674 protein-coding genes, 7 tRNA genes, 2 rRNA genes, 1 other RNA gene, 3 pseudogenes and 1 riboswitch (2 of these 688 only partly in view) are annotated in these 675503 nt (G+C 57.2%); of the genes and pseudogenes, 300 read left to right on the forward strand and 387 right to left on the reverse strand.

The window, feature by feature from the left end:
* The 4 genes from ACR3EH_RS03910 to ACR3EH_RS03925 all read right to left on the reverse strand — a co-directional run.
* Window positions 1-265: the 5' portion of a hypothetical protein gene (locus tag ACR3EH_RS03910; RefSeq protein ID WP_171675426.1), read on the reverse strand. The gene continues 110 nt to the left of window position 1, outside the view; only the first 265 of its 375 coding nucleotides appear in the window; the start codon lies at window positions 263-265; its stop codon lies beyond the left edge, outside the window.
* Window positions 266-758: 493 nt separating this feature from the next.
* Window positions 759-1535: a gamma-glutamyl-gamma-aminobutyrate hydrolase family protein gene (locus ACR3EH_RS03915; RefSeq protein ID WP_171184935.1), complete on the reverse strand. Its 777-nt coding sequence runs from the start codon at window positions 1533-1535 to the stop codon at window positions 759-761.
* Between the two features lie 219 nt (window positions 1536-1754).
* Window positions 1755-2180: a GlcG/HbpS family heme-binding protein gene (locus ACR3EH_RS03920; protein ID WP_171092247.1), complete on the reverse strand. Its 426-nt coding sequence runs from the start codon at window positions 2178-2180 to the stop codon at window positions 1755-1757.
* Between the two features lie 78 nt (window positions 2181-2258).
* Window positions 2259-4394 (reverse strand): malate synthase G, encoded by a 2136-nt coding sequence (locus ACR3EH_RS03925; RefSeq protein ID WP_171184937.1) that lies wholly within the window; start codon window positions 4392-4394, stop codon window positions 2259-2261.
* Window positions 4395-4603: 209 nt separating this feature from the next.
* Between ACR3EH_RS03925 and pepN the strand changes: the two genes are divergently transcribed.
* The 7 genes from pepN to ACR3EH_RS03960 all read left to right on the forward strand — a co-directional run bounded on the left by pepN (window position 4604) and on the right by ACR3EH_RS03960 (window position 13872).
* On the forward strand, window positions 4604-7156 hold the full coding sequence (pepN, locus tag ACR3EH_RS03930; RefSeq protein WP_171675424.1) for an aminopeptidase N: 2553 nt from the start codon (window positions 4604-4606) through the stop codon (window positions 7154-7156).
* Window positions 7153-7581 carry a hypothetical protein gene (locus ACR3EH_RS03935; RefSeq protein ID WP_171184941.1) on the forward strand — a complete coding sequence of 143 codons (429 nt, stop codon included), beginning with the start codon at window positions 7153-7155 and terminating at the stop codon, window positions 7579-7581. The genes pepN and ACR3EH_RS03935 overlap by 4 nt, the downstream gene beginning before the upstream one ends.
* Window positions 7582-7710: 129 nt before the next feature.
* The gene (locus ACR3EH_RS03940) at window positions 7711-8970 is read left to right on the forward strand and encodes a hypothetical protein (protein ID WP_171184943.1); all 1260 of its coding nucleotides are present in this window, start codon (window positions 7711-7713) and stop codon (window positions 8968-8970) included.
* 81 nt (window positions 8971-9051) lie between these two features.
* The gene (gene gatB, locus ACR3EH_RS03945; protein WP_171184945.1) at window positions 9052-10563 is read left to right on the forward strand and encodes an Asp-tRNA(Asn)/Glu-tRNA(Gln) amidotransferase subunit GatB; all 1512 of its coding nucleotides are present in this window, start codon (window positions 9052-9054) and stop codon (window positions 10561-10563) included.
* A 147-nt stretch (window positions 10564-10710) separates the two neighbouring features.
* Window positions 10711-11967, forward strand: a complete 1257-nt coding sequence (gene pepT, locus ACR3EH_RS03950) for a peptidase T (protein WP_171184947.1) — start codon at window positions 10711-10713, stop codon at window positions 11965-11967.
* Window positions 11968-12047: 80 nt separating this feature from the next.
* Window positions 12048-12467, forward strand: a complete 420-nt coding sequence (locus tag ACR3EH_RS03955; protein WP_171184949.1) for a DUF4177 domain-containing protein — start codon at window positions 12048-12050, stop codon at window positions 12465-12467.
* Window positions 12468-12795: 328 nt separating this feature from the next.
* On the forward strand, window positions 12796-13872 hold the full coding sequence (locus ACR3EH_RS03960; RefSeq protein WP_171646657.1) for a PLP-dependent cysteine synthase family protein: 1077 nt from the start codon (window positions 12796-12798) through the stop codon (window positions 13870-13872).
* A 12-nt stretch (window positions 13873-13884) separates the two neighbouring features.
* On the opposite strand, the gene ACR3EH_RS03965 is transcribed toward ACR3EH_RS03960, so the two are convergent.
* Complete coding sequence (locus tag ACR3EH_RS03965; protein ID WP_171184953.1) at window positions 13885-14139, reverse strand: BolA family protein; 255 nt, start codon at window positions 14137-14139, stop codon at window positions 13885-13887.
* 108 nt (window positions 14140-14247) lie between these two features.
* On the opposite strand from ACR3EH_RS03965, the gene ACR3EH_RS03970 reads away from it, so the two are divergent.
* Entirely contained in the window at window positions 14248-14874 is a 627-nt protein-coding gene (locus tag ACR3EH_RS03970) for a J domain-containing protein (RefSeq protein WP_171092268.1), read from the forward strand.
* Window positions 14875-15011: 137 nt separating this feature from the next.
* On the forward strand, window positions 15012-15560 hold the full coding sequence (locus ACR3EH_RS03975; protein WP_171184955.1) for an NYN domain-containing protein: 549 nt from the start codon (window positions 15012-15014) through the stop codon (window positions 15558-15560).
* A 166-nt stretch (window positions 15561-15726) separates the two neighbouring features.
* Here the strand turns inward: ACR3EH_RS03975 and ACR3EH_RS03980 are convergent, their stop codons facing one another.
* On the reverse strand, window positions 15727-16560 hold the full coding sequence (locus ACR3EH_RS03980) for a Hint domain-containing protein (RefSeq protein ID WP_171675422.1): 834 nt from the start codon (window positions 16558-16560) through the stop codon (window positions 15727-15729).
* 375 nt (window positions 16561-16935) lie between these two features.
* Between ACR3EH_RS03980 and cobS the strand changes: the two genes are divergently transcribed.
* From cobS to ACR3EH_RS04005, 5 genes are all read left to right on the forward strand, one after another.
* Window positions 16936-17922 (forward strand): cobaltochelatase subunit CobS, encoded by a 987-nt coding sequence (gene cobS, locus ACR3EH_RS03985; protein WP_171092274.1) that lies wholly within the window; start codon window positions 16936-16938, stop codon window positions 17920-17922.
* Between the two features lie 123 nt (window positions 17923-18045).
* On the forward strand, window positions 18046-19923 hold the full coding sequence (gene cobT / locus ACR3EH_RS03990) for a cobaltochelatase subunit CobT (protein WP_171092276.1): 1878 nt from the start codon (window positions 18046-18048) through the stop codon (window positions 19921-19923).
* A gap of 136 nt (window positions 19924-20059) precedes the next feature.
* A complete protein-coding gene (locus tag ACR3EH_RS03995; RefSeq protein WP_171184958.1) occupies window positions 20060-21850 on the forward strand; it encodes an aminopeptidase P family protein in 1791 nt (596 codons plus the stop codon).
* A 63-nt stretch (window positions 21851-21913) separates the two neighbouring features.
* Window positions 21914-22255, forward strand: coding sequence for a DUF427 domain-containing protein (locus ACR3EH_RS04000; protein WP_171184960.1), 342 nt, complete (start codon window positions 21914-21916; stop codon window positions 22253-22255).
* Between the two features lie 176 nt (window positions 22256-22431).
* Window positions 22432-23799, forward strand: coding sequence for a DUF3179 domain-containing protein (locus ACR3EH_RS04005; protein ID WP_171184962.1), 1368 nt, complete (start codon window positions 22432-22434; stop codon window positions 23797-23799).
* 3 nt (window positions 23800-23802) lie between these two features.
* On the opposite strand, the gene ACR3EH_RS04010 is transcribed toward ACR3EH_RS04005, so the two are convergent.
* The 19 genes from ACR3EH_RS04010 to ACR3EH_RS04100 form a co-directional block, all read right to left on the reverse strand.
* The gene (locus ACR3EH_RS04010) at window positions 23803-25488 is read right to left on the reverse strand and encodes a chloride channel protein (protein WP_171184964.1); all 1686 of its coding nucleotides are present in this window, start codon (window positions 25486-25488) and stop codon (window positions 23803-23805) included.
* Between the two features lie 100 nt (window positions 25489-25588).
* On the reverse strand, window positions 25589-27238 hold the full coding sequence (gene recN, locus ACR3EH_RS04015) for a DNA repair protein RecN (RefSeq protein ID WP_171675420.1): 1650 nt from the start codon (window positions 27236-27238) through the stop codon (window positions 25589-25591).
* 36 nt (window positions 27239-27274) lie between these two features.
* On the reverse strand, window positions 27275-28138 hold the full coding sequence (locus tag ACR3EH_RS04020; RefSeq protein WP_171675418.1) for an outer membrane protein assembly factor BamD: 864 nt from the start codon (window positions 28136-28138) through the stop codon (window positions 27275-27277).
* Between the two features lie 126 nt (window positions 28139-28264).
* Window positions 28265-29185, reverse strand: coding sequence for a UDP-3-O-acyl-N-acetylglucosamine deacetylase (gene lpxC, locus ACR3EH_RS04025; RefSeq protein WP_171184970.1), 921 nt, complete (start codon window positions 29183-29185; stop codon window positions 28265-28267).
* A gap of 213 nt (window positions 29186-29398) precedes the next feature.
* A complete protein-coding gene (ftsZ, locus tag ACR3EH_RS04030; RefSeq protein WP_171184971.1) occupies window positions 29399-31003 on the reverse strand; it encodes a cell division protein FtsZ in 1605 nt (534 codons plus the stop codon).
* A gap of 345 nt (window positions 31004-31348) precedes the next feature.
* The gene (locus tag ACR3EH_RS04035) at window positions 31349-31768 is read right to left on the reverse strand and encodes a hypothetical protein (protein WP_171092295.1); all 420 of its coding nucleotides are present in this window, start codon (window positions 31766-31768) and stop codon (window positions 31349-31351) included.
* The gene (gene ftsA / locus ACR3EH_RS04040; protein ID WP_171675595.1) at window positions 31755-33089 is read right to left on the reverse strand and encodes a cell division protein FtsA; all 1335 of its coding nucleotides are present in this window, start codon (window positions 33087-33089) and stop codon (window positions 31755-31757) included. The genes ACR3EH_RS04035 and ftsA overlap by 14 nt, the downstream gene beginning before the upstream one ends.
* Window positions 33090-33097: 8 nt before the next feature.
* Window positions 33098-34105: a cell division protein FtsQ/DivIB gene (locus tag ACR3EH_RS04045; RefSeq protein WP_171184973.1), complete on the reverse strand. Its 1008-nt coding sequence runs from the start codon at window positions 34103-34105 to the stop codon at window positions 33098-33100.
* A complete protein-coding gene (locus ACR3EH_RS04050) occupies window positions 34093-35010 on the reverse strand; it encodes a D-alanine--D-alanine ligase (protein WP_253762005.1) in 918 nt (305 codons plus the stop codon). Before ACR3EH_RS04050 ends, ACR3EH_RS04045 begins: the two co-directional genes overlap by 13 nt.
* Before the next feature lie 108 nt (window positions 35011-35118).
* On the reverse strand, window positions 35119-36045 hold the full coding sequence (gene murB, locus ACR3EH_RS04055; protein WP_171184977.1) for a UDP-N-acetylmuramate dehydrogenase: 927 nt from the start codon (window positions 36043-36045) through the stop codon (window positions 35119-35121).
* Window positions 36042-36335: a hypothetical protein gene (locus tag ACR3EH_RS04060; protein WP_171184978.1), complete on the reverse strand. Its 294-nt coding sequence runs from the start codon at window positions 36333-36335 to the stop codon at window positions 36042-36044. Before ACR3EH_RS04060 ends, murB begins: the two co-directional genes overlap by 4 nt.
* Before the next feature lie 21 nt (window positions 36336-36356).
* The gene (locus tag ACR3EH_RS04065) at window positions 36357-36623 is read right to left on the reverse strand and encodes a DUF2484 family protein (protein WP_171184980.1); all 267 of its coding nucleotides are present in this window, start codon (window positions 36621-36623) and stop codon (window positions 36357-36359) included.
* A complete protein-coding gene (locus ACR3EH_RS04070) occupies window positions 36620-36868 on the reverse strand; it encodes a DUF2484 family protein (protein ID WP_171184982.1) in 249 nt (82 codons plus the stop codon). The genes ACR3EH_RS04065 and ACR3EH_RS04070 overlap by 4 nt, the downstream gene beginning before the upstream one ends.
* 75 nt (window positions 36869-36943) lie before the next feature.
* Complete coding sequence (gene murC, locus ACR3EH_RS04075) at window positions 36944-38353, reverse strand: UDP-N-acetylmuramate--L-alanine ligase (protein ID WP_171646649.1); 1410 nt, start codon at window positions 38351-38353, stop codon at window positions 36944-36946.
* Window positions 38350-39447 carry a UDP-N-acetylglucosamine--N-acetylmuramyl-(pentapeptide) pyrophosphoryl-undecaprenol N-acetylglucosamine transferase gene (locus tag ACR3EH_RS04080; RefSeq protein WP_171184986.1) on the reverse strand — a complete coding sequence of 366 codons (1098 nt, stop codon included), beginning with the start codon at window positions 39445-39447 and terminating at the stop codon, window positions 38350-38352. Before ACR3EH_RS04080 ends, murC begins: the two co-directional genes overlap by 4 nt.
* Entirely contained in the window at window positions 39447-40610 is a 1164-nt protein-coding gene (gene ftsW, locus ACR3EH_RS04085; protein ID WP_171092315.1) for a putative lipid II flippase FtsW, read from the reverse strand. The genes ACR3EH_RS04080 and ftsW overlap by 1 nt, the downstream gene beginning before the upstream one ends.
* Window positions 40611-40747: 137 nt before the next feature.
* Window positions 40748-42325: a S8 family serine peptidase gene (locus ACR3EH_RS04090; protein WP_171184987.1), complete on the reverse strand. Its 1578-nt coding sequence runs from the start codon at window positions 42323-42325 to the stop codon at window positions 40748-40750.
* Between the two features lie 18 nt (window positions 42326-42343).
* Window positions 42344-43480 (reverse strand): phosphatase PAP2 family protein, encoded by a 1137-nt coding sequence (locus ACR3EH_RS04095; protein WP_171184988.1) that lies wholly within the window; start codon window positions 43478-43480, stop codon window positions 42344-42346.
* Window positions 43481-43501: 21 nt separating this feature from the next.
* Window positions 43502-45325 (reverse strand): adenylate/guanylate cyclase domain-containing protein, encoded by a 1824-nt coding sequence (locus ACR3EH_RS04100; protein ID WP_171184989.1) that lies wholly within the window; start codon window positions 45323-45325, stop codon window positions 43502-43504.
* 811 nt (window positions 45326-46136) lie between these two features.
* On the opposite strand from ACR3EH_RS04100, the gene ACR3EH_RS04105 reads away from it, so the two are divergent.
* Entirely contained in the window at window positions 46137-47318 is a 1182-nt protein-coding gene (locus ACR3EH_RS04105) for a BaiN/RdsA family NAD(P)/FAD-dependent oxidoreductase (protein ID WP_171184990.1), read from the forward strand.
* Here the strand turns inward: ACR3EH_RS04105 and ACR3EH_RS04110 are convergent.
* The 10 genes from ACR3EH_RS04110 to mraZ all read right to left on the reverse strand — a co-directional run bounded on the left by ACR3EH_RS04110 (window position 47315) and on the right by mraZ (window position 57406).
* Window positions 47315-47689, reverse strand: coding sequence for a glycine zipper family protein (locus ACR3EH_RS04110; protein WP_171092324.1), 375 nt, complete (start codon window positions 47687-47689; stop codon window positions 47315-47317). The genes ACR3EH_RS04105 and ACR3EH_RS04110 overlap by 4 nt on opposite strands.
* Window positions 47690-47788: 99 nt before the next feature.
* Window positions 47789-49186, reverse strand: coding sequence for a UDP-N-acetylmuramoyl-L-alanine--D-glutamate ligase (gene murD / locus ACR3EH_RS04115; protein ID WP_171184992.1), 1398 nt, complete (start codon window positions 49184-49186; stop codon window positions 47789-47791).
* Window positions 49183-49728: an AAA family ATPase gene (locus tag ACR3EH_RS04120; protein ID WP_171184993.1), complete on the reverse strand. Its 546-nt coding sequence runs from the start codon at window positions 49726-49728 to the stop codon at window positions 49183-49185. Before ACR3EH_RS04120 ends, murD begins: the two co-directional genes overlap by 4 nt.
* Window positions 49725-50807, reverse strand: a complete 1083-nt coding sequence (gene mraY, locus ACR3EH_RS04125; protein WP_171184995.1) for a phospho-N-acetylmuramoyl-pentapeptide-transferase — start codon at window positions 50805-50807, stop codon at window positions 49725-49727. Before mraY ends, ACR3EH_RS04120 begins: the two co-directional genes overlap by 4 nt.
* Before the next feature lie 36 nt (window positions 50808-50843).
* Window positions 50844-52238: a UDP-N-acetylmuramoyl-tripeptide--D-alanyl-D-alanine ligase gene (locus ACR3EH_RS04130; protein ID WP_171184997.1), complete on the reverse strand. Its 1395-nt coding sequence runs from the start codon at window positions 52236-52238 to the stop codon at window positions 50844-50846.
* The gene (locus ACR3EH_RS04135) at window positions 52235-53734 is read right to left on the reverse strand and encodes a UDP-N-acetylmuramoyl-L-alanyl-D-glutamate--2,6-diaminopimelate ligase (protein ID WP_171184999.1); all 1500 of its coding nucleotides are present in this window, start codon (window positions 53732-53734) and stop codon (window positions 52235-52237) included. Before ACR3EH_RS04135 ends, ACR3EH_RS04130 begins: the two co-directional genes overlap by 4 nt.
* 22 nt (window positions 53735-53756) lie before the next feature.
* The gene (locus tag ACR3EH_RS04140) at window positions 53757-55544 is read right to left on the reverse strand and encodes a peptidoglycan D,D-transpeptidase FtsI family protein (protein WP_171185001.1); all 1788 of its coding nucleotides are present in this window, start codon (window positions 55542-55544) and stop codon (window positions 53757-53759) included.
* Complete coding sequence (gene ftsL, locus ACR3EH_RS04145; protein ID WP_171092339.1) at window positions 55541-55909, reverse strand: cell division protein FtsL; 369 nt, start codon at window positions 55907-55909, stop codon at window positions 55541-55543. The genes ACR3EH_RS04140 and ftsL overlap by 4 nt, the downstream gene beginning before the upstream one ends.
* The gene (gene rsmH / locus ACR3EH_RS04150) at window positions 55906-56898 is read right to left on the reverse strand and encodes a 16S rRNA (cytosine(1402)-N(4))-methyltransferase RsmH (protein WP_171646640.1); all 993 of its coding nucleotides are present in this window, start codon (window positions 56896-56898) and stop codon (window positions 55906-55908) included. The genes ftsL and rsmH overlap by 4 nt, the downstream gene beginning before the upstream one ends.
* A 4-nt stretch (window positions 56899-56902) precedes the next feature.
* Window positions 56903-57406 carry a division/cell wall cluster transcriptional repressor MraZ gene (mraZ, locus tag ACR3EH_RS04155; protein ID WP_171185005.1) on the reverse strand — a complete coding sequence of 168 codons (504 nt, stop codon included), beginning with the start codon at window positions 57404-57406 and terminating at the stop codon, window positions 56903-56905.
* A 992-nt stretch (window positions 57407-58398) separates the two neighbouring features.
* On the opposite strand from mraZ, the gene ACR3EH_RS04160 reads away from it, so the two are divergent.
* Complete coding sequence (locus tag ACR3EH_RS04160; protein ID WP_171675414.1) at window positions 58399-58623, forward strand: DUF1127 domain-containing protein; 225 nt, start codon at window positions 58399-58401, stop codon at window positions 58621-58623.
* Between the two features lie 373 nt (window positions 58624-58996).
* Entirely contained in the window at window positions 58997-59287 is a 291-nt protein-coding gene (locus ACR3EH_RS04165; RefSeq protein WP_171185007.1) for a DUF1330 domain-containing protein, read from the forward strand.
* Between the two features lie 4 nt (window positions 59288-59291).
* Here ACR3EH_RS04165 and ACR3EH_RS04170 read toward each other — a convergent pair whose 3' ends face one another.
* Entirely contained in the window at window positions 59292-61685 is a 2394-nt protein-coding gene (locus tag ACR3EH_RS04170; protein ID WP_171185009.1) for an ATP-dependent helicase, read from the reverse strand.
* 177 nt (window positions 61686-61862) lie between these two features.
* On the opposite strand from ACR3EH_RS04170, the gene ACR3EH_RS04175 reads away from it, so the two are divergent.
* The 4 genes from ACR3EH_RS04175 to ACR3EH_RS04190 all read left to right on the forward strand — a co-directional run bounded on the left by ACR3EH_RS04175 (window position 61863) and on the right by ACR3EH_RS04190 (window position 68858).
* A complete protein-coding gene (locus ACR3EH_RS04175) occupies window positions 61863-63638 on the forward strand; it encodes a sensor domain-containing diguanylate cyclase (protein WP_171675412.1) in 1776 nt (591 codons plus the stop codon).
* 38 nt (window positions 63639-63676) lie between these two features.
* Window positions 63677-64798: an alpha-hydroxy acid oxidase gene (locus tag ACR3EH_RS04180; protein ID WP_171185012.1), complete on the forward strand. Its 1122-nt coding sequence runs from the start codon at window positions 63677-63679 to the stop codon at window positions 64796-64798.
* 160 nt (window positions 64799-64958) lie between these two features.
* The gene (locus tag ACR3EH_RS04185; RefSeq protein WP_171646636.1) at window positions 64959-68396 is read left to right on the forward strand and encodes a pyruvate carboxylase; all 3438 of its coding nucleotides are present in this window, start codon (window positions 64959-64961) and stop codon (window positions 68394-68396) included.
* Between the two features lie 78 nt (window positions 68397-68474).
* Window positions 68475-68858, forward strand: coding sequence for an MAPEG family protein (locus ACR3EH_RS04190; protein ID WP_171185016.1), 384 nt, complete (start codon window positions 68475-68477; stop codon window positions 68856-68858).
* Window positions 68859-68870: 12 nt separating this feature from the next.
* On the opposite strand, the gene ACR3EH_RS04195 is transcribed toward ACR3EH_RS04190, so the two are convergent.
* Window positions 68871-69023: a hypothetical protein gene (locus ACR3EH_RS04195; RefSeq protein ID WP_171185018.1), complete on the reverse strand. Its 153-nt coding sequence runs from the start codon at window positions 69021-69023 to the stop codon at window positions 68871-68873.
* Between the two features lie 148 nt (window positions 69024-69171).
* Between ACR3EH_RS04195 and ACR3EH_RS04200 the strand changes: the two genes are divergently transcribed.
* The 3 genes from ACR3EH_RS04200 (at window position 69172) to ACR3EH_RS04210 (ending at window position 70302) form a co-directional block, all read left to right on the forward strand.
* Window positions 69172-69246: transfer RNA gene (locus ACR3EH_RS04200), tRNA-Gly, on the forward strand.
* A gap of 33 nt (window positions 69247-69279) precedes the next feature.
* Window positions 69280-69354 (forward strand) — tRNA-Gly (locus ACR3EH_RS04205).
* Between the two features lie 81 nt (window positions 69355-69435).
* Window positions 69436-70302: a GNAT family N-acetyltransferase gene (locus tag ACR3EH_RS04210; protein WP_171185020.1), complete on the forward strand. Its 867-nt coding sequence runs from the start codon at window positions 69436-69438 to the stop codon at window positions 70300-70302.
* Here ACR3EH_RS04210 and ACR3EH_RS04215 read toward each other — a convergent pair.
* The gene (locus ACR3EH_RS04215; RefSeq protein WP_050602861.1) at window positions 70299-70538 is read right to left on the reverse strand and encodes an Lrp/AsnC family transcriptional regulator; all 240 of its coding nucleotides are present in this window, start codon (window positions 70536-70538) and stop codon (window positions 70299-70301) included. The genes ACR3EH_RS04210 and ACR3EH_RS04215 overlap by 4 nt on opposite strands.
* Window positions 70539-70692: 154 nt before the next feature.
* On the opposite strand from ACR3EH_RS04215, the gene hisB reads away from it, so the two are divergent.
* Entirely contained in the window at window positions 70693-71280 is a 588-nt protein-coding gene (hisB, locus tag ACR3EH_RS04220; protein ID WP_171092381.1) for an imidazoleglycerol-phosphate dehydratase HisB, read from the forward strand.
* Window positions 71281-71919, forward strand: coding sequence for an imidazole glycerol phosphate synthase subunit HisH (gene hisH / locus ACR3EH_RS04225; protein ID WP_171185022.1), 639 nt, complete (start codon window positions 71281-71283; stop codon window positions 71917-71919).
* A 3-nt stretch (window positions 71920-71922) separates the two neighbouring features.
* Here hisH and ACR3EH_RS04230 read toward each other — a convergent pair whose 3' ends face one another.
* Entirely contained in the window at window positions 71923-72324 is a 402-nt protein-coding gene (locus ACR3EH_RS04230) for a DUF2147 domain-containing protein (RefSeq protein WP_171092385.1), read from the reverse strand.
* A gap of 134 nt (window positions 72325-72458) precedes the next feature.
* On the opposite strand from ACR3EH_RS04230, the gene hisA reads away from it, so the two are divergent.
* Window positions 72459-73178, forward strand: coding sequence for a 1-(5-phosphoribosyl)-5-[(5-phosphoribosylamino)methylideneamino]imidazole-4-carboxamide isomerase (gene hisA / locus ACR3EH_RS04235; RefSeq protein WP_171185024.1), 720 nt, complete (start codon window positions 72459-72461; stop codon window positions 73176-73178).
* A gap of 4 nt (window positions 73179-73182) precedes the next feature.
* On the opposite strand, the gene ACR3EH_RS04240 is transcribed toward hisA, so the two are convergent.
* On the reverse strand, window positions 73183-73629 hold the full coding sequence (locus tag ACR3EH_RS04240; RefSeq protein ID WP_253746353.1) for a DUF302 domain-containing protein: 447 nt from the start codon (window positions 73627-73629) through the stop codon (window positions 73183-73185).
* Between the two features lie 225 nt (window positions 73630-73854).
* Here ACR3EH_RS04240 and ACR3EH_RS04245 point away from each other — a divergent pair, with 225 nt between their 5' ends.
* The 4 genes from ACR3EH_RS04245 to ACR3EH_RS04260 all read left to right on the forward strand — a co-directional run bounded on the left by ACR3EH_RS04245 (window position 73855) and on the right by ACR3EH_RS04260 (window position 77905).
* Complete coding sequence (locus ACR3EH_RS04245) at window positions 73855-76077, forward strand: spermidine synthase (protein ID WP_371810719.1); 2223 nt, start codon at window positions 73855-73857, stop codon at window positions 76075-76077.
* Window positions 76078-76187: 110 nt separating this feature from the next.
* Window positions 76188-76949, forward strand: coding sequence for an imidazole glycerol phosphate synthase subunit HisF (hisF, locus tag ACR3EH_RS04250; protein ID WP_171185026.1), 762 nt, complete (start codon window positions 76188-76190; stop codon window positions 76947-76949).
* Window positions 76946-77263 (forward strand): phosphoribosyl-ATP diphosphatase, encoded by a 318-nt coding sequence (locus ACR3EH_RS04255; RefSeq protein ID WP_171092391.1) that lies wholly within the window; start codon window positions 76946-76948, stop codon window positions 77261-77263. The genes hisF and ACR3EH_RS04255 overlap by 4 nt, the downstream gene beginning before the upstream one ends.
* Window positions 77264-77332: 69 nt before the next feature.
* Window positions 77333-77905 (forward strand): hypothetical protein, encoded by a 573-nt coding sequence (locus tag ACR3EH_RS04260; protein ID WP_171185028.1) that lies wholly within the window; start codon window positions 77333-77335, stop codon window positions 77903-77905.
* On the opposite strand, the gene ACR3EH_RS04265 is transcribed toward ACR3EH_RS04260, so the two are convergent.
* From ACR3EH_RS04265 to rlmB, 4 genes are all read right to left on the reverse strand, one after another.
* Entirely contained in the window at window positions 77902-78372 is a 471-nt protein-coding gene (locus ACR3EH_RS04265; RefSeq protein WP_171185030.1) for a CoA-binding protein, read from the reverse strand. The two genes, ACR3EH_RS04260 and ACR3EH_RS04265, sit on opposite strands and share 4 nt — an antisense overlap.
* Before the next feature lie 196 nt (window positions 78373-78568).
* Window positions 78569-79027 (reverse strand): YHS domain-containing (seleno)protein, encoded by a 459-nt coding sequence (locus tag ACR3EH_RS04270; protein ID WP_171092397.1) that lies wholly within the window; start codon window positions 79025-79027, stop codon window positions 78569-78571.
* A 98-nt stretch (window positions 79028-79125) separates the two neighbouring features.
* A complete protein-coding gene (locus ACR3EH_RS04275) occupies window positions 79126-79407 on the reverse strand; it encodes a hypothetical protein (protein ID WP_171185258.1) in 282 nt (93 codons plus the stop codon).
* A gap of 15 nt (window positions 79408-79422) precedes the next feature.
* On the reverse strand, window positions 79423-80193 hold the full coding sequence (rlmB, locus tag ACR3EH_RS04280; protein ID WP_171185032.1) for a 23S rRNA (guanosine(2251)-2'-O)-methyltransferase RlmB: 771 nt from the start codon (window positions 80191-80193) through the stop codon (window positions 79423-79425).
* Between the two features lie 116 nt (window positions 80194-80309).
* Between rlmB and ACR3EH_RS04285 the strand changes: the two genes are divergently transcribed.
* Window positions 80310-80393: transfer RNA gene (locus ACR3EH_RS04285), tRNA-Tyr, on the forward strand.
* A 35-nt stretch (window positions 80394-80428) separates the two neighbouring features.
* Here the strand turns inward: ACR3EH_RS04285 and ACR3EH_RS04290 are convergent.
* The 7 genes from ACR3EH_RS04290 to ACR3EH_RS04320 form a co-directional block, all read right to left on the reverse strand.
* The gene (locus ACR3EH_RS04290; protein ID WP_171646634.1) at window positions 80429-81550 is read right to left on the reverse strand and encodes an alanine racemase; all 1122 of its coding nucleotides are present in this window, start codon (window positions 81548-81550) and stop codon (window positions 80429-80431) included.
* Complete coding sequence (locus ACR3EH_RS04295) at window positions 81547-82794, reverse strand: D-arabinono-1,4-lactone oxidase (protein WP_171185036.1); 1248 nt, start codon at window positions 82792-82794, stop codon at window positions 81547-81549. Before ACR3EH_RS04295 ends, ACR3EH_RS04290 begins: the two co-directional genes overlap by 4 nt.
* Before the next feature lie 87 nt (window positions 82795-82881).
* On the reverse strand, window positions 82882-83403 hold the full coding sequence (locus ACR3EH_RS04300; RefSeq protein ID WP_171185037.1) for a DUF2478 domain-containing protein: 522 nt from the start codon (window positions 83401-83403) through the stop codon (window positions 82882-82884).
* Window positions 83404-83472: 69 nt separating this feature from the next.
* Window positions 83473-84138, reverse strand: a complete 666-nt coding sequence (locus ACR3EH_RS04305) for an NnrU family protein (protein WP_171185039.1) — start codon at window positions 84136-84138, stop codon at window positions 83473-83475.
* A gap of 105 nt (window positions 84139-84243) precedes the next feature.
* Window positions 84244-86310 carry an ABC transporter permease gene (locus ACR3EH_RS04310; protein ID WP_171185041.1) on the reverse strand — a complete coding sequence of 689 codons (2067 nt, stop codon included), beginning with the start codon at window positions 86308-86310 and terminating at the stop codon, window positions 84244-84246.
* On the reverse strand, window positions 86307-87356 hold the full coding sequence (locus tag ACR3EH_RS04315) for a quaternary amine ABC transporter ATP-binding protein (protein WP_171185043.1): 1050 nt from the start codon (window positions 87354-87356) through the stop codon (window positions 86307-86309). Before ACR3EH_RS04315 ends, ACR3EH_RS04310 begins: the two co-directional genes overlap by 4 nt.
* Before the next feature lie 8 nt (window positions 87357-87364).
* Window positions 87365-88315, reverse strand: a complete 951-nt coding sequence (locus ACR3EH_RS04320; RefSeq protein WP_171185046.1) for an ABC transporter substrate-binding protein — start codon at window positions 88313-88315, stop codon at window positions 87365-87367.
* A 423-nt stretch (window positions 88316-88738) separates the two neighbouring features.
* On the opposite strand from ACR3EH_RS04320, the gene ACR3EH_RS04325 reads away from it, so the two are divergent.
* Window positions 88739-89401 (forward strand): DNA-3-methyladenine glycosylase I, encoded by a 663-nt coding sequence (locus ACR3EH_RS04325; protein ID WP_171185048.1) that lies wholly within the window; start codon window positions 88739-88741, stop codon window positions 89399-89401.
* A 42-nt stretch (window positions 89402-89443) separates the two neighbouring features.
* On the forward strand, window positions 89444-90136 hold the full coding sequence (locus ACR3EH_RS04330; protein ID WP_171092409.1) for a hypothetical protein: 693 nt from the start codon (window positions 89444-89446) through the stop codon (window positions 90134-90136).
* Here ACR3EH_RS04330 and ACR3EH_RS04335 read toward each other — a convergent pair.
* Entirely contained in the window at window positions 90127-90531 is a 405-nt protein-coding gene (locus ACR3EH_RS04335) for a c-type cytochrome (RefSeq protein ID WP_171092411.1), read from the reverse strand. The genes ACR3EH_RS04330 and ACR3EH_RS04335 overlap by 10 nt on opposite strands.
* 93 nt (window positions 90532-90624) lie before the next feature.
* Between ACR3EH_RS04335 and ACR3EH_RS04340 the strand changes: the two genes are divergently transcribed.
* On the forward strand, window positions 90625-91062 hold the full coding sequence (locus ACR3EH_RS04340) for a DMT family transporter (protein WP_171092412.1): 438 nt from the start codon (window positions 90625-90627) through the stop codon (window positions 91060-91062).
* On the opposite strand, the gene ACR3EH_RS04345 is transcribed toward ACR3EH_RS04340, so the two are convergent.
* Together ACR3EH_RS04345 and ACR3EH_RS04350 are read right to left on the reverse strand one after the other, a co-directional pair.
* The gene (locus ACR3EH_RS04345; RefSeq protein ID WP_171092414.1) at window positions 91046-91732 is read right to left on the reverse strand and encodes an ABC transporter ATP-binding protein; all 687 of its coding nucleotides are present in this window, start codon (window positions 91730-91732) and stop codon (window positions 91046-91048) included. The two genes, ACR3EH_RS04340 and ACR3EH_RS04345, sit on opposite strands and share 17 nt — an antisense overlap.
* Entirely contained in the window at window positions 91725-93020 is a 1296-nt protein-coding gene (locus ACR3EH_RS04350) for a lipoprotein-releasing ABC transporter permease subunit (RefSeq protein ID WP_171185049.1), read from the reverse strand. The genes ACR3EH_RS04345 and ACR3EH_RS04350 overlap by 8 nt, the downstream gene beginning before the upstream one ends.
* 357 nt (window positions 93021-93377) lie before the next feature.
* On the opposite strand from ACR3EH_RS04350, the gene ACR3EH_RS04355 reads away from it, so the two are divergent.
* Complete coding sequence (locus ACR3EH_RS04355; RefSeq protein WP_171185051.1) at window positions 93378-93737, forward strand: hypothetical protein; 360 nt, start codon at window positions 93378-93380, stop codon at window positions 93735-93737.
* A gap of 116 nt (window positions 93738-93853) precedes the next feature.
* On the opposite strand, the gene proS is transcribed toward ACR3EH_RS04355, so the two are convergent.
* Entirely contained in the window at window positions 93854-95194 is a 1341-nt protein-coding gene (gene proS, locus ACR3EH_RS04360) for a proline--tRNA ligase (RefSeq protein ID WP_171185053.1), read from the reverse strand.
* A gap of 169 nt (window positions 95195-95363) precedes the next feature.
* On the opposite strand from proS, the gene ACR3EH_RS04365 reads away from it, so the two are divergent.
* From ACR3EH_RS04365 to ACR3EH_RS04385, 5 genes are all read left to right on the forward strand, one after another.
* Complete coding sequence (locus tag ACR3EH_RS04365; protein WP_171185054.1) at window positions 95364-96728, forward strand: FAD-dependent oxidoreductase; 1365 nt, start codon at window positions 95364-95366, stop codon at window positions 96726-96728.
* Window positions 96728-97702 carry an isopenicillin N synthase family dioxygenase gene (locus tag ACR3EH_RS04370; RefSeq protein WP_171185056.1) on the forward strand — a complete coding sequence of 325 codons (975 nt, stop codon included), beginning with the start codon at window positions 96728-96730 and terminating at the stop codon, window positions 97700-97702. Before ACR3EH_RS04365 ends, ACR3EH_RS04370 begins: the two co-directional genes overlap by 1 nt.
* Before the next feature lie 89 nt (window positions 97703-97791).
* Window positions 97792-98865: an AI-2E family transporter gene (locus ACR3EH_RS04375; RefSeq protein ID WP_171185058.1), complete on the forward strand. Its 1074-nt coding sequence runs from the start codon at window positions 97792-97794 to the stop codon at window positions 98863-98865.
* Window positions 98866-99555, forward strand: coding sequence for a P-loop NTPase family protein (locus tag ACR3EH_RS04380; RefSeq protein ID WP_171092427.1), 690 nt, complete (start codon window positions 98866-98868; stop codon window positions 99553-99555).
* 49 nt (window positions 99556-99604) lie between these two features.
* Window positions 99605-101149, forward strand: a complete 1545-nt coding sequence (locus ACR3EH_RS04385; protein ID WP_171646628.1) for a Ppx/GppA family phosphatase — start codon at window positions 99605-99607, stop codon at window positions 101147-101149.
* Window positions 101150-101156: 7 nt separating this feature from the next.
* On the opposite strand, the gene ACR3EH_RS04390 is transcribed toward ACR3EH_RS04385, so the two are convergent.
* The 6 genes from ACR3EH_RS04390 to scpA all read right to left on the reverse strand — a co-directional run bounded on the left by ACR3EH_RS04390 (window position 101157) and on the right by scpA (window position 106621).
* Entirely contained in the window at window positions 101157-101531 is a 375-nt protein-coding gene (locus tag ACR3EH_RS04390; RefSeq protein WP_171092430.1) for a hypothetical protein, read from the reverse strand.
* Window positions 101532-101568: 37 nt separating this feature from the next.
* Entirely contained in the window at window positions 101569-102570 is a 1002-nt protein-coding gene (locus tag ACR3EH_RS04395; protein ID WP_171185061.1) for an endonuclease/exonuclease/phosphatase family protein, read from the reverse strand.
* 4 nt (window positions 102571-102574) lie between these two features.
* The gene (locus ACR3EH_RS04400; protein WP_171092432.1) at window positions 102575-103255 is read right to left on the reverse strand and encodes a molecular chaperone DjiA; all 681 of its coding nucleotides are present in this window, start codon (window positions 103253-103255) and stop codon (window positions 102575-102577) included.
* A 45-nt stretch (window positions 103256-103300) separates the two neighbouring features.
* Entirely contained in the window at window positions 103301-103789 is a 489-nt protein-coding gene (locus tag ACR3EH_RS04405; RefSeq protein WP_171185062.1) for a GNAT family N-acetyltransferase, read from the reverse strand.
* Window positions 103786-104388 (reverse strand): VOC family protein, encoded by a 603-nt coding sequence (locus ACR3EH_RS04410; protein WP_171185064.1) that lies wholly within the window; start codon window positions 104386-104388, stop codon window positions 103786-103788. Before ACR3EH_RS04410 ends, ACR3EH_RS04405 begins: the two co-directional genes overlap by 4 nt.
* Window positions 104389-104494: 106 nt before the next feature.
* On the reverse strand, window positions 104495-106621 hold the full coding sequence (scpA, locus tag ACR3EH_RS04415) for a methylmalonyl-CoA mutase (RefSeq protein ID WP_171675410.1): 2127 nt from the start codon (window positions 106619-106621) through the stop codon (window positions 104495-104497).
* Between the two features lie 168 nt (window positions 106622-106789).
* Between scpA and ACR3EH_RS04420 the strand changes: the two genes are divergently transcribed.
* Window positions 106790-107236: a DUF4174 domain-containing protein gene (locus ACR3EH_RS04420; protein WP_171092440.1), complete on the forward strand. Its 447-nt coding sequence runs from the start codon at window positions 106790-106792 to the stop codon at window positions 107234-107236.
* 76 nt (window positions 107237-107312) lie between these two features.
* Here the strand turns inward: ACR3EH_RS04420 and ACR3EH_RS04425 are convergent, their stop codons facing one another.
* Window positions 107313-109358: an acetyl-CoA carboxylase biotin carboxylase subunit gene (locus ACR3EH_RS04425; RefSeq protein ID WP_171675409.1), complete on the reverse strand. Its 2046-nt coding sequence runs from the start codon at window positions 109356-109358 to the stop codon at window positions 107313-107315.
* Window positions 109359-109474: 116 nt separating this feature from the next.
* The gene (locus tag ACR3EH_RS04430) at window positions 109475-109678 is read right to left on the reverse strand and encodes a hypothetical protein (protein WP_171185070.1); all 204 of its coding nucleotides are present in this window, start codon (window positions 109676-109678) and stop codon (window positions 109475-109477) included.
* 650 nt (window positions 109679-110328) lie between these two features.
* On the opposite strand from ACR3EH_RS04430, the gene ACR3EH_RS04435 reads away from it, so the two are divergent.
* Entirely contained in the window at window positions 110329-111480 is a 1152-nt protein-coding gene (locus tag ACR3EH_RS04435) for a DcaP family trimeric outer membrane transporter (RefSeq protein WP_253746352.1), read from the forward strand.
* Between the two features lie 86 nt (window positions 111481-111566).
* On the opposite strand, the gene ACR3EH_RS04440 is transcribed toward ACR3EH_RS04435, so the two are convergent.
* From ACR3EH_RS04440 to ACR3EH_RS04450, 3 genes are all read right to left on the reverse strand, one after another.
* Window positions 111567-111920 carry a hypothetical protein gene (locus ACR3EH_RS04440; protein WP_171185072.1) on the reverse strand — a complete coding sequence of 118 codons (354 nt, stop codon included), beginning with the start codon at window positions 111918-111920 and terminating at the stop codon, window positions 111567-111569.
* Window positions 111921-112053: 133 nt separating this feature from the next.
* Complete coding sequence (locus ACR3EH_RS04445) at window positions 112054-112539, reverse strand: DUF6497 family protein (protein WP_171185074.1); 486 nt, start codon at window positions 112537-112539, stop codon at window positions 112054-112056.
* Window positions 112540-112651: 112 nt separating this feature from the next.
* Window positions 112652-114184, reverse strand: a complete 1533-nt coding sequence (locus ACR3EH_RS04450; RefSeq protein ID WP_171092450.1) for an acyl-CoA carboxylase subunit beta — start codon at window positions 114182-114184, stop codon at window positions 112652-112654.
* Window positions 114185-114367: 183 nt separating this feature from the next.
* Between ACR3EH_RS04450 and ACR3EH_RS04455 the strand changes: the two genes are divergently transcribed.
* Together ACR3EH_RS04455 and ACR3EH_RS04460 are read left to right on the forward strand one after the other, a co-directional pair.
* Window positions 114368-115573 (forward strand): multidrug effflux MFS transporter, encoded by a 1206-nt coding sequence (locus ACR3EH_RS04455; RefSeq protein ID WP_171185075.1) that lies wholly within the window; start codon window positions 114368-114370, stop codon window positions 115571-115573.
* Between the two features lie 63 nt (window positions 115574-115636).
* Window positions 115637-117037: a helix-turn-helix domain-containing protein gene (locus ACR3EH_RS04460; protein WP_171185078.1), complete on the forward strand. Its 1401-nt coding sequence runs from the start codon at window positions 115637-115639 to the stop codon at window positions 117035-117037.
* 75 nt (window positions 117038-117112) lie between these two features.
* Here the strand turns inward: ACR3EH_RS04460 and ACR3EH_RS04465 are convergent, their stop codons facing one another.
* From ACR3EH_RS04465 to ACR3EH_RS04495, 7 genes are all read right to left on the reverse strand, one after another.
* On the reverse strand, window positions 117113-117352 hold the full coding sequence (locus ACR3EH_RS04465) for an HP1242/YdcH family protein (RefSeq protein ID WP_171185079.1): 240 nt from the start codon (window positions 117350-117352) through the stop codon (window positions 117113-117115).
* Window positions 117353-117452: 100 nt separating this feature from the next.
* Window positions 117453-118100: a thermonuclease family protein gene (locus ACR3EH_RS04470; protein WP_171646622.1), complete on the reverse strand. Its 648-nt coding sequence runs from the start codon at window positions 118098-118100 to the stop codon at window positions 117453-117455.
* A 54-nt stretch (window positions 118101-118154) separates the two neighbouring features.
* On the reverse strand, window positions 118155-119813 hold the full coding sequence (gene betA / locus ACR3EH_RS04475) for a choline dehydrogenase (RefSeq protein ID WP_171646620.1): 1659 nt from the start codon (window positions 119811-119813) through the stop codon (window positions 118155-118157).
* A 70-nt stretch (window positions 119814-119883) separates the two neighbouring features.
* Window positions 119884-121392, reverse strand: coding sequence for a choline-sulfatase (betC, locus tag ACR3EH_RS04480; RefSeq protein ID WP_171646618.1), 1509 nt, complete (start codon window positions 121390-121392; stop codon window positions 119884-119886).
* Complete coding sequence (gene betI / locus ACR3EH_RS04485) at window positions 121389-121961, reverse strand: choline-binding transcriptional repressor BetI (RefSeq protein ID WP_171092463.1); 573 nt, start codon at window positions 121959-121961, stop codon at window positions 121389-121391. Before betI ends, betC begins: the two co-directional genes overlap by 4 nt.
* 86 nt (window positions 121962-122047) lie before the next feature.
* Window positions 122048-122956 carry a DMT family transporter gene (locus tag ACR3EH_RS04490; protein ID WP_171092466.1) on the reverse strand — a complete coding sequence of 303 codons (909 nt, stop codon included), beginning with the start codon at window positions 122954-122956 and terminating at the stop codon, window positions 122048-122050.
* Between the two features lie 40 nt (window positions 122957-122996).
* On the reverse strand, window positions 122997-123596 hold the full coding sequence (locus ACR3EH_RS04495) for a LysE/ArgO family amino acid transporter (RefSeq protein ID WP_171185085.1): 600 nt from the start codon (window positions 123594-123596) through the stop codon (window positions 122997-122999).
* A gap of 88 nt (window positions 123597-123684) precedes the next feature.
* On the opposite strand from ACR3EH_RS04495, the gene ACR3EH_RS04500 reads away from it, so the two are divergent.
* Window positions 123685-124578 carry a LysR family transcriptional regulator ArgP gene (locus tag ACR3EH_RS04500; RefSeq protein WP_171185087.1) on the forward strand — a complete coding sequence of 298 codons (894 nt, stop codon included), beginning with the start codon at window positions 123685-123687 and terminating at the stop codon, window positions 124576-124578.
* 27 nt (window positions 124579-124605) lie between these two features.
* Window positions 124606-125295, forward strand: coding sequence for a nitroreductase family protein (locus ACR3EH_RS04505; RefSeq protein ID WP_171105729.1), 690 nt, complete (start codon window positions 124606-124608; stop codon window positions 125293-125295).
* A gap of 11 nt (window positions 125296-125306) precedes the next feature.
* Here the strand turns inward: ACR3EH_RS04505 and ACR3EH_RS04510 are convergent, their stop codons facing one another.
* Both ACR3EH_RS04510 and ACR3EH_RS04515 read right to left on the reverse strand, forming a co-directional pair.
* Window positions 125307-126587 carry a permease gene (locus ACR3EH_RS04510; protein ID WP_171675407.1) on the reverse strand — a complete coding sequence of 427 codons (1281 nt, stop codon included), beginning with the start codon at window positions 126585-126587 and terminating at the stop codon, window positions 125307-125309.
* A gap of 146 nt (window positions 126588-126733) precedes the next feature.
* Window positions 126734-127474 carry a YebC/PmpR family DNA-binding transcriptional regulator gene (locus ACR3EH_RS04515; RefSeq protein ID WP_170352472.1) on the reverse strand — a complete coding sequence of 247 codons (741 nt, stop codon included), beginning with the start codon at window positions 127472-127474 and terminating at the stop codon, window positions 126734-126736.
* Between the two features lie 110 nt (window positions 127475-127584).
* Here ACR3EH_RS04515 and ACR3EH_RS04520 point away from each other — a divergent pair, with 110 nt between their 5' ends.
* The 4 genes from ACR3EH_RS04520 to ACR3EH_RS04535 all read left to right on the forward strand — a co-directional run bounded on the left by ACR3EH_RS04520 (window position 127585) and on the right by ACR3EH_RS04535 (window position 132712).
* A complete protein-coding gene (locus tag ACR3EH_RS04520; RefSeq protein WP_171185094.1) occupies window positions 127585-129357 on the forward strand; it encodes an SLC13 family permease in 1773 nt (590 codons plus the stop codon).
* A 16-nt stretch (window positions 129358-129373) separates the two neighbouring features.
* Window positions 129374-130108, forward strand: a complete 735-nt coding sequence (locus ACR3EH_RS04525; protein WP_171185096.1) for a glutamine amidotransferase — start codon at window positions 129374-129376, stop codon at window positions 130106-130108.
* Between the two features lie 73 nt (window positions 130109-130181).
* Window positions 130182-131039, forward strand: coding sequence for a bile acid:sodium symporter family protein (locus ACR3EH_RS04530; RefSeq protein WP_171185098.1), 858 nt, complete (start codon window positions 130182-130184; stop codon window positions 131037-131039).
* A gap of 11 nt (window positions 131040-131050) precedes the next feature.
* Window positions 131051-132712 carry an FAD-binding dehydrogenase gene (locus ACR3EH_RS04535; protein WP_171185100.1) on the forward strand — a complete coding sequence of 554 codons (1662 nt, stop codon included), beginning with the start codon at window positions 131051-131053 and terminating at the stop codon, window positions 132710-132712.
* 13 nt (window positions 132713-132725) lie between these two features.
* On the opposite strand, the gene ACR3EH_RS04540 is transcribed toward ACR3EH_RS04535, so the two are convergent.
* The 3 genes from ACR3EH_RS04540 to ACR3EH_RS04550 form a co-directional block, all read right to left on the reverse strand.
* Entirely contained in the window at window positions 132726-133463 is a 738-nt protein-coding gene (locus ACR3EH_RS04540; RefSeq protein ID WP_171185102.1) for a YbaY family lipoprotein, read from the reverse strand.
* Between the two features lie 95 nt (window positions 133464-133558).
* A complete protein-coding gene (locus ACR3EH_RS04545; protein ID WP_171092485.1) occupies window positions 133559-135337 on the reverse strand; it encodes an SLC13 family permease in 1779 nt (592 codons plus the stop codon).
* 87 nt (window positions 135338-135424) lie between these two features.
* Complete coding sequence (locus tag ACR3EH_RS04550) at window positions 135425-136240, reverse strand: TIGR00282 family metallophosphoesterase (RefSeq protein ID WP_171092487.1); 816 nt, start codon at window positions 136238-136240, stop codon at window positions 135425-135427.
* 133 nt (window positions 136241-136373) lie between these two features.
* Between ACR3EH_RS04550 and ACR3EH_RS04555 the strand changes: the two genes are divergently transcribed.
* Window positions 136374-136601: a putative hemolysin gene (locus ACR3EH_RS04555; protein ID WP_171092489.1), complete on the forward strand. Its 228-nt coding sequence runs from the start codon at window positions 136374-136376 to the stop codon at window positions 136599-136601.
* Window positions 136602-136604: 3 nt separating this feature from the next.
* Here the strand turns inward: ACR3EH_RS04555 and ACR3EH_RS04560 are convergent, their stop codons facing one another.
* Both ACR3EH_RS04560 and mgtE read right to left on the reverse strand, forming a co-directional pair.
* Window positions 136605-137162, reverse strand: a complete 558-nt coding sequence (locus tag ACR3EH_RS04560; RefSeq protein ID WP_171185104.1) for a 5-formyltetrahydrofolate cyclo-ligase — start codon at window positions 137160-137162, stop codon at window positions 136605-136607.
* Window positions 137159-138553: a magnesium transporter gene (gene mgtE / locus ACR3EH_RS04565; protein WP_171185106.1), complete on the reverse strand. Its 1395-nt coding sequence runs from the start codon at window positions 138551-138553 to the stop codon at window positions 137159-137161. Before mgtE ends, ACR3EH_RS04560 begins: the two co-directional genes overlap by 4 nt.
* 139 nt (window positions 138554-138692) lie before the next feature.
* Between mgtE and guaD the strand changes: the two genes are divergently transcribed.
* Complete coding sequence (gene guaD / locus ACR3EH_RS04570) at window positions 138693-139979, forward strand: guanine deaminase (protein WP_171185108.1); 1287 nt, start codon at window positions 138693-138695, stop codon at window positions 139977-139979.
* On the opposite strand, the gene ACR3EH_RS04575 is transcribed toward guaD, so the two are convergent.
* From ACR3EH_RS04575 to ACR3EH_RS04585, 3 genes are all read right to left on the reverse strand, one after another.
* Complete coding sequence (locus ACR3EH_RS04575; RefSeq protein WP_171185110.1) at window positions 139976-141310, reverse strand: 8-oxoguanine deaminase; 1335 nt, start codon at window positions 141308-141310, stop codon at window positions 139976-139978. The genes guaD and ACR3EH_RS04575 overlap by 4 nt on opposite strands.
* A gap of 114 nt (window positions 141311-141424) precedes the next feature.
* The gene (hisN, locus tag ACR3EH_RS04580; protein ID WP_171185112.1) at window positions 141425-142216 is read right to left on the reverse strand and encodes a histidinol-phosphatase; all 792 of its coding nucleotides are present in this window, start codon (window positions 142214-142216) and stop codon (window positions 141425-141427) included.
* A 40-nt stretch (window positions 142217-142256) separates the two neighbouring features.
* Window positions 142257-142628 (reverse strand): helix-turn-helix domain-containing protein, encoded by a 372-nt coding sequence (locus ACR3EH_RS04585; RefSeq protein ID WP_171092502.1) that lies wholly within the window; start codon window positions 142626-142628, stop codon window positions 142257-142259.
* A 330-nt stretch (window positions 142629-142958) separates the two neighbouring features.
* Between ACR3EH_RS04585 and ACR3EH_RS04590 the strand changes: the two genes are divergently transcribed.
* Entirely contained in the window at window positions 142959-143915 is a 957-nt protein-coding gene (locus ACR3EH_RS04590) for an NADPH:quinone oxidoreductase family protein (protein WP_171185114.1), read from the forward strand.
* A gap of 6 nt (window positions 143916-143921) precedes the next feature.
* Here ACR3EH_RS04590 and ACR3EH_RS04595 read toward each other — a convergent pair whose 3' ends face one another.
* Window positions 143922-144803 carry a LysR family transcriptional regulator gene (locus ACR3EH_RS04595; protein ID WP_171185116.1) on the reverse strand — a complete coding sequence of 294 codons (882 nt, stop codon included), beginning with the start codon at window positions 144801-144803 and terminating at the stop codon, window positions 143922-143924.
* A 127-nt stretch (window positions 144804-144930) separates the two neighbouring features.
* Between ACR3EH_RS04595 and ACR3EH_RS04600 the strand changes: the two genes are divergently transcribed.
* On the forward strand, window positions 144931-145140 hold the full coding sequence (locus tag ACR3EH_RS04600; protein WP_171092506.1) for a DUF1127 domain-containing protein: 210 nt from the start codon (window positions 144931-144933) through the stop codon (window positions 145138-145140).
* 183 nt (window positions 145141-145323) lie between these two features.
* A complete protein-coding gene (locus tag ACR3EH_RS04605; RefSeq protein WP_171092507.1) occupies window positions 145324-146061 on the forward strand; it encodes a Bax inhibitor-1/YccA family protein in 738 nt (245 codons plus the stop codon).
* A 129-nt stretch (window positions 146062-146190) separates the two neighbouring features.
* Here the strand turns inward: ACR3EH_RS04605 and ACR3EH_RS04610 are convergent, their stop codons facing one another.
* The 3 genes from ACR3EH_RS04610 to ACR3EH_RS04620 form a co-directional block, all read right to left on the reverse strand.
* Window positions 146191-146697 carry a hypothetical protein gene (locus ACR3EH_RS04610; RefSeq protein WP_171185118.1) on the reverse strand — a complete coding sequence of 169 codons (507 nt, stop codon included), beginning with the start codon at window positions 146695-146697 and terminating at the stop codon, window positions 146191-146193.
* A 221-nt stretch (window positions 146698-146918) separates the two neighbouring features.
* Complete coding sequence (gene rpmG, locus ACR3EH_RS04615; protein ID WP_037309480.1) at window positions 146919-147086, reverse strand: 50S ribosomal protein L33; 168 nt, start codon at window positions 147084-147086, stop codon at window positions 146919-146921.
* Between the two features lie 127 nt (window positions 147087-147213).
* Complete coding sequence (locus ACR3EH_RS04620; RefSeq protein WP_171185120.1) at window positions 147214-147921, reverse strand: DUF533 domain-containing protein; 708 nt, start codon at window positions 147919-147921, stop codon at window positions 147214-147216.
* Between the two features lie 266 nt (window positions 147922-148187).
* Here ACR3EH_RS04620 and ACR3EH_RS04625 point away from each other — a divergent pair, with 266 nt between their 5' ends.
* The 3 genes from ACR3EH_RS04625 (at window position 148188) to ACR3EH_RS04635 (ending at window position 150079) form a co-directional block, all read left to right on the forward strand.
* Complete coding sequence (locus ACR3EH_RS04625) at window positions 148188-148823, forward strand: DUF1326 domain-containing protein (RefSeq protein WP_171092514.1); 636 nt, start codon at window positions 148188-148190, stop codon at window positions 148821-148823.
* A gap of 13 nt (window positions 148824-148836) precedes the next feature.
* Window positions 148837-149679 (forward strand): DUF2182 domain-containing protein, encoded by an 843-nt coding sequence (locus ACR3EH_RS04630; RefSeq protein WP_171646612.1) that lies wholly within the window; start codon window positions 148837-148839, stop codon window positions 149677-149679.
* 67 nt (window positions 149680-149746) lie between these two features.
* Window positions 149747-150079: a GYD domain-containing protein gene (locus ACR3EH_RS04635; RefSeq protein ID WP_171092518.1), complete on the forward strand. Its 333-nt coding sequence runs from the start codon at window positions 149747-149749 to the stop codon at window positions 150077-150079.
* A 6-nt stretch (window positions 150080-150085) separates the two neighbouring features.
* Here the strand turns inward: ACR3EH_RS04635 and rnpB are convergent.
* The 5 genes from rnpB to gatC form a co-directional block, all read right to left on the reverse strand.
* Window positions 150086-150478: RNase P RNA component class A (gene rnpB, locus ACR3EH_RS04640), an RNA gene on the reverse strand.
* A 123-nt stretch (window positions 150479-150601) separates the two neighbouring features.
* Window positions 150602-151318: an N-acetylmuramoyl-L-alanine amidase gene (locus ACR3EH_RS04645; protein WP_171185124.1), complete on the reverse strand. Its 717-nt coding sequence runs from the start codon at window positions 151316-151318 to the stop codon at window positions 150602-150604.
* Window positions 151269-151973 (reverse strand): hypothetical protein, encoded by a 705-nt coding sequence (locus ACR3EH_RS04650; protein ID WP_171185126.1) that lies wholly within the window; start codon window positions 151971-151973, stop codon window positions 151269-151271. Before ACR3EH_RS04650 ends, ACR3EH_RS04645 begins: the two co-directional genes overlap by 50 nt.
* 38 nt (window positions 151974-152011) lie before the next feature.
* Window positions 152012-153499 carry an Asp-tRNA(Asn)/Glu-tRNA(Gln) amidotransferase subunit GatA gene (gatA, locus tag ACR3EH_RS04655; protein WP_171185128.1) on the reverse strand — a complete coding sequence of 496 codons (1488 nt, stop codon included), beginning with the start codon at window positions 153497-153499 and terminating at the stop codon, window positions 152012-152014.
* A 3-nt stretch (window positions 153500-153502) separates the two neighbouring features.
* Window positions 153503-153790, reverse strand: coding sequence for an Asp-tRNA(Asn)/Glu-tRNA(Gln) amidotransferase subunit GatC (gene gatC, locus ACR3EH_RS04660; protein WP_171092525.1), 288 nt, complete (start codon window positions 153788-153790; stop codon window positions 153503-153505).
* 228 nt (window positions 153791-154018) lie between these two features.
* Here gatC and ACR3EH_RS04665 point away from each other — a divergent pair, with 228 nt between their 5' ends.
* The gene (locus ACR3EH_RS04665; RefSeq protein WP_171092527.1) at window positions 154019-154177 is read left to right on the forward strand and encodes a hypothetical protein; all 159 of its coding nucleotides are present in this window, start codon (window positions 154019-154021) and stop codon (window positions 154175-154177) included.
* A gap of 154 nt (window positions 154178-154331) precedes the next feature.
* Complete coding sequence (locus ACR3EH_RS04670) at window positions 154332-154895, forward strand: DUF4202 domain-containing protein (RefSeq protein ID WP_171185130.1); 564 nt, start codon at window positions 154332-154334, stop codon at window positions 154893-154895.
* Window positions 154896-154968: 73 nt separating this feature from the next.
* Here ACR3EH_RS04670 and ACR3EH_RS04675 read toward each other — a convergent pair whose 3' ends face one another.
* Window positions 154969-155640 carry a ceramidase domain-containing protein gene (locus tag ACR3EH_RS04675; protein WP_171185132.1) on the reverse strand — a complete coding sequence of 224 codons (672 nt, stop codon included), beginning with the start codon at window positions 155638-155640 and terminating at the stop codon, window positions 154969-154971.
* Window positions 155641-155700: 60 nt separating this feature from the next.
* Between ACR3EH_RS04675 and ACR3EH_RS04680 the strand changes: the two genes are divergently transcribed.
* The gene (locus ACR3EH_RS04680; RefSeq protein ID WP_171675405.1) at window positions 155701-156393 is read left to right on the forward strand and encodes a metal-dependent hydrolase; all 693 of its coding nucleotides are present in this window, start codon (window positions 155701-155703) and stop codon (window positions 156391-156393) included.
* Between the two features lie 8 nt (window positions 156394-156401).
* On the opposite strand, the gene ACR3EH_RS04685 is transcribed toward ACR3EH_RS04680, so the two are convergent.
* Complete coding sequence (locus ACR3EH_RS04685) at window positions 156402-156866, reverse strand: nucleoside deaminase (protein WP_171185136.1); 465 nt, start codon at window positions 156864-156866, stop codon at window positions 156402-156404.
* A gap of 61 nt (window positions 156867-156927) precedes the next feature.
* On the opposite strand from ACR3EH_RS04685, the gene ACR3EH_RS04690 reads away from it, so the two are divergent.
* The 14 genes from ACR3EH_RS04690 (at window position 156928) to ACR3EH_RS04755 (ending at window position 171904) form a co-directional block, all read left to right on the forward strand.
* Window positions 156928-157743 carry a pseudouridine synthase gene (locus ACR3EH_RS04690; protein WP_253746349.1) on the forward strand — a complete coding sequence of 272 codons (816 nt, stop codon included), beginning with the start codon at window positions 156928-156930 and terminating at the stop codon, window positions 157741-157743.
* 175 nt (window positions 157744-157918) lie between these two features.
* On the forward strand, window positions 157919-158833 hold the full coding sequence (locus ACR3EH_RS04695; protein WP_171185140.1) for a 5-bromo-4-chloroindolyl phosphate hydrolysis family protein: 915 nt from the start codon (window positions 157919-157921) through the stop codon (window positions 158831-158833).
* Between the two features lie 30 nt (window positions 158834-158863).
* On the forward strand, window positions 158864-160054 hold the full coding sequence (locus tag ACR3EH_RS04700) for a toxic anion resistance protein (RefSeq protein ID WP_171092540.1): 1191 nt from the start codon (window positions 158864-158866) through the stop codon (window positions 160052-160054).
* Window positions 160055-160103: 49 nt separating this feature from the next.
* Window positions 160104-161024 (forward strand): DUF2927 domain-containing protein, encoded by a 921-nt coding sequence (locus tag ACR3EH_RS04705; protein WP_371732108.1) that lies wholly within the window; start codon window positions 160104-160106, stop codon window positions 161022-161024.
* Window positions 161025-161046: 22 nt separating this feature from the next.
* On the forward strand, window positions 161047-162195 hold the full coding sequence (locus ACR3EH_RS04710; protein ID WP_171185142.1) for an SPFH domain-containing protein: 1149 nt from the start codon (window positions 161047-161049) through the stop codon (window positions 162193-162195).
* A 46-nt stretch (window positions 162196-162241) separates the two neighbouring features.
* Complete coding sequence (locus tag ACR3EH_RS04715; protein ID WP_171675403.1) at window positions 162242-163348, forward strand: TFIIB-type zinc finger domain-containing protein; 1107 nt, start codon at window positions 162242-162244, stop codon at window positions 163346-163348.
* A 76-nt stretch (window positions 163349-163424) separates the two neighbouring features.
* Window positions 163425-164093 carry a nitroreductase gene (locus ACR3EH_RS04720; protein ID WP_171185146.1) on the forward strand — a complete coding sequence of 223 codons (669 nt, stop codon included), beginning with the start codon at window positions 163425-163427 and terminating at the stop codon, window positions 164091-164093.
* 42 nt (window positions 164094-164135) lie between these two features.
* On the forward strand, window positions 164136-164573 hold the full coding sequence (gene dtd, locus ACR3EH_RS04725; protein ID WP_171185148.1) for a D-aminoacyl-tRNA deacylase: 438 nt from the start codon (window positions 164136-164138) through the stop codon (window positions 164571-164573).
* The gene (locus tag ACR3EH_RS04730; RefSeq protein WP_171185150.1) at window positions 164573-165676 is read left to right on the forward strand and encodes a glycerate kinase type-2 family protein; all 1104 of its coding nucleotides are present in this window, start codon (window positions 164573-164575) and stop codon (window positions 165674-165676) included. Before dtd ends, ACR3EH_RS04730 begins: the two co-directional genes overlap by 1 nt.
* A gap of 235 nt (window positions 165677-165911) precedes the next feature.
* A complete protein-coding gene (locus tag ACR3EH_RS04735; RefSeq protein WP_171092551.1) occupies window positions 165912-167498 on the forward strand; it encodes an ABC transporter substrate-binding protein in 1587 nt (528 codons plus the stop codon).
* Between the two features lie 15 nt (window positions 167499-167513).
* Window positions 167514-168470 carry an ABC transporter permease gene (locus tag ACR3EH_RS04740; RefSeq protein ID WP_171092552.1) on the forward strand — a complete coding sequence of 319 codons (957 nt, stop codon included), beginning with the start codon at window positions 167514-167516 and terminating at the stop codon, window positions 168468-168470.
* A complete protein-coding gene (locus ACR3EH_RS04745; protein ID WP_171185151.1) occupies window positions 168467-169282 on the forward strand; it encodes an ABC transporter permease in 816 nt (271 codons plus the stop codon). Before ACR3EH_RS04740 ends, ACR3EH_RS04745 begins: the two co-directional genes overlap by 4 nt.
* Window positions 169279-170916 carry an ABC transporter ATP-binding protein gene (locus tag ACR3EH_RS04750; protein ID WP_171185153.1) on the forward strand — a complete coding sequence of 546 codons (1638 nt, stop codon included), beginning with the start codon at window positions 169279-169281 and terminating at the stop codon, window positions 170914-170916. Before ACR3EH_RS04745 ends, ACR3EH_RS04750 begins: the two co-directional genes overlap by 4 nt.
* 151 nt (window positions 170917-171067) lie before the next feature.
* Window positions 171068-171904, forward strand: coding sequence for an alkaline phosphatase family protein (locus tag ACR3EH_RS04755; RefSeq protein WP_171092558.1), 837 nt, complete (start codon window positions 171068-171070; stop codon window positions 171902-171904).
* A gap of 30 nt (window positions 171905-171934) precedes the next feature.
* On the opposite strand, the gene ACR3EH_RS04760 is transcribed toward ACR3EH_RS04755, so the two are convergent.
* From ACR3EH_RS04760 to ACR3EH_RS04780, 5 genes are all read right to left on the reverse strand, one after another.
* Window positions 171935-172858, reverse strand: a complete 924-nt coding sequence (locus tag ACR3EH_RS04760; protein WP_171185155.1) for an alpha/beta hydrolase — start codon at window positions 172856-172858, stop codon at window positions 171935-171937.
* Between the two features lie 12 nt (window positions 172859-172870).
* Entirely contained in the window at window positions 172871-174760 is a 1890-nt protein-coding gene (locus ACR3EH_RS04765) for an acyl-CoA synthetase (RefSeq protein WP_171185157.1), read from the reverse strand.
* Between the two features lie 159 nt (window positions 174761-174919).
* On the reverse strand, window positions 174920-176740 hold the full coding sequence (locus ACR3EH_RS04770) for an ABC transporter transmembrane domain-containing protein (RefSeq protein WP_171185158.1): 1821 nt from the start codon (window positions 176738-176740) through the stop codon (window positions 174920-174922).
* Between the two features lie 128 nt (window positions 176741-176868).
* A tRNA-Gly gene (locus ACR3EH_RS04775) sits at window positions 176869-176942 on the reverse strand.
* Window positions 176943-177047: 105 nt separating this feature from the next.
* Entirely contained in the window at window positions 177048-177920 is an 873-nt protein-coding gene (locus ACR3EH_RS04780) for a MurR/RpiR family transcriptional regulator (protein ID WP_171185160.1), read from the reverse strand.
* 103 nt (window positions 177921-178023) lie between these two features.
* On the opposite strand from ACR3EH_RS04780, the gene ACR3EH_RS04785 reads away from it, so the two are divergent.
* The 7 genes from ACR3EH_RS04785 to ACR3EH_RS04815 all read left to right on the forward strand — a co-directional run bounded on the left by ACR3EH_RS04785 (window position 178024) and on the right by ACR3EH_RS04815 (window position 185896).
* Window positions 178024-178809: an N-formylglutamate amidohydrolase gene (locus ACR3EH_RS04785; protein WP_171185162.1), complete on the forward strand. Its 786-nt coding sequence runs from the start codon at window positions 178024-178026 to the stop codon at window positions 178807-178809.
* Between the two features lie 16 nt (window positions 178810-178825).
* On the forward strand, window positions 178826-179344 hold the full coding sequence (locus tag ACR3EH_RS04790; RefSeq protein ID WP_171185164.1) for a TRAP transporter small permease subunit: 519 nt from the start codon (window positions 178826-178828) through the stop codon (window positions 179342-179344).
* Window positions 179344-180669 (forward strand): TRAP transporter large permease, encoded by a 1326-nt coding sequence (locus ACR3EH_RS04795; protein ID WP_171185166.1) that lies wholly within the window; start codon window positions 179344-179346, stop codon window positions 180667-180669. The genes ACR3EH_RS04790 and ACR3EH_RS04795 overlap by 1 nt, the downstream gene beginning before the upstream one ends.
* Before the next feature lie 67 nt (window positions 180670-180736).
* Window positions 180737-181768: a TRAP transporter substrate-binding protein gene (locus ACR3EH_RS04800; protein ID WP_171092576.1), complete on the forward strand. Its 1032-nt coding sequence runs from the start codon at window positions 180737-180739 to the stop codon at window positions 181766-181768.
* 88 nt (window positions 181769-181856) lie between these two features.
* Window positions 181857-183209, forward strand: a complete 1353-nt coding sequence (locus tag ACR3EH_RS04805; protein ID WP_171185169.1) for a glutamine synthetase family protein — start codon at window positions 181857-181859, stop codon at window positions 183207-183209.
* 91 nt (window positions 183210-183300) lie between these two features.
* Window positions 183301-184683 (forward strand): aldehyde dehydrogenase family protein, encoded by a 1383-nt coding sequence (locus tag ACR3EH_RS04810; RefSeq protein WP_171185170.1) that lies wholly within the window; start codon window positions 183301-183303, stop codon window positions 184681-184683.
* A 67-nt stretch (window positions 184684-184750) separates the two neighbouring features.
* A complete protein-coding gene (locus ACR3EH_RS04815; RefSeq protein WP_171646601.1) occupies window positions 184751-185896 on the forward strand; it encodes an iron-containing alcohol dehydrogenase in 1146 nt (381 codons plus the stop codon).
* Window positions 185897-185953: 57 nt separating this feature from the next.
* Here ACR3EH_RS04815 and ACR3EH_RS04820 read toward each other — a convergent pair whose 3' ends face one another.
* Window positions 185954-187186 carry an HlyD family secretion protein gene (locus tag ACR3EH_RS04820; protein WP_171675401.1) on the reverse strand — a complete coding sequence of 411 codons (1233 nt, stop codon included), beginning with the start codon at window positions 187184-187186 and terminating at the stop codon, window positions 185954-185956.
* Window positions 187183-187587 carry a hypothetical protein gene (locus tag ACR3EH_RS04825; protein WP_253762025.1) on the reverse strand — a complete coding sequence of 135 codons (405 nt, stop codon included), beginning with the start codon at window positions 187585-187587 and terminating at the stop codon, window positions 187183-187185. Before ACR3EH_RS04825 ends, ACR3EH_RS04820 begins: the two co-directional genes overlap by 4 nt.
* A 186-nt stretch (window positions 187588-187773) precedes the next feature.
* Between ACR3EH_RS04825 and ACR3EH_RS04830 the strand changes: the two genes are divergently transcribed.
* From ACR3EH_RS04830 to ACR3EH_RS04840, 3 genes are all read left to right on the forward strand, one after another.
* On the forward strand, window positions 187774-188847 hold the full coding sequence (locus tag ACR3EH_RS04830; RefSeq protein ID WP_171675399.1) for an NAD(P)/FAD-dependent oxidoreductase: 1074 nt from the start codon (window positions 187774-187776) through the stop codon (window positions 188845-188847).
* On the forward strand, window positions 188844-189497 hold the full coding sequence (locus ACR3EH_RS04835) for a DUF938 domain-containing protein (RefSeq protein WP_171675397.1): 654 nt from the start codon (window positions 188844-188846) through the stop codon (window positions 189495-189497). Before ACR3EH_RS04830 ends, ACR3EH_RS04835 begins: the two co-directional genes overlap by 4 nt.
* Before the next feature lie 69 nt (window positions 189498-189566).
* Window positions 189567-189905, forward strand: coding sequence for a carboxymuconolactone decarboxylase family protein (locus ACR3EH_RS04840; RefSeq protein WP_171675395.1), 339 nt, complete (start codon window positions 189567-189569; stop codon window positions 189903-189905).
* Between the two features lie 282 nt (window positions 189906-190187).
* Here the strand turns inward: ACR3EH_RS04840 and ACR3EH_RS04845 are convergent, their stop codons facing one another.
* From ACR3EH_RS04845 to ACR3EH_RS04870, 6 genes are all read right to left on the reverse strand, one after another.
* Window positions 190188-192695, reverse strand: coding sequence for a GcvT family protein (locus tag ACR3EH_RS04845; RefSeq protein WP_171185184.1), 2508 nt, complete (start codon window positions 192693-192695; stop codon window positions 190188-190190).
* A 142-nt stretch (window positions 192696-192837) separates the two neighbouring features.
* On the reverse strand, window positions 192838-193116 hold the full coding sequence (locus ACR3EH_RS04850) for a hypothetical protein (protein WP_171185186.1): 279 nt from the start codon (window positions 193114-193116) through the stop codon (window positions 192838-192840).
* Window positions 193117-193201: 85 nt separating this feature from the next.
* Window positions 193202-194611 carry an FAD-binding oxidoreductase gene (locus ACR3EH_RS04855; protein WP_171185188.1) on the reverse strand — a complete coding sequence of 470 codons (1410 nt, stop codon included), beginning with the start codon at window positions 194609-194611 and terminating at the stop codon, window positions 193202-193204.
* Window positions 194612-194704: 93 nt separating this feature from the next.
* Complete coding sequence (gene ggt, locus ACR3EH_RS04860; RefSeq protein WP_171185190.1) at window positions 194705-196492, reverse strand: gamma-glutamyltransferase; 1788 nt, start codon at window positions 196490-196492, stop codon at window positions 194705-194707.
* 111 nt (window positions 196493-196603) lie between these two features.
* On the reverse strand, window positions 196604-196987 hold the full coding sequence (locus ACR3EH_RS04865) for a GFA family protein (protein WP_171185192.1): 384 nt from the start codon (window positions 196985-196987) through the stop codon (window positions 196604-196606).
* Window positions 196988-197007: 20 nt separating this feature from the next.
* Entirely contained in the window at window positions 197008-197994 is a 987-nt protein-coding gene (locus ACR3EH_RS04870) for a 2-hydroxyacid dehydrogenase (RefSeq protein WP_171185194.1), read from the reverse strand.
* A 198-nt stretch (window positions 197995-198192) separates the two neighbouring features.
* Here ACR3EH_RS04870 and ACR3EH_RS04875 point away from each other — a divergent pair, with 198 nt between their 5' ends.
* The 3 genes from ACR3EH_RS04875 (at window position 198193) to ACR3EH_RS04885 (ending at window position 199899) form a co-directional block, all read left to right on the forward strand.
* On the forward strand, window positions 198193-198654 hold the full coding sequence (locus tag ACR3EH_RS04875; RefSeq protein ID WP_171092660.1) for an SH3 domain-containing protein: 462 nt from the start codon (window positions 198193-198195) through the stop codon (window positions 198652-198654).
* 91 nt (window positions 198655-198745) lie between these two features.
* Window positions 198746-199735, forward strand: a complete 990-nt coding sequence (locus ACR3EH_RS04880; protein ID WP_171185195.1) for an NADPH:quinone reductase — start codon at window positions 198746-198748, stop codon at window positions 199733-199735.
* Window positions 199736-199824: 89 nt separating this feature from the next.
* Window positions 199825-199899: transfer RNA gene (locus ACR3EH_RS04885), tRNA-Gln, on the forward strand.
* A gap of 182 nt (window positions 199900-200081) precedes the next feature.
* Here ACR3EH_RS04885 and ACR3EH_RS04890 read toward each other — a convergent pair.
* The 3 genes from ACR3EH_RS04890 to ACR3EH_RS04900 are packed head-to-tail and all read right to left on the reverse strand — an operon-like array spanning window position 200082 to window position 202383.
* Window positions 200082-201710, reverse strand: a complete 1629-nt coding sequence (locus ACR3EH_RS04890; RefSeq protein ID WP_171646591.1) for a recombinase family protein — start codon at window positions 201708-201710, stop codon at window positions 200082-200084.
* A complete protein-coding gene (locus ACR3EH_RS04895; protein ID WP_170476725.1) occupies window positions 201710-202123 on the reverse strand; it encodes a DUF2924 domain-containing protein in 414 nt (137 codons plus the stop codon). The genes ACR3EH_RS04890 and ACR3EH_RS04895 overlap by 1 nt, the downstream gene beginning before the upstream one ends.
* Window positions 202120-202383 (reverse strand): DUF3489 domain-containing protein, encoded by a 264-nt coding sequence (locus tag ACR3EH_RS04900; RefSeq protein WP_058279951.1) that lies wholly within the window; start codon window positions 202381-202383, stop codon window positions 202120-202122. Before ACR3EH_RS04900 ends, ACR3EH_RS04895 begins: the two co-directional genes overlap by 4 nt.
* A gap of 411 nt (window positions 202384-202794) precedes the next feature.
* On the opposite strand from ACR3EH_RS04900, the gene ACR3EH_RS04905 reads away from it, so the two are divergent.
* From ACR3EH_RS04905 to ACR3EH_RS04920, 4 genes are all read left to right on the forward strand, one after another.
* A complete protein-coding gene (locus ACR3EH_RS04905; protein ID WP_253746348.1) occupies window positions 202795-203274 on the forward strand; it encodes a GNAT family N-acetyltransferase in 480 nt (159 codons plus the stop codon).
* A 459-nt stretch (window positions 203275-203733) separates the two neighbouring features.
* Window positions 203734-204408: a phosphatidylserine decarboxylase gene (locus tag ACR3EH_RS04910; RefSeq protein ID WP_171185201.1), complete on the forward strand. Its 675-nt coding sequence runs from the start codon at window positions 203734-203736 to the stop codon at window positions 204406-204408.
* A gap of 12 nt (window positions 204409-204420) precedes the next feature.
* Entirely contained in the window at window positions 204421-205167 is a 747-nt protein-coding gene (pssA, locus tag ACR3EH_RS04915; protein ID WP_170335106.1) for a CDP-diacylglycerol--serine O-phosphatidyltransferase, read from the forward strand.
* 9 nt (window positions 205168-205176) lie between these two features.
* Window positions 205177-205800 carry a class I SAM-dependent methyltransferase gene (locus ACR3EH_RS04920; protein ID WP_171185203.1) on the forward strand — a complete coding sequence of 208 codons (624 nt, stop codon included), beginning with the start codon at window positions 205177-205179 and terminating at the stop codon, window positions 205798-205800.
* Between the two features lie 136 nt (window positions 205801-205936).
* Here ACR3EH_RS04920 and ACR3EH_RS04925 read toward each other — a convergent pair whose 3' ends face one another.
* From ACR3EH_RS04925 to ACR3EH_RS04960, 8 genes are all read right to left on the reverse strand, one after another.
* Window positions 205937-206290: a GFA family protein gene (locus ACR3EH_RS04925; RefSeq protein ID WP_171185205.1), complete on the reverse strand. Its 354-nt coding sequence runs from the start codon at window positions 206288-206290 to the stop codon at window positions 205937-205939.
* 281 nt (window positions 206291-206571) lie between these two features.
* Window positions 206572-207528 carry an ABC transporter substrate-binding protein gene (locus ACR3EH_RS04930; protein WP_171185207.1) on the reverse strand — a complete coding sequence of 319 codons (957 nt, stop codon included), beginning with the start codon at window positions 207526-207528 and terminating at the stop codon, window positions 206572-206574.
* A gap of 28 nt (window positions 207529-207556) precedes the next feature.
* Window positions 207557-209218, reverse strand: a complete 1662-nt coding sequence (locus ACR3EH_RS04935) for a BCCT family transporter (protein ID WP_216600387.1) — start codon at window positions 209216-209218, stop codon at window positions 207557-207559.
* 86 nt (window positions 209219-209304) lie between these two features.
* Window positions 209305-210651, reverse strand: a complete 1347-nt coding sequence (gene dddP, locus ACR3EH_RS04940; RefSeq protein ID WP_171185211.1) for a dimethylsulfonioproprionate lyase DddP — start codon at window positions 210649-210651, stop codon at window positions 209305-209307.
* A 260-nt stretch (window positions 210652-210911) separates the two neighbouring features.
* Window positions 210912-211910, reverse strand: coding sequence for a GlxA family transcriptional regulator (locus tag ACR3EH_RS04945; protein ID WP_170335119.1), 999 nt, complete (start codon window positions 211908-211910; stop codon window positions 210912-210914).
* A gap of 14 nt (window positions 211911-211924) precedes the next feature.
* The gene (locus ACR3EH_RS04950) at window positions 211925-214375 is read right to left on the reverse strand and encodes a GcvT family protein (RefSeq protein ID WP_171185213.1); all 2451 of its coding nucleotides are present in this window, start codon (window positions 214373-214375) and stop codon (window positions 211925-211927) included.
* A 172-nt stretch (window positions 214376-214547) separates the two neighbouring features.
* Window positions 214548-216107: a trimethylamine methyltransferase family protein gene (locus ACR3EH_RS04955; RefSeq protein WP_171185215.1), complete on the reverse strand. Its 1560-nt coding sequence runs from the start codon at window positions 216105-216107 to the stop codon at window positions 214548-214550.
* 263 nt (window positions 216108-216370) lie between these two features.
* Window positions 216371-216964, reverse strand: a complete 594-nt coding sequence (locus ACR3EH_RS04960) for a helix-turn-helix domain-containing protein (protein WP_171675393.1) — start codon at window positions 216962-216964, stop codon at window positions 216371-216373.
* Between ACR3EH_RS04960 and thrC (ACR3EH_RS04965) the strand changes: the two genes are divergently transcribed.
* The 5 genes from thrC (ACR3EH_RS04965) to ACR3EH_RS04985 all read left to right on the forward strand — a co-directional run bounded on the left by thrC (ACR3EH_RS04965) (window position 216957) and on the right by ACR3EH_RS04985 (window position 222951).
* Window positions 216957-218447 (forward strand): threonine synthase, encoded by a 1491-nt coding sequence (gene thrC / locus ACR3EH_RS04965; protein ID WP_171675391.1) that lies wholly within the window; start codon window positions 216957-216959, stop codon window positions 218445-218447. The two genes, ACR3EH_RS04960 and thrC (ACR3EH_RS04965), sit on opposite strands and share 8 nt — an antisense overlap.
* Window positions 218444-219232 carry a hypothetical protein gene (locus ACR3EH_RS04970; protein ID WP_171675389.1) on the forward strand — a complete coding sequence of 263 codons (789 nt, stop codon included), beginning with the start codon at window positions 218444-218446 and terminating at the stop codon, window positions 219230-219232. The genes thrC (ACR3EH_RS04965) and ACR3EH_RS04970 overlap by 4 nt, the downstream gene beginning before the upstream one ends.
* A gap of 471 nt (window positions 219233-219703) precedes the next feature.
* Window positions 219704-220162: a (2Fe-2S)-binding protein gene (locus ACR3EH_RS04975; RefSeq protein ID WP_171646579.1), complete on the forward strand. Its 459-nt coding sequence runs from the start codon at window positions 219704-219706 to the stop codon at window positions 220160-220162.
* A gap of 3 nt (window positions 220163-220165) precedes the next feature.
* The gene (locus ACR3EH_RS04980) at window positions 220166-222313 is read left to right on the forward strand and encodes a xanthine dehydrogenase family protein molybdopterin-binding subunit (protein WP_171675387.1); all 2148 of its coding nucleotides are present in this window, start codon (window positions 220166-220168) and stop codon (window positions 222311-222313) included.
* A gap of 14 nt (window positions 222314-222327) precedes the next feature.
* Window positions 222328-222951 (forward strand): Isoquinoline 1-oxidoreductase subunit, encoded by a 624-nt coding sequence (locus ACR3EH_RS04985; protein WP_171096349.1) that lies wholly within the window; start codon window positions 222328-222330, stop codon window positions 222949-222951.
* Between the two features lie 154 nt (window positions 222952-223105).
* On the opposite strand, the gene ACR3EH_RS04990 is transcribed toward ACR3EH_RS04985, so the two are convergent.
* The 12 genes from ACR3EH_RS04990 to ACR3EH_RS05045 all read right to left on the reverse strand — a co-directional run bounded on the left by ACR3EH_RS04990 (window position 223106) and on the right by ACR3EH_RS05045 (window position 232612).
* Window positions 223106-223828 carry an HAD family hydrolase gene (locus ACR3EH_RS04990; RefSeq protein WP_171096351.1) on the reverse strand — a complete coding sequence of 241 codons (723 nt, stop codon included), beginning with the start codon at window positions 223826-223828 and terminating at the stop codon, window positions 223106-223108.
* Window positions 223825-224814: a quinone oxidoreductase family protein gene (locus tag ACR3EH_RS04995; RefSeq protein ID WP_171185221.1), complete on the reverse strand. Its 990-nt coding sequence runs from the start codon at window positions 224812-224814 to the stop codon at window positions 223825-223827. Before ACR3EH_RS04995 ends, ACR3EH_RS04990 begins: the two co-directional genes overlap by 4 nt.
* 40 nt (window positions 224815-224854) lie before the next feature.
* Window positions 224855-225409, reverse strand: a complete 555-nt coding sequence (locus ACR3EH_RS05000) for a phosphohydrolase (protein ID WP_171096355.1) — start codon at window positions 225407-225409, stop codon at window positions 224855-224857.
* Window positions 225406-226059: a DsbA family oxidoreductase gene (locus tag ACR3EH_RS05005; protein ID WP_171096357.1), complete on the reverse strand. Its 654-nt coding sequence runs from the start codon at window positions 226057-226059 to the stop codon at window positions 225406-225408. The genes ACR3EH_RS05000 and ACR3EH_RS05005 overlap by 4 nt, the downstream gene beginning before the upstream one ends.
* A gap of 4 nt (window positions 226060-226063) precedes the next feature.
* The gene (locus ACR3EH_RS05010) at window positions 226064-226774 is read right to left on the reverse strand and encodes a glutathione S-transferase family protein (RefSeq protein WP_256368439.1); all 711 of its coding nucleotides are present in this window, start codon (window positions 226772-226774) and stop codon (window positions 226064-226066) included.
* 10 nt (window positions 226775-226784) lie between these two features.
* On the reverse strand, window positions 226785-227471 hold the full coding sequence (locus ACR3EH_RS05015; protein WP_171096360.1) for a glutathione S-transferase family protein: 687 nt from the start codon (window positions 227469-227471) through the stop codon (window positions 226785-226787).
* 4 nt (window positions 227472-227475) lie between these two features.
* The gene (locus ACR3EH_RS05020; protein WP_171096362.1) at window positions 227476-228192 is read right to left on the reverse strand and encodes a glutathione S-transferase family protein; all 717 of its coding nucleotides are present in this window, start codon (window positions 228190-228192) and stop codon (window positions 227476-227478) included.
* A gap of 58 nt (window positions 228193-228250) precedes the next feature.
* Window positions 228251-229054 (reverse strand): SDR family oxidoreductase, encoded by an 804-nt coding sequence (locus ACR3EH_RS05025; protein WP_171185225.1) that lies wholly within the window; start codon window positions 229052-229054, stop codon window positions 228251-228253.
* Window positions 229055-229069: 15 nt separating this feature from the next.
* Window positions 229070-229423: a cupin domain-containing protein gene (locus tag ACR3EH_RS05030; RefSeq protein ID WP_170525391.1), complete on the reverse strand. Its 354-nt coding sequence runs from the start codon at window positions 229421-229423 to the stop codon at window positions 229070-229072.
* 42 nt (window positions 229424-229465) lie between these two features.
* Window positions 229466-230077, reverse strand: coding sequence for an NAD(P)H-dependent oxidoreductase (locus ACR3EH_RS05035; RefSeq protein ID WP_171185227.1), 612 nt, complete (start codon window positions 230075-230077; stop codon window positions 229466-229468).
* Between the two features lie 395 nt (window positions 230078-230472).
* The gene (locus ACR3EH_RS05040) at window positions 230473-231429 is read right to left on the reverse strand and encodes an ion transporter (protein WP_171185229.1); all 957 of its coding nucleotides are present in this window, start codon (window positions 231427-231429) and stop codon (window positions 230473-230475) included.
* A complete protein-coding gene (locus ACR3EH_RS05045) occupies window positions 231422-232612 on the reverse strand; it encodes a low temperature requirement protein A (RefSeq protein ID WP_171185230.1) in 1191 nt (396 codons plus the stop codon). Before ACR3EH_RS05045 ends, ACR3EH_RS05040 begins: the two co-directional genes overlap by 8 nt.
* Window positions 232613-232846: 234 nt before the next feature.
* Between ACR3EH_RS05045 and ACR3EH_RS05050 the strand changes: the two genes are divergently transcribed.
* Window positions 232847-233221, forward strand: coding sequence for a winged helix-turn-helix transcriptional regulator (locus tag ACR3EH_RS05050; protein WP_170335162.1), 375 nt, complete (start codon window positions 232847-232849; stop codon window positions 233219-233221).
* The gene (locus ACR3EH_RS05055) at window positions 233211-234095 is read left to right on the forward strand and encodes a halocarboxylic acid dehydrogenase DehI family protein (RefSeq protein WP_171675385.1); all 885 of its coding nucleotides are present in this window, start codon (window positions 233211-233213) and stop codon (window positions 234093-234095) included. The genes ACR3EH_RS05050 and ACR3EH_RS05055 overlap by 11 nt, the downstream gene beginning before the upstream one ends.
* 75 nt (window positions 234096-234170) lie before the next feature.
* Here the strand turns inward: ACR3EH_RS05055 and ACR3EH_RS05060 are convergent.
* Window positions 234171-234446: pseudogene (locus ACR3EH_RS05060) on the reverse strand (RraA family protein); the annotation flags it as partial.
* Between ACR3EH_RS05060 and ACR3EH_RS05065 the strand changes: the two are divergent.
* Entirely contained in the window at window positions 234364-235095 is a 732-nt protein-coding gene (locus ACR3EH_RS05065; RefSeq protein ID WP_171185234.1) for a LysR substrate-binding domain-containing protein, read from the forward strand. The pseudogene ACR3EH_RS05060 and the gene ACR3EH_RS05065 sit on opposite strands and share 83 nt — an antisense overlap.
* 30 nt (window positions 235096-235125) lie before the next feature.
* On the opposite strand, the pseudogene ACR3EH_RS05070 reads toward ACR3EH_RS05065, so the two are convergent.
* The 5 genes and pseudogenes from ACR3EH_RS05070 to ACR3EH_RS05090 form a co-directional block, all read right to left on the reverse strand.
* Window positions 235126-235250 (reverse strand): annotated as a pseudogene (locus tag ACR3EH_RS05070) (IS5/IS1182 family transposase); the annotation flags it as partial.
* 53 nt (window positions 235251-235303) lie between these two features.
* Window positions 235304-235885, reverse strand: coding sequence for a sarcosine oxidase subunit gamma (locus ACR3EH_RS05075; protein WP_171185235.1), 582 nt, complete (start codon window positions 235883-235885; stop codon window positions 235304-235306).
* Window positions 235878-238835, reverse strand: coding sequence for a sarcosine oxidase subunit alpha family protein (locus tag ACR3EH_RS05080; protein ID WP_171646575.1), 2958 nt, complete (start codon window positions 238833-238835; stop codon window positions 235878-235880). Before ACR3EH_RS05080 ends, ACR3EH_RS05075 begins: the two co-directional genes overlap by 8 nt.
* On the reverse strand, window positions 238832-239119 hold the full coding sequence (locus ACR3EH_RS05085) for a sarcosine oxidase subunit delta (protein ID WP_170815449.1): 288 nt from the start codon (window positions 239117-239119) through the stop codon (window positions 238832-238834). Before ACR3EH_RS05085 ends, ACR3EH_RS05080 begins: the two co-directional genes overlap by 4 nt.
* Window positions 239120-239132: 13 nt before the next feature.
* The gene (locus ACR3EH_RS05090) at window positions 239133-240383 is read right to left on the reverse strand and encodes a sarcosine oxidase subunit beta family protein (protein ID WP_171185239.1); all 1251 of its coding nucleotides are present in this window, start codon (window positions 240381-240383) and stop codon (window positions 239133-239135) included.
* Window positions 240384-240711: 328 nt separating this feature from the next.
* Between ACR3EH_RS05090 and ACR3EH_RS05095 the strand changes: the two genes are divergently transcribed.
* Entirely contained in the window at window positions 240712-242106 is a 1395-nt protein-coding gene (locus ACR3EH_RS05095) for an alpha/beta fold hydrolase (RefSeq protein ID WP_171646574.1), read from the forward strand.
* A 262-nt stretch (window positions 242107-242368) separates the two neighbouring features.
* On the opposite strand, the gene ACR3EH_RS05100 is transcribed toward ACR3EH_RS05095, so the two are convergent.
* The 3 genes from ACR3EH_RS05100 to ACR3EH_RS05110 are packed head-to-tail and all read right to left on the reverse strand — an operon-like array spanning window position 242369 to window position 244511.
* Window positions 242369-243631, reverse strand: a complete 1263-nt coding sequence (locus ACR3EH_RS05100; RefSeq protein ID WP_171185243.1) for a DUF2254 domain-containing protein — start codon at window positions 243629-243631, stop codon at window positions 242369-242371.
* A gap of 44 nt (window positions 243632-243675) precedes the next feature.
* Complete coding sequence (locus tag ACR3EH_RS05105; RefSeq protein WP_170416163.1) at window positions 243676-243960, reverse strand: sll1863 family stress response protein; 285 nt, start codon at window positions 243958-243960, stop codon at window positions 243676-243678.
* Between the two features lie 50 nt (window positions 243961-244010).
* The gene (locus ACR3EH_RS05110; protein WP_170416161.1) at window positions 244011-244511 is read right to left on the reverse strand and encodes a Dps family protein; all 501 of its coding nucleotides are present in this window, start codon (window positions 244509-244511) and stop codon (window positions 244011-244013) included.
* Between the two features lie 211 nt (window positions 244512-244722).
* Between ACR3EH_RS05110 and ACR3EH_RS05115 the strand changes: the two genes are divergently transcribed.
* From ACR3EH_RS05115 to ACR3EH_RS05125, 3 genes are all read left to right on the forward strand, one after another.
* A complete protein-coding gene (locus ACR3EH_RS05115; protein WP_170429673.1) occupies window positions 244723-244941 on the forward strand; it encodes a hypothetical protein in 219 nt (72 codons plus the stop codon).
* Window positions 244942-245193: 252 nt separating this feature from the next.
* Window positions 245194-246138 carry an aldo/keto reductase gene (locus ACR3EH_RS05120; RefSeq protein WP_171679257.1) on the forward strand — a complete coding sequence of 315 codons (945 nt, stop codon included), beginning with the start codon at window positions 245194-245196 and terminating at the stop codon, window positions 246136-246138.
* 366 nt (window positions 246139-246504) lie between these two features.
* Window positions 246505-249243 carry a cation-translocating P-type ATPase gene (locus tag ACR3EH_RS05125; RefSeq protein ID WP_171676027.1) on the forward strand — a complete coding sequence of 913 codons (2739 nt, stop codon included), beginning with the start codon at window positions 246505-246507 and terminating at the stop codon, window positions 249241-249243.
* A 245-nt stretch (window positions 249244-249488) separates the two neighbouring features.
* Here ACR3EH_RS05125 and arcC read toward each other — a convergent pair whose 3' ends face one another.
* The 5 genes from arcC to ACR3EH_RS05150 are packed head-to-tail and all read right to left on the reverse strand — an operon-like array spanning window position 249489 to window position 255584.
* Window positions 249489-250427 (reverse strand): carbamate kinase, encoded by a 939-nt coding sequence (gene arcC, locus ACR3EH_RS05130; RefSeq protein WP_171676029.1) that lies wholly within the window; start codon window positions 250425-250427, stop codon window positions 249489-249491.
* A gap of 3 nt (window positions 250428-250430) precedes the next feature.
* A complete protein-coding gene (argF, locus tag ACR3EH_RS05135) occupies window positions 250431-251429 on the reverse strand; it encodes an ornithine carbamoyltransferase (RefSeq protein ID WP_171676031.1) in 999 nt (332 codons plus the stop codon).
* 55 nt (window positions 251430-251484) lie between these two features.
* Window positions 251485-252711 carry an arginine deiminase gene (locus tag ACR3EH_RS05140; protein ID WP_171676032.1) on the reverse strand — a complete coding sequence of 409 codons (1227 nt, stop codon included), beginning with the start codon at window positions 252709-252711 and terminating at the stop codon, window positions 251485-251487.
* Window positions 252708-254087: an amino acid permease gene (locus ACR3EH_RS05145; RefSeq protein ID WP_171676034.1), complete on the reverse strand. Its 1380-nt coding sequence runs from the start codon at window positions 254085-254087 to the stop codon at window positions 252708-252710. Before ACR3EH_RS05145 ends, ACR3EH_RS05140 begins: the two co-directional genes overlap by 4 nt.
* 9 nt (window positions 254088-254096) lie before the next feature.
* Complete coding sequence (locus ACR3EH_RS05150; RefSeq protein ID WP_171676036.1) at window positions 254097-255584, reverse strand: YfcC family protein; 1488 nt, start codon at window positions 255582-255584, stop codon at window positions 254097-254099.
* 294 nt (window positions 255585-255878) lie between these two features.
* Here ACR3EH_RS05150 and ACR3EH_RS05155 point away from each other — a divergent pair, with 294 nt between their 5' ends.
* The gene (locus ACR3EH_RS05155) at window positions 255879-256682 is read left to right on the forward strand and encodes a methyltransferase domain-containing protein (protein ID WP_171676038.1); all 804 of its coding nucleotides are present in this window, start codon (window positions 255879-255881) and stop codon (window positions 256680-256682) included.
* A gap of 133 nt (window positions 256683-256815) precedes the next feature.
* Here ACR3EH_RS05155 and ACR3EH_RS05160 read toward each other — a convergent pair whose 3' ends face one another.
* A complete protein-coding gene (locus tag ACR3EH_RS05160) occupies window positions 256816-257271 on the reverse strand; it encodes a DUF3291 domain-containing protein (protein WP_171676040.1) in 456 nt (151 codons plus the stop codon).
* 214 nt (window positions 257272-257485) lie between these two features.
* On the opposite strand from ACR3EH_RS05160, the gene ACR3EH_RS05165 reads away from it, so the two are divergent.
* The 3 genes from ACR3EH_RS05165 (at window position 257486) to ACR3EH_RS05175 (ending at window position 261461) form a co-directional block, all read left to right on the forward strand.
* Window positions 257486-258106 carry a class I SAM-dependent methyltransferase gene (locus ACR3EH_RS05165; RefSeq protein WP_170791675.1) on the forward strand — a complete coding sequence of 207 codons (621 nt, stop codon included), beginning with the start codon at window positions 257486-257488 and terminating at the stop codon, window positions 258104-258106.
* A 204-nt stretch (window positions 258107-258310) separates the two neighbouring features.
* Entirely contained in the window at window positions 258311-260020 is a 1710-nt protein-coding gene (locus tag ACR3EH_RS05170) for an adenylate/guanylate cyclase domain-containing protein (protein ID WP_371810732.1), read from the forward strand.
* A gap of 406 nt (window positions 260021-260426) precedes the next feature.
* The gene (locus ACR3EH_RS05175) at window positions 260427-261461 is read left to right on the forward strand and encodes a hypothetical protein (protein ID WP_171676044.1); all 1035 of its coding nucleotides are present in this window, start codon (window positions 260427-260429) and stop codon (window positions 261459-261461) included.
* Between the two features lie 174 nt (window positions 261462-261635).
* Here ACR3EH_RS05175 and ACR3EH_RS05180 read toward each other — a convergent pair whose 3' ends face one another.
* The 4 genes from ACR3EH_RS05180 to ACR3EH_RS05195 all read right to left on the reverse strand — a co-directional run bounded on the left by ACR3EH_RS05180 (window position 261636) and on the right by ACR3EH_RS05195 (window position 266092).
* On the reverse strand, window positions 261636-262091 hold the full coding sequence (locus ACR3EH_RS05180) for a P27 family phage terminase small subunit (protein ID WP_171676046.1): 456 nt from the start codon (window positions 262089-262091) through the stop codon (window positions 261636-261638).
* Between the two features lie 601 nt (window positions 262092-262692).
* Entirely contained in the window at window positions 262693-265062 is a 2370-nt protein-coding gene (locus ACR3EH_RS05185; protein ID WP_171676048.1) for a DUF3987 domain-containing protein, read from the reverse strand.
* A gap of 509 nt (window positions 265063-265571) precedes the next feature.
* A tRNA-Leu gene (locus ACR3EH_RS05190) sits at window positions 265572-265657 on the reverse strand.
* A gap of 168 nt (window positions 265658-265825) precedes the next feature.
* A complete protein-coding gene (locus tag ACR3EH_RS05195; protein ID WP_171177687.1) occupies window positions 265826-266092 on the reverse strand; it encodes a DUF2312 domain-containing protein in 267 nt (88 codons plus the stop codon).
* 151 nt (window positions 266093-266243) lie between these two features.
* Here ACR3EH_RS05195 and ACR3EH_RS05200 point away from each other — a divergent pair, with 151 nt between their 5' ends.
* Window positions 266244-266462, forward strand: a complete 219-nt coding sequence (locus ACR3EH_RS05200) for a hypothetical protein (RefSeq protein WP_050603376.1) — start codon at window positions 266244-266246, stop codon at window positions 266460-266462.
* Window positions 266463-266471: 9 nt separating this feature from the next.
* Here the strand turns inward: ACR3EH_RS05200 and ACR3EH_RS05205 are convergent, their stop codons facing one another.
* The gene (locus ACR3EH_RS05205) at window positions 266472-266687 is read right to left on the reverse strand and encodes a hypothetical protein (RefSeq protein WP_171093981.1); all 216 of its coding nucleotides are present in this window, start codon (window positions 266685-266687) and stop codon (window positions 266472-266474) included.
* Between the two features lie 244 nt (window positions 266688-266931).
* On the opposite strand from ACR3EH_RS05205, the gene ACR3EH_RS05210 reads away from it, so the two are divergent.
* Genes ACR3EH_RS05210 through ACR3EH_RS05225 form a run of 4 tightly spaced genes read left to right on the forward strand, consistent with a single transcriptional unit; the run spans window position 266932 to window position 269122 of the window.
* On the forward strand, window positions 266932-267795 hold the full coding sequence (locus ACR3EH_RS05210; RefSeq protein ID WP_171093983.1) for an MBL fold metallo-hydrolase: 864 nt from the start codon (window positions 266932-266934) through the stop codon (window positions 267793-267795).
* A gap of 26 nt (window positions 267796-267821) precedes the next feature.
* Window positions 267822-268250 carry a YeeE/YedE family protein gene (locus tag ACR3EH_RS05215; RefSeq protein WP_171186725.1) on the forward strand — a complete coding sequence of 143 codons (429 nt, stop codon included), beginning with the start codon at window positions 267822-267824 and terminating at the stop codon, window positions 268248-268250.
* On the forward strand, window positions 268250-268681 hold the full coding sequence (locus ACR3EH_RS05220) for a DUF6691 family protein (protein WP_171186727.1): 432 nt from the start codon (window positions 268250-268252) through the stop codon (window positions 268679-268681). The genes ACR3EH_RS05215 and ACR3EH_RS05220 overlap by 1 nt, the downstream gene beginning before the upstream one ends.
* Window positions 268682-268690: 9 nt before the next feature.
* Window positions 268691-269122: a protein tyrosine phosphatase family protein gene (locus ACR3EH_RS05225; protein ID WP_171186728.1), complete on the forward strand. Its 432-nt coding sequence runs from the start codon at window positions 268691-268693 to the stop codon at window positions 269120-269122.
* Window positions 269123-269132: 10 nt separating this feature from the next.
* Here ACR3EH_RS05225 and ACR3EH_RS05230 read toward each other — a convergent pair whose 3' ends face one another.
* From ACR3EH_RS05230 to ACR3EH_RS05250, 5 genes are all read right to left on the reverse strand, one after another.
* The gene (locus tag ACR3EH_RS05230; RefSeq protein ID WP_171676050.1) at window positions 269133-270236 is read right to left on the reverse strand and encodes a FliM/FliN family flagellar motor C-terminal domain-containing protein; all 1104 of its coding nucleotides are present in this window, start codon (window positions 270234-270236) and stop codon (window positions 269133-269135) included.
* Between the two features lie 77 nt (window positions 270237-270313).
* Window positions 270314-272992 (reverse strand): sensor histidine kinase, encoded by a 2679-nt coding sequence (locus ACR3EH_RS05235; RefSeq protein WP_171186732.1) that lies wholly within the window; start codon window positions 272990-272992, stop codon window positions 270314-270316.
* Entirely contained in the window at window positions 272992-273120 is a 129-nt protein-coding gene (locus ACR3EH_RS05240; protein ID WP_371732026.1) for a hypothetical protein, read from the reverse strand. Before ACR3EH_RS05240 ends, ACR3EH_RS05235 begins: the two co-directional genes overlap by 1 nt.
* Before the next feature lie 176 nt (window positions 273121-273296).
* Complete coding sequence (locus tag ACR3EH_RS05245; protein ID WP_171186736.1) at window positions 273297-273677, reverse strand: response regulator transcription factor; 381 nt, start codon at window positions 273675-273677, stop codon at window positions 273297-273299.
* Between the two features lie 77 nt (window positions 273678-273754).
* On the reverse strand, window positions 273755-275047 hold the full coding sequence (locus tag ACR3EH_RS05250; protein WP_171186738.1) for a helix-turn-helix domain-containing protein: 1293 nt from the start codon (window positions 275045-275047) through the stop codon (window positions 273755-273757).
* 212 nt (window positions 275048-275259) lie between these two features.
* On the opposite strand from ACR3EH_RS05250, the gene ACR3EH_RS05255 reads away from it, so the two are divergent.
* From ACR3EH_RS05255 to aat, 4 genes are all read left to right on the forward strand, one after another.
* Window positions 275260-275796: a helix-turn-helix domain-containing protein gene (locus ACR3EH_RS05255; protein ID WP_171093998.1), complete on the forward strand. Its 537-nt coding sequence runs from the start codon at window positions 275260-275262 to the stop codon at window positions 275794-275796.
* A 150-nt stretch (window positions 275797-275946) separates the two neighbouring features.
* Window positions 275947-276447 carry an acetyl-CoA carboxylase biotin carboxyl carrier protein gene (gene accB, locus ACR3EH_RS05260; RefSeq protein WP_171186739.1) on the forward strand — a complete coding sequence of 167 codons (501 nt, stop codon included), beginning with the start codon at window positions 275947-275949 and terminating at the stop codon, window positions 276445-276447.
* Window positions 276448-276456: 9 nt separating this feature from the next.
* Complete coding sequence (gene accC, locus ACR3EH_RS05265) at window positions 276457-277803, forward strand: acetyl-CoA carboxylase biotin carboxylase subunit (protein ID WP_171676052.1); 1347 nt, start codon at window positions 276457-276459, stop codon at window positions 277801-277803.
* Between the two features lie 51 nt (window positions 277804-277854).
* Window positions 277855-278487 (forward strand): leucyl/phenylalanyl-tRNA--protein transferase, encoded by a 633-nt coding sequence (gene aat / locus ACR3EH_RS05270; RefSeq protein WP_171186741.1) that lies wholly within the window; start codon window positions 277855-277857, stop codon window positions 278485-278487.
* Here the strand turns inward: aat and ACR3EH_RS05275 are convergent.
* The 6 genes from ACR3EH_RS05275 to ACR3EH_RS05300 form a co-directional block, all read right to left on the reverse strand.
* Entirely contained in the window at window positions 278442-278810 is a 369-nt protein-coding gene (locus tag ACR3EH_RS05275) for a DUF2155 domain-containing protein (RefSeq protein WP_171186743.1), read from the reverse strand. The two genes, aat and ACR3EH_RS05275, sit on opposite strands and share 46 nt — an antisense overlap.
* Window positions 278807-279259 (reverse strand): outer membrane lipid asymmetry maintenance protein MlaD, encoded by a 453-nt coding sequence (gene mlaD / locus ACR3EH_RS05280; protein WP_171094008.1) that lies wholly within the window; start codon window positions 279257-279259, stop codon window positions 278807-278809. Before mlaD ends, ACR3EH_RS05275 begins: the two co-directional genes overlap by 4 nt.
* A gap of 11 nt (window positions 279260-279270) precedes the next feature.
* Window positions 279271-279654 carry an NADH:ubiquinone oxidoreductase subunit NDUFA12 gene (locus tag ACR3EH_RS05285; protein ID WP_171094011.1) on the reverse strand — a complete coding sequence of 128 codons (384 nt, stop codon included), beginning with the start codon at window positions 279652-279654 and terminating at the stop codon, window positions 279271-279273.
* Between the two features lie 80 nt (window positions 279655-279734).
* Window positions 279735-280097 (reverse strand): RidA family protein, encoded by a 363-nt coding sequence (locus ACR3EH_RS05290; protein WP_171186745.1) that lies wholly within the window; start codon window positions 280095-280097, stop codon window positions 279735-279737.
* A 161-nt stretch (window positions 280098-280258) separates the two neighbouring features.
* Window positions 280259-281527: an ATP-dependent Clp protease ATP-binding subunit ClpX gene (gene clpX / locus ACR3EH_RS05295; protein WP_171094016.1), complete on the reverse strand. Its 1269-nt coding sequence runs from the start codon at window positions 281525-281527 to the stop codon at window positions 280259-280261.
* A 131-nt stretch (window positions 281528-281658) separates the two neighbouring features.
* Complete coding sequence (locus ACR3EH_RS05300) at window positions 281659-282291, reverse strand: ATP-dependent Clp protease proteolytic subunit (protein WP_170530866.1); 633 nt, start codon at window positions 282289-282291, stop codon at window positions 281659-281661.
* A gap of 367 nt (window positions 282292-282658) precedes the next feature.
* Between ACR3EH_RS05300 and ACR3EH_RS05305 the strand changes: the two genes are divergently transcribed.
* Window positions 282659-283000 carry an ArsR/SmtB family transcription factor gene (locus ACR3EH_RS05305; protein ID WP_171186747.1) on the forward strand — a complete coding sequence of 114 codons (342 nt, stop codon included), beginning with the start codon at window positions 282659-282661 and terminating at the stop codon, window positions 282998-283000.
* A 61-nt stretch (window positions 283001-283061) separates the two neighbouring features.
* The gene (locus tag ACR3EH_RS05310; RefSeq protein WP_171094020.1) at window positions 283062-283199 is read left to right on the forward strand and encodes an entericidin A/B family lipoprotein; all 138 of its coding nucleotides are present in this window, start codon (window positions 283062-283064) and stop codon (window positions 283197-283199) included.
* Between the two features lie 1153 nt (window positions 283200-284352).
* Here ACR3EH_RS05310 and ACR3EH_RS05315 read toward each other — a convergent pair.
* A complete protein-coding gene (locus ACR3EH_RS05315; protein WP_171186749.1) occupies window positions 284353-284802 on the reverse strand; it encodes a hypothetical protein in 450 nt (149 codons plus the stop codon).
* 214 nt (window positions 284803-285016) lie between these two features.
* Here ACR3EH_RS05315 and ACR3EH_RS05320 point away from each other — a divergent pair, with 214 nt between their 5' ends.
* Entirely contained in the window at window positions 285017-285781 is a 765-nt protein-coding gene (locus tag ACR3EH_RS05320; protein WP_171186751.1) for a hypothetical protein, read from the forward strand.
* 30 nt (window positions 285782-285811) lie between these two features.
* On the opposite strand, the gene ACR3EH_RS05325 is transcribed toward ACR3EH_RS05320, so the two are convergent.
* The 6 genes from ACR3EH_RS05325 to ACR3EH_RS05350 form a co-directional block, all read right to left on the reverse strand.
* Window positions 285812-286132, reverse strand: a complete 321-nt coding sequence (locus ACR3EH_RS05325) for a hypothetical protein (RefSeq protein WP_171186753.1) — start codon at window positions 286130-286132, stop codon at window positions 285812-285814.
* A gap of 157 nt (window positions 286133-286289) precedes the next feature.
* Entirely contained in the window at window positions 286290-286709 is a 420-nt protein-coding gene (locus tag ACR3EH_RS05330; protein WP_171186755.1) for a hypothetical protein, read from the reverse strand.
* A 73-nt stretch (window positions 286710-286782) separates the two neighbouring features.
* The gene (locus ACR3EH_RS05335; protein ID WP_171186756.1) at window positions 286783-287667 is read right to left on the reverse strand and encodes a DUF4747 family protein; all 885 of its coding nucleotides are present in this window, start codon (window positions 287665-287667) and stop codon (window positions 286783-286785) included.
* A 263-nt stretch (window positions 287668-287930) separates the two neighbouring features.
* Window positions 287931-289730, reverse strand: coding sequence for a translation elongation factor 4 (gene lepA, locus ACR3EH_RS05340; RefSeq protein ID WP_171186758.1), 1800 nt, complete (start codon window positions 289728-289730; stop codon window positions 287931-287933).
* A gap of 209 nt (window positions 289731-289939) precedes the next feature.
* A complete protein-coding gene (locus ACR3EH_RS05345) occupies window positions 289940-290092 on the reverse strand; it encodes a hypothetical protein (RefSeq protein ID WP_371808451.1) in 153 nt (50 codons plus the stop codon).
* A gap of 12 nt (window positions 290093-290104) precedes the next feature.
* Window positions 290105-290371 (reverse strand): RNA ligase family protein, encoded by a 267-nt coding sequence (locus ACR3EH_RS05350; RefSeq protein WP_371808452.1) that lies wholly within the window; start codon window positions 290369-290371, stop codon window positions 290105-290107.
* A 244-nt stretch (window positions 290372-290615) separates the two neighbouring features.
* Here ACR3EH_RS05350 and ACR3EH_RS05355 point away from each other — a divergent pair, with 244 nt between their 5' ends.
* Window positions 290616-290924 (forward strand): hypothetical protein, encoded by a 309-nt coding sequence (locus ACR3EH_RS05355; protein WP_171186760.1) that lies wholly within the window; start codon window positions 290616-290618, stop codon window positions 290922-290924.
* Window positions 290925-290990: 66 nt separating this feature from the next.
* Window positions 290991-291944, forward strand: coding sequence for a LysR family transcriptional regulator (locus tag ACR3EH_RS05360; RefSeq protein WP_171186762.1), 954 nt, complete (start codon window positions 290991-290993; stop codon window positions 291942-291944).
* Here ACR3EH_RS05360 and ACR3EH_RS05365 read toward each other — a convergent pair.
* Complete coding sequence (locus tag ACR3EH_RS05365; protein WP_171186764.1) at window positions 291941-292384, reverse strand: low molecular weight protein-tyrosine-phosphatase; 444 nt, start codon at window positions 292382-292384, stop codon at window positions 291941-291943. The genes ACR3EH_RS05360 and ACR3EH_RS05365 overlap by 4 nt on opposite strands.
* Before the next feature lie 27 nt (window positions 292385-292411).
* Here ACR3EH_RS05365 and ACR3EH_RS05370 point away from each other — a divergent pair, with 27 nt between their 5' ends.
* Window positions 292412-293110 carry an NAD-dependent deacylase gene (locus ACR3EH_RS05370; RefSeq protein WP_171186766.1) on the forward strand — a complete coding sequence of 233 codons (699 nt, stop codon included), beginning with the start codon at window positions 292412-292414 and terminating at the stop codon, window positions 293108-293110.
* Between the two features lie 61 nt (window positions 293111-293171).
* Window positions 293172-293780 (forward strand): HdeD family acid-resistance protein, encoded by a 609-nt coding sequence (locus ACR3EH_RS05375; protein ID WP_171186768.1) that lies wholly within the window; start codon window positions 293172-293174, stop codon window positions 293778-293780.
* A gap of 88 nt (window positions 293781-293868) precedes the next feature.
* Here ACR3EH_RS05375 and ACR3EH_RS05380 read toward each other — a convergent pair whose 3' ends face one another.
* From ACR3EH_RS05380 to meaB, 4 genes are all read right to left on the reverse strand, one after another.
* Complete coding sequence (locus tag ACR3EH_RS05380) at window positions 293869-294357, reverse strand: copper chaperone PCu(A)C (protein ID WP_171647525.1); 489 nt, start codon at window positions 294355-294357, stop codon at window positions 293869-293871.
* Window positions 294358-294401: 44 nt separating this feature from the next.
* Window positions 294402-294752, reverse strand: a complete 351-nt coding sequence (locus ACR3EH_RS05385; RefSeq protein ID WP_171186772.1) for a hypothetical protein — start codon at window positions 294750-294752, stop codon at window positions 294402-294404.
* A gap of 405 nt (window positions 294753-295157) precedes the next feature.
* Window positions 295158-295445, reverse strand: a complete 288-nt coding sequence (gene rpmB / locus ACR3EH_RS05390; protein WP_171094054.1) for a 50S ribosomal protein L28 — start codon at window positions 295443-295445, stop codon at window positions 295158-295160.
* A 185-nt stretch (window positions 295446-295630) separates the two neighbouring features.
* The gene (gene meaB, locus ACR3EH_RS05395; RefSeq protein ID WP_171186774.1) at window positions 295631-296602 is read right to left on the reverse strand and encodes a methylmalonyl Co-A mutase-associated GTPase MeaB; all 972 of its coding nucleotides are present in this window, start codon (window positions 296600-296602) and stop codon (window positions 295631-295633) included.
* A gap of 176 nt (window positions 296603-296778) precedes the next feature.
* On the opposite strand from meaB, the gene hrpB reads away from it, so the two are divergent.
* From hrpB to ACR3EH_RS05410, 3 genes are all read left to right on the forward strand, one after another.
* A complete protein-coding gene (hrpB, locus tag ACR3EH_RS05400) occupies window positions 296779-299229 on the forward strand; it encodes an ATP-dependent helicase HrpB (RefSeq protein ID WP_171676092.1) in 2451 nt (816 codons plus the stop codon).
* Between the two features lie 154 nt (window positions 299230-299383).
* Complete coding sequence (locus ACR3EH_RS05405; protein ID WP_171187129.1) at window positions 299384-299842, forward strand: NUDIX hydrolase; 459 nt, start codon at window positions 299384-299386, stop codon at window positions 299840-299842.
* A gap of 89 nt (window positions 299843-299931) precedes the next feature.
* Window positions 299932-301410 (forward strand): inorganic phosphate transporter, encoded by a 1479-nt coding sequence (locus ACR3EH_RS05410; RefSeq protein ID WP_171186776.1) that lies wholly within the window; start codon window positions 299932-299934, stop codon window positions 301408-301410.
* A 9-nt stretch (window positions 301411-301419) separates the two neighbouring features.
* Here the strand turns inward: ACR3EH_RS05410 and ACR3EH_RS05415 are convergent, their stop codons facing one another.
* The 3 genes from ACR3EH_RS05415 to ACR3EH_RS05425 form a co-directional block, all read right to left on the reverse strand.
* Complete coding sequence (locus ACR3EH_RS05415; protein ID WP_171647527.1) at window positions 301420-302394, reverse strand: 2-dehydropantoate 2-reductase; 975 nt, start codon at window positions 302392-302394, stop codon at window positions 301420-301422.
* 77 nt (window positions 302395-302471) lie between these two features.
* Window positions 302472-303434, reverse strand: coding sequence for a pirin family protein (locus ACR3EH_RS05420; RefSeq protein WP_171186780.1), 963 nt, complete (start codon window positions 303432-303434; stop codon window positions 302472-302474).
* Window positions 303435-303555: 121 nt separating this feature from the next.
* The gene (locus ACR3EH_RS05425; protein ID WP_216600435.1) at window positions 303556-304428 is read right to left on the reverse strand and encodes a phytanoyl-CoA dioxygenase family protein; all 873 of its coding nucleotides are present in this window, start codon (window positions 304426-304428) and stop codon (window positions 303556-303558) included.
* A gap of 171 nt (window positions 304429-304599) precedes the next feature.
* On the opposite strand from ACR3EH_RS05425, the gene ACR3EH_RS05430 reads away from it, so the two are divergent.
* Entirely contained in the window at window positions 304600-305088 is a 489-nt protein-coding gene (locus ACR3EH_RS05430; protein ID WP_171186784.1) for a peptidase associated/transthyretin-like domain-containing protein, read from the forward strand.
* 6 nt (window positions 305089-305094) lie between these two features.
* Window positions 305095-305691, forward strand: coding sequence for a ferric reductase-like transmembrane domain-containing protein (locus ACR3EH_RS05435; RefSeq protein WP_174839920.1), 597 nt, complete (start codon window positions 305095-305097; stop codon window positions 305689-305691).
* On the opposite strand, the gene argF (ACR3EH_RS05440) is transcribed toward ACR3EH_RS05435, so the two are convergent.
* Window positions 305688-306614 carry an ornithine carbamoyltransferase gene (gene argF, locus ACR3EH_RS05440; protein WP_171094069.1) on the reverse strand — a complete coding sequence of 309 codons (927 nt, stop codon included), beginning with the start codon at window positions 306612-306614 and terminating at the stop codon, window positions 305688-305690. The two genes, ACR3EH_RS05435 and argF (ACR3EH_RS05440), sit on opposite strands and share 4 nt — an antisense overlap.
* Before the next feature lie 75 nt (window positions 306615-306689).
* Window positions 306690-307877 (reverse strand): aspartate aminotransferase family protein, encoded by a 1188-nt coding sequence (locus ACR3EH_RS05445; protein WP_171647529.1) that lies wholly within the window; start codon window positions 307875-307877, stop codon window positions 306690-306692.
* 301 nt (window positions 307878-308178) lie between these two features.
* Between ACR3EH_RS05445 and ACR3EH_RS05450 the strand changes: the two genes are divergently transcribed.
* Entirely contained in the window at window positions 308179-309081 is a 903-nt protein-coding gene (locus ACR3EH_RS05450) for a DMT family transporter (RefSeq protein WP_171186788.1), read from the forward strand.
* Here the strand turns inward: ACR3EH_RS05450 and ACR3EH_RS05455 are convergent.
* The 3 genes from ACR3EH_RS05455 to ACR3EH_RS05465 form a co-directional block, all read right to left on the reverse strand.
* Window positions 309061-309480, reverse strand: a complete 420-nt coding sequence (locus ACR3EH_RS05455; RefSeq protein ID WP_171186790.1) for a NusA N-terminal domain-containing protein — start codon at window positions 309478-309480, stop codon at window positions 309061-309063. The genes ACR3EH_RS05450 and ACR3EH_RS05455 overlap by 21 nt on opposite strands.
* Window positions 309477-310586, reverse strand: a complete 1110-nt coding sequence (locus ACR3EH_RS05460; RefSeq protein WP_171676054.1) for a Hint domain-containing protein — start codon at window positions 310584-310586, stop codon at window positions 309477-309479. Before ACR3EH_RS05460 ends, ACR3EH_RS05455 begins: the two co-directional genes overlap by 4 nt.
* A 108-nt stretch (window positions 310587-310694) precedes the next feature.
* A complete protein-coding gene (locus ACR3EH_RS05465; protein WP_171676056.1) occupies window positions 310695-311498 on the reverse strand; it encodes an ABC transporter permease in 804 nt (267 codons plus the stop codon).
* 126 nt (window positions 311499-311624) lie between these two features.
* Between ACR3EH_RS05465 and ACR3EH_RS05470 the strand changes: the two genes are divergently transcribed.
* Both ACR3EH_RS05470 and ACR3EH_RS05475 read left to right on the forward strand, forming a co-directional pair.
* Entirely contained in the window at window positions 311625-312200 is a 576-nt protein-coding gene (locus ACR3EH_RS05470) for a GcrA family cell cycle regulator (protein WP_171235262.1), read from the forward strand.
* A gap of 5 nt (window positions 312201-312205) precedes the next feature.
* The gene (locus ACR3EH_RS05475) at window positions 312206-312850 is read left to right on the forward strand and encodes an NUDIX hydrolase (RefSeq protein WP_216601657.1); all 645 of its coding nucleotides are present in this window, start codon (window positions 312206-312208) and stop codon (window positions 312848-312850) included.
* Window positions 312851-312853: 3 nt separating this feature from the next.
* On the opposite strand, the gene ACR3EH_RS05480 is transcribed toward ACR3EH_RS05475, so the two are convergent.
* Window positions 312854-313930 carry a DUF2235 domain-containing protein gene (locus ACR3EH_RS05480; RefSeq protein ID WP_171094082.1) on the reverse strand — a complete coding sequence of 359 codons (1077 nt, stop codon included), beginning with the start codon at window positions 313928-313930 and terminating at the stop codon, window positions 312854-312856.
* The gene (locus ACR3EH_RS05485; protein ID WP_171186798.1) at window positions 313908-316199 is read right to left on the reverse strand and encodes a xanthine dehydrogenase family protein molybdopterin-binding subunit; all 2292 of its coding nucleotides are present in this window, start codon (window positions 316197-316199) and stop codon (window positions 313908-313910) included. The genes ACR3EH_RS05480 and ACR3EH_RS05485 overlap by 23 nt, the downstream gene beginning before the upstream one ends.
* A gap of 112 nt (window positions 316200-316311) precedes the next feature.
* Here ACR3EH_RS05485 and ACR3EH_RS05490 point away from each other — a divergent pair, with 112 nt between their 5' ends.
* From ACR3EH_RS05490 to ACR3EH_RS05505, 4 genes are all read left to right on the forward strand, one after another.
* Window positions 316312-317040 (forward strand): dienelactone hydrolase family protein, encoded by a 729-nt coding sequence (locus ACR3EH_RS05490; protein WP_171676058.1) that lies wholly within the window; start codon window positions 316312-316314, stop codon window positions 317038-317040.
* Window positions 317041-317119: 79 nt separating this feature from the next.
* A complete protein-coding gene (locus ACR3EH_RS05495) occupies window positions 317120-320281 on the forward strand; it encodes a valine--tRNA ligase (RefSeq protein WP_171186807.1) in 3162 nt (1053 codons plus the stop codon).
* Between the two features lie 142 nt (window positions 320282-320423).
* Window positions 320424-321587: a benzoate/H(+) symporter BenE family transporter gene (locus ACR3EH_RS05500; protein ID WP_253746538.1), complete on the forward strand. Its 1164-nt coding sequence runs from the start codon at window positions 320424-320426 to the stop codon at window positions 321585-321587.
* Window positions 321588-321626: 39 nt separating this feature from the next.
* A complete protein-coding gene (locus ACR3EH_RS05505) occupies window positions 321627-321959 on the forward strand; it encodes a DnaJ family domain-containing protein (protein WP_171186809.1) in 333 nt (110 codons plus the stop codon).
* Here ACR3EH_RS05505 and ACR3EH_RS05510 read toward each other — a convergent pair.
* The 3 genes from ACR3EH_RS05510 to ACR3EH_RS05520 all read right to left on the reverse strand — a co-directional run bounded on the left by ACR3EH_RS05510 (window position 321956) and on the right by ACR3EH_RS05520 (window position 324246).
* Complete coding sequence (locus ACR3EH_RS05510; RefSeq protein WP_171186810.1) at window positions 321956-322330, reverse strand: VOC family protein; 375 nt, start codon at window positions 322328-322330, stop codon at window positions 321956-321958. The two genes, ACR3EH_RS05505 and ACR3EH_RS05510, sit on opposite strands and share 4 nt — an antisense overlap.
* On the reverse strand, window positions 322327-323109 hold the full coding sequence (locus tag ACR3EH_RS05515; RefSeq protein WP_171186812.1) for a crotonase/enoyl-CoA hydratase family protein: 783 nt from the start codon (window positions 323107-323109) through the stop codon (window positions 322327-322329). Before ACR3EH_RS05515 ends, ACR3EH_RS05510 begins: the two co-directional genes overlap by 4 nt.
* 66 nt (window positions 323110-323175) lie before the next feature.
* Window positions 323176-324246, reverse strand: a complete 1071-nt coding sequence (locus ACR3EH_RS05520) for an SMP-30/gluconolactonase/LRE family protein (RefSeq protein WP_171186814.1) — start codon at window positions 324244-324246, stop codon at window positions 323176-323178.
* Between the two features lie 86 nt (window positions 324247-324332).
* Here ACR3EH_RS05520 and ACR3EH_RS05525 point away from each other — a divergent pair, with 86 nt between their 5' ends.
* Window positions 324333-325448, forward strand: a complete 1116-nt coding sequence (locus ACR3EH_RS05525; RefSeq protein WP_171186815.1) for a pyridoxal phosphate-dependent aminotransferase — start codon at window positions 324333-324335, stop codon at window positions 325446-325448.
* A gap of 3 nt (window positions 325449-325451) precedes the next feature.
* Here ACR3EH_RS05525 and ACR3EH_RS05530 read toward each other — a convergent pair whose 3' ends face one another.
* The 6 genes and pseudogenes from ACR3EH_RS05530 to ACR3EH_RS05555 form a co-directional block, all read right to left on the reverse strand.
* A complete protein-coding gene (locus ACR3EH_RS05530) occupies window positions 325452-326660 on the reverse strand; it encodes a pyridoxal-phosphate-dependent aminotransferase family protein (RefSeq protein WP_171647538.1) in 1209 nt (402 codons plus the stop codon).
* 51 nt (window positions 326661-326711) lie between these two features.
* The gene (locus tag ACR3EH_RS05535; protein WP_171186819.1) at window positions 326712-327344 is read right to left on the reverse strand and encodes a bifunctional 4-hydroxy-2-oxoglutarate aldolase/2-dehydro-3-deoxy-phosphogluconate aldolase; all 633 of its coding nucleotides are present in this window, start codon (window positions 327342-327344) and stop codon (window positions 326712-326714) included.
* Window positions 327345-327347: 3 nt separating this feature from the next.
* Entirely contained in the window at window positions 327348-329153 is a 1806-nt protein-coding gene (gene edd / locus ACR3EH_RS05540; protein ID WP_174839917.1) for a phosphogluconate dehydratase, read from the reverse strand.
* A 2-nt stretch (window positions 329154-329155) separates the two neighbouring features.
* Window positions 329156-330601: a glucose-6-phosphate dehydrogenase gene (zwf, locus tag ACR3EH_RS05545; RefSeq protein ID WP_171186821.1), complete on the reverse strand. Its 1446-nt coding sequence runs from the start codon at window positions 330599-330601 to the stop codon at window positions 329156-329158.
* A gap of 148 nt (window positions 330602-330749) precedes the next feature.
* Window positions 330750-332994, reverse strand: a pseudogene (ptsP, locus tag ACR3EH_RS05550) (phosphoenolpyruvate--protein phosphotransferase).
* Between the two features lie 46 nt (window positions 332995-333040).
* A complete protein-coding gene (locus ACR3EH_RS05555; RefSeq protein WP_171186826.1) occupies window positions 333041-334279 on the reverse strand; it encodes an aspartate kinase in 1239 nt (412 codons plus the stop codon).
* 165 nt (window positions 334280-334444) lie between these two features.
* Between ACR3EH_RS05555 and ACR3EH_RS05560 the strand changes: the two genes are divergently transcribed.
* Window positions 334445-334801, forward strand: coding sequence for a hypothetical protein (locus tag ACR3EH_RS05560; protein WP_171094110.1), 357 nt, complete (start codon window positions 334445-334447; stop codon window positions 334799-334801).
* Here ACR3EH_RS05560 and ACR3EH_RS05565 read toward each other — a convergent pair.
* From ACR3EH_RS05565 to ACR3EH_RS05585, 5 genes are all read right to left on the reverse strand, one after another.
* Complete coding sequence (locus tag ACR3EH_RS05565) at window positions 334795-335433, reverse strand: SDR family oxidoreductase (RefSeq protein WP_171186830.1); 639 nt, start codon at window positions 335431-335433, stop codon at window positions 334795-334797. The genes ACR3EH_RS05560 and ACR3EH_RS05565 overlap by 7 nt on opposite strands.
* A 3-nt stretch (window positions 335434-335436) precedes the next feature.
* Window positions 335437-335892: a DUF1178 family protein gene (locus tag ACR3EH_RS05570; RefSeq protein ID WP_171186832.1), complete on the reverse strand. Its 456-nt coding sequence runs from the start codon at window positions 335890-335892 to the stop codon at window positions 335437-335439.
* Window positions 335893-335964: 72 nt separating this feature from the next.
* A complete protein-coding gene (locus ACR3EH_RS05575; RefSeq protein ID WP_171186834.1) occupies window positions 335965-336426 on the reverse strand; it encodes an NUDIX hydrolase in 462 nt (153 codons plus the stop codon).
* 135 nt (window positions 336427-336561) lie between these two features.
* Window positions 336562-337305, reverse strand: coding sequence for an EcsC family protein (locus ACR3EH_RS05580; RefSeq protein ID WP_171186836.1), 744 nt, complete (start codon window positions 337303-337305; stop codon window positions 336562-336564).
* Window positions 337306-337357: 52 nt separating this feature from the next.
* On the reverse strand, window positions 337358-337852 hold the full coding sequence (locus ACR3EH_RS05585; protein WP_171186837.1) for a GNAT family N-acetyltransferase: 495 nt from the start codon (window positions 337850-337852) through the stop codon (window positions 337358-337360).
* Window positions 337853-337923: 71 nt separating this feature from the next.
* Between ACR3EH_RS05585 and ACR3EH_RS05590 the strand changes: the two genes are divergently transcribed.
* Window positions 337924-338529 (forward strand): flavin reductase family protein, encoded by a 606-nt coding sequence (locus tag ACR3EH_RS05590; RefSeq protein WP_171186839.1) that lies wholly within the window; start codon window positions 337924-337926, stop codon window positions 338527-338529.
* Window positions 338529-339167 carry a CatB-related O-acetyltransferase gene (locus ACR3EH_RS05595; RefSeq protein ID WP_171186841.1) on the forward strand — a complete coding sequence of 213 codons (639 nt, stop codon included), beginning with the start codon at window positions 338529-338531 and terminating at the stop codon, window positions 339165-339167. Before ACR3EH_RS05590 ends, ACR3EH_RS05595 begins: the two co-directional genes overlap by 1 nt.
* A 32-nt stretch (window positions 339168-339199) precedes the next feature.
* Here ACR3EH_RS05595 and ACR3EH_RS05600 read toward each other — a convergent pair whose 3' ends face one another.
* On the reverse strand, window positions 339200-340834 hold the full coding sequence (locus ACR3EH_RS05600) for a SulP family inorganic anion transporter (protein ID WP_171647542.1): 1635 nt from the start codon (window positions 340832-340834) through the stop codon (window positions 339200-339202).
* A 61-nt stretch (window positions 340835-340895) separates the two neighbouring features.
* Between ACR3EH_RS05600 and ACR3EH_RS05605 the strand changes: the two genes are divergently transcribed.
* Both ACR3EH_RS05605 and ACR3EH_RS05610 read left to right on the forward strand, forming a co-directional pair.
* The gene (locus ACR3EH_RS05605; RefSeq protein WP_253762086.1) at window positions 340896-341561 is read left to right on the forward strand and encodes an invasion associated locus B family protein; all 666 of its coding nucleotides are present in this window, start codon (window positions 340896-340898) and stop codon (window positions 341559-341561) included.
* A 66-nt stretch (window positions 341562-341627) separates the two neighbouring features.
* On the forward strand, window positions 341628-342500 hold the full coding sequence (locus ACR3EH_RS05610) for an S-methyl-5'-thioadenosine phosphorylase (RefSeq protein ID WP_171676060.1): 873 nt from the start codon (window positions 341628-341630) through the stop codon (window positions 342498-342500).
* Between the two features lie 2 nt (window positions 342501-342502).
* Here ACR3EH_RS05610 and ACR3EH_RS05615 read toward each other — a convergent pair whose 3' ends face one another.
* The gene (locus ACR3EH_RS05615; protein ID WP_171186847.1) at window positions 342503-343351 is read right to left on the reverse strand and encodes an alpha/beta hydrolase; all 849 of its coding nucleotides are present in this window, start codon (window positions 343349-343351) and stop codon (window positions 342503-342505) included.
* Between the two features lie 251 nt (window positions 343352-343602).
* Here ACR3EH_RS05615 and ACR3EH_RS05620 point away from each other — a divergent pair, with 251 nt between their 5' ends.
* A complete protein-coding gene (locus ACR3EH_RS05620; protein WP_171186849.1) occupies window positions 343603-344232 on the forward strand; it encodes a LysE family translocator in 630 nt (209 codons plus the stop codon).
* A 7-nt stretch (window positions 344233-344239) separates the two neighbouring features.
* On the opposite strand, the gene ACR3EH_RS05625 is transcribed toward ACR3EH_RS05620, so the two are convergent.
* Window positions 344240-344413 (reverse strand): hypothetical protein, encoded by a 174-nt coding sequence (locus ACR3EH_RS05625; RefSeq protein WP_170384937.1) that lies wholly within the window; start codon window positions 344411-344413, stop codon window positions 344240-344242.
* Window positions 344414-344738: 325 nt separating this feature from the next.
* Between ACR3EH_RS05625 and ACR3EH_RS05630 the strand changes: the two genes are divergently transcribed.
* A complete protein-coding gene (locus ACR3EH_RS05630) occupies window positions 344739-345278 on the forward strand; it encodes an adenine phosphoribosyltransferase (protein WP_171186851.1) in 540 nt (179 codons plus the stop codon).
* Between the two features lie 170 nt (window positions 345279-345448).
* Window positions 345449-345931, forward strand: a complete 483-nt coding sequence (locus ACR3EH_RS05635; protein ID WP_171186853.1) for a fasciclin domain-containing protein — start codon at window positions 345449-345451, stop codon at window positions 345929-345931.
* A 37-nt stretch (window positions 345932-345968) separates the two neighbouring features.
* Here ACR3EH_RS05635 and ACR3EH_RS05640 read toward each other — a convergent pair whose 3' ends face one another.
* From ACR3EH_RS05640 to coxB, 11 genes are all read right to left on the reverse strand, one after another.
* Complete coding sequence (locus tag ACR3EH_RS05640; protein WP_171186855.1) at window positions 345969-347384, reverse strand: FAD-binding oxidoreductase; 1416 nt, start codon at window positions 347382-347384, stop codon at window positions 345969-345971.
* A 38-nt stretch (window positions 347385-347422) separates the two neighbouring features.
* A complete protein-coding gene (locus ACR3EH_RS05645) occupies window positions 347423-348241 on the reverse strand; it encodes an MBL fold metallo-hydrolase (RefSeq protein ID WP_171186857.1) in 819 nt (272 codons plus the stop codon).
* 103 nt (window positions 348242-348344) lie between these two features.
* On the reverse strand, window positions 348345-348929 hold the full coding sequence (locus tag ACR3EH_RS05650) for a GNAT family N-acetyltransferase (RefSeq protein WP_171094139.1): 585 nt from the start codon (window positions 348927-348929) through the stop codon (window positions 348345-348347).
* Window positions 348929-350191, reverse strand: coding sequence for a M16 family metallopeptidase (locus ACR3EH_RS05655; protein WP_171186858.1), 1263 nt, complete (start codon window positions 350189-350191; stop codon window positions 348929-348931). Before ACR3EH_RS05655 ends, ACR3EH_RS05650 begins: the two co-directional genes overlap by 1 nt.
* Window positions 350188-351576 (reverse strand): threonine synthase, encoded by a 1389-nt coding sequence (gene thrC / locus ACR3EH_RS05660; RefSeq protein WP_171186860.1) that lies wholly within the window; start codon window positions 351574-351576, stop codon window positions 350188-350190. The genes ACR3EH_RS05655 and thrC (ACR3EH_RS05660) overlap by 4 nt, the downstream gene beginning before the upstream one ends.
* Complete coding sequence (locus tag ACR3EH_RS05665) at window positions 351573-352250, reverse strand: SURF1 family protein (protein ID WP_171186861.1); 678 nt, start codon at window positions 352248-352250, stop codon at window positions 351573-351575. The genes thrC (ACR3EH_RS05660) and ACR3EH_RS05665 overlap by 4 nt, the downstream gene beginning before the upstream one ends.
* Window positions 352251-352406: 156 nt before the next feature.
* On the reverse strand, window positions 352407-353222 hold the full coding sequence (locus ACR3EH_RS05670) for a cytochrome c oxidase subunit 3 (protein ID WP_171094145.1): 816 nt from the start codon (window positions 353220-353222) through the stop codon (window positions 352407-352409).
* A 22-nt stretch (window positions 353223-353244) separates the two neighbouring features.
* Entirely contained in the window at window positions 353245-353820 is a 576-nt protein-coding gene (locus ACR3EH_RS05675; RefSeq protein WP_171094147.1) for a cytochrome c oxidase assembly protein, read from the reverse strand.
* Window positions 353820-353981, reverse strand: coding sequence for a hypothetical protein (locus ACR3EH_RS05680; RefSeq protein WP_171177886.1), 162 nt, complete (start codon window positions 353979-353981; stop codon window positions 353820-353822). The genes ACR3EH_RS05675 and ACR3EH_RS05680 overlap by 1 nt, the downstream gene beginning before the upstream one ends.
* A complete protein-coding gene (gene cyoE / locus ACR3EH_RS05685) occupies window positions 353978-354928 on the reverse strand; it encodes a heme o synthase (protein WP_171676062.1) in 951 nt (316 codons plus the stop codon). The genes ACR3EH_RS05680 and cyoE overlap by 4 nt, the downstream gene beginning before the upstream one ends.
* An 89-nt stretch (window positions 354929-355017) precedes the next feature.
* Window positions 355018-355929, reverse strand: a complete 912-nt coding sequence (gene coxB / locus ACR3EH_RS05690) for a cytochrome c oxidase subunit II (RefSeq protein ID WP_171094153.1) — start codon at window positions 355927-355929, stop codon at window positions 355018-355020.
* Between the two features lie 176 nt (window positions 355930-356105).
* Here coxB and tldD point away from each other — a divergent pair, with 176 nt between their 5' ends.
* From tldD to ACR3EH_RS05715, 5 genes are all read left to right on the forward strand, one after another.
* A complete protein-coding gene (tldD, locus tag ACR3EH_RS05695) occupies window positions 356106-357527 on the forward strand; it encodes a metalloprotease TldD (protein WP_171647547.1) in 1422 nt (473 codons plus the stop codon).
* A gap of 237 nt (window positions 357528-357764) precedes the next feature.
* On the forward strand, window positions 357765-358889 hold the full coding sequence (gene dprA, locus ACR3EH_RS05700; RefSeq protein WP_171186867.1) for a DNA-processing protein DprA: 1125 nt from the start codon (window positions 357765-357767) through the stop codon (window positions 358887-358889).
* Between the two features lie 180 nt (window positions 358890-359069).
* Window positions 359070-361688 (forward strand): type I DNA topoisomerase, encoded by a 2619-nt coding sequence (topA, locus tag ACR3EH_RS05705; RefSeq protein WP_171186869.1) that lies wholly within the window; start codon window positions 359070-359072, stop codon window positions 361686-361688.
* A 91-nt stretch (window positions 361689-361779) separates the two neighbouring features.
* Window positions 361780-362484, forward strand: a complete 705-nt coding sequence (locus ACR3EH_RS05710; protein ID WP_171094159.1) for a CoA transferase subunit A — start codon at window positions 361780-361782, stop codon at window positions 362482-362484.
* Window positions 362484-363110 carry a CoA transferase subunit B gene (locus tag ACR3EH_RS05715; RefSeq protein WP_171186871.1) on the forward strand — a complete coding sequence of 209 codons (627 nt, stop codon included), beginning with the start codon at window positions 362484-362486 and terminating at the stop codon, window positions 363108-363110. Before ACR3EH_RS05710 ends, ACR3EH_RS05715 begins: the two co-directional genes overlap by 1 nt.
* A gap of 36 nt (window positions 363111-363146) precedes the next feature.
* Here ACR3EH_RS05715 and ACR3EH_RS05720 read toward each other — a convergent pair whose 3' ends face one another.
* A complete protein-coding gene (locus ACR3EH_RS05720) occupies window positions 363147-364013 on the reverse strand; it encodes a lytic transglycosylase domain-containing protein (RefSeq protein WP_171186873.1) in 867 nt (288 codons plus the stop codon).
* Between the two features lie 353 nt (window positions 364014-364366).
* Here ACR3EH_RS05720 and ACR3EH_RS05725 point away from each other — a divergent pair, with 353 nt between their 5' ends.
* The 15 genes from ACR3EH_RS05725 (at window position 364367) to pdeM (ending at window position 380026) form a co-directional block, all read left to right on the forward strand.
* Window positions 364367-364597, forward strand: a complete 231-nt coding sequence (locus tag ACR3EH_RS05725; protein ID WP_171186875.1) for a Flp family type IVb pilin — start codon at window positions 364367-364369, stop codon at window positions 364595-364597.
* A gap of 295 nt (window positions 364598-364892) precedes the next feature.
* A complete protein-coding gene (locus ACR3EH_RS05730) occupies window positions 364893-365132 on the forward strand; it encodes a hypothetical protein (RefSeq protein ID WP_171186689.1) in 240 nt (79 codons plus the stop codon).
* A 290-nt stretch (window positions 365133-365422) separates the two neighbouring features.
* Window positions 365423-366304 (forward strand): Flp pilus assembly protein CpaB, encoded by an 882-nt coding sequence (gene cpaB, locus ACR3EH_RS05735; RefSeq protein ID WP_171186877.1) that lies wholly within the window; start codon window positions 365423-365425, stop codon window positions 366302-366304.
* Between the two features lie 194 nt (window positions 366305-366498).
* The gene (locus tag ACR3EH_RS05740; RefSeq protein WP_171186879.1) at window positions 366499-367905 is read left to right on the forward strand and encodes a type II and III secretion system protein family protein; all 1407 of its coding nucleotides are present in this window, start codon (window positions 366499-366501) and stop codon (window positions 367903-367905) included.
* Window positions 367906-367922: 17 nt separating this feature from the next.
* Window positions 367923-368549, forward strand: a complete 627-nt coding sequence (locus tag ACR3EH_RS05745; RefSeq protein ID WP_171186880.1) for an OmpA family protein — start codon at window positions 367923-367925, stop codon at window positions 368547-368549.
* Window positions 368550-368748: 199 nt separating this feature from the next.
* Window positions 368749-369987, forward strand: a complete 1239-nt coding sequence (locus ACR3EH_RS05750) for a CpaE/TadZ family protein (protein ID WP_171186882.1) — start codon at window positions 368749-368751, stop codon at window positions 369985-369987.
* A 24-nt stretch (window positions 369988-370011) separates the two neighbouring features.
* The gene (locus ACR3EH_RS05755; protein ID WP_171094170.1) at window positions 370012-371454 is read left to right on the forward strand and encodes a TadA family conjugal transfer-associated ATPase; all 1443 of its coding nucleotides are present in this window, start codon (window positions 370012-370014) and stop codon (window positions 371452-371454) included.
* Between the two features lie 11 nt (window positions 371455-371465).
* On the forward strand, window positions 371466-372434 hold the full coding sequence (locus ACR3EH_RS05760; RefSeq protein WP_171186884.1) for a type II secretion system F family protein: 969 nt from the start codon (window positions 371466-371468) through the stop codon (window positions 372432-372434).
* A 9-nt stretch (window positions 372435-372443) separates the two neighbouring features.
* Window positions 372444-373427 (forward strand): type II secretion system F family protein, encoded by a 984-nt coding sequence (locus ACR3EH_RS05765; protein ID WP_171186886.1) that lies wholly within the window; start codon window positions 372444-372446, stop codon window positions 373425-373427.
* Between the two features lie 6 nt (window positions 373428-373433).
* A complete protein-coding gene (locus tag ACR3EH_RS05770; RefSeq protein WP_171186887.1) occupies window positions 373434-374015 on the forward strand; it encodes a tetratricopeptide repeat protein in 582 nt (193 codons plus the stop codon).
* 30 nt (window positions 374016-374045) lie between these two features.
* Entirely contained in the window at window positions 374046-374897 is an 852-nt protein-coding gene (locus ACR3EH_RS05775) for a tetratricopeptide repeat protein (protein WP_171186889.1), read from the forward strand.
* A 3-nt stretch (window positions 374898-374900) separates the two neighbouring features.
* The gene (locus ACR3EH_RS05780; protein WP_171186891.1) at window positions 374901-375446 is read left to right on the forward strand and encodes a prepilin peptidase; all 546 of its coding nucleotides are present in this window, start codon (window positions 374901-374903) and stop codon (window positions 375444-375446) included.
* A gap of 117 nt (window positions 375447-375563) precedes the next feature.
* Window positions 375564-376871, forward strand: a complete 1308-nt coding sequence (locus tag ACR3EH_RS05785) for an ATPase (RefSeq protein ID WP_171186893.1) — start codon at window positions 375564-375566, stop codon at window positions 376869-376871.
* 40 nt (window positions 376872-376911) lie between these two features.
* A complete protein-coding gene (locus ACR3EH_RS05790; RefSeq protein ID WP_171647551.1) occupies window positions 376912-379323 on the forward strand; it encodes a ligase-associated DNA damage response DEXH box helicase in 2412 nt (803 codons plus the stop codon).
* Between the two features lie 40 nt (window positions 379324-379363).
* On the forward strand, window positions 379364-380026 hold the full coding sequence (gene pdeM / locus ACR3EH_RS05795; RefSeq protein ID WP_171186896.1) for a ligase-associated DNA damage response endonuclease PdeM: 663 nt from the start codon (window positions 379364-379366) through the stop codon (window positions 380024-380026).
* A 2-nt stretch (window positions 380027-380028) separates the two neighbouring features.
* Here the strand turns inward: pdeM and ACR3EH_RS05800 are convergent, their stop codons facing one another.
* The 18 genes from ACR3EH_RS05800 to ruvC form a co-directional block, all read right to left on the reverse strand.
* On the reverse strand, window positions 380029-380715 hold the full coding sequence (locus ACR3EH_RS05800; RefSeq protein ID WP_371732022.1) for a LytTR family DNA-binding domain-containing protein: 687 nt from the start codon (window positions 380713-380715) through the stop codon (window positions 380029-380031).
* Between the two features lie 271 nt (window positions 380716-380986).
* Complete coding sequence (gene folD / locus ACR3EH_RS05805; protein ID WP_171186900.1) at window positions 380987-381877, reverse strand: bifunctional methylenetetrahydrofolate dehydrogenase/methenyltetrahydrofolate cyclohydrolase FolD; 891 nt, start codon at window positions 381875-381877, stop codon at window positions 380987-380989.
* 52 nt (window positions 381878-381929) lie between these two features.
* A complete protein-coding gene (locus ACR3EH_RS05810; RefSeq protein WP_171186902.1) occupies window positions 381930-382235 on the reverse strand; it encodes a chorismate mutase in 306 nt (101 codons plus the stop codon).
* 58 nt (window positions 382236-382293) lie between these two features.
* On the reverse strand, window positions 382294-383970 hold the full coding sequence (locus ACR3EH_RS05815) for a formate--tetrahydrofolate ligase (protein WP_171186903.1): 1677 nt from the start codon (window positions 383968-383970) through the stop codon (window positions 382294-382296).
* A gap of 165 nt (window positions 383971-384135) precedes the next feature.
* The gene (locus tag ACR3EH_RS05820) at window positions 384136-384711 is read right to left on the reverse strand and encodes an MOSC domain-containing protein (RefSeq protein WP_171647553.1); all 576 of its coding nucleotides are present in this window, start codon (window positions 384709-384711) and stop codon (window positions 384136-384138) included.
* Window positions 384712-384809: 98 nt separating this feature from the next.
* Entirely contained in the window at window positions 384810-386726 is a 1917-nt protein-coding gene (ftsH, locus tag ACR3EH_RS05825) for an ATP-dependent zinc metalloprotease FtsH (RefSeq protein ID WP_171094198.1), read from the reverse strand.
* A 75-nt stretch (window positions 386727-386801) separates the two neighbouring features.
* Entirely contained in the window at window positions 386802-388061 is a 1260-nt protein-coding gene (gene tilS / locus ACR3EH_RS05830; RefSeq protein WP_371732021.1) for a tRNA lysidine(34) synthetase TilS, read from the reverse strand.
* On the reverse strand, window positions 388052-388873 hold the full coding sequence (gene ybgF / locus ACR3EH_RS05835; protein ID WP_171647557.1) for a tol-pal system protein YbgF: 822 nt from the start codon (window positions 388871-388873) through the stop codon (window positions 388052-388054). Before ybgF ends, tilS begins: the two co-directional genes overlap by 10 nt.
* 4 nt (window positions 388874-388877) lie before the next feature.
* On the reverse strand, window positions 388878-389384 hold the full coding sequence (gene pal, locus ACR3EH_RS05840; RefSeq protein WP_171186911.1) for a peptidoglycan-associated lipoprotein Pal: 507 nt from the start codon (window positions 389382-389384) through the stop codon (window positions 388878-388880).
* 72 nt (window positions 389385-389456) lie between these two features.
* Complete coding sequence (gene tolB, locus ACR3EH_RS05845; RefSeq protein ID WP_171186914.1) at window positions 389457-390776, reverse strand: Tol-Pal system beta propeller repeat protein TolB; 1320 nt, start codon at window positions 390774-390776, stop codon at window positions 389457-389459.
* The gene (locus tag ACR3EH_RS05850; protein ID WP_171186916.1) at window positions 390773-391876 is read right to left on the reverse strand and encodes an energy transducer TonB; all 1104 of its coding nucleotides are present in this window, start codon (window positions 391874-391876) and stop codon (window positions 390773-390775) included. Before ACR3EH_RS05850 ends, tolB begins: the two co-directional genes overlap by 4 nt.
* Before the next feature lie 9 nt (window positions 391877-391885).
* Complete coding sequence (gene tolR, locus ACR3EH_RS05855; protein WP_152457226.1) at window positions 391886-392362, reverse strand: protein TolR; 477 nt, start codon at window positions 392360-392362, stop codon at window positions 391886-391888.
* Window positions 392363-392364: 2 nt separating this feature from the next.
* Complete coding sequence (gene tolQ / locus ACR3EH_RS05860; protein ID WP_171186917.1) at window positions 392365-393060, reverse strand: protein TolQ; 696 nt, start codon at window positions 393058-393060, stop codon at window positions 392365-392367.
* Window positions 393061-393170: 110 nt separating this feature from the next.
* Entirely contained in the window at window positions 393171-393554 is a 384-nt protein-coding gene (gene ybgC, locus ACR3EH_RS05865) for a tol-pal system-associated acyl-CoA thioesterase (protein WP_171094210.1), read from the reverse strand.
* Window positions 393551-394174, reverse strand: a complete 624-nt coding sequence (locus tag ACR3EH_RS05870; RefSeq protein WP_171186919.1) for a hypothetical protein — start codon at window positions 394172-394174, stop codon at window positions 393551-393553. Before ACR3EH_RS05870 ends, ybgC begins: the two co-directional genes overlap by 4 nt.
* Before the next feature lie 63 nt (window positions 394175-394237).
* The gene (ruvB, locus tag ACR3EH_RS05875) at window positions 394238-395257 is read right to left on the reverse strand and encodes a Holliday junction branch migration DNA helicase RuvB (protein WP_171094214.1); all 1020 of its coding nucleotides are present in this window, start codon (window positions 395255-395257) and stop codon (window positions 394238-394240) included.
* 4 nt (window positions 395258-395261) lie between these two features.
* The gene (ruvA, locus tag ACR3EH_RS05880; protein ID WP_171094216.1) at window positions 395262-395939 is read right to left on the reverse strand and encodes a Holliday junction branch migration protein RuvA; all 678 of its coding nucleotides are present in this window, start codon (window positions 395937-395939) and stop codon (window positions 395262-395264) included.
* Window positions 395936-396433 carry a crossover junction endodeoxyribonuclease RuvC gene (gene ruvC / locus ACR3EH_RS05885; RefSeq protein WP_171186921.1) on the reverse strand — a complete coding sequence of 166 codons (498 nt, stop codon included), beginning with the start codon at window positions 396431-396433 and terminating at the stop codon, window positions 395936-395938. The genes ruvA and ruvC overlap by 4 nt, the downstream gene beginning before the upstream one ends.
* Before the next feature lie 334 nt (window positions 396434-396767).
* On the opposite strand from ruvC, the gene ACR3EH_RS05890 reads away from it, so the two are divergent.
* Entirely contained in the window at window positions 396768-396983 is a 216-nt protein-coding gene (locus tag ACR3EH_RS05890) for a DUF1127 domain-containing protein (protein ID WP_171186923.1), read from the forward strand.
* A gap of 104 nt (window positions 396984-397087) precedes the next feature.
* Here the strand turns inward: ACR3EH_RS05890 and ACR3EH_RS05895 are convergent, their stop codons facing one another.
* From ACR3EH_RS05895 to ACR3EH_RS05910, 4 genes are all read right to left on the reverse strand, one after another.
* Entirely contained in the window at window positions 397088-397432 is a 345-nt protein-coding gene (locus ACR3EH_RS05895; protein ID WP_171186925.1) for a hypothetical protein, read from the reverse strand.
* Between the two features lie 101 nt (window positions 397433-397533).
* The gene (locus ACR3EH_RS05900; protein ID WP_171186927.1) at window positions 397534-398412 is read right to left on the reverse strand and encodes a 50S ribosomal protein L11 methyltransferase; all 879 of its coding nucleotides are present in this window, start codon (window positions 398410-398412) and stop codon (window positions 397534-397536) included.
* 66 nt (window positions 398413-398478) lie between these two features.
* Window positions 398479-399711: an MFS transporter gene (locus ACR3EH_RS05905; RefSeq protein WP_171186929.1), complete on the reverse strand. Its 1233-nt coding sequence runs from the start codon at window positions 399709-399711 to the stop codon at window positions 398479-398481.
* A 79-nt stretch (window positions 399712-399790) separates the two neighbouring features.
* Complete coding sequence (locus tag ACR3EH_RS05910) at window positions 399791-401986, reverse strand: primosomal protein N' (RefSeq protein WP_171186931.1); 2196 nt, start codon at window positions 401984-401986, stop codon at window positions 399791-399793.
* Window positions 401987-402074: 88 nt separating this feature from the next.
* On the opposite strand from ACR3EH_RS05910, the gene fsa reads away from it, so the two are divergent.
* The 4 genes from fsa (at window position 402075) to ACR3EH_RS05930 (ending at window position 405315) form a co-directional block, all read left to right on the forward strand.
* Entirely contained in the window at window positions 402075-402728 is a 654-nt protein-coding gene (gene fsa / locus ACR3EH_RS05915) for a fructose-6-phosphate aldolase (RefSeq protein WP_170520531.1), read from the forward strand.
* 197 nt (window positions 402729-402925) lie between these two features.
* Window positions 402926-403633, forward strand: coding sequence for a DUF484 family protein (locus ACR3EH_RS05920; protein WP_171186932.1), 708 nt, complete (start codon window positions 402926-402928; stop codon window positions 403631-403633).
* A complete protein-coding gene (locus ACR3EH_RS05925; protein ID WP_171186934.1) occupies window positions 403630-404550 on the forward strand; it encodes a tyrosine recombinase XerC in 921 nt (306 codons plus the stop codon). The genes ACR3EH_RS05920 and ACR3EH_RS05925 overlap by 4 nt, the downstream gene beginning before the upstream one ends.
* A gap of 69 nt (window positions 404551-404619) precedes the next feature.
* Window positions 404620-405315 carry a CDP-alcohol phosphatidyltransferase family protein gene (locus ACR3EH_RS05930; RefSeq protein WP_171094233.1) on the forward strand — a complete coding sequence of 232 codons (696 nt, stop codon included), beginning with the start codon at window positions 404620-404622 and terminating at the stop codon, window positions 405313-405315.
* Window positions 405316-405337: 22 nt separating this feature from the next.
* On the opposite strand, the gene ACR3EH_RS05935 is transcribed toward ACR3EH_RS05930, so the two are convergent.
* From ACR3EH_RS05935 to ACR3EH_RS05980, 10 genes are all read right to left on the reverse strand, one after another.
* Complete coding sequence (locus ACR3EH_RS05935) at window positions 405338-405805, reverse strand: hypothetical protein (RefSeq protein WP_171094234.1); 468 nt, start codon at window positions 405803-405805, stop codon at window positions 405338-405340.
* A 76-nt stretch (window positions 405806-405881) separates the two neighbouring features.
* A complete protein-coding gene (locus ACR3EH_RS05940; protein WP_171186936.1) occupies window positions 405882-406337 on the reverse strand; it encodes a methylated-DNA--[protein]-cysteine S-methyltransferase in 456 nt (151 codons plus the stop codon).
* A 78-nt stretch (window positions 406338-406415) separates the two neighbouring features.
* Window positions 406416-409352, reverse strand: a complete 2937-nt coding sequence (gene ileS, locus ACR3EH_RS05945) for an isoleucine--tRNA ligase (protein WP_171186938.1) — start codon at window positions 409350-409352, stop codon at window positions 406416-406418.
* A 163-nt stretch (window positions 409353-409515) separates the two neighbouring features.
* Window positions 409516-412221 carry a DUF2339 domain-containing protein gene (locus ACR3EH_RS05950; RefSeq protein ID WP_171186940.1) on the reverse strand — a complete coding sequence of 902 codons (2706 nt, stop codon included), beginning with the start codon at window positions 412219-412221 and terminating at the stop codon, window positions 409516-409518.
* Between the two features lie 79 nt (window positions 412222-412300).
* A complete protein-coding gene (locus tag ACR3EH_RS05955) occupies window positions 412301-412783 on the reverse strand; it encodes a DUF2269 family protein (protein WP_171186942.1) in 483 nt (160 codons plus the stop codon).
* Window positions 412780-414096 (reverse strand): SDR family oxidoreductase, encoded by a 1317-nt coding sequence (locus tag ACR3EH_RS05960; protein ID WP_171186944.1) that lies wholly within the window; start codon window positions 414094-414096, stop codon window positions 412780-412782. Before ACR3EH_RS05960 ends, ACR3EH_RS05955 begins: the two co-directional genes overlap by 4 nt.
* Window positions 414097-414172: 76 nt before the next feature.
* Window positions 414173-414883, reverse strand: a complete 711-nt coding sequence (locus ACR3EH_RS05965) for a VIT1/CCC1 transporter family protein (protein WP_171094246.1) — start codon at window positions 414881-414883, stop codon at window positions 414173-414175.
* 60 nt (window positions 414884-414943) lie between these two features.
* A complete protein-coding gene (locus tag ACR3EH_RS05970) occupies window positions 414944-415933 on the reverse strand; it encodes a YcjF family protein (protein WP_171186947.1) in 990 nt (329 codons plus the stop codon).
* A complete protein-coding gene (locus tag ACR3EH_RS05975; RefSeq protein WP_171186949.1) occupies window positions 415926-416381 on the reverse strand; it encodes a GNAT family N-acetyltransferase in 456 nt (151 codons plus the stop codon). The genes ACR3EH_RS05970 and ACR3EH_RS05975 overlap by 8 nt, the downstream gene beginning before the upstream one ends.
* The gene (locus ACR3EH_RS05980) at window positions 416378-417793 is read right to left on the reverse strand and encodes a YcjX family GTP-binding protein (protein WP_171186951.1); all 1416 of its coding nucleotides are present in this window, start codon (window positions 417791-417793) and stop codon (window positions 416378-416380) included. Before ACR3EH_RS05980 ends, ACR3EH_RS05975 begins: the two co-directional genes overlap by 4 nt.
* 107 nt (window positions 417794-417900) lie before the next feature.
* Here ACR3EH_RS05980 and truA point away from each other — a divergent pair, with 107 nt between their 5' ends.
* Window positions 417901-418668: a tRNA pseudouridine(38-40) synthase TruA gene (truA, locus tag ACR3EH_RS05985; RefSeq protein ID WP_171186953.1), complete on the forward strand. Its 768-nt coding sequence runs from the start codon at window positions 417901-417903 to the stop codon at window positions 418666-418668.
* On the opposite strand, the gene ACR3EH_RS05990 is transcribed toward truA, so the two are convergent.
* From ACR3EH_RS05990 to ACR3EH_RS06005, 4 genes are all read right to left on the reverse strand, one after another.
* Window positions 418665-419651 carry a nickel/cobalt transporter gene (locus tag ACR3EH_RS05990; protein WP_171676064.1) on the reverse strand — a complete coding sequence of 329 codons (987 nt, stop codon included), beginning with the start codon at window positions 419649-419651 and terminating at the stop codon, window positions 418665-418667. The genes truA and ACR3EH_RS05990 overlap by 4 nt on opposite strands.
* Window positions 419636-420283 (reverse strand): DUF1007 family protein, encoded by a 648-nt coding sequence (locus ACR3EH_RS05995; RefSeq protein WP_171186956.1) that lies wholly within the window; start codon window positions 420281-420283, stop codon window positions 419636-419638. The genes ACR3EH_RS05990 and ACR3EH_RS05995 overlap by 16 nt, the downstream gene beginning before the upstream one ends.
* A gap of 72 nt (window positions 420284-420355) precedes the next feature.
* Window positions 420356-421162, reverse strand: coding sequence for a thioesterase family protein (locus ACR3EH_RS06000; RefSeq protein WP_171186959.1), 807 nt, complete (start codon window positions 421160-421162; stop codon window positions 420356-420358).
* A gap of 8 nt (window positions 421163-421170) precedes the next feature.
* Window positions 421171-422400: an acyl-CoA dehydrogenase family protein gene (locus ACR3EH_RS06005; RefSeq protein ID WP_174839927.1), complete on the reverse strand. Its 1230-nt coding sequence runs from the start codon at window positions 422398-422400 to the stop codon at window positions 421171-421173.
* A gap of 131 nt (window positions 422401-422531) precedes the next feature.
* On the opposite strand from ACR3EH_RS06005, the gene ACR3EH_RS06010 reads away from it, so the two are divergent.
* Window positions 422532-423467 (forward strand): 2-hydroxyacid dehydrogenase, encoded by a 936-nt coding sequence (locus ACR3EH_RS06010; protein ID WP_171186962.1) that lies wholly within the window; start codon window positions 422532-422534, stop codon window positions 423465-423467.
* A gap of 15 nt (window positions 423468-423482) precedes the next feature.
* Here the strand turns inward: ACR3EH_RS06010 and ACR3EH_RS06015 are convergent, their stop codons facing one another.
* The gene (locus ACR3EH_RS06015; protein ID WP_171186964.1) at window positions 423483-423839 is read right to left on the reverse strand and encodes a hypothetical protein; all 357 of its coding nucleotides are present in this window, start codon (window positions 423837-423839) and stop codon (window positions 423483-423485) included.
* 174 nt (window positions 423840-424013) lie between these two features.
* Here ACR3EH_RS06015 and ACR3EH_RS06020 point away from each other — a divergent pair, with 174 nt between their 5' ends.
* The 3 genes from ACR3EH_RS06020 to ACR3EH_RS06030 all read left to right on the forward strand — a co-directional run bounded on the left by ACR3EH_RS06020 (window position 424014) and on the right by ACR3EH_RS06030 (window position 426323).
* Window positions 424014-424841 carry a bifunctional allantoicase/(S)-ureidoglycine aminohydrolase gene (locus tag ACR3EH_RS06020; RefSeq protein WP_171186966.1) on the forward strand — a complete coding sequence of 276 codons (828 nt, stop codon included), beginning with the start codon at window positions 424014-424016 and terminating at the stop codon, window positions 424839-424841.
* A 117-nt stretch (window positions 424842-424958) separates the two neighbouring features.
* The gene (locus ACR3EH_RS06025; RefSeq protein ID WP_171186968.1) at window positions 424959-425282 is read left to right on the forward strand and encodes a hypothetical protein; all 324 of its coding nucleotides are present in this window, start codon (window positions 424959-424961) and stop codon (window positions 425280-425282) included.
* A 54-nt stretch (window positions 425283-425336) separates the two neighbouring features.
* Window positions 425337-426323 carry a type I glyceraldehyde-3-phosphate dehydrogenase gene (locus tag ACR3EH_RS06030; RefSeq protein WP_171676066.1) on the forward strand — a complete coding sequence of 329 codons (987 nt, stop codon included), beginning with the start codon at window positions 425337-425339 and terminating at the stop codon, window positions 426321-426323.
* Window positions 426324-426370: 47 nt separating this feature from the next.
* On the opposite strand, the gene ACR3EH_RS06035 is transcribed toward ACR3EH_RS06030, so the two are convergent.
* Genes ACR3EH_RS06035 through puuE form a run of 3 tightly spaced genes read right to left on the reverse strand, consistent with a single transcriptional unit; the run spans window position 426371 to window position 429765 of the window.
* Window positions 426371-427801 (reverse strand): uracil-xanthine permease family protein, encoded by a 1431-nt coding sequence (locus tag ACR3EH_RS06035; RefSeq protein ID WP_171094274.1) that lies wholly within the window; start codon window positions 427799-427801, stop codon window positions 426371-426373.
* Between the two features lie 42 nt (window positions 427802-427843).
* The gene (locus ACR3EH_RS06040; RefSeq protein ID WP_171186972.1) at window positions 427844-428350 is read right to left on the reverse strand and encodes an ureidoglycolate lyase; all 507 of its coding nucleotides are present in this window, start codon (window positions 428348-428350) and stop codon (window positions 427844-427846) included.
* Window positions 428347-429765, reverse strand: coding sequence for an allantoinase PuuE (gene puuE, locus ACR3EH_RS06045; protein WP_171187143.1), 1419 nt, complete (start codon window positions 429763-429765; stop codon window positions 428347-428349). The genes ACR3EH_RS06040 and puuE overlap by 4 nt, the downstream gene beginning before the upstream one ends.
* 164 nt (window positions 429766-429929) lie before the next feature.
* Between puuE and uraH the strand changes: the two genes are divergently transcribed.
* A complete protein-coding gene (gene uraH, locus ACR3EH_RS06050; RefSeq protein ID WP_171186974.1) occupies window positions 429930-430286 on the forward strand; it encodes a hydroxyisourate hydrolase in 357 nt (118 codons plus the stop codon).
* A 16-nt stretch (window positions 430287-430302) separates the two neighbouring features.
* On the opposite strand, the gene ACR3EH_RS06055 is transcribed toward uraH, so the two are convergent.
* Window positions 430303-431223, reverse strand: coding sequence for a LysR family transcriptional regulator (locus ACR3EH_RS06055; RefSeq protein WP_171186976.1), 921 nt, complete (start codon window positions 431221-431223; stop codon window positions 430303-430305).
* Between the two features lie 96 nt (window positions 431224-431319).
* Here ACR3EH_RS06055 and ACR3EH_RS06060 point away from each other — a divergent pair, with 96 nt between their 5' ends.
* The 3 genes from ACR3EH_RS06060 (at window position 431320) to ACR3EH_RS06070 (ending at window position 438575) form a co-directional block, all read left to right on the forward strand.
* The gene (locus ACR3EH_RS06060; RefSeq protein WP_171186978.1) at window positions 431320-432543 is read left to right on the forward strand and encodes a urate hydroxylase PuuD; all 1224 of its coding nucleotides are present in this window, start codon (window positions 431320-431322) and stop codon (window positions 432541-432543) included.
* Between the two features lie 141 nt (window positions 432544-432684).
* Window positions 432685-434490, forward strand: coding sequence for an autotransporter assembly complex protein TamA (locus ACR3EH_RS06065; RefSeq protein WP_171676068.1), 1806 nt, complete (start codon window positions 432685-432687; stop codon window positions 434488-434490).
* Window positions 434487-438575, forward strand: a complete 4089-nt coding sequence (locus ACR3EH_RS06070) for a translocation/assembly module TamB domain-containing protein (RefSeq protein ID WP_253762089.1) — start codon at window positions 434487-434489, stop codon at window positions 438573-438575. The genes ACR3EH_RS06065 and ACR3EH_RS06070 overlap by 4 nt, the downstream gene beginning before the upstream one ends.
* Window positions 438576-438579: 4 nt before the next feature.
* Here ACR3EH_RS06070 and ACR3EH_RS06075 read toward each other — a convergent pair whose 3' ends face one another.
* The 5 genes from ACR3EH_RS06075 to ACR3EH_RS06095 form a co-directional block, all read right to left on the reverse strand.
* Window positions 438580-439101, reverse strand: a complete 522-nt coding sequence (locus tag ACR3EH_RS06075) for a thioesterase family protein (protein WP_171647567.1) — start codon at window positions 439099-439101, stop codon at window positions 438580-438582.
* 11 nt (window positions 439102-439112) lie between these two features.
* On the reverse strand, window positions 439113-439898 hold the full coding sequence (locus ACR3EH_RS06080) for a cyclase family protein (protein ID WP_171186984.1): 786 nt from the start codon (window positions 439896-439898) through the stop codon (window positions 439113-439115).
* 115 nt (window positions 439899-440013) lie between these two features.
* A complete protein-coding gene (fdhF, locus tag ACR3EH_RS06085; protein ID WP_171647569.1) occupies window positions 440014-442797 on the reverse strand; it encodes a formate dehydrogenase subunit alpha in 2784 nt (927 codons plus the stop codon).
* Window positions 442798-442810: 13 nt separating this feature from the next.
* A complete protein-coding gene (locus tag ACR3EH_RS06090; protein ID WP_171186988.1) occupies window positions 442811-444514 on the reverse strand; it encodes an NAD(P)H-dependent oxidoreductase subunit E in 1704 nt (567 codons plus the stop codon).
* An 85-nt stretch (window positions 444515-444599) separates the two neighbouring features.
* Window positions 444600-445481: a LysR family transcriptional regulator gene (locus tag ACR3EH_RS06095; protein WP_171186990.1), complete on the reverse strand. Its 882-nt coding sequence runs from the start codon at window positions 445479-445481 to the stop codon at window positions 444600-444602.
* A gap of 254 nt (window positions 445482-445735) precedes the next feature.
* Between ACR3EH_RS06095 and ACR3EH_RS06100 the strand changes: the two genes are divergently transcribed.
* Window positions 445736-446089 carry a GFA family protein gene (locus tag ACR3EH_RS06100; RefSeq protein WP_171186991.1) on the forward strand — a complete coding sequence of 118 codons (354 nt, stop codon included), beginning with the start codon at window positions 445736-445738 and terminating at the stop codon, window positions 446087-446089.
* Window positions 446090-446190: 101 nt separating this feature from the next.
* Here ACR3EH_RS06100 and ychF read toward each other — a convergent pair whose 3' ends face one another.
* Window positions 446191-447288: a redox-regulated ATPase YchF gene (gene ychF, locus ACR3EH_RS06105; protein WP_171186993.1), complete on the reverse strand. Its 1098-nt coding sequence runs from the start codon at window positions 447286-447288 to the stop codon at window positions 446191-446193.
* 200 nt (window positions 447289-447488) lie between these two features.
* On the opposite strand from ychF, the gene ACR3EH_RS06110 reads away from it, so the two are divergent.
* From ACR3EH_RS06110 to ACR3EH_RS06140, 7 genes are all read left to right on the forward strand, one after another.
* Window positions 447489-447977, forward strand: a complete 489-nt coding sequence (locus ACR3EH_RS06110) for an acyloxyacyl hydrolase (protein ID WP_171186995.1) — start codon at window positions 447489-447491, stop codon at window positions 447975-447977.
* Window positions 447978-448055: 78 nt separating this feature from the next.
* Window positions 448056-448847 carry a tryptophan synthase subunit alpha gene (gene trpA, locus ACR3EH_RS06115; RefSeq protein ID WP_171186997.1) on the forward strand — a complete coding sequence of 264 codons (792 nt, stop codon included), beginning with the start codon at window positions 448056-448058 and terminating at the stop codon, window positions 448845-448847.
* 147 nt (window positions 448848-448994) lie between these two features.
* Window positions 448995-450161, forward strand: a complete 1167-nt coding sequence (locus ACR3EH_RS06120) for an alpha-hydroxy acid oxidase (RefSeq protein ID WP_171676070.1) — start codon at window positions 448995-448997, stop codon at window positions 450159-450161.
* Between the two features lie 247 nt (window positions 450162-450408).
* Entirely contained in the window at window positions 450409-451062 is a 654-nt protein-coding gene (locus ACR3EH_RS06125) for a 50S ribosomal protein L25/general stress protein Ctc (protein WP_171187002.1), read from the forward strand.
* A gap of 127 nt (window positions 451063-451189) precedes the next feature.
* Window positions 451190-451870 (forward strand): aminoacyl-tRNA hydrolase, encoded by a 681-nt coding sequence (gene pth, locus ACR3EH_RS06130; protein WP_171187004.1) that lies wholly within the window; start codon window positions 451190-451192, stop codon window positions 451868-451870.
* 83 nt (window positions 451871-451953) lie between these two features.
* The gene (locus ACR3EH_RS06135) at window positions 451954-453117 is read left to right on the forward strand and encodes a serine hydrolase domain-containing protein (RefSeq protein ID WP_171187006.1); all 1164 of its coding nucleotides are present in this window, start codon (window positions 451954-451956) and stop codon (window positions 453115-453117) included.
* A 9-nt stretch (window positions 453118-453126) separates the two neighbouring features.
* On the forward strand, window positions 453127-453501 hold the full coding sequence (locus ACR3EH_RS06140; protein ID WP_171187008.1) for a DUF2237 family protein: 375 nt from the start codon (window positions 453127-453129) through the stop codon (window positions 453499-453501).
* A 39-nt stretch (window positions 453502-453540) separates the two neighbouring features.
* Here ACR3EH_RS06140 and ACR3EH_RS06145 read toward each other — a convergent pair whose 3' ends face one another.
* The 8 genes from ACR3EH_RS06145 to ACR3EH_RS06180 form a co-directional block, all read right to left on the reverse strand.
* Window positions 453541-454956 (reverse strand): Ig-like domain-containing protein, encoded by a 1416-nt coding sequence (locus tag ACR3EH_RS06145; protein WP_171676072.1) that lies wholly within the window; start codon window positions 454954-454956, stop codon window positions 453541-453543.
* Between the two features lie 764 nt (window positions 454957-455720).
* Window positions 455721-456968, reverse strand: coding sequence for a tryptophan synthase subunit beta (gene trpB / locus ACR3EH_RS06150; RefSeq protein ID WP_171187012.1), 1248 nt, complete (start codon window positions 456966-456968; stop codon window positions 455721-455723).
* A 69-nt stretch (window positions 456969-457037) separates the two neighbouring features.
* Window positions 457038-457373, reverse strand: a complete 336-nt coding sequence (locus ACR3EH_RS06155; protein ID WP_171676074.1) for a hypothetical protein — start codon at window positions 457371-457373, stop codon at window positions 457038-457040.
* A gap of 47 nt (window positions 457374-457420) precedes the next feature.
* Window positions 457421-458062: a phosphoribosylanthranilate isomerase gene (locus tag ACR3EH_RS06160; RefSeq protein WP_171187015.1), complete on the reverse strand. Its 642-nt coding sequence runs from the start codon at window positions 458060-458062 to the stop codon at window positions 457421-457423.
* Between the two features lie 9 nt (window positions 458063-458071).
* The gene (locus ACR3EH_RS06165; protein WP_171094325.1) at window positions 458072-458422 is read right to left on the reverse strand and encodes a lipopolysaccharide assembly protein LapA domain-containing protein; all 351 of its coding nucleotides are present in this window, start codon (window positions 458420-458422) and stop codon (window positions 458072-458074) included.
* Window positions 458423-458429: 7 nt separating this feature from the next.
* Window positions 458430-458714 carry an integration host factor subunit beta gene (ihfB, locus tag ACR3EH_RS06170; protein ID WP_008758048.1) on the reverse strand — a complete coding sequence of 95 codons (285 nt, stop codon included), beginning with the start codon at window positions 458712-458714 and terminating at the stop codon, window positions 458430-458432.
* Window positions 458715-458984: 270 nt separating this feature from the next.
* Window positions 458985-460661: a 30S ribosomal protein S1 gene (rpsA, locus tag ACR3EH_RS06175; RefSeq protein WP_171094327.1), complete on the reverse strand. Its 1677-nt coding sequence runs from the start codon at window positions 460659-460661 to the stop codon at window positions 458985-458987.
* A gap of 266 nt (window positions 460662-460927) precedes the next feature.
* Window positions 460928-461221 (reverse strand): DUF6525 family protein, encoded by a 294-nt coding sequence (locus ACR3EH_RS06180; protein ID WP_371732019.1) that lies wholly within the window; start codon window positions 461219-461221, stop codon window positions 460928-460930.
* Window positions 461222-461418: 197 nt separating this feature from the next.
* Here ACR3EH_RS06180 and ACR3EH_RS06185 point away from each other — a divergent pair, with 197 nt between their 5' ends.
* The gene (locus ACR3EH_RS06185; protein WP_171187017.1) at window positions 461419-461826 is read left to right on the forward strand and encodes a hypothetical protein; all 408 of its coding nucleotides are present in this window, start codon (window positions 461419-461421) and stop codon (window positions 461824-461826) included.
* Between the two features lie 43 nt (window positions 461827-461869).
* Here ACR3EH_RS06185 and ACR3EH_RS06190 read toward each other — a convergent pair whose 3' ends face one another.
* Window positions 461870-463555, reverse strand: a complete 1686-nt coding sequence (locus tag ACR3EH_RS06190) for a tryptophan halogenase family protein (RefSeq protein WP_171187019.1) — start codon at window positions 463553-463555, stop codon at window positions 461870-461872.
* A 155-nt stretch (window positions 463556-463710) separates the two neighbouring features.
* A complete protein-coding gene (locus tag ACR3EH_RS06195; protein ID WP_171187021.1) occupies window positions 463711-464247 on the reverse strand; it encodes a hypothetical protein in 537 nt (178 codons plus the stop codon).
* A 218-nt stretch (window positions 464248-464465) separates the two neighbouring features.
* On the opposite strand from ACR3EH_RS06195, the gene ACR3EH_RS06200 reads away from it, so the two are divergent.
* Entirely contained in the window at window positions 464466-464942 is a 477-nt protein-coding gene (locus ACR3EH_RS06200) for a YHS domain-containing (seleno)protein (protein ID WP_171187023.1), read from the forward strand.
* 23 nt (window positions 464943-464965) lie between these two features.
* On the opposite strand, the gene cmk is transcribed toward ACR3EH_RS06200, so the two are convergent.
* From cmk to miaB, 11 genes are all read right to left on the reverse strand, one after another.
* Window positions 464966-465583, reverse strand: a complete 618-nt coding sequence (cmk, locus tag ACR3EH_RS06205) for a (d)CMP kinase (protein ID WP_171187025.1) — start codon at window positions 465581-465583, stop codon at window positions 464966-464968.
* Window positions 465580-466926, reverse strand: a complete 1347-nt coding sequence (gene aroA, locus ACR3EH_RS06210; protein ID WP_171187027.1) for a 3-phosphoshikimate 1-carboxyvinyltransferase — start codon at window positions 466924-466926, stop codon at window positions 465580-465582. Before aroA ends, cmk begins: the two co-directional genes overlap by 4 nt.
* Before the next feature lie 85 nt (window positions 466927-467011).
* Window positions 467012-468085: an amidohydrolase family protein gene (locus ACR3EH_RS06215; protein WP_171676076.1), complete on the reverse strand. Its 1074-nt coding sequence runs from the start codon at window positions 468083-468085 to the stop codon at window positions 467012-467014.
* Between the two features lie 87 nt (window positions 468086-468172).
* On the reverse strand, window positions 468173-468886 hold the full coding sequence (gene trmB, locus ACR3EH_RS06220) for a tRNA (guanosine(46)-N7)-methyltransferase TrmB (protein WP_171187031.1): 714 nt from the start codon (window positions 468884-468886) through the stop codon (window positions 468173-468175).
* Window positions 468887-468983: 97 nt separating this feature from the next.
* Window positions 468984-470165, reverse strand: coding sequence for a methionine adenosyltransferase (gene metK, locus ACR3EH_RS06225; RefSeq protein WP_171187032.1), 1182 nt, complete (start codon window positions 470163-470165; stop codon window positions 468984-468986).
* A gap of 5 nt (window positions 470166-470170) precedes the next feature.
* Window positions 470171-470219: riboswitch (SAM-SAH riboswitch) on the reverse strand.
* A 37-nt stretch (window positions 470220-470256) separates the two neighbouring features.
* A complete protein-coding gene (gene lnt, locus ACR3EH_RS06230; RefSeq protein WP_171676078.1) occupies window positions 470257-471765 on the reverse strand; it encodes an apolipoprotein N-acyltransferase in 1509 nt (502 codons plus the stop codon).
* Window positions 471762-472649 carry a hemolysin family protein gene (locus ACR3EH_RS06235; protein ID WP_171094349.1) on the reverse strand — a complete coding sequence of 296 codons (888 nt, stop codon included), beginning with the start codon at window positions 472647-472649 and terminating at the stop codon, window positions 471762-471764. The genes lnt and ACR3EH_RS06235 overlap by 4 nt, the downstream gene beginning before the upstream one ends.
* Window positions 472650-472684: 35 nt before the next feature.
* Window positions 472685-473179 carry an rRNA maturation RNase YbeY gene (gene ybeY, locus ACR3EH_RS06240; RefSeq protein ID WP_171094351.1) on the reverse strand — a complete coding sequence of 165 codons (495 nt, stop codon included), beginning with the start codon at window positions 473177-473179 and terminating at the stop codon, window positions 472685-472687.
* Window positions 473180-473215: 36 nt separating this feature from the next.
* Window positions 473216-474238 carry a PhoH family protein gene (locus tag ACR3EH_RS06245; protein WP_171094353.1) on the reverse strand — a complete coding sequence of 341 codons (1023 nt, stop codon included), beginning with the start codon at window positions 474236-474238 and terminating at the stop codon, window positions 473216-473218.
* A gap of 124 nt (window positions 474239-474362) precedes the next feature.
* The gene (locus tag ACR3EH_RS06250; protein WP_480634828.1) at window positions 474363-475163 is read right to left on the reverse strand and encodes an outer membrane protein; all 801 of its coding nucleotides are present in this window, start codon (window positions 475161-475163) and stop codon (window positions 474363-474365) included.
* A gap of 136 nt (window positions 475164-475299) precedes the next feature.
* A complete protein-coding gene (miaB, locus tag ACR3EH_RS06255) occupies window positions 475300-476619 on the reverse strand; it encodes a tRNA (N6-isopentenyl adenosine(37)-C2)-methylthiotransferase MiaB (protein ID WP_171187034.1) in 1320 nt (439 codons plus the stop codon).
* Window positions 476620-476741: 122 nt separating this feature from the next.
* Between miaB and ACR3EH_RS06260 the strand changes: the two genes are divergently transcribed.
* Window positions 476742-477605 (forward strand): glycosyltransferase family 2 protein, encoded by an 864-nt coding sequence (locus ACR3EH_RS06260; RefSeq protein ID WP_171187035.1) that lies wholly within the window; start codon window positions 476742-476744, stop codon window positions 477603-477605.
* A 6-nt stretch (window positions 477606-477611) separates the two neighbouring features.
* On the opposite strand, the gene ACR3EH_RS06265 is transcribed toward ACR3EH_RS06260, so the two are convergent.
* Window positions 477612-478409, reverse strand: coding sequence for a phytanoyl-CoA dioxygenase family protein (locus ACR3EH_RS06265; RefSeq protein WP_171187036.1), 798 nt, complete (start codon window positions 478407-478409; stop codon window positions 477612-477614).
* Window positions 478410-478492: 83 nt separating this feature from the next.
* On the opposite strand from ACR3EH_RS06265, the gene ACR3EH_RS06270 reads away from it, so the two are divergent.
* A complete protein-coding gene (locus ACR3EH_RS06270; RefSeq protein WP_171187037.1) occupies window positions 478493-479389 on the forward strand; it encodes a LysR family transcriptional regulator in 897 nt (298 codons plus the stop codon).
* A 4-nt stretch (window positions 479390-479393) separates the two neighbouring features.
* Here the strand turns inward: ACR3EH_RS06270 and irrA are convergent, their stop codons facing one another.
* A complete protein-coding gene (irrA, locus tag ACR3EH_RS06275; protein ID WP_171187038.1) occupies window positions 479394-479810 on the reverse strand; it encodes an iron response transcriptional regulator IrrA in 417 nt (138 codons plus the stop codon).
* A gap of 186 nt (window positions 479811-479996) precedes the next feature.
* On the opposite strand from irrA, the gene fabA reads away from it, so the two are divergent.
* The 4 genes from fabA to ACR3EH_RS06295 are packed head-to-tail and all read left to right on the forward strand — an operon-like array spanning window position 479997 to window position 482819.
* On the forward strand, window positions 479997-480506 hold the full coding sequence (gene fabA / locus ACR3EH_RS06280) for a bifunctional 3-hydroxydecanoyl-ACP dehydratase/trans-2-decenoyl-ACP isomerase (RefSeq protein ID WP_093964585.1): 510 nt from the start codon (window positions 479997-479999) through the stop codon (window positions 480504-480506).
* Between the two features lie 48 nt (window positions 480507-480554).
* Window positions 480555-481784, forward strand: coding sequence for a beta-ketoacyl-ACP synthase I (gene fabB / locus ACR3EH_RS06285; RefSeq protein WP_171187040.1), 1230 nt, complete (start codon window positions 480555-480557; stop codon window positions 481782-481784).
* Window positions 481785-481789: 5 nt separating this feature from the next.
* Window positions 481790-482581, forward strand: a complete 792-nt coding sequence (locus ACR3EH_RS06290; RefSeq protein ID WP_171094364.1) for an enoyl-ACP reductase FabI — start codon at window positions 481790-481792, stop codon at window positions 482579-482581.
* Between the two features lie 58 nt (window positions 482582-482639).
* Window positions 482640-482819: a hypothetical protein gene (locus ACR3EH_RS06295; RefSeq protein WP_171187042.1), complete on the forward strand. Its 180-nt coding sequence runs from the start codon at window positions 482640-482642 to the stop codon at window positions 482817-482819.
* A gap of 33 nt (window positions 482820-482852) precedes the next feature.
* Here the strand turns inward: ACR3EH_RS06295 and ACR3EH_RS06300 are convergent, their stop codons facing one another.
* Window positions 482853-483281, reverse strand: coding sequence for an FKBP-type peptidyl-prolyl cis-trans isomerase (locus tag ACR3EH_RS06300; protein WP_171094369.1), 429 nt, complete (start codon window positions 483279-483281; stop codon window positions 482853-482855).
* Between the two features lie 126 nt (window positions 483282-483407).
* Here ACR3EH_RS06300 and ACR3EH_RS06305 point away from each other — a divergent pair, with 126 nt between their 5' ends.
* From ACR3EH_RS06305 to ACR3EH_RS06345, 9 genes are all read left to right on the forward strand, one after another.
* Window positions 483408-484094 (forward strand): haloacid dehalogenase type II, encoded by a 687-nt coding sequence (locus ACR3EH_RS06305; RefSeq protein ID WP_171187044.1) that lies wholly within the window; start codon window positions 483408-483410, stop codon window positions 484092-484094.
* Entirely contained in the window at window positions 484094-484924 is an 831-nt protein-coding gene (locus ACR3EH_RS06310; RefSeq protein ID WP_171187046.1) for an alpha/beta fold hydrolase, read from the forward strand. Before ACR3EH_RS06305 ends, ACR3EH_RS06310 begins: the two co-directional genes overlap by 1 nt.
* On the forward strand, window positions 484921-485895 hold the full coding sequence (locus tag ACR3EH_RS06315) for a threonine ammonia-lyase (RefSeq protein ID WP_171676080.1): 975 nt from the start codon (window positions 484921-484923) through the stop codon (window positions 485893-485895). Before ACR3EH_RS06310 ends, ACR3EH_RS06315 begins: the two co-directional genes overlap by 4 nt.
* Before the next feature lie 61 nt (window positions 485896-485956).
* Entirely contained in the window at window positions 485957-486745 is a 789-nt protein-coding gene (gene pcaD, locus ACR3EH_RS06320; RefSeq protein ID WP_171187050.1) for a 3-oxoadipate enol-lactonase, read from the forward strand.
* Window positions 486746-486757: 12 nt separating this feature from the next.
* The gene (locus ACR3EH_RS06325; RefSeq protein ID WP_171187053.1) at window positions 486758-487474 is read left to right on the forward strand and encodes an alpha/beta fold hydrolase; all 717 of its coding nucleotides are present in this window, start codon (window positions 486758-486760) and stop codon (window positions 487472-487474) included.
* Between the two features lie 96 nt (window positions 487475-487570).
* Entirely contained in the window at window positions 487571-488770 is a 1200-nt protein-coding gene (locus ACR3EH_RS06330) for a TCR/Tet family MFS transporter (RefSeq protein ID WP_171187054.1), read from the forward strand.
* Window positions 488771-488852: 82 nt separating this feature from the next.
* On the forward strand, window positions 488853-489947 hold the full coding sequence (locus tag ACR3EH_RS06335; protein WP_171187056.1) for a Zn-dependent alcohol dehydrogenase: 1095 nt from the start codon (window positions 488853-488855) through the stop codon (window positions 489945-489947).
* A gap of 19 nt (window positions 489948-489966) precedes the next feature.
* Window positions 489967-491199 (forward strand): mandelate racemase/muconate lactonizing enzyme family protein, encoded by a 1233-nt coding sequence (locus ACR3EH_RS06340; protein WP_171187058.1) that lies wholly within the window; start codon window positions 489967-489969, stop codon window positions 491197-491199.
* A gap of 112 nt (window positions 491200-491311) precedes the next feature.
* Window positions 491312-491599: an ArsR/SmtB family transcription factor gene (locus ACR3EH_RS06345; RefSeq protein ID WP_171187149.1), complete on the forward strand. Its 288-nt coding sequence runs from the start codon at window positions 491312-491314 to the stop codon at window positions 491597-491599.
* A gap of 4 nt (window positions 491600-491603) precedes the next feature.
* On the opposite strand, the gene ACR3EH_RS06350 is transcribed toward ACR3EH_RS06345, so the two are convergent.
* Window positions 491604-494600, reverse strand: coding sequence for a cyclic nucleotide-binding domain-containing protein (locus tag ACR3EH_RS06350; protein ID WP_171187151.1), 2997 nt, complete (start codon window positions 494598-494600; stop codon window positions 491604-491606).
* Between the two features lie 245 nt (window positions 494601-494845).
* On the opposite strand from ACR3EH_RS06350, the gene ACR3EH_RS06355 reads away from it, so the two are divergent.
* Window positions 494846-495208 (forward strand): DUF3307 domain-containing protein, encoded by a 363-nt coding sequence (locus ACR3EH_RS06355; RefSeq protein ID WP_171094491.1) that lies wholly within the window; start codon window positions 494846-494848, stop codon window positions 495206-495208.
* A gap of 6 nt (window positions 495209-495214) precedes the next feature.
* Here ACR3EH_RS06355 and ACR3EH_RS06360 read toward each other — a convergent pair whose 3' ends face one another.
* The 7 genes from ACR3EH_RS06360 to ACR3EH_RS06390 all read right to left on the reverse strand — a co-directional run bounded on the left by ACR3EH_RS06360 (window position 495215) and on the right by ACR3EH_RS06390 (window position 503187).
* On the reverse strand, window positions 495215-495946 hold the full coding sequence (locus tag ACR3EH_RS06360; protein WP_171187060.1) for a hypothetical protein: 732 nt from the start codon (window positions 495944-495946) through the stop codon (window positions 495215-495217).
* Window positions 495947-496002: 56 nt separating this feature from the next.
* Entirely contained in the window at window positions 496003-497307 is a 1305-nt protein-coding gene (locus ACR3EH_RS06365; RefSeq protein ID WP_171187061.1) for an NAD(P)/FAD-dependent oxidoreductase, read from the reverse strand.
* Window positions 497304-497978: a TetR/AcrR family transcriptional regulator gene (locus tag ACR3EH_RS06370; RefSeq protein ID WP_171187063.1), complete on the reverse strand. Its 675-nt coding sequence runs from the start codon at window positions 497976-497978 to the stop codon at window positions 497304-497306. The genes ACR3EH_RS06365 and ACR3EH_RS06370 overlap by 4 nt, the downstream gene beginning before the upstream one ends.
* Window positions 497979-499523 (reverse strand): trimethylamine methyltransferase family protein, encoded by a 1545-nt coding sequence (locus ACR3EH_RS06375; protein WP_171647590.1) that lies wholly within the window; start codon window positions 499521-499523, stop codon window positions 497979-497981.
* 2 nt (window positions 499524-499525) lie between these two features.
* Window positions 499526-501928 carry a GcvT family protein gene (locus tag ACR3EH_RS06380; protein WP_171187067.1) on the reverse strand — a complete coding sequence of 801 codons (2403 nt, stop codon included), beginning with the start codon at window positions 501926-501928 and terminating at the stop codon, window positions 499526-499528.
* Between the two features lie 113 nt (window positions 501929-502041).
* On the reverse strand, window positions 502042-502671 hold the full coding sequence (locus tag ACR3EH_RS06385) for a glutathione S-transferase family protein (RefSeq protein ID WP_171647592.1): 630 nt from the start codon (window positions 502669-502671) through the stop codon (window positions 502042-502044).
* Window positions 502672-502689: 18 nt separating this feature from the next.
* Window positions 502690-503187, reverse strand: a complete 498-nt coding sequence (locus ACR3EH_RS06390; protein WP_371732018.1) for a class I SAM-dependent methyltransferase — start codon at window positions 503185-503187, stop codon at window positions 502690-502692.
* 233 nt (window positions 503188-503420) lie between these two features.
* Here ACR3EH_RS06390 and ACR3EH_RS06395 point away from each other — a divergent pair, with 233 nt between their 5' ends.
* The 5 genes from ACR3EH_RS06395 to ACR3EH_RS06415 are packed head-to-tail and all read left to right on the forward strand — an operon-like array spanning window position 503421 to window position 510642.
* Window positions 503421-505193 carry an ABC transporter ATP-binding protein gene (locus ACR3EH_RS06395; protein ID WP_171187070.1) on the forward strand — a complete coding sequence of 591 codons (1773 nt, stop codon included), beginning with the start codon at window positions 503421-503423 and terminating at the stop codon, window positions 505191-505193.
* Window positions 505186-507099, forward strand: a complete 1914-nt coding sequence (locus ACR3EH_RS06400; protein WP_171187072.1) for an ABC transporter substrate-binding protein — start codon at window positions 505186-505188, stop codon at window positions 507097-507099. Before ACR3EH_RS06395 ends, ACR3EH_RS06400 begins: the two co-directional genes overlap by 8 nt.
* 14 nt (window positions 507100-507113) lie before the next feature.
* Entirely contained in the window at window positions 507114-508142 is a 1029-nt protein-coding gene (locus ACR3EH_RS06405) for an ABC transporter permease (protein WP_171187074.1), read from the forward strand.
* On the forward strand, window positions 508139-509293 hold the full coding sequence (locus tag ACR3EH_RS06410) for an ABC transporter permease (protein ID WP_171187076.1): 1155 nt from the start codon (window positions 508139-508141) through the stop codon (window positions 509291-509293). The genes ACR3EH_RS06405 and ACR3EH_RS06410 overlap by 4 nt, the downstream gene beginning before the upstream one ends.
* Window positions 509290-510642 (forward strand): CoA transferase, encoded by a 1353-nt coding sequence (locus tag ACR3EH_RS06415; RefSeq protein WP_171187078.1) that lies wholly within the window; start codon window positions 509290-509292, stop codon window positions 510640-510642. Before ACR3EH_RS06410 ends, ACR3EH_RS06415 begins: the two co-directional genes overlap by 4 nt.
* An 84-nt stretch (window positions 510643-510726) precedes the next feature.
* Here the strand turns inward: ACR3EH_RS06415 and ACR3EH_RS06420 are convergent, their stop codons facing one another.
* On the reverse strand, window positions 510727-513108 hold the full coding sequence (locus ACR3EH_RS06420) for a mechanosensitive ion channel family protein (RefSeq protein ID WP_171094410.1): 2382 nt from the start codon (window positions 513106-513108) through the stop codon (window positions 510727-510729).
* 391 nt (window positions 513109-513499) lie between these two features.
* On the opposite strand from ACR3EH_RS06420, the gene ACR3EH_RS06425 reads away from it, so the two are divergent.
* Genes ACR3EH_RS06425 through ACR3EH_RS06455 form a run of 7 tightly spaced genes read left to right on the forward strand, consistent with a single transcriptional unit; the run spans window position 513500 to window position 519993 of the window.
* On the forward strand, window positions 513500-514714 hold the full coding sequence (locus tag ACR3EH_RS06425; protein WP_171187081.1) for a glycosyltransferase family protein: 1215 nt from the start codon (window positions 513500-513502) through the stop codon (window positions 514712-514714).
* Entirely contained in the window at window positions 514711-515958 is a 1248-nt protein-coding gene (locus ACR3EH_RS06430) for a glycosyltransferase (protein WP_171187083.1), read from the forward strand. Before ACR3EH_RS06425 ends, ACR3EH_RS06430 begins: the two co-directional genes overlap by 4 nt.
* Window positions 515958-517034 (forward strand): glycosyltransferase family 4 protein, encoded by a 1077-nt coding sequence (locus tag ACR3EH_RS06435; RefSeq protein ID WP_171187084.1) that lies wholly within the window; start codon window positions 515958-515960, stop codon window positions 517032-517034. Before ACR3EH_RS06430 ends, ACR3EH_RS06435 begins: the two co-directional genes overlap by 1 nt.
* Window positions 517031-517615: a histidine phosphatase family protein gene (locus ACR3EH_RS06440; protein WP_171187086.1), complete on the forward strand. Its 585-nt coding sequence runs from the start codon at window positions 517031-517033 to the stop codon at window positions 517613-517615. Before ACR3EH_RS06435 ends, ACR3EH_RS06440 begins: the two co-directional genes overlap by 4 nt.
* Window positions 517612-518754 (forward strand): glycosyltransferase family protein, encoded by a 1143-nt coding sequence (locus ACR3EH_RS06445; RefSeq protein ID WP_171187088.1) that lies wholly within the window; start codon window positions 517612-517614, stop codon window positions 518752-518754. The genes ACR3EH_RS06440 and ACR3EH_RS06445 overlap by 4 nt, the downstream gene beginning before the upstream one ends.
* A complete protein-coding gene (locus ACR3EH_RS06450; protein WP_171187089.1) occupies window positions 518751-519506 on the forward strand; it encodes a polysaccharide deacetylase family protein in 756 nt (251 codons plus the stop codon). Before ACR3EH_RS06445 ends, ACR3EH_RS06450 begins: the two co-directional genes overlap by 4 nt.
* Window positions 519507-519516: 10 nt before the next feature.
* A complete protein-coding gene (locus tag ACR3EH_RS06455; RefSeq protein WP_171187090.1) occupies window positions 519517-519993 on the forward strand; it encodes a class I SAM-dependent methyltransferase in 477 nt (158 codons plus the stop codon).
* On the opposite strand, the gene ACR3EH_RS06460 is transcribed toward ACR3EH_RS06455, so the two are convergent.
* Window positions 519994-521136, reverse strand: a complete 1143-nt coding sequence (locus ACR3EH_RS06460) for an alpha-D-ribose 1-methylphosphonate 5-triphosphate diphosphatase (protein WP_171187091.1) — start codon at window positions 521134-521136, stop codon at window positions 519994-519996.
* Between the two features lie 52 nt (window positions 521137-521188).
* On the opposite strand from ACR3EH_RS06460, the gene ACR3EH_RS06465 reads away from it, so the two are divergent.
* Window positions 521189-521872: a DUF1045 domain-containing protein gene (locus ACR3EH_RS06465; RefSeq protein WP_171187092.1), complete on the forward strand. Its 684-nt coding sequence runs from the start codon at window positions 521189-521191 to the stop codon at window positions 521870-521872.
* On the opposite strand, the gene phnN is transcribed toward ACR3EH_RS06465, so the two are convergent.
* From phnN to phnG, 8 genes are read right to left on the reverse strand one after another with little or no spacing between them, the layout of a single operon-like run.
* Window positions 521854-522402 (reverse strand): phosphonate metabolism protein/1,5-bisphosphokinase (PRPP-forming) PhnN, encoded by a 549-nt coding sequence (gene phnN, locus ACR3EH_RS06470; protein WP_171187093.1) that lies wholly within the window; start codon window positions 522400-522402, stop codon window positions 521854-521856. The genes ACR3EH_RS06465 and phnN overlap by 19 nt on opposite strands.
* Window positions 522399-523082: a phosphonate C-P lyase system protein PhnL gene (gene phnL / locus ACR3EH_RS06475; RefSeq protein WP_171187095.1), complete on the reverse strand. Its 684-nt coding sequence runs from the start codon at window positions 523080-523082 to the stop codon at window positions 522399-522401. The genes phnN and phnL overlap by 4 nt, the downstream gene beginning before the upstream one ends.
* 22 nt (window positions 523083-523104) lie before the next feature.
* A complete protein-coding gene (gene phnK, locus ACR3EH_RS06480; protein ID WP_171187098.1) occupies window positions 523105-523875 on the reverse strand; it encodes a phosphonate C-P lyase system protein PhnK in 771 nt (256 codons plus the stop codon).
* Window positions 523872-524732 carry an alpha-D-ribose 1-methylphosphonate 5-phosphate C-P-lyase PhnJ gene (locus tag ACR3EH_RS06485; RefSeq protein WP_171187100.1) on the reverse strand — a complete coding sequence of 287 codons (861 nt, stop codon included), beginning with the start codon at window positions 524730-524732 and terminating at the stop codon, window positions 523872-523874. The genes phnK and ACR3EH_RS06485 overlap by 4 nt, the downstream gene beginning before the upstream one ends.
* On the reverse strand, window positions 524729-525325 hold the full coding sequence (locus ACR3EH_RS06490) for an HAD family hydrolase (RefSeq protein ID WP_171187103.1): 597 nt from the start codon (window positions 525323-525325) through the stop codon (window positions 524729-524731). The genes ACR3EH_RS06485 and ACR3EH_RS06490 overlap by 4 nt, the downstream gene beginning before the upstream one ends.
* Window positions 525322-526413, reverse strand: coding sequence for a carbon-phosphorus lyase complex subunit (locus ACR3EH_RS06495; protein WP_171187105.1), 1092 nt, complete (start codon window positions 526411-526413; stop codon window positions 525322-525324). Before ACR3EH_RS06495 ends, ACR3EH_RS06490 begins: the two co-directional genes overlap by 4 nt.
* 3 nt (window positions 526414-526416) lie before the next feature.
* On the reverse strand, window positions 526417-526992 hold the full coding sequence (gene phnH, locus ACR3EH_RS06500) for a phosphonate C-P lyase system protein PhnH (RefSeq protein WP_171187106.1): 576 nt from the start codon (window positions 526990-526992) through the stop codon (window positions 526417-526419).
* On the reverse strand, window positions 526992-527450 hold the full coding sequence (gene phnG / locus ACR3EH_RS06505; protein WP_171187108.1) for a phosphonate C-P lyase system protein PhnG: 459 nt from the start codon (window positions 527448-527450) through the stop codon (window positions 526992-526994). The genes phnH and phnG overlap by 1 nt, the downstream gene beginning before the upstream one ends.
* A 103-nt stretch (window positions 527451-527553) precedes the next feature.
* On the opposite strand from phnG, the gene phnF reads away from it, so the two are divergent.
* Window positions 527554-528264, forward strand: a complete 711-nt coding sequence (gene phnF / locus ACR3EH_RS06510; protein WP_171676082.1) for a phosphonate metabolism transcriptional regulator PhnF — start codon at window positions 527554-527556, stop codon at window positions 528262-528264.
* 44 nt (window positions 528265-528308) lie between these two features.
* Here phnF and ACR3EH_RS06515 read toward each other — a convergent pair whose 3' ends face one another.
* From ACR3EH_RS06515 to phnC, 5 genes are all read right to left on the reverse strand, one after another.
* Window positions 528309-528923 carry an LbetaH domain-containing protein gene (locus tag ACR3EH_RS06515; protein WP_171187112.1) on the reverse strand — a complete coding sequence of 205 codons (615 nt, stop codon included), beginning with the start codon at window positions 528921-528923 and terminating at the stop codon, window positions 528309-528311.
* A 19-nt stretch (window positions 528924-528942) separates the two neighbouring features.
* Window positions 528943-530310 (reverse strand): phosphonate ABC transporter, permease protein PhnE, encoded by a 1368-nt coding sequence (phnE, locus tag ACR3EH_RS06520; protein ID WP_171187113.1) that lies wholly within the window; start codon window positions 530308-530310, stop codon window positions 528943-528945.
* A complete protein-coding gene (gene phnE, locus ACR3EH_RS06525; RefSeq protein WP_171676084.1) occupies window positions 530307-531188 on the reverse strand; it encodes a phosphonate ABC transporter, permease protein PhnE in 882 nt (293 codons plus the stop codon). The genes phnE (ACR3EH_RS06520) and phnE (ACR3EH_RS06525) overlap by 4 nt, the downstream gene beginning before the upstream one ends.
* 67 nt (window positions 531189-531255) lie before the next feature.
* Window positions 531256-532158, reverse strand: coding sequence for a phosphonate ABC transporter substrate-binding protein (gene phnD / locus ACR3EH_RS06530; protein WP_171676086.1), 903 nt, complete (start codon window positions 532156-532158; stop codon window positions 531256-531258).
* Between the two features lie 66 nt (window positions 532159-532224).
* Window positions 532225-533046, reverse strand: coding sequence for a phosphonate ABC transporter ATP-binding protein (gene phnC / locus ACR3EH_RS06535; RefSeq protein WP_171676088.1), 822 nt, complete (start codon window positions 533044-533046; stop codon window positions 532225-532227).
* A gap of 163 nt (window positions 533047-533209) precedes the next feature.
* On the opposite strand from phnC, the gene rpe reads away from it, so the two are divergent.
* Window positions 533210-533899 (forward strand): ribulose-phosphate 3-epimerase, encoded by a 690-nt coding sequence (gene rpe, locus ACR3EH_RS06540; protein ID WP_171094455.1) that lies wholly within the window; start codon window positions 533210-533212, stop codon window positions 533897-533899.
* 86 nt (window positions 533900-533985) lie between these two features.
* Here rpe and ACR3EH_RS06545 read toward each other — a convergent pair whose 3' ends face one another.
* Window positions 533986-534930, reverse strand: coding sequence for a transferrin-binding protein-like solute binding protein (locus tag ACR3EH_RS06545; protein WP_171187121.1), 945 nt, complete (start codon window positions 534928-534930; stop codon window positions 533986-533988).
* A gap of 222 nt (window positions 534931-535152) precedes the next feature.
* Between ACR3EH_RS06545 and ACR3EH_RS06550 the strand changes: the two genes are divergently transcribed.
* Window positions 535153-536424, forward strand: a complete 1272-nt coding sequence (locus ACR3EH_RS06550; protein ID WP_171676090.1) for a tetratricopeptide repeat protein — start codon at window positions 535153-535155, stop codon at window positions 536422-536424.
* A gap of 63 nt (window positions 536425-536487) precedes the next feature.
* On the opposite strand, the gene ACR3EH_RS06555 is transcribed toward ACR3EH_RS06550, so the two are convergent.
* From ACR3EH_RS06555 to parC, 4 genes are all read right to left on the reverse strand, one after another.
* A complete protein-coding gene (locus tag ACR3EH_RS06555) occupies window positions 536488-538323 on the reverse strand; it encodes an amidohydrolase (protein ID WP_171187125.1) in 1836 nt (611 codons plus the stop codon).
* Between the two features lie 182 nt (window positions 538324-538505).
* Window positions 538506-539681 (reverse strand): elongation factor Tu, encoded by a 1176-nt coding sequence (tuf, locus tag ACR3EH_RS06560; RefSeq protein ID WP_171182005.1) that lies wholly within the window; start codon window positions 539679-539681, stop codon window positions 538506-538508.
* A gap of 115 nt (window positions 539682-539796) precedes the next feature.
* The gene (locus ACR3EH_RS06565) at window positions 539797-540387 is read right to left on the reverse strand and encodes a hypothetical protein (protein ID WP_171188974.1); all 591 of its coding nucleotides are present in this window, start codon (window positions 540385-540387) and stop codon (window positions 539797-539799) included.
* An 89-nt stretch (window positions 540388-540476) separates the two neighbouring features.
* Window positions 540477-542825, reverse strand: coding sequence for a DNA topoisomerase IV subunit A (gene parC / locus ACR3EH_RS06570; protein ID WP_171188972.1), 2349 nt, complete (start codon window positions 542823-542825; stop codon window positions 540477-540479).
* Between the two features lie 206 nt (window positions 542826-543031).
* On the opposite strand from parC, the gene ACR3EH_RS06575 reads away from it, so the two are divergent.
* The 6 genes from ACR3EH_RS06575 to ACR3EH_RS06600 all read left to right on the forward strand — a co-directional run bounded on the left by ACR3EH_RS06575 (window position 543032) and on the right by ACR3EH_RS06600 (window position 547310).
* Window positions 543032-543679: an SH3 domain-containing protein gene (locus tag ACR3EH_RS06575; protein WP_253746759.1), complete on the forward strand. Its 648-nt coding sequence runs from the start codon at window positions 543032-543034 to the stop codon at window positions 543677-543679.
* A 69-nt stretch (window positions 543680-543748) separates the two neighbouring features.
* Entirely contained in the window at window positions 543749-544576 is an 828-nt protein-coding gene (locus ACR3EH_RS06580) for an SDR family NAD(P)-dependent oxidoreductase (protein ID WP_171188970.1), read from the forward strand.
* Window positions 544577-544653: 77 nt separating this feature from the next.
* Window positions 544654-544857 (forward strand): twin transmembrane helix small protein, encoded by a 204-nt coding sequence (locus ACR3EH_RS06585; protein WP_171180728.1) that lies wholly within the window; start codon window positions 544654-544656, stop codon window positions 544855-544857.
* Window positions 544858-545430, forward strand: a complete 573-nt coding sequence (locus ACR3EH_RS06590) for a cob(I)yrinic acid a,c-diamide adenosyltransferase (protein ID WP_171188968.1) — start codon at window positions 544858-544860, stop codon at window positions 545428-545430.
* 192 nt (window positions 545431-545622) lie between these two features.
* On the forward strand, window positions 545623-546381 hold the full coding sequence (locus ACR3EH_RS06595; protein WP_171096053.1) for an electron transfer flavoprotein subunit beta/FixA family protein: 759 nt from the start codon (window positions 545623-545625) through the stop codon (window positions 546379-546381).
* Window positions 546381-547310, forward strand: coding sequence for an electron transfer flavoprotein subunit alpha/FixB family protein (locus ACR3EH_RS06600; protein WP_171188966.1), 930 nt, complete (start codon window positions 546381-546383; stop codon window positions 547308-547310). Before ACR3EH_RS06595 ends, ACR3EH_RS06600 begins: the two co-directional genes overlap by 1 nt.
* Before the next feature lie 55 nt (window positions 547311-547365).
* On the opposite strand, the gene ACR3EH_RS06605 is transcribed toward ACR3EH_RS06600, so the two are convergent.
* Entirely contained in the window at window positions 547366-548169 is an 804-nt protein-coding gene (locus ACR3EH_RS06605; protein ID WP_253746760.1) for a DUF6473 family protein, read from the reverse strand.
* A gap of 164 nt (window positions 548170-548333) precedes the next feature.
* Here ACR3EH_RS06605 and ACR3EH_RS06610 point away from each other — a divergent pair, with 164 nt between their 5' ends.
* Window positions 548334-549209, forward strand: a complete 876-nt coding sequence (locus ACR3EH_RS06610) for a 3-hydroxybutyryl-CoA dehydrogenase (RefSeq protein WP_171188964.1) — start codon at window positions 548334-548336, stop codon at window positions 549207-549209.
* 75 nt (window positions 549210-549284) lie between these two features.
* Here the strand turns inward: ACR3EH_RS06610 and ACR3EH_RS06615 are convergent, their stop codons facing one another.
* Genes ACR3EH_RS06615 through ACR3EH_RS06645 form a run of 7 tightly spaced genes read right to left on the reverse strand, consistent with a single transcriptional unit; the run spans window position 549285 to window position 554704 of the window.
* A complete protein-coding gene (locus tag ACR3EH_RS06615) occupies window positions 549285-550184 on the reverse strand; it encodes a lysophospholipid acyltransferase family protein (RefSeq protein ID WP_171180739.1) in 900 nt (299 codons plus the stop codon).
* A 38-nt stretch (window positions 550185-550222) separates the two neighbouring features.
* A complete protein-coding gene (locus tag ACR3EH_RS06620; protein ID WP_171096062.1) occupies window positions 550223-550492 on the reverse strand; it encodes an HPr family phosphocarrier protein in 270 nt (89 codons plus the stop codon).
* 16 nt (window positions 550493-550508) lie between these two features.
* Window positions 550509-550901 (reverse strand): PTS sugar transporter subunit IIA, encoded by a 393-nt coding sequence (locus ACR3EH_RS06625; protein ID WP_171096064.1) that lies wholly within the window; start codon window positions 550899-550901, stop codon window positions 550509-550511.
* Window positions 550898-551779 (reverse strand): RNase adapter RapZ, encoded by an 882-nt coding sequence (gene rapZ / locus ACR3EH_RS06630; protein ID WP_171648463.1) that lies wholly within the window; start codon window positions 551777-551779, stop codon window positions 550898-550900. Before rapZ ends, ACR3EH_RS06625 begins: the two co-directional genes overlap by 4 nt.
* The gene (locus ACR3EH_RS06635; protein WP_171188959.1) at window positions 551776-552246 is read right to left on the reverse strand and encodes an HPr kinase/phosphorylase; all 471 of its coding nucleotides are present in this window, start codon (window positions 552244-552246) and stop codon (window positions 551776-551778) included. The genes rapZ and ACR3EH_RS06635 overlap by 4 nt, the downstream gene beginning before the upstream one ends.
* Window positions 552247-552249: 3 nt before the next feature.
* Window positions 552250-553968 (reverse strand): ATP-binding protein, encoded by a 1719-nt coding sequence (locus ACR3EH_RS06640; RefSeq protein ID WP_171188957.1) that lies wholly within the window; start codon window positions 553966-553968, stop codon window positions 552250-552252.
* Between the two features lie 31 nt (window positions 553969-553999).
* The gene (locus ACR3EH_RS06645) at window positions 554000-554704 is read right to left on the reverse strand and encodes a response regulator transcription factor (RefSeq protein ID WP_171096072.1); all 705 of its coding nucleotides are present in this window, start codon (window positions 554702-554704) and stop codon (window positions 554000-554002) included.
* A 341-nt stretch (window positions 554705-555045) separates the two neighbouring features.
* Here ACR3EH_RS06645 and ACR3EH_RS06650 point away from each other — a divergent pair, with 341 nt between their 5' ends.
* From ACR3EH_RS06650 to ACR3EH_RS06660, 3 genes are all read left to right on the forward strand, one after another.
* Window positions 555046-556644, forward strand: coding sequence for a phosphoenolpyruvate carboxykinase (locus tag ACR3EH_RS06650; RefSeq protein WP_171188955.1), 1599 nt, complete (start codon window positions 555046-555048; stop codon window positions 556642-556644).
* A gap of 318 nt (window positions 556645-556962) precedes the next feature.
* Entirely contained in the window at window positions 556963-557310 is a 348-nt protein-coding gene (locus ACR3EH_RS06655; RefSeq protein ID WP_371732016.1) for a hypothetical protein, read from the forward strand.
* A 27-nt stretch (window positions 557311-557337) separates the two neighbouring features.
* Window positions 557338-557889 (forward strand): hypothetical protein, encoded by a 552-nt coding sequence (locus ACR3EH_RS06660; protein WP_171188953.1) that lies wholly within the window; start codon window positions 557338-557340, stop codon window positions 557887-557889.
* A 4-nt stretch (window positions 557890-557893) separates the two neighbouring features.
* Here the strand turns inward: ACR3EH_RS06660 and ACR3EH_RS06665 are convergent, their stop codons facing one another.
* Complete coding sequence (locus tag ACR3EH_RS06665) at window positions 557894-558658, reverse strand: sulfite exporter TauE/SafE family protein (RefSeq protein WP_171188951.1); 765 nt, start codon at window positions 558656-558658, stop codon at window positions 557894-557896.
* Window positions 558659-558802: 144 nt separating this feature from the next.
* Here ACR3EH_RS06665 and ACR3EH_RS06670 point away from each other — a divergent pair, with 144 nt between their 5' ends.
* From ACR3EH_RS06670 to ACR3EH_RS06680, 3 genes are all read left to right on the forward strand, one after another.
* Window positions 558803-560494: an acyl-CoA dehydrogenase family protein gene (locus tag ACR3EH_RS06670; protein WP_171188949.1), complete on the forward strand. Its 1692-nt coding sequence runs from the start codon at window positions 558803-558805 to the stop codon at window positions 560492-560494.
* Window positions 560495-560731: 237 nt separating this feature from the next.
* Complete coding sequence (locus ACR3EH_RS06675) at window positions 560732-561286, forward strand: hypothetical protein (protein ID WP_216601671.1); 555 nt, start codon at window positions 560732-560734, stop codon at window positions 561284-561286.
* Window positions 561287-561323: 37 nt separating this feature from the next.
* Window positions 561324-561716, forward strand: coding sequence for an META domain-containing protein (locus tag ACR3EH_RS06680; protein WP_171188947.1), 393 nt, complete (start codon window positions 561324-561326; stop codon window positions 561714-561716).
* On the opposite strand, the gene recO is transcribed toward ACR3EH_RS06680, so the two are convergent.
* Window positions 561700-562425, reverse strand: a complete 726-nt coding sequence (gene recO / locus ACR3EH_RS06685) for a DNA repair protein RecO (protein WP_171188944.1) — start codon at window positions 562423-562425, stop codon at window positions 561700-561702. The two genes, ACR3EH_RS06680 and recO, sit on opposite strands and share 17 nt — an antisense overlap.
* Before the next feature lie 197 nt (window positions 562426-562622).
* On the opposite strand from recO, the gene ACR3EH_RS06690 reads away from it, so the two are divergent.
* The gene (locus ACR3EH_RS06690) at window positions 562623-562868 is read left to right on the forward strand and encodes a hypothetical protein (RefSeq protein ID WP_171096088.1); all 246 of its coding nucleotides are present in this window, start codon (window positions 562623-562625) and stop codon (window positions 562866-562868) included.
* Between the two features lie 137 nt (window positions 562869-563005).
* Entirely contained in the window at window positions 563006-563395 is a 390-nt protein-coding gene (locus tag ACR3EH_RS06695) for a VOC family protein (protein WP_171188942.1), read from the forward strand.
* A 46-nt stretch (window positions 563396-563441) separates the two neighbouring features.
* On the opposite strand, the gene ACR3EH_RS06700 is transcribed toward ACR3EH_RS06695, so the two are convergent.
* On the reverse strand, window positions 563442-563771 hold the full coding sequence (locus ACR3EH_RS06700; protein WP_171096093.1) for a DUF1491 family protein: 330 nt from the start codon (window positions 563769-563771) through the stop codon (window positions 563442-563444).
* Entirely contained in the window at window positions 563768-564676 is a 909-nt protein-coding gene (era, locus tag ACR3EH_RS06705; protein ID WP_171188940.1) for a GTPase Era, read from the reverse strand. The genes ACR3EH_RS06700 and era overlap by 4 nt, the downstream gene beginning before the upstream one ends.
* A gap of 159 nt (window positions 564677-564835) precedes the next feature.
* On the opposite strand from era, the gene ACR3EH_RS06710 reads away from it, so the two are divergent.
* Window positions 564836-566218, forward strand: coding sequence for a multicopper oxidase family protein (locus tag ACR3EH_RS06710; RefSeq protein WP_171188938.1), 1383 nt, complete (start codon window positions 564836-564838; stop codon window positions 566216-566218).
* A gap of 121 nt (window positions 566219-566339) precedes the next feature.
* Here ACR3EH_RS06710 and rnc read toward each other — a convergent pair whose 3' ends face one another.
* From rnc to folK, 9 genes are all read right to left on the reverse strand, one after another.
* Window positions 566340-567020 carry a ribonuclease III gene (gene rnc / locus ACR3EH_RS06715; RefSeq protein WP_171096099.1) on the reverse strand — a complete coding sequence of 227 codons (681 nt, stop codon included), beginning with the start codon at window positions 567018-567020 and terminating at the stop codon, window positions 566340-566342.
* Window positions 567017-567856 carry a signal peptidase I gene (gene lepB / locus ACR3EH_RS06720; RefSeq protein WP_171188936.1) on the reverse strand — a complete coding sequence of 280 codons (840 nt, stop codon included), beginning with the start codon at window positions 567854-567856 and terminating at the stop codon, window positions 567017-567019. Before lepB ends, rnc begins: the two co-directional genes overlap by 4 nt.
* Window positions 567857-567921: 65 nt before the next feature.
* Window positions 567922-568335, reverse strand: coding sequence for a holo-ACP synthase (acpS, locus tag ACR3EH_RS06725; RefSeq protein WP_171188934.1), 414 nt, complete (start codon window positions 568333-568335; stop codon window positions 567922-567924).
* Complete coding sequence (locus ACR3EH_RS06730; protein WP_171188932.1) at window positions 568332-568955, reverse strand: LysE family translocator; 624 nt, start codon at window positions 568953-568955, stop codon at window positions 568332-568334. Before ACR3EH_RS06730 ends, acpS begins: the two co-directional genes overlap by 4 nt.
* Window positions 568952-569698, reverse strand: coding sequence for a pyridoxine 5'-phosphate synthase (locus ACR3EH_RS06735; RefSeq protein ID WP_171188930.1), 747 nt, complete (start codon window positions 569696-569698; stop codon window positions 568952-568954). The genes ACR3EH_RS06730 and ACR3EH_RS06735 overlap by 4 nt, the downstream gene beginning before the upstream one ends.
* Entirely contained in the window at window positions 569691-570389 is a 699-nt protein-coding gene (locus ACR3EH_RS06740; RefSeq protein WP_171096108.1) for a DUF2062 domain-containing protein, read from the reverse strand. The genes ACR3EH_RS06735 and ACR3EH_RS06740 overlap by 8 nt, the downstream gene beginning before the upstream one ends.
* Before the next feature lie 16 nt (window positions 570390-570405).
* The gene (locus ACR3EH_RS06745; RefSeq protein WP_171188928.1) at window positions 570406-572538 is read right to left on the reverse strand and encodes a RelA/SpoT family protein; all 2133 of its coding nucleotides are present in this window, start codon (window positions 572536-572538) and stop codon (window positions 570406-570408) included.
* Window positions 572539-572564: 26 nt separating this feature from the next.
* The gene (gene rpoZ / locus ACR3EH_RS06750) at window positions 572565-572918 is read right to left on the reverse strand and encodes a DNA-directed RNA polymerase subunit omega (protein WP_171096112.1); all 354 of its coding nucleotides are present in this window, start codon (window positions 572916-572918) and stop codon (window positions 572565-572567) included.
* Window positions 572919-573012: 94 nt separating this feature from the next.
* On the reverse strand, window positions 573013-573582 hold the full coding sequence (gene folK / locus ACR3EH_RS06755) for a 2-amino-4-hydroxy-6-hydroxymethyldihydropteridine diphosphokinase (RefSeq protein ID WP_171188927.1): 570 nt from the start codon (window positions 573580-573582) through the stop codon (window positions 573013-573015).
* 138 nt (window positions 573583-573720) lie between these two features.
* Between folK and ACR3EH_RS06760 the strand changes: the two genes are divergently transcribed.
* The 7 genes from ACR3EH_RS06760 (at window position 573721) to ACR3EH_RS06790 (ending at window position 578221) form a co-directional block, all read left to right on the forward strand.
* On the forward strand, window positions 573721-574296 hold the full coding sequence (locus ACR3EH_RS06760; protein ID WP_171096116.1) for a LabA-like NYN domain-containing protein: 576 nt from the start codon (window positions 573721-573723) through the stop codon (window positions 574294-574296).
* A gap of 190 nt (window positions 574297-574486) precedes the next feature.
* Entirely contained in the window at window positions 574487-575437 is a 951-nt protein-coding gene (gene ispH / locus ACR3EH_RS06765) for a 4-hydroxy-3-methylbut-2-enyl diphosphate reductase (RefSeq protein ID WP_171188925.1), read from the forward strand.
* Window positions 575434-575886, forward strand: a complete 453-nt coding sequence (locus ACR3EH_RS06770; protein ID WP_171188923.1) for a DUF3429 domain-containing protein — start codon at window positions 575434-575436, stop codon at window positions 575884-575886. The genes ispH and ACR3EH_RS06770 overlap by 4 nt, the downstream gene beginning before the upstream one ends.
* Complete coding sequence (locus ACR3EH_RS06775; protein WP_171188921.1) at window positions 575883-576470, forward strand: class I SAM-dependent methyltransferase; 588 nt, start codon at window positions 575883-575885, stop codon at window positions 576468-576470. Before ACR3EH_RS06770 ends, ACR3EH_RS06775 begins: the two co-directional genes overlap by 4 nt.
* The gene (rnhA, locus tag ACR3EH_RS06780) at window positions 576463-576930 is read left to right on the forward strand and encodes a ribonuclease HI (RefSeq protein WP_171188919.1); all 468 of its coding nucleotides are present in this window, start codon (window positions 576463-576465) and stop codon (window positions 576928-576930) included. Before ACR3EH_RS06775 ends, rnhA begins: the two co-directional genes overlap by 8 nt.
* Window positions 576927-577550 (forward strand): trimeric intracellular cation channel family protein, encoded by a 624-nt coding sequence (locus ACR3EH_RS06785; protein WP_171676340.1) that lies wholly within the window; start codon window positions 576927-576929, stop codon window positions 577548-577550. Before rnhA ends, ACR3EH_RS06785 begins: the two co-directional genes overlap by 4 nt.
* Before the next feature lie 68 nt (window positions 577551-577618).
* Window positions 577619-578221, forward strand: a complete 603-nt coding sequence (locus ACR3EH_RS06790; RefSeq protein ID WP_171188917.1) for a COG3904 family protein — start codon at window positions 577619-577621, stop codon at window positions 578219-578221.
* 1 nt (window position 578222) lies between these two features.
* On the opposite strand, the gene speB is transcribed toward ACR3EH_RS06790, so the two are convergent.
* From speB to def (ACR3EH_RS06820), 6 genes are all read right to left on the reverse strand, one after another.
* Window positions 578223-579044: an agmatinase gene (speB, locus tag ACR3EH_RS06795; protein WP_171188915.1), complete on the reverse strand. Its 822-nt coding sequence runs from the start codon at window positions 579042-579044 to the stop codon at window positions 578223-578225.
* A 61-nt stretch (window positions 579045-579105) separates the two neighbouring features.
* Complete coding sequence (locus ACR3EH_RS06800) at window positions 579106-579342, reverse strand: GlsB/YeaQ/YmgE family stress response membrane protein (RefSeq protein WP_171096132.1); 237 nt, start codon at window positions 579340-579342, stop codon at window positions 579106-579108.
* 1 nt (window position 579343) lies between these two features.
* Window positions 579344-579580 carry a hypothetical protein gene (locus ACR3EH_RS06805; RefSeq protein WP_171676342.1) on the reverse strand — a complete coding sequence of 79 codons (237 nt, stop codon included), beginning with the start codon at window positions 579578-579580 and terminating at the stop codon, window positions 579344-579346.
* 6 nt (window positions 579581-579586) lie between these two features.
* Complete coding sequence (gene fmt, locus ACR3EH_RS06810) at window positions 579587-580501, reverse strand: methionyl-tRNA formyltransferase (RefSeq protein ID WP_171188913.1); 915 nt, start codon at window positions 580499-580501, stop codon at window positions 579587-579589.
* A gap of 42 nt (window positions 580502-580543) precedes the next feature.
* The gene (gene def / locus ACR3EH_RS06815; protein WP_171648477.1) at window positions 580544-581038 is read right to left on the reverse strand and encodes a peptide deformylase; all 495 of its coding nucleotides are present in this window, start codon (window positions 581036-581038) and stop codon (window positions 580544-580546) included.
* Complete coding sequence (gene def / locus ACR3EH_RS06820; RefSeq protein ID WP_171096140.1) at window positions 581035-581553, reverse strand: peptide deformylase; 519 nt, start codon at window positions 581551-581553, stop codon at window positions 581035-581037. The genes def (ACR3EH_RS06815) and def (ACR3EH_RS06820) overlap by 4 nt, the downstream gene beginning before the upstream one ends.
* 94 nt (window positions 581554-581647) lie before the next feature.
* On the opposite strand from def (ACR3EH_RS06820), the gene ACR3EH_RS06825 reads away from it, so the two are divergent.
* Both ACR3EH_RS06825 and ACR3EH_RS06830 read left to right on the forward strand, forming a co-directional pair.
* Window positions 581648-582820 (forward strand): MalY/PatB family protein, encoded by a 1173-nt coding sequence (locus tag ACR3EH_RS06825; RefSeq protein ID WP_171676344.1) that lies wholly within the window; start codon window positions 581648-581650, stop codon window positions 582818-582820.
* A 3-nt stretch (window positions 582821-582823) separates the two neighbouring features.
* The gene (locus ACR3EH_RS06830; RefSeq protein WP_171188908.1) at window positions 582824-583351 is read left to right on the forward strand and encodes a L,D-transpeptidase family protein; all 528 of its coding nucleotides are present in this window, start codon (window positions 582824-582826) and stop codon (window positions 583349-583351) included.
* Here ACR3EH_RS06830 and ACR3EH_RS06835 read toward each other — a convergent pair.
* Window positions 583348-583701, reverse strand: coding sequence for a hypothetical protein (locus ACR3EH_RS06835; protein ID WP_171188906.1), 354 nt, complete (start codon window positions 583699-583701; stop codon window positions 583348-583350). The two genes, ACR3EH_RS06830 and ACR3EH_RS06835, sit on opposite strands and share 4 nt — an antisense overlap.
* A 212-nt stretch (window positions 583702-583913) precedes the next feature.
* Here ACR3EH_RS06835 and ACR3EH_RS06840 point away from each other — a divergent pair, with 212 nt between their 5' ends.
* Window positions 583914-584903 (forward strand): glutathione S-transferase family protein, encoded by a 990-nt coding sequence (locus tag ACR3EH_RS06840; RefSeq protein WP_171676347.1) that lies wholly within the window; start codon window positions 583914-583916, stop codon window positions 584901-584903.
* Here the strand turns inward: ACR3EH_RS06840 and ACR3EH_RS06845 are convergent.
* On the reverse strand, window positions 584885-585247 hold the full coding sequence (locus ACR3EH_RS06845; RefSeq protein ID WP_171096153.1) for a response regulator transcription factor: 363 nt from the start codon (window positions 585245-585247) through the stop codon (window positions 584885-584887). The two genes, ACR3EH_RS06840 and ACR3EH_RS06845, sit on opposite strands and share 19 nt — an antisense overlap.
* 185 nt (window positions 585248-585432) lie before the next feature.
* On the opposite strand from ACR3EH_RS06845, the gene cobD reads away from it, so the two are divergent.
* The 3 genes from cobD to ACR3EH_RS06860 are packed head-to-tail and all read left to right on the forward strand — an operon-like array spanning window position 585433 to window position 588490.
* A complete protein-coding gene (cobD, locus tag ACR3EH_RS06850) occupies window positions 585433-586398 on the forward strand; it encodes a threonine-phosphate decarboxylase CobD (RefSeq protein WP_171676349.1) in 966 nt (321 codons plus the stop codon).
* The gene (cbiB, locus tag ACR3EH_RS06855) at window positions 586395-587315 is read left to right on the forward strand and encodes an adenosylcobinamide-phosphate synthase CbiB (RefSeq protein ID WP_171188900.1); all 921 of its coding nucleotides are present in this window, start codon (window positions 586395-586397) and stop codon (window positions 587313-587315) included. The genes cobD and cbiB overlap by 4 nt, the downstream gene beginning before the upstream one ends.
* Before the next feature lie 11 nt (window positions 587316-587326).
* On the forward strand, window positions 587327-588490 hold the full coding sequence (locus ACR3EH_RS06860; protein WP_171188898.1) for a lytic murein transglycosylase: 1164 nt from the start codon (window positions 587327-587329) through the stop codon (window positions 588488-588490).
* Between the two features lie 15 nt (window positions 588491-588505).
* Here ACR3EH_RS06860 and ACR3EH_RS06865 read toward each other — a convergent pair whose 3' ends face one another.
* From ACR3EH_RS06865 to ACR3EH_RS06885, 5 genes are all read right to left on the reverse strand, one after another.
* Window positions 588506-588844 (reverse strand): acyl-CoA thioesterase, encoded by a 339-nt coding sequence (locus ACR3EH_RS06865; protein ID WP_171188978.1) that lies wholly within the window; start codon window positions 588842-588844, stop codon window positions 588506-588508.
* Between the two features lie 223 nt (window positions 588845-589067).
* Entirely contained in the window at window positions 589068-589418 is a 351-nt protein-coding gene (locus ACR3EH_RS06870) for a hypothetical protein (RefSeq protein ID WP_171188896.1), read from the reverse strand.
* A 53-nt stretch (window positions 589419-589471) separates the two neighbouring features.
* Window positions 589472-592927 carry a chromosome segregation SMC family protein gene (locus tag ACR3EH_RS06875; protein WP_171648483.1) on the reverse strand — a complete coding sequence of 1152 codons (3456 nt, stop codon included), beginning with the start codon at window positions 592925-592927 and terminating at the stop codon, window positions 589472-589474.
* Window positions 592928-593067: 140 nt separating this feature from the next.
* Entirely contained in the window at window positions 593068-593493 is a 426-nt protein-coding gene (locus ACR3EH_RS06880) for a hypothetical protein (RefSeq protein ID WP_253746761.1), read from the reverse strand.
* A 26-nt stretch (window positions 593494-593519) separates the two neighbouring features.
* Window positions 593520-594713: an aminotransferase-like domain-containing protein gene (locus ACR3EH_RS06885; RefSeq protein WP_171188893.1), complete on the reverse strand. Its 1194-nt coding sequence runs from the start codon at window positions 594711-594713 to the stop codon at window positions 593520-593522.
* Window positions 594714-594862: 149 nt separating this feature from the next.
* On the opposite strand from ACR3EH_RS06885, the gene ACR3EH_RS06890 reads away from it, so the two are divergent.
* Window positions 594863-595633, forward strand: a complete 771-nt coding sequence (locus ACR3EH_RS06890) for a FadR/GntR family transcriptional regulator (RefSeq protein WP_171096168.1) — start codon at window positions 594863-594865, stop codon at window positions 595631-595633.
* A gap of 42 nt (window positions 595634-595675) precedes the next feature.
* On the opposite strand, the gene ACR3EH_RS06895 is transcribed toward ACR3EH_RS06890, so the two are convergent.
* The 7 genes from ACR3EH_RS06895 to ACR3EH_RS06925 form a co-directional block, all read right to left on the reverse strand.
* Entirely contained in the window at window positions 595676-596530 is an 855-nt protein-coding gene (locus ACR3EH_RS06895; protein WP_171676351.1) for a hypothetical protein, read from the reverse strand.
* A gap of 176 nt (window positions 596531-596706) precedes the next feature.
* Window positions 596707-597267 carry a F0F1 ATP synthase subunit B gene (locus tag ACR3EH_RS06900; protein WP_171096173.1) on the reverse strand — a complete coding sequence of 187 codons (561 nt, stop codon included), beginning with the start codon at window positions 597265-597267 and terminating at the stop codon, window positions 596707-596709.
* A 5-nt stretch (window positions 597268-597272) separates the two neighbouring features.
* A complete protein-coding gene (locus tag ACR3EH_RS06905; protein ID WP_171188889.1) occupies window positions 597273-597824 on the reverse strand; it encodes a F0F1 ATP synthase subunit B' in 552 nt (183 codons plus the stop codon).
* Between the two features lie 86 nt (window positions 597825-597910).
* On the reverse strand, window positions 597911-598135 hold the full coding sequence (locus tag ACR3EH_RS06910) for a F0F1 ATP synthase subunit C (RefSeq protein ID WP_005981269.1): 225 nt from the start codon (window positions 598133-598135) through the stop codon (window positions 597911-597913).
* Window positions 598136-598183: 48 nt separating this feature from the next.
* A complete protein-coding gene (locus ACR3EH_RS06915) occupies window positions 598184-598942 on the reverse strand; it encodes a F0F1 ATP synthase subunit A (protein WP_171188887.1) in 759 nt (252 codons plus the stop codon).
* Window positions 598943-598944: 2 nt separating this feature from the next.
* Complete coding sequence (locus tag ACR3EH_RS06920) at window positions 598945-599277, reverse strand: AtpZ/AtpI family protein (RefSeq protein WP_152457046.1); 333 nt, start codon at window positions 599275-599277, stop codon at window positions 598945-598947.
* A 200-nt stretch (window positions 599278-599477) separates the two neighbouring features.
* Window positions 599478-600377: a LysR substrate-binding domain-containing protein gene (locus ACR3EH_RS06925; RefSeq protein ID WP_171188885.1), complete on the reverse strand. Its 900-nt coding sequence runs from the start codon at window positions 600375-600377 to the stop codon at window positions 599478-599480.
* 357 nt (window positions 600378-600734) lie between these two features.
* Here ACR3EH_RS06925 and ACR3EH_RS06930 point away from each other — a divergent pair, with 357 nt between their 5' ends.
* Window positions 600735-601070 carry an ArsR/SmtB family transcription factor gene (locus ACR3EH_RS06930; protein WP_171188883.1) on the forward strand — a complete coding sequence of 112 codons (336 nt, stop codon included), beginning with the start codon at window positions 600735-600737 and terminating at the stop codon, window positions 601068-601070.
* Here the strand turns inward: ACR3EH_RS06930 and ACR3EH_RS06935 are convergent.
* From ACR3EH_RS06935 to ACR3EH_RS06945, 3 genes are all read right to left on the reverse strand, one after another.
* Window positions 601067-601480: a universal stress protein gene (locus tag ACR3EH_RS06935; RefSeq protein ID WP_171096183.1), complete on the reverse strand. Its 414-nt coding sequence runs from the start codon at window positions 601478-601480 to the stop codon at window positions 601067-601069. The two genes, ACR3EH_RS06930 and ACR3EH_RS06935, sit on opposite strands and share 4 nt — an antisense overlap.
* Before the next feature lie 126 nt (window positions 601481-601606).
* Window positions 601607-602521 (reverse strand): DMT family transporter, encoded by a 915-nt coding sequence (locus tag ACR3EH_RS06940; protein WP_171648487.1) that lies wholly within the window; start codon window positions 602519-602521, stop codon window positions 601607-601609.
* Entirely contained in the window at window positions 602518-603396 is an 879-nt protein-coding gene (locus tag ACR3EH_RS06945; RefSeq protein ID WP_171096187.1) for a LysR family transcriptional regulator, read from the reverse strand. The genes ACR3EH_RS06940 and ACR3EH_RS06945 overlap by 4 nt, the downstream gene beginning before the upstream one ends.
* Window positions 603397-603516: 120 nt before the next feature.
* Between ACR3EH_RS06945 and ACR3EH_RS06950 the strand changes: the two genes are divergently transcribed.
* Both ACR3EH_RS06950 and ACR3EH_RS06955 read left to right on the forward strand, forming a co-directional pair.
* Window positions 603517-604098 carry an FMN-dependent NADH-azoreductase gene (locus ACR3EH_RS06950; protein ID WP_171188879.1) on the forward strand — a complete coding sequence of 194 codons (582 nt, stop codon included), beginning with the start codon at window positions 603517-603519 and terminating at the stop codon, window positions 604096-604098.
* Window positions 604099-604169: 71 nt separating this feature from the next.
* A complete protein-coding gene (locus ACR3EH_RS06955) occupies window positions 604170-604907 on the forward strand; it encodes an aspartate/glutamate racemase family protein (protein WP_171676353.1) in 738 nt (245 codons plus the stop codon).
* On the opposite strand, the gene ACR3EH_RS06960 is transcribed toward ACR3EH_RS06955, so the two are convergent.
* On the reverse strand, window positions 604908-605438 hold the full coding sequence (locus ACR3EH_RS06960; protein ID WP_171676355.1) for a prolyl-tRNA synthetase associated domain-containing protein: 531 nt from the start codon (window positions 605436-605438) through the stop codon (window positions 604908-604910).
* Window positions 605439-605623: 185 nt separating this feature from the next.
* Between ACR3EH_RS06960 and ACR3EH_RS06965 the strand changes: the two genes are divergently transcribed.
* Window positions 605624-606145 (forward strand): hypothetical protein, encoded by a 522-nt coding sequence (locus tag ACR3EH_RS06965; protein WP_171676357.1) that lies wholly within the window; start codon window positions 605624-605626, stop codon window positions 606143-606145.
* On the opposite strand, the gene ACR3EH_RS06970 is transcribed toward ACR3EH_RS06965, so the two are convergent.
* Window positions 606132-607028 (reverse strand): sulfotransferase domain-containing protein, encoded by an 897-nt coding sequence (locus tag ACR3EH_RS06970; RefSeq protein WP_171676360.1) that lies wholly within the window; start codon window positions 607026-607028, stop codon window positions 606132-606134. The genes ACR3EH_RS06965 and ACR3EH_RS06970 overlap by 14 nt on opposite strands.
* A gap of 252 nt (window positions 607029-607280) precedes the next feature.
* On the opposite strand from ACR3EH_RS06970, the gene ffh reads away from it, so the two are divergent.
* From ffh to ACR3EH_RS07025, 11 genes are all read left to right on the forward strand, one after another.
* Entirely contained in the window at window positions 607281-608789 is a 1509-nt protein-coding gene (gene ffh, locus ACR3EH_RS06975) for a signal recognition particle protein (protein WP_171188870.1), read from the forward strand.
* Window positions 608790-609326 (forward strand): GNAT family N-acetyltransferase, encoded by a 537-nt coding sequence (locus tag ACR3EH_RS06980; protein WP_171188868.1) that lies wholly within the window; start codon window positions 608790-608792, stop codon window positions 609324-609326. It abuts the gene before it with no gap.
* Window positions 609323-609862, forward strand: coding sequence for a GNAT family N-acetyltransferase (locus ACR3EH_RS06985; protein WP_171676363.1), 540 nt, complete (start codon window positions 609323-609325; stop codon window positions 609860-609862). The genes ACR3EH_RS06980 and ACR3EH_RS06985 overlap by 4 nt, the downstream gene beginning before the upstream one ends.
* Complete coding sequence (locus ACR3EH_RS06990) at window positions 609859-610155, forward strand: chorismate mutase (protein ID WP_050605269.1); 297 nt, start codon at window positions 609859-609861, stop codon at window positions 610153-610155. The genes ACR3EH_RS06985 and ACR3EH_RS06990 overlap by 4 nt, the downstream gene beginning before the upstream one ends.
* A gap of 67 nt (window positions 610156-610222) precedes the next feature.
* Window positions 610223-610612, forward strand: a complete 390-nt coding sequence (gene rpsP / locus ACR3EH_RS06995; RefSeq protein WP_170388164.1) for a 30S ribosomal protein S16 — start codon at window positions 610223-610225, stop codon at window positions 610610-610612.
* Window positions 610613-610624: 12 nt separating this feature from the next.
* A complete protein-coding gene (gene bluB / locus ACR3EH_RS07000) occupies window positions 610625-611260 on the forward strand; it encodes a 5,6-dimethylbenzimidazole synthase (protein ID WP_171188864.1) in 636 nt (211 codons plus the stop codon).
* 6 nt (window positions 611261-611266) lie between these two features.
* Complete coding sequence (locus ACR3EH_RS07005; protein ID WP_171096206.1) at window positions 611267-611416, forward strand: hypothetical protein; 150 nt, start codon at window positions 611267-611269, stop codon at window positions 611414-611416.
* Window positions 611409-611912, forward strand: coding sequence for a ribosome maturation factor RimM (gene rimM / locus ACR3EH_RS07010; RefSeq protein WP_171096208.1), 504 nt, complete (start codon window positions 611409-611411; stop codon window positions 611910-611912). Before ACR3EH_RS07005 ends, rimM begins: the two co-directional genes overlap by 8 nt.
* Complete coding sequence (locus ACR3EH_RS07015) at window positions 611912-612727, forward strand: hypothetical protein (RefSeq protein WP_171676366.1); 816 nt, start codon at window positions 611912-611914, stop codon at window positions 612725-612727. The genes rimM and ACR3EH_RS07015 overlap by 1 nt, the downstream gene beginning before the upstream one ends.
* Window positions 612724-613533, forward strand: a complete 810-nt coding sequence (trmD, locus tag ACR3EH_RS07020; RefSeq protein ID WP_171676369.1) for a tRNA (guanosine(37)-N1)-methyltransferase TrmD — start codon at window positions 612724-612726, stop codon at window positions 613531-613533. Before ACR3EH_RS07015 ends, trmD begins: the two co-directional genes overlap by 4 nt.
* Before the next feature lie 139 nt (window positions 613534-613672).
* Window positions 613673-614098: a hypothetical protein gene (locus ACR3EH_RS07025; protein ID WP_171188858.1), complete on the forward strand. Its 426-nt coding sequence runs from the start codon at window positions 613673-613675 to the stop codon at window positions 614096-614098.
* Here the strand turns inward: ACR3EH_RS07025 and ACR3EH_RS07030 are convergent.
* Entirely contained in the window at window positions 614095-614895 is an 801-nt protein-coding gene (locus tag ACR3EH_RS07030; RefSeq protein WP_171188856.1) for a glycoside hydrolase family 25 protein, read from the reverse strand. The genes ACR3EH_RS07025 and ACR3EH_RS07030 overlap by 4 nt on opposite strands.
* Before the next feature lie 381 nt (window positions 614896-615276).
* Between ACR3EH_RS07030 and rplS the strand changes: the two genes are divergently transcribed.
* Window positions 615277-615660 carry a 50S ribosomal protein L19 gene (rplS, locus tag ACR3EH_RS07035; RefSeq protein WP_152457026.1) on the forward strand — a complete coding sequence of 128 codons (384 nt, stop codon included), beginning with the start codon at window positions 615277-615279 and terminating at the stop codon, window positions 615658-615660.
* Window positions 615661-615671: 11 nt separating this feature from the next.
* A complete protein-coding gene (rpmE, locus tag ACR3EH_RS07040) occupies window positions 615672-615893 on the forward strand; it encodes a 50S ribosomal protein L31 (RefSeq protein WP_170428949.1) in 222 nt (73 codons plus the stop codon).
* A gap of 72 nt (window positions 615894-615965) precedes the next feature.
* Here the strand turns inward: rpmE and ACR3EH_RS07045 are convergent, their stop codons facing one another.
* On the reverse strand, window positions 615966-616337 hold the full coding sequence (locus ACR3EH_RS07045; protein WP_171188854.1) for a VOC family protein: 372 nt from the start codon (window positions 616335-616337) through the stop codon (window positions 615966-615968).
* 92 nt (window positions 616338-616429) lie between these two features.
* Window positions 616430-617317: an AEC family transporter gene (locus tag ACR3EH_RS07050; RefSeq protein ID WP_171188852.1), complete on the reverse strand. Its 888-nt coding sequence runs from the start codon at window positions 617315-617317 to the stop codon at window positions 616430-616432.
* A 218-nt stretch (window positions 617318-617535) separates the two neighbouring features.
* On the opposite strand from ACR3EH_RS07050, the gene ACR3EH_RS07055 reads away from it, so the two are divergent.
* Together ACR3EH_RS07055 and ACR3EH_RS07060 are read left to right on the forward strand one after the other, a co-directional pair.
* A complete protein-coding gene (locus ACR3EH_RS07055) occupies window positions 617536-618345 on the forward strand; it encodes a division plane positioning ATPase MipZ (RefSeq protein WP_171096222.1) in 810 nt (269 codons plus the stop codon).
* A 196-nt stretch (window positions 618346-618541) separates the two neighbouring features.
* Complete coding sequence (locus tag ACR3EH_RS07060) at window positions 618542-618823, forward strand: HlyU family transcriptional regulator (protein WP_171188850.1); 282 nt, start codon at window positions 618542-618544, stop codon at window positions 618821-618823.
* A gap of 166 nt (window positions 618824-618989) precedes the next feature.
* Here ACR3EH_RS07060 and ACR3EH_RS07065 read toward each other — a convergent pair whose 3' ends face one another.
* Window positions 618990-620240: an adenylate/guanylate cyclase domain-containing protein gene (locus tag ACR3EH_RS07065; RefSeq protein ID WP_171188848.1), complete on the reverse strand. Its 1251-nt coding sequence runs from the start codon at window positions 620238-620240 to the stop codon at window positions 618990-618992.
* Window positions 620241-620300: 60 nt separating this feature from the next.
* Window positions 620301-620753: a MarR family winged helix-turn-helix transcriptional regulator gene (locus ACR3EH_RS07070; protein WP_171188845.1), complete on the reverse strand. Its 453-nt coding sequence runs from the start codon at window positions 620751-620753 to the stop codon at window positions 620301-620303.
* Window positions 620754-620810: 57 nt separating this feature from the next.
* Here ACR3EH_RS07070 and hmgA point away from each other — a divergent pair, with 57 nt between their 5' ends.
* From hmgA to ACR3EH_RS07110, 8 genes are all read left to right on the forward strand, one after another.
* Window positions 620811-622166, forward strand: coding sequence for a homogentisate 1,2-dioxygenase (gene hmgA / locus ACR3EH_RS07075; protein WP_171096228.1), 1356 nt, complete (start codon window positions 620811-620813; stop codon window positions 622164-622166).
* Window positions 622163-622786 (forward strand): LysE family translocator, encoded by a 624-nt coding sequence (locus ACR3EH_RS07080; protein WP_171676371.1) that lies wholly within the window; start codon window positions 622163-622165, stop codon window positions 622784-622786. Before hmgA ends, ACR3EH_RS07080 begins: the two co-directional genes overlap by 4 nt.
* A 21-nt stretch (window positions 622787-622807) precedes the next feature.
* Window positions 622808-624064, forward strand: coding sequence for a fumarylacetoacetase (gene fahA / locus ACR3EH_RS07085; RefSeq protein WP_171648499.1), 1257 nt, complete (start codon window positions 622808-622810; stop codon window positions 624062-624064).
* 86 nt (window positions 624065-624150) lie between these two features.
* The gene (locus ACR3EH_RS07090; RefSeq protein WP_171188839.1) at window positions 624151-625101 is read left to right on the forward strand and encodes an MBL fold metallo-hydrolase; all 951 of its coding nucleotides are present in this window, start codon (window positions 624151-624153) and stop codon (window positions 625099-625101) included.
* Between the two features lie 132 nt (window positions 625102-625233).
* Window positions 625234-626844 carry an FAD-dependent oxidoreductase gene (locus tag ACR3EH_RS07095; protein WP_171188837.1) on the forward strand — a complete coding sequence of 537 codons (1611 nt, stop codon included), beginning with the start codon at window positions 625234-625236 and terminating at the stop codon, window positions 626842-626844.
* 5 nt (window positions 626845-626849) lie between these two features.
* Window positions 626850-627047 (forward strand): DUF2783 domain-containing protein, encoded by a 198-nt coding sequence (locus tag ACR3EH_RS07100; protein WP_171105539.1) that lies wholly within the window; start codon window positions 626850-626852, stop codon window positions 627045-627047.
* 11 nt (window positions 627048-627058) lie between these two features.
* The gene (maiA, locus tag ACR3EH_RS07105; protein WP_171188835.1) at window positions 627059-627697 is read left to right on the forward strand and encodes a maleylacetoacetate isomerase; all 639 of its coding nucleotides are present in this window, start codon (window positions 627059-627061) and stop codon (window positions 627695-627697) included.
* An 86-nt stretch (window positions 627698-627783) separates the two neighbouring features.
* Window positions 627784-628119 carry a DOPA 4,5-dioxygenase family protein gene (locus tag ACR3EH_RS07110; protein WP_171188833.1) on the forward strand — a complete coding sequence of 112 codons (336 nt, stop codon included), beginning with the start codon at window positions 627784-627786 and terminating at the stop codon, window positions 628117-628119.
* On the opposite strand, the gene ACR3EH_RS07115 is transcribed toward ACR3EH_RS07110, so the two are convergent.
* Window positions 628116-629744, reverse strand: a complete 1629-nt coding sequence (locus tag ACR3EH_RS07115; protein ID WP_171188831.1) for an acyl-CoA synthetase — start codon at window positions 629742-629744, stop codon at window positions 628116-628118. The genes ACR3EH_RS07110 and ACR3EH_RS07115 overlap by 4 nt on opposite strands.
* A 222-nt stretch (window positions 629745-629966) precedes the next feature.
* On the opposite strand from ACR3EH_RS07115, the gene ACR3EH_RS07120 reads away from it, so the two are divergent.
* Both ACR3EH_RS07120 and ACR3EH_RS07125 read left to right on the forward strand, forming a co-directional pair.
* Window positions 629967-631358 (forward strand): aminotransferase family protein, encoded by a 1392-nt coding sequence (locus ACR3EH_RS07120; RefSeq protein WP_171096246.1) that lies wholly within the window; start codon window positions 629967-629969, stop codon window positions 631356-631358.
* 193 nt (window positions 631359-631551) lie between these two features.
* Window positions 631552-631998 (forward strand): DUF3124 domain-containing protein, encoded by a 447-nt coding sequence (locus ACR3EH_RS07125; protein WP_371808753.1) that lies wholly within the window; start codon window positions 631552-631554, stop codon window positions 631996-631998.
* A gap of 256 nt (window positions 631999-632254) precedes the next feature.
* On the opposite strand, the gene ACR3EH_RS07130 is transcribed toward ACR3EH_RS07125, so the two are convergent.
* The 6 genes from ACR3EH_RS07130 to pyk form a co-directional block, all read right to left on the reverse strand.
* Complete coding sequence (locus ACR3EH_RS07130) at window positions 632255-633061, reverse strand: phytanoyl-CoA dioxygenase family protein (RefSeq protein WP_171188829.1); 807 nt, start codon at window positions 633059-633061, stop codon at window positions 632255-632257.
* 201 nt (window positions 633062-633262) lie between these two features.
* Window positions 633263-633628, reverse strand: a complete 366-nt coding sequence (rplT, locus tag ACR3EH_RS07135) for a 50S ribosomal protein L20 (protein ID WP_152457001.1) — start codon at window positions 633626-633628, stop codon at window positions 633263-633265.
* 14 nt (window positions 633629-633642) lie between these two features.
* Window positions 633643-633843 carry a 50S ribosomal protein L35 gene (gene rpmI, locus ACR3EH_RS07140; protein ID WP_005981143.1) on the reverse strand — a complete coding sequence of 67 codons (201 nt, stop codon included), beginning with the start codon at window positions 633841-633843 and terminating at the stop codon, window positions 633643-633645.
* 184 nt (window positions 633844-634027) lie between these two features.
* Window positions 634028-635578 (reverse strand): alanine/glycine:cation symporter family protein, encoded by a 1551-nt coding sequence (locus ACR3EH_RS07145; protein WP_171188827.1) that lies wholly within the window; start codon window positions 635576-635578, stop codon window positions 634028-634030.
* Between the two features lie 13 nt (window positions 635579-635591).
* Entirely contained in the window at window positions 635592-636029 is a 438-nt protein-coding gene (locus ACR3EH_RS07150; RefSeq protein ID WP_171096253.1) for a universal stress protein, read from the reverse strand.
* Between the two features lie 251 nt (window positions 636030-636280).
* Window positions 636281-637726 carry a pyruvate kinase gene (gene pyk, locus ACR3EH_RS07155; protein WP_171188824.1) on the reverse strand — a complete coding sequence of 482 codons (1446 nt, stop codon included), beginning with the start codon at window positions 637724-637726 and terminating at the stop codon, window positions 636281-636283.
* A gap of 141 nt (window positions 637727-637867) precedes the next feature.
* On the opposite strand from pyk, the gene ACR3EH_RS07160 reads away from it, so the two are divergent.
* The 3 genes from ACR3EH_RS07160 (at window position 637868) to ACR3EH_RS07170 (ending at window position 639327) form a co-directional block, all read left to right on the forward strand.
* The gene (locus ACR3EH_RS07160; RefSeq protein WP_171188822.1) at window positions 637868-638605 is read left to right on the forward strand and encodes an N-formylglutamate amidohydrolase; all 738 of its coding nucleotides are present in this window, start codon (window positions 637868-637870) and stop codon (window positions 638603-638605) included.
* Between the two features lie 87 nt (window positions 638606-638692).
* Window positions 638693-638932: a DUF6868 family protein gene (locus ACR3EH_RS07165; RefSeq protein ID WP_171648503.1), complete on the forward strand. Its 240-nt coding sequence runs from the start codon at window positions 638693-638695 to the stop codon at window positions 638930-638932.
* Between the two features lie 80 nt (window positions 638933-639012).
* Window positions 639013-639327: a DUF1244 domain-containing protein gene (locus tag ACR3EH_RS07170; protein ID WP_170469595.1), complete on the forward strand. Its 315-nt coding sequence runs from the start codon at window positions 639013-639015 to the stop codon at window positions 639325-639327.
* A 39-nt stretch (window positions 639328-639366) separates the two neighbouring features.
* Here the strand turns inward: ACR3EH_RS07170 and ACR3EH_RS07175 are convergent, their stop codons facing one another.
* The 3 genes from ACR3EH_RS07175 to dgcN all read right to left on the reverse strand — a co-directional run bounded on the left by ACR3EH_RS07175 (window position 639367) and on the right by dgcN (window position 642279).
* A complete protein-coding gene (locus tag ACR3EH_RS07175; protein WP_171188817.1) occupies window positions 639367-640227 on the reverse strand; it encodes a D-amino-acid transaminase in 861 nt (286 codons plus the stop codon).
* 10 nt (window positions 640228-640237) lie between these two features.
* A complete protein-coding gene (gene dgcA / locus ACR3EH_RS07180; RefSeq protein WP_171188815.1) occupies window positions 640238-641203 on the reverse strand; it encodes an N-acetyl-D-Glu racemase DgcA in 966 nt (321 codons plus the stop codon).
* 74 nt (window positions 641204-641277) lie between these two features.
* Window positions 641278-642279 (reverse strand): N-acetyltransferase DgcN, encoded by a 1002-nt coding sequence (dgcN, locus tag ACR3EH_RS07185; RefSeq protein ID WP_171188813.1) that lies wholly within the window; start codon window positions 642277-642279, stop codon window positions 641278-641280.
* Window positions 642280-642574: 295 nt separating this feature from the next.
* Between dgcN and ACR3EH_RS07190 the strand changes: the two genes are divergently transcribed.
* Complete coding sequence (locus ACR3EH_RS07190; RefSeq protein WP_171188811.1) at window positions 642575-643537, forward strand: L-malyl-CoA/beta-methylmalyl-CoA lyase; 963 nt, start codon at window positions 642575-642577, stop codon at window positions 643535-643537.
* A gap of 45 nt (window positions 643538-643582) precedes the next feature.
* Here ACR3EH_RS07190 and ACR3EH_RS07195 read toward each other — a convergent pair whose 3' ends face one another.
* Window positions 643583-644161, reverse strand: coding sequence for a PA14 domain-containing protein (locus tag ACR3EH_RS07195; protein WP_171188809.1), 579 nt, complete (start codon window positions 644159-644161; stop codon window positions 643583-643585).
* Between the two features lie 119 nt (window positions 644162-644280).
* Entirely contained in the window at window positions 644281-644733 is a 453-nt protein-coding gene (locus ACR3EH_RS07200; protein WP_171188807.1) for an Lrp/AsnC family transcriptional regulator, read from the reverse strand.
* A gap of 73 nt (window positions 644734-644806) precedes the next feature.
* On the opposite strand from ACR3EH_RS07200, the gene ACR3EH_RS07205 reads away from it, so the two are divergent.
* Both ACR3EH_RS07205 and ACR3EH_RS07210 read left to right on the forward strand, forming a co-directional pair.
* Window positions 644807-645403: a LysE family translocator gene (locus tag ACR3EH_RS07205; RefSeq protein WP_171188805.1), complete on the forward strand. Its 597-nt coding sequence runs from the start codon at window positions 644807-644809 to the stop codon at window positions 645401-645403.
* A gap of 81 nt (window positions 645404-645484) precedes the next feature.
* Window positions 645485-646999, forward strand: coding sequence for a malonate--CoA ligase (locus ACR3EH_RS07210; RefSeq protein WP_171188803.1), 1515 nt, complete (start codon window positions 645485-645487; stop codon window positions 646997-646999).
* Between the two features lie 12 nt (window positions 647000-647011).
* Here ACR3EH_RS07210 and ACR3EH_RS07215 read toward each other — a convergent pair whose 3' ends face one another.
* The 3 genes from ACR3EH_RS07215 to ACR3EH_RS07225 are packed head-to-tail and all read right to left on the reverse strand — an operon-like array spanning window position 647012 to window position 649070.
* The gene (locus ACR3EH_RS07215) at window positions 647012-647809 is read right to left on the reverse strand and encodes an iron chelate uptake ABC transporter family permease subunit (protein WP_171096276.1); all 798 of its coding nucleotides are present in this window, start codon (window positions 647807-647809) and stop codon (window positions 647012-647014) included.
* On the reverse strand, window positions 647809-648555 hold the full coding sequence (locus ACR3EH_RS07220; RefSeq protein WP_171188801.1) for a metal ABC transporter ATP-binding protein: 747 nt from the start codon (window positions 648553-648555) through the stop codon (window positions 647809-647811). Before ACR3EH_RS07220 ends, ACR3EH_RS07215 begins: the two co-directional genes overlap by 1 nt.
* A gap of 2 nt (window positions 648556-648557) precedes the next feature.
* On the reverse strand, window positions 648558-649070 hold the full coding sequence (locus ACR3EH_RS07225; RefSeq protein ID WP_171188798.1) for a transcriptional repressor: 513 nt from the start codon (window positions 649068-649070) through the stop codon (window positions 648558-648560).
* 57 nt (window positions 649071-649127) lie between these two features.
* On the opposite strand from ACR3EH_RS07225, the gene ACR3EH_RS07230 reads away from it, so the two are divergent.
* The gene (locus tag ACR3EH_RS07230) at window positions 649128-650345 is read left to right on the forward strand and encodes a zinc ABC transporter substrate-binding protein (protein ID WP_171676374.1); all 1218 of its coding nucleotides are present in this window, start codon (window positions 649128-649130) and stop codon (window positions 650343-650345) included.
* A 182-nt stretch (window positions 650346-650527) separates the two neighbouring features.
* Here the strand turns inward: ACR3EH_RS07230 and ACR3EH_RS07235 are convergent, their stop codons facing one another.
* The gene (locus tag ACR3EH_RS07235; protein WP_171676377.1) at window positions 650528-651421 is read right to left on the reverse strand and encodes a LysR family transcriptional regulator; all 894 of its coding nucleotides are present in this window, start codon (window positions 651419-651421) and stop codon (window positions 650528-650530) included.
* Window positions 651422-651520: 99 nt separating this feature from the next.
* Here ACR3EH_RS07235 and leuB point away from each other — a divergent pair, with 99 nt between their 5' ends.
* From leuB to ACR3EH_RS07260, 5 genes are all read left to right on the forward strand, one after another.
* Window positions 651521-652606: a 3-isopropylmalate dehydrogenase gene (gene leuB, locus ACR3EH_RS07240; RefSeq protein ID WP_171676380.1), complete on the forward strand. Its 1086-nt coding sequence runs from the start codon at window positions 651521-651523 to the stop codon at window positions 652604-652606.
* The gene (locus ACR3EH_RS07245; RefSeq protein ID WP_171188790.1) at window positions 652603-654255 is read left to right on the forward strand and encodes a GMC family oxidoreductase; all 1653 of its coding nucleotides are present in this window, start codon (window positions 652603-652605) and stop codon (window positions 654253-654255) included. Before leuB ends, ACR3EH_RS07245 begins: the two co-directional genes overlap by 4 nt.
* Window positions 654252-655733 carry an aldehyde dehydrogenase gene (locus tag ACR3EH_RS07250; RefSeq protein ID WP_171188788.1) on the forward strand — a complete coding sequence of 494 codons (1482 nt, stop codon included), beginning with the start codon at window positions 654252-654254 and terminating at the stop codon, window positions 655731-655733. The genes ACR3EH_RS07245 and ACR3EH_RS07250 overlap by 4 nt, the downstream gene beginning before the upstream one ends.
* Before the next feature lie 166 nt (window positions 655734-655899).
* The gene (locus tag ACR3EH_RS07255) at window positions 655900-657246 is read left to right on the forward strand and encodes an MmgE/PrpD family protein (protein WP_171188786.1); all 1347 of its coding nucleotides are present in this window, start codon (window positions 655900-655902) and stop codon (window positions 657244-657246) included.
* Complete coding sequence (locus ACR3EH_RS07260; protein WP_171188784.1) at window positions 657233-658768, forward strand: trimethylamine methyltransferase family protein; 1536 nt, start codon at window positions 657233-657235, stop codon at window positions 658766-658768. Before ACR3EH_RS07255 ends, ACR3EH_RS07260 begins: the two co-directional genes overlap by 14 nt.
* A gap of 123 nt (window positions 658769-658891) precedes the next feature.
* Here the strand turns inward: ACR3EH_RS07260 and ACR3EH_RS07265 are convergent, their stop codons facing one another.
* Genes ACR3EH_RS07265 through ACR3EH_RS07285 form a run of 5 tightly spaced genes read right to left on the reverse strand, consistent with a single transcriptional unit; the run spans window position 658892 to window position 664650 of the window.
* Window positions 658892-659899 carry an Ldh family oxidoreductase gene (locus ACR3EH_RS07265; protein WP_171188782.1) on the reverse strand — a complete coding sequence of 336 codons (1008 nt, stop codon included), beginning with the start codon at window positions 659897-659899 and terminating at the stop codon, window positions 658892-658894.
* A gap of 12 nt (window positions 659900-659911) precedes the next feature.
* Window positions 659912-660541 (reverse strand): DUF3726 domain-containing protein, encoded by a 630-nt coding sequence (locus tag ACR3EH_RS07270; protein WP_171188780.1) that lies wholly within the window; start codon window positions 660539-660541, stop codon window positions 659912-659914.
* The gene (locus ACR3EH_RS07275) at window positions 660538-662226 is read right to left on the reverse strand and encodes a hypothetical protein (RefSeq protein WP_171188778.1); all 1689 of its coding nucleotides are present in this window, start codon (window positions 662224-662226) and stop codon (window positions 660538-660540) included. The genes ACR3EH_RS07270 and ACR3EH_RS07275 overlap by 4 nt, the downstream gene beginning before the upstream one ends.
* A gap of 4 nt (window positions 662227-662230) precedes the next feature.
* Complete coding sequence (locus ACR3EH_RS07280) at window positions 662231-663205, reverse strand: membrane dipeptidase (protein ID WP_171676383.1); 975 nt, start codon at window positions 663203-663205, stop codon at window positions 662231-662233.
* Entirely contained in the window at window positions 663205-664650 is a 1446-nt protein-coding gene (locus tag ACR3EH_RS07285; RefSeq protein ID WP_171188774.1) for an aldehyde dehydrogenase family protein, read from the reverse strand. The genes ACR3EH_RS07280 and ACR3EH_RS07285 overlap by 1 nt, the downstream gene beginning before the upstream one ends.
* Window positions 664651-664749: 99 nt before the next feature.
* Between ACR3EH_RS07285 and ACR3EH_RS07290 the strand changes: the two genes are divergently transcribed.
* Window positions 664750-665622, forward strand: coding sequence for a LysR family transcriptional regulator (locus ACR3EH_RS07290; RefSeq protein WP_171188771.1), 873 nt, complete (start codon window positions 664750-664752; stop codon window positions 665620-665622).
* Window positions 665623-665653: 31 nt separating this feature from the next.
* Here ACR3EH_RS07290 and ACR3EH_RS07295 read toward each other — a convergent pair whose 3' ends face one another.
* A complete protein-coding gene (locus ACR3EH_RS07295) occupies window positions 665654-666553 on the reverse strand; it encodes a LysR substrate-binding domain-containing protein (protein ID WP_171188769.1) in 900 nt (299 codons plus the stop codon).
* A 134-nt stretch (window positions 666554-666687) separates the two neighbouring features.
* Between ACR3EH_RS07295 and ACR3EH_RS07300 the strand changes: the two genes are divergently transcribed.
* The 6 genes from ACR3EH_RS07300 (at window position 666688) to ACR3EH_RS07325 (ending at window position 672940) form a co-directional block, all read left to right on the forward strand.
* Window positions 666688-667776, forward strand: coding sequence for an aromatic ring-hydroxylating oxygenase subunit alpha (locus ACR3EH_RS07300; RefSeq protein ID WP_171188767.1), 1089 nt, complete (start codon window positions 666688-666690; stop codon window positions 667774-667776).
* A complete protein-coding gene (locus tag ACR3EH_RS07305) occupies window positions 667776-668504 on the forward strand; it encodes a class II aldolase/adducin family protein (RefSeq protein WP_171188766.1) in 729 nt (242 codons plus the stop codon). The genes ACR3EH_RS07300 and ACR3EH_RS07305 overlap by 1 nt, the downstream gene beginning before the upstream one ends.
* The gene (locus ACR3EH_RS07310) at window positions 668501-669145 is read left to right on the forward strand and encodes an enoyl-CoA hydratase/isomerase family protein (RefSeq protein ID WP_171188764.1); all 645 of its coding nucleotides are present in this window, start codon (window positions 668501-668503) and stop codon (window positions 669143-669145) included. Before ACR3EH_RS07305 ends, ACR3EH_RS07310 begins: the two co-directional genes overlap by 4 nt.
* Window positions 669145-670296: a CaiB/BaiF CoA transferase family protein gene (locus ACR3EH_RS07315; RefSeq protein ID WP_171648534.1), complete on the forward strand. Its 1152-nt coding sequence runs from the start codon at window positions 669145-669147 to the stop codon at window positions 670294-670296. Before ACR3EH_RS07310 ends, ACR3EH_RS07315 begins: the two co-directional genes overlap by 1 nt.
* Window positions 670297-670331: 35 nt before the next feature.
* Complete coding sequence (locus ACR3EH_RS07320) at window positions 670332-671162, forward strand: alpha/beta fold hydrolase (protein ID WP_171676386.1); 831 nt, start codon at window positions 670332-670334, stop codon at window positions 671160-671162.
* Window positions 671163-671425: 263 nt separating this feature from the next.
* Window positions 671426-672940, forward strand: coding sequence for a sulfatase-like hydrolase/transferase (locus tag ACR3EH_RS07325; RefSeq protein ID WP_171676389.1), 1515 nt, complete (start codon window positions 671426-671428; stop codon window positions 672938-672940).
* Between the two features lie 319 nt (window positions 672941-673259).
* On the opposite strand, the gene ACR3EH_RS07330 is transcribed toward ACR3EH_RS07325, so the two are convergent.
* The 3 genes from ACR3EH_RS07330 to ACR3EH_RS07340 all read right to left on the reverse strand — a co-directional run.
* Window positions 673260-673336: transfer RNA gene (locus ACR3EH_RS07330), tRNA-Met, on the reverse strand.
* A 53-nt stretch (window positions 673337-673389) separates the two neighbouring features.
* A 5S ribosomal RNA gene (rrf, locus tag ACR3EH_RS07335) occupies window positions 673390-673504 on the reverse strand.
* A gap of 190 nt (window positions 673505-673694) precedes the next feature.
* Window positions 673695-675503: ribosomal RNA gene (locus ACR3EH_RS07340) — 23S ribosomal RNA — on the reverse strand; it runs 1057 nt beyond the window's last position.

Raw genomic sequence — 675503 nt, forward strand, 5'->3', positions numbered from 1 at the left:
CCACCGCCAAAGCCGCCACCGGATCCACCAGAACCGCCGCCGCCGCCAAAGCCACCACCTGAGCCACCTGAACCGCCACCGCCGCCAAAGCCGCCGCCGGATCCACCAGAACCACCGCCGCCTCCAAAACCACCTCCGGAACCGCCAGAACCACCGCCTCCGCCAAAGCCGCCACCGGAGCCACCTGAACCGCCACCGCCACCGCCACCAGAGCCACCACCGCCACCGGGCAAGCTCCAGTTTCGCTGTTGATTTTGCGTATCAATCAAGCAATCCCGGCCATTAGGTGCTCCGCCAACTGCAAACAACCGGTGCACTCCACCGTTTCCATTCGAAACAAAGGGCGAATAGCTTAGATGAACACCTCGACGGGACTTGGCCCAGGTGTCTACTGTTGTGTTCCGTTGCGCAGCTTCGAGGCGATAGTCACCTTGCTCTGTCGCTGACAACCACACCGAAGAGGATGAGTCGGGCGTGCGCCCGATATAGAACAATTCTCCCAGAGAGCCACATTGCTGCGCGACCGCCTCAGCCGCGAAACCGGAAAACACTATCAATGTTCCCGCAAGCAGCCTTGTCCGGCCTCTTCGCCTTTGGGTTGACTCGCTTATCGCTCGATCCTGCCCTGTTTCATGTCAACAGCGACAGGCTCTCAGACCCTCTGGTTAGCTCAAAAGGTTATTCGACGGACCTCAGAAATAAATATTTGAATGTTGCGATGCAGTGACGTGACTCAAGAGACCAGCGGGCAAGTACAGTTAAGCAGACTGCTTGATCGCGGTGCAGCCGCCACGATTCCAAACCCGGACAGCGTTTCCAAAAGCCTCGAACAGAGGGCGCGACACCGGGTCGTTGATGGCATCCCATTCCGGGTGCCACTGAACAGACAGCGTAAAGCCAGGCGCGTCTTTGATAAAGATCGCCTCGGGCGTGCCGTCGGGCGCGTGACCTTCGATGACGACACGTTCGCCAATCGTCTTGATGCCCTGCCCATGTAGGGTGTTGGTCATGACCTCGGTCGCGCCAAACACATTGTGGAACACTCCGCCCTCATCCAGTGTCACCACATGCCGCAGCGCAAACTTCTCTTCCAGCGTACCGTCGGGCGGCATCCGATGATTCATCCGGCCCGGTAGATCGCGAATTTCGGGATACAGTGTTCCACCCATCGCCACGTTGACCTCCTGAAACCCGCGGCAAATGCCCATAAAGGGTTGCCCACGTTCCACACAGGCCCGAACCAGTGGCAGGGTGATGGCGTCGCGTGCCCGGTCGAACTCTCCATGCGCTTCGGTTTCGGGTTCGCCGTATTCTTCTGGATGAACATTAGGGCGTCCGCCGGTCAGCAGAAAGCCGTCGCATACCGACAGCAACTCATCAACCGTCACATAGCGCGGGTCCGCAGGGATCAGCAGCGGCAGACATCCCGACACATTGGCAACCGCGTCCGAGTTCATCGTCCCACCCGCATGTGTCGGGTATTGGTCATTCATGAGATACGAGTTGCCGATGATACCGACGACAGGACGAGACATTCCGCTTTCCTTGTTGTTCCATTGCTTAACATGGAAGCTAGCGGCAGCCTCTCAGACGTGCAAGAATACACGCCCTGCATGACAGCGCAGGGACGTGTTCAGGGGTGCACAATACAATCCCTCAAAAGACATTTTGTATGGAATTATTTCCCGAGAAGATCTATCAACCGGGAAATAATTCCAAAGTTTTGGCATTGGCAGGACAAACCAAGCGGAGACTTAAATCTCACCAATCAAACCGGCTGCCTCAATTCCAGCCATTGCGGCAATCGCATCATTGTCCGAAGTGTCACCTGTTACTCCGACAGCCCCGATGACAGCGCCTTTTCGGTCGCGTAACAGAACACCACCTGGAACCGGCACAACCTGCCCGCCATAGACGCCATTCACTGCGGCCATGAAATAGGCCTGCGCCTCGGCGCGTTGCATCTGTGCGGTCCCGGCCATGCCCAACATGACCGAGCCGTAGGCCTTGCCATGCGCAATCGCGAAACGACCCGGGGCGGCACCGTCTTCACGTTCGAAGGCGATAACATGACCGCCCGCGTCCAGAACCACAGCGGACAGAGGCTTCAACTCCATCTCGCGCCCCTTCTCGAGAGCCTTACGAATGATGGTGCGCGCCTTGCGCAAAGAAATAGCCATCCCTGATCCCTTTCATTTGGATAAAATCTTCTTTGGAAAACAAGGGGTAGACATACCCCTTGCCCCGACCCGAACCGCTTACACCTGGCTTGCCTTCAACTCCAGACGACGGGCGTGCAGAACCGGCTCGGTATAGCCCGAAGGCTGCACCCGCCCCTTGAACACCAGATCGCAGGCTGCCTGAAAGGCGATGCCGTCAAAGCTTGGCGCCATAGGCGTATAGCTGGGGTCGCTATCGTTCTGACGATCCACAACAGCCGCCATTTTCTGCATCGCGGCCATTACCTGCGCTTCGCCTACGACGCCATGGTGCAGCCAATTGGCCAGCGCCTGAGACGAAATCCGGCAGGTTGCGCGGTCTTCCATGAGGCCGATGTCGTTGATGTCCGGCACCTTGGAGCAACCCACGCCCTGATCGACCCAGCGCACCACATAGCCCAGAATGCCCTGAGCGTTGTTTTCGATCTCACGAGTGATTTCATCGTCGCTTAAATTCCGACCATCCAGCAGTGGAATGGTCAGCAGGTCATCCAGCGTACCGCGCGCACCTCCGGCAGCCAGTTCATCCTGGCGCGCAAGCACATCAACCTTGTGATAATGCGTCGCGTGCAATGTCGCGGCGGTCGGCGACGGCACCCAGGCGCAAGTTGCGCCAGACATCGGGTGGCCGATCTTGGCGTCCAGCATGTCGCCCATGCGATCCGGCATCGCCCACATGCCCTTGCCAATCTGTGCTTTGCCTTTCAGGCCGCAGGCCAGACCGATGTCGACATTGCGGTCCTCGTAGGACGCGATCCAAGGCGTATTTTTGATATCGCCCTTGGGCAGCATTGGGCCAGCTTCCATTGACGTGTGGATTTCATCCCCGGTCCGGTCCAAAAACCCGGTGTTGATGAACGCCACGCGCGACTTCGCCGCCCGAATACATTCTTTGAGGTTGGCCGAAGTGCGCCGTTCCTCATCCATGATGCCCAGCTTCACGGTGTTGCGGGGCAAGCCAAGAATGTCTTCGACCATGTCGAAAATCTCGACCGAGAACGCAACTTCCTTGGGCCCGTGCATCTTGGGCTTTACGACGTAGACCGAACCTTCGACCGAGTTACCGCCTTCGCGCTTCATATCGTGCATGGCGATCAACGTAGTGCAGAGGGCATCCATCAGCCCTTCACCAATCTCGCGCCCTTCAGCGTCCAGCACAGCCGGGTTGGTCATCAGGTGACCTACGTTACGTACCAACATCAGCGACCGGCCTTTCAGCGTGGCCTGATCGCCCGACGGCGTGGTGAAACTCAGGTCGTCCGCAAGCTTACGGGTAAAGGTTGTGCCGCCCTTCGTGACTTCTTCGGTCAGGTCGCCCTTCATCAGACCCAGCCAGTTGCCGTATGCGACAACTTTGTCGGCGGCATCAACACAAGCCACCGAGTCCTCGCAATCCATAATCGTCGACAGCGCTGACTCGAGCCGGACGTCCGCGATGCCAGCAGGATCGGTTGCGCCAATGGTACTGGAAGGATCGATCATGATCTGGATGTGCAGGCCATTGTTCTTAAGCAGCACGAATTCCGGTTTGTCCGCCGCACCACCAAACCCAGCAAATTGCGCGGGGTCGCCCAGCGCAGGAACCAATCCTCCGTCCTTCACTGTAAGGCTGGACACGTCCGCCCAAGACCCGGACGCCAGTGGTACGACGTCGTCCAGAAAGGCTTTGGCCCATGCGATCACACGCGCCCCGCGCGCGGCATCATAGCCACCGCCCGCTGGCAAATCACCCATAGCGTCAGTTCCATAAAGCGCGTCGTAAAGACTGCCCCAACGGGCATTGGCAGCATTCAAGGCAAAACGGGCATTGGTGATCGGCACAACAAGTTGGGGACCGGGGGTAAGGGCAATCTCGGGATCCACGTTTGCTGTCTCGATCTGAAACCCATCCCCTTCTGGGACCAGATAACCGATCTCTTTCAGGAAAGTATGGTATTCGGCAGGATCAATCTCCTGCCCCTTGCGGGCCATATGCCAGCCGTCGATACGGCTTTGAATTTCAGACCGTTTCGCAAGAAGGTCGCGATTCTTCGGCCCCAAATCGTTCACCAATCGCGCCAGGCCCGCCCAAAACTGCTGCGCGGACACTCCGGTTCCTGGCAGTGCTTGCGTCTCGATAAATTCTGCCAAAATCGGATCGATCTGCAGCCCGTTCAGGGTGTGTCTGCCAGTCATGTTCCCGCTCTCCCGCGATTGTGTGCCACTGTATGCTCAGGTGCATTTAGGGGGAAAGTTTCCGATAGGCAACTTTTGTCGAGTGATTAGCAGTATTCGGTCCTTCAAAAAGCTGCCTTAAAATCAGCAAGCGAATGACGCAGGCCAGTTGCAGCCCCTGTACGAAGCCCCTAACGTCGCGCCAAACCAGTACGGATACGAGGCCCAAGATGCGCGACGCTGCCCCCACAACAATTTACCTGAAGGACTACACGCCGTTCGGTTATTTGGTGGATAGCGTGCACCTGACCTTCGACCTTGCCGACCATGCCACCCGGGTCAAATCGCGCGTCGCCTTTCGCCCGAATCCTGATGCCAAGGACCGAACATTCTTTCTGCATGGGGAAGACCTGACGCTAATCCGCGCTGCAATTGACGGTGCAAAGATCACGCCGGATGTAACTGAAAAGGGCCTGACCGCTGCCGTACCGGATGCGCCCTTCATCTGGGAGGCCGAGGTCGAGATCGATCCCGGCAATAACACCGCGCTGGAAGGGCTTTACATGTCAAACGGTATGTACTGCACGCAATGCGAGGCAGAGGGGTTTCGCAAGATCACCTACTACCCCGACCGCCCGGACGTGATGTCCACCTTTACCGTACGCATCAACGGAGACCTTCCGGTGCTGCTGTCCAACGGCAACCCGTCGGGCAAGGGCGACGGCTGGGCCGAATGGACCGACCCATGGCCAAAACCGGCCTATCTGTTTGCTCTGGTTGCAGGCGACCTAATCTCCCACGCCAGCCAGTTTACCACCAAGTCGGGCCGTGACGTCGCGCTGAACCTGTGGGTTCGTCCCGGCGATGAAGGCAAATGCGCCTTTGGCATGGAAGCCTTGAAAAAGTCGATGAAATGGGACGAAGACGTCTATGGCCGCGAATACGATCTCGATGTGTTCAACATCGTCGCCGTGGACGATTTCAACATGGGAGCGATGGAAAACAAGGGTCTGAACATCTTCAACTCCTCGGCTGTTCTGGCAAGCCCCGAAACGTCGACCGATGCGAATTTCGAACGCATCGAAGCGATCATCGCACATGAGTATTTCCACAATTGGACCGGCAACCGCATCACCTGCCGCGACTGGTTTCAGCTGTGTCTGAAAGAAGGACTGACGGTATTCCGCGATGCGCAGTTCACGTCCGACATGCGCTCGGCCCCTGTGAAACGCATTCACGACGCCATAGACCTGCGCGCGCGCCAGTTCCCCGAAGACAACGGCCCCCTGTCACACCCGGTACGGCCCGAGAGCTTTCAGGAGATCAACAACTTCTACACCGCGACCGTCTATGAGAAAGGTGCTGAAGTAATCGGAATGTTGAAACGTTTGGTCGGGGATGACGCCTATGCCAAAGCGCTGGACCTGTATTTTGAGCGCCATGACGGCCAGGCCTGTACCATCGAGGATTGGATCAAGGTTTTTGAAGACACCACAGGCCGCGACCTGACCCAATTCAAACGCTGGTACAGCCAATCGGGCACGCCACGCGTCACCGTTTCGGAAGACTGGGCGGACGGCATTTATACCCTGACGTTGAAACAGCGCACCGAGCCGACGCCAGGGCAAAATGAAAAGCAAACTCAAGTGATCCCGGTTGCTGTGGGCCTGTTAGGTGCAAATGGGGATGAGGTCCGCCCGACCGAAGTGTTGGAACTGACGGAAGCTGAGCAAAGCTTTCAATTCACCGGGCTGGCCGCAAAACCCACACCGTCGATCCTGCGTGATTTCTCAGCGCCGGTTATTCTTGAGCATGACGTCAGCAACGCCGAGCGGGCGTTTCTGCTGGCAAATGACACCGACCCCTTCAACCGTTGGCAGGCTGGGCGGTCTCTGGCGCAGGATACTTTGCTGCGAATGATCCAGGATGATGCCGCGCCGGATGCCGATTACCTCGATGGTCTGCTGGCCGTGCTGCGTGACGGAGAATTGGACCCAGCCTACCGGGCCCTAATGCTTGGGCTGCCAACGCAATCCGAGCTGGCGGCAACCTTGTACGAGCGCGGCCAGACCCCTGATCCGATGGAGATTTGGTCTGCGGTAGAGACACTGCGGCAGGCCACGGCCCAGCACGTACAGGATCTGTTGCCCCGGCTACACAGCGAAGCCTTGGTGGATGGCCCCTATGCGCCGGACGCTGCGCAATCCGGCAAACGCGCCCTTGGCAGCGCCGCGCTGGCGCTGACCACCCGACTGGATGGCGGGGCAATGGCGGCTGAGGCGTATGGCAACGCAGATAACATGACCCTGCAATTGACTGCCCTGTCTTGTCTGTTGCGCGCGCGCAAAGGAGAAACAGAACTCGCTGCGTTCTACAACCAGTGGCAGCATGACCGACTGGTTATGGACAAATGGTTTGGCCTGCAGGTGACAATGGCCGCACCCGAGGCGACACCCGGCGTGGCACAATCTCTGACACAACATGCCGACTTCAACTGGAAGAACCCCAACCGGTTCCGCGCCGTTATGGGCGCGCTAGCGATGAATCATGCCGGGTTCCATCAGCCTGACGGGGCTGGCTATGCCCTGCTGGCTGATTGGCTGATCCGACTGGATCCGGTGAATCCGCAAACCACTGCACGCATGTGTTCGACATTTCAAACGTGGAAACGGTATGATGCCGACCGTCAGGACCTGATGCGTGCGCAGCTTTCTCGCATTGCTGGAACCCCGAACTTGTCGCGTGACACCAGTGAAATGGTATCGCGTATCCTTGGCGCATGACTGAATTCACATTCGCCCGCCAGAACCGAAACACGCGAACATTGGTCATTCTGGCTGCGGTCTATTCCGGCTTGATGGCTCTGGTCGTCCTGTTCGATGCCGCCTGGTGGATCGTATGGCTGCTGGCATTGGGCACCCTACCAGCTGTGTGGGACGTGATCCAGAATACGCGCGCCGGCGTGCAGATCGATGCGACCGCCATACGCTGGTTTACCGGCAAGCGCCAGGCAGAGGTCCTGCTGCAGGACATTGATTTTTTCCGGTTTGACACGCGGTGGGACTTGTCGGTACGCGTTTCCATCGTTCTGCATTCGGGCAAACGAATCCGTTTACCCGATGAGTCGCTTCCGCAGCATCGAGACCTTGAACCGGTCCTGACACAGGCCGGATTCCGTGTTGAGCGCCATCATTTTACTGTTTTCTGAAACACTGAGCCTCTAGCCGGTAAATTGGACACAAAAACCGAAAACTGCTAAGCATTTAACTTGATCTGAGCCCAATATCTCGCCAGATTTGAAAGACGTTAAGTGTTTTTACAGTTTTTGAGTTTCGCCATGTTTCGGTCGTTTCGGGCAATGTTTGCCCAACCCTCAGCCTCATCCGCTCCTGCCGCACCAGAATTGTGCGCGACGAAGTCTGCGTTGGCGGCTGCCTTGCCTGAACAAGGACAACTCAACATTCCTGTTGTGCAAACGGGTAATGAAAACCTGATCGGACATTCCACAATCGAACATGGCCGCTATTTGGCCAGGCAGGATCGTTGGACCGACCTGTCCAAGGAAATGCGAACCGCAGATCAGGATCGCGCGGCGGTGTCGGACGGGATGCCAATTGCCGATCTTCTGGCGTTTGGGGCAAGATCGGATGTGGTTCTGGCTGCGGAACACGCACTGACGGACGGCAAAGCCATTTCGGATTACGACCTGTTGGGAGGCATATCTGAGCTTGAAGGCGAAATGGCGGACAATCCTGATGACCCCATGATCGCCGCCGTTGTGGCACTTGCCCATATCGATCTGGCCTGGGCGTGGCGTGGTACAGCGTCAGACACGGCACTGCCGCCCTTGCACCGTTCGCGCTGTGCGGCACATTTCGACCGGGCCGCGTCGATCTTGCCCAAATGCCGGACTGATGCCCCGGACAGCCCGCTGATTGCTGCGGCAGGCTGCGCGCTTTTGGCCGGTCAACGCCGCGCCAACGCGCGGGTGTCTGATGAATATGAGCGCCTGATCACGCTGGATCCGCGCAACCAACGGCACATGCGTGCCATGGGCAGCCATCTGTTGCCTCGGTGGTTCGGAAGCTACGATGAATTGGAATTACAAGCGATGCGCACAGCGGCTCGGACCCAGGGCGTCTGGGGCGCTGGCGGCTACACTTGGGTTCAGTTCGACGCCATCGCGCTGGATGAAGAAGCCTGTGCGCGGGTCGATACCGAGTATTTCCTGGACGGTTTGCGCGACATCGTGCGGCTTCGGCCGGATCAGCAAATGATCAACATGCTGTCGGCCTATTGTGCAATCACCATCCAAAACGGACGAGGCCGGAACGAACAAGCCGACCAGTTCCGTGTACAGATGCGCGATACTGCGAACTGGCTGATCCGCGATCACCTGACCGAGTTGCACCCATTGATCTGGGCCCACGCGACAGCAGGCTTCAACAACTCGGTGCGCATCAACTCGCCCGAGCGGTTTGCCGCACGGGGCCAGCGGGATGCCTTGCGGGCGATCTCGGATCTGTTCCGGGAAGAATTGCGCAATGGTATGGACGTGACCTTCACTCCAACGGGCCTACAGTTTTCCCAGAACTGAACACGTCAGGATTCCCCCTTGCCCCTAGGCCCTGCCGGGCCTAATACGCAGGCTTAGACTTCTGCGGAAATGAGGCGCGCCATGCTCGATCTGACATACGAAATGCCCAAACCCAAGACCATTGCCGGGGCCAAGCACGATTGGGAACTGGTGATCGGGATGGAGGTGCACGCTCAGGTCTCGTCTAATGCCAAGCTGTTCTCGGGTGCGTCGACCCAATTCGGAGCCGAACCGAACTCGAACGTGGCTTTCGTGGACGCGGCGATGCCGGGGATGCTGCCGGTGATCAACGAATACTGCGTTGAGCAAGCTGTGCGCACAGGGCTGGGCCTGAAGGCGGATATAAACCTGAAATCGGCGTTCGACCGTAAGAACTATTTCTACCCTGACCTGCCGCAGGGCTATCAGATTTCGCAGCTGTACCACCCTATCGTGGGCGAAGGCGAAGTGCTGGTTGAGATGGGTGACGGCACCGCACGCATGGTTCGCATCGAACGCATCCACATGGAGCAGGACGCGGGTAAATCGATCCACGACATGGACCCGCATATGTCCTTCGTCGACCTGAACCGGACCGGCGTCTGTCTGATGGAGATCGTCAGCCGCCCAGATATTCGCGGGCCGGAAGAGGCTGCCGCCTATATCGCCAAGCTGCGCCAGATCATGCGCTATCTGGGCACTTGTGATGGCAACATGCAAAACGGCAACCTGCGGGCGGACGTCAACGTCTCTATCTGTTTGCCGGGTGCCTATGAGAAGTATCAGGAAACGCAGGATTTCTCGCATTTGGGCACGCGCTGCGAGATCAAGAACATGAACTCGATGCGGTTCATCCAGCAGGCGATTGAAGTCGAAGCCCGTCGCCAGATCGCCATCGTCGAAGGGGGTGGTGAGGTCGAACAGGAAACCCGCCTGTATGACCCGGACAAGGGTGAGACCCGCTCGATGCGGTCCAAGGAAGAGGCGCATGACTATCGTTACTTCCCCGACCCTGATCTGCTGCCGCTGGAAATCGAGCAAGCGTGGGTCGATGACATCGCCGCGAAGCTGCCTGAACTGCCCGACGAGAAAAAGGCGCGCTTTATCAGCGAATTCGGCCTGACCGACTATGACGCGTCGGTTCTGACTGCTGAGGTGGAATCCGCTGCGTATTTCGAAGAGGTCGCCAAGGGCCGCAACGGGAAACTGGCTGCGAACTGGGTCATCAACGAGCTGTTCGGCCGGTTGAAAAAAGAAGACCACGACATCACCGACTCGCCGGTTTCCCCGGCACAGTTGGGTGGGATCATTGACCTGATCTCGTCGGATGCCATTTCGGGCAAGATCGCCAAGGACCTGTTCGAGATTGTCTATACCGAAGGCGGTGACCCGGCGCAGATCGTTGAAGAGCGTGGCATGAAGCAGGTGACCGATACCGGCGCCATCGAAGCTGCTCTGGATGAAATCATCGCTGCCAACCCGGCGCAGGTCGAAAAGGCCAAAGTGAACCCGAAACTGGCGGGTTGGTTCGTGGGCCAGGTCATGAAGGCGACCGGAGGCAAGGCGAACCCGAAGGCCGTGAACGAACTGGTCAGCAAAAAGCTTGGGTCGTAACCCGTTTTATGTGTAGAGGTCTGCCAGCGGCAACGGGTGGACTTGTACACATCCTATTCTCACGAAATCTTAAGACTTGGGGTCAAGCCATCGGCTTGACTTCCCCCTGTTCGCGCTCTTTCTTCGCCTCCAGAGAGGTGAGGTATCATGCAGAACAGATTTGATCAGGAACTCGAAGACCGGCTGGTGCGGTACGCGGCCATCGACAGTCAAAGTGACGAGACTTCTCCCACAACCCCCAGCACGCAAATCCAGTTCGACATGCTGAACCTGTTGCGCGACGAGTTGACCCAGATCGGCGCGCAGGATATCGAGATCACAGGCGACAGCGTGGTGATTGCTACCATTCCCGGAACCGCTCCGGGGCCGACAGTGGGCTTTTTGGCGCATGTGGATACCGCCCCTCAGTTCAACGCCACAGGCGTCAAGCCACGGGTGATCAAGGGATACAATGGCGGCGATATCTCATTCCCAGACGATCCTGATCTGGTTTTGTCGCCAGAAGAAAACCCCTATCTGGCCGAGAAGATTGGCCATGACCTGATCACCGCTTCGGGTACAACCCTGCTGGGTGCGGATGACAAGGCGGGCGTGTCGATCCTGATGACCATGGCGCGGCACCTGATCGAAAACCCGGATATTCCGCACGGACCGATCCGCATCGCCTTTACCCCGGATGAAGAGATCGGGCGCGGTGTAACCGAACAGCTTCCCAAGGATCTGGGCGCGGATTTCGCCTATACGCTGGACGGTCAGGAAGTCGGTGAAATCGAGTACGAGAGCTTTTCAGCCGACCGTGCTGTGATCAAGATCGAAGGCGTTTCGATCCATCCCGGTTTGGCGAAAGACAAAATGGTGAACGCAGCACATCTGGCTGCAAAGATCGTTCAAACGCTACCTCAAGCCACCATGACCCCGGAAACCACAGATGGGCGCGAGGGATTCATCCATGTCACCGACATGAATGGCGTCTCGTCCGAGATGGAGATCAAGCTGATCCTGCGTGATTTCGAAATGGACGCACTGGAAGCCCAGCGCAACATCGTGCGACAGGTTTGTGCCGCTGTACAGGCCACCGAACCACGCGCAAATATCACCTGCGAAATCAGCCATCAGTATCGCAATATGCGCTATTGGCTGGAAAACGACATGACGCCAGTCGATCTGGCCCGCGATGCCTGCCGCGAATTGGGGATCGAACCTCTGTCCGTCCCGATCCGTGGCGGCACCGACGGGTCGCGCCTGACCGAGTTCGGCACCCCCTGCCCCAACCTTTTCACTGGGATGCAGTGTATTCACGGGCCGATGGAGTGGATCTCAGTACAGGATATGGCGCTGGCGACAGAACTGTGCCTGTCGGTTGTGACCAAGGCGGCACAGGCAGGCGGTAATCATCAGGGCTGAAATCCGCCGGTTGGGCAACGGCTCTTTCCCTCGGGGATCAGCGTGTTAGTTTGGCGCGAACAGGTGTTTAGGAACAGTTGATGCAGCGCTACGAATACAAGGTGATCCCCGCCCCACAAAAAGGTGTCAAAGCCAAAGGGGTGAAAACACCCGAGGGCCGCTTTGCGGTCTCGGTTGAACAGGTCCTGAACCAAATGGGTCAGGACGGCTGGGAATACCAACGCGCCGAGCTGCTACCCAGCGAGGAACGCGCGGGCCTGACCGGATCGACAACGAACTGGCGCAACGTGCTGGTGTTTCGGCGCGTGGTGGAAGAAGAAGTTGACGCATCCGAAATCGGCACAGCACCAGATATGGACAGCACCCCGTTGGCCCAGCCGGTTCCGGGCCCCGACGAGGTTCAGGCGCCGAAACCGATTGCGGCCGAGGCAGACGAACCGCCGTTGTCGTTGAAACGGTCTGATGAAGTATCCGAGGCCGATGACGCTTCAAAATCTTAGTCTATGTCGAAGGGTTGGGTATCTGAGTCAGGGCACTAGACACCTGCTGTTTTGAGATAAGTCCAACATCTTTAGTCATTTGCCACGCTTTCAACACAGGTTGCCCGGCGGAACCCGCGTCCAGGCTTGTCCGGTGTGGGTTCCAGCGCACTCGGGTTGCAAATGACCGGAACAGACGCCTGTCCATGCGTGATCTCGTCCGAAAAAGTACAGACGCGTTAAAAGACTGGCGTTGACTTGAACACAAGCAGGGCACTCCATTTGAAAAAGGGATACGCACCCCGAAAATCTGTATCATGTTAACCGAACAACCGGGAGGGACATCAAAATGGCTATTCGGCAGACGCAAGGGCGGGCACGCCTTTATGACAGCATTCTCGACACCGTGGGCGACACGCCTTGCATCCGAGTCAATCGTATCGCGCCAGATCATGTAACCGTCTATGTGAAGTTCGAAGCGTTCAATCCCGCCGGTTCGGTCAAAGACAGGCTGGCGCTGAATATCATCGAAGCAGCGGAACGCGACGGGCGATTGAAACCGGGTCAGACTGTTGTCGAGGCGACATCTGGCAATACCGGGATAGGACTGGCCATGGTTTGCGCCGCAAAGGGCTATCCTCTGGTTGTCACGATGGCTGAAAGTTTCTCGGTCGAGCGGCGCAAGTTGATGCGGTTTTTGGGGGCCAAGGTCGTTCTGACCCCCAAGGCGCAAAAAGGGTTTGGCATGTACACCAAGGCCAAGGAACTGGCCGAGGAAAACGGGTGGTTTCTGGCCAGCCAGTTCGAAACCTCTGCCAATGCCGATATTCACGAAAACACGACTGCGCGGGAGATTCTTGCCGATTTCGAAGGGCAGCGGCTGGATTACTGGGTGACAGGATACGGGACCGGCGGCACAGTTTCAGGTGTCTCGCGTGCCTTGCGGAAAGAGCGGCCCGAAACGAAGATCATCCTGACCGAACCAGCCAATGCAGCCATCGTGTCATCGGGGTACACTAACACCCGCAACGGGGATCATCAGCCGACCGAGAGCCACCCGAATTTCGAGCCGCACCCGATTCAGGGATGGACGCCGGACTTCATTCCTTGGGTCCTGCAGGAAGCCATAGACAATAAGTATTACGACGAACTGATCCCCGTACCCGGACCCGAAGGGATCGCGTGGTCGCGCCGACTTGCCTCGGAAGAAGGTATTTTCACCGGAATCTCGGGCGGGTCGACCTTTGCCGTCGCGATGAAGATGGCCGAATCCGCACCGGAAGGATCCGTTTTCCTGGTCATGCTGCCGGACACTGGCGAGCGTTATTTGTCGACCCCTTTGTTCGAAGGCATCGAGGACGACATGACCGAAGAAGAATATGCGATTTCGGCATCAACGCCCTCGGCGCAGATGAGCGCAGACTGACGTTCTGCGCGTTCAAGTATCGATATCCAACGCCAGCGCGTGAATGCGGGGCACGATATCACCCAAAGCTTTGTGAACCGCACGATGGCGGGCAACGCGAGATTGCCCTTCAAAGGCGGCGGCGCGAATGCGGACGTTGAAATGGCTCTCGCCGCCTTCCTGAAAACCCGCGTGGCCGCGGTGGCTTTCGCTGTCGTCGATCACCTCAAGCTCGCGCGGGTCAAAGGCGGCTTGCAGGCAGGTTCGGATCTCGTCGGTCACGCTCATTTTTTCGCTCAGCGGTAAAAATTTTACCGCCCCCCTCTTCTACTTTCGGCTGCTTAGATTAAACTGCTGCCTCCGAGTCGAAAAGATGCGTTCGTGAGGATTGAGAGCATGACGAAGTCAGACCCCTTCGGATTTGATATGTCCGTTTCCAGCGCCAAGAAAAAGAACCCGCGCGGGCGTCGGGGCATGTCAGGCGCGTCCGAGACGTCGGTCCGGATCTGTGATCATGAGGGCTGCAACGAGCCGGGCAAGTTCCGCGCGCCCAAGGCACCGGATGTGCTGGATGATTTCTTCTGGTTCTGCCAGCAGCATGTGCGCGAATACAATCAGAAATGGAACTTCTTCGACGGCACCACAGAGGCCGAGTTAAACGCGCAGCGGTCGAAAGACAAAGTGTGGGAACGCGAAACAAAACCGATGGGCGACCCCGAGGCGCGCGCCTGGGCCCGTCTGGGCATCGAGGACCCGCATCAGGTTCTGGGTGCCAACAGCACGCAAAACAAAGGCCGCACGTCGGGCGGTGGTGGCCGTCGCCTGCCCCCCACCGAACGCCGCGCTATCGAGATTCTGGAAGCCAATGACAGCTGGTCCAAGGCAGAGGTGCGCAAGGCTTACAAGAAGCTGATTAAAGTCTTGCACCCGGACATGAATGGCGGTGATCGCAGCCAGGAAGAGCAGCTACAAGAGGTCGTCTGGGCCTGGGATCAGATCAAGGACAGCCGGAATTTTAAATAATTCTGCGATCCGACAGCTGTGGCTTTGTGTGTACACTGCCCGGCCCAATTGCGATCAAGCTCACGGGAAACCTTGTTCAATACCCGCAATAGTGGTGGGGTTTGAACACAGGTATTAACGGAGCAGCCGCTGTGCGAATGCCATACCTCCTTTTGCTTTTTTCGCTGGGCGTTTATTTCGCGGCCCCGTTTCTTCCGACTGAATTCGCGTTCGCCCGAGAACTGAGCCTGCTATTCATTGTCATCAGCTTGGTTTGGGGACTGCGCGCGTGGCTCAGGTGGCGCAAGGCAAACACATGGATCATCGTGGACGGGTCCAACGTGATCCATTGGAAAGAGGGTAAGCCGGATCTGGGCACATTGCGGCTGGTGCTGTCGGCGCTGAAGATGGCCGGGTTCAAACCGGGTGTCGTATTCGATGCAAATGTCGGCTATAAGCTCGACGGCGAATACATGAACGACCGGGCGCTGAGCCGCGCTTTAGGTCTGCGCACCAAGCAGGTCATGATCGCACCCAAAGGAACGCCGGCGGATCCTTTGATTTTACAAGCGTCGCGGGACAGCAAGGCACGCATTATCACAAATGACCGGTTTCGGGATTGGGTGGACGAGTTTCCGGATGTTTTGAAAGCGGATCGCCTCGTGAAAGGCGGCTTTCGTAACGATGAGCTTTGGTTTTCGCAATGAGTAGGTGACCGTCGTTTCAAAGCTAAAGTTTGCGCGCGGCGCTGTGACGTACTTTGTGTGCCGCCCTCATTTCAAATTGATGGTAGTCGATCTAGAGAAGCAAACTTTGCACTAACTTGCTTGACCGCGGTGTAGATCAGTAAATGGCAGGGCTTTCTCCGCGAGCTTAACTTCGAATTACAAGTGCTTCCCAACGCTTCAAGCAACTCAGGCGAGCTTGTGAGGGCACTGTCGAGCGATCACTTAATTCCGAAAATAGCGTTAGCAACTCTTTTACGTCTTCGCGGTGGAAGGATTTCAGCGCTATATCACCCAGAAATAAACTTTCAGTTGGCAAACCGTTGGACATCAGTATTGCGTGGCGACAACAAGCAATGTGGTAGTACGTGACTGGCTCATTGAAATGAACCTGACGAATGGTTTTGTCGTTCACCAGATGGATTGCTGCGGCAAAGACTCTAGGCTCTCCGTACAGAAGTTCTGCGCGCCATCCTTCCAGAACAATTCTGTGTTGCGGAGATACGTACAAATCGCGGTGAGGAATGCCTTCTCCCAACGCTCCCTTTTGGATACAAACGGGGTGCAATTGAGGGTTGCGCCTCAAATCCTCCGCGCTCAGGGTCTTTTCTCCAATCCACTCAATGGGCAGCAGATCACCGCTGGAAAGGCGCACTTTCTCTCCGACTGAAAGATCTTCGACAGCACAATACCCTTTTTCGGTTGCTATCATAGTGCCCTTCACGAAACACGGCACAGTTCCAGCCGGAAGCGCGACCGTCACTAAGAGTGTGTCGTTGTTGCCATTTCCAGGACCCGTAGACGCGAATATTTCGACGGCCAGTTGCGTGTTGGGAGGAATGACGACACCCGGGGTGAGGTCAACAGTTAAAACCCCGCTCGACGAAATCGAAACAGAGTAATCGGAAGGGTTCAATCCCCCTGTTCCCCTAACAACAACATTCCATGAAGCTCCGGCTTTGGTTGCAGTGTATTGTTGCATAACGGAAGACGACCCAGTGGGGACCGCAATTGAAGATGGGCCTAGAATTGTAAGCGCCATTCGAACTTTTTCCGTTAACAAACACCTAGAGCGACTTATGCATGAGCATATAGCCAGATTAACCTTTCACATAATATAATTTTAATATTTTTATATTTAATTTCTTTTAAGCTGCAAGCCCCGGGGATAACGTTCCTTTCTCGGTTTGAGCCGAAAGTCACAAGCCTCGGCGCGCGATAACGATAAGGCCAGTTTCAAAGAAACATCCCCTCAGCTTTTCAGGTCTGCCTCTTTCCCTTGCCCTTGCCCGCAATATGTTGCACCACACACGGGTTCAGACCCGGCAAGGCGGGCCAAAGGATAAGGACAAGACGAATGGCTGACGGATCGATCGACGTAAACGCAAAACCAACCGAAGATATCTCGGTCCGCGACGTATTCGGCATTGATACGGAAATGAAGGTCAAAGGCTTTGCCGAGGCCACAGATCGTGTGCCGGCCATCGACCCGACCTATAAATTCGATCCTGAAACCACGCTGGCCATTCTGGCGGGTTTTGCCCACAACCGTCGTGTGATGATCCAGGGCTATCACGGTACGGGTAAATCGACTCACATTGAACAGGTTGCGGCGCGGCTGAACTGGCCTGCGGTACGCGTGAACCTGGATAGCCATATCAGCCGGATCGACCTGATCGGTAAGGACGCGATCAAGCTGCGCGATGGCAAGCAAGTCACTGAGTTCCACGAAGGCATCCTGCCCTGGGCTCTGCGTAACCCGGTCGCCATCGTGTTCGACGAATATGACGCGGGCCGCGCGGACGTGATGTTCGTAATCCAGCGTGTTCTTGAGCATGACGGCAAACTGACCCTGCTGGACCAGAACGAGATCATCACACCGAACCCGAACTTCCGCCTGTTTGCCACCGCCAACACGGTTGGTCTGGGCGACACCACGGGTCTGTACCACGGCACGCAGCAGATCAACCAGGCACAGATGGACCGCTGGTCTTTGGTCTCGACCCTGAACTACCTCAGCCACGATGCCGAAACAATGATCGTGCTGTCGAAAGCGCCACATTACAACACCGCCGACGGCCGCAAGACCGTCAGTCAGATGGTCACTGTGGCCGACCTGACCCGGACTGCCTTCATGAATGGCGATCTGTCGACCGTCATGAGCCCCCGTACGGTGATCAACTGGGCTCAGAACGCCGAGATTTTCCGCGATGTCGGGTATGCTTTCCGCCTGTCTTTCCTGAACAAATGTGACGAGCTGGAGCGTCAGACCGTGGCCGAGTTCTATCAACGCTGCTTCGACGAAGAGCTGCCGGAAAGCGCGGCGAGTGTGAGCTTAGGGTAGTACGCCGAATTGCGCCCGTTTGCGGGCGCAATGCCTCCGGCGGAGGTATTTTTAGCCAGATGAAGGCGGTTCCTGTTTCCCTGCTGATGGAAATCGGGGCTGCAATGTGAAAGGCTTGGGGACATGGCACAGAAGAACGACAACCCTGCTGATCCGTTCAAGAAGGCTTTGGCCGAGGCAACCAAGGTCATGGCCGATGACCCCGAGCTGTCCGTAACCTATACGGTTGATCCTTCGGGCATGTCCGGCGAGTCGATGCGTTTGCCTCAGGTATCGCGCCGGATGACGCGCGAAGAGGTGCTTCTGGCGCGCGGCACTGCCGACGCTCTGGCCTTGCAGCGCAAATATCACGACGATGCCACTCATGCACGCTATGCCCCGCCGGGTGATATGGCGCGGGACCTCTATGAGGCGATGGAGACCGCTCGCTGCGAAGCGATGGGCGCTCGGGATATGCCCGGCACCGCCAGCAATATCGACGTCAAGATCGGGCATGAGGCGATCCGGCGTGGCTATGACCAATGCAAACAGCCTGCCGATGCACCTCTGGCCGTGGCAGCAGGATATCTGATCCGGCATCTGGCCACCGGGCGCGATCTGCCGCCTGCGGCCGAGAACATCATGAACCTGTGGCGCGGCTTCATCGAGGAACAGGCCGGAGGCACGCTGGAGAATCTGGACGAAATTCTCTCGGATCAGGCCGAGTTTGCCAAATTTGCCCGTCAGGTGATCAAGGATCTGGGCTATGGCGACCAGCTTGGGGATGACCCTGATGAGCTGGACGATGAGCAGGAAGATCAGGCCGAGGAAGACGCTGAAGAACAGCCCGACCCAGACAGCACCGGTCAGGATGATCAGGACGAGCAGGACGCCGACGCCACCCCTGAACAAAGCCAGGAAGAGCAACAGGATCAATCTCAGGCACAGGTCTCGATGGATGAGATGGCCGAGGATGAGCTGGGCGATGAGGCGGAGATGCCTGAAGGTGAGGCCCCGATGGAGCCACCTGCCCCGCCGCCAGCATCCGAGGCTGACCCGGATTACAAAGTCTATCTGGATACCCATGACGAAGAAATCGCTGCCGAGGACCTGGCGGAACCTGCCGAGCTGGAACGGTTGCGTGCCTATCTTGATCAGCAGCTGGAACCGCTGAAGGGGGCTGTGAGCCGCCTGGCCAACAAGCTACAGCGTCGACTGCAGGCACAACAGAACCGCAGTTGGGAGTTCGACCGTGAAGAAGGTATTCTGGATGCCGGTCGTCTGGCGCGTGTGGTGGCGAATCCAACCACACCATTGAGCTTCAAGGTCGAGAAAGATACCGAATTCCGCGATACAGTGGTCACACTGCTACTGGACAATTCCGGCTCGATGCGGGGACGTCCGATTTCGATCGCGGCCATCTGTGCGGATGTTCTGGCGCGGACGCTGGAACGCTGCAATGTGAAGGTCGAGATTCTGGGTTTTACCACGCGGGCGTGGAAAGGTGGTCAGGCGCGCGAGGCTTGGCTAAACGATGGCCGCCCGCAGCAGCCGGGGCGTCTGAACGATCTGCGCCATATCATTTATAAGGGTGCCGACGCGCCCTGGCGTCGAGCGCGCCCCAATCTGGGCCTGATGATGAAAGAGGGCTTACTGAAGGAAAACATCGACGGTGAGGCCTTGGAATGGGCGCATCGTAGGATGCTGGCGCGGCGCGAGGCGCGAAAGATCCTGATGGTCATTTCGGATGGTGCTCCGGTCGATGATTCCACGCTGAGCGTGAACCCGGCCAACTATCTGGAAAAACACCTTCGCGATGTGATCGCCATGGTCGAAAAGCGCAAGATGGTGGAACTGTTGGCCATCGGGATCGGCCACGACGTGACCCGGTATTATGACCGCGCCGTGACAATCACCGATGTGGAACAGCTGGCAGGAGCTATGACCGAACAGTTGGCGGCTTTGTTCGACAGTGATCCGCGCGCACGGGCCCGGGTGATGGGGATGCGAAAGGCCAGCTGAGGCTGGCCTTGCCTCCGGCGGGAGTATTTTTGAAAAGATGAAGTCTGGGATCGGCTTTTGTTCGGGTCATACTGATCTGGACATTTGTTCCACTGCGCCTCAGGGTCTGCCGGTACCACAGTGAATGAGGCCCTTCATGTTCCAATCCTTTCAAGTGACTGCCCGCCCGGAACAAGGCCCACCAAGGTTGACCGCGCTGCGAGCGGAAATGGCGCAAGCGGGTTTGGATGGGTTTCTGATACCGCGCGCGGACGCCCATCAAGGGGAATATGTGGCCCCACGTGATGAACGTTTGGCTTGGTTAACGGGTTTTACAGGCTCGGCCGGGTTTTGCGCCGCCTTGCCTGATGTCGCCGGGGTCTTCATTGACGGGCGCTATCGTACGCAGGTTAAGGCACAGGTTGCCGATGACTTCACGCCAGTGCCCTGGCCCGAGGTCAGCCTGAGCGCGTGGCTGAAAGAGCAGCTGCCCAACGGGGGCAAGGTGGGGTTTGATCCTTGGCTGCACGCTGCAGGTCAGATTTCCGACTTGATACGTGACCTGGACGGTACCGGTATCGAACCAGTGAGATGTGAGAACCTTGTTGACCGGATCTGGGCGGATCAACCTGCACCACCCATGAACCCGGTCAAGGTGCATCCGATTGAATTTGCCGGGGAGTCGTCGGACAGCAAAATTACGCGTCTGGCCAAAGATTTGCAGCGGAATGGGAATAGTGCTGCGGTCCTCACCCTGCCGGATTCGATAATGTGGCTGTTGAATATTCGCGGATCTGACATTGCCTATAACCCGGTCGCACATGGTTTTGCGATTTTACATGCAGATGGCAGGGTCGACCTGTTCATGACAGCCGACAAGCTGGCCGAAGTCAGGGATCATCTAGGTTCAAATGTGACCGTGCATGACCCGCAGACTTTTCTCGACACGGTCGGCGCACTGGAGGGACCAGTTCAAGTGGACATTGGCACCCTGCCCCAGATCGTAGCGGATGTGGTGGGGACCGCGATGACTGAAGGTGGCGATCCTTGTGCCCTGCCCAAAGCCTGCAAAAACCCTGCCGAAATCGCGGGCAGCGCCGAAGCGCATTTGCGTGATGCAGTGGCCGTGATCGAGACCCTCTGCTGGCTGGACGAGCAAGCCCCTGCCAGTGTGACCGAGACTCAAGTGGTCACGCGCTTGGAAGAGAACCGGCGCAAGGACAATGCGCTTCAGGATATCTCGTTCGACACCATCGCAGGGACCGGGCCAAACGGTGCGATCATGCATTATCGCGTGACCGAAGAAACCGACAGCCGCTTGGAAGACGGTCACATTCTGGTTCTGGACAGCGGCGGGCAATATCTGGACGGTACAACCGATATCACACGAACCATTGCCATCGGCGAAGTTGGCGATGAAGAGAAAACCTGTTTCACACGTGTTCTGAAAGGCATGATTGCCATGTCGATGTTGCGCTGGCCTGCAGGGCTTGCAGGTCGTGACATCGAATGCGTGGCGCGAACGCCGCTTTGGGCCGCAGGGCAAGACTTCAATCATGGGGTCGGCCACGGGGTCGGAGCTTATCTGAGTGTTCACGAAGGGCCGCAGCGCCTGTCAAGGGTAAGCCATGTGCCGTTGCAGCCAGGTATGATCCTGTCAAACGAGCCTGGGTACTATCGTGAAGGCGCTTTTGGCATCCGCATTGAAAACCTTGTCGTAGTGGAAGAGGCTCCCGCCCTGCCCGGCAGCGACGCAGAGCGTGCAATGCTGAACTGGCAGACCCTGACTTTCGTACCGATTGACCGCAGGCTGATCCTGGTCGATATGTTGACACCCGACGAACGTGACTGGCTGAATGCCTACCACCGCGACGTTGCGGAAAAGATCCGCCCAAGGCTGGGACGTGACGCGCAACTGTGGTTGGATGCCGCAACTGCGCCGGTCTGACACCGGGCTGTTACATAGAACGGGCAGAGGAGAGGCCCGAATACGACGAAGGAAGGAACAGGAATGACCGAGATCACGATCCAAAAAGCGCCGGGCAAATGGAGTGTCCGCTCGGGCGGTGCGATCCTGGGCGAGACAAACAATGCGCTGGAACTGCACGAAGGCGACAAGGATCCGGTGATCTACTTCCCGCGCAACGACATCGCGATGGCCTTTTTAGACCGTACCGACAAAGTGACCCATTGCCCCGGCAAGGGCGACGCAACGCATTTTTCCATCGTCAACAAATCATCCGTGACCGAAAATGCAGTCTGGAGCTACGAGGACCCAATCCCGGACGTGGCTGAGATCAAAGATCATCTGGCATTTTATCCTGTGGAATCAGTGAAGGTAGAGCAGATTTAGTCTCTGCTTAGCGATCTTTGTTGCGCATTCAAACGGGCCGGAAGGCCCGTTTTTTGTGACTATTGTAAAGATTCTGGAAGCGAAAGCGCTCTCTATTTCCTACCCTCACGCAGCTGTGGAATGCATGTGAGCGGCAATTGCGGCACACTTACCTGCGGGTATCACCGGAGGCTTCCATGTTGATTTCACGTCGCGGTTTTGCAGGGATGATCGGGGCTGGTGCGCTTGCCCCAAGCGCGCTTTGGGCACAGCAGGATCCAGTGCTTGAAGCTTTGCGTAGCACGCTGGAGGGGCGACGTACCGCGTTTGAGGCGCAGATGGCGTACCTCAAGGATCGTGGGCAGCCGGATGTTGTTCCTGGGTTGTTGACCGCGATGCGTTATGCCGACCGTCGGCGAGACGAGATCGTCGAGGTGATGGAGGCTCTGACCGGGCAGCGCTATGGCAATGACTGGTTCGAGTGGATGCTGTGGCAGGAGCGGAACCCGCAGATTACCCCTCATCCGTCGCTTATCCCGTTCAAGCGCGAGGTTCTGCTGCGGATCGACCCGAACTTCGACGTGTTCCTGCAACCCGAATACCTGCAACGCGACCTGATGAGGATCCGTTTGGAAGAAATCGCATGGGGCGGAGTGCATAAGGACGGTATTCCGTCTTTGGACAACCCAACTCTGATTTCACCTTCGAATGCCGGATATCTTAAAGGCGATGATCTGGTCTTCGGCGTAGCAATCGACGGGGACGAGCGTGCCTATCCGTTGCGGATCATGGGCTGGCACGAGATGTTCAATGACGTGATCGGCGGAGTACCCGTGGCGCTGGCCTATTGCACGCTTTGCGGGTCCGGCATTCTTTTTGAAACGCAAGTGGCGGGGCGGCGAAAACCGTTCATTTTTGGCTCGTCAGGGTTCCTTTATCGCTCGAACAAGCTGATGTTTGACCGCGAGACACATTCGCTTTGGAACCAATACACCGGCAAACCTGTTGTGGGTTCATTGGTGAATAGCGGCATCACGTTGAAACAGCGCCCGGTTGTGATCACTACGTGGGACAGTTGGAAAACCTCGCACCCAAAGACGCGCGTCTTGTCTCTGAATACCGGGCATCGGCGCAATTATGGGTCGGGTGTCGTCTATAGAGACTACTTCGCCTCAAGCGAGTTGATGTTCCCGGCTGTGGTGGATCAGTCCAGACATCGGCAGAAAGATTACATCTTTGCCGTGCGCCAGTTCGGAGCCGCGCGCGCATGGCCGCTGGATGCATTCAAGCACAAGCCGGTGATAAACGACGCCATCGCCCAAACGCCACTGGTTCTGATCGGGGACCCAAAGGAACGCAGCGTACGCGCCTATGAGCGCAAAGGTCATACATTCAAGGCCACGCAAACAGGTTTGCAGGATGGCAGAGGTCAAAGCTGGACCGTGACTGAAGACGCGTTGATCGGAACGGATGGCACACGCTTGTCTCGGGTTGCGGGCCACATCTCTTATTGGTTTGCGTGGGACAATTACCTGGGAGATGCAGCCAGCGTCTACGGTGGTTGAGGATCAGGAATGTTCCTCGGCCGCGGTGGCGGCAAGCGCCCTGTTGTAGGCCTTGAGCGCATCAATGTGGTAAAGCGCACCTACCGGTGTTTCAGTTCCATCGGCATCCAGAATAACCACCGGAATACAAGGGATGTCCGCCCGGTCGAAATAGGGCATGGCGGCTTCCAGTGTGGCGCTGGCCTGAATGCACAGGCCCTGCTCGATCAGTCCTTGCGCTTCTTCCTTGGTGATCGAACGCGGGTCACCGATTGGGCGCATGACGGCCCCGGCGCGCAGCATGGCCAACAGATATGCCTGCGGCCCGGCCGCCAGATGGACATCCCGCCGTTCCAGTTGGGTCAGGAAGAAGGACCGATCCACAAGACGCGAGGCCAGCGCAGTGGACATAGAAACCGTCACCATCACCGCAAGACCGATCTGCCAATCCCCGGTCAATTCAAAGACAATCAGTGTGGTCGAAATAGGTGCACCCAGCACCGCCGCAGCCACAGCACCCATTCCGGCAAAGGCATAAAGCGTGTGTGTTCCGGACACGTCCGGCAACAGTCCGGTGGCGATCAGTCCAAAGGCCAGCCCGGTCAGCGCGCCCACCATAAGTGAGGGAGAAAACACACCACCGCCCATTCGCCCGCCCATGGTGATGGCAACGGCAACCGTTTTGGTCACGGCAAACAGGATGGCCGTTGTCAGCACCAGATCACCCGTCAGAGCACGAATTGTGGTCTCGTATCCCACGCCGATGATATGCGGGAACCAGATCGCCATCAGCCCCAGCATCGCTCCAGAGACCGCCGGGCGCAGCCACCCCGGGATGGATAGACGGCTTTGGATATGACTGCCGATATCCTCAGCAAAGAAGATCGATCGCATCAGCAGCAGGGCGACAAATCCACAGATCAGACCGAGGATCAGGAAAGCCGGAAGTTCGACATAAAATTGCAGCGACCCCGGCGTATCCAGGGTGAATTCGGTAACATCGCCGTATTCCAGCCGGTTGATCACCGTTCCCGCGACCGAGGCGATAACGATCGGCGCAAAGGCATGAACGGCGAAATGGCGCAGCACGACCTCGAGCGCAAATAAGGCCCCCGCGATGGGCGCGTTGAAACTGGCTGAAACAGCGGCGGCAACGGCACATCCCAAAAGGTCACGCCCCGTGATCCCGTCCGCGTGGATGCGGTTGCTGACCCAGGTGGAAATCACTCCGGCCATATGCACTACAGGCCCTTCCCGGCCCGTTGACCCGCCCGAACTGAGCGTGATCAGAGAAGCAAAAAACGACGCGATCCCGGCCTTGACCTCAACCCGGCCGTCCGTCACGGCGGCGCCTTCGATTACATCGGCCACAGACCGTACACGCCCGTCATTGGTGAACCGGTTCAAGATGACGCCCACAAGCAGGCCGCCGACGATGGGAATAATCAGAACCATGAACCACGGCAACTTCTCGGCATGGCTGTGCAGCAGCAGGATATCATCCGTGTCGTAAAGGTAAGCCTGCAGGGAACGGATGGCTTTGCGGAAGCCAAGCGCCATGAACCCTGCCGCGATACCGATGGCCAGTGCGATGAACCAAAACTGGATCTGGCTCGGCCCCCGGCGCAGCATCACCCGCCACGCATCCTTAATCGCGGCCAGAGCCTGATTGAACTGGTTGCGCAGAACGGTGCGGGTCGATTGGGTCATTGGCCCTCGGGGATCATCTCTTAACCCTTAGTAAGCCACGGAGCGCCCATATAAAAGTGAGATAGCGACAGTGTGAGCACTGATTCACGCCACAGGCATATCAGGCTTGCAGCAGGGCCCGGGCAGCAGCGCGTGCTTCCTCGGTGATTGTATCACCTGCCACCATTCGCGCGATCTCATCCACACGGTCCGGTTCCGCCAAGGGAATTACGGTGGACAGGGTTTGTCCCTTTGTCACCTGTTTCTGCACACGCCAGTGATGCGCGGCACGGGCGGCAACCTGAGGCGAATGGGTGACAACAAGAACCTGACCGCCCTGCGCCAGTGACGCCAGCCTGCGCCCAACTGCATCGGCTGTGGCACCGCCAACGCCTCGGTCAATTTCGTCAAAGATCATCGTGCGCGCGCTGTCATCGCCAGTAAGACAGACCTTGAGCGCCAGCAAAAAACGGCTGAGTTCACCGCCCGATGCAATCTTGTTCAGCGGACCAGCCGGAGCGCCGGGATTGGTCGCCACGGTGAACGCAACTGCGTCAGTGCCTTCGGGGCCCGGCTCTGCTAAAGTGAGCTCGGTTTGGAACACGGCGCGTTCCATCTTGAGCGGGGCCAGTTCAGTCATGACGGCCGCATCAAGCCGCCCAGCAGCCGCCTTGCGGGCTGCGCTCAGCTCAGCAGCAGCGGAGTCATAAGCGTTCTGCGCCGCGTTCACGGCTGTACGTTTATCCGCCAGATCGGCGTCACCCGCCTCCAACCGATTCAACTGGTCGCGCAGAGTGTCGGCAAATGTTCCCAGATCATCCGGTGATACATCATGCTTTCGCGCTTGTGCACGGATGGCGAACAGGCGTTCTTCGGCCTGTTCCAGTTCCGCCGGGTTGAAATCCAGCGCCTGAAGGCATGCATTCACGCCGTCCTGCGCCTCGCCCAGTTCGATCATCGCCCGCCCAAGCGCGGCAATCGGTTCTTCCAATTGACCACCTGCGTTGTCTGACACGCCTTCCAACCAGCGGATAGCGTCAGACATTGCGCCTTCGGCCCCATCCCCGGACAACAGCGCGAAGGCGCGGGCGACATCATCCCGGATGCGTTCGGCCCCCTGCATCATGCGGCGGCGGGCATCCAGTTCGGCGTCTTCGCCCGGTTGCGGATCAAGCTGGTCCAGTTCGGCCACAGCGTGGCGCAGGAATTCTTCTTCGCTGCGGACAGCTTCCAGTGCGGCCTCGGTTTCGGCCAGGGCTTTACGCGCACGGGACATCTCGGACCAGGCCGCACGCACTTTGGCCAAATGCCCCGATACATCAGCGAAATCGTCCAGCATCGCCTGATGCCCGCGCGGATTCAGCAACCCACGATCGTCATGCTGGCCGTGCAATTCGATTAAGGTTTCAGACAGAGCCCGCAACACGTCGCCCGAGCAGCGCCGGTCATTGACCCAGGCGGTCTTACGACCCTCGGCGGTGTTGACCCGACGCAGGATCAGTTCTTCGCCCCCCGGCAAGCCGGCTTCAGACAGAATCGCATGAGCGGGATGGTCGGTGGAGAGTTCAAACTCGGCGACGACCTCGCCCTGTGCTGCACCCTGCCGCACTAATTCGGCCCGTCCGCGCCAGCCCAATACGAACCCAAGCGAATCCAGAAGGATCGATTTGCCAGCCCCTGTTTCCCCGGTCAAAGCGTTCAAACCCGGTTGGAAGGTCAGTTCCAACCGGTCGATGATGAGCATGTCGCGGATATCTAGGGCGCGCAGCATCGGGTCTTTAGCGTCCCAAGCCAGAAGCCATGGCGATTACAACCATTCACCCTTGATGGTCTGACGATAGATCGTGCTGAGCCAGTTGTTGCCACGGCTCTTGAGATCAAGACCGCGCGACGTCAGCAGCTTGTATGCATCGTCATACCATTCCGAGGACTGATAGTTATAGCCAAGGATGGCACCGGCTGTCTGCGCTTCGTCCAGCAGGCCAAGGGACAAATAAGCCTCGACCAGACGATAGAGCGCTTCAGCGGTGTGAGAGGTCGTCTGGAAATCTTCAACAACAACGCGGAATCGATTGATCGCCGCGATGTAGTGATCCTGACGCAGGTAATAGCGCCCGATCTCCATCTCTTTGCCTGCCAGATGGTCAAAGGCGAGGTCGAATTTCAAAACCGCCGAGGTGGCATATTCGCTGTCGGGATACACCTCGATCACGGTGCGCAGCGATTGCAACGCCTGAAAGGTCAGGCCCTGATCGCGCCCGACCTCATCGATCTGATCATAGTAGCTGAGCGCCAGCAGGTATTGCGCGTAAGCTGCATCTTCATCCGTGGGGTAGAAGTCGATGTATCTCTGCGCCGCAGCCCGGCTTTCTTCATAGTTCTTGTCCGAGTGGAACGAAAACGCCTGCATGATCAGCGCACGTTTGGCCCAATCGGAATAAGGATACAGGCGTTCAACTTCCGAGAAATACCAAGCCGCATCGTCCGAGCGATTCTGCGACAGTTCGTATTCACCACGGGTGTAGATCTGTTCCGGCGTGAACCCTTCAAGGTTCTGGCTCCGGTCAGCGCCTTTGTTGCCGAAAAGGCCGCCTCCGTTACCACACGCTGCCAAAACTGCTGTCAGAAGAAGCGCGCCTGCGAGTCTGACTGCCGCTTTGCTGCCAACCATACCGCCCATCCTTGTCGTCTTACTTAAGGGGGTTCGCCCCGAATTGAGCCATGGTCTAGCACAGAAAATTCCGGTGCAAAACGCCTTATGCAACTTCTGGCGCAAATGTCGTCAGAGTTGATCAGATCAGGCGACTTCCGGAATTTCGTTTACAATAAGGCCCTGCCCCGGCAGACGTGCGGCCTGCTGCGGCGTACACAGCATCGGACGCACCGCACCGGGTGTCTCGAACAGGTTGCGCAGAAGGGTGTTGGTCAGAGAATGGCCCGATTTGTTACCGGTGAAGTGGCCCAAAATCGGACCACCTGCCAGATAGAGGTCACCCAGAGCATCCAGCATCTTGTGACGCACAGCTTCGTCGGCGCGGCGGAAACCACCGGGCGTCAGTACCTCGTCGCCCTGAACAACAACGGCATTGTCCAGCGTACCGCCCAAGGCCAGCCCGTTGGCACGCATGGCTTCGACATCCGTGCGACGGCAGAATGTACGGCAATCGCTGAGTTCGCGCGCAAAGGAACCGTTGCGCATATCCAGCGTTTTGGTCTGGCTGCCGATTGCGCTGTCTTCGAAATCAATGTGGAAGTCGATGATCAAACCGTCGGCAGGAACGATACTGGCATCCGCGCCTTCGCGCGACGCGGTCACGGGCTTCAGAACCTCATAGGCCAGAACCGGGCTGGCTTGACGGCGCACGCCTTTTGCCATGATACCGCGCACGAAGTCGATCGAAGACCCGTCCATGATCGGCACTTCGGGACCATCAATCTCGATCAGCGCATTGTGTACACCACATCCGGCCAATGCGGCCATGATATGTTCAATGGTCGAGACCGAGACGCCTGAGTCATTCACCAGTCGCGTGCAGAGCGGGGAACGCTCGACCGCATGGTAGATGGCCGGGATCATCGCATCGCCCAGATGAATATCCGTACGTTTGAACCAAATCCCATGCCCCGCCGCAGCAGGCTTTAGAACCATGGTTGCGGGTTGGCCGCCATGCAGTCCAACGCCTTTGAACGTGACCGGAGATTTGAGCGTATGTTGCAAAATGGGCCTCGGTGAGCAGTGTCCAGCCTGCGAGGGCTGTGTTGGACACTCAGTTAAGGAAGCCTGCGTCAAGGCTCAACTCACTCTTTGTAACCGAATGAAACATGTATGTAACAGATCGGCAAAACCCTGCTTACATATTCGTAAACCACCATTTCTAAACGATAAAGGGCCGCTAAGAAGCGGCCCTGTGAGTGGATTTTGTTACCGCGATCAGTTGGCTTGACGGCGCAGGAAGGCAGGAATTTCGATACGATCCTGCTCCGGATCGGCCTCATCCTGGACCGGCGCGGTGGCCTCGGACTGGCGCAGAACCGGTTGCTGACGCGGTGCTTGCGCCGGTGTATCCGCAGCATGACCGGTCATCCGATCGATCAGACGATTGAAGCCAAAACGCGACCGCTCTTCAGGTTCGGGCTGCGAAACGGCCTCGGGCTGACGCGGTGCAGCCGGACGCTGCGGCGCAGACGGAACCTTTTGTACAGCCGCCTGCAGACGCTGCAGCGCTTCAGGCGACGGTGTCCCTGCCGCATGGCCGCGCGGGGCGACAAAGCTTTCGGACGCGGGTTCGACGTGTTCGGGCTGCGGCTCAAAGTCGGCGACGCGCGGCTGGTACGCCGGAGGCGGCAGATCATCCTCTTCCCGCTCGTCTCGCGGCAGGAACTGCGGTTGCGCAGGCTCTTCCGCTGCCTCAAACAGCGAAGGTTCACGAGGCTCTTCCATCTGAGGCGCGGCTTCTACCATTTCGGCTGCAACAGGTGCGTCTTCCTGAATGTGCTCTTCCGCCGAAACGGTGCGTGTCAGTGGCTCGGACATTGACCGACGCGCAACAGGTACATCCACGGGTTTTTCGCTGGCGTCGATACCGGTCGCAACGACCGATACACGCATGCCGCCTTCCATGGCTGTGTCCAGCGTCGACCCGACGATGATGTTTGCTTCGGGGTCCACTTCTTCGCGAATGCGGTTGGCCGCTTCGTCCAGTTCGAACAGGGTCAGGTCGTGGCTGCCGGTGATGTTGATCAGCACGCCCTTCGCGCCTTTGAGGCTGATTTCGTCCAGCAGCGGGTTGGCAATGGCTTTTTCTGCCGCTTGAACCGCACGATCTTCGCCGGTTGCCTCGCCGGTTCCCATCATCGCTTTGCCCATCTCGTCCATCACGGCACGAACATCGGCAAAATCGAGGTTGATCAGGCCAGGACGAACCATCAGGTCCGTCACACCCTTAACGCCTTGATACAGAACGTCGTCTGCCATCGAGAAGGCTTCGGTAAAGGTGGTCTTTTCGTTGGCCAGACGGAACAGGTTCTGGTTCGGAATGATAATCAGCGTGTCGACAACCTTTTGCAGTGCTTCAACGCCGTCTTCGGCCTGACGCATCCGCTTGGCGCCTTCGAATTGGAAAGGCTTGGTGACGACACCCACCGTCAGCACACCCAATTCACGGGCGGCTTGCGCGATGATCGGTGCAGCGCCGGTGCCGGTGCCGCCGCCCATACCGGCGGTGATAAAGCACATATGCGCGCCTGCCAGATGATCGACGATCTGCTCGATGCTTTCTTCGGCGGCTGCCGCGCCAACGGTTGGACGAGCCCCTGCGCCCAGACCTTCGGTGACCTTCACGCCCAACTGCACGCGTGCCGAAGACTGGCTTTGCTGCAGCGCCTGCGCGTCGGTGTTGGCGACCACAAAGTCGACGCCGTCCAGCTGTTTCTCAATCATATTATTGACGGCGTTCCCGCCTGCACCGCCAACGCCAAATACTGTAATCCGAGGCTTCAGTTCGTCGTGCCCGGGCATCGAAAGATTCAATGTCATGCTCTGTCCGCCTGTATTTATGTCCCGCCAAAGCGGTGTTTTTCTTACCTATCCTTGTTCGATTCTAGCCGGATGATGCGAAAAGGTCACGTCAAAAATCGCGTTTTGCCACAAAATATGGAGAAAATAAGGCAGCAACCGGCGGCATTTCGCAGGCACTGCCAGATATAGCGGAAACATCGGCGACCATAACAAGACACCCATCACCCCGCGAAGGAATCCCCTCCTTCGCGCACAGACAGACTATTTCTACACTGCGGAAAACTGCTCAGGTCCTGCCGCGAGACCTCTGACGGGCCCTGTGGATATTTTGAGGGATAAAACTGCGCGCCGCAACCGGAAACTTCAACTGGTCGGGGCGTTTGGACAGTTCAGGCTGCTTTCCGTGATACTACGCACTTCCTGAATTTCTCCGTCTGCAAATGAAGCCAGCCTCACCATCAGACGGCCTTCGTGCAAAAACGGCCACCAGCAAACCGGGATTCCGTCCGGATCGTTGTCATAAAGAAAGCAGATCTGACCGTTTGGCGTCGTGATTTGCCCATAAACACATCCCCGGCCCTCTTCCCGCCAAACCGAGACGCGACGGTTCAGAAATTGCTCGGTCCCGACCAGATCGCCACTGCGAATCTCGTAAAACGTAAGAGTTTTGCCGACCGCAGCGTCCAGAAACGCGTCTGGCGTGATCATACTCTGCGCCGTGGCCCAGCCAGGCAACAGGGCAGCGCCAAGCGCGGCCCAGCGCAAGTGCTTACCAGTTATCACGGAACCACCGCACTGCGCGTTTGAACGGGCGCGCAGCATAGGTGTCGACCGGGATCTCGAAATCCCACCATTCATCCTGAGGATGGGCCGCAAACAGGCTGAGACCCACGGCAGAGGAAAACGCAGGGCCCGTCGCCGATTGCGGCAGGCCATGCACACGCAACGGGCGTCCCAGACGCACGCGCTGTCCCAGAATGCGGGTGGCAAGTCCGTCCAGCCCCATGATCTGGCTACCGCCTCCTGTCAGAACGATTTGTTGGCTTGGCATATGTTCGAACCCAGCGGCGTCAAGACGCACGCGGACCTCTTCCAGAATCTCTTCGACGCGCGGGCGCATGATGCCGATCAGCTCGGCCCGACTTACAGTGCGACGGTCATGTTCCCAGTCACCGGTGTCACCACCGATATCGATCATATCCCGGTCATCGGCCCCGGTTGCGTGCACGCCCCCGTTGAAGGTTTTGATCCGTTCGGCCACAGCCGCAGGCACACCCAGACCCATCGAGATGTCGCTGGTTACGTGATCGCCGCCCATTCCGACGCAATCCGCGTAGATCATGTGCTTCTTCATGAAGATCGACACGCTGGTGGTGCCACCACCCATGTCGATACAGGCTGCGCCCAGCTCCTGCTCATCTTCGACCAAAGCGGAGATACCCGACACATAGGCCGAGTTGACAATACCTGCGAGCTCAAGATCACAACGCTTGATACAACGCACGATATTCTGGATCGCCATCGCGTCTACGGTCAACATATGCATGTCGACCGCGAGGCTTTGACCCATCTGGCCGCGGGGATCGATCAGACCCGATCGGTTGTCGAGCGCAAAGTTCACCGGCTGCGCATGCAACACCTCGCGCCCCTCACCGTAATCTGGCACGTCGCAGGCGTTCAGAACACGGCCGACCTCGGCCTCGGTAACAAGCTGACCATCAAGGTCGACTTGCGCATCCAACCCATAAGAGCGCGGATTGGCCCCCGAAAAGCAGGCGATCACGTGATCGACGCGCATATCGGCCATCTTCTGCGCCGCTTGCAACGCGGTACGGATGGCGCGTTCGGTTTCCTGCATGGCGGTGACTTCGCCAAATTGTACACCGCGCGAGCGCGTGGTCGCCGCGCCAATGACGCGGAACCCTGTCTGGCCTGCCATCGAACCGATGGTGTTGTCTTCACTCAGCCGACCCGTGCCGTCAAAACGCAAAACAAGGCAGGCGATCTTTGAGCTACCCACATCCAGAATGGCAATCACACCGCGTTGCAATGCCTGCCGCCGCATCTGGCGCATAGCGCGTTGGGACTGATAAAGATCGGTCATCATGGTCGTTACTGCCCGTTACTCACGTTCACTTTTGTATTCCACCAGTCTTCGCTGGCGGCTTTGCTCATTCGGATGGTTGGACGCTGGCCAAGGCGCATGTCGACAACGGCCACATCACGTTCCAGAAGGTCCTGCACTTCGTTGACAGCCAGCACGCGTTCGAGCGCACGCACCGGGCGGGTGGTCGGCAACATGATGCGCTGGCCACGGTCCAGAACCAGATCCCAGCGCCGCTCGCCCACGCGCACCAGCCCACGCACGCGGTTGCCCAGGCTGCGCGAGGTTTGAAAGATCTCAAGCGCTTCAGCGACATGAGCGTCCGCGCCCTTGCCGGCAATCAAAGGCAGGTCTGAATGGTCCTTACGCGAAGGAGTCTCTTTGACGTGGGCTCCGGTATCATCCAACAATTCCAGCCCATCGCGGGTGCGCCAGACTATCGCTGGCTGACGCTCAACTACATCCACCTGCAGGATACCGCCCGGACGGATGCGCACGGTTGCTGATTTCACCGGGTCCAGGCCGGTTATCGTATCGCGCATGTGTTCGACATCCAGGTCCCAGGAACTGATCGGGAAATCCAAAGGCACGACCTCGCGGATGTCCTCGGACAAGCTGGTGCCAGCCCCATCAATGGCCATCAGATTGACCATGAACTCAGGACGTTCCTGAATCGAAGTGCGTATATCGGCAACAAAGGCCGTGACAGCATCGCGCCGCTCTGGCGAGGCGAAGTAAAGCCCAACGGCCGCAGCAACAGCACAGATCGGCAAACCGACTTTGACACCCATGCGGATGCCCGGCGTGAGCATCCAGCGCTGAAGCCTGTAGCTCAGGCGCGACGGTGCCGGATCGTTGCGGCGTGCGGTGCGGGAAAACACCCGCGCCCCGCGCAGGCGCAAAATCGGCTCTGCTTCGTGCGTTTCCGTGTCTGCGGATGCGAAATCAGCATCCGGCCCCGCAAGCGGTTTGGATCGATGGATTTCCAGTGAACGGCTGGCGGTCAACGGTCGCATGAGGCGTCCTCCACCATCCAGGCGCATAGCTGGCCAAATGTCATGCCCAGATGGGCGGCCTGTTCCGGGGCCAGCGACGTGGGCGTCATTCCGGGTTGCGTGTTGGTTTCCAGCAGAAACAGACCATCAGCGCCCATGCTGTCATCCCACCGGAAATCGGTACGGCTGACGCCCCTGCACCCCAACACATCATGCGCGCGCACGGCGTAATCCATGCAACGATCGAAAATGTCTTGCGGAACGTCAGCGGGCAGAACATGCCAAGATCCGCCGGGTTTGTACTTGGCGTCGTAGTCGTACCAGCCATCATCCGTCATGATTTCGGTCACGGTCAGGGGTCGGTCCCCCATCACAGTCACGGTCAGCTCGCGCCCGGCCACGTATTTCTCGACCATGACCTGATCGGGCATCGCTTCATCCAGCTGCGGCGGACCATTGGCGTTTTCGTGCACGATGTAGATACCGACGCTTGAACCCTCATTATTGGGCTTGGCCACATAGGGTGGCTCCATCACGTGGACTTCGATGACTTCGACCTTTGGCACGATCACGCTGGGCACGATCGGCAAGCCCTCGGCCTGATACACTTCTTTGCTGCGCTGTTTATCCATCGCGAGGGCCGAGGCCAAAACGCCGGAATGGGTGTAGGGAATCCGCATCCACTCCAGCAGACCCTGCACACAACCATCTTCACCCCAGCGTCCATGCAGGGCGTTGAAAGCCACATCCGGTTTGATGTCCAAAAGGCGCGCATAAAGGTCGGGACCTGCGTCCAGTTCGACCACTTCAAAGCCTTCTCCCACAAGGGCGGCTGCGCATTCGCGCCCAGAGCTGAGAGACACCTCGCGTTCCGCCGAGGGTCCACCCATCAATACCGCCACTTTGGGGATTGTCCTGCTCGACATTCCCAACGTGCGCCTCAATGTCCCCGGACCTTATGTGGTGGTCCGTACTGCGTTATGCCTTTGATCCGTCGCCTGAATTAGCCTGTTATTGGTCTGACGGTTGGGGCTTTATTCTTTCAGCGGATCACCGACCCGCATGATTTCCCACTCTAGCGTGATGCCGCTTGTTTCGTAAACCTTTTTTCGCACTTCTTCGCCCAGACCTTCCAGGTCAGCGGCAGTGGCCGCACCGGTATTGATCAGGAAATTCGAGTGTTTGGGGCTCATCTGTGCACCACCCAGCGTCGCGCCACGCATTCCGGCGTCATCAATCACTTTCCACGCCTTGAGATCATGCACGTCATCCGCCTGCCCCGTCGACGAAAACCCGGCCGGATTGCGGAAAGTTGACCCGGCGCTACGATCTTTAGTGGGCTGGGTTTCATCACGCATTTTCAGTTGCGCTTCCATGCGGGCGTGAAGCTCTGCCGGGTCGCCAGAGGGCCCTTGAAACGTCGCCGAAATCAACACGGAGCCTTCAGGCAGATCGGACTGGCGGTAGCGGAAGTTCAGATCTTCGGGGGTCAGGTCAAGCAATTCACCCCGTCGGGTGACAATAGTCGCTTTGCGCAAGACATCCGCCGTGTAGCTGCCATAACAGCCCGCGTTCATCCGAACCGCCCCGCCAACAGAACCGGGTATGGTACGCAAAAAGGTCAGATCGACCCCGGCATCCGCTGCTTTGCGCGCCACATGGGCGTCCAATGCCGCCGCGCCTGCGGTGACCGTGTTTCCTTCGATCTCGATCCCGTTGAAACCGCGTCCCAAGCGGATCACCACAGCGCGCAAGCCACCGTCACGCACGATCAGGTTTGAACCGACACCCATTGGGAAAACCGGAACATCCGACGGAAGACCGCGCAAAAACGTTTGCAGGTCCTCGACGTCGGCGGGTTGGAATAAGTAGTCTGCGGGGCCACCAACGCGCAGCCATGTCAGATCGTTCAGCGGTCGGGCCGGGGTCAGACGACCCCGAACTTCGGGCAGATTGCTCATGTGGTTGACTTTTTCACTAGGCTGCGCGCGCCAACTCCACCCACGATAACAGCAAGCAGGAACGGCAGGACCGATCCAGTCAGCCAGATGAAGGGACCAAATGCCTGCTCTTCCTCGCCCGTGCTGACGCCCGCCAGCATCACGATCAGCGCCAACGCAACTGCCGAGGTCAGGCCGATGAGCCAAAACAATCCTCTGACACCGATCCAGAGCCCGGCAATTAGCCCGGCAACTCCGCCAAGTATCAAAGAAATGAGTGGCAAATAGGCGAATGTGGCAATATCGACCATGTGGCCTCCTGAATATGGCCGTTACTTGTTAGCCGCCTTCATGCCCTGCATTTTCGCTTTTGTCCAACGGCTCAGGTAAATCACCGGCCAGCGCAGCATCGACATGCCCATACCCAGCACCAACAGGCCGATCCACGGACCGTGCTGATATGTGACATAACCCAGAATTGGGATTCCCACGACAATCAGGACATAAGCACGTGTCCAGTGGTTATCCTTGCTGGGAACCATCGCAAGGATATTGGCGGACAACCCCCAAAGAGCGGCCAGAGCAAGGGACCAACTCATTCCGCCACCTCTCGGCCCGTCCATTTACGCCAGAAATAGCGGATCGGATTGCGAAACATCGAAACAAAGCCGCCAAAAGCGAGAGCAGACCAAACCCAGCCATGGTCATATCCCAACCAAACGATCAAAACCGGCGCACAAATCAAAAGTACAATCCCCGGTGGGAATTGCAGCCGCATTGGCATCATCGCCACAACAGTGGCACAGATCACCCAGAGGGCTGAAAAGATCACGGAAAAATCCATTTCCCCCTCCGAAGGATGGTGATGGCGGGTAGCAGGTCAATACATCCTATGGTTGCGCATCAACAACCCGGAATGTCAAACGGCTTGTTTTCTCATCAGTCTCTCTGGCAGACCATTGGCCCATGCACTGATGGTCCCCGCCCCGAGACAGACGACCATGTCCCCTGGACGGGCTTGTTCCCGAACCAGACGTTCAAGATCGTTTTCATCCAACAGCGCTCGTGCGTGACGGTGTCCATGGCGGATAAGCCCTTGCACCAGATCATCGCGGCTGGCCCCTTCAATCGGGTCCTCCCCGGCCGCAAACACTTCGGCGATGGCCACGACATCCGCATCGTTGAAGCAGGTGCAGAAGTCGTCAAACAGGTTGGACAGACGTGAGTAACGGTGAGGTTGGTGGACAGCGATGACACGGCCTTCGGTCGCTTGGCGCGCAGCTTTGAGGACCGCAGCGATTTCGACCGGGTGATGGCCATAATCGTCGATGATGGTAACCCCATCGACCTCCCCGACCTTGGTGAAGCGACGGTTGACCCCACCGAAATTGGCCAGGGCCTCGCGGATCTCATTCGCTTTCATACCCAAATGGCGGGCAACCGCCACCGCAGACAGCGCGTTCGAGACGTTGTGGTCCCCAGGCATCGGCAGGGTACAGCCTTCGATCACTTTGTCTTCGTATTGCAGGTGAATGTCGAAATGCGCAACGCCGCCTTTGTAGGTCAGATTCTCGGCCCGCACGTCTGCCTGAGCATTGAAGCCATAGGTGCGCACACGGCGGTCCGTGATGCGCCCGACCAAAGCCTGCACCTCGGCATGATCCGTGCAGCAAACGGCCAGACCATAGAAAGGCAGGTTCGAGACGAATTCGTGGAACCCATCACGCAATTTGTCGAAATCCCCCCAATGCTCCATATGCTCGGGGTCGATATTGGTAACGATGGCGATGGTCGCGGGCAGACGATTGAACGAGCCGTCGGATTCGTCAGCCTCAACCACCATCCATTCGCCCTGCCCCATGCGCGCATTCGAGCCATAAGCGTGGATGATGCCGCCATTGATCACGGTCGGGTCGAAGTCACCCGCCACCATTAGCTCAGCCATCATCGTGGTCGTGGTGGTCTTGCCGTGTGTGCCCGCAATCGCGATGTTCGAGCGTAGGCGCATCAACTCGGCCAGCATGTCAGCACGCCGGACAACGGGCAGTCCTTGGGCGCGTGCCTCATCCAGTTCCGGGTTGCCGGGTTTAATCGCAGTCGAAACAACCACAACAGCGGCGTTTTCAAGGTTTTCAGCCCGCTGCCCGACAAAGATTTCAGCCCCCAAACCCGCCAGCCGGTCAGTGATCTTGGATGCCTTCAGGTCCGAGCCCTGCACCCGATACCCCAGATTCAAAAGCACCTCGGCGATGCCGGACATCCCGATCCCTCCGATTCCAACAAAGTGGATCGGTCCTACGTCTTGCGGCAGTTTGGTTGCGGGATTCATGCGGTCTCCTTCTGCGCCAGTTGTTCGACAAGATGTACCAAACGCTCGGTCGCGTCGGGGGCACCGGTCGAAAGGGCGGCATGGGCCATTTTCTGTGCGGCTTCGGGGTTGGTCAGAACCGTGGTGATTTGCTGCGTCAAGGCGCGAACGTCAAGCGCATTTTCAGGGATCATTATCGCACCGCCCGCCTGTACCAATCCACGCGCATTGGCGGTTTGGTGATCTCCGGCAGCAGCGGCAAAGGGGATCAGGATTGAGGGTCGCCCGATGACCGAGATATCGGCCACGCTGGATGCACCCGAACGCGAAATGACCAATTGGGCGTCCGACATGCGACGGGGCACGTCCGCGAAAAAGGTCTGAACTTCGGCGCGGATACCATGATCAGTGTAGAACGCTGTGACTCGCGCGCTGTCTTCATCCCGGGCCTGATGTGAAACGCGGATGTGGTTACGGATGTTTTCAGGCAAGGCGGCAATGGCCTCGGGCACCACATCGCTCAGGATACGCGCACCTTGTGAGCCGCCCATGACCAAAATCGACATCGGGTAATCGCCGGGTGGAATGTATCCTGCGGCGGCGCGGTCCAGAACGGCGGCGCGTACCGGATTGCCGGTGTGGACGCCCTGCGCCCCTTCGGGCAGGTCCGTTGGCCAGACACCGCATGCAACCTGTGCAACGCGAGTGGCGAACAGCTTGTTCACACGGCCCAACACACCGTTCTGTTCATGAATCATGCGCGGGATTTTCAGCAGCGTTGCCGCGCCCAGCGCAGGGATCGACGGATACCCGCCAAACCCGACAACCACGTCGGGCTTATCACGCATCATCTGGAACGCCATGCTGGTCACGCCGCCCACGATCTTGGGGCCGACCAGCGCCTTGGCTGCTAAACCGCCGCGAGCAAAGGTGGCCGAGGACACCTCGGTAATCTCGGTCGCATCCGGGAAGGCGCCGGTATAGCGCGCACCGCGTGCATCGGTGGACAAGCGCACGCGCCAACCTTTGTGAAGCAAAGCCTCGGCCAGGGCCTGAGCGGGGAACATATGTCCCCCGGTTCCGCCAGCCGCAATTAACAGGTAAGGGTTCCCCATTATCCTCGTCCGCGCAGAATATCGCCAAGCTCGCCCTGTGGACGGGTTCGGGTAAAGGCCAGCAACATGCCGATGGCAATGCCGCCCGCAATCAGCGACGAGCCGCCATAACTGACAAAAGGCAACGTCATGCCCTTGGCGGGCAACAGGCGCACGGCGACGCCCATGTTGATCATCGCCTGAACGCCGAACATGCAGGCCAATCCGGTGCCTGCCAGACGTATGAACATGTCCCGTTCGCGCATCAGCCGCAGCAACGAGCGCACGACAATCAACGCATAGAGCGCGATGATAATCAGCACCAGGATCAGGCCGTATTCCTCGGCCGCGACAGCAATGATGAAATCGGTGTGCGCATCAGGCAGCGACCATTTCACTTGCCCTTCCCCGACACCAACGCCGAACAACCCGCCTTCGCGAATGGCGTTAGTGGCATAGCCAAGCTGGGTGGTCGGATCGACCTCTTGATTCAAGAAGCCATCGATGCGGCGGGCAAAGTGTTCGGAGTTTGAATAGGCAAACATACCAGCCAAAACGACCGCCCCCGCCATGCCGACGAGCAAAAGCATCGGGGCGCCCGCCACGAAATACATCACGCCCCAGCCGAACAGGATCAGGCAGGCCTGACCGAAATCGGGCTGCATCACCAACATCCCAACGATCGACATGCACAGCGCAAAGGACCAGATACGCCCAGGAGGGCCATTGATCTCTTGCGACGCGGCCAGCAACCATGCCGCCACAACTATGAAGCCGGGTTTCAAGAACTCGGACGGTTGCAGAGAGGCAAAGCCCAGCGAATACCAACGCACCGCGCCTTTTCCAAAGTCGGTTCCAAAGACCGGAAGGAAGACCAGCGCTACAAATGACGCCAGAAAACCAAGGACGGCCAAACGCCGCACCAGCGTTGGTGACATCATCGATGTCAGCAGCATCGCAATCAGCGCCAATCCGCCGAAGATGGCCTGACGCTCGACATAATGGAAAGGATCGAATCCGTTGCGCCCGGCAAGCGGCGGCGATGAGGCCAAACCCAACAACAGACCGATGGTGAAAAGGATCAACACGCAGGACATCGTCCAGCGATCAATTGTACGCCACCACTTTGGTAGAATCGGTTCTCCGCGCTGGTCCTGGACCGCGCCATACACCATCTCAGTCATGAGATACCGCCACTCTCTGCCTCGTAAACGTCCCGTTTTCGGGATCTGTTTGAGAGTCTACATGCAATTTGGTGTTTGGGCTAGTGGAATGAGGGCCAAACCAGATTTTCAGCCCCCATGCTGTTTCGTTCGAATGATCAGACCAGCGCCAGCAGCTTTGCAACGTCCAGAAGACCCGCTTTTCCAAAAAGCTCATCCTTGGAAGGCATGACCGGATTACCGGCTGCATCCTTTTTCCCGTTCACGTCGTCCACCTGAAGCTCATTAACTGCGGCGGGCAACCAATACCAATGTGCAACACTGTGTCGAGTTGGACTTGCATTCAGCCCCTCGAACAGGTCCTTGATGTCCTTTCCCGACAAATTGACCGCAGATTTTCGCTGCATCAAGGCAATCGCCCCGGCGACCAGAGCACAAGCGCCAGACGTACCGCCAAACTCTGTGTACAGCCCAGCCGGATCGTCTCCTGCTTTTGCCCGAGCAGCGACCGGCCCCGCAAGCGTTCCTTCGACATAACCACGAGGTCCCGGCACGTCGAGCGTGACAAGTCGCTGAGGTGAATAGCTAAGGTAAGGTATTTTTTCCGTGCAAGATCCCGGTTTCTTGTGCAAATCGGGATCTACGTGAAAATCGCCAGCTGAAGCGGCTTGCCGGTCAAGGCGGATCTGGTTCCGGTTATACACCTCTCCGTCATCCGAAGGGGCCACAACGGTCAGGTGGTCGTCGGACGAATAGTTTGAATAGCCAGACCGAAAAGCCTGATAACTCACGGCACCTACAGAAATGACACCGTTATCTGTGTCGGACGACAAGCTGGCGGGGTAGATCAACTTGCTTCTGCCATCATTGCCCGCAGCGCAAACCACAGGGATTTTTTTGCTGACCCATGTGATGACCTTGCTCAGAAGAGCCCAGTCCGCGCTGATGCCAAGTGCATCCTGTGACGGCTCACCTAGCTTGGTTTCGTGAATCCGCGTCTTTTCGTCGTCATCCAGATCAGGATACCCCGGCCAATGGTTCGGGTCCGCAACATCCCTTGGGAAAAGGATCACCTCGACATCCTTCGAAAAGGCATACAGGAACGCTGCAATCAGTTCTCGCGGACTGGGAGAGATTGAGGTGGTGATTGGCAGGACTTTGCTCAGCGGGTCGACACCGAAATAGGTTGCGATGTTGCCCGCGTTACCGAACTGATCAGCCGCATATGAGGTGCCGCTGGTTAGACCTGCGCAGCTGGTCCCGTGCGCGGCATAGCGGTCATCATAGGCGTGAACATACCGTTTGACACCGCACCCTGACCGGATTTCATCGACGATCTTTTCTTCTGCCGAAGTGAGCGTGCCGATGGTCGAGCCTGCGGGCAAGCCATTCAGCCAAGAAACCTTTTCTTCCCGATGCTTGGCAGCCGCTGGGAACGAGGTCAGCAGATCGTATTTCACCCCATATGGATTGCTGGCAAGATCAATCGCATCGTCCCATAGAATCTGTCCGTCCCCTGTTGGTGCATCCAGATTCGGGTGATAGGGCGCGACACCCATATCGATCAGAGCGATATGTGCCTTGCTGTCCGGCGGCGGGGTGAAATCCCAAGCCACATCCCCAATCACCGGGCAAATCTCACCGCTTGCCGGAGGGGTCGGTACCGTGATCGCGTTGATCGCGACCAGATGCCAAAGATAGTAGAAACGTTCATAGTTTTCCTGACCGTCGGTCATCTCAAATCCTCCCCTATCTCAACCCAGCCACTCGTCCTGGGCGGCGTCCATTAGCTCGTCCAGAACCTCGGCCATATAGGCGACTGTCTTGCGGGCCAATTCCCGCCCTGCCGCCGTGTCGCTGGGATAGTGCAGCCCTGCCCATTCGCGGTTTTCAGCAATACGCTGTGCCCGATGGAAAAGGGCGATCGTACCAGGGTGTTCGGGCAGGATACGCGAAAACATATCGGCAATTGCGAAGGACTGGAAGGAATGGTTTGAAGGGTAAGCGGCGTGGTATGGCACCGCAATGTAAGGCCGGATCAACGGCTGAATAATGTTCGGGCGCGGTCGGCTGAACCGGTTCTTATAGGTCAGCCCGACCTCATTGGTCAGTTCCAAAAGAATAACCATTAGCGCTCGTGTAGCACCAAAACCTCCGTCGTCTTCGATGCCAAGGGGCGACAGGTAGTCATCGATCCCGAAACTGGCCTGCGCGACGATTTCTTCACGGCGCAACGCTTGGTCAGCGTTTTTCAATGCACCTTGCAGTTTGAGCAGATAGCGCGTCTCTTCAAGACTATCATCCGGCCCAGGAGGCGGAAGCAAATCGATGTTCTCCCAGATCTTGCCTTTGAGCTGATCTGCCAGCGGAACGCCGATCTGGCATATATCGCGGATCTCACGCCACCCGAAAGCGGCCTCGCTGCCCTCAAAGGCAAAATCGCTACGGTTCCGATTTCGGTTTCGGTTGCGATTTCTGTTCCGGTTTCTGTTCCGGTTCCGATTTCTGTTCCGGTTTCGGTTGAGCGCAAAGGCCGAGCTTTGGCTGAGCGATAGTGCGGCGACCCCAAAAGCGGATCTGTTCAGAAGTTCGTCCTGAACTGCATCCATAACCTCACTGACTTCGAACAAGCGCAAAACTTCACTATCGCTAAAGTACTTTCTAATTTCTTCAAGGTGATCAGCGGTGATCAATGTCGGATTGATCTTGCTCAGCGCCTCAATAAAGATCAGAGCGTTTTTACTTTGTGTGGCAAACAACGCGGCTTCAACTGCTGCACGCGGATCACCCTGACCCTGGCCCAGGCTTGCGGCTTTTAACGCCTTGCAGGAAATCAACTCACCACGTCGCGCAAGCATGCCAAACGCGTTGAGCGTGAATACATAATCCATATTGTCCCCCTTCCAAAACTCTTAAACCTGTTGTGGCAACCCGATCCGTGACAGGCCACTTTCCATCAGATGCGCGCTGAACCGGGTCGGCACCGGGAAACGATCCTGCTGAATGCACGCCAGTGACATGTCCGGCTCCAGGTTGATCAGCCGCTTCAAAGCCTGCTCCCCCATCTGGCGGTTTCCCGCATGTCCGTAAGCTGCCGCCAGATAGCGCATGACGGTTTTGAACTGCGGCTGCACCTCCATCACGGATTCACCAAACTCGATGGACTTCTCAAAATCGCCACTGACCAGCGACGCAACGCAGGCCGCACCGTCAAACAGATGCCGATACGGGCTGTGACGCCCAACCAGTCTGGCCTGCTGCGCAGCTTCCCGCGCCAACGCGGGTCGATCCGTATAGCAGTAGAGCATTGCGGCCGAATCCCAGCTCATGGCACGATACGGGCTAAGTTCCAACGCGCGGTCCACCAGATCCTGTGCGACCGAAAACTCGCGGAAAACGTAGGAATGCACATGGGCAACAAGACCTAGCACAGTGCCATTATTGGGGTCAGCCTCGACAGCGCGGCGGGCCAGGTCGCGCGCCTGCGCCTCAAGCGTAGCGTCCCAAGTGCCATATCGCTCGCCGACCTTGAACGTGGTCACATAGGCCAGCCAGGCCAGATAGACCGGCTTGGGGTCAAGCTCGTACGCGGCCAGGATGTCGGCTTCCAGTTCGTCCAACCCCGGCCCACTCATCGTCAACAGATGATGCACGGCCGCAACCGCCGTCTTGGCCGCATGATGCGCTGCCGGATCACGCATATGACGCCCGTTGAGCAGGGCGGTGAGCAATGCATCAGTGGCATAGCTGATAAAGGACGTCAGGCCAGAACAGTTTTGTCCCAGAAAGTCACCCTGATCAGCCACGACGTTCTGGCTCCAGATCACTTTCCGGTCTTCAGACCTCATGGCAGTTGCAGACACTTGCAGCATGTCACCGCAACTCGCCGCCCGGCATTGCAAGAAAAGATCAGGCCCTGCCGTCAGCGGATCGGTCGGGAGCGGGATCTGTGACACCCGGTAATCCTGCACTTCAAGCGCTTCGATCTCGATCAGCGATTTTGACAATTGTTCAGCAACGATGTTGGAGACAAAAGTGGCCGTCTCGGACCCTGCCCCCACATCCGGAGACAACAGACCAACCACAAAATTCGGACGGGGGTGTGCAATCGAAGACGGCAGTGAAACACGCGCAGGCTGGCTTGTTGGTACCGGCATGGGGCCTGCTGCTGATGCCTGCTCAAGCGCACCCTCTATCGTCGCCCGCGACACCGTGAACAGCTCAAGCGAAGCGCCGATATTCTTGAGCTTGGGACGGCCGACAGAGTTAAAGAGAAAGTCGTTTCGACCACGTAATGCATTGCGCACAACGCTTGAAACCAGAACTTCGCCGGGTGAGCCCACACTTTCGATCCGGGCTGCCGTGTTGACCGCGTCACCAATAATCTGATGATCGACTTCAAACGTGTCACCCAGATGCACGCCGATACGATACCCTTTTGCATAGCGTTCAGCGCTTTGAGTCAGCACCTCCTGCACCCCCAGTGCGGTTTCCACCGCAGCACGCGCGCTTGGGAACACGGCGCACAGGCCGTCACCCGTCAGGCCCGTCACGCAGCCGCGAAAGCTTTGGACCAGTTCGCTGGCGCAATTCAGGTCGCGGCGGATTGTGGCAAGAGTTTCAATTTCAGCTTCGCGTACTTCAACTGAATAGTCGCAAGCATCCAAAAACAGAATGGCCCTGAGCTGTGCCTTAGGCAATTCGGTCGGCCTGTATAGATTCAGGTTTAATCCCATGATCGTATCTCTGACTTCTTTAACTAATTGGGATGCACCGCCCCAAGAATGATCAAGCTGCATCCGATGCATGCGTGGCGCAGATCCAGAGGTTGTGCACGTTTCGGCGCCGTCTTTTTTCGCAGGACCGACCCTTGGTCTGAATGGGCTTCAAAAGGCTGTTGTCGGCCTGACGGAGAAATTCGGTTTCTAAAATATGTTAAGTTCAATCTAATGCAGCTTATTGTATGTGTTTTATGAACTTTCGTCGACTTAATTTTGCTTTACACCCTCAAACAGGACTTTTCCTGACGGCTCTGAGGGCGGTGGCAAGCTGGTCGAGATTGGCCAGAAACGACGTTTCTTTCCCGCAGAGGGCGTGTAATCGCCGCTAAAACACTGAAGGACAGTATTGAGAACGTGCTCCAGAAACCTCGACGTTACTGCTGCCTTGCACATCCAACGCGTGGGGCAACCGAACTGGAAAACCCAATCGACGTATGGTGTTATGCTGCCTTCCCAATGCAAACAAAAGGGACAGATAACGTTCTAAACAAGTGTCCTATTGCTTCGATAGAACTTACCAATGTCTCAACTATAACGAATGTACAGTTTACCGCCCGCAGTTTATTTCGAAGTGATCCAGATGCTCTCGCGGGCCCGTTCCCAAGTTGCACAACGCAGTAGGAACATTTTTGCCTGTTCAACAGCTCGAAAAGTGGCGCGCGTGGTTATCTGAGAATCGTTAATCCTGCAACGAATTTTAATATCACCAACGGTTGGCAGGGCTTTCTCTCTTGTCATTGTACAGAATCCGCGCCAATGGCGGTGCATGAGGTTCGACACTATCATATTGGGGGCCGGAGCCGCAGGCATGATGTGCGCAGCCCACTGTGGCGGGCACGTTTTGGTGATTGATCACGCCAAAGCACCGGGCGAAAAGATCCGCATATCGGGCGGTGGGCGCTGTAATTTCACCAATATGTACGCAAGCCCGAGCAACTTCCTGTCGCAAAACCCGCATTTCTGCAAATCTGCGTTAGCACGTTATTCGCAGTGGGATTTTGTCGATCTGGTTGGGCGTCACAATATCGCCTGGCACGAGAAAACGCTGGGTCAGCTGTTTTGTGATGGGTCATCGAAACAGATTATTAAGATGCTGCTGGACGAGATGCGCGAAGCAGGAGCAGAGCTGTGGGTGCAAACGTCCCTGCGCGATCTGCGCAAGACCGAAAGCGGGTTTGCATTGGAGGTCGAACGTGACGGGCAACGGCAGCACCTGACCTGCGCCAATCTGGTGCTGGCCACCGGCGGCAAGTCGATCCCGAAAATGGGCGCGACCGGGCTTGCCTATGACATTGCCGGGCAATTCGACTTGCGCGTGACCGACACGCGCGCCGCGCTGGTCCCGTTCACATTCTCGGATGGTCGGTTCAAGGACTTGTCCGGTGTTTCCTTGCCAGCGCGGTTGTCAAACGATCGCACCAGCTTTGACGAAGCGTTGCTGTTCACGCATCGCGGCCTCAGCGGGCCGTCAGTGTTGCAGTTGTCATCCTATTGGTCCGAGGGTGAAGCGATCTGGGTAAATCTGATCCCAGATCTGCCGTTGTTCGATCTGTTGCGGACACAGCGTCAGAGCGGGGGTCGAAAGGCTTTGACGACAGAACTGGCGCGCCATCTGCCCGCCCGGTTGGTCGACTATCTGAGCAAGGTCATTCCTATGTCCGGGAACCTTGCAGATCAGTCAGATGCGAAACTGACAGATCTGGCCGCAGCCCTTTCAGCGTGGCAATTGGTACCGTCGGGGACCGAAGGGTATCGCACGGCTGAAGTCACGCTGGGTGGGATCGATACCGACGATTTGTCTTCTAAAACCATGGAGGCCAAGGATGTCCCTGGCCTCTACGCGATTGGCGAAGCGGTGGATGTCACCGGCTGGTTGGGTGGCTACAACTTCCAATGGGCATGGTCGTCAGGCCATGCCGCTGGTGTTGCCATTGCCGCCAAGCATTAACCGACGACGTTATACCCGCGCCCGCGCATACAGTTGCGCACGATCACTTCCTGATTCTGAGTGTTGTTGATCGCGCTTGCACCAGCACCGATCAACGCACCGGCTGCTGCTGCACGGCCTAGATCACTGGCACTGTTGTCGATGATTGCAGTGGTTGCCGCAGCACCGGCGGCGCCGATGGCAGCGGCGCCGGCAGTGTTGCTGTCGAGCGTCGGCTGAGATCGTGCAAGCGCCTGACAATTGGCCAGATCGGACTGATAATTGGGCCCTACCGCCCCGTCGATGATCGGGACATAGTTCGCCCCGCTATTGGCGCAGGCTCCGGCCAGTGCAACGACAGGAAGGGCGAAGAAAATTTTGCGTGCAGACATATCCGCTACCTCTTTGTGAACTGAAGGTGACGCAACCTTACTTCCCACAAAGTGTCAATCTGATTGGGAAAAGTCCAGATCAACCGGCAGAGCGTCGCCTTACGTCAGTCGTTTGCGCACTTGCTCGGTAAAGTCATCGCCGCGTTGCTCGAAATTATCGTATTGATCGAAACTGGCTGCCGCCGGTGCCAGCAACACCGTGTCGCCCTCTTCTGCGTCTTCGATAGCTTGCGCCACTGCTGCCTCCATCGTGGTGCAAACCTGGGCGTCCGCTTCCAGCTGCATCGCAAAACCCGCCGCTTCGCGACCGATTACATAAGCTTTGCGCACCTGATCCGATGCCGTGTTCAGAGCTGCGATACCGCCCTCTTTCTCAAGCCCACCGCAAATCCAGCGGATATTCTTGAACGCGCTCAGCGCCTTCAAGGCGCTGTCGACATTGGTCGCCTTCGAATCGTTGACGTAAGTAACCCCACCCGCTTCGGCAATGATCTGGCTGCGGTGCGGCAGGCCCGGATAGGAATGAAGCGCATCCTCGATCACACGCGGCGCAAGACCCAACGACCGGCAGGCGGCGTAGGCCGCGCAGGCGTTTTGGTGGTTATGCGCACCGGGCAGACCCTTGATCGCGCGCAGGTCGATGGAACCTGCCTGACGCCCCTTGCGGTATTCCGACAAGAAACCTTTGCGTGCAAACACTTGCCACCCCGGACCTGTCAGTTTGCGCGCAACCGAGATGCGGATCACCCGGTCATCCGTTGGCCCTTCGGACAATTGCCCAGCCAGAAATGCGCCTTCGATCTCGTCAATGCCAATGATCGCGCGGTCTGGCCCGCCTTCAGCAAAGAGACGCCGCTTGGCAGCAAAATAGCCGCCCATGCCGCCGTGTCGGTCCAGATGATCGGGTGAGAGGTTGGTGAATACAGCCACGTCGGGAGTCAACGCACGAGCAAGTTCCGTCTGATAGCTGCTGAGTTCCAAAACCACCACCGAACCATCGCCGCCCGGATCAATATCCAGAACCCCGCGTCCGATATTGCCCGCCAATTGCGCCTCGCGCCCGGCCTCGGTCAGGATGTGGTGGATCAACGCCGCCGTGGTGGATTTCCCGTTCGAGCCCGTCACCGCAATCACGCGCGGCGGCGTGTCGTAGTTGTTCCATTCCGAACCCGCGAAGGAACGGAAGAACAGGCCGATGTCGTTGTCCACCGGCACGCCAGCGTCCAAAGCCGCGGAAACGACCGGGTTCGGTTCAGGATAAAGATGCGGAATGCCCGGTGAGACGATCAGCGACGCAATGCCGTCAAACGCGCCGTGTTTACGCAGATCGGCGCAGGTGAACCCCTCGCCTTCGGCAGTTTCACGAGCTGCCGGGTTATCGTCCCAGCACACAGGCTCAGCCTTGCCAGCACGCAAAGCGCGTGCTGTCGCCAAGCCCGATCGGCCCAGCCCCAGAACTGCAACTTTTTGCCCTGAAAAGCCTTTGACCGGGATCATGTCTTACTTCCTTCGTCTAGCTGTGCCTCAAGCCAATCCGCCCGTTCTTCGACAGGTCGCTTTGGAATAAGGGTGGTCTTGAAACCAAGTTTGGGCAAGCGGTCGCACAAACCCTCATATTCCGCAAGAGCGTCAACCAGATCGTGCTGACGCTGACTGTCTTTCACATAGATTTCAGGCCAGGGCGGGAACAGAAAAATCTGACGGTCATAGTCAAGCCGGACGATCTGGTCTCGCAGGGCATTGTCCAGATCAGTGCCTGTGCGCTCAAACCAGATCAATGCATCCAATGCGGACCGGTCGAATAGAACCAAACCGTCCGGGGCTTGGGTCATATCGTTGAAGGCCGTCTCGATGACTTTCCGACAAAACGCTTCGGGATCTGTCCAAGGCAAGGCGGTTCCATCGACTTGCTGTTCCGCGATCACAACGCGGCGACCGGGTTCTGTAACAGTCTCATAGCCGCGCCGCGCCATCTCTTGCAGGAGGGTGGATTTACCGCCTCCTGAACAGCCTGACAGCACAATGCGACGGTTGCTCACCTTACCTTCAGCGTTGCCAGTCCGATCATCGCCAGGATCAGCGAGATGATCCAGAAACGGATGACGATGGTCGGTTCAGCCCAGCCTTTTTTCTCATAATGGTGGTGGATCGGGGCCATCAGGAAGACCCTCTTGCCGGTGCGTTTGAAGTAGAGGACCTGAATGATCACACTCAGCGCTTCGACCACGAACAGACCGCCAACCACGGCCAGAACAAGCTCGTGCTTGGTGGCGACGGCAATCGCACCCAGTGCACCACCTAGAGCCAATGAACCGGTGTCACCCATGAAGACCGCCGCGGGTGGTGCGTTGTACCACAAAAAGCCCAAACCGCCGCCGAACAAAGCAGCCGTAAAGATCAGGATTTCACCGGTTCCGGGCACGTAGTGCACGTCCAGATACTCGGTAAAGTCCACACGTCCAACCGCATAGGCGATGATTCCAAGGGTCGTGGCGGCAATCATTGCGGGCATGATCGCCAGTCCGTCCAGCCCATCAGTCAGGTTCACCGCATTGGCGGCCCCCACGATTACGACCACCGCAAACGGAATATAGAACAGGCCTAGATTGACCAGAGTGTCTTTAAACACGGGCACCGCCAGTTGGTTCTGCAACGCCTCGGGATGGTGCAAAGATGCCCAGAGCGAGGCCAGAACCGCAATGATGACGCCCAACGCCAGACGCATCTTGCTTGAGACGCCTTTCGTATTTTGCTTGGAGACTTTGGCATAGTCATCCGCAAAACCGATGGCCGCATAGGCCAGCGTTACGAACAGAACCATCCAGACATAAGGGTTGTCCCAGCGTGCCCAGATCAGGGTCGATGTCACAAGCGCACCAACAATCAGCAACCCGCCCATGGTCGGCGTGCCCGCCTTGGAAAAATGGCCTTCGGGGCCGTCATCGCGGATCGGTTGGCCCTTGCCTTGCTTTTTGCGCAGCACATTGATCAAGGGCTTGCCGAACAGGAAACCAAAGATCAGCGCCGTCAAAAAGGCGCCACCCGCGCGGAAGGTGATGTAGCGGAAGAGGTTCCAGAAGTCCCCGCCATCCGACAGGGCGGTCAACCAATACAGCATGACAATACCTTTCTCACACGCGGCGTCTGGGTGCGATCACCCATCAAGCGCGCTCCCTTGCCCCATTTTACGCAGACCGTCAACAATCGTTGCCAATGCCATGCTGAGTGACCCTTTGGCCAATACCGTGTCACCTTCATTGATCAATGCAGGCAAATGCTCGGCCATCTCGGCGCTGGTTTCGAACCAGAGCCCGCGCTTGTCATCGGGTAGCGCCTTGTGCATGGCCTGCATCAAGGGGCCGATGCAATGCACCTGATTTACTTTCCCCATGGCTGCAACATTCGCCATTTCGGCGTGCATCGCCACTTCCTGCGAGCCCAGTTCCTTCATGTCACCCAAAAATGCGATGCGGCGAGTACCTTGCGACGCAGCCAGCACGTCCAGCGCGGCCTCCATCGAGGTTGGGTTGGCGTTGTAGCTATCGTCCAGCAGTTCGATTTGGCCACCGCCGGACAGCGGCAAGTTTTCGCGTACACCGCGCCCTTTGACCGGAGACCACGCGCGCAAACCCGCAATCGCCTGATCCAGATCGACACCCAATTCCACGCACGCGGCCAATGCCCCAAGCGCGTTCATGGCAAAATGGGTGCCGGCAGAATTGACGTCAAAGCGGATGGGATAATCGCCGATCACGGCTTGGGCGTTCACGGCGTTGGCCGCTTGCTGTACGTCGGTCAATCGGTAATCCGAGGCCTTGCGGCCGAAATCAACAATTCCCGTCCCGTGGCCCAGCGCGGTTTGGCGCAGAATGTCTGCGTGCTTGATGTCTGCATTTACAATCGCGGCCCCGCCTGGCTCCAACCCTTCAAAGATCGCCGCTTTTTCATGGGCGATGCCTGCAACTGATTCAAAGGCTTCCAAGTGCACCGCAGCCACGGTTGTGACCAGCGCCACATGTGGGCGCGCCTGTTTGGCCAGCGGGGCAATCTCACCCGGGTGATTCATACCGATCTCAATAACGGCGAATTCCGTGTCGCGCGGCATCCGCGCCAAGGTCAGCGGCACGCCCCAATGGTTGTTGTAACTGGCCACGCTGGCATGGGTCTTGCCTTGGGTTTCGAGGATCGTCGCCAGCATTTCCTTGGTCGAGGTCTTGCCGACGCTGCCTGTTACGCCCACCACGCGCGCATCCGTTCGCGCCCGTGCGGCCTGACCCAAGGCTTCAAGTCCAGCCTGAACGTCTTCGACGATTAGCAAAGGTGCGCCGTCCGGCACATCATCGGGTATGCGCGACACCAGTGCAGCGCCCGCCCCCCTTTCCAACGCCTGCGCCACAAAATCATGACCGTCCCGCGCGGCTTTAAGCGCCACGAACAAGTCTCCGGGCTGAAGGGTGCGGGTGTCGATCGATACTCCATTTGCGATCCAGTCGCGCGTCCCCTGACCGCCCGTGGCCTCAGCGGCTTCGGATGCTGTCCAGAGTGTCATGCTACCCTCCCGTCAAGCGCGGCCACAGAAATACTGGCCTGTTCAACGTCATCAAAGGGCAGAACCTGATCTCCGACGATCTGGCCGGTTTCGTGCCCCTTACCAGCAATCAGCAGCGCATCGCCCGGTTGCAGCGCGTCGATGCCACGCAGGATGGCTTCGGCACGGTCGCCGACTTCGGTCACACTGGCCTGACCTGCGGCCTCAAGCGCACCTTCCATGACGGCAGCGCGGATAGTGGCCGGGTCTTCGCTGCGTGGGTTATCGTCGGTGACAAACACCACATCAGCATGGTTCGCCGCCGCCTTGCCCATCAGAGGGCGTTTCGTGGCGTCGCGATCCCCACCTGCCCCAACGATGGCGATCAGACGCCCCATGACATGCGGGCGCAGCGCCTTGAGGGCCGTGGCCACCGCGTCGGGCGTATGCGCGTAATCCACAAAAACCGTTGCACCGTTGTCGCGCGTTGCGGCCAGTTGCATCCGTCCCCGTACCGTTGTCAGATGCGGCAGAGTTTCAAAGACCTGCTCGGGGCTGTCGCCAGCGGCGATGACCAACCCACAGGCCAGCAGGATATTTTCGGCCTGAAATCCACCAATCAGGTTTAAACGAGTCTGGTAGGTTCGGCCTTGCCACGAAAAGCGCAGGTCCTGTCCTGTGGCGTCAAACCGCTGATTGATCAGGCACAAGTCAGCATCGCCAAGACCAACGGTCAACACCGATTGGCCCCGGGATTTTGCGATCCGCTGGACCTGCGCCCCCTTAGGGTCACTCAGATTGATCACCGCCGTGCCGTCTTGCGGCAACACACGGTCGAACAACCCGGCCTTGGCGGCAAAATACGCCTCGAAGGTTTCGTGATAGTCCAGATGGTCTTGTGTGAAGTTGGAAAACCCTGCGGCAGTCAGGTGCACGCCATCCAGGCGACGTTGCTCCAGGCCGTGGGACGATGCTTCCATCGCGGCATGGGTCACACCATTTTCAGCCGCCTCTGCCAGACAGCAATGCAGGGTGATTGGTTCAGGGGTGGTGTGCGCCAACGGTGCGGTCCATGCGCCCTCAACCCCGGTGGTTCCAAGATTGACAGCAGCGTGATCCAATTCAGACCAAATCTGGCGCACAAAGGTGGCGACAGATGTTTTTCCATTGGTTCCCGTGACGGCGACGATGGTTTTTGGTTGTGCTCCAAACCACAACGCAGCCGCCCCGGCCAGCGCCTGACGCGGGTCTTCAACCACAATCAGTGCGGCGTCTGATGCAGAAAGCTCGACCTCGGCGATCTGAGCCCCTTCGGCATCGGTCAGGATCGCGGATGCACCCATGCGCAGGGCAAACTGAATGAACTCTCCGCCATGCACCCGCGTGCCGGGAAGGGCCGCGAACAGGAAGCCGTCTTTCACCTCACGGCTGTCAACAGCCAGACCTGTGATGTCAGGGTTTGCGCCCCCGCGTGCGGTCAGGGCCAGTTGGTTGAGTTTCTTTGTCCTTGTGCCCATGACCCACCTCTTGCCGGACAGCCTAGTTTGAGGTCAGCGTTATAGCAGCGCCCGCCTCAGGCTCAAGCCGAGGACGCAGGCCCAGCAAGGGTGCGACGCGACCAATAAGTTCGGCGGCTACGGGCACGGCGGTCCAGCCCGCAGTGCGGCGCTTTTCGCCATATGCCAGGATCGAAGGTTCGTCCAATGTGACGATCAGAACGTATTTCGGATCATAGGCCGGAAAGATCGTCGCGAAGGTCGCAATGACCTTGTCATCGTAATACCCACCACGCGGCTTTGGCTTATCCGCTGTGCCGGTTTTGCCAGCCACGTCATAGCCTTTGACCTCGGCAAAGCTGGCGGTGCCGTCAGTCACCACTTTGCGCAGCATATTCTGAGCCTGACGCGCCGTGCTGTCCGACATGACCCGAGGGCCGTATTGCGGACCATTTTTTCTTAGAATAGTCGGGCTGACATAATGCCCGCCATTTGCAATGGCCGCGTACCCGGCCGCCAGATGCATCGGGCTTGTTGACAGACCATGACCGTAGGAAATGGTTACAGTGCTCAGTTCACCCCATTTTTTGGGCTTCAGGGGCACCCCGCCCTTGGCCTCTACAATTTCAAACGGCGTTGGATCGAACATGCCCAACGTGTTCAGGAAATCCTGCTGCCGCTGCGCACCGATCTGCAACGCCAAACGGCCCGTACCCCGGTTCGAGCTGTGAACGATCACGTCCGCAACGCTGATCTTGCCGTAATTCTTGCCGTTGAACTCACCGATGGGAAAGCGACCAATCTTCATCGGACCTGAAGTGTCGATGATCGTATTAGAATTCACCAGCCCCAGTTGGACGGCCTGCGCTGCAGTAAAAATCTTGAAGACCGAGCCCAGTTCGTAGACGCCTTGCACATAGCGGTTGAAGAGCGGGCTGTCCGATGGATCAAACCCCGAGGTCGGCGGGCGCGGACGGTCATTTGGATCAAACGACGGCAGAGACGCGGCTGATACAACCTCACCTGTGTGCACGTTCATCAGAACGGCCGAGGCCCCCTTGGCGTTCATGATCTTCATACCGCCATAGAGCACCTGTTCCACAGCCGCCTGAATCGTCAGGTCCAGCGACAATTGCAGCGGCTTGTTGCCGTTGGCCGGGTCGCGCAGATAGTCGTCGAACTGTTTCTCGACACCTGCAACACCGATCACTTCCGCAGCGCTGACACCTTCCCGACCAAAGCCGGACCCGCCCAGAATATGCGCGGCAAGCTTGCCGTTGGGGTAAAGGCGCATTTCGCGTGGTCCAAACAGAATGCCGGGATCCCCGATGTCGTGTACGGCCTGTTTCTGTTCGGGTGAGATTCGTTTCTTGATCCACAGGAACTTACGCTTGCCCGTGAAGTCCTTGACCAGACGCTCTTTGTCCAGATCCGGAAAGATTGCCACCAACTGATCTGCGGCGGCGATCGGGTCGATCATCAGGTGCGGTTGCGCGTAGACCGAATAAGTGTCCAGATTGGTCGCCAGGATGCGCCCTTCGCGGTCAACGATATTGGCACGCTGCATGGCAATGGCCGCACCCGGCGCACTTGCCACCGGCTCCTGCGCTTCGGATGTGGCCAGCATACCCATGCGGACCCCGACAACCGAGAAGGCGCAAAAGAAGAACAGCCCCAGCACCAACAGACGCCCTTCTGCACGGGCGCGGGCGCGGTCTTTCATATCCTCGTGGCGTTTACGGATGTTTTCCCGTTCAATCGCCTTTGGGTTTTCACCTCGGGCGCGGGCATCAAGAATTCGGGCCAGAGGGCGAAGCGGCGTGCGTGTCATGGAATCTGCACCTCGCCCAACGCCTGAATGTCGGTGATGGCCTGCAACTCAATCGGATCAACGATGGGTAGATCGGGGTCTTCGGCATAGGCAATCTGATCGGCACGCCCAAACTGTTCTGCCCGCAGCGGCAACAGACCCAGACGCTCAAAATTCAAATCTGCCAATTCGCGCAGTCGGTCAGGACGATTCAGGTAAGCCCATTCCGCGTTCAGAACTGCCAGCCGAACCTGTGCCATGCCAATCTCGCGCTGGAGTTTCTGCGTTTCCTTCACCACCTGCTGGGTGCGGTAGTTTTCCTGATAGGCCCACAGCGCCAACCCAAAAACGGACAAAGCGGTCAACACATACAAAATACTCTTCATTTTGCCCTTCCCCCCAGTTGCGGCATCCCTATGGCACGGGCCTCAATTTCCCCTGCCGGTGCCTCAGTTCGGATTGCCACGCGCAGTTTGGCCGAGCGCGCGCGCGGGTTTTCCTGCAATTCCAGCTCATCCGGGCCTACGGCCTTACGGGTCTTCAGCGTGAATTGCGGCTGATCCTGTTCGATTTCAGGCGCGTAACGGTTTGCACGCCCTGTCTTGCCCGCGCGGGACTGGAAGAACCGCTTGACCATTCGATCCTCGATGGAATGGAAAGTCACGACAGCCAGTTGCCCGCCAGGTTTCAACGCGCGTTCCGCAGCCATCAAACCCTGAAACAGCTCTTCATATTCCGCGTTTACCGCGATCCGCAGACCCTGAAAGCTGCGCGTCGCGGGGTGCGATTGGCCCGGTTTCGGACGCGGCAAGCAGGACTCTATGATCTCGGCCAGGCGCAAGGTTGTCGTGATCGGTTCTTCAGCCCGTGCCTTGACAATTGCTTTGGCAATCCGACGGCTGGCACGTTCTTCGCCATAGTGGAACAGAATATCCGCCAATTGAGCCTCGGTCGCTTCATTCACCAGATCGGCGGCGCTTTCGCCTTCCTGACTCATGCGCATGTCCAAAGGGCCGTCCTTCATGAAGGAAAAACCGCGCTCAGCCTGATCCAGCTGCATCGAAGACACTCCAAGATCCAGAACAACGCCGTCCAGATCCTGAGCGTATTCGTCCATCCGTGAGAACACACCGGGCTGCATCACCAACCGGTCGCCGTACTCTCCTGCCCAATCAGCGGTCATTTCAAAGGCAAGCGGATCACGGTCGACGCCAATCACCTTGTCAGCCCCTGCATCTAGCAACCCGCGCGTATATCCGCCTGCCCCAAAGGTGCCGTCCAACCAAACACCGGATACCGGAGCCACTGCGGCCAACAGAGGGCGCAGCAGAACAGGGATATGGGGTTTATCGGAGGGAGGGACAGCGCCGGACATGCCGTCACGCGTCCCCGACGCCATCGAGATAGACCATCGGGTCGAAATCGTCGGGCAGATCGTCCATCCACTCTTCGGCCTTGGCCAGCTCCTCGACCTCATAAGTCTCGGGCTTCCAGATCTGGAAGGTGTCACCGGCGGCGATAAAGAAGGCCTCATTTTCAAGATCGATCTTGGCGCGCAGCTTGGCGGGCAAGACCAGACGACCGGTCTCATCGACATTGGTCGGAAAAGACTGACCGTGGAACATGCGTTGCAGCATCTTGCGTTCCATCGAGCCGCGCGGCAACGCGTCAATCTTGGCGTCGACCTCGTCAATCGCCTGCATGGTATAGCACTCAAGGTATTTGCGACGGTGGTCGCCATAGACAATCACAAGCTCAGGATTGTCACCGGGCTGCCAGTTGGGATCGGACGCTTCAAGCACACGGCGAAACGAGGCCGGGATCGAGACCCTGCCCTTCGTGTCCACCTTATGGTGGCTTTCACCTCTAAACCTGCGCGCCAAGACGACTGTCCCTTTCGCTTGCGCCCCACCTCAAATTCACGTTCCCCCCGGAAGAAAAACGGCGGGTTGATCTGCTGCCACTGATCAACCCGCCGCATTGACCCGCTTTGCGGGATGTCCAGCTGCACGCGCCACCTGGGGGGATGTCTGCTCGCCCGCGCGCCGGATCTCTTGGTTGATGAAAGCGAGATGCCTGTATGAAACCTGATTTGTATTTTTGGTTCGGGGTCGTTTGGCGCCCCTGCTGCCTCGTCCTCATCGGATGCATAAGGGATGACATGGGAATTCATGGAAATCAACAGGAATTTTTCCATCCGTGACACCTGAGGCACGCTATGTATATACTAAAATACAAGAGTTTTGTCATCAAAACACCACAAATAGTGCAGCCTAATCGACCGCTGCCTATATATAGAACAAATTTCTGGGGAAATTTTTCCCGCGTTTTCCCGAAAAAAATTGAATCTTTTCGTTCAGGCTGGATTTTTTGACACGCGTGAAGCAGCCAAACGCAAGAATCGACCATAAAAAGACAACAAAGATTCCGGCATTTCCCTGCCCGCACCAGGATCGCCCACGAATTCCCATAGGTCGTCACTTGGCACTATAAACGCCCTATTTCGCGCTACCGCCAACCCGAGCGGTTAGAATCGGCAAGACGACTTTGGGCCCTACAAACAGTCATTCTTTGACATACTGCGCAAATCCAGAATCCGTCCTCTGCGTTTCAAGTCGCACAAATTCTCGCCGAATGCGCTCAATTCCAAGGCAGTTCACAATGATGCGATTTCCGGGGGGCTCAAAGTGCCCTTGGGTAATACCTATATTTTTAAGGCGCATATCGTTGCCGGGAAAAAAGCGAACCAATCTATGCGCTTGCTGCATAGCAGCATTGATGACGTGACCCATTGTGCATTCGCAGCATTTGCCTATCTTCAGTCTCAAGCACGGACCGACTGATATCGGTAACGCAAGATAGACGGATGATGAAAATGGCAGTTGCAAGCACACAAACAGCACCCAAGAGCGCACCGGCGTTCGGACTGAACACACTGGTAGAAAACGCCAAGACACGCTTTGCACGCAATCGCATGTACCGCCAGACTGTGAACGAACTGTCCGGCCTGTCGAACCGCGAGCTGGCTGATCTGGGCCTGCACCGTTCGATGATCCGCCGGGTCGCCATGCAGGCGGCAGAAGACCACACCGCGCGCTGAGCGCACCAAAGATACAGAGATCAGGCCCTTCCTCCTCCCTTTAGGGTCTGTAATCAGCGGCAACGTCTCTCCTCCTCCCTGACGTTGCCGCACCCTATACCGGCCTCAAGATGCCGGAACCTGATACATCGAGGCTCTCCTCCTCCCTGCCTTGATGTTGAAAGCGCGCGGCGACGTCGTCCTCCTCCCTGACGTCGCCGCGTCTTCCCCATACCGGGCTCAAACCCGGGTTCGCATACATCGGGGCTCTCCTCCTCCCTGCTCTGATGTTGACAAGACGGCGGTTCCCCTTCCTCCTCCCTGGGAACCGCCGTTTTTTGTTTTTCGGGCTCCGGTGTAGGATGGCATCCTGATTTCTGATCCGGAGAACGCCATGGCTGCCTATTTCATCGCGCAAATCGACATACACGACCCAGACGGGTATCAAGATTATCTGGCAGGGTTCATGCCGATCTTCGACCGCCACAAAGGCCGTTTGCTCACGGTCTCATCGAAGCCGATCGAACGAATCGAAGGCAATTGGCCGGAAGGTGGAATTGTGCTGATGGAGTTTCCAGACCTAGCCACAGCGAAAGCCTGGAAAGACGACCCTGATTACGTCGAATTGGCGAAGATCCGGCAAGCCACCGCCTCGACTAATTTGGTTTTGGTGGATGGGATCTAACGCGTCAAAACGGAACGTCATCTTTGTTGGTCAGAAAACGTGACACCACCTTTTTGGTGCCCGCCTTGTCAAAGTCGACCTCAACCTTGTCGCCCTCGATACCGATGACCGCGCCATAGCCGAACTTCTGGTGAAACACACGCTCGCCCAGCGTGAAACTGGCCAAGGCGGTGGCGTCGATCACCGTGTCGCGACTTTCGCGGGGTTGCGACATGCCATATTGCCCCTGCCGCGCCTGCATCCGCTTCCAGCCCGGTGAGTTATAAACATTGGCTTCGGCTGCGCGCGTTTCGATTCCCGCTGTCTGGTGCCCGCCGCCATAGAGGCCGGGAGGAGTCAGAACCTCGACATGGTCTTCCGGCAATTCGTCGATGAAACGCGAAGGCATGGAGTTCTGCCACTGCCCAAAAACCCGCCGATTGGCGGCGAATGAAATCGTACAAACCTCTTCCGCGCGGGTGATGCCGACATAGGCCAGACGCCGTTCTTCCTCGAGACCTTTGAGGCCGGATTCGTCCATGGAACGCTGCGAGGGGAACAACCCATCCTCCCACCCCGGCAGGAAGACAACCGGAAATTCGAGCCCCTTGGCAGCGTGTAGGGTCATGATCGACACCTTTGCCCCGTCGCCGTCTTGTTCGTTGTCCATGACAAGGCTAACATGCTCCAAAAACCCTTGCAAGTTCTCGAAGTTGTCCAGTTGATTGACCAGTTCCTTAAGGTTTTCCAAACGCCCCGGCGCTTCGGGGGTCTTGTCGTTCTGCCAATGGGCCGTATAGCCGGATTCGTCTAGGACGATCTGGGCCAGTTCGATATGCGAGTGTTCGGGTGCGCCAAACCGCAGGGGCGATCCGTCATCGATCACTGAGTCGTCGTCGACCTCGATCCTTGGGCCGCGCGTCATGGCGTTCCACCGCGCCAGCCCATCAATCAACTCGCGCAGGGCTTTGCCACCCTTCCCCTTGATCAGCCCATTGTCGACGGCAATCCGTGCCCCATCGACCAGAGAAACGCCGTTTTCACGTGCGGTCATCTGAATGGTCTGCTGCGCCTTGTCACCAAGGCCGCGTTTTGGCGTGTTTACAATACGCTCAAAGGCCAGATCGTCTTCGGGGCTGATCACCAGCCGGAAATACGCCATGGCATCGCGAATCTCCATCCGCTCATAGAATCGCGGGCCGCCGATCACTTTGTAAGGCAGACCGATTGTCAGGAAGCGGTCTTCGAACGCGCGCATCTGGTGCGAGGCGCGGACAAGGATGGCGATTTCATCCAGATTCACCGGACGGATACCGCGTGTACCGCCTTGCATCGCGTCGATTTCCTCGCCGATCCAGCGGGCCTCTTCCTCGCCATCCCAATGGCCGATCAGGTTGACCTTGTGGCCTTCCTCGGCATCGGTCCAGAGCTCTTTGCCCAGCCGGTTTTCGTTCCCTCGAATGACGTTCGATGCTGCCGCCAGAATATGTGGGGTCGAGCGGTAGTTCTGCTCCAACCGCACCACATAAGCGCCCGGGAAATCTTTTTCAAAGCGCAGGATGTTGCCCACTTCGGCCCCGCGCCAGCCGTAAATCGACTGATCGTCGTCCCCCACACAACATATATTCTTGTGTCCTCCGGCCAGCAGACGCAGCCAAAGGTATTGGGCAATGTTGGTGTCCTGATACTCGTCCACCAGAATGTAGCGGAACCAGCGCTGGTATTGCTCCAAAACGTCCGGATGGGTTTGGAAGATCGTGACCATGTGCAGCAGCAGATCGCCAAAATCCACCGCATTCAATTCGCGCAGGCGCGTCTGGTACTGTGCATAAAGCTCAATACCCTTGTTGTTGTACGCCCCAGCATCGGCAGAAGGCACCTTGTCCGGTGTCAACGCACGGTTTTTCCAATCGTCGATGATACTGGCCAGCAAGCGCGCAGGCCAACGCTTGTCATCGATGTTCGCCGCCTGAGTAAGCTGTTTCAGCAGTCGCTTTTGATCATCGCTGTCCAGGATCGTGAAATTCGATTTCAGATCGACCAATTCCGCATGACGGCGCAGCAGCTTGACGCAGATCGAGTGGAACGTACCCAGCCACGGCATCCCTTCGGCAGGCTGGCCCAGCAGGCGACCGACACGCTCTTTCATCTCGCGCGCGGCTTTGTTGGTGAATGTCACCGAAAGAATCTCATTCGGACGGGCCCGCGCCGTATTGAGCAAGTGCGCGATCCGGGCCGTCAGAGCCTTGGTTTTGCCCGTCCCTGCCCCGGCCAGCATCAGAACCGGGCCATCCAGATGTTCGACCGCGTCCCGTTGCGCGGGGTTCAATTCATCCAGATAGGGTGACGGGCGCACGGCCATAGCCCGCGCCGACAGCGATGCGCCTTCAAAGGCGTCCATTTCGTCAAAACTGCTCATGGGCCCAAACTACGCCGGATAAGCCCGAAGGGAAAGAGTTTGTTCACGGCTTGTTCACAGGCTTTTTGCCTCTGTTCGCATAAATCTTAAACATTTGCTTTGGTATGTTCCGGGCTGAGTTAACGCTCTTTCAGACCCCACCGCATCCTGCCCCCACCAATGTGCGGGAGTGCGGACATGGACGGGGCTGGGACGGCAGGCATCAGCACAAGGCTTAAGACCTTCATGTTAACGACAACGCTGCTTGCGCTTACCGCGCTGGCCGGTTGGGGAATCTATGCCATCCCTGGTCCGGTCGTCGATCATATGCTGGAATCCGATTTACGCCATCGTGCCGTTCAGATGGGACGCCAAGTCGAAAGCCAACTGTATGATCTGCAGGTGAGTTTTGAACGGCACATTCTAAGTCAGCATGACCTAGCCTTTCTGGCTTTGCTGCCTGAAACCTCTGACATCTATAGATTTAAGCTATTCGACGCCTCCGGTCACGTGTTCTGGTCCACGCGCGAGTCTGATGTTGGAAGTGTGAACACAAAACCTTACTTCACTGACGTCGTCGCGATGGGTAACTTGTTCTACAAACACGCTGAAAAACCGATTGCCGAGGTCGACTCGCTGGATACCCACCAGCTAGAGGGTTTTGACACCAATACCCGTCACGTTGCTGAAATCTATGCGCCCGTGGTCCAGAATGGCCGATTTCTTGGGGCAATCGAATTCAATTCTGACATCTCAGATGTAAGAAATCTGTTTATCAGCCGCGTGCGGCTTTCTTTGATCGTCGTCAGCACAGTGGTTTTGCTCGCCCTGAGCACCGTGAGCCTTGTGGTGTATCGCACCAACCAGAGGCAATTGGGTGTGTTAGAGCTTCGGGCGCAGAAAGAACGCGCATTGATGGATGATCAACTCCGCCTGGCACGCGAGGTGCGTTTATTGGGCGAGTTGAACGAATGGCTACAGTCCAGCCGATCGCTGGACGAGCTATTCGACATGGTATCGCGGTTCATGACCCACATTCTGCCCGAGGCCGAGGGCAGTGTTTATGTCTATTCCAACTCGCGCGATGTGCTGGATGGCTGTGCAAGTTGGAATGGCGGCGCACACAAAGCGCATATTCATCCCGAAGGGTGCTGGGGTCTGCGAAGGGGGCGAACCTATGAATTTGGCGCATCCGAGATCGACTTTGTCTGCGAACACGCGGAACCGCATGACGGACGGCCCTATTTCTGCTTTCCCATTCTGGCCCACGGGGAGGCCGTTGGCCTGCTGCATCTGCGTGCGCTTGAAGGGCGCGAGGCTTGCTTCCACAAAAGCCGCAAACTGGCACAGCCTTGCGCCGAACAGATCAGCATGGCGATTGCCAATGACCGCATGCGCGATCAACTGCATGACCAATCGGTGCGCGACCCGCTGACCGGCCTGTTCAATCGACGTCACATGACCGAAACGCTGCGGAAATCCATAAGCCGCAGTCAACAGACGGGTGCCGCGCTGAGCTTGATTGCCGTGGACGTGGATCACTTCAAGAAATTCAACGACACGCATGGGCATGACGCCGGTGACATGGTCCTGCGAGCAGTTGGGGGCGCGTTGGAACAGAGTTGCGACCGGGACGAGGTTGCCTGCCGTGTCGGCGGTGAAGAATTCATGCTGATCCTGCCGGACAACACCCCCGAAGACGCCATGACGCGCGCCGAACAATTGCGTCAGGCGATTGAAGCAGTCGCGGTCCGCTATGGAGAAAAGGCGTTGCCGCGTATCACGATCTCGGTCGGCGTTGCGCATTACCCGAAACACGGAACCATGCCGCAGGATCTTATGCGCGCAGCAGATGATGCGCTTTACGTCGCCAAGGACCAAGGGCGCAACCAAGTTCAAGTTGCTGGCGAGTCGCAAATTCAACCCAAACGATCTGAAGCTGACAGTGACCCGAAAAATTCAGATGCGGCCTAACCCCTTGCCGAATCGCACGGTGGGTCGGATCAATCCGCATGGACTTGCACAGCACCTTTCCGGGCATCCCGGACCTGAAACGCCGCGCGCGCCGCCGTTTGCCGCATTTCGTGTGGGAATATGTCGAAAGCGGAACAGGTTCGGAAACCGCCCTGCTACGCAACCGCAAAGCGCTGGATGACGTTTGCCTTGCTCCTTCCATCCTGCACGGAGAGTTGGAGTTTGATACGACAAAGACGATTCTGAACCGTATTTGTGCTTTGCCCTGCGGTATCGCGCCCATTGGAATGTCCGGGTTGGTCTGGCCGAATGCAGAGCGTTTGTTGGCGCAGGCCGCCGCGCAAGCGAAGATTCCCTATAGCTTGTCGACCGTCGCAAGTCAGAGCCCCGAGGATCTGGCCCCGTATCTCGGGCCAGACGCTTGGTTTCAACTGTACCCACCGAGGGATCCAGAGATTCGCAAGGATATGCTGAACCGTGTACGTGACGCCGGTTTTCGTACGCTTGTCCTGACAGTAGACGTTCCCGTCGCATCCCGCAGGGAAAGGCAAACCCGCTCAGGCTTAAGGCAGCCGCCAAAGCTGACACCGCGCTTACTTGCACAGATCGCGATGCGCCCTGCCTGGGCGATGGGAATGCTGCGCAGCGGCGCGCCGCGCATGCGCAGTCTGGAAAAATACATTGAAAATCCGGGCAATCTGCCGCCGACGGCGCATATCGGATACTTGCTCAGGACCTCACCGGATTTGGATTATGTCTCGTGGCTGCGCGACCACTGGGATGGACCTTTGGTGATAAAGGGCATCCTTCGGCCCGAAGATACACCCAGTCTGGAACAGGTTGGGGTGGACGCGCTTTGGGTCTCGAATCACGGGGGTCGTCAGTTTGATGCAGCGCCCGCCAGCATAGAGGTTCTTCCAGCCATCAGAACCGCCACCCATCTTCCCCTGATCTTTGACAGTGGCATCGAAGGCGGGCTGGACGTTCTGCGCGCGCTATCCCTTGGAGCGGACTTTGTCATGCTGGGGCGCGCTTTTTTGTATGGGTTAGCAGCACTTGGCGCACGTGGCCCTGCCCATGTCATCGACATTTTACAACAGGATCTGCACGCGAATATGGGGCAAATGGGATTGGCAAATTTGTCTCAAATCGAGAGATAACGCTAAACATTTGATGCTGCAGCGCGGCATGACTATAAGGCTGCAGCGGCCAAAGGGCGTTTGCGAGCGGTAACATGCCGGTTCTACCCAGAAGAACGGATATACCTGCGCGTATTGTTTGCCCAATAAGACGCCCAAACACAAAAGACCGGGACCTACTATGACAGACTTCAACAAGATCCTGATCGCCAACCGCGGCGAGATTGCCATCCGCGTTATGCGCGCAGCGAACGAGATGGGCAAACGCACCGTCGCCGTCTACGCAGCGGAAGATAAGCTGGGCTTGCACCGCTTCAAGGCGGATGAGGCTTATCAGATCGGCGAGGGCATGGGTCCGGTCGCAGCCTATTTGTCGATCGACGAGATCATCCGCGTGGCCAAGCAATGCGGCGCTGACGCGATCCACCCAGGTTACGGCCTGCTGTCAGAAAACCCCGACTTCGTGGATGCCTGTGTTCAAAACGGTATCACCTTCATCGGCCCCAAAGCGGAAACCATGCGCGCCTTGGGTGACAAAGCCAGCGCACGGCGTGTCGCTATTGCGGCAGATGTTCCTGTCATTCCAGCGACCGAGGTTCTGGGCGATGACATGGACGCCATCCGCAAGGAAGCCGCCGAGATCGGCTATCCGCTGATGCTCAAGGCCAGCTGGGGCGGTGGCGGTCGGGGCATGCGCCCGATCAACTCGGAAGACGAGCTGGAAGAAAAGGTGCTGGAAGGTCGTCGCGAAGCCGAGGCTGCCTTTGGCAATGGTGAGGGCTATCTGGAAAAGATGATCACCCGCGCCCGCCATGTCGAGGTTCAGATCCTAGGCGACAAGCATGGTGAGATCTATCACCTCTATGAACGCGACTGCTCGGTCCAGCGTCGGAACCAGAAAGTGGTTGAACGCGCCCCTGCCCCATACCTGTCCGAAGAACAGCGTGCTGAAATCTGCGAGTTGGGCCGCAAAATCTGCGCTCATGTGAATTATGAATGCGCGGGCACGGTCGAGTTCCTGATGGATATGGAAACCGGCAAGTTCTATTTCATCGAAGTGAACCCGCGCGTGCAGGTGGAACACACTGTCACCGAGGAAGTCACCGGTATCGACATCGTACAGGCACAGATCCTGATTGCTGAAGGCAAGACTCTGGCTGAAGCCACCGGTGCTGCCAGCCAGGCGGACGTACATCTGAACGGGCACGCGCTGCAGACCCGGATTACGACCGAAGATCCGCAGAACAACTTTATCCCCGACTATGGCCGGATCACCGCCTATCGCTCGGCCACAGGCATGGGCATTCGTTTGGATGGTGGTACGGCATATGCGGGTGGTGTGATCACCCGGTACTACGATTCACTGCTGACCAAAGTGACGGCCTGGGCCCCAACACCGGACAAGGCGATTCACCGGATGGACCGCGCCCTGCGCGAATTCCGTATTCGCGGTGTCAGCACAAATATCGACTTTGTCATCAACCTGCTGAAACACCCGACTTTCCTGTCGAATGAATACACCACCAAATTCATCGACACGACGCCGGACCTGTTTGCGTTCAAACGCCGCCGCGACCGGGGCACCAAGGTTCTGACCTATATCGCGGACATTACGGTGAACGGGCACCCCGAGACCAAGGATCGCCCCGAGCCGCGCGCAGACCTGAAAGAGGCCAAGCCCCCCGCACAGAAGGCCGAGCCACAAATGGGCACCCGCAACCTGCTGGAACAGAAAGGCCCGCAGGCCGTTGCCGACTGGATGAAGGCGCAGCGTCAACTGCTGATCACGGACACCACCATGCGCGACGGGCACCAGTCTTTGCTGGCAACCCGGATGCGCTCAATCGATATGATCAAAGTGGCTCCGACCTATGCGGCGAACCTGCCACAGCTTTTCTCGGTCGAATGCTGGGGCGGAGCGACCTTCGATGTCGCCTATCGCTTCTTGCAGGAATGCCCGTGGCAGCGACTGCGCGACCTGCGCGAGGCGATGCCGAACCTGATGACCCAGATGCTGCTGCGTGGCGCAAATGGGGTCGGCTACACCAACTACCCCGACAACGTGGTGCAGGAGTTCGTGCGCCAGGCGTCGCAGAACATCGACGTGTTCCGTGTATTTGACTCTCTGAACTGGGTTGAAAACATGCGCGTGGCGATGGATGCGGTCGTCGAAAACGGCAAGATCTGCGAGGGCACCGTCTGTTATACCGGTGATATTCTGGACCCGGACCGCGCCAAATATGACCTGAAGTACTATGTCGGAATGGCGAAAGAGTTGCGCGACGCAGGCGCGCATATCCTTGGCCTAAAAGATATGGCGGGTCTGTTGAAACCGGCCTCGGCCAAAATCCTGATCCGCGCGCTGAAAGAAGAGGTCGGTCTGCCGATCCACTTCCACACGCACGACACGGCGGGTATCGCCAGCGCGACCATTCTGGCCGCGTCCGAGGCGGGTGTAGATGCCGTGGACTGCGCGATGGACAGCTTCTCGGGCAACACCTCGCAGGCAACCCTGGGCACTGTTGTTGAGGCCCTGCGCCACACCGACCGTGACACCGGCTTGGACATCAAGGCAATCCGTGAGATCAGCGATTATTTCGAAGCGGTTCGCGGTCAGTATGCGGCGTTTGAATCCAGCCTGCAGGCCCCGGCGTCCGAAGTGTATCTGCACGAGATGCCCGGTGGTCAGTTCACCAACCTCAAGGCGCAGGCGCGCAGCTTGGGTTTGGAAGAGCGTTGGCACGAGGTCGCCCAGATGTATGCCGACGTGAACCAGATGTTCGGTGACATCGTGAAAGTGACACCGTCTTCTAAGGTTGTCGGCGACATGGCGCTGATGATGGTCAGCCAGGGCCTGACGCGCGACGATGTGGAAAGCCCGTCGACTGACGTGGCCTTCCCCGACTCGGTCGTGGACATGATGCGTGGCAATCTGGGTCAGCCTCCGGGCGGATTCCCTGACACGATCATCAAGAAGGTTCTGAAGGACGAAGCCCCCAACACCCAGCGCCCCGGCAAGGACGTGCCTGCGGTCGATCTGGAAGCCACGCGTGCCGAACTGTCCAAGCAATTGGAAGGCAAAGACGTCGATGACGAAGATCTGAACGGCTACCTGATGTATCCCAAGGTGTTCCTGGACTACATGGGTCGCCACCGGATCTATGGCCCGGTCCGTACTCTGCCAACACGCACCTTCTTCTACGGCATGGAGCCGGGCGAGGAAATCACGGCCGAGATTGACCCGGGCAAAACGCTGGAAATCCGCTGTCAGGCGATTGGCGAAACCGATGAAAACGGCGAGGTCCGCGTGTTCTTTGAACTAAACGGCCAACCGCGCGTGATCCGGGTTCCGAACCGGATGGTTGCATCAAGCACACAAGCCCGGCCCAAAGCCGAAGTCGGCAACCCCAACCATGTCGGAGCCCCGATGCCTGGTGTTGTGGCCACCGTCGCCGTGACTGCCGGTCAACAGGTCAAGGAAGGCGACATGCTGCTGACCATCGAAGCGATGAAGATGGAAACCGGCATTCATGCCGAGCGTGATGCAACGGTCAAGGCCGTTCACATCCAGCCCGGCGGCCAGATTGACGCCAAGGACCTGCTGGTCGAACTGGAATAACCGGTTTAGCATTCTAAGGTTACAAGGGCCGCGCGGGGAACCGGGCGGCCTTTTTCATTGACGGAAAGGAGACACACCTTGCTTTCAATCACTCCGATCTATGCGGCCCTGATCGCAGTTCTTTATGTGACGCTCAGCGTCAAAGTGATTCTGCAGCGTCGCAGTGACAAAATCTCGGTCGGGGATGGCGGCAGCAAAATGATGATCAAGGCGATAAGGACCCATTCCAATTGCGCCGAATACGCGCCTATCGGCCTTTTGCTGATTGCGATGGTTGAGTTGCAGGGCGCGGGTGGCTGGCTTGTGCATCTGCTGGGCCTGACGTTGCTGGCTGGACGTCTTTTGCACGCTTACGGGTTTGGCAGAACCCCGCAAATCATCATCCTACGACAGATCGGGATGGGGCTGACTTTCACTTCGATATTGATCGCTGCCATTGCGAATCTGGTTTTGGCGCTCTGACCATCTGCGGGATCAACTTGCCAAAACTCGCGTATCGACCGCCGGAGCTTGAATCAGAACCGGCTCGATCTCTGCCACCCTGTTTTCGTCCTGCGTGCAGATCACCGTTGTCAGCACGATCAAAACAGCCAACACCGCCATTTTCAGGTCTGTTGTTTTCGCCATTTCCTTCACTTAGCCCCTCTTGTTTTGTGATGCTCTGAAAATAGAACGCGCCAGAGGCGCATTTCCGTCGAAAGATTTTTCCTCTTTTTTGTGTTTTTCCGCTTGCAGCCCCGCGTGGGAATTTATACATCCCTCCTCACTCAACGGCGCGGGCGTAGCTCAGGGGTAGAGCATAACCTTGCCAAGGTTAGGGTCGGGCGTTCGAATCGCCTCGCCCGCTCCATTGAGAGGTCTTCGGACCACATATGTATCTGATGCGGGCGTAGCTCAGGGGTAGAGCATAACCTTGCCAAGGTTAGGGTCGGGCGTTCGAATCGCCTCGCCCGCTCCAGATACCAAACTTTCTCAACATGCTGGTTCTTTACGCCACGTTGCGCCATTCTGATTGCATTACGCAATGCAGGATTACCCCATGTCTGATTATACCATTCGCCCGCTCACTGCCGCCGAAGTCCAGCACGCCGTAGATTGGGCCGGGCGCGAGGGATGGAACCCCGGCGTACATGACGCCGAGTGCTTTCGACCAACAGACCCGGACGGGTTTCTGGGCGGTTTTCTGGATGGAGTGATGATTTCCTCGGTCTCGGCGGTAAATTACAACGCCGATTTCGCGTTTCTGGGCTTTTACATCGTTAGACCCGAATTCCGGCACAATGGCCACGGGCTTGAGATTGCGCAACATGCGCTTGCTCATTGCGGCGGTCGTAACATGGGTCTGGATGGGGTTGTCGAGCAGCAGGAAAATTATCGCAAATCCGGCTTTACCTTCGCGTATAACAACTACCGATTTGCCGGAACAAAAACGCGGATGCTGGCGAAGCTGGGTACATCGTCGAATGATTGCGTCGCGAATCTGAGCAGCGCGTCAAATGAACTAAAAGCCTATGACCGCGACATGTTTCCCGCTTCACGCGATTTGTTCCTTGAAAGCTGGCTCAGCGCTTACAATCACGTATCAAAGGTCTATTCCGACAACGGCAGAATCCGAGGCTACGCGACGCTGCGCCCTTGCCTCACCGGGTACAAGGTTGGTCCGCTGTTTGCGGACAATGCCGACATTGCAAGGGCTCTGTTAGCAGCTCTGCTGACGGCGATTCCCGAAGACCACAACGAGCATGAGGTTTTTGTGGACATGCCGCAGCCCAACACATCAGCCTTCGCTTTGGCCGACGCGCTTGGGCTGGACAAAGTGTTTGAAACCGCCCGGATGTATTCCAGCCATCAGCCGGATATCGATCTGGACCGAATCTTTGGCGTGACGACGTTCGAGCTGGGCTAGAACGCCTTGAATGTCATGGTGGTCAGCGAGCGTTCGATGTTAGGGATCACCAGCAGGTGTTCGTTGATAAAATGGCCCACATCCTCGGTTTCGGGGATGTAGAGCTTGAGCAGAAGGTCATATTCGCCGCTGGTGGAATACAGCTCGGAATGAATTTCGCGCAGGGCGATTTCTTCGGCCACCTTGTAGGTGGTGCCGGGTTTGCAGCGGATCTGGATGAAAACGCAGGTGGACATGGTGTGACCCCATCGGTTCGTGTTGCTTGCAAGCTGACACGGGGCACAGCCGGGCGCAATCCCCTGCAACAGTTTGGCCTGAATGCCACCTATGGTCTGGATAAGGCTACCCAACCCCGTCTATAAGCGCGCCTGTAGCAAAAGGAATTCGCCCATGCGCAGCGCTTCGATCAGCCGCAAGACCGCCGAAACCGAGATCTCGGTCCAGGTCAATCTGGATGGCACCGGCACCTATGACAACCAGACCGGTGTTGGCTTCTTTGACCACATGCTGGATCAGCTGGCGCGCCATTCGCTGATCGACATGACGATCAGCGCCAAGGGTGATTATCACATTGACGACCATCACACGGTCGAAGATACCGGCATCGCGCTGGGTCAGGCACTGACACAAGCTTTGGGCGACAAGAAAGGTATCCGCCGTTATGGCGAATGCCATCTGCCCATGGATGACGCGCAAGTGCGCTGTGCGCTGGATCTGTCGGGCCGTCCGTTCTTGATTTGGAATGTAGACTTGCCGACGCCTAAGATTGGCTCGTTCGACACCGAACTGGTGCGGGAGTTCTTTCAGGCCCTGAGTACCCATGGTGGCATCACCCTGCACATCGACCAGTTGCACGGCTTCAACAGCCACCACATTGCCGAGGCTGCGTTCAAAGCCGTCGCGCGTGCGCTGCGTGATGCGGTCGAAACAGACCCCCGCAAGGCGGATGCAATTCCGTCGACTAAAGGCGCGCTGTAAATGCTGACTGCCATTATCGACTACGAAAGCGGCAATCTTCACTCGGCAGAAAAAGCCTTTCAGCGCATGGCGCAAGAGGTCGGCGCCGGTGAGGTTGTTGTGACCTCGGACGCTGATGTTGTCGCCCGGGCGGACCGTTTGGTTTTACCCGGAGATGGAGCCTTTCCCGCATGTGCAGCTGAACTGCGTGGGCACAAGGGCATCTATGACGCGATGGTCGAGGCGGTTGAACAGAAAGGTCGCCCGTTTCTGGGAATATGCGTTGGGATGCAGCTGATGGCCTCTAAGGGCCATGAGTACAGCGAAACCGAAGGTTTGGGCTGGGTTGCGGGCGATGTTGTCCTAATCGAGCCTTCGGATGCTACCCTGAAAGTCCCCCACATGGGCTGGAACAATCTGGTCTTGGAAAGCGATCACCCAGTGTTCAACGGGGTGAAAACTGGCGATCACACTTATTTCGTCCACTCCTACCATTTTCGTGTGAACGACCCAGCACAGCGGCTGGCTTACGTGGACTATGGGCAAGAGGTCACGGCCGTGATCGGCCGCGACACGATGGTTGGGATGCAGTTCCACCCCGAGAAAAGTCAGGATGTTGGTCTGCGTATGCTGGGCAATTTCCTGACCTGGACACCCTGAGGATTACTGGACGCGCGTCCAGGTCTGACCCCGGCAGATCAAACCGCCAGCCACACACCCCTTGACGGTCAGCTTGTTCTGGCCGTCCAGCGACATTTTCGAATTGTAAGTCTTGTCGCGGTCCGGGGCCCAGATCTTACCGCTGTCATAGCTGCCGCCACCTTCAGGGACCATGTCCCAAATTATCTGTTTGCCCAGATTTTCATATTCCAACTGCTGGTTGCCATCTGCGTCAAATGCGCTGTCGATGGTGCCGCAAATCGCGCTCCCGCATTCAGAAATCGTGACATGCAGGTAACCGCCCGTGTCGCCAGGTGCGGTCTTCCACAAACCGTCGACAGGATCTGCTGCCAAAGCGCCAGTCGCAAGAAGCGACAAGCCCGCTGCAAAAGTGAATTTCTTCATGGTTTTCTCCCTGTTTTGAGGGCAGTCTGACCCGCCAAGGACCGACGGGCAAGAATGACCCAGCGTCGCGTTGCATCCCCTGCCCTGCCTGTGCGATATCCCGCGCGTGTAACACAGATATAGGGCCGCTCGACATGATCCTCTACCCAGCCATCGATCTCAAAGACGGCCACGCCGTGCGCCTGCTGCGCGGTGAAATGGACAAGGCCACTGTGTTCAACGAAGACCCAGCCGCACAGGCTCGTGCCTTTTTCGAGGCCGGATGTGAGTGGTTGCATTTGGTGGATCTGAACGGCGCATTTGCGGGTGAGCCGGTCAATGCCGCCCCGGTTGAGGCGATTCTGAAAGCCTGCGACGTGCCTGCTCAGTTAGGCGGTGGTATCCGGGACATGGCCACGATCGAAACATGGATTGACAAGGGATTGGCGCGGGTCATTTTGGGTACAGTTGCGGTTGAAAACCCTGATCTGGTGCGCGAAGCGGCCAAAGCCTTCCCCGGCAAGGTCGCCGTGGGCATCGATGCGCGCAACGGCATGGTGGCGACCAAAGGCTGGGCCGAGGAGACTGATGTTCAGGTCACCGATCTGGCCCGCAGTTTCGAGGACGCAGGCGTCGCAGCCATCATTTATACCGACATCAACCGGGACGGCGCGATGCAGGGACCGAATGTCGAGGCCACCGCCGCGCTTGCACAGGCCGTATCCATCCCAGTTATCGCCTCGGGCGGTGTCAGCTCACTGGAAGACCTGATTGCTTTGCGCGATTGCGGTATCGAGCTGAACGGCGCGATCTCGGGCCGGGCGCTCTATGATGGCGCGATCGACCTGGCTGAGGCCATTCGCGCCCTGTCTTGATGGATTACTGCGCGGCGGCGGCAGTCAGCTTGGCCAGTGCGCCGCGCATCTTTTCGATGACGGGTGACTTTTCAACCTCATCCAGTTCATCCATCGTCTCTTTGGGGTCTTCATAGGTCAGCCAGACCTGGCCGTTGGCGTCCTCATACGCCTGAACCTTAAGCGGCAGGAACAAACCGGCGCGTGGGTCGATCTGCATCGCGGGTGTGCCCAGTGCAGGATTGCCAAAAATCAGCACCTGATTGGCGGGAATGGGCGTACCGACCTTTTCCGCACCAGCTGCGTGGTCAATGCGGGCAAACACAGTGGCACCGGCATTGCCAACCGCAGCTTCCAGCGCATCCAGCGCTTCAGAAACGGATTTATCTGTTTGTACTTTGATGATGTCGTCAGCCATGGCGGACAGCGCGCCTCCGAACGTGAGAATTGAAGCAAGTATCAGTGTTCGCATATCGGATTTCCTTTTGTGAAATTCACCCCAATTGTCTCAAGTTTCACAATTCTCACAATCACAAGTCTGGCATCGGCAAAGCTTTGCCTGATTAAGAACGTCAAATTTACCCTCAAATTCGCGAACAATCCGGGCGAAAGTCCAACATTTCACCCACTCAAGCCCCAATTCAGCCGGAATTCGCGCCTAATTTACGCCTCAAACGATCCAATTCAGGTGGCGCGCGTGAGTTTTTCCAGCATTGATGTCCCGAACACATCCAGATTCAAAACCGCAACGGTTGCGATCTTCTGTGCGGCGATCTTTACAAGCGCGAGCTTGCTGTTCTTTGTGCAGCCCCTGTTTGCGAAACTGGTTCTACCCAAGATCGGAGGCGCACCGGCAGTCTGGACAACTGCGATGCTGTTCTTCCAGATCGTCCTGATTCTCGGCTACGTCTATGCGCACCTTTTAACCAAATACCTGCCGTTGCGCTGGCAGATCATTACACATTTCGCCTTTTGGGTCGCAGCGCTGACCTTTTTGCCGCTGTCCACCAGCGATATATGGAGCTACGACGCATCAACATCTACCGCGCTGCAAACGCTCGGCTTGTTTGCCATGGGCGTTGGTGTGCCATTTGCGGTTCTGTCTGCAAACGCGCCTTTGTTGCAGGCGTGGTACGCCAAATCGGGCGGGCCGTCGGCTGATGATCCCTATTTCCTGTACAGCGCCAGTAACGTTGGGTCTTTGCTGGCCTTGTTGGCCTTCCCTCTGGTCGCTGATCCGTTCTTCGGGGCAGGTGAAATCAGCTTTGCCTGGTTGATCGGGTTCGTCCTTTTCGGGGCACTATTACTCGGTAGCGGGTTGATCGCACTGCAAGGGTCTCGACAGGCCGAGACTTCAACGCGAGCAGCGCTCAAAACCAGTTTTCCAGCTCTGAAACAGATCGCCGTCTGGGTGTTTGTTGCCTTCATCCCCTCGTCTTTGATGTTGTCCTTCACGACACGGGTCAGCACGGATCTTGGCGCACTCCCACTAATCTGGGTTGTTCCTTTGGCGGTTTACATCCTATCCTTCGTCATTGCCTTCGCCAAGTGGAAACACTTGACCCTGGATGCGTTGAACGTGCCAATGCTCGTTGCACTGGCTGTTGGCGTCGTGCTGGTGTCCAAGGTGGTCAGTGAACATGACGCACCTGTGGTCATCCTGCTCTACGTCCCCGTTCTATTCGTTGTCGCACTCTTCGCACACCGCATGCTCTACGACATGCGCCCGTCAGCCGAACAATTGACGGTGTTCTACATCGCCCTGTCCGTGGGCGGCGCAATCGGTGGGTTATTCAACTCGATTGTAGCGCCACTTGCCTTCACCCGAGAGCTTGAGGCGCCGATCACCATGATTCTGGCAGGGGGATTGTTCCTTGTTCGAGCACCCGTTTTTGCGTTGCGCCATGTCATCATTGGCGCCGCGGCCAGCGTATTCATCCTTGTCACCGCAGGTGCAACTCGCAGCATTGCGGTCCTGAGCGAAGACATTCCCCGCGCAGGCGCGCTGTTCGTGCTTATCTTTGCGGTTCTGTATCTATTCCGGGCTCAAGCCCTGCGCATCCCGGTCGTACTTGCCATCGTTTTGCTACCAGCCTTCGCAGTCAAGAACGATCCGGTTTTCGAAGATCGCAGCTTTTTTGGCGTGCATTCGGTCTATTCCAGCGCCGGCTACCGCGTCTACAAAAACGGCACTACGGTACATGGCTGGCAGCGCGAATCGGAATACGGTACACGGCCAACGCCGCTGTCTTATTATCACCCCGAAGGCCCGATGGCGCAGGTGATCACCTCTGAGTTTGGCAAACAATCTGACAGCATCGGAATTGTTGGCCTGGGCACAGGTGCGTTGGCCTGCTACCGCCAACCTAGCCAAAATTGGGATTTCTTCGAGATTGACGCAACCGTCGATCAGATCGCGCGCGATCCGTCGCTGTTCACTTACCTGTCTGAATGCACGCCCGATTCAGAAACACATCTGGGTGACGCCCGGATCGTACTGGAACAAATGCCGTTTGCCTTCGATATCCTTGTTCTGGATGCCTACAGTTCAGACGCGATCCCTCTGCACTTGATTACGCAGGAGGCGGTTGAGATGTATACGCGTCGCCTGAGTGAAGACGGAGTTCTGGTGTTTCATATCACCAACCGCTTCTACGATCTGGTTCCGCCATTGGCTCGCATTGCCGACAGCCTGAACCTGACAGCCGCGCATCAGCGGCTGGCCGTGGGCGAAGAGCAGGTTGAAACCGGGGCCGCCACCAGCAGTGTGGTAATCCTGAGCCCCGACGCGACCCGGATTAACGGTTTCGTGCAAGGTGGGAACTGGCAAATCGTCGAGACTGACGGCGCGCAACCCTGGACCGACGACAAGGCCAACCTGCTTTCAGCACTTAAGTTGCTGAAGGAAGGGGACAGCTAAAGCGGTTCTTCATGCGCCCGTGGCCCGCGCAATCCGGGCCATAGGCGTCAAAACGTCTGTGGCATCACTGGCGCTTTGCCGGTAAAGGTCCGGCAACAAAGGACGCCCACATGCTAAAAACCCGGATCATCCCCTGCCTTGATGTTGCTGACGGCCGCGTGGTCAAAGGCGTGAACTTCGTCGGCCTGCGCGATGCAGGCGACCCCGTGGAGTCAGCGAAAGCGTATGACGCCGCTGGAGCGGACGAAATCTGTTTTCTGGATATCCACGCGACGCACGAAAACCGCGGCACTATGTTTGATGTGGTGCAACGCACGGCCGAGCAATGCTTTGTGCCACTGACAGTGGGCGGTGGCGTGCGCACCAAGGATGATGTGCGTGCCCTGTTGCTGGCAGGGGCGGACAAGGTCAGTTTCAACTCGGCAGCCGTCGCCAACCCAGATGTGATCGCGGAATCGGCGGACCAGTTCGGCAGCCAATGCATCGTTTGCGCCATCGACGCCAAGACCGTCAGCCCCGGCAAGTGGGAAATTTTCACCCATGGCGGACGCAAGCCCACCGGTATTGATGCGGTCGAATTTGCCAAAACAGTTGTTGCCAAAGGGGCCGGGGAAATCCTTTTGACCTCGATGGATCGTGACGGCACCAAGGCAGGCTTCAACCTGCCCCTGACCCGCGCCATTTCCGACGCGGTGAATGTGCCGGTGATCGCCAGCGGCGGCGTCGGTAATCTGGACCATCTGGTCGAAGGTGTCACCAAAGGCGGTGCAAGCGCCGTACTGGCTGCTTCGATCTTCCATTTCGGCGAATACACCATCCGCGAGGCCAAGGAACACATGGCCGCTGCGGGCATTCCCATGAGGCTGACATGAGCATCCTGCACGATCTGGCCCGGACGATTGAAGACCGCAAAGACGCAGACCCGGACTCCAGCTGGACAGCCAAGCTGCTGGCCAAAGGTCCCGAGAAATGCGCCGAGAAGTTTGGCGAAGAAGCCGTTGAGGCGATCATCGAGGCCGTCAAGGATGACAAAGCCAAGCTGACCTCTGAGGCGGCTGATGTTCTGTATCACCTTCTGGTCATGCTGGCCGCGCGGGACGTGGCACTGGATGATGTCCTGACCGAACTGGCACGTCGTCAGGGCGTCAGCGGCATCGCAGAAAAAGCATCCCGCCCCAAGGGGTAACGCCCGGCTTCCGCGCTGCTGTTTAGGCCGCTATACTCGGACGTCAGATTGGCAGGCCGAGGGCGCGACATGATCCGAGTTTTTATGCTTTTGGCAACGCTTGCCATTGCTTCGGCCTGCTCTGCGCCACCAACCTCGACCGGGGATGAGGTCCAACGGCTGGCAACTCAAATCCAAAGCTTGGGTCCCGATGTAGATCCCGACGAAGCCCAACGCGCGGCGCAAGTCGCTTATGCCTACACCGCGCAACTTGTCGATGAATACCAGATCACCGATCCGCCATTGATCCACAATACAAAAGTCAACAAGGGACTACGCCCGCGCGGCTTATGCTGGCACTGGGCCGAAGACATTGAGCGCCGCCTGAAACAGGAAAACTTTCAAACGTTGGAGATGCACCGCGCGATCGCGAATGCCGACAATCCGTTTAGGATCGACCACAGCACGGCAATCATCAGCCGCAAGGGGGAATCGCTGTATGACGGTGTTGTGCTGGATCCGTGGCGCTATGGTGGAGTTTTGTTCTGGTCTCCACTGGTCGAGGACACCCGATACGAGTGGGTGCCGCGCGACGTGGTGCTAGAGAAACGGCGGCAGGAACAGGTGGCCGGGTTGAAACCCTATCAGCCCACAACGCCCTAAAGCTTGGACGAGATAATCCCAGTCGAAAACCCGCCCATACGCAGTTCGCCAAACAGGCGCTGATATTCGATCTTGGGACAGCGGTTCATCACCACCTCCACACCACGGGCTTCGGCGAGGGCGGCTGCTTCGGGGTGTTCGACACCGATTTGCATCCAGATCGTGCTGAGGGAAGGGAAGGCCGCCAATGCTTCGTCAACGATCGGCGGTACAGCTTCGGACCGCCGGAAAATGTCGACCATGTCCACTGGCCCGGATATCTCTGACAAACTGCCACGCACCGTCTGGCCAAACAGTTCCTTGCCCGCGTGTCCCGGATTGACGGGGATCACATCGAACCCTTTCAGCGAAAGATAGCGCGCCACGTAAAAGCTGGGCCGCACAGGGTTCATTGACACCCCAACAACGGCAACCGTCTTGGTCCGTTGCAGAATGTTCTTGAGGTGCTGATCGGAATAGTCTGACATACCCTATCCTTAACAGGGTTCCCAAAAGAAAAAAGCGCCCAAGAAACCTTGGGCGCCAGTTGTTGGAACGAGGGACAGTGAAATGACCCGCGGCAGTTCCGTTCCGCGGTCACTGTGACATTTAGGCATGAGTTGGTTAAAAAAAAGAGGGGGCGCGCATTTTTGTGATGACTTTTCACAATTAGCTGATTCTCGCCTATTTCTGATACAAGATCACCGGCCAGTTTTCTTCTGCCATTTCAATGTACTCGGCCCTGTCTTGCCGCCACATCACTTCGATCTGCGGTGAATGCGTCAGGTACAGTCGACCATCGACAACCTGCCATGCGTTGGGATCCGTGCTTTTCAGGACGCCTTTGGCCATCGCGTAAGAACAATATCCACCAAACTGCGGAGCAAAAGCGCGCGGGTTGCTTTCAAAACGCTCGCGGTTTTCGGCTGACGAAAAGTGCCACTTTGCCCCTTTCCACATCACCGCGTTTTCCGGGGCACCCATTACAGGCGTCGCGCCTTCGAAATAGGTCACGGGGTCATACCCGGCCAAGGCCACGCCTTCGGTGGCGAAATAGACGGGTTTATCCTGCGCAAACGCGACAGAAGAAAGGAAAAGGGCACTCAGCGCGCCAAGGATGGTACGTCGGATCAGCATCGTCATGTCAGAATCTGCGTTCTTGAGAGTATCAAGATGCAAGTTTTCACGGGCAACGGAAGCCCTGTTGACAAGGATGTGATCGAGTTTCAACGCCAGGGAGATCAGTCGAAAATATCCTCAATCACATCCCAAGCCTCGTCGAACACGCGCGAGAACATGCTCTTTTTCTTCTTTTTGCGTTTCGCTTTTGGAGGCACCACATGAGACACAGCAGGTCGCGCCGGTTTGGTCTTCTCAGCCTTGCGCTTTGGCAACATCTTCAAATCATGCAGCGGCGCACCGCAGCTTGAACAACTAAGCTCATGCCGCTCTTTTCCTTTCAGGACTAGGGCCGCACGGGTCCCGCAATAACAGCAGGTGGCGATTTTGGATGGGCCGGAAATAACGCTCTCCTTTGCTCAGGGACGAGATGCATATAAGGCGATTGCCGTCGCGTTTGAGACGTTCAGCGACCCAAACCCACCTGCTGCGTCAATTTTCACCAACTGATCCACGGTCTCTTTGGTTTTTTGCCGCAAGCCTGGGCCTTCCGCGCCAAGCACAAGGGCCACTGGGCGATCACGCCCCTCGCCCAGCGCGCCTTCGATCGTCACTTCGGCTTCGCCGTCCAGCCCAAGGACCAGAAAGCCCATGCCCTGAAGTTCGATGATCGCATCCGCAAGATTGCGTACCCGCAGATAAGGTTGACGCTCAAGTGCGCCGCTGGCGGTTTTGGCCAGCGCGCCCGTTTCAGGTGCAGAGTGATGGCGCGTACCAATCACGGCGCTGGCCCCCAGAACTTCGGCTGAACGCAGAATCGCCCCGACGTTATGCGGATCGGTCACGCGATCCAGCAGGATGACGCGCGGGTTTTCCCGACCGATACAGTTTTCTGCCAGACCGCCCCAATCCAACGGCTTGACCTCAAGTGCCGCACCCTGGTGAACCGATCCCGCATCGATGGGCGCAGAAAATTTGCGTGGATCAACCATCTCGGCCTCGATCCCTGCAAAATCAATAGCTTCCGCCAGCTTGTCCCGCGCGTTTCGGGTCACGATCAGGCGCAATTTCTGACGATTTGTGTTCATCAAAGCATCCCGCACCGCGTGCAAACCAAACAGCCAGACGGTTTCGGCGGCAGCAGCTTTGCGCGCCTGTTCCTTTTCGACGACCCATTTGGGTTTCTTCATTTTAGGGGCCTCCGGGCCGAGAATTCGGTTTCCTGCGTCAAAGCGGAATTTTCCTGTTGACGCTCCTTTGGTGCGCTAGTAATCACGCCTCCACGTCAGGTGCAACGCCTGACAGTGGGCGACAGGCCGCAAGGTGTGGCAGGGGACTGTAACTCCCTCGCGGAGACGCACGCCTGGTTCGATTCCAGGGTCGCCCACCATCTTCCAAAGATGTGTGATTCATTGCAACCTGCTGTTAATTCGGCAGGGTTTCCCATTCCTGTACAACCGCACCATCCCGTACAGCCAAAACCTTGCCAAATTGGTTCAACACCGCTTCGCTTTGCGTCGGGCGTAGCAAGGCAATGTCACCAGGTTGCACAATACTAGACGCCGGGCCTGTCCAGACCTCCTGATTGCTGGATCGGCCGAAGATTGAGGAATAGGAAAATCCTTCTGGATAAACCGGTTGCGCAAGAAAATGCCCGCCAAACACGGCAACATCCGTCTTGTGTCGCGGTAGGAACTCTAACCCGGGCAAAGCATTGCCGGGCATGGTCTTGAGTATTGGCGTCGCGATAAAAGCTGCAGGTTGAAAAGCCGCTGTCGAAGGATGGTCGAAATCCGAAGGCTTGACGAGAACCGAACCAAAGGCGACCTCCGTTGCGGAACCGGTTGCGCCATAAGCCTGAAAGGTCAGGCTGCCACCTGTATTTAGGCACAGCCCTGCGCCGCTGTAGGGCAGAGCTGCAACGGCTTGGCGATAGGCTTCGGCGCAGCGCCGCTCGGCTTGGGGCCTGAGTAAAGAAGGCAGCTTTGCCAGATGCGCCTCATATCCCATCACGCCGCTCAACCGCGCCAATGGGTGTGCGACAATCGTTTTTACTACACTGGCAACCTGATCCGCGCTCAGGCCACCGCGATGCAACCCAATGTCCAATTCAAGCGACAAACGCAAAGACAAGCCGGTCTGGTCCGCAAGCGTCAGATAGTCCTGCAAGCGTTCGGGGGTGTCGATCAGCCACTGCACCCGATCTGCGGCATCGGGGTTTGCCTGAAGCACACGCGCTGCAGAGCCAACGGGCAAAGGCTTGCCAATCAGGTGATCGGTGCCACCTTCGGCTTGCAACAAGGCGGTCAACATTGGTTCTGAGAACGTCATAAGCCCCGAGGTTGGGATCAGACTCCGGATTTGATCCAAAAGCGGCAAGCAGGGCAAAGATTTAGCAACCAAGCGTTTCTCAAGCCCGGTATCAACACCGGCCCTCGCCGTCGCGCAATTGGACTCGAGCCGGTTCAGGTCAATTGCGATGACCGGATGATCCACACCATAGATTCGCAGCGATTGCGACAGACGGGCGACATACGGGTCGTTCATGGCTGAAACAGCGTCGCCAAGGCAGGTGTCAGGAACTTGCCCTGCGGATCAAGCTGTTCACGCAAGGCGCAGAAGCGGTCGAAATCGGGGTAAAGGCCGGATAGTTCCCGGTATGTCAGGCTGTGCATCTTGCCCCAATGCGGGCGACCTCCGGCCTCGACAAAAAGCGGTTCCAGCGCGTTGAAGTAGCGACTGTGGTCCTCATCCGCATCCGTGTGAATAGCAACAGAGATACGCGGGCCGCTCTGAAACGGCGAAAGGCACGCAGTGTCGCCTGCGGTCTGTCGTACCTCAATGGGGAAATAGATGTCCCTGTGGTCCCGTTCGAGACGGCGGAACACCTCAGCCAACACATCGCTGGCGACCTCAGGGGGCAGGTGATACTCCATCTCTTTAAAGCGAATATGGCGGTCACTGCACAGAACCCGCCAGCTTTCGCCTACATAATCCTCATCGGATTGCGCCATCGTCAAAAGTCTAAGCAACGCTGAGCGCAAACCACCGCTGAACCGCCCTGCGTTTCGGGCAAGTTTCAGAACCTTGACCGCCAGCATATCCAGATCACGCGGGGCCTTGGTTTCGGGCGCGTCGACCACTGAATGGCGAAGTTCGACGGCCTTGCCAGTGAAAGGAATGTAGAAAAATTCGAAGTTGCGGTTCTCAGCCCAGTTCCTGTGCATGTTCGCCAGACACTCCGGCAAATCGGTCAGCGTGACCTGACGGCGCAGATTGTATTTGGGCACAACATTTATGCGAGCTTCGGTCAGAACACCCAGCAACCCAAGCGTTACTTGTGCCATGTCCAAAGGAATATCGGCCGAGGTTAAGGCCTCACCGCTTGCACCGACAAAGCGCGCATCCGTGATTTCTGCGGCAAGACAGGGCAGTTCACGTCCTGTGCCATGGGTCGCGGTCGAAACCGCCCCAGCCAGCGATTGAGTATTGATGTCGCCAAGATTGCGAAAAGCCAGCCCTCGGTCAGCCAAAGCAGGGGACAGATCGCGCAGGCGTGCGTTGGCGTTCACCCAGACCTGCCCGTCCTCAGCCGCACCGATTGTTGGGGCCTCAAGCTGCGACAGGTCCAGAATACGCTCGGCCCCTGCCACAATAGGTGTGAAAGAGTGGCCAGCGCCAACGACCCTCAGGGTCTGAGGCGACATTACAGCGCGTTGCAACGCATCCAGTGTTGTCGGACGCATGACCGCAGTATTTGTGTTTTCGTTTCCTGCCCAGTTTGACCACATTCAGCTCATCCTCCGTATTGCGAGGATTGCAGCCCGAAGTCAGCGAAACAAGGCAGGGATTCAGCGTGTTACGTGACGTGACTTGGTTTAGGCCGCGGTGGCCTGCTGCGCGTTTACGCGCTCGAACCAAGCGACGATTGCGCTCAGGTCCGAGTCCAGCTGTTCCGCATCACCACCTGTGAAGTCCTGAAACTTCTCACTGTTCAGACCGTTCACACCGACCAGTACCGGGATGTCCTGTGCCAGTGCTTCAGCGATCACCGGGCGAAACCCGCGGCCATCGGCCTCGTGCTTGCCGAACTTGTTGATGATCAACAGCTGTGGCGCGTCAGCCAGCGACGACGTTACATAGCCCACCGCCTGCTCCAGCGCCGCCGGATCCAGACGGCAACCGCGCGACTGTGTTCCCAGCGATTGCGAAATGCGGATGGTCTCTCCTTCGGGCAGCACGCGCACATCCATATCGCATTTGCTGCTGTCCGCGCATTCTGTGTTGGTCTGAACAACGCCCGCAAGTTTCGCACCCGAAGCCAGCAGGTGTTCTGCAACAGCGCTTAACAGGCGATCAGTGGCACCGCGATCGGTGGTTGTGACATAGGCCAGATTCATCTTGGACCTCTTGTTTTTCATTGCGACATTTCAAATAGCACGCTCAGGTACATCCGACCACTCCCCCAGCTACGGAAGCGGAGACAGGCCGATCACAGGTGCGTGCAGGTGAAGTAGAACCGCATAAGCGGCCAGTGCGGACAGCCACACCCAGGGGCGCGGCCAAGGACGCGGCGCGCGGAGTGAAAAGCGCGCAGTGTTTCGCGACAAACGGATCCATTCCATGCCCATTTCGCTATGTTTGCGGCGGTCGATCAAGGCCATACCCATGGCCGCGAAACCGGCAAACAGGCCAAACAGGATGACATGCGACAGGCTGCCATTGGCCAGCAAGTGGGCCAATGCCCACAGCATCAACGCGGCAAGGATCGGATGGCGGGTGGTGCGCAGGATACCGGGCTGCTCTGGATCAAAAGGGCGATCACCCAGCCCGCCAAAAGAGAACGGGTTCTGAATGATGATCCCCGCAAGGGCCAGCCAGCAGACAACCGGCATGATAAGGACAGGCACCCAACGCAAGACGGCAAACGGTGGGATGACCTCAACATAAGGGGCGTTCGCCGCCGCGACGATCAGCCAGGCCAGCACGGCGAGTGACAGGATCGAGTATCCTGTAAAATACCCGCGATGTCCCAGCGTACCGATTAACCACCCGCGCACGGCAGGCCGCACGGGAATCGCATGGCTGAGAAGAAAGGTGACAAGCGCTGCAAGGAATAGAACCCAACCGGTCATGGTGATCTCCGAACGTATTGTGACCGGTCTAGATCAGGATGGCGGTGGGTTCCTTGTCCGAAATCAAGTTTTGCGCGGGGGCGGGCATGCCGCCCCTGCCCCGTATTAAAGGCCAAGTGCCGCGCGGCGTTCTTCGGCAAAGCCCTGCACGATGCGGTCTGCGATCAGTGCCAGAATCGCCATCGCAGCCCCGGCTGAGATCCCCAGCCCGACATCCGCCTGACCCAGCGCCAGATAGATCGACTGCCCCAAGCCAGTGGTCCCGATCAATGCCGCGATGACCAGCATCGCAAAGGCATAAAGGATGGTCTGGTTCAGCCCCAGCAGTATGGTCGGTGCAGCATAAGGCGCACGAACGTCTCGCATGATCTGCCACTCGGTCGCGCCGCTGGAGATTGCGGCCTCCATCATTTCCTCTGGCGTGTTGACCAGCCCGTGCCGTGTGTAACGGATCATCGGGACAATCGCGTAGGCACAAATTGCGAGGAACGCTGAAAATTCGCCGATCTGGAACACCATCAGCACGGGGATCAGGAACACAAACAATGGAATCGTCTGCAACATATCGCAGATCGGGCGAACCACTTTCCAAACCGGCTCCCAAACAGCGCTGGCAAGGCCGATCAGACCGCCGACGACTGCGCAGGAAAACACTGCCGCACCACTGAGGTAGAGCGACAGAAGCGCCCTTTCCCAAAGACCCGAAACGAGAATGGTGCAAAGAAGCCCCACGCAAAGCGCCGCAAGACGCCACCCACCTGCGACCCAGCCCAAAGCAGCTGCGCCAGTCAGCACAAAGGGCCAAGGCAGGTTGGCAATGCCTGTTTCCAGCATGCCAATCAGGATCAGAACAATCAGCCCACCCGTTAGCCGCCCGCGCCACGCCATCAAAAGCACAATCACGGCACCTACGGCGAACAGGCCATAGCTCATGCCCGCTGTCCACTGAAAGCCCCAGGTGAAAGGCAGAACTGCCTGATCCAGCCCGATCCGCAACGGCAGCAGCACATAGAACAGCGAGTTGTTCTTAAGCGCATCAAGCCACGGGCCGTTGTTTTGCGTAAACTCCGTCAGGCCGCTGTCCACAGCTTCGGCCATTGGGTCCAGTAGGGTCAGCTCGGACGGGTTCGGCAGCCGCGCCCAGAAGGCGGCCGTGAAGACAACTGCAAAGCCCAGCATCGCCCAGACAACGCGGCTGTCATAGCGTTTGCGCTCGGTTGCCAGCGTGCCGCTCATCCGGTCGATCACCACGGCAAAGACCACGATGACCAGACCAGCCATCAGCGATTCACCGAACTGGGCCTTGCGCATGGTCAGCAGAACCTCCCACCCGATATCGTTGAAACCTCCGATAACGGCGGCAATGATGACCATCGACAGAGCGGCCATTAGACATTGGTTCACACCGACCATGATCTGCGTTGTGGCAGCAGGGATTTCGACCTGAAACAATTGCTGGAACCGGGTGCCACCAGACATGATGGCGGCTTCTTTGATCTCGGGCTCGACCCGCTCCAACCCCAACATCACATTGCGCGCCATAGGCGGCGCAGCGTAGATGGCCGAGGCGATCAGGCCAACAACAGGCCCAAAGCCGAACAGCAGCAAAAGCGGTGTCAGATACGCAAAAGTCGGCACCGTCTGCATCACATCCAGAACGGCTTGAACAAAGGTTTTAACCTTCGGCACTTCATTGGCAAGGATGCCGATACCACCCCCCAAAATAAGTGCCACCGGGACCGACACGGCAACAAGGGCCAGCGTATTCATACTCTCAGCCCAATACCCCGACGCCAGAACGAAACTAAGCCCCAGAAAACCCAACGCGGCCATGGGTAAGCCGCCCAGATACCACCCCAACGCGGTCACAATACCGATCAGAATGGGCCATGGCGTATTGCCTAACACGAAATTCGCCCAGTTCATTGGATAGGTCATCATGTCCGAGAACAGCCGCATCGCTGGTTTGATCAGGTTGAGAAACCAGTCAAGAAATGCCCCGACCCATTGGGTTGCAGGCAGTTCCCATGCTGCAGGCCATTTGACCAGCCACGGGGCGATGCCCTCAAGCGCAAGGCAAACCGCACCGACGGTGACCGTGATCAGCGCGGCTTTCGCGCCCGCTGTCACCTGCGCGCTGCGTTGCGTCGGAAGATCAGTGACAGCGGTCATGCTTCGTCCACCTGCAATGCGGCGGCCAGATCCGAGGGATGTACCGTGCCAACGACATTGCCTTTGGCATCCCGCACCGGCACGGGCTCGTACAGTTCCATGCAATGCGCAAGAGCGGCATCCAGCGTCATCGAAGTGGTCAGGCCGGGATCGTCTGGGCCACATTCCGCCTCGCTCCGCATGACCGAAGCGACCTTGGCGTGCTGACCCTTGGCCACATCCTTGGAAAACTCGCGCACATAATCGTCAACCGGTCGCAGCACGATATCAGTTGGGGTACCGATCTGAACGATCTTGCCGTCGCGCATGATCGCGATGCGGTCAGCGAGTTTCAGCGCCTCTTGAATATCGTGGGTGATGAAGACGATAGACTTCTTCAATGTCGCCTGAATGCGCAGAAACTCGTCCTGCAACTGGCGACGGATCAAGGGGTCAAGGGCCGAAAACGGCTCATCCAGAAACCAGATATCGGGGTTCACGGCCAACGACCGCGCTATACCCACACGCTGACGCTGACCCCCGGAAAGCTGGCGGGGGAAACTGTCTTCGCGACCTTCAAGTCCAACAAGTGAGATGACTTCTTGCGCTCTTGCCAGACGCTCCTTTTTGCTCACGCCCTGCACGCGCAGCGGATAAGCCACGTTTTCGGCAACAGTCATGTGCGGGAACAGGCCAAAGTGCTGGAACACCATGCCCAGCTTCTTTCGGCGCAACTCGGTCAGCGCCTTCTTTGAGGCTCCGATAACATTTTCACCGTCCACCCGAATCTCGCCACCCGTGCCGGGCAACAGTTGCGAGATACAACGGATCAAAGTGGATTTGCCCGAGCCCGACAGGCCCATGATGACGAACAACTCGCCTTCTTTGACCTCGAAATTGGCATCCTGCACCGCCGGGATGAACCCGTTTTCCCGCAGATCAGAGGCGGCTTTGTCAGCGTCATTCCCTGACCGAGACAGCGCGTCGGTCAGGGCCTTGTCAGCGCCGGGGCCAAAGACTTGCCAGAGACTCTGGCAGGCAATGGCTGGCGTCGTCGTATCAGTCACTTACGTGCTCACTGCGTCGCTGCGTCAACAACCGGACGCCACTTGCCTTCGTTCTCAGACATCCAAGCGGCAACAACTTCTTCAACCGAACCACCGTCAACGTCGATCGCGCCCATCATTGGCTGCTGGTCTTCGACCGCCAGTTGGTAGTTGGACAGGATTTCATAAGCGGCGGGCCATTTGTCTTCCATGCCGCTCCAGCTGGCTTTGAAGATGCGGGACGGCGAGAAGTCGCAATCGTTGACCGCATTGGGGTTCGGCCCCCATGCCGGATCGTTAAAGCACGCCTCTTCGCCCGCAGGCAGCTCAACGAACTGAACGTCATAGGCCGACATCGCCCAATGCGGCTGCCAGAACGTGATCAGCAGTGGCGATTTACGCTCGGTCGAGGCGCGCAGCTCGGCGATCAGGGCACCCTCGGACCCCGCCGGCACAGCTTTGAACGGCAACTCAAGCCCGGTCATACGGTCAGCGCCGGGTGTGCCCCAATCGGCCGGATAATCGACCAGGCGACCACCGGGCAGAGTTTCTGCCGTAGCAAATACCTGCGCGCAATCTTTCAACGCTTCCCATGCGGGCAGGCCCGGGCACAGATCAGCGACATGCGCGGGGTATGCTATGCCTTCCTTGGCATCCAGGCCCAGATCGCCGATTTCAACAACGGTTCCTTCGTCAACCTTCTTGGCGTACTCGTCCGACACGTTGGACGACCAGATTTCCAACGTCGCGTCGATGTCACCATCAGCCAGAGCCTGGAATTGGTTCATCATGCCCGCCGTCACGTATTCGACGTTATATCCTGCAGCCTTGAGCATCTCACCTGCCACATGAGTGGTCACGTGCTGGCCGGTCCATTCGTTGATCGCCAGTTTGATCGGCTCGTCCACGGCGCCCATATCCGCAGCTTGCACCGCGCCCGCGACGCTCAGAGCCATTAGGCTTACACTAAGTTTTTTCATGGACTTTCTCCCTGTCTTTTTTGTTTTGCCCACCCCGGCGAGGGTTATCCCGCCGGTATATTTGGTCGATGACAATACCATGTCGCAACATGCACAAATTTTGCCGGAAAAGGAAAGTGTCGCGACTATGAAAGACAGAAAGTGCTCCTCTGCCAAATCACTTTCGCCCCCCCCCGAGCGCGACGACCGCACTCAACCCGGCCCGTCGTAGTCCCACGGTCTGTGGCGCCGGACATTGACTGACGAGTCAATCAGAAACCAACTTTCGACTGTTTGTCGAGTATTTCTTTGAAAAAAGCGTACTTTTTCTTTTCCATCCAAAAAATTGGTCGCTAAATAGTCATGAACTGGCGGCTTTATTTTTTGATTGCAAAGATGGAACAAAAGGCAAACACTCAAGAGGTGATATCTGAGGCTGGGTAAATGCGCGCATTTGACGAAATCTTCGAAATTGCTGCCGAACGACATGGCGGGCCAGATGCGTTGCAAGCTATGCTGTACAAACCCAAAACCCAGGATGAACTGGTAGCCCTGCCAGAAGATCGTTGGCTGGCCATCATTACAAAATGCATCTTTCAGGCTGGGTTCAACTGGAAGGTCATCGAAAACAAATGGGATGGCTTCGAAGCCGCGTTTGACGGTTTTGATGTGGGACGATGTGCCTTTATGAATGACGAAAAATTCGATGCGTTGTTGCAGGATACGCGAATCGTGCGCAACGGCACCAAGATTTCGACGGTGCGTGACAACGCCGTTTTTCTTATGGAATTGCGTGAAGAAGGCGGCGCAGGCAAAGTGCTGGGTGGCTGGCCTTCGGAAGACTATATCAGCTTGCTGGCAATGTTGGCCAAGCGCGGCTCGCGTCTGGGCGGGGCGTCGGCGCAATATGCTATGCGGTTCATTGGGCGCGACAGTTTCATTCTGTCCCAGGACGTTACCGCCCGGCTGATTGCCGAAGGCGTGATCGACAAACCTGCCACGTCCAAAAAGGCGATGGTGGCTGTCCAGCAAGCCTTTAACACTTGGATGGATCAATCCGGGCGATCCTTGACGGAAATCAGCCGGGTTCTGGCTATGAGCGTTTGAAAACGGTTTGCTGAACGGGCGCAGCAGACTAGGATTCTTCATATGGTTCTGCGCGTTTTTCTAGTTTCTCTCTTATTTCTATCGTCCTGCGGGCGTCCGCTGACAGAACCAGAGCGCGTGTTTGCAGAGAGCATTCAAGGCGACACACTGAATTTGGATAATGTGCGATTGGTCGAAGGTGCCCCAGTCGCACCGGTCACGTATTTCCGGGAAGAACGCCCACGTTTGGCCTGCCGTGAACTTATTTTGCCGCCTGTCGAAGCGGGGTTTGTTACTGGCAAACCCGCAGCCGTCGCCCTGTTCAACAAGGTCTATTTTGCACGCGACTGGTATCTGGAAGATTACATGACCGACTTTCCCGATCAGATGAACCTGATCGCCGCGATGTTACTGGCTCATGAATTGACCCATGTATGGCAATGGCAGAATCGCGCAACCACCGGCTATCACCCTCTGCGAGCAGCGGCAGAACACGGTGGAAGACGGGATCCGTATCTGTTCGATCTGGATACCTCACCTGACTTTTTGTCCTATGGCTTCGAACAACAGGGCGCGATTGTCGAGGAATACGTGTGTTGCCGTGCGCTGGACCCTCAGGCCGAGCGCACAGCGAGGCTCCACACTATGTTGGGTGCACATTTCGACCTGTCCCCTTTGCCGGAAAAAGGGCGTGAACGAGCGGTTCTTTTGCCATGGAGCGAGGCAGAAGTGGACGGAATTTGCAGTCAGTCCTGAAGCGTTTCCAGATAGGCAACCAGATCCACAATAGGCTGACTTGTCAGGATCGGCTGGCCCTGCGGTGTTTTCATGGACGTGTCTTGCCCGTCGAAATACGGACCATAAACCGGCATCGGGCTGCCGTGGCTGACCAACGGGTCACGCCCATCGATTCGGGCAACCACACGTGCGGTTGGGAATACGCCGCCTTCGCCAGACAAGCTGGTCAGGTCACTCGGCTGCACAACCAGCACGCTGGCCATCGGCCCCTGCCCGGTCGCATCGATCCCGTGGCAGGTTGCACAATAGTGCATGTAAAGCTCCTCACCGATCTTGGCGTCTTGCGCAAAAACCGCCTGAGAGGTGGCGAGCGAAGTTGATAAAACCAGCACACCAAGTTTTGCTTTGAACATCGTATCCTCCTGCCACGATAGACATTTGCAGGGTTGCCCGGTGGACACCTTGGCGCAATGATCCAGATCAACGCAGGCGAGAGGATGCAGGACATGACACAATACGCAGCCATAATGTTGGCAGCCGGGATCGGAGTGCCAATTCTGGCCGCTTTGAACGCAGCCTTGGGCAAGCTGATCGGATCGCCGACCACTGCCGCCGTGATCCTGTTCGCAATCGCTTTTGCCGCGTCAGCGCTTGTGATGCTGCTGTTCCCGGGGTTCGAAGCGCTATCCAAGGTCGCTGAGGCCCCGAAACACCTGCTGCTGGCAGGCGTGCTGATCGCGTTCTACGTTCTGTCAATCACCCACGTCGCCCCGCATTTCGGAGTGGGCAACGCAGTGTTCTTTGTTTTGCTGGGCCAATTGATCAGCACAGCGGCCATTGACCATTTCGGCCTGTTTGGAGCTCAGATCACGCCGCTGACATGGATGCGAGCCGGGGGTATTGCCGTGATGGCCGTTGGTGTTGCAATCACTCAACTGGCCTGAGCACCCCAGCCTCAAGTCTAACCGTCCGATCCATACGCGCCGCCAGTTCAAGGTTGTGCGTCGCAATCAAGGCCGACAACCCCTCGTCCCGGACCAGTGCCATCAGCGCATCAAACACCTGATCCGAGGTTTCGGGGTCGAGATTTCCGGTCGGTTCATCCGCCAGCAAAACCCGCGGCTTGTTGGCCAGCGCCCGGCAAAAAGCCACGCGCTGTTGCTCACCACCCGACAGTGCGGCTGGGCGGTGGCTGGCGCGCGGGGCAACGCCCACCCGGTCCAGAAGATCCATGGCCCGCTTTTGCGCGGCTTTTTCGGAAATACCGTTCGCCAGCTGCGGCAGGGTGATGTTTTCGAGCGCTGTAAACTCGGGCAGCAAGTGGTGGAACTGATAAACAAACCCGACATCTTGTCGGCGCAGCGCGGTTCTGGTTCGGTCGCCCTTTCCGCTTACGTTCTGCCCTCCGATTTCAACGGTTCCGTCGTCGGGCATATCCAACAGTCCTGCAATGTGCAGAAGCGTAGATTTACCCGCACCGGACGGAGCCACCATCGCCACGGCCTCACCCGCGCGCAGGTCCAGATCGACACCGCGCAGAACCTGTACTTCACCCGGCGTACCCTTGAGGTAGGTTTTGGTCAGGCCATTCAGGCGCAATGTGACATCATTCATAGCGCAACGCCTCAACCGGGTTCAGACGCGCCGCACGACGCGCTGGAAAATAGGTGACGATGAAAGACAGACCAAGCGACAGGCCTATGGCTTTGAGCACGTCGCTCAGGTGCAGCTCGGCCGGTAAAGCATAGATGCCGCGGATCGACGGATCCCAGACGCCGCCGCCCATCACATAATTCACGAAGGAAAAGATCGGATCGATATAGATCGCAAAGAGGCATCCCAAAATGACTCCCATCGCCGTTCCAATCAGGCCGGTGAACGCCCCACAGATAAAAAAGACCCGCAGCACCGACCCTTCGCTAAGTCCAATGGTGCGCAGGATGCCAATATCGCGCCCCTTGTTTTTGACCAGCATGATCAAGCCCGAAACGATATTCATCGCAGCGATCAGGACAAGGATCGACAAGATAATGAACATCACGTTGTCTTCAACTTCCAGCGCTCGCAGAAAGCCTCCCGACGCATCCTGCCAAGTCCATATCTGGCTGCGTACGCCAGAGGCTTCGAGAATCGAGATCAGGATCGGGCCCAGTTCTTCTGGCTTTTCCACCATCACCTCAATCTCATCCGCCACACCTTCACGGTTGAAAAAACTTTGCGCCTGCGAGAACGGCATATACACGCGGGTGCGGTCGATATCATAACGACCTGCCGAGAACACATAAACGACGCGATACGCGTTCACACGCGGCGAGGTGCCAAAGGCTGTTTTGACACCATTGGGCGAGGTCAGTTTTACAACATCCCCCACGGTGGCACCGATGCTACGCGCGACGCCGGATCCAATGGCAATGACATCTTCACCGCTTTGAAACTCAGTCAGATTTCCTGCAGACTGTTCTGCCTGCGCGATACCTGGCAGGTCGCGCAGATCGTCAGGTCGGATGCCAAACACCTCAACCCCGCTGCTGCGGTCGCGGTTGGTGATCAACACCTGTCCTTTGACCAAAGGTGCTGTTCTTTCAACACCGGGCACCTGCGCGATCCGGGCCGAGCGGTCCTCGTAATCGGCCATTGTTCGGTCGACCCGGCCCTGCGCGTCGATCTCACCGGAAGAATAAACCGTCACATGTGCGTTTGCTCCCAGAATGGTGCCCACAAATTCCGAACGGAAACCCGACCGGACCGACAATGTCGCGATCAGCGCAAACACCGCGAGGGTGATCCCGATCAATGAAATCCACGTCATGACGCTGACACCACCTTCGGCCCTGCGGGCCCTCAGGTAACGCCATGCAATCTTCCATTCAAAAGGGGCAAAGGGCGGGGGTGTGTTGGCCATGCCTGCTCCGGGGTGTTTCTTGTTTGCGGCGACAGTTTCGGCATTTCACCCGATGGTCAAGCCGGTAGTCACCAAGACTTGGTTCCTCGGCCTGAATGCGTAGCAGTGATTCGGGTCACCGCTTACAAGTCGCAGCCAAACGGACGACTTCAAAACGCGGCGCTACACCGTGAGTTGTGAAGCCCTTCACAGACAAGGTGATATTGTTTCAGTTATGAAGTTAATCATCGCACTTTGTGAGTCTGTGAATCGAAAAGGCAACAATGAGGGCGAAATTTTATTACTCTTTTTGATTATTTTCAGAAACTTTGTCACCCTAACTATGGGGGAACACATTTAAAGAGCGGGGGTCGCTCAATGAATTTTCAAATCTCTAACAATGGCGTGGGCGCAATTCCAACCCGCAAGGCATCAACAGAACTGGATTGTGAGACAGCGGCACTGCTGCGCGCGGCCATTCGGCCGATCTTTGTCAGCGCAGCAAGCTGGAGCAATCTGGCTGATATCCTCAAGGAAAAAGGATACCGGCTGGCGTTCCGTCAGGGGCGTTTGTGCATCACGGATCGGACGACCGACGCACGCGTTTGCGGGCTGCGGTTTCTGGGTCTCGAGTTTCGCGAACTGGTAAGCCGTCTGGGCCGACCGATTGTGGTCGCGCGCGGTGACGGTGCCAATGGCGACGTTCTGGCAGAGCGCCCGACGGCAGACCAGGACTGAGAGCAAAGCCAGGCCACCTGAGTTGGCCGCGGTTGACGGCCAGATCAGAATGCTGGCCGCCTAGTTTGTTCTAACGAGTTCACGGTGACTGTTAATTGTGCACCTGAAGATTGCGATCAGGCGATCTTCTCATAGATTTCTGCAACCTTGGTGACTGCCGCTTCCGGGCTCAGCTCCTCGCTTTCGCCTGTACGGCGACAGGTCAGTTCAACCACACCGTTCTTCAGGCCGCGCGGTCCCACGGTAATGCGCCAGGGCAGACCAATCAGGTCCATGGTTGCAAACTTGCCCCCTGCCCGTTCGTTGCGATCATCATACAGCGGCTCCAGACACAAGGCGGTCAACGCCGAATAGATCTTGTCGCAGGCCGCATCTGCTTCTTCATCACCCTGCTTCAGGTTCACAATTCCGCAGTGGAACGGTGTTACGCCCTCGGGCCAGATGATGCCTTTGTCGTCATGACTGGCCTCGATGATCGCGCCGATCAGGCGGCTGACGCCGATACCATGGCTGCCCATATGAACAGGGACGGATTTTCCGTCAGGACCCTGAACCGTTGCGCCCATCGCTTCAGAGTACTTGGTGCCGAAGTAAAAGATCTGACCAACCTCAATACCTCGGGCCACGCGACGGCGTTCCTCGGGGATTTGGTTGAACAATGCCTCATCATGCGTCTCGTCCGTACGCGCGTATTTCGAGGTGAACTCTTCCAGAATAGCCTGGCACTGTTCGCGGTTGTCATAGTCGATCTGGCGGTCGCCAAAAGTCAGGTCAGTGACTGCGCTGTCATAAAAGACCTCGGATTCGCCGGTATCGGCCAACACAAGGAACTCATGCGTGTCATCGCCGCCGATCGGGCCTGAATCGGCGCGCATCGGAATGGCCTGCAGGCCCATGCGTTCGTAAGTGCGCAGATAGCTGACCAGATGGCGGTTATAGGCGTGCAGCGCGTCTTCCTTGGTCAGGTCGAAATTGTAGCCGTCCTTCATGTAGAACTCGCGCCCGCGCATCACGCCGAAACGCGGGCGGATTTCGTCGCGGAATTTCCACTGGATCTGATACAGCGTCAGCGGCAAGTCTTTATAGCTGTTGACGTGACCGCGAAAGATATCTGTCACCAGTTCCTCAGCGGTGGGCGTATACAGCATGTCGCGACCGTGACGGTCCTGCATGCGCAGCATTTCCTGACCGTAATCATCATAACGGCCGGATTCGCGCCACAGGTCGGCCGATTGCAGGATCGGCATCTGGATCGCGATGTGGCCCGCACGCGCCTGTTCCTCGTGCACGATGTTTTCCAGCTTGCGCAGCACTTTGAAGCCCAGCGGCAGCCACGAATAAATACCGGCGGCGGCCTGCTTGATCATACCCGCGCGCAGCATCAGCCTATGGCTGACGATCTGGGCCTCAGACGGGTTTTCCTTGAGAACGGGCAGAAAGTAACGGCTCAGGCGCATGGATGGACCTTCAAAGGTAAGAATTCGACTGCACAGGTGATTATTCCAAAGCCCCGCCGGGGGCAATCGAACATTGGCAGTTTTGCGACTTCGCGTCAGTCGGTTTTTTGATTGACCCGCCAATCGAGAGCTTCAATTGTAACAGAATTGCGAAACTCAAGAGGCGCCGATGCAAACAATTCTGGAACCCGCCCGCCAAATCCCTGTCATCCATCAGACCGACGTGTTGGTTGTTGGCTCTGGTCCCGCAGGGCTGGCCGCAGCGCTGGCAGCGGCGCGGGCCGGGGCCGAAGTATCTCTGGTCGACCGCTTTGGTTGCATGGGCGGCAACATCACTGCTGTGGGCGTCGAGGGGTTTGCCTGGTATCGCCATGAACAGACGGTCGAGGCCGGCGGTATCGGCATGGAATTCGAAACCCGTGCCAAAGACATGGGCGCGGCTGTCCCCGAAAGCCAGTCGCTGAGTTATGAGCTGGACAGCGAAGGGTTCAAACTGGTCGCCGACAAGCTGGTCGAAGAGGCAGGCGTGCATCCAATGCTGCACCGTCAGTTTGTCGCCCCTATCATGGAGGGCGACCGGATCACCGGCATCATCACCGAATCCAAAGCCGGGCGCGAGGCGATCCTGACCAAAGTGGTAATCGACGCCACCGGCGACGCGGATGTGGCGCACCGCGCAGGCGCACCGACCCACAAGACCCCGCGTGAAGACATGATGGCCGCCTCGGTCATGTTCCATCTGGCTGGCGTCGATAAACGCGCGTTCATGGAGGGCGTGAAGGCCGACCCGCAGACCTACAAGGACTGGGGCGGCGGCGGTGAGTGGAATATCGAGACTAGCGGCAAGGAAGACGACATGTTCTCGCCCTTTGTTCACAAGCCATTTCAGCAAGCCATAGATGAAGGGCTGATCCCGCCGCATCTGAACACCATCGCAGGCACCTGGGGCGCAATGCATGACACCGGTGAGCTGACGTATATGAACCTCATCCACTTGGCCGAAATCGACGGCACCGACCCCGACAGCCTGACACGCGGCGAGATCGAGGGCCGCCGCCAGTCGATGCTGGCTATTGACGCTTTGCGCCGGTTCATGCCGGGCTGTGAAAACGCGCGGCTTCGAAACTTCGGTATGACCATTGGCATCCGCGACACGCGCAAGATCGACGCGGTGTATAACATGACCGAAAACGATGCCCGCCATCAGGGTCGGTTTGAAGATACCATTGGCATCTATCCCGAATTCATTGACGGTTATGGCATTCTGATCCTGCCTACCACGGGACGGTACATGCAGGTTCCCTACCGGTCGATGCTGCCAAAGGGTATCAAGGGGTTGCTCGTTGCAGGCCGGTCGCATGGTGCAGGTCGAGTAGCGCATGCCGCCACGCGCAACATGGCCTGTTGTGCCGTTATGGGTCAGGGTGCAGGCATTGCGGCAGCGCTGTCATTGAAAAGCAATCAGGACCTGGACCAGTTGAACTTGGCACCTGTTCACACGGAACTGGAACGCCAAGGGGTCAGGATTCACTGATGGACAGCATTCCAACAATCGACATCTCGCCTTTGACCGATCCAAAAACCGATGCATACGAAGCTACGGTGCAGCACATCCTTGAGGCTTGTACCGGGATCGGGTTCCTGTCCATCACCGGAACAGGCGTGGCTCAGGAAACTGTTGATCAAGTCAGACAGACGACCAGAGAGATTTTTGCCATCGATGAGTCGCGTAAATGGGATCAGGCCATTACCCGCGAAAACTATCGCGGGTATATCCCCATGGGGTTCTTCACACCCAACGATGGCTCGGGCAACGCGGACAAATACGAAGGCTACAAGCTGCATCACGAAGTCGCGGCAAATGCCCCGATACGCTCGGTCTGTTCTTTGTACGGGCCGAATCTGTGGCCGGACGAAGTACCCGGCGCCAAAGAGATCATTCTAGGTTACTGGAGCCAACTGGATCGGGTCGCCGATCTTTTGCTTGGGGCGTTAGAGACAGGTCTGAACCTGAAGCCAAACACGCTGCGCAGTGCGTTCCAGGACCCGATGACCAACATGACCCTGCTACACTATCCGCCGCAGGCTGAGGGCGAGGCGGGCTATGGCATCCATCCCCACAAGGACACGGACGCTCTGACCATTATCGCTCCAGATCCGGTGGGCGGACTTGAAGTACAGACGCGCACTGGGGGATGGATCACACCAAACTGCCCGCCGGGCGGGTTTGTCGTCAATATCGGCGACATGCTAGAGCTTTGGTCAGGCGGCCGGTTGAAATCCACGCCGCACCGGGTGGTTAACCGGTCAGGCAAAGAGCGGTATTCTTTCCCCTACTTCGCCGTCCCCCGCCACGACGTCATCGTCGAACCATTGTTGGCTGCGCTGCCTGTTTTCGACCGCCCTGCTGTTCATTGCGGGCATTGGTCCGCAGAAATCTGGCGCACCAACTGGCCCGATGAGACCGCAGACGACAATACGCCGGAACTGGGGACACTTCAGGACTAAAGGCTGCAATTTCAGGCCAAATGAAGCGCTTGCATCACTCGCCTTGATACGCCAAGAACACCATCAAAGACCTGCAAAAGGGGATCGCGATGGCATTGCCGGTTAAGGATCAGATGAGATACTGGGGCGTCGTCGCTTTTGTTTTTGTATTGATCCTCTGGGCTTTAGGAGATGTCCTGCTGCCGTTTGTGATCGGCGGGGCCATCGCCTATTTCCTTGATCCCGTCGCTGATCGGCTTGAACGGCTTGGCCTGTCACGCATGGCGGCCACAGCAATCATTACCGTTGTTGGCATTCTGGGGTTTGTGTTGGCTATCCTGATGGTCGTGCCAGCCCTGATCACCCAGTTGCTGGATCTTGTGGACGTGATGCCTGAGCTGTTCAAGCAATTGCGTGGTTTCGTAGAAAAACAGTTCCCATCCCTGTTGGACCGGGAATCCAGCACGCACCAGATGCTCGTGTCTTTTGGCGAAACGCTCAAGTCTAAAACCGGGGACGTTTTGCAAACGGTGCTGACCTCGCTGGGGTCTGCCATCAACATCGTGGTTCTTCTGGTGATCGTGCCGGTTGTTGCAGTCTACCTTCTGTTGGACTGGGATCGCATGATCGCCCGGATTGGAGAGTTGCTGCCGCGCGATCACGCGCCAACCATCAAACGGTTAGCGAGCGAGATTGATGCCGTTCTGGCCTCTTTCGTACGCGGGATGGGTACTGTCTGTCTGATCCTTGGCACGTATTATGCGGTAGCTCTGATGCTCGCGGGTCTGCAATTCGGCCTGATCGTGGGTTTCATTGCGGGGTTGGTCACGTTCATTCCCTATCTGGGTGCTTTGATCGGTGGCACGCTGGCCATCGGACTGGCACTGTTCCAGTTCTGGGGCGACTGGGCTCATATCGGCCTGATCGCGGGTATTTTTGCCATTGGGCAAGTGACCGAGGGCAATTTTCTGACACCCAAACTGGTCGGAAACTCCGTTGGGCTTCACCCGGTTTGGCTGTTGCTAGCGCTGTCGGTCTTTGGCGCGCTCTTTGGCTTTGTCGGGATGTTGGTTGCCGTTCCGGTCGCAGCGGCCCTTGGCGTTTTGGCTCGGTTTGGAACCTCGCTCTATCTGGACAGCCGCCTGTACACCGGTCTTGAAAGCCAGGATCAGGAAACCGAGTAAATGGCCCGACAACTCAGCTTTGATCTGCCCGCCAAAACTGCGCTTGGGCGCGAGGACTTCTTTGTCTCGCCTGCCAATGCTTTGGCCGTAGCCATGATCTCGGCCACATCCTGGCCCGGAAACAAACTGGTGCTGAGCGGCCCTGCTGGCGCCGGCAAAACCCACCTGGCGCATGTCTGGGCCGCTGAAACCGGCGGTCGCATCATTCAAGCGTCTGAATTGCGCTATGACGATGTACCAGAACTGGCGCGAAAGCCGATTGCGGTCGAAGACGTGCCGATGGTTGCCGGTGATCTGGAACAGCAGAAAACGCTGTTTCACCTGCACAATCTGGTTCTGGCCGAGGGGCACGCCCTGTTGATGACCGGCAGGCTTGCGCCGAAGTTCTGGGAAATGCCGCTGGCAGATCTGCAAAGCCGGGTTGAAGGGGCCCACCACGTCGCGTTGGATCCGCCCGACGATGCGCTGCTGGGCGCAGTGCTGGCCAAGCTGTTTGTGGACCGTCAGTTGAATCCCGGCCCCGAGGTCATTGCTTATCTCGTCAAGCATATGGACCGCCGGTTTGAAACCGCCGCAAATGTTGTCAAACAGCTGGACCACCTGGCATTGACGGAAAAACGTGACATCACCCGCGCATTGGCCGTGCGGGTTTTAAACACGAGCCCGGATGAGATCGAGACGGGTGATTGACCCGCAAGCTCCAATTTCGCATCCTCTGACTGCACTATCTGGAAGACACATGGATCAGACCGTCGAAACCGACATCCCGGACTGGGGACCATTCGGAAAACCATTGTTCGACGACCCTGGCACGCGGGCTCTGTCACGGGTCGGGGTGGTCGATGTTGGGTCGAACTCGGTTCGAATGGTCATCTTCGACGGGGCGGCCCGATCACCCGCATATTTCTACAACGAAAAGGTGATGTGCGAACTGGGCGCGGGCCTGTCCGAGACAGGGAGTTTGAACCCGCGTGGGCGCGACCGCGCGCTGGCGGCACTGCGCAGGTTCCAGCATCTGGCAATGGATTTGGATCTGCCCGGGCTGCACGTGGTGGCCACAGCCGCAGTGCGAGAGGCCGAAGACGGCCCGGATTTCTGCGCGCAGGTCAAAGCGGAAACCGGGCTGCATGTGGCCGTGATCGACGGCGCTGAAGAGGCCCGCCTGTCAGCGCAAGGCGTGTTGCTGGGTTGGCCCGGTGCGTATGGCCTGATCTGCGATATTGGCGGCTCGTCCATGGAATTGGCCGAAATCGGCGACGGTCAGGTCGGCCGCCGTGTGACCTCAGCCCTCGGGCCGCTGAAGCTACGCGACATCAAGGGCGGGCGACGGGCGCGCAAGGGGCATATCAAGTCAACAATGGAGGAACTGCGCGATCAGATGGGCCCGCAGCGGGACCGTCTGTTTCTGGTCGGTGGCAGTTGGCGCGCCTTTGCGCGGTTGGACATGCTGCGGCGGGGCTATCCGCTGAACGTGCTGCACGAATACCGCATGACCACCAAACAGGTGCGTGAAACGATCAAGTTCATCGAAAAGAACGATCCCGACAAGCTGCGCAGCCAAGCTGGGGTCTCAAGCTCGCGCATGTCATTGATTCCCTATGCGATGGACGTGCTGGCGCGGCTGATCCGAACGTTCAAGCCCAAGGATATCGCGATTTCAAGCTATGGCATCCGCGAAGGCCTGCTTTACGAACAGATGTCACAGGAACTGCGCGACCGCGACCCTTTGATCGAGGCCAGTCGTTTTTCCGAAGCCAAAGATGCGCGCCTGCCCGGCTTTGGTCGCCACCTTTATGATTTTGTAATGCCCTTGTTCCGGTCAGCACCGCCCAGCCGGGTACGCCTGATCAAGGCGGCCTGCCTGTTGCACGACGTCACTTGGCGGGCCCACCCGGATTACCGGGCCGAAGCATGTTTCGACTATGTCACTCGCGCAAATCTTGGTGGCCTGAAGCATTCCGAGCGTGTTTTTATCGGGCTAGCATTGCAGCATCGGTATCGCAACAAACGTGAAGGCAACCGTTTTGCCCCGTTGTATGAATTACTGGACGAGAAAGACCAAAAACAGGCCGAGATCCTGGGCAAAGCTATGCGATTTGGCGCGATGCTGTGGATGCACAACGATGCCAATATGGGACGACTGAAACTCTATCCCAAAAAACGCGAGCTAGAGCTGTATCTGCCCGAAGCTGCGGCACCATTGTTCAGCGAAGTGGCCGAAGCGCGCTTGAATTCACTGGCAAGCGCACTGAAATCCGAAATGCGCGTGATCATCAAGAACTGAGATTGTCTCAGATATCAGTTGCGCCTTCGGGAACCTCTTCATCCTTGTCTTCAGGCTCGGGCAGGTCTTCAATCGGTTTTTTGCGGATGATAATGTCGCCGTTGGGCAGGATTTCCGGCACTTCATAAGCGCTCCAATCCTTGACCTCAGCCGCCAGTTCCGCCAGCGCAGGGCCCATCTCTTGCAGGAAAGATTGCATGGCCGGCCCAAACTCGTCCGCCATCCCAAGCAATTCATCCAGTGCCGGTTCCATTTCCTTGCGCAGCCCTTCGAAAAACAGCTCGGCCCCCTGCTCCATCAGGGATTTGCCCGTGTCTTCTTGTGCCAGTGTTGGCACCGCCAAAGACGCCCACACGACGCTGATCAAAACAATCCGTTTCATAACGTTGATATAAGCCTTCAGATGCAAGCTGCAAAGGCTACAGATCAATATCCAGAGTGACTGGGAAATGGTCCGAGGCTGCCAACAGCGCTTGCCGCAACTCTGGTTCAGACCAGCATGCAACATCCCGAAACGGGTGCCATATGCGCCAGGCTGGATCAAAGGCCCGCAAATCCTCTGAGATCATGATGTAGTCCAGCAACGCCTCAAGAAACTGGCCTTCGTCGGGGCGCGCGAAACGTGCAGTGGACGGCACTGATCCCGGCCTGAACTCATGCGCCCTGATCGCATGCGGGTCATACAGCCCCGCTTGCAACAAAATCTCAACCGACGACCGTCCGAACAGATGTTCAAACTCATCCAGACCCGGTCCGTCATTCAGATCGCCTAGCAAAACGACAGACTCATTCTGCGCCAAATGCGCCTCGACCCTTCTGGCCAGCCAAACCGCCTGCGCAAGTTGCTTGCGGCGGTTGGCAATCGAAATGCGGATCGCCTCATCCCTTGAATCTGCCCCATGCGGCGCTTTTGACTTTAGATGCGCCCCGATCAACCTGACGTCCTTGCCCGAACGAGTTGTCAGAGCCAGTTCCATTGGCGGTTTGGAAAATCGGACGATGTCTTCAGTCGCATCAACATCCAGGTCAATTTTGAATTCACCATCGAACCGAGGGGAGGACAGGTCGTCGGCGTCTCCTTTTGGGTCGTGGCGCACGTCCAGAACTGACCTGTCATACAACAATGCCAACTCCTGGTGTGTGTCATTGGCAAAACCCATCACCGCGTCAGAAGTGCGAAGATCGAATGCCTCGGCAAAGGCCTGTAATGCGCGTACCGTGTTCTGGCGTTTGCCGGTGTTCGGTGCCTCAACGATCAGAACCGCATCAGCATCTATCGCGGTCAGAACCTTGGCAATTGCCTCGACCTGCTGGGCCTTGGTGACGTCGTGCCTGCCCGACCAGCTTTCATCGACAATGAGGGCGTCGTTTTTGTCGAAAAGATTGGCGAACCATTCGATATTATAGGTCGCCAGCCGCATCTTCTCAGGCCGCCGCGCCGTTGATTTCATCCCAGGCGCGGTTGATATCGATCATCTTTTTTTCAGCCAACCGGATCGCTTCTTCCGGGACACCGCGTGCCATCATCGCATCCGGATGAGTCTCGCGTACCAGTTGACGCCAGACTTTGCGGATCTCAGTTACCGGCATGTCCCGTGATACGCCCAGCACCACGTAAGGGTCATTGGGTGCCTCAGGTACAAACCGCGCGCGCAAGGCCAGAAACTGCGCGTCGGTCTGACCAAAGATGCGACTGACCTCTTCCAGGAATTCGTTTTCATTGGGATGGTAAAACCCGTCTGCCATAGCGATGTGGAACAGCCCTTCCATCAGGTCGCAGAGGGTCGTGTTGTCTTCGGAAAACATCCGAGCGATCTTGCGGGCATAGTCCTGGTATCCGGCAACATCCGTGCGCGCCATATTGAAAACCCGCGCAGCGCCTTCTTCATCCTCGCGCGCAATCTGGAACACGTCGCGGAAGGCCGTGACCTCGTCCCGCGTCACCTGCCCGTCCGCTTTGGCCATTTTTGCGCCCAGCGCAATGACGGCAATCGTGAACGCAACCGAGCGTTCAGGCGGCGAGCGTAGCTTTTCAAAAACAGCGGTCAGGCTTTCGCCCTGTGCAAGAGCGCTGAGCGCGTCAGATATGCGGGTCCAGATCGACATGGCCGTACCCTAGCGCCACAATCCGGGACTGTCAGGTGCGATAGATCATTCCGGTGAAAGAATTTTCTGCATCAGCACAAGATCCAGCCACTGCCCCCATTTGTAACCGACTTGAGGCATATGTCCGACCTGTTCGAACCCCAACGCTGTGTGGAATGCAATGGCAGACGGGTTTGCGGACGAGATGCCAGCAACCAGCACATGGACGCCTTCGGCACGCGCGGCCTTTTCAAGTGCCGCCATCAGGGCGCGGCCAGCACCCTTGCCGCGCGCGTCGGGTGCCAGTTGGATCGAGTGTTCCGAGCTGTGGACATACCCGGGGCCTGAGCGGAAAGGCCCAAAGGTCGCAAACCCGACCACGCGGCCTTCAATTTCTGCAACCAGAAACCCGGGACCTCGGGCGAGGATATCTTCGGCGATACTCTCAACGCTGCGGGTATCGGTTGTGAACGTCACCAACGTCTCGCGAATGATCTGATTGGTGATCTCGGCAATCGCGTGTGCATCTGCAGGCTGCGCCTGTCGGACCTTCATTCCAACACACGCACGCCGTGCGGGGTTTCAAACTCGGCCCGCAAAGCGGCTGGCCCAGTGTCGAACACCACCCAGTCCAACGCGCCAAGATGCGTGGCCAGTATTAGCGCATCCGGGTGGAACACGACCAACCTGCGTAGGCGGCAGCCGCTGTCCTGCAACATCTGCGCCGGGTGCAGATCCCCCTGCCACTGAATCAGCGCGGGAAACAGGTTATCAAAGGGAAGTCGGCCGGTCGGTGGCACGGCCATGCGCCAACTCAGGGCCCCGCGTGTCAGATCAATCGGCGTTCCAACACCATCGGGAAACACCGAAAGAGACGCTTCGATATCCGGCACGCGACAAATCCAATTGGTCAGCCGCGGTTTACCTGTGAACCGGTCCAGATCGAACCAGCGGGTCCGTTCCGGCGTGGGCGCGTCGGGATCAATGGCAATTGCCTCAAGATACAGGCCGTCCTTGAGTCCCAGCAATCGATTATAGGTGCCAAACTTCTCGTGTTTGCCGCCCGCCTGCAGTGCAACGCCCAAAGCCTGTTCGACATGCGCGGATGCTTCTTCCAGCGTTTCTCCGGCGACAGCCAGATGATCGAGCAACATGCGCCCCTCCTAAAAAAATTCGACCAGACCCAATCAGGTCTGGTCGCATGTTTCCGCCATCGGCGCGCGATCACAAGATTTTTCGACGAAAAACCTTAGCCACTGTTTAGCCGCGCGCTTCACTAATCAGACGCAGGATGTCCTGCGCAGCTTCGGGGATATTGGTGCCCGGCCCAAAGATCGCTTTCACCCCATGATCGTACAGGAACTGATAATCCTGCTGCGGGATAACGCCACCGCATATGACGATGATGTCCTCGGCACCAGCTTTTTTCAGCTCTTCCACCAACTGCGGGGCCAGCGTCTTGTGCCCTGCAGCTTGCGAGGAAATCCCAACCACATGCACGTCATTGTCCACGGCATCCTGCGCGGCCTCGGCGGGTGTCTGGAACAAAGGCCCAACGTCGACGTCAAACCCAATATCGGCAAAGGCCGTGGCGATGACCTTGGCACCTCGGTCGTGACCGTCCTGCCCCATCTTGACCACCAGCAAACGGGGGCGACGCCCTTCAGCTTCGGCAAACTCCTCAATGGACTTCTGGATCGCGGCAAAACCTTCGTCACCTTCGTATGCCGCGCCATACACCCCGGCCAGGGTTTTCACCTCGGCACGGTGGCGGCCGAATTCCTTTTCCATTGCCATGCTGATCTCTCCTACGGATGCGCGGGCGCGGGCGGCCTCGACCGCAGCAGCCAGCAGGTTGCCACCCTCGCGGGCAGTTGTGGTCAGCGCGTCCAGCGCAGCCTGACACGCTGCCTCGTCGCGGGTTGCGCGGATACGTTCCAGTCGCGCGACCTGTGCTTCGCGCACCGCAACGTTGTCGACATCCAGAATGTCGATCGGGTCTTCCTGTTCTTTGCGGTATTTGTTGACACCGACGATCACCTCGTCGCCCCGGTCGATCATCGCCTGACGGCGCGCCGCGCTTTCCTCGATCCGCAGTTTGGGCATGCCGCTGGCCACGGCTTTGGTCATGCCGCCCATCTCCTCGACCTCTTGCATCAAGGCCCAGGCCTTTTTGACCAGTTCGTTGGTCAGGCTTTCGATGTAATAGGAACCGGCCAAAGGATCGACCACGTCGGTCACGCCGGTCTCTTCCTGCAACACCAACTGCGTGTTCCGCGCGATACGCGCCGAAAAGTCAGTTGGCAGTGCAATCGCCTCGTCCAACGCGTTGGTGTGCAAGCTTTGCGTTCCGCCCAGAACCGCACTCATTGCCTCATAGGCTGTGCGGATCACGTTGTTATAGGGATCTTGCTCTTGCAACGACACGCCCGAGGTCTGGCAGTGCGTCCGCAGCATCTTTGACCGCTCGGATTTTGCACCGAATTCGGTCATCACGCGATGCCATAGGGTCCGCGCGGCGCGCAGCTTGGCGATCTCCATGAAGAAGTTCATGCCGATGGCAAAGAAGAACGACAAACGCCCTGCGAACTTGTCCACGTCCATCCCGGCCTCAGTCGCAGCGCGCACATATTCGCGCCCATCAGCCAGCGTATAGGCCAATTCCTGCACCAGGTTCGCACCGGCCTCTTGCATGTGGTAGCCCGAGATCGAGATCGAGTTGAACTTGGGCATCTCGTTCGAGGTGTATTCGATGATGTCCGAAATGATCTTCATCGAAGGTTCAGGGGGATAGATATAGGTGTTACGCACCATGAACTCTTTCAGAATGTCATTCTGAATTGTGCCGGACAGGACCGATTTGTCATGGCCTTGCTCTTCGCCTGCGACGATGAAACTGGCCAAGATCGGAACCACCGCACCGTTCATGGTCATCGAGACGGAAACCTTATCCAGCGGAATGCCGTCGAACAGGATCTTCATGTCTTCCACGCTGTCGATGGCCACACCGGCCTTGCCAACATCGCCTACAACACGCGGGTGATCACTGTCATAACCACGGTGCGTGGCCAGATCGAAAGCGACCGAAACACCCTGCTGACCAGCTGCCAGGTTACGGCGGTAAAAGGCGTTTGATTCCTCGGCCGTCGAAAAGCCCGCATACTGGCGGATCGTCCACGGACGCCCGGCATACATCGTCGCCTTTACCCCGCGCGTGAACGGGCCAAAGCCCGGCAGCGAGCCCATATGCGGCAGATCTGCTGTATCTTCTTGCGTATAAAGTGGTTTGACGGCGATGCCTTCCAGCGTTTCCTTGGTCAGATCGTCCAACGGACGTCCGCGCAGCTCTTTCTCGGCCAGCGCTTTCCAGTCCTTCGTGTCGGTCATTTCAATTTCCTCTCGTCAACTCGGGTGGCGGCCGCAAAAAGCGTCCGCATTGAGGTCCTGCGCTTGACCATTGCGTCGGGGCGCAAGCGCGAAATTTTGAGTGTTCTGTGTAAATCGTCAGTCGCAATCGCGGAGACAGGGGCTATATTCGAAAGAACAGGAGGCCACATGACTCGCACGCTTGCCTTTGTTTTCTCGGCACTAATCCCTCTGGCCGCTTGGGCGGCGGACGGCACGGCGCCCTCGGATGACAGCTTTGTTCGCCCGGTCGGGGACAGCGAACTCAGCGAATTTCTATGGGTCAACCGGCCTATCGTAGTTTTTGCAGACACACCTGCCGACCCGCGCTTCCAACAACAGATCGACATGCTGCTGGACGGCGAAGAGGCCATGCGTGACCGGGATGTGGTGGTTTTGACCGATACCGACCCATCGGCGCGGTCTCCGATTCGGTCACAGTTGCGTCCACGTGGGTTCCAGATGGTGTTCGTCGACAAGGACGGTGTGGTCAAACTGCGCAAACCTGCCCCTTGGAGCGTGCGAGAAATCGGCCGGTCCATCGACAAGACCCCCCTGCGTGAGCGCGAAATCCGCGACCGGCGCGAGGGCGGTTGAGCGCTTTCGCAATACCACGCAGCTCCGGCGCAGAACGCCGGAGACCGTCGGAGGTATAGTGAAAGCACTGGCATGATCACTCGAACTCGATGATCACTTCGTCCACGGCAAGGCTGTCGCCGGGGCCAGCGTTGATCTTTGCAACCGTGCCCTTCTTCTCGGCCCGTAAGATGTTTTCCATCTTCATCGCCTCGATGGTGCACAGCGCCTGACCTTCCTGCACCTCCTGCCCCACTTCGACATCGATTTTCACGACCAGACCAGGCATCGGGCACAGCAGCATTTTCGAGGTATCCGGCGGCAGTTTTTCCGGCATCAGTTTGGCCAGCTCTGCTTGTCGCGGACGGCGCACCAGAACCTTCAGGTCGGCCCCACGGTTGCGAATGCGGAACCCGCCCGAAACCTTGCCAACCTTCAGAACCAACGGGCTGCCATCGACATCTAGTACGGCCAGCTGATCACCCGGCGTCCAGTCCGAGGCCACACGCAGGGTCGAGCCATCTTCGAACTTGACGGTCGCACCTTCTTTGTCAGCGTTCACCTGAACCGGCAATTCGTGACCTTCCAGCGATACAACCCAGCGTTTGCCGACTTTACGTTCGTGATTGTCCATCCGGCCCGACACGCGGGTCCGGCGGATCTCGGCCACGCGGTGCATTGCTGCGCAGGAGGCTGCAATCCGGCGCAGATCAGCTTCGGGCAAGGATACGCCCTCGAACCCATCGGGATATTCTTCGGCAATGAAAGCCGTGGTCATGCCACCACTGATGAACTTCGGGTGGTCCATCACAGCCGACAGGAACGGCAGGTTGTGACCAATGCCTTCAACCTCGAAACTGTCCAGGGCAACGCGCATCGCCTCAATCGCGGCTTCACGGGTCGGGGCCCAGGTGCAGAGTTTTGCGATCATCGGGTCGTAATACATGCTGATCTCGCCGCCCTCGTAGACGCCGGTATCGTTGCGTACGGCGGCCTCACCCTCAGGCGCTTCGCCCTGCCATTTGCCGTTGACCAACATCGGACCGGCCGCAGTTTCCTGCGGAGGACGATACCGGGTCAGACGGCCAATCGACGGCAGGAAGTTGCGATAGGGATCTTCCGCATACAGGCGGTTTTCAATGGCCCAACCGGTCAGCGTCACGTCGTCTTGCGTGATCGACAACGGCTCACCCGCCGCCACGCGGATCATCTGTTCCACCAGATCAACGCCGGTGATCAGCTCGGTTACAGGGTGTTCCACCTGCAGACGGGTGTTCATTTCAAGGAAGTAGAAGTTCTTTTCACCGTCAACGATGAATTCCACCGTGCCTGCGCTGGAATAGCCAACCGCCTTAGCCAAGGCCACGGCTTGTTCGCCCATCGCCTTACGCGTTGCTTCATCAAGGAATGGCGACGGCGCCTCTTCGACCACTTTCTGGTTCCGGCGCTGGATCGAGCATTCGCGCTCGCCCAGATAGATACCATTTCCATGGCTGTCACACAGAACCTGAATTTCGATGTGGCGCGGCTGGGTCACGAATTTCTCGATAAAAATCCGGTCATCCCCAAACGAGTTCGCAGCTTCGTTCTTGGACGACTGAAAGCCCTCGCGCGCCTCTTCGTCGTTCCACGCGATCCGCATGCCTTTACCACCGCCACCGGCGCTGGCTTTGATCATGACCGGATAGCCGATCTCATTCGAGATTTTGACCGCCTCATCTGCATCCTCGATCAGGCCCATATAGCCCGGAACCGTCGACACGTTTGCGTCCTGAGCGATTTTCTTCGAGGTAATCTTATCGCCCATTGCCTCGATCGCGCCCTTAGGGGGGCCGACAAACGCCACGCCTTCAGCCTCAAGCGCCTCGGCGAATTTGGCGTTTTCCGACAGGAATCCGTACCCCGGATGAACGGCCTGCGCACCGCTTTGGCGAATGGCATCCATGACCTTGTCGATCACGATGTAAGACTGGTTTGCCGGGGGCGGGCCAATATGCACGGCTTCATCCGCCATCGACACATGCAGCGCGTTCTTGTCCGCATCCGAATAAATGGCAACTGTGCCGATACCCATTTTGCGGGCGGTCTTGATGACCCGGCAGGCGATCTCGCCCCGGTTGGCGATCAGGATCTTATTGAACATGGAACGTCCTTTGGCTTGGTGTTCTGGAAACGCAAAACGCCGCCGCAGGGAGCGATCCCCACGACGGCGTGATGCGAGATGACGGACGGGGCGACAGGCGCCCCGAAAAAGATGCGTTAGTTACAGGTGTTCTGTGTTTTGCAATACAGTACGTTGCCCGCTGCGCCGACGGCCGCGCCGAAAAGTGGGTCTGCGTTGAGAACGGCTGCGCCAACAGCGCCGGCCCCGCCACCCAAGATTGCCTGTTCGCCCGTGGTGTCACCGCAAGCCGCCAAGCCCGCGCAGGCCGCTGCAACGAGGATAAGTTTTGAGATTCGCATTGTGACTGCCCTTCTGGTTGTCTTGTTTCGTTTGCGCTCTGATGCGCGAAACGCGACGTGTTATTCAATATCAGAGGGCGCACAGGCAACATTTGTGCAGGTTTTTGCCTCTTTTTGCGCGTTGCGCGCAAAAAGAAAAACGCGGACAGGTTTTTGTGGGGAACACAAGCCTGCCCGCGTAAGGAAGGGGTACGGAATAGTAGGTGCATGTGCGGCGCAGGCAAAGTAGAGCCGCACGGCCCACTCACTGTGCACGCCACAATATCACCTGCAAACACAGTATTGTTTCCACGCGATATCTCGGCTGGTTTCTGCCCACACCGAGACAGCTCACGCAAATTCGTGCCGATCCAGGATCTCTGGTAAATCGGTGACAGCCCCTGCCTACCCGTCACATTGCCGTTACATTTACCCAAACAGAGGCGGCCGTTTGCACGTGCGGCATCACGCAGCGACATTTTTCTGCACTGCAAAAGTGCATTCACATTCATATGGTTGACAGATCGGTTCACCCTGACGTGATTTTTCCAGGGCCGAGTCGCACATTTCCTTGAGATATTTGGGGTTTTTCGTCCCATTCTCGTGATTTCCGTCGTCATCGGCCGCGTGAAACGGTGCGGATGCACACTCGCACACAAGGAAACACCCACATGATGACGACACGAATGAAGGCACTCCTGCTTGCTGCCTCGGCGCTTAGTGTGACCGGCACGCTTGCCTATGCTCAGGATGCCCAGACTCAAGCCGAACTCGATGCCTTGCGCGCACGGGTTGAGGCGCTGGAATCCGCCGATAGCAGCCCCGCTGACGGAGATTTTCGGATCGGCAACACCACTTTGGACGTTTATGGCTACGTCAAGGCCGATTTCTTCTACGATTTCGACTTTGATCAGGGCGATACTGCCTTTGTGAACGTCATCGGTGAACCGTCTGCGGCAACCGATGGCACCTTTGGTGCGACAGTACGCCAATCGCGGATTGGCCTGCGGACCACCACGCCAAGTGGGATCGGCGACATCGGGGGTCAGCTGGAGCTTGATCTGTTTGGCTCGGGTGGCACTGCCGAACTGCGTATACGCCACGCAAACATCACGATCGGTGATCAGTTCCTGATCGGCCAGTACTGGACCAACTTCCAGCCGCTGGACACCTATCCCACCTCGGTGGAATTCAACGGCCCGGTCGGGATTGCCTTCGCCCGTGTCCCGCAGCTGCGATACACCGGGCAACTTGGGGGCGACGCTCAGTTCGCCGTTTCTCTGGAAGAAAATGTCAGCGGTTCGAACTCTGACGATCCGGTCTTGACGGCTTCGGCGGAATACAATGACGGCACATATATTGCGCGGGGCGCGGTGCTGTATGGCAAAGCCAATTCCGGCAGTGTGGAAGTTGACCAAACGGGTTTCACTGCCTCTGCCTCGGTTCGCCCGTGGCAAGGTGGGCTGTTCCAAGTCAACTACGTGACGGGTGAGGCCCTTGGCCCCTATCTGATCGGCCTTGGCGATGCGATTGTCGGCGGGCAAGCGAACGATGTGGATGGCTATACCGTCGAATTCAGGCAAGACCTGAGTCCAAAATGGAATGTCGGCATTGCGTACGGTCGCGAGAATTATGATCTTCCCACCTCGACCGGCACATTGTCCTTCACCGAGTTGGAGACGATCCATGTCAACGCCTTCTACAAGGCAACTGACAACCTGACGCTCAGCGCCGAGTACATCTATGGTGAGCGGAACGACGCGCCCACCGGCCGCACCTTTGACGGTAGCCGCGTTCAGCTGGCCGCTCAACTCAACTTCTGATGCCGCACACAGATCCTGCCCAGTTGCGGGCAGGATCGCCGCGACACCGGATTCAGCATACTGATATGCGGCAGCCAATAACAAAATCAGCCCACCCCGTCGATGATTTCGGGAAAAGATGCGCGGGCCACATCCACATCAATGACCAAAAGCGCGTCATAGCTGGACGGATCAAACGGGTCCTCTGCAGGCACAACTTCGCGCCCGAACAACCAGCTCAGGCGACCCGCGTCCAGATTGCCCCGCTCGAAGGGCTGATCCCCGAAATGCGCCCAAAGCGCTTCCATGAACGCGGTATCCGCACGCTTGTCGGCAGGCTTACGGTCGCGGAACCGTTCCCGACGTGTCAAAGGCGTCACGCCCTTGGGATTGGCACGGCGAATAGTAAACTGAAAATCCGTGCCAGACAGACGCCCGGGGAAGCCGCGATGCTTCAGCATGGCAATACCTCCGGCTTAACGCTGACAGACAAAGAAAAATCAAACCCGAAAAGGGATGGGATCATGTTGCGCACCTCCAAAGCCGCACCGTTGGTCTGAGATGCTCTGACGTCATGAAAGAAAGAATTCATGGTCAAAGCCCCTCCCAGATACACCGGGACTGCTCCAGCCGGTAGGCTTCAAAAAACTGCGTCGCGTCCGGGGCAGCATCGCCAAATTCTACAGGTCGGTCCGCCAATGAAATGACAACTCGCACAGGCTGCAAGTCATGCTGGGCCACATAGGGAACCGCCAGTATTTGGCACAGATGCTCCATGTCTTTGGACGCAACATCGTAAGTGATCCGTCCTACCGTCGCGCCAATTTTTGGAGCGATGAAGCGAAAGCGCACCCAAAGCTCGCCCGGATTGTTGTCGAGCAAGACATCATCCAAATGCACAGGTTGGCCAGACGGCACCGGCAACGGCGTATCTGATTGAGCAAAGACGGGTGAGCAGGCCAGGCAGATCATTAGACAAATGGCGCGATCCCGGACCCGCCAAGGGCGAGCTCCTCCTTCCGGGATCGCGCGCGCAGTGCTTGTGAACTGCGCTGTTCTATGTCTGATGGGTCGGATCATTCAACTATTTGCCGATTCTTGTCAATTCCGCCTCAATTTTGAGCGGGTTTTGCCCAGTTTTTGGCCTGACGACGCACAGGAACACCGGAGCGGCCTGACCGCCCCAGGTCGGTTACAACGGAATATTGTCGTGCTTTTTCCATGGGTTCTTCAGTTGCTTACCCCGCAAGCTGGCAAACGCTCTGGACACACGACGACGGGTCGATTGCGGCATGATCACCTCATCGACAAAGCCGCGCTCGGCCGCGACGAAGGGGTTGGCAAACCGATCTTCGTAATCTGCAACGTGCTGCGCGGTCTTTTCTGCATCCCCAAGATCTGCGCGATGGATGATTTCGGTTGCGCCTTTTGCCCCCATCACCGCAATCTCGGCTGTGGGCCAGGCATAGTTGAAATCACCACGCAGATGCTTGGACGCCATAACCACATAAGCACCGCCATATGCTTTCCGCGTAATCACGGTCACTTTGGGCACTGTGGCCTCGCCATAAGCATAAAGCAGCTTGGCACCGTGTTTAATGACACCGCTGTATTCCTGCTGCGTGCCCGGCAGGAAGCCCGGAACATCCACAAAGGTCAGGATCGGGATTTCAAAACAATCGCAGAAGCGCACAAAGCGCGCCGCCTTGCGCGAGCTGTCAATGTCCAGACATCCCGCCAGAACCATCGGCTGGTTGGCAACGACCCCAACGGTCTGACCCTCCAGACGGATAAAACCGGTGATGATGTTCTTGGCAAAGTCTTCCTGGATCTCGTAGAAATCACCTTCATCCGCCACTTTGGTGATAAGTTCCTTCATGTCGTAAGGCGTGTTGGGATTGTCGGGCACCAAGGTATCCAGCGACGGCTCAAGCCGTCCGGGCTCGTCAAAGAACGGACGGACCGGGGGTTTCTCGCGGTTGTTAAGGGGCAGGAAATCCACCAATCGGCGCACTTCGGCCAACGCCTCGACATCGTTTTCAAACGCCGCGTCCGCAACCGAAGACTTCTTGGTGTGTGTCGACGCACCACCCAGCTCCTCGGCAGTCACCACTTCGTTTGTAACCGTTTTGACCACGTCGGGACCGGTCACAAACATGTAAGACGAGTCTTTGACCATGAAGATAAAGTCGGTCATCGCCGGGCTGTAAACAGCGCCACCGGCACAGGGGCCCATGATCACACTGATCTGCGGGACAACGCCCGATGCCGTAATGTTACGCTGAAACACTTCGGCATACCCAGCCAGCGACGCAACACCCTCTTGGATTCGCGCCCCGCCCGAGTCATTGATCCCTATGACCGGCGCTCCGTTCTGCACAGCCATATCCATGATCTTGCAAATCTTCTGCGCGTGGGTTTCCGAGAGCGACCCGCCGAAAACGGTAAAGTCCTGGCTGAAAACATAGACCATACGACCGTTGATTGTGCCCCACCCGGTCACGACCCCATCACCCGCAGGCTTTTGGTTTTCCATACCGAATTCAGTGCAGCGGTGGCTGACAAACATATCGAATTCTTCGAAGCTGCCTTCATCCAGCAGCAATTCGATCCGTTCACGTGCTGTCAGTTTGCCGCGTGAATGTTGGGCATCGATCCTTCTTTGCCCACCGCCCAGTCGTGCCTCATCTCGGCGATTTTCCAACTCCGAAAGGATGTCTTTCATGACGCGTATCCCTTTTAAAATTTGACGGGACACTACCTGCTAGACAGTCTGAGCCAAAGCTCTTTTCGGCAAATTTGCAAAGTATCAGCAACAACATTCTGGATAACCGCAAATTAGCTAAGTATCGAATTGATTTTTCTCAACGACTGGCATTCCGAATTTCAATAGCTATACATGTGAACTATGCAGTTCAGCTTAGGCGCCGCGCAGCGCACACCACCCACATTGGCAACACTTGTCTTGCTCTCAGGCCTGTCCGCCCTGAGCATGAACCTGTTCCTACCCAGCCTTCCAAACATGGCCGTGTACTTCGACACCGATTACAAGGTCATGCAGCTCTCGATTGCCTTGTACTTGCTGATCAATGCCGTTTTGCAAATCGTGATTGGCCCAATTGCCGACAAGGCGGGTCGTAGACCGGTTTTGCTTTGGGGGCTCGCGCTTTTCCTACTGGCCACTTTGGGATGCATTTATGCGCCGAACGCCGAGATATTCCTGGTCTTCAGGATGTGTCAGGCAGTCATTGTCGTAGGTATCGTGCTAAGTCGCGCGGCCGTGCGGGATATGTACGATCAAGACCAGGCCGCATCCATGATCGGTTATGTGACCATGGGCATGGCCGTGGTCCCCATGATCGGACCTGCAATTGGCGGCATTCTCGAAGAGGCGTTCGGCTGGAAAGCAAACTTCTGGCTGCCATTCGCCATTGGTGCCTTGACGCTTTTCCTGACATTTACGGATTTTGGCGAAACGGCAGCAAAAAGCGGAAAATCACTCATACAGCAATTCAAAGAATACCCCGAATTGCTGACCTCGCCTCGCTTCTGGGGTTACTCACTGGCCTGCGCATTCTCGTCGGGAGCGTTCTTTGCTTATCTGGGTGGCGCACCATTTATTGGAACTGAATTATTCGGACTGAGCGCCGCGCAAGTTGGCATCTATTTTGGCGCACCTGCCGTTGGGTACTTTGCGGGGAACTTCATCAGCGGGCGCTATTCTATGCGCGTCGGCGTGAACCGCATGGTGTTTTGGGGCAGCCTGCTAAATGCTTTCGGCGTCGTCCTATCGGCAACGCTTTTTCTTGTGGGCACCGGAACGGCGCTCAGCTTCTTTGGACTCATGACCTTTGTCGGCATCGGAAACGGTATGGTCATCCCCAATGCAACTGCCGGCTCACTGTCTGTCCGCCCGCACCTGGCTGCAACCGCATCAGGCTTGAGCGGTGCCATCATGTTGGGCGGCGGCGCGGGTCTAAGCGCATTGGCGGGCGCGCTATTGACACACGAAACCGGCGCTATGCCTCTTTTATGGTTGATGCTGGCAACAGCCCTTTTGGCTATTTGTGCGATTGCAGCAGTCATCCGGCGGGAACGGCAACTTGGGCTCTAATCGGTTGCGCGGATCACTTTGCAAAGTTAGGACTCGGATTTAGGAAACTTGCAAAGGTCCCCAATGGCGACTCAAAAACTCTATGCGGGCGCAAAGCTCCGCGAGATGCGCACACGTCTGACTCTGACCCAGCGGGAATTCGCAGCCAAACTGGGTGTTTCCCTGCCTTATCTGAACCAGATGGAGAACAACAACAGACCGATTTCGACGACGGTTGTGTTAGCCTTGGCGCAGGAATTCGGCATGGACGTGACCGAACTCAGCACTGGCGACAGTGAGCGGCTTGTATCTGACATGCGTGAGGCATTGGCCGACCCGGTGTTCGCCGATGCCCAACCGCCACTGGCTGATCTGCGCCTGACCGCATCCAACGCCCCCGCATTGGCGCGTGCCTTTATCGAGTTACACAAAACCTACCGCCAAACACACGAACGCCTTGCGTCACTGGACGAAGCCTTGGGGCGCGAAGATGCGCGAATTCAGGCCAGCCCGTGGGAAGAAGTGCGCGATTTCTTTCATTATTGCGACAACTATATCGACGCTGTGGACAGGGCGGCAGAATTGTTCGCCAATCGGGCAGACGGCCCCGGAGGGATACGGCAGGCCGCCCTGAACAGCCTGTCAGAGCGCGGTATTCAGGTCGTTTTTTCAGATATGGACCCACTGCGCAGTTATGACGCCGAAAGCAAGATTCTGCGCCTGTCCTCGCGCGCTGCGCCGCAAACCCAAGTGTTCCAATTGCTGTTGCAGGTTGCATTGATCAGCCAGGACAAGCTGTTGGAAGCAACGCTGGATTTTGCAAAGTTCCAAAGCGACGAGGCCCGGTCGATTGCAAAGATCGGCCTTGCCAACTATTTCGCAGGCGCGTCTTTGATGCCTTATTCCGTCTTCCTGACCGCCGCGCAAGAAGAGCGCCACGATCTGGAACTGCTCAGCAATCGGTTCGGAGCTTCAATCGAGCAGATTGCCCATCGGCTATCGACGCTTCAGCGCCCAGGAGCAAAGGGTATTCCTTTCTTCTTTGTTCGGGTGGATCAGGCCGGCACGATTACCAAACGACACTCGGCCACGCGCCTGCAATTTGCGCGGTTTGGCGGTGCGTGCCCCTTGTGGAACGTGCACCGCGCCTTTGAAACACCGGGGCACTTTCTTCGCCAACTGGCAGAAACACCAGATGGGGTTCGTTATATTTCTCTTGCACGTGACGTATCAAAGTCCGGCGGGTCCTTCGGCGCCCCTGTCCGGCGCTATGCGATCGCTTTGGGGTGTGAAGTGCGACACGCACCTGCGCTCGTCTATGCCGATAATCTCGATATCAATAACGCCAGTGCATACGAACCGATCGGCATCTCTTGCCGCATCTGCGAACGGCAAACCTGCCACCAGCGCTCGGTTCCGCCCTTGGAACGTCGCCTAAGCATAGACACCCATCTGCGCGGCACTCTGCCCTACGAAGTCACCTGATCTTCACCTGGCCCAAAATACCTCGGGGAAGTCGCGACACAGGCCGCGACGGGGGCAGAGCCCCCATCTTTTTGCTTAGGCTTTGGACAGGATCGCCCAGATCTCATCCTTCAAGGCCGCGCGTTTTTTGCGCAGCTCAACCTCAGCCAGATCTTCCATTGGTTCGACGTTCGTTTCTGCCCGATGAACCACGCGGTTGATTTCATGGTACTCGTCGGCCAGCCGGGCAAAATGCGCGTCCGATTGCTTGAGCTGGCTCATCAATTCAACTTTGTCCGGAAATTCTTCAGCCAGTTCATGCGGGGTGTGGGACATATCCGTTCGCTCCATAATAAGTCGTTGCAAATCAGGCGTACACGCGCTCAGACGAACCCGCTTTGACCCGGATCAATTTCATACATGATTCATACAAATTTCAACGCCGTGACGCGCGCCATCCTGCGGCGCGGGCGGCAGCGACAGAATAGAACCAACGCTCGCCGCTTGATGTATTGATGCGGGTATTGGCATAGAAGGTCTGGCCAGGGATGTGGTATATCTTTTCGCCCTTGGCCGAGATGTTTCCTTTGATCCGGCACCCGTTTGATGACGCGGACTTCCTGGCGGCGCGATGCACCCAAGGCACTTGAACCTGCTGCCGATGCAGCCCGACATGCCGTGCCTTTGCCTCTTTCTCAGCGCTTTCATAGGCATGTGAATACTTGCGATAGGCAAAGGCCAAACCCAGCCGCACCAATTGATCGGCTGCATCTTGTACACCGTACATGCATCTTGCGACAACGCGGCCATATCGATCCCGGTCCACCGGCATGCAAGATGCTGTTTTTCCCTGGAATAACTGGCGAACCTCCTGCGTCACCCAAGCACCGCATGGCCAAGTTGATCCTTCGTCGTCCTGACAGGCTTGATCCAGCTCGGGCGCATCGATTCCATGCAAGCGAACTCGGATGCCGCCGACGTCCCAAGTATCTGCATCTATTACATTAACCTGGCCTGAAAGACGTTCAGCGGCCAGTGTCACAGATGGCAGGAGAAGAACAAAAACTAAACAAATCCTTAACATGCCCCCGATATGCGCCTGAAATCACGCATATTCAACCGGGGGCATGTCAAAGGGTTAACGCTGTGCCGTCGCCCAGTTCGGGTGGATCCAAGGCCGGTCATTGGCCTTGGGCAACGGGTCTTTGCCCAGCAGGGAATCCGATACTTTCTCACCCACCATGATCGACGGCGCGTTGAGGTTACCGTTGGTGATCTGAGGAAAGATCGAGCTGTCAGCAACGCGCAGCCCATCCACACCGATCACACGGCCTTCGGGATCAACCACGGCGTTTTTGTCATCCGCGCGCCCCATCCGACAGGTGCCACAGGGGTGATAAGCGCTTTCGGCATGTTCCGCGATAAAGCCGTTCAGCTCTTCATCTGATTGCACGGCGGCACCCGGTTGAATTTCCTTGCCGGCGTAGGGCTTGAATGCATTCTGACCAAAGATTTCGCGAGTCAGACGGATACAGGTGCGGAAATCTTCCCAATCCTGTTCATGGCTCATGTAGTTGAACTTGATCACTGGCGCGTCCGCAGCTTGTGCGGACCGCAGTGTCACAGCCCCACGCGACGGAGACCGCATCGGACCGACATGCGCCTGGAACCCGTGGCCTTCCGCTGCCGCCTGCCCGTCATAACGAACCGCGATGGGCAAGAAATGGTACTGAATGTCAGGGTATTCTACGCCCGGTTTCGACCGGATGAAGGCCGCGCTTTCAAATTGGTTCGACGCGCCCAGACCGGTTTTTGTGAACAGCCATTGTGCCCCGATCAGACCTTTGCTGAACAGGTTCCAATGCTTGTACAGCGTGATTGGCTGCAGCGAGGCTTGCTGGATGTAAAGCTCCAGATGATCCTGCAGGTTGGCACCAACGCCCGGTCGATCCGCAACAACGTCAATCCCGTGCTCGGCCAGATGCGCGGCCGGGCCGATGCCGGACAACATCAACAGCTTGGGCGAGTTAATCGAGGACGCTGCCAGAACAACCTCACGCCGGGCTTTGATGACCTCAGTCTTGCCACCGCGGATCAGTTCCACCCCGGTGGCGCGCCCGTTTTCCATCACAACCCGAGACGCCAGGCCCCGTACGATATCGCAATTGTCGCGCTTGAGCGCCGGCTTCAGATAGGCATTTGCCGCCGACCAACGCCGCCCTTTCCAGACGGTCTGTTCCATCGGGCCAAAGCCTTCCTGCTTTTCGCCGTTATAGTCGCCCGTGACCTCGTATCCGGCCTGCTGGCCCGCGTCGACAAACGCTTTGAACAAGGGATTTTCGCGTGGACCGCGCGAGACATGCAGCGGACCGTTCGTGCCACGCCATGCCGGATCACCACCGTGCCCCCCGTCGTGCCAGCTTTCCATGCGTTTATAGTATGGCAGGACATCAGCATAGGACCAACCATCTGCGCCCATCTCGGCCCACGTATCGAAATCACGTGCATGGCCACGAACGTAGACCATGCCATTGATCGAAGACGAGCCGCCGATCACCTTACCACGCGGACAAGCCAGACGACGGTTGTTCAGATGCGGCTCGGGCTCGGACTGATAGCCCCAGTCGTAACGCGACATGTTCATCGGATAGCTCAACGCGGCTGGCATCTGAATAAACGGTCCCGCGTCTGTCCCGCCGTGTTCAATCACCAGGACCGAGGCCCCGGCTTCGCTAAGGCGATATGCCATTGCGCAGCCTGCGGACCCTGCGCCTACGATGACAAAATCTGCTTCCATTTCCACAACTCCTGTCCCGCCGAGAAGGTTGGATGCCTCCGCCGGGAGTATTTTCGAAAAGATGAAGAGGTTATTCGCCGCGTGGGAACCGGGCGTTTTCCTCGACGATGTTCAGATCCATGTGATTGCGCATGTAGCGTTCCGATGCTTTTTGCAGCGGCTGGTAATCCCATGGGTAATATCCCCCTTGCCGCAGCGCTTCGTACACGACCCAGCGCCGCGCCTGGCTGGCGCGGACGTCGGCGTCGAAGCGGGCCAGATCCCAACGGGCTTCGGATTTAGCACGCAAGGTTTGCAGCGTACCCGCATGTTCGGGGCTGTCTGCCAGATTAGTCATCTCGTGCGGGTCGGCCTCGAGATCAAAAAGCTGGTCCGGGTCCAACGCGCAGCGGTTGTATTTCCACTTGCCATAGCGCAGCGATACCAGCGGCGCGTAGGATGCCTCGGCAGCGTATTCCATGGCCACCGGCGCGGTGCGTTCGACACCTTTCGCCAGCGGAACGAGGTTTTCGCCATCCGTCCATGGCGCGATTTCATCCATGTCGACACCTGCCAATGCCCCAAGGGTTGGCGTTACATCGATTGTGGAAACCGGCGTGTCGATCCGCCCGGCAGGCAGATCAGGGGATGAAATCATCAGCGGCACACGCGCGGAACCTTCGTAGAAGTTCATTTTGAACCACAAGCCACGTTCGCCCAGCATGTCACCGTGATCCGAGACAAACAGGATGATCGCCTCTTGACGGGTTGTTTCCAATACTTCGATGATCTCGCCGATCTTGTCGTCCAGATAGGAGATATTGGCGAAATAGGCGCGGCGGGATTTGCAAATGTCTTCTTCGGTGATGTTAAAACTGCGCCAATCATTGGCGTCGAAGATACGCTTGGCGTGCGGGTCCTGATTGTCGTAGCCGATATCAGCGACCTCGGGCAGAAGATGCTCACAATCCTCGTACAAGTCCCAATACTTGCGGCGGGCGACGTATGGGTCGTGGGGATGCGTAAAGCTGACGGTCACACACCATGGACGTTCATCCTTGCCGCGCGCCAGATCATAAAGCTTGGCCTTGGCGTTATAGGCAACCTCGTCATCGTACTCCATCTGGTTGGAGATTTCGGCAACACCCGCGCCGGTGACGGAACCCATGTTGTGATACCACCAGTCGATCCGCTCGCCCGGTTTGCGGTAATCCGGCGTCCAGCCGAAATCGGCCGGGTAGATGTCGGTGGTCAGACGATCCTCGAACCCGTGCATCTGGTCGGGGCCGACGAAATGCATTTTGCCGGACAGGCAGGTATAGTATCCCGCCCTGCGCAGGTGGTGTGCATAGGTGGGGATGTCGCTGCGGAACTCGGCTGCGTTGTCATAGACGCCGGTGCGCGAAGGCAGTTGGCCGGACATGAAGCTGGCCCGCCCCGGTGCGCATAACGGCGAGGCCGTGTAAGCGTTGGCAAACCGGGTCGACCGTTCGGCCAGCTTCTTCAGATTCGGGGCATGAAGCCAGTCTGCGGGACCGTCGGGAAAGAGGGTTCCGTTCAGCTGATCCACCATCAGGATCAGAATGTTTGGTTTTGTCATTTTTCGGCCTCGAGCAGAGTGTTGAGCACGCGCATTGCGTGGTTCACCGCCAATTGCGGCTCTTCCGGGGCGCTGAGAGCCGCTCGGATGTATAGCCCATCAATCAAGGCGATCATGTTTTCGGCCGCCTCAACCGGATCCTTCATCTTGGGGCGAAGCGCATCGATAAGGTTCGAACGGATGCGCGCTTGATAGACCTGCCAAAGGCGCAGCGCGTCATCATTGGTTTGCGCCAGAACATAAAAGGTCATCCACGCGGCAATCACGTCCGGTGTGAAACATGAGGGGGCAAAGCACGCCTGAATGATTGCTTTTGCTCGCTCCTCGGGCGCGGCCGCCTTTAACTTTGCGCGCGCCTCTTCGCCAAAATCCGTCAGGATTTGACGCATGGCTGCCAAAAATATCTGATCCTTGCCGCCAAAATAGTGATGCGCCAGTGCACTGGACATGCCTGCTCGTTTCGCAATCTGGCTGACTGTCACATCAAGGGATTTCTGCACGCCCAATTCGGCAATCGTGGCACGGACAATTGCATCCCGGCGGATCGGCTCCATTCCTACTTTAGGCATCATTCCCCCCTGAACAGGCGTTATGATCCCAAATTAGGAGTTTTTTATTGACTCGTCAATCAATGAAAGGCGCGGTAGGACCTACCTCATAGCTTCGGCGCAATACTCGGAGGCGTCAAGTCTCGGCGATTCAGCACGGCTTCGCGCCATGAGATGAAGCTGACAGCGCATAAGATCAAAGTTCCACCGGCAACGACCCAAACATCCACGCTTTCGTGAAATACAACAGCGCCCAGCAATGTGGCCCAGATTAGCTGAAGAAAAGTAATCGGCTGCGTGACGGCCACTGGTGCAGCTTGCAATGCCAAGGTCATGAAATAATGCCCGGCAGTGGCAAAACAGGCTACCAGAAACAGAACCCCGAGATCGCGAAGGCTGGGCTGAGTCCAGACCGCCACAGCAAAGGGGATCAGTGCTAATGTCACCCAAATCGAAAGATGCGCAACAACAACCGAAGGTGGCACATCGCGCACCAACAGCTTAGCCAGCAGGTACGAACCGCCCAGCGTCAAAGCTGTGCCCAGCATCGCCAGATGCCCCGGAGACACCTCTCGGAAGCCCGGTCGCAGGATGATCAACACCCCGACCAAAGCAACCAGAATTGCTGCGATCCGCCGAAAGGCCAGTTTTTCGCCCAGAAAAAGGGCTGCCCCCAAAGTCACGTAGACGGGTGTCATGTAGTTCATAGCCGTAACTTCAGCCAACGGGATCTGCGTCATGGCAAAGAACCACAGCATCACCGCAACAGCATGAACCACACCCCGCACGCCGAACAGAGTCAACAAACGGGGCGTTAGCCGTGTTGCCATGATCGACCGCAGAGCCGGAAGCAAGAAAACCAGCCCCAAAGCGTATCGCAGAAACGCTGCCTGAATCGGGTTCATGGTCGTCCCCAAGGACTTCACCAAAGCCGTCATCACAACAAAAGACAGCCCGGCGGAAAACATCCAGAACATGCCTGCTATGGGGCGGGATGAAACGGCGTGTGAAGTCATGGCTTAGGTTGAACACCGAAACCCGGTCAGGAACAACCCTTCACATGACAACAAGTTTCAGTGCGATCCCCAGCATGACAACGCCAATCCCGGCATCCAGCACCTGCCACGCCCTCGGGCGGGTAAAAACAGGCGACAGAACGCCTGCTCCGTACCCTAGCGAGAAGAAGAAAACAAAGCTGGACGTCATTGCGCCCAGTGCAAACCCCAGACGGTCGTCATACTGCGCCGAGATTGAACCGATCAGCACGACAGTGTCCAAATAGACATGCGGGTTCAGCCAGGTGAAGGCGAGCACCGTGAGAAGCGCAGTTTTCAAGCTGGTGCGCTGACCATTGCCGATCTCCATCACTGCGCCACCCTGCCAGGCCGAGCCAAGGCTACGCAGCCCATACCAGGTCAGAAACGCGGCACCGCCATAGCGCATCACGGTTTCGAACCATGGCACCGCCTGCGCCAGAGTGCCAAAACCGGCCACTCCCGCGCCGATCAAAACAGCATCGGACACAGCACAGGTCAGGCACAGAATGAAAACATGCTCGCGCCGCAGTCCCTGCCGCAGGATAAAGGCATTTTGCGCACCGATCGCAAGGATCAGGCTGAAACCCAGTGCAAAACCGGCAATCATGGATGTTGGCATGGAACCTCCTGAACCTTTCCAAGCGTTGACTAAGCCCCTTGGCTTGACCTATCAAATTAAAGATTCTGCTCTGACTTAAGAAACTCTAATGCTGCTGGATCCAAACCAACTGTCCGCATTGTCAGCCATCCTGCGCCTTGGGAGCTTTGAAGCCGCCGCTGCGGAACTGGCTGTCACGCCTTCTGCAGTTTCCCAGCGGATCAAAGCGCTGGAGGATCGGGTCGGCGCATCCTTGATCCATCGGGTTACGCCTTGCACCGGAACGCCCGCAGGGTTGCGCATCGCCCGCTATGCCGAGGATGTCGGTCTTCTTGAGGCGCAACTTGCCCGCGATTTGGCGTTGGAGCAGAACCCGCGATCCGCGCGGGTGCGCATCGCGGTACCCGCCGATGTTCTGGCCACATGGTTTATCGATGCAATGGCGCAAGTGCCCGATATGCTGTTCGATTTAGTCGTTGACGACCAGGACCATTCGGCGGACTGGCTGAAACGCGGAGAGGTCAGCGCAGCCGTCACTGTGGGCGGACGTCCCGTGACCGGATGTGACGTGACGGCGCTGGGTGTGCTGCGATACCTGCCCACAGCCAGCCCTTCCTTCATCAACACGTGGTTCAAAGATGGTGTGAACGAGGGCACGCTTAGCAAAGCGCCCTGCCTGGTTTTCAACCAAAAGGATGGTTTGCAAAAGGCATGGCTGTCGCAATACATCGCGGGCCAGATGTCGCCGCCGTTTCATTTCCTGCCATCCTCGAACGGCTTCGTGGATGCCGCGATAGCCGGGCTGGGATGGGGTATGAACCCGGCGGTCCTTGCCAAAGACGCCTTGGAACAGGGGCGATTGCTGCCACTCCTGACCAATGCTCCATTGGATGTTGCCCTCAGCTGGCAGGTTGGTCGCGTACTTGCACCTGCCCTCAAACCGCTTACACATGCGGTTCAACGTGCCGCCAAGCAGGTCCTGCTGCCGCCCAGCGCGAACTGATCGCACACCAAAGTTTCGGAGGAACCGATGTTTTCACGCGATGCCCTCAGCTATGATCCCATTCCATTGCCTGACCGGTCCGAGATCAGCGATGCTGACATGCAAGGTGCCGCACAAGAGTTCTACGACAAGATGCGCCAGCGCCATACGGTGCGAGATTTCAGCCTCCGCCCCGTGGACCGCTCTGTGATCGAAACGTGTCTGCGTACGGCAGGCACCGCGCCGTCTGGCGCCAATCATCAACCCTGGCATTTTGCTGCGATCTCGGCCCCTGACCTAAAGCAGCGCATTCGAGAAGAAGCTGAAGAAGAGGAGCGCCGGTTCTACGCAGGCGGCGCAGGTGACGAATGGATAAAAGCGTTGGAGCCCATCGGCACCAACGCTGTCAAAGAACATCTGACTATTGCACCCTGGCTGATCGTGGTGTTCGCCCAGCGCTGGGGACACTTCGAAGATGGGACGCGGTACAAGAACTACTACGTGCCGGAAAGCGTGAACATTGCCACCGGGTTTCTGCTGGCTGCGCTACACCACGCGGGCCTCAGCACTTTGACCCATACCCCAAATCCGATGCGGTTTCTGAACGATGCACTGGACCGCCCTGCATCGGAAAAACCGACAATGATCATCGCAGTAGGTCACCCTTCGGAAAACGCAACGGTACCTGCGGTGGCAAAGCTGAAGAAACCGCTTGAGGAGATTTCTTCGTTCTTCTGAAGACCCCTGGATTATTCCTGCGAAAGGGGCGCGTCCTTCTGTACGGGTGACATCATGCGATAGCATGTCGCGCAGGCCACCAGACTGGCGGCAACGATGAAGCCGACCGCCAAGGCGACCTCGTGCATATGCGCGACAGCGGCCAAGACCGCCGAAAGCAGAACCGCGAACAATCGTGTGAACGACTTGATTGCGGCTGATCCCTGCACACGTTGTTCCTTGGGCGCGACATCCAGAAAATATAGTTTGCGCGCACTGCTGATCCCTGTCACCGCGACCGTGACAACAAACAGCGCGACGGCATGCAGATGAACCTCGTGATCGATGCCCAAGTAGTGGAACGCCAAAAGAACAGCTCCGGTTGCCGCCACCATCAAGGTGCCAACCACCATGACGGCGCGATGAGACTTCATGTTCACGATTTGCCACAGCGGTCCTGAAACGAGATACCCCGAGGCGGAAGACACGATCATCGCAGTCAGACCTTTCGCCGAACTGTGATGCGCCTCGGCCGCGATGAGCGCAAAAAACGGGACAGATAACGAGACTGCCACCAAAGGCATACGCATGGCCATGTAACGCCGAAACCAGGCCTGCTCGAACATACCCAGAATACCTTGAACATTGGACCTGAGCGACAACCTTGTTTTGGTTTCAGTCGGTTTTGCCGGTGCGGCAGAGCGTGCATTCTCTGTCATCGCCAACATCAACAGACCCGATAGCAGAAAGAACGCGACAGACACGCCGATCATTGTGGAATGGCGGGAAAAGGGTGGGTTTTCCTTGGTGATCTGATGCACCAGCAATGCAAGGCCAATGGCACATAATCCACCTCCGCCAAGCTGCAGATAGTGCATCACCATGCGAGATCGGGAATGGACATGATCGCCCAGCAGATCGGTGAACATCAGGTTCTGAACCTCGTCCACCAGACCGATCACAAAAAAGACTGAAACGAAAACTACGGCGATCAAAGGGACGACGCCGGTCGCGGCTGCGGCCATTGCAAGGACAAGACAGGCACCGATAACGGCCTCGGTTATGGCAATTGCGCGCTTCTTTTGCGGTTTTGCTGCAATGGACTGCGCCAGAAAGAAATCGGAAATCATGCTTCCAACCATCCGCACCGAAACCAGCGCGCCTGCCACAAACATGGGCAGTTCGAAAGACACCGCCAGAAACGGCAATACCACCGATGGGCTGCCCAGCGTCCACGCAACCTGTGACACAATACTCTGGCCGGTCAGAACCGGTACATTGCGCTTGGCGGTATCAGGTGTTTCGGATGTCATTGGCCTTTCGGTTGCGCCTTCCCTGCGGATCAACACCCGCCCAGCCTATGCGTTTACGGGGATTCAGCCAATAACCCTCAGAATTTGTACCAAAACGAAAAACCCGACCAGATTGGCCGGGCTTCGTATTGGCGATTTGCAGCAGCTCAGAGCTGAGCCATCACTTCGTCAGTGGCTTCGAAGTTGGTTGTGACGCGCTGCACGTCGTCATCGTCTTCCAGCGCATCGACCAGCTTCATCAGCTTTTGCATGTCTTCCAGACCCAGCTCGGTCGTCGTAGTCGGTTTCCAAACCAGCTTGGTGGATTCCGATTCACCCAGTGCTTCTTCCAATGCGTTTGACACATCGTTCAGGTCCGTGTCCGCACACCAGATGATATGGCCATCTTCCGAGCTTTCGACATCTTCGGCACCGGCTTCGATCGCGGCTTCGAAAATTGTGTCTGCATCGCCAGCATCCGCCTGATAGACAACTTCGCCCTTACGGTCGAACATAAACCCGACCGAGCCCGTCTCGCCCAGATTTCCACCGTTCTTGGAAAAGGTCGAGCGCACGGTCGAAGCGGTGCGGTTGCGGTTGTCTGTCATGGTCTCGACGATCACCGCGACACCGTTCGGGCCGTAACCCTCGTAGCGGATTTCTTCGTATTCGTCGCCTTCACCTGCAACCGATTTCTTGATTGCGCGGTCGATCACGTCCTTGGGGACCGAGTTCGACTTTGCCTCTTTCACCGCCAGACGCAGGCGCGGGTTCTTGTCGGGGTCGGGGTCGCCCATTTTGGCGGCCACTGTGATTTCTTTCGATAGTTTGGAAAACAGTTTGGACCGCGCGGCGTCCTGACGTCCCTTGCGGTGCTGGATGTTGGCCCATTTGGAGTGGCCTGCCATAGTGCGTCCTCGTCATCGTGATTACGTGTTCGGCGCTCATATAGACGTTTGCAGGGGGCGGGATCAAGAGAGCGACTTGCTCCTTGCGAGGCTGGGACTATGGTGACTGTATGACGACGGATCAGATTATTCTTTTTGCGCTATTCATTACGGTTTTTGGAATGCTGCTTTGGGGTCGGTTTCGTTACGACCTTGTGGCTTTTGCCGCACTGATGATCGGTGTCGTGCTGGGTGTTGTGCCAGTGGATGACGCTTTTGCAGGGTTCGGCCACCCGGCCACCATCATCGTGGCGCTGGTTCTGGTCGTCTCTGCCGGTTTGGTCCGGTCAGGGGCGGTGTTCATGATCACCCGCACATTGGTCGATGCCTCACGTGGGCTGGGCGCGCATATTGCGCTGATGGGCGGGATCGGTGCGGTCCTGTCAGCCTTCATGAACAACGTGGCTGCGCTGGCTTTGCTGATGCCGGTGGACATCCAAACCGCGCGCAAGGCGGGGCGGTCTGTGGGTCTGTCGCTGATGCCGCTGAGCTTTGCCACCATTCTTGGGGGGATGGCAACACTGATCGGCACCCCTCCGAACATCATCATCGCATCGATCCGACAGGAAACACTGGGCGAGCCGTTTCACATGTTCGATTTTGCGCCCGTGGGCGGGATAGCCGCAATTGCTGGTCTTGCCTTTGTCGCTCTGGTCGGCTGGCGTCTGATCCCTAACCGCGGGCCGCAAACTGAAACATCGGAAGCATTGGCGGAGTATATAGCCGAGCTAACTGTCCCCCCTGAATCCGCGCATATCGGCAAACGCGTCAGCGAGCTTTATGAGGCCGCTGAAAAATCCGATGTCGCCATCATCGGCCTGATCCGCGATGGCAAGCGGCGTTATGGCCGATCCGCCCATGCCACGTTGAAAGAAGGCGACGCACTGGTTCTGGAAGCCCGGCCCGAGGCGTTGGACGAATTTCGCGCCGCGCTGAATCTCGACTTTTCTGACACGCGACGGCAAGAAGTGTTGACGGCAGAAGGTGACGGATTGGACGTCATCGAAGTGGTCGTGCCAGAAAGCGCCCGCATCACCGGGCGCACCGCACAGGGTCTTGGACTGGCCTGGCGGCAGAGTACAGTGCTGATGGGCATCTCACGTCAGGGGCGACAAATCACCCAACAGGTTCGTAAAACCGATGTTGAACCCGGCGACATTCTGCTGCTGCTCTGCCCGCGTGACCGGGCGGCGGATGTCACGGAATGGTTGGGTTGCCTGCCCCTTGCCGGACGCGGTCTGAACGTCACAGCAAACGATAAGGCGTGGATGGCCATTGGCCTTTTTGCTTCCGCTGTGTTGGCCGCAAGTATTGGATTGATATATCTACCCATTGCCCTTGGACTGGTGGTCATTGCCTATGTGCTGACCAAGATCATGCCGATTGCGGATATCTACAATCACATTGAATGGCCGGTGGTTGTCCTCCTGGGTTCGATGATCCCACTCGGCAGTGCTTTGGAGACTTCTGGCGGGACTGAATTGATCGCAAATGCGCTGATCCAGCTGACCGATGGCCTGCCCGCCTGGGCGATCCTGACTGTGCTGATGGTCGTAACCATGACTTTGTCGGATGTACTGAACAACACCGCCACCGCCATTGTCGCCGCGCCGGTCGGAATACAAATGGCCCGCACGCTCGAGGTTTCGCCCGACCCATTCCTGATGACGGTTGCCGTTGCGGCCTCGGCCGCGTTCCTCACGCCAATTGGACACAAGAACAATACGCTGGTTCTGGGTCCCGGAGGCTATCGGTTCGGCGATTACTGGCGCATGGGTCTGCCGCTTGAGGTGCTGATCATCGCGGTTTCGATCCCTGCCATCCTTGTCTTCTGGCCGCTTTGACGGGTAAAGGCAGCACATGAAACGCTTTTTAATCCTGCAACTGCGACCGGAAACGGATGCATCCGACGCCGAATATGCTTCGATTCTGGACAAGACCGGTTTGACGCCCGAGCTGACCCATCGCATCCGGCTGGATTGTGAGAACCTGCCTGACGATCTGGATGTCACGGACTATGCAGGCGTCATCGTGGGCGGAGGTCCCGGCTGTGTCAGCGACGATCCAGCAACGAAATCTGAACTGGACGCAAAGATCGAAGGCGCGGTTATGGGCCTGATGCCGCAGATCACGGCGCAGGATCACCCCTTCATGGGCTGCTGCTATGGTTTGGGCGTTCTGGCCGCGCATCTGGGCGGTGACGTGAGCAAAGACCAGTACAGCGAACCAGTCGGACCCTCAGCTTGCCACCTTACAGAAGATGGTTCCTCGGATCCGCTGACAGCCGGGCTGATCCCGGAATTCGACGCCTTCGTTGGTCACAAAGAAGCTGTTCAGGCACTGCCTGAAGGCTGCGTGCATCTTGTCGCCTCAGACCCCTGCCCGTTTCAGATGATCCGCTTTGGTCAGAACGTCTATGCCACGCAGTTTCACCCCGAAGCGGATGCAAAAGACTTCGAACAGCGCATCAACATCTACAAGCATCACGGCTATTTCCCGCCCGAAGACGCCCAGCGCCTGATCGACATCTGCAACGCCGCAGACGTCACCCAACCCGGCGAAATCCTGCGCCGCTTTGTCGAACGCTACAAGTGACCCAACGGCGCGGTTGCCTGCGCCTTTCATGCTCGCATAGGCTGATCCGAAACGACTTTGGGAGGAGTTGTTCTTGGACTTGCTCATCAATGTTGGCCTGCCGATCTCGCTGGCCATTATCATGCTGTCACTTGGCATTGGACTCGAGACCGCAGATTTCCGGCGCGTACTGAGCCGAAAATACCCGTTTGCAATCGGTGCGGTCTGTCAGGTGGTGCTTTTGCCCATCGCTGCGTTCCTCACCGTCACTCTGTTTGGCCTGCCCCCTGAAATCGCAGTTGGCTTCATGCTGCTCAGCTTTTGCCCCGGTGGTGTTACGAGCAATATTCTGACCAAATTGGCAAAGGGCGACGTGGCGCTTTCCGTCAGCCTGACTGCGGTGATCAGCATCTTATCAATCCTGACAGTGCCCTTTCTGGCCGCGTGGTCCATCACCTATTTCATGGGGGAAAACGCACCTGATGTGTCGATCAGCGGTCTGGCCATTGCCATGTTTCTGATCACCACCCTTCCCGTCGCCATCGGGGTCATAGTTCGCAGGTTTGCAACCGGGTTTGCAAACCGCATCGAGAATGGGCTTTCAACGCTCGCAACCGCTTTGTTCGTTTTGATCGTTGTGGCCGCCCTGGCCGGGAACTGGCAGATTTTTATTGATAACCTGGGCATCATGGGCACCGGTCTGATCTCGCTCAACGTTGCACTTTTACTCATCGGGTTGGGGATCGCACGGGCTGCAAATCTGTCATGGGCCGAGTGTAAAAGCATATCAATTGACACTGGCATCCAGAACTCGACACTGGGCATTACACTGGCGGCCCTTATCACAGGCACAGAGAGCGGATTTAGCCCTCTGGCCCTGCCGTCCGCAGTCTACGGGATCACGATGTATGCCGTCGTGCTGCCGTTCCTCGTTTGGTTTCGCCGACGCTGAAAGGACAGTTTATGACCAAGAACACAGCAGATGCGATTGTCGTCGGCGCGGGCCTGGCTGGATTGTCAGCAGCGGCTGAACTGGGCGACCGAGGCAAGAAGGTGATCATTGTCGATCAGGAGCCCGAGAGCTTTCTGGGTGGTCAGGCGTTCTGGAGCCTCGGTGGTTTGTTCATGGTCGACACTCCTGAACAACGGCGGATGGGCATACACGACAGCCAAGAGCTTGCCCTTCGTGACTGGATGGGCAGCGCACAGTTCGACCGCACGGAAGACGCCTGGCCCCGCAAATGGGCCGAGAGTTATGTCGAGTTTGCGGCTGGTGAAATGCGCCCGTGGTTGCACGAGATGGGTTTGCGCTGGTTTCCGGTCGTAGGTTGGGCAGAACGCGGTGGCTCTTTTGCGAACGGGCATGGCAACTCTGTCCCGCGTTTTCACATCACTTGGGGCACTGGTCCCGGCGTTCTGGAGCATTTCATCCGACGTGTGAAAGAGCATGTCAGCGCCGGTCTGATCCAATTGAAGTTCCGCCATCAGGTCAGCCACATCATTATGCAGAACGGCACTGCCAAAGGCGTATCTGGCGAGGTTTTAGCTGACGACACCGCCCAACGCGGCGGCAAGACCAACCGTGACGAAGTGGGTGAGTTCGAGGTTTATGCACCTTCGGTCATCGTTACCTCGGGCGGTATTGGCGGTAACTTTGAAATGGTTCGGCAGAACTGGCCCAAAGATCGTCTTGGTGAACCGCCAAAGGACATGGTGGCTGGTGTGCCCTTTCATGTCGACGGCCGCATGATCGGGATCAGCGAAAAAGCGGGCGGACACGTCATCAATGGCGACCGCATGTGGCATTACACCGAAGGCGTCCGCAACTGGGATCCGATCTGGCCTGCCCATGGCATTCGTATTTTACCCGGCCCCAGCTCTATGTGGTTCGACGCCAAAGGAAACCGTCTGGAACCGCCCTGCCTGCCTGGATTCGATACGTTGGGGACGTTGAAGGAAATCCTGAAAACAGGGTACGAGTACAGCTGGTTTGTTCTGACGCAGAAAGTGATCAAGAAAGAATTCGCCCTGTCCGGGTCTGAACAGAACCCGGACTTTACCTCGGGCAGTTGGAAAGAAGTCATCCGTCAGCGCATCCTGTCCGGGTCCAAGGCAACCGCCCCGGTCGAGGCGTTCAAAGAACATGGCGAGGATTTCGTCGTCGCCAACACGTTGACTGAATTGGTCAACGGGATGAACCATCTGGGCGGTGGACTAATCGAGGAAGCGCACCTGCGCGGGCAGATCGAAGCGCGCGACTCGCAGGTCGACAATCCTTTCTCCAAGGACGCCCAGATGATGGCGATTCTGGCCGCCAGAAACTATCGCGGAGACAAGTTGATCCGCACTGCCAAACCGCACAAGTTCCTCGACCCGTCCAACGGCCCGCTTATTGCGGTTAAGCTGCACGTCCTGACCCGCAAAACCCTAGGCGGGCTACAAACCAACCTTGACAGCCAGATGATCGGGGAAGATGGCAACTTGGTGCCCGGCCTGTTCGCCGCAGGCGAAGTCGCCGGTTTTGGCGGAGGCGGCTATCATGGGTACAACGCGTTGGAAGGAACCTTCCTGGGCGGATGCATCTTTTCGGGGCGCAACGCAGGGCGGTCTAGGGCCGTCGCCTGACGGCCTTGCAGCTCTATTTACGGACCAGCTTGATCACTGGCTCTCCCTCAGCATCAAGAAGAGCCAGCGCGTCCCCCTCCATCGCAAAGGATGTGATGGCCTGCATCGACTTCAGAAACGCGCGCTCAACCTCATCCAACTCGGGCGGGCAAGCCATGAGGGTAGCGGCCATGTTGTCGGGAAAGCTGATCCGGTTGCCCGAAACCTCTGCCTGACCACTGAAACGGTTGCAGCCGCCACTGCCCCCAAAGGCCCCGCCTTGCCCAAAGCTCAGTTCGGGGCGTCTTTCAGCCTGCAGCGGTGCGCCGTTTAGTGTTGCCGCGACCCATTCGGTGTTCTCAAGTGTTGCGCTTTTTTGGCTTTGAATCTGGACCAGCAACAGGTCAGCCGAGTTCCCCGCTTCGTTTGTCAGGACCGGATAAACCGTGTCTGTAGTGAACAACAGCTTTTGCCCCTGCGTGACCGTCGCGCGCACCGCATAGCTGTGCCCTTCCTTGATCAACGCGTCGTCATAGGTCAATTCAAACTGCGCGGGCACACCTGTCAAAGCGTATCTTTGCGCCGAGAGTGTTACGGCTGGTGCATCGGCCAGCGAAATATCCTGAAGCTCGACAAACAGGGTTGCGTCAGGTGGAAGCGCAAGACGCTCGCGGTAGGTTGCAGTTCCCTCAACCGTACCGGCCATTGCGGCACCACTGATCATGGTTGCAATTGCTGCGCCTGCCAATGTGGCTTGGGCTGTTGTCAGCATGGCAAATCCTCTTTGCAAATCACATTCACAAAAGATTGTGTGTCACCCGGGATTTACAAGTCTAGCAGTTTACGAGTGGCGATTTCGCGCCGACATTAGATAGGCCAGATCAACGGGATAAGCAGGGATGCCAGCAATCCGACCGTCAGGTTCAACGGGACGCCCACCTTCAAGAAATCGGTAAACCGATAGCCGCCGGGACCGTATACCATCATATTCGTCTGATAGCCGATCGGCGTTGCAAATGATGCCGAGGCCGCAACCATGACAGCGACGACAAGGGGGCGCGGGTCCATCCCAACAGCCTGAGCCAGCCCGATTGCAATCGGTGTAACAACGACGGCCACGGCATTGTTTGAGACCAGCTCGGTCAGGACCGACGTCAACAGATAAACCGCCCATATGATCAGGAACGGCGGCAAGGCACCTAGCCCGGGCGCAACGGCCTCGACGATCAGCGACACCGCGCCAGAGTTGTCCAGTGCCGCACCGATGGCGAGCATGGCAAAAATCAATGCCAACAATCGACCCTCCACAAAGGAAAACGCTTCGTCCGCGTCAATGCAGCGGGTCATCAAGACCACAGCGACTGCTACAATCGACAACAGGAGGATCGGCGCGATGCCCAGCGCGGCCAGGGCGACAATCCCGACAAGCGCACCAATTGCAATGGGTGCGTGACGACGGCGAAATGCCCGCGCGGACGGTTGTGTGACATCGACCATGTCCATTTCCGCTGCAAGGCGCTGGATGTCTGAGGGTGCACCTTCCAGCAGCAGGGTGTCACCGACGCGAACTACCAGTTCGTCCAACTGACGACCGATGTTTTGATTGCGGCGATGAACGGCCAAGACATAAACGCCATAGCGCCGGCGCAGTCGCAGCATGCCCAAAGCCCGCCCTACCATACGGCAGCCGGGCGTGATCAGCACCTCAACCGTCTTGGTTTCAACGGCAGACACCTGGTCCACGCGCTTGAGTTCCTTGTTGCTTTGCAAGCTCAACAACTCGGTCATCTCGGTCCGCAACACGACACGGTCGCCGACCCGCAGTTCGACGCCTTTCAGGTTACGCCGAAGAGATTCATCCCCTCGGAGAACATCGATCAAGCGTACACCCGGCCGCTTGAACAATTGAACACCTGTCACCTCGCGCCCAATGAGGTTGCTGTCTGGCGGAATGACGGCCTCGGTAAAGAACTTCATCTTCGACCGGTCGCTGAGCAGCGACGCCATGCTGTCGCGCTCGGGCAAAAGCTTGGGCGCAATGAAGCGCAGGTAGAACATCCCATAGATCACAAGGACGATCCCCAGTGGCGTGACTTCGAAGATTGTAAAGGGTGTCATCCCTTGAGCGCGTGCCACACCATCGACCAGCAGGTTGGTCGATGTGCCAATCAGCGTCAGTGTGCCGCCCAGAATGGCGGCATAACTCAACGGAATCAGCAGTTTGGACGCGGGCACATTCAGGGTGCGGGCGATTTGCACAAAAACCGGAATCATGACCACCACAACTGGCGTGTTCGACACCACAGCCGAGGCCACAACAACAAACCCCATGAGCAAACCAATCGCGATACGTGGGTTCACCTGCGCCTGCTTCTGCGCGGTTGAAGTGAACGAGTCCAACGCCCCCGTTCGCACCAAGGCCCCCATGATGATGAACATCGCCGCAATGGTCCACGGCGCAGGATTGGACAAAACCGCCAATGCGCTTTGATAGGGCAGGATACCAGTCACAAGCATCAGCGAGACGCCTCCAATGGCCACAACCTCGGTCGGATACACCTCGCGCAGGAACATGATGAACATGCCCGCAACAATAAGCAGCGCCAGAACTGCGCTGCCCGTGTCTGTCAGTGAAAGGAAATTCATTCGTGGTATTCTGTCCGAACCCGGGCCCAAGCGCCTGATGACATGCAGTTTCACGCATTGCGCGCAGCAGAGCAAGCCTGACGTTGATTATTCGGGCCCAGCCTGCTCCAAACGCCCGCCGACGCGCACCATTTGAACAGATTTGGCCTGACCGTCACGATCATCGGTCTCCACGAACACGCCGCTCAGCGTGGCTTCACCGTTTGCAGGGGTGAACCGCGCCTTGGGCATACCCGTGATAAATCGGCGCATCGGTTCCTGCTTGTCCATCCCGATGACCGAGTCGTAGTCACCGCACATACCGGCATCTGTCAGATACGCTGTACCGCCCGGTAGAATCTGAGAATCCGCGGTCGGAACATGGGTATGCGTCCCGACCACAAGGCTGGCACGCTTGTCGCAGTAGTGGCCCATCGCCATTTTCTCGGACGTCGCCTCGCAATGCATGTCCACGATAATGGCTTGCGCCTGCCCCCCGCGAGGATGCGACTTCAGGATCGGTTCGATGGCCGAGAACGGATCGTCAAAGGGCCGTTTCATGAAAACCTGCCCAAGCACCTGCACGACCAGAACCTTGCGCCCACCCGGTGCATTGAACAGCCGATGACCCCGCCCCGGCGCGCCTTTGGCAAAGTTCACAGGGCGCACGATGCGCTGCTCTTTCTCGATATATTGCAACATGTCCTTCTGGTCGAAGGCATGATCACCGAGCGTCAGGCAATCCGCACCCGCATCCAAAAGCAGCTTGGCGTGATCGCCGCTGAGTCCCATACCGTTCGACGCGTTTTCACCGTTGACCACAACAAAATCCAGCCGCCATTCGTCGCGCAGGCGCGGCAAGTGCTGCTGAACGGCGGCGCGACCCGCGCGCCCCATGACGTCACCAAGAAACAAAATCCTCATGATCCGGGTCGTAGGGGCTGTGCAGGGCAATAACAAGGCGGAAGCATGAAATTTGCCGCCAAGTTGAGGGTTGAATTCACATTCACCTGTGGCAATGTTTTTAAAGAGCGTTTGAATATAGAAGGAATTCTTCGTGAAATCTTTAGTTCTACTGACGGCCAGCGTCTTGTTTGCTTCGGCTGCCGTTGCCGAAGGCACCAAAACCTCCATGCCCAACCCCGCAGCAACATTTTGCATCGAAAACGACGGGACGTATCAACTTCGGAAAAACGAAGATGGCAGCGTCTACGGCGTCTGTATCCTTAAAGACGGCACCGAAGTGGATGCCTGGGATTACTTGCGCAGCCATTTCGAGCAATAACAGCTAGAAGGTCAGCACCCGACTTTCCGTGATGACCATGTCCAACGGTTGGTCTGTTGGCTCCAACGGCAGGCCCTCGGCCTCTTGCGCGTCAAAGGCGAAACCGATGGCCAGCGTCGGGCGTTTGGCGCGCAAACCTTCTAGCGTGCGATCATAGAACCCGCCGCCATAGCCCAGCCGACCGCCATTTGCATCAAACGCGACCAGCGGCACGACCAGAATCTCGGGATCGAAATAGTCATCCACCTCGGGCACTTTGGCACCAAACGGGCCATCTTTCAGCACACCTTCGGGCGTCCAGCGAGAGAATTTCAAAGGTTGACCAGCGGCCTGAATGACCGGCACGCCAACCGGCCCGTAAGCCGATGCCTCGGCCATCGCGGGCAGAGGGTCGATCTCGGTTCTGATGGGCATATAGCCTGACATGGGTACGCCCCGATGCCCCGCCAGAACCTCGGACAACCGTCCGGCTGCACCGGGCAAACGCGTATCGAATGCAGCCTTGCGGCGCGCAAAGGCCGCCTTACGGGCTGCGGCTTTGATTTCGGTCAGATCGGTCACAAGAGCACCACGCTGGCAAGGCCAAGAAAGATGAAGAACCCCATGACATCCGTTGTAGTCGTCACAAAGGTTCCGGACGCCAGCGCCGGGTCAACACCCAAACGGTCCAGCACGACAGGTACTACCGTACCCGCGAACCCGGCGATGATCATGTTCACGACCAAGGCCGATCCGATCACGACACCCAATAGCGGAGAGTCAAACCACAACATCCCCACGGTACCCAACACGATGGCAAAGCATAGCCCGTTGAGCATGCCGACCAACAATTCGCGCCGGATAACACGCATCACGTTTGCATTGGTCAGGTCTCGCGTCGCCAAAGCACGCACCGCCACCGTCAGCGATTGCGTGCCCGCATTGCCCCCCATCGAGGCCACAATCGGCATCAGTATGGCAAGTGCGACCAGTTGATCAATCGCAGCCTCGAACTGTGAAATCACCAGCGAGGCACAGATCGCGGTACATAGGTTAACCGCCAGCCAAGGCAACCGCCGCCGACTGGTCGCTGCGACACTGTCGGAAATAGAGCTTTCGTCACTGACACCGGCAAGACGCAGGATGTCTTCTTCGTGTTCTTCATCCAGAACCACCATCGCATCGTCGATGGTGATGACACCAACCAGACGTCCATCAGCATCCACAACCGGGGACGAGATCAGGTGGTACTGATTGAAGGCATACGCCACGTCCTCCTCGTCCTGATCGACAGGGATGATATGGAATTCTTCTTCCGTCAGATCATGCAACGGCACCTCACGTCGGGCCGCCATCAGCTTGCCCAAAGTAACCTGCGCCACTGGCTTCAGGCGCGGATCGACCAGCACCACGTGATAAAACTGCTCGGGCAGATCATCATTGGCGCGCATGAAATCAATCGTTTGCCCAACGGTCCAATGCTCGGGCGCCATGACGACCTCGCGCTGCATGAGACGGCCGGCCGAATTTTCAGGGTAGGACAGCGCCTGTTCGGCGGCGATCCGTTCGGAATCCTCCAGCGCATCCAGGATGGTTTCCTGCTGAAGCTCCTCAAGGTCTTCGAGCAGGTCAACGACGTCGTCGCTTTCCATCTCGCGCACAGCGTCCGCCAGAACATCAGGCTTCAGGACCGAGATCACCTCTTCCCGAACCGATTCATCCAGTTCGGATAGGATGTCGCCGTCGAATTCCTTGTCATACAGGCGGATCAGGCGGGCCCGGTCAAACGGGTTGATCTGTTCAAGAAGGTCAGCGATGTCAGCCGCGTGCAGCGGCTCCATCAACTCGATCAGCTTTTCGCGATCATCGATATCCACTGCATAGAGGATCGCAGCCACGGCTTTGGGATCCAGTGCATAAGCGTCGTCCTCCCGGGGCAGATCGTGTCCGGCTTCGTCACTGCCTGTCGTCATGCGCTGCCCCCTTTATTCGGCGATTGGCTTCTAAATAGAAGAAGCAGCTACCGGAAAACAATGACAATGCGCCGATTTACCCACTTCTTTCGTCCGCCTATGCTGATGCGTGGTTCCAAACAGGTGGAGAACAGGGCAAATGGCGCAAAAGACGCTTTTGAAAGGGCGCGTTCTGAGCTTTATCGGCTCACCCTTTGACGGAGAGCCGACCGACGCCACGCGGTTGGACGAAGCGGTTGTGATAGAAGACGGGCGCATCGCAGATGTTGGCGCCGTCGATGCTTTGGCGCTGGCTCATCCTGATGCGGTCACCAGGGATCACGGCAATCATCTGATCATGGCCGGTTTTGTTGACCCGCATGTGCATTACCCGCAGACGGCAATGATTGCCAGTTGGGGAAAGCGGCTGATTGACTGGCTGAACACCTACACTTTCCCGGAAGAGATGAAGTTTGGCGATCCCGTCTATGCAAGTGAAATCGCCAATCGCTATCTGGATCTGACCACCGCACATGGCACCACTACGATGTGCAGCTTTTGCACAATCCACCCCGAAAGTGTGGATGCATTCTTTACGGCTGCGCAGCAACGTGGACAGCGGGTGGTGGCGGGCAAGACCTGCATGGATCGCAATGCGCCAGAAGGTCTGCGAGACACAGCGCAGACTGCTTACGATCAATCAGCAGCCCTGCTGGAAAAGTGGCATCGTATCGACCGGCTGTCCTATGCCATCACCCCGCGCTTTTCGCCGACCTCAACCCCCGAACAGCTTGAGGCGATGGGCGCGCTTTGGGCAGAGCATCCTCATTGCCTGATGCAAACCCATCTGAGCGAGCAAACAGATGAAATCGAATGGGTTCAGTCTCTGTTCCCCGACGCGCGGGACTATCTGGACACTTACGAGAAGTTTGGCCTGCTGGGTCAAAACGGCCTGTACGGGCACGTCATCCATCTGGAGGACCGAGAGCGCGATCGGCTGCGCGAAGTTGATGCCTCACTGATCCACTGCCCCACTTCGAACACCTTCATCGGGTCGGGTCTGTTTGACATGAGCGGTCTGATCCATGATGGCCACCGCATCGGTCTGGCCACGGACACAGGCGGCGGGTCCAGTTTCTCGATGCTGCGCACAATGGCGGCGGCCTATGAGATCGGCCAACTGCGTGGCCGCCCGCTGCATCCGGCGCAATTGCTGTGGCTGGGCACAGTCGGGTCCGCGCGTAGCCTGCGCATGGATGACTGCATCGGAAATGTCGCACCGGGGATGGAGGCGGATCTGGTTGTGCTGGACCTCGCCTCGACCCCAGCCATCGCCCAGCGCGAGGCCCATGCAAACGATGTGTGGGAGGCAGTCTTCCCGACCATCATGATGGGTGATGATCGGGCCGTGGCCGAGGTTTGGATCGGCGGGCAACAGGCTGCTTAAGCCTGCAACGCCCGCGCAAGCGCATTCTGACGCTCGATCACACGTGGCAGATCAATCGTAGTGATATGCCCATCCCGTACAATCTGACGGCCTTCGACAAACAGATGCTTAACGGTCATCGGCCCCGCGAGAAGCAACGCGGCAGGATCCCAACTGCCTGCGCTTTCGATGCAGCCAGTGTCCCACACCGCGATGTCCGCGCGTGTGCCGGGCATAAGCCGGCCGCAATCGGTGCGACCCAGCACATCGGCCCCGCCACGCGTCGCGATCTCCAACGCTTCGCGAGCCGACATCGCATCTGCGCCATTGGCGACGCGCTGCAGCAGCATGGCCTGCCGGGCTTCCAGCATTAGGTTGCCATTGTCGTTGCTGGCTGACCCATCTGCGCCAAGGCCGACCTTGACTCCCGCGTCGCGCATCGCACGCACCGGTGCGATGCCGGAACCAAGGCGGCAATTGGAACACGGGCAGTGGGCCACGCCTGTTTTGGTGCGTGAAAACAGATCCATTTCGGCCCCGTCCAGCTTGACACAATGGGCGTGCCAGACATCGGGGCCGGTCCAGCCTAAATCTTCGGCATACTGACCGGGGCGGCACCCGAACTGCGCCAGCGAATAAGCAATGTCCTCATCATTTTCAGCCAAATGCGTATGAAGCATCACACCTTTGTCTCGCGCCAGCAAAGCTGCATCGCGCATCAGCTCACGGCTGACAGAGAACGGCGAACACGGAGCAAGGCCAACGCGGCACATCGACCCTTCAGACGGGTCATGAAACGCGTCAACAACACGGATCATGTCGTTCAGAATGGCGGTTTCGTCTTCCACCAGAATGTCCGGCGGCAGTCCACCGTCGCTCTCGCCGATGCTCATGGCGCCACGCGTTGGGTGGAACCGCATCCCCAGCTCGGACGCAGCAGAAATCGTGTCTTCGAGCCGCGCGCCGCTGGGGTAGAGATAAAGATGATCGGAGCTGAGCGTACAGCCCGAAAGCGCCAGTTCAGCCAAGCCAATCTGGGCAGAGGTGAACATCTCATCCGGTCCGAACCTTGCCCAGATCGGGTAAAGCGTTTGCAGCCACCCAAACAGCAACGCATCCTGACCGCCCGGAACGGCACGGGTCAGGGTTTGGTAAAGGTGGTGATGGGTGTTCACCAGACCAGGTGTCACCAGACAGCCCGAGGCATCGTGAACTTCGCCCTGCGCCTGCAAGCCCTTCCCGATCTGGGCAACTTGCCCATCGCGGATCAGAATGTCAGACCCGGACAATTCCCGCCGGGTGTCGTCCATCGTCAGGATATGGTCAGCGTTCTTGAGTAGGATTTCGGTCATATCGCTCTCCTGCATCTGCCCGTTTCATGCAAGGAGTGCGTTGGCCGGCGGAAAACGGGCTCAAGAACCGGCTATATCCGGTTTAACCGCCATTCTTGTGCGCGGCAACAGTGTTCAGAAATGGCGCAGGATCTCAAGGGCGGCGGCATGAATGTCCGCGTTTGCAGCTGCCAAGGCACGACCACCATCATGCGCTGGGCCACCTTGCCAATCTGTCACGATCCCGCCTGCCGCTTGAATGACCGCAATGGGCGCCTGAATGTCGTAAGAGTTCAAACCTGCTTCGATCACCAGATCCGCCTGCCCTGCCGCAAGCAGCGCATACGCATAGCAATCCATTCCATACCGCGTCAGTTGCACCTGCTCGGATACGGTCTGAAACCCTTTCCGGTCTTCCAAGGTTCCAACTTCGGGAAACGTAGTAAACAGAGTTGCCTGATCCAGTGTATTGGTATCGCGGGTTTTCATACTGCGGGTGCCCAACGGACCAGAAAAATGAGCGCCGGATGGCGATCCCACAAAGCGCTCTCCTATATAGGGCTGATCAATGACCCCCATAAACGGTCCATTCTGATCGCTCAGCGCAATCAGAACGCCCCAGGTTGGTGTGCCGCTGATAAAACCGCGCGTGCCGTCAATCGGGTCTAGAACCCAAGTTCGGCCGCTGCTGCCTTTAAGCTCACCAAACTCTTCGCCCAGAATGCCGTCTTCGGGGCGGCGCACGGCTAAAACCTCTCGCATCGCCTTTTCGGCTGCACGGTCAGCCACTGTGACCGGATCAAACCCATCGGTCAGCTTATTTGCTGTTTCCAGATTGGTTTGACGAAAAAAAGGAAGAATGGCCGCGCGCGCTGCGTCAGCCATTTCTTCGGCGATTTCGATGTCGTTCAAAGCTGTCGGTTGCATGGCCCCCAGGTGCGAGCAACGCCCAACAAAGTCAAGTCACTCAGGCGACGTCGCTGAGAACCCGCGCCAGTTCGAACAGACGGCGGCGCTGGTTTTCCGGAATCGCATAGTAAGAACGCACCAGATCCAGCGCTTCCTTGTCGCCCATAAGATCGGCAGGAACGGATTTCTTTTCCGCGTCGCTTTTTTGGGCTTCTTCCAGTCCTTCGAAGAAAAAGCTGACCGGCACTTCCAATGCCTCGGCGATGTCCCAAAGGCGGGATGCGCTGATTCGGTTGGCTCCGGTCTCATATTTTTGGATCTGCTGAAACTTGATACCAACTTGTTGCGCCAACTGCTGTTGGGTCATGCCAATCAGCCAGCGGCGATGCCGAACGCGCTTGCCCACATGGACATCGACGTGATGAGTCATTGGTATTCTCCTATACTACACAAACATCTGCGTGGGAGGTCGCGACGTCCGCTATCGCATGCATAGAGGGTTCCCCTTAATTACCCCCTAATACGGACTGTACCGCCCCCTACACAGCACTAAGCGTTTATAATGCCGGTTTTTGAATTTTTTTCAAGACGGTTGAGTCACACCCCCTTTAGAAGGGTTGTGGTTGTATAAAGAATTACCCAGCGCTCCGGATCGCAATGTTGACAAAAGACCTCTTGCTTTCCGGTACCCGCCGTCATGCTAAATTAATTGACTTTCGCCAACTCACGCGCGCCTATGACCCAAAATGCGAGGAAAGTGATGCGGGCCTATTGCGTTCAATCTGACGGAGCAGCGGCGCAGTTGTGCGACCTTGATGTCCCGGTTCCGGGCCCGGGTCAGGTGCGTGTGGCGATCAAGGCTTGTGGCCTGAACTTTGCCGATCTTCTGATGCAAAAGGGCACGTATCAGGACACGCCCCCTGCCCCGTTTACGCTGGGTATGGAAATAGCGGGTGTCGTGGATGAGGTCGGGCCGGACGTGTCAAGTTTGATGCCGGGGGACCGGATCGCAGTCTATTCTGGAAAGGACGGGCTTGCAGAATTCGGCGTTTTTGACGCGAATCGAGCCATCCTGTTGCCAGATGCCATGCGTTTCGAAGATGCCGCAGCGATACAGATCGCCTATGGCACCAGTCACATGGCGCTGGATTACAGGGCCAGATTGCAACCGGGCGAGACGCTGTTGGTCACCGGTGCGGCGGGCGGCGTTGGTTTGACGGCTGTCGAGATTGGCAAACTTATGGGTGCCCGGGTGATCGCGCAGGCGCGCGGTACGGAAAAGCTTGCCGTCGCCCAGGCCGCAGGGGCTGATCACCTGATCGACACCTCAGAAGACCTGAGGGAGCGCGTCAAAGCGTTGGGCGGTGCTGACGTGGTTTATGACGCCATCGGTGGCGACGTGTTCAAAGCCGCCTTTCGCGCCACCAACCCCGAGGGCCGTTTGCTTCCGATTGGTTTTGCCGGGGGCGAGGTTCCACAGATTCCGGCAAACCACTTATTGGTTAAGAACCTGACCGTTATCGGTTTCTATATCGGCGGATACCTGAAGTTTCGCCCCGAAGCTGTGCGCAACAGCTTCGAGACCCTTTTCCAGTGGCATACAGAAGGGCGGATCAAACCACATATCAGCCACACTCTGCCGCTTGATGATGTCGCCCAGGGAATGCAACTGCTGAAACAGCGGAAGTCGACGGGCAAGATCGTGATCACGCCCTGATCGCATTTACCCCACCACCGCACGCAGCGGTGTGCCACCCAGCATCCGAAAGTTCTGACGCACCAACTGCGCCAACGCCTCGACGACCGCGCCACGGCCCGATTCGCCGCCATAGAGGTTGATCTTGTGGGCCGGCAAGTCAGGCAATGCGCCACCAGACTCGATTTGTTCAAGGTGCGAGGCTTCGGTTCCGTCCAACATCGCGTGCACCGCAAGATCGGCACTGACCGTGGCTTCGATGGTCCGGTCATTTTCAGTTTCAACCGACAGCTCCCACGGGATTCCAGCGGCATCCAGTGCCGAGATCACCTGCGGTCGGAACAGACATCGACGCCCAAGCGCCAGTGGCAGCGGCTGTTTGCGCCACGCAGACCCGCCCGGCGCACCAATCCAGCGCAAAGGAAGCTCTGCTATGGTTTCTGAGCCCTCTGCCGTGGATGGCTCGGTTGTCAGGATCAAGTCGCATTCACCACGCTTGTACATGTCTTTCAGCTGGAGCGAATACGACGACACCAATTGCACACGCACACGCGGAAAATCCACGTTGAACCGCTGCAAAACCCGCGGGATCGCCGGATAGACGATGTCATGGGGCACACCCAGAACCACTTCGCCCTCGAATGCCTGATCCGTCAGACGGCTGATGACTTCATCATTCAGGGAAATCATCCGGCGGGCATAAGCCAGCAACTGCTCGCCTGACGCCGTCAAAGCGATAGTGCGACCGCTGCGATCCAGCAATTCCAAACCCAGCAGCTCTTCCAACCGCTTTAACTGCATGGACACTGCGGATTGCGTGAGGTGCAAAAAACCAGCGGCGCGTGTGACACCGCCCTGATCCGCAACCGCCACGAAGGATCGCAGGGTCGTAATGTCCAGATTTCGCATCTTCACGACTCCTTATGTGTGTCATCAAAAATATTCGTTTTTAAAATATGTCATATGCCTCCATATCAATCAAGGAAATTGATGCCGAATACAGAAAGCATCGAAAAACCTGGAAAGGACAAAGATCATGACCCAAATTGCACTTCATACGACTTGCAGCCCAGCCAAACTGTCCCTGATGTCGCGGTTTTTTCGGGCATTGGAACTGAACCGGCAGCGTCGTGAACTGGCACAACTGGATGATGCCGCGCTTGAGGACATCGGAGTGACCCGCGCTGAAGCCTCTGCCGAGGCGCGTCGGCTCTTCTGGGATGCGCCTGATTTCTGGAAAAGATAAGTTCAAAACTCACTTTTTAACGGCGATGGGTGGCTTTGCATCACCTGTCGCCGAATTTGTTGCGTGTTTTAGTCGGTTTTCGCCCGGAATCTCTTGAAACACAGCCTCTAGTTGCCGATATTTACGGGGAAACCGCCCCGCACTGCCGGGGCGACTAAACTTTTCGATAAGGGAGACCCTTTGATGGCACAATTCGACACGATCCGGACGGCATCCGGCGCGCGCGCCGCCGAGATTGATGAGGGCCTGCGCGCCCATATGAACAAAGTCTACGGCACAATGTCCGTGGGCATGTTGATCACGTTCGCCGTGGCCTGGGCCGTTGGTTCAAACCCTCAATTGCTTTCGGTATTCCGTGATCCGGTCACGCTGAGCCCGAACATCCTGGGTTGGATCATCATGTTTGCTCCGCTGGCCATGGTGTTTGGCTTTGGTGCTGCAATCAACCGGTTGTCGGCAGCGGGTGCCCAACTGTTCTTCTACGTCTTTGCGGCGGTCATGGGCCTGTCGCTCAGCTGGATATTTGTTGCCTTCACCGGCATTTCGATTGCTCAGGTCTTCCTGGTAACCTCAATCGCCTTCGCCGGGCTGTCGCTTTACGGCTATGTCACCAAGAAAGACCTCTCGGGCATGGGGACCTTCCTGATGATGGGCGTGATTGGTCTGGTTGTTGCAATGGTCATCAACCTTTTCCTGCAATCGCCTGCCGTTATGTTTGCCGTATCCATCCTGGGCGTTCTGATCTTTGCAGGTTTGACCGCTTATGACACTCAGAAAATCAAGACCACCTACCTTCAGATGGCTCACGCAGGCGATCAGGAGTGGTTGGGCAAAGCCGCAATCATGGGCGCGCTGAACCTGTATCTGGACTTCATCAACATGTTCATGTTCCTGCTGCAACTGCTGGGTAGCCGCGAATAACAGTTTCTTTTCTCGTCGAAAGGGCCGGTCATTGACCGGCCCTTTTCTTTTTACCCGTCATTTTTCCCGATCCCCAGAATCAAAAAAGCCCCACCAATCAGGTGAGGCCCTATTCTGGGTTCAAACCGCTCAGCTACAATTCAGAGGAACTGCAAATCCGGAACTCCGCTCGGACGTGCCTTTGCGAAACACGTTGCCCGCGGGCAGGCATCCGGTGAATCGCTCGGTCTCTTCTGCAAAGCCGATCCCAATTGAGTTGTCGACTTTCACGCTGTTGGTTGAAGTCCGCAATACACCGAACAACGTTCCGTTGACGCTGACAGTGCTGAGGAACAGGTCGGTGTCGCTGCCCTCGAGCTGAACAGCTGTATTCGGCGTCTGACCACCATTGTCGATTGCCACTGATGCAACTTTGGACGGATCGGTCTCATCGACCAGCAAAGTCACGGTCGGAAGCTCTGCCAGTTCTGCCGGCACGTTTGTGGCCTCTGGAAGAAAGGCAACAGCACCCGGTACATCAGAGATAGTGCGCGGCTCTCCATCGATTCCGGTGAATCCGACACCTTCACGGTTAAACGGATCTTCACAGGCCGAGAGGGTCAGGACGGCGAAGGTGGACAACAAGATTTTTTTCATGGCGCTCAACATTTTGTGGCGGTTTGCTGAAGCGTACTGGCAGGGTGCCGTAAAAAGCAAGCCGCAGCCGATGCGATTGCCCCGACCGCTGATGCGCCGCTGCAACGGAGGCGCATCAGATTGCCCCAGACTTATCACCACAGGGCCGCGGAACTGAACAGAAAAAAGGGGCTCTGCCAAACAGAGCCCCTTTTACAAAAATGTCCACGTGGAACGGCAGATTACTTAATCTTGCCTTCCTTGTACTCAACATGCTTACGAACGACCGGATCGTATTTACGGATGGTCATTTTCTCGGTCATGGTACGCGCGTTTTTCTTGGTCACGTAGAAGTGGCCCGTGCCCGCGGTCGAGTTCAGGCGGATCTTGATTGTCGTCGGCTTCGCCATGGTTATCTCCTGCGTCCGAAAAGGCAGGGGCCTTTCGGTTGAATTCCTATGAGCGTGCGCTTTTACGCGCTGCACCAACTATGTCAAGGCCAATCGGCCTATCCTGCAGTAGGAATCCCTCCCGAGATCAATCCGTCAGGGTCGGGGCCCCCATATACGTGTGAATCTGGTCTCTTTCCGCGTCTGAGAGGCCCAGCGCAGTGGACAATTGCCGCAGGTAAGACGCTTCGCGCGCGTTATCCAGACGAATGGCGGCAAGAGATGTGGCGTAGATTTGTGCTCTCAGCGGCGCGCCAGAATCAGCCGCCAATCCCATGACATCAATCGGTGCATTCAACTGCTCTTGTACAAACGCCCGTTCCTCGTCGCTGATGTCGTCGCCCAATTCACCCAGGATGATTTCTTTTTCGTGATCATCCAACTCGCCATCCGCCTTGGCCGCCTGAATCATGGCGCGCAGCATCAGTTTGGCTTGTGCTTCCATCGCTGCGCCAGCCGGGGTGCCACTGAACACAGTTTCCATCATGTCACCGGTCTGTTGGTTGGCCGTTTTCGCGGCCCCTTGCATTGCGTTCAACAAGCCTCCTAAACCAGCAGCTCCAGCAGCGCTGCCGCCGAGTCCCATTTTGCCCATCATGTCCTGAAGTCCTGCTGCACCTCCGGGCAAGCCAAATTGCTCGGCCATTTTGCCCAGCTGGTCCATACCAAATCCACCACCCGAGCCCTGCATCATATCCTGCAGACCCGCCATTCCACCCATTTTCTGATACTTGTCCATGCCCTTTGCCGCAGCAAACCCGATGGCCACAGACGCCAGCGTTTTCATAAAACTCATAATCAACCTCCCGGATTAAAATCTGTGCCTCAAACCTAACAGCCGAACGTAAAATCGAATACCGCATTCAACTCACGCGCGATTAGACCTCGTAGTAAAGCTTGTATCTCGCAGCTTAATCGGAGTCATGTTTGTACATATCACGGATTTGTGATACGTTCGAGCATCCAAGAAGCCAAATCCAGGCTCGATTTCCGAGGCAGCATGTGCGGGATCGCCCCGCGTTGAGCAGAGTTGTTTTAAACGACTTTTCTTGGGGGGTTATCATGACAGAATGGGTTATTCAGGCCGAAGAATTGGCCAATTGCAATTGCAACTTTGGCTGCCCTTGCCAGTTCAGCGTTTTGCCGTCTCATGGCAATTGCGAGGCGGTCGTCGTCTTCGACATTCAAAGCGGCCACTATGGCGACACTGATCTGGGGGGTCTTCGGGCGGCAGGTGTTTACCATTGGCCGGGACCTATTCATGAAGGCAACGGTCAGATGCAACTGATCATCGATGAAAGCGCCTCGGCCGATCAGCGGGCCGCCTTGCAGGCAATCATGACCGGAGAAGACACCGACGAAATGGCCACATTCTGGTACGTCTTCAGCGCGATGGCCCCGACCAAGCACGAAACACTGTTCGTTCCGATTGAGTTGGACTGGAGCCGCGAAGATCGCAGCGGGTATGCAAAGGTAACGGGTGTTTTCGACGTTGAAGTCAGCCCAATTCCCCATATCGTCTCAGGCGCGCCACATCGGGCGGCGATCCAACTGCCAAACGGGTTCGAATACCGCCAGGCCGAAGCTGCGTCGGGTTCGGCAAAAACCACCGGCAGCAAGATAAGCCTGACCTTTGATGCCACGCACGCCCATCTGGCGCATCTGAACATCTCGGGTCACGGCGTATTGGGCGCTTAAACTTGGGTGCCTCATGACAAGGCAACACTCCTCGCACCACGCCGGAGCCGTTGAACGGCTGTTGCGACAGGACACTGTGATCGTTTTGGGCAGCGTTCTGCTGATCGTTCTTGCTGCCGCGTGGTACACGGTGGCCGGGGTTGGCATGAATATGTCCGCAGTTGAAATGACGCGGATGGCGGGCCCGATTGGCGAGCCCATGACCATGGGTTCTGCCACAGCCTGGAGCATCGGTTACGCCCTGCTGATCTTTCTTATGTGGTGGGTCATGATGATTGCCATGATGACCCCAAGCGCTGCGCCTGCTGTGCTTTTGTTCACCGCGCTCAAGCGCGTAGGGCCAGACAAAGCGCGTGCCGCGACATTCAGCTTGTGCTTTCTGTCGGGCTATCTGGTGGCGTGGGCGGCCTTCAGTCTTGCCGCAACCGCCTTGCAATGGGGGTTAGAGCATATCGGACTGTCTGACGGTCCGATGATGGCAATAAGTTCCGGCGCCTTTGCAGGAATCGTTTTGCTGGCTGCGGGCGCCTATCAATTTTCGGAGCTGAAGACCGCGTGCCTGCGTCATTGCCAAAGCCCCGCCCGATTTCTGGCGGACCACAACCACCCCGGTCTTTTGGGGGCGTTCAGAACCGGCGGCCTGCATGGCACCTATTGCTTGGGGTGCTGCTGGGCTTTGATGCTGCTGCTGTTCGTCGGCGGCATCATGAACCTGTACTGGATCGTCGGCATTGCCGCCTATGTGGCGCTTGAAAAACTGCTCCCCACCGCCCGTTGGCTGGTTCCGGTCTCGGGTTTGGCACTGATCGGTGCAGGAGTTTGGTTAATCGCGGCCCCGTTTCTTACCGGCGGCTGACACCAATCGGCCCAAGGGGCCAGCCGATGCAATGGCCCCAATTGATTGTCAAAACTCGGAGGTTTCAATGCCCATTTTCATTACTTATGCATCTTACTCGCAAGCTGGCGTCAAAGGCATGTTGCAGAAGCCCGAGAACCGCACAGGCCCGGTCAAAACCTTGCTCGAGAAAGTCGGCGGCAGGTTGCTGTCTTTTTACATGACCACGGGTGGCAACGATGTTGTTGTGATCAGCGAAGCCCCCGACGGGACCGACGCCGTCGCAGTGGGCATGGCCGTTGCCGCGTCGGGTGCAGTGACGAATATCGAGACAGTCCGCGCCTGGACCGCGGATGAATTCGTCGCGGTCACCGAAAAAGCCGCCCGGCTGACCGGGGCTTACACGCCGCCCGGAGGGTAATTCAATACGCGCGGAGGGCCTGTAAGCCGGATCTTGTTCCGGGGTTACCCCCCTTCGATGACCATTCCTCTAGGCCGTGCATTGCTGCACGGCTCAAGCTGCCAACCCGGTCCCTCTCAGCCAAGACGCGCTTAGCGGTGGTATCGGCAGACGCCGACCATCCCGCGCGGGGACCCTATTTGGCATTGCTCCCGGTGGGGCTTGCCGTGCCGCCCCTGTTGCCAGCGGCGCGGTGGGCTCTTACCCCACCGTTTCACCCTTACCACATGTGTGGCGGTCTGATTTCTGTGGCGCTTTCCGTCGGGTTACCCCGCCCGGGAGTTACCCGGCACCGTTGTCTTGTGGAGTCCGGACTTTCCTCTCGGGCCTTGCGACCCCAGCGGCCATCCGGCCCTCCGCGCGGGGGATGGGTAGGCTTTGCGCCCTGCGACGTCAAGAGTGGAAAGCGGGGAAAGGGGCCAGCCCCTTCTTGGCCTGCGGCCAATTCAACCCCGAGGTATTTTTAGCCAGATGAAGAGCGGATCAGGTTATTGTGTTGGGCTGCGTTAGCGCATTCAAATCCGCAGTTTCAAGAGGGCCTTTTGCCCAAGGGCGAAACCGCAGCCGAACGGCAGCCAGCAGTTGAGTATCTTCCACCGGGGCAGTGAAACCTGCCCGTCGCGCGGCGGCGCGGAATGCCATCAGACTTGGTGGCGCTGACGGGACGTCTGAACCGCGCGGTTTTGCCAGAGCTTGCCGCTCTAGCCGTTGCCAATCAAAATGTGGACCGGGGTCTGATTTGCGACCCGGAGCCATGTCGGAATGGCCGATCACACCCGACGCCGAGATGGACCAGGTGTTCATGATCCGAGGTAGCAAAGTTTCGAGCGTCGTCATTTGTGGTTCGGAAAAAGGATGCAATCCTGTGTTATCCAATTCGATCCCGATCGACCGAGAATTTATGTCGTCCTTGCCATCCCACTCCCCTGCCCCAGCGTGCCATGCGCGGTCTTCTTCGCGCACCATCTGCCAAAGCGTTCCGTCATTGCCGATCAGGTAATGGGCTGAAACCTCGGCCTTCGGGTCACAGAGACGCTCCAGAGCTGCCTGGGCGCTGTCCATGGCTGTGTAGTGGATCACGATCAAAGACGGCGTTAGACCGTCTCGGCGTTCGCCGAAATTAGGCGACGGATGCCAAATGGGTGAGAGTTCAATTGTTGACGGCACTTCGGAACGGGCTTGGGTCCCAGCCGCAAGCATAGCCGTCTCCGTCCGGATCCAGCCCCTTGCGATCGCGCTGTGGTCCGCCATTTGACAGGAATTCTATCTGAGCCTGATCGGGGGATGGGAATTGCGCGCAGTTCCTCTGAGCCTTGGCTTGCAGGTTAAAACCTGCGCGGCTGTAGAGTTGTGTGCCGACCGGGTTCGAGGTGCTAAGGGCGTATTGCACAATGTTGGGCTGACCGCTTGCGTTGCGCTCTGGCACGGCGGTTGGGGCCACAACTTCGTAAGTTTGGCGGTTCTGCTCGATCCGCGCGGCATCGGATTCGATGCTGCGCCGTTCGGACACCGCAGCAAAGTCCTGCTCGTCGGAAATTGCGCTGTTGTTTGATGCCGGTGCTGCAGGCACAACGCCAGAGCCCTGCCCCGACGTGCTGGCCAAGGCTGCAGCGGCCTGATTGGCAATATCAGCGTTTTCACCGGTTGCGAAGCCTGCCGCACCGGGCGCGCCCAGCGGCTGCTCGGACACATCGACAGGAGCCAGCAGCGGGTTGCCTGCTGCGCCTTGCCCGGCCAACTGCGCCTCGCGCTGTGCCTGATACTCGGGCGTATTGAACCCGGTGCTGGTCAGAGGCGCGACATCGGTACAGGCCGCAACCAGCGTCAGGGCAGGGACCAAAAGCAAAACGCGCATCACTTGGCTCCGTATCTCGTGCTTCAGTTGCCTGAGGCTTACCACCATTTCCCGGGCTTGGCCACAAAACCAGCCGCGTTTTCCAGCGCATAGGCGGTGTTGAGCAGATCGCCTTCTTCCCACGGGCGTCCGATCAGCTGCAGACCTAGCGGAAGACCTTGTTTGTCGAGCCCTGCGGGCACCGAAATACCGGGCAAACCAGCCAGGTTAACGGTCACTGTGAAGACGTCGTTCAAATACATTTGAACGGGATCCGCTTCGGTCATTTCGCCCAGACCAAAGGCTGCCGAAGGGGTCGCCGGGGTCAAGATCGCGTCAACGTCTGCGGCGAAGACATCCTCGAAGTCTTTCTTGATCAGGGTACGGACGCGGCGCGCGCGGTTGTAGTAAGCATCGTAGAAACCTGCCGACAACACATAGGTACCGACCATCACGCGGCGCTGCACCTCGTGACCGAAACCTTCGGCGCGTGTCTTTTCGTACATCTCGGTGATGCCGTCGCCCTGTGCGAGCTGCGCGCGGTGACCGTAGCGAACACCGTCATAACGGGCTAGGTTCGAGGACGCCTCGGCCGGGGCAATCACATAATAGGCTGGCAGCGCGTATTTGGTGTGCGGCAGCGAGATATCGACGATCTCGGCCCCAGCAGCTTTCAGCATCTCAGCCCCTTCGGCCCAAAGCTTTTCAATCTCGCCTGGCATACCGTCCATGCGGTATTCCTTGGGGATACCGATTTTCTTACCCTTGATGTCGCCGGTCAGCATCGCCTCGAAATTCGGTACGGCCAACTCGGCGCTGGTGGAATCCTTGGGATCATGTCCGCACATGGCTTCGAGCATGATGGCGGCGTCGCGCACGTCTTTGGTCATCGGCCCAGCCTGATCCAGCGAGGATGCAAACGCAACGATGCCCCAGCGCGAGCAACGGCCATAGGTGGGTTTGATACCCGTGATGCCCACAAACGCGGCAGGCTGGCGGATCGAACCGCCCGTGTCAGTGCCGGTCGCGGCGAGGCACAGATCGGCCGCCACGGCAGAGGCTGACCCGCCCGACGATCCACCGGGTGTCAGTTGTGCATCATCATTGCCGCGTCGCCACGGGCTGACCGCATTGCCGTAGACAGAGGTTTCGTTGGACGAGCCCATGGCGAATTCGTCCATGTTCAGCTTGCCCAGCATCACCGCACCCGCATCGGCCAATTGCTGCGAGACAGTAGATTCGTATTCAGGCTTGAAGCCTTCAAGAATGCCCGATGCAGCTTGCGACGGTACGCCCTTAGTGCAGAACAGATCTTTGATGCCAATCGGCAGGCCGCACATCGACGGCGCGTCGCCACCCTTGATCCGCTCGTCCGCTGCTTTGGCACGCTCCAGCGCGATTTCGGGCGTCTTGTGGACAAAAGCGTTCAGCGCGTCAGCCTCATCAATGGCCTTCAGGCAGGATTCGGTCAGCTCAACCGAGGTCACGTCACCTTTGCGCAGCGCGTCGCGGGCCTCGGCAAGGCCCAGTTTGTTCAGATCGCTCATGTCTTACTCCACCACTTTGGGGACTGCGAAGAACCCTTCGCGCGCGTCGGGGGCATTGGCCAGAACCTTGTCCTGCTGGTTACCGTCGGTCACTTCGTCCTGACGACGCTTAAGGCGCATTGGCGTGACCGAAACCATCGGCTCAACCCCTTCGACATCCACTTCGTTCAGTTGCTCGATGAAACCCAGGATGGTGTTGAATTCGGATGCCAGCGCCGGCAGCGCGTCATCCTCGACCTTGATCCGGGCCAGTTTGGCCACTTTGGCGGCGGTGCTTTGGTCAATCGACATCGGCTTCCCTCATATACGTTATGGGGCGTTTACCCGTCTGTTGCGGCAGTCGCAAGACCACTGCGCCACGGGCGAGCCCGAGTTTCGAGCTCCGTGCCTTTGCCTGCCATTCAAATCTGAATGAGGGGTATACGAAAAAGTAAACTGATTAGTTCATTATCGACCTTGAAAACTGAACTGTACTGTTCATTTTATAAACAGCGACCCAACGCAAACCGGAGAAACAAAATGAAATCCCTGATCACAGCCGCAGTCTTGTCCGCCACGTTTTTGGCCGCGCCGGCCATGGCTTTGGGTATCGACACAAGCAACCTGACACGCACGTTGACCTTCCCGTCCCCTGTCGCGGAACCGGTCACGCAGGATCAGGTTAAACCTGCCAAATAAAGCGCAGGTCCTGGCCGGGTCGGACATCCCCTCTCTGACCCGGCCTTTTTGCATTTTCCAGGATGCGCATCCCACTGCAAGCCGTTAGCATGAGAGACAATATCCAAGACGGCTGCGAAACTTTCGTGGCGTAGGCAAGCCAGTGGAGCAAAATATGAGCGCGCAAAAGCAAGCGGTTCTGGACGCAATCGATGCAGCCAATGCACATGACCCCAACCTCGACGAGGGCCGACCCGAAGCGCTGCTTTACGGCGAACGCATGTCCGCCGAGTTGGACCGTTTGTTCCCGAACGCTTCTGACGCCCTTCAGATTGCAGCCCGTGGTCAGCATGTAGAGCGCTGGAAACTGGCCCGTAGTGAATATCCCCAAGGCCGGGCGGGTTATCTGGCCTGGCGCAAGGCGCAGGCCGTACATCACGCCGAAGTGGTCATGGGCTTGATGATCCGTGAAGGTTATGAATCAGACCAGGTCGAGGCCGCAGGGCGGATGTTGCGCAAACAGGGCATCAAGCGCGAAGAAGAGGTACAGGCACTGGAAGATGTGATCTGCTTTGTGTTCCTGAAATGGTATTTCCAGCCCTTTGCCGCGAAACACTCGGCTGAGAAAATCCAAAGCATCGTTGAAAAGACGGCCCGCAAGATGTCACCCGAGGGCCGCGCGCGGGTTTTGAATGAATTCGACTTGCCGGAAAAACTGGCCGCAGCTTTTCAGGATTGAGTCGGAACTGACGCAGTCTGGAACGCTCTTTTCTTACTTAGAGGACGATCGATAGGGACCGTCCCGTCGCCTTTCAGGCTTCAAGACCTGTTGCAAAGCGGCCCCGTATAAGGGCCGCGCGATACACTTCGATCATCCAACCCAGCATGATGGCATTCAGGATGTGCCACATGAAATGCGTGCCCAATGGCCACTGCCCGCAAACCGGCAAGTCCAGCGCACGGAAGGTGATTGAAAGGATCAGTATCAACGCTCCAACAGACATTCCTTTGGCAAGGACCGGGTCTCGGCCCCGCAGCAGTGTCGCATAGATCAGGATGAGCAGAGGAATCGGCGCATAGCCTGCCGATCCCCCCAACCCGGGAATAAGCTGAAACAGCGGAACGGTTGCTGCCGCGTAGGGAAAGAAAAGCAACGTCCCCCCGAAAGCCAATCCCGAAGACATCCGCCAGATGTTTTTGTTCACGGCAAAAATGTAAACCAGGATGAACAGAAGGATCGGAGCCACATCTGCCAGGGCCGCCCAGACTTGAGCATGCGTGTGAAACAGATAGCTGCCGATTCCGATCATCGCCAGAAGCGCAACAAGAACCATGGCGAGCGGCATGTCCTGATTGCGAACCCGCCTCCACATGATCCAAGCAGAAATCAGAAAAGCTGCGTTTGTAATCGCGTTTATTGGCTCTGCCCAATAGTCCGGAGACAGCCGTTCACAATAGCCATCAATTTCTCGAATCCAATCCATGGAAATTTACATAGCCGATGCTAGGCTGCTGCCAAGACACCATTTTGGAGGAAATTTGGAATGAACATTATTTGGCTGGGGCATGGTAGTTTCCGCATCGAAACCCGGGGAAAGGTTCTATTGATTGACCCCTGGCTAACCGGCAATCCCGTTCTAGCGGAAGATCAGCACGACGCGGTGTTGGATGGGGCCACCCATATCCTTTTGACGCACACCCATTTTGACCATGTGGCTGATGTACTGCCTCTGGCCAAACACCTGAAAATCCCCGTCGTCGGTCAGTACGATCTGATGGGATACTGGAACGAAGCCGAAAGCATCGAGACCATCGGCTTCAACAAAGGCGGCACCGTCGATCTGAACGGGGTAAAGGTCACGATGGTTCCGGCGTCTCACAGCTCGACTTTTTCGACGCCAGACGGGCTGCGTACCGGCGGCAGTGAGGTTGGTTTCATGATCGCGGCCGAGGGGCACATGCTTTATGTCTCGGGCGACACGGACATCATGGCCGATATGGATTGGATGGGAGATTATTACAAACCCGACATCGGCATATTATCAGCTGGCGGGCATTTCACGATGGACATGAAGGCCACAGCCTACGCGGCCAAACGCTACTTCAACTTCAAAACGGTTATTCCGTGCCATTACAAGACCTTCCCGATCCTGGAACAATCGGCGCAGACGCTGATCGACGGGCTGCCAGAGGTCAACGTGATAGAGCCCGTAGTGATGCAGCCCATCAAACTGTAGGCCGGGCTTCAGCCCGGCACGTCTTTGCGGCGCGAAGCAAAGAAGTCTTTCAAAAGCTCTGCTGCTTCGTCACCGGCGATCCCATCGTAAATCTCGGGTACGTGATGCGCCTGCGGGTGTGAGAACACGCGCGCGCCATGCGCCACGCCCCCTGACTTGGGATCGGCCGCGCCGTAGTAAATTCGCCGTATGCGCGCGGCTGCCATGGCCGCTGCACACATCGCACAGGGTTCCAGCGTGACGTAGAGATCATGGTCCGGCAACCGCTCGGACCCTGCACGCGCGCATGCCTCCCGTAGGGTAAGAATTTCGGCATGCGCGGTTGGGTCGTTCAATTCGCGCGTCCGGTTTCCTGCCGCTGCAACAACGGAACCGTCCGGTCCGACGATAACGGCCCCTACTGGCACCTCGCCGCGATCCGCTGCCGCGCGTGCCTCGGCCAGAGCCTGATCCATATAAGATTTGAACATCATGCCCTTGACTGCATCAGAAACCTGCCTTTCGCAAGCGCGCGGGATGCGGTATGGGCCTGACATGAACAAGACCCCTCCTCCTGGCGACCGGATCGCCAAAGTTCTGGCCCGTGCTGGCATCGCATCGCGGCGTGAGGCTGAGCGCATGATCGAAGCAGGCCGTGTGGCCGTGAATGGCAAGATCATCGATAGCCCTGCCCTGAACGTCACGGCAAAAGACAAGATCGTTGTCGATGGCAAACCCGTCTCGGAACCCGAGCCCTCGCGCCTGTGGTTGTACCACAAGCCTGCGGGATTGGTGACAACCACGCGCGACGAAAAAGGCCGCGAAACGATTTTCGACAAGCTGCCCGAAGATATGCCGCGGGTTATGAGCGTCGGACGGCTTGACCTGAACTCCGAAGGATTGCTGCTGCTGACCAATGATGGCGGGATCAAGCGCAAGCTTGAACTGCCCTCGACCGGTTGGTTGCGCAAATATCGCGTGCGGGTGAATGGTCGACCAAAGGACGAAGATTTCGAACCACTGCGCAAAGGGTTAGTGATCGAAGGCGAGCGCTTTCAGCCGATGACCGTATCGCTGGATCGCCAGCAAGGGGCTAATGCCTGGCTGACCATTGGCCTACGGGAAGGCAAGAACCGCGAAATCCGCCGCGCGATGGAAGATATCGGCTTCACTGTGAACCGCCTGTTGCGCGTGTCTTACGGCCCGTTCCAATTGGGTAGCCTGAAGCAAGGCGAGGTTGAAGAGATCCGCCGCCGGGTGATGCGCGATCAACTTGGGCTGGACGGAGACGTGAAACCCGATGCCGCACCAAAACGCACTGCCCGACCGCAAAGAAAACGGGCACCAATCGGCAAGAAACCTCGCAAGTGATGCTGGTTCGACAACCTTCCCCCTAGCGCTAAGCCCTCGCATCCCCTAAATTTTCAGTGAATGCTGCTGTTTGGGGGGCGTGATGTCCGGAAGCGGAGTGCAAAAACTCGCCTACGCTGTCTTGTTGCTGCTGTTGCTTGGTGTCTGCACCGGCCTGCTTGGGGGGCTGTAGGCCATGGCAAAGCGGTTTGGCGGCAAGTACAGCCCGCAGGGCGATACCTCGGGCGATTCACCTCTGCCAAGGGGGCAATTTGACGGCGCACGGGTTGAACCTGCTGGTGCGCGGGCGAACCTTCTGTTTCTTCCGGCCATTCCTTTGGTGTTTTTGTCGCTGAACGATGGTGCGATCGGCATGACCATCGGGCTTATCGCAGCTGGTATCTTGACAGCTGCCGCGTTCCTGCTGCGCGAAGGTCTGCGGGCCGAAGCCGCATATAACGCCCGAAAGACCGCCCGACGGCCTGCTTTTCCGCGCAAGATATTTGCAAGCATTCTGACTGGTCTGGGTGCAGGACTTGCCACGTACAGGACCGAGTTTCTGGATGCAGAAACCGCCGCACAAGCCAGCTTGTTGGCCCCGGTGCTTTTTGGAGTGGCGGCAACCGTTCTGCACTCGGTCTCATTCGGCATTGATCCGATGAAAGACAAAGGCATGGAAGGGATCGACACCTTTCAACAAGACCGCGTGGCCCGCGTTGTCGATGATGCCGAGAAACATCTGTCTGAGATGACCGACGCCATCAAACGCGCAGGCGACCGCAGGGTCGAAGCCCGCGTCGAACGGTTTCAGGACACCGCGCGGGATCTGTTCCGCACGGTCGAAGAAGACCCCCGCGATCTGGCCGGTGCCAGAAAGTACCTGACTGTCTATCTGCAGGGCGCACGGGACGCGACCGTCAAGTTTGCTGACGTCTACGCCCGAACCCGCGATGCGCAGGCGCTTGCGGATTATTCTGCGCTGCTTGACGATCTGGAACAGAATTTCGCCGCGCGTACGCGCAAAATGCTATTGGATGACCGCAGTGATCTGACGGTTGAAATTGACGTGCTGCGCGAAAGGTTGCAGCGCGAGGGCGTCCGGTTGGACTGACCGGCCACTATTTGAGCGAGGAACATCCCCATGTCCGATGAGATCAAGAACAAGGCAGTTCAGGCCGAAACTCTGGTGCAGGAAGTCACAGCCGTAGCTTTGCCTGAACCTCAGGCCGAGGTCGTGTCGCTGGAAGACGCCGACGAACCCGTCAGTGCCGAAATCCGCAAGCGGATGGATGAAATCGACATGGGCAACACCAACTCGATCGTGTCTTTCGGATCGTCCGCACAGGCCGAACTGCAGGAAATCAGTCAGGCCATGCTGGCGGATGTGCGCAACAAGGATGTGGGCCCCGCCGGGGACAGCCTACGCAATATCGTCACCACGATACGAGGGTTCTCGGTCAGTGAACTGGACGTGCGCCGCGAACGCAGCTGGTGGGAAAAACTGCTGGGCAAGGCCGCGCCGTTTGCCAAGTTCACCGCCCAGTACGAAGAAGTTCAGGGCCAGATCGACCGCATAACCGACGACCTTCTGAGCCATGAGCATACGCTGCTGAAGGACATCAAATCGCTTGATCTGCTGTATGAAAAGACGCTGGGCTTTTATGACGAACTGGCACTGTATATCGCAGCAGGCGAGGAAAAGCTGACCGAATTGGACAGCCACGACATTCCCGAGAAAGAAGCCGAAGTTGAGGCCGCGCCCGAAGATCAACAGGTTATGAAAGCGCAAGAGCTGCGCGACATGCGTGCCGCGCGCGACGATCTGGAACGCCGGGTTCATGACCTGAAGCTGACCCGCCAAGTCACGATGCAGTCGCTGCCCTCAATCCGGTTGGTGCAGGAAAACGACAAGTCGCTGGTGACCAAGATCAACTCGACGCTGGTGAACACAGTTCCTCTGTGGGAAACCCAGCTGGCGCAAGCTGTCACCATCCAGCGCAGCGCCGAGGCTGCAGCCGCCGTACGTGACGCCAATGATCTGACAAACGAACTGCTGACCTCGAATGCAGCCAACCTGCGGGAATCCAACAAGATGATCCGCGAGGAAATGGAGCGCGGCGTGTTCGACATTGAAGCCGTCAAGCAGGCCAATGCTGACCTGATCGGAACTATCAACGAAAGCTTGGCGATTGCGGACGAAGGTAAAGCGAAACGCGCGGCGGCTGAGGTCGAATTGCAAAAGATGGAGACCGAATTGCGTGACACGCTGGCCGCTGCCAAAGCGCGCCGGGACGGGATTGGTGACAATTCCGGTACGTCGGTTCCTGGCTAAAGGCGGGATCCGCGTGCGGCGCTTCAACTCTCTGAAACTTGCGTTAGGGGTGACTTCGGTGTTGGCCTTGGCCAATTGCGATGAAACCCTGACATCCACTGTTGCGCCGCAACCCCGGCCCGAACCCGCACCGACAGCGGCTAATGCGTATGTACCGCCCTCTGCCGCCAGTCAGGATCTGGCGCGTTTCTACCAGCGGGTTGAACGCGACCTTCTGGTTCGGGGGCTGTTGCGTACAGATGGCGGCGGACCGGATACGCCCTATGATGCCGACGATCTGGCCCGTAACTTCGAAGCAATCGCGTTTTACAGCGAATATCCGACGCAGAGTGTTTCGATCGGTTCTCGCCAGACAGATGGGCAGCTGAGCCGTTGGTCCGGCCCCGTGCGCATCCAGACCGAGTTTGGCCCTTCGGTTTTGCCCGAAACGCGGACTAAGGACGCGGATCAGGTTCGCGTGTTCGCAGGCCGTCTGGCCGGTTTGACCCAGCACCCGATTTCGGTTGTGTCGCGCAACGCCAACTTCCATGTCTTTTTCGCAGGCAAGGACGACAGCGCCTATGTCGCGTCGCGCCTGAAGCAATTGATCCCGAATATCAGCCAGGCTTCGCTGGATCTTGTTGCCAACCCACGCGCCAATTTCGACTGTCTGGTCTTTGCCTCTGCGACCAGGGCGTCGCCCTACAAATATGTGCGTGCAGTCGCGTTGATCCGGGCCGAACTGACCGATCTGGTACGCCGCAGTTGTATTCACGAAGAGATTGCGCAGGGACTTGGTCTGTCCAATGACAGCCCCGCAGCACGGCCTTCGATTTTCAACGATGATGATGAGTTTGCGCTGCTGACCAGCCATGACGAGAAACTGTTGACGATGCTGTATGATCAGCGCCTGCAACCTGGTGTGGGCGTGGATGATGCGCGCCCCGTCGTACGTATTATTGCCCGCGAGTTAATGGGTCAGCCGCTCTGACCCCAAGGACAGGAGAACCCAAATGGGAATTTTCGATTTTCTGACCGGAGAATTCATTGACGTTATTCATTGGGTGGATGACACCCGTGATACGATGGTCTGGCGGTTTGAGCGTGAGGGGCACGAGATCAAGTACGGTGCCAAACTGACCGTGCGCGAAGGTCAGGCGGCAGTATTTGTGCATGAAGGGCAATTGGCCGACGTGTTTACGCCGGGTCTCTATATGCTTGAGACCAACAACATGCCGATCATGACCACCCTTCAGCATTGGGATCACGGCTTTCAGTCGCCGTTCAAATCCGAGATCTATTTCGTCAACACAACTCGGTTCAACGACCTGAAATGGGGCACCAAAAACCCGATCATGCTGCGCGACCCCGAGTTCGGGCCAACCCGTATTCGGGCCTATGGCACCTACACGGTGCGTGTAAAGGACCCAGCCAAGTTCCTTGTCGAAATCGTCGGGACAGACGGCGAATTCACAATGGATGAAATCAGCTTTCAGGTGCGCAATATCATCGTGCAGGAGTTCAGCCGCGTCATCTCGGGCTCAGGCATTCCAGTGCTGGACATGGCCGCAAACACCGCCGATTTGGGCAAGCTGATCGCTGCCGAAGTTTCGCCGGTCTTGGACAGCTATGGGCTGGAAATGCCGGAATTTTACATTGAAAACATCTCGCTGCCGCCTGCGGTCGAGGCAGCGCTGGATAAGCGGACCTCGATGGGGTTGGCGGGCGATCTGGGCAAGTTCACGCAGTATTCAGCAGCAGAAGCGATGACAGCGGCAGCCAACAATCCGGGTCAAGGCGGCGGCATGGGTGCTGGTCTTGGCATGGGTATGGGCATGGCGATGGCACAGCAAATGTCGAACATGGCAGCGGGCCAGCCGAGCGGCCCGTGGGGATCGCCCGCCCCCGCTGCCCCACAACCAGCAGCACACGCGGCACCGCCTCCGCCACCACCTGTCGAGCATGTGTGGCATATCGCCGTGGATGGTCAGACAAGTGGGCCGTTTTCCAAAGCCAAGATGGGACGCATGGCCAGCGAAGGCGAACTGACACGTGACACATATGTCTGGACCGCAGGACAAGACGGTTGGAAAAAGGCAGGCGACGTGCAGGAACTTGCGCAGTTGTTCACAATCCTGCCGCCTCCTCCGCCTGGAACGTGAACAAACACGGTCTTCCTTCCTATTCATCATGACCACCGGGTAATTCATGACACACGTCACCGCCCCTGACCCGACCGAACACCGTTTCCCCTGCGACCAGTGTGGCGCTGACTACCGGTTCAACCCTGGTGATGGTACCTTAACCTGTGATCATTGCGGGCATTCCGAGCCGATCAGTGCCGGGCCGTGGGGCGGTGCAAGTCTGCGAGAGCTGGACTTTGACGCCGCCATCGCTGACCGCCTGCCGGACAGCGAGATCGAGGAAACCCGCGTTCTGTCCTGCCCAAACTGTGCCGCGCAGGTGGAGTTCGACCCGAACACGCATGCAGCAGAATGCCCGTTTTGCGCCACGCCGGTCGTGACAGATACCGGGATCAACCGGCATATCAAACCAAAAGGCGTATTGCCTTTTGCATTCGACGAACGATCAGCCCACAAGGCGATGGGCGATTGGTTGGGGCGACTGTGGTTCGCACCAAACGGGTTGAAGGAATATGCCCGCAAAGGGCGCAAGATGCAGGGTATTTACGTGCCCTATTGGACCTTCGACGCCGACACCAAGTCTTCGTATCGCGGCGAACGCGGCACTGTCTATTATGAAACCCACACCGTAATGCGAGACGGCAAGCGGGTTCAGCAACAAGTGCCAAAGGTACGCTGGACCCCCAAGTCCGGCCGCGTCGCGCGGTTTTTTGACGACGTGTTGGTGCTGGCCTCCAAATCGCTTCCAAATCGCTACACCGACGCGCTGGAGCCCTGGGATCTGCCCGCGCTGGAGCCTTATCAGCCCGAATACCTGGCCGGTTTCCGTGCTGAAGCCTACAGCGTTGAACTGCGGGAAGGATACACTGAAGCCCGTGCTCATATGGCGCGCGTGATCGAGCGGGATGTTCGTTTTGACATCGGCGGGGACCGTCAGCGCATTCATGCCGTAGATACAGATGTGCGTGATGTTACGTTCAAGCATATCCTTCTGCCGGTTTGGATGGCCGCCTATAAATACCGCGGCCAGACCTACCGATTTGTGGTCAATGGCAGAACCGGGCGGGTTCAAGGCGAACGTCCTTGGTCAGCGATCAAAATCACCATCGCTGTTGTACTAGGTTTGTTGGTGGCTGCGGGTGTCGGGTATTTGGCGGCCACAGGGCAATAGTCGGACCTGCGGACAGGCTTGTGCATCGGGCAAAGCGCAGTCATGTTCAGCGCGGAAACAAAGGGATGGGTCTGCCGTGTCGTTAGCTGAACTGAATACTCTGCTGAATGGCCGCTATTCCTGCCGGGCGTTTCTGCCTGAGCCAGTCCCCCGTGCACAGATTCAACGGATCCTAGCAAGCGCATCCCAAGTCCCTAGCTGGTGCAATGCACAACCCTGGCAGTTGGTGATCACCAGCGCAGATGAAACAGATGCGTTCCGTAAAGCAATGCTAGCTGAGGCTGTCAGCGGAACCCCAGCACCGGATCTGCCGTTTCCAACCTCCTACTCCGGCGTGTACCAGGATCGCCGCCGCGCCTGTGGTTGGGCGCTGTACGAAGCTGTTGGGGTGGAACGCGGGGACCGCGCCGGGTCGGCGCAGCAAATGATGCAGAACTTTGCCCTGTTTGGCGCACCGCATTGCGCCATCCTTTCAAGCCCGGCCGAGCTTGGCCCCTATGGCGCGATGGATTGCGGTGGTTTTGTCACGGCCTTCGCGCTGGCAGCCCAAGCGTTGGGGATCGCGACCATACCACAAGCCGCATTGGCCACTTACGGTCCATTCTTGCATCGCTATTTTCAGATCCCCGAAGACCGCTTGATCCTGTGCGCGATTTCTTTTGGCTATGCGGCCCCTGATCATCCTGCAAATAGCTTTCGCACAGAACGCGCCGCACCGAGTGACTTTGTGGAATGGCGGGATTAAACAATCCCAGAGGTTGGCTTTTGCATAACAAGGAGGAATCCCTTGCGCGCAGTATTGCAGAGGGTATCGCATGCCAAAGTGTCGGTCGATGGCACTGTCACAGGATCATGTGGACAGGGGTTGATGATTCTAGTTTGCGCCATGCAGGGCGATGGCAACGAGCAGGCCAAGAAGCTTGCCGAAAAGGCGGCCAAGATTCGTATCTTCAAAGATGATGCGGGGAAAATGAACCGCTCACTTCGGGATATTGGCGGATCGGCTTTGGTGATCAGCCAGTTTACACTCGCCGCCGATACAAAAAGCGGCAACCGGCCGGGGTTTTCAACCGCAGCCCCGCCGGATCAGGGTGAACGCCTGTATATAGAATTTGCAAATCACCTTTCCGCACAAGGTATTGCGGTGGAAACGGGGCAGTTTGGGGCTGATATGGCGGTCGAACTTGTAAACGACGGCCCTGTTACGATCTGGATTGAGAATTGATGGATATCACAAAGCAAGCCGTTTCGTTTTGGCAGGCCGGAGTTGATGCGGTCGATGGGTTCGCTGCCACCAAGGCCGCACTGCCGGATGTTCCCAAGCCCGATCGGATTCTCGCCGTTGGGAAACCTGCTGCCGCCATGGCACGTTCGGCGCTGGCTCAGTTTGGTCCGGTCCCCACTCTTGTGGTCACCAAAGACGAACACGGTCGCGATCTCCCCGAGTCGGTCGAGGTGATCGAGGCCTCTCATCCGGTGCCAGATGACCGCAGCCTTGCGGGTGGGCGCGCGCTCCGCGTTGCGATGGAGCAGATGCCGCCGGGCTCTCATGTCCTTCTGTTGGTTTCAGGCGGCGCGTCTTCGTTGGCCGAGGATCTTCTGACCGGCACGTCTTTACACGATCTGGAAGCGTTGAACCGCAGACTGCTGTCTGAGGGGATGGACATTCGGGCGATGAACGCCGAGCGGCGCAAGCTGTCACGCATCAAGGGCGGCGGTTTGCTGTCTCATTTCAAAGGTGCACACGCGACTGTTCTGGCGATTTCAGACGTGCCCGGCGACGATCTCAATGTCATTGGCTCGGGCATTGGAGCTTTACCAGATGACTACAGCTTCACGGCGACGACACAGATCGTGGCGTCAAACGCACATGCCCGAAATGCGGCTGCCTTAGCAGCAAGCGAAGCGGGTCAAACGGTACTGGCCAATGACGAAGCGCTGCACGATGACTATCTGCGAGTGGCGGCAAAGCTTGGATCGATGCTACGCGGCATGGACAAGGGTGTGATGATCTTTGGCGGTGAACCGACCGTGGTTCTCCCCGATGACCCAGGGCGCGGTGGGCGAAATCAGGCACTGGCGCTTGCATTGGCCAAAGAGATCTCAGGTCAAACGAACCTGACGGTTGTTGTTGGTGGTACAGATGGCACGGACGGCCCAACAAACGCAGCCGGAGGGATCGTGACTGGCGCAACCTGGGAGGACGCAGCCGAAACCTACCTTCAAAACGCTGACAGCGGTACTTTTCTGGATTCAGCGGGTGCGCTTTTGGTGACGGGACCAACCGGGACCAACGTAATGGACCTAATTGTCGCAATACGCGTATGATTTGACGCATTTTCCTACACTTTGTTCCATCAAGAACCGAAAATGAAAGAATATGCAGACGGTTTCTCAATATATAGATCACGAAGGCGGCGTTCGTGACGTCATCGTGAAGACCATCGTTTTCGGTGCACGCGCGAAATATCCTTGCTCGGTTGTCTGAAATGCGCCAACTTTGACTCATGCGTCAATAAAAAGTCCGCAAAGGGCTAAAACCACTCAATAGGGAGAATACTCAATGAACGAACAAATCACGCACATGGCCGGCCAGGTCACTGCCGGGAAGATGACCCGCCGCGAATTTATGGGGAAAGCAGCGGCTTTAGGTGTTTCAGCAGCAATGGCCAGCACAATGTTTGCGGACGCCGCGCGGGCGGCAGGGCCCAAAAAAGGCGGTGACCTGAAGTTTGGCCTGCAAGGTGGCGAATCAACTAACTCGCTTGACCCGGCGACCTATGCAAGCTCAGTTCCCTTCCAGAACGGCAAACAATTCGGCGATCAGTTGGTTGAAGTGGCACCCGATGGCACCATCGAACCGCGCCTGGCAGAAAGCGTAGAAGGTAGCGCAGACGCCAAAGTATGGACATTTAAGCTGCGTCAAGGCGTTGAGTTCCACAACGGAAAAACGATGACCAGCGAAGACGTGCTTAAAACGATGCAGCGTCACTCGAACGAAGACTCGAAATCTGGTGCGCTTGGCATCATGAAAGGTATCGAGTCCATGAAAGCTGACGGGGACAACTTCCAAGTCACGCTGACTGAGCCAAACGCTGACCTGCCCTATCTGATGGCCGACTATCATTTGATCGTTCAGCCTGACGGAGGGATGGAGAATCCTGGCGCAGGCATCGGAACCGGACCTTATAAGGTAGAAGTGGATGAACCCGGTGTACGCCATCTTTACACAAAGTTCGAAAACCACTGGAACTCGGATTTCGGAAATTTCGACAGTGTAGAAGTGATCGTGATCAACGATGCTACGGCCCGCACGGCCGCGCTTCAATCTGGACAAGTTCACGCAATCAACCGGGTCGAACCGAAAGTGGCCGACCTTTTGGGACGCGCGCCAAACCTGACAGTGCACTCGACCGCAGGTCGCGGGCACTATGTCTTCATCATGCACATTGACACTGCACCGTTCGACAGCAACGAACTGCGCCTCGCTCTGAAACACGCCATCAACCGAGAGGATCTGGTTGAGAAAGTGCTTCGAGGCTATGGTTCGATCGGGAACGACATGCCGATCAACGCGGCTTACCCGCTGTTTGATGAGACTATTCCGCAGCGCGAATTCAGCGTTGAAAAGGCCGCTGAGCATTATCAAAAGTCGGGCCATGACGGTTCGCCAATTATTCTGCGTGTGGCAGATGGCGCCTTCCCTGGTGCGGTAGATGCAGCGGCCCTGTTCCAACAGTCTGCAGCAGAAGCTGGAATTCCGCTTGAGATCAAGCGTGAGCCAAATGATGGCTACTGGTCGGAAGTCTGGAATGTTCAGCCATTCTGCGCGTCCTACTGGGGTGGCCGTCCGGTTCAGGATCAAATGTATGCGACTGCCTATCTGTCGACTGCGGACTGGAACGACACGCGGTTCAAGGTCCCGGCCTTCGACGACTTGCTGTTCGCCGCACGTGCTGAACTTGACCCTGAAAAGCGCAAAGGTATCTACAGCCAGATGGGCATGATGGTCCGCGATGAAGGCGGTCTGATCTGTCCGATGTTCAACGACTTTGTTGAGGGCATCAGCAACCAGTTGGACGGTTGGGAAACCGACCCGACACAAGAGCTGATGAACGGCAATATGTCCCGCAAAATGTGGTTCGTCTGATCCGGGCTACTGTATATGCATCCCATCATCAAACTGGTGTTCCAGCGCTTAGCGCTGGGACTCTTGCTTCTCTTCGGTGCATCGGCTCTGATATTCGGCCTCACTGAAGCCCTTCCCGGGGACGCGGCGCAAGCCGTCCTTGGCCAATCCGCAACCCCCGAAGCGCTGGCAAACCTGCGCGAAGAAATGGGCCTCAACCGGCCAGCCCTGACCCGCTATTTTGAATGGTTGGGTGGCATTGTTCAGGGTGATCTGGGCCAATCACTGACAAACAAGCTCGACATCGCTGAATCCGTTGGCAGCCGTCTGGGCAACACACTGTTTCTGGCGTTCTGGGCCGCTATTATTTCGGTTCCACTGGCTATCTTCCTGGGCCTTTTGGCGGTCCGCTACCGCAACCGCTGGCCCGACAAGATGATTTCGGCGGTCACACTGACCACGATCTCTATCCCCGAATTCCTGATCGGTTATGTGCTGGTCTACTTCGTTGCCGTCAAACTGGGCTTCTTCTCGCCGCTTGCAATGATCAACGACAGCATGACCCTTGGGCAAAAGCTGAACTCTATCGCTTTGCCTGTCATCGTGCTGACTCTGGTGGTTTTGGCGCACATGATGCGTATGACCCGCGCTGCAATCCTAAACGTGATGCAGTCGGCCTATGTCGAGACGGCAGAGCTTAAGGGCCTGAGCAACTTTCAGGTGATCTACCGCCACGCATTTCCGAATGCCATCGCACCTATTGTAAACGTGGTCATGCTGAACCTGGCCTACCTCGTTGTTGGCGTCGTCGTGGTCGAGGTCGTCTTCGTCTATCCCGGCATGGGGCAATATCTGGTGGATCACGTGACCAAGCGTGACGTGCCCGTTGTCCTGGCCTGCGGTGTAATCTTCGCCGCGATCTATATCGGTTTGAACATGATTGCAGACATCGTCTCGATCCTTGCCAACCCAAGGTTGAGGCATCCGAAATGAAGAACATTCCTATCTCTGCAATGATCGGTCTTGGCTTTACCGGCCTGTACTTCTTTGTTGCCATCTTTGCCCCCCTGCTGGCCCCTTATGGCATGGCCGAGGTCGTCGGCGACGTGTGGGAGCCGTCAAGCTCGCAATTCTGGCTGGGCACGGACAACATTGGCCGCGATCTTCTCAGCCGCATGATCTATGGCGGGCGCACGACGATCTTCATCGCCACGGCAGCAACGATCCTCAGCTTTGTGACCGGCTCGGTCCTGGGTTTTCTGGCGGCAGTTATGGGCGGCTGGGTCGATCAGGTCATGTCACGTACAGTTGATCTGATCATGTCGATTCCATCGCTGATCTTCGCATTGGTGGTTCTGGCCATGGTTCCGGTCACCATCCCTGTTCTGATCATTGTCATGGGCCTGCTGGATGCCACGCGCGTCTATCGTCTGGCGCGCGCTGTTGCGGTGGACATCGCAGTAATGGATTACGTCGAAGCCTCGCGCCTGCGGGGTGAAGGCCAGATCTGGGTGATCTTCCGCGAAATCCTTCCCAATGCTCTGTCGCCGCTGGTGGCTGAACTGGGTTTGCGTTTCATCTTCATGGTCCTGTTTGTCTCGACCCTGTCCTTCCTGGGTCTGGGCGTTCAGCCGCCGCTGGCGGACTGGGGCGGCATCGTGAAGGAAAACAAGGACGGCATCGTCTACGGTATCGGTGCGGCGCTGTATCCCGCTGTCGCCATCGCGACGCTGGCGATTTCGGTCAACCTGGTGGCTGACTGGGTCCTGAACCGCACCACATCACTGAAAGGAGGCCGGGGATGAGCGATCCACTTCTCAAGGTCCGCGACCTCAAGATCGGCGCAACCGTGTATCCACCGGGTGAAAAACCTCATGACATCGAGATCGTGCACGGGGTCAGCTTTGACCTCGAGCGCGGCAAGGTGCTGGGCCTGATCGGGGAATCCGGCGCCGGGAAATCCACCATCGGTCTGGCCTCAATGGCTTATGGCCGGGGCGGTGTGAAGATCACCGGTGGTGAGGTTTGGGTCAACGGGCGTGATATCCTGAAAACCTCGCACGGGGATATCCGCAAGCTGCGCGGTGGCGAAGTCACGTATGTGTCTCAGTCCGCCGCGGCATCCTTCAACCCGGCCAAGAAGATCATGGATCAGGTGGTCGAGGCTGCGGTCGAACAGAAAAAGTTCAGCCGCAAAGAGGCCGAAGGTCGGGCGCGTGAACTGTTCGCCAAGCTGGGTTTGCCCGACCCGGACAATATCGGCGAAAGGTACCCGCATCAGGTTTCGGGTGGACAGTTGCAGCGCTGCATGACGGCTCTGGCCTTGTGCCCCGAGCCTGATCTTGTGGTCTTCGATGAACCCACCACGGCGTTGGATGTGACTACCCAAATCGATGTTCTGATGGCGATCAAAGAAGCCATCGCAGACACCGGGGTTGCTGCACTTTACATCACCCATGACTTGGCAGTTGTGGCGCAGGTTAGCGATGACATCATGGTTCTGCGCATGGGCAATACGGTCGAGTACGGCAACACGGATCAGATCATCAACAATCCGCAGGAGGAATACACGCAGGCGCTGGTCTCGGTTCGCTCAATTGAGCATGAAGAAAAGCAGCCGACACCTGAACCGGTGCTCAGCGTTGACGGTATCACCGCGCGTTACAAGGGGTTGAACTTCGACGTGTTGCACAACGTCAATGTCGAGCTTCATCCGGGGCAGACACTGGCCGTTGTGGGCGAATCCGGCTCGGGTAAATCGACGCTGGCGCGGGTCATCACCGGGTTGTTGCCCCCTCGGGATGGTGAAATCACCTTTGCCGGGCGCAAACTATCGCCAGACCTCAAAGGCCGAACCCGCGAAGACCTGCGCGAATTACAGATGATCTACCAGATGGCCGACGTGGCGATGAACCCGCGTCAGACCGTAGGAACCATCATCGGCCGGCCGCTGGAGTTCTACTTCAATATGCGGGGCGCGGAAAAGCGCAAGCGGGTCATCGAACTCCTGGATGAGATCGAGTTGGGCGAAAAGTTCATCGACCGCTATCCAGCCGAGCTGTCCGGTGGTCAAAAACAGCGTGTCTGCATCGCCCGGTCACTGGCGGCAAAGCCGAAAATGATCATCTGTGATGAGGTCACCTCGGCGCTCGACCCTCTGGTGGCGGATGGCATTCTCAAGCTGCTGCTGGATCTGCAAAAGATCGAGAACGTGGCCTATCTGTTCATCACCCACGATCTGGCGACGGTCCGCGCGATCAGCGACAGCATCGCGGTGATGTATCAGGGGCGCGTGGTGCGCTACGGGCCGAAATCGCAGGTGCTGAGCCCGCCGTTTGACGACTATACCGACCTTCTGCTCAGCTCGGTGCCCGAAATGCATCTGGGTTGGCTGGAAGAGGTTGTCGCCCATCGCAAGATGGAGAGCGCAGGGAACTGATCCACGCTTGTGACAGTTCCATGAAATCTGAAAATCCCGGCGCTTTGTCAGATGACAGGTGTCGGGATTTTGCTATTGGGGGCGTGAACAGTCGCGTATAGGGCCGCGAATCTCCTAGGCTCGGCTGAAGAATTTACTGAAAGGCTCGGGCATGGACCGCAAACTTCTGCTCATCATTCTTGACGGCGTCCCCTACCGCAATTTTCGTCGTTTGTTTGGCAATCTGGAAGGCTGGGTCGACAGTGGCGACGCACGGGTTTGGAAGTTGCGGGCCGTGCTGCCTTCGACGTCGGCCAGCTGCTATGCGTCAATCCACACAGGTGTGACACCGCAGGAACATGGCTGCACCGGCAACGGCAACGTCTTTCGTTTGAGCCACAAGGACGTATTCAGTCAGGTTCGCGAAGGTGGCGGCGTAACCGGAGCAGTAACGCATAGCTACTGGTCCCAGTTCTTCAACCGCCACCCGTTCGACTATGTCCGTGACATTGAATATGACGAGCCCGAAAGCCAGACGATCAACCATGGTCGTTTCCACAGCATGACGGGATATGGCAAAGACAACCAGATGACGCCATCCGACGTGGACCTGTATGGGACACTTACCAATCTGTGCCTGCGCTTCGGGCTGGACTATGGCATCCTTCACACCTGCACGCTGGACAGTATGGGCCACCGTTTCTTCCACGATTGCGAAGAAATGGATCATGCTTGCTTTGTCGCTGACGAGATGCTGGCCCCTTTTATACCCCGCTGGCGTCAGCTGGGATATGATGTGATCGTAACCGCCGATCACGGGCAGGACGAGCGCGGCCATCACGGCGGTCGTGGCCCGTTGCAACAGGAAACAGCACTGTATTACTTCGGCGACGCAGAAGGACCTGACGCAGAGACCGTCATCAGCCAGTTGCAATTGGCACCGACAATCCTGAGCCGAATGGGTGCCCCCATTGCAGAGACGATGAAAGGCGAAGTGTTCCTGCGATAAGGCGAAAGCGTCTTTGCACCAAGATAATTTTTAGTCGTAAGACCAGATCCCTTGTCCCAGGGCTTCGACAGCGACCGAGATACGTTCGAAGCTTTCCGCAGCGCGTTTTACCGAGGTCCGTGCCCGCAGATAGCCGTGCACAAGGCCAGGCTCGTTGATCCAATGGGCCTGGCCCCCTGCTGCGGTAATTCGCTGACAGTAGTTCAGACCGTCATCACGCAACGGGTCACAATCGGCCGTCACAACCACAGTCGGGGGCAGGTTCGAAAAGTCGCTGTCCTGCAAGGGCGCGTAGGTCGGGTCGTTCTGCGGCTGTTCACCTGAACATCGGACGGTCTCATAGAACTTGATATCGTCCAATGTCAGCAATGGCGCATGGGCGTGTTCAAGATATGAACCCTGACTACGGTCGCCGCCAAGCCCCGGATAGATCAGCACTTGTCCTAAGATGCCGTCCAATCGCCCACGCGCGTGATGGGCAACGGCAGCGGAAAGGTTCCCACCGGCACTGTCTCCCGCCAGGATCAGCGGGTCACCATATTCACGCGCCGCCCAATTCACCGCCGTCCAACAGTCCTCGAACTGCGCAGGATGCACGTGTTCCGGGCACAGCCGGTAGTCAACTGAAACAACACGATACCCTGTCTGGGCGCACAGTTCGGCGCAGACATCGTCATGGCTGTCCAACCCACCCACAACGAACCCACCACCATGGAAATAGACGATAGTTCGGGTGGGTTGCCCGGCGGTGTAGATACGGACCGGAACGCCATCAGCCGCCTGATCCTGTGTTTCTACACCCGCAGGGCAAGGTTGTCGGAAATCCTGACACATGGTGTCATAGACGCGACGCTGATCCTGAATTGAAAGATCAACCGCATCATCGGGATAGCTTTCAGCCGTGCGACGTATGAACGCCCAGGTTTCCTCGTCAATCAGGCGTTCATAGTCCATTGTCCCTCCGGCTTACTCAGACCACTCCCATGGCTGGGTAAATGCGCCCAGCACTTTTGAGACATCGTCTTCCGAAGATCCGTTCGCGTCAAGCTGCGCGACAAGACCGCGCTTTTTGTCGTCGATCACTGAAACAACACGTGCCGAAACATCAGCTGCCTCAAGCGCACCATTATAGATACGTGTGATGGCCTGCTTGCGCAGATCGGGCTTAAAGACCTTACCAACCGCAGTTTTCGGCAGTTCGTCCAGAATGGTCATATGCTTGGGCTGCGCCGCACGTTCATGTACATGAACCTTGCAGTAGTCCATAAGCTCTTTTTCCGTGACCGACGCCCCGTCGACCAGTTCGACAAACGCACATGGCACTTCACCGGAATGCGCGTCTGGTTGACCGATGGCACCTGCAAACGCGACAGCTTCATGTCCCAATAGCGCTTCTTCGATCTCGGCTGGGTCGATGTTATGGCCACCGCGAATGATCAGATCCTTGGCGCGACCCGTGATCCACAGATAGCCGTCTTCGTCAAACCGCCCCAGATCACCCGTGCGCAAATACTTGTCGTAATAGTAAAGATCGACATTCTTGTCGGCCTCGGTATAGGTGTTGCCCGCATAGACACCGGGGTTCGAGATACAGATTTCTCCGATTTGATCCGTACCGCATTCGACCGGTCCATCCGGCCCGCTTTGCAGGATTTTTACATCCGTATAGGGGAACGGAATACCGATCGATCCGATCTTTTTCTCACCATCCACAGGATTGCACGACACCAGACACGTGGCCTCGGTCAGGCCATAGCCTTCAACGATCTTCACACCCGTGGCTTCTTCAAAGCGACGGAACAACTCAACCGGCAGCGGGGCCGAGCCAGAGAAGGCCGTTTTCACGCTTGAGATATCGGCATCGACCGGGCGCTGCATTTTGGCCGAAATAGCGGTGGGTACGGTGATGATAAAGCTCACCTTCCAGCGTTCGATCAGCTTCCAGAAATTGTCGAAAACGCCGTCTCCGCGATACCCGGCCGGTGTCGGGAAGATTACATGTGCGCCCGAGGACACGGCCGCCATCATAATCACGTGCACCGCAAAGACGTGGAACATGGGAAGCGGGCACATGATGACGTCGTTTTCGTCAAACAACAGCGTGTGACCCAGCCAGCCGTTATAGACGAGGCCGGAATACTTGTGCTGCGCCACTTTTGGCATACCCGTCGTACCACCCGTATGGAAGTAACAGGCAACGCGGTCTTCCTTGCTGTCTTCAAACGTCAGCGTGGTCGGCTGCTTGGCCAGCTCTTTATTAAAGTTCTTGTAGTTCGCATGGGCCAGTTTTTCCTTGTCACCCATCTTTGGGCGCAGGAACGGCACCAGCCAGGATTTGGGTGGCGTAAGATAACGATTCAGGTCGATTTCCAAAATGGTGTTGACCTTGGGGGCGTGACGCACAGCCTCTTCCACCTTCTGGGCCACATCCGTTTTTGGGAACGATTTCAGCGTCACCACAACCTTGGCGCCGGTCTCGCGAAGGATGGCCGCGATCTGTTCCGGCTCAAGCAGCGGATTGATCGGGTTCACGATCCCGGCTACCGCTCCGCCCATCATCGTGATCAGCGTCTCGTTACAGTTTGGCAGCACATAGGCCACTACATCTTTTTCGCCAACGCCCAGCGAACGGAACAGGTTCGCCGCCTGGTTAACCTTGCCCTGCAGTTGCGACCAGGTCAGGGTCTCGGCCTTGTCGGTTGGCCCCGAGAACAGTTGAAAACTGATGGCATTGTGGTTGGGAAACTTCTCTGCCGTGCGCGACAAGAGCTGATGGAAGGTGACGGGTAAATCCCGATCCTCCCACGGCATTTCCTGTTCCATGCGCGTTTTGTCTTCCAATCCCACAAAAGCCATGTGGTTCCTCCCGTATGATCTCCCGCATTTCGCGCGGGCTTGTTGTTCGCCTCCAAGATGGGATCAAAACCGACCACGCGCAAGCGAGGGCTTAGCTGTGACAACGGGTAAAATGTAGAATGACGCTACGGCGAATGGGAAAATGCCCGTGCGTCACCCTTATTCTGCGGCAACACCGTCGGTGAATTGCAACCGGGCCAGACGTGCATACAGCCCGTCCTGAGAAACCAGATCATCATGGCTGCCTTGCGCCACGATACGACCCTCTTCCAGCACGACGATACGGTCGGCTTTTTTTACGGTTGCCAATCGATGCGCGACGATCAGCGTCGTGCGCCCGGCGCGCATCTGGTCTACCGCGCCCTGCACCGCACGTTCGCTTTCTGCATCCAGAGCCGAGGTCGCCTCGTCCAGCAACAAAACCGGCGCGTCTCTCAGGATGGCACGGGCGATGGCAATGCGCTGCTTTTGCCCACCGGACAGCATCACACCGCGTTCACCGACAAAGCTGTCATACCCTTCCGGCAAGGCCGCAATGAACTCATGTGCGGCGGCTGCACGAGCCGCGGCTTCAACTTCGGCATCGGTTGCATCCAAACGCCCGAAGCGGATGTTTTCACGGGCCGAGGCGGCAAAAATCACAGGGTCCTGCGGAACCAGAGCCATATGGGCACGGAAATCTGCCCGATCCAGCTCTCGCAGGTCATGGCCATCCAACGTGACACGGCCCGAATTGGGATCATAGAAGCGTTGGATCAATTGAATGACGGTCGTCTTGCCTGCACCTGACGGTCCGACAAACGCGACAGTTTCGCCCGGATTGACCTGCAGCGACAGATGATCCAGCGCGACGGTATCGGGGCGCGCTGGATAGCGGAAGCTGACATCTTCAAACCGGATTTCACCTTTAACATCTTTGGGCAGGGTCAAGGGCTTGGCAGGATCGGTCACGGTGTCTTCGGCATTCAGAAGTTCGACCAGACGCTCGGTCGCCCCGGCCGCGCGTTGAAGTTCGCTCCAGATTTCTGACAGGGCCGCAACCGAGCCTGACATGATGATCGAATAGATCACGAACTGCACCAGAACGCCTTCGGTCATCACACCGTTTCGTACGTCATTGGCGCCCATCCAAAGGACACCGACGATGCCAGAAAAGACCAAGAAAATCACGATGACCGTCAGAATCGCACGGGTCTGAATGCGACGCAACGAGACCACATACGAGGTTTCGGTCATCTCTCCGAATTGCTTGCGGCTTTCTTTTTCATGGGTAAAAGCCTGCACGGTCTGAACAGCGCCCAATGCCTCACCTGCATTTCCGGACGAGGCTGCGATCCAATCCTGATTTTCACGACTGATCACGCGCAAACGGCGGCCCAGAACCAGGATCGGAACAACGACAATCGGGATCAACAAAAGCACCAGCCCGGTCAATTTGGCCGAGGTCAGCAGCATCAAAACCAGCCCACCAAAGAACATCAGCATGTTGCGCAACGCGATCGACACGGATGACCCGAGCACCGATTGGATCAGGGTGGTGTCCGTTGTGATCCGGCTGAGCACCTCGCCGGTCATGATGCGTTCATAGAATTCAGGGCTCATCGCGATCACGCGGTCGAACACGGCCTTGCGAATATCGGCCACTACACGTTCGCCCAGCCGCGTGACCAGCGCATACCGGATGCCGGTGCCCACAGCCAGAACAGCGGCGATACCCAGTGCCGCCAGGAAATACCAATCCAGCAGTTCGCCATCCTGAATACGGAAGTTGTCGATCACGCGCCTCACTGCAAGTGGCAGGGTCAGCGTCATGCTTGCGGTCAGAATCAACGCCAGAGTCGCGCCGATCATCAAAAGCTTGTACGGCTTCATGAAAGGCCAGAGCGAGGCCAGTACCCCAATTTTCTTTGAGCGGGCCCGCTCTTCGCTGGCACCGGGGGCAGCGGCTTGAGTTGGTATGTTGGCGGTCTGTCTTGCCATGTCGGGCCCTTATGGATTGAACGCTAGAAAGTGAACGCTTTCTTGGCCTCAGCCGCCCTTCTGGTCAAGCATCACGACATGGATCAGCCACCCGAAAGGGCCATTTGACGCAGAAAAGTAAGGGTGATTGGAGCGGGTAGACGGAATCGAACCGACATAGCCTGCTTGGAAGGCAGGGGCTTTACCATTAAGCTATACCCGCAAATGGTTTGCGTTGGTTAAGTCATGCACAGGTGCGCGTCAAGCAGGAAGTGGCAAATTTTGTGCCACCGTTTTTGCACCAAAGCGCTTAATCAGATTCGATCGTTCAATCCTGATTGCGGAATAGCCGGGTTGACGAAAAAAACTGCTCCAGTTCCTCGATCCGTTCCTTACTTTCCTCCCACCGGGCCTCTTGCACTTCTGCAATCAAAGTTTCTGAAATCAGCTGCAGCGCTATCGTCGAATCCCAACTTGAAGGGGCCTCGACCAACGCGTGGAAGGTGTAATTTGCGGTCTTTCCGATGGGTGAACCCCATTGGTCGGTAAACAGCACAACTGTTACGCCCCGGCTCGAGGCAACCTGGGCCAGCTTTTCCAGATGCGCCTCGTATCGCCGAATGTCGAAGATCACCAGGACCGAGGACGCGTCCATGTCCAAAAGGTACTGCGGCCAAACATTGGCTGAATTGCCCAGCATGGTCACGTTGGGACGGATGATTTGCATGTGATTGAACAGATAATCCGCGTTGGATCGGGTGATGCGGCCACCCACCACATAAAGATGCCGGTCCGTTTCAGCCAATAACTGGGCGACAGTGTCAAACATCTCTTTGTCCAGACGCTCCAGCGTGTGGCGCATGTTTGTCCAGACGGCCTGCGCAAAGCGCGTTGTCGGGTGTTCGGCATCGTCATCGACAACCCAGGCATCTCGTTTCGAGATCGGTTTCTTGATCTGCGCTGCCACTTCTTCGCGCAGGGCATCCTGCAGGTCCGGAAACCCATCGAACCCAAGCTTGCGGGCCATACGGATAACGGTCGGGGTCGAGACCTGCGCAGCAGCTGCCAGCTTGGTGATCGATTGCAGCCCTGCCATCGGATAATCCTGCAACAGGATAGACGCCAACTGGCGCTCTGATCGGGTCAGGTCGTCCAGTTCATCCTGAATCCGCTGTTTGACAAGTTTCACAACGGTGGCCATCGGCACCCTCGTTTCTTATGTTTGTTACAGAATATTCTCACCTGTAATTTTGTCTACAGTAATTTTCTTGACAGTTGGGAAACTGCTGTAACAAATGCTACCTATGCATCACGATTCCGAGTCATCCTTATTACAAACCGTCGAGGCACCGGCTGCACGTCTGCTCAATGCACGCGGCAGCGCCAATGCGGTTTTGGTGTGCGAACACGCCAGTCGCTTTATTCCCGCCGCTTTGCACGGCCTGGGTTTGGATGAGGAGGCGGCCCGGTCCCATGCTGCATGGGATATTGGCGCAATGGAGCTTTCGGTTGAGTTGATGGGTGCGCTGGACGCGCCATTGGTCCATTCTCGGGTCAGTCGCCTTGTCTATGATTGCAACCGCCCGCCGGAACGTGAAGACGCCATGCCGCAACTCAGCGAAGTGTTTTCAGTACCCGGAAACACGAATCTGACGGCGGCACAGCGCACCCAGCGCGTGCGGGATGTGTATGACCCATTCCGACACCTTTTGTCGTCCACCTTGAACGCAAGAAACGAGCCGCCCGTGGTCATCACGATCCACAGCTTCACCCCGATCTACAAGGGACAGACGCGCTCGGTTGAGCTGGGTATATTGCATGACAAAGACGACCGCGCGGCCCGGATCATGTTGCAACAGGCGCAAGGCACCGGGCTGAAGGTCGCGCTGAACGAACCCTACTCAGCCTCTGACGGCGTCACGCATACGTTGCAGGAACACGCGATCAAACGCGGGTTGCCCAATGTCATGATCGAGGTGCGCAATGACCTGATCGACACTCCTGCGGGTGTGAACCGAATGGCAGGGCAGCTCGCGCCGATCCTGCAATCCGTCATTTCTGCCTTTTCGAACACCGAGGCCACAGCATGACAGAGAAAGTATCTCAATGAAATTCATGCGGAGATATGTGGCGGTCATTGATCGCGCGAACCGCTGGATCGGGCGTGTGGTCATGTATGGCATCTTTGTCATGATGGGCATTCTGCTCTGGTCCTCGATCTCGAAGACGTTCTTTTTGCCGTCTCTGTGGACCCTTGAAATGGCCCAGTTTGCGATGGTGGCCTACTATGTGCTCGGCGGCCCCTATTCCATTCAGATGGGATCGAACGTCCGTATGGACCTGCTGTATAGTGAATGGTCGAACCGTCGGCGGGCCTGGACCGATGCGATCACGGTGTTCTTCCTGATCGTCTATCTGGGTGTGATGATCTATGGCGGCTACGACTCGCTGAGTTATTCGCTGCAATATGGCGAGCGCAGTCCCACCGCATGGCGTCCTTACCTGTGGCCAATCAAGGTGATCATGGTTGTGGGGCTGTTCCTGATGTTGCTTCAAGCCATCTCGGAACTCTTCAAAGATATACTACGCCTCAAGGGCGATGACATCCCGCGCGAGGTGATCTGATGTCATACGAGATGATCGCCATCCTGATGTTTTCGACCATGATGCTGATGTTGCTGACAGGGCAGCGCGTTTTTGGAGCCATCGGCTTTGTCGCCGTTATGGCAGCGCTGTTTCTTTGGGGGGATCGTGGCGGGTACGACATTGGCTTTTCCGCCGCCATGAAGCTGATGAAATGGTACCCGCTGCTGACGCTGCCGATGTTCATCTTCATGGGCTATGTGCTGGCCGAATCCAAAATCGCAGACGACTTGTACAAGATGTTCCACGTCTGGATGGGCGGGCTGAACGGCGGTCTGGCTATTGGCACGATTGGTCTGATGGTTCTGATCTCGGCCATGAACGGTCTAAGCGTTGCAGGTATGGCCATTGGCGCAACGATTGCGCTGCCTGAATTGCTGAAACGTGGGTACGACAAGAAGATGGTGACGGGGGTGATACAAGCCGGATCGTCACTGGGCATCCTTGTGCCGCCTTCGGTGGTCTTGGTTCTTTACGCAATGATCGCCCGTCAACCGGTTGGTCAGCTTTGGCTGGCGGGGCTTCTGCCCGGGCTGATGATGGCTGCGATGTTCATCCTTTACATCGTGATCCGCTGCCGGATTAACCCAGCTTTGGGTCCTGCTTTATCAGCGGAAGAACGTGATGTTCCTATGGCAGAGAAACTGCGTCTCTTGCGTGCCGGTCTGCTGCCGCTGGGCATTTTTGCCGCGATGATGGTGCCATTTGTGAACGGCTGGACCTCGCTGGTTGAAAGCTCGGCCATCGGCGCTTTGACGGCGTTTATCGCTGCGGTGCTGAAGGGCCGAATGACCCGCGAGGTTTTCGAAACCTCGGTGCGGTCAACACTGGGCATCACCTGTATGTTCATGTGGATCATCCTCGCGGCACTGGCCTTTGGCGCTGTGTTCGATGGGCTGGGCGCTGTGCGTGCGATCGAGAATCTGTTTACCGAACGTCTGGGCCTGAACCCCTGGGTGATCCTGATCTTCATGCAGCTCAGCTTTATCCTGATGGGTACTTTTCTGGACGACACCGCCATGCTGGTCATCGTTGCCCCCCTATACGTGCCGCTGGTGGGGGCATTGGGTTTCGACCTGATCTGGTATGGCGTGCTGTACACGATCACGACCCAGATCGCGTATATGACACCGCCCTTCGGCTATAATCTGTTCCTGATGCGCGCGATGGCGCCACCGGAGATTTCACTGCGTGACATTTACGGGTCGATCCTGCCCTTCGTGATTGTGATGACGCTTGCACTGGCCATTATCATGACCTTCCCGCAGATCGCGCTGTGGCTGCCGGAGTATGTTTACAACAAATGATCCCGGACCAAACCGGGGCATCGCGGGTATCCCCCGCATTGCTGAAACTGACCAACGGAGAGAGAGAATGACAAACAGACGTACATTTCTGAAAGGCGCAGCAGCCGCGCCCGCAGCAGCGCTGGCGACACCTGCACTGGCGCAATCAACGATCAGATGGCGGATGCAGACCTATGCAGGCCCGGCGCTGGCCGAACACGTGATCGATCCGGCCATCAAGATGTTCAACACCATCGCCGGTGATCGGATGCAGATTGAGCTGTTCTATGCAGACCAGCTGGTCCCGACGGGCGAGCTGTTCCGCGCCATGCAGCGCGGCACGATCGATGCAGTGCAGTCGGATGACGACTCGATGGCGTCGCCGACCGAAGTCACCGTGTTCGGCGGTTACTTCCCGTTTGCCTCGCGCTACTCGCTGGACGTGCCGGTTCTGTTCAATCAATACGGGCTGAACGAAATCTGGGACGCCGAGTATTCTAAAGTTGGCGTCAAGCACATCTCGGCAGGTGCCTGGGACCCGTGCCATTTCGCGACCAAAGACCCGATCAACAGCCTCGCTGACCTGCAGGGCAAGCGTGTCTTTACCTTCCCGACAGCGGGCCGCTTCCTGAGCCAGTTTGGCGTCGTGCCGGTGACACTGCCATGGGAAGACATCGAAGTTGCGGTTCAAACCGGCGAGCTGGACGGTATCGCGTGGTCAGGGATCACCGAAGACTACACCGTGGGTTGGGCGGATGTGACCAACTACTTCCTGACCAACAACATCTCGGGCGCATGGGCGGGCTCATTCTTCGCCAATATGGACCGCTGGAATGAGCTGCCGGAAGACCTGCAAACCTTGTTCCGCGTCTGCACCGATCAGTCGCACTATTATCGCCAGTGGTGGTATTGGGGTGGCGAGGCCAGCCTTCGCGTCAACGGCGACAAGATGCAGCTGACGTCAATTCCGGACGAAGAATGGGCAACTGTCGAAGCGGCGGCCGTTGCATTCTGGGACGAGATCGCAGCCGAGTCAGAGACGAAAGCGAAGGTCGTTGAAATCTTCAAGCAATACAACGCCGACATGCTCAAGGCTGGACGGCCTTATCGCTACGGCTAACTTGCTGCAAGCCTGACCTGCCCCTTAAGGGGCGGGTCAATCACGACGAATAGCCGAAAGTTAAACTCGGCAAAGAAAAAGGTGGCACATGCTCACGTTCGAACATCTGAAGACGCAAGTCTCTGAAGGTACGGTGGATACGGTATTGGTCTGCATGGTCGACATGCAAGGACGACTGATGGGCAAACGCTTTCATGCAGGTCACTTTGTGGCGAGCGCATGGGAAGAAACGCATTGCTGCAACTACCTTTTGGCCACTGATCTGGAAATGGCCACGCCGGACGGCTATGCGTCGACCAGTTGGGAACGCGGCTATGGCGACTATGTCATGAAGCCCGATCTGAGCACGCTGCGCCCGGTTCCGTGGCTTGAGGGCACAGTCATGGTGATGTGCGATGTGCTGGATCACCACACACATGAAGAAGTGCCGCACGCACCGCGCTCGATCCTGAAACGTCAGGTCAATCGCCTGAAGGCCATGGGTTATGACGCGATGTGTGCCACCGAGCTGGAGTTTTTCCTGTTCGAAAAAAGCTTTGATCAGATCCGCAAGGAAGGGTTCCGCGATCTGGAGCCAATCTCGGGCTACAACGAAGATTATCACATTCTTCAAACCACTAAAGAAGAACATGTGATGCGCCCGATCCGCAATCACTTGTGGGACGCGGGCATTCCGGTCGAAAACACCAAGGGCGAAGCCGAGACCGGACAGGAAGAGTTGAACATCAAATACGCGCCTGCGATGGACACGGCCGAGTATCATTCGATCGCCAAGAATGCCGTGAAAGAAATCGCCTGGCAGCATGGCCATGCCGCGACATTCCTGCCGAAATGGCACCATGAGAAGGTGGGTAGTTCTAGCCACGTCCATCAATCGCTTTGGTCAGATGGAACGCCTGCGTTTTATGACGCAGCAGATGACTTGGGTATGTCCGCTCTGATGAAGAGCTACATGGCAGGTTTGTTGAAATATGCTGCCGACTACACCTATTTCATGGCCCCTTACATTAACAGCTACAAGCGCTTTATGAAGGGCACCTTCGCACCAACGCGGATCATTTGGTCAGTGGACAATCGCACTGCCGGTTTCCGACTGTGCGGGGACGGTACCAAGGCAGTGCGGGTGGAATGCCGGATCCCGGGTTCGGACATGAACCCTTACCTGGCAATGGCCGGGATGCTGGCCGCCGGGATCGCAGGCATTGAGGAAGGGTTGGAATTGCAAGCGCCCACCACGGGCGACGTGTATCAGGGTGAAACCGGTATGATCCCAGGCAACTTGCGTGCCGCACGGGATGCGTTGCACGGCTCGGGCATGTTGCGGGCGGCCATGGGAGATGAAGTCGTCGACCACTACACACGTGCCGCTGAAGTCGAGATCGAGGAATTCGAGCGCGTGGTGACTGACTGGGAAGTCGCACGCGGTTTCGAACGCGCTTAGGGGGGCTGGCTGGGGGCTCTGCCCCCAGACCCCCGAGGTATTTTTAGCCAGATGAAGCAGGGATCCTGCTTTCTTTCTATACGGAGTGAACATGGGGCAGATGTTGAAATGTGTCTCGCCGATTGATGGATCGGTTTTCGCGGAACGAGACGTGTTGTCTCGGGATGCGGCATTTGAGGTTGCAGGCCGGGCGCGCGCCGCTCAGGCAAATTGGGCGGCGCGTCCGCTGCGGGAACGGATTGATCTTGTCATGGCAGGCGTGGCCGCTGTTGGCGCGATGAATGATGAGATCGTGCCAGAACTTGCGCATATGATGGGCCGCCCGGTGCGTTATGGTGGCGAGTTCGGCGGCTTCAACGAACGTGCCAGCCATATGGCGGAGATTGCAGAAACATCTCTGGCTGATATCGCGGTAGGCGAGGACGAAACGTTTCGGCGTTACATCAAGCGCATTCCACACGGGGTCGTGTTTGTGGTGGCGCCTTGGAACTATCCCTACATGACAGCGATCAACACTGTTGCCCCTGCACTGATCGCGGGCAATACGGTGATCCTGAAGCACGCCACGCAGACCCTGCTGGTGGGGGAACGTATGGCGCAAGCCTTCCATGCAGTCGGTGTGCCTGAAGATGTGTTCCAGAACGTGTTCCTCAGCCATGACGTTACCAATGACCTGATCGCGGGCAATGCGTTTGACTTGGTGAACTTCACCGGCTCGGTCGGTGGCGGCCAGGCGATGGAGCGCGCGGCGGCTGGTACCTTTACCGGCGTCGGCACCGAACTGGGCGGCAAGGATCCGGGCTATGTCATGGAAGATGCCGATCTGGATGCCGCCGTCGATACATTGATTGATGGCGCGATGTTCAACTCGGGCCAGTGCTGCTGCGGGATCGAGCGGATTTATGTGCACGAAAGCCTTTATGACGATTTTGTCGCCAAGGCCGTGGAGATCGTGAAGGGATATAAGCTGGGCAACCCGCTGGACGCTGAGACGACCATCGGACCCATGGCCAACGTCCGTTTCGCTGATGAAGTGCGCGCTCAGATTTCCGAGGCGGTTGAAGCAGGCGCGGTAGCGCATATCGAAACCTTACCTGAGGACGATGGCGGCGCTTATCTGACCCCTCAGATATTGACCAATGTGACCCATGACATGCGCGTTATGCGGGATGAGAGCTTTGGACCGGTTGTGGGTATCATGAAGGTCTCGTCGGATGACGAAGCAATCGCGCTGATGAATGACAGTGAATTTGGCCTGACCGCCAGCCTCTGGACGCGTGATGTAGATCGCGCAGCGCGAGTGGGCGACCAGATCGAGACCGGCACGGTATTCATGAACCGTGCGGATTATCTGGACCCTGGCCTGTGCTGGACCGGATGCAAGAATACCGGGCGCGGCGGCGGTCTGTCGGTCATTGGGTACCACAATCTCACCCGTCCCAAATCCTACCACCTTAAGAAGGTCACGGGCTAAAGACGACGGCCTGCTCGGGTCTTACGCCCTCGCCCGGACAGGTTGCACATTACAAAGGAAACCTGACATGTCACTTGTTGGAAACTGGTCTTATCCGACCGCAATCAAATTCGGTGCCGGACGCATCAAGGAATTGCCCGAAGCCTGTGCCGCAGCCGGTATGAAAAAACCTCTGCTGGTCACCGATAAGGGCTTGGCCGATCTGCCAATCACCTCTGCAACGCTGGACATTATGGAAGCTGCCGGTTTGGGCCGTGGGCTGTTCAGCGACGTAGATCCCAACCCGAACGAAAAGAACCTTGAGGCAGGTATCGCAGCATATAACGCGGGCGGCCATGACGGGGTGATCGCCTTTGGCGGGGGGTCTGGTCTGGACCTTGGTAAAATGGTTGCCTTTATGGCAGGCCAATCCCGCCCAGTTTGGGATTTTGAGGATATCGGCGACTGGTGGACCCGAGCAGACGCGGACGGGATCGCCCCAATCATTGCGGTCCCGACCACCGCCGGGACCGGATCAGAAGTGGGGCGTGCCAGCGTCATCACCAACTCGGAAACCCACGCCAAGAAAATCATCTTCCATCCCAAAGTGCTTCCGGCCGCGGTGATCTGCGACCCCGAGCTTACCGTGGGAATGCCCAAATTCATCACCGCAGGTACCGGTCTGGATGCATTTGCGCACTGCGTTGAAGCCTTCTCGAGCCCGCACTATCACCCGATGAGTCAGGGCATTGCGTTGGAAGGCATGCGCCTGGTGAAAGAGTACCTGCCGCGCGCCTATGCCGACGGCACCGACATCGAAGCCCGCGCCCAGATGATGAGCGCAGCAGCCATGGGCGCGACAGCTTTCCAGAAAGGTCTGGGTGCCATCCACGCGATGAGCCACCCGATCGGTGCGGTGTTCAACACTCATCACGGCACGACCAACGCGGTGTGTATGCCCGCTGTGTTGGAGTTCAACGCCCCCGCCATCGCCGACAGGTTCCAGCAGGCAGCGGCTTATCTGGGCATTGATGGTGGCTTTGAAGGCTTCCGCGCTTTTGTGCAGGAATTCAACGACAGCCTCGGCATCCCGCGCACTCTTTCTGATCTGGGGGTCACCGAAGCGTCAATCCCCGAGCTGGTGGAAGGCGCGGTCATTGATCCCTCTTGCGGGGGCAACCCGATTGAGTTGACGAAAGAAAACCTGACACAGCTGTTCAAAGCAGCGCTTTAAAGTCAAAGGGCCCGGCAAAACTGCCGGGCCCTTTGCGTTTGGGTTACCTAAACCGGATCAATGCCCGGTTAGAACCAGAGTATTCACCGGCATCAGGATCAGACGCAAACGCAGACCGGCCGCGTGAACGACACCGATCGTGTCCACCACATGCAAGAATGCGGCCTCCCAAAAACCGAGATCCTCATGCTCCAACCGCTCATGGTTGTCGGTGTAAACATTGGCCAGACAGTTGCTGCCAGGAGGGATGTCATCGGCCATACCTTTGTAAAGCGGTTCCATATACACCAGAATCGAGCCGGGATTGTTGTTGGCCTGCACATCCCTGAGTTCGTCCGAGGGACGAATCTGACCAGAAGGAATGACATCCTGCACTTCGACCACGACCGTAGGGATAACAGTGAACGGCTTGGTCATACAGCCCAACTCACCGATCATGCCGGGCTTGATAACCTGAGCAGACAGCTGGTTGAATGCAGCCTGGAACCGATCATGTCCGGTATGGGACGGCACCAGAATACCAGCGGGGCGCAGCAAAGGGCTGACATAGTCGCCGACTTGCAAGCTAAACTGCTCCACCCGGCCCGTCACACCGGCAAGTATCACTGTTTTGTCCAGTTCGGTCTGTGCGGCGTCCAATTGCGCGATGGCACTGGCCAGTTGCGCCGGAATCAACTCTTCGATTTGCTGTTCGACCGCTGCGCGTTTGGCTTCTGCGGCAAAAACCTGGGCCTCACGCTCGGCGACAAGGTTCTCCAGGCGCTCGATCTCGGCCAGCCGTACCGCACTTGATCCTTCGTCCCGCAAGGTTGTGTTGCGCTCCAAATCCTCAAGCGCCTGCGCCAGAGCCGCCTTGGACCCGGCAATACCTGCGTCAGCCTCGGCCAGGTCAGTTTCTGCAACCTTAAGCGAGGCTTGAACCTGCGCAATCTGAGCATTTGCCGCCTGAACCTGTGCGGTCTGAGTAAAATCCTCGATCCGGAAAATCGGCTGACCCGCTGTGACGAGTTCGTTGCTTTTGACAAATACTTCAGACACACGACCGCCCAGTTGCGGCAGGATCGTCACGGTACGGAAATAGGACGCGGCGGTTTTGCTGGCCGGGTGAAAATAGAACAGCGTGGTGATCACGGTCAGCGCCAGAATGGCGCATGTCGTCAAACCCCAACGCAATTCATACCACATGGTAAACAACGTGATCTCGTGACCGATACGTTTACCCTGAACAAACCGGCGGAACAAATAGTCGGGCAGCACCGTGATCAAGGCGCAGAGCATAGTCTCGATCATTTGCTGTGCTCCTGCACTTCGCCTGTTTCGGACACAGGTGGCGTTTGTTCTGTCACCTCGGGCACCGGTTCGGGCGCTGGGACCCGAGCAAGCGAACGAATGGCGTCAGCAATGTTTCGAAGCGGCGTGGCAAAATCCGGAAATTGAAATCCTGCGACCAGTATGGCGGCAACCCAGAAAAGGCCATTATGTGTAAACAATGCGAGCAGCGCGAGAATACCCACCAACTGGAATTGTGGGTGATTGTTTTCGTGGGCCATTTTCTCGGGAACGGAATGAAGCGTCAGATAACCAACACCGATCAGCACCACCAGAACGACAAAGAAAACAACCATCGCTGAGAATAGGTAGTCACTTCCGTCAGCTGCGACGACGTATCGGGGAATATGCCCTGTCGCCATTGGATGAAGGTCCGCAGCAGTCACATTACACTCCTGTTTATTTTGGTACGTCTTTGACCGGGTTGAAGCATAAATTCAAGGCTGCTTATAGTCCGGAAAGCCAAACGCAAAACGAACCAGAGGCGCGCGGGCAAATGTGCTCTTCCAGAAAACCGGCCTGTCTCTGATCTGTAGGGTTAACAAGAAATGATTGATTTCCTGATCATCGGAGGCGGCATCGCCGGACTTAGTGCGGGCGCACGTCTGTCGACGCACGGAAAAGTGATGGTACTCGAAGCCGAAGACGCCTTGGGCTATCACGCATCCGGGCGGTCTGCGGCATTGTTTGAAGAAAGCTATGGACCACCTTCAGTGGTCGCTTTGAACAAAGCCGGGGGTGACTTTCTGCACACACAGAATGGTGGCTATCTAATCCCACGGGGTTTGATGCTGGTCGGTGCACAAGACCAATCTCAGCAGTTCGATGCCGATTCCAACGAGCTGAACATGGCCCAGATATCAGTAGATGAGGCCATCGCGCGCGTTCCGATCCTGAACCCCGAACAGGTCGGTTTTGCAGCAGTCAGCGAGGCCGCATTTGACATCGACACGGATCGTTTGTTGCAGGACTTCGCCAGGACCATCCGGCACAACGGCGGGACGGTTTCGACCAATCACAACGTCACGGCCATCCGCAAAGACACACATTGGATCGTCACCGCCGGTCAGAGTTTTGAAGCACGCAATTTGGTTAATGCTGCAGGGGCCTGGGTCGACGAAATCGCCAGACTTGCTGACCTTCCACCTATCGGTATCACGCCTCGCCGCCGGTCTATGGCCCGACTGCCCGCCCCCGGAGGCCATGATGTGTCGTGCTGGCCCATGATGCTTGGCGTGGGTGAAACGTGGTACGCCAAACCAGATGCCGGGAAACTGTTGGTCTCGCCATCCGAAGCAGACCCAGTTCCACCTCAGGATGCCTATGCCATCGATATGGTTCTGGCAGAAGGTTTGGCACGCTACGAAGCCCTGATGACCGAAGCAGTCAAACGGGTCGAAACAAGTTGGGCCGGCCTGCGCAGTTTTGCCCCAGACGGGACTTTGGTGCTTGGACCAGACCCTCACGACCCAACATTCATCTGGAGCGCGGGCCAAGGCGGATATGGTTTCCAAACGGCACCGGCTGCCTCTCAGCTGCTTTGCGATTTGGTGGTCGGAAGCCCCCCTGCCCTTGATGCCAAGAGTGTTGCCATGCTGACCCCGGAAAGGTTGAAGCGATGACCAAACGCAAGCTTCCCCCCTCTGCCAGCGTCGCCAATACAGCCGAGGACGGCAAAATGGTGGCCCCTGCGGCATCGCGAAACTCTGACGTCTTATGCGCATTGCTGAGCGACTGGGCTCCGCCACAAGGGCGGTCGTTAGAAATCGCCAGTGGGACCGGTCAGCATATGGCGGCTTTTGCGGCCCAGTTACCCGACTTGGAGTGGCAGCCAACGGAAATCGACCCAGATCGGCGGGCCAGTATCGATGCCTACGTGCGTGAGTTTCCGAATGTCGCCTTGGCCGAAGAACTGGATGCGACCGCCGCAGGCTGGCATGCCCGGTTCGCCGGACAAAACATGATCGTGTTGATCAACCTGATACACTTGATCAGTTGGCAGGAAACACGAACTATTGTCGCAGAGGTCGCCAAGGCACTCGCACCATCCGGGCGGTTTGTTCTTTATGGACCATTTATGCGGTCGGGACTGCTCACCAGTGATGGAGACAAGAGATTTCACCAAGCTCTGACGGAACAAGACCCTGACATTGGGTACAAAAATGACACCGAAATACTTGCGTTGTTTGAAGAATTTGGTCTCAACGTACTGAAGACTGTTGATATGCCCGCCAACAACCTCGCATTTATCTCATCGCGACCAGCGGACTGATCGAGATCAAAGTCAGAGCCCTACTATCCGCCCCATATTCTGATTACGTTATATGAAAAGGCGGCTGCAATGGACTGGCAAGGAAAACTCTCTGAAACGCGCAAGAGCCTCCGCAATCTCAACGGGTCCATCCCGGAAACCACGCGCGCTTTCGGGACGCTTGGGAAGGTTGTGAAGGAAGGCGGAACACTTGACTACAAGACAAAGGAATTCATCGCTTTGGGCATGTCGGTTACGCTCCGATGCGAGCCCTGTATCTCCCTACACACAGAAGCTTTGGTCAAAGTTGGCGCGACAAGAGATGAAGTGTCGGACGTCTTGGCAATGGCCATTCAGATGGGTGGTGGACCAGCCATGATGTATGCTGCCAAAGCGTTGGAGTGTTTCGACGAATTGAATACCCAATAGTCTCTAAACCTCCCCAAAAGCCTGCTGACGCAGGCTTGCCTCCGGCGGAGGTATTTTTGAACAGAAGAAGTAACGGATCGTTAACTCTGAACGGGAATGATGATTTTGCGGTACAGGCGGAGGCGCCGATGACCGCAACAGGAGAAGGCCCCCTTGCAAAAAAGCAGGGGGGCTGAATTTTGAACCCAGCCCCCTCTTCTTCTGTTTTTAAATACATCCGCCGGAGGCATGTGCCGCCATAGGCGGCGCATTTATTGCACAGCTGATGCCATTGACTGCGGCTTATCCGTCTTTGCGGATAACCTCGTTCTTCGGATCGTAGGGGCTGTCGCATGTGACAACTGCATCCCACAGCTTGTCCTGCATTTTGACTTTCAACTTGGTACCTTCGACCGCCAGCTCTGGCTTAACGTAACCCATGCCGATGGACTTCTCAAAAGCCACCGAATACCCGCCCGAAGTCAGACGACCCACACGCTCACCCTCCGGTGTATATAGCACCTCACGGCCCCACGGGTCGGCATCGTCTGGTCCGTCGATCAGCAGGGTACAACACTTCACGCGCACACCGGTCTCTTCCAGCTTGGCCTTGCCGTAGAACTCCTTGGACAGGTCCACAAAGCGCGGTAAATCGGCCTCAAGCGGAGTTGCATCTCGTCCCAGTTCGGTACCGAAAGCGCGATAGGATTTCTCCTGGCGCAGCCAGTTCTGAGCACGGGCACCGACCAGCTTCATACCGTGCTTTTCACCGGCCTTTTCCAGCAGGTCGAACAGGTAGTTCTGCATCTCGATCGGGTGATGCAGTTCCCAACCCAACTCACCAGTGTAAGCCACACGGATCGCGTTGACCGGGCACATGCCCAGTTCGATCTGACGGGCAGACAGCCACGGGAAGCGCTTGTTGGACAAAGCGGTTTCCGGATCGGCATCTTTGATGACCTCTTTCAGAACGTCGCGGGACTTGGGTCCGGCGATGGCAAAAACTCCCCACTGAGTGGTCACGTCCTGGATTTCGATGTAACCGAACTCCTCCATCTTGTCCTCGGCCGCCTTGCGCAGGTAATCGGCATCATACTCGGTCCAGGCACCGGCAGAGACGATGTAGTAGTTGTTCTCACCATTGCGGACGATGGTGTATTCCGTGCGGGTGGTGCCGTGCGAGGTCAGCGCGTAGGTCAGGTTGATACGACCGACCTTGGGCAGCTTGTTGCAGGTGAACCAATCCAGGAACTGGGTCGCTCCGGGGCCTTTGACGACATGCTTGGTGAAGGCCGATGCGTCGATCAGGCCAACGCCTTCACGGATCGCCTTGGCTTCTTCGACGGCATGTTGCCACCAGCCACCACGGCGGAACGACCGGCTTTCCTTGTCGAAGTTTTCAGGTGCATCGACGGGGCCGAAATAGTTCGGACGTTCCCAGCCGTTGACCCAACCGAACTGTGCGCCGCGTGCTTTCTGGCGGTCATAGGCCGGAACTGTGCGCAGCGGACGGCAAGCTTCACGCTCTTCGTCGGGGTGGTGCAGGATGTAGACGTGTTCGTAGCACTCTTCGTTCTTGCGCGCCGCGAACTCGGTGGTCATCCAGTTGCTGCTGTAGCGTTTGGGGTCCAGCGAGGCCATGTCGATCTCGGCTTCTCCATCGACCATCATCTGCGCCAGATAATAACCGGTGCCGCCAGCGGCGGTGATACCGAAGCTGAAACCCTCGGCCAGCCACATGTTGCGCAGACCCGGAGCCGGGCCAACCAGCGGGTTGCCGTCGGGGGTATAGCAGATTGGGCCGTTGAAATCGTCTTTCAGGCCGGAGTCAGCGCAGGACGGCACGCGTTCAGCCATAGCCATATACTGATCCGCGATACGATCGATGTCCAAGGGGAACAGGTCGGCACGGAAGCTGTCCGGCACGCCGTATTCGAAGCGCGCAGGCGCGCCGTGCTCGTAGATACCCAGAATCCAGCCGCCGCGCTCTTCGCGCGCGTAGGATTCGTTGTCGGCGTCGCGCACAACGGGGTGCTCGGGGTTGCCGGCTTCACGCCATTTGACCAGCTCGGGGTCTTTGTCCATGACGATGAAGGTATGCTCGACCGGGATTGCAGGCATCTTGATGCCCAGCATCTTGGCGGTGCGCTGCGCATGGTTGCCCGATGCAGTCACAACGTGTTCGGCCGTGATGACGACCTGCTCGTCGGATGGGACAAGGTTGCCGCCCTGTTCGACCATCTTGGTGCAGGTGACTTCCCAATGGGTACCGTTCCAGTGGAAGGCATCAGCCTGCATTTTGCGGACGATATCCACGCCACGCTGGCGCGCGCCCTTGGCCATGGCCTGCGTGACGTCTGCGGGGTTAATATAGCCGTCCTCGGTGTGATAGATCGCACCTTTCAGATCGCCGGTTTCAATCAAAGGCCAGCGCTCTTTGATCTGATCCGGGGTCAGCCATTCGTATTTGACGTCACATGTCTCGGCCGTTGAGGCATAGAGCATGTATTCATCCATGCGATCCTGCGTCTGCGCCATGCGCAGGTTGCCAACCACCGCGAAGCCCGCGTTCAGACCGGTTTCCTCTTCCAGCGTCTTGTAGAAGTCGACCGAGTATTTGTGGATATGGGTGGTTGCGTAAGACATGTTGAACAGCGGCAAAAGGCCAGCTGCGTGCCAGGTCGAGCCAGAGGTCAACTCGTCCCGTTCGATCAGCATCACGTCATCCCAGCCAGCCTTGGCCAGATGATAGGCAATCGAGGTTCCGATGGCGCCACCGCCAACGACCAGTGCTTTGACTTGGGTTTTCATAACCGGGCGTCTCCCCTTGAATTCAGCTGACACCATATGGCGCAGTTAAGGGGCGGCGCGCGACATTCATCCGACCAGTGATAGGAAAAAAACGACCCGAACAACAAATGCAGGTCGCAGATCGATCATTCAGCCGCCGATTTCAACCACTGGAACTGCAGCGTTTACTGGTTCCGACCGTGGTGCAAACCAGCCTGCCGCCTTCGTCTGAAGGTTTCTGAGCTGCTGGTTCCTGTGGTTGGGATACCTGTGCCTCTGACTCAGCATGGTTATCTGCGAACCCAGCACGCGAAGATACTGAAGCCAGATAGCCTTTGATGCCCATACCGTCTTCCGATGCCTTGGCTTGCTGGTAAAAATCCAGCCCAGCAACAGCCAATCCGCAGATTGTAATAAAGCCTGCCAGATATTTTGCACTCATGTCGACCACCTGTCTGTCTGTGCGCCTTTCAGATCAAAACATGTGGACGATTTAAGGGCACAAAACGGACCAGATCGCGAAACCGCTAGGGCTGATCAGACAGAATTTTGCCGGGGTTCATAATGTTGAGGGGATCCAGCGCGGCCTTGATTGCGGCCATATATTGTGTGGCAACCCCAAGCTCTTTCTCAAGGTAAGGTCGCTTGCCCTGCCCTATGCCATGTTCCCCCGTGCAGGTGCCCTCCATCGAGATCGCAAGATCGTTGAGCCAGCCAACAAAGGCGTCCGCCTTGGCGACCTCTTCAGCATTTTCCATGTCGATCAGCAACAGCGTGTGAAAATTGCCATCCCCGACATGGCCCACCACAGGAGCAAGCAAGCCAAGTTCGGCTGCCTTTCTTTGGGTCTGGGTCACACATTCGGCCAAACATGAGATCGGTACACAGACATCCGTAGAAATACCGCGTGCGCCGGGGCGCAGTTGCAGACACGCCCAATACATATCATGCCGCGCCTGCCACAGCTTGTTCCGTTCCTCGGTAGTCGTGGTCGCGGCAAAATCGGTACCGCCGAATTCTTCTGCGATCTGGCCAAAGGTTTCAGCCTGTTCAACCGCGCCGCTTTCCGAGCCGTGAAATTCCAGCAGCAATAACGGCGTTTCCGGCAGGCTTAGCCCGGAATAGGCGTTAGCGGCTTGCACCGACATTTCGTCCAATAGCTCGATCCGGGCGACCGGGATACCATATTGGATCGTCATCATCACCGCGCGGCAGGCCGCGTCCACCGTTGGAAACGAACATCGCGCTGAACTGATCGCTTCGGGGATACCCTGCAGCCGCAGGGTCAGCTCCGTGATGATCCCAAGCGTACCTTCGGCCCCGACCAATAGACGGGCCAAATCATACCCGGCCGAGGATTTCTTGGCCCTTTGTCCTGTGCGGATGATCTGGCCATCAGGCATGACCGCCTCGAGGCTGAGAACATTGTCCTTCATCGTCCCGTATCGCACTGCATTGGTGCCCGAAGCGCGCGTAGCGGCCATGCCGCCCAGCGACGCATTGGCCCCGGGGTCAATCGGAAAGAACAGACCCTGATCGCGTAAATGCGTATTCAGCGCCTCGCGGGTCACGCCGGGTTGCACAACGCAGTCCAGGTCTTCGGCATGAACCGCCAGCACCTTGTCCATTTGCGTCAGATCGACCGAGATGCCGCCTGCCGGCGCATTCACATGCCCCTCCAACGATGTGCCAGTGCCGAAGGGGATAACCGGTACGCGGTGCGCCGCGCAGGTTTTAACAATGTCTGAAACTTCCTGCGTTGTATGCGGGAAAACCACGGCATCCGGGCTTTGGTTTTCAATCCAGGTCGTGGTGTGGCCGTGCTGTTCCCGGATCGCTGCGCTTGTTTGCAGCCTGTCGCCGAAACGTTGTTTGAGAATGCTGATCGCGGTTTCTATGCCTGTTTCATTTCTAGGCAACGCCTTAGCTTGTACCATCGTCATCCTCCCCTGCCCCAAAACACTGCGGGCCTTTCAGCCAATGACTAAAAGGCCCGCAAAGTTTGGGCAATACCCACTAATACCAAGGACCTACTCGCCCAGTGCAATCCCTTCACGGCGCGGGTCGGCGCCCCCGCTCAGCCCGTCACCGATTTCAATAGCGTGCAAACCCGATGTCAAATCGCGTGGGTTGACCTCAAAACCTTGCAGCACCAGCGCATCCGTGAACCCTTCTGCTGCGGTGCCTGCCTCGACGTCATAGGTTCCGAAGCGATTGACCAAGTGTGGCAAGGACAGCGCTTGCTGCACATCCATATCCCAATCGGCCCACGCGATGATCGCTTTGGCGACATAACCGATGATGCGGCTGCCACCAGGCGATCCAATCGCCAGAACCGGTGCACCATCCTGCATCACGATGGTCGGGCTCATGGACGAACGCGGGCGTTTTCCGGGTTCCAGCCGGTTGGCAATCGGCACACCGTCGCTATGGGTTTTAAACGAGAAGTCCGTCAGCTCGTTGTTCAAAAGGAACCCGTTCGTCATCAGACGCGAACCAAAGCCGTTTTCGATCGTCGTCGTCATCGACAGCACGTTGCCATAGCTGTCCACAATCGAGATATGCGAGGTCGAGGGCAGCTCGAGCGACACATCATCCGCCCAGTTCAGCGCATGGTCGAATTCGGGTTGACCCGGCGCGATTTCGGCCAGCGCACCTTCGGCATCCAACAAAGCCGCGCGCTGCGCAAGATAATCCGGATCAACCAACCCCTTTGTCGGCATGGGAACAAAATCAGTATCGGCCATGTAACGACCCCGATCCGCAAAAGCGAGGCGAGAGGCGTCTCCGATCAGCCGCCAAGCTTCCGCGCTTTCGGGGCCCATCGCTGCCAGATCATAGCTGTTCAGCATCCCCAGAATCTGCCCCACAGTCAACGCACCAGAGGATGGCGGCCCCATGCCGCAGACGTCGTATTCGCGGTATGCAGCACAAACCGGTTCGCGTTCGATCACCTGATACAATGCCAGATCAATGCCGGACAGAACACCGGGATTGCCCGGTGCGTTGCGCACCGTGCGGACAATATCCGCAGCAATCTCACCGCCATAAAACCCTGCGGCCCCTTCACTGGCCAATACACGCAAGGTATCAGCATAGGCCGGATTGGTCAGCCGTTGCCCTTGCTGCAAAGGCTCTCCGTCTGGCAGAAAGTAAGCGGCCGTCTGGGGAAAGCGCGACAGGCGCTCGGCGTCGTTTTCAACAAGGCTGGCCAAGCGCGGCGAGACCAGGAAACCTTCGTCCGCCAACCGGATGCCATCGGTGAACAGACCAGGCCAAGAGGATCGGCCCCAACGGCGGTGCGCCTCTTCCAGCAAGGCTGGTGTGCCCGGAGTGCCCACCGACAATCCCCCTACAACCGCATCGAAGAACTTCAGCGGCTCACCATTTTCGTCCTGAAACAGCGTCGGTGTGGCTGTCTGTGGGGCGGTTTCGCGCCCGTCCAGTGTTGTCATCTGCCCAGTTGCTGCGTCATACCAAACCAAAAACGCTCCGCCGCCCAAGCCCGAGGATTGCGGCTCGACCAGACCCAGCACGACCTGCACAGCCACCATTGCATCTGCAGCGGACCCGCCTGCGCGCAATACTTTTGCCCCGGCTTCAACGGCCAGTGGGTTGGCGGCGGCCACCATCCAGTTCTCGGATGTGACCGGAACACGGTCCAGCTTGGCCTCGAGCGCAGCGATGACCTCTTCGGTCAGGGCCTGCACCTGCCCTTCAGTGGCAGTTTCTGGCGCAACGGCATCAGCCGCCTCCTGAGCCAGGACCGGCGTATAAAGCGCATATGCCGAAAGTAACAAAGCGGAAACACATCTCATCTGATCAAATCCTCCAATACTTCGTTTTGTTTCAAACCTGTAAGCAATGACCGCGCTCTGCAATGGTTTGCTGTACAGGCGTGATTTAACAGCAAGGTTTCGCCTCGCCATCTAGGGCGCGGCATCGTCCCTATTCTGGTCAAACCGCTTCATTCCAGTGAACTCGGGCAACCAGTCTTCGCGCCGCGAGGCCCAGCATTCATAGGTCGGCGTCAATTGGTTGGGCTCGTCGAGACATCCCAGATGCACCTCGACCTCAGAACCGCTGCGCGCAAACACCGGAGAACCACAGGTTGGGCAAAAAAATCGATCCGCATAGCCCTGTGACGGGCCGGAAATCTCGACGGCCTCGCAGGGGAATATTGCTGCCGCATAAAACAACGCTCCATGATGCTTGCGACAGTCCAGGCAATGACAAATCCCAACCCGAAGAGGACGGACCAAAGCCGTGATGCGCAAACGTCCGCAGCGGCATCCCCCTTCAAACCGGTCCATGAAGGCTCCTTTCTGGTGGCTTACAGCATCGAGGGCACAACCTGATCTGGCGGACGGTGGCCATCTTCGAAGGTCTTGATGTTGATGATAACCTTCTCACCCATTTCGATCCGCCCTTCCAGCGTGGCCGATCCCATGTGCGGCAAGAGCACAACGTTGGGCAGCTGCCGCAGTCGAGGGTTCACATCGGTGCCTTGCTCGTAAACGTCTAGCCCCGCGCCTGCGATTTCGCCCGCACGGATCATCCGCGTCAGGGCGTTTTCGTCGACAACTTCACCGCGTGACGTGTTAACAATCACGGCTGACGGCTTCATCAGCTTCAGTCGGCGTGCGTTCATTAGGTGGAATGTCGATGGGGTCGATGGGCAGTTGACCGAGATCACATCCATTCGCGCCACCATCTGGTCAAGGCTTTCCCAATAGGTTGCCTCCAGTTCCTGCTCGGTCTCGGGACGCAGCCGGCGACGGTTATGATAGTGCACTTGCATTCCAAACGCACTTGCCCGCCGCGCAACGGCCTGCCCGATCCGGCCCATGCCCAGAATACCTAAACGCCGCCCCCCGATGCGCCCGCCCAGAAAGGCGGTTGGAGCCCAGCCGGCCCAGTCACCCTGCTGCATCACGCTTAACCCTTCGGGAATGCGGCGCGTTACGGCCAGGATCAACGCCATTGTCATGTCGGCAGTGTCATCAGTCAGTACACCCGGCGTGTTCGAAACCAGAATGCCGCGCTGTCGGGCTGTGGACACATCAATATTGTCGACACCCGCCCCATAATTGGCGATCAGCTTAAGGTTTTCACCCGCCTGCCCCAGCAGGCCACCATCGATCGTATCGGTCACCGTGGGCACCAGCACATCGGCTTCCTGTACCGCGGCCACCAGCTCATCTCTTGTCATCGGCGTGTCGTCATCGCGCAGGCGCACGTCAAATAACTCGCTCAACCGGGTTTCCACCGCTTCGGGCAACCGTCGCGTTACGACAACACTCAGACGTTCTCTTGGCACCTTGGCCCTCCCACTGCTTTGCAAACAGACGCGCGCCATGGCATCGTGGCGCAGGATAAGGCGGGGCACAAGAACCCCAGTGGCATTGAGTCGACCTTTTTTCGAAACCGGATCAACAGGCATAAGAGCAGGCAGTCAGTGAGTGGTATTCGACCGGTAAAGCGCCAATGTCTGGCGGCGATATCCGTATTTCTGGTCATGTTCAGCTCTTGGGCTGCGCATGCCGAGGACAAGCGCGGATCGGTTACCAACCTTCCCCTGCCCCGCTATGTGTCAATGAAAGCCGCCGAAGGGAACGTTCGGCGCGGGCCGTCGCTAAGCCATCGAATCGACTGGGTCTTCAAACGGCGCGGTATGCCACTGCAGGTGACGGCGGAGTACGGCAACTGGCGCAAAGTTCAGGACCGAGACGGGGCCGGTGGCTGGGTTCACTATGCTCTGTTGTCAGGTGTGCGCACGGTACTGATCGAATCTGACATGCTGCCCGTCTATACCCGCCCCGACCCCAACTCGCCCGTGAATGCACATTTCGAGACCGGCGTCGTGGCCCGCCTTGGCACGTGTTCGCTGGACTGGTGCCGGATCACGGCGGGTGGCTATCGGGGCTGGACTTTGAAGGCGAATCTTTGGGGTGTCGACCCTTCAGAGATCCGCGAATAAGACACCTGCCCAGGGTTGCGCTGATCACCTTTTGCAAAAGGTTTGAATTCACTGCCGGTTTAAGTTGTAACTGAGGCAAACGGAGGATTCCATGCGCGCAGTTACCTATTCCGCTTTCGGAGACGCAGTCAAAGTCTTGCATCTTCAAGACCTTCCCCCGGTTCCTCCCGGTCCGGGTGAAGTTACTGTCGAGTTGGCATTTTCAGGCGTCAACCCATCCGACATAAAGGCCCGCGCCGGAACCCGACCGGGCGTGACGGAACCTCCTTTCCCTTTGATCATCCCCCATAGCGACGGCTCTGGCGTGATCACAGCTGTCGGCGACAGCGTTCCCGCATCTCGGATCGGGCAGCGCGTGTGGGTCTGGAACGGGCAATGGCAACGCGCATTTGGAACAGCCGCCAGCCACATTACCTTGCCCAGCGCTCAAGCCGTTGAATTACCAGATTCAGTGTCATTCGAGACTGGTGCGGTTCTGGGTATTCCGGGACTGACGGCCTGCCACGCTGTTTTCTCAGGGGGCACTCCCAAAGGGCATACGATTCTGATTCACGGTGGTGCTGGTACGGTCGGGTATCTGGCTGTTCAGTTGGCAAAATGGGCGGGCGCACGCGTCATCGCAACCGCCAGCCGCCGCAACTTCGACCGGGTGAAATCGGCTGGCGCGGATGTGGTGCTTGACTACAACAGCCCAGATCTTGCTGATCAGATATTGGGCGCAAATGACGGGCGCACAATCAGCCGCGTCATCGATGTCGAATTCGGAGCAAATATCGAAACGAACACCGCCGTAATTGCCGAAAACGGCCGCATCAACGCCTACGGCTCAGCGCAAAACATGGCACCGGTTTTCCCTTTTGGGCCAATGATGTTCAAGGCTGTAACGCTCGAGATGATCCTGATATATCTCTTGCCAGCAAATTTACGCTCTGCCGCCATTGAGACCCTACACAATGCACTGACCGAAGGTGCCCTGACCTGCCCTGTCCAGAGAGTCTTTACACTAGAAGACTGCGCTGCCGCTCATGACATGGTTCAGGATGGGAACCGCGTCGGGGCAGTGTTGGTTGCTACCAAATGAACACGCCAAAAATTTTTCCGGCCGTCACATTTTTTTGCCAAATAGCTCTTGAACCCCGACAGCAACAATCGTAGACAGCCGCTCACCGTTGGGGTGTAGCCAAGTGGTAAGGCAGCGGTTTTTGGTACCGTGTATCGTAGGTTCGAATCCTACCACCCCAGCCACCCACTCACTAATCTTCAGCTCACGAGAGTTTGCGTCGATATTGCTGCGTGATTTCCGCACCTTGGCTCAAGCAACTTTCGACAGAGACATGGGATAGGCAGTAAAAACGGCCGATTTCGGCCCTTAATCTCGGTTTGCCAATTCGGCGGTACGAGTTTGGTAGATTTTGGAGAGGTTTTGCTCAGAGCTTAGCAAACCGTTCGCGTTGCTCAGACCAGAGAGCCGGGACGCCTGACCTGATGAGATAGTTAGACGTGAGGCCATCCGGCTGTTCGCCTAATGCGATGGAGTCGAGAATGTCCGGCGCCAGCATCGCCAGATCGACTACATCCTGAACGCGGCGCTTGGATGTGCTTTCCGTCTTTGCGATTTCGGTAAAGGTCTTTCCGCTCTTGATCATAGCCATCCACCGCTGCGCTTTGACGATGTTCTGAACCAGAGTGAGATCCGCCTCCGAGGGTGCGTCTCCCAGATGTAACTTCAGCTCGACTCCTCGTCGGCGCATCCGGAACGGAGCTTCGATGCACAGGGCAGATATGTCTAACCGATCTAGTTTGCACTCAAGCTGCTCGGCTATTTCCCTGTGGCCAAGAAGAACAGTCACCTGGCCTGGTTTGAGATCAACTCGCGCGACAAGAGCAAGGCACTGTTTCGCACTTTGAATGGATTGCAATTTCGTGGAGATGCCCGGGATCTCTGCGGCAGATACGTCCCGCAGGAGGGCTATAGCAAAATCCGGACAGCTCAGGTTTTTTCTGATGACGTCAGCGATCAAAGTTTCCAGTTCATCCGCAGGCAGACGCCAAGCATCTGGATGCTTCTGGCTGCGGCCCTTCACCAGTCGGTGGGAGATGTAGTACCGCAGGCGTGTGCCATTCTTCCTGCTGTGGCTGGGTGTCAGGCGGTCGCCGGTTTCATCGAACAGCTTGCTAGCCAATAGGGATCGCCGGGCTTTGCTTTTGGCCCCTCGCGATTTTGCGGCCCCGTCTTGCAGCATCTGCTGAACCCGGTCCCAGACGTCAGGCGCGATGATCGCAGGATGCTGACCGTTATAAACTTGGCCTTTGTGACGAATCCGCCCGGCATAAATCGGGTTGCTCAGAATATGATGGATATGCCCGCGATCAATATGAATACCGCCAGACACCAGCCCTTCCCCACGCACGCGCCGCCGAGATCTGAGGTCCGTCGCGTCTGCGCACTCTTTCACAACGCGGATGAGGCCATGCTCAAGATAGAGATCATAGAGTGCTTTAACAGTCGCCGCTTCCTCCGGCTCAATCTTCAGCGTCCGGCCATCTGCCTGATAGCCTAAAGGGACGTTGCCACCCATCCAAAGCCCCTTGCGCTTAGAAGCAGCTATTTTGTCGCGGATGCGCTCAGCCGTGACCTCTCGCTCAAATTGCGCAAAGCTGAGCAGAACATTCAATGTGAGCCGCCCCATGCTGGTCGCTGTATTGAAGCTTTGCGTGACCGACACAAACGACGCTTCGGCTTGATCCAACCGTTCCACAAGCTTTGCGAAGTCCGCCAGTGAGCGGGTCAACCGGTCGATCTTATAGACCACGATTTGATCGACGCGTTTGTCATCAACGGCTTGCATCAACCCCTGCAAGGCGGGGCGCTCGAGATGTCCGCCGGAGATCCCGCCATCGTCGTAGCGATCCGGGAGCAGCTCCCATCCTTCATGCTTCTGGCTAGCGATGTAGGCTTCGCAGGCCTCTCTTTGCGCATCCAGAGAGTTGAAGTCCTGCTCAAGCCCTTCTTCCGAGCTCTTGCGGGTATAGATCGCACAGCGGACCCGGCGCATCACTGGACCCCGAAGAAGCGCGGGCCGGACCAATGGGCGCCGGTGATATACTTGGCGATGGCTGACAGCGAACGCCAGGTTTTACCGTCCATGACGTACCCACCCTCAACGACCTCGACCTGGTAAGTCCGCCCGTTCCATTCTCGAACAAGCTGAGAACCGGGCTTGGCGGTCGTGGTCAACGTTTTCCCAGCTGCAATCTGCTTCAGTCGTCGGGTGGTTTTAACAGACACACCGCCCAGCGCCCTGTTCTGCGTTTCCCAGATTAGCACCCGCTTCATGAACTGTGGCGAAAGATACTTCGGTGGTGAGCGCCCGAAGGTCTCTCGCCATCGGTCGAGGCACGCTGCGCGATCAAGGGCTTCGATCTCTGATATTTGGATCGAAACATCTTCGTTTTGCTCCGCTTTCATTGGTTGCCCTGCATTTCGACAATTCGGTAGATCGATCCCTTGTCGGTCTCCGCCCTGTCGACCACACGTCCTGCTTTGCGCTGCGCGGATATCGCCGCCCGAGCCGTATGCGGTTGCCAGCCGAAGGTCTGTTGAAGTTGTGCGATTGTGACGCCGGACTTCCGCGTCAGCATTTTGTACAGCTGCTTTTGGCGGGTCGGCTTTTTGGCAACCTTCGTGTTTCTGTCCGAATTTTGGGTTGCCGCAATTGGTGTTGTCATCGTGTTTCTCCACTCTGAGGGCAAAGGTTTATTCCTCGCCCTGTACTGAGTGGAGCCCAGTGATCCCGGGCGTATTCGACACAGACAGTACCGCTCTGAACCGTCGTGAAGTCCAGTCCATTCAAGGAGAAAGCCCGAACTTTTTTTAGATCAGTGGGTAATGGCTTCCGTGCCCACTTTCCGACCACAAGCGGTCATCTGACGGAAAGACTCAGATGACTGCATCGAGCCCAATGTTGCCGATGCTGCGCGTCGAAAGAATGTCTGCAATAGTGATGGGATCATCTGATCCGATAATTCCGGTAGGAAACGCCATGAATTTTGTGAAACCGCTTACTCTTGTGAAAGACATAGAGAAGTCCAAGTGCTTCCGGCCTGCCTTAGTCGTATCTGCCAGCTTCTCGATGTCTCATGTCCCGGGATAAGTTTGCCGCGATGACGTCGCTCAAAATCCGACAGGCAACAGTTGCCGATGTAATTCCGCTCAGTGGGTTGATCCGACGCACAATTCGCGTTTCAAATTTCAAGGACTACGATCAAAAGTCAATCGACAGGTTGTGCACGATTTTTGAGCCGGAGCCGGTCACCAAAAGAATTGAAAACGAGTTAATTCTTCTTTGCTTCATGGGCACCGAACTCGTTGGAACGGTGGGTCTGAGAGATGACTATCTGCGTTCAATGTTTGTAGACCCTGAGTACCAGGGGCGAGGGTTGGGCAAAATGCTGGTTGCAAGAATAGAAGAGGAGGCGCGACAAAGGGCAATCCCGGAAATGATGCTTCATTCCTCACTGACCGCGCGAGAATTTTATTTGGCCCTCGGCTATGAATTTGTGGAATTCCAAACGTACCCGGAGGGACCATTCGTTTTGATGAGAAAGCCGCTCTTATAGCGATTTGCTGGAAACAAAATGAAGGCAAGAAGCGCGGTCGTCAAACAGCTCAATGAGCGCCTGAGAACGACTTTGCAGTACGAAAAGTTGGCACAAAGTTTGCCCGATGTATCGCGGCCCCCCATTTGAATCATCAGCATAGAGCAGACATTTGTTTCTGCGATGCCGACGGCTGTTTTGTCCGCATCTCGGACATTGCAAACTCGGTTTTGAAGGACCGCTTTGGGGCTGAAGCGGATACTGAACTATTAGGTCCGAAATCAGGCCCACGCCCTTCAACTTGGCATAATTTGGCTTACCGGTCACAAGGCCGAAGCCTAAGCGCCGAGGTGCTGTAAATAGTGCCCATCAACTTGTAACACCCTAATATCAATTGACGCCGGTCGCGCTAGTCACACTTGCGTTCCACACCAATCCACTTATGACAGTGCCGTCAAATGACCTGAGGGAAAGCTTGCAATGCGCATGCGCGATACGTTCATCAAACCGATGCATCCCGAAGGCATTAGGTTTGTCGCAATCTTTGCCGCCATAACGGTCGGTCTGTTTCTCTTGTCCGACATTCTGGGCTGGATTGGCGTCGGCTTCACGGTTTGGTGTTACTATTTCTTTCGCGATCCTGAACGTGTGCCACCGACAGAAGAAGGCCTGATTGTTAGCCCGGCGGACGGGGTGGTTTCGCTGATCGAACCTGCGGTACCGCCGAAAGAACTTGGGATGCCCGACACACCTCTCACCCGTGTCAGCGTGTTCATGAGTGTCTTCAACTGTCATGTGAACCGGACCCCCATTGAAGGGGAGATTACCGCAGTTGCCTACCGCCCCGGCAAGTTTTTCAATGCATCCCTGGACAAGGCCAGTGCTGATAACGAGCGCAACAGCTTGCGTATTCGTATGACAAACAATCAGGATCTGGCTGTTGTCCAGATTGCTGGTCTAGTGGCCAGACGGATCGTCTGCTTCGTAAAACCAGGCGAAGCGCTTAAAACCGGAGAGCGATTTGGATTGATCCGGTTCGGGTCTCGGCTGGATGTTTACCTTCCGGATGGCGTGGATCCACAAGTGCGTGTCGGACAAACGATGATTGCGGGTGAAACCGTCCTTGCCAGTTTATCTATGTCTAAAGAAAAATAGGTAGGCGGATCAATGGGAGACCCCCCCAAACAGGAAGAGACCGGGTTTGCGCTAATCCATTTGCTGCCCAATGCGCTGACCATAACGGCCATTTGCGCGGGCCTGTCAGCAATCAGATTTGGTGTTCAGGGTAACTACGTACTCGCGGTCCAGTTGATAATTGCTGCCTGTGTGCTTGATGGATTAGATGGGCGCATTGCGCGCCTACTCAGCAGTGACAGCAAGCTGGGGGCCGAGCTTGACTCTCTTGCAGATTTTCTGAACTTCGGAGTGGCTCCGCCGCTCGTTCTCTATTTTTGGGTCCTACAGGATATACCCAGCGCGGCGTGGATTGCGGTATTGTTCTTTGCTGTGTGCTGCGTCATGCGCCTTGCCCGGTTCAATGTGAGCAGCAAATCCGAGACATGTGATCAGGACAGTGCCTATTTCGAGGGGGTCCCCGCCCCTGCGGGGGCGCTTCTGGTCATGTTGCCAATGTATTTGTCTTTCGCTTTCGCCGATGCCCCGTTGCTGCCGAGTGTATTGATCTGCCTTTACATGGTGATCATCGGTCTTCTGCTCATCAGTCGCATACCAACATGGTCTTTCAAGGCCACGCGGATTTCTCGCGAGAACGTGAAGTTTTTGCTCATCGGTGTCGCTGTTGCGGGGGCGGCGCTGCTGACATTTGCCTGGGCCACGCTCATCGCTCTTTGTGTCGGGTATGTGGGAATGGTCGCCTGGGCATGGCTCGACAGGGAATTACCTTCTAACCGTTAAGGACTCGATATGGACATCAAGGCCGTTCAAACCTCTTACGCTCGCTGGGCGCCCGTCTATGACAGGACGTTTGGGGCTGTCACCAATGTCGGGAGACAGCACGCGGTTGAATACATCAATAGGCGTCCCGGCAAGGTTCTGGAGGTTGGCGTGGGCACCGGACTGTCCCTGGAACATTACGGGGCCGAGACGCTGGTGACAGGGATCGATTTCAGCGAAGACATGTTAGAAAAGGCCCGCGACAAGGTTCAGGCCATGTCACTAAAGCATGTCAAAGCACTGGTGCAAATGGATGCCCGAACGATAGAATTTCCCGACAACCATTTCGACACGGTTGCAGCGATGCATGTGCTGTCCGTCGTTCCGGAACCGGAAACGGTGATGGCGGAAATAGCGAGGGTCTGCAAACCGGGTGGCAGAGTGGTGATCACCAACCATTTCCAACGTAAGCGAGGGCTGCTTGCATCTATGGAACGCATATTTGCCCCGCTGGCAAATACAATCGGCTGGCATTCTGATTTCGAGATCGAGACGGTGCTGCAAGAGGATATGCTTGCCGTCGAAGAGCAAAGGCCCCTTCCACCGCTGGGGATGATGACCTTTCTGGTGCTGAGGAAATCTGAAGCCGCGTAGTACCCAGTACCTTTGGCCGCTTTTTCAGTTTCGGGCAGCCGAGCCAGTACACATATGTCAATTCATCTCGGAGCTAGATCGTTGGCCACGTCATTGCATTTCAGATGTTCTGACCACAAGAGGCGCCTTGGTCGCGTCAGAGATTTCTTCCGTCATAGATTACCTCAGGTAGGCGAAGAGCGTCCAACTCATCGATGCATCCGAGGTTAACTCGATAGTGGCCCGGGTTCAGCCGCGTCTCGACGAATGTATGAATTCCACAGCGATTGCAAAAATAGTGCCGCGCCGTTTCTGTGCCAAATTGGTAAGTTGAGAGAACACCCTGCTCACACCTGATTTTTATATCTTCAGGCGGTACCACTGTTGCACTCATCACCATGCCTTTACGGGAACATAATGAACAATCGCATCGCATTGCATGATCGATGTCCGGAACCGAAAATGTGAATTCTACAGAACCGCAATGACAGCTGCCTCGAAATTGTTTCACCTTTCACTCCACCGATTGAATGCGGAAAGAGCGCCCACAAACGATCTGTAGGCACTCAGTGACTATTCAAACTTTATTCGGCCACCATTGGGTCTGCATCCGGAACTGTAGAGGTAACACCAACTGCGTTCCGGCGGCTATCGTTGATGATTACCTTGATCAGAGCAAAGCCGATCAACACCATTGCCAGCCTCCCGGTCTTCTGGACCGGAAGGCGTAAGAGTATCAAACACTCTAGCGGAATTCGTTACCGCCCGAAGCATTTTTGATAACGTTTGTCACTACTGGAACCAACTGTCGACAACAGCCGAATTGTCTTCAACCCATTGCTTTGCAAATGCCTCGGGGTCCTTTTTCTCGACCGCCAAGGCAAAGGACATTTCCGAGAGCATCTCGGTCTCCAAATTGACATTGCTTAGCATTGCGACGGCATCAGGCTGCGCGCTTTCCAGGCTGGTCGCGTAGCTGACATGAAGATCGTCAGTATCCCAGGCGACACCGGCAGTTGATTTCTCCAACCAGCCCGGGATCGAGTTGGGCGGCACGATAATCCACTTTGAACTAACGTGTGCTGGCTCGTTCAGAACAACAAGGTCGTGCACTTCGAACATGTAGTGCGGTTGATAGCAATAGAATACGACATTCTCATTCCGCCCGGCAGCAGCCCCCAGTTCTGCCAAGGCGTCGGCTTCGTCCATGATTCGGAGGCTCATAGTCTTGTGATAGCCGTAAGAACGTGCACGGACCTGTTCGATGGAAGTGGAAGTCCAACCTTCTGCACCGATCCAGACTTCACCTTTTCCGTCTCCGTTACTATCAAATTTCTGAGCCATTTTCGGATCGGAAAGCTGCTTGATATCCGTGATACCGGTGCGTTCCGCCGTGTCCTTTGTCACGCACATTCCTTGCGCCCCCTTGGGGCCACTGGACTTTACCTGAACCGTTTTTCGGCCGTCGACATATTCCCGCCGAAGGTAGTCAAGACTGGGCAGCCAGACCTCAGGATGCACATGCAGGGTTCCGGCATCCATAGCCGCAAACATGGCTGCATTGGTGCTGTCCTGTAATTCGACGTCCAAGTCCAGCCGACTTTCCAAGGCAACCTTCAGAATATGTGCGGTGGCTTCCCCCGATGGCCAGTTCGGGACGCCAATGACCATGTCGGCCGCCGAGGCTGTGGAGGCGGCAGTTACCGCGGACGCCACACTGATAGCTGCAAAAGATTTACTCGTTTTCATCTCGAAGTCCTTTCATCACTATCAAGTTTCATTCCGCAGCAGATGCCGGGGCGGTGGTCGGAACACCTTCGGCAAGTCTTCGGCTATCGTTGTAGATCGCCTTGATCAGTGCAAAGCCCATCAGAACCATCGCCAAACTGAATGGCAAAGCTGCAATTACCATGGCGGTTTGAATGGCTCCCAGGCCCCCTATGACAAGCAGGGCTCCGACCACCAATGCCAGAGCGACACCCCAGAAATAGATGTGAGGCTTGGCTTTCGGGCCGTCGTCGCCCGCGGCGTTGATTGTATTTACGATCAAAACAGCGGAGTCTGCCGTGGTCACGAGATATGTCAAAAGAAGTACCACAACGATAACTGAGAAGACCCATGTCAGATTGTCGTTGAGAATAACGGCCAGTGTCGCAAACAGCTGGTCTGAGATTCCCGCGCCCAGAATCGAGCCCCCAGCCTCACCTGTAAGTTCAAGGTGGATGGCCGTACCGCCAACAAAGGCGAACCAGATGAAACACATCATTGCCGGGACAAGCATTGCACCCAACACGAACTCGCGCACTGTGCGCCCTCGCGAAACCCTGGCAAGAAACAGACCAACGAATGGGGTCACCGCGATCCACCAGGCCCAGTAAAAGACCGTCCAGCCGCCTTGCCAGCCGGCGAGTGCGGCGCCCGTTTCGGTTCCATCATCTGACCAGACGGTAAAGCTGATTCCCGGCAGCGCCAGCAGGTAATCCCAGATACCGACAAACATGGCCTGCAGACTAAAGAATGTTGCACCGAAAATCAGGAAGAACGCCAACAAGAAAAAGCTCAGCCCCATATTGATATTGGAGAGCCATTTGATCCCCTTGCCGACACCGGAAAGTGCGGACAGGGTCGATGCACCCATGATAACCACAAGGGCGAAGATGATGGCGGCAAAGGACGCTTTTTGTGTTCCTCCCTCACCGGTCACCAACAACCAGTCACCGAAACCAATCCGGTTAAGGCCGGCTACAAACTGCTCGACACCAAAGCCAAGGGTCTGGGCAACGCCCAGGATAGTTGCCACCACGGCTACGATATCGATGACATGACCAATCGGGCCCGAAAGCGACTTGCCGAAAAGCGGGATAAGAGCGGTGCGCACCGTAAGTGGTAGATTTCTGCGATAAGAGAAGTAGGCGAACCCCAGCCCGGCAATCGCGTAACACGCCCAGGCCGATAGCCCCCAGTGCGCAAATGACCAGATATAAGCCGACCTTACGGTCTCTACCGATTGCGCGGAAACCTCTCCCATAATTACGTGGGGGTTGTTCTGAAAGTGGTAAATCGGTTCGGCCGTCGCAAAGGTCAGCATCCCAATGCCGATCCCGGCGCTGAACATCATTGAAAACCATGAGAAATTCGAAAATTCAGGCCTTTCATCGTCCTGGCCCAGCCGAAGTCTGCCGGAAGCCGGCAATGCCGCAAGAACAAGGCATAGTATCAGGAAAAACGCTACCGCGTAGATGTACCAAGAGTTAAAGCTCGCCAGAATTAAGCCATTCAATGCTCCTAGTGTCTCTGCAGCACTCTCCGGAAAGGCCACGGCCCACACGATGAGCAAACCCACCAAGATTTTCGCGGACACGGCAACGTTCTTTGAGAACCCTGCGTAAAAGCCGCTCTCTGAAACTGGAATGTCCAACTCGCCTAAAGGTGGTTTCATACTTTCCTCCATTGTATGCTAATTTCGAACCGTCAGCGGACCGTGTCATGGGTTTGCTGGCGGGCTTTGGATATTGCGAATGCCAGCTAGGCCGTTTCTCCCATCAGGCGCTTATCGAGCGGGTAGGTCGAAATCGTTTCGAACCCGCTTTCAGTCACAACTCCCTGATCCTCCAGCTTGACCATGTGGTCGCCGCCGACCTCACCCACCAGCGCTTCGACACACAGCGTCAGCCCGGGTTCGAGAATGGCGTCGAAGGCGCCGTCCACCAGTCGGTCGGGATAGGCGATCAATGGCCATTCGTCGCACAGGCCCACACCATGCATCGGAGAGGAATATTTCAGCGCCTGATACTTGTCCTGCAGCACATGCAATGAGCGTGTCAGCTCCTCCATGTGGAGGCCGGGGCGCAGGAGCGCCGTGTTGTAGCGGATGTGCTCGACGGCCTCGGCGTAACTCTCGCACATATGTTTCGGCGCCAGTTCGTCACCGATCCACCATGTACGGCTGAGGTCCGCGCAAATGCCATATGGCCCGATCAGATCAGTGTCGAAGGCGAGGATCTCGTTCTCGGCGATGACCCGGGGCCCACATTCCTGAAACCACGGGTTCGTGCGTGGCCCCGAGGTGAGCAGCCGTGTTTCGATCCATTCGCCGCCACGCTTGATGTTCTCGGCATGGAGCACGGCCCAGACATCGTCCTCGGTCACCCCGCCGTTTGGAATTTCTGCGCGCGCGAACTCTTCCATGGCGGCCATCGAACGCTCGCAGGAATGAATGGCGCAGCGCATGGCGCGTAACTCGTGCTCGGTCTTGATGCCCCGTGTGCGTTCGGTGACTTCCTCGCCGTCGCGATACTCCAGCCCCGCTCGGCGGATCGCGTCCAGTCCCGCAGGCTGGATCTTGTCTATCCCGATCTGTGTATAGCCCGGCGCATGGGTGGCCAGCAGGTCCGCCACCTCAGCAGCGAAGGCGTCGGCCGCTGGCCCAATCCGGTCGCCACGGGCGAAATAGAACATGTCAGCGCCAGATCGGCTCTCGCGGACGAGCGGATTATACTCGGCGAGGAACGGCGCGTTCTTGTAATCCCAAAGCACCATGTATCCGTCGGCACAGAGCAGGCAGGCCCGGAACGGGTTGTGGGTGTTCCACAATTGCATGTTCGTCGTGTCGGTCGCATAGCGGATGTTCAGCGGATCGAACATCAGCAGACCCCCATAGCCGCGGGCCACGATGGCGTCGGTCAGGCGCTTGTGGCGGGCCTTGCGCATCTCGGTCAAATCGGGCAGCGCCAACCCCGCCTCGCGCCATTCAGCATGGGCAAGTGCGGTCGGCCCAATCTCGACCCGGTCGCCGTCATTTGCCGTCCCATCGCCAAGACGAACGCCCTGGCTAGGGTCAATCTTGCGCCGATCACTGTAATGGGTGTTCATTTTGTGCTTTCCTTTCAGACGCTTGATTGCGCGCAAAAAAAGCCGCGTCCCGACTTGCGCGGCCTTTCATTCAAGCTGCGTTCATAGCTTGATCTGCGAAGTCCCCCCATTGTCGTAAGCGGGGTGCGATTTTCTGCGGTATTGTTGATCGGGACACCGAAGGCATAAGAGATCGTTCTGTGTTCTGCTTTGCCGCCGACACAGTTTAGTTCCGTAGTGACCAGTGTTGTCTGAGTTGATTGCAACGCCGTTCTCCGAAGCTAGTGCGCAAGCACAACCTTTTCTTCTCGAGGCGCTATGCCGAAGTGCCTTCTGTAGTGTTTGGAGAACACGCTTTGTGTTGAGAATCCGCAGGCCGTAGCAACGTCGATCACGCGCATCTGGGTTTGCTGCAGCAATACGCGTGCCCTCTCGAGCCTTAGAACCATCATGTAGGTTTTTGGGGTCATTCCCAGATATCGGCTAAACAACCTTTCAAGTTGCCGTGTCGATATCCCAACCTGACGAGCGATAACCGACGGTGAAACAGGCTCTTCCCAGGTTTCCTGCATATAGCTCAGTGCTTTGGACAACTTTTCGTTCCGGTGTTTCGAACCGTAAAGGCTGGACATACTCTGACGACAATTTCCATCACGCATAGAGCCACAAAGGAGTTGGTCAGCGACCTGACTGGATGTTTCCGGGCCCGCCTTTTCGCGGATCACGGAAGAAAAAAGGTCCAGAGTAGCGGCTCCCCCCCCACAGGAGACGATGTTGGATGTCTCTTCAAAAATTGTGCAGGCAGGCTCCAGATCCAGATAGCCTTCCTCAAAGACAGGCTTCATTCTCCAGTGCGCGCTGATGCGCCCCTCGTTCGCTATGCCGATCCGGGCGAGAAACAGTGCGCCACCTCCCAGTCCGAAAAACCGTGCTCCAAGTCGTGCGGCTTGCCGTAGCCAGGCCGCAGTCTTCCCGGATTTGGGGTAGTCTTGGGAATTAAAGGCGCAGCAAACAACGATGCAATCCCCACGTCGTACATCAGGCAAGGCGCCATCGGCTGTCACTGTCAGCCCTGAAGAAGATTCTATGCTATCCCCTGTTTCGCTGGCTGTTTTCCATTGAAAGAAAGCCTTACCCAATGCTTCGTTGGCGGCGGCCAGAGAGTCGATACCGGATCCCAGTTCCAATGCAGAGAACCCGGGCATCAATAAGAATACGAAGCGGTTCACCTCAACAAGTTCACTTAGAACCACATCTATGTCTTTCTCTGGCCGCCCCATGGTTTTTCTCCTGATCAAGAACGCATGTTTGCGCCGTTGGCGTCGTAGATTGGTCCTGCCAGAACCAGCGCATCGTAGAAGTTGCCCAGAATTTCCACTTGAAGCGTCGTTCCCGGCGTTGCGAACTCGGCTGCGACGTAACCCATCGCCATCGACTTGCCGACATGGTGCGCATAGCCGCCCGAGCTGACGTAGCCGACCGGTTCACCATCTTTCAGGATCGCCTCGTCATGGGCCACGTCGATCCCCTCGACGTCGATGGTCATTGTCACCAACTTCTGCGAGACGCCTTCATCGCGGGCTTTCAGCGTTGCTTCTTTGCCGACGAAGTCCTTCTTCCAGTTGATGAAGTCATCCATGCCGGATTCGACAGCGTCGAAGTCGGGACGGTATTCCATCGTCCAGACACCCCAGCCCTTCTCGAGTCGCATCGACAGCAACGCACGCGCGCCGTACCAGCGATAGCCCAGATCGGCGCCGGCCTCTTCGATGGCGTCTGCCAGACGCATCAGGTATTGCGGTTTGCAATAGATTTCGTAGCCCAATTCGCCAGAGAAGCTGATCCGGTTGATGATCACCGGCACGCCGCCGACAAAGGTCTGGCGCAGGTCACGGAACTTGAAGGCTTCGGCTGAAACATCGTCACGGGTGATCCGGGCCAGCAGGTCCCGCGATTTCGGGCCGGACAGGGCAATCCCGTGCCAGTCGTCCGAAACGTTGGCATAAGAAATGCCTGCGGGCAGGTCTTTTTCGAACCAGCGGCGGTGTGCTTCCTGCATTGCGCCGGAACCGAACAGCATAAAGTGATCCTCGGCCAGGCAGGCAACCGTCAGATCGCCGTAAAGCTTGCCCTTGGGCGTCAGCATCGGCGTCAGCGCCAGGCGTCCGGGCTTGGGAACAAAGCCGGCTAGGATATGGTTCAGGTATTCGCGAACACCATCACCCTTGAACTCATGCTTGGCAAAGTTGGCGATCTCAATGCCGCCGACAGCTTCGCGCACGGCCTTGATTTCCCGGGCGACATAGTCGTGCGACCGGTTGCGTTCAAAGGTTGGAACCTCGTGCGCATCTTCCGGGCCGTCGGCATACCAGAGTACGTTTTCGAGGCCGAAACCCTGATCCATCACCGCACCCTTGGCGATCATGCGATCATAAAGCGCGGTCGTCTTCTGCTTGCGGCCCTTGGGCAGGGTTTCGTTCGGGAAGGTCATCACGAACCGGCGTTCGTAGTTTTCCGACGACTTGATTGTGCCCCAGTCCGGTGTCGCGAATTCACCAAAACGCGCCACGTCCATCGCCCAGACATCGATGGATGGCTCGCCGTCGATCATCCATTCCGCAAGGGTTAGGCCCACGCCGCCGCCCTGGCAGAAGCCTGCCATGACACCAACCGCCACCCAGTAGTTCTTCATGCCCGGAACAGGACCGATCAGCGGGTTGCCATCAGGACCAAACGTGAACGGACCGTTGATCACATCCTTGATCCCGGCATTGGCCATGGCCGGAAGACGCTCGAACGCGGTTTCCAGACGATCCGCCACACGATCCAGATCCGGTGGCAGCAGTTCATGACCGAAGTCCCAAGGTGTCCCGCCGACTTTCCACGGGGTCGCCTGGGCCTCATAGGTACCCAGCAACATGCCCTGCCCTTCCTGACGGCAGTACACGTTGGCCTCAAAGTCGATGCCGTGCGGTAGCTGCTGACCAAAGTTCACGACCTCGTCCATGCGCTCGGTGATCAGGTAATGGTGCTCCATCGGCTGAACCGGCAGATGAAGGCCCGCCATATGGCCCACCTCACGCGCCCACAGACCGCCGCAGTTCACGACGTGCTCGGCATTGATCGTGCCTTTGGGGGTGACAATGTCCCAGCTGCCGTCGGGGCGCTGTGTCATATCGGTGGCGCCACAGTGGGTGAAATACTGGGCGCCATGCGCCTTGGCCGCCTTGGCAAAAGCGTAGGTCGTGCCAGACGGGTCCAGATGGCCGTCCTGCGCGTCCCACAGAACCGCGTGATAGTGGTCCGGATCGATCAGCGGATGACGCTCAGCCAGTTCCTTGGGCGAGATGAATTCCTGATCCAGGCCCATGTAACGCGCTTTCGAACGCTCGCCCTTCAGGTAGTCATACCATTCCTTGGTAGAAGCGGCGTAGAAGCCACCGGTCTGATGCAGACCAACAGATTGGCCGGACAGTTCTTCGATCTCTTTGTAAAGATTGATCGTATATGATTGCAGGCGCGAGATATTCGGATCCGAGCTGATGGTGTGAATACCGCCGGCCGCGTGCCAGGATGAGCCGGATGTCAGCTCGTCACGTTCAAGCAGGACCGCATCCTTCCAACCGAACTTGGCCAGGTGGAACAGGATCGAGCAACCAACAACGCCGCCGCCAATAACAACGACTTTGGCGTGCGACGGCAGTTTCTTTCCGCCTGTGGACTCGTCGGTCTGAATAGTAGGCATATTTCGTTTTTCCTCAGGAATTCAGCTTTCACTCTGACTGCATTTGGGTGCACACTCCTCGTTTTGACCCAAAGCATCTATCTCGGTGAAAAGGGGTTCTCTTCTTTGCAGTGGATTGCTGGTCGGCAGAACGATCCCGGTCATCGCGATCGTCCTGCCGAACCTGCAAATGTCAGAAATCCGTGGCAGCGCCACCCTCGGCCTTGCGTTTGGCAACAAAGGCGTCAAGCTCGTCTTTTATCGCCGGATCCAGGGCTGGGGCTTCGTAGGAGGCAAGGCGGTTTTTCCACTCTGCGTTGGCACGCTCGATCGCAATCGGCGATCCGGCCTCCTGCCAGGTCTCAAAGTTGCGCCAGTCACTCAGGATTGGCGAATAGAAGGCGTCGCGATAACGCGCCTGGGTGTGTTCAGTGCCAAAGAAGTGACCCGCTGGCCCGACCTCATTGATGGCTTCCAGCGCCAGGTCTTCCGGGCTGGTCGAAACCGGCTGAAGGAATTCCGTGATCATCTGCAGCAGGTCGATATCAAGCATCACCTTCTCATACGAGCAGCACAGCCCTCCTTCGAGCCACCCTGCCCCGTGCATCAGCATGTTGGCGCCGCCATTGATGGCACCCCAAAGCGAGAAGACCGCCTCGTATGCCGCTTGCGAGTCAACCGTATTGGCCGCGCACACATTCGAAGAGCGATACGGAATGCCGTAGCGCCGCGCCAGCTGTCCGCCGATATGCTGCGCTTTCATGTATTCCGGCGTACCAAACGCGGGCGAGCCGGTCTTCATATCCACGTTCGACGTGAAGCCGCCATACATCACCGGCGCGCCTGGCCGCACCATCTGGGTAAAGGCCACACCCGCCAGAGCTTCGGCGTTTTGCAGGGTTACGGCACCGGCAATCGTAACGGGCGCCATCGCCCCTGCCAGCGTGAAGGGTGTGATTACAACAGGCTGGCCCATCTCGGACAACGCCATCACGCCCTGCATCATCGGAATATCGAGCTGCAGAGGAGAGTTCGTGTTGATGATCGAGAACATGCAGGCCTGATCACGCATCTGGTCATGGGTCAGACCATGGGCAATCCGCGTCATCTCGATTGCATCGGAGACACGCTCCTCACCAAGTGAGTAGATGCAATAGGCCTTGTCGGTCAGCGTGATGTAATCCTGAATACAATCAAGATGGCGGATAGACGCGTGAATATCGACGGGTTCCACCGGATATCCACCTGTCACATGCAGAACATTGTGCATCTGGGCCAATCGCAGGAAGTTGCGAAAATCTTCCTGATTGCCCGCGCGCCGACCCCGATCCGTATCCGAGCAATTCGGCGCGCTTGCCATCATGTTGAATACAATGTTGTTTCCGCCCATGGTCACGTTGTGCTGGGCGTTTCGCGCGTGCAACATGAATTCAGACGGCACGCTTGCAATGGCTTCGTTGATCAAATCGGGATCGAAGCGCACACGCTCTTCACCGTCCCGGACATCGGCACCTGCCTTTTTCATCACGGCGCGCGCGTCATCATGCAACACGTCCAGACCGGTTTCTGAAAGCAGTTTCAGGGATGCCTGGTGAATATGCTCAACCTGATCATCAGAAATCAGCTCAACGGTCGGATAGGAACGCTTAAGCTGCGCGAACGGGCGCTGTACAATTGCCGGGGCTGGTGCCCCGCCATCACGGCGACGCCCTCGGCGTCCGCGCGCCTTTTGGGCCAGTTGATCAGTAGTCATCCGATAGTACCTTCATTGCCGGAGTTAAGCCTGAGAACGAGTGGTTTGGGCGTTACGCCTCAAGTCATTTACCGCTTAGGGCGGCAGGCAGAGAAACCTGACCGCGATTCGTCGCTCAATCCTGCGTGGGCCCGCGAACGGAAAAGTCCGCTATTACTTGGAGGTACCAGTCGCTGTTTCATTTTTGGTTTTCCAATATGCCGCACGAGATGCGGTATATTGGAATAATGCCATGATTCAGTCAATACGTTTTATAGGCCTTCTCAGACTGACGCTGTAGGTTCCTGATATTGAGTCGGCTGAGCCACGAGAAGGATGGCCTCCGTTTCTCCATCCGCCTCGTTGTTAATGCGATGATTGCAGTCACTGCGGTATCGCAATGTATCGCCTGCCTCAGCCCGAACAGTTCGTCCAGCGACCGTTACCGACAGTGAGCCGGACAGGCAGGTCAGGTGCTCGAAGGTTCCAGGCGCATGGGGCTTTGAATCAAGCTCTGCTCCGACCTTCATGAGAAGCCTGTGCCACTCTACGGGAAGAACAGTGCGTCGCGGGCTCAGCATATAAATCTCGCATTTACCGTCCGCACTTCGCTGCATCGGCGTGGAATAGTGATGAAGATGCTCGATTGGATCCTCGCCACCAGGCGTGCCCTCAAGCAAGCTAAGGTCAACGCCAAGTGCCTGAGAAAGGGCCCAGACTATTGAAAAGGTCGGGTTGGTGGCACCCCTCTCAATGGCGGATAGCATCGATCGGGACACCCCTGTACGCTCAGAGAGTCGCTCAAGGGTCAGGCCCAGCGATTTCCTGGCTTCCTTCATAATTCTCCCGATTTCAGGTGTAGGTGAAGGTGTGTTCATTCCGTATTTCCATTATATTAGATTTCTGTTTACGAACGATAGAGGTCTTGCTAAATCCACAATATTAGAAATCTTGGAAAATGCCATGCTCTACTCAAGTACTCGCGGGAACGCACCCGCTCGATCTCTCCGAGAGTTGCTAAGCCGTGGAACTGCCGAAGATGGCGGTCTTTACGTGCCTGAGGCCTGGCCCGAACTTACATCCAGCAAATTGGCCACGCTGGGCAGACGGGCCTACGACCAGATTGCATCGGATGTTTTGGCACTGTTTGGCGGAGCTGAGTGGCAACAGTGCAACTTCACCGCAGGCATAAGAAAAGCGCTGGCCGGTTTCGAACGCAATGATGGCCCACCCCTCTCTCGCCTGAATGACCAGCTGTGGAGCATGGAGCTTTTCCATGGCCCCACACTCGCTTTCAAGGACTACGCCCTCGCCCCTTTGGCGGAAGCGATCGATCGGGAACTCACAATCACTGACAAACGCGCGACCGTACTCTGCGCAACGTCGGGAGATACTGGCGCAGCCACCGCAAATGCCTTTGCGGGACGTTCGCGAGCCAATGCAGTAATTCTGTTTCCGGAGGGCCGCGTCTCTGATGTTCAACGCAAGCAGATGACCTGCCTGGGAGCCGCAAACGTTCAGGCAATTTCCGTTCGAGGCGACTTTGATGACTGCCAAAGCATAGTCAAAAACCTGTATCAAAGCGAAGTTGCCAAAGAATATAGCTATACGGCTGTGAATTCGATCAACCTGGCCCGGATCCTCCTTCAGACGTCCTACTACATTTACGCTTCGGTCAAAATCCACAACGATTACGGCCAACCCGTGAACTTTGCTGTCCCCAGCGGGAATTTTGGAAATGTCTTTGCGGGCTATATCGCGAAGCAAATGGGCGCTCCCATCGGGAAGTTGATCGTCACGTCGAACGAAAATGATGTCCTTCCCCGGCTGTTCGAGACTGGTATGATGTCGAAGGCAGAGACAATACCGACGATCTCGCCGAGCATGGATATTCAGGTTTCCAGCAACTTTGAACGAATGCTGTGGATTCTGAAAGGACGCGACGGGAACGCAACGCGGGACATGCAAACGCAGCTCGCTGAGAGGTCTTTTTACGAACTTTCGCAATCCGAGCATTCAAGACTGACCAAAGACTTCGACGCGATGAAGTGCGGCAAAGACGATGCCTTAAACACCATGCGCCAGATCCATAAGCAGTTCGGCAAGATCATTTGCCCACATTCGGCAACCGGCTACTTCGCGGCGGATCAGCTGAGGGCAACGCTTAACGGACCCATTGTTGTCGCTGAAACAGCCCATCCGGCAAAATTCCCGACGGCAGTTGAAGAAGCGCTTGGAACACTCCCAGAAACTCCGGCGCGGCTGGAAGACTTGTTTGCCCGCGAAGAAGAGTTCGCAACTGTCGATCCGACGGTTGAAGCGGTGCAAAGTGTGATTGATGGAAAATTCGCAACACCATGAAGCTGACGTGTGTAACCCCGGAAGTTCAATCTCTTCTGAGTGAACCGCGTGACATCCTCCTGATCGGGATGTCGGGAATTGGAAAGACGCTCCTTTCGAGCTTTTTGAACCAATCCGGGGCGTGGCGCTATGTGTCGATAGACGCCCAAATCCAGGGGCAGTATTTGCGCAAGCAGATACTTGATGCATTCAATGCCGAGGTCAGCAAGGGAGCTATGCTGTCCAAGTTGCAGGAATTGGGCATACTCAACTTGGACGACGAATTGTGCAAGGACACTCTTGCGCCATTGACTTCCTATTTGGGGATGCCTGGAGACCCAGACAGAGGCGGGATTGAATTCAACGAATATGTGAAACGGCAGAACTTTCATAGGCAGGCTGAACTCACCGCAGTCGAAGACCTTCTTAGCCTGGATTCCAGTCAGCCAGTTCTGGCTGATTCAAGCGGGTCGTTCTGCGAATTGTTTGCGGCTGGTGACCCCACATTTTCTGCTTTGAAAGAAAGGTTCCTTATCGTTTCGCTGAGGGAGAACGACGAACTCGTCCAGAACTTGATAGCGAGGTACGTTGAGAAACCAAAGCCAATCTACTATTCTCCGGACCTGCTTTCGGAATATTGGCGCGACTATACGGCAAAGGCTGGAGACCGGGATAAAGATGTCGACCCAAAGAAATTCGCGCTTTGGTCGTATCAGAAGCTAATTTCGGTCAGGCGAGATAAATTTGCGGCACTAGCTAAGCACAGCGACATATCTATTAGTGCCGCAGATTTGCGATACGCCTAAGTCTTCATCGACGAACCTGCTAACACCACCAAGACGACGCCTCTGTAGGGGCGATCCGCGCGCGGCACCCACAGGCAAGCGGACGCGCTCAGCGAGGCGCCTGCGCCCAAACGCAATCTGGAACGAGACCTAAGTGCGGCCGCAGTGTTTGACCCGGACCGATCTCCCAACTGGAAGCCAATGCTGGAAAAGCCTGCTTTGCGGTTGGAATCCGCCCAAACCGCCCACGTATGAGCCCGGATGCAACATGCACGAGAAGTTTGCCTGCCTCCAAGCGCCTAGCGGCATCGCTGCGATTACCCAATGAGCTTCGAACGCATAACTTCCGTCTTTAAGGTTACTAAAAGTATACTGGTTGATAGATTGCCCCTGCGAGATGTAGGTAACCACTAAAGGCGACCCCCCAGGCGCTGTAAACCTGAAGCTCTGCTGAAAATCTTGACGACAAGCCAAAAAGAGGACCTCCCCAAAATGACGGACCTGACCATCAACGGAAAGGACGTGTCGCTCGACGTACCGGGTGACACACCTTTGCTATGGGCGTTACGCGACAACCTGCGCCTGACCGGAACGAAATTTGGCTGCGGCGTGGCCCAGTGCGGTGCCTGCACCGTCATGGTCGATGGCATGCCGGTCCGCTCGTGCATCACCCCGGTCGAAGATCTGGAAGGCTCGGATGTAACAACGATCGAAGCGCTGGAAGGCCCCGAGGCTGATGCGGTGCGCAAGGCCTGGGTTGATCTGGATGTGCCACAATGCGGGTACTGTCAGTCCGGTCAGATCATTGCCGCTGCTACATTGCTGACTGAGATTCCTCAGCCGACGGATGAAGATATCGATTTTGCGATGGCTGGAAACGCCTGCCGCTGCGCCACCTACGTGCGCATCCGCAAGGCGATCCACAATGCTGCCAAGATGCTGGAGGCCTGATCCATGACCGCATTCTCTCCCACCCGTCGCGGCTTTCTGGCCGGTGGTGCCGCGCTGATTATTGGGGCGCATCTGCCGATGGGCAACAAGATGGCCGCAAAAGCCGCGACCGGCCCCGTTGACCTCAACGCCTTTGTCCGCATCGGCGAAGACAACACGGTTACCGTTATCGTCAAACACATCGAATTCGGCCAAGGCCCATTCACCGGATTCGCCACTTTGGTAGCCGAAGAGTTGGACGCCGACTGGTCGCAGATGCGTGCCGAACATGCGCCTGCCGACACCGCTATCTATCAGAACTTTGCATTCGGCATTCAGGGCACCGGCGCTTCAACCGCCGTGCGCAACGCCTTTACCCAGATGCGCCAGGCCGGCGCTGCCGCCCGCGCCATGCTGGTTGATGCGGCTGCCCGTGAATGGGGTGTTTCGGCTGATGAGATCACCGTCGCAAACGGCGTGATCAGCCACACTGGCAGCGGCAAGACTGCGCAATTCGGTGAACTGGTCGCTGCGGCCAGCGAAAGCACACCTCCTGCCGAGCCCAAGCTGAAAGATCCGGCCAAGTTCAAACTGATCGGCAAGGAAGAAATCCGTCGTCTCGACAGCGCCATCAAGACCACGGGCGAGGCCCAGTTCACGCTGGACGTCTATCGCGACGGCATGCTGACGGTCGTCGTGGCGCATTCGCCCTGGATCAACGGAAAAGTTGCATCGGTGGACAGTTCGGCCGCTCTGGCGGTCGACGGCGTTGAAAAAGTAGAACAAATCCCGACCGGCGTCGCGGTCTATGCCAGAAACACTTATTCAGCCCTCAAGGGGCGCGATGCGCTGCTGATCGACTGGGACCTGAGCGAGGCGGAAACCCGCTCGGCCGAAGAACAACTGGAAGAGGTCGCCACGGCGGCTCGCGATGGTGAAGGCGTCGTTGCCGATACCTATGGCGACCTGAACGCGGCATTCGAAAACGCCGCTCAGGTGATCGAAGCCGAATACCGCCTGCCCTTCCTTGCCCACGCACCGCTCGAAGCTCTGGACGGTGTGATCGAGAACCGCGGCGACGCTGTGGAAATCTGGATGGGCAGCCAGATGCAGAGTGTCGACCAAATGGTCACCTCGGACATCTTCGGCATTCCGCTGGAAAATGTTGAGATCAACACCCTTCTGGGCGGCGGCAGCTTTGGACGGCGCGCGCAGTATGACGGGCAATTCGCGCAGGAACTGGCACATGTTGCCAAGGCCGGGGGCGAAGGCACTTATAAGCTGGTCTGGACTCGCAGCGATGACATTCAGGGCGGGTATTACCGGCCGCAGGTCGTTCACCGCCACCGTGCCGCACTGGACGAAACTGGCCGCATTATCGGATGGGACAACAAATTCGCCACCGAAAGCATCATGGGCGGTTCCGCCTTCGAGGCGGTAATCCAGAACGGCGTTGACCCGTTCTCGATCGAAGGTTCGGTCCACAAGCCCTATGATTTTGGTGCGTTCGAGGCGCGTTGGGTCCGCACCGACAGCAAGGTGCCGCATCTGTGGTGGCGCTCGGTCGGCCATTCGCACACTGCCTTCGCGAACGAAGTGTTCCTGGACGAGGTGCTGCAGGGCCAGGGCAAGGACCCGGTTCAGGGTCGCTTGGAGCTGCTGGGCGACAAGTCCCCGCGCGACCGCCGGGTGCTGGAGCGCGTCGCCGAGATGGCGAACTGGCAGGGCATTCAGGGCGCCGACGGCAAGGCCTATGGCGTTGCGCTGCATCCCAGCTATGACGCCCACTTCGCCTATATCGCCGAGGTCTCCGAGGTCGATGGCGAACCGCGCGTACACAAGGTCTGGGTCGCTGCCGACGTAGGCATTGCAATCAACCCGGATGTGGTCAAGGCACAGATCGAAGGCGGGCTAGGCTATGGCCTCAACGCAGCGCTGTTCAACGAGATCACCTTTGCCGAGGATGGCCGCATTGAGCAGGAAAACTTTGACACCTATCGCCTGCTGCGGATCAACGAAATGCCCGAGGTCGAAATTGATCTTGCGGTGAACACCGAAAAGCCCGGCGGCATTGGTGAGGCTGGTACCCCGCCCATCGCCCCCGCCGTCAGCAACGCCTGGCGTATCCTCAAGGGTGAGCCCGTCCGCCGCCTGCCGCTTGTGCGCGTTTGACAGGAGATCGAGCTATGAAATTCGACATTCGTGCCACGGCGCTGACCGCTGCAATCGCGCTGACCGGGCTGCTGCCCGGTAGCGCGGCGCAGGCCGAGGAAGTCAACGGCCTGAAAACCGCGGCGAGCTTTGAAAGCATCGAATCCGAGCAAGCCCGCTCGGTCGCGATCTTCGAGGAAATGGCCAAGGTCATCACTCATGCGCGCTGCGTCAACTGCCATCCGGTCACCGGTGGCCCGCTGCAAGGCGAAAACCAGAAACCGCACTCGCCGCCGATTCCGCGGACCGAGGACAATTTCGGTGTGGTCGCAATGCGCTGCACCACCTGTCACGGCGAGGAAAACCGCCCGTTTCTGGGTGAAACCGGCTCGGTGCCCGGCAACGGTCACTGGCAACTGGCCCCGCAGAGCATGGGTTGGGTCGGCCTGACCGTACCCGAGATCTGCGCCCAGTTGAAAGACCCCGAACGCAATGGTGGCCGAACCCTGGAAGAGGTCGCGCATCATATGGGGCATGACACTCTGGTCGGCTGGGCCTGGACCCCCGGCGAAGGCCGCGAGCCCGCGCCCGGATCCTGGGAAGGGTTTTCGGAACTGGCCGTAAACTGGATCGAAACCGGCGCGGCCTGCCCGGGCTGAGGCGCGTTGATCTGACACGAAATAATCCGGAGGCTTCTGTTAAGCTGCCTCCGGTTCATCTATGGCCAGCATGGTCTGGATCGTGTTTCAAACAATCAAATTCCGGCTGTCGAACGCGGTTTGAACCGAAAACTGACTTTCAGTTTTGCCCAACCTAAATCTGAAGGGCAGAGGCCAATTCAGTAAAGCTGTCCACTTCGATGTCATAAGTGCCGGTTTCACCCCGATCCGGCGTCTCGGAAGGCTTGTTGCCCCACTCCAGCGGTCGCCGAACCAGCGCCGTGCGGAACCCTACCTGACTTGCAGCGTCGAGGTCATAGGGGTGACACGCGACCATCAGGCATTGATCGGGCTGCAGTTGCAAACGTTCAGCGGCCCGCCGATACGCCTCGGGCAGCAGCTTGTAGACGCCAAGCCCTTCGCAGGACAGGACCCCGTCCCAAACCAGCCCGTTCCTGCGCGAGGTGTCGATAATCAGCCGATAGGACAGCAGCGTGAACGAGGTCACTATGAACCGCTCGCGCAGCGCTGCCAATCCGGGCCGCACATCCGGCCAGGCGGCAAAGCTATGCGGCGCATCCCACGAGATCGCGCGCCGGTCCTGCGAGTCGAAAACATCCAGCCCTTCTTCGGTCAGCAGGGCATCCAAACAAAAGCGGTGCGCGTCGTCGAAATTATATTCCGGCGGGCCGCTCTCACCCAGATTAAGCATCGCCTGCATCGTCCGGCGACGAAGGTCATTCGCCAGCGCGGCCCAGGCACGGCCGATCCCATGACGCTGCCCCGACGCTGCAAATGCATCACGGAAACCGCTGTGCCAGTCCAGCACGGTGCCGCCGGTGTCAAAGGTCAGAGCCTTGATGCCAGAAAGGCTCATGGGATCAACACCGTCGCGCCCAGCGTTGTGCCGGATTCGATGGCTTCATGGGCCTTCACCGCATCTTTCAGCGCATATTCGTAGTTGATGTTGGCATCCAGAATACCGTCACCGATAGCCTTGAACAGATCGCGCGCGGTCCATTCGAGGTCAGACCGTTTGGCGACGTAATGCATGATTGCCGGGCGCGTGATAAACAACGACCCCCGGCGCCCGAGATCCTGGATCACGTCAATGGGATCAGGCGGACCCGAGACGTGACCATAGGCAGCGCAGACGCCCATCAAGCGCAAGGAGTCCAGCGAGTCCTGCAATGTGTCTTTGCCGATCGCCTCGTACACAACGGCGCAGCCCTCGCCATCAGTCACGTCGCGCACAACGTCTACAAAGCTCTGCTCTGAGCGCACGACCGGGTGGTCGCAACCCGCTGCATGTGCGACGTCGGCCTTTTCCGGTGTCGAAACAGTGCCCACAATGGTCGCCCCAAGGGCCTTGGCCCATTGGCACAGGATCAATCCCATACCGCCAGCGGCCGCATGAACGAGAATAGTGTCGCCGGGCTGCACCGCATACGTACGGTGCAACAGGTAGTGCGCGGTCATGCCTTTCATAAGCAAGGCCGCAACCTGCTTGTCGTCCAGCCGGTCCGGCAGGTGCAATAGCTTGTCAGCGGGATAGTTGCGGACCTCAGAGTAGCTGCCCAGGGGCGGGATGCCATAAGCGACACGGTCGCCAGTCTTGAACTCGGTCACACCCTCTCCGACACCTTCGACGATCCCGACGCCCTCGAAACCGATCACCACCGGTTCGTCTGGCACTGGCCACGGATGAGAGATGCCGGCGCGGTGGTAAGTGTCGGCGTAGTTCACGCCTACTGCTGTATGGCGCAGGCGTACCTCGCCCGGGGCCGGGTCGGGCACATGCCAGTCTTCCCATCGCATACAGCTGGGCGGTCCTTTCTTGTGGATCACTTGTGCTTTGCTCATCGTCCCCTCCTTCGATGTTAGTGTGTGATAGGTTTGGGTTTCAGATTTTGAAAACAGTCCTGAGCACCCGCAAATTCCCGGCAATTCGATTGCCTCCAAGGTCTTTGGCCAAACGTTGCAGAACATCCGGAAAACCATAATCCGGGATCGCGTTCTCGACTCTCGACACTTGTGCCTTGCTCAGCCCCTTGCGGATCATCCCTCCGGATGCGTCTATCCAGTCACCCTTGCGGACAGCATTCACGACATCCGCGCCGGGGCCGGAATAAGGTGTGATCTTGTGGTGCCAGTGGATTGCGGCACGCAGAATCTCGGGATCGAGGCCAAGCCCAAGCTTGTCGTTGTCGCGCAGCGCCAGCGTCTGGGAAGGATCGAGATAGGCAAGATTCTTCTCAGACCAGAGCCCGATGTCATGATAGACCAGCGCAGTTTCGACCATGGGGCGATGGACGTCCGCATTTCCAAGAAAATGCATGGCGTAGGTGATCACGCGATACACATGCCCCCGGTATGCCGGAAAATCGTCGCCAATAGTGTCGCGATATGGGTCAAAGAGCCCTTCGACCCGATCGCAATAGTCTATGATTTCAATCATGCCACGACTGTCCTCAGCTGCTTGAGCATATTGGCATAATTCCCTTCACCCTGCGCGCCGGTGACAAGGTGCTGACGTTCAAAGATCATCGCGGGAACACCCTGAACACCACGGCTGGTCCAGAACTGTTCTTTCTCGCGAACCTTTTCGCCACGTTCGCCGCTATCCAGCATCGCGCGGGCGGCATCGCGATCCAGCCCAATCTGACCAGCGACCTCGACCAGCACGTCGATATCCGCCACATTCTCGCGCCGGGTGAAGAAAGCGGCGAACAGCGCCAGCTTGGCCTCATGCGCCTTGCCCTTCTCCTCGGCCCAGTCGATCAGCTGATGGGCGCGAAAGGTGTTGTACATGCGCATGTCGTCGGCATAGTTGAAGGTGAAGCCAAGCGCGGCCCCCATCTCAGTCAGACGCGCGCGCGCCTTGATCGAGCCTTCCAGCGTGGTGCCGTATTTCGCGGCAAGGTGTTCGCGCAAGTTCTCACCTTCCTGCACCATATGCGGGTTCAGCTCGAACGGGTGCCAGTGGATATCGACGTCGATGCCGGTCTCCTGAACTGCACGGGCCAGTTGGTAATAGCCGATAGCGCACCATGGGCAGACAACGTCCGAGACGATGTCAACGCGAATAGGCTGGGATTGGTCGGACATCGGGTTACTCCTTGTAATTAGCGGCATTTTCGGCGGCAGCGGCCTCGGTATCGCCTGCGCCAAAGACGGATGGTCTGGGTTTCGGCAGTTGCAGCGCTGCCTGCGTGGCCGGACGTGCATCAATCCGCTCAAACCAGGCGTTCAGATGGTCCAGGCCCGCGACATCAACCCCGGCCCAGAAATGCGAGCGCGCCCAGGGATAGGTCGCAATATCGGCGATGGACATGGCATCGCCCACCAGCCAGTCACGCCCGTTCAGTCGGGAATCCAACACCTCGAGCAGGCGGCGGGATTCATCGACATAGCGCTTGATGGCATAGGGATCGTCATGACCGTTGGGTCGCGCGATACGCTGGAAGAACATCGCCTGCCCCATCATCGGCCCGATGCCGCCCATCTGGAACATCAGCCACTGGATCGTCTCGGACCGCTCTTTGGGATCATGGCTCAGGAACCTGTCATATTTCTCGGCCAGATAAAGCAGGATCGCACCGCTTTCGAACACCGCAAAATCGTTGTTGCCACGATCAACGATGGTTGGGATGCGACCGTTTGGATTCAGCGTCAGATAATCCGGCGCCTTCTGTTCCTTTTTCGAAAAATCGACCGGCACCAGTTCATAGGGCAGATCAGCCTCGTGGAGGAAGATCAGTGGCTTCCATCCATTCATCGTAGGGGCGGTATAAAGCAGAATATCGGGCCGGTCGGTCTTCAAGAATTCAACCTCACACGGTGGCGCCGTATCGCGAGCGGGCCCAGCGGACGACCTCTGTCCCCTCTTCGCTGTCGATGACGCGGGCATATCCCGGTTGGGCAAAGCACCGGTTAAGCCAGCGTTGAATCGAGGGCCAGCGTTCGGCATCCAGCGCGAACCCGGCCAGTTCCGCCCCGCGCAGCCAGCTTGACATCGCGATGTCAGCAACGCTGAACGACCCAGCGGCGTAGTCGGCATCGCCCAGCAGGTTGCCAATGGCGTCCAGCAATTGCGGCGCGTAGTCGGTCATGGCCTGAGCGACCATATCCTCTTTTCCGTGGTCCTTGCCAAAGTAATAAGGCACCACGATCCGCTGACCGAACATCATACCGCCAAAGACCTGCGCCATCTGGCTATCGGCGAATTGCTGAATCTGCAACGCGCGTTGGCGCAGTTCTGGTTGTGGTGGGATAAGGCCGGGCAAAGGCACGGTCTCTTCCGCCCAGGCGACGATGTCCGCGCTTTCTGTGATGGGTGCCTGCCCCTCAGCGGGCAGCAGAACCGGCACGGTTCCAGCCGGGTTGATCGGCAGAACTTTTTCTCGCTCGGTATAGGGGACGACCGGGTCCAGATCGTACCCGATACCTTTCAATTCCAGCGCCACCCGAACCTTGCGGACAAAGGGCGACACCGGGTAACCGACAAGTTTCACAGTCATCGCCTCAAGCCTTTTTCACGTCGCCGGCGAAGCGCGCGGCGTTTTCCTTGAGGAAGGCATCAGCATCTGCGTTTTCGTCCCAGAATTGCGGCTGCGCCTTGGGGATGGTCAGCGCCTTCTGCACGGCCGGGCGCGCGTCGATCCGGTCGAACCAGGCCTTGAGGTTCGGCAGATCGTCAACCTCGACCCGTGCCCAGGGGTAAGCCCGCGCCCAGGGGTAGATCATCATATCGACGATGGAGTAGTCGCCTACGATATAGTCACGTCCGTCCAACTGGGTGTTCAGAACTTCCATCAGGCGGCGGGATTCGTCGACATAACGCTTGATCGAGAACGGCTCCTCATGCCCGTTGGGCGCTGCGATACGCTGGAAGTACATCGCCTGCCCCATCATCGGACCCACATGGCCGACCTGAAAGAACAGCCATTGCAGCGTTTCCGACCGGGTAAGCGGATCGTCTGACAGGAACTTGCCGTATTTCTCGGCCAGATGCCAAAGGATTGCGCCGGATTCGAAAATGGCCCGCCCCTCGGCCCGGTCATAGATCGTGGGGATCTTGCCGTTCGGGTTCAGGTTGAGGAACTCGGGGGCCTTCTGTTCCTGTTTCGAAAAATCAATGAAGGTCAGGTCATAGGGTACACCGGCTTCTTCCAGAAAAATGACCGGTTTGTAACCGTTCATGGTGGCGGCGGTGTAAAGGTGAATGTCCGGTTGGCTCATGGCTGTCTCCTCAGGGGCAAAGTTCGGGCCCGCGCGGTGTCGCGCAGGCCCGGTTGGTTCAGATTTCCAGCGTCCAGTGTTTCTGCTGGTAGTCCAGCACGTCCTTGATCGCCTCTTCCGGGAACACCGTGCGGAACTTGTGGTTATCGGCAGCAATGACCTCGGCCATTTTGTCGATCATCGGCTGCGGGTCCATCTGTAGCTCGTCGCCGGCGAACAGGGCGCGGACCTTGCGGATCGCTTCCGGCGGCGTAATGCTGGTCGCCGGATCGTACCACTCGTCCATCTTGTCATACATCCGGTCATTGAACCCGGTCCGGTACGCGCCCGGATTGAGGGTCGCGACCTGAACACCCATCGGTTCCAGTTCCTCGCGCATCAGTTCCGCGATGGCCTCCAGCGCGTGCTTGGACGCGGTATAGGGGGCCAGATAGGGGAAGGTCAGGAACCCGGCGATCGACGAGACGAACACCACCTTGCCGCGGCCACCGCGGGCAAAAGCCTGCGCATAGGGCTGCACGAATTCGACGGTCGAGAACACATTGGTTTCGAACACGTTCCGGATGCGGTTCACGTCAACCTCAGCAATCGGTCCGGTATCTCCGATGGCGGCGTTTGCCACCACGACATCCACATCGGCACCGAAGCGGTCAAAGGCGGCCTGACGGTCCTCGGCGCTGGTAATGTCCAGCTTGACTGTTTCCAGCGTCAGACCCAGCGCGTCCGCTTCTGCCTTGAGCGTTTCCGCCCCTTCCGCGCCGTGGGTCGTCGCGATCACGCGATGGCCCTGTTTCGCCAGTTCGAACGCCGCACCTTTGCCAAGCCCGGTGCCCGCACCCGTAATCAGGATAGTTTTGCTCATTTGTCGTTTCTCGCCTCAGTCCTTCAGTTCCACGTCATTGTCCAGACGCTCGAACAGCACGGCCTCAACCGTAGTCGTTCCGACATTGCTGACCTGATGGGTCCAGGGGCCGTTATGCATGTAATCGCCATCCGCCACCTCTTTCACGACAGTCGAACCGTCTTCGAGCTTGATGGACAGCGTGCCGCCCTTGATGAAATAGACGATTTCCTCGGGGTGGCGGTGCGGCTCATCCGTCGCACCAGGGGGCATTTTCATGCGGACCAGACGCGTGATGCCGGTGTTCACCAGCTCTTCATACATGTCGGGCGATGCCTCGTCGGCCAGCGGTGCACGCTGGCCTTCGGTGATCAGGGGAGAGTTGCTCATCTCATGAGCCTCCATTTTTGGAATGATTTCCGCAGGCGCCGATCAGGCTACTTCCGAAACGGAATTGGCACCGAAGACACGGGCCAGATGCGCGTCAAAACGGGCGAAATCCGATTCTACATCGGCGTTCTTCATCACATCAAAGGCGCCATAGGTCGGCAGCTGCGACATGCCAAAGAACTTGGCGTTCAAGTGCATCGGGCGCAGCAGATCGTCCAGCGATGCGCCTTCAAAGAACGGCTCGGCGGGGTTGTCGAAAGATTCGGCTGGTGCGTTCAACGTGACGGACAGCATGTAGTTGGTGCCGGTCAGGGCGCCGCCCATACCGTAGTTTTCTTTCGGGGCTTCAGCCACGCGGCCATCACCATTGGTCAAACGACCATCCATGCCGACCGTGTAAACCTCGTCCATGTACTTCTTGAACGACCACGGGACACCCATCCAGTTTACCGGGAACTGCATGATAACGGTGTCGGCCCATTGGTGGTTGGCGATTTCCTGCTCGACGTCATAACCTTCGGCGATCTTTGTCACACGCACGTCATGTCCGGCGGCTTTCAGGAACTCGGCTGCCCGGTTAATCAGCGCTGCGTTCAGCTCGCCCTTGGCGAAGGGATAAGGCTGGTGGCCGTTCAGAATAAAAATGTTGCTCATGGTCTCGTCCTTGCGGTTTTCAGTGATTCAGCGGGCCTTTCCGCTGTTCAGGTGACAACTTGCTCACTGTGGAGGAAAAGACAATTAGTATACTTTTTGTAACCTACTACTTGGGTGGACCTGCGACCCACTCGCTTGCGTGCAAGGGAGCCGTGCCAATAACCTCAATGATCCCGGACCGCACGCTAATCAGCGTTGGAATTGAAAAGATCGAAAAACCCCTGAAACCAACGTATTCCTGCCCCAGGAACACACCGCCCGTATGGCGCAGCCGGCGACCGCAAAACACGCTTCGAGCCTATATCGTTCTGGATGATTGGGCCACGAAAGGTCAGGCCATGCATTTTGGAATGATCGAATATGCCTCGTCGTCATAGCGGCGGGAATTGTGGCACTCACAAAGGTTCGGAGAGTACTTTTCCGCAATGAGGGCAATGTCCCCGTCTGGCCTCAGCTTCAGCGTGGATGCGATCCCGGATCTGATCTGCAGCCCGGCGTGACAGGCCCAGTTGCTTGCGCAGCGCCTCGATCTCGGCCTCTTCGGCCTCACAGATCGTGCCATCCTCTAACGCTTTGCGGAATTCGCGCTCCAGACTGGCACGCCGACGGTGCAATTGATCGTTGAGACCGCTGGCGATGATACCGGCAGGCAAGGCAGCCATTCCGATGCCGATGACCGTGATAACAGCTCCGAACATCTTTCCGGCCACCGTCACAGGCGTCACGTCGCCATATCCTACGGTTGTCAACGTCGCCATCGCCCACCACATGGCCGCCGGGATCGAGCCGAACGCGTCGGGCTGAACTTCGTGCTCGGCCAGCCAGGCGCCGCTGGCGGCAAAGATCAGCATTACCATCAGGATGAAAAACCCGGCAAAGAAAGCGCCTGCCTCTTCCTCGAACACGGCAAGCAACATGCCAAGCGCGGGTGAATACCGGGTAAGCTTGAGCAGGCGCAGCATCCGGAACGCGCGCAGAATGCGCAGATCGATGGGAATGAACAGGTACAGCAGAGCGGGCAATATCGCCAGCAGGTCGATCAGTGCCAATGGAGACGTCGCCCAGGACAGCCTGGACTCATATTCAGGATTTTCCGGCGCTGCCCACAGTCTTGCCGCGTATTCCACAACGAACACGGTCAGCGAGAAGCTTTCGAACAGCTCAAACGCTGCATTCCATTCGAAATAGATGGAATCTACCGTTTCCAGAATGACCGCCGCGACATTCAGCGTAATCAGGACGATCAGGGCAATGTCCAGAAACCGGGGGCCGTCTGCGTCCCGGTTGGGACGCTCCAGCCACCAATAGACCCCGGCGCGCAGACTTTTCAGGTCCTGTACAAAGCTACTCATGGCGGAATGTCAGCCAGGCCCGGGAAACGGGCACAACAATCTGCGACAGCAGCGCCGTGCCCCAGATCAGGTTGGCCACCAGAGCCGGGACGTGCGGAACAATGAAGAAACAGGCGATTGCCAACACAATGCCAAACAGGCGCACATCCCCTCGTCCGAAGTCGGAGGCAACACGATGCTCAATGATTGACCTCAGCACCCAGAGCATGGCGATATAGCCTGCGAGGCCGAAACATCCGATGGCGGCGTATTCGGTCGGATAAGGATCCCAGAATCCGATTTTGACCTCTGCGGCCAGTGCCACACCGACCAACACACCGCATACCATCAGAACAAGATGGGCCAACCACCAGATCACCAGGGTCGCGGGTTTCCTGTCCTTCGGCTTGGCATTGCCGGCAAAGTCGAAATAGATCCAGCACATGACAAACATCGACACTCCACCGATGACGAAATTGACCAGAACGTCCGGGGATACCTTGTAGATGCCCTTTTCCGACAGTGTGACGACGAGCTTGAAGAACCCCTCGCCCAGCACGATCAGTGTCAGCAGTGCAAAACGCTCGGACATATGCCCCAGTCGTGGCGCGAACCGCTCAAACCGCAGGACAGATATGCCCGGGATCATGTAGATCGCCTGTGTTGCCACCATTGCGATGCCAAACGCCCAATAGGCCAGCGGTTTCGGCAAAAATGCGATGATGGCAAAAACGATGGCGAAGAACGAGAAGTTACGGACTTTCTCGGACGTCATTGAGCGACCGGTAATATTCACCCGCCGCGCCCTGAAATACAGCGCCGCCAACATGGCCCGGTTGGCCGCAAAACCTAGTACGAAGAATGTCCAGCCTTTTCCTTCGATGGCTGGAATGGACGCCGCCATGAACATCACCGTACAGATCATCACGCACATGATCACACGGTGCCAGACATCGGTGCTCACATAGATCGAGTTGAAGATGCTAAGCTCGCCCCACGCGTACCAAAGCGCAATGAACACCCCCGTAAACACCAGGAATCCGTGCCAATCCAGGTGATGCGAGAGGTAGTTCCCAAGCAGGAATATGGTCACGACGTGAATCAGGTCATAGAATAGCTCGGCCCAGTGAACATGTTCATGCGCGTGGTCGAGGTCGTGATGATGCTGCGGCTTGCGCCACATCGGGTGGTCTTGCAGTGCCATGAGGGTATCATTCTTTCTTCTGGGATCTTTCCGCGCGCCGCACGGGACATATTTGCTTGTAGCCCGAAAGCTTCGATTTAATTGTCATCGGTGCCGGGGCTTTCCACACCCTCCATCGCTGCTTCCCTGAACTACTTGACATGCTGGCGGTTTGCGGCCACTTAAGTTAGTAGGGGCAATAGATCAACCAGTATACTTTAGGTAACCTACTGTTGAAATAAATGGAGGCGACAGATGCGAGCACGCGTGGAACAAGACGAAAAAGGCCGTCGCACCGCACATGATGCATGTGTCGAGCCGTGCGCAATTGAACGTGGCATGCGGATTATTGGTGGCAAATGGACCGGCTCTATCCTGTGGCACCTGAAGGACGAGCCCGTTCGCTTCAATGACTTGGCGCGCATGGTCGGCGGCGCCAGCAAAAAGATGATCACAGAACGACTGCGTCAATTGGAATCTCAGGGCCTGGTCCAGCGTCAGGTTCTCGACACAGCACCGGTATCGGTCCAGTATGAGATTACCGAGCTTGGCTGCACTGCTCTGGGTTTCCTCGACGAATTGCGCAAATGGAGCGAAGGCTTGCCAAAGAGTGTCACTGTTGACGCCTGATCAATTGCAACGACTGAAACCGAACTCCATTCCACCTATACGTCCGGTGCCCGAACGGGCTGCGACGGCAGATTTGGCGCGAGTTTATGATCGCACCAAACGCGGCTTCGGCGTACCGTGGATGGGCGTCGTTGCCATGGCGTTTGCCCACTATCCCGAATTCTACCAGCGCCTATGGTCTTCGATCGAACCCGTCGTAGCGACAAACGCCTTTGGTGATGCTTGCCGCGAGCTCCGCGACTGCGTCGAGGCGCAGGCGGGTGTTTTTGCGCCACCTGCGATCAGCGCACGGCTGGCTGCGATCGGATATGACACCACCGAGGTCACGCAGATCACTACCTGCAACGAGGTGTTCTCCGCCGGAAACATGCCCTATTTGCTGTTGGCGTCACTGGCCCGGGCGCTGCTAGAAGGTCATGAATGGACTGGTCGAGGCCACGGCTCCACGCTGCCCCGCCCGGCTGATGACATGACACATCCGGTTCTGATGGAACCGCATCATGCTGACCCGGAAACGGCGGCGCTCTATGATGACATTCGTGAAACACTGGGGCTGCCCTTCGTCAATACGGACTATCGGGCATTTGCGCGCTGGCCAAGTTACTTCAATTTGGCATGGCACGATCTGAAGCCTGTGATCCAGTCTACCGCCTACGAACCAGCGGTTTCGCTAATCCATAGCCGCTCGGTTGCACTGGCTGTCGCTTTGCCAAATGTTACCAGTTTGTCATCCGAAGACCTGATCGAAGCCGCCGCCCGCGACGCAGATCCGGCAGAAGTTCTGGCTGTTGTGCAGCTGTTTCAATGGCTGCTTCCGGGTTTGGCGTTCAATGTTGCTTATTTCCGCGCTCAGCTCATCCGCTCAACTTTGTAAGCCGGGCGAGCGTAACCGCCTCCAGGATATCTCGGCTCGACCGGTCTCCTTTTTCCAGTTAACGGCCTCGCGCTCCTAAGTCCTCGAGGCTTCGAAAGCCGCCCATGCTTTTTCGAAGGCGTCGAAATCGAACCCTGATGCGCGGGCGGGATCCAGGATCAGTTTTTCGGTTTCAAGCAGCTTGATGATCGCCCGTTCAAACTCGTCCACCACCTCGGGCGGGATCACCAGAGCGCCATGCCGGTCGGCATGAACAAGGTCACCGTCCTTGATCGACAGGCCGAAGATCGTAACCGGCGTTCCAACCTCTTTCACGTGCACGAACCCGTGGCTTGGCCCAACAGACCCGGAAAAATTCGACCCACTTTCCACTGCGACCGACCTCAGGATCGGCGCGTTCGATTACGAACTGACGAGTGTGATACCAAAGCTTGTTGCCGAAATGTGCAACCTCAGCCCAAACATTGATGTACAGGCCTATCCATTCGTCTATAGCGAGGCGCTCGACGCTCTTGTGCATGGACGGATCGACCTCGCCATTGGATACTTTGATATTCCACAAAAAAGCGGGGCGTCTTTTGTTGTCGAGGACCTCTATACAGAGCACTACGTTCTGGCTGGTCGCCGCGACCACCCTCTCTTGACTGCAAACCCGACACTCGATGACATGGCGCAAGTGGACCACCTGCTTGTGTCGCCCCATGGTCTGATCAGAAACAGGGTGGACGAAGCGTTGCGAATTCAAGGCTACAAAAGAAATATTCGCACGGTCGTTCCCTCGCTTTTTTCGGCGCTCTCGATCATCGAAAAACCGGATCTTTTCGTAACGCTGCCCGAGCGTGTCGCCCAAACCAATGGACAACATTTCGATATCGTCCACAGACCATTGCCGATTGAGGTCGGCGGTTTTCAACTGCAAGCTGTTCGACACGCACGCAATGCCAACAGTCCGCTCCACTTTTGGCTGCTCGAAAACATGCGCCGGGTTGCGTCCCTTTAGGTGTTCGGGACTGCGACCAGAACAGCCCTATCTTAACCTTTTGTCTCTCAAGGCGTCTCGGAACTTGTCGCTACCAAAGTGCGGTCCCCCAGCAAGCAGTCAGCTTTTGGTAAGCCGCTGAGAAGTGCCCGCGCGCCAATGCGATCGCTAATTCTCCAAATTTACACCCACTCCCGGGAAAATCTCGATGTAATCATTTTTCCGGCTTCTAAGCTTTGTGCACTGCGTTCAAAGTCCGTGCTGCTGCTTGCAGCGCATGCAGCACATCACTGACCACTGAAACAGGTCCAATGATTTCATATTCAATTGCTTTTTGGCGACATAGGACAAAGCAGCCAGTATGCTCAATCAAAGTTTTGACGACCTGCCCTTGCACCAAAGCAGAAACATCAACAGTGCAAAGGAACTGAAAAATTTCAACGCTTCGTGGGCCACTTAACCGGAAGCGACACCAGCCATCTGTCTGATCTGTCACAGACGCCGCGTCATCGACAATCTCTTTTATCTTATCGGCAAGGCAACTTTTTGCATCATGCGGTGCGTCAAACATCCACTGATCCGAGGCAGTCCAGAATGCGCCGAAGTCCCCATTCTCGATAAACTCCGAAACGCCGGGCAACTTTAGGTCCAGCTTTTCGGACAGGCACGACATCAAATCCTGATTTCGGCCATGGCGGCTGCTGATCGATACCATTGCCCGGTCAAAGACTTCGCCGATCATAAGGCCTTCGTACTGCTCTTGATGCAGAGTTGTTGCCCCCAAAGGGGTGATTGGGTTCAGGTCAAGCACGGAGACGGTCTCCTTCTGGATCCACGAAATGGGCGCTTACGACTTCGACTTCGATTTCGCTATCTTGCAGTGGGTTTACTGCCCGAACCAGCTCACCGATCCGCCCGGATCCGTTTTTCAGGAACCCGATCGCAATCGAGTGCCCCAAGGTCGCCGAGAAACCGGCTGAGGTGATGTAACCCTGATCGTTTTTGATGTCAGTCGGTTCGTCCTTGTTCATCAAGTGCGCGCCCCCAACAATATTGTCAGTGCGATTGACGGGTTTGAACCCAACCAATCGCAGCCCTTCAGGGTCAGCCAATTCTTCGCGGGTACTTAGAACCTGGCCTATACAGTCCTTTTTCCTGTTCACCATTTTCCCCAGACCGAGGTTCAGCGCGGTAGTGGTTCCGTTCAATTCGTTGCCGATGGCATGACCTTTTTCGATCCGAAGAACGTCAAGCGCCTCGGTGCCATAGGGTGCAACGCCAAACTCTTCTCCGGCGGCCATCAGGGCGCGGATCAGCGCGTCACCATATCGGCGGGGAACCGCAATTTCATAAGCCAGCTCGCCGCTGAACGAGATCCGGAACAAACGGGCCTTGAAACCGCCGCACACCGTAATTTCGCCACATGCCATGAACGGAAATGCTTCATTCGAAATATCAAACTCGGCATCCACGATCTTTCGCAACAGATCACGTGACCGGGGACCAGCGACGGCGTATTGAGCCCAGGCTTCCGTGGTCGAAATGAGCTGCACATCCAGTTCCGGCCACAGGCATTGCCGGGCAAATTCCATGTTTCGGTATACAAGCACAGCATTTGCCGTGGTTGTCGTTACGACAAAATGATCCTCTGCAAGTCGCGCGGCTGTGCCGTCGTCATAGACGATACCATCTTCGCGCAACATCAAGCCATAGCGCGTCTTACCTACCGGCAGTTTGGCGAATGCGTTTGCGTATACTTTGTTCAAGAACTCTGCGGCGTCGGTACCCTGCACGTCAATCTTGCCAAGGGTCGAAACATCGCAGAGACCTACCCGAGATCGGACGGTCGTGACTTCCCGGTTCACAGTTTCGTGCCAGGTCTTTTCGCCGGGCTTCTTGAACCAACGCGCGCGCAGCCAATTTCCGGCCTCAACAAACTCGGCACCAAGCTCTTGCGCCCAGACATGACTAGGTGTTTTGCGCGTTGGCGCCAGATGCCTGCCTGTTGTGCTTCCGGCCAATGTGCCAAGAGCGATTGGCGTATAAGGCGGACGGAAGATCGTTGTCCCAGTTTCCGGGATCGACGCCCCGGTCATCTCTGACATAACCGCCAGCCCTAGAACATTGGCCGTTTTCCCTTGATCCGTCGCCATACCAAGGGTGGTGTAGCGTTTCAGATGCTCAGGGGATTTGTAACCTTCCTGATGCGCCAGTCGCACATCCTTGACTGTCACATCATTCTGATAATCTAGCCATGCCCGTCCACGCCCCTCTTTGACAAACCAGAAGGGCTTGAGGTTCATGACCGAATCCTCGGCCTCGGGCAGAGCAATCGTGGGTGCCTGAATATCAAGATCTAAAAGCACTTTCTGCGCGGTTTTCTTACCAGTTTCCAGCGCAGCAGCGGTCGAGAAGACACCATTGGCTGCACCCGCCACCGACAACCCAACCGGCAACTTTGTATCGGGTACGAAGGCGGCTATTTCGTCATCCCATATAGGTCGGCCGCGTTGATGACAGGTCAGATGAACGTTAGGGTTCCACCCTCCTGACACAGCCAGAGCGCCACAGTCGATGGTTCTGGTTTCACCGTTGGATAGGCGCAGTTTGACACTTTCGAGCCCCAACTTGCCCGTGCTGTCGACGACCTGAGCCCCCTTGAACAGTTCGGCACCATCCACATCGGGCGCGTCGTGACGCACATCGATAACTGCTGAAACATTGACACCTTTGGCAAGCAGGTCTTTTGCCGTGCGGTGGCCATCGTCATTATTGGTAAAAACCGCAACGGTTTGAGCCGGTGCAGCAGCCCATCGGTTGACGTAGGCCCGCACCGCACCAGCCAGCATAATCCCTGGTCGATCATTGTTTTCGAACGCAATGGGTCGCTCTGTTGCACCCGCACATAGCACCGCCTTTCGGGCATAGATGCGCCAGTGGATTTGCCGGGGTGTCCCGGCGGGTGGTTCTGCCAAATGGTCTGCCACACGCTCGACAACGCCATAGGTACCATGGTCATAAGCACCGTGAACGGTTGCACGCTTCATCAAACGCACGTTTGGCAGGGCACCCAGTTCTTCCAGAACCCCGGCGACCCATTCGGCGCCGGACTGGTTGACGAAAGAAGAACTTTCAGCAATCAGTCGCCCTCCCATCTCAAAATCTTCTTCCACAAGAACCACGCGCGCGCCCGCGCGCGCAGCTGTCAGCGCCGCCGCCAGACCCGCAGGGCCCGACCCAATAATCAGCAAATCGCAGTGCAGATAACCATGCTCATACGTATCCGGGTCAGGATCAAGCGACACGCTCCCGAGACCTGCGGCTTTGCGGATGATCGGCTCGTAAAGCTTTTCCCACAAGGGGGCCGGCCACATGAATGTCTTGTAATAGAAACCTGCCGACAGAAAATTGCTAAGCCGATCATTGATCGCCATAAAGTCATGCTTCAACGACGGAAATCGGTTCTGCGAACGGGCGGAAAGGCCGCCAAACAGCTCGGTAACAGTTGCACGTGTATTCGGTTCCTGCCGTCCCCGAGTGCGGAGTTCGACCAAAGCGTTCGGCTCTTCAGACCCAGACGCAATAACACCGCGAGGCCGGTGATACTTGAACGATCGTCCCATGAGCCGGACGCCATTGGCCAAAAGTGCGGACGCAAGGGTATCTCCTTGGTATCCGGCGTACTCTTTTCCATCAAAGGTGAAGTTCAGGGGGCTGCCGCGACTAATCAGGCCACCGTTCAAACGATTCAACTGAGTCATTTCTTGTGATCTTTCCGAACAGCGACGTCCTGCGCCAGCTCGACCTTGGAGATTTCGTGGGTAAGTGTGTTGCGCGTCACCACCAGCCACGAACGATCCCCGGCTTCGTGATACCACAACTCTCTGTGCTCGCCGGCCGGATTGTCACGCAGATAAAGATAGTCGTGGAATTTCTGCAGAGCACTCTCGTCCTGCCAATCCGGACGATCCAACAGACTCGCATCGCCCAGATAGGTGAATTCCTGAGAATCCCGCGGCCCCAAAAGCGGATGATTTATAATCATGATACGCCCCCCGTCAGTGCAAGTTTGGTTGGGCGCCCTGGCCCGCCTCATCTATCATCCGGCCGCTCATGAAGCGATCCAAACGATAAGCTTGTGCATTCGCATGTGGTCTGCCGGTACTGAGAAGATGCGCAAAGCACATACCCGATGCAGGGGTTGCTTTGAAACCGCCGTAGCACCAGCCACCATTGAAGTAGAGGCCGTCTATGGGAGTGCGATCAATGAACGGCGACCCGTCCATTGACATGTCCATGATGCCACCCCATGACCGAAGCATCCTCACTCGGCTGAGTGCCGGGAACAAGGACGCGCCGATTGCGGCAACATGCTCTACAATAGGCATATTTCCGCGTTGAGCGTAAGAGTTGTAGCCATCAAGATCTCCGCCAAACACCAAGCCACCCTTATCCGACTGGGTTGCATAGAAATGCCCGACACCAAAGGTGATAACGCCAGGCAGGACCGGCTTCAGACCTTCCGAAACAAAGGCCTGCAATACATGGCTTTCGATCGGAAGTCGCATGCCAGCCATCTGCATCACACGGCTGGAAGACCCGGCCACGACACACCCGACCTTTCGGGCACCAATATATCCGCGCGAGGTCTCAACGCCGAGGACCTTGCCGTTTTCAATCTTGAAGCCCGTGACCTCACAGTTCTGGATGATATCGACGCCACGCTGATCGGCACCACGCGCATACCCCCACGCAACCGCGTCGTGACGCACTGTACCGCCGCGACGATGAAGCAAACCGCCATAGATCGGAAAGCGCTGATTTTCAAAATCCAGGAATGGATACAGCTTGCGCACACCTTCAGGTGTCAAAAGCTCTGCGTCGGACCCATTCAGGATCATTGCATTGCCGCGCCGGCGTGCTGCATCGACCTGTGAGTCAGAGTGCAAAAGATTCAATAGCCCGCGCTGGGATACCATCGCGTTGAAATTGAAATCCTGCTCCAACCCTTCCCAAAGCTTGAGGGACATTTCATAGAAAGGTTCGTTCCCATCTAGCAGGTAGTTCGAACGGATCATCGTGGTGTTACGCCCAACGTTCCCACCGCCGATCCAACCCTTTTCGAGCACCGCAATACGGCTCTCGCCGAACTCTTTGGCAAGGTAATAGGCTGTTGCAAGCCCATGACCCCCGCCACCTATGATGACGAAGTCATAGTCCTTTTGAGGGGATGGATCCCGCCAGGCAGGTTTCCAGCCTTTATGCCCGCCGAAGGCTTCTTTGATTACTCGGAAACCAGAATAGCGCATGAGAGTCTCGCAGTAAGTTCGACAGACTTCTTGCGAGTTTCTGTGCCTAAGAGATACATACTCATTCGACAAAAAAGCCACAAAGACGACACGAACTGCAGAAAGTTCGCTGCGTTGCTGTCAAACGTCCGATTTGCGGACAAACCCGCCGTTCTCCACGAAAACGGATAGGCATACCTTTTGAATAATCGCCTCCACACGTCTTCCGACAATTCGAGACCTTAGCTACTGATCTTTCCACCGCACGTTCACAGGTATTAGGCAAGTTGCCGGTTCTAACAATTTATGAAAGTGGTAGTGTCTTCGAGCCATCTTGCGAGAAGTAACTATGAGCCAACGTCGCCTTGCTGCAATCGTGTCTCTCGATGTCGTCGGCTTCAGTCGGATGATGCAGGGCGGCTCCAAGCTACTTCTCAAAACACTGAACACCTTGTACCGCGATTTGGTTACGCCGATCGTTGAACAAAAATCTGGCAGGGTGGTCAAGCTGTTGGGCGATGGAGCATTGATTGAATTTCCGTCAGCAGGGAACGCTTTAGAAGCGGCAATTGCGATTCAAACCGAACTAAGAGATCCAGACCATCACTATTTGGTTCCGGAACGTATTCAGCTTAGAGCGGGTTTGCATGTCGGCGACGTTACCGTCGATGGCGAAGATATCTTCGGAGACGGCGTTAACATCGCTGCGCGGCTCCAATCGGCAGCAGACCCCGGGGGCATTTTGGCCTCAAAGGTACTTTGTGATCTTGCCGGAGCGGATTACGCCAAACGTTTGCGCCGAGAAGGGCTACACACGTTCAAAGGGATTGAAAAGCCGATCGAAGTGTTGTCGATCAACTTCACCGATGAACGTGTGTCCAAATCGCGTGCCAACTTCGCCAAAACACAGGAAATTCGTTATTGTAAAACTGACGACAACATTAGTCTGGCCTGGAGCTCAGTTGGAGACGGTCCTCCAGTCGTGAAGGCGCCAAGTTGGATTGGACACTTGGAACTTGACTGGCGCAATCCTGGGAAAGCTCCAATTTACACTTCCATCGCTCAAAGGCATCGCTTGGTTCGTTTTGACGCCAGGCTCAACGGTCTATCCGACTGGGACGCCGAAACTTGTACGTTCGAACGGTTCGTTGATGACTTGGAAACCGTTTTCGACGCAGCGGGTATAAGGCGCGCGCCGATACTTGCGATATCGCAGGGGTCCGCAGTGGCAGCCGCCTTCGCAGCGCGCCGACCTGACCGCGTGTCTGCGATCGTAATGATAGGTGGGTTCCCCGTTGGTCGGGCAAAAAGAACATCGCAAAAAGATGTGGAACGCGCCAACGCAATTAAGCAAATGATGACTGCCGGGTGGGACGATGATTATCCGTCTCTGCGTGATTTGATGGCGCAAATCATCGTGCCAGGCGCGAGCCAAGAAGAACGGCGGCAATATGCCGAAGACATGCGCAAGATGATTTCACCCGAAAACATGGGGCGGTATCGCGGCGTGATTGATAACATCGATATCTCACCGATATTGTCCAAGGTCGAGGTGCCGTGCCTTGTTTGTCATGGGAACAGTGACAGGATGCAACCGGTCGAACAAGGACGATTGTTTGCAAAGGGATTACCCAACGCGAAATTCATCGCCTACGAAAGCTCGAACCATACCATCCCGGACAACGACCCGGAATGGCCACGATTTGAGAGGGATGCCCTGGCTTTCTTGGCTGAACACAGCTGAACTATTGCTCCAAGTGCCTTCGGGTTCGGCGCTATATCTCTCAAAACAAATGCTACAAGATTGCCTCGCCAGAGCAATGGAACACAGAGTTTCGATAAGTGCAGTCAGGCCAAAGTAGCCGTTTGGTTTCGCCACTCGCTGACTACCTTTCGTTGAAATGTAACTAAGACCTTTCGAAGAGCACTTTTCCATAAGTTGGGGGATGGCCCACTCACAAACCACCCCCCAGCCGCACTGGACTGCAATTGTCCAGGACGGTTGACTAAAAGCCTTCAATTGCGGTTTCGACCTGGCCACAAAACTTATCAATATCGCGCTCAAGCATATCGCTTTCTCGGGTCTCATCTCTGACCGCAGATAGTTCATCTACAACAGCCAGCAAATCTTCTTCTGGAGCTGCCTCTGCGATGCGCACCAAAGCGCGAATAAGGGCGGCCGTTACGAGGCCATTACCCCGGGCAGCGCGTCTTAGAGCTGGCATCGAGTCGTGAAACAGTGCCTCAGCCGTGATGGACGGGTAAATCACCCGCACGTTTCCGTCATCATCCCGATACACACCCGTGCAGAGCTTTGACGACCACGCTCGAGCCAGAGACGCCGACAGTCGGTCGATGCAGACTATTGCGGTAAACGTGTCGTTGACACCCGGTGACAACGCCCGAAGTGCGATTTCAACGAGAAGATGGACAGAAAAGCGGATATCGCCATTAGGATCTCGCGCGGAGATTAACGGAGCTGCCGCTTGCACCAGATCATTAAGACTTTCGTCACTATCACCATAAACATTGGCCAAAGTGTCCGTTGGAACCATGAAGTCACCTGGCTGCACATCAAAAGCGACGACTGCTCCTGCCTTCTTGGCCGCACTCACCAGACCTTCGGTATTGATGGAGTTCACATATCCAGTGCCCGAAGACAAGACTTGGCGCTTGTCTCCCACCTCAGGGACTGCCACTGAAGATGGGATATCTGCACTGTTTTCGATTGCGGTGCTCACTTGGCGATCCAAGGCTTCCGAAATCCGCGCCGCCTCCTGATCAATGGTTACGCGCGTCGATACTGTATGAACGAAGAGCAACAGCAAAAGAACTGAGATGATCGAATAGACTATTCCAATTGCAACGGCCAAATTTACGGATGTGTCATCGCGTATCAGCCACAAGACCAACAAGCTGTATAAAAACGTCGCTCCAAGTGAGCCAACTGCAATCTGATTTACCCTGTCTTCGCCAAAGCGCTGCAAGAGCCTGGGCCCAATTGATCCGGCTGCTAAGGTGTAGACCAGCAAAACAATGGAATAGACCATGACCAACGCGGACATGGATGCTGCCGAGATTGCGCTTAGTACATCGCTCGCAGTACGATTAGAAACGCTCAGCCAATCGGAAGCGGACCAACCCCAACTCGCGAGCGCTTGCTCCGTCTTGAAGACAATCCCAGCCACCAAAAGCCCTGAAAGACTAATGGCGGCAGGGATAGTTAGGAACCCGCGAAAGTACCTCACTAATTCTCTAGGTGTTTGCATTCCGGTCCCCATTTACGACACGAGCTTTGTTCACAAACACAGCTCTACGAGAACCGGTCGGCTGCTTTTTTCAAAGCACTCTGCATATCGCTCCATGCAGCCTCGTAGCCCTTTTTGACATCTTCCCAGGCCTCGTCGCTAGTCGACTTCAAATCATTCAGTTGAGCCTCTGCGTCAGATCTTGCCTTGTAGAGCTTGCTGAGCTGCTCCTCGAGCTCGAGTTTGGCGTCCGCTTCGGCCACCTTCAGCTTGGCTTCGAGAACATCAATCTGGGCATTCCAACTATCCAGTTGCAGCTGTGCCTTTTTCTCGTACCCAACACGTGTCATCGTTTTTCCTTTCTTCGCAAACCTTGGTTCAAATCGAGGGGAGCCGCCAATTAGGCCGCAACAATTGCCTTGAGCATCCAGACAGCTTCCTCATGCTTCGCCATCCTGGCGTTCATCAGATCCTCTGTAGCTCCATCGCCATAACGGGCTGCGGTCGCGGCAGTCTCACGCAGGTTCCGAGCAATCGCTTCGTTGTCTGCGACCAATTGTTTGATCATGCCCTCTGCATCTTTAACCGTCTCTTCTTCGGTCAGCTTGGCTTGGCTAACCATGTCCGTGAACGAGATCGGTGCCACCTGACCCAACGCACGAACACGCTCGGCCAATTCATCCGCAGCTTCGAACAGGTCGCGATACTGACGCTCTGTTAGTTCATGGATCGGCAGGAATAGCGGGCCCACGACGTTCCAATGTGTGCCTTGTGTTTTCACCATCAGAACCATGGTATCGGCCAGTACTTCCGTCACCGCGTTGGCGATCCAGGCGTTTTTGTCGATGCCTGTGTCGTTCGTTTCTTCCTGAACTTCAGACTTCAAAACTTGCTGTATCATTTTCACTCCGTTTCGTTGCTTGTGGAGTAACACCTAAGAGTAACTCATAAAATTTCAAATAAAATCATATACTTAATATAGGTATCCGACACATCATGGGGCGCTTCATGATCCTGGGTATCCGGCACAACATGCCAAGATTGATGTAGACACGCAGGCCCATTGGCATACATGCTTGGAGTAACTGACGTAAGCTACTGAGGTCATGCCAGTGTCTGATCCAAATCGACCGCCAAAACGCACGGAAAAACTGCAACTGATGCTCGACCTCGAAGAGCTTAAAGCCATAGATGATTGGCGGTTCGAGAACAGACTGCCATCCAGAGCGGCCGCCATTCGAGAACTCATCCGTCGTGGTCTGATTTCCAATGAGTTTGAAGAACCACCAACTGACGCGCCTTCTGGTGAGTTTCGTGTTGTGGACGAGTGACAAGAACATCCATAGAGCATTCGACTAAAGCCCCGAGACGTTTCGCAGTGCCGCGCTCAGCTGGCTGTTAAGCAGAATTCAGTGAATGTCTGCATTGTGGACACTTCTACCATTCGCGAAAAAGCTTGGTGAATTTGAGGCTTGAACGATTGCGTTGAGACCAGAGAGTAACTCCAGCGACAAGCCTGACTTGCTTTCAATAAACTACTCGCGCAACATCTGTGAATGTCCTGAACCAACTGGGGGGGTGGCATGGCAGAGCTACGCGAAATTGGCAAGACTGGGATACGGGTTCCTCGCATCGGGTTTGGATCGACGGGGTTGGGAAGTATCCCGGAAATCTATGGGTATGAAGTTGAGGAAGACCGCGCGATTGATACAATTCGGGCAATTCTTTCGCAGCCAAATGCGTTCCTGGACACTTCCCGTTGCTATGCCATGGGACGAAGTGAAGAGCGCATAGGCAAAGTCATTCGTGAGCTTGGTGGTTGGCCGGAAGGGCGAGTGCTTTCCACCAAAATCGACCGGGACATGGAAACCGGTGCTTTTGATGGTTCTCAGGCACGTAGATCATTCGAGGAAAGTCTTACGGCCTTAAGCGTCGACAGCGTTGATATACTCCACGTCCATGATTTCGAATATGCAAGTGACCTATCTGAGGTCAAAGGGCGGGGTGGCGCGATTGAAGAGTTGTTCCGTATCAAGGAGGAAGGTCTGGCCAAGGCGGTCGGAATCGCGGCGGGACGTATCGACTTGATGATGCCAATTTTGGAGAGTTGGGATTTTGACGTGGTCCTAACACACAACAGGCATACTGTGGTAAACGATAACGCGGCACCTCTAATAAAACTCGCGAAATCACGAGGCGTTTCGATATTGAACGCGGCACCGTATTCCGGAGGTGCACTGGCCCGAGGCAGCGCGATCCATCGCTTTTATGTCTATCGACCTGCAGATGATGAAGTACTTGCGCCAATACGTGCTGTTGAAGAGGTATGCGGGCACTACGATGTCCCAGTCGGAGCGGTCGCGTTGCAATACTCTTTAAAAAACGACGACATTACTTCGACGGTTTGCGGAGTGACATGGCCTCAGCATGTTCAACAGGCAATGGAATGGGCAGAGTGGCCCATCCCTGAAGGCGTTTGGGACGACCTCGCCAAGCTCGGGAGTTCTTCGGAGAATCCTGAGGCTTAGAGTCGATTTTCGGAAAGGATACTGTTCTACCAATTGACCGCTTTGGGCTCCAAGCAGCCATTCGCTGCATACGATGTGAGCGACTGCTTTGCGGACATTGTGCCCTTGACAGGAAGAGCCTAAATGTCGGCTAACTGCGGTCTCCCTAGGCTGGGCGTATTCCATTCAATGGCGGATATCTGCTTTTCTGACCTTTCTCGATTTTGCAGATGACAGAGCTCCGTCGCTGCTGGTATCAGGATAAAGGCGTGCGCATCACAAATAGGAGAACCGTCAATGTACTGCGCAGGTTGGCTCATTGGCTGAGAATAGGCACTGGCACCCCAAGACTTATCCGGTCACGCAATTGCTCATTCGGAGTTGAGAATGTCAGGTTTCGCACAGACAACCCCATCGGTTCTTGGAAACGCGAACGCACCTTGGGTGTTGGACGGTAGAGCGGTCGCCGAAAACCTCGGCGTGAACCCTGAGACGGGATTGAATCCGGACGAGGTGGCCAAGCGGCTTTCAACACACGGTCCAAACCGCTTGGAAGAGACTGCAACAGTTCCGCCATGGAAGATGCTCCTGCGGCAATTCGCAAGCCCGCTGCTGATCATCCTGATAGCAGGTGCTCTTGTCTCGGCCTATACGGGGCATTGGGTTGATGCGATTGCGATATTCGCGATCGCCGTCTTTAACGCCTTCATATCCTTCTGGCAGGAATATAAGGCCGAGCAGTCCTTGGCAGCCCTGCGGGAGATGTCTGCACCGCAGGCCTTCGTGCGCCGCGGCCGCGAGATCGTCGAGGTACCGGCGGCGGATCTCGTGCCGGGCGATATTCTGCGAGTAAAAGCCGGTGACATTCTGGCCGCCGACATTCGCTTTGTCACCGCCAGCCGGATGCAGGTCGACGAGGCCGCGTTGACGGGAGAATCCGAACCGGTCGACAAACATGCCGATCCGATCGAGGACGAAGACGTCGTTTTGGCCGATCGTCTGAATATGGGCTTCATGAGCACGCAGGTCACTGGCGGCGCTGGTGAAGGCATTGTCGTGGGCACCGGAATGGAGACCGAGGTCGGTCACATCGCTGCCCTCATGTCCTCTGCGAAAGAGCCAAAGACCCCGCTGCAACTCAAGATCGAGGGCCTTTCCAAGGTGCTGATCATGGCGGCCCTGATCGTGGTCGCCATCGTGATCGGCATTGGCGTGGTCAATGGAATGGATGCGGCTGAGATGCTGAACACGGCAATCTCGCTGTCGGTCGCGGCGATCCCGGAGGGCCTGCCGACAGTAGTCACCATCGTTCTGACGCTGGGATCACAAAACATGGCTGCCAGCAACGCCTTGGCGCGACGGCTTTCCTCTGTAGAAACGCTCGGCGCGACCTCGGTGATCTGTTCAGACAAGACCGGCACACTCACGCAGAACCAAATGCAGGTGATGCAATGCTGGGCCGGTGGCAAGGACTGGGAAGTGACCGGCGAGGGGTTCGATCCGCATGGCGAGTTCCGTTCCGAAGACGGCAGCGTGGCCGAGATCGAGGCCGAAACGGATCTTCGGCAGATGCTGGCCGTCTCCGCCTATTGCAACGATGCGCGTATGGTCGAGGCTGACGGGCGCCCGGCGATCCAGGGCAACCCGACTGAGGGCGCTCTGGTCGTGGCCGCGGCCAAGGTCGGGATTTCCCGCGAGAAGTTGACAGAAGCGCGGGTCGAGGCGCTTCAGCAATTCCCCTTCGATTCAACGCGCAAGATGATGTCTGTCTTCGCTCGATTGCCGGATGGGCGCACTGTGCTCGGCGCCAAGGGGGCGCCTGATGTGATCCTGTCAAGGGCGAGCCATGTCCGCATGGCCGGGGAAACGCTTGAGATCTCCCCGGCTTTGCGGGAAGAGATCGAGGCGGTGATCGACAGTTTCGGCGAGAAGGCGCTCCGGACCCTCGCCGTGGCTTATCGGGAGGTGGCAGAAGAGGATCTGGACCATGCCGATCCCGAGCAGCGGATCGTACTGCTTGGCATTCACGGCATCATGGACCCGCCGCGCAGCGAAGTACCCATCGCCGTTTCGGAGGCAACCGGGGCCGGCATCCGAACGGTGATGATCACCGGCGACCACGCCGTGACCGCCCAAGCGATTGCGGAACAGATCGGTATTCGCACCAGCGACGCGCAGACGGTTCATACCGGGGTCGAGCTCGACCAGATGAGCGATCAGGATTTGAAAGAGATGGTGCAGCACGCGGCCGTCTTTGCCCGGGTGACCCCGGAGCACAAGCTGCGCATCGTCAATGCCATGCAGGAGAATGGCGAGGTGGCGGCAATGACCGGGGATGGCGTCAACGACGCGCCCGCTCTGCGAGCGGCGGATATTGGTGTCGCCATGGGCATCACCGGCACGCAGGTCGCCAAGGACAGCGCTGCCCTCGTGCTGCTCGATGACAATTTCTCCACCATCGTGACGGCAGTCCGCGAAGGCCGGCGCATCTTCGACAATCTGTTGAAATTCATTCGGCAGGCGCTCACCGCCAACGTGGCCGAGGTCTCAACGATCCTGTTCGCCTTCCTACTGATGGGGGCAGACCCACTCCTGCCGATCACACCGCTGATGATCCTCTGGGTGAATCTTGTATCGGATGGGCTACCGGCTCTGACACTCGGCTTCGAGAAAGCGGAACCCGACCTGATGCAGCGCCCACCGCGCCCGCGCGACGATAATTTGTTCGGCGGCGGAATGAAGGAGCGGATCCTGATCCGGGGAACGCTGCTCGGCCTGCTGACCTTTTATGTCTTCCAGGAGTTTCTCGAACGAGGCGCCTCCTTGGAACACGCCCAGACAGCAGCCTTCATGACACTGATCTTTGCCCAGATCTGGCATATTTTCGACGCCCGAACGACCTCCACGCTCTACCGCAAGTCGCCGCTCGGCAACCGCACCTTGCTTGGAGCGGTGAGCATTTCCATATTGCTGTCTCTCCTCGCCATTTATACCGGCGCTGGACATTTCGTGCTTGGAACAGTTTCCCTGCCTCTGTCGCATTTGCTCGGAGTGTTCTTCATCGCCGCACTGCCCACGCTTCTGTTGTCTGCGCTGAAGGAAATGTTCGGAATAATATGGCTCTGACGCTACCTTTGCTTAGAACGGCACTGAAGGTGCTAGAATGGACATCCTGAAGCACCCATTCGTTGTCAACTTCTTGGCAGAGGGTCTGCATCGTGCCTGGCCAGCATTCTGCCCACAAGAATGTCAGAGGAAGTTAAATTTTATGACCTGATAACCCATACGCACAATCTAGTGACGCGCAGCGCGCAGTGTCGACCTCGGTGTCCCATAGAAGGCTTTGTACAGGCGTTCCAGGCAATAGCAACCTAGTGAAACTGTGTTTCCCCCGCCTCCAGCGATACGGTTGTCCCTTTTTCACCGCGAACGGCTGCAGGAACATCGGCTAGGGCGCAAATGATCGCGCGACCGCCCGAGGATCGCACAAAGTCCTGGGCGGCCTGCACCTTGGGACCCATTGATCCAGCGGGGAAGTCGTACTCATCCAACGCGTCGGGGGTGATCGACCGAATGCCTTTTTGGTCAGGCGTTCCCCAGTTCTGGAAAACGGCCGCAGCATCCGTGGCGATGACAAAGAAATCTGCGCCAAGATTCTGCGCCAGAAGGCAAGAGGCAAAGTCCTTGTCGATGACGGCTTCGACCCCGACCAGTTTCCGTTCGGCGCCTGCCTCGTACATCGTCGGGATGCCGCCTCCGCCAGCAGCGATCACGGTCGCGCCCTTTTCCAGGATCCAACGGATCGGTTCGACCTGAAAGATACGTTTCGGGCGGGGCGATGGCACAACGCGTCGCCAGTACTCGCCATCCGGTTTCACCGTCCAGCCCTTGTCAGCCGCCTCTTTCTTGGCGTCCGCTTCGGAATAAACCTGCCCGATGAACTTGGTCGGGTTGTCGAAGGCCGGGTCGCTCGGATCGACCTCGATCATGGTCAAGAGGGTGGCGATGTGATGCTCAAAAGGCAGGATGTTACCAAGCTCCTGCTCGATCATGTAGCCGATCATGCCCATCGTTTCGCCGACCAAAACGTCCAGCGGGTATTCTTCGACATCCGTATACATAATCTCTTGCAGGGCCAGCATCCCGACCTGCGGGCCATTGCCATGAGTGATGACGGTTTCGTGCGCTTCGCAGAGCGGGGCGAGGGCTTCGGCGGCAATCTTCGCGTTCTTGCGCTGATTGTCCGCCGTCATCGCCTCACCCCGTTTTAGAAGCGCGTTGCCGCCAAGTGCTACAACAACGCGTCCCATGGTTCAGGCTCCCAATGTGGCGACGAGGATCGCCTTGATCGTGTGCATCCGGTTTTCGGCTTGCTCGAACGCGATGTTCATATCACTTTCGAACACTTCCTCGGTCACTTCCATCTCGGTGATGCCAAACTGTTCGTGAATGTCCTGACCGACCTTGGTCTCCAGGTTGTGGAAGGCGGGCAGGCAGTGCATGAACTTGACGGATGGATTCCCGGTTTTCTTCATCAGATCCATGTTGACCTGATAAGGGCTCAGCAGCTTGATCCGCTCGGCCCAGACTTCTTTAGGCTCGCCCATCGACACCCAGACATCGGTATGAATGAAGTCCGCGCCCTCTACGGCCGAGGTATCGTCGGTGATGGTCACACGTGCGCCGGTCTTTTCAGCCCGCTCCATCGCCAATTCGCGCACATCGTCATGGGGCTGGGTTTCCTTTGGCGAGATCATTCGGACATCGCAGCCCATAATCGCGCCCAGCATCAGCAGTGAGTTGCCCATGTTCGACCGGCAATCGCCCGAGTAGGCATAAACGATGTCCTTGCGGGGCTTGTCGGCGTGCTCAATCATGGTTTGCATATCCGCGAGCATCTGGGTCGGATGCCAATCGTCCGTCAGACCGTTGTAAATCGGGACACCTGCATATTCTGACAACGTCTCGACCATATCCTGACCCGCGCCGCGGAATTCGATCCCGTCGAACATGCGACCCAATACGCGGGCTGTGTCTTTCATCGACTCCTTATGCCCGATCTGGGACCCCGATGGATCGAGATAGGTGATATTCGCACCCTGATCGTAGGCGGCCACTTCAAAGGCGCAACGAGTTCGCGTCGAAGTTTTCTCGAAGATCAGGCAAATATTCTTTCCGGTCAAAGACGGTTGTTCTGCACGGGCGTATTTCGCGCGTTTCAGGTCGCGGGCCAGATCCAGCAGGTACAGCATTTCACGCTGGCTGAAATCGGCAATTTTCAGATAGCTACGGCCTTTGAGATTGAATGCCATTTTGTCTCTCCCTAACAAAAATCAGCGGGCGCAGGGTGCTGCACCCATGGTAAATTCAATAGGCGGGGTCGCGGTCGATCGGGCAGGTCATGCAGTGGCCACCGCCGCGACCACGCCCCAGTTCCTGACCCGAGATTTCGATCACCTCGACGCCGGCTGCGCGCATCTTGCCATTCGTAAACGTGTTGCGCGCATAACCGACGACCACACCGGGCGAGAGAGCCACGACGTTATTGCCGTCATCCCACTGTTCGCGCTCGGCCTGGAACTCGTTGCCACCGGTCGAGATGACCTCCAGCGAGTTCAGCCCCAGGGCTTCTTTGTAGACGTCGAAAAGGTGCCCTTTTTCCACGTGGATATCCAAGTCCCCGCGGTCACCCGGGCGGATCGAGATACAGGTGATCTGGTCCGCGACTTCCGAGAATGCAGTGACCTTGTCGTGGTCAAGACAAGTGAACACCGTATCCAGATGCATGGCCGCGCGGCTTTTGGGCATCGCACAGGCGACGACACGCTCGGCACCGCCTTTCCTGAACAATGCTTCCGCTACCTGTGCGACGGCCTGCCGGGTTGTGCGTTCGCCCATTCCAATGAAGACAGTGCCGTTTCCCACCGGCTGAACGTCGCCACCCTCGACCGAGGCGAGGCCGAAATCGTCGTCGCTATCGCCCCACCAGAACTCGAACTCGGCGTCCTTGAACATCTTATGGTGGCGATACACCGTACGCATGATCAGGGTTTCTGGCTTACGAGCAGGCCAGAACATCGGGTTCGTCGTCACGCCATCGAAAATCCAGCAGGAGGGGTCGCGCTGGAACTGCGCGTTGGGGATGGCGGGCAGGATGAAGTCGCCCAGAGAAACCAGATCACCGAACTGTTCGTCGATCATACCCTTGGGCAGGTCTGCAAAGATGATGCCGCCAAGCATATGGCGAGCAAGCAGCTTGGCATCCATCTCGTCCAACCAGGCACGCATTTCTACGGAAAAGCCCAGGCCGACCATGTTGGGCGTGATCAGACGGTCCAGCAGGAAGGCGCGTGCTGCGGCGTCGTCTGCGATAGCTTGGGCGAGCAGATCCTGAATATCGTAGACCTCGACCCCGCGTTCCCGCATCAGGGAACAGAATTCTGCGTGGTCCTTGCGGGCCTGCTCGACCCAGATCACGTCATCGAACAAAAGCTCTTCGCAGTTTCGTGGTGTCAGACGATCATGCGCCAGTGAAGGGCGCGAGACGATCACCTTGTTGAGCTTTCCGATCTCGGAATGAACACCGAGCTTCATTGCAACTCTCCTTTCGAACTATCCGTTTTCTGAATGTCTTCAATATCATTGGCCTGACTCCAGCGGACCCAGACATGGATTGGCACGCCCATAAGCAACAGGACGGAGCCAACCAAAACGGTTTCAGCGCCTGAGCCGATGAAGGCCCAGACCGAATAAATGAACCCAAGCGCGCCCAGCACGATGACCTTGGCCAATTCCGGGCCGTGCAGGACCTGCCCGCCTTTCAGCCGGATCATAATCTCCGCCACAGAGCAGATGGCATAGGGCAACAGGCTGGCGACAACGGCGAGCAAAATGACAAAGTTGAAAGCTGCGACCAGCCCTTGCGCATAGTTCATGATAATCAAAACCGAGGCCAACGCGTTCGATAGGATTAACGCATTAGCAGGCGTTCCAAATTTGGATTTTTGGCCCAAGGCTGCAGGGAAGACGCGATCCAAAGCGGCACCGTAAGGGACCTGGCCACTGAGCAGTGTGAAGCCGTTTAAAGTGCCAAAGGTCGAAATCACCGCGCCCACAGCAACAAGAACGCCGCCAACGGGACCAAACATCACCTCACCGACGGCAGCCAGAGGTGCGGCGGAAACAGCAAGCAGCTCGGCAGGAATGACGCCCATCGAAACGGCGGTTACCGAAATATAGACGCTTGCGGCGATAATCACGCCGATCACGGTGGCGCGCGGGATGGTCTTTTCCGGTTCGATAACATCGCCAGAGGGAACCGTTGCAGATTCAAGGCCCAGGTAGGCCCAAAGCGTCAGAGCAGCCGCGGTAGAAATCGCCGTGAACGCCGTGGTGCCACTTTGGTTGACCGGTACATAGTTGTCGGCGTTGATCCAGAAGATACCCAATGTGCCAATCAATATTAGCGGCGCGAGTTTGAGCACGGTGGTCACGATCTGAACCAAACCAGCGCCTTCAACCCCTCGGATGTTGACCAGGGTGAGCGTCCAAATCGCGACCAACGCGGTCGATAAGCCGTACATTGGCACTTCGATGATAATCGGGAAGAGGAATCCCAGATATCCCACCAACGCGACAGCGACTGCGGCGTTCCCGGTCCAAAGTGCGATCCAATACCCCCAAGCAATTATGAAGCCTGCAAAGTCTCCGAATGCTTCTTGCGAATAGGCATAGGGACCACCGGGTTTCGAAACGACGCGTGACAGCCTTCCGAATATGATCGCAAGAACAAGCGCCCCTGCCGAAGTCAGGATCCACCCACCGATTGCAATTGGCCCGAACGGTGCAAGTGACGCTGGTAGAAGGAACACTCCCGACCCGATCATGTTTCCGACAACCAAAGCGATACAGGCCGTCAGCCCTAGCGCACCCGATGTCGAAGTCGTCTCTGGAGCGGAGCGATCGGTCATTGCTACGGCTCAGTTCGATGTTGTGTCTGAAGTCTCGGTTGTGGGCCCGTCGATCCCCGGATCAGTTATGGCCCCAACGGTAAGTGCGGCGCAGATGATCACGGCCAGAATTACGAGCAGCGGGAAAACAAAACGTAGCCACCGGTCATAGGAGACACGGCCAATGGCTAGCCCACCCATGACGACGGCAAATGTCGGGTTGAACAGGTTCACCCATCCGTTTGCTGACTGGTACGCTGTAACCACAAGATCACGACCGACGCCTGCAAAGTCTGCCAGTGGCGCCATGATCGGCATCGAAAGCGTGGCCAGCCCAGACGAGGACGGCACCAGGAATGACATCAAGATCTGAATGCCAAACATCGCGTTGATAAAGGCGAACTCGCTCAGCCCCGAGACAAACCCCTCAGCTCCGGCGAGGATTGTGTCAGTGATTTTGCCCGCGTCCATAATCACGACCACGCCGCGCGCGACGCCAATGATCAGGGCCACGCCCAGCAAATCGCGCGCTCCGTCGACGAAGGTTTCCACAAAAGTCCCTTCGTCCATTCTAGACCCTTCATCCGTTTTCCCGACCCACCAAACGATGATGGCCATCACCAGGAAGAGACCGGACATTTCCGCCATCCACCACCCCAGCGCGACAACACCATAGATCATAATGGCGAAGGTAATCCCGAAAAGAACAAGAATGATCGAACGCGTCTTGGTCATCTCGGGGAACGTATCATTGCCTTCCGAACCCTTTAGGAAATGCGCCCGGTTTTCCTCGGCCTGATCGGCCACCACGGACAATGACGGGTCGGCTTTCACGCGTGATGCGTATCGCATGACGAATGCGATGCCTGCAGCTAGACAAAGGACAAGGATAATGAACCTCAGAACGATCCCGTTCGTGAACGGAATACCCGCACCTTGCGAGGCAACAACTGTCGCAAATGCGTTGAAGGTTGAGCCCAGGGTCCCAATGCCTGCGCCCAGCATGATCACCGCGACCCCGGTCAACGAGTCGTACCCTGCCCGAATAAAGACCGGAATGATCAGAGCGTAGAACGCCAGGGATTCTTCGGCCATGCCATAGCTTGTCCCACCAAAGGCAAAGGCGATCATCAGTATCGGGATCATCAGGATTTCCCGCCCGGCCAACCTGTGCAGCAACCAACCAATACCGGCGTCGATAGCTCCTGTCTTGGTGACAACCATCAGGAAACCGCCGATGACTAAAACAAACAAAGCGACATCAATTGCCGCGCTTGACGAACTTCCCAGAAGCCCGGGATCATACATACCTGCAATCGGGGCAAGGATGACCGCCGTAAGTCCTTGGGGGTTCGGCTCGACTTCGTGGTAGGTGCCCGGGACAGGCGCTTCGCTGCCCAGAGCTTCGTTCATCTGACGGTCGTACTCACCGGCCGGAATAACCCATGTAAGGGCCGCCACGACGGCAATCAAAATGAACAGAATGGTAAAGGCGGTAGGAAATTTGAACTTGGACATATGAAACTCGCGCTGGGTGAAGCTGAGAAACTGAGCAGTCAAATATTTGAATATTTATGCCTCAACTTAATACTAAGTCGGCGACTTGTCACTTTCGTAAAACGTGAGGTTGTCGAACACATTGGACAATGTCTGCCATGGGCTCGGTATCTCCATTCGCTGCATACGATGTGAGCGACTGCTTTGCGGACATAGCCGCTGTTTGATCGACTTGCCCAAATGTCTGCTTTTTTTGATTTCGAGGCGGAGTAAGATTAGCGTACTGCCGCATGATGTGTTTCGAGGAGCGAAGCTATGTCTGATCCATATTCTAATCTAGGAGCGCAAGATCCTGCGATTCAAGAACGGATTGCAGCAGCGATGGAAGCCCGCTGTCTTGAGCCTGCACAGGTAGCAATCCGCAGAGCTTATCTGAATGATTTAGAGCTACCGAGCAATGCAAGTGCGTTGGAATTGGGGTCCGGCACTGGCCATGTAACTAAAGACCTGTTGGACCTTGCTGGCGCATCAACCGCGCACGGGCTCGAACCCTCGCCGATTATGGTGGCCCGGGCAAGAAAGAGCTTTGGCGATGATACGCGTCTCAATTTCGAAATCGGCGACGCCAAGAAAACCGGTTTTGAAGACGCATCATTCGACCTTGTTTTGATGCACACCTTGCTCTGCCATGTGCCTGACCCCGAAGACGTAGTTCAGGAAGCATTCCGCATCCTGAAGCCGGGCGGTGTGTTGGCAGTCTGTGACGGCGACTACGACACCGCGACGGCGCAGATTGCAGATTTTGACCCGCTCGATCAGCTCATCCGTTTCATGATTAATCAAAACGTCACCAATCTTTGGATAATGCGACAAATCTCCGGCATGCTTGCCAAGACTGGTTTTCAACTTGGGGCGCGCAGGGGGCATGGATACGTCGCCGAAGGAGAGGCGACATATTTCCTGACTGTTATTGACCGAGGCGCGGATCGCATGGTCGAAGAGCGTTTACTATTCCCTGAAACAGCGGAGGCACTGAAGACAGAGGCAAGACGTCGGGTGTCCGAAAAGACCTTCTTCGGCTTTATGTCTTATGTGAGCCAGATTTCGACAAAGCCTTAGGAAACTAAGCAATCTCGTAGCCCGGACATTCCTTTGCCGCGCAGCATCGGTCACTCAGGGCTCAGAGCGGACATCTGACAACTTCGGTCGGCCATCACAGGTCTCCCATTGTGCTTTAGGTCAGCTTTGCGGACTAAGCTGACATGCTTTTTCCTGTGGCAAAATCATAAGCGTTGGGGCTTGGTCCCTCAGATCTTAGCTGGAGCAGCTTGGCTTTTCCCTCGGTAAGGCTTGGAATATGGCCTCGCTCGATTGGCCAAATAACATAACTAGGCTGATTCACATGCTCAAACCATTCAGTTCGGCGATCAATGAATTGAGCGTGGACAGTCTTGTGAACAAAATGATCAAAGTCCTGGTAACTTTCCCATGTGGACAATGTTGCTAGTGCTACTTCGGGCCGACCAAACAATGCCCCGGTATTGTTTTCAGGTAGGCCGTAGCCTTCTCCTTGCAGCCTCCAGATAAATCCTTTTGAACGATCGGCCAATGCGTTCACGCGATCAGAATTGTCTTCGAACCCTGCGATCCGGGGATCACCATGTGGGTGGAGTAAATACCCCATGTTCATCTGAGCAATATGTCCCACGCAAGCTCTCCTCGTTAATTTGCTTGAAATTTAGCAAGCCGCTCCTGACCAGACTAACGCATTAGATTTAAATTGTTCAAGGCAAATCCTGAGTCCGCTGTGGGCTCAAAGCAGTCTTTCGTCGCGTAATGCATCAATGACCGCTGTGCGGGACATTGCAGTCATTGACCTAAAGTTACATGATCACCACCTGACGGGATCAAGTGGAGACACCATGGCAGACGAGAGAGTGAGCCACTGGGAGGAGGTCTACCGCGAGAAAGACGATACCCAGCTGAGTTGGCATCAGGATGATCCCTCGATCTCGTTGGAGCTCTGCGACGTGGTCGGCGTCGATAATGCCTCTTCTGTGATAGACATAGGCGGAGGCACTTCACGCTTCGCAGAACGCCTGATCGAAAGAGGACTGAGCGACGTTTCTGTGCTCGATGTATCCAAAGCTGCGCTTGATCGATCTCGTGGACAACTTGGCGCCGTAGGCGAGCAGATTGAATGGATCGCAGCCGATGTCACAACCTGGAGCCCGGAGAGAAGCTATGATCTATGGCACGATCGCGCCGTATTTCATTTCCTTGTCGATGAGGACGACCGTTCCGCCTACCGGGACCAGTTGTACCGCTGCCTTCTCCCAGGTAGCCATGCGATTATCGCAACGTTTGCACTCGATGGTCCGAAGAAGTGCAGCGGTTTGCCAATCGTTCGCTATGATCCAGAGGGGCTATGCGAGGTATTAGGCGATCGTATTTCCCTGGTCACGCATCGGAAGCACACACACCATACTCCTTGGGGAAGCTCTCAGTCCTTCCAATTCAGCTTGTTACGCGTGGGCCAGTAGCGCTGCTGTTGCGCTGCTAATGCGCTTCGGCACGACTGTGACATCCAATGGCCTTGCTCATGCCTTCGCTGCAACTTTACTCATCCGGCGGCCGTCTTGCGGGCGAAGTCGCCCTTCGGTTTCTTTCCAAGCCTGCGCATGATAATCTTTGATAATTACACTTTGCTCGGAGGAGGATGACCTCTGAAACGCAGGCTGACCGCCATACTAGCAGCCGATCTGGTTGGGTATTCCCGCCTTATGAACTCGGATCAAAGCGGAACGCTCAGCGCGTTGCGAGAGTTTCGATCTGGGCTTTTTGACCCTTCTGTAGTCGCGCATCGCGGCAATTTAGTGAAATGCATGGGGGATGGTTGGATAGTCGAGTTTCCATCAGTCTCTGACGCTGTGACCTGTGCTGTCGCCATTCAGAACTCTTTGGCCAGCCAGAATACACTGAAGTTGAGAATTGGGATACACACAGGTGAAGTCGTTTTCGAGGAGGATGATGTATTTGGTAACGGCGTTAACGTCGCCGCTCGTTTGGAAGCGCTTGCCGAAGCCGGGCAGGTTCTCATCTCCGGCTCCGCCTATGAATGCCTGGACAGCAAAACGGCTTGCGCGTTCCAAGGCGGAGAAAACCGTGAGCTTAAGAACATTGATCGACCGGTGCCTGTCTGGTGGTGGGGGGACGCCGAGTCTGTAGGTCCGCTTTTTGATTCTGAACCGCCCGGGTCCCCTGACGGAACTGCGATCGCCGTATTACCATTTGACAACATTTCAGGCGACCCTGAACAGGAATATTTTTCGGACGGGTTGTCCGAAGACATAATTACGGCTCTGTCGAAACACCACTGGCTCGAGGTCGTCGCGCGCAACACGACCTTTGCCTACAAGGGAAAATCCCCGAATGTTCGGCAGCTCGCCGATGACTTGGACGCCGACTACGTTGTCGAAGGCTCGGTCAGAAAAGCGGGTGCGCGCATTCGAGTCACGGTTCAGCTGATTGACGCATCGACTGGCAACCACGTGTGGGCGGAAAAATATGACCGTCAGTTGGAAGACATCTTCGATGTTCAGGACGAGATCACGGAAACAATTGTTGGCAGACTGGAGCCCGAGGTCGGAAATGCGATCCGGCGCAAGTTAGAAGATACGCCGCGCCGAAACCCCCATGCCTGGGACTGCTATCATCTTGGGCTTGCGCACTTTTACAAGTTTACTGCCGTAAGCAACCGTGAAGCTCAGAGGTTGTTTCTCCAAAGCCGCGAACTGGACCCCAGTTTTCCCGAGGCACACGCCTGGTGGGCCTATGCCACGATTCTCGGGATGGTGTATTGGGACACGGAACCGGATTCTGCCCTTATGGACGAAGCGCTGGCTGCCGCACGCACCGCCGTTTCAATGGATAACCAGAATGCGCTGCTCTACATGCTGATGGGCAGAGTCCAACTGGCCCGCCGGGAATACCGCAGCGCGCTGGCTGAGAATGAAACTGCAATCAAATTGAACCCGACGCTGGCTCCAGCATATTGCGGATTGGGAGACTCACTTTCCTATGAGGGACGATACGAAGAGGCGATTGCCAATTTCGAGAAAGCCGTGGAGATGAGCCCTAACCATCCACAGCTTTGGGCCTTTCTGAGCTATGGCGCGCTGACTCTGCTTTTCGATCACCAGTTCGAGAAAGCTCTGGACTGGGCAGAGCGGGCTCGCGATGTGCCAAATTGCCAATACTGGGCCACTGCGCATGCAGTCGTGGCGCTTGCCAATCTCGGGCGGGACAAAGATCTGGCGAAGATGGTGCATAACCTAATGGTGGAAGAGCCGAAATTCTCGCGGTCATTCGCAAAAAATAAGCTGTTCTATCTGAAGCGGGACGATCAAATGGAACTTTACCTTGCAGGGCTTGCAAAGGCAGGTATCCCGGCCTGATTTTTCCTGTGATCGGCCCTTGCTTTGCCGCTTGTCTTGAATGCTTGCGTCAGGTCAAGCCGAATGACCGCAAAGGGCTCAGAGCAGCCGTTTGCTGGGCTCTGTTTGAGTGACCGCTACGCGGACGAAGCAGCCGTTCGATTTAACCGCTTTATCCAATTGCCTAAAAAATGAAAGTCTTCGGCTGACGTAGCCCAAGGGTATCATCTCAGCTCGACTGGAACTTTAGGTGTGCGGTGTATAAGTTTGCTGGATGGTATCGAGTTCATCTGAAGTAGATCAGGGCAATTGTTTTGCAGTCGGCGCATCCGGTAAAATAGTTGAAATCGGCGAGGTTGACCCGAGGGACAGATATGCACTTGGCCCGTTCAAATGCATAGAATGCGGCTGTGTGATGGTGCCTCACATGGGCCGCGTACGCGCGCATCACTTCAAGCATCATGGTCCGCGAACGCCTGCCTGTGCGGACGAGACCTACTTGCACTTTGTGGCGAAAACGAAGCTATACGAGACTATCCGCAACGCGATGGCGACAGGGACGCCGTACAAGATCGAATTCACGCGCCCTTTGGTTTGCGACCGATATGAACGTGAGTTTGGTCATACCTGCCGTTCCGAGAGCGAGATCGAAACGTGGGACATCACTCGTTCATTCGACAAGGTCGAACTAGAAACGCCCTACGCCGAGTTTATCCCCGATGTATTACTGTCGAGCAGCAGACATGAAGAGGTGCTCTTCTTGGAAATCAAGGTCACTCACGGTTGCGAGGAAGAAAAGATAAATAGCGGTGTTCGGATCATCGAAGTCGTGATTTTTGAGAAAAAGGACATTTGCCGGTTGCAAAAGGGTATTTCTCTTAATGACGAGTACACACTTTCCTACGGTCTAAGGGACGTCGAACCTAGGGAGATACGGTGCCAAAAGCCCTGCGACGCGACCGGGATCGCCTTTGTTGCGTTTGAGAGCGGCAAGACCATAGTAAAATCCGCTCGGTTTGAAGAACTGAGGAAAATGAAATCTTGGCCCGCCACAAAGTTCTTCAAATACATCGGTTTGGACAATGGTTATATTCCCATAGATTTCATCCAGGTCTACTTTGAGAACAGTGTTGAAGCCCGGTTTGAGAAAAGCATTGACGTGCGGTCGTGCCTGCTTTGCCGCAAAGGCGGTTTGGGTAAGCACCAAAAGCCGATCTTCTGCTTTGAGCAAGGCATCGAAACTGAAATCAATGCGGCGTATGACTGTAAGTTTTATAGGCCCGTAACCGACGCAGAAGAAGCCCGTCGTCGGTTTGAGCGAAGCGTTCGTTATTTGGAGCAAGGCAGCTTAAACTGGCGTTCGCGCTCAAGCAACTTTGATTGGCTTTCAAACCCGATCAACCGTCAGTGGCGACCTGAATGGTGGGCGTCTGACGACGAAACTGAGCTGGTGGAAGACTAGAGAAAAGATTTAGCGCCTTCGGGAGTTTCGCGGACGACTTCTTCGGGGCTCGACGCGGTCACTCGCCGAGCTTTCTTGAATGACCGCATTCGGTCAATTACCGGGTAACAATTTAAGTCGAAAGCAAAATTCGCGGACGGTTGCATGGAGCGTGGCACACTAAAAAAACGACATTCAGCTTGTTGGTTTTGGTCCAAGAGCTAAAAGGCCATGGGCGTCAACAGTTTGGGTTTCTTGGACGGCTCTGTTTTTGTTGTCGGCCAAAGTCAGTTTAGCGTTATCTTCATAAATATTTAGTCGAAGTGATGTCGCTAGAGATTGCAGCTGCTTAACCAACTGCAACTGGGCTTGAACCAAGGGATGAACTTTCGCGCTTCCGGAATTGGTGACCGTGGTAAAACCTGATCGTGCAAGCAAAGCAGACACAACATCCAATTGGTGCACAATGCGTGCGTACTGAACACAAAGATTGATGATGTTGCGTTTGCCTCTGTAGCGGTAGGGAATTTGAAGTTGAACCCGAGCATACTCTTCGTAAACAGGGCTAGGAAGCGGTCTCCCTGCTTCAAAAACCGTATTGGCGTTTGAACGTTCCTCTTTATCATCGCTAAAACCAAAGACATTACTCATCTAGTTTTACCCTTTCCTCAGTTGTTTAAGTGGAAACTGATACGAGCACAGTTGGCGAGCTGAAGTGGTCGCTGCTCGAGACTGCTTTCGGCTGTGATATTTCGGTTTTCACTTACAAATCTATGGAGGCACGGTCAGCAGGCTGTGTTGGGGTTTTTTTGTCCCTCCCCCCTACCGAGGCATTTATCAAGCTGTGTGAGTTAGGTTTCCATTTGTTACGTTACCGTCCCACACCAAACAGCATCGGCTCAACGAAAAAAAGTTGATGGCTGCAAGCGCAACTTTCCACCTATTTCATCAAGCACAGTTGCTTAGTTCTTTGGTGCAAACAGGCGGTCGGTAATTCAGTAAAGTTCGGTAGGTTAAATTACCGAACCCATCACCTACCTTAACCCTTTGTTTACACACACATATTATGTAGAGTGTGTGTGTTATTCGGTAATTCGGTAACTTTCTAAGTATTTCCCTGTTGAGTGTTTGTTTTTGTGTTTATTAGGGGGGGTTACCGAACTACCGACCAACAAAATATTCGTGTTATTTACACAATAAAAACAACAAGTTAAAGTTCGATAGATGGGTTTACCGAACACCTACCGAACATCTACAATAGTTCCGCGTCTATTAGATACACATCACCTTTTGATTTAAGAACGAAGTCACCATCACTACCTTGAACTGGAGGTTTCTCGTTTGGTTTGTATACCGTGATTATACCAGCCGAGATTAGATCTTTTATTGCACTCAACAGGAAACGCTTCTCCGGGAACCGTTTTGTCTTACCAACGTTTGCCTTCTGCCGTAGATATTCAAAAGGTAGGATGTGCGGCACGTCTTTGTAACGTCCAAAATGGTGTCCCGTTCTCGGGTGCTGTTTCTTACGCGTCCATTCCCGAATTTTGGTTTTCAAGAACTCAATACGTTCGTCGTCATTAACATTGCCGCCGATGCTACCAGTATCCACCATGTGCTTGACATTGGTTATACTTGCATCCGCGATCTCTGACGCCCATTCCAAATCCCTGGAGTGAACAATCGGGTTTTCAGGGTCACGGCACACCGCCGCAATTGTTGATATTTTGACGACGTGTTGCATGTACCGTTTGATGCAGGCGGCAAGTAACAAGTCATCACGAGATTGTCGTTGCCACTGATCCGTATTGGTTCTCTTCTCATTGAACCAAATGCGCGCTTCCGGTGTGATGCCGACTTTACGTGGTTTACCTGTTTGCTCAATTTGTTTGGCAACTTTGAACAGGTGTTCTACGTGTTCCACGGCATAGTATTCTACTTCCTGATCGTTGTAGATTGGATCTGCATCCGGGTTTGCTGGAACAAAGTAAATATATCTGGATGTGGTACCGTCCGCGAAGTTCTCGGGGTCCACCTTTTCGAAGTCAGTCGGTGTTGCTTCCCCAATTATGGACAGACACGGACGCTCCACCGCACCAACACTTTTGTCCTGATCCCGGACTTCGTGGGCGTCTATACGTCCACCCAATCTAGACTCGGTGTACGCGATGGTTTGAAACGCCATTATTTCACTCTGGTATCTGTTACCACCACGTGACAAGGCGTGCTTAATTACTTTGCCGAACTCATGTAACCAGAGAACCATGGACGGGTTCTTTTGCAGACGAGATTGGAATTGTTGTTTGGAACCGAACTGAGGTGACATCCTGTCATCCAGACCATAGATCAGTTCCTGACCCGTTGCGTTCATCCGTTTTGACGCTTCATAGATGACGTCCCGGGCGGGACCAATGGCGGTATCCTTCCCAAATCCGGAAGGTGCCACCACGGACACATATACGTTGATCCCGTCATTACGATTAAACGTTACGTACGCCCCACCAATCACCGCCGCGATATGTGCCAAGGACGTTGCCAGTGCCGCCTCTGGAAACCGGAGGTAAGCGTTGTAACAACAATGATTGTAGAGGGCAGTAAGAGCACCATACTCGGCAGGCACAGTTAGATCGGTCGGTACCACAACGGGCGTTTCCTCTTGTTGTTGGTTGAGTTTTTCTACTGCCGCCCGTGTTTCTTTTAGTCGTTCCTCTAGTTCCTGTTGCCGCTGGTGAACGTTACTCCACGCAAATGCAAGAGTGCGATCCACGTAACTTTGACCACGCCGCCCCGTTTCTTTCTTCGCAATACGATCCGGGGTCCAATGCGCACCGCGTTCAAATATGATCCTGGATTTTTGGACGTCACTTGTGTGGTACAGGATCAACTCGGCAATCTGGGCGTCTACGTCACTACGGTTACAGTTTGCAGGGTACCCGTGTTGCCACGCCTGTTGACCTTCTGTGTTTCCACCTGCTGCCAACATCTTTTCTATGATCGCCTCTACCGACCGAATATCCTCAACGGATGGCAGGTCTACCAGCGCCGTTTGTTCCGGCATGGCGGCAACGATCTGTGCGATTGTCTCATCGGTATCCGGGGCAAGGTCCAAACCATTACTAACCCCGGTCATGATTATGAAACGGTCCCGGTCATAAATTTCGGTACCAACATCATCTTTGCGCCGACCTCCTTGGACCAAACTACCGTCAAAGAAAATGTGATGACCTGTACCGGATTGACTGGTCTCCACGTAGGTCTTGTCCCAATATTTGGAGACCAGTTCATTATGAGCCTCGGCAATCTTTGGATCGTTAGCCTTGTTGTCTAGGTCCAAGACAGTTGAATTCAGATCCTCGTGTAAGATTGGACCAAGCACATTGTATTTCCAACCGTCCACGACTTGCCCAACACATTGTTCAAAAGTTGCCCATGTGCTTGGGTCTGTTACGTCAATTGGTTTGTTGGTTATTGGATGAAACGGGCGTTTGTGATCTGGATGTTTTGGGTCGGGATAAATCTTTGCAACCGCCCAACAAGTTGAATTCCTAAGTTTTGCCGGAATGGTTTTTAGGGTGTCAAACTTTTGATCTTCTGTCAGGGACAGGAAACGTTTCGGGTTCATCGGTCATGCTCCCCAAGGTGGCACGTCCACCCAATTGTCATCTTGTGTTTGCTTTGGTTCCGGCCTCGGTTCCGTCTGTCTGGTTCTCGGTTGCCATTCTTGGGACACGAATGCGCCATCCCCGATGTGTTCTACAGACCCATCAGGGTATTCCACGACTTTCACCACGGACGGGTTTAGAGACCGCTCAAAGTCGGTTGGTGGTCTTAGACGAAATTTCCGGTGGTTACTTATGTTCACGTTTCGTTCCCCTTTTCTGTTGAGGGACAAACCGAAACTGGGTAAACTTTGTTTATACCTCGTCGGTGTGTCCTTTCTAAGACGACAGGTTTCTAAGGTTCGGGGGATGCGACCCCCGGACCTTTACTTTTTCAGTGTAACCAACGGTTTAATGACGTCTCAAGGGGGTAAAATACCCCTCAAGTACCTGTTTTTATAGGCACTCTAGACTTCTGGGGGTTTCAATGGGGGTTCGTGACCCCATAAGATGTTAAATTTAAATAAGATTTTGGTGCGGGCGGTGGGACTCGAACCCACACGGGCATACGCCCTTCAGATTTTAAGTCTGATATGTCTACCATTCCATCACGCCCGCACGGCGCGGCCCATTTGGGCTATGCAGTTTCCTTACAATCACTACAGGACGAGAACAATGCGCTTTGATGCAGATGAGGTCGGAAATATGGTCGGCGGTCCAATCCCAAGCCATACTCGCCCTTTGGCCTGACAAGGGAGAGGCACCGCCCCTCCTTGCCGGAAGGTCTCACATACCAAGTGCTTCTTTGTACATCTCCAACACGGCCTCTTCTTCGGCAATGTCGTCCTTGTCACGCTTGCGCAGCGCGATCACTTTGCGCATGACCTTGGTGTCGTAGCCCCGGGCTTTGGCTTCGGCCATGACTTCTTTCTGCTGTTCGGCCAGGTCCTTTTTCTCGGCATCCAGACGTTCGAACCGTTCGATGAACTGGCGCAGCTCGCCTGCGGTCACGCGGTAATTGGCGGCGGCCTGATCTTCGGTGATGTCTTCCATATGCGTCTCTCCCAAAGGCTGAAAATCTGATGCAAGATGCCGGATACAGTGCTGTAGCCCGGGTCGCAAGCACCCAATCCTCAGACGCACTTGTGCCACCTGATCCGATCCGTTAAGCGCGGGGTCAGTTCACGATGAGATGTGGGGAACCATGTTTGAATTCATCACGTGGGGCGGAGCAGCCCTGTCCCTTGCCGGGCTTTGCGGTCTTGTCTGGTGTATTCTTCGCGTGATGAAAGCGCGCAAGGCCGGTTTGTCGGATGACGAATTGCGTGCGGTTGTTCAGGGCGTACTGCCCTGGAACCTGGCCTCTTTGTTCTTGTCGGTTATTGGATTGATGATGGTCATCCTCGGGATATCCTTCGGATGACCGCCTAGGTCAGATCGGCAGGTTATCGAACTGCGCTTCCATCGCGTCTTCGCACAAAGCCGCATCCAGTCGCCGCAATCGCGACGGCACGTGCATACCCTGCTGTCGCATTCGATCAACAACCTTGCTCACACTCGGTTGCAGCGCCAATCGCGTGTCCAGACACGCGCCTTGAAGCTTTTGTTCAAGCTGTTCTGCTTCGGAATACAGATTAGTTGCTGTCATAACCATCCTCCCAAGTGTTGCCAGTATCCCTCATATAGGTAACGGGAATAAGACCCGCAGATGTTAACCTGAATATGTGCGGGTTTTTGCCTGACGTAATCGTAATTTCGGCAATTCGGCGCAGATGGGTTAAAGTTTAAGCCATTTTAATCGAACCTGCCTTGACGGGCATCAAATTCAGATTGGCAGTTGTGTCACATTCCGAAATACATATATGAATTAAGCAACCGAAATGGAGGACAATATGACGCCCGCAGTGAAAGCGTTTTTCGACGATCAAACCTTTACGGTGTCTTACGTCGTCTACGAACCACAAGGGCGCGCCTGCGCCATTATCGACAGCGTTTTGGATTTTGATCACGCCTCGGGTCGAACAACGACCGCTTCGGCTGATCAGATCATCGACTATGTGCGCAGTCACGACCTTAGGGTTGAATGGATTCTGGAAAGCCACGTTCACGCCGATCATCTGTCTGCGGCCCCCTATCTGCAACAGGAACTGGGCGGCAAAATCGGGATTGGTGCTCAGATCGTCACCGTTCAGGACACGTTCGGCAAGGTTTTCAACGAAGGAACCGAGTTCCAGCGCGATGGCAGCCAGTTCGACGCGTTGTTTTCGGAAGGCGACAGTTTCCACATCGGCCAGATGCGCGGAGACGTGCTGCACACCCCAGGTCACACACCTGCCTGCCTGACCTATGTGATCGGCGACGCAGCTTTTGTTGGAGACACGCTGTTCATGCCCGATTTCGGAACGGCACGATGCGATTTCCCCGGCGGCTCCTCGGCGACCCTCTACGCGTCGATCCAGAAAATTCTGACCCTGCCAGATGAGACGCGAATCTACGTGGGCCACGACTACAAGGCCCCAGGCCGCGACGAATACGCGTGGGAAACGACGGTGGGCGAGCAAAAGGCCCTGAACGTCCATATCGGACAAGGCCGCAGCATCGAAGAGTTTGTGGAAATGCGCGACGCACGCGATGCGACACTGGCTATGCCGCGCCTGATTTTGCCGTCCTTGCAGGTCAATATGCGCGCAGGACAGATGCCGCCTGCAGATGAGGAAGGTGATGTCTTTCTGAAACTGCCGATCAACAAACTCTGACACGGGTAAACAAAGGGATAAACCTCATGAATATAGAGTGGGTCATGGGCCTGTTCGGCGGTTTACTGATTGGTCTGGGCGGGGCTGTTTATCTGCTTGGCAACGGTCGGATCATGGGCGCAAGCGGCATCCTGGGCGGCCTTGTTGATGGCAGCGCCCGCGATACGATGGCCGAGAAGTTGGCCTTTGTTGCTGGCCTGATCGGTACGCCGTTTCTATTGCGCCCGCTGATTGCGCCCGAAGTTCAGACACATCTTACCAGCAACTTGATCCTTGTCGTCATCGCCGGGTTGCTGGTTGGCGTTGGCACACGTATCGCCAATGGCTGCACGTCTGGTCACGGGGTTTGCGGCATTTCCCGGTTTTCACTGCGCGGGATCGTGGCCACCGTCTTTTATATTCTAGCCGGGGGCGTGACCCTGGTTTTCTTGCGTCACTTGTGGGGCCTGATCTGATGCGCCATTTCATTGCTTTACTTGCCGGATCACTTTTCGGTGCCGGATTGTTGATTTCGGGCATGACCGATACGACAAAGGTTCAAGGGTGGCTGGATGTTTTCGGCAACTGGGACCCGACTTTGGCCTTCGTGATGGGTGGAGCGATTTTGCCTATGCTGATCGCATGGCGTTTGACAGCAGGACGCAAGTCTTTGACCGGGAACGCATTTCCGCCAGCTGCAAAACCCGAAGTAGACCGAAAGTTGGTCGTAGGATCAGTACTGTTTGGAATGGGTTGGGGGCTGGTTGGTCTTTGCCCCGGACCAGCGATGGCGTCGTTGAGTTACGGAGGGCTTGGCGGTGTGGTCTTTCTGATTTCGATGGCGGCAGGCATGTTCGTTGCCCCAACATTTGGCGCGCAACTGGACAGAGCGGCAAACGCGGCCTAAGGAATTGGCATGGAGATTCGACCCATCACCCCCCGCTATGCCGTATCGCCGCAGATCACAGTTGAGGATGTGCCTGCAATAGCCGCTGCCGGCTTTGTGAAGGTGATCTGCAACCGCCCCAATGTCGAGGTCCCGCCCGTGATGCAATCCGATGCAATCGGCGATGCCGTGCGTGCTGCGGGCATGGAATATGAGGTGCTGGAGCTGACGCATCAGACGATGACACCCGAGAACGTGAAACTGCAACGTGAGATGGCAGAGAGATGCGGCGGACCGGTCTTGGCCTACTGTGCGTCGGGCACGCGATGTTCCGTTGTTTGGGCTTTGGGGCAATGCGACCAAATGAGTACAGATGAAATCCTGAACGCAACGACAAATGCAGGATATCAGTTGGAAAATTTGCGCCCTGCTTTGGACAGTCTTCGCACCAAAATGGGTTAAACACTCTGCGTTACGAGCTGCCGTTCTCTGGTTCGGGTGTATTCAGCCCGGCCAGTTGAGAGATTTCGGCCACCATCCGATCAGAGTCGTCCAGGATCAGATCTTCTGAAAGGCTCCCCTCAAAGTCCGTCATGGGCACCGGGGGTGTGATTTCTACCACGTTGGCCATTGGTTCGTCCAAACTGTCCTGCGGGTGAATCCCTCCGCGGCTTTCAATAAACTCCTGGGCTTCAGTTCCGCTTAGCGCTGGTAGCGCAGCATGTTCGTTCAAGCGTACAGCGCGCAACCCTCCGCACTGGCCCAAGCGACCAACACCTGCCCGCGTGCGTTCGATCGTCAGGATCTCGGTTCGGTCCAAACGCGCCCCACGCAGGGGCAGGATGTCGCCAATTTGCATAGCGGTCAGCATAGACAACGGCACGGTCATCCGACACAAAGCCGCGTTCAAATCGGCCTTCACCACACCCGAGGAATGCTCAAGTCGCGGACCTGAATGATCCGATGCCTCATCAGCTATGTCAGACACGATTGGGGATTCTGGCACAAAGACCGAGATATGCCCTTGCTTTATCCCATTGGCCAAATCGACGGTCAGATCAAAGACCCGATATGCTTCATCTGTCAGAGCCAGCGACAGTTCCCGAAGGTTCGCAGCGCGCGATGCATACTCATGACCAACAAGGCAAACCTGTTCTGCTGTCGGGTCAATCAGACCGGCGGATCGGGTCAGAGCAGCTTCGATCAGAAGCGCAGACATGGCGGCGTCCGTGTCTGTAAATGCACGAGGAGCCGGATCGTCCTGCAAGACCTCTCCAATCGTTTGGGGTTGAACGATGGCAGACACCAGATGCGGGTCAAGGCAAGCCGCCAAACGCCCCCCAGGCCCGTCAAATACCAGCAACAGCCAATCCGGACCAATCGCTTCGACCAGATCCTCGGCAGAGCGGCTGGATTGCTTAGCCCCAATTATTGCAAGCGATAGATTCACGCGGTCGTTTGCGGCCCGCGCAAACCCCAGACGCAGCGCCCGCAGAACCGAGCGCGGACGGTCACCCAGATCTTTCTGACCAACGGTCAGTTTCCGCGCCAAGGCGGCATTGACGGTTTCTGACATGACGCCGATCACCAATTGTTCCAGCAACTGGTAATAGGTTTACATCGCCGAACGTTACAAAGTTCTTTATGACCGCATCACTGAGCAGCTTGCCGATGAGCCAAAGGCAAGCTCACTCGAAACGCCGCTCCGCCCTGTCCCGGCAGATAGGTGATCTCACCCCCAAGTCGCTGCATGATCTCGCGGCAGATGGCCAGACCCAGCCCTGCCCCGCCGGCCTTGTCGACGCCAACGCGCGCAAATTTCTCGAACACCATCGAGCGCGCGCCGGGCGGAATACCACTGCCGTTGTCTATGAAATCAATGATAACCCGCCCGCCAACGTCATATGCTGAAATTGTCAGCACTGGCTCGACCGCATCGCAGTATTTCTGTGCGTTTGAGATCAGGTTTATGAACACCTGCCCCAGCCTGTCCAAATCCGTGTGCAAAACAATCCGCTCAGCAGCTCGTGCGCGCCGTACAGTTATCTTGCGGCCTGCTCCGGCCAATGCGCTGGACACGGCACGATCCAGAACCGAACGCAAACTGTCATCACTGATGTTGAGGTTGACCTGACCGTTTTCCAGAACACTCAGATCCAGCAGATCGTCCAGCAGGCGAGTCAATCGCAGCGCCTCATCGTGGATGATTGTGGCGTATCGGGTTTGTTCCTCACGGCTCAGACCTTCAGTGTCACGCATGATTTCAGAAAACGCCCGGATCGAGGTCATGGGCGTCCGCAATTCATGACTGACCTGACTAAGGAAGTTGTCCTTTTGCGCCGACACCTGTGTAAGTTTGGAATTAGCCTCGCGCAGTTGCCGCGCCGTTCGGCTAAGCTCGGATGACTTCACCTCAAGCTGGCTGGAGTATTCCAGCAATTGCGCGGATTCATCCGCCACAGCCAGCAGATCTTCGACCGAAACTGACGAGCCGCCCACGATCTGGCCGATCATGGCATGGGCCGTGGCCGTCCCAACGGACCCGCTCAATTCGCGTTCCAAACGGCTGAGAAATCCGGGGGTAGGTTCCGGCAGTTGCGACCGCCCGCCCTGCTTCTCGGCTTCGGCCTGAAAGAACTCCTGCGCGGGACCGGTGCCCAAAATACGCTGGGTCATGATCATCAGGTCTTCGCTTTGCGCGACCGAGCCCGACCAGCCGCGCGGAGCGACCGAATGATCGAACACGTTGACAAATTGCGCCCCCTGCAACCGCTCAAGCGGGCTGGGAAAACTGAGCAAAGAGGCCACGCAGAACGCGATTGTGTTCAGCAACAGCGACCACATCACGGAATGGACGATCGGATCTATCCCCTCAATCCCAAACAGGGCCTGTGGACGCAGCCAGCCGATTCCGAACAACCCGTTCTGCAGCACGCCATCGGGCATTGATGCGCCGCCCATTCCAGGCAGCAGCAAGGTGTAAATCCACAGAAGAAACCCAACCGTCAGCCCGACAAGTGCACCGGTTCGTGTGGCCCCGCGCCAAAACAGACCACCAACCAAAGCAGGCAAGATCTGAGAAATTCCGGCAAAGGCGATCAAACCGATCGAGGCCAGCGCTGCTCCACCGCCCGACGCCCGATAATAGAAATAGCCCAGCGCCATAACAACGGCGATAGACACGCGGCGGGCCATCAGAACGATATTGCGAACATCGCCCGAGACTGAGCCCGTGCCTTCCTGTGTGTTCAGCCAGATGGGCATGACGACATGGTTTGAAACCATGGTCGATAGCGCCATAGCGGTCACGATTACCATTGATGTCGCAGATGAAAATCCACCGATAAAGGACAGCATCGCCAGCCAATCGTTACCCTGTGACAGGGGCACAGTCAGAACGAACAAATCTGGATTGGCGCCTTCGGGCAGCAGGTCCAGGCCCACGACGGCAATCGGGACGACAAACAGGCTCATCAATAGAAGATAGAGCGGGAAAGCCCAGGCTGCGGTTCTCAGATGGCTTTCGTCGTCATTCTCGACCACCATCACCTGGAACATGCGCGGCAAGCAGATAAAGGCTGCAGCAGACAAGAAAATGAAGGTCGTCCAACGCCCGGCGTCGACGTTCCACTGCCCAATTTCCGACGCATCGATCCGCTCCATCATGGGTGCGATACCACCGGCGATGCCCCAGACGACAAAAACGCCGACTGCGATGAGTGCAAACAGCTTAACAACGGCTTCGACCGCAATCGCCGTGACCACCCCGTGATGGCGCTCATTTACATCCAGATTGCGTGTGCCAAAGAGAATGGCAAACACGGCCAAGCCAGCCGCAACCCAAAACACACTCGAGCCTTCGCGATACAGGCCCGACGGGTCGGCCTCGGCAAAGATCGAGAAAGACAGCGTAATCGATTGTAATTGCAGCGCGATATATGGCGTTCCGCCCAACACCGCCAGAATGGTGACGCAGACCGCCAGTGTGTTTGACTTGCCATAGCGCGACGACAGCAGGTCCGCGATCGAAGTCACCCTTTGACTGCGCCCCACACGCACAAGTTTACGCAGCCCCCACCACCAGCTGACCATAACCAGCGTGGGACCAAGGTAGATGGTGACAAACTCTAACCCCGATCGCGCGGCGTTGCCCACAGCACCGTAGAACGTCCAAGCAGTGCAATAGATCGACAAAGACAGCGTATAGATCAGTGGAGAGCGCAGCCATTTCCCACGCCCAGCCGCAGCCATGCGATCTGCTGCGAAGGCTACAGCAAACAGAAATACGACGTAGCCCAAACAAACGAGAATCAGAACGTTCACAGTGGTCATCATTCAACCCCTGTGTCTTGATCCTCGGGCGTGGGTATGCGGCGGGCAGCAAAGCCAAAGATCAGACCGATCACGATCAGTGCGCCCCAGCAAACGAAGACGTAGAAGATTGCCGATGACAGTGGCACTGCGGCATCCCCGTTGGAGCGATCTGGCCACAGAAGCGGTAGTGCGAACAAGAGAGCCCCAAGAAATGGCAGCAGTCGGGCAGCGTCTGTCAACCTGCGACGGCGATAGCTTTGACGTTCCAGGAAAACCGAAGGTCGTGCGCCCGGCGGCTGATTTTTGTTACTCTCGCCTGACATTATAGTCGCGTCGCCTGCGCATGAAGGTCACGCACAGCCGTCAGCACTTCGGCGTTGGAAAACGGTTTCGTCATAAATCGGCTGACACCTGCATTTTCCGCCATTTCCCGGTCGCGCGACTGTCCGCGCGCCGTCAGCATAAGTACAGGAAGACCAGACAGCTCTTCCATCTCTCTCAGATCACGCAGAACATCCATGCCGCTTTTGCCCGGCAGCATGACATCCAGAATGACCAGATCAGGCTGTGCGCCCTGAATTACCTGAAGCGCGTCGGCACCGTCGCCGTGAATCTCGACCTGCCAACCCTCGCGGGTCAGCAGGAACCGGATTGCCTCGGCGATATTCGGCTCGTCCTCGATCAACAGAACCTTACGGCTCATATTTTCAGTTCCTCCCAAGACCGGTCGCCCATCCCTTGGCCGGTCGTAGCCAGATTAAGCGTTCTGTCAGGAAAGTGTCAAAAACCTTCGCTCAAAATCGACGGCTCGCGGCGTGCTGTGCAATCATTGCGGGGGCAGACCCGACAATTAGGTCCAACCTCGGTAACTGCTGGTTCGAAAGCTGTTTCCGGCTCGGGGCGCACCAACATGACAGATCGATAGGCTGGATCTTGATCGTACCCGGCCACAGAATGCGGCCAGGCATACGCGAAACACTCAAACGTGGCCGAGGCCCGTCCAGTCTGCACAACGCGCTTGCGCACCGGTACCAGGGGGCGGTTCAAAGCAGTAAAAACTGGCCAAAGGGGGCAAGCCTCGCCATGTCTTGGCATGGCAAATCCCGGAACCGGCTTGAGGAACAAGATGCTGCCGGACGCATCGCACAGCACCAAGCCGATCGGGCCAGACACAACACTTTCGGGCAAACATGCCAAGCGTCTAAGGACCGTTGCCATGTCCACAGAAAAGTGGCGCGCAAGGTTAATCGGATCCGGGCCAGCGTCCTGAACAAACGAAGCAACCGCATCCATTGGCATGGCTTGTGCGTCAGCGCTCAGTGTTTCCAACATATCACGTGCGACGGCTCGGGCCGCCGCAGTGTTAAGGTCACTCAGGTCAACGATATCAGCCTCACCTCGACCCTCCAATTCCGGGAAAGTGTAATCACGCGCCTGAAAGAACGCTTCGACCTCTTCCAAAGGTACACCGCGCGGGTCGACTGCCGTATCGCTTTCGTCCAGAAACGTCACCAGCGCCTTGGAACTGCCTGCCAATCTTTCGGCATCCTGGTGCAGGTTCTTATGAAACCGTTCACGCCATTCAGCCTCGATATCCTCGGTGTCTGCAAGAATCGCGGCCGTAGATCGAATCGCTGCTGCTGTTGACAAGACCTCGTGCATCGAGGCCGCCAGCTGAGGATCATGGGTCAGCCGGTCAGACAGCATCTCGACATTGCGTTCCAACGAGACGACACGGCGATGCATCTGTGCCAGCACCCCGGCCCAGCCTGGAAAGCGTCCGGCGAACTCTTCCAGAGCGTCCAATTCGGCGGTCTGACCAACCGCATCATCCGCTGCTTCGCGCAGGGCCGACACCAATGTGGCTTCGATCCCCTTTGTCAGCACCGAAGGCTCTACCGACAAGGCCGCTGCGATGTCCACCAGCAGCTTGCCCCCGATCCGACGCCGATTATGTTCGATCAAGTTCAGGTAAGAGGCCGAAATCCCAGCCAACCGCGCCAATTCAGCTTGCCTGAGCCCGGCAATCTGCCGCCTCTCTCGGATACGGCTTCCCGTCAAAGTATCTCGCATGCTTGCATCCTCCTGGCTAAGGTTAAGCCGAGATTGCGAAAATTATTATCGAAACATGTTATATATTTCTGAGGTTTAGTTCAAAGTTTTCAATCCTGATTTACAATTTTAACAAAGCCAGCGTGGTCACCACACAGGGATGACTTGTCGTTATCACACGATAAAGCCCTTCCCCCCTTCTCTTCTGCGCAGTTTCCCGGCACGATACCCGTATGAGCGACCCAGCCTTCGAATATGCGCCCATCGGCCTTGTAGAGCTTGAAAACCGGATTATCCGGCGCTGCAATCTGCAATTCGCGCGCACGTTCGGTGGCGAAGAAGCTGACTATCGCAACATGCCACTGCTGCACCTTTATCCTTCAGTCGCCGATTGGGAACGGATCGGAGAGCGCAGCCTGCAGGTCATGCGCGACACCGGCTATTACACTGACGAACGCGTCATGAGACGGCGCGATGGCGATCTGTTCTGGTGTCGCGCGCGCGGTCGATCACTGACCCCCGATGATCCGTTTCGGCACGGCATCTGGAGTTTTTCGGATATCTCAGAAGAACGACCTCTGGTTGAATTGACAGTGCGTGAACGCGAAGTGGCCATCTTGTCCTGCCGCGGTTTGTCGGCCAAGGAAATCGGCGCAGAATTGGGGCTGAGCTATCGCACGATCGAAGCCTATCGCGCCCGGTTGCTTGAAAAATTTGGCGCACGAAAGCTGTCTGAACTGGTCGCGAAGCTGTCGGGGATGCCCCTGTAAGTCAATCGGCCCTTTAAATTAAGCGGCAAACCAGTTCGTGATGGTGCGAGTCGGCGCTTTTCATGCACCGCTGCTTGGCCTATAACGCTGCGTAATTTGATCAGAGCCCGCAAAAACAGACGGGCCAAAGGGGAACCGTCGAGGACACTCATGACAGATACCAAACACGAAGCGGATGTGGCATTCATCAAGGCTCTGGCTGAATTGCTGCGCGAAAACGACCTGACCGAGTTGCAGGTCAAACGCGAATACGGCGAAGAAGACAGCCTGAACGTACGCGTCAGCCGTATGACACAGGCCGCTGCCGCTCCGGTTCAGGTCGCGGTGCCCGCCGCAGCCCCTGCTCCAGTTGTCGCCCCTGCGGCCGCCCCTGCCGCTGCCGAAGCTCCAGCGGCGCAGGAAGACCCTGCCAGCCATCCCGGTGCTGTGACCTCACCCATGGTTGGAACGGTCTATATGCAGCCTGAACCCGGTGCGCCTGCATTTATCTCCGTTGGCGCTGCGGTCTCGGAAGGCGACACGCTGCTGATCGTCGAAGCGATGAAAACCATGAACCACATCCACGCCCCAAAATCGGGCACGATCAAACGCATTCTGGTCGGTGATGGCGACGCTGTGGAATTCGGCACTCCTTTGGTCATCATCGAGTAAGGCGGGCCCATGTTCGACAAGATCCTGATTGCCAACCGAGGCGAGATCGCCCTGCGCGTCATCCGCGCTGCCCGCGAGATGGGGATAAAGACGGTCGCCGTCCATTCCACCGCCGACAGCGACGCGATGCATGTACGCATGGCGGACGAATCGGTCTGCATTGGTCCTCCGCCCAGCCCGCAAAGTTATCTGTCCGTGCCTGCCATCATTTCGGCATGCGAGATCACTGGTGCACAGGCCATACACCCCGGCTATGGCTTCTTGTCCGAGAATGCCGAATTCGTGCAGATTGTCGAAGATCACGACATCACGTTTATCGGCCCCACCGCCGAGCATATCCGCGTGATGGGCGACAAGATCACCGCTAAAGACACGATGAAAGCACTGGGCGTGCCTTGCGTGCCCGGATCTGACGGTGGCGTACCCACATTGGAAGACGCCAAGCGCATCGGTGAGGAATTCGGCTATCCGGTCATCATCAAAGCCACCGCCGGTGGCGGCGGTCGCGGCATGAAGGTCGCGATGAATGCGGATGAAATGGAAAGCGCCTTTATGACCGCGCGTGCAGAAGGCAAGGCCGCCTTTGGCAATGACGAGGTCTATATCGAGAAATACCTGACCACGCCGCGCCATATCGAAATTCAGGTCTTCGGCGACGGCAAGGGTAAAGCGGTGCATTTGGGTGAACGCGACTGCTCGTTGCAGCGCCGGCACCAGAAAGTGTTTGAAGAGGCCCCCGGCCCCTGCATCACCCCCAAAGAACGGGCCAGGATCGGCAAGATCTGTGCCGACGCCGTGGCCAAGATCAACTATATCGGCGCTGGCACCATCGAGTTCCTCTATGAGAATGGCGAGTTCTATTTCATCGAAATGAACACCCGCCTTCAGGTGGAGCATCCGGTAACAGAAGGCATCTTTGGCGTCGATCTGGTGCGCGAGCAAATCCGCGTGGCTGCAGGCGAGCCGATGTCATTTGGGCAAGATGATCTGGAAATCAAAGGCCACGCCATTGAGGTGCGGATCAACGCGGAAAAGCTGCCGAATTTCTCGCCTTGTCCGGGTAAAATTACCGCATATCACGCGCCGGGTGGTCTGGGCGTGCGGATGGATTCAGCGCTTTATGACGGATATTCAATCCCGCCCTACTATGACTCGCTGATCGCTAAGCTGATCGTTCAAGGCCGCGACCGGGCCGAAGCGCTGGCGCGGCTGGAACGCGCATTGGGAGAGTTGATCGTGGACGGAATCGATACCACAGTGCCTCTGTTCCATGCCCTGCTGCAGGAACCCGACCTGCACAGCGGCGACTACAACATCCACTGGCTGGAGCGCTGGCTTGCGGAGAATATGAAATAGTAACCTCCAAGAACCGGAGGGCGCACGCCTTCCGGTTCCCTCTTACCCAAAATGAGCCTATCCGCTGAACTTTTGCTGCACGGGTACTCCATCGGCATTTTCCCGATGGCCGAACACCGCGATGACCCCGAGCTGTTCTGGGTCGATCCAAAATTTCGCGGCGTCTTTCCGTTGGACGGGTTCCATGTCTCCCGTAGTCTTTCACGCCGCATCCGCAATTGCGGGTTCGAAATCACGATAGATCAGGACTTTTCCGGCGTCGTGGATGGCTGTGCCGACCGGGCCGACACCTGGATCAACGCAGAGCTGCACGATCTGTACCGCCAATTGCATCAAACAGGCTATGCCCATTCTCTCGAAGTCTGGGACGGAGCCGCACTTGTGGGCGGTGTCTATGGTGTAACCTTGGGGGCTGCATTCTTCGGGGAAAGCATGTTCTCACGCCGCACCGATGCGTCGAAAATCGCCCTTGCCTATCTTGTGGACCGCCTGCGACAAACCGGATTCCACCTGTTCGATACGCAGTTTCTGACTGCGCATCTGGCGTCCCTTGGCGCTATCGAAATCCCGCGCAGCGCTTACAAAAGAGAACTTGAAGAGGCTCTGAATCTCGGCGCCGATTTCAAGGCGTCAATCGATCAGTCCGCAGCGGGTGTGATACAGCGGATCACCCAGACATCATAACGCGCATGGTCCAGCGCGTTCAGGGCTGGGGATGTCGCAATCATCCAGCCGTCAAACAACTGATCAGCTTTCCCCGTTTCCCAAATCGTAAGATAGGCAAACGCGTCACCCGTCGGGTTATCAACTGGATAGCGGCAATCCCCCAACGCAACATCCAAGCCGAAAACAGCTTCGGTCTCACCGCTTTGCATTTCAACATCAACGGTCTGACCGCTGACTTTGTCCAGCCCGCGCAGCATGGCCCCCGGACCGGACTGGACCTTTTGCTGAGCAACAACACTGGTTCCGACCAAAAGAAGGGCAATCAAAGCAGCACGGATCATTCGCTGCCATCTCCGGCCACAAACTTGACCAGCAGAGAGATCAGGCTGACCGCGCCTTGTGTATCTTCGATCTCGTCTCCGGGTTCGAAATAGAATGGCGACCCGCCGGGCATAACTTCGACGAAATTGCCACCCAGCAGCCCCTCGGACGAGATCACAATAGCGCTGTCATCCGGCACTAGGATGCCATCGGCAATGGTGAAGGTCGTGTCTGCACGATAGGTATCCGCGTTCAGCGTCACACCGGTTACCGTTCCAATCTTGACGCCTGCAAGACGGACATCCGTGCCAACACCAACCCCTTCCAGCGACCTGAAAGACGCACCAAGTTCGTACCCGGCCGCGCCTTGCGACAAGCCCGTCGATTGGCTGGCGTAAACGCCAAATGCCAGAGCGCCGGCCAACACGACGCCACCGACAAATACTTCGGTCCAATTATGGCTCGACATGTTCGCCTCGCTTATTCTGGGCTCCAGGCCTCATAATCCTTGCGTTCTACCGGCTCGGCCCGACGCAGCGAACCTGCTGGCGCATAAGCCATAGCAGTACCGGTCAGGTTTTCCTGATGCGGCTTTTCCCAGGATTTATGCGGCAAAGGCTTATCCGTCGGAGGCTCATCCCAGGTGCGATGCAACCAACCGTGCCATTCGGGATCAACTCGGCTGGCTTCAGCCTCACCGTTGAAGATCACCCAGCGTTTGCTGTCGTCCGCTGTGCGATAAAAAACATTGCCTTCATTGTCTTCGCCGACTTTGACGCCTTTTCGCGAAGTGTAAATCTGCGTGTTCAGAGTGGACCCATTCCACCAGGTTACGGCTCGCAAAAGACTGTTCAGGATTCCCATCGGGTGCCTCCGGCATTTCGGTCGAGAAAAGGTATGGACCAAAGGCTCGCCAAGGTCCAGTGCCCCTGGTGCCGCAAGCGTCACTCCGGCAGAAACGCGGTCACTTCGATCTCGATCCTGTATTTCGGATAGATCAATCCACATTCAATCATGGTCGCAGCCGGAGGATTTGCGCCGAAGGTGTCCGCCAGAATGGGCCAGCAAGGCTCAAACTCTGTGCGATCCGGCAACATGTATGTCACCCGAACCACATCCTCGAATCCTGCGCCTGCCTTTTGCAGAGCAGTTTCAATGATGCTCAGCGCGGAGCGACACTGCGCCACAATATCTTCACCCTGCCCCACTGTTCCGGCCACGTGAACCCAGCCGCCCGCGACAACCGCACGGCAGTATCCAACTTTTGCTTCGAATTCACCGCCGGATGAGATCCGCTGAATCGCCATGCCGCTTCCTCTTCGTTGATCGCAAGCCCAAGACCACTGCAACAAACGAAAAAAGGCAATCGCCAGTTCTCAGGCCGCAACTGTCTCGGGGACACTGGTAAAACGACAGCGGGGGCAGAGCCCCCTACTGTCTTGTCAAATCCAACACCCGTGAATTGCTATTAACCTGCGGATGCAGATTCCGGCGCTGCGTCTGCATAGATGAACAGTGGTTGTGACTCGGACGATACCGCCTCTTCGTTCACGACAACTTCACTGACGTTCTTCATGCCCGGCAGTTCGAACATGGTATCCAGCAGAATGTCTTCCAGGATCGACCGCAAGCCTCGTGCACCGGTTTTGCGCTCAATCGCCTTCTTGGCTATAGATTTCAGCGCATCATCCGTGAAGTCGAGTTCGACATCTTCCAATTCGAACAAGCGCTGATACTGCTTGACCAAAGCGTTCTTGGGCTTGGTCAGGATCGTGACCAATGCGTCTTCGTCCAGATCTTCCAAAGTTGCCAGAACCGGCAAACGTCCCACAAACTCGGGGATCAAGCCGAATTTCAGCAAATCTTCTGGCTCAAGATCCTTGAAAATCTCGCCTACGCCGCGGTCGTCATTGTCACGCACATCGGCACCAAAACCCATGGCCGAGCCTTTGCCGCGCTGCGCGATGATCTTGTCCAGACCAGCAAAGGCACCACCGCAGATGAACAGAATGTTGGTGGTATCCACCTGCAGAAATTCCTGCTGCGGATGTTTGCGTCCGCCTTGCGGAGGAACGCTGGCCACGGTGCCTTCCATCAGTTTCAGCAAGGCTTGCTGCACGCCCTCGCCCGAAACGTCCCGTGTGATCGACGGGTTTTCAGACTTGCGCGTGATCTTGTCGACCTCGTCGATATAGACGATGCCGCGTTGCGCGCGTTCGACGTTGTATTCGCTGGCCTGAAGCAGCTTGAGGATGATGTTTTCGACATCTTCGCCCACATAGCCCGCTTCAGTCAGCGTCGTTGCATCAGCCATGGTGAATGGCACGTCCAGAATACGGGCCAGTGTCTGCGCCAGAAGGGTCTTACCGCACCCTGTTGGGCCAATCAGCAGGATATTGGATTTCGCCAGTTCAATGTCGCTGCCGGCTTTCTGAGCATGGTTCAGACGTTTGTAATGGTTGTGAACCGCAACGGACAGAACGCGCTTAGCGGTTGCCTGCCCGATCACGTAGTCGTCCAGAACCTCGCAGATGTCTTTGGGCGTGGGCACACCATCAGACGACTTCAGCCCGCTGGCCTTGGTCTCTTCACGGATGATGTCCATGCATAGTTCGACGCATTCATCGCAGATGAACACGGTCGGGCCCGCGATCAGTTTTCGCACCTCATGCTGGCTTTTCCCGCAGAAACTGCAGTAGAGCGTGTTCTTCCCGTCGCCGCCTGAATTCGTCGCCATGATATACCTTTCGGGCCTCGTCCCTGCACCCCGGCAGGGATGCGCTTACGCCTGTTTGTGCAGCTTAGGCCAGCACTCTGGCGGCTACAATCTCAAAATGACCCCCGCGCCGATGGCGCGGAGCACTGGCCTTAGGCCTCTTCCGTGTCCATTTTTGCACGGTTTTCGACGATTTCATCGATGTGGCCCCAGTCTTTCGCTTCTTCCGGGCTCATGAAGTTGTCACGGTCCAGCGCCTTTTCAACCGCCTTTTTAGTCTGCCCGGTATGACGCACGTAAATGTCATACAGGCGATCCTTCAGCTTTTGTGTTTCGGCCGCATGGATCATGATATCGCTTGCCTGACCCTGATAGCCACCACTGGGCTGGTGAACCATGATCCGGCTGTTGGGCAGCGAAAAGCGCATCCCTTTCTCACCACCAGCCAATAGAACCGACCCCATCGATGCCGCCTGACCGATCACCAATGTGGAACATTTCGGCTTAATGTACTGCATTGTATCGTAAATCGATAAACCGCTTGTCACCACACCACCAGGGGAATTGATGTAGATCGAAATTTCCTTATTCGGATTCTCGGCCTCAAGGTGCAACAGCTGCGCAACGACCAAATGGCTCATACCATCGTGAATTGGGCCGTTGATGAAGATGATCCGCTCTTTCAAAAGACGCGAGAAAATATCGTAAGCGCGTTCGCCCCGGCTGGTCTGCTCGACGACCATGGGAACGAGCGTATTCATGTAAGTATCTACGGGATCGAACATTCTGAACCTGCCTGCTTTGCTATGGATCGGGACACTACCCCAACAAGTATTACCCGAGTCTTAGTATCGGCTCGGGGGGGCTGCAAGGGGGGCAGGTGAGAACGACGCAGGAATGTGTGCTGTGATCAAATACGCGCAAGGCAGCACCCGATGTTCACATTCAAAAACGGCTGATGGAACGCAACCGACGCCCTTTGGTTGCGGTAGGGGGGAAAGGTGGCTTCTGTTTCCCTTTCACGCATCACGGTATTTTGATTTATACATATAGAGCAAAATGACCGAAACATGTATGTGGATGCAACGCGGCAAAGGTTCGTTGTAATGTAATAACGTGACCCACTTGATGGGTTAGCAAGGAAAAAGAACAATGGCACTTCCCCAACTGTCACAAGACATGTCCCAAGAAGACTTTGACCGCATGGTCGGCAACGCGACACGTGCGTCGAATTTTCTAAAGGCGATCAGCCATGAAGGGCGCTTGATGATCTTGTGCCACCTGGTATCGGGTGAGAAATCTGTGACAGAATTGGAAGAGCTTTTGTCCGCAAGGCAAGCCGCGGTGTCTCAGCAATTGTCGCGCCTTCGATTGGAAGGTTTGGTCATCCCAAGACGGGAAGGTAAAGCAATCTACTACCGTTTGGCGGACGATCGTCCAAAACGGATGTTAGAAGTGATATATGAGTTGTTTTGCGGCGATGGTGCCTCTTAACGGCTGGTTTCATTAGCGGAAAGCTGCTACCGAACCTCCATCGAGCACCAAGGAGACGACAATGATCCGTGTTATTCTGATTGGCCTGAGCCTGTTTGCCCTGACAGCCTGCGAAACTGCAAAAGGCGCTGGGAAAGACATTGAAAAGGCCGGGGACGCCATCCAGGACGCTGCGACAGACGTGCAGGAAAACCTGTAAGGTTTTCCGAACTTGCGCGGTGCGTTCGTCTTCAAACCAAGTAGACGGATTGCTGCGCCCGATCCCAATACCCACATTGCCGGGGCGCGGCCTCTTGGCTTTATTTTCCAGAACCACATCGGGGCTCTTTTGCACGCGCGAAAGAGCCCCGTTCCCGTTCAGCTGGGGGTGAGTGGTAGCCTGTATAAAACCGTAAACCGGCAAAGGAAAAGGCGTCAGGTGCGCAGACGTTGTCTTTGCGAGTACCCTTTCGGATACGCCTGACGCCTTACCGGGTCGATGCGCCCCAAGGGGTGCCCCGATCCTTTTGCCTCAGCCCACTGAGGGGCCGTGACAACTGCTTTGACCCCAAAGGGTCGCGCAGCATGCATCGGCCATCAAAGAGGACAGTCAACTGAAACAAGCGCGATGCCTGCCCACAACTGACCTTAACGGTAAGTCTTTGAAGCTCTAAGAAAATCCCAAGACCCTCTCAAACCCTCAAACCTCTGGACCTTTGCTTACCACCGTCGGTTCCGAGGACCCTAGGCAGTGATCAGACTGTTACATTCCGGTCCTCGCCCGGCAAGAAAATAGCACTGCAGCATGAAAAATAGACGGGGATAAAATGTTGATATCCGGCGGGACATTTCTGTGGATAATCCGAGAAAGCTCGACACCGCGCTGAGTTGATCGGATGTTCAGGCAGCCGTCGACTAAATGCCACTTTTTTATGAAATGCTGCAGGTGCAAAGGCAGGAGTTCGGCCATTTCGGTGAAAACCACTGGGTTTGTTCAACTCTCAGGCGCCAATTCCATCGAATCGGCGACCTGAACAGCTCTTATTAGGTCACTTCGTTACCCACGGCAGTGCCTGGCCCCCAGCTGAAATAGGGCGTGAAAAACTCTTGTCGGTAATTCATCAAGAACCGGATGGCGAAGACTCACCACTTGCGAGTCCCAACTGGCCCCGATCATGGAACACCGCATTCCAACCGAAACGCTTTGATTCCTGTAGCACACAGTGACATCGCCAACCGGTCTCCTCCCCTTGGCAAAGGCAATGGCTTTAATTCTGAGAAGCAGTCCGACCCGGACGACGACCGGCCACTCTGCCGCATAGGCGGCGGGCGGCGGTCTATACCCCCTACGGTCCGACCGGGCCGGAACCGCTTCAGTTCACCTGACGTTCCAGAACGGTGCTGTAAGTCGTTCCGTTTCGCAGGCTACGGAAATCCGCATAGATCTTGCCGTCTTCATACCGCGCATCGATCAGCGCATTGGCGCCAATCACCAGCGGTGAGGTTTCAACGATGCCGATGGCGCCAGAGCCGTCCAGACTGATGGTTCCGGTCGCCTCGTATTCATTCCATTCGGTGTCGCCATCGCGCCGCCATTTGCTGGGACCCCAGAAAACATTATCCTCCTGAATCTGCACATCCAGCATCCATTCCGCCTGGTTGAACCGAGGCTCGTCGCCTTTGTAGTAATGGCTGGGCTGGACGGTCGTGTAAGTCCCCAACCACGTGCCGCGCAAGTCGGGCGTAGTTTCAGCCATCGCGGCTGTTCCAAGGGTGAGTGTCGTGGCCAAAGCAGCTGCTCCGGCAGTCATGTATCTGGTCATGGGCTCTCTCCTTCTGTGTGCCCAACAGATTGGGAGAGCGCATAGCGGTTACAACTTACCTAAAGTAAACTTCACACACCGTTCAGGTTGCCGGGCGCATGAAGCGATCGGAACCTGCTGATGGTGCGCCTTTTTCCTTCCCACAGCAGTCAACGCAACTTAAAGACTGGGTGCGATACACCCGCCCGACGGACAGAAACGCGAAAAGGTACAAATGCACTTTCCCAAAAGACACCATCGCGCCTTCAAAAGCGCTGTCCGACGCTTCCGAAGCGAGTTTTCGCAATTTGTACTGGAACAAAGCGGCTCTGAAGTGCTGTGCGGGCCGATGAAAGGCTTTCGCTTTACCGAAAACGCCTTTTGGGGCGGGCACTCTGATACCGCCACAAAGATCTTTGGCCTGTATGAGCAGCAGAATCTTGGCATCCTGAGCAACTCGGACAAGCCCGTGCTGGTGGATATCGGCGCGGCCGATGGCTTTTGGGGCGTTGGCCTTGTCTCGACCGGTAACTTCGAGAAAAGCGTGTGTTTTGAAGTATCGGCAAAGGGCCGCGAGGTCATCCGCGAGACGGCCGAGCACAACGGTGTCGGTGACCGCGTGACCGTATTTGGCGACGCGTTGGATAACACCGCCGAGAATATCGCAAGTGTTGCCCCCGACCCCGGTGACATTTTCTTTCTGATCGACATCGAGGGCGTGGAATTCAGCCTGCTGACCGAAGAATTTCTGACGCAGTATCGCCAGTCGGAATTCCTGATCGAACTGCATCCTCAGATGGTCGAGAACGGCGCTGCCAAATTGAGGGCCATCGAAGATTTTTGCGGTCAGTATTTCCAGATCACCTATGTGGACGGCAGCGTCCGCGACACGTCAGAGATGGATAAAATCCTTAAGCTGGGGGATGATTTCAAATGGCCGATCATCTCGGAAGGGCGCGGGTTTCCGATGCAATGGCTGCATCTGGTGCCGCGCGGATAAGGCATTTGGCCTGAGCGAAAAGAGAAAGCGTCAGGCCCAGGCCAGCGCTGTGCCGATCAGAACCAGAACGATCCCCGCAACTTCCCGGCATGAGAAGTTCTCGCCAAACAGAAAGAATGAGGCGATGGCGATCAGCACGACCTCGGCCCCCAGAATACCGGTGTAGATGATGCCCAACCGCTCTTCACGCAGCGCGGCGAGTTCCAGCGTTGCGGCGGCCAGCAATGTGGCGACGATCAGTAGGGTCAGGCCAACACCGGGGATCTTCCACCAGAACTTCATCGAGATCATGGCCACGGAATAGAGACCCGCCGACCCAAGGGCGATGAGGGGGATCATGGATGTAGACATCTGGGCCTCCTGCCGAGGTTGCCGTTGGGTCAAGTGTAGCAGGTGGGCGGCTTTGAGGCTGTGAGGTTGGTCACAGTGGGGTTATGGATTATAGACCCATCCTAAGTAGGGTGGGTCAGTCCAACCCTCGTGGAGGGCTTCGGCCCGCCCTACGAGGCTAATCGTCTAAAGGTGCCGCTGAGTTTTTTATGTCCGCAACCAGAATAAGATTACCGGCCGCAGCAAGACCTGCGAGCAATGAATAGGTAAACAGCCAGAAGCCAACACCAGAAAGAAGCAGAGTGTCATAGGCCTCAACTGCCAGAGCAAATATTATTGCTAGTATTTGCAGCAGAACAAAATGAAAGAAAACTGCCACCAACTGCATGAACATTGAGTCTTCGGCACCGTCTTTGTGCAGTAGTTTGACGTACGCGCCGGACGTCATCGCAAAAACGATCGCCATTGCTCCCAGAGAGAAAGAAACCATTGAGGGCAGGATTGAAAGGGCAAGGCTCGCCCATTCCCGCTGGCCGTCGCAATTCACTGGCAACCAGAGCCCATGCAACAGCCAGGTCAAGGCGAACGAAAGATACAAATAAGGAGACTTCCGGAGAGCTTGGAAACCTCCATAACCTCGCCAATAGATTTTGAATGGCTTAGGAATTATCCTACTCAAGGACGTTAAACTCATCTGGATTATCGCCATTAAATCGATAGAGCTCTCTGCCTTCAAAAGCCACACGCCTTATGGCACCGTAACTGCTTTCGTCTTGCTCGAGTTCAATCTCGATTTCGGCGGGTACCTCCTTCGTCGATCTGGTGACACGCTTTTCATCGGTGTCAAACCCGGATACTTCCACTTGTCCATTGTCTTTTGCAAGGCTTGTGTAGATTCGCATGCGAGGTGTTAACACTAGTGTGTCCTGACCGGAGGCCTTTGTCGCAGTTGTTTGAAGCCTCTTGATTTTCATTGCTTCTATTTCTTCGAGAACTTCGCGATGTTCGTCACTCAAGTCATCAGGATTTGGCACGAAAAGATCTATGTCAATCTTGGTGATAGAGTCGACATCAAGGACATACTCCAGAGCGTCAGATTTTGATGCAACATGAACGAAAACGTCATCACAAATTGATCCTTTCGCATTTCGCAATATGTCCTCGAACGCCTTGCGAGCTACGTTTGGCGAGATCGTACTGCCTTCGTCATTGTTCAACTCCACATACAACGCATGCTTGTCTTCGCGAAATGAAAAATAGAAAATTCTAGAGTTAAACCCAATGTCGTCTGGAAACTGAATTCCGGCTTCTTCCAAAGATTTTTCCTCCAAAGAGGACTTGCTAACCGCTGGCGCCGTTGGGTCAATTTCTGACCAAGTAGCAATACGGCCCCGGAAAATACCGTCTTCTGAGGCTGTTATTGGTGAAATCCGTGCATAGCGTTCACCCCGGTGTTTAATCGGATTCGACTTAGATGCCGCTTCAAACAAATCTCTATAGGCATTTTCAGGATGGGGTTGAGCAACTACGTTCAGCAGTACGTAGGATTTTCTCATTCAATTTTTCCTATAATCTTATAAGTTGTAGAATCCGCGCGCCAACGGCTAGGTCGCACAACCTTGATCATCAGTCAACGCGCTAAAATAATTGCGAACTGTCTATAATCTCCCGTGGGAACGCAGTTGACTGCGCCACCCGCTTTAACCCACCCGTCGTAATAATGCTCAGCCTGCAGCTGTCTAACAGCACTATTACTGCACCGGGTGCCGCACGCGTTTGGCTTTGCCAAACGCTTCCGCGCACTCGCACTTAAAATGGACTAAGAATCCATTTTAAGTGCGGAAATAAACGCCTCCTGCGGGATATCAACCTTCCCGAACTGGCGCATCTTCTTTTTACCCGCCTTCTGCTTGTCCAACAGTTTGCGTTTCCGCGTGGCATCGCCGCCGTAACATTTCGCAGTCACGTCCTTGCGCAGGGCGCTCAGGGTCTCGCGGGCGATGACCTTGCCTCCGATGGCGGCCTGGATCGGGATTTTGAACATGTGGCGCGGGATCAGGTCCTTGAGCTTTTCGCACATCGCCCGGCCCCGCATCTCGGCCCGGTCGCGGTGAACCATGGTCGACAGCGCGTCCACCGGCTCGTCATTCACCAGCACCGACATCTTGACCAGATTGTCCTCGGTATAGCCAGTCATCTGGTAGTCGAATGAGGCATAGCCCTTGGTCACCGATTTCAGGCGGTCATAGAAGTCAAAGACAACCTCGTTCAGCGGCAGGTCATAAACGACCATGGCACGGCTGCCCGCATAGGTCAGGTCCAGCTGGATGCCGCGGCGGTCCTGGCAGAGTTTCAGCACATCGCCGAGGTATTCGTCTGGCACAAGGATAGTCGCCTTGATGCGCGGCTCCTCGATATGGTCGACCTTGGACGGGTCGGGCATGTCCGCGGGGTTGTGCAGCTCGATCATCTCGCCGTCCTTCATGTAGACGTGATAGATCACCGAGGGCGCGGTGGTGATAAGCTCGATATCGTATTCGCGTTCGATGCGGTCGCGGATGACCTCAAGGTGCAACAGGCCAAGGAAGCCGCAGCGGAAGCCAAAGCCCAGCGCGGCTGAGGTTTCCATTTCAAAGCTGAAGCTGGCGTCGTTTAGGGCCAGCTTGTCGATCGCATCCCGCAGGTCTTCAAATTCGGCCGAGTCCACGGGGAAGAGGCCACAGAACACCACCGGCTGCGCGGGTTTGAAGCCGTCCAGTGCGTCTTCGGTCCCGTTGCGGTCATTGGTGATGGTGTCACCGACGCGGGTGTCGCGGACCTGTTTGATCGAAGCGGTCAGGAAGCCGATTTCACCGGGGCCGAGGCTGTCGACCATCTCCATCTCGGGCCGGAAAACGCCGACGCGGTCGACGTGGTGCAGGGTGTTGTTCGACATGAACTTGACCCGCATCCCCTTTTTCAGCGTGCCGTCCATGATGCGGACCAGAACGATGACGCCCAGATACGCGTCGTACCAAGAATCCACCAGCATTGCCTTGAGCGGCGCGTCCAGATTGCCCTGCGGAGCGGGCAGTTGCTGCACAATGGCTTCCAGCGTTTCGTGGATGCCCTGCCCCGTTTTGGCGCTGACCTGAATGGCATCAGTCGCGTCGATGCCGATCACATCCTCGATCTGTTCGGCCACGCGGTCGCAGTCGGACGCGGGTAGGTCGATTTTGTTCAGCACCGGCACGATTTCGTGGTCGGCATCAATGGCCTGATACACGTTGGCCAGCGTCTGCGCTTCGACCCCTTGGGTCGAGTCCACAACCAGCAGCGAGCCTTCGACCGCGCGCATCGACCGGCTGACCTCATAGGCAAAGTCCACGTGGCCGGGGGTGTCGATCAGGTTCAGCACATAGTGCTCGCCGTCATCCGCCGTATAGTCGATGCGAACCGTGTTGGCCTTGATTGTGATGCCGCGTTCCCGCTCGATATCCATGCTGTCGAGCAGCTGTTCTTTCATGTCGCGATCCTTGACGGTTCCGGTCTCTTGGATGAGCCGGTCAGCAAGGGTGGATTTGCCATGGTCGATATGCGCGACGATGGAGAAATTGCGGATATGAGCGAGGTCTGTCATGGGTTGGGGATATGCGTCGGAAATGGGCTGCGGTCAAGGTGGCAAGACGCGCTGCTAAATCCCCTATTTGCGATGCCTCAGTCCGGTCAGACCAGTCCGTTTTTGACCAGTTGCGCGTTCATCCAGTGTATCTCACTTTGCACATGACCCTCACGCACATATTTCGCGAGATGAGTAGGCATGTCTTCTTCCTTGAATGCCACTGTTGTTCAGACGCCAAACCCCTCTTGTGTGTCGAGATTCAGGCCAGCAATCACATCTGTCAGGACCTGCGTGTTGAACCGCCCGCGATACAGTACAGGAACAGATGTGATCCCAAGCTCGGTAAAGCGCGAAAGCGTCGCATTCCAAGATTGGATCACATCCCCTTTGACTCAAGCAAAACCCAGAAAGTAAGTCATTAACGCTGAATACGCGATGGAGTGACGCGCAAACAAGTACTCGCCAACAATGCGTTCATCCTCGGCAAGTTGAGGTGCGATACCGGCGGCAAACGCCTTCATCCAATCACGCGACGGGTGGTATCTGGCGTTGATACTACGAGGGTGACAGCCTTGGCTATGAATGGTCGTGTTCTCGCCGTCCATCTTTTCGGTGAAAACCACTTCGTCAGCCGATGCCAGTTCATCGACACAGGACATAATTTTGTCATCGCCGGTAGCGCCGGGAGATTGAGGCAGGTGAAAAGTGCGCCCGTATTTCTTAAGCATCTCGGTCTAACTTAACTTTCTACCCTAATGTTGTGCCAGAAAACGCGACATGCCAGCAGTGTGCAATCACTTTTTCGCAACGTATGATTGATCCGTTAACCACTTTGCTTCATACTCCCGCTCAGACCGAGAGGGGCACAAGATCCCTCAGGGCAGGCAAAAACGAGGCATGAGCATGAAACAGTTCCTCTTTATCGCATTCTGTGCCGCAACGATGACGGCCATCGCTCCGCAGGTTGAGGCCGCGCAGATCAAGCGCGCCTGTCTGGCGTCGGATCGGGCCGCCGCTACACGGGACCGGTGCAGCTGCATTCAGCGCGTGGCCGATCAGGCGCTGACGCGCAGTGACCAGAAGACCGTCTCGAAATGGTTCGAAGACCCCCATCAGGCGCAGCAGTTGAAGATGTCGAAGACCGCGCGTGATGATGCGCTGTGGGATCGGTATCAGAACTTTGGCCAGATGGCGCAGGCGATCTGCAGCTAACACACCGCAAATCCTTGACCTGATGCAAGCTGCGCCTCAGAAAAGGCGCAGCGAAAGGTGTGTGCGATGGTAATGAAAGGGCTGACCCTGCGGGGCCTTGAGGTGTTCGAGGCTTTGGCGCGGACGGGATCGGTAGCGCAGGCCGCCGAGATCACCGGGCTTAGCCAGCCATCCGTTTCTCAGCAATTGCGCAATCTGGAAAAGGCGCTGGGCACCGATCTGGTCGATCACGGGCGGCGCCCGATGCGACTGACGCAAGCCGGGCGCAGTTTTCTGGAACGGGCCGAGGCCGTATTGGCCGAGTTGCAGATGGCACAAAGCGAGCTGTCGGTCATGGAGCTGGGGCACCTGACCACGCTTTCCATCGGGTTGATCGACGATTTCGACAACGATCTGACCCCACGGTTGGCCACGCTGCTGGCGGACAGCCTGACGCGGTCGAATTTCAAATTGATCACCCTGTCCAGCCTGGATCTGTTCGAGGCACTGGCCGAACAACGGCTTCATATGGCTGTCACCGCCCATAGCGGCGAAGTGTTAGAGGGTGTGGTCGAATATCCTCTGGTGCGCGATCCATTCATTCTGGTGGCCCCGAAGGGGTCTGGCGGCGTGGCGGCGGTGCAAGACGGTTTACCGTTTCTACGCTATGCCCGCGAGCAACTGATCAGTCGCCAGATCGAAGTGCATATGGCGCGTGAGGCGCAGGAGTTCGAGGAACGGTTTGAGATCGGGTCGCATATGGCGCTGATGGCCATGGTCGCGCGTGGCCTGGGCTGGGCGATCACGACGCCGTTGGGTTTCATGCGTGCAACACGGTTCCATGATGGCTTAGAGGCCCACCCTGCCCCTTTCGGAGATTTCTCTCGCACGATATCGCTTTTGGCCCGCACCGATTGGTCGGATCAGGTGCCGCAGGAGGTCGCGGGAATGACACGTCGGCTAATGCAGAACCAAATCATCGAACCGGCCCTGAACAAACTGCCCTGGCTGAACGGTCAGTTGAAGGTGATCGGCGGCTAGCGCTCAAGATGGGCGGCCAGTCCGGCCACTGCTGCTTCGATCAGATCCAGCGCACCATCGAAATCCCGCGTGTAGTAGGGGTCAGGCACATGGTCCGACTGGGATTCATGGGCAAAGTCCGTCAACAAGCGCACAGGCGTGTTATTGCCTGCAGGGCGCAGATCTTCGATATCCGCCATGTTGTTTGCATCCATGCCTATGATCAGATCGAAACGTTCGAAATCGGCCGCCGTGAACTGACGGGCACGCAGGTCGCTGAGGTCATAGCCCCTGGCTTCGGCGGCGGCCTGCATCGGGCCATAGGGCGGTTTACCCGCGTGCCAACCCATTGTTCCGGCACTGTCGGTTGAATGATGCGGCGCGCGAGTGCGAAAGACGCCCTCGGCCGCGGGGGATCGGCAAATGTTGCCGAGACAGACAAAGAGGATACGGTGTGTCATGGCCAAGCTGTACCGCGTGGAGGGGATATGGAAAAGATCGTCATTCTGACCGGAGCCGGAATTTCCGCCGAAAGCGGGCTCAGCACCTTTCGCGATGAGGGCGGGCTATGGGCGCAGCACAGGATTGAGGATGTGGCCACACCCGAAGGATTCGCCCGCAACCCGGCCTTGGTGCAGGGATTTTACAATGCGCGTCGCACTCAGGCGGCGGGCGTAGAACCGAATGCCGCTCACAAAGCACTGGCACGTCTGCAACGGGACTGGCCCGGAGAAGTGGTGATCGTCACTCAGAACGTCGACAGCCTGCACGAAACTGGTGGCGCGCGAAATGTCATTCACATGCACGGGACATTGGCAGGTGCGTTGTGTTCGGCCTGTGGGCATCGCTGGATCGCTCCACCTGAGATGGCCGTGGGCGAACCCTGCCCATCCTGCAACCGGCCAACGGCCCGTCCCGATGTGGTCTGGTTCGGAGAGATGCCGTACCACATGGATGAGATTTACGACCATTTGGCCAGCGCATCGCTTTTCGCCGCCATCGGAACATCAGGTCAAGTCTATCCGGCCGCGGCGTTTGTACACGAAGCACAGGCAGCGGGCGCACAAACCGTCGAGATTAATCTGGAGCCGACGCTTGGGGCCACGGGATTTGACACATATATCCTTGGCAAGGCGTCAGAAACGGTGCCGCATTGGGTTGAGCAATTGCTGGCGCGACCCTCATAAGGTGCAGACAACGCTTGATTTATTTGCTTAGATTGCAACCAAAACGATTGGAGGATCAGCCATGACCGACCAAGAACCCAAAACCGGCGAAATTCTTGAGGATGGCAGCATGGCCCAACGCGACCTGCTGGGCGCGCAATTGTCCAATCTCTGGTGGACCTTCTTGCTGCGCGGCGTTCTTGCGGGAATTGTGGGCATCGCTGCGCTGTTCTGGCCGTCTGGCAGCATCGCCGTGCTGTTGCAACTGGTCGGTGTACTGTTGATTTTAGATGGCGGCCTGACACTTTTGGGGATCGGACGTAGCGGGGTGTTGGGAGGCGCTGCAATCGGCGCACTTCTGATCGGTTTGATCCTGTTGATCTGGCCCGAAGGCACGGTCAAGCTTGCCTTTTTCCTTTTGGGCGCATGGGCATTGATTATCGGAATCGGTTCACTGGCAGCGGCTCAACAGATGCATGAGCGGGACCCACAGCGTGGCTCCATGAGGGTCTCGGGCTTTGTGGCTTTGGTTATCGGGTTGGTTCTTATGATCTGGCCAGCAGTAGCGCTGGTGGCGTTGGGCTGGGGTATCGCCTTCTCAGCGCTTGCAATTTCTGCCGTCATGTTCTGGCTGGCTTCCCGATTCCGCAAAGCGGGTGACAGGGTCGGATTGAAGACCGTCAATAAGTAGAGCGGCCATTGACCAAAAGCGTTTCAGGCCGGGCAGTGCCCGGCCTGACGTTATTCAAAGGTCGTCGGACTGTCCGAAGACTCGCGCTTTAATCTGAATGCGATCCGTGATCGTGTGACCCGTGTCCGCCTTTGTCCTGACGTTCAAGGTCGACGGGGATCTCGATCTCAACCTCACCAGCATTCTCGAAAATCAGTGTCACCGGGACCGTAGCATCTTGCTCAAACGGTGCAGTCAGACCCATGAACATAACGTGGTCACCACCGCGTTTCAGCATGTGGGTTTCGCCTGCAGGAATCACAAAGCCTTCTTCGACATGCACCATCTTGGCCACACCATTGTCATCAACCTTGTGCGTGTGCAGCTCAACGCGCGCCGCAGCATCTGACGTTGCGCCAATCAGGCGGTCGTCCGTGTCACCCTGGTTCTGGATCATCATGAACGCGGCACCAGCCTTGGCGGTTTTACCCGAGGATCTGGCATAAGCGTCATCCACAGAAATGGTACCATCAGCCAATGCAGGAACGGCCAGGGTCATCGCGGCCAGGGTTGCGAGCAGATTTGATTTGAAAGACATCGCGTGTCTCCTTGTTGTTTGATTTCTCGAAAAAAGATGGAGTTTCAAACAACAACTGGCGGTGCACGGGCCGGGGTGTGGGGAACTGGCAATGCAATCTGATTACCGACATCCCGTAACGGCGCGGGCTGCGACAGTTCCGGCGGTGCGGGCATCGGGGGATAGGCCGCAGCAATCGCACCCATAAGGGACAACGCGTAATCCGGGCAATAATGCGGTGGCGCCGTGGGCCGACCACTTTCGTCCATATAGACAACAACCGGGCCAGTACCGGTGCACAGCACCATCTGACCCACAGCAGTGTCCATACCACGTGACATGGCAACGCCCTGCCCGGTCAGCATCAGCAGCAGGGAAACGACGAAAGGTAGGAATCTGGTAGTCTTAGGTCTCATCCTGACCTTGGTATAGGTCAGCGCCCGAAGGCGCTTCAAGCGCAAAAGGGTCGCGCTTGAAGCAGGTCTTAGTAGTCCAGTCCGGTCCGTTTCACCTGGCTTGCGGTGAAGCTGGTATGGGTCCGGTTCACCCTGCGCTGCATCTGTGAACAGGCTGCAATTGCCTTACGAAACACAGCGGCCAGAAACAAAAAAATGTAGAAACTTTTTAACGACATTATAGGGCCCCCGCCTGATGAATGCCCTGACGTTAGGTTAGATTCGAACCTCTGTATGTGAAGAAATTCACCAATCGAGAAAAATAATTTCGAAATTGGGAACAATGCCAGCCACTCATCGGAGGCCGCGACAAAAAAAGCCCCGCACTTAAAGGTGCAGGACTTTGAATTTCATAAGGAAAAAGGCTTAGGCCGATGCTTGCGCCTTGGCAATTTCCTTTTTCACTTTCAGTGCGTTTGCCGACAGCTCTTCGTCCTTGGCTTTGGCCAGGAACGCGTCCAGACCACCGCGGTGGTCGACCGAGCGCAGTGCAGCTGCCGAGATGCGCAGCTTGACGCCACGGCCCAGAGTCTCGGACTGCAGGGTGACGTCGTTCAGGTTCGGCAGGAAACGACGTTTGGTTTTGTTGTTGGCGTGGCTGACATTGTTGCCAGTCATCGGGCCTTTTCCGGTCAGTTCGCAACGGCGCGACATGGTTTCTTCCTTTGTTTCTGGAGGCCGGGCTTCAGACCCTTGGCCAAATCACAAGGGGCGCAACCCGAAGTCGCGCCCGAAAACTGGTTGGATGCGTGTAGTGGGAATCGCCGGGAGGGTCAAGACAGGCCGCGCGAAATCTTTCATTTTGCTCGGCCATCACGATCCTCGCCCGCGCCCAACCATCAGGTCAGCGTGCTGAGCAGTTCTTCCGCCGCTTTGGCCGGGTTCAAATGGCCCGCTGAGACTTCGGCGTTCAAACGCTCCATCTCGGCCCTGGCTTGCGGCGTGTCAAGGCGCGCAAGCAGAGCATGACGAACCTCTTGATCGAACCAGTAGCGCGCCTGTGCGGAACGGTTTGCGTCCCATATGCCATTGTCACGACGCCATCGGGTCAAGGATTGGATTTCGTCCCATGCCTGCTCCAGGCCCTGCTCTTCAACCGCTGAAACAGTCATGGCCTTGGGAAAGCCTTCCGGGTCTTGTGGACGCTTGCGCAGCAGCCGCAATGCACCTGCATAGTCAGCGCAGGTACGCGTTGCGGTCGCCTTCAAGTCACCATCGGCTTTATTGATCAGGATGATGTCGGCCATTTCCATGATGCCGCGCTTCACACCCTGCAATTCGTCTCCGCCCGCAGGGGCCAACAACAGCAGGAACAGATCCGACAGCTCGGACACAACCGTTTCCGACTGACCGACCCCCACGGTTTCGGTCAGCACCACATCATAGCCCGCAGCCTCGCACAGGGCGATGGCCTCACGGGTGCGGCGTGCAACGCCACCGAGGTGGCTTTGACTGGGAGAAGGACGGATAAAGGCGTTTTTTTCACGGCTCAAGCGCTCCATCCGGGTCTTGTCACCCAGAATCGAGCCACCCGAACGGGCCGAGCTGGGATCAACCGCCAATACCGCCACGCGCAGCCCCTGCCCTGTCAGCATCATGCCAAAGCTTTCGATGAAAGTGGACTTACCCACACCGGGCGTCCCCGACAGACCAATCCGCAACGCCTGACGTCCGGATCCTGCCAGTTGGGCCAAAAGATCGCTGGCCTGTGCCCGGTGATCAGCACGGTTACTTTCGACCAGAGTAATCGCACGCGCCAGCGCCCGACGCTCACCATTCAAAATCCTGTCGCTTAAACTGTCTGTCTGCATTCTTGTCCCGATCCATGAGGCAGGAATAGTTGCCGTGGTCAGGGGGCGTTTGTCCAGACCAGAGAACGCGTGAAATGCATTCCAAACAAAACCTGCGTCATTTCGTTCTGGGAAAGGTGCCGATGGGCGTGCGGGAACTAGACGGCATCGAAACGATGGCGGATAAGGTCCGCATGATAACAAGCCTGCCGATAGATGACGCCGTTCCCGACTTGCTGGAAGCCCTAAGCAAACATGGGCGAGCAGTTTTGCAAGCACCACCGGGCGCAGGCAAAACCACGCGGGTGCCATTGGCGATGCTGGAAGCAGGCCTGCGCGACGGTAAGATCGTGATGTTGGAGCCCCGCCGCCTGGCGGCGCGGGCGGCAGCCGAGCGGATGGCCGAAACTCTGGGCGAACGCGCGGGGCAAACCGTGGGTTACCGCGTGCGCGGCGACACGAAAGTGTCTAAAGTCACGCGGATCGAGGTCGTTACCGAAGGCATCCTGACCCGGATGCTGCAATCCGACCCTGATCTGCCTGGCATTGGCGCGGTGATTTTTGACGAGTTCCACGAACGCTCTCTGAACGCCGATCTCGGACTGGCGCTGTGTCTTGAGGTGGCGGGTGCGCTGCGGGATGATCTGATCCTGCTGGCCATGTCCGCCACATTGGACGCTGAACCCGTGGGCCGGTTGATGAACGCCCCGCTGATCACGTCCGAAGGGCGCAGCTTTCCGGTCGAGACCCGCTGGCTGGATCGCCCTCTTGCGCCTCAGGCTCGGCGTCTGGATGCACTGGTTGAACTGGTGGTACAGGCCGAGCGTGAAACGCGCGCAACAGGGGGTGGTCTTTTGGTTTTTCTGCCCGGCGAGGGCGAGATCCGTCGGGCTGAAGGCGCGTTGAAGTCCCGGCTGCCCGAAGCCTGCGCCATGCATCCGCTGTTCGGAGCAATGCCCTTTGCCGCCCAGCGCGCGGCAATTGCCCCCGCTAAAAGCGGGCGCAAAGTGGTTCTGGCGACGTCGATTGCCGAAACGTCGCTGACCATCCCAGATATCCGGGTGGTCGTGGACATGGGCCAAGCACGGCGGGCGCGGTTTGATCCGGGCTCGGGCATGTCGCGGCTGGTCACAGACCGCGTGACACGCGCCGAAGCGACGCAACGCGCAGGCCGCGCAGGCCGTGTGGCCGAAGGCGTTTGTTATCGGCTCTGGTCAAAAGGTGAGGAAGGCGCGCTGGCTGCCTACCCGCCAGCCGAGATTGAGGCAGCCGATTTGACCGGGTTGGCGTTAGAGCTGGCTCTTTGGGGCGCGGATGCCAGCGACCTGGCTTTCCTAACCCCACCACCGGACGGAACCATGTCCGAGGCGCGGGCTTTGCTAAGAATGCTGGGCGCATTGGACAGCAACGGCCGGATCACGGATCACGGGCGCGCCTTGGCGGCGCTGCCTCTGCACCCCAGGCTGGGTCACATGTTAGACCGCGCAGGCGTGCAGGCCGCATCACTGGCAGCACTGATGGCCGAACGCGATCCTCTGCGCGGTGCTCCGGTCGATATCGCGCTGCGGCAAGAGGCGCTGCGGGATGTGCGGGCGTTTCAACGCAACCGCGTCTGGCAGGTGAATATGGGTGCCCTGGACCGAATAAAGGCCGAGGCCAAACGGTTGCGGGCGCAAGTCACAGACGGATCCGAGCCGCAAAGCACGGCTGCCATGGCCGCCCTCGCCTATCCAGATCGCATAGGACAAAGGCGCAAGGGGGAAGCACCACGCTATGTGTTGTCGGGCGGCAAGGGCGTTGTTCTGGACAACGGCGACACGCTGGCAGGCGCGCCTTACTTGGTTGTGACCGATACGGATGGCAACCCGCGCGAAGCAAAGGTGCGACTGGCCACGCAGATCTCGGAACAAGAGATCCGGGATTTGTTCTCGGATCAAATCGCATGGATAGACAGCTGTACATGGTCGAAACGCGAACGCCGGGTTGTGTCCCGACGGCAGGAGCGGTTCGGCTCGATCACGCTGGATGATCGTATCTGGAAGGATGTCCCGGATGATGTTGTCGCCAGGACAATGTTGGACGGGGTACGTGATCTGGGCTTACGATTGGATGGGGCTGCCGCCCGCCTGGCGGCTCGGGTCGAACTGGTTCGCGCGGACGGGGTCGACTTGCCCGATTTCTCGGTCGAGGGTCTGATGGCCAGTTTGGAGGGCTGGCTCCTGCCGATGCTCTCAGGTGTCAAAAGTGCAGAAGATTGGAAGCGGTTCGATCTATTGCCCGCCTTGCGCGCCAGATTGGATTGGTCCCAAACGCAAGAGCTGGACCGGCGCGCGCCGGGGTCGTTTGAAACACCGCTGGGGCGCAAGGTGCCGATTGATTACAGTGCTGCGGTCCCAGAAATCTCGGTCCGGTTGCAGGAGTTGTTTGGCGTGTCCCGTCATCCGGTTGTCGGGGGCACGCCGCTGAAGATCACCCTTCTGTCCCCTGCGCAGCGCCCAATCCAGATCACACGCGATCTGCCTGGATTTTGGGCTGGCTCTTACGCGGACGTCCGTAAGGACATGAGGGCGCAATACCCCAAACATCCCTGGCCCGAGGACCCAACCCAAGCCGACCCCACGCTAAGAGCCAAACGCAGGCGCGATTAGACTCGCCCCAAAAGCTCAAAACACACAGTACTTCCGCAATCCGCCCCTAAAACCGCTCGCGAACTGAGAATTCCTGAAGATTTAATTGAAATTCAACATTTCCACTGTTACGTCCCTTCAATTCCGATGACAGCATATGGGTAAACCGCTTCTAATGGGCTCAAAACTGGGAAATCTATGGGAAGAGGTCGGCAGACCTCTGATCCTGCGCCCTCGGCGGGTGCAGTTCGCGGCCCTATGCACCCGAAAGAAGAAAGGCCAGGACGAAGTTCTGTTGATCACAAGCCGTGACACAGGTCGCTGGATCATTCCGAAAGGTTGGCCCATCGACGGTCTGGACGGGGCTGAAACAGCACTGCAGGAAGCTTGGGAAGAGGCCGGAGTGCGCGCGGAAACCGTTGATAAGACGCCGGTAGGCCACTTTACCTATGACAAAATCCTCAAGGACGGGTCTGCTCAGCCGGTGCTGACCAGTGTCTACCGGATTGCTGTCAGCAAGCTGGTCGAAGATTTCCCCGAAGCTCATCAGCGAACACGCAAATGGTTTTCCCCGGCTGAGGCGGCTTCGCACGTGCAGGAACCTGAGTTGCGGGCGTTGTTGCGCAAAATGTAACGTTTACACAACAATTTCATGACACGTGGCTTGCTCTTGCAATAGCGAACCGTTAGCTGCGGGCGGTCTTTGAAAAACTGATCAAGCCCATGTCTGATACAAACCCAAAACCACGCTGGCAGGCGCTAGATACCGATCTGCATCGCATTTCTCGCGTTGAAAACGCCAGCATACACGTGTCGCGCCCCATGCTAGCACCCGGCATCGCGTTGGCGTTCATGGTCGTTGCAGGACTGCTGGCAGCCGTTCTGTTTGGCCAAGCAGAGGGCAGCTATATCGTGGTGGCTGCTGCCGCTTTCGGGGCCTATATGGCGATCAATATCGGCGCCAATGATGTGGCCAACAACATGGGCCCGGCAGTTGGTGCAAACGCGCTGACCATGGGCGGGGCCATTGTGATTGCCGCCATTGCCGAAAGCGCGGGCGCGTTGCTGGCAGGTGGCGATGTGGTCTCGACCATCTCGAAGGGCATTATCGACCCTACTTCGGTTCAGAACAGCAATGTGTTCATCTGGGCCATGATGGCGGCTCTGATTTCTTCAGCCATGTGGGTCAATCTGGCGACCTGGGTCGGTGCGCCGGTATCGACCACGCACTCGGTTGTCGGCGGGGTTATGGGGGCCGGAGTCGCAGCTGCGGGGCTGAGCGCAGTCAGCTGGGGCACGATGAGCGCGATTGCAGCCAGTTGGGTGATCTCGCCCGTGCTGGGCGGTGTGATTGCCGCGTGTTTTCTGGCGCTCATCAAGGCCAAGATCCAGTATCAGGACGACAAGATTGCAGCTGCCCGAAAATGGGTGCCTATTCTTGTGGCGATGATGGCAGGGGCTTTTGCAACCTACCTCGCGGTCAAAGGTCTGAAACGCATCGTGAAAATCGAACTTGAGATGGCTCTTGTGATCGGCTTCGGCGCGGGTCTGCTGGCCTGGTCCGCCGCCGTACCTTGGGTGCGGCGCAAGTCCGAAGGTCTTGAAAACCGGACACGATCGCTGAAAACCCTCTTTGGCCTGCCTCTGATCATTTCGGCCACGTTCCTGAGTTTCGCCCATGGTGCCAATGACGTGGCCAACGCGGTCGGTCCTTTGGCTGCGATTGTGCACGCGGCGGAATTCGGAGATTTCGCTTCAAAAGTTACAATCCCGCTTTGGGTGATGATCATCGGCGCGTTTGGCATTTCGTTCGGCCTGTTCCTGTTCGGCCCCAAGCTCATCCGTATGGTCGGCAGCCAGATCACCAAGCTGAACCCCATGCGAGCCTTCTGCGTTGCCCTTTCGGCAGCGATTACCGTGATCGTAGCCAGCTGGCTTGGCCTTCCGGTCAGCTCAACACATATTGCAGTGGGTGCGGTCTTTGGCGTCGGCTTTTACCGTGAATGGCACTCTGAACGGCGGCGCAAGCAAGTCAGTTTTCAACGTGCAGCGACCCAAAGTCTGGCCCCAGAGGAGTACCGTCGTCGCAAGCTGGTACGACGCTCACACTTCATGACCATTGTGGCGGCATGGGTGATCACCGTACCTGCTGCTGCAACCATGTCGGCCGTTATCTATTGGATGTTGACTGCCTTCGTGTAACCGGAGTGGTTACAGCCTGATCTGATCCGGCGTCAACGGATGATCGGGCGCGTGTTTGATCAGATCAGACACTTGCGTGCAGATGGGTGTCGGCACGCCGGTTTCTCGACCCAGTCGTATGATATGACCTTGCAAGCTATCGATTTCCGTTTGCCGTTCAGCCATCAAATCGTAGGCCATCGAGGTTCGGGCGCTGGGATCAATGGTCAGCATCCTGGCCGCAATGCGGGTGAATAAGGGCGTCGGCAGCCGCAGGATATGCGGGGTCATCCAGGCGGGAAGCGGCGTGGTAGAGGCCACAGGGTGCCCCGCTGCTTTTAGAACGGAAAGCGCTTCTGCCATCTGATCTGCAACGAGGATGCGCCAGTCGCGGTTTGTCAGTTGATCCACAATCGTAAGGCCTGACAACGCATTCAGCGCGTTGTTCAGGTTGATCAGCAACTTGCCCCATTGCACGGCTTCGATCTGGTCGCTCGCCAAAACAGGCAGATCCGGGCTGCTGAGGCGGGACGCCAGATCGCCCGGACCGCTTTCAATAACAATCTCGCCCGATGTCGCCCGGTGATAGGTGCCAGGGCCATTTGGCACAACGTTGAAAGGCACCATTCCGGCGCGCACATCACGCCCGGGCAGGGTTGCGCGCAAGGTCGCTGCGTTTTCGATCCCGTTCTGCCAGGACAGAACCGGCACGTCTGGCAAAGCCTCGGTGCTGATCTGGTCGGCGATATCCGCCGTAGCCCCCGATTTCACGGTAACGATGATCAGTTCCGCATGCCCCAGACAGGTTGGATCCTGGCTGAGAGCCAACGACCCTGCTGGTGCGGTATAATCGAGCCCGCCAAAATCCGTGACCGTCAACCCGTTTTCGCGGATCGGATCCAGCACATACGCACGGCCCAGTAAGGTGACGGAACGGCCCGCTCGGGCCAACAGTGCTCCGCAATAACAGCCAATACTGCCTGCACCCGCAATAACAACTTTCATAATACCCCCTCAGAAATACCTGAAAGGATCACCGCAAACCGTCGGTTACACAACCCCGCCCCACTAGGGACGGCCCGTTATCGCGCCAGACGTGGCTTGGTTCGCTCAAGTTCCTCAGAAATCGGAATAAATTCCTGGTCGTCACCGGGCGGAAGATGAAAGGCACCATTGGCCCAATCGGCGCTTTTCCACTCACGCGTTGCGGTTTCGATCTTTTCTTTCGAAGACGAAACGAAGTTCCACCAGATATAACGGTCTTCGTTCAGTGTCGCGCCGCCCAGCAGCATCAGCCGCGCCCCCAAAGGGCCCGCCTTGACCGACAGTTTGTCTCCGGGGCGGAACACCATCATGCGGCCTTCGTCAAACGTGTCGCCCGCGATCTCGACTGAACCCTGCGTCACATAGACACCGCGATCCTCGTGATCGTCTGGCAGCGGGAAGGACGCGCCGGGCTCAAGCTGTACATCCAGATAGAACGTCTCAGACAGCATGGTGACCGGGCTGGACTCACCATAGGCTGAGCCCAGGATTAGCCGCGCGCTGACACCCGCATCCTGAATGTGCGGCAGCGCGCCTTGTTTGTGGTGCTCAAAGTCGGGCGCCATGTCCTCATGCGCTTCGGGCAAGGCGATCCAGGTCTGGATGCCAAACAGACTGTGTTTCTTACTACGAGTTTCATCGCTGGTGCGTTCGGAATGGGTCACGCCGCGCCCTGCTACCATCCAGTTGACCTCACCCGGATAGATCATCTGGTGGGTGCCAAGGCTATCGCGGTGCTCAAACTCGCCCTGATAGAGGTACGTGACCGTGCCCAACCCGATATGCGGGTGGGGCCGCACGTCTATGCCACCTTCGGTGATGAATTCAGCCGGACCCATTTGATCGAAGAAGATGAACGGGCCCACCAATTGCCGTTGGACCGAAGGCAAAGCGCGGCGCACCTCGAAACCTCCCAGATCTCGGGCGCGCGGAATAATCAACGTATCCAGCGCCGGATTTTCCGAGACGCAATCTGGATTGTGGGTCGGGTTCCAACTCATTCCTTTTCTCCCTAAATCTCAGATGGCCGGGCTGGCACATCGTTCGCTGATAACAGAGATAACCCTAACCACGTCCTGATAAAGTGCATCTTCGCACATACTGGGTGCGAAACGAGCGTCCTCATCTTGGCCAAAGTTGAGGGAAGAATGCGCCGTCGATCCGATCCCCTTCGCCATATCCAGCGGCCTCGAACTGCGCACGCTCGCCCTTGGCCCAGTCGCCGCGGTATCGAATGACGCCATCCGGAGCGGTCATGCGGAGGGTAAAACGGCGAACCGTTTCCGTCGGGGTCGTTGCCGATAGCCCGCCATGCAAGGTTCGCATATCGAAAAAGATGCAGTCCCCAAGCTCCAGATCCCATTGCAACAGGTCATACGCATCGGGGTCCGCGTTTACATCAGGTGGCGGGTGATAGGTTTGCCCGGCAACCTCAGTCGGTTCATAACTTGGATGCCCATCAGCAAAGCGCACCCGCATGAACAGCTTGTTCCACAGGTGCGAACCTTTGACGAATGCGATGCCGTTTTCCTTCGTCACCGGCTCCAGCGGCAACCACAGCACGCACATAGTGCCTTCGAAATCGAAATAGGACAAATCCTGATGAAACGGCGGGCGCGATGTTGATCCGGCTTCACGAAGGAACCAGTTGTCCATAACAAGGTTGATGGACGGTGCGCCGAGCAACCCGGCAGCAAGTGACGCGCAAGGTGAGTTGCGCACGAACTCGGTGAATTGGGGGATCTTGTTCCAGGCCCAGTAATCCTCGAAATAGCCGGGGGCATTGGGGTCCTTGGTATGGCGCGTGAAATTGTTAGTCGGATTTTCAAGGTCGGCGTCGATGCCTTCACGCAACAACGACAGCCAGTCGCGCGAGAATTTGGACCTCAGAATAACTGCACCGTCGTGTCGGAATGCAGCTATATCCTCGGCTGAGACCTGATCCGCTTGTGTCATGGCACGACCTTTCGTTTCAAACACAATGTCCGTAAGCATCGCACCTTGTAAAACGAAACGTCAAAAAGATTCGGTGCCGCCTCCCCTGTCCGCCTCACAGAACCGTGAGAGTAAGATTTTGTGATCCGGTGTGCCTCGGAATCCACCGGAACCATGCTATCTTGAGTATCGATATCGGACCGTAAGGGGTCGCGGATTGGAGGTTTCTCAATGGCTGACGCGTTGCTCTCCCGTCGTTTACTGATCACCCAAGGTGCCGCTGTTGTGGCAACTGGGGCCTCGGGGCTTTTGTTACCGGCACGTGCGAGCGGGCTTGCACCAACGCCGTCGATGCGGGGTGGATCGAACAATTACCGTCCCGGAGCACCTATTGTGAACCGGATCGGTGGCGGTGGGTTCTGGATGACCGGCACGGTGCGGCGTGCAGGCGACGGAGCTCCCCTGCCCGGCCAGCGCATTCAGATCTGGGCGCACACGACCGAGGGGCACGAACGCGATCCGCACAGCCATGGCGCGACGTTGACGGATGCGAAGGGTGAGTTTCGGCTGGAGATGCCGCAAATCGTGCCCGCCTTCGGTCAACCTCACGGGCATTTGGCCTATGACAGCGGGGAGTTCGAGACCGTTTTCCTGCGCCCTGTGATGTCGAGCGCAAAGGACAAGACGCTCGCCGCGCATTTTGTATTGCAGCCTCTCTGAGTGGTGCTGAGGCGCAGCCTGATCTGGGTGCTGTTGAGTGCAGCCCTAGCAATCCCGGTCATCGCAGCGGCCCACAGCCCCTATCTGGCGTGGCGTGATCCGATCTACATTCTCTCCGGATTTGCGGGCATTATCGGAATGTGCCTTTTGCTGCTGCAACCGCTGCTGGCCGGGCGCTGGTTGCCTGGACTTTCCCCTGTGTCCAGCCGCCATTGGCACAGGCGGTGTGGATTGGCCCTGATCGTGGCCATATTGATCCATGTGGGAGGTCTATGGATTACCAGCCCGCCAGACGTAGTCGACGCCTTGCTTTTTGTTTCAGCCACCCCGTTTTCGAATTGGGGTGTCATCGCGTTGTGGTCAGCTTTTGCAGCGGCTCTTTTGGGTGTCATGCGCCAACGTTTGAACCTGCGGTTTCGCCTTTGGCGACTTAGCCATACCGGTCTAGCAATGGTGACAATTATCGGCAGCGTTGTTCACGCGATGCTGATCGAGGGAACAATGGAAATCATGACCAAGACCACGTTATGCGTTCTGGTTCTCTTGGCGAGCGTACGGACGCTCGCCAAGCTAAAGGTTTGGGATATCCGTCGACGAGCCTAAACGCCGAGGCACCAGCGCATGACCGCTTTTTGCGCGTGAAGACGATTTTCTGCTTCATCGAAAATGACGGAGTTCGGGCCGTCCATCACCTCGGACGTAGCTTCTTCTTCACGGTGCGCGGGCAGGCAGTGCATGAACAACGCATCCGGTTTGGCGTGGGACATAAGTTCCGTGTTGACCTGATAGGGGCGCAGCAGGTTGTGGCGACGTTCTTTGGCCGATTGGGAATCATGCATGGAAACCCAGGTGTCTGCGACCACAAGATCAGCCCCTTCAACGGCTTTGAACGGGTCGCGTTCCACCACGATTTGCGAGCCCTTCTGGCGGGCAAAACCCATGAATTCTTCTTCGGGATCAAATTGCGCCGGACCTGTGAACGTCAGATCGAACCCGAACTGGCCCGCTGCGTGCAGGAACGAGGCGCAGACGTTATTCCCATCTCCGGTCCAGACCACTTTTTTACCTGCGATGGGGCCGCGATGTTCTTCGAACGTCAGCACGTCGGCCATGATCTGGCAGGGATGCGTGCGGTCGGTCAGGCCATTGATCACCGGCACGTCCGAGTATTCTGCCATCTCGGTCAGGATCGTTTCATCAAAGGTCCTGATCATGATCATGTCGACATAACGGGACAGCACGCGGGCTGTGTCGGCAATCGTCTCGCCATGGCCCAGTTGCATGTCCTTGCCCGAAAGCACCATGGTCTGCCCACCCATCTGGCGCACGCCAACGTCAAAGGATACGCGCGTCCGGGTCGAAGGCTTTTCAAAGATCAACGCGACCATCCGGTCTTTCAGAGGTTGTTCCTGATCAAGTGCTGCCTTGGGTCGACCCAGACGCGCCTGCTTCATTGCACCTGCCTGATCAATCATGGCCCTCAGGTCGGCGGCGTCGGTTTTATGGATGTCGAGGAAATGGTTCATTTTACTTCGCTTTTTGGCTGATGACGTGTGGGGGCAAGCCCCCACACCCCCGGAGTATTTGGGAAAAGATGAAGCTTAGGCCGTTGCAAGCTGGGTTTCGATTTGTATTGCGGCCTTGTCGAGGCGGATCATGGCCTGTGCGATGTCATCCTCGGTCAATGTCAGTGGTGGCAGGAGACGGATTACGTTGTCGGCGGCAGGGACAGTAATGACTTCGTGGTCATACCCCGCATTCACTACATCGATATTGAGTGCCTTGCACTTGAGGCCAAGCATCAGGCCAGAGCCGCGAACTTCTTCGAACACATCAGGGTGGTCGGCGATCAGGCCTTCGAGCTTTTGCCGCAGAAGACCAGCCTTGCGGTTTACGCCTTCGAGGAACGCAGGCGTTGCGACCTGATCGATCACAGCGCAGCCCACAGCGCAGCCCAACGGGTTGCCGCCATAGGTCGAGCCATGGGTGCCAGCCGTCATGCCCGAGGCGGCATCTTCGGTTGCCAGCACCGCGCCAAGAGGGAAACCGCCGCCAATGCCTTTGGCGACCATCATGATATCTGGAGTGATCCCGGCCCATTCATGCGCAAAGAGCTTGCCGGTACGGCCAACACCACATTGGACCTCATCAAGGATCAACAGTAGACCGTTGTCGTCGCAAATTTGACGCAGAGCTTTGAGTTCAGCATCAGGCACCGGGCGGATGCCGCCTTCGCCCTGAACCGGCTCGATCAGGATCGCTGCGGTTTTATCGGTTATAGCGTTGGTGACGCCGTCAAGATCGCCGAAGGCAAGATGAACGAAGCCGGGCAGCAACGGGCCGAAGCCTTTGGTCATCTTTTCAGAACCAGCGGCGGCGATACCAGCCGAGGACCGGCCATGAAATGAGCCGTCAAAGGTTATGATCTCGACCCGCTCGGGCTGACCTTTGTCGTAGAAATACTTACGAGCCATTTTCACGGCCAACTCGCAGGATTCAGTGCCCGAGTTCGTAAAGAACACCGTATCGGCAAAGGTGTGTTCCACCAGTTTGTCGGCCAGCGCCTGCTGCTGTGGGATGTTGTACAAGTTCGAGACATGCCAAACGGCGTGCGCCTGTTCGGTCAGTGCGGCCACCAGTGCCGGATGCGCGTGGCCCAGCGCATTCACTGCGATCCCCGCCCCGAGGTCCAAGAAACGTCGGCCATCCGCCTCGGTCAGCCAGGCGCCTTCGCCCTTCACAAATGTCAGGGGCGCACGGTTATAGGTCGGCAGAACGGACGGGATCATCGGATCATCCTTTTCGAATAGCTTGAGCCCTGTGAGTGATACACGAGAGCCTTGGTCGTCAACAGATTTGGTGGGGTTTGCGCAGATTTTGAACGCGCAATAGATCAAACGGGCCGGTTACGCGGTCAGGCGTCGGCGTCGGAGTCGCAGGATATGTGCGGTTTTGATCATGGCGGCCCGTATAACGAGGCTGGTTCGATCTGGAAACCCTTTATTTGCGATGCTTCGAAAATTCGCTCGGAAGTAATAACGGCGAGATTTCCTACTTGTCATTCGCGTCCGCGTGTCGCACCGCTGGGGCATGACACCCGCACGCCAGAATCCAGCCCTCGCGGCCTTGTTTATCTTTGCCGCCAGCGCTCTTCTGGCTGGCACGACCTTGCTGGCCAAGGCGCTTGGCACGGATACGCTGGGCCCGCCGCTGCATCCGATGCAGATCAGCCATGGTCGATTTTTGTTTGCGTTTCTTGTGATTGTCTCAGCCGTTGCTGTAATGCGCCCGACCCTTAGACGCCCGCATTGGAGGCTGCATATCGGGCGTACCAGTTTTGGGTGGCTGGGTATCACACTGATGTTTGCTTCGGTCGCTTACATTCCGATGGCAGATGCTACTGCGATTTCATTCCTAAACCCGGTTTTTGCCATGGTTCTGGCGATCCCGCTATTGAAAGAAGGGGTTGGGCCCTGGCGCTGGCTGGCGGCGGCCGTTGCCCTTATCGGCGCATTGATTCTGTTGCGCCCGACCCCGGCCAGTTTTCAAGCTGCGGCTTTGCTGGCTTTGACCGCAGCCGCGGTCATTGGAATGGAGTTAATTTTCATCAAAAAGCTGTCTGGCCGCGAAATTCCGATTCAGATCTTATTGGTGAACAACTCCATGGGATTGGCAATCGCCACTGTTGCAGTGATTGCGGTGTGGCAGACGCCAACTTCGGCGCAATGGGCAGCGTTGGCTGGAATCGGCGTTTTGATGGCCTGCGCGCAAGCCTGTTTCGTCAATGGCATGGCGCGGGCGGATGCTTCTTTTGTAGCACCGATCAGCTATGCGACACTGATCTTTGCTGCGTTTTACGATTTCGTCGTGTTCGATGTGATCCCGGATCGGACAAGCCTGATCGGGTCCGCCATTATTCTGGCGGGAGGGCTGATTTTGGTCTGGCGTGAAGCGCGGGTGGTTAAACGCCCTTCAGTGCGCAGTGATCGATAAGTTCCGAATCTGTGTCTCGCCTGACCGTAACCACTCTGAAATCCTGTGCGGGTGAATGGGGGACACGGGATTTACGACATAGTGCCCAAGTTCGGCATCCGACTGCGTGTTTCTAAGATCGGTGAGCGCGACTTCACGGTACTCATTCACCATCAAATCGACGACTTTAAGAACCTGAGCCAATTCAATTGACCCGTCTTTCTTGAGCTTGGCCCAGAATTCGTACTCGGCCCCATACTCCGCCTCGGCAGCCCGGACATAGGCCGCTTCGATTTCCCGCGATGCGGTTTCCTGTGGGATCTGCTGCTGACGGATCAGGACGTTTGCCAGGACGAGCAGGTTTCGCTCGCCTTTCAGATTCAGCTCTTCAGGAAGGTCCAGAAATATATCATCTGTCATGCAGACGCTTCCACCACGGGTTTTTTGTTCTGAATCAGGCGTTGGCACAATCGGTTGATGTGCTTTCCGTGGGCATGAAAAGGTCGCGCGGGTGTGGGACTGGTTGTTTCATCGAGAAGGTCGGGAAACAGACATTCCAGTTCTTCGATTGCATCGGCGCTCAGCATTTTCATGGCTTCGGGGCCGATGTAGAGAGATTCGGCATAGGCACCATCCGCGACCACAATTGAGTGGTCTTCGAGTGCAAAATGGAAATACTCGACCTCTTCACAGGCTTCGACTCTCTCAATCCCCTGCAACCCGGTAAGTTTCTTGGCGGGAACTAGTATTTCAGCCTCTCCCAGAACCCGTTGCGCTACTTTTGAGCGCACCAACAGACGGTGCTGAGGGGAAACAGTCAGATCGGTTGCTGGCATGCCCAGACCAAGCGCGCCTTTCCGAATGCGTATCGGCCGTATTTTGGGATTGGCGATCAAGTCCAGACGGCTGAGTTTCTTGGACCCGATCCAACGGATAGCCTGCGGCTCACCGTCCAGAGTTGAAACCAAGTCGCCCGCTGAAAGGTCATCGATGTCCACTTCACCATCCGGTGTCTTAATCCGGGTGCCAGATGTGAAACAAACCATCAACGAGACATTATCGAGTATCGTCCCAAGACTGTTGTTTGGACCCTGCTCGGTAAAGCGAAGCGTGTACGTCCCTTCGGCACCGAAATTGAAGTTCAGGGAAACGTTCGTGAAACTTCCCACAGTGGTCGGTGTCACGACTTGCTGAAAAATCACGGTGTTGCTGGAATCCACAACCTCAACAAGAACCGGGTCTGCAAACACCCCGCCCGTGTTTCGGGCACCGATGTCGAAACTCAGCGTGGCACCTCGGTTGTCAACGGCCACCACAAAACTCTGCTGAACAACCGAAGTCGGGCCGGCGTTGCCATCAAGTTCAAGGACAAGATCTGACGGATCTCCGCCGGTGAAGAAGAGTGATTCCTGGCCAATCTCGATTTCGTTGCCGAACCACGCACCATAGGTGCTGAAGATCTGAAACGGACCCGTGATGCCGGGTGATTGAAAATCCCCACCGACAATAAGTTCTGTAAGAGCCATAAGAATATCGCCTGTCGTTCTTCGGTGTCCAAATACCCTACTCGGCCCTCGCCGCCAACATAACAGTCGGAAAACGCATCAACTTTACGTGACGTCGCCTGCGCAGCACTACGCCTTGAGGCGATACCCTGTGCGCAACATCTGCCAGGTGATGAGGCCGATCAATACCGTAGCAAAGGAACAGACAGCCATACCCACCCAAGGCGAACTGTCCGAGACACCGATCATCCCGTAGCGCAAACCGTCGATCAGATAGAACACCGGATTCAGATGGGTCAGACGGTTCAAAACCGGGGGGAGCGCCTGAACCGAATAGAACGTGCCCGACAGGAAGGCCAGCGGTGTGACGATGAAATTGGTAATGGCTGCCATTTGGTCAAACTTATTGGCAAAAATTCCGGCAAACAGACCAAGTGCTCCCATAAAAGCGCCGCCCAAAACGACGAAGATCGTCGCGATAATGAAGTTTTGAGGCACGATGCCAAGTACCAGGGCCAGCGCAACAGCGACAACACACGCAATCAGGATGCCTCGGGCGATTCCCCCCGCCAGATAGCCAAGCAGGATTTCAAGCGGCGACAGCGGCGGCATCAGGGTATCCACGATATTGCCCTGTACTTTGGAAATGACCATGGAAGACGATGTGTTGGCAAAAGCATTCTGGATCACCGTCATCATCATGATCCCCGGTGCCAGAAAGACCAGGAACGGCACCCCCATGACATCCGGGCGGCTGGGCCCTATGGCAATGTTAAAGATCAGCAGAAACAGCCCCGCCGTTACCAACGGCGCTAAAAGGGTTTGCGTCCAAACCGCCAGAAAGCGCAGAGTTTCGCGCTGCGCCAGCGTGTAAAGGCCCATCCAGTTGACTGCTTCGAAGCGGTGCGCGGTCTGTTCTGCGGAATTCTCCATGGTTTACCCTCAACCTGATTCGAAGACAGCTTGTAACTCGGGCTGCAGTGTTTAGAATAGGGGGCTGAGACGATTTCCCAAGGCGGCCCGAATCCGGGGCCGCTTTCCGCTTTTGAAAGGCTAACGATGTCCTGGACAGACGAGCGCGTAGAACTGCTGAAGAAGATGTGGGGCGAAGGCCAGTCGGCCAGCCAGATTGCCAAGGAACTGGGCGGCGTGACCCGCAACGCGGTGATCGGTAAAGTGCATCGCCTGGGCCTGTCCAACCGGGCAGCGGGCGCTTCTCCGGCCAAGTCAGAGCCAAAGGAAAAACCAGCTCCGGCACCCAAGGCCGAGGCCAAGCCAAAGCCTGCGCCCAAGACCGAACCCGCACGTCCGGCCCCTGCCCCTGCGGCCGAGGCCAAACCGGCCGTGCCTGCCCGCCGTCAGATCATCCCTGCCGGTCAACCGTTGCCTCCACAGCCGTCGGCCAACGAGATCAGCCCCGAGGCGTTGGCAAAGGTCAACGAGGTCGAAAAGAAGGCTAAGAAGCTGACGCTTATGGAACTGACCGAGAAAACCTGCAAGTGGCCGGTCGGCGATCCAGCGACAGAAGATTTCTGGTTCTGCGGTTTGCCCGTTGAAGCCGGCAAACCCTATTGCGAGGCGCATGTGGGCGTGGCCTTCCAACCCATGAGCGCGCGTCGCGACCGACGCCGGTGACACAGATGCGCCAGGATCCGACAGCAATGGAGGATACCTGGCTAGCCCGTGCAAAGCGCCTGCTGGCCCTGTCTGAAACCGGCCAGCATTTCACCAAAGACCCTTTTGACCGGGAACGTTACGACGAGATCGCCGCCATGGCCCGCGCCATGCTGGCTGATCTCGGTCAGGTACCGATTTCGCGGATTGAAGGGTTGATCACAGATCACGCGGGTGGCTACGCCACGCCCAGTATCGATATTCGCGGTGCGGTGATCCGGGACGACCGCATCCTTCTGGTGCGCGAACGTAGTGACGGGTGTTGGTCGATGCCCGGCGGCTTTGCCGATATCGGCAGCTCTCCGGCAGAAAATATCGAGCGTGAGGTCTGGGAAGAGGCCGGGCTGCGCGTTCGGGCGCAGCGTTTGTACGCCCTACGCCACAAAGCGCGGCATCCCTACCCGGCAGATGCACGGGATTTCTATAAGTTCTTCTTCTTGTGTGACGAAGTTGGGCAGGCTGACCCCAAAGCGGGAAGCGAAACCAGCGATGTTGGTTTCTTCCCAATGGCAAATCTGCCAGACTTGTCCCTTGCCCGAAATATTGAGAGGGACATTGCAGAAGCGTTTGAAGCGCAATCTACCTCGACGGCAACAGCGCTGTTTGACTGATCTCTACTGCGCGGGATGTGACGGCAGGTTCGGCATCGCCACCCAACCGGGCAATTCGTCAGGTGAAACCGAGACGTGCAGACGCTCGGATTGATCGCGGCCTACTTTGCGGTGTTTGCGCAGCAGGAAAATCTTGCCCCAGCCGCGCCACGTCCCAACCGAACGCGCGTGCGGATCGGTGGGGAAGCGGTCACGCCAGCCTTCAGGTAACGGCAATCCGTGCATCTCGGCCTTGTCCAGCATCCAAATCAAGGAAATGTTGCTGAGCGGCCGTGCCTCTTCATACCCGTTCAACTGCCCGCCGATGTCACCATGTGTGCCCCGGAACCAGACTTGTTCCACATGCCCTTTGAATTCGGGCGTGCATTTCCACAGAACCGGATCGAACACCTCGCGCGTCTCGTCCAATGCCATCGCGTGATAGCCGTGGCGGGTCGAGGGGCCCAACTGATGGTTGTGGAAGGCGTGGCGTTCTTCGGCCCAGCGCCACAACAGCGGCAGTCGCAGGCCCAACGCCTTGACGGTGTCCCAGACCCCGATCATCTCGATCTCAACCTCGTCGTGACAAAACTTGCGGCGGAAATCGCGCGCGGCGGTGCCGCTGGGATTGCATTCATAGTGGCGATAGGCTTGCTGGATGTTGCGCTCGGTCGCGTGTTCGGCCTTGAGCAAGCCGATCATGTCGATCACTCCGGCCAGACTGCGCACGCCGTACGCCCCACGCGAATAGCCAATGAAATAAATCCGATCCCCGGGTTTGTAGCGTGAGGCAAGATAGCCATAGGCACGGCGGATCTGGCGATTGATACCCCGCCCCATCATCACATCCAGCGAGGACTTCCAGCTCTCCCACTGCACGCCCGCCTCATAAAACACCGAAACCTTGCTGCCCATCTCGCAACACAGGCGCAAGGTTTGCCCTGCATGGGTCTCGAACCCCGGTTCGAGCGTCGACATGGTACCGTCAAGGATGATGACATGGCTGAGCGGTTCGCGGTGAAGAACCTCGGCAGAATGTTCGGACCGCAAAGGCCGTCCGAGCCATCCAAGAACCTTTCTACTCAGCCGCGACAGATTCATGCGTCAGCAATTCCCATACTCTTTGAGGTGTGAAAGGCATATCCGCCTGCCGCACCCCGTGATCCCAAAGCGCATCCTGAACCGCGTTTGCCACTGCGGCCAGCGCGCCCACTGTACCGGCCTCGCCGCACCCTTTCATGCCCATCGGGTTCGAGGTTGACGGAACCGGCACCGAGGTAAACTTAATCATGGGTATGTCGGCTGCACGGGGCAAGGCGTAATCCATAAACGAAGCCGTGAGCAGTTGCCCGTGTGCATCGTGCACAACATGCTCGCTCAGCGCCTGTCCGATGCCTTGCACCACCCCGCCGTGCACCTGCCCTTCGGCCAGCATCGGGTTGATAAGGTTGCCAAAATCATCAACAACCGTATAGCGATCAACCCACGTTTCCCCGGTGTAAGAATCGATCACGACTTCGGCAACATGCGCGCCGTTGGGATAGCTGCGGGCATCCAGGTTGGCACGCGCTTCATGCTGTAGCAAATCCATACGTCCATCGATGCGCGCCATCTCGGCCGCTTCGGTCAGGGTCGGCGTCAGGTTGGACCCCGGCGCGCGGAATGTCTCGTGGTCAAAACTCACATCGTTTTCCTCGACCCCCATCTTATCGGCCAGATAAGGCGTGAATGCGGCGATCATCTTGTCAATCGTGGCGAGCGTTGCCGTGCTTTGCACCGTGACCGAGCGTGATCCGCCCGTGCCGCCGCCATGGCCAAGCCTATCAGTGTCGCCTTGAATGACAGTGATCTTGTCCATGGGAATACCGGTCTGGTCTGACAAGAAATGGGCGTAAACCGTCTCATGCCCTTGCCCGTTCGACTGCGTGCCCACGTAAAGGTTCACTCTGCCATCCTCGCAAAACTCGACCTTTGAGTTCTCGGAAGGATCACCCAAAATACTTTCGATATAGTAACAAAGGCCCCGCCCCCGGATCAGGCCGCGCTCGGCATCTGCCGTTTTGCGGGCCTCAAAGCCGATGGTCTGGCTGGCTGCGCGACTGAGGATCATGTCGAAATCGCCAACATCATAGGTTTCGCCAGTGGCCGAGGTGTAAGGAAAATCGTTGGGGCGGATAAAGTTCTTGCGCCGCAGCTCCCACGGATCAACCCCCAGCTCGCGTGCTGCACGGTCCATCGCGCGTTCCAGCACATAGATCGCTTCGGGGCGGCCTGCACCGCGGTACGCATCGACTTGCGTCGTGTTTGTGTAAAACCCCTCGACCCGCAGATAGGTGGTTTGCACGTCATAAACACCCATCAGCACCTTGCTGAACAGGCTTGTCTGAATTGCCTGCCCGAAATGGCTGTTATAGGCACCAAGATTGACCTCGCTGTGGACACGGTAGGCCGTGATCTTGTGATCAGCATCAAAGGCCAGTTCAGCCAACGAGTGCAGATCGCGGCCATGGTGATCGGACAGCATCGCCTCGGACCGGTCCGACATCCAGTGCACCGGTTGGCCCAGCTTTATCGCAGCGACAGCGACGCAGAAATATTCGGGATATGGCATCACTTTCATGCCGAAGCCGCCGCCCACATCCGGCGTGGTGACCCGGATATCCTCAGCATCAAGCTTCAGCTTTTGAACCAGTTGCGCCTTCATCGCCCAGACGCCCTGCCCGCCATAAGAAAAATGCAGACGACCTTCGAACCAGTCGGCCTGACATCCGCGCGGTTCCAGCGAGCTGATGATGACCCGGTTGTCCTGCACGTTCAGCGACACGGTATGAGCTGCGTCCTGAAAAGCGGCCTCGGTGGCGGCTTCGTCACCCAGCCCCCAATCAAAGGCCCGATTGTCGGGGGCTTCTGGGTGCAGAATCTCACCGCCTGCCTTCACGTCCAGCTTGGCAGGGCGTTCTTCCGTGTCCATCCAGATCAACTCGACCGCGTCCTGCGCCTGTGCCAGCGTGTCCGCGATAACAACCGCCACCGGCTCGCCGACAAAGCGCACGCGGTCCTTGGCCAGCATGTGCCGCTCCGGAGCCGCAGCCTTCGATCCATCGCGGTTTTGTAAAACGGCGGCGTTTAGCACCGTGTCGATGCCCGAAGCTGCCAGATCATCCAACGTCATCACCAGTCGCACACCTTCGGCAGAGCGCGCATCCTCAAGATCTAAACTTGTAATTTCCCCATGGGCAACCTGGCTGCGGAAGAAGGCAGCAAACAGCGCATTTTCAGGCACGGCATCATCCATGTAACGCCCCTGCCCAGTCAGGAACCGCTGATCTTCGGTCCGTTTGACGGGCTGGCTCTTGCCGAATTTTTCCATGGGCGGTCCTCCTTATGGATCTTGCGGCCGAGCCTAGCCCGTGCCCCGACGATGTCCAGCGGGGCTCACGGAAATTCGTTTGTGCCTGCCAGATGTTGGAGTAGGTTTGGTCATGACCTGGACCCACGACATCGTTTTTCCTTTTTCCGCTCCGCTAACTGGCGGTCAGAGCGTGACACATGACGTCTATGTCGGCGGAGAGGGGCCACCGATCCTGATCCTTCAGGAATTGCCCGGAATCGGACCAGAGACTTTGGCGCTGGCAGTAAAGCTGAACGCATCCGGTTTTCGTGTCTACCTGCCACATCTTTTCGGCACTTACGGCAAGGTCGAGATGGCCAAAAACACCGCCCGTCTATTTTGCGTTCGGAAAGAGTTCAACATCTTCGCCAGAGGCAAACAAAGCCCTATCGCAGGGTGGATGCGCGCCCTGACCCACGAGATCAAGCAGCGCGAAAGTAGCGCCGGTGTAGGTGTCATCGGCATGTGCCTGACAGGCAGTTTTGCCCTGACTTTGATGGCCGAAGACGCCGTTGTCGGCGGGGTCGCCAGCCAACCTGCATTGCCAGTTTTAGGTGGCAAGCATCTGCACATGAGCGCGCAGGATATCGGCGCAGCATCGGCAGGAATGGCCGCGAAGGGGCCCGGGCTGGCAATGCGGTATTCCGAAGACAAACTGGCACCTAACAAACTGATGCAAGCGTTGGAGCGGGCTTTCGGCGATCTGTTGGAGACAGTGGAATATCCCGGCAAGGATCACTCGCTGCTGACGCTGGATTTCCACGAACCTGCCTATCAACGCGTGGACGCCTATTTCAAAGCCCGCTTTGGCATGAGCTAAGCGCGCAAGGCCTTCCCCTTCCTGCCTCCATTCGCTATTGCAGGCGCTGACCCGAATTTGTTGACGCAGGACGCACCCCATGGCGATGGAAAAGACATTCAACGCGGCCGAGGCCGAGGCCCGCATCTATGAAGCCTGGGAACAGGCCGGAGCCTTCAAGGCAGGCGCGAACAAATCGCGCGACGAAAGCTTTACCATCATGATCCCGCCGCCCAACGTCACGGGCGCGTTGCATGTGGGCCACGCTTTCAACAACACGTTGCAGGACATCCAGATCCGCTGGCACCGAATGCGCGGGTTCGACACGCTCTGGCAGCCCGGTCAGGACCACGCGGGCATCGCCACGCAGATGCAGGTCGAGAAGATGCTGGCCGCCACGCAACAGCCGGGTCGGAGCGAGTTGGGCCGTGAGAAGTTCCTGGAGAAAGTCTGGGAATGGAAAGGCGAGTATGGCGGTACAATCATCGAACAACTGAAACGCCTGGGCTCCTCCTGCGACTGGTCGCGCAACGCCTTCACCATGGCCGGTGCAGCTGGTGATCCTCGCACGGGGCATGAGAACTCGGCCAATTTCCATGACGCCGTGATCAAGGTCTTCGTCGATATGTACGAAAAAGGTCTGATCTATCGTGGCAAGCGTCTGGTCAACTGGGACCCGCATTTCGAGACCGCGATCTCGGACCTTGAGGTCGAGAATATCGAGGTCGCCGGGCATATGTGGCACTTCAAGTACCCCTTGGCCGGCGGTGAGACATATGAGTATTTGGAAAAAGATGAAGATGGGAATGTGATCTTCCGCGAGGAGCGGGATTATATTTCCATTGCCACGACTCGCCCCGAAACCATGCTGGGCGACGGCGCAGTTGCGGTCCATCCCTCGGACGAGCGTTACGCGCCAATCATTGGGAAACTTTGCGAAATCCCGGTTGGTCCGAAAGAGCATCGCCGTCAAATCCCGATCATCACCGATGACTACCCGGATCCCGATTTCGGCTCAGGCGCAGTGAAGATCACAGGCGCGCATGACTTCAACGACAATATGGTCGCCAAGCGTGGCGGCATTCCAATGTACCGCCTGATGGACACCAAAGGCGCGATGCGGGCCGATGGTGCCCCTTACGCCGACGAGGCCGACAAGGCGCAGGAATACGCACGTGGCAAAGAGTTCACCGAAAACGAGATCGATGCGATCAACCTGATCCCCGATCACCTGCGTGGACTCGACCGATTCGAGGCGCGCGCGAAAGTGGTTGAAGAGATCACCGCCGACGGTCTGGCCGTGATGACCCGCGCCGATGACGCGCGTCTGGGCTCAACCGCTTTGAAGCCCGATCACGAAGGTGCCGACAAGATGGTGCCGCTGGTCGAGAGCAAGCCAATCATGCAACCCTTCGGTGACCGCTCGAAGGTTGTCATTGAGCCGATGTTCACCGACCAGTGGTTCGTCGACGCCGAAAAGGTCGTCGGCCCCGCGCTGGATGTGGTCAAGGACGGCACGGTCAAGATCATTCCCGAGTCGGGCGAGAAGACCTATTACCACTGGCTGGAAAACATCGAGCCCTGGTGCATCTCGCGCCAGCTGTGGTGGGGGCATCAGATTCCGGTTTGGTATGGCCTTGATCTCTCGGCTGAGAACTTCAAGGACGACGAAAATGACGGCGACCTTGATCTGGTCGAACTGGGCCGTTTGTTGAACGAAGGTGGAATGCTGCACCGTGGCAACGTCATGGAATGCGCTGCGAGCCTTGAGGCTGTGACGGAGAAATTCCTCGACGACAACGCAAACATTCCAAGTCCACTGAGCCACGCGACGGTTATCGAAGTCGCTGACAAGCAGGAAGCCATCCATCAGTTTGCGGAAAGCCTGGCTCAATATGCCGTCGAACAGGATCCAACCAAGCTGGTCTACCCTGTTTGGCGCGACCCCGACGTCCTCGACACATGGTTCTCCTCCGGCCTCTGGCCCATCGGCACGCTGGGCTGGCCCGAACAGACCGAGGAGCTGGAGCGTTACTTCCCCACGGACGTTCTGATCACCGGCTTCGACATCCTGTTCTTCTGGGTCGCCCGGATGATGATGATGCAACTGGCCGTGGTCGATCAGATCCCGTTCCACACCGTTTACCTGCACCAGCTCGTCCGCGACGAGAAGGGCAAGAAGATGTCTAAGACCACCGGCAACGTAATCGACCCGCTGGAGATCGTGGACGAATTCGGCGCCGACGCGCTGCGATTCACCAACGCCTCGATGGCGGCGATTGGCGGCGTGCTGAAACTGTCCCGCGAGCGCATCACCGGCTACCGCAACTTCGGCACCAAACTATGGAACGCCGTCCGCTTTGCCGAGATGAACGAGGTCTTCACCGACACCGTTCCGCAACTGGACGTGGCCGACCTGAAACCCAATGCTGCAGTGAACCGCTGGATCATCGGCGAAACCGCCCGCGTTCGCGAAGAGGTGGACGCGGCATTGGAAAGCTATCGCTTCAATGACGCAGCCAACGGGCTTTACGCCTTTGTCTGGGGCAAGGTCTGCGATTGGTACGTGGAACTGTCCAAACCACTGCTGCAAGGCGACGATGCCGAAGCGCAAGCCGAGACCCGCGCCACCATGCGCTGGGTTTTGGATCAATGCATGGTCTTGCTTCACCCAATCATGCCCTTCATCACCGAAGAGCTATGGGGCCTGACCGGCACGCGACCCAAGATGGTCGTCCACGCCGACTGGCCCACCTACGCCGCTGCCGACCTGATCGACGCTGACGCGGATCGTGAAATGAACTGGGTAATCTCGGTGATCGAAAACACCCGTTCGGCCCGTGCGCAGATGCGGGTGCCGGCTGGCCTCTACGTACCAATGCTGGTGACCGAGATCGACACCAACGGCCAAGCCGCCTGGGACCGCAACGAGGCGCTGATCAAGCGCCTGGCGAGGATCGACAGTCTGACATCGGCGGATGAGCTGCCCAAAGGCACCATCTCCATCGCCGCCCCCGGAGCCTCCTTTGGCCTGCCGCTCGCCGACATCATCGACATCGGCGCTGAAAAGGAACGGCTTGAGAAAGCCAAGGGCAAATTGGCCAAAGAGTTGGGCGGCCTGCGCGGGCGCTTGAACAACCCCAAATTCGTGGCCTCGGCCCCGGAAGAGGTGGTCGAAGAAGCCAAAGCCAACCTCGCCGCCCGCGAAGAAGAAGAGGCGAAGCTGAACGAGGCGCTCGCCCGCCTCGCTGAGATTGCCTGACTTTCATCTTTTCAAAAATACTCAAGTCCCAACCCCTGCGCCCATACCGACGCAGGGGTTTTTCTTTACCCTCAAAGCTTTCCCCTTGTTCGCCCCACCTGCCAGTTGTTAGCAATCAAGCAAAACAACGCCCGAGGCTCTGATGGCGCAGCCCTTTCCCCCGATGCAAACCGTCTCGACCGGACTGGTCGTGGCTGTCGTTGGGTTCTTCAGCTCGTTCCCCATTGTCCTGCAAGGGCTCGCCGCCATGGGCGCATCCAAGGCCGAAGCCGCCTCGGGTCTAATGAGCGCCGCCATCGCCATGGGGCTGGCCGCGATCTTTCTCAGCTTGCGTTACAGGCAGCCGATCAGCGTGGCCTGGTCCACCCCCGGCGCGGCGCTGCTGGCCGTTTCCGCCACCCCGGTCGAGGGCTTCTCGGGCGCGATCGGAGCATTCCTCTGCGCCGGCGCGTTGACGGTTTTGGCCGGACTCTGGAAACCGCTCGGCCGTTTGGCTGCTGCAATCCCGACGACGCTGGCCCAAGCCATGTTGGGGGGCGTTCTACTACCGCTGTGTATCGTCCCCTTCAAGGCCGCGGTCGAACTGCCTTGGCAAGCTCTGCCTGTCATCCTGACATGGTTTTTTGCCGGGCGCTTCAACAAGCTATTCGCCGTGCCCGCTGCCGTTGTGGCCGCCGCACTGGTCGTCGTATTCAGCGCCGACGGTACATCAGTACGACCCGAGAGTTACCTGGCTGCTCCGGTCTGGACAATGCCCACATTCTCGCTGGCCTCTGCCATCGGCATTGGCTTGCCCTTATTTGTCGTGACAATGGCCACCCAGAATATACCGGGCATCGCGGTCATGCGCAGTTTTGGCTACACGCCCGAACCGGGCAAGCTGTTCTCGTCAGTGGGTGGCGCAAGCCTGTTGTCCGCCCCATTCGGGGCACCCGCCACCTGTCTTGCAGCCATTACGGCCGCCATGTGCTCCAACGAAGACAGCCACCCGGATCGCACCTTACGCTATTGGTCAGCGATCATGGCGGGGGTGTTTTATTGCCTGTTTGGTATTTTCGCCGTAGCGATTACCGGATTTGCCGCCCATGCCGACCCGTTGTTGATGGGGACGCTGACCGGTGTCGCTTTGATCGGCGTGATGGCCAACGCCACCTTCGCCGCGCTGGAAGTTCCTGCAGAGCGCGAAGCAGCCATCCTGACCTTTGCAATCACAGCTTCGGGCATCACTGCGTTTGGTTTCGGCGCGGCTGTTTGGGGTCTGCTGGCGGGCGGGGTCGCCTACCTGATCTCGCAACGGATCAGATAGATGGTTTTTCTGACACTCCAGATCGCCTAAACTGAACCCATGTTTGGAGCATTGGCAAAACTGGTCGAACGCCAGATCAAGAAGGCTCAGTCCGAAGGCCAATTACAGGGGTTGGAGGGTGAAGGCGAACCGCTGCCTGACAGGTCATCAGAAGCGATGACTGATCCGGCCATCGCCGCAGGTCACCGGATCATGGCGCAAGCCGGTGTTTTACCGGAAGAGTTCCACATCAAGAAACAGCTCGAAACAGCGCGGCAGACCTATGCCGACCTGAATGACCCGACCAAGCGCAAAGCCGCGATGGCCCGCATTGCCGATTTGGAGATGCGCTACAATATGGCCCGCGACGCACGCCGGGCCTTTATGCGTTAGCACTTGTTCAGGAAAGCGCGGCTCGAGACGGAAACAGAGTTTTTGGAGGGGTCTTTGGTATTTGCAAACTGATACCCGTCGGCCTGATGAATCGGCCCAAATACCAAGCCGCGCTCAGCTGCCTGAGCGCAGAACTCTGCAACATCCGGTACGTCAAAAACCAGCTTCACAGCGGCTTGCCCCTCCCGGGTACCTTTGACCGCCGGATGCAGAAGAAGATGCACGCCATTTGATTTTGGAACCAGTTCAACAATTCGATCACCCGGGTTCCGCTGAACAACATAGCCAAAGTGGGTTTCGTAGAAGGTCACCATTTGGTCCATTCGTTTGGTGTACAGCACCAACCGGCTGATCGCGGGAAAAGCGGTCATTTGAACTCGGGCTTGCGGCCCTGCATCTGCGCCATCACAACCTCCATCTGGTCGGGCTTGCCGATCAGTTCCACCTGCTCGGCGGATTCCGCCATCAGAACATCAGTGCGCCCCTGCGTTTCGGCGACTTCGATTAAACGCTTCGCAGCGCGGATGGCCGAGGGGCTTTGACCGGCGATATTCTCGGCAAGGGCCAGTGCTTCGGTCAACGGATCATCGGAAAGCTGCGTGACCAGACCCCAATCCGCCGCTTGCTGCGCACCAATTGGACGCGCGGTGTAGGTCAACAACCGAAGCACATCCGAACGGACCAAGCGCGGCAACAAAACCATGCCGCCCATATCCGGAATGATACCCCATTTCATCTCCATCACAGCCAGTTTGGTCTCGGGATGCGCAATCCGAATGTCCGCGCCCAGCGCAATTTGAAGCCCGCCCCCGTAAGCCACACCTTGCAAGGCGCAAATCACCGGCACCGGGACACGGCGCCAGATAAGGGCCAGTTCCTGCATCTCGTTGGCGTCTTCGTGGCTGCGGGTCATCAGCCATTCAGTTGGGTCCATGTGGGCCATCTTCGCAAAGCTGGCCATGTCCAGCCCTGCGCAAAAGCTTTTTCCTTCCCCGGACAAGACCACGGCGCGCGCATCCGAGGCCGCAACCTCTTTCCCGGCTGACAACAGCGCTTTGATCATCGCGTCATCCAGCGCGTTCATCTTGTCGCCTCGTGTCAGCGTGACATGGGCAACATGATCTTGGTAAGTGACGGATACACGTGACATAGGCGGCCTCTCGAAGTTCCAGTGTTGCAAACATGCCCGCCCCGGCGGCCGAATACCACCACGACGTCAGGGCAGATCGCTGATAGGCATCCGCCCAAACCATGGGGAATCGAGGGTCATGACATAGAACTGATCGTCCACGATCTTGCCCCCGGTTGTGATACCCAAGCGGCCCTGCGGGTCCTGTAACGTGCGTAGAATTGCGCCCTCGCCATCGAATTGCACGACCATACCTCGATGAATTGGTGCCGGTCGAACCGCCGGACCCAACCGCCAGATCACCTTCCGCAGGAACGGGTAAGGCATCAGCGCTTCGGACGGTACGCGCGGGCTGGCAAAGGCCAACCAATAAGTGCCATCTCCCTGCGCCTCGATATTGTCGGGATACCCAGGCAGGTTTTCCATCAGAATCTCTTGTTGTCCGGCCTTGGAACCGGTCAGCCAAAGCTTATGCACCCGTGCGCGACCCGTTTCTGCGATCAACAGAAAGTCCTCATCAGGTGAAAGGGCGACACCGTTGGTATAGACGAACCCCTCGGCGATCTTCTCGGTCGTGCCATCCGGTGCGCGACGCGCGACATAGCCTGTGTCGGACTGTTCCCAGATGGTCAGGACCGAGGTGGGTTTGGTCCCCCCCATGGTTTCCGGGTCGAAGCGGTCTGTTGAATTGGAAAAATAGATCGTGCCATCCTGCGCCACGTCCAGTTGGTTGGCATAGATCACTGGCGCACCGTCGACGTCAGCAACGACAGTTTCCAAGGTGCCCTGCCCGGTCCATCGCATCACACCGCGAAAACTGTCAGCAATATAAAGTGCGCCATCCGGCCCGGCCTTAAGGCCAAGAGGTCGCCCACCCAGACGATCAACCTCGACAGGCTCAGCTCCATCAACGCGGTAAAGTATGCCTGACAGGCTTGTCGTATACACCGTACCATCAGACATAACGGCGATGTCTTCGGGGCCAACCTCTTCTCCGGGCAAGCGGACAAGCTGCGCGGCGTCCAGCGCTGTATTTTCCGCGAAATCCCCAGAGAATCCAGCGTCCTCCGGAAACTCGACGGCGACGGGTGCAACCGGTACAGGCCAGAACAGAAGATAAGCGACACCCAGAAGAAAAACCGCGAAAAGAATGCGCATTTGCGTTCCCTTGTTAAAGTCCGCCACAGCGCGACTAACCGCGTTGTGAGCTTGCTCAATAAGCGGGCTTGAGGTTATCTGCCCACATGACCGGACCTCGATACACACCGCTTGCCCAATCCCTGCCCGCCACCGTGCCCTTTGTCGGCCCCGAAACGCAAGAGCGGCAACGGGGTGCGCCGTTCGCGGCACGTCTTGGGGCAAATGAAAGCGTGTTTGGCCCTTCACCACAGGCTATCGAGGCCATGGCGCAGGCCGCATCTGAAATCTGGATGTATGGCGACCCCGAAAACCATGACCTGCGCAATGCATTGGCAGATCATCATGGTGTGATGCCAGAGAATATCGTTGTGGGCGAAGGGATTGACGGGCTTTTGGGGTATCTGGTGCGTCTGATCATAGGTCCCGGAGACGCGGTGGTGACCTCAGACGGGGCCTATCCGACCTTTAACTATCACGTGGCCGGGTTCGGCGGCGATCTGCACAAAGTATCTTACACCGGGGATCACGAGGATCCAGGTGCCCTGTTTGCCAAAGCAACCGAGGTCGGCGCCAGGCTGGTTTATTTGGCCAACCCAGACAACCCAATGGGCAGTTGGCACTCGGGCGCAGAGATCGTGACAGCATTGGATGCCATGCCAGAAGACTGCCTGTTGGTTCTGGATGAGGCCTACGTGGAATGCGCCCCTGATGGGACCGCTGCGCCTGTTGATATAGATGACCCCCGAGTGATCAGGATGCGAACCTTTTCAAAAGTTTACGGTTTGGCAGGCGCACGGGTTGGCTATGCGTTGGGAGCGCCGGATCTGATCGCCGCCTTCAACAAGGTGCGTAACCATTTCGGCATGAACCGCGCCGCGCAAGCCGGTGCCTTGGCGGCGCTGCAGGATCAAGCCTGGTTGTCGCACATTCAGGCCCGGATCACGGAAGCACGAGATCGTATCGCTGCAATAGCGCGCGAGAACGGGTTGGAGCCCCTGCCTTCAGCGACCAACTTTGTCGCGATTGACTGCGGGCGGGATGGAGACTTTGCGAAAGCGGTTTTGGACTCTTTGGTTGCGCAGGGGATTTTTGTGCGGATGCCGTTTGCTGCACCTCAGAACAGGTGCATACGGGTCAGTTGTGGAGAGGCCGCGGATTTGGATGCATTTGCCGCAGCCCTGCCAAAAGCGCTTGCCGAAGCGCAGGAACGCGTCGGCTGAAATTTAATCGCTTGGCTCAGTTTGTGTCGCAAGCGTCGTTGCGGCGGCCTCAAGCGCTCCTGCGCCTCGGGGGATGTCCAGCGCAGCCATTGCGGTTTCCATGCCCCCCAGCATCGCCATGATCATTTGCCCGTTCACATGCCCCATGTGGCCGAGACGGAAACAGCCGTCGTAGTCCTCCATCCCCAAACCGATACCAAGCGTCAAACCCAATTGGTTTTCGGTGTAGGCGCGCAAAGGGGTACCCCTGCCGTCACTCAGGCGCAAAGACGTGACGGCACGGCTGCGGTGGGCACGGTCGGTAACGTTGAGATGCAAAGCCCCGCCTTGCGCCCAAGTTTCGCACGCGGCCCAGATCGCTTTGGCCAGATGTTCATGCCGGGCCCAAACGTGTTCGATCCCCTCGGCATGGATCAGATCCAGCGCGGCGCGCAATCCATAAAGATGATGCGTCGGCGCTGTGCCATTGAAATACTGGTAGAAAAGGTCTGGGTTTGCGCGCGGCTGCCAGTCCCAATACTGCGACACGCGCGGCATTGTGGCCCGCTTGGCCTGAGCTTTTTCGTTAAAGAAAACAAACCCCAAACCGGCTGGAGTCATCAGACCCTTTTGGCAGGCACTGACCGTTACGTCTACGCCCCAGTCATCCATCTCAAACCGGTCGCATCCCAAAGAGGCAATACAATCAGCCATCAGCAATGCCGGGTGACCGAGATCATCCAGAAGTCGGCGAAGCGTGGGGATGTCGTTGCGGATCGAGCTGGACGTGTCCACATGAACCGCTAGCACGGCTTTGATCTGATGGTCTTTATCCGAGCGCAACGCGTCGTCGATTTGATCGAAATCCCACGCTGAGGCGGTTCCAAAGTCGAGCAGTTGAACCTTGGCCCCCACCCCTTCAGCCATTTCAGCCCATCCGTGGGTGAATCGACCAGATGCCGGGGCAAGCACCGTTTCACCCGGCGCGATCACATTGGAAAGTGCTGCTTCCCAAGTACCGTGACCGTTGGCAATGTAGATTGCCACATTATGTCGTGTCCGTGCGATGCGCTTTAGATCAGTGATCAGCGCGGGCATCATCTCGACCAGTTCACCGTCATAAATATTTGGCGACGGGCGGTGCATGGCTTGTAATACGGCGTCGGGCATGACCGACGGGCCGGGAATGGCCAAATACTCGCGCCCTTGCACGAGCGAAATTTGGTTTGTCATAAGATCAACCTGTCTGAATTGATGCACACCCTAGCAAGGGTTTTGGCGGCGTCAATCCATCAGCTTCGAGGCTTCGCTCGCCAGCGCTTCGATACCCGCCCAATCCCCGGCTTTGACCAGATCCTTTGGCGCGACCCAGCTGCCGCCAGCACAGACCACGTTGGACAATGTCAGGTAATCGCGGGCGTTAGAAGGGGACACACCACCTGTAGGGCAGAAACTGATCTGCGGCAGAGGCGCACCGATTGCTTTCAATGCCGGTGCCCCGCCCGAAGCCTCGGCCGGGAAGAATTTCAGCATGTCGTAGCCTTTTCCCAACAACTCCATCGCTTCGGTTGCTGTGGCAGCGCCGGGCAACAGCGGCAGGCCCTCTGCCTCGCACGCTGCGATCAGCGCGTCAGTTGCGCCCGGAGAGACACCAAACTGAGCACCCGCTTCTTTGGCCGCACGTACATCCTCGGGTGTGACCAGCGTACCTGCGCCTACAACACCGCCGGGCACTTCAGCCATGGCCCGGATTGCATCCAAGGCAGCCGGTGTGCGCAATGTGACTTCAAGCGCGGGTAAGCCTCCAGCGACCAGCGCTTCAGCCAAAGGGCGCGCATGCGCTGCGTCGTCGACGACCAGGACAGGCACAATAGGCGCAAGAGCGCAGATTTCGCGGGTGCGTTGGGATTTCGTCATCACTTATGCTCCGAATATGCTTGCGCCTGTGTCGGCAGATCCGACATTCAGCCGGAACGCACCAAAAAGGTCACGCCCGACACCGTGTTGATTTGCTGACAGGTCGACGGTGGCAACGGGGCGGTCCAGCACGCCTTCGGTCAGGATTTCCAACTGACCCTGCACCGCATCAACACGCAGAATGTCGCCATCCTGCAGGCGCGCAATGGCACCACCGTCCAGCGCCTCAGGACAGACATGGATGGCTGCGGGAACTTTGCCCGACGCACCGGACATACGGCCATCAGTGACAAGCGCCACCTTTTGACCCCGGCCTTGCAGGATCGACAGAATAGGAGTCAGCGAATGAAGCTCGGGCATCCCGTTCGCCTTTGGGCCTTGGAAACGCACGACAACGATTACGTCATCCGTGAATTCTCCGGCCTTGAAGGCCGCTTTGACGTCATCCTGATCATGGAACACACGTACAGGTGCTTCGACCACCTGATGTTCGGGGGCAACGGCTGAAACCTTCATAACACCGGTGCCCAAGTTGCCCGTCAGGCGCGACAGACCTCCGGTTGGTTGGAACGGATCATTGGCCGGGCGCAAAATCTTTTCGTTCAGGCTGTGGTCGGTCCCGTCGTGCCAGACAAGGTCTCCGTCCATCAGTTTGGGTTCCTTGGTGTAATTGTGCAGGCCCTGTCCTGCCACGGTCAGAGTATCGGGGTGTAGTAGACCGTTCTCAAGCAGAGTGCCGATGGTATACCCAAGCCCTCCAGCGGCATGGTAGTGGTTCACGTCAGCCAGACCGTTGGGATAAACCCGCGCAACCAAAGGCACCACGGCAGAGATTTCGGAAAAATCTTCCCAATCCAAAACGATACCGCCTGCCCGCGCCATAGCGATCAGGTGGATCAGCAGGTTGGTCGATCCACCTGTTGCCATCAGACCCACGATGCCGTTCACAAAGGCACGTTCGTCAAGGATCTGGCACACAGGTGTGTAGTGGTTGCCTAGCGCGCTGAGAGACAGGGCGCGGCGCGCACCTTCCTCGGTCAGGGCATCACGCAAGGGCGTGTTTGGGTTGACAAAGCTAGAGCCCGGCAGGTGCAGGCCCATGAACTCCATCAGCATCTGGTTCGTGTTGGCCGTGCCATAAAAGGTGCAGGTGCCGGGGCCATGATACGCGGCCATTTCCGCCTTCATGAGCGCATCGCGACCCACCTCTCCGGCCGCGAATTGTTGGCGGACCTTGGCTTTTTCGTCGTTCGGCAACCCGCTGGTCATCGGACCTGCGGGCAGGAAAACGGCTGGCAGGTGGCCAAAAGCCTGCGCGCCGATGATCAGTCCGGGGACGATCTTGTCGCAGACCCCAAGGAAGACCGCGGCGTCATACGTGTTGTGACTAAGGGCAACCCCGGTCGCCAATGCGATCACGTCGCGTGAGAACAGCGACAGCTCCATCCCCGCCTCACCTTGCGTGACGCCATCGCACATCGCCGGAACCCCACCTGCGACCTGCGCGGTGCCGCCTGCGGCGCGGATCGCCTGACGGATCAGTTCGGGATAACGCTCAAACGGCTGATGCGCCGACAGCATGTCGTTATAGGCGGTGACAATTCCCAGATTGCCTGCCATACTGGTTGCCATGGACTGCTGGTCGTCCCCGGCGCCTGCGTAAGCATGAGCCTGACCGCTGCAAGACAAATGCGCGCGGGCCGGGCCCTTGGATTTGGCCTGTTCCATACGTTCCAGATGCGGACCGCGCAGATCGGCGCTGCGGTCTATGATCCGTTTTGTGACGTCGGCAATAACTGAATGTACCATGATTACCCTCCGATCTGACGCCAGCGGCGTCCATCGCGATGCATCAGCATCAGTGCTTCTTCGGGGCCGGAACTGCCCTGATCGTAGCGAGACGGGCGGTCTCCGCGCTGTTCCCAGCCCTGAATGATGGGATCGACCCAGGCCCAAGCGGCCTCGGCCTCGTCGCCACGCATGAACAGCGTCTGATCGCCTCGGATGACATCCATGATCAGCCGCTCATAGGCATCTGGGGCTTGCGCTTCGGCGCCAAGCGCATCGGCAAAGCTCATGTCCAGTGCCACGTCCGACAGGCGGAACCCACCGGGACCCGGATCCTTGATCGTGGTGCGCAGGGTAATGCCTTCGTCGGGTTGCAGACGGATTACAAGCACGTTTCCGTGCAGGGGGCCGACATTGGGGAAAATGGTATGTGGCGGATCCCGGAAGAACACCGCAATCTCGGATTCGCGCGCGCGCAGACGTTTGCCGGTGCGCAGATAGAAAGGCACACCCGCCCAACGCCAGTTACCAATATGAACCTTTAGGGCAATGAAGCTTTCGGTTCGACTGGCGGGGTTGCCGACATGATCGACATAGCCGCCTTCACCCTTGTCCGCCCGGTATTGGCCACGTGCGATATCCTTGGGCTCGACCGGCTCCAGCGCTTCGATGACTTTGACCTTTTCGTCACGCACGGCGTTTGGTGCGTATTTCGAAGGCGGCTCCATCGCTGTAAGGCACAGCAATTGCACCAGATGGTTCTGGATCATGTCCCGCATTGCACCGGATTGATCGTAATAGGCCCCGCGCCCTTCGACGCCCACGGTCTCGGCCACGGTGATCTGAACGTGATCGACATGGGTGGAATTCCAAAGCGGCTCGAACAGCGAGTTCGCAAAGCGCAGCGCCATCAGGTTCTGCACGGTTTCCTTGCCCAGATAATGGTCGATCCGATAAATCTGATGCTCTTCGAAACAGGCGCGCAAACCCTCGTTAAGTGCCTTAGCCGAGGCCAGATCATGACCAAACGGCTTTTCGACGACGATGCGACTGTCGGGTGTCGCCAAGCCAGTGTCATGCAAGCGCTGCGCAATGCCAGCAAACAGACTTGGCCCAACGGAAAGATAAAAGGCCCGCACAACATCATCACGCACCAGCTTTTTTAGATCGGGCCACCCGGCTTCACCCAAAGCGTCCACAGGCACATATTCGACATGTGCCAGAAACCGATCCAGCGTCTCGGACGAAAAGTCTGGTGCAAATTTCTGCATCGAGGCGCGGACCTGATCGCGGAACCCGTCGCTGTCGATCTCTGACCGCGCCGTGCCGATGATACGCGCGCCCTCGGGCATTTGACCAATCGCAAAACGATGGCACAGGCCCGGCAGGATCTTGCGTTGCGCCAGATCGCCGGTCGCCCCAAACAGCACCAGATCAAATGGTTCTACCGGAATTACGCGTGAAACCATCACGGGCTCCTTCTGAGTGTGCCGATATCAACCTCGCATGGCACGAAACCGCACAATACAAAGACTGTTATCGCTAACATTGCCAGTCAAATAGAAAGCTCCAGCAAAAAAATCAAGCAGAGTTTCCCAAACTGGATCGTTTTGCGCCCTACCCCTGATTGCGCAACCATTCCATCACAGCCGGGCGCACGCTTTGCTCGCCGCGATGGCGGGCGTCGGCAATGATTTTACGCACCTCCGACAGGTCACAGCGCAACAACAGGCTTTTAACCGGGCCAATTGAGGCTGGACGCATCGACAATGTCCGTATGCCAATCGCCGCCAGACACAGAGCCTCTACCGGGCGGCCTGCGTCTTCGCCACAGAAGCTGAGGGGGGGTGTCCGATATATCGCAGCGCTCGACAATCCGCTCCATCAAACTCAGGAAACTGACATTTAGCGTGTCATATCGCCGGCGGACCAGCTCGTTTTCACGGTCGGCCGCGAAGAAAAACTGTTTGAGGTCATTGCCGCCGATCGAGATGAAATCCACCTCGTCAAAGAACTTCTGGGGGGCAAAAGCCAGCGATGGCGTTTCCAGCATCGCGCCGACCTCAAGCATTTCCGGCAGGACGTGGCCCAACCGTTTCTCACGCTCGATGGTTTTGTTCACCTCCCACCGGGCTTCGCGGAACTCGTCGGCCTGCGCGACAAAGGGGAACATGATGGTCAGCGGACGACCATTTGCAGCCCGCAGAAGCGCTTGCAACTGCATCCGCATAACGCCGCGTTTGTCCAGGCCCACGCGAATGGCGCGCCAGCCCAGCGCAGGGTTTGGTTCGGCCACGTGTTTCATGTAGGGCAACACTTTGTCCGACCCGATATCGAGGGTGCGGAACACCACCCGTTTGTCGCCTGCCGCGTCCAGAACACGTTGATATTGCGTGACAAGCTCGGAACGCTTTGGCATCTTGTTACGGATCAGGAATTGCAGTTCCGTGCGGAACAGGCCCACGCCTTCTGCGCCCGACGTACCCAGCGACGGCAGGTCAGCCATCAGACCCGCATTCATCACCAGATTGATGCGCGCGCCATCACGGGAAACACACGGGGTTTCTCGGATCGAGGCATAGCGTTCCTGCGCCTTGGCCTGCATGGCGATCTTGTCACGAAAGGCACTGACCACGGTATCTTCGGGGCGCAAATGCACAACGCCCTGATCCCCATCGACCAGAATATGATCACCGTTCAACGCTTCGGTCGTAATCCGACCCACATGCACCACAAGCGGAATCGCCAGTGCCCGCGCCACGATGGTTGCATGACTGCCGACCGAGCCTTCCTCGAGCACGATCCCTTTCAGCGCCCGTCCGTATTCCAACAGGTCTCCGGGGCCGATATTGCGGGCGATCAGGATCGGATCAGGTGGCAAATCGGCACTGTCGGTCTTGCCCTGCCCGGTCAGAATGCGCAGCAGGCGGTTGCTGAGGTCATCCAGATCCGCCAGTCGTTCGCGCAGATAGGGGTCCGTGACCTGCCCCATGCGCGCCCGCGCTTGCGATTGCTCTTTCTCGACTGCAGCTTCGGCGCTGAGGCCAAGTGCAATGTCCTCTTCCATCCGGCGCATCCAGCCCTTGGAATTGGCAAACATGCGATAGGCTTCCAGCACTTTAAGCTGTTCGGTGTCGCCGTTCTGAGAAATCTCGAGCATCTTGTCGACACCGACACGCAGTTCGTCGACCGCTTCGACCAGCCGCTCACGCTCTCGGTGGGGGTCTTCGGCAATCGGGTTTGTGACAACGACGCGGGGCTCATGAAGCCAGACATGTCCTTCCGCAGACCCTTCCTGTGCTTGACCACCACGCAGCAGAACCGATTGCTGGTGCAACGGTGACAGTGCCGCGCCCTCGCCCACAAAAGCACCAAGCTCGGCCATTTCGGCCAGAACCATAGCAACCACTTCCAAAGCATACACTTCGTCGGCGGAAAATTCGCGCGCTTCACGAGACTGGACCACCAAAACGCCCAGCTTTTCCCCTAGGCGCTGAACCGGGACGCCCAGGAAGGACGAATACCGTTCCTCGCCGGTTTCCGGCATGTACCGGAATCCCTTTTCGGACGGTGCATCCGCCGTATTCACGATTTTTCCGAACTTGGCGACGCGCCCCACAAGACCTTCGCCCATGCGCATCCGCGTTTTATGAACCGATTCAGGTGAGAGACCTTCGGTCGCGCACAGCTCCAGCGTCTCTTCATCGCGGAACAGGTAGACCGAGCACACCTCGGCCCGGATGCTGTCAGCAATCAGGTGGGTAATCCGGTCAAGGCGTTCCTGACCGGCGGCTTCGCTCGCCATTTCTTCGCGCAACCGCCGCAGCAGCTTACGGGATTCTGTTTCGGTGCCGTCCGCCATGGCCCACCCAGTTTAGTGTGTCAGGCGAGACCCTTGGCTGAAAAGCTCAGGCCGCCTTGTCCAGTTCAAAGGCATCATGCAGCGCCTGAACAGCAAGTTCCATGTATTTCCTGTCGACCAGAACGGAAATTTTGATCTCAGAGGTTGTAATGACCTTGATATTGATCCCCTCATCCGAGAGCACCTTGAACATTTTGGCCGCAACACCCGACTGCGAGCGCATGCCGATTCCCACAACCGAGACCTTGCAGACGTCATTGTCGGCGACCAGCTCAGCATAGTTCAACTCGCCCGCATCTTTGATCGCAAGCAACGCTTTTTCTGCGCGTGCCACCTGATCGGTCGGGCAGGAGAATGTCATATCCGTGCGGCCCTCGTCCGAGATGTTCTGAACGATCATGTCCACATTCACACCCTCGTCGCTGAGCGCAGTGAAGATGATCGAGGCGATACCAGGGCGGTCGGCCACGGATACAACGGTCATCTTGGCTTCGTCACGGGAATAGGCCACACCGGCCACAACATTGGATTCCATGATATCCTCCTCGTCGCAGACCAAAGTACCGGCCTCGTCGGATTGTTCTTCGAAACTTGAGAGAACGCGCAGTTTCACTTTATAGCGCATCGCCAGCTCGACCGAGCGGGTTTGCAGCACTTTCGCACCCAGCGATGCCAGTTCAAGCATTTCTTCGAACGAAATGCGGTCCAGCTTGCGCGCCTTTTCGCAGATGCGTGGATCGGTGGTGTAGACCCCATCCACATCTGTGTAGATGTCACAGCGCTCGGCACCGAACGCCGCTGCGAAAGCCACGGCTGTGGTGTCCGAGCCGCCGCGACCCAACGTGGTGATACGACCCTCGGGACTAAGACCCTGGAAGCCCGCAACAACAGCAACTTTCATGCCTTCCCCGAACTTCTGGTTCAGGTTCTCGGTCGGGATCTCTTCGATCCGGGCCTGGCTGTGGGCGCTGGTGGTCAGCAGCGGCACCTGCCAGCCCTGCCAACTGCGGGCGGGAATATCCATTTCCTGCAAGGTCAGCGCCATCAGACCAGCAGTGACGTTTTCACCCGAAGACACAACAGCATCGTATTCACGCGCGTCAAACAGGGGCGATGTCTCATTCACCCAGCCCACCAGCTCGTTGGTTTTGCCGGACATGGCCGAGACGATGACGATTACGTCATAACCTTTGGCAACTTCAACACCAATGCGCTTGGCGGCACGGCGGATGCGGTCCAGATTGGCGACAGATGTGCCACCGAATTTCATAACGAGTAAGGGCATGGGGGCAAAAGTCTCCGCGCCGTGGATTAGAGGTTCCGTGCCTCATATGCGAGGGACATCCCAAGAGCAAGGGCGCAAAAGGCGTCTGCCTGCGGCGCAGGGCCGCTTTACTTTGTAAGGGCGTGGTGTCAGCCTAAGGACAACAACCAAATCAAGAGGTTCTACATGTTTCGCCTAGCCCTTGCAGTTGCTCTCCTTTCATCGCCTGCCCTGGCCCAAGTCGCAAGCGTCGCGGGGACTGATGGCCAGAACGCATTGGGGACTGTGCCCTGCGCAGCCAATGCAGGTGATCCGCTGCAAAGCTGTAATGCAGAGCTGCGCCGCCACGATGACGGCACAATAACGCTTGCAGTCGGTTTGGGCGGCGGACAAGTGCGCAATATTTATTTCAAAGATGGCGTACCTGAATCCAGCAGCTCAACCTCGAAAATGTCTTATGAAACGCGTGGCGATCTGATGGTGATCTATATCGATCCAGGCGAGGTCTACGAGATCCCCAAGGCCGCACTGGTTGCTCAGTAAGCGTGCGGCTGCCCGTCATAGGTTTCAAAACAACCTGAGGTGGACAGTGACAAGTCATCAAAACGGTCCATCAGGCCGGACACGGCCTGGTCGACATGAATGTCAGCCGCGACACCGCCCATATCGGTTTGAACCCAGCCCGGGTGATAGATACCAACGGCAATACCGTCTTGCTTGAGGTCTGTCGCCAGGTTGCGACCCAAGTTCAACACCGCCGCCTTGGACGCGCGGTAAATATAGCTGCCACCCGGCGCGCGGGTATGCGAGGCCATTTGCGACGACAGGATCGCCACCTTGCCGCCTGACGCGCGAAGATTGGGCAATAGGGCCTGAATGGTCAGGAACACTCCGGTAACGTTGGTCGCAAAGCTTTGCGCCCACATGTCGACCGGGTAGTCGTTGATCGTGTGGCCCTTGTCCAGATACACGCCTGCATTGCAGATCAAAAGGTCAATGGGCTGATCCTTCAACCGTTCAGCCATTGCCGCTTGCTGCACCGGATCCGTTACGTCCAGACGCAATTGCGCGCTGTCGTCGCGCGACGTTCCGGTAACAGCTTCGCCCCTGTCGCTGTAGCGCTGAGACAGAGCGCGTCCGATGCCGCGATTGGCGCCGGTGATCACGACGTGCATGTGTCAGTTCGTCTTTCTGCTGGGGACAAAGGGCAACGGAGCGACCGGCACGCCATCTTCGATAAGCGATTTGGCCTCGTCTGGCTTGGCCTCTCCGTATATGGCGCGATCCGGGGCCTCGCCCAGATGGATCTTGCGCGCCTCGCTGGCAAAATCCTTGCCTACGTAATCCGAGTTTTCTTCGACATGCCGCCGCATCTCGGCCAAAACCTTCTCAATTTCCGGCGACGGGGTGGCAACATCGATTTTCTCTTCCGCAGCAGGCGCTGGCTGAAGTTTCGGTTGCGCGTTTCGCGCCGGACGAACGCGTGGCGTCATGATCGCCTTTTCAACCCGCTCACATCCGCAGACCGCGCAGGTTACCATCCCTGCCGCAGCCAGTTTGTCGTAGGCTTCGGCGGATTGGAACCAACTGTCGAACGTGTGGCCTTCACTGCATTTCAACGCGTATTGAATCATGTTCAGTCCAAAAAATCGATTGGCGAATAGATACCGACCAAAATGACAATAGCAAGCCTCTCGGGCCTGATCTTAATGTGCGTATGGCTTAAAGTCTCGTAACAGATTGGACAGTCCGGGTGAATGCACCTTAAGAGCTGCCTTTTTGAGCGGGTACCACTTGCGCTTGCGCATCCCTTGTTCCGGGAATTCCTGCGAAATGGACCGCACGTGAACCGGGAACACATCCACCAGAATCAACACGGGCGGTCGATTCGGCTGGTGTTTGTGATGAAGAAACTGCCCCTGTCGAACCCCGCTGCTTTGACCGGAGACTCCTGCTTCTTCCCACGCCTCCTGCAAGGCCGTTTCAGCCGGGGACAAACCCGGGATGAACCAGCCTTTGGGAATAATCCAATGCTGCGCCTTGCGTGTTGTGATCAGCAACACCTCGGGCCGGTTGTTCTTGATCCGGTAACACAGTGCAGCGGCCTGCTGCAAAACGGGCTGTTCCGCAGCGTTAAGATCTTCAAGACGCAGCAGCGTTTGTTTCATGACCTGGCGGTTCCTTAGGTCAAAATTCAGCCCTTTCGCACATAGGATCAAAACGAACCCATTTGGTGTAAGGCATGCTACAAGATACCATATAATGTGTTCATCGCCAAGTCAGGCGCGGGTTTGACGGGAAAATTACATTCGGGCCGAAAGCTGCCGCACCAGTTCGTCGTGGGGAATATCAGCGTCGATTGCCAGACGTCTCAATCCAAAATGTACGCGTGCAATCTGCTGGTAGTACCGCGTGTAGACATAGTTCGTCCCACCGCCGGCTAAGGCTCCGAGTACGGGTACGGACTGGGCCGCCAGCTTTTGGCCCAACACAATCGAAAAGCGCGGTGCAACTGCTGCAATCAGGCGCTGCATAGCGGGCCCCGTCAGGGTCAAGCGAACCGAGAAAAAGCCAAGATCCGCACCATCGTCATGGGAAAGCGGCCCCGAGGCGGACAGAACCCGCACACAGTCGAATTTCACGTTCTCTGCTGTAGGGTCAAAGCCTTCGCGCGCCGCAGCCCCTTGAATGGCGCGTAGCAGCATAGCGGTTGTTGCGGGTAATTCCATCAAAGCTGTCGAAACCCCACCCAGCCCGCCAGCCGCACCCATGGCCGTCGTGACAGCGGTATTCACCCAGGGTTTCTGATCGGGAACGGCGCGCCGTGAACCTTGCGCGGCGTGCATCGCCAGCCACAAAGCCTGCTCGGTTGCTCCGGTCAAGCCATGCCGCACCGGTTCCGGCAACTGCTCCAGCAAAGACTCGGCTGATCCGCCCAGCTTGTTCAAGAGTTTCACACCAGCACCACCGGCAGATCGGTAGTGATCCGCCAGACGATCCAGTTCGGCCTCGGCATCCACGTTTTCAACAAGAACCACGTTCTGCATCTACGCCCTCCTGCCCATAAACATCGGCGTTGCGCGGCGTGGATTCAATAGGTCAGCGGCTCCAACGGGTAACTGCACCCACTACCCCGGACCAGACGCCGGGTTTCAATTCCAATCCCAAAACCCTGTCAGGATTGGTGGGCGGCGGCATCTCGACCCCACTCAAACGCGCGAATCCGAACCGTTTGTAATAGGGTTCATCACCCACCAGCATGACACGCTGCCACCCGCGCGTGCGCCCCGCCTCAACACCTGCGTGGATCAGATACCCGCCCAGCCCCTCGCCCTGATGAGTAGGGTGTACGGCGACGGGCCCCAACAGTAACGCATCGTGATCGCCGACATGAACGGGCCAGAACCGGATTGCACCGGCCAGAATGCCCTGACCATCCCGCGCGACCAAAGACAGCCCCGTGACCGGCGGCACGTCATCGCGCAATCGATAAGACGACAAAGCCTCACGACCCGGCGCAAAGCACAGGTCATAGAGGGCCTCAACCTCCCACCAATCGTCCGGCTCTTCCGGCCTGATCCCGAATTGCTGCACCCTGCCCTCTTTTCCTTGCTGGAATTCGCCCTAGCACTTCGGTACGCCTTGGGCAAACGCTTGGAGATCAGATGTTCTATCGCCCCGAAGACGGCCACGGCCTGCCGCACAACCCGTTCAACGCCATTATCACACCGCGCCCGATCGGCTGGATTTCAACCCGGGATGCAAATGGGATCAACAATCTGGCACCTTATTCCTTTTTCAATGGCGTCGCCTACACGCCACCGCAAGTGATGTTCGCCACAACCGGCACCAAGCACGATCAGAACGGAGGCAAGGACAGCATCGCCAATATCGAAGCGACCGGCGTTTTCTGTGTAAACGTGGTGGCCCATGCTCATCGGGACGCGATGAACGCCAGTTCGGCCGGTCTGCCGAAAGACGTTGATGAGTTTGAACATGCCGGGTTGTCACCCGTCGAATGCGAAACGATTCCATGTTCCCGGATTGCAGGGGCACCCGCTGCACTGGAATGCAAGCTCACCCAGATCGTCACTCTACCCGGTGAAGCCAATCGGGTTGTATTTGGCGAAGTAATCGGCGTGCATCTGCACGATGATCACATCCGGGACGGTAAGTTTGATGTGACATCGTTTCAACCGCTGGCACGGCTTGGATACCGGGACTATGCCGTTGTGTCCGAGTTGTTCAGCCTATCAAGGCCAGATGATTGATGCCCCTACCCAAAGCCTCTCACCGCTACCCGGTGACCCTGCCTGACGGAACCGAACACCTGGGGACGGTGCTCCTCAATCAAGCCATCGATCACCCTCGCTTTCAGGCGGGCGATTACAGCTATGCGTCTGATTTCGAAGCGCCAACGGATTGGGCCTCTCGCTTGGCCCCATATCTTTATCCGTCTTCGCGCGAACGTCTTGTGATTGGTAAGTTCTGTCAAATCGCCCACGGCGTTCGGTTCATCACGTCATCGGCCAACCACGCCATGGATGGAGCGACGTGCTTCCCGTTCCCGGTTTTCGATCCTGCAAAGCTGTTGGAATATCAGCCGGACACGCGTGACACTGTGATCGGAAACGACGTTTGGATCGCCTATGGTGCTTTGATCATGCCGGGGGCAAAAATTGGCGACGGCACAATAGTCGGAGCAGGCTCTGTCGTACGTGGTACGATCCCACCTTATGCGGTCGTTACAGGTAATCCAGCCGAGGTGCGTCGATTCAGGTTTGACCAAGACACCATTGATCGATTGCTTGCCTTAAAATGGTGGGATTGGCCTGCCGATAGGATATCTGAGGCCGAGGAAGCACTACTGTCGGGCAATATCGAACTGCTGGAACAAATGGCTTCGTGAAAAAAGGCGGCCTGTAAAGCCGCTTTTCGAACTTAGTGCCCGCCAAGAATACCGGTGCGGACGGAATAGTCGACCGCCAGTTCGTAATCCGGGTCGTCATCGCTGTCGACCATCAGGTGTCCTGCCTTGTTCAACAGCTTATGACAATCGCGGCTCAGGTGGCGCAGCATGACACGTTTTCCCGCAGCTTCGTATTTAGCAGCGATGTTTTCGATGGCCTGCAAAGCAGACTGATCCACGACCCGGCTTTCTGCAAAATCGACGATCACGGTTTCAGGGTCGTTCGGGACGTCGAACAGTTCGATGAAACCATCAGAAGACCCAAAGAACAGCGGTCCTTGAATTTCGTAGACCTTTGCGCCCTTTTCGGTCTCAGAGTCGCGCGTGACCGCGTGAATGCGTTTGGCGTTGTTCCAGGCATAAGCCAGGGCCGAGACGATGACGCCGACCACAACGGCAACCGCAAGGTCCTCCATCACGGTCACGACGGTCACCAGAACGATGACAAAAGCATCTGTCATGGGGACCTTGCGCATGATCTTGAACGAGTTCCACGCAAAGGTGCCGATCACCACCATGAACATCACACCGACCAAAGCGGCCAGCGGGATTTGTTCGATCAGGGGCGAGGCAAACAGGATAAAGACCAGCAGGAACAGCGCTGCCGCGATACCGGCGATACGAGTTCGGCCGCCGGATTTCACGTTGATCATCGACTGACCAATCATTGCGCAGCCGCCCATGCCGCCAAAGAACCCGGTCACGATATTCGATGCGCCCTGCGCGATGCATTCCTGAGACGCGCCACCGCGTTTTCCGGTGATCTCGCCCACAAGGTTCAGGGTCAGCAGGGATTCGATCAGACCAATGGCCGCCAGAATGACAGCATAAGGCAGAATGATTTCGAACGTTTCCCAGTTCAGCGGCACCATCGGGATGTGGAACGCAGGGAGACCGCCTTCGATCGAGGCAAGATCGCCAACGCGTGGCACGTCCAGTCCCAGGCCGATAACCAGAGCCGCGACCACCAGAATTCCGGCCAGAGGCGCAGGAATGATGCGCGTGACACGTGGCATGACCCAGATCACCGCCATTGTCAGCGCCACAAGACCCAACATGGTGTAAAGCTGCATTCCCGACAGCCATTCCCCTCCGCTCATGCCATGGCCGGTGTTTTCCATGGTTCCGGGCACTTTGAACTGCCCCATCTGGGCCAGAAAGATCACGATGGCCAAACCGTTCACAAAGCCCAGCATCACCGGGTGCGGCACCAGACGGATAAAGCGCCCCCAATGCATCGCCCCGGCTATGACTTGGAGAATTCCCATAAGAACAACGGTCGCGAAAAGGTATTCGACCCCGTGTTCGGCCACCAGCGCCACCATGACAACCGCCAGAGCGCCGGTCGCGCCCGAGATCATACCGGGCCGCCCGCCGATCAGTGCCGTGATCAGGCCAACCAGGAACGCCGCATAGAGACCAACCAGCGGGTGCACGCCTGCGACAAAGGCAAAAGCCACAGCCTCGGGCACCAACGCAAGGGCCACGGTCAGGCCGGACAAGAGTTCGATCCGCAGGCGAGAGAAGGTCAACCCCTCATCAGGCACCCAGCGCAGATCGGGCATGGCAACGCGGTTGGCAAAACTTGCCAGCAAGGCTCGGGGCATTGGTCAGTCCTATAGGGTTTTATGTTCGCGCGAAGGCGCCTATGTAGCGGACACAAGGGTGTTGAGCTACCGCATCAAGCGGGATGCAGCCATGTGCTTGATGCATACCTCGGCCTCGCGGCAACGTGACTTGCAGGTCTACGGTTCACCAACCAACAGTGTGGTCATGCGTTGGATCATGCTCTTTCTCGTCTCAGCCCTGCCCGCTTTGGCCCAGGATCTGGAAGGTAACGACACGGCCGGGAATTGGCGGGTCACCCACCATGAGATTTTCGGGATATGGAATTCGATCTGCGACGAACGCGAAGAACACGGGGCGTTGAAGCAGCGGTGTTACATCCGACGGGCAGAGGTGTTTTCGCAAAGACCGAAATTTGCGGCACAGTTCGTTTTCATCACGCCAGAGGCCCAAGGCTTCAAGGTGGAATTCGGGATGGAACCCGGCACCCTTTTCAATCCGTCCGGGTTTCGCATCGACAAGGGTAATGAAACCATCTGGCGCACGCGGCGTCCCGGTTGCCTGATCGGGCTTGGCTGCACCTTCGAAGATCAGCGTGCCGAAGACCTGTTAGATGCCTTGCTGGCCGGGGACGAGTATCGCTTTGTATTTCGTGACAGGCATGGGCAACCGCAGAACTTAACCTGGCCACTGGACACGTTCGGCACAGCCTGGGCTGATTTCAAGACACAGTCTCATCTGCGTAACCTGCTGCCGAAACAGGATTAGACCCCTTGTCAAAAGCACCCCCAGCCCGCACAAATCCGACAGCAATTCAATACGTGGAGCAGGACTGTGACCCAAACCAAGATTGCCGTTATTGGCGGATCAGGCATCTATGAGATCGACGGGCTGGAAAATGCGGAATTGGTCGAGGTTGAGAGTCCATGGGGAACGCCATCGGACCAGATCCTGACCGGTTCATTAGACGGTGTCGATATGGCCTTTCTGCCGCGTCATGGGCGCGGCCACGTGCATTCGCCAACCGATGTGCCCTATCGCGCCAATATCGACGCGTTAAAGCGGCTGGGCGTGACGGACGTGATCTCGGTTTCAGCCTGTGGATCGCTTCGCGAGCATATGGCACCCGGCGACTTCGTGATTGTCGATCAGTTCATCGACCGGACTTTTGCACGGGATAAGAGCTTTTTCGGAAGTGGCTGTGTGGCTCATGTCAGCGTGGCGCATCCGACTTGTCCGCGCCTGTCAGACGCCTGCGAAACAGCAGGGAAAGCCGCGGGCATCAATATCCTTCGTGGCGGCACCTATCTGGCGATGGAGGGGCCTCAGTTCTCATCCCTCGCAGAATCCAAGATGTATCGCGAGCAATGGGGCTGTGATGTGATTGGCATGACCAACATGCCCGAAGCCAAACTCGCCCGCGAAGCCGAGCTTTGTTACGCCTCGGTCGCGATGGTCACGGATTATGACAGCTGGCACCCGGACCATGGTGAGGTTGACGTGACCGCCATCATCGCAACGCTGACCGGCAACGCTGACAAGGGTCGCGCATTGGTCAAGGGGCTGCCCGCGTTACTGGGGGCTGAACGTGAACCTTGCCCGCATGGCTGTGACAGGGCCTTGGAATACGCGATCCTGACTGCCCCTGAAAAACGCAACCCTGCGCTGTTGGCCAAGCTGGACGCAGTGGCAGGACGCATTCTCTGACGTTACCTTTGTGGCAAACGGTCCTGAACAGTTTGCCACAGACCATGTGACCACAAGTCATTGTGGGTTCCGTCTTGAACCGAGAAGAACTCCACCCCTTCGCCGCCCATGTCGGCAAGGCGTTCTCCGTGATGTACGGGAACGGTCTGATCGTCGGTACCGTGGAAGATCAATGTCGGCACCTCGATAGCGTCTATGATGTCTCGGGTGGCGAACTGGTCGCGCATCAGTGCCGATACGGGCAACCAAGGGTAACGTTCAGCTGCCACATCCACGGTCGCTGTAAACGGCGCTTCCAGCACCAGCATCTCGGCCTCGGGCCGTTGCGCTGCAACCGCCGCAGCCACTCCTGTACCAAGGCTTTGGCCGTGTAGAACAACTTGCTCTCCGGCGCTGCGCAATTGGTCAAACAACTCTAATCCGTCCGAGATCAAACCCGCTTGGGACGGCGCGCCTGCACTGCCTGGAAAGCCGCGATAGCTGGGCGCTAGTAGCCCGTAGCCGCTGTTCAGTATCTCTCGGAACCGATCCGCGCGATCGCTCAGATTGCCGCTCTGGCCATGAAAAAACAATACGGTCGGGGCACCTTCGACGGCTGCCGGCGCGGCCCAAGCCGTCAGAACCGTACCATCGGACATAGGCATTGAACGCACATCGATATCCGCCAAAGAAACCGAGGCTGGATCAGGCAATTCACCGTCTGGCTTGTAAAGCAGCGATTGCTGGTTGAAGTACATGTATCCGACGATGACCCCATACACGACGCCCCCGGCCAGCAAGAGGCCAAGCAGCAACCGTTTGATGCGATTGATCCGCCTCAACGTATTAGTATCTGCACTTTGGATCTGCACCTTTGCCTCCTGCGAAGTTATTTCCTTTAGTCTGGGGAGGTTCAGGACCGTTTCAAGATGAATGAGCAAAGCTTCATCTAAACTTCAAGCCGTTGCCACACTGCTTAAATCCATCAGCTTTGCGATTCAGATGCGAGAAACGCACAGGTGCTTGATCTTGCCGCCTCAAAAACAGCCAAACGATCAAGGCAGAGACTTGACGTTGGCATCATACAAGGGCTTGGTGTGACGACACCTTTACAGGAGACCCCATGTCGCTTGAACTCTGGCTGGCTTTTGTCGCCGCGTCCACCGCTTTGCTGCTGATCCCCGGCCCGACCGTGTTGCTTGTGCTTAGCTATGCGCTGTCCAAGGGCCGCAGCGTTGCTGTGGCCTCGGCAACCGGAGTCGCGGTGGGGGATCTTATCGCGATGACCGCCTCACTGTTGGGGTTGGGCGCGCTGGTGCTGGCATCCGCCACCTTGTTTTCAGTGCTAAAGTGGATCGGGGCAGCCTATCTGGTCTGGCTTGGGATCAAACTGCTGCGAAGCGCACCGTCCGGCGGGCTGAACGCGGTCGATACCGACAACGATGTAACGGCACGCAACGTGTTTGGGCACGCCGCTGCGGTGACCGCACTGAACCCGAAATCCATCGCCTTTTTCATCGCCTTTGTTCCGCAGTTCCTGCGTCCAGCCGATCCGCTGGGCCCCCAATTCGTCATCCTGATCGCGACATTTGTGGGTCTGGCTTGGCTGAACGCGTTGGCTTATGCGCTGCTGGCCGACCGGCTGCGGCGCGTAATTGGCCGTGCCAGCGTTATTACAGCAATGACGCGATTTGGTGGGCTGACTTTGATCGGAATGGGGGTCGCGACGGCTGTTCTGCGCCGCCCGGCCTGAGGCGCGCTTAGTCCTCGGCGTGTTCTTTCATGAAACCGCGAATAAACCGGCGGATTTCGCGCGCGGCTGACGTGTCCAGCTCTTTGCACAGTTCGACAAAAGCGTCGCGCTCATCCTTGTCCAAGCGCAGGACCAGTTGACTGTTTTTCTTGGTCGATCCCTTGCCGTCTTTCTTAGCCACGCGCACTGTCCCCAACATCATCTTGCAATTTTAGGCGATGCATTGTATATACATAGCATAGTGATTGTCGTTATCGGGCACTTAACAACAATAAAAGGAATATGGCAATGAACCTTCATACTGCTCAGGCATTTCTATTGCGAGATCAACGCAATTGGCGCAAACCGCACCTGTCTTGGTTGCCCGCCACGCTGTACCGCTACAAAAGCCTGCCGAAAGCTATTGTGACCCGCCGCTCCTGACAGTGCGCCGGAATGGCACCTTGCATGGTGCCCTATGATGGGCCAAACAGCCTTGCGTGTTTTGACGCTAAAAGGGTTGGCCCATGTCCAGAAATAAAACTGTCAAAGATTACATCCGAACCATCGTCGATTTCCCCCACGAAGGGATCATGTTTCGCGATGTAACAACCCTTTTTGCCGACCCGCGCGGGTTTCGGATGGCTATCGACCAGATGCTGCACCCATACGCCGGTGAGCGGATCGACAAGGTGGTCGGGCTTGAAGCGCGGGGATTTATCCTGGGCGGTGCGATTGCACATCAGCTAAGCGTTGGCTTTGTGCCGATCCGCAAAAAAGGCAAACTGCCCGGAACCACAATCAGCCAAGACTACAAGCTTGAATACGGTGAGGCGATTGTCGAACTCCACGACGATGCCATCCAACCCGGCGAAAAGATACTGGTGGTCGATGATCTGCTGGCCACAGGCGGCACGGCGGCGGCCGGTATCAAGCTGATCGAGCGGCTTGGCGGCGAAATAATCTCATGCGCCTTCATCATCGACCTTCCAGAGTTGGGAGGCCGTAAAGTTCTTGAAGACATGGGCATGGATGTGCACGTTCTGTGCGAATTTGAAGGGCTCTGATCGAAAGAACTTCACAAAAACGTGACTGGAAACCAAAAGCCGCGCTGGCTTAGCGCGGCTTGTTTGTTGATCAAGTCGCAAGTTGGAACAAAACAAGTGATCTTGCTGTGAGGCTACCGCGTAACTCGGGTGATGCTGCTTGAAGCATTCCAACCTAGGGAGATTAGCATATGTTCCGCAAATTCGCCGCCGCTGGTGTCGCCTCAATCCTGTTCAGCACAACTGCTTTGGCCGATGGTCACGGCAAAGACATCGTTGACACAGCTGTTGCCGCTGGCAGCTTTGAAACACTTGTTGCCGCTGTGCAGGCCGCCGAACTGGTGGACACGCTGAAAGGCGAAGGTCCGTTCACAGTGTTTGCCCCAACCGACGACGCGTTCGCGGCTTTGCCTGAAGGCACTGTTGAAAACCTGCTGAAGCCTGAAAACAAGGATCAACTGGTTGCCATCCTGACCTATCATGTTGTGCCAGGTAAGGTCATGTCAGGTGATCTAAGCGACGACATGACCGCCGCAACCGTACAGGGCGGCGATATCACAATCGATCTGGACTCTGGTGTTATGGTCAATGACGCGAACGTCGTTCAGGCCGACATCGAAACCAAGAACGGCGTGATCCATGTGATCGACAAGGTGATCCTGCCTGCGTCGTAAAGAAATCGTCGGGCACGGCCCCTGATGTGGGCCGTGTTCACACTTTCAGAACCGCACCGGGGTTCATGATACCCTGCGGATCCAAAGCTGCCTTGATGGCCCGCATCGCACTCAGCTTGACCGGATCGCCATAACGCTCCAGATCGTCGGTCTTCAGACGCCCCACCCCATGTTCCGCACTGACCGAGCCGTCATAGGCGTCAACCAGATCATGCACCGCTTGTTTGATGACACCGCGTTGATCTTCAAATTCTGATCGGCTGTGCCCATTGGGTGGAAATACATTGTAATGCAGGTTGCCATCCCCAAGGTGCCCAAAGCAATTGATCCGGTACGGGCCAAGTTCAGCGATCATCTTTCCACCTTCGCGAATGAAGTCAGGAATTCTGGAAATCGGAACCGAAATATCGTGGCTCGAAACCGAACCAATCAGCCGATTGGCCTCGGGGATGCGTTCGCGTACCGCCCAAAGATCGGCACGTTGGGCTTCGCTTTGCGCAATCACTCCGTCCAGAACTTGCCCACGATCTTCGGCGGCAACATAGAGAGTCTCCAAAGCATCTGAAGATGATTGACCAGCGGCCAGACCCAGCTCGATCAATACGCACCACTCTGGCCGTGTACTGAACGGTCGGCGGACGTCTGGAAGAACCTCTGACAGGAAATCAAACCCTTGCCGGTGGATCAGTTCAAAAGTGCTGACAGTCTCGCCCACCTGATCCCGTGCCAGCGCCAGCAGGTCAATGGCCGCTTCAGGTGAAGCCACCTGAAACATGGCCGTGCCCTGAACTGCAGGCTTTGGAAACAGCTTGAGGGACGCGGCCGTGATGATGCCCAATGTGCCCTCGGCCCCGATTAGAAGATCGCGCAGGTCGTAGCCGGTGTTGTCCTTCCGCAAGCGGCTGAGCCCATGCCAAATCTCGCCATTGGGCAGCACCGCCTCAAGCCCCAGACACAGATCGCGCGCGTTGCCGTAGCGGAGTACGTTGACGCCCCCGGCATTGGTCGACAGATTGCCCCCGATCCGGCAGGACCCCTGCGCCGCCAATGACAGTGGAAACAGCCGATCCACTTCCTCAGCCGCCACTTGAACGTCTTGCAGAATGGCACCGGCTTCGGCGATCAGAATGTTTTCAGTCGGAAACACAGACCGAATAGCTGTCATGCGCTCCAAAGAGATCAGCAAAGGTGGCGGGCCGTCTGAGATCACCTGCCCGCCTACCAGACCTGTGCCGCCGCCATAAGGGACAACCGGCACCCGCTCCTCTGCAGCCAACCGCACCAACGCGGCAACCTCTTCGGTGTTTCGGGGAACAGCCAACACACCGATCTGGCCAGCGAACCGCCCGCGCGGTTCTTCCAGATACCGATCTTCTACGGGGCGCAGGATATCTTCGCCCAATGTCGAACGGATCAGCGCAGCAAAACGGGCATCGGCGGGGTTCAAACTCATACGTTTTCAATGCCCAAGTAACGCGGCTGCGGCAAGCCCTATTCCAGATCAATCAGATATTGCGGCTCCAGAACAATTACCGTCGGCCTGTCTGGCAGATCCCTGAGGGAAACGGTGAGTTCTGACACCCCCTGGCGGTCAACTGGAAATGTATCACGAATATCGACCAGAAACCGATCCAGCGAGAACCCCGAGAACCAATGCATCGGAATAATCACCGAACTCTTCAGCCGCTTCAAAACCGAGATCATATCCGGCAAGGGCATCGTGGTCCCCCCATCAACCGCAGCCATGACCACATCCAGCCGCCCCAAAGCGGCAAACTGTTCGTCTGATGGCACATGATGCAGATGACCCAGATGACCAATACACAAACCCTCAACCTCGAATACAAAGATCGAGTTCCCGCGCTCCTCGACCCCGCCATAGGCTGACCGGATATCGGTCGAAACATTCCTCACAAGCATCTCACCCAGATCAAGATGATGCTCAATGCCCTGCCCGAACTCTCCCCATCCCGGCAGAACATTCGGGATCGCCGGGTCGGGGTGGGCGGTCCAATGGGTGCTGTGGGCATGGTTCATCGTCACAACATCGGGGATCAAATCTGCGCTGCCGATGAACCCTGTAAAATCCGTGACGGCATTCAACCCACCCCGCGTCTGGATCAGAAACGACGCGTGCGCGATGTAGCTGATCCGCACGGAAAATTCCGGCACTGGATCCTGCCAAGCCGCTTTGTGAAGGTATTCAATACCCGGCGCTGCATCTGCGATAGCAATGCAATGGCTCGGCCGCCGCTCCTGCGCTAAAGCCCCGCCCGAAATCACCATCAATGCCGCAACCAACCAGCGCATAATCCAAGTGTAGCGCAGAACGCGCCCGAGTCATGCCCCCTTGTTCATCTGGCCAAAAATACCTCGGGGGAGGCGCGGCGAGCCGCGACGGGGGCAGCGCCCCCTAACCCGCGTCGGTTTTCCCGCGCCTGTCGGATCGTAGGCTGGCATACAAAACGTGTGTCCGCCACCGCCCGTTGATCTGCAGGTAAGATTGCGCCACACCTTCGTATTTGAAGCCCGAGCTTTCCAACAACCCGCGCGAAGCCCGGTTTTCCGGTAAGCAGGCCGCTTCGATCCGGCTCAGATCCAGTCGGGTAAAGGCGTGATGAACCATCGCACCAATTGCTTCACGCATGTATCCCTGCCGGGCAAAAGCCTGACCGGTCCAATATCCCAGAGTACCCGCCTGCGCGGGACCACGCCTTATATTGTCAAGCGTGATGGCCCCCACCAGAACGTCATCCTCGCGGCGAAACAGGAACAGCGGTATCGCAGTACCACTGGCGACTGAACGCTGTGCCCAATACACCCGATTGGTAAAGGATTTGCGGCTTAGATGATCGCTGGCCCAGACAGGCTCCCACGGCGTCAGATAGTCTTTTGAAGACCGCCGCAACGCGGACCAGTTATTGAAATCGGAATGTACAGGCGGGCGCATGCTAAGCCGCGCTGTTTCGAGTTTCAGCTTGCGTCTGCCCAACAGCATCACGCCGCCCGCCTCTCCTGCAGTTCGGTCAAGCTCGGCGCACCGGACACAGGCCCATAAAGCGCCAGAGCTGCCGGAGCCTGTACAGCCATGGTTTCTGCAAAGGCTCTCACATCTTCAGTGCCAACCGCATCGATCTTGGCAACAGTATCCTCAAGCGAGGGCACCCTACCCCAAATCTGCACCAGCCGCGCCAAACGTTCGGCCCGGTTCGATGGGCTTTCCAGTCCCATCAACATCCCAGCCTTCATCTGGGCGCGGGCCCGGGCGACCTCCTCTGCGCTCATGTCCTCGGCCGCGCGTTTCATCTCATCAATGGTGATCGTCGCCAACTCACCAACCTGATCCGCCGAGGTTCCCGCATAAATCGTGGTTGTACCAGTATCAGCGTAAGCACCGGTCTGAGCAAAGATTGTGTAGCACAGCCCGCGCGTTTCCCTCACCTCCTGGAACAAGCGTGAGGACATGCCGCCGCCCAAAGCCGTCGAATAAATCTGCGCCGTATAAATCGCGTCGTCGCGGTACCCGGGGCTTTCCAGCGCCAGGGCAAAGTGCGCCTGCTCCAACTCTTTCTCTTGCCGTGCCTCACCTCCGGTGAACCGTGCGGCGTCCGGGATCAGGCCCTTGCGTGGTTGCAGATGCCCGAACATCTCTTCGGCCATTTTCATCAGCGCATCGTGATCCACGGCACCGGCAGCCGACAGGATCATCTGCTCGGGGCCGTAATGCTCGGCTACAAAGCCCGACAGATCCTCGCGTGAAAACGCACTGACCTTTTCAGTTGGCCCCAGAATAGTGCGACCCAAGGGTTGGTCGTGATAGCTCTGCTCTTGCAGCCAGTCAAAGATCACATCGTCCGGCGTATCATAGGCCTGACCGATTTCTTGCAGGATCACCCCACGCTCAACTTCGATCTCACGCGGATCGAAAACCGGGTTCAGAACAATGTCACCGATCACGTCCATCGCCAGCGCGACGTCGTCCTTGAGAACACGCGCGTAGTAGGCCGTCACCTCGCGCGAGGTATAGGCGTTGATATAGCCGCCCACATCCTCAATCGCTTCAGCGATTTGCAGCGCAGAACGACGCTCGGTTCCCTTGAACGCCATATGTTCAAGGAAATGCGCGATGCCGTTTTGCTCGATCCGCTCATGCCGCCCACCGGCGGTCACCCAGATGCCGATGGCCGCTGATTGCAGCCCCGGCATATGTTCACTGACGATACGAAAGCCGTTCTTCAGTTGGTCTTGTCTGACAGTCACTCGGCGATATGCCCTTTGATATGATCCTCGAGGGCACCCAGATCATTTGCAATGCGGGTCACCCGTTCCGGACGTTCATACAGATCAGACATGCGGGATGGAAGAGGCGGATGCACGTCGCTCGCCTTCTCGACCGCAGCAGGGAATTTCGCAGGGTGCGCAGTCGCCAGGGTAATCATCGGCACGTCAGCCGCTCGGTGCTCTTCCGCAACCTTGATACCAATGGCGGTATGCGGACAAACCAGTTCCGCACTATGCGCCAGCGTGTGCTTGATCGTCTCCAGCGTCTCGTCTTCAGATACGCGGCCCGAGTCGAAACTCTCACGCAGCGCCTCCATCGCGCCCTGGCTGACGTTGAAGCCGCCATTCTTGAGCTCGTCCATCAACTGAGCGACCGCGCTGCCATCCTCGCCATAAGCGTAGTACAATGCACGCTCAAAGTTCGAGCTGACCTGAATGTCCATCGAGGGGCTGATCGAGGGAATGGTATCTCCCTTGAAATACCCCTCGCCCGACAGACAACGATGCAGAATGTCGTTCTGGTTGGTTGCCACCACCAAACGGTCGATGGGCAGGCCCATACGTTTGGCCAGATAACCCGCGAAAATATCTCCAAAGTTCCCGGTCGGCACGGTGAAGCTGACCTTGCGATGCGGCGCGCCGAGACTGACGGCGGCAGAGAAATAATAGACAATCTGCGCCAGAACGCGGGCAAAGTTGATCGAGTTCACACCCGCCAGTTTCACGCTGTCGCGGAAGTCGAAGTCGTTGAACATGTCCTTCAGCGCAGCCTGGCAATCGTCAAAATCACCATCCACGGCCAAAGCGTGCACATTGCTGTCCGCAGGCGTGGTCATTTGACGGCGCTGCACCTCGGATACGCGGCCGTGCGGAAACAGGATGAACACGTCCACCGCGTCCAGCCCACGGAAAGCTTCGATGGCGGCGGAACCTGTATCACCACTGGTTGCACCTACGATGGTCACGCGATCCCCGCGTCGTTTCAAGGCAACTTGGAAAAGCTGACCAATCAACTGCATCGCGAAATCCTTGAAGGCCAGCGTTGGCCCATGGAACAGCTCCAGCAGGAAGTGATTCTCGTTCAACTGCTTCAACGGCGCGCGGGCGTCGTGGCCAAAGCCTTCATAGGCGCGGTCTATGATTTCCTTGAACTCACCTTCGGCAAACGAACCGCTGACATAGGGCCACATCACCCGGAACGCGATTTCCTCATAGGGCAGACCGGCCAAAGCGGCGATCTCGTCTTGGCTCATCACCGGGATCTCGGCGGGCAGGTACAGGCCGCCGTCGCGGGCCAGACCGGTCAGCATCGCCTCTTCAAATGTCAGTTCGGGCGCTTGGCCACGGGTCGAGATGTATTTCATGTCGCGTCACTCTCAGAATTGGCGCGGCTGCGCCACAGGAAGTATCCGGTCATAGCGGCCCAGACCAGAGCCAGACCAAACCAGGTGATTGCATATTGCAGGTGATCATTAGGGATGCCCGCCGTATCGACCGGTAAGGGCGCCACATTCGGGTCGGTTTGTGACCGGGCGATCAACAGAACTGGTTCGGCCCCCAAAGCAGCGGCCAAGTTCTGTACGTCACGTGCGAACCAGATATTGGCGTCGATATCCGCCTCAGGCGTGTAACCGTCGATCTCATCCGGCCAGTGAAGATTCCCGGCAATCTCCATTGGGCCGGTCAAACGCTCGGTGTCTTTGGCAGTCGTAGGAACAAAGCCCCGATCCACAAGGATCGTGCGATCCCCTGTGTTGAAAGACTGGATGATGCGATAGCCCGCCCCTACCTGTTTCACAGAGACCAGCACGTGAATTTCCCCGGGGACCATTTCACCTGACACGATCACCGGCAGATACTTATCCGCATCCTCTGACACCTGCGCTGGCAGATCCACAGGATCCGCCGAAATTCGATCCTCAATCTCGGCCAGCACCTCTTGTTTCCATGACAGACGCTGCACTTGCCAAATGCCAAGCGACAGCAACACGCCCAGACCGGCGAGACCGAAGATCAGCAGGAAAAGAATGCGGCGCATGGTGGGATCAGACCTCGTTGCAGGAACCGGCGTCTTGTTAAGGGTGGAGCAGACGAAAATGCAACCACGCAATTGTATCGGGCGCAATCTTGTACCCAGAACAGAGAAAAAGCCGCCCCAAAGGACGGCTTTTCCAATTGGATTACCTGATCGGCATTACATCAGCGGGGCTTGGCCCCAAATGTAGACGGCGAAGAACAGGAACAGCCAGACAACGTCAACGAAGTGCCAGTACCAGGCCGCCGCCTCAAAACCCACATGCTTCTCGGGGGTAAAGTCGCCCTTAAGAGCACGGATCAGACAGACCGTCAGGAAGATTGTCCCGATGATCACGTGAGCGCCGTGGAAACCGGTTGCCATGAAGAAGTTCGAATAGAACTGATCGCCGCCGAATTCCCAGCCTTCGTGGGCCAGCAGCTCGTAGTATTCGTAGGCCTGCAAGAAGGTGAACAGCAGACCCAGTACGATACCGATGGCCAGACCGTTGATCAGCGCCTTGCGGTCATTATCATGCACCAGCGCGTGGTGTGCCCAGGTGATCGCACAGCCCGACAGCAGCAGGACCAGAGTGTTGATCAGCGGCAGGTGGAAGGGGTCAACCGCATGAATATCCGGCTGGATGTATTCAGTGCCCGCATAGTCGTACATCGGATACATGCGATGCTTGAAGAACGACCAGAACCAAGCGAAGAAGAACATCACTTCGGACATCACAAACAGGATGAAACCATAACGCAAACCGATGCGGACGACGGGCGTGTGATCGCCTTGACGGCTTTCAACAACCACTTCTGACCACCATGCGAACATGGTGTACAGCACCGCGACCAGACCGGCCCAGAACATCCACGGCGTAAGGCCATGCATCCAAAGGACGGCCCCGAACAGCATCACAAAGCCACCAACGGCTCCGATCAGAGGCCAGATCGACGGGGCCAGAATGTGATAATCGTGGTTTTTAGCGTGTGCCATCAGCGTCCCTCACCTACAGGCGTTAGTTCGTGTTTGTATCTGCCTGCGTTTCAAGGGCGGCATAGCCCTCGGGCAGGTCAATTTCGTAGAATGTATACGACAGCGTGATCGTATGAACATACTTTGCTTCAAGATCGTCGACCAGTTCCGGGTCGACGAAGAAGGTCACCGGCATCTCTACACGTTCGCCGGGTTGCAGCACCTGCTCTTCAAAGCAGAAACAGGCGATTTTCTGGAAATACCCACCCGCCGAATAGGGGGCGACGTTGTAAGAGGCTTGGCCCGCAATCGGCCGGTCGGTTGGGTTGTATGCTTCGTAGAAGGCAAGCCCGGTTTCGCCGATGCGCACTTCCATCTCACGCTCAATCGGTTTGAACTCCCAAGCCATGCCCTTGGCCTTAGAGGCGTCAAACCGGACGGTGATGGTGCGATCCAGAATGTCTTCGGGCGCTGACTCAGCTACACCCGTAGTGCCGCCAAAACCCGTTACCCGGCAGAACCAGTCATAAAATGGCACAGCCGCCCAAGCCAGACTGCCCATAAGGATGACAACGCCAACAGTCTGTGCAACCGTTTTCTGCGGACCTGTCAAAGCCATCAGTTCTGAACCTCCTGTGTTGCCATACCGAAATCCGTGCCCGAGACCTTTACGACCGTCAGCCCAAAAATGATTACGATAAATGCGGCCAGTGTCAGACCAACACCCAGATTGCGGCTGAAGCGGCGCTGATGCAGCTCATGGTTCTTGCGCAGGCTCATGACCAACCTCCCAGGCCATAAGGTTTCAGCAAAGCTTCAACCAGAATGGCACCGAAATGCAGGAAGAGATAGAGCAGCGACAGTTTGAAAAAGCTGCGCTCAACCTTGAAATTATCGGCTTCGGAATCCTCTTCGGTCCGCCGCGAGATTTGCCAGGCTCCGCGCAGGAACAGGGCGTTCAGCACCAGCGCAACCGCTAGGTAAACCGGGCCACCGATATTCGAAAACGCCGTGCCGACAGCCAGCACCGCAAGCAGCGCTGTGTAGACCAGAATATGAAACCGTGTGGCGCGGCGGCCATGTGTAACCGTCAGCATCGGAACACCCGCATCATCATAATCCGAGCGCATGAACAGAGCCAACGCCCAGAAATGCGGTGGAGTCCACATGAAGGTCAGGGCGAACATCAGCCAGGGCTCAACCGTCATCGAGCCGGTGGCAGCAACCCAGCCGATAACGGGCGGGAACGCACCAGCGGCACCGCCGATGACGATGTTCTGCGGCGTCGAACGCTTGAGCCACATTGTGTAGACAACAACGTAGAAAAAGATCGTGAAGCCCAGAAACGCGCCTGCAAACCAGTTTGTTGCAAGACCCAGCATGATCACGGACAGGCCCGAAAGAGCCAGCCCAAGCGCCAGCGCCTCACCCTCTTCCACCTTGCCGGAAGGGATCGGGCGAGCCTTGGTGCGTTTCATCACGCGGTCGATATCTGCGTCCCACCACATGTTCAAAGCGCCAGACGCTCCACCGCCGATCGCGATGAACAAAATGGCGCAAAAGCCAACGAAAGGATGCACAGAAACGGGTGCCGCCAGCAGTCCGACAAGCGCGGTGAAGACAACCAGAGACATAACACGCGGCTTCAGCAGAGCGAAGTAATCGCCAAAGCTGGCCTCGTCCGCATGGGCGGTCGCAGTGCTGGCATTGATGCTTGCGTCGGTCATTTCCGGTCCTTCTGGGGCGAAAGCTGCGCGATCACCCGCGCAGCCTGCGTCATGTCCAAGGAGGGGTTATCCCCGCCCATGTCGCTCAGTTAGTTCGAGGCGACCTGATAGCTTTGCGGCAGACCCGCATATTCGTCGATCGCGCCCTGAAGCCATGCGTCGTAAGCTTCCTGGCTGACTACTTTGACGGTGATCGGCATATAGGCATGGTCCTTGCCGCAGAGTTCGGAACACTGACCGAAGTAAACGCCTTCTTTCTCGGCTTCGAACCACAGTTCAGCCAAACGTCCGGGCACGCCGTCCTGTTTCACGCCAAAGGACGGGATGGTCCACGAATGGATCACGTCGGATGCGGTCACTTGCATCACGATAACCTTGCCAACCGGTACGACCACTGCGGTATCGGTGGCCAGCAGCCATTCGTCGTCGCTGTAACCCGCATCTGCCAGCTTGGCGCGCATGGCGTCATCCAGAACAAACGGGGTCACGTCCGCATCTGCAGGGCGCGCACCTTCGTCCAATGTGGCCGGGTGGCCCAGCAAGTAGCTGTCGAACGCAAAGTCGTGATCGACATATTCGTAGGTCCAGTACCACTGGTTGCCCACAACTTTGATGGTGATGTCACCTTCGGGAATTTCCTGTTGCTTGAACAGAACCGGCAGCGAGAAAGCGCCAATGAAGACCAGAATCAGGATCGGACCCAGGGTCCAGGCAATCTCGACCGGGGTATAGTGCGAGAATCGCGCCGGGGTCGGGTTTGCACGCTGGTTGTAACGTACGATGCAGTAAAGCAGCAGGCCCGCAACAAACAGACAGATCACGGTGATGATCACCAGAATCATTGTGTCCAGCCGCTGAATACCATCGGCCAAGCTTGTGGCCGCAGGCTGGAAGCCCATACCGCCATCGACCGGCTTGCCAATAATCTCAAGCTCCTGAGCCATGGCGGGAAGGCTGGAGAGGGCTGTCATAAACCCTGAAAGCATCAAAGCATTCTTCATGTTCTGTCCTGATCGTTTGATCTTTGCGTCCCTGGCGAAAAGGTGTGAATCGGTCGCACCTCTCCCGTTGTCTTTGGCCGCGTTAAAAACCATATTCCGTCGGGTAGATAAAGCAAAATGCTTGCGTCAAACAGACGCTATTTTTGATCTGGATCAAACCCGAAAGGTCACAACCCATGTCCGACGCCCCTTTTCGCCCGTTTGAAAGCGCCCTTCCGCATGATGAGGCGTTGTCTATTCTGCAATCGGCGACCGCCGGGGCCGAAGACGGAGAACTGTATGTCGAGCGTCGCAAATCCGAGTCCTTGGTGTTTGATGACGGGCGTCTGCGCACCGCGTCTTACGATGCGTCCGAGGGATTCGGGCTGCGCGCAGTTCAAGGCGAAGTGGCCGGTTACGCCCATTCCACAGATGTGTCGATTCCCGCGCTGAAACGCGCGGCCGAGACTGCACGGCTGGCCGTTGGGGACGGCGGTGGGACGCTGGCCGAGGCACCCCGGTCCACCAACACGCGGCTCTACACCGACGAAGATCCCATCGACTCTGCCGCGTTTCCGGTCAAGATCGAAACCCTGCGCGAGATCGATGCCTTTGCCCGCGATATGGACCCGCGTGTGGTGCAGGTCAGCGCTATGATCTCAGCCGCTGTTCAAGAGGTCGAGATTCTGCGCCCTGACGGCGTGATGGTGCGGGATGTGCGCCCGATGACGCGTGTGAATGTTTCGGTGATCGTTGAACAGAACGGACGCCGCGAAAGTGGTTCGGCAGGTGGCGGTGGCCGCGTTGGCCTGAGCGGGTTGATCGATCCGAAGGACTGGCAGGCCAAAGCCCGTGAAGCGTTGCGCATTGCGGTGGTCAATCTTGATGCGGTTCCAGCCCCTGCAGGGGTGATGGAGGTCGCGCTAGGCCCAGGCTGGCCGGGTATTCTGCTGCACGAGGCCATCGGCCACGGGTTGGAGGGGGATTTCAATCGCAAGGGCAGCTCGGCCTTTGCCGGTCTCATGGGACAGCAGATCGCCTCAAAAGGTGTAACCGTAGTCGATGACGGCACGATTGCTGACCGCCGAGGCTCGATCAGCGTGGATGATGAAGGCACGCCCAGTTCGCGCACAGTGCTGATCGAGGATGGCATTTTGACTGGCTACATGCAGGACCGTCAGAACGCGCGTCTGATGGGCGTTGCGCCTACTGGCAACGGGCGGCGGCAGAGCTACGCGCACAAACCCATGCCGCGTATGACCAATACGATCATGCTGGGAGGGGAGGCTGACCCTGCGGCCTTGGTCGCGGATATAAAGGACGGCATCTGGGCCGTGGGTTTCGGCGGCGGACAGGTGGACATCACCAACGGCAAGTTCGTCTTCTCCTGCACCGAAGCGTATCGGGTGGAGAACGGCAAGATCGGCGCCCCTGTGAAAGGGGCCACTCTGATTGGCGATGGGCCGTCCGCTTTGAAACGGATCCGGGGGCTTGGCAACGACATGGCACTGGATCCCGGCATGGGCACTTGCGGCAAGGATGGACAATGGGTGCCTGTGGGGGTCGGACAGCCAACTGTGCTGATGGACGGTCTGACCGTAGGCGGCTCAGCGGCCTGAGTCGGAAAAGTACGGAAAACACAGGTGCAGGGTTAACCTTGCACCCGTACGCCTTACCCTCTGACCGCAAACCTTATTCTGCGCTGGAGTATCCGTACTTATTTTAATGTATATTTTCCAACGCGTTAGGGAGTTTTTGATAGCACGTTCGAAAAAATAAGCCTCTAATTTTCTACGATTTACAGGCTGTTAACCCGCCCTCTTGTAAACCAGTTTTGCAACAAGGCGGAGCACCGGATGACCGAAGAGCAGCTTTCTTCCAATCACCCCCCACTCCCACCCACCACGGAAGAGGACAGGTTTTCGTGGCTTCGCCTTTTGCGTTCTCGCAAGGTTGGTCCGGCGACGTTTCGCCGGCTTCTGCGGGAACATGGCTCGGCGCAGAACGCGCTGGCTGCGCTGCCCGAAATGGCACGCGCCGCCGGAATAGATGGGTATGAAATCTGCCCCCCTGGCGTGATCGAGGCGGAACTCAAGGCCGCAAAAGCCGCCAAAGCGCGGCTTTTGTGCCTTGGGTCCGCTGATTTCCCAGCAGCCTTGAATGATCTGAACGATGCGCCCCCGATGCTGTGGGCGATCGGTAACGTATCTCTGCTGCAGCAGCCAGCTATTGCAATGGTCGGCGCGCGAAACTGTTCCTCGCTTGGCGCACGGATGGCCCGAGGGCTGGCGACCGATTTAGGCGGCAAAGGACATGTCATTGTCTCTGGCTTGGCCCGAGGAATAGATACGGCAGCGCATATTGCAGCCCTGACTTCCGGCACCATTGCTGTCATGGCGGGCGGCGTGGATGTGATTTACCCGGCAGAGAATACAGAACTGGCCCATGACATCGCCTCCAACGGGCTGCGCCTGTCGGAACAACCGATGGGCGTGACACCTCAGGCCCGGCACTTCCCTCGTCGGAATCGGATCATCTCGGGCCTTGCGCAGGCCGTAATCGTGGTCGAGGCTGCAGCCAAGTCCGGCAGTCTGATCACGGCGCGCGATGCGTTGGATCAGGGGCGCGAGGTTCTGGCCGTTCCTGGCCACCCGTTCGATGCGCGGGCCGCCGGGTGCAATCTGTTGATTCGGGATGGTGCTACTCTGGTGCGGTCGGCAGAGGACGTGATTGAAGCCCTGCCGCAAAAGGACGACCTGTTTTCACGTAAGCCTGATCAGCCCCCTGCCCCCGCCGCACCAAGGTCCCAAGACTTGCACGTTCAAATCCTCGAACGGCTCGGCCCCTCACCTATCGCAGAAGACCAATTGCTGCGCGACATTGCGGCTTCGGCTGGTGAGCTTGGCCCCGCATTGGTCGATCTGGAACTGGATGGACGAATCCAGCGCCAGCCCGGAGGTCTGCTGTCGCTGGCAGGCTGATCGAACCGCCCACCGAGACCGTGGCATCGGCCTATCTAACGGCACGAGAGCTGTAATAGTTGCCTGAAATCACGTTGCTTTTCAGCCTGCAAAAGGAACGCATTGACAATTCCCGCTTGCCCCACACATTTTGCACCACCATAGAAGGCGCCAAATTCGTCGAGCGAGGTTTCCCCTTAAATGCCTGTAGTTGTTGTAGAATCTCCGGCCAAAGCAAAAACAATCAATAAATATCTCGGCCCCGGCTACACCGTTTTGGCCTCTTACGGCCATGTGCGGGACCTTCCTCCGAAGGATGGATCGGTTGATCCCGAACATGAATTTTCCATGAAGTGGGAAGTTGGCAATGACAGCCGCAAGCATGTCAAAGCCATCGCTGACGCGCTGAAAGAAGACAACGCGCTGATCCTTGCAACCGACCCTGATCGTGAAGGCGAGGCGATCAGCTGGCACTTGCAAGAAGCTCTGACCAAGCGCCGTTCGATCAAGAAAGATACGCCGGTCAGCCGCGTAACCTTCAACGCCATCACCAAAGAAGCCGTCACCCAGGCGATGCAGAACCCGCGTGAGGTCGATATGCCGCTGGTCGAGGCCTATCTGGCACGCCGTGCGCTGGACTATCTGGTGGGCTTCAACCTTTCTCCCGTCCTTTGGCGCAAGCTGCCCGGAGCAAAGTCCGCCGGTCGCGTGCAATCCGTCTGTCTGCGCCTGATCGTCGAACGCGAGATGGAGATCGAGGCGTTCAAGCCGGTTGAATACTGGTCGGTTAAGGCGCTTTTCGAAACACCGCGCGGCCAGACCTATGAGACGCGGCTGGTTACGCTAGCCGGGAAAAAGCTGGATAAACACGATCTGGCCAACGCCACGCAGGCGGAACTGGCGGTGCAGGCGATCACCAGTCGTGCGCTGAGCGTCACATCGGTCGAAGCGAAACCGGCAGCCCGCAACCCCAGCGCGCCGTTCATGACGTCAACCTTACAACAAGAGGCCAGCCGCAAGTTCGGCATGGGTGCGCGCCACGCGATGCAGGTGGCCCAGCGGCTGTATGAGGCTGGATACATTACCTATATGCGGACCGACGGCATCGATATGGCCCCCGAGGCCGTGGCCGCCACCCGTGATACAATCGCGGACCGCTATGGCGCCGAATATGTGCCGGACAGCCCGCGCATGTATAAGAACAAGGCCAAGAACGCACAGGAAGCGCACGAATGTATCCGCCCAACGGATATGTCACGCGACGCAAAGGCGCTGAAGGTCACGGATGAGGATCAGCGCAAGCTTTATGACCTTATCTGGAAACGCACAATTGCTTGTCAGATGGCCGCCGCCCGACTGGAGCGGACCACCGTCGAGATCGGCAGCGACGACGGTCAGGTCGGCCTGCGCGCCACTGGTCAGGTAGTTCTGTTTGATGGCTTCATGCGCGTTTATGAAGAAGGTCGCGACGATGTAGCCGATGACGACGAAAAGCGCTTGCCGCAGATCATGCAAGGCGATCCGGCACGTTTTGCCAAAACCTCACTGAAAGATCAGTTCGCGAAAGCCGAAGAAAAAGCCGCGATCCTGTCCGAAAACGAATCCGTTCTGGCGTTGCAACACCACACCCAACCGCCGCCCCGCTATACCGAAGCGACCTTGGTTAAGCGGATGGAAGAGCTTGGGATCGGGCGTCCGTCAACCTATGCCTCGATCGTTACGACGATTCAGGACCGGGAATATGTGCGCAAGGACAAGAACCGGTTGATCCCCGAAGAAAAGGGCCGGATCGTCACGATCTTTCTGCTGAACTTCTTCCGTCAATATGTGGGTTATGAATTCACAGCCAATCTGGAAGAAGAACTGGACGACGTCAGCGCCGGAGACCGCGATTATAAGGACCTGCTGGGCAAGTTCTGGCGCGATTTCTCGGCCGCTATCGGAGAGACATCCGAGCTGCGGATATCCGAAGTTCTGGACAAGTTGGACGAAGCGCTGGCGCCGCAGCTGTACCCGCCGCGTGAGGATGGATCGGACCCGCGCATCTGCCCGAAATGCGGTACCGGCCAACTGCATCTCAAAACCTCGCGCACGGGCGGTTTCGTCGGTTGCGGCAACTATCCCGAATGTACCTATACGCGCCCAATCGCAGGTGAAGGTGCCGAAGGGGATGAACGTTTGCTGGGCGAAGATGCGGGGGACGAGATCTGGCTGAAATCCGGTCGTTTCGGTCCTTACGTTCAGCGCGGCGAACCCACGCCCGAGAACAAGAAGCCACCGCGCGCCTCTCTGCCGCGTGGTTGGAGCAAGGATGACATGGATCTGGACAAGGCACTGACGCTGTTGTCCCTGCCACGTCAGATCGGCGAACACCCGGAAGGTGGCATGATCAGCTCGAATTTCGGGCGTTTTGGCCCTTACCTGATGCATCAACTGCCGGAAGAGGCAAAGCCGGTTTACGCCAATCTCAAAGACCCAAACGATGTGTTCGAGATCGGCATGAACCGCGCCGTTGAACTGCTGGCCGAAAAACGCGCCAATCCAGGGCGCGGGCGTCGGGCCGCTGCCAAACCGCTAAAAGATTTGGGTGAACATCCCGACGGCGGCGCGATGCAGGTTCTGGACGGGCGTTACGGGCCTTATGTGAAGTGGGAGAAGGTCAATGCAACCATCCCCAAGGACATCAAGCCCGAAGACGTGACGCAGGAAATGGCCATCGAACTGGTGAACGAACGCGCTGCCAAGAAGGGCACCAAGAAAAAGGCAGCCCCAAAGAAGAAGGCGGCAGCCAAGAAGACAACCAAGAAGGCGGCGGAATAGGTAGAAATACCAACACCCCCTTGGTTTCATTGACTTCCCCATGACGTGGCGGCACAACCTGCCCATCACCATGTCATTGGGGGAGTTTTCCATGAAGAAAGTCTATGCCAATGCCTCTGAAGCGCTCGACGGAGTGCTGTCGGATGGCATGCTGATTGCCGCAGGCGGGTTTGGCCTGTGCGGCATACCGGAGTTGTTGCTTGAGGCCATCAAGGATTCGGGCGTCAAAGACCTGAGCTTTGCATCGAACAATGCCGGTGTGGACGATTTCGGAATCGGCATCCTGCTGCAGACCAAGCAGGTCAAAAAGATGATCAGCTCATATGTCGGCGAAAATGCAGAATTCATGCGCCAGTATCTGAGCGGTGAGTTGGAACTGGAATTTAACCCGCAAGGTACTCTGGCTGAACGGATGCGCGCCGGCGGCGCTGGTATTCCGGGCTTTTACACCAAAACCGGTGTGGGCACCGTTATCGCCGATGGCAAGGAACACAAAGACTTCAACGGCGAGACCTACATCCTTGAAGAAGGCATCTTCGCCGATTTGGCCATCGTCAAGGCGTGGAAGGCGGATGACACCGGAAACCTCGTGTTCCGCAAGACCGCCCGAAATTTCAATGTGCCCGCGGCGACCTGCGGTAAAATTTGCGTGGCCGAAGTAGAAGAGATCGTTCCGCGCGGCTCATTGGATCCGGACTCAATTCACCTGCCCGGCATCTATGTGCATCGCATCATTCAGGGCGATCACGAAAAGCGCATCGAACAACGAACCACCCGCAAGAAGGAGGACGCATAATGCCCTGGGACCGCAATCAGATGGCCGCGCGCGCGGCAGAGGAACTGGAAGACGGCATGTATGTGAACCTCGGCATCGGGATCCCGACGCTGGTGGCGAACTATGTGGGTGACAAGGACATCACCCTGCAATCCGAAAACGGCATGCTGGGCATGGGCCCCTTCCCGTTTGAAGGCGAAGAAGACCCGGACCTGATCAATGCGGGCAAACAGACGATCACGGAACTTTCCCGCACCGCCTATTTCGACAGCGCCACATCCTTTGCCATGATCCGTGGCGGCAAGATCGCTGCGGCGATCCTGGGCGCAATGGAAGTGGATGAAAAAGGCGACCTGGCAAACTGGATGATTCCCGGCAAGCTGGTGAAAGGCATGGGCGGCGCGATGGACCTGGTCGCTGGTGTCGGCCGTGTCATCGTTGTGATGGATCACACCAACAAGCACGGCGACAGCAAGGTACTGAAAGAATGCACCCTACCCCTGACAGGTAAAGGCGTGGTCGATCGCATTATCACCAATCTGGGTGTGCTGGATGTGGTCGAAGGTGGGCTGAAGATCGTCGAATTGGCCGATGGGGTCAGCGAAGACGAGATGCGCGCTTCGACCCAAGCGACACTTGTTTCTTAAAAGAACAAAGGTCCGCCGAATCAAGGCGGGCCTTATTCAGTTTGAGGTCTGGAACACGCAACCGTCAGAAATCAGATCGGGCGGCGTGGCACACAAGGCCTTTGCGATCTGGAATGCCGCCAGAACCTTGGGCACGTAGTCGCGGGTTTCAGTGTAAGGCGGAACGCCACTATGTTTGCGCACGGCCCCTTCACCCGCGTTATACCCGGCCAAAACCAGAATCGGATCATTCCCGAACTCTTCCATCAGCCAATTGAGGTATTTCACACCCCCGGCGATGTTCTGGTCTGGCTGAAGGCTGTCTTTCACACCAAAACGAGCTGCCGTGGCGGGCATGAGCTGCATAAGGCCCTGCGCGCCTGCGGAACTGATCGCATCTACCCGTCCTGCCGACTCGACCGAGATCACTGCCAGGACAAGTGCGGGCGAAACATTCGTTCCAACAGTTGAACGCAGAATCTCTTTGCCCTGCTGCTGCGCAATGTTCTGGAGTGTTTGCAGGCGGGGCGACCGGACATTGGTCGCAGCAAGGGCGGAAATAGCCGCATCCAGGCGCCCGGCCCCACCTTGGGCGATCTCGGGCGAGATCCTGTCCCAAAACGCCTTGTACGACCCTTTAGGATCACGCTTGGGTTTTAGGTCCGGCTGAACAGGCGGGGCAACTTCGGTGCGCGCAATAACGTCCGGCACCGAAATCTCAGCCCCTGTACTGGGTGCTGAGGGCTGCGTCGCATGTTCTTCTGCAGTAATCTGTACAGTCACCCGAGGGCGCTGCCCCGGTTGGGGCGCCTTGATCCGTTTGTACACGCCGCGCGGTTCAACCTCGGTCGCATCTACAGATGTGACACCCGATACGAGAAACGCCAGTACACCGGCGCATTGGAGTGCGGTCCGGAGATTCATTTGCCTGCCTCTTGTTTTCTTTTTAGGCGATTTGAACCCCGAATCTTCGCGCAAGGCCAGAAAAACAAAGCGAAATGGGGCAATTTCGCCTCATTTGACGCAATTTTGCACCGCCCATGATAGGAAGAACTCACCCAATCGAATTTTTAATTATTAATTTTCAATATGTTACAGATTTTCTAACCAAAAAGTTAAGTTGCACGGAAAAAAATCTGCGTTTGGCCCAATTCCTGCCACGCCCCACAGGCAAACATAGATGCATACCGAGACGGACGGGAGCGGACTGAGAGAGAAAGCTCTGGAAGACGCCGAGGTTCATTAGACTTATTTAGATCCTTTAGGAGGGACGTAACATGATCAAGTTCATCAAGAACTTCCGCAAAGACGAAGACGGCGCAGTAACAGTTGACTGGGTTGTTCTGACCGCAGCAGTCATCGGCCTGGCAGCAGTTGCATACCAGCAGATCGAAGATGGCGCCACTGGCCTGGCAACCGGCGTGAACGAAGCGCTGAACGCCGCATCGCTGAGCACCGGTAGCAATAGCACCTCCGGTGGTATCACTAGCGAAGGTAAAAGCAACTAAGCTTTTAACCTAGCAGAATTCAGAGGCCGCGCCGCATTGGCGCGGCCTTTTTCATTTAAGGTGATATGCGCGTACCCCATGTCCCGCCACAACGATACGCAGACTGAATCTTGGAGTTGGACCAGGAAACTCTGAGCGATAACCACCACCTGCCTGATGAAGGCCAGAGCAAAAAAGAAATCTGCCCAAATTCAAGCCAATAAAACCTACGTTTCGCCCAATTTCCGCCATTCCCGCGCAATCATTTTTGTCAAAACTATTGCAAACACTGTGAAAAGAAATTGGAGACACAGACATGTTCAGGTTCCTTGACCGATTCAAGTCGGACGAAGCAGGAGCGGTGACAGTTGACTGGGTGGTGCTGACGGCAGTGCTCATTGGATTGTCTGGCGCGACTTACCTTGTGATTAGCTCCAGCGTTGACAGCCTCGGCGGCAATGCCAACGAAGCCATGAACGCTGCCGTTGTCAGCACCGGCTCGAATAGCGCGCCCGGCGGTATTGTGACAGAAGGCACGGCAGGCGGCGGAGGCTAAGCCCGGTCGCATCTTGCCTGCACCTGCCTAAGCTGGATAGGGTTATCGGCGTGCTAAAAAAACGCGACGTCCTTTGGGACGTGGCGTTTTTTTTTGCGTACACTGCGAACCAAGTTCGCTCCTATAGCCCAATATCCCGAGCAGAAAATTGTACGAATTTTGGCGTAGAAACTGACAAACAGACATATTTGTCCCACATTTCGACACAATTTGCTTTTAAGAATTAGGCTGTTTCAAAGCGACCTATTGGCCGTTTAGTGTTCGACCAAACAAAATAAAGAGGTACTCGCATGCGAGCGGTATTCGGACTTGTCCTGATTGTCGGCGTAGCTCTGGCCGGTGGCGCAGTCTATATGGCGCGCAACTATATCTCGGCCTACCAGAACGAGCTGGCGCGTCAAAGGCTGGCCGCAGAAGAAGCTCTGGCCAACGCCCAGGTCGAGGTGATTCCAACGGTAACTGTCTTTGTCTCGAAACGCGCACTGAGATATGGCGAACGTCTGACCCAAGAAGACATCCGTGCTGTGGATTGGCCGGAAAACGCGATTCCGGAAGGCACGTTCTCGGAGCTCACCGCATTGTTCCCTGAAAGTGGCCCCACTGAGCGTTTCGTGCTGAGAACGATGGAAAAAGACGAAGCAATCATGGCTGTCAAAATCACCGAGCCCGGTGAAAAGGCGGGGCTGACTTCACGCTTGGAAAAGGGAATGCGGGCATTCGCAATCAGTGTTGACGTTGCCTCGGGTGTTTCGGGCTTTTTGCGTCCAGGTGACAATGTTGACATTTACTGGACCGGCACCAGCGGCACCCTTGAAGGAAGTAGCAATGGTGGGATTACCAGATTGATCGAAGCCAATGTACAGCTGATCGCAGTCGACCAGACAGCAGGTTCCGACGTAACCAGCACGACAATCGCCCGAACGGTCACAGTTGCAGCAACACCTCAGCAGGTTGCAGCACTGGCGCAAGCCCAGAACTCTGGACGACTGTCTTTGGCACTTGTTGGTGTCGCCGATGAATCTGTCGCGTCAACGATTGAAGTCGACCAGCGCACGTTGCTTGGTATTCAAGCTGCTGCTCCGGAACCAGAAAAAAAAGTTGAAGAGGTTTGCACAACCCGCATCAGGCGCGGCGGTGAGATCGTCAACGTGCCAATTCCCTGCACAAACTGACGCCAATTCAGAACCTTACAAGATCAGAGCCGCACCTTGGGTGCGGTTCTTTTTTTATGATTGTTGCCAATTCTCCACATAAGGAACAATCCAGAAACCATTGATTATTGCAATAAATTTGGAATTCGCGCAGTCTGTTTACCTATAGGGCATAAGACCCAAAAAAACGAGGCGTGATCGGAGAGGCAGGTCACATGACAATACGTTCCTGGATCAGCGCAACCCTGCTGGGGTTGTCGCTTGTTGTTAGTCCGGTTGGCGACGCCGCCTGGGCTGAAACTTTGCGCGTGGTAAAAAAGGGTACAGTGGAAACGCTGGATGTCCCTATGAACCGCGCAATCGTCGTTGAAAGCGAGCAACCCTTTGCAGAGCTCAGCATTGCAAATGCGGGCATCGCGGACATCTCGTCGTTGTCGGACCGGACAATTTATGTTCTGGGCAAGGCCCCTGGCCTAACGACACTGACGCTGTTTGACGGGGCCGGCAACTTGCTGGCCAACGTGCGCGTACGTGTTTCACCAGATGTTACAGAGTTTAAAGAACGCTTGCGTCAGATTCTGCCGGATGAACCCATTGAAGTTCGGACAGCAAATGACGGCATCGTCTTGTCCGGGACAGTTTCAGGCTCGGCCAAACTGGCGCGTGCTCTGGAACTGGCCGAACGCTACGCACCAGAACGCGTCTCGAATCTGATGTCGGTCGGTGGCGTTCAGCAGGTAATGCTGAAGGTTCGGTTTGCAGAAATGAACCGGTCTGTGGCGAAAAGTCTTACAGCTTCACTTGGATTTGGCGGTGGCGACACGACTGGTGGCTTCAATACGCTCAACAACCAGTTCGCTCTGACAAACGCCTTGAACAACAACATTCCGGCACTTCAGGCGAACACCGGTGCGATTCTGTTTGGCTTTGGCGCAGGCTCGACACAGGTTCGTCTGTTGCTGGAAGCCCTTGAAACCAAAGGTCTTGCCCGCAGCCTGGCGGAACCCAACCTGTCGGCCCTGTCTGGGCAAGAGGCATCCTTCCTCGCCGGTGGTGAGGTTCCAATTCCGGTCCCGCAGGAAGAAGGTGTGGTGACCATCGAGTTTAAACCCTTCGGTGTTGAGATGGACTTTATCCCCCGCGTGGTGGATGGCGACCTGATCAACCTGGAAATGGCCACTGCGGTCTCAAGCATCGATAGCAGCTCGGACTTCACCATCAACGGTGACTCGGTTCCTAGCTTCATCACGCGCCGCGCAAAAACCACGATTGAACTGCGTGACGGTGAGAGCTTTGCCATTGCGGGTCTGATCCAAGACGACTTTGCGGATCTAAGTAACCAAGTTCCGTGGCTGGGTGATGTCCCGATACTGGGCGCCCTGTTCCGCAGCGCCGACTATCGGCGCGAGCAGAGCGAGCTTGTGGTCATCATCACTGCGCACTTGGTCACGCCTACACGCGGCGAAGCACTGGCGCTTCCAACCGACCGGGTCAAACCGCCCAGCGAATTTGACCTGTTCGTTAACGGCCAAGTTGCGCGCACACAGCGTGCCGGAGCTGGAGGCGCATCCGAGGTTGCCCGTCAGGACTTCGGTAGCTCCTACGGCTATGTCCTAGATTGATCAGGAGGATCGGACCAATGCAGAAGTGGATAATCACACTGGGTCTTACGGTCGCTGTTGCCGCATGTACGCGTGAAGCAGGATACGAGATCGATGCTGGAACCTTCGGAAACGCGACATTGAACAATATCCAGGTTCAGAACGGCGAACTGACATACGCCCAGATCCTCAGCCGTCGATTTGCTGCGGATGTACCAAGCCAAGTGAACTTTGCCTTTAATAGCTCACAACTGGACGCATCCGCCCAGCGGATTCTGTTGCAACAGGCCGACTGGATCAAACAGTTCCCCGAAGCCCGGTTCCGAGTCTATGGTCACACCGACGCCGTAGGCTCGACCAGCTACAACAAAAGTCTGGGTATGCGCCGGGCTCAGGCCGTCGTGAGCTTCCTTGAACGGCAAGGGATTTCACGATCCCGCTTGGAAGCCGTCGTGTCCTTTGGCAAGGCTCAGCCTTTGATCGCCACCCAGGAACGTGATCGCCGTAACCGCCGGACTGTGACAGAAGTTTCGGGCTTTGTTGATGGCAACCGACAGCTTCTGGACGGTAAATACGCCGAAGTCATTTACCGCGAGTATGTAGAAAGCGCGACCGCAAGAAGCTTGGTCGAAGACGTGACTGCAGAAGACGGTGAAGGTGGATAATTCACTCGAAATGGGCGGCATCGTCGCCCATTTCCCTACAATTGGTTCTTTTGCGCCCAATTCTCGCCCAACTTCAAAGCAACATTGTGAACAATAGGGTGACCTGCGGCCAAATTTGACCGTATTGGGGCGACAGCACATCAATCTGGCGGATTTCGTTCATATGACATGCTGAGCCCTCACGACGAGGATAGTGTTTATGACCAGCGCGACGCCGCAAGATGACAATTCAGCAATTTTGGCCTGCACCATAAGCCGGGATGTCCAGAATTTCGACCTTTTGATCGAAGACATGGAGGCCATTCTTGGAGAGCGTTGGGGTGATCTGGGCTTTGCCGAGGCGCTGGCCTTTTTCAGCCAACCAGAAGCTGAAACTCTTGAATTTGTGGCATTGGCTATCGACGGAGAGGATGAGGACAATCTCTCGCTGATGGGTGAGATCATCACCCAGGCCAAGGAAAAGAAGATCAAAGTTGTCCTGATCGCCGAGGATGTAACTCCCGCCTCGCTGCATCAACTGCTGCGTAAGGGCGCTGACGAATTCGTCCCCTACCCACTTCCGGAAGGTGAATTGCAGGAAGCGATTGAGCGCATGAAGCAGCCCGACCCAGTCGCAGTCGCACAGGCCGCCGCAGTGCCTTTGGCCAAAGGGGACTCAAAAGAGGGGGCGTTGTTCGTTGTACACGGACTGGCTGGCGGTGTGGGCGCGACCACTATGGCCGTCAACCTGGCCTGGGAGCTTGCCTGCGCGTCGGACAAAGATGCACCGTCTGTTTGCCTAATCGATCTGGATCTGCAGTACGGGACCGTGTCCACCTATCTGGACCTTCCGCGGCGCGAAACGGTCTTTGAGATGTTGTCAGACACAGAGTCGATGGACAACGAAGTTTTTTCGCAAGCCCTTCAAACATATGAAGAAAAGCTGCAAGTACTGACAGCGCCGTCCGATATGGTGCCATTGGATCTGATTACGCCAGACGATATTCAGCGTGTCATCGACATGGCCCGTGCGCATTTTGACTATGTCATCGTAGATATGCCCAAAACGCTGGTCCTGTGGTCAGAAACTGTGTTGCAGGCAGCACATGTGTACTTCGCTATGATCGAACTGGACATGCGTTCCGCTCAGAATGCATTGCGTTTGAAACGCGCCTTGCAAGCAGAAGAGCTGCCGTTCAACAAACTGCGCTTTGCGCTGAACCGCGCGCCCAAGTTTACCGATCTCAACGGTAAGAGCCGGGTAAAGCGTATGGGCGAAAGCCTTGGTATCTCAATTGATCTGCAATTGCCCGACGGGGGCAAACCAGTCATGCAAAGCGGTGACCACGGTCTCCCGCTGGCAAACTCGGCCGCCAAAAATCCATTGCGCCGGGAAATCGCGAAACTGGCGAAATCGCTTCACAGCCTTGGTAGCAGCAGCGCCGAAGAAGCTGCGTAACAACTTACCAAAGAGGTACCTGCCGTGTTTTCAAGATATAAAAAACCGTCCGCTGCACAGCCCGTGAAAACGCCGGCACAAACTGCCGAGCCGGCAGCGCCCGTTGCAGAGGCCCCCGCGACTACGACTGCGGTTGCACGCAAACCCCAAAAGAAGAAACCCGGCGAGGTTGCGGGTTCTGATCGTGATCGCAAACGCAAGGAACGGCTGGGCGAGATCAAAATCGAACTGCACCGGGAACTGCTGGAGAACCTGAACCTTGCCGCGTTGGAAAACGCGGGCGAAGCTGAATTGCGTGCTGAAATCAGCGCAATTGCCAGTGAGGTGCTGGAAACCAGGAATATTGTTCTGAACCGCGAAGACCGGTCGCAGTTGAACAAGGAACTATATGACGAGGTGACGGGCCTCGGCCCGCTCGAAACTCTGCTGCAGGACGATACGGTCAACGATATTCTGGTGAACGGCCCCCAACAGATTTTCGTGGAACGCGCCGGTAAGCTGGAACTCAGCGACATTACGTTCAAGGACGAAAAACACCTGATGCGGATCATCGACAAGATCGTGTCCGCTGTGGGCCGTCGTGTCGACGAATCAAACCCTTACGTTGACGCCCGACTGGCGGATGGATCGCGTTTTAACGCCATGGTTCCACCAATTGCCGTGGATGGATCGCTGGTTTCGATTCGTAAGTTCAAGAAAGACAAGCTTGGCATCGACGATCTGGTCAATTTCGGCGCGTTCACCGAAGAAATGGCCGCATATTTGCAAGCCGCAGTGTCAACCCGCCTGAACGTGATTGTTTCCGGCGGTACCGGTTCGGGTAAAACCACGACGCTGAACGCGCTTTCCAGTTTTATCGATGATGCCGAGCGTATTCTGACCATCGAGGATACGGCAGAACTTCAGCTGCAACAGACTCATGTGGGTCGGATGGAAAGCCGCCCGCCCAACGTGGAAGGCAAAGGCGAAGTCAGCCCGCGCGACTGTCTGAAAAACGCCCTGCGTATGCGCCCTGACCGCATCATCGTGGGTGAGACGCGTGGCGCGGAAGTGATCGACATGTTGCAGGCGATGAACACCGGACACGATGGATCAATGACCACGATCCACGCCAACTCGGCCCGTGACGGGATTTCGCGTCTGGAAAACATGATCGCCATGGCCGGGATCGAAATGCCGATCAAGGCCGTCCGCAGCCAGATTTCGTCCGCTGTGAACTTGATCGTACAGGCAAGCCGTCTGCAGGACGGTTCGCGACGCATGACCTCAATCACCGAGATTACGGGCATGGAAGGCGATGTGATTTCGATGCAGGAAATCTTTCGTTTTCAACGCGTTGGCCTGACACCCGACAACAAGATCATCGGGCATTTCACCGCAACCGGCGTGCGCAGCCACTATTCGGAACGCTTCCGTCTATGGGGCTTTGATCTGCCTGCGTCGATCTACGACCCAACCACAATGTAGGAGAACCGGGTATGCAATTGCCTATGGAGGCGATCATTTATGTCGCCATCTTTGTGGGGGTTCTTGCCCTGGTTGAAGGGATTTATCTTGTCGCCTTTGGCAAGTCCATCAGCCTGAACAGCCGAGTAAATCGCCGCCTGGACATGTTGGAAAAGGGTGCTGGTCGCGAACAGGTGCTGGAACAGCTGCGCAAAGAAATGCAGCAGCATATGAAATCGCAAAGCATCCCCTTGTACTCCCTGCTCGCGGACAAGGCTCAGAAGGCGGCGATTGCATTTTCACCTCGCCAGTTGATCATGATCATGGCTTTGGTGTCCGGCGTCGCTTTTGTCGGGCTGAGCATCGGTACAGCCACAGATACCGCGCTGCGGGCAGCAATCTCGATCGCGATTGGTATCGGCGGCGTTTACGCGTGGGTCAATCACAAGGCCAAGAAACGTATGAGTATGATCGAAGAACAACTGCCTGACGCGGTTGAACTGATGGTCCGCTCGCTGCGCGTCGGCAACCCATTTGTTTCGACCATTCAAGTAGTTTCAAACGAAGTCCAGGATCCGCTTGGCACCGAATTTGGGGTCATTGCAGACGAATGCGCCTATGGCCGCGACGTTGGCGAGGCGTTGAAAGATATGGCCGAGCGCTTGGACATGCAGGATCTACGCTTTTTGGCCGTAGCTGTTGGCATTCAGCAGCAATCAGGGGGTAACTTGGCTGAAATTCTGGCCGGCCTCGCCCAAGTGATCCGGGCTCGCTTCCGCCTCTTCCGCCGTGTGAAGGCCATCACCGCCGAGGCCCAGTGGTCCGGCAAGTTTCTGTCAGGCTTCCCGCTTGCCTGCTTGGTTTTCATCCTGGTCAAAGACCCGGGCTATTATGACGACGTATTGGACCATCCCTGGTTCATTCCCGCCTGTTTCGTTGTCGCCATTATGCTGACATTGAACCTGATCGTCATGAAGATCATCACAAACATCAAGGTCTGAGGGCGCATCATGGAATTTCTGACCAGCATCAATGACCTGTTGACCCAGCATCTGGGCGAGTTCGGGCCACTTATCGTTGTCGGCATCCTGGGTCTGATAATGATCCTCGTGGCAGTTTCTCTGATGATGAATCAGCCGGAAGACCCGTTGAAGAAACTGCAAAGATCAAACGCAGCCCCCAAAAAGCAAACAAAGGACAAAAAGGAACGGCTTCGCAACTCAAGCCGCAATGAGCAGCTTGAGAAATTTGCAACGTTCCTTGAGCCGAAAAACGAAGAAGAATACTCGGCCGTTGAACTGAAACTGCGCCAGGCCGGTTATCGGTCGAAAGACTCGGTGCGTTTCTTCCATTTCGCGCAGTTTTCGCTGGGTATTATTGGTATCCTGGTCGGAGTTCTTTTGATTACGGTGTTTTCCGGCGGTCAGGAATTCACCGGCCAACAGATGATTATCCGGATCTTTGTTCCAGGCGCGATTGGTTACTTCGCACCCAAGTATTGGATCACGCGTCGGGTAGAAGAACGGAAAGAGGCCATTACCGCAGGCTTTCCTGACACGCTTGACCTGATGCTGGTTTGCGTGGAAGCCGGACAATCACTGGATCAGGCCATCGTTCGAGTGTCGAGCGAAATGAGCGCCTCCTACCCCGACATCGCGCAGGAGTTCGAAATCGTCGCCCACGAGATGAAAGCCGGTAAGGACAAAGACACTGTTCTACGTGACTTCGGCACGCGGTGTGGTGTGCAGGATGTGAACTCGTTTGTGACTGTGATGATCCAGTCGGCGACTTTTGGTACATCCATTGCCGAAGCTCTGCGGGTTTACGCTGGTGAGATGCGTGACAAGCGCGTCATGCGCGCCGAAGAAGCTGCGAACAAGTTGCCGACAAAGATGACTCTTGTCACAATGATGCTGACCGTACCGCCGCTGCTGATTATTCTGATTGGTCCGTCGGTAAGGGTCATTTCGAGTTTTGGACGCGCGGGCGGATAGAACCCTATGAAAGCTGAATTCAGGTGCTTCCCTCTCGGGGTTCGCCGAATACTCTGGGCCACCACAGTTTGCGCTGTGGTGGCTTCCTGCACGGAAGGGCCGTCATCGAACGGTCTGGATGCACCGGGTGTTGATCACAATGCCCAAGCAGAAGACAGCATAACGGTTGGCAACAGGTTAATGGCCGCCGGAGAATATGAACTGGCATTGGAATCCTTTTCCCGCGCGGCTTTGGATCAGGGTATGACAACTCAGATCCTGACGTCTCTGGGTACAGCCAATCTTGGCTTGCGACGACTGGGCCAGGCTGAAACGCTGCTGCGCCGCGCCGTTGAGGACGATCCTGACTGGCCGGTTGCCTGGAACAATCTGGGCGTTCTGCTGATGGAAAAACAGGAATACCCCGAGGCCGCACAGGTGTTTCAACGGGCGTTTGCTTTGGACAATGGCGAAAGTGACGCAATCCGAGACAATCTGCGCTTAGCACTCGCAAAAATGGAAAATCCTGTTAATACTACTGTTCAAGAACAAGAATACACACTGGAACAGCAGGGCGATGGGCAATTTACGCTCCGCAAGATCCAGTAATTGAGGCAAGAGCAGTAAAGGACGCAAAAAATGCGCCAGCAATTCTTGATTCCGACTGTCATTATCAGCGGTCTGATCCTTTCGGCCTGTGCAAAGGAAACCGAAGAGGAAAAGGTTGAACGCACCTTTCAAGAGGTGAACGTCATTGACGAAACAAACTTGAACGATGTGCTTCTGAACGCAGCAGACCCCAATGAGGCTGTGACCTATTTCCATGGTGCCGCGAGCAAGAACCCTGACCGGATTGATCTTCAGCGCGGACTGGCTATTTCACTGGGCCGGGCCAAACGCACGACCGAAGCCGCCACCGCCTGGAAACGCGTGACGACTATGAAGGGCACGAACGCCGCTGACAAAGTCGAATACGCAGACGCATTGGTTCGCAACGGCGACTGGGCACAAGCCAAGACGGTGCTGGATTCCGTTCCACCGACCTTTGAAACCTTCAAACGGTACCGCCTTGAAGCAGTGGTTGCGGATTCACGCAAAGAATGGAAGCGGGCAGATCACTTTTATGAAACCGCTGTAGGTCTGACCACTCGGCCAGGCAGTGTGATGAACAACTGGGGTTATTCAAAACTGACCCGTGGGCAATATGCCGAGGCCGAACGCCTGTTCACTGACGCTATCCGTCAGGACAGTTCTTTGTTCACTGCCAAGAACAATCTTGTCCTCGCTCGGTCGGCGCAGGGAAATTATAGCTTGCCGGTCGTTCCGATGAGCCAGATCGAACGCGCACGGCTGTTGAACACGATGGCCATTTCAGCGGTCAAGCAAGGCGACGTTACCACCGCCAAGAACCTGTTCCGCGAAGCGATCGCAACGCATCCGCAGCATTTTGACGAAGCGGTCCGCTCGCTTCGTGCGCTTGAAGGGACCTGATACATGCACATCCCCGCAGCCGCCGCGGCTTGGTTTTTGCCGTTTGTGCTGCCGATCTGTTTTTACGTCGCCTTCACCGATATGCGTGACATGCGGATCAAAAACCACGCAGTTTACGCGCTGGCGCTCGTCTTTGTGGTGGTTGGTCTGATCGCGCTTCCACCCTGGTCCTCGGAATGGCTGAGCGGAAGTCTGGGGCCTCTGTCTGTGTCGTTGCCGGTATATGGCTGGCAACTGCTTCATATCGTTGTGATTTTGCTTTTAGGTATCGTTCTGAATGCCGCAGGAGCCATGGGCGCTGGTGACGCCAAGTTCATGGCGGCAGCATCAGCATTTCTTTGGTCAGACGACTTCAGGGTGATCGTATTGATCCTGATGGCCTGTATTCTGGCCGCTGTTGTTACACATCGGTTAGCCAAGCACACACCGCTGCGAGCCATAGCGCCGCATTGGGAAAGTTGGGATCGTGGCAAACAGTTTCCAATGGGGCTGGCTCTGGCCGGATCTTTGGCCATGTATCTGATTTTGGGCACTGTTCTCGGATCGTAAACTATCATCAGCACGCCTTGCGATTGCCTTTGTCCCGCCACAAAGCTGGGTCACTTTTTCTCCAAACCGCCCCCATTCGGGCATTTGGCGTGACAATTTGACGAACGAGCAACGCGCATGAATATGCAGACTTCCACAGTTATGGCCCCCCCTACCCCTAAGGGATTGGGTGAAATGAGACTTCCGCTGGTGATGATGCGGGACATCCTGCTGAAAACCGTCTTCCGCAAAAATGCCAGCACAGTTTCCGAAATCGCAGCGGCCATCTGTCTGCCCGGTTCCGTAACGCAAGAATTGGTCGACATAGCACGTGAACAGAAGCTGCTGGAAGCGACCGGAACGCTGAATGCCAACAGTGGTAACGAGATGGGGTATCAGCTGACCGATGCCGGCAAGGCCCGTGCATTGGACGCGCTCAGCCAATCAGAGTATTTCGGCGCAATGCCTGTTCCGCTGGACGTGTATCGCGAGCAGGTCAAACGCCAGTCTATCCGCAACATCCAAGTCACCCGAGAGCAACTGGTTGGTGCAATGGGTCATCTGGTTCTGCCCGACAGTCTGCTGGACCACTTGGGCCCTGCGGTCAGCGCGGGCCGGTCGATCCTTATGTACGGCCCTCCGGGTAACGGTAAATCCTCGATTTCGAACGGTATCCGCGACGCGCTTGGGGACAACGTCTATGTGCCTTACGCCATCGAATATGCCGGTCAGGTGATCACCGTCTATGATCCGATCGTACACACTGCGATCGAGCAAGAGCCAGACGACCCCAACAGCCTGCGTCGCCGCAAACGATTTGATTCGCGCTACGTCCAATGTGAACGACCCACCGTTGTGACCGGTGGTGAACTGTCGCTGAGCATGCTGGATCTAGTCTACAACCCGACTGCGCGCACATATCAGGCCCCACTGCAGCTGAAATCGACCGGCGGCATCTTCATCGTGGATGACCTTGGCCGTCAGGCCGAACCACCACAGGCGCTGGTGAACCGTTGGATCGTTCCGCTGGAAGAGAACAAGGATATCCTTGGCCTGCAATCGGGTGAGAAATTCGAAGTGCCGTTTGACACGCTGGTCATCTTCTCGACCAACTTCCACCCGAACGAGATCTTCGACCAAGCGGCGTTGCGCCGGATCTTCTTCAAAATCAAAATCGACGGTCCGAACCAGGAAAACTTCCTGAAAATCTTTGCCATGGTGGCCCGCAAACGCGGAATGCCGCTGGATGAGGCAGCGCTGGTGCATCTGCTGAAGGTCAAATACCCGACCATCAACAACATCTACGCCAACTATCAACCGATCTTCCTGATCGATCAGATGATCTCGATCTGCGAGTTCGAAGGCATCCCCTATCAGATGAGCCCCGAACTGATCGACCGCGCTTGGGCCAACATGTTCGTAAAAGACGAAAAAATCGTCAAATAACGCCATGCCAATTCCTCCGCCGGGCGGGTAATCTGTGTTCATGACGCAGATTCCCGCTCGGATTGGCACATGGTTTTCCGCCAAAGGCTGGTCCATTCACCCGCATCAGCATGAGATGTTCAACCGGGCGCAAGACCCCGCGACCTTGCTGATCGCGCCGACGGGTGGCGGAAAGACCATGGCCGGGTTTCTGCCAACATTGGCAGAGCTTTCTGACGGCCTTCATCGCGGGCTGCATACGATTTATGTTTCACCCCTCAAGGCACTGGCGGCGGACATTAAACGTAATCTGCGTACGCCTGTGGACGAAGTCGGCCTGCCCATCCGTATCGAAGATCGCACAGGCGACACCTCAGCCACTCAAAAGAAACGCCAACGCGTAGATCCGCCTCATATCCTGCTGACAACGCCCGAAAGTCTGGCCCTGTTGACCTCTTACGAGGATGCGCCATGTATGTTTGATGGGGTGCAGCGGATCATCGTTGATGAAATTCACGCGTTGGCAGAAAGCAAACGCGGTGATCAGCTTATGCTGGCCTTGGCGCGTCTGCAGCGCCTCAACCCCGATCTGCGCCGCGTTGGTTTGTCGGCCACGGTCGAGGACCCTGGTACAATTGCCCGTTTTCTGGCCCGCCATCCTGACCCATGCCAAATCGTACAGGCAGATCCCGGCCCGGACCCGGACATCCGAATGTTGGAAACGGTCGAGATGCCGCCTTGGTCTGGTGGTGGCGCGGCTTATGCGATCCCCGCCGTGCTCGAACAGGTCCGGCAACACAAAACTACGCTGATCTTTCACAACACCCGCGCGCAGGCCGAAATCTTCTTTCACAACCTTTGGCTGGCAAACGACGACGGCCTGCCGATTGGCATCCATCACGGCAGCCTGGACCGGCAACAGCGTGAGAGGGTTGAGGCTGCGATGGTCCGGGGCGATCTGCGCGCCATCGTTTGCACAGGCTCTTTGGATCTGGGCATTGATTGGGGCGATGTGGATCTGGTGATCCAGATCGGCGCACCCAAGAATGTCAAACGTCTGGTTCAACGGATCGGACGCGCCAACCACCGCTATAACGCGCCTTCCAAGGCCCTTTTGGTGCCTGCCAACCGGTTTGAGGTGGTCGAATGCATCGCCGCGCTGGAGGCCGCAAAAGCCCATGATCTGGATGGTGAACCGCGCGGTCCCGGCCCTCGCGATGTCTTGTGCCAGCACATCCTGATTGCCGCCTGTGCCGGACCGTTCGACGCCGATGACCTTTACACCGAGATGACATCTGCCGGGCCTTTTGCAGGATTGGCCCGGCCCGCGTTTGACGCGTGTCTCGATTTCTGTGCCACCGGCGGCTACGCACTCAGGGCCTACGACCGCTGGCAGCGGTTGCAACAGCGTGCCGACGGGCAATGGCAGTTGCGTGATCCCCGCGCAGCTTCGCGCATTCGTATGAATTTGGGGACGATTCAAGACACAGACACTCTGAAGGTGCGCCTTAAGCGCAGCCGGGGCGGCAAGCCGTTGGGAGAGGTTGAGGAAGCTTTTGCAGCCTCATTAACGCCCGGCGACACCTTTTTGATTGGCGGGCAAATCGTGCGATATGAGGGCCTTCGCGCAATGGTGGTCGAGGTCAGCCGCCGCGCTGATCGCAAGCCTAAGATCGCGACCTTCTCGGGCACAAAATTCGCGACCTCTACCCAGCTCAGCGACCGCATTCTGCGCATGTTTGCCCAAAGGGACTGGCCGCAACTGCCTTCTCATACTGCGGACTGGTTAGCCTTGCAGCGGCAGATCTCGCGCCTGCCTCAGCGCGACCGCTTGCTGATCGAAAGCTTTCCAAGCGACGGCCGGGAACATCTATGCGTTTATGGTTTCGCCGGCCGCAACGCCCAGCAAACACTCGGCCTGCTACTAACCAAACGGATGGAAGATACCGGCTTGGCCCCGATGGGCTTTGTTGCGACTGACTACGCCACGCTTATCTGGGGTCTGGATGCTGTCACCGACCCTACCCCGTTGCTTCAACGCGACGCGCTGCGCGCCGGGTTGGACACCTGGCTGGCTGGCAATGCCGTGATGAAACGCACCTTTCGGGCCTCTGCCACCATAGCGGGCCTGATCGAACGTAATACGTTGGGACAAAGGAAAAGCGGGCGGCAGGCGACGTTTTCGTCGGACATTCTTTACGATACCCTGATGAAATACGATCCTGACCACCTGCTGATGCAGATCACCCGTGAAGAAGCCATGCGTGGGCTGGTTGATTTTGGCCGGATCGAAGCGATGCTGGACCGGATCGGAGACCGCGTGGATCTGCTCCGGCTGGATCGTGTATCCCCTTTGTCTGCTCCGTTGTTTCTGGAGGTCGGGAAAGTGCCTGTCAAAGGCGCGGCAGAGGAGCGTTTGCTGGCCGAGGAAAGCGCTCGTCTGATGCAGGCGGCCGGGCTTGATCAGCTTTGATCCCCTTGCGCCGGATGCAAAAACGCGTCAAGAACGTATCATGAACATATGCGAGTTTTCTTTAGCAGGACAGCGTCTCGTCGCGTTGCCATCGGGCGCACTGTGGTGGCCCGAGCGCCAACTACTGTGTGTCTCAGACCTGCACCTTGGTAAGTCCGAACGAATGCTGCGGCGCGGTGGACCCGCATTGCCCCCTTATGACACAAGCGAAACACTGGATCGGTTGGCAGGTGACTTGGAACGCACCAACGCGGAAACTGTTATATGCTTGGGCGACAGCTTTGACGACCTTGATGCCGCGCAGGCGTTGCCTTCAGCCGAAAGGCTTCGGATTTCTACATTGCAGGCCGGACGCAAATGGATATGGATCGAAGGCAACCACGATCCTGGGCCGATTGAGCTGGGTGGCGCACACTTGTTCGAATGGCGCTGCGATCCGCTGGTCTTTCGCCATATCGCAGAGGACCATCCGCAAGGAGAAGTCTCTGGCCATTACCATCCAAAAGCGCAAATTCGTGTGAAAGGAAGACATATCTCTCGGCCCGCTTTTCTGTTGGACAGCAACCGGCTGATCCTGCCAGCTTACGGTGTTTTCACGGGTGGGTTGCGCAGCTCAGACCGGGTTCTGGCCGACCTCATGGACCAGAACGCAACAGCAATCCTGACCGGCCCGCACCCGCACATGATACCGATGCCGCGCTGAAGTCAGATCAAACCGTCCTGTTCCAGCATTGGTTTATACTTGCGGCTGACCGGCACCAGATCGCCGTTGACCAGCTTTAGAAAAGTCTTGCCGCCTGTTTTCTCTACACCAGTGATGGAGTCATCAGTCACCCAATGTGAGCGGTGCGAGCAGTGACCGGGAACCGGTTCCATCTCGGCAATGGCATCCGTAAACCGCGACCGAAGCGTAAAGACACCTTCTGAGGTCACGACATCCACATTGTGATCCCGAACAGTCAGGCGATAGATCTGCCCATCGAAATCAGGTGGCAGACGATTGACAAGTCGCGGCTTTTCTTCATCGGACGTGGGTGTCACTGCAGCCTGCAATTCATGACGCTGCACAAAAACCAGACCTGTGGCCAACAACACCCCATAAACAGCTACGGTTTGCGCCCCCGGTGCCATTTGGCCACCACAAGTGAACAAGATCCACGCCAAAAGCCAAAGCGAAGGTGTAAACAAAGACAGGATCAGAGCAGCGAAGGCTAAATCACGGGCTGGAATGTTTAACAGCAGAGGGCTGTTTAGCATCAGTTTCCGAACCAGCCCGGTTACAGAAAGCGCCAGAACCATCACTCCGGCCCAAAACAACAGACGCAAACCAAAATTTAGCTCGGATACAAGAAAAGGTGGAAACGCATAGGCCAGCAAAGGAAGAAAAACCACACCCGCTGTAACTCTCTGCGGAGTACATGCATTTCGAATTAAACTTAACTTAGACGTCATACTGCTTTTGTACGTACATTGCCCGAGTGCAATACACACAAGGGAAACTCAACCTGTAAACAACTGGGAATACAGGCTTATCACGATTTTTCAAGCTGGGGAAGTCATTCAAAATCCGATCGCCCCTGACGCTTTGGTGCAGTCCGATCTTATATTGCACTCAAGGGAGGGGTGTCGGGCCGCTTAGCACGGCCCGACCCACAATTCGAACTTAAGCAGTCAGACCTTCAGGCTCTGGCAGACCGTTGGACCGGCAACAGGCGGTCAGAGTGTTGGCCAGTAGGCACGCGATGGTCATCGGACCCACGCCACCCGGAACCGGGGTGATTGCGCCCGCACGTTCAGCCGCGCTTGCGTAATCCACATCGCCAACCAGCTTGTTCTTGCCATCGCGCTCGATACGGTTGATGCCCACGTCGATAACCGTGGCGCCTTCCTTGATCCAATCGCCCGGCACCATCTCGGGACGGCCGACAGCGGCCACAACGATGTCCGCGCGGCGTACAACGTCCGGCAGGTCTTTGGTGCGCGAATGCGCGATGGTCACGGTGCAGCTGTCGCCCAGCAGCAACTGCGCCATCGGTTTACCCACGATGTTCGAACGGCCAATCACCACGGCATCCATGCCCGACAACGAGCCATGATAATCGCGCAGCATCATAAGGCATCCCAGCGGCGTACAAGGCACCATCGACTTCTGACCAGTACCCAGCAGGCCCACGTTCGAGATGTGAAAACCATCGACATCCTTGGCAGGGTCAATCGAGTTGATCACCAGATCTTCGTTCAGGTGCTTCGGCAGCGGCAGCTGAACCAGAATACCGTGTACGGTAGGATCGTTATTCAGCTTGTCGATCAGGGCCAGAAGATCTTCTTCCGAGGTTTCGGCATCCAACTTGTGTTCGTACGAGTTCATGCCAACCTCAACGGTCTGCTTGCCCTTTGAGCGGACATAGACCTGACTGGCCGGGTCTTCACCGACCAGAACCACCGCCAATCCGGGGGTGATGCCGTTTTCTTCTTTCAGCTTAGCAACCTGATCAGCCACTTGCGCGCGCACTTTGGCCGCAAATGCCTTACCGTCGATAACCTGCGCTACCATCCTTTGATCCCTTCTTTCAAAAACGGATCGGGCGCAAAATGCGCCCGGTCAGTCAGTCAGAGCCGAGCACACGCTCTTCGCGGGCAATCGACCAGTCTATCAAAATTCGCCAGAGTTCTTCGGCAAGATCGGGGTCCATACCCAGTTCATCGGAACTCTTGCGCACGCGCTGCACCACCTCTTCGACACGGTCCGGGATTCGGGCGGGCAGCCCTTCGCCGGGTTTCAACTGGGACGCTCGGTCGATGTAACTGGCGCGTTTCACCAGCATATCGATCAGTTGGCGGTCCAGCCTGTCGATCTGAACGCGCAATTCCTGCATCGTGCTACAGTCTTGCGGCGGTGTCAGAGTGGGCATCGCGGTCTCCTCATGGCCCGGGGAAGTCCCCGGACCACGAGATGGTTCAAAATGCGGCTTAGAACAAGCCCTCGATCTCACCTGCGTCGTTAAGGCAGATGGTTTCAGCAGCCGGTTTGCGGGGCAGACCGGGCATTGTCATGATCTCACCGCAGACAACGACGATGAAGCCAGCACCTGCGGACAGGCGAACCTCACGTACCGGAACCGAGTGACCGGTCGGCGCGCCGCGCAGCGTCGGATCGGTCGAGAACGAGTACTGGGTTTTCGCCATGCAGACCGGCAGGTTACCGTAACCGGCTTCTTCCCACTCGCGCAGCTGGTTGCGGATCTTGTTGTCGGCCAGAACCTCGTCCGCGCGGTAGATGCGTTTGGCGATGGTTTCGATCTTCTCGAACAGCGGCATGTCGTCGGGGTAGATCGGCGCGAAGTTCGCGGAACCACCTTCAACGATTTCGACAACCTTTTCGGCCAGCGGTGCCGACCCTTCCGAACCCAGTTCCCAGTGACGCGACAGAACCGCCTCGACCCCGTGCTCGCCGCAATAGTCTTTCACGGCCTGAACTTCGGCGTCGGTGTCGGTGACGAAGTGGTTGATGGCAACGACGACCGGCACACCAAACGACTTCACGTTCTCGATGTGACGACCCAGGTTGGCACAGCCCGACTGAACTGCGTCGACGTTTTCGGCACCCAGATCGGCTTTCGCAACGCCGCCGTTCATTTTCATCGCCCTTACAGTGGCAACCAGTACAACTGCCGACGGGGCGATGCCCGCCTTGCGGCATTTGATGTTCATGAACTTTTCAGCGCCCAGATCCGCACCAAAGCCCGCTTCGGTCACGACGTAGTCAGCGACTTTCAGAGCGGTCTTGGTCGCGATGACCGAGTTACAGCCATGCGCGATGTTCGCGAACGGGCCACCGTGAACAAAGGCCGGGTTGTTTTCCAGCGTTTGCACCAGGTTCGGCTGCATCGCGTCTTTCAGCAGAACGGTCATCGCGCCTTCTGCCTTGATGTCGCGGCAGTAGACCGGTGTCTTGTCGCGGCGATACGCAACGATGATATCACCCAGACGCTTTTCCAGGTCTTTCAGGTCGTTGGCGAGGCACAGGATCGCCATGACCTCGGACGCCACGGTGATGTCGAAACCAGCCTCACGCGGATAGCCATTCGACACGCCGCCCAAGCTGGCGGTGATCTGACGCAGCGCACGGTCGTTCATGTCGACCACACGGCGCCATGCGACACGGCGAGTGTCAATCTCACACTCGTTGCCCCAATAGATATGGTTGTCGATCATCGCCGACAGCAGCGAGTGGGCCGAGGTGATGGCGTGGAAATCGCCGGTGAAGTGGAGGTTCATTTCCTCCATCGGAACAACCTGCGCGTAACCGCCACCTGCAGCGCCACCCTTCATGCCGAAGTTCGGACCAAGCGAGGCTTCGCGGATACAAATCATGGCGTTCTTGCCAATGCGGTTCAGGCCGTCACCCAGACCAACAGTCGTGGTGGTTTTGCCTTCACCTGCAGGGGTCGGGTTGATCGCAGTCACCAGAATCAGTTTGCCGTCTTCGCGGCCCTGAACCGAGTTGATGAAGTCCTGGCTGACCTTGGCTTTATCGTGGCCGTAGGGCAGCAGATCCGCAGAGTCGATGCCAATTTTGGCACCGATTTCCTGAATCGGCTTTTTGTTCGCTTCACGTGCGATTTCGATATCGGATTTGTAGCTCATTGGCCGGGGTCCTTAATTGAATACCGTGCAAAGCCGACGCAAAACGTCGGCGCTGCGCATTCCATACCCTTGTGTACAATCTCAATAGCCATGGATTCCGACATTCTGGTGTCGCGAAGCGTCGTAAGGTCATTTCGTGGGTTTCTAATCGGAAACCCGACCCGTTTATGGCGCCCAGTTGGGTTGATCCGGAACAAACAAAGCCAAGCGATCGCCAAGCTCAATCCGCCCCGGGCGCTCGACCCATCCTGTTATGCCGCGCCGCCCCACCGCCGCCGGTTTGAACGCGGCGCCATGCCCGGGTTGATCCGCCTCGATCTCGCGCCCCGGCAAAACGCAAGGCGCGTTCTCCATGTCTACAGTTATCGTCAAACCACCCCCCGCCTGTAGCCGAGAGGACGGGGGAACGTGCGAGAAATCGGGGATACCCTTCAGCACGATCGATGCACCAAGGTAAGCCGGATCAAGCGCATCGAGATCCATCTCAAGCGCAATCTGTTCAAGCTCTTCCACAGAAAGCACCGACAATTGACGGACATTGCGAATCTCTGTGCCTTGAGAATAGAGGTTCTTGACCCGCACACAGGATGCACGGTTGACGCCTGCGTGTCGTTCACCCTTCACGCCATCGAAGCCCAGGTTCAGCGCCTGGACCGCTTCGGCGCGCAGCGATTGCCCAGCAGGGACATAGCCGAGCCAAACCACTTCGGCTGCGTATTCAGTTTCCCGCAAAAACGGCATGTTGTTTCCCTGTTCCTTGGCACTTACGGGCGCACATTGCCCGGCAAGGACCTGAAGAAAAGAAAAGAGACCCGGGCCTCGGCCCGGGTCTTTGGTGATTATGTGGTGGGTTCAGGCTCCATCCCGCCCTCGGGCGGGGACTTCTTTGCCTTCGTCTTGGGAATGGCCGTAACGCTGGGTGCATTGCCTTCGTCCGGCTTGTCGCCTTCGTCATCGCCTTCGGTCGGCGATTCACCATTCATGACGCGCTTGATCTCGTCGCCGGTCAGGGTTTCGTATTCCAGCAGACCTTGGGCCAAACGCTCCCATTCTTCGTTCTTGTCTGTCAGGATCTTGTGAGCGCGCTCATAGCCTTGCTGAATCAGGCGCTTCACCTCTTCCTCGATCAGCTCTTTGGTATGCGCGGACACCGAGAACCCGGCAGTGTTGCCCTGATAGCCCTCATGCGCCTCGGCATAGTCAATATTGCCGACCTTGTCAGACATACCCCAGCGCATCACCATCGCGCGGGCCAACTGGCTGGCTTGCATGATGTCACCGGCGGGACCGTTCGAGACGTGGTCTTCACCGTATTTAATGACCTCAGCGGCCTTACCAGCCATGGTCATGGCCAGCTTCTGCTCGCACTCATCGCGGTGATAGTTCAGGCGGTCCATTTCCGGCAGAGAGACGACCATACCCAGCGCACCGCCGCGCGGAATGATCGTCGCCTTGTAGACCGGGTCACACAGCGGCAGTTCCAGACCAACAACGGCATGACCGGCCTCGTGATAGGCGGTCTTTTCCTTCTGGTCCTGGGTCAGCACCATCGAGCGACGCTCGGCCCCCATCATCACCTTGTCTTTGGCGTTCTCAAAGTCTTCCATTGTGACAAAGCGACGACCCACACGTGCCGCCATCAGCGCAGCCTCGTTCACAAGGTTCGCCAGATCAGCACCCGAAAAGCCTGGCGTGCCTCGCGCGATGATGCGCAGATCAACATCGGGGCCCAGAGGTGTTTTGCGCGCGTGCACGCCCAAAATCTTCTCGCGGCCTTTGATGTCGGGGTTGCCGACGGTCACGTTGCGGTCGAACCGGCCCGGACGCAGCAGCGCGGGGTCCAGAACATCTTTACGGTTGGTCGCCGCCAGGATGATCACACCTTCGTTTGCCTCAAACCCGTCCATTTCAACCAGCAACTGGTTGAGGGTCTGTTCGCGTTCGTCGTTACCGCCGCCGTAACCGGCACCACGGTGGCGGCCCACAGCGTCGATCTCGTCGATGAACACAATACAAGGCGCGTTCTTCTTTGCCTGTTCGAACATGTCGCGCACGCGGGATGCACCAACACCCACGAACATCTCAACAAAGTCCGAACCGGAAATGGTGAAGAACGGAACACCCGCCTCACCTGCAATCGCGCGGGCCAGAAGTGTTTTACCTGTACCCGGAGGGCCAACCAGCAACGCGCCTTTTGGAATCTTGCCACCGAGGCGGCTGAACTTCTGCGGGTTGCGCAGGAATTCAACGATCTCTTCCAGTTCTTCCTTGGCTTCGTCGATGCCAGCCACGTCATCAAATGTCACACGGCCATGCTTTTCAGTCAGCATCTTGGCCTTGGACTTGCCAAAGCCCATCGCACCGCCTTTGCCGCCGCCCTGCATCCGGTTCATGAAGTAAACCCAAACGCCGATCAGCAGTAGGAAGGGCAGCAGCGTGATCAGGAACGACTGGAACCCAGACTGCTGTTGTTTGACCGCTTGAACCGGAATGTTCTCATCGATCAGCAGCTTTGTTACCTCGGCGTCGCCGGGCTTGATGGTGACATAGGTCGCGCCGCTTTCGGTGGTATAACGAATCTGCTCGCCATCCAGCGTCACGTTTTTGACTTCACCGCTTTGGACGGCACCGACAAAGTCGGAATATGTTCTCTCATTGCTCTGAAGCGTTCCACCCGGTCCACTGAACAGATTGAACAGTGCCAGAATAAGCAGGAACAGAACGACCCAAAACGCGATATTGCGAGCGTTGCCCAAGGAAAATCTCCCAAAAGTTTCGGCAGGTGAGGAACTGCCAAGTTGTCACTTAAAATAGAGAGGATTGTTCTATGTTCAATGCGATAAAAAAGATGCGTCAAACGCGGGCCAATCCGAGACCGGATCAGCCTGCCATCCATTGGCAAATCCCGCAAGTGGTGCTGCAAGAACCGTTTCACCCGCCCAAACGGCAGGCGTTGCGGTCAAAGCAAGCCTGGGACGCCCGGTTGCGCGCCAATCCGGAACCTGCAGCAACCCTTTTTCGCCCAACGCCCGGATTTCCACGCCTGGGATTTCCGGCCCGGTCAGCACCCATTTTCCATCCCAGACAGCGCCAGATGCGGCAATTTGGCCCTCTACGGCCTTAAATTCCCTGCAAATCCAAACACTCGCGCCTTTTGGCACGAGCAGACATCCGGCAATTGACACGGCTTGACCGTGAACTACCGCATCCATAGCCTGCTCCAAAGCCGACTGGCGCGGGGGATAGCCCTGCCCCGCAATCCATTGAAGTGATCCCAGCAACACGCGTCTCTGGATTTCCCGCGGCAACGCGGCAAAGCCAGCCTGGTCCACCCTCACATCGCTGTGGTCAACCTGTGCCACATTCCGCGCGGATTCCTGCGCAAACACGGCCAACGCCCTATGCGCCTGAGCCAAATTTTCCGCCACACGAGATAAAGACAGCGCATCGATTCCCAAGGACGAAAGGCTTTGCAAGGCATCGCGGGCTTTGATCCGGTCAAATCGCATGTCCTGATTCGATGGATCCTCAACCCAACTCGCTCCGATTTCAGTTAGGTAGGCGCGCAGCCTGTCGCGAGTGATCCCCAGCATTGGGCGCAGCAACGTTACCCCATCCCTTTGCCGCACGGGCGACATACCTGACAGACCCGTCACGCCAGAGGATCGACCCAACCGCATCAGCAGTGTTTCGGCCTGATCGTCTGCTGTGTGTCCCAAGGCAATTGCACCGATATCACGGGCCTTCGCCCAGTTTATCATCAGACTGTACCGCGCTTGTCGCGCTTGATCCTGAAGATTGCCTTTTTCGTCCCAACCCGACCACCTCAAAATGTCATGCTGCACTCCAAGAGCCGCCGCCTCACCGGCAACGGCCTCGGCCTCCTGCGCGGCTTCCGGGCGCAAACCATGATCAACTGTGACGGCGTAAAGAGTGATTGCCTCGGTTTGCGCAATTGCGTGCAACAGATGCATCAAGGCGATGGAATCTCCACCGCCTGAGACTGCGATCCCCAATTCGCTGGGCAAATTGTCCGGCAACCGATTCCGAAGATTGGAAATCAGGCTGTCTGGCTGAGTGCTCAAGAACACCCCAGCGCGGTCATCTCTTGCGTGGCGTTCGACAAAGCGGGCGCAGAGGGGAAACGCACCCCGACCTCGTTCAGCGTGATACAGGCCTGATCGGTTTGTCCCAATCGGCCCAATGCCGCGCCCAGCTCATACAGAGCCTCGGGGGCAAAGGCCCCCTCGGAATCACCGGTAAAGCTGGCCAAAAAGGCACGGGCCGCTTCGCGGGTGTCGCCCAGACCTTCAAGGGCGTGGCCTCGTTTAAGGTTCGCTTCAGGGGCCAGAGGGCTGCCGGGATAGTTTGCCTCGAACTGCGCAAACATGGTAGCGGCGGTCTGGAAATCCCCATCGGTCAAAGCTTGCGACGCCGTATCGAAATCTGCGCGCTCGCCCACGGCAAGCTCGGTTTGGTCAGTTGCAGGTGGCGTTGCAACGTTCGCCGAGCCCGTTTCTGACACCGTGTCACCGCCCAGTGTTGATGTTTCCTCAAGCGCGGACAGGTCTCCGCCTTCCAGTTCGACCAGCCGAAACTCCAGATCCCCGATGCGGTTTGTGCCGTCAGTGACGATATTCTGCACCCGTTGGTTCAATTGCTCGGTCTGGCGCGTCAGACGCTGCAGCTCTGCTTCAATCGCGTCGACACGCTCAAGCACCGAACTGCCGGAAAGGTTGGGCGCAGGCGATCCTGTGGTGGAAAACTCGCGCTTCAGGCGCTGTATCTCGACATGCAGCACAGTCAGCTCCTGACGAATATCCGCCAAGGTCTGCTGATCCTGTCCCTTTGCCACGCCCGCCGTTGCCACGACGGCTGCCAAAACCCATCCTGCAATACGCATCGTCTTACCCCAAAGTTGACCCGGTCAGCACCGTCACCGCGCGTCGGTTTTTGGAATAGCAGTCCTCGGTGCTGCAAATCTCGATCGGGCGTTCCTTGCCGTAGCTGACTGTTTTAAGTCGATTACCTGCCACACCGCGGGAAATCAGATATTCGCGTGCAGCGTTAGCCCGGCGCGCACCCAGTGCAAGGTTGTACTCCCGCGTACCCTGTTCATCCGCGTGCCCTTCAATCGTGGCGACAAAATCAGGGTTGGCCAGCAGCCATTCAGCCTGCCCTTGCAGCACTGTTTGTGCCTGCGGCGTAAGGGTGGACTGATCAACAGCGAAAAGGACACGGTCGCCAACCGTCTGCTGGAAATACGCCGGCGAACGTGGGTCGCTTGGCGAGCCCGGCACGATTGCGCCAGTGCCACCTGCGCCACCGCCCCCCAACGCAGAAGGGTCGTTATTTGTACAGGCGGCAATCACACTCAGTGCGCCCAGCGCCAGAACTTTGCTCAATACGTTCATTTCAAGTGCCTCGTGTTTTGATTATTGCCGCCTGTCTACCACAGGCGCGATTCGTTGTGAACTTTGCTGCGATCAATTCTGCAATGGGCCCCATGACGGGTCGCTGCCACCATCCGGAGTGCGTACCGGGCGCAGGTTGCGGCCCGATATATCCACTGAATACAGCGAGGCCCTACCGCTTGCCCCCTGCGTTTCGCGGGTGAACATAATAACGCGACCATTGGGCGACCAGGTAGGGCCTTCGTCCAGGAATGACGCCGTCAGCAACCGCTCTTCCGACCCGTCTGTGCGCATGACGCCAATGTGGAACCGGCCTTTGTTTTGCTTGGTAAAAGCAATCAAATCGCCGCGCGGCGACCAAACCGGGGTGCCATAGCGCCCCGCGCCAAAGCTGATCCGCGTTGCCTCTCCCCCGTTTGCGGGCATCACGTAGAGCTGCGGCGTGCCCGACCGGTCGCTTTCAAAAACGATGCGGCTGCCATCCGGTGAATAGCTGGGTGCCGTTTCGATTGCAGGCGTGTTGGTCAGGCGTGTACTTTGACCCGAGGCCAGATCCATCTTCCACAAATCCGTGTTACCGCCCTGAATCAGCGAATACACGATCGACCGACCATCTGGCGAGAAGCGGGGCGAGAAGCTCATGGTGCCGTCCTGGGTCTTGAGTTCCTGCCGTTTCACGCGTCCGACATCCAGAACATAGATGCGCGGGCTGCCGCTTTCGTAGCTGGTGTAAAGCAACCGGTCACCTGTGGGTGAAAAGCGCGGTGCCAGTACGATGGCGGAACTGTCGGTCAGGTACTGCACATTTGCGCCGTCGTAATCCATGATCGCCAACCGCTTGAGGCGTTGATCCTTGGGTCCACTTTCCGACACGAAAGCCACGCGACTGTCGAAATACCCCCCTTCGCCCGTGATCCGGCTATAGACCTGATCAGCCACCTTATGCGCCATGCGACGCCAACCATCGGTCGTACCTGCCAGTTGCAGGCCGGTGCCAAGTTCCTGACCCGAGAACACATCCCAGACACGGAACCGAACCGTCAATCGTTTCCCCGAAACATTGACTGCCCCGGTGACCAGTGCATCAGCGTTGATTGCTTTCCAGTCAGCAAATTGTACTGGCGCTTCAAAACTGCTGACCCGGCTGATGAACGCATCCGATGAGATTTCGCGAAACAGGCCCGTCCCGGTCAAATCCGCTGCCACCACACGCGAAATATCCTGCGCGTATTGCGCGGCAGAGGGGCCATCGGGCACGAAATTGGGAACCGCAAAGGGCAAGGGCTCGATTATGCCCTGGTCCAATTCCAGCCGCAGGGGGCCGTTTTGTGCGTAAACCGGCGCGGACATTAGGGTCAGGCCGACAAAGAGGCTGGTCAGAAGTTTCATCATTTGATCCGCATCCTCTCGGGATTGAATGTAATCTCAACATCCTGCCACTGAGCGTATTTGTCAGCAGGCAAGTCATATCCTTTGGCTCCACAGCGCAAAATCGCGCGTCGGGCAGCCTGGTAAGCCTGATTGGCGGCACCGGCAGACCCGCCCGAGCTGTCCAGCATCCGAATACTACCGCCTACAACTGTACCATCACGGTTCAGCGAAAACGCAACAACAACCACCGTGTTCAGTGCATCTGTAGACAGTGAACCTACGTTCCAGCATCTGGAGACAGCCAGTCGCATCGCATCTTTCTCACCGCTGGTGAGCGGCGGACCCGAGGGCTCGGTGCCTGCGCCCAGGGCTTCAGCCAAGGCATCGTTTATCGCAGTTTCGTCTGCCTGCGCTTCAGATTCCGGGGTCGCGTCGGGCGTTTCAGCAACTTCCGGTTCGGGCGGCGGACTGGGCCGATTGGGGCGCGTGCGCGGACGAGGTGAACTGAGCAGCGGTTCCTTGGTCTCTTCCGCCTCGGTCACGATCTCTGGCGCGGCCTCATCCGGGGCGGTCTGATCTTGCTGTTCCTGCTGCACCTCAGCGCCCTCATCTAATGACACCGGTGGAGTTTCAAACTCATCCGGTGTCGCTTCGGGCGGCGGCGGCGCTATCGCCTCGGGCGCAACGCGATCAGCAGGGCGTGGCTGCGCCTCAGGCTCGGGCTGCACGGGCTGTGCAACGGTTTCAACCTCAGGCTCGGCCAACGAAGGTGGCTCTTCCGGCAGATCGGGCTCTGGCGGGGCCTCAACGATAACGGGCGCAGGTTCAGGGTCAGGTTCAGCAGGAACCACGGGTTCGGGGCGCGACTGTTCCTCAACCACCGCCTCCGGAGCAGTGGTTTCGGTCTGCTCAGGTTCGGGTGGTTGCTGAAGAGCAGCCGGTACTTCGGAAACGTCAGGCGCGTCGCGCTGCGCAGTCATGGCCGCAAACTGTTCAGCGGTAATCACGGAAACATCCTGCACGGCCATCGGCAACGGCTCGGACCGGAAGGTGCCGCCAAAAAGCGCGACGCCAATCAGGCTGACATGCGCAATCGCCGAAATCTTGGTGCCGGTATCCACCGTGCGACCTCACTCTCCACCTTCATCCAGCGTCGGCCCGCCCGTATCGGTCACAAGGCCAACGTTGGAAAACCCACCCGCATTCAGCGCGCCCATGACCTGCATCACCTGCGCGTAGGGAATTGCACCATCAGCGCGCAGGAACACACGGTCACTGCTCCGCTCTGCCGCAATCGCGCGCAGCTTGCCAATCAACTCTTCGCGCAAGACATCCGTCGTCTGGATTTGTACGCGCCCATCTGCGGTGAGCGTCACGGTCAATGGTTCCTCGTTGTCACCGGGCAAAGCGCTTGCCGCAGTCTTAGGCAGATCGACAGGAACACCCACGGTCAGCAGCGGTGCCGCGACCATGAATATGATCAGCAACACCAACATGACGTCCACAAACGGGGTCACGTTGATCTCGGCCATGGGCTGAGCGCGCCCGCGACGCCGTCCGCGCCTGCGCCCGTTACCACCCGAAGATTGCTGAACTGCCGCGCCCATGGTCAGCTGTCCAACTGACGCGACAGAATAGTGGCGAACTCATCGGCAAAAGCCTCATACCCTCCAACGATCCGATCACTATCCGCGCTGAGCTTGTTGTAGAAAATAACCGCCGGGATCGCGGCCAATAGACCCAGACCCGTCGCCAACAGCGCTTCGGCGATACCTGGGGCGACAACGGCCAGATTGGTGTTCTGCTGCTCAGCGATCTCGATAAAGGCATTCATGATGCCCCAGACGGTACCGAACAGGCCAATAAACGGCGCGGTTGATCCCACCGTGGCCAAAATGGGCAACCCTTTCTGCAAGGTCTCCGCCTCTTTTGCGATGGCAACATCCATCGATCGGTCGATCCGCGCAGTTGCACCGGCGATCAGCCCACCATCATTTCGGTGTGACCTTCGCCATTCGATCATACCTGCGGCAAAGATCTTTTCAGAACTGCCGTCCGGTTGTGTTCCGATCTGCTCAAACAGCTCATCCAATGGGTTGCCCGACCAAAAGCTTTCGTCGAACACCTGCGCCTCACGACGCGCGGCCCGATAGTTGATCAGCTTTTGGATGATAATGCCCCAGGACCAGATCGATGCGCCGATCAGCATCAACATCACCAATTTGACGATAAAGGTCGCGCGGGCATACAGCCCCCACATGGAGAAATCGATCTCCTGCGCCAGCGCCAGCGTTTCAGCTTCCATGAACCTGCTCTTTGTTTTTGCCTGACGGCCGTTTGCTTGGCCTTGTTTTGCCAAACGCTAACGCAGTTGGGGTTGAAAAGCCAATAGAACCACCCTTCGTCCGCAAATTGTTACATCAATGCGCGAATCTCTGCCGGAAGGCGGATCGGCTTGCCATCCTTGTTGATGCACACGGCCGTGACCGAAGCGCGAAAAATCTCGGTTTCCCCCCGCCGAACCAGCTGCGCCATCGTCAGGCGCACGCCGGAAATCTCAGTCACTTCGGTTTCAACAATCAACTCGTCATCAAACTTGGCAGGCGAAAGGTAATCGGCCTCAACCCGCCGCACGACCCAAACAATACCTTCCTCACGCATTGCGTTCTGATCATTGCCCAGATTGCGCACCCAATCTGATCGGGCACGCTCAATGTACCGCAGGTAATTCGCGTGATAGACGACACCGCCCATGTCAGTGTCTTCATAGTAAACGCGAACCGGGTACACGTGTTTCATTGTGGCAGCTCCAGCCGGGCAAACAGCCTGAGCGCATGAGACGCATCCAGGGCCGCCCCGGGCAGGACCGGATCATAGGCGGCCCGGATCAATGCAGCAATGTCAGGGCGCAGGATCGTTGCCTCGCCTGCGACAGCCAGCGGTGATTGCGTGCGAAACGCAGTATCGGACCAAAGCAAGACAGTCTGCACCACCTGGCTAAGGGCAAGCGTTTCCGCCGGAACCTCGGACAACTCCTTATCCATTCGCAGAAATACAAAGGCTGCGCGAATTGTGCCGTCTTCCTCAAACCGGAATATGCGATACTGATTGGCATCCGCAGCCACCAGGCGTTCCACCAACGGCCCAAGGTCCGGGATCAGTCGATCAAGATCCGGCACTTCCAGCAATTCCTGCCAGTCCCGAAAAAAGAAGACCATGCAGTTGGCACCAAGTTCTGGATCGGTTTCTGCCATCTGATGCCCAGCCAAAGTGACAACGGCCTCAAACGCACCTTTCACCGTGGCTAGCGTCTCGTCTTCAACACCAAACACGATTGGCACAATCGGCCGCCCCCAGCGGGCAAACAGAAACTCACCGCTTTCGCGCGTGAACAGCGCCTCGATCTCTTCCGGTGTCACACCCAACCCTTCATCTTTTCAAAAATACTCTCGCCGAAGGCTTAGAATCTCTGCGCCCGGGCTTCAACCAAACAGATCGCTCTGCCGCTTAGGTGCAGCCATACCCAAATGGGTCCACGCCTTTTGCGCCAACATCCGTCCACGCGGGGTGCGTTGAATCAATCCCTGCTGCAACAGAAAGGGTTCGATAACTTCTTCCAGCGAGTCGCGGCTTTCAGACAAGGCCGCCGACATCGTCTCGATCCCAACGGGACCGCCACCATAGTTTTCAGCGATCAGCTTCAGATACCGACGGTCCGCGCCATCCAGTCCCAAATGATCCACGCCCAGCCGTGTCAAGGCTCCGTCCGCCAGTTCGCGCGTGATCCGCCCATCGCCTTCAACGATGGCAAAGTCCACAACCCGCCGCAGCAACCGCCCCGCAATCCGAGGGGTGCCACGAGACCTGCGCGCAATCTCTCGTGCGCCATCGTCATCTGCAGGCGCGCCCAGCTTCCGCGCGTTGCGCGTGACGATCTCATGCAATTCATCGACTGTGTAAAACTGCAATCGCGTCGGGATGCCGAAACGGTCGCGCAAAGGGGTTGTCAGCAAACCCATTCGCGTCGTGGCCCCCACCAGCGTGAACGGCTGCAACTCGATCCGCACGGTTCTCGCCGCAGGTCCTTCGCCGATCACCAGATCCAGCTCGAAATCCTCCATCGCGGGATACAGCACCTCTTCCACCGCCGGGTTCAAACGGTGGATTTCATCGATGAACAGCACATCGCGTGCTTCCAGATTGGTCAGGATCGCCGCCAGATCACCCGCCTTGGCCAGGACCGGGCCAGAGGTCATACGAAAGTTGACACCCAATTCACGCGCCATGATCTGCGCCAGAGTCGTCTTCCCCAATCCCGGCGGGCCATGGAACAAGGTATGATCCATCGCCTCGCCCCGTTGCTTGGCGGATTGAATAAAGATACGCAGGTTGGCCCGCGCCTCGGCCTGACCGATGAATTCGTTCAGCCCCTGTGGGCGCAAGGCGCGGTCGTTGTCCTCGGGCAGAGGGTCCGGGCGCAGGGTGGGATCAGCGTCTACCATTCACTTACCCTTTCGGAGCTAACAGTCTAAGCGCCGCGCGGATCAATTCGGCCTCGCCCGCTTCGGGCTGGCTTGCCGCTGCTTCAGCCACAGCCGCTGCTGCGTCGGAGGGACCATACCCAAGATTTGCCAAAGCCGACAACGCCCCGGCAGACGCCGCAGCAGCCCCCGATGGCGGTTTAGACGACCGCTTGGGCGCGGGCGCAGGTTCGGCCAATTCGACAACTTCAAGCGCTGGCCCATCCAGCGCCTCGGCAACCGTGCCGCCCATGGCCATGACACCCGGCGCCTTGTCTTTGAGGTCCAGCACAATCCTCTGCGCCGTTTTAGGCCCAACACCCTTGGCCGCTTTGACCGCACCCCAATCACCCAGGGCAATGGCGCGGCTTACACCATCCGGCCCCAAAGCGCTGAGGATGGCCAAAGACACCTTTGCGCCAACGCCCTGAACCGAGCACAAAAGGCGATGCCATTCCTTTTCGACCAAGGACAGAAATCCATAAAGCTGCATCAGATCTTCGCGCACGACCATGTCGGTATAGATCGAGACTGCCTCGCCCACGCCTGGCAACGCCGCCATGGTCCGGTCAGAACAATAGACGATATAGCCAACACCCCGAACATCGATCAGAACGTGATCTGCTGCGCGATAATCCAGCCGCCCTGTCAGTTTGCCAATCATGCCCGAACCTCTTTCACACCCGCCTGCTGCGTCTTTCCGTAATAAGCGTGACAGATCGCAATCGCCAGCGCATCAGCAGCATCGGCTCCTTTTGGCAGACAGCCCGGCAACTGTAGCTTGACCATGTGGAGCACCTGTTCTTTCTCGGCGTGACCCACACCCACGACGGTCTTCTTGACCCGATTGGGAGCGTATTCGCCAACTGGCAATCCAGCCTGCGCCAATGTCAGCAACGCAACGCCCCGCGCCTGACCCAGTTTGAGCGTCCCCGCCCCATCCTTGTTCACAAATGTTTGTTCGATCGCAGCCTGGTCCGGTTGATGATCGGCGATCACCTCAACAATCTGGTTGTGCAGCGACAGCAGACGCTCACCCAGATCATCCCCATCTGACTTGCACAATCCATTGGCAATATGGCTCAGACGGCTGCCATTTGATTCGATGACGCCCCACCCCAGGGTCCTAAGCCCCGGATCAATGCCCAGAATTCGCATGTTGTGCCTCGGCCTGCTCGGGTTTTGTGATCTTTTTTCAACGCCTAGCACGAAGCGTGAACATTTTCCAAGCGAATTGACCTGAAGTCTGAAAGCGACACCTGTATCTCAGTCGCGACCCCAAAGCAGATTTACGACGTCGAAAAGGTCTGAAAACGTCACCTTTGTTAACGCAAATTTACCAATAAATTAAGGGGGTTTCAGCATTTCAGAGCATTGCAAAAAATGCATAGGACACATGCAAAAACTGTACTTGTGCACACGAATTGGCAGCACTAGATGCCGCTCAGATCGCAAGATTGAAAATTGAACACAAACCAGAAGGAAACAGGATATGGCTGCACTGGACACTACCCGCATCGCCACCACTGGCTCGTTCGGCCTCGTTGGCCGTATCGGCGCATATTTCGTATCGGCCGTGAACGCCGCAATCGAATGGAATGACGCCCGCGTAACCCGCAACGCGCTGATCGTTCTGAGCGACCGCGAGCTGGAAGACATCGGCCTGTGCCGTGGCGACATTGACGCCATCGCCGAAGGCCGTCGGTGATCCCGACCACCACTTACACGCTCCTGGCTTTTTCGTCATGAGGGCAGAAAGAAACACCGCGCGCCCGGACGGCACGCGGTGTTTTTTTGATTAGAGCATAGAATTCAGAAGAGAAGCTTGTTCATTTGCTGGGACAGCGCCTGTGACACCGGATCGATCTGCATCACCCAAGCCCCTGCCTGTTCGACTTTGGTGCCTTCGCTCAGGCTGTCGATTCTGTATTGATATCCCGTCGGCCCAAGGTGAGACAAAAGAAACGCTTTGAACACAAAGAACGCAACAAGCGTGAATAGCAGGACCCGCACTGGCACGGCAGAACTGACCCGTTGCGGCTTCATGACCACCAGACCATCCTTGCGCATCGTTGCGCGATAGCCCCGGCTCATCTTCTGATGCTTCTTGTTCAGGCGATTAACGCGCTGATTGAACTCCAGTTGTTTACCCGTCATGGCAGCCTCCAAAAACCGCCCCCCTCGACTTTGATCAGAAAACGGTAATTAGAGATTGCGACAAAAGCGTGGCAAAATTCCACAAAACTCCTGCAAATGGCCTAATTCGCGCCCTGTTTGCTTAAAATTAGGGTCGTCCATTCACCAATCTCACCCCTGTGCGTAAGATTGAACTCGTTTTGAGAATAAACGGAAACCACATCATCTGCCTGCTCGTTAAGGATTCCCGACAATATCGCATACCCTCCGGGGCGCAGATTCGCGGAGATTTCAGGCGATAGCGCCACCAGCGGACCCTTCAGAATATTGGCAAAGATCAGATCATACGGGGCGTGTGCTTTGAGGTCAGGATGATCGAAGCCAGCGGCCTCGACGCATTTCACCGCACCTGACATACCGTTTGCCTTCAGGTTCGCCTCGGCCACGTCAACGGCGACTTCGTCGATATCGCTGGCGATGATGTCACCATCCCAGACCCGAGCGGCGGCCATGGCCAAAACAGCCGTACCACAGCCAATATCCGCCACTTTCGATGCAGTAAATCCTTCGTCCAACAAGCAATCCAGTGCTTTCAAGCAGCCCAATGTTGTGCCGTGATGCCCGGTGCCAAAGGCCATTGCAGCCTCGATCAGCAACGGAATGCGGCCTTCGGGCATCTTGTCGGCATCATGGCTGCCGTAGACAAAGAACCGACCTGCTTCGACGGGCGCAAGCTCGCGGCGCACATGTGCGACCCAGTCGGTTTCAGGCAGCTCAGACACGACAAAGGGCTTCGCCTCGAACGCAGCCGCAAGGACCGCCAGCGCGGTTTCGTCCGGGGCTTCAGTGAAATAACCGCCCACTTCCCACAGGCCCGAACCATCCTCGACCTCGAACACACCAACACCGGTGGGTTCCGGCTCCAAACGCTCCATGGCTTCGCCCAGACCTTCGGCGGCCTTCTTACCTGTCAGCGTAGTCAGCGCGGTGAATGTGGGCATCTGGGCCTCCTGTCTCAGTTGGCACAGCGCCTAGGACGCCGCGCCGAGAAGGTCAAGCCGCCCAGCCTATTCCGCAGGTGCCGGAGCGTATTTGGTCAGGGTTGTCTCATTGCCCGGTTCGGGATGGCGCGGGATCAACAGCGACAACAGAAGTGAAACAATCGCCATAGCCGCCGCCAAACCAAACACTGCGCCCGGCGAAACCACCCACAAAAGCCCCAGCAAAGCAGGCAGGAACACAGCGGCGATGTGGTTGATCGTGAAAGCCACGGCCGCTGTCGGAGCAATGTCCGCAGGGTCCGCGATTTTCTGAAAATAGGTTTTCAGCGCCAGCGCCAGTGCGAAGAGCACATGGTCGATCACATAAAGGATCGCCGCCAGCAGCACCCCCCAGCCGAACCAGTAGATACCGCCATAAGCCGCAAACACGATAGCCAGCCCGGCATATTCGAAGATCAGGGTCCGCCGCTCGCCAAACTTTGCCACAGCTTTCCCCAGCAAAGGCGCGGCCATCATGTTGATCATCAGGTTGATCAGGTAAAGGCTGGTCAGTTCATGCACTTTGAAACCGAACTTTTCGACCATCATGAACCCGGCAAACACAATAAAAATCTGCCGCCGTGCGCCGGCCATGAATTGTAACGCGTAGTAGAGCCAGTACCGGCGACGCAGGATCAGCTTTTTGGTCTGCGGTGTTGGGGCATCAAACTGAGGATAGGCGATCAGGCTGAACAGGGCCAACAAGACCGTCACGCCGCCTGCAGCCATGAAAACGAAGTTGTAGGACAGATCAAAGCGCTCCCAGGTCAGAACGATCAACCCGTAGACCACCGCCGTTGCTGCCGAGCCCATCGCAACCAGCCATCCCAGAATTTGCGGCGCGCGATCCTTGGGCAGCCATTGCAGCTGCAGCGACTGATTTACCGTTTCATAGTAGTGAAACCCGATCGAGCTGAACAGGGTCACAAACAACAACCCACCCAAGCTGGGGAACCAGGCTGTTACAGCGGTTGCCACCCCAAGCATCATCAGCGAAATCATCGCCAGAACCTGCTCGCGGATGAAAATGATGACGGCGATCACGCCAATCGCCAGAAAGCCCGGAATTTCACGTACCGTATGCAGCAGGCCAATATCGGCCCCATCAAAATTCGCCACCTCAATGACGAAATTGTTCAGCAAAGCACTCCACGCGTTAAACGCGATGGGCATGGTCATGGCCATCACAAACAAGAGCGTGACAGGACGACGCCAGAACGGAAGGCTCTGCGCCTCGTTGAGGGGCATGGGATTTAGCATATTGGTCCTCTACGCACATTTCGTCGTCTTGGCGAGAGGGAAGCCGTTGGCGCACAGCCGCCCTGCGCTGATGCAGAGGTCAGTAAAAGCTCTGCGGGTCGATATCGACAGTCAGGCGGATGTCACCTTTCAGACGCAAAGGCGCGATCCAGCGGGCAATCGCGTCCTGAATAGGGGCCCCTTTTGGGGCTTTGACCAGAAGGCGCACACGGTGCCGTCCGCGAATACGCGCAATCGGCGCTGGTGCAGGGCCAAAAACTTGCCCCCCCACATCGCGCACAGGGGTATCATTGCGGGCCATCGCGTTGCCGATATCGAAGACCGGGCCGACCTCCGGCCCCGACAACACAATTCCGGCCATGCGCCCATAAGGGGGAACCCCCGCCGCCTGCCGCCCAGCGGCTTCGGCTTTCCAGAAACCTTCCTCATCACCGGACAGGATCGCCCGGATCACGGGGTGTTCTGGTTGGAACGTCTGCAACAACGCCTGCCCCGGCTTATCCGCCCTGCCAGCACGCCCGGCAACCTGCCGCATCAATTGAAACGTTCGTTCTGCTGCGCGCAGATCGGCACCGTGCAGTGACAGGTCCGCATCAATAACGCCGACCAAGGTGAGTTTGGGGAAGTTATGCCCCTTGGCGACCAACTGAGTGCCGATGATGATGTCCGCATCTCCTGCGGCAATCTCTTCGATCTTGGCTTTCAGCGCACGGGCCGAGCCGAAAAGATCGGAACTCAGCATCGCAATCTTGGCATCCGGAAAGGTCGCTTCGGCCTCTTCTGCCAGCCGCTCGATCCCCGGCCCAACCGGGGCCAGTTTGCCTTCTACGCCGCAGGACGGACAGATTTCGGGCATCGGCTTGGTCTCACCGCATTGGTGGCACATCAGGCGTTTCAGAAACCGATGTTCAACCATGCGCGCGTCACAATAGTCGCAGGCGATCTGTTCACCGCAAGCCCGGCACAGAGTTACCGGCGCATATCCACGACGGTTTATAAACAGCAGCGATTGTTCACCCTTTTCAACCCGCTGCCGCACCGCCTGCCGCAGGGACGGAGAAATCCATGTTCCGGGCTGCATCTGCTCAGCGCGCATATCAATGGGCTTCATCTCAGGCAGAACCGCCGCGCCGAAGCGCGAAGTCAGGTCGATCCGGTCATACTTTCCTGCTTCAGCGTTTGCCCAGCTTTCCAGCGACGGCGTCGCACTGGCCAGAATCACCCGCGCGCCGCAAATGGCCGAACGCAAAACTGCCATATCCCGCGCGCTGTAGTGCACGCCGTCTTCCTGTTTGTAAGAGGTGTCGTGTTCCTCATCGACCACCACAAGCCCCAAATCGCGGAACGGCAAAAACAATGCAGATCGTGCACCTACAACCAGCTGTGCATCCCCCTGCCCAACCATCCGCCAGACCCGGCGGCGTTCCGTCATTGTCGCGCCCGAGTGCCATTCGGCCGGTCGCGCACCGAACCGCGCCTCGACACGGGTCAGGAATTCAGCGGTCAGCGCAATTTCCGGCAGCAAGACCAAAGCCTGGCGTCCCATCCGCAAGGCTTCGGCGACGGCTTCCAGATACACTTCGGTCTTGCCCGAACCCGTGACACCTTTCAGGAGTGTTGTGCCATAGTCGCCTGTCTGCTGCCCGGCCCGCAATCGCGCCACAGCCGCCGCCTGATCTTCGGTCAGGTCTTTACCCGGCAGGTTCGGATCAAGATGCGGGTACGGCAGATCGCGCGGGCTGTCCTCTTCCCGGACAGCACCTTGTTTGACCAACCCTTTGACAACAGAGGAGGTTACACCTGCCTGCTCGGCCAGTTCCTTCAATGTAAAGGCGAGGCCACCATAGTCTCGCAAAACCTCCAGCACACGGGATCGCGCATCGGTCATCCTGTCCGGTTCGCCACTGCCAAGGCGATACACTTTGCGCATTGACGGAGGGTCCCCCAGCCCCGGCGCACGGGTTGCCAAACGCAGCATCGCTGGCATCGGTGTCAGCGTGTAGTCGGCGACCTTGCCCAGAAACACCTGCATCTCTTCGCGCATCGGTGCAACCTCAAGTACCCGGATCACGGACCGAGCCTTGCTCAGATCAAACCCGCCCTGCCCAGGGCCCCAGACCACGCCAAGAACCTTGCGTGGCCCCAAAGGCACTTCGACAAACGCACCTAGAAAACACCCGCCTTCGGGCGCTTTGTAATCCAACGTCCGGTCCAGCGGCTGCGTTGTCAGCACCGCAATCAGCTCTCCTTGGTCGAAAAATCCGTTAGCGCTCACAGCATATCCTTAGCAGGGGGTTCCAGCATGGCTCACTTTGAGGTAAAGCCATCCGCGACCAAGGCCAACCCATCAAAGGACTGCCCTCATGAAATTCTTCGTAGACACCGCCGAGATCGACGCCATCGCCGAACTGAACGATCTTGGCATGGTGGACGGCGTAACCACCAACCCTTCGCTGATCCTAAAGTCGGGTCGCGACATTCTGGAAGTAACCAAAGAGATCTGTGATCTGGTCGACGGTCCGGTTTCGGCCGAGGTTGTCGCCACCGAAGCTGAGGACATGATCGCCGAAGGCCGCAAGCTGGCCAAGATCGCGCCGAACATCGCAGTGAAAGTGCCGCTGACATGGGCGGGCCTGAAAACCTGCAAAACGCTCAGCGACGAAGGTCAGATGGTCAACGTGACGCTTTGTTTCTCGACCAATCAGGCCATCCTTGCTGCCAAAGCAGGTGCAACTTTCATCTCGCCTTTCATTGGTCGCCTCGACGACATCAACCTCGACGGCATGGATCTGATTGCCGACATCCGCCAAGTCTATGACAATTACGGGTTCGAGACTGAAATCCTGGCCGCCTCGATCCGCACCGTGAACCATGTGACCGACAGCGCCCGCATTGGTGCTGATGTCATCACTGCTCCGCCAGCCGTGATCAAAAAGCTCGCTGACCACCCGTTGACCGACAAAGGTCTGGAAACCTTCCTGGCCGATTGGGCCAAGACAGGTCAGAAAATCCTCTGACCTTTTGCAAGACCGCGCGGTGCTTTCAGGCACCGCGCCCGGCCCAACGACCCTTTGCTTGATCTGTGATCAGGCATGGCGGGCGAGAGCCCCTTCGCCACAGCACTCAAGGAAATCCACCTTTGCGTGCATTTTTCCCAAGGCAAAACCGGTCTGGCATGTTATAAGCCGCTCAACAAAAAAAGACCGGACGGGACATGAGCAGCAACCCCAAACTCGAGGATAACCTCCGCGCGGCGATTCTGGCCGAGCCTGACGTCGTGTTGGATGACAAGGATCTGATGCAGGCGCTGGTCAGTGCCAATGAACGCGCACGCGGCGACAATGTAATCGATTTGCGCGGCATCGCCATGCAACGGCTCGAAGCGCGGCTGGACCGGTTGGAAGACACCCATCGGTCTGTGATAGCAGCAGCCTACGAGAATCTGGCGGGCACAAACCAAGTGCATCGCGCAATTCTGCGTCTGTTGGAGCCGGTCGAATTCGAAGATTTCCTGCGCGCGCTTGGCGCGGACGTTGCCGATATTTTGCGTGTTGATCACATCACTTTGGTTCTGGAAACAACCGTGGTTCAGGACGATCCAGCAGTTGATACGTTGGGGGGCGTTCTAACCATTGCCGAACCCGGCTTTATCGACCAGTACCTGACCATTGATCGCGGCGGACCGGCCCGCGACGTCACACTGCGCGAGGTGCATCATCCCAACCGCCGCATTTTTGGCGCGCTTGCAGATCAATTGCGGTCCGAAGCCTGCCTGAAGCTTGACCTCGGCCCCGGTCGTTTGCCGGGAATGATTGTCATGGGTGCGCGGGATCCGCGGCATTTCACGCCGCAGCTTGGCACCGACCTTTTAAGCTTTTTTGCTGGCGTGTTCGAACGCTCGATGCGCCACTGGCTGTCGTGAGCCTGATCTCACCCGCCTGCCGCGATGCGCTGCAGCATTGGCTGGACAGCTTAGGTGCGCTGGCGGGTAGATCGCAGAACACGCAAACCGCCTATCGCGGGGATGTGACGGATTTTCTGTCCTTTATGACGCTGCACCACGCTGAACGGCAGGGGTTGAAAGCGCTGGAACGGATCACTGTGTCAGATATGCGTGCCTGGATGGCGGACCAACGCAGTGCAGACGTAAGCGCACGATCACTGGCGCGCAAACTCTCAGCCGTCAAAAGCTTTTACCGCTGGCTGGCCGAACGTGAAGGCTTTGAACCCACTGCTGTCTTGTCCACACGCGCACCAAAATTCACCAAGAAACTGCCCCGCCCCCTGGCCGAAGACGCCGCCCGCGCCATGATCGACACGGTCGAGTTGCAATCCAGTTCGGATTGGGTCGCCGCGCGGGATGTGGCCGTGGTCACGTTGCTCTATGGGTGCGGACTGCGCATATCCGAGGCGCTGTCATTGACTGGTGCAGACGTACCTTTACCCGCCACCTTGCGCATCGTTGGCAAGGGCGACAAAGAGAGGGTCGTACCGGTTCTTCCTGCTGCCCGTGAAGCCGTCGACCGGTACGTGCAACTCTGCCCTCACCCGAAGGCACAGGGCGCACCATTGTTCCGCGGTGTCCGCGGCGGGGCGTTGAATCCACGTGCGATACAGGGCGTTATGGCCAAAGCGCGGATGCAACTGGGCCTGCCTGCAACCGCAACACCCCACGCCATGCGGCACAGTTTCGCCACGCACCTTCTGTCGGCCGGAGGCGACTTGCGCGCCATTCAGGAGCTCCTGGGACATGCGTCGCTTTCAACCACCCAAGCCTATACTGCCGTGGACACGGCGCGGTTGATGGAGGTCTACAACCGTGCGCACCCCAAGGCCTGACACACACATCCATCAAAATCGCACGGCTTTTGGTTTGCATCTCAGGCGTGCATCAGTCATGACGCGTGCATGACACTCAGATTCAAAGCTCTTTCCGTCCATCTCTTCACTGCTACCGGCGCTGTTTTTGCCATGCTCGCCATGCTGGCCGCCGTCGAAGAGAAATGGAGCCTGATGTATCTTTGGCTGGTTGTTTCTTTTGTCGTGGACGGAATCGATGGCCCTCTGGCGCGTCATTACCACGTCAAAAAGAACGCCCCGGAATTTGATGGTGTTCTGCTGGATCTGATCATCGATTACCTGACCTATGTGTTCATACCGGCCTTTGCCCTGTTCAAGTCCGGGCTGATGGACGGCTGGACGGGATGGTTTGCGATCATCGTCATAACTTTTGCCAGCGCGATGTATTTTGCGGACACCCGGATGAAGACCAAGGACAATTCCTTTTCCGGTTTTCCGGGATGCTGGAACATGTTCGTTATCGTGATCTTCGCGCTCGAACCGAATTTCTGGATTATTCTGCTGCTGGTCACACTGCTGTCGCTGGCGATGTTCCTGCCGCTCAAGTTTGTCCATCCCGTACGTACCGAGCGTTGGCGCAGCCTGACCCTGCCTATGGCTCTGGCATGGACGTTCTTTGCCGGTTGGGCGGCCTGGGTCGATTTTCACCCTGAAAGCTGGGCGCATTGGGGGCTGGTGATCACCAGCCTATACCTGACATTTGCAGGCATCGCGCAGCAAATCATACCGCAGCGCCGCGCCTGACGCAGCGCTGCCGACAGTCGAGCTACATGACGTCCTGCACCTCGAACTCGGTGCCGTTATGGGTAAAGACATCACCCTCTTGCAGGCCCACCATGGCCAAGTAAATCGGGCTTTGTGTTGAAATGCCCATATACGTTTTTCCATCCACCTCGAACCGGGTGGTCGAGACGCAAACGACAAATCTGCGATTGTTGAATTTGATCACTGCGCCGGGTTGAACTGTGTCAGTCAGACCGAAATCGGTGTTTTCAATCACGTCGATCTTGGCGTGGTGTGCATGCACAGGGGCGTCAAACGCAGCCGCCAAGTCAGCGTTTTCGCGTGAGGCGGCAAGGTCATCCTTGTCGTGACCTTCCCGATCATCCAGTTGAGCGTCCTTCAAAAACGCATCGTAATGCGCCTGCGCCGTTGCAAGCTCTTGCGCTTCAAGTGACATCAACCTGTCAATAATGGCCTTCTTTCGGGCGGCGCGATCTTGATCCGTGGTCATGCAATGCGGTCCTTCAAATTCAACAACATATATATGGTGTGCCCGCCGCAGACAGATTGCAACCGAATTTCACAGGTCAGATCAAAAGCCCGGCGGCGCTCTCATGGCGCAACAGGGCCACTTTGGTCTCGACCCCGCCGGCGCCGGAGAAGCCACCAAGACCATTTGCTGAGAGCACCCTGTGGCAGGGAATGATCACCGGAATGGGGTTTGCACCGCAAGCCTGCCCTACGGGTTGCGCGGGCTGCCCAAGCTCTTTGGCGATATCTCCGTAAGTACGCGTTTCGCCCAGAGGAATCGCATACATCAGATCGCAGACCTGTCGCTGGAAGTCAGACCCTGCGACGCGGTAAGGAAGGTCAAACCGGTCCAGATGCCCGGCGTCATACGCTTTCAATTGCGCGGCGGCTTCACGCAACAAATCCGTCGGCTCTCCCACATCCTGGCCATCCCAGACCAGGCGCGTGAGGGCTCCGTCTGTTTCTTCGACACCCAGACATCCAAATTGGGTTTCTACGGCAATCATCGGCATAGGCGCAGCGTTTCAGATCACCAAAGCTGTTGCAAGCAGGGAAAGAAAAACCCCCAGCCGATGGGCTGGGGGTAAGTGTTAACCAAGCGCGTCGTTACAGCGGCTGCACACACCCGGATGCGTGTGGCGTCCGACGTCTGGCAAGATTTTCCAGCAGCGCTGACACTTGTCGCCTTCGGCTTTTTCAAAGACCACCGCAACGCCTTCGATTTCAGGCACGCGGAACGCCTCGGCAGGGGCAGGATCACCCGAAACCGCCAATCCGGAAGTGATGCACAGATCATCTACGTCAAAGGTTGCCAGCAGGTCACGGGTCTCCTGATCTTCGACATGCACGATCGGCGCGGCTTCGAGGCTCGATCCGATGACCTTGTCCTGACGCTGAACTTCCAGCGCAGCGGTCACCGCGCGGCGAACGCGACGCACTTTGGCTACGGCCTCTTCCAACTCGGCGTGACGCCAGTCGGCAGGTGTGTCCGGGAAATCCACCAGATGGACCGAGCTGTCATCGCCCGGGAAGCGTTCCAGCCACACCTCTTCCATGGTGAACACCAGAACCGGAGCCAACCAGGTTGTCAGGCGGTGGAACAGAATGTCCAGAACAGTGCGCGACGCACGACGGCGCAGGCTGTCGCCATCGCAGTACAGCGCATCCTTGCGGACGTCGAAGTAGAAAGACGACAGATCAACTGTGGCGAACGTGAACACGGCGCTGAACACGCCCTGAAAGTCGAAGGACGCGTAGCCCTTGCGCACCTGCTCATCCAGTTCGGCCAGACGGCTGAGTACCCAGCGTTCCAGACGCGGCATATCCTCGGGCGCGACCCGATCCGCTTCGGTGAAATCAGCCAGTGAGCCCAGCATGAACCGCATGGTATTGCGCAGGCGACGATAGCTGTCGGCCGTGCCTTTCAGGATCTCAGGCCCGATCCGCTGGTCGGCGGTATAGTCGGTCTGCGCCACCCACAGACGCAGGATATCGGCGCCGTATTGCTTGACGACTTCTTCCGGCACAATCGTGTTGCCCAGCGATTTGGACATTTTGTTGCCTTTGGCGTCCAGCGTGAATCCGTGGGTGACAACGTTCCGATAAGGCGCGCGGCCCTTGGTGCCGCAGGCCTGCAGCATGGACGAATGGAACCACCCGCGGTGCTGGTCGGTGCCTTCCATGTAGACGTCTGCGATGCCGTCCTCGGTCCCGTCCTCGCGGTCACGCAGAACGAAGGCGTGGGTCGAGCCCGAGTCGAACCACACGTCCAGCACGTCGAACACCTGATCGTAGTCGTCCGGGTTGGCGATGCCGTCGAGGATCCTTTCTTTGAAGCCGTCGGTGTACCAGACGTCTGCACCGTCTTTCTCGAACGCAGCCTTGATGCGCGCGTTGAGGCCTGCGTTGCGCAGCAGGTAATCCGCGTCGGTGGGTAAGGCCCCCTTCTTGGTAAAGCAGGTCAGCGGTACACCCCAGGCGCGCTGGCGGGACAGAACCCAGTCCGGGCGGGCTTCGATCATCGAATAGAGGCGGTTGCGTCCGGTCTGCGGCGTCCATTTCACCAGTTCGTCGATGGATCGCAGGGCGCGTTCGCGGATCGTGTCGCCCATCTCGCCCATGCCGTCGTCCAGCTTGCGGTCGACGGATGCAAACCACTGCGGCGTGTTACGATAGATGATCGGTGCCTTCGAGCGCCATGAATGCGGATAGCTGTGCTTGATCTTGCCACGCGCCAGCAGCCCGCCGACCTCGACCAGCTTATCGATGACGGCTTTGTTCGCGTCGCCCTCGCCGCCCTTACGGGACAGGATGTATTTGCCGCCAAAGAACGGCAGATCAGCGCGGAAGCTACCGTCGTCCATCACGTTATAAGTGATGACCTGCTCGAGCATCCCCAAGTCACGATACAGCTCGAATTCTTCCATCCCGTGCGACGGCGCGCAGTGAACGAAGCCGGTCCCTTCGGTGTCGGTCACGAACTCAGCAGCGCGGAAATCGCGGATGTCGTCCCATTCGCCATTGCCGCCTTCGGCTCCGGCCAGCGGGTGGGTCAGCCCCGTGATCACACTTGGGTCAACATCCCTGACACGGGTCCATTGATCATCATTAAGTCGAGCACGACCCAAAACGTCTGCGGCAAGATTATCCGCCAGCAAAAACTTGTCGCCCACATTGGCCCAGCATTCATCCGGTGTGCCAGTAACTTCGTACAGACCGTAGGAAATGTCTTTGCCGTAAACGACAGCTTTGTTCGACGGCATGGTCCATGGAGTCGTCGTCCATATGACAACGTAAGCGCCAACCAAATCCCGATTTTCCAGCTGTTGGCCATCTCCGCCAATTGGGTCGACAACCTTGAACTTCACCCAGATGGTGAAGCTTTCCTTGTCGTGATACTCGACCTCGGCCTCGGCCAGAGCGGTTTTTTCGATGGGTGACCACATCACGGGTTTCGAGCCCTGATAAAGCGTGCCGTTCATCAGAAACTTCATGAACTCATCCGCGATCACAGCCTCGGCGTGATAGTCCATGGTGATGTAGGGATCGGGCCAGTTGCCGGTGATGCCCAGGCGCTTGAACTCTTCGCGCTGGATATCGATCCAGCCCTCGGCGAACTTGCGGCATTCCTGACGGAAATCGACGATGTTCACCTCGTCCTTGTTCTTGCCCTTCTTGCGGTATTGTTCTTCGATCTTCCATTCGATCGGCAGGCCGTGGCAGTCCCAGCCGGGCACGTAACGCGCGTCAAAACCCATCATCTGATGGCTGCGCACGATCATGTCCTTGATGGTCTTATTCAGCGCGTGGCCGATATGCAGGTGGCCGTTCGCGTAAGGAGGGCCATCGTGCAGGGTAAAGGGTGTGCGGCCTTGTTTCTCGCGCAGGCGGTCATAGACGCCGATGGTTTCCCAGCGCTCCAGCCATGCGGGTTCGCGCTTGGGCAGGCCAGCGCGCATGGGGAAGTCGGTTTTGGGCAGGTTCAGCGTGTCTTTGTAATCAGGTGTCTGGATCGTGTCGGCGCACATTGGGGGCGTCCTTTGGATGATCTGGTCGTACTAGGATCGAAGCGGTCGGTGCGAGTTCTCAAACACCTTTGCCCGGCGTCTCAGAGGGTCAGAGCGCCGGGGATATAATTCGAATAATGATGGCCAAACGGTCATGCATGGCGGGCTTATAAGACGCCCGCGCCTAATGGTCCAGAGGTTCTGCCCCATGCGGCGAATGGCGCAGTTTGGCCCAGCGGTTCAGCCATGCCAGACCAGCCAGCGCAAGGCCAAGCGCCAGCAGCGAGAAGACCCGGATCAACCCGCCCAGTCCTGCGATGTCGATCAGAAAGACCTTGGCCACAGCCAACCCGATTACCAGCAGCCCGGCCTTGCGCATCAGGTCGGACCCGCGCGCCAGCGACTGATAGAACAGCGCAGCCCCCATCAACAGCAGGGCCATGGTATAGGTATAAAGCTCGGGCTGGGTGACGCCACTGCCGACATGCATTCCTTTGGCCCCCTTCCAGAAATGACGGATCGTCAGGGCCAGCCAAAACGCGGCGAGCGCTCCGGCAAAGCCATAACAGACCAGCCGCAATTTCAAGTGCATCGACCGAATACGACGTGCGGAAAACCCGATGACCACGGCAGGCAACAAGTAGGCCACGGCAAGTGTGTTCAAAACGGGCGGGCCCAAAACCGGATCGGAGAACTGGTTTGCCAATGGGTTTTGCTCGGCCAACGACTCGACAAGCCGGAACACGCCATGTGCGGCGAAAAATGCCGCGAGCAGATAGCGAACAAAATTCAGTTTTCCGCCCAGCTCGAACCGCTGCACCTGAGCAAAGGCCAGCAGCAGCCAGATAACCGCCAACAACCCCAGCCCCCAGTGGCTGCTATAGGCACCACCTTCGCCAAACCCTTCAAGCCAGCGCAACAACAACAGGGACAGCAGTATCCCCACCGTCGCCCAGGCAGCGCTCTCCAGCAACAACGACGCCACAGGGCGCTGCAAAGGGCGCAACATCCACCAGCCGACGACAAAGCCAATCGTGGCCGCACCGTATACCAATGTCATCTCGGGCACCGGAGCCGTGTTTGCCCAGTCCAGCCCCGGATCAAGCACCAGTCGAACGGTGACGGTGAAGACACCGGCCCATATGAACCAGCTCATCGGGGGCAAAGCGAACCTGCGGTCCAGAGCCGCCGCCACCACGACGCTTGCCACCAGCGCCACCGTCAGCGCCGCCGCGCTGAGCACGATGACGCAGGCAAAGACCAGACAAGACAGCGCAGACAAAGTGGCCAGCGCAGCACGCATCCGATCCTCTCCGTCGACACGGGCAAAACGTTCCGCAAGAACCACCATAAGGACGGCCAGCGCCACAGCGTGTAATGCCCAGGGGTATGCGCCAATTACAGAAGCTGGATGCCAGCCGACCTCCAGCCCGATCGCCATTGCCGGGGCAAACAGAGCGGCCCCTCCGGCCCAGATCGCGCGAAACTGGCTTGCCTGTGCAGACCGCCATGCCATCAGGATTGAGATCAAAGCTCCCAACGCGACCAACACCGTGACGACCATTGGATAGTCGGCCTCAACCGTTTCCGCATAAGTGACAGCAAAGTCACGAAGAACCGCGCCCTGATCAAGCCCATGCGACAAGACATAGAATACAAGCCCAACCGCCGGCAGGACGGTCAAATCCTGAAGCGCGGGCGCATCCTTGGCCCAAAGCAACAGGGCCAGCACAAGGACGGTCAACAAGGTGACACCCAGCCAGAACTCTGCCGCCGAATCCGCCCAATGCCAGGACAAGATCGCCGAACTGACTGCAACGGCGCCTGCCGCCAGTCTGGTTGGAAAGTCAGGCCAAGGGTGGGACTTTGGATGGCGGATCATTTGAGAGATCATGGGGCCCGCGTGATCCGGCCATATGCGACGCGCGGGAATAGCCATCACCAAAACCGCCAGTATCAAAGCAGCGACCAGATAACTCGGTTCTGTGTTCGGCGCGCCTGCCACCAGCAGCAGGTTCGCCGAATAGGCCCCAAACACGGTCAGAACAGACACCCACGCCCAACGCCGAACCGTGTCGATACCAAGCCCCAAAACGGCAACCAGCAGGAAATAGGCATAAAGCCACGAAGGATCCTCGGACGAACCACCGACCATGAAGGGGGCCGCGAATGCTCCGACCAATCCGACCGCCGCCAACAAGGGGCCATGAAACCAACCCAGTACAAGACCAATCAGAGCGACGGCAACCATCCCTGCCAGCGCCGCTTCGGCACCAATCAGGTTGTACAATTGGCGCGCGGCCAGAATTGCCCCGAAAAGGGTAACAAGCCCGGCCCCGGAAAAGACGGAAGGCAAATAGGCTGTGGACGCATCCTCATCATCTCCGAACTTCCGGCGCAGAACTTCACCCGCAACGATCAGAAGTGCCCCGAACCCAAGTGCCGCGAATACGCGGGCCGCCGGAGGCAGCAATCCGTTTTCAACACCGTATTGCACAAGGAAAATCCCGGCCAACGCCAGCGACAAGGCTGAGACCACATAGAACCAGTTTTCGCGTAACCAAGCGCCCAGCTCGGTAAACCGGTCAGAATTGAATACGACGGCAGGAGAAGGCACCTCCGCCTCTTCAACAGGAGTATCTTCTTTCTGCCGTTTCGGCGCGGCCCACGGGCCGGGTCTGCGCGCTTCTTTTGCAACGTCTGTCTGTAGATCAGGCTCCTTTACCTCGTGGGTTTCAGAACCCACGTTGTCACCTGCCGAGAGATTCGAAATCCGCGCCTCCAGCTCTGCCACTCGGCGGCGCAATCGGGTTTGTCCGACCATCAGCGCGACCAGCGTGACCGGGATTGCCAGAACAATCAGGCCGACAAGAACAAGTAGCGATTCCAAAGCAATCTCCGATCTAAGTCTCGCGGCAAGGCTATCTTGGGGCGATGGCCAATAACAGTCAGGAAAGCTGCAGACCTTCCTAAAACACAGAAATCGCCGGGCGCGCGATCATCAACCACAGGATGACCAACACCGCAAGAAAGGCAGGCACGCCACACGCGAACCAAAACCGAAACAAACGGTAATAGTCTTGCGGCAAAGACGACCCCTGCTCTGCCGCTGTTCTGGCATAATCCCGCATTCGAAGTTGCACCCAAACCACCGGCAACCAGAAAAGACCGGTCAGCACGTAAAGCACCAGGGACAATGCAATCCATCCTTCGCTTAACGACCACCCAATACGCCAAGCTAACAGAGTGCCAGTAATGGGTTGCAGGATGACTGCTGTTGTCGTGAACAAAAGGTCGGCCAGCGCGACGATACCCGCAGTATGCGCGATGATTTTCGGATCATTGCTGCGATGTGCCATGAGCATGAAAAAGGCAATCCCTGCTCCGGTCCCCAGCAGGACACAGGCGCCAATGACGTGCAACCAGCGCAGGATCAGATCAGGGTCCGTCATCGACTTGCCAACATGGGCAACGCGACAAGGGATAAGACCATCGCGGGCAGGATTTTCACCAGTGGGCCCAACGGGTCGGTCCACAATTCCGGTGACGTGATTGTGGCGGCACCCATGTAGATAACGGCCACGCCAAACTGAGCCAAACAGGCCCGCACAGCCCATTTACGCCACAAGATGGCCAACCCCAGCACGACGTCGACCAGAGACCAGAAAACGACGGCGACCATGGCTGCAGGCGCTGACCAACCGGCTCCTGTCAGTACGCCCGAGGCTTTGGACAGGCCCGACAACCCGAACAGGCCCGACAGAACCCAAAACAGGCTGAGCGTTGCAACAACCATCGGCATCAACAGCGTCATTCGTGCAGTAAGGCGGTGTTCCCGGGCACAGGGAAGCGATGCGTAGATGTCGGGCAAAGGTGAAAACCCGCGCCCCGAGGCAGCCCTGTAAGGCGCGGGATCTCCGATCACGCCGTCCGCCATGACCGTCATCGCCGTGCTGCGTAGAGGTGATCGCCAGCCAAACCAGGCCAAACCATCGGCTAACGCCGCAACGGCTTTGGTCATAACCGGCGGTAAACTTACTGAGAAACGCGCCGCAGGAAACCCTAGCCATTGCCGGGTGTGGCGCACCACGTCCGACAGGCTGTGCGGGCTGTCCTCGACAAGGTCAAACGTGCCTTGCGGCAAATCCCCCGCAATAGCATCGACGACCGTGGCGCAAAGGTCAGGCATCCCCACGCACTGCACTGGCGTATTGGGATAGGCCAAGGGTTGAACCCAAGGCACAGCGGCCAACATGCGCAGCAGTGCTGTGCCGCCAAAATCCGTCTGTCCGATAACAAGCCCGGGCTTCAGCACCCAAAGCGGAACGCCCGACGCACGCAGAGCCTGATCTCCGGCCGCTTTGGTGCGCAGGAAATGCGTGCTTGCCGCAGGTTCCGCGCCGATGGCGGAAATCTGGACAATACTGATCTTCTGTTCCGCGCAAGCGTTGGCCAGGGCCGCGATCGCTGTGTGGTGCACGGTTTCCAGATTGTCTTCGGCATTATCCTGCAATGCACCGGCGCAATTCACGACGACATCGACGTTTTCTAACAGATCCGGCCAGTCTTGCGTGTGAAGAAGATCGCGCATGTCAGCCTGCTTGAGCGGAACACCCGGCAAGATCCGTGCCCCTTGCACAAGGTCGCGTACCGCGCCTTGAACCGAGGCACCTTCGGCTTGTAACGCACGCGTGACTGCCGCGCCAATGAAGCCGTAAGCGCCCAGAACCAATACACGTTGGTCAGACAATTTGAGACGTGGCATCGGTTTTCGCACCCGTTTTTTGCCACTCTACCCAAGCGCGGAATATTGGCCAGCCGCCACAGCCGCGCTGCGACAATTAAGGATGGAACAGAGACCCGACCAGATACGCGATCAGCGCAGCCAACCCTCCGATCAGCAGCGTTTCTATCCCTGATCGCCACCATGGGGACAGAGACCAACGACTTTTTAGCGCACCGATCGCAAAAAAGACTCCCATGGTCATCCAGGCCGACATCGCAAATGCGTTCGGAACCGAAGCCAGAAAGGGCAGCAAGGGGATCATACCTGCCACCAGGAAGGCAAAGAATGTGGCCAGCGCCGCCTTCAACGGATGCGGGTCAACACTGCCCAAGCCATACTCTCCTTCGATCATCAGGTTGATCCAGTTTTCGTGGCTCGAGGTGATCTCGGCCGTTGCTTCGGTCAAAACGTCGCCCGACAACCCCTTTTGCGCAAGGATCTCGCGCACCTCTTCCCGCTCGCCATCCGGATACAAAGCTATGTGGCGTTCCTCGACCGCACGGATGCGCCGAATGTTGTCCAGTTCCGCCTTGGTGCCCGAGTAATTGCCCGCAGCCATGGAAAACCCGTCAGCCAGCACATTCGCCAAACCCAACGCAACGATCACAAACGGGGAAAGCCCTGCCCCCGCGACCCCTGCCACGATGGCAAAGGTGGTAACAGAACCGTCGATGCCGCCATAGACAACATCGCGCAACACACCACGACCAGGCGGTGCATTGATCCGTTCGGCGATTTCCTGCGGGCTGTGACCGTGATCCGTCATGGCTGGCTCCTCCGACACTCCTAGTGTGACGAAGGGTGGGCTATGACGCTTTGCTTTGGATCAACCCTTGGAAAACAGGCCCTGCAAGGCGCGTTTGATGATACCGCGCGTTGACGGTTTGTGCCGTTCAGAGAATGGCAGCGGGCGACACACCTCCATCGCGGCCACTCCCACACGTGCGCTGAGCGCCCCGTTGACCAACCCCTCTCCGAACCGGCGAGACAGTTTGCTGAGAACGGATCCGCCCAGAACAGGCTCCAGCAGATCGTCGCCGACGGCCACCGCGCCTGTGGCGACCAGATGTACAAACACGGCACGGGTCAAACGCCAACTGCCTAGCGTACCGGCCCGACCGCCGTAGATTTCCGCGATCCGGCGGATCATCCGAAGCGACGCGGCCAGCGCTGTCACAACATCTGCCAAGGCCAATGGGACTAAGGCGGTTACGGTTGCGACCTGCCGGGCCGCAGCCTCAACTTCTCGGCTGGCCGCTTCGTCTAGCGGAGCCAGCAGCTCATCTTCGGCAAGGCTCAGCAACGCCGAGGCATCAAATTGATCCCCCATACGCTCTGCCAGTCGGTCGCGGCCCCAGCGGGTCTCTTCCCGGCCTTTGTAAAAGGTGATCAGACGATTGGTAACAACACGGGCCTGTGCCAGATCGGCATCCGCCAAGGCCGTATCCGCCGCGCGGCGCATTCCGTCGACCCGCGACAATCGCCCCAAAGCCGCCAATTCGCGGATCGCAATGATCAATCCAACCAGCACCAATGCCGACAGCAGGCCAACTACGACCCACCCCAGAACTGGCGTCCGCGCCACTAGTGAAGTTGCAAAATCCCAAGCTGCAACAGAGATTGCCGCGCCGATGACGGCCAAGGCCAGCCCCCAAAACCAACGCGCCAAGGCGGATGGTTTTCGGGCGGCGAGCCTCGCAGCGCTCTGCATCGCTTGCCCTTGAGGCTGCGCCACATCTGGCACCGGAGGGGCCTGCGCAACATCAGCGGCGGGCTCATCCGCTTCAAGATCGATCAGAACCGGGCCTTTAGCCATGGGTCATACCTTTGCTGCGCCAGACAAACCTAATGTCCGGCAGGTTTTCGTCATTTTCCGCGCCATTGCTGCGCGCTGCTTCGGCAAAGCCGTTGCGCTCGTAAAATTTACAAGCGCCTGTGTTGGCCTGAAACGCATACAAGCTAAGCCGGGTTTGGCGAGATTTCGCGTGGTCCAGCAGTTGCCGCCCGATCCCTCGCCCTCGTTCATGTGCATCCAGATAAAGCGAGTGGATTTCGGTACCGTTGAGCGCCAGAAACCCGACCACGCCCACGTCACTTTCCGCAACAGTCACCCAATCCTGATCGATCATTTTACCGCAAAAGGCGATGGTTTCAGCGCAACTGTGCAGATTTGGCATCCAGTCGTTTTCCAAGGTGAAACCGTGCAGGATTGTCCCGATGGTACCAGCATCTGTGGTACGGGCAGGGCGTAAGGTAACAGTCACAACCTGTCTCCGATCAGAAACTGAGCTGCGCGATCCAAGCGGATATGCGGCGGTCCATCGCCTGGTTTCAGGGTCAGATGCGCGGGTGCAAATGCCATGAACCCATAATCCTCATCCAACCAACTGTCCGCCCCATTTCGGGCCGGACCCAAAAGATGCGCTGGGTCTTCAGGCAATTCGCCGGGATAGAACGCAGCCTGTTTCCCGCTGTCCAACAGAGTGCCCCTCACACATGGCAATTCCACCCCATTGTGACGGCGCATCTCTTCTGTCGTAGCGCGCAACGAAGCCAACGACAGAGCTGCCGTTTGCGCCCCTGCGAAATTCGCCCGGTCTCGTGCCTCGCGTGTCAACGCTTCGATGATCGCCGTCATGCGGGGATGTTGTGTGTGGTGCAAATGGTCGGCTTTAGTCGCCGCAAACAGGATGCGTTCGACCCGCTTGCCCAACAGCAACTGGCTGAGCCACGCGTTCCTGCCCGGACGAAAAGCCGACAGGATATCGGCCATCGCGCGGCGCATATCCTCAACCGCCTGCGGGCCTTTGTGGATCGCGCCCAGCGCGTCGACCAAAACCACCTGCCGGTCGATGCGCGAAAAGTGGTCGCGAAAAAAGGGTTTCACCACTTGAGACTTATAAGCCTCAAATCGCCGCTCCATCTCACGCTGAAGAGTTTTACGGCGTGATGGTCCGGACAGAACCAAAGGCGCAAAGGTCAGCACCGGTGAGCCCGCCAGATCACCCGGCAACAAGAAACGCCCCGGGGTGCAGTCATAAAAACCAGCTTCACGCGCCTGATTGAGATAAGCCGTGAACGATGACGCCAGAGCTTGCGCTGTCGGCTCGTCATGCGCACCAGACGGGTCTGTGGCCTTGACCTGCGCCAGATACTCGGCTGCCTCGGCACGGGTCTCGATGCGAGTCAGTGTTTCTTGCGACCAATCTTCGTAAGATTTGTCCAGCAAAGCCAGATCCAGCAGCCACTCACCGGGATAGTCCACGATGTCCAAATGCACTGTTCGCGGCCCCTGCAACCCGGCAAGTAACCCTGCGGGGCGCGCCTTGAACGACAAACGCAATTCGGACACAGCGCGGGTGCTGTCGGGCCAATTTGGCGTGGGGCCGGTCAGAGCGGACAGGTGGGTTTCATAGTCGAACCGGGGCACCGTATCGTCCGGCTGCGGTTGCAAATAGGCGGCGTTGATCCGCCCTTCTTGCTGCGCGGTCAGGCCGGTCATGCGGCCCCGATCCAACAGGTTTGCCACCAGCGAGGTGATGAAAACCGTCTTGCCCGATCGCGCCAGCCCGGTGACACCCAGACGGATGACCGGCTCGAAAAACGTCTCGGACACGGTATCGCCGATGGTTTCGACGCCACGCACAAGACTGTCTGCCAGTGATGAGATGACCAAACTGTCGCCCCGCAATTATCGTTTTACCCAAGATAGGTAGAGGGTGCGGCACATACCAGCGCTTTCGCCCCCTTGCCCGTTCCGGCCTCGCGCGCTACCAGCGGCGCATGCCCAGATATGCGTTAAAAGTCGAATACCAAGGGGAACCGTTTGCCGGATGGCAGCGGCAAAAGGATCAGCCGTCCGTTCAGGGGGCCATTGAAGAGGCTCTGTCGCGTATTCAGCCGGGTGCGCATACAATCGCCGCCGCAGGTCGCACCGATGCCGGGGTTCACGCGCTTGGTCAGGTTGCCCATTGCGACATGGCCAAGGACTGGGACCCGTTTCGCCTGTCCGAGGCGCTGAACTATCACCTCAAACCGCAGCCTGTGGCGATTGTGAAGGCCGCTCGGGTCGATGAGGATTGGCATGCACGCTTTTCAGCGGTTGAACGGCAATATCTGTTCCGCATCCTGATGCGCCGCGCCCCGGCAACGCATGACCGGGGGCAGGTCTGGCAGATCAACCATCAGTTGGATGTTGATGCGATACAGGACGGGGCAAACATGCTGCTGGGACGGCATGATTTCACCACGTTCCGGTCTTCGATCTGTCAAGCGGCGAGCCCTGTTAAAACTCTGGATGAGCTGCGGGTCGAGCAGGTTCCGGGTTTTTCCGGCCCCGAGATCCATTTCCACGTGCGCGCCCGATCTTTCCTGCACAACCAGGTCCGCAGTTTCGTGGGCACTTTGGAACGTGTCGGCGCCGGTGCCTGGACGCCCGAGGATGTGCGCGACGCGTTGAACGCTGCTGACCGTGCGGCTTGTGGGCCGGTCTGCCCGCCGCAGGGGCTGTATCTGGCGCGGGTCGGTTACCCTAAACCGGTTTTCGACTAAATCGCGCGCATCAGCAGACCACCGGCAATCACTGCAATGACAAGCCCCGCGACCAGTTCGATGGTTGGGGCCAGCACGGACGCAAAGCGTGTGGCCGAGGCTGAAGCCAACAACCCACCGCGCAGGCCGAAAGATGTCCAGCCGACCAGCGTTGTGACTGTAGCCGTGCCCAGCGCCATAGCAAAAGCCCCGGCGACACCAACCATTGCGATGCCCATCTGCCAGGTCAGGATCAGCACGAACAAAGCACCCGTACAGGGCCGCGCGGCAATACCAGCGATCAGGATCATAGCCTCGCGCAGTGTGCCCACATTTGCGACCTCTTCCGCCGTTGGTCCATGCCGATGGCCACAATCCGAGCAGACATCGTCATCATGGTGATGGTGATGCGCATGATCGTGGTGGTCATGATGATGGTCGTGATCGTGTTGGTGCGCGTTGGCGTGGTGATCGTGAGCATGGTCATGATCATGCGCCGGTTGGCTTTTTTGCCGCCGCGCAAAACTGCGCAAAGCACGGAACACCAGCCACAACCCGATCAAAGCAATCGCGCCATAGCTTATGGGGGCCATGACCTGCTCGGTCGCGCCGACAAGGCTTTGGCGGGACATCTGAAACGCCAATACCCCGGCATAGACCAGAACGATGGCCGTTACGGCCTGTCCCAGGCTGGACAGCACGCTGATCGCTGACAGCCGCCAGAAAGCCACGCGCCGACCCAGCCCGTACCCGCCGATCAGAACCTTACCGTGACCCGGGCCGATGGCATGAAAGAAGCCATAGGCAAAACATACGGTCAGCAGCGTGGCAACGGCCTGCGGCTGCTCGGCGCGTGCGGCGCGCAGCGAGCGGGCGATCTGGTTCTGAAACTCGCGTTGCTCACCCGCCGCCCAGGCTGCAAGAGAGTCAAACCCGCCACTGCCCCAGAACCAAAGCAGCAGTCCACAGGCAAGGGCAACCGGAACTATCAGGTAGCGGGACATGAAATGCGAATCTCGGTGGCAAAGTTCTCTCCGACCAGAGGAATGTCGTTTTCCTCAAGGTCGTAATCTGCATCCAGCGTTAACAGAAACGCCTGCATCTGGGCCAATTGACCGTCAATATCCGGATCGAAACGTTCCATCTGGCAGGTAGCGGGGCCTGTGACGATGACAGGGCGTGTCACTTCGTAGGCTGTGTAATAGGTCTCATCGAACGCCTTCGCCGACAAGGCGCTGGCGGGCACTGAACCCCCTTCGACCGCGCGCAGATGCGTTGTGACGATGCGGCCATCTTCGGTTGTGGCATGAGGAGACATCGGGCCCGAAAGGTCAACTTGCACTCCTCCGGCCGTAACAACCAGATCGCCGTTATACCCTTCGATCCATTGCGCATCGAACCCGGTAAGGATCGCTTCTTCGCCTTCGGTCAGCGCGCCATCACCGTCCTGATCCAGCCGCATGTCTTCCAGTTGCAGTAAGGAAAACAGCTCATCATAGGCCCAGGTCACTCGGACATGAGTCAAGTTACCACTTTCATCCACGATGAACTCAAGCCCAGTGTCGATAAAGACGTGCGGGTGAGCCAAGGCCGGGATAGGCAGGCAACAGGTTATAGCGGCAAGCATCCAACGCATGATTGCAAGATAGGTCTGCCGATCTGCGGCGGCAACGGCTTTTACAGTCAGGATGCAAAAACCGGCCGAGTGTCAGCCGGGCGGGAACAAAACCAGTGTTTGCAATGCGGTTCCAACCGGACCTTGCGTGTCATACAACACCGACTGTGACATCCCGATACCTGACGGCTGCCAATGCGAGACAGAGTCTGAGGCCAACCAATCGGAAACCGGCTCTCGATGGATGTTCACTGTCAGGTCGGTATTCATGAATCCCATTTCCGAGGTTGGCGCGTTCCATGAGATGCCATTGCCGCAATCTGCCAACGGACACAGGGCCTGAATGGGCGATTGTACCTCACCCTGCAAAAGTCGCGGTGTCCGCATCCAAACCGTTTTGGGTCCGGCCCCCTGCCTGCCGCCTTTCGGGTACCGAATATCGCTGTAATGGGCAAAACCGGGCAACTCGTGGCGAATCTCGCCAATTGGAAACGGGCCGTCGACGGCATCCTCGATCCGAGGGGCGGTGCTTTCGACATTTGCAACCGATCCAAGATCGCGACGCACCAGATGCATGGTCGAGGCCGTTGCACATAGCGCGTCGTTCAAATCGTGAACCGTAACGCGCGTGGTCGCCAACGTCTTGGTGTGGCGCGTTGTTTCTGCCGCAACCCGCAAACCGGCCAGCGGTAAAGGGCGTAACAGGTCGACGGTCAGACGGGTCAGCATCTTTTCCGGGCCGACTTCGGTTTCCGCCGCCCGCACGATCAGACCACTCACAGGCCCCGCATGGCAGTGATCAGCAGACCACGGGCCACGTGCGGGATCGTTGCCGACAAATGCCCCGTTTTCTCGTTGACTAAAATAGGCTTTGTCGGCGAAATCGAGCGCTGCTGCCATAGGCCCCCTCAGATCTTTTCCTGCGTGTATTTCTTTAGCTCGGCCCGCGCCACCTGACGGCGATGCACCGCATCTGGCCCATCGGCCAATCGCAGGGTCCGCACATGGGTCCAGGCCGTCGCAAGTGGTGTATCCTGACTGATGCCCTGCGCACCGAACATCTGCACTGCTTCGTCGATCACCTTCAGCGCAACTTGTGGTGCGACGACCTTGATCTGGCTGATCCAAGGAGCGGCTGCCCGCGCGTCGCCCTGATCCATGTACCAAGCGGCTTTCAGGCACAGCAGCCGGGCCATTTCGATCTCCATCCGGCATTCGGCAATGATGTCGTAATTGGCCCCAAGCTGCGCCAGTTTCTTGCCAAACGCCTCGCGTTGCAGCGATCGTTTGCACATCTGCTCCAGCGCACTTTCGGCCTGCCCGATGGCGCGCATACAGTGGTGGATGCGGCCCGGCCCAAGGCGACCTTGCGCAATCTCGAACCCGCGCCCTTCGCCCAGCAGGATGTTTTCGGCCGGAACGCGAACGTTGGTGAACCGGATATGCATGTGGCCGTGAGGTGCATCATCGTGGCCATAGACCTGCATGGGGCGCAGAACTTCGATCCCTTCTGCATCCGCAGGCACCACAATCATCGACTGACGCTTGTGTTTGGGTTGTTCATCGCCGCCGGTTTTGACCATGACGATATAAACCTTGCATCGCGGGTCGCCCGCGCCCGAAGACCACCATTTTTCACCATTTAGGACATAGTCATCCCCGTCCCGAACACAGGACATCGACACATTGGTTGCGTCAGAAGAGGCCACGTCAGGTTCGGTCATCAGATAGGCAGATCGGATTTCACCTTCGAGCAGTGGTTTCAGCCATTTTTCCTTCATCTTCGCGGAACCGTAGCGCTCGAAAACTTCCATGTTGCCGGTATCCGGGGCCGAGCAGTTGAACACTTCGGCCCCAAGCGGGGTCTTGCCCATTTCTTCGGCGAAATAGGCGTATTCCACGGTGGTCAGGCCAAACCCCTTGTCGCTGTCGGTCAGCCAGAAATTCCACAGCCCCGCTGCCTTGGCCTTGGCCTTCAGCCCTTCAAGAATTTCGGCTTGGCGCTGTGTGTACTGCCAGCGGTCGCCCTTGTCGATTTCCGCGTGGTATTCTTCCTCCAGCGGCATGATCTCATCCCGGATCATTTCCGAAACACGTTCCAGAAGAACGCGGTTTTCCTCGCGCAGGGTAAATGACATGTTCACGGAAACATCCTCCTCAGGCGTCGGAACCGGGCTATACTTTTGCTGCAAGGATGGCTTAACTGCCCCGAGCCTGTCCACCACAGTGACGGGACGTCACCACACCAAATTCTACGCAGGAGCCGCGCATGGCGTTGTTGATCGAAACCGGGTTGTCCGATTGGATAGGCGATGAAGAAATTGCTGCCAAATTGAAGGCCACAGCGCCTGATGCAGATATCCGCACGCCCCAAACGCTTGGCAACCCGGAAGACATCACGATGCTGGCGCTGGTCGGCATGCAAAGCGACCACCCCGCGCGACTGCCCAACTTGAAACTGGTTCAGAAGTTGGGGGCTGGCGTGGAAACCATTGTCAGCCATCCAGACCTTCCGGCCCATGTCCGCATCGCGCGCCTGAAACCGGATGCCCCTGCACAAGGCATCGCCGAGTGGTTTGTGGCTTACATCCTGCGCCAACAACGGCATATGGCGTTCCATGAGGCCGCCCAATCCCTGGCGGAGTGGTCGCCGCGAGAGCCGATCTTTACACCAGACACAGTCGTAGGTGTTCTGGGTCTGGGCCATATCGGTGCCCGCACCGCCCTGATGCTGCGGGCCATCGGATTTCAGGTCATGGGTTGGAGCCGTACAGCCAAATCCATAGAAGGTGTGACCTGTCTGCATGGGCAAGACACCCTGCCTGACCTTTTGGGGCAATGCGACCATGTATGTGCGATTTTGCCGTCGACACCTCAAACGGTTGGTTTGTTCGACGCAAAAACACTGGCCACGATGAAACCCGGTAGCCAGTTGCTGAACGCCGGGCGCGGGGATCTGATTGACGAAGCCGCCCTGATCGAAGCGCTGGATAAAGGCACACCGGGTCATGCCGTGCTGGACGTTACATCAGTGGAACCACTGCCGCAGGACAGCCCGTTATGGGCCCATCCCGGCGTGACGATCACACCGCACGTCTCGGGCTGGCATCTGGGTGACGCGCTTTCAGATGTTGCCGAGAACTTTAAACGGCTCAACTCTGGCGCGCCCTTGCTGCATGAGGTGGATCGGGCTCAGGGCTATTGAGGCCCGTACCGCAGATCAGGGCGTGAGAATCCAGTTGCCATTGCCGTCATCGCACCGGCGGGTTCTGATCTCGCGGCTCTGATCCCCACCTTCCGGCTGAATTATGTGTTGAAGGCTGACGCAGTTGCCCTGCACATTTTGCACCCGGATCGTGCCTTTCGATCCGGTATCGTCGTTTTTCCAGGCCCGCTCCTGACCAACAGATGGCGTACCGCTGGTCAGCATCGTGTTCGCGGTTGCGTTGACCACTTCGAAATCCGCAGGCGACAAGCCCATCTCTGCAATGATTCGCGACAGTGGCTTGGCGTCTGCCAAACTGGTCATCAAAAGAAAACCACAAGCGGCGATTGCGGGCAAAAACTGGGCTTTCATAGCGGCCTCACAGAACTGAAATCATTTGTGTCCAAGGATATACCGCTGCCGCTGCCGGGCCAAGCCCCTGACGTCGACCTTCAAATTATCCCGAACAAACCTATCGCGCCGGTGGACCTATCTGCGCCCGGTCTTTGCGTTCATAGTGCCGTATAAACGACCCCGAGGCTCATGATGACCAACCCAACCTATTTTGCCCCGACCGGGGGCCATCCCGGTCAGGACCAACTGTTGACTGACCGCGCTATGTTCACGGACGCTTATGCGGTCATCCCCAAAGGCACGATGCGCGACATCGTCACCAGTTCCCTACCTTTCTGGGAAGGCACGCGCCTGTGGGTTCTGTCGCGTCCGCTTAGTGGATTCGCCGAGACATTCTCGCAATACATCATGGAGGTACAACCCGGCGGTGGCAGCGACCAGCCTGAAACCGAAGCGCAGGCCCAGGCCGTTCTCTTTGTGGTCGAGGGGGCTGTCACCTTAACCCTGAATGCCGAAAAACATGTATTGGAAACAGGGGGTTATGCCTATATTCCACCAGGAAGCGACTGGACATTGCACAACACGGGTGACGCAGTCGCCCGGTTCCATTGGGTCCGCAAAGCCTATCAGTCGGTGCCCGGGCTGCCTTTGCCCGATCCGATCATAACCAACGAGCGAGACGTGACACCAGTGGAAATGCCGGGAACACAGGGCCGCTGGTCGACCACGCGGTTTGCCGACCCTCAGGACCTGCGCCATGACATGCATGTGAACATCGTCAATTTCGAACCCGGCGGGGTCATCCCGTTTGCCGAGACCCATGTGATGGAGCACGGGCTTTATGTGCTGGAAGGCAAAGCTGTCTATCGCCTCAATCAGGACTGGGTCGAGGTCGAAGCGGGCGATTACATGTGGTTACGCGCCTTCTGCCCGCAAGCCTGTTATGCGGGTGGTCCGGGGCGGTTCCGGTATCTGCTGTATAAGGACGTCAATCGGCACATGCCCTTGTCTTTGCCCTAAGGTAAACAGGTGGCTCGCAAAGGTGTGCCGTGAATTTGTGGCTTCGGGGCTTCACACGCGCGCCGGAATTTGCTGAAATCCAAGCAAATTCTGATTTTAAGCATTGGAGATTGTTCCATGAAACTGCGCCCTGCCCTGCTGGCCATTGCCGCACTCGCCGCATCTGCGACCCTTTTCACCTCGCCCCTTTCCGCCAAGGAAGAGACCAAATCCGTACTTGTCATGAGCCGCACCTGGGCAGTGACGCAAGTCTCGGACACGCCGGTTGTGTACCGCGCCACGCGTGACAACAACAACCTCAACCCGTTTGGCCCCCCGCCACGTTTGCGCACGCTTCAGGCCATCGCCGCAATTCAGCAGGCAACCGGGTGCAAACCGATCGTGGCCAGCATGTATCAGAACATATCGGGCCAGTTCTTCTCGCAGGTCAGCTGCAACTGACAGTACGTTAGTTAAGGCATTGAGGTCGCCTGAACGGCCTGCCATAGCTTGCGCATGAAACTCGCGATTAACGGATTCGGCCGTATCGGCCGTACGATCCTGCGGCAGGTTCTGGCCCTGCCGCAGGGGTCGGATATCGAGCTGGTGCTGATCAATGACATCGCACCGCTGGAAACCTGCGCCTACCTGTTCAAATACGACAGCACGTTCGGCCCCTACCCTGGCGATGTGTCCGAAGGGGCTGCCGCGCTGATTGTGGATGGGCGGACGATTCCGATGACCCACAGTGCCGATCTGACCCGCGTTGATTTGTCGGGTGTTGACGTGATGCTGGACTGCACGGGCATTGCCCGCAGCTCTGACGTTGCGCGTCGCGGTCTTACCGCGGGCGCGGGCAAGGTGCTGATATCTGGCCCTTCGCCTGCAGCGGATGTGACCATTGTTCTGGGCGCAAACGAGGATCAACTGGGCAGCGCGAGGATCGTGTCCAACGCCTCGTGCACCACCAACGGGTTGGCACCGCTGGTCAAGATGATCGACGACATCGCAGGCATTGCCTCTGGTCATATGACAACCATTCACTGCTATACCAATAGCCAACCGATGGTGGACGCGCCGCGCGGCGACCTTGCCCGTTCGCGGGCCGGTGCGCTGTCAATGGTCCCCACGACGTCAAGCGCCATGCATCTGATCGATGTGGTTCTGCCGCATCTGGCCGGACGCGTTTCCGGCGCGGCGGTTCGTGTGCCGACGGCCAGTGTTTCCGCCGTGGACCTAATCGTGACACTTGAGCGGGGCCTCAGCATAAGTGCTTTTGACCAAGCGCTGAAAGAGGCTGTTTCTGCCTCGCCCGTGCTTGGCTGGACAGATATGCCGCTGGTCTCGTCTGACCTGCGCGCCCGCCCGGAATCATTGGTCATCGCCGGGCCGGAAACCCGCATGGTTGGGGAAAATCAGGTTCGGATTTTTGGCTGGTACGACAATGAATGGGGCTTTTCAGCCCGGATGCTGGACGTCGCCCGCCTTATGGCGACGGAGTAGCCGGATCGCGGCCCTGACGGATGGCACGTGATCCGGCGGGGAACAGGTTACTTATGTCCAGGCAAGCTGCCTGCACCATGCCCGGACATTCCACCCGATACTTCTTCGGTGGCTTCGTCAGTCAATTCTTCCGGCAGGATGAGGTTGAGCACGATCGCAATAACTGCTGCTGGCAGAAGTCCACTTTTCATCAGGATACCCAGCGTGTCCGGCAAGTGCTGAACCGCGTCTGGTTCAAGCTGTAAACCGAATCCGATGGAAAGCGAGATCGCAAAAATCACCATGTTGCGCCTGTTCCAGTCTACATCTGACAGCATCGAAATACCCGCAGCCACAACCATCCCGAACATGACGATGACGCCCCCGCCCAACACCTCAATTGGAATGGTCCGGATGATTGCACCGACCTTGGGAACCAACCCGCACAGGATCAGGAACAAGGCACCAATGGTTACGACATGGCGGCTCATCACGCCTGTCATCGCGATCAAACCGACATTCTGACTGAAGGATGTGTTGGGCAAGCCACCAAAGACACCGGCCAGTGCCGAACCGAAACCGTCAGCATAGGTCGCACCGGCTATCTCTTCATCCGTTGCCTCACGTCCTGCACCACCCTTGGTCACACCCGAAACGTCGCCTACGGTTTCGATGGCCGAGACAAAGGCCATGAGGCAGAAACCGATCACGGCGGCAAATGAGAATTCAAACCCGTATTTGAACGGAACAGGCAGTGCAAACGCCGAAGCGCGACCCCAGCTTGTACCAATCGCTTCAAAGGTCACCATCCCGACCATCAATGCATAAAGGTATCCAACCGCCAGACCAATCAGGACAGCTGAAACTGAAAGCATGCCCCTGGCGAAGAATTTCAACGCAAGCGTTACAACAACAACGACCATCGCTGCTGACCAGTTCAGCATTGACCCGTATTCTGGCGTACCGATTGCCGGAACTCCTCCGGCAGCGTACTGGATACCAACTTTGACCAACGCCAGACCGATCATCGTGACTACAAGACCGGTCACAAGTGGTGGCAAAGCGAAACGTATCTTCCCGATGACAGCCCCCAGACAGGCATGGAACACACCACCGATGATCACACCCCCGAACAAAGCTGCCAACCCGTCGACCCCTTTACCCGCCACAAGTGGGATCATAATTGGCAGAAAGGCGAAACTTGTCCCCTGAACAATCGGCAACGCAGCCCCAACCGGACCCAGAGTGACCGTCTGCAACAACGTTGCCACGCCAGCGAACAGCATCGACATCTGGATCAAGTACAAAAGCTCTGGGAAATCGGGCGAGTTCGAACCAAACCCAAACCCAGCCGCACCTGCGACAATGATTGCAGGTGTCACGTTTGAGACGAACATCGCCAGAACGTGCTGAATACCCAGTGGAATCGCCTTGTGCAGCGCGGGTGTGAAATTCGGATCCCGAAGTTGTTCGGGTGTTCCAATTGAAGTTTCGGCCATGGGCACTGTCCTCTCAGTCAGAGTTCACGGGGGTATTGCCGCTTATCCCGCGGCTTCATTGGGTTTCGGCACCACCTCATAGGGTGTGTCGAACCAGTGTTCTTCCAGATTTGAGCCGGTGCCGATCCTGTCCACCACCGCAAACAGACCCGGGCCACGCAGAGGTGTCAGAACGCCATGCCACGTTCCGCGGTGGTAATTCACCATCTGGCCCGGCTTGGTTATGAACGCGCGCGGGACGCCCGGTTCCCCGACATTGTCGGTCGCGACGATCACCAGAAAAGGCTGATGCGTCATGGGAATGAAAGCCTGACTGCCGTCAGGATGGCGCTCCACCATCTCAAGCGTGTAGGGCAGTGAACGGGGGTTGGCATTGAACAGGCTCAGCCCAGCCCGGCCATCAGAAAAATCCAACTGCGCGCGGTCATGAAACCGCCCGCATTGTTCCTGGTTGATGATCTTGTCGGGCGGCCCAGACGCCTCGATCAAATCTCCAAATGGGGCAAATGCGTCTGCCGAGATTATTTCTGTCACGATCTGCCGGGTCATGCGGGCAATACATCCCGCAACCGGAACTCGGCGATCCGTTCAACCTGACGGCAGGCTTCGGCAAATTCCGTCGTGCGATCCTGTTCAATACGTCGCTGGAAGGCTTCGAGGATCGACGCTTTGTTATGGTCCCGTACCGCAATTATGAAGGGGAACCCGAAGGTCTGCGTGTAGCGCTGGTTCAGATCAGTAAACGTCTCGCGCTCGGCATCGGTCAGCGCGTCCAACCCGGCCGAGGCTTGCTCTGACGTGCTTTCCTGTGTCAGCCGTTTGGCCTGCGCCAGCTTACCCGCCAAATCCGGATGTGCGGTCAGAACGCCCAAACGCTCGTCTTCTGAAGCCGAACGGAACATGCGCGTCAACGCGTTGTGCAGCCCACCAGCAGTGTCATGTGCCGGGCCCAGCTCCAGATCAAAGGCGCGTTCAGCAATCCAGGCCGAATGCTCAAAAATACCGCCAAATGCCTCGACAAACGCGGTGCGGTCCATCTGTGACGGACGCACGCGATGCACCGGCGGATGGGTGGTTGCCCAATGTTGCGCGATTTGCAATCGCGTTGTGAACCAGACATCGGCAAATCCCCGTGCATAGTCCAAGAACCGTTTCAGCGCCATCACACGCCCCGGTCGGCCAATCAGGCGGCAATGCAAACCGATCGAGAGCATCTTGGGAACGCCCGCCTCACCCTCAGCGTACAGTGCGTCAAAACTGTCTTTCAGGTACGCGAAGAACTGATCACCCGAATTGAACCCCTGCGGGGTGGCAAAACGCATGTCGTTGCAATCCAGCGTGTAAGGCACGATCAACTGATCCCGCCCTCCGGTCTGCATCCAATAGGGAAGGTCGTCCGCATAGGTGTCTGCAACATAGGCAAACCCGCCCTCTTCCGCGACCAGACGCACTGTGTTTTCGGAACAGCGCCCCGTGTACCAGCCGCGCGGGCGTTCACCGACAACTTCTGTGTGCAGACGTATGGCCTCGGCTATTTGTGCACGTTCTTCGTCTGGGGTCATATCTTTGTGTTCGACCCATTTGAGGCCGTGGCTGGCAATTTCCCAACCAGCGGATTTCATCGCCGCCACTTGATCGGGCGAACGCGCCAGAGATGTGGCCACGCCATAAACCGTGATCGGAAGATCCTTCATCAGCCGATGCAAACGCCAGAAACCGGCGCGCGCGCCGTATTCATAGATCGATTCCATATTCCAATGCCGCTGACCCGGCCATTGCGCGGCCCCCACGATCTCGGACAAAAACGCCTCGGACGCGTCATCGCCGTGCAGCACGCAGTTTTCGCCGCCTTCCTCATAATTCAGCACGATCTGCACAGCCAACTTGGCCCCGCCCGGCCACTTCGCCTGCGGAGGGTGTGCTCCGTATCCGATCATGTCCCGGGGGTAACGCGGCGGCTGCATGGTATGGTCCATTTCTATTTCTGTTTCCAACAGACTTACCCCAGAACACAGCCTTTGATTATCAAATCAATCCGAACGCTGTTTCCGGTTCTTTCGGCATTTCAACTGTTTCGAACTTTGCGCCAGACTGTCAAAAATCAAAAGGCACATGATAGGAGAGACCGGTGGCAGGCTATTTGACAACCCATGTTCTGGATACCGCACGTGGCTGCCCTGCTGAGGGGCTGAAAATCGCGCTTTACCGCGTTTCCGGCAACTCTCATCGCAAACTAGTTGAGATGGTAACCAACGCGGATGGCCGAACCGACAGCCCAATATTGCCGCAGGACGCATTTAAAACAGGCACTTACGAACTGATTTTCTTTGCAGGCGACTACCTGCGTGCAACAGGTCAGGACGGAGACGATCCCTTGTTTCTGGATCAGGTACCCATCCGGTTCGGCATGTCCGATGCAGAGGCGCATTACCATGTCCCGCTTCTGCTTTCGCCCTACGGCTATTCGACCTATCGCGGAAGCTGACTGAGAGCCGGGGGGCTTAAGCGGGTAGCTCGGCACTGCGGACGATTTTTCCGATCCGTTCGATCATGAAATCCATGAACAAACGCGCCTTCGGGTCTTGATGTCGCCGGTGCGTGTAAAGACATGCCATCTGCACGGGAACCGGTGGTGTTGCGGTTGCAACCGGAACAAGACGCCCGGATTTGAGGTGTTCGGCGACCTCAAAAACGGGTTTCATTGCAATCCCTTGCCCTGACAAAGCCCAATCCGTCAACACGTCTCCGTCATCACATTCAAACCGACCCGACACCGCAAAACGTTTCGGTCCCTCGGGGGTTTCCAGCATCCATTGAAACTCAGCCGCCCCCGGAAAGCGCAGGTTCAGGCATTCATGTTTGTCGGCGACCAGATCAGCCCCGCTTGATGGCATTCCGCGCCGCAACACATAGTCGGGGGCGGCACAAAGCACCCGCTGACAGTCTGCGATCTTACGGATGCGCAGGGTGCTGTCTTCGGGTTGGCCGATAAAGAACGCCAGATCCAGCCCTTCGGTTGTCAGGTCGACAGACCGGTCCGTCAGGCGCAAGCGCACGTCTACTTCTGGGTACGCAGCCAGAAAATCAGGAACATGCGGTGCCAGCAGACGGCGACCCACCCCCAGCGGCGCCGCCGCAAACAATGATCCACGTGGGGCTTCGGTCAGATGGGTCACCTTAGCCTCGGCATCATCCACCGCATCCAGAACCGCGACAGCTCCGGGATAAAACGCTTTGCCTTGCTCGGTCGGAGACAGATTGCGGGTCGTGCGCTGAAAAAGGCGTACGCCTAAGTGATCCTCAAGCTGAGAAATCCGCGCTGAAGTCACAGCCGGAGAAATTCGCAGGTCTCGCCCCGCGGCGGACATGCTGCCCAGATCGTAGACCCTGACAAAGGTGCGGATGTTATCGAGATAGGACATCTTTTCGTTTTTTTTGATACAGTTTGACAATATACGGGAATACCGAAGAAAAGCCTGTTTGCCTAGTGTGGTGGCAACCAATCGGAGACCTCTGAAATGTACGACTTTGCCGTGTTCTGGGACTGGATGGCGTTTGCCGTGCGCTGGTTGCACGTTATCACCGCCATGGCCTGGATCGGATCCTCATTTTACTTCATCGCGCTCGACCTGGGTCTGAACCGCAACATTCCGGGTCCGGCGGATGGCGAGGAATGGCAGGTGCATGGCGGCGGCTTCTACCATATCCAAAAGTATCTGGTGGCCCCCGAACGGATGCCGGATCACCTGACCTGGTTCAAATGGGAAAGTTATTCGACATGGCTCAGCGGTGCCGCGCTGCTGATGATCGTTTATTGGGTCGGTGGAGAGCTGTATCTGATCGATGCGGAAAAGGCTGATCTGGCGCTATGGCAAGGCATTCTGATCTCGGCCGCCTCGCTGACCGTTGGATGGCTTGTTTATGATTTCCTGTGCAAATCAGGACTTGGAGAACGCCCCACTTTGCTGATGGTTTTGCTGTTCGTGCTGCTGGTGGCCATGGGTTGGGGGTACAACCAGATCTTCACGGGGCGTGCGATGATGCTTCATCTGGGCGCGTTCACAGCCACGATCATGACGGCAAACGTGTTCTTCATCATCATGCCCAATCAACGCATCGTGGTGGATGATCTGAAAAATGGGCGCACGCCGGATCCGAAATACGGCAAGATCGCCAAGCTGCGCTCGACCCACAACAACTACCTGACGTTGCCCGTCCTGTTCCTGATGCTGTCGAACCATTTCCCGCTGGCTTTCGCGACGGAATACAACTGGATCATCGCTGCGCTGGTTTTCCTGATGGGCGTGACCATCCGGCACTATTTCAACACCCGCCATGCCCGCGCCGGTAATCCCACCTGGACGTGGCTGGCCACCGCACTGCTGTTCATTGCCATCATGTGGCTGTCGACAGCCCCCATGTACCAGCCGCTGGAAGAGGCAGAGGCACAGCCGCTAACACCATATGAACAGAAATTTGCTGATGCGGACGGGTTCGAAGACGCCCATGACATTGTTCTTGGGCGCTGCTCGATGTGTCACGCGCGCGAGCCGGTATGGGAAGGCATTCTCTGGGCCCCGAAAGGTGTGCTATTGGAAACCGAGGCCGATATTGCCCGAAACGCGCAGCAAATCTATCTGCAGGCTGGTGTGACGCATGCGATGCCTCCGGCAAACGTAACCTATATGGAACCTGAAGACCGCCAAGCCATCATCAGATGGGTGCGCAACGCCGGACTGTAGCACAAACGCAATTTACCCTAAATTTTCGCGTCAGGCGCATAATCTCTTTCCCAGATCGCATTCAGATGCTCTAACCTGAATGCAAAGGACCGTGGCAAACGCGGTGTATGATATTTGGAACTGGGACATTTGGGGCAATTCATGCAAGGGAGCAAGCCGCAAGGCCGTCTGAGGCGCTGGCTGAGTGTCGCTGTTGTGGCGTTGGCCCCAAACATGTCACTGGCATTGGAAACCTCCCTGACAGCGCCGGGTGCGTCCAAAGAACTGGTGGAGCGCCTGAAAGAGACGTCATCCGTCACCACCGCCGAAGAGCGCGGCCTGGATACCCCGCTTGAAATCCTGTCCGCCGCATTGTCGGATTACCGCACGATTGTGCAGATCCTGTATGACGAGGGGTATTTCAGCCCGGTTGTCAGCATCAAACTGGACGGCCAGGAAGCTGCGGAAATGAGTTCGCTGACTGTTCCGGCAAAGATCGACCGGGCGGTGATTAACGTTGAAACCGGGCCCAGCTTTAAATTCGGCACCGCCACTGTACAGCCGTTGGCGCCTGACACCGTTCTGCCGGAAGAGTTCGCAACCGGCAAACTGGCAACAACCGGCGCTATTCAACAGGCCACTTCAGCTGGCGTGCAAGGGTGGCGGGATGCAGGCCATGCCAAGGCTGGGGTCGCGGGGCAGAAAGTCATCGCACGGCATTCTCAGGCGCAGTTGGACGCTCAGGTCACGCTGGAACCGGGGCGCAGGCTGACATTCGGTAAAATGTTCATCAAGGGCGACACGGATGTGCGCCACAGATCCATCGAAAAGATCGCTGGGTTTCCAAGTGGAGAGGTGTATTCGCCTGAAAAGATTCAAAAGGTCGGAACACGTCTGCGCCGCACCGGCACGTTCAACGTCGTTTCACTGCAAGAGCGTGAGACACCAAATCCAGATGGCACGTTAGACTTTGATGCCACTTTCGAAGACCTACCCAAACGTCGCATAACCTTTGGTGTTGAGCTTGCCTCGCGCGATGGTGTTGACGTGACAGCGACCTGGGCCCATCGCAATATGTTCAAACGCGCGGAACGTTTGCGTTTTGAAGCCGCGATACGCAACATCGGCGGGGCCGAGAACATCGACGGCCGGATCGGCTTGCGCCTGGATCAACCGGATCGCCTCGGCCCGGACGACAACACATTCTGGAGCGCGCTGCTGGAACGGCGCAACACTGAAAACTACAACGTGTCGGTTGCGTCGCTGGCTTACGGTGCGCGTCGCACCTTCTCGGACAACCTCTATGCCGAAGCCTCTGCCGGTTTTCAGTGGTCGGATGCCGATGATGCGTATGGAAGCGGTCGCAAGTTCAGGTATTTCATCGTGCCGTTCCGCTCGGAATGGGACGAACGCGACAGTAAAGTCAGTGCTACACGCGGCTTTTACCTTGATTCACAAGTCATGCCCTTTGTTGGTATTTCCGGTACTGACACGGGTATCCGCCTTTTCTTTGATGGTCGGGCTTATACCAGCTTGGGGACTGGGGGCCGGATCGTTTTGGCCGGGCGCGCGCAGCTGGGTTCCGTAATTGGCCCCCCTGCCGATGGCGTCACGCCTGACTTCCTTTTCTTCTCGGGCGGTGCGGGAACCGTTCGCGGGCAGCCCTATGAAAGTCTTGGCATTCCGGTTGGAACCGGCATCGCAGGCGGCAAGTCGTTTATCGGCTTGTCAGGTGAAATCCGCGGCAAGGTCACCGATAGCCTGTCACTGGTCGGATTTTATGACTACGGTGTTGTCGACACGTCTTCGTTCATTGGCAGTGGTGCCGAAGACCACGCTGGCGCCGGTATTGGTGTAAGATACGATCTGGGCGGATTTGGGCCTTTGCGATTTGATCTCGCCTATCCGGTGAGTGGTCCCACCGGCGACGGTCTGCAGTTTTACATCGGGATCGGACAGGCGTTTTGAGACGGTTTCTTTCATACCCTCTGCTGATCGGCACTCTGCTGCTTGCACCAACGGCCGGGCAAGCGCAGGAGGACGAAGGCGGCAGCATGATCGAGCGGTTCCTGCAGGATACGCTGTCAGGTGACGATCAGAACGTAACCGTCACGGGCCTTCAAGGCGCGCTAAGTTCACGGGCCACCATCGCCGAGATTACGGTTGCCGACGATGACGGGGTCTGGCTGACCATTAAGGATGCGGTGCTGGACTGGAACCGTCTGGCGCTTATCCGTGGCCGGTTTTCCGTCAACGCCCTGACCGCAGAGGAAATTGACATCGCCCGCACCCCGGGCACCACCACCAAAGATACGCCGCCCCCCGCAGCGGAAACGCAAGCCTTTCAACTGCCCGAACTTCCTGTTTCCATCGAAATCGGTGAAATCAGCATCAGCGAACTGTCTCTGGGCGAGCCACTGATCGGCGTTGCGGCAGAGTTGGCAGTGACCGGAAACCTGTCACTGGCGGATGGCACGCTGGATACAAATCTCGACATCACACGCCTGGACCGCGCCGGGGATGAAATCAAGCTGAGCGCTGGGTTTCAGAACTCTGACAGTCAAATCGATCTTGATCTTCAGGTGACCGAGGCGGCGGGCGGCCTGATATCTACGGCTCTTAAAATCCCGGATAGCCCACCCATTGGGCTGACCGCAAGAGGGTCCGGGCCGGTGAGCGATTTCACGGCGGATATTGGCCTCAGCAGTGATGGCCAACCACGCGTGACCGGGCAGGTGCGCCTGCGTTCGGCCCCGACCGCAGCGGCAAGCGCCGACGAGGGCATCGCCTTTACAGCCGATCTCGGTGGGGATCTGACGCCCTTTGTAGCCGAAAACATGGATACGTTCTTTGGCACCAAGACACAGTTGTTTGTGGACGGGCGAACCGAACCCGATGGCGCGCTGACCATCAGTGATCTTGAGCTGACCTCTCAAGCGCTGAACCTCAAGGGTGAGCTGCAACTGGCCGCCGGTGGGCAACTGCAACTGGCCGCCTTGCAAGGGCGGATCACACCGCCGGACGGGCAAAACGTGGTACTGCCGGTTTCGGGCGGCAACACGTCCATCGAAGTGGCACAGATTTCGGCGTTGTTTGACGAGAAAAACGGCAATCTTTGGGACCTGAGCCTTACGGCCAACGGAATAAAGACGCCGCAGATCGATTTGCAACGTGCGCAAATCTCGGGGCAGGGAACGCTGGAACAAGGGACGGCCCTGCAACTGGATGGCGATCTTCAGGCTGCTCTGGACGGGATCGACCTGGCTGACGATGCGCTGAACGCAGCCGTGGGCGAGCGCGTCACGCTGGATGGTGTGTTCGCCTATGGCAGTGATCAAACGGTCAATCTGTCCGGCGTGGAGCTGGTTGGTTCTGATTACGAACTGGGGCTGGACGCGGTGATCAGCGGCCTGTCCACAGGTCTGGCCGTAGATGGCACGGCCACGTTGCAGGCGACGGACTTGTCGCGGTTTTCGGATCTGGCAAAGATGGATCTTGGGGGCCAGGTGTCTGCACGGCTTGTGGGGCAAGGCTCTCCGCTGGAAGGCAGCTTTGACGGCAAGCTAGAGGTCGAAGGAAATGACCTGTCCACCGGACGCGACGACATCGACCCGGTCATTCGCGGCAACACCACAATCACTGTAGACGTCAAGCGGGGTGCAGATGGCGTAACGATCCGGGATTTCACACTGATCGGGGACACCCTGCGTGCACAGGCTGACGGCACAGTTACCACGCCCGGTGGCAATCTGACCATCGACGGGCAGGCCACGGTCAATGCTCAGGACCTCTCTATCTTCTCGGGCCTTGCAAATCGCGAGCTTGGCGGTGCCTTACAAGCACAGCTCAACGGTAAGGGCGCGGTTCAGACGCTGGAATTCGATGGGACCGCCAGCGTGACGAGCCGGGACATCAAAACCGGCATGTCTGAAATCGACCCCCTGGTTTCGGGTCGGACCGAGATCACCTTTGACGGTGCGCTCAGCCAGGATCAAATCGTGATCCGCGACGCCAAGGTGAACGGAACCGCCGTTACGGCACAAGCGGCAGCCACAATCGACGATCCGACAAGTGCGCTGGCTGTGGATGGCGAAGCCAGCCTGAACATCCCCGATCTGTCTCTGTTCTCGGGCCTTGCCAAACGCGACCTTGCCGGGTCAATCAAAACCGATGTTTCGGGCAAAGGTGCGTTAGGAAGCAAAAGCTTTGATGTGAAAGGCAAACTGGATGCGAACGACATCCAGACTGGAATCGACGCTGTCGACAAACTGATCCAAGGGCGCACCACCCTGACCGTGGACGCGCAAAATGGCGATGAAGGGCTTGATATCCGCGGTTTCCGGTTGAAGGGAACCGCCCTGTCGGCTGAGGCGTCTGGGAAACTCGATCGGGATGCCGGGGGGTTGAGCTTTACTGCTGCGCTGGACGACTTGGGCCGACTGTCTGACACTCTGACAGGGCCATTGAAACTGGATGGAAACGTCGCGCCCACAAGCACAGGCTTTGAAGGCACAGCCAATCTGCAAGGACCGGACAGCTCTTATGCCAAAGTCGCGGGCTCAGTGGATACGAACGGCTCAGCCGACTTGGACTTCGACGCAAAATTCAACCGCATTGAGCGGTTCGTCCCTGATTTCCCGGGCACCATCGCAGCGACGGGCAATGCAAAGCGGGACAATGGGCTTTGGACCATCGACGCCAAAGCAGAAGGGCCTGCCGACATCACCAGCACTGTTGCAGGAACCTTCGATGAAACCAGCACTGAAGCCGATCTTAAGGCGCAAGGCGGCGTCAACCTTGGGATAGCAAATATCTTTATTACACCCAACAAGATCGACGGGTCGGCACGTTTCAATCTGGCCCTGAAAGGGGCACCTGCACTGGCGTCGCTCAGCGGATCTGTCACGACCTCTGGCACATCTCTTGCCATTCCCGGTGCAGGCCAAACGATCACCGGTATCAGCGGCCAGATCGATCTGGCGCAAAGTCGTGCAACCATCAACCTCAGTGGTGGAGTGCGCGCCGGCGGCGGCTTTACCGTTACCGGACCTGTTGACCTTACACCGCCTTTCAACGCACAGATTACGACAGCGTTGAACAGCCTCGTGCTGACGGATCAGCTGCTCTATGAGACTACCTTGAATGGCCAGATCGCAATGACCGGGGCGCTGGCCGGAGACAGTTCGATTGCCGGGCAAATCACATTCGATGAAACCAATATCAATCTCGCGGCCGCTTCCGGCGCGGTCGGGGCGGCACCGATCCCCGAGATTGAACATGTCAATGAAAGCCGCCCGGCCTTTGTCACCCGAGAACGCGCGGGGCTGGTTGTTACAGAAGAGGCCAGCCAAAGCAATTCCAGAATTGCGCTGGACATCAGCCTGCTGGCCCCCAAGGCCGTGTTCGTCCGAGGACGGGGCGTAAACGCAGAGTTGGGTGGCCGGATCTTCATCGGCGGCACCACCACTGCCGTTGTTCCGTCCGGCCAGATCGAACTAATCCGAGGCAATTTCGACATTCTGGGCCGCCGGTTGGCCCTGACGAAAGGCATCGTTACCCTCCAAGGCGACCTGACGCCTTATATCGAGTTTGAGTCTTCGGCCAGTACGTCGGACGGAACTGCCACAATCGAAATTGCGGGGCCTTTGGATTCGCCCGAGGTCAACGTGTTCTCTGACCCCGAACGCCCGGCCGAAGAAGCGCTTGCGATGCTGCTGTTCGGGAATCGGTTCTCGGAGATTTCACCATTCCTGATTGCGCAGATGGCCGCCTCGCTGGCCCAACTCAGCGGCGCGGGTGGTGATGTCACCAAGGGGCTGCGGGAATCCACCGGCGTGGATACAATCGACGTCGGCGCTTCGGAAAGTGGCGCGGGCCGGTTGGGGGCTGGCGCCTATCTGGGTGAAAACCTGTACACCGACTTCACGGTCAATACGGAAGGCGATACCGAGGTGAACCTGAACCTGGATGTGACAGACAATTTCACGGTCAAGGGCACGGTTGATGGCCGCGGCGAAACTGGCATCGGGGTGTTTTTCGAACGCGACTATTAAAGCGTCATTTGCGGCGAATACCAATCGGCTGCCCAATCTGGGGCGTGGGTGGCAAAGACGCGTGATCCGACACCATCCGTGCCAACCGAGTGACCGCCCAATCCGGATAGGGTTCGGACCGACCTGTTCTGTGGCTGACATTCATGAACAGCACTTCTTGCGTGGCGCATACAGTCTGGTCGGGGGCCGAGATCATTTGACCGAAATAGTGCCCCCGTTTGTGATCTGCATCCAACAATCGAAACTGGAAATAGATCGTCATGTCGTCGGTCACTTCGCGCAGAAACTGCATGTGGGATTGCAGGACGTACGGCCCCTGCCCCAACGCCTGGACCTGAGGCTCGCCAAGGCCAAGATGATCGACAAGCAACCGTTCAAAAGCCATATCGAACGCGACGCCGTAATAGCCCACGTTCATATGCCCGTTGTAGTCGATCCAGTCTGGATGCAGCGCAAACTCGTGAATTTCAACAGGCGCATCGTACGGACCATCATGGCCACCTAAGGGCTGTGTTTCCTGTAGCATGGCAATAGTCCTCACTCGTCCGGATCTTCAAAGATCGCAACGGCGCGGATGAACCCGGCCGACGCACCTTTGATCTTGAAGGGAAAACAGGAAATCTCAAACCCTGTCGGTGGAAGCGTTTCCAGATTGGTCAGCTTTTCCATGTGGCAATACCCGATCTCCATCGAGGCACGGTGCCCTTCCCAGATGATCGAGGGGTCTTTGGTCTCCGCATATTCCTGCGCGGTCAGCGGAAAGGGCGCATCCCAACTCCAGGCATCTGTTCCGGTCACCCGCACCCCGCGTTCTGTCAGGTACAAAGTCGCCTCACGGCCCATACCGCACCCCTTCATCAGATAGTCGGGTTGACCGTACTGCGTCCCTGCCGAGGTGTTGACCACCACGATATCCAACGGGTTCAGCGTATGACCGATCCGCTTCAGCTCGGCTTCTACGTCTGCTGCGGTGACCACATAGCCATCCTCGAAATGACGGAAATCCAGTTTAACACCGGGGTTCATGCACCATTCCAAAGGAACCTCATCAATGGTGATAGCCCGCTCGCCTTTGTTCATTGTGGAATGGTGGTGGTAGGGCGCGTCCAGGTGGGTGCCGTTGTGGGTCGCGATTTGCAAACGTTCCAGCGCCCAGCCCTCGCCACCCGGCAGGTCTTCTTTGGCAAGACCGGGAAAAAAGGACATGACCTGCTCGGCAGTTTGGTCATGGGTCAGGTATTCGATCTCGGGCAGCATGATCGGCGGGTCCGATACAATGCCGGTTTCCAGCGGGACGGACAGGTCCACAAAACGCCGCGCCATAGCATTCTCCGTTTGTGATCGTTGGCACAGGGTTGGCCGCGCGTAAGCTGCTGTCAAGACGCGAAAAAGGCGGTCCATTAAGACCGCCAATTCGAAAGAGTGACTGGCGCAGAGGTTATTCCGCTGCGATGGCGTCTTCGATCTTTTCGACCTTTATCGCCGAGAACTTGAACTCGGGGATCTTGCCATAGGGGTCGATGGCCGAATTGGTCAGCATGTTCGCAGCCGCCTCGACATAGGCAAACGGGATGAACACCATGTCTTCGGCGATCGCCCGGTCGGCACGCACCATGATCTCGATGGAACCGCGACGGGTGGTCAAGCGGATCATCTCGCCCGGTTCGATCCCCATCAGCTTGAGCGTGCGCGGGTTCATCGAGCAGTTCGCTTCCGGCTCTACGGCATCCAGAACAGTGGCGCGGCGGGTCATTGAACCTGTGTGCCAATGCTCCAACTGGCGACCTGTTGTGGCGATCATCGGGTACTCTTCATCCGGGGCCTCATCCGGTGGGATGATGCTGGCCGGAGTAAACTTGGCCTTGCCGTCGGCCCGCGGGAAGCCGTCGCCGAACACGATGGACTGGCCCGGGTCGGTCTCGCTGAGCGACGGGTAAGTGATCGTCTCGGTTTCCAGACGTTCCCACGTGATGTTGTCCAGCGACTCCATGGTCAGCTTCATCTCGGCAAAGACCTGAGATACATCGGTGTACTCCCAGTTCAGACCGATGCGCTGCGCCAACTCAACCGTAATTGCCCAATCCTCGCGCGCCTCACCCGGAGGTGCCACGGCCGGGCGTACACGCTGTACCTGGCGGTTGGTGTTCGACACCGTGCCGTTCTTTTCATAGAGCGCCGAGGCAGGCAGGATGATGTCGGCATAGTTCGCCGTTTCAGTCAGGAAAATGTCCTGCACGATCATCAGATCCAGCTTGGCCAAAGCATCACGGGCGTGGTTTACATCCGGGTCGGACATGGCCGGGTTTTCGCCCAGAATGTACATACCCTTGATGTTGCGCGCATAGATCTGATCAATGATCTCGGTAACGGTCAGGCCCTTCTCGTTCGAGAAATCGTCCGAACCCCAGACATCGGTGAACTGAGCCCGGATGTTTTCATCCGTGACGGTCTTGTAGTCCGGCAGGAACATCGGGATCAGACCCGCATCCGAGGCACCTTGAACGTTGTTCTGGCCACGCAGAGGGTGCAGACCCGCGCCGGGTTTACCGACGTTTCCTGTCATCAGCGCCAGGCTGATCAGGCAGCGCGAGTTGTCGGTGCCGTGGATATGCTGGCTGACGCCCATGCCCCAGAAGATCAGACCGGCCTTGGCCTGCGCAAATGTGCGGGCCACGCGGCGCAACTGATCTGGTTCGATGCCACAGATCGGTGCCATCGCCTCGGGCGTGAACTGGCGCAGATGTTCTTTCTCGGCCTCCCAGTTCTCGGTCCAGCGGTGGATGTACTGGCTGTCGTAGAGTTCCTCTTCGACAATCACGTTCATGATCGCGTTGAGCATCGAGACATCAGCACCCGGGCGGAATTGCAGCATCTCATCCGCGAATTTGCGCATCCCGACGCCGCGCGGATCCATCACAATCAGTTTGCCGCCGCGTTTGGTGAATTGCTTGAAGTAGGTCGCAGCAACGGGGTGGTTTTCAATCGGGTTGGCCCCGATGATGATTGCCACATCCGCGTTTTCGATCTCGTTGAAGGTCGCGGTCACAGCGCCCGATCCCACGTTCTCGATCAACGCTGCAACGGACGACGCGTGGCACAAACGGGTGCAGTGGTCGACGTTGTTGTGCTTGAATCCCTGACGGATGAACTTCTGGAACAGATAGGCTTCTTCGTTGGTACACTTGGCCGAGCCAAAACCCGCAACGCTGCGCGGGTCTTCGTCGCGCAAGGCTTTTAGCTTGGTGGCGGCCAGATCCATCGCCTCTTCCCACGTTGCTTCGCGGAAATGAGTCGACAGGTCCGAAGGATCGACGTTCAGACCCTTTTCAGGGGCATCTTCGCGCCGGATCAACGGCTTGGTCAGGCGGTGCGGGTGGTGGATGTAGTCAAAGCCAAAGCGGCCTTTGACACACAGACGGCCTTCGTTAGCGGGGCCGTTGATGCCCTCGACATATTTGACCTTGCCGTCTTTGACCTTCAGCGAGACTTTACAGCCCACACCGCAGAACGGGCAGACGCTTTCGGTCTCGGAATCGTAGTCCTTGCTGTCGCCCAGTTGCTGATCATCCAGCACGGTGGCGGGCATCAGCGCACCGGTCGGGCAAGCCTGAACACATTCACCACAGGCCACGCAAGTTGATGCGCCCATTGGGTCGTTCTGGTCGAACACCACCTGCGCGGTGTGGCCGCGACCAGCCATGCCGATCACGTCATTCACCTGCACGTCACGGCAGGCACGGACGCAAAGGTTGCAGTTGATGCAGGCGTCCAGATTGACACGCATCGCAACGTGGCTGTCATCCAGCAGAGGGATTTTCTCGGCCTCTTTTGCAGGAAATCGGCTGTCGCTGACATCGTTCAGCTTGGCCATGTCCCAGAAATGGCTTGAGGCATCATGCGGTTGCTCGGGCTGGTCGGCCACCAGCAGTTCCAGGACCATGGCACGAGATTTCTCGGCGCGGTCGGTGTCGGTCTTAACGACCATCCCTTCGGCCGCCGGACGAATGCATGAGGCGACCAGAGTGCGCTCGCCTTCGACTTCGACCATGCACGCGCGGCAGTTGCCGTCTGGTTTGTAGCCGGGTGCCGGTTTGTGGCACAGGTGGGGGATCACCAGTCCACGGCCATTGGCCGCTTCCCAGATCGTGGTGCCCTCGGGCACAGTGACGTCATCGCCGTTCAGGTTGAAGGTGACGGTCTTGGTTGGGCTTGCGTCAAGCATGGCTCTGTCTCCCTCAGATTTCGTCAGCGAAATGTTTCATGACCAGGCGGATCGGGTTTGGGGCCGCCTGCCCCAGACCGCAGATCGAGGCATCACCCATGACCTGACACAGATCTTCCAACAGTTCGGTATCCCATTTATCGGCCTGCATCAGCTTCACCGCTTTTTCGCAGCCTGCGCGGCAAGGCGTACACTGACCGCAGCTTTCATCTTCGAAGAACCGCAGCATGTTCAGCGCAGCGTCGCGAGCGGTGTCCTGATTTGACAGAACCACAACCGCAGCGGAGCCGATGAAGGTGCCCAGTGGTTGCAAAGTGTCAAAGTCGAGCGGGACGTCGTCGATGCTGGAAGGGAGAAGACCTGACGACGGCCCGCCCGGTTGATACGCCTTGAACACATGGCCTTCGGCCATGCCGCCGGCGGCATCAATCACATCAAGAATGGTCGATCCTGCGGGCAGCAGGTACACACCAGGCTTTGCCACCCGGCCCGAGACCGAATAGCTTCGTAGGCCGGTGCGGCCATTCTTTTCGGTGCTGTTTAGGCATTCCGGCCCTTCACGGCACACTTTGGTGACCCAATACAGTGTTTCGACATTGTGCACCAAGGTCGGGCGGTTAAAGACACCAACTTGCGCCACGAACGGAGGACGGTGACGCGGCAGGCCCTTCTTGCCTTCAATCGACTCGATCATCGCGGATTCCTCACCGCAGATGTAAGCACCAGCACCCCGGCGCAGGTCGATGTAACCTTTGTCGACAATACCCGCCTGTTCCAAGGCAGCAATTTCACGGCGCAGAATCTCCAGCACTGCCGGATATTCGTCGCGCATGTAGATAAAGCAGGTTTCAGCCTCCACCGCCCATGCGGCGATCAACATGCCCTCAAGGAAGACATGCGGAGTGCGTTCCAGATAGTAACGGTCCTTGAACGTGCCCGGCTCGCCCTCATCTCCGTTTACGGCCAGATAGCGTGGACCTTCGTTCATGCGAACAAAGCCCCATTTCTTACCCGACGGGAAACCGGCGCCACCCAGACCACGCAGGCCCGAGGACAGCACGTCTTCTTGCACCTTTTCCCAATCACCGCCGTCGCGCAGCTCTTTTAGCTTGGCGTAACCGCCATTGGCTTCATAGGCGGCGAAGGCTTCATAATCGGGCAGATGGGCGTGGGTGTCGCCCGCTGCAATCGCAGCCTGTACCTTTTCGGGTGTCGCATGATCGATATGGTTGTGACCGATCTCCAACACCGGAGCGGTATCACAACGGCCCATGCACGGCGCACGAACAACGCGGACCTCAGCCGGATCCAAGCCGTCTTCCAGAGCTTTCTGCAGCTGCTGGGCACCAGCCATTTCACAAGACAGGGAATCACAGACCCGGATCGTCAGCGCGGGCGGAGGCGTCTCGTCCTCTTTCACCACATCGAAATGAGCATAGAAGGTGGCGGTCTCATAGATCTCAGCCTGTCCGACACGCATCTCAACAGCCAGCGCAGCGATGTGATCGGCGCTGATATGGCCGTGTGCGTCCTGAATCAAATGCAGAAATTCGATCAACAGGTCACGGCGGCGCGGGCGGTCACCCAACAGGCGATGAATTTCAGCCTGCGCCTCATCCGTGAATTGACGGCCTTTAGGCGTGTGCCGCCCCTTGCCTTTACCTGACTTCCAGACGCCCTTGGGTGCGCCTGATGGCTTGGTATCTAATGGTGCCATGATGCCCTCCGATTGAGGCTCCGTGTCTCATCAGAATAGCATATCGTCAAATCTCTTGTCGCTATCGCACGATAACGACAGCTTATCACCGCAAAGACGTCACCACAGCACGTAAAGCCTGAACCGTCGGCAGTTCCGGATCACGGTTGAGGGTCGCCAGACAAATCGGTTTGCTGACAATGGGATCGACCAAGGGCAGCACCTTGGTCCCCCTCAAATCGCCCAGCGCGCGCACCAGAACGCGGGGGACAACGGTGGCCGCCAGCCCCTCACGCGCCATCACCATCGAGGCCGTGAACCCGCTGGTTTCGGCCACAACGTCTGGATGAAGTCCCTGTTCGGCGAATATCCGGTCCAGAATTCTCCGGTTCTGCATCTGCGGCTCCAGCAGGCTGAGCGGGAATTCTGCCACCTGCGCCCAAGGGATCGGGCCGGTCTCGTCGGTCATATGTGACGGAATCAGCAGGACATAGGTTTCTTCGTACAGAGGCTGCACCTGCCGCAGATCGGTGCCGATACTGTCGCCATAGGTGATGCCTGCATCCAGACTGCCCTCGTCCAGGCGGTGCTGAATTGCCGTAGCGGACATGGTCTCGATCCGCGTTACGATGCGAGGATGCGCGTCGCGCAGCCGTTTGATCAGGCGACCGGTGAAGGCGATCGCGGTGGGGATCACGCCAAGGATCAGCGTACCGGTGATCTCACCTTTGGCGGCCAGCACCTGCTGTTCCAGCGCTTTGGTATCATCAAGAATACGCCGCGCCCGCTGGACGATCATCTCGCCCTCTTCGGTTAGGCCCTGAAACCGGTTGGCGCGACGGACGATTGAGACGCCCAGCCGGTCCTCAAGGTTGCGGATACGCATCGAGAAGGCAGGCTGCGAAATCCCGCATTCCTCGGCCGCTTTGGCAAAGTGGCGATGCCGCGCCAAGGCGCTGAGGAGTTGGAGGTCGCGGATTTCGATCATTTAGGATATTCTCGAACGGCATGCTAAGAAATTACTCTAGCGAGGTTTTCAATGCGTAGAAACGCGTGATCTGACTAGAATCTCTGCCCAATACGAGTACGCAAGCAAAACACGAGCAGGCAAACTCCCCGAGATGGTATCTGAATGTCAGAGAAGCGGGACAAAACCGACATTCAGGCGTCGTGAAGAATCCAAGCTAGGCGACCTAATTCAAGTAGCGTCATTAAACGACGTGAAGAGGGTTGGTCTCACAAATGAAAAAATACGAAGGAAGCTGCCACTGCGGAGCTATTGCATTCGCCTTCGTGTGCCCTGAGGTGAAACGCATCATGCGATGCGACTGCTCTTTGTGCGCACGCAAAGGGATCGCGATGACAACAACTACAATTGCGCCCAACGATATTGAGATTTGTGATCCAGAAGGTGTCCTCGCGACTTACCAGTTTGGCACAATGACAGCGCGACATCACTTTTGCAGCCGTTGTGGCATCCACGCATTTGTCGAGACACGACTGAACCCTGGGCACTATCGCGTAAACCTCGGTTGCGTCGATGAACTTGATGCCATGAGATTGCCTGAGGAACTGTACGACGGGAATTCGCTCTGAGCCGAAAGAGCGCATGCTATGTGGCTTAGGGCTCAAAGCGGTCATGGCTCGGGTGCTCGCGCAATGACATCCCAGAATTGAAGCAAAGAAGGTGCCGCGGCTTAAGTGTTAAACAAAAAATGCATCACATCGCCATCCTTGACGATGTAGCCCTTGCCCTCGGCCCGCATCTTTCCCGCTTCTTTGGCACCTTGCTCACCATTGGCGGCGATGTAGTCGTCAAAGGCGATGGTCTCGGCGCGGATGAAACCCTTTTCGAAATCACCATGGATGACACCAGCCGCTTGTGGCGCGGCGGTGCCGGTGCGGATGGTCCAAGCGCGGGCCTCTTTCGGGCCGACGGTGAAATAGGTTTCCAGCTTCAGCAGGTCGTAGCCCGCGCGGATCAGGCGGTCGAGGCCGGGTTCTTCCAACCCCATTTCCTCAAGGAACATCTGGGCTTCGTCTTCTTCCAACAGGCTGATCTCTTCTTCGATCTTGGCGCTGATGATGACGTGAGAATTACCCTGCGCGGCAGCCATCTCGGCCACTTTCGCTGAATACTCGTTGCCCTCAGCCGCCTCTTCCTCGGATACATTGCAGACATAAAGCACCGGTTTGGTGGTCAGCAGTTGCAGCATCTTCCATGCCTTGGCGTCTTCGTCGCTCACTTCGACCAATCGCGCAGGCTTGCCGTTTTCCAGCATAGCCTGTGCCTCGGCCAACAGGCGATCCTGCTGCTGTGCTTCTTTGTCATTGCCCTTCAGCTTGCGCACCAGATTGGCGCGGCGCTTTTCGATGCTTTCCAGATCGGCCAGCATCAGCTCTGTCTCGATGGTGTCGGCGTCCGCAACGGGATCGACGCGGCCATCCACGTGGGTCACGTCGCCGTCTTCGAAACAGCGCAGCACATGTGCAATGGCGTCGGTTTCACGAATGTTGGCCAGAAACTGGTTACCCAGACCCTCACCCTTTGAGGCACCTTTGACCAGGCCGGCAATATCCACGAACGTCATCCGCGTTGGAATAATCTGTTTCGACGCAGCAATCGCGGCCAGCTTGTCCAGACGGTCATCCGGCACGGCCACGTCGCCCACGTTTGGCTCGATGGTGCAAAACGGGAAGTTCGCCGCCTGCGCGGCTGCGGTTTTGGTCAACGCGTTGAACAGGGTCGATTTGCCCACATTCGGCAGACCCACGATTCCCATTTTAAAGCCCATCACGGCCTCCTGCATAGAATACGAACGCAGCTTCTATGCAGGTCAGCCTCAATGCGCAAGCCATTGCTGGACTTGCCACGGCTGAGTCCAAATCGTCACATCACAAAAACGTTCCAAAAACGTGTTCTTGGCTGAATTGAAAAAATGCCCCTACGATAACCAACTAGCATTGAACGACGAGAATTCACTGGCAAAATAAAATGAAACAGCTTTTACTTGCGACCGCGTTGACAGTTTCCACATATGCGACAGCCCAAGCCCAACAAGTCATATTTGGCGCTGGATATGCAGACTTCTCTGACAATGCATCCGAGGACCAAGCGCTTTTCTCCCTTGAATACCACCATAAGCCGTTTCACGAGGCGACCCGGTTCAGCGTGGGTTGGGGAACGGCATTGTCTCTACATGAGAATGGCGATTTTCACATCGGCCTGGGGGTGGTCGGACTGTATGCGCTGAACGAACGCTGGTTTGTGGAAGGCAGCGTCATGCCAGGGTATTTTAACCCAAGTATTGATCTGAACGACTTGGGGGGTGACTTTCAGATCCGCAGTCTCCTTGGCCTGGGCTATGCACTGGACAACGGAAACAGTGTGTCGTTCGCGATCACACATAAATCCAACGCCAGCACAAACGACGATAACCCTGGCGTAAACGCGGTGCTGCTGCGCTATCATCTTGGCTTCTGATCTATTCCTGCCATGGCGGGATTGATTTTCGGGCAAACTTTCTGCACACGGGTCCAAACCCGAGTGCAAGGACATCCGATGACCCGTATCGACGCAAAGTTTGCCGCCCTGAAAGCCGAAGGAAAGAAGGCTTTTGTTGCCTATGTCATGGCCGGAGACCCCGACTATGATACTTCACTTGAAGTGGTCAAAGGTCTGCCGGGCGCAGGCGTTGACGTCATCGAACTGGGCCTGCCGTTTACCGACCCGATGGCCGATGGGCCGACAATTCAGGCAGCGGGTCAACGCGCTTTGGATGGCGGCATGACGTTGCAACGCACATTGGATCTGGCCCGCACATTCCGGGAAATGGACGATACGACTCCGATTGTCCTGATGGGGTATTACAACCCAATTTACAGCCGGGGTGTAGACGCATTTCTGGCCGATGCAAAAGAAGCCGGGATTGACGGTTTGATCGTTGTGGACCTGCCGCCGGAAGAAGACGAAGAACTGTGCCTGCCCGCTCAGGCGGCGGGTCTGAATTTCATCCGTCTGGCAACTCCGACCACTGACGACAAGCGTCTGCCGCGCGTTCTGCAGAACACATCCGGTTTCGTGTATTACGTCTCGATCACCGGGATCACCGGCGCGGCCGAAGCTCAGGCAACGGATGTTGGCCCCGAAGTCGCTCGCATCAAAGCCGCGACAGATTTGCCGGTGATCGTGGGTTTTGGCATCAACACGCCCGAGAAGTCCCGCAATATCGCATCAGTGTCCGACGGTGCCGTTGTCGGATCGGCGATCGTGAGCCAGATCGGCGCAGGCAAACCGGTAGCCGAAGTGCTGGATTTTGTTAAATCTCTGTCAGATGGGGCGCATAGCGTCTGATTTAAAGAGCGCATTACAACAACCAAAAAACCGCCGTAGAAAGCTCTGCGGCGGTTTTTTTGACGGCCGGTCACGTGGTCAATCCATTGCAGGCTTTGGAAGGGATTGGTAAGGAAAATTAACCAGAAAAGCCGGAGGTCCTCAGCCATGCCCGTGATTACCAATATCGAAGACCTCAGGCGCATATATGAACGTCGTGTACCACGGATGTTCTATGACTACGCCGAAAGCGGCAGTTGGACGGAACAGACGTTTCGCGAAAACAGCAGCGATTTTGAAGAAATCCGTCTGCGCCAACGGGTAGCGGTTGATATGTCCGGGCGTTCGACAGCCTCGCAGATGATTGGCGAGGATGTTTCGATGCCGGTCGCACTGGCTCCGGTCGGGCTGACAGGGATGCAACACGCGGATGGCGAAATGAAAGCGGCCAAAGCGGCCGAGGAATTCGGCGTACCTTTCACCCTGTCCACCATGTCGATCAACTCGATCGAGGACGTGGAAGAACACACCAACAAGCCATTCTGGTTCCAGCTTTATACGATGAAGGATACGGATTACGTCAATCGACTGATCCAGCGCGCCAAAGACGCCAAATGTTCAGCGCTGGTAATCACTCTGGATCTGCAAATTCTTGGGCAACGCCACAAGGACCTGAAAAATGGCCTTTCTGCCCCTCCGAAACTGACGGCAAAAACCATCGCCAACCTGATGACCAAATGGACTTGGGGTGTCCAAATGCTGCGCGCGCAAAGACGCGAATTCGGCAACATCGTAGGGCATGTAGAAGGCATCTCAGACGCTTCGTCGTTAGGTGCCTGGACCGCCGAGCAGTTCGATCCCAGCCTGGATTGGGCCAAAGTCGAAAAACTGATGGAACAATGGGGCGGCAAGGTCATCCTGAAAGGGATACTGGATGCCGAAGACGCCAAGATCGCTGCCAAGCTAGGCGCAGACGCCATTGTTGTGTCCAACCACGGGGGGCGTCAACTGGACGGTGCCCTGAGTTCGATCCGCATGCTACCTGAAATCATGGATGCTGTCGGTGGAGATATCGAAGTGCATTTGGACAGCGGCATCAGATCCGGGCAGGACGTTTTAAAGGCATTGGCCTTGGGCGCGAAAGGCACCTACATTGGGCGCGCTTTTGTGTATGGTCTTGGGGCCATGGGGCAAAAGGGCGTAACCACAGCGCTGGAAGTAATCCAAAAAGAACTGGACACCACAATGGCACTTTGCGGTGAGCGTAAAGTGACCGATCTTGGCCGCCATAACCTTCTTGTGCCCGAAGATTTTGGCGGTCGCTGGCAAGACTGAACCGGTTGTTAATGGGGGGCTCTGCCCCCGGTCGCCCGATGGGCGCCTCCCCCGAGATATTAATAGCTAGATGAACAGAGGATCCTTGCTTCATCTGGCTATAAATACCTCGGAGCGCGAGGCAGAGCCTCGCAAAAAGGAAAACGGCTAAAAACCTCTTTCCAAACTCAATGAATCAAGCTAAGGACGCGGCTTCACGCGGGCATACAGCCTTGGAGGATGCCCGCCCTAACATTGGAGAATTATCATGGCTGGAGAGATTCCTGATCTCGTAGCTCTGGAACGGATGGGGACAGGCAAGGGCGCCGCTCGTCAGGCACGCCGCGAAGGCATGGTTCCGGGCATTGTTTTTGGTGGCGATAAAGAGCCGCTGCCGATTCAGATTCCGTTCAACGAGTTGTTCAAGCGCCTGAAAGCGGGCCGCTTCAAATCGACACTGTGGAACCTGAAAGTTGACGGCCACGAAGACGTCCGCGTCATCTGCCGCGATGTCCAGCGTGACATCGTCAAAGACCTGCCGACCCACCTGGACCTGATGCGCCTGCGTCGGACCACCAAGATCGCGCTGTTTATCCCCGTTGAGTTCATCAACGAAGACGAAGCGCCCGGCATCAAGAAGGGCGGCGTTCTGACAGTTGTCCGTCCGGAAGTCGAACTGGTCTGCACCGCAGGTGATATCCCTGAGAAGATCACCGTTGATGTGACCGGTCTGAACATCAACGACGTTGTCACCATTTCGTCGGTTGACCTGCCCGCAGGCACCAAACCTACCATCGACCGTGACTTCGTGATTGCTAACATTTCGGCACCAACAGGTCTGTCCACAAGCGACGACGAAGAAGGTGAAGAAGTGGCAGCTGACGAGGTTGAAATCGTCGGTCAGGATGCGGAAGAAGAATAAGCTCGAACTTAAAGAGTTCGGATTTTGGAAACGGGGCCCTGTCGGGCCCCGTTTTCTTTTGCCGCTCGGGCTGGAAACAGGTGGCATTCCGTGCCATCAACCACCTGCTTCGCACAAGGATGAGATTATGAAACTGTTTGTCGGATTGGGGAACCCGGGGTCGAAATACGCCCGCAACCGGCACAATATTGGCTTCATGGCCGTGGAACGGATCGCCGAGGATCACGGCTTTGGCCCATGGAAATCCAAATTCCAGGCCGAAATCGCCGAGGGGCGTTTGGGCGATGAAAAAGTTCTGCTGATCAAACCGCAGACCTTCATGAACCGGTCGGGTCAGTCGGTAGGAGAAGCGATGCGGTTCTACAAACTGGGTTCAACCGATGTGACCATCTTTCACGACGAGCTGGACCTCGCCCCCGGCAAAGTCCGCGTGAAAGCGGGTGGCGGCCATGCCGGGCATAATGGCCTGCGCTCGATCCATGATCATATCAGCCCGGCTTATGACCGCGTGCGGTTGGGGATCGGGCATCCGGGGCGGAAAGAGATGGTCTCGCCCTATGTTCTGGGCGATTTTTCCAAGGCAGATGCCGACTGGCTGGATGATGTTCTGCGCGGGGTTTCAGATGGCGCGGCATATTTGGTAAACGGAGATGGTGGCAAATTCATGAATGCGGTCGCGCTGCGCACTGCTCCACCGCGATCTTCAAAGACCCCTGCCCCGAAGAGCCAGGCAAAGCCTGATACACCACTAGAACCAGTGGTTGATGACCGCTCTGCCATGCAGAAGCTGTTGGACAAATTCAAATAGCAGGTCCAAAACCTTCCGTTACGTAGCCATTGCAGAATGAAAGCGGCCGCGATCCAATACCGTGGACCAAGGGAGGCTAAGGGATGAGAACCTTCTTGAAATGGGTGCTGCGCATCGGTGTAGCGCTGACTTTGGCAGCTGTTGCCGTAGGGTTGTGGAAACGTGAAGAGCTGCAGCGCCTGATGGCTGTGAACTCGCTGTTTTCCGAAGAAAAGATCGTTCACAATTTTTCGCATATGGACGCGGCTTTTTTAACTGTTGATCTGCCCAGTGGCGACGCTCCGGCATGGGAGCTGCCTTATGGCGACGGGTTTGATTTGCCGGACGGCACCGACGCCTGGATCGATGAACGCTCTGTCACCTCGTTGCTGGTGATGCAGGACGGCGATATCCGGTTCGAGGAATACTATCTGGGCACCGGACCGGATGACCGCAGGATCTCGTGGTCGGTGGCCAAGAGTTATTTGTCAGCTCTGTTTGGGATTTTACTGGATGAGGGCGCAATCGAGTCGCTTGATGACCCGGTGATAAAATACGCGCCAAAACTCAAGGGCAGCGCGTATGAAGGCGCGACAATCCGCAATGTGTTGAACATGGCCAGCGGGGTCACCTTTGACGAGGATTATCTGGACCCGAATTCCGACATCAACAGGATGGGGCGCGTCATAGCCTTAGGTGGTGAGCTGGACGATTTCGCGGCATCCTTGCAGGACAGCTTCGCGACGCCGGGCGAAACCTGGCAATACGTCTCAATCGACACACACGTCCTGGGTATGGTGATACGCGGCGCGACCGGGCAGAGCGTTGCAGATCTGCTGACTGAAAAAATCATTCAACCCTTGGGCCTGGAACGCGACGGATACTACGTTACCGACGGTACCGGTGTTGCTTTTGTTTTGGGCGGCCTGAACTTCACCACGCGTGACTTTGCACGGTTCGGGCAAATGATCCTGCAAGACGGCGAAGTGAATGGGCAGCAACTGGTCCCCGCCGAATGGATATTCGAGGCCACGCAACCCAGCGCCCCGACGGCACAGGGCAAAATCGGGTATGGCTATCAATGGTGGATACCCCGCGGCGCACATGAGGGAGAGTTTCTGGCCCGTGGCGTTTACGGTCAGTATATCTATTTCAATCAGCCCCGCGGTGTTCTTATCGTCTCGACCGGTGCAGACCGTCTGTTCCGTGAACCCGGCGTAAATGATCAGAATATCGAAATGTTCCGAAAGATCGCAGAAAGCCTGTAAGGTAGCCTCATGCAAAAGCAAGACAGTATCAATGTGCTGGGTGGTGTCCTCGCCCCCTGCTCAAGAGATCCCCTAACCGGCTTTTTCCGGGACGGCGCTTGTAACACCTGCCCTGAAGATCAGGGCAGCCATACCGTTTGCGCGGTGATGACAGCCGAGTTTCTGGCCTTCTCGAAATATGTCGGAAATGATCTGAGCACTGCGCGGCCCGAATTCGACTTTCCCGGTCTCAAGCCCGGTGACAGCTGGTGCCTTTGCGCCAGTCGCTTTCTACAAGCCCATGACGAAGGATGTGCGCCTCAGGTCCATCTTGAGGCCACGCATCAACGCGCGTTAGAGATCGTGCCCCTTGAAGTTTTGCGACAGCACAAAGCGGAAAAGTGAAAGCCTCAGAAGAGCCATGTCTGATCCACTCAGAATGGTTCAGAAGGACATTTGCCAGAGCAGGTTAACGCTGTAGTTCTCGAACCCGCTTTCACCAATGCCGTCATAAAACACGTTAGCCGCAAGCAAACTGTTATTCTCTAGTCGGTAGTCAAAGCCCAAATCCGCACGGGCACGGGCCGTATCGCCAATCGGTGTCACGCCGGGGACAGTGCCGGTGCCCGAGGTTGTACTCCAGATCCCTGACAATCCACCGGTTAGCTCCATGGCACCACGCGACACCTGGATAGGGTGACTGAAATCCATACCCAACCGCGCCGTAGTGAGGCTGAAGTCCTGCTGTGGAATGAGGTTCCCCAAACTGTCAGTGTACGCCTTCTGATCATCGCTGGCATAGCTGACATCCAGCAATGGCATCAAAGTCAGGGCTCCTCGCTTGATTTCGCCAGTGACGCGCGATTGCACCAACCAGCGATCGCTGTCGAAACTATCAGTATAGGTCCCAAGTGGAGAGATGTCGTTGTCAGCCTGTCCATACAGAGCGCGCCCTTCAAAAAACACCGGCTGGCTGGGCAACTTGGCGACCACGTAAGGGCCAATCAGCCACCCCGTGCCGTCAACGCTGGCCGGACCGTTTTCTGTTTCGGCATAGTCGAGTTGCAGCATAGCGCCGATCAGAAGGTTCGAATTGACCTGACGATGCGCGCCCAGAACAGCCAACGCATAAGAGCTGTCGAAATTGTCCTGTGAACTCCAGTTGCCGGTCAGATTGAACCAGACAGGGTTGGATGGATCTGAGGCAAAGTTCAGATAACCCGAACCTTGCGTCACCGAGGTGTCCAACACGCCAGAACCCGAACGCTGCAAGAACCGGGTCAATCCCGGTTGGTTGGTCGCAAGGCTAGTGGCCCGCGCATTCTGAAAAGCCTGTATCAGACGCTGCGTATTTGTCACCGCCTGTACAGTCGTCACAGTGTTGGAGGCCAGGTTCAGATTGCCCGCCGCATCAGTAAATACACCGGCCGGAATGAACAGCTCGATAGTACCGTTGTTCTGCGGTGTCAGCGTTGCAACATAGTTGGTGCCGGACCCAGTTAGAGTGGCTGTAGCGTTTGTCACCGACAGGTCACCCACCGTGAAATCAGTACTGGGTTCGCTGAGTGTGATCGTCGCTTGAAACGTACCATTTCCTGTGGCCGTCAATGCTCCGATTGTGGCCGTTGGCTGGGTTGTATCCACCAGTGTTCGCGTGTTGATAACTTGAGTGGTCGTGACGCCAGATAATGCGATCTCATAGCGATACAGTGGGCCGCCAACGGTTTCCTGAGCTGTGAAAACCACGCCAAGAAACCCATCCGCCGCATAGGTGGAATCTGCACCATTCTGACTGATGATGGTTGCGTTAAGGTATCCCAACGCCGCCAATCCGCCGGGTGTGACCGCGCTTGCAGGCAATGTTCCAGAATTGAAATAAAAAGATCCTCCCGGAACTTCCCCGGAACCACTCAAAGACATAAACGCCGTTTCGCTCGCTTGGAGGTTGCTAAAAAAAATCTGCCCACCATTCGGGGTCGTTACGGTCTGGGATGGAAAGGAAGGGCCCCCAAATGCAAGACCTTCTTTAGCGTTTGCAGCAATAAGCGCCGAAACCAGGAAAACCAGGCTCAACAACCTTACTATCGCGACCCTTACCATACTACCTCCTACAACACCGCATGGGCGCCGAACACAGGGGCGCTCAGGTTCGACAAGCAACCCACGCGTGTTGTCACTGGTCCAAACATCGCAGAGACATCCCCTAAAACCGGCCCCCATAAACCAGTTTACAAAACGTTAAATCAATTCTGAGAAGTTGTATAGAATGCGAGATTGCTCAACTGAGCGCCAACAACGGCGGATTTGTCTTGCGTTTTTTGCGGTTTGGTTATGCTACACTAAGGAACCACTAGCTTTTCAAGGTTTTTAGCGCAGAACTGGCGCGCAAAAGCAGATGGCAGAGCAGGTGATTTGAAGAAACGGAACCCGCGCAAAATCAACAAAAATGCAACAGTTCACGCGACTGCTTGAGACTGTTGTTAGCCAAGAAACACAATGCTTCTTGGCCAAAGAGTAAGCCTAAAGCTCTGCGATTCATCGGCTCTGACCACTCAACTGATTGGCGAGTACTTGAAAATACAAGCTTCAAAGTGAAAACCGGGGCACAGCGCCCAGGTTTTACTTCAATCGGCCGTTCGACCTTCGGTGTCTGACATGTCGAAATTCAGATATTTCGCCACGGTCTGAACGTCTTTGTCGCCGCGCCCGCACATGTTCATGCAGATCAGGTGATCCTTGGGTAGATCCGGCGCAATCTTCATCACATGAGCCAGCGCGTGAGACGGCTCCAGCGCGGGGATGATGCCTTCGGTCGCACAACACAGTTGGAACGCCTCAAGCGCCTCTTTATCGGTGATCGAGACATAGTTGGCGCGGCCAATGTCGTTCAGCCAGGAATGCTCGGGCCCAATGCCCGGGTAATCCAGACCAGCCGAGATCGAATAGCCCTCAAGAATCTGACCGTCATCATCCTGCAACAGATAAGTACGGTTGCCGTGCAGAACGCCCGGACGGCCTCCGGTCAGTGAGGCGCAATGCTCCATCTTCTCATTCACGCCTTTGCCACCGGCCTCGACGCCGATGATGTTGACGTCTTTGTCGTCGAGGAACGGGTAGAACAAGCCCATCGCATTCGACCCACCGCCGATGGCAGCGATGATCGTATCGGGCAGACGGCCTTCGGCATTCATCATTTGCTCTTTCGCTTCCTTGCCGATGATCGACTGGAAGTCACGCACCATCGCCGGGTACGGGTGCGGACCGGCCACGGTGCCGATGCAGTAGAACGTGTCGCGCACATTGGTCACCCAATCGCGCAGCGCGTCGTTCATCGCGTCTTTCAGCGTCCCACGGCCAGACGTGACCGGGATCACTTCGGCACCCAACAGGCGCATGCGGAATACGTTCGGGGCCTGACGCTGAACGTCATGCGCACCCATGTAGACGATGCATTTCAGGCCGAACTTGGCGCAGACGGTGGCGGTGGCCACGCCATGCTGCCCTGCCCCGGTTTCAGCAATGATCCGGGTCTTGCCCATACGCCGCGCCAGAATGATCTGGCCCAGCACGTTGTTGATCTTGTGCGCGCCGGTATGGTTCAGTTCATCACGTTTCAGGTAAATCTTTGCACCGCCCAAATGCTCGGTCAGGCGTTCAGCGAAATACAGCGGTGAGGGGCGGCCCACATAGTTGGCCCATAGATCGTCCATCTCAGCCCAGAAGGTGGGGTCATCCTTGGCTTTGTTATATTCCTCTTCCAGCGACAGGATCAGCGGCATCAGCGTCTCACTGACAAACCGTCCACCGAAAATGCCAAAACGCCCCTGCTCGTCAGGGCCGGACATGAAAGAGTTGAAAAGATCGTTGGCCATGGGTGTCTCCACTCGTCGTACCCGTTGTTCATAGGAGGTGGCGGCGGGATTTGCCATGGGCAAAACGCATCATTCCGCAACCTGCGTGTTTTGGCGCCAGACTTGAATTGCCTGATCCGAGGTTGGGACACCGATGCAGGTAAAATGATAAAACCGGTTCACGTTTGCCAATCGATCAGCCGCCATCATGACGCGACGATGAGGGCCGGATTGCGCGAAGATCAGCATCGCCTCGATATCGTGCCAAACGCTAAGTGAGAAATAGAGACCGTCCTGCCGAAAAACTGCCGCATGAAGGCACAAGGGATCACCTTTCGCTTGATGATATGCCTGCCGCGCGCGCCAGAAAAACTCGGGCGCGTTGTACCAGTGTTTTAACGAGATTCCGCCGATTGCTGCTAACATTTTCCATCCCTCCGTATCGGGGGATACGCAGCGAATTCGAAATCAGATCACACCAGAGCAGCAGCAAACGCGCGGATCAGCGTGTCATCCTTTTGGCCCGGCGCGCTTTCGACACCGGAAGAAACATCAACCTGCCGCGCGCCGGTCATCCTGGCGGCTTCAGCAACGTTTTGCGGAGTCAGGCCGCCAGCCAGCATCCATGGGCGTCGCCAGTATTTCCGACCCGCCAGCAAGCGCCAATCGAATGCTAACCCATTTCCACCGGGCAATTCCGATTCCCTCGGCGGCTTTGCATCAATGAGCAATTGGTCTGCCACCTCGGAGTACAGATCTATTGCAGTCAGATCCTCAGCTTCGGCCACACCGATTGCCTTCATCACCGGCAATCCGAAACGGTCACGAACCTCAGTCACCCTATGGGGGGATTCCTTGCCGTGCAATTGAAGCATGTCCAGCGGAACTGCGGACACGATACTGTCCAGTTCTTCGTCAGTCGCATTTACGACCAATGCCACCTTCGCCACGCCCGGCGGTACCAATTGCGTCAATGCCGCAGCTTGCGCGGTCTCCAGATGGCGCGGCGACTTCGGAAAGAAAACAAAACCCACATACCCTGCTCCGGCGTCAACAGCCGCGCGCACGTGGTCAGGTGCGGTCAGGCCGCAGATTTTGAACCTAACATCTGACATGGGGTGGGCTCAGCTTGCCTCATCCAAAAGGGCCAGAACATCATCTTTGCCCTCGTTTTGCTTGTTCTTGAGCTTCTTGACCTCTCGCTCAAGCTTGCGCACTTCGCTTTTCTTCGCCGTTGCGTCACGGCGATGCTTGTGTTCACGCATCCATTCCCAAATGAATCCGATGATCAGACCGGCTACAACACCGCCCAGAACCACAAGGAACAAGGGAAGCGAAGCGGTCAGGTTGAACCCCAGCAATTCAGCCAATGGATCTGGCATCAGTTTAAGTTCAACCGACTCAACATTAGCCAAGGACACCGAAATCAGGATGATCCCAAGAGTCCCAAGAAAAGCGTATCGAATATAGCGCATCATAGGGTCAGGCTTTACCGTTCAATCGGTCCCTTAGCAACTTGCCAGTTTTGAAAAACGGTACACATTTTTCCTCGACCTGAACCGTCTCACCCGTGCGAGGGTTCCGGCCCACACGTGCATCGCGCTTTTTGACCGAAAACGCGCCGAAACCACGCAATTCGACACGGTCGCCTCGAGACATGGCATCGGTGACTTCTTCGAACACGGTATTCACGATCCGCTCAACATCACGCTGATAGAGATGCGGGTTTTCGTCAGCGATTTTCTGAATCAATTCTGAACGGATCATGCGTGATACCCTCCCAGGCAGCCGGTGTGTCAGGTCTACTGATTTGACAGTATAGGAAAAAATCCGGTTTGGGGGAACGCATACTCTGCGCGCTGAGGCTTTATTTTGCCATATTCTCACGCGAATTTTTGCCGGACAGCGGATTTTGCACACTTAAAGCGCGAACAATACCGCGAATAAGCAAGCCATTTGGAACATATTGATTCGCAACAAAAACGGCCCCGCGCTGATGCGCGAGGCCGAAATTCTTTCTTGGGATGCGCCCGGGGCTTAGTCGCCCGACTTCAGCGCTGCACCCAGGATATCGCCCAGCGACGCGCCCGAGTCGGAAGAACCGTACTGTTCCACGGCCTCTTTCTCTTCGGCGATCTCGCGTGCCTTGATCGACAGGCCCAGACGGCGGGTCTTGCTGTCGACGTTGGTGACGCGGACGTCGACCTTGTCACCGACCGAGAAACGCTCGGGGCGCTGTTCGGAACGGTCACGCGACAGGTCCGAACGACGGATGAACGACTTCATGCCTTCGTATTCGACCTCGATGCCGCCATCTTCGATAGCGGTCACTTCAACGGTGATGACCGAGCCACGCTTCACGCCGCCCACGGCTTCGGCGAACTTGTCACCGCCCAGGGCTTTGATCGACAGCGAGATACGCTCTTTTTCAACGTCAACTTCCGAGACAACGGCCGAAACCATGTCGCCTTTGCGGTAGTTCTGGATCGCATCCTCGCCACGCTCGTCCCAGGACAGGTCGGACAGGTGAACCATGCCGTCGATGTCGCCTTCGAGGCCAATGAACAGACCGAATTCGGTGATGTTCTTGACTTCGCCTTCGACCTCGGTGCCCTCGGGGTGTGTTTCTGCAAACACTTCCCATGGGTTGCGCTGAGTCTGCTTCAGGCCAAGAGACACGCGACGCTTGGCGCCGTCGATTTCCAGAACCATGACGTCGACTTCCTGGCTGGTCGAAACGATCTTGCCGGGGTGGACGTTTTTCTTGGTCCAGGACATCTCGGACACGTGCACCAGACCTTCGACACCGGCTTCCAGCTCGACGAACGCGCCGTAATCAGTGATGTTGGTGACGCGACCCTGATGGACCGAGCCCAGCGGGTATTTCGCAGCAACCAGATCCCACGGATCTTCTTGCAGCTGCTTCATGCCCAGGCTGATGCGGTGGGTTTCTTTGTTGATCTTGATGACCTGAACCTTGATGGTTTCGCCGATCGTCAGGATCTCGGACGGGTGGTTCACACGACGCCATGCCATGTCGGTGACGTGCAGCAGGCCGTCAACGCCGCCCAGGTCAACGAATGCACCGTATTCGGTGATGTTCTTGACAACACCCTCGACGGTCTGACCTTCGGACAGGTTGCCGATAACTTCGGCACGCTGTTCGGCACGCGATTCTTCCAGAATGGCGCGGCGCGACACAACGATGTTGCCACGGCGGCGGTCCATTTTCAGGATCTGGAACGGCTGCTTCAGACCCATCAGCGGGCCAGCGTCGCGCACGGGGCGGACGTCAACCTGCGAACCGGGCAGGAACGCAACTGCGCCACCCAGATCGACGGTGAAGCCACCTTTGACGCGACCAAAGATAGCACCTTCGACGCGCTGGTCGTCGGCATATGCTTTTTCCAGACGGTCCCATGCCTCTTCACGACGGGCCATCTCGCGCGAGATAACGGCTTCGCCGCGGGCGTTTTCTGCGGCGCGCAGGTAAACTTCTACCTCGTCACCAACAGCGATTTCAGGGGCTTCGCCGGGATTTGCGAATTCTTTCAGATCAACGCGGCCTTCCATTTTGTAGCCTACGTCGATGATGGCTTGGCCGGCTTCGATCGCCAGAACCTTGCCTTTGACAACAGAACCCTCTTCGGGCGTGTCCATTTCGAAGCTTTCGTTAAGGAGGGCTTCGAATTCCTCCATGGATGCGTTAGCCATGTGGCGTTGTTTTCCTTTACAGTACGTTTTTGCTGGCCGAGCGGTTGTCTCCGCCGGTCTTGTTTCATGATGCCGTCTGGCGTGACCCGGTGCGCCCCTAAGCAAACAAACACAAAGGGCCGAGGTAACCCGGCCCTGCTCAGAAACGTCATCCGGACGTTGACCGCCCTTGTATCGACAGCGCGCGTATAGGCGGATTCCCTGATATGTGCAAGGGCAAAGCCCATGTTTTCAAGGTTCGGCAGGTCCTTGCTGCTGCAATTCGCTTATCTGTTCGCGCCCCACACTTGAGCGTCGCGTTGCAACATGGCCCGTTCTACCGTCTCCAGACGACCAATTGCGACCAACGGGTCGTGACCACCCCCGGCCTTGTTCCATATCTTCAAAGCCGAGCTTGGGCTCCAAGGCAGACAGGCTTGCGCCAACCATTGCCGCAACTCCTGAGGTAGCGCGTCATAAGCCTGCATCGGTGGGACGTTCCGCCTGCGGCGCTTGAGGGTACTGCGCAGGTTGCGATTGGATTCGCCCATTGGGAAAGCCCGTTGCTGGGTTCTGCTCAAGTTCATGCTCTTTGCGGTCCAATTTTTGTGATGATATTACATCTCAAAGAGCCAAGTGCAAGATGACCAGAGCCATAAGGAACCCACCTAATGCCGGATCACTCACATTCCGTTGATAACGCTGCGGGTTTGTTGAATCACCGCTTGCAACAAGGCACCAGTGGGGCTGCTCAGAGACGCACCGGAGATGTCAGATCATGGAAGAGTTCAACCTCATCGTCGCCCAACAGCCTCAGTGGATTCAGATTTGGTTAAACGTCCTGAGCTTTGGGGCCTTCCTCCTCCCGATCTCTCTTTTGATCTGGAAACAAACGCGCCTGACAGCGATCATCACCGTCGTTGGCAGTGTGCTCGCTGCGGTCGGGGTTTTGCTGATCTTCAACCAGCTTGGCTATGTCCGGCTAATGGGGCTGGGCCATGTCGTGTTCTGGACGCCAGTTGCCTGGTATCTGTGGAGGCAACAGGCAAGTGAAGACATGCCCGTTATCCCCGGATGGATCATCCGCGCGGTCTTATTGACCATCGCGATTTCATTGGTCTTCGACTATGTGGACGTGATCCGGTACCTGATGGGAGATCGAACGCCGGTTCCAGTACCGGCGTAAGGCGCACCCCCATCAAGACATCTGCACAATCGGCAGCCGTTCTTTAGAACAGTTGCAAGTCCTTGGCACCGCTTTGGATTTCGGCAAAGTTGGGCATGTTCTGGATCCTGACCGGAGCCGGAGCAGTGCCCGGCATCGCTACAGTTGGCTGCGCAACCTTCGCCTTGCCAAAGGCCGGACGCTCTAGCTCGCCACGGATATCGCGCAGCAGCGTTTTGTGATCGGGCATTGTTCTAATGATCTGCGCAAGATCCTCTTTCGCGCGCTGCATACCCTGATACCAGATCACCTTCTTCAATGGTCTCACCTGATCCCGGATACCCGGCCCATAGCCTGTGTCATAGACCTGTTTGCCCAACAGAACTGTCTGATACACGCGATGATCAAACAGCGTTGCGAACTCGACATCGTGATCCATTGGCAGGCGGTGCTGCCACAGCTCCAGGTTCTCGGCCAACCGGTCCGGCACCTTCATCTGTGTCCGCGCATCGATCCAATAGGGATCATCCGTGCGATTGCCCAAGCGATAGTGCAGGCAGATAAACTCCAGCACCTCGTTGTACATCTTGTCCATCTGCCGGTTGTATCTTGCCCGCAGCGATGGCTCGATGGCGCGCGTTGGCAAATGTTCGGCGAACCAGCGCACCGCATGATCAATCATGTGGATCGCGGTACTTTCCAGCGGTTCGATGAATCCGCCGGACAGACCAATGGCGACACAGTTTTTGACCCAGGCATTGCGCACGCGCCCGACGCGCATTGGAATAACGCGCGGTGTCAAACCCTTGCCGCTGTCCCCCAGCCATTCAAGATACTCATCTGCCGCCTGATCATCCGTGCGATGCGCCGATGAGAACACATATCCCGTGCCCACGCGGTTGTAGAGTGGCACCCGCCACGTCCAGCCTGCGCCAAGTGCAGTGGATCGTGTCAGGCTCTCGATTTTCTTCGGATTGGGATGCTCGACTTGCAACGCCATGGCGCGATCGTTGGGCAGGTAGTCAGAATAGTCCAGAAACGGCTCGCCCAGCGCTTTGTTGATGATCAACCCACGGAAGCCGGTGCAATCAACTACCATCTCGATGTCATAGCGACCCCTGCGTTCCAGCATCAAATGGCTGACGTTACCCTGTTCATCCAGTTCAACCGATTGAACCTCATCCCGAATATGCTCCACACCGTTTTGGGTGCAGACCTTGGTCAGCATTCCAGCAAACTTCACTGCATCCAGGTGGTAAGCATAGCCAAAGCGCTGTTCGAATTCGGGTTGCCCCAGTTGCCGCGCGCCTTTGCAAAGACGGCCCAGATCGTCATGAGGCGAGATAGACTGCGTAAAATCCCGATCCCCGTTGCCAAAGCGTAGGAAGTACTCGGCGGCATCCAAGCCTTCCAACATCTGCCCATGGGCAAAAGGGTTCACATAATCGATGCGTTTTCCCTTGCTGTCCTTGTTCCAGTTGCAAAACTTTACACCCAGCTTGAAAGACGCGTTGGTCTCGCGGAAAAAATCTCGCTCGGAAATGCCTGCCTGGCGCAGCGTGACCGGCATACGGGGCACCGTGGCCTCACCCACACCCACGGTCGAGATATTGGGACTTTCAATCAGACAGATGCGCGGGCGATCCTTTTGCGAGGACGTCCTGGAAAACACCATGTCCAGGATCAACGCGGTCATCCACCCCGCCGTGCCGCCGCCCACGATGGTGATTTGGTTCAAACGATTATTCATATGGTTTTGTCCCTGTTGGCTTTGGGGATATTACGGCTGCCTCCCTTTTTTTCGGGTTATGTGGCAGCTCTCCCTTTTCGCTTGGGGGAAACTATAACAGCTTTCCTGCGTCCATCTAGGGCTTTAACCGCAATTTACGCACACATATGGGCTGGTCAGATTTCTTCGCCCTTTTTCAAAAGTTCTTCAATCAAAGCACGCTGAAGATCGGTGCTGTCACCCCCACCAAACTCTGCAGCCCCACCGGTGTACAACGTGCCATACGTCTTTGCGATATTCACAGTCTGGGCCAGCCCCGAAATCAACTGATCTTTTTCCAGCAAAGACAGCGGGTGAATGAACGCAGCCCACAGGATACCATTGGCAATTGCGTAACGCGCATCCAGCGTACTGTCGAAATTTGCCTGCATCACGCGGATCAAATCCTCTTCCGAAAGGTCTGCGGCATTGCCGATGGCGATCATGGCGCGCATTCGGTCCGCATTAACGTCGGTGATCACCAAAACCTGCTGGTCAGCCACGGTCATCTGGAAGCCGGGACCAAACGGCTCGGCCTTGGGATCCAACGCAAAGAGGATGTTACCCAGCCGCTCATATGTCATCGGCGGCTCAGCCTCCGGGACCTTCGGCTCAACTTCCTGAGCGGCAAGGCTTCCAGAGATGAAAATCAGAATGAGGGCTAAGCGAAACATGTGGTCACTCCTGCAGACACCCTTTGACCATACGAACCGCGATACGAACTGGCCAAACAAAGCTTAGTGATCTGGGGCACCATATCATTCAGCGGATTGTACGATCTGCAAAATTAAGTGTCTCTTCTGCGATTACACGTTCAAGCGCCGCGCCTTAACTGTGTGTCATCGGCCAGCACAGTGCTTGGCCCGAAACCGAAACCAAAAGGAAACACACGATGAAATACATTGTTCTGACTGCCTTGACGACGGCTATTGCCCTGTCCACTCCGGCCTTTGCGGCCGACGAGATCAACGTATCAAACGGCATTTCTGCCGCAGGGGCACCGCTGGCCGCACATGGGGTGGATCTGGTTGCGTTGGTCAACGACGGCAATCCGGTCGAAGGCTTTGCCACACACTCGGCAACCTATGACGGCGCCTCCTACTACTTCACGACCGCTGCGAACCGCGAAGCCTTTGAGGCAAACCCCGCTGCGTATTTGCCGCAGCATGGCGGGTTCTGTTCGTTCGGCGTGTCAGTTGGCAAGAAGTTCGATGGTGATCCCGATCAGTATCTGGTTGCCGACGGCAAACTGTACCTGTTCCTTAACGCTGAAACCCGAGCGGCCTTTCTTAAGGACGTTGCCGGCACAGCAAAAACAGCTGACGATCAGTGGGCAAACATTAAAAGCGTCGCCGTGGACGAGCTTTAAATCCCTACCCTTTGCCTGCGGCGCTAGCGTGTCGCGGGCAATTTTGCGTTGATGACCTCAAGCGCTTTTGCCAATGCGGCCTCGATGCTCAGATCGGTTGTGTCCAACTGAACCGCATCCTCAGCAGGTTTCATCGGCGCTGTACTACGCTCTGCATCCCGCGCGTCGCGCTCTTTGACATCTGCCAGAACCTGATCGCGTGTCACATTGGCGCCTTTGGCGCTAAGCTCAAGATACCGGCGTTCGGCGCGCACTTCGGCGCTTGCCGTGACGAACAGTTTCACCTCTGCATGCGGGCAAATCACTGTCCCGATGTCGCGTCCGTCCAGAACGGCCCCCCCGGCCCTGCGGGCAAAGGCGCGTTGGAAATCCACCAACGCGGCACGAACCTCGGGGATGACCGCCACTTTGGACGCGGCCTGTGCGATATCGGCGGTACGCAGGTCGCCTTGCTCCAACTCCTCGGCGGTCAATGCCTTTGCTGCGTCGATCGGATCGGCGCCCTTCAAAACACTTCGACCCACCGCACGGTAGAGCAGACCTGTGTCCAGATGGGCAAACCCAAAATGCGTCGCAACGGCTTTTGAGATCGTGCCTTTACCCGCTGCCGCAGGCCCGTCAATCGCGACTGTGAAGCTCACGAGCGTTCGACCTTAGCACCCAGCGATGCCATCAACGGTTCAAAAATCGGGAACGACGTTGCAATCGGGCCGCCATCGTCAACTCTTACTGGCTTCTGCGCGCCCATGCCCATCACCATGAACGACATGGCAATGCGGTGATCCAGAAAGCTCTCGCAGGTGCCGGCCCCGGGAACGTTGCCGATACCCAGCCCTTCAACCGACCACCAATCGTCACCTTCGTTTACCGTCACACCGTTTGCGCGCAGGCCACGCGCCATGGCGTCGATACGGTCGCTTTCCTTGACGCGCAGCTCTTTCACACCGCCCATCATCATGGTGCCGGTGGCGTTGGCCGCAACCACGGACAGCACAGGATATTCATCGATCATCGAAGCCGCGCGTTCCGGCGGCACGGTGATCCCCTTCATGTTCGGCGAATATTTTGCACGCAGATCGGCAACAGGCTCGCCACCCTCCTCGCGCTCATTCTCGTAAGTCAGGTCTGCACCCATCTCACGCAGTGTGGTGAACAGGCCAGCGCGGGTCGGGTTCAGGCCAATGCCGGGCACCAGCACATCCGAGCCGGGTGTGATCAGCGCAGCGCACACCGGGAAGGCCGCGCTGGACGGATCCCGCGGCACGGCGATGACCTGCGGCTTCAATTCAGGGCGTCCTGTCAGGGTAATAACGCGGCCTTCTTCGGTATCTTCAACCGTAATCTCAGCGCCGAACCCGGCCAGCATCCGCTCGGAATGGTCGCGTGTCGCTTCTTTTTCGATCACAACGGTTTTGCCGGGGGCATTCAATCCCGCCAGCAAGACGGCTGATTTGACCTGAGCCGAGGGTACGGGCACTTCATACCGCACAGGGGTCGGGTCCGCTGCACCCACGATGGTCATCGGCAAACGCCCACCGGACCGACCAACTGATTGCGTGCCAAACAGGGCCAGAGGGTCAGTCACCCGCGCCATCGGACGTTTGTTCAGGCTTGCATCTCCGGTAAACGTCGCCGTGATCGGAGAGGTTGCCATAGCGCCCATGATCAATCGCACACCGGTGCCTGAGTTGCCGCAATCGATCACCTGATCCGGTTCGGCAAACCCACCAACGCCCACGCCATGCACGGTCCATTCCCCGCCACCGTGATCCGTGACCTCAGCCCCAAAGGCCCGCATTGCCTTGGCGGTATCCAGAACGTCTTCGCCCTCCAGTAGGCCCGAGATCCTGGTCTCACCTACAGCCATCGCCCCAAGGATCAGCGACCGGTGCGAGATCGACTTGTCACCCGGCACCTCGACCGTGCCGGTCAGCGGGCCGCAGGGATGCGAAGTCATCGGGATGGGCGTGCCGTGTCCGGACATGGGGGCTCCTTTTGCGCTATCAGTTCAAGGCGGATTAGCGAATTGGAGCGGGTTGGTCCAGCGGCAATGAGCGCAAAGCGACCTCTCAGGCTTCCCCCAGCCATTTCACCGGGTTTTCTTCAGCGATCTGCCGGAAAATCTCCTCACCCAAGATGTTGCGCAACCGAAAACAGACCGCCTTTTCTGACAGCGCTTCTTGCCGGGTCATGTAGTAATCTGATCCAAACAGGACACGCGACCTAAGGCGCTCACCTTCTTCATCCTCGCCGGTTAGAAAAATGCGCAAGAAGGGGGCGTAATCTTCGAACTGGAACAATGTGTAAGAGATATCCGTCCAGAGGCCGGGGTAGTTTCCACTGCCGATCATGCGCCGGATTGCCACCTGCCAGTTCCTGTAGAAGGCGTCGTCCAGCGGGTTCTTTCGATCCGGATTGACATAGGCATCCCAGTCGCGCTGCCCGCCAAAATGCGCCAGGCAAATCCGTAGCTTGGGATGAGCACGCATTACGGGAACAAACGCCTCGGGCTCGGTATAGCGGTCGGCCCAATAGTCTGAAAGATAGCGCCCCTGAACGCCGCCGCGTGAGCAATGGGACATGACCGGCAGGTTCAGTTCCTCTAGTCGCGGGTAAACATGCTGCATAAGAACCGGATCGTCCGGCGCGAACCCCAGACGCGGATAGAGCTTCAGGCCCCGAAACTTCAGACCATCTATGGCCCGCCAGAGTTCCGTCGCCTGAGGATCGGCACGCGGGTCAATCGTTGCAAAGGGTATTACGGACCTGCCGACATCCGGGTCGCCAGCCAGCTTTGCCAGTTCGTTGTGTTGCGCGCTCAGCGGAACCTCCGGCGCGCCGAACCCAAAGGCTGACATCTCCATTGGCAACACAACAAAACGGGTATCACTGGGATAGTGTCGCCGCATGTTGTCCAGAATATCGCGCTGGCTGTCCGCGTCCGTTTCCTGCTGAAAGCGGTAAAGCCTGTCCAGTTTTTCGGCGGCGGAATGCTGACCAATCAGGCGTGCACCAAAGGCCAGAGCCTTGATCAGCCAAGGCATCTTTTTGAATGGCTTGAGTGCCGGATAGGGGTAATCCTCTGGCACATGGCGCGCGTGAAACAGGTGCGTGTGGCAGTTCGTGATCCGAATATCAGACATGGCAATCCCGGACAAAAGGCTGTGCTAAAATAAGGGCGTCACGCACATTCTAGCATAGCGTTCAGGATTGCAGAAATCTGGCGGTGATCAGGATTCCGTCCTTCGGAAGGTCAAATAATGCGGCACCCGCCCTTCCCGCAGGGCCTTTTGCTCATAGCGGGTGGAAATCCAGTCGTCCCAAGGCTCACGCCAGTCGGCAGGACGTTCCGCCATCCATTCAAAACCGGCGCGAGGAACTTCTTCCAGCGTCTGGCGCACATAGTCGGGAATGTCGGTAGCGACGCGAAAGATCGACCCGGGTTTCAGCACCTTCGCCAACGGCTCCAGATGTTCGGGCGTCACAAAACGGCGGCGATGATGACGGGTCTTGGGCCATGGGTCCGGATAGAGCAGAAACGCGCGCGAGATACTGGCTTCGGGCAGGACATCGAACAAATCACGCGCATCGCCGGGATGCACGGCAAGATTTTCGACCCCCGCTTGCCGGATTTTACCAAGCAGCATCGCAACGCCGTTGATGTAAGGCTCTGCCCCGATGATGCCGATATCCGGGTTGCTTTGCGCCTGATGCACCAGATGTTCACCGCCGCCAAAGCCCACCTCAAGCCAAACCGGCTTGCCGCCAAACAGACCATCCAGGTCTAAGGGCTTGCGTTCGGGGTTCGTCTCCCAATCCACTGAACCCGGCGACAGCGCGGCAAGATCTTCGTTCAGATAGGTCTTTTGGCTGGGCTTCAGGGTCTTACCTTTGAAGCGGCCATAAAAATTTCTGCGCGGGCGTTGTGGGGTCTCGGTGCTCATGGCGGTGGCCATACTGCGCCGGCCTTAGTGTTGCAAGTGCGCGCCGCCCCTGCAAAGAAAAAGCGCGCCCTACAGGCGCGCTTTCTTTCTGTTTGGATCAGACTGCCGCTTTCAGTGCGTCAACCAGATCGGTACGTTCCCAGCTAAAGCCACCGTCTGCATCGGGTTCGCGCCCGAAATGGCCATAAGCAGCGGTGCGCTGATAGATCGGCTTGTTCATCTGCAGGTGCTCACGAATGCCACGCGGGGTCAGATCCATGACCTGCCCAACGGCTTTTTCGATCTCGGCGTCTGAAACGTGACCCGTTCCATGCGTATCGGCATAGATGGACAGCGGTTTGGAGACACCAATCGCATAGCTCAGCTGGATCGTGCAACGCTCTGCCATGCCAGCAGCGACAACGTTCTTGGCAAGGTAACGCGCGGCATACGCAGCCGAACGGTCCACCTTGGTCGGGTCTTTGCCCGAGAACGCGCCGCCGCCATGCGGGGCCGCGCCACCATAGGTGTCCACGATGATCTTGCGACCGGTCAGACCTGCGTCGCCATCCGGACCGCCAATCACAAATTTGCCCGTTGGGTTTACGTGCCATTCGGTGTCAGCAGACAACCAGCCTTCGGGCAGAGTTTCGCGAATGTAGGGTTCGACGATTTCGCGGATGTCATCTGATGTCAGCGCTTCATCCAAGTGCTGCGTGGACAAAACGACCGAGCTGACGCCAACCGGTTTGCCATCACGATAGGTGACGGACAATTGCGACTTGGCATCAGGACCCAGCGCAGGTTCGGCACCGCTTTTGCGCACTTCGGCTAGACGACGCAGGATAGCGTGCGAGTACTGGATCGGTGCGGGCATAAGCGCGGGGGTTTCTGTCGTGGCGTAGCCGAACATGATGCCCTGGTCGCCTGCCCCTTCATCTTTGTTGTCAGCCGCATCAACCCCCTGCGCGATGTGAGCGGATTGTTCGTGCAACAGGTTGGTCACCTCGACCGTTTCGTGGTGAAACTTGTCCTGCTCGTAGCCGATATCTTTGATACAATCGCGAGCAATCCTTTCGATACGCCCCATGTAGTCATGCAGCTTGTCTTGATCCGACAGACCAACTTCACCGCCAATAACGACGCGGTTGGTTGTGGCAAAGGTTTCGCAAGCCACGCGTGCTTCGGGTTCTTCATTCAGAAATGCGTCAAGGACGGCATCCGAAATGCGGTCACAGACCTTGTCTGGGTGCCCTTCGGAAACGGACTCCGAAGTAAATGTATAGTTCTGTCGGGACATAAATGTGCTCCATTAGGGTTTCTCTGCCACGCCAGGAAGCCGTTGTAACAGGTCAGAGACGCATACGCCCACCCGAAGATGGGGTCAATCGCTAATAGTTCGCGCGCCAGCGGGCACTAAAGCGGATAATGGCGCCGAGAAACAAAAGGGTCAAAAAAATGACACTGTCGCCTGTTCGCGAATAGATCGTCGGCTGTAGCGGCAGTGGCAGAATGGCATCGACATATCCAGCCTCGCCCAAAGGCAAAGAGGCCGTGACACGGCCCAGAGGGTCGATCATAGCCGATATGCCGGTATTTGCTGCACGGATCATCGGCAGGCCCTGCTCAATCGCCCTCATCCGAGCTTGAACCATGTGCTGATACGGGCCTGATCGGGTTCCGAACCAAGCGTCATTGGTGATCTGCAACAGGAAATCCGCCCGCCCCGGTGCACCATTCACATCCTGCGAGAACACGGCCTCGTAGCAGATCAACGGCAAGGCTTGCCCCAAGCGCCCCAGATCCATCAACTGCGGGCCCGGTCCCGCGCTGAACCCGTGGCCCGTTGTGGACGCTAATCCGTGAATGCCAAATCGCCCCATCAAATCGCCGAAGGGAACGTACTCTCCGAAAGGCGCGAGATGGTGCTTGTCGTACAGACCAGCCTGGTTCCCGCTTTCGTCCAGGTAGACCATCGAATTGAAAATCCTCGGGCCATCTCCGCGCTGAATACCCAGGATCACCGGAGTGCCCTGCGCTGCATCCGCTATTGTGGCCAAAATCGGTTGCGCACTGCCGAGCCAGGCGGGCACTGCAGTTTCGGGCCATACGATCAGATCAGGTCGCGGCTGGGCAGCTGTGTAGTCAATCTGGCGCGAAAAGAACAAAGGGGCGTAGGCCGGATCCCATTTTTGATTCTGAGGTGCATTTGGTTGTACAACCCGCACGACATGAGGACCATCGTGAACTGTTGGCCGCATCGCGGCATAGCTCAACGCGACAATGGCCAATCCGGATGTAAATACCGTTGATTGCACCAGCCCTCGAAAAGGTCTGGGGTGCATCGATGCCGAACCGATTGGGAATGTCGCTGCGAACGTTAGGGCGTTTAACCCAAATGGCCCGAACAAAGACAACATTTGCGCCACCGGGGTATCGATCCAAATCTGCGAAACCCCCGCCCAAGGGAAACCGGTTAGCACATAGCCTCGGGCCAGCTCAGCCAAGGACAGGGTAACGATCAAGAGCAGGCATTGGCGAAAAGAAGACGCGCCCGGGCGGCGAGACATCCAAAAGGCAACGGCCCAAAACAGCGCGAGGCCACCTGCCATAAACACCAGCGCAAACGGCGCCATCCAGGCGTGGCGTTCGGCGTCCACCTGAAACGGTTCGACAAGCCAGCTGAGAGCGTGCACAAAGTAACCGGTGGCAAAAACCCATCCAATCCAACCAGCCCGCGCGCGGGTTTCGCTGGACAGGAACAGCGGCACGATCAGGACCAGAGACAGGATCGTCAGCGCCCAATAGCCATAAGGCGCAAAACCAAACCCTGCGACTCCGCCCAGTATGGCGGCGGCCAGTAGTCTCAGCGGGAAAGGCAAGCCCCGCAGGGGGGTCATGCAGCGATTTCCGGCAGCATGACGCGAAGCCTTTTTATGCGACGCGGATCGGCGTCGAGGACTTCAAATTCAGGACCTTCAGGGTGGATCACAACTTCTCCTCGTGCAGGCACACGACCCGACAGCATGAACACCAAGCCGCCCAAAGTATCGATTTCCTCTTCATCCACGTCTTCATGGCTGGTCAACGAGCGGCCAATCTCGGCTTCGAAATCCTCAAGCGGGACACGGGCTTGCACGACATAACAGCCGGGTTTCTCCTGCACCCACAACTGATCTTCATCAGCGTCGTGCTCATCAGCGATTTCACCAACGACTTGTTCGATCAGGTCTTCGATGGTCAGCAAGCCATCAACACCGCCATATTCATCAATCACCAACGCCATGTGGCGCCGCTCTGTCTGCATCTTAGTCAGCAATATTCCGATTGGCATTGACGGCGGTACAAACAACAGCGTGCGCAGCATCGAGACAAGATCGAAGCTACTGCCCCCGCCGTTGAACCCATGGGTCAACGCAAAGTCTTTGAGATGGACAAAACCCAAAGGCGTATCCAGGGTGCCTTCATAAACCGGTATTCTGGACAGGCCACTCTCACGGAATACATCCGCAAGCTCGTCTTTGGTGATCGTAGAAGGCACCGATACGATTTCGGCAGTCGGGATAGCGACGTCTTCAACACGCATCCGCCGCAGGTTAATCATCCCACGGGACTGAGACGCCGTTGCATCCTGTCCGTTCGCCACCGGCTGCGGTTGAGCCTCATCGCCCGAAAACGCATCAAAAATTCGAGAAAAAAATCCGCTTTTCTCTTCGGTCGTATTGCTGCTGTCCTGTGGTTGCGCGCTGTGCGCCGCCCTAGAACTGCCGTCTGTCTCGCCCATTATCCTGTTCCAATTGATCGGGTCATCTGACCCCTTCATACCTTATATGGGTCATCGATACCTAATTTGCCAAGTATCTCGACCTCAATCCTTTCCATCAGGGTGGCATCGGGATCACGAATGTGATCATACCCGAGCAAATGCAACGTTCCGTGAACAAGCAAATGGATCACGTGATCGTCCATGGCTTTACCCGCGTCAGTTGCCTCACGTGCGCAGGTGTCGAAAGAAATCGCGATATCACCTAAGGGGATTTCACCTGTAAAGTCCGGCTCTGGCGAAACCGGCACCTGCCCTGGTTCTTCCGGGGCCAGATCCTCGGCTGGCCAACTCAGAACATTGGTGGCACTTGGCTTGCCGCGAAACTCTGTATTCAGGTCTGCAATCCGTGCGTCATCGCAGCCCAAAACGCTGACTTCACAAACCTCAGAATCCAGTTCGACAAACGCCAAAACAGCAGAAATCGCCTTTTGCGACAAGGCCTCGAGACCTTGCCACCGATTGTCTTCGACAGTGAGTTCCAGGTTCATCTTACCGCACATCAGCCCTTGCATAGGGCCTTGCACTTAACTGGTATCGCGGCCCGCATCGGCCTCATACGCCTCGATGATGGCGGCGACAAGCGGGTGACGAACGACGTCTTTTGACGTGAAATAGTTGAAGCTGATATTTGGTATCGTTTTCAATAACCTTTCAGCATCCGCCAGGCCGGATTGCACCCCGCGCGGCAGGTCCACCTGAGACCTGTCGCCGGTGATGACCATTCGGCTGCCTTCACCCAGACGGGTCAGGAACATCTTCATCTGCATGGTCGTCGCGTTCTGGGCTTCGTCCAGAACAACGAAGGCATTAGCCAGAGTTCGACCGCGCATAAATGCCAGCGGGGCGATTTCGATTCGTTTTTCCTCGATCAGCTTGGCCAGTTGCTTACCCGGCAGAAAATCGTTCAGCGCGTCATAAAGCGGCTGCATATACGGATCGACCTTGTCCTTCATGTCACCAGGCAAATAGCCCAGCTTTTCACCCGCCTCGACCGCCGGGCGGCTCAGGATGATTCGATCCACATGGCCGCCAATAAACATCGAAACACCAACGGCAACCGCCAGATAGGTTTTACCTGTTCCCGCAGGGCCAATGCCAAAGGCCAATTCGTTCTGAAACAACGACTGAACATAGGCTTTCTGAGCATCTGTACGCGGTTCGACCAGTTTCTTGCGGGTCTTGATCTCGACCGAGCCACCCTTGAACATCTCAAGCTGATCGCCGTCGCGCGTGCCCGTACCTTGTTCCGAAGCACCCATTCGCAACTCGCGATCCACATCTGCGGCTTCGACCTCGCGCCCCCCTTCCAGGCGGGTATAAAGCGATTGCAGCACTTCTACGGCTTGTTTCTGAGCATCTTCGTCGCCCATGACAACCAGCTGGTTGCCACGGCGTACAATCTGGACCGAAAGCTTGCTTTCTATATCGGTCAGATTGCGGTCGTACTCGCCGCATAGGTCAATCAACAATCGGTTGTCGGGAAATTCTACAAACGCCTCACGCTGGGGCATTTCATCTTGCGGTGGGGTCAGGGCACCGATGGCCAATCCGTTCTCCTGTCTTGGCTGTTCACCCTGAGCGTAGACAACAAAACTCGGTGGGCGCAAGCCACAGATTCAAAATTTAGTGCGGGGATGACAAAACAGCCGAAAAATGCCGTTCCAGTTGGCATCAGAACGTATAGTTCAGCCCAAATCTGAGACCGCCGTATTTTGGCGTCGACTTTGTAGAAAAACCTGAACTGAACTGGACGGTCTTCGAGTCGAACTGGACGTATTCATATTCACCGGTAATCGACCAATTGTCGGTAAGTTTATGTTCAGCCCCAATGCTGGCAGAGTATCCGTTCCGCCGATCAGTAACCGCGAAATTCTGCGTCGAACCGCCAGATGTGATGCTGTTGGTCGTTTCAATATCACCCCACAAATAGCCGACACTAACGAAATACAGGATTCGGCCGCTGCGGTTGGTCAGACCATTTTTAAACCGGATCGCCAGTACATCGGACACCTCGGTGCCACCTTGAACATCGACGCCGCCAATCTGGGTGCCAACGCTGTCATCAAAGGATCCGAACTGGTACCCGATTTCCAAACCATAAACGTAGTCACGGCCACCTCTGGCAGGCAAGATACCACGCCAGCCGCCACGAATCTCACCGTAAGAACCAGACAGATCCTGTTCGCCGACATCGAACAACCCGGCGGGTGTTCTTAGACCGAAGCGATCATCGCCCCCCGAGCCATAACCGCCGGCCAATCCCAGATAAAAGGCGCTGACATCGCTGCCGAAACTAGTCGGGCTGATCACTTCAGGCTCGTTCACTGTGCCCTTCAGATCACCTGCAATTGTTGTACTAGCCAGAAGAGTAGCAAGTGACGCTGCGGGAAGTGTTCTGCCAAGTATTGAAATCCTGAAGTTCTTAAGGGTCGTCACTCGTGCCTCCATCACTCCGGTCGCAACACCGGCCAAAAACCGTCTTTTAACGCATAACTTCACGCCCGGAAAAACTTGGCTCTTCTCCGAACATAGTTCCAAGCAATAAATCAAGGGTAAATTTTGGAAACAAACACCAACTATGGTGGCTGACCGGTGGATACTTGCCGATCTACAGCAGCTCTCCGGCCAGCGAGTTGGCGCCCGACTCGGTGATCCGAACCTCTTTCAAATCTCCAGTCTCGATCTCGGGGCCTTTGACGTGGACCGAATGAAGATACTCAGACTTTCCGACCATTTGACCCGTCAAGCGTCCCGGCTTTTCGAACAGAACACGCACGGTTCGGCCCACCATGCTATCCTGTATTTCCCGCTGATGCTGGGTGATCAGAGCCTGAAGTCTTTGTAACCGTTCATCCGCCGCCGCAGGGTCAACCTGTGCCCTCTCGGCTGCGGGCGTTCCGGGGCGGGTGGAGTATTTGAAGGAATACGCGTAGCCGTATTTGACCTCTTCGACCAAATCCATCGTTGCCTGGAAATCCTCTTCGGTTTCCTCGGGGAACCCGACAATGAAATCGCCAGACATCACAATATCCGGGCGCGCCGCGCGGATTTTTTCGATCAGGCGCAGATAGCTTTCGGCTGTATGGCTGCGGTTCATCCGTTTGAGAATGCGGTCCGAACCCGACTGCACCGGCAGGTGAAGATAAGGCATCAGCTTGTCGCAAGTGCCATGCGCCTCGATCAGGTCATCGGCCATGTCATTGGGGTGCGACGTGGTAAAGCGAATCCGCTCCAGACCGTCGACCTTGTTCAGCTCCCAGATCAGACCTGCCAGAGTCGTGTCCCCGTTAGGGCCCGCGCCATGATAGGCATTCACATTCTGCCCCAGCAAAGTGATCTCGCGCACCCCGCGTTCGACCAGATCATGCGCTTCACGAATAATGCGGTCGGCCGGGCGGCTGACTTCGGCACCACGAGTATAGGGCACAACGCAGAAGGCGCAGAACTTGTCACAGCCTTCCTGAACAGTCAGAAACGCCGTCGGGCCACGCTTGGCCTTGGGGCGGTTTTTTAGCTTCTCGAACTTGTCCTCTTCAGGAAAATCCGTATCCAGCGCCTTTTCACCAGCGCGGGTCTTGGCTTCCATCTCGGGTAAGCGATGATAGCTTTGCGGGCCAACAACCAAGTCGACCAGAGGCTGGCGGCGCATGATCTCTTCGCCTTCAGCCTGAGCGACACAGCCTGCAACTCCGATTTTCAGATCCGGTTTCTCGGCCTTCAGACCCTTGAACCGGCCCAGTTCAGAATACACCTTTTCCGCGGCCTTTTCGCGAATATGACAGGTGTTCAGCAGGATCATATCCGCATCATCAGGTGTCTTGGTTTCGACATAGCCCTGCCCGCCCAGTGCCTCGGACATGCGCTCGCTGTCATAGACATTCATCTGACAGCCATAGGTCTTGATAAACAGCTTCTTCGGTTCGGACATGGATCGGGCCTTTGCATTCGCGGGACCGGCGTCATCTATATGCTTCGAACGCCGCTTGCAATGCGGGCGCAATTACCCGAATTTGGCGGGACTTTCCAGCAAGGCAAAACCGAAAACACGCGATGAAGTACGAATCCCCGGACCATTTTCTGAAATCGGGTCAGACTGCATTGGCCAAAGGGCCCATCGCATTGATTTTTGCCGAAGACGAGGTCGAGCTGGACAGCACCGTGCGGCATCACCTGCAGTTGGGGTTCAAGTCGGTGCTTGTGTTCATGCCTCAGGACCTCGCTCTCGACCCGGAACTGGCCGATCACGTGCATCGGATCACACTGAAATGCACGCCCCGAACCATGGTGTTTGACACCATAAACAGGATTATCCAGGCCGCGCCGGGCGTTTGGATGTATTACTGTTACAACGCCGAATACCTGTTCTTTCCTTTCTGCGAAACGCGCAGCGTTGGTGAAATGCTGGCCTTTCACAGCGAAGAAAGGCGCAATGCCATGCTCAGCTATGTCATTGACCTTTATGCCGATGATCTAAGCACCAACCCCAACGGAGTCGCGCCCGATCACGCCCTCTTCGACAGCACGGGCTACTATGCTCATACCCGCCACGACCCAAGCGGTCAGCCTTTAGATCGGCAGTTGGATATTTCGGGTGGTTTACGCTGGCGGTTTGAAGAACACGTTCCATACGAACGCCGCCGCATTGACCGCATCGCCCTGTTCAAATCGGAAAAAGGGCTGGTCTTGCAGCCCGACCACACATTCAATGAACCGGAATACAACACCTATTCCTGTCCATGGCATCACAACATGACTGCGGCCGTATGCTCATTTCGGGCGGCAAAAGCCCTGAAGGCAAATGCAGGGTCTACTTTTGACATCCCCAGCTTTCGCTGGCGGAACTCAGTGCCGTTTAAATGGCAGTCCCGCCAGTTGCTAGATCTGGGTCTGATCGAATCAGGTCAGTGGTTCTGAGTCGCCTCAGCGCTGCAACAGCATAGGAAACCAGTCCTCGCGCAGGCGCTGACCCGGTGTCATGTCGTGACCGGGAAACGGGGGCGAGGTGCGGCCCGGGCGTTCAACATAGCGTGCATCATCCCCAACCAGGCGCAGCGAGAACGCGCGGCGACGGCTGTCCGACTGGTTGCCTCGTGCTCCATGCAAAGTGCGATAGTTGAACGCCACGGCGTCACCCGGCTCCATTTCGAACTCAACAACCCGCATCCCTTCGGCATCCGGGTCCGGAACTTGAATGTACTGACCTTCATCCGGGAAGAAGCCTTCCTCTGACACCCAACGGGTCGGCAGAACCTCTTTCTCCCACCGATGCGATCCGGCGACACAGCGCAGCGTTGCCTGGCGGACTGGATCCAGCGGAGACCAGAAGCTGATGGTTTGCTGTCCCTCCACGAAGTAATACGGCCCGTCCTGATGCCAGGGGGTGGCCATCGATGTGCCCGGCTCTTTGACCAGCACGTGATCGTGGAACATCTGAACACTTTGCGATTGCATCAGATCGGCGGCCACCTCGGCAGCCGGTGAGTTTTCGATAACCTCGCGGAACTGAGGAATTCGGGTCCAGTTGCAATAGTCGTCGAAAAACCGCCCGGTTTCGCCCGACTTTTTGTTTTCCGAGGCAAAGGGGCCGGGCTCAGCCATATTTGCTGCCACGCCCTCGCGTAGCTGTTCCACGTGATCCGCGAACAGTCCCTTGATAAGAACAACACCATCTTGCTGATAAGTGTCGATCATCGCTTGTGATACGAGTGGGTGTGGCATCCGGGTCTCCTTTGGCTTTGCCCCGTTTTGCTTTGAATATGTATTCTGTTCAAATCATATCTTTCGAAGCTATAAATAACTTCATGTTATATATTTCCCTTCGCCAATACGAATATGTCTGCGCGGTTGGACGCCATGGGAGCTTGTCCGCAGCAGCGCAGTATTTGAATGTATCGCAACCGGCCCTGTCCACCGCGCTGACACGGGTTGAAGAACATCTTGGGCACCCACTGTTCATTCGCCGCCGGGGTGCGGCCATGGCCCTGACCCCTCAGGGTCGGAGGTTTATTGAACAGGCCGAGGCTTTGCTGAACGCCGCTGCGCGAATCGAAACCTCAGAATCACCCAAGCCGGGAATGACGCAATTCACATTGGGCTGCTTCACAGACCTCGCCCCGTTCCTATTGGCCCCTGCCCTGCATCATTTGCGCGTCGCTTTCCCAAATGTCGCGATTTCCTATGTCGCCGCGTCTTTCGAAGGGCTTCTTAACGGCTTGATCGACGGCCAGATCGACATTGCGATCACCTACGATTTGACCATGGACGCCGGGTTTACCCGAACAAAGTTGTTTGACAGCAGGCCAAAGGCGTTGATGCCGCCAGATCATCCGCTTGCGTCAACGGATGGCGTTGCCCTGACCGACATCGCAGCGCACCCTCTGATCCTGTCGACCGAAGGGCTTTCGGCGCAGCACATCCTGGGTCTGTTTCGCCGCATGGGTCTGCGCCCTACAGTCGCGCACCGGGCAGCGTCGCTGGAAATTCAACGCAGTCTTGCCGCGCATGGCGAGGGAATCGGAATCAGTTACGCCAGCCCGCCCAGCCCTGTAAGTTATGACAACCGGCGATTGGTCGGCGTTCCGATCACCGACCCGGACGCCGCCGAATCCGTGGTTATGGCACGACACGGCACAGGCCCGGCTGACCCAACAGTTAATCAGGCCGAACGCGTTTTAAAGGAAGGATTGAAACAGGTTTGACGCCCTATTTCTTGCGCAGCCGGATAACAACGTCGACCGACGCAATCTCAACGCCCTCGGGCGCTTCAGGTAAGCGCTGAATCACAAGCTGATCCGACGGAGCATCACTCAGGCGCGCTTCGTCTTCCCAATAAAAATGGGGGTGATCGTGGGTATTGGTGTCGAAATAGCTTTTTGAACCGTCCACTGTGATTTCCTGCAGAACACCCGCGTCACAAAAGGCGCGAAGGGTGTTGTAAACCGTAGCCAAAGACACAGCGTCCCCGTTTGCCTTGGCAGACTCAAACAGGCTTTCTGCGGTGACATGGCGATGGCGGCCGTCGCCCACAAGAAGCTCAGCCAGCGCCACACGCTGACGCGTAGGTCGCAAGCCGGCGTTTACCAGCCAACCCGTCGCTATTTCATGGCTCTGAGGTGTCATCGATCCGATACCCATTGTTGCTGGTTTATATATAGGGGCGCATAGTTGGCAATTTCAAATGAAATTCATTCGCAAAGTTAGGTGCGTACACAACATGATGTGGGCCACCACTCTTGCAGGACCTTGCAAACGGGTGATAGACGAGGCCAGATGTAAAGACAGACCCCCGGCAGGAAAGGCGGCAGAATGGCCCAGTTCCCTAGCAGTTTTGACAAAGATGATCTGCTCAAATGCGCCCGCGGCGAATTATTCGGTCCCGGCAACGCGCAGTTGCCTGCCCCGCCGATGCTGATGATGGACCGGATCACCGATATCTCAGGCGATGGCGGTGCGCATGGGAAAGGCCATGTTGTGGCCGAGTTCGACATCACGCCTGACCTTTGGTTCTTTGACTGCCATTTCCCGGGCAACCCGATCATGCCCGGTTGTTTAGGCCTTGACGGCCTTTGGCAGTTGACCGGCTTCAATCTGGGCTGGCGCGGCTGGCAGGGACGCGGCTATGCGCTGGGCGTGGGCGAAGTCAAACTGACCGGAATGGTCCGCCCGGATCGCAAGATGCTGACATATTATGTCGACTTCACCAAAGCCGTTCAAACCCGCCGCCTGACCATGGGTGTGGCGGATGGCCGGGTCGAAGCCGACGGCGAAGTAATTTATCAGGTAAAAGATATGAAGGTTGCACTGTCGGAAAGCTAACCCCAGCTATCGGACACGTCACTGAAAACGAAATACAGGAGTACGCTTATGCGTCGCGTCGTCGTCACCGGTCTGGGGGTCGTCTCCTCCATCGGGAACAATGCCGAAGAGGTTCTGGCCTCGCTCAAAGCAGGCAAATCCGGGATCGAGGCCAACGAGCAGATGGTCGAACATGGTTTTCGCAGCCAGATTGCCGGAACGCTCAAGATCGACGTGACCCAGCATGTGGACAAGCGTACTTTGCGCTTTATGGGCCCGGGCGCCGCTTATGCCCACATCGCCATGAGCCAGGCGATTGCAGACGCTGGCCTGACCGAAGAACAGGTTGTGAACCCACGCACCGGTCTGGTCGCTGGTTCGGGCGGCCCGTCGACCAGTGCGATGCTGACGGCACATCAAACCGTTCTGAAAACTGGTGCAACCAAGCGGATTGGGCCGTTTGCAGTGCCGAAATGCATGTGCTCGACGATTTCGGCAAACCTGGCTACGGCGTTCAAGATCAAGGGCATCAACTATTCGATCACTTCGGCCTGCTCGACGTCTCTGCATTGCATCGGCAATGCGGCGGAACAGATCATGTTGGGCAAGCAGGACGTGATGTTTGCTGGCGGCGGCGAAGAACTGGACTGGACACTCTCGTGCCTGTTTGACGCGATGGGCGCGATGTCCTCGAAATACAACGACACTCCGGACAAAGCCTCGCGCGCGTTTGATGAAAACCGCGATGGGTTTGTGATTTCAGGCGGCGGCGGCATCGTCGTGCTGGAGGATCTAGAGCACGCGCTGGCGCGTGGCGCAAAGATCTACGCCGAGGTCACCGGATACGCGGCAACTTCGGACGGCCATGACATGGTGGCCCCGTCCGGTGAAGGCGGTGAGCGTGCAATGCGTCTGGCGCTTGGCACTCTGCCCGAAGGCCGCAAAGTGGACTACATCAATGCCCACGGCACCTCGACCCCTGTCGGCGACGTGGGTGAGGTTGAAGCCGTGCGCCGCATCTTTGGCGAAGGTAGCGTGCCACCTATTTCGTCAACAAAGTCGATGACTGGCCACGCGCAAGGGGCGGCGGGCGCGCTCGAAGCGATCTTCTGCCTGCTGATGTTGGATCATGATTTCATTACGCCGTCGATCAATGTCGACACGCTTGCCGAGGGCATCCAGCCCGGTGAAATTGCGACCGAAGTGGTTGAAAACGCAGGACTGGACAGTGTCATGACCAACAGCTTCGGCTTTGGCGGCACCAACGGGTCCATGATTCTGTCAAAGTATAACGGGTGAAAGTGATGTCGGATCTTCTTAAGGGTAAACGCGGCCTGATCATGGGCGTGGCCAATGACCGCTCAATCGCGTGGGGCATTGCCAAGGCCATGCACGAGGCGGGCGCAGAACTGGCATTCACCTACCAGGGCGAGGCATTCGGTAAACGGCTCGAGCCTTTGGCCCAAAGCCTTGGCAGCGACTTCATGGTCGACGCAGATGTTACCGATGACGATTCGCTGGATCGTGCATTCGGCGAGCTGGCCCAGCGCTGGCCCACCATCGATTTCGTTGTCCATGCCATCGCATATTCGGACAAGTCCGAGCTGACCGGCCGGTTTCTGAATACCACACGGGCGAATTTTAAACATTCAATGGACGTCTCGGCATATTCTTTCATCGAAGTGGCGCGCCGCGCCTATCCGATGATGAAGGACAATGGCGGCTCGCTGCTGACCCTGACCTATCAAGGATCAAACCGCGTTGTACCTAATTACAACGTCATGGGGGTTGCCAAGGCGGCTCTGGAATCGGCAACGCGCTATCTGGCCAACGACCTTGGCCCTGACGGGATCCGTGTGAACGCTATTTCTCCGGGACCAATGAGAACTCTTGCCGGAGCAGCCATCGGCGGTGCGCGCAAGACCTACAAATTTTGCGACCAGAACGCTCCAATGCGTTCTAATGCGACGTTGGAGGCCGTGGGCGGAACTGCGGTTTACCTCACATCTGATGCGGGCGCTTGCACGTCGGGTGAAATCATCCGCGTCGATGGTGGTTTCCACGTTCTTGGGATGCCTCAGCCCGAATCCATGTGACCATATCTTTCCCTGCCGCTGCCAAGATTTCACCATCTTTGGGCGGCAGGAATTCGATATGAGCAAGCTAGATCAAATCATTGCGAATAACGCACGTGCGACGCAAACCCGGAAGAAAACCGGTTTTCTCAGCCAACGTGCCAGAGTTCTGCTGCTGACGCTGACATGTCTTTTGGTCGCGTTCATATTTTTCACACAACCGCAGGTGCGCACAGCACTTGAAGCACTGATCGGGTAAGGGCCGAGCCGGCATACCGGCCCGAACCGTGCGTCAGTTGATCGACATGACCTCGATATCAAAAATCAAATCCTGACCAGCCAACGGGTGATTGGCGTCCAGAGTTACAGTCGCTTCATTCGCACCGACCACAGTGACTGGTACGGCTTGACCATCCGGTGACTGCATTTGCAATTGCGTTCCAGGCTCAAGCGGGATGTCATCGGGAATGCCTTCGCGAGGAATTTCCTGACGCATCGCCGGATTAATGGGGCCATAGGCATCCACACAGGCAATCTCGACCCGCTTTTTGTCCCCCACGGACAGGCCGGGCATAGCACTGTCTAAGCCAGGAATAATCTGGCCAGACCCGACCACAAACTCCAAAGGATCGCGCCCCTCTGAGCTGTCAAAGGTTTGGCCGTCCAGCAGCGTCCCGGTGTAGTGGATGCGAACCGTGTCGCCTTGTTTGATTTCGGTCATCGTGGCCTCCGGCCGTTTTACAGGATTGAGCGGCCAACCCTAGAGCCTGACACAATGTTGTAAACCCTTGGCTCTTTCACCCCCCTCGTTGTTGTGCCAAACTCCGCGCGATCAGAGGAGGATCACATGCCGATCACCACCTGTGTCTTCGATGCTTACGGAACACTTTTTGACGTTGCAGCCGCTGCCCGCCAGGCTGCCGACGAACCGGGATTTGAAGCCCTCAAGGACAAATGGCCAACAGTCGCGGGGCATTGGCGCCTGAAGCAATTGCAATACACCTGGCTGCGCGCAGTGGCGGATGCCCATACCGATTTTTGGGATGTCACTCAGGACGGGCTGGATTGGGCGCTGGACGCCGCTGGACTGCAAGGCGACCAGAAACTACGCCAACGTCTGCTTGATCTTTATTGGGAGTTGCAAGCCTACCCCGAAGTTCCCGACATGTTGAAAGCGCTCAAAGAAGGCGGGTTGCAAACGGCGATCCTGTCCAACGGTTCGCCCCCCATGCTGGACGGCGCTGTGCAGTCTGCGGGAATCGGCGATGTGCTGGACGATGTTCTGTCGGTTGAGAGTGTAGGTGTCTTCAAACCCCATGCCCGCGTGTATGATCTGGTCCAGAAACGGTTTGACTGCGCCCGTGACGAGGTTCTGTTCGTCAGCTCAAACGGTTGGGATGCGGCAGGTGCCAGCGGGTACGGTTTCGTCACTGCGTGGGTCAACCGGATCGGTGAACCGATGGACCGCCTGCCCTGGACACCAGCCCATGTGCTGTCCGATTTAACCACAATCCCAAAACTCGCAGGGCTTTGATGTCAAACTTCACAACCACGGACGGCAAGCGCATCTACTTTGAGGAAACGGGCACGGGCACGCCGCTTTTGTGTCTGGCCGGGCTGACCCGAAACAGCCGCGACTTTTCGTTTTTTGCCCCTCATGCCGCTGACCTGCGCATGATTGCGACGGATTACAGAGGGCGTGGCCGGTCGGACTATGATCCCGATTTCATGAACTACAACATCCTTCGTGAATCGCATGACGCGATCGAACTGCTGGATGTACTGGGGATCGAGAAGACATTCGTTCTGGGCACCTCGCGGGGTGGTCTGATCGCCATGGCCCTGGCCGCAAGCCATCCCGAGCGGCTGGCCGGGGTGATCCTGAACGATGTTGGACCTGTCATCGAAACATCCGGTATTGCCAAGATCATGGCCTATGTGGGCACGCAACCGACTGCGCAAACCTATGATGAGGCCGCTTTGACACTGAAACAGGTAATGGAGCCTCAATTCCCCGGCGTTTCCCTGGAAACCTGGCGGATGCAGGCCGAAATTCAGTACGAAAAACACGAGGATGGGTTGGCGCTACGCTACGATCCGGCACTGCGAAAGGCACTGATCGAACAGGCCGCAAGCGGGGCGACACCTGATCTTTGGATGTTCTTTGAAGCCCTGCGCGACATTCCGACGGGCGTTATCCGAGGGGCGAACTCGGACGTTCTGAGCACCGAAACGGTAGCTGAAATGCACGACCGCCATCCGGGCTTGATCTCAACCGAAGTTCCCGATCGTGGGCATGTTCCGTTTCTGAACGAACCCCAATCTTTGGATCTCATACAAAAGGTATTGAAGAACGCCGCATGAGCACAATCGAGATGATCGAAGCCGCAGCAGAACGGCTGAACGGACACATCCGAAAGACACCGATCTTGTCTTCTCCATTTCTCGACAATCTCGCCGGACGTCGGATTTTGGTCAAACCGGAATGTCTGCAACATACCGGCAGCTTCAAGTTTCGCGGGGCCTGGTCCGCGATTTCGGCACTGGAAGAAGCCGAACGTCAGCGCGGTGTGATTGCGTATTCCTCGGGCAACCACGCACAAAGCGTTGCAATGGCGGCATCAAAGCACGGCATTTCTTCGGTTATCGTTATGCCGTCGGACGCCCCTCAGTTGAAGATCGAAAACACCCGCGCGCTTGGGGCCGAAGTTGTTCTGTATGACCGTGCGAATGAAAAGCGCGAAGAAATTGGCGAAGCCATCGCGGCGGAGCGCGGACTGACCCTGATCCGACCTTTTGACGAACCTCTGGTTATTGCAGGCCAAGGCACCACCGGCCTTGAAATCGCCGGTCAGGCAGCGGATCTGGGCGTCACTCAGGCAGACGTGCTGGTCTGTTGCGGCGGGGGCGGCCTGACCTCGGGCATCGCTCTGGCCCTGGAAAAACATGCGCCGAACCTGCGCGCGCGCCCTTGTGAGCCAGAGGGGTTCGATGACGTCAAACGCTCGCTGGCCTCAGGGCAGATTGGAAACAACAACGCAGCTTCAGGCAACATCTGCGACGCCATTCTGACACCGCAACCCGGAAACATCACGTTTCCGATTCTCAACCGCCTGTGCGGTCCAGGCTTGTCTGTCACCGAAGAAGAAGCCTTGCGCGCCATGGCGCTTGCCTTCCTGCGTCTCAAGATCGTACTGGAACCCGGCGGCGCGGTGGCCCTGGCCTCGGCCCTGTTCCGGGGCGACCAGATCGAAGGCGATGACGTGATCGTTGTTGCATCTGGCGGCAATGTCGATCCGGCAGTATTTTCCAGGGCGTTGGAATTCCTGACCTGACAGGGCTGCACTAGATGTGCATGTTGCACCCCAAAAGGTCATGGCGACAAGGAAGCCAGTCATGAAGATCGTTGATCTGGGCGACGTGAAACTGAATTACCGCATCGACGGCCCAACAGACGGTGCGCCCTTGGTCTTTGCCAATTCTTTGGGTACCAACCTGCACTTGTGGGACGCGGTGTTGCCGCTTTTGCCACAAGGGCTGCGCATCATCCGATACGACAAACGTGGTCACGGGCAATCATCGGTGCCGCCCGCGCCGTATTCGATGGGCGCATTGATACGCGATGCAGAGGCGTTGTTGGATCACCTGCAAGTCCGCGACTGTGTTTTCGTGGGCCTGTCCATCGGTGGGATGATTGCTCAGGGTCTTGCCGTGAAACGCATGGACCAGATCCGTGGTCTGGTTCTTTCGAACACGGCGGCCAAAATCGCCACTCCTTCGGTCTGGCAGGATCGGATTGAGGCCGTGCGCAAAGGCGGGATCGAAGCATTGGCCGACGCAACGATGGAGCGTTGGTTTTCGCGTGATTTCCGCGCCGCACAAAACCACCTGCCTTGGCGCGACATGATGGTGGGCCAGCCGGCTGAAGGGTATCTGGGCTGCTGCTCGGCCATTGTTGGCACCGATTTCTATACCCCAACGAGTGGGCTGCGCCTCCCGACCTTGGGCATTGCAGGCAGCGAAGACGGATCAACACCCCCCGATCTAGTGCGAGAGACCGTCGATCTGATCCCGGGGTCCCGGTTCCAGCTGATGCGCCGGGCCGGGCATTTGCCCTGCGTTGAAAAACCAGCGGAATATGCAGAAATCCTGACTGGTTTTCTGAACGAAATCGGACATATCTGAAGGAGAACGGCAATGGCGTCTTTCCTGTTGGTCCACGGCTCTTGCCACGGCGCATGGTGCTGGCGCGACCTGATCCCCGCGCTTGAAGCTCTGGGGCATTCTGCCAAAGCAATCGACATGCCCAGCCATGGTGCTGACCCCACGCCCGTAGCCGAGGTCACGCTGGACAGTTGCCGCGACGCCGTGCTGCATGCCAGCACATCAGATACAATCATCGTTGGCCATTCTTGGGGCGGCTACCCGATCAGCGCCGCCGCCGAGGCGCAACCTGATGCAATGCGCGCGCTGATCTATCTGTGCGCCTATGTGCCCAAAGACGGTCTTTCCATGGCCGAGATGCGCAGGCTTGGCCCAAGGCAGACTATTGCACACGCGGTTGAGAAATCCCCGGATGGGCTGTCATACACTGTGTCTGCCGAGGCTATTCCCCAGCTATTCTACCATGACTGCCCCGACAACATCCTGCCTTATGCCTACGCGCGCCTGTGCCCCCAGGCCATTCGACCACAAGAAACGCCCCTTCCAACGGGTGCGAATTTCGACAATGTGCCCAAGGCGTATATCCGCACCACGGACGATCACACGGTACCAACCGAATACCAGGCCGAGATGAGCGCCCTTATCCCCGAAGATATGCGCCGCACCATCGACAGTTCGCATTCCCCGTTCTTCTCGCATCCGCGCGAGCTTGCGCAAATCCTGTCAGAACTGGCAGACAAACTGCCCTGACCTGTCGCAACGGCAGTTCGACCCGCAATCAACTCTCGCTTTTCTCGGTTACCATCTGTGCTTAGGGTGCGTTGAACTGATCACTTGCCGGGTCCTATGCGTCTGCCGTTTTTCTTTATCCTCTGCATCGTCATGATCGACGCCATGGGCATCGGTCTGGTGATGCCGATCATGCCGGAGCTGATCGTCGAGGTTCAGGGCGGCTCGCTTGCCAATGCAGCGATCTGGGGCGGTGTCCTAAGCACCGCCTTCGCCGCGATGCAGTTTATCTTTGGGCCCATACTTGGAAACCTGTCAGACGCGTACGGACGCAGAACCGTCCTGTTGGTGTCCCTATTTGTAATGGCGCTGGATTATGTTGTCATGGCTGTTGCGGGCAGCATTTGGTTGTTGCTGATCGGCCGGATCGTCGGCGGCATAACCGCAGCCACCCACGCCACCGCTGCGGCGTTTATGGCGGATGTGTCCGAGCCCAAGGATAAGGTTGCAAACTTTGGCCTGCTGGGCGCCGCCTTTGGCATGGGCTTCGTCCTTGGTCCTGTCATCGGTGGATTGCTCAGTGAATATGGCACGCGCGCACCGTTCTGGGCTGCCGCCGGGTTGGCCGCACTGACCTTTTGCATCGGCTATTTCGTGATGCCCGAGACCGTGACCGACAAGAACCGCCGCGCCTTTAGCCTGAAACGCGCAAATCCTCTCAATTCGCTGAACGCCATCGCATCTTTGCCCGGTATCCGGCCGCTGCTTTGGGTGTATTTCCTGTATTCAGTGTCCATCTACGTCTACCCCGCTATCTGGTCTTATTTCACGACCGAGCGATTCGGATGGTCCCCACAGATGATTGGCCTATCCCTGGGTGTCTACGGTATAGGCATGGCCATTGTGCAGGGTGGTTTGATCCGACCTGCTATCCGGTTTCTGGGCGAGAGGGGTACAATCATCTATGGAATGGGTTTTGAGATCATCAGCTTCGCATTTCTGGCCTTCCTCACCAACGGCCTCATCGCGCTGCTTCTCATTCCAATAACGGCCATCGGGGCGGTCATCACACCTGCTCTTCAGGCCATGATGTCCAAGGCCACGCCAGATTCGCAGCAAGGCGAATTGCAAGGCGTTCTGACCGCACTACACGCGTTGTCGATGGTGATCTCACCTTTGCTGATGACATCGATTTTTGCGCAGTTCATTCGGCCCGACACGCCGCTCTACCTGCCCGGCGCTCCCTTCCTGCTGGCACTTGCGCTCATGCTGGCGGGCTTCCTTTTGTTCCGCAGATCCAGCCCTGTCGTGGCGTAACAACGACATGCAAATGGCGGTTTCTGCCTTGCGAGTTGCCGTTTCCCGGGCCACCGTGAACGCAACGGGAGAGAGAGAAAACATGCAAACAATCAAAGCCGCAGTCTGCCGGGCATTTGGCGAACCTTTGGTGATCGAAGAGGTTCAACTCGCAGCCCCCGGCACGGGCGAGGTCGAGGTAACACTGGACGCCGTGGCCATCTGCCATTCGGATATATCCTACGCCGAAGGCGCGTGGGGCGGATTCCTGCCCGCAGTATACGGTCACGAGGCCGCAGGCGTGATCAGCGCTGTTGGCGATGCTGCAGGGGGGTTCAAAGTTGGCGACCCTGTGGTTGTAACACTGATCCGTGCCTGTGGAACGTGCCCCAGCTGTGCGGGCGGAAAACCAACAATCTGCGAAACACCATACGATACGGTCAAAGGTCCGTTGAAGACCGGTGATGGAGGTCCACTCGAACAGGCCATGGCGTGCGGAGCCTTTGCTGAAAAAGTTGTGGTGAGCCACCGCCAGATCGTCAAAATTCCAGAAACCCTGCCCAAGGATCTGGCCAGCCTGCTTTCATGCGGCGTGATCACCGGAGTCGGTGCTGCGGTCAATGCCGCTGGTCTACGGCCTGGTCAAGACGTTGTGGTCATTGGTGCGGGCGGCGTTGGCCTGAACGCCGTTCAAGGCGCGCGGATTGCAGGCGCGCGGCGGATCGTGGCCGTGGATATGACCGAAGAAAAGCTTGAGATCGCCAAGGAATTCGGCGCAACCCACGGCGTGTTGGCCAGTTTGGACCAGCCCTGGAAAGCCGCTTACAAGGCGTTAGGCGGGCGTGGTGCGGATGCGGTTCTGATCACGGTTGGCGCGATCCCTGCTTATGATCAGGCGCCGCGCTATCTTGGCCTTGGCGGCAAGGCGATCATGATCGGGATGCCGCATTCGGGTGACATGGCCAGTTATGAGCCCGTTGTTCTGGCAGCCCTGGGCCAGGGCGTTGTTGGGTCGAAGATGGGAGATGTGGTGATTCAGCGGGACATTCCGTGGATGGTGGACCTTTATCAACAAGGGCGGCTGAAGCTGGATGAGTTGATCTCGGGCCGCTGGTCCCTTGATCAGATCAACGAGGCTATTGCTGACACCAAAACCGGATCGGCCAAGCGCAACGTGATCCTGTTCAACAGGACCTGACCCACCGAAAGGATTTGGGATGAAACTGCAGGATCTCGACATTATCGTAACCGCCCCGCCTGCGCCGGGCTGGGGTGGGCGCTATTGGATACTGGTCAAGGTGACGACAGACACCGGTATCACCGGCTGGGGCGAATGCTATGCCTCCTCTGTCGGACCAGAGGCGATGCGCCATGTCATTCAGGACGTGTTCGAGCGGCACATGCAGGGTGAAAACCCAGAAAACATCGAACTGATGTTCCGCCGCGCCTATTCCAGCGGCTTCACCCAGCGACCGGACCTGACCGTGATGGGCGCGTTTTCAGGGTTGGAGATCGCCTGCTGGGACATTCTGGGCAAGGATCGCGACCGCCCGGTATATGCTTTGCTGGGCGGAAAGATGAACAACCAGATCAGGGCCTATACGTATCTTTACCCCCTGCCCCAGCATAATCTGACTGATTTCTGGACATCTGCTGAGCAAGCTGGCGAAACGGCGGCTGAAATGGTGCGGCGTGGTTATACTGCCGTCAAATTCGACCCCGCAGGCCCCTACACGATCCGGGGCGGCCACATGCCCGCCATGAGCGACATTTCCATGTCAGTTGCCTTCTGCAAGGCAATCCGCGAAGCGGTGGGCGACAAGGCCGATTTGCTGTTCGGCACACATGGTCAATTCAATACCGCCGGGGCCATCCGGCTGGGGCAAGCGTTGGAGCCTTATCAACCGCTTTGGTTCGAAGAACCCACGCCGCCAGACATGATCGAAGACATGGCCCGCGTCGCCCGCAATGTCCGTATCCCCGTCGCCACCGGCGAACGCATGACAACCAAGGCCGAATTCGGCGCCGTTTTGCGCGCCGGGGCCGCGGAAATCCTGCAACCGGCGTTGGGACGCGCGGGCGGGATCTGGGAGATGAAGAAAGTTGCCGCAATGGCTGAGGTCTTTAACGCACAGATGGCACCGCATCTCTATGCAGGGCCGGTGGAATGGGCCGCCAATGTCCATCTGGCCGCGTCGATCCCTAATTTGCTGTTGCTGGAAAGCATCGAAACACCGTTCCATGACCAACTGATCAAAGGGTCTATTCGGGTCGAGGACGGGTTCGTAACCGCGCCAAAAGCGCCGGGCCTAGGTATCGATGTCGACGAAGCCCTGGCCCGCGCGCATCCTTATGAGGGCCGCGACCTACATCTGCAAATGCAGGAAGAGCCCTGTGATTACGTCAATGGCAACGCTTTTCAAGGCGGCGCACCGGCAACCGAGGGGTGACAACACCAGCGTGTTTGAGGCATATTGTTCCGATAATAATCGGAACAACGGTCAAAACGTGGCACTCAAACAAACCGATCCTCAGGCGCGCAGCACAGACACTCTGCCGGATATGAAAGACAATGCTGCCCGCGCGGCTGCGTACCTTAAAACATTGGCCCATGAAGGGCGGTTGATGATCTTGTGCCACCTTGGTGACGGTGAAAAATCCGTGGGTGAACTTGAGAATTTGCTTGAGTTGCGACAGGCCGCTGTCAGCCAGATGTTGGCCCGCCTGCGCGAAGAAGGGCTTGTTTCGACCCGCCGGGAAGGCAAGGCGATCTACTATTCCTTGCGGGATGGGAACACGGAACAGGTGATTGGTCTGCTCTACAAACTGTTCTGCGCAGAAGACAGCTGATCGCTTAACTGGAGACGTAGCCTGCGATCACCTGAAGCAGCTTGAAGGCGGTTGCAGCGTCGTTCTCGACAACGGCAAGGAATTCCTCTTCACCGATGCGCAGGCAGGAAAGCTGAGTTTCTGCCACCATGCTCAACGCGCGCGGCTCTTTGCGGATCAATCCCAGCTCTCCGACCAAAGCACCCGGCCCTACTGTGGTAATCAGCTGATCCGGTCCTTGGTCCTGTGGCAGGTACAGACCGGCCTCACCTTCAAGCACAACATAGGCGCCATCGGTTGGTTGATCGTCTTTCAGGAATACCACCTGCCCCGGCTCGGCTTCGAACCAGCGTGCACCAAAGGCCAGCAGACGCAACTGCCGCCGGTCCAGACCCGAAAACAAGGGGGTCTGTTCCAAGGCTCGCAATTTTCGCGCCAGGTCTGCTGATGCTGCGCTGTCTTCCTCCACGTCGACCGGTCCTCCGTCCGAGACCACACGACCTTGCCGGATTTCCACGTACATGTCGAATACATCGGGATTTTCGAACTGATCGTTCAGGTAGATGACAGTTGTTTCAGGCAGCAACTCTCGGAGTTTCTTGTAGACGGCCACCTGCGTTTTCATGTCATAGCTGGCCAAAGCGCTTTCCAGGATCAGGATGTCCGGTTTTTTGATCGTGGCCCGGGTAAACGCCAATGGCTCGGCAAACACTGCGGGCAGGTTCTGACCACCCAAGGCCACCGGCACGTCATAAATCAGTTCCGTCACCAATGGCCGCGCACCGTTTTCGGCCAGCACATCAACAATCAGCTTACGCGCCTCATCGGAACGGGCACCGCCAATCTGACTGACTTTTCCGAACAGCGCATTTTCCATGACTGTCAGCCCCGGCGCGTAAACTTCGGGGTCCAAAGGAACAAAGACATCCTTCAAACGCTCCATCAGCTTCTCAGAGTGGCTGTGCCGCAGTTCGAGGATACGGTTCTTCAGTTCATCAGTGAACGCAGGCCCGATCTGTTCGGCCGAAATTACAAACGGTACCGCCAGCATATTGGCCAGCTGTTCATCATCCAGCCCCGCCGAGCCTTCCTTGCGCGTGTGTTCCACCAAATCCACGGCGGCTTCATAAGTCTGTGCATCCAACCCAAGCTTGCGGAACAATGGGTGATCCGTTCCGTCAAGGCCAAAGATCTGGCGCAACATCTCGATCACGTCGCGGGTCAATGCGATCAGTGTTTCATCCAGGCCCAACTCTCGCAATTGGCCCAGAAAGACCTTCTGTTCCACCAGTAAGGCGTGGTTCACCGGCACACAGGGCGTGGCAAACAGCAGGTTCTCGGCCACAGGCAGGGCCGGGTTGTACAGGTTACGATCAAAAATCAACGCTTGTTGTTCAAGCCCCGCATCCTGAACAGCCTGACGCACAGTCGGTCGCAGCTGGACCAGTTTCTGAGCCAGTTCACAATGCTCGGCTGCGTTGAAGGTTTGTTCAGCACCGCGTTGAAACAGGGCCGCGCCCGAGCCCATGCCGTCGATCAGTTGCAACCACCAATCGCGCAGAGCTGCCGCGTCCTGAAGTCCGGCCAAAGACGGATCAAGCCAATCCGCCTTGAACGGATCGGAACTGTTCCCCGCCCGCAAGGTTTCTGCGAAATCGGGATCATCTGTACTATTTGCCAAAGGACGGAACCGCATCGGCATCATCACATTGTCACCCAGTGTGCCCTGAAACATGACGGGGCGTGAGGTGGCATACCCGATACGTGCGGCTACGACGCCTTGATGCAATTCGGCCAGATTGACCTCGCCAATCCGAACCTTGCCGCCAGTTGGCAAGATTTCACGCGTCAACAGTTCCGCAATCGCCCGTCTGTCTTCTTCGCTGGGTGCCGAAATGCCGACTGTCTTCCCGCCGGGAAAGCTGAGGTTCAGATCGTCCAACACCTGATTGCCGTCCATGTCCCGAACCGAAACATGATCCAGCACTATGTCGCCGTTCAGATGAGGGCGTGCGTCAGCTTCGCCCTCAAACAGGGCTTCGTCCTGCATCCCACCTGGCGCAAAGCGGTCAATCACCACGTCCCAACGCAAAGACATATCCTGCGTCTGGTTGTAGTAAGTCAAAAGCTCTTTCCAAGGTGAGCTCAGGTCCTTGTAGGCTGCAAGCGCTGCAACCAGCGCTCCCAACGAAACCGAGCCTTGCAGCACCAGCAGACCACCGATCAGGTAGAACATGAATGGCGTCAGTTGAGAGATGAAGTTGTTTATGAATTTCATAAAAAACTTCTTCTGGTAGATCTCGAACCGGATGCCGAACAACCGCCCCAATTGGTCGGAGATCATCGCACGGCGATACCGCCAGCCGCCATTTGTGCGAAGCGTCGACGCCCCTGCAGCGTTTTCACCGATTTGGGCCGCAAGCACCCGCACTTCCTGAATACGCTTTTTGTTCAGCAGGTTGATCTGGCGTTGCAGCTTAGGGATCAGCCACGCTTGCACCGGGATCAACGCCACAGCGGCCAAACCAAACCAAAAACTCTGCAAAAACAGAAAGGTCAGGATCGTGATCATCTGACCGGCCTGCAAAACAGGCTGGCTGATCGCGTCCCCCATCAACCCGCCCATCGGCTCGCTTTCAGCGGTGATCATCGACACCATCTCACCCTGGCTGACTCGCTCGAAATAGGGTTGCGGAAAGCGCAATGCGCGGCTGATCAACTGATAGCGAAAGCGTCGCAGCATCCGCTCGCTCAGCACACCTTTCATGGTGTTGATGCGCATTTTCATCAGGCCATGCCCCAACACGGCCGCTAAAAACGCAAAGCACAGAATGACCAGAAAATTCGTCTGCGACATCGTATAGCCCAAGATGGTCACTTCCGGGTTGGGTGCACCAATCGCGTCGTTGATAATGCGCTTTGGCAGTTCCAGCGTCAGGTACAGCAGCGGGAACAAGGTTGCTGTCACGGCCAGCAAGATCAGCTGGTCGCGTTTGGAGTACTTCCAGATAAAGCGGAAAATCGTGCGTTCTATGGAACCTGCCCCTGCTGCTGACCGACGACGCGGTTCAGATGTTATCCACGCAAATTCAACAGCATGACTCTACTGCCATCCAGACACAATTAGCAATTTTTTTCCCGATTACGCGAATTCTTAAGCTTATGTGAACTAGTTCATTTACGTATGCCCATCTAATTGCCTAGAGTGGTCAGCAGGACGATATCGGGAGGGTTCTTTTGACTGCCAGTTTTGGCGCAGTGTTCCTTATGCTTTGCTTGCTGCTTGTAAAGCATATGTTCGCTGACTTTTACCTCCAGACACCGAAGATGCTTGCTGGACGTGGTGAGTATTTTCACTTGGGACGCGCGCAACATGCTGCTGTGCATGTCGCGGGCTCTGTCATTGTGTTTGCTGTGTTTGGTGCGCCCCTGACCTTCATTTTAATCGTCGCCGCGCTGGAATGGATCATCCACTTCAATATCGATTTCGTTAAAGCCAGTTATTCCGACAAGAATCGCCTGGAACCTTCCCAAGCCGCATTTTGGCGCGCAGCCGGGTTGGATCAATTGATGCACAACCTGACATATGTGGCGATGGTCTGGGCCTGGGTAACTTTCGCGGCGACCTGAGTCAGACTACGCCGCGTTTTCTAACGCGCCCGCCCGATAGGCCTGCAACCACATTCTGTCCAGCGCATCGATCTTTACCGGGTCGAACTTGTGTTCAACCTCCCAATACCGGCCCGACTCGACAGAATAACCCAAGTCTTGCTCGGCCTGCTGAGCTGCACGCATTCCGATTGTATCGACAAGGGGCAACGCAGAAAGGTTCGATAGACCGGTTGAGGGGAATACCAAACGGCTAGGCCCACTGGACAGCCTTACAGTTCTGCACCCTTGTGCAGCGGCGAACAGCCCAAGGCGTGCGGATTTGGCTTCAAGCGAACGCAGTGTCACATCATCTCGCAGCGGGTCTGCGGCTCCGGTTCCGTAGAAATGGGTCTGTCCTGAACCCGAATACACCATATCACATCCAAAGAATGCCATTACAGCCGGGTTCAAAGCCGACAACGCCCAATACCCAGCGGTAAAGGCCATGGTTCCACCTGCATAAACGAATCCACCATATTCATTCTGTCGTGGGACGTAATCCTCCGCCGTGACGATGCGTTGAGTGGGGCCGATATCCGTTGGGCGTCTTTCAATTGGAAAGTCTTCGGGATGGATCAGGAAGTCCCAATCCTTGCGAATGCGCCAAGCGTTATTGATTGCGACGACATGCGTGAAAGGCTTGCGAGACCAAGCCCGTGCCTCTAACGCAGAAGGGGCACTTCCCAGGATCAAAACTTTGGTCTGTTTGTCGGTCATAGCGGGGCCACCTTCGTTGCCAGCCCCGCATGACGTAGAGCATTTGTGGCCCGCGACTAGCCCAGCACCGAGAAACTGCTTTCTTCGTTGATCGGGCGTTTGCGGGAATAGAAGCCCACATCAATGTTCCGCTTGATATAGGGCAGCTCGAACTGCAGCGGCTCTGCGTCGTGGTCGGCACCACCTTCACAATACGAGATCAGAGCCGTCATCATCTTACCCGCAATCGGCGCGTTCTTATACTGGTTCCCGCTGGAACCGCACGCCATGTAGAACCCCGGAAGACTGGATTTGTCATAGATCGGAATCCAGTCGGTGGACGCATCATACAGGTCAACAACTCCCCGCGTTTTCGATGGGATGCCAAGACTGGGGACGCGTTGCGCATAGCGCATCGCCTGCGTAGTCCATTGGTCAGTGAACTCATGGTTATAGTTCACATCGTCCTCGCACCACTGATGCGGATCACATTCCGGGTCTTCTGATCCGACAAGGATATGGTTTCCATGTTCCGGGCGACAATAACAGGCAATGTCGCTGTCCGAGACGATGGTTCCGTCATTTTCAAAGTCGAACCCTTCTGGTGCCGGAACATGTACCACCTCTTGCCGCAAGGGACGGGTTTTGATGGTCATGTCGTTCAGAACACCGGCCATCTCGTTGATGATCGCCGAACCCGGCCCCGCTACGTTGACCACGACCTTGGCGTGGATTTCCTCGCCCGACGCCAGTTTGACACCGGAAACGCGCCCGCCCTCGGTCAGTATTTCGGTGACTTCAGCTCCAGTGCGCACTTCGGCCCCATGCTGTTTCGCGGCATCCATCAGGTTCTGCGCAGACAAGGCCGGGTCGGTGACGTATCCCGCTTGCGGCCAATACACACCCCCGGTCATCTTCCGCCCGTTGGACTGGCCGAATTCCGGATCATCCATACGACGCGCCGGGGCAAAGCTATCCAACGAATAAACCGGCAGACGCTCGACGACTTTCTCAGCCGACCATTCCTCAAAGGGGCAGTCCAAATCCGACGAATTGCGCATGTGCTTTTCCAACATGCCGTTTGCGTCGGTCTTCATGACCAGACATCCCGTTTCACGGAACTGGGCCAGATTGGCATCTTCGGGCAGACCCAAGTAGTCGGCCCAGTCCCGCCAATAATGGTAGCCTTCCCACGCAAATGCGGTCCCGTCGAAGGTCGAGTAGTGCATCCGGATAATGGCGCAGGACCCTGCGGTAGATCCGTGACCGACCTGAGTGTTACGGTCCAGTGACAACGTTTTCCAACCTGCTTTGGACATCTCGAACGCGATTGCTGCGCCGATCACCCCGGTGCCGATAATGATAGCGTCTGGTTGACTCATGTCAGTTCTCCTTTCCAATAGCGCATTGAATACACGCTGAATTCTTCGACTTCTTCAGGTTTCGGCTTAACGCCCGTGAAGGCATAGAGGTAATGCGGAACCATAGAAACTCGCGTCTCTATGGGTTCGTTCAACTGCGCCAGATCGTAACCAATCTGCATGTAATACAACACGCGTGCGCGCGTCTCAGATTCGATGTCGGAATAGCCATAGCGGGCAAACATAGCGTGCAGCGCCTCAAGCCTCCGTGCATCGGATTGGTCCAGCGCCCGCCGCACCTTACCGGATTTGCGCGCCCAGTCACGAACGGCAAAGTCCAGCGCAGTATCGAACAGTTCTGTATTCACCACACATCGATGCACATTGCAAACGGCTGCCGTGATCGTCTCGGCCGAGGCTTCGGCTTGTGCGACCAATGCTGCGGTGTTGGTCGCCTGCCAACGGGCCAGGAGTGCATCCAACAACTCCTGCCGGGACTTGAAATACCAATAGAAAGATGATCGCGATACAGCCATCCGCTCGGCCAGGTTCAGAACCTTGATCTGGTCCACGCCGTCCGAAATCAGCACATCCATCGCCACGTTCAGCCAGTCGTCACGCGTGACCTTGATGTTGCCGACCAGAGGTTCGGCTTCGGGGTCGTCGCGATGCAGGATGGGTTTGGAATTCATTCAACTCTCCGGCGGTGCACCGCCTTCGGCGGTTCGGCGATTGATGAAATCGTGCAAGGCACCCAATTTGTCACCATCAACTGTTGGAGCTTTGAAGTCATTCAGAATGCCCTTCCAAACGCCAGCCGCCCGATGGTTGGCATCTACTGCACCTCGCTCGGTCCAGGTGCCAAAGTTTGCATAATCGTGCAGATGCGGTTGATAGAACTCGGTGTTATAGCGTTCCATGGTCTGGCTTGAGGCAAAGAAGTGACCGCTGGGTTCTACTTCACGCAAGGCAGTATCAAATCCGATCTCGACCGCGCCCGCTTGCGCGCCCGCGCAAAGTTCGGCCACCATGTTCAGGACCTCAGCATCGCAGACCAGTTTTTCGAAAGATACGGTCAGACCACCTTCCAGCCAGCCAGCAGAGTGGATGATCACGGTCGCCCCGGCCATCAAGCACCCCCACAAACCAAACTGGTTCTCGTTCGCGGCCTGCACATCGTTGATGTTTGACGCTGATCCTGCAGCAGACCGCCAGGGCAGCCCAAGATGCCGCGCCAGTTGCCCCGCCGCCAGGGACGCTTGGAAATGTGACGGAGTACCGAATGCAGGCGCACCGGATTTCATGTCTACATTGCTTGTGAACGTTCCATAACAGACCGGAGCACCGGGCTTGGCCAACTGCGTCAGGGTCAAAGCTGCAAGCGCCTCGGCATGGGACAAAGTGATCGCCCCCGCCACCGTAATCGGTGCCATCGCCCCCATCAGGGTAAACGGTGTGATGATCGACATCTGACCATGACGTGCAAAGTCGATCAGACCTTGCGCCATCGGAATGTCCAACGTGCGCGGGCTGTTGGTGTTGATGATTGTGTAGCAATGCGCATTGCCCCGGAATTCATCATCCGCAAGGCCACGGGCTGTGGACAGCATCTCAAAGCAATCCATCACCTGCGGCGTGCCACGCGAGAAAAAGAACGGGAACTTGTCCGTTAGTTCCATCTGTGCCTGTGTCGTAAAATAGTGGCGCAAATGGGTTGGAACGTCCTGCGGCTCGACCTGAGGCGAAATCATCTGGAACACATCGAAATGATGCGTAAGCTTCAGAAACTCCAGATAATCCTGCCCTGTCGCGGGGCGACGACCGCGTTCAAGATCGGTTGCGTTCGGCGCGCCCGCGCCTGGTTGAAACACCAGCGAACCCAGTTCAAGCGTGAAGTCCCTCCGCCGCGCGCCGGCTCGGCAATCAATAGAATTGGGGGCCGAGGCCACCGCGGCCTCGATCATTTCGCGCCCAATGAAGACCATTTCACTGTCTTCGTCTACGCGCGCGCCGCCTTGTTTGAAAAGCTTGCGCGCCTCGGGCAGCAGTACCTTTACGCCCAATTCTTCCAACGTACGCAACGCGGTTTCATGCATGTCCGCAATTTGCTCCGCCGGAAACACCTCCATTTGCGGGAAAGGGTTCTTGAGCTGGCGATAGTTCACGTCGCGGCTGGGTGGCGGGGCGGCCTCAGCCCCCCGTCCGCGCCGCCTGCGTCCTCGGTCCTGAGCGCTCATGATCAGCCTCGCATCGCTTTGCCTTGCGGGTCATAAGGCGACGGCGCAACCACGCGTGCCGACCGTTCCACGCCAACAACGTGGACGGACAATTCCGTGCCCGGTTCAGCTTTGTCGCGGTCGATCAGCGCCATTGCCAGCGATTTGCCGGTGTAATGCCCATAGCCACCCGAGGTCACAAAACCAACGCGTTCACCATTGGCCCAGATCGGCTCGTACCCGCTGGCATCCGCATCAACCGCATCGATTTCCAGCGTCGCCTGCACCTGTGCCGGACCATTGCCATCACGTTCGGCCAGCGCGGCCTCTTTACCGACAAACTCTTTTTCCCAATCGATCCAGCGATCCATGCCGGTCATGCCGGGTGTATAGGCTTGCGTGAACTCCGCTGACCAAATGCCAAAGCTCTTTTCCAACCGGGTCGACCCCATGGCGTTGAAACCAACCTCGCGAATGCCTTCTTCGGCACCGGCCTCCAACAAGATACGGCGCAGCTTGATGTGGTCACCATAGCGGCAGTTGATCTCGTACCCTTTTTCGCCGGTCACCGACATACGCGCCACGCGAGCCCGAACAAGGCCGATGTCAAAATCGCCGCAGCCCATGAACTTGAGGCCAGAGATGTCCTGTTCCGCCAGCTTCTCGACCACGGCCTGCGATTTCGGCCCAACCACGGCAAAGCCGCAATATTCCTCACCTAGATCACGCAGCTCGACACCTTCAATCATGTGATCGTCGAACCAGCGCATGTGCCAGGCGCGCAGATAATAGCTGCCCATGATCCACCAGGTACCGTCGCCCCAGTTCAACACGGTCAGGTCACCCTTGAGCCGCCCGTCCTCACCCAGCATTGGGGCCAGTTTCGCGCGCCCCGGGGCAGGCAGTTTCGAGGCCATCACCCTGTCGAGCCACGCTTGGGCATTCGGGCCGGTGACTTCAAACCGCGAGAAGCCCGAAATATCCATCAGGCCCACACCTTCGCGGATGGCCTTGCACTCTTCAGCCACGATGTCATGTGCGTTGGACCTTTTGAGCGTCGGCGTTTCTTCGAACCCTTTCTCTGCGAAATACAGCGGCACTTCCAGATCCCAACTGACGCCCCATTTGCAGCCTGCTTCTGTCATTGCGTCATGTGCCGGGGCCATCTTGAGTGGACGGCCTGCGGGCAGCTGTTCGTTCGGATAGGTCATCACAAAACGACGGGAATAGAATTGCCCAGTGGTTTCGCGGATATAGCGTTTGTTCTGTGCATAATCGCCATAACGGGCCACATCCATGGACCAGGCGTCGGCCTCGGGCTCACCATGGATCATCCATTCGGCCAGCGTCTTGCCAACGCCACCCCCTTGAAGGAAGCCCGCCATCACAGCGCAAGCCGACCAATAGCCACGCTTGCCGGGGACAGGCCCGACCAAAGGATTACCATCAGGTGAGAACGTAAAGGCCCCATTCACCCATGTCTTGATGCCAACATTTTGGATTGAGGGGTAACGCTCAAAGCCCAGGGTCAATTCGTTCTCGATCCGGTCGAGCTGTTCCTGGAACAATTCTTCACCGTAGTTCCAGGGCGCGCCATCCATGGCCCAGTGCTCGTGATCGACCTCGTAAATGCCGACCAGAACACCTTTCTGGTCCTGCCGCATATAGGTGAACCCTTCAAGATCCACGGTCATCGGCATCTCAAAATCGGCGGAAGCAACTTCTGGCACCGTGTCGGTGATCAGATAGTGGTGCTTAAGCGGCGACACCGGCAGCTCGACACCAGCCATGCGCCCGACCTGCTTGGCCCAAAGACCCGCAGCGTTCACAACGTGTTCGCAAGTGATCGTGCCTTTGTCGGTCACAACCTGCCAGCCATCATCGGTCTGGATCAGTTCTTCGACCTTGGTTTCCTCGTAATACTCAGCGCCACGTTTCTTGGCTGCTGTTGCATAAGCCTGCACGGTGCCGGTTGTGTCGATATACCCTTCACGATCCGCCCACATGGCCCCGATAACGCCATCCGTCGACATGATCGGGCAGCGTTTCTGTGCCTCTTGCGGGGTCAGCAATTCACAATCATCGATGCCGATGGACTGGAAAATACGGTAATTGGCCTGCAACCACTCCCACCGTTCAGGCGTTCCGGCAAGGGTCAAACCACCTGTCATGTGCAGACCGATATTCTGGCCCGACTCCTTTTCGATCTCGCTGAGAAGGTCGATGGTATAGGCCTGCAATGTCGCCATGTTCGGGTCAGCGTTCAGTGCATGGATGCCACCCGCCGCGTGCCAAGAAGACCCGGACGCCAATCGCCGCCGTTCGAGCATAACAACATCGGACCAGCCGAACTTGGCAAGGTGATACAGAACCGAGGCGCCGACAACTCCGCCCCCGATGACCACAACGCGATACTGAGATTTCATCCGAACCTCTCCCAAAACAGAATCTGCGGAGACGCTAGTGACACTGTTCACTTCTGTCTAGACATTTCTGTACAGTCTGGGTCAGCAGGAAACCGCACCCAAAAATCCGTTTACTACAGGCTGGCGCTGGGGCGGGATTTTATGTTTTCAAACCATGCAGTTGTGGCGACGTTACCCTCGGGAATTCGCATTTTGATCACCCGCGCAAAATCCACAAACACAAAGGCCGAAATATCGGCGAGCGTAAATTCATCCCCTGCAAGGAACCGGCTTTCCGTCAATCGCGCTTCCAAAAGATCGTAAAACCGCGCCACACGATCTTTTCCCCGCTGCGCCAGTTCCGGGATCTGAGCATAGTTGGACGGGCCAGGAATGGCGCGGTCTTTGAAAGCCGGATGACTGTTGCGAAGTGTTTCGGCGATGGGCAAACCACCCTGCTGCTCGACGATCGCATTCCACATCAGAACCAAACCTTTTTCATCCGGGTTTCGCCCCATCAAAGGTGGTTCGGGGCAACGCGCTTCAAGATATCCGGCAATTCCCATGTTTTCGGTCAGAACTGTGCCTTCATCGGTGACCAGTACAGGCACAGTGGCGCGCGGATTGATGGCGCGAAACGCCGCGCTCAATTGCTCGCCCTTGGCGATCGAGACTTCGCGGGTCTCGATCTCAAGCCCTTTTTCCGCAATGAACATGCGGGCACGCCTGGGGTTTGGGGCTGTTGAGCAGTCGTAGAAAATCATGCTGGCGTCCCTTTTTGGTCAGCGACGGTAAATGAAACAGCGCCCCTCGACAGCGCCTGCGGGCAGCGGCATCTCCGTCAGCCCTTCGAAATACATACGGTCACTTGACACCATCAGGCCACCCGGGGCCAGTAATGGCTCGATCAGCGGCGACACGAAACGTGCAAATTTATCGTTCTTTTCGCGGTTGTGCCCGCCCAAATCCGCATGGATCAAGCTTGCGGTCGCACCAAAACGGTCAACCGATGACGGCAACGTCTCGCGCACATCGCCCAGAATTACTCGATCCTCGGGTGGGGTCGAATCTGGGTGCGAGGCGACCGCGCGTTCGAAAACGTAAACTGGACGCTCATCCATATGCTGCACCAGATGGTGATAAGTGCGCCCATTGCCCAGACCCAGTTCGAACACCGGACCGGCCATGCCGCGGGTATGCGCAATGGCAAAATCCAGACAGGCACGCTGCGACATCATGCGGTCGATGAACAGATCCAGACGGCTTTGATTCTCGGACACCGGTAAATATCTCCTTGATACCAATCGAAAGCATAGATGCGTCCGATGCGGCCCTAGATGACAAATTCTCAAGACTTTGTGTAGCGATGAAGCCCAAAGTTTCACATTTCCGCGACATTTCAGCATAAGAACGGGTTTGACTAGACGGGCGGAACCGCGCGACACTGATGAAAAAATCACGGGGAGTTGAAACAACCGATGTTACCTATTGGCCAAACGGGTAGAAAACCCGCATGAGCGCGTTGTTGTCCGTCAGAAACCTGAGCATTGGCTTTGGTACGGGCAATTCCGTGGTCACGGATGTGAACTTCGACGTCGAGGCCGGCCAGACGCTTGCACTGGTGGGTGAATCCGGATCGGGCAAAACAATCACATGCCGGGCCGCTTTACGTATTCTACCCCGCTCTGCACAAATCCGCAGCGGCACAATAACTCTGAACGATTCCAAAGGGATGTCGGAACTGACATCGATCTCTGAACGCGAGATGCGCAACATTCGCGGTAATCGGGTTTCGATGATCTTTCAGGAACCCATGCGCTCGCTCTCGCCTTTGCACAAGATCGGCAATCAGGTCAGCGAAGTCCTTTGGCTGCATCGCGGGTTGTCCGAGGCTGAAGCCCGGAAACAGGTTATGACCCAGTTTGACCGCGTGGGCTTTCCAGATCCGCAGCGTGCCTATGACTCGTACCCGTTCGAGCTGTCAGGTGGCATGCGTCAGCGCGCCATGATCGCCATGGCAATGGTATCCAAGCCCGAACTTCTGATTGCGGACGAGCCGACCACTGCGCTTGACGTAACGACACAGGCACAGGTGCTTGGCCTAATTAAAGAGTTGCAACGCGAGACCGGCATGGCGCTGATCCTTGTCACCCATGACCTCGGCGTGGTTGCCAATATGGCCGAGCAGGTGGTGGTCATGCACAAGGGCCGCATTATGGAATCTGGCCCCGCCGCACCGATCCTGACCGCTCCAGCGCATCCCTATACTAAACAGTTGTTCGACGCCGCTCCCGCAATACCGGATCAGGATGCCGTAGGGATTCCCATGCCTGACGAAGATCTGATCCTTCAAATGAAGGGTGTGTCCAAGACCTATACGATGAGGTCCAGCAAGGGGTGGCAGGCCGACAAGGCAATTTATGCCTGCCGCGGCGTGGACCTTAATCTGTCGCGCGGAAAAACGCTTGCCATTGTTGGGGAAAGCGGATCAGGCAAGACAACGGCCGCCCGCATTGCTCTGGGGGCAGAACTTCCGGACCCCGGCGGCGAAGTTCTTTTCCGCACCGCGCCTGACGCTGACCCAATCACGGTACACAGCATGACGCGTGCCCAGCGCACGGCGTTTCAGCGAAAAGCGCAGATGGTGTTTCAGGACCCTTACAGCTCGCTGAGCCCCCGCATGCGTATCCAAGACGCAATGACCGAGCCGCTTGAGATCCACAAGATCGGCACCGTGGCTGAACAGCGCGAGAAGGCGGCCGAGATGCTGCAACGCGTTGGCCTGACAGAAGACATGCTGAAACGCTATCCCCACGCTTTCTCCGGCGGGCAGCGGCAGCGCCTTTCAGTGGCCCGCGCCATGATGCTGGACCCGCAGCTGATTGTTTGTGACGAACCTACGTCGGCTCTGGACGTCTCGGTTCAGGAGCAAATCCTGACCTTGTTGGAACACCTGCAAGACAGTCTGAACCTGTCTTATCTGTTTATCTCGCACGATCTGGCCGTTGTCGCCCGGATCGCTGATGAAGTTGCCGTCATGCGGCGCGGCCTGATTGTCGAACAGGCCCCGCCCGAAACGCTTTTCTACAATCCGCGTCACCCTTACACCAAGGCGCTGATTGCCGCTCAACCCGAACCCGACATCAACCGTCCGATTGACCTGCAAATGGTCTCTCTGGGCGCCGGCGCGCCGGACAGTTGGGAAGAAGCCTTCCGTTTCTCGGACACCGTGATACCTTCATTGGTGGAATTGGAACCGGGCCATAAGGTACGTTGCCATGTTTAAGACCACTCGCCCCCTGATCCTGGCCGCAATGCTGGCCCTTTCGGGGATGCTGCCCGCGACGGCAGAAACCCTTCCTGCTCCTCAGGAAAGCACCTTCTGGAGCTCTGAGGTTGAGGCCGGCAATCTTCCGCCTGTTGAAGAACGTCTTCCCAAGGAACCGCTGGTTGTTGATCTGGCCGCCAAAGGTCGCGAATTCGGAACGCAAGGTGGCACCCTACGCACGATGGTGACGCGGTCGAAAGATATCCGCCAAATGGTCGTCTATGGCTATGCTCGCCTTGTCGGGTTTAACCAGGACTATGAAATTGTGCCCGACCTGCTGGCCTCGTTCGAGAACGAAGACAATCGCAAGTTCACGCTGAAACTGCGGGAAGGGCATAAATGGTCGGATGGCTCACCCTTTACGTCAGAAGACTTCCGCTATTGGTGGGAAGAGGTCGCCAATAACGAACTGCTCAGCCCCTCGGGCCCGCTTGAGTTTCTGATCGTCGAAGGAAAGTCACCCACTGTCACCTTCCCTGATGAAACCACGGTGATCTTCGAATGGGAGGATCCAAACCCGGACTTCCTGCAAACGCTGGCGAATGCCCGGCCGCCCTTTATCTACCGACCGTCCGCCTTCCTCAAACAGTATCACGAGAAATACGCCGATCCCGAGGAATTGGCGTTTCTGGTTGAGGACGCAAGGGTCAAAAGCTGGGCCGCGTTGCACAACAAGCTGGACAACCTTTACAAGTTCGACAACCACGAACTGCCGACATTGCAACCTTGGCTGAACGCAAGCTCGGGTAAAAAGATCCGCCACAACTTCGTGCGCAACCCCTATTATCACCGTATCGACAGCAACGGGGTGCAACTGCCTTATATCGATGTGGTCGAGATGGAGATTGTGGCCCCCGGCCTAGTTGCCGCCAAGACCAACGCAGGTGAAAGCGATCTGCAAGGTCGCGGGTTGGCCTTCCGGGACGCGTCGATCCTTAAAAAAGGCGAAGCTCAAGGCGGCTACAAAACACTGCTCTGGAAAACCGGCGTAGCGTCCCAAGTCGCGATCTATCCGAACCTCAACTTTGCAGATGACGTCTGGCGCGACGTGTTGCGTGACGTTCGCGTGCGACGCGCTTTGTCGCTGGCCATAGACCGCAACACAATCAATCAGGCTCTGTATTTCAAACTGGCGCGTCCCGCGGCGATGTCCGTGCTGCCCGCATCGCCTTTCTACAGTGAAGAGAACGCCGCAGCCTGGGCGCAATACGATATTGATCAGGCCAATGCCCTGCTGGACGAAGCCGGTCTGACTCAGCGCGACAAGAATGGCATCCGCCTGTTACCCGATGGCCGCCCGATGGAGTTGATCATCGAAACCGCCGGTGAACGACAAGAGGTCGAGAACGCGCTGCAAATCGTCACCGACAACTGGCGCGAGATCGGGGTCAAACTGGTGATGCGTCCGCTGGACCGCGACATTCTGCGCAACCGCGTGTTTGCGGGCAACTCGATGGCGTCAGTTTGGTTTGGATGGGATGATGGCATCCCGCAGGCACATACGTCCCCTGCCTATCTGGCGCCCACCGATCAGGTGTTTCTGGCCTGGCCCAAATGGGGTCAATATTACCAGACAAAAGGCGAAGCTGGCGAAGCCCCCGACATGCCCGAAGCTGAACGCCTGATGGAGCTGGCCCATGATTGGGAAATCGCCACAAGCGATGAAGAACGCATGGCTGCCTGGACGGAAATGCTGAAAATTCATGCGGACCAACTATATGCGATTGGTATCCTGAACGGCGCGCCCCAGCCTGTCGTTGTGTCAAACCGTCTGCGCAACGTACCGGAACAGGCTATGTGGGCATGGGAGCCCGGCGCGCATTTCGGTATCCATCGCCCGGACGAGTTCTTTTTCGCCGACTAAGCAGGAGCAGCAAAATGGTCATGCTGCGCTATGCGGTGTATCGATTCTTCACGATGCTGCTGACGCTGTTGGTGGTCTCTGTTCTGATTTTCACAATCATCAACCTGCCGCCCGGTGACTACCTGAGCAACCAGATTGCCGAGCTTCAGGCCTCGGGCCAATCTGCCGGTGTCGCCAAAGCCGAGTTTCTTCGCACGGAATACGCTCTGGATCGTCCCATCTGGGAGCAATACCTGATCTGGATGGGGTTCTGGCCCGGACCGCACGGCTTTTCTGGATTGATTCAAGGGAACTATGGCTGGTCATTTGAATTTGACCGACCTGTTTCAGAAATTGTTGGCGATACGCTTTGGCTGACGGTCGTCGTCAATCTGGCCGCAATTCTGTTCGTCTATGCAGTTGCGCTTCCATTGGGCGTTATAGCGGCTGCACGGTCGCGGACGTGGATCGACTATACCTCGGCCTTTGTCGGATATTTGGGTCTGGCCACACCGAACTTCCTTCTGGCTCTGATCTTGTTCTACTACGGACACCAGTATTTCAACCTGCCCATCGGCGGCCTTATGGATCCCAAATTCGAAGGCGAGCCGATGAGTTGGGACAAGCTGAAATCCATCCTCGTTCACTTGATCGTGCCAACCTTTGTGATCGGCACGTCGGGGGCCTCGGCCATGATGCAGCGCCTGCGGGCAAATATGCTGGATGAGCTTGGCAAGCCTTATGTCGAAACTGCGATTGCCAAAGGTATGGCCCCGTCGCGGATGCTGACCAAATACCCACTGCGCGTAGCGTTCAACCCTTTCGTGGCCGATATCGGCAACCTGCTTCCGTCAATGGTGTCAGGCTCGGTTCTGGTTTCTGTTGTTCTGGGCCTACAAACCATTGGCCCGACCCTGCTGACGGCTTTGAAAACACAGGATCAGTTCCTTTCGGCCTTCATCCTGATGTTTGTCGCCTTGCTGACGCTGATCGGTACGATGATCTCGGACATTCTGCTGGTGATGCTCGATCCGCGCATCCGTTATGAGGGGCGCGAAGCATGACCGAACGTCCCGATGACCGCTTTGTCGATGACGCGCCTTTTGACCCACAGGCGTCTGTTCAACAGCTCGAACGCGCCGATCTGGACGCACCAAACTGGGTGCTGGTCTGGCGCAAGTTCCGCACCCACAAGCTTGGATTGATCTCAGGCATCTTCCTGCTGTTGTGCTATCTGATGTTGCCCTTTGCCGGGTTCATCGCACCCTATGGACCCAACGACCGCAATGGCGAGCACCTTTATGCCCCGCCCCAATCGGTTCACTGGTTCCATGAGGGTGAGTTTATTGGTCCTCATGTATATCCCATCGTTGCCGAAGCGGATCTTGAGACATTCCAGTGGAAATTTGTGCCCGACACAGACGACCCACGCCCCATCAGGTTCTTTTGCGAAGCGTCAGACTACCGTCTGGCCGGGTTCATACCATCCGACACCCACCTGTTTTGCGCCCCCGAAGGCGCCACCCTGTTCCTGTGGGGGTCTGACCGACTGGGGCGCGACATATTCAGCCGCATCCTCTATGGCGCTCAGCTTTCGTTGACAGTGGGTTTGATCGGTATCTCAGTGTCGTTCTTCCTGGGCATCTTGTTCGGCTCGATGGCGGGTTATTTCGGCGGGCGCATCGACTGGACGATCAACCGCGTCATCGAAATTCTGCGTTCGTTGCCGGAACTTCCTTTGTGGCTGGCGCTGTCCGCCGCCGTGCCATCGAACTGGAGCCCTGTTGCGGTCTTCTTCATCATCTCGATCATTCTGGGTATACTCGACTGGCCTGGCCTGGCGCGTTCTGTTCGCGCCAAGTTTCTGTCACTGCGTGAGGAAGAATATGTGCGTGCGGCTGAAATGATGGGCGCGAGCTCGGGCCGGGTGATCCGCAAGCACCTGCTGCCAAACTTCATGTCGCACCTGATCGCATCGGCCACGTTGTCGATACCAGCCATGATCCTGGGTGAAACAGCACTTAGTTTCCTTGGGTTGGGCCTGCGAGCGCCTGCCGTCAGTTGGGGTGTCATGCTGAATGATGCGCAAAACCTCGCCTCGATCGAGATTTACCCGTGGACGGCCATCCCGATGCTGCCGATCATCGTGGTCGTGCTGGCTTTCAACTTCCTCGGTGACGGGCTGCGCGACAGTCTGGACCCCTATCAGCAATGAGCCTGCTCGCCACCCTTCCTGCTGCAGACAGCTATCGCAGAACGGGTGACGGCGCGCTGCCAAGTGCTTTCGCGGTATCTGAGATGGCGACAGCCAGCTTTGCGGCGGTTGGTCACGAAATGGCCCGGTTGATGCAAGCGCTCAACCTGTCGTCTGCTACGCCTGAAATCAAAGTCGATCACCGGCTGGCATCCCTTTGGTTCGGCTATTCTTTCAAACCAGACGGTTGGGAAATGCCGAGCCTCTGGGATGCGGTCGCGGGCGACTATAAAGCCTCGGACGGATGGATACGCCTGCACACCAACTTACCTCGCCACCGGGCGGCTGCGCTGAAGGTTCTTGGTACTCCGCCTGATCGCGAGGCCGTGGCAACTGCCGTCAAGTCATGGTCTATAGCGGATCTCGAAACCGCAGTGGTGGCAGAAGGTGGCGTTGCCGCTGCCATGCGCAGTCGAACCGAGTGGCTGGAACATCCGCAAGGCCGCGCCGTGTCACGTGATCCACTGATTGGCTGGCAAGGGCCGCGCTATGTCAAACTACGCGACAGGCCGCAGGCAACTGCCGAACGGCCCCTGGCAGGACTACGCGTGCTTGACCTGACACGTGTTCTGGCCGGTCCGGTCTCGACCCGAACTCTGGCCGGTTTCGGCGCCGAGGTTCTGCGCATCGATCCTCCGGATTGGGATGAACCGGGTGTGATCCCTGACATCTCGCTCGGGAAACACTGCGCTTATCTGGACCTCAAATCAGACGATGGCCTGGAGCTACTGCAAGAATTGCTGTCTCAGGCGGACGTATTTGTGCACGGGTATCGACCGGGCGCATTGGAGGCTTTGGGTCTGACGCGCGCCAAACGCGACGAATTGGCTCCGAACCGGATCGAGGTCACTCTGGACGCATATGGCTGGCAGGGACCATGGTCCTCCCGACGCGGCTTTGACAGCCTTGTGCAGATGAGCGCGGGCATTGCCCATACCGGCATGGGCTGGGCGCAGGCGGACAAACCAACCCCCTTGCCGGTTCAGGCTTTGGATCACGCGACAGGGTATTTGATGGCAGCCGCTGTTCTGTCCGCCCTGTCAGAGGCCGCCGCAGGTAATTCGATCATGCACGCCCACCTGTCCCTTGCACGCACTGCCGAGCTTTTGGCCGTGCTCGGCAAGGACGATGCCGAAGCTGCACCCATCAGCCCAACAACCGCAGACTACAATACAGACCCCGAACCCTCCGGCTGGGGGCCCGGCCAGCGGCTCAAACCAGCGCTCCAAGTCGGTGGGGCATCTATGCGTTGGGATCTGCCAGCATCAAAACTGGGCACATCCAAGCCTGTTTGGCCCTTTACCGCCTAGGCACCCAACCGTCGCGCGGAACGCGCGGCCCACGCTTTGTGTCGCGTCTTGCCATAGACGCATTCCGAAGCGGCGGGAGAGTCCCTAGCGGTCGTCGCCACCCGGCCCGATGTCGTCCAGATAATCCTCGTCGATTGCAGTCTGTACTGCTCCAGTCACGGCCTCTCGCTGCTTAGGCGTCAGGTCCTCGGCTTCTTTGCCGTCCGCCAATCTCACAGTGACTTCACGGTGTGCAAATTTGATTCCCTCACGAGCAAACAATTCACGAATGTCCTGGTAGACCTTTTTACGCACCAACCACTGATCGCCCGGTTTGGTCATGAACTTGACCCGGATAATCATAGCAGAATCCTGCATCTCAATCACACCCTGCGATTTCAGCGGTTGGATAAAGTTATCTCCGATCACAGGATCGCTCAGCAGTTGCTGACCCAGTTTCTTGATCAGCTTGCGCACCTTCTCGACATCCGTGTCATAGGTGACGCGCAAGGGCAGTTTCATGATGACCCAATCGCGCGAATAGTTCGTCAGCACCTTGATCTCACCAAAGGGGATAGTGTTCAGCGCACCCAGATGGTGCCGCAGTTGCATGGACCGGACCGAGATCTTCTCGACCGTGCCTTTGACATCGCCGATGTCGATATATTCGCCTTTGCGGAACGCATCATCCAGCAGGAAGAACGCACCGGAAAAGATATCACGCACCAATGTCTGCGAGCCAAAGCCAACGGCCAGACCCACCACACCGGCGCCGGCAAACAGTGGGCTGACATTGATGCCCAGCTCCATCAGAGCAATCAGCACAATCGTTACGACAACAACGGCCAGAATCGCGCCTCGGAATAGGGGCAGCAACGTTGCCAGACGACTTTGTCCGCCCTCACCACCTTCATCACCCAGTTCGGCTTCACTCCCGTCATCGACCTCTTCCGCGATTTTACTGTCGATCCAGATGCGGAAGAAGTGAAACAGGATGTAGCCGATGAAGATGATGACCATCACATCCAGCGCGCGCTCGACCGGCAAATCCTGGCTCCAGTCCGCATCCGGGTACCAGATGACGACAAGCGCATAAGCCCCGATCACAAAGGCCAGAATGCCGGCCACGCGGCGCGCCAGATCTTCGTAGGTCAGGAGATATTGCTGGCGCTGCTCGGCCTCGGGCGTTTCCGCCGGGGCGATCTCGTCATCCTCTGCCGCCGCTTCTTCGTTGATTTCGTCAATCATACGGGACCGGTCGAAATACCGTTCCAGCAGATAGTTCATCGCCCCATAGGCGATGACGACGGACATGAAGATCAGATAGCTGCTGGCAATCAGGGGAATTGGCGTTGGATTCTCCAGCGCCAGATCAACGGCCAAACGGAACCAGCTAAACACGACGTAGACGATGAGGACCGGCGCCCAACCATAGGACACAACCCGCAACAACCAGGATACCTGATCCCCAGCCCGTCCGCCGCGGATCGCGTTCGAGATGGCCCGTGCGTTGAACAGGATCATCAGAACGTTGCCCAACGCGCCAATCATCGTCAGCCCACCATAGACCATGGCATAAACGTTGTAGTTCAGGCCAAAATCCGCGACCCAGGTCGCAAACAATACAACCGAGATGTCATAGGTTGCTAAGGCCGATGCCCAGATGTAAAGCCTGCGGGCGTTTTTGTCCGAGAAAGGTGGCAGTCTGTATTGGCTCAGATAGGGCGACAGAACCATCCGCCACAGATCGGATACAGTACGCGCGAGGAAGAACGCCGTGAAAATAGCCGTGACTGTAAACTGGATCGAGATGTCCTCGGCCTCGCCGAAGAACAGGTATCCAACAATCAGCGCCATCAGCATGGCAAAGATCGTGCCTCCAATCCCCATCACAAAGCGGAAGACAAGGAAAGGCATCTTTTCGCGGTATCCAACAGGGTCGTCTTTGACCCGGGCCACAACCCAGCGCCGAGCAAAGCGTTTGCCGTAAATCTCGATCGACAGCCAACGCCCCAACAGCAAGAACAGGACGTTCCAGCCCAAGACCTCAACATAAGTCTGGATGCGCCCGTCAGGGCTGGTCTGACGTAGAATATACTGCACTTCGAACACTGAATAGGGCAGCGCCTCGAGCCTCGATTGCATCGAATCGCGGAATTTCGAGAACCGCTCCTGCGCCTTCATCAGCTGCGATCCGTCGCTCATGGGGTTGTTTGCCCCACCGCCGCCTTCGGCTGAGCCTGCCTCTGCTCCGCCCGCCGTTGTCACGACCTGACCGGCGCTGTCTATGACAATCACACTTGCACCGGCTTCGCTGGCAGCGCGGATCGCGGCGGCAAGATCGTTTTCGGGCACCGTATCGGATGTGCTGCTCGATCCCGAACCGTAACCGGGAATCAACGATGTCTGCGCCGAAACACTGACCGGAAAAGCCAGAACGAAAGCCCACAAAGCCAGGACTATTGCGGCCAGAAAGGTATGTTTCATAGGGTCTTGCATCCAGTTTTTCCGATGCAGGTCAGATTAAACAAGCGTTGAAGGCAGTTCAAACACTCGCACGTCTCTGTCTCAATATCGTGTAGAGGCGTGGTATTGGCGCACAGGCGTGTTGCAGCTATTTTCAATCTGGCAAAAATTGAATATGACTTAGCACAGGTTGCGGGCGCCCTTATGTCAGCGATTTCTTTGATGCTTTTGCAATCCTATCCAAGCTTTGGTGCGATATGTCGCTAACTCGTCAATATGCTGTTGCCAAATCGCAATGCTTGGAACATTTGCAGGGGCGCATTTCCGCCTTTGGCAAGCACGACAAAAAAATATACGATAACGCTTGCGAACGCGCGGATTTCGCATCGAGATCAAGAAGACGGGCAACTCTATGAGCCTTGGCACCACCACCTCAAAACCGGACCGCGCGCCGCGTATCCTGTTTTACAGCCACGACACGTTTGGCCTTGGCCACTTACGCCGGTCGCGGGCTTTGGCCGCTGCAATCACGCAGGCCGACCCCAGCGCGTCTGCGCTTATCCTGACCGGTTCTCCGGTGGCAGGAAGGTTTACCTTTCCCCGCCGCGTCGATCACGTGAGATTGCCCGGTGTGACCAAGCGCGCCGATGGCTCTTACGCGGCACGTACGATCGGAATGGGCATCGATGAAGTGACCGAGCTTCGCTCGGGCCTGATCCAGACGGCCGTTCAGCAATTCGACCCCGACGTACTGATCGTCGACAAAGAACCAACCGGGTTTCGCGGTGAACTGCTGCCAACGCTGAATTATCTGGAGCGGAACTGTGGCACAAAACTGGTGCTGGGGTTACGGGATGTTCTGGATGAACCCGAAGTTCTGGCCGCCGAATGGGCACGCAAAGAAGCTGTTGAGGCGACCGAGCGGTTTTATCACGAAATCTGGGTCTATGGCTTGAAGTCGATCTATGACCCAACTCAAGGCTTGCCGCTGAGCCCCGCCGCGCAATCCCGCATTCATTGGACAGGTTATCTGCGGCGGGATCTTGGCCCGGTGGGTGAGCCGCCTGAGCAACCCTATATCCTGATCACCCCTGGCGGGGGCGGAGATGGCAAAGCGATGGTGAACCTGGTTCTTTCTGCTTACGAGAAAGACCCAGACCTGTCCCCACGTGCAATGCTGGTCTATGGCCCCTTCCTGTCAGGCGAACTGCGCGAGGAATTCGAAACACGTGTTGCCGCCTTGAACGGGCGCGTGACGGCAGTTGGCTTTGAATCTCAGATCGAAACGCTGTTTGCGGGGGCCGAGGGCGTTGTGTGCATGGGCGGTTACAACACTTTTTGCGAGGTTCTGTCCTTCGACAAGCGCGCCGTCATCGTTCCGCGCACCACGCCCCGGCTGGAACAGTGGATTCGCGCCTCACGCGCGGAAGAGCTGGGCTTGGTCAAAATGCTGGACGAACACCGTGACGGCCTGACCCCCGAGGCGATGATCGCAGCGATCCGTAACCTGCCCAAACAAACCCTGCCATCCCAGGCCATCCAGACCGGTTTGCTCGACGGGCTGGACTACGTCACCGACCGCATCGACGACCTGCTGACCTGGGAACAGGAACGAGCCACCGGATGACCTCAGAAACGCCTACGCTGGCGGTTGTGGTCAAAGGCTGGCCGCGACTGTCTGAAACATTTATTGCGCAGGAGCTTGTCGCCTTGCAGGACGCGGGCCATCGGTTCGACATCTGGTCGCTGCGCCACCCGACCGACACCAAGCGCCATCCCTTGCACGACCGTTTCACCGGGCAGGTGCATTATTTGCCCGAATACCTGTATCAGGAGCCGCAGCGAGTCTGGGCCGCGCGTGCGATTGCGCAAACCCTGCCCGGCTATGCCGAGGCTTACCGGATCTGGCGGCAGGACTTGCGTCGCGATCCAACACCAAATCGCATTCGGCGCTTTGGCCAAGCTTGTGTTCTGGCCGCAGAACTACCCCCCGAAGTTCTGGGGCTTTACGCGCATTTCATGCACACACCGTCGTCTGTTGCCCGCTATGCGGCCATCATGCGCGGCTTGCCATGGAGCTTTTCGGCCCACGCCAAGGACATCTGGACGTCGCCCGAATGGGAAAAGCGTGAAAAGCTGCAGGCCGCAACACATGGCGCCACGTTCGGTGCCACTTGCACAGCCATTGGGGCTGAGCATTTGCGTGGACTGGCAGACGATCCCAATCGATTGGACCTGATCTATCACGGGCTCGACTTGTCGCGGTTTCCGAACCCGCCGACCCGCATATTGCGCTCAGTTGAAAGCCCATTTCATATGATCTCGGTTGGGCGCTTGGTTGAGAAAAAGGGATTCGACCGGCTGATCGCGGCTTTTGCCTTGTTGCCCGATAATCTGGACTGGCATTGGACCCATATTGGCGGCGGCGCTTTAGGCGATACGTTGAGCGCAAAGGCGAACGCCGCTGGCATTGGGGATCGCATCACGTGGAGAGGTGCCTGCGATCAGCCCGAGGTGATCGATGCGATGCGAAAGGCCGATCTCTTTGTTTTGCCCAGCCGTATTGCGGCAGATGGCGACCGTGATGGGCTGCCGAATGTGTTGATGGAAGCTGCCTCTCAGCTGTTGCCCATCCTGTCGACCCCGGTGTCAGCAATCCCGGAGTTCATCGAAACCGGGACACATGGCATCTTGTCCGCGGACGATCCGGCCGCGTTGGCAGCAGCCATCGAAGCATTGGCCAACGATCCGCAACAGGCGTTTCAGATGGCGCGCGCCGCCTATAATCGGCTGATCGCCGAGTTTCGGATGGACCCAGGGATCGCTCAACTCTCCAAGCGCCTGAACGCCATGTGCCTGGAAGACGCATGATGGCGCGGGTCGCATTTTATGCACCAATGAAATCCCCCGACAGCCCGACCCCATCGGGCGACCGCGAAATGGCACGGAACCTGATCAAGGCGCTGGCCGCTGAAGGCGACAGGGTTGATCTGGTGTCGGACCTTAGAATCTATGACAAAAGCGGCGATCCGGACCTGCAACGTACCCTGCGCGGCGCGGCAGTAGAAGAAGCACAGAGGTTAATTTCCGACCTGCCTTCGGACACGGCTCTGTGGGTGACATATCACAACTACTACAAAGCCCCCGATTTGTTGGGGCCGCAAGTCTGCAAGGCGCGCGGCATTCCTTATGTTCAGTTGGAAAGCACCCGCGCATCCAGCAGGCTAAATGGCCCCTGGGCCGGTTTCGCCGCCGCTGCACATCAAGCCTGCGACACCGCCGATGTTATATTTTATCACACCGCCAACGACCTGATCACATTGGAACGTGATCGCTTTGGCGATCAGGCTTTGGTCGAGCTGCCGCCATTTCTGCCCCAATCCGAGCTACCCCCCGAAACCAATGGGGAAGGCCCCATGCTGACCGTTGGCATGATGCGCCACGGGGACAAGATGGCCTCCTACCAGATCTTGGCCGAAACGCTTTCGCATCTGACAGGTGAGTGGCTTCTGAACATTGCCGGGGATGGGCCTGCACGATCAGAAGTCGAGGCATTGATGGCCCCGTTCGGAGAAAAGGTCAGCTTTCTGGGTCAACTCGACCGCGATGCGCTGCAAGCAACCTACGAACACGCATCACTGCTGGTTTGGCCCGGTGTGAACGAAGCCTATGGCATGATCTACCTCGAGGCACAGGCTGCAGGCGTACCGTTGCTTGCACAAGATCGACCGGGCGTGCGGGATGTGCTGGCCCCTGCGACTTACCCTTCGGTCGACACAGGGGCGCGAGGCTTTGCCATCCGTCTGCAAACTCTGCTGGAGGACGCATCGCTGCGACACTCCCTCGGCGCGGCTGCGCGCAGCTATGTGGCTGACCGTCATCTTATGCCACAAGCCACTGCCCGCCTTTGGGCAACCCTCCGCCCCTTGCTGAAGGACGTGCCATGACCAAGCTTGCGCTGCTTCGCCACGGGCACACACACTGGAACCGCGCTGGTCAGATACAGGGCCGAAGCGACATTCCCCTGGACGATGACGCACGAACGGAATTGGCTGGCTATCGCCTGCCGGACAACTGGGCACAGGCTGACATCTGGTCCAGCCCGCTACAACGCGCCCATGAGACCGCCCAAATCGTCTCGGGTCGCATCCCGCAAACGTCAGGCGCGCTGACCGAGATGAACTGGGGCGATTGGGAGGGTCAACGCGGCGTTGATCTGATCGCGGACACAACAAGCGGTTACAAGCATATCGAAGATTGGGGGTGGGATTTCCGACCGCCAAATGGCGAAAGTCCGGCAGATGTTCGTGACAGGTTGCGCCCTTGGCTGTCCGCGCTGCAAAACGATGCGGTGGCTGTCTGCCATATCGGCATCATGCGGGTCATACTGGCCCAAGCCTGGGGTTGGAATTTTGTTGGCCCTGCCCCCTTCAAGATCAAACGCAATCGGCTGTATATCGTTGATGTGAATACCATGACCGCTGACCCCGATCCCATACGCTTGCCAAAACGAGAGACCTTGCCATGAAGGTGATGATCATCGTCACACACCTGTTGGGAACAGGGCATCTCAGCCGCGCTTTGACCCTTGGTCGTGCATTTCGGGATGACGGGCACGAGGTCATGGTGGTGACGGGCGGAATGCCTGCACCGCAGCTGGACAGCAGTGGAATGACGTTGTTTGGCCTGCCCCCTTTAAGGTCGGACGGCACCAATTTCACCCGCTTGCTGACCGAAACCGGCGAAGAGGCTGATGCCGCCTATCATGAGGCGCGTGTGACGGCTCTGGTACAGGCTGTAAAAACGTTCCAGCCACAGGTGCTGATCACCGAGCTTTATCCTTTTGGTCGCAGATCGCTGACCGCCGAGTTCGACGCAGCGTTGAGCACAGCAACAGAGCTGCCGGTACGTCCGGTTGTTCTGGGGTCGATCCGAGATATTCTGGCCCCGCCCTCAAAACCCGCCAAGGCCGAGCGCGCAGACGATATTGTGACCCGGTACTATGACGGCGTACTGGTTCATTCGACCGAAAGCGTGACGCCCCTATCCGTCAGTTGGCCGGTTTCAGATCAACTGGCGGGCCGGTTGCACTATACAGGCTTTGTTGCGCCGGAATTGCCCCAACCTCACCCGGATTTGGTGGGTGAAGGTGAAATTCTGGTCAGCGCCGGTGGCGGCTCTGTCGGGCAGCCGATCTTTCGCGCGGCCATCGAGGCCGCCCACCAGATGCCCAACACGCATTGGCGCCTGTTAGTCGGCGGGACGGATGCAAAGGCGCGGATTGCCGAACTGTCGGAACAGGGCAAAGGAGCCTCGGTCATCCTTGAACCTGTGCGCCCTGATTTTCGCCAGATGTTGCCACTTGCGGCTGCGTCGGTCAGCATGTGCGGCTACAACACCGCCATGGATATTCTGCAAAGCGGCACACCTGCGGTTTTTATCCCCTTCGATGACGGCAAAGAGGTTGAACAAGGTCTGCGCGGGCAGAGCCTGTCTGGCCTGTCCGCTATCGAAGTACTGGAAAGTCGGAACCTGAGCGGGGCCGCACTTGCCCAAGCGGTCGAACACATCATTGCTGATGGTCCTCGCGCAAAACAGGATTTCGGATTTGACGGCGCTGCCCAAAGCGTACGCATCGCTAAACGCCTGTTGGAGCTGCGTGCATGACCCCCGACTGGCACCCTCTGGACGCCGAGCTGGATCACTGGCGTGCATCGGGTATGTCATTTCCGCTCTGGTGGCGTGACGATGACGCCGTCGCTCCAACTCCTCAATTGGACCAATTGGCTGATCTGTCTGCGGAATTGGGCCTACCTGTTCATCTGGCTGTCATCCCCCACGACGCGACCCCGGCGTTGGCCGAATATGGCGCGGATCGACCCTCTTTGATCCCTGTGGTGCATGGCTGGGCGCACAAAAACCGCGCGCCTGTGGGAGAGAAGAAGGCTGAGTTCCGACTCAATCGACCGCTGGACCAGATGGTTGATGATGCAAAGGCAGGGATGGCCCGTCTTAGTGATCTGCTCGGTGATAACGTGCGACCCATGTTTGTTCCCCCGTGGAACCGCATCACGCCCGAGATGGTCGCGCAGCTTCCCGGTCTGGGCTTTCGTGTCCTGTCCACAGCGACGCCGCGCAAAACACCTTTTCCCGCACCGGGGCTGGAACAAATCAACACCCATCTTGACCCGATTGACTGGCGTGGCACACGCAGTCTGATCAACCCCGACATCCTGATCGCGCAGACAGTTGATCTGTTGCGCGACCGGCGCGAAGGACGCGCAGACAACGCTGAACCATTTGGCATATTGACCCATCATCTGGTCCATGATCAGGACATTTGGACCTTTACCGAGGCCCTGCTGCGAAAATTGTTGAAAGGCCCGGCCACGATCTGGGTCGCGCCTAAGAACGAATAAGGACACCACCATGAGCCGACTGGATTCCATGCTGCGCCGACTGACGGCTCAACGCGACGGTTTGAACTGGGCTGCCCGGTGCATCAGCGGACAGCCAGGCGATGTGCTGGACATGGGTTTGGGCAATGGCCGCACCTATGATCACCTGCGCGAAATCCTACCGGAACGCCGGATCTGGGTGATGGACCGGGTCCTGCAATGCCACCCGGACAGCACCCCTCCGGCCAAAGATTTCCTGCAAGGTGAGGCCGAGCCGATGCTGAAGAAGCTGGCGGCAGACGGGCATAAGATCGCGTTGGCTCATTACGATTTTGGTCGCGGGATCAAACAGGACGATGTGGCTGAAGCCGCGCGGCTCAGCCCATTGATCACGCAGGTCATGCAACCTGGCGGTTTGCTGATTTCCGGCCAGCCCCTTGTCGGCTTTAACCAGATCAAAGGGCCCGAAACGATCGCCCCAGACCGATACCTGTTCTACACCGCCTGATCAGGCGACACGCCGACCACGCGCCCAGACCGAGCTCAGGGCCGGTACTCCAGCCCGCATCCGGAAACGGATGACATCGGCTCGGGCATTGGCGCGCAATTCCCCCCGATCTTCCAGTCCCGCGGCCAGCGCAGGGGCCAGAGTGACCGTTTTCATCCCACGCGCCATATCATCCCACATCTCGCCCAGGATGGCCGCCGACAACAACAGGGCCGACGGCACATAGTCCGATGACATGATGTCCAGATGCCCAAGTTCGGCCAAATCGCGCGCCGCGACGTTGCCCGAATGCGAGCCACCGCGAATGATGTTGGGTGCCCCCATCATGACCTTGATATCGTGATCGTGACAGGCACGCGCTGCCTCGACCGTGGTCGGAAACTCAGCCAGTCGGATACCGTGACCTGCCGAGACTTTCACCTGATCTTCCGTCGTATCGTCATGACTGGCCAAAACCGCCCCAAAACGGCGCGCGGCCTTAACGGTCTCAAGCTCATGCACATCGCCATTACGGTCGCGAAGACCCTTTAGCTGGGCCACATGCTGCAGGAACGTATCATCGTCCATCGCATGTTTGCCTTTCATATACGCCTCAAGCTTGGTCATGTCGCGGAACTGCCGCTGCCCGGGAGTGTGATCCATGATGGACACAAGACCAACCCGGTCCTCTGGCCCAAACTCTTCCAGCTCTTCTACCAGTGTCTCGGAACACACCTCGGCCCGCAGATGCAGGAAATGGCTGATCTTCAGCGCATCCTGTTCCCGCAGATCCCACAATTCCTGCGATAGGCCACGGGCGTACTTTCCATAACGTGCCGCACCCGACGGGATCGAGCCCACCCGCATGGCGTCAAAAACGGTCGTGATACCAGTGCTGGCCAATTCCGCGTCATGCGCAAGGATCGCAGCGGCATGAGGCCAATCCACCCGTGGCCTGGGTTGAATGTGACGCTCCAGGTTATCTGTGTGCAATTCGACCAGACCTGGGCTGACATAATCGCCTTCGCAATCGATTGCACCAGACGGAACCGCGTTTCCGGTATCAATCTCGGCGATGGTCTCGCCCACAATCCGGACGCTGCCGGTTACGGTTTCATTCGGCAACACAAGCGTGGCATTGGCAAGGATCAAGTCTTCTGTCATCTGAACTTCACGCAGTTTGAGGTAGTGGAAGGCCACGCAATAGGAGGCCAATGTGACATTCACGCGATACGCGATCTATTTTGCGCCACCCGCTAAGGCGGAGTGGACGAAATTTGCAACCAGCTGGCTGGGTTGGGACATGGAAACCGGATCTTTGGTCGCGCATCCGGTAGTCGGAGACATCGACGTTGCCGCAGTCACGGAAGTGCCACGTAAATACGGGCTGCACGCGACGATGAAACCCCCCTTCCGACTGCGCGCAGTCCAGACCTTCGACGCCTTGCACGCAGCTTGCGGTTCGTTCGCCTCCAACCAACCTCCTGTCACGCTGGATGGCCTCGAGATCGCGCGGCTTGGCCGCTTTCTGGCCCTGCGCCCCATGGGTGAGACGCAAGCATTGAACACCCTGGCCGCCGCTTGTGTTCAGCAATTGGACAATTTTCGCGAAGCCGCAACCGAGGCTGAACTGGCCCGCCGCCGCGCCGCTGGCCTGACACCGGAACAGGAGGCCAATCTGGTTCAATGGGGCTATCCTTATGTGCTGGACGGTTTTCGCTTTCACATCACGCTCAGCGGCAAGCTGGACAAACCGACCCTTCGGGCCACCCAAGAGGCGCTGCAAGCCCATCTGGCCCCGTTGCTGCCGCAGCCCTTCCAGATCACCGATCTGGCGCTGATGGGCGAGGCTGAGGATGGTCGGTTTCACCTGATCCATCGCTACGCGCTTTCCGGTTGAAGTCGCGCAAGGATCTCGGCGACGGTGTCTTCCAGCGCACCGGAGTTGTCGACTTCGATGACCCGTTTCAAACCATCAGGCAAAGGCGCTTTGGCACGACCCAGCCGCCGCGCCTGTTCTGCTGCGCTTTCCCGCCCTCTTGCGGAGAGGCGCTGCGCCAAAACATCAGCTTCGGCCGTCAGGGAAATCACGATCAGGTCCCCAAACACCTCCTGCGCCTGCACCAACACGGCACGAGACAGGTTGACCAGAACAGCGTCAGCTATCTGCCGCTGCTGTGTGATCTTGTTCGGCACACCGTAAAACAGCCCATGTGCAGGCCAGCTCAGCGCAAAAGCCCCGGCCTGCTCCATCTGTTGAAACGTCGCGACGGAAACCCGGTCGAAATCCTCACCCTCTTCCCCTTCGGGACGGGTAATCACTCGGCGCAAGCGCTGGATACCGGGCGCATGGGCCACCAACGCCCCCATGACGCTGTCTTTGCCGACCCCCGAAGGTCCGACAACGGCTATGACCGGGGCAAGCGTCATGCAGCCAGCCCCGGTGTAAAGTCCGAGACATTGACTTCACGATCACAGACTCGCTCGCGGGCTTCAAGATCGTGGAAAATCCCAACAATCGCCGCACCACGTTGCTTTGCCTCTTCAATCAGAGACAAAACGGTTTCCCGGTTCTGCGCATCCAGGCTCGCCGTCGGCTCATCCAGTAACATCGCAGGATATTCATGCGCAAAGCCACGCGCAATGTTCACCCGCTGCTGCTCTCCGCCAGAGAATGTCGTTGGACTCAGGGTCCACAAACGCTCGGGAATATTCAGCCGTTTCAGCAACCCAGCTGCCTTATCCAACGCAACTTGTTTGTCCGTGCCTACGGCCAGCAGCGGCTCTGCCACAACCTCCAGCGTCGGCACCCGAGGCACAACCCGCAGGAACTGGCTGACATAACCCAAAGTATCGCGACGCAGCGACAGGATCTGGCGCGGCTCGGCTTTCGCAACGTCCAGCCCCCCGACCAGCACCTGACCAGAAGCGGCCAGATAGTTGCCATAGATCACCCGCATGAGTGTGGACTTACCTGCACCGGACGCCCCCGTCAGGGCGACACATTCCCCCGGCACTACTTTCAACGACGCGCCTTCCATAACCGGGATCACGGCGCTGCCTTGATTATGAAGGGTGAAGCTCTTGCTCACATCGATCAGTTCAATCATCGCTTCATCTTTTCCTAAATAATCAAACCTGCAATACGCTGGACACAAGCAACTGCGTGTAGGCATGCTGCGGGTCGTCCAGCACCTGATCGGTCAGCCCAGCTTCGACCACATGACCGCTTTTCATCACCATCAGCCGATCCGCCAGCAAGCGCACCACGGCCAGATCATGCGTCACGATGATGGCGCTCAGCCCCATTTCACGCACTAGACCGCGCAACAAATCCAGCAAGCGCGCCTGCACGGATACGTCCAGCCCTCCAGTCGGTTCGTCCATGAACACCAGCCGAGGGCCCGTCACCAGATTGCGCGCGATTTGCAGACGCTGCTGCATCCCGCCAGAAAACGCGCTGGGGCGATCATCCACACGGGCTGCTTCAATCTCGACCCGGCCCAGCCAGTCGACGGCCTTGTCCCGAATCTCGCCATAGTGCCGGTCGCCAACGGCCATCAGCCGCTCACCAATATTGCCCCCCGCGCTGACAGACATCCGCAGCCCGTCGCGTGCGTGCTGATGCACAAAGGCCCAGTCAGTGCGGCCGAGCATTCGACGTTCCGGCTCGGACATGGTGACTGTGTCTACCGGTCCATCCACTCGGGTATCAAAGATCACTTGCCCGGCGTCCGGTTCCAGGTGCCCGGCCAGACAATTCAGCAAGGTCGACTTACCTGAACCACTTTCACCGACGATCCCCATCACTTCTCCGGGGTAGAGATCGAAGCTCACATCCGCGCATCCGATCCGCGCGCCATAGCGCTTTTCGATGCCCTTGACTTGCAACAGGGGGGTCATGCCGCGTCCTCCTCAGCCAGTCGGCCCACGTGGCCTGCCTCACGGCGCGACCGGCAATAATCGGTGTCCGAGCAGACAAACATTCGGTTGCCTGCGTCATCCATGATAACCTCATCCAGATAGCTGTCCTCGGCCCCACACAGATCGCAGGGATGGTTGGCTTTGGTGGCCTCAAACGGGTAATCCTCGAAATCGAGGCTCACGACCTTGGTATGCGGGGGCACTGCATAGATACGCTGTTCGCGCCCTGCACCAAAAAGCTGGATCGCGTCCATCTCAAGCTTTGGGTTGTCGAATTTCGGGATCGGAGACGGGTCCATCACATACCGGCCTGATACTTTGACCGGATAGGCATAAGCGGTTGAGATCGCCCCGTGCTGACTGATGTCCTCGTACAGTTTCACATGCATTAGCCCGTATTCTTCAAGGCTGTGCATTTTGCGCGTCTCGGTCTCGCGCGGCTCCAAAAAGCGCAGAGGTTCCGGGATCGGCACCTGATAGACGATGATCTGGTCTTCGCGCAGTTTCGCCTCGGGGATGCGGTGGCGAGTCTGGATGACAGTTGCTTTTTTCGTCTCCTCCGTGGTGGCAACTCCGGCGGTGTTCTCAAAGAACTTGCGGATCGACACTGCGTTGGTGGTGTCGTCTGCGCCTTGGTCGATCACTTTGAACGTATCCTCGGGCGTCAGTGTCGCCGCCGAGACCTGAACGCCACCCGTCCCCCAGCCATAGGGCATGGGCATCTCGCGGCTGGCAAAGGGAACCTGATACCCAGGCACAGCCAGACCTTTCAGGATCGCCCGGCGGATCATCCGCTTGGTTTGTTCGTCCAGGTAGGCGAAGTTGTACTCGCTCATAGGAGACCTCTTTCAATCAACGCGCTTTCCAGCGCTTGAGGCGTCGTAAAGTGGATGCCATCCATGCCAACGGCGCGCGCGCCGTCGACGTTGTGCAGCCCGTCGTCGATGAAAATGCAGTTTTCAGGCGCAAGCCCGGCCCGCTCACACAAGCGATGAAAAATCTCAGGCTGCGGTTTCAACAGCTTTTCCTGACCGGACACGATGGTCACATCGAAGACGTCGCCCAACTCGGGATGCGCGCCAACACCAACCGGCCATGTTTCCGCCGACCAGTTTGTAATTGCGTGAACCTGCGTGCCTTGCTCCTTCAATCGATAGAGCAGTTGCCAGGTTCCTTCGATCTTTTGCGGAACAGTCATGGCATAGCGCTCAACATACACACTCAGGCGTTGCCGGTCTTCGGCGTCATCCAGTTCTGACGCCAGATCGGCGAAATTCTCTCCGCCATCCGCCCTCAGATTGCGATCTTGAAAATCGATGCGGGTCAGGAACTCGGCCACGGCCTCGCGGCTGCCCATCTCGCCCAACCAGGCCAGATGCGGATCCCATCGGATCAGCACATTTCCGATGTCAAAAACGACGGCCTTCATTCCGCGGCCTCCTTTGGCATAATGCGTTCTTCAGCCTCGCGACGCAGTTTGCGGACCAGCTCCAGCTCAGACTGGAAGTCGACGTAATGCGGCAGTTTGATATGTTCGAGGAAACCTGTGGCCTGAATGTTATCCGCATGGCTCAGGACAAATTCTTCGTCCTGCGCCGGTGCACCCAGATTGTCTTCGCCCAGTTCTTCCCAACGCAGCGCGCGATCGACCAGAGCCATCGCGATGGATTTTCTTTCGGACTGACCAAAGACCAGACCATAGCCACGTGTGAACTGTGGCGGTTCTGTCTTCGAGCCCGTGAACTGGTTGACCGTCTCACATTCAGTCAGCTCGACTTCACCAATATCAATGGCGAAACCCAGCTCGGGGATGTCCATTTCGACCGCGACCTTGCCGATGCGCAGTTCGCCGACAAACGCATGGTTGCGGGCGTAGCCGCGCTGGGTGGAATAGGCCATGCCCAGTACAAAGCCCTCGTCCCCGCGGGTCAGCGACTGTAAGCGCAAGGGACGGTTTGACGGAAACTCCATCGGCTCGCGGGTCAGGTCGCCCGGGGTGTCATCGCTGGCGGATTCATCCTGAATGATGTCCTCACCTTTCAGGAACTCGGTGATATGGGGCGTCGGCTCCTGACGTGCCGCGCCTTCGGGTGCCTTAGGGGCTTCACCATCAGCAGCCAGTTTGAAGTCCAGCAAACGGTGGGTGTAGTCGAAAGTCGGACCGAGAACCTGCCCGCCGGGCGCATCCTTGAACGTGGCCGAGATCCGGCGGTCACACGCCATCTGAGAGGTCTCGACCGGGTTGGAATAGCCAAAGCGCGGCAGAGTCGTACGGTAAGCACGGACCAGAAAGATCGCCTCAATCAGATCACCACGCGCTTGCTTGATTGCCAGCGCCGCAAGGTCGGGGTCGAACAACGACCCTTCAGCCATGACCCGGTTTACGGCAAGGCTCAGTTGTTCGCGGATCTGCGCAAGGCTCAGTTCCGCCACATCAGTCGCGCCCCGGCGTTCTTCGGCCAGCCACGTATGGGCGTTCTCGATGGCTTTTTCGCCCCCTTTGACAGCTACATACATCGCTTAGCCCTCTGTCCTGATCTGCGTGCTGCGCGGCAGAGCCGCGATCCTGTCACCGCAGGTAAAGAAGAAATCGCACCCCAGCGGATACAGCATCGCATTGCCTTGAAGCGCTGGAACATCCGGCAGAGACAACCGCGCGGTGTCCTTGATCCCAGGGCCGCTCAGTATGGCACCGCTTTGCTCAAGCTGGTCGCATTCTACAATTAGGGTCGCAGACCGGTCCGGGTATTCCGGCGTCCCGATACGATAGGCGTTCAAAGGACCTAACGCGCCCCACGTACCAACGGCAAAATCCGCCTGATCCGCTGACACAATCGGCGCGCCCGTGTGGAAGGTCAGCCATTTGCGAACCGCATCGGTATCAGCGTCACTGGCCAGATGCACCTTCGTTTCGGGGTCGCACAGCGTCAGCAACAGCGTACCTGCTGCCACGGACAAAGGCGCAGGGGGTTCACTGCCCGTTAGGGTGCGAATATCACCCGGGCGCGCCATGACGGTCATGGCCGCACGAAACGCGTGGGCGGCCTGGACAGGCGCGTTTTGAAAGCCCCCGGAAAACTGTGTTTGCGCAGCCATCAGTCTTCCCCCCGGACCAGTGTGAAAAACTCGACCTTCGTTGCAGCTGCCTTGGCGGCGCGCGCGGTTTTGGTCTTCTGCATTTGCGTCCGCAGCGGGTTGATCAGCTTTGCCTTCAACTCATCCGCGGAAGTCGTCTGCATCATGGCATCAATCAACGCTGCGGCTTTGGCCTTGGGCTTGGACCTGCCCTGCACATATCCGTGACCAACCGTGCCATCCTGCAGCACGACCGAACAGCGCGTGATGGTCATTTCGCCCAGATTGAACGGCGCTCCGGTAGCTCCGGTGCGACCTCTCACCATGACGCCGCCCACTTCAGGGCTGCGCAGCCATTCAAAACTTGGGCGGTCCTGAATGCCATCCCATAGCCTCATCAAAGCATCGTCCGGCGCACGGGCCAGCAGACCCATCCATTCCTTCCGCGCCTGCGTCGCGATTTCTGTCTGATTTGTCATCAAAGCCTCTTGGCCGGGTTGTCTACATGAACTATACAACTAGACAAATATTACCCTTTAGGCATCCGAGTCGCAATCCGCGATGGTGTGAAGATTTGATGACATGAGCAAAACGCCGATCTGGAAAAGCATCGCCCTGCGCCTGACCTCGGACATCGCCGAAGGGCGCTATCAAACCGGAGATCGCCTGCCGACCGAAGCACAATTGGCCGCCACTTATGGCGTCAATCGCCACACTGTGCGGCGCGCGTTGGCAGACATGTCGCAACAAGGTCTGGTCCACGCCAGGCGCGGCGCAGGCGTGTTCGTGGCAGCACGACCAACTGACTATCCAATCGGCAAAAGAGTTCGGTATCACAAAAACATCTCGGCCAGCGGTAAGATGCCGGGCAAAAAAATCCTCGCGCTGACCACACGCGCGGCAGATGAAGCAGAAGCCGAAGCCTTGGGTTTGGACAAAGGTGATCCGGTGCATGTCTATGACGGTCTGTCATTGGCGGACCGGCAGCCTGTGGCCGTGTTTCAAAGCGTTTTTCCAGCCGCGCGTTTTCCCGACCTGTTGCAGACGCTGACTGAAACGCAATCGGTTACAAAAGCTCTGCAAGCCAACGGCATCGCGGATTACACACGCATCTCGACCCGTTTGACAGCACGCGGGGCAACGGCAACACAAGCCCTGCAGCTTCAACTGTCCGAGGGGGCTCCGGTTCTATTCTCGGTCGGCGTGAACGCCGATCCAGATGGCCAGCCGGTTGAATATGGGCGAACCGTTTTCGCGGGTGAGCGGGTCACGCTGACCCTGAACGAAGAATAGACCCCCAAAAGGGGTTTTCGGCTCTTGGATCTGCGAGAACAGAGTTACGCGTGCTTTTCCAAAAACGCTTCGGCACTTAGGGTGCGAAAATCCGGCAAAGCCGCGCGAAGCTTGGCGTTTTCCCAATCCCACCACGCAAGTTGTTCCATCCTGTCCGCGACGCCCTCGGGGAACCTGTTGCGCAGCACCTGAGCCGTGACACCTGCAACAATCGTATAAGGCGGTACGTCTTTGGTAACCACCGCACCTGAAGCGACCACGGCACCATTGCCGATCGTGACCTCGGGCTTGATGATCGCGGCATGTCCGATCCAGGTATCATGCCCGATCCGGGCGGTGCGACTGGCGCGATGCGCGAACCAATCCGCATCATCTTCGGCATCGTCCCAATAGTCGGCGGAACGATAGTGAAAATGATGCAGCGAGGCCTTGTCCATCGGGTGATCTGTCGCTCCGATGCGAGTAAAGCTTGCTATGTTTGCGAACTTTCCAATTTCGGCATTGGCGATATCACAAGTCCGGTCGCAATAGGAATAGTCGCCCCAAACCGAGTTTGCCACTCGGCTGCCAGCACCAATCTCGACATATGCACCAAAGCCGCTGTTGGTGATCTGACAATCATTATGAATATACGGCTGATCAGCGCGCAGTCGTGCCATTGAATGTCCCCATCTTTGTTCAGGGTAACAGGAATGTCTTGCGTGCAGCATCGCGCGGCTTGCGTTTTTTACCCGTTTCGCCCTGGATCAATCGTTTGCGCAGCCAACCCGAGAACCAGTCCATCAACATGACCATCAGGATGATCAGGATGATGTAGTATGCGACCTCTTCCCAATCCTTTTGCGTGATGATTGCCTGCGTCAGCAGAAGGCCAATGCCACCGCCTGTGATTGCACCAATCACCGTCGCGCTGCGGGTGTTGGATTCCAGAAAATACAACAGCTGGCTCAGCAACACAGGCGTGACCTGCGGAATGACCCCAAAACGATATCTCTGCGGCGCATTTGCGCCTGTGGACTGAACGCCCTCGATTTGCTTCTGGTCCACATTCTCCAACGCTTCCGAGAAAATCTTACCGAAGGTCCCGGTGTCAGTCACCAGAATGGCCAGCGCGCCTGTCAAAGGTCCGGGGCCAAAGGCACGGGCCAGCACCACGGTCCAGATCAAGGCGTCCACACCGCGCACAAAATCGAACACGCGACGCGTTGCAAAGCGGATGGATTTCATCGGATTGAAATTGCGCGTCGCAAGGAAGGCCAGTGGCAACGCCACCATGGCCGCGCCCAGCGTGCCCAGAAACGCCATCAGAATCGTCTCGAAGATCGCCCACGCCACGTCCTGATGCCGCCACATCTTGTTGGTCCAGAAGTCATTGAAAATTGCACCCGCCTCACCCGACGCCGCCCGCCCGGCCAGTTCGGGGAAGGACTTGCCGTAATAGGGGCTGTCGAGCGTGAACCAGAACAGCTCCCACCCGGTGAAGTAGCGAAACACTTCCGACCGATTGCGTGTGACGGTCAGACGGCCAGCATCCGTCTTGATTGCCAAGCGGTTCTTCGAAACGTTGATCCACTCTGGCACGTCACCCGCAGGCAACTCTGCCTGTACGCCAGCCGAGCGGCTGGGCGTCGCCCGAACAGTTCCATAACCGGGGATGTCATACTCGACCGTTTCCGGTCCGAACCGCACCACGTGGCCGTCTTCCAGATCGATCACGGTTGTCTCACCCAGCGTCACCCAGTCCGGGGCCTGACCTTCAGGATACGCGCCCTTGCGTTCGCCTTCGATCGCGGCCGAGACTTCGCCGGTTCGATTGTCACGCTCGACATGCGTCTTGTAGCTGTAGCTGTCCGATACCAGTGTCTTACCGTTTTCCCAATTCGCGCGCGCCGCAAGCCCCGGGACGTCAAACGCGAAGAAGACGTAGACCAGATAAGCCAGCACCAGCGCGGGTAGCCCGAAATTGACCAGCCTTTTTCGGCTGAACAGACGATCCGCTTCAGTTTTCAGCTCATCGACGGTCAGATTGGTTGCGAAGGTGCTCATACCGAGGCTCCTTTTTCCGACCCATGAGTCAGGCGGTCGCGCAGGACACCGGACAGCTGGTCCACGACGACGATTGTTACAAAAAGCAGAAGGAAAATGGCTGCGGCCTCATCGTACCGCCCCTGTCCCCAGGACATGGCGTTGCGCAGCTCATAGCCCAGACCACCAGCGCCAACAAAACCCAGGATGGCCGAGGCGCGAATGTTGATTTCAAACCGCAACAACGCGTAGCTGACATAGTTGGGACCGACCTGTGGGATCACGCCCAGATACATGCGTTGCGACCAGTTCGCACCCACCGAATGCAGGCCCTCGACCGGCTTGAGCGGGGCGTTTTCGTTGACCTCGGAAAACAACTTGCCCAGCGCACCTGCTGTGTGAATGGCAATGGCGATCATTGCCGGCACCGGACCACCGCCCAAGATGAAAATCAGTACAAGTGCGATCACAATCTCGGGGACCGCGCGGCACACATCTGCAATTCGGCGAAACAAAGGGATCAAGGCGGGCCAAAGTGCCATGCCGCGCGTCGACATCAAGGCCAGAAACGTACCTGCAATCGCACCGATCAAGGTCGAAGCGGCAGCGATATTCAGTGTTTCGATCAGTGCGGGGAAAAACTTGGCCAGGTTTTCCGGCAGCGCACCGATTTTTTCCCACGCCTCGGCCAAAACCTCAGCGGGGTAGTCGAAAATATGCGTCCAGCCATCGCGGAAACTGCCAGCGTTGCGGTCGTCAGCAACACGAAAGCCCGAGGCCATAACGGCAACGAACAGGATCAGGAGGATACCACCATAGACCCGTTTGCGGCGCGTCATCGCCGTATAGTCATCGCGGATCTGGTCGACGGTCGGGGACCCAGCGGTCAGGTCTGTCATGGAATGCTCCTGGGTGGAAAAACGGGGCCCGGATCTTCACCGGACCCCGATCATTGGGTATGCAGGCTTAGTTGGACTTCAGCTTGCGTGCTTCGATGATGACTTCGTAGGCATCATGCGTGATCGGCTCGAACGCTTTCGCCTCACCTGCGGCAACGCCGTAGAAGCAATCACGGTCTTTCTCGTGCAGGCCAGCCATCAGGACTGTCATCTTCTCTTTGACATCCGCAGGCAGCGCTGTACGCAGAACAACCGGACCTTCCGGGATCGGCTTGGATTTCCAGATTTCAACCATGTCGTTCATGTCGACCAGACCGGCATCAACTGCGCGGCGCAGCGCGCCCGAGTTGTATCCGTCTTCCCAGTTGCCAAGACCATCGGCCCAGGTAACACCACCATCAACGTCACCATTGTTGACCGCGACGATGGTCTGCTCGTGACCGCCGGTGAACTTCACTTCACCAAAGTAGTCGCCTGAGTCCATGGTGGCACCGGTGGCCTGCGGGATTTCGATGGACGGGATCAGGTAGCCCGAGGTCGAGTTCGGATCGCCAAAACCAAAGGTCTTGCCTTTCATATCTTCCAACGAGGTGATGCCGCTGTCCTTGCGGGCAAAACCAACCGAGTAATACCCGTGACCGCCGTCGACGTTCACCTTAACCAGAACCGGCTCAACCGCTTCGGGATCGCTCAGATAAGTTTTGGCGTAACCCGACGCGCCCAACCATGCCATGTCGATGGTACCGCCCAGCAGACCCTGGATCACACCGTTATAATCGGCAGGCGCAAACAGCTTGGTCTCAACACCCAGCGTTTCTTCGGTGTATTCACGCAGGCATTCGTTGTTGTTCAGACGGTCCTGAGCGTTCTCACCGCCCAGAATGCCTATGCGGAATTCGCTGATGTCCTGTGCCATGGCCGGTACAGCCAACGCAGTTGTCGCCGCAAAGGCAGCAATCAGTTTTTTCATCTGTCTCTCTCCAGTTTGATTGCCCCGGCCTTTCATCGGGCCGGGCGATGAAAGGGGGTTGGTGGCTCAGATGGTCGCTTCCGCTTCCATCAGGGCCTTCTGGGTGGCGTCCAGAGTTTCGATCTCGGTTGATGTCGCCTCTTCCGAGAAGCTGGTATCGGCACCATAAATTTCACGGGCAACACCGGTCGTCAGTTGTTCAGGCAGCCCGTCAAAGACGATGCGTCCGTCACGCATACCGACAACGCGGTCGCAATAGCGGCGCGCGGTGTCCAGCGTGTGCAGGTTGGCGATGACGGTGCGACCGTCCTCTTCGTGGATACGGCGCAGCGCCTGCATCACCACCTGAGCGTTCATTGGGTCCAGCGAGGCGATGGGCTCGTCCGCCAAAATGATCCTGGGGTCCTGCATCAGGGCGCGTGCGATAGCGACGCGCTGTTGCTGGCCGCCTGACAGGGCCTCCGCGCGCTTCGGTGCGTGCTCGGCAATACCCAGACGATCCAAGATGTCGATAGCGCGATGGATGTCTTCCATCGGGAACAGGTTGAACATGGTGGCCAGGGTCGAATGGCGGTTCAGCGTGCCATGCAGAACGTTCGACACAACATCCATACGCGGCACCAGATTGAACTGCTGAAAGATCATGGCGCAGTCAGCTTGCCAGGCGCGCTTTTCGCGGCCCTTCAGTTGGGTAACGTCACGACCTTCGAACAGGATCTGACCATCGCTGGAGTCCGTCAGTCGGTTGATCATCCGCAGCAGGGTCGACTTGCCTGCACCAGACCGTCCGATAATCCCGATCATGCAAGGCTTATCCACATCCAGCGTCGCAGCGTCCACAGCAACGTTGTCGCCAAAGCGTTTGGTCAGTTTCTTGATATGCAGCACGTGCCACCCCCAAATGATGTTGGCGGTCAGCTACAGATGCCATTCAACGGATATGTGTCAGCGTGGTGAAAGTTTTGTAACGGACCAGCCGTTGCGGGGGCTATCCATCCCCCTGCCCCACAGGTATACGCTTCGGCGACTCTTTTTCTGATACGAGGCCATCATGAGCTTTGACCGCACCATCAAGATTGCTCCATCGATCCTGTCTGCCGATTTCGCCAACTTCGGAGCAGAGATTCAGGCCATCGAGGCACAAGGCGCGGATTGGGTCCACGTGGATGTCATGGATGGTCATTTCGTTCCGAACCTGACCTTTGGCCCACCCGCCGTCAAAGCCTTCCGCCCGCACGTGAAAACCGTGATGGATGTGCACCTGATGATCACCCCTGTTGATCCTTACATCCAGGCGTATGCCGATGCCGGAGCGGACATTCTGACCGCACATGTCGAGGCGGGGCCTCATACACATCGCACCCTGCAAGCGATCCGCGCGGCAGGTATGAAAGCAGGCGTCGCCCTGAACCCCGGAACGCCGGCAGAAGCGGTCGAGCACCTGCTGGATCTTACCGATCTGGTTTGTGTGATGACGGTGAACCCCGGATTCGGAGGTCAGAAATTCATCGATATGACCGGCAAGGTGCGCAAGCTGCGCGAAATGATTGGTGACCGTCCGGTACATATCGAAATCGATGGTGGCGTGGATCCAAAAACTGCCCCGTTGGTCGCAGCTGCAGGTGCCGACGTACTGGTGGCCGGTTCGGCTGTTTTCAAAGGTGGATCGGTGGACCAGCCGGACGTGTACGGTGAGAACATCCGTGCTGTACGCGCAGCAGCACAATCAGCGTTGTCCTAGTTTCGAGACTGACATTACCGGCCAGTAGCTCAGCTCTTTACCGACGGTGAAAGGAGCCCTTCACAAAAAGGGCTCCTTTCCATCTATCAATCCGCGCCGAACGACCCGATATGCGATACGCCGTTGGCGCCGGACGCTTGGAACGTCCCACCAACTTCTTCGGCGTTCGGGCCATAAAACACTCCGTAAGCTTCGCCATTTGTCCCTGGCCCGGAAATCGTCGCGGTAAAACCAGAATTCGAGACGCTTCCTGCCCCGGTAAAGTCTAGCTCGGGTGCGGCCCGATCTGGAACACCCACCACCAGACTGTTCGCATTTGTGTCAGAGCTGGCGATTGTAGCAGTTGAAAAATCAGTGGTTACCGTGATTTCAGAACTCGTTTGATACTGGAAACCATCGCTTAGGCGGGCAACGCCCGTACTGATACCCTGATATGAGGCAGAACGACCGGTGGGCATGTCAGCGGTTGGCGTCACCGAACCGTACGACCCTGCAGCTGCGCTTCCCGAAGTTTGTTCGCGCCCTTCGATCCACGTCCCGAAGGTTTGATATTCAAAACGCGTGCGAGACGGATCAATCAGCAAAGCACCTTTATCGCGGTCAGGCGAGTTAAAAACCGCGGTTACAGCACCCTGCTGAACAGTATCGCCCGTGCGGCTGTCCAAGGTTACATTTGACCCGGTTGCAGAGCCGGTAAAAGCAATAATGTTGCCCCCGCTTGTGTCCACTGTCACCGTTGAATTCGAAGGTATCGATTGGTTTTGGACGGCCACTTCGCGCGTGGACTGATTGGTCGTGAAGGTCTGAACAACGGCTCGGCCGTTTAATGTTGCTGTCCCGTTCTGCGGCAGAACCAATCTCTCAGCTGGTTGTGTGGAAATCGGCCCTTGCACGCCCGATCCACCAGAGGAAGACCCGCCACCCCCGTCGTCTCCATCCAGATCGAAATCAATTCCGGCGACGCCACCGCAGGCACCCAGCAATACAATGGGAAATAATGCTGCAATCCTGCAACTAATCTTCGTTTTCATAACTGCTCCGTAGTCAATACTTTGGCGAAACAGTACTCATTCACCCATGCCGTGCAAGCAGAGTTATTAATTCAATCTAAAGGACTTTTCAGTGTTGCCTCAAATGCGACAGGTGCGATTTGCAAGGCGATACCAACAGCTTGTCCAGAAACGGCCGCGCTGTGGCTCGGCCTTTCTTCTTTCACATCCTGTTTCGATCTACAACCCTGACGAGAGCCCGATTTGAAACCCGTTCGCGTTTTTTACTTCATCCTGATGTCCGCCTGCGCATTTGTTCTCGCAAGTGCTGTCGTCCCGTATCAGGCCGCTGCTGAGACAAACCATCAGGTGGCGCAAAGCGCCGCTCAGTTTGAAATCGAAGCCATCTTTCTGAGCGGCCTCGCCGATCTGCAAAATGGCCGCCCCGAAGATGCGATCGAAAAGTTCTCGGCCATTCTGGCGGCAAACCCGAATCTGACCAGGGTGCGACTGGAACTGGCCCGCGCCTATTTCATGGCCCGCCAATGGAACCGGGCACGCAATGAATTTTTCACCGTCCTGTCTGGTGATCTGCCCGATCCTGTTCGCACTCGTGTTTTGGCATTCATCCGGGAAATCGACGCGCGCCGGGGATTTGACTGGGATTTAAGTCTCAGGTTCACAACCGTCGGCAATCCCAGAAAATATGAAACAGACCAAATCACGCTGAATTTCGCCGGTGTCAACCTGCCCTTTACGTTAAATCGGGACACATCGACCGAGGTCGGGATCCGAGCTACAGGCGCGGCGAACTTTCGGAGACCGGTAGATCTTGGATTCTCCGACCTGCAAACCGTTGCCTATGCATCATTTAACTTCGACGTGACTGAGGCCCGGACCTCGCGCTACGATGACTATATCTTCGTGGGCCGCTTCGGCCTGCGCACCTTGTCTCAAAACACCACAAGCTCGTTCGGGCCTGCGATCGGAACGCGACTGATCGGAGGGAGAGTTTATGAGAACCGCATAGCACTGGAGGCCGCCTTCGAGCGGCGCAACCTGCTGGGGAACTCCATGTTTGGGGCTTTGACCGGCTCAAAACTCTACAGCCCACGCTCCAGCCTGCTTGACGGCCACTCTTTTGAAGGAGAGCTTGGCGTGCGGCGCTCTATCCGTGGTCGCGGTGTGGTCGGAATCAGCGCCTTTTTTCAGGACAAATCCGTTGACGACACGCTTGAGAATTACACGCGCAAAAGACTGACCGTGTTTGGTCAGTACGACACCCGTGGCGGCTTTACGTTCCGGCCTTCGGTCTATCTGGAAAACAAGTCTTTCAAAACCCCCAGCCCTCTTCTGACAGGAAACCCAAACGAAACTTCTTGGGGGTCGCGTTTACGGATTGAAAAGAACGACCTGTTCATTGGAAACGGGTTTTCCCCGTTTGGTTTGATTGAGTACAGCCGAACGGAGTCCGACATCCCGGCCTATAGTTTTACTGAGACCAATTTCGAGCTCGGGCTAGAACGACGCTTCTGACAAAGCAACCTCGGTTTGTTCGTTTTTTTACCGGTGCCCGCACCTCTGGTTTCGTCGGGCTGTTCACTCAAGCTCCTTTCCTAAAAGCCATGGGTCTTCAACTTTCATGCCCTGATAAACCGCATGCAAAAAAAGATGAGCAATCACCGGGTCGTTTGAAAATGGCGAGAACTGCAAGTTACCCTCTCTGACGCCTTCATCTGCTTCATAGACGACCTCGTCGCCTTTTACAGTTACAAGCACTTCAAGCTCTGCCAGCGTTTCGGGGTCGACCGCTGTGGGGTCATCCGACAGGATCACAAAATCCGCAACTTTTCCAACTTCGATAGAGCCCTTTTCATCTTCTTCGAAATGCTGCCAGGCGGGCCAAATTGTCATGGCTTTCAGGGCAGTTATGACGTCGACCCTCTGATGCGGTCCCAAAATGTCGCCCGACCGTGTGCGACGCGTGACGGTCGCGGCAAGTACACGCATACTGTCGGGAAAGGCGACCGGGGCATCGTGATGTGTCCCGAACATCATGTCACGTTCTCGCAGCCATCCCGTGGGTGAGATGTTGTCAGCGTTGACCGGCCCCACAGTATGATCCCGGTGCCAATCACCCCAATAGAATGTATGCATCGGGAACAGCGATGGAAAAACGCCCAGCCGTTTAAAACTGGCGACCTGATCCTCTCTTAGAAATTGGCCGTGGATCAAAACAGGGCGATTGCCCGGGTCACCATATTTGATCTGCGCCTCTTCAAGGGCCGCGATCAACATGTCAGATGCCCCTTCGCCGTTGGAATGCACGAGGATCTGGAAGCCGTTTTCGTAACACCAGTTTACCGCATCCTGAAGCTGCTCCATCGTTATTGCTGCATATCCGGCATACCCGGCGGCGTAGTTTCCAACCGGGTTGTAATAGGGTCGGTCCCGCAACGCCGTGAAACCTTGCGGCGAGCCGTCGATTGTAAGCTTGCAGCCGCCAACCCGGACGCGGTCACCGTAATCCGCTGAGGTGTTTTCTCCGATATAGTCCCTCGACTCCAACACATCTGGAAAAGCGACCACGTCTATGGGCAGACCATCTTCGGCAGCAACTTTCTTGAGGACTTCGACAATCTCACCCGAAGATCGGCCTTCTTGTCCGGTCGTATATCCAAACTTTGCCCAAAGTTCAGTTCCGGCTCTGGCAAAGGCGGCCAAGCCCTCCTCGCCCAGATTTCCAAGTATGGGAACGAGCACCGAAAAGAACGCGTATTCTTCCAAAACACCATTGGGTTCTCCGGCTTCATCGCGCTGAATGACCCCGCCGGGAGGCGCCTCTGAAGCGGCAGTGATGCCTGCCAACTCCAGAGCTTTTGAATTTGCGACACCAAGATGCCCGGATTGATGAATGATGATCACAGGCAAATCCTCGGACACCATGTCCAGATCTTGCCGTGTCGGGTGACGCAGTTCCTTCAGTTGCGCATTGTCATAGCCAAAGCCGATGATCATTTTCACCTGCTCAACGGCTTCCGCGTTCTCAGCGGCCCAGTTGGACAGTGTTGATTGCAGGGTCGCAATATCTACGACGTCCCCATCCGGCGGCGCGAGGAGGTTGGCGGACAAAGCCTGCAATCCACCCATGACGACATGACCGTGGCTGTCCACAAAGCCCGGCAGCATCGCGCGTCCGTTCAGGTTGAAGGTTTCCGTTCCATCACCTTGATGTGTGGACAGATCAGATAGTGAACCGACGGCCAGTATGCGTCCGTCTTTGACTGCGACCGCTTCGGCAGTGGGGCTTTTGTCATTCATCGTGACAATTGGACCCCCGAGATAGATGCGATCCGCAACTTGTTGGGACGCCGCCGAAGAAGACGAAAACGCGAGTGCCGCGACAAGACAGAGTGAACGAGCCGATACGTGCATCTTGTGACCTCTTTCGAATTGCAATGTCTCAATATGAAAGAAGGTAGCATTTTGGCGGGCGTTTCCGAAAAAGAAAAAGGCCGCCCCCTGTTGGACGGCCTTCTTTAGTTCTTTACCGAGTTGCTCCCGGCAGATTTTCCTGAGGAAAATCGCCTGCCGCAACCAGGCGCGACAAGCGCGCCTTACTCGATGATTTTCGACACAACGCCGGCGCCGACGGTGCGGCCGCCTTCGCGGATCGCGAAGCGCAGGCCCTGCTCCATCGCGATCGGTGCGATCAGCTCAACGCCGAACGACACGTTGTCGCCAGGCATGACCATCTCGGTGCCTTCGGCCAGGGTCACGGTGCCGGTCACGTCAGTTGTACGGAAGTAGAACTGCGGACGGTAGTTCGCGAAGAACGGGGTGTGACGACCGCCTTCTTCCTTGGTCAGGATGTAGGCTTCGGCTTCGAACTTGGTGTGCGGTGTAACCGAACCCGGCTTACACAGAACCTGGCCACGCTCAACGCCGTCACGGTCAACACCACGCAGCAGCGCGCCGATGTTGTCGCCTGCTTCACCGCGGTCCAGCAGCTTGCGGAACATTTCAACGCCGGTGCAGGTGGTTTTCGAAGTGTCGCGGATGCCGACGATTTCGATCTCGTCGCCAACGTTGATCACGCCACGCTCAACACGGCCGGTCACAACGGTACCACGGCCCGAGATCGAGAACACGTCTTCGATCGGCATCAGGAACGGCTGGTCAACAGCACGCTCAGGGGTGTCGATGTAGTCATCAACAGCCGCCATCAGTTCCTTGATCTTCTCTTCGCCGATTTCCGGGTTGTTGCCTTCCATCGCGGCCAGAGCCGAACCTGCAATGATCGGAATATCGTCGCCGGGGTATTCATACGAAGACAGCAGCTCGCGGATTTCCATTTCCACCAGTTCCAGCAGCTCTTCGTCGTCAACCTGGTCAACTTTGTTCATGAACACGACCATCTTCGGGATGCCAACCTGGCGGCCCAGCAGGATGTGCTCACGCGTTTGCGGCATCGGGCCGTCAGCGGCGTTCACAACCAGGATCGCGCCGTCCATCTGGGCAGCACCGGTGATCATGTTCTTGACGTAGTCGGCGTGGCCGGGGCAGTCAACGTGCGCATAGTGGCGGTTGTCGGTCTCGTATTCCACGTGGGCGGTCGAGATGGTGATGCCGCGCGCTTTTTCTTCCGGCGCACCGTCAATCTGGTCATACGCTTTGAAGTCACCGAAATACTTGGTGATTGCTGCGGTCAGCGTCGTTTTACCATGGTCAACGTGGCCAATCGTGCCGATGTTGACGTGCGGTTTTGTACGCTCAAACTTTTCCTTTGCCATTCCTCAGGCGCCCTTTTGCGATTTGGGGGACCCTTGGTCCCGTGGTTACATCTGCGCGCGCGAGATATTTGGTTCAGGGGGGAAAATCAAGCACATCCTGAGGGAAATACGCCGATCACGCCGGATTTTGCGTGACCTCGACAGATTCCAGCGGTTGGATCAGGTCAGGCCGCTTGTCGAACCACCCTTGCTCAAGGTGTTCTTCGGCTAGCCATTCCTCGACGCGATCAGCAACTTTCAGTGCCAGACCGCTCATTTGTTCTTCTTTGGTGCGCTCATGCCCCGACCCTTTCAGCGCACTTCCACCTGTCGTGTCTTCCAACACCTGAAATTGCTTTCCTTTGGCAAGGAACTCTTTTTTCTTAACATCATAGACATTGACCAACACAATCGCCGTGCTTTTGGGATTGTAGATCACGGGTATGCCGGGTGGGGCCAGCATATAGCCTTCCAGACTGATGCCGATGTCGTATTCCTGAGCCCCTTCATAACGTCCCAGGCGAATATCGACCGCATTCTGAATCGCCGCGGTCCATTCGTCCGGGGTGGCGTCCCGGCTGACCGGTCCCTGAACGGCCTTATCAGCGAACGCGTAGTTGACGCGCAGCTTGAATTCGCCCAACGACTCGGGCTCTTCGTATAACTGCGTCTGCGTGCAAGCGCCCATCAGGGCCAATCCGGTGATCAAGGTCAGAATGCGCAACATGGTCTCGTCTCGATAGGCCTGTTTTTCTTTGATCTAGCGCACCGATGCGGCTTGTGCCAACCCGTATCGGCAGATTTCCACTTTTGCGATCACGAGAACTTGTAATCCCGCGGGAAGCCATAGGGCGGTTTTTTACCAACGCTGGCACGTTTCGACAGCCATTGGGACATGTCGGCCTCGTGCCGGGTTTTGTCGCCACCCATGGACCATTTCAGCCCCTCTTCCCAGTTGAAGGTGGTAATGTCGGACAACCCTCCATCCAGCTCCAGCGTACCCTGACGCCCGCGCGCCATGTTGTATTTCTGCAAGCGCACACCTTTGCCACGGGTCATCTCGGGAAGCTCTTCTGTTGGGAACACGAGAAATTTGCCGTTCTGAGACACGACAGCCACGTGATCTCCTGCGACCGGCTTGCAGATCATCGCCGTCTCGTCGCCTTTTACATTCAATACCTGTTTGCCGTTACGGGTCTGTGCCAGCACGTCATCTTCGGGCACCATGAATCCGTTGCCCGCATCCGAGGCCACCAGCAGCTTACGCCCCGGCTTATGGATCAGGATATCGATGATCTGCGCCTCGTTCGGAAGATCGACCATCAGGCGCAGCGGTTCGCCCATGCCCCGTCCACCGGGCAGATTGGCCGCACTGACAGTGTAGAAGCGCCCATTCGAGGCAAACACCAGCAGGCGATCTGTGGTTTCCGCGTGGAAAATGAAACGCGGGCCATCACCATCTTTGAACTTCAATTCGCGCTTCAGGTCGATATGGCCTGTCATGGCGCGAATCCAGCCCATCTGAGAACAGACGACCGTGATCGGCTCCTTATCGATCATTGCCTCAAGCGGAACTTCTTCGACTTGTCCGGCCTCGGCGAACATCGTGCGACGCGCGCCGCCTTCGTAATCCTTGCCGAAAGTTTTCTTGGTCTCTTTCAACTGCTCGGCAATCTTGGCCCATTGCAGGGCGGGATCTGCCAGCAGGTCTTCAAGATTGGCGCGTTCCAGCATCAGCTCGTCGCGTTCGCGGACCAACTCCATCTCTTCCAGACGGCGCAAGCTGCGCAAGCGCATGTTCAGGATGGCGTCGACCTGAACCTCGGACAGTTCGCCCTCACCCAGCTTGGGCGTGACGTAGTCAGACTCATCGGTGGCGCGGACGTGGTCGATGCCCCAATCCTCGCGCATCAGCGCGGCTTTGGGGTCGTCGTCATAGCGGATAATGTCGATCACACGATCAAGGTTCAGGAAAGCGACGATAAAGCCCTCCAAGACCTCCAACCGATGGTCGATCTTCGCCATGCGGTGACGTGAGCGTCGGATTAGCACCTCTTGTCTGTGATCGAGGAAGGCACGCAGCACTTCCTTCATCGAACAGACCTTGGGCGTTACGCCGTCGATCAGCACGTTCATGTTCAGACTGAACCGCACCTCAAGGTCCGAGTTGCGATAGAGCATGCCCATCAGCACCTCGGGGTCCACGTTTTTAGATCGAGGCTCAAGGATCAACCGGATGTCATCGGCAGATTCGTCGCGCACATCGGCGAGAATCGGGATTTTCTTGGTCTGGATCAGCTCTGCGATCTTTTCGATCAGCTTGGATTTCTGAACCTGATACGGAATTTCAGTGACGATGATCTGCCACTGGCCGCGCCCCAGATCTTCGACCTCGTATTTGCAACGCAGACGGAATGAGCCGCGCCCGGTGCGATAGGCCTGCGCGATGTTCTCGGGCGGCTCGACAATCACGCCACCAGTCGGGAAGTCCGGTCCAGGCACGTAGTTCAGCAACGTATCGTCGCGGGCATCCGGCGTCTTGATCAGATGCAGGCAGGCATCGCACAGCTCGGCAATATTGTGCGGCGGAATGTTCGTCGCCATACCCACAGCGATACCGCTGGCACCATTGGCCAAAAGGTTGGGGAATTGCGCAGGCAACACCACCGGTTCGGTCAACGTGCCGTCATAGTTGTCGCGGAAATCGACAGCGTCTTCGTTCAACCCTTCAAGCAGCGCTTCGGCGACGATGGTCATCCGCGCCTCGGTGTATCGCGAAGCAGCCGGGTTATCCCCGTCGATATTGCCAAAGTTCCCTTGCCCGTCGACCAACGGGTAACGGACGTTGAAGTCCTGCGCCAATCGCGCCATCGCGTCGTAGATCGCAGCGTCGCCATGTGGGTGATAGTTACCCATCACATCGCCCGAGATCTTGGCGGACTTCCGAAAACCTCCGGTTGCACTGAGTCGCAATTCCCTCATCGCATAGAGGATTCGCCGGTGAACCGGCTTCAGCCCGTCGCGCGCGTCAGGCAGGGCGCGATGCATGATGGTAGAGAGCGCATAGGTCAGATAGCGCTCACCTATCGCGCGGCGCAGCGGTTCGGCTACCTCGCCCCCACCTTCGGGGGCCTCCATGTTGGGGTCGTCGATGGTATCGTTCATATATGATGTGATACGACGCAAGCGCGCCTTGGTAAAGCAAGCAGCAAGTATTTTGCTGGGGACAAGTCGCGCTTTTTGCAACAGGGGGAGGCAAGTGTGTGTTTTCCCCGAATTTTCGACTCGGCGTTACAATTATGCTACCATTCCAACAATTGAATAATTGCTGCCTAATATTGTTGTTACGATTACCTTGGGGGACGGCCACTATGCGCCTGATACTTGTTACTTTTGCCGCTCTCGGCTGGACCTTTTACGTGATGAGCGGAGGTCCGGACTTTGAACCGCGCGGTGTGCGCGAAGCTAAACCTGAACGCGTTGCTGTTGCACCAAAACCGGCTGCGCCGGCGATCGAACCTGCGCCTGTTGAAAACCTTGTCACACAAGCGGCCATCAAATCTGAACCTGTCGTGCCGGTGACTGCCGAGGTGGTGCAAGTGACTGCCGAACCTGTCGCCGAGCTGGGCGAAGAAGAAACCAAAGCGCTGCTATCGCAGGTGGCTGCGGGTCTAAAGGCAAACCCATCGTTGTTTAGCGACGAGAATGTTACTCTTACCTTGGCGTCGCTGGAACAAGGCGTCGCCTCGCTTGAACAGGTCACCACAGATGCCGAACTGCCAACAGTGGACCTGTCCTCAACCGTTGAAACACCTAAGGACATCCGCGAGATTTCGGGCACCCGCGTCAACCTGCGGGACGGCCCCGGAACTATCTATCCGATCATTGGCAAAGCCGGTCTTGGCCAGCAAGTCGAGGTATTGAGCGAATCGGGCACCGGCTGGCTGCGCCTGCGCGTGTTGCCGGGGCAACAGGTTGGGTGGATTTCCGCATCACTGGTCCGGAAAACAACAAACTGACGCCAGAGTGTCATTGCCCTGCCGCAAACCCCGCCATAGCTATTGGCGGTGTAAAGGTGCGGAAGGCTTATGCAGAAATCGATTCTAATTACGGGATGCTCTTCGGGCATCGGCCTGGATGCGGCACACGGAATGCGTGCACGTGGATGGCGTGTCTTCGCATCTTGTCGCCAGCAGCGCGATTGTGATCGTTTGCGCGCACAAGGCTTTGAAAGTCCGAGAATCGACTATACCGACCACCAGAGCATAACATCAGGTGTGTCATCCATACTTGAGGAGACGGGTGGTACTCTGGATGCGCTGTTCAACAACGGTGCCCACGGCCTGCCCGGGGCAGTCGAAGACGTGCCGACCGATGGATTGCGCCATATCTTCGAAACCAATGTCTTCGGATGGCATGAGCTGACGCGCCAAGTAATTCCCGTTATGCGGGAACAAGGTCACGGCCGAATTGTTCAATGCTCTTCGGTTTTGGGCCTTGTCGCCTTTCCCTGGAGAGGCGCTTATGTTGCAACTAAATATGCCATCGAGGGTCTGACCGATACGATGCGGCTGGAATTGCGCGACACCGACATCCATGTGGTTCTGATCGAGCCCGGACCCATTACGTCGAAGCTGCGGGAAAAGGCGATTCCGATGTTCGAAAAGTACATCGACTGGGAAAACTCGGCTCTGCGGTCAAAGTACGAAGCCTCTTTGCTGAAACGTCTTTATGAAAGCAGCGGGCCCGACAAGTTCGAGCTACCGGCCTCTGCTGTGACAAACAAACTGGCCCACGCGGTCGAAGCGCGACGCCCCAAACCGCGTTATTACGTGACGACGCCCACATATGTGGCCGGAGTTCTGCGGCGGATTTTGCCCACAAAAGCCACTGACCGGATCCTCTCAGATATCTGAGGTGAAATTTCCCGTTCGCTTTTTGACCTCTCAACGCTAGATGGGTCATAATCGAAAAAACCGGACGGTGACTTAAAATGGACCTTTTGATGGTCGTACTGCTTTTGGCTATGGCGGCGGTTGTCGTTGTGCTGACCTTGGGCATTGCGAATTTCGGCAAAAGCGGCATGGAAGCCGCAAAGAAAAGCAACAAGATGATGCGGCTGCGTATCCTCTTTCAGTTCATTGCCGTGGTGCTGATCGTTCTATTCGTCTATCTGCGCGGACAAGGGGTGCAATAAATGGTCGTTCTCAACAAGATTTACACTCGCACGGGCGACGACGGCAAAACGGCTCTGGGCAATGGCGAGCGCGTTGCCAAATACGCAGGCCGCGTTGCCGCATATGGCACGGTAGACGAATTGAACGCCTTTGTCGGTGTAGCCAGAAGCGAGGCTGAGGGCGAAACGGATGCAGCACTTTCGCGCATTCAGAATGACCTGTTCGACCTGGGTGCAGATTTCTGCCGCCCGGACATGGATAAGGACGCCGAGGCCGACTACCCGCCTCTGCGTATTGTGCCATCTCAGATCGATCGGCTCGAAGCCGAAATCGATGTAATGAACGAAAATCTTGAACCGCTGCGCAGCTTCATCCTGCCAGGCGGATCGCGTCTGGCTGCACATTTGCACGTGTGCCGTACCGTGTCGCGCCGCGCAGAACGGCTGGCAGTTGAATTGACGAATATGGAGCCGGTCAACGACGTTGCGGTCAAATACCTCAACCGCCTGAGCGACTGGTTCTTTGTCGCCGCACGTTGCGCAAATAACAACGGCAAAGATGACGTTTTGTGGGTTCCCGGCGCGAACCGCTGATCCCGAATTGCAGAGGATTCAGGCGGCAGCGCCCGCCCCTCTGCGAAAAAAACCGCAAAACGCGACGTCCCAACGCCATGACGTGACGATTTTGCTCTGTTGTGCCACTGCCGCAGGCGCTATCTAGTCCGTCGAGAGCATTGGTGGAGTCGCCACAGCGGCTTGCCGTTTTTTTGAGGAGCATACGCAAAAATGAAGGTACTGGTGCCTGTCAAGCGCGTGATTGACTACAACGTTAAGGTCCGCGTGAAAGCGGATGGGAGCGGTGTTGATCTCGCCAATGTGAAAATGTCGATGAACCCGTTTGACGAGATTGCTGTCGAAGAAGCAATTCGTCTGAAAGAAGCGGGCAAAGCCGACGAAGTTGTTGCCGTTTCGATCGGCGTCAAGCAAGCACAGGAAACGCTGCGCACCGCGCTGGCGATGGGCGCAGACCGCGCGATCCTGGTTGTGGCTGCCGATGACGTGCACACCGACATCGAACCGCTGGCCGTTGCCAAGATCCTGGCCAAAGTGGTCGAGGAAGAGCAGCCGGGCATCGTTCTGGCGGGCAAGCAGGCGATCGACAACGACATGAACGCCACCGGTCAGATGCTGTCGGCTCTGCTGGGCTGGTCGCAAGGTACCTTCGCGTCCGAGCTGGACATCGAAGGCGACAGCGCCAAGATCACCCGTGAAGTGGACGGCGGTCTGCAGACTATCAGCGTCAAGATGCCGACCATCGTAACCGTTGACCTGCGCCTGAACGAGCCGCGCTATGCGTCGCTGCCGAACATCATGAAGGCGAAGAAAAAGCCGCTGGATGAAAAAACCGCCGCCGATTACGGCGTCGACGTCACCCCGCGTCTGGAGATTGTCAAAACTGACGAGCCGCCGGCACGTGCCGCTGGTATCGTCGTGGGCTCGGTCGACGAGCTGGTCGAGAAACTCAAAGAAGCGGGGGCTGTGTAATGGCTGTACTTCTGCTGGCTGAAGTTAACAATGGTGAGCTGTCGATGGACGCCACCGCCAAGGCCGTCAACGCTGCGAAAGCTCTGGGCGATGTGACCGTTCTGGCCGCAGGCGGTTCCGCCGCCGCTGCTGGTGAGGCCGCCGCCAAGATCGACGGTGTGTCGAAGGTTCTGGTCGCCGAAGATGCCTCGCTGGGTCACCGCCTGGCGGAATCGACTGCGGCGCTGATCGTGTCGCTGGCTGATGGATACGAGCACATCGTTGCCCCTGCGACCACCGACGCCAAGAATGTGATGCCGCGCGTTGCTGCGCTGCTGGACGTGATGGTGATCTCGGATGCGTCCGGCGTAGTTGACGGCTCGACCTTCGAGCGTCCGATCTATGCGGGCAACGCGATCCAGACCGTGAAATCCTCCGACGCTAAGAAGGTTGTCACCCTGCGGACCGCCAGCTTTGATGCAGCGGGCGAAGGCGGCTCGGCCCCGGTCGAAACCATCTCGGTCCCGGCCTCCGAAGGTCTGTCGTCGTGGGTCGAGGACAAGGTTGCCGAGAGCGATCGTCCTGAATTGACCTCGGCAGGTGTTGTTGTCTCGGGCGGCCGTGGCGTCGGCTCGGAAGAGGACTTCAAACTGATCGAAACCCTGGCCGACAAGCTGGGCGCGGCAGTTGGCGCCTCGCGCGCGGCTGTGGACTCGGGCTATGCCCCGAACGACTGGCAGGTGGGTCAGACCGGTAAGGTTGTTGCCCCCGATCTGTATGTCGCTGTCGGCATCTCGGGCGCGATCCAGCACCTTGCTGGTATGAAAGACTCGAAGGTCATCGTTGCGATCAACAAGGACGAAGAAGCCCCGATCTTCCAGGTCGCCGACTTCGGACTGGTCGCAGACCTTTTCCAGGCCGTCCCGGAACTGACAGAGAAACTCGGCTAAAGCCAAAGTTTTTCGTCGACACATCTTTGAAGGCCCGCCAATACGCGGGCCTTTTTCAGTTCAAGTCCCGCAAAACAGGCAATAGTTTCCCGGCAATCTCTCTGTGCGCGGACGGGCCAATGACATGCTCGGCCATCGGCTGCTGCAACGTCCCAAACAACACATCCTCTAACGTGTCTGACACTGCCGTCACGCAAACCGAACATTCAACGACGCCGCTACAGAAGGGTCGAAGCCGTTCGATCATCGCGGCATCCGGCAAGACAGGATCGCTATGCAGACCGGCCTGCCTTTGCACATGAAGCCAAAGCAGTATGACTGGCGGCTCTATGCGGCGAACCAGCTTTGAACAAGCGCGCAACCAAGCTTCTTGCAGCTCTTGCACGACAATTTCGAAACGGGCGCCCTGTTCGGCGCGCAGCCGATCCAACAGATGCCGCACGAAGTGGATTTCCGTGAAATCGACCTCTGGATATAACTGTACCAGATCGAGCGTAGGTTCCACGAAACGATCATTGCGGCGCGGATGCACCCGGTAGAATCGGTTCGACTGGTACGGCAGATCGGGGACCTGCAATACGCAAAATTCCGACGCATTCACCAGTTCCGAAAGCACCGGGTCACCCAGCATGGCCTCAAAACCACAAAATAGGCTGCCGAAATTGATGCAGGGCAGCTTTAAACGCTGGCCAAGCTCAACTGGAAACGGATTCTCAACAAACCGGCCAAAGGTCTCCTCTCCGCCCAGACAGGCCACATAGGGCTTGCTCAGATCGCCCGGCGGGCCTCGAAACCACAGTTTGGACCCCATGTATTGACAGGCGGCGTCTCCACCACCGCCAGATTGATGAAAGCTCATATCAAGCCCCCCATTTTCTCACCCGGTTGCCATCTTGCGGCCGCAGATGTTGAGAAATTCCTAATGCGCGCATTTGAAGCAAAATTGACAGGTTCGATCCCCTTGCCGCCTGCCCCGCTCTGCCGATACTGTCGCGATAACCTTCAGGGCAGAGGCAGCTGGACATGGAAATCAAATCGGTCGGAGTTATTGGCGCGGGTCAGATGGGAAATGGGATTGCCCATGTCCTGGCCTTGGCGGGATACGAGGTCTTGCTGAACGATGTCAGCCAGGACGCGCTGACTAAAGCTGTGTCTGTTATCGAAGGCAACTTGGCGCGTCAGGCTTCTCGCGGCAAGATCAGCGACGACGATATGCAGGGTGCACTGACACGTATTACGACAACGTTGGAACTGCCCCGTCTTGGTCAAACCGATCTGGTCATCGAAGCCGCAACCGAGCGGGAGACGATCAAGCAGGCTATCTTTGAGGACCTGCAGCCGCATCTGCTGCCGCATACAATCTTGACGTCGAATACGTCATCCATCTCGATTACGCGCCTGGCCAGCCGCACCGACCGGCCAGAGCGGTTTATGGGCTTTCACTTCATGAACCCGGTGCCGGTCATGCAGCTGGTGGAACTGATCCGGGGCATCGCCACGGACGAAGAGACATTCAGCGCTTGCAAGGCAGTGGTCGATCGCCTTGGTAAAACCGCCGCAAGCGCCGAAGATTTCCCGGCCTTTATCGTTAACCGGATCTTGATGCCGATGATCAACGAAGCCGTTTATACCCTGTATGAAGGCGTCGGCAGCGTTCAATCCATCGACCAGTCGATGAAGCTGGGCGCGAATCATCCGATGGGGCCGCTGGAACTGGCGGACTTTATCGGGCTGGATACCTGCCTGGCGATCATGAACGTCTTGCACGACGGTCTGGCAGACACCAAATACCGCCCCTGCCCGCTGTTGACGAAATATGTCGAGGCTGGCTGGCTGGGCCGCAAGACCGAGCGCGGGTTCTATGACTATCGCGGAGAGGTTCCGGTACCAACACGTTGAAAGGGGGCCAGCCCCCTCGCCCGGATTTCATCCGGGCTCACCCCCGAGGTACTTTTGGCCAGATGAAGACGCGGATCAGGCTTTGTTTGACTGGCCCAAGGACATTGTGCGATCCCGTAGCCATGCCATGAAGCCGCGTGGGTCGCGCTCGAGCAGTTCCATGTCTTCATCACCGATCGGCTCGCCGATAACCGGCGATTGCGGTTTGTTGCAGGATCGGACGATTTCATGCAGCAGCAAACCCTGGCGCAGGATCGGCGACAGTTTATTGGCAATCTGGTACCAGCGCGAGTTGCTGCCCGGAAAGAAAATCGGCAACACTTGCGCGCCCGAGCGACGGATCATTTTGGCGGTGAAAACGTTCCATTCCCGCTCGATAGCTGGACCAAACCAGTCATCCGATGACATCACCACGCCTGACGGGAACAAGGCCACTACACCGCCATTCTTCAGGTGCTCCATGGCCTTGCCGCGCATCTCCAGCATCTTGGCTTGCGCCTCGGGGTCGTGCGGGAAAGGCACCGGGATCATGAAGGATGTCGCGGCCTCATCCAGCCCGGTTAGAACTGAGCGGGTTAGAATGCGGTAATCGCTGCGGACCCGTCCAATCAGCTCGGCCAGGATCATACCATCGACCATACCGTGCGGATGGTTGGCAACCACAACGACGGGACCGGTTTTGGGAATCCGGGCAATCTGTTCCTGAGGTGTGGTCAGGTCGATTCCCATAGTCGTAAGGGCACCGCCCCAGAACCGCTGGCCGCGATAGTATTCGTTCTTTTTTTCGAATTTGTTGACCATGCGCAGGATGGTCAGCTTGCCAGTGCACCATTCGATGGCCCGAATGGCGGTCGAAGTCCAGGCATCGTCAAACGAGTTCGCATAGGTCAGGGTTCTACGGTCGTAGATTTCGCCCTCATCCGCGGTCCCATCCACCACAGGGCTTGTCTTGGTTTCGTGCGTCGTTTCCGCCAATTCCTGGTCTTCCCGTTTTCATGTCCCGGCGGGGCGGATTAGAACCCCTCTCCGAACTTGTCATTCACAAGCGCTTCCAGAGCTTCCGCCAATGCCTCAGCATCCGGCCCCGACGTCTCGACGTCAATAGTTGTTCCGCGCGAAGCTGCCAACATCAAAAGACCCATAATACTGTCGCCTGAGGCAGAAAGTCCGTCTTTTGACACCTCGGCGCGAGCATCGAACCCTTCTACGACCTCGACCAGCTTTGCCGAGGCGCGGGCATGCAGGCCCTTTTCATTGATAATTTTAAGGCTTCGGTTGGTCATAGTCGTCAATCCGGTCTTATTCCAATGTCACATTTTGTGCATTTATGTATTTCCGTCCAGCCTCCATCGCCTGTCGCACGGCATCGCCGATAGGCAGGTGGCGGCTTTTGGCCAATTTGATCAGCATAGGAAGGTTGGCGCCATAAAGAATGCGCCGGTCCTGAGGCGCACAGGCCCTCAGGCTGAGATTCGACGGGCTTCCGCCGAACAGATCGGTGACAACAACGACACCATCGCCCATGTCTACGCTGTCCGCTGCCTGGCAGATCTCGGCCTGTTTGGCATCACGATCGTGTTCAGCTTCGATTGCAATGGCCACCAGACCGGGTTGCGGCCCGACGACATGCTGTGTGGCTGACAGGTATTCCTGAGCCAACCCCCCATGCGCAACGATCACAATTCCGATCAATCCGACCTCACATTCAACGTCCGGCGTTCCATTTCGCGATGCCTAATTGCCACTTGCTGGCCACCTTCGGCAAGGGCCTTTGCCACGGCTTCGGCCATTGCAACAGAGCGGTGTTGCCCCCCGGTACATCCAAAGGCCACAGACAGGTGCGCTTTACCTTCGGCCCGAAATGCGGGCAACAAAAGATTTAGCAGATCCATGACACGTTCATAAAACGGCAAATAGGTCGTGTCCGATTGCACATAGTGCGCGACATCCGGGTGTCGACCATCCGCTGCACGCAACTCGGGGCGCCAGTAGGGATTGGCAAGGAACCGGCAGTCGAACACCATATCCAGCCCGCGCGGCAGCCCGCGTTTATACGAGAAAGATTCAATCGAAACCGCAAGGTGCCGCCCATCCTTGGGGGCAAACCAGGTTTCAACCTCTTCGCGTAACTGATGCACGTTCAAAAGACTGGTGTCGATCAGCGTATCGGCAATCTCGCGGATCGGGGCCAGAAGTTCCTTTTCACGCCGGATGCCGGTTTCTGGGCTGGCATCTCTTGCGACCGGGTGACGGCGACGGGTTTCCGAAAACCGACGCAGCAGAACGTCATCACTACAATCCAGATACAGAACCGTCAGATCCACTTGCGCCATACGACCCAGTTTTTCGGCCAACTCGATAAATCTGATTGTCGAAAAATCCCGATTGCGGGCATCAACGCCCAACGCCATTGGACGATCGCTATCGGCGCTATCGAGCAGGCGCAGCAACAACCCCATCGGCAGGTTATCAATCGCCTCGAAGCCAAGATCTTCCAGTACGTGGATCGCGGTGGACCGGCCTGCGCCTGACGGGCCAGTGACCAATACGATCCGCCGTTGTGAAGTCATGTGTTCGGCCATTCCGCGTCTACACGCCCATACTTTAGCAACTGCACTAATGCTGCTGCCAAATTGGGGACGCCAGCGCCCCGAAGCAAGGGAACAGTTTGCCTCAGGACTTGAACGGTGATCTGTTCGGGAAAACGCGCGGGCTCGCTCTGCGACAGATCCACGACATAGGTTACCGGAGTTGATTCGACCGCCGGGGTCTTGAGCAGGCCGATGTGGCGTGCTTCGATCAAGCCGCGCAGGTGTGGAACGGCGGACGCAATGACCCGCTCTTCGACCATTTCAAGGATCACACGATCATCTGCAACCAAATCTGTCCCAACGGCCATCATCTGCAATGCCAACCCGGATTTACCTGTGCCAGAGGCACCGATGATCAACACGCCGCGCCCTTCAACCGAAACACAGGAGGCATGAACGCACGCCTTGTCCAGGTTTTTGGCGTCTGACAGAAAATTGGTTTGCATCGGTTAAACGGGCAGCCCCACCACGAAACGCGCGCCCAGAGGATCCGAGGTGATGTCGGCCTCGGTCGGGCGTATATTTTCAGCCCAGATTACACCGCCATGGGCCTCGACAATCTGCTTTGAGATCGCAAGACCAAGGCCCGAGTTATTGCCGAAATGCTCGGCCGGGCGCTGCGAATAGAAACGCTTGAACACTTTGGTCAGTGCCTGTTCGGGAATGCCAGGGCCTGTATCCTCAACTACGACCAAAACGCGATTATCGCGCTGACGAACCCAGACGCGAATGGCGTCGCTTTCCTCGCAGAAGGAAATGGCGTTGGTGATGAGGTTGACGAAAACCTGCGCCAGTCGGGCTTCGAGACCGTTGATGATGATCGGTTCAGGTGGAAGATCGGTGATGTAATCGATGCCTTTGGAACGTGCATCCTCGCCCAAATACTGACCCAGATTGCCCAGCAGCTTGAGAAGGTCAAAGGGTTGCTCTTCTTCTTTGACCAGCTCCGCATCCAGACGCGAGGCGTTCGAGATATCGCTGACCAGACGGTCCAGACGCCGGACGTCATGTTCAATCACATCCAGCAACTTGTCGCGCTGATCCTCGCGTTTGACCATACGCAGCGTGCCAACGGCGGATTGCAGGCTGGCCAAGGGGTTTTTGATTTCATGGGCCACGTCGGCAGCGAACTGTTCATTCGCGTCGATCCGATTGTAGAGCGCTGTCACCATACCCCGCAGCGCACGGCTGAGACGCCCAATTTCGTCCGGGCGCGCACTAAGATCCGGAATGCGGATACGACCGGGGTTGACCCCTGTACCGCGGTCCTTGCCCATTTCAGCAGCCGCCGCCAGATCCGCCAGAGGGTTGGCGATTGTCGAGGCCAGCACAAGGCTCAGACCTACGGAAACCAGAAGGGCCACCACAAACATCTGAAGAATGCGTTCCTGTTCGCGACGGGCCAGCGCGTCGATTTCCCCGGCTGGGCCGGTAATGGCAACCGCACCGGCTGGACTATCCGCATACAGGATCGGTGCGGCAGCAACGATCACCGTGTCCCCCGCGCTGTCTTGCACCGCTTGGACCTGCGCTTGCCCTTCCAGCGCTTGCGGAATAATCGCCTGAACCCGTTGCGCCAGCGTCGGAGATTCCGTCTCGGTCGACCAGTTGAACAGGTTGGACAGGCCAATCCACACCGCATTCAGCGTATCGCTGATGACAGTGCTGCCAGTTTGCACTTCGGACTCCGAACGAAGAAGCACGGGCATGTCAGAGATTTGCGGCGCGCCACGCGTCCAACCGATCAGAGTGCCACTTGCGTCATAGACAAAGACTTCGCCGCCTTCGGGAAGTGTTAGCCCTGAAAGCGTATCCTTGACGTCCAAGTTACCAGCATTTTGCGCCGAGGTTTGAGCGCCCTGTCGCAGCTGAGTTTCAAAGACATTGCTGACTAGCTGCGCGTCGCCCAGCAGATTGCGCGCGGTTTGCTGCACCTTTTCTTTACGCGAATCGTCCAGATACAGCAGCCCGGTGACCAGGATCACCAAGGCAATCAGATTGAAGGTGATGATCTTGCGGGCCAAGGGCGATCCACGCAGAGAAAACAGGTTCCTCCGGGATCGCTTTTCTCTCAGCTCGGCAGACTCGGGATCCTGGGGGATGACCCAGTCATCCCCAAGAACGACGTCACCGTCGCGCAGTTCTCTGGCTTCTTCGGTGTCGCGCACGAGAGCCCATTACCTCTTGCAGGCGTCGCGCCTATTCTTCGTTGTACCGGTAACCGATACCATACAGGGTTTCGATCGCCGAGAACTCGGGGTCGGCTGCGCGCATTTTCTTGCGTAGGCGTTTAATGTGGCTGTCGATTGTCCTGTCGTCCACATAAACTTGATCGTCGTAAGCCACATCCATCAGCTGATCACGGCTTTTGACAAAGCCCGGACGCTGGGCAAGCGCTTGTAACAACAAGAACTCTGTTACGGTCAGGGACACGTCATTCCCCTTCCAGCTTACGGCATGGCGCAGAGGATCCATCCGCAGGTCACCGCGTTCCATAACCTTGGTGTCACTGCTGTTGGCGGCCACTGCGTCGCCGCTTGTTGCCTCTTGCCGGCGCAGCAACGCGCGGATGCGTTCCACCAGCAACCGCTGCGAGAACGGCTTTTTTACATAGTCATCTGCGCCCATGCGCAGGCCAAGAACCTCGTCGATCTCGTCATCTTTCGAGGTCAGGAAGATCACTGGCATCTGCGTTTTCTGACGCAGCCGCTGCAGCAAATCCATGCCATCCATCCGAGGCATTTTTATATCGAGAACAGCCATATCCGGCAGCTTTTTGTTGAACGCATCCAACGCGGCCTGGCCATCATTATAAGTTTCAACCTCGAAACCTTCGGCTTCAAGAGTCATGGATACAGACGTCAGAATGTTTCTATCGTCATCCACCAGTGCAATCTTTGACATCGGGCTCACCCCTATTCCTGCTCACTCGCGCAATAATTCGCTTATTTGTAAGGCATTGTTGGCGGTTTTAAGACGCCGAATCAATCCGTAACCTCGAATCGTGCCTTTGTTGCGGCAGGTCTGCGGCAAATTTGCCTTTATGCCCGCAAAAATCTGCCTGCTTTTCGAACATTGAATTTGTGGTGGCGCTAAACTCGGACTTGGTTGCGCTAACTGCGTCAACCCGCCTGTTCATGCCCCAAATGACCGTGATAAGACGCGCCCAGCCGCCGGTTTGCCCGGCTCACTGCCCCAATGGCGCTAACGGCCAAAGCCACGCGCCGCCACAGGAGAAGACACACATGACATCTGGACGGGTTAACCCGCAATTCCGCCTCGAAGATCAGGGCATCGAGGGTCTGGGCAATGTCTATTACAACTTCATGGAACCGGCGCTGATCGAAGAGGCGCTGAAGCGCGGCGAAGGGACACTTGGCAACGGCGGTGCGTTTCTGGTCACCACTGGCAAGTTCACCGGCCGCTCACCCAAGGACAAGCACGTCGTCAAAACCGACAGTGTCGTCGACACCATCTGGTGGGAAAACAACGCCGAAATGAGCCCCGAAGGCTTTGAAGCGCTGTACCAAGACATGCTGGCCCATATGAAAGGCCGCGACTACTTCGTGCAGGATCTCGTCGGCGGTGCTGACCCCGCATACGCGATCAACGTGCGTATGGTCACCGAGCTCGCCTGGCACAATCTTTTCATCCGCCACTTGCTGCGCCGCCCGGATCGCGAGGATCTGGATGATTTCACAGCCGACTTCACCATTATCAACTGCCCCAGTTTCCAGGCCGACCCGGCCAAGCACGGCTGCCGCAGTGAAACGGTGATTGCGCTGAACTTTGATCGTAAGCTGATTCTGATCGGTGGAACCGAATACGCGGGCGAGAACAAGAAATCCGTCTTCACTCTGCTGAACTACATGTTGCCGGAAAAAGGTGTGATGCCGATGCACTGCTCGGCCAACCATGCCGTTGGCAACCCGGTTGATACCGCCGTGTTCTTCGGGCTGTCAGGTACCGGCAAGACAACTTTGTCCGCTGACCCGGCCCGCGTTCTGATCGGGGACGACGAGCACGGTTGGTCAGATCGCGGCACCTTCAATTTTGAAGGCGGCTGTTATGCCAAGACAATCAACCTCAATGCCGAGGCCGAGCCGGAAATCTACGCGACCACCAGTAAATTCGGCACTGTCATCGAAAACATGGTTTTCGACCCCGAGACCAAAGAGCTGGATTTCGACGACGATTCACTGACTGCCAACATGCGTTGCGCCTATCCGTTGGAGTATATCTCGAACGCATCCGGCAGCGCTTTGGGTGGTCACCCGAAGAACATCATCATGCTGACCTGTGATGCCTTTGGTGTTCTGCCTCCGATCGCGCGGCTGACCCCGGCGCAGGCGATGTATCACTTCCTGTCGGGCTTCACTTCGAAGGTTGCGGGGACCGAACGTGGTGTGACTGAGCCTCAGCCCACGTTCTCGACCTGCTTTGGCGCGCCGTTCATGCCGCGCCGTCCGGAAGAATACGGTAATCTGTTGCGGGATAAGATCGCCCAGCATGGCGCGACCTGCTGGCTGGTGAACACCGGCTGGACCGGTGGTGCTTATGGCGTAGGAAGCCGGATGCCGATCAAGGCGACCCGCGCATTGCTGACGGCAGCCCTGGATGGTTCGCTGCGCGATGCTGAATTCCGCAAGGACGCCAATTTCGGCTTTGATGTACCGGTTTCCGTGCCCGGTGTCGCCGAGGTTCTGCTGGACCCGCGCCGCACTTGGGACGATCAGGCCGCGTTCGACAAACAAGCCGAGAAACTGGTTCAAATGTTTGCCGAAAACTTCGAACAATACCTGCCGTTCATCGACGACGATATCAAAGCCGTAGCGATTGGCTAACGTGGTACCAGATACAGAAACAAGGGGCCTGCGGGCCCCTTTTTCAATTCAGAAACCGCTCGTATAATCCACCCTTAGTTGTATGTCACAAAAAGCACATACAAGTGCGTTGTTTCAAAATGCGATCTGGGGTACCTGTTAGTCTCGATGAGACGAAAAAGCCCGGCACATCAGCGCCGGGCATTGACTGAAAGGACTTTGTGGCAGCTCAGAAGCGTACACTCACAACGCTGGATTGAGCAACCTAATCAGGCACCTAGTCTAGGTAAAAGGGGATGAGTGTCAACATGGGACTCGCTGGTTTCTTAAAGGACCGGTGTGGCTCAAATAGTCGCAGACCGGCGGCAGTTGGCTCAGGAAATTGCAGGTAAGAACATGACAGAAATCTCGAAACTCACCGAACTTCGCAAATTGATGCAAAGCATGGAGCGGACGCTTGGCCTGGAAAAACTATCTCCGGTTGAGCGCGACATTTATTACGCAGCGGAAGAACTCTCAAAATCTGATCAAGAAGTACGCACATTCGGTTTGATCGAACACACATTGGTCCAAAGCGTGTCGCGCCCGACCTTTTTCCGCGCGCTGAAGTCACTGGTTCAAAAAGGCTATCTTTCGCAAAGCGGCAGCGCCAACCGGGGGCGGTATATCGTTAATGCTCCCAGATGACGCCAGTTCAACACGCACGGCCCAATAATGTCCGTGCGCGCTTGGGCAATTGATACGTTTGCGGCCTCATCGGCCTATGTGGTGGCGTCATTCCTGACATTCGCCGTTCTGATGCCTCTTCAGAATATGTATTTCCCGGAATATCCAAGCCGGGCAAGCCTGCTGTTTCTGCCTCATGGCGTGCGGGTTCTTTCTGCATGGCTATTAGGGTGGCGGGCGATCTTTGCCCTGTTACCAGGGGTATTCATAGTCTTTGTTTATCTGGGAGGCGCTGACGTTTTCCTACCCAGCCGCCTATTGGCCATTGCCATAGCTGTCACCACAGTTCCGGCAGTGTTCTATCTGTTCAAGGCCGTCGGATGGGACCTGTTCCCGCGTCCTGATCGCAAACCCTGCTGGGCCTGCGTCATGGGTGTCGGCATCATCACATCTTTTCTGGTCTCGGGCCTGACCAATCTGGCTTTCGGCAGTGCAACTGTCGAATACATTGCCTTTTTGATCGGCGATATCTCGGGCTTGTTCTTCCTGATGCTGGGACTCTACTTTGCGTTTCGCTTCGCCGACAAACGTCGCGGCTGAGACATCAGCCCATCAGCCCGCGTCGCAGCAGGTTTAGTCCAGCCACCAACAACACAAACAGGGTCGCCTTGCGAAAGCTGGCCTGATCGATTCGGTCCTGCAGCCTGATGCCGACCCACATCCCCACCAAGGCAGGAAGGATCAGGATAGCGGAAAACGGAAGCGTTTCTGCCCGCAAGATACCTGACCCCAAATGAGCGGCCAGCAACAGCACTGCCCCAAGCCCATAAATAACGCCCTGAATGCGGATCTGTTCCTTTTTGGGTGTGTTCAAAGCCATCAGATAAGCAACAGTTGGCGGACCCCAAACACCGGACATACCGCCAGCGAAACCTGCAACTCCGCCCATAGCAGCCTCTATACGCGCGGATGGCTGGTTCAATACCAGCCGAACCCCCAAAACCTGAAACAAACAAAAAACCGAAACCAAACCACCGATCAGAAGCAACGAAACCGAACTAGGGATCATGGTGACAAGCTGCGCGCTGAGAACCAACATGAGGCCCCCGACGATCAGAAAAACCCGAAAGCGCAGGATTGAAGAATACGCGGCCGTTGCGCCGCCGCGCAAAGCTTGAAGCCCGTTTGTCACGAGAGTCGGCAGGATAAGTCCGGCCAGGGTCAACTCGGGAGTCAGGAATGAATTCAACCCTGACACCATGACCATAGGCATGGCGAAACCAACAATGCCCTTGATCCAACCGGCAGCAAAAGCCACGGCCATAGCAAGCATGAGGTCTTGCGGAGAAAGAATGGAAAACAGGGACATACCCTCTAAATACCATTTAAGATTCCTTCTGCATTGCAAAAATGATCAGGTAATTTTTGAACTTTTTCGTAGCGTAATAAGTATTTTTGTTGCGCTGCACGTGCAGCATGATATGACCAGACGACCGAGGAAAGGACGCGATTCATGGCCCACGACGGACAAGATATGACCGAGATGACAAAAGCTGCAGTATTGCCCGATCTTCTGGAATTGACCCGTACCGCTGTGCCTGCGGTGGAGGCGGTATTTGAAAAAGCCCGCGAGTCCGTACGCTCTATGGTTACTGCAGATGGGCGCGTCTCTGGCGCCCTGATCGAAGCGAACCAAACGGCTGCTCATGGCTTGGCTTGGCTGGCAACCTACGCTCAATCGCTGCAACAGATGCAACGCTGGGCAGAAGCGCTGCAAGCCGAAGGTAAGTTCGGCGAGGTTGAGCAGCTGCTGCACCAGATCGCTTTTGGCGAATATCTGCATCAGGTCGCTGGCGGCATTCCGATGAACCAGGGCGAAGTTGTACGCCTTCAGGATATGGGGCTGGGCTGGGACGCGCTGTCGGGCTTTCAATCGACCGAAGTTCAAACCCTGATGGCGCAGGCCAATTCTCAGGCTGCGCGCAGCCGCCTGGTTGAACTGATGCAGGACCAGGCCGGTGCCACCATGTTCGGTGCCTCTGGTCTGGACGAAGAACTTGAGATGATCCGCGATCAATTCCGCCGCTATGCGCAGGAAAAGGTCGAACCGCATGCCCATGAATGGCACCTGAAGGATGAGCTGATCCCGCTGGAGATCATCGAGGAACTGGCAGAAATGGGCGTTTTTGGCCTGACCATCCCCGAGGAATTCGGCGGGTTCGGCCTGTCCAAAGCCTCAATGTGCGTGGTGTCCGAAGAACTGTCACGCGGTTATATCGGCGTGGGCTCGCTGGGCACCCGGTCCGAGATCGCGGCTGAGCTGATCATCGCAGGCGGCACGGACGAGCAGAAAGCCAACTGGCTGCCTAGACTGGCCAGCGCCGAGATCCTGCCCACTGCCGTCTTCACAGAGCCCAACACCGGGTCGGACCTTGGCAGCCTGCGCACGCGTGCTGTGAAGGATGAAAACGGTGACTATAAGATCACCGGCAACAAAACCTGGATCACACACGCAGCGCGGACGCATGTGATGACTCTGCTGGCGCGGACGAATCCCGACAGCACCGACCACCGCGGCCTGTCGATGTTCCTGGCAGAAAAGACCCCGGGCACCGACGAGAACCCATTCCCCACTCCCGGTATGACTGGCGGAGAGATCGAAGTTCTGGGTTATCGCGGCATGAAAGAATACGAGCTGGGCTTTGATGGCTTCCACGTCAAAGGTGAGAACCTGTTGGGCGGCGAAGAGGGCAAAGGTTTCAAGCAGTTGATGGAAACCTTCGAATCTGCCCGCATCCAAACCGCTGCCCGCGCCATCGGCGTGGCGCAAAGCGCGCTGGATATCGCCATGCAATACGCGATCGACCGCAAACAGTTCGGCAAGTCTCTGATCAACTTCCCGCGCGTCTCGGGCAAGCTGGCAATGATGGCGGTGGAAATCATGATTGCACGTCAGCTGACCTATTTCAGCGCGTGGGAAAAAGACCACGGCCAGCGTTGTGACCTGGAAGCTGGTATGGCCAAGCTTCTGGGCGCCCGTGTGGCCTGGGCCGCTGCCGATAACGGGCTGCAGATTCATGGCGGCAACGGTTTTGCACTGGAATACAAGATCAGTCGCGTTCTGTGTGACGCGCGCATTCTGAATATTTTCGAAGGGGCTGCCGAGATTCAAGCGCAGGTCATCGCACGCCGGCTGCTTGGCTAACGGTTTACGGCACCCCGTTTCCCCAACTGACCCGGCCATTGTGCCGGGTCTTTTTCTTTGAGTGGTGACTTTCCTGACGACACCGTCCACAATTCTTCAATGAGCACAAAACGGAATGCATACGGCGCACCACCGCGCACAGGTTCACAACTCTGCAAACTTCCCCTTTGCATCTGTTTTGGTCGCCAGTAGAGCACCGATCGAAACCAAACCCATCCGAGTGAGAGTGAACAAAAAATGACCCAACGGATTTTTGCGCTTTGGGCGATCCTAGCGGCGCTTGTGCTGGGTGGTTGCACCGTCAGTCAGCCAACCGCCACCCAGAGCGATATCGATGCGCTGGCAGAAGTCATCCTTTCACTCGGGCCTCAGGTTAGTCCCGTCGAAGCGCAACAGGCCGCCGCGATCTCGTACATCTATTCTCAGCAGTTGGCGCGGGAATGGAATATCACGGATCCAGCCATCATCCACAACGCCAAGATCGCAAACGGCTTTCGCGAGTATGGCTTGTGCAATGACTGGGCGCAGGCCATGACCGCGCGGTTGCGGCAGGAAAATTTCGACTCGCTTGATTTGCATTGGGTCACGTCTCCGCCGACGCAGTTTCGCATTATACACCATTCGGCGTTGATCAGCGCCAAGGGGGATTCGATGCATGACGGGATCATCCTGGATCCCTGGCGAAACAGCGGCGCGCTGTATTGGGCACCCGTGCGTGAGGACACTAAATACAACTGGAGGCCACGCCTTGAGGTGCGACAGGAATTGTTGAGCGGCGCGATCCCCTATTGAGGTTTTCCCACCCAATAAAATTGATTAAGACCCCATAATGACCCGCCTTATCCTTACGTTGCCCCTGCTCGCCTTGTTCCAATGCGAAAAGGATGAAACTGTCGCCGCCTATGGCGCGGCGGGGCAAACATGGGTCCTGCAGGAAATCGATGGGCAGCCCTATGAAGCCAGCGCGTTGCTCCGGTTTCCCGAAGAAGGGAAAATCAACGGAAACGCACCCTGCAATAGTTACAACGGCACACTGAATGCGCCCTACCCTTGGTTCGAGATCCAAGACCTGAGCGCTACGCGGGCCGCTTGTGCCGGGCTTGAAGCCGAAGGTATCTATTTTGCCGCCCTGATGGCTATGACCCAGTCCGAAGTATCGGGCAACGTGCTGATCCTACGTAATGAGGCGGGGCACGAAATGGTTTTCACAGCCGCCGAGTGACCTGATCCACAAACCGCGCCCTGGCTTCGGGCAAAGGATTATGCCCAAGCGACGGTGCAACACGATGTTCCAGGAAATAGCCCGTCGTGCGCAGGGCTTCCTCGACCTCAAGATCGGGTGCCATACCCTCGCCCCTTAGGCAGGGTGGCAGCGGCAAAAGCTTGTCTGCCCACTCCCCGGCCCCATTTGCACTCACAGCGCGGCCCGTCTTAGGTGACACGTAGACCAGACCTTCGGTCGCGCCAGTCACGGCACAGGTCGTCAGATCAAGGCCAAAACCCAGTTCGTCCAGCAACGCCAATTCCCATCGCAGATATGCCAATGGCCAGATCTCATCCTGACCCAGCAGGTCCATCAACTGTTCCGTCCTCGCATAAAGCGCCGGATGTGGTTCGCGTTCAGGCAGACAAAATGACAATAGTGAAACAACTGCATTGAGCCCGGACAAGGCTAGCCGCCCTGAAAACGCCGCTGCGGCGCGGGACCGCAGGGGTTCGACTTGAAAGGTGCCGATATGTTCTTCCAAACGAGCGCGCCACAGTACGTCCAGTTGCGCACCAGGTTGCAGGATGGGCGCGATCTTGCGACTGGTTCCGCCGCGCACCACACCGGCGTGACGACCGTGCGCCTCGGTGAAGACTTCGATTATCGCCGCTGTTTCACCATGGCGTCGAGAATTCAGGAGTATGCCGTGATCGCGCCAGTCCAAAAATCGACCTTCCTTCTGGTTAAGTTGGACCGCAGAAAATCCGAAGCGGGACAGGCACGCAAGGGCGTAAACTCTTCTAAATCTCCTGAGACGGATGTTCTTTTTTTCAAACCGCCATAGTTTTGCGACTTCGCGCCAGACGGCTTGTACGTGATCACCCACGCCCCACTTGCAGTTCAAACAGAAGGGGCCGCGCTATGACTGATGACGAACCACAACCCGTCGCCTTTTACGACGAACACAAAATCTGGACGCCTGATCCAACAGCTGCCGATATGCAGGTCTATGACACCTTTGCCTCGGCTGTTGTGGATCTATTGCAGGTGTTGGATGACAACAAACCCATGTTGTCGAGGGACGTCTACGCACGCTTTTTTGCGTCTCTGCTGCATCTGTCCAGAGTGTTGGGCGAATATGAAGATGGATGGAGCCGGGGAAAATAGCTCAGTCAGTGACTGTGAATAAACTGTTGGGCTAATACCCAAGGTCGTACTGCGCCTGTGGCATTTCAAGAAACACGTTGCACCAGCGTAACTCGGGCATTAATGTTCTCTATATGTTCCATTAGAGAATTTCAGAAATGTCACTTAACTATGTCATGATCGGTTCAAACGACGTTGTTAACGCGCGCACGTATTATGACGCGGTTGTGTCCAGTATAGGCGGCAAAGTCGTCGCCGAATATATGCCTCATGCCGTCTGCTACGAGCTGCGAGGCGGTGGATGCATGTGGGTAGCGACGCCGTTCAACCAAGAGGCCGCCACAGTTGGAAATGGCAATATGGTTGGCCTTGCATGCCAAAGCAAAGAAGAAGTGAAAGAAGCACATGCAGCCGCTTTGGCCAATGGCGGAACAAACGAGGGTGATCCGGGTGATCGCCCGCAATATGGTCCCAATTTCTTCGGCGCCTACGCGCGCGACCCGGACGGAAATAAGATGAGTTTTGTTTACCTTGGTGAAGACGGCTGACTGCTGAAACCAAGCTTTGCATCGACTTTACAGTCTGGCAGGGAGTTTACTCCAACCCCTCTTCATCCAGCAAATGTCGCCCTTGCCGGTCCTCGACCTCGATCACCCAGAGGTCAGGATCAAAGCTGCGTTGTTTGGTAATTGCGGTGTCCACATCCGTCTCAGTCCCGCTGGACAGTTCGACCCATTTGCGCGCGCCGGACATTAGGTCAAAGCTGCGTTGAAAAGCAATTGCCTGCCCGTCCAGAGTATTGAGCTTCACCAGAACGGCCCCAGCCGTGTCGTCACCATGGGCCACAACAAACGCCGGGATTTCCTGAAACCGAAGCCGCGCCAGATAGGCATGGACCCAGAATTCAGCAGTTAGCCGGGTCATGCGTTGCCGTCTTTGAAGTCCAGACCCATCTCTGAATACCGCTCGGATTCTTCCAGCCAGTTCGGCCGGACTTTGACCTGTAGGAACAGATGGATCTTGCGGTCCAGGAATTCTTCCAACTCGGCCCGCGCCGCTTGACTGACCGCTTTGATTGTCTCTCCGCGCTTGCCAAGAACGATGCCCTTGTGGCCGTCGCGCATGACGTAAATGACCTGATCGATCTTTGCGGAACCGTCTTTACGCTCTTCCCAGTTTTCAGTCTCGACAGTCAGCTGGTACGGCAGTTCCTGATGCAGGCGCAGGGTCAGTTTTTCGCGCGTCATTTCAGCCGCGATCATGCGCAAAGGCAGATCGGCGATCTGATCTTCGGGATAAAGCCACGGACCTTCGGGCAGCTCCCCGGCCAGCCATTTGCGCAAATCGTCTACACCATGGCCCTTTTCGGCCGAGATCATGAAGGTCTCGGCAAACGGATAGCGGGCGTTCAGGTCGCTGGTCAGCGCCAGCAGTTTTTCAGACGGCACCTTGTCGATCTTGTTGATCGCCAACGCGATGGTCCGGCCTTGCCCGATCTCGTCCAGCCCCTCAAGGATGCGTTCAACCCCTTCGGTGATACCGCGATGCGCCTCGATCATCAGCACAACAACATCTGCATCTGCGGCCCCACCCCATGCGGCCGCGACCATGGCGCGGTCCAAGCGGCGGCGGGGCTTGAACAGGCCCGGCGTGTCGACAAACACCAGCTGCGCGTCACCCTCCATCGCCACGCCACGAATGCGCGCACGCGTGGTTTGCACCTTATGCGTCACGATCGAGACCTTGGCCCCGACCATGCGGTTCAAAAGGGTGGATTTGCCCGCATTGGGCTCTCCGATCAGGGCGATAAATCCGGCGCGTGTGGTCATATATTGGCGTTCCTGTGTGCAATTGCGCTCTGCTATAGCAGAAAGGGCCTGCGGGCCAGAGGGATTTGTCGCATTGCAGCCATGCATCAGCAGTGGCAGGACTTGCAAAGACACCCAGCCGTTCCCAGCCCGGTGACACATCCGTTCAGTGAGGTCCTTATGAAACGTCGCGAGTTTCTTCTTGGAAGCGGTGCTGCCGCTGGCGTGGTCGGCTTAGGCGGTTTGACCATGGCAGCTACTGGGTCCGCGCAAGAGCTGGTGCTGCAGCCTGCCAGCTACAGGTTGCGCGATCAACTGACCACCGGGATGGTCAGCCTGTCGCCGGACGCACCGCCACAGGTTCTTTATGGGAAGCAGGGTCAGAGGATGCGGCTGGCGGTGCGCAACACTTTGCCCGACTATACCGCGATGCACTGGCATGGATTGCGCATCGCCAACGAAATGGACGGCGTGCCCTACCTGACCCAAATGCCCATCGGCGAGGGCGAGAACTTTGCCTATGAATTCACGCCACCGGATGCCGGGACATACTGGTATCACCCCCATTGCATGACGATGGACCAGATGGCCCACGGCCTGACCGGTGTCATGGTGATTGCCGAGCCCGAAAACCCCGGCTTTGACAGTGAGCAAGTGATCAATCTGCGCGATTTCCGGCTGGATGAAGAGGATGCGTTTCTGCCCGCTTACACCGCGCGCGGCGCGGCGCGTAGCGGTACGTTTGGCAATATACAGACTGCAAACTGGCTGACCGAAGCCGTGTATGATCATACGGCGGGCAGCCTTGTGCGGCTGCGCGTGGTCAACACTGACACGACCCGCATCTATAAACTGCATCTTGAAGGTGCCGAGGTCCGGATCATCGCATGGGACGGGCATCCGGTTGAGGTTGACCTGGCTCTACCCACAGCGGACGCGCCCCTTTGGATGGGGCCCGGACAGCGTGTGGATCTAGCGGTTCGGATGCCTGATGGAGAAGGTCGATCTGCAGCCTTGATGGCGAAGTTTCCCGGACAAAAACCCCGAGCCATGGCGCGTTTGCGGGCAACAGGGCAATCAGAAGCCCGCACCTTGAAGGAGCTGCATCCTTTGCCTGTAAACCCTGTACAACGACCCAATCTGGATCAAGCAGAGCTGCACGAGTTCGTATTCGGTTGGACGCCCGAAGGAGGTGCCCCAAACGACGGGTTTTGCGGGTCGCTGGGTTATAGCTTTTGGTCAATCAACCGCGCACCGTGGCCCGGAGATGCAGCACAGGGGACCGGACCGTTGGCCGTGCTGAAGCAGGGTAAAAGTTATGTTCTGCGAATGCGCAATGAATCACCGAACCTGCATCCGATCCACCTGCACGGGTTGGCGTTTGTGCCGTTGAAGTCGAACCTACGCAAGCTGCCGCCATTGATGACCGATACGTTTCTTCTGTTGAAAGATGAAGTGGTCGAGATTGCGCTGGTTGCCGACAATCTTGGCGACTGGGCGTTTCATTGCCATGTGATCGAGCATCAGAAAACCGGGCTGGCCGGGTTCATCCGGGTGGTTTAAAGACAGGAAAACGTTGCTACTCCGAAAGAAAAGGGGGCCAGCCCCCTCGCCCGGATTTCATCCGGGCTCACCCCTGAGATATTTTTAGCCAGATGAAGTGGATCTGGTCAGGTGCACCAGATCACTGCGGCAGGGAGGACAGCAAAGCCTTTGCCGCCGCCTGCTCGGCTTGTCGTTTGGATCCCGCAGTGGCTTGTGCCTCGGTTCCGTCCTGAAGACGGGCAGCAATGGTGAAGATCGGCGCATGGTCAGGGCCGCTGCGTTTGATCTCGACATATGAGGGCGGTTTTTGACCACGGGCCTGCGCCCATTCCTGCAACGACGTTTTGGCGTCGCGCGCGTCAGCCTCGACCGTGTGGATCCGGTCGCCCCAAAGGGCCAGGATGACATCGCGCGCGGCCTCGAACCCTGCGTCGCGGTAAATTGCGGCAATCACGGCTTCCATTGCGTCGCCCAACAGGGCCTGTTTGCGGCGGCCACCGGATAACATCTCGGACCGGCCCAGCTTCAGCACCCCGCCAAGATCGATCTGGCGGGCCACATCGGCGCAGGCCTCTTTCCGGACCAGCGCGTTGAACCGGGGGGCCAATTGGCCTTCGGATGCCGTTTTGTCGGCCTCAAGCAAAGCCGTTGCCATGACAAGGCCCAGAACGCGGTCGCCCAGAAATTCGAGCCGTTGATTATCGGGCCGAGTGGACGACGAGACCGAACCATGTGTCAGCGCACGTACCAGCAATTCAGGATTGGCGAACTCATACCCCAAACGCTGCTGGAATGCCTTTATTTCAGCCGAAAGCTTCAATTGACCGCCTTGAAGAACCGGTCACCGCGCCAGGTCCAGAAGAACAGCATCGACCGGCCAGCAGATGAGAACATGATGCGATCAGCCCGACCAATCAGGTTTTCGTAAGGCACGTAGCCTACGCCACCCGCAGATTGGGGAAGGCGGCTGTCGGCAGAGTTGTCGCGGTTGTCACCCATAAAGAAGTAGTGGCCTTCGGGCACGTTGTAGATGCCGGTGTTGTCCGACCCCTGATTCCCGATATTCAGCACGTCATACGAGACGCCGTTGGGCAAAGTTTCAATCAGGCGCGATTTTTCGCATGCGCCACCAATGCCAACGGGCCCATTTTCACAGCGCGGACGCAGACGTTGCGGGCCTTGCGGCTCGGCAACTTCAGTGAAGACGCCATCGGGCTGCTGTGGAACCGGAACATCGTTCAGTATGATCTGACCTTCCCGAACCTGGATACGATCACCCGGCAGACCAATCAGACGCTTGATATAGTCGCGGCCCGTGACCGGATGGCGGAAAACGATGACATCGCCGCGCTCGGGCTCACCGCCCCAAATGCGGCTGTCACCGTCACCCTGCATCCAACCGCAGATATCTTCGGCATCCACATTCAGACCCACGCTGGGGATGATCAAGCTGGGACAGGACGCGTAGGAATAACCATAGGTCATTTTGTTGACGAAAAGGAAATCACCGATCAGCAGCGTTTCCTTCATCGAGCCCGAGGGGATCCAGAAAGGTTGAAAGAAGAGGGTGCGGAATACGCCCGCAATCAGCAGAGCATAGACGATGGTTTTAATCGTCTCCCAAACGGGATTTCCGGTTTTGGCTTCCTCGGCCATACTGCTCTCTCCAGTCTATGCGTGGTTGGGGTGCTACATGCGGGTCAGGTGGGGGCAAGTCAAGGCTACGTGGGCGCTTCTTGAAGCGGACGGGCCTCGATCACCACAAAGGCGTGTGCCCAGGGATGGTCATCGGTCAGCGTCACGTGGATGATCGCCTCGTGCCCGTCTGGGGTCATTTCCTTAAGGCGCTCGGCGGCCCAGCCGGTGACATGCATGACCGGCTGGCCGGTACGTAGATTGGTGACAGCCATATCCTTCCATGCGATGCCCATGCGCAGTCCGGTGCCCAGCGCCTTAGAGCACGCCTCTTTCGCCGCCCATCGCTTGGCATAGGTGCCAGCTGTATCGTGGCGGCGCTCGGCTTTGCGCTGTTCGGTATCAGTAAAGACACGATTGCGGAACCGGTCGCCGAAGCGATCAAGCGTGCCCTGGATGCGGTCGATGTTTGCAAGGTCTGTGCCGATGCCGAGGATCATGAAAACCGCACCGTCAATATCTTGTAGCTCGCAACGCCAAAGAACCCGGCAAAGGCGAAATCGAACCAGCGGCGGGCGCGGCGGTAGGTGCGGACCATGCGTTCGGATGAAAACAAAAACGCGTACCCGATGAAAATCAGCAACGATCCGGCATAAAGCATGGCGAAATAGCCCAACAGCATCGACAGGCTGGCATCGTTGGGCGCGACAATGGCATAGATCGAGCCCCAGCTAAGGATCGCTTTGGGATTGGTCAGGTGGATCGCAGCGCCTTTGGCAAAGATCGTCGGCAGTGAACCCGTGACAGGTTTGCCCAGTGCAACCTCGTCCGAGGTCATCGCGCGGCGCAGGGCCTTGAAGGCCAGCCAGCCAAGATAGGCGACACCGATGTACCGGATCACCTCGAACACCCAGACATTGGCCAGCATGATTGCTGACAGTCCCAGCGCTGCGGCAATGCCCCAGGCTGCGGACCCGGCGCAGATGCCCAGCGCAAAGACCAGACCGGCGCGGCGGCCTTCGTTCATCGCAGTTCCGGCAATACCCATCGTGGCAGGCCCCGGAGAGCCGCCAGCCATCAGCCAGGCCAGCCAGATGGCGACAAAGCCGGGCGTGATCACGCCCGGGCCTCGTCCATCAGGCGGCGCATTTCCTGAATGGCAGGGGTGAGGCCCAGAAAGATCGATTCACCAATCAAGAAGTGACCGATATTCAGCTCTTTCACCTCGGGGAAGGCAGCAATCGGTTGTACGGTGTCATAGGTCAGGCCGTGACCCGCATGAACCTCAAGCCCCAGAGAATGGGCAAATGTGGACATTTGGCGCAGCGCATCAAGCTCGCGGGCGGCGTCTTCCATACGGCCTTCTGCATGCGCATCGCAATAAGCGCCTGTGTGCAGCTCAATCACCTCTGCACCAATGCGATGTGCAGCCTCGATCTGACGTTGATCGGCGGCAATAAAGATAGACACGCGGCAGCCGACGTCGCGCAGGGGCGCGATGAAATGGGCGAGTTTGTTTTCCTCGCGCGCAACTTCCAGACCGCCTTCTGTGGTGCGCTCCTCTCGCTTTTCCGGGACGATGCACACTGCATGGGGTTTGTGGCGCAGAGCAATTTTCTGCATCTCGTCTGTTGCGGCCATTTCAAAGTTCAATGGCACCGACAGAACCTCTATCAGCCCGTCGATGTCAGCGTCCGAGATATGGCGACGGTCTTCGCGCAGGTGGGCGGTGATGCCGTCGGCTCCTGCCTCTTCCGCCAGTTTGGCGGCGCGCAGCGGATCGGGATAAGCCCCACCCCGTGCATTTCGCACGGTGGCGACGTGATCGATGTTCACACCCAGACGCAGATCGTTCTCAGACATCTCTCGATTCCTTTTTCAGTTTCGCGGCGGAGCCTAGTGGCTTTGCCTCAGGAACGGCAGTCGATTTTTCAGCCAAACGTTTGATTTCCTCAAACTTCGCTTTGATCCTGGCGCGGCGGCGTTGTTGATAGGTGAGGATCAGCGGCAGGCTGAGGTAATAGCAGATCACACCGGCCACAATGCCGGGAATGATGCCGCCAATCATATAGGGGAAAAAGACGTCGTCGTAGAACTGGTCCAGCCCACGCCAATCAGCCACGCGGTCGGTGAACAAGGCCAGAAAGTTGTTCTTGAGGTCACCGATTGCATCGGCGAACTTCCCCATCAGCCCCTGAGTGTCACCCTCTTCGTATTTGGTGCCCAAAAGAAAATGCCCGGTTTGAAGGCAGATGACACCGATTGGCACGTAAGTGAGTGGATTTCCAAAAAACGTACCGCTGAGCGCGGCCAGGATATTCCCCTTGATCAGGCGCGCACCAATGGCCGCGACCAGAAAATGCAGTCCGTAGAACGGGGTAAAGGCTGCAAAGACTCCCGCGCCGATACCGCGCGCAATTCGGTCAGGGGTGTCCGGCAAACGGCGGACACGATGTTTGACATAGTGAAAAGCGCGGGTCCACCCGCCACGCGGATAGACAAACTCCGACGCGACTTGGACGGCAGAGCGTCGGTCTCGGCGCTTGAATACCACGCGTGATCACCCCTTCTCAGCCAGCCGCGGTTGCGGTCTTGGTCCGGTCTCTGTGCCGTTCGACGGCTGCAACGTCGCTTTCTGCCTCGAGCATCAGCATCAGCGAGTGCAGCTGTTCAAGGTCGCGCAGTTCGACATTGATCAACAGACGGTAAAAATCCGGTTTGCGGTCAACAAATTCCAGGTTCGAAATATTGGCCTTTTTCTCACCGATCAATGTGCAAATTCGCCCCAGAACCCCGGCATCGTTGCCGATGGTCAGATCCAGCGTTGCGCCGTACACGGCTGGGTGGGTGCCCGAATGCCAGTGCAGATCGACCCAGCGGTCGGGTTCACCTTCGAATTCGCTCAGCCGGTCGCAGTCGATGGCATGTACCACCACGCCTTTGCCCCGGTAGGTGATGCCAACGATCCGCTCGCCAGGCAGAGGCTGACAACACGGCGCACGGTCGAATTTCTGCCCCGGCTCAAGGCCGATCACGGCACGACGCAGCGGAATGGCGTCACCGTCGTCCTTGGCCAGTTCTGGATAGACGGCTTCGACCACCTCATGCGCCGTCAATTCCGCGCTGCCCAGACGGGCCAACAGCTCGTGCCGATCTTTCAGACGCAAGTGTTTGGCAGCCGTATCCAGCGCCTTGTCCGTTGCCTTGCGGCCAACATGTTCGAAGCCAGAACGGGCCAGTTCCTTGCCCAGCTTGATGAACCGCTCTCTGTCGACCTCCCGCAGAGCACGGCGGATCGCAGTACGGGCCTTGCCGGTGACAGCGATCTCAAGCCAGGTGACCTGCGGTGTCTGACCATCAGCGGTAATAATGTCCACTGACTGACCGTTCTTTAGCCGTGTCCACAGCGGCACACGAATGCCGTCTACCTTGGCCCCGACACAGGCATGGCCGATCCGGGTGTGGATGGCATAGGCAAAATCAATCGGTGTTGCCCCACGGGGCAGCTTCACCACATCCCCTTTGGGCGTGAAGCAGAACACCTGGTCGGAGTACATTTCCAGCTTGACCGCTTCGAGGAAGTCTTCGTGATCTTCCTCGTTGTCGAACTGCTCAGTCAGGTTCGAAATCCACTTGGCCGGGTCGACCGCAAAAGGGTTCTCGGTCCGTACACCGTCGCGATAGGACCAATGCGCCGCAACGCCGGTTTCAGCCACGTCGTGCATCTGGCGAGTGCGGATCTGAACTTCGACCCGTTTACCATCGCGCCCCGACACAGTGGTGTGAATCGAGCGGTAGCCATTTGATTTTGGCTGACTGATGTAATCCTTGAACCGCCCCGGCACCGCGCGCCAGCGTTGGTGGATGGCACCAAGCGTGCGATAGCAGTCCTCTTCGGTCTGGGTGATGATGCGAAAGCCGTAAATGTCCGACAGGCGTGAAAAGCCCTGATCCTTTTCCTGCATCTTACGCCAGATCGAATATGGCTTCTTGGCGCGGCCAAAGACCTCGGCCTCGATGCCCGCCTTTTCCAGCTCGTGTCGCATGTCGCCGGTGATGCGGTGGATCACGTCACCGGTTTCGCGTTGCAGCGTGATAAAACGCCGGATGATCGACTGGCGGCCTTCGGGGTTCAGCACGCGGAAGGCAAGGTCTTCCAGCTCTTCGCGCATCCATTGCATACCCATTCGGCCAGCGAGTGGAGCGTAGATGTCCATCGTCTCGCGCGCTTTGACCACCTGCTTTTCGGGGCGCATCGCCTTGATCGTGCGCATATTGTGCAGACGGTCCGCCAACTTGACCAAAATGACCCGCAGGTCCTTGGACATGGCCATGAACAACTTGCGGAAGTTTTCAGCCTGCTTGGTTTCGCGGCTGGACAGTTGCAGGTTGGTCAGCTTGGTGACGCCATCGACCAGCTTGGCGACCTCATCCCCAAACAGTTCGGCAACCTTGCCATAGTTGGCTTTGGTATCTTCGATCGTGTCGTGCAGAAGCGCTGTTATGATAGTCGCGTCATCCAAACGCTGTTCGGTCAGGATGGCGGCAACTGCAACGGGGTGGGTAAAATAAGGCTCGCCGGAATGACGGAACTGCCCCTCATGCATCTGCTGGCCGAACTCATAGGCCAGCGTAATGCGATCAGCATTTGTCTTGGGATTGTAGTTGCGGACCAGCGCAATCAGGTCGTCTTCAGAAATCATCCGGTCCGCACCTTCGTTATTAGGGCTTACCCCTGTCCCTGAGCCTCCATCAGAGCGCGCAGGAGTTTTTCTTCGGACATGTCGTCCATGGCTGGCTTGTCCGATTCGGCACCCATCAGCAGCGCCATCTGGTCTTCTTCCGGCTCATCGACCTCGATCTGGGTCTGGTTGGCCTCGATCAGACGCTCGCGCAGGTCATCCGCGCTTTGCGTTTCGTCGGCGATTTCGCGCAGGGATACGACAGGGTTTTTGTCGTTGTCACGGTCAACGGTAATCGCAGCACCAGCGGAGATTTCGCGCGCCCGATGGGCGGCAAGCATCACCAGCTCGAACCGGTTTGGAACCTTATCTACGCAATCTTCAACCGTCACGCGGGCCATGGGGCGCTCTCCGTTTCTGAATCCATGTCAGGAAGAGGTTTATCTAAGCGCGAATCCGCGCCTTGACAAGCAGGAAATGCTGCATTTGCAAGGATCACAGCGGCGTGACCGCCTCAACCTCAGCTAAAGGCAAGTCAGCGACCATCTGCGTAACCGAGCGCTCCAGAACCGGATGGCACCAATCCGGCGCGATATCTGCCATGGGAACCAATACGAAAGCACGGTCCTGCAGGCGTGGATGGGGCAGTATCAGTTGATCGGGCGCCTCATTCTGCTGTGCGTCAGAGGGTAATGTCAGCCAGCGATCAAACACAGCCTGATCTGGCAACACCAGATCGTCAAAGCACACAAGATCCAGATCCAGTGTCCGCATACCCCAGCGTTGGATCCGTTCGCGCCCGAACTCATGCTCAACTGCATGCAACACGCGCAAAAGCTCGGTCGGTGACTTTTCGGTTGCGATCAGAGCCGCCGCATTCACATAGTCAGGACCCGCACCCACGGGGAAACAGGGAGTTGCAAAAAATCGGCTGACTGACCGAATCACCACCTCCTGACGCGCAATAGCGTCAAGTGCATTTCGAAGTGTCATTGCGGGCTCATTTCCTCTCAAGTTGAGATTTGCACCCAGCGCAACAACGGCATTTGACAACGAATTGCTCATCTAGCACCCTATATTCGACACATTGCATACTTGCGATAACCGGCAAAAGTTCTAATTATAGACCGACAGAACGCGCCAATTCATCACTCACTCACTCATCTAGCGGTGCGGTCTGTATTATACCGGAAGGGACTATTTATGTTTTATAAGGACGAACGGCTAGCGCTGTTCATCGACGGCTCGAATCTTTATGCCGCGGCAAAAGCACTCGGTTTCGACATAGACTACAAACTTCTGCGGCAGGAATTCATGCGCCGCGGCAAGTTGCTTCGGGCTTTCTATTACACAGCGCTCCTGGAAAACGACGAGTATTCGCCAATACGCCCATTGGTCGACTGGCTGCATTACAACGGCTTCACCATGGTCACGAAACCGGCCAAGGAATACACCGACAGCATGGGGCGTCGGAAAGTCAAAGGAAACATGGACATCGAACTTACAGTCGATGCCATGGAACTTGCGCCGCGTGTGGATCATATCGTGCTGTTCTCGGGCGATGGGGATTTCCGCCCGTTGATCGCCAGCCTGCAACGCCAAGGCGTGCGTGTTTCCGTTGTGTCGACCATCCGCAGTCAGCCACCGATGATTTCGGACGAACTGCGTCGTCAGGCCGACAACTTCATCGAGCTGGAAGATCTGCGTGACGTGATCGGACGCCCGCCACGTGAAATGCCGGCCGAGCCGCGCAACGTTGCGATGGCTGGCAACAGCTGATCAGGCATACGCCTTTTTTGATGGGGAAAAATTAGCGCGGTCAGGACCAGGGTCCTGGCCGCGCTTCTTTAACAATGAACAGGTGCTGAAACATAACTTGGCTAGCATCGATTCGTGTCAGTTGAATGACGATCTCCTGTCTGGACCAAGGCCGGGAAAAGACTTACCTGTGCCCTAAGGAGACAGCCTAATGACAAAGCCACCACTGACACTTTACCTTGCCGCTCCCCGGGGTTTCTGCGCCGGTGTGGATCGCGCCATCAAAATCGTTGAAATGGCCCTGCAGAAATGGGGCGCTCCGGTTTACGTGCGCCACGAGATTGTCCACAACAAGTTTGTCGTCGACGGGCTGCGGGCAAAAGGGGCCGTTTTTGTCGAAGAACTGCACGAATGCCCCGATGATCGTCCGGTGATCTTTTCCGCCCATGGCGTACCGAAATCGGTTCCTGCCGAGGCCGCCAAGCGCGAAATGATCTATGTCGACGCGACCTGCCCACTGGTCTCTAAAGTGCATGTCGAAGCACAGCGCCATGCGGATGCAGGGTTGCAGATGATCATGATCGGCCACAAGGGTCATCCCGAAACCGTTGGCACTATGGGACAGTTGCCCGAAGGCGATGTTCTGTTGGTTGAAACCGTCGAAGATGTGGCCACGGTTGATGTGCGTGACCCCGAAAAGCTTGCCTTTGTCACCCAGACAACCCTGTCGGTTGATGACACCAAAGACATCATAGCTGCGCTTCAGGCCAGGTTCCCGGCCATTGTCGGGCCGCATAAGGAAGACATCTGCTATGCCACCACGAACCGGCAAGAGGCCGTCAAGGCCGTGGCCCCCAAGGCAGACGCCCTGCTGGTTGTAGGCGCGCCGAACTCATCAAACTCGCGCCGTCTGGTTGAGGTCGCCTCGCGCGAGGGCTGCAAATACGCGCAACTGGTACAGCGCGCCACCGAGATCGACTGGCGTGCGCTCAAGGGCATCTCATCCGTGGCCGTCACCGCCGGCGCATCGGCCCCCGAGCTTTTGGTTGACGAAGTGATCGACGCCTTCCGCGCGCATTACGATGTCACTGTGGAATTGGTTGAAACCGCCACCGAAAACGTCGAGTTCAAAGTGCCGCGTGTCCTGAGGCAACCAGCGTGATCGGAGTACCAAAGGCACCGCTTTATCTGGGGTTGGCAGGGCTGATCCCTTTTGTCTGGGGTGCGTTGACCTATCTGAACGGCGACCTGAACGCTTGGGGCGCACAGAACCTTGGCGCGCGGTTTGTGGGTCCATACGTGCAGCTGTTCTATGGCTCGGTGATCCTGAGTTTCATGTCCGGTGTTCTTTGGGGGTTTGCCACTAAGACCTCGGGCAGCAAGGCAGGTCTGTGTTACACACTGTCGGTCCTGCCCGCGCTTTGGGCCTTTTTCATGACGGGCGGCGGGCCGGTGCAGGCGGGCACAAACCTGATATACGGGTTTGCCGGCCTGTTGGTGCTGGATGCCCTGTTTTCTTATTGGCGGCTGACACCGGTTTGGTGGATGCGGTTACGCGTCCTGCTGACCGCCGTTGTTTTGGCCAGCCTTGCCGTCGGAGTATACCTGTGACCGATAAACGCACGATCGACGCATATACCAACAGGGTGGCCGAGTACCTGAACATTCCCCTGCCCGAAGCACAGCTTGAGGCCAGACAAGCATTTGTAGATGCAGTCGTCGCAGGTGGATATGTTCTGGATCTAGGATCCGGGCCGGGTTCAGATAGCAGTTTCCTGATGCGTCAAGGATTGACGGTAAAGGCGCTGGACGCGACGCCTGCCTTCGTGGATCACGCCCTGCAGAACGGAGTGGACGCGTATCTGGGCACGTTCGATGACGTCACCGAAACCGCTATCTATGACGGTGTCTACGCCAGCTTTTCCCTGCTGCACGCGCCACGCGCAGATTTCCCGCGACACCTGAAGGCGATTCACTCTGCTCTGAAGCCTAAGGGGCAGCTTTTTCTCGGCATGAAGCTGGGTACAGGTGAGCACAGGGACGAGTTGGATCGGTATTACACCTATTATACCGAAGCCGAGATCGAAGACGCGCTGACCCAAACCGGGTTCACAATTGATCGCTCGGTCAAAGGGATGGGAACAGGTCTGGCCGGGTCTTACGAGGGTTTTATTCTGGTGTTCGCCCATGCCTGACTTGTTTGCCTATACCGATGGTGCCTGTTCCGGCAATCCCGGACCCGGAGGCTGGGGTGTTTTGCTACGCGCGATGGACGGGGACACCGTTTTGAAAGAGCGTGAGCTGAATGGCGGCGAGGCCGAGACAACCAACAACCGAATGGAACTGCTGGCCGCTATTTCCGCGTTAGAGACGCTGGAGCGCCCGTCGAAAATCACCATCGTGACCGACAGCGCCTATGTAAAGAACGGCGTCACCGGCTGGATTTTTGGTTGGAAGCGCAATGGCTGGAAAACCTCGAACAAGAAGCCGGTCAAGAATGTCGATCTGTGGCAACGTCTGGACGAAGCACAGGGGCGACATGATGTGACCTGGGAATGGGTCAAAGGACATGCGGGCCATCCGGAGAATGAAAAGGCCGACGAACTGGCCCGCGCCGGGATGGCCCCATTCAAACCTAAAAAGGCGCAGGCGTGACCGCGCTGACGTTGCTGGATTATGCCTCGGTCCTGATCTTTGCACTGACCGGAGCCTTGGTGGCAAGCCGCGCGCAGCTGGATCTGGTAGGGTTTGCCTTCATGGCCTGCCTGACGGCAGTCGGGGGCGGCACCGTGCGTGATCTGTTGTTGGACCGGCACCCGATCTTTTGGGTCGGTCAGCCGGATTACATTCTGATCGCCGTCGCCGCTGCGGTATTGGTTTTCTTTACCGCACATCTGATGGAAAGCCGTTACAACTGGCTGATCTGGCTGGACAGTTTCGCCTTGTCGGTGGCAGTCGCCGCCGGTACCGGCGCGGCACTGTCGTTGGATCAATCCGGCGTCATAGTTGTGTTGATGGGCGTGACGACCGGATGTCTGGGCGGGTTGATGCGCGATGTCGTCTGCAACGAGGTTCCGCTGGTGCTGAAACAGGGCGAACTTTATGTTTCATGCGCATTTACCGGCGCGCTGACAGCTGTGATTGCTGTCCGGCTGGGGTTGGAACCCTCGCTCTCACTAGCTCTTTGTGCGCTGGTTTGCTGGGCGTTGCGGGCCGGTTCTTTGACGTTTGGATGGCAGCTGCCCGTTTACAAAAGCCGCCCGCCGCGCAGCTAAGCCAGCCGGTGGACGCAACAGAACTGTGCTGATACCTCTTTGGGCAGTACAGTTCGGCGAGGCACGCGATGACCTTCAGATTCACATCCATATCAGCTTGTCTGGCTCTGCTCGCCTCGTGTGGCGAGTACTATACACCTGTCAGTTTCGTTGCACAGGGCGACCAGATCATTGCGTCAGGCACGATTGATGAAACGACGCTATCGGCATTTGAGGAAGTCGTCGCCGAAAACCCCGAGACCCGAACTCTGGTTCTGCAATACATCGAAGGATCGGTGGATGACGATGCCAATGTCATCTTCAGCCGCGAGGTGCACAAGGCCGGATTCGATACAGTCGTACCCTCAGATGGTCTGGTTGCCAGCGGGGGCACCGATCTGTTTCTGGCCGGAAACCGCCGCATCTTGCAACCGGGGGCCTGTGTCGGCGTTCACAGCTGGGCCGGATCGGGACTGGTGGCGACCGAGTTGCCCGAAGACGACCCGGAACATGACCGATACCTGGACTATTTCAAAGACATCGGCGTGGATGAGGAATTTTACTGGTACACCCTCTTCGCAGCCCCGGCTGAAAGCATGCACTGGATGACCGCCGCTGAAGCGAACCGGTACGATATGACCACCAGGGGTGCCCCGGCCCTTGGTTCGGCCACGGTGTGCGACGCGCGGTGAATCAACGCGACAGCAAGCGCGCACCAATCTCTTTGACGAATTTTGCGGCCACCATCGCGGTCATACCGTAAGGGTCGCGATGCGGGTTCAGTTCGACAATATCCGCGCCGACCAATTGACCTTCGAAGCGATGGATCAGGTTGATGACCTCGCGCGTGCTCAGCCCGCCGGGTTCGTGATGTGAGACGCCGGGGGCAAAGGCCGGGTCCAGCGCATCGAGATCCAGTGACAGATAGACGGGGCCATCAAAAGAAATCTGCAGATCGGCACTCCAGTTGCGCATGTCGATCACTTCGACTCCGAACCTGTCGGCTTGCGCGCGCTGATGGGCGTTCATGGTTCGGATTCCGACCTGTACCAATCGCTTGACCGGGCAGTTCTCCATCACCCGCGCAAAGGGACAGCCATGGCCCAATGGGCCGATATCCTGCTCGTCATACAGATCGGGATGGCTGTCGATATGCAGAATGTTCAGGCCTTCGTATCGGTCCGCATGGGCTTTGATCAGCGGATAGGCTACAGAATGATCCCCGCCCAGAGACAACAGGCGCGCGCCGGTTGCGATCCGCTTGGCTGCTTCGGTTTCGATCCGGTCAATCGGCTCCTGACCGCGCATTTCGAACACGTCCAAATCGCCGGTATCACGAAACCGCTCGGTCGCGCCCAGATCAGTGCCGTCCTCGGCCGTCAGATTGGCAGCACCCGAATGCAGCGCCTCGCGAATTCGTCCGGGCGCGAAAGCCGGACCTTGCAGGAAAGAGGAATGCAGGTCCAGGGGCACACCCATCAGGGCGACATCACCCGGTTTCAGTTCGTGCAGCATCGGCATCCTCCCAAATCGTTTGGACGCGATCTGGACGGACAAAAGACCTAAGGTCAAGCGGTTATCGGCGCAGATAGGTTTGCCAGATCCAGATCACCAGTAACGCGCCAAGAACTGCGCCAACAAAGCCAGACAGCCAGCCCATGACTGTTACCAAAAACCGCAGCAGGAACCCTCCGATCAGAGCGCCAACAATCCCAATCAACATGGTCGTCGGGATATCTGCCTCGATCCGCATCAGCCGGGTGGCCAAAAACCCAGCAGCTGCTCCAATGATGATCAGGGCGACGACGGGCATCTTACTTCCTCCAATGGGTCGGCACGATGATCAAGGCCCCGACAGATGAAATCACCGCGTCCAATCCCGGCGGGCCAAAGCTGATCCCAAACATGATGCGGACAAAATAAAACAAGAACGCTCCGCCCACGCAAATGATGATCGAGGGCAGATAGCCGTTATGAGCAAAACCGGATTTCTCGGACAGGTACCCCACAATCCCGGCAATCACGACGGTGCCCATCATCACCATGAACATATGGCTTTACTCCGAAGACAGCCGAGTGCCGGTCGGTATCGCCCAGCCCCGCAGAAACGTTTCCCTATCCTGCGCGCCTTTGCCTGCCCTTTGCAAGCGCAGCAGTTCGACGGCACCCTGCCCGCAGGCCACGTGCAGATCGTCATTCAAAACTTCGCCAGGGGCGCCCTGCCCGTCTGCGACGCACGACGCAACCACCTTGATCCGCTCACCGTCCATTTCGGTCCAGGCCCCGGGAAAGGGCGACAGGCCGCGGATCTGCCGATCAACCTCGACCGCCGGGCGTTTCCAGTCAATGCGCGCCTCGGACTTGTCGATCTTAGCGGCATAAGTCACGCCGTCCTCGGGCTGAGGTTCAGGTGCAAGGTTCGGCAGATTGGCCAGTGCATCGACGATCAACGCGGCCCCCATGATCGACAGGCGATCGTGTAGCTTCGCAGTGGTTTCTTCGGGCTCGATCGCAGTTACCTGCCGCAACAGAACGGGGCCAGTGTCCAGACCTGCCTCCATCTGCATAATGCAGATCCCGGTCTCGGCGTCGCCGGACATGATCGCCCGATGGATCGGCGCGGCCCCGCGCCAACGCGGCAACAGGCTGGCATGGATGTTCAGGCAACCCTGTTTGGGCGCATCTAGTATGGGTTGCGGTAGGATCAGGCCGTAAGCCACGACAACAGCCACATCCGCGTTTAACTCGGCAAAGGCGTCTTGTTCTTCGGCTGATTTCAACGAAACCGGATGGCGGACGGGAAGGCCCAGCCCCTCGGCCCGGGCGTGAACGGGCGTGGGGCGGTCTTTCTTGCCGCGACCGGCAGGGCGCGGCGGCTGACAATAGACGGCAGCAATTTCGTGCCCAGCCTCAACCAGCGCATCCAACACCGGGACTGAGAATTCGGGGGTTCCCATGAAGATGACACGCATGCTCGTCTCCGGAGTTTTTCAGGTGCCGGGCTGAAACCCGACTTACGTCAGTTTCTTTGCTTTACGCAGCAGCATGTCGCGTTTGACCTTACTGAGCCGGTCGAAATACATCTTCCCGTTCAGATGATCGATCTGATGCTGCACGCTGGTGGCGTCGATCCCGACAAAGTCGCGACGGTCCACCATGCCCTGTTCGTTCACGTATTTCACAGTCACTGCACGCGGGCGTTTGATCTTGGCTGACACACCGGGCAAGTTCGGGCTGGCTTCTTCATGTTCGCGCAGCTCAATCGAGCTGTGCAGGATTTCCGGGTTGGCCAGACGCACGGCCTTGCCCCGCTCAGCCGATCCATCAACCACGGCCAGACGCAACATCACACCAATCTGCGTCGCAGCAAGGCCAACACCGGGCATTGCCTCCATCGTGTCGATCATATCGTCCCAGATCGTCCGAATTTCATCGGTGATTTCTGCCACCTCATCCGCTTCGGTTCGCAGACGTTTGTCAGGCCAGGGCAAGCAGGTGCGCACGGTCATGAGCGTGCTTTCTCGCGTTTCAGCTTTTGCATCTTGCGCGTGATCATCTGCCGTTTCAGCGGTTTGAGATAGTCGATGAACAGCTTGCCGTTCAAATGATCGATCTCATGTTGCACGCAAGTGGCCCAAAGCCCATCAAAGGTTTCCTGCTGCAGATTGCCATTCTGATCCATCCAGGTGACGTCCACCACCTTGGGGCGGGTCACTTCGGCGTATTGATCGGGGATGGACAGGCACCCTTCCTCATAGACATTGGTTTCATCCGATGATGCGATGACCTCGGGGTTGAACATGATCAGAGGGCGCGGGGTTTCACCTTCTTCCTTGACACAATCCAGAACAATCAAACGATCCAGCACACCGATCTGCGGCGCGGCCAGGCCGATGCCGGGCGCGTCATACATGGTTTCCAGCATGTCGTCAGCCAGTTTGCGCAGCTCGTCCGTAAGGTCGCCTACGGGCGCGCAGACCTTCTTCAGGCGGGGGTCGGGATGGATCAGGATATTGCGTTTCATGAGGCTGATTTAGGCCATCCCGCCCCGCGCCGCAACGCCCCCCTTGCACCTGCCCGATTTGCGGTTAGCTTTCGACCAACAGAACGGAGCAGACATGACTTTCAACGACCTGATCGACCGCCGGGGCACCAACAGTTCCAAATGGGACAAGATGGAGATGTTGTACGGCGTCTCACCCAATGACGGGCTGGCCATGTGGACGGCCGATTCCGATTACCAAACAGCGCCTTGCGTAATCGACGCGGTACGCAAAGCCGCTGATCATGGCGTGTTCGGGTATTCCTGGATGCACCCGGATTATCTGGCTTCCGTCCAGTGGTGGATGAAAACCCGCCATGACTGGGAAATCGATACAGATTGGATTCTGACAACCCAAGGTCTGGGCAATGCAATCGCGCTGTCGCTGGATGTCTGGACCGAACCCGACGATGGCATCGTGATTTTCACCCCCGTCTATCATGAGTTTGCGCATAAGGTGAACAAATCAGGCCGCCGGGTCGTCGAATACCCGCTAGTGCGGGAAGGCGACAGCTATGGACTTGATCTGGACGACGCACAGTCGCGGCTGGACGGGTCCGAGAAGATGTTGCTGTGGTGTTCGCCACAGAACCCGTCGGGGCGTGTCTGGACGCCAGATGAACTGCGTGCCGTGGCCGCGTTTGCCGAGCGGAACGGTTTGATCCTTGTGTCGGACGAGATTCACCACGATCTGGTCTATCCCGGTGTCAAGTTCGTGCCGATGGACGTGGCTGCCCCGGATGCGCGACCCTGGACAGTGACGCTGACCGCTGCGTCAAAGACCTTCAACATCGCCGGGCAGCGGACCGGCAACATGATCATCCCTGATCCCAAACTGCGCGCGGCCATGAAGCATCGGTTGCAGACACTGGACTATGACCCCAGCGCTTTGGGTGTGGCGATGATCACCGCAGCCTACAGCCCTGAGGGGGCCAAATGGGTGGATGCGCAAATTACACATCTGGAAGGCAATAAGCGTTTGTTCGATCAGACCATCGCCGAAATTCCAGGTCTGTGGTCGATGCCTTTACAAGCAACCTATCTGGCCTGGGTCGATTTCTCGGGCACGGGCATGGACCACGCAGAATTTGTCCGTCGCCTGCGCGAAGACGCGCGGATCGCCACATCTTCTGGCCCCGGCTTTGGCAAAGGTGGAGAGACGTTCGAACGCTTCAACCTCGCCACGCAGCGCGCGCGGGTAGAGGAAGCTTGTACCCGACTGAAACGGGCTTTTGGCGACTTGCAGTAAGGCATGCGGCGGCTGGGGCTGATAGGTCTCGCTCTGTTGATCGCGGGTGCCGGCTGGGTTGGCTGGGACCGTTTTGGCCCTCGCCCGCCTGCGCCGCCAATGGCACCTGAAGCCACGCGCATCGACCATATCCTGATCGAGAAATCTGCCCGCCGCCTGACGGCCACGCTGGACGGGGCAGTGGTGATGCAGGCTGACATTGCACTGGGCTTTGCTCCGGATGGGAACAAAGAGATCGAAGGGGACGGTAAAACGCCCGTCGGGCTGTTCAGGATCGATCGGCGCAATCCAAACAGCGCCTTTCATCTGTCGCTGGGCATTGACTACCCACAACCCGACGACATCAAACGCGCACGCCAGCAGGGTACGGACCCCGGAGGAGACATCTTCATCCATGGCCAACCCAATGGGGTGGCCGGTTTTACGCTGCCCGGAGACTGGACCTTGGGCTGTATTGCGCTGTCAAACGCCGAAATGGCGCAGCTTTGGACTCTGACTGAAACCGGAACGACCGTCGAAATCCGGCCCTAGTCCTCGCGCCCCAACAGGGCAATCGGTGCATCCGGCGCGCGATAGAAATCCAGCGGAGCCTTGTCATGGGCCGCAGTGCTGCGCTTGAACTCATACCGCATCTCACCGCCCTCATCCTCATCCGCGACGATCAGGCATTGGTAGAGGTGGTTGGCCCCATCGTAGATATCGACCAGCCCACGCAGGCGGGGTGTCGTTTCGGCCTCAACAGTGAAGCCGTCCTTCCACAATTTGAGGATTTTATAGGTATTGTTGCCCATTTCCACCCGCAAACGGCTGGCTTTCTTCAACGTGGCGATTCGGGCCGCGTCCAACTCGGCGCGTATTTCCTTTGAAACATAGGTACTCATTAATCCGTTCCCCCGTGAATGACATCTATTGTGCGGGAACAGTTGTAAAAATCCAGTGAACCACATCACAGAATTCAGCGCGGTTGCGAATTGTTGCACAGAAATCCCAGCCCCGATTGTGCGCGAATGCAGAGCAGTTGCGCGGGCGTTCGGATAGGCACAGGGCAGGCTTGGACCTATCTTTGGTCAAACGCCTACGCGGAGGAAAAGAAATGGGCCTGCTGGTCGACGGAACATGGCATGACACTTGGTATGACACAAAGTCTACGGGAGGCGCGTTCAAACGCAGCGCGGCGCAATTTCGCAACTGGTTATCGGCTGATGGAAGCGCGGGGCCGTCCGGCAAGGGCGGATTCAAGGCTGAACCCGGGCGCTATCATCTCTATGTCAGTCACGCCTGCCCCTGGGCGCACCGCACCCTGATCTTTCGCGAATTGAAAGAGCTAACTGACCTGATCTCTGTCTCAGTTGTGCACCCTGACATGCTGGACAAAGGCTGGACCTTTGTGACCGACGATCATGGCGCAACAGGTGACGATCTTTACGGCATGGACTTCGCGCATCAAATCTATACCAAGGCCGATCCGTCCTATTCCGGTCGGGTCACGGTGCCGATCCTGTGGGACAAGCAGCAGGAAACCATTGTCTCGAACGAGAGTTCGGAAATCATCCGCATGTTCAATTCGGCCTTCAACGGGATCACCGGCAACACCGATGACTACTGGCCCGAGGCGATGCGGGACGAGATCGAAGAGGTCAACGCCCGCATCTATTCAGACGTGAACAACGGCGTCTACAAATCGGGCTTTGCCACCTCGCAAGAAGCCTATGACGCAGCGGTGGGCCCGCTGTTCAACACACTGGACTGGCTGGAGGACCGCCTGTCCCGCAATCGGTATTTGATGGGAGACCGGATCACCGAGGCTGACTGGCGTCTGTTCACGACATTGATCCGCTTTGATCCGGTCTATCACTTGCATTTCAAGTGCAACAAACGTCGCCTTATCGATTGCCCCAATCTTTGGGCCTATACCCGCGAGTTGTATCAATGGCCGAGTGTCGCGCCCACGGTCAACATGAACCATATCGTGCGCCACTATCACTACAGCCATGACAGCATCAATCCGCACCGGATCATCCCGACCAATCCGGTTCTGGAATACATGGAACCGCACGGACGCGGTCAACGCCCTGCTGCGTAATGCTCCACCATCGCCGCCAGATCTTCTGGCGGCGTTTCACTTTGTACATAGGCACAGGCATTCGGGCTGTGGGCAAAGATCGAGCCGTCCGAAAAGAAGGTGGTGTTGGTGACAAAGATCACCCGCGCCTCGGGGCGACGATAGCTGGCAAAATCAGCCACAGCCAACGCACTGCCGCTTTCCAAAACCAGATCCAGCACGATGATTTCAAAATCCGTGCCATACAGCGCCAGAATGGCGGCCTCCTGCGTCTCGACCAGCGTGACCTCGGCGCCTTGCCGCTCCAGATGCCTTTTCCAGACCCGACCAAGGTCGGGGTTACTCTCAACAATCAGAACTTTCATTTGCAACAACCTCGGCACTTGATATGGTGAGTGGTGCCGACCCCCGTGGTCCGTGATCTCGTTATTTCCTTAACAAAGTGTTAACAGCGGCCCCACAGGTCCGTGATCACACGGATTTGCTTGTGTAAGAGGCGAAAATCCGCTTGAAACGCGCCAAAACCGGTCATTTCCCACAGAGAGAACAGATGAGCACATTGGATCACGGTCTGGACCCTCGCGCCGTGCGCGACCACGGCGGCGGACTGGACAGGGCGATTGTCAAATATGGCGGTCAACGCGCCAACTGGATCGATCTGTCGACCGGCATCAACCCGCACCCGTATGAGATATCTGGGCTTACAGCAGAGGATTGGACGGAACTGCCAGACCACGGGGCTTTTGAACGCCTGAGCGAGGCCGCGCGCCGGTTTTGGAACGTGCCAAAGGGCGCGGCGATCCTTCCCGCACCAGGAGCATCCGCCATCATCGCCCGTATCCCAGCGCTGGCCACATCCGGCACGGTTCAGATCACGCCACCCACCTATAACGAACACGCGGCCGCCTTTTCAGCTCAGGGTTGGAATGTTCAGGCCGACACAGCTGGAGACGCCCGTGTGATCGTGCATCCGAACAACCCCGACGGACGGATCTGGCGGGAAAGCGATGTCACTGCGCCGTTAACCGTAATTGATGAAAGCTTCTGCGACGTCACGCCGGATGCGTCTCTGATACATCTGGCGGACCGCCCCGGTGTGATCGTGCTAAAAAGCTTTGGCAAGTTCTGGGGACTGGCTGGAATGCGTCTGGGATTTGCCATCGGACGGCCAGACCTGATCAACCGGCTAAACGATTTGACCGGTCCGTGGTCCGTGTCGGGCCCTGCCCTGCGCATTGGAACCCAAGCCTTGTCAGACAACGGTTGGGCTGACGCCACACGCGAGCGTCTGACTGAAGAGGCCGCGCGGCTGGATGCGCTGGTTACTACCAAGGGTGCTCAGATCGTTGGTGGCACCAGCCTGTTTCGCCTGTACAAAGTCGACGACGCCGCCAATTGGCAGGACAGGCTGGCACAGAACCATATCTGGAGCCGCATTTTCCCCTATTCAACCATCTATCTGCGCCTGGGCCTGCCACCCAAGGACGGATGGGACAGATTGGAGGCCGCGCTGTGAGCGTTGGCCTGATGCTGGTCTGCGCCATGTGCCTGGACGCCGCACTGGGAGAGCCTGACTGGCTCTGGTCTCGCGTCAAACACCCCGCAGTGATGATCGGCAATCTGATTGGCTGGTTGGACAAACGGCTGAATCACGGAAATACGCGACGATTGAAAGGCGTTTTCGTGCTGATCCTGTTGCTTTGCGGCGCATGGGGGCTTGGCTGGGCGCTTTCGTTGCTGGGACCGGTGGTCGAGATTCTGGTTTGCGCGATCCTGCTGGCACAGAAATCTCTGGTCACGCATGTGCGTGCTGTGGGTGACGGGCTGTTGACTTCGCTGACCGAGGGGCGGGCACAGGTGGCGATGATCGTCTCACGCGATACCCGCGACATGACCGAGGCGCAGGTGGCACGGTCGGCCATCGAAAGCGCGGCAGAAAACCTCAGCGACGGGGTCATTGCGCCTGCTTTCTGGTTTCTCGTCGCCGGGTTGCCGGGGCTCTTGGTCTACAAAGCCGCGAACACTGCCGACAGCATGATCGGGTATCGCAATGAAAAGTACAGCGAATTTGGCTGGGCTTCGGCCCGGTTCGATGACTTGCTGAACCTGATCCCCGCCCGGCTGACTTGTGTGCTGGTCGTGGCGCTCTCAGGCCAACGGTCGCGCTGGCGCGAAATTGTTGGGGATGCGCGCCGCCATATCTCACCCAATGCAGGCTGGCCCGAGGCCGCGATGGCCCGCGCGCTGAACGTCGCCCTTGCCGGGCCACGCAGCTATGATGGAAAGCTGCGGGACCTGGCCTGGGTCAATGGCGACGCGCCGCGCGAGATCGGGGCGGCGGAGGTTTTCCGCGCATGTCACATGTTGTGGAGCGTTTGGGGGCTTGCGCTTGGGCTCGTGTCGGTGTGGGTTGGGGTCAATCTGGTTTTCTGACGGGTCCCTTCATGCGTTTTCTTTCCGGCCTAGTTGCCGCCGCTTTGCTTGCTTCTCCTGCCTTTGCCCAATGTGGGGGTGGGTTCAATTCCTTTGTCAAAGGCTTGAAGACCGAAGCCATGCAACAAGGCTTTGACAAATCCACCGTGAACGCATTTTTCAAAGGTGTGCAGCAAGACAATGCGGTGCTCAGGGCCGACCGGGCGCAAGGGGTGTTTCAGAAACCGTTCATTGAGTTTTCGCGCCGCCTGATTTCAGCCAACCGGATAGAGCGCGGGCAAGCCATGTCGCGTAAATATGATGCGGTCTTTGACCGGATCGAACAGGAATACGGTATCTCACGCGGGGTGCTGCTGGCCTTCTGGGCGTTCGAGACTGACTATGGCTCGTTCCAGGGGGACTTCAACACCCGCAACGCGCTGGTGACTTTGGCGCACGACTGCCGCAGGCCCGAATTGTTTCGCCCGCAAATCTTCGCCGCTATCGAACTGTATCAAAACGGCGATTTCGACCCGGCCCGCACGACTGGTGCATGGGCCGGAGAGATTGGCATGGTCCAAATGCTGCCGCGCGACATTTTGGAAAACGGCGTCGATGGTGATGGTGACGGGCATGTCCGTCTGAAAACCTCGGCCGCTGATGCGCTGATGTCCGGGGGCAAAATGCTGTCGCATCTGGGCTGGCGCGCGGGCGAGCCATGGTTGCAAGAGGTCACGGTGCCCGCTCAAATGGACTGGTCCCTGTCCGGCCCGGGTAAACCCCGCTCGGTGGCCGATTGGCAAGCCATGGGCGTACAGGCGCGTAGCGGGTCGTTGGCCAACCTGCCAGCCTCGCTAATCCTGCCGCAAGGGCGCAATGGTCCGGCATTTTTAGCCTACCCGAATTTCGACGTCTATTTCGAATGGAATCAAAGCTTTGTCTACGTTCTGACCGCCGCCTATTTTGGTACAAGACTGGAAGGCGCGCAGATCTATGACGTAGGCAATCCGGCGCAAGGTTTGAACGGAGCGCAGATGAAAGAGCTGCAAACCAAACTGCAAGCCAAAGGGTATAATGTGGGCAAGATCGACGGGATTCTGGGGGCCGGAACACGCGCTGCGGTGCAGGCCGAACAGGTCCGCTTGGGCCTGCCCGCCGATGCCTGGCCAACGGTCGACTTACTGAACCGGCTTTAGCCTGACACGCCGCGCTTAACTGTCGTCGAACACCGGGCGCGGCGCACCGTTTTCGTCCAAAGCGACGAACACGAACTCGGCTTCTGTAACCTTTTTTCCATTCTGCGATTGCCTCGGGCGTGCCCAGACATCCACGTGAACACGAATGGATGTGCGCCCAACATGCGTCAGCGTCGTATACAGCGTCACTTCGTCCCCAACCTTGACCGGGTGCAGGAACTGCATCGCCTCGACGGAAACGGTCGCTGTTCGCCCCTGCGCCACGCGCGCCGCCATATTGCCTGCCGCCAAATCCATTTGCGACATCAGCCAACCGCCAAAAATGTCACCGGCCGGATTGGTGTCTGCAGGCATCGCTATCGTGCGAATAACCAGAACACCCTCGTCCTGTTGGCGGCCATGCGACCCGCGGTTTTTACCCAAAGCGAGCCGGTCGTCGGTGTCTTCTGCCACAGGTTCAATCCCCTCCTAAGCCATTGACTGGAATGGTCGTCGGTTCAGTGTGGCAAGATTTCCCACCAAAATGAAGAGAACACCAGCTTTGCGCTTAGGTTATGTATCTCAATTCAGAAAAGATTTACTCAGGCCGGACGGGATAGCGGTCTCCTTTCTGATCAATCAGGATCAGCCGCTCACCGCTTCTTACATAAAGATCACACCGGCTGAATCCGTTGCGATAGGCGATACAGACGCTGCCGTCCTCGGCGATGGAATATGTGCCAAAAGCCGAGTCTCCGCTGGCATACGTGTAGGAATAGGCCCCACCGGCCGAGAATTTGGCCTGACCGTCATCGTAGAAGGTGAATGTTTGGCCTGCCAAAGCGTCAAGCTCTGCTGATGTCAGGGGAATGTCCCCGGACTTTAAAGGCCAGTCTGCAGCATAAGCTGAACTGGCTACGAACAGGGCGGGGATTAGAAATCGTGTCATGCGCCCAAGTTAGCGCGATCCAAGCGCAAACGTCATAAACTTGCAGTGAACGGTCACGCGACCATCTGTTCGGCCTTTTTCAGATCAACCGAGACCAACTGGCTTACGCCTTGTTCCTGCATCGTGACACCGAACAATCGGTCCATCCGCGCCATTGTCACTGCGTGGTGCGTGATGATCAGGAACCGCGTATCGGTCTGGCGGCACATCTCGTCCAGCAGATCGCAGAAGCGCGTGACGTTGGCGTCGTCCAGCGGCGCGTCGACCTCGTCCAAAACACAGATCGGTGCGGGATTGGCCAAGAACACACCAAAGATCAACGCGGTCGCGGTAAGGGTCTGTTCCCCGCCAGATAACAGGCTGAGGGTCGACAGTTTCTTGCCCGGCGGCTGGCACATGATCTCAAGACCCGCATCCAGCGGATCGTCGCTTTCGACCATGACCAGATTGGCCTCACCACCCCCAAACAGGTGCTTGAACAACATAGCGAAGTTCGAATTCACCTGTTCAAAAGCGGTCAACAACCGTTCGCGTCCTTCGCGGTTGAGGCTGGCGATGCCGCTGCGCAGGGCTTTGATCGCCTCTTCCAGATCGGCCTTTTCGCTGCTGAGCGTGTCGAACTCTTCCTGAACTTCTTTGCTGTCTTCTTCCGCCCGCAGGTTCACCGCACCCATGGCGTCGCGTTGGCGCTTGTGGCGGTTCACCTCGGATTCCAGAGCATCTGCAGCAGGCATCTGGTCGGGGTTCACATCCAGCTGATTCAGCAACTGGTTCGGGGTTAGCTGTTGATCCTCGGCGATCCGTTCTGCTGCAGCGACCACACTTTCCTTTGCCGCATCACAGCGCGCCTCGGCCGCCGCGCGGCTTTCGCGCGCTTCCGACGCAAGGCGTTCCGCTTCACGTTCAGCCAGAACAACCTCACGCTGCTGGGTCTCAGCCTCGGCCAGCTTGTCTGCAGCCTCTGCCCGGCGCGCTTCGGCGGCTTCGATCAATTCGTTCAGCTCTTCCCGCGCTTCAGCAATCTCACCGGGGGCGGCCATGGCGTCGGCCAGCTCCTCTTCCGAGCTTTCCTTGCGCTCAGCCAGTTCCGAGATCCGTTTTTCAGCGGTTTCCAATCTATGCCGCCACCCGCTGAGGTCTTTTGTGACCTCCTGCGAGCGGCGGGTGCGCGCGTCCCCCTCACGACGCAGCTCATCATGGGTCGAGCGGTGGGTCAGCATCGTGATCCGGGCCGCCTCGACAGTTTGTTTGATGTCCTCGACCTCAGCACGTGCACTGTCGAGATCGCCCAAGCCGCTCAATGCGCCCTCGGCTTCGCGCAGTTGTGCGCGGGCCGCCATAGCGTCTTCTTTGTGGCGATCTACGGCAAGGGTCAGGGTCTCCAGTTTACCCTGCGCCAGATTACGATCCGCTTCGGCGCGGCTAAGCAAGCGCGCAGTTTCGGCCATGCGCTGATCCGCAGCACGGCGGGCTTCTCGCGCACGGCGGTCTGCCTCGGTCACATCCGCCAATTGCCTGGACAGCGCTTCATGCGCGGCACGGGCGCCATCTGCCTGCGCCTCGGTGCGTGTCAGTTCCTGCTTGAGTGCTTCCAGCTTGTTGAGTTGCTCTAAACGCAGTGCAGCTGCGCTTGGGGCATCCTCGGCCCATGCACGGAAGCCGTCCCAGCGCCACAAATCACCCGAACGGGACACCAACCGTTGGCCCGGTTTCAGCGCTGCTTGCAAACGCGCGCCCTGATCGGCATCCACAAGACCGATCTGTGCAATCCGACGGCTGAGACGATCCGGACCCGAGACGTGAAGCGCCAGCGGTTCGACCCCATCCGACAAAGGCTGATCGCTGTCATATCCTGCCACCTGCACCCAGCCAGAAGGGCCATCGCCCTCAACCAAGGGCGCGCGTAGATCATCGGCCAGGGCCGCGCCCAGAGCCTTTTCAAAGCCCGGCGCGACGCGCAGCAGATCCAGCACTTGACCACCTTCGGCAGTGTCACGTTCCACCAGCTTGGCCAGCGCCGTGGTTTCAGCCCGGATCGCGCCAAGCTCACCTTCGGCCTCAGAACGCTGCGCGCGTGCTTCGGCCTCGCGCGCTTGCGTTTCATTGCGCAGCTCATCCGCAGCTGCCAGAGCCTCTTCGGCGGCTTCCGCGGCTTCGCGGGCTTTTTCCTCACCTTCCTGGGCGGCTTCAAACGCCTCGCTTGCGCGGGTCAAGGCAGTTTTGGCCTCATCCACTGCCTGCCGTGCCTTTTCCTCCTCACCCTCAGACCGGGCCAATGTCTTACGGCTGTCTTCGACCAAACGTTGGGCTGACTGGTGCCGGGCGACCAGACGGGCCATGTCCTCGGTTTGTTGTGACAGGTGGTCTTCGCGGTTTTGCAGGATCGAGGCTGCCTCACGCGCGATTTCTGCCGCCTCAGCCACTTTCTCGTCATGGCCTTCAGCGGCCTTTGCCAGCTCGCGCGCTTCCCATTCCAGGCGCTCAATCATTTGACCTGCGTCTCGGTTCAGACCGGCTTCACGCTCAATATCGTGGCCAAGCTGCTGAATACGGTTTGTCAGCGTCTCAATGGTCTGCCGCGCGCGGGTTTCCTGATCCGATAGTTGATCGCGCTGCACCTGCTGACGTTGCAGAACCGCAGCTGCGATTGCCTCTTCTTCACGAAGTGGCGGCAAAGTTTCTTCGATCTCGGCACGTTTTGCAGCGGCAGCGCGCGCCTCGGCCTCGGCACGGGAAGCTTCGGTGATACGTTCGCGCAGCTTTTCCTCTGCCTGCTGGCGGGCCATATCAGCCTCTTTCCAGCGTCGATACAGCAGCATCCCTTCGGCCTGACGCAGTTGTTCGCCGATTTCACGGTATCGCGCGGCCTGACGGGCTTGGCGCGCCAGTTGAGCCAATTGCCCACCAAGCTGTTCCAGAACGTCATCGACGCGGGTCAGGTTCGCCTCGGTGCCTTTCAGCTTTAGCTCGGCTTCGTGCCGACGCTGATACAGGCCCGAGATCCCAGCAGCTTCTTCCAGAATGCGGCGGCGAGCGCGGGGTTTGGCGTTGATCAATTCGGCGATGCGGTTCTGCCCGACCAGCGCAGGCGAATGCGCCCCCGTCGAAGCATCGGCGAACAGCATCTGTACATCGCGCGCGCGCACATCCTTGCCGTTGGTCTTGTATGCGCTGCCAACGTCGCGGGTGATGCGCCTTACGATCTCCAACTGATCGCTGTCGTTGAACCCAGATGGCGCAAGACGTTCCGAGTTGTCCATGGTCAGGACGACCTCGGCAAAATTGCGTGCAGGACGCGTGGCCGCACCCGCGAAGATCACGTCTTCCATCGCGCCACCACGCATGGATTTGGGCCGGTTTTCACCCATCACCCAACGCAATGCTTCCAGAAGATTGGACTTGCCACAGCCATTAGGCCCCACCACACCGGTCAGCCCGTCTGCGATGATCAGATCGGTCGGATCAACAAAGCTTTTGAAGCCGGTCAGTTTGAGCTTGCTGAAACGCAATGGCAGCGTGTCCCTTGATTCCTATGAGTTCAAAGTCTGCGCAAGGGATAGGGTCCGAGTCAACGGAGTTGCGCAGGATATGGGATATCATTTTGACTTATCCACAATATCTTGCCGAAATACCCAAGAACACGCGTATATCAATATGGGGTGCACTCAAAGACCTGATAGCCGTAGTCATCCCCAACGTTTTCGTAGATGCCATAGTCGATGCATTCATAGTTGGGCGTAGAAACAGCAGTCAGCAGCAACCGCTCGCCCGCGTCTCGATCACAGCCCAAAACACCAACCGTTACCGCCGCATCGCCCAGCACATCCAGAATCGGACAACCCGAAACCTGAGCCATCGCAAGGGCGGCCCGGTCTCGGACCGGACCCAGCCGTGGTGCGTATTGCGCGTTGACCCGAACCGCTTCGGCCAGCTCACCGCGCACGCGCACGTCGAATACGCTGCCATTCACCGCCACCCGCGTGGCAGGCACTTCGCGGAAATGAGGGGTTCCGGCCGCACATGCGGCCAACAACAAAGGGGCAAGACACCGGATCATGCCGCAGAGTTGCAGCATTTTGGTTAACAGATCCTTTCTGCGTATCAGGCCCGCAGTACTTCACCCAACCGACGAATACCTTCGCGGATTGCTGCCTCGTCAGAATTTGAAAAGCTAAGTCGAATGGTATTGGCGCCGCTGCCATCCGGGAAGAATGCCTGACCCGGCACAAACGCCACTTTCACCGTGTCCAACGCACGCGCCAGCAATTCAGACCCACTGACCCCTGCAGGCAGCGTGACCCAGATGAACATACCGCCCTCGGGCCGGGTCCACTCGACCCCGTTGGGCATATGCTGTTCCAACGCGTCCAGCATCACATCGCGACGGTTTTGATAAACCGCACGCACTTGGGGAATATGGCTGTCAAAACACGCTTGCGCCACGTCATGAACGGCCATTTGGTTTATGGTCGCCGAATGCAGGTCCGCCGCCTGCTTCAACAAAACCAACTGAGATATGATCGGCTTGGGCGCCACGACCCAGCCCATGCGCAGCCCAGGAGACAGGGTTTTTGAAAAGCTGCCACAATAGATCGTCCGGCAGTCTTCAATTGATCCTTTGCGGGCCAGCTCCAAAGACAGGATCGGTGGGATCGGATCCCCGTCATAGCGCAACGCCTGATAGGCCCCGTCTTCGATTATGGCGCAATCCAACTCTTCTGCCAGATCCAACAAAGCCTCCCTGCCTTGCAGATCCAGAGTTTCGCCGGTTGGGTTGGCAAAATCCGCCGACAGGTAAGCGAATTTCACCGCCCCGTCCCCGGCTGCTGCCTTGTATTCTGCGGCCCCGCTGTTGCCGTTCAGCCGATCAAACCGGGGTTCATACGCATTGAACGCTGCAAGCGCGCCCAGATAGGTGGGCCAACCAACCAGGGCGGTGTCGCCGGGCGACAAAAACAGCTTGCCAAGATAATCCAGCGCCTGCTGCGATCCCGACGTGATCAGAATGTTGTCGATGTCACACGCCACTCCGATTTCACGCATGTGCTGCGCCAGCCATTTGCGCAGCGGGACATAACCTTCGCTGACCGAATATTGCAGTGCCTGCGCTTGTGTCTCTGGCCCCAGCGCTGCCTGAAACGCCTGTGCAAACGCGTCGGCTGGGAAAAATGCTGGATCCGGAATGCCGCCCGCAAACGAAATGATCCCTGGTTGGTCGAGCAGTTTCAGCAGCTCTCGGATTTCTGATGCCTTCATCCGGGAAGCCCGGGTGGCAAACAAGGGATGTTGGGACATGAGGCTCCTCCGATCTCAGTTTCGGGCAGCCTATTGCCAGATGATTTAAAGTCAATAATGCTGACCTATTATTTCAGCCGATGTGAACAGGTGTTCTTGAACGTGCCCCATGTCCGTGGTCAAATGACTTGACCAATTGCGGAAACAACATGCCCTTTCACAAAGTTGAAACCGAAAAACTCTCGCTTGCCGTCGTTCGCCAGATCGAGCTTCTGATCCTGCGCGGCATCCTGCGCCCTGGCGAACGTCTACCCTCGGAACGTGAACTGGCCGAGCGGATGGGTGTGTCCCGCCCGTCCCTACGCGACGCAATATCTGAGCTTCAGGCGCAAGGATTGCTGACCGCCAAGGCTGGATCTGGGATCTACGTGGCCGAGGTTCTGGGATCGGCCTTTTCCCCTGCGCTGATCCGTTTGTTCGGCAGTCATGACGAAGCGGTGTTTGATTACCTGTCTTTTCGCCGCGACATGGAAGGGTTGGCAGCGGAAAGGGCTGCGCGCCAAGGATCCGAAAGCGACCTGAAAGTGGTACAGGCGATCTTTGACAAGATGCAAGCGGCCCACGACCGGAATGCAGCGGATGACGAGGCGCAACTGGATGCTGAATTCCATATGGCCATCATCGAGGCCAGCCATAATGTCATCATGTTGCATATGATGCGCTCGATGTATGATTTGTTGGTGCAGGGCGTGTTCTACAACCGTCAGACGATGTTCCAACAGCGCGCCACGCGCGAAGCGATTTTGGACCAGCATCGGGCCATCAATGACGCGTTACAGGCGCGCAGTCCTTTAGCCGCGCGCACCGCAATTGAACAGCACCTTGATTTTGTCGAACGTTGCATGGCCGATCAAAGGAAGACGGATCGAAACGAATCTATTGCGCAGCAACGTTTGCAACATGAAACCGGGCGGGCCTAAGCGCCACCATTATTTGCCGGTCGAATGTGGAAAACGCCGCGACTAAGCGGCCCCTGTTGCAGCGGGGAGCAGGTGGCGCGGAAAGGGTTTTCCACTGCCTTCTCCCAAATGACGATCAAGGGCCACTGTTGTCAGGGCCGGGTCAATTAACAGCCTTGCGCCACGGTCCCGAAGCCGTTTGTGAAGCATCACATGTTCGCACACCCGCTGCCCCTTTTCGTCGCGGCAAGAATAGCGCAAGCCCCGGAGCGCACGGGTTTTGTACAACCCGGCACCTCCAAACGCGCTGTCGACCGGTATAAGCGGGGTTTCGGTTGGAATATGGAATTGGCGGTCATAAACCGCTGACTTCAGCAACGCCCGGCGCCATTTCCGGCGCCCGAACAAAGGCCTGCGCGTGCTCTGAATGCGCTGCCAGACGTCTTCATCACACCAGCCGGGGCAGCGCAGAGCATAAATGTCGTAATATGCAGGTTTGGAATTGGCAAAGACGCCTTCCCACAAAGGAGTGACCCTTTTTGCGGCGGTCAGAACCGCCTGAACGTCCAGGCACGTATTCGGACCATTCAGATCCAGCACCAGGGTCAACTCGTTGTCATCGTCTTTTGCTTCCAGCCTGTTGAGTATGGCATTTCTTGCCGCAGTGATGCGCTCAATCCGGTCAGGAAATCTAGAAACAAGCCCGTCCAGCTGAATGATGTCGACATGCCGGTTTCTTTCGGCGTAGTCGTTCAATACACGGTTCGTATCGTCCGAATTGTCGTTGGTCGCAATGATGACCGAATACCGGTGCAACTGAGCAGACAGGTTTTGAACCCTGTTGATCGTGTCGATCAACGCCGCGCCACCATTTCTGACCACGCCTACAATATTCATCGAAACTGCGTCGCCCGACACGGTCTGTCTTTCCCTGTATTTTCACGCTAGCTGCAAAGTTTCCCTGTCGACCAGTTCCCCAACGGTTGGCAGGATTCGGAGTATGCTTCAAATCAAGCAGAACTCGCCACAAAACAAAAGACCCGAAAGCGAAACGCCCCCGGGTCAACTGTATCATTTGTCTGGCGGGTCAACCGTCAGTGCAGCTTGGTGCCTACATCTGCAATCGACGCGTCGATCAGTTTGTTGGCTTGTGCTGCGGTCATTTGCTTGGCCAGAACCGAACCCGCCGCAGCAACTGCGACCGAAACGGCCTGATCACGCACTTCTTTCACAGCAGACGCTTCAGCCGAAGCGATCTGATCCTGAGCTGCAGCCAGGCGGCGTTCAATCGACTTTTCAAGGTCAACCTTCGCCTGTTCCGCTGCCAGAGCCGCGTCTTCCTTGGCCGCGGCAACGATGGCATCGGCCTGCCCCTGAACTTCGCGCTGCTTGCGCTCGTACGATGCTAGCAAACTGCGTGCTTCTTCGTGCAGGGCGCGTGCTTCGTCCAGCTCGGACTTGATGCCTTCGGCACGATTGTCCAGCGCCCCACCGATCATGCCGGGGACCTTGAAGTAGAACAGAACCGCAATGAAGACGATGAAGCCCAGAAGGACGACAAAGTCCGTGTTGCCAAGCGAGAAGAACGGGCCTTTGGCCGCAAAGGCCGGGCTGGCCGCACCAAATGTCAGGATAAGAGCAAGAGTGTTCCGCATGTCACTTATCCTTTCGTCTGCGCATCTACGGCACCGGCAATGGCATCCGCATCCGCTTCGCCGCCAAGTGCTGTGACCAGTTCGGCAGCCGTGTCCTTGGCAACCACTTGAATGCTTTCCAGCGCACCGGCTCGGATTTCGGCAATTGCCTTTTCCGATTCAGCCGCTTTTGCAGCGATTTCCGCGTCCGCCTTTGCAATCGCGTCATCCAGACCAGCCTGAATTTCGGCGCGGGCTTCCGCTGCGATACGCTGTGCCTCAGAACGGGCATCGGCCAGGGATTTGTTGTAGGCTTCTTCAGCCTCGACCGCCTTGGCCTTCAGATCTTCGGCCGCAGCCAGGTCGTTGGTAATGGTCCCCTGACGTTCAGCCAGGATTGCCGCGATGCGAGGCAGAGCCACGCGGGACAGGACCAGAAAGATGACGACCAGCGTAATGACCAGCCAGAAAATCTGGTTGGGGAACCAATCGAAGCAGAGCTGCGGCATACCGATGGCAGAGCCATAGGAGTCAACGCACGAGCCAGCTACTTCTTTCGTAATGGGTTCAGTCGCCATGATGTCCTCCGTCGGAACGTTGTCTTTACAACAGGTGGGCCGCTATGGCTTGGGCCCACCTGCGCGTAAGGATCAGGTTCCGCAGATTAGACGGCGAACATCAGCAGCAGCGAGACCAGGAATGCGAAGATCCCCAGGGCTTCTGCGAACGCGATACCGATGAAGAGGGTTGCGGTCTGCGAAGCAGCCGCCGAAGGGTTGCGCAGGGCGCCGGCCAGGAAGTTGCCTGCAACGTTGCCCACCCCGATTGCGGCTGCGCCGGAACCGATTGCTGCCAGGCCTGCGCCGATGTGTGCGAGATCGCCTTCCATGATGTATCTCCTTACGAATTGGAAGTTTCGATGTTTGGGTATCGGACCTTAGTGCGAAGGATGCAGCGCATCTTTCAGGTAAACACAGGTCAGAATGGTGAAAACGTAGGCCTGAATGAAGGACACAAGGACCTCAAGACCATACATTGCAGTAATCGCCAGAACGGACACGGGCGAGATCACGGCAATCGCAGCAAAGCCTGCGAAAACCTTGATAACCGCGTGGCCCGCCATGACGTTACCGGCAAGACGAATAGAGTGGCTGACAGGACGTACGAAGTACGAGATCAGCTCGATGATCGCCAGGATCGGACGCAGTGCCATCGGTGCGCTGGACACCCAGAACAGACCCAGGAACGCGGCGCCGTTTTTGACGAAGCCCAGAACCGTCACGGTCAGGAACACGGCCAACGCCAGCGGGATGGTCACGGCGAAATGCGATGTGGTGGTGAACGATGTCGGGATCAGGCCCAGGAAGTTCGCGCAGACGATGAACATGAACAGAGTCATGACATAAGGGAAGAACTTAACGCCTTCCTTGCCGCAGATGTCTTCCAGCATTTTGTAGATGAAGCCATAAGTCAGCTCTGCAACAGACTGCATCCGCGTGGGGACAATCGCGCGTTTGGACGTCGGCAGCACCAGCAGGGCGATTACCGCCAGGATCGCGAAGAACAGCCACAGGGTCACGTTGGTCACAGTGAACATGCCGACCGCACCGTCGCCGAACAACGGTTTCACGATGAACTGATCCATCGGGTGGAAAACCAGGCTGCTGCCTTCTGCTGCGGTGGTCTCAGTTGCCACGTTCAGTCCCTCTCGTCCTTCTCGGCAGCCGTTGCCGCCGTTTGTTTTTCTTGAACCTCCTTCGCGCTGCGGAGCATAACCTTCACGCCCGCGACAAGGCCCAGCAATGTGAACAGCACCAGAAAGATCGGGATCGTCCCGAGCAGGCTGTCCAGCCCGTATCCGATGCCAAATCCGATCCCCAGACCGGATACCATTTCGATGACCATCCTCCAGGCAAGCTCGCCCCCGGACACGTCAGCATCTGCACGAGGCTTGGGCGCTTTGGCCTTTTTCGCCGCTTCGATCTTGGCCTCCAGCTGCGCCATACGCTGCTTTTGGTCGTCATCGGTCACGGGCGTTTCCCTCGTACAGTCTTGGGCATGGTGCTAAGGCGCGACGGGCGCAGAGTCAACGCTCTTGAACGCGCCGATTGACGCATTTTAAGATATTGTTTTTAAATTACTTTTTCGACACCGACATGATGTCGGAGAGACACCGAAACCTTCCGAAGCCTCAAAATGCATTGAATCTGCATATTCAACCAAAGAGTTGATTATTCCCGCAGGATGGGTTGGCCGCGCAGGTTTGCACTTTCATCCAGCAACCACGTTCGGAACGCCTGTACCGTTCTGCGGCGCACCGCACCAGCGCCCAGAACCAGCCGGAAACTGCCCTCTCGGAATCCGATGGGAAAGCACCGGATCAAGCGCCCAGCTTGCAGATCACTCAGAACGCAGTCCTCTGATCCGAGAAAAACGCCCAGCCCGCTAACGGCTGCCGTCAGAGACAGATCCGTTTCCATCCGCCAACCGTTCATGCCGGACTGTGGCATTTCAAACCCGGCCACTTCTGCCCAGCGCGGCCAGACTTCTCCGATCCGATCGCGATACAAACGATAGTTCAGCACCTGTTCGGGGCTGTCCCATCCCTCGGGCCTCAGATCCGGCGTGGCATAGGTAAAAAGTGGTTCATCACTGATCAGGTCGGACGGAATATCCAGCACACCGCGATGCGCAAACCGGATCGCCAGATCCGCATCATGTCGTTCGACATCCGCCAGCGCGCGTGAGGCCTCCAGCCTTAGCTGGACCCCTGGGAAGGCTGAATAGAAACCCGGCAGCCGGGGGATAAGGTATTTCATGGCGAACAGCGGCTCACAACTGATGGTGAGTGTGCCTTCTGGCCTTTGACGAACGATCTCAGTGGCCTCGGCGATTTCATCAAGCGCACTCATCACCCGCAACAGCAAGCCTCGCCCTTCCAAGGTCAGTTCGACCCCACGGGGCAAATCCCGAAACAACGAGACGCCAAGCCGGTCCTCTAACCCACGCACATGGCGGCTAATGGCCGAATGGCTGACGTTCAACTCGTCGGCTGCACGGCTGAAGCTTTCGTGCCGTCCGGCCGCTTCAAATGCTTTCAGTGCGTTCAGTGGAGGTAATACACGGGCCATCCCAAATATGTGCTTTTTTAGCACATAATAAGTCAAGTAATTGATTTTGATTGGCTGCTCGAATTCACGCATTTTTTCGTAAATACAGTGACAAAGGAGCAATCATGGAAAAGACTCAAAGAAGTTTCTCCATAGTTTCGCATCAGTTTATTAAACGTATACTGCAGAAGTGTCGCCCAGCTTCGCGCTCTCGTACTAATGCGACACCTTTGCCCCCAAACGCGCGTATGGCCCGCGACATCGGCCTGACCGCAAGCGCGACAGAGCAGCTAAACCTGCGGTTCCCCACCTACGACTATCGCCATCCGATGCTGTAACGCCCTTTCCGCCCTTGCCCCAAGCGGTTATGACAGGGCAATGACTGATCCGCTCGACATTGTGTTTGCTGCCCTGGCCGACCCCACGCGCCGTGCAATTCTGGCAATGCTGCTAGAGGACGACATGGCCGTGACAGATGTCGCCGAACCTTTTGAGATGTCATTGGCCGCGATCTCAAAACATTTGGTTATCCTGACCAAGGCCGGATTGATTTCTCAGGAAAAACGCGGACGGGTGAAATGGTGCAAGCTGGAGCCCGACGCCCTGCGCGCCGCTTCGGTTTGGATGCAGGGGTTCGGACAATTCGAACCCGTCAATCTGGACGCGTTCGAACGGTTTTTGGAAGTTGAGCTTCCGACGTCGGACGACGCTTAACGCACCACAAAAACCGACATGCTGGCATGTTTGGCCAGATAACCCGCGTGACTTGAAAAGATATAGTCGGTGATCCGAGGAGCGTGGGTTCCCACGATGATCAGATCAGCGCCCAGCTCTTCTGCGGCCCGGGTCAGGTCGCTGTCCACTTCGGCGGCGACGTCGACAGAATGAATTTTGCGAGTGGCAACTTTAGCACCGCTTTCGGCGGCGAGCGTTTCAGTAAACTTCGCAAGATCCTTGTCGATCTCGGCTTCGGTTGTTGTGGATTCACCCAAATGGGCGCCGGTGACGCTGACCAGAGTGATTTTAGCACCTTGCCATTTCGCAACTTGCGCCGCGATATCAGCAGCTTTACGGACTTCGGGCGGCAGGTGCCGGTCTATCGGCAGCATGATATGCTTAAACATAATCTCCTCCTCTCACCTAAATCTCAGTGTATTGGAGGGACCTGCCCCGAACCTTGATCTGGCTCAACAAATTCTACATTTGGAATGCATTTGAGGCTGGAAGCACCTTCTAGCGAAAGTGCAGCGCTATTCTGCGGTCCTTCGCACCGGCATTGCACGCGGCGCTTCCTCTTTCAACAGCATCAGCAGAGCGATGACTGTCAGCGCAACACCGCCCAATATCAAGCCTGTGGGTACAGCTTTGCCCAAAGCGATTTCCCAAAGAATTACCCAACTTGGTACCAAGTAGGTATAAGCCATGACCTTCGCTGACGGCAGCCTCAAAGACGAGAACTGCACCAATACAAAGCTGGCAGCCGTTGCAAAGAACGAGATGTAAAGCAAACCAATCCAAACGATGGCCGGCAGCGCACTCCAGTGGGTTGCCTTCAGATCAGACCAACCAAACACGGTCAGAAGCAGGCATCCGGCGACCAAAGTGCCAAAGGTGAACACCACGGCCGGTTCACCACGATTCAGTTTGCGAACCATCGGCGTATAGATTGCGTGGGCGACACATCCCCAGAAATAGATGATCTCACCACCCCCTATCTCAAAGGCGCGGAACATCTGCCAGTCGGCTCGAAAGATCACCCAAAGTGCCCCTACGGCCCCAATGGTTAAAGCCAGCGCCATACGCGGCGTGGTGATCTGTCGTAACAAAACCCATCCCGCGACCGCTGAAACAACCGGTGTAAGGGTGAACACCGCAGCAGCGCTGACCGGTGGGGCAGTTTGCAATCCGTAGAACATCAGGACGAAATAGGTGGCAAATAACCCACCTAACACCAGGTAACGCCACGGGGCTTGCGCAGCGCTGCGCGGCAAACCAGTTGTGGCCAAAGCCGCCACGCCGATCACCACAGCGGCAATCGCAAATCGGACTGCATTCAGCGCGGCAGGCGCAATCTCGTTCGCGATCATGGATCCCAGCGAAAAGCTGCCCGCAACAAGGGCTGAAAAGGTCAGCATGGCCAGATGACCACGGGCCTGAGGGCTCATGGCTGCCAACCTTTGGCTTCTTCTTTGAGATAACTGAGGAACGCCTGCACCTTGGTAGTGCGGTGTAAATCCACGTGGGTCACGAGCCACAGGTTCCCGAACCACTCAGGAAGCGGGTCCATCACCTCGACCAGATTGTCGTGGCGGGCCGCTTCCCAGCGGGCCATGAAACCTATACCCGCCCCGGCCAGGACAGCCTCGCGCATACAGAAGTTGTTTGTACAGCGGAAGGTTATGCGACCCGCGGGAACAGTCGCACGCAGCCAACGGGTGAACGGCGCGCGGCTGCTTTCGTCGTCAGAACTGACGAAGTGATGGTTGCCGAAATCCTCAATACCTGACGGTTTACCAAAGCGTTCGACATATGCGGTGCTGGCGTAAAGGCCCACTTCTTCTTGTCGAAATGGTTGTACAACGTTGTCCGGCTGATCCGGGGCTGATCCCGCGCGGATCGCCACATGCGCCTCGCCGTATTCCAGTCGGAAAAGCCGGTCGCCGGTCAGGTAGCGCACGATAAGATCCGGGTGCATCTTTTGAAACGCTGTGAGTGTGGGCACAACCAACGGCGCAAGTGATCCAAGCGATGTCACCACCAATTCGCCTGAAACGTCATCGCCCCGGCCCTTCATCCGACCAACAAGCTGGTTGAACTGATCTTCGGTGGCCTGTGCGACGCGCAACAGATCGTCGCCCGCCTCGGTCGGTGTGTATCCGCGTGCGTGACGCTGGAACAATTTTACACCCAGCCGAGCCTCGATCGCATCAATATGGCGGATCACGGTGGCGTGGTGAACACCAAGAACCTCGGCCGCGCCGCTGACTGTCCCCATACGCGCCACCTGATAGGCGGTCCTCACTTCGTCCCAATTGTCCATGGTAATAACGTCACTGTGCAATTTCCAACAATAACTGTTGATGTATCCGAGTTTTGTTCACAAACGCAATATTCATATTGGGAGCAGGACAAGATTTCCCTGACCCAAAGGACCTGAACAATGCCCAAAACTATCCTTCACATCGACTCATCCGCCCGCCGCGTAGACTCGACGACCCGCGATCTGTCGGGCCGTGTGGTCCAGCAGCTGGGTGCAGAGCGCATCATCCGCCGCGACCTGGCCACACCCCTGCCGCTTTTGACCGAGGACTGGATCGCCGCCAACTTCACCCCGGCCGATCAGCGCGACGATGTACAGCGTGACCGACTGGCCCTGTCCGACGAACTGGTGTCCGAACTGCAAGACGCTGACACCATCGTCATTGGGCTTCCGATCTACAACTTTTCGGTTCCTGCTGCATTCAAAGCCTGGGTAGACTTGGTTGCGCGCGCGGGTTTGACCTTTTCCTATACTGAAAACGGCCCCAAAGGTTTGCTGGAAGGCAAACGCGCCATTCTGGCGATTGCCTCTGGTGGTGTCCCCGTCGGGTCCGAGGCGGATTTTGCCACCAACTATGCCCGCCACGTTCTGGGCTTTATCGGCATTCATGACGTAGAGGTCATCGCTGCGGATCAGATGGCGGTGAACCCCGAAGCTGCATTGGAAAGCGCCCGGAAGGCCGTTGCCGAACTCGCAGCCTGATTGGCTCTGGTCAAAAAGAATAGAAACGTCCAGTCTGCCGTTCATGAAAATGAGCAGGCTGGGCGTTACTTATGAAGAAAATCGGCATTCTGGGCGGTGTGGGCTGGGCTTCGACCGTCGATTATTACCGGGCCATTGCAGAAGGCGCAGGGCGCCACTTCGCGCAACTGGGTCACGGCTCTCCTTTACCAGTCCCGCCCATGACCATTGAATCCGTCACTCAGGCCAAGACACGCGCTTTGCGCGGTGTCGCCGGGGATGAAGCAAGCTGGGCGGAATTTGACAACGTGTTCCGCGATGCTCTGCTGACTTTGGAACGCGCGGGCTGCGACTTCGGAATCATCGCCTCAAATACGCCGCACGCCCGGCTGCACGCAATCCGGCAAGGCGTTTCCATGCCTATTCTCAGTATCTTTGACGCAACCGCTGAAACCACGGCAAGCACCGGCGCATCCAACGCTCTGGTCTTGGGAACTTCCGTGACGATGCAGGCCACGAACTATGCAGATCGGTTGGCCGCCGAGGGTATCGCTGCAAATGATCGCCTGCCCGAACCTGAAATAGCCGAGATGCAGGCTATGATTGACAGCAACTTCTATGGCGGCGCGTCCGAAACGGCGCGTACGAGATTGCTTACTTTTTGCAACAAACACGCAACCAAAGGAACGGCAATTCTGCTGGCCTGTACCGAGCTGCCATTGGCTTTTCCGGCCCACCTTGATGATCCGGTTTTCGAGGCGGACGGGCACCTGTTCGTCAACCCGTCAGCCGCACATGTTTCTGCCGCGGTGAAAGAGGCGCTCGGGTGATCAGGACAGCCAGTTAACCTCGCATCCTATGCGATCAAAGAAGGCCATCACGTCAGGTTGCTTGAGGGCCACCGTGCGGTCATTGACCAGCGGGTGCATGTAGATCACTTCGGCTTGCCTGGCGGCCGCGTCCATAAAGAACCGTACATTGTTTTGAACCCCGTTGATCATCGCCAGCGGACTGACCGCCCCGGGACGAATGCCGAGATTCTGCATCAGCCGGTCTGCCGACCCGAAAGACAGGTTTCCGACACCCAGTTCCGCACCCAGCGCCTTGAGATCGATTTCGCGGTTCTGCTCGAGCGTTACTAAATAGTTGCGCTTTTTCTTGTCGCGCAAATACAGGTTCTTAACCCGTAACGCATTTTCGCCTGGAACCATGAACTGATCTTCGACTGCTTTCGAATCCTCAACCGTGCGCAGCGGCACATGCGTATGCAGACGATAGGCCAAACCCCAATCATCCAACTGCGCCAGCAACGCATCAGAGGTCAAAGGCAACGTGTCCTGAAAAGCAGATGAGGCGTCCATCCCGGTCTCCTTGCACTGAATTTTCCGCGCTGTGCCACAGAATGCCCCTGCCTGCAATTAACGATATGGAAGACCACATGTATCCATTGCCGCAGGAATTGTCTGTCGCGTGCGCGCACTTTTATTAAAGGCGCAAGCGTTGCGCTTTGCTTCAACAGCCCCGGAAAGTGCTGTAGCGTTCCGCCATGAAAGTCACGCGCAACACCCCTGACCAACTGATCCTGTCGAACGCGCCATGGTTCATCGGCATCACACTGGTCCTCTTCATACTCGCTTTTGTAGGTGCTGGCCTGTTCATGGCCAGTGAAGGCGGCGAGGACATCTGGTTTGGCCTCTTCTTCGCTGTTTTTGGGGGCGGAATGGGCCTGGGTGCTTTCTGCGCGTTTGTTCGACGCGTTCAGGTCGTGTTGGATCGTCGTGACAACAGCATCCTGATCCGCCGCCAATCCGTATTTGGCTATGAGGCCGTCGAACATAAGCTGTCCAGCCTGTCTCATGCCGAGGTCGAAAGCACAAAGTCCAGAAACGGCAAGCGCACGTCGACGATGTATCGCCCAGTGCTGATCCTGGACGAGGGAATGAGCGCTGGCCGCCATCCCATTGTTGAGGCATATGTCAGCGGGTCAGGCTCACATCGGCTGGCTGAGGCTGTGAATGGCTGGCTGCCCGCATCCAATCACGGCGACCAAGACGTCAGCGTGGGCTAGAAGCTAAACCGCGTTCCAACCACAGGCGTTCTTCAGGTGAAACCAGCTTGGATATGCTGTCGTCGTACCTGGTCATATCTTCAGACGTCAATTTGCCTTCCCACTTGTTGCTGCTGCCCGAAGAAAAGAACTGTGCAAAGTCGTGAAACCCACTGGTGAAACCGGGTGTTTGCTCCAGACGCTGCGCATTGTTCTTCATCGACCCGAAACTGCCCGCCTCGGCGATGTCATTGACCAGCTGCGGGCTGATCTCGGTGTCCATGATGTTGGCCAGGCGCGAGACTTGTCCGGGTAGATCGCGGCTAAGCTCTGCGTAGTGCAGGAAATGAATATTGGGCAATTCACGGAAGGTCCAAAAGGATCGGAAGTGATGGATAAATGATCCAAGTGTCAGATCGTCGGTGCCTTTTGATGAAGCCGGTCGATCCAGAAACATGGAAAAGGCTTCTGAAAGATCATCGGGAAAGAGGTAATCCAACCAATCGGCCTTCATATTCTCGACATGACTACGCATTGACAAATGCACATCGACGGGATGGCGGTGCACAACAAGATACTGCGCATCAGGCGAAAAGGTAACTCCATCCAGCGGCGTATGTGTCTTTATGCAGCGCCGATGGCTTTGCGCGTTCAGCGTTTTTGCCTGCTCCTCCCTGTCGCGAAAGCCGCAATCCAGCCATGGTGAAATCTTGTTGTCGTATACGCCGGGATCAGCGGTTTGCGTGATCAACATTCGCACCAAGGTCTGCGTCCACGTCGTGCCGCATTTAGGCGGCGTGCACACAAAGATATCGTCCGGCCGTATCTCGAAACCAGACCAGATATCGGTGTTGGTCACCTCGCCAACATAATCCGTTGTCTTTTGCGGAAGATCGTCCTTCATCGCCCCCTCCCCGAGCTTGTTTTGATCAGAGTACCCTACACCAGCCACCTTGACACAGCTTGTCTTGACTCACCCTCCTCCAAGGCGTAAGTGACCGCCAAACATCCGGAAGCCTTTCGATCTTCCGGTCCCTTGAGTCGTTCAGGGATCGCCCCCCACCAGCGAGTTTCGCCCGTGGGGGCGTTTGTGCATTTAACCGGCGCATCCTATGTAGGGCACGCCATCAGATAACCGGCTAAGGAGGCCGAAGGCATGTTTGAAAATCTATCCGAACGCCTCTCTGGCGTCTTTGACCGGCTGACCAAACAGGGCGCTCTGTCAGAAGAAGACGTCAAGACCGCCCTGCGCGAGGTCCGGGTTGCGCTGCTTGAGGCCGACGTCTCGCTGCCAGTAGCCCGCGCTTTCGTCAAAAAGGTTCAGGAACAGGCGACAGGTCAGGCTGTTACTAAGTCGATTACCCCCGGCCAGCAGGTCGTCAAGATCGTGCATGACGCGCTGGTCGATACCCTGCGCGGCGAAGAAGACCCCGGCAAGCTGAAGATCGACAACCCGCCTGCCCCGATCCTGATGGTGGGTCTGCAGGGCTCGGGTAAGACGACCACCACCGGTAAGCTGGCGAAACGCCTGAAAGAGAAAGAGGGCAAGAAGGTCCTGATGGCCTCGCTCGACGTTTATCGTCCGGCGGCGATGGATCAGCTGGCTGTTCTGGGCACGCAGGTCGGCGTCGATACGCTGCCGATCGTGCCCGGTCAGAAACCCGTCGATATCGCCAAGCGTGCCAAGCAACAAGCGACGCTGGGTGGATATGACGTCTACATGCTCGACACCGCGGGCCGTCTGCATATCGACGAAGTCCTGATGGACGAGGTCGAGCAGGTCCGCAACGCGGTCGACCCGCGCGAGACTCTGCTGGTCGTCGACGGCCTGACCGGTCAGGTCGCCGTTGAAGTGGCCGAGGAATTCGACGCCAAGGTCGGCATCTCCGGCGTGGTCCTGACGCGGATGGACGGCGACGGGCGTGGTGGTGCGGCGCTGTCGATGCGCGCGGTCACCGGCAAGCCCATTCGCTTTGTCGGTCTGGGCGAAAAGATGGACGCGCTCGAAACCTTCGAGCCGGACCGGATCGCCGGTCGTATTCTGGGCATGGGCGACATTGTTGCCTTGGTCGAAAAGGCCCAGGAAACGATGGAGATGGAACAGACCGAGCGCATGATGAAGCGCATGGTCAAAGGTCAGTTCAACATGAACGACCTGAAAATGCAGCTGGAACAGATGATCCAGATGGGCGGTATGCAGGGCATGATGGGCATGATGCCCGGCATGGGCAAAATGGCCAAACAGATGGACCAGGCAGGACTGGACGACAAAATCCTGCGTCAGCAGATCGCCATGATCCAGTCGATGACCAAACGCGAACGCGCCAACCCTCAGCTATTGCAGGCGAGCCGTAAAAAGCGGATCGCGGCAGGCTCGGGCATGGAGGTCAGCGACCTGAACAAGCTGCTCAAGATGCACCGACAGATGTCGGACATGATGAAAAAGATGGGCAAGATGGGCAAAGGCAAGATGCTGAAACAGGCCATGAAAGGCATGTTCGGCAAAGGCGGCCCCTCGCCCGAGGAAATGGCTGCAGGCATGGACCCCAAGGCGTTGGAACAAGCGGCTAAGGCGATGGGCGGCAAGATGCCCGGCGGCCTGCCCGGATTAGGCGGCGGCATGGGCCTGCCTCAGGGCCTCAGCGGGTTCGGCAAGAAAAAGTAAATGAGCACCGCGCCCACCATAACCACAACGCGCCTTACACTGCGCCATCACCGGCTCGAAGACTTCGAGCCGATGGCAGCGCTTTTTGCGACGGAGTGGGCGAAATATATGGATGGGCCGTACTCGGCGCAGGACCTGTGGTCAATGCTGGGCTCGGACGTAGCCAGTTGGCAGTTTCTCGGATTTGGTGCATGGGCCGTCGACTTGACGGAAACCGGTGAGTTCATTGGCCAGGTCGGGATCAACAAACCCCCGAAATTCCCCGAGACGGAAATCGGCTGGTGCATCTTCCCCGACTATGAGGGCAAGGGTTTTGCATTCGAAGCGGCATGCGCCGCGCGCGACTGGGCTTTTCAAAACGCCGGTTTGGCAACACTGGTCAGCTATATTGATGCGCCCAACACGCGTTCAATCGCCTTGGCACAGAGGCTCGGCGCAATTGAGGATCAAAACGCAGCGCGCCCGTCTCCCGAGGATGTCGTTTATCGCCACCCGCACCCAGATGAACTACAAGGCGGGATGGAGGCATACGCATGACCTCGTTCACCATCCCTACCATCGAGACCGAGCGTCTGATCTTGCGCGCGCCACATCTGGACGATCTACCTGCGATGACAGCATTCTTCGCGACTGAGCGCAGCCATATGGTCGGCGGACCCAAGGATGAGCTTGGCAGCTGGGACTCGCTCGTGAAACGCCTTGGACATTGGGCTCTGAAGGGCTTTGGCCTGTGGCACCTGACCGAAATGTCCAGCGGCGCGTTTGTTGGATGGGCCGGTATGATCGATGCCCCCGGCTGGGCCGAGCCCGAGCTGGGCTGGACCCTTATGGCCGAGGCCGAAGGCAAAGGGCTGGGATTTGAGGCGGCGCAAGCGGCACGCCACTATGCAGCGCGGCAACAGGGGCTGAACGGCGTGATCTCGTACATCGCCCATGCCAACGACCGCTCGCGCGCTTTGGCAGAACGCCTTGGAGCCACGCTGGAGCTTGAAAATGCCGAGCTACTGGGCAAGCACGCTCAAATCTGGCGCCACCCGCAGATTGACCTGACCACCGAAAGGACCAGCCAATGACCAACCCCGTGACACAGGCTGCCACGCTGTTGAAAGAGCATCGCGAAAGCATCGATCGGCTGGATGCGATCCTTGTCTATACGCTGGGCGAGCGGTTCAAGCACACGCAAGCCGTTGGCAAGCTCAAGGCCGAACACGACCTTCCCCCGTCCGATCCATCGCGCGAAGCGGCGCAGATCGCACGGCTAGAAGACCTGGCGAAAGAGGCCGATCTGGACCCCGATTTCGCCAAGGCTTTCCTGAATTTCATCATTCAGGAAGTCATCCGACACCATAAGAAACACCAGAACTAACCGGCACCTACGCCGGCTCAACAAAAGACACGCCTCCGGCGTGATGCCATTCAAAGGAGATACCACCATGGCAATGAAAATTCGTCTCGCCCGCGGCGGCTCGAAAAAGCGTCCCTTCTATCGCATCGTGGCTGCTGACAGCCGCATGCCCCGTGACGGCCGTTTCATCGAGAAACTGGGCACCTACAACCCGCTGCTGCCGAAAGACAGCGAAGAGCGCGTGAAAATGAACATGGAGCGCATCCAGTACTGGCTGGATCAGGGCGCTCAGCCCACCGACCGTATCGCGCGTATGCTGGAAGCTGCCGGCACCCGTGAAAAAGCCGAGCGTAACAACCCCAACAAGGGCACCCCGGGCAAGAAAGCTCAGGAACGCGCAGAAGAAAAAGCGGCCAAGGCTGCTGAAGCTGCCGAAGCGGCGGCTGCACCGGCTGAAGAAGCGGCTGCAGAAGAGTAAGAAGGGTAACGCGTGCGGGATCAGACTTTCACCGACGATTTTCGCACGCAGTTTGACCTGTTGTTGCGGCTCCGGCGTGATGTGCGCCGGTTCCGCACCGACACCGTGGACGAGGCAGTGCTGTTGCGCTGCCTCGACGCATTTCAACTGGCCCCTTCGGTGGGGCTCAGCGAACCCTGGCGCGTGATCCGCGTCGAAAGCGAAGCAGCCCGCGCTGCCGCGCTGAAGAATTTCCAAACTGCCAACGATGATGCGCTGGCGGGGTATTCCGGCGACAAGGCGCAGCTTTACAGCCGCCTGAAACTGTCCGGGATGCAAGAGGCCCCCGTGCAACTGGCTGTATTCTGCGACGACAGCACCGACAAAGGCATGGGGCTGGGTGCGGGCACAATGCCCGAGATGCGGCGTTACTCTGTTGTTTCGGCAATCACACTGTTCTGGCTGGCCTTGCGGGCCGAGGGGTTGGGACTGGGTTGGGTGTCGATCCTGGATCCCGAGCAAATGATACGCGATCTGAGCGTGCCGGAAGACTGGCGACTGATCGGATACTTCTGCGTCGGATGGCCTGAACAGGTATCAGACACACCGGAACTGGAACAGGTAGGCTGGGAAAACCGTGCCCAATCCCTGGCGGTCGAAACACGGTAAGGTCCCATGTTCGGATTGATTCGACTTCCCATTTTGCTGCTGATCGCCTTTATTGTCGGCGTGTTCTTCGAACGCAACAATCAACGCGAAGCCTGCGAAGGCCTTGGCGAATGGAGAAACGGGATTTGTTTGACAACAGGCGCGTCCAATGAGTGATCTGATCTGCGTCGGCAGCGTTGCGGGGTCTTACGGCGTACGCGGCGAAGTGCGCCTGAAAAGCTTTTGCGCCGTGCCCGAAGATATTGAACACTACTCTCCACTGACAGATGAGACCGGCGAACAGCGCTTTCCGGTTGTTTTGACGCGCACCATCAAAAACGGGTTTGCGGCACGTCTGGGCGGGGTCGAAACCAAGGAAGAAGCCGATGCGCTGAACGGTCTGCGCCTGTTTGCGCGGCGCGATCAGTTGCCTTCGCTTCCCGATGATGAGTTTTATCACACCGACCTGATCGGACTGGATGTCTATGACACCGGCGGCACGCTGCTGGGCAAAGTCAAATCCGTACAGAACCATGGCGCTGCGGACTTGCTGGAACTGCATGGGCCGGGTTTGAAATCCACCGTTCTGCTGCCTTTTACGCTGCAAGTGGTGCCAACGGTGGATCTTGAGCAAGGCCGTATCGTGGCTGACCCGCCCGAAGGTCTGATCTGATGCGGCGCATATTGCTGCATCTGGGCCTGCACAAGACAGGCATGACCGCAGTACAGTCGTTTCTGCATGAAAACCGTGAATTGATCTGGCCCCGCTTTGCATTGGTTCTACCCTACAAAACCCGCAAGTCCGGGCTGAGCGAGGTCGCAACGCGCCATTCAATCTATCGGCTGGACGCGACGCTGGCCGGGTTTGGCGGACAAGTTCAAACCTTTTTGGACGGTTTGGATTTTGGCGAACGCCGGGGCCTGATCCTGAGCGAAGAAAACTTCCTGGGCCTGCGCCCCAGCAGAAACCGCGAGGAAGGTTATGGGGCCGCACCCGAACTGGCCGAGACGCTGGTCAGTGTGCTGCGCCGACGATTTCTGGGCGACGAGGTCGATATCACTGTCTACCTGTCTCTGCGCCAGCGCGAGGCGTGGCTGCGCAGCCTGTGGGCTCATGATCTGCACCAAACTCGGATCGTGCAGGATCTGGACGGTTTCTGCTCTGATTTGGCGCATCTGCCCACGTTGAAAGAAACTGCAGACACGATCAGGGATCGGCTACCGACCATCACCGTCCAGACTGCGTTTTTGGAACAGGTGCAGAACCATCCCCTCGGAGCAGGTGCGCCGTTTGCCAATTTCCTGGATCTGCCGCCCGAGAAAGCTGCGCTGCTTCGAGGTCCTGCACGCGTAAGCCCCAGCTTTTCTGACGAGGTGTTGCAGGAAATGCTGTCTTTGAACCGTTCATCACTGGACGAAGCCGCTTTGATCACCCAGAAGAAGGCTTTGATTCAAACTGCCCAGACCGAACTGGCCCGCCAGACATGACAGACAAACCCAGCAAATCCCACGGCCGAAAAGCGATCCGGCCGACTTTGAAACCGCGTGAACTGATGACGCCGACGCCGGATTTGCACGGGGTCTGGAAATCAAAGATCATCACGCTGTTTCCGACAGCCTTTCCCGGAGTGCTGGGCGAAAGCCTGACTGGCAAGGCTTTGCAGGAAGGCTTGTGGCAGCTCGAGACGGTGGACCTGCGGCAGTTCGGCGTTGGCAAGCACCGCAACGTCGATGACACGCCAGCCGGTGGCGGTGCTGGCATGGTGCTGCGCGCGGATGTTCTTGGTGAAGCTATTGAACATACGATGGCGGGTGTTCATGGCAATTGGCCTCTTATCTACCTTAGTCCGCGCGGGCGACGCATGGACCAGCGCATGATGCAGAACCTCGCTCGATGCGATGGCATGACCTTGTTGTGCGGCCGCTTCGAAGGTGTGGACGAGCGGGTATTGGAGCACTACGGGGTACAGGAAGTATCGCTGGGTGACTTTGTAATGACCGGCGGGGAAATCGCGGCGCAAGCTCTGATCGACGCGACCGTTCGTCTGATCCCCGGCGTTCTGGGCAATCAGGCTTCTACCGAGGAAGAAAGCTTTTCCTCGGGCCTGCTGGAACACCCGCAATACACACGCCCCGCAGACTGGAAAGGGCACCCAATCCCTGAGGTTTTGATGTCAGGTCACCATGGTCGCATTGCGGAATGGCGTCACAAAATGGCAGAAGATATCACCCGCGATCGACGTCCCGACATCTGGGCAGAGTATGTAAAATCCAAGCCCGGAAGACAGGACTAAAGGACAGGGATGTGGCGGCGATGCCGCAGACTAATTCTTTGTCGGATTGCCATTTGAAGTTGAGCGCGCCTCAATTTATTCACTTTCTAGGCCCATAGGATTCGTGGGCGAGAAAGATTGAAGTGAGACTGACTACATTATGAAAAAGCTATTGCTTGGCACGTTGTTGGCTGCTTCGGCCTGCACCACAAAACCACTTGGGATGTCTGTTCCCACACAAGCGGGCCATAATCTGCACTCTGCGCGGGTTGCGGTAGATTCCTGTTCTCAAGAAGCAGACGAAGGTGGTAGCAGCGCGGTCATCGGCGGCTATGCGACCAATATTCTTCTTTGGGGAATCATTATCGGGCCAGCCGTAACCGCCCCGTTTCAAGACGAACTGCGTGTGCAGGGCGAAATTGATCAGGTGGACCGCTGCCTGCGTGAACGCGGCTTTGAACGTCGCGAGCTTAGCACGGGTGAGTCCTTTTGGCTGCGCAACGCATTTGGGGAAGAACGCGAGCGGCGATTGGATCATCTGGTCAGCGGCGGTACGATTGAAACTTACGGAACGCCGAAGATCTAAGGCCTGGCCTTCCATCTGGCCCAGTTTTCCGGCGTGCCGTTGAAGGCGTTGATGTCCACCCTGCCCTGAACCCCCGGCACCAACCCTGTGCCGGTATACTGCCAAAACCGCCATACGGTGCGCGGATAAACCTCACGCGGATGACCGGCGACCGAACGCAACCAGAACTCGGTCTTTGGCAGGCGAGCGATGTCGGTATCTTCAAAGAAGTCTACTGTTGTATAGACAATGGGACGACGACCATAGTGCCGTTCTAAAATGTCCAGGAACCGTTGCGCCTCGGCGCGAACGGTTTTGCCGTCGGGACGCAAGGTGCAGGTCTTCGAATGCGGCGTCCATTCCATGTCCAACACATGCGGTAAGTCCGCGCCTTTGGGAACGTTGCGGATGAACCAACGGGCCTGTTCGCGGGCCGAACGACAGAAATAGTAGTAGTGGTAAGCCCCCCAAGGCACACCGGCGGCCTGTGCGCCGCGTCGATGGTCATCGAACATCGGATCGGCCACATCCCCGCCCTCGGTTGCTTTCATGAACACAAAGCTCACACCCGAAGCTTTGGCCCTGCGCCAGTCTATTGCCCCCTGCCAACGAGAAACGTCAAGACCATGGATAGGATACAGGCCGGGATGACGGCCCTCCCAATCATGCGGATCAGCGTCACCAAAATCGGGGTAAATCACCGACGGCGCTGTCCGGTCCACGCCCGGCACAGGCTCGACCGCCTGAGGCTTCGGGCCACCGCGTCCGCATGACACAAGCAAAGCAGCCGAAACTGCCAGCACAAATGCAATTCGCATCCTTGAAGTCCTGTCTTAAATTCTGCTCTTTCAATTTGCCTCAGAATGCCTGATCTGAGAGGCAAGGCAACGCTGCAGTTTGCGACTGGCGGAATCCCACCAGTATTGCCCGGTAATTCGATGCGATTTGCTCTTGATCCCTGCGTACAATCCCCTTAAACGACCGCAATCCGGTGCCGCAATCTGCGACTCCGGTGTTTTGGTTTGCATCATGGCGTAACGCCCAGCTTTCTTCGGCAGGGAGGTGTCAGATGGAACCGGACTTAAGGAACAGTCGATCTGACCTCTGGCGGGCTGCGTGCAGGACCCGATGAAGACCAAGAGCTCTCAGGCCGTGCCCAAACTTCGTGGACCAACCACGAGCAGATAGGAGTACCTGCGATGGACCTGATCGCACAGCTTGAGGCGGAACAGATTGCCGCCCTGGGGAAAGACATCCCCGACTTCAAAGCCGGTGACACCATCCGTGTCGGCTATAAGGTGACCGAAGGGTCGCGCACCCGTGTGCAGAACTATGAAGGCGTCTGCATCGCGCGCAACAACGGCAATGGCATTGCCGGTTCGTTCACCGTTCGCAAAATTTCGTTTGGCGAAGGCGTGGAACGTGTGTTCCCGCTGTACTCGACCAACATTGACAGCATCACCGTTGTCCGCCGTGGCCGCGTCCGTCGCGCCAAACTGTACTATCTGCGCACCCGTCGCGGTAAATCTGCACGTATCGCAGAAGTCACCAACTACAAGCCCAAGGCTGGCGCCGAGGCGTAAGGAGCGGAAAGATGAAAAAAGACATCCATCCCGATTATCACGTCATCAACGTCAAAATGACCGATGGCACCGTGGTTCAGATGAAATCCACCTGGGGCGCAGAAGGCGACCAGCTGGCTCTGGAAATCGACCCCTCTTCGCACCCGGCATGGACCGGTGGCTCGTCGCGCCTGATGGACGCCGGCGGCCGTGTGTCGAAGTTCAAAAAGAAATACGAAGGTCTGGGCTTCTAAGCTTGACCGAAATGAAATGCGAAAGGCCGCCCCATCGGGCGGCCTTTTTTCTTGCCTGGGCTTAATCCGGCTTCAACCGAAGACATAAAAACAAAGCTTGTTGCCGTCAGGGTCCCGCACATATGCACCATAAAACCGGTCCGGCACGCGTTGCCCGGGCTCGCCTTCGTCTGTCGCGCCAAGGCTGATCGCTTTGTCATACATTGCGGAAACGGACTCTTTGGTGTCGGCAGGAAAAGATATCATATTGCCATTTCCGGACGCGCAGTCATTGCCATCATATGGTTCGCATACGGCCAGCATCGGTGCCGTCGGGTCATTTCCGATAAATACGATACGGCCCGCATCGATCAGAACCTGCGCGCCTATGTCTTCGAACAGTGAAGTGTAAAATGTTTTGGCGGCGTCCATGTTGGAAACGCCGATGGTTACATATCCGATCATAAGTGGAGCCCTTTTGAATACTGTATGATTTACCGGGCATAGTCGGTCAGGCGTCAAAGGGTTACAAGTCACGAAAATGGCATTGCCGAGTGTCAGATCCAGTAGGACAGCGCCACCGGAAGCACCAGTATTGTCGCCAATGTCGAGACCAGAATGAAGCCTGCCACATCTGGCCCGTATTCCGGTACATGCTGATCGATGAAGAGATAGGTCGCCACAGACGACGGCATCAGGCAGCACAGAATCAAAGCGCCCCGTTCCGATCCCGTAAACCCGAACAGCCATATCAAAGAGCTGGCGATGACAACGGCCATCACTAGGTGCATCAGCGTTAATGTGATCGCCCGTCCCAGGCTTTTGACCTGCAATGTCGCCAAGGTATGACCCAATGTCAGCAACATCAGCGGAATCGACAGTCCTCCCAGAATATCAAAAGATTTTGCAATCGGCTGCGGCAGGCTGGTTCCTGTCGCCATCAGGATCAGTGAAAGCGCTACGGCATAAATAATCGGTGAAGAAACCAGTTTCCGGGGCGAGAACTCTCCGGCCGGGATCCACATCCCAACGGTAAAGATGCTGATCAGCACAACCACCACAAACGCCATCGTGTAAGCCATACCTGCATCACCCAGTGCCAACAGGGTGATTGGCAAACCTATGTTGCCAACATTTCCGTGCATCAACGGCGTCAGAAACGCCCTGACCGGCAGGCGCAGGGCCTTTAGGGCGACGAAACCCAACACACCGAACCCTGCCACCGCCAAAGCAGCAGCGGTCATCATGTCCAGAAAAGTACCTACAGCTAAATTGGTCGTCGAAAGGTGCGAAATAATCAGCGTAGGATAGCCCACCTTTGAGACGATCCCACCGATCACCTTGTTGTCAAAGGGCGCGTGAATCAGCGCAAGGCCATAGCCAATCCCGGCGCAGATCAGGACCGGCAAAACCACGTTCAAGACGTTCAGGAACAGGTGTTCCAAGCTGCTTTCTCCCTGCTCAACCTGCATGCTGACTGTGAATCAGGTCCGGCACATTGGCAAGCGCGCGCCCGTAACCCGCGCACCGCGCAGGGTTTTCCAAAATAGGGTCTGATATTGCCCGAAACCGCCGCTTGAGGTTCTTTCCTTCCAACGCGACACAACATATAGTGGGTGCCAACAACGTGTAGCGAAGCACGGCGGGACTTGGGAATACAAGCATGGCACATATCATCGTGGTCGGGAACGAAAAGGGTGGCGCAGGCAAATCGACCGTGTCGATGCATGTGGCAACCGCGCTGGCCCGATTGGGGCACAAGGTCAGCACGCTGGATCTGGACTTGCGCCAGCGCAGTCTGGGGCGCTATTTCGAGAACCGGAACAACTTCCTCAAAAGCTCGGACCTGACCCTGCCCAGCCCGCGTCATCACGACCTGCCCGAGATCGATGCCGCCACGCTGAAACCCGGCGAGAACATCTATGACCACCGCCTGTCCGCCGCTGTATCGCAACTGGAAAGCGACAGCGACTTCATCCTGATCGACTGCCCGGGCTCTCACACCCGTCTCAGCCAGGTGGCGCACTCGTTGGCCGACACGCTGATCACGCCGCTGAACGACAGCTTCATCGACTTCGACCTTTTGGCGCGGATCGACTCGAAGGGGGAAAAGATCCTCGGCCCATCGGTCTATTCCGAAATGGTCTGGAACGCGCGTCAGTTACGGGCCCAAGCTGGGCTGAAACCCATCGACTGGGTCGTGGTCCGCAACCGGGTCGGCACGCAGCGTATGGTCAACAAGGAAAAGATGCAGCGCGCGATCGAGATGCTGTCTCAGCGCATCGGCTTTCGCGTCGCTTCGGGCTTTTCCGAACGGGTTATCTTCCGCGAACTGTTCCCCCGTGGCCTGACCCTGCTGGATCTCAAGGATATCGGCGTAAAGCAGTTGAACATCTCGAACATCGCCGCCCGTCAGGAACTGCGCGACATGATGAAAGAGCTGAGCTTGCCGGGCGTGGAGATCGATTTCTGATCCAAGGCCCTGTCGGACGCTGTGTAAACAAATCCAGCAGTTGGATTCCAGCACTGAGTGGCTGCTCTAGGCGCTTTGCGTTGGCAGCCAGGATGCAATAGAATCGAGGATCCGGTGAACCAACCGTACAGCGCACTTCAACCCCGCCCCTAGCCGCGTTAGTCTCTGATCCAAACAAGCTGAAAGGAGCTGGTCCATGTCACTCTTCTCAAAACTCTTTGGTGGCGGCGAAAAGTCGGGTCCTGAGCCGGTCGCATACAAAGGGTTCGAAATCTTCCCAGACCTGATTGCCGAGGGTGGCAAGTATCGCCTTTCGGCCCGAATCGAAAAGACCATCGACGGAGAACGAAGAACACAAGCGGTGATCCGGGCAGATGTCTTTGAAAGCCGGGATCAGGCCGAGAGCTTCAGCATCACCAAGGCGAAGCAGGTGATTGACGAGCAGGGCGAACGCATATTCGATGCTGGAAACCGATAGCTTTTTGCCCGAGATGCGATCGACGATTACCATGTGACCTGCGCTTGCCGAACGACACACCCTCGGCCTTGTTCATGCAGCCAATAGCGTCAATGTAGGGTACGACCGCAGAAGGAAGGAACCAAGACGTTCTGCAAGGTCCATCAACTTAGGAACAGGCTCAGTTTCAATCGGTTACGGATTGCCCACTGGGACTGTACACCGTAAACAACTCTTTCGGTTCGTTCACTCCGCGCAGCATGTAACGACCCACTGACACAAGCTCTTGCACGCAGGGTTGTGCGGCGCGGGCGACGTCGTCTGAGATCAGGATCCTCTGTCCCAGTGACCGGTGCATCCCCGCAATACGGGCGGCCTGATTGACGGCCGGGCCGATGACTGTGAAATCCAACCGCGTCTCGGAACCGATATTGCCATAGAGAATTTCGCCTGAATGCAGAGCCAGCGTGTAATTGGCCACTGGCAGGCCTTGCTCCTGTCGTTGAGCGTTCAACGCATCCATACGCGACTGCAAAAGGGGAACCGCGCTCAGCGCGGCGCGGGCGTCTTCGTCGATTTCGCCGACATCGAACATGGCCATCAGACCATCGCCCATGAATTTCAGGATATTACCGCCCCTGTCATGCACCACGCCCACTGCCACGGCCAGATAGTCGTTTAGCATGTCAATAATCTCGTGCCCCGGTAGATCCTCTGACAGGGTGGTGAAGCCTTCGAGGTCGAAATTCCAAATTACCGCATCGATCTGCTGCAAAGACCCGCGCTGGATTTCACCAGACAGAACCCGACGACCGGCATCGCGGCCCAGGTAAACACGCATCAGATCTTTGGTCAGGTTCTGGTTCTTGGCGGACTTAAGCGCCAGACCCAAATGCGGCAGAACGGTGTGGATTTGGTTCAGATCGCCGTCGTCAAAACCGGTTGGTGCGTCACTGGTCCAGGACATCAGAACGCCATCGCTGACCTTCTTTGCGCCATTGGGGCGCAACTGCTTAGCCCCTTCAAAAGACAAGCCCGTGGCATAATAATCGGTTGCCCCGATTTCCCGCAGGTCGTTCAACAGCGGAAAGCGACTGGGTTCATTATGTTCGACCAGTTTGACCCGGATTTCATCCAGATCCTCATGCAACAGGGCATACAGCGGACTTTGCTGCCAAACCTCGCTGGGTTCATCGGTATTTTCAAACCGCTCGAATTCACCGCCTGTGCCGTTGTACCAACTGTAACCCATACCGCCGTAAACTGGGTGCAAAGTGGACTGGGCTGCGTGAAAGCGCATCAACGGGATGCCCATATCGACCAGCCGGGTGCAAAAGCCTTCCAGCAATTCTTCCTGCCCGGCCCCTTCAAGCCCCTTATTGACCAACCAATCGATCAGCTTGTGTGTGGGCACCGACGAAGAGTCTAACGAGGTCATATTTGTGTCCGTATCAAGCATGTATCCCATCTGGGGATCATGCACATCAATTGCCAGTGGTCAGTCCAAACCAGCCAATCTTTGCAGCATTTTACGCAGCAGAGCGGCTTCCTCCGCTTCAAACAGGCCCGACAGTTTCGCATCATAGTCTGCGGCGACGCCATGCAAGTCACGATACACGGTTTGCCCAGCCGGTGTTAGTGTCAGCCATTCTGCACGCCGGTCCGCTTCATCGCGTGTGCGTTTCAAGTAACGACGCTGTTCCAGCTTGGCGACCGCGCGGCTGATCTTGGTCTTGTGCATTCTGGCACGTTCGCAAATCTCTTTCGCGGTCATCTCGCCAAATAGCCCGAGATGAAACAGCACCCGCCATTCGGTTCTGAGCATCCCATAACGGCCTTTGTATACGCTCTGAAATTCCAATGACGCCTGTTCAGCCGCCTGGTTCAGCAGGAAGGGCAGAAAATTTTGCAGATCAAACTCATCATTTTTTTTGGATTCTACGTGTGACATGCTTGTTAGTTACAAAATCAACTATTACCCGACAAGCAGCAAACGGAGGAAACCATCATGAATCGTCCGAGTGATCCGCATATGCTGACGCAGGCTGCAACGCCGGTCGGCACACATGCCGGCTATATGCCCGGCTTTGGAAACGACTTTGAGACCGAGGCCCTGCCCGACGCGCTGCCACAAGGGATGAACAGCCCACAGCGGTGCAACTATGGCCTTTACGGAGAGCAGCTGAGCGGCACCGCTTTCACTGCGAACCCGCCCGAACGCACTTGGTGTTATCGTATTCGCCCATCGGTGAAGCATTCACATCGTTACGAAAAAATCGACCTCCCCTATTGGAAATCGGCACCGTGCATCGACCCGGATGTGATCAGCCTGGGTCAGTATCGCTGGGATCCCGTCCCACATTCTGATGAAGGTCTGAACTGGATGACCGGGATGCGGACCATGACCACGGCGGGGGATGTGAACACGCAAGTGGGCATGGCCAGCCACATCTATCTGGTCACCGAATCCATGGTGGATGACTACTTCTTCTCGGCCGATTCCGAGCTGTTGGTTGTTCCGCAGGAAGGACGCCTGCGTTTTGCGACCGAGCTGGGTATCATCGATCTGGAACCCAAAGAGATCGCGATCATTCCGCGTGGTCTGCTGTACCGGGTCGAGGTTCTGGAAGGCCCCGCGCGCGGTTTTGTCTGCGAAAACTACGGGCAAAAGTTCGAGCTGCCGGGCCGCGGCCCGATTGGCGCAAACTGCATGGCCAACCCGCGCGACTTCAAAGCGCCCGTAGCTGCGTTTGAAGATCGCGAAACGCCGTCGACCGTGACGATCAAATGGTGCGGCCAGTTCCACACCACCAAGATCGGGCACAGCCCGCTGGATGTGGTTGCGTGGCACGGCAACTATGCGCCCTACAAATATGACTTGCGAAATTATTGCCCGGTTGGCGCGATCCTGTTCGACCATCCCGACCCGTCGATCTTTACGGTTCTGACGGCACCGTCTGGCCAGCCCGGCACGGCCAATATCGACTTTGTTCTGTTCCGCGAACGCTGGATGGTGATGGAGGACACGTTCCGCCCGCCGTGGTACCACAAAAACATCATGTCCGAGCTCATGGGCAACATTTACGGCCAGTATGACGCAAAACCACAGGGCTTCGTGCCCGGTGGCACCAGTCTGCACAACATGATGATCCCGCATGGTCCCGACAGGGAAGCCTTTGACAAGGCTTCATATTCCAACCTGGGACCGGACAAGCTGGACAAGACAATGTCGTTCATGTTCGAAACCCGCTTCCCGCAGCATCTGACGCCATTTGCCGCCACCGAAGCGCCGTTGCAGGATGACTATATCGACTGCTGGACATCGCTCGAGAAAAAGTTCGACGGAACACCGGGTAAGAAATGAGCTTGGATTTCTGGTTCACCTATGTGGCAACCGTCCTGCTGCTGATGAGCACACCGGGACCCAGCCAATTGCTGATGTTGTCAAACTCAGCCACCAACGGGCTTCGGCGCGGGCTATTCACCGCTGTCGGAGATCTGACGGCGAACTTTCTGCAGATGTTGGCGGCGGGGCTTGGCCTGGCCGCCCTGATTGCCACATCCGCAACCGCGCTGACAGTCATCAAATGGCTTGGTGTGGCCTATCTGGTTTATCTTGGGGTTAAACAGATCCTCAAAGCGCGCGTGTCTGATACGCAAACCGCGCCCAAGACAAGTCGTAAATCGCTTTGGATGCAGGGGTTTATTACCTCTGCCGCGAATCCCAAAGCCGTGGTCTTTTTTGCAGCGCTGTTCCCACTGTTCATTGACGGAGCACTGCCTTTCTGGCCGCAATTCGCCATTCTTTCGGCCACCTATCTGGTCATGGACGGGATGTTTCTGACCGCATATGGCGGCAGCGCAAGCTGGCTGGCCCGCCGTTTGCAAGGTCCTGCAAAGCTGTGGCTTGACCGCATTGGCGGCAGCTTCATGATCCTGGCTGCTATCTTGTTGGGGCTGAAATCCCTTCGCCCCTCAACTTAACCAACAAAACAGGGACATCGTATGCCTCTAATGACATCCTGGGTGACGTCGGCCAATGACGCGGCACATCCGTTCCCACTGAACAACCTGCCTTATGGCGTCTTCTCGACCGAGGGCGACGATCCGCGCTGCGGCGTGGCCATTGGGGATATGATCCTCGACGTCACCGCCGCCGAATCCGAAGGGTTGATCACCCTATGCGATGAGCCCCTGTTCGACATGCCGTTCTGGAACCCACTAATGGAGGAAGGTCCCGCTGTCTGGGCCGCCCTGCGGGAACGTCTGATCAGCCTTCTGACCGAGGGCTCGGACGAGCAAAGCAAGGTTGAACCATTGCTTGTCAAACAAGACGACGCCGAGATGCACCTGCCCTTCGCGGTCAGCGAATACACCGATTTCTACGCAGGCCGGAACCACGCCTTCAACGTGGGCACGATGTTCCGGGGGCCGGAAAACGCATTGCCGCCGAACTGGCTGCATATTCCCATTGGGTACAACGGACGCGCGTCTTCGGTCGTTGTTTCGGGTACGGATATTCGCCGCCCTTGGGGACAGCTAAAAGCGCCAGAACAAGAGCTGCCTGCCTTTCTGCCCAGCCGTCGTTTTGACATCGAGCTTGAGATGGGCGCGATTGTCGGCACCCCTTCGGAGGGTCCGATCTCGGTGCAAGAGGCGGACGACAATATATTTGGCTACGTCCTGCTGAACGACTGGTCTGCGCGCGACATCCAGGCTTGGGAATACCAGCCACTCGGTCCGTTTCAGGCCAAAGCCACCGCAACATCAATCAGCCCCTGGATTGTCACCAAGGCAGCGCTGGAGCCTTTCCGCTGTGACACGCCGGCCCGTGAGTTCGAGTTGCTGGATCACCTGAAAGACTGCGGCCCGATGCTCTATGACATTGATCTGTCGATCACCATGGCACCTGCCGGGCAGCCTGCCACGACAATTGCACAGACCAACTACAACCAGATGTACTATTCCGCCGCGCAGCAACTGGCCCATCACACGACGTCCGGCTGTCCGATGAATGCAGGTGATTTGCTGGGGTCGGGCACCATTTCCGGACCAACCAAACCCGAACGCGGTTCGTTGCTGGAACTCAGCTGGGGCGGCAAGGAACCTCTGACGCTGGACAGCGGCGAAACCCGCAGCTTCATCGAGGACGGCGACACACTCACCTTGACCGGTGCGGCCAAAGGCGACGGCTATACAATCGGCTTCGGTGACTGTGTTGGCACCGTTCTGCCTGCCCTTACTTCCCCTTTCGAACGATGACGCACTGACTTCATCTTTTTCCAAATACTCCCGCCGGAGGCTTCCAACCGCAGCCTTCCGCGCAAACGCAAAAGGACAATACCAAGATGGCCAAAGCATTCGCGTCCCAGGGGGACATGTCGGAGAAAAAGATCAGCTTCACCGAGGTGGGCCAAGGGCTCTATGCCTTTACGGCCGAAGGCGACCCGAACTCGGGCGTCATCATCGGCGATGACAGCGTGATGATTGTCGAGGCGCAGGCGACACCGCGTCTGGCCAACAAGGTGATCGAGTGCGTTCGATCAGTTACAGACAAGCCGATCACGCATGTGGCACTGACCCACTACCACGCCGTTCGCGTTCTGGGCGCAAGCGCGTTTGGCGCACAGCAAGTCCTGATGTCAGACATGGCCCGCGCCATGGTCGTGGAACGCGGGCAAGAGGATTGGGACAGCGAATTCCAACGGTTTCCTCGCCTGTTCGAAGGGCACGAAAGCATCCCGGGCCTGACCTGGCCCACCACCACGTTCAGCGACACGATGACCGTCTATCTGGGCAACCGTCGCGTGGATCTGATGCATCTGGGCCGTGCGCACACTGCCGGTGATATCGTAATTCATGTGCCAGACCAGAACGTGATGTTTACCGGTGACATCGTCGAATACCATTCGGCCTGCTATTGCGGCGATGGGCACTTCAGCGACTGGGGTGACACGCTGGATGCGATCAAATGGTTCGATGTCGACGCCATCGCTCCGGGTCGCGGCGACGCGCTGGTTGGTAAGGATATGGTCAATGCGGCCATTGAAAATACCCGCGATTTCGTCAGCAGCACCTACCGTCCTGCCGCCAAGGTGGCGGCGCGTGGAGGATCTCTGAAAGAAGCCTGGGACGCCGTACGCGCCGAGTGTGATCCGAAATTCGCTGACTACGCGATCTACGAACACTGCCTGCCGTTCAACGTGGCGCGCGCCTATGACGAGGCACGCGGCATCGACACACCGCGTATCTGGACCGCCCAGCGCGACCTTGAGATGTGGGAAGCCCTGCAAGGATGACAAAACGACCCGGTTTGATCCAGATCGTTTTACGCGGCGGGATTCGATGAAACCATAAGCCAAGGCCTCCGGCGCCTGTCGCCGGGGGACAGGATATGCAGCACTTTGGTGCATCTGCTTGGGGGGGAGCCCATGAACAAGATCTTTGAAACACCGCTTTACGGCTATGAACGCAGCCCGGATCAGGACAGCCCCACGCCCGTCAGGCGCAAGGTCATCGTGATTGGTGCCGGTCCGGTTGGTTTGGCCGCCGCCATCGATCTGGCCCAACAAGGGATCGAGGTTGTGGTTCTGGACGAGAACGACAAGGTCAGTTTCGGCAGTCGCGCCATTTGTTTTTCTCAGCGCACTTTAGAAATTGCCGACCGCCTGGGATGTGGACACCGCTTGGTCGACAAAGGCGTGTTGTGGGATCGCGGCAAGGTCTTTTTCGATGATCGCCAGGTCTATGACTTCAACCTGCAACCGGATGAAGGATATGCCAATCCGGCTTTCATCAACCTGCAGCAATACCATTTCGAAGATTACTTCGTTCAACGGGTTCGCGAGCTGCAGGCAGAAGGCGCACCGATTGAAATTCGTGGGTGCAACAAGGTCGAGGCCATTGGCACGCACGAGGATCACGTTCGGATGGAGGTCGAGACCCCTGAAGGCCCCTATACGCTTGAGGCTGAATGGCTGATCGCTTGCGACGGAGCCACCTCTCCCACCCGCCGGATGCTGGGCATTGATTTCGAAGGGCGCGTGTTCGAAGACAACTTCCTGATCGCGGATGTGATCATGGATGCCGATTTCCCATCAGAACGCTGGTTCTGGTTCGATCCGCCATTCAATCGGGGGCAGTCTGCGCTGTTGCACAAGCAGCCTGACAACGTCTGGCGCATCGACCTGCAATTAGGCTGGGACATCGACAAGGAGCGTGAAAAGCGCCCCGAGAATGTCATCCCCCGCCTCAAGGCGATGTTGGGCGAAGACGTCGAGTTCCAGCTGGAATGGGTCTCAATCTATACCTTCCAGTGTCGCCGCATGGAAAGCTTCCGCAAAGGGCGCGTCCTGTTTGCAGGCGACAGCGCGCATCAGGTCAGCCCCTTTGGCGCACGCGGGGCAAATTCGGGTTTGCAAGATACCGACAATCTGTGCTGGAAACTGAAGCTTGTGCTCGAGGGCAAAGCCCCTGAAAGCCTGTTGGACACCTACAACGCGGAACGCGTGCAGGGGGCCGACGAAAATATCCAGAAATCCAGCCGGTCGACCGATTTCATCACGCCAAAATCCGAGATGTCGCGGCTTCTGCGCGATGCGGTTCTGGATCTAAGCGAACAGTATGAATTTGCCCGACCATTGGTGAACTCCGGGCGCTTGAGCCAACCCTGCACGTATGACGGGTCTTCGTTGAACTCGGCCGATGCGCTGAACGGCCCAGCCTGCACACGCCCGGGGTCGGCCTGCCCGGATGCCCCACTGGGCGATGAATTCCTGCTGCCCAAGCTGGCGGGCAAATTTACCTTGCTGACCATTGATGCCGATGCCCCAGACACTCTGGAAGAGGATGGGATTGAGGTCACTCGGCTGGCGTTGACGGTCAAAGACGACCTGACGCTGGCTCTCAAACGTCGTTACTTGGGTAATGCAACCAGCGCTGTGTATCTGATCCGCCCGGATCAGCACGTAGCCGCTCGGCGGGACAGCTTTGAAGAAAACAGTTTCCGTCATGCGATCCGCAGAGCTTGCGGTAAGGAGTAAGCGACATGTCAGACTTGATCCTAACCCCCAATTTCGACAACGCCGACGACTTTTACGCCACCCTTTTGGCGGCGCATGAAGGGCTTGAAAAAGCCGACAGCGACGCGCTGAACGCCCGACTGGTGTTGGTTCTTGCCAATCACATCGGCGACGGAACGGTGTTGTCCGACGCCATTCGCGCAGCCGCTTTGACCGAAAACTGACGGGTTTTAACGTGAACAAACCCGTTCTTTTCGACTATTGGCGGTCCTCAGCCAGCTATCGTGTGCGGATCGCCCTGAATCTGGCCGCAATCGACTATGACGCCGTTGTTGTCGATCTGGTGGGCGGCGAACACAAAGGCGCTGAGCATTTGGCACGCAATCCGCAAGGGTTTGTGCCGGTACTGGATGTCGACGGGCACCGCCTGACACAGTCTTTGGCCATCCTCGACTATCTGGACCGAACGCGCCAACTTAATTTACTACCCAACGACGCGGTCGAGCGCGCGCGTGTACAGGCACTTGCATATGCAATTGCGGTGGATATTCACCCGGTCTGCAACTTGTCTGTCGCACGTCACGCGACGTCGTTAAGCAAAGAAGCAACCGACATGCCCGGAGATTGGATGCGGCACTTCATCCGGCCCGGCTTGCAAGCCTTTGAGACCATGTTGGGCACGTTTGAACAGGCCCCGTATTGTACCGGTTCGCAGCCAAGCCTCGCCGACATCTGCCTGATCCCTCAACTCTACAATGCACGCCGCTGGCAGGTGGAACTGTCGGACATGCCACGTGTTCTGGGGGTTGAAGCAGCCTGCGCTAGTCATCCGGCCTTTGTTGCAGCGCATCCCGACGCGCATGCACCCCAATAACCCTGCACAGGCCCTGTGTGCCTGTGCGCCTAGGCGTATGCCCCGTTTGACCTTAGCTTTGATAAATCAAAGAAATGAGGTCCCCCATGCCCGAGATCACCGGCTACCACGCCCATGTCTATTTCGATGCCGACACGCAGGATACGGCGCAACAGGTCTGTGAAGAGGCCGCGCGGCTATTCCCGGTTCAGATGGGGCGTATGCATGCCCGCAACGTCGGTCCTCATCCGCGCTGGAGTTGCCAGTTAGGCTTTGCCGCCGACGCTTTTGATCAGGTCATGCCATGGCTGATGTTGAACCGGCAGGGCCTGACCGTGTTCACCCATCCCGAAACCGGTGAGCATCTGGAAGATCACCGCGATCGGGCAATCTGGATGGGTGAGATGCTGGATCTGAACCTTTCGATCTTCGACAAGCTTTAGTCCAGCGACCGCGCCTGATCCCGCAGGACAAATTTTTGCACCTTGCCCGTAGATGTCTTCGGCAGGGTGCCAAACACGACGGTCTTAGGTGCTTTGAAATGGGCCATGTTGTCCCGACAGAAGGCAATCAGCTCTGCTTCGGTCGCGGTTGCTTCGGGTTTCAGCTCGACAAAGGCACAAGGCGTTTCGCCCCATTTTTCGTCTGGACGCGCAACCACAGCCGCCTCCATCACCGCCGGGTGTTTATAAAGGATACCCTCGACCTCAACGGACGAGATATTCTCGCCACCTGAAATTATGATGTCCTTGGATCGATCCTTGAGGGCGATATATCCATCGGGATGCATAACACCCAGATCGCCGGACGCAAACCAGCCGCCTTTAAAGGCCCCGTCCGTGGCGTCCGGGTTCTTAAGATACCCTTTCATCACCACGTTGCCCTGCATGAAAATCTCACCCATAGTTTCGCCATCAGAAGGCACGGGTTCCATCGTTTCGGGATCGGCCACCATCAGGCCAGACAGCGCCGTGTACCGCACACCCTGCCGTACTTTCAGAGCAGCGCGATCTTCTGGCCCTTTCTCATTCCACTCGTCTTTCCAGGCACACACGACCGAGGGCCCGTACGTCTCGGTCAGGCCGTAGACATGGGTGACTTCGACGCCCATCGCCTCCATCGCTTCGATCACTGCCGCAGGCGGTGGGGCACCTGCGGTCATTACCTTGATCTGGTGATCAAAGTCTTTCAGCTCATCCGGTGCATGGGCCAGCATGTTCAAAACGATGGGCGCACCGCAGAAATGGGTGACTTTCTCATCGCGGAACGCCGCATAGATCGGCTCGGCCCGCACGGCGCGCAGACAGACAGACACACCCGCATTTGCCGCCATGGCCCAAGGGAAACACCAGCCATTGCAGTGAAACATCGGCAGTGTCCACAAGTAGACGGAATGTTTGGGCATATCCCAATCCAGCAAGTCCGACTGCGCGTTCAGGGTTGCGCCCCGGTGATGATAAACAACCCCTTTCGGGTTGCCTGTTGTACCAGAGGTATAGTTCAGCGTGATTGCGTCCCACTCATCGTTTGGCAAGGACCAATTGAATTCCGGGTCACCTTCGCTCAGCAAAGCATCATATGTCAGACTGCCCAGTGTCTCACCGCCCTCAAAGCTCGGGTCTTCGATATTGATAATCAAAATGTCACGCTCGACCTGCTTCAGCGCCTCTTTCACAACACCTGAAAACTCCGGGTCAACCAGCAGCACCTTGGCTTCGGCGTGATTTAGAATGAAAGCGACGATTGGTGCATCCAGGCGCGTATTGATGGCGTTCAAAACAGCGCCTGCCATCGGCACGCCAAAATGAGCCTCATACATCTCGGGAATATTCGCTGCGATGATTGAAACGGTATCGCCCTTGCCGATGCCACGCGCGGTCAGCGCACCCGCCAGTTGTCGGCACCGGGCATAGGTTTCAGCCCAACAATACCGGCGGTCCCCATACACCACCGAAGGGTAATCCGGATAGACCTGCGCCGTTCGCTCAAGGAACGTCAGCGGCGACAAAGGCGTGTAGTTGGCCCGGCTTTTGTCCAAATGACGCTCGTAGATGTTTGTGGCTGTCATCTGCTGATCCTCCCAAATCACAGTTCGCGCGACTTGAGCATAATCTTGGTGCTCTGACAAATCCGTAGTAATACGATAGGCCCAACTTCTGGCAATATGGGATGGCGCGATCTGGCCCTACTTACAACGGGCCTTTCGCGGTGATCTGAAGCATCTTAAACACAGGCGGGGGTGTGGCCTGACCAATAGCCCCTCAAGCGCATCTCAGTGAAAGGACTTGTCATGGACGGCACGTTCAACGAAAACGATCTTTCCCGCGTGGTCGAGGCCGACCGCGCTCATATCTGGCACCACCTGATTCAGCATAAACCCTTTGAAACCAATGACCCGCGCATCATTGTCGAAGGCAAAGGCATGCGCGTCTGGGACCAGAAGGGCAAAGAACACCTGGACGCTGTTTCCGGTGGAGTGTGGACCGTGAACGTTGGCTATGGCCGCGAATCGATCTGCAAGGCCGTCTATGATCAGTTGATGAAACTATGCTATTTCGCCAACTCGGCAGGCTCGATCCCCGGCGCAATCTTTGCCGAACAGCTGATCGACAAGATGCCGGGAATGAGCCGCGTCTACTACACCAACTCCGGCTCTGAAGCGAACGAGAAAGCCTTCAAGATGGTCCGTCAGATCGCGCATAAGCGCTACGGCGGCAAGAAGACCAAGATTCTGTACCGCGACCGCGACTATCACGGCTCGACGTTGGCAACCATGTCGGCCGGCGGTCAGGATGAACGGACTGCGCAATACGGACCTTTCGCGCCTGACTTCGTACGCGTGCCGCACTGCATGGAATACCGCAAGCACGAACTGGACGGCGCACCGGAAGAGAATTTCGGCGAATGGGCGGCGGATCAGATCGAAGAGGTCATCCTGCGCGAAGGCCCCGACACAGTTGGTGCCCTGTGCCTTGAACCGGTAACGGCTGGCGGCGGCGTAATCGAAGCGCCCGAAGGGTATTGGCAGCGCGTGCAGGAGATCTGCAAGAAATACGACGTGCTGCTGCATATCGACGAGGTTGTCTGCGGTGTTGGCCGGACCGGCACATGGTTCGGATACCAGCAATACGGCATTAAACCTGACTTCGTGACCATGGCCAAGGGCGTGGCCTCGGGCTATGCGGCGATTGCCTGCATGGTCACCACCGAAGAAGTCTTTGACATGTTCAAGGACGACGCGTCGGATCCGCTGAACTATTTCCGTGACATCTCGACCTTTGGCGGCTGCACGGCCGGTCCGGCGGCAGCGATTGAGAACATGCGCATCATCGAAGATGAGAACCTGCTGGGCAATTGCACCGACATGGGCGACCGCATGATGGGCAACCTGCAAGCGTTGATGGAAAAGCACAAAGTCATTGGTGACGTACGCGGCAAGGGCCTGTTCCTGGGGGCCGAACTGGTCACTGACCGTGCGACCAAAGACCCGATGGACGAAAAGCGGGTTCAAGCCGTTGTCGCCGATTGTATGGCGCAGGGCGTCATCATCGGTGCCACCAACCGCTCGATCCCCAGCCGTAACAACACGCTGTGCTTCTCGCCCGCACTGATCGCAACGGCGGACGACATCGACCAGATCACCGACGCGGTCGATGGCGCGCTGGGGCGTGTTTTCGGGTAAGCTGACCGAATATTAAAAAAAGAAAAACCGGCACATCGAGTGTCGGTTTTTTTTGTGAATAGTCGAAGTGCGGACAAAGCGGTCATTTTCTTGCGCCGAATCTTGTCATCCGTATGCTCATATTCACGACTGAACAAACGGAGCATTCTCCTAAATGAAGTTTTTCTCCCGCAGATATTTCTGGTCACTCTCAATGGCTTTGGTTTCGTTGACGACTGTACCAAGCCCTTCATTCGCACAAGTTTCGGAGAGTGTAACATCTCAAGTCATCTATGTTCCCTCCTACTCGCGAGTATTCACGCAGGAGGGGCGCAGCGAACCGCTCGCGTCTACCCTCGTTGTGCACAACATTAGTCTTCAATCAGAGATCAAAGTTGAGCGCGTCGAATATTACGACAGAGCGGGGCAGCTTCTGGAAACCCTCATAAATGAGCCCGTTCAACTGATGCCATTTGGGTCAATGAATGCGCTTGTACCTATTGGTAGCGTCGGAGACGGCATTGGCGCGAATTTCGTAGTCACATGGTCGGCAGAAGTTCCGGTGTCACCCCCTATCGTAGAAGCAATCATGGTCGGTGGAAGCGGCACTCAAGGGATCTCGTTTACAAGCCGAGGTCAGGTGTTGTCACAAGAACCGTAACACCGACCACTACTTTGCTTCTATGTGACCAGCTCGACCATTAAGCCAATACCTAAGCAACAGTGACTGGTTCTTTGCCACTGCGACTGGAGCTAAATTTGGGCTCAGAGCCGACATTCTCTACGTTCAAAAAAGGCCGCTCCAATCGGGACGGCCTTGAACTCGAAATCTCTCGAAAGAGGATCAGGCAGTCAGAGCGGCCAGCGTTTGGGCCACTCTCTGCTTTGCGTTTTGCCCAAAGCGTTTCGTCAATGCTTCAGGCTGTTCCTGCTATTTCAACATGACGCTGTTCCAGCTCGATTTGCCTATGCACCGCCACAGGATCAAGATCGCTTTCAGCGGGAGTGTCGATTCCAAAATGGCCGAAATTGTCTTCTCCGCGCACCAGCATTGCCGTATCGAGATCATGTTTGGTCTGACGTACATGCGCCGCAAGATACTGGATATTCAGCCCAATTCGGCGATCCTTACTTTTGTTCGGCATCGAGGCATGAAGCGTCCAACCATGGTGAAAACTCGCCTCGCCCGGACGCAGCGGACAAAGCTTAGCCTTGCTCTCATCAACTCCAAGAACAGTCTGCCCCTGCAAAAGAACGTTATCGTCATCTTCCGTTGTTTCATGGCTCATCACACCATTCGCGTGACTTCCCGGGAGCATTCGCATGCAACCGCTTTCCTCGTCCGCTGGCGACAAGGCGAGCCAAGCGGATACCTGGTCGTCATGACTCAGGCCCCAATACGTCAGATCCTGATGCCAACTGACATGCGAGGTCGAGCCAGGTTCTTTGATGATGTAGGTAACATTGTACAACAGAATGTCGGGCCCGATCAGCGCTTCGATGAGATCGAGCATCAGGGGGTGCGTAGCAAGCTTGTACGGCGAAGTTAGAATTGTGTGCGCTTTGGACTTATAATGCATGGACGCACCTAGTTGGTTTTCGGCCCATTCCATTGCGGCACGGTGTTCTTGCGCTTCGGATTCAGTCAGGATCGGAACACCACCTACATAACCGTCCCGATTGTAAGCGTTCGCCCAAGTTCGTACCCTTTGGTCGATTCCCATCGTCGCCTCCCACGAAATGACTAAGCAATCGTTAGTGGAAAAATATGACCTGCCAAGCCTGTTTCGGCTTTGGTTTGCGTCGGCGCCAATGAAAATTGAAACATACCGTACCGAATGCGCGCTTGGAGCTTTTCAACCCATGATGCAAAAAAGCCGCCCCAAACCGGGACGGCTTTTCTTTCACTGTCTCTTTTCAGAAGATCAGGCAGTCAGAGCGGCCTGAGCTTTGGCGACGATCGCGCCGAACGCTTCCGGTTCGTGCACGGCCAGGTCGGCCAGAACTTTGCGGTCCACTTCGATACCGGCCAGGTTCAGGCCGTTGATGAAGCGGGAATATGTCAGAGCTTCGTCATGCGAACGGACAGCAGCGTTGATACGCTGGATCCACAGCGCGCGGAAGTTGCGCTTGCGGTTCTTACGGTCGCGGGTTGCATACTGGTTGGCCTTGTCGACGGCCTGACGGGCAACCTTGAAGGTGCTCTTGCGGCGACCATAATAACCTTTGGCAGCCTTAATGACCTTCTTGTGACGGGCGTGAGTTACGGTTCCACCTTTAACGCGGGACATCTCTTAATCTCCTCTTAGCGGTCGTAGGGCATGTAGCCCTTGACGATCTTGGCGTCGGGGGCGGACAGGGTGGTGGTGCCACGGGCGTCGCGGATGAACTTCTTGGTCCGCTTGATCATGCCGTGCCGCTTGCCGGCCTGGCCTGCCATGACCTTACCGGTCGCAGTCACCTTGAAGCGCTTTTTGGCGCTCGACTTGGTCTTCATCTTAGGCATTTCCGTCTCCTTTTTCGGGTTCGGTTTCAAACGCGACTCGGCATGCCATCTCGGCCGGTCACGCGATCAGAAGCGCCATTTACGCAAGTTCCGTCATACTGGCAAGGGGGATTCGATCAGAATCTGCGCTTTGTGCGCGGTTGGTCTGACACCGGGGCGACGGTTGCCGCCCCGGTGGTTTGTGTTAATGGCCGAACTTGCGGATTTCACCGCTTTTCAGCCGTTCTGCATAAGATGCCAGTTCCTGACGCACCACTTTCATCAGGAAGTAGAGCGCAAAGACGTTCACCACAGCCATCGCAAAGATCGCCGCGTCCGAGAAGTCGATGACAGGACCAAGATTGGCCGCCGCACCGATGACAACGAAGACGCAGAAGATGATCTTGAACACCAGCTCTTTGGTGTGACCTTCGCCGAACAGGTAAGTCCAGGCTTTCAGGCCGTAGTAGGACCAACTGATCATGGTCGAGAAGGCAAACAGAACCACGGCAATCGCCAGGATGAAGGGGAACCAGCTGAACGCGCTGCCGAAGGCGGCAGAGGTCAGGCTGACGCCGGAGTTGCCATCAACGGTGGCAATGGCGTTACCCGCCTCGTTCAGCATGTAGTTGCCCGTCGCCGGATCGACGATCAGCTGCTGCGTGATAATGATTACCAGCGCTGTCATGGTACAAATCACAACGGTGTCGATGAACGGTTCAAGCAACGATACAAAGCCTTCGGTGATCGGTTCCTTGGTCCGAACAGCCGAGTGTGCAATGGCGGCCGAGCCCACACCCGCTTCGTTCGAAAACGCCGCTCGGCGGAAGCCCTGGATCAGCGCACCGACCATGCCGCCCGCAACACCGAGACCCGTGAAGGCACCCGCGAAGATCTGGCCAAAGGCCCAGCCGATCTGATCAGCGTGCATAATGATGATGACCAGCGCTGCCAGCACATACATCACGCCCATGAACGGTACGACCTTTTCAGTCACACGCGCAATCGACTTCAGACCACCTACGATTACCGCAAAGACAATGGCCGCAAAGACCAGACCAGTGATCCAACCGGGGTAATCCCCGACGATTCCTGCGATCTGCTGGTGCGCCTGATTGGCCTGGAACATGTTGCCCCCGCCCAGCGCACCAAGGATACAGAAGATCGAGAAAAGAACCGCGAGGATCTTACCGCCAGGCAATCCAAGCTCGGCAAAGCCCTTGGACATATAATACATCGGGCCGCCCGAGACGGTGCCATCGTCATATTCATTGCGGTATTTCACGCCCAGTGTACATTCGGTGAATTTTGAAGCCATGCCCAACAGGCCCGCGACGATCATCCAGAACGTGGCCCCCGGCCCACCGATCCCGATGGCAACCGCCACACCGGCAATATTACCAAGACCAACAGTACCAGACAGCGCTGTGGCCAGAGCCTGAAAGTGGCTGACCTCACCGGCATCATTGGGGTCGGAATAGTCGCCTTTGACAAGGCTGATCGAGTGCCCAAAAAAGCGGAACTGCACGAAAGCGAAATACAGCGTGAAAACCGTGGCTGCGACGACCAGCCAACCCACGATCCACGGAAATCCGGTTCCCGGAAACGGAGCGAAGATAAAGCTGACAAAGGGCCCGGTTGCATCAGCAAAGGCCTGATTAATCTTGTCATCCAGACCCGGAGCCTCTTGCGCCGAAGCGGCAGTGGCCATGAAGGCGGCAATCGCCGCAAGATACAGGTGTTGTAGCGTTTTCATTTTCCTGCCCACCTCAATTTACAACTGTGACCGGGACGTCGGCATGCATCACAAGGTTCTGTGTCGAGCTGCCGAAGATGCGTTTCTTGATACCATCTGCCGAAGCCCGACCCACAACGATTTGGGAGCCGCCGTTTTCGACCGTGATGGCATTCAGAGTTTCCGCCACATCGCCATGTCGAACGACGCCATGCGCTTCGAAACCAGCTGCCTTGAGGGCGTCAACGGCAGGTGTCACGATACGTGACGACGCCAAAGCGACCTCTTCCTCGCGCCGTTTGTGGCGCAGGGCGTTTTCTTCCGGTGTTTGAAATGTGTAAGGGGACCATTCTATCACATAGGCAACCAGCAATTCGCATGTTCCGATCAGCTTTGCCAGATCTTTGGCAAAGGCAATCGCGCGTTCGCCGGTCTCTGTCCCGTCGAGTCCTATGACAATCTTTGTTGTCATCTTGTTCCTCCATTATTGTTGTTCAGTCCGGGGCCCGTGCCCCCGGCAGGGCAGCCGGAACTTGGAACTTTGGCTAAGACTGCCCCTAGGTCATTTATCTGGAAATTCTACCCACGAATGAAGCCCATTGTGCCAAATTCACCTGTACGGGTCAAATTTCGCTTATAAATCAAGTTTTTCGCGTACAAAAAAGGAAACGGCCGCTTTGCCAGCGGCCGCTAACTAAATTCCGGGACTATCCGGGGAAAAGCCTATTCAGGATCGGTGCTGTAGATCAGGCGTTCGTCGCAGGGGGCCACGCGCAGGATGTTCGTGGTACCCGGAACGTTGAAAGGCACGCCCGCCGTGACGACAATCTGATCCGCCTCGGACGCAAATCCCCCAGCACGTGCAGCGCGGGCCGCGTTGACCACTGCACCCTTGAAGCGTTGCAGTTCAGGCGTCATCACGCAGTTACAGCCCCAGCTCAGACACAACCGACGCGCCGTGCCGCGTTGCGAGGTCATGGCAATGATCGGCACCCCTGGACGTTCGCGCGCAGTCAGAGAGGCCGTTGTGCCGCTTTGGGTGAAACAACAGATGGCCTTGATGTCGGTCTTTTCTGCAATCTCACGGGCTGCCGCTACGATGCCGTCGGCAACAGTGGTACCCTTGGCAGTGCGCGAGGCGGAGATGATCTGGGTATAAGTCGGGTCGGCCTCAACCTCGATGGCGACCTTGTTCATGGTCTGCACAGCCTCAACCGGATAGGCTCCAGCGGCCGATTCCGCGCTAAGCATGATGGCGTCCGTTCCTTCATAGATCGCCGTCGCCACATCCGATACTTCGGCGCGGGTGGGCATCGGGCTTTCGATCATGCTTTCCAACATCTGGGTCGCCACAATGACCGGTTTGGCAGCGCCACGGCACCTACGGACCAGACGTTTCTGGATTGGCGGCACAGCAGAGACCGGCAGTTCCACGCCCAGATCACCCCGCGCCACCATGATCCCATCTGACGCATCGAGAATATCGTCAAACGCCTCAACCGCAGCGGGCTTTTCAATCTTTGACAGGATCGCAGCACGACCGTCAGCCAAAGACCGGGCCTCGAACACATCCTTGGCACGCTGTACGAAGCTCAGCGCCAGCCAGTCGACACCCAGCTGACAGACAAACTCCAGATCGTCGCGGTCCTTGGCCGACAACGCCGCCAGCGGCAGCACAACATCCGGGACATTCACACCCTTGCGGTTCGAGATGGTGCCGCCAACCTCGACCGTGCAGTTGGCGAAATCCTGACCGCAGTCCTGAACCGTCAGGCGGATCTTGCCATCATTCACCAACAGGCGCGCACCCGGCTCAAGCGCCGCAAAAATCTCGGGATGCGGCAGGCATACCCTGTTTATGTCTCCGGCGGTGGGATCAAGATCAAGGCGGAAGGCCGCGCCTTCCTCCAACTCTTCCGCCTCATTGGCAAAGACGCCAACGCGCAGCTTTGGCCCCTGAAGGTCAGCCAGAATGGCAATCGGGCTGTCCAGATCCTTTTCGACCTGCCGAATAATCTTGTGCCGCTCGCGGATCTCATCGTGGCTGCCGTGGCTCATGTTGAGTCGAAACACATCGGCCCCTGCCTCATGCAAAGCACGAATGGTGTCATAGTCACTCGACGCCGGTCCCAGCGTCGCCACGATTTTTACATTTCTCAGGCGTCGCATTGGTCTTGATCTCCTTACGTCGTCTTACTTGCTGATTAGGGTACAGCAAAATGTTACCGCAAACATCGGCTGAGTGCTTATTGCGCAATTCCCTTTTCAAAGCAACTGCCCTACACCTGCGACAAACTAGATGACAGGCTCATGACGTACACCCCATTTTTTGTTCACGGCGCGGATCGCCCGTCGCGCTGGTTGATTACATGTGATCACGCAACCAATACCGTTCCCCCCGAAGTAAACGGCGGCGACCTTGGTTTGCCACGTGAAGATATGGAACGCCACATTGCCTATGATGTCGGCGCATATGAAGTCTCCAAGCATCTCGGAGAGATTTTGGATGCACCAGTGATTGCCGCCAATTTCTCGCGCCTTGTCATTGACCCCAACCGTGGCGAGGACGACCCGACCCTGTTGATGAAGCTCTATGACGGTTCGATCATCCCCGGCAATCGCCACGCGGACGCCGCCGAGCGCGTAAGGCGGCTGAACATGTGCTATCGCCCCTATCACGAGGCGCTGGCGCAGATGGCCGCCCTGCCCCATGCGGTGGTCGTTTCAATGCATTCCTTCACCCGCCAGCTTCGCGGACGTGATCCTCGCCCCTGGCACATCGGCGTCTTGCACACCCCGGACAAACGTTTTTCACGCCCCCTGATCGAACGTCTTCAGGCCGAAGGTGATCTGTGTGTTGGCGTCAACGAACCTTACACTGGCGTGTTGCCGGGTGACGCGATTGACAAGCACTGCACCGCTTTTGGCCGTCCTAACGCTTTGATCGAGTTGCGCAATGACCTGATTGCAGATCACGCTGGGCAAAGGGAATGGGCCGAACGTTTGGCAGTTGTCTTGCAAGACGCACTGGATTCCAGTGACCTTTGAAGACGCAGGTCGCGGTTTGCGATCCGTACTTCACGCTGTTGTGAGCGCACAGCTTGATCCCCATATAGTAGGGGAAAGGGGATCGTCGTGACACATGAGTTTCTGACAACTTTTTTCGGCTGGATGGCCGCCCTCAATATCGCGGTTCTTCTGTTCACCACTGTCATGGTCCTGCTGCTGCAGGATTGGATTGCGGGCATTCATGGCAAGCTGTTCCAAATGGAGCAGCCAGACGTGAAACGTGCGTATTTCAGATATCTTGCCAATTACAAGATTCTAACCCTTGTCTTTTGCATTGTGCCCTGGCTGGCTTTGAAACTGATGTAGGTGGGCCAGCCGGCTTATTGTAACAAGGCTGCGGGGTTGTTAGGTCAAGCACAGCACACAAAGCCACCCGGAGCAGCCTTATGGACAAGCAAACCGAAATCGAACTTCAGGCCGCCGCGTTTCGTCGGCTGCAAAAACACCTGATGGAAGACCGCACCGACGTTCAGAACATCGACATGATGAATCTGGCCGGATTCTGCCGCAATTGCCTGTCGCGCTGGTATCAGGAAGCCGCCAATGAAAAAGGCATCGAGATGGGCAAGGACGAGGCCCGCGAGGTGTTTTACGGCATGACCATGGATGAATGGAAAGCCAACTATCAGACCGACGCCAGCCCCGAGAAACAGGCAGCCTTCAAAGTTGCTTTCGAAGAAAATGTAACGAAAAAGGGCTGAGCCCAAATAAAAAGCCCGCCAAATCGGCGGGCCTTTTCTTTAGATCGCTGCCTTGCGGCTTTCGTCCAGATAAATTTCGCGCAGCCGTTTGGCAATCGGCCCCGGTGTGCCGTCGCCCAGCGCAACCCCGTCGATCTCGACCACCGGCATGACAAAAGCACTGGCCGAGGTTGTGAAGGCTTCATCCGCTTCTTTGGCCTCGTCGATTGTAAACAAACGCTCTTCGATTTCCATCTGCGCTTCGGCTGCCATGCGCAATACAGCCTTACGCGTGATTCCGTGCAAAATATCGTTGGACAGCGGGCGGGTGACGATTTTGCCGTTTTTGACGAAATAAGCGTTGTTGCTGGTGCCTTCGGTCACATAACCGTCTTCGACCATCCAGGCATCGTCGCAGCCTGCTTTTTTGGCCATCATCTTGCCCATCGACGGATAGAGCAGCTGGACGGTTTTGATATCGCGGCGGCCCCAGCGGATATCTTCAATCGAGATGATTTTGGCGCCTTTCTGTGCAGCCGGACTATCAGCCAGCCCGGGCTTGTTCTGCGTAAACAGAACAAGGCTGGGTTTGGTATCTGCGGATGGGAAAACAAAATCCCGGTCGCCATCGCTGCCGCGTGAAACCTGCAGGTAAACCAGACCTTCTTCGATTTCGTTCAGCTCAACCAGCTTGCGGTGAATCTCAAGCAACTCGTCCTTGGTGCAGGGTTCGGCCATCTCCAACTCGTCCAGCGATCGTTTCAGGCGAACCGCATGACCTTCGAAGTCGATCAGCTTGCCATCCAAAACGCTGGTGACTTCGTAAACCGCGTCTGCAAACAGGAAGCCACGGTCAAAGATGGATACCTTGGCTTCGGTCTCGGGCAGGTATTCGCCATTTACGTATACGGTTCGGGTCATGTTTGTCTCCTCAGCCCCAGAGCGCGGACACCGGCGGGTGCACTCCGGCGTCGTCAAAAATCAGCGGGGTGTCGCGGTCTTCGGCCAACAAAAGCGGCCCGTCAAGGTCTGTCACCATCGCACCCTGCGCCAGAAGTGTCGCAGGGGCCATGGCAAGTGAACTGCCAACCATGCAACCCACCATGATGTCATAGCCTTCGGCAATTGCGGCCTTGCGCAGCTCCAGCGCCTCGGTCAGACCGCCGGTTTTGTCGAGCTTGATGTTAATGACATCATATTTGCCCTTCAGCTTGGGCAGGCTGGCGCGGTCATGGCAGGATTCGTCTGCGCACACCGGCACGGGACGGTGCATACCAATCAGCGCATCGTCGTCCCCCGCAGGCAAAGGTTGCTCAACCAACGCCACACCCAAACGTACCAGATGCGGGGCGAGGTCGGCGTAAACCTCGGCAGACCACCCTTCGTTCGCGTCTACGATAATCTTGGATTTAGGCGCTCCAGCACGCACAGCCTCAAGCCGAGGCATATCATCAGGCGTACCCAGTTTGATCTTCAGCAGCGGGCGATGTGCATTCACAGCCGCCTGTTTCTGCATCGCCTCCGGCGTGTCCAGCGACAATGTGTAGGCCGTGATCTCGGGGCCGGGTACCGGCAGGCCAGCCAGATCCCAAGCACGCTTGCCAGCGCGTTTGCATTCCAGATCCCACAACGCGCAATCCACGGCGTTCCGGGCAGCTCCCGCAGGCAGCAGGTCCATCAGCGACTGTCGGCTAAAGTCCACAGGCAGACCGGCAATCTCGGCCTCAACCGACTCGAGCGTTTCATCATAGCGCGCGTAAGGAACGCACTCGCCCCAGCCCTGATGCGTCCCATCCGAAACCCGAACCGTCAGCACTTTTGCTTCGGTTCGCGACCCGCGCGAGATGGTAAAAACCTGCGCCAGCCGAAACACATCGCGAGAGACCTCTATCTGCACGCAACCGCTCCTTCATCTTTTTCCAAATACTCCCGCCGGAGGCGGAAGAACCCGCCACCGGCACGTGTCTCAGATCATATCGCAGCCAGCGCGTCCACCAGCTTGCCGGATCCAAAGCGGAACGGGTCGGTTGCAGGCAGGCCCATGTCGGCTTCGATCTTGGCCAAATAAGCCGTCGCATCCTCTTCAGACATATGCTGCGTGTTCACCGAAACGCCGACAACCTGACAATCCGGGTTCGCCACTTTGGCCAGCGCCAGCGCGGTGTCGCGCAGGGCTTCCAACGATGGCTGCTGATAAGTCGGCAGACCACGCATATGTTCACGGGTGGGTTCGTGGCTCAGGATCAGGGCGTCCGGCTGACCCCCATGGATCAGTGCCATCGTCACGCCGGAATAAGACACGTGGAACAGCGAACCCTGCCCTTCGATCAGGTCCCAGTGGTCCTCATCATTGTCGGGCGTCAGCCATTCGATTGAACCGGCCATGAAATCCGCAATCACCGCGTCAAGCGGCACACCATCGCCGGTGATCAGGATGCCGGTCTGACCAGTCGCCCGGAACGTTGACTTCATACCACGCTTGCGCATTTCCGCGTCCATCGCCATCGCAGTGTACATCTTGCCGACCGAACAATCGGTGCCCACAGCCAGACAACGCTTGCCCTTGCGCTTGATTCCGTTGGCAATTGGGTAATCCACCTCAGGCACACGCACGTCGTGCAGCTTTTGACCGGTTGCTTCGGCGACGGCCACCAGATCGGGTTCGTCGCGCAGAAGGTTGTGCAGGCCCGAGGCCAGGTCGAATCCTTCCTCCAGCGCCATAACCAGAACCTTTTTCCAGTCCTGGCTGATGACACCGCCACGATTGGCCACGCCGATAACCAAAGTCTTTGCACCGGCTTCTTTTGCCTCGGTCAGGGTCATATCCGTCAGACCCAGGTCAGCCTTGCACCCTTCCATGCGGTATTGGCCGACGGCGTTTTCGGGACGCCAATCTTTGATGCCCACAGCCACTTTGGCCGCCAATTGGTCGGGCGCATCGCCCAAAAACAGCAGGTACGGTGTCTCGATCATTGCGGTCACTCCTTTGATTCCGGCCTAAGCTAGAGAAGCGGCAAAACGAGCGTTTCGCGTTTTTGTCCGCCCAGAATGGTCGGGGCGCGATTATCGTGCGCAGATTTGCCAAGAAGCGCAAAAATCTTCGAAGTTTTCAAAGTGACTAAACTTTAATCACCTTCTTCAACTTGCTCCATTGCTGCATTCTGCAACCGCATTGCCGCAGGTGCACAAACGCTCTTGCGCCGCCATGCGCAATTTAATACCTCATTGAGCAGGAAAATCGCAATTTCATTACTCACACGAGGTCCAGATGAGTTTTCGCATCCAACCTGCCGCACCGGCGCGTCCAAACCGTTGTCAGCTTTTTGGCCCCGGGTCGAACACCAAGCTGTTCCCCAAAATGGCCGCTTCGGCTGCGGATGTGATCAACCTTGACCTCGAGGATTCGGTTGCGCCTTCGGACAAGGATGTTGCACGCACCAATGTCATTGAAGCGCTGAATACCGTTGATTGGGGCAACAAATACATGTCCGTCCGGATCAACGGGTTGGACACGCCCTACTGGTACCGCGATGTTGTCGACGTTCTTGAGCAGGCAGGCGACCGTTTGGACCAGATCATGATCCCCAAAGTCGGATGCGCGGCGGATGTCTATGCGGTGGACGCGCTGGTCACTGCCATCGAACGCGCCAAGGGCCGCACAAAACCAATCAGCTTTGAGGTCATCATCGAATCTTCTGCCGGCATCGCGCATGTCGAAGAAATCGCGGCCTCATCCCCCCGCCTTCAGGCCATGAGTCTTGGGGCAGCGGATTTCGCAGCCTCGATGGGAATGCAGACCACCGGCATCGGCGGCACGCAGGAAAACTACTATATGCTGCGCGATGGTGAAAAACACTGGTCTGATCCGTGGCACTGGGCGCAAGCCGCCATCGTTGCTGCTTGCCGAACTCATGGCGTGTTGCCGGTGGATGGGCCGTTCGGTGATTTCAGCGACGACGAAGGCTATATCGCGCAGGCCAAACGGTCGGCAACTTTGGGTATGGTCGGTAAATGGGCGATCCATCCCAAGCAAATCGCATTGGCCAATCAGGTCTTTACCCCATCGGACGAAGCCGTTTCCGAGGCGCGCGAAATTCTTGCGGCCATGGAGCAGGCCAAGGCAAATGGCGAAGGCGCGACTGTTTATAAAGGGCGTTTGGTCGACATCGCCTCAATCAAGCAGGCCGAAGTCATTGTGGCTCAGGCTGAACTGATTGCGGCAGGCAGCTAAGTTAAAAAAGGGCGCTCAATCGAGCGCCCTTTTTTTGCGGATACTTCAACGACCAAATACTTCATTGGGTGTCCACGTAAAGCGTTCACCCTTTTTTCCTGACTTCATCATCAGGCAAGAGGTTCCCAGCTTCTGGAAGTAAACGATCTTCAACGGATACCAGCCCGCCTTGGGCACTTCTACTTCGGTGCGCTGATTGGCTTCACAGCCTTGAATGCCGGATACACGGCCAATCTGTTGGCCTCCTACCCAAGCCTCGATCCCGTCATTGGACCACGTTTCCAACTCGTAAACCCCGGGCGAGTTGAACCGCATATAGCCTGTCACTTCGGCGGCAACGTTATAAGCCTGGTCGAACGTCATAACGTCTTCGCCCTTGCTTGTGTCCCTGTAATCCAACCCCCGCAGCGGTTGTCCGGGCTTCGCTTTAGACAATAGGCTTTTTGCCTGACTCAAATCCCGGATCTTCTTGTGCTGGTTGCCCGTACCAAAGTACTTTACGTTCAACCCTGCCTTCGGGCTGGGTTGCGGACTGGCGGGTTGTAGTTTCAGCGGTGCAGACCAAGCAGCCCCGGCAACCACCGACACGGCAATTGCGGCTGCCAATGTTTGAACAAGTTTCATCGTTATCTCCCTGTTTGCGTGCCGTTTTGGCTAGGCTTATCCCCTGGCAACGTCATTACAGTGACACTAGGCCGTGAATTTTTACCCTGCAAGAGAGTGAAGCTTCACAATTTCAGACGTTACGCGCGCAAGTCCTTGGGCGATCCCATAACCACATAAGATGTGATCGACGTAACATGGGGCAGTGTTCCCAACACCTCGGTATGAAAAGTCTTGTAGGACGGCAGGTCGGCGCATTCGACCCGAAGTAAGTATTCGATAGTGCCAGTGATGTTGTGGCATTCGACAACCTCGGGGGCTTGTTGCAGGGCGCGTTCAAACCCCTCTTGCGCGGCTTTTGTGTGCTCACCCAAGCCAACACCGATATAGGCAACAAAGCCCACCCCCATGGCGGCTGGGTCCAGAACCGCGCGATAGCCAGTGATAACCCCAGCCTTTTCAAGCTCTTGCACGCGGCGCAGACAGGCCGAGGGCGACAGACCGACCCGTTCGGCCAATTCCAGGTTACTGATCCGCCCATCACGTGTTAATTCACGCAATATCTGGCGGTTTATTTGATCATTCTTCATCATATGTTGCGAACTTACCGAAAAGACGCACGAAAAAGCAATTTCATTCTTTCAGACCCGGGCAATACTGCGCGCAATGACCTATGACATCCTGATGGCCCTGATCGTCTTTGCCTTCGTGACCTCGATCACCCCGGGGCCAAACAACCTGATGCTGATGGCATCAGGCGCGAATTTTGGTTTTCGACGCTCGATCCCGCATATGTTGGGCATTGGCCTGGGGTTCACGGTCATGGTGCTGCTGGTTGGTGCAGGGTTGGTGCAGGTGTTCGACAGATACCCGATCAGCCACACAGCGTTGAAAATCGTTTCCGTCGTCTATCTGCTGTATCTGGCTTGGAAGATTGCCCATGCCGCACCAGCCCAAGGATCCGAGGCGTCGGGTGTCCCGATGACATTTCTGCAAGCGGCCGCCTTTCAATGGGTGAATCCCAAGGCGTGGGCCATGGCCCTGACGGCCACGACGGCATATGCCCCCAATCAGACACTGTACGCGATCCTGCTGGTGGCCCTTGTTTTTGGGGCGATCAATCTGCCCTCGGTCAGCACCTGGACGGTCCTTGGTCAGCAGATGGCGCGCGTGCTGACAAATCCGCGCAGGCTGGTGGCCTTCAACTGGACTATGGCAGCGCTGCTTATTGCCTCGCTCTACCCTGTGCTTTGGCCGCATTGAGTTATGATGACAAGCCGTGGTTCTTGGGCTATCCCGCATAGCATCTGACACGCTATGCGGCATACAAGAAAGGTATCCCTGATGGCCAACCCACTTTACGATGGTTTGTTCGGCGTTCACGCAGGAAAAGACACAACTTTTTTGTATTTGCCTGATGGTGAAACCCTCAGCTATCAGGCGTTTTTGAACACCGCGGCTCAAATCGCGCATGTATCGGCAAAGCTGGGTCTGAAACCCGGGGATCGCGTGGCCGCGCAGATCGAAAAATCGCCCGAGGCGCTGGCGCTTTTTGCCGCCTGCGCGCAAGCGGGCCTTGTGTTTCTGCCGCTCAACACCGCCTATACTGCGGATGAGCTGACCTATTTCATCGAAAACAGCGGTGCGTCGTTAGTTGTTTGTGACAGCGGCGCCCTAGACAACCTTTCGCCTATTGCAGCCCGGCTTGACGCACAGGTTGAGACCCTGAGCGCCGATGGCACAGGCTCTTTGATGGATCAGGCGAAAGATATGCCTGTGCATTTCGAGACCGTTGACCGGGACGGAGAGGACCTGGCCGCGTTCCTCTATACATCCGGAACTACGGGGCGGTCGAAGGGCGCGATGCTATCGCAGAACAACTTGTTGTCCAACGCGCAAACATTGGTCGAGGAATGGCGCTTTACCTCAGACGATGTGCTGCTGCACGCCTTACCGATCTTTCACACCCATGGGCTCTTTGTGGCGACTAACGTCATGCTGGCAGTCGGGGGCAGCATGATCTGGCTGCCCAAATTCGATCTGGACCAGATCATCGACTGGATGCCGCGCGCCACGTCAATGATGGGCGTTCCAACCTTCTACACCCGCCTTCTGGGCGACGCGCGTTTCACCAAGGACCTGTCGGCCCATATGCGGTTGTTTGTGTCCGGCTCTGCCCCTTTGCTGGCCGACACCCATGTGCAGTTCGAGGATCGTACCGGCCACCGTATCCTGGAACGCTACGGCATGACCGAAACAAATATGAACACGTCAAACCCCTATGACGGAGAGCGCCGCGCCGGAACGGTCGGCTTCCCGTTGCCCGATGTCGAGCTGAAGGTTTGCGACGCTGACGGCAACACCCTCCCGCAAGGAGAAATCGGTGTCCTAGAGGTACGTGGCCCCAATGTCTTCAAAGGCTATTGGCAGATGCCCGAGAAGACCGCTGCGGAACTGCGCGCGGATGGGTTCTTCATCACCGGCGATCTGGGGCGCATAGATGAGGACGGGTATGTCCATATCGTTGGCCGAAACAAAGACCTGATTATCTCGGGCGGCTACAACATTTACCCCAAAGAGATCGAATTGGTTCTGGACGACCAACCCGGTGTGCTGGAAAGCGCGGTGATCGGTGTGCCGCACCCGGACTTCGGCGAAACCGTCCTGGGTGTGATCGTGGCCGAGCCCGGAGAAAGCCCCGATTTGAACCAGATACAAACCTCAGTGTGTGAAAGCCTGGCGCGGTTCAAACATCCGCGCAAATTAATCGTGATGGATGAACTGCCCCGCAATACCATGGGCAAAGTTCAGAAAAACCTGTTACGTGATCAGTACAAGGACATGTTCTCAAACGCCTAAGGCTGAGCGTCTTTACACCCTGCCTTGGGATTTCCATCCAAGGATGCTGAGGCAGGCAAACAGAACTGCCGCCACACAGACAATCGATGGTCCCGCAGGGGTGTCAAAAACATAAGCCGCTCTCAGCCCAGCAACGGCTGAAAACGCGCCGATCCCGGCGGCAATCAGGGCCATGGACTCGGGTGAGCGCGCCAGATTGCGGGCCGCTGCAGCCGGAATGATTAGCATCGCTGCAATAAGCAGAACGCCCACAACTTTGATCGCTACGGCCACGGTGACAGCTAGGGATAATGTCAGGATCAACTGCTCTCGCTTAGGATCAAAGCCGCTGGCATAGGCCAGTTCTTCGTTCAGCGTTGCCGTCAACAGCTGCGACCAACGCCAGGTGATCAGCGCGACAACCAACGCCGCACCGCCCCAGATCACGATGAGGTCCGAACGGGAGACTGCAAGAATGTCCCCGAACAGATATGCCATCAAATCAATGCGCACGCCGGACAGGAACGACACAGCCACCAATCCAAACGCCAGGGCAGAATGCGCCAGAACGCCCAATAGGGTATCCATCGCATAGCCGCGACCGGCCAACAGGGTCACGGTCAGCGCCATGATCAACGCAACGGCCAGTGCGCCGGTGAAGATCGACATCTGAAAGGTCAGCGACAACGCCACGCCAAGAATCGCGGCATGTGCCGTTGCATCCCCGAAATACGCCATGCGCCGCCAAACGACGAAACACCCAAGAGGGGCCGCTGCAAAGGCCACGCCGACACCGGCGAGCGTCGCGCGAGTCATGAAATCATCAAGCATTATTCTGCCGCTTCTTTGGGTGGGTGGTCATGATCATGATCGTGATTGTGGTCATGCTCGTGCCGGTACAGCGCCAGCGCACCACCGGTGCCCGTGCCAAACAGGGCCCGGTATTCCGGTGCCGACGCCACAACTGCCGGAGAGCCTTCGCAACAGACATGTCCATTGAGGCAAATCACCCTGTCCGAGGCGCTCATGACCACGTGCAATTCGTGGCTGATCATCAGGATGGCACATCCGGTTTCACGGCGCACCGACTCAATCTGTTGATAGAAGCTGGCTGACCCACGTTGATCCAGCCCCTGGGTCGCCTCGTCCAGCAACAGAATATCAGGCCGGTTGATCAACGCCCGTGCCAACAGCACCCTTTGGAACTGTCCACCGGACAACTGCGACATCTGGCGGTGTAACAGATCCGGCACACCGGCAGTTTCCAGCGCTGCAACACACTGCTTGCGCGACACACGGTCGGTCAGGCGCATAAACCGTTCGACGGAAATGGGCAAAGTCGGGTCGACATGCAGTTTCTGAGGTACATACCCAATCTTCAGACCTGACTTCAGGGAAACTCGTCCCGCGGATGGCCGTGTTGCTCCGATAATGGCCCGCAGCAGGCTGGTCTTACCTGACCCGTTGGGACCGACGATGGTGACGATCTCACCCGGTTCAACTGCCATGTCAACGTGGCTCAGCACAGTATGCGCACCATAGCGCACACTGAGGTTTTCAACGGTGATCAAGGCCATCTTTATGCCTTTTCGGTGCAGTCGGGGCAGAGACCCTCGGCTTCTACAACCGTACGTTCAATCTCGAAACCCGCCGCGCGTGCGGCGGCGCCCAGAACACCTTTGGCGGGGGCCGATTGCGCTTCGGCCACGGCATCACACTTTCTACAGATCATGAACGCCGGAGAATGCGACTGACCCGGATGCGAGCACGCCACAAACGCATTCAACCGCTCGATCTTGTGGACAAATCCGTTGTGCACCAGAAAATCCAACGCGCGATACGCAACGGGCGGCTGTGAGCCAAAACCTTCATCGCGAAGCCGGTCCAGAATTCCGTAAGCGCCAATCGCGCGATGCTCTTGCAGCAGCATTTCAAGAACCTTGCGGCGCACTGGCGTCAGGCGCAGCCCTTCAGCCGCACACCGGGCTTCGGCCGAGGCCAGGGCCGTCTCGACGCATGTCTGATGGTCATGTTCTTGAAACCCTACCGGAGCCGTGTCTTTGGCCGGTACAGGGCGTGCATCACTTGTCATGTTATTTCATATCATGTATTGCCACTCGCAACGTTATAAAATCACACAGAGGGTCTGATGTCCAGAAAGCTTCTTCCATTGTCGATCACAGCTGCATTGATGGGTGGAACGGCCCTTGCGGACGCACCAAATGTTGCAGTTGATATTGCACCGGTCCATTCGCTGGTCGCCCGTGTTATGGACGGTGTTGGAACCCCGGACCTGATCGTTGCGCCGGGCGCATCGCCGCATGAATACAACCTTCGCCCGTCTGAAGCCGCTGCGCTGCAAGAGGCCGATCTTGTGTTCTGGATGGGCGAAGATCTGACGCCATGGATGGAGAATGCGATCGATACGCTGGCCGACGGTGCAACCGTCACATCCATGCTGGAGGCCGACGGTACTGTTCTTCTTGATTTCCGCGAAAACGCACTGTTCGAGGCGCATGATCACGGGGACGAAGATGGCCATGACGACCACGCCGAAGACAAGGATCACGACGATCACGACCACGGCGATGATCACGACCATGAAGATCACGCCAAAGAAGATGGGCACGATCATGACGAGCACGATCATGACGATCATGCCAAAGATGACGACCATGATCACGAAGAACATGCGGACCACGACGGGCATGATGATCACGACGATCACGACCACGAAGATCATGCCGAAGAAGATGGGCATGATCACGACGATCATGAGGAGCACGATCATGACGATCACGCCAAGGATGACCATGATGATCACGACGACCATGGCCACGAAGGGCACGCCCATGGCGACCATGACCCCCATGCCTGGCTGTCACCGGCAAATGCAGAAACCTGGCTGAATGTGATCGCGGCGCAGCTGTCTGCGGCGGACCCTGAAAATGCTGGCACCTATTTTGCCAACGCCGCAGCTGCGCGCGACGAAATGGCTGCGCTGTCTGCTGAAGTGGCCGAAACACTGGACCCCGTACGCGGCGGCAGTTTCATCGTGTTCCACGACGCCTACCAGTATTTTGAGGACGCCTTCGACTTCCCCGCCTCAGGCGCAATTTCGATCGGTGATGCGTCCGACCCAAGCCCAGCGCGCATAGCAGAAATTCAAGGGCGTATCCGCGATGAAGGTATTGACTGCGTCTTGGCAGAACCACAGTTCGACCCGGGGATCGTAGAAAGCGTAATGGGTGGCGTCGAAGCAAAAACCAGCGTGATTGATCCGCTGGGATCCAATCTGGAACCGGGTGTCGATCTTTATCCAAATGTCATTCGTAGTCTGGCGAAATCCCTGGCCGAGTGCCTCTGAATCTGTCTTTTCAGCCCGGCCAAGGTCGGGCTGCTTGCAGCCCGGGGCAACGCTTTTTGCGAGTATTTCAGTTGGGTGGCAGTGTTACCCCGGGCGCTCAAATAATCACGTCAACACCCGGTTCAAAAAAGGCGCGCAATCAATCGCTGTCGGTCTTTGCTGCAACACAAACCGCGCAAAAGTCAGCTTGTGTTGCGATCCGATTGCACAATCCAGTCCAAAAACTGTGCGGCGCCAGCCTTGCCAGAGCCCGATGGGGTAACCGAACAAAAGTACCCTCGTGACGTCTCGCGCTCGTGATCGCAGGCGCGTAACAGCGATCCATTTGTAAGGTATTCACGCATCAAGGGAGACCAGCCGATTCCGACACCGAGCCCGTTCAAAATCGCACGCAGGTAAACCATGTAACTGACATACGTGTCATGAGGTGGCGGTTGCGAAATAACAAGCCCAGTTCCGGCGAAGAAACGATTCCAGTCGCCACGATGATCTGCGCTGTTGAGGTGCAGTAGTTTCTGTTCCGACAGCGATTGCAAATCGAAGGGCGCACGGTTGTCCAACAGATCAGGATGGCACACAGCGATCATGCCTTCCTTGAAAATCAAACCGCTTACGGTTTGCGCAAGCCCCCCTTCCCCGAACAGAATAACGACATCGCAGGCGTTTGGATCGAAATCGTCGTTCTGATCTCGCGTCATGACCTGAAGTTTGACATCCGGAAAGGTGGCCTGAAACTCGGCCAGCCTTGGCAGCAGATAGTGGCTAGTGAAGCCGATACTTGCACTGACCTTCAAGGTGTCAACCGCGTGACGGCTTTGCAACGCTTCAAACCCGTCTCGGATCGCCTCGAAACCTGCGCCTACGGCTTTGGCCAGAAGGGTTCCCTCTTCGGTTAAAGTCAGTTTCGGCTTACTTCGAAGGAATAGCTGCGTACCCAGCTCTGCTTCAAGGGCGGCGATCTGACGGCTGATCGCTGGCTGCTGGACGTTCAGTTCCCGCGCGGCCCGCGAAAAACTCAGATGTCGCGCTGATGCATCGAATGCATTGATCTGGTGAAGAGGGATCGGCCGCGTCACAATCATTCCTAAGGTGAATGTATTCCATTCATCGTTTCCGTCTTTCCTCAAATTTTCAACCGCGAAATGATGCTGGGGACAACGCGAGGGGAACAGGTCTTGCAGAAACGTATTCTGGCGCTTGGTGGAGATGGCATTGGCCCGGAAATCCTGACCTACGGGTTGCAGACCGTTCAGCAGCTTGCAGCCCTTGCCGGGATCGAGGTTGAGGTCACACACGGGCTGCTTCACGACGCGGCGTGGGAAGCGCATCAGACATATTGTACCGACGACGTTCTACAGCAGGCACGCATATCAGATGCTGTTCTGATCGGCGCTGTAGGCGGACCCCAATGGGATAACATCCGCGTCCCCGGAGGTGCCGAATGCCAGGACGGGCTGATGTATTTGCGTCATCATTTGCAAACCTATCTGGGTTTGCGCCCGGTACGTGCCTGGGCACCTTTGTTGGGCAGAACCCCGTTTCGCGAAAATCTGGCACACCAGACAGATGTCCTGATCCTGCGTGAAATGTGTGGCGGCGCCATGTTTGCAACCGAACGTGGACGACGCGACGTAGGGGGTCTGCGGCAAGGCTATGACCTGACCGCCTATGACGAGGCCGAAGTGGCGCGCTTCGCGCATGGGGGATTTCAGCTGGCCCGGCAAAGGCGCGGCAGACTTGTCAGCTGCGACAAATCCAACGTCATGGAAAGCTACAAACTCTGGCGCGAGGTCGTGACGGAAGTGTCCCGCAACTATCCGGATGTCGTGTTCAAGAACATGTTTGCGGACAATTGCGCCTATCAGCTGATGATGCGGCCACATGATTTCGACGTGATCCTGAGCTGCAACCAACTGGGCGACATTCTCAGCGACCTGTCGGCAGTTTATGCCGGTTCGTTGGGAATGCTGCCTTCCGCCTGCCTGTCGGCCAACCCGGATCAAGGACCGGTCTTTGGAATTTACGAAAGCACCGCCGGATCAGCCCCTGATATAGCAGGCCAGGGCATCGCAAACCCAATAGGGACAATCTTGTCTGTCGCGATGATGTTCACCTACAGTTTTGGACTTCCTGAGTTCGAAACCAAAGTGGAAGCGGCAATAGACGCCACCCTGAAAGACGGCATCAGGACGCCCGATATTGGCGGTTCCGCCACTGGGTCCGAGGTGACGCGAGCGATCCTTGAAAGGCTCACCGGATGAGCGCGTTCGACTATGTGATCGCCGGGGGAGGTTCGGCCGGGTGCGTGCTGGCTGCGCGACTGGCCGAAGAGCGCGACGTGTCGGTCTGTCTGGTTGAGGCAGGCGGTCGCGGACGTGATCTTTTTATTCAAATGCCCGCAGGAAACGGGTTTGTCTTTGGCAATCCCAAACTCGATTGGGGATATGTGTCGGTCCCTCAGGTGGGTTTGAACGGTCGTTCAATTTACTATCCACGCGGCAAAGCGCTTGGCGGGTCGTCGATTGTCAACGGCATGATCTATATGCGTGGTGTTGCCGCCGATTATGATACCTGGCAACAACCCGGTTGGAGTTTCGCCGAGGTTCTTCCTTATTTTCGTCGGTCCGAAGGGTCACGTGACCGGCGTGATGCCTGGCATGGCACAGACGGACCTCTCAAGACCGAACCCGCGCGCAATTTTGGCCCAATGGACCAAGCCTTTATCGACGCAGCGATCTGCGCAGGGCACCGTGAAACCAGTGACTTCAACGGGTCTGAAAGGACTGGTGTAGCCCGGAATGACAGCACGGTCAGCAACGGCGTCAGGCAATCTGCAGCTATATCCTACCTTCGAAAAACGCCGCCAAACCTGACAATTCGAACCGGAACTCATATCGCGCGGATCGTGACACGAGGCGGCAGGGCAACAGGGATTGAAACGCTTGCGGGTGAAGTAATCGAAGCCGAACGCGAAGTGATCTGTTGTCAGGGTGCTTTTGGGACACCGCAGCTTTTGATGCTGTCGGGGATCGGTCCGGCCGATCACTTGCGCTCTCATGGGGTCAAGGTGGTGGCCGACTTGCCTTCGGTCGGTGCGCATTTGTCTGACCACCCGGATGTTTCAATGCAATGGGGATCAACGCGGCATGACCTGAGCCACGCTAGATATCAGCGCTTCGATCACGCCATGAAATTGATGCTCCACTGGCTGGTGAATGGCGGTGGCCCCGGAGGTGGTGCGTTCTTCTCTACGGTTTTGTTCCACGCTTTTGAGGATCCGATGTTACCCGAGCTCGAGGTTTTCATGACGCCAATGGTTGTCGAGGAAAACCTGGGAAACGGCGCGCGGGAAGATGTGCCCTTGCTGCAGCGCTTGGGTCGCAGGTTGTTGGTACGGGGGCGAAAGATGGCGCGGTCCGGCGTTCAGATCGACGTCAATCTCGAACGTCCGCGATCAGAAGGATCTGTTCGATTGGCCGGTGCTGATCCTCGGAGGCATCCGGTAATCGACCCCAACTATTTTTCCGACCCCCACGATATCGACGTCCTGCGGCGGGGCGTTGAGGTCATGCGCGAGATCATGGGGCAAAACCCGATTGCCAAACTCGTAACAGAAGAGCTCGGCGTCTGGAAAAACGCTAAAACCGATGCCGAGATCGAACGGGCAATTCGAAACACCGCTTACACAGGCCACCATCCTGCATGCACATCCCGAATGGGCGAGGTTTTAGATAATGAGCTGCGCGTGCACGGGATCGAGGGACTGCGTGTTTGCGATGCCTCTGCCATGCCACGCCAGATCACAGGCAATCTTTATGCAACGGTCGTTATGATGGCCGAGAAAGCTGCCGACATGATCCTTGGCCGCCCCCCGCTTGCGGCCGAATACCCGATGGAGCATGACCTATGAGTGACATCCGAACCTTCAAATTCTTTGCTGGCAATACATGGCATGAGCCATTCGGTGGCAGCTATATCGACAGCGAAAACCCAGCCACTGGCAAGGTCTGGGCCAGAGTACCCGATTGTCGTCAGATGGACGTGGAGCTTGCAGTCGCCGCCGCGAAATCGGCCTATTACGATGGGCCTTGGGGGCGGATGCAACCTGCAGAGCGGGGTCGCATTTTACGGAGAATGGGAGACGTGATTTCCCGCCATGCCGACAGGTTGGGTCAGGTCGAAACCCGCGACAACGGCAAATTGCCTTCGATGATCACGCCCGGTTTACGAGAGGGTGCGTGGCTGGTGGACAGTTTCCATTACTACGCTGGAATGTGCGACAAATTCGAAGGCCGCGTTACCCCGGCCGAGGCTTCGAACATCCACAATTATGTAAAATATGAACCGTTCGGCGTCGTGGCGCAGGTGCTGCCCTGGAATTCGCCTCTGGGCACTCTGCTCTGGAAACTCGCCCCGTGTCTGGCGGCAGGCAATACGGTGGTGATGAAGCCATCCGAGCAATCCAGTTGCTCGACCCTGGAATTGATGGCGGTTTTACTGGAAGCGGATTTGCCGCCCGGCGTGTTGAATGTCGTCACAGGATATGGTGCGACAACGGCCCAAACCATGATCGAACATCCTGACGTGCGCATGGTCAGCTTTACAGGCGGCACATCCGGCGGGAGCGCGGCCGCCGTTGCCGCAGCCAAGGGCGTAAAACCGGTGGTGATGGAATTGGGAGGAAAGTCACCTCAGATCGTGTTGCCGGATGCCGATCTTGATCTGGCCGTCCATGGGGTGGCGTCGGGGATTTTCCCACCGGCGGGGCAAAGCTGCATAGCAGGATCACGCCTTTTGGTGCATCGGGATATCATTGATGCGTTCTCGGAAAAGCTAGTTGAAACGGTCGCAAAAGCCCGTGTCGGCGATCCGCTAGATCCAGCCACACAGATCGGCCCCATAGCCAACAAACCTCATTACCAGCGCGTTCTGCAGCACATTGCAGATGCTGAAATCGCCGGGCACAGGCTGTTGCTTGACGGCAGAACGGCCTGTCGATCCGAAGGTTACTACATCGGCCCAACCATTTTTGCCGACGTACCGAACGACGCGAAACTTGCGCAGTCCGAGGTATTTGGACCTGTCGTCAGCACCGAGAGCTGGGAAAACGAAAAAGATGTGATCCGAACCGCCAACGATACGCCCTACGGTCTTGCTGCGGGCATCTGGACCCGCGACGTGGCCAAAGCGATGCGGATGGCCGACCGAGTCGAAGCCGGCACTGTGTACATCAACAACTACTTCAATGCGGCGACCCAATCTCCAGTCGGGGGGTACAAACAGTCCGGCTATGGGCGCGAAAACGGCTGGGACGGGATGCGGTGCTTCTTACAAACCAAATCTGTCTGGCTCTCCACAGACCCCCATCAGCCTGATCCGTTTGCGTGAACGGCAGTGTTGCACAGCAGAGGAAGAATGACATGAAAGGCATTTTCGGTGACGGCAGCAGATTAACACAACATATCCGTGCCGCTGCGGTTCTTGGGCCGCTGCTCACCATGCGGATATGTGCGGGGGAAAAGGCTAGGTTTCAGGCTACTCTGGGTGCGGTTTCATGACCGCAATTTCCCGGCTGGCGCAGTTTGCAGTCCATGCAGTTCCCCCGCTTGATCTACGCGAAGTGATTGCCCCGGCAATCGCCGACTGCTTTGGATGCATCCTCGCCGGGTCGACAAGCGAAGTTGCCATGCGCGCGACCCGGGCCCTGGGCGGGTTTGGCGCAGGCCCCTGCCCACTATTTGGCACGAACCAGACCCTGAGCGCGCTCTTTGCCGCTCAGATCAATGCGATCGCTGGTCATGCCTGGGATCTGGATGATTGGGAGGAGCCGGGGAACTCGCATCCTACCGTGGTGTTGCTGCCCGCCCTTCTCGCGGCCAGTACGTTTCGCCGCACCACCGGGGCAGAGCTGTTGGCGGCTTATGCAGTTGGCACCGAAATCATCATGCGCCTTGGCGAAGCCGTGAGCTTGGATCACTATGCGCGTGGGTTCCATTCCACGGCTACATTGGGCACGATCGGCGTTGCCGGGGCGGTATCGCGCCTGCTGGCCCTATCGGCGGATCAGACTGCGCACGCCCTGTCGTTGGCAACCTCGACTGCGTCAGGATACACGCTGCAATTCGGGTCAAACACAAAACCGTTGCAAGCCGGATGGGCGGCACGGAATGGCTTGGAAGCAGCTGTGTTGGCAGCGCAAGGCGTCACGGGGCAACCGCACGTTCTGGATCATGCGCGAGGCTTCGCCGGGCTTCAAGGAAACTACGATCCATCTGTATTTAACGCCGCGATGGGCAAAATGGGATCGCCTTGGGCTTTGGGTGAATATGGCCTTGTCCTTAAACCCTGGCCCTCTTGCGGGTATACACATCGGCTGATGACCGCTGCGATAAACCTGCGCCCGGCGGTTAACGGAAGGTTTGGGGGCATCACCGCGATTGATACCCGCTTGCCTGACTTCCACGCCGAGATATTGCCGTTCAATCACCCCAAGTCACGCGCGGAAGCCTTGTTCTCAATCCCAGCCTGCGTCGGTCAAATTCTGGCCTCAGGGAACCTTACGCTATCAGACAGCGAAGACGCGTTCTGGAAATCACCTGCTGTTTCAAGGTTGATCCAACTAACGCGTGTGACAGCCGAACCCGCACGAAACCCGAACCTCAACTATGACCCCGATCAACCCGACTTGCTGCGCATAGAATTTAATGACGGGAGCGCAGTTTCGGAAGCCTGCGCTTTCCCGCTTGGCGCATCGCAGAACCCGATGACCAACGCCCAACTGGCCTCAAAATACACCGCGCTCACAGGACAACCGGAACGCGCATTCAGCGACCTTCTTGCATGGCCTGATGCACAGGACAGTGCCACGTTCTTTAAGGGATATTCAAATGAACCAGCGTAGACGATCAGGTGGCCGTGCGGCGCGACACCAAGCGAGAAACGATGGGGCCGGGTCTGGGCCGACACGCGCGATCTGGCCTGGAATTGAGGGCGGGCAATATGCGCCCCTCGCCCAGGCCGAGATTGAAATGGTCGATCACACTGCCATGCGTATTCTCGAGGAAATTGGCGTGAAAGGCGCGACGCCGCGATGCATCGAAACACTATGCTCAGCAGGTGGATCCCTGACAGATGACGGGCGTTTGTTGTTTCCTGAAGCAATGGTTCGAAAGACCCTTCAGATCGCAGGCCGTGGCTTCAAACTCTGCGGTCTGGATCCCGAAAATGACATCGACCCCTCTTCGTCGCGCACGCATTTCGGCACATCGGGTGCTGCCGTCCACATCATCGACAGTCAAACAGGCAAAATACGCGACACAACTCTGCGCGACCTATACGACATGGCGCGTTTGGCTGAACAACTGCCGAACATCCATATGTTCCAACGCACTGTTGTCGCGCGTGACATTGCGGACCCGCGTGAAATGGACCTCAATACGCTCTACGCCTGTCTGAAAGGAACAAGCAAACCCACAGGTACGTCTTTTGGATCGCCGGACGTCATGGAAGAGGCTGTCAGAATGCTTGCCCTTCTCATGGGCGGGCCCGATGCCTTGCGTGCACGACCGCCGGTTTGCGTGTCCACCTGCTTTGTCGTCCCGCCGCTGACATTCGCCGAAGAAGCACTTGGTGTGATCGAATGTGCGGCACGGCACGGTATTCCGCTCAAGCTTGTCTCGGCCGGTCAGGCTGGTGCGACCAGCCCGGCCCCATTGGCCGGGGCCGTGGCGCAACAAACCGCCGAGGTCCTGGCCGGGATTGTCTATGTCAACCTACTGAACCCCGGTCACCCAGCCACTTTCGGAGCGTTGCCATTTGTCAGTGATCTGCGGACCGGGGCCATGTCCGGAGGGTCCGCCGAGCAAGGTTTGCTGATGGCCGCCTGCGCACAAATGGCACGCCATTATGATGTCCCATGCGCTGTCAGCGCTGGCATGACCGACAGCAAACTCCCTGATTTTCAGGCTGGGTACGAAAAGGGATACACGGAACTTCTGGCCTCACTTGCTGGCGCAAATCTGGTCTACGAAGCGGCAGGAATGTACGGTTCGCTTCTTGGCGCATCGCTCGAAAGTTTCGTATTGGACAATGACCTCATTGGTTCAGTGATGCGGGCGACCCGCGGGTTCGAAGTATCGGAAGACACATTGTCACTTGAAACCATCCGCGATGTTTGCGTCGGAGGACCGGGGCATTTTTTGGGTCACGCGCAGACCATAAACCGAATGGAAAGCGACTATTTCTACCCGGCGATGGCGGACCGCAGAACACCGCAGGAGTGGTCTGAGGCACCTGATAAAGATGTCCTAGAACGGGCCCGACTGCGCACCCAAGAACTGCTTGCCAATCCAAGCCCTACACATATCCCCAAAGACATAGACAAGGCGATACGGCAACATTTTCCCATAAGGGACCTGCGGTAACGTTAGTGAAACTCTTAGGCCCAACTTAAAGGTCGAGGTATTTGCAGCGCTATATCAAACGCGGTTGAAACGCGGCGCATCCGATTTAAGAAAGCCGCGCCACAGGGGCCGTTCGACCGCACGTCACAGAAATTTTGATATCTTGTCGAGTGTAGCTTTGCTGACTGCGACGCCCGATTTACGAGCGATCTGGCGCTTCGCACTGCGGCCGTCACCGGGCAAATGCGCAGCCTCTTGAGCACGGATCGCGTCGACCAGTTCGGCAACCCCAGTCTCAAACCCACTCGACGCCGTCGCGCTTGGATCAATTGCAATGAAGAACTGACCTGTCTTCGGGGGGCCGCCCACAGTTCCTGAAAACGGGGATGCGTTGATGCCCAAACTGGCACCTGTCATAGCCGCCGCCATAAGCTCTACCATCAGAGCCACACCGACACCCTTGTATCCACCCGACGGTGCCATGGATCCCTTCAATCCAACCTCAGGATCGGTTGTTGGATTGCCGTCTGCGTCCAAGGCCCATCCCACCGGGATTGGCTTGCCTTCACGCGCATGTTTCATGACCTCGCTTTTGGCGATGGTACTGGCGCTCTGGTCGATCAGCAGGGCGGGTTCACCATCGGGACCGGGCGCGGCAATGGAAAAAGGATTGGTGCCCACCACAGGCTTCGACCCGCCGGACGGTGCGATCGAGGCGGGGGCGTTGGTGAACCCCAGCCCCACCAGCCCTGCCTGGGCCAGCCGATAGGTGTGGTAGCCCAAAACGCCACAGTTATAGCTGTTTTTAATAGCCAAAACCGCGACGCCCTGTTCTCGGGCCGCCGGGATCAGGACCTCAAACCCTGTGTCGATGGCCGAATGCGCAAAGCCGGTTGCGGCGTCAACCGCCACGACACCGGGTTTGGGGCGTGACAGAACGGGAACCGCTAAACCATCGACCTTGCCGCATTGCACATGCTCGCAATAGATCGGGATATAGGCGAGCCCGTGACTTGCAACGCCATCGGCCTCGGTTGCCGCTGTGGCCTGCGCCAGCGGGCGGGCATTTTCTTCGGATGTGCCAGCCGCTACGAGCGCGCGGAAAGACAGGTCTTCGATCTCAGCAAGGGTCAGGGTTTGTGTATCGGTCACTTTGGCGTCTCTTCAATCATTGTCAGAAAGCCCGGACCCTGCACCCAGCAGGCGGGATTCCTCGGTTGCGGGGGCATAGGTGCGGTGGGCAAAGCGGTTCAGTGTGTCCCAATCCTGTGGGTCAGGATAGGCGCGCGTCTCTTGTTCACGTGTTGTGATCGGCGCACCGCCTCGGGAAACCACGACCGTGTGGGCCGTTTTTGGCAAACTGTCCGGGGCCATGAGCCAATCCTCGCCCACGACACCCTGAACCGTGTCGATCTCAATCGTCAGCGCTTCATTCAAAATGCGCGCGGCATGACGCGCAAACGGCAGCATCAAGGCGGGCACTGCGACGTTCCGCATCTCAATTGGGCCCGTTTTCAGAAAGTGGGCCGCATCAGACAACAAAGGCCCCGCAGACAAGGGACACAACGCTTCTTTGCCTTGCCAGAGGCAATTAATCTGCCCAGGGCGATGCGCTGCCGGATCCGAAGCCAGCCCCTGCTCCAACAACAAGGACAAAATCCCCGCCCCGTCCAGCCCCTGCACGCACAGCCAGCGGGCCGCCTTCGACGCCTCCTCGGCCTGGCCCCAGGAATAGCCCGCGCCACGGGTGGCCCGTTTTGCGGTTGCTTCCATCTCGTTGAGCGAAAAATTCATGTTGGTTCCTGCGGGTATACCCAAAGATCCGCGTTTTCAGAAGTCAGCTCCTCCGGGTACGGCGCACCGGAATACATGCAGATTCGCACCCATCGATCCGAACGGGGGTCAAAATGGGTTGCCCCAAAGAATGACAGCTTTGCACGCAGCATGTCGATAGGCAGCACCTTTGACCCAATCGTGTTATCCCGGATTTCGCCATAGGGTGCGGATGGGGTCATTTGAACGCGCCGGATCGTGTGGCGATGTTCCGGGTGGCGCAGCAGAAATTCGGCCACGGGCTTGGTGTCTTCCCACCCGCCCAGCGCGTCATAGGCAGCCGCTGCATCCCGCGCCGGGGCCAGAGGTTGTTCATAGTCAGAAATGGGTTCATCAAACCGTTCCCCCATGCGGGGTTCCAGCTTTTCTTCAGAAACATACCACGCCCGCGCGCAATTCTCGCGGACGTCCCAATCCAGATCCAAAGCCCAGGCATATGTTTCCCGGATAAGATCACGGACTGCCCCGATAGGCATGGTTCCATCTATCACAAACGCCTGCGAGCGGGTATCTGCCATGCACGAAGCCAGCCCGTCCACCAAATCGCCATAAGGCTCCAGGATCAGCGACGCCAGCAACTCCTGACCTTCCTCGCTAAGCGCGGTTTCTGACCAGTCCACCAGTCGATTCCACGGTCGATCTGCGGTCAAATCATCTTGGCTCAGATACTCGGAGATCAACAACAGGTCGGCCTTCAACGCCTCGAGCTTTTTGACCTGTATCTGATGTTCAGATCGCCACCACGAAACCGACAGTCGGCTGCGTTCGAAAACTTCGCGGAACCGCGCGATCTCGGCGTCGCTGGCAACTTCCGCAGACCGAACCCGCGCAATCGCTTCTTCCCGTACCATGATCCAGTTGTTGAACAGAACCGGGTGGTTGACGATGAACGGTGCCATGCCAAGCCCGGTGGAGTTACCAATCCCCAGCCAGCGGGAAATTTCTGGGTCCAAAGTCGCCGCTTTATCGCCGCCTTGGACATTCGCCATGTGTTGCACCAGATCCCGCACAAACGCTCGGGTCAGAAAGACCGATAGCATCTCGACCTGAAACGGGGCCTGCGTCTCGGGCCGGTCAGCAACTTTTTCCCGATCCGCCGCGCCAAATTTGCCCGAGCCATATACAGCAGTTGTCCGCATCAGGTACCCAACTTGATAGATCTGCTCTACATCCGGCTGCTGGCCTGCGGCCAAGGATTTCACAACATGGTCCCAAAGGCGGACCGAGCGATTGGCACGAGACAAGGACAGCTCGCTTTCGCTCACCCGCCCGGCCTCTTGCAGGGGTACGTTTTGGGAAAGGCGGTCAATGTCGGCCTCGGTCGGGATGCCGTCGAACAAAGCAAAGGTGGCATCCCACGCTTCGGCAATCACCCGATCCGACCGTTGTTCCGGTGGCAAGTCATGAGCAAAGGCCACCAGCGAATAAGTCCGATCCGGCCCTTGAGCGGTATAGACCGCCCGACCAACACCATTGGCGTCAATGTCAAAGACAGGCCGTGTGAACGACCAGTTTTCCCGCGCCATTCGGCGGGTCAATTGCCGCATGAAACTCAGCCGACACTGATGCAAAGAACCCAACCGCGACAGCCGCATAACTGTGGCCGGGTCTCGTCTTTCGATCTGTGTCTGCGTCAGTTTTTCCATTCATCTACCCTTGAGGCCCGAAGTTCTCGGCAAAGAACCTGTACCAGTTTTCACCCATGATACCGGCCACTTCTTCATCGTTCAGACCGGTCGCTCGCAACCCGGATTCGATGTTTCCAAAGTCCCGATTGTCCTGAAACCAGGACGGCATCGGGGGGAATCCGGGGTTACTTGCCGACCCCTCGCCATAGTCGATCTGCTTCGACCAACGGCCAACCCGCATCCATTCGACAACGCTGTCGGGCTGATCCTGACACAGATCCGTACCGATCCCCAGATGTTCCGCTCCGTATTTCTCAGCCGTCCGCGCAATCATCTCGCAGAAGCTTTCAAGAGTGCAGTCCGACTTGTCCTTCAGGTGATGAGGATAGACCGAAAACCCCAACATCCCACCGTTTTCAGTCACCGCACGTATCACTTCGTAGCGTTTGTTACGCAGGGCCGGGGCCCAATCAAACGGGTTAGCGTGGGTGATCGTAATCGGACGCTCGGACAGCTCGGCCGCCTCGATCGTGGACCGGTCGGCTGAATGGCTCATGTCAACGACAAGCCCGACCCGGTTCATTTCCTTGATCACCTGACGCCCCATGCGGGTGATCCCAGTGTCTTCGGCCTCGTAGCAGCCTGTCGCCAAAAGCGATTGGTTGTTGTAGGTCAGCTGCATGAATCGCGCGCCCAGTGTATGCACGATTTCGACCAAGCCGATGTCATCTTCGATGGGCGATGGGTTCTGAAACCCAAAGAACACTGCTGTGCGCCCGGTTTCCCGCGCCGTGTCAATGTCGCTGGCCCATTGACCCTTCATGATCAGGTCCGGGTATTGTTCGAACCAGCGGTTCCATTTCTCAAAGTTCAGAACCGTCTCGCGGAAATTCTCGTGATAGGCGATGGTGACGTGGATCGCGTCCACGCCCCCTTCGCGCAATTGCCGAAAGATCTTTTCGGACCAGTTGGCGTATTGCAGCCCGTCGATCCGCATCAGATCGGCTTTCCGGCGCTGATATATGCGGTTTTGACCGTCGTGTAGAACTCGGCCGCAGCCTTGCCCTGTTCACGTGGGCCATAAGAGCTGTCACCACACCCGCCAAAGGGTACATGATAATCCGTGCCCGCTGTGGGCAGGTTTACCGTCACAACCCCGGTGCGTGCATTGCGCCGGAAATGTGTGGCGCGGGCCAGATTTTGCGTGACGATGCCCGAGGTCAGACCGAAATAGGTATCGTTGACCGTTGCCAAAGCCTCATCATAGCTGTCGACCTTGATGACCGAGGTCAATGGCGCGAACATCTCTTCCCGGTTGATGCGCATGTCGTTGGTGGTGTTCAGGAACACGCCGGGGCTCATGTAATACCCATCATGCGGCATCTCCAAACGCTGTCCACCGCAAGCCAGTTCAGCCCCTTCAGATTTGCCCAGATCGACATAGGCCAGGTTCTCGGCCAGTTGCTGCGCGCTGACGACAGGGCCCATCTGAGTCCCCTCTTCCAGCGCGTGACCGACTTTCATCGCCTGAGCACCAGAGACCAGTTTCTCGACAAACGCGTCATGCACAGCAGCATGAACCACCAGCCGCGATGAGGCGGTACATTTCTGACCGGTTCCCCCAAATGCGCCACCCAATGCCAACGAAACGGCAAGGTCGAGGTCGGCGTCGTCCATCACGGCCAGCGCATTTTTCGAACCCATCTCCATCTGCACCTTGGTCAGGTTCTGGATGGCAGCTGCTGCAATGCCCTTGCCCACCGGCACCGATCCGGTGAACGAGATGGCGTTCACCTTCGGGCTTTCCGCCAGCCGTTGCCCAATGGATCGACCCGAGCCCATGACAAGACTAAACAGGCCCTTGGGAATATCCTGACGGTTGATGATCTCGGTCAGGGCCACGGCAGAGGCAGGCGTGATGTTGGCGGGTTTCCAGACTACCGCATTGCCATAGCAGAGCGCCGGCGCGATTTTCCACGAAGCCGTCGCGGTCGGGAAGTTCCACGGGCTGATAACGGCCACAACGCCAACCGCCTCGCGGCGCACGTCAATCTCGATATCAGGACGTACGGAATCCGCGTTCTCGCCGATCTGACGCAGGCATTCAGCTGCATAATAGGTAAAGAACTGACCGGCGCGATAGACCTCGCCCTTCCCTTCTGCAAAGGGTTTACCTTCTTCACGGCTGAGCAAAGTGCCCAGCTCTTCGGCGCGGGCCATCAGTTCGTTGCCAATGTTCATCAACACGGCCTGCTTGCGTTCCAGCCCATAAGCGGCCCATTCGGCTTGCGCGATGCGCGCCTGGTCCAGTGTCGCCTCAAGCTGATCCGCACTGGCTTGTGCGAAATGGCCGATCAGGTCGCTCAGATCAGACGGATTGCGGTTTTCGATTTCACTTTCACCGGCAAGCCATTCGCCAGCGATGAGATTCAGGTTGGTCACGACGGGCCTCAAGTTCAAGAAAGTTTGCCCGAGAATGGACTTTTGGGGCCATATCAGTCAAATTCAAATAAATTTACCAAACTTCAGGAAAACTGAAATTTGACAATCAAGATTGAAATGCTGCGTTGCTTTTGCGTTGTCGCACAAACCGGCAACCTGTCGGAGGCTGCCGACCGGCTGGGACGTACCCAATCCGCTGTCTCGATGACCCTTAAGCAATTTGAAGATCACCTGGGGAAAAAGCTGTTTGTCGGCGAACGTAAAAACCATCTGTCCGCTTTGGGTGAGCAGGTGTTTGAGTTATCCCTCAAACAGGTGCGCCAGTTTGATGAGACAGTGCAATCCATCGAAGCTGCGGCCCACGCTGCCAATGGGTTGATCCGAATAGCGTCCGTCCCCTCGGTCGCCGCGTTGATTTTCCCGTCCGTGCTTGAACACATGACACAATGTTTTCCTGGCGTTAAAGTTGAGCTTCGGGATGCTGATACGCGACAGGTTCTGGACGCGCTTGCAGACGGGAAAGCCGACATTGGAATTGCGTCTGGCTTTCATCCAGTCAAGGGCGTCAAAGCCTATCCCTTTTTCGAAGATCAATTCGGTCTGGTCTGTACGGCTGACCATCCGCTGAATAAAATGGCCGATCCGCCGACCGTGGATGAGGTGGTAACACCCACATTTGTTCGAAATGCCCTGTGTGATCTCATTGAGGCACAGGAATATGTTGAAGCGCTGGAAGGGACCAACGTTACGATTCACAACACCCAGTCCCTGATAGCAATGGTGGCAACTGGAAAGTGGATCACCATCCTTCCCCAAACCGTTGCTCGCATTATCCCTGAAAGCATGGCCTTTCGCACGTTGTCCGATCTACCCGACAGGCGACAGGTCTATTTGTATGTCAAGGAAAAGCCCCGCTTCAAAGCATTGGCAGACGCGTGTAGCACGTTCATTCTTTCCAGCGACCTGACCTAAGGGCTGCAAGTTATCACCTCAGCACCGAACATCAACCGTTCTGGCCCGCTTCTTGCACAATCCAATCCCGAAAAGCTTTTAGCTGCGGCTGTTCAATTGCATCGGATGGGTAAACCAGATGGTAGGATCTTGAAGGCGCAAAATCGTTGTCGAACGGTCGGATCAACTGGCCGGATTGCAATTCGACTTCAATCAACGGCAATAACCCAAGTGATACACCCTGACCCGACAACACCGCCCGGAGCAGAACACTCGAATCGTCTATAATCACACCGGGAAGGTGGTCGCCGGTTTCCACCCCGTGTGCATCGAACCACTCCAGCCAGTCGACTTGATCCTTCCAGTGCAACAGAGGTAGGCGCAGCAGATCCGCAGGCTTCAAAGGGCGCGCACTCTCGGCGATCAGAGTTGGGCTGATGACGGGCGACGTTGGAAATCGCAGCAGCGGTTCCGATGTCAATCTCGGCCAATCTCCGTCCCCCCATGCCAGCATCATGTCGGTCTGACCGTCCGAAAACTCCACCCCGCCCGGGGAATACTGAAGATGCAGGCCCGTTTCGGGAAAGCGTTGCCAAAAGCTGAACAGGCGGCGGGATAACCATTGCGACCCGATCAGCGCGCCGACGCCAACCGTTATAGACGATCTATTCGCTGTCTGGCGTACGTCCTGCACGGCCCGGTCAAGCCGCGCAAATACCGCCTCGCAGGCTTCGGAAAACTGCTGCCCTGCTTCGTTCAAAACAACCGACTGCGCGTGGCGTTCGAACAGGGGACAGCCCAGATGAGCCTCGAGCGATTTGATCTGCGAACTCACGGCTGTGGGCGTCACGCCCAGCTCTGTCGCTGCGCGTTTGAAGTTTCCATACCGCGCGGCAATCCAAAAGACACGAACCGCCCCGAGCGGTGGAACGTCAACGGTGTTTTGGGTCATGAGGGCAATCTGAAGTTATCCTAGATGTAAAGATTCTATATCTGTGCAAAGGGATCAGTGCAATGCAGGCTAATGCTGAACAACATCCCCGCGATGCGGCGCCACTTGGGCAAGCCAGCCAGGAGAGACCCCAGATGCCACGAGATTTGCCTTTGCAGGCCAAATATTACACTCAGCCGGACTGGTTCGAGGTTGATAAGGAAAAAATCTTCTTCCGAAGCTGGCAATGCGTATGCCATGTGTCCGAAATTGCCGATCCGGGCGATTTCAAGACCTTTGCCATTGTGGATGAGGACATCTTTATCATTCGCGCGCAGGATGGTGGTATCAATGCGTACTACAATATCTGTCGCCACCGTGGTCACCCTCTGGTCGAAGGGACAGGCAAGGGCAAGAGGGTTTTGGTCTGCCCTTATCATGCGTGGACGTATGAAATTAACGGCCGACTGCGCCGCGCACCCGGCTCGGTCGAAAGTGATGGCCTAAGCTGCGACCAAATCAATCTGCGTAAAATCCGGGTCGAAGAGTTTTGCGGATTTATCTTTGTCAATCTGGACGAAAATGCCGAACCCATGGGCCCCGATCTAGAAGAATACCGCCAGAACCTGCTGAGCTTTCACGCCGACCCCGGCCAGCTGAAATTCGTTTGCGAAACCGAGATCACGCACGATAGCAACTGGAAGCTTACGGTCGAAAACTACAACGAATGCTACCATTGCCCGACCGTGCACGCGAGCTCGCTGACCCATGGCGTTCTTGAGATGGATGGATACACTACGGTCCCGCATGGCAAGACAATCTGGCATGATGGCAAGGCACAGACGAAGAACGAAAAGCAGTATGACTATGATCTGAATGCCAGCCCACGCGCAGATGATTATGGTGCTTATTGGATCTTTCCCAATGTATCGATGTGCTGTTACCCCGGAGGGTACTTTACGATCCGTCAGTTTTTGCCTGTGGCCTGGAACAAGACGATCTATCGCTATCGATGGTTCTCGAGCGGCAACATCGCGGACGAGGATGTGATCGCATTGATGCACAAGCACAAGGAAACAACCGGGGCCGAAGACGAAGTGGTTGTGTCGAAAATCCAGAAAGGCATGCAAAGCCGCGCGTTCGAGCCGGGGCCTTATGTTATCGGTGACGGCTGCGGCGCGATGAGTGAGGTCGGACTACGACATTTCCACAATTTGTACCGCGAAGCGCTGGGAGAGACGTGATGAGTAACGTGATCCGTCAGGACTTGGCCGCGCTTTATCGCCTTGCTCATCATTACGGCTGGACCGACCTGACATCGACCCATATCTCGGCGCGTCTGCCAGAAGACCCTGACCATTACCTGTTGAACTCTCATGATTTGATGTTCGACGAAATCACGGCTTCGACCCTGACCCGCATGTCGTTCGACGGGCAGGCCGTCGATGACGGGCCGGACAGCGGTAAGATCGTCAATCTGGCCGGACACATCATCCACTCGGGCATCCTGTTGGCCCGGCCTGACGTGAATTACGTGATCCACAGCCACACGCGTGCTGGCGTTGCCGTTTCGGCCATGCCCAATGGGCTGTTGGCCTTGTCCCAACATGCAGGGTTTGTATTAGGCACACTGTCGAGCCATCCCTATCAGGACTCTACAGCAGTTGAGGACGAAGGTGCCCTGTTGGCGCGCGACCTTGGCAACAACTTTGCCATGTTGTTACAGAACCACGGGCTATTGGTGGTCGGACGCACGGCGGCAGAAGCCTTCATTTATCACTACTACCTTGAGATGGCCTGCAAAATTCAGGTCGATATTCTGAGTGCGACGGACAAGCCGATCACGATCACAGACGATGCGATGGATGCCTTGCACGACTGGGGCGCGCCGCAAAACGGACCACATGGGGGCGTCCAGTGGCCAGCACTGATGCGTATGCTGGATCGAAGCGTGCCGGAGTTCCGGTCATGAGTGACAACGACCTAGTCCAAACCCAACGCGAAGGTGCCTGTCTGACTGTTACAATCAACAGACCAGTGAAGGCTAACTCACTGACACACTCGATGCTGGTCTCTCTGCGTGACATCTTCCTTGAAGCCGCCAGTGACACAGGGCTGCGTGCCGTGATTATTACTGGCGCGGGCGGGCGCGTTTTCTGCGCTGGTGCGGATCTCAACACACTTTCAACCCACGTGAACGGCCCAGACCCCTGGGACGAAATGGCCCAAGCGCTCAGAGCTATCCCGGTGCTGACCCTGGCTGCCATTAACGGACCTTGCATCGGCGGGGGTATGACCCTGGCCCTTGCGTGCGACATCCGGGTTTGTGTGACCGAAACACGGTTTTCCTACCCGGTGCTCAAGAACAATGTTTTGCCCGGTCAATACGATGTAAACAGGCTACAAGCGCTAATTGGCCCGGGTCGGAGCGCAGCGATCCTTTTGGGGGGCGATGCCGTCAACGCAGAAGATGCAGCCATGTGGGGTCTGGTCGACCGAATGGTGACGCAAGAGGATTTAGCAGACACCTGCCAAGCATTGTGCGCCCCAGCCATAGCCTCTGCCGACGGGCATCTGAAAACCCTAAAATCCATGCTCGGAAGGAGTTCTTGATGAAAGGTATCCGAATTGTCGACATGACATCCGTCCTGTCCGGGCCGTTCTGCACGTGGTTGATGGCCAGCCTGGGCGCCGACGTCATCAAGGTGGAAAACCCGGCTGGCGACATTGCCCGCACAACTCCGCCGTTCGAGAATGACATCAGCCTCTATTTTGCGTCCCTGAACCGCAACAAGCGCTCGGTCGTTCTGGACCTGAAGACGGAACAGGGCAAAGAAGCCCTGCACAAGCTGCTGGCCACGGCAGATGTGTTTGTCGAGAACATGCGGCCCGGTGTGCGCGACCGGTTGGGATGCAGCGACGCCGATCTGAAACGGATCAACCCGCGCCTGATCTCGGCCTCGATCAGCGGCTTTGGGCAAACCGGAAGCCTTTCGCACCGCCCTGCCTATGACATCGTGGTCCAGGCAATGAGCGGCATGATGAGCATAAACGGAGAGTTGGACGGTGACCCCACCCGCGTCGGCTTTTCGATAGGCGACATCTCGGCCGCGCTGTTCACCACCATCGGCATTCTGCAACGTCTGTATGAGCGCGACGCAAATGGGGTTCAAGACACCAGCCATCTGGACGTGTCCATGCTGGCCTGTCAGTGGGTCTGCCTGGAAAACGCGTTTGCACGCTATCTCAATGCCGGGATCGTTCCAAATCCCATCGGCTCACGCCACCCGTCGATGACCCCTTTTGAGCCCTATCCGACAGCGGACCGGGATATCGTCATAGGTCTGGGCAGCGACAAGGACTGGCCCCGGTTCTGCGAGGCCATCGGGTATCTTGACCTGCTGGATGACCCTCGTTTTCAGGGGGATGAGGCCCGGCTGGCCAATCGCGACGCCTTGGATCAGGTCTTGGGCGCGCATCTGAAGCAGCATACGGCATCTCATTGGATACAGATTTTGATCGACAACAGCATTCCGTGCTCGGTGGTCGAGAACATCCAAACAATTGCAGACAATCCTATCGCAGAAGAATACGCCGCCTTTTCCACCGTAAGCTCTGAAGGGAAAGATATGCGTTTTGCGCGCAACCCCATTGCTGATCGCGGCCTTCAGGAAAACCCGGCACCCCGCCTGGGGCAACATACAAGCGAAGTTCTGTCAGAACTGGGATATGACGATGCAGCCATCGCATCTTTGACACGCTGAACTCAAAACCCTCGGACCAAAACAGGACTATTCGAATGCCCGTGCTTCAAACGCCAGACGGCACAACGCTTTATCACGAGGTGACCGGAAAAGGCGACCCGATTGTGTTTGTTCACGAATTCGGTGGCGACTATCGCAGCTGGTATCGACAGATATCAGAGCTGTCGCGGTCATTTTGCTGCATCACATTTTCGGCGCGCGGGTTTCTTCCGTCTGATATCCCTTCGAACCGTTCCCAATATGGGCAAGAGCAATCGACCGGCGATCTGTTGGCCCTGCTCGATCATCTTAACATAGAAGCCGCGCATCTTGTCGGAACGTCAATGGGCAGCTTCACCAGTCTGGACTTTTCGCTGAACCATCCCGATCGCGTACTCAGCGTGACGCTGGTAGGCAACAGCTCGGGACCCCGGGACGCGGACGAACGGGAAAACTATCGGAAAACCTGGGTCGGGCACGAACTCCAACTGCGCGAAGACCGGGGCGGTGATGGAGCCGTTGCTGTGCTGGAGGATGACACCGCCTATCAGAGTTTTCAGAAAGATGACCCCGAAGGATGGTCAACATATGCCGCAAACCTGCGCGATCAGTCCCCCGAAGGGGCGGTGCATGTGCTGTCCACACTGCATTGGAACCGGCGCTCATTGTTTGACGACGTGGCCCGGCTAAAAGCGTTCGACAAACCCGTTATGCTCGTGACCGGTGATGACGACTACTATCTGGTCGGCGAAACAAATGCCTTTCTCAACGACGTCCTTTCCGATGTCAGATGGCATCGCTTTCCAGCAACCGGTCATTTGGTCAACATCGAACGGGCGGAGGCATTCAACAGCCAACTGGCCGAGTTTGTCGGGAAACAGGAATAGCGGACCTAAACCACTCCGGGGTTCCAGCGTACAATCCAAGCCCATATCGACTATGTGGGCTTGGGTCATCAGTGTAGCAATTGCGTCGAGATATGAGAAATGGCTAGTACTGCAGAAACATTGGCAAACTCCGCTGTTCATTCTTTGAGTGCGCTCAGAGCTACCCTCGTCTACGCAACAGTCGGCAGCAGTGGGCTAACCTTGACCGAATTGACGTTTTGAACGACCGTCCGGTGTGAGACGTTGCAGGAAGGGGCAGCCCCATGAGCGATCAATCCAACGAGGCAGACAAAACACAGCGTCGCGAAAGATCAAACATTCTGATCATCATCTCTGACGAGCATCGCAAGGACGCGATGGGATGCATGGGGCACCCAATCGTCAAGACGCCAAACCTGGACGCATTGGCTGCTCGAGGTACGCTTTTTACCAATGCCTACACGCCATCGCCCATGTGTGTGCCAACCCGCGCCGCGATTGCAACCGGTGATCACGTTCACAAGACCCGACACTGGGATAGCGCCTCGCCCTATGATGGACGGATCCGAAGCTGGATGCGTCATTTACGCGATCGGGGAATTCAAACTGTGTCTATCGGCAAGCTTCACTTTCGGTCGACCAAGGACGACAACGGATTCTCTGAAGAAATCCTGCCAATGCACGTCGTGGGCGGCGTCGGATGGCCCATCGGCCTCCTTCGCGAAACCCCTCAACCTTATGATGCGGCGGCCGAATTGGCCGCCGACGTTGGTGTTGGAAACAGCGCTTATACCGACTACGACCGAGAGATCACGAAAGCTGCCGAAGCGTGGCTGCACAAACAAACAGGCTCGGATCAACCTTGGGCCGCGTTCGTGTCACTGGTCAGCCCCCATTACCCGCTCACGTGCCCGGAAGAGTATTATACCATGTATTACCCGGCACAAATCGACTTGCCGGTAGGCTATGAGGATCGCTTCCGGCCAGAGCACACCGAATTGCGCAATGTCGCTGAGTTCTTCGATTACGAGAAGTACTTTGATGAGCAAAAAATGCGTGAAGCGAAAGCCGCCTACTATGGCCTTACGAGTTTCATGGATGATTGCGTCGGCCGCATTCTGAGCGCTCTGGAAAAAAGTGGTCAGGCAGACGACACAGTTGTGGTTTATGTCTCGGACCATGGGGACATGATGGGTGATCAGGGATTTTGGACAAAACAGGTGATGTACGAACAATCCGCCGGTGTGCCCATGATCCTCGCAGGGCCTGGCGTTCCTAAAAGGCGCAAGGTGACCACTGGAGCTTCACTGGTGGACCTGGCCGCGACTGCGGTAGACGTCACAGGTGTATCCCATGACGAAACAAGCCGTGATTTGCCAGGTATTTCTCTGCGCGAACTGGCTCTTGAAGCAGACAATCCCGACCGCACGATCCTGAGCGAATACCATGATGGTGGGTCAACCACCGGGACATTCATGATACGGTGGCAGCGTTGGAAATACGTTCACTATGTCGGCCATGATCCGCAACTTTTCGATCTTACAAACGATCCTAATGAACTTCGGGATCTTGTGGCTCTGCAAGCAGATGACCCGCAGACAATAGCTGCATTAGCGGAAGGCGAACATCGTTTGAGAAAGATTTGCGACCCGGAAACCGTCAACACATTGTGCTTCGCGGACCAGAAAGCACGCATAGCCGAACTGGGCGGAAAGGAAGCTTGCCTGACAGCTTATTGCTTCAACCACACGCCCACGCCACGCGAGCAGGAAAAGATGCGCGAAGCAAGCGCTTTGTGAGATTGTCTATTGGAATATTCGCAACGGAAACCGACCGCCGCTAACCCAAGAAAAAGAAGATGCGATGGTAAAACGTGCAAAAGAACCACCAAGGGAAAACAGTTGTTTAAGCTGTGGATCGACAAACTTTCGGAGCGCTGATGCAATTCGGATTATCTTGATAAAGCGATCACTAGGCGGTCAAATATGTCAAAGTTGACGTTTCCGCTATTTGAACCTCTGACCTTTTGGTTTTGAACCTGAGGAGGTTTGATCGTTAAGCCCACAGTCCAGTGGACTGTTTGTAGATCGACTGGTCTGTGTTGGGATTTTCCGACGCTGGTTGCGGGAGTAGGATTTGAACCTACGACCTTCAGGTTATGAGCCTGACGAGCTACCGGGCTGCTCCATCCCGCGTCAGGGTCGGAAAGTGTTTGATCGTATTAGAGAGATTGTTGGGCTTTTTCTAGGTTTGGCGGTGACCTACTCTCCCGGGGCTTAAGCCCAAGTACCATTGGCGCGGCAGTGCTTAACTTCCGGGTTCGGTATGGGACCGGGTGTTTCACTTGCGCTATGACCACCAAACCGAGGAAAAGCCCATGTCGACTTTCTTGCGGAGCAAGAAAGCGACGGGTGGCAGGCAGCGTATTCGCTTGCGAATGCGCGGTGCCACTCGGTTGTGTTTATCAACCAACAGTGCCGCTTGGTGCGACACGGTTATCCAAACCAAGGTCGGTGTATGCTTTTGGTTTGATTTGTCTTTCTGTTACTGGATCAAATCAAGCCTATCGGGCGATTAGTACCGGTCAACTGAACGCATTACTGCGCTTACATCTCCGGCCTATTGACGTGGTGGTCTTCCACGGCCCTCAGGGAGACCTTGTTTTGAGGGGGGCTTCCCGCTTAGATGCCTTCAGCGGTTATCCTGTCCGATCATAGCTACCCAGCACTGCCGTTGGCACGACAACTGGTCCACCAGTGGATCGTTCACCCCGGTCCTCTCGTACTAGGGGCAACTCCTCTCAAGTCTCCTACACCCACGGCAGATAGGGACCGAACTGTCTCACGACGTTCTAAACCCAGCTCACGTACCTCTTTAAACGGCGAACAGCCGTACCCTTGGGACCTGCTCCAGCCCCAGGATGAGATGAGCCGACATCGAGGTGCCAAACACTGCCGTCGATATGGACTCTTGGGCAGTATCAGCCTGTTATCCCCGGCGTACCTTTTATCCGTTGAGCGATGGCCCTTCCACTCGGGACCACCGGATCACTATGGCCGTCTTTCGACTCTGCTCGACTTGTCAGTCTTGCAGTCAGGCTGGCTTCTGCCATTGCACTCAACGAGCGATTTCCGACCGCTCTGAGCCAACCTTCGCGCGCCTCCGTTACGCTTTAGGAGGCGACCGCCCCAGTCAAACTACCCGCCACGCAGGGTCCCGGATCCGGATAACGGACCGCGGTTAGACATCAAGAGTGCGAAGGGTGGTATCTCAAGGGAGGCTCCACGGATACTTGCGTTTCCGCTTCAAAGCCTACCACCTATCCTGCACATCACAATCCTGATGCCAGTGCGAAGCTGTAGTAAAGGTGCACGGGGTCTTTCCGTCTAACCGCGGGAAGCCTGCATCTTGACAGGCAATTCAATTTCGCTGAGTCGATGTTGGAGACAGCGGGGAAGTCGTTACGCCATTCGTGCAGGTCGGAACTTACCCGACAAGGAATTTCGCTACCTTAGGACCGTTATAGTTACGGCCGCCGTTTACCTGGGCTTCAATTCAAGGCTCTCACCTCTCCTTTTAACCTTCAGGCACCGGGCAGGCGTCAGACCCTATACGTCGTCTTGCGACTTCGCAGAGCCCTGTGTTTTTAATAAACAGTCGCCACCCCCTGGTTTGTGCCCCCAGCCCCTAGTTGCCTAGGAACCGGGCCTCCTTCTCGCGAACTTACGGAGGTATTTTGCCGAGTTCCTTCAACATCGTTCTCTCAAGCGCCTTGGTATGCTCTACCAGTCCACCTGTGTCGGTTTAGGGTACGGTCTGATGGAGGGCTATTTCCAGGAACCACTCAGCAGCCCAATCAATCCGATAAGATTGAACTACACCTGTGATCCGTCACATCCTCCTGGCCTAGGAATATTAACCTAGTTCCCATCGCCTACGCCTTTCGGCCTCGGCTTAGGGGCCGGCTTACCCTGCTCAGATTAGCTTTAAGCAGGAACCCTTGGACTTTCGGCGAGAGTGTCTCTCACACTCTTTGTCGCTACTCATGTCATCATTCTCACTAGTGATCTCTCCACCGGATCGCTCACGCGCCGGCTTCATCGAAAGAACTCTATCCTGCGCTACCGCCTATTCGGCTACTTGAGCGCGCTTACGCGCACCACATAACCGGCGGCAATACAGGATGAGTTCTATGTCACACTACGCTCTGCTACCATGCCTTACGGCATCCTAAGCTTCGGCTCATGGCTTGAGCCCCGTTACATCTTCGCCGCAGGACAACTTATTTAGACCAGTGAGCTGTTACGCTATCTTTAAAGGATGGCTGCTTCTAAGCCAACCTCCTGGTTGTTTTGGTCGTCC

Source organism: Ruegeria sp. BG7 (assembly GCF_056535685.1).

What these genes read in the sequence shown, in the direction of transcription:
- ACR3EH_RS07025 (WP_171188858.1), top strand. Translation starts at nt 613,673, where the DNA reads ATGAAAAAGCTATTGCTTGGCACGTTGTTGGCTGCTTCGGCCTGCACC.
- ACR3EH_RS06650 (WP_171188955.1), top strand. Translation starts at nt 555,046, where the DNA reads ATGACATCTGGACGGGTTAACCCGCAATTCCGCCTCGAAGATCAGGGC.
- ACR3EH_RS04625 (WP_171092514.1), top strand. Translation starts at nt 148,188, where the DNA reads ATGACAGAATGGGTTATTCAGGCCGAAGAATTGGCCAATTGCAATTGC.
- ACR3EH_RS06710 (WP_171188938.1), top strand. Translation starts at nt 564,836, where the DNA reads ATGAAACGTCGCGAGTTTCTTCTTGGAAGCGGTGCTGCCGCTGGCGTG.
- ACR3EH_RS05675 (WP_171094147.1), bottom strand. Translation starts at nt 353,820, where the DNA reads ATGGCTTTGACAGGTCCGCAGAAAACGGTTGCACAGACTGTTGGCGTT.
- ACR3EH_RS05495 (WP_171186807.1), top strand. Translation starts at nt 317,120, where the DNA reads ATGGCGATGGAAAAGACATTCAACGCGGCCGAGGCCGAGGCCCGCATC.
- folD (WP_171186900.1), bottom strand. Translation starts at nt 381,877, where the DNA reads ATGGTAGCGCAGGTTATCGACGGTAAGGCATTTGCGGCCAAAGTGCGC.
- ACR3EH_RS05635 (WP_171186853.1), top strand. Translation starts at nt 345,449, where the DNA reads ATGTTCCGCAAATTCGCCGCCGCTGGTGTCGCCTCAATCCTGTTCAGC.
- murD (WP_171184992.1), bottom strand. Translation starts at nt 49,186, where the DNA reads ATGATCCCGGTCAAAGGCTTTTCAGGGCAAAAAGTTGCAGTTCTGGGG.
- ACR3EH_RS05205 (WP_171093981.1), bottom strand. Translation starts at nt 266,687, where the DNA reads ATGACAGCAACTAATCTGTATTCCGAAGCAGAACAGCTTGAACAAAAG.
- ACR3EH_RS04755 (WP_171092558.1), top strand. Translation starts at nt 171,068, where the DNA reads ATGGACCGCAAACTTCTGCTCATCATTCTTGACGGCGTCCCCTACCGC.
- ACR3EH_RS04955 (WP_171185215.1), bottom strand. Translation starts at nt 216,107, where the DNA reads ATGACTACTGATCAACTGGCCCAAAAGGCGCGCGGACGCCGAGGGCGT.
- ACR3EH_RS04185 (WP_171646636.1), top strand. Translation starts at nt 64,959, where the DNA reads ATGACAGACTTCAACAAGATCCTGATCGCCAACCGCGGCGAGATTGCC.
- ACR3EH_RS04165 (WP_171185007.1), top strand. Translation starts at nt 58,997, where the DNA reads ATGGCTGCCTATTTCATCGCGCAAATCGACATACACGACCCAGACGGG.
- ACR3EH_RS05040 (WP_171185229.1), bottom strand. Translation starts at nt 231,429, where the DNA reads ATGAGTAGCTTTGTACAGGACCTGAAAAGTCTGCGCGCCGGGGTCTAT.
- ACR3EH_RS05900 (WP_171186927.1), bottom strand. Translation starts at nt 398,412, where the DNA reads ATGCCCACATTCACCGCGCTGACTACGCTGACAGGTAAGAAGGCCGCC.
- ACR3EH_RS04090 (WP_171184987.1), bottom strand. Translation starts at nt 42,325, where the DNA reads ATGACCGACGGTCAGGAAAACTATGAACGTTTCTACTATCTTTGGCAT.
- pal (WP_171186911.1), bottom strand. Translation starts at nt 389,384, where the DNA reads ATGAACGTATTGAGCAAAGTTCTGGCGCTGGGCGCACTGAGTGTGATT.
- ACR3EH_RS04160 (WP_171675414.1), top strand. Translation starts at nt 58,399, where the DNA reads ATGGCAGTTGCAAGCACACAAACAGCACCCAAGAGCGCACCGGCGTTC.
- ACR3EH_RS06185 (WP_171187017.1), top strand. Translation starts at nt 461,419, where the DNA reads ATGGAAGAGTTCAACCTCATCGTCGCCCAACAGCCTCAGTGGATTCAG.
- ACR3EH_RS06940 (WP_171648487.1), bottom strand. Translation starts at nt 602,521, where the DNA reads ATGAGCCCTCAGGCCCGTGGTCATCTGGCCATGCTGACCTTTTCAGCC.
- ACR3EH_RS04855 (WP_171185188.1), bottom strand. Translation starts at nt 194,611, where the DNA reads ATGGTACAAGCTAAGGCGTTGCCTAGAAATGAAACAGGCATAGAAACC.
- argF (WP_171676031.1), bottom strand. Translation starts at nt 251,429, where the DNA reads ATGGCATTCAATCTCAAAGGCCGTAGCTATCTGAAAATTGCCGATTTC.
- phnL (WP_171187095.1), bottom strand. Translation starts at nt 523,082, where the DNA reads ATGATTGAACTGATCGATGTGAGCAAGAGCTTCACCCTTCATAATCAA.
- ACR3EH_RS06690 (WP_171096088.1), top strand. Translation starts at nt 562,623, where the DNA reads ATGACTGATGACGAACCACAACCCGTCGCCTTTTACGACGAACACAAA.
- ACR3EH_RS07065 (WP_171188848.1), bottom strand. Translation starts at nt 620,240, where the DNA reads ATGACCTCGTTAGACTCTTCGTCGGTGCCCACACACAAGCTGATCGAT.
- gatA (WP_171185128.1), bottom strand. Translation starts at nt 153,499, where the DNA reads ATGAGCGATCTGAACAAACTGGGCCTTGCCGAGGCCCGCGACGCGCTG.
- gatB (WP_171184945.1), top strand. Translation starts at nt 9,052, where the DNA reads ATGCTCGATCTGACATACGAAATGCCCAAACCCAAGACCATTGCCGGG.
- ACR3EH_RS07030 (WP_171188856.1), bottom strand. Translation starts at nt 614,895, where the DNA reads ATGCGAATTGCATTTGTGCTGGCAGTTTCGGCTGCTTTGCTTGTGTCA.
- ACR3EH_RS04735 (WP_171092551.1), top strand. Translation starts at nt 165,912, where the DNA reads ATGAACGAACAAATCACGCACATGGCCGGCCAGGTCACTGCCGGGAAG.
- ACR3EH_RS05730 (WP_171186689.1), top strand. Translation starts at nt 364,893, where the DNA reads ATGTTCAGGTTCCTTGACCGATTCAAGTCGGACGAAGCAGGAGCGGTG.
- aat (WP_171186741.1), top strand. Translation starts at nt 277,855, where the DNA reads ATGAGCCTATCCGCTGAACTTTTGCTGCACGGGTACTCCATCGGCATT.
- ACR3EH_RS06380 (WP_171187067.1), bottom strand. Translation starts at nt 501,928, where the DNA reads ATGAAATCTCAGTATCGCGTTGTGGTCATCGGGGGCGGAGTTGTCGGC.
- ACR3EH_RS04545 (WP_171092485.1), bottom strand. Translation starts at nt 135,337, where the DNA reads ATGAATTTCCTTTCACTGACAGACACGGGCAGCGCAGTTCTGGCGCTG.
- ACR3EH_RS05725 (WP_171186875.1), top strand. Translation starts at nt 364,367, where the DNA reads ATGATCAAGTTCATCAAGAACTTCCGCAAAGACGAAGACGGCGCAGTA.
- clpX (WP_171094016.1), bottom strand. Translation starts at nt 281,527, where the DNA reads ATGGCGACGAATTCAGGCGGCGACGGGAAGAACACGCTCTACTGCAGT.
- ACR3EH_RS05665 (WP_171186861.1), bottom strand. Translation starts at nt 352,250, where the DNA reads ATGCGCCGCATTCTTTTCCTGCTGATCTTCGGTCTCGCCGGTCTGGGC.
- ACR3EH_RS03940 (WP_171184943.1), top strand. Translation starts at nt 7,711, where the DNA reads ATGTTTCGGTCGTTTCGGGCAATGTTTGCCCAACCCTCAGCCTCATCC.
- ACR3EH_RS05235 (WP_171186732.1), bottom strand. Translation starts at nt 272,992, where the DNA reads ATGACCACTGTGAACGTTCTGATTCTCGTTTGTTTGGGCTACGTCGTA.
- ACR3EH_RS06460 (WP_171187091.1), bottom strand. Translation starts at nt 521,136, where the DNA reads ATGACAGAAGACTTGATCCTTGCCAATGCCACGCTTGTGTTGCCGAAT.
- ACR3EH_RS06440 (WP_171187086.1), top strand. Translation starts at nt 517,031, where the DNA reads ATGACCAAGCTTGCGCTGCTTCGCCACGGGCACACACACTGGAACCGC.
- ACR3EH_RS04370 (WP_171185056.1), top strand. Translation starts at nt 96,728, where the DNA reads ATGGACAGCATTCCAACAATCGACATCTCGCCTTTGACCGATCCAAAA.
- ACR3EH_RS06840 (WP_171676347.1), top strand. Translation starts at nt 583,914, where the DNA reads ATGGGCCTGCTGGTCGACGGAACATGGCATGACACTTGGTATGACACA.
- phnE (WP_171187113.1), bottom strand. Translation starts at nt 530,310, where the DNA reads ATGAGCACCTTCGCAACCAATCTGACCGTCGATGAGCTGAAAACTGAA.
- ACR3EH_RS04595 (WP_171185116.1), bottom strand. Translation starts at nt 144,803, where the DNA reads ATGCGAAATCTGGACATTACGACCCTGCGATCCTTCGTGGCGGTTGCG.
- mraY (WP_171184995.1), bottom strand. Translation starts at nt 50,807, where the DNA reads ATGCTGTATTGGTTGACCGCCCTGTCGGATGGCGGGGACTTCTGGAAC.
- ACR3EH_RS04310 (WP_171185041.1), bottom strand. Translation starts at nt 86,310, where the DNA reads ATGACCGCTGTCACTGATCTTCCGACGCAACGCAGCGCGCAGGTGACA.
- fsa (WP_170520531.1), top strand. Translation starts at nt 402,075, where the DNA reads ATGAAATTCTTCGTAGACACCGCCGAGATCGACGCCATCGCCGAACTG.
- ACR3EH_RS06515 (WP_171187112.1), bottom strand. Translation starts at nt 528,923, where the DNA reads ATGGCACGACTGCGCGCTGATCAGCCGTATATTCATAATGATTGTCAG.
- ACR3EH_RS06435 (WP_171187084.1), top strand. Translation starts at nt 515,958, where the DNA reads ATGGCGCGGGTCGCATTTTATGCACCAATGAAATCCCCCGACAGCCCG.
- ACR3EH_RS05930 (WP_171094233.1), top strand. Translation starts at nt 404,620, where the DNA reads ATGACACTCAGATTCAAAGCTCTTTCCGTCCATCTCTTCACTGCTACC.
- ileS (WP_171186938.1), bottom strand. Translation starts at nt 409,352, where the DNA reads ATGTGCGCCGACACGATCCAGACACCTGATTACAAAGACACGCTGAAC.
- ACR3EH_RS05095 (WP_171646574.1), top strand. Translation starts at nt 240,712, where the DNA reads ATGAGCCAACGTCGCCTTGCTGCAATCGTGTCTCTCGATGTCGTCGGC.
- ACR3EH_RS05995 (WP_171186956.1), bottom strand. Translation starts at nt 420,283, where the DNA reads ATGCGTTGGATGCTTGCCGCTATAACCTGTTGCCTGCCTATCCCGGCC.
- ACR3EH_RS05480 (WP_171094082.1), bottom strand. Translation starts at nt 313,930, where the DNA reads ATGAATCTGTCGCGGCTGAGTAGAAAGGTTCTTGGATGGCTCGGACGG.
- ACR3EH_RS05405 (WP_171187129.1), top strand. Translation starts at nt 299,384, where the DNA reads ATGGGCTCAAAACTGGGAAATCTATGGGAAGAGGTCGGCAGACCTCTG.
- hisA (WP_171185024.1), top strand. Translation starts at nt 72,459, where the DNA reads ATGATCCTCTACCCAGCCATCGATCTCAAAGACGGCCACGCCGTGCGC.
- ACR3EH_RS04525 (WP_171185096.1), top strand. Translation starts at nt 129,374, where the DNA reads ATGAAACGCTTTTTAATCCTGCAACTGCGACCGGAAACGGATGCATCC.
- pyk (WP_171188824.1), bottom strand. Translation starts at nt 637,726, where the DNA reads ATGCGACGCCTGAGAAATGTAAAAATCGTGGCGACGCTGGGACCGGCG.
- ACR3EH_RS04610 (WP_171185118.1), bottom strand. Translation starts at nt 146,697, where the DNA reads ATGAAAAAAATCTTGTTGTCCACCTTCGCCGTCCTGACCCTCTCGGCC.
- ACR3EH_RS05470 (WP_171235262.1), top strand. Translation starts at nt 311,625, where the DNA reads ATGTCCTGGACAGACGAGCGCGTAGAACTGCTGAAGAAGATGTGGGGC.
- ACR3EH_RS06990 (WP_050605269.1), top strand. Translation starts at nt 609,859, where the DNA reads ATGACCAACCCCGTGACACAGGCTGCCACGCTGTTGAAAGAGCATCGC.
- murB (WP_171184977.1), bottom strand. Translation starts at nt 36,045, where the DNA reads ATGAGCAATCTGCCCGAAGTTCGGGGTCGTCTGACCCCGGCCCGACCG.
- ACR3EH_RS06665 (WP_171188951.1), bottom strand. Translation starts at nt 558,658, where the DNA reads ATGTCCCTGTTTTCCATTCTTTCTCCGCAAGACCTCATGCTTGCTATG.
- ACR3EH_RS04305 (WP_171185039.1), bottom strand. Translation starts at nt 84,138, where the DNA reads ATGACCGGTTGGGTTCTATTCCTTGCAGCGCTTGTCACCTTTCTTCTC.
- ACR3EH_RS06330 (WP_171187054.1), top strand. Translation starts at nt 487,571, where the DNA reads ATGCGTCTGCCGTTTTTCTTTATCCTCTGCATCGTCATGATCGACGCC.
- ACR3EH_RS05595 (WP_171186841.1), top strand. Translation starts at nt 338,529, where the DNA reads ATGCCCCTACCCAAAGCCTCTCACCGCTACCCGGTGACCCTGCCTGAC.
- trpB (WP_171187012.1), bottom strand. Translation starts at nt 456,968, where the DNA reads ATGGCCAACGATCTTTTCAACTCTTTCATGTCCGGCCCTGACGAGCAG.
- ACR3EH_RS06310 (WP_171187046.1), top strand. Translation starts at nt 484,094, where the DNA reads ATGTCAAACTTCACAACCACGGACGGCAAGCGCATCTACTTTGAGGAA.
- ACR3EH_RS07325 (WP_171676389.1), top strand. Translation starts at nt 671,426, where the DNA reads ATGAGCGATCAATCCAACGAGGCAGACAAAACACAGCGTCGCGAAAGA.
- pssA (WP_170335106.1), top strand. Translation starts at nt 204,421, where the DNA reads ATGGGAGACCCCCCCAAACAGGAAGAGACCGGGTTTGCGCTAATCCAT.
- ybgF (WP_171647557.1), bottom strand. Translation starts at nt 388,873, where the DNA reads ATGCGTATTGCAGGATGGGTTTTGGCAGCCGTCGTGGCAACGGCGGGC.
- ACR3EH_RS04985 (WP_171096349.1), top strand. Translation starts at nt 222,328, where the DNA reads ATGAAATTCGACATTCGTGCCACGGCGCTGACCGCTGCAATCGCGCTG.
- ACR3EH_RS04410 (WP_171185064.1), bottom strand. Translation starts at nt 104,388, where the DNA reads ATGTTGCTCGATCATCTGGCTGTCGCCGGAGAAACGCTGGAAGAAGCA.
- ACR3EH_RS06545 (WP_171187121.1), bottom strand. Translation starts at nt 534,930, where the DNA reads ATGAAAACGAAGATTAGTTGCAGGATTGCAGCATTATTTCCCATTGTA.
- ACR3EH_RS07060 (WP_171188850.1), top strand. Translation starts at nt 618,542, where the DNA reads ATGTCACTCTTCTCAAAACTCTTTGGTGGCGGCGAAAAGTCGGGTCCT.
- ACR3EH_RS04670 (WP_171185130.1), top strand. Translation starts at nt 154,332, where the DNA reads ATGAGCGCGCAAAAGCAAGCGGTTCTGGACGCAATCGATGCAGCCAAT.
- ACR3EH_RS04365 (WP_171185054.1), top strand. Translation starts at nt 95,364, where the DNA reads ATGCAAACAATTCTGGAACCCGCCCGCCAAATCCCTGTCATCCATCAG.
- ACR3EH_RS04550 (WP_171092487.1), bottom strand. Translation starts at nt 136,240, where the DNA reads ATGAGGATTTTGTTTCTTGGTGACGTCATGGGGCGCGCGGGTCGCGCC.
- ACR3EH_RS05165 (WP_170791675.1), top strand. Translation starts at nt 257,486, where the DNA reads ATGGCAGACGAGAGAGTGAGCCACTGGGAGGAGGTCTACCGCGAGAAA.
- proS (WP_171185053.1), bottom strand. Translation starts at nt 95,194, where the DNA reads ATGCGCCTGAGCCGTTACTTTCTGCCCGTTCTCAAGGAAAACCCGTCT.
- ACR3EH_RS04290 (WP_171646634.1), bottom strand. Translation starts at nt 81,550, where the DNA reads ATGAACGACCCGTATGTCGCCCGTCTGTCGCAATCGCTGCGAATCTAT.
- ACR3EH_RS04845 (WP_171185184.1), bottom strand. Translation starts at nt 192,695, where the DNA reads ATGAAAACCCAAGTCAAAGCACTGGTCGTTGGCGGTGGCGCCATCGGA.
- ACR3EH_RS07115 (WP_171188831.1), bottom strand. Translation starts at nt 629,744, where the DNA reads ATGACAGCCACAAACATCTACGAGCGTCATTTGGACAAAAGCCGGGCC.
- ACR3EH_RS05600 (WP_171647542.1), bottom strand. Translation starts at nt 340,834, where the DNA reads ATGCCCCGAGCCTTGCTGGCAAGTTTTGCCAACCGCGTTGCCATGCCC.
- ACR3EH_RS05815 (WP_171186903.1), bottom strand. Translation starts at nt 383,970, where the DNA reads ATGAGCTACAAATCCGATATCGAAATCGCACGTGAAGCGAACAAAAAG.
- ACR3EH_RS07080 (WP_171676371.1), top strand. Translation starts at nt 622,163, where the DNA reads ATGAGCTTGGATTTCTGGTTCACCTATGTGGCAACCGTCCTGCTGCTG.
- rapZ (WP_171648463.1), bottom strand. Translation starts at nt 551,779, where the DNA reads ATGACTTCACAACGGCGGATCGTATTGGTCACTGGCCCGTCAGGCGCA.
- ACR3EH_RS05350 (WP_371808452.1), bottom strand. Translation starts at nt 290,371, where the DNA reads ATGTCCTGTGTCGATGAACTGGCATCGGCTGACGAAGTGGTTTTCACC.
- ACR3EH_RS04430 (WP_171185070.1), bottom strand. Translation starts at nt 109,678, where the DNA reads ATGCGAATCTCAAAACTTATCCTCGTTGCAGCGGCCTGCGCGGGCTTG.
- ACR3EH_RS04710 (WP_171185142.1), top strand. Translation starts at nt 161,047, where the DNA reads ATGGGAATTTTCGATTTTCTGACCGGAGAATTCATTGACGTTATTCAT.
- ACR3EH_RS06110 (WP_171186995.1), top strand. Translation starts at nt 447,489, where the DNA reads ATGAAACAGCTTTTACTTGCGACCGCGTTGACAGTTTCCACATATGCG.
- ACR3EH_RS06420 (WP_171094410.1), bottom strand. Translation starts at nt 513,108, where the DNA reads ATGAAACATACCTTTCTGGCCGCAATAGTCCTGGCTTTGTGGGCTTTC.
- ACR3EH_RS06635 (WP_171188959.1), bottom strand. Translation starts at nt 552,246, where the DNA reads ATGCAAACCAATTTTCTGTCAGACGCCAAAAACCTGGACAAGGCGTGC.
- ACR3EH_RS06415 (WP_171187078.1), top strand. Translation starts at nt 509,290, where the DNA reads ATGAGCCTGCTCGCCACCCTTCCTGCTGCAGACAGCTATCGCAGAACG.
- ACR3EH_RS05200 (WP_050603376.1), top strand. Translation starts at nt 266,244, where the DNA reads ATGTTTGAATTCATCACGTGGGGCGGAGCAGCCCTGTCCCTTGCCGGG.
- ACR3EH_RS04375 (WP_171185058.1), top strand. Translation starts at nt 97,792, where the DNA reads ATGGCATTGCCGGTTAAGGATCAGATGAGATACTGGGGCGTCGTCGCT.
- ACR3EH_RS04195 (WP_171185018.1), bottom strand. Translation starts at nt 69,023, where the DNA reads ATGGCGAAAACAACAGACCTGAAAATGGCGGTGTTGGCTGTTTTGATC.
- ACR3EH_RS05520 (WP_171186814.1), bottom strand. Translation starts at nt 324,246, where the DNA reads ATGCGCATTCTTTTCGCGGTTTTTCTTCTGGGTGTCGCTTATCTTCTG.
- phnF (WP_171676082.1), top strand. Translation starts at nt 527,554, where the DNA reads ATGAGCAAAACGCCGATCTGGAAAAGCATCGCCCTGCGCCTGACCTCG.
- mgtE (WP_171185106.1), bottom strand. Translation starts at nt 138,553, where the DNA reads ATGACGACAGGCAGTGACGAAGCCGGACACGATCTGCCCCGGGAGGAC.
- ACR3EH_RS07195 (WP_171188809.1), bottom strand. Translation starts at nt 644,161, where the DNA reads ATGAAACTTGTTCAAACATTGGCAGCCGCAATTGCCGTGTCGGTGGTT.
- ACR3EH_RS04970 (WP_171675389.1), top strand. Translation starts at nt 218,444, where the DNA reads ATGAAGCTGACGTGTGTAACCCCGGAAGTTCAATCTCTTCTGAGTGAA.
- ACR3EH_RS04995 (WP_171185221.1), bottom strand. Translation starts at nt 224,814, where the DNA reads ATGAGCAAAGCACAAGTGATCCACAAGAAAGGACCGCCCAGCTGTATG.
- ACR3EH_RS04535 (WP_171185100.1), top strand. Translation starts at nt 131,051, where the DNA reads ATGACCAAGAACACAGCAGATGCGATTGTCGTCGGCGCGGGCCTGGCT.
- ACR3EH_RS06945 (WP_171096187.1), bottom strand. Translation starts at nt 603,396, where the DNA reads ATGGACAATTGGGACGAAGTGAGGACCGCCTATCAGGTGGCGCGTATG.
- ACR3EH_RS06000 (WP_171186959.1), bottom strand. Translation starts at nt 421,162, where the DNA reads ATGGCAGCAGCGCTCGATTTCGCCGACAAAGCCTATTTTAGTCAACGA.
- ACR3EH_RS04920 (WP_171185203.1), top strand. Translation starts at nt 205,177, where the DNA reads ATGGACATCAAGGCCGTTCAAACCTCTTACGCTCGCTGGGCGCCCGTC.
- phnK (WP_171187098.1), bottom strand. Translation starts at nt 523,875, where the DNA reads ATGACCCCCCTGTTGCAAGTCAAGGGCATCGAAAAGCGCTATGGCGCG.
- ftsA (WP_171675595.1), bottom strand. Translation starts at nt 33,089, where the DNA reads ATGACCGATCTTTATCAGTCCCAACGCGCTATGCGCCAGATGCGGCGG.
- ACR3EH_RS07205 (WP_171188805.1), top strand. Translation starts at nt 644,807, where the DNA reads ATGACCTATGACATCCTGATGGCCCTGATCGTCTTTGCCTTCGTGACC.
- ACR3EH_RS05750 (WP_171186882.1), top strand. Translation starts at nt 368,749, where the DNA reads ATGACCAGCGCGACGCCGCAAGATGACAATTCAGCAATTTTGGCCTGC.
- ACR3EH_RS05110 (WP_170416161.1), bottom strand. Translation starts at nt 244,511, where the DNA reads ATGATACAGCAAGTTTTGAAGTCTGAAGTTCAGGAAGAAACGAACGAC.
- ACR3EH_RS04450 (WP_171092450.1), bottom strand. Translation starts at nt 114,184, where the DNA reads ATGAAAGACATCCTTTCGGAGTTGGAAAATCGCCGAGATGAGGCACGA.
- ACR3EH_RS07055 (WP_171096222.1), top strand. Translation starts at nt 617,536, where the DNA reads ATGGCACATATCATCGTGGTCGGGAACGAAAAGGGTGGCGCAGGCAAA.
- ACR3EH_RS07005 (WP_171096206.1), top strand. Translation starts at nt 611,267, where the DNA reads ATGTTCGGATTGATTCGACTTCCCATTTTGCTGCTGATCGCCTTTATT.
- ACR3EH_RS06760 (WP_171096116.1), top strand. Translation starts at nt 573,721, where the DNA reads ATGTTTTATAAGGACGAACGGCTAGCGCTGTTCATCGACGGCTCGAAT.
- ACR3EH_RS04140 (WP_171185001.1), bottom strand. Translation starts at nt 55,544, where the DNA reads ATGACACGCACGCCGCTTCGCCCTCTGGCCCGAATTCTTGATGCCCGC.
- ACR3EH_RS05990 (WP_171676064.1), bottom strand. Translation starts at nt 419,651, where the DNA reads ATGTCCCGCTACCTGATAGTTCCGGTTGCCCTTGCCTGTGGACTGCTG.
- arcC (WP_171676029.1), bottom strand. Translation starts at nt 250,427, where the DNA reads ATGGGACGCGTTGTTGTAGCACTTGGCGGCAACGCGCTTCTAAAACGG.
- ybgC (WP_171094210.1), bottom strand. Translation starts at nt 393,554, where the DNA reads ATGAAACACGTGTACCCGGTTCGCGTTTACTATGAAGACACTGACATG.
- ACR3EH_RS06585 (WP_171180728.1), top strand. Translation starts at nt 544,654, where the DNA reads ATGGACCTTTTGATGGTCGTACTGCTTTTGGCTATGGCGGCGGTTGTC.
- ACR3EH_RS06370 (WP_171187063.1), bottom strand. Translation starts at nt 497,978, where the DNA reads ATGAATTCCAAACCCATCCTGCATCGCGACGACCCCGAAGCCGAACCT.
- ACR3EH_RS04495 (WP_171185085.1), bottom strand. Translation starts at nt 123,596, where the DNA reads ATGCCAACATCCATGATTGCCGGTTTTGCACTGGGTTTCAGCCTGATC.
- lepB (WP_171188936.1), bottom strand. Translation starts at nt 567,856, where the DNA reads ATGGCCGAGGAAGCCAAAACCGGAAATCCCGTTTGGGAGACGATTAAA.
- ACR3EH_RS06600 (WP_171188966.1), top strand. Translation starts at nt 546,381, where the DNA reads ATGGCTGTACTTCTGCTGGCTGAAGTTAACAATGGTGAGCTGTCGATG.
- cyoE (WP_171676062.1), bottom strand. Translation starts at nt 354,928, where the DNA reads ATGACCGACGCAAGCATCAATGCCAGCACTGCGACCGCCCATGCGGAC.
- ACR3EH_RS04750 (WP_171185153.1), top strand. Translation starts at nt 169,279, where the DNA reads ATGAGCGATCCACTTCTCAAGGTCCGCGACCTCAAGATCGGCGCAACC.
- ACR3EH_RS07015 (WP_171676366.1), top strand. Translation starts at nt 611,912, where the DNA reads ATGCGGCGCATATTGCTGCATCTGGGCCTGCACAAGACAGGCATGACC.
- fdhF (WP_171647569.1), bottom strand. Translation starts at nt 442,797, where the DNA reads ATGCTTGACGCAAGCCCAACCAAGACCGTCACCTTCAACCTGAACGGC.
- ACR3EH_RS06565 (WP_171188974.1), bottom strand. Translation starts at nt 540,387, where the DNA reads ATGTTGCGCATTCTGACCTTGATCACCGGATTGGCCCTGATGGGCGCT.
- ACR3EH_RS06950 (WP_171188879.1), top strand. Translation starts at nt 603,517, where the DNA reads ATGCCCAAAACTATCCTTCACATCGACTCATCCGCCCGCCGCGTAGAC.
- ACR3EH_RS06620 (WP_171096062.1), bottom strand. Translation starts at nt 550,492, where the DNA reads ATGACCAACCGAAGCCTTAAAATTATCAATGAAAAGGGCCTGCATGCC.
- ACR3EH_RS05790 (WP_171647551.1), top strand. Translation starts at nt 376,912, where the DNA reads ATGACGCAGATTCCCGCTCGGATTGGCACATGGTTTTCCGCCAAAGGC.
- ACR3EH_RS04045 (WP_171184973.1), bottom strand. Translation starts at nt 34,105, where the DNA reads ATGCGACCGTTGACCGCCAGCCGTTCACTGGAAATCCATCGATCCAAA.
- ACR3EH_RS04445 (WP_171185074.1), bottom strand. Translation starts at nt 112,539, where the DNA reads ATGATCCGACCCATCAGACATAGAACAGCGCAGTTCACAAGCACTGCG.
- ACR3EH_RS05360 (WP_171186762.1), top strand. Translation starts at nt 290,991, where the DNA reads ATGGTAATGAAAGGGCTGACCCTGCGGGGCCTTGAGGTGTTCGAGGCT.
- hisB (WP_171092381.1), top strand. Translation starts at nt 70,693, where the DNA reads ATGCGCAGCGCTTCGATCAGCCGCAAGACCGCCGAAACCGAGATCTCG.
- ACR3EH_RS05715 (WP_171186871.1), top strand. Translation starts at nt 362,484, where the DNA reads ATGCCCTGGGACCGCAATCAGATGGCCGCGCGCGCGGCAGAGGAACTG.
- ruvB (WP_171094214.1), bottom strand. Translation starts at nt 395,257, where the DNA reads ATGGTAGACGCTGATCCCACCCTGCGCCCGGACCCTCTGCCCGAGGAC.
- ACR3EH_RS06340 (WP_171187058.1), top strand. Translation starts at nt 489,967, where the DNA reads ATGAAACTGCAGGATCTCGACATTATCGTAACCGCCCCGCCTGCGCCG.
- ACR3EH_RS05510 (WP_171186810.1), bottom strand. Translation starts at nt 322,330, where the DNA reads ATGACCGCTTTTCCCGCGATCAGCCGGTTGGTGCTGTACACCAAACGA.
- rplS (WP_152457026.1), top strand. Translation starts at nt 615,277, where the DNA reads ATGGACCTGATCGCACAGCTTGAGGCGGAACAGATTGCCGCCCTGGGG.
- ACR3EH_RS05045 (WP_171185230.1), bottom strand. Translation starts at nt 232,612, where the DNA reads ATGGCACTGCAAGACCACCCGATGTGGCGCAAGCCGCAGCATCATCAC.
- ACR3EH_RS04005 (WP_171184962.1), top strand. Translation starts at nt 22,432, where the DNA reads ATGTTGATTTCACGTCGCGGTTTTGCAGGGATGATCGGGGCTGGTGCG.
- ACR3EH_RS06065 (WP_171676068.1), top strand. Translation starts at nt 432,685, where the DNA reads ATGCAAGGGAGCAAGCCGCAAGGCCGTCTGAGGCGCTGGCTGAGTGTC.
- ACR3EH_RS04780 (WP_171185160.1), bottom strand. Translation starts at nt 177,920, where the DNA reads ATGGCCACCGTTGTGAAACTTGTCAAACAGCGGATTCAGGATGAACTG.
- ACR3EH_RS05515 (WP_171186812.1), bottom strand. Translation starts at nt 323,109, where the DNA reads ATGTCACGTGTATCCGTCACTTACCAAGATCATGTTGCCCATGTCACG.
- ACR3EH_RS05890 (WP_171186923.1), top strand. Translation starts at nt 396,768, where the DNA reads ATGGCTGCACTGGACACTACCCGCATCGCCACCACTGGCTCGTTCGGC.
- ACR3EH_RS06395 (WP_171187070.1), top strand. Translation starts at nt 503,421, where the DNA reads ATGAGCGCGTTGTTGTCCGTCAGAAACCTGAGCATTGGCTTTGGTACG.
- phnE (WP_171676084.1), bottom strand. Translation starts at nt 531,188, where the DNA reads ATGACAGACCTGACCGCTGGGTCCCCGACCGTCGACCAGATCCGCGAT.
- ACR3EH_RS05310 (WP_171094020.1), top strand. Translation starts at nt 283,062, where the DNA reads ATGATCCGTGTTATTCTGATTGGCCTGAGCCTGTTTGCCCTGACAGCC.
- ACR3EH_RS03915 (WP_171184935.1), bottom strand. Translation starts at nt 1,535, where the DNA reads ATGTCTCGTCCTGTCGTCGGTATCATCGGCAACTCGTATCTCATGAAT.
- ACR3EH_RS04620 (WP_171185120.1), bottom strand. Translation starts at nt 147,921, where the DNA reads ATGAGTTTTATGAAAACGCTGGCGTCTGTGGCCATCGGGTTTGCTGCG.
- ACR3EH_RS04665 (WP_171092527.1), top strand. Translation starts at nt 154,019, where the DNA reads ATGAAATCCCTGATCACAGCCGCAGTCTTGTCCGCCACGTTTTTGGCC.
- ACR3EH_RS06025 (WP_171186968.1), top strand. Translation starts at nt 424,959, where the DNA reads ATGAAACTGCGCCCTGCCCTGCTGGCCATTGCCGCACTCGCCGCATCT.
- phnN (WP_171187093.1), bottom strand. Translation starts at nt 522,402, where the DNA reads ATGACGCTTGCCCCGGTCATAGCCGTTGTCGGACCTTCGGGGGTCGGC.
- ACR3EH_RS04785 (WP_171185162.1), top strand. Translation starts at nt 178,024, where the DNA reads ATGCATCACGATTCCGAGTCATCCTTATTACAAACCGTCGAGGCACCG.
- ACR3EH_RS05030 (WP_170525391.1), bottom strand. Translation starts at nt 229,423, where the DNA reads ATGAGCAACTCTCCCCTGATCACCGAAGGCCAGCGTGCACCGCTGGCC.
- ACR3EH_RS04935 (WP_216600387.1), bottom strand. Translation starts at nt 209,218, where the DNA reads ATGAAACCACCTTTAGGCGAGTTGGACATTCCAGTTTCAGAGAGCGGC.
- ACR3EH_RS04905 (WP_253746348.1), top strand. Translation starts at nt 202,795, where the DNA reads ATGTCCCGGGATAAGTTTGCCGCGATGACGTCGCTCAAAATCCGACAG.
- ACR3EH_RS05620 (WP_171186849.1), top strand. Translation starts at nt 343,603, where the DNA reads ATGTCGCTTGAACTCTGGCTGGCTTTTGTCGCCGCGTCCACCGCTTTG.
- ACR3EH_RS06830 (WP_171188908.1), top strand. Translation starts at nt 582,824, where the DNA reads ATGCGGCGGCTGGGGCTGATAGGTCTCGCTCTGTTGATCGCGGGTGCC.
- ACR3EH_RS06985 (WP_171676363.1), top strand. Translation starts at nt 609,323, where the DNA reads ATGACCTCGTTCACCATCCCTACCATCGAGACCGAGCGTCTGATCTTG.
- ACR3EH_RS04675 (WP_171185132.1), bottom strand. Translation starts at nt 155,640, where the DNA reads ATGGATTGGATTCGAGAAATTGATGGCTATTGTGAACGGCTGTCTCCG.
- ACR3EH_RS07100 (WP_171105539.1), top strand. Translation starts at nt 626,850, where the DNA reads ATGTCAGACTTGATCCTAACCCCCAATTTCGACAACGCCGACGACTTT.
- def (WP_171096140.1), bottom strand. Translation starts at nt 581,553, where the DNA reads ATGAAACGCAATATCCTGATCCATCCCGACCCCCGCCTGAAGAAGGTC.
- ACR3EH_RS05775 (WP_171186889.1), top strand. Translation starts at nt 374,046, where the DNA reads ATGCGCCAGCAATTCTTGATTCCGACTGTCATTATCAGCGGTCTGATC.
- ACR3EH_RS06870 (WP_171188896.1), bottom strand. Translation starts at nt 589,418, where the DNA reads ATGACACGATTTCTAATCCCCGCCCTGTTCGTAGCCAGTTCAGCTTAT.
- ACR3EH_RS05050 (WP_170335162.1), top strand. Translation starts at nt 232,847, where the DNA reads ATGCGAGCACGCGTGGAACAAGACGAAAAAGGCCGTCGCACCGCACAT.
- ACR3EH_RS06100 (WP_171186991.1), top strand. Translation starts at nt 445,736, where the DNA reads ATGAAAAAATACGAAGGAAGCTGCCACTGCGGAGCTATTGCATTCGCC.
- dddP (WP_171185211.1), bottom strand. Translation starts at nt 210,651, where the DNA reads ATGAACACCCATTACAGTGATCGGCGCAAGATTGACCCTAGCCAGGGC.
- tolQ (WP_171186917.1), bottom strand. Translation starts at nt 393,060, where the DNA reads ATGGAAGCTGAAACGCTGGCGCTGGCGCAGGAGATCGATTTCTCCATG.
- ruvA (WP_171094216.1), bottom strand. Translation starts at nt 395,939, where the DNA reads ATGATTGGCAAACTGACAGGGCGGCTGGATTATCGCGCAGCAGATCAC.
- ACR3EH_RS04105 (WP_171184990.1), top strand. Translation starts at nt 46,137, where the DNA reads ATGAGGTTCGACACTATCATATTGGGGGCCGGAGCCGCAGGCATGATG.
- ACR3EH_RS05555 (WP_171186826.1), bottom strand. Translation starts at nt 334,279, where the DNA reads ATGCCCTTACTCGTTATGAAATTCGGTGGCACATCTGTCGCCAATCTG.
- lepA (WP_171186758.1), bottom strand. Translation starts at nt 289,730, where the DNA reads ATGACAGACCTCGCTCATATCCGCAATTTCTCCATCGTCGCGCATATC.
- ACR3EH_RS07310 (WP_171188764.1), top strand. Translation starts at nt 668,501, where the DNA reads ATGAGTGACAACGACCTAGTCCAAACCCAACGCGAAGGTGCCTGTCTG.
- ACR3EH_RS05320 (WP_171186751.1), top strand. Translation starts at nt 285,017, where the DNA reads ATGCACTTTCCCAAAAGACACCATCGCGCCTTCAAAAGCGCTGTCCGA.
- ACR3EH_RS04395 (WP_171185061.1), bottom strand. Translation starts at nt 102,570, where the DNA reads ATGCGGCTGGCGACCTATAATATCGAATGGTTCGCCAATCTTTTCGAC.
- ACR3EH_RS06910 (WP_005981269.1), bottom strand. Translation starts at nt 598,135, where the DNA reads ATGGAAGGCGATCTCGCACACATCGGCGCAGGCCTGGCAGCAATCGGT.
- ACR3EH_RS06125 (WP_171187002.1), top strand. Translation starts at nt 450,409, where the DNA reads ATGGCTGGAGAGATTCCTGATCTCGTAGCTCTGGAACGGATGGGGACA.
- ACR3EH_RS06335 (WP_171187056.1), top strand. Translation starts at nt 488,853, where the DNA reads ATGCAAACAATCAAAGCCGCAGTCTGCCGGGCATTTGGCGAACCTTTG.
- ACR3EH_RS04170 (WP_171185009.1), bottom strand. Translation starts at nt 61,685, where the DNA reads ATGAGCAGTTTTGACGAAATGGACGCCTTTGAAGGCGCATCGCTGTCG.
- ACR3EH_RS06860 (WP_171188898.1), top strand. Translation starts at nt 587,327, where the DNA reads ATGCGTTTTCTTTCCGGCCTAGTTGCCGCCGCTTTGCTTGCTTCTCCT.
- ACR3EH_RS05455 (WP_171186790.1), bottom strand. Translation starts at nt 309,480, where the DNA reads ATGACAGATGATATATTTCTGGACCTTCCTGAAGAGCTGAATCTGAAA.
- ACR3EH_RS07160 (WP_171188822.1), top strand. Translation starts at nt 637,868, where the DNA reads ATGACGTACACCCCATTTTTTGTTCACGGCGCGGATCGCCCGTCGCGC.
- ACR3EH_RS04515 (WP_170352472.1), bottom strand. Translation starts at nt 127,474, where the DNA reads ATGGCAGGCCACTCCAAATGGGCCAACATCCAGCACCGCAAGGGACGT.
- irrA (WP_171187038.1), bottom strand. Translation starts at nt 479,810, where the DNA reads ATGACACCTCAGAGCCATGAAATAGCGACGGGTTGGCTGGTAAACGCC.
- ACR3EH_RS05760 (WP_171186884.1), top strand. Translation starts at nt 371,466, where the DNA reads ATGCAATTGCCTATGGAGGCGATCATTTATGTCGCCATCTTTGTGGGG.
- ACR3EH_RS05535 (WP_171186819.1), bottom strand. Translation starts at nt 327,344, where the DNA reads ATGACGAAATCCCAACGCACCCGCGAAATCTGCGCTCTTGCGCCTATT.
- ACR3EH_RS06120 (WP_171676070.1), top strand. Translation starts at nt 448,995, where the DNA reads ATGCCCGTGATTACCAATATCGAAGACCTCAGGCGCATATATGAACGT.
- ACR3EH_RS05670 (WP_171094145.1), bottom strand. Translation starts at nt 353,222, where the DNA reads ATGGCACACGCTAAAAACCACGATTATCACATTCTGGCCCCGTCGATC.
- ACR3EH_RS06290 (WP_171094364.1), top strand. Translation starts at nt 481,790, where the DNA reads ATGTCGGATCTTCTTAAGGGTAAACGCGGCCTGATCATGGGCGTGGCC.
- ACR3EH_RS05560 (WP_171094110.1), top strand. Translation starts at nt 334,445, where the DNA reads ATGTTTCGCCTAGCCCTTGCAGTTGCTCTCCTTTCATCGCCTGCCCTG.
- ACR3EH_RS04230 (WP_171092385.1), bottom strand. Translation starts at nt 72,324, where the DNA reads ATGAAGAAATTCACTTTTGCAGCGGGCTTGTCGCTTCTTGCGACTGGC.
- ACR3EH_RS04325 (WP_171185048.1), top strand. Translation starts at nt 88,739, where the DNA reads ATGCGCGCATTTGACGAAATCTTCGAAATTGCTGCCGAACGACATGGC.
- truA (WP_171186953.1), top strand. Translation starts at nt 417,901, where the DNA reads ATGCCCAGATATGCGTTAAAAGTCGAATACCAAGGGGAACCGTTTGCC.
- ACR3EH_RS06805 (WP_171676342.1), bottom strand. Translation starts at nt 579,580, where the DNA reads ATGTTCATGGTGATGATGGGCACCGTCGTGATTGCCGGGATTGTGGGG.
- ACR3EH_RS04130 (WP_171184997.1), bottom strand. Translation starts at nt 52,238, where the DNA reads ATGACACTCTGGACAGCATCCGAAGCCGCTGAGGCCACGGGCGGTCAG.
- ACR3EH_RS04650 (WP_171185126.1), bottom strand. Translation starts at nt 151,973, where the DNA reads ATGCGCGTTTTGCTTTTGGTCCCTGCCCTGACGCTGGTTGCGGCCTGT.
- ACR3EH_RS05475 (WP_216601657.1), top strand. Translation starts at nt 312,206, where the DNA reads ATGCGCCAGGATCCGACAGCAATGGAGGATACCTGGCTAGCCCGTGCA.
- ACR3EH_RS05145 (WP_171676034.1), bottom strand. Translation starts at nt 254,087, where the DNA reads ATGACCGATCGCTCCGCTCCAGAGACGACTTCGACATCGGGTGCGCTA.
- ACR3EH_RS04000 (WP_171184960.1), top strand. Translation starts at nt 21,914, where the DNA reads ATGACCGAGATCACGATCCAAAAAGCGCCGGGCAAATGGAGTGTCCGC.
- ACR3EH_RS04110 (WP_171092324.1), bottom strand. Translation starts at nt 47,689, where the DNA reads ATGTCTGCACGCAAAATTTTCTTCGCCCTTCCTGTCGTTGCACTGGCC.
- ACR3EH_RS04240 (WP_253746353.1), bottom strand. Translation starts at nt 73,629, where the DNA reads ATGCGAACACTGATACTTGCTTCAATTCTCACGTTCGGAGGCGCGCTG.
- parC (WP_171188972.1), bottom strand. Translation starts at nt 542,825, where the DNA reads ATGAACGATACCATCGACGACCCCAACATGGAGGCCCCCGAAGGTGGG.
- ACR3EH_RS05185 (WP_171676048.1), bottom strand. Translation starts at nt 265,062, where the DNA reads ATGAACCCGAAACGTTTCCTGTCCCTGACAGAAGATCAAAAGTTTGAC.
- topA (WP_171186869.1), top strand. Translation starts at nt 359,070, where the DNA reads ATGCCTGTAGTTGTTGTAGAATCTCCGGCCAAAGCAAAAACAATCAAT.
- ACR3EH_RS06190 (WP_171187019.1), bottom strand. Translation starts at nt 463,555, where the DNA reads ATGAATAATCGTTTGAACCAAATCACCATCGTGGGCGGCGGCACGGCG.
- pcaD (WP_171187050.1), top strand. Translation starts at nt 485,957, where the DNA reads ATGAAGATCGTTGATCTGGGCGACGTGAAACTGAATTACCGCATCGAC.
- ACR3EH_RS04760 (WP_171185155.1), bottom strand. Translation starts at nt 172,858, where the DNA reads ATGGACTATGAACGCCTGATTGACGAGGAAACCTGGGCGTTCATACGT.
- betI (WP_171092463.1), bottom strand. Translation starts at nt 121,961, where the DNA reads ATGCCTAAAGTAGGAATGGAGCCGATCCGCCGGGATGCAATTGTCCGT.
- ACR3EH_RS04065 (WP_171184980.1), bottom strand. Translation starts at nt 36,623, where the DNA reads ATGAGTTGGTCCCTTGCTCTGGCCGCTCTTTGGGGGTTGTCCGCCAAT.
- ACR3EH_RS05810 (WP_171186902.1), bottom strand. Translation starts at nt 382,235, where the DNA reads ATGCCCACTCTGACACCGCCGCAAGACTGTAGCACGATGCAGGAATTG.
- ACR3EH_RS05820 (WP_171647553.1), bottom strand. Translation starts at nt 384,711, where the DNA reads ATGCCGTTTTTGCGGGAAACTGAATACGCAGCCGAAGTGGTTTGGCTC.
- ACR3EH_RS04505 (WP_171105729.1), top strand. Translation starts at nt 124,606, where the DNA reads ATGTTTTCACGCGATGCCCTCAGCTATGATCCCATTCCATTGCCTGAC.
- ACR3EH_RS06055 (WP_171186976.1), bottom strand. Translation starts at nt 431,223, where the DNA reads ATGTCCTATCTCGATAACATCCGCACCTTTGTCAGGGTCTACGATCTG.
- ACR3EH_RS05745 (WP_171186880.1), top strand. Translation starts at nt 367,923, where the DNA reads ATGCAGAAGTGGATAATCACACTGGGTCTTACGGTCGCTGTTGCCGCA.
- ACR3EH_RS06365 (WP_171187061.1), bottom strand. Translation starts at nt 497,307, where the DNA reads ATGAGTCAACCAGACGCTATCATTATCGGCACCGGGGTGATCGGCGCA.
- ACR3EH_RS07175 (WP_171188817.1), bottom strand. Translation starts at nt 640,227, where the DNA reads ATGACCCGAACCGTATACGTAAATGGCGAATACCTGCCCGAGACCGAA.
- ACR3EH_RS04745 (WP_171185151.1), top strand. Translation starts at nt 168,467, where the DNA reads ATGAAGAACATTCCTATCTCTGCAATGATCGGTCTTGGCTTTACCGGC.
- ACR3EH_RS04350 (WP_171185049.1), bottom strand. Translation starts at nt 93,020, where the DNA reads ATGGCCAACACACCCCCGCCCTTTGCCCCTTTTGAATGGAAGATTGCA.
- ACR3EH_RS06865 (WP_171188978.1), bottom strand. Translation starts at nt 588,844, where the DNA reads ATGCCTGCAGACACCAATCCGGCCGGTGACATTTTTGGCGGTTGGCTG.
- ACR3EH_RS04385 (WP_171646628.1), top strand. Translation starts at nt 99,605, where the DNA reads ATGGATCAGACCGTCGAAACCGACATCCCGGACTGGGGACCATTCGGA.
- ACR3EH_RS07245 (WP_171188790.1), top strand. Translation starts at nt 652,603, where the DNA reads ATGAGCGCGTTCGACTATGTGATCGCCGGGGGAGGTTCGGCCGGGTGC.
- ACR3EH_RS05195 (WP_171177687.1), bottom strand. Translation starts at nt 266,092, where the DNA reads ATGGAAGACATCACCGAAGATCAGGCCGCCGCCAATTACCGCGTGACC.
- ACR3EH_RS04765 (WP_171185157.1), bottom strand. Translation starts at nt 174,760, where the DNA reads ATGGCTTTTGTGGGATTGGAAGACAAAACGCGCATGGAACAGGAAATG.
- ACR3EH_RS05530 (WP_171647538.1), bottom strand. Translation starts at nt 326,660, where the DNA reads ATGACAAACCAAATTTCGCTCGTGCAAGGGCGCGAGTATTTGGCCATT.
- ACR3EH_RS05970 (WP_171186947.1), bottom strand. Translation starts at nt 415,933, where the DNA reads ATGGCTAAAGGCCCGGTTCTGATCGATCTTGAAGCGGATGAGCCCGCC.
- ACR3EH_RS03935 (WP_171184941.1), top strand. Translation starts at nt 7,153, where the DNA reads ATGACTGAATTCACATTCGCCCGCCAGAACCGAAACACGCGAACATTG.
- ACR3EH_RS05920 (WP_171186932.1), top strand. Translation starts at nt 402,926, where the DNA reads ATGAGCAGCAACCCCAAACTCGAGGATAACCTCCGCGCGGCGATTCTG.
- ACR3EH_RS07315 (WP_171648534.1), top strand. Translation starts at nt 669,145, where the DNA reads ATGAAAGGTATCCGAATTGTCGACATGACATCCGTCCTGTCCGGGCCG.
- ACR3EH_RS04100 (WP_171184989.1), bottom strand. Translation starts at nt 45,325, where the DNA reads ATGGGATTAAACCTGAATCTATACAGGCCGACCGAATTGCCTAAGGCA.
- ACR3EH_RS05645 (WP_171186857.1), bottom strand. Translation starts at nt 348,241, where the DNA reads ATGCGCTGGTTGGTTGCGGCATTGATGGTGATTTCGGGCGGGGCTTTA.
- ACR3EH_RS04330 (WP_171092409.1), top strand. Translation starts at nt 89,444, where the DNA reads ATGGTTCTGCGCGTTTTTCTAGTTTCTCTCTTATTTCTATCGTCCTGC.
- ACR3EH_RS04070 (WP_171184982.1), bottom strand. Translation starts at nt 36,868, where the DNA reads ATGGATTTTTCCGTGATCTTTTCAGCCCTCTGGGTGATCTGTGCCACT.
- ACR3EH_RS04295 (WP_171185036.1), bottom strand. Translation starts at nt 82,794, where the DNA reads ATGTGGTCAAACTGGGCAGGAAACGAAAACACAAATACTGCGGTCATG.
- fmt (WP_171188913.1), bottom strand. Translation starts at nt 580,501, where the DNA reads ATGCGTGTCATCTTCATGGGAACCCCCGAATTCTCAGTCCCGGTGTTG.
- ACR3EH_RS06315 (WP_171676080.1), top strand. Translation starts at nt 484,921, where the DNA reads ATGAGCACAATCGAGATGATCGAAGCCGCAGCAGAACGGCTGAACGGA.
- ACR3EH_RS03920 (WP_171092247.1), bottom strand. Translation starts at nt 2,180, where the DNA reads ATGGCTATTTCTTTGCGCAAGGCGCGCACCATCATTCGTAAGGCTCTC.
- ACR3EH_RS07210 (WP_171188803.1), top strand. Translation starts at nt 645,485, where the DNA reads ATGGCCAACCCACTTTACGATGGTTTGTTCGGCGTTCACGCAGGAAAA.
- edd (WP_174839917.1), bottom strand. Translation starts at nt 329,153, where the DNA reads ATGGTACATTCAGTTATTGCCGACGTCACAAAACGGATCATAGACCGC.
- tolR (WP_152457226.1), bottom strand. Translation starts at nt 392,362, where the DNA reads ATGGGCGCGGCAGTTCAGCAATCTTCGGGTGGTAACGGGCGCAGGCGC.
- ACR3EH_RS04815 (WP_171646601.1), top strand. Translation starts at nt 184,751, where the DNA reads ATGTCACTTGTTGGAAACTGGTCTTATCCGACCGCAATCAAATTCGGT.
- ACR3EH_RS04630 (WP_171646612.1), top strand. Translation starts at nt 148,837, where the DNA reads ATGACAAGGCAACACTCCTCGCACCACGCCGGAGCCGTTGAACGGCTG.
- dprA (WP_171186867.1), top strand. Translation starts at nt 357,765, where the DNA reads ATGACCGAAGAGCAGCTTTCTTCCAATCACCCCCCACTCCCACCCACC.
- ACR3EH_RS05140 (WP_171676032.1), bottom strand. Translation starts at nt 252,711, where the DNA reads ATGAAGCTCGGTGTTCATTCCGAGATCGGAAAGCTCAACAAGGTGATC.
- ACR3EH_RS07300 (WP_171188767.1), top strand. Translation starts at nt 666,688, where the DNA reads ATGCCACGAGATTTGCCTTTGCAGGCCAAATATTACACTCAGCCGGAC.
- ACR3EH_RS05650 (WP_171094139.1), bottom strand. Translation starts at nt 348,929, where the DNA reads ATGCTGTTGGGCAGACGCAAGCTGAAACTCGAAACAGCGCGGCTTAGC.
- ybeY (WP_171094351.1), bottom strand. Translation starts at nt 473,179, where the DNA reads ATGAACCTGGAACTCACTGTCGAAGACAATCGGTGGCAAGGTCTCGAG.
- pepT (WP_171184947.1), top strand. Translation starts at nt 10,711, where the DNA reads ATGCAGAACAGATTTGATCAGGAACTCGAAGACCGGCTGGTGCGGTAC.
- guaD (WP_171185108.1), top strand. Translation starts at nt 138,693, where the DNA reads ATGGCGCAAAAGACGCTTTTGAAAGGGCGCGTTCTGAGCTTTATCGGC.
- ACR3EH_RS06490 (WP_171187103.1), bottom strand. Translation starts at nt 525,325, where the DNA reads ATGAAGGCCGTCGTTTTTGACATCGGAAATGTGCTGATCCGATGGGAT.
- ACR3EH_RS04990 (WP_171096351.1), bottom strand. Translation starts at nt 223,828, where the DNA reads ATGAGCCTTTCTGGCATCAAGGCTCTGACCTTTGACACCGGCGGCACC.
- ACR3EH_RS05150 (WP_171676036.1), bottom strand. Translation starts at nt 255,584, where the DNA reads ATGTCCAAGTTCAAATTTCCTACCGCCTTTACCATTCTGTTCATTTTG.
- ACR3EH_RS05905 (WP_171186929.1), bottom strand. Translation starts at nt 399,711, where the DNA reads ATGCTAAATCCCATGCCCCTCAACGAGGCGCAGAGCCTTCCGTTCTGG.
- ACR3EH_RS06095 (WP_171186990.1), bottom strand. Translation starts at nt 445,481, where the DNA reads ATGATCGAAATCCGCGACCTCCAACTCCTCAGCGCCTTGGCGCGGCAT.
- ACR3EH_RS04400 (WP_171092432.1), bottom strand. Translation starts at nt 103,255, where the DNA reads ATGTCGATCTGGACCCGCATATCTGACGCGCTCAGCGCTCTTGCACAG.
- pepN (WP_171675424.1), top strand. Translation starts at nt 4,604, where the DNA reads ATGCGCGACGCTGCCCCCACAACAATTTACCTGAAGGACTACACGCCG.
- ACR3EH_RS05090 (WP_171185239.1), bottom strand. Translation starts at nt 240,383, where the DNA reads ATGCGCTATTCTGGTTTCCGAGTAATCAAAGAAGCCTTCGGCGGGCAT.
- rplT (WP_152457001.1), bottom strand. Translation starts at nt 633,628, where the DNA reads ATGTCCCGCGTTAAAGGTGGAACCGTAACTCACGCCCGTCACAAGAAG.
- ACR3EH_RS06880 (WP_253746761.1), bottom strand. Translation starts at nt 593,493, where the DNA reads ATGCTGCAACTCTGCGGCATGATCCGGTGTCTTGCCCCTTTGTTGTTG.
- ACR3EH_RS06925 (WP_171188885.1), bottom strand. Translation starts at nt 600,377, where the DNA reads ATGGCCCGTGTATTACCTCCACTGAACGCACTGAAAGCATTTGAAGCG.
- thrC (WP_171186860.1), bottom strand. Translation starts at nt 351,576, where the DNA reads ATGAAATACATCTCGACCCGTGGCCAAGCGCCCGAACTGACATTTGAA.
- ACR3EH_RS04875 (WP_171092660.1), top strand. Translation starts at nt 198,193, where the DNA reads ATGTTCAGCTCTTGGGCTGCGCATGCCGAGGACAAGCGCGGATCGGTT.
- ACR3EH_RS04960 (WP_171675393.1), bottom strand. Translation starts at nt 216,964, where the DNA reads ATGAACACACCTTCACCTACACCTGAAATCGGGAGAATTATGAAGGAA.
- ACR3EH_RS03925 (WP_171184937.1), bottom strand. Translation starts at nt 4,394, where the DNA reads ATGACTGGCAGACACACCCTGAACGGGCTGCAGATCGATCCGATTTTG.
- metK (WP_171187032.1), bottom strand. Translation starts at nt 470,165, where the DNA reads ATGTCCCGACAGAACTATACATTTACTTCGGAGTCCGTTTCCGAAGGG.
- ACR3EH_RS05780 (WP_171186891.1), top strand. Translation starts at nt 374,901, where the DNA reads ATGCACATCCCCGCAGCCGCCGCGGCTTGGTTTTTGCCGTTTGTGCTG.
- tuf (WP_171182005.1), bottom strand. Translation starts at nt 539,681, where the DNA reads ATGGCAAAGGAAAAGTTTGAGCGTACAAAACCGCACGTCAACATCGGC.
- ACR3EH_RS07295 (WP_171188769.1), bottom strand. Translation starts at nt 666,553, where the DNA reads ATGACCCAAAACACCGTTGACGTTCCACCGCTCGGGGCGGTTCGTGTC.
- ACR3EH_RS05180 (WP_171676046.1), bottom strand. Translation starts at nt 262,091, where the DNA reads ATGAGTAATGTCTTTGGTTTTAGCGATGATAAAGAGGAACGTTCAAAC.
- ACR3EH_RS05570 (WP_171186832.1), bottom strand. Translation starts at nt 335,892, where the DNA reads ATGATTCAATACGCGTTGAAATGCAGTGAAGGCCACACGTTCGACAGT.
- ACR3EH_RS07275 (WP_171188778.1), bottom strand. Translation starts at nt 662,226, where the DNA reads ATGGAAAAACTGACGCAGACACAGATCGAAAGACGAGACCCGGCCACA.
- ACR3EH_RS05525 (WP_171186815.1), top strand. Translation starts at nt 324,333, where the DNA reads ATGACCGGACCTCGATACACACCGCTTGCCCAATCCCTGCCCGCCACC.
- ACR3EH_RS06485 (WP_171187100.1), bottom strand. Translation starts at nt 524,732, where the DNA reads ATGAGCGAGTACAACTTCGCCTACCTGGACGAACAAACCAAGCGGATG.
- ACR3EH_RS03970 (WP_171092268.1), top strand. Translation starts at nt 14,248, where the DNA reads ATGACGAAGTCAGACCCCTTCGGATTTGATATGTCCGTTTCCAGCGCC.
- zwf (WP_171186821.1), bottom strand. Translation starts at nt 330,601, where the DNA reads ATGGTTTCACGCGTAATTCCGGTAGAACCATTTGATCTGGTGCTGTTT.
- ACR3EH_RS07120 (WP_171096246.1), top strand. Translation starts at nt 629,967, where the DNA reads ATGGACGGCACGTTCAACGAAAACGATCTTTCCCGCGTGGTCGAGGCC.
- ACR3EH_RS06575 (WP_253746759.1), top strand. Translation starts at nt 543,032, where the DNA reads ATGCGCCTGATACTTGTTACTTTTGCCGCTCTCGGCTGGACCTTTTAC.
- ACR3EH_RS05450 (WP_171186788.1), top strand. Translation starts at nt 308,179, where the DNA reads ATGACACCCGCACGCCAGAATCCAGCCCTCGCGGCCTTGTTTATCTTT.
- ACR3EH_RS06930 (WP_171188883.1), top strand. Translation starts at nt 600,735, where the DNA reads ATGACTGATCCGCTCGACATTGTGTTTGCTGCCCTGGCCGACCCCACG.
- ACR3EH_RS05710 (WP_171094159.1), top strand. Translation starts at nt 361,780, where the DNA reads ATGAAGAAAGTCTATGCCAATGCCTCTGAAGCGCTCGACGGAGTGCTG.
- ACR3EH_RS06695 (WP_171188942.1), top strand. Translation starts at nt 563,006, where the DNA reads ATGTCACTTAACTATGTCATGATCGGTTCAAACGACGTTGTTAACGCG.
- ACR3EH_RS04685 (WP_171185136.1), bottom strand. Translation starts at nt 156,866, where the DNA reads ATGATGTTCAAATCTTATATGGATCAGGCTCTGGCCGAGGCACGCGCG.
- ACR3EH_RS04635 (WP_171092518.1), top strand. Translation starts at nt 149,747, where the DNA reads ATGCCCATTTTCATTACTTATGCATCTTACTCGCAAGCTGGCGTCAAA.
- acpS (WP_171188934.1), bottom strand. Translation starts at nt 568,335, where the DNA reads ATGATCCTCGGCATCGGCACAGACCTTGCAAACATCGACCGCATCCAG.
- ACR3EH_RS07305 (WP_171188766.1), top strand. Translation starts at nt 667,776, where the DNA reads ATGAGTAACGTGATCCGTCAGGACTTGGCCGCGCTTTATCGCCTTGCT.
- ACR3EH_RS04420 (WP_171092440.1), top strand. Translation starts at nt 106,790, where the DNA reads ATGACTCGCACGCTTGCCTTTGTTTTCTCGGCACTAATCCCTCTGGCC.
- ACR3EH_RS07145 (WP_171188827.1), bottom strand. Translation starts at nt 635,578, where the DNA reads ATGAAAACGCTACAACACCTGTATCTTGCGGCGATTGCCGCCTTCATG.
- ACR3EH_RS06900 (WP_171096173.1), bottom strand. Translation starts at nt 597,267, where the DNA reads ATGCGGAACACTCTTGCTCTTATCCTGACATTTGGTGCGGCCAGCCCG.
- rpoZ (WP_171096112.1), bottom strand. Translation starts at nt 572,918, where the DNA reads ATGGCCCGCGTGACGGTTGAAGATTGCGTAGATAAGGTTCCAAACCGG.
- ACR3EH_RS07270 (WP_171188780.1), bottom strand. Translation starts at nt 660,541, where the DNA reads ATGAATTTTTCGCTCAACGAGATGGAAGCAACCGCAAAACGGGCCACC.
- cobD (WP_171676349.1), top strand. Translation starts at nt 585,433, where the DNA reads ATGAGCACATTGGATCACGGTCTGGACCCTCGCGCCGTGCGCGACCAC.
- ACR3EH_RS06215 (WP_171676076.1), bottom strand. Translation starts at nt 468,085, where the DNA reads ATGTCTGATATTCGGATCACGAACTGCCACACGCACCTGTTTCACGCG.
- pdeM (WP_171186896.1), top strand. Translation starts at nt 379,364, where the DNA reads ATGAACATATGCGAGTTTTCTTTAGCAGGACAGCGTCTCGTCGCGTTG.
- hmgA (WP_171096228.1), top strand. Translation starts at nt 620,811, where the DNA reads ATGAATCGTCCGAGTGATCCGCATATGCTGACGCAGGCTGCAACGCCG.
- era (WP_171188940.1), bottom strand. Translation starts at nt 564,676, where the DNA reads ATGACCACACGCGCCGGATTTATCGCCCTGATCGGAGAGCCCAATGCG.
- ACR3EH_RS04460 (WP_171185078.1), top strand. Translation starts at nt 115,637, where the DNA reads ATGGCGACTCAAAAACTCTATGCGGGCGCAAAGCTCCGCGAGATGCGC.
- ACR3EH_RS06580 (WP_171188970.1), top strand. Translation starts at nt 543,749, where the DNA reads ATGCAGAAATCGATTCTAATTACGGGATGCTCTTCGGGCATCGGCCTG.
- trmD (WP_171676369.1), top strand. Translation starts at nt 612,724, where the DNA reads ATGACAGACAAACCCAGCAAATCCCACGGCCGAAAAGCGATCCGGCCG.
- ACR3EH_RS07250 (WP_171188788.1), top strand. Translation starts at nt 654,252, where the DNA reads ATGAGTGACATCCGAACCTTCAAATTCTTTGCTGGCAATACATGGCAT.
- ACR3EH_RS06375 (WP_171647590.1), bottom strand. Translation starts at nt 499,523, where the DNA reads ATGAGCGCTCAGGACCGAGGACGCAGGCGGCGCGGACGGGGGGCTGAG.
- ACR3EH_RS07090 (WP_171188839.1), top strand. Translation starts at nt 624,151, where the DNA reads ATGGCCAAAGCATTCGCGTCCCAGGGGGACATGTCGGAGAAAAAGATC.
- ACR3EH_RS07190 (WP_171188811.1), top strand. Translation starts at nt 642,575, where the DNA reads ATGAGTTTTCGCATCCAACCTGCCGCACCGGCGCGTCCAAACCGTTGT.
- ACR3EH_RS06965 (WP_171676357.1), top strand. Translation starts at nt 605,624, where the DNA reads ATGAAAGTCACGCGCAACACCCCTGACCAACTGATCCTGTCGAACGCG.
- ACR3EH_RS03995 (WP_171184958.1), top strand. Translation starts at nt 20,060, where the DNA reads ATGTTCCAATCCTTTCAAGTGACTGCCCGCCCGGAACAAGGCCCACCA.
- rpmE (WP_170428949.1), top strand. Translation starts at nt 615,672, where the DNA reads ATGAAAAAAGACATCCATCCCGATTATCACGTCATCAACGTCAAAATG.
- ACR3EH_RS04435 (WP_253746352.1), top strand. Translation starts at nt 110,329, where the DNA reads ATGATGACGACACGAATGAAGGCACTCCTGCTTGCTGCCTCGGCGCTT.
- ACR3EH_RS06955 (WP_171676353.1), top strand. Translation starts at nt 604,170, where the DNA reads ATGAAGAAAATCGGCATTCTGGGCGGTGTGGGCTGGGCTTCGACCGTC.
- ACR3EH_RS06200 (WP_171187023.1), top strand. Translation starts at nt 464,466, where the DNA reads ATGAAATACATTGTTCTGACTGCCTTGACGACGGCTATTGCCCTGTCC.
- ACR3EH_RS05385 (WP_171186772.1), bottom strand. Translation starts at nt 294,752, where the DNA reads ATGAGACCTAAGACTACCAGATTCCTACCTTTCGTCGTTTCCCTGCTG.
- ACR3EH_RS07230 (WP_171676374.1), top strand. Translation starts at nt 649,128, where the DNA reads ATGTCCAGAAAGCTTCTTCCATTGTCGATCACAGCTGCATTGATGGGT.
- ACR3EH_RS04260 (WP_171185028.1), top strand. Translation starts at nt 77,333, where the DNA reads ATGATCCGAGTTTTTATGCTTTTGGCAACGCTTGCCATTGCTTCGGCC.
- ACR3EH_RS05965 (WP_171094246.1), bottom strand. Translation starts at nt 414,883, where the DNA reads ATGACGGATCACGGTCACAGCCCGCAGGAAATCGCCGAACGGATCAAT.
- ACR3EH_RS06430 (WP_171187083.1), top strand. Translation starts at nt 514,711, where the DNA reads ATGACCTCAGAAACGCCTACGCTGGCGGTTGTGGTCAAAGGCTGGCCG.
- ACR3EH_RS05580 (WP_171186836.1), bottom strand. Translation starts at nt 337,305, where the DNA reads ATGCAGAACGTGGTTCTTGTTGAAAACGTGGATGCCGAGGCCGAACTG.
- ACR3EH_RS06680 (WP_171188947.1), top strand. Translation starts at nt 561,324, where the DNA reads ATGACCCGCCTTATCCTTACGTTGCCCCTGCTCGCCTTGTTCCAATGC.
- ACR3EH_RS06590 (WP_171188968.1), top strand. Translation starts at nt 544,858, where the DNA reads ATGGTCGTTCTCAACAAGATTTACACTCGCACGGGCGACGACGGCAAA.
- phnH (WP_171187106.1), bottom strand. Translation starts at nt 526,992, where the DNA reads ATGGCTGCGCAAACACAGTTTTCCGGGGGCTTTCAAAACGCGCCTGTC.
- ACR3EH_RS07070 (WP_171188845.1), bottom strand. Translation starts at nt 620,753, where the DNA reads ATGTCACACGTAGAATCCAAAAAAAATGATGAGTTTGATCTGCAAAAT.
- ACR3EH_RS06935 (WP_171096183.1), bottom strand. Translation starts at nt 601,480, where the DNA reads ATGTTTAAGCATATCATGCTGCCGATAGACCGGCACCTGCCGCCCGAA.
- ACR3EH_RS06425 (WP_171187081.1), top strand. Translation starts at nt 513,500, where the DNA reads ATGAGCCTTGGCACCACCACCTCAAAACCGGACCGCGCGCCGCGTATC.
- ACR3EH_RS05445 (WP_171647529.1), bottom strand. Translation starts at nt 307,877, where the DNA reads ATGATCCCGTCCGTTCTGCCGACCTATAACCGTGCGCCCCTGACATTT.
- ACR3EH_RS05275 (WP_171186743.1), bottom strand. Translation starts at nt 278,810, where the DNA reads ATGATCCGTGCTGCTTTGATTGCCCTTCTTTTGGTCGGAACCAGTGTT.
- trmB (WP_171187031.1), bottom strand. Translation starts at nt 468,886, where the DNA reads ATGAGCACCGAGACCCCACAACGCCCGCGCAGAAATTTTTATGGCCGC.
- ACR3EH_RS05425 (WP_216600435.1), bottom strand. Translation starts at nt 304,428, where the DNA reads ATGCTTACGGACATTGTGTTTGAAACGAAAGGTCGTGCCATGACACAA.
- ACR3EH_RS03965 (WP_171184953.1), bottom strand. Translation starts at nt 14,139, where the DNA reads ATGAGCGTGACCGACGAGATCCGAACCTGCCTGCAAGCCGCCTTTGAC.
- ACR3EH_RS03960 (WP_171646657.1), top strand. Translation starts at nt 12,796, where the DNA reads ATGGCTATTCGGCAGACGCAAGGGCGGGCACGCCTTTATGACAGCATT.
- ruvC (WP_171186921.1), bottom strand. Translation starts at nt 396,433, where the DNA reads ATGCGAATTCTGGGCATTGATCCGGGGCTTAGGACCCTGGGGTGGGGC.
- ACR3EH_RS04080 (WP_171184986.1), bottom strand. Translation starts at nt 39,447, where the DNA reads ATGGGGAACCCTTACCTGTTAATTGCGGCTGGCGGAACCGGGGGACAT.
- ffh (WP_171188870.1), top strand. Translation starts at nt 607,281, where the DNA reads ATGTTTGAAAATCTATCCGAACGCCTCTCTGGCGTCTTTGACCGGCTG.
- phnG (WP_171187108.1), bottom strand. Translation starts at nt 527,450, where the DNA reads ATGACAAATCAGACAGAAATCGCGACGCAGGCGCGGAAGGAATGGATG.
- ACR3EH_RS06345 (WP_171187149.1), top strand. Translation starts at nt 491,312, where the DNA reads ATGAAAGACAATGCTGCCCGCGCGGCTGCGTACCTTAAAACATTGGCC.
- tolB (WP_171186914.1), bottom strand. Translation starts at nt 390,776, where the DNA reads ATGATGAAACTTCTGACCAGCCTCTTTGTCGGCCTGACCCTAATGTCC.
- accB (WP_171186739.1), top strand. Translation starts at nt 275,947, where the DNA reads ATGACAGATACCAAACACGAAGCGGATGTGGCATTCATCAAGGCTCTG.
- ACR3EH_RS06610 (WP_171188964.1), top strand. Translation starts at nt 548,334, where the DNA reads ATGGAAATCAAATCGGTCGGAGTTATTGGCGCGGGTCAGATGGGAAAT.
- ACR3EH_RS05410 (WP_171186776.1), top strand. Translation starts at nt 299,932, where the DNA reads ATGTCTGATACAAACCCAAAACCACGCTGGCAGGCGCTAGATACCGAT.
- ACR3EH_RS06790 (WP_171188917.1), top strand. Translation starts at nt 577,619, where the DNA reads ATGACCTTCAGATTCACATCCATATCAGCTTGTCTGGCTCTGCTCGCC.
- ACR3EH_RS05375 (WP_171186768.1), top strand. Translation starts at nt 293,172, where the DNA reads ATGACCGACCAAGAACCCAAAACCGGCGAAATTCTTGAGGATGGCAGC.
- ACR3EH_RS04830 (WP_171675399.1), top strand. Translation starts at nt 187,774, where the DNA reads ATGATTGATTTCCTGATCATCGGAGGCGGCATCGCCGGACTTAGTGCG.
- ACR3EH_RS04540 (WP_171185102.1), bottom strand. Translation starts at nt 133,463, where the DNA reads ATGCTGACAACAGCCCAAGCCACATTGGCAGGCGCAGCAATTGCAACC.
- ACR3EH_RS05765 (WP_171186886.1), top strand. Translation starts at nt 372,444, where the DNA reads ATGGAATTTCTGACCAGCATCAATGACCTGTTGACCCAGCATCTGGGC.
- ACR3EH_RS05460 (WP_171676054.1), bottom strand. Translation starts at nt 310,586, where the DNA reads ATGGCTCTTACAGAACTTATTGTCGGTGGGGATTTTCAATCACCCGGC.
- recN (WP_171675420.1), bottom strand. Translation starts at nt 27,238, where the DNA reads ATGCTGCGCGCCCTAGATATCCGCGACATGCTCATCATCGACCGGTTG.
- ACR3EH_RS05215 (WP_171186725.1), top strand. Translation starts at nt 267,822, where the DNA reads ATGAATATAGAGTGGGTCATGGGCCTGTTCGGCGGTTTACTGATTGGT.
- ACR3EH_RS06040 (WP_171186972.1), bottom strand. Translation starts at nt 428,350, where the DNA reads ATGACCCGGCAGATCGTGACAGAAATAATCTCGGCAGACGCATTTGCC.
- ACR3EH_RS04890 (WP_171646591.1), bottom strand. Translation starts at nt 201,710, where the DNA reads ATGCGCCGGGTCCGCTGTGCGATCTATACCCGCAAGAGCTCGGAAGAA.
- ACR3EH_RS07170 (WP_170469595.1), top strand. Translation starts at nt 639,013, where the DNA reads ATGGACAAGCAAACCGAAATCGAACTTCAGGCCGCCGCGTTTCGTCGG.
- ACR3EH_RS04865 (WP_171185192.1), bottom strand. Translation starts at nt 196,987, where the DNA reads ATGGACCGGTTTGAAGGGGGATGCCGCTGCGGACGTTTGCGCATCACG.
- ACR3EH_RS06325 (WP_171187053.1), top strand. Translation starts at nt 486,758, where the DNA reads ATGGCGTCTTTCCTGTTGGTCCACGGCTCTTGCCACGGCGCATGGTGC.
- tldD (WP_171647547.1), top strand. Translation starts at nt 356,106, where the DNA reads ATGTCCGACGCCCCTTTTCGCCCGTTTGAAAGCGCCCTTCCGCATGAT.
- ACR3EH_RS04600 (WP_171092506.1), top strand. Translation starts at nt 144,931, where the DNA reads ATGACCCAAATTGCACTTCATACGACTTGCAGCCCAGCCAAACTGTCC.
- ftsW (WP_171092315.1), bottom strand. Translation starts at nt 40,610, where the DNA reads ATGACTGAGATGGTGTATGGCGCGGTCCAGGACCAGCGCGGAGAACCG.
- ACR3EH_RS07045 (WP_171188854.1), bottom strand. Translation starts at nt 616,337, where the DNA reads ATGATCGGATATGTAACCATCGGCGTTTCCAACATGGACGCCGCCAAA.
- ACR3EH_RS07095 (WP_171188837.1), top strand. Translation starts at nt 625,234, where the DNA reads ATGAACAAGATCTTTGAAACACCGCTTTACGGCTATGAACGCAGCCCG.
- ACR3EH_RS07200 (WP_171188807.1), bottom strand. Translation starts at nt 644,733, where the DNA reads ATGATGAAGAATGATCAAATAAACCGCCAGATATTGCGTGAATTAACA.
- trpA (WP_171186997.1), top strand. Translation starts at nt 448,056, where the DNA reads ATGACCCGTATCGACGCAAAGTTTGCCGCCCTGAAAGCCGAAGGAAAG.
- ACR3EH_RS05680 (WP_171177886.1), bottom strand. Translation starts at nt 353,981, where the DNA reads ATGAGCCTGCGCAAGAACCATGAGCTGCATCAGCGCCGCTTCAGCCGC.
- ACR3EH_RS06165 (WP_171094325.1), bottom strand. Translation starts at nt 458,422, where the DNA reads ATGCGCTATATTCGATACGCTTTTCTTGGGACTCTTGGGATCATCCTG.
- ACR3EH_RS04425 (WP_171675409.1), bottom strand. Translation starts at nt 109,358, where the DNA reads ATGTTCAATAAGATCCTGATCGCCAACCGGGGCGAGATCGCCTGCCGG.
- ACR3EH_RS05485 (WP_171186798.1), bottom strand. Translation starts at nt 316,199, where the DNA reads ATGGAAAAATTCGGCAAGAGCCAGCCCGTCAAACGGACCGAAGATCAG.
- ACR3EH_RS05490 (WP_171676058.1), top strand. Translation starts at nt 316,312, where the DNA reads ATGACCTGGACCCACGACATCGTTTTTCCTTTTTCCGCTCCGCTAACT.
- ACR3EH_RS04605 (WP_171092507.1), top strand. Translation starts at nt 145,324, where the DNA reads ATGGCACAATTCGACACGATCCGGACGGCATCCGGCGCGCGCGCCGCC.
- ACR3EH_RS05210 (WP_171093983.1), top strand. Translation starts at nt 266,932, where the DNA reads ATGACGCCCGCAGTGAAAGCGTTTTTCGACGATCAAACCTTTACGGTG.
- ACR3EH_RS05025 (WP_171185225.1), bottom strand. Translation starts at nt 229,054, where the DNA reads ATGAGCAAAACTATCCTGATTACGGGTGCGGGCACCGGGCTTGGCAAA.
- ACR3EH_RS06835 (WP_171188906.1), bottom strand. Translation starts at nt 583,701, where the DNA reads ATGAGTACCTATGTTTCAAAGGAAATACGCGCCGAGTTGGACGCGGCC.
- ACR3EH_RS07110 (WP_171188833.1), top strand. Translation starts at nt 627,784, where the DNA reads ATGCCCGAGATCACCGGCTACCACGCCCATGTCTATTTCGATGCCGAC.
- aroA (WP_171187027.1), bottom strand. Translation starts at nt 466,926, where the DNA reads ATGTCCGGACACGGCACGCCCATCCCGATGACTTCGCATCCCTGCGGC.
- hisH (WP_171185022.1), top strand. Translation starts at nt 71,281, where the DNA reads ATGCTGACTGCCATTATCGACTACGAAAGCGGCAATCTTCACTCGGCA.
- ACR3EH_RS06090 (WP_171186988.1), bottom strand. Translation starts at nt 444,514, where the DNA reads ATGGCACCATTAGATACCAAGCCATCAGGCGCACCCAAGGGCGTCTGG.
- ACR3EH_RS04695 (WP_171185140.1), top strand. Translation starts at nt 157,919, where the DNA reads ATGGCAAAGCGGTTTGGCGGCAAGTACAGCCCGCAGGGCGATACCTCG.
- murC (WP_171646649.1), bottom strand. Translation starts at nt 38,353, where the DNA reads ATGAATCCCGCAACCAAACTGCCGCAAGACGTAGGACCGATCCACTTT.
- pth (WP_171187004.1), top strand. Translation starts at nt 451,190, where the DNA reads ATGAAACTGTTTGTCGGATTGGGGAACCCGGGGTCGAAATACGCCCGC.
- ACR3EH_RS04900 (WP_058279951.1), bottom strand. Translation starts at nt 202,383, where the DNA reads ATGACAACACCAATTGCGGCAACCCAAAATTCGGACAGAAACACGAAG.
- ACR3EH_RS06980 (WP_171188868.1), top strand. Translation starts at nt 608,790, where the DNA reads ATGAGCACCGCGCCCACCATAACCACAACGCGCCTTACACTGCGCCAT.
- fahA (WP_171648499.1), top strand. Translation starts at nt 622,808, where the DNA reads ATGCCTCTAATGACATCCTGGGTGACGTCGGCCAATGACGCGGCACAT.
- cobS (WP_171092274.1), top strand. Translation starts at nt 16,936, where the DNA reads ATGGCTGACGGATCGATCGACGTAAACGCAAAACCAACCGAAGATATC.
- ACR3EH_RS05960 (WP_171186944.1), bottom strand. Translation starts at nt 414,096, where the DNA reads ATGCCACGTCTCAAATTGTCTGACCAACGTGTATTGGTTCTGGGCGCT.
- ACR3EH_RS06195 (WP_171187021.1), bottom strand. Translation starts at nt 464,247, where the DNA reads ATGTTTCGCTTAGCCCTCATTCTGATTTTCATCTCTGGAAGCCTTGCC.
- ACR3EH_RS06270 (WP_171187037.1), top strand. Translation starts at nt 478,493, where the DNA reads ATGTTATATATTTCCCTTCGCCAATACGAATATGTCTGCGCGGTTGGA.
- betC (WP_171646618.1), bottom strand. Translation starts at nt 121,392, where the DNA reads ATGACAAAACCAAACATTCTGATCCTGATGGTGGATCAGCTGAACGGA.
- ACR3EH_RS05720 (WP_171186873.1), bottom strand. Translation starts at nt 364,013, where the DNA reads ATGAATCTCCGGACCGCACTCCAATGCGCCGGTGTACTGGCGTTTCTC.
- ACR3EH_RS06140 (WP_171187008.1), top strand. Translation starts at nt 453,127, where the DNA reads ATGCAAAAGCAAGACAGTATCAATGTGCTGGGTGGTGTCCTCGCCCCC.
- ACR3EH_RS06890 (WP_171096168.1), top strand. Translation starts at nt 594,863, where the DNA reads ATGCCCTTTCACAAAGTTGAAACCGAAAAACTCTCGCTTGCCGTCGTT.
- ACR3EH_RS06030 (WP_171676066.1), top strand. Translation starts at nt 425,337, where the DNA reads ATGAAACTCGCGATTAACGGATTCGGCCGTATCGGCCGTACGATCCTG.
- ACR3EH_RS06020 (WP_171186966.1), top strand. Translation starts at nt 424,014, where the DNA reads ATGACCAACCCAACCTATTTTGCCCCGACCGGGGGCCATCCCGGTCAG.
- ACR3EH_RS04095 (WP_171184988.1), bottom strand. Translation starts at nt 43,480, where the DNA reads ATGGATTATGTATTCACGCTCAACGCGTTTGGCATGCTTGCGCGACGT.
- ACR3EH_RS04680 (WP_171675405.1), top strand. Translation starts at nt 155,701, where the DNA reads ATGAACATTATTTGGCTGGGGCATGGTAGTTTCCGCATCGAAACCCGG.
- def (WP_171648477.1), bottom strand. Translation starts at nt 581,038, where the DNA reads ATGACCGTGCGCACCTGCTTGCCCTGGCCTGACAAACGTCTGCGAACC.
- ACR3EH_RS04645 (WP_171185124.1), bottom strand. Translation starts at nt 151,318, where the DNA reads ATGCTTGCGGCTGGGACCCAAGCCCGTTCCGAAGTGCCGTCAACAATT.
- ACR3EH_RS05465 (WP_171676056.1), bottom strand. Translation starts at nt 311,498, where the DNA reads ATGGAGAATTCCGCAGAACAGACCGCGCACCGCTTCGAAGCAGTCAAC.
- ACR3EH_RS07130 (WP_171188829.1), bottom strand. Translation starts at nt 633,061, where the DNA reads ATGGGAATCGACCAAAGGGTACGAACTTGGGCGAACGCTTACAATCGG.
- ACR3EH_RS06825 (WP_171676344.1), top strand. Translation starts at nt 581,648, where the DNA reads ATGACTTTCAACGACCTGATCGACCGCCGGGGCACCAACAGTTCCAAA.
- accC (WP_171676052.1), top strand. Translation starts at nt 276,457, where the DNA reads ATGTTCGACAAGATCCTGATTGCCAACCGAGGCGAGATCGCCCTGCGC.
- hisN (WP_171185112.1), bottom strand. Translation starts at nt 142,216, where the DNA reads ATGCAACCGACAGCTTTGAACGACATCGAAATCGCCGAAGAAATGGCT.
- ACR3EH_RS05370 (WP_171186766.1), top strand. Translation starts at nt 292,412, where the DNA reads ATGGAAAAGATCGTCATTCTGACCGGAGCCGGAATTTCCGCCGAAAGC.
- ACR3EH_RS05630 (WP_171186851.1), top strand. Translation starts at nt 344,739, where the DNA reads ATGTCCAGAAATAAAACTGTCAAAGATTACATCCGAACCATCGTCGAT.
- rnhA (WP_171188919.1), top strand. Translation starts at nt 576,463, where the DNA reads ATGCCTGACTTGTTTGCCTATACCGATGGTGCCTGTTCCGGCAATCCC.
- ACR3EH_RS04465 (WP_171185079.1), bottom strand. Translation starts at nt 117,352, where the DNA reads ATGTCCCACACCCCGCATGAACTGGCTGAAGAATTTCCGGACAAAGTT.
- ACR3EH_RS06970 (WP_171676360.1), bottom strand. Translation starts at nt 607,028, where the DNA reads ATGAAGGACGATCTTCCGCAAAAGACAACGGATTATGTTGGCGAGGTG.
- ACR3EH_RS06160 (WP_171187015.1), bottom strand. Translation starts at nt 458,062, where the DNA reads ATGTCAGATGTTAGGTTCAAAATCTGCGGCCTGACCGCACCTGACCAC.
- ACR3EH_RS06235 (WP_171094349.1), bottom strand. Translation starts at nt 472,649, where the DNA reads ATGGGCGAGACAGACGGCAGTTCTAGGGCGGCGCACAGCGCGCAACCA.
- meaB (WP_171186774.1), bottom strand. Translation starts at nt 296,602, where the DNA reads ATGCAGACAGACAGTTTAAGCGACAGGATTTTGAATGGTGAGCGTCGG.
- rpsP (WP_170388164.1), top strand. Translation starts at nt 610,223, where the DNA reads ATGGCAATGAAAATTCGTCTCGCCCGCGGCGGCTCGAAAAAGCGTCCC.
- ggt (WP_171185190.1), bottom strand. Translation starts at nt 196,492, where the DNA reads ATGAGATGTGTTTCCGCTTTGTTACTTTCGGCATATGCGCTTTATACG.
- cpaB (WP_171186877.1), top strand. Translation starts at nt 365,423, where the DNA reads ATGCGAGCGGTATTCGGACTTGTCCTGATTGTCGGCGTAGCTCTGGCC.
- lnt (WP_171676078.1), bottom strand. Translation starts at nt 471,765, where the DNA reads ATGACCCCCCTGCGGGGCTTGCCTTTCCCGCTGAGACTACTGGCCGCC.
- ACR3EH_RS05175 (WP_171676044.1), top strand. Translation starts at nt 260,427, where the DNA reads ATGGGCCGCGTACGCGCGCATCACTTCAAGCATCATGGTCCGCGAACG.
- ACR3EH_RS04575 (WP_171185110.1), bottom strand. Translation starts at nt 141,310, where the DNA reads ATGACCGAAATCCTACTCAAGAACGCTGACCATATCCTGACGATGGAC.
- ACR3EH_RS06675 (WP_216601671.1), top strand. Translation starts at nt 560,732, where the DNA reads ATGACCCAACGGATTTTTGCGCTTTGGGCGATCCTAGCGGCGCTTGTG.
- ACR3EH_RS04215 (WP_050602861.1), bottom strand. Translation starts at nt 70,538, where the DNA reads ATGTCCACCTGCGTTTTCATCCAGATCCGCTGCAAACCCGGCACCACC.
- ACR3EH_RS05590 (WP_171186839.1), top strand. Translation starts at nt 337,924, where the DNA reads ATGTTCTATCGCCCCGAAGACGGCCACGGCCTGCCGCACAACCCGTTC.
- ACR3EH_RS04020 (WP_171675418.1), bottom strand. Translation starts at nt 28,138, where the DNA reads ATGGTTGGCAGCAAAGCGGCAGTCAGACTCGCAGGCGCGCTTCTTCTG.
- ACR3EH_RS05935 (WP_171094234.1), bottom strand. Translation starts at nt 405,805, where the DNA reads ATGACCACGGATCAAGATCGCGCCGCCCGAAAGAAGGCCATTATTGAC.
- ACR3EH_RS05015 (WP_171096360.1), bottom strand. Translation starts at nt 227,471, where the DNA reads ATGACTGTGAAACTTGTCGGTTACCCGGTGTCGCCCTTTGTCCGCAAG.
- ACR3EH_RS03980 (WP_171675422.1), bottom strand. Translation starts at nt 16,560, where the DNA reads ATGCAACAATACACTGCAACCAAAGCCGGAGCTTCATGGAATGTTGTT.
- ACR3EH_RS05255 (WP_171093998.1), top strand. Translation starts at nt 275,260, where the DNA reads ATGAGCGACCCAGCCTTCGAATATGCGCCCATCGGCCTTGTAGAGCTT.
- ACR3EH_RS06005 (WP_174839927.1), bottom strand. Translation starts at nt 422,400, where the DNA reads ATGTCATTTACCCTGCGCGAGGAAAACCGCGTTCTTCTGGAACGTGTT.
- argF (WP_171094069.1), bottom strand. Translation starts at nt 306,614, where the DNA reads ATGAACCATTTCCTCGACATCCATAAAACCGACGCCGCCGACCTGAGG.
- ACR3EH_RS04175 (WP_171675412.1), top strand. Translation starts at nt 61,863, where the DNA reads ATGGACGGGGCTGGGACGGCAGGCATCAGCACAAGGCTTAAGACCTTC.
- ACR3EH_RS04805 (WP_171185169.1), top strand. Translation starts at nt 181,857, where the DNA reads ATGCTCACGTTCGAACATCTGAAGACGCAAGTCTCTGAAGGTACGGTG.
- ACR3EH_RS04980 (WP_171675387.1), top strand. Translation starts at nt 220,166, where the DNA reads ATGACCGCATTCTCTCCCACCCGTCGCGGCTTTCTGGCCGGTGGTGCC.
- ACR3EH_RS07225 (WP_171188798.1), bottom strand. Translation starts at nt 649,070, where the DNA reads ATGACAAGTGATGCACGCCCTGTACCGGCCAAAGACACGGCTCCGGTA.
- hisF (WP_171185026.1), top strand. Translation starts at nt 76,188, where the DNA reads ATGCTAAAAACCCGGATCATCCCCTGCCTTGATGTTGCTGACGGCCGC.
- rimM (WP_171096208.1), top strand. Translation starts at nt 611,409, where the DNA reads ATGAGTGATCTGATCTGCGTCGGCAGCGTTGCGGGGTCTTACGGCGTA.
- ACR3EH_RS04300 (WP_171185037.1), bottom strand. Translation starts at nt 83,403, where the DNA reads ATGAATCTGGCCTATGTCACAACCACCGATCGCGGTGCCACTGATCGC.
- mlaD (WP_171094008.1), bottom strand. Translation starts at nt 279,259, where the DNA reads ATGTCGAGCCATAATTGGACCGAAGTATTTGTCGGTGGCGTCGTGTTG.
- ACR3EH_RS04895 (WP_170476725.1), bottom strand. Translation starts at nt 202,123, where the DNA reads ATGAAAGCGGAGCAAAACGAAGATGTTTCGATCCAAATATCAGAGATC.
- ACR3EH_RS05785 (WP_171186893.1), top strand. Translation starts at nt 375,564, where the DNA reads ATGAATATGCAGACTTCCACAGTTATGGCCCCCCCTACCCCTAAGGGA.
- ACR3EH_RS04270 (WP_171092397.1), bottom strand. Translation starts at nt 79,027, where the DNA reads ATGACGATGCTGATCCGACGTACCATCCTTGGCGCGCTGAGTGCCCTT.
- ACR3EH_RS07255 (WP_171188786.1), top strand. Translation starts at nt 655,900, where the DNA reads ATGACCGCAATTTCCCGGCTGGCGCAGTTTGCAGTCCATGCAGTTCCC.
- ACR3EH_RS06445 (WP_171187088.1), top strand. Translation starts at nt 517,612, where the DNA reads ATGAAGGTGATGATCATCGTCACACACCTGTTGGGAACAGGGCATCTC.
- ACR3EH_RS04340 (WP_171092412.1), top strand. Translation starts at nt 90,625, where the DNA reads ATGACACAATACGCAGCCATAATGTTGGCAGCCGGGATCGGAGTGCCA.
- ACR3EH_RS05155 (WP_171676038.1), top strand. Translation starts at nt 255,879, where the DNA reads ATGTCTGATCCATATTCTAATCTAGGAGCGCAAGATCCTGCGATTCAA.
- ACR3EH_RS04355 (WP_171185051.1), top strand. Translation starts at nt 93,378, where the DNA reads ATGAATTTTCAAATCTCTAACAATGGCGTGGGCGCAATTCCAACCCGC.
- ACR3EH_RS06355 (WP_171094491.1), top strand. Translation starts at nt 494,846, where the DNA reads ATGCTTTGCTTGCTGCTTGTAAAGCATATGTTCGCTGACTTTTACCTC.
- ACR3EH_RS06155 (WP_171676074.1), bottom strand. Translation starts at nt 457,373, where the DNA reads ATGTTAGCAGCAATCGGCGGAATCTCGTTAAAACACTGGTACAACGCG.
- ihfB (WP_008758048.1), bottom strand. Translation starts at nt 458,714, where the DNA reads ATGATCCGTTCAGAATTGATTCAGAAAATCGCTGACGAAAACCCGCAT.
- ACR3EH_RS04950 (WP_171185213.1), bottom strand. Translation starts at nt 214,375, where the DNA reads ATGCCTACTATTCAGACCGACGAGTCCACAGGCGGAAAGAAACTGCCG.
- betA (WP_171646620.1), bottom strand. Translation starts at nt 119,813, where the DNA reads ATGGAAGCAGATTTTGTCATCGTAGGCGCAGGGTCCGCAGGCTGCGCA.
- ACR3EH_RS05355 (WP_171186760.1), top strand. Translation starts at nt 290,616, where the DNA reads ATGAAACAGTTCCTCTTTATCGCATTCTGTGCCGCAACGATGACGGCC.
- miaB (WP_171187034.1), bottom strand. Translation starts at nt 476,619, where the DNA reads ATGTCCGAACCGAAGAAGCTGTTTATCAAGACCTATGGCTGTCAGATG.
- ACR3EH_RS05305 (WP_171186747.1), top strand. Translation starts at nt 282,659, where the DNA reads ATGGCACTTCCCCAACTGTCACAAGACATGTCCCAAGAAGACTTTGAC.
- gatC (WP_171092525.1), bottom strand. Translation starts at nt 153,790, where the DNA reads ATGTCGATTGACCAAAGCACCGCCGCCAAAGTGGCCAAACTGGCCCGG.
- ACR3EH_RS04835 (WP_171675397.1), top strand. Translation starts at nt 188,844, where the DNA reads ATGACCAAACGCAAGCTTCCCCCCTCTGCCAGCGTCGCCAATACAGCC.
- ACR3EH_RS04910 (WP_171185201.1), top strand. Translation starts at nt 203,734, where the DNA reads ATGCGCATGCGCGATACGTTCATCAAACCGATGCATCCCGAAGGCATT.
- ACR3EH_RS04060 (WP_171184978.1), bottom strand. Translation starts at nt 36,335, where the DNA reads ATGGTCGATATTGCCACATTCGCCTATTTGCCACTCATTTCTTTGATA.
- ACR3EH_RS04790 (WP_171185164.1), top strand. Translation starts at nt 178,826, where the DNA reads ATGAAATTCATGCGGAGATATGTGGCGGTCATTGATCGCGCGAACCGC.
- ACR3EH_RS06495 (WP_171187105.1), bottom strand. Translation starts at nt 526,413, where the DNA reads ATGTATGTAGCTGTCAAAGGGGGCGAAAAAGCCATCGAGAACGCCCAT.
- ACR3EH_RS04590 (WP_171185114.1), top strand. Translation starts at nt 142,959, where the DNA reads ATGCGGGCCTATTGCGTTCAATCTGACGGAGCAGCGGCGCAGTTGTGC.
- rpe (WP_171094455.1), top strand. Translation starts at nt 533,210, where the DNA reads ATGAGCTTTGACCGCACCATCAAGATTGCTCCATCGATCCTGTCTGCC.
- ACR3EH_RS03955 (WP_171184949.1), top strand. Translation starts at nt 12,048, where the DNA reads ATGCAGCGCTACGAATACAAGGTGATCCCCGCCCCACAAAAAGGTGTC.
- ACR3EH_RS04850 (WP_171185186.1), bottom strand. Translation starts at nt 193,116, where the DNA reads ATGAGTGCAAAATATCTGGCAGGCTTTATTACAATCTGCGGATTGGCT.
- ACR3EH_RS06595 (WP_171096053.1), top strand. Translation starts at nt 545,623, where the DNA reads ATGAAGGTACTGGTGCCTGTCAAGCGCGTGATTGACTACAACGTTAAG.
- ACR3EH_RS04500 (WP_171185087.1), top strand. Translation starts at nt 123,685, where the DNA reads ATGCTGCTGGATCCAAACCAACTGTCCGCATTGTCAGCCATCCTGCGC.
- ACR3EH_RS05100 (WP_171185243.1), bottom strand. Translation starts at nt 243,631, where the DNA reads ATGCAAACACCTAGAGAATTAGTGAGGTACTTTCGCGGGTTCCTAACT.
- ACR3EH_RS05230 (WP_171676050.1), bottom strand. Translation starts at nt 270,236, where the DNA reads ATGTCAGAAACCGTCAATGCCGCCTTGGCGCGGAAACTGACCGTTGGT.
- ACR3EH_RS05415 (WP_171647527.1), bottom strand. Translation starts at nt 302,394, where the DNA reads ATGAAAGTTGTTATTGCGGGTGCAGGCAGTATTGGCTGTTATTGCGGA.
- ACR3EH_RS06015 (WP_171186964.1), bottom strand. Translation starts at nt 423,839, where the DNA reads ATGAAAGCCCAGTTTTTGCCCGCAATCGCCGCTTGTGGTTTTCTTTTG.
- ispH (WP_171188925.1), top strand. Translation starts at nt 574,487, where the DNA reads ATGACAAAGCCACCACTGACACTTTACCTTGCCGCTCCCCGGGGTTTC.
- ACR3EH_RS06060 (WP_171186978.1), top strand. Translation starts at nt 431,320, where the DNA reads ATGTACGACTTTGCCGTGTTCTGGGACTGGATGGCGTTTGCCGTGCGC.
- ACR3EH_RS06800 (WP_171096132.1), bottom strand. Translation starts at nt 579,342, where the DNA reads ATGCCCGTCGTCGCCCTGATCATCATTGGAGCAGCTGCTGGGTTTTTG.
- ACR3EH_RS04840 (WP_171675395.1), top strand. Translation starts at nt 189,567, where the DNA reads ATGGACTGGCAAGGAAAACTCTCTGAAACGCGCAAGAGCCTCCGCAAT.
- ACR3EH_RS05740 (WP_171186879.1), top strand. Translation starts at nt 366,499, where the DNA reads ATGACAATACGTTCCTGGATCAGCGCAACCCTGCTGGGGTTGTCGCTT.
- ACR3EH_RS06035 (WP_171094274.1), bottom strand. Translation starts at nt 427,801, where the DNA reads ATGGCCGAAACTTCAATTGGAACACCCGAACAACTTCGGGATCCGAAT.
- ACR3EH_RS05250 (WP_171186738.1), bottom strand. Translation starts at nt 275,047, where the DNA reads ATGCGAGATACTTTGACGGGAAGCCGTATCCGAGAGAGGCGGCAGATT.
- ACR3EH_RS04880 (WP_171185195.1), top strand. Translation starts at nt 198,746, where the DNA reads ATGCGCGCAGTTACCTATTCCGCTTTCGGAGACGCAGTCAAAGTCTTG.
- ACR3EH_RS05120 (WP_171679257.1), top strand. Translation starts at nt 245,194, where the DNA reads ATGGCAGAGCTACGCGAAATTGGCAAGACTGGGATACGGGTTCCTCGC.
- ACR3EH_RS06745 (WP_171188928.1), bottom strand. Translation starts at nt 572,538, where the DNA reads ATGATTTCTGAAGACGACCTGATTGCGCTGGTCCGCAACTACAATCCC.
- rpmG (WP_037309480.1), bottom strand. Translation starts at nt 147,086, where the DNA reads ATGGCGAAGCCGACGACAATCAAGATCCGCCTGAACTCGACCGCGGGC.
- ACR3EH_RS06455 (WP_171187090.1), top strand. Translation starts at nt 519,517, where the DNA reads ATGAGCCGACTGGATTCCATGCTGCGCCGACTGACGGCTCAACGCGAC.
- ftsZ (WP_171184971.1), bottom strand. Translation starts at nt 31,003, where the DNA reads ATGACATTGAATCTTTCGATGCCCGGGCACGACGAACTGAAGCCTCGG.
- cobT (WP_171092276.1), top strand. Translation starts at nt 18,046, where the DNA reads ATGGCACAGAAGAACGACAACCCTGCTGATCCGTTCAAGAAGGCTTTG.
- ACR3EH_RS06410 (WP_171187076.1), top strand. Translation starts at nt 508,139, where the DNA reads ATGACCGAACGTCCCGATGACCGCTTTGTCGATGACGCGCCTTTTGAC.
- ACR3EH_RS04930 (WP_171185207.1), bottom strand. Translation starts at nt 207,528, where the DNA reads ATGAAAACGAGTAAATCTTTTGCAGCTATCAGTGTGGCGTCCGCGGTA.
- ACR3EH_RS05105 (WP_170416163.1), bottom strand. Translation starts at nt 243,960, where the DNA reads ATGACACGTGTTGGGTACGAGAAAAAGGCACAGCTGCAACTGGATAGT.
- ACR3EH_RS04810 (WP_171185170.1), top strand. Translation starts at nt 183,301, where the DNA reads ATGGGGCAGATGTTGAAATGTGTCTCGCCGATTGATGGATCGGTTTTC.
- ACR3EH_RS04335 (WP_171092411.1), bottom strand. Translation starts at nt 90,531, where the DNA reads ATGTTCAAAGCAAAACTTGGTGTGCTGGTTTTATCAACTTCGCTCGCC.
- ACR3EH_RS05420 (WP_171186780.1), bottom strand. Translation starts at nt 303,434, where the DNA reads ATGAGTTGGAACCCGACCCACAATCCAGATTGCGTCTCGGAAAATCCG.
- ACR3EH_RS06305 (WP_171187044.1), top strand. Translation starts at nt 483,408, where the DNA reads ATGCCGATCACCACCTGTGTCTTCGATGCTTACGGAACACTTTTTGAC.
- ACR3EH_RS04135 (WP_171184999.1), bottom strand. Translation starts at nt 53,734, where the DNA reads ATGGGCACAAGGACAAAGAAACTCAACCAACTGGCCCTGACCGCACGC.
- ACR3EH_RS05225 (WP_171186728.1), top strand. Translation starts at nt 268,691, where the DNA reads ATGGAGATTCGACCCATCACCCCCCGCTATGCCGTATCGCCGCAGATC.
- ACR3EH_RS05380 (WP_171647525.1), bottom strand. Translation starts at nt 294,357, where the DNA reads ATGTCTTTCAAATCAAATCTGCTCGCAACCCTGGCCGCGATGACCCTG.
- ACR3EH_RS06735 (WP_171188930.1), bottom strand. Translation starts at nt 569,698, where the DNA reads ATGTCTGAGAACGATCTGCGTCTGGGTGTGAACATCGATCACGTCGCC.
- ACR3EH_RS07280 (WP_171676383.1), bottom strand. Translation starts at nt 663,205, where the DNA reads ATGCGGATCGACGGGCTGCAATACGCCAACTGGTCCGAAAAGATCTTT.
- ACR3EH_RS04795 (WP_171185166.1), top strand. Translation starts at nt 179,344, where the DNA reads ATGTCATACGAGATGATCGCCATCCTGATGTTTTCGACCATGATGCTG.
- ACR3EH_RS06670 (WP_171188949.1), top strand. Translation starts at nt 558,803, where the DNA reads ATGGCCCACGACGGACAAGATATGACCGAGATGACAAAAGCTGCAGTA.
- ACR3EH_RS04180 (WP_171185012.1), top strand. Translation starts at nt 63,677, where the DNA reads ATGGACTTGCACAGCACCTTTCCGGGCATCCCGGACCTGAAACGCCGC.
- ACR3EH_RS06075 (WP_171647567.1), bottom strand. Translation starts at nt 439,101, where the DNA reads ATGCTACAGGAAACACAGCCCTTAGGTGGCCATGATGGTCCGTACGAT.
- ACR3EH_RS04520 (WP_171185094.1), top strand. Translation starts at nt 127,585, where the DNA reads ATGACGACGGATCAGATTATTCTTTTTGCGCTATTCATTACGGTTTTT.
- ACR3EH_RS06135 (WP_171187006.1), top strand. Translation starts at nt 451,954, where the DNA reads ATGAGAACCTTCTTGAAATGGGTGCTGCGCATCGGTGTAGCGCTGACT.
- ACR3EH_RS05080 (WP_171646575.1), bottom strand. Translation starts at nt 238,835, where the DNA reads ATGACTCAGTTGAATCGTTTGAACGGTGGCCTGATTAGTCGCGGCAGC.
- coxB (WP_171094153.1), bottom strand. Translation starts at nt 355,929, where the DNA reads ATGAAGAATGCTTTGATGCTTTCAGGGTTTATGACAGCCCTCTCCAGC.
- ACR3EH_RS04265 (WP_171185030.1), bottom strand. Translation starts at nt 78,372, where the DNA reads ATGTCAGACTATTCCGATCAGCACCTCAAGAACATTCTGCAACGGACC.
- ACR3EH_RS06885 (WP_171188893.1), bottom strand. Translation starts at nt 594,713, where the DNA reads ATGTCCCAACATCCCTTGTTTGCCACCCGGGCTTCCCGGATGAAGGCA.
- ACR3EH_RS04690 (WP_253746349.1), top strand. Translation starts at nt 156,928, where the DNA reads ATGAACAAGACCCCTCCTCCTGGCGACCGGATCGCCAAAGTTCTGGCC.
- ACR3EH_RS05000 (WP_171096355.1), bottom strand. Translation starts at nt 225,409, where the DNA reads ATGATTGAAATCATAGACTATTGCGATCGGGTCGAAGGGCTCTTTGAC.
- ACR3EH_RS05125 (WP_171676027.1), top strand. Translation starts at nt 246,505, where the DNA reads ATGTCAGGTTTCGCACAGACAACCCCATCGGTTCTTGGAAACGCGAAC.
- ACR3EH_RS04490 (WP_171092466.1), bottom strand. Translation starts at nt 122,956, where the DNA reads ATGACTTCACACGCCGTTTCATCCCGCCCCATAGCAGGCATGTTCTGG.
- ACR3EH_RS06405 (WP_171187074.1), top strand. Translation starts at nt 507,114, where the DNA reads ATGGTCATGCTGCGCTATGCGGTGTATCGATTCTTCACGATGCTGCTG.
- dgcN (WP_171188813.1), bottom strand. Translation starts at nt 642,279, where the DNA reads ATGATCGAGACACCGTACCTGCTGTTTTTGGGCGATGCGCCCGACCAA.
- ACR3EH_RS04405 (WP_171185062.1), bottom strand. Translation starts at nt 103,789, where the DNA reads ATGAAGGTCCGACAGGCGCAGCCTGCAGATGCACACGCGATTGCCGAG.
- ACR3EH_RS03975 (WP_171184955.1), top strand. Translation starts at nt 15,012, where the DNA reads ATGCCATACCTCCTTTTGCTTTTTTCGCTGGGCGTTTATTTCGCGGCC.
- ACR3EH_RS06700 (WP_171096093.1), bottom strand. Translation starts at nt 563,771, where the DNA reads ATGACCCGGCTAACTGCTGAATTCTGGGTCCATGCCTATCTGGCGCGG.
- ACR3EH_RS05955 (WP_171186942.1), bottom strand. Translation starts at nt 412,783, where the DNA reads ATGACGGACCCTGATCTGATCCTGCGCTGGTTGCACGTCATTGGCGCC.
- ACR3EH_RS04975 (WP_171646579.1), top strand. Translation starts at nt 219,704, where the DNA reads ATGACGGACCTGACCATCAACGGAAAGGACGTGTCGCTCGACGTACCG.
- ACR3EH_RS05430 (WP_171186784.1), top strand. Translation starts at nt 304,600, where the DNA reads ATGGCTGACGCGTTGCTCTCCCGTCGTTTACTGATCACCCAAGGTGCC.
- rpsA (WP_171094327.1), bottom strand. Translation starts at nt 460,661, where the DNA reads ATGGCTAACGCATCCATGGAGGAATTCGAAGCCCTCCTTAACGAAAGC.
- ACR3EH_RS04210 (WP_171185020.1), top strand. Translation starts at nt 69,436, where the DNA reads ATGTCTGATTATACCATTCGCCCGCTCACTGCCGCCGAAGTCCAGCAC.
- ACR3EH_RS06295 (WP_171187042.1), top strand. Translation starts at nt 482,640, where the DNA reads ATGAGCAAGCTAGATCAAATCATTGCGAATAACGCACGTGCGACGCAA.
- ACR3EH_RS07125 (WP_371808753.1), top strand. Translation starts at nt 631,552, where the DNA reads ATGGCTTTGGTTTCGTTGACGACTGTACCAAGCCCTTCATTCGCACAA.
- ACR3EH_RS05020 (WP_171096362.1), bottom strand. Translation starts at nt 228,192, where the DNA reads ATGAGCCAACCGGACATTCACCTTTACACCGCCGCCACCATGAACGGT.
- ACR3EH_RS04390 (WP_171092430.1), bottom strand. Translation starts at nt 101,531, where the DNA reads ATGAAACGGATTGTTTTGATCAGCGTCGTGTGGGCGTCTTTGGCGGTG.
- ACR3EH_RS04320 (WP_171185046.1), bottom strand. Translation starts at nt 88,315, where the DNA reads ATGAAAAAACTTAGTGTAAGCCTAATGGCTCTGAGCGTCGCGGGCGCG.
- ACR3EH_RS04470 (WP_171646622.1), bottom strand. Translation starts at nt 118,100, where the DNA reads ATGTTAAGGATTTGTTTAGTTTTTGTTCTTCTCCTGCCATCTGTGACA.
- ACR3EH_RS06660 (WP_171188953.1), top strand. Translation starts at nt 557,338, where the DNA reads ATGTCCGTGCGCGCTTGGGCAATTGATACGTTTGCGGCCTCATCGGCC.
- ACR3EH_RS05245 (WP_171186736.1), bottom strand. Translation starts at nt 273,677, where the DNA reads ATGAGCCGTAAGGTTCTGTTGATCGAGGACGAGCCGAATATCGCCGAG.
- ACR3EH_RS06385 (WP_171647592.1), bottom strand. Translation starts at nt 502,671, where the DNA reads ATGATTTTCTACGACTGCTCAACAGCCCCAAACCCCAGGCGTGCCCGC.
- ACR3EH_RS04585 (WP_171092502.1), bottom strand. Translation starts at nt 142,628, where the DNA reads ATGACTCATCACGTCGATGTCCATGTGGGCAAGCGCGTTCGGCATCGC.
- ACR3EH_RS06905 (WP_171188889.1), bottom strand. Translation starts at nt 597,824, where the DNA reads ATGGCGACTGAACCCATTACGAAAGAAGTAGCTGGCTCGTGCGTTGAC.
- ACR3EH_RS05575 (WP_171186834.1), bottom strand. Translation starts at nt 336,426, where the DNA reads ATGAAACAAACGCTGCTGCGTCTTGAAGATCTTAACGCTGCGGAACAG.
- ACR3EH_RS06450 (WP_171187089.1), top strand. Translation starts at nt 518,751, where the DNA reads ATGACCCCCGACTGGCACCCTCTGGACGCCGAGCTGGATCACTGGCGT.
- ACR3EH_RS05940 (WP_171186936.1), bottom strand. Translation starts at nt 406,337, where the DNA reads ATGCCGATGATTGCCGTAGAAACCCAATTTGGATGTCTGGGTGTCGAA.
- scpA (WP_171675410.1), bottom strand. Translation starts at nt 106,621, where the DNA reads ATGACCGACACGAAGGACTGGAAAGCGCTGGCCGAGAAAGAGCTGCGC.
- ACR3EH_RS04730 (WP_171185150.1), top strand. Translation starts at nt 164,573, where the DNA reads ATGGATATCACAAAGCAAGCCGTTTCGTTTTGGCAGGCCGGAGTTGAT.
- ACR3EH_RS04820 (WP_171675401.1), bottom strand. Translation starts at nt 187,186, where the DNA reads ATGATCGAGACTATGCTCTGCGCCTTGATCACGGTGCTGCCCGACTAT.
- ftsL (WP_171092339.1), bottom strand. Translation starts at nt 55,909, where the DNA reads ATGAAGAGTATTTTGTATGTGTTGACCGCTTTGTCCGTTTTTGGGTTG.
- ACR3EH_RS07215 (WP_171096276.1), bottom strand. Translation starts at nt 647,809, where the DNA reads ATGCTTGATGATTTCATGACTCGCGCGACGCTCGCCGGTGTCGGCGTG.
- ACR3EH_RS06555 (WP_171187125.1), bottom strand. Translation starts at nt 538,323, where the DNA reads ATGCACGTATCGGCTCGTTCACTCTGTCTTGTCGCGGCACTCGCGTTT.
- ACR3EH_RS04700 (WP_171092540.1), top strand. Translation starts at nt 158,864, where the DNA reads ATGTCCGATGAGATCAAGAACAAGGCAGTTCAGGCCGAAACTCTGGTG.
- puuE (WP_171187143.1), bottom strand. Translation starts at nt 429,765, where the DNA reads ATGCAGCCGCCGCGTTACCCCCGGGACATGATCGGATACGGAGCACAC.
- ACR3EH_RS04740 (WP_171092552.1), top strand. Translation starts at nt 167,514, where the DNA reads ATGCATCCCATCATCAAACTGGTGTTCCAGCGCTTAGCGCTGGGACTC.
- ACR3EH_RS04050 (WP_253762005.1), bottom strand. Translation starts at nt 35,010, where the DNA reads ATGTCGAGCAGGACAATCCCCAAAGTGGCGGTATTGATGGGTGGACCC.
- ACR3EH_RS04455 (WP_171185075.1), top strand. Translation starts at nt 114,368, where the DNA reads ATGCAGTTCAGCTTAGGCGCCGCGCAGCGCACACCACCCACATTGGCA.
- ychF (WP_171186993.1), bottom strand. Translation starts at nt 447,288, where the DNA reads ATGGGCTTTAAAATGGGAATCGTGGGTCTGCCGAATGTGGGCAAATCG.
- ACR3EH_RS05035 (WP_171185227.1), bottom strand. Translation starts at nt 230,077, where the DNA reads ATGAGCAACATTTTTATTCTGAACGGCCACCAGCCTTATCCCTTCGCC.
- ACR3EH_RS06265 (WP_171187036.1), bottom strand. Translation starts at nt 478,409, where the DNA reads ATGCCACACCCACTCGTATCACAAGCGATGATCGACACTTATCAGCAA.
- ACR3EH_RS05335 (WP_171186756.1), bottom strand. Translation starts at nt 287,667, where the DNA reads ATGAGAAAATCCTACGTACTGCTGAACGTAGTTGCTCAACCCCATCCT.
- ACR3EH_RS05220 (WP_171186727.1), top strand. Translation starts at nt 268,250, where the DNA reads ATGCGCCATTTCATTGCTTTACTTGCCGGATCACTTTTCGGTGCCGGA.
- rsmH (WP_171646640.1), bottom strand. Translation starts at nt 56,898, where the DNA reads ATGTCCGGCGCTGTCCCTCCCTCCGATAAACCCCATATCCCTGTTCTG.
- ACR3EH_RS06960 (WP_171676355.1), bottom strand. Translation starts at nt 605,438, where the DNA reads ATGGACGCCTCATCTGCTTTTCAGGACACGTTGCCTTTGACCTCTGAT.
- ACR3EH_RS04255 (WP_171092391.1), top strand. Translation starts at nt 76,946, where the DNA reads ATGAGCATCCTGCACGATCTGGCCCGGACGATTGAAGACCGCAAAGAC.
- ACR3EH_RS04945 (WP_170335119.1), bottom strand. Translation starts at nt 211,910, where the DNA reads ATGGGGCGGCCAGAGAAAGACATAGATGTGGTTCTAAGTGAACTTGTT.
- ACR3EH_RS04010 (WP_171184964.1), bottom strand. Translation starts at nt 25,488, where the DNA reads ATGACCCAATCGACCCGCACCGTTCTGCGCAACCAGTTCAATCAGGCT.
- ACR3EH_RS05085 (WP_170815449.1), bottom strand. Translation starts at nt 239,119, where the DNA reads ATGATTATAAATCATCCGCTTTTGGGGCCGCGGGATTCTCAGGAATTC.
- ACR3EH_RS06300 (WP_171094369.1), bottom strand. Translation starts at nt 483,281, where the DNA reads ATGACCGAAATCAAACAAGGCGACACGGTTCGCATCCACTACACCGGG.
- ACR3EH_RS06605 (WP_253746760.1), bottom strand. Translation starts at nt 548,169, where the DNA reads ATGAGCTTTCATCAATCTGGCGGTGGTGGAGACGCCGCCTGTCAATAC.
- ACR3EH_RS05315 (WP_171186749.1), bottom strand. Translation starts at nt 284,802, where the DNA reads ATGACCAGATACATGACTGCCGGAGCAGCTGCTTTGGCCACGACACTC.
- speB (WP_171188915.1), bottom strand. Translation starts at nt 579,044, where the DNA reads ATGCTGCACGAACTGAAACCGGGTGATGTCGCCCTGATGGGTGTGCCC.
- ACR3EH_RS06645 (WP_171096072.1), bottom strand. Translation starts at nt 554,704, where the DNA reads ATGTCAAAGATTGCACTGGTGGATGACGATAGAAACATTCTGACGTCT.
- ACR3EH_RS05565 (WP_171186830.1), bottom strand. Translation starts at nt 335,433, where the DNA reads ATGCACGTCGTGATCACCGGCGCCAATCGCGGCATCGGACGCGCTCTG.
- ACR3EH_RS04440 (WP_171185072.1), bottom strand. Translation starts at nt 111,920, where the DNA reads ATGCTGAAGCATCGCGGCTTCCCCGGGCGTCTGTCTGGCACGGATTTT.
- ACR3EH_RS06360 (WP_171187060.1), bottom strand. Translation starts at nt 495,946, where the DNA reads ATGACCGACAAACAGACCAAAGTTTTGATCCTGGGAAGTGCCCCTTCT.
- ACR3EH_RS05500 (WP_253746538.1), top strand. Translation starts at nt 320,424, where the DNA reads ATGGCGCAGCCCTTTCCCCCGATGCAAACCGTCTCGACCGGACTGGTC.
- ACR3EH_RS05640 (WP_171186855.1), bottom strand. Translation starts at nt 347,384, where the DNA reads ATGAGTTTGAACCCCGCCGATGCCCGTTTTGCTGCGCTGATCCGTTCG.
- ACR3EH_RS04770 (WP_171185158.1), bottom strand. Translation starts at nt 176,740, where the DNA reads ATGGCAAGACAGACCGCCAACATACCAACTCAAGCCGCTGCCCCCGGT.
- ACR3EH_RS06010 (WP_171186962.1), top strand. Translation starts at nt 422,532, where the DNA reads ATGGCGTTGTTGATCGAAACCGGGTTGTCCGATTGGATAGGCGATGAA.
- ACR3EH_RS07260 (WP_171188784.1), top strand. Translation starts at nt 657,233, where the DNA reads ATGAACCAGCGTAGACGATCAGGTGGCCGTGCGGCGCGACACCAAGCG.
- ACR3EH_RS05285 (WP_171094011.1), bottom strand. Translation starts at nt 279,654, where the DNA reads ATGGGAATCCTGAACAGTCTTTTGCGAGCCGTAACCTGGTGGAATGGG.
- ACR3EH_RS04345 (WP_171092414.1), bottom strand. Translation starts at nt 91,732, where the DNA reads ATGAATGATGTCACATTGCGCCTGAATGGCCTGACCAAAACCTACCTC.
- ACR3EH_RS05770 (WP_171186887.1), top strand. Translation starts at nt 373,434, where the DNA reads ATGAAAGCTGAATTCAGGTGCTTCCCTCTCGGGGTTCGCCGAATACTC.
- fabB (WP_171187040.1), top strand. Translation starts at nt 480,555, where the DNA reads ATGCGTCGCGTCGTCGTCACCGGTCTGGGGGTCGTCTCCTCCATCGGG.
- ACR3EH_RS04715 (WP_171675403.1), top strand. Translation starts at nt 162,242, where the DNA reads ATGACACACGTCACCGCCCCTGACCCGACCGAACACCGTTTCCCCTGC.
- ACR3EH_RS05290 (WP_171186745.1), bottom strand. Translation starts at nt 280,097, where the DNA reads ATGGCGATTCAGCGGATCTCATCCGGCGGTGAATTCGAAGCAAAAGTT.
- ACR3EH_RS04510 (WP_171675407.1), bottom strand. Translation starts at nt 126,587, where the DNA reads ATGACATCCGAAACACCTGATACCGCCAAGCGCAATGTACCGGTTCTG.
- ACR3EH_RS07220 (WP_171188801.1), bottom strand. Translation starts at nt 648,555, where the DNA reads ATGGCCTTGATCACCGTTGAAAACCTCAGTGTGCGCTATGGTGCGCAT.
- ACR3EH_RS04800 (WP_171092576.1), top strand. Translation starts at nt 180,737, where the DNA reads ATGACAAACAGACGTACATTTCTGAAAGGCGCAGCAGCCGCGCCCGCA.
- ACR3EH_RS04825 (WP_253762025.1), bottom strand. Translation starts at nt 187,587, where the DNA reads ATGGCGACAGGGCATATTCCCCGATACGTCGTCGCAGCTGACGGAAGT.
- rpmI (WP_005981143.1), bottom strand. Translation starts at nt 633,843, where the DNA reads ATGCCTAAGATGAAGACCAAGTCGAGCGCCAAAAAGCGCTTCAAGGTG.
- ACR3EH_RS04380 (WP_171092427.1), top strand. Translation starts at nt 98,866, where the DNA reads ATGGCCCGACAACTCAGCTTTGATCTGCCCGCCAAAACTGCGCTTGGG.
- ACR3EH_RS05365 (WP_171186764.1), bottom strand. Translation starts at nt 292,384, where the DNA reads ATGACACACCGTATCCTCTTTGTCTGTCTCGGCAACATTTGCCGATCC.
- ACR3EH_RS05895 (WP_171186925.1), bottom strand. Translation starts at nt 397,432, where the DNA reads ATGACGGGTAAACAACTGGAGTTCAATCAGCGCGTTAATCGCCTGAAC.
- rpmB (WP_171094054.1), bottom strand. Translation starts at nt 295,445, where the DNA reads ATGTCGCGCCGTTGCGAACTGACCGGAAAAGGCCCGATGACTGGCAAC.
- ACR3EH_RS06400 (WP_171187072.1), top strand. Translation starts at nt 505,186, where the DNA reads ATGTTTAAGACCACTCGCCCCCTGATCCTGGCCGCAATGCTGGCCCTT.
- ACR3EH_RS07320 (WP_171676386.1), top strand. Translation starts at nt 670,332, where the DNA reads ATGCCCGTGCTTCAAACGCCAGACGGCACAACGCTTTATCACGAGGTG.
- phnD (WP_171676086.1), bottom strand. Translation starts at nt 532,158, where the DNA reads ATGAAAAAACTGATTGCTGCCTTTGCGGCGACAACTGCGTTGGCTGTA.
- folK (WP_171188927.1), bottom strand. Translation starts at nt 573,582, where the DNA reads ATGAGCAATTCGTTGTCAAATGCCGTTGTTGCGCTGGGTGCAAATCTC.
- ACR3EH_RS05505 (WP_171186809.1), top strand. Translation starts at nt 321,627, where the DNA reads ATGTTTGGAGCATTGGCAAAACTGGTCGAACGCCAGATCAAGAAGGCT.
- ACR3EH_RS05325 (WP_171186753.1), bottom strand. Translation starts at nt 286,132, where the DNA reads ATGTCTACATCCATGATCCCCCTCATCGCCCTTGGGTCGGCGGGTCTC.
- ACR3EH_RS06080 (WP_171186984.1), bottom strand. Translation starts at nt 439,898, where the DNA reads ATGGCGCGGCGTTTTGTGGACCTGTCCGTCCCGCTGGAAACCGGCATT.
- ACR3EH_RS07150 (WP_171096253.1), bottom strand. Translation starts at nt 636,029, where the DNA reads ATGACAACAAAGATTGTCATAGGACTCGACGGGACAGAGACCGGCGAA.
- ACR3EH_RS06845 (WP_171096153.1), bottom strand. Translation starts at nt 585,247, where the DNA reads ATGAAAGTTCTGATTGTTGAGAGTAACCCCGACCTTGGTCGGGTCTGG.
- fabA (WP_093964585.1), top strand. Translation starts at nt 479,997, where the DNA reads ATGGCCCAGTTCCCTAGCAGTTTTGACAAAGATGATCTGCTCAAATGC.
- rlmB (WP_171185032.1), bottom strand. Translation starts at nt 80,193, where the DNA reads ATGAAGAAACCCAAATGGGTCGTCGAAAAGGAACAGGCGCGCAAAGCT.
- ACR3EH_RS05005 (WP_171096357.1), bottom strand. Translation starts at nt 226,059, where the DNA reads ATGTCCGACCAATCCCAGCCTATTCGCGTTGACATCGTCTCGGACGTT.
- ACR3EH_RS06260 (WP_171187035.1), top strand. Translation starts at nt 476,742, where the DNA reads ATGAAGTACGAATCCCCGGACCATTTTCTGAAATCGGGTCAGACTGCA.
- ACR3EH_RS05300 (WP_170530866.1), bottom strand. Translation starts at nt 282,291, where the DNA reads ATGTTCGATCCCGTAGATACTTACATGAATACGCTCGTTCCCATGGTC.